Here is a 922,746-nt window from a genome sequence, read left to right as displayed (position 1 = left end):
GCACCCGATGAGCCCCGAACTCTCCCGTCTGTCGGTCAACCAGGAGACCGTCAGGCAGCTCTCCCTGCCCGAACTCGCCGAGAGCTGCGCCAAGGCGGGCGTCGGCCAGGTCGGCCTGTGGCGCGCCCCCGTGCGGGAGTACGGGATCGAGCGCGCCGGCAAGCTGATGAAGGACGCCGGGCTCACCGTCACGAGCCTCTGCCGGGGCGGCTTCCTCACCGCGACCGGCCCTGCCGAGCGGGCCCGCGCCCTGGAGGACAACCGGGCGGCGGTCGACGAGGCGGCGGGCGTGGGCACCGACACCCTGGTCCTGGTCTCCGGCGGGCTCCCGCCCGGCGACAAGGACCTGCACGGCGCCCGCGAGCGCATCGCAGACGCCCTCGCCGAACTCGCCCCGTACGCGGGGGAACGGGGTGTACGGCTCGCGATCGAGCCGCTGCACCCGATGTTCGCGTCGGACCGCTGCGTGGTCTCCACCCTGTCCCAGGCCCTGGACCTCGCGGAGCGCTTCCCGGCCGAGCAGGTCGGCGTGGTCGTGGACGCGTACCACATCTGGTGGGACGACCAGGTGCCCGCGCAGATCGCACGGGCGGGCGCGGGTGGCCGGATCCACTCCTTCCAGCTGGCGGACTGGATCACCCCGCTCCCGGCGGGCGTGCTCGTGGGCCGGGGGCAACTGGGCGACGGAAGCGTGGACTTCCGCTCCCTTCGGCGGCACGTCGAGGCGACCGGGTTCGACGGTCCGATCGAGGTCGAGATCTTCAACGAGGACCTGTGGGCGCGTGACGGTGCCGAGGTGGTCGCCGAAGTCGCCGCCCGCTACCTCGAACACGCCTGCTGAGGGGCCTTCACCACCCCGTTGGTAAAGAGAACGTAAAGGCGTGCAACCTTTCCGTACCCTCCCCGGTCGTATTCGGCGTCGGGGCTTCCGGGGAGGGGTCCGGGGGGAACGGGAAGACCCGGCGGAGGGGGAAAGCGAGGGGGGTCCGGCCTTATGGCCGGGCCCCATTCGGCTTTCCGGGACCTGCCGTGCCGGTCCGGTCGTTCAGGCGTCCGGAGCGTCGAAGACGCGGCGGGCCGCCCCAGATGCGGCCGAGGTGCCGGTGGGGCCGGTCGCCCGTCACGCCGACGGTTCCGCGCGGCCCCTGGCCCGACCCACTCAGGGCGTACCCGACCTTCGGCACCACCGTCACCTTCGACGACGTGGTGAAGCCGAGCGTGTAGGACGTCCCGGAGCACCTGGCCGAGGTGGAGGCCACCGAGGTCTCGACCGAACGCGTCCCGCCCCGCGACTCAGGGCCGGTCCGGCCGCCGGAACAGCGCCGACCACAGGAACTCCTCACCGAACCACGGGGAGTCGGCCGGCTCGTCCCGCATCCGGCGCAGCTCCACCTCCTCCAGCCCCGCGAAGATGCGGCGCAGGGACTTAGGCGTGTAGGCGAGCCCGCCGTGCAGCTCGGCTGTGCCGTAGAGCTCGGCGTCGGGCAGCTCGGACCCCATCGCGCCGGAGGCGAAACAGTTGAGGGCCAGGTGCCCGCCGGGGGCGAGGACGCGGTCCACGAGAGCGAGGTAGCTGACGCGCCGGTGCGGCGGCAGGTGGTGGAAGCAGCCGGAGTCGTGGACGAGGTCGTACGGCCCGGCCGGCGCGCCCTCACCCTCGGCGAAGGCGTCGCCGCACCGGAAGCGGATGTCCGCCCCCGCCTCCCGGGCACGCTCCTCGGCCCACGCGACGGCCCCCGGCGACAGATCGACGGCGTCCACCGTGAAGCCGAGCGAGGCGAGATACAGGCTGTTGCGCCCCGGCCCGCAGCCGAGATCCAGGGCGCGGCCCGGGGCGACCAGGCCCCGTCGGACGTAGGACACGAGGTTCTCGTCCGGCTTCGCCACGAAGAACGGCACCGGCCTCGACCGGTCCTCGTAGAACCCGTCCCACCATGCGCCCGCCCCGCTGGTCCACCGGTCGGCCTCCGGCGCGAACAGGCCGTCCATGAGCCGCAGCACATCCTCGACCGAGCGCACATTCCGGTCCATCCGGAACCCCCTTTCCGATGCCTGGACTCTAGCCGCAGAGCTCGCGTATGCCCAGGTCAGGAGGGGTGCGGGTGGCTCTCCAGGGGGCGCGGTGGAGGCCCCGGGGCACGGTGCGCGCCGACTGCCTCCCGGCCGGTCGGGCACGCCCCGCACACGGCCTTTCCGGGGCGCCAACGGGGTGTTTCCGGCTCCCCTGAGCCCTGTTTTCCGCGTGGATCCCGGGCGCGGGGGGCGGCGCCGGGGGCACCTTCGGGGCGGGAGGTGTGCAAAAAGCACACACATGCATGCCGCGCGGAGCTGGACGGACGTGGGCGAGCGGATCGCCGAAGCACGTTGGAGGAAAGCGCGGACGAGGCATCCCGTGCGCGGTACCGACTGGACGCCCGCCTGGAGGAACACGCCCGCCACGCCGAGTGGCTGGTCGGCCACGGCTACCTCGTCCCCCCGGCATCCGATGTCCGCCTGCGGCGCACGCCGGACCTCGTCGACCCGGTCGCGTTGGCGGCTGCGGCTCGGCAGGTCGCGGGGTGCCCTTCGGGCCCTCTGGGGGCGCCGGCCGATGTCCTGGAGCGCTTCGGCCTGTATCCGACCGCGGTCGACGAGGCGGCCGAGGGCGCCTCACTCCTGCTCAAGGGTTACGGGGTGGCGGTGATCAGCGGTCAGGTCACGCCGGGGCGGCGCCGCTGGACGGCCGCGCACGAACTCGGGCACCACTTGATGCAGGACGAGTACCACAGCGATGCCGGCGTGGCGGCCGGCCGGGACGAGGGGGAACGGCTCATCGACCGGTTCGTCGAGGAGTTCCTGCTGCCCGAGGCCGACGTGCGGCGCGTCTGGTCGGACGGCGAACGAGACGGATAGGCACCCAGGACGACCATGATCGCCCTCTCGGCCTCGTACCGGATGTCGTGGAGCGCCGTCGTCAACAGAACACGTTCGATGAGCCCCAGGCGGTTACCGGGTTCGCTCCTCGTCTGGGACACCTCTCCTCTACTTCACGCCATCAAGGCGGGCATATCGAGACTCTGGGCGACATCGCCCGGAACCATCAGGGCCGTACCCGTAGAAACGTCACGACCCAGGCGGTGGTCAGCGAGATCAGCCACTTCCGTCTGCCACTGGCCGGAACAGAGTGGCTGGAGATCGTCCACGTCGACGACCTGACCGAACTGGAAGCACTGGTCGACCGGATGAACCGAGTATCCGGTGCGAAGTCGAATCACGGTGAAGCCACCGTCCTCGCCTGGGCCGAGGTGCACGGCGCGACGGAGGAGTGCCAAGACTGGGAGACGCTCTCTTTTCGAGGGCCTGCGACAGCCGGCAAGGCAGAGCCGCGCCACAGGCAACCAGATGGTCCGCGCCACGCGTCTCTCCTGTTCCCGGGCCCGTGACGGCGCCGGTACCCGCCTGACGCATGGGAGAACAGCCTTGGCACACGACGAACGCCACCGGTCCCACGAACACCCCCAGGCGCCGTGGTGGTGGGGTACCGGTCCGGTCGGGGCCGCTCTCCTCGTCGTCGTCGGGGTCGCCGGTGTGCTGTGGGCGTTCCTGGGGTCCGCCGAGGACGATCCGGTGGGCGGCTACGGGGCGAGCAAGGTCGTGGCCATCGGAGCCGTGCTCCTCGGCACAGCCGTGCTGGAGCGCTTCCGAAGCCGTCGTTCGCGCGCGCAGGGGACGGAGGACGGGCAGAACGGCTAGGGCTTGTTGCGAAAGTAGCGCCGTCCGCCCGGAGGGCGGGTCCGGCGGCGTCTGGTGCGTGCGATCGCAAGGCGGAGGGTCGCCCCGATACTGGATGTATCGGGGTGATCCCGGTAACGCCGCGAGGGTGCGTGCCAGGCGTCGCCGGACAGGCGGGACTTTTGACACAAGTCCTAGGGCGTGCCGGGGCTCAGAACCCGTCAGAGCGGGTTGAGGCGGGCCTTGAGCAGGCAGAATTCGTTGCCCTCGGGGTCGGCCAGGACGTGCCACTGCTCCTCGCCGGTCTGGCCGATGTCGGCCGGGCGCGCGCCGAGCTCCAGAAGGCGTTCGAGCTCGGCGTCCTGATCGCGGTCGGTGGCGTTGACGTCGATGTGCAGCCGGGTCTTCCCCGGCTCCGGCTCGTCCCTGCGGCTGAGGATGATCGTCGGCTGCGGGCCGCCGAACCCCTCGCGCGGGCCGATCTCGAAGCAGTCGTCCCCCTCGCGATCGAGCACGACGAAATCCAGGACCTCGCACCAGAACCGAGCCAGCACCTCGGGGTCGCGGCAACCGAGCACGAGCTCACTGATACGACATGCCATGGACGTGACCTGCTTTCAGCGGGGGACTGCGGGGACGGCCGTGGGCGGAGCTCCTGGGCTCAACGCACGGGAACACGCCGGTGACCGTATCGGGCAGGGCGAGCGGGTGCGAGAGGTTTTCGGGGCCCTCGCCTCGCCGTCAGGGTCGCTGGGCAGGGGGACAGGCGTGCACCCGATCACGCGTGGGAGGTCCCGAGGCCGACTGGTGTCCGGCCTCCCGTGCCGGGAGGCGGAGTCACCTACCCGCCGGCGCGGGCCACGAGCAGCGGCTGGAAGAAGCCCGTCTCCTGCGGCATCCGCCACTCGGGATCGACGAACCCGGCCTCGGCCGCGAGGGATGCCATCCGGTCCCGGCCGAGTGCCCAGTACGTGGTACGGCGGACCTGGGCGCGCCATTCCCCGTCCGCCGGGCGGAGTTGGAAGTGCTCCAGGTCGTAGTGCTCGCCGTCGTCGTGCCAGTGCCAGAGCTGGAAGGTGACGGTTCGCTCCTCGCCGTCGGCGCAGTCGACGTTCCCGTGGACCTGCGGAGGCGTCGAGGCCGGGCGGTCGCGCAGCAGGTCGTCGTAGTCGCGTGTGCTGACCAGCAGCAGGCCGCCGGGACGCAGCACACGTCGCATCTCGGTCAGGGCCGCGCGCACATCATGCTCGGTCAGCAGGTGAGGCAGCGAGTTGTCGGCGCAGACGACGGTGTCGAACCGGCCGTCAGGGAACGGGAGGCGTCGCATGTCGGCGGCGGCCGTGCGCAGGCTCAGGTTCCAGCGGGCGGCCTCGCGGGCAGCTCGGGCGGCGGCGCGGGGGCTGAGGTCGGTCCCGGTGACTCGGTGTCCGCGCAGTGCCAGGCCGATGGCCTGGGTGCCGATGCCGCAGGAACAGTCGAGGACCGCCACTCGCTCCTGGCCGATCAAGGCGTCCAACGAGTCTCCCTGCCGACGGATGCTCGTGTCCCAGTCCGTATAGATCAGGTGGTAGTCGTCGGCCAGTTCGTCGTAGAAGCGCGTCACCGAGGTCGCGGGCATGGCCGGAGATTACCGTGCCCGCTTTCCGGTGGCGCCGGTCGTCGTCGTGACCCGCACACGCCCTGACCGGCCGCACGGAGTCCGTCGGCCTCGTCTCCGCAGGGGAGGTCTTCGACGCTCCCGGCGTTCCGCGTGCCACGCCCCGTGGTCGATGCGCGGTAGGCGGGTCAGGGGGCCTTCATCAGGTCGCGGAGGCTGCCGACGAGCGCGTGGACGTCCCGTTCCGCGGGCGCCTCGGCGGGCCCGGCTCCGGCTGCTGGCGTGGTACTCGGCGAAGGAGTGCGGCAGGAGCGGCAGAGCCCGTCGGGCAGGGCTTCGGGCGGTCCGGGCACACCGTATTCGGTGCACTCCATCATGACGCGGTGAACTGACCTGCCGGGTGCGGGCGGTGTGGGCGCGGCCGGTAGCCGGGGCGGGATCTTGTCGGTGAGCCGACGCCGTACGAAGCCGACGGGCGTGCCGATCCGCGGCGGGAGTCCGGCCGTGAGGGCCTGGGTGAGGTAGTCCGGGTCCACGCCCCGGTCCAGCCACGCGCAGGCCAGCTCTTCGAGCGCCGCGCAGTCGGCGGCGGAGAGGGCGAGGCGGGGCTCGCCCCGGCCGAGTCGTGCGAGGGCGAGGTAGGCGGGTGAGGGGGCGGGGCGGCCGCCCTCGGTGGCGCTCCGCTGCTCAGGCACGACGGGCGACGAAGGCTGCGCGACGGGGGCCGGAGCCGGAGCCGGGGCCGCGTCGGCGTCCCGTGGCGGTGGGGGAGCGGCGGGCGATGCGGGTTCGGCGCACGGGGACACCTGAGGGTCGCCGTTCCGGGGGAAGGCGTCCCACCACTCGCTGTCGCGTGCCGTGCGGGTCCAGAAGGTGCGGGTGACCCAGCGGCTCTGACCGTCCTCGATCACCTGGCACCGCACCCGCCGCAGATGACCGGCCACTCCCAGGGCCCGCAGCGCGCTGCCGACGGCCATCTGCCCGTACAGCGGCAGCGCTTTGGCCAGCGACTTGACGTCCATGGCGCCACCGTCGGGGAGCCGGTCCACGTACCCGGCGACATACCGCTCCCGCTCGGGCAGCAGTGCGAAGTCACCGGCCTGGGCCGGGCGTTGGCCCGGGGCTGTGCGCTTGCCGTAGCCGGTGTGGGCTCGGGCGTACGGGCGCGAGGCTGGGGGTGTGCGCAGGGCGGCACCAAGGTTCTCGGTAGCCACGAGATCGGGGTCCGTTCGATCTTGAGGTGAGACTCCGGCCGGTGTTGTCAGCACCGCGTCCGGCATACGCGTACGCAGGCGCCTGCTGGGAGCCCTGCGTCACCGTGGTCGCGGGAGGCCCCGCCGCCTCACCACCGGTCGCCGACGCGGACCTTGTCCCAGCGGCTCTTGGAGATGCACAGCTCGTGCGCGTCGTCGTCCAGTTCGATCTGCCAGCACTCCGGCTTGCGGTGCGAGACGCGCTTGGTGCCGGTCTTCACCGTGCTGCACGACTTCTTGGACGTGCCGTTCTTCTTCGTCGTGGTGCACTGCCTCTTGGTGACCGGCTCGTTCGACCACGTCGTCTTGGCGGCCTTGTGTTCCTTCTCCGTGATCGTGCCGTGCACGTCGTCACTGCCGCAGGCGGTCAGGAGCAGTGCGGCGACGGGTATGGCGAGCAGGGCGGTGATCCGGCGGACAGGCATGGGTGACCCCTTACGGCACAGTGCGAAGGCCGGGCCGGACGGGGGGTTGGGCGACGGCGGTGGACAGCTCGCAGCATAGGGAAAGGGGGCCGATTCGCGCCAGAGGTGGGGCCGTTGCCGTACGAGGCGAGGAGCGGGCGGCCCCGGGGGCGACCCCGGGCAGGGGTGCCGGGCGGCCGGGCCGGGGTGCGCCGGGTGCGGGTCCGGCCGGAGGGCCCGCACCCGGCGCCGGGCTCACACCGCCCGGACGTGGCTCGTGAGCCGGCCCTCCTCGTAGAGGTGGAAGGCCAGCGCGGGCGGGGCGCCATGGGTCTTCCAGGAGGCGTCCGGGCCCTGCTCCCACGGCAGCAGCGCCGTCGAGGCGATGCCCGGGGCGCACAGCAGCGGGAGCCCCGCGAAGGAGGTCGCCGCCGCCGTGTGGGCGTGGCCGCAGAGCACGGCGACCACCTGTGCGTGGCGGGCCAGGACCTTCGCCAGGGCGTCCGGCTCGCGCAGCCCGATGCGGTCGATGTACGGGAGACCGAGCGGCACCGGCGGATGGTGGAGGGCGACGAAGGCCGGACGGTCGGGGGCGGCGGCGAGCGCGTCGTCCAGCCAGCTCAGCGTCGCCGCCTCCAGCAGGCCCTCGGGCCGGCCGGGGACCGAGGAGTCGCACATCAGCACCCGGACCCCGCCGACGTCCCGTACCTCGTTGACCGGGGCCGTGCCGCCACCGCCGTCGTCGCCACCGCCACTGCCACTGCCACCACCACCGCCGCCGAGCAGCACCTCGCGGTACGGGGCGCGGGAGTCGTGGTTGCCCGGGCACAGCAGCACCTCGTGGCGCTCGTACAGCGGGGCGAGGACCTCGCGGGCCTGGTGGTACTCCTCGGCGGTGCCCCGGTCGACGATGTCGCCGGTGATCAGCACGGCGTCCACCCTGCCGGGCAGCCCCGCCAGGTGGGCCACCGCGCGGTGGGCGCGCGCGGCGCTCTCCTCGGTTCCGTCCAGATGCGGATCGCTCAGGTGGGCGAGGACCGTCATGCCTTGGCCTCCGCCTGTGCCGTCACGTCCTGTCCGGGCTCGTCGGCGTCCCGCTTGCCCGCCCGCCAGCGGGCCCAGGTGCCCAGGCACATGGCAAGCGAGATCGCGAGGACGCCGTAGAGGGTGTCCTGCGACTGGTGCAGCCGCGGGTCGACGAACTGGACGATGTAGGTGATGACCAGGTTCGTCCCGAACAGCATCGAGACCGTGATCGGCTCGGTCCGCACGATGCCCTGCTGGAGCAGGTACAGCGAGATGATCACACCGACGAGGCTGATCGCGAGGATCGCGCCGACGTTGCCCAGGGAGTACGCGCCGAAGCTGCCCCGCACCACCAGGATGACGAACGTGGCGACGATCAGGACCACGAAGCGGGAGGCCATCATCTGCCGCACCGACATCCCCGCGTCGCCGAGGCGCTTCGTGTAGTACGTCACCCCCGACAGCGAGATGGTCGTCAGCACGCACATCACGATGCCGAAGACCAGCTTGCCGGTCGGCACGTCCCCGATGGCCGAATCGCCGCTGGAGGCCGTGACCACCAGGTACGCCATGGCGACGATCATCCCGCCGGCCGCGGCCAGTTCCAGCGGGAGCGCCTTCGTGCCGGGGCGGAGCTTGAAGCCGAGGACGATGGTGACGGCCGGGCCCAGCCCGATGATCACCGAGTTGGCCATGGCCGGTTCGAAGACGGTGAACGCGTAGAGCACCGCGATCCAGCACACCGCGGTGGAGACGTTGAGCATCACCACGTCGGGCAGGCAGCGTCTGATCACGTCCTTCAGCTGTCCTTTGTCGCGCAGGGTGAAGAAGTAGAAGGCCTGGGCCACGACGAAGGAGTTGAAGGCGATGAACTCCGGCGAGAGGTTCTGGACGAGGGCGCCCTCGAACACCGACTTGGTCGAGTTGATGACGCAGTAGCCCAGCACCAGCAGCGGGCCGGCGGCCAGGGCGAGGCGGCGGCTAGACGACATCGTAGAAGCCCTCGCCGTCCAGATGACGCGCCGTCATGTAGTCGTGCGTGACGATGCCCTCCACCTCGTGCAGGAGGTGCACGAGCATCGGATACGTGAGGTCGTTGACGGTGCGGGAGATCTCCTCGCCGGGCCGCACCTTCAACAGGACGTCGTGGAAGCTCTCCAGCGCGCGCAGCTCCGCCAGCTTCGGGAAGTCGACGAGCTTGCCCGCCTCCGGCGCGACCATGTTGACGCAGACCGCGTGCCGGGCGACCTCGTAGTCGGTGTGGCGGCGGGCCTCGAAGGCCTCCGGGTCCGTGTACGCAAGCACCGTCCACTCCAGCTGGCTCTCGCCGGTCGCCGCCCGGGTCAGCAGCGGGAGCATGGCGCCGCACACCCGGGCGCCGGTCTCGATCAGCCGGGGGCCCCGAGGGGTCAGCTTCACCTCGGTGTGGGCCGGGCCGTTGCGGATGCCGAGCGCGTCCAGCACGGAGAACGCGTACGGGGCCAGCAGGTCCTGCTCGGGGCCCCGGGGGACCATCAGCGACGAACCGCCGAGCAGGTCGCGCACCCCGTTGACCCCGAGGTGCTGGGTCTTCCACAGGTCGCAGACGTAGTGCTTGCCGTCCAGGCTCACCGTGTTGACGTAGTACTCGGCCCCCACCAGGTACTCCTGGGCGACCAAGGCGTCGTTGCGCAGCCCGAGCGCGCTGTCGGCGCCGACGAGCGCCTCGAAGGCGGCCCGTACCTCGCCCCGCGTCCCGCAGAAGGAGACCCCGTCGTTCAGCGCGCTGCGGACCGGCTTGAGGACCACGGTCCGGTCGTCCGGGCCGTACCAGTCCAGCAGGGTGTCCAGGTCGCCGGCCAGGATCTGGTCGGCGGCCGGCACCCCGGCGGCCTTGACGGTCTCCACCATGTGGAACTTGTCCCGCCGGGCGTTGCTGAGCGCGGTGCCGTTGGTCCGCAGCCCCAGCGCCTCGCTGAGCACGTCGGCCAGCTCGACACCGATCTCCGCGCCGGGCAGCAGCGCGACGGGGGCGTACGGGGCGAGGGCGGCCAGCGTCTCGGCCGTGTCGCCGCGGTGGACCACGGTGGAGAGGAAGTCACCGGCCCGGAAGGTCGCGCCGAAGACGGCGGGCGGCTGCTCCAGGCTCTGCACGTGCAGGCAGTCGTAGCCCCGCGCGTGGAAGAGCGGTGCGAGATGGCTGGCGGTGGAGTAGGCGTCGACTATCGCGACGACCGGGCGGCTGCCCTGAGGGGTACTGCTCACGCGAGGTCTTCCTTTGCTGGTGTGTGGGGGTGGCCGCGGCAGGAGCCGCGGTGGCACGGTCGGCGGCGGCCCCGGCCGGGCCGGCGGAGGGGCGCCGGTGCGGGGTCAGCCCCCTTCGGCGTTCACAGGCACCTTGGCACTCCCGTCCCGCGGTGGTGGGGCGAACGCGTCGTCCGTGACGAACACCCCACGGGAAACGGCGCGTTCGAGCCACCAGCCGGCGATCTGCGAGGTGACGATCGCGGTGAGCACCAGGGTCGTGAAGAGCGAGGCGTTGACGATGCCCGCGTCGAACGAGACCGTGGCCAGCACGATGCCCGGACCGCCCCGCGCGTTCAGCGCGACCGCGAGGTCCAGGGACTCGCCCTTCGACCGGTCGGTCATCCGGGCACCGGCGTACGCGCTGAGCGCCTTCGCCAGGCACGCCACCAGGATGAAGCCCGCGGTGAACCACAGGTCGAAGGAGTGCACCAGGTCCAGCTTGAGACCGACCGTCGCGAAGTAGACGGGGATGAAGAAGCCCGCCGCGAATCCCCGCAGCTGGCCCATGGACGCGCTCTCCGCGCCCCGGGAGGCCATGCCGGACAGCAACCCGACCACGAACGCGCCGAACATGGGCGCGACACCCAGGTACACACAGCTCGCGGACACCGCCAGCAGCACGACCATCCGCACGGCGACGGTGCCCAGCGGCCGGTCCGCCGCACCGGACCGACCGCCCGTCCGGCGCCGCAGCACCATGGCCACCAGCGCCATCAGCGCGAAGAAGGCCACCGAGGCGACCGAGTGGTAGGCGGCGGAGGCGTTGGCCGACGTGATCCCCAGGCTGTGGGCCAGGCCGAAGCCGGACTCCTTGCCGCCCGCGACCATGCCGAGCGCCACGGAGATGATCACGTTGAGGATCACGTCCTCGATCACCGCGACCGACAGCACGGTCCTGGCGAACCGGGTCCGGATGATGCCCAGGTCGAGCATGATCCGGGAGATCACCGGGATGCTGGTCACGGCGATCGCGCAGGCCAGCACCAGGGTCAGCGCGGTCACGTCGCCGGCCGGACCGAGGAGGGCGTCGGTGTCGATCGCCCTGACGGCCAGCAGCCCGATCACGAAGGGCACGGCCATGCCGGCCAGGGCGATCACCGCGACGGACCGCCCGTCCCGCCGGGAGAAGACCGTACGCATCTCCGCCCCCGCCGTGAACATCAGCAGGAGCATCCCGAGCTGGTAGACCAGGGAGGGCCCGAAGGCCACCGGCCCTTCGGAGGGGAACAGCCACGCCTCGGCCCGGGGCAGCACCTGGCCCAGCACGGTCGGCCCCAGCAGCAGCCCGCCGAGGATCTCACCGATGACGGGCGGCTGCCGGAACCTGGCGAAGAGCCGGCCCGTGCCGTGCGCGGCGCACAGCAGCAGGGCGAGCGCGGCCAGGACACGGAACAGCTCAGTCTGGGACACGGACGTCCAGACTCAGGCGGGAGGCGACGGCGGAGGTGGAACCCGTGTACTTGCCGTCGTAGCCGGTGGGGTCGCCCTGCATCGACCAGAACGCCAGCTTCCCGATCACCATCCCGGGATAGACCCGCACCGGGTGCGCGACCTTCATCTCCAGCGTCCACGGGAAGACCGCTCCGCTGTGCCCGAGCGGGGCGGAGAACTGGATCCAGATACCGAGGGTCGAGGCGGACCGGCAAGCGTAGAGGGTGGCCGCGTAGTGCGGGCTGCCCATGGCCTCCATGGTGCCGCCGAGGTAGAAGCGGCCCGGTTCGAGCACCATCCCCTCGGGGCCCATCTTCAGGTGCTCCGGCGTCGGCGCCTCGAAGCAGTCGATCACGTCCTGCTCGTACCGGAGGATGTCGTCGGCGAGCCGGAAGCCGTAGCTGTTCGGCTCCAGCCGCTCCGGGTCGAAGTCGTCGATGTGGATGCGCCCGGCCCGGGTCTCGGCCAGGATCTCGGGTCCGCTGAGGATCACAGCCAGCTCCCCAGCAGCGTGTGGACGGCCGACCGGTAGGTGTCCAGGTCCGCCCCGTTGTCGATCACCGCGTCCGGGGTGATCAGATCGATCTCCCGGGTCGAGCGGTCGGCCCGGGACGGGTCCCCCCGGCCGGCCAGCCGCTGCCGGCGCACCTCCTCGTCGCAGGTGATGCGCAGGACGCGGAAACCGTGCCCGCGCAGGGCCGGGGCGTCCACGTGCGGGTCGCGCAGGTCGTCGTTGACCACCAGGTCGGCGTCGGTGCCCGCGAGACGGGCCGTGAAGTCCGCGACGAGCGCATCGGGGCGGATGCGCCGCATCGCGTCGGCGAGCGCCTCCATCAGGACCTGGTCCTGCGCGCCCTCCCGGAGCACCGCGCCGGCTCTCCGGTACACCTCGTCCTGGAGGTCGTACAGCGGCGCGGCCAGCTTGATCCGGGCGTGGGCCAGGCCCTTGTCCCGGGCGTACTCCTCGATGAGCGAGGCGCAGGTGGACTTGCCCGCGCCGGCCAGGCCCACGACGGATATGCGCAGGCCGGGACGGTTGTCGGCGGTCATCGTGCGATCTCCTTCTCGATGGTCTCGGACGTCCCGGGGGACGTGGCGAGGACGGCGTCCGGGTCGACGTCGAGGGTGCCCCGCAGCCGGACCATGTCCACCGAGCCCAGGTACGTGCGCAGTTCGGCCAGGCCCCGGTAGAAGGCCGCGTAGTCCGGAACCAGGTAGGTCTGCCAGGTGAAGAACGTCGTGTCGACCTGGCGGTCCACGATCTTGTTCAGGTGCGCCCAGCGCTCGTTGTCGTCCGTCAGGTGCCGTACCGACAGCGGCTCCCCGGGGACCACCTCGGGCAGCAGCAGCGCCGCCAGCCGCTTCGGCTCGGCCGTGAACTCCGCGCCGAGCCAGGACTCGAAGACGTCCGGGTCCATCAGGATCTTGTGGCCGGGCTCGTATGTGTCGACCCGCTCGTCGACACCCTCGCGGACCAGCCGCTCCAGCCGGGGATCGGCCCGGATCGTGCCGACCCCGACGTACGGGTAGTCGCGCCAGGGGTGGACGAGGATCTCGCCGTCCTCGATCGTGCAGAAGAGCTTGTCCCCGGTGAAGTACTGCCAGCCCGGTCGGCGCAGGGCCGACAGCAGGGTGGTGGTCTTGCCCGCGCCCTTGGGCCCGGCGATGATCACGGCCTCGCCGTCCCGGTGCAGGCCGGAGGCGTGCAGCACCACCGTGCCGAGGGTCTCCTCGTGCCGGATGACGAGGTCGCGCACGAAGTCGAGGACCTGCACCGTGGATTGCTCGGTGATCCGGACCCGGAAGGTGCTGTCCTTCGCGGAGTCGGCCGGGGCGTCGAGCAGGGTGGCCCGGTTGACGTACTGCCGGCGGCCCGCGGTGTCGACGAGGTGCGCGTCGAAGTTGAACTCGGCGGCGTTGCTGCGCCGGATGACCGACTGCGGCAGCTCCCACACCTCGGGGGCGACGTCCGCGTCCGGGTCGTAGGAGCGCACGTCGACCGTGAAGGTGACCTCGCCGGCCGGCGCCGGTGCGATCAGGTGCCGGAAGAAGCGGCGGACCGGCTCGAAGGCGCCCTCCGCGTCCTCGGCCACGTCGAACCGCACGGTGGTGTGCAGGAAGTTCAGGTAGACACTCATGCTCGGTTCGCTCTCTGTCACGCGGCGCAGGCCGTGAGGGCGCGCAGCAACTCGTCGGCGTGGGCTCGGAAGGACTGGGACCAGATGGGGTCGAGCAGCGGCGCGAGCCCGTCGACGCCCAGCTCGTAGGCGAGGACGAACGAGACGCGGGTCCCGTCGCCGTCGGCGGACAGGGACCACTCGCCCGACAGCTTCTCCAGATCACCCGCGGTCTGCTCGAACCGCAGCTGCAAGCCGGGCCCGGCCGCCTCCCGCTGCCGCCAGGTCACCTCGCTGCCGTTGAGCAGCACGGTCCACTCGTTGATACGGAACGTCTTGTCCTGCTCGGACAGCGGCCGGACGGCCACCACGTGGCGGGCCCGGGACGCCACGAGCGAACTGTCCTTGACCAACGTCCACACCTCGTCGGGGGTCCGGCCCTGAATCAGCGTGTCCGCCTGAATCTCAGGCATGTGCACCTCACTTACGTGTCGCGGGCGGTTTCAGGCGGCCTTCATGAGCGGGGCGAGGAACCCGATGTCGAGCCCCGCCGCACGGGCGAGCTCCGCCCAGACGCGCAAGGTCCGCAGCATGTCCCGCTGCCCCTCCGCGACCAGCCGGTCGGGCAGCTCCCCGGGGAAGGCCTCCAGCAGCCGCTCCCACAGGACGTGGATCTCGTCCACCGCGCAGCTCCCGCCGCCGAACTCCTCGTACAGGCCGAAGACACCGGCCAGCTCGGGACCGCTCGCGTCGACCACCTCGCGCATCCCGTACTCGAGCGCGAGGGCCAGGCAGTGCGCGTCGTCCACGGGGGCCCGCCCCGCCAGCCGCTGGTCGATGTCGAGCAGCTGCTCCAGGAAGCGGAGCTTCGCGGCCTGCTGCATCTGCGGCTGCTCGGTGCCCCCTTCGAGGTCCTCGATGTACGCCCGCCCCTCCGCCAGCATCAGCCAGGCAGCCTGCACCCAGACCTCGACGGCCTGCGGGCCCGCCATGACGTGCCCGGCCCGTACGGAAGGGAACGCGGTGAGCTCCTCGGCGCCGCGCGACGGTCGCGGCGCCCGGCCGTGGCCCTCGGTCATCTCTGTCTCGCCCCTGTCCGCAACGGTGTCCGTGGTCATCGCCCGTCCTCCTCGTCCTGGTAGCCGATACGCAGCCGGGCCGCGCCCGCCCGCAGGGCCCGCAGCAGGGTGGCGGCGGCCGGGGCGTCGAGCGCCGCCAGGCCGTCCAGGCCGACCGGGGCGCCGGTGAACGGCAGGTCCGACGCGGTGCCCACGCCGGGCAGCACCACCCCGCCGTCGGGACCCAGGAGGAGTGCCGAGCCGGGCAGGAAGGCCTCCACTCCGCCGGTGAGTTCGACGCCCACCGTGACGCCCCGGGCGGTGCCGGTGGCCCGTACCGCGGCCAGGGCCAGCTCCGCGAACGGTGCCGCCAACGGCTCGCCGGCCAGGTCCGGGGCCAGGAAGGTGTGGACGTCCTTGCGGAGCCGTTCCAGGCCGACGGCCACCGACTGGAGGTGCTCGTCGTGCCAGCCGCCCTCGGCCATCAGCCGCGTCCAGCGCAGCACGTACCACTTGCGGGTGGTGTACACGTCGCCGTGGTGCGAGAGCAGGGCGTCCATCAGGTGCAGCAGCACGTTGTAGGCGTAGCCCACCCGGCCGCGTGCCTCGCCCGCCTTCTCGGCCAGCGTGGTGTGCACGACCTGCTCGACGGCGGTGTGCAGGGCCGCCCGGCTCCAGACCCGGCCGAGGGCGGGCAGCGCCCCGAGGTACGGGGCCGAGCCGTCCATCGCGATGCCGTTGACGATGCGCTCGGTCTGCTTGCGGCGCGGTTCGCGCTGCTTGTCCCAGGCGCGGAAACCCGCCACGGTCCCCTCGGCCGGGAGAGAGGCGAGCCGCTCCAGCTCGTCCAGGTTGGAGGCGAGTTCGGCCTCGCTGAAGGACACGACCTCCAGGTGGTGGCCGTTCTCGAAGATCTTCGTGGAGATGCGGGGACCGTCGATCGCGGCCTCCTGGATCCGGATGAAGTCCAGATCACTGGTCGGGTTGGCCAGCCCGTGCACGGGAGAGCTGGTCAGCAGCAGCAGGCCCTCGCCGACGCGTTCGCGCATCAGGTCGGACAGCCACCCGGGATCCAGGTCACGGCCCTCCAGGAAGGCCGTCACCTGCGCGTGACGGCGGGCTGTCAGCTCGTCGGGGGAGAGGAAATGGGGAAAGCGGGACGGCATGACCCTCATCTTTCGTCTGTCGGTTCACACGAGCCGGTGCGGTACAGGGCGTCGGCGGCCGGTCCCAGGCCCAGCTGCCCGAGCACCAGCGCGGCGGACAAGGTGTTGTCGACGGGATCCGAGGTGGCGCCGGAGCTGATCCCCGGGCCGACCGACGCGTGGATCGCGTGGAGCCTGCTGTCACCGGTGTTGACCACATGGGCCCCGGGTTTGGCGGCGGGCCGGACCGGCGGGCCCTCCCCCAGCAGCAGGGCGCTCGGCTGGTAGTCGTCCGCCAGGGCGACATAGGCCACCTCCGCGTCCTCCTGGGCGTCGGTGAGCGGCTCCCCGGCGCGGTCGAGGAAGCCGGCCACCACGGGGCGGCCCGTCTCGGGGTCGGTGATCGAGGACAGCGCCGCCCGCGCCCGCGACATGACCCGGCGGACGTGCGCCGGGTCGTCGGCCGAGCCCTCGGCGACCCACAGGGAGCCGTTGTTGGCCGGGTGGTAGAAGACCTGGGACCCGTCCGGGTCGAGGCCCCCGTCGACGTCGCGGGCGGCCAGGCCCGCATGCACCAACTGGTCGTTGAGATGCACCAGATGGGTGCTGCCGACCATGCCGTGGTCGGCGCCGAGCACCACGGTGTCCTCGTCACCGGCCCGGTCCAGGACCCGCCCGAGAACGGTGTCCGACCAGGTGTAGCAGCGCCGGATGTACGACCACACCCGCGCGGCGATGTCCGGGCGGTGGGCCGCGCTCCGCTCGTCGCACCAGCCCAGGAACTCATGTCCCACGTCGTCGGTCATCGGCAGGTAGACGACCACCAGGTCCGCGTCGTGCGTGTCCAGGACCGCGTCGGCCGCGGCCGCGAACGACCGGGCGACGCACTCCACCGAGGAGAGGAAGACCTCCTCGGCCGAGCCGTCCCCACCCTCGGCCAGCCGGGGCCCGAACGCGCCCCGGCGGTAGAGCGGGCCGACGCCCTCGCCCGCGAACGGCGGGCACTGCGCGAGGCGGTGCAGCGTCTTCGGGTTGCGCCCGCCGGTACGCGCCCGCCAGACCCCCGTGTGCACCAGCACCAGCCCCTCGGCCACCCGGACACAGCGCACCCAGGTGCCGTTGTACCGGTCCAGCTCCAGGGGCCGCCACCCGTCCTCGGGCGTGAGCAGCAGCCGCTCACCGCCGGTGACCCGCACCCGCCGCGCCCCGTCCGGGTCCCGCTCGACCTCGGCCTCCACGCGGTACGGACCGATCTCCCAGGGCTGCACCCCGGGGCCGGGATCCAGGACGTGCAGCGCGTGCCGGGTCAACCGGCCGCTGTACGCCTCCACCGCGCCGTCCACGTGCGGCCCGACCCGGTCGTCGGCGCCGAAGACCCACGGGACGTGCACCAGCGCGCTGGTCAGGTCGTTCTCGGACATCGCCTCCCACACCGGCGGCGCGGCCGGGAAACCCGGCGCGAAGCCGCTGACATGGCTGGCGACGCCCTCTCCCGCTCCCGGCACGGTGAACCCGGTGACCTGGTGCTCGGCCGGCCAGGTCCCGGTGAACAGGGTCGCCAGGGACGGCGGGGTCTGGCAGTTGGGCCGCGCGGGGCGCGCCGCCGTGAAGACGCCGCGCTCACGCATGCTGCTGACGGCGGGCAGCGCGCCCTCGCGTTCCAGCCGGTCCACGACCCAGTGCGCACCGGCGTCCCAGACCACCCAGTAGACGGTCATGCGGCGCCCCACTCGGCGAGGAGCCGCGGCAGCTCCGCGACGGAGTCCAGCTCGTGGGTGGCCTGCCCGGTCAGCCCCTCGGCCCGCTGGTCCGCGTACTTGCCCGTGCGGACCTGCACGGTCCGGCACCCGGCGGCGCGGCCGCCGGCGATGTCGGTCGTGGCGTCGTCGCCGACCACCACGCAGGCGTCGGCCGGCACGTCCAGGGAGGCCGCCGCGAGGGTGAAGAAGTCGGTGGCCGGCTTCCCCAGCACCCTCGCGTCGGCCCCGGAGGCGTACGCGACGGCCGCGACCACCGCACCGGTGTCCAGGTGGTCCCCGTCGGCCCGCTTGAAGTAGCGGCCCGTCTGAAGGGCGAGCAACTGGGCCCCGTCCCGCACGGCCCGGAAGGCACCGTCGAGCGCGGCGTAGTCCAGCGTGTCCCGGCAGTCGCCGATCAGCACATGGCTGTACGGGGGCTCGGCGGCCAGGGTCGGCAGCACCTCCCGCAGCTCCCGCGAGACAAGCGGATAGGTGCGGGCGCCGGCGGCGGTCAGCAGCCGCGCGGCCGCCACCACCGGGGTGAACAGCTCCTCCTCCGCCACCGCGAGCCCGTAGCCCGCCAGTTCCTTGCGGATGCGCTCCGCCGGCTTGGAGTCGGTGTTGGTCAACAAGCGCAGCCCCGTGCCCCGCTCGCGCAGGGCGGCCACCGCCTCCACCGCACCGTCGATCACGGCGCCCCGGGCGTACAGGGTGCCCTCCAGGTCGAGCAGGACCGCTCGCACCGCGGCGCCCGTCATCAGCCCACCTTCCGGGCCAGCTCGGGCCGGGCCGCGACGGCGTCCTTGAGGAAGGTGCGCTTGGAGTAGAAGCCGCGCCGGTCGTTGAGGCCGCGCTTGCGCAGGAACGCCTCCAGCCAGGCGACGATCTCGTCCATCTCCGGCAGCACCTCGGCCTCGTCGGGCTCGACGGCGACCCGGCTGCGCAGGTACTCCAGCTCGCACTGGTTGAGCGTCACCTCGTGGTCCTCGACCAGGCTGCAGTGGTCGAAGAAGACGCCGTAGACGTGTCCGGTGCGCACCGACTCGAAGTTGATGTCGTAGCGGACGCGGCGGAAGGAGGGCAGACGGACGGCCTCGACCTTCAGCTCCTCGCGGATGTAGCGCTCGAAGCCGCCGTCGTCCGCCAGGTCGAGCCCGTAGGTGTGGCTCTCCCGGCGGTCGAAGGTGTCCTCGGCGTACCACTTCCGCTTGAGGAGGTGCTTGCCGTCGGTGGTGGGGATGAAGGAGGCGTAGCCGAGCTCGGCCTCGGTGGGTCCGGTCACCTCGAAGAGGTGGTTGAGGTAGTCCCAGGCCTGGTACTCGTCCCGGTACTCCATGACGTAGCCGGGCAGATCGCCGTCGAGCAGGCTCCGGTACAGCTCGACCGTCTGCGTCCAGACGTCCACCGGCGGGGTGAGGGTGTACTTGTACTCCAGCTCCTGGCCCTCGAAGCACTTGCGGTAGTACCGCTGGTGGTTGTTGAGGAAGAGGAACTGCTCCGCGTGCAGCCGGACCGCCTCCGGCAGCCAGCTCAGCTCCCCGACCCCGGCCGTGGGCACGCTCTCGGGCGTGATCCGGATGAAGCAGGCGTCCTCGGCCAGGAAGCGGATCTGGCTGTGGACATGGGCCCGCTCGCCGTCCGCGGTGACGTAGAACAGCGGCACGAGCGGACCGACCGGGCCGCCGGTGACCTCGGTGACCGCCTCCCGCAGGGCGCGGCCCACCAGCATGCCGGGGAAGAGCTCGTCGCCCCGCGCCCGTGCGGTGTGCCGGCGGCTCCCGTCGACGGTGCGGACGGCCAGCTCCAGCTCCCCGAGCCGGTCCCAGTGCAGGACGACGGTGTTGCTCGGGAAGGCGTGCTCCACCGGGGCGCCGAGCTCGACGAGGACCACGGGGTCGGAGCCGGCGAGCGGGGCCGTGCCGTTGAGGAGGTGCAGCCCGCCCAGGACCAGCCAGGAGCGCCGTCCGGCCGGGACGGTCGCCGGGGCGGCGGCGGGGGTGGTGGTGTCGCTCACGCTCGTTCTCCCTTGCGGCCGGTCGTCGCGACCGTGCCATCACTGATCACTGCTTCGGCTCCCTCGATCCCGGCGGCGGTCACCGCGGGGACGCCCGCCTCACGCAGCAGGATCGCCAGGTGTCCCAGCGCGGAGCCCTGGTCGAAGACGAACCCGGCGACGTGGTCGATGAGGACGGAGAGCACCGCGTACGGCCGTGCGGCGCTGATCACGGGCTTCTCGTCGTACGACGTGACCAGGTCGAGGATCCGGGCCAGGCCCTCGTGCTCGGTGACGTCCTGCGACTTGTCGATGCTCACGGCGGGGCCGATGGACAGGCGGCGCAGCAGCACGTCGTCGTCCAGGCGCAGGAGCGGGCCCCGGGCGGTGCCGGGTGAGATGCAGACCTCCCCGTGCGCGACCGTGACGGTGTCGTCGCCGCCGAGCACCGAGTAGTCGACGAAGTACAGCGTGCCCCGGTCGAAGACCCACTCCAGGGTCACCGGGCCGTGTACGGCGTGCATGGCCGCCGTGAAGCGGGCCAGTTCGTCGAGGTGCGGGCGCAGCACCTCGCCGCCGTCGGGCCAGGTCACGTTGGACGCCTCGTCGAAGCCCGCCGCCACGTCCTTGACGACGATCGCCTCACCGCCCGCGGTGCCCCGGTTCAGGGCCATCAGGCCCTCGTCGGTGTACTCGACGACGAGACCGCTCTCGCCCGCCTTACGGGAGATCACCCCGAGCTCGCCGCGGATGAAGTCCCGCACGATCACCGTGTGCAGGCTGGTGCCGTCCGCGGCCACACCGGTGGTGACGGCGAGCTGGCGCGGTACCTCCTCCTTGGGCACGACGATCTGGCGCAGGGTCTCGCCGAAGTCCAGGACGCACTCGTCGGTGCCGCCGGAGAGCGTGTCGCGCAGGGCGGCGGCGCCCTCGGCGCCGTGCAGGCCCAGGCCGTTGAACCGGAGGACCCAGCCCGCGCCGGTGGACACCCCGTGCGTGTGGGCCAGCCGGTGGGCGGGCCCGCGCTTGGCGCTGTAACCGCTGTAGACGGCGGCCACCGCACCGAGGGTGAAGTCGGCGGGGAGCGTGTCGCCGTACAGCCGGTACGCCTCGGTGACCGGTGCGACGGAGCGGTGGGAGACCTCGCGGGACGCGGTGAGCGGGCGCACCTGGACGAGGTGGACGCCGTCGGCGTCGGCCGCCCACTCGACGTCCACGTCGTGCCCGCGGCTCTCGCGCAGGCGCCGCGCCAGGTCCACGACCTCGACGAGGGCCCCGCGTTCGGCCCCGGCGTCCTCCGGTGCCGCCGCCAGTTCGACGGAGTCGGTGCGCCGGGGCACGGCGACACCGGCGACGAGCTCGTCGGCGAGACCCTCGACGTACTCGACGGACACCCGGCCGTCGTCGCCGTCGAGGCCGGTGAACGCGACACCCGCGAGGGTCGGGCGGACGAGCCGCTGCACGATCACGGCGAGGCGCGGGACCGGAGAGAAGTGGCCGGCCCGGATGCGGGCGGCGACGGCCGGGGCCTCGTAGTACGAGCGCCAGCACTGCTCGACGGCCTCGACGACGGCGTCCACGCCGCGGACGCCGAGGACGGTCTGATGGATCCCGGCCAGGCTGGAGCCCTCGGTGTCCTCGTCCAGGCCCGAGGAGCGGACGGCCAGTTCGGCCTCCTCGCCCTCCGAGCCCGGGAACATCTCGTTCAGCCGGGCGGCCAGCAGCTTCCGGGCCTGTTCCGGGACGCGGATCTCGGCGCCGATCTTCTGGATCTTCGCCACGGAGTCGGTGAAGAAGGCGCCGACGGTGGCCTTCAGGTCGCTGAAGGCGTCGGCGAGCGCGGCGTTCTGCTCGGCGGTGAGCGCGTCGGTGAACTCACCGGCCGGCACGCAGAAGGCGGCCGGCACCCGGAAGTCGTGGCTGGAGACGGCGAGCTGGGCGAACTTGGGCCCCACCTCGTTGGCGTCGAAGCTCGCACCGAGCCCGGGGAACCGCTGGCGGGCGAACTGCTTGTCGAAGTCGACGTGGATGTCGCTGGAGCGGGGGCCGACGGAGCCCTGGTACTTGCCGTCGTAGAGGACGATCTCGCCCTGCGGGCGCCACCACATCATCTGGCCGATGTTGATGCCGGGATACACCCGGACCCGGTTCATCGTGTAGAGCTGCAGCGTCCACTGGCCGGTGTACCCGATGTCGCCGAGGCTGGCGGACAGGTTGATGAAGAGGCCGAGACGGGCGACCGAGGAACGGGCCGCGAAGGTGGGGGCGTAGTGCTCGCTGCCCAGCACCTCGATGGTGTGGGCGAGATAGAGCCGGCCGGGCTCCAGGACGTAACCGTCGTCCGGGATCTCGATCTCTTCGAAGTCGTTCGTGCGCCGGGCGTCCAGCGGCATGTCCTGGTAGGTCCGCAGGGTCTTGCCGAGACGGAAGTTGTAGCTGTTCGGATTGACCTGCTCCGGCGTGAACGGCTCGATGGTGATACGGCCATTTGTCCGTTCTCGCTCGATTTCGGACCCGGTCAGAATCATGAGTCGTCCCGTTCGCTCGTTCTCGTGACAGAAGGTGTGAAGAGCTTCGGAAGGCCGACGTCCCAACCGGCCGAGGGGGTGTCAGCCCCAGCCGGTGTCGTGGACGTCGCCCGGGTGCGTGGGCGCGCCGCCGTGGAAGGAGGACGCGTCGGCCGGGATCTGTCCGACGGGAACCGTCGTGCGTAAAACCTTCATCAAACTGCCTTCACCTGTGCGTTGTTCGCTGTTCATCGGCCTCCCTCCCGTCGTTTCCTTGCAGGAAAGGGAGGGGGGTGAATCACCATGCCAGAGCCCGCAGAGACATGTGTGGGCAGAATGGAGCAGCAAGCTGCATGGCAGCTTGCTGCCAGGGCACGTAGAGGGGGGAAAGATGGGAAATATCACCAAGGCGGGCAAAGAGAGAACACCCAAAGCAATCCTTCAGAGCGTGTATGAATATGCGCTCGAAGGGGCTGCGGGGAATACATTTTCGGCCAATTCCGTAAGTGCGCATACCGGCCTGCCTTCCACGCACGTCAGTGCCGCCGTGCGGGAGCTCCTGGACATGGGGCTGCTTCACGGCGGCCCCGGTGACGAACTCCGGGCGGTGGCACCGGAGGAGGCCGTGGCCCGTGTCGTCGGCCCCCTCGACCGCGAGATACGCACCCGCCGCACGCTCGCGGAGGAGAGGCGTGCGTCGATCATGGCATTCCTGCCCGTCTTCCAGTCGAGCCAGTACTCCAGGGAGAAGGAGAGCAAGTTCGAGGTCCTGGAAGAGCTCTCCCAGGTCCGCGCGGTCATCGCGGACCTGGCCGCACGGGCCCGTACCGAGATACTCACCGCCCAGCCGGGCGGCGCGCGCGACGAGGACACCCTCAAGGAGGCGGCGCCCAGGGACCGGGACGCCCTCGACCGGGGCGTCAGGATGCGCGTCCTCTACCAGCACACGGCCCGGTTCAACCCGAACACGGCCTCCTACATCGACCACATCTCGGAGCTGGGCGCCCAGGTGCGCACCATGGACGACCACTTCAGCCGCCTCCTGGTCTTCGACGCGGAGACGGCGATCATCTCCCTGCCGGGCAACCCCCGGGGCGCGGTGGTGGTACGCGAGCCGCACATGGTCGCCTTCGTCGTGGAGACGTACGAGCGGCTGTGGCTCTCGGCGGAACCCTGCGCCGTGGCCTCCGGTGCCCGGGCCGAGGTGGCCGGCGACGTCCGCCAAGCCATCGTCCGCCTCCTCGTCGAGGGGCTGACGGACGCCTCCATCGCCACCCGGCTGGGCATGTCGGTGCGCACCTGCCGACGCCACATCGCGGACGTCATGGAGGAGTTGGGGGCGCAGAGCCGCTTCCAGGCCGGATACCTGCTGGCGTCCGCGCCCGGCGGGACCGACGATGCCCCCGCGTAGGGGGAGGGTGCCTCGGCATGCCCTCCTGACCGTCCGGGCAGAACTGAGCGAACGCATACGAGCGGGACGACAGGGAGAGGCATGTTGACGAACGACCGCGCAACCGGCACGACGGTGCACGGAGACGTGCACGCCGGCTTCGAAGGAGTACGTGAGGCCTTCGCGCAGGTGGTGGGCGCGCAGCCACAGCCGACGGGGCAGCAGCTGGCGGTGTACCGGAACGGCGAGCGCCTGGTGGACCTCTGGGCCGGGCCCGGGGTGGACGGTGACACGCTGACCGGGGTGTTCTCGGTGAGCAAGGGCGCGGCGCACCTCGTCGTGGCGATGCTCGTCCAGGACGGCGTCCTGGACCTGGACCGCGCGGTGGCCGCGTACTGGCCCGAGTTCGGCCAGGCAGGCAAGGAGCGGATCACGCTGCGCCAACTGCTCGCCCACCAGGCCGGCGTGATCGGCGTCGACGAGGTCTTCACGGTCGAGGAACTGGCCGACGACCGGCTGATGGCCGAGCGGCTCGCCGCCCAGGCCCCCTACTGGGAACCCGGCACGGCCTTCGGCTACCACGGGCTCGTCATCGCCGCCCTCACCGGAGAGGTCGTGCGCCGGGCCACCGGACGGACCCTGCAGGACTGGTGGGAGGGCCGGGTGCGCCGGCCGTACGGAGTCGACTTCTACCTGGGGCTGCCCGAGGAGCTGGAACCCCGCTACCTGCCCGTGGAGCCCGCGGTCACCGAGCCGGCCGCGGTCCCTCAGGACGCGGGGACACTGCTGGACATAGCCTTCAGCATCAGGCACCTGCCGGACCTGTCCGTCTTCCCGAACTCCCGGCGCACGAGGGCCCTGGGCCAGGCGTCGGCGGGCGGGGTCGCCTCCGCCCGGGGCGTGGCCGGTGCCTACGCGGCGGTCATCGGTGCACTGGACGACCGGCCCGCCCTGCTCACCCCGGAGACGACGGAGACGTTCAGCCGGACCCACTCCGAGGGCATCGACAGGGTGGGCGGCGCGGAGAGCCGTTTCGCCCTGGGCTTCCAGGTCTTCGACCAGCGCTATCCGGTACTGGGCCCGGACGCCTTCGGTCATGGGGGCGCGGCCGGCGCACTCGCGTTCGCGAGTCCGCGCCTCGGTATCGCCTATGCCTATGTCAGGAACCGATTCGCACTCGGGGACAGCGCGGACAAGGAAAACACCCTGCTCATCGAGGAGGTGGTGGGTTCCGTGGCCCGCACGCGGCCGTAGGGATTCGAAAAGGCCATGTCGGAGGGCCTGTTTCGGCCCCGAAAAACAATTTCGTGTGAACAGGTTCGGTAATCTCGTGCCGGGGGGTGCGGAGCGGCCTGCGCCGGACGCATGGTGGGTGTCGTCCGCGCGCGTGTCTCCGCCCGCCCCGTCGCGGTCGCGGGCCGACGGCGCAGGGAGACCGTGGGGTGGGGGCAGCGATCGTACGACAGACGGGTACCGGATCGGCGAACAGTCCTTCGCCCACGTCGCGGCGCCGAAGGGCCGGGCTCCGCGCCGCCCTGGCGGGTGACCACCGTCATCCGCCAGGGCGGATCCGCTCGCAGGACGCCGCCGGCCCCGGCGGCCCACCCGGGCACCACCGACCGCGCTGACACGTGCTACGGCGGGCCCGCACATGAGGGGCCGCCAGGTGCGGGCCGCCGCAGCCGGCGTCCGACGCGCACAGGGCGCCGTTCTCGCTGGGACCGGCGTCCCAGCTTCCATCTGTCCAGATCGACGGGCCGGAACCACCGACCTCGCAGGGGCCCTGCGAGAGGTGCCGTCAGGCCCACACACGGGGCGAGGCATGCATACAGAAGGCACGGAACCAGAAGCGGCGTCCGGAGCGAGAGGTCCGTGTTTCCGGATCCTCGGACCGCTGGAGGCCTCGGTCGACGGGGCGAGGCTCTCGTTGGGAGGTGCCGTCCAGGAGCGGGTGCTGTCCGTCCTGCTCCTGGAGCCCGGCCGGGTGGTGCCCATGCCGCGCCTCGTCGAGGCGGCCTGGGGGGACGATCCGCCGGCGACCGCCTCCCACCAGGTCCGCAAGGCCGTCTCGGACCTGCGGCGCCGCATCCCCGGTGACGGGGTCATCTCCACCGAGGGCAGCGGCTACCGCATCACCGTGACCGCCGCGCAGCTCGACCTGCTGGAGTTCAACGACCGGATCAGGGCCGCCGAACAGGCCCTGCGCGAGGACCGGCGGCCGGAGGCCGCCGCCGAACTGGAGGCCGCGCTCGCGCTGTGGCACGGCGCCGTCCTCTCCGGCCAGGGCGGCTCGGTCATCGAGTCGGCGGCCACCGCGCTGGAGGAACGCCGGCTGGTGGCCACGGAGGAGCTCTTCGACCTGCGCCTGGGACTCGGCCTCAGCAGCGAACTCGTGGCCGACCTGCGGACCGTGGTCTCCGCACACCCGCTGCGCGAGACCTTCCACGGGCAGCTCATGCTCGCCCTGTACCGCACGGGCCGGAAGGCCGAGGCGCTGAACGAGTACGCCCGGATCCGCGAGTTCCTCGCCGACCAGCTCGGCGTCGACCCCGGCCCGCCGCTGACCAGGCTCTACGAGGACATCCTGCGCGACGAGCCCGGACTCGTGCTGCCGCAGCCGCCCACGGCCGCCGTCCAGGAGAGCCCGCCCGCCCCGCCCGCCCGGATCTGCACCCTGCCCCAGCCGCTGACCGACTTCACCGGCCGTACCAAGGAGGTGGCCGAGCTCCTGCGCTGCGTCGACGCGGCCGACGGCTCCGACGCCCGGTCCGCCCGGGTGGTGGCCGTCGACGGCATGGGCGGTTCGGGGAAGACCTCGCTCGCCGTGTGGGCCGCCCACCAGCTCGCCGACCGGTTCCCCGACGGACAGCTCTACGTGGACCTGCGCGGGTTCACCCCGGGCGAGCAGCCGCCGGTGTCGCCCGGTACGGCACTGGACCACCTGCTGCGGTCGTTCGGCGTCAGCGACGAGCGCATCCCCAGCGACACCGAGGCCCGGGCCAACCTGTGGCGGGCCACGGTGGCGGGCCGCCGGTTGCTGCTGCTCCTGGACAACGCGGCCCACGCCGAACAGGTGACCCCGCTGCTGACCGCGTCCCCGGGCTGCCTGGTGCTGATCACCAGCCGTTCCAGGCTCCTGGACCTCGACGGCGTCAGCTGGGTGTCCGTCGGCCTGATGACGCCTCAGGACAGCGCCGCCCTGGTCGCCGCGACCCTCGGCGCGGACCGGGTCGAGGCCGAACCCGAGTCGGCGGCCGAGCTGGCCGAGCTCTGCGGCCACCTGCCCCTCGCCCTGCGCATCGCCACCGCCCGGCTGCGCAACCGCTCCTCCTGGACCCTGCGCTACCTCGCCGAACGGCTCCGCGACGAGACCCGCAGACTCGACGAACTCCGTTCCCCGCAGCGCAGCGTGGCCGCGACCCTGCACCTGTCCTACATGGCGCTGGACGTGCGCCAGCGCGCCGCCTTCCGCACCTTCGGGCTCCACCCGAGCACCGGCATCGACGTCCACTCGGCGGCCGCGCTGCTGGGGACCGACGTCCACGACGCGGAGTCGACCCTGGAGTTCCTGCTCGACATGCGGCTGGTGCAGCAGCCGGGGGTCGGCATCTACACCCTGCACGACCTGGTACGCACCTTCGCCCGGAGCCTGTGCGGCCCGGCGACGGCGGAGCAGGACGCGGCGGCGGTCGAGCGGCTGCTCGGCTACTACCTCACGGCGACGGACGTGGCCTGCCAGATCCTCTTCCCCGGCCGCGAGCAGCGCGGCACCGGCATCCCCGCGCACGAGGGCAGCCTGCCTCCCTGCCCGGACGCCGAGGCGGCCCGAGCCTGGTTCGACCGCGAGCACGGCGGACTGCTGGCGGCCGTCTCGCTGGCGGAGCTGCACGGCCTGCCGCGCCACACCGTCTGCCTCACCCGCAACCTCAGCTTCCACCTCAACGCCCGTGGGCAGTTCGACGACCTGTGGAACGTCTGCCGGACCGCGCTGGCCGCCGTCCGCGGGCTGGACGACCCCCAACTGCTCTGCGTCACCCTGGCGAACGTCGGGGTGGCCTGCTGGAAGGTGGGCCGGTTCGAGAGCGGCCTGGAGGCCGCGCAGGAGGCCAGGGACGTGGCCGTCGCTCTCGGCGACCGGCACATCCAGGCCCACAGCGAATCGACCATCGGACTCCTCACCTCGATGCTCGGCCGGTACGAGGAGGCGCTGACACTGCTGAGCGAGGCCGTCGCCCGGTCCGCGAAGCTGGGCGCCGGCCGCGCCGAGGCGGAGGGCCTGTCCACGCTGAGCACGCTGTACGAGAAGTGGGGCCGGTACGCCGAGGCCGCCGAGACCGCCCGCCGGTCCCTGGAGATCAGCCGGTCCATCGGCTACCACGCCAACCTGATCATGTCGCTGACGGACCTGGCCTTCGCCCAGGTGGGGCTGGGCGAGCTGGAGGAGGCGGACGAGAACCTGGCGCAGGCGCGGCGGCTGAGCGAGCTGCGCACCGCTCCGGGGGACGTCGGCCTGGTGCTCGCCCTGTCCGCCCGGGTGGCGCACGCGCGGGGCAGGACCACCGAGGCCGAGGGATTCGCGGTGCGCGCCCTGGAGCTGGCCCGTACCGGCGCGACCCCGGTACGGCTGGCGGAGGTGGAGAACCTCATCGGCCATCTTCGGTGCGCGCTGGGCGACCACCAGTCGGCCGTGGTGCTGCACCGCCATGCCCGTCAGGCGGCCGTGGAGATGGGGTTCCGCTCGGAGGAGGCGTCCGCGCTGGCCGGTCTCGCCCAGGCGCTGGAGGCACTCGGCGACACGGAGACCGCCGACGGGTACCGCGCCGAGGCGGCCCGTCTCTACGCGTTCATGGGCGTCCGCAGTCCGCGGACCGTCTACGCCTGAGCCCGGGGACTGCGGCGGGCGCCGGACGGCGCCGGCCGGCGGTTCAGGGGCTGACGGGCGGCGTGGCGGGGCCGGCGTTGGTGGCGAGCACCACCGTGGTGCCGTCCGCGCCGCCCTCGGGCAGGCCGTGGCCGGTGACCACCGTGAGCGCCAGTCCCGTCATCATGAGGGCCGCGATCACGCCGGCGACGCCGCGTGCGGTCCGGACCGGGTTCCCGCTCAGGTTCTCGCTCATTTTTCCGCTCCTGTGAAGGTCTGTGGGACGTGGTGGGCGGGTCCGGTTCTTTCGGCCCGCTCTCGATGGATCCCAAGGTGCCCGGAGCCGTTCCCACGCCGTTACCGCGTCGTTCCCGGCCCCAGGGAAGCGACCAGGAACGGTGTTCCCGACATCTCCAGCGGGCGGGGACCCAGGGCGGTGAGCGCCACACTCGTCCGCATCCCGCCCGATTCGTGCCCGACGAGGTCCAGCAGAGCCCGGACCGTCTCCCGCACACCGACGCGCACCGACTCCCCGAAGGGCACCGGGGATTCGGGCCAGGTGATGTCCAGCAGGAGGTGCATGCCGGCCACGGACACCGTGTCGACGTGGCACACCGGTGCCTGGTCGTCACCGGCCGGGCCGGGGCGCCGGGCCGGGCCCTCGTCCAGGAGCCGACGCAGCTCGGCCCGGTCCGGCGGCCACGTCCCGGTCCGCTCCGGCGCGGGGACGAGGTCGCGCAGGACGTCGAGCACGGCCGGTTCGGCGTCGCCGCCGCACAGGACGAAGTCGAAGCCGTGGCCGGCGCGTTCGTCCGCCGCCAGTTCCCGGAGCGTCCGGGCCGGGTCCTCGCCGGCGGTCAGCGTCCGCTCCGGCGGCACGCCGCCGTCCTCCCCGTACGAGGTGCCGGCGGTCCCGGTACGGCGGAGTGCCCAGGCCTCCAGCCCGGTGTCCGAGACGGCACGGACCAGCCCGGCGTCGGGGGTCAGCAGCAGGACTCTGCGGGGCTTGCGCATCATGACCGTCTCATTCGTCGTCCGGCCTCGCCGGACGGGTCGGATTCCCGGGAGCGTCCGGGGCCGGAGCCGTGCAGGTGTCCGGCGGCCAGCGCCGCGTAGACGGCGGCCCCGGCGCCGAGCACCGACTCGTCGAAGTCGGCGAGCGGGGAGTGGTTGTCGGGTGCCGTACCGGGGTCGGCCCCGGGAGGCGTGGCGCCGAGGAAGACCATCGCCCCGGGCACCTCGTCGACGACCCGGGAGAAGTCCTCGGAACCGGTCATCGGCCGGGCCAGGGTCTCGTAGCCGTCCCCGCCGAACAGCTCGGCGACGGTGCGGGCCACGGTGTCCACCTCGCCCGGGTCGTTGACGGTCACCGGGTAGAGGGGGCGCCAGCACACCTCGGCCTCCACGCCGTGCGCCGCGGCCACACCGCGGCACGCCTCGGTCAGGGTCCGCTCGGCGCGGGCCCGGGCCTCGGGGGAGAACGTACGGACCGTGGTCTCGAAGACCGCGGTGTCCGGGATGATGTTGTTCTGGGTGCCGGCGTGGAAGGAACCGGTCGTCACCACGACGGGGTCGAAGACGTCGAACGCCCGGGTGACCCTGGTCTGCATCGCGAGGACCATCTCGCAGGCCACCGGTACCGGGTCCATGGCCATGTGGGGCATCGCCCCGTGCCCGCCCGCCCCGCGGACCGTGACGTACAGGTTGTCGACCGCGGCCATGGTCGGACCGCCCCGGGCGCTGAACCGGCCCGAGGGCCGTCCGGACGCGGTGACGTGCAGGGCGTAGGCGGCCACCGGCCGGGTCCCCGACGCGTCCAGGACGCCCTCGTCCAGCATGTACCGCGCGCCGTCGTACCCCTCCTCGCCGGGCTGGAACATCAGGACGACGTCGCCGGCCAGCCGGTCCCGGTGGTGGGCGAGCAACCGCGCGGCACCGGCCAGCATCGCGGTGTGCAGGTCGTGTCCGCAGGCGTGCATGGCGCCGTTGTCCGAGGCGAAGGCCAGCCCGGTGCGCTCGGCCACCGGCAGCGCGTCCATGTCGCCCCGCAGGAGCACGGTCGGACCGGGCCTCGCGCCGCGCAGCACCGCGGTCACGGAGCTGAGCCGCCGTCCGGTGGTGATCTCCAGCCCCAGCCCGTCCAGGGACCGGAGCACGGCCTCCTGGGTGTGCGGCAGGTCCAGTCCCACCTCGGGGCGGGCGTGCAGGGTCCGCCGCAGGCGGACCAGGTCGTCCTGGACGCCCCGCGCGTCGTCCAGCAGACCGTCGGTCGGGCGGCCGGTCATCGCGCCACCGCCTCGCTCAGCCGGGAGGCACGGCCACCGGCCGCCTCGTCCCGGATCACCTCGGACAGCCGCCGCACACCCTCCCGGACCTGGCCGGCGGTGGGGTAGGAGTAGGAGAGCCGGACGTTCCGCCCGCCGCCCCGGGTGTGGAACCCGGTGCCCGGCACGTAGGCCACCCCGCCGTCGACGGCGCGCGGCATCATGGCGCGGGCGTCCAGCCCGGCCGGCAGGGTCAGCCAGACGAAGAACCCTCCGGCGGGCACCGTCCAGGACACCCCGTCCGGCATGGTGGCGGCCAGCTCCTCCAGCATCGCGTCCCGTCGGCCGCGGTACAGGCTCCGGGCGACGTCGAGGTGGCCCTGCCAGGACCGGGTGTCCAGGAACCGGCTCACCGCCCGCTGGGCCAGCTTCGAATGGGAGAGCATCGCGCTCTCCGCGGCGAGGACCAGCTTGGCGGTGACGGCGCGCGGCGCACGGGCCCAGCCCACCCGCAGTCCGGGTGCGAGGGTCTTGGAGAACGAGCCCAGGTAGACCACCCCGTCCGGGGCGTCGGCGCACAGCGCCCGGTGCGGTCGCTCGCCGAAGTGCAGCAGCCCGTACGGGTTGTCCTCGACGAGCAGGACGCCGGCCCGCCGGCAGATCTCCAGCACCTCGGCCCGGCGGTCCGCGCCGAGGACCCGACCGGTGGGGTTGTGGAAGGTCGGCACCGTGTAGAAGAACGTGGCCGGGCGTCCCTCGGCGGCGAGCAGGGCGAAGGTGTCGGCCAGTGCCTGCGGGACCACCCCGTCGCGGTCCATGGCGACCTCGACGACCCGGGCCTGGTGCGCGGCGAAGGTGCTCAGGGCGGTGACGTAGGTCGGGCCCTCCGTCACCACGGTGTCCCCCGGGTTCACGAAGACGCGGGTCACGAGGTCGAGCGCCTGCTGCGACCCCACCGTCACCAGCACCTCGTCGGGCGTCGCCCCGATGCCCTCGGCCGCCATGACCCGGCAGATCTGCTCGCGCAGCACCGGGTCGCCCTGCGCGGAGCCGTACTGGAGGGCGCTCGCCCCCTCGGCGTCGAACACCTCCTGGAGGACCTCGCGCAGCGCCTGGGCGGGCAGCGCCTCCGGGCTCGGCATCCCCCCGGCGAGCGAGACGACGTCCTCCCGGGCGGCCATCGAGAACAGGGCCCTGGTCTCGGAGGGCACCATCTGGTGCGTCCGGTCGGCGAAGTGCAACGGCGGTGCCGGGACCGTGTCCAGGGGCGGGGTCGGCTGGAACGAGAGCATGACGTCTCCTGAGGGCTTGGGGGCGGCGAGGGGCGCGGCGGTCGGGCGGGCGGTCAGGCGGGGGTCAGCTCCTGCCGCGGCTCGGCCTCGTCCTTCGCCGGGACGGCGGTCCGGGGGCGGAAGCGGAGCGCGGCCCAGACCCCGCACACCGCGAACGGCACCAGCAGGGCGGCGACGGCCAGGAAGGCGGCGGTGAGCGACTGCCGGGCGGCCAGTCCCAGCACCGGCATCAGCGCGGCGGTCCCCAGACCGATCGCCAGCAGCCGCAGCGAGGCCATCTTCGCCTTGTCCAGCGGGCCGGCGTGCTGTTGGAGCAGCGTCAGGAGCAGGGTGATGCCGTTCAGGTTGGCGAAGCCGGCCAGGAAGAACCCGACGTAGTGCAGGGCCGGAGCGGTGGTGAAGGCGAGCCCCAGGGCGATCACCGCCTGCATCGACACCCAGAGCGGAAGCAGTGCCAGACGCACCGTGTACCGGGTGAAGAAGGTCGCCACGATCATCCCGGCGCCCAGCGTGCCCTCCAGGGCCGAGACCGCCCACGGCTGCCCGCCGTGCCAGGCGTCGACGAGCGGCACCACCAGGGTGGACAGGCTGTACGAGTACACGAAGTCGCCCGCGCACATCAGGACCATGCCGAACACCACGACCTCGTGGCGGTGCCTGCTGAAGAGTCCGGCCCAGTCCCGGAGCATGTCCGGCAGCGCCGACCGCAGGGTGCTGTTCCGCAGCCGCCCCACCGACTCCTGGCGGGGTGCCCGCAGCCGCGAGACGACCAGCGCCGCCACCAGGGAGACCGCCACGTCGACCAGCAGGGCCTGGGTGGCCGTGCCGACCATCAGGACCAGGCCGAGCGCCGCCATGCCGATCAGGCTGCCCGCCTGGATCGCGATGCCGATCAGGCTGTTGAAGGCCACGGCGCGGTCTCCCGCGATGTGGTGCGCGGTGAACTTGAAGAAGGCGGTGCGCTGGACGTTGTCGAAGACGGCCAGGAACACGGCGGCCGTGCCCACCACGGTCACCACGCCTCCGTCGCCCGTGGCGAGGGTCACCGTGATGACGCCCACGGTCGTGGCCCGCAGAAGGCTGCAGAGCACGTAGACGGTCCTGGAGTCGAAGGCGTCGACCAGCGGCCCGGAGAAGGGGAGCACCGCCACCGCCCCCAGCCCCTGGAGGGCGAAGATCATGGCGAAGGCCTGGGCGTCCCCGGTGTGCTGGAACAGGGTCTGCCCGAGTGCCAGGGTGTACAGGCCCATCCCGATGCTCGACACGAGCATCGAGCCGAGCATGGTGCGCGCCGTGGTGTCCCGCAGGATCATGACGTCGCCACCCGGACCGTCGCCTTGCCGGTGTTGCCACCGGCGAGCATCCCCAGGAAGGCGTCGACGATCCCGTCGAACCCCTCGGTGACCGTGTGCCGGTCCGTGACCGCGCCGGAGGCCAGGGCGGGCAGCAGCAGCTGCTCCAACTCCTCCTGCGCGTCCCGGTGGTTGCGGACCAGGAAGCCCTCCAGCCGGACGCTCTTCTCGACCAGGTCGAACAGGTTGCGCGGCGCGGGGGGCGGCTCCGTCGCGTCGTACTGGGCGATCGCGCCGCACCAGGCGATCCGCCCGAACTCGCGCATCGCCCCGATCGCGGCCTCCAGGTGCTCCCCGCCCACGTTGTCGACGTACACGTCGATGCCGTCCGGCGCGGCCTTCGCCAGCTGCTCGCCGAGCCGGCCCGCACGGTGGTCGAACGCGGCGTCGAAGCCCAACTCCTCGGTGAGCAGGCGGACCTTGGCCGGCGAGCCGGCGCTGCCGACCACACGGCCGGCCCCCATCAGCCGGGCGAGCTGCCCGGCCGCACTGCCCACGCCGCCCGCCGCCGCGGAGACGTAGACCGTCTCACCGGGGACGAGCCGGGCGATGCGGCTGAGGGCGACATGGGCGGTGAGACCGGTGCCGCCGAGGATCCCGAGGTAGGTCTCCGGCGGTACGCCGGGGGTCTGCGGCAGGACGCGTACGTCCTCCGGGTCCACCACGGCGTGGGTGCGCCACCCCTGCCGGTGGAAGACCAGGTCGCCCTCGGCCAGCGCGTCGGTGCGGGAGTCGGTCACCCGGCCGATGGACCGGCCCTCCAGCGGGGTGGACAGCTCCCATTCGGCGTCCATGTTCTCCCGCATGTACGGGTCGACGGAGAGGAGGACGTTCTCGACGAGCGCGGTGCCCGGCCGCGGGACCGGTACCGGCTCCTCGGTGAAGGCGAACTCGGCGCCGGTCGGGCGGCCGCGCGGGCGGCTCACCTGCTGGACGAAGCGTGCCGTCTGTGACATCAGGGGACTCCAGGGGTGTGCGGGGAGTGACAGGGGAGAGGGCCGGGACGAGAGGTGGGTCAGTCCAGCCGGCGGTCGATCACGGTCCGGATCTTGCCGCTGACGGGGTTGCGGTCCAGCGCGCCCTCGGGGTGGCACTCGACCACGAGCTCGAACAGCCGCAGCCCGTCGTCGTAGAAGTGCTCGCCGCTCAGCGCCGGGAAGGCCTCGGTGAGGGCGGCGTGCAGGACGGCCGGGTCCAGCTCCTCGCGCGACTCGGTGCGCAGCACCAGCGTCTCGGTGCCCTCCCGGGTGGACAGCTCCGCCTGGAGCTGGGACACCCGGAACTCCTCCAGCGCGGCGAGCATCTCGCCGTAGTACACGGTCATCGACTTGAACTTCAGCTGCCCGTCGCTGCGCCCGAGGTACTCCAGCACCCGGCCGGACACCCCGCAGGGGCAGTCGCGTTCGGTCACCCGCCCCATGTCGCCGATGCGGTAGCGGATCAGCGGCCCCTCGAACTTCTGCATCGCGGTGATCAGCAGGTGCCCGGTCTCCCCGTCCGGCAGGGGGGCGCCGTCCTCGTCGACCACCTCGACGAGGTTGTAGTCGTCGTTGACGTGGTGCAGCGTGCCGCCCAGCCGGTCGCACTGGTACCCGATCTGCGCGCCGTCGTTGGCCGCCAGGATGCTGGTGATGGACCGTGTGCCGAGCTCGTCGCGCAGCCACTGCTTGTCGGACTCGGTCATCGGCGTGCCGCCGTAGACGACCTTGTCGAGCCGCAGACCGGGATCCCTGCGCCGGGCCTCGCGGAGCAGGGGCAGGACCACCGCGGGCTGGCCCAGCAGGACGTTCACCGAGAAGTCGCGGACCAGCATCAGCATCAGGTCGGCGGTGACCTGCTGGCCGGCGGAGAACGCCTCCACCCGCATCCGGGACAGCTCGCTGGCGGTGGTCATCAGGCCGCCGTACAGACCGCCCCCGACCAGTGCGTTCAGGACCCGGTCCCCGTTGTGGACGCCGAGGGCCCGCAGCAGCGGGATCGCCTCGCGGACCATGTTCTCCCAGTCGGTCCGTGCGTACACGATGTACCGGGGCTCCCCGCCGGAGGCGCCGCTGCGCAGGACCTCGCCGCTGGGCACGGCGCCGCTGGACATGGCCCGGCCGCGGGGCAGCGACTCGGCCTCCAGCACCGCCTTCTCCAGGACGGGCAGCCGGGCCAGGTCGGCGACACCGTCGACCCGCGGCAGATCCCGGTAGTGGGCCGTGCGGCGGGCCATCCCGACGAGGTAGCGGAGCCGGGCGTCCATCCGCGAGGCCCGGTCGGGGTCGGCCCGCCGCGCGGCGTCCAGCGAGGTGCCGGCCAGGTAGACGGAGGTGAACAGCTCCCGGAACCAGGGCGAGCGGCAGTCCAGGTCCGCGACCGGTGCCTGCGGGCCCGGCCGGCCGGGCGTCGGCCGGATACGGACCGAGGGCACCCCGGGACGCACGGCTCCCGCGTACAGCTCGTCCGACGGGGTGACCGCGTCGGACGAGAGGACCACCAGGTCGGGGACCGTGACCACCGTGCCCTCGGCGTCGGTCCCGGGCGCCGCCACCTCGGCCGCGGGCAGCGGGAACCCCGGCTCGCGCAGCACCTCGAAGACGGAGCGCCACAGTGCGGGGCGGGAGGTGCGGACGAGGACCGTGTTGCCCATCGCCCAGGACAGCAGCAGGCCCCGGAGCGTGTTGCCGGCCCGGGTGTCGTCCAGGACGACACGGCCCACCGGCGTCTGCTCCCAGACGTCGCCGGTGTCGGTGAGCGGGCGCCAGGGGAACTGGCTCAGACCGCCGAGCGCCTCGTCGAGCGCCTGGGCCAGCGCGTCGGCGTCCAGCAGGGCGCCGAGTTCGAGGAGGTCGGCCTCCTTCAGGACCCGGGCCACCGGGGACGCCGTGTCGGTGGCCAGGTCCCGCTGGACGTGGTCCACGGCCAGCAGGAGGTCGGTCGGGTGGTGGCGGGTCATGCGGCGCTCCCCAGTTCGGCGGGCACACGGGTCCCGGAGACGACGGTGATGCCGTTCGCGCAGGCGCGCAGGAACCGGCCCAGCTCCTCGGCGTCGGTGTGCGAGGCCTCGATGAACACGGGGCACTCCCATTCCTGATAGGTGATGTGGCCGGGCAGCGGGCGGTCGGGCGGCAGGACGTACAGCCGGTCCACGCAGGGGTGGTCCGCCAGTCCCTCGGGCAGCGTGACCTCGGCGGTCCCGGCGGGGAGGTGGTGGCCGGGGAAGGCCAGCCAGCCGTGGTACCGGCCGCTGGGCTCGGCCGACGGCGGACGCTCCAGACCCAGCCGTACGGCGATCTCGTGGGACGGCAGGTGGACGCCCGAGTACCGCTCGTGGGCGGTGACCACACCGGCGCCGCCGACCCGGTTGGCGACCTCCAGGAAGACCAGCTCGTCGTCGGCCGTGTGGAAGGCCTCCAGGTGGACGCAGCCCTCCTCGACACCGAGGGCGAACGACACCTCCCGGGCGAGGTCGCGCTGTGCCTGGGTCAGGGGGATCTGGTGCGAGCCGAGCGGCAGCCCGCCGGCGAACTCCACCGGCTTGTTGACGTACCGGCTGGCGGCCAGCTCCAGGAACCGGCCGTCCTGCATCAGCCCGTCGATGTGCAGGATGTCGCCCTCGATGTGCTCCTCCAGCTGGTAGCTCCCCGGGTCGGGCAGCTTGCGGTAGGCCGAGAGGGCCTCCCGGGCGGTCTCCAGCACCATGACGCCCTCGCTGGACGCGCCGGAGCGGGGCTTGAGCACGGTCTTCCCGCTCCAGGGCAGCGGCCCGCAGGCGGGGGGCGCCTCCACGAAGCGGGGATGGCGGATCCCCGACCCGGCCAGCGCCTCCTTCATCCGGACCTTGTCCCGGACGAGCTCGACGCGGGCCGGCGACGGACCGGGCAGCCCCAGGTGGCGGCGGATGTGCACCGCCTCCAGAATCCCGAACTCCGAGAGCGACAGCACCTTCTCGTAGCCGTCGGACGGCTGCACCCGGGCCGTCACACCGGCCACCAGGTCGTCGTGCTCGGCCAGCGGGATCCGCGAGCAGCGCAGGTCGCCGGGGATCTGCCGCAGCGACACGGGCCGGCCCACGTACGTCACGTCGTGCCGGTCGTGGTCGATGCCGAGGTGGTAGGAGATCTTGCGGTAGGGCACCTGATGGATCACGAGAATCTTCATCCGGAGTACTCCAAGGCTGTGACGCCCCAGCTGAATCCCATGGCACTGGTGGCCAGCAGGACCAGGTCCCCCTCACGGAGCTTCTTCTCCTCCATGAGGTCGTCCAGGGCGATCAGGGTGTCGGCTCCGCCCATGTGGCCGAGCCTTCCGTAGTTGAAAACGCTGCGTTCGGCGGGGATGCCGAGCGTGGTCAGCAGACGTTCGTGCATCCCCTTGTCGCCCTGGTTGACCAGGAACCAGGCGACGTCACCGACGGTCCGTCCGGTCGCCGTCAGCGTCTCGTCGACAAGACGGGTGAAGTTCTCCACGTAGGCGGTGGCGAGACCCCGCCGGTGCGCGCCCCGCCGGATGACGACCCGGCCGTCGCGCCACTCGCCCTGGTAGTAGTCCGACCACCGGGGATCCGTGCGCATCGCCGAGTGGAGGACCCGGAAAGCAGGATCGTCATCCGCCAGCAGTACCGCCGCGCCCGCATCACCGAAATTGAAGAGCGCCTTGGAGTCCGGGTCACCGTAGTCCACCATCCTGCTCAGGCGGTCCCCGAGGAGAACCAGCGTGTACGCGCCGTGCCTGCTCCCGGCGGACTCGGCCGCCAGCCGGATCGCGGTCAGGCCGGCGTTGCAGAAGTTCGTGAGCTCGTAGCAGTGCGCGTTCCTGATGCCGAGTTCGTCCGCCACCTTGGCGGCCGGCGACCAGAACGGGACGTCCCACTCGCCGCACCCCGCGTAGATCACCTCACGGACGGCCGACCGGTCGGTCCCCAGCCGGTCCAGCAGCCGGGAGGCCGCCCGCAGAGCCAGCCCCGACGCGGTCTCGCCGTCGGCGAGGACCGGGAACGACTCGGTGTGGGTGATGGCCGCGAGGTCCGCGACGGGCACACCCGAGACCTGGTGCATGTCCCGGATGTCCGCCGTCGCGGACGGGAAGCACACGTCGAAGTCGACTATGCCGCCCACGGATCCCTCGCCTCGATGCTCACGCGGTGCACGGTGCGGTCGACGCCGGGCTCGACCGCGGTCGCCGCGTGGTAGGTCAGCTCGCACTTCCACACCACCAGGTCACGCGGGGTCCACCGGTGCGTGTACACGTGCTCCGGGTCCTGGATGAGCCGGTTGAGCAGGGCGAAGAACTCCTCGTTCTCGTTGGCGTCGAAGCCGATCACCCGCTCCATGTACTCCGGCGCCCCGTAGACGTAACGGCGGCCGGTCGTGGGGTCGGTCTTGACCAGCGGGTGCTGGACCGGCGGGTACTGCTCCTCCACCAGCGCCTTGAACTCCGCGATGGACAGCCCCGCGTGCTCGGCGGAGATGCGCTGGCGCTTGGCGACGGTGTGCACCGCGATGCGCCCCTCGATCCTCTCCTTCCACTCCTCGGGCAGGCGGTCGTAGACGTCGGCCGCGTTGGCGTAGAGGGTGTGGCCGCTGGTGCCCGGGACGTCGATGCCGTGCAGCATCGTGTAGGGCGGCGCGTCCTTCTGGTAGGAGGAGTCCTGGTGCCAGAAGTTGCCGACCCGGGCCACCCCGATCGCCATGTCGTTCTTCTTGGCGTTGGAGGAGATCATGATCTCCGCGTGCTCCGGGTGGCGGTACTTCGCCATCAGGAAGGGCTTCGGCCGGCCGATGCGGCTCGCCAGCTCGATCTGCTGCTCCGAGGTGATGTCCAGGGAGCGGATGACGACCAGCTCCCGCTCGTGCAGCAGCGTGCTCACCTTGTCCCAGAGCACGGGGTCCTGGAGGTCCTCGTAGGTCACCCCGGTCATCTCCGCGCCGATGAAGGGCGTGAGGTCGTTGATCCGGATCTCGGTCTCGATCTCGGTCACGGTCATGTTCTGTCGTCTCCTCGGTAAGGAACGGATGGCGTTCAGCTGGGGTCGTCCGCGAGGCACCGCGCGAGCGCCTCGACGAACCGGTCGATCTGCTGTTCCGTGCGGAAGGGCGCGACGGTCACCCGGAAGCGCTCGCCCCCCTTCGGCACCGACGGGAAGTTGATGGGCTGCACGTAGACCGAGAACTCGTCGAGCAGCCGGCGGGAGACGCGCTTGACCCGCGCACCGCCCGGCACCAGGACCGGGACGAGGTGGCTGGGGGCCGGGACGTGGGCGATGCCCGCCTCGGTCAGCCGACGGCGCATCAGCTCCGCGTTGGCGTGCAGGTCCTCGCGGAGCCGGACCCCTTCGGGGCCCCGGATGACCGACAGGCTCGCCAGGGTGGCGTCCAGGGAGGCCCGCGGGATGGTGGTGGTGAAGATGAACCCGGGGGCGTGGGACCGCACGTAGTCCAGCGGGACGTCGGGACCGGCCACATAGCCGCCGGTGGTGCCCACCGCCTTGCCGAACACGCCCTGTACGAAGGTGATCCGGTCCTCGCCGATCGTCTCGCAGACACCGGCCCCCGTGGGTCCCTGGACCCCGATCGCGTGCGTCTCGTCCAGATAGGTCCGCGCGTTGTACCGCTCGGCCAGGTCGCAGATCTCGCGGATCGGCGCGACGTCGCCGTCCATCGAGTACACCGACTCGAAGACGATCAGCTTCGGGCGTTCCAGCGGCTGCGCGGCGAGCGCCAGTTCCAGGTCCGTCAGGTCGTTGTGGGCGAAGATGTGCTTGGCGTTGCCGGAGGTGCGTACACCCTCGATCAGCGAGCGGTGGTTGAGCGCGTCCGAGAAGACCATGGTCTCCGGCTCGGCCCGCAGCAGCGTGGCCAGCGTCTCCACGTTGGCGACGTAGCCGCTGGTGAAGACCAGGGCCCGCTCCTTGGCGTGCCAGACGGCGAGCAGCGCCTCCAGCTCCACGTGCGCCTCGCTGGTCCCCGCGATGTTGCGGGAACCGCCGTTGCCGGTGCCGTGCCGCAGGGTGGAGGCGAGCTGGGCGTGCATCACGTCGCGGTGCTGGCTCATGCCCAGGTAGTCGTTGGTGCACCAGACCTGGATGCGGCGGCCGTGGTGCAGGGCGTGCCCCCGGTCCGCCGCGAGGTAGGAGCAGGCGACGAAGTCACGGTAGAGGCCTTCCGCCTTGAGCTGGTCGAGACCGGCCCGGAGGGCGGCGTACGCCTCCGGGGCCCGGGGCGGATCAAGGGTGGAGATCACTGTGCTGCCCTCTCGGTTCGGGTGACTCGGTCTGGAGACACCATGGGCGTCGCCGTTCCCGATCCGGTCCCCGCTGCTTCCCGCTCCCCGGGCGGTGGCTTCCCGGGCGGCCGGGGGCGAGGTGTCGGTGGCGCCCGATACCGTCACACCCATGTCCCACACGGCCGTGCTGGAAGGCGTCCTGGAGCGCATCACCTACGCCAACGAGGAGAACGGGTACACCGTCGCCCGCGTCGACACCGGGCGCGGGAGCGGCGACCTGCTCACCGTCGTCGGATCGCTGCTGGGCGCACAGCCCGGCGAGTCCCTGCGGATGGAGGGGCGTTGGGCCTCGCACCCGCAGTTCGGCAAGCAGTTCCAGGTGGACAACTACACGACGGTCCTGCCGGCCACGATCCAGGGCATCCGCCGCTACCTCGGCTCCGGCCTGATCAAGGGCATCGGGCCGGTGATGGCCGACCGCATCACCACCCACTTCGGCGTGGACACCCTGGACATCATCGAGCAGCACCCGAAGCGGCTCGTCGAGGTGCCCGGACTCGGCCCGAAGCGGACGAAGATGATCGCCGCGGCCTGGGAGGAACAGAAGGCGATCAAGGAGGTCATGGTCTTCCTCCAGAGCGTCGGCGTCTCGACCTCCATCGCCGTGCGCATCTACAAGAAGTACGAGGACGCCTCGATCTCCGTCGTGCGGAACCAGCCCTACCGGCTGGCCGCCGACGTCTGGGGTATCGGCTTCCTCACCGCCGACCGCATCGCCCAGGCCGTCGGCATCCCGCACGACAGCCCGGAACGGGTCAAGGCGGGCCTCCAGTACGCGCTGTCGCAGTCCACCGACCAGGGGCACTGCTTCCTCCCCGAGGAACGCCTCATCGCGGACGGGGTGAAGCTCCTCCAGGTCGACACGGGGCTCGTCATCGAATGCCTGGCCGAACTGGCCGAGGACCCGGAGGGCGTCGTACGGGAGAAGGTCCCGGGCCCCGAGGACGGGCAGCCCGTCACCGCCGTGTACCTGGTGCCCTTCCACCGCGCCGAGATCTCGCTCGCCACCCAGGTGCGGCGTCTGCTGCACACACCGGAGGACCGGATGCCGGCCTTCGGGGACGTCGACTGGGACAAGGCGCTGGCCTGGCTCGCCCGGCGTACGGGGGCGAAGCTGGCGCCCGAGCAGGAGGCCGCCGTCCGGCTCGCGCTCAGCCGCAAGGTCGCCGTCCTGACCGGCGGTCCCGGCTGCGGCAAGTCGTTCACCGTCCGTTCCGTCGTGGAGCTGGCCCGCGCCAAGCACGCCAAGGTGGTGCTGGCCGCGCCCACCGGCCGGGCGGCGAAGCGGCTCTCGGAGCTGACCGGCGCCGAGGCGTCCACCGTGCACCGGCTGCTGGAGCTGAAGCCCGGCGGGGACGCCGCGTACGACCGGGAACGGCCGCTGGACGCCGACCTGGTGGTCGTCGACGAGGCGTCGATGCTCGATCTGCTGCTCGCCAACAAGCTCGTCAAGGCGGTGGCACCCGGTGCCCACCTCCTCCTGGTCGGGGACGTGGACCAGCTGCCGTCGGTCGGCGCGGGGGAGGTGCTGCGCGATCTGCTCGCGAAGGACGGCCCGGTGCCCTCCGTCCGGCTGACCACGATCTTCCGGCAGGCCCAGCGGTCCGGGGTCGTCACCAACGCCCACCGCATCAACGCGGGGGTCCCGCCGATCACCCAGGGGCTGAGCGACTTCTTCCTGTTCGTGGAGGACGAGACCGAGGACGCGGGGGTGCTCGCCGTGGACGTCGCGGCCCGCCGCATCCCCGCCAAGTTCGGCCTGGACCCCCGCCGTGACGTGCAGGTACTCGCCCCGATGCACCGCGGCCCGGCGGGTGCGGGACATCTGAACGGACTGCTCCAGCAGGCCGTCACCCCGGGCCGCCCCGATCTGCCGGAGAAGCGGTTCGGCGGCCGGGTCTTCCGCGTCGGCGACAAGGTCACCCAGATCCGCAACAACTACGAGAAGGGCGAGAACGGCGTCTTCAACGGCACGGTCGGCGTGGTCACCGCCCTCGACACGGACGAGCAGACGCTGACCGTCCGCACGGACGAGGACGAGGAGATCGGGTACGACTTCGACGAGCTCGACGAGCTGTCCCACGCCTACGCCATGACGATCCATCGCTCCCAGGGCAGCGAGTACCCGGCGGTCGTCGTCCCGGTCACCACCAGCGCCTGGATGATGCTCCAGCGGAACCTGCTGTACACGGCGGTGACCAGGGCGAAGAAGCTCGTCGTCCTGGTCGGTTCGCGCAAGGCCATCGGGCAGGCGGTCCGCACGGTTTCCGCCGGCAGACGCTGTACGGGACTGGCTTTCCGGCTGCGCGGAGGCGCGGCAGGAGACTTCGCGGAAAAATGATCGATCAAAACGGTGGGAAACATCACTACGCCCTTCCGGAACCGGATAAGAGGGGGCAGGATGAGAAAGTTGACGGCACTCAGTGCCGTCGGTAGGTCCAATGGACGACCCCGAGTGCACTCTCCTGAGCCAAATGGGGGAGGGTGGAGACAGTCAGGGCACCTCGAAGAAGAGGCACTACGTCGGTGAGGGATGACGTGAGCGAGCACACCAACAACGCTGTAGTACTGCGGTACGGCGATGACGAGTACACCTACCCGGTGATCGACAGCACCGTCGGCGACAAGGGCTTCGACATCGGGAAGCTCCGGGCCAATACGGGCCTGGTCACGCTGGACAGCGGATACGGCAACACCGCCGCCTATAAATCCGCCATCACCTATCTCGACGGCGAACAGGGCATCCTGCGCTACCGCGGCTACCCGATCGAGCAGCTCGCGGAGAGCTCGACGTTCCTCGAGGTCGCCTACACGCTGATCAACGGCGACCTTCCCAAGGTCGACGAGCTGTCGGCCTTCAAGAACGAGATCACCCAGCACACGCTGCTGCACGAGGACGTCAAGCGCTTCTTCGACGGCTTCCCGCGCGACGCCCACCCGATGGCCATGCTGTCCTCGGTCGTCAGCGCGCTGTCCACGTTCTACCAGGACAGCCACAACCCGTTCGACGAGGAGCAGCGTCACCTCTCGACGATCCGGCTGCTGGCCAAGCTCCCGACGATCGCCGCGTACGCGTACAAGAAGTCGATCGGTCACCCGTTCGTCTACCCGCGCAACGACCTCGGTTACGTCGAGAACTTCCTGCGCATGACCTTCTCGGTCCCGGCCCAGGAGTACGTGCCGGACCCGATCGTCGTCTCGGCGCTCGAGAAGCTGCTCATCCTGCACGCGGACCACGAGCAGAACTGTTCGACCTCCACCGTGCGTCTGGTCGGCTCCTCGCAGGCCAACATGTTCGCCTCCATCTCCGCCGGCATCTCGGCGCTGTGGGGCCCGCTGCACGGTGGCGCCAACCAGTCGGTGCTGGAGATGCTGGAAGGCATCCAGGCCAACGGCGGCGACGTCGACTCCTTCATCCAGAAGGTCAAGAACAAGGAGGACGGCGTCCGCCTGATGGGCTTCGGCCACCGGGTGTACAAGTCCTTCGACCCGCGCGCCAAGATCATCAAGGCCGCGGCCCACGACGTCCTCTCCTCGCTCGGCAAGTCCGACGAGCTGCTGGACATCGCGCTCAAGCTGGAGGAGCACGCGCTCTCCGACGACTACTTCGTCTCGCGCAACCTCTACCCCAACGTGGACTTCTACACGGGCCTGATCTACCGGGCCATGGGCTTCCCGACCGAGATGTTCACCGTGCTCTTCGCGCTCGGCCGCCTCCCCGGCTGGATCGCTCAGTGGCACGAGATGATCAAGGAGCCGGGTTCCCGCATCGGCCGCCCGCGCCAGATCTACACCGGCGAGGTCCTGCGCGACTTCGTCCCCGTCGAGAGCCGCTGAGGCCCGACCGCCGGTTCCGGCCCGCCGGGACCACCGGGCCCTGAGGGTCCACTGCCTTCGCCCCGCGTACCGCGCTCGCCCATGGAGTGCGGTGTCCGGGGCGATTCGGCGTTCCGGGCAGGTCGGCCACGGCTGCCGGCAGGGCCGCACCACGCGAGAAGCGCCCCGCCCGCCGATCCCCCCACGGGTCGACGGACAGGGCGCTTCCCATATCCCGGAGCGGATTCCCCCCACGGGATCCGGCCGGGCGTCTGCGAGGGAGCCGAGGCTCCCAGGTGTCCTGCGATGGCGCGTATTCAGTTCGGTCCCGCTGTGCGATCTGCCGGGGTACGTACGCACGGGAGGGCCGCTCAAAGCTCCCCGGTGCACGTGCCCCGGCCAACGCTTGCCCGGAGCGTCCCCCAAGACACTCCGCCGGACGTCCCCCAAGACATCCTTGGCATCGCACTCTTAGACTCACCAACCCACCGGATGGTTACCCTCGAATCGGTGTGATCTAAGTCTCTTTGTAGTAATTATGTGAAGGAGCGCAGCCGTAGGCTGTTCGTCACGACGAATACCGACGAAAACGCCATCGCCGCACCCGCGATCATGGGGCTGAGCAGCCCGAACGCAGCCAGAGGCAGTGCGGCCACGTTGTAGCCGAAGGCCCAGAAGAGGTTGCTTCTGATGGTCGACAGCGTACGCCTCGACAGCCGGATGGCGTCAGCGGCCACCTTGAGATCTCCACGAACCAGCGTCAGGTCGCCCGCTTCGATCGCCGCGTCCGTCCCTGTGCCCATCGACAGACCCAGATCGGCCACGGCCAGCGCCGCCGCGTCGTTGACCCCGTCACCGACCATCGCCACCGACCGGCCCTCGGCCTGGAGGCGCCGGACGACGTCCACCTTGTCCTCGGGCATGACCTCCGCGTAGACCTCGTCGATCCCGACCGCGCGGGCCACGGCGTCCGCGACGGCCTGGTTGTCGCCGGTGAGCAGGATCGGCCGCAGCCCCAGGGCGCGCAGCTCCGCGACGGCGTCCGCGCTGCTGTCCTTCACCGCGTCGGCGACCTCCAGCACCCCCCTGGCCGTGCCGTCCCAGGCGACCGCGATCGCGGTGCGCCCCTGGGCCGCGGCGTCCGTCATCGCGTCGGACAGGGAGGGCGGCAGGCCGATCCCCGCGTCGGCGAGCAGCTTGGGCCGGCCGGCCAGCACCTCGTGGCCCTCGACCGTCCCGCGTACCCCGAGGCCGGGGACGTTGGTGAACGACCCGGGTGCGGGCAGCTCCCCGGCGATGCGGTCGGCGGCCCCGGCGGCGACGGCCTGGGCGATCGGGTGCTCGGAGGCGTGCTCCAGGGCGCCCGCGAGGCGCAGGACGTCTGCCTCGCTCGTACCGGCCGCGGTGTGCACGGCGCCGAGGGTCATGCGGCCGGTGGTGATCGTGCCCGTCTTGTCGAGGACGACCGTGTCCGCCCGGCGCGTGGTCTCCAGGACCTCGGGGCCCTTGATGAGGATGCCCAGCTGGGCGCCGCGCCCGGTGCCGACCATCAGGGCGGTGGGCGTGGCGAGTCCGAGGGCGCAGGGGCAGGCGATGATCAGTACGGCGACCGCCGCGGTGAACGACGCGGTGACGTCGTCGGTGACGAGCAGCCATGTGACCAGCGTGCCCAGGGCGATCAGCAGCACGACGGGCACGAAGACGGCGGAGACGCGGTCCGCGAGGCGCTGGGCGGCGGCCTTGCCGCTCTGGGCGTCCTCGACGAGCTTCGCCATCCGGGCCAGCTGGGTGTCCGCTCCGACCCGGGCAGCCTCGACGACCAGCCGGCCCGAGACGTTGAGCGTGGCACCGGCGACGAAGTCACCGGGGGCGGTGTCCACGGGTACGGACTCCCCGGTGAGCATCGAGGCGTCCACGGCCGATGACCCCTCGACGACGGTGCCGTCCGTGGCGATCTTCTCGCCGGGCCGGACGACGAAGTGGTCCCCGACGGCGAGCCGGCCCACCGGGACGCGCACCTCCCTGCCGTCGCGCAGGACCGTGACGTCCTTGGCGCCCAGGTGCATCAGGGCGCGCAGGGCGGAACCGGCCCGGCGCTTGGACCGGGCCTCCAGGTAGCGGCCCAGCAGGATGAAGGTGATGACTCCGGCGGCGACCTCCAGGTAGATGGTGGAGGAGGGGTCCGAGCGGGAGACGGTGGCCTCGAACCCGTGCCGCATCCCCGCCATCCCCGCGTCGCCGAGGAAGAGCGCCCACACCGACCAGCCGAACGCGGCGAGGGTGCCGACCGACACCAGGGTGTCCATCGTCGCCGCGCCGTGCTTGAGGTTCGTCCAGGTGGCGCGGTGGAAGGGCAGTCCGCCCCAGACGACCACGGGGGCGGCGAGCGTGAGGGAGAGCCACTGCCAGTTGTCGAACTGGAGGACGGGGACCATGGCCATCAGGACCACCGGCACGGCGAGCGCCACGGAGACCAGCAGGCGCTGCCGCAGCGCCGCCAGCGCGCCGGCGGCGCCGCGGTCGGCGGCGTCCTGGGCGGTGGTGCGGTCGTCCTCGGCGGCACCGGCCTCCTCGCCGGGGGTGCTCGCGCGGGACGCCGTCGTGTCGGCGCGGGTCCCCGGGGCGGCCGGCGGTGGTGCGGGTGCCGCCCGGGGGACGGGTTGCGCGGTGTAGCCGGTCCGTTCGACGGTGGCGACGAGGTCGTCGAGCGTCGTCCCGGCGGCGAACCGCACGCGGGCCTTCTCGGTCGCGTAGTTGACGGTGGCGGCGGTGACGCCGTCCATGCGGTTGAGCTTCTTCTCGACGCGGGCCGCGCACGAGGCGCAGGTCATCCCGCCGATCGTCAGCTCCGCCTCGGAGGTCTCCGCCGTCGGGGCGTCGGCTGTGGTGGTGCCTGCCATGTCCGGACTCCTGGGGTGGACGCGGTCCGGGCCGCCTCCTCACCGGCGTCCGCTCGCGCGGATCTCCCGATGACGGAACCGGCCCGGCGGGTGGGGGGGAAGGGGTGCGGGCCCGGGAGGGGGCCGTGCCGCCGGGGGCCGGGGTACCCGGGCCCGGCTCCCTCAGGCCCGGCCCACGAGCTCGTAGCCGGCCTCGTCGACCGCGGCACGCACGGCCTCCTCGGGCAGCGCGGCCGCGGAGGTGACGGTCACCCGGCCGCTCGACGCCTCGGCCGTGACGGAGGTGACGCCCTCCAGCCCGGAGATCTCCTCGGACACGGCGCCCTCGCAGTGGCCGCAGGTCATGCCCGTCACCTCGTACACCGTGGTGACGCCGTCGGCCGGGGCGTCCGCCGCCCCGTCGTGGCAGGAGCCGGTGGACGAGCAGCAGGAGCCGGCGGTCGGGGCGGTCTCGGTCTCGGCGGTCATGGTGTTCTCCTCTTCGCGGGCACACAGGGACGGGCGCGAGGGGTCACCGGAAAGGCCGGTGTGCCCTCACTACGTCCATACTATACCCCTAGGGGGTATCAATGTCGTATGTCGTCGCCCCGGGCGGCCGTTCGCGGGAGGGCGTGCGTCACCGGCCCCGGTTGCTCGGCCGGGACGCGATCCAGGCGTGGACCGTGTCCTCGTACCAGTAGGGCTTCCCGTGCCGGACGGCGTCGGGTGCCGGCAGCAGGCCGTGCTTCCGGTACGAGCGGACGGTGTCCGGCTGGACCTCGATGTGCGCGGCAATGTCCTGGTACGACCAGAGCTTCCTGTCCGTCATGGATGACACCTCTCCGTACCTCCGTGCCCTGTACACCGTGTTCTCTGTTCCGTTGAACGAGGGGGCCGTCGGACGGGCAGGGGCCGTCGCAAGCCTGTGACACAAACCCGACGGAATGCGCACATGCGTGACACGTGCGTGACGGGCGGGGCAGCTGTGCGCGGAGTGACGGGAGGGGTGGGGGAGCCGGGAGAGGAGCGGGCGCGTCGGGAGGGAAAGGCGGGACCGGAGGGTCAGGCGGTGGGGCGGGCGGGGCCGCAGGTCCGGAGGAACGCGCGGGTGCGGCGGGCGATGGGCAGCGGCCGGTCGGGCGGGCAGGGGTACATGTCCTGCTCGACGATGGCGAACAGGTCCTTGCCCAGGGCGCGTGCGGCGTCCAGGACCGGTTCCAGCGGGGGTACCCCGCCGGGCGGCTCGCACATCACCCCGCGCGCCACCGCCGGCCCGAACGGCACGCCGTGCGCGACGACATCGGCGAGGACCACGGGATCGACCTGCTTGAGGTGCAGATAGCCGACGCGCTCGCCGTACGTCTCGATCAGCTTCACGCTGTCGCCGCCGCAGTACGCGTAATGGCCGGTGTCGAGGCAGAGCGAGACCAGATCCGGGTCGGTGGCGTCGAGGAAGCGGTTGACGTTCTCCTCGCCGTCGATGTGCGTGTCCGCGTGCGGGTGCACCACGATCCGCAGCCCGTAGCGGTCCCGCACCTCGCGGGCCAGCCGCTCCGTCTGCGTCGTGAGGTCGCGCCACTGCGCAGCCGTGAGCGTACGGTCCTCCAGCACCTCGCCCGTCCTGTCGTCCCGCCAGAACGACGGGATGACCACCAGGTGCCCGGCGCCCATGGCCTGGGTGAGTGCCGCGTTGTCGGCGACATGTGCCCAGGTCCGGTCCCAGACGTCAGGGCCGTGGTGCAATCCCGTGAAGACGGTCCCCGCCGAGACGGCGAGACCCCGCCGGGCGGTCTCGTCCCGGAGCCGCGCGGGGTCGGTCGGCAGGTAGCCGTACGGGCCGAGCTCGATCCACTCGTAGCCCGCCTCCGAGACCTCGTCCAGGAAGCGTTCCCAGGGCACCTGTCGCGGGTCGTCGGGGAACCACACCCCCCACGAATCGGGTGCCGAGCCGATGCGGATGCCGACCGGAGACGGTGCGAAGGAGGTCATATCGCCCACTTTCCTGGCCTCTTGAGGGGGTGTCAAGGGTTCCTCCGAATGTCCGGACAAAGTGTTGACAGGGTTCCTGGGTAGGGCTAGACCTGGGGCCAGTCGAAGGGATGTGTATGCCTGAGCCGTACGACGTGATCACCATGGGCCGGATCGGTGTGGACATCTACCCGTTGCAGACCGGTGTACCGCTGGCCCGCGTCGAGACCTTCGGGAAGTTCCTCGGCGGTTCACCGGCCAACGTCGCCGTGGCCGCGGCCAGACTGGGCCGACGCGTCGCCGTGATCACCCGGACCGGCCGCGATCCCTTCGGCGACTACCTCCACCACGCCCTGGCGGAGTTCGGTGTGGACGACCGGTGGGTGACCCCCGTCGCGGAGTACCCGACGCCGGTCACCTTCTGCGAGATCTTCCCGCCGGACGACTTCCCCCTCTACTTCTACCGGCAGCCCAAGGCGCCCGACCTGGAGATCCGCGGGGGCGAACTCGACCTGGACGCCGTGCGCGAGGCCCGCGTCTTCTGGATGACCGGCACCGGACTGTGCGCCGAACCCAGCCGCACCGCGACCCTCACCGCCCTCCGCGCCCGCAGCGCGGCACCGGGCGGCGCGACCCCGCGGGCCACCGTCTTCGACCTGGACTGGCGCCCCGTGTTCTGGGGCGGGGGGAGCGACGCCGACGGCCCCGCCTCCTCGGCGCCCGCCCATTACCGCGAGGCGCTCGGCCACGCCACGATCGCCGTCGGCAACGTCGACGAGTGCGAGATCGCCACCGGCGAGCGCGAACCGTACGCCGCCGCCCGCGCCCTGCTGGCCGCCGGTGTGGAGCTCGCCGTCGTCAAACAGGGGCCCGCCGGTGTCCTCGCCGTCCACCGGGACGGCACCTCGGCCGAGATCCCGCCCCTGCCGGTGGACGTGGTCAACGGGCTGGGCGCCGGGGACGCGTTCGGCGGCGCCCTGTGCCACGGGCTGCTCGCCGGCTGGGACACGGCACGCGTCATGCGGTACGCCAACGCGGCCGGCGCCATCGTCGCCTCCCGCCTCGCCTGTTCCTCGGCGATGCCCTTCCCCCACGAGGTCGAACAGGCCCTCGCCGACGGTGCCGTGCCGGAGGCGGCGGCGCCGGCCCGTGCGACGGGCCCGTCCGGGACCGTCCGGTGAGCGCGCCCGCCGCCGAGAGCGTCGGCGACCTCGTCCGGCTCCGGGCCCACCGCCCCGAAGCCGTCGCCGAGGCCGCCGAGGCCCGCAGCAGGCGGCCTCTCCTCGGATCCTCCGGGCGGCTGATGATCATCGCCGCCGACCATCCGGCGCGCGGCGCGCTGGCCGTCGGCGACGACGCCTACGCCATGGCCGACCGCTTCGACCTGCTGCGCCGGCTCCGGCTGGCGCTCTCCCGCCCCGGGGTCGACGGTGTGCTGGCCGGAGCCGACGTCCTGGAGGACCTGCTGTTGCTCGGCGCCCTGGAGGGCAAGGTCGTCCTCGGGTCCATGAACCGCGGCGGCCTCGCCGGGGCCGCCTTCGAGCTCGACGACCGCTTCACCGGCCACCGCCCCGCCGACCTCTTCCGCCGGCGCTTCGACGCGGGGAAGCTCCTGCTGAGGATCGACCACGGCGACCCCGGCTCGCTGGAGACCCTGCACACCGCCGCCCGCACCGTGGACGAGATGGCCGCCCTCCGGCTGCCGGTGTTCGTCGAGCCGTTCCTCTGCCGCCGTACAGACGACGGCGGACTGCGCACCGACCTGACACCCGAGGCCGTCGCCACCTCGATCGCCGTCGCCTCCGGCCTCGGCGGCACCTCCGCCTACACCTGGCTCAAGGTCCCCGTCACCGACGACCCCGACGACATGGCCCGGGTGATGCGGGCCTCGACCCTGCCCGCGGTCCTGCTCGGCGGCGAGGTCGGAGGCGACCTGGACCAGGCGTACGAGAAGTGGCGCACCGCGCTGCGGCTGCCGACCGTCCGGGGGCTGGTCGTCGGGCGCTCGCTGCTCTATCCGGCCGACGGGGACGTGGCCGCCGCCGTCGACACGGCCGTCGGACTGCTGTGAGCGCGGGACCCGGCACCAGGACGAGCGGCCACGGGACGCGGAAGGGGTAGGGAGAAGGCATGACGACGCGCGACGATCAGCAGCGGTACCACCTGCCGGCCGGCCGGGCGGCGAGCGGCCCCTACACCCTCGACATCCACCCCGGGACCGCGGGCTGGGACCGGTCGAGCCTGCGTGTCCTGGAGCTCGCACCCGGCGGTGTCCATACCCTGGAGACCGGCGACAGCGAATGGATCGTCCTGCCGCTGGCCGGTGGCTGTACGGTGCAGGCGGCAGGTGTCGACTTCGAACTGCTGGGCAGGGAAGACGTGTTCAGCGCCGTGTCCGATTTCGCCTATCTGCCCCGTGACACCCGCGCCCAGATCGCCTCCGGCGCAGGAGGCCGCTTCGCCCTGGCAGGAGCGAAGTGCGAGCGACGACTCCCCGCTCGCTACGGCCCCGCGCCGGAGGTACCGGTGGAGCTGCGCGGCGCGGGGACCTGCTCACGGCAGGTCAACAACTTCGCGGCCGCCGACACCTTCGCCTGCGACCGGCTCATCGCCGTCGAGGTGCTGACCCCCGGCGGCAACTGGTCCTCGTACCCGCCGCACAAGCACGACGAGCACCTCCCCGGCGTCGAGTGCGAGCTGGAGGAGATCTACTACTTCGAGGTCGAGGACGACGGCCTGGGCTACCACCGGGTGTCGCCGTCCCGCGCGGACGGCACGGACGTCCTGGCCGAAGTCGCCACCGGGGACGCCGTCCTGATCCCCGACGGCTGGCACGGCCCGTCCATCGCCCCGCCCGGCCGCACCCTCTACTACCTGAACGTCATGGCGGGCCCCGGCGAGGAGCGCGCGTGGCTGATCCGCGACCACCCCGACCACCGCTGGATCCGCGACACCTGGCCCGGCCTGCCCGTCGACCCACGCCTGCCGCTGTACGGCCCGCCGCCCGGCACGACCGGCCGCTCGACCCCGCCCCAGGACCCGGAGGCCACCCGGTGACCGACCCGTCGCGCACCCCCTCACCCGCGTCCACCCGCAGGCTCACCACCGCCCAGGCCCTGATCACCTTCCTGGCCCGGCAGTACACCGAGCGCGACGGCCGCCGCCGACGGCTGATCGGGGCCACCTGGGGCATCTTCGGCCACGGCAACGTCGCGGGCGTCGGCCAGGCACTCGTCGAGGCGGGCCCCGCCATGCCCTACTTCCAGGGCCGCAGCGAACAGGCCATGGTCCACGCCGCCGTCGGATACGCCCGCCAGTCCGGCCGCCTCTCCGCGCACGCCGTCACCACCTCCATCGGCCCCGGCGCCACCAACCTCGTCACCGGCGCCGCCCTCGCCACCGTCAACCACCTCCCGGTCCTGCTGCTGCCCGGCGACACCTTCGCGGCCCGGCCCGCCGACCCCGTGCTCCAGCAGCTCGAAGTGCCCCACACCGGCGACATGTCGGTCAACGACTGCCTGCGCCCGGTCTCCCGCTACTTCGACCGGATCACCCGCCCCGCGGCGCTGATCCCGGCCGCGCTCCAGGCCATGCGCACGCTCGCCGACCCGGCGGCCACCGGCGCGGTCACGCTCGCCCTGCCGCAGGACGTCCAGGCCGAGGCGTACGACTGGCCGGCGGAGTTCTTCGCCGAGCGGGTCTGGCACGTCCGCAGGCCCGCCCCCGACCCGTACGAACTGGAACAGGCGGTCCGGGCCGTGCGCGCCGCCCGCCGCCCCCTGGTCGTCGCGGGCGGCGGTGTCCACCACAGCGCCGCCGAGGAGACCCTCGCCGCGTTCGCCGCCGCCACCCGCATCCCCGTCGCCTCCACCCAGGCCGGCAAGGGTTCGCTGCGCCACGACCACCCGGCCGACGTCGGCGGCATCGGGCACACCGGCACCGCCACCGCCGACGACCTGGCCCGCGACGCGGACCTGGTGATCGGCGTCGGCACCCGCTACACCGACTTCACCACCGCCTCCGGCACCCTCTTCGCCGCCCCGGCCGTCCGCTTCCTCAACCTCAACGTCACCGGCTTCGACGCCCACAAGCTCGCCGCCCTGCCCCTCGTCGGCGACGCCCGCACCTGCCTGGAGGAGCTCGGCGCCGCCCTCGCCTCACGCGCGTACCGGGTGGACGCCGCCTACGAGACGGAGTACACCGAAGCCAAGGACCGCTGGGAGCGGCGCGTGGACGCCGCGTTCGCCGCCCCCGACGAGGACGCCCGCCCCACCCAGGCCCAGGTACTCGGCCTGCTGGACGCCCTGGTCACCGACGACGACATCCTCGTCAACGCGGCCGGTTCGCTCCCCGGCGACCTGCACAAGCTGTGGCGGGCCCGCTCCCCGCGCCAGTACCACGTCGAGTACGGCTACTCCTGCATGGGCTACGAGATCCCGGCCGCCCTCGGCGTCCAGCTCGCCGCACCCGGCCGCCCCGTCTGGGCGCTGGTCGGCGACGGCACGTACCTGATGAACCCCACCGAGATCGTCACCGCCGTCCAGGAATCCCTGCCCGTCAAGCTGGTCGTCCTCCAGAACCACGGGTACGCCTCCATCGGCGGCCTCTCCGAGTCCGTGGGCGCTGAACGCTTCGGCACGGCCTACCGCTACCGGGACCAGGACGGCGGCTACACGGGCCTGCCGCTCCCCGTCGACCTCGCCGCCAACGCCGCCTCGCTCGGCATGCGGGTCCTGCGGGCCCGCTCCGTGCGCGACCTGCGTGAGGCCCTGGCCGAGGCGCGCGGCGCGGACCGCCCCACCTGTGTCCACGTCGAGACCGCGACGGCGGACGCGGAGTCGGGGCCACCTCCGGCCCAGGCGTGGTGGGATGTGCCCGTGGCCGAGACCGCGCACCGGCCGCCGGCGGCCGAGGCCAGGAAAGAGTACGACCGGCAGGTCGCGGCCCGGCGCCACCACCTGTGAACCGCGACGCGCACCCCGAACCGCCGCCACTCATCGAAGGAGCCCAGCCATGAAGACCCTCAACCACTGGATCGGTGGCAAGTCCGTCGAGGGCACGTCGGGCAACTACGGCCCCGTCACCGACCCGGCGACCGGTGCCGTCACCACCCAGGTCGCCCTCGCCTCCCCGGGCGAGGTGGACGCGGCGGTCGCCGCCGCGAAGGACGCGTACGCGACCTGGGGCACCTCCTCGCTCTCCGCCCGAACCGCGGTCCTCTTCCGCTACCGCGCCCTGCTGGACGCCCACCGCGACGAGATCGCCGCGCTCATCACCGCCGAGCACGGCAAGGTGCACTCCGACGCCCTCGGCGAGGTCGCCCGCGGCCTGGAGATCGTCGAGCTCGCGTGCGGGATCACCACCCAGCTCAAGGGCGAGCTGTCCACCGAGGTCTCCAGCCGGGTCGACGTGTCCTCGATCCGGCAGCCGCTCGGCGTGGTCGCGGGCATCACCCCGTTCAACTTCCCGGCCATGGTGCCGATGTGGATGTTCCCGCTGGCCGTCGCCTGCGGCAACACCTTCGTCCTGAAGCCCAGCGAGAAGGACCCCTCGGCCGCCAACCTGCTGGCCGAGCTGGCCGCCGAGGCGGGCCTGCCCGACGGCGTACTGAACGTCCTGCACGGGGACAGGGTCGCCGTGGACGTGCTGCTCGCCCACCCCGACGTCGCCGCCGTCTCCTTCGTCGGCTCCACCCCGATCGCCCGCCACATCCACGCCACCGCCTCCGCGCACGGCAAGCGCGTCCAGGCGCTCGGCGGCGCGAAGAACCACATGCTGGTCCTCCCGGACGCCGATCTGGACGCCGCCGCCGACGCCGCGGTCTCCGCCGCGTACGGTTCCGCCGGTGAGCGCTGCATGGCGATCTCGGCGGTCATCGCCGTCCGTTCGGTCGCCGACGCCCTGGTCGCCCGGATCAAGGAGCGCGCCGGGAAGATCACCATCGGCCCCGGCACCGACCCCGCCTCCGAGATGGGCCCGCTGATCACGGCCGCCCACCGCGACAAGGTCGCCTCGTACGTCAAGGGCGCCGCCGCCCAGGGCGCGGACGTGGTGCTGGACGGCACGGACTTCACGGTCGAGGGCTACGAGGGCGGCCACTGGATCGGCCTGTCCCTCCTGGACAACGTCTCCACGGACTCCGACGCCTACCGGGACGAGATCTTCGGCCCGGTGCTGTGCGTGCTGCGCGTGGACACGTACGAGGAGGGCGTCGCCCTCATGAACGCCTCACCGTTCGGCAACGGCACCGCGATCTTCACCCGCGACGGCGGCGCGGCCCGCCGCTTCCAGCTGGAGATCGAGGCCGGCATGGTCGGCGTCAACGTGCCGATCCCGGTCCCGGTGGGCTACCACTCCTTCGGCGGCTGGAAGGACTCCCTCTTCGGCGACCACCACGTCTACGGCAACGACGGCGTGCACTTCTACACCCGGGGCAAGGTCGTCACCACCCGCTGGCCCGACCCGGCGGACACCCCGGCCGGCGTGGACCTGGGCTTCCCCCGCAACCACTGAGCTCCACGCCGGGCCTGGACAGCGGGCCGCCGCATGGTCTCTCCTGTACTCCGTAGGGCCCGCTCCCTGCCGGGAGCCACTGCCAGGTGATACGTCACCGGCAGGGAGCGGGGGTCAGACGGGCCTGCCGGCACTCCACTTGTTGGCCTCGCGGACCTTGGCGAGCAGCTCCGCACGGCGCTGCTCGCCGGCCGCCGCTTCCGTGACCGGGTCCGCCTCCCGGTCCGCTTCCTCGGGCTGCGGGTCCGGTGCCTGTTCCACGACGCCGCTCACTCGGGGCGCCGGTGCAGGGCCGCGGTCAGCCGACGCGCCGTCTCCAGGTTGCAGCGTCCCAACTCGACCAGCGGTGTCGGTTCCCGCGCGGCGAGCGAGGCTGCGTCCAGGCCCAGCGAAGGCAGCGTCACCCCCACTGCGGTGAGTGCGTGCCACAAGTCCTCCCTCGCCGTCTCGGCTTCCCTGATCCGTTCTGCGGCAGTGCTGCCGGTCCTGCCTTGAGCTGTGTGCACGGGCGGTACTCCTTGGTGGGTCGAGCTTGAGTTGTTCCACCACTGAGCATCGGTCCGTATCGCTACGATCACCAGGTGTAGTCGTTTTCGAGGTGCCGAGTGAAAACGGGGATCGTCGTGCCCGCACCGAAGAAGCTCGACCCGGCGCAGTCACTCGCGGCGCTCTACGGGGCGATGCTCCGGAAGTTCCGGACCAGAGCGGGCTGGACCCAGCGGGAGCTGGGGGACAGGGTCCCGATCGCGCACAGCCGCATCGCGCAGTTCGAACTGGGCAACGAGACACCGGTTCCGGATGTGGCCGAGGCATTGGACCGGCTGGTCAAGGCCGACGGTGAGCTGATGGACCTGTGGCGGCACGTGGTGCGGACGCCGATTCCTGACTGGGCGCAGCGATACGTGAACCTGGAACCTCAGGCCGCCAAGATCCGCAAATACCAGGCCCAGACCGTCCCTGGGCTGTTGCAGACGGAGGCGTATGCGAGAGCCCTGCTCGCCGGGTCGCGCCCAAGCGTCGGTGCCGCTCTGGAGAAGCTGCTGACCGCGCGACTGGCCCGTCAGGCGATACTCGGCGCGGAGACGGCCCCCGTGTTGTGGGCCATTCTGGACGAGGCGGTACTGCGGCGGCCGTTGGGAACTCCGGACGCGATGAAGCAGCAGCTCGAGCACTTGATCGCTGTATCCGACCTGCATAGCGTGGTACTGCAGGTGCTAGAGCTCGACCAGGGAGACCACCCGTTGCTGGGCGGGTCCACCACGGTCCTGTCCTTCTCCGCGCAACCTGACGTGGCGTATGTCGAGAGTGCCTTCTCCGGCGAACTCGTGGAGCATCCTGGAACGGTGGCGGAGTTCGCGCTGGCGCTTGATCACTTGCAGGCACTGGCCCTCTCGCCCCAGGCGTCTGTCGACTTGATCCGCTCCATCATTGAGGAGAAGTACTGTGACCCCCGACTCCCGGCCCGCGTGCGACGCCGCCGCTTGGCGCAAGTCCAGCTACAGCAACGGGCAGGGCGGCGACTGCGTCGAGGTCGCTGACGGCGTCCCCGGCGTCCTCCCCGTCCGTGACAGCAAGCGCCCCCACGGGCCCGCGCTCATGTTCGGGGCCGCGGCCTGGTCCGCCTTCGTCGACGAGGTGAAGGCGCGTCGCCGGGCCTGAGGAAAACCAGGTGCCGGGACGCGGTGGCCTCGCCCATCCTGAGACGCATGAACGTCCAGGCCACCCCGCCCCGTTACGAGATCCGCGCCCAGCACACCGCCGCGACGGTCACCGTGTACCAGGCGTACCGGCCCGCGATCGGGCTGCCGGCCGCCCGTGACGGGCGGTTCCCGGCAGCGTGGAAGCGGGACCGGATGACGTGGGTAAAGCCCAGCTTCCTGTGGATGATGTACCGCTGCGGGTGGGGCGCGAAGGAAGGGCAGGAGGTCGTCCTTGCCGTCGAGGTCGAACGGGCCGGCCTGGCCTGGGCGTTGGCGAACGCGGAGCTGTCCCACTACGTACGCGGTGTCCACCCGGACGAGGCCGCCTGGAAGCAGGCCCTGCGGTCCGCCCCCGCCCGGGTCCAGTGGGACCCCGAGCGGGACCTGAACCTGAACCCGCTGCCGTACCGCTCGCTCCAGCTCGGGCTGTCGGGCGAGGCGGCGCGGAGGTACGCGGACGAGTGGACCGTGTCGATCCGCGATGTGACGCCGCTGGCGCGCGACGTGCACGCACTGGTCAGGGCGGGGGACCGGGACCGGGCCGCGAGCCTCCTGCCGACGGAGACGCCACTGCACCTGCCCGCACCTCGACCGCTACCGGTTCCGTCTGACGGCTGAGTGCGCCGCACAACCGGTGTGGGGCTGCGAGGAGTTGGCTGGGCTGGGCCTCTCGGCGTAGGGGAGGTGTGCCATGTGGGGCGTTTCGCGTGACATTCCGGAGTCGACGAAAGTGCTCAAGAACGACCGACCGCGCCGATAAAACCCTTGGTCACGGAGTCTGCTCCCCGCGCATGCGGGGATGGTTCTCCCGGTGAGAACGAGGACACCGCCGGTACCACCTGCTCCCCGCACGGCGGGGGACGAGCCCGGTGGGGCTGTCCTGCTCCGGTCTCACCGGGCTCCGTCTTCGCCCCCGCCGGGCCCCACCCACCCCGCAGCCCCCAGCACCTCCGCCGCGATGTCGCCCACCGTGCGGCCGTCCGTGGGGATCCTCACCGTGTCCGGTGGGGACTGTGCGTCCAGGAGGCGGGCCTTGCGGGCGCTGCCCGCGACTTCGCGGTCCAGCGCGGAGCCGATTTCGCGGGCCGTGAGACGGGTCAGGGTCGTGGTGTCGGAGGCGGTGAGCAGGACGCGGATGATCCGTACGCCGGGGCCGAGGGCCCGCTCGAACATCACGGCCGAGTCCGGCAGGACGCTCACCGTGTTCGAGTAGACGAGGCGGCGGTAGCCCAGCGCCGCGTACGTGCCCCACACCGCCGTCAGGTTGGCTTCCGTGACCGCCGAGCGGCGCGGGTCGCCGGGTGGAGCCGGGTGGACCTGGCCCAGGTAGTCGCCCTCGATGACCGCGTGTGCGACGCCCGCCTCGCGGAGCCGGTCGGAGATCTCCCAGCCCACCGTCGTCTTGCCGACGCCCGCCCGGCCGCCGATGAGCAGCGCCTCGGTGGGGCCCGGGTCCGGGTGGGCGATGCCGTCCGTGCCGTCGATGCGGTCCATGCGCGTACCCTGCCAGGCTCCGCGCGGCCCGTGCGAGCGGATTACGCCCCGCCCTCCGGCTCCCCGTCGCCGAACTCCCAGCCCAGCATGGCGAACACCCCTTCGTCCTGTGCCCCCGTCGAGCCGTACGTCGCCACCGCCGCCCGGTTGTCCCGTTCCACGCCGACCCACATCCCGTAACAGCCGCGCTCCCGCGCCTCGGAAGCCAGCGCCGCGGTCAGCGCCCGGCCGACGCCCCGGCGGCGGTAGGCGGGGGCCACCGACAGTTCGTACAGGCACATCTCCGTCCCCTTGTCCGGGTGGAGCATCTCGATGCCCGACACGAACCCGGCCGGGCGGTCGTCCACGTACGCGAGGAGCAGCAGGTGGCCGGCCGCGGTGAGGAACCGGGCCGCCCACTCCTCGCGCGGCGGGCTGTCGAACAGATCGCCGGCCGCGAGGAGTTCCTCGGTGGTGGTGGCGCGACGGATGCGCATCGGCGGGCCCTTCGGGTCGGCGGTGTACCGCGTGCGGAGTACGGGGTGGACGATCGGTACCCCTCAGGGAGGTCCGCAACCTCCCCCCGGGGCACTCCGGCACCCCGTGGGACAGCCCTTAGGGTCGGAGCATGGAGATTCCGACTTCCCGGTGGCGCCCCCGGCTGCCCCGCACCCGGGGCAGGTGGGCCGCGCTCGTCGCCGTGCTCGTCCTGCTCGCGGGCGCCGGTACCTGGACCGCCGTGGCCGACGACAGCGCGCCGACCGTGCACCGCGAGGACCGGATGATGCGGATGAACGGGGTGTCCGTCGACACCTCGTACTTCACGGCCGGTGGCTCGCGGCCCAGGCCCGCCGTGCTCATCGGCCACGGCTTCGGCGGCAGCAAGAACGACGTGCGGGCCCAGGCGGAGAAGCTGGCCGCCGACGGGTACGCCGTCCTGACCTGGTCCGCGCGCGGGTTCGGGAAAACCACCGGGGAGATCACCCTCAACTCGCCGGAAGCAGAGGTCAAGGACGTCTCCGGGCTCATCGACTGGCTGGCCACCCGGCCCGAGGTGCGGCTCGACGCCGAGGGTGATCCGCGCGTCGGCGTCACCGGTGCCTCGTACGGCGGGGCCGTGTCCCTGCTGGCCGCCGGGTACGACCAACGGGTCGACGCCGTCGCACCGATGATCACCTACTGGAACCTCGCCGACGCCCTGTTCCCCGACGGGGTGTTCAAGAAGCTCTGGGCCGGGATCTTCGTCACGACCGGCGGCGGCTGCCAGAAGTTCGAGAAGCGGCTCTGCGAGATGTACGAGCGGGTCGCGGTCAACGGGAAGCCGGACGCGGCCGCGCGGACGCTGCTGACGGAACGTTCCCCCGTCGCCGTGGCCGACCGCATCGACGTCCCCGCGCTGATCGTCCAGGGCCAGAGCGACTCCCTCTTCCCGCTCGACCAGGCCGACGCCATGGCGAAGGCCATCCGCGGCAACGGAGCCCCCGTCGCCGTCGACTGGATCGCCGGCGGCCACGACGGCGGCGACGCCGAGAGCGACCGCGTCCAGCACCGGATCGGCCAGTGGTTCGACCGCTACCTGAAGGACGACAAGGGCGCCGACACCGGGCCCGCCTTCCGGGTCACCCGCACCGGGGGCGTCGACTCCACCGACGGGGCGGCCCTCAAGCGCGGTGCGGACGGGCCCACATACCCCGGGCTGACGAGCGGCGGGAAGGAGGTCGCGCTCGAAGGGCGGCGGACGCAGACGTTCCGTAACCCCGCCGGGGCCAACCCGCCCTCCGTCTCCGCCCTGCCGGGCATCGGCGGCGGACTCTCCCAGCTGTCCTCGCTCGGCGTCGGGCTCTCCCTCGACTTCCCCGGGCAGTTCGCACGCTTCGACTCCGCCCCGCTGGGCAAGGCCGTCCGCGTCACCGGCTCGCCCACCGTCCGGGTGACCGTCAAGGCCGACCAGGGCGACGCGGTCCTCTTCGGCAAGGTGTACGACGTCTCCCCGGACGGCAAGCAGCAGGTCCTGCCGTCCCAGCTCGTCACCCCGCACCGGATCACGCCGGGACAGCAGGGCAGGCCCGTCGAGCTGACGCTGCCCGCCGTCGACCACGAGCTCGATGCCGGGCACCGGCTCCGCCTCGTGCTGTCCGCGACCGACCTCGGCTACGCGTCACCGGCCGAGCCCGCCACGTACACCGTCACCCTCGACGGGCCGCTCACCGTCCCCACCGCGCCCGCGGTGAAGACCGCCGCGGCCTCGATGCCGTGGTGGACCTGGGGACTCCCGGCCGCCGGGCTGCTCGTCGCCGCCGTCCTGCTGCTCACCACGCGCAGGCGCTCCACGGTCCCCGCGCCCGACCCGGACCTCGCCGAGGTGCCGCTGCGGATCACCGGCCTGTCCAAGAAGTACTCCGGGTCCACCGACCGGTACGCCGTCCGCGACCTCGGCTTCCAGGTCGAGAAGGGGCAGGTCCTGGGCCTGCTCGGGCCGAACGGGGCAGGCAAGACCACCACCCTGCGGATGCTGATGGGGCTCATCGCCCCCGATGCCGGTGAGATCCGGGTCTTTGGGCACGCCATCCGCCCCGGGGCGCCCGTGCTGTCCCGGGTCGGGTCCTTCGTCGAAGGCGCGGGCTTCCTGCCGCACCTGTCCGGCCGCGCCAACCTGGAGCTGTACTGGCAGGCCACCGGGCGGCCCGCCGAGGACGCGCGCCTGGACGAGGCCCTGGAGATCGCCGGGCTCGGCGACGCCCTGGCCCGTGCCGTGCGCACCTACTCCCAGGGGATGCGCCAGAGGCTGGCCATCGCCCAGGCCATGCTCGGCATGCCGGACCTGCTCATCCTCGACGAACCGACCAACGGCCTCGACCCGCCCCAGATCCGGGAGATGCGGGACGTGATGATCCGGTACGCGGCCGGCGGCCGCACCGTGATCGTCTCCAGCCACCTGCTCTCCGAGGTCGAACAGTCCTGCACCCACCTCGTCGTCATGGACCGGGGCCGGCTCGTCCAGGCCGGGCCCGTCGCCGAGATCACGGGTTCCGGCGACATGATCCTGGTGACCACCGCCGGGGAGGTGTCCGAACCGCTCGCGGAGAAGGTCGCCGTGCTGCCCGGAGTCGGCTCCGCCGTCCGCACCGACGACCGGCGCGGGCTGCTCGTCCGGCTCGACGGGGCGACCGTCCCCGGCCTCGTCGCCGAACTCGTCCGGCTCGACGTGCCGGTGACCGGCGTCGGACCGCACCGCCGCCTGGAGGACGCCTTCCTCACCCTCATCTCCGGAGGTTCCGCATGAGCCCCGCCACCGAGCTGCAGAGCCTCGCCGAAGCCCCCGGCTACCAGGCCCGCCGCACCCTGCCGCTGCGCGTCGAGGCGATGCGGCAGCTGCGCAGGCGCCGCACCCTGCTCATGGGCGGGGTGCTGGCCGCCCTGCCGTTCGTGCTGGTCATCGCCTTCGCGATCGGCGGCACACCCGGGGGCGAAGGGGGCGGCCGAGGCGGCTCGCGCATCAACCTCATGGACGTCGCCACCGACTCCGCCGCCAACTTCGCCGCCGTCAACCTGTTCGTCTCCGCCGGCTTCCTGCTGGTGGTGCCGGTGGCACTGTTCTGCGGGGACACCGTCGCCTCAGAGGCGAGCTGGTCCTCGCTGCGCTACCTGCTGGCGGCACCCGTGCCCCGGGCCCGGCTGCTGTGGAGCAAGCTGGTCGTCGCGCTCGGCTTCAGCCTGGCCGCGATGGTGCTGCTGCCGCTCGTCGCCCTGGCGGTGGGCGTGGCCGCGTACGGCTGGGGGCCGCTGAGGCTGCCCACCGGCGGGGCGCTCGCCACGGCCGACACCGTGCCGCGCCTGGCCCTGGTGGTCGTGTTCGTCTTCGTCTCCCAACTCGTGACGGCCGGGCTGGCGTTCTGGCTGTCGACCAGGACCGACGCACCGCTCGGCGCGGTCGGCGGTGCCGTCGGGCTCACCATCGTCGGCAACGTCCTGGACGCCGTGACCGCACTCGGCTCCTGGCGCGAATTCCTGCCCGCGCACTGGCAGTTCGCCTGGGCCGACGCGCTCCAGCCGGACCTGGAGTGGAGCGGGATGGTGAAGGGCGCGGCGGTCTCGGTGACGTATGCCCTGATCCTGTTCGCCCTGGCCTTCCGGGGGTTCAGCCGTAAGGACATCGTGTCCTGAGCCCCGGAACACCGGGGGAGGACGAGCCCGGCCGAAGGAACCGTACGGGCTCGCACGGTGTGCGGAAGTCGCCGCGCGAGCCCGGTCCTTCGCACCGCCATGGGCGCCACGTCCTCCGTACCGCTGACGGCCGCCGTGATCGTGACCGTCTTCAGGCCGGCTTCCTGTCTGCCTTCCCGGTCGCGGTCATGCCCGGTCCCGCGGCCCTGCCCGGCGACGGGCCCACCGGGATGCCATAGGAGTTCCCTATGTCGCCTGCTGGTATTTCCTCTTTGCCTTTCATTGTTTTCCGGACGTAGCGTGAAACAGGTCGGCGAGGCGCGCACCGCGATCGATTCGAAGAATCGCACTCCATGCACTTCGCCCCTTCATTCGTCGAGTGGACGAATACGCAATCGAAAGGAACGGCGACATGGCCGCAGCAATGGAGAACGCGGGAACGCGTGAGCTCGCGGGAAAGCGGGCCGTGGTCACGGGCGGTTCGCGCGGAATCGGAGCGGCGATCGTGCGCCGGCTCCTGGACGCCGGTGCCGAGGTGCTCACCACCGCCAGGTCGAAGACGGGCACGGTGCCGGAAGGCGCCGCCTTCGTGGAGGCCGATGTGCGGACACGGGCCGGAGCGGAGGCGGTCGCCGAGGCCGCGCGGGAGACGCTCGGCGGGGTGGACGTCCTGGTCCACAACGCCGGTGGAGCACGGCCGTTCACCAGTGCCCTGGCCATCCCGGACGAGGAGTGGCAGGACCAGCTCGACCTGAACTACCTGGCATCGGTGAGGCTGGACGCGCTGCTGGTCCCCGGGATGCGTGAGCGGCGTTCGGGCGCGGTCGTACACGTCTCCTCCGCCGCCGTCCCCACCTCGGCACCGCCGTTCCTGCACTACACGGCGGCGAAGGCGGCGCTGGAGAACTACAGCCGGGGACTGGCCCTGGAAGCGGCCCCGTTCGGGGTCCGGGTCAACGCGGTGTCCCCCGGCAGGACCGCCACCCCCGGCGGCGAGGCGACGCGGGAGTTGTGGGCGAGCATCCACGAGGGGCCGGGCCAGGACGACACGGCCCCTCCGCTGGGTCGCGAGGGCCGGCCCGAGGACATCGCCGACGCGGTGCTGTTCCTCGTGTCGGACCGGGCGAGCTGGCTGACCGGACGGAATCTGACCGTGGACGGCGGTGAATTCCCCGTGGGGTGACGCCGGTGAAATCGAAGGAGGAATTCGGCGAAGAGAGCAAGGAGCGAGGGACCGGAAATGAATGAAAAGTACAGCGGTAAGAACGTCGTGATCACGGGCGGCGGGAGCGGCATCGGCTTCGCGACGGCGAAGCTGTTGGTGGACGCCGGAGCCCGCGTGGTGATCACCGGCCGTTCCCGGGCCACACTCGACGCCGCGACAAAACGCCTCGGCAGGAACGCGACGGCCGTCCGGAGCGACGTGTCCTCACTGCCCGACCTGGACGCCCTGGCGGCCCGTGTACGAGACGAACTCGGCACGCTGGACGCCCTGTTCGTCAACGCCGGCATCACCAGCGCCATGCCCTTCGAGTCGACGACCGAGGAGATGTACGACGAATCCTTCGCGATCAACGTCAAGGGCGCCTTCTTCACCGTCCAGAAGCTCGCACCGCTGCTGAACACGGGCGCCGGTGTCGTCCTCACCACCTCGGTCGCCAACGTCATGGGCATGCAGGAGACCAGCGTCTACGCCGCCGGCAAGGCGGCGCTGCGCTCGATGGCCCGCAGTCTCTCCCGCGAGCTCCTCCCGCGGGGGATCCGCGTCAACGCGATCAGCCCCGGCCCCATCGACACGGGGTCCCTGGAGAACGCGATGGGCAAGGAAGCCGCCGATCAGTTCAAGGCGCAACGGGTCGCGGAGAACCCGATGCGACGTTTCGGGACCCCGGAAGAGGTCGCCGGAGCGGTGGCGTTCCTGGCCTTCGACGCCACTTACACCACAGGGACCGAGCTCGTGGTGGACGGAGGCGTGACCCAGCTGTGAGCGGGGTCCGACCCGTCTCCCGGGAAGCCGGCGGAGTGCCAGGTCTCCTGACGCAGGAATTCGAGCAGGGCCGTCTCGGCCGGGCCCGCGTCGGGCCGGATCGCGGCGACCGTGGGTATCGAAACGGCGGGAAGGACGGGACGCGTGAGGTGCTCGAACCCGGGAGGCACCGCGGAGGCCGGGACGAGGGTCACCCCCAGGCCGTTCGAGGCCCAGCGCACGGCCGTCGCCGTCTGGGAGACGCGGGCGACCGTGGTCGGGGCCAGCTCGTTGTCCCGCAGCACGTCCCGCAGTACGCCGTCGAGCGCGCTGCCCTGGTCGAACCTGATCCACGGCTCCCGCGCCACGGCGCGCAGCTCGACCCGGTCCTCGGCGAGCTGTGCGTGCTCGGGACCCAGCACCACGACGAACTCCTCGTCGCCCAGGTGGTGGCCCCTGTACAGGCCCTCCCCGCACGGTCCGCCGATCAGTCCGAGGTCCACCGCTCCCCGGCGCGCCAGCCGCTCCAGCTCGACGGGGTTCGCCTCCTCGAACACGGTGATCTCCAGCCGCGGGAAACGGCGGCGCAGCGCGCGCAGCGCGCCCGGCAGCTGCCGCGTGCCCAGCCCCATCTGCGCCGCGACCACCAGCTCGCCCTCCAGCTCGTCGGCACCGGCCCGCGCCGTCGCCTTCGCCCGTCGCGCCGCCCGCACGGCGACCTCGGCGTCCCGCAGGAACGAGCGACCGACCGCGGTGGGCACCAGCCCGGTGGGCGTGCGGGCGAACAGCGTCACGCCGAGGTCCCGCTCCAGGCCGCGGATCTGCTGGGACACCGACGGCTGGGCGACATGCAGCAGCTCCGCCGCCGCCGTCACCGAGCCCTCCTCGGCGACGGCCAGGGCGTACTCGAATTGGCGCAGACTCATCGGCTCCCGCTTCCTCCCCGCGGTGGCCCTCGGCGCACCCCGCTGTGATGGTGGGTAACCCGGTTTCGCCTGCGGAGATTCCCCTGAGGGCCGTATCCCTCAGGCGAGGTGGAAGACCTCGGTCAGCGGGACCATCGCCTCGTCGGGCGCCTCCGGCTGCTCGAAGAACTCCGCCATCTCGCGCTGCCACCGCTCGTTGACCTCGGTCGCGGCCATGGCCTCGCGGGCCGCGTCGAAGTCCTCCGTCTCCAGATAGCCGACGAGCAGACCGTCCTCCCGCAGGAAGAGCGAGTAGTTGCGCCAGCCGGAGGCCGACAGCGCGTCGAGCATGTCCGGCCACACCGCCGCGTGGCGCGCACGGTACTCGTCGGCACGCCCCTCGCGCACCTTCAGCAGAAAACAGACGCGTTGCACGGATCCGCCCCGCTCAGAAGTCGAACCGGTCGATGTTCTTCGCGTCGAACACCGTCGGTTCGCCCAGGATGACCTCGCCGTCCTTGCCGACCGTGTACTCGCCGAGCTCGCCCGCCGTGAACGTCTCGCCCTCCGCGCCGGTGATCTGCCCCGACGCCAGCGCGGCGGCCGCGTACGAGGCGAGGTACCCCAGCTCCTCCGGGTTCCAGAGGGAGAACTGCTCGACCGTGCCGTTCTTGACGTAGGCCCGCATCTGGTTCGGTGTGCCCAGCCCGTTGAGGACGACCTTGCCCTTGTACGAGGAGTCGCCCAGATAGCGGGCCGCGGCGGCGATGCCGACCGTGGTGGGCGAGATGATGCCCTTGAGGTCCGGGTAGGCCTGCAGAAGGCCCTGCGTCTGCTGGAACGACTTCTGGTCCGCGTCGTCGCCGTACGCGACCTTCACCAGCTCCATGTCCTTGTACGCGGGGAGCTTCAGCTCCTCCTTCATGTACTCGATCCAGGTGTTCTGGTTCGTCGCGTTCTGGGTGGCGGACAGGATCGCGATCTTGCCCTTGTGGCCGATCTGCTCGGCGAGGTGCTGGACCAGGCTGCGGCCGATCTGCTCGGAGCCGGCCTGGTTGATGAAGAGCTGGCGGCAGTCCTTCGCCGTGTCGGAGTCGTAGGCGACGACCTTGATGTCCTTCTTCATCGCCTGCTTCAGCGGGCCGCACACCGCGTTCGGGTCGTTGGCCGCGATCAGGATCGCGTCCTGGCGCTGCTGGATCAGCGTGTTGATGTAGCTGACCTGGGAGGAGGCGTTGGCGTCGGACGGGCCGACCTCCTTGCCCGTGCCGCCGTACTCCTTCGCCGCGGCGATCCCCGCCTCGTCGAGGATCTTCTCGTAGGGGTTGTTGATCTGCTTGGGCAGGAAGGCGAGCTTCAGGCCCTTCTTCAACGGCGCGTCCGGGTCGGCCTTCGCGGAGCCCGTGGCCTTGGCACCGCTCTCGCCCGCGCTGTCCTTCGTCGTGCCGGAGCAGGCGGTGAGGGAGAGGGCGAGGCAGACGGCGGTGGCGGCGGTCGCGACGGCGCGGCGCCCGACGGCGTTGCGGAGCATCATGGCGGCGTGGTGCCTTTCGACGAGGAGGAGGGGATCACGGCGTACGCGCGGCCCGCCGGTGCCGTCGTTCGACGACGCCGGCGACGACCCGCGGGGTGAGGACGGAGGCCACGAGCAGCAGGCCGGTCACGATGACCTGGACCTCGCCGGCGACGTCGTTGAGCGTGAGCAGGTTCTTCAGGACACCGATCAGCAGGACCCCGGCGACCGCGCCGAAGAGCGTGCCCTTCCCGCCGTCGAAGTCGACGCCGCCGAGCAGCACGGACGCGATCACGAGCATCTCGAAGCCCAGTCCGTTGTCGGCGCGGGCGCTTCCGTACCGGAGGGTGAAGACCACACCCGCGAAGGCGGAGAACAGCCCGGTCACGACGAAGAGCAGCAGCTTGATCCGCTTGACCCGGACGCCGGAGAAGTAGGCGGCCTCCTCCTGGGAGCCGATCGCGAAGAGCGAGCGGCCCAGGCCGGTGGCGTGCAGGACGACCGCGGTGACGGCGGCCAGCACGACGAAGAGAAGCACCGGGTAGGTCAGGAAGGTGCCGGGGACGGTCGTGGTGTCGACGGCCCAGTCGGCGTACGCCTGCGGGAAGTCGGTCACCGCGTCGCTGCCCAGCGCCACCGAGGCCAGGCCCCGGTACAGCGCCAGCGTGCCGATCGTGACGGCCAGCGACGGCAGCCCCACCCGGGTGACCAGCCAGCCGTTGAGGAGACCTCCGGCGACGCCGACCAGCAGCACCACCGGCACGATCGTCTCGAAGGCCCAGCCCGCCTCCCAGAGCGCGCCGGTCAGCGCACTGCCCAGTCCGAGCATGGAGGCGACCGACAGATCGACCTGCCCGGCGACGACCAGCAGGGTCATCGGCAGGGCGATGAGGGCGACTTCGGCGATGTCGTTGAAGGCGAACGCAAGGTTCTCCCGCGAGCCGAAGCCCTCCGTGCCGGCGAGGCCGACGACGAGGACCGCGACCAGCAGCACACCGACCGCGGTGTCCCAGCGCAGCCCCGGGCCGCGTACGCGTGAGGCGGGAGCCTTCTGTGTGTCAGGCGCCGTGGACATGGCGGGCGCTCCTCTTCCTCAGTGCGGCGGTCACCCGCAGGTTCACGACCCGGTCGACGCTGATGGCCAGCAGGAGGAGCGCACCGGTGATCGCGCCCTGCCAGAAGGCGTCCACCTTCAGCACGACCAGTGCGCTGCCGATGGTGGTGAGCAGCAGGGCGCCCAGCGCGGCGCCCCAGACGGTCCCGGTGCCGCCGGTGATGGCGACCCCGCCGACGACGACGGCGCTGACGACGGTCAGTTCCCAGCCGTGCGCGTTGTCCGCGACGACGGTCCCGAAGCGGGCCAGCCACAGGGCCCCGGCGAAGCCCGCGACGGCCCCGGAGAAGGCGTAGGCGGCGAGCACCCGGCGGCGGATCGGGATCCCGGCGAGGCGGGCCGCCTCGGGGCTCGACCCGATCGCGTAGAGCTCGCGCCCCGAGCGGTAGCTCCGCAGGTAGTACGCGGTCGCCGCGAGCAGCGCGACGGCGATCAGCGGCAGGTACGGCACCCCGAGCACGCTGCCGCTGCCCAGGCCCAGGACCGCTCCCGGCACGTCCGCCGCGCTGATCTGCTCGCCCCGCGCCCACCAGTAGTCGACGCCCTGGATGATGTAGAGCATGCCCAGGGTCACGACGAGGGCCGGCACCTTGCCGAAGCTGACCAGGGCCCCGGAGACCAGACCGCAGACCACCCCGATGGCGACACCGAGCAGCATCACGGTCAGCACGCCGTGGTCGGTCCCGGCGACGAACTTCCCGCAGGCGAAGGCCGAGAGGCCGACGACGGAGCCCACCGACAGGTCGATGTTGCGGGTGACGACGACGGCTGACTGGCCGACCGCCAGGAGCACCAGGATCGACGCGTTGAGCAGCAGGTCCTTGATGCCCTGGTCGGACAGGAAGCGCGGGTTGGCGAGCCACGTGCCGAGCACCAGCAGGACCAGCGCCCCCGCGATGGAGATCTCGCGGGCCCGGAAGACCGCGTCCACGAGCGAGGAGGCGCTCCGCTCCGGAGCCCGGACGGCGTCCGTGTCCGGGGGAGTGCCGACGGTCGCGGTCATGCCGCGCTCCTTTCCGTACGTCCGGTGGCCGCGGCCATGACCGACTCCTCGGTGGCCTCGGCACGCGGGATCTCGGCGGCGAGCCGCCCCTCGTGCATCACGAGGACCCGGTCCGCCATGCCGAGGACCTCCGGCAGGTCGGAGGAGATCATCAGGACCGCGAGGCCGTCCGCCGCCAGCGCCGACAGCAGCCGGTGCACCTCGGCCTTCGTGCCGACGTCGATCCCCCGCGTCGGCTCGTCGACGATCAGCACGGAGGGGCCGGTCGCCAGCCACTTGGCCAGGACGACCTTCTGCTGGTTGCCGCCGGAGAGCACGCCCACGGAGTCGGCCAGCCGGTTGTACTTGAGCTGGAGGCGCACCGCCCAGTCGGCGGCCCGGTCGTGCTCCAGCGCCCGGCTGATCAGCCCGCGCCGGCGGATACTGCCCAGACCGGTGAGCCCGATGTTCCGTTCGATCGACATCTCCATGACCAGACCGCGCTGCCGGCGGTCCTCAGGCACGAGGGCCAGTCCGGCCGCCATCGCGGCGGTGGGCGACCCGGGCCGCAGCACCGCGCCGGCCACCTTCACCTCGCCCGCGTCGGGCCGGTCGACCCCGAAGACCGCCTGGGCGACCTCGGTGCGCCCGGCGCCGACCAGGCCCGCCAGCGCGACGATCTCGCCGCGGCGCACGTCGAACGACACGTCGTGGAAGACCCCTTCGCGCGTCAGCCGGTGGACGGACAGGGCCACGTCGCCGACCTCGGCGTCCTGCTTCGGATAGAGGCCGTCGAGGTCGCGGCCGACCATCCTGCGCACCAGGTCGTCCTCGGTGAGGCCCTCCAGCGGCTCGGAGGAGACCCACCGGCCGTCCCGCAGGGTCGTGACGCGCTGGCACAGCTCGAAGATCTCGTCGAGGCGGTGCGAGACGAAGAGCACCGCCGCGCCCTCGGCGCGGAGCGCCCGGACGACGGAGAACAGCCGGGCCGTCTCACTCCCCGTCAGGGCGGCGGTCGGCTCGTCCATGATCAGCACGCGGGCGTCGAAGGAGAGCGCCTTGGCGATCTCGACGATCTGCTGGTCGGCGATCGACAGGCCGCGGGCGGGGCGGTCCGGCGCCAGGTCGACGCCCAGTCTGCGCATCAGCCCGGCGGTGGTCGCGCGCACGGCCCGGTGGTCGATGCGGCCCCCGCCGCGCCGGGGCTGACGGCCCATGAAGATGTTCTCGGCGATCGACAGATCGGGGAAGAGCGTCGGCTCCTGGTAGATGACGGCGATCCCCGCGTCCCGGGCGTCCGCGGGCCCGTGGAAGACGACCGGATCGCCGTCGAGGCGCACCTCACCGCTGTCCGGGCGGTGCACCCCGGCCAGGGCCTTGATGAGGGTCGACTTGCCCGCGCCGTTCTCGCCCGCGAGCGCGTGGGCCTCGCCGGGGAACAGCCGCAGGGAGACGTCCCGCAAGGCCCGCACGGCGCCGAAGGACTTGCTCACCCCCTGGAGGGCCAGGACCGGGGCCGGGCCCCGGCCCGAGTCCGGGTCCGGGCCCGAGTCCGGGTCCGGACCCGGGGAGGACTGGTTCATGTGAGCTCCTCAGCGGTGGGACCGTGTCGCGTCACTCGTCCGTGAAAGGTTTCAATGAGGTTGCTCGGAAGCTAAACGGGGATTGCAGGCACAGTCAATGGGGTGGTGGCGAGAAGTTCCTCGAACGCCGGGGCGAGCGTGACGGGGATGGGGGGATCGGGCGGTCACCCTTGACAGTCTTCGGGTCGGCCCACTATCTTCCTCGCGCTTGAATCGATTCACGCGTCCGGGTGGGGTGGAGCGTCAACGGGGGAGACCGGCCCCGGCCGGGTGACGGGGGCCCAGGAACACGGCGAGTCCCGCCTTGCCGGGGACCGGTGCCGGGAGCTGATGCCAGCCCGCGCGCCGGTAGAAGCGCACCGTGGACGCGGCGTGCACGGAGGTGAGCAGCCAGCACCGGCCGTCCGGCGCCTCCCGGGTGACCGCCGCCAGCAGCGCGGCCCCCGTACCGGTGCCGCGCGCCGCCGGGGCGACGGCCAGTTCGTCGACCTCCAGGGCCCCGCTCAGCCACTCCCGCACCCGGCCGGGGCCGAGCGCGCGGGCGACGTGTCCGTAGCTGCGGTCGGCGGGGAAGGGTGCGGGGGTGGTCCAGGCGGTGGCGAAGCCGGTGACGGTCCCGTCCGCGCCGAGGGCGAGCCCGGCGGTGAACCCGGGCCGCTCCGCGTCGGTGGCGAGCCGCTCGGTGTACTGCCCGGCCGCCGCGGGGTCCTCGTTCCAGGGCGGGGCCGTGAAGACCTCCGCGTAGACCCGCCCGATCCCGTCGGCGTACGCGCGCACGCCCTCCCCGCCCACGGTCCGTACCTGCACGGTCGCCCCTCCCGCAGTGCCGTCCGGTGCGGAAAGGATAGGGCCCGGCTCAACGACCGCCGGGCCCTTTCCGGACCAGGTGCGCGGTGAACCAGTCCCGGGCCAGCTCCGCGACCTGTTCGAGAGCTCCCGGCTCCTCGAAGAGATGAGTGGCACCGGGGACGATCTCCAGCCGGTTCTCGCAGTGCAGCGCCTCCCGCGCCCGCCGGTTCAGGTCGATCACCGTGGTGTCGTCCCCGCCCACGATCAGCAGCGTCGGTGCCCGTACGGCGGCCAGGTCCGCACCCGCGAGGTCCGGGCGCCCGCCGCGGGAGACCACCGCGCCGATCCCCGAGTCCGTCGCGGCCGCGGCCCGCAGTGCCGCGGCCGCACCGGTGCTCGCCCCGAAGGAGCCGACCGGGACGGCCACCCGGTGGCGCAGCCACCGCGTGGCGTCTGCCAGCCGGTCCGCGAGCAGGCCGATGTCGAAGACGTTCGCCCGGTCGGCCTCCTCCCCGGGCGTCAGCAGGTCCAGGAGCAGCGTGCCGAGGCCGGCCCGGTTCAGTGTCCTCGCCACCGCACGGTTGCGCGGGCTGTGGCGACCGCTGCCCGAGCCGTGCGCGAACACCACCACCCCGCCGGTGGCCGCGGGCAGGACGAGGTCCCCGGTCAGCCCGGTGCCGCCCGCCTCCACCTCGACCGTCTCGGCCGCCGGGCCGCCGTCGCCCGCCCGTGCCAGCAGGGCCACCACCTCCTGGTCGGAGGTCTGTGAGAAGTCCTGGTACCACTCGCCGACCGAGGAGAACGGAGCCGGGGCGGACAGGCACACCACCTCGTCCACGTCGTCGCGCAGCCGGGCGACGACGTCCGGCGAGGCCACCGGGACGGCCAGCACGACATGAGCGGCGCCCTGGGCCCGCACCACCTGGCAGGCCGCCCGGGCGGTCGCGCCGGTGGCGATCCCGTCGTCCACCACGATCACCGCGCGCCCGCGCAGCGGGAGCCGTTCCCGGCCCTTCCGGTAGGCGTGCGCCCGTCGCGTCAGTTCCTCCTCCTCGGCGCGCTCGACCGCCGCGAGGTCCTGCTCGCGGACCCCGGCGTGGCGGACGATCTCGTCGCTGATGACCCGCGCACCGCCCTCCCCGATGGCCCCGAAGCCCAGCTCGGGGTGGTAGGGGACGCCCAGCTTGCGGACCACGGTCACGTCGAGGGGGGCGCCGAGCGCCCGTGCCACCTCGAACGCCACCGGGACCCCGCCGCGGGGCAGCCCCAGGACCACCGGTTCGCGTGGTCCCAGGTGCCCGAGCTTCTCCGCGAGCCGGCGTCCGGCGTCCGTACGGTCGGTGAACTGCACTGTGGTCGCCTCCGGAGTCCTCGGGATCTCTCGGCGGGCGTCGTCCGCCCCGTCCGCTCCCGCCTGCCCTCACCCTCGAAGCAATCCCACCCGGGCGCGACCGGCAACTCGGGGCGGACGTCCGCGCGGCGGGATGCGGTGGGGCGGCCGGTCAGCCGGCGGTCAGGGCGTCCGCGTAGAACCGCTCCGGGGCGGCGGCCAGGGACGCCTTGACGTGGGCGCTCCACTCGTCCGCGACCACTTCGAACGCCCCGGCCGCCACACCGTCCAGACCGGCGCGCGCGATGTCGGCGGGGTCGGCCTTCTCGCCCGTGTAGGAGGCCGCGATGTCGGTGTCGGCGGCCCCCAGGTGCAGGCCGGTCACCAGGGTCCCCCGGGGGGCCAGTTCGATGCGCACCCCGTTGGTGAGGCTCCACTCGGCGGCCTTCGCCGCGGCGTACGCGTTCGTCCCGTCGTAGGAGAACCAGGACAGCGCGGAGAGGACGTTGAGGATCGCGCCGCCGCCGTTGGCGGCCAGGACCGGCGCGAAGGCCCGCACCACGTGGAGCGTGCCGTAGAAGTGGGTGTCCATCTCCCGGTGGACGGCGTCGAGGTCGCCGTCCACCAGGTTGGTGTAGGTGGAGATGCCCGCGTTGTTGACCAGGAGGTCCACGTCCTGGGCGGCGCGAGCGGCGGCGGCCACCGAGTCGGGATCGGTGATGTCGAGCCGCAGCACCTCCACGCCCGGGAGGTCCACGCTCTCGGGGCGGCGCGCGGTCGCGTAGACCTTCTTCGCCCCCCGGGCCACCAGCTGCTCGGCGAAGTGGCGGCCGATGCCGCGGTTCGCTCCGGTCACCAGGGCGGTCGATCCTGCGATCTGCATGGTCTGCTTCTTCCGTGAGGCCGAGGCGGTGGTCGGGGCGCCCGGTGTTCGCCTTCCCGCTCGGACATGGCTACGCTAAAACCTCACGTCGGCGTCAGGTGCAAGTCCTGGCGGGAGGGAGTTTCGAACCATGCGGATCGGAGAGCTCGCCAGACGCTCCGGGGTGAGCGTCCGTGCCCTGCGCTACTACGAGGAACAGAGCCTCCTGGACGCGGACCGCACCCCCGGAGGGCAGCGCGACTACCCGGACGGGGCCGTGGACCGGGTCCAGCTGATCCAGCAGCTCTACGCGGCCGGGCTGTCCAGCAGGACGATCGTCGAGCTCCTGCCGTGCGTGAGCACCGGCACGGCGACGCAGAGCATGTTCGACCGGCTCCTGACCGAGCGCGACCGCATCGGCGTCCGCATGGACGAGCTGGCGCAGGCCAAGGCCAAGCTGGACCGGGTGATCGAGCAGGTCCTGGCCGCGGGCCTGACGCGGGACGGGGCCACCGGTTCCGCACCGGTCGGCTCCTGACGCGGAGCCGTACCCCCGGTGGCCGAGGTGATCCGGCCACCGAGGGGCACGCGTCAGTCCGTGCGCTGTGCGGTCGCCGTCCGCCCGGTGCGTACGCTCCAGCGCCCTTCGGCGCGGAAGAGCCGGACCGGATGGCCGAAGCAGCGGCTCACGAGGTCGCTGGTCAGCGCCTCCCCGACCGGGCCCGAGGCCAGACACCGCCCGTCCCGCAGCAGCATCGCGTGCGTCGTCCCGGGCGGCAGCTCCTCCAGATGATGGGTCACCAGGACCGACGCCAGCTCCGGATGGCTCTGCCGGAGCGTGTCCAACCGCTCGATGAGCTGCTCACGCCCCGCCACGTCCAGCCCGGTCGCCGGCTCGTCGAGCAGAAGCAGCCGGGGGCGGGGCATGAGGGCCCGCGCGATGAGCGCGCGCCCGCGTTCCCCCTGCGACAGCGTCGGCCAGAGCGCCTCCCGGCGGTGCCCGAGGCCGAGCAGGCCGGTCAGGTCGTCGGCCGCGGCCAGCTGCTCGGGCGTCGGACGCCAACGGGGCACCCGTTCCACGCTGTTGGTCAGCCCCGTCAGCACGACGTCGCGCACCTTCAGCGGCGAGCGCAGGGCGTGCTGGGGATCCACATGGCCGACGTACGTCCGCAGGGTGCGCAGGTCCACCCGCCCCAGCCGGTGCCCGAGGACGTCCACGGTGCCACGGGTGGGATGGGAGAGGGCGCCGAGCAGACCGAGCAGGGTGCTCTTGCCCGCGCCGTTGGCGCCGAGCAGCGCCCAGTGCTCACCGGCCCGCACCGTCAGCGACACCTCGCTCAGGATCGGCCGGCCGTCCCGGACGACCTCCACCCCCCGCGCGCACAGGACCGGGACCTCGCCCGCGGCGGGGTCTTGGCGGGCCGCGCCCACCAGCGGCGCCGCGCTCACGACCGGCCCCCACGGGCGCGGTTGACGGCGGAGAGGACCGAGTGGACCGACGCGGTCAGCACCGAGGTGTCCCACCCGGCGCCCCAGGCCGTGACACCGTCCACCCGGCACTCGGCGTAGGCGGCGGCGGGGGAGTCGGGCCCGGCGGTCGTCGCGTGCTCCCAGTAGCCGAGGACGCCGACCGTCACCCCCGCCGTGCGCAGCGCGTCGGTCAGGGCGGCCAGCGGGCCGTTCCCGGTGCCCCGGCAGGAGTGCTCCCGCCCGTCGACCCGCAGGACGCAGGTGAACGTGTGGACGCCGGGCGCGGTCTCGGCCGTGCTCCAGGACACCGCCTCCACGGACCCCTGCCCGGCGGCGGCGAGGTAGGTGGTGCGGAAGAGCTCCCCCAGTTCTCCGGCGGTCAGTTCCCGCCCGGTGCCGTCGGTCACCCGTTGCACCGTGCGCGAGAAGTCCGGGCGCATCGCCTGCGGGAGGTCCAGCCCGTGGTGGGCGCGCAGCAGATGGGCGACGCCGCCCTTGCCCGACTGCGAGTTGATGCGGATGACCTCCTCGTACGTCCGCCCGATGTCCCCCGGGTCGACCGGCAGGTAGGGCACCTCCCACGGGGCCTCGGCGGCCGGGACCCCCTGCTCGGCGGCGCGCTTCGCGTGACGGGCCATGCCCTTGGCGATGGCGTCCTGGTGGGTGCCCGAGAAGGCCGTGTGCACCAGCTCGCCGCCGTAGGGGTGGCGCGGGTGCACCGGCAGGCGGTTGCAGTGCTCCACCACCTCCCGTACGGCGTCGATGTCGGAGAAGTCGACCATCGGGTCCACCCCCTGCGCGAACAGGTTCAGGGCCAGCGTGACCAGGTCGACGTTGCCGGTGCGCTCGCCGTTGCCGAACAGGCAGCCCTCCACCCGCTGCGCCCCCGCCAGCACCGCCAGTTCGGCGCAGGCGACGCCGGTGCCCCGGTCGTTGTGCGGGTGGACGGAGAGGATCACGGAGTCCCGGCGGGCCAGATGCCGGTGCATGTACTCGATCTGGTCCGCGTACACGTTGGGGGTGGCGATCTCCACCGTCGCCGGGAGGTTGTGGACCACCGGCCGGTCGGGGCTCGCCTCCCACAGCTCGGTGAGGCTGTCGCAGACCTCCAGCACGAAGTCCGGCTCGGTGAGGTTGAAGACCTCCGGGGAGAACTCGAACCGGATGTCCGCGCCCGGCCGTTCCCCGGCCCGCCGCAGCAGATGCGTGGCCGCGTCCGTGATCATCGCGTGCAGCTCGGCGCGGGAGCGGCCCAGGACGACGTCCCGCCAGACGGGTGCGGTGGCCGTGTACAGGTGTACCAGGGTGCGGGGGAGCCCTTCGACGGAGGCGATCGTCCGGTCGATCAGATCGCTGCGGGCGGCGGTGAAGACGGACACGGTCACGTCGTCGGGCACCGCGCCGCTCTCGGCCAGGTGCCGTACGAAACCGAAGTCGGTCTCACTGGCGGAGGGGTAGCCGACCTCGATCTCCTTGAACCCCATGGCGACCAGCAGGTCGAACATGCGGCGCTTGCGGGCGGCGTCCATGGGCTCGGCCAGCGCCTGGTTGCCGTCCCGCAGGTCCACCGGCACCCACAGCGGGGCCCGGGTCAGCCTCCGCGAGGGCCAGCTCCGGCCGGCCGACGGCAGGGGGACCCGGGCGTCGGCGGGCCGGTAGCGGTGGTGCGGCATGGAACTGGGGCGCTGCGGATTCCACGCCGGCGCGTCGGCGGGGACGCCGCCGGAGGGCGTACGCAGGGTGGGGAACGCCGTGGTCCCGGTGGTGACAGTCACGGGGGAACTTCTTTCACTCGGCCGTCCTGTGACCGGCATGGCCCGACCTCCGCTGCGGGGGGCCGGTCGTGATCAGGCCCCGCAGCGGCAGTCGAGGAGAAGGAGCTCGCGCTGCGGCATGCCGGTACAGTAGGGGAGAACCAACTCCTCAGACAAGCTGAGGTGTGCGGGAAGGTGGACGACATGACGCAGGGCCCGCTCGGGCAACTGGCCGCTCTGAGGCCGTCGCCCCTGGTCGAGCAGGCCGCCGAGCGCCTGCGCGAGAAGATCGCCGACGGGTCCTGGCCGGTGGGCACGAAGCTCCCCGCCGAGACCGCCCTGGCCGCCTCCCTGGGTGTCGGACGCTCCACCGTCCGCGAGGCGCTGCGGGCGCTCGCCGGGGCCGGACTCGTCCAGCCGCGCCAGGGCGCCGGGGTCTTCGTCATCGCGACACAGCCCGAGGAGGACTGGGCGACCCAGCTGCGGCGCGCGGCCGTCACCGACGTCTACGAGGTCCGCATGTCCATCGAGGTCGAGGCCGCGCACCTGGCCGCCCTGCGCCGTACGGACGAGGACGTCCGCGCCCTGGAAGAAGCGCTGGCCGGGCGCCGAGCGGCGGGGAGCGCGGACAACGCCGCGTTCGTCGACGCCGACATCGCCCTGCACGCCGCCGTGGTCGCCGCCGCCCACAATCCCGTACTGACCGGCCTGTTCGCCCAGTTCGTGCCCGTGCTGCGCACCGGACTCATCGACATGCTGGACCTCCTCGGCCTGCGGACCGCCGACCCCGACCACGGCGACGCGGACCACGCCGCCCTGGTGGAAGCGGTCGTCGCGGGGGAGCCGGACCGGGCCGGCCGCACCCTGCGCGACGAACTGGCCGCCACGCTGGAGCGGCTGCGCACGGTCTGACGCGCGGCGCGCGGCTCGGAGTCGCCGGCCCGGAAACTGCGAACAGGACGCCGTCTACCGTTAGTTCACCTCATGAGGGAACAATGGCCTCCGCTTGGCCGACGATTCCCCCCGAGGAGAGACACGCATGCCGAAGCGGTCGATAGGGACCCCCACCCCCGCCCTGACGCACCTGCCACCCCCACCGGCCGGAACCCCCGGACCGCCGGACGCCCGGCGCCGCGGCCCCCGCAGGGGCCCGCTCGCCCGCGCCGGCGCGGTGCTCGCCGCGGCCGCCCTGTTCGTCCTGCTGCCCGCCTCGGCGGCCCACGCGGACCCCCCGCAGAACCTCCCCCAGAACGCGGGGAGTTACGAGCAGACCTTCTCGCCCGCCTACGACTACGACGGCGACGGCTGCTACGCCACCCCCGCCATCGGTCCGGACGGCACCCTCGCCACAGGACTGAACACGACCGGCGCGATCAACGGCAGCTGCCGCGACCAGTGGGACCTGGACAACTCCCAGACGTACGCCCGCTCCCTGTGCAACAACGGCTGGTGCGCGATCGTCTACGCCAGCTACTTCGAGAAGGACCAGGCTGTGCACGGCAGCGGCCTCGGCGGCCACCGCCACGACTTCGAACACGTCATCTCCTGGGTCGACCAGGCGTCCAACCAGGTGGAGCACGTGTCGACGACCCAGCACAGCACCGTCAAGACCTACCCGCGCTCTCAGGTGCGGTTCGACGGCACGCACCCGAAGACCGTCTACCACAAGGACGGCGCGAGCACGCACTTCTTCCGCCTGGCCAACGGCAACGACGAACCGCCGGAGAACCACTACCACACCTGGCGTTACCCCCCGATCGTGGACTGGAACGGCTTTCCCAGCACCGCGCTGCGGGACACCCTGATGAACGCCGACTTCGGCTCCGCGACCATCAAGGTCACCGACAAGGACAACCGCTTCCGCAACCTGCTCAGCAACTCCAAGCCGGCCGGCATCCCCTTCGACCCCTGGGGCTGACGCCACCAGTCATCCGGTACCCGCGCCCCCGTGCGGAGGCCGGCGCGCACCCGCGCGCCCGGCCTCCGCACGGGGGCGCTTCACGGCGCCGCGACCACGCCGGAGACCACGCGGACGCCGAGGCCGCGCACCCGGTGGACGCACGTGTCGGGAAAGAAGTGCGCCCGGAAGAACCACTCGCGTCGCGGACGGGGCGGCTCGTCCGGCCGGGTCCTTCCTTCGGGTGAACGTGTGGGCGACGGCCAGGGGTTGCCGCCCGGGGGCGGGGCGCCGCCGAGTACGGGACACCGGAGCACGTACGGCGCGGCGAGGGCGCACTCCGGGGCCCGCGGGCGGGCACGGCCGGCCCCGGCGACCGCGTATAAACCGTGCTGATCCGGTCCGGGCCGGCGCGTCGGCTCCGGGGGCGGCCCGGCGGCCCTCCCCGCGTCCCTGCGCCCCCCGCCCGCCCCGTCGGTACGAACTGGAGTCCCCGATGCCCGTGACCCCGCCGTCAGCCCCGTCGGTCCCCGCCCCCCGCCACCCGGCCCACGCGGTCGACCGCGCGTTCCTCAGCATGGAACGCCGTCACCCCGACGTCCGCTGGGACGCCGGCGGCGTCGCGTATCTGAGCGGCCCGCCCCCGAGCCTGGCGGACCTCCGCACGTACCTGGGCCTGCGCCTGCCTCACCTGCCCCTGCTGACGAGCCGGGTCGAGGGCGGCTCGCGGCGCCCCCGCTGGCGGCCGGACGCGGACTTCGCCGTCGACCGACAGGTCCACGAGGTGGTCGCGGACGGCCCCGAGGACTGGGACGCCGCCCTGAACCTGGCGCTCAACGCGCCGTTCGCACCCGGCGCCTACTGGGGCGTCTGGCTGATCCACGGCCACGCCGCCGACGAGTACGCCGTGTGCTACCGCTTCCACCACGCCTGCCAGGACGGTGCGGCCGCCGCGATGACGTTCCGCGCCCTGCTGGGCGAGGGGGAGCCGTCGGCCCGGCCGGTGCCGAATCAGGGCCGCCCGGCCCCTCTGCCCCGGCGGGTGGGGACGGTCCTCGGGCTGACCGCGAAGTTCGTCGCGGGCTCCCTCGTCGTCCGCGGCGCCCGGCCCGCCATCCCCTTCGAGCCCACGGGGGAGAGGCGGCTGTGGCGCGGCCGCGTACCGGCGGACACCCTCCGCCGGATCGGCGCGGCGCGCGGCGGATCGGCCCACGACGTCCATCTCGCGGCGCTCGCGGGGGCGTTGCCGGTCTGGTCGGAGCGCTCCGGCGTACCGCTCCCACGGGTGACGGCGCTGGTGCCCATCGACGCGCGCCGCCCCGACGAGGAGCAGACCTGGGGCAACCGCTGCTTCGCCGTGCCCCTGGAACTGCCCCTGGGGACCGGGCCGGGACGCGCGGACGCCTCCGAGGACGGCGACGCGCCCCTGAGGCGACTGGACCGCGTGATGGCGAGGACCCGGAAGCTGCGGGGCGAGGCATGGCGGCAGGCCATCCAGGACATGGTCCGCTTCATGCCGAACCGCCCGACCGAGTGGTACATGCGGAGCATGTTCTCCCCGCGCGTCACCGACGTCATGGCCACCTCCATGCCGCTCGCCGACAAGGGCAGCCTGGGTGACACCCAGGTGACGGGGACCGCCCTGCTCCCCCTGCTCGTGCCCGGACACCTCTTCGCCGTGGGCCTGTCGTTCTTCGGCGGCTGGGCCGAGGTGTCCTTCGTGGCCGACCGGGCGCTGCCCCTGGGGGAGCTGCTGCCGGAACTGTGGGAGGAGGCCGTGGGCGCGCTGGCGCAGACGCCGCCGGCGTGAGGCGGCCCGGCACCGTCGGACGGACCCGTCGGTGCGCCGTTTCCCCTGCCACGCCCGCTCGTTGGACACAGGCGGGGCCGGTCCGCCGCCACCCGGAAGACGTGGACGACGGAGCAGCGCGATGGACGTCACAGATGTGCACCACTCCTACCGGCAGCACGCCGTCCTGCGGGGGGTCGACCTCCGGCTGCGCCCCGGAGTACTCGCCGGGATCGTCGGGGAGAACGGCGCGGGCAAGTCGACGCTGCTGAAGATCCTCTCCGGCGAACTCTCCCCGGACCGGGGGACGGTGCACCACAGAGGCAGGTTCGGCTACTGCCCGCAGTCCGTCGTCCTCGACGACTCCTTCACCGTCCGCCAGCACCTGGACTTCTTCCGGCACGCCTTCGGCCTCGCCGACCTGCGGCGGGCCGAGGAAGTGATGGAGACGCTGGCCTTCACCGAGTACCTCGACCGGCGGGCGGGACGGCTCAGCGGCGGATCACGGCAGAAGCTGAACCTCACCCTCGCCCTCATGCACGATCCGGACGTGCTGCTGCTGGACGAGCCCTACCAGGGTTTCGACTGGGAGACGTATCTCCGCTTCTGGGAGCTGGCGACGAGACTGCGCGACGCCGGACGCTCGGTGCTGGTCGTCTCCCACCTGGCGTACGACGTCGACCGGCTGGACCAGCTGTGGCGCCTGGAGGACGGCCGCCTCCGGCCCCAGGACCGGCATCCGGAGGCGGCGGCATGAGGCGGCACTGGGCCCTGTTCGCCACGGCCTCCCGGTACGCGCTGATCGGGCACGCCCGCAACCGCTTCGCGATGCTGCTGGTGGTCGTGTACATCCCCGTCTGGATCGCGCTGGCCTACCTGACCATCCCCGACCGGCCGGCGCCGTTCCGGCTGCGGGCCACGGGCGAGATCCTCTCCCCGCCCGGCAACCACCTCACACAGATCACCGGCGCGCTGAACGCGGTCACCCTCATCGCCGGCTTCATGATGTTCGCCGCCACCTTCACGGGCGGCGCCTTCGACCGGCGCCTGGCGATGGCGGGATACCCGCGCTTCCACCTGGTCCTCTCCAAGCTCGCGGCGCTCACCCTGGTCTGCGCCGCCGTCGCCGCGTACGCCACGGCCGCCGCCGGTTTCGCCTGGTCCCCCCGGCAGCCCCTCATGCTCGCCACCGCGCTGTTCTGCGCGGCCCTGACCTACGGGGCGCTCGGAGTCGTCTTCGGGTCGGTGCTCCGCCGTGAGGTGGAGGGCATGTTCGCCATCCTGATGATCAGCATCATCGACCTCGCCCTGCAGAACCCCCTCTCCAGCTCGGGGTCGGACAGCGGCGTGGTGCGCTTCCTGCCCTCCTACGGGGCCGTCCAGGCCAGCATGTCCGCTGCCTTCTCCCACGCGTCGGTGGCCCAGGGCCTCGCGATCCAGCTCCTCTGGCTCACCGGGGCGGGCCTCGCCGGATTCCTGGTCTTCCGCCGGCGTACCCGCGACGCCCTTCCACGGGAACGGAAGCGGGGCACACCAGGGCGCTCCGGACCCGGCCTGGGCGCGGAGGGGGCGGCGCGTGCGGCGGAGCCCGGCACGGCCGCGTAGCGCGTCCCTCGTGCGCGCCCGGCCCCGGGGCCACCCGGAACGGCCAGGCGGTGGCCATGGACCTGGACGCCCGCTGCCGGAACACGGGCCGGGACACCCGCTGCCGGAACACGGGCCGGGACACCCGCTGCCGGAACACGGGCCGGGACACCCGCTGCCGGAACACCACGGGGATGTCGTGCGCCACGTTCGCCGCGTCGCCGATCGAGACGATCCAGCAGTACGCCCCGAAGGTCCCCGCCCGGACGCGGGAGCTGGAGAAGGTGGTCACGAAGGTCCGGTGGAGCGCCATGCGGAAGCTCGACGCGGAAGCCACCGACGCCACCTGCCGCAGGGCCTGCAACGGGGGGCGAAGACCGGCCGGTGACGGGCCTCGGTGCCTGATGCCCCCCGCCCGGCGCACCGGCCCGTCCCCCGGGACCGGGGCGCCGGGCGCGGGACACCCGGGCCGTGACGTCACCGGCCGAGGAGGGCGCCCACGGTCTTGCCGCCCCCGGGCCTGCGGACGACGGTGGTGGCGTCGGCGAGGTCGTTGACCATGGGCCAGCCGAACCCTCCGGCACGGCCCCGCAGGTCGGGAGTGCGCATGCGTGGCACCCGGGGGCTGGGGTCGTCGACGGCGACCTCGATCGTGTCGCGGTGGGCCGTCAGACGAAGCGTGCAGGCACCTCCGCCGTGGCGCAGCGCGTTGGTGACGAGCTCCGAGACGACCAGGACGACGGTGTCGGCGGCCTCGCGTGCGACGGCGGGCTGCTCCAGTGAGGCGAGGAAGGCCCGTGTGGCGTCGCGCGTCTCGGCGACGGCTGCTGCGGAATCCACCAGTGCGGCGTTGACGCTCATCGTGTCCATCAGGTCACCCCGGTCTCTGGGTCGTCAATGCCGGCTCTGTATACCGAGTGCCTCTGCCCTGCATGCGGCCGGCTAACCCGGTCCCACCTCCGGCCGGAGCGGGGCCGCTGTGGGTCTCTTCTCTGTACGAGGTCGACTACCTCCGTTTTCGACGCTCAGAAATCTATGGCGGCGAGAGTAGACATTGAGCACCGTTGTGGGTATGTTTTCTCTTGTAACCGAGATCGAGCAAGGCCCGGCAGGGATGAACTGCCGGGCAGCCGTACAGGCAGTACGCAGTGCGGTGCGGTGGCGGAGTTCCGAAGCCGGAGAAGACGCAGGACGGGCGACGGGACTGGCCGCCGGACCGGGTGGCCCGCAGTGATCAGGGGCCGCCGTGAGCAGGACCCGCGGTTCACGCGGGAGCAGTCGCAGTACCAGTAGTCGCAGTACCAGCGGTATGAGCAGTGCAAGCAGTGCCAGCAGTGCCAGCAGTTCGCAGTTCCGCAAGGTAAGGCAGTTCATCCAGAGGGAAGAACGGAGGAGTTGAGCGCCATCAGGATCGCCCGGGCGGATTCACTGGGCCCGGGTACCGCAGGACATCGATAGGCAGGTGGTCTCCGGTCACGCATCCGCGATCCCCGCGCACGCTCACGTTCCGGTGAGCCGACGCGGAACAAGAAGGCCGACGAGGTATCAAGGTCGGCCGATGGTGTAGCAGTTCCTTCGGGGCCCTGGTGTCGACCGACACCAGGGCCCCTCCACGGGTTTCCACGGACACGGGTTTCCACGGACACGACACGGGTTCCACAGAGAGGTGCGATGACAGCAGACGACTCGTTCGACCGTCTCGACGACGACGACTACCCCGCCTACACGATGGGCCGGGCCGCCGAGATGCTCGGTACCACCCAGGGCTTCCTCCGCGCCGTCGGCGAAGCCCGCCTCATCACGCCGCTCCGCTCCGCGGGCGGTCACCGCCGTTACTCCCGTTACCAGTTGCGCATGGCCGCCCGCGCCCGGGAGCTGGTTGACCAGGGCACCCCCATCGAGGCCGCCTGCCGCATCGTCATCCTCGAGGACCAGCTCGAAGAGGCGCAGCGCATCAACGCCGAATACCGCCGTACCGCCCAGACGCCCGGCCCACCCGCGGCCTGAGGCGCCGCGCCCGCCGGCCACCGACGGACCCCGCACCGCAGGACGTTCGCACGTCCTCCTCCGCCCACGTCGAAGACGTGGGCGTCCTGCTGTGTGCGGGGTTCCTGAGGGGGCTCGCCTCCGTGAGGGGCGTTGCCCGGGCGCTTACGCGCACTCTGCGGGCCGCCCTCTCGTGTGCGTCCGGCGGCGAGAAGGCCCCCCGGGATCGGAGGGCCTCACTGCGGTGCGCGATGTGCGCCCCCGGCAGGACTCGAACCTGCGGCCAAGCGCTTAGAAGGCGCCCATTGCATATAGCTCAGACCCCGTTTGACCTGCAACTTAGCCCTTAGCTGACAGGTGATCAGGCGTCTTGTGGGACGCATGTGGGATTCGACCGTACGGGGGGCCGGTGGTCAACGACGGCGGCTACGGGGTTCTGCGCGAGTACATGACCGACGCGGTCGGCGCCACCACCCACACCGAGCTCGCCCGCCCCTACTTCACCGCTCTCGCCGAGTCTTTCGGCATCCCGGCCACACTGTTGTCCCCCGCCACCCCCAGGCTGACCACGCGTAGTCCCTCGCCACCCCGGCCCCTCCGTCGTCGTCCTCCCAGCGGCCCTGAAGCTCTTCGCCCCGACCCGCCTCTGAGCGCAGCTGGACCAAGATCCTCCAAACCCTCCCACCGGACCGTCCCGGACGGTATGTTCCGGTCCGCGGGGGCGGCACCGCAGGCCAGGTGCCACCCGCCGGGCCGATGTCAGAGGCCACGACTAGGCTGAATGCGGAGAGGAGGACGGTGTGCTGCTGAGATTCCGCGTGGCGAACGTGCGGTCCCTGCGTGACGAACAAGAACTGTCCTTCATCGCGCCCGAGGGCGAGAGCGGGGTCGACGGGTCGGCGAACCCGGTGGAGCTGGCGGGCGGCGGAACCGTGGGAGTCTTCCCGCTCCTCGCCGTTTTCGGAGCGAACGCTTCCGGCAAGTCGAACGTGCTCAGCGCCCTCAGCGACATGCGGCACGCGGTGCTCAACTCCTACGCTCGCTGGGCGTCCTACGAGGGCGTCCCCCGTCACGTTTTCGCGCTGAACCCGAAGAGCGAGGATGAACCGTCCTTCTTCGAGGTTGACATCGTCATCGACTCCATCCGCTGGACTTACGGCTTCGAGCTCGGCGCCGACCGGGTCGAGTCCGAGTGGCTGCACAGCTACCCGCGCGGCCGCCGCCAGGAGTGGCTGGACCGCGACGCGTCCCGGACCGAGGTCTACAGGTGGCCGGGCGGCCGAGTCCGCGACCGATCCCAACTCGTGCGCCGCACCCGGCCGAACGCCCTGCTGCTCTCCACGGCCGGCACGGACAACCATCCGCAGCTCTCCCCGCTTTTCCACTGGTTCCGGCGCAATCTGTGGTCGATCGACCCGGAGGCCGAACGCCCTCAGCGCGAGGCGTTCACGACCCGGGAGCTCGCCGGGGACCGCGCCCAGCGGATCCAGGAACTTCTCAGGGTCGCGGATCTCGGCATCACAGGGGCCTCTGTCGTGCAGGAGGACCCGGGGAAGAGCTCGGTGAAACTGACCCACCGGTCGGCGGGCGGGGACGTAGCCTTCGACTGGTCGGAGGAGTCCTACGGCACCCGCTCCTGGTTCGCCCTTCTGGGCCCGCTGCTGCTGGCCCTTGACGAGGGCGCGGTGCTGCTCATCGACGAGCTCGACGCCAGCCTGCACTCCCGGTTCGCCGCCGAGGTTGTGCGGCTCTTCCACGACCCCCTCGCGAATCCCAGGGGTGCGCAGCTCGTCTTTACCTCCCACGACGCGACGATGCTGACCACCCCCAGCGGGGGGCGGCTGCTGGAGCCCGGGCAGGTGTGGCTGACGCAGAAGGACAAGGACGGGGCGACCGAGCTCTACCCGCTGACGGACGCGGAACCGGGCGAGGATGAGGACCTCACCCACTCCTACCTCGCGGGGGCATTCGGCGGCGTTCCGTCCCTGCTCGAGGGGCAGATCGCGCGGCGGTTGGCGACGGCGCGGGAGACCGGGGCGTACGAAGGGGCGGGACAGAGCTGATGGCGAGGCCGCAGCGGGGAAACGACGCGTTGGGACGGTCCTCGAGGGGGGCGGGACAGCGGAGACGGGTGGTCTTCGTCTTCACCGAGGGCGAGGTGACCGAGCCCTCGTACCTCGACATCATCACCGAGGTGGGGGTACTGAAGAACCCTGCCGCCAAGGTCGAGCTGCGCATCGCCAACCGAAAGAAGAAGAGCGACCGCAAGCCGATCGACCTCGTCGAGATGGCGGCGGACTTCCTGCGCGAGAAGACCCGCGAAGCCAAGCGCGCGAAGCTGAAGGGCGCCGCCGCCCAGCCGCAGGTCTGGTGTCTCTTCGACCACGACAACCACCCGCGTGTCCCCGAGGCGATGAAACTGGCCAAGGAGGCCGGTGTCCATGTCGCCTTCTCGCATCCGTGCTTCGAGGTGTGGCGGCTTGCCCACTACAAAGCGGTCACCGGTTCGTTCGAGGGGGTGTGCGATCTCGCGGCCGACCGGCTGCCCTTCCAGCGTGGCAGTGAGGACGCTGCCAATCCGAAGCTCGTCCTTCCCGACCAGGTCCTCGGCAGGTTCACACAGGCCCGGGACAACGCCCGACGCATGAACGACCAGCACGGTGACCATGTGCCCAGGTTCGACCGCGACCCGTACACGGACATGCATACCTTCGTCGAGGACGCACTCGGCATCGCCTCCTACTGACGTCCCCTGCAGACCGGCCTCCGCTGATTTCGGGATGGGGCCAGACGGCCATAAGGTCGGACCGTCATCTCAGGCCGTAGGGAGTCATACGTGGCCAAGCTCACGCTCGCCCAGTTGGAGCGGCACCTGTTCGCCGCAGCCGACATCCTCAGGGGGACGATGGACGCCTCCGAGTACAAGGACTACATTTTCGGGCTGCTCTTCCTGAAGCGCGCCAATGACGAGTTCGAGGCGGCCCGGGAGCGGATCAAGGAGCAGGCGAAAAGGGACTGGGGCTTCGACGGCGAAGAACTCGACGCCTTTCTGGAGCAAGAGGCCCCGTACCGCGAACGCGACGTGCTGTTCGTCCCCGAGAAGGCCAGGTGGCACGAGATCTCGGGCGTCACGCGCAACATCAACGAGAGTGTGCTGCGCCCTGCCCTTCAACTTCTCGAAGGGCAGAACGAGAAACTCACGGGTCTCTTCGACCATCTGGACTTCAACCGCATCGGCGGCTCCGGCGCGGCCGCGGGCACGGCCACGCTGGCCGACAAGCGCCTGGAACTCCTCATCGCGCACTTTGGCCGGGTCCGGCTGCGCACGGACGACTTCGAGTTTCCCGACCTGATCGGCGCAGCCTACGAGTACCTGATCAAGGAGTTCGCTGACTCGGCCGGCCGCAAGGGCGGCGAGTTCTACACCCCGCGCGCGGTGGTGCGCATGATGGTCGAACTCCTCGCACCCACCCAGGGCATGCGGATCTACGACCCGTGCGTGGGCTCGGGAGGCATGCTCATCCACGCCGCGGAGTACGTGGAGGAGCACGGCGGGGACACCTCCGACATGTTCTTCGCCGGCCAGGACGCCAACAGCGGCTCCTGGATCATGTCCACGATGAACATGGTCCTGCACGGCGTGCGCCGCTTCGACCTGACCACCGGCGACACGCTGGCCAGGCCGACCCATATCCCGACCTCGGACGCGGACCGCTTCGACGGCGTGCTCAGCAACCCGCCGTTCTCGATGGACTACACGGCCACGGACCTGGCGCACAGGACCGAGCGGACCTACTACGGCCTGACCAGCGAGCGCGGCAAGGCCGACCTGATGTTCCTCCAGCACATGCTCTGGGAGACCAAGAAGGAGGGGCGCGGCGGCATGGTCATCACCGTCATGCCCCACGGGGTGCTGTTCCGGGGCGGCGGCGAGCAGCAGATCCGTACGAAGCTGCTCGACGAGGACGCCGTGGAGGCGGTCATCGGCCTCGCTCCGAACCTCTTCTACGGCACTGGCATCCCGGCCTGCATCCTGGTGCTGCGCCCGCCGGGCTGCAAGGGCCGGGACCGGTCGGAGAGGGAGCCGGAGCGCGCGGGGAAGGTCCTGTTCATCAACGCGGACCGCGAGTTCCACGCCGAGCGGGCGCAGAACGTGCTGCTGCCCGAGCACGCCGAGAAGATCACGACCACGTTCCGGACGTTCGCAGAGGTGCCCGGCTTCTCGCGCGTCGTGACCCGCGAGGAGCTCGCCGAGAACGACGACAACCTCAACATCCGCCGCTACGTGGACAACACGCCGCCACCCGAGCCGCAGGACGTCAGGGCGCACCTGGTCGGCGGGGTGCCGCGCGCGGAGATCGAGGCGAAGGGCGAGCTGCTCGGCGCGTACGGGATCGGGGCGGACGACCTGTTCGCGGAGCGGTCGCCCGCCGACACCGACTACCTGGACTTCCGGCCGGCCGACGCCCGCCCTGACCTGGGCGCGCTCGCCCGGCCGCGCGAAGAGGAGCTGCGGGCCGCGTTCGCCGAGTGGTGGGCGGCGGAGGCGAAGCACCTGGAAGCGGTGGCCGCGACACCGGAGCTGCTCGCCGAGTCCACCGCCTCCGAGCGCAAGGCCGCGCTGATGAGGTTGCGCGGCTCGCTGATGGGCTCCTTCGTCGACCGGCTCACCCAGGTCGGTCTCCTCGACCGGTACGCGCTCGCGGGCGCGGTCGCCGGGTGGTGGCACGAGGCCAAGTACGACCTGCTCGCCCTGTCGGAGAACGGGTTCGCGGGCGTGATCGACGGCTGGGTGGAGAACGTCGAGACCCTGCTCGCCCCCGAGCAGGACCCGCGCACCCAGAAGGAGCGCAAGCGAACCGCCGCGGAGCGGCGTCAGGCATACGACCACAAGCTTGTCGCCGCGATCGCCCCCGACTTCCTGACGGAGCTGAAGGAAGCGGACGCGCGCAAGGCGGAACTCGACGCGAAGTGGAAGGAACTCAACGGACGGTTGCCGAAGGAGCCGGTGGCAGGGGGTGGCTCGGCGGGTTCGGAGGCCAACGCCGATGCCGACGCTGACGGCGGCGAGGAGTCCGACGTCGACGTCGAGGAAGTCACCCTCTCAGCGGAGGAGTTGGCGACACTTTTGGCGGAGATCGCCGTCGTGAAGAAGGACCGTGCGAAGGCGGGCGCGGTGGTCAAGCGCCTGGAAACGGACTTCTGGTTCCCCTACCCGAGTGACCCGCCCACCCTGGGCGAGGAGCCGCCCCGGCTGTTCCGCGCCCGCGCGGCGCTGGACCCGGCCGCGGAGCGCCGGGTCGTGCTCGCTCTCCTCCGCGACGACCTCGCATCGAAGCTGAACGGCCATGTGGTCCGCTGGCAACGGGAGTTGGCGACGTCCTACGAGACGTGGGAGCGCAAGTACGCGGTCTCGCTGGCCGAGATTCGCGAGGGCCGCGAGCGGGCGACGGCTAGGCTGGACGGGTTCCTGAAGGAGCTGGGTTATGTCGACTAGTGCCGACGTGCAGTGGGTCCCAGTGCGGGAACTCGGTGAAGTCCGTATGGGCAAGCAGCTTTCGCCGTCCAGCCGTGAGGCCGCAGGCCAGTTCCCGTACTTGCGCGTTGCGAATGTTCATCTGGGCCGGATCGAATATGTCGACGTAAATGAGATGGGTTTCACGCCCGCAGAGCGGGTGACATACGGGCTCAAACCCGGTGACATCTTGCTCAATGAGGGGCAGAGTCTGGAACTCGTAGGGCGTAGTGCAATCTATGACCGCGCAGAGGGTGAGTTTTGTTTTCAGAATACACTGATTCGATTCCGGCCGAATGGTTGCATCCTCTCGGCTTACGCGCAGGTGGTTTTCGAGCACTGGCTACGGTCTGGCGTGTTCGCTGCGATCGCCAAGCAGACGACCAGCATTGCACATCTGGGCGGTGATAGATTCGCGGCGTTGAAATTTCCACTGCTCCCAACCGGTATGCAGCAGCGGATTGTCGCCGTGCTCGATAGCCTTGCGGAGCTGGAACGCCGCATCGAGGCGTCGATCGTCAAGTTGCGAAGCGTGCGGAAAGGGATCATCTCGGAACAATTCTCTCGGGCGGACGTGGAAGATGGGTCGCCGGCATCCCGACTTCGTGCGCTGGATTCGCTTGCTGATGTGGGTAGTGGCCTCACTCTCGGCGGTATCTCCTCCGGTGGCACCCTACTGGAGGTTCCATATCTGCGCGTGGCGAACGTGCAGGACGGTTTTATCTCGACGCTCGAAATGAAGTCGGTGCGCGTCACGCCCAGTGATATGGAGCGATTTCGGGTAAGGCGCGATGACGTCCTGGTCACGGAGGGGGGGGATTTTGATAAAGTGGGACGCGGTGCCGTCTGGGATGGGCGGATCGATCCTTGCTTGAATCAGAACCATGTCTTCCGTGTTCGCTGTGACAAAGAAGTCTTGGACCCCCACTTCCTCAGTCTGTATATGTCATCAGCGGCTGGCCGCCGATACTTTCTACGAGTTGTCAAGCAGACGACGAATTTGGCCTCGATCAACTCATCTCAGCTCAAGGCAATGCCTGTTCCTTGTCCCCCTCTGGAAGAGCAGCGACGGACGGTCGAACTGGTCGGCTCGTGTGATGAGCAGATTGCTCAAGAGGAAGGTGAGCTTACGAAGTTGCGCGAGCTGAAAGTGGGACTCGTGGACGACTTGCTGTCCAGGCGGGTTGCCGTTTCGGTGGCCGGAGACTGAGGAGTAGGGGCCCCCGCCGGGGGGAGGGTCAGGCGAGGAAGACGCCGCACCGTAGGGCTGTGACGAAGGTGGACTAGCTCGTCGCGGGGGACACGGCCGCTGCCCTGTCCGGGGTGTTCGAGCCGCGGACGGCGAGGCCCGAGGGGAGGGCGTCCAGTATCTCCACCCAGCTGCCACCCTCGAGGTTGCTGTAAAGAGGACTTGCGGCAACCCACGCAGAGCGGTTGACATGCTGCGCTCAGTCATGGTGTTTGTCGTCTCTGCTGTCGCCCGGAGAAGGGCGCGTGTCAATGTGCGGTCGGCTCGGGGCGAGGTGACGACGTTGCCGTCGTTCCGCTTTTCGAGCCAACCGCACAATTTCACTACCTCCTCACCGGTGAGGAGCACTAATGTCGAGCGGAGGCCCGACGGCAGCGCGAACGGCGTTTGCGCTGTGCCTCGCCGTGCACAGTGTCGACATCGGGTTCCGCTTTATCCACGGCGTGGAGGTGACTGCGTGCCCGGCCGCGCAAGGCAGACTGCCGGGACAGACCCCCCCCACGCACACGACGCGGTCGGCCGCAGACGCGGGACGGCTCCTGCCCTGGACCACGCTCGAGGGCAGGTCTTGCTACGTCATGGGCGGCGCCACCGGATGCATCTCCCGCGTCGCCGACACCGTCGAGGGCCTCGTACTCGACATGGCCGCCGAGCTGCTCGCCCACGCCGCCGACCTGCTGGCCGACCACCGCGCCTCCTCCGTGTAACTCCGCTTCCTGGGCGACCGGATGACCGAGGCCCGGCGGGACGTCGTCCGGATGACCCACAGCAGGGGCGCCCGCCTTCCGGCTCCGGAGCGGGAAGACAAGGAGGCCGGGGGCCCCTGCGGAAGCGCCGCCGAGCGCTGACCGGAGCAAGCCTCCGCGCGGACGCACCACCGCAATCCGGTACGTTTACACCCCTGTTCACCGCTCTCTCTCCTGTGCTCCTGGCGTGCCCCCATCCCGCCGCGCAGAATGGATCTCCAGGGGACGTACGGGAGAGGCGTGGGCTCGTGGTGATGCAGGTGGAGCGGGACGAGGTGGAGCGGCCGCTGGTCGCGCAACTCAAGGCGATGGGGTGGACGCACCGGCCGGGTCGCGAGATCGGCACCCTCGACGTCGACACGCCCCTGCTCGCCGACCTTCTCGACCCTGCCCTGCGCCGGATTAACACCCGGGCCCTGGACGGCGTGCCCTGGATGGGCGCGAGCGACGTCGATCGCGCCATCTCGGCGCTCGCCCGTGTTCCGCTGGGCGAGGGGGTCGTCAAGGCCAACCTGGCGGCCACCGGACTGCTGCTCAGCGGACTCGTGCTGAGTAAGCCCTCCGCCGGGCACGGCGGGGCATCGGCCACGGTGCAGTACATCGAGTGGCATCCTGACCGGCTCGGTCTCAACGACTTCACCGTGGTCGACCAACTCCGGGTCAGGAATCGCGCGGGCAAGGACTCCGTCCTCGACGTCGTCCTCTTCGTGAACGGCATCCCACTCGTCGCCGTCGAGTGCAAGAGTCCCGACCTCGCCGAGCCCGTCCGCGAGGCTGTTCTCGACCTTCGGCACTATGCGGGCAACCCGGTCAAGGAGGAGGGAGCGCGGGCCCGTCCAGGGGAGGGAACCCGGCCCGCCGGCGTACCCGAGCTCTTCCGCACCGTGCAGCTGCTCGTTGCGGCGACCGGTGAGACCGCCCACCTGGGGACGGTCACCTCCGGTCCCGAGCACTTCCACCCCTGGCGCAGCGTCGAGCCCGAGGACGGCGGCACCCTGCGGCGTGAACTCCTTACGGCGGGGCCCGTGCCGGACGCCGACGGGTCCGCGCCGGCAGCACTCGGCGAGCAGCAGAAGCTGGTGGGCGTGGTACTGCGTCCCGCGGCGCTGCTCAACATCGTGCTGCACTACGTGATCGAGCTGCCAGTCGAGACCGACTCCGGCGCCACGGTGACCGTCAAGGCCGTCGCCCGTCACCAGCAGTACCGGGCCGCCGAGAAGGCTGTACGGCGGCTGCTCGATGGGCGGGCCCGGAGCGGGCCGACGACCGAGGACGAGCGCGGCGGCGTCATCTGGCACACCCAGGGCTCCGGCAAGAGCCTGACCATGACCTTCCTCGTCCGGCGGGTCCACTCGCACCCGAGGCTGAGCGAGTTCACCGTCGTGGTCGTCACCGACCGCACCCAGTTGCAGACGCAGCTCACCGAGGCGCTGGACACGAGCGGGTCCGAGGTCGTGACGGCCGACACCCGCACCGAACTGGAGGGCCTGCTGCGGGCGGGCGGTCGGCGGGTCGTGTTCGGGATGATCCAGAAGTACGGGGTCGGGCTCACCTTCTCCGGGGACGCCGAGCAGGACGAGGACGGCCGCGACCTGGCGGAGGAGTACGCGGAGGCTGAGCGGACCCGCGCCGGTACGCGCGCCGAGGTGGCGCCGCCCGTGCCTAACTTCCCGGAGTGCAACACGTCCCCCGCCATGCTCGTGCTGGTCGACGAGGCGCACCGCTCGCACACCAGCGTGCTGCACGCCGCTCTGCGCAAAGCCATCCCGAACGCGGCGAAGATCGGGTTCACCGGAACGCCCATCACCACTGGGCGGGAGGAGGACACCCGCCGGATCTTCGGGCGCGGTGACTCCCCGCGCGGTTTCCTGGATGAGTACCGGATGGAGGACGCCGAGCATGATGAGGTCGTCGTCCGCATCCGCTACGAGGGGCGCACCGGTGAGGGAGAGGTCAAGGACGGGGCAAGCCTCGACCGCCGGTTCGACGACCTGGTCCGTGACCGCACGCCGGAGGAGAAGACCGCGCTGCTGAAGCGCTGGCCCACCGGAAGCGACGTCGCCGAGTCCGAGCCCATGATCGCGGCCAAGGCCGAGGACATGCTGAAGCACTGGGTGACCACCGTGCTGCCCGGCGGCTTCAAGGCGCAGGTCGCGGCCGTCAGCCGGAAGGCCGCCGTGGAGTACCACCACGCGCTGCGGGCGGCCCGCGACCGGCTCCTGGAGGAACTGGACGGCTACGACCCCGAGTCGGTCGCCGGCACTCCGCCGGAGAAGCTGGAGGGCCGGCTGCGCTATCTCCACCAGGCCCACCAGTTCCGGGCCCTGCTGCGCCGTGTCGACTTCGTGCCCGTCATCTCGCCGAGCACCGGCAGCAAGCACGGCCAGTGGGCGGAGTGGACCGACTCCAGGCGGCAGGAGGCGTACATCGCACGCTTCCAGAAGGCGTTCCCACTGCTGCCCCCTGACTCAGTGTGGACCCCGACGACTGCGGTGACTCCGCCGACCACGCCCCTTGAAGCAGAGGCGGCCGACCGGAACGCGGACCATCCCTGGTCCCACGCCGTCACAGAGCCCCCTGCGTCCCCGCGCGGGATCGTGCCCGACCCGGTGCACCCCGACAGCCCCATCGCGATGCTGATCGTGAAGTCGATGCTGCTCACCGGCTTCGACGCCCCCCGAGAGCAGGTCCTCTACCTGGACCGCCCGATCCGCGGCGCCGAACTGCTCCAGGCCGTCGCCCGCGTCAACCGGCCGCACCCGGGCAAGGAGATCGGCTACGTCGTCGACTACTACGGCGTCTTCGGCCATCTGAACAAGGCGCTGGCCGGATACCGGGAGGCCGACCAGCACGACACGATGCGCAGCATGTCGGTGGAGATCGAAGGTCTCGAACCCGCCGCCGCCGTCGTGCGAGGCCTCCTCCGGGACCTCGGTGTCACGGACGCCGACCTGACCGACCCGGTGCGGCTGCGTGCCGCCCTGGACCGGTTCGAGGACGAGGACACCCGGCTCGCGTTCGACACGGCACTGCACGACTTCCTGGACACGATGGAACGCGTACTGCCGCACGAGGCTGCCCTCGACTACGTGAACGAAGCCCGGCACTGGGGGCTGCTCCAGAAGCGCGTGCGCCGCCTGTTCCGGGACGCCGAGGGCGGCACGTTCACCCTCCGCAGGTACGGCCGGAAGGTCCGGGCCATGATCGCCGAGCATCTGGAGGGGCCGGAGATCGAGGAGGCGATTCCGCCCGTCTGGATCACCGCGGACGGCTTCGACGACGCGGTGCGCAGCCTGCCGCCCCGCGAGGCGGCGGCCGAAATGGGGCACGCGCTGCGGTTCCACCTGGAGGAGCGGGTCAGGCGGGAGGACCCGGAGAAATACCAGCGCCTGTCGGAACGCCTTGAGGAGATCCTCCGGATGACTCCCGACCGGTTCGAGGAGCAGGCCGAGAAGTTCGCACGCCTGATCGAGGAGGCCAGGCAGGAGTACGAGGAGGACCCGGAGGTCGCCGGCCTCAGCCCGCTGGAGCAGAGGACCTACCGCCTGCTGGTCCAGCTCATGGCGGACAGCAGTGAGGTCAGGAACACCGGGGACGACATCCGCCCGCTCGTCGGTCAGCTGTGCGACGTGGCGGCCGAGACGATGGTGAAGGTCTCCTACCAGGGGCAGAGCCAGGACTTGGCCACCTTGGCCGGGGTCATCCAGGGAAGGCTGCTGGCGGGCGGGCTCCGGCCCGCGGGCAAGGACTGGGCTCCGCTGAAGGCAATGGCCGAGCGACTCGCCTCCTTCGCGAACGACAACCGCCGCCAATTCCTGGGCAGGGCGAGAGGAGAATAGGCGGGTGACCGCACCCGCCGAGAAGCACGCCGACAGTAGCTGGGACACCCCGGCAGACGTCTCCCTCCCGGGGGGCGCGTCGATCGACGTCGACGGGTTTTCGCTGCGGGTCCGTGCCCACCCCCGGCGCAAGCGGTTCGCGCTGACCGTGGAGCCCGACGCCACGTTGACCCTGCACACTCCGCCGGACCGCACGGCGGAGGAGGCCGAGGACTTCGTCCGGGCCCACCGCCGTTGGCTGGTGACCAAGCTCGGCGAGCGGGAGCGGACCAGGTCCCTGCATCCGGCCAAGCACTTGGCCGACGGAGAGGTGTTCCGCTACCTGGGCAGGACCTACCGACTGGCGATCTCCGACGGCTCCTCCGAGGACGGCCGGGTGCGGCTGGTGGCTGGGCGGCTCGTGATGGCCGAGCATCTCGCCGAGCATCCACCGGCGGGGCGGGCGGCCCTCGTCGACTGGTACGCCCGGGTCGGCCGCGCCTGGGCCGTCAACCGGTTTCAGCCATGGGCGGCTCGCATGGCGGTGGCCGAACCGCAGCTGGAGGTGCGCGACCTCCAAGACCGCTGGGGATCGTACCGGCCGGATGCGCGCGAGGGCGGGCCGGGGCTGATGGCCTTGGGCTGGCCGCTCTTCCAGCTGCCCATGCACCTGGTCGACTACGTCATCGCGCACGAACTCGCACACGTCCGGGTTCCGGACCACGGGGACGCCTTCTGGCGGCTCCTGGGCCTGGCCCTGCCCGAGTACGCGGCCCGGCGGGCCGAGCTCGACGAGGTGGGGCGGCGAATGTGGATGGGAGACCTGCGCTGAAGGGGGCTCTCTTCATGGCGGCACAACTGGTCGGCGCGGAGGGTGAAGCCCGCCGAACCGCTGGGGCCGGAGAGGATCCACCAGCGGTCGGACGTCCAGGCGGGATCCAGCGGAGGACGAGCTGGTCCGGGCCGCCGAAGTCGCCGCCGGCGATGGTCCGGGCCGGGCGCTCGCGGGGGGACAGGCTTTCCCGCGTGGCGCGCCGGGCCCAGCGCGCCGACGCGGCGCGGCCTGGTGACGTCGGGGCCCCGCCGGGCCACGCTGGCACGATGGCGACGCCTTGTTTGCGATACGTGGCATTCATTTGTCACCGCAAAGGACGGGGCGCGTCTCAGCTCGAAACCCCGTGTTCTCGTCCGTCACTCGTTTTGCTCGTCCTCCATGCTGTTGAGCAGCCGCCGGGCGAGGATGGCGAGGGTCTCTCCGTCCCGGGTGGCCCAGCGGGCGGTGCCCTGGTTCGAGACGGGGCGCCCTTCCCACTCGGCCAGCTCCCACATCCGTGCGATGAGACCGCTGGGCGAGTAAGCGTTGCCGTCGGCGGCCCAGACGATCGGGCGTGCCCGATTGGTGTTGGTCCATTTCGCGAGTGCCCGCCGCGGGTTCGAGTCGAGCCATGAGGCGAGCGCATCCTTCTCCGGCTGCAGGTACAGGGCCAGATGCAGCGGTGCTCCTTCCTCCAGAGCGCCCTTGTCGACGATGACGTGCACCGCGTTGGGTCTGCGGCGCTTGCGAGTTTTATTCTGCTCGCGCCGGTACTGCGCGGCGGCATCCTCGGCTCCGTCGCCTTCGAGGGCTGCCAGGGCCGCGGTCACGAGGTCGGCGGCTTGCCCCGGATCAGCGCACACGCGCTGCAGGCTCGACCGGGTTCCCACTCCATCCAGAGCCTGCACTAGAGCCGGGATGACATGCTTGACCAGGTCGGGCACCTGCTTCTTGGCTTCGGTGGCCCAGGTGAGAGACTGGTCCGGCTCGCCCATGCCGGCGTCCTGGGCGAGGAGCTGCCGGAACACCAGGTGGGTGATGAGGAACGTGCCGTCGTCGATGACGGCGGCTGCGCGTCCGGCGTACTGTTCGCGTTCCGCACGCAGCGCCGTGCGCACCGCCCGCAGGACGTTCACGGCGTTCCAGGTCTCGTACACGCTGGGCACGGACCGGAAGAGGAGGTCGTAGATGCCGCTGCCGCCTCGTTCCCACAGCACATCGGTGGTGCCGGACGCGACGAGCCGGGCCGCGAACCGGCTGCCGCTGTGGGCACAGGCGAGCGCGCACGTGGCTTCCACGACGGAGCAGCCCTCGTCGTCCTGGGGTTCGAGTTCGCTGCGGCGCACGCTGTACACGAGGCCCAGTTCTGCACGGAACTCCTTGATGAGCACCGCCTGAACGGGCTCGAGCGCGATCCGGTCACGCTCGGTGATGTGGTTCTGCCGGTTGGTGGCCTGGGTTGTGCGGTTGGCGAAATCGGTGTCGCCGCCGGTGACGATGAACCGGACGGTGACCTGAGCGAGCCCCGCTTCATCGGACTGCTCGGCTGCGTCGATGACGGAACGCACCGTCTGGGCGCCGTTCACGACACTTGCGCCTTTGGCGGTGATGCGGACGGGATGGCGCTCGGGGAACTTCTGCGATCCGGGGACTGCTTCGAAGGAATCGCACAGGACGGTGATGCCGTTGTTGAAGTACCAGAAGTGGGACGGCTCGCTGACGAGTGTGTTCAGCAGTTCCTTGTTGATGGGGGTGAGCCCCAGCGGATCGCGGATGTTGCGGGCGAACAGTGCATTGCCGTGCTCCGCCCATGCCGCGACTTCTTCGGCTTGTATGACGCCTTCGTAGGAGAGGTAGGGCGAGGACACGCTGAACCAGGGGTGGAGCGTCGCTGTCAGCGTGACGGGCTCGCTCTGCTGGTCCTTCAACACCAGGGCGTGGACGCCGGGGGCATGCAGGAAGCGGTGATCGACGTATTCGCCGTGGGAGTTGAACTCGTTCTCGCCATTCTTGATGACCTGCAGCACACCCGGCGAAGGCGGCTTGACGCCCATTAGGGCGATCACCTGGGTGATTCGAGTGCTTTTCTCGCCAATCAGGTCGTGTGCCCGCTTGGCGAGTATCTGTCCACGGGGGTTGAACTGGGCGGATTCCCCGGAGTCGATGAGGGTAAGTCCTGCGAAGAGCTTGTGCACAGCGGTCTCGTCCGCCTTGGCCGTCCCTTCAGGGCTCCACTTTGCCTGCACGAGGTAGACGTGCGCGTTCGCCTCGTCGATGGCTATGGCGTCGATCCCTTGGTCCTGGCCACCGTCGATGACGCAGTCGGCCGCCTGCTCGGGGGTCCACCCGGTCATGATGCGCACGGCATGCGCTGCCAGAGCGCGGGAGCGGAACGCTGGCTGGATCTTGTCAGGCGGCCGGTTCCCGAAGTCACTCATGTCGATGAGGCCGGAGTACGTCATGTCGAAGGCGCGCGCGGTCTGACGGACCGGGGCAGGCACGACGGGCTGCTGGGGAGTCGCGTTCATGAGCTTTCCTGTAAGCCTAATGGGGAGCGAGAGCGGCGAAAGAGGGCGGCATAGGGAACGAGCGTCAGCTGTGCGAGTTGAGCACGACCTGAAAGCTCCTCTGCGCCTGGACTCGCTCGTGGTCGAGTTTGAGGAAGAGTAGATATGCGATGTGCTCGGTGAACTCCAGCCGGAGCAACCCTCTTAGGCTCGGCTTCTGTTCGAAGAACCGCTGCCAGCGTCGGCAGATTCCGTTTGCAGTCCAGTGGCTTTCGGGCCCGCTCGCCCCGATGTGCTCGCGCTCCGTCGCCATGCCCCACCCGCTCTCGAACGTTCTTGTCCGAGTTGATATGCCGCCAGGCCGCCCCCTGTTCCGGCGTGTCTGATCCGGTGACAAAGTGTTCGGCAGTACATCGAAACCGGACGATCGGGTCGCAGGCGATCAACTCCCTCCCAGGGTAGGTGCAACGTCGGCTGCTAGAGCCCCGACCAGTAACTTTTTCGGCCTGCCATAGCATCTTCTCGTGCCGAGGCGGAACCCAGCAGCGCACTTGTTTGCCGACCGGTGCTACCCCCGTGACCCGCCACCGTGGTGCGAGCAAGCGACCAACGGCAGCCCGCGCCCCGACTGCACCTCGGGATTGTCGAGGCACTCGTCTCCCCGCCCTGGAGGCGCCGAGGGTACGGATCGTGCAGTCTGCCCCGACACCCCGCCAGCATGGCCTCGCGGCACCACGACGACATGACCCCCACTTCAGTGAACAGCAGCCAGGGGTTGTTGGTGAACCACCAGCCTGTCCGTTGGCTTTAGCTCTCGTCGGCCGGCGGTGGCATGCCCTTCCCCACAAGTCAGTTCATTTGGTGATTCTGTGGTAGTAGACGAGGGTAAAGGCGAGGAAGTACTCGGCTTTGCGCTTGTAGCGGCGGTGGAGTCGGCGGCAGCCCGCGAGCCAGGCCATGGTCCGTCCGATGGTCTAGCGGTCTCGGCCCAGCCGATGTGAGGTTTCGACGCACTTGCGGTGCGGGATGCCGCGCAGTGACAACTATTGCCTCAGGTGGCGGTAATCGTAGTTTTTGTCGCAGTGAAGCTTGCCGGCCTTGCGCCGCCGAGGGCTGCGGCGGCACCGGATCGGGGGTATGCCCTTAATGAGTGGGGTCAGCGCTTGACTGTCGTGGACGTTGGCACCGGAGATTCCGACGGGCAGGGGCAGACCGGTCCGCTCGTTGATCGATTTGATCTTCGAGCCGTACTTGCCCGGTCGACAGGATTCGGACCTGCCATGTCCCCCTTTTCACGGCCCGCACGGTGACCGAGACGGTCGCGCACCGCGCGACCAGTCCAGATAGATCGCCTCGGGAGCCGAGCTCGTCGAGGAATAGGCGGTGGAGCTGGGCCCACACTCTGGCCTTCATCCACTCAGCGAACCGACGATGGGCCGTCGCGCGAAACACGCCCCGAACGAAGCTGCCAGTAGCTGCTTCCATGTGCAGCCCGGAGGTCGCGACGAACACGATCGCGGCCAGAACCTCTCGGTCGCCGTGGCGACGCCGACCGAGAGGTTCTGGCCGCGACGGCACCTCCGGCAACCATCCGCTCAAGAATCCTCGCCACAGCAGCCCCCTTAGAGGACGTCTCATTTGGTGGGTTGAGTAGTCTGCGCTGTGTGGTGATGGTCGAGCGCATGGTGCCGGATGGGCTGTGGGAGCTGTTCCAGCGGGTGGCCCCGCCTGCTCCGACTCGACCGCAGGGCGGCGGCCGGCGCAGGTACGGGGACCGCGAAGTACTGGCCGCGATCATCTTCGTGGCCACGACTGGCTGCACCTGGCGGCAGCTGCCGCCGGTCTTCGGTCCGTCGGGACCGACCGCGCACCGGCGTTTCAGCGAGTGGAGTGCCGCCCGGGTCTGGGCCAAGTTGCACCGCGTCGTCCTTGACGAGCTGGGCTCGCGAGGCGGCTTGGACTGGTCGCGCTGCGCGATCGACTCGGTGAACATGCGGGCCCTGAAAGGGGGGAGCTGACAGGTTCGAATCCTGTCGACCGGGGCAAGAAAGGCTCGAAGATCCACTTGATCACTGAGCGGACCGGTCTGCCCATCTCCGTCGCGATCTCCGGCGCGAACCTCCATGACAGCCAGGCGCTTGAGCCGCTGGTGCGCGGCATTCCGCCGACCCGTTCGCGTCGCGGCCCCCGGCGGCGACGGCCCGCCAAGCTCCACGCGGACAAGGGATACGACTACGACCACCTGCGTCGATGGCTCCGCTCGCGCGGCATCCGTCACCGCATCGCCCGCAGAGTCGTCGAATCCTCCACGAGGCTTGGCCGGCATCGCTGGACGATCGAGCGCACGATGTCCTGGCTGGGCGGCTGCCGCCGCCTGCACCGCCGCTACGAGCGCAAGGCCCAGCATTTCCTGGCCTTCACCGCCATCGCCTGCACCCTCATCTGCTACCGCAGGCTGGCAGCCTGACAGACAGCGCCCGCGTGGGACGATCCACAGCATGACCGAATGGATGCACCACGCCCCGCGCTGGACGGTCATATCGGTCTGCATCATCGCAGCCGTCCTGCTCTTCGTCGGCGCTTTCGCTCACGTCACCGACCTCCTCAGCCACGGACTGCACTCCTACGACTGGGCGCCAGGGTGGCTCAACCTCTACTGGTCGTCGCTGGCACTGTTCGACGCGCTCGCCGGCGTGCTCCTGATCTACGGCAAACGCCGAGGAACCGACCTCGCCTGCGTCATCATGGCGACCGACCTCGCCCCAACTGGTACGCGGTCTATGGCATCCAGCACAGCAACCTCGCCGCTGAGCCCGGCCTTCAACGACTGGCGGTCTTCGCCGCACTCGTCCTGGGAACGGCGCCGTTCATTCGACGACACCTCACCAATTGAGACGTCGTCTTACTGGCTAGGTGCCGCATCAGACAAGGTTCGCCCCGTGTGACGTGCCGCCCGGTTGCTGTGCCAGGCGGCACCGGACCGTCAGAATGATCACGTGGCTGAACGCGTGCAGGTCCGTGAGATCGATGACGACGAGGGCAGACGGCTGCTGCGGATCGTCCGCCGGGGCACCGGGTCCGTGGTGACCTGGCGCCGGGCCCAGATGGTTCTGCTGTCCGCCCAGCGCATGCCCGTGGCGAAGATCGCCGAGGTCACATTCACCAGCGCGGACCGGGTCCGCGACGTGATCCACAACTTCAGTGCCGACGGCTTCGACTCGCTCTACCCGAAATACAAGGGCGGGCGGCCGAGGACGTTCACGCTGCCCGAACGCCGGGAGATCAAGAAGATCGCGAAGTCCAAGCCAGCCGAGCACGGCCTGCCGTTCTCGGCCTGGAGCCTGGCCAAGCTGGCCGACTTCCTGGTCGCCGAGGGGTGGTCGACGACATCAGCCACGAGGGCCTTCGGGTCCTGCTTCGCGAGGGGGGCGTCTCCTTTCAACGCGTGAAGACCTGGAAGACCTCCCGCGATCCCGACTACGCCACGAAGAAGGCCCGCGTCGAGCACCTCTACGCGATCGCCGACGGCGAGGTCATCCCCGAGGAGGACGAGCCCGAAGTCGTTGTTTGCATAGATGAGTTCGGGCCGCTCAACCTCCAGCCCCACCCGGGCCAGCAGTGGGCGGAGCGCGGTGGCCGGCACAAGGACCCCGACAGCGAGCCGAGGCCCCGCCGGCGGGCGACCTACACCCGCCCGCACGGGGTGCGGCACCTGTTCGCCGTATACGATCTTGGCAAGGACCAGCTCTATGGGCACATCAAGATGACCAAGAACCGGTCGAAGTTCCTGGAGTTCTGCCGCTACCTGCGCTCGCTGCACCCGATGGACGTGCGGATCGCGATTGTGGCCGACAACTACTCGCCGCACCTGACGACGAAGCGGTGCCAGCGGGTCGGGACGTGGGCGGAGCTAACAATGTCGAGATCGCTTACACCCCGACCAACAGCTCCTGGCTGAACCGGATCGAGGCCCAGTTCACCGCCCTGCGCTACTTCGCTCTCGACGGCACTGACCATGCCAGCCACAAGGAGCAGGGGAGCATGATCCACCGGTACATCATCTGGCGGAACAAGCACGTCGCCGACGAGCGCCTACGCGAAGTCGTCACCAGGGCGAATGTCGCTTGACGCAGCGCCAACTCCGCATCGCAAGCCGCTACCTGTCAGCTACTGCGTACTCCCGTCGTCGAGTCCGGCGATGACTCTGACGTCCGCTTCGGACATGTCCAGGATCCCGGCGATCAGGCGGGCCTGCAGCAAGTTCGGATTGTGTCCGCGGCGGAGCATGTGGATGGTGGACATCGACAGTCCGGCGGCCCTGGCCATGTCCCTGACCGGAATCCCGCGCTGGTCCATCAACCCGGTGAGCATCCGTCCGAACGGATGGGGCTCCGACCGCCCGGCAGGGGCAACGGCCGGGCCCATGACAACGTCACCGATCTTGACCTGGAAGCGGATGAGTTGGTCGCCCGCGAACCCGACTTTCGCGACGAACGGCAGGCTCTCGCCATTGCCGGAGGCGACCGTTCCCGGGATCGACACCTCGGTGAACCTCACGGCGGGATCGCAGCGGTGATCCCCGGTCTCTGCGGGATGTCCCGGCTGGACGCGGTCGACTTTCCAGTCGCGGTTCCACCACGGAAGGTCCTGCAGCGTTTGGTTGAAGAAGGGCAGCAGGACGGCCATGTCCACCGGGTCCGGAGGATTCTTCTGACCTCCCCATATGACACCAGGCCAGTACCTCAGTGCCGCGATCACGTCCGCCGTCAGCGCGCAGTTGGCAGTTTCCACGGCCACACTCTCCCCCAGTCGACGGAGCAGTCTCCCATGACGAGGCCAACGTTGTCTGATGCGGCACTAGATGAGATGACCTGTTAGGAGGGGGAGCTTGATCGTTTCACGCTGTGTGGGTCTTGAACTGCGCATTTGTCGACTTCTGATGGCTTGCCGGACGGGTGTGGGTCGCATGTGGGATGCGCGGGTCGGGCGGGGCTCGCGGTTTCGGGTTGGCGAGCGAGTGGTCCGCGGCGTCGTCGGCCGAGGTGTTGGCAGTGCGGTTCGCGTAGGGGAGCGGGCGAACGATTGAGCCCTGCCGTGGGAGACGGCGTAAAGGGGTAGACACCTCTGAAGGGATGGATCCGGTCGGCATGGGCGGCGCTTCGCCGGGTCCGGCGGCGAGGGCTTCGCGGGAGGTGGGTCCGTGGATACGTCCTATGACGTCAGGGTGTGGCAGATCGAGAGTCGGCAGGGGCAGCGGCGGGCTTCTTTCGGAGTGCGCTGGTCGGTGGCCGGACGCAGGCGCGGCAGGACGTTCCAGACGTATGCGCTGGCGGACGGTTTTCGAGCGGAGCTGCTGCATGCGGTGCACCAGGGTGTGCCGTTCGGTGTAGTCACCGGTTTGTCGGTCAGGCTCGGGTGTCGGCCTCGTCGGTGAACTGGTACGACTTCGCCGTACATTTCGTGGATTCCCGTTGGCCGCAGTCCTCGGGGAACACGCGACGGAACACGGCTCGAGTATTGATGATCACTACGGAGGCGCTGCTCGGCAGGCTGCCTCGTGGGGTCAGTGGGCAGCAGGTGCGCACAGCGCTGTTCCAGTGGGCCTTCAACACGCGGTGCCGTGCTTCCGCGCCGGACGATATTGCGGTCGTGCTGGGCTGGATCAGGCGTCAGTCGCCGGTCATGGAGGTCTGGGAGGACCCAGAGGTGGCGGACGATGTGCTGCGGGCGCTGTACCACCGTCTTGACGACTCCGTCGCGGCGGCCTCGTCGAGAATGCGGCACCGCCAGGTTCTGAATGTGGCGATGGCGTACGCGGTGCGGCGGAACATCCTGTCGGCCAATCCACTGCCCACAGGGCTTAGGTCCTGTCCGGCGGATCATGTGACTGTCTGATCGGTGACTCGTTATTGTTGGCATGGGGCGGGGTGATCTGACGAATGCCGAGTGGGCTCGGCTGGAGCCGCACTTGCCGACGTTCGGACAACGTGGCGGGCGGTGGAACAACCACCGCAAGGTGATCAACGGGATCCTGTTCCGGGTCCGGACGGGCATACCGTGGCGGGATCTTCCCGAGCGTTTCGGTAGATGGAAGACCGTCTATGAAAGGCACCGGCGCTGGTCGGCGGACGGCACGTGGGATCGGGTCCTGCGGTCCGTCCAGGCCGACGCCGACCTTGCCGGCCGGATCGACTGGAGCTTGGTCAGCGTCGACTCGACATCCTGCCGGGCCCACCAGCACGCGGCCGGGGCCCGCAAGAAGAAGCCACGCGTCCCGAAAAAAGGACAACGCCCCGGCACCACCGACCCGACGAAGGACTCGGACGGTCCCGGGGCGGCCTGACCTGCAAGATCCACCTCGCCGGTGAGGGCAGCTGTCGGCCGATGGCCTTCCTGCTCACGCCCGGACAGTGGGGCGACGCGCCCCAGATGATCGAGGTCCTGAAGCGCATCCGCGTTCCCCGCCCGCAGGGCGGTCACCCTCGCACCCGGCCGGACCATCTGGGCGGCGACAAGGCATACAGCTCACGCCGCAACCGCCGCTACCTGCGAAGGCGCCAGATCAAGCACACGATCACCGAACCGAAGGACCAGCGGGCCAACCGCAAACGACGCGGCAGCAAGGGCGGCCGACCAACCGGCTTCGACACCGAGATCTATAAACGCCGCAACGAGGTCGAGCGCACGATCAACCGGCTCAATAACTCCCGGGCCGTCGCAACCCGCTACGACAAGCGGGCCTACGTCTTCCACGGCACCGTCACAGTCGCGGCGATCCGGCTATGGCTCAGACCTTGACCGCCGAACGCCGGGGAGCAGTACGGGTGTCATTGCACCGCCGGCGGTTCAGAGTCCGGCAGCAACAAGGATCCCTGCCCCGACGAGGGCGAAGACGGCTCCGATCACTCTGCACGTGATGACACTGCTGGGCCACGATCGGTAGGAGTAGGACATCGTTTGGAACCGGTCGGCTACCCCTCGGACATTGGTGGCCAAAAGCCCCCCGCCCACGAGAGCGACGCCACCCCACATCAGCTCGAACACCTGACTGTTCACGATGCGAGGATAGTCAGCCTGCGTCGCTGGCAGGAGCTCTATCAGTGATCCGCCGGACAGACCCTAGCCTTCCGCGCGGGGCCACACCTCTTTGACCCACCCCGCGACCGCGTCATCGTCCCGTTCCATGGCGCGACGGGCCGGAACCTGGCAGGACCAGCCGTTACGCACCAACAGCTTCCGCACGCCCTGGATCGTGTACGTCAGACGGAAGCGCCGGCCGATCACCGTTTTGACCCGGGCCAGAGTCCAACGCTGGTCCTCCCAGCCGTGCGCGGCCGGCCCCTTGGCCGGCTCCGCCTCAAGCTGAGCGAACTGCCGATCGCTGAGCCTCGGCAGAGACACCGGACCCTGCGACCGCAGAGATCCCGGGCCACCCTCGGCCCACGCGTGACGCCACCGCTGGACCGAACGGACACTGACCCGCAGATCTCTGGCGATCGCGGTACTGCCCTCGCCCCGGGCGAACCGCTCGGCCGCCTGAAGCCGTAACTCTTCGCGGCACTGCTGCCGTTCGGCGGTCAGCCCGCCCCCTTGTGGATACCGCATGACTCCGGTCATACCGCAGCCACCGGTCAGCCGTCATCCCCCACGACACCACGAGTTCAGCCTCAGTAGGAGCCTACTTTTTAGGTCAATATAAGAGTCGTACTGGCCAAAAAACCAGGACTTAAGCAACATTTACCTACGAAAAGCCTGGATTCATGCTTGATCCCTTCACGCCGCTAACACATACTGCACAACACTCGCTACTTAGCGTGAAACCTTGGGGGGAATAATGAATCTGCGTAAGGGCTTGGCTTTCGCCGGCGTCACCATCCTGACCGCTGCCACAGCCAGTCAGGCGCATGCTGCGGAACCGAGCGAGCTCCAGCAGCAGATTGACACGGTGCTGGCCAACACCACGGGGGGCGTGCAGATCAGCCCGAACGAAATAGCCTGGGAGGGCGGGCAGGCCATCATGTCGTTCCCGCTGCCTGGGGAGGAGGTAGCGCCTCCCAGCAGTCAGGCCGCTATCGACCTGCAGACCCAGCAGGCTGGGGTCTCGAAGCAGAGCGTTAAGGCTGCCGCTGCTGCGGGCGAAGCCCTTGCAGCAGCAAGCGACAGCTGCCCGACGGAGGTGTTCGGTAATGACTGGTATTGCTTCTACCAGTACAGGGACTTTGGTGGGCGCCGCCTCCAGTGGAACCAGGCGAAGCACGATGTCGTCTTTTTCTCGCAGTTCGACTTCGTGAACAAGACGTCGTCCTGGTCCAACAAGGGCGGGAAGTACATCTACGTACAGGGTCGCTCTCAGACTGGTTACGACAGGTCCTGCTGGGAAAAGCCGCTCATCCTCTGGCAGGAAGCTCCCCACACCAGCAAGGCATTTGTGGGGTCGAGTCTGGACAATAAGGCAGACTGCTTCTGGACGTCTTACTGAATTGATGGGCGGAGAGATGCTCTCTCTGCCCATCGCACGTTCAGCCCTTAAGGAATGTTACGTAATTTACGACTGCGGGTCCATTTACTTTCATCGCGGGCGAGGAATCCAGGAAGATCTCCTCATAGGCGAGAATCTTTCCGTTTTCAGGGTCGACGACCAGCATGTGCTCGGCCGGAATGCTTCCGGAGTCGTCCCTGACTGTGTAGGCAACGCCTTGGCGCCCAGCTCTGTCGGTCACCTCGCCTGCAGTGGTCAGCCCCTTCTTCTTCGCCAGGACTCGAAGGAGTGCCGCCCGCTGCTCAGGATCCAGGTGGTTGGTCATCAGTTTGTCTACGACTGACTCGGAGATGAAGCCGGCGGTGTCTGCCGGCGCACCCTGGTCCAGCCAAGCTTCTAGCTCGGCCGGGTTGTGAGGCGCATCTCCGTACCCCACATTCCCCGTGCCCGACCGGTCAACGGGTTCCTTAATCGCATCCCACTGACGCTCCCAGAGGCTGCGCTGCTCATCGTTCTGGAACTGCGGCTTCTCCGCCTTGACCGACCACGTCGTGGTGCCATCCGGCTTCTTCAACGTTTCCCGCCGTTCGGGCACCACTGCAGAGGTGATCTGCATCCCTCCGATCCTGGTCGTCAATGACCAGGTTTCCTGGATGAACGGACCGCCCTCAGCACCATCCGCTTCCTGTAGTTTTTCTACCCTCCGAGCGGTGGCTTCCAGGTTCATCGAAGCAGTGGTGGAATCGTCGGCGACCGTGTGGACGGCAAGAAGTCTCGGAGTAGCTGCCACCGCCGGATCAATCGGAGGCCGCTGCAGGAGGTCCGGACCTATCAGCAGAGCCCCCGCGACAACAGCAGCCGACACCGCAAGAAGAGAAACCCTGAAGGGCGACGTCCATTTGGTGCGCGAGCTTCGACCCGCATGCCGGGGTTCCTGAACGATGCGCTGAAAGAGAGCATCCGCCTCTGGCTGCACCATGTGGGGCTTATGGATTCGCGATTCGAGTTCGGCCAAAGACCGGTCAATTTCATGCATGGCTCTGCTCCTTCACCCGGGCGCTGGCACCGTAACTCGAATCAAATCCGTGAAGAATCTTCTTCAATCGTTTCCTGGCACGGAACAAGCGAACCCGCGCCGCCGCCGTACTACATCTCAGAACGGTCGCCTGGTCTGACGCGCTCAGGTTCTCCCAAATCGCCAGGCGAAGGATTTCCTGATCCTCTTCTTTGAGACGTCCGAAAGCCTTGACCAGATCAGCCATAGCTATCGCACTGTCCGCATGCTCAGAAGAGTCGAACGTCGCCGGCTGAGCAGCAAGGAGCTCAGTCAGGCTGACCTGCCGTCGCTGAGAACGTCGATCATTGGCCAGCGTGCGCCGCGCAACTCCGTACAGCCACGGAAGCTCGTCGGCGTCCCCTAGATCTTCCATCCGCCGCCAAGCGGTGAGGAACACGTCGGCTACTACGTCCGCCACCCGGTCTGGGTGCGCACGTCGAGCCGCGTACGCCTCGATCGCACCGCGATGGTCTCTGTACAGCTCGGCAAATCTCTGCTCATACATCAGTGACTGCATCTGCCCTCCGAGAGTCCTATGTCCGGCAGCACCTGATGCGTTACACCTGGCCTAGTATATTTCTCACGCACCAGCAGCTGATCGGCTCCAAGCACGTGTGCCAGCCGCAGAGCCTTGCGGTCGAAGCCCTGGACTACTGAGGCTGAACTCGTGGTGTCGTGGGGGATGACGGCTGACCGGTGGCTGCGGTATGACCGGAGTCATGCGGTATCCACAAGGGGGCGGGCTGACCGCCGAACGGCAGCAGTGCCGCGAAGAGTTACGGCTTCAGGCGGCCGAGCGGTTCGCCCGGGGCGAGGGCAGTACCGCGATCGCCAGAGATCTGCGGGTCAGTGTCCGTTCGGTCCAGCGGTGGCGTCACGCGTGGGCCGAGGGTGGCCCGGGATCTCTGCGGTCGCAGGGTCCGGTGTCTCTGCCGAGGCTCAGCGATCGGCAGTTCGCTCAGCTTGAGGCGGAGCCGGCCAAGGGGCCGGCCGCGCACGGCTGGGAGGACCAGCGTTGGACTCTGGCCCGGGTCAAAACGGTGATCGGCCGGCGCTTCCGTCTGACGTACACGATCCAGGGCGTGCGGAAGCTGTTGGTGCGTAACGGCTGGTCCTGCCAGGTTCCGGCCCGTCGTGCCATGGAGCGGGACGATGACGCGGTCGCGGGGTGGGTCAAAGAGGTGTGGCCCCGCGCGGAAGGCTAGCGGCGGCCCGTGGAGCCTGGCTGGCCTTCGAGGACGAAGCCGGCTTCTCCATGACGCCGCCGCACGCCAAGACCTGGTCGCCACGCGGCCGCACCCCAGTGGTCCGAGTCCGCGGCCGTTCCCGCCGCCGGCCGCGACCATCGCGTTGCTTCGGACGCCTCCGAAGCAGTTCGACGCGGTCAAGGTGCGGACCGCACTGCGCGAGTGGGCCTTCAACTTCAAGCGCCGGACCAATCCCGACGAGCCGATGCCCGACAAGGTGCGCGTCATCCTCGACTGGATCCAGCGCAATACGCTGTCGATGGCAGCGTGGGAGCAGTCGGACCGAGTCGACGCAGTCGTCTCCGCGCTCGGAACGCTGCTGGACGGCACTGCCGCAGCGGCCAGCTCCGTGTCCCGTAATCGGCGAATCATGAACCTTGCTATGGAGTACGCCGTCCGCCACGGCATTCTCCGTCAGAACCCCCTGCCGAAGGGGAAGGGCAGTGGAGGGGGCGCCCCCAAGGTCGCTCACGCCATCGACAAGCGCTCGCTGCTGAACCCGGAGCAGGTCACCGCGCTCCTCGATTGGATCGGCAAGCGGCCTCTGCGGCGGGGGCCTCTCTATCGGGCCTTCTTCGCGACCCTCTGCTACGCCGCTCTCCGCCCGGAAGAAGCCGTCGCGCTTCACGTGAGCGACGCCACGCTGCCCGAAGCGGGCTGGGGCGAGTTCATCGTCCACAGCGCACGGCCGGAGGTCGGCAGTCAATGGACCGACAGCGGAGAGCCCCACGATGACCGTGACCTGAAGGGGCGGGCGGAGGGCGACACCCGGACCGTACCCATCCACCCTGACCTTGTTGCCTCCCTTCGCGAGGTCATCGTCCGCTACAAGCTCACGCCGACCGACCTCCTCTTCCCCGGAGAGTTCGGCGGCAGGCTGGCGGGCTCGGTGTTCCGACGGGTCTGGGACAAGGCCCGAGAGGAGGTTCTCCAACCTCATGAGTACGACTCGCCTGCGGGTAAGCGCGTGTACGACTGCCGCCACACCTGCCTCACCGCATGGCTCAACAAGGGCATACCGCCGGCCCAGGTTGCCGAGTGGGCCGGAAATAGCGTGCCTGTCCTCCTGGCCATCTATGCGCGGTGCATCGTCGGACAGCGGGACAACTACCTGAAGCAGATCCACGACATCAGGTATGTCCGCAAGGTGGAGTAAGCCGGATGGTAGAAGGGCGGTGTGGGACCCCAGTGGATGGGGGCCCACACCGCCCTTCGGCGTTCGGCGGCGGAGTCATTCGGGCGTATCTGCTGGGGGACGCATGGGGGACAGGCAGCCGTAGAGATCCAGTTTTAGTCGGTGTCAGCCGGACTCCGACGCCTTTCGACGAGCCGGAGTGCGCTCGATACATGCGAAGGTCAGAAGTGCTCTGACCAGGCAAAACGAGGTCCACGTAACGTGGTACCGGTGGCGCCCCCGGCAGGACTCGAACCTGCGGCCAAGCGCTTAGAAGGCGCCTGCTCTATCCACTGAGCTACGGGGGCCGGTGTGGGCCTCGGTGGCCCCGGAGGGCGCTGTGACAAGCCATCCGTGACCTTGCCGGGACAAGGATAGGGCTCTTGGTGCCCTGTCCCGGTTGCTTCACCTGCGTGGCACGATGTGGAGGTTCGGTGAAGCGAACCGATAATCGCAGGTGGGTGCGAATCGTGCATCGCTTTTCGCGCCTCGCGCCCCGGGTGTTGTGCACTCGTTATGCCTGCGCCCCACTCGTCCGCTCTGTCCCCCCGGGGCGGATCCGCCGCGCAGAGAGGGCTATACGCTTCAAAAAGGCGCCAAAATTGGGCATTCTTCACATGTGGTAACCATGGATGTACGGCCCCAGCTCATCGACGCACTTTCCGCCCTGCGCGACCGTGTCGCTGCCGTGCGTCTCCCCCTCCCGCTCCCCGGCGCCGAACGGGCCAGGCAGACGCGGGCCGAACTGCTCGCCCAGCTCGACGACTACCTCGTACCGCGGCTCAGGGACCCCGAGGCTCCGCTGCTCGCGGTGATCGGCGGGTCGACCGGGGCGGGGAAGTCGACCCTCGTCAACTCCCTGGTGGGGTGCCGGGTCAGCGAGGCCGGCGTCCTGCGCCCGACCACCCGGACCCCGGTGCTGGTCTGCCACCCGGACGACCACCACTGGTTCGCCGGGGTGCGGGTGCTGCCGCAGCTGACCCGGGTCTGGCTGCCCCCGGGGCAGGTCCCCGACCCGGACGGGCTGGACCACCTCGGGGTGGACAGGGACCAGGACGGCACCGTCCTCCGGGTCGAGACCGCGGCGACGCTGCCCCGGGGGCTCGCGCTCCTGGACGCCCCGGACATCGACTCGCTCGTCGTACGCAACCGGGTGCTGGCCGCCGAACTCATCTGCGCCGCCGACGTATGGGTCATGGTCACCACCGCCTCCCGGTACGCGGACGCGGTCCCGTGGCACATGCTGCGGACCGCCAAGGAGTACGACGCCTGCCTCGTCACCGTCCTGGACCGGGTGCCGCACCAGCTGATCGGTGAGGTATCCCGGCAGTACGCGGCGCTGCTCACCCGCGCCGGGCTGGGCGATGTGCCGCGTTTCACCATCCCGGAGCTCCCGGAGTCCGCCGGCGGCGGCCGGGGCCTGCTGCCCACCAACGCCGTCGCACCCCTGCGCGCCTGGCTCACCCACCGGGTGCAGGACCCGGCTGCCCGTCAGCAGGCGGTGGAGAGGACGGCGTCCGGGGTCATCGACTCGCTCGACACGAGGATGCCCGAACTGGCCGGAGCGGTCTCGGCGCAGTACGCGGCGGCCGTACGGCTCACCGGGGTCGTCGAGGAGGCGTACGGCAAGGAGTCGGAGCGGGTGGCTCGGCGGCTGGCGAACGGTGCCGTGCTCGCCGGGGCCGCCCGCACCCGGTGGCGTGGCTACCCGCTCTACAGCACCGCCCCCGAACTGCTGGACTCCCTCGTGGAGAGCCTGGTGGCCCTCCTCCAGTGCGCGGTGGCCGCCGCCGACGAGAAGGTCCGCTGGACGTGGCAGCGCGACCCCGCCGCCGGGAACTTCCGGTTCGAGGACGTCGGCCGGGAGGCCGGGGGGTGGGGGCCTGCCGAGGACATCCAGGGGCGCATCGCCGTGGCCGTACGGCGGTGGCGGCGGGTCCTGGAGGAACTGGCCGAGGAGGAGGCCCGGCTGCTGGAACGCAACGCCGCGCCCGACGCCGAGACGGTGGCCGCGCTGCTGGCCGCCGCACTGCTCGGCGGACGCCGTGCGCGGGGCGCCGGGGAACAGCTCGCCGAACGGATCGGCGCCCAGGGCGCGCTGCGCCTGCGCGACAAGGGCGGGGCGCTGCTCACCGACTGCCTGGACCAGGCCCTGCACGGTGAACGCGACCGCCGCCTCGCCCCGTTGGACGCCCTGGAAGTCGCCCCGGAACCGCAGGCGGAACTGATCGCCGCACTGTCCGTACTGCAGAGGGAGAGGAGCCGGCGATGACCGCCGTCACCGATCAGGACCAGGACCAGGACCGGGGCCGGGAGCACGGCCGAGGGCAGGACGACGGGGAGAAGGCCCGGGAAGCCGCCGAACGGCACTGGGACGACGGGCTCATCGCCCGCCGCGCCGCCGAGGTCGTACGCGAGGACGCCGCCGGGATGCCGCCGCCGGTCCAGGACGTACGCCCGCAGGTGGAGGCGTACGGGCTGCAGACCGGCCCCCTGCGGCCCAGGCTCGACGCGCTGCGGGAACTGGTCGGACTGTCCCGCGCCCGCCTCGACGGGGAGACGCTCGCCGAGGCGGGGCGGGTGCTGGACGAGGCATCGGCCCGGCAGCGGCTCTCGTCCCGGCACACGGTCGTCGCCATCGCCGGGGCCACCGGCAGCGGCAAGTCGACCCTGTTCAACGCCCTCGCCTGCTCGCAGATCTCCGACACGGGACTGCGTCGGCCGACCACCTCCGCGCCGATCGCCTGCAGTTGGACCGACGGGGCCGCCGGACTGCTGGACCGGCTGGCCATCCCCGGCCGGCTGCGGCGCCGCCCGGTGCTCGGCGGTACGCAGGCCGACGACCCGCTGCAGGGGCTGGTGCTGGTGGACCTGCCCGACCACGACTCGGCGGCGACCGGGCACCGGGACGAGGTGGACCGGGTGCTCGCGCTGGTCGACGCGGTGATCTGGGTCGTCGACCCGGAGAAGTACGCCGACGCGGCCCTGCACGAGCGCTACCTGCGGCCGCTCGCCGGGCACGCGGAGGTCACCTTCGTCGTCCTCAACCAGATCGACCGGCTCCCCGGAGAGGCCGCGGACCTCGTCCTGGACGATCTGCGCAGGCTGCTCGACGAGGACGGCATGGCGGTGGGGGAGCACGGCGACCCCGGCGCCACCGTCCTGCCCCTGTCGGCACTCACCGGCCAGGGCGTCGGCGACCTGCGGGAGCTGCTCGGCCGGTTCGTCCAGGACCGTACGGCGGCGGCGCGGCGGCTCTCCGCCGACGTGGACGCGGCGGCCGCGCGGCTGCGGCCCGTGTACGTCGCCGAGGGGCGGCCCGGACTCGGCGAACGGACCCGTGACGCGTTCACCGACCGGCTGGCGGAGGCCGTGGGCGCGGCGGCCGCCGGGGAGGCCGCGGAACGCGAGTGGCGCAGGAACGCCGGGCGGGCCTGCGGGACCCCGTGGCTGCGGCTGTGGCGCTGGTACGAGTCCACCCGGCAGCTCGGCGGTGGCCTGGACCTGATGGCCCAGGCGCTCGCACCGCCCGAGGAGGAGCTCACCGCCCGGCAGCGGGTGGAGCAGGCGGTGCGCAAGCTGGCGGACGACGCCGTGGTGGGGCTGCCGGCGCCATGGGCACAGGCGGTGCGCGAGGCCGCGGTGAACGGCGCGAAGGGGCTGCCCGAGGCCCTGGACGAGCTGTCACGCAAAGCCCACGCGGGCGACGGGGGCGGAGGCGGGAAGGCCAGGAGGAAGGGGAAGGGCAACGGCGGCGGCGAGGGAGCCGCTGCCGACGGGGACGACGTGCGGCCGGGGTCCGGGGCCGCGTCGCGGGAGCCGGACGAGTCGGTCGGGCCGGTGGCTACGGGGACATCCCGGGGGCCGGTGGCCGCGGGTTCGCGGCCGGCCGTGGCAGGTCGGCACGGAGCAGGGCCGGCGACCGCCTACGGCAGGACCGTCAGGCCCGCCGTGGGAGCCCTCGGCGGCAGGACCGCCAAACCCCCGCGCCCCGCGTGGTGGCCGGCCGCCGTGCTGGCCCAGGCGTCCATGACGCTGATCCAGATCTTCGGCGGCCTGTGGCTGCTCGGCCAGATCGTGGGCGTGCTCGAACCCGGTCTGATCACCCCCGCCCTGCTCATGCTCGCCGGGGTCGTCGGCGGGCCGCTCGTCGAGTGGTCGTGCGCGGCGGCCGCGCGCGGGCCCGCGCGCCGGTACGGGCAGGAGGCCGAACGGCGGCTGCGGGAGGCGGCCGCCGGGTGCGGCAGGGCCAGGGTCCTCGACCCGGTCGCCGCGGAACTGGCGCGCTACCGCGAGGTGCGGGAGCGGTATGTGACGGTGACGGAGTTCTCCACAACCGGCGGGTAGTCCACAGGCCCGAGCGGGATCCGCGCTCCGGGTCCAGCATGGGCACCACGGACGGCACGGAGCCGATGACGGCACCGAGCCGATGTGCGGCTCGGAGCCGTCATCGGTGCGTGGCCCACGACGGGTGAGGTCCGCGGACGGTACGGAGTCCGCGGACCGCGGTCGTCCGGTCGACGAGGACGGGGGACGGGACATGAACGAGACCATGGTGACGCTGGTGGGGAACGCCGCCACGGCGGTGGACTACCGGGAGGCGGCGACGGGCCCCATGGCCCGCTTCCGGATGGCGGTGACGCCCCGCCGGTGGGACCGCGAGAAGCAGGACTGGGTGGACGGCCGTACGAGCTTCTACACCGTCTGGGCCTGGCGGACACTCGCGGCCAACCTCGCCGGATCCGTCTCGGTCGGAGAACCGCTGGTGGTGCACGGCCGGTTGAAGGTGCGCGAGGAGGAGCGGGACGGAGGGTGGAAGACGTCCGTGGACATCGAGGCCGTGGCGGTGGGACACGACCTGACCAGGGGCACGGCGGCCTTCCGTAGAGTGACGAGAGGGGAGCCGTCACTGACCTCTCCGACGCGGCGTCAGAAACCGGCCACGGAAGCCGTGTCGGTGTCCTGAACAAGGGCGGCGCGCCGAGGCGGCCTATAACGATTCCGATTCGGAATGGTTATCTGACGGTAGGACGGGGGACTGTCCTCCGCTTGATCCATACGATTCCTCCAGTACCCATGCGGCACTTGAGTTTGCTGGCGAGGCACCTCCCACACGCGCACCATGTGCGTGCAGGTCTCGCCCGGAGGGGAATTCTGTGTTTTCAGTGTCTTCAGTGTTCGCCCCGTCATCGTCCGAGGCGATGACGGAGCAGTCCATACCCGCCCGGAGCGGAGGTAACCGACACGGCCAGGAGCCGGGCCGGGCCGGACGGGGCCGTGGCCTCGCCCGGGTGGCGGCCGCCCTGTTCGCCTCGGGTCTGGTCGCCGCGGGCACGCTCGCCGGCGCCACCGCCGCGACGGCGGACGAGGCCACCCAGCACCAGGGTGGTGCGGTCGCCGTACTGGACGGTCTGAAGACCTACGGCACCGCCGAGCTCAACACCGGCAAGGGCAAGAAGCCCCAGGAGCTGCCCGCCGGCCTGTTCGAGATGAAGGTCGACGGCGGCGGCACGATCCAGACGTACTGCATCGACTTCCACACGCCCACCAAGGACGGCGCGAAGTACCTGGAGACCCCCTGGGACCAGTCCTCGCTCGGTGCCAACGAGGACGCCGGCAAGGTGCGCTGGATCCTGCAGCACTCCTACCCGCAGGTCAACGACTTCGCGGCGCTCGCGGAGAAGGCCGGAACCGGCCCGCTCGACGAGAAGACCGCCGCCGCCGGCACCCAGGTCGCCATCTGGCGCTTCTCGGACAAGGCCGACGTGACGGCCAAGGACCCGAACGCCGAGAAGCTCGCCGACTGGCTGGAGAAGAACGCCGAGAACGTCGCGGAGCCCAAGGCGTCCGTGGGCCTGTCTCCGGCCGCGGTCTCCGGCAAGGCCGGTGAGCAGCTGGGTCCGATCACCGTCCACACCGACGCCGGCCAGGTCTCGGTGGCGCCGCCCGCCGACGCCGCCGCCAGCGGGGTCCAGGTCACCGACAAGGCCGGCAAGCCCGTCACCGAGGCCGCCGACGGCACCGACCTCTACTTCTCCGTCCCCGAGGACGCCACCGACGGCTCCGCCTCGCTCTCCGTCCAGGCCTCGACCTCCGTGCCGGTGGGCCGGGTCTTCGCCGGCCTGATCAAGAGCCAGACGATGATCCTCGCCGGCTCCAGCGAGTCCACCGTCTCCGCGACGGCCACGGCCACCTGGGCCGAGAAGGGTGCCGTTCCCGCGGTGACCGCGGAGAAGAACTGCGCCAAGGGCGGCGTGGACATCACCGCGAGCAACACGGGTGACGAGGCGTTCACCTTCGAGCTGGCCGGTACCGAGCACACCATCCCGGCCGGTGAGACCCGCACGGTGACCATCCCGGTCGGCGAGGACGAGGCCTACGACTTCACGATCACCGGCCCCGGTGGCTTCGAGAAGAACTTCAAGGGCGTCCTGGACTGCGAGACCGCCGGTACCCCGGCGCCGGGTGACAACGGCGGCACCGACACCCAGACCGGTGCCAGCCCGTCGCCCGCCACCACCACCGGTGGCAGCTCCGCCGGCGGCTCCACGGGTGGCGGCGACCTCGCCGCGACCGGTGGCTCCAGCGCCACCCCGATCATCGCGGGCGTCGCGATCGTCCTCGTCGTCGTCGGCGGCGGCGCGGTCTTCCTGCTCCGCCGGAAGAAGCCGCAGACCAGCGCCGAGTGAATTGAGCCAGTGACCGCCGTCGCCTCGTGAGAGCGCGCCGGTGAGGGGCCCGGTACGGACACCCGTACCGGGCCCTGTCGCGTTCCGGGACGCGGCGGAGCACGGCTGGATCAGGCCTGTGGAGGCGGGTGATCGCGTACCGGAGGCCGGACGGGTTTCCGTCCGGGCGCGGACGTCAGGCAAGATGGGTGTATCTGCCCACACCTCTATTGCTGCCGGACGGTTTCTCTTGGCTGAGTACATCTACACCATGCGCAAGACGCGCAAAGCGCACGGCGACAAGGTGATTCTCGATGACGTCAATCTGAACTTCCTGCCCGGCGCGAAGATCGGTGTCGTGGGGCCCAACGGCGCCGGCAAGTCCACGGTGCTGAAGATCATGGCGGGCCTGGAGCAGCCGTCCAACGGCGACGCGTTCATCTCGCCCGGCTTCAGCGTCGGCATCCTCATGCAGGAGCCGGAGCTCGACGAGAACAAGACGGTGCTGGAGAACGTCCAGGACGGCGCCGCCGAGACCATGGGCAAGCTCAAGCGCTTCAACGAGGTCGCCGAGCTCATGGCGACCGACTACTCCGACGCGCTCATGGACGAGATGGGCAAGCTCCAGGAGGACCTGGACCACGCCAACGCGTGGGACCTGGACGCCCAGCTGGAGCAGGCCATGGACGCCCTGGGCTGCCCGCCCGGCGACTGGCCCGTGACCACCCTCTCCGGTGGCGAGAAGCGCCGTGTGGCGCTCTGCAAGCTGCTGATCGAGGCCCCGGACCTGCTCCTCCTCGACGAGCCCACCAACCACCTCGACGCCGAGTCGGTGAACTGGCTGGAGCAGCACCTCTCCAAGTACGCCGGCGCCGTCGTCGCCGTGACGCACGACCGGTACTTCCTGAACAACGTCGCCGAGTGGATCCTCGAGCTCGACCGCGGCCGCGCCCTGCCCTACGAGGGCAACTACTCGACCTACCTCGACAAGAAGGCCACCCGCCTCAAGGTCGAGGGCCGCAAGGACGAGAAGCGCGCCAAGCGGCTCAAGGAAGAGCTCGAGTGGGTCCGCTCCAACGCCAAGGGCCGGCAGACCAAGTCCAAGGCCCGTCTCGCCCGTTACGAGGAGATGGCGGCCGAGGCGGACAAGATGCGGAAGCTGGACTTCGAGGAGATCCAGATCCCGCCGGGCCCGCGGCTCGGTTCCATCGTCGTCGAGGTCGAGCACCTGTCCAAGGCCTTCGGCGACAAGGTCCTCATCGACGACCTGTCGTTCACGCTGCCGCGCAACGGCATCGTCGGCGTCATCGGCCCGAACGGCGCGGGCAAGACCACGCTGTTCAAGATGATCCAGGGCCTGGAGACGCCGGACTCGGGTTCGATCAAGGTCGGCGACACCGTCAAGATCTCCTACGTCGACCAGTCCCGCGCCAACATCGACCCGAAGAAGACCCTCTGGGCCGTCGTGTCGGACGAGCTGGACTACATCAACGTCGGCCAGGTCGAGATGCCCTCGCGGGCGTACGTCTCCGCGTTCGGGTTCAAGGGCCCGGACCAGCAGAAGCCGGCCGGTGTCCTCTCCGGTGGTGAGCGCAACCGCCTCAACCTGGCGCTGACGCTCAAGGAGGGCGGCAACCTGCTGCTCCTCGACGAACCCACCAACGACCTCGACGTCGAGACCCTGTCCTCGCTGGAGAACGCGCTGCTCGAGTTCCCGGGCGCCGCGGTGGTCATCTCCCACGACCGCTGGTTCCTGGACCGGGTCGCCACGCACATCCTGGCGTACGAGGGCGACTCCTCCTGGTACTGGTTCGAGGGCAACTTCGAGTCGTACGAGAAGAACAAGGTGGAGCGTCTCGGGGCGGACGCGGCCCGGCCGCACCGCGCCACGTACAAGAAGCTCACGCGAGGCTGATCGTGGCCCGTCATATCTACAGCTGCCCGCTGCGCTGGTCGGACATGGATGCCTTCGGCCACGTGAACAACGTGGTCTTCCTCCGCTACCTGGAGGAGGCGCGCATCGACTTCATGTTCCGGCTGGCGCCGGGGGACGGCTCGCCGTCCTTCGCGGGCGGGTCCGTCGTGGCCCGGCACGAGATCGACTACGTGCGCCCGCTGGTGCACCGGCACGCGCCGGTGACCATCGAGTCCTGGGTCACGAAGATCGGTGCCGCGTCGCTGACGATCGCCTACGAGATCAAGGACCCCGAGCAGGTCTACGTACGGGCCTCGACGATCGTCGTGCCCTACGACCTGGCGGCCGAGCGACCCCGGCGGATCACCGCCGAGGAGAAGCTCTTCCTCCAGGAGTACCTGGATCAGGAGCCCGCTGTCGCATGACGGTGCCCGTACGGTCGCTGGGGTTCGCCGACGCGAGGGAGGCGGCCGACCTCGCCGCCTTCCTCGGCCGGCTGCTCCACTACGACCGGGCCGCCGCCGTCCGCCTCCAGGCAGGCGGCGGCGCGCTCGCCGTGTTCGGCAGGCCGCCGTCGTTCGAGGTCCTCGCGATCCGCACGGCCCGGCTCGCCGGCAGCCACACCTTCGACGTCACGGTCTCGGCCGGTGAACTCCTCGAGGCGCTGGACCCGCAGGGCGCGGACGGACCGGCGGCCGATCTGCCCGGTCCCGTCACCGGCCCGCCGTGGACCGGGGTGCTGCCGCCCCGCAGCGGCTGGCGGCCCCGCCCCGGACTGCCGTCACCGGCGGAGCTGGGCACCGTGCTCGCCGACGCCGTCGCCGAATTCCGGGCCCGCGACACGGCCCTGCCCGAGGAACGGCGTACCCGCGCGGAGCGGGAGCTGATGGGCCAGGACATCTGGTCGAGGACGCTCGGTGACACCGGGCTCCCGCTGCGCGCCGTGCACGCCGCCCAGTCCCTGGGCTTCCTGCGTCCGGCGCCCGACTTCCCCGTCGCCCTGCTCACAGCCGGGTCGTGGATGCGGCTGCGGACCCCGTTCGGTTCGGTGGCACTCAGGGGCGCGGGTGGCGGACTCGGCACCCTCGCGGTGACCGTCCAGAGGGCCTGACCCCGGGCTTCCCGGGCCGCCCCGTCCTCCCGGGACTTCCCGCGCGTCTACTCCCGGCCCTCCGGCCGCTCCTCACGCGTGTCCCGCTTTCCGGCCGCGTCCGGCCACACCCCGATGTGGTCCGGCTCCAGCTCCAGCATCACCCGGTGCTCCATGCCCAGTGCCTCGGTGTAGTCGGCCGGCAGTTGCAGCCGGCCCGCCCGGTCGAGCATCGCGTACTCCCGGGCCACCTGGGACTCCTGGCCCGTCGTCGCGTCCACCTCGGTGTGCCGCAGCACCTCGGAGGAGGTCCGGCCGTCGCGGATCGCGACCGTACGGCGCACCTCGCTCGCCACCGCCTGGTCATGGGTCACGATCACGATCGTGGTGCCCAGCTCCTCGTTCGCCCGGCGGAACGCGGCGAAGACCTGCTCGCCGGTGGCCGAGTCCAGCTCACCGGTCGGTTCGTCCGCCAGCAGCACCGACGGGTTGTTGGCGAGCGCCACCGCGATCGCGACCCGCTGCTGCTGACCGCCGGACATCTGTGCCGGGCGGCGGTCCCGGCAGTCCTCGACCTCCAGCATCCGCAGCAACGACTCGGCCCGCTCGGCCCGTGCCCGGCCGTGTCCCCTGCCACGCAACTGCATCGGCAACGTGACGTTCTGAATGCCCGTCAGGTACGAGAGCAGGTTGCGGGCGGTCTGCTGCCAGACGAAGCCGACCACATCACGGCGGTAGCCCAGCCGCTCCTTCGGTCCCATCGCCAGCAGATCGCGGCCCGCCACCTTCGCCGACCCGGCCGTGGGCACGTCGAGCCCCGCCAGGATGTTCATCAGGGTGGACTTGCCGCTGCCCGAGGCCCCGACCAGCGCCATCAACTCGCCCTCGGTCACGAGTAGATCGAGGCCCTGGAGCGCCTGCACCTCCACCCCGTCGGCGGAGAAGACGCGCACCAGCCGGTCGCAGGCGATCAAGGCGTCATGGCCGTACGACGGCCGGTCGCGGCGTGCGGCGGCCCGCCGTTCGAGTTCCGCCAGGGTGGTCTCTGTCGGCGACGTCATCGGGTGTCTCCTGCCCTGAGTTCCTTGATCGATCCGCTACGGCCCGCCCACCAGGCCTGGACGCCGGCCACGGCGGCGGCGAGGAGGACCACGCCGAGCGCCGGAAGGACCAGCGACACGGCGTCGGCCCGCAGCGCGGCGAAGTGCGAGGCGCCGCCACCCCCGCCGGCCAGCGCCAGCGCGGCCAGGTCGATCCCCGGCGCCAGCAGGGCGATGGTCGCCCAGCCGACGACGAGGCCGCCCACCGCCGCCAACAGCGCCTGCGGCAGAGCCTCGTACGCGAGCAGCCGGCGGCCCTGCCGGGTGGTGAGCCCCATGGTGCGCAGCCGGGCCAGCAGCGTGGTGCGCTCCGGTGCGGTCTGGAGCAGGGAGAGGAGCACCGCCAGCAGCGCGTACCCGGCGCCCGCCGCGACCGCCGCCGCGTAGATCTGCCCGGCGCCCGACTGGAGCGGGCTGTCCACGAACCTCTCGCGCTCCTGCGACCGCAGCCGCACCGCGAACCCCGGGCCCGCCTCCCCGACCGCGGCCCGCAGCGCCTTGGCGTCCGGCGCACCGGTGACCAGCAGCGTCGTGGGGGAGGGCTCGGGAAGAGCGGCCCGGTCCACGACCAGGAAGTCGTCCGCGTCCACCGCAGACGTGCGCGAGCGGACGGCGACGACCCGCACCTGGACGTCCGCGCCCCCCGCGCGCACCGTGTGCGGCCCGTCGCCGAGCCGCTCGGCCACCGACGGTGAGGCGATCGCGGGCAGCACCGCGCCCTTCCCCGGCGCCGCCTCCAGCAGGCCGGCGGAGAAGGCGGGCAGCCCGCTCTCCCGGGCCAGCCGGGCGTACGGCCCCGGTTCGACCCCCAGCAGCACCGCACGCCCGGTGTCCGTCGACGTCCCGCCGTCCGGGCTCGGCGCGACCCCGTACTCGATGCGCACGGGCAGCACCTCGCGCACCCCGTCCACCGCCCGGACCCGGCGCACGAAGCCGTCCGTGACCGGGGTCGGGGAGCCCTCGCCGCTGATCCGGGCGTCCGCGCCCACCGCCCGCAACGCCGCGTCGTCACGGGCGCCGGCGACCCCGGCGAGCACGGAACCGCCGAACGCCGCCGTGGTCAGCGCCACCAGCAGGGCGAGCAGCGGCAGCGTGCCGCTCGCCGACGACCGGCCGGCGCGGGCCAGCGAGAGGAAGCCGACCGCCCCGCGCAGCCGTGCCACGGACCTGGAGGCGAGCCGTAGCGGCAGCGGATAGAGCCGGACCAGGACGAGCGCGGCGATCAGCCCCACCAGGACCGGCGCCGCACTGATCAGCGGATCGCCGCCGGAGCCCCCCGTCCCGCGTCGGCGCAGCGCGGCGACCGCGCCCACCGCCAGGACGAGCAGGGTGAGTTCGACGACCGTGCGCCGCCGGGAGGGCCGGGCACTCACCACGTCGTCGCGGGCACCGTGCAGCAGCGGCCTGCGGTGGCGCAGCGTCGTGCGGAGCGGCAGCACCAGGCAGACCAGGGCCGCCACCGCACCGGCCCCGAGGGCCGCCGGCCCCCACCGGGCCTCGCCGATCAGCAGGACCGCCAGCAGCAGACCCAGTGCCGCCGCCGGCAGCACGGCCACCGCCGTCTCGGCGAGCAGCCGGCCGCCGATGCCGGCCAGCGAGCCTCCCCGGGAGCGCAGCAGGGCCAGTTCACCGTGGCGGCGGGCGCCGATCAGCCCGCCCGTCATCAGCAGGACCACGGCGGCCACGGCGCCGATGCCCACCGCCGCGACCGTGACGACGGGGCTGATCGCGGTACGGACCGAGGTGTACGTGTCGAGCACGGCGTCCAGTCCCGTGGACAGCGTGGTGGTCGGACCCACCAGGCCGCGCAGCTTCAGCAGATCGGGGCCGCTCTTCAGCGAGGTGACGGACGTCCGCAGGGCGGGCACGTCGGCCGAGGTGAGACCCGAGGCGTCCGGCGTGAGACGCCAGTAGAGCTCCGGCTCACCCGTGGTGGCCAGCAGCGCGGGCCCGGAGTCCGGGGCGAGCAGCAGCGTGGCCGCCCAGTAGAAGACCGGCATCTTGGACCCCGTGTCCGGGACCAGGGCGGGGGAGCGGTACAGCGGGTCGACCGACCAGTAGCCGCTCTCCGGGAGCAGCGGGGTGACGACGCCCGTGACGCGGACGGTCAGCGGCTCCCCGCTCTGGGTGGGCACCGCGAGGGTGGAGCCCGGCTTCATGCCCAGCTTCCGCGCCGTCTCCTGGGTGACGGCCGCCTCCACCTCACGGCTGTCGATGCCCACCGCGCCGTGCGTCACGGGCCAGCGGCCCGCCGTCAGCTCGCTGTGCTCGTCCAGTGCCGACGGGACGGCGTAACGGAACTGCGGCGGCAGCCCGTTGGGGCGGGGCAGCCACGGCTCGCGCGCCACCAGGGGCTTCGTGGTGTGCACCCCGAACGACGAGCGCGGCACATCGGCCCGCACGGGATCGGGCAGCACCTCCACCAGGGCGCGGTAGCCCCGCGACAGCCACTCCTCGCGCAGCGCCTCCTCACGCCTGGGGACCGGCTCGGCCAGCGAGGGCGCCGGCGTCGACACCTCCAGCACGCTCCGGGCGGGCGAGGCGGTACCGATGTCGTGCCGCAGCGCCTTCGTCTCGTACGCGTCCACGGCACGCGGGTACGCGGCGGCGAGGAAGGCCGTCAGGAACACCAGGAGCGCGAGGGCGGCCGACACACCGGGCGCGGTACGCAGCCGGGTCCGCACCCACGGGGCGCAGGCGGCCGGAATCTTGGCGGCGTTCATGTCAGTTGTCCCCCTGGTGGCGCAGCGATACCGCGGGATCGGACCGGCGCAGCGTGAGCGCGGCCACGATCAGCAGCGGCAGCAGGGCGACCCCCGCCAGCAGCACGGCGACCTGTCCGGCCGGCAGCATCACCAGCACGTCCGGAACCGGCCTGGCGGCCTGCCCGGTCAGCACGACGAGCGGCACGACGGCCCGGGTCAGCACCGCGCCCAGGGCCAGCCCGATCAGCACCGCCAGGCTGATCAGCACCCCCTGCTCGGCGGCGGTCATACGGGCCAGCCCCCGCCGTGAGGCGCCCAGCGCCCGCAACACCGCGAACTCGCCGGAGCGTTCGCGCTGCGAGCCCGCGAGGCCGACGGCGAAACCCACCGCCGCGAGGGCGGCGGCGACCACGGCCACGGCCAGCAGCGCGGACTGCGGACCGGCCCCCAGCGGATCGTCCGCCAGCTCCCGCGCCGTCTCGTCCCGCACCAGGACCTGGGCCGGATCGATGCCCGGCCGCTCCCGCAGCTGTGCCGCCACCCGGGGGCCGTCGCCCGGCGCGGTGCTCAGCCACCACTCGGTGGGCGGCAGCGAGGCCCCGGGCCGATGGGCCAGCACCTCGGACACCGCCCGCAGATCCAGCAGCAGACTCCCGCCGGACTTCACGGCCGCCCCCGCCACCGCCTCGGCCCCGCCGGCCGGGCCGGTCGTGGGCAACTGCCGTACCGCCTTCACCAGCGTCACCCGGACCGTGTTGCCGGCCAGTGTCAGGTCGACCTGCTGCCCCGGCTCCGCCCCGGCGTACGCCAGGTACGCGTCGGTGGCCACCGCCTTCAGCGCCGGGGCGGCCGGGCGCACCGCGGCGATCCTGAGGGTGTCCGTCTCCTCGGCCCCGTAGCCGTCCGACGGGGCGGAGCCGGTGGTCTGGCGGAAGGCGGGCGCCCCGGAACCGGACACCTCCTCCGGCGCCGTACCGGCCCTCTCCTCGTTCCCCGAGGAGAGGGACGTCGCGGCCCGCCAGCGCACCGTGTCCGAGGCCGGCACGGGCCGCTCGCCGTCGGCGGTGAGCGCCCGGAGACCCGTCACCGAGACCAGCCGCGTCTCCGCCCGGCCGGGGGCCGGGCTGTCCAGCTCGAAACCGGTGACCGCGGGCCCGCCGTCCGCCGACACGGGCACGGACACCGTATGGGGCCGGCCGTCCACCGGGACCTTGCCCGCGGCCACCCGGTGCGCCGTGCCGTAACGGTCCTCCAGCAGGACGGTCAGCACCGGCGCCGCCCCGGACGGCGACCGGCCCCCGGCGGCCGAGGTGTCGCGCAGCCGCAGGTCGACCAGGAGCCGGGTGCTCTTCCGGGGCAGCACCACCCCGGTACGCGCGGCCTTGGGCGGTGCGATCGCCTCGAACAGCTTCTCGGGGGACGACCCGGAGAGGTCCTCGCGCATCAGCATGTGCTCACCGGCGTGCGCCGTGTCCAGGGCCAGCACCTCGGCCGTGCGCCCGCCGGACAGCTCGACACCGGTACGGAACGCCGGAGCCGCGTCGCGTACGCCCGGCACGTCGGCGTACTGCGCCCCGTCGTCGCCGACGCCGGCCACCACCCGCACCGAGGCACCCGACCGGAAGTCGGCCTGGTCGCTCTGCGAACGGTCCCAGGAGGCGGCCTGACCGATCGCCAGCATGCCCGTCGCCACCGCCAGCACCAGCAGCAGCACCGGCCCCGCGCCCCGCAGCGGACGCCGGCTGAACTGCCAGCCGGCCAGCGCCGCCGACAGCCCCCGGCCGGCCGCCGCACGGCGCTCCGCCAGCCGGGCCGCGGGCGGCAGCAGCCGCAGGGTCAGCACCGTGCCCGCCAGCAGGGCCAGCGCGGGCGCGGCCACCAGCAGCGGATCGATGCCGAGTTCGCCGTGCCGGTCCCCGCTGAGCGCGCCCCCGCCTGACCCACCTGTCTGCCGGTCCAGCTGCCAGTACGCCACCCCGGCGATCACCAGCAGCGCGACATCCGCGCCCGCGCGCACCGGCGCGGGCAGCGCCGAGGACCGTGCGCCCGCGCGTCCACCGGCGCTCGCGGCCAGGGCGGGCGCCACGACGGCCAGGGCGCACGCCAGCGCGACGGCCGCGGCCACGAGCCACACCGTGCCGTCCGCACCCCCGTCGAGCCGCAGCCCGATCCGGGTGAGCCCGCTGCGCTCCGCGAGCAGCCCGGTCAACGGCCCGGCGAGCAGCGGGGCCACCACGGCGGCGGGCACCGCGAGCAGCAGCGCCTCCACGGCCGCCAGCGAGGCGATCCGGCCCCGCGAACCGCCCCGGGCCCGCAGCAGCTCCGTCTCGCCGCCGCGCTCACTGCTCAGCAGCCGGGCCACGAGCAGCAGCGCGTATCCGGCGAGCAGGACCAGCTGGACGGCGACGATCATGATCGTCGAACGGGACACCAGCAGGGCCCGCTCGATCTGGTCGATGACGGTGGGCAGCGAGGTGCGCACCGTGACGCCGTCACCGAGGGACGCCTCCAACGCCCGCGGGACACCGGCCGACGCCTTCCGCAGGTCCCCGGTCCGGTCGGTGGTCAGCGTGCGGAAGTCGGCGGTGGCGAGCCAGGACCGCTCCCCGGAGCTGAGCCGGTCCGAGCCGAACAGCGCGGGGTCGGTGAGCAGCGGGCCGTACGTCGTGAAGTCGAGCGTGCGGGCCCCCCGCCCGGCCAGCGGGTCCAGCTGCCAGTAGGGATCGGCCAGGTCGGCCGCCTCGTACAGGCCGGTGACCTCGATCCGCGGCGAAGCCCCGCCCAGCCGGTCGGTGAGGGCCAGTTCGGCCCCCGGCTCCAGCTTCAGGACCTCGGCCGCGGCGCGGGGCAGCGCCACCTCCACCGGCTCCCCGTCCCGCCCGGCACCCTCGGCCGGCATACGCCCCGAGGTCAGCCGGACCCGGCTGCGGTCGAGCGAGGCGAAGTGGGTCAGATCCGGTTCACCGCGCCGGTCGGCGGGGGTCTGCAGGTCACGCGGCAGGGCGTACGGGCCCGAGCTCTCCAGCGCCCGTACGGTCACCGGCAGCCCGTCGAAGGCCTCACCGGCCGCCCGGCGCACCGCCGCGTCCGCCTCCGCCCGGCGCTCCCGGTCCACCCCGGCGGTCACGAAGAGCGAGGCCGGTTCGGCGGACCGGTGGGTGAGCGTGTGCCGCAGGGCGGCGTCGCCTATGGAACCCGAGAACGCGGTGAGCGCGGCCAGCACACACGTGGTCAGCACCACCGCCGACAGGGCCGCGGCGAGCAGGAGCCGGTGCGCCCTCGCACGCAGAAGGACGAACCCCGTCACCTGATCCCCCGAACCTCAGCAGCCGCACGCCCCCCGGCGTTCCCCGGATGCTTTCATCAGGACGTCCGCCTTGGAAACCGCCTGCGGGCGCGCTTGACGGGATCGTGACCGTTATCCGGTCGTGGAGTGCCGGATTCCGGCGGCCGGGCGCGAGGAACGGGGGTCAGCCGCCGGTGTTGATCATCGAGGCGGCGGCGTACGTGAGGTAGTCCCACAGCTGCCGCTCGTGCCCGGGGGCGAGCTCCAGCTCGTCCAGCGCCACCCGCATGTGGCCGAGCCAGGCGTCGTGCGCGGCCCGGTCCACCTGGAACGGGGCGTGCCGCATCCGCAGCCGGGGGTGCCCCCGGTGGTCGCTGTAGGTGCGCGGGCCGCCCCAGTACTGCATCAGGAACAGGGCGAACCGTTCCTCGGCCGGCCCCAGATCCTCCTCCGGGTACATCGGCCGCAGCAGCGGGTCCTCGGCGACGCCCTGGTAGAAGCGGTGGACCAGGCGCCGGAAGGTCTCCTCGCCGCCGACCTGCTCGTAGAAGGTCTGCTCCTGAAGCGTGTCGCGCGGAATCTCTGTCACCCGTCCATCGTCGCAGACGCACCGGCCGAGTACGGAGGTCGTAGGACCCCGGTGCCCGGCCGGTGCCCGGCGGTTCAGTCGCGGCGGACCGTGATCGTCGTCCAGGCGCCGACGTGGACCTGGTCGCCGTCCTGGAGCGGGACGGGGACATACGGCTGGATCGGGTCCTCGGCGCCGTTGAGCGTGGTGCCGTTGGTGGAGTTCTGGTCGACCACGGCCCAGCTGCCGTCCGGCTGCCGCACCAGCACCGCGTGCTGGTGCGAGACACCCGGATCCTCCGGCGGCACGGCGAGATCGATGTCGGGCGACTCCCCGGTGCTGTGCCGGCGCCGGCCGACGGTGACCTGGTTGCCGGTGAGCTCGACGTGCTGCTCGGGGGAGTACGCGGGCAGGTTGAGCCCCGTGGCCTCCGGGCCGCTGCGCTGCATCATCGCCAGGAAGTAGTCGCGGTCCGGCGCGACGACCGCCGTCCAGCTGCCCGTGCCCTGGCCCTTGCCCGGCCCGGTGCCCTGCTGGTCCGGGGCCTGCTGGTCCGGGCGCTGCTGGTCCGGCCCCTGGCCGGGGAACTGCTGCTGCGGGACCTGCGGCGCCGGGGCGGCCGGAGGCGACTGCGGGCCTGGCTGGAAGCCCTGCGAGGGCTGCTGCTGCGAGGGCGGCGGCAGCATCCAGTCGTCGTCGGCACCGGGACGCGTCGTCTGCGGGCGGGGCGGCGCGGACTGCTGTGCCGACTGCTGCTGGAACGACGGCGGGAACGGCGGCCCCTGGCGCTGCGGCTCGAACGGCGAAGGCGGCCCAGGCTGTCCGGGCTGCCCCTGCTCGCCGGGCCGGCCGTGCTCGCCGGGCCGGCCGTGTTCGCCGGGCCGGCCGTGCGGTGCGGGCGGACCGGAGGACTCCGGGCCCCCGGGACCTCCCGGCCGGTTCTGCGGATCGAAGGGCGACGGCTGACCCGGCTGCCCCTGACGCTCGAACGGGGACGGCGACTGCTGCTGGAAGGCGGGCGGAGGCGGCGGCCCCTGCCGGAACGACGGCGGGGGCGGCGGGCCGCCCTGCTCCGGCGCGAGCGGCTCGGCCGGCCGGTTCATCTGCGAGGGCCGCGAGCCCTGGTACTCGAACGGGTCACGCTGCTGCGGCGACGCCGAGCCCTGCCGCGACGGAGGACCCTGCGGCGACGGCGGACCCTGGGCCGTGAAGCCGGGCGGCAGGTTCAGACCCGGTACCGGGCTCCCGGCGCCGGGCTGCGGCGCCAGCGGGGTGTACGACGTGGCCGTGTTGGTGAGGAAGTTCCAGCGGCACTCCTCGCAGAACGGCGCCATCGCCTCACGCGGGGTGCGGCACTGCGGGCAGAGCTCCGCCTGCGCGGCCGGCTCCCCGGGGCCGGGAGGGCCCTGCGGATAGCCGTAGCCGCGTGCGGGCGGCGGGGGAGGCGGCGGGGGCACGGCACCCGAGGGCGCGCCCGCCTGGGCCATGCGGTGTCCGCAGACCTCGCACCAGTCCTCGGAACCCGACTGGTGTCCGTTCGGGCAGGTCGGCATGTCGGCGCTTCCCCCTCTCCTTCTCCGGCCCGCAGGCCGTCATGCTCTGTCGACTGTGTCGCTGTTCGGCGTCACTTCTTGACGCGAACGGTCTTGGTCGAGCGCGTTTCGAGCGTCATCTCGTCCGCTTCCGCCACTCTCGCTTTCAGTCGCACAGTACCGGTCGCCGCGTCGACGACGTCCACCACCTTCGAAAGCAGTTTCGCGGTATCGGCGTTCCCGGAGGCCGACGCGAGCTGCACGGCACGGCCCAGTTTGGCGGTCGCGCCGTCCAGGTCGCCGGATTTACGCGCTTCCAGCCCTTGTTGGATGACGTGTGCCAGTTCCGCCTGACCTGTGTAGTGGGCGACCTGCGGGTTGATCGACGTGGACGCGGCCATGTCATCGGTCCACACCGCCCGGACCAGCCCCTGGGACAGCGTCTGCGGCGGCTCCCCGGCAGCGGCGGCCGGAAGGATCAGCGAGACGCGGGCCGCCAGCATCTCCTGGCCGATCCCGGCCTCCGGAACCCGTACGCAGACGTGGTAGTCCCGGGACTCGTCGCCCCAGGAACCGGTCGGGTAGTCGCCCGCGCGGGGGCCCGCCTCGGTGCGGCGGCCGGTCAGGTCGGCGACCGTGGGGGCGACCTGTTTGACGAAGACGATCTCGACCCCGACGGGCGTCCACAGCCGCAGCGCCACGTCCGCGACCTCCTTGCCCATCGCGTTCTCCATCATCCGCGTGAAGTCCGCGGCGAGGCCCGCCGGATCGGCGACGATGTCCGCCGAGCCGAGCAGGGCCGAGGCGATGGCTGTGACCTCTTTCACCTCCCAGTCGGTCCCGACCCCCCGGGCGTCGCACGTGAACCGGCCCGCGCAGGCGTCCAGGGCGGCCCGCAGATCCTCCGGGGACTCGTGCTCGTTGCGGCCGTCGGTGAGCAGGATGCCGTGCCGGATGCCCGTGTCGGCTGCGCCGAGCAGCCGGTCCGCCAGCCGCAGCCAGGTGCCGATCGCCGTGCCGCCGCCCGCGTTCAGCCGGCGCAAAGCGTCCTTGGCCTGCGCCTTGGTGTGCACGTCGGCGGTCGCGAGCCGGCCGTTGCCCGGATAGACGTCCTTGGCCACATGGGTCCCCGCCACCACGGCGAACAGCGTTCCGTCGCGCAGGGTGTCGATGGCCGCGGCCGTAGCGTCCCGGGCGTTGCGCATCTTCGTCGGCGGGTAGTCCATCGAACCGGAGCAGTCGACCATGAGGACCACGGCGGCCCCCGGCGCCTGCCCGGCGACACGGGCCGGGGACGCGTCGGTCAGCGGGACACCACCGGTGGTGCCGCCGCCCGTCGAGGTGACGGTGACGATCGCGTTGACCTCACGCCCGCCCTCGGGCAGGTACTCGTTCTGGTACACCTCGACCGAGAACTGCGGCACGTTCGACTTCGAGAAGTTGGCCATCTGATCGGCTCCTTGGGGCTCCACACAGGTCAGGTGAAGGCAGGGTCGGAGGACAGGGACAGACGGGGGCGGACACGGACGGCGTCCGGTCGGGAACGGCCCGGGGCGGAGGAGTGAGGGCGGCGGACGGACGAAGACGGTGGCCGGCGTCCGGCTCAGGTGGCCGGGTAGGCCGATCCTGCCCCCCGCGGCGGCACGGCGAACGGCAGCAGGGCCACTGTTACGTTGTCGTGGCCCCCGCCGTCCAGCGCGTGGCCGACCAGCACCTGGGCCCCGTGCAGCGGCCGTTCGTAGGCGTCCGGCGGTAGGGCCGCCGCCATCTCGGCGGCACCCTCCGCGTAGTTCCACAGCCCGTCGGTGCACACCACCACCAGCCCCGCCCGGTCCGGCTTGAAGGACGCGGTGTGCGGCTCCAGTTCGTAGGCGTCGGCGCCCAGCCACCCGGTGATGGCGTGGGCGCGGTCGTCGGCGTACGCCTCCGCCTCGTTCATCAGGCCCGTGGCGACCATCTGCGCGGCCCAGGAGTCGTCCTCCGTGAGCCGGGCGGGCGGATGGGCACGGTCCTGGGGCACCCAGTAGACGCGGCTGTCGCCGACCCAGCCGACGACCAGCAGACCGCCCGCCATGATCGCGCCGACCAGGGTGCAGGCCGGGGCGTTCTGGTGGCGGTGCTGATCGTGCTCCATCGCCTGACCCGGGTCCGGGGCCAGGGCGTCGACCGCCTCGGACGCGGCCAGGATCGCCTCGTGCATCGCCTGCTGCGGATGCGTCCCGCGCGGCAGCGACTCCAGCAGCGCCTCGTTGGCGGCGCCCGCGGCTGCGGCGGACGCCTCGTCGGGACGGCTCGCCGACGAGACGCCGTCGCAGACGATGGCGACGACGGCCGGTGAGCCGTCCGGCAGCGCGGTGCTGGACACCGCGAACGCGTCCTCGTTGCGATGGTGGCGCAGCCCCCGGTCGCTGACCGCCGCGACCGCGCCGAGCTCCTGCTCCATGTGGTCGCGTTCGCGCGGCTGGGCGTGGCCGCAGTTCTCGCAGTAACCGTCGGGGTCCACGTGTCCGGACCGGCAGGCGACGCAGACCTTGCCCCCGGCCGGGGCCGGGGCAGAGGCCGCCGCGTGTTCCGCGGCACGCGGATCGGGGGCCGCCAGCTCGAAGTCGCCGACGCCCTCGGCGTCCGGACCGTCCAGTCGGACCGCCGAAAGCGTCCCGCCGGGCAGGGACCTGCCGCCGGAGTCGGTGCCCGGGAGGTCGCTCGGGCGGTGCGTGGGCGCGGGGAGGTCCGAGCTGTCCCTCTCCGAGGCGGCCGGCCAGCGGACGGACTCCGCCCCGGACGCGGCACCCACGGGCGCGCCCTCACCCGGCGCGGGCGCACCCGTGCCGGGCGTCCCCGCGTGCTGCGCGGGCACCGTGATCGCGACGGTCGGGCGGTCGGCGGGAGGCGCCGGCACGGCCGACAGGTCGTACCCGCACGCCCCGCAGAACCGGTCGCCCGACTCCAGCGGTTCCTCGCAGCTGGGGCACCCCGGCAAGGAGGCCCGCTGGTGGCTCTGTGACATCTTCACACCCAGGTCCGTGGGCGGAGGCGGTTGGCCCGCTCCACCAGTTCGATCCTCTCGTCGCCCCGCTGCGCGAGCCGGGCGAGCATCCGGTACGAGCGTTCGAGGCCCAGTCTCAGGCCCCGCTCGTCCAGATCACTGCCCAGCAGCTTCCCCCGTACCGGGGCCGCGGGGGCGGCCGGGGCCGGCGGTCGGGCCGCGGGACCCCCGGAGAGTACCCAGTCCAGCGCCGTCCCCAGCACCTCGGTCGACAACTGCTCACGGCGCACCGCGTCCAGGCCGTACCCCTGGAGCGCCGCCACCTGGCCCGCGGCGGCCGACAGGTCATCCAGCAGCGGCTCCTCGGGAGACCGCCCGCGCAGCCGGGCCCGCACCGAGGCCACCCGGGCCGCCGTGTAGTGGATCGACGCCTCCGGGACCGACTCCAGCGCTCGGACCGCTCCGGTCCGGTCACCCGCCGCGATCCGCACCCGGGCCAGCCCGAACGCGGCGCTCACGAAGCTCGGATCGGTCGTCCACACCAGCCGGTAGTACTCGGCCGCGTTGTCCAGCTGTCCCAGCACCTCCGCGCAGATGCCGAGCGCCAGCTTCGGCGCGGGCTCACCCGGGAACGCGTCGTACACCGCGTCGAAGGACAGGGCCGCGTTGTGGTGGTCCCCGGTCACCAGGGAGGTGACACCGCGGTACCACACCACCCGCCAGTCGTCCGGGTACTCCGCCTCCACGGCGGTCAACGCGCGCATCGCCGAGTCGAGTTCGCCCATCTCCAGCCGGGCGCGGAGTTCGCGCAGCCGGGTCTCCAGCGAGGCCGCGGGCACCGAGTGCAGCGCCGTGATCAGCTCGGCCGGAGCCGACGCCATCACCCCGGCGAGGAAACCGGCGTTCGGGTCGTTCGCGTCGACCCGGGGGACCGGAAGGGCGAGCGAGGTGGCCCGCGCGTCGAAGGCCGCGAGCCGGGGGCCGCCCCCGGCGGTGCCCGCGACGGCCGGATCCGGGCCGGGCGCCGGGCGCGGGGCCGGTACGACCGCCCGCGTCCCCCCGTGGGCGGGCGCGCCGCCCGGCCCGCCCGTCCCCGAGCCCCGGACGTGGGTGTCGGGCGCGTGCACCGGACCGGCGCCCCGGGAGAGAGGAGCGGGGGCGGCGGCCGTCGCGGAGGGCGGGGCGGTGACCGGGGCCACGGCGGGCGGGCCCCCGGCCGGCACCGCGCGGCCCCGGCGCCGGGCACGGCCCGCCGACGCGGTGCGGACACCGAGCCGGGACACCTCCTCGGTCAGCTCCGCGAACAACCCGGTGTCCGTGACCCGCAGTTCCGTGCCGAAGAGCGTCGACAGGGCGGGGCGCGGGCGGCCCGTCTGCACGGCCACCACCTCCCGCAGCACACCCGTCAGCTGCTCGGCCATCTCGCTCGCCGAGGCGAACCGGCGCGCCGGGTCGGGGTCCGTGGCCCGCACCAGCAGCCGGTAGAACGACTCGTACCGCCGGAACACCTCGATGTTGTCCGGGTCCGGCAGCGAGTCCACGAAGACGTTCGTGTACCCCTGGAAGTCGAAGGTGAGCACCGCGAGCGTCCGCGCGACCGTGTACAGGTCCGAGGCGACGGACGGGCCGGCCTCGGCCACCTCCGGCGCCTGGTAGCCGACGGTGCCGTAGATCGCCGACTCGTCGTCGTCCATCCGCCGCACCGCGCCCATGTCGATGAGCTTGAGCTGGTCCTCGGTCTGGATCGCGTTGTCGACCTTGAAGTCGCAGTACAGCAGATTGCGGCTGTGCAGATGGCCGAGCGCCTCGAGCGCCTCGATGCCGTACGCGCAGGCCTGCTCGACGGGCAGCGGGTCGCGCCTCCCGTCCGGCGTGCGGCGGCCGTTGGCGATCTCCTTGAGCGCCTTGCCGCCGACGTACTCCATCACTATGTAGCCGTCCAGCGACCCGGTCCGCTGGTCCAGGTGCTCCACGAAGTTGTAGATGCGCACGATGTTGGAGTGCTCGATCTCCGCGAGGAAGCGCCGCTCCGAGATCGCCGCCGCCATGGCGTCCTGGTCGCCGGTGTCCAGCAGGCCCTTGAGGACCACCCAGCGGTCCGAGACCGCCCGGTCCACCGCCAGGTACACCCAGCCCAGCCCGCCGTGCGCCAGGCAGCCCGCGACCTCGTACTGCCCGTGCACGACATCACCGCTGTGCAGCTTCGGCACGAAGGAGTAGGGGTGGCCGCACTTGGTGCAGAACCCCTCCGTGCGGCCCGGCCGCTCGCCGCGCGCCCGGCCCACCGGCGCGCCGCAGTCGGAGCGCGAGCAGAACCGCTTCCGCTCGGGAACCTCCGGATTCTCCATCACCGCCGTCCGCGGGTCCGGCCGCGGTACGTCGGGGACGAGCACCAGCCCCGCCCCCAGCCGGTTCCGCCCGGACACCGAACCCGACGCGCTGCCCGAGGAACGCACCGACACCGAGCGGGACGTGGCCGTCCCCGACAGCGAACGGGAGAGCCGGCCGGAGACCGAACGGCGCGACGTCGACGAGCGGGAGGACCTCGACGAGGACCGCGAGGCCGAGCGCTGCGAGGCGCTGTCACCGCCCCGGCCACCCCCCGCGACACCGGTGGGCGGCGAACTCACCATCCCCGTCGGTGAGACGACCGGCGCCAGCCCGCACGTGTCGCAGTACAGCTCACCGCCGCCCATGTCCTCGTAGGAGCCCTCGCACGCGGGGCGCTGGCACTGCGTACTCATGATGTCTCCCCGTCCCCGTACCCGCCCTGACCACCCGGGCGGCGCGGCGTCAGCAGATCGGCGGCGGCCCGCTGGTAGCGCTGGACCGCCTGCTCCGCGACGCGCAGATCGCACGGCGCGCTCCACAGCATCCGGCGGGCCGCGTCGTACCGCTCGATCAGCAGCGGGTCCTCCGCCAGACCGTGCCGGGCCACCTTCGCCTTGTACGCGTCGAGCCTGCCGCGCAGCTCCGCCCGGACCGCGAGCGGCGCCGTGACCGACGTGAGCGACTCCCGGGCGCGCAGCAGCTCGTCCTCGGCCTCCCGCTCCAGCGAGTCCAGCAGCGGCGAGAGACGGTTCCACCGGCCGTGCCTGCGGTGCTCCGACGCCGCGGCCAGCCGCTCCTGCAACGCGGTCGGCGGTCCACTCACCGCGGGCACCTCCGACGCGGCGATCTTCGCGAGCACCTCGCCGCGCGCCGACCGGGCCTCGGCGAGCGTCCGGTCCGCCCGGGAGAGCACGTCACGCAGCCGCACCAGGCGCTGCTCGGCGTCCTGCCGCACCGCCAGCACGGCCTCGATCTCCCGGCGTACGTCCTCCAGGGCGCGGGCGGCCCGGTCGTAGCGGGCGGTGTCGGGCCGGCCTCCGCCAGGCGCGGCACTGCCGGGACCCGGGAGCCAGAAGGCCAGCGGGTCGGAGATCACCTGCATCCGCAGCGTCGTCAGCTCCTGGGTGATCTCCTCCAGGTCGTCCCCGGCCGGGTGCTCCCCGGGGCGCACTCCCACCGACTGCGCCAGCGAGCGGGTGCGGCGCAGCTCGGCCGCGAGCAGGTCTATCCGGGCGGGCAGCGCCGACCACACCGCGTCCGAGGCGACGACCATGTCCAGCGAACGCGCGTACAGGTCGTTCATCCGGGAGACCAGCTCCTCCAGCGTGAACCGCTCGGAGAGCCTGGCCGGACCCGTCAGGGAGGGACCGGAGGCGGCCGCCTGCGCATTGCCCACGGTCACCGCTTCGCCGCGCAGCAGCTCGGTGAGAGCCACCAGGTCGTCCTTGCCGGGATGGCGCCGCCGGGACCTGATCTCACGGGCCGAGGCGAGCGCCCCGGTGTACGCGTCGAAGTACACCCACAGCAGGGTGATCGCCTGTTCGGCGGCGGCCCAGCGCTCCTTGGTGACGCCGGTCAGATCGGCGCCCTCCAGGAGCCGGCGGCCCGCGTGGTCCTGGAGGGCCAGCAGGGAGCTCTCGACGGCCTCGTGCTCGGCGCCGAGCCGGGCCAGCGCGCGGTCCGCCTCGTCCCGGTCCATGACCGGGCCGGTGGGCCTCCCCGCGTAGCCGGGGAAGGATCCCGCCACGCCCATCGATCACCTCTCCGTTCGTTCACCCGGGCCGGGGCCCGGGTGGGCTCAGTTGCTCCGGTACTTCGGCTGCGGGGGACCCTCGATCCCGGGCAGCCCCGCCTCCAGCCACTCGCGGTACGACCTCATCCAGGGGCTGTCCGCGCCGCCCCGCCGGTAGTCCTCCAGGACGTGGTTGACCCTGGCCACCAGGTCGTCGGCGCCGAGCTTCGCCGCGACGCCGTAGTACTCGGTGGTGAACGGCTTGTCGCCCTTCAGCTCCACCGCCGGGTCCTGGGCCGCCTGCCCGGCCGCCAGCGCGTTGTCGGTGACCACCGCGTCGACCTCGCCGAGCTGGAGCCGCACCAGGCAGTCCAGCTGGTTGGGGACGGTCAGCAGGTCCGGGTCCTGGTCGGTGTCCTCGTGCTCGTCCTCGAAGACCGCGCCGAACGACTCCTTCTTCAGCGCCTCGTACGCCGTGGAGCCCTCGGCGCTGCACACCCGCTTGCCGGCCAGCGACCGGTCGTAACCGGTGATGTCCGACTCCTTCGCCGCCAGCACCTGCTGCCCGGCCTGGAAGTAGGCGGTGGAGAACGACACCTGCTCCAGACGGCCGCAGTTGATGGTCATGGTCCGGACGACGACGTCCACCCGGTCGTGCTCCAGCGCGGCGATGCGCTGGTTGGTGGGGATCGCCCGGAAGATCACCGCGTCGGCGTCACCGAGGATGTCCTTGGCCAGGGCCCGCACCAGATCGATGTCGAACCCCTCCAGGGTGCGGGTCTCCGGATCGCGGTAGCCCCAGCGGAAGCTGTTCTGGTCGACGCCCGCGATCAGCTTCCCGCGCTCGCGGATCTTCTGGATGGTCGGCCCGTCCGCGCTCGACGCCGGCAGGCTCGCCTCGGGGTCCGTGCAGGCCTCCGCCGTGGCGGGCACCGCCGACGTCACGGCCCGGCCGGTGTCCTGCCCGCCGAGGGAGCCGCCGCCGTGCGCCAGCGGGAGCAGGGTGAACGCCGCCGTGACCGCGCAGGCCACCGCCATGCCCGTCACACCGCCCCAGCCGCGCAGCCTGCCACGCGCCGCCCGGAGGTTCGTCCCTCGCATCGCTCCTCCTTTCACCGGTACTCCGAGAGCCTGCGGTTGATCCCCGCGATCGCCGCGACCGCGCCCAGCACGGCGAGGACGGCGGCCCCGGCGGGCAGCCCGCCCAGCGCCCCGCGACCGCTCCTGGCCGCCGTGGTGAACTCACCCTGTTCATGGGCGAGTGCCTGCCGCAGTGCCTCGTCCACCCGCGCGAACGACTCACCCGTGGAGTCCTCGGGGCCGATGATCTGCTTCAGCGCGCCGTCGTAGTCGCCCTGGTCGTCCGTGGACCGCGCCGCGCGGTGGCGCTCCTGCCACTCGGCCACACCGGTGACGGCCCGGGCCACGGGCTCGCTCCCCGGGGAGTCGTCGCCGGCGAGCTTCCCGGCGCTCCTCAGCTGGGCGTCGAGCGCCTTCATGCCGGTGCCGTAGTCCGTCTCGTACCGGTCCTGGGTGCCGTCGGCCGTCAGCACCGCGCCCCGCGCGACCAGCGTGAGGTTCTCGTTGGCGCGCGCCTTCAGCGAGTTGATCCGCGCCTTGTTCAGCACGTCCAGCGATTCCTGGCCGTGCACCATCGCGCCATGGAGCTCGGCACGGGCCACCGTGTGGCCCACGGCCAGCCAGAGCAGCACCACCGCGGCCGCCGCGGTCGCCGCGAGCAGTCCGTGGTTGAACACCCGGTTGGTGCGGCGGTAGGTGCGCCGCTGCGTCCACACCAGGGCGGCCAGCGCCACGACCCCCACGCCCAGCGCGAGGAACGGCCACCGCCGGGCGTCGGCCGAGTCGGCGGACAGGCGGGCGGTCTCCGCCGCGTACAACCGCTCGGCGGCCGGGAGGAGTTCGTTCGTCATCTTCTGGTTGGCGTACCGGAGGTAGGCGCCGCCCAGCGGCAGGCCCTGCCGGTTGTTGGCGCGGGCACGCTCGACCAGGCCCGTGTACTGGGGGAGCAGCTCGTTGAGGGTGGTGATCTCCTTGCCCGACGGGGAGGAGGTGTCGGTGCTCGCCGCGGCCTTCACCAGCAGCCGGGAGGCTTCCTTGATGTCCGTCTCGTACTGCTCGTGGACGTCCCTCGGCTCCTCGGCACCGGCCAGGAAACCGCTCGCCGCCATCGTGTCCGCGTCGGCCAGGGAGCGGTAGACGTCCGCCGCGTCGGCGCTCAGCGGCTGGCTGCGCGTCACCACGTCGTCGGCGGCCGAGGCGCGCCCGGAGACCTCCAGGGCGGTCACCGCGCCGAACGCCACGACCAGCAGGGCCAGTACGGCGCCGATGACCTGCAGTCGGCCCGGCTCCGTCGTCGCCGCGGCCCGCAGCCGCTCGGCGGCCACCGACCGCACCCCGCCGCGCTGCGCGGGTACGGTCACGGGCACGCCCGGCCGATCGGGCGCACGCTCCCGCTGCGGGTCCGCATTCGGCGGATATGTCACTTGACCTCCCCCTCGGTCACTGACGGCGGCCCGGCCCTCCGGCCGGTCGGAGGGAAGGTCCCTGGCCAGAAGTATGGCCGCAGGGACCGTCATTCACCAGGAATGCCCGGATCCCGCGCGGTCCCCGTATTCGATCAGGACGAACCCCGTCGATCAAGGCGCGTCACCCGGGCAGGCGCCACGAGAGCCCCGAAGCGGGCCGATCCCCCACCATGAACACGTTCGGGACATCTGATCGGTTCCCGTGCGGACGGGGTGGCCCGCACGGCCGACGGCCCCGGAGACGGGGAGGCCGCCGGGGCCGTCGGGCAGTCAGGCGTAGTGCGCGCGCAGTCTGTTGCGCACCTCGGGCGGTGCGCCCAGGTGGTCCAGGCCCAGCAGCCCCGCGCCCAGCACCGGCGGCTGGGCGACCACCCGGATCACGGCCTTCGGCGCCCGTGCGGCGAGCAGGGCGCCGATCCGCTCGTCCAGTCGGGGGTGCCGGGCCGCGAGCACACTGCCGCCCAGCAGCACGGGCACCTCCTCGTCGAGCAGCCCGAGCCGGCCCAGCGCCACCGAGGCCATCGCGACGACCTCGTCGGCCAGCCGGTCCACCAGGGCGGACGCCACCGGGTCCCCGGCCGCACTCGTCGCGAACAGCACCGGCGTCAGCTCGTGCCGCGCCTCCTGCGGGACACGCCCCCGGTGCAGCGCCTCGATCAGCTCGTACATCGAGCCGAGCCCGAAGTGGCCCGGCAGCGTCCTCACCAGCTCCGTCGGCTCGCCGCGGCCGTCCTCGGCCCGCGCCGCGAACCACAGGGCCTCCTCCGCGAGACCCGAACCACCGCCCCAGTCCCCGGATATCCGGCCGATCGCCGGGAAGCGCGCGGTGCGGCCGTCCGGGCCCATGCCCACGCAGTTGATCCCCGCGCCGCAGACGACGGCCACACCCCTCGGCTCGTCCACCCCGGCCCGCAGGATCGCGAAGGTGTCGTTGCGGACCTCGACCGTACGGCCCCACCCCCTGCCGAGCAGCGCCTCCGCCAACTCGGCCTCCTCCACCGGGAGATCGGCGTTGGCCAGGCACGCCGACACGTGCCGAACCCCGTCGACGTGCTCCCCGGCCCGGGCCAGGGCCTGCGTGACCGCGACGGCCAGCGCGTCGACCGCCGCCCGGACGCCGACGACCGGCGGCTGGAACCCTCCGCCGCGCGCCGTCGACAGCACCGAGCCGTCCTCGCCGATCAGTGCCACATCGGTCTTGCTGTTCCCCGCGTCGACCGCGAGGACCGAAGCGTTCACGCCCACGCCAGGTGCTCCCGGTTGTGCGCGATGAGCCGGTCGGTGAGCTGCTCGGCATACTCGAACTGGCCCACCAGCGGGTGCGCCAGCAGCGCCTTGTACACCCGGTCGCGGCCGCCGTGCAGCGCGGCCCGCAGCGCCAGGTCCTCGTACGCCGTGACGCCCGCGATCAGCCCCGCGAAGAGCGGGTCGAGCGACGGGACCGCGAGCGGGACGGCTCCCGAACCGTCCACCCGGGCCTGCGTCTCGATCACCGCGTCGTCCGGCAGGAAGGGCAGCGTGCCGTTGTTGTACGTGTTGACCACCTGCACCGGGGAACCGCCCCCGCCGAGCAGCGAGGCCGCCAGGTCCACGGCCGCCTCCGAGTAGAAGGCGCCGCCCCGCTCGGCCAGCAGCGCGGGCTTCTCGTCCAGCGCCGGGTCGCCGTACAGGGCCAGCAGTTCCTTCTCCATCGCGGCGACCTCGGCCGCCCGGGACGGCTTGGTGCCCAGCTCCCGCACGACCTCGTCGTGCGCGTAGAAGTACCGCAGGTAGTAGGAGGGGACGACACCGAGCCGGCCCAGCAGCGGGGCGGGCATCCGCAGGTCGGCGGCGATGGTCTCGCCGTGCTCCGCCAGCAGCCGGGGCAGGACGTCCGGCCCGTCCGGGCCGCCCAGGCGCACCCCGAGCTCCCACGAGAGGTGGTTCAGCCCGACGTGGTCCAGGTGCACCTCGGCCGGGGCGACGTCCAGCAGCCGGGCGAACTTGCGCTGGAAGCCGATCGCCACGTTGCACAGCCCGACCGCCTTGTGCCCGGCCTGGAGCAGGGCCCGGGTCACGATGCCGACCGGGTTGGTGAAGTCGATGATCCAGGCGTCCGGGTTGGTGCGCCGGACCCGCTCGGCGATGTCCAGGACGACCGGCACCGTGCGCATCGCCTTGGCGAGCCCGCCGGCCCCGGTGGTCTCCTGGCCGACGCAGCCGCACTCCAGCGGCCAGGTCTCGTCCTGTTCACGGGCCGCCTGCCCGCCCACGCGCAGCTGGAGCAGCACCGCGTCGGCCCCCTCCACCCCCGCGTCCAGGTCGGCGGTCGTGGTGATGCGGCCCGGGTGCCCCTGCTTGGCGAAGATCCGCCGGGCCAGCGGCCCGACGAGTTCCAGCCGGTCGGCCGCCGGGTCGACGAGCACCAGCTCCTCGATGGGCAGGGTGTCGCGCAACCGCGCGAAACCGTCGATCAGTTCGGGGGTGTAGGTGGACCCGCCACCCACTACTGCGAGCTTCATGTCAGCCCTTCACTCCAGTCAGTGTGACGCCCTCGACGAATGCCTTCTGGGCGAAGAAGAAGACGGCGATCACGGGGGCCATGACCAGAACGGTCGCGGCCATGGTCAGGTTCCAGTCGGTGTGGTGCGCGCCCTTGAAGGACTCCAGTCCGTAACTGAGTGTCCAGGCGGCCGGGTTCTCGGAGGCGTAGATCTGCGGCCCGAAGTAGTCGTTCCAGGCGGCGAAGAACTGGAACAGGGCGATCGCCGCGATCCCGGGCTTCGCCATCGGCAGCACGACCTTGATCAGGGTGCGGAGTTCACCGCAGCCGTCGACCTTCGCCGCGTCCAGGTACTCGTCGGGGATGGTCAGCAGGAACTGCCGCAGCAGGAAGATGGAGAACGCGTCGCCGAACGCCATCGGGATGATCAGCGGCCAGAGCGTCCCGGACAGGTCCATCTGCTTCGCCCAGAACAGGTACATCGGGATGATGACGACCTGGGGCGGCAGCATCATCATCGAGATGACCAGCATCAGCGAGAGCCGGCGCCCCCGGAAGCGGAACTTCGCCAGCGCGTAGGCCACGGGCACCGAGGAGAGGACCGTCAGGACGGTGCCGACCCCGGCGTACAGCAGGGTGTTGCGCCACCAGGTCAGGAATCCCGGGGTGTCGAAGACCCGCTTGTAGTTCTCCCACTCCCAGGTGTTCGGGGTGAGGTCCCGGGTCAGCGCCTGCTGGTCGCTCATCAGCGACGTCAGCACCACGAAGACGAACGGCAGGACGAAGAAGAGCGCGGCGGCCACCCCCAGCGAGTGCACCGCTATCCAGTGCAGCACCGCCTTGCGGCGGGCGGTGCGCAGGGCGGGCGACGGCGCCTCGGAGGAGGCGGCCGGCGGCCGGGGCGGGTCGAGAAGTCGGGTCATGGCTCAGTCACCGGCCTGGATCAGGTTGTTGCGGCCCCGCATCAGCAGTGCGGTGAAGGCCATGGCCAGGGCGAACAGGACGAGGGCCACCACACAGGCGGAGCCGTAGTCGAAGCGCTGGAAGCCCAGGTTGTAGACGAGCTGGGGGAGGGTCAGGGTCGACTTGTCGGGATAACCGGGCTCGAACTGCTGCCCGGATCCCCCGATCACCCCCGAGGCGACCTTCCCCGCCACCAGTGGCTGGGTGTAGTACTGCATCGCCTGGATCACCCCGGTGACCACGGCGAACAGCACGATCGGCGAGATGTTCGGCAGCGTCACGAAGCGGAACCGCTGCCAGGCGGACGCGCCGTCCAGCTCGGCCGCCTCGTACTGCTCCGTGGGCACGTCCAGGAGCGCCGCCATGAAGATCACCATCAGGTCGCCGATGCCCCACACCGCGAGCATGGTGAGTGCCGGCTTCGACCAGGAGGCGTCGTTGAACCAGCCGGGCGTCGGCAGGCCGAGGTCGCCCAGGACCGAGTTGACCGGCCCGGTCCCCGGGTTGAGCAGGAAGACGAACGCCAGCGTCGCGGCGACCGGCGGCGCCAGGTAGGGCAGGTAGAAGAAGGTGCGGAAGAGCCCCGTGCCCGTCTTGATCCGGGTGATGAGCAGGCCGGTCCCGAGGCCGAACACCACCCGGCAGGTGACCATGACGAGCACCAGCCACAGGGTGTTGAGCAGGGACGGCCAGAACATCGGGTAGTCGGTGAAGACGTACGTCCAGTTCGTCAGCCCGTTGAAGGACGGCGCCCCGAAGCCGTCGTACTTCGTGAACGAGAAGTACACGGTCGAGACCATCGGGTAGGCGAAGAAGACGCCGAACCCGATCAGCCACGGCGACATGAAGGCCGCCGTCCGCAGCGCCGATCCGCGGCGCTTGGAGCGGAGCGTGTGCGTGGTCATCGGACTACTTCGCCTTGGCGATGTCGGTGTCGATCTGCGCGGCGGTCTTCTCCAGACCGGCCTTCAGGTCCTTCACGGCGCCCTTCTCGTACTGGAAGCCGAAGTCCTGGATCGTCTGCTGGTACGTGGCGCCGTTGACCGCGCCGTCGGGGGTGTTGGACTTCGGGTGCCGGGCGATGTCCAGGAACGTCTTGAAGCGCGGGTCGAACGTCAGGTCCGGGGACTCCAGCGCGTCGAAGGTGGAGGGGACGTTGCGGATGCCGTTGGCGAAGTCGACCACGGCCTTCGTGTCGCTGGTCATGAACTTCACCAGCTCCCACGCGGCGTTCTGCTTCTTGCTGGTCGGTGCTATCCCCATGATCGTGCCGGACAGGAAGCCCTTGCCGTAGCTGTCGGCCTCGTCGTCGGCGACCGGCATGGGCGCCACCCCGATCTCGAACGGCACCTTGGCGTCGGTGGCCATCCCGAGCCGCCACTCGCCGTCCAGCTGCATCGCGACCTGCCCGGTGTGGAAGGGGTGCTTGGCCCCCCACTCGTCACCGAACGTGCCCCGGTACCTCTCCAGCTTCTCGTAGCCGCCCAGGTCCTCGACCAGCTTCTTCTGGTAGGTGAACATCTCGGCGAACGCCGGGTCCTTCGCGATGTTCGACGTGCCGTCCGCCGCGAAGTAGGTGTGGTCCCAGGACGAGAGGTAGTGGTCGGCGACCGTCTCGTAGCCGTGGAAGGTCGGCATGAAGCCGAGCCGCTGGTAGCCGTCGCCCTTGGTGACCGTCAGCTTCTTGGCGACGGAGGCCAGCTCGGACATCGTCTTCGGCGGGGCGGTGATCCCGGCCTCCTCGAAGGCGTCCTTGTTGTAGTAGAGGCCGTAGGCGTCGGCGAGCAGCGGAAGGGCGCAGCGCTTGCCCTCGAACTGCGTGTAGTCGAGCAGCACCTTCGGGAAGGTCTTCTCCAGGTCCAGCTTCGACTTCTCGATGAACGGCGACAGGTCGGCGAAGGCGCCGGACGAGCAGAACTTGCCGACGTTGGCCGTGGTGAAGGACGACACCACGTCCGGACTCCTGGAGCCGCCCGCGCGCAGGGCCTGGTTGAGCTTGTCGTCGTTGATGTTGCCGACGACCTCGACCGTGATGTTCGGGTGCGTCTTCTCGAACCGGTCGACGTTGTCCTGGACGGCCTTCACCTCGGCGGGCGCGCTCCAGCCGTGCCAGAAGGTGATCGTGGTCCTCGCGTTCGGGTCGTCGTCGGCACCGGACTCGGCCTGGCCCGTACAGGCGGTGGCGAGCACCGAGACCGCGGCTACGGCGACGGCTGCGGTGGTCATCGTGCGGCTTCTGCGCATGACAAAGCTCCCAGGGACGGATGAGGTGAAGGGGAAGGCGGGACGAGGGGAGGGACGGGATCAGCGCGAGGTGTCGAACACTTCGTCGCGGGTGTCGGCGAGGGCCCGTTCGAGGGCGCCGCGCAGCACCGGGTGGCGGTCGATCTGCCCGAGGGCGAGGCGCGGCCGGGACGCCGCCAGCTCAGCCAGCTCGGACTGGATCAGGGACCGCAGGAGCTCACCGCCCGAGGAGACCAGCCCGCCGGAGAGGACGATCAGCCCGGGGTCGAGCACCGCGGTGAGGGAGGCGAGACCGGTGGCCAGCCGCTGGGCGTACTGCCGCAGCAGCTCGGTGAGTGCCGGGTCCTCCTCCCAGGCGTCGACGGCCCGGGCCAGAAGGGCGGCCGCGACCTCGGCGTACGGCTGGTGCGGGGTCTCGATGCCGAGCGCGGTGGCGAGCCGGGGCACCGCCTGGGCGCCCGCCAGCTCCTGGAAGCCGCCCGCGTTGGCCTTCACTACCTGGCGCACCAGGGGCGTCCCGGGCACGGGCAGGAAGCCGACCTCGCCGGCGCCGCCGGTGAAGCCGCGGTGCAGCCGGCCGTTGATGACGAGGGCGGCGCCGAGCCCCTCCTCGTTCCAGAGCAGGACGAAGTCCTCGTGCCCCCGGGCCGCGCCGAGCCGCTGTTCGGCCACCGCGACGAGGTTCACGTCGTTCTCGTACTCCACCGGCATCGGCAGGCAGGCGGCCAGCTCGTCCAGCAGGGTGGGGGAGTGCCAGCCGGGCAGGTGCGAGGCGTAGCGCAGCCGGCCCGTGCCGGGGTCGAAGGCGCCGGGGGTGCCGACGACGATCCGGTGCACGTCGGCGCGGGTGATCCCGGCATCCTCGACCGCGCCGTCCAGGGCCTCGGTCACCTGCCGCACCACGCCGTCGCAGCGCCGCCCGGGGGTGGGCAGCTCGTAGGCGCCGACCGTCTCACCGGTCACATCGGCGACCGCCGCGACGATCCGCTGCGCGGTCACGTCGAGCCCCGCCACATACGCGGCCCGCGCGTTGACCGTGTACAGCTGGGCGTTGGGTCCGGGCCGGCCCTCGCTCGTGCCGGTGGCGACGACGAGGCCGGCCGCCTCCAGCCGGGCGAGCAGCTGGGAGGCGGTGGGCTTGGACAGTCCGGTGAGCTTCCCGATCTTCGTACGGGTCAGCGGACCGTGCTCCAGCAGCAGGTCCAGCGCCGCCCGGTCGTTCATCGCCCGCAGGACGCGCGGGGTGCCCGGGGTGCCTGGTGTGGTGCCGGCCATGGAAATGCGCCCCGCCCTCTGTCCGGAAATCGGTCCGACGTTCGGATACCCGCCGGAAACATCTGTTAGGAAAGTTTCCTGTTCGGTGGGAGGAAGGTAAGACGCGCGTCACCGGGTCGTCAATGGGCCGGGGCCCGTACGTGCCGAAGCGTTATCGGGGACGGTCCGGGCCGCGCCGGTGGACGCGGACGTGCGAGGGCCCCCGTGCGCTCGCGCACGGGGGCCCTCACCAACCGGTCCTACTTCGTCATGGTCGTCGGCGGTATCGGGGTCGCCGCCAGCGACTGCGGGGAGGTGGCCGAGGCGTACGCCGACGGGGCGGCCATGCCGGCCGTCGGGTCCGGGGACGCCTCCCCGTCCGCCTCGGCCGAGGCGGGGCCGACCATCCGTATGCCCGCCGCGTCCAGCGCCCGCTTGATGCGCCACCGCAGCTCCCGCTCCACGCTCAGCGACTTGCCGGGCATGGTCTTCGCCGTGACCCGGACGGTCATCGAGTCGAGCAGGACCGAGTCGAGGCCGAGGACCTCCACCGGTCCCCACAGCCGCTCCGACCAGGGCTCTTCCTTGGTCATCTCCTCGGTGGCCGCGGTGATCGCCGCGCCGACCTTCTCCAGGTCCTCCGTCGGGCGGACCATGACGTCCACCCCGGCCGTGGACCAGCCCTGGCTGAGGTTGCCGATCCGCTTCACCTCGCCGTTGCGGACGTACCAGATCTCGCCGTTGTCGCCGCGCAGCTTGGTGACCCGCAGGCCGACCTCGATGACCTCGCCGGAGGCGACCCCGGCGTCGATCTGGTCCCCGACGCCGTACTGGTCCTCCAGGATCATGAAGACACCGGAGAGGAAGTCGGTGACGAGGTTGCGCGCACCGAAACCGAGGGCCACACCGGCGACCCCGGCCGAGGCCAGCAGGGGAGCCAGGTTGATCTGGAACGCGCCCAGGATCATCAGCGCGGCCGTGCCCAGGATCAGGAACGACGTGACGGAGCGGAGCACCGAGCCGATGGCCTCCGAGCGCTGGCGGCGGCGTTCGGCGTTGACCAGCAGACCACCGAGGGCGGTGCCCTCCACCGCCTGCGCGCTGCGGTTCATCCGGTCGATGAGGTTGGTCAGCGCGCGCCGGATCGCGTAGCGCAGCACGAGGGCGATCGCCGCGATCAGCAGGATGCGCAGGCCGGTGTTCAGCCAGGTGGACCAGTTCTCCTGGACCCACCCCGCGGCGTTGCCGGCCCGCTCGGCGGCTTCGTCCAGCGAGCCGACAGGCTCGGGCGACGGGGTCGCGGCCAGCAGGGCGGACAGGGACACGACGGAGACCTCCAGGGACGACGGCAGACCAACCAGAATAACGAAGCGGAGGTGACGGTTCGTTGCCGCGAAGCGGGGAGAGACACGTCTCACCCGGTCGTCCCGGGGGGTGTGGCCGATGACACAGGGACCCCGGCCGCCGCCGCGGATCCACTGCCACGGCCGCCCCGGGGAGGCGTCCGGGCGGGTGGCGGGCACAAAACCTTCCGGCCCGTTACCCGTACGTGGTGGCGCTACGACCAGCCATGAGGAGAGACTGAGATCGGATCGTCCCGGCGCGAGCCACGCGCCGCCGGCGTACAAGGAGGCATCCACCGTGCCGCACGTCCTGGTTCTCAACGCGTCGTACGAGCCGCTCGGCGTCGTACCGCTCCGCCGCGCACTCGTCCTCGTCCTCGAGAACAAGGCCATCTGCCTCGAGGAGTCCGGCGCCTTCATGCACAGTGCCACCCGTGCCGTGCCCGCGCCCAGCGTCATCCGCCTCAAACGGTTCGTACGGGTCCCCTACCGGGGGCCCGTACCCCTCACCCGCCGGGCGCTCTTCGCCCGGGACGGGGGCCGCTGCATGTACTGCGGCGCCGCCGCGACCAGCGTCGACCACGTCATCCCGCGCAGCCGCGGGGGGCGGCACGCGTGGGACAACGTGGTGGCGGCCTGCCGACGGTGCAACCACGTCAAGGCCGACCGCCATCTGCCCGAGCTCGGCTGGCGGCTGCGCCACCAGCCCGCCCCGCCCACCGGTCTGGCCTGGCGGATCATCGGGACGGGGCATCGCGACCCGCGCTGGCTGCCGTATCTCCAGCCGTTCGGCGCGGACGACGTGATGGCCCGGATCGACGGCGTCTGCGCCAAGGAGTCCGGGCCGACGCCGTCCGGGGGGCCGCGGCACTACTCGGCGACGGCGTAGGCCTCCACCGACCGGAGCGAGTAGCCGTACCGGGTGGCGCGGGCGTCGCCCTGGACCCTGATGAAGCGGGTGTCCCTCGCGTCCGTCCGGACCGACTCACGCCCGCCGCGCCCCTCGCGGACGGTCGCGGCCGTCCGCCAGGCGCGGCCGTCCGCCGAGACCTGGACGCGGTAGCGGGAGGCGTAGGCGTCCTGCCACAGCAGCACGACCTGGCCGAGGCGGACCGGCGCGGACAGCTCGGCCTGCCACCAGGCGTCGTCCTCCACGGGCGAGGACCAGCGGGTCTCCGGATCACCGTCCGAGGCAGCCGCTGCCGGGAAGTCCGGGGTCTCGTCGGCCGACGACGAGGCCCTGGCCGTCCGCAGCAGATCGGGGCCGGCGGTACGCGGGAAGGCGCGTACCGTCAGCGTGCTCCGCTCGCCGCCGAAGCTCAGCGGCACCTCGTACTCACCGGCCGGGGTGTCCTCGGGCACGGTGATGTCCACCGGCACCTCGGTCCGCGCGCCGCGCGGCACCCTCGTCCGCTTCGGCACCCTCACCTCCACGCCCTTCGGCGCCTTCGCGGTGAGCGTGCCCTTCACCTCGGCCGGGCGGCGACCCGTCAGCCGCGCCTCCACCCGCTGCGCGCCACCGCCGATCACGGCGTCCGTCTCCCCGCGCGCGAGATCGAGGTCGGCCGCCGGTTCGTCACCGAACCACGGGACGAGCGCCAGCACCGCCGTGGTGGCCGCACCGGGGGGCGGGCCTGTGACCCCGGGGGCGAGGGGCCCGACGAGCACCGGACGGGCGGACGGCAGGGCGACCCGGAGCGCGTCAGCGCGCAGCCCCTTCACGGGCGTCTGGGTCCAGCCCGCCGGGGACAGCCGGCCGAGGCGGCGCCAGCCCTGCCCCGGCACATGCGCCTCCAGGACCGCGTCCGCGCCGGTGGCGCCGGGCCGGGCCAGGGTGGTGACGGCCGTCACGGGACGGGCCCGGCCCAGGCGGACCGTGTAGCCGGCGGTGTCCCGGCGCACCGTCCCGGCGTCGCGGTCGGTGCCGTTCCAGTTGTCCGCCTCCTCGCCGACCCGGTCCAGGAACGGGTCGAGCACCCCCGCGCCGACCGTCGCCCCGCTCGCCCCGATCTCCGCGCGCAGCGGTACCAGCGCCATCTGGGCCTTCCAGGCGGTGGCCCCGTCGCCACGGGCCTGCGCCCCCAGCAGGTCGAGCGCCAGCTCGCCCGCCCGGCCGTAGCGGGCCAACTGCTCGGTCCAGGGCCGCACCTCGTCGTCCAGCCGCCCGTCCGCCGGGCCCTCCAGACGCCGCCCGGCCCGCCGCATCACCTCGAACGCCTTCCGCAGCTCACGGGCCGGGGCCCCGGCCGAGGCGGGGTTGGCCGCCGCGCGTGAGGTCCAGAACGCGTGCAGCAGCGGCCGCAGATACGCCGACTCCTCACCGCCCAGCACCGAGCCGGCGCTGTTGCCGGCCAGGGCGAGCAGCGCCGCCCGGACATCCGCGTCCCCGCCCGCCAGGTCGTCCGCCGCCGCCCGCCAGGACTCCTGCGGCCGGTACCCCCGGGGGTTCCAGGCGAAGTCCGCGGCGGTGAACAGCGGGATACGGGAGGCGGCGGGCTGCTCCATGGCGTTGACCAGCAGCGCCGCCGACCCGTCGGCCACCGCGGGTTCGCGCCCGGTGTAGGGGCCGAGGAAGATCCGGTCCTGCGCGTAGTCGTTGACCGGGTAGTTGTCCATGGTGACCAGCGGGTGGCCGAAGGCGTCCCGGGCACCGGCCAGCTCGCGTCCGGTGATCGTCCTCGGCACCACCCCGACGCCCGTCCAGGCCACCTGCACCCGGTCGTCCAGCTCGGCGGCGAGCGCCGTGCGGTAGTCGGTGGCGCCGTCCTGGTAGTACTCGGTCGGCATCACGGACAGCGGTTCCGAGCCCGGGTGGCGGCCCGCGAGGTGCCCGGCGAGTGCGTTGGCGACCCGGGCCTGCGCCCTGGCGGCCGCCTCGGGACCGCTGCCGAACGTCTCCTCGTCCAGGTCGCAGTGCCATTCGCTGTAGCTGACGTCCTGGAACTGCACCTGGAAGACCCGGACGCCCAGCGCCCACATCGCGTCGACCTTCCGGGTCAGCGCCCGGACGTCGGCGTCCGAGGCCAGGCACATCGTCTGCCCGGGGGAGACGGCCCAGCCCAGCGTGACGTGCGCGGCCCGCGCCTTCTCGGCCGCCGCGCCGAACCCGGTCCGCTGGTCGCGGGGGTACGGCTCGCGCCAGCGGGCCTGCCGGTAGGGGTCGTCCCCGGCCGCGTAGAGGTAGCGGTTCTGCTTCGTGCGCCCCATGAAGGCGATCTGCGCGAGCCGCTCCTCCTGGCTCCACGGCCTCCCGTAGAACCCCTCGGCCGTCCCGCGCACGGCCGTGCCGGGCCAGTCGCGGACCACGACGCGGGCGACGGAGCCGTCCGTGACGAGCTGACGCAGTGTCTGGATTCCGTGGAACAGGCCGTCCTCACCGACGCCCTCCAGCGCGACGGTGGGCCGCCCGCCCGTCTCGCCCACGGCGAGCCGGTAGCCGCCGGACGGCAGGCCGCCGCGGGCCGGTGCGCGCAGGGCGGTCAGCGCCGCGGCGGCGCCGGCCCCACCGAGCCGGAACACCGGGCCGCCACCGGGCAGGGCCTCGTGCACCGTCCGCACCCCGGCCCCGCGCAGCAGGTCCCGGAGCTCGTCGACCGCGTACGGGTCGGCGCCCGCGTCGGCGAGGAGCGTGGCCTCGGCGCCCAGGACGAGGGGCCGTCCCGTGGTCCTCAGCGACTGCGGCCGGGGCCAGACCGCGGGCGACCGGGACGCGCCGGTGCGGTCCGGAGCGGTCGAGGACTGGGCGGCGGGGCCGTCGGGGGCCGCCGGGGCGGCCGGTGCCTGGGGGCCGAGCAGCCCGCCGATGACGGCCGCCGCGAGGGCCGTCGCCCGCCTGGTGCGCCCGAGCCGCACGCCACTCTCCCTTGTTCCGGACCCGCTGTGACTCTCTGCTGCGAAGGGGTCGCCGCCCGTGTCGCCGAGCCCACCACCCGGGTGCCGAGGGTGTCAACGTGTGTGGCTGTCGTGATGGATATGTCTCATGTGTCACGCGATGTTCCGGGCGAGTGCTTCCGCACGCCCCGCCGTATGGCTGAAAACGGCGCATACGTGGCGTACGAGGGAACGGAATGTGACCTGCGGCACGTTGAGGTCGTTGTCATAACGCCTATGTCACGTCCGTGCCTGCTCCCGCGCCTGCTGGGTAGGCCTGCTGTGTCCTGTTGTCCACGGCCAGGAGGCCACCGTGCCCGCATCCGCGCAGCTTCTGCTCTCCGCCCTCTCCAAACAGGTACCGAGCCCCGCGGGTCCCGTCGCGACCGACGCGCCGCCCATGATCAGCGAGCTCCCGCTCGCCCACGTCTCCTCCTACCCGACCGTCGAACCCGCCTTCACCGAGACCACCTCACCGTCCGGCGAGCCCCCGCTCACCAGCGAGCCGCCGCTCGCCGACGCCACACCCCTCACGAGCGAGCCGCCGCTCGCCGCCGTCGCCCCTCTCACCAGCGAGCCGACCGCACCCGGCACCGCAGGGGGCATGGAGCTGCCAGGAGTCTGAATGGGCTTGTCCCGGCTCGCCGCACTGCACGGCGTCGCCACCTCCTTCTCCCCGTCCGCGGGCGTCACGGTGCCCGTTCCCGACAGCACGGTCACAGCCGTGCTCGCCGCGCTGGGCGTCGACGCCGACACGCCCGCGGAGGTGGGAAGGTCGCTCTCCGCGGCCGAATCCGCGGCGGCCTCCCGGCTGCTCCCGCCCACCGTGGTGGTCTGGTCGGGAGAGCCGCTGCCGGCCGCGCTGGCCGCGCTGCCCCCCGACGCGGAGCTCACCGTGGAGCCCGAGCGCCCGCCCGGCGCCACCGAGGCCCCGTCGCGGCTGCGGATGCGGGTCCCGAAGGCCCTCGCACCGGCGCCCCCGGACGGGGGGACACCCACCTGGTGGACCGAACCGCCCCCCGGTGTCCACCGGGCGACCGTCCGCGCATCCGGACACCGCTACGCCACCGCCGTTCTCGTCGTCGCTCCGGACCGCGTACCCCAGCCGCCCGCCTGTACGCACGGCTTCCTCGTCCAGCTCTACTCGCTGCTCTCCGCCCGCTCCTGGGGCATGGGCGACCTCGCCGACCTGGCCGATCTGGCCGCCTGGTCGGGCCGGACCCTGGGCACCGGATTCGTCCAGGTCAACCCGCTGCACGCGGCCGTGCCCGGCAGCCCCACCGACCCCTCGCCGTACCGCCCCTCCTCCCGGCGCTTCCCCGACCCGGTGCACCTGCACATCGAGTCCGTCCCGGAGTACGGGCACGTGCGCGACCGGGCGGCCCTGGACGACCTGCGGCTGGACGCGGCGGCCCTGAGCGACGCCGTGCTCAACAAGGGCGCGCTGATCGACCGGGACGCGGTCTGGGAGCTCAAGAAGCAGGCGCTGGAGCTCGTCGCCCGGGTCCCGCTCAGCCCCGGACGCCGCGCCGCCTACTGCGACTACCTCGCCGAGCAGGGCCAGGACCTGGAGGACCACGCCCTGTGGTGCGCCCTGGCCGAGGTGCACGGCCCGCGGTGGCGCGACTGGCCCGAGGGGCTGCGTGACCCGCGCTCGGCGAGGACCGCCCGCGCCCGCACCGAGCTGATGGACCGGGTCGACCTCCACTGCCGGCTGGCCTGGCTGACGGACACCCAGCTCGCCGCTGCCCAGCAGGCCGCGCGGGAGGCCGGGATGGCCGTGGGGGTCGTCCACGACCTCGCCGTCGGCGTCCACCCGGACGGCGCCGACACCTGGGCCCAGCAGGAGGCCTTCGCGCACGGCATGTCCGTCGGCGCGCCCCCGGACGCCTTCAACGCGCGGGGCCAGGACTGGGGTCTGCCCCCGTGGCGCCCCGACGCCCTGGCCGCGTCCGGATACGCCCCCTACCGCGCGCTCCTGCGCGGCATCCTCGCCCACGCGGGCGCCCTGCGCATCGACCATGTGATGGGCCTCTTCCGGCTCTGGTGGGTGCCCGAGGGCCGTCCGCCCACCGAAGGCACCTACGTCAGCCACGACGCCGAGGCGATGCTCGCCGTCCTCGTCCTGGAGGCGCACCGGGCCGGTGCCGCCGTGGTGGGGGAGGACCTCGGCACGGTCGAGCCGGGTGTGCGCGAGGCGCTGGCCCGGCGCGGGGTGCTCGGCACCTCCGTGCTCTGGTTCGAGCGCGACTGGGACGGCGACGGACGGCCCCTGGCCCCCGAGCGGTGGCGCCGGGACTGCGTGGCCACCGCGACCACCCACGACCTGCCGTCCACGGCCGCCCGGCTGACGGGCGACCATGTGACGCTCCGCCACCGCCTCGGACTGCTGACCCGCCCTCTGGAGCAGGAGCTGGCCGAGGACGTCACCGGCACCACCGAGTGGCTGTCCTGTCTGGCACGGCTCCGGCTGCTGCCCGAAGGGGAGGGGGACGAGGAGGCGGCCGTCCGGGCCGTCCACCGCTTCCTGCTGCGCACCCCCGCCCGGATGACCGGGATCTGGCTCCCCGACACCGTCGGCGACCGCCGCCCCCAGAACCTCCCGGGCACCTGGGACCAGTACCCCAACTGGCGCCTGCCCGTCGCCGACGCGGAGGGCCACCCCGTCACCCTGGAGGAGATCGCGGCGTCGCCCCGGCTGCACCGGCTGATGGAGGTCTTCCGGCCGCCGGCGGAGAGCTCCGGGGTCCGTACGGCACCCCCGGGCGCGCGCCGTCCGTAGCCGTTCGCTACGTTTGCACCGTGGACAAGAAGAACGCTATGCGCGCCGGCGCCGTCGCGGCCGGTACGACGCTCATGATGCTGCTCATGTCGTCCCCCGCGCTCGCACTCACCCGCGACGACGGTGACGACCCGGGCGACTCGATCGGAGCGCTGGAGACCGTCGGTCTCTACGTCGCGCTGCCGATCGTCATCTTCCTGGTGATCATCGGCCTGGTCATGGTCCTCGACAAGTCCAAGAAGCAGGCTTAGACCGTTCGACGGATGCGCCGCCGGTACCCACGTACCGCGCGGCGCATCCGCGTGTCCCGGCACCGGTAGGTTGCGGCCATGACCGAGTGGGACGTCAAGAAGCTCCGCATCCTGCGCACCCTGCGCGACCGCGGCACCGTGACCGCGACGGCCGAGGCGCTGCTGATGACCCCCTCCGCCGTCTCGCAGCAGCTCACCAACCTGGCCGGCCAGCTCGGGGTGACGCTCCTGGAGGCCCAGGGCCGCCGGGTCCGCCTCACCGACGCCGCGCACCTCGTGCTGCGGCACGCCGAGGCCGTCTTCGCCCAGCTGGAGCGCGCCGACGCCGAACTGACCGGCTATCTGCGGGGTGAGGCCGGCCAGGTGCGGGTCGGCGCCTTCTCCACGGCCGTGCCCGCCCTCGTCGTACCGGCCGTACGGCTCCTGGCGCACGAGGACCGGCCCGGCCCCGAGGTGCGCGTGCACGAGGCGGAGGCCGCGCGGGCGTACGAGCTGCTGGCGGCCGGGGACGTGGACCTCGCGCTCTCGCTGGCGGCGCACGCCCCGACGGCCCGGGACCCCCGCTTCACCGTGCTGCCGCTGCTCGCGGACCCCCTGGACGTGGCGCTGCCCGTGGGCCACCGGCTCGCCCGCGCCCCCGGGCTCCGGCTGGCCGACCTCGCCGGCGAACCCTGGATCTTCGGTGGCTCCGGCCCCTGGTCGCAGATCACGACGGCCGCCTGTGAGGCGGCCGGTTTCGTCCCCGAGCAGGCGCACAGCGCCTCCGGCTGGACCGCCATCCTCGCCATGGTGGAGGCGGGCATGGGGGTCGCGCTCGTCCCCCGTATGGCATCGGCCTCCGACCCGTCGCATGCGGGCGTGGCCATGCGTGTCCTGGAGGCGGACCGCCCGCACCGCCATGTGGTGGCGGCCGTGCGGCGCGGGGCCGAACAGGGGCCGGCGGTGGCGCGGGTGCTCGCGGCGCTGCGCCGGGTCGCCGATACGACCGTTCAGCAGAGCTGAAAGAATCGTGCGGAAACTTTCGATGGACCTGATGGGTCGGTGTGCGCGAGAGTCGGGGCATGACCACCGACGCGAGCGAGACCGGATTCCAGGACACCGACCCCCACGCCAATGACGCGGCCCCGTACGGCGGCGGCGACCCGTACGCCGACTACCGCGCCGCCACCGGACTCCCCTTCACCGACCTCGTCGACCTGGCCGACCGCCGCCTCGGCGCGGGCGTGATCGCCGCCAACGACGAGTTCTTCGCCGAGCGAGAGAACCTCCTGATCCGCGAACCCGCCGTCTTCGACCCCGAGCGCTTCGGCCACAAGGGCAAGATCATGGACGGCTGGGAGACCCGCCGCCGGCGCGGCGCGGACGCCGACCATCCCTTCCCCGCCCCGGACGAGCACGACTGGGCGATCGTCCGGCTCGGCGCACCGGGGATCGTCCGCGGCCTGATCGTCGACACGGCCCACTTCCGCGGCAACTACCCGCAGCGCGTCTCCGTCCAGGCCACCGCCGTCGACGGCGCCCCGGGCCCGGAACAACTCCTCGCCGACGACGTGAAGTGGGAGGAGATCGTCCCGCCGACGCCCGTACGCGGCCACGCGGCCAACGCCTTCGAGATCACCGGCGGCCGCCGCTACACCCACCTGCGCCTGTGCCAGCACCCCGACGGCGGCATCGCGCGCCTCAGGGTCCACGGCGAGGTCGTCCCCGATCCGGCCTGGCTCGCGGCGCTCGGCACGATCGATCTGATCTCGATCCTCAACGGCGGCACCTACGAGGACGCCTCGGACCGTTTCTACTCCTCACCGGCCCAGATCATCCTGCCCGGCACCTCCCGCAAGATGGACGACGGCTGGGAGAACCGCCGCCGCCGGGTGCGCGACACCAACGACTGGGTCCGCTTCCGTCTCCCCGCGCAGGGCGCGGTCCGCGCCGTCGAGATCGACACGGCCTACCTCAAGGGCAACGCGGCCGGCTGGATCGCCCTCCAGGGCCGCGACGGGGAGAGCGGCGACTGGTTCGAGATTCTCCCGCGCACCCGGCTCCAGCCCGACACCGTGCACCGCTTCGTCCTCGGCACGGAGGCTGTGGTCACCCACGTACGCCTCGACGCGTTCCCGGACGGCGGGGTCGCCCGCATGCGGCTGCACGGCTCGCCGACGCAAGCGGGAGCCGCCGAACTGGCCCGCCGCTACCGGGAGTCGGTGGCCTGAGGCCGCTCCCCAAGCCCCGCCCGGCGGACGGCCGCGCCTCGGCGCCCGCCCGCCGGGCGGTCTCCGGCGAAGCCCCTGGTGCGAAGGCGTGGTGCGGGGGCACCCGGTGTCCGTGCCTGTCTCTCTTCGCCGCACCCCGGCCCGCTCTCCCGGGCGGGCGGTGTCGATCGTCTCAGTCGTACCGGGCCAGGTGCCGACGAGTCATGGCATACGCTGCGAATGACCGCAACAGCGGCCTGAGCAGAGGGAGCCATCTCGGTGACAGAGCAAGACATACCGGCCAGACTCGTCGAGCTGCTGACCGCGGAGCAGGAGTCGCTGGGTGCGGCTTGGGTGGAGGCGGTCTCGCGGACGTTGCGTGGGCGTATCTCGCTGGCCGAGCTCGACCGTGAGCTGCGTGAGTTGTACGCGGCGTTGGTGGAGGGGCTGCGTGGGGGCGGTCTGGACTGGCGGGGGGATGCGTTCGGGGAGGTGCGGGCGTTGCTGGCGGAGCTGTCGCGGACGCGGGCCCGGCAGGGTTTCACGCCGACGGAGACCGCGACGAGTGTGCTGGCGGGCAAGGATGTGCTGGCGCCCTCGGAGGACACTTCGGCGGGGGACGTCCGGGCCTATCTGCATCTGAGCAAGCTCATCGACGCGCTGGGTCTGTTCACTCTGGAGGTGTATGCCAAGACGCGTGAGGAGATCATCAGCGCGCAGGCCGAGCAGCTGATGGAGCTGTCCACCCCGGTGGTGAAGCTGTGGGAGGGGGTGGTGGCTGTTCCGCTGGTGGGCACGCTGGATTCGGCGCGGACGCAGGTGGTGATGGAGAAGCTGCTGCAGGCTCTCGTCGATACGGGGTCGGATCAGGCGATCATCGACATCACGGGTGTGCCGGCGGTGGACACCGAGGTGGCGCAGCATCTGCTCAAGACGGTGGTGGCGGCCCGGTTGATGGGTGCGGAGTGCATCATTTCGGGGATTCGTCCGCAGATCGCGCAGACGATTGTGGCGTTGGGGATCCAGTTCGGTGACATCGTCACCAAGTCGTCGTTGGCCGATGCTCTCAAGCATGCGTTGCGTCGTGGTGACGCGGCTGTCGTGCGGCCCGGTGGCCGGGCGTGAGCGAGCGCGTACCTGTGCTGAAGATCGGTGACGTCCTTCTCGTCTCGATCCAGGTGGAGCTGGAGGATCAGGTCGTTCTGGAGTTGCAGGACGATCTGGCGGCGCGGATCGTCGATTCGGGTGCGTCGGGGGTGGTGATCGACATCACGGCGGTGGAGATCGTGGATTCGTTCGTGGGGCGGATGCTGGCGACGACGGCGGCGATCTCCCGGATGCTGGATGCGCAGACCGTGGTGGTGGGTATGCGGCCGGCGGTCGCGATCACGCTGGTGGAGCTGGGGTTGTCGCTGGGGGGCGTGCGTACGGCTCTGACTCTGGAGAAGGGGCTGGAGATCCTGGCCAGGCGGGACGATTCCCGTCCGGCTCAGCTATGAGTGGGCTCGCGCCCGTTCCTGACGCCGAGCACGAGAGCGTTCCGATCGGTTCCAACGATGATGTGGTCCGGGCGCGTCAGCTGGTGCGTGCGCTCGCCCAGCAGTGCAAGCTCTCGCTGGTCGACCAGACCAAGCTGGTCACCGCCGCGAGTGAGCTCGCCCGGAACACTCTCGTCTACGGCGGTGGCGGGGTCATGCGGGTGGGTCTGGTCCGCCGGGACGGGCGGGTCGGTGTGACCGCGGTGTTCGAGGACTCGGGTCCCGGCATTCCCGATGTCGACCAGGCGCTGACCGACGGGTGGACCTCCGGCGGGGGCCTGGGCCTCGGGCTCAGCGGAGCGCGCCGCCTCGTCGACGACTTCACCCTGCAGACCGAGGTCGGCGGCGGAACCCAGGTCGCGGTGACCAAGTGGGCACGCTGACCCTGCCCGTCCTGGCCGCGGAGGACGTCGTCTGGCTCCGCGACCAGGAGGCGCTCCCCGCCGCGGCCCGGGTCGCGGCCCTCTCGCTGGCCAGGCGCATCGGCTTCGGCGAGCAGCGGTGCGCCGAGGTGGCCCTGGCCGTGAGCGAGGCCGCGACCAATCTGCGCAGGCACGCCGTCGACGGCGCGTTCCTGTTGCGCACCGTCCGGACGCCGGGCGACGCGGGGCTCGAGTTCGTCACCACGGACGAGGGGCCGGGCATGGCGGACGTCGCGCACTCCCTCACCGACGGCACGTCCACAGCAGGCACCCTGGGCATCGGCCTGGGGGCCATCTCCCGTCTCGCCGACTCCTTCGACCTGCATTCCCTGCCCGGCCGGGGCACCGTCCTGACCGCGCGCTTCTGGACGAAGGAGGCGGCGGTCCGCATCGCCGGTCTGGGACGTCCCGTGGTGGAAGGCCTGACGAGGACGATCACCGGCGAGGACGTGTGCGGGGACGCCTGGGCGGCCCGTCCGGCCGACGGGGGCGGCTCAGGGAAGGCCGGTGCCCCCGCGGCCGCCGCCGGGCGAGAGCCCCTCGGCGACAGTCCTCTGGGGTGGGCGCAGCTGACCGGTTTCCGGCAGCCGGCCGACGGTGACCGGCGGGCGGACGGAACGCGTCCGGACGGGCCGGACGGCCTGGGCGCGGACGAACCGGCGCTCCTGGTGCTCTTCTGCGACGGCCTGGGACACGGACCCCTGGCCGCCCGGGCCGCCCAGGCGGCGGTGACCGCGTTCCACGACTCGGACGCCCAGCAGCCCGACGTGATGATGTCGGACATCCACAAGGCACTGCGCGGCGGCCGAGGGGGAGCCGTCGCCGTCGTACGCATCGAACCGCGCAACGAGGCCGTGTACTTCTGCGGGGTCGGCAACGTCAGCACCTTCGTCGTGGACCCCGTCTCCGGTACCCGCCGTTCCCTGTCGTCGGCGCCCGGCATCGTGGGCCACCACCTGCCGACCCTGCGGTCCGTGCGGCAACAGCTGCCCCGCAACGGTGCCGTGATCATGCACTCCGACGGCCTCACCGAACGCTGGAAGGCCGCGGAACTGCCCGGTTTCCTGGAGCACTCCCCGCTGGTGGCCGCCGCTCAGCTCCTGCGCGAGGCGGGTGTACGGCGGGACGACGCTGGCGTCGTCGTGGCGAAAGGACCCTGGTGAACACCTTCGCGGCCCACGGGGCCGAGCCCCTCGTCTCGTTCTCCCTCGCCACGGAGCAGGACGTCTTCGTGCTGCGCCGCAGCGGCAAGTCGGCCGCCGAAGCGCTCGGCGTGGAGAACCAGGACCAGATCCGGCTGGCGACCGCGCTGAGCGAGCTGGGCCGGGACCTGCTGGGTTCCTCCGGGCTGACCGTGATCTTCGGTGTCGTCAGCAGTCCCCTGCCCGTCCTGCGGGTCGCCATGTCCTGGCAGGACGGCCCCGGTCCCGGAGAGGAGGCCATGCGGGCCGCGGCCCGGCTCGTCCCGGTGCGGCACACCTCCCCGGAGCGGACGCTGGCGATCGAGCAGCCGCTCACCGTCGGGGCCCACACGGCCGACGCCGTCCAGCAGGCGCGCGAAGCCCTGCTGGCGCACAAGGGCGCCAGCGTGCTGGACGACACCCGCGCGCAGACCAGCGACCTGATCGCCGCGCTGGAGGAGTCCAGGGCGCAGCGCGAGGAGCTGCGCCGTCTCAACGAGGAGCTGGAGGAGACCAACAGAGGGGTCGTCGCGCTCTACTCCGAGCTCTCGGAGGAGCTGGAGGAGACCAACCGCGGCGTCGTGGCCCTCTACGCCGAACTGGAGGAGAAGTCCCGCCAGCTGCGCGAGGCGAGCGAGGCCAAGACCAGGTTCTGGGCCAACGTCAGCCACGAACTCCGCACGCCGGTCAACTCCGTCGTCGGGCTGGCCCGGCTGCTGCTCGATTTCGACGAGGCCCGCCTCGACGAGGAACAGCGCCGGCAGATCTCCCTCATCTCCGCCTCCGGCGCCACCCTGCTCGCCCTCGTCGACGAACTCCTGGACGTCGCCAAGGCGGAGTCCGGCCGCCTCGAACCCACCTGGGCTGCGGTCGACCTGCGCGCGGCCCTCGGCCAGCTCCGCGGCATCCTGCGCGGCTACGAGTCCCCGGGCGCCGCCGAGCTGATCGTGGCCGAATCCGATGTGCGGATCGTCAGCGACGAGATCATGCTCGTCCGCATCCTGCGCAATCTGCTGTCCAACGCGCTGAAGTTCACGCCGACCGGGACCGTGCGCCTCGACGTCGCGTCGGAGGACGGGGACGAGGGCGGCGACGTCGTCTTCACCGTGTCGGACACCGGCATCGGCATCCCCGAGGACGAGCAGCAGCAGATCTTCGAGGAGTTCTACCAGGTACGCGGCCCGCACCAGCGCGGACGCTCCGGCACCGGCCTCGGCCTGCCCTACGCACGACGGCTCACCGAACTCCTGGGCGGCCGCCTCACCCTGACCAGCAGCCCGGGCGCCGGGACCGTCGTCACCGTACGGCTGCCCGCCGCCGGACCGGCCCCCGACGGGCCCGGCGACCGGGAGACGGGAACACCCCTGATGGCCGCCCTGGTCACGGTGGACGACGACGACGCCTTCCGCGCCGCGATCCGTCCGCTCCTGGACCAGCTCGCCGGACGCGTGGTCGAGGTGGGGGAGGGCGGCCTGGCGAGCTCCGCCGTACGCCACGAGCGGCCGGACGCCGTCCTCCTCGACCTGCACCTGCCCGACCTCGACGGCTACGCCGTACTGGCACAACTCGCCGCGGACCCCGGTCTGCGCGCCGTCCCCGTCGTCATCCTCACCTCCACGCCGCCCGAGGACCTGGACCGGGAACGGCTCACCCACGCACGGGCGATACTCGAGAAGTCCACGCTGACCCTCCCCAAGCTGGTCGCGGCATTCTCGGAACAGGCCATGCCCGCCCCACCAGGAGCGGGCCAGAAGGACGACACCGCATGAGTACGCATCTGCATCAGGACAGCGCCGCCGCGAGGGTGCTGGTGCTCGACGACAACGACACGAACCGCTACATCGTCAGCAGCTGGCTGCGCCGGGCCGGCCACACCGTGGTGGAGGCCGTCGACGGGACGGAAGGGCTGTCCCTGCTCGCCTCCGCCCCCGACGGCGAACTGCCGGAACTCGCCGTCGTCGACGTGAAGCTGCCCGACATGAGCGGCTTCGAGGTGTGCGAGCAGATCAAGGCCGATCCCCGGACCGCCTCGCTGCCGGTCATCCACGTCTCCGCCACCGCCATCGAACTCAGCGACCGCACCCAGGGCCTCCACCGCGGCGCCGACGCCTACCTCACCGAACCGATCGCCCCGGACGAGCTGCTGGCCACGGTCACCGCGGCGCTGCGCTACGCCCGCGCCCGGCGCCGCGCGGAGCGGCTCGCCACCCGGGTGTCCGCCCTGAACAGCAGCACCCTGGCCGTCTACGCCGCCGACGACGGGGAGACGTTCATCGCCGCGGCGGCGGCCGGTGCGGCCACGCTCATGGAGTCGGCCGCCGTCGCCGTCGGCCTCAGCCCCGACAACCGGACGCTCCACCTCGCCGCGGTCCAGGAGGGCGAAGGAGCGGGGAGCCCACGCACCGAGGGTATGGAGCCGTCGGTCACCGGCGTCCGCGAGGACTCACGGCTGCTGGACCTGCTGACCGAGAGGGCACTCGGCGACCGGACCGGGACGGAGACGGTGATCCTGTCCGGCGCGGACTGGCGCGGCCTCACCAGCCGCGAGGGCGCCGGCCGGGCGGACGTCTTCCCCGGCCAGGTCGCCCTGACCCTGGCCCGTACGAAGCGGGGCCGGCCCGCCGTCGCGTTCGCGGTCGCCGCCACCGCCCTCCCCGGGACGGACGACCGGGAACTCCTCTCGCAACTGGCGCAGGCCTGTGCGCTGGCCCTGGAGGCGCTGCGCACGCGCAGCGAGGAACACGCCCTCGTCCTCACCCTCCAGCGCACCTTCCTGCCGGACCGGCTCCCGGCAGTACCCGGCGTGGACATGGCCGTACGCTACGAACCTGCCGCCGCCCACGCGGAGATCGGCGGCGACTTCTACGAGGCCATCCAGACCCCGGCCGGGCTGCTGCTCGCCATCGGGGACGTGGCGGGACACTCGCTCAAGGCCGCCATGATCATGGGCGAGGTCCGGCACGCCCTGCGGGCCTACGCCATCGAGGGGCACGACCCCCAGTCCCTGCTGAAGAACCTCGACGCCCTGCTGGTACGCGTGCGGCCGTCGATGACCGTCACCGTCTGCCTGGTGCTCGTGGAGCCCGGCGGACGGCGGATCCAGGTGGCCAACGCCGGCCACATCCCGCCGCTGCTGCGGCACCCGGACGGCTCCACGCGCTACCTGACCGAGCACGGGCCCCTCCTGGGGCTCAACCTGCCGCATCCGCCGGTCGTGAGCCACGACGTGCCCGAGGGCTCCACGCTCCTCCTGCTGACCGACGGCCTCGTCGAGGTCCCCGGGGAGGACCTCGACGAGAGCATGGAGATGCTGAGCGGCACCCTCTCCCGGTCGCGGGCGGAGCTCGACGAGCTGTGCGACCAGCTGCTGGCGACGTTCGGCAAGGGCAAGACGGACGACATCGCCCTGCTCGCCGCCCGCTTCCACCGAGCGCACGAAGGGGGCGCCCCGGCCGGGGCGCCCCCTTCGTACGCGTGAGCGCCCCCGCCTACGCGGAGGCCGCCGCCGCGTCCGCGGCCTGGGCCTTCAGAGCACGCTCCACGCCCGAGCGGGACTCCGACACCAGCCTGCGCAGCGCCGCGCTCGGCCGCGCCGACTCCAGCCAGGCGTCCGTGGCGTCCAGGGTCTCCTGCGAGACCTGGAGGGCCGGGTACAGACCGACCGCGATCTGCTGGGCCATCTCGTGGCTCCGCGAGTCCCAGACGTCCTTGACCGCCGCGAAGAACCTCTCCGTGTACGGCGCCAGCAGCTCACGCTGATCGGTCTGCACGAAGCCGTCGATGACCGACTCCTGGAGGGAGTTGGGCAGCTTGTCGGACTCGACGACCGAGGACCACGCCTGGGCCTTCGCCTCCTCGGACGGCTGGGACGCCCGGGCCGCCGCCGCGTGGCGCTCTCCGGCCGCCGTGCGGTCACGCTCGTACTCGGCGGCGATCTCCTCCTCGTCCAGCAGCCCCGACGCGGCCAGCCGCTGCACGAACGCCCAGCGCAGCTCCGTGTCGACGGCCAGGCCCTCGATCTCCTCGGTGCCGTTCAGCAGGGCCTGGAGCAGGTCCAGCTGGAGCGGGGTGCGGGCCGTCGCCGCGAAGGCGCGGGCCCAGGCCAGCTGGTGGTCGCTGCCCGGCTCCGCCGCGCGCAGGTGCGCGAGCGTCGCCTCCGTCCACCGGGCCAGGCCCGTCTCGCGCCACTGGGGCGCCGCGTACTGGTCGACGGCCAGCTTCACCTGGCGGTGCAGCGACTGCACCACACCGATGTCCGTCTCCTTGCCGATCCCCGAGAGGACCAGGGCCAGGTAGTCGCGGGTGGCCAGCTCCCCGTCACGCGTCATGTCCCAGGCGGACGCCCAGCACAGGGCGCGCGGCAGGGACTCGGTGAAGTCGCCCAGGTGCTCGGTGACGACCCGCAGGGACTCCTCGTCGAGCCGGACCTTCGCGTACGACAGGTCGTCGTCGTTGAGCAGGAGGACCGCAGGGCGTGCCGTGCCCGCCGGGATCGGCACGGTGGTCCGCTCGCCCTCGACGTCCAGCTCGATGCGGTCCGTCCGCACGAGCCGGCCCTCACCGTCCAGGTCGTAGAAGCCGATCGCGATCCGGTGCGGACGCAGCGTCGGCTCGCCCTTGGCGCCCGCGGGCAGCGCCGGGGCCTCCTGGAGGACGGTGACGGAGGTCAGCAGACCCGCCTCGTCCGTCTCGATCTCCGGGCGCAGGACGTTGATCCCGGCCGTCTCCAGCCACGCCTTCGACCAGGCCTTCAGGTCCCGGCCCGAGGTCTCCTCCAGCGCGCCCAGCAGGTCGGCCAGGCGCGTGTTGCCGTACGCGTGCGCCTTGAAGTACGCCTGCACGCCCTTGAAGAACTCGTCCATGCCGACGTACGCCACGAGCTGCTTGAGCACCGAGGCGCCCTTGGCGTACGTGATCCCGTCGAAGTTGACCAGGACGTCGTCCAGATCGCGGATGTCCGCCATGATCGGGTGCGTCGACGGCAGCTGGTCCTGGCGGTAGGCCCACGTCTTCATCGAGTTGGCGAAGGTGGTCCAGGAGTGCGGCCACTTCGAGCCCTCGGCGTACGCCTGGCAGGCGACCTCGGCGAAGGTGGCGAACGACTCGTTCAGCCACAGGTCGTTCCACCACTCCATGGTGACCAGGTCGCCGAACCACATGTGGGCCAGCTCGTGGAGGATCGTCGCGGCCCGCACCTCGTACGCCGCGTCCGTCACCTTGGAGCGGAAGACGTACTGGTCGCGGATGGTGACCGCGCCCGCGTTCTCCATCGCGCCGGCGTTGAACTCCGGGACGAAGAGCTGGTCGTACTTGGCGAACGGGTACGCGTAGTCGAACTTCTCCTGGAACCACTCGAAGCCCTGCCGGGTGACCGCGAAGATGTCGTCCGCGTCGAGGTACTCGGCCAGCGAGGGACGGCAGTAGATGCCCAGCGGCACCACCTGGCCGTCCTTCTCGTAGGTGCTGTGCACCGCGTGGTACGGACCGGCGATCAGGGCCGTGACGTAGGTGGAGATGCGGGGCGTGGGCTCGAAGGACCAGACGTCGTCCACCGGCTCGGGCGTCGGCGAGTTGGAGATCACGGTCCAGCCGGCCGGTGCCTTCACGGTGAAGCGGAAGGACGCCTTCAGGTCGGGCTGCTCGAAGCTGGCGAACACCCGCCGGGCGTCCGGGACCTCGAACTGCGTGTACAGATAAGCCTGTTCGTCGACCGGGTCGACGAACCGGTGCAGCCCCTCACCGGTGTTGGTGTACGAGCAGTCGGCGACGACCTTCAGCTCGTTGGCACCGGCCACCAGGTGTGCCAGGGCGATCCGCGAGTCGCGGAAGACGGAGGCGACGTCCAGCGCCTTGCCGTTCAGCACGACGTCGTGCACCGCGGGGGCGACCAGGTCGATGAAGGTCTCCGCACCGGCCTCGGCGGAGTCGAAGCGCACGGTGGTGACGGACCGGTAGGTGCCGCCCTCCTGCGCTCCGGAGAGGTCGAGATCGATCTCGTACGCGTCCACGGTCAGCAGGCGCGCCCGCTCCTGTGCCTCTTCGCGGGTCAGATTCGTGCCAGGCACGCGGTCATCTCCTTGATCTGTGACATTTTTGGCCATCCTTCCACGTGGGACGCGCCCAGCGCGATGTCCGATTTCCGCCGGACCCGTGGCGCGCGTGGAGTCAGGCTCGCCGCATGACCCGATACGACGCCCTGCCCATCGGCCCGTCCGCGCTCGAGGAGCTCCGCGCCGAGGACGACGCGGGCCGCCCCTGTGTCCCGTTCACGGCCACCGAGGCAGGCGACCCGCTGCGCTGCTGCCTGAGGGGCGCCGAACCGGGGGAGCGGATCGCCCTCGTCTCGTACGCGCCGCTGCGCCGCTGGGCGGCGCGCACCGGCGCCCGGCCGGGCGCGTACGACGAGCAGGGGCCGGTCTTCGTCCACGCCGAGGAGTGCGGGGGACCGGCGGAGGGCCGAACCGGCTACCCGTTCTCCCGGGCGGGCGCGCTGCGCGCGGTGCGCCGCTACGACGCGCAGGGCCGCATCACCGGCGGCCGGCTGCTGGAGATCCCGGCCGACGAGGAGCGGGGCTTCGACGAGGCCCTCACGGAGGCCTTCGCCGACCCGGAGGTGGTGCTGGTGCACGTGCGGGCCGTGGAGTACGGCTGCCTGCACTTCGAGGTGCGGCGGGGCTGACGGGAGCCGCGAGGGGGCGGCCACCGGGTCCGGGTGGCCGCCCCCTCGGCGTACGGACGGATCAGGCGGACAGCTCGGCCGCGACCAGCTCCGCGATCTGGACCGCGTTGAGCGCGGCGCCCTTGCGCAGGTTGTCGTTGGAGACGAACAGCGCGAGGCCGTTCTCGACGGTCTCGTCGACCCGGATACGGCCCACGTAGGACGGGTCCTTGCCGGCCGCCTGGAGCGGGGTCGGGATCTCCGAGAGCTCGACGCCCTCGGCGTCCTTCAGCAGCTCGTAGGCGCGCTCGACGCCGATCGGGCGGGCGAACCGGGCGTTGATCTGGAGGGAGTGGCCGGAGAAGACGGGCACGCGGACGCAGGTGCCGGAGACCTTGAGCCCGGGGATCTCCAGGATCTTGCGGGACTCGTTGCGGAGCTTCTGCTCCTCGTCCGTCTCGAAGGAGCCGTCGTCCACGATCGAGCCGGCGAGCGGCAGCACGTTGAAGGCGATCGGGCGCTTGTAGACACCCGGCTCGGGGAAGTCGACCGCGTCCCCGTCGTGGGTCAGCCGGTCGGCGTCGGCGACGACCTTGGACGCCTGGCCGTGCAGCTCCGCGACGCCCGCGAGCCCGGAGCCGGACACCGCCTGGTAGGTGGCGACGGTCAGCGCTTCGAGCCCCGCCTCCTCGTGGAGCGGGCGAAGCACCGGCATGGCGGCCATCGTGGTGCAGTTCGGGTTGGCGATGATGCCCTTGGGGCGGTTCCTGATCGCGTGCGGGTTGACCTCGGAGACGACCAGCGGGACCTCGGGGTCCTTGCGCCAGGCGGAGGAGTTGTCGATCACGACGGGTCCCTGGGAGGCGACCTTCTCGGCCAGTGCCTTGGAGGTGGCCCCGCCGGCGGAGAACAGGACGACGTCCAGGCCGGTGTAGTCGGCGGTGGAGGCGTCCTCGACGGTGATGTCGGTGCCCTCGTAGGTGATCGTGGAGCCCGCGGAGCGCGCGGAGGCGAAGAGCCGCAGTTCGGCGACGGGGAACTTCCGCTCGGCCAGGATGCTGCGCATGACTGTGCCGACCTGACCGGTGGCGCCGACGATTCCGACCTTCACAGGAACTCCCTCACACATAAGAAACAGGCACGGTTGCCGTTCCATGATGTGTCTTTCCACGGCTTCCTTGTCCAATCCATTGTCCGGCAGGCGGACAGGGCCCGGGCAGGGCTGTGGGGCGGGAGCCCTTGCGGGCGCCCGCCCCACAGCCGCGGTGTGTCGCGGGGATCACATCGTCAGCGCGGTGCCGCTACGGCGCGACCTTCTCGATCACGACGCTGCCGGTGCCCGCCGCGGTGCCCCGGGCGTTCACCAGCCGGACCTCGCCGAAGAACTGCCGGCCCTCGGGGGCCGCCCCGGCGACGACGACCTCGGCGCCGACCTGGGCGGACGCGCCGTTGGCCAGGTTCACGGCCTTCGACTCGTCGACCTTGATCTCGCCGAGCGACGCGGAGTAGTACACGTCACGGTAGTCGTACTCGGTGGTCCCGGCCGGGACCGAGTAGCCGTCGATGACGACGGTGTAGGTGCCGGCGGCCGGCTTCACCAGGCTGACCGACTCCTCCGAGCCCGCCGTCGTCGACGCGCCGACCTGGGTGTCGCCCTTGAAGACGTACAGGTCGATGTCGGCGTTGGCGTCCGAGGTGTTGCCCACCGCGATGTCCAGCTTCTCGACGCCCTCGCCGATGGTGACCGTCCTGGTGTACTCGCCACCGGTGGAGATCGACGGGCGCTCGACGTCGGCCGAGCCCAGCGAGCCGCCCTCCAGCTTGCCCTCCAGGTCACCGGCGTTGTTGGTGACCGTCCAGTCGACCGCGGCCGGGGTGCCGATCTTCGCCTCGTCGATGGTGCGCACCGCCGGGTCGAAGGTGGCGCCGAGCAGCGAGACGTCCAGCTTGTACGGGTTGTCCAGCAGCGGCGACGTACGCCGGGCCTCTACCTCGATCTCCCAGACGCCGGGCTGCGGGTCCTTGTAGGAGCGCACGTCCGGGCGGCAGGTGTTGGCCGGGTTCTCGTAGTTCGGGTAGCAGTAGACCGTGGAGCTGTCCTCCACCGCGACCCCGTAGGGGTGGATGGAGATGAAGCGGGTCTGGCTGCCCGAGCGCAGGGCGCTCATCGCGACCTCGAGGGTCTTGGCGCCCTCCGGGACGTTCAGGAAGTACGACGTGGTGCCGTTGCGCTGCACCGAGCCGGACGCCTTGAACGCGTAACCGGGCTTCACCAGGTCCTTGGCGACGACGACCGTGGAGAGGATCTGGTGGTCGACGCCCTTGGTGTTCTTGTCGTCGACCTGGAGGATCGCGCTGTGCACGCCCGCGGAGCCGGGCTTCGCCTGGACCTTGACGGTCACCGGCTTGCCGAGCGGCAGCGAGACCGTGCTCGAACCGGTCAGCTTGAAGGTGCCGTCGTTGTTCTTCCAGGACAGCTTGTGCTTCACGGCCTTGTCCGGGCCCGTGGTGCGGGTGACGACGACGTCGTACGTCTTCTTCTGGCCGGCCTTGAGGCCGCCCTCGCGGTCGTAGAGGCCGGTGCCGAAGCCCGGGGTCTTCAGCGCGAAGTCGATCGCGGTGTCGACCGGGGCCTTCACCGTGTACTCGTGGGCCGGGGAGCCCTTCTTGGAGATCTGCTTCCAGGCGGCGACGATGTCGATCAGACCGGCGCCCTGGGCGTGCGCGGGCACGTCCTTGATGTGGGAGGCGGTGCTGGTCAGCGCGGTCCGCAGATCGGCCGGAGGCAGCTCGATGTGCTTCTGCTTCGCGGCGGACAGCAGCAGCGCCGTGGCGCCGGCGGCCTGCGGCGAGGACATCGAGGTGCCCTGCAGCATGGAGTAGCCGGCCGGGAGCGAGTAGCCGGCCTCCTTGACCGGGCCGCCGGGCAGCCAGGTCTGGGTGGTGTTGATCGAGGCGCCCGGGGCGGTCAGGATCGGCGCGAAGCCGCCGTCCTCACGCGGACCACGCGAGGAGAAGGGCAGCATGTCGTACTTCTTGGTGACGTTCGAGCCGTAGTTGGCCGCCCAGGTCTCCTTGGAGATGGACGCGCCCACCGAGATGACGTGGTCGGCGAGGCCGGGGTCACCGATGGTGTTCACACCCGGGCCGTCGTTGCCGGCCGAGATGACCAGCTGGACGCCGTAGATGTCGATGAGCCGCTTGTAGAGCTCGGCGCGGGCGTTGTTGCCGTCGTTGAGCGGCGGCAGACCGCCGATCGACATGTTGACGACGTCCACCCCGCGGTTGACGACGAGGTCGATCATGCCCTCGGTCAGCGCGATGTTGGTGCAGCCGCCGGACCAGGTGCAGGCGCGCGAGGAGACGATCTTGGCGCCGGGCGCCGCACCGTTCATCTTGCCGCCGAACAGGCTGTTCGCCGCGGTGATGCCCGCGACGTGCGTGCCGTGCTCGCTCTCGATGACGCCGATGTTGACGTAGTCGGCCTTGTCGCCGGCCGCGTTGTAGACGACGTCCTTGCGGGTCTCGACCACGAACGGGATGCGCTCGACGACATCGGTCTTCGGGTTGTCCTTGCCGAAGTAGCCGACCTGGTGGCCGTCCTTGTACGGCTTCAGCACGGCGTCGTTCGTGAAGTTCGCGTCGTTGTCCAGGTCGACGCGGACGGTGCCCTTGACCGGGTCGTAGAGCACGGCCCACACATCGGTGGTGTCGCCGTCCCGGTTGAGGTCCCCGGCCATGTCGCCGCCCTTGGTGGCGGCCTCGGCGAAGAGCTGGATCTTGTAGTCGCCCTTGGGCGCCTTGTAGGTGCGGCCCCCGGCGGTGAAGGTCGGGCCGGTCACCGAGGTGCCCATCCGCAGCCAGGTGCCGTCGCCGTCGCTGACCGGGTCGGTGGCGGTCACCCAGTCGACGATCTTGCGCTCACCGGTGGTGGTCTTCTGGAGCGCGGGGTGGGCGATGTCCACACCGGAGTCCAGGATGCCGATGGTGACGCCGCGGCCGTCGGCCTTCGGGTTCTGCGCGACGAAGTCGACGGCTCCCGTCTCGAAGGACGGGTTGTACGGGTTCTTCGCCGGGGTCTTCTTGCCGGGCGCCGGGGAAGTTCCGGTGGCCTTGAGCTGCTTGGCGCCGGCGACCTGGTCGGCCTTCGGTGTCGGGTCGTCCAGCTCGATCTCCTGCTTGAGGTCGATGCCGTGGACGCTCGACAGCTTCTGCGCCGCCTTGATCGTGGCCTCGGCGGTCGCGGTCGGCACGGTCGCCCGGACGTAACCGAGCTTGTCGTACGTCCGGCCCAGCACGGACCCCTTGACGGCGTCCAGCTGCTCGGCGACCTGCGCGGTCGCGCCGGGCGTGGTGGCGACCATCATCGTGATGTTCTTCTCGCCCTGGGCCTGGGCCTTCGCCAGCAGATCGGCGTCGGCCTCGCCGAGCTTGTCGCCCGTGTCACCGGCGGCGGCCGGCTTGACGGGCGTGGAGGCCGGGTCGTCCGCGGCGAAGACCGGGGCGGCGCCGGTGGCGGCCAGCGCGGCCACCAGACCGGCGGCGGCCGCGATGCGCGCGGCGCGTCTGGCCCCGGGTATGGAGCTGGGGGATTCCTTGGTCATCAGCATCCCTGTGAGTGAAAGAGAGAGTCCGGAATTCGGTACCCGATGACCGCTCAGCATTTCGTAAATGACAGGGGTTTGTGGAGACTTGACGGAGCTTAGACATGCACATGGCGTAGATCCGCCACGGGGGCTCATGCGTCACACGGGACGAATGGGGTGAAATCCCGGTACGTTCCCGGCCACTCACGCGGTCACCTCGGCAGCACCACCACGTAGGCGGCCGGTTCGCGGTCCTCGGCCGCCGCCATCGCCGTACGCACCACCACCGCCTGCTGCGCCATCGCCTCGCGCAGCCTTCCGGGGGTGACCCGGACGACCGTGACCCCCAGCCGCTCCAGGTGTTCCCGGTCCGCGGTGCCCCCCTCACGCGGCGCCGGGGCGCCGATCTCGACCGCGAGCGCCTGCTCGGGCCAGTACGCGTCCACCGCGCCCAGGCACGCCCCGCCGGGCAGGCACAGGTCCACGTTCCACAGCGGCTCCGGCAGCCCGTGGCGGCGCACCATCTCGTACAGCCGGTCCTCCGCGACGGCCCGGCCCTCGGCGAGCAGCTCCTCGACGGCGTCCACCACATGGGCCCGGCCCAGCAGCTTCGCCGCGCTCAGCTCCCGTACGACCGCGGCGGGCTCGCAGTACCCGGCGCGGACCGCCTCCGTCAGCAGCCGGCGCACCGTGGGGGCGTCGGTCAGCGAGGCCACCGCGTCGGCGAGCGCCCGCTCCACCGGGGCCAGCGGCATCCCGAGCCGCGTCTGGGGCCGGGGCGGCACGGCGGCCCGGACCACCTGGACGAACCGGGTCGAGCGCAGCCGCCGGGTGCGTGGCACCAGGACGTCGACCCGGTGCAGGGCGACCACCGGCGGGGCGGCCTCGAAGCCGTACAGGGCCAGCGCCGCCAGGCCCGTCACCATCGCCTCGCCGTACTCCGGGCCGGCCGGCGCCGGCCCGGCGCGCCGCGCGGAGGCGGGCGGCCGGCCGGCGTACAACAGGGCCCCGTGCACCCGCTCCTGATCGGTGGGCGGCCCCGGGTGCAGGAGGAAGACGCCGGGCAGCAACTGCTGCCACGGACCGCCGGGCAGGCACTGCGAGGCGGCCTGCGCGGCACTCACCCCCTCGGCGCGCAACTGCTGGGCGGACCACACGCGGTGGCGGACGCCGTGGAGGGGGTGGGCGGTGAGCGGGGTGTTCCTGTTCATGCTCCGGAGGTTCCCGCATGCCCACCGGCCGGTAACCCGTGTTACACGTCCGTCGACGTACCAGGACATCACCGTACGGAAGCGGGATGGTCCGACGGTCGAAATGACCGGTCACGCCGGGGATTGCACGGCGTGCGCCCCGCGTGCGTGTGCGGGGCGCACGCCCGGGGCTCACGCCGCCGCGTCGCACTCCTGGCCCCGCAGCGCCCGGGCCAGGTCGTCCCGCGCCTCCAGGACGAGGCGCCGGAGCGCCGGGGCCGCGTCCGGGTGCGAGGTCAGCCACGCGTCCGTCGCGGTGAGCGTCGCGGGGTCGTCCTGCAAGCCCGGGAACAGCCCCTTGACCACGTCCATGCCGATCTGGATGGAGCGCTCGGCCCACACCCGCTCGATCGCCTCGAAGTACGCGGCCGTGTACGGCGCCAGCAGCTCCCGCTGCGAGGGCTGCTCGAAGCCCGCGATGGTCGCCTCGACGAACGCGTTGGACAGCTTGTCCGACTCCACGACCACGGCCCACGCCTGCGCCTTGACCGCCGCCGAGGGGCGCGAGGCCAGACACCGCACGTGGTGCCGCTTGCCGGACGCCGTGTCGTCACGGGCCAGCTCGGCGTCGACGGCCGCCTCGTCGGCGACCCCATGCGCGACCAGCGCGGACAGGAACGCCCACCGCAGCTCCTGGTCGACCTCCAGGCCCTCGATCGTGGCCGAGCCGTCCAGCAGCCCGCCCAGCAGCTGGAAGTCGGCCTTCGAGGTGGCCGACGCGGCGAAGAAGCGGGCCCACGTCAGCTGGTGCTGGCTGCCCGCCTCGGCGCGGCGCAGCTCCCGCAGCGCGCCCTCGGCCAGTGCCGTACCGCCCTCCGCGCGCCAGCCGGGGGCGGCGTAGTGCGTCAGGGCCGACCGCGCCCAGGCGTGCAGCATCTGGAGCACGCCGATGTCGCTCTCCCGCCCGGCGAACGCGAGCACCAGCGAGACGAAGTCACGGGCCGGCAGCAGCGCGTCGCGCGTGAGGTTCCACAGCGCGGACCAGCACAGCGCCCGCGCCAGCGGGTCGGTGATGTCACCGAGGTGCCGGCGCAGGGTGGCCAGCGACCGGTCGTCGAAACGGACCTTGCAGTACGTCAGGTCGTCGTCGTTGACCAGCACCAGGTCGGGCTTCTCGGCCCCGGTCAGCTCCGCGACGACGGTCCGTTCCCCGGCCACGTCCGTCTCGGCCCGCGCGTAGCGCACCAGGTCGCCGTCCGGGGTCAGCCGGTACAGGCCCACCGCGACCCGGTGCGGGCGCAGTTCGGGGTGCGAGGCGGCGGCCTCCTGGGTCACGGCGAGCTCCGCGACGCGGCCCTCGTCGTCGTACGCCACCACCGGGGTCAGCACATTGACGCCGGCGGTCTGGAGCCAGGAGCGGGACCAGGCCGTCATGTCGCGCCCGGACGTCTCGGCCAGCACCGACAGCAGGTCGCCCAGCTCGGTGTTGCCGTACGCGTGCTGCTTGAAGTAGCGGCGGGCGCCTTCCAGGAAGGCGTCCCGGCCCACGTACGCCACCAGCTGCTTGAGCACCGAGGCGCCCTTGGCGTAGGTGATGCCGTCGAAGTTCAGCTTGGCGTCCTCCAGGTCGCGGATGTCGGCCGTGACCGGGTGGGTGGAGGGCAGCTGGTCGGCGCGGTAGGCCCAGGCCTTGCGGTTGTTGGCGAAGGTGATCCAGCCGCCCGTGAAGCGGGTCGCCTCGACCATCGAGAAGGAGCCCATGAAGTCCGCGAAGGACTCCTTCAGCCACAGGTCGTCCCACCACTTCATGGTGACCAGGTCGCCGAACCACATGTGCGCCATCTCGTGCAGGATGACGTTGGCACGGCGCTCGTAGGAGGCCGAGGTGACCTTGGACCGGTAGATGTACTCCTCGCGGAAGGTGACGAGGCCCGGGTTCTCCATGGCCCCGAGGTTGTACTCGGGCACGAACGCCTGGTCGTACTTCCCGAACGGGTACGGGTAGTCGAAGTGGTCGTGGAAGAAGTCCAGGCCCTGCTTGGTGATCAGGAAGACGTCGTCCGCGTCGAAGTACCGGGCGAGGCCCTTGCGGCACATGGCGCCGAGCGGGATCTCCAGCGTCGAGCCGTCGTCGAACGTCCGGGTGTAGAGGTCGCTCACGCAGTGGTACGGGCCCGCGAGGACCGTCGTGATGTACGTGGAGATCGGCTTCGTCTCGGCGAACCGCCACACCTCGCCCTCGTGGGACTCCTCCGCGCCGTTGGAGCGGACCGTCCAGCCCTCGGGGGCCGTCACCTCGAAGCGGTAGGGGGCCTTGAGGTCGGGCTGTTCGAAGTTGGCGAAGACGCGGCGGGCGTCGGCCGGCTCGTACTGCGTGTAGAGGTAGACCTCGCCGTCCTCCGGGTCGACGAAGCGGTGCATGCCCTCGCCGGTCCGGCTGTACGCGCAACGCGCGTCGACCACCAGGACGTTCTCGCCCTCGGCGAGGTCGTCCAGCGCGATGCGGGTGCCGTCGAAGACGGCCGCCGGGTCCAGGTCCTTGCCGTTCAGCGTCACCGCGGTCACCGCCGGGGCGAGCAGGTCGGCGAAGGTCGAGGCCCCCGCACGGGCGGCCCGGAAGCGGATCGTGGTCAGTGAGCGGAAGGTGCGCGGACCGGCCTGGCCGTCGTCGGGATCGCCGACGGCGGAACGCAGGTCGAGGGCGACCTCGTAACCGTCGACGGTCAGCAGCTCGGCCCGCTCACGGGCCTCGTCGCGGGACAGGTTTTCACCGGGCACGGAGCACTCCTTTGTGTCTCGGACCGACCGGTCACCGGGGCGGTCGTGCCGCCGGATCCGGTCACCGGTCGGTCCCGATTCGAACGGCTTTGATCCTCGCATGCGGCCCCGCGCGCCCGCGCACGGGAATGGCGGGACGCCCCGGCGGTGTTCAGACGCTCAGGTGGCAGACCGAGCTCATGAGGAGAGACATGCCCGAGAACAGCACGTCGAGGACCCCGGCCGACTTCTGGTTCGATCCGCTCTGTCCCTGGGCCTGGATGACCTCCCGCTGGATGCTGGAGGTGGAGAAGGTCCGCGACGTCGAGGTCCGCTGGCACGTGATGAGCCTGGCCGTCCTCAACGAGAGCAGGCTGGACGAGTTGCCCGAGGAGTACCAGGAGATGATGCGGACCAAGGCCTGGGGCCCGGTCCGCGTGGTCGTCGCCGCCCAGCAGAAGCACGGCGACGAGGTCGTCGGCCCGCTCTACACCGCGCTGGGCACCCGCTTCCACAACAACGGCGAGGGACCCACCCGCGAGGCGGTCGCGGGCGCCCTGGCGGACGTCGGCCTCCCCGCCGAACTGATCGAGTACGCCGACTCCGACGCGTACGACAAGGAGCTGCGCGCCTCCCACCAGGAGGGCATCGACAAGGTCGGCCAGGACGTCGGCACCCCGGTCATCGCCGTCCCCGGTCCCGACGGCGAGCAGATCGCCTTCTTCGGCCCGGTCGTCACGCCCGCCCCCAAGGGCGAGGAGGCGGCGAAGCTCTGGGACGGCACGCTGCTGGTCGCCTCGATCCCGGGCTTCTACGAGATCAAGCGGACCCGCACCCAGGGCCCGGTCTTCGACTGACGGCACCCCCGGCCGGGCGCCGCGGGGCGGGCGGGACTTTCAAGAACACGCCCGCGGGCCCGCGGCGCCCGGACGCCTCCGCCTCACGCCGGAGCCTTGCCGGGCGCACACACGTTCGTCCATGATCTGCGCATGCCAGCAGCCCCACCGGCCGTGAGCCCCGGCCTGCCCCGCCGGATCCGCGTCGGCTACGGGCTCGGCTCCCTGTGCACCGGCACCTTCGCCACCGTGCCCGGGCTGATCCTGCTCTACTACCTCACCGACGTCCTCGCCGTGCCCGCCGCCGTCGCCGGCGCCGCCGTCTTCCTGCCCAAGGCCTGGGACGTCCTGATCAACCCGCTGGTCGGCGCCCTCTGCGACCGCAGCCGGCTGCCCGGCGGGGGACGCCGGGCCTTCCTGCTGATCGGCGCGTGCACCCTGCCGCCGCTCTTCGCCCTGATCTTCGCCGCGCCGCCGCTGCGGGGCGCCGCGGCGGCCGGCTACGTCGCCGTCCTCTTCCTGCTCGCCGCCACCGCGTACGCCGTCTTCCAGGTGCCGTACGTGACGATGCCCGCCGAGATGACCGAGGACCCGCGCGAACGCGGCCGGGTGCTGGGCTGGCGGGTGGGCTTCCTGGGCGTCGCGATCCTGCTCTCCGGCGCCGTCGCCCCGGCGATCGCGCACGCCGACGGGGACACCCCCGCGAGCTACCGCCTGATGGGGGCCGTCGTCGCCGTCCTGCTGGCGGCCGGAATGTTCGGCGCCTGGGCGGCCACCCGGGGCGCCCCCGAGGCCGCCCGCAGCCGGGCCGAACCCTCGCTGCGTGCCCAGCTCGCCGCCGCCCGCTCCCACCGGCCCTTCCTGCACCTGGCGGGGATGTGGACCCTCCAGGCCCTCGCGATCGGGGTGATGCTCGCGGGCGTCCAGTACTTCGCGACGTACACCCTCGGCTCCGCGACCGCCGTCACCTGGCTGTTCGCCTGCCTGATCGGCCCCCTCGTGCTGTTCATGCCGCTGTGGAACCGGCTGGCCCGCCGCAAGGGGGTGCGGTACGCCCAGTGGTGCGCCTCCCTGCTCTACACGGCGGGGGCCGCGGTCCTCGGCCTGACACCGGCGGCCGGCCCCGCCGTCGGGTACGCGTCCGTCGTCCTCGTCGGCATCGCCTACGCCGGACTCCAGCTGCTGCCCCTGACCATGCTCGCCGACACCCTGTCCGCCGACGCCGCCCGCACCGGCGTGCGGCGCGCCGCGACCTTCACCGGGCTGTGGACCGCCGCCGAGACCCTCGCCTTCGCACTGGGCGCCGGGCTGTTCGCCCTGGTCCTGGCCGTGACCGGCTTCCGCTCCTCCGACGCGGCCCACCACGTGTCCCAGCCGGGCGCCGCACTGACCGGGATCGCCGCCGGGATGAGCGTGCTGCCCGCCCTCCTCGGTGCGGCGAGCCTCTGGCTGCTGCACCGCTACCGCGAGCCCGCCACCGATTCCCCGAAGGAAGAGCCCGCCCGTGCCGACTGAACCCCCTGACGAAGCGGCCCTGCCGGACGGCCGCCCCGCCGCCGACGTCCTCGCCGAGCTGCGCGCCCTGCGCGAGGGCGACGCGCCCACCCGGGGCGGCCGCACCTTCGCCTACGTCTACGACGCCGGGCTGGAGGGACTGGACGAGCTGGCCGCCGAGGCGTACACCGCCTTCGCCACCGTCAACGGCCTCGACCCCACGGTCTTCCCGAGCGTGGCCCGGCTGGAGAACGACCTGATCGGCGCGGTCGCAGCCCTGCTCGGCGCCCCCGGGGCCCAGGGCACCTTCACCAGCGGCGGCACCGAGAGCATCCTGCTCGCCGTCAAGGCCGCCCGCGACCAGGCGCGTTCGGTGCGCGGGATCAGCCGCCCCCAGCTGGTGCTGCCCGCCACCGCCCACGCGGCCTTCCACAAGGCCGCCGCCTACCTGGGCGTCGAACCGGTCGTGGTGCCGGTCGACCCGGACACCTTCCGGGCCGACGCCGACGCCATGGCCGCGGCCCTCACCGACCGCACCGCCCTGGTGGTCGCCTCCGCCCCCTCGTACGCCCACGGGGTGATCGACCCGGTCGCCGAGATCGCGGCGGCCGCCGCCGGGCGCGGGGCGCTCTGCCACGTCGACGCCTGCATCGGCGGCTGGATCCTGCCCTACCTGCGGCGGGCCGGCCGGCAGGTGCGACCCTTCGACCTGTCCGTACCCGGCGTGACCTCCCTCTCCGTGGACCTGCACAAGTACGCGTACGCCGACAAGGGCGCGTCCGTGCTTCTCCACCGCGACGCCGAACTGCGCCGCCACCAGTACTTCGCGCACGCCGGCTGGCCCGGCTACCCCGTCGTCAACCCGACCGTGCAGGGCACCAAGTCCGCCGGCCTGCTCGCCCAGGCGTGGGCGGTCCTGCGGCACGTCGGCGAGGACGGCTACACCGCGCTCGCGGGCCGGGTCGCCGACGCCTCGGACCGCCTGCTGAGCGGACTGCGCGCCACCGAGGGCGTCCGCGTGCTCGGCGACCCCGCGGCGGGTCTCGTCGCCTTCACGGTCCTCGGCCCGGGTGACGGCGGGGCGCCCGACCTCAGCCTGCTCCTGCACCTCGCCGACGAGATGCGCGAGCTCGGCTGGTACCTCCAGCCGCAGCTCTCCTTCGACGGGCTGCCGCCCAACCTCCATCTGACGCTCACCCCCGCCACGGTCGGCCAGGTCGACGCCCTTCTGGAGGACCTGGGGACGGCGCTGACGGTGGCGCGGTCGCTGGAGCCGGTGACCGTGGACCCGGGTCTCGCCGAGCTCGCCGCGGCCCTGGACCCGCGGGCACTGGGCCCGGACGAGGTCGCGGCCGTCCTCGCCTTCGCGGGCCTCGGGGAGGGCGGCGGACTGCCCGGCCGCATGGCCCCGGTGCTCGTGCTGCTCGACGCGCTGCCGAACGGCCTCAAGGAGAGGTTGCTGGCGGAGTTCATCGGCTCCGTCTTCCACGTCTGACCCGGGCCGCGCCCTGGTGTCCCGCCATGGGAGAACCCCCGCGAGTCATGTCCTCGCGGGGGTTCTCCGGTGACCCGCCTGCCGGGTGAAGGTTGAGAAGACGATCACGAGGCAGGACGTCCGTGATACCTCAGGGAGCGAGCAGGAGCACGTCCGCGCGCTCCTTGGCGGCGGCGTACCGCTGCGCCACGTCCTGCCAGTTGACGACGCGCCACATCGCCTCGATGAAGTCCACCTTCTGGTTCTTGTACTGGAGGTAGAAGGCGTGCTCCCACGCGTCGAAGACCAGGATCGGGACAGAGCCCTGACCGATGTTGCCCTGGTGGTCGTAGACCTGCTCGACGATCAGCTTGCCGCTGACCGGCTCGTACGCCAGGACGCCCCAGCCGGAGCCCTGCGTGGTCGCCGCGGCCTTCGTCAGCTGGGCCTTGAAGCCCGCGTAGGAGCCGAAGGAGTCGGCGATCGCGTCCGCCAGGTCTCCCACACCGTCCGCCGCGAGGGGCTCGCCGCCGCCGTCGCCGCTCATGTTGTGCCAGTAGATCGAGTGCAGGATGTGGCCGGAGAGGTGGAACGCGAGGCTCTTCTGCAGGCCGTTGACCGCACCCCAGGTCCCCTTGTCGCGGGCCTCCTCCAGCTGCTCCAGGGTGTCGTTCGCCCCCTTGACGTACGCCGCGTGGTGCTTGTCGTGGTGGAGCTCGATGATCTGCGGGTTGATGACCGGTTCGAGCGCCGCGTAGTCGTACGGGAGTTCCGGGAGCGTGTACGTGGCCATGGGTGCGAACCCTCCAACTGCTGACTGGTTGTTATTGCAACTGTGTCGCAATTGCAGGCTAGCAGGAGGAGTGCCCGGAAGTGATCAGCCGATGGTCCTAGGGCTTGTTTCGAAAGTCCCGCCTGTCCGGCGACGCCTGGCACGCACGCTCGCTGCGTTGTCGGTATCGCCCCGATACATCCAGTATCGGGGCGACCCTCCGCCTTGCGATCGCACGCACCAGACGCCGCCGGCCCCGCCCTCCGGGCGGACGGCGCTACTTTCGAAACAAGCCCTAGGTCACGTCGTAACCTCGAAGGCATGACGGGAGAGGGGGAGACGTCGATGGTGTACGTCCGGGAGGGCCGTCCCGCCGAGGCGGCCGAGCTGACCGCGCTGGCCCTGCGGTCCAAGGCGCACTGGGGCTACGACGAGGGGTTCATGGCGGCCTGCCGCGAGGAGCTCGCCGTCCGCCCGGCCGACGTGACCGCGCGGCGTACGGCGGTGGCGGAGCGGGACGGCAGGATCCTGGGCTTCACCATGCTGGACGGGGCGCCGCCCGAGGGTGCCCTCGGCATGATGTTCGTCGAGCCGGACGCCATCGGGCAGGGGGTGGGCCGGCTGCTGTTCGGGCACGCGCGGGAGCAGGCCCGGCGGCTCGGGTTCACCCTGCTCACCATCGACGCCGACCCCAATGCCGAGCCCTTCTACACGGCGATGGGCGCGGTCCGGGTCGGGGCGGTCCCCTCCGGTTCAGTTCCCGGCCGGATGCTGCCGCTGCTGGAACTCGCCCTCACCTGACAGGCTCCGCGCCCGGACGACTGACCCGGCGGCGGGGCGGGGCCGGGGATGTGTGAGGGTGTCCTCGGCCGAGGCGCGTACGTACACATGGGGGTTGTCGTGAGCCGGGTGCTCTATGCCGAGCGGTCCTGGAATCCGCTGGCGCAGACCGTGGAGTTGACCGAGGAACGGCTGCGCAGGGGCGGCAGGACCACGCCGCTGGGTGAGCTGAACCTGGGCGCCATGGCCGAGGCGTACCGGCGCGGGTACTGGCTGGGCGGCGGCGGTGCCGAACGCCCGCTGGACCGGCTCGCGGAGGGCGCCGGGATCGTCCCGTTGACCCGCGTCACCGGCACCGCGACTCCGGTGAAGGCGCGTCAGGCCGCCGATTTCGCCCGCGCGATGGGCGAGCTGGCGGTGCGGCTGTGCGGCGGGCCCGAGCAGGTGGCCGTCCTGGCGGCCCGGGCCGAGGCCGAGGGCGTGCCGCTGTGGATCGCGCGGCGGCTCGCGGACGGACCCGCCGGGCCGGTCGCCGTCGCCGTGGACCGGCGCCTGGTGCGCGTGGACGTATGGGGGCCGCATGCCCCCGTCGTACGGATCCGCGCGCCCCGCGGCTTCCAGGGCGACGGCCCCGATCCGTCCAAGGGCCTGCGTCTGACCGTCGGCGACGCCGCGGCGGAGCTCGTGCTCACCAAGAAGCGACGCAAGTCCAGGAGCGTCGTGGAGGCGCGGCTGCCCGGGGCGCACTGGGTGCTGCGGCGGGAGAACGCGACGAGTTCCTGGCTGCTGCGCGGCGAGCAGCGCGTCGCCCTGCTGGCCCGCCCCCCGCGCCGGCCCGCCCGCGGGCCGGACACGCTGCTGCGGCCGCTGGCCCCGGTGCGCCACGAGAGCACCGACCCGCTGGACGCCGTCATGGCCCACCTCTTCGCCGCCGCCTTCGGAATGGGCGACACGACCGGTACGGCACGGTTCCGGTCGGAGCGGTACGTGGGGAGCGGGGGCGAGCCGGTCGCCACCGACGTGGCGTGGGACCGCCCGTGGTTCAGCAACCTCGGCAACGGCAGCGACGACAACGAGCCCGGTGGCGGCGACGGCTGGGGCGCCGACGGAGGCGACGGCGGGGACTCCGGCGGCGGCGACTCCGGCGGCGGTGACAGCGGCGGCGGTGACGGCGGCGGGGGCGACTGACGCAGCCGGGGCCCTCGCGCCGCAGCCCCGGCGCGAGGGCCAGCGTGACCGCGACCGAGGCGAGCGCCATCAGGGCGATCGCCGTCCCGGCGGAGGTGTGCTGCGCCACCGATCCCGCCAGCGCCGCCGCCACGCCCTGCGTCGACAGCATCCCGGAGGAGTGCAGGCCGAGCGCCTGGCCCGTCATCGCGTCCGGGGTGAGTGCCATCAGGCGCCCCTGGAGGAGCAGACTCGCCGAGAAACCGGTGGACGCCACGGCGGCCAGGACCAGAGCCCACGGCAGGCCGGGCCGCAGCGCGAACAGCAGATAGGGCGAGGCCAGCAGCAGGAGCAGCCGGACGGCGGCCGTACCCCGGTGACGGGCCGGGAGGAACCGGCCGGTCAAGGTGTCCCCGGCCAGCATCCCGAGCGCCGCGCAGGCGAACAGCGGCCCCGCCCCGTCCGGCCGGTACGGGACGAAGAGCGATTCGCAGCCGACCACCAGCCCGTTGGGCACCCACAGCGCGAGGTACACCCTCCGGCGCGGCGCCGACGACCACAGCAGCGCGTTCGTCCGCCAGGTCGCGCCCACCGACGGCCGGCCCACCACCCGGGGCGGCCGCCGGACGAGACCGAACCGGGTGACGGCCGCCCCGGCCAGGTACAGGCCCGCCGCGACGAGCAGGGTCCCGCGCGCGGACATCACGGCCACCAGGGCGCCGCCCACGGCGTACCCGGCGACCTGCACCGACCCCGAGCACATGTTGAGCACCGAACGCCCCAGCAGCCAGGCGTCCTTGGGCAGGATCTCGGAGAGCAGCCCGTACCGCACGCCACCCGCCACCGCCGCGAGGGCCCCCAGCCCGAGGAGCACGGTGAACACCGCGGGCAACGGCAGGCCGGGAAGCGCCAGGACGGCCGTGCCGATACCGAAGGCGAGCGCCGAACAGGTCAGCGCGGCACGCGGCGGCAGCCGGTCCGCCGCCGACATCAGCAGCGTCGCGCCGACCAGTTGCGCCGACGAGGAGCCGAACATCGACAGCGCGGACAGCAGTGGCGACCCGGTCGAGGTGAACACCAGGACGCCGAGGGCGAGCCCGCTCGTGGTGGAGGCGGCACCCTGCAGGGCCCCGGCCGTGAAGAGGGGCCCGAACTGCGGGGCCCGGAACACGTCGCGGTAGGTGAGCATGGCCGGGAGTCTCGGCCCGGCGGCGGCGGGACCGTTACTGTTTCGCGGGGAGGCGAAACCATGGGCTGGTGGCGGATCAGCGCGGACACCCTGGCGGCCGGACGCTTCCTCGTCTCGGAGCTGGTCGAGACGACCGCGACCCTCCAGGCCCTGGAGTGCGGCACCGCCTCCCACCCGGCCGAACGCGCCTGGTTCGACCGGCACCGCCCCGCCTACCGGGAGCGGCTCGCCGGTGACCCGGTCACCGCGCGGCTCGTGACGGTCGGCCTCGGCGGCCTCTGGAACGCGGACTTCCTCACCCCCACACCCACCGGGAACAGCGCCTTCGCCCAGGACCTGGCCCGGGTGCGGCAGACGTCGCCCGACCAGGCGCGGGCCGATCTGGAGGTCTGTGGAGGAGGCCCGCTGCCGGCCGTGCTGCGCCGTACCGACCTGCCCGAGAAGGCGGCGGACCTGCTGGCATGGGTGTGGGAGCAGATCGTGCGCCCCGACTGGCCCCGCCGTCGCCGGATCATGGAGGCGGACATCGTGGCGCGCGCCGGGCAGCTGAGCCAGGGCGGGTGGGCCGCCGCGCTGGACGCGATGAATCCCGGCATGCGCTGGCTCGGCGGCAGCCGGCTCCAGGTCAATCCGCGTGACTACCCACCGCGCGAACTCGCCGGTGCCGCCCTGGCGTTCGTCCCGGTCACGCCGCGCCGGGGCTGGGTCTCCTGGGACGCGGAGGAACAGCGTTACGCCGTGGTGTACGCCTGTGCCGGTGCCCTGTCGGACGCGGACCGGCAGTCCGTCCCGGACACCCTCGGCCGCCTGCTGGGGCCCGCCCGTGCCGGGGTGCTCGTCCGGCTCGGCAGCCCGAAGAGCACGACCCAGCTCGTGGCGCTGACCGGCCAGGGGCTGGGCTCGGTCGGCCGCCATCTGAAGGTGCTGACCGAGGCGGGGCTGACCGGACGCCGGCGGTCGGGCCGGTCGGTGCTCTACTTCCGTACGGAGGCCGGCGAGGTCCTCGTACGGGCTCAGCGGCCGCCGGGCTGAGGGGCCGCCGCCTCCAGCGCGTCGAGGTCGCCGGCCATGAGCGTGCGCACGTGCGCGGTGAGGTGCTCGGCGGGCCAGTCCCACCAGGCCAGCGCGAGCAGCCGGGCGACGTCCGCGTCGTCGTACCGGACACGGATCAGCCGGGCCGGATCGCCGCCGACCACGCCGTAGTCCGGTACGTCGCGGGTGACGACCGAACCGGCCGCGACGATCGCGCCGTTGCCGATCCGGACGCCCGGCATCACCGTCGCCCCGTTGCCGAGCCACACGTCGTGGCCCACCACCGTGTCGCCCCGCACCGGCAGGCCGCTCAACAGGTCGGCGTGGTCGGCCCACGCGCCGCCCAGCATGGGGAAGGGAAAGGTGGACGGGCCGTCCATACGGTGGTTGGCGCCGTTCATCAGGAACCGCACCCCGGTCGCCAGCGCGCAGTACCTGCCGATGACGAGTCGCTCCGGGCCGTAGTGGTACAGCACGTTGCGGGCCTCGAACTCCGTCGCGTGCTCGGGGTCGTCGTAGTACGAGTAGTCACCGACCTCGATCAGCGGCGACGTCACCAGCGGCTTCAGCTGGACCACCCGCGGCTGGCCCGCCGTCGGGTGCAGTACGGAGGGGTCGGGAGGCGAGGAGGTCATCCGGACACCCTCTCAGCGCGGCCGCCGGCCGCCAAGGGAATATCAGGCGCCCGGCGTGCGCGCGGCCCGCTTCTGCCGTACCAGGCCGACGACGACCAGTACCGCCGTCAGAGCCCCGGTCGCCAGCAGTTGGTCCCGGGTGTCCGGCTGACGCAGCATCAGCAGGAAGATGCCCAGCATGGCCAGCAGTGCCACGACGGTCAGGACCGGGAAGAGCCACATCCGCACGACGAGCTTCTCGGGCGCCCGGCGTTCCAGCCGGCTGCGCAGGATCAGCTGGGAGACGGCGATGAAGATCCAGACGACCAGGATCACCGCGCCGATCATGTTGAGCAGCCACGGGAAGACGTCGTCGGGACGCCAGTAGCTGAGGAGCACGCACAGGAAGCCGAAGAGGGAGGAGACCAGCACAGCGGTGCGCGGGACGCCGGAGGAGACGGTGCCGAGCCGCTTCGGCCCCTGACCGCGCGCCACCAGGGAGCACGCCATGCGCGAGGCGCCGTAGATGTTGGCGTTCATCGCGGAGAGCAGGGCGATCAGGATGACCACGTTCATGATCTCCGCGGCGCCGCTGATACCGAGGTGGTCGAGCATCGCGTAGAACGGCCCGACCTCGGCGACCTTCGGATCGTCCCAGGGGACGAGGGCGACGATGACCGCCATCGAGCCGACGTAGAACACCGCGATCCGCCACATCGCCGTGCGCACGGCCTTGGCGACGCCCCGCACCGGGTCCTCCGACTCGGCCGCCGCGATGGTGACGGTCTCCAGACCGCCGTACGCGAACACGGAGGCCAGCAACCCGATGATGAACCCCTCCGAACCGTTCGGCAGGAAGCCGCCCTCGCCGGTGAGGTTCGAGGTACCGGGGGAGTCGGTGCCGGGCAGCACGCCGAGGATCGCGAGCAGGCCGAGCACCAGGAAGAGGGTGATCGCGATCACCTTGAGGGCGGCGAACCAGAACTCGAACTCGCCGAAGTTCTTCACGGCCGCCAGGTTGGTGCCGAGGAAGATCACCATGAAGAGCGCGACCCAGGCCCACTCCGGTGTGCCCGGCAGCCAGCCCGTCACGATCTGCGCGGCGCCGATGCCCTCCAGGCCGACGGCCACGCAGAGCAGCACCCAGAAGGCCCACCCGGCGGTGAAGCCGGCCCACGGGCCGATGGCCCGCTCGGCGTGGACGGAGAAGGAGCCGGAGGCCGGGTTGGCGGCCGACATCTCACCGAGCATCCGCATCACGAACATCACCAGCAGTCCGGAGATGCCGTACGCGATGACGATGGAGGGCCCCGCCGCGGCGATACCGGCGCCGGAGCCGACGAACAGCCCCGCCCCGATGACACCGCCCAGGGCGATCATCGAGAGGTGGCGCTGCTTCAGGCCGTGGGTGAGGGCGGAGTCGGTGGGATGTGCGGCGTCCGTGGGGGGCGGCGCGGAGGTCCGGGACATGGACGGCTCTGTTCACTGGGCGGGACGGGGTCGGACCACAGTCTGAACACGCGCCCCGTTCACGGGGAACGGATGTCCGCAATACGGTCACCGGGCTCACACAAGGTGTACACCCGCACACAACCCGCCGCCCCGGCGGGTTATGGGGACCCTACAGTCACCCCGGAATCGCCCGCACCGGCCCGGAGGCCGAAACCGTGCCTTTGCCAGCGTGACAAGCATCACGCCGACGGATGATTACGGCGGTTGTCTTGTGCGGATCCCACCAATGCCTCACCGGCCGCTTTGTCGGCGGCCGACGGTGATCGCGCACGGCCCGGTCGGCTAACGTCGCCTCAGTCCCTCCTGCCCACCCTCACCCGCGGAGTCCCGATGAGCACTGCTGCCGCCCCCGTCCGTTCCGGAGCGGTCCTCGCCGACCTGCTGCCCGCAGCCCGGCACCGCTACGCGGTGGACACCGCGCTGGTCGCCGGCGGCGCCGTCCTCACCGGGATCGCCGCCCAGATCGCCGTGCCCGTCCCGGGCTCCCCGGTCCCGGTCACCGGCCAGACCTTCGCGGCCCTGCTCATCGGCACCGCGCTCGGCGCCCGCCGCGGCTTCCTCTCCCTCGCCCTGTACGCGCTCGTCGGCATGGCGGGCGTGCCGTGGTTCTCCGAGGGCACCTCGGGTCCGGGCGGCGCCTCCTTCGGCTACGTCCTCGGCATGCTGCTCGCCGCCACCGTCGTCGGCGGCCTCGCCCGCCGGGGCGGCGACCGCTCCGTGCTGCGCACCGCCGGCACGATGGCCGTCGGCTCCCTGGTCGTCTACGCGGTCGGCGTTCCGTACCTGGCGCTCTCCACCGGGATGTCGGCGAGCGCCGCCGTCGCCGCGGGCCTGGTGCCGTTCCTGGTCGGTGACGCGCTGAAGGCCGCCCTGGCCATGGGGGCGCTGCCCGCCTCCTGGAAGCTCATCGGGCGTCGCGGCTGACGCCGTACGGACCGCCGAAGAGGCTCGCCGGGTCGTAGCGCGACACCAGACCGGCGAGCCTCTCGCGTGTCCGGGGGGCGTGGAAGCCGTCGGTGCGGTCGCCCCCGCCGAAGGAGAAGTTCAGCGCCCGGCCCATGAGGTGCGGCGCGAGCAGCCCGGTCACCTCCCCGTACAACGACCGGACGGCCGCCACGTCCGTGCCGCCCAGCGGGGACAGCAGCCGCAGCAGGAAGCCCGCCTCCCGGTAGGGCACCGCGCCGGCGGCGGCGGGCGGCGCGGCGAGCGCGCCGCCCAGGTGGTTGAGCTGCACCACCGTCATCATCGGCGCCTGCGGACCGGTCAGCTCCAGCACCCGCGCGGCCGCCACCGCGTCGAGATCGCGCAGCACCGCGCTGTCCCCGTAGTAGGCGTGCGGGAACGGCGGGTCGCTGTGGATCGTGTGGCTCTCGGTGTACGGCATCTCCCGCAGCGAGTCGGAGGCCACCGGAGCCGTCGTCCGCAGCGGCGCCACCAGCGCCTCGCCGTCCGCGGCGCCGCCGGTGTACGCGATCCGCACCGAGACCAGGTACCGGCCCCGCACCGCCTCGGGCACCTGGGGCAGATCGGGGTAGGTCATCGCCGACAGCGAGGACGTGCAGGTGTCCGGCAGGGTCCGGGTCCACTCCAGATAGCCCCGCACCACCTCGGCCGCGTGCTCCCCGTCGTAGGCCACCGCCCCGCCGTACAGCCGCGCCACGGGCACCAGGCCGATCTCCAGCCCCGTCACGACTCCCAGGCGGTGGCCGCCGCCCCGCAGCCCCCAGAAGAGGTCCGGCTCGCCCGTCGGCGTGACCTCGCGCGCGACCCCGTCCGCGGTCACCACGTCCAGTGAGCGGACGTGGTCGGCGGCGTAGCCGAACTCGCGGGCCAGGATGCCCAGTCCGCCGCCGAGCGTGTAGGAGACGGCCCCCACGCCCGGGGACGAGCCGTTGAGCGGGGCGAGGCCGTGGACGGCGGCCGCCTCGATCACCCGGCCCCAGGGCGTACCGGCCGCGACACGGGCGGTGTGCCGCTCCGGGTCGACCGTGACGCCGTCCATCCGGTGGGTGGCGATCAGCATCCCGCCCTCGACGGGCCCCGGCAGCCCGTGCCCGGTGGCGTGCACCGCGACGGACAGCCGGCGGTCGGCGGCCCGGCGCACCGCCTCCCGTACGTCGGCCGCGTCGGCGGCGTCCACCAGGACGCCGGGGGAGAGGGTGAAGCCGGTCTGGAAACTGGCGGGGGCGGCGGTCATGACGAAGGCTCTCCGTTCGCTCGCTGGTGGCGTGGCGAAGGAGAGCCTTCCGCTGATACCTGACACCTGCCGTCAGGTATCGGCGCCGGTCACTCGACCGGGGTGGCACCCGCCTTCCGGCCGCGGGCCTCACGCACCAGCGAGACAGCAACCACCAGGGCGGCGACCAGCAGTGAGAGCAGCACCTGCTCGCGGCCCGCGTCGTCGGTCAGCATGTAGACCAGCACGAACGAGATCATCGCGATCGTCGCCCAGGTCAGGTAGGGGAAGAGCCACATCCTGACGACCAGCTTCTCGGGCTGCTCGCGCAGGATGATGCCGCGCATCCGCAGTTGCGTGAAGCAGATGACCAGCCAGACGAACAGGGCGACGGCGCCGGAGGAGTTCAGCAGGAACTGGAACACCGTGTCGGGCCACTGGTAGTTGAAGAAGACCGCCACGAAGCCGAACACGACGGACGAGAGGATGGCCGCCTGCGGCACACCCCGCTTGTTGACCCGGGCGAAGGCCTGGGGGGCGTCGCCGCGCCGGCCGAGCGAGAAGGCCATCCGGGACGCGGTGTACAGGCCGGAGTTGAGGCAGGACAGCACCGCCGTGAGCACGATGACGTTCATGACCTGCCCGGCGTGCGGGATGCCGATGGAGTTGAGCGCGGCGACGTACGAACCGTCCTTGACGATCGAGGCGTCGTTCCACGGCAGCAGCGTCAGGACGACGAAGATCGAGCCCAGGTAGAAGACGGCGATACGCCAGATCACGCTGTTGGTGGCCTTGGAGACGGCCCGCTGCGGATTCGAGGACTCACCGGCGGCCAGCGTCACGATCTCGCTGCCCATGAAGGAGAAGACGACCATCAGGATGCCGGTGAGGATCGCCCCCGGTCCCTCGGGGAAGAACCCTCCGGCGTCCGTGAGGTGCGCGAAGCCCGCACCGGGGTTGTCCGACCCCGGCAGCACGCCGAAGACGGCGAGCAGGCCGACGACGACGAAGGCGCCGATCGCCACCACCTTGATCCCGGCGAACCAGAACTCGAACTCCCCGTAGCTGCCGACCGAGACCAGATTGGTCGCGGTCAGCACCACCATGACGATCAGCGACCAGGCCCATTGGGGCACCGCCGGGACCCAGCCCTCCAGGATCGTGGCGCCCGCCGTGGCCTCCACGGCGAGCACCACGACCCAGAAGAACCAGTACAGCCAGCCGATCGAGAAACCGGCCCAGCGGCCCAGGGCCCGGTCGGCGTAGGCGGAGAAGGAGCCGGAGGTCGGCCGGGCGGCGGCCATCTCCCCGAGCATCCGCATGACGAGGACGACCATCATGCCGACCAGGGCGTACGACACCAGGATGGCCGGTCCGGCCGCGGCGATGCCGGCGCTGGAACCGACGAAGAGCCCGGCACCGATGACACCGCCGATGGCGATCATCGACAGGTGCCGGTTCTTGAGGCCGGCCTGGAGCCCGTCGTCGGAACCCTGCTTGCCCGGCTCACCGGGCTGTTGTCCCGGCTCCGCCATCGTTGTCTGGGACGTCATGGATCGAATCCTTACGTTTTCTGATCATGGGTCTCGGGCTTGCCGCGGCAGTGGTGGTGCCACGGCGGGACCAGGCATTCAAGCCCGGCCGGGGCACGGAACGGAAGCCCGACCTCCGTTTTTTTGACCCGATCGTTGCCCGAGTGCCATGCCCCACAGGCACCCCCGGAACCGGCCGCGGACCCCGTCCGGCAGGGGTCCGAGGCCCCGACCCCGCTGACAGCTACCCAGCCCGGTCCGTGCCACACTTCGCACATGCGCGTGTACCTCGGCTCCGACCATGCCGGCTACGAACTCAAGAACCACCTCGTCGAGTGGCTCACCGCCCACGGCCACGAGGCCGTCGACTGCGGTCCCCACATCTACGACGCCCAGGACGACTACCCGCCGTTCTGCCTCCGCGCCGCCGAGCGGACGGCCGCGGACGGGGACAGCCTCGGTATCGTCATCGGCGGCTCGGGCAACGGCGAGCAGATCGCCGCCAACAAGGTCAAGGGCGTCCGCGCCGCGCTCGCCTGGAGCGAGCAGACCGCCGCCCTCGGCCGCGAGCACAACGACGCCAACGTCGTGGCCATCGGCGGCCGGATGCACACGGTCGAGGAGTCCACGAAGTTCGTCGAGATCTTCCTGAACACCCCGTACTCCGGCGAGGAGCGCCACACCCGCCGCATCGACATGCTCACGGCGTACGAGAACACCGGCGAGCTCCCGCCGATCCCGGCCCACCACCCGCAGCAGGGCTGACCGCTCCCGGCCGTCACCCGCTCACCCGTGCCGCCGGTCCCCGTCGCCCGGCGGCACGGTCGTTCCACCGAGTCGTCCGCACCGAGGAGACCGCCGTGCCCGAGGGGCATACGATCCACCGCCTGGCCGCGGACCACCGCGCACGGTTCGCGGGTTCCCCGGTCCGCGTGAGCAGCCCGCAGCGGAAGTTCGCCGAGAGCGCCGCCCGGCTCGACGGCCGGGTCCTCACGGACACCGACGCCCACGGCAAGCACCTCTTCCTGGGCTTCGACGGGCCCGAGTGGGTCCACATCCACCTCGGGCTCTTCGGCAAGCTCGGCTTCGGCACCACCCCGGCGCCGCCGCCCACCGACACGGTCCGGCTGCGCCTGGTCAACGCCTCCGACTACGCCGACCTGCGCGGCCCCACCACCTGCGCCCTGATCACGGAGGACGAGAAGCGCGCGATACACGCCCGGCTCGGCCCGGACCCGCTGCGCGAGGACGAGGACGGCGAGCGGGCGTGGCTGCGGATCTCCCGGAGCCGGGTCACCGTGGCCGCCCTGCTGATGGACCAGAAGGTCGTGGCGGGCGTCGGCAACGTCTACCGCGCGGAGGTCCTCTTCCGGCACGGCATCGACCCGTACCGCCCGGGCAAGGACCTCACCAGGAGCGAGTGGGACGCCATCTGGGCGGACCTCGGCGCACTGATGCGTGAGGGCGTCCGCAACAACCGCATCGACACCGTCCGCCCCGAGCACCTGCCCGAGGCGATGGGCCGCCCGGCGCGCGTCGACGACCACGGCGGCGAGGTCTACGTCTACCGCCGGGCCCGGCAGGCCTGCCACATCTGCGCCACCGAGATCCGAACGGCCGACCTCGCCGCCCGCAACCTCTTCTGGTGCCCGGCCTGCCAGCGCCGCTGAGCGGGGCGGGGAGCGTCCCGCCCCCGGTTCAGAACTCGTGCGGACACCACGGGGCGACGTCCCAGGAGAACGCCAGAGCCGCCTCCGCCACCGCCCCCGGCCGGTTCTCCCGCACCAGCCCGGCCGACGCCAGGGACGTCAGGGACACCCCGCCCAGATAGGCGGCGCCCAGGTCCCGCACGGACAGCGCCAGATCGGCCCGGTCCTCGGTCCGGCGGCAGGACGCCACCCCCTTCGCGTCGCCCGTCAGCCGCCAACGCCCCGCGTTCCACGGGCAGAAGTCGTCCTCGACCTCCAGCACCAGGTCCACCGGCGCCCGGTAGCGCCGTGCCTCCAACGCCGCGCCCACATCGACCAGACGCACGTAGAGCCCGTCCCGCAGCCGCACCTCGCAGCGCCGTACGTCCGAGACCAGCCGGAGCACGGCGTCGTCGGCCGGCCGGTTGCCGCACTCGATCGACGAAGTGAGATCGATCCCGAACAGGAAGCGCCACAGCGCCGCGTAGGAGGCGGCATCCAGCGCCGCCAGATCGCGCACGGCGACCGTGCCCCGGGGGCCGGCCTCGTCCCAGGCGGGCCGGACACGGTAGGTGACGTATCCGGTGACCTCCCCGTCCCGCTCGGCGAGGACGCAGATCAGAGGGGACCCGCCCTCCCGGTGCGCGGCCGGGTCGTTCACGGCCAGTTGCTCCCAGCCGGGCTGCCGGACCGGGGTGCCGGGCCGGTCGGGCGCCAGCCGCGCGTACACCGCCTCGCAGGCGTCGAGCGCCCCGGCCGGCGACACGCGCCGCAGCCGGACCCCGTCCGTGCCCGGCGGGAGGGCGAGCCGCACCAGCGAGGTGTCGATCCGCAGTCCCGTCTCCTGGGTGGCCGCCCCGTAGCCGAACCGTCCGTAGATGGCCGGTTCCGACGCCTTCAGCACGGCGATCGGCTCGCCCCAGGAGCGGACGTCGTCCAGCTGACGGCGCATCATGGAGGTCAGCAGGCCCTGCCTGCGGTGCGTGGCGGCGACGCTCACCATCGTCACCCCGGCGGCCGGCACCGCGGCGCCGCCCGGCACGGTCACCTGGAACGCGTACGCCCCCGCCGTACCCACGCATTCCTCACCGTCCCAGTGGCCGAGCGAACGGTCCGGGCGGGACAGCGTGGCGTACATCTCACGGGACTCGGGGGTGAGCGGAACTCCGCCGAACGCAAGTTCGAGACAGCCGAGCCAGGTGTCCCAGTCGGCGACAGACGGAATCCGCAATTCTGTGTTCATGTGACCTGCTTACCAGGGGCGCTTCGCTCGGTCGACACCGGTTCGGGCACATTGTCCCGGGGTCCCCCTGCACCGGAGGCCGCCGGATGGATAGGGTCCCGACAGTGGCCAGTCGTGGAGGAGCAGACGCGTACACGGCCCGGTGGCGGAGATCGGCGCACCGGGCCCGCATCGCGCTGCGCCGGTCCGGAGTCGACTACTTCCGTGGTGACGGCTCCGACTGGATAGCCCTGGCCGGGCTGATGCTTCTCGTCCCGGCCATCACCTGCGCCACCCTGCTCGACCCCGTCTGGTTCTCACCCGCCCTGCTGGCGCTCCCGATCGTCGTCGGCGGTCTGCTGCTGCGGCCGGCCAGTCTGCTGAGCCTCTACGCCGCCGCGGCCGCCGCGCTGATCGTGGAGTCGCTCCGTCTCGGCTCCTACCTGCAGGAACCGGCGGCGGTGACCCCGGGGACCGTCCTGACGGTCGCCGCCTGCGGCTTCTTCGGGCTGGTCCTCGCCCAGTTCCGGGCCAGGGTCGGAGTGCCGTGGCGGCGCGGCGGCACCATGCTCTTCGACCTGCGCGAACGCATCAGGGTCCAGAGCGCCCTGCCGCGGCTGCCCCAGGGCTGGCACCGGGAGATGGCCCTGCGGCCGGCCGGCGGCCAGTCCTTCTCCGGGGACTTCGTCGTCGCTGCCCGCACCAACGGCGGCCGCACGCTGGAGGTCGTCCTCACCGACGTCTCCGGCAAGGGGATGGACGCCGCCTCCCGCGCCCTGCTGCTGTCCGGCGCCTTCGGCGGGCTCCTGGGATCGCTCCCACCGCACGGCTTCCTGCCGGCCGCCAACGGCTACCTGCTGCGCCAGGACTGGGACGAGGGGTTCGCCACCTCGATCCATCTCGTGCTGGACCTCGAATCGGGCGACTACGAACTGCTCTCGGCCGGGCATCCCCCCGCACTGCAACTGCACGCGGGCAGCGGCCGCTGGGAGGAGAAGGCGGCCGAGGGCCCGCTCCTCGGGGTGTACGACGGCGCGGAGTTCGACGCGGTCAAGGGATCCCTGGCCCCCGGTGACGTACTGATGCTGTTCACGGACGGCTTGGTGGAGACCTCCGACCAGGAGCTGTCCGAGGGCATCGACCGGCTGACGGGCGAGGCCGACCGCTATGTCGCTACCGGTTTCGAGGGCGCCGCCTGGCACCTCATCGAGGCCTGCGCCAGGGACGTCAACGACGACCGCGCGCTTCTGCTGCTGTCCCGCCGCGCCTGATCCGCCGGGGGAGGGGCCCGGTCCCGACCGAAGCGCAGCCGTCTCCCGACCGAAGCGCAACCATGCCTGAAACGGGACGAACGGAACGGGCGTCAATGCGACGCCCGCTTCCCACTCGAAAGTGGGTGCCCGGGTGCGGGTGGGGGGCACCGCACCCGGGGCACCCCTCAGACCGGCACGGGGGCTTTCTCTTCCTCCCGCTCTTCCGCGCGCCCTCCGGGCAGCAGCCGGGCCAGCCAGTGGGAGCGTCCGGCTGCGAGGGGGGAGAGGACCGCGAGCACGAGCACGTACCCGGCGATGAACGGCGAGAGCCGTTCGTCCAGCCCGGCGCCCGCCGCCATGGTGGCCAGGATGAGCGCGAACTCGCCCCGGGCCATGAGCGTGGTGGAGATGTTCGACGCGGCCAGCGCGCCGAAGCCGTACACCCGCGCGGAGAACATGCCGGAGAGCACGTTCATCGCCACCGTCAGGACGACGGCGGCCAGCACCGGCCACGCCACGCTCGGCAGGTCGCCCGGGTCGATGGACAGGCCGAACGCGAAGAAGAAGATCGCCCCGAAGGCGTCCCGCAGCGGATGGACCAGCTTCATGATGCGGGCCCCGGAGGTCGTGCTGCCGAGCATCAGACCCACCATGAAGGCGCCGATCGCGTCCGCGACCCCGAACCAGTCGGAGACACCGGCGACGAAGACCGCGGCGCCGAGGAAGGAGATGACCAGGAGCTCGTCGTCCCGGGTGTTGATCAGCTTGCTGATGACCTTGGTGCCGAAGCGGGCGGCCAGGGCGAGCAGCAGGAGGAAGCCGAACGCTTTGCCGCCGTCCCGCAGTGCCGCGCCGAGGCCGTCCGAGTGGGACAGGATCGGCTGGAGGGCGGCCAGGTAGAGGGCCAGGAAGACGTCGTCGACCACGATGATGCCGAGGATCGGCTTGGTCTCCGGGCTGCCGAGGCGTTTCAGGTCCACCAGGATCTTGGTGACGATCGCCGAGGAGGAGATGCCGATGACTCCGGCCATGACCAGCGCCTCGGCGGTGCCCCAGCCCAGCAGGAAGCCGAAGCCGAGCCCGGCGCCGACGTTGAGGATGAGGTAGACGGTGCCGGCGAGCACCATCTTGCGCCCACCCGCTTTGAGGTCGTCGAGGTGGAACTCCAGCCCCAGGTAGAAGAGCAGCAGCACGAGGCCGAGCGCGGAGAGCATCTCCAGCTCGTGGGGGTCGTCGACGATGGCGAACCCGGGGGTGTGGGGGCCGAGGAGGATCCCGGCCAGGATGAACAGGGGAATGGTCGGCAGTCCGATACGGCCGCCGACGCGGGCGAGGACGGCGGCGGCCAGGAAGGCGCCTCCCATGGCGATGAGGATGTCTGCGTGTCCGATGAGCCTGGTCCTTCGTTCGGTCAAGAGCGCGTCAAGGAATCGTCAGTAATTAGTTTACCGAACGATTGACCAGGCAAGTCTGGACCCTTCGAAGTCTTGTGCGGGAGGGCTACAGTCGGCGCATGCCGCGCCCGTATCTCACCCTGACCGAGGTCGAGTCGATCGCCCGCGAGGCCCATCGCGGGCAGCGGGACAAGGCGGGGCGCCCCTACGTCGAGCATCTGGCCGCGGTCGCCGAGGGGGTACGGGCGCGGGGCGGCAGCGACGAGCAGATCGCCGCGGCGTGGCTGCACGACGCCGTGGAGGACGACGCGCTCTCCCGGCGGTGGCTGGAGGAGGCCGCGCTGCCGGAGCGGGTCAAGGACATGGTCCTCGCCGTCACCAAGCGGGACGGCGAGGACCTGCACGCCTACACCGGGCGGATTCTCGCCACCCCGGGCGCTTCGCTGATCAAGGAGGCGGACCTGGCGCACAATACGGATCCGGCCCGGCTCGCGGTGCTGGAACCGGCGGTGCGTACCCGGCTGACGGCGAAATATGCGCAGGTACGCGGGTTGTTGGGGCTCCCTGCGGCGAACTTGCCCCAGGACGGCTGATTCCGGCCAACCCCGCGGCGCGCCGGGAGGGGGACGGCGGGACGCGGGGCGGGGGACCGGAACGATCCGGACACGATCAGCGGCCGGGGGACTCCGGGCGGAAGAACCGGTCGAGGTCCGGCTCGGTGGCGAAACGCAGCGCGCGGCGCACCCGCGGGGTGCACATCAGGGTCACCGCGACCGCCGCGGCGACGGAGACGACCACGAGTCCGGCCGGATCCGACAGCCACGTGTAGCGGTCGAACAGCCCGAAGTAGCCCGCCCCCTTCACCAGGAATCCGTGCAGCAGGTAGCCGCAGATCGTCCCGGCGCCGAGCGCGGTGAACCACATGGGCCGGCGCGGGGTGAGCGCCAGGAATCCGACCGTGAGGGCCGTGGAGCACGCGAACATCACCAGGTACGTGACGACCCCCGACCACCAGGGCGCCTCCAACTCCTGGGCACTGCTCGCGTGGTAGAACCAGCCGAGCTGCATGCGGGGTGCGAGCCAGTAGGCGAAGGCGACGGCCCCCGCGAACAGCGGCACGGACAGCATCCGCACCTCGCGACGCCTGATCAGCTCGAAGTGCTCCGGCTTCAGGGCGAGTCCGAGGACGAAGAACGGCAGGAACTGCAGGACGCGCTGGAGGTCCAGGTCGTCGCCGATGCCCGGGGTCACCATGGCGAGCATGCCGATCACCAGGGCGACCGGCAGCGGGTGGCGCAGGGACCGCCACAGCGGGGTGGTGACGCGCCAGATGAACAGGGCGATCAGGAACCACGTGAGGAACAGCGGGTCGAGCAGGCTGATCGGGGTGTCGTCGAAGCCTCCGGCGTACCGCCTGAACAGCGAATATGCCGTCTCGAACACGATGTAGGGCACGACGACGGTGCTCACCAGGCGCTTCACCTTCACCGGTGTCATCTCGAACGACCGTGAGAAGTAGCCGGAGATGACGATGAAGGCGGGCATGTGGAACGCGTAGACGACCATGTACAGCGCCCGTGTGGTGCGGCTGCCGTCCATCACCGGCTCCCAGGCGTGAGCCACGGCGACGAGCACGATCGCGAGGTACTTCACATTGTCGAACCAGGCGTCGCGCTGCTTGCCGGGAGCCGGTGCCGAGGCGCGGGCCGGTGCGGTCACGGTGGCGACCGCGCCATCGGCCGAGGGCTGGGCGTGTCTGGGCTCCGACTCCCGGGTGTCCGGCGGGACGGCGGTCCTTTGAAATGCGCTCGGAGCACTGAACATTTAAGGCACCCTAGACCCGTCGATCAGCAGCGGTAAAACTCGCCAGAGATATCGCGTGTTCCCGCCCAATCGAAAACGAAACCACCGCCCAGCGGTCGATATCAGGCGATTGATCCCGCTTAAACAGGGCATAACTCCGGCCAGTTGGCGGAGAGCGAGAACGGTGAATTACCTGGCACTGCTTTATGGCCGAGCCCTGGCAAGGACCCAGGAGTTGCCTGTGAAAGAAGTGTGGGGATGTGGGAACGATCGCGTCGATCGATATTCGATTCGCTTCGTACACAGGGAATGCACAATTTTCCGGGGAAGTGGTGGTGTGCCCCGATGGCGAGCCCCCGTGCTCCGGCCCCGCGCCGGTGCACGCCCGGGCGCACGCGGGCGCAAGGATGGCGAGATCCGGTCAGTCGGGTGTGTCACTCCGCAGCGGACGGACGGGAGTTGGTGGCACGATGGGCGCGACGGGGGTGTGCTCGGCCGCACGCCGCCCGGCCGGCAAGGCGGACCGACCGAGGGTGTGATCAGTCGTGGCCATTTCGCTGTCTGTGGTGCTTCTGCTGGGGATCGTCCTGGTAGTGCTCATCCGCGGTGGATCGCTCAAGGGCGGCCCGGCGGTCGTCGCCGTGCTCTTCGGCTTCTTCCTGGCATCGACGGGCATCGCGCCGTCGATCAACAGATTCATGAACTCGATAGCCGACACGATCAACCAGATCAGCTTCTGACCTGGAGTCCGTGCGCCGGCCTCGCCCCCGTCCGGGCGGCGGGGCGTGCGGGCGGGGCGGAGGCGATCCGGAACGCATCAGGGCCGGGTCGGAGGACGAACCTCCGACCCGGCCCTGAGCCGTTGGAGCGGGCGACGGGAATCGAACCCGCGTAGCTAGTTTGGAAGACTAGGGCTCTACCATTGAGCTACGCCCGCAGACACCGCACCGCAGGTCCCAGGACCGCGGTACGGGAAGCATCGTAGCGGGTCGGGGCGGGTGCGCGCACACCCGTACCGGCGCGGCCCCCCGGCACGCCCCTCGCGAGCGGCTCCCTCCTGCGGGCGGGGCGGCCCCGTAAAGCGTCCGGTGCACCGCTCGCGGCCATGTACCCTACGTGTCGCACCGACGGGGTGTGGCGCAGCTTGGTAGCGCGTCCGCTTTGGGAGCGGAAGGTCGTCGGTTCGAATCCGGCCACCCCGACCACCAGCCAGATCCGCAGCGGGGATCGCGTTGTGGGCATCATCCCGCTTGCCGTTACTATGCAAATTGCGTGCCCGTGTGTCTGATGTACCGGGCTCGATCCGCGAAGCCGCCGTTCGGCGGCCCAGCAGAACCCCAAGAAGTCAGCCACCAAGGAGACCGAACCGTGAAGAGCGCCGTGGAGACCCTGAACCCGACTCGGGTTCGGCTCAGCATCGAGGTGCCCTTCGAGGAGCTCAAGGACAGCCTCGACGCGGCGTACAAGAAGATCAACCAGCAGGTCACGGTGAAGGGCTTCCGTAAGGGCAAGATCCCCAACCGGGTCATCGACCAGCGGTTCGGCCGTGGTGCTGTTCTGGAGGAGGCCGTCAACGACGCCCTCCCGAAGTTCTACACCGAGGCGGTCAACGAGGGTGAGCTCAACGTCCTGGGCCAGCCCGAGGTCGACATCACGGAGCTGAAGGACGGCGAGCTGCTGGCCTTCACCGCCGAGGTGGACGTGCGCCCCGAGATCGAGATCCCGGACTACTCCGGCATCGAGGTCACCGTGGACGCCCTCGAGGTCAGCGACGAAGAGGTCGACAAGGCCGTCGAGCAGCTCCGTGAGCGCTTCGCCTCCACCAACCCGGTGGAGCGCGCCGCCGCCGACGGCGACGTCGTGACGATCGACCTGGAGGCCAAGGTCGACGGAGAGGTCCTGGAGGACGGCGTGGCCGCCGGTGTCTCGTACACCATCGGTTCCGGCGAGCTCCTCGAGGGCATCGACGAGGCCGTGACCGGCCTGGAGGCCGGTGGCGAGGCCACCTTCACCTCCGAGCTGAAGGGCGGCTCCGCCGAGGGCAAGGAAGCGGAGGTCACCGTCAAGGTCACCGCCGTCGCCTCCCGCGAACTGCCCGAGCTGGACGACGACTTCGCGCAGATGGCGAGCGAGTTCGACACGCTCGCCGAGCTCCGCGAGGACAGCCGCAAGCGCCTTGAGAACACCAAGCAGTACGACCAGGCCACCCAGGCGCAGGAGCGCGTCCTGGAGGAGCTCCTCAAGCTGGCCGAGGTCCCGATCCCCGAGAAGCTCCTCGCGGACGAGGTCCAGACCCGCAAGCACAACCTGGAGCACCACCAGCTCGGTCAGATGGGCCTGACCCTCGAGAAGTACCTGGAGATCCAGGGCAAGACCCTCGAGGAGTTCGAGGCCGAGACGTCCGAGCAGGCCGTCAAGGGCATCAAGACCCAGTTCATCCTGGACGAGCTCGTCAACAAGGAGAAGCTGAACGTCAACCAGGAGGAGCTCACCGAGCACCTCATGCGGCGTGCGGCGTCCTCCGGCATGAGCCCCGACCAGTTCGCCCAGGCCGTCGTCGAAGGCGGCCAGGTGCCGATGCTCGTGGGTGAGGTCGCCCGCGGCAAGGCGCTCGCCGTCGTCGTGGAGGCCGCCAAGGTCGTCGACACCAACGGCGAGGTCGTCGACCTCGAGGACGAGGAGGACGAGGCCACCGAGGCCGCGTCCGACGAGGCGTCCACCGAGAAGGCCGACGAGAAGAACGAGGCCTGAGGCTTCGCCCCTGACCGGCCGGCCCGGTCGGAGCCGAACCGCGCGGCGGGCCCCGGACGCACCACGTCCGGGGCCCGCCGTCGTACGGGCTCACGCCCCCCTGGAACCCTTGCGCCCTCTGCTGACCTTGCGCTCCCAGCGAACAGTTGGGGAAGCGGGATGGCGTTGTCCCACCTGCGCGTTAGGGTCCATAAGAGGAAGGGTCGGGTAGTCCCGGCCCACCCGGTACGAAGACGCTGAGACGGCCGGAGCCGTCAGAGACGAGCAGGTGGATACGTGACGAATCTGATGCCCCTCGCCGCCGGAGAGCCGTCCCTCGGTGGCGGACTCGGTGACCAGGTCTACAGCCGGCTGCTCGGTGAGCGCATCATCTTCCTCGGTCAGCAGGTCGACGATGACATCGCCAACAAGATCACCGCACAGCTTCTGCTCCTTGCCGCCGACCCCGACAAGGACATCTACCTCTACATCAACAGCCCCGGCGGTTCGGTGACGGCCGGCATGGCGGTCTACGACACCATGCAGTACATCCCGAACGACGTGGTCACCATCGGTATGGGCATGGCGGCCTCGATGGGCCAGTTCCTGCTCACCGGCGGTACGGCGGGCAAGCGCTTCGCGCTCCCCAACACCGACATCCTCATGCACCAGGGTTCGGCCGGCATCGGCGGTACCGCCTCGGACATCAAGATCCAGGCCGAGTACCTGCTCCGTACGAAGACGCGGATGGCGGAGATCACCGCCCACCACTCCGGCCAGACCGTGGAAACGATCATCCGTGACGGCGACCGCGACCGCTGGTACACCGCCGAGGAGGCCAAGGACTACGGCCTCATCGACGAGATCATCACGTTCGCGTCGGGCATCCCGGGCGGCGGCGGCACCGGCGCCTGATCCGGGCCCACCCGGACCGGCACCGCACCGCAACCCTCGTACGCCTCTCGTACGCCGAGACCCCAGCCCACATGAACGCCACCAGGATGGTGAACACCCACATGAACAACTTCCCCGGCGCCTCCGCGAGCGGCCTCTACACCGGCCCGCAGGTGGACAACCGCTACGTCGTCCCGCGCTTCGTGGAGCGCACCTCGCAGGGTGTGCGTGAGTACGACCCGTACGCGAAGCTCTTCGAGGAGCGCGTCATCTTCCTCGGCGTCCAGATCGACGACGCCTCGGCCAACGACGTCATGGCGCAGCTGCTGTGCCTGGAGTCGATGGACCCGGACCGCGACATCTCGATCTACATCAACAGCCCCGGCGGCTCGTTCACCGCGCTCACCGCGATCTACGACACGATGCAGTTCGTGAAGCCGGACATCCAGACGGTCTGCATGGGCCAGGCCGCCTCCGCGGCCGCCGTCCTGCTGGCCGCCGGCACCCCGGGCAAGCGCATGGCCCTGCCGCACGCCCGTGTGCTGATCCACCAGCCGTCCTCGCAGACCGGCCGTGAGCAGCTCTCCGACCTGGAGATCGCGGCCAACGAGATCCTGCGGATGCGCACCCAGCTGGAGGAGATGCTGGCGAAGCACTCCACCACCCCGCTGGAGAAGATCAGCGAGGACATCGAGCGCGACAAGATCCTTACGGCGGACGACGCACTCGCGTACGGTCTGGTGGACCAGATCGTGTCCACCCGTAAGACCACCGCAGGCGCGTCCGTCTGACGTCGGTCTTTCCCCTTGGCACATTCCGGTAGCACGGCCCCGGCCGTGTGAACCGTGCCAAGGGGGGCCCGAACGGGGGGCCAGGCAAGGTACCGTCGGATAGAGGCACCAGGAGCCGCTGAACCAGGCTGCTCCCAGGCGAAGGGGAAGCACCTCGTGGCACGCATCGGTGATGGCGGCGACCTGCTCAAGTGCTCGTTCTGCGGAAAGAGCCAGAAGCAGGTGAAGAAGCTCATCGCGGGACCCGGTGTGTACATCTGCGACGAGTGCATCGATCTCTGCAACGAGATCATCGAGGAGGAGCTCGCCGAGAGCTCCGAGGTGCGGTGGGAGGAACTCCCCAAGCCGCGCGAGATCTACGAGTTCCTCGAGGGGTACGTCGTCGGGCAGGAGCCCGCGAAGAAGGCCCTCTCGGTCGCTGTGTACAACCACTACAAGCGGGTCCAGGCCGGGGAGAACGGCGGCGCCAATCGCGACGACGCGATCGAGCTCGCCAAGTCCAACATCCTGCTGCTGGGCCCCACGGGCTCCGGCAAGACTCTCCTCGCGCAGACGCTGGCCCGCATGCTCAACGTCCCGTTCGCCATCGCCGACGCGACGGCGCTGACGGAGGCCGGCTACGTCGGCGAGGACGTCGAGAACATCCTGCTGAAGCTGATCCAGGCCGCGGACTACGACGTCAAGAAGGCCGAGACCGGGATCATCTACATCGACGAGATCGACAAGGTCGCCCGCAAGAGCGAGAACCCGTCGATCACCCGCGATGTCTCCGGGGAGGGCGTCCAGCAGGCCCTGCTGAAGATCCTGGAGGGCACCACCGCCTCCGTGCCGCCGCAGGGCGGACGGAAGCACCCGCACCAGGAGTTCATCCAGATCGACACGACGAACGTCCTGTTCATCGTGGGCGGCGCCTTCTCCGGTCTGGAGAAGATCATCGAGTCGCGGGCCGGCGCCAAGGGCATCGGTTTCGGCGCGACGATCCGCTCCAAGCTGGAGATCCAGGCGAGCGACCAGTTCCAGGAGGTCATGCCGGAGGACCTGGTGAAGTTCGGGATGATCCCCGAGTTCATCGGCCGCCTCCCCGTGCTGACCTCGGTCCACAACCTGGACCGCGAGGCACTGCTCCAGATCCTGGTCGAGCCGCGCAACGCCCTGGTGAAGCAGTACCAGCGCCTGTTCGAACTCGACGGTGTGGAGCTGGACTTCGAGCGTGAGGCGCTGGAGGCCATCGCCGACCAGGCGATCCTGCGGCAGACGGGCGCGCGCGGTCTGCGCGCCATCATGGAGGAAGTCCTCCAGTCGGTGATGTACGAGGTCCCGTCCCGCAAGGACGTGGCCCGGGTCGTCATCACCCCGGACGTCGTCCGCAACAACGTCAACCCGACGCTGGTCCCGCGCGAGCCGCGCACGATCGGCAAGAACGACGGCGGCCGCCACGAGAAGTCCGCGTAGCGGCACCACGACACGCGAAGGGGCGCCCGGCCACCGGCCGGGCGCCCCTTCGGCGTTGCGGGTCAGACCTTGGTGCGGGAGGTGTTGTAGAGCTTGGCGGCGAGGTCGGCGACCTCGGACTGGGGCATGGACTTGTTGGTCATGGCCGCGCCGACGTCGACACCCACGACGATGCCGATCGTGCTGTAGTCGGCCCAGATGCAGACCGGCGTGGTGATGTTCTCGGGGCCCTTCTCCACCGAACCGTCGGCGTCCTCGTTGACCGTCTTGAGGTCCTGGCACTTCATCAGTGCGCCCTCGAAGCCCTTGGGCGCGACGTTCTCCGGGCTGCCGACGAGCGACACGTTCCCGCTGTCCTCGTCCTTCGCCATCTCCTGCTTGGCGTTCTCGAAGGAGGCGTCGATCACCTTCGCGGGATCGGACACCTCGCCCCAGTAACCGACCAGCACGAGCGACTTCATGGTGAGCGGGTTCTCCTCGCCCCCGCTCATGTACTGGGCGCCGACCTTGCTGGGGTTCTTGACGCCCATGGCCTCGGCCTTGGTCTTCTCCGAACCCGACAGCGGGGTGGAGGGCGTCGCCTTGGAGGTGTCCTTCCTGTAGTCGTCCACCGAGGCGGCCGGCGTCAGCTTGTACCCCTTGGTGGAGTCCGCGACGTCGCTGTTGCTGCTGCCTCCGCCCGACGTCAGGAAGTACACCCCGCCCGCGACCACGGCCAGCGCCACCACGGCCGCGCCGATGATCAGGCCGGTCTTCTTCTTCGGGGCGCCGCCCGGCTGCGGCGGCATGCCCGGGTAGGCCTGCTGGCCGCCGTACGGCGGGGTGGGCGGCTGCTGGCCGTACGGGCCGGGCTGCTGCGCCTGCGGGTAGCCGTACCCCGGCTGCGGGGGCTGCTGCTGCGGCGGGACGCCCTGGGGGGCCTGCTGCGGGTAGCCGTAACCGGGCTGCGGCGGACCCTGCGGCGGCGGGCCGCCGTACGGATTCGGCTGCTGGCCGTACGGTCCCGGCTGGCCCTGCGGCGGCTGGCCGCCGTACGGCCCCGGCTGGTTGTGACTCATTGGGCTGTCCCCTCCGAATGTTTACGCGTTGCGAACATCCTGACGGAAACGGCGCTGACATGGGGTGTCGCGAGGCACACCGTTACTGAACAATCCCGTTTCAGTGCAGGACTGTGACGGCCCTAAACTGTGCTGCGTGACCGAGAACGCATCGCAGCAGCCAGCAGCCACCCCCGAACTGCCGACCCAGTACGCGCCGGCCGAGGTAGAGGGGAAGTTGTACGAGCGCTGGGTGGAGCGCGGTTACTTCACCGCCGACGCCGCGAGCGAGAAGCCTCCGTACACGATCGTCATCCCGCCGCCCAACGTCACCGGCTCGCTCCACCTCGGCCACGCCTTCCAGCACACGCTGATGGACGCCCTCACCCGCCGCAAGCGGATGCAGGGATACGAGTCGCTGTGGCTGCCCGGCATGGACCACGCCGGCATCGCCACCCAGAACAAGGTCGAGCAGCAGCTGGGCGAGGAGGGCAAGTCCCGCCACGACCTGGGGCGCGAGGAGTTCGTCGAGCGCGTCTGGCAGTGGAAGGAGGAGTACGGCGGCAAGATCCTCGGCCAGATGCGCCGGCTCGGTGACGGCGTCGACTGGTCCCGTGAGCGCTTCACCATGGACGAGGGGCTGTCCGCCGCCGTCCAGACCGTCTTCAAGAAGATGTACGACGACGGTCTGATCTACCGCGCCGAGCGCATCATCAACTGGTGCCCGCGCTGTCTGACGGCCATCTCCGACATCGAGGTCGACTACCAGGACGACGAGGGCGAGCTCGTCTCCATCCGGTACGGCGAGGGCGAGGAGTCCCTGGTCGTCGCCACCACCCGCGCCGAGACGATGCTCGGCGACACGGCGGTCGCCGTCCACCCGGACGACGAGCGGTACGCCCACCTCGTCGGCAGGCGGATCAAGCTGCCGCTCACCGACCGCACCATCCCCGTGGTCGCGGACACCCACGTCGACCCGGAGTTCGGCACCGGTGCCGTCAAGGTGACCCCGGCCCACGACCCGAACGACTTCGCGATCGGCCGGCGCCACGACCTGGAGTCGATGACCGTCATGGACGAGCGCGGTGTCATCACCGTCGCCGGTCCCTTCGAGGGCCTCGACCGCTTCGAGGCGCGCTCCGCCATCGTCGGCGCACTGCGCGAGCAGGGCCGGATCGTCGCCGAGAAGCGCCCGTACGTCCACTCCGTCGGCCACTGCTCCCGGTGCAGCACCACCGTCGAACCGCGCCTCTCCCTCCAGTGGTGGGTCAAGGTCGAGACGCTCGCCAAGGCCGCCGGTGACGCGGTCCGCGACGGCCGGGTCGCGATCCACCCCAAGGAGATGGAGCAGCGCTACTTCGACTGGGTCGACAACCTCCGCGACTGGTGCATCTCGCGCCAGCTGTGGTGGGGCCACCGCATCCCCGTCTGGTACGGCCCCGAGGGCGAAGTCGTCTGCGTCGGCCCCGACGAGCAGCCGCCGAGCGGTGAGGGCTGGACCCAGGACACCGATGTCCTGGACACCTGGTTCTCCTCCGGCCTGTGGCCGTTCTCCACGCTCGGCTGGCCCGAACAGACGCCCGACCTCAAGAAGTTCTATCCGACCGACGTCCTGCTCACCGGCCACGACATCATCTTCTTCTGGGTCGCCCGGATGATGATGTTCGGTCTGTACGTCATGGACGGCGAGGCCCCCTTCAAGACGATCGCGCTCACCGGGCTGGTCCGCGACGAGCGCGGGAAGAAGATGTCGAAGTCCTTCGGCAACGTCGTCGACCCGCTGGACTGGATGGACACGTACGGCTCGGACGCCGTCCGCTTCACCCTGGCCAAGGGGGCCAACCCGGGTACCGACGTCCCGATCGGCGAGGACTGGGTCCAGGCCTCGCGCAACTTCGCCAACAAGATCTGGAACGCCACCCGCTTCGCGCTGATGAACGGCGCGACCGTCAAGGGTGAACTCCCGCCCGTCGAGCAGCTTTCGGCGACCGACCGGTGGATCCTTTCCCGGCTCAACAAGACCGTCGCCGAGGCCGACGCGTACTACGACGACTTCCAGTTCGCCAAACTCAGCGAGGCGCTGTACCACTTCGCGTGGGACGAGGTCTTCGACTGGTACGTCGAGCTGTCCAAGACGACGTTCTTCGCGGGCGGCGAGCAGGCGAAGGTCTCCGGCCGGGTCCTCGGCGAGGTCCTCGACGTGATGCTGCGCCTGCTGCACCCGATCGTCCCGTTCGTCACGGAGACGCTCTGGACCACGCTCACCGGCGAGGAGTCCGTCGTCGTGGCCGACTGGCCGAAGGCTGTGACGGTCCCCGGGGCCGACGCCCCGGGCGGCTTCCGTGACGACGCGGCCGAGAGGGAGATCGAGCTCGTCCAGCAGGTCGTCACCGAGGTCCGCCGCTTCCGCTCCGACCAGGGACTCCAGCCCGGCCAGAAGGTCCCGGCCGAGCTGACCGTCACCGGTACGGTCCTCGCCCCGCACGAGGCCGCCATCCGGCAGCTGCTGCGCCTCCAGCCCGCCGGGGAGGGCTTCCACGCGACGGCCACCCTGCCGGTCGCCGGAGCCACCGTGGCGCTCGACCTGTCCGGCACGATCGACGTCGAGGCCGAGCGCAAGCGGCTCACGAAGGACCTGGGCGCCGCCGAGAAGGAGAAGGCCCAGGCCACCGGGAAGCTCGGCAACGAGGCCTTCCTGGCCAAGGCCCCGGACAACGTGGTCGACAAGATCCGCGGCCGGCTCGCCAAGGCCGAGGCCGACATCGAGCGGATCGGCGCCCAGCTGGCCGGCCTGCCGCAGAGCTGACCCGCCGGGCACGGAGCCCCCGCGTCCCCGACCGACCGGGAGCGCGGGGGCTCCGCCGTACCCGGAACGGGCCGCGTACCGGGCGCTGCGCATGTTGTCGGCGCCCATCCGTAGACTGGCCATGTGAGTGAGCCCCGCCCTTCAGACCGGCACGACGCGTCCGATCCCGACGACACCTTCGCGGAGATCGTCGGCGAAGAGACCCAGCGCGACCCCGACCTGGCGGTGATCGAGGCCGGGAGCCGCACCCTGCGCACGCAGTCCGGTCCGCCCCAGGGTGACGCGGTCCCCGCCCGCCCCACCGACCCGGAGACCGACCGGGCGCTGCGCGCCGTGGAGGAGGACCTGGCCGGCCGCTGGGGCGAGACCAAGCTCGAACCCTCGGTGACCCGCATCGCGGCGCTGATGGACGTGCTCGGCGAGCCGCAGCGCGCCTACCCCTCGATCCACATCACGGGGACGAACGGCAAGACCAGTACGGCCCGCATGATCGAGGCCCTGCTCGGCGCCCTCGACCTGCGCACCGGCCGCTACACCTCCCCGCACGTCCAGTCGATCACCGAGCGCATCAGCCTGGACGGCGCCCCGATCTCCGCCGAGCGCTTCATCGAGACGTTCGAGGACGTCAAGCCGTACGTCGACATGGTCGACGCCCAGCAGCCCTACCGGCTCTCCTTCTTCGAGGTGATGACGGGCATGGCGTACGCGGCGTTCGCCGACGCCCCCGTCGACGTCGCCGTCGTCGAGGTCGGCATGGGCGGCACCTGGGACGCCACCAACGTCATCGACGGTTCGGTCGCGGTCGTCACCCCCATCTCGCTGGACCACACCGATCGCCTCGGCTCCACCCCGGCGGAGATCGCCGGCGAGAAGTCCGGGGTGATCAAGCAGGGGGCGACGGTGATCCTGGCGCAGCAGCCGGTCGACGCCGCCCAGGTCATGCTGAAGAAGGCCGTCGAGGTGGACGCCACGGTGGCCCGCGAGGGCATGGAGTTCGGCGTCGTCTCCCGTGAGGTCGCCGTCGGCGGCCAGCTGCTGACCCTGCGCGGCCTCGGGGGCGAGTACGAGGAGATCTTCCTCCCGCTGTACGGCGCCCACCAGGCGCACAACGCGGCGGTCGCCCTCGCCGCGGTCGAGGCGTTCTTCGGTATCGGCGCGGAGCAGGCCCGCAGCCTCGACATCGAAGCGGTCCGCAAGGCGTTCCTCTCGGTGCTCTCGCCCGGCCGTCTCGAAGTCGTCCGCTCCAGCCCGACCGTCGTCCTGGACGCCGCCCACAACCCGGCGGGTGCCCGGGCCGCGGCCGAGGGCATCTCGGAGGCGTTCAGCTTCTCCCGGCTCATCGGGGTCGTCGGTGCCAGTGAGGGCAAGGACGTCCGGGGCCTCCTGGAGGCCTTCGAGCCGATCTTCGCGGAGGTCGTCGTCACCCGGAACTCCAGCGGGCGCGCCATGGACGCGGACGAGCTGGCCGCGGTCGCCGTCGAGGTCTTCGGCACCGACCGGGTGCAGGTCGAACCCCGCCTGGACGACGCGCTGGAGGCGGCCATCACCCTCGCCGAGGAAGAGGCCGAGTACGCGGGCGCCGGAGTCCTGGTGACCGGATCCGTGATCACGGTCGGCGAGGCCCGGCTGCTCCTGGGAAGGCGCTGACCTGTGCGTACGCTCTGTGCATCCACCCTGATCGGCGAGTTCTTCGTGATCGGGTTCGCCGGACTCGTCGCGATGAAGTCCGACGACCTGTCCATGGGCACGGTCTGGACGGTCTGCGGCATCGGCATGCTGCTGTCCGTCCTGCTCTGCGGTGTGATCACCCGGCCCGGCGGGCTCCAGCTCGGCTGGGCGCTGCAGATCGCGCTGCTGCTGAGCGGCTTCTTCGTGCCGATGATGTTCATCCTCGGGGTGGCCTTCACCGCCCTGTGGTGGGCGTCGATCCACTACGGCCGCAAGATCGACGAGGCGAAGGCCCGTTGGGCCGCGCTCGCCGAGGCCCAGGAGAGCACCGAAGCCCCGGCCCAGGGGTGACACAGCGTACGCCCGGTCGTAAGCCCGTTTCCGTACCCCTGTAATCTCAGGGCGCTCACCCGCACCATTTTCAGTCTGCTAGGAGCCGCACATGACTCAGCGCACTCTCGTCCTTCTCAAGCCCGACGCCGTCCGGCGTGGGCTGATCGGCGAGATCGTCGGCCGCATCGAACGCAAGGCGGGCTGGACGATCACCGCGCTGGAGCTGCGGACCCTGGACCAGGAGACCCTGGAACAGCACTACGGCGAGCACAAGGGCCGCCCGTTCTACGAGCCGCTCCTGGAGTTCATGTCCTCCGGTCCCGTCGTCGCCCTGGTGGCCGAGGGCGAGCGGATCATCGAGGGCGTCCGCGCCCTGGCCGGCCCGACCGACCCGATCGCCGCCGCGCCCGGGTCCATCCGCGGTGACTTCGGCACGATCACCCGCGAGAACCTCATCCACGCCTCGGACTCCGAGGAGTCCGCGGAGCGGGAACTGAAGCTGTTCTTCCCGGGACTCTCCTGACTTCGGCTCCGCCAAACAGCGCTCAGGACCTGGGGCGACCGAAGGAATTCGGTCGCCCTTCGGCATAGGGTCACGTGTCGCGGGAACGCATCCCCCCGACGTAACGTCACCATGGGTGGAACGGGCACCTGTTCCACCCACAAAGGCGAAGGACCCTCGCGCTGTGTGCGTGCATACGGCACTACGATGGAAGCTTCCACGCCCGCAGCGCCAACCCTCGCCTACCTGGAACAAGCCATTTTCCGCTTCCTGGGAAGGCCCGACGCATCCTCATGGGGAACAAGGGGAACTCAATGTCGTTCATCGGCCGTGACATGGCTATCGACCTCGGGACTGCCAACACGCTGGTGTACGTCAGGGGGCGCGGCATCGTGATGAACGAGCCGTCCGTCGTGGCCATCAACACCAACACCGGCGGCATCCTGGCGGTCGGCGCCGAGGCCAAGAAGATGATCGGGCGCACGCCCGGCAACATCGTTGCCGTGCGGCCCCTGAAGGACGGCGTGATCGCCGACTTCGAGATCACGGAGCGCATGCTCCGCTACTTCATCCTCAAGGTGCACAAGCGCCGCTACCTGGCCCGCCCGCGGGTCGTCGTCTGTGTGCCCTCCGGTATCACCGGCGTCGAGCGACGCGCCGTCATCGAGGCGTCGACCCAGGCCGGGGCGCGCCAGGTGCACATCATCGAGGAGCCCATGGCCGCGGCCATCGGCTCCGGTCTGCCGGTCCACGAGGCCACCGGCAACATGGTCGTGGACATCGGCGGCGGTACCACCGAGGTGGCCGTGATCTCGCTCGGCGGGATCGTCACCGCCCAGTCGATCCGGGTCGCCGGGGACGAGCTGGACAACGCGATCATCCAGCACATCAAGAAGGAGTACTCCCTCCTCCTCGGTGAGCGCACCGCGGAGCAGATCAAGATCACCATCGGCTCGGCGTACGACCTGGGCAAGGACGAGCACACCGAGATCCGCGGACGCGACCTGGTCTCCGGGCTGCCCAAGACCGTGGTCGTCTCGGCCGCCGAGGTCCGCAAGGCCATCGAGGAGCCGGTCAACGCGATCGTCGACGCCGTGAAGACGACGCTCGACAAGTGCCCGCCGGAGCTCTCCGGCGACATCATGGACCGCGGCATCGTCCTCACCGGCGGCGGCGCCCTGCTGCGCGGCCTGGACGAGCGGCTCCGCAACGAGACGGGCATGCCCATCCACATCGCCGAGGACCCGCTGGACTCGGTGGCTCTCGGATCCGGCAAGTGCGTCGAGGAGTTCGAGGCGCTCCAGCAGGTGCTGGACGCCCAGCCCCGACGGTAGGACCCGGCGTTCCGCCGTACGGGCACCGACCGTGCCCTGCGGCGGAACGTTGATATACAGGCACGAACATTCCGACGAGGAAGGCACGGCCGCCGCACGTGAGGGACACACGAGAGAGCCGGCTGCTCCTGGTGCTGCTGATCGCCATCGCGTTCGCCTTGATCACGGTGGACATCCGCGGAGGCGAGGAATCACCGGTGGACGGCGCCCGGCAGGCCGCCGCCACGGTCTTCGGACCGGTCGAGAACGGCGTCGCGGCCGCGGTCGACCCGGTGGGCAACGCCATCGGCGCCGTACGGGACTCCGGCGACCGGCACGACCGGATCGCGGCCCTGGAGCACGAGAACGCCGAGCTGAAGACGAGGCTCGGCAGCGACGACCGCAACAGCAGCAAGGTCCGCCAGCTCGACTCCATGCTCAAGACCGCGGGGGCCGGCCAGTACGGCATCAAGGCCGCCCAGGTCGTGGCCATAGGAGCCGCTCAGGGCTTCTCCTGGACGATCACCATCGACGCGGGGGCGAACGACGGCCTGAAGCGCGACATGACCGTGCTGAACGGCCAGGGGCTCGTCGGGCGGATCACCACCGTCGGCCCGAACACCGCGACGGTCCTCCTGGCCAACGACCCGGACTTCACCGTCGGCACCCGGATGGAGAAGACCGACGAGCTCGGCTTCGCCACGGGGCAGGGATCCAGGCCGCTGTCGGTGCAGTTCCTCAACGGCAAGGCCGAGGTGAAGAAGGGCGACCGGCTCGTCACCTTCGGTTCCAGCAAGGACAAGCCCTTCGTGCCGGGCGTCCCGGTCGGCGAGGTCGTCCGCGTCGACCCGTCCGGCGGCGACCTGACGCGGACCGTGTACGTCCGTCCGTTCGTCGGCTTCACCAAGCTCGACGTCGTCGGCATCGTCGTCCAGGCGCCCCGCGAGGACCCCCGCGACCTCGTCCTGCCGAAGCAGCCCGCGAAGCCCGCCAAGCCGAAGCCCACCCCGACCGTCACCGTCACCGCCCAGCCCAACGGCGACCTCGTCGACGGCAGCGGCAAGGTCGTCGGCAACATCAACGAGAATCCCGACGCGGACGCCTCCGGGAACACGGACGGCGACGCCGACACCGTCGCCGGTGACGCGGCGAACGAGCAGGAATAGAGCTGATCCCCATGCGCTTCAACCGGACGCTGCTCTCCGCCGCCCTCGTCGTCATCGCCCTCGTCGTCCAGGTCTCCGTACTCGCGCGCCTCCAGCTCCCGGGCGCCACACCCGACCTGCTGCTCCTCGTCGTCCTCGCCCTCGCCTTCGTCTACGGGCACGTCAGCGGGGCCCTCATCGGCTTCGGCGCTGGCCTGCTCGCCGATCTCGCGCCGCCCGCCGACCACGCCGCCGGCCGCTACGCCCTCGTGCTCTGCGTCATCGGCTACTGCGCCGGACTGGCGCGCCCCGCGAACGGCCAGCTCAAGTCGGCCTTCGCCCCCATGGCCGTCGTGGTCGCCGCCGCCGTGGGATCGACCCTGCTGTACGCCGGCGTCGGCGCCCTGGTCAACGACACGCCGGCCCGCCATGTGGGCCTGGCCGGACTGATGTTCACCGCCGCGCTGTACGACCTGCTGCTCGCACCGTTCACCGTGCCGCTGATCATGGCGCTCGCGAGACGCACCGAGAACGACCCGGTCATCGACAGCTCCGGCGGCGACGTCGCCGCGGGCTGGCTGTCCTCCGGCACGGGTCTGCGGATCGGTGGCCAGCGGGGCGGACTGCGCGTGAAGGCGGCCCGCAGCCGTGCCGCGCGGGCGGGCAGGATCAAGGGGGTCAAGCGACTGTGACACCGCGTCAGCACCGGGAACGCCCACCGAGGCGCCTTCCTTCCGGGGGCGACCCCCGTACCCCCGGCCGACCCACCAGCACCGGGGGCACCCCGTGAGCAATATTCCGGAGACGGGCCGGACCCAGCGGGTCCAGATCCGCCTCGTCGTCATCCAGATCCTCGTCTTCTCCCTGCTCCTCACCCTCGGCGGACGGCTCTGGTACCTCCAGATCCGCAACGGCCAGGAGTACACCGACGAGGCGAAGAACAACCACGTCCAGCAGGTCGTGCAGCCCGCCGTCCGCGGCTCCATCCTCGACGCCCGCGGGGTGCCCCTCGCCGACAACGAGACCCGCCTCGTCGTCTCCGCCAGCCGTACCGAGCTGATGAAGATGAAGGACGACGGCGTCGGCGTGCTCACCCGGCTCGCCGAGGTCCTGGACATGAAGCCCAAGGACGTCCAGGACAAGGTCCGGCTCTGCGACGCCAAGACGCCGCAGCCCTGCTGGAACGGTTCGCCCTACCAGCCGATCCCGGTCACCGACGAGGCCACCACGCAGCAGGCCCTCCAGATCCGGGAGCGTGCCGAGGACTTCCCCGGCATCACCGCCGAACCCACCGCCGTACGCCGGTACGCCGCACCAGGCAAGGCCAACACCGCCCAGGTCCTCGGCTACCTCTCGCCCGTCACGGACGAGGAGCTCACCAAGGCGCAGGACACCGACTCGCCCTACCTCCGCTCCGACCAGGTCGGCCGCTCCGGCCTGGAGCGCACCTACGACAAGGAGCTGCGGGGCAAGGCCGGCGTCACCCGGTACGAGGTCGACAACCTGGGCCGGGTCATCGGGGAGGCGCAGAACGACGAGGCCCAGCCCGGTGCCAGCGTCGTCACCTCCATCGACGCGCGCGTCCAGGCCGTCGCCGAGTACGAGCTCGACCAGGCCATGAAGGCCGCCCGCAAGGAGATGGACCGCAACACCAACGAGTTCTACAAGGCCGACTCCGGCGCCGTCGTCGTCATGGAGGCCAAGACCGGCCGCGTCGTGTCCATGGCGTCCCTGCCGACGTACGACCCCAACTCCTGGGTCGGCGGCATCTCCGCCAAGGACTACGCCGAGCTCACCGGCAAGAAGTCCAACTTCCCGCTGCTGAACCGGGCCATCCAGGGCACCGCGGCCCCGGGGTCGATCTTCAAGGTCATCTCCTCGACCGCCGCGGTCAACGCCGGATACCCGTTCGACGGCAACTACCCCTGCCCGAGCTCGTACTCCATCGGCAACCAGACCTTCAAGAACTTCGAGTCCCAGGGATACGGCAACATCACCATCGGCCGGGCCCTGGAGGTCTCCTGCGACACCGTCTACTACGGCATCGCGCACAAGGAGTGGCAGAAGGACGGCGGCAACAAGCCGAAGAAGAACGCGAACGACTGGTTCTACAAGACCGCCCACCAGTTCGGCCTCGGCAAGGAGACCGGCATCGACCTCCCCAACGAGGTCGCCGGCCGCGTCCCCGACCGCCAGTGGAAGCAGGACTTCTACGACGCCAACCGGGAATCCTGGTGCAAGCAGGGCAAGAAGGACGGCACGTACGTCGAGCAGCTCGCGTACGAAGGCTGTGCCGAGGGCTACAAGATGCGCGCCGGTGACTCCGTCAACTACTCGATCGGCCAGGGCGACACCCTCGTCACGCCGATCCAGATGGCCACGATCTACGCCGCCATCTCCAACGGCGGCACCCTCTACGACCCGACCGTCGGCAAGGCGATCGTCAGCGGCGACGGCAGGACCGTCCAGGAGATCGAGCCCCAGGCGCACGGCAAGCTGCCCTTCACGGGCGACACGCGCGACAAGATAGACCAAGCCCTCGCGGGAGTCGCGACCCAGGGCAGCGCCGCGTGGAGGTTCGGCGGCTGGCCCCAGGACAAGATCCCGATGCACGCCAAGACGGGCACGGCCGAGGTCTACGGCAAGCAGACGACCTCCTGGTTCGCCACGTACACCAAGGACTACTCGATCGTCATGACGATCTCCCAGGGTGGTACCGGTTCCGGTGCCTCGGGACCCGCCGTGCGCAACATCTACAACGCGATCTACGGCCTGGACGGCGAAGGCAAGCAGGACCTCAAGAAGGCCCTGCTGCCCCAGCCGCAGAAGGCGCTCCCGAAGATCACGCCGGACGGTTCGATCGTCTCCCCGAAGATCAAGCCGTACACCCCCGAGCCGCCCGCCGACGAGGGCACCCAGGCACTCGCGCTCGCCGTGGCCCCCGGGAGGCGGGACTGATGGCAGGCTTCTCCGTCGCCCGTTACGCCCCGGAACGTTCCGCCTGGGCCAAGCTCACCGCCCGCGACTCCGTCGTCCGGCGGCTGGACTGGCCCCTGCTCGGCTCCGCGGTCGCGCTGTCCTTCATCGGGTCGCTGCTGGTGTGGTCGGCGACCCGGGGGCGTGACTCGCTGACCCACGGCGACCCGTACTACTTCCTCTTCCGGCATGTCCTGAACACCGGTATCGGCCTGGCGCTGATGATCGGCACCGTCTGGCTCGGGCACCGCACCCTGCGGGGCGCGGTCCCGGTCCTCTACGGGATCTCGGTCCTGCTCGTGCTCGCGGTGCTGACCCCGCTGGGCGCCACGGTCAACGGCGCGCACGCCTGGATCCTCCTTCCCGGCGGCTTCTCCCTCCAGCCCTCCGAGTTCACCAAGATCACGATCATCCTCGGCATGGCGATGCTGCTCGCCGCCCGCGTCGACGCGGGGGACCAGCTGCACCCGGACCACCGGACCGTCGCCAAGGCCCTCGGCCTGGCGCTCGTGCCGATGGCCGTCGTCATGCTGATGCCGGACCTCGGCTCCGTCATGGTCATGGCCGTCATCGTGCTCGGCGTACTCCTCGCCTCCGGGGCCTCCAACCGCTGGATCTTCGGACTCCTCGGGGCGGGCGCGGCGGGCGCGCTGGCCGTCTGGCAGCTCGGCGTGCTCGACGACTACCAGATCGCCCGGTTCGCGGCCTTCGCCAACCCGGCCCTCGACCCGGCCGGCGTCGGCTACAACACCAACCAGGCCCGCATCGCCATCGGCTCCGGCGGACTCACCGGGACCGGGCTCTTCCAGGGCTCGCAGACCACCGGCCAGTTCGTCCCCGAACAGCAGACCGACTTCGTCTTCACCGTCGCGGGCGAGGAACTCGGCTTCGTCGGTGCCGGTCTGATCATCGTCCTGCTGGGTGTCGTCCTGTGGCGCGCCTGCCGGATCGCCCGCGAGACGACCGAGCTGTACGGGACGGTCGTCGCCGCGGGGATCATCGCCTGGTTCGCCTTCCAGTCCTTCGAGAACATCGGGATGACCCTCGGCATCATGCCGGTGGCGGGCCTTCCGCTTCCGTTCGTCTCGTACGGCGGATCCTCGATGTTCGCCGTGTGGGTGGCGGTCGGGCTGCTCCAGTCGATCCGGGTGCAGCGGCCGATAACGGCCTGAGCGGGACACCGCGGGCATGACCCCGCACATCAGGGAAAGATGAGTCCTATGGCGGACTCGAAACGTGAGATCGAGCGCAAGTACGAAGCGACCCCCGAGACCCGGCTGCCCGACCTGACCCGCGTGGCCGGGGTCTCGGCCGTCGTCCACCGCGGCCTCACCGAACTCGACGCGGTCTACCACGACACCGAGGACCTCCGGCTCGCGGCCGGATCCGTCACCCTGCGCCGCCGGACCGGCGGTGCCGACGCCGGGTGGCACCTCAAGCTCCCCGTCTCCGCCGGGGTCCGCGACGAGATCCGGGCCCCGCTCGCCGACACCCTCCCGCCCGACCTGGCCGCGCTGATCCGCTCCCGTGTCCGCGGCCGCCCGGTCGTCCCCGTCGTACGGATCCTCTCGGCCCGCGACGTCCACCACCTCCTCGACGCGGACGGTGCCCTGCTCGCCGAGGTGAGCATCGACGAGGTCCTGGCCGAACGGCTCGGCGGGAAGGGCCACGGCACCACGTCGGCCTGGACCGAGATGGAGGTCGAGCTGGCCGACGACGGCGACCCGGCCCTCCTCGACGCCGTCGAACGGCGTCTGCGCAAGGGGGGCGTGCGTCCCTCCGGATCGGCCTCCAAGCTGGCCAGGGCCCTGGCGGAGACCGCTCCCGAGGGCAGCGGGCGGAAGCGGAAGGCCGGGCGCCCGCGGAAGGCCCCGCGCACGGCGGGCGACCACGTGCTCGCCTACGTGCGTCACCAGGTCACGGCCCTGGTCGAGCTCGACCCCGCCGTACGCCGCGACGCGCCCGACGGCGTGCACAAGATGAGGGTCGCCACCCGGCGGCTGCGCAGCGCCCTCAGGACGTACCGCAAGGTGCTCGACCCCGCCGTCACCCGGCCGGTGCGCGCCGAGCTGAAGTGGCTGGCCGGCGAGCTCGGGGCGGAGCGCGACCGGGAGGTCCTCGACGCGCGGCTGCGCGCCCGGACCGCCGCCGTCCCCGGCACCCTGCTCCTCGGCCCCGTGAAGGCCCGGTACCAGCTCTCGTCCGCCGCCCGGCGCACCGCGTCCCGGCAGCGGGTCACCGCCGCACTGGACGGGGAGCGGTATCTGGCGCTGCTGGACACCCTGGACGCCCTCCTGGCCGACCCGCCCCTGCTGCCCCGCGCGGGCCGGGCCCCGAAGGACGTCCTGACCCGCGCCGTGCTGAAGGACCACCGGCGCCTGGAGACCCGGATCGGGCACGCCCTGGAGCAGCCGCCGGGCGAGGGCCGCGACGTGGCCATGCACGAGGCGCGCAAGGCCGCGAAACGCGTCCGGTACGCGGCCGAGGCCGCCCGGCCCGCCCTGGGCAAGCCCGCCAAGAGGTTCGCCGAGCGGACGAAGGCGGTCCAGAAGGTGCTCGGGCACCACCAGGACGGCGTCGTCGCCCGCGACGCCCTGCGCACCCTGGCCGTCCAGGCGCACGGGGCGGGGGAGTCGGCGTTCACCTGGGGCCTGCTGTACGGGCGTGAGGAGGCCGCGGCCGCCGAGCGGGAACGCGAGCTGCCGGGCGTGTGGGCCCGGGCCTCCGGTCCCGAACTGCGGGCGGCGCTGAAGGGGTGAGCACCGGGGTACGCTGGATGGTCACCCCTGCCAGCTCACGAAGGTCCTCAGATGTCTGCCGAGTCGGTCTTCCCACAGCTCGAAGCTCTGCTCCCGCATGTGCAGAAGCCCATCCAGTACGTCGGCGGTGAGCTGAACTCCACCGTCAAACCGTGGGACGAATGCGACGTCCGCTGGGCACTGATGTACCCGGACGCCTACGAGGTCGGGCTGCCCAACCAGGGCGTCATGATCCTCTACGAGGTACTCAACGAGCGCGAAGGCGTCCTCGCCGAGCGCACGTACAGCGTCTGGCCCGATCTCGAAGAGCTGATGCGCGAGCACAAGGTGCCGCAGTTCACCGTGGACAGCCACCGCCCCGTCGGCGCCTTCGACGTCTTCGGGCTGAGCTTCTCCACCGAGCTCGGCTACACCAACATGCTCACGGCCCTGGACCTCGCGGGCATCCCGCTGGAGTCCAAGGACCGCACCGTCGACCACCCGATCGTCCTCGCGGGCGGCCACGCGGCCTTCAACCCCGAGCCGATCGCGGACTTCATCGACTGCGCGGTCATCGGTGACGGCGAGCAGGCCGTCCTGGAGATCACCGAGATCGTCCGCGCCTGGAAGGCCGAGGGCCGGCCCGGAGGCCGCGAGGAGGTGCTGTTCCGCCTGGCGAGGACGGGCGGGGTGTACGTCCCGGGGTTCTACGACGTCGAGTACCTCCCCGACGGCCGTATCGGCCGCGTCGTCCCCAACAGGTCCGGCGTGCCGTGGCGGGTCTCCAAGCACACGGTGATGGACCTCGACGAGTGGCCGTACCCGAAGCAGCCCCTCGTGCCGCTCGCCGAGACCGTCCACGAGCGGATGTCCGTGGAGATCTTCCGCGGCTGCACCCGCGGCTGCCGTTTCTGCCAGGCCGGCATGATCACGCGCCCCGTGCGGGAGCGAAGCATCACCGGCATCGGCGAGATGGTCGAGAAGGGGCTCAAGGCGACCGGCTTCGAAGAGGTCGGCCTGCTCTCGCTCTCCTCCGCGGACCACACCGAGATCGGTGAGATCGCCAAGGGCCTCGCCGACCGGTACACCGAGGACAAGATCGGCCTCTCGCTGCCGTCCACCCGCGTCGACGCCTTCAACGTCGACCTGGCCAACGAGCTGACCCGCAACGGTCGCAGGTCCGGTCTCACCTTCGCCCCCGAGGGCGGCTCCGAGCGCATGCGCAAGGTCATCAACAAGATGGTCTCGGAGGAGGACCTGATCCGTACGGTCGCCACCGCCTACGGCAACGGCTGGCGCCAGGTGAAGCTGTACTTCATGTGCGGTCTGCCCACCGAGACCGACGAGGACGTCCTCCAGATCGGCGACATGGCGGTCAACGTGATCGCCAAGGGCCGCGAGGTCTCCGGCCAGAACGACATCCGCTGCACGGTCTCCATCGGCGGTTTCGTACCCAAGCCCCACACGCCCTTCCAATGGGCCCCGCAGCTCAGCGCCGAGGACACCGACGCCCGGCTGAAGAAGCTCCGGGACAAGATCCGCGACGACAAGAAGTACGGCCGCTCCATCGGCTTCCGCTACCACGACGGCAAGCCCGGCATCGTCGAGGGCCTGCTCTCCCGGGGTGACCGGCGCGTCGGCTCCGTCATCCGCGCGGTCTACGAGTCCGGCGGCCGCTTCGACGGCTGGCGCGAGCACTTCAGCTACGACCTGTGGATGAAGAGCGCCGCCGACACGCTGCCCGCCTTCGGCGTGGACGTCGACTGGTACACCACCCGCGAGCGGACCTACGAGGAGGTCCTGCCCTGGGACCACCTGGACTCCGGCCTGGACAAGGACTGGCTCTGGGAGGACTGGCAGGACTCCCTCGACGAGACCGAGGTCGAGGACTGCCGCTGGACGCCGTGCTTCGACTGCGGAGTCTGCCCGCAGATGGACACCAGCATCCAGATCGGCCCCACCGGCAAGAAGCTCCTGCCGCTGACGGTGGTAAAACCCTCCTGAACAGCGCAGATGCTGTCCGGTGGATGGCTGAGTCGCTCGCAGGCATGACCGATGCGGAGCGGGCCGAGATCCTTCGAGGGCTCGGTGCGAAAGAGCGTGAGCAGGCTTCGCGCATGCTGCGGCGAACGCCGCTTCCTGCCCCTCGGCAAGACGGCGGGCGCATCGTCTCTGCCGTGGAGTGGGTGTAGGTAGGCAGAGGGCGTCCGGCCCGACGAAGAGCCGGACGCCCTTTGCGCGTCCTCGTCAGGCCGCACTCGTCCTTGACCCGGCCGGGGCGAACACGCCCTCTTGACCAGCACAGTCCGGCAGGGTGAGGGTCGTGCAACCAGGCGCAACGCGCTCGCCAGGGAAAGACCTCATGGCCTTACGGTTCGTTGGTAAAGATCCTGAGTCCGGAGATCACGGATCACCTGCTGTGTGGGTGGGCCAGGAGTCGAAGGATGACGAGCAGACCACGGGCGAAAGCTCACGGGATGTTCTGATCCCCGGGCATGAGTCGGTGATCAGGGTTCCGAAGCGGATGGTCCCGCTTCTCAGGGAGGCGCTTCGTGTCGCAGAGTCTGACTGACTTCTCTGACCTCATCAGGTCAGTGTGGGAGTCAGCCGTGCATCTGGAGATGCGCGACGGATACGGCGTGGACAACGAGATCGAAGGCTTCGCCGCATGGAAGCAGGGGCACCGGCTGAACCCGGATGACCGGGGTTCCTGGTGGCGTCCGTGGCGTGACCTCGTTCAGGAGGTCACGGCCAAGGGCGTCGTCATCCGACGTGCCCGCATCGTGTCGGAGCCTGTCAGCGATTACATCGCGTTCGAGCACTCCGGCACGTTCACCAACGTGGCGGCCGGAGAGCAGATCCGTTGGCTGCCCCGGCGCAGTGCTTCGGACCTGGCCCTGCCGGGCAACGACTTCTGGTTGTTCGACGGCAGGCTTGTTCAGTTCAACGTCTTCGACGGCGTCGGCAGGTGGGTCCACACCGACCAGACGGAGGACGCTGCCGTAGCCAAGCTGTGTGCGTCGGCGTTCGAAGCCGTGCGGGAGCGGGGCATCCCGCACGAGAAGTACACCGTCTGATTCCTGACCGGTCAGCTCATGCCTACCTCTCCGCTTTCCAGTGCCCAAGCCGCGCGTCAGGCGGTTGCTTCCCGCCTGCAAGGGCTGATGAAAGACGCGGGGTTGTCTGGTCATGAGCTGGCCGTTCGGTGCGGCTGGCACCGGGCGAAGTCCTCCCGCATCGCGCGGGGCATCACGCCTCCCTCGGATGCGGATATCCGGGCGTGGTGCTCGGCGTGCGGAGCGGACGGCCAGGCGGCTGACCTCATCGCTGCGTCGCGGAACGCCGAGTCCATGTACGTGGAGTGGAGGCAGATCCACAAGGACGGCATGCGCCGTGTCCATGAGCAGACCGTCCCGCTCTACCAGCGCCCTCGGCCAGCACCCGCGACCACTGGGACGATGCGGCGAAAGCTCTGGCTGCCCCTCTCACGGCCGGGGAACTCAGGAAGGTAACCGATGAACTCTCCTCCGAGTGAGGACGTACAGGCCCTGATGGAAGCCGCTCACGACCGGGCGGCGAAGGCTCTGGCCCTGACGTGCACGGGCACGCTGGCATGGGGATTCCAAGGGGTCACCCTCGGCCAGAGGGCAGGGGACCGGTGGCTACGGGTGAGCCGCACCGCCGCGAGGAACGCGGGCAGGAAGCAGGGGGAAGGCATCGTAGGCGCGTCCCTGCTGGTGCCCGACACTGTCCCACGCCCACGCCTGCATGGGGTGCACGACTGGACTGACGGCGAGTGGGCGTTCGAGGCAGAAGCCTTCGACTACGTGGCACAACCCGTTGTATCCCCGGACCGGGCAGGCCTAGACCATGACCCCGGCTTGCCCGACGCGTGGTGGGACGACCTGTGCCAGGCACTCGGCCTGCTGAGCGAAGCGGACGGAGTGAGGGTCACCGTCCGGGACGAGTGGATGGAACGCGCCTTCCCCCAGTTCCTCGGCATCCCTGCCCCGGCCAAGGTGGAGCGAGTGTCAGGGCACGGTGACCTGCACTGGGGCAACCTCACGACCATGCCCCTGAACCTTCTGGACTGGGAGAGGTGGGGGCTGGTGTCCCTCGGCTTCGACGCGGGACTACTCCACGCGAACAGCCTCAAAGCGAAGGCGAAGACTTTGCACCTTGATGTCGGCAACCACTGCTGGTTCTCCGATCCGGGCAAGGCGTTGTGACTGAAACTAGCCGGCACCCCGGACGCCGACGAGCCCCTCACGGGGATGTGTGAATCGGACCGCTGCCCGCAGGCCACCCACCACCCGCTGCACCGGCAGGTCTGGGCCGACCACGCCGAGAACACCCAGGCCGTCTTCCTCGGCAACCCCAGACTCTCCAAACCTGAACGGGCCCGAGCCCAGGCCGCGTTCGACCGCGCCACCCGCGTCGTCGCCGAGATCGATTGCCACCGGACACGCCGACGGGGAGCCCGCCCATGAAGCATGACCACGAGGCCGAGGCCAGGATCCGGGCGGCGATGCGGCAACTCCTCGCCGGACCCGTCCCCGACGGCCTGAAGTGCGACGTCAAGAGCTTGTGCACCCTGGCGGGAGTGCCACGGGCGACGCTCTACCGCACCTACCCACATCTAAAGGCTTAGTTCGACCGCCAGCGCTCAGCCGCCCGGGAGGCCGGGCAGCAACCCGGCCCGCGGCTTGCCCAGATCGAACGACTCAAGACCGAGGTCGTGACACTGCGCTAACGCCTCAGCAGGAAGAACGCCGAGCTCGAGGCCTTGAAGCAGTTCCAGACCACGGCTCTGTCCCGCCTCACGGCCCAGCACAACGAGATCACCATGCTTCGGCAGCAGCTGGAGTCCGCCTCACACGCCAAGGTCCGGAGGCTCCCACCCCGGTAAACGCTGACCATAACTGCTTGACCTTGCCGCTGGCGGCAGGGTTGCACGATGACCAACATGAACAGCACCGCATCGCAGAGCAGCAGGGTCGTCGCCGTCACCGGAGCAGGCACGGGGATCGGCCGGGCCACCGCCCGCGCCTTCGCCGCCGAGGGCGCCCACGTGGTCGCGATCGGGCGGCGGGCCGAGCCGCTCAAGGAGACCGCTGCCGGGCACGACCGGATCACGCCACTGGACGCCGACATCACCGCCGAGGGCGAGCCCGATCGGATCATCCAGGCCGTGCTCAAGACACACGGCCGACTGGACGTGCTGGTCAACAACGCCGGCATAGTGCGCAGCGGCGCCCTCGGCACGCTGGCGCCAGAGATGATCGCGGTTCAGCTTGCCACCAACCTCGTCGCCCCTATCCTGCTGGCCCAGGCCGCGCTGCCGCCACTGGAGACGTCGGGCGGGGTGATCGTCAATGTCAGTACGTCGGTGGGGCAGCGGGCCTGGCCCGGCAGCTCGGTCTATGCGGCGACCAAGACCGCCCTGGAGCTGCTGACCCGCAGCTGGGCGGTCGAGTTGGCACCCCGCGGGATCCGGGTGGCGGCGGTCGCCCCCGGCGCGATCGACACCCCCATCGGTGAGCACCAGGGCCTGACGCCGGAGCGGATGGCCGCAGTGCGGGAGTGGCAGCTGGCGCACACCCCGCTCGGCCGGATCGGCCGACCCGAGGAGGTGGCCTGGGCGGTCACCCAGCTTGCCGCACCGGCCGCATCGTTCGTCACCGGAGTGGTACTCCCGGTCGACGGCGGGGCAGTCGTGGCGTGATAGGAGTGGCCTGGGAGGTGGGATGGGTGCGGATCGGCGAGCTGGCCAAGGCGACCGGAACGTCCGCCCGTGCGCTGCGGCACTACGAGCAGGCCGGACTGATCTCCTCGGAGCGGGCCCCCAACGGCTACCGCATCTACGACGAGCGGGCCGTGGTGCGGGTCCGTAACATCCGCTACCTGCTGGCCGCCGGGCTCACCCTGGACGACGTACGCGTGTTCCTGCCATGCCTGGACGGCGATGTGGCTGCCGCACCGCCCTCGGACAAGGGCCTGCGGGTCGCGCTGGAACGGCTGGCGGTCCTCAACGAACGGATTGCCGCCCAGACCGAGGCCCGCGACCGACTGAAAGCCGCACTCCGGGAGAAGACCGGCGATCGAATCCGCCCGGTGGCCTGACGAGTTGTCTCACTGCCGAGGCGGAGAACTGGCGGAGCAAGATGAGACAGCCCCGATCGGACACGTCTCATGCCCGGCTATCGGGCGTAGCCAAGCCGGATCGCTGCGCCCGGTATGGCGTCGGGTGTCTGCGCCACGAGTGCGCCCTGCGTCCACGCCTTGCCGGGGTTGCGGTCGGCCGGAGTCTTCACGGTCAGTTCCGCTTTGAGCGCGGGCACCAGGGCGAAGCGGCCCGTGTGGTAGTTCGCTGCCACCTTGCCCGCGCCGGTACGGCAGGGGCTTCCTGCGGGTGCCTGGCACTTCGGGCAGTCGTGGCGCTCGACCCGTTCGGCCGGGGTTCTTGGAGTTCGTTGTTTTCGTCCTCGGTGAAGATCGGTTCCGCCACCCTGACCGGCTTGCCATCGTGTCCGAGGATCAGCTTGGAGCGGCGCACACCCTTGTTCTTGTTCTCCTCCACTCGGTAACCCATGAGTGCCGGGTTGCGGAGGCGACGGAGGAGAGTCGTCGTGGTGAGACCTTCGGACATGAGGCCGGAGCGGACGAGGCAGAGAGACACGCGCCGGGCTGACACTCCCCGCAGTGCCATGCGGCGGGCCCACCGCAGTGCCTTGTGTGCGTTCGGCTCGATGGCAAGGCTCGGCCTCCCGTTCGCCTTCGTCGTCACGTAGCCATAGGCAGGCTTACCGACGAACCACGCGTCTTGCGTCCGGGTGTAGTCGCAGACGGACACCAGCATCCAGATCGGACCCACCGGCAAGAAGCTCCTGCCGCTTACGGTGGTCAAGTAGCACCTTCGTACGCTCCGGGTGACAGCCCGGTGACGAACGCCCGGCCCGGTGACCCGCGGGCCGGACGTTCGCGTCTCCCACGGCATGGACCTCGACAGGCACCGGCCGCCCGCGCCCGCACCGTACGAAGGCGGGGAGGGCTGCCTCACCACCCTCGTCAGGATCCCCGTGCGGATCGTCGTACTGGTGCTGATCCTGCCCGTGCGCATGGCCTGGGACCTGCTCGTGGCGGGGGCGCGGGTGCTGGACCGGGTGCTGCTGCGGCCGCTGGGACGCGGACTCGGGCAGGTGTACGACCATGTGGTCGCACCGGTCGGCCGCGCCCTCGGGTGGCTGGCCCTCGCCGTACTGATGTGGCCCTGGATCGGGCTGTGGCGGTACGTCCTGGTGCCCGTGGCGCGGTACGGGACGGTCGTACCGCTGACGTGGCTGTACGCCCATGCGCTCACCCCGGCCGGGCACGGGCTGCGGCGGGCCTGGCGCGAGCTGGTGGTCCCGGCCGGGCGAGCCGTCGCCGACGCCGTCGCGGCCGTGCTGACCGTGCTCCTGGTGCGGCCGGCCGTCGGCCTGTGGCGAGGGGTGCTGAGGCCGCTCGGCAGGGCGGCGGGCCGGCTGGTCGCGTACCTCCTCGTGATTCCGGCGGGGTGGGTGTACCACCGGGTGCTGACTCCGGCCGGGCACGCCGTCGTACGGTCGCTGGCCGCGCTGGGAGCCGGCATCGCGGCCGTGGGCCGGGGGCTCGTGGCCGTCGCCGCGTGGCTGGTGGTGACGCTGCTCGTGGTGCCCGTCTCGTGGGCGTACCGGCGCGTGCTGGCCCCGGTCGGCCGGGAGACCGCGGCGGCCCTCGGCGTCGCCTGGCGGATCGCCGGGTTCGTCTCCCGCGCCGTGGGCCGGGTGCTGGCCTGGTCGGCACGGCACCTGGTCGGCGCGCCTGCCGCGTGGGTCCACCGCACGGTGTGCATCCCCGTGGGCCACTTCGTACGGGACGCGGTCTTGAAGCCGGCCGGGGCGGCGGTACGGGAGGCGGGGCGCGCGGCACGCGAGGCGCTGACCTCGGCCCGGGACACGCTGCGCGCGGCCCGCCGGGAAGCCTGGCGGGCCCTGGTGGGAACGCCGCAGGTCACGCGGGGGCGGGAACGCGACGGGTCACCTGCGCGTACCCTGGGTAGGACAACGAACGTCCCCAGTGCGGCGCCCGCGCCAGAGTTCTCCCCGACCGCCGACACCGTCGTCGGGCGGGGGTGAGCCGGAGCGGCACCCCGGGGCACCCCGTACTTCGTGGGCGGTACGCCACCGCGTCCGCCCCGCACCGAGGAGAAGAACCACTGGGCAAGCGACAGCCCGAAGGCCCGCCGCCCGCACCGGCGGTGCAGCGCATCCGACTGCGCTACACCAAGCGGGGCCGCCTCCGGTTCACCAGCCACCGAGACTTCCAGCGTGCCTTCGAGCGGGCGCTGCGCCGCTCCGAGGTGCCCATGGCCTACTCCGCGGGTTTCACCCCGCACCCCAAGGTCTCCTACGCCAACGCCGCCCCCACCGGTACGGGCAGCGAGGCCGAGTTCCTGGAGATCGCCCTCACCGAGGCACGGGATCCGGCCGTCCTGCGCGACCTGCTCAACCAGTCGCTGCCCGACGGCCTCGACATCACCGACGCCGTGGAGGCTCGCACCTCGGGCCTCGCCGACCGGCTGACCGCCTCCGTCTGGGAGCTGCGGCTGGACGGGGTCGCGGTCGAGGACGCGCGCAAGGCCGTGGAGGCATTCCTGGCCGCCGACGCGGTCGAGGTACAGCGCCGGGCGAAGAACGGGATGCGCAGCTTCGACGCCCGCGCGGCCGTCGTCGCCCTGGAGGCGCACGATCCACAGCCTGATAGGTCCCAGGACACGCCTTGTGCGATACTGCGGCTGGTTGTGCGGCACGAGACACCCGCCGTGCGACCCGACGACGTCCTGTCCGGTCTCCGAGCTGTGGCCGACCTGGCGCCGCCGGTCCCCGCAGCGGTGACCAGGCTGGCGCAGGGGCTCTTCGACGAGGAGTCCGGCACGGTGACCGACCCGCTCGCGCCTGACCGCGAGGCGGCCCCGGCCGATTCCATCCCGGCCGACCGGGCCGCCGTCGCGACGGCGACCGACGGTGCGGTCTCCGCGTAGGCGGTCGTCGTAGCGCAGCCCTCGGATCCGGGAACCACCTGGGTCGGGCCGCGCACCGCCCCACAAGACTTTCGCCAGGCCGTGCGTACCGCGTACGGAACCGGCGAGCCATACATCAGCTCCCGTGCGGCGCCCGCGCCCCGGAGGGCGTGACGCGCACATCACGCGAAGCGGCCCGACCGGAATCAGACGCGGCGCCCGGGAGCGCGACGGGAGAACCGCCCGCATGCACGAGCCGAACGAACCCGGTACGACCGGGAACACCGAAGAGAACAACGCGCCCGGCGACAAGCTGCCGCCGCGCCGCAGGCGCCGCGCGGCCTCCCGCCCGGCCGGTCCGCCCTCGGGCGCGCCCGGTGCGGCCGCCGCCGAGGACGTCACGCCGGCCATACCGGCCGAGGACACCCCGGCAGCCCCCGCCGAGCCGGAGACCGTGCCCCCGGCGCGCCCCCGCCGCCGTGCGGTCCGCAAGGCCACCGCTCCGGCGGGCGCTCCGCAGACCGCCGAGGTCGTGGAGCCCGCCGCCGCCCCCGCTCCGGCTGCCGAGACGCAGGACACGCCGACCGGAGCCGTGGAGCAGGACGAGGTCGCGGAAGCCGTCGAGGCCGCTCCGGCCGCACGTCCGCGCCGCCGGGCCACCCGTAAGGCGACCGCCCCCGCGGGTGCGCCCAAGCCCGTCGAGGCACCGGCCGAGGCCGCCGTGACCGACGAGGCGGAGGAGACCGAGGAGACCGGAGAGGCTGTGGAGCCGGCACCCGTGGCCGCGCCCCGTGGCCGCCGCCGCGCGACCCGTAAGGCGACCGCGCCGGCCGGGTCCCCGCAGCCCGCCGGGACCGAGGACGTCGTCGTGGCCGAGCCGGCCCCGGCCGCCGAGCCCGCCGTCACCGAGCCCGCTGTCACCGAGCCCGCCGTCCAGGAGGCCCCCGTGGCCGAGCCCGCCGCCGCCCCGCGCGGACGTGGCCGTCGCCGTGCCTCGGCTCCGGCCGGGACACCCCAGGGCGCACGGCAGACCGCTGCGGCCCCGGACACCGAGACGTCCGAGCCGGCCGCCGAGCCCGCCGCGACCCCGGCCGCCGAGGCATCCGCCGCCGAACCGGTCGCCGAGGCGCCCGCCGCCGAAGCACCCCGTGGCCGCCGCCGCGCGACCCGTAAGGCGACCGCCCCGGCCGGTGCCCCGCAGGCCCCCGCCGAGGTCGTCGAGGCCGATGCCGCCGAGACCGGCGAGAGCCTGCCCGCCGCCGTCGCCGAGGAACTCGCCGCCGAGGCCGACGAGGTCGAGGAGGCGGCCCCTCGGGGACGCCAGCGCCGCCGGGCCACCGCTCCCGCGGGCCGCCCGGAGTTCACCGCCAAGACCGAGGAGCCCGTGCGCAAGGGCCGCCGCGCGGCGCGCCCCGCCGTGGCCGTCTTCCAGGCCCCGGTCTTCTCCGAGCCGATGTTCCAGACCCCGGAGACCGCGGCCGCCGCCGCTGCCGCCTCCGGGTCGCCGTACGACGACGACAGCGACACGTACGAGGAGCCGAAGGTCCAGGACCGGTCGCCGCGCAAGGCCGGGGGCGTACAGCCCGCCGCCGAGCCGGCCGCCGAGACCGCGGCGCCCGCGCAGGACACCGAGGCCGCACCGCAGGGCGGCTCGCGCCGCCGCCGTCGCCGCCGTGGCGAGGCCGTCGAGACCGAGCCGGCCGCGACCCCCGTCACCCTCCCCGCCGAGGACGAGCACGAGGCCGAGGCGGACACCGACACCGAGCACGACGGTGACGAGTCCGACGAGTACGGCGACCGGCCCTCCCGCCGTCGCCGCCGCGGTGGCCGTCGCCGCCGCCGGGGCGAGGCGGGCGACACCGAGGACAACGAGCAGCACGACGAGTCCGCCGCCGACAGGTCCGACGACGAGCAGGCGGCCCAGGACGAGGACGAGGACCACGACTCCTCCGCGTCCGGCTCCAGCAGCAGCCGTCGCCGCCGCCGTCGTCGCCGCCGCAGCGGGGACGCCTCGGGCGAGGACATGGGCACCGGTACGGGCGCCGACGACCCGGAGCGTACGGTCGTCAAGGTCCGCGAGCCGCGCAAGAAGGAAGCCGAGCGCGAGCCCGGTACCGGCTTCGACGAGGTCCAGTCCATCAAGGGCTCGACCCGCATGGAGGCCAAGAAGCAGCGCCGCCGCGAGGGCCGCGAGCAGGGCCGCCGCCGCGTCCCGATCATCACCGAGGCCGAGTTCCTGGCCCGCCGTGAGGCGGTCGAGCGCGTCATGGTCGTCCGCCAGAGCGGCGAGCGCACCCAGATCGGCGTCCTCGAGGACAACGTGCTCGTCGAGCACTACGTCAACAAGGAGCAGGCCACCAGCTACGTCGGCAACGTCTACCTGGGCAAGGTGCAGAACGTCCTGCCGTCCATGGAGGCCGCGTTCGTCGACATCGGCAAGGGCCGCAACGCCGTCCTGTACGCCGGTGAGGTCAACTTCGAGGCGCTCGGCATGGCCCACGGGCCGCGCCGCATCGAGAGCGCGCTGAAGTCCGGCCAGTCCGTGCTCGTCCAGGTGACGAAGGACCCGATCGGCCACAAGGGCGCCCGCCTCACGAGCCAGGTCTCGCTGCCCGGCCGCTACCTGGTCTACGTGCCCGAGGGCTCGATGACCGGGATCAGCCGCAAGCTGCCCGACACCGAGCGCGCCCGGCTGAAGACCATCCTCAAGAAGATCGTCCCCGAGGACGCGGGCGTCATCGTGCGCACCGCCGCCGAAGGCGCCAGCGAGGACGAGCTGCGCCGCGACGTCGAGCGGCTCCAGGGCCAGTGGGACGAGATCCAGCAGAAGGCGAAGGGCACCACCAGCTCCAACGCGCCGACGCTGCTCTACGGCGAGCCGGACATGACGGTCCGGGTGGTCCGCGACATCTTCAACGAGGACTTCTCGAAGGTCATCGTCAGCGGTGACGACGCCTGGGAGACCATCCACGGCTACGTCTCGCAGGTGGCACCGGACCTCAGCGACCGGCTGTCGCGCTGGACCTCCGAGGTCGACGTCTTCGCGACGTACCGCATCGACGAGCAGCTGATGAAGGCGCTGGACCGCAAGGTCTACCTGCCGAGCGGCGGTTCGCTGGTGATCGACAAGACCGAGGCGATGGTCGTCGTCGACGTCAACACCGGCAAGTTCACCGGCCAGGGCGGAAACCTCGAGGAGACCGTCACCAAGAACAACCTGGAGGCGGCCGAGGAGATCGTGCGTCAGTTGCGGCTGCGCGACCTCGGCGGCATCGTCGTCGTCGACTTCATCGACATGGTGCTGGAGTCCAACCGGGACCTGGTGCTGCGGCGCCTGCTGGAGTGCCTGGGACGCGACCGTACGAAGCACCAGGTCGCCGAGGTCACGTCGCTGGGCCTCGTCCAGATGACCCGTAAGCGGGTGGGCCAGGGGCTGCTGGAGTCCTTCTCCGAGACCTGCGTCCACTGCAACGGACGCGGTGTCATCGTGCACATGGAGCAGCCCACGACCACGGGTGGCGGTGGCGGCGGCAAGAAGTCCAAGAAGCGCGGCCGCGGCGGCGCCGGACACGACCACGAGCACGAGCAGCAGGCACAGCAGCACGACCACGATCACGCCGAGCACCCGGCCGAGACCGAGGCCGAGGTGGCCGCGGAGGTGGCCGCCCCCCTCGCGCTGCCCGAGCCGGACTTCGCAGCGGACGAGGAGCTGTACAGCAGCCCGGCCGAGGCCGAGGCGGCGACCCGCGGCCGTGGCCGCCGGCGTGCGACCCGCAAGGTGACGGCTCCGGCCGGCACCCCGCAGGCGCCCGCTCCGGCGGCCGAGCCCGCTCCGGCACCCGCCGAGGCCGAGCCGCGGCGGCCCGAGCCCGCGGACCAGGCCCCGCAGGCGGCCCCCGACGCCGTAGCCGCCCCTGAGGCCGACACGGTCACCGAGGCCGCGCCCCCGGCCCGCACGCGCCGTCGTGCCACCCGTAAGGCGACCGCCCCGGCGGGTTCGCCGAAGCAGGCCGACGTGCCGCAGCCGGTCCGGCCGGTCGAGCCGGCGGCGGAACCGGTCGCGATGGAGGACCCGGTGGCCCCGCCGCCGGCCACCGAGGCGCCCGCCGCCGCACCGCAGGCTCCGGCCGCAGAGGAGGAGGCCGCGTCGGCCGCCCCGCCGCGTGCCCGCCGCCGGGCGACCCGCAAGGCCACCGCCCCGGCCGGTTCACCGGAAGGCGCCGAGGCAGCGGAGGTCGTCGTGGTCGCGGAGACCCCGGCGGCCGAACAGGGCGCCACCGACGGCGCGTCCGAGGCCCCGGCCGCGGACGGTCCGGTCGAGGACGGCGAGGCGCCGGCCAAGAAGGCGGTCCGTAAGACCGCCAAGAAGGCCCCGGCGAAGAAGGCGGCCGCCAAGAAGACGGCTGCCAAGACGACGACCGCCAAGAAGACCGCCGCGAAGAAGACCACGGCGAAGAAGACGACGAAGAAGGCAGCGACGAAGAAGACCGTCGCAGCCGAGCAGTCGTCGCCTTCCGTGACGGCCTCGACCGACCTCTAGAGGACGGCCGGGAAGTGACGCGTGCGGGTCCCGCCTCGACCGGTCGAGGCGGGACCCGCACGCGTCCTCGGGGCACCGGCCGCACACCCGTACAGGCCGTGCGGGGGCCGGTTTGACCTCCTCGTGCCCCGCCCCGTAACCTTGCGTATCGGCGTGTCTGTGTGCGCCTACCCCCTGAGCACATCCCTCCCGGTGATCCGTCCCCGGGGGAGGCCGCTCATCCTTCCGGACTGTCGCGGGCCCCGGCCCGTGCGGGCGGCTGGCATCAGGGGATCCGTTCCGAGTGAGAGAGAGATCCGCGTGTACGCCATCGTGCGCAGCGGTGGTCGCCAGCACAAGGTTGCTGTCGGCGACATCGTTGAGGTTGACAAGATTTCCACCGCCAAGGTTGGCGACACGGTCGAGCTCTCGACCCTGCTCGTTGTCGACGGCGACGCCGTGACCAGCGACCCGTGGGTCCTGGACGGCATCAAGGTCCAGGCCGAGGTCGTGGACCACCACAAGGGCGCGAAGATCGACATCCTTCGCTACAAGAACAAGACCGGTTACCGCCGCCGCCAGGGTCACCGCCAGCAGTACACGGCGATCAAGGTCACCGGCATCCCCGCGGCTGCGAAGTAAGGGACTGAGAACACATGGCACACAAGAAGGGCGCATCGTCCACTCGGAACGGGCGCGATTCCAACGCTCAGCGGCTCGGCGTGAAGCGCTTCGGCGGTCAGGCCGTCAACGCCGGTGAGATCCTGGTCCGCCAGCGCGGTACCCACTTCCACCCGGGCACGGGCGTCGGCCGTGGCGGCGACGACACGCTGTTCGCGCTGACCGCCGGTGCGGTGGAGTTCGGTACGCACCGTGGCCGCAAGGTCGTGAACATCGTTCCCGTCGCTGCCTGATCCAGGCACCGGCCGAACGACACAGCACCTTCCGAGGGCGGATCCCAGCTTTCCCGGTAACCGGGGAAGCGGGTCCGCCCTCGGCGCGTTACGTCAAAAGACATTCCCGTATTTATCCGCAGTACCTGGAGGCACCAACCATGACCACCTTCGTGGACCGCGTCGAGCTGCATGCCGCCGCGGGTAACGGAGGCCACGGCGTGGCCTCCGTACACCGTGAGAAGTTCAAGCCGCTGGGCGGTCCCGACGGGGGCAACGGCGGGCGCGGCGGCGATGTGATCCTCGTCGTCGAGCAGTCCGTCACCACGCTGCTGGACTACCACCACCACCCCCACCGCAAGGCCACCAACGGTCAGCCCGGCGCGGGTGACAACCGTTCCGGCAAGGACGGCCAGGACCTGGTGCTGCCCGTCCCGGACGGCACGGTCGTCCTCGACAAGGCCGGCAACGTCCTCGCGGACCTGGTCGGCCAGGGCACCACCTTCGTCGCCGGCCAGGGCGGCCGCGGTGGCCTCGGCAATGCGGCGCTGGCCTCCGCCCGCCGCAAGGCACCCGGTTTCGCGCTGCTCGGTGAGCCGGGCGAGAGCCGTGACATCGTCCTGGAGCTCAAGACCGTCGCCGACGTCGCCCTCGTCGGCTACCCGAGCGCCGGCAAGTCCTCGCTGATCTCGGTGCTCTCCGCGGCCAAGCCGAAGATCGCCGACTACCCGTTCACGACCCTCGTGCCCAACCTGGGCGTCGTGACGGCCGGTTCGACCGTCTACACCATCGCGGACGTCCCCGGGCTCATCCCGGGCGCCAGCCAGGGCAAGGGCCTCGGGCTGGAGTTCCTGCGGCACGTGGAGCGCTGCTCCGTGCTCGTGCACGTCCTGGACACCGCGACGCTCGAGTCGGACCGCGACCCCGTCTCCGACCTCGACATGATCGAGGAGGAGCTGCGGCTGTACGGCGGGCTGGAGAACCGTCCGCGCATCGTCGCCCTGAACAAGGTCGACATCCCCGACGGCCAGGACCTCGCCGACATGATCCGCCCGGACCTGGAGGCGCGCGGCTACCGCGTCTTCGAGGTCTCGGCCATCGCGCACAAGGGGCTCAACGAGCTCTCGTACGCGCTCGCCGGGATCATCGCCGAGGCGCGTGCGGCGAAGCCGGTGGAGGAGTCGACGCGGGTCGTCATCCGTCCCAAGGCCGTCGACGACGCCGGGTTCACCGTGACCGTGGAGGACGACGGCATCTACCGCGTGCGCGGCGAGAAGCCCGAACGCTGGATCCGCCAGACCGACTTCAACAACGACGAGGCCGTGGGCTACCTCGCCGACCGGCTCAACCGCCTCGGTGTCGAGGACGAGCTGCGCAAGGCGGGTGCCCGGGCCGGCGACGGCGTGGCCATCGGACCCGAGGACAACGCGGTCGTCTTCGACTGGGAGCCGACCGTGACGGCCGGTGCCGAGATGCTGGGCCGCCGTGGTGAGGACCACCGCCTGGAGGAGCCGCGCCCCGCCGCGCAGCGACGCCGCGAGCGCGAGTCCGAGCGCGACGACGCACAGGCCGAGTACGAGGGGTTCGAGCCCTTCCGCGACTGAGCGCGTGGTGTGCGGGCCGGGCGGCGGAGATCCTCTGCCGCCCGGTCGTGCGTCAGGGCGCCGATGAGCCGACCGGGTGGAGGGCTGATGAGCCGCCCGGGTGAAAACGGGCGCGGCCTTGCCCGCTCATGGGTGCTTCATTCCGCTCACCCGTGTGGTGTCGGTCACCTGGTCGCACGCCTCGGGTGCCGGTGTTTCCCCTGTGTGACCGGGGAACAGCAGGTGTTCGGCGGGTGAGGCGGACTCGACGTCCACCTTGCGAGATGGTAACGGAGAGTGTAACCATCGGGATGTTCCCCAGCCCTCGCAAGGTAGGTCGTCTGTGTCTGAGCAGTACATAGCCCAAGTCCGAACCACGGCAGTCGTACTCGCCGGCGGTACCGGTCAGCGCGTGGGTCTGTCGATACCGAAGCAGCTGCTGAAGATCGCGGGCAAAGCGGTCATCGAGCACACCCTGAGCATCTTCCAGCAGGCCGAATCGATCGACGACGTCATCGTCCTGATGGCGCCGGGTTATGTCTCCGATGTCGAGAAGATCGTCGCCAAGGCCGGCCTGACCAAGGTCGTCAAGGTGATCGAGGGCGGCTCGACCCGCAACGAGACCACCGAGCGTGCCATCGCGGCCCTCGGCGAGGGCCTGGCCGAGGGGGAGGACCGCAACGTCCTGTTCCACGACGCCGTGCGTCCGCTGCTGTCCCAGCGCGTCATCCAGGACTGCGTCGACGCCCTCGACCGCTACCAGGCCGTCGACGTCGCCATCCCGTCCGCCGACACCATCATCGTGACCCGCACCCACGGGGAGGACGGCGCGTTCATCACGGACGTCCCCGACCGCTCCCGGCTGCGCCGCGGCCAGACCCCCCAGGCGTTCAAGCTCTCCACCATCCGGCGGGCCTACGAGGTCGCCTCGGGCGACCCCAACTTCCAGGCCACCGACGACTGTTCGGTGGTCCTGAAGTACCTCCCGGACGTGCCGATCTACGTCGTCGCGGGTGACGAGTACAACATGAAGGTCACCCAGCCGGTCGACGTCTTCATCGCGGACAAGCTGTTCCAGCTGGCCTCGACGGCCGTTCCGCAGCCGGCGGGTGAGGCGGGCTACGAGGAACTGCTCACCGGCAAGACGATGGTGGTCTTCGGCGGGTCGTACGGCATCGGTGCCGACATCGCGTCGCTCGCCGAGTCGTTCGGCGCCAAGGTGTACGCACTGGGACGCTCCACCACGGGGACGCACGTCGAGAACCCGGAGCACGTCGACGCCGCGCTCTCCAAGGCGTACGCGGAGACCGGGCGCATCGACTACGTGGTCAACACCGCGGGTGTGCTGCGCATCGGCAAGCTGGCCGAGACCGACACCGCGACGATCCAGGAGGCGCTGAACGTCAACTACCTGGCGCCCGTCCAGATCGCCCGCGCCTCGTACAAGTACCTGGCCGAGACCAAGGGGCAGCTGCTGCTCTACACCTCCAGCAGCTACACCCGCGGCCGCGCCGAGTACAGCCTCTACTCCTCCACCAAGGCCGCCATGGTGAACCTCACCCAGGCACTGTCGGACGAGTGGGCGGCGGACGGGGTCCGGGTGAACTGCGTCAACCCGGAGCGGACCGCGACGCCGATGCGGACCAAGGCGTTCGGCGCGGAGCCGGTGGGCTCGCTGCTCTCCTCGGAGGCCGTGGCCCGTACGTCCGTCGACGTCCTGCTGTCCGAGATGACCGGCCACGTGATCGACGTGCGCCAGCAGGACCCGACCCGCGGGGCGAGTGAGGCATCGGGCTTCGAGCAGGCCCTGGCCTCGGTGCTGGACCGTCAGATCGATGTGTCATAATTAATGATCGACTATTCGGACCCCGGCGGTTCGCCGTAACGGTGAACCGCCGGGGTCCGAATGCGTGAAGTCGCCCTTCACATTTCCCCCGCAAGGTAATCAGTCGGCATCCTCGGGAGCGGTACTTCGTGATTTCGAAAGCCATTCGTTTGGCTCGTGTCGGCAGCGGTTCGGAGCTGGCCGCCGCGCTTCTCCTGGGTCTGGGCTTCCCGTGCATCATGGTCGCGGCCGTAATCCCCAACCTGTGGTTCTTCGCGGCGGCCGCCTTCGTGACGTATGCGGCGGACCAATATCTGCACCACTGCGGCAGCTACCTCATCAACCGGCTGGCCGCCGTGCGCGCGGGTCTGTCGATCCGATTCCTGGTGCGTCAGCTGCTTCTGGTCCTGCTGCTCTCGCGCATGGGCTACGGCGAGGCCACCCTCTTCTACGTGACCGTGGCCTGCCTGCTCGCCTTCTACGGTCTCCAGGCCCCGCAGAGCGCGATGGTCACCCTCATACGGCTGCGCCGCAAGCTGCCGGTGGTCACCCGCAACATCGACCTGGGCGACGTGGCCATCGGGGACGCCCCGCCGCGGCTGCTGATGAACCGTCCCGCCGAAAAGATGCTGCACCTGGACCTGTTCGGCCTCGTCGGCGTGCTGGTCGCCATCGAGGCGGGCACCGACGTCTTCGCCTACGCCGGCCTGGCGCTCATGCTCGCCCTCGCCGTCCTCTACCTCGCCGCGCTGCTGCCCTACGCGCGCCCCAGCCGCCTCGTCCCGCCGGACACCAAGGTCCTCGCGGCGGTCGACGCCTGGCTGGGCACCTACCGGCCGACGGTCATCCTGTACTTCTCCGGTTCCAAGGACTCGGCGTACCAGGTCAACATGTGGCTGGAGACGATGGCCCAGCTCGGCGGGCGGCCGCTGATCTTCCTGCGTGAGCGCAACATCGTCCCCCAGCTGGCCATGACCTCGGTGCCGGTGCTCTGTGTGCCCGGTGGGGTGCACCTGATGAACATGGACCTCTCGTCGGTCCGCGTGGCCCTGTACGCGGCCAACGTGGGCAAGAACATCCACATGCTGCGGGTCCCGACGATGAAGCACGTCTTCATCGGCCACGGCGACAGCGACAAGCTCGCCAGCGTCAACCCGTACAGCAAGGTGTACGACGAGGTGTGGACCGCGGGGAAGGCCGGCCGTGACCGGTACGCGCTCGCCGACGTCGGGATCCGCGACGAGGACATCGTCGAGGTGGGCCGCCCCCAGCTGGCGTCCATCAAGCCGTGGACCGGTGCGCCGAAGAACCCGATCCCGACCGTGCTGTACGCCCCCACCTGGGAGGGCTGGGACGACAACCCCGGCAACACCTCGCTGCTGCTGGCGGGCGAGAACATCGTCCGGCGGCTGCTGACCGCGGAACAGCCGGTCCGGTTGCTCTACAAGCCGCACCCCTTCACCGGCACCCGCAGTGCCCGGGCAGGCGCCGTGCACGCCCGTGTCACCGCGATGATCGAGCAGGCCGCGGCCGAACGTGCCACCGATCCCCGCTGGGCGAAGGAACGCGACGCCCTGCGGGCCGGTCAGGCCGACGCGCGGGCCGAGATGGCCCGTATCGAGGTGCGGCTGTCCCAGCTCGCCGGCAGTTCGCAGAACGAGAGGGACGAGGCCGAGCTGTCCCGGGACTCCATGGTCGCCCCCGAGACCGAGGTGGAGACCGCGAAGCTCAGGGACGAGTGGAACGACGCCTACTGGCGTTCCACCGGCTGGTGGGAGCACAAGGTCATCACCGGGCCCGAACCCCGCCTGTACGACTGCTTCAACGAGTCGGACGCCATGGTCTCCGACATCTCCAGCGTGGTGTCGGACTTCATCGCGAGCGGCAAGCCGTACGCGGTGACCGACTCGGCCGGGATGGGCGCTGAGGAGTTCCAGCGCCAGAACACCGCGGTGCGCGCCGCGGTGATCCTCTCGAACTCGGCGACCGAGCTCGACGCCCTGCTGGCCGCGGTCACCGACCCGGCGGCGGACCCGCTGGAAGCGGCCCGGCGTGAGCTGAAGCAGTATCTGCTCGGCCCCGACGAGCCCACCTCGCTGGAGCAGTTCGACTCGGCGGTGGAGGAACTCGCCGCCAAGGCGGAGGCGCGCAACATCGGCGTGGCCCGGAGCCTCGGCGAGCCCGTCGGCGGCTGAGTACGCGACGTGTCCGAGCGAACGGCCCAGTAGCCCGATCGAGGGTCGTACTGGGCCGTTTGTGTTACGGGTCACATGTCGGTTGGGTGACGCGGCACAACCACCGCTCCCATATGACTGTCTTCTGTTTATGTGAACGACGCACGAACTCCCGACGTCAGTGTGATTATCGGCGCCTATGAGGCGATGCCCTATCTCGTGCGCTGCCTCGAATCGGTGGAAGCGCAGACCATCGGCCCTCACCGTATGGAGGTCGTGGCCGTCGACGACGGCTCGACGGACGGTACGGGCGAGTACCTGGAAGAGTTCGCGGCCCGCTCGTCGGTTCCCACCCGGGTGATCAGGCAGCAGAACTCAGGAGGCCCGAGCGGCCCACGCAATGTCGGCCTGGGGCTGGCACGCGGCCGCTACGTCTTCTTTCTCGACGCGGACGACTACTTCGGTGACGAGGCACTGGAACGCATGGTCGAGATGGCGGACCGGGCCGGTACGGATGTGGTGCTCGGAAAGGTGGTCGGCGTCAACAGGGGGGCGCCCCAGTCGATGTGGTCACGGACCGAGGAGCGTGTCGATGTCCACCGCTCCAAGGTCATCTACACGCTGAGCGCACAGAAGCTGTTCCGGCGGGAGATGCTGGAACGCTGCCGCCTGCGTTTCGACGAGGACCTCAGGACCGGCGAAGACGCTCTCTTCACCATGGAGGCCTATCTGCGAGGCGCCGGAGTCTCCGTCATCTCCGACTACACCTGCTACCACCTCGTCGGGCGCGACGACGGCAAGCACGTCACCAAGACCGGCAGCTACACGCTTCGTTTCGAGGCGATGGCGGCCATGATGGCCCTCATACACCGGCTGGAGCCGCCGGGCCCCAAGCGCGACCTGCTGATGGTCAGACCCTTCACGGTCGGACTGCTCCAGCAGTTCGCCCCAGGGCTGCTGAAGCGGCCGGAGAGCGAGCAGCGGCACCGGATGGAACTCGCCGCTCCGCTGATGAAGGCATACTGGACCGACGGTGTGGCCCGAAGGATCAAGGTCGGTGAGCGGCTGCGGCTGGTCTGTGTGGCACACGGCCGACTCGACCTGCTGGCAGACGTGCTGACGTTCCTTCAGGCCAAGCAGGTGCCGGAACTGGTCAGCTCCAAGAACGGTGACAAGCTCTTTCTCGCCTACCCTCACTTCCGCGACCCGCAGGCCGGCTTCCGTGACGCGGACTACGAGGTCACCGTCCCGGACTGGCACGGTGACCGCCGGATCCAGAAGCCCAAGAAGGCGGCGAGACCGGCGCCGACGCCCCCGCCGTCCGCCGCGCGCCGGGCCGCCCGGCGGGTTCGCAGGGATCTGCGACGCTGGAAGGCGCGGTTGACCGCCGGCTGAGGGTCCGCCCGACCGCCGGGGAGGCCGTGGCAGTCGGGCGGCCCCCCGCGGCTCCGGCAGCGCGCACAGGACCCGAGATGTACTCGGGGATAAACTCGCACAAAGTTTCGCGGTCCATGAGCGGGCCGACACCACTCACCATCGGGACAGGACAACGTGAAGGCTCTCGTACTCTCCGGCGGGGCAGGCACCCGCCTGCGCCCCATCACACACACGTCGGCCAAACAGCTGGTCCCGGTGGCGAACAAGCCGGTCCTCTTCTACGGCCTGGAAGCCATCGCCGAGGCGGGCATCACCGATGTCGGCATCATCGTGGGTGACACCGCGCAGGAGATCCAGGACGCGGTCGGCGACGGCTCCGCCCTCGGTATCGACGTCACGTACATCCCGCAGGACGAGCCGCGCGGGCTGGCCCACGCCGTGCTCATCGCACGTGACTTCCTGGGTGACGACGACTTCGTCATGTACCTCGGTGACAACTTCATCGTCGGCGGCATCTCGGGGCTGGTGGAGGGGTTCAGGGCCGAACGGCCCGAGGCTCAGATCCTGCTGACGAAGGTGCCCAACCCGACCGCCTTCGGTGTCGCCGAGCTCGACTCCGAGGGCCGTGTGGCGGCCCTGGAGGAGAAGCCCAAGGAGCCCAAGAGCGATCTGGCGCTCGTCGGCGTCTATCTCTTCACCCCGGCCGTTCACGAAGCCGTACGCTCGATCGAGCCGTCGTGGCGAGGCGAGCTGGAGATCACCCACGCCATCCAGTGGCTGATCGACAACGGCCGGGACGTCCGCTCCACCACCATCTCCGGGTACTGGAAGGACACCGGCAACGTCACGGACATGCTGGAGGTCAACCGGTCCGTCCTGGAGACCCTGAAGCCGTCGACCGAGGGAACGGTGGACGACAGCAGTGAGATCATCGGACGGGTGCGGATCGAGGCCGGCGCGCAGGTCACCAGCAGCCGTATCGTCGGTCCTGTGGTGATCGGAGCCGACTCCGTCGTCACCGACGCCTACATCGGCCCGTTCACCTCGGTCTCGGAGGGCTGCCGGATCGAGGACAGCGAGATCGAGTACTCCATCGTCCTGCGCGGTGCCTCCATCTCCGGTGTGCGCCGCGTCGAGGCGTCGCTCATCGGCCGGGACGTCGAAGTGACCCCCGCGCCCCGAAACCCGTCCGCCCACCGACTCGTGCTCGGCGACCACAGCAAGGTGCAGATCTCTTCATGACGACCAACATCCTGGTGACCGGCGGGGCCGGATTCATCGGTTCCCACTACGTCCGTACGCTGCTGGGCCCCGAGGGACCGGGCGACGTCGCCGTCACGGTGCTCGACAAGCTCACCTACGCGGGCAACCCGGCCAACCTCGACGAGGTCCGTGACCACCCGGGCTTCGCCTTCGTGCAGGGCGACATCTGCGATCCCGAGCTGGTCGGCAAGCTGATGGCCGAGCACGACCAGGTGGTGCACTTCGCCGCCGAGTCCCACGTGGACCGCTCCATCGACGGCGGCGCCGAGTTCGTCCGCACCAACGTGGTGGGCACGCACACCCTGATCCACGCCGCGCACCTGGCCGGCATCAAGACGTTCGTGCACATCTCGACGGACGAGGTCTACGGGTCGATCGACGAGGGCTCCTGGCCCGAGACGCACCCGCTCGAGCCCAACTCGCCGTACTCCTCCGCCAAGGCGTCCAGCGACCTGATCGCCCTCTCGTACCACCGCACGCACGGTCTCGACGTGCGGGTGACCCGGTGCTCCAACAACTACGGGCACCACCACTTCCCCGAGAAGGTCATCCCCCTCTTCGTCACGAACCTGCTGGACGGCAAGACCGTTCCGCTGTACGGCGACGGGGCCAACGTCCGCGACTGGCTGCACATCGACGACCACGTGCAGGGCATCGAGCTGGTCCGCACCAAGGGCCGGGCCGGCGAGGTCTACAACATCGGCGGCGGCACCGAGCTCTCCAACAAGGAGCTGACCGGTCTCCTGCTGGAGGCGTGCGGCGCCGACTGGGAGACCAGCGTCACCTACGTCGAGGACCGCAAGGGCCACGACCGCCGCTACTCCGTCGACTGCACCAAGATCCGGGAAGAGCTCGGCTACGAGCCCCGCAAGGACTTCAAGCAGGGCCTCGCCGAGACGGTGCAGTGGTACCGCGACAACCGCGCCTGGTGGGAGCCGCTGAAGGACCGGGCCGCGCTGTGAGCCCGGTCTGGCTGGTCACCGGAGCCGCCGGCATGCTGGCGCGGGACGTCCTGGCGCGGCTCGCCGGCGAGGAGGCGACCCCGGTCGCCGCAGGGCGGGACGTCGTCGACATCACCGACGCCGCCTCGGTCCGTGCCGCTTTCGAGGAGCACCGTCCGGCCGTGGTCGTCAACTGCGCCGCCTGGACCGCGGTCGACGACGCGGAGTCCCAGGAGGAAGCCGCTCTGCGGGTCAACGGCACGGGCGCCCGGATCCTCGCCGAGGCATGTCGTGAGCACGGCGCCGTCCTCCTGCAGGTGTCCACCGACTACGTCCTGGCCGGAGACGCCGAGCAGCCCTACGCGGAGGACGCCGCCACCGGACCGCGCAGCGCGTACGGGCGCACGAAGCTGGAGGGGGAGCGGGCAGTCCTCGACGTCCTTCCGGAAGCGGGGTACGTCGTGCGTACGGCATGGCTGTACGGAGCGGGAGGCGGCAACTTCGTCCGGACGATGATCAAGCTGGAAGACGTCAAGGACACCCTCGACGTGGTGGACGACCAGCGCGGCCAGCCCACCTGGACCGTCGACCTCGCCGACCGGCTGGTCCGGCTCGGGCAGGGTGCGCTGGCGGGCACCGCTCCCGCGGGCGTCTACCACGGCACCAGCGGTGGCGAGACGACCTGGTTCGGTCTCACCCGGGAGATCTTCCGGCTGCTGGGTGCGGACCCCGACCGGGTCCGCCCCACGACGAGCGAGGTGTTCGTGCGGCCGGCTCCCCGGCCCGCGTTCAGCGTGCTGGGGCACGATCGCTGGAAGGCCGCCGGTATCGAGCCGATCCGCGACTGGCGGGATGCGTTGGGAGAGGCGTTCCCGATGCTCGTCGCCGCCGAACGGGGCTGATTCCCGCGATCACGGCTGCGTCCGGGATTCCCCTCCCGGGGAACCCGGACGCGGCCGTCGGGTGTTCTTCCACCGTATGTTTCCGTGCCCGTACTTCTGTCGCACGGAAACACTCCCGTACGACACATTCGTGGGATAACTTCTTCGGAAAAACCTGGCCAGTTGGTCCCTGCCGAAGGGCTCTTCCACGTGAATCGCCATGAGTTCCTCCGTTCCGTGCACCGTGTCTACCGCCCGCGGAATTATCTGGAGATCGGGGTCAACGACGGCCGGAGCCTCGCTCTCTCCAGGGTGCCTTCCGTCGCGGTGGACCCGGCCTTCCGCGTGGTGACCGACATCAGCTGCGACGTCCACCTGGTCAGGGCGACGAGCGACGATTTCTTCGCACGCAAAGACCCGCTGCTGCACCTGCGCAACGGCCGCAACCCGTTCCGCGCACTCGCTCGGAAAGACCCACTGAATGTGCTCGGTGCGGACCCGAAGCTGGAGCTCTCCTTCATCGACGGAATGCACCTCTTCGAATTCGCGCTGCGGGACTTCATGAACGTCGAGCGGCATTCCCGCTGGTCGAGCGTGATCCTCCTGGACGACATGCTCCCGCGTGACGTCGACGAGGCGGCCCGGGACCGGCACACCCGGTTCTGGACGGGTGACGTCTACAAGGTCGCCCAGGTGTTGCGCCGCTACCGCCCCGACCTGCTGGTCGTCGAGGTGGACACCGAGCCCACCGGCGTGGTCGCCGTGTTCGGCGCCGACCCCGGGAGCACGGTTCTCAAGGACCGCTACGACGAGATCGTCGAGGAGTACGTCGTACCCGACCCCCAGCAGGTGCCCGACGACGTGCTGGCGCGTAAGAAGGCGGTCAGGCCGGAGACGCTCCTCGGCGCCGACTTCTGGCCGGCGCTCGGGAGGGCCCGTAACCTGCGCCGTCCCCGGTCGGCGTTCGTTCCGCTCCGCAGGAGCATCGAAGCCGTGACCGGCTGAGCCCCGGACGCGGAAGGCCCCGGTACGGTTCCTCGTACCGGGGCCTTCACCTTCGCGGACTTCGTGCCGGTGCCGCTGGTCAGGAGCGTGCGCGCAGCTCCGCGTCGTACGCCCGGCACGCCTCGTACGAGGGCAGCAGGCCCTGCTCCTCGGCTTCGGCGAGCGTGGGGGCCGCGGCGTCCTTGTCGGAGAGCAGCGGGGGCACGTCGGCGGGCCACTCGATGCCCAGTGCCGGGTCGAGGGGGTTGATGCCGTGCTCACGACCGGGGGAGTAGCCCTCGGAGCACAGATAGACGACCGTCGCGTCGTCCGTCAGAGCCATGAAGGCGTGGCCCAGACCCTCCGAGAGGTACACCGACCGGTGCTCCACGTCGTCGAGCCGTACCGCCTCCCACTGCCGGTACGTGGGGGAACCCACCCGGATGTCGACGATGACGTCGAGCACGGCACCCCGCACACACTTCACGTACTTGGCCTGGCTCGGCGGTACGTCGGCGAAGTGGATCCCGCGCAGTGTGCCCCGGCTGGAGACCGAGCAGTTGGCCTGTTCGAGACTCAGCCGGTGTCCGGTGGCCTCCGCGAACGCGGATGCCTGGAACCACTCGTGGAAGCTGCCGCGGCTGTCCGGGAAGATCTTCGGTTCATGGACCAGGGCTCCCGGGATGGAGAGCTGCCGCATGTCGATCACGTCCTTGTATGTGCCTGGGTTGTCGGTCGGGGTGGTGCGTGGTCAGCCGATGATCCGCGCCGCCAGGCTGCGGGCGCGCCTGCGGGCCTTGCCGGGGAGCCTGCGGGCGAGCGGGCCGCCGACCGTGCGGAGGGCGCGTCGGACGATCACCTTCCGCTGCTTGGCCGCAACCTTGCTCACGAGGGCCGGATCGGCCTCGGGCAGACCGGCGGGCAGCTTGATCCGGCCACGGGCGTCCACGGTGACGTCGAACAGGGGGAGCGGGCTCCCCTTCGCACCGTCCAGGCGTACGGACAGCTGCCAGGTGCCGGAGGGCACGCCGGACGCCCGGGTGGGCAGCGTGAGGTGCGCCCGGCCCTCGACGGGCGCCAGGACGGACGGCAGCGTGTGCGACGCCGTGGCCGAGGACAGCACCAGCTGCACGGTGGACCGGGCGGTGGCGGCGGTGGTGAAGAGGTCCAGCCGGAGTTCGGGCCGGCCGACCGGAACCAGCAGGACCGGCCGTTCGGCGAGGTAGGTCGCCAGCTTCTTGCCGCGGCGGGCGACATCGAGCGTCAGGTTGCCGTGCGGATCGGTGAAGTACGGAATGACCGCCCGGGCGGGAGAGCCCAGGGAGGCGGGCAGGCAGGCCGCGTCCACGTCCTCCGCCCGGTCGGCGCCGAGCCGCGCCTTGCGCACCAGGCCGAGACCGCGGAACGGAACCCACACGTCCCAGAAGCCGCGGGAGACACGGCCCCGGCCCTTGACGGCCTCCGAGGTGACGTGTCCGCTGCCGCGCAGGACCACTTCGCAGGTGTCGTCGCCGAGATCGACGATCTCGGTGGTGAACGTCGCCGGGCAGGGCCACTCGACAGCCGTCTCACGGTTGCGCAGGGACAGCTCCGCGGCATAGCCGTCGATGTCGTCCGTGACGTCCAGGAGCTCACCGTCCGGCAACAGGTCCGCGGTGAAGTCGGGGTGCAGGAAGTACCGGCCGTCGCGACGGAGCAGCTTCAGCGGCGCCTGGTCGTCGCCGTGGACGAGACGGCCGCTCACCGTGAGGGCGATCCGGCCGTCGGGCTGCCACGCGAACTCCTCGAGGCGCGCCGCCGCCTTGACGGACTGGGCGAAACGGGCGATCCGCAGGAGGCCTTGGCGGTCGTCGTTGCGCAGCAGGGTGGAGCGCAGCCGCTGGACGGGGCCGAGTCCGTCGTGGACACCGTCGTGCATGAAGTCCGCGGCCACGCCTTCGACGGCGTCGCACATCTCGTCGAGGTACTCGGGCGAGTACTTGAGGACGGCCGGCTCGCTGAGACGGCTCAGCATCTCCACGCGGTAGAAGCGGCGCAGCAGGAGATCCCGGAACTCACCGGGCTCGGTGTTCTCCACGACGACGTCGAGGACCTCACGGAGGTTCCCGTAGTAGCCGGACGGGACGATCTTGGCCGAACCGGCGTTCTGCCCGTCGTCGCGCTTCGAGTAGTAGTAGCAGGTGTAGTTGCCGAGGATCGAGACGACCTTCGCGGGGAAGTACGCCTGCATCATGTAGAGCTGGTCCTCGAGGCGCCGCTTGCCCTCGGGGTAGGCGATGCCGTTCTCCCGGAGGAACTCCGTCCGGAACATCTTGTGCGGGGTCAGGCTGTCGTACAGCGGGGCGTCCTGCAGGGTGCACTTCTCGCGGGTCTTCTTGAAGACACCGTGCGGGACGCCGCGGAAGTTGCTGGCCACCTTGCCGATGACGATGTCGGAACCGTTCCGGTGCCCGATCGCGTAGAGGCGTTCCAGCGCTTCGGCGGCCAGGTAGTCGTCCTGGTCGACGAACTGTACGTATTCACCCTTGGCCTCCGCCACCCCGATGTTGCGGGGCTTTCCGGGCCACCCCGAATTCGCAATGGTGATGACGCGGAAGTGGGGGTGCTCGGTCGCCAGCGCCTCAAGTCTTTCGCGGGTGTCGTCCGTCGACCCGTCATTGACGAACAACACCTCGAAGTCGTCCGCGGGGAGGGTCTGGCGCAGCAGGGAATCGATGCAGGGATCGATGTATTTGCCCGGATTGTAAACCGGAATAACGACACTCACTTTGACTGACACGACTGTGCCCCATCTCTGAGAACTGGACGACAAGGTGGGGGGTTGGGACCGGTGGCCGATTTCGAGGCACGGGCCACCGCCCGTAAGCACTCTAGCGGTTACCTGGATCGAACAGTTCGGGTCCCGCCTGAGGGTGTCGTGTAACCTGCCATGGTCGCGCGCCTGCGGACTCGTGACCAGAATGCTGCCGACCTGCTGGGTCGGATCCGTCGATATCCTGAACATGCCTGGTGAGCGGGTCGAGACGCGGGCTCCCCGTTCCTCCTTACAGGAGGAGGTACCCATCCCTTCGCGCATTCGCAGCCGTATCCACCGCGTGCGCTGGTCGCACGGCTCCGTGGCCGAGTGCTTCTCGGGCCGGAACAACAGCCTGGGCATCCTCAGGCTGTCGCTGGCCGCTGCCGTCGTCGTCTCCCACGCGAGCGTCCTCGGCTTCGGGGACAAAGAGTTCGGACACCACTTCAGCCATGGTCAGACCGACCTCGGCAAGCTGTCGGTCTACGGCTTCTTCGTCCTGTCCGGCATTCTCGTGACACGCAGCGGCAACCGGCTGCCCCTGGGGCGCTTCCTGTGGCACCGCGCGCTGCGGCTCCTGCCCGGGCTGTGGGTCTGCCTCGCGGTGACCGCCTTCGTGGTCGCTCCGTTCCTGTACTGGAGGCAGCAGGGCGGGCTGGACGGTTTCTGGGGCCACTCGCGCGGGCCCTGGGACTACCTGGCGTCCAACTGGGCCGTCGCCCCGCGTCAGAAAGACGTCTCCGGGGTGGTGGCCACGGCGGGCGACTCGGGTCTCGCGCACAGCCCGAGCATCGACGCCGCCCTGTGGTCCCTGCGGTACGAGGTGCTCTGCTACATCGGCGTGGCGCTGCTCGCCGTGACGGGCGCGCTCGCGCGGGCCCGCCGTGTCGTCCTGCTTCTCACCGCCGTGCTCGGCCTGCTCATCGTCAGGGACGCCGTGGGTGACCCGTTCTGGGCCGGTTTCAGCGATTCCGACTACTACGCGAGCGTCCAGTTCTTCGAGGTGACGGGCCAGTTCGACCCGGACACCGTCCTCTATCTCGCCTTCGCCTTCGCCCTCGGTTCCGTGATCGAGCTCTACCGGGAACGCGTCCCGGTCAGCGACGTCCTGGGGGTGACATCGGGGCTCGTGCTCATCGGCAGCCTCCGCTTCGGCTACCTCTTCGTCGTCGGCCTGCCCGCTTTCGCGTACCTGCTGCTGTGGCTGGCCATCCGGCTCCCCGCGCCGTTCCGTCGTGTGGGTGCGCGCCACGACTACTCGTACGGCATGTACATCTACGGCTTCGTCGTCCAGCAGTCCCTGGTGGCCATCGGATTCGCCCGCTGGGGCTTCTGGCCCTACCTCGCGATGTCGCTGGCCGGAGCGCTGGCCGCCGCCGTGCTGTCCTGGCACCTCGTGGAGCGTCCTGCGATGCGGCTCAAGAACCTCGGTTCCGCTCGTACGTCCCCGCCGAAGGCCGGTGGTGGGACGGCCGGTCCGGTGCCCGAGGCCGCGAAGGTTCCCGAGGCCGTGGCTCCCGGGTCCGGCAAGGACCTCGTGGGCAGCAGCAACCCGGTGTGACGCCGTCCCGGGTACCGCAGGGCGTGCCCGCGCCGGCATACCCGTCCGGGGCCGCCCCGCCCTCGCTCCCGTACCCCTGCCTGTCACCGCGGCCCTGTGATTCGGATCACGGGGCTGCGGCCGTTCCGGACGATTCTTCACACGAATGCCCGATGTTCGTCCGAGTGAGGCAACCTGCTCGACGAACTGCCCGTCCTCCTCTCGGGAGGGGAACGAAGGCCGCAGGGGTATGCCTGCGGCTCGGATGTTCCCCTGAACGAAGCGGACCGGGAGCGATGACCAGTAGCACGCCAGACGTCAGCGTAGTGATCGGGGCGTACGAAGCGATGCCCTATCTGATCCGCTGCCTGGAATCCGTCGAGGCCCAGACCCTGGCCGCCGAACGGATGGAGATCATCGCGGTCGACGACGGTTCGACCGACGGCACGGGGGAGTACCTGGAGGAGTTCGCCGGCCGGACGGCCGTCCCGATGCGCGTCGTCCACCAGGAGAACTCCGGCGGCCCGAGCGCCCCGCGCAACGTCGGACTCGGTCTCGCCCGCGGGCGCTACGTCTTCTTCCTCGACGCGGACGACTACTTCGGCGAGGAAGCCCTGGAGCGGATGGTCGCCATGGGCGACCGTGCGGGAACGGACGTGGTTCTCGGCAAGGCCGTCGGCGTCAACCGAGGTGCGCCGAAGTCGATGTGGAAAGAGACGGTCGAGCGGGCGGATCTCTACACGTCGGCCATCAAATTCACCCTGAGCGCGCAGAAGCTCTTCCGGCGGGAGATGCTCGTACGGCTCGGGATGGCTTTCGACGAGAGTCTGAAGACAGGCGAGGACGCGCTCTTCACCATGGAGGCGTACCTGCGCGGCGACGGGGTCTCCGTCGTCGCCGACTACACGTGCTACTACCTGGTGGGCCGTGACGACGGCAAGCACGTGACGAAGAGCGGCAGCTATCTGCTCCGCTTCGACTCGGCCCGTGCGCTGATGGAGCTGATCGCCGCGCACGTGCCGCCGGGGCCCCGCCGTGACTCACTGATGGTCCGGCCGTTCGCCATCACCCTGCTGCCGCAGTTCGGCCCCGTCCTGCTGAAGCAGTCGGAGGAGGTGCGGAGGCGGAAGATGGAGGAGGCCGCCCCGCTCCTGGAGACCTACTGGTCGGCGGGGCTGGCGGGCCGCCTCAAGGTCCAGGAGAGGCTGCGGCTGCGCTGCGTGGCGGAGGGCCGCCTCGATCAGCTCCTGGACATCCTGCGGTTCGTCAAGGAGGGGCGGGAACCCGAGGTCGTCCGCAAGGGCACCCCGGGGCGCCTGTACCTGGCCTACCCCCACTTCGGAGACCGCGGCGGGCTGCCCGACCCGGCGTACGAGGTGACCGTGACCGAGTGGATCGGCGGGCGAAGGATCGAGGCGCCGGAGAGCCGGTCTCCCGCCGCCCTCGTCCGGCGCCTGGCGCGTCGGGCCCGCAGGAGCGTGCGGCACACCCTGCGGCCGCGGCGACGGTCGTCGAGAGTATGAGGCCGGTCACGCGGAAGTCGGTCCGCCACTCAGCGCTCGGGGCGCAGAATCCTCCTGACCGGGCGCCCCACCACGCGCCGGGCACGCCGGTACGCGGCCGGCAGGGCAGCCGTGACGTCCGTACCCGCCCGTGCGTTGGGTCGGCCGGCGATCACGCTCCGGCGCAGCTCGTTGTTCTCCTCCGTCAGCTCCTCCAGCCTGCTCCGCATCCAGCTGAAGCGGCTCCGCAGGGACTCCGGGTCGCTGTCGGTCCAGGGCCGGACGGCGGGCGGGAGGGTGAGCTTGGCCATGGCCGCGTCGAACGCCGCGCCCCCGTCACCGTGGACGAAGGTGTTCTCCAGGCCGTTGCGCTCCATGAATCCGGTGAAGCGCAGGAAGCGTTCCTTGTGGCCGTTGACGAGATCACCGAAGTCGGCCGCCTCGTAGAGCTCGGCGGGGTCGATGTTCTTGGGCGTCTCGGAGATCTTGCGGTGAGGGATGCCGAAGTACCGGCACAGCTCGAGAGTGCGGGAGTCGCTGCAGAGCACGGTGCTCGGGACGCCCGCCAGGAGTGCCGCGATGTTGCCGTGGATGCGGGAGCCGAACGAGAAGTCGAACTCCCGGAGTTCGTGGATCCAGGTGGCCGGGTCGATGTAGAGCCGGACCTTGCCCTCGCGGTACATCGGGTGGGACGGGTGCGTCGGCATCGAGGTCTGCGAGCCGGAGGGGTTCGAGGTCTCCCGCCAGTGCAGCAGCTCGCCCTCCAGGAGGTTCTGACCGACGAACCGCAGGTGCGGGTAGCGCTGGTGGGCCTGCCGGATTATCGCGTCGAGACCGTGCGAACGGACGGCGCTGTGCGAACCGTTCACCGAGACGCGGGACTCGGGGGTGAGCGACTCGACCCGCTTCTCGAGCGTGAACGTATCGCCGTGCATGAACATGGAGGGGCACCCGATGACCTCGACGTCCCGGAAGCCCATGTCGTTGAGGTACTGCTCGGTGAACTCGCCCCGGACACCGATCGACGCGCTGCGGTTGAGCACCTCCGTGACGAATTCCCTGACGGTGGGCTCCATCGGCTTCAGCCGGGCCGCGTTGTACTTCAGGTCGGCCTGCGCCCCGACGCCCAGGACGACGACCGGGATGCGCAGCTTCTTGATCAGCTGGGTCATCCGCGCCAACGGCCGCTCGAACGACGGCCGGAAGGCGTTGGCCAGGGGGACGACGAAGACGTCGTACTCCTCGTTGATGCGGGCGGCCTCCGACTGAACCGTGCGGATTCCGTTGGAGAAGACCTCGGCCCGCGGGGTCGTGAGCAGCTTGTGAGCCGCGTCGCTGAAGATCAGATTTCCCGTGTTCGTCCCGAAGACATCTCTGTGAAGGGACTGTTCGACGGAAGCCACGTCGAAGGGGCTTTTGCCTGATCTGAGCAGAATGCGCGTCTTGCGGGTCGATTCATCTGTCACCCGCAAAGCGTAGCCCGACAAACAGCCGGTAGAGATTACGCAAAGGCTTCTTCTCCGCGGGCGCGGTGTGGTGTGCCCCCCGCGGGGCCGCGGGTGTGCGCGTATGTACGGGTGCGTCCTGAGACGGCGCTGCGCGGCACGGACCGCCTCACGTAGATTGTGGGCGCCGAGCAGGACGACTTGATGGGGACGGGCGTACGTGTCAGGGGCAAGCGAATCCGAAGGCGTTTCCCGCACCTCCACGGGCGGGGGTGGCGCGGCGGGGAGGCCGGCGGTGACCGGCGCCCGCAGGATCGTCGTCAAGATCGGGTCCTCCTCGCTCACCACCGCGGCGGGCGGCCTCGACGCCGACCGGGTGGACGCCCTCGTCGACGTGCTCGCCAAGATCAGGGGCGGCGGTGAGCGTGAGATCGTCCTCGTCTCCAGCGGCGCCATCGCCGCCGGGCTCGCCCCGCTCGGCCTCGTCCGCCGTCCCAAGGACCTGGCGCGCCAGCAGGCGGCCGCCAGCGTCGGCCAAGGGCTGCTGGTCGCCCGGTACACCGCCTCGTTCGCCCGCTACGGCGTACGCGTCGGCCAGGTGCTCCTCACCTCCGACGACACCAGCCGCAGGGCCCACTACCGCAACGCCTACAGCACGCTCGACCAGCTCCTGGAGATGGGAGCGCTGCCCGTCGTCAACGAGAACGACACCGTGGCCACCGACGAGATCCGGTTCGGTGACAACGACCGGCTCGCCGCGCTCGTCGCCCACCTCGTCCACGCCGACCTCCTCGTCCTCCTCTCCGACGTCGACGGCCTCTACGACGGCGACCCGAGCACGCCCGGCACCTCCCGCATCGCCGAGGTGCGAGGTCCGCAGGACCTCCACGGCGTCACGATCGGGAGCGCCGGAAAGGCCGGCGTCGGCACCGGCGGCATGGTCACCAAGGTCGAGGCGGCCCGCATCGCCACCGCCGCCGGAGTACCCGTCGTCCTGACGTCGGCCAGCCGGGCCGCCGACGCGCTCACCGGCCGCGACACGGGCACCTACTTCCATCCCACCGGCCGGCGCTCGGCCGACCGGCTGCTCTGGCTGGCCCACGCCTCGACACCGCGAGGCGCGCTCACCCTCGACGACGGCGCCGTGCAGGCGGTCGTCGAGCGGCGCACCTCGCTGCTGCCGGCCGGGATCTGCGGTGTCGAGGGCGAGTTCTCCGCGGGTGACCCGGTGGAACTGCGTGACCCCTCCGGCCACGCGGTCGCCCGGGGCCTCGTCAACTTCGACGCCAAGGAGATCCCCCAGCTGCTCGGCCGCTCCACCCGCGACCTGGCACGCGAGCTCGGCCCCGCCTACGAGCGCGAGGTCGTACACAGGGACGATCTTGTCGTCCTCACGTCCCGCCTGGCCCCCTGAAACGGCTGAAAGTCCAGGCTTCGAGCGGAGACCTTCACGAAAACCGCCCCAAGCCGGGCCCCGGACTGGTCAACTTTGTCACGGGGGTACAAGGGGTCAGCACAGCTACACATTCACAGGAGGCCGCCGGTGAGACGAGCGCGCCCGGGGGCGCCGCCCCGCGGAACGGGCAGTCGCGCCCTGACCAGTGTCGGAGCGGGGGCCGACTTCGTCGGCATGCCCACCGACCAGACCCTTGAGCAGGAACCGGTGGTGACGGACGAGCAACGGACCCGGTCCAAGCTGTGGCACATCACCCTCAGCGTCTCCGGGGGCGAGATTCCGCTCAAGGAGGTCAGACGGGGGCTCGAACAACTGGCGCACGACCACCCTTTCCTGCTGACCAGCCGGTACGCCAACGACCACGCGGAGATCCGCTACTGGGAGGAGGCCCGCGACCTGCACGACGCTGCGGCGGTGGCCCTACGGCTGTGGGGTGAGCACCGGTCCAGCGCGGGGCTTCCGCCCTGGGAGATCGTCGGTCTGGAGGTCATCGACCGGGAGACCTACCACCAGCGCGTCGCGGAGGGATACGGGCCGCCGCCCGCAGCCCCGGTCGGGGTGCACCCGTACTGACCGGGGCGCTCTTTCGCGGCGGTGGCCCGGGACGGGCGGCCGGGCCGGCGCCGGGGCCGGACCAGGCTGGGCGGGTGTGCGTCCAGGCTGGGCGTGTGGTCGGCCGGGCGGGTGTGCGGCTGGGCGGTGTGCGGTCGGCCGGGCGGGTGTGCGGTCGGCCGGTCGGGACTGCGGGGAGTCCGTCCGGGCGGCGGGACGCCCGTCTCGTATCACGAAATGCGGGGCTGTCGTCCGCGGCGGGCGCATTACCCTGCGGGCATGACGACGCTCTCGCCGTACGACAACCTGTCCCCGGTCGCCCGGGCCGCCTACCGGGCCCGCGCCGCCGCCGCCGAGATCGCGCCACTTCCGCGCGCGGCGAAGGACGACGCGCTGCTGGCGATCGCGGACGCGCTGGAGGTGCGTACCGGTGAGATCGTCGCCGCCAACGCCGAGGACGTCACACGCGCCCGCGAGGCCGGGACGAGCGAGTCGGTCGTGGACCGGCTGACGCTCACGCCCGAGCGGATCCGGGCGATCGCCGCCGATGTACGGGACGTGGCGGCACTGCCCGACCCGGTCGGCGAGGTGGTCCGCGGGTCGACCCTTCCCAACGGCATCGACCTGCGCCAGGTCAGGGTGCCGCTCGGAGTGGTCGGCATCATCTACGAGGCCCGGCCGAACGTCACGGTCGACGCCGCCGCCCTCTGTCTGAAGTCCGGCAACGCCGTGCTGCTGCGCGGCTCGTCCTCGGCGTACGCCTCCAACACCGCCCTCGTGCGGGTGCTGCGCGACGCGGTGGGCGGATCGGGTCTCCCGGCCGACGCGGTGCAGCTGGTGCCGGGGGAGAGCCGAGACTCCGTACGCGAACTGATGCGTGCCCGGGGCCTGGTCGACGTGCTGATCCCCCGGGGCGGCGCCTCGCTGATCCGGACCGTGGTGGAGGAGTCCACCGTCCCCGTGATCGAGACCGGTACGGGCAACTGCCATGTGTACGTGGACGCGCAGACGGACCTGGACATGGCCGTCGACATCCTGATCAACTCCAAGGCGCAGCGGCCGAGCGTCTGCAACGCCGCCGAGACCCTCCTGGTCCACCAGGACGTCGCCGCCGACTTCCTGCCCCGGGCGCTGGACGCGCTGGCCGAGGCGGGCGTGACCGTGCACGCCGACGAGCGGGTGCGGGAGTACGCCGAGGGGTCCAAGGCCACCGTGGTGCCGGCGGTACCCGAGGACTGGGAGACCGAGTACCTCTCGTACGACATCGCGGCCGCGGTCGTGGAATCGCTGGACGCCGCGGTGGCGCACATCCGGCTGTGGTCCTCCGGTCACACCGAGGCGATCGTGACCACCTCTCAGGCGGCGGCGCGTCGGTTCACCCAGTTGGTGGATTCCACGACGGTCGCCGTGAACGCCTCCACCCGCTTCACGGACGGCGGCCAGTTCGGGTTCGGCGCCGAGATCGGCATCTCCACGCAGAAGCTGCACGCCCGCGGGCCCATGGGGCTGCCCGAGATGACGTCGACGAAGTACATCGTCACGGGCGACGGCCACATCCGGTAGCACCGGACCGCGAGGGGGGTACGGCTGTTCCCCGGCCGCTGCCCGTTCCCCGGCCGCTGTCCGCTGCCTGCTTCCCGGCCGCTGTCCGCGCGCCGGACATGGACATGGGGCGGCGAGCCTGCGAGGCGGCTGTGCCCGCGACGTGCCCGTTCTGCGGGGCGGCTGTGCCAGGGGGCTCCGGCCCGCAAGGCGGGTGCCGTGGGGTACACGGGTGCCGTGGGGCGGGTGGCGGTCCCCGGGCGGTGCGTCGTGGCGCGGCGGTGTCGTTCCGGGCAGGGCGAGTTTCCGGGCTCTCCGCCCGGAACGCGCCTCCCGGGGCTACGCTGAATGCGTGCCGGACGACGTGGGGGGCAAGCCGTCTCAGGACGGCTGGGAGCCCGACGACGACCGCGGGGGCGCGGACGAGGACCTCGCCTCCGTGGTGTTCGACGAGGACTTCGTACGGTCCGCCGCGATCCACGAACCCACCGCGGTGGAGCGCCTGCTGGCCGCCGCGCAGGCTCGCGCCGAGGCCGAGGCGAGCCGGACACGATCCGGCGGCGCCGCCATGGAGGACGACGGCTACGACGACGGCTACGGGCCGGACGGCCTGTACGGCCGCGAGAGGGAGTTCGGGGACGACTTCGACCCCGACGATGCGGACGGAGCCGACGGCGGCCCCTACGGCCGCCACGGGGGCGCTCTGCGCCCCTATCGCAGCACCGCTCGGTGGCACCGGCCGATCGCCTGGCTGCTCGCCCTGCTGATGGGGGTCGGGATGGTGGCGCTGGCGTTCAATGCCGTCTACCGCGGTGCTTCCGGAAACCGTCAGGAGCAGGCGCCGCCACCGGTGACGAGCGGTGTGGACAGAACCGGCGTGGTCCCCTCCGCCTCGGCCGACCACTCGCGTCCGGCGGCCTCCGTCGTGCCCCGCACCCCCTGAGCCTCTCCGGTCCGGGTGGCCTAACCAGGCGCCTTCCCGCCTGCGCTCCCACCTGCGTGGCGTTTACCTTGAGGACGATCGACCCACCCTGAAGGTAGGACCCTGTGGTTCAGCACCTTTCCCGTCACCGGGGGAGGGCCGGGCCCCCTTGTCCCTGTGAAGAAGCCTCTGCGCAGAAGCCCTGCGACGAAGCCCCGCGACGAAGCCCCTGCGAAGAAGTCCCTGCGATCGACCGTCCACACCCAAGTGACCGAGCGTTCCGCCCGTGACCGAACCCTCCCGCACGTCGAACGTCCCGCGTGTGGCCGTCTCCGCACGCGCGTCACCGCACGTGCGCATCCCCGTACGTGAGCATCCGCGCACGTGAACGTCCCCAGCAAGCGATCATCCCTGCAATCCATGTGTCCCCTGTGTCGAAACCCGCGACGGACAGGTCCGTCCGACGCCCTTCGGCCGAGGTGGGGGGCGGATCCCGCGCCCGCCCCCACCGGTGGCGCGGAGATCGGGAGAAGCCATGACAGGCCGCGGAGAACCGCCGGAAGGGCCCCCGGAGAACCCGCCGGGCGGCGAGGACGAGTACCGCTCACTCGTCTTCGACGAATCGTTCGTGCGCGCTGCCCGGCTGCAGGAGTTCTCCGCTCAGGAGCGGATGGGCGAACCGGCCCGGGCCGTGCGCTCCGTTGGTGCCCTCACCGTCCGGAGCACCCGCCGACGCTCCAGGGCCGCCGTCGTCCTCGTCGTGCTGATCACCCTGGCCTTCGCCACCGCCGTCTACATCGGCTTCCGCAACCCCTATCCCAAGCCCGTCGCCCGCCACGCGGAGCCGCTGAGGACCACCGTGGTCCCCCTTGCCCCCACCGACGAGGTGCCGGGGGGGACACCTGAGACCCTGGTCTCCGACGGCCCGGCCGCGCAGTTCCGGACGGGCGCCTCCGGCATCAACCTGCCGCCGGTCCGGCGGACCGAGAACTTCTCGAACAGCCAGGTGACCGCCGCGCTGACCACGGTCAAGGACTACCTGGTGGCGTCCTCGATCGACCCCGATGTGATCACCGGGCGTATGGTCCGGCCGGTCGGACGGCTGCTCGACCCGGACCAGACCGCACAGTTCGACCGGAGTGTGAGCGCACCGGCCGACGACGGCCGGCACAGCGCGACCGGCTGGCTGGTGCGCTTCGACCCGGCCGACGTGGAACTCGCCGACACCGATGTCCGGGTCCAGGGCAGCCTGTCCTACGCGGAGACGGGATCGGACACCCTGGAAGTGGTGTCCGACCACACCTTCACGTACACGCTGCGCCCCGCGGTCTCCGGTCCGCACCGCGCCGACGACGCCTCGCTGTTCACCGTCCGGCGCGAGCTGCACTTCGTCGTCGACCGGGAGGATCTCAGGCTGCACCGGCTGGAGGTGCGCAGCTCCTACGTCCAAGCAGGACCGCAGTCCTGCTCCGCGGACGCCACAGGCGCCCTGCGTCCGCTGCTCGCCGGCGAGCGCGCGGACGACGGGGGACCCGAAGGGACCGACCCGTACGCCACCGGGCTGCCCAAGGCGGAGCTGTGCGGGACCCTGTCGGTCAGCTCTCCGGCCCGGACCCCTCCTCCGGGTCCGGACGCCGCCACGTCCCCTCTTGGCCGTCCGTAGCGTCCGTGGCCGTTGCGCCCTTGCGTGAGGCGCCGCCGCCGTTGCCGCCGGCCGCCCCGGTGAACTTGTCCCGGAGCTTGCCGCCCAGGTCGCCCGCGCCGCCGGCGATGTCGCCGACGAGCTTCATCAGCGGGTCCTTGCTGGTGCGCACCGTGTCGGCGTAGTGGGCCGCGGACTCCCGGAAGGAGTCCGTCACCGACGTGTCCTGGTCCTCGTCGCGTCGCGGGTAGTGGCCGTCCACGATGCGCTGGTAGTCCCGGGTCTCGGACCACTTCTTCAGCTCGGCCGCACGCACCGTCGTGAACGGGTGGGACCGGGGCAGCACGTTGAGGATCTTGAGCACGGAGTCCCGGAGGTCGCCGCCCTTCTCGTACTCGTCGGCCTGGGCGAGGAAGGCGTCCACGTTCATCTCGTGCAGGTGGTTGCCTCCGGCGATCTTCATCAGACCGCGCATCGATGCCTTCAGGTCCTGCCCGACCAGCAGCCCGGCCCGGTCCGCGGACAGCTCCGACTTGCGGAACCACTCGCGCAGTGCCGTCACGATCGCCATGACGGCGACGTTGCCGAGCGGGATCCACGCCACCTTCAGGGCGAGGTTGGTGAGGAAGAGCAGTATCGTCCGGTACACCGCGTGTCCGGAGAGCGCGTGACCCACCTCGTGGCCCACGACGGCCCGCATCTCCTCCTCGTCGAGCAGCTCGACGAGCCCGGTGGTCACCACGATGATCGGCTCGTCGAGACCGATGCACATCGCGTTGGGCCGAGGGTCCTGGTTGACGTACATCGGCGGGACCTTCTCCAGGTCCAGGATGTAACAGGCGTCCCGCAGCATGTCGTTCAGGTGCGCGAACTGGGCGTCGCTCACCCGGACGGAGTCCGACAGGAAGAGCAGCCGGAGACTGCGCTCGGGCAGCAGCCCGCTGAGAGCCTTGAACACGGTGTCGAAACCGGTCAGCCTGCGCAGGGCCACGAGGGCCGAACGGTCCGCCGGGTGCTCGTAGGCCCGGGAGGAGATTCCCGGATAGCGCCTGCGCTGCCTGCTCGGCACGCTCTCGTGACTGTTGTCGGTCATTGGATGCCCCCTGTTCGTACGAGACGTCGCTCGTCCCCCTGACGGATGCCAGCGTAGGTGCTGGCGCTACGGTGTGCGGGGGGCTGTGGATAACTTTGAGGAGCGCCCGAAATGCCGCACACCGCCACACTGCTCGCCGCCGTATCCGACGATCAGGGGCCGGGCAACACGCTCCGCGTCGTGCTGCTCGTCTCGCTCCTGGGAGCGGGCCTGCTCGCCTGGTTCCTGCTGCGTGGATACCGCAACGACGACAACAACGACTGAGTCGGCGTGAGCGTGCCCGTGACGCCCGCATACGATGTGCGCGACGTCTTCCTTCCGACTCCCGATCGATAGGTCCCGTTGAAGATGAGCCTCACGAGCACCGCACAGCAGCTGGTCACCCTTGCCGAAGGCGGCGAGGGCGGCAACCACGAAAGCCTCAGCCCCTACGTCACGGGAGCGGGCGCGTTCATCGTGCTGATCCTTCTGCTGTGGATCACCACGCGCTTCAACCGAGACCGCTGAGGCAGAGGCGAACAGCAGTGCCAGTAGGGTCTGCACGCATGGGAGAGCAGCAAGTGCCTACCGGCGGCGGCAAGCGCAGACTCGGTGTGATGGGCGGGACGTTCGACCCGATCCACCATGGACACCTGGTGGCGGCCAGCGAAGTGGCCGCCCAGTTCCACCTCGACGAGGTGGTCTTCGTCCCGACCGGGCAGCCGTGGCAGAAGAGCCACAAGACGGTGTCCCCGGCCGAGGACCGCTATCTGATGACGGTCATCGCCACGGCGTCCAACCCCCAGTTCTCGGTCAGCCGCAGCGACATCGACCGCGCCGGGCCGACGTACACGATCGATACACTGCGGGACCTGCGTGACGTACACGGCGACGCGGACCTCTTCTTCATCACCGGCGCCGACGCGCTCTCCCAGATCCTCACCTGGCGGGACGCCGAGGAGCTGTTCTCGCTCTCCCACTTCATCGGTGTGACCCGGCCGGGGCACCTGCTGACGGACGACGGGCTGCCCAAGGGCGGGGTGTCACTCGTCGAGGTACCCGCGCTGGCGATCTCGTCCACGGACTGCCGCGCCAGGGTCGCGCAGGGGGAGCCGGTCTGGTATCTGGTGCCCGACGGTGTGGTCCGCTACATCGACAAGCGCCAGTTGTACCGCGGCGAATGAGCCACGGAGAGGGGCACCGGTGAACGACCGACCAAACCCGTACGACCCGTACTACCAGCAGCAGCCGCAGATCATCGGCTACGACGAGTACGGTCAGCCGGTCTATCAGCAGCAGGCGCAGCAGCAGTACGACCCGTACACGCAACAGGCCCCGCAGCACCCGCAGTCCGCGCAGGAGGGCCAGACCCAGCAGGGCTACGGAACGGCACAGGGCTACGGCTACGACCCGTACGGGAGCACCCGGCAGCCGTACGACCCGTACGCCCAGCAGCAGCCCGAGTCCCCCCAGGCGCAGCCCGGACACGGATACGACGACGGCACCTACGGCACCTACGGCTACGACACCGGCCGGCAGCCCGCAGTGGACGCCACCACCCAGCAGTGGGAGGCGCAGGCGCAGGCACCCGCCGCACCGGCGGCCGCCCCGCCCGAGCCGGAGCCCGGACCCGAGCCGGCAGCGGACCCCGTGGTCCCCGGACAGCGCCGCGCCGACCGCGACTACCGCACCGAGCAGTTCTCCTTCATCGAGGAGCCCGACGAGGACTCCGAAGACGTCATCGACTGGCTGAAATTCACCGAGAGCCGCAGTGAACGGCGTGAGGAAGCCCGCCGCCGCGGACGCAACCGGATCGTCGCGCTGATAGTCGTCGCCGCCCTCGTGGTGGTCGGCGGGGTGGGGTACCTCTGGTACGCGGGCAAGATCCCCGGCGTCTCGGGTCAGGACGAGAAGAAGGCCACCGCCACCGGCCCGCAGAAGCGGGACGTCATCGTCGTCCACCTGCACAACACCAAGAAGGGCGGCACCTCCACGGCGCTGCTCGTCGACAACACCACCACCAAGCAGGGAACCACCGTCCTGCTGCCCAACTCCCTGGCCGTGGCCACGGACGACGGATCCACCACCACACTCGGCGAGTCCGTCGACGACGACGGCTCCACCGGCACGCGCGAGGCGATCGACACCCTGCTCGGCACCCGGATCGGCGGGACGTGGCGGCTCGACACGCCTTACCTGGAGAACCTCGTCGAACTCGTCGGCAGCATCGAGATCGACACCGACACCGACGTGCCCGACACCAAGAAGGGCGCCGATCCGCTGGTCAAGAAGGGCGAGGCCCAGACGCTGAGCGGTCAGATGGCCGTCGCCTACGCCACCTATCAGGGCACGGGCGAGCCGGAGACCAAGCAGCTGATGCGCTTCGGGGAGGTGATGCGCGGCGTGCTGCGCAAGATGTCGGAGGACCCCGCGGCCGCCACGGTCACGGTCGAGACGCTCGCACAGATCCTCGACCCGTCACTGCCCGAGAAGGACCTGGGAGCCTCGCTGGCGAAGCTCGCCGGGCACGCCAAGGTCGGTGACTACAAGACGGCGCTGCTGCCGGTGCAGGAGGACGGCACCCTCACGGCTGAGGCGACGGACAGCGTGGTCAAGGACATCCTGGGCGGCACGGTCAGCGCCCCGGAGCAGGGCGCCCCGGTGCGAGTCGGCATCCAGAACGCCACGGGTGTGGCCGAGGCCACCCAGAGCGCCCGGGTGCAGCTGGTCAACGGCGGCTACGCCTTCGTCGACGGCGGCACGGTGGACGCCGAGTCCTCGTCCGAGGTCCGCTACCGGACCGAGGAGGACAAGGCAGAGGCGGTCGAGGTCGCCAAGACCCTGGGCCTGCCGACGAGCGCGGTCAAGAAGAGCGAACCCGCCGCGAACGCCGATGTCTCGGTCGTCCTCGGTCAGAACTACGAGATCCCGGACTGAGGCGTCCCGTCCGGATCATGCCCGGCACCACGGAGACGGCGGCCGCCCCGCGGCGGCCTCTCCCCGATCCGGCGTGATCCTGACGCAAGCCCCCGGGCGTCGTCAGGCTGTCGGCGGTCCGTGAGACCCTAGAGGTCGATCTGACCGCCGACGAAAGCCTGCATGTGACCGCCACGGACCGCTCCATCGAGCTCATCAACGCCGCAGCCCAGGCCGCGGCCGACCGGCTCGCGCACGACATCATCGCCTACGACGTCAGTGACGTCCTGTCGATCACCGACGCCTTCCTGCTGGCCTCGGCTCCCAACGACCGCCAGGTCAAGTCGATCGTCGACGAGATCGAGGAGCGGCTGCAGAAGGAGCTCGGCGCCAAGCCGGTACGCCGCGAAGGCGACCGCGACGCCCGCTGGATCCTCCTCGACTACGTCGACATCGTCATCCACGTCCAGCACAGCGAGGAGCGCGTCTTCTACGCGCTCGAGCGCCTGTGGAAGGACTGCCCCGAGATCGCCCTTCCCGAGGACGCGCTCAAGACCCGCGGCAAGGCGGAGGAGCACGCTCAGCTGAACGGCGCGGAAGGTGAGCAGAGCTGAACGGCAGCGGCAGCGGCAGAGGCCGCAGGATCGTCCTCTGGCGGCACGGGCAGACCGCGTGGAACCTGGAACGCCGTTTCCAGGGCTCCACGGACATCGACCTCACCGAGACGGGTGTCGGCCAGGCCCGCCGGGCCGCCCGGCTGCTCGCCTCGATGGGGCCGGACGCGATCGTCGCCTCCGATCTGCGGCGGGCCGCGGACACGGCCGCCGAGCTCGCCGCGGTCACCGGACTCGAGGTCGCCCACGACTCGGCCCTGCGGGAGACGTACGCGGGCGCCTGGCAGGGGCTCACGCACGAGGAGATCGTCGGGCAGTACGGGGAGCAGTACGCCGCGTGGAAGCGCGGTGAGCCCGTACGCAGGGGTGGCGGCGAGCTGGAGACCGAGGTCGCCGACCGGGCCGCCCCGGTGGTGCTGGAGCACGCCGGCAAGCTGCCCGACGGCGGCACGCTGGTCGTGGTCAGCCACGGGGGCACGATCCGGACGACCATCGGCCGTCTGCTCGGTCTCGAGGCGCGCCATTGGGAAGGGCTCGGCGGTCTTTCCAACTGCTGCTGGTCCGTGCTGGGCGAAGGCGCGCGGGGCTGGCGGCTGCTCGAGCACAACGCCGGGACCCTCCCCGAACCGGTCCTCGGCGACGACGACTAGCCGGTGCCCGGAGACCGCTTCCGGGGTGCCGGGGCCGGATTTCACTTTCCGGCAGGTCACAGGCTAAAGTTCTTCTTGTTCGCAGCGCGGAAACGCAGGGAAACACCGCGGACAGCGGGGCTATAGCTCAGTTGGTAGAGCGCCTGCATGGCATGCAGGAGGTCAGGAGTTCAATTCTCCTTAGCTCCACAGTGAAGATCCCGTCCCCGGCAGGGGGCGGGATCTTTTGGTGCGGTACGGGACTTCCGGGGCGTGACACGCGCTCCCTCCGCTTCCACGACCGGTTCCCGGCGGTTCCTTTGCGACAAAGGCGGGAAGCCGGGCCGTCGGCGGGCTGACCCCCTTGCGGGGTCATGGCAGAATCGGAGCGCCGGAGGGGGCGACGGACCGATCGGGAGGGAGCGCGATGCCTGAGAGCCGCGTACGGATCCCGGATCAGCCCCTCGGCCCCATGACGTCCCCGGGCGCAGCCGCCCCGCAGGAGAATCCCTCCGCGTGCACGGCCGGCCGCCGCACCCGGAGCTGACCGGATGGGTGCACACAGGCGGAAGTGCGACTGGTGCGGCAGCGGCACGCCCATCGTCAGGGACATGGACCCGGTCAACGCCCGGTACCAGTACTGGTGCGAGGAGTGTGCGCGGGCGCTGATCATCAAGGGCGACCCCATCGAGACGTACCGGGAACTGGAGGGTGAGCCCATCTACGGCCGACTCCTGGAGGAGCACTGCACCCTCAAGCGCTTCTACTCCTTCGCCACCGCCTGACGCGTCCGGGAGGTACGCGGCGGAGGAACCGGGCGCGACGGAAACGATTTTTGTTGCACCGGGTGGACCGTGTAATGTTCTCGATGTCGCCAGGGGAACCGGGGGGCAAAGGCACGGGGCTATAGCTCAGTTGGTAGAGCGCCTGCATGGCATGCAGGAGGTCAGGAGTTCAATTCTCCTTAGCTCCACAGTGGAGAAGCGGGTCATCCGAATCGGGTGGCCCGCTTCTTGTCGTGGACGGCCAGGTGCGGTCCGGGGCAGGCGCGGCCGGACGGCGGTGAACGCGCGGACGCCACTCCGGGCCCGTGCGGTACCCTGACGCCATGCGTGCCGTACGCCTTCTGCTTAGCGAGCCGCGCTGATCACTCCCGACCGGTGAGCATGCCTGGTCGGACTCGGCGCGGCATCCCCTCCTGTGCGAGGGGATTTTTCGTTTCCGTAGACGTGTGTCCGTAGACGTGGGCGCCGGCAGATGACGATCGATGGAGCTTGAGGATCATGAGCGAGACGAACACCGCGGCCGAGGTGGCCGCGCCGCACCGCTATACGGCAGCGATGGCTGCCGACATCGAGGCACGCTGGCAGGACTTCTGGGACGCCGAGGGGACGTACGAGGCCCCGAACCCGACCGGTGACCTGGCGGGGGATCCGGCACTGGCCGCCAAGCCCAAGAAGTTCATCATGGACATGTTCCCCTACCCGTCGGGTTCGGGCCTGCACGTCGGCCACCCGCTGGGATACATCGCCACCGACGTCTACGCCCGCCACCAGCGGATGACCGGCCACAACGTCCTGCACACCCTGGGTTTCGACGCCTTCGGCCTGCCGGCGGAGCAGTACGCGGTCCAGACGGGCACCCACCCGCGGATCTCGACCGAGGCCAACATGGAGAACATGAAGGCGCAGCTGCGCCGACTGGGTCTGGGCCACGACAAGCGCCGCTCCTTCGCGACCATCGACGCGGAGTACTACAAGTGGACCCAGTGGATCTTCCTGCAGATCTTCAACTCCTGGTACGACACCGAGGCCGTCCGGGCCCGCCCGATCGCCGAACTGGTGGCCCAGTTCGAGAGCGGTGAGCGCGCCACCCCCGACGGCCGCGCGTGGGCCGCACTGGACGCCGGCGAGCGCGCGGACGTCCTGGGGCAGTACCGCCTGGCGTACGCCTCGGACGCGCCGGTCAACTGGTCTCCCGGGCTGGGCACCGTGCTGGCCAACGAGGAGGTCACGGCCGACGGCCGCTCCGAGCGCGGCAACTTCCCGGTCTTCAAGGCGAAGCTGCGCCAGTGGAACATGCGCATCACAGCCTACGCCGACCGGCTGCTGGACGACCTGGACGGTCTGGACTGGCCCGAGGCCATCAAGCTGCAGCAGCGCAACTGGATCGGGCGCTCCGAGGGCGCGCGCGTCGACTTCCCGGTCGACGGGGCCGGTGGCATCACCGTCTTCACCACCCGGCAGGACACCCTGTTCGGTGCCACCTACATGGTGCTGGCGCCTGAGCACGACCTGGTGGAGCGGATCATTCCGGCCGCCTGGCCCGAGGGCACCCACCCGGTGTGGACCGGTGGCCACGCCTCCCCGGCCGAGGCCGTCACCGCGTACCGCAAGCAGGCCGCCGCCAAGTCCGACGTGGAGCGGCAGGCGGAGGCCAAGGACAAGACCGGTGTCTTCACCGGCGCGTACGCCACCAACCCGGTCAGTGGCGAGAAGGTCCCGGTCTTCATCGCCGACTACGTGCTGATGGGCTACGGCACCGGCGCGATCATGGCCGTACCGGCGCACGACTCCCGCGACTTCGCGTTCGCGCGCGCCTTCGAGCTGCCGATGCGCTGTGTCGTCGAGCCGTCGGACGACCGTGGCACGGACCCCTCGACGTGGGAGGACGCCTTCTCCTCGTACGAGGCGAAGCTGGTCAACTCCGCGAACGACGAGGTCTCGCTGGACGGCCTGGGTGTCGTCGACGCCAAGGCGAGGATCACCGAGTGGCTGCGGGAGCACGGTGTCGGTGAGGGCACCGTCAACTTCCGGCTGCGCGACTGGCTGTTCAGCCGGCAGCGCTACTGGGGCGAGCCGTTCCCGATCGTGTACGACGAGGAGGGCATCGCCCACCCGCTGCCCGAGTCGATGCTGCCGCTGGAGCTGCCCGAGGTCGAGGACTACTCCCCGCGCACCTTCGACCCGGACGACGCCGACACCCAGCCCGAGACCCCGCTGTCCCGGAACGCCGACTGGGTCAACGTCACCCTGGACCTGGGCGACGGGCCCAAGAAGTACCGCCGTGAGACCAACACCATGCCCAACTGGGCCGGCTCCTGCTGGTACGAGCTGCGCTACCTGGACCCGAACAACGAGCGGCGGCTGGTCGACCCGGAGGTCGAGCAGTACTGGATGGGCCCGCGGGACGGGCAGCCCGCCGGCGGTGTCGACCTGTACATCGGCGGCGCCGAGCACGCCGTCCTGCACCTGCTGTACGCCCGTTTCTGGTCCAAGGTGCTGCACGACCTGGGGCACATCTCGTCCTCCGAGCCGTTCCACAAGCTGTACAACCAGGGCATGATCCAGGCGTTCGTCTACCGGGACAGCCGCGGCATCGCGGTCCCGGCGGCCGAGGTCGAGGAGCGCGACGGCGCGTACTACCACCAGGGCGAGAAGGTCAGCCGCGTCCTGGGCAAGATGGGCAAGTCGCTGAAGAACGCGGTCACGCCCGACGAGATCTGCGGCGAGTACGGGGCCGACACCCTGCGGCTGTACGAGATGGCGATGGGGCCGCTGGACGTCTCGCGCCCCTGGGACACGCGGGCGGTCGTCGGCCAGTTCCGGCTGCTGCAGCGGTTGTGGCGCAACATCGTCGACGAGGAGACGGGCGAGGTCACCGTCGTCGACACCGAACCCGACGAGGACACGCTGCGCGCCCTGCACAAGGCGATCGACGGCGTCGGCCAGGACATGGCCGGAATGCGCTTCAACACGGCCATCGCCAAGGTCACCGAGCTGAACAACCACCTGACCAAGGCGGGCGGTCCGCTGGCACGGTCGGTCGCGGAGCGGCTGGTGCTGCTCGTCGCGCCGCTGGCCCCGCACGTGGCGGAGGAACTGTGGCGCCGGCTGGGTCACACCGGTTCCGTCGTGCACCAGGACTTCCCGGTCGCCGACCCGTCCTACGTCGTGGACGAGACCGTGACCTGTGTCGTCCAGGTCAAGGGCAAGGTCCGGGCCCGCCTGGAGATCTCCCCGTCGATCTCGGACGAGGAGCTGGAGGCGCTGGCCCTGGCCGACGAGAACGTCGTCGCTGCACTGGGCGGGGCCGGCATCCGCAAGGTGATCGTGCGGGCGCCGAAGCTGGTCAACATCGTCCCCGCGTAACGACGGTTTCCGGCCGCCGGCACGGCAGCCAGGGCTTTCCCCTACGGGCAGGTTGGGGGTTCCGCAGGAACCCTCGGCCTGCCCGTTCCGTTTACGGTGGAGGAGCGACCGCACACCGGCAGCCGCCGATACCCTAGGGGCGTTCATGGAAGCCTTGATCCTGATCCTGACGCTGCTGTTCGTCACCTTCGTCGCGCTCGGGGTGTACGCCGGTGTCAAGACGGTGCGGGCCGCCAAGCGGGGCGTGGACCGCACGATCACTCAGGCCCGCCGTTCCGTGGAGGACACCACGCTGCGGGCCAAGAGCTACGGTCAGCCGGGCGTGGCGGGGGAGCTCGCGCAGCTGCGGCTCGCCCTGCGGACCTCGATGCGGGCGACCCAGGACGCGTTGGAAGCCGGGGTGGCCGAGGACGCCTCCCTGCGCGAGTCGCTGGGTCTCTTCGAGCGGCTGAGCGCGCACGGGCGGGAGCTCGACGAGGACCTCAAGCGCCTGGAGCGCGAGCCGGACCGGGCGACGGTCGCGACCCTGCTGCCCGGCCTGAAGGAGCGTACGGAGCGCATCACGCACTCCGCCGAGTCGCTGCGCTGGGCGGCACGTGACCGGGCGCGGCAGTTCGCCGACGACGACCTCGCCGCCCTGAACGCGCAGATCGACGTGGAGGCGGGAGCCCTGCGGCACTGGACGACGGACGAGCCGACGGTCGGCGACACACGCCGGCACCGGCAGGGCGACCCGGCGGACCGGACCCCCGGTGGCGCGGGTCAGGACAGGGGCGGACCGGCCGGCGCCGAAGGACCGCAGGCCCTCACACGGCCGGACCCGCGAGCGGCCGGCCGGTACCCCTGGCAGAAGTCCGCCAGGCCGGAGACGACGAACTGACGCGAACCGGTCCTGGCCGACAGCGGCCGGACATCTTCCGGAGCAAACGGAAAGACCGGCGGGCCGGGCCCGGGCTGACCTGTACCCGCTCCGGAAGGTAATCTCCGGCTCATGTCCCGCCATGTCGCGATCGTCACCGATTCCACGGCCTACCTGCCGCGCCAGACGATGGAGCGGCACGGCATCAGTGCTGTGCCGCTCACCGTCGTCCTGGGCGATCAGGCCTTCGAGGAGGGAACGGAGATCTCGGCCAGGTCGCTGGCCCTGGCGCTGCAGAAACGCCACTCCGTGACCACCTCCCGGCCCAGTCCCGAAGTCTTCGCCACCGCCTACCGCGCCGCGGCCGAGGCGGGAGCCTCCGGCATCGTCTCCCTGCACCTGTCGGCGGAGATCTCGGGCACGTACGACGCCGCGCTGCTCGCCGCGAAGGACGCGCCGGTGCCGGTGCGTGTCGTCGACACCGGGATGGTGGCCATGGCCCTGGGCTTCTGCGCGCTGGCCGCCGCCGAGACCGCCGGACAGGGGGGCGGCCTGGACGACGCGGTCGCCGCCGCGGAGAAGCGGGCGGCGGGCACCGCCGCGTACTTCTACGTCGACACGCTCGACTATCTGCGCCGGGGTGGACGGATAGGCACCGCGCAGGCACTGCTGGGCTCCGCGTTGGCCGTGAAGCCGCTCCTGCAACTGGAGGGCGGGCGCATCGAACTGCTGGAGAAGGTGCGGACGGCGTCCAAAGCCATCGCACGGCTCGAGGAGATCGTCGCGGAGCGTGCCGGAGCGGGAGCCGTGGACATCGCGGTGCATCATCTGGCAGCACCGGACCGCGCGGAGCGGCTCGCGGAGCGGCTGCGGGGACGGGTGCCGGGCCTGGCGGATCTCCATGTGAGCGAGGTGGGCGCGGTCATCGGCGCGCACACCGGGCCCGGGCTGGTGGGCGCGGTCGTGTCACCACGCTGATCCTCACCCCCGCGGGTGGCGGACTTATCCACAACTGGACAGTTATCCACCGGAATTGGGGCTGCTCAGCGCGTTTCGACGGATGTGTCTAGCGTCGGTGGGCATGACCCTCCGAACAGTCGACGCAACCCGTCGTGTCGTCGCCGCCGCCAGGCCGGGCGGCGGCATCACCGATCAGCCGCCCCGCAGTGGGGGCCGCTCCTCGCCCGGCTCTCTGGGGCGCGCGCGTCCGGGACCGGGCGTCGCCCCACGGGGCGGCGCGGGCACCGGCCCCGGGGGTCGTCATGCCCGTCGTCGGCGGACGGCGCGCGAGCCGGACGCCGCGGCGGCGGCTTCGCGCCTCCGCGCGGACGCGCTGATGGCCGGGCGCCGTGCCGCCGGGGGAGCGGGCGGTGGTGGGGTGGCTCCGACCGTGCTTACGGGGCCGCGTGCGGGCAGGCCCGCCACCGGGTCTCCGGGGGCCTCTGCCGGATTCCCACTGGCGGCGCGGGGGGCGCCCGCGCCGGGCAGTCGGCAGCCCGTGGCGGGTGCGGGTGCGGGGGCCGGGCCGGGTGCACCGGCGGGAGGTGGGACGGGCGGGGGCCCTCGGGGCGGGGCGAGGCCGGGTACGAGTGGCCGAGAGGGGGCCGGGGCGCCGCCGGGGGCCCCGCTCTTCCCGGGAGCCCGGGGAGCGCGCCCGGTCCCGTCGTGGGCCGCCGCCGTGGCACTCCCGGCGGGGCGCGCCCCTGGGGCCGCCGCAGCCGGGGACGTCGGACGGCCCGGACCCCGTCGGGGGATCCCGCCCGAAGCACCGCCGGGGCCGCCGCCTTGGTGGCGTGCGGTCGGCCCCGCCGTGCGCGACCGGTTGCCGCTCTGGCTTCAGCTCCGGTGTTCTCTGGAGCCCAGATCGCTCGCCGCGCTGGCCGTCGTGCTGGTCGGCGCGGCCGTCCTCGCCGGGGCGCACTTCTGGTCGGCCCGCCCCCAAGCGGTGGGCGCCCCCGAGCGGGTGCGGGCGGCGGCCGAGGCCCTGGTGCCCTCCGCGGGCTCCGCCCCGTCCGGTCCCCCCGGTCCCGCGACCGGGCCGGTGGCTGCGGATCCGGCCGCCGCGTCGGGCGGGCAGATCGTCGTCGACGTGAGCGGCAAGGTGCGCAGGCCGGGGATCCAGCGGCTTCCGTCGGGTTCGCGGGTCGCCGACGCCCTGGCCGCCGCCGGAGGGGTGCGGGAGGGCACCGACATGACCGGGCTCAACCGGGCGCGCGTCCTCACCGACGGCGAGCAGGTGGTGGTCGGCCTGCCGGGTGTGCAGCCGGCCCCGGGCGGAACGGCCGGAGGGGCGGCGGCCGGAGGCGGCACGGCGGCCGGACAGCCCGGAACGGCCGCGCCGGTGAGTCTGAGCACGGCGACGCCGGAACAGCTGGAGAGCCTGCCCGGTGTCGGCCCGGTGCTCGCCCAGCACATCGTCGACTACCGCACCGAGCACGGCGGTTACCGTTCCGTCGACGAGCTCCGCGAGGTCAACGGCATCGGCGACCGCCGGTTCGCGGACCTGCGTCCGCTGGTCCGGCCATGAGCGGTACCGACGTCCACAGCGCCTCGGGCCGCAGACTCGGCGTGGCCGACCCGCAGCAGGAAGGGCCGCTCGACCTCCGGCTCGTCCCTCCTGCCCTCGCCGCCTGGGCCGCCGCCGCGCTGGTCCTGGACGTAGCGGGCCGCTGGGTGGCCGTGGGAGCCGCCCTCTGTACCTGCGCGGCTCTGGCGATCATGGGCGGATCATGGGCCGCCGGCCGGGCGTCACGGGGCCGGCCCAGGCGCGGTTGCGCGGCCGCCCCGGCACCGTCCGGGGCCGGGCGTGGCCGCGGCGCCCCCGAGCGGGCCGGGCGTGGTGACGGCGCCCTGATCCGTGCCAGGCGTGGTGGCGGCGCCCCGGTGCGTGCGTGGTGGCGCGGCAGCACCGCCGCCGCGGTGCTGCTCTGCGCCGCGGCCGGCGCTGCGGCCGCAGGACTGCACGGGGCGGACGCCCGGAGCGGGCCCGTGCCCCGCCTCGCCCAGGACTTCGCCCGTGCCGAGGCGGAGGTGACCGTCACGTCCGACCCGCGCAGGACCCGGCCGCAGGTCCGGGGCGACCACAGCATGCCCCTCTCCCTCCTCCTGGACACCGAGGTCACCCGGCTCACCGCGCCGGACGGGTCCGTCACCCGGCTGCGTACCCCGGTGCTCGTCATGGTCACGCCGGGCGCTGCCGCCGAGAGGTGGGAGCGGCTGCTTCCCTCGACCGGCCTTCGGATCAGCGGACGGTTCGCCCCGCCGCGCCATGAGGGCGAGCGCATCGCGGCCGTGATCCGCGCGGACGCGGGCGCCCCGCCGGAGGTCATCAGCGCACCGAGCCTCGTGCAGCGCGTGGCAGGACGGCTGCGGTCCGGTCTGCGGCAGGCCACGGACGGGCTCGACGCCGACGCGCGAGCGCTTCTGCCGGGGCTGGTGGTCGGCGACACCTCGCGGGTCACGCCCGAACTCCACGACGCCTTCAAGGCCACCGATCTCACCCATCTGCTGGCGGTTTCCGGTGCCAACCTGTCGATCCTGCTCTTTCTCCTCATCGGGCCCCCGGGGTCCGCCCTGCGCAGCGAACGCCGGGGCCTGGCGCCACGCCTGGGCATCTCGCTGCGCCTGACCGCCCTGACCGGCGGAGTCATCGCTCTCGCCTTCGTCATCGTCTGCCGTCCCGAGCCGAGCGCCCTGCGCGCGGCGGCCTGCGGGCTGATCACCCTGCTCGCCATCGGGACGGGCCGACGCAGATCGCTGATTCCCGCCCTGGCCACGGCCGTTCTGCTGCTGGTGCTCTACGACCCGTGGCTGGCCCGTAGTTACGGCTTCCTGCTGTCCGTCCTTGCCACGGGGGCGCTGCTGACCCTCGCCCCGGGGTGGAGCAGTGCGCTGCAACGGCACAGGGTCCCGCCGAGGCTCGCCGAGGTGCTGGCCGCGGCTGGGGCCGCCCAGGCGGTCTGCGCCCCCGTGGTCGTCGTCCTCGCCTCACGGGTGAGCCTGGTGGCGGTGCCCTGCAATCTGCTCGCGGAGTTCGCCGTGGCTCCCGCCACGGTCCTGGGATTCGCGGCGCTCGCCGTGGCCCAGGTGTCGATGCCGTCGGCCCAGGCGCTGGCCACGGTCGCCGGCTGGCCGGTCGGGTGGATCGCGTCGGTCGCCCGCACCGGAGCGTCCCTGCCCGGGGCCGAGGCCGACTGGCCCGGCGGGTGGCGCGGCGCCGCCCTGCTGGCCGCCGTCACCGCCGTACTGGTGCTGTCCGCCCGGCGTCTGGCCCGCCACCCGTGGGTCTGCTCGGCCGCCGCGTTCCTCCTGGTCCTCGCGGTCCTCAGGCCCGTGCCGCTCACGAGGATCGTGACCGGGTGGCCACCGCCCGGCTGGGCGTTCGCCCTCTGCGACGTGGGACAGGGGGACGCGATGGTGCTCGCCGCCGGAAAGGGCACCGGAGTCGTCGTCGACACCGGCCCGGACCCCCGGCCGGTCGACCGGTGTCTGCGTGACCTCGGCATCACGCGTGTGCCGCTTGTGCTTCTCACGCATTTCCACGCCGACCACGTACGGGGACTGCCGGGGGTGCTGCGAGGACGGGAGGTCGGAGCCGTCCAGACGACCATCCTCCAGGAACCGGTGGAACAGGCGGCGTTCGTGAGGAGAACGGCTGCGGCGGCACACGTACCGGTGGTCCCGGCCGTGCCGGGGGAGCGCCGCCGTCTCGGGCCGCTCGACTGGCAGGTCCTGTGGCCCGTGGCACAGGGGCCGGGCGTCGTGCCGTACTTCCTGACGGAGCCCAACGACTCCAGCCTCACCCTGTTCGCGCGGTCCGGTGCCCTGACCCTGCTGCTGCTCGGCGACCTCGAACCCCCCGCCCAGCAAGGGGTCCTGCGCAGCTATCCGGCGTTGCCCCGGGTGGACGTCCTCAAAGTGGCGCACCACGGATCCGCGTACCAGGACCCCGCCCTCCTGCGCAGCGCCCGCCCCCGGCTCGCCCTCATCAGCTGCGGCACGGGCAATCCGTACGGGCACCCGGCGGCCCGGACCCTGGAGGCGCTCCGAGCGGAGGGCGCGAAGGTCATGCGTACGGACACCGACGGGGCGATCGCGGTCTCGGGCGCCGGGGCGGGGCTGCGCGCGGCGGGCCGCTCGTGAACGCGGCGACCGGGCGGTTCCGGACCCGCCTCTCAGACCAGCCATTCCCCGTCGCGCATCAGCTGCCGTCCGGCGAGCTCGTTCACCTCACGCCACGCTCGGACGGTGTCCGGTGTGACGCGCAGGTACACCCAGGAGGAGCGGGCGCGCGGATCCCAGCCCAGCTTCGCGGTGAAGGCGTCGGCCGACCCGGTGGGCAGGTCCACCCCCTCCACCACCTGCGCCGTCCCGTCGACGAGCACCACGTCGCGGGTGTGCCCCAGAGAGACCCGGGCCGGCCCGGAGGGTGTCACATTGACCGCGGTCGGATTCCCCCGCCGGGTGGCCATCAGCAGTGCCCCCCTGTCCCACACGAACGACAGCGGAACCAGGCACGGCAGACCGTCCTGGGACGCCGTCGCCACCCAGGCGTCGATGTCCTGCTCCAGGCGGTCGAGCACGTCCTGCTTACGCTGTTCCGGAGCACGCGCCGGCTGATGTTCCGTCATGCCCCGCACGCTAATCTCCTGCCGGGTCCGCCGCCTCGGCCGGTGGACCGAGTCGTACCCGGGACGCATGACGTAGTCCCCGGCGCCGGGGCAGACTTCGGGCATGAACGACGACGACTGGGTGGACGCCTACCTGGAGCGCATCCGAGCCGCCCGCCCTGGGCGTGCCGACGCGGCGGCCCTGAGGGAGCTGCAGATCCGCCACCTGACGGCGGTGCCGTTCGAGAACCTCTCGATCCATCTCGGCGAGGACGTCGCCCTGGAGGAGAAGAGGCTTGTCCACAAGATCGTGACGGGCCGTCGCGGCGGCTTCTGCTACGAACTCAACGGCGCCTTCGCCGCGCTGCTGCGCGCGCTGGGTTTCCGCGTCACGCTGGTGCAGGCGCGGGTCTTCGGCGACGACGGGCGCCCGGGCATTCCGTACGACCACATGGCGATCCGTGTGGAGACCGAGGACACAACGGGCCCCTGGCTCGCCGACGTCGGGTTCGGCGACCACGCCCTCCATCCGCTCGCGCTGGACGACCGCACCGAACAGCGGGACCCCTGCGGGGTGTTCCGTTTCCGGGCCGCTCCGCACGGGGACCTGGACCTGCTGCGCGACGGGTCGGAACAGTTCCGGCTGGATCTGCGGCCCCGGGAGATGGCCGACTTCCGGGCCGGTGCCTGGTACCACCGGACCTCGCCCGACTCCCATTTCACACGGTCCCTCGTCTGTTCACGGCGGACCGACGACGGGCGCGTGACCCTGAGCGGTCGCACCCTCGTCACCACCACGCGGGGCGTGCGGCACGAGAAGCCGCTCGGTACCGACGCCGAGGTACTGGCCGCCTACCGCGAGCACTTCGGTCTGCGGCTGTCCCACGTACCCGTGGTCCGCCCGAACCCGAACGTGTGACCGGCGAGACAAGCGGAACCGTCAATTCGGACCTTCGGTAACACCTCGGTGCAACCCGCGTCCAGCTGCCGCGTTTGCCTCGAACGTCGCAACGGTGATCGAATGTTTCTTCGTCGGCGGGCCGCTGCTCCGACAACGACGTCCAGCCGTAGGGGTCCGAAGGTGAGAACCGCCCCTGGGGAGTACGTGCACATGTTCGGCCGTTTGCTAGGCAAGAAGGCGAAGTCCGGCGCCGCGTTCAACAGCGCCCTCGCGGGGCTGCCGGTGCCGTCCACCGCCGGTCTGCTCAGCTGCCGGGTGCTGGACCCCGTGGGTGAACCGGTGAGGCAGGCGGAGTTCACCGTCGCCGACGCCTCCGGCCGCAAGGTCGTCGGCGGCGAGACGGATCCGTTCGGGAGCGTCGTCGCCACGCTCCCGCCGGGCGACTACCGGCTGGCTGTCACGGCGGAGGGTTTCACCCCGTTCCACAGCCCGGCCACCGTCCCCGAGGGCGGGCACACCGGGCTCGGGGACGTCACGCTCCAGGTGTCCCAGCCGCCTCAGCTCCCGGCCCCGGGGGACTGGGAGGTCGAGCCGATGCACTCCCAGATCGGATTCACGGCCCGTCATATCGGGATGGCCCGCATCCGGGGCAGGTTCAACACCTTCGCCGGGGCGGTCAGGATCGCCGACCGCATGGAGGACTCCGCCATGCACGTCGTCATCGACGCCGCGTCGATCGACACGAACGTCCAGATGCGCGACGACCACCTGCGCTCCTCCGACTTCCTCGACGTCGGGCGCTACCCCACGCTGGAGTTCTACAGCGACCGCTTCGTCCACCGGGGCGGCAGCCGCTGGGGGGTCAGCGGTGCGCTCACCCTGCACGGCGTGAGCCGCACGGTGACGCTGGACACCCGTTATCTCGGCTTGGGCAACGGACTGGAGGGCGAGGTACGCGCGGCCTGCCGTGCCACCACGGAGCTGCACCGGGAGGACTTCACCCTCACCTGGCAGACGATGCTGGCCCGCGGGATCGCCGTGGTCGGCTCCAGCATCGAGATCGACATGGACATCCAGATCGTCCCCAAGGGCTGACCGGCCGCCGTCGGCGGGGCGGGCAGACGCCCGGCGGGCCGGGCGCCGTCACGGGACCTCCAGCCACCCCTCGTACTCCGCGGCGAACGCGTCGAGGGCCGCGGCGTCCAGGCGCCCGGCCGGGTCCTCCACGACCACCAGCCACTGGGCGTCCTCGGCGTCGTCCTCGCCGGCCAGGGCGTCCCGTACGAGCTGCGGCTCCTCGGTGACCCCGAAGCGGTCGGGCAGTTCGTCGGCCACGTCCTGGGCCGTGTCGCGGTCGGGCAGCACCAGCACATGTCTCACATCGCTCACCCGGACATTCTCCGGCATCCGCGGCCCACGGCTGTCCGCGGGACCAGGGGCGGCCGCCGGTCCCGGCACCCCCGGCCGGACCGGAGGGGCAGGGGCGAGGACCGCTGTCACAGGTGCGTGGGATGCTGGACGGCGATGGCCACCAGAAGGAATTCCACCGACGATCCGCTCGCCCCCGTCACGCTGGCCGTGGGCCAGGAGGACCTGCTCCTGGACCGTGCCGTGCAGCAGGTGGTGGCGGCGGCCCGCGCGTCCGACGCCGACACCGACGTGCGCGACCTGACCTCCGACCAGCTCCAGCCCGGCACACTCGCCGAGCTCACCAGCCCCTCGCTCTTCGCGGAACGCAAGGTGGTGATCGTCCGCAACGCGCAGGACATCTCCGCCGACACGATCAAGGACGTCAAGGCGTACCTCTCCGCGCCCGCCGAGGAGATCACGCTCGTGCTCCTGCACGCGGGAGGGGCCAAGGGCAAGGGCCTGCTGGACGCCGTACGGAAGTCCGGGGCACGCGAGGTCGCCTGCCCCAGGACGACCAAGCCCGCCGAGCGGCTCACCTTCGTCAGGTCGGAGTTCCGGGCGCTCGGGCGTTCCGCCACCCCCGAGGCATGCCAGGCGCTCGTGGACTCCATCGGCAGCGATCTGCGTGAGCTGGCGAGCGCCGTCTCGCAGCTGACCGCCGACGTCGAGGGGACCATCGACGAGGCGGTCGTCGGCCGCTACTACACGGGCCGCGCGGAGGCTTCCTCCTTCACCGTGGCCGACCGCGCGGTCGAGGGCAGGGCCGCGGAGGCGCTGGAGGCGCTGCGCTGGTCCCTGTCGACCGGGGTCGCGCCCGTGCTGATCACCAGCGCCCTCGCCCAGGGGGTCCGCGCGATCGGCAAGCTGTCGTCGGCCCGTGGAGGCCGACCGGCCGACCTCGCGCGGGAACTCGGCATGCCCCCCTGGAAGATCGACCGGGTCCGCCAGCAGATGCGCGGATGGACGCCCGACGGGGTGTCGGTGGCTCTGCGGGCCGTCGCGGCGGCCGACGCCGGGGTCAAGGGCGGCGGGGACGACCCGGAGTACGCCCTGGAGAAAGCCGTGGTCGCGATCGCCCGCGCGGCCCGTTCCGGCGGGCGCTGAGGCACCCGGGGCCCGCCGGAGTCCGGGGACGCCCACGGACGGGAACCCGGGCAGCGCGAAGACCCCGGCAGCGCGAAGGCCCGGGCAGCGCGAAGGCCTGGACAGCGCGAAGGCCCCGGGTCGTGTCCTGGGGAGGACGGGCCCGGGGCCTTCGTTCACACTCGGTGCGCCGCACCCGCGTGGCGAACGCAGGTTCGGTGTGCGGCGCGGGGTGCCGGTCAGGAGCGGGAGAGAGGGCCCGCTGAGTCCGTTCCGGCGTTCACATCACAAAGCTCAGCCCTGGAGGCCGGCCACCTTGACTGCCAGCGCCGACTTCTTGTTGGCGGCGGAGTTCTTGTGGATGACACCCTTCGAGACAGCCTTGTCGAGCGCGCGCGACGCGTCGCGAGCGGCCACGGTGGCCTTCTCGACGTCGCCGGCGGCGGCGGCCTCACGGGCCTTGCGGATCGCGGTCTTGAGCGACGACTTGACGGCCTTGTTGCGCAGGCGCGCCTTCTCGTTCGTCTTGTTCCGCTTGATCTGGGACTTGATGTTCGCCACGAAAGAGCCTTTTCAGGTTCGTTGGATCTTCATTGGAGTGCCGCGCCGCTTCGGAGAGCCACGAGGCACAGCTGCCCACGGTATCAGTCACCCTCGGACCGGCCCAAACCGTTCGCTGCCGCTCAGGCGTGGGACGATGGAAGCTACGTATCGATCCGTCCGACCCGACTTCGACCCGAGACACGGCGTCCGGCGTCTCAAGAATCAGGACCCTGCGTGCCCGCGACTCCTACCCACGTGCCCGAGCCGAGCCGTACCGACCCGGCGCTGATCCGCAACTTCTGCATCATCGCTCACATCGACCACGGCAAGTCGACGCTTGCCGACCGGATGCTTCAGCTGACGGGTGTGGTCGACCAGCGGCAGATGCGCGCTCAGTACCTCGACCGGATGGACATCGAGCGCGAGCGCGGAATCACCATCAAGTCCCAGGCGGTCCGTCTGCCGTGGGCGCCCAACGAGGGCGAGGACCAGGGCAAGACCCACATCCTCAACATGATCGACACCCCCGGCCACGTGGACTTCACCTACGAGGTCTCGCGCTCCCTCGCCGCCTGCGAGGGCACGATCCTGCTCGTCGACGCGGCCCAGGGCATCGAGGCCCAGACCCTCGCCAACCTCTACCTGGCGATGGAGAACGACCTCACCATCGTGCCGGTGCTCAACAAGATCGACCTGCCCGCCGCACAGCCGGAGAAGTTCTCCGAGGAGCTGGCCAACCTCATCGGCTGCCGGCCCGAGGACGTGCTCAAGGTCTCGGCGAAGACCGGGGTCGGCGTGGACGCCCTGCTCGACCGGGTGGTCCGGGACATCCCCGCCCCCGTCGGCCAGGCCGACGCCGCGGCCCGCGCGATGATCTTCGACTCGGTGTACGACCCCTACCGGGGCGTCGTCACCTACGTCAGGGTCGTCGACGGCCAGCTCAACAAGCGTGAGCGCATCAGGATGATGTCGACGGGCGCCACCCACGAGCTGCTGGAGATCGGTGTCTCCTCCCCGGAGATGACCCCGGCCGACGGCATCGGCGTCGGCGAGGTCGGCTACATCATCACCGGCGTGAAGGACGTACGGCAGTCCAAGGTCGGTGACACCATCACCAGCCTCAGCAACGGCGCGACCGAGGCGCTGGGCGGTTACAAGGACCCCAAGCCCATGGTGTTCTCGGGCCTGTACCCGCTGGACGGCTCGGACTACCCGGACCTGCGCGAGGCCCTGGACAAGCTCCAGCTCAACGACGCCGCCCTGGTGTACGAGCCGGAGACCTCGGCCGCCCTCGGCTTCGGCTTCCGTGTCGGCTTCCTCGGCCTGCTCCACCTCGACGTGATCCGCGAGCGGCTGGAGCGCGAGTTCGGCCTGGAGCTCATCGCCACCGCGCCCAACGTGGTCTACCGCGTCGAGATGGAGGACGGCACCGAGCACACCGTCACCAACCCGAGCGAGTTCCCCGAGGGCAAGATCGACAAGGTGCACGAGCCGGTCGTGAGGGCCACGGTCCTGGCGCCCAGCGAGTTCATCGGCGCGATCATGGAGCTCTGCCAGAACCGGCGCGGCACCCTGCTCGGCATGGACTACCTCTCCGAGGACCGGGTCGAGATCCGCTACACCCTGCCGCTGGCCGAGATCGTCTTCGACTTCTTCGACCAGCTGAAGTCGAAGACCCGGGGCTACGCCTCGCTCGACTACGAGCCCACCGGCGAGCAGGCGGCCCAGCTCGTCAAGGTCGACATCCTGCTGCACGGTGACAAGGTCGACGCCTTCTCCGCGGTCACCCACAAGGACAAGGCGTACGCGTACGGCGTCCGGCTCGTCGCCAAGCTGCAGAAGCTCATCCCCCGGCAGAACTTCGAGGTGCCGATCCAGGCCGCCATCGGCTCCCGGGTCATCGCCCGCGAGACCGTCCGCGCCATCCGCAAGGACGTCCTCGCCAAGTGCTACGGCGGTGACATCTCCCGCAAGCGGAAGCTGCTGGAGAAGCAGAAGGAAGGCAAGAAGCGGATGAAGATGGTCGGCAACGTGGAGGTGCCGCAGGACGCGTTCATCTCCGTCCTGTCGACCGACGAGTCCGCCGGCGAGGGCAAGGGCAAGAAGTAGCACCCGGCCGCGCGCCCCGGCCCCGGGGCGCGCGGCATCCCCCGGCCCCCGGGTCGCGCGGGGCCGGAACCACCGACGGGCCCCTGGGCTGCGGACACCTCCGCGGCCCAGGGGCCCGTCGTTCGTTATGAAGCGGCGGCCTGTTGCCCCTTACGCCGCGGACCCGCGCGCTCTAGTCTGAGCAGCACCCCGTTAGTTACTCGCCAGTTAAACAAGCAGGCCGAGCGGGAACGAAAAGCAGGAAGACAAGCAGCAGCACCAAGAAGCCGGTCGTAGCAATGCCGCAGGCCCGGAGGACGTCGTGAGCGACACACAGACCCTGATCGACAGCCGGCCGCCCTCCGTGGCGACCCTCTTCATCGACCGCGTGGCGGCCACCCCGGACGGGGAGGCCTACCGCTACCCCGTGGCGGCGGCCTCCGGGCAGGGGCCCGACGACTGGAAGTCGCTGACCTGGGCGCAGGCGGCGACCCGGGTGTACGCCATCGCGGCCGGTCTGATCGCTCTGGGCGTACGCCCCGAGGAGCGCGTCGCGCTCGCCTCCTCCACCCGTGTCGAGTGGATCCTCGCCGACCTCGGGGTGATGTGCGCCGGCGCCGCGACCACGACGGTCTACCCCTCGACGAACACCGGTGAGTCCGCCTTCATCCTGGCCGACTCCGAGAGCCGGGTCCTGATCGCGGAGGACGCCACCCAGCTGGCGAAGGCCCGGGAGAGCCGGGCCGAGCTGCCCCACCTCGCCCACGTCGTCGTCATCGACCCGGCCGGCGCCGAACCCGCCGATGGCGACCCGGAGGGCTGGCTCCTGACCCTGGCCGAGCTGGAGGCACGGGGCGCCGAACACCTCGAGAAGAACCCGGACGCGATCACCGAGCGGGTAGCCGCGATCACCTCCGACCAGCTGGCGACGCTGATCTACACCTCGGGCACCACCGGCCGTCCCAAGGGCGTACGGCTCCCGCACGACAACTGGTCGTACATGGCCAAGGCCACCGTGGCGACCGGGCTGATCACCGCGGGCGACGTCCAGTACCTCTGGCTGCCGCTCGCCCACGTCTTCGGCAAGGTCCTCACCTCCGGCCAGATCGAGGTCGGCCACGTCACCGCCGTCGACGGCCGTGTCGACAAGATCATCGAGAACCTGCCGGTCGTGCAGCCGACCTACATGGCGGCCGTTCCCCGGATCTTCGAGAAGGTCTACAACGGGGTCGCGGCCAAGGCCCGGGCCGGCGGGGGCGCCAAGTACAAGATCTTCCAGTGGGCGGCCGGGGTGGCCCGCGAGTACGCGCAGGTCTCCCAGGACAACTTCCGGCGCACCGGTACGGCGTCCGTGCCGTTCGCCCTCGGGGCCAAGCACAAGGTGGCCGACACCCTGGTCTTCGCGAAGATCAGGGAGGCCTTCGGCGGGCGGCTCCGTGCCTGCGTCTCCGGTTCGGCCGCCCTCGCCCCCGACATCGGGTTCTTCTTCGCCGGCGCCGGTATCCACATCCTGGAGGGCTACGGCCTCACCGAGTCCAGCGCCGCGTCCTTCGTGAACCCCGGCGAGGCCTACCGCACCGGCACCGTGGGCAAGCCGCTGCCCGGCACGGAGGTGCGGATCGCGGACGACGGCGAGATCCTGCTGCGCGGCCCCGGGGTGATGGAGGGGTACCACCGGCTGCCGGAGAAGACCGCCGAGGTGCTGGAGTCCGACGGCTGGTTCCACACCGGGGACATCGGCGAGCTCTCCCAGGACGGCTATCTGCGGATCACCGACCGCAAGAAGGACCTGATCAAGACGTCCGGCGGCAAGTACATCGCCCCGGCGGAGGTCGAGGGGCAGTTCAAGGCGGTGTGCCCGTTCGTCTCGAACATCCTGGTGCACGGTGCCGACCGGAACTTCTGCACCGCCCTCATCGCGCTCGACGAGCCGACCATCCTCGGCTGGGCCGAGGAGAACGGCCTGGGCGGCAAGCCCTACGCCGACGTGGTGGCCTCCCCGCAGGCCGTCGAGCTCATCGAGGGGTATGTGAAGCGGCTCAACGAGGGCCTCCAGCGCTGGCAGACCATCAAGAAGTTCCGTCTGCTGCCGCGCGACCTGGACATCGAGCACGGCGAGCTGACCCCCAGCCTCAAGCTGAAGCGGCCGGTCGTCGAGCGCGAGTACAAGGACCTCATCGAGGAGATGTACGCGGGCTCACGCGAGGCGTGAGGCCCCGGGCGCCGGGGCGGGGCGCGGACGCGCGCGTCAGGGCCGGGGCCGGCGGATGCGCGGGCGTCCGCCGGCCCCGGCCGTTTCTGTCCGACGTCGATCGTTTCGGTGACTCGGTGCTTATGGGCGCGGCCGGTCTGTCACTCTGTCCTAGGGTCTTTCGTCCTCCGTGTCCGGACGGAAGACCCTGGAGCGTCAGCGGCGTATCGCGAGACCGTCAGGAGCCGCACCGTGGGGCCCATTCCCTTGCAGCGGGACATCGTGCACCGTCCCGGAAGCGTCGTCGCCGGTCAGGGCGACGACCCTCGTTCGGTCGCCCGTACGAGCCTGCCCGGCATTCCGCTGGCCCCCTCCGCGGGCCGCCGGTTCGTCAGGGCCGCCCTCGCCGAGTGGGCCGCGCTCGGCCTGCCCGGGCCCGGGGGCTTCGGCGACCGGCTCGCCGACGACGCGGTGACCGTGGCCAACGAACTGGTCACCAACGCCGTCGTGCACGCCGGTACGGCCGTCGAGCTGCTCCTCCGTCTGGAGGGCGCCTCCGGCGCGGAGCCGGCCGCGCTGGTCCTGGAGATCACCGACCACCATCCCGCGCGGTCGGTGCGCGACGACCCGGAGCAGCGCCCCGATCCCGCCGAGTACGGCCGCGGGCTCCAGCTCGTGGCCACCCTCGCCGAGTCCTGGGGCATCACCTACCGCACCGGACTCAAGACCGTCTGGGCCCGGCTGCCCGCGGACGACTGGAAGGACCTCCCCGCCGCCCCGGGGTCGTCCGGGGAGGCGACGCCCCGCCCCCGCACGGTGGGCGCCCTCGCCGCGGAGGAGGACGACGGGCGGGACAGCGGTCTGGCCGGGCGCGGGGCGCTCTCCTTCCTGGCCGAGGCGTCCGACCTGCTCGCCGGCCAGCTCGATGAGGACCTGGTGGCCTCGACGGCGGGTCAGCTGGTGGTGGACCGGCTCGCCGACTGGTGCGCGATCTGGCTGGAGAGCGAGGGCGGCGGCCCGGGGGCGGCCCCGCGGCTCGCCGGGGTCTGGCACCGCGACGAGGCGGCGGTCGACCTGCTGCGCCCGGCGCTGGAGAAGGAGCCGTTCCGCTTACCCGCCGGGGTGGGGCCGGGCGCCGTCCCCGTGCCGTGGCCGCGCGACGCCCAGGACGGGCGCGGGGGCACCGCCGGCACCGTCCTCGCCCACGGCATCGCCTCCGGCGGACGCACGCTCGGCGCCGTGCTCGTCGGCCGGGAGGGCGTCGCGCACTTCCCGGGTGAGGTCGCCGCACTCGTCGCCGACTTCGTACGCCGCGTCGGCCTCGCCGTGGGAGCCGCACGGGCCTACACCCGGCAGGCCACCATCAGCCGCATCCTGCAGCGCGGCCTGCTGCCCAGCAAGGTCGCCGACATACCGGGTGTCAGCAGCGCCCTGGTGTACGAACCGGGCGACGACGGGGTGGTCGGGGGAGACTTCTACGACCTCTTCCCCTGCCCCGGCGGCCGCTGGTGCTTCGTCCTCGGCGACGTCCAGGGCAGCGGACCGGAGGCCGCCGTCGTCACCGGCCTCGCCCGGCCCTGGCTGCGGCTGCTGTCCCGGGAGGGCTTCAGCGTCGGCGAGGTCCTGGACCGGCTCAACCGGCTCCTGCTCGACGACGCCATGGAGGCCGCCGAGGCCGCAGCCCTGATGGTCGCGGCGGCGGGCGGCCAGCAGATCCAGGACGGCTCCCAGTCCCGCTTCCTCTCGCTGCTCTACGGCGACCTCGTGCCGCTGCCCGGCGGCGGGGTGCGCTGCACCGTGGCCAGCGCCGGGCACCCGCTGCCGCTGCTGCTGCGCCCCGACGGCCTCGTACGCCCGGCGGCCGAGCCGCAGGTCCTGCTCGGCGTCGTCGAGGACGTGGCGTACGAGAGCCAGAGCTTCGAGCTGGCACCGGGCGACAGCCTTCTCTGCGTCACCGACGGGGTGACCGAGCGGCGCTCCGGGCGGCTGATGTTCGACGACGGCGACGGGCTCGCGCAGGCTCTGGCCGCCTGTGCGGGGCTGTCGGCGGACGGCATCGCCGACCGGATCAGGCGGGCCGTCCACGCGTTCGCCGAGCAGCCGCCCGACGACGACCTCGCGCTGCTCGTGCTCCAGGTCGGCCCGCCGGAGCGTGGAGGGGAAAGCACCGGCGACGGGTGACAATGGACGGTATGCCTTCCGTACTGCCCGATGGTGAACCCGTGCCCGACGACGGGGCCCTGCCTCGCCATGCCCTGGAAGGCGCCGCCGACCGGCCGCTCGGCTTCTACCTGCACGTGCCCTACTGCGCGACCCGCTGCGGGTACTGCGACTTCAACACCTACACCGCGACCGAGCTGCGTGGCTCCGGGGGCGCTCTGGCCTCCCGGGACAACTACGCGGCGCACCTGGTCGAGGAGGTGCGCCAGGCCCGCAAGGTGCTCGGTGACGACCCGCGCCCGGTCCGCACCGTCTTCGTCGGCGGTGGTACGCCCACGCTGCTGCCCGCCGCCGACCTCGTCAGGATGCTCGCGGCGATCCGGGAGGAGTTCGGGCTGGCGGACGACGCGGAGATCACCACGGAGGCCAATCCCGAGTCCGTCGGCCCGGCCTATCTCCAGGCCCTGCGGGAGGGCGGTTTCAACCGGATCTCCTTCGGGATGCAGAGTGCCCGGCAGCACGTCCTGAAGATCTTGGACCGCACCCACACCCCGGGGCGGCCCGAGGCCTGCGTCGCCGAAGCCCGCGCGGCCGGGTTCGAGCACGTCAACCTCGACCTGATCTACGGCACCCCGGGGGAGTCGGACGACGACTGGCGGGCCTCCCTGGACGCGGCGATCGGCGCGGGCCCCGACCATGTGTCCGCCTACGCGCTGATCGTGGAGGAGGGCACCCAGCTGGCCCGGCGCATCCGGCGCGGCGAGGTCCCGATGACCGACGACGACGTCCACGCCGACCGCTACCTGATCGCCGACGAGGCGATGGCCGCCGCGGGCTTCTCCTGGTACGAGGTCTCCAACTGGTCCCGCACGCCCGAGGGGCGCTGCCTGCACAACGAGCTGTACTGGCGCGGCGCCGACTGGTGGGGCGCGGGTCCCGGGGCGCACAGCCACGTCGGCGGTGTGCGCTGGTGGAACGTCAAGCACCCCGGGGCGTACGCACAGGCGCTCGCCGAGGGCCGCTCGCCCGGGGCGGGCCGTGAGGTCCTCGGCGACGAGGACCGGCGGGTGGAGCGCATCCTGCTGGAGTTGAGGCTCGTGGAGGGCTGCCCGCTGTCCCTGCTGGCACCGGCCGGACTGGCCGCGGCGGGCAGGGCGGTGGCGGACGGACTGCTGGAGCCCGGACCGTTCGGTGAGGGCCGCGCGGTCCTGACCCTGCGGGGGCGGCTGCTGGCGGACGCGGTGGTCCGGGACCTCGTCGACTGACACCCCGGGGCGTGCGCGGGCCCGCGCACGCCCCGGGTGGTCCGGTGCCCTCAGGCGGGCAGGGTGACGAAGTCGATCAGTTCCTCGACCCGCCCCAGCAACTGGGGCTCCAGGTCCTTGTACGAGTTGACCCGGGACAGGATGTGCTGCCAGGCCGCCCCGGTGTTCTCCGGCCATCCCAGCGCCCGGCACACCCCCGTCTTCCAGTCCTGGCCGCGCGGCACCACCGGCCACGCCTCGATCCCCACGGACGAGGGCTTCACGGCCTCCCAGACGTCGATGTACGGATGCCCCACCACGAGCACGTGCCCGTCGGTGACCTGTGCGGCGATCCGGGACTCCTTCGAGCCCGGCACCAGATGGTCGACCAGCACACCGAGCCGGGCACCCGGGCCCGGGGCGAACTCCCGGACGATCGCCGGAAGGTCGTCGACGCCCTCCAGGTACTCCACCACCACGCCCTCGATGCGCAGGTCGTCGCCCCAGACCCGCTCCACGAGCTCGGCGTCGTGCCGCCCCTCCACATAGATGCGGCCCGCCCGGGCCACCCGCGCCCGCGCCCCGGGCACCGCCACCGACCCGGACGCCGTACGGGCCGGGCGGACCGGGCCGCCGGCCGACGGGCGGACGAGGGTGACGACCTTGCCCTCCAGCAGGAAGCCGCGCGGTTCCATCGGGAACACCCGGTGCTTGCCGAAACGGTCCTCCAGGGTGACCGCAGGACCCTGGGCCGTCTTCTCGCACCGGATCACCGCACCGCAGAAACCGGTGGACACCTCCTCCACCACGAGATCGGGCTCGGCGGGGACCTCGGGAACGGGGGCGGACCTCTTCCACGGCGGGGTCAGATCCGGCTGATAGCTGCGCATGGACCGACGATAGGCCGAGGCCCGTTCACGACACGCCGAACCGGTCCGCCAGCCGGGCGCGCTGCGCCCGTACGAACGCCGCGTCCACCACCGCCCCGTGGCCCGGGACGTACAGCGCGTCCTCGCCGCCCAGCTCCAGCAGCCGGTCCAGCGCGGCCGGCCAGCGGGCGGGCACGGCGTCGGGGCCCGCCTGCGGTTCGCCTGACTCCTCGACCAGATCGCCGCAGAGCACCACGACCGGGGAGCCCGGCACCAGCACCGCCAGGTCGTGGCCGCTGTGCCCCGGACCCACGTTCGCCAGCAGCACCTGGAGGCCGCCGCCCAGGTCGAGCGTCCAGTCACCGCTCACCTGGTGGCGTGGGACCACCAGGGCGTCCGTCGCCGCCGTGGCGTCCTCCTCGTCCACCCCGTGGCGCAGAGCGTCCGCGCGCAGCTCCGCCGCCCCCCGGGACAGCAGCTCCGCCGTGCCGACCGCCCCGTAGACCTCGGCCCCGGCGAAGGCGGCGGTGCCCAGCACATGGTCGAAGTGCGGGTGGCTCAGTGCGATATGCGTCACCCTCCGGCCGAGCAGGCCCTCGGCCTGGGCCCGCAGCTCGGCCCCTTCCCGGAGCGTGGAGCCGGTGTCGTAGAGGAGCGCGCCCTCCGCCCCGGCCACCAGCGCGGCGGTCGCGTCCCAGCGGGGGAGGCGCCGGCGCCCCGTACCGTCGCCCAACCGCTCCCAGCCGAAGTCTTCCCAAGAGACGTCCATGCGACGACGCTATCGGCAACGACCTGGGCCCTCGCGCGACGGCCTGGCCGGTCGCCCTTGCCCCGGGCCCACCCCGCCCCCGTACACTGACCGGGGATTGCTGGCACTCGAACGCACAGAGTGCCAGGCAGGGACCGGAGAACGACAGCTGGAGGTGTGCGCGGTGCTCAGCGAACGCAGACTCGAAGTGCTGCGCGCCATCGTCCAGGACTACGTCGGCACCGAGGAGCCCGTCGGCTCGAAGGCGCTCACGGAGCGGCACAACCTGGGGGTCTCCCCGGCGACCGTCCGTAACGACATGGCGGTGCTGGAGGACGAGGGCTTCATCGCCCAGCCGCACACCAGTGCGGGGCGCATCCCCACGGACAAGGGGTACCGGCTCTTCGTCGACAAGCTCGCGGGCGTCAAGCCCCTGTCGTCGCCGGAGCGCCGCGCGATCCAGAACTTCCTCGTCGGCGCGGTCGACCTCGACGACGTCGTGGGCCGTACCGTCCGGCTGCTGGCGCAGCTGACCCGGCAGGTCGCCGTCGTGCAGTACCCCTCGCTGACCCGTTCGACCGTGCGGCACGTGGAGCTGCTCTCGCTGGCTCCCGCCCGGCTGATGCTCGTCCTGATCACGGATACGGGCCGCGTCGAGCAGCGTATGATCGACTGCCCTGCCCCGTTCGGGGACGCCCCTCTGGCGGATCTGCGGGCCCGGCTCAACAGCCGGGTCGTCGGGCGCCGCTTCGCGGACGTCCCGCAGCTGGTGCAGGACCTGCCGGAATCCTTCGAGACCGAGGACCGGGCGACCGTGTCCACGGTCCTGTCCGTCCTTCTCGAAACTCTGGTCGAAGAGACGGAGGAGCGGCTGATCATCGGCGGCACCTCCAACCTCACCCGCTTCGGGCACGACTTCCCTGTGATGATCCGGCCGGTGCTGGAAGCACTGGAGGAGCAGGTCGTGCTGCTGAAGCTGCTCGGTGAGGCCACGGACTCAGGCATGACCGTACGGATCGGGCACGAGAACGCCCACGAGGGCCTCAACTCCACGTCCGTCGTCGCGGTCGGCTACGGTTCGGGCGACGAGGCAGTCGCCAAACTCGGCGTGGTCGGACCGACCCGCATGGACTACCCCGGAACGATGGGAGCGGTACGCGCAGTGGCACGTTACGTCGGACAGATCCTGGCGGAGTCGTAAGTGGCCACGGACTACTACGCCGTACTCGGCGTGCGCCGCGACGCTTCCCAGGACGAGATCAAGAAGGCATTCCGCAGACTCGCCCGCGAGCTGCACCCGGATGTCAACCCCGATCCGAAGACCCAGGAGCGGTTCAAGGAGATCAACGCCGCCTACGAGGTGTTGTCGGACCCGCAGAAGAAGCAGGTCTACGACCTCGGCGGCGACCCGCTGTCCGCCTCGGGCGGCGGCGGTGGCGCGGGAGGCTTCGGAGCCGGCGGCTTCGGCAACTTCAGCGACATCATGGACGCGTTCTTCGGCAACGCAGCGCAGCGCGGGCCCCGTTCGCGCACCCGGCGCGGCCAGGACGCGATGATCCGGCTGGAGATCGACCTCAACGAGGCGGCCTTCGGCACCACCAAGGACATCCAGGTCGACACGGCCGTCGTCTGTACGACGTGCAGCGGCGAGGGTGCCGCGCCCGGCACCTCCGCGCAGACCTGTGACATGTGCCGCGGCCGTGGCGAGGTCTCCCAGGTCACCCGGTCCTTCCTCGGCCAGGTCATGACCTCGCGCCCCTGCCCGCAGTGCCAGGGCTTCGGCACGGTCGTGCCGACCCCGTGCCCCGAGTGCGCCGGTGACGGCCGCACCCGTTCGCGGCGCACCCTGACCGTGAAGATCCCCGCGGGCGTCGACAACGGCACCCGGATCCAGCTCGCGGGCGAGGGCGAGGTCGGCCCCGGCGGCGGCCCCGCCGGCGACCTGTACGTCGAGATCCACGAGCTGTCGCACGCCGTGTTCCAGCGGCGCGGTGACGACCTGCACTGCACGGTCACCCTTCCGATGACGGCCGCGGCCCTCGGCACCCAGGTGCCGCTGGAGACGCTGGACGGCCTGGAGGAGATCGACATCCGGCCGGGTACCCAGTCCGGCCAGTCCGTCCCGCTGCACGGGCGGGGCGTCACGCACCTGCGCGGCGGTGGTCGCGGCGACCTGATCGTGCACGTCGAGGTGATCACCCCGACCAAGCTCGACCCCGAGCAGGAGCGGCTGCTGCGGGAGCTGTCGAAGCTGCGTGGCGAGGAGCGGCCCACCGGCCAGTTCCAGCCGGGCCAGCAGGGGCTGTTCTCCCGGCTGAAGGACGCCTTCAACGGGCGCTGAACCCGCTTCGGCACCCGTCCCGCACCGCCCGCCGGTCCCGTACCGGCGGGCGGTGCGGCGTTGCGTCCGGGAGGAGCCGCGGGGCGGTGCCTGCTGATTCGGAGCGTCGTGCGGGACGTGGCACGATGCGGTCATGTCCTTGGCGCTGACCGATCTGAGCCGGTATCCCGTCGTGCAGGCCCCGATGGCCGGCGGAGCCTCCGGTCCGCCCCTGGCCGCCGCCGTCGCCGACGCCGGGGGGCTCGGGTTCCTCGCCGCCGGCTACAAGACGGCGGACGGCATGTACCAGGAGATCAAGCAGCTGCGCGCGCTGACCGGCCAGCCGTTCGGCGTGAACCTCTTCATGCCGCAGCCCCCGCTCGCCGACCTCAGCGCCGTCGAGGTCTACCGCCACCAGCTCGCCGGTGAGGCAGCCTGGTACGAGACCCCGCTCGGCGACCCGGACCCCGGAGGCGACGACGGCTACGAGGCGAAGGTCGCGATCCTGCTGGAGGACCCCGTCCCGGTGGTCTCCTTCACCTTCGGCTGCCCCGCCCGCGAGGTCCTCGACGCGTTCGCCGCGGCCGGTACGTTCACCGTCGTGACGGTGACCTCCGCCCAGGAGGCGCGGAACGCGCAGTGGGCGGGCGCCCACGCCGTCTGCGTCCAGGGCGTCGAGGCGGGCGGCCACCAGTCCACGCACCGCGACGACCCGCAGGGCGGACTCACCGGCACCGGACTCCTCACCCTCGTCGCCGAGGTCCGCGAGAGCGTCCAGCTGCCCCTCGTCGCGGCCGGGGGGCTGATGCGCGGATCCCAGATCGCCGCCGTGCTGGCGGCGGGCGCGGACGCCGCGCAGCTGGGAACGGCGTTCCTGGTCTGCCCGGAGTCGGGCGCGCACGTGCTGCACAAACAGGCCCTGACCAACCCGCTCTTCGTGACGACGGCCCTGACCCGCGCCTTCTCCGGGCGTCCGGCCCGCGGGCTGGTCAACCGCTTCGTCCGGGAGCACGGGCCGTACGCCCCCGCCGCCTACCCGCAGGTGCACCAGCTGACCGGCGGACTGCGCAAGGCCGCAGCCCGGACCGGGGACGCCCAGGGCATGGCGCTGTGGGCGGGGCAGGGCCACCGGATGGCACGCGAGCTGCCCGCCGGTGAACTCGTGCAACTGCTCGCCGCCGAGACGGATGCCGCGCGTGCGGCAGTGAGTGGGAGGAGCACCCGGTGACGGCACCGGTCTTCGTCGTCGAACACCTGGCTGACGGGCCGGAGTTCGTGCTGGAGGGACCCGAGGGGAGGCACGCCGTCTCGGTGAAGCGGCTGAACCCCGGTGAGGAGGTCGTCCTCACCGACGGACGCGGTCGCTGGGCGGAGGGCGTCGTCCGCGCGGCCGAGGGCAAGGACCGGCTCGTGGTCGGCCTCACGGCGGTGCGGGAGGAGCCCGTGCCCGCCCCCCGGATCACCGTCGTCCAGGCGCTCCCCAAGGGCGACCGGGGCGAGGTCGCCGTGGAGACGATGACCGAGACGGGTGTGGACGCGATCGTGCCCTGGCAGGCCTCGCGCTGCATCACGCAGTGGAAGGGCGACCGGGGGCTCAAGTCCCTGGCCAAGTGGCGCACCACCGCCCGTGAAGCGGGCAAGCAGTCGCGTCGGGTGCGCTTCTGCGAGGTGTCCGAGGCGATGACGACCAAGCAGGTCGCCGCGCTGCTGGCCGGGGCGGACTTCGCGGGTGTCCTGCACGAGGACCGGGATGTGCCCAGCGCCGCGCTGGCCACCGCCGAACTCCCGGTACGGGGCTCGATCGTGCTGGTCGTCGGTCCGGAGGGCGGTGTCTCCCCGCAGGAGCTCGCGGTCTTCGCCGAGGCCGGGGCCCCGCCCTACCGGCTCGGCCCGAGCGTGCTGCGCACCTCGACGGCGGGGACGGCCGCGGCGGCGTTGCTGATGGGACGTACGGGACGCTGGGGCTGACACCGGCACGCGGGCCGTTCCCCGGTCGGCTGCGGGCCTGGTGAGCCCCGGGGCCCTGTGCCGCGTCGTCCCGTGCTCCGGCCCCGCCCGCCCCGGGGGCCTGACGCCACCCCGGGCCCGGTGCCCCCACGTCCCGCCCCGCGTCGCGTGCCACCCCGGGTCCCGCCGTGCCGTCCACCGGGCCGGATAGCATGCCGGAGTACCGATCACGTCCACCGAGCGGCGCCCCAGGCGGGGCACGCTCACCCCACGCGACCGAGGAGGCCGGGGCATGGCGGGAGAACCGCAGTCCGACTGCCTGTTCTGCAAGATCGTCACGGGCGACATCCCGGCGACCATCGTCCGCGAGAGCGAGACGACCGTCGCCTTCCGCGACATAAACCCCCAGGCCCCCACCCACGTCCTGGTCATCCCGAAGGTGCACTACCCGGACGCCGCCTCGCTCGCCGTGGCCGAGCCGCAGATCGCCGCCGACGTGCTGCGCGAGGCCGGACTCGTCGCCGCCGACGAGAAGATCGACGAGAGCGGCTACCGCATCGTCCTGAACACCGGTTCCGGCGCGGGCCAGACCGTCTTCCACACGCACGCGCACGTCCTGGGCGGACGCGGCATGACGTGGCCCCCCGGCTAGAGCGGCCCGCACACCCATGTCCGCACGCGAACTCGTCGTCCTCGGCACCGCCAGCCAGGTGCCGACCCGGCACCGCAACCACAACGGCTACCTGCTGCGCTGGGACGGCGAGGGCATCCTCTTCGACCCCGGCGAGGGCACCCAGCGCCAGATGCTGCGGGCGGGCGTCGCCGCCCACGACATCGACCGGATCTGCGTCACGCACTTCCACGGCGACCACTCGCTGGGCCTGGCCGGGGTGATCCAGCGGATCAACCTGGACCAGGTCCCGCATCCCGTCACCGCCCACTTCCCGGCGAGCGGGCAGCACTTCTTCGACCGGCTGCGCTACTCCACCGCCTACCGGGAGTCCGTCGAGCTGACCGAGGCCCCGGTCGCAGCCGACGGGGTCCTCGCCACCACCGGCGCGTACACCCTGGACAGCCGCAGGCTCTCGCACCCCGTCGAGTCCTACGGCTACCGGCTGACCGAACCCGACCGGCGGCGGATGCTCCCCGAGAAGCTCGCCGAACACGGCATCGCGGGACCCGACGTCGGGCGGCTCCAGCGGGACGGGGTCCTCGGCGGCGTACCGGTCGAGGCGGTCTCCGAACCCCGCCGCGGCCAGCGGTTCGCGTTCGTCATGGACACCCGGCTCTGCGACGGCGCCTTCGCGCTCGCCGAGGGATGCGACATGCTGGTCATCGAGTCGACGTTCCTCGACGAGGACGGCCGGCTCGCCGCCGACCACGGCCACCTCACCGCCGGACAGGCGGCCCGGGTGGCCAGGGAGTCGGGCGTGCGGCACCTCGTGCTCACGCACTTCTCCCAGCGCTACCCCGACCCCCAGGCCTTCGAGGACCAGGCCAGGGCGGCCGGCTTCGACGGCGAACTGACCGTCGCCCGGGACCTGATCACGGTCCCCGTACCCACCCGCCACCCGTAACCAGTAACGAGATCCCCCGTGCACCTCCCCAAAGCAGAACTCCACCTCCACATCGAAGGGACCCTCGAACCCGAGCTGGCCTTCGCGCTCGCCGCCCGCAACGGCGTCGACCTGCCCTACACGGACACCGAGGAGCTGCGCACCGCGTACCTCTTCGACGACCTCCAGAGCTTCCTCGACCTCTACTACGCCCTCATGGCGGTGCTGCGCACCGAGGACGACTTCGCCGAGCTGGCCGACGCCTACCTCACCCGAGCCGCCGCCCAGGGCGTCCGCCACGCGGAGATCTTCTTCGACCCGCAGGCCCACACCGCCCGGGGCGTGCCGATCGGCACCGTCGTCGAAGGACTGGGCAGGGCGCTGGAGCGCAGCGAGGAGACGCACGGCGTCTCCACCCAGCTGATCATGTGCTTCCTGCGGGACGAGTCCGCCGAGTCGGCGCTCGCGACCCTGGAGGCGGCCGAGCCGTACCTGCACCGCATCAGCGCCGTCGGCCTCGACTCGGCCGAGGTCGGCCACCCGCCGGTCAAGTTCCGTGAGGTCTACGAGGCGGCCGGCGCGCTCGGCCTGCGCAAGGTCGCCCACGCCGGCGAGGAGGGCCCGCCCGCCTACATCCGCGAGGCCCTGGACGTCCTGGGCGTCGAGCGCATCGACCACGGGCTGCGCTGTATGGAGGACCCGGAGCTGGTGGAGCGGCTCGTCGCCGACCGGGTGCCGCTGACGCTCTGCCCGCTGTCCAACGTACGGCTGCGCGCCGTCGGGACCCTGGAGGAGCACCCGCTGCGGGCCATGATGGACGCCGGACTGCTCTGCACGGTCAACTCCGACGACCCCGCCTACTTCGGCGGATACGTGGGCGACACCTTCCACGCCGTCCACGAGGCGCTCGGCCTGGACCGCGAGCAGCTGCGCACCCTGGCCCGCAACTCCTTCGAGGCGGCCTTCCTCGACCACGACGAGGAGCGCAGGGCGCGCTACCTCGCCGAGGTCGAGGCCTACGTGTTCGACTGACCGCCCCCGCCGGCGGTCCGGAAGGCGCTGCGCACCGGCCGCCTTCGCCGCAGCGCGGGCACGCTGATCTCCGCCACGGCCTGTTCCGGCGCGCCCAGTTCGGGCACCGCGCCGGGCAGGCTGCCGGTCGTGGCGGCCAGCAGCGCGGCCGGGGCGCCGCCCCGGCGCCGTACCGAACCCGGCACCAGCGGCCGGCCCCCGGTGTGCAGTGCGACCGCGGTGACCGGAGCCGCGACCAGCAGGGTGGCGGAGCCCAGGATCAGCCCCATCACGGTGTAGCCCGCCTGCTCGGAGAGCACACTGCCCAGCACCGGGCCGCAGGCCGTGCCCACGGACGCCGCCGAGCCCGCCAGGACCGCCCACCGGCCGCGCACGTCCAGTGAGGCGGCCAGCCCGATCAGGTACGACAGGACCACCGGGTAGAAGGTGTTCCACACGATCTCGCCGGTCGCGAACGCGCCCAGGTCACCGGCCGACGAGCTGAGCACGATGCTCCCGGCGATGATCGTCGTCCCGACACCGACCGGCACCGCCCGGCCGAGCCGTGCCCCCAGCACCCCCGCTCCCATGACGCCCAGGAGCCCGGCCCCGAGCGCGGCGGCGAACACCGCGCCGATGGCCACCTCGGAGAGCCCGACCTGCTCGGCCCCGATACGACTGCTCACGCCCCACAGCGCGTTCTGTGCCATGGACCAGACGAGCATGCCGCCCGCCAGCACCAGGCCCGACCGCCGGTGCGGCAGCCGTCCCCGTGCCGGCGTGGCCGTACCCGCCGCCGCGGCGCCCTCCAGCCGTGAGGTGGCCGGCCAGACCAGCAGTGCGACGAGCGCGATGGACGCGAACGGCAGCCGGTGGCCGCCGCCGAGGTGAGGGATCGTCAGGTAGAGGGCGCCGGCCGTCCCCGAGACGCTCAGCAGCCCCAGGGACGAGGTCCGGTGCGGGTCGCGCTGCGCGGCGATACCGGCCACGGCCACCGCGGTCGCCGTACCGGAGCCGAGCCCGCCGACCACCACACCGGCGACGACCAGCGGCACCGAACCGGTCAGCGCCGCGCAGCCGTAGCCCAGCGCGGTCAGCACCAGTCCGGTCCGTGCCGTCCGGCCCGCCCCGTACCGCTCCACGCGTCCCGCCAGCGTGAAGCCGGCCGAGGCGGAGCTCAGCAGCAGGGCGCTGCCGACCATCCCGGCCTGGGCGGTGGTCAGTTCGAGGTGGACGCCGAGGCGTCCGACGATGGTGGGGAGCAGATAGGCGGCGAGGTAACCGGCGGTGAACACGGCGACCAGGGGCCACGCGGCGCGCGGGCGCGAGGACATGGGCGTTCCTGAGGACATGCCGAAGAAGGCAGGAAGAAGGCAGGGGAAGGTGGAGCGAAGGGTGGCGCGAAAGCGGCGAAAGCCAGAAAAAGCGGGAGACGCGGCACTCGTCGTCAACTGTCCCGAACGGTGCTCGCGGGCCAATTTGTATCAAGCGCGTGCGGCGGACGGAAAGGCGACCCGCTGTGATCTGGGCCACTTATATGTTTAGGGGCGTCACCGCCGGGTAGCAGCGCATGTTTACGCAGGTCGGGACAGTGTGGCCCGATACGGCGGAGGCCCGGCGGACGGGAAGCCGAGTCGGGCACACTGGCCGGAACTCGCACGTCCAGATCCGTCGGGGCCGGGAGGCGCACGGTGAGCACACACAACCCAGGAATCGACCCGCTGCTCGGGCTGCGCGCCCCGCAGGATCCGGCCTGCGACGTCTTCCTCACCGGCACGGTCTTCCTGGACATCGTCTTCACCGGCCTCGACAGCGCACCCGTGCGCGGCACGGAGTCCTGGGCCCGGGGCATGGGCTCCAGCCCGGGCGGGGTCGCCAACATGGCCACCGCGCTCGCCCGGCTCGGACTGCACACCTCGCTGGCCGCCGCGTTCGGCGACGACCACTACGGCGAGTACTGCTGGGACGCCCTCGAACAGGGCGAGGGCATCGACCTGTCGATGTCGCACACCGTCCCCGGCTGGCACTCACCGGTCACCGTCTCCATGGCGTACGAGGGCGAGCGCACGATGGTCTCGCACGGCCACGAGGCCCCGGCCCCCGCCACCACCCCGCTGCCGGGCCGCACCTTCCCGTACTGCCCGCCGCGGGCCCGCGCCGCCGTCGCCTCGCTCACGCCGGGCCGCAGCGAACCGTGGGTGGCCGCCGCGGCCCGCGAGGGCGCCATGATCTTCGCCGACGTCGGTTGGGACGAGACCGGCCGCTGGGACCTGGACGCGCTGCCCGACCTCGGGCACTGCCTGGCCTTCCTCCCGAACGCCGAGGAGGCCATGCGCTACACCCGTACCGACTGCCCGCGCGCCGCCGCCCACGCCCTGGCCGAACGGGTGCCGCTCGCCGTCGTCACGCTGGGCGCCGAGGGCGCGTACGCGGTCGACGGGGCCACCGGGGCCGCCGCCGAGGTCCCCGCCATCGAGGTGGAGGCCCTGGACCCCACCGGGGCCGGGGACGTCTTCGTCGCCGGGTTCGTCACCGGGACCCTGGCCGGCTGGCCGATGGCCGACCGGCTCGCCTTCGCCGGACTGACCGCGGCGCTCTCGGTGCAGGAGTTCGGCGGCTCGCTCTCCGCGCCCGGCTGGACGGAGGTCGCCGCCTGGTGGCAGCGGGTACGCACCTGCGCCGGTCAGGACCCGGCCGCCCTGGAGCGGTACGCCTTCCTGGAGGATCTGCTGCCCGCCGCCGACCGGGCCTGGCCGCTGCGCCGGGCCGTACCGACCATCGGCTTCGGCAGCGAGGGGCGGACGCCGACGGGGTAAAACCTCTCGGTGTCGCCCGCGCGGAGACGTACGCTGGTAGTCCGGTGGACGTCGACCGGCGACGCCCCTCAACGGGAGGTATGCGCAGGCCCGAGGGCCGGCCCATGACTCACTCACCCACACAGCCACAGGCGCGTGCCCACATCACGGTTCCGCCCGCTCACCCCATGGTGATGCTGCTCGGATCAGGGGACTCGCTCCTGCGCGTGATCGAAACGGCGTTCCCGGCCGTCGACATCCATGTCCGGGGCAATGAGATAAGCGCGACCGGAGACGCGGCGGACGTCGCCCTGGTCCAGCGCCTTTTCGACGAGATGCTGCTGGTGCTCCGCACCGGGGCGCCGATGACGGAGGATGCTGTGGAACGCTCGATCGCCATGCTCAGGGCGAGCGGCGACGGCGCCGACGGTGCCGAGACCCCCGCCGAGGTGCTCACCCAGAACATCCTCTCCAACCGCGGCCGCACGATCCGCCCGAAGACGCTCAACCAGAAGCGGTACGTCGACGCGATCGACCGGCACACGATCGTCTTCGGCATCGGTCCGGCGGGCACCGGCAAGACCTATCTGGCCATGGCGAAGGCGGTCCAGGCCCTGCAGTCCAAGCAGGTCAGCCGGATCATCCTGACCCGGCCCGCCGTCGAGGCGGGGGAGCGGCTCGGCTTCCTGCCCGGCACGCTCTTCGACAAGATCGACCCGTATCTGCGCCCGCTCTACGACGCGCTGCACGACATGCTCGACCCCGACTCGATCCCCCGGCTGATGGCCGCGGGCACGATCGAGGTGGCGCCGCTGGCGTACATGAGGGGCAGGAGCCAGCCTGTGTTCACGAAAGTCCTGACTCCGGACGGCTGGCGCCCCATCGGCGACCTTCAAGTCGGTGACCTGGTGATCGGCTCGAACGGGGAGCCGACACCGGTTCTAGGCGTTTTCCCGCAGGGCGAGCGGGACATCTATCGCGTCACCGCCCAGGACGGCTCATGGACCCTCTGCTGTGGTGAGCATCTGTGGACGGTTCGGACCGCTTCAGACAAGCGACGTGACAAGCCGTGGAGGGTCCTGGAGACCCAGGAGATGATCGGCGACCTCAGAGCGGCGCACGCCCGCCGGTACGAGTTGCCGATGCTCACAGCACCGGTCTGTTTCCCCGAGCGGGAGGTCCCACTGGACCCGTATGCCCTGGGCCTGATGCTTGGGGACGGCTGTGTCTCGGGACGTCGTACGCCTTCCTTCGCCACGGCGGACCCGGAATTGGTCTCTGCGCTGGAGATGGCGGTTCCTGGTGTCAAGGTGCGGTCGCGTGGTGGATACAACGACCTCGTCAACCGGTTGCCGACGCCTGGCGACGCCGAAGGAGGCCTGCTGACCCACCCGCTCAAGCAGGCGCTGCGCACCTTGGACCTGCTCGGCAGCAAGTCGTACTCCGCGTTCGTGCCGGACGACTACTTGCACAACTCGGCAGAGGTCCGTCTCGCTGTCCTGCAAGGGTTGCTCGACACCGACGGTGACCCCGTCACGCGGAAAGACCGTACCTGCCGGATCCGGTACTCGACGGCGTCCCTCCTCCTGCGCGATGACGTCGTCGCGCTCGTCCAGTCGCTCGGTGGCGTCGCGTACACCAGCCGCCGCAGCGCCGAGGGCCGCGAGCAGGGTACGGCGACCGCCGCGCACCGATACGACACGCACGTCATCGACATCCGGCTCCCCGAAGGCATCGAGCCCTTCCGGCTCGCCCGCAAGGCCGAGAAGTACCACGCGGCCGAGGGCGGCGGCCGCCCGATGCGCTTCATCGACAGCATCGAACCTGCCGGCCGTGAAGAAACCGTGTGCATCCAGGTCGCGGCCGAGGACTCGCTGTACGTCACGCAGGACTACCTGCTGACGCACAACACCCTGAACGACGCCTTCATCATCCTGGACGAGGCGCAGAACACCAGCGCCGAACAGATGAAGATGTTCCTGACCCGCCTCGGCTTCGACTCGAAGATCGTCATCACCGGTGACGTCACCCAGGTCGACCTGCCGAGCGGCACCAAGAGCGGTCTGCGACAGGTGCAGGAGATCCTCGAAGACGTGGAGGACGTGCACTTCTCCCGGCTCACCTCCCAGGATGTGGTCCGGCACAAGCTCGTCGGCCGTATCGTCGACGCGTACGAGAAGTACGACAACGCACAGGGCCCCACCGGCCGCAACGGGAAGTAGTCGCAGCGCACCATGTCGATCGACGTCAACAACGAGTCCGGAACCGAGGTCGACGAGCAGGCGGTCCTCGACATCGCCCGCTACGCCCTCGCCCGGATGCGGATCCACCCGCTGTCCGAGCTCTCGGTGATCGTGGTGGACGCCGCCGCCATGGAGCAGCTCCACATCCAGTGGATGGACCTCCCGGGTCCGACGGATGTCATGTCCTTCCCGATGGACGAGCTGCGTCCGCCGGCCAAGGACGACGAGGAGCCCCCGCAGGGGCTCCTCGGTGACATCGTCCTGTGCCCGGAGGTCGCCAAGAGGCAGGGCGAGGAAGCCCCGACCGGGCACTCCATGGACGAGGAGCTGCAACTGCTCACCGTCCACGGGGTGCTGCACCTCCTCGGGTACGACCACGAGGAGCCGGACGAGAAGGCCGAGATGTTCGGCCTCCAGGCCGCGATCGTCGACGGCTGGCGCGGTGAGCGCGGACTGACCGGTCCGTCCCCCGCCCCCACCGTCTCGTGAGCGTCGGTCTTCTCTCCGGCGCCGTCCTGCTGGTCGTCGTCGGCTGGCTGGCGGCCTGCGCCGAGGCCGGGATCGCCCGCACGTCGAGCTTCCGGGCCGCCGAGGCCGTACGGGCGGGGCGGCGCGGCAGCGCCAAGCTGGAACAGATCGCGGCCGACCCCACCCGCTACCTCAACGTGGCCCTGCTCGTCCGGGTCGCGTGCGAGATGTCGGCGGGGGTGCTCGTCACCTACGTCTGCCTCCAGGAGTTCCCGGAGACCTGGCAGGCGCTGGCCGTCGCCATGGGGGTGATGGTCCTCGTCAGTTATGTGGCCATCGGGGTCTCGCCGCGCACCATCGGCCGCCAGCACCCGCTCAACACGGCGACCGCGTCCGCGTACGTCCTGCTGCCGCTGGCCAGGATCATGGGGCCGGTCCCGCAGCTGCTGATCCTCCTCGGCAACGCCCTGACCCCCGGCAAGGGCTTCCGCAAGGGCCCGTTCGCCAGCGAGGCGGAACTGCGCGCGATGGTCGACCTCGCCGAGCAGGAGTCGCTCATCGAGGACGAGGAACGCCGCATGGTGCACTCGGTCTTCGAGCTCGGCGACACCCTCGTACGCGAGGTGATGGTGCCCCGCACGGACCTGGTCTGCATCGAGCGGTACAAGACGGTCCGTCAGGCGCTGACCCTCGCCCTGCGCTCCGGGTTCTCGCGGATCCCGGTCACCGGGGAGAACGAGGACGACATCGTCGGCATCGTCTACCTCAAGGACCTGGTCCGCAAGACGCACATCAACCGGGACGCGGAGGCCGACCTGGTCTCCACGGCGATGCGACCCGCCTCGTTCGTCCCCGACACCAAGAACGCCGGCGACCTGCTGCGCGAGATGCAGAAGGACCGCAGCCACGTCGCCGTCGTCATCGACGAGTACGGCGGCACGGCGGGCGTCGTCACCATCGAGGACATCCTCGAGGAGATCGTCGGCGAGATCACCGACGAGTACGACCGCGAGATCCCGCCGGTCCAGGAGCTGGAGAACGGCTGCTACCGGGTCACCGCGCGCCTGGACATCGGCGACCTCGGTGACCTGTTCGGCCTCGACGAGTACGACGACGAGGACGTGGAGACGGTCGGCGGACTGCTCGCCAAGGAGCTCGGCAGGGTGCCGATCGCCGGCGCGTCCTCCGTCGTCGCCCTGCCCGACGGACGCGGGATCCGGCTGACCGCGGAGTCCCCGGCCGGCCGCCGGAACAAGATCGTCACGGTGCTGGTGGAACCGGAGGGGACGGAGGAAGCGGGATGACGCCCCAGGAGCTGCGCGCCTTCTGCCTAAATTTCAACGCGAGCACCGAGGAGTTCCCCTTCGGGCCCGAGGCCTCCGTCTTCAAGGTCCTGGGGAAGATGTTCGCCCTCAGCACGCTGGGCGCCACACCGCTCACCGTCAACCTCAAGTGCGACCCGGACGACGCGGTGCGGCTCCGTGAGGAACACCCCGCGATCGTCCCCGGGTGGCACATGAACAAGCGGCACTGGAACACCGTGACCGTCGCGGAGCTCCCGGCGCCGATGGTCCGCGAACTCGTCGAGGACAGCTACGACCTGGTGGTGGCCGGCCTCCCGAAGGCGCAGCGCCTCAGGCTCGACCGGCCGTAGCCCCCGCGCCCGGGGCCGGCCGGTCGGCCTCCGGTCAGGCGGCGGGCCGGCGCAGGCCCGCCGCCACCGCGACGCCGGCCGCCACCAGGACCAGCGCCGCGGCCCCCGTCACCAGCCGCACCCCGCCGTACAGCGAGCCCTGGGTGGTCGCCAGCACCCCCAGCAGCGGGATGCCGACCGTCATCCCGACCTGCTGGGTGGTGGTGACCAGACCCGTCGCCAGCCCCTGCTCCTCGTCGGGCACCCCGGACGTCACCGTCAGCCCGTACGAGACGATCGCGCCCAGATGGAACACGCTCGCCAGCGAGACGGCGACCGTGGCCGGCCACACCCCGGACTCCTCGCCCAGCGTGAGGAGCGCGGCGGTGAACACCCCCTGGCCGAGCAGCGACAGGCCTAGGGTGCGGCGGGCACCGATCCGGCCGATGACCCGCGACACGTACACACCGGCCGCCGCGGAGACCACGCCCTGCGCCCCGAAGACCAGCCCGGTGCCGAGCGGGGACAGCCCCAGCACCTCCTGGAGGTACAGGGTGAGCACGAAGACGGTCGTGGTCATCATCGAGACGGTGGCCAGCCCCCCGAGGTTGCCGAACGCCACCGTGCGTCGCCGCAGCATCGGCAGGGAGACCAGCGGGGCCGCCGAACGCGTCTCGACGACGACGAAGGCGGTCAGCAGCACGAGGCCCGCCACCAGCGTGGCCAGGACGTCCGCGCCGCCGAAACCACGCTCGGCCGCCGTCGACAGCGAGTAGATCAGCGCGAGCAGACCGCCCGTCACGGTCAGGGCCCCCGGCACGTCCAGCCGCGGCCGGTCCGGCGTACGGGACTCGCCGAGCGCCCTCGGGGCCAGGGCGAGCACGAGGGCCGAGGCCGCGGCCAGCAGCCCCATCGTGGAACGCCAGCCCAGGGTGTCGGTGAGCACCCCGCCCGCCACCATGCCGACGGTGAAGCCCAGCGACAGCAGGGTGCCGCTGATGCCCAGGGCCCGGTCCCGCAGCGGCCCCTCGGGGAAGGTGGTGGTCAGCAGGGACATCCCGGTCGGCACGATCACGGCCGCCCCGAGCCCCTGCAACGCCCGCCCCGCCAGGAACGACGCGGGGTCCCAGGCGAGCGTCGCCAGCACCGAGGAGGCGCCGAAGACCGCGAGGCCCGCGAGGAACAGCCTGCGCCTGCCGTAGAGATCGGCGATCCGCCCGAAGAGCAGCAGGAATCCGCCGGACGGCAGCGCGAACGCGGTGACGGCCCATTGCAGCCCGGACCGCCCGAGGCCCAGGTCCCGCCCGAGGACGGGCAGCGCCACGTTCAGTACGGAGAAGTCGAGCGCCACCATGAACTGGGCGGCGCACAGCACGAAGAGGACCAGCCGGGCCCGGCCGGAGAGCCGGGCGGGAGCGGCCGGGCCGACGGGGCGGGCAGGTGGGGTGGTGAGGTTTTCGATCGCCATGCGAGACAGCCTCCGGCCGGCGGAATACCCGTGGGGAGCGGGGACTTATCCTGTTGGCCGCACCACCAGACAGGCGCGGGCCGGACAGCGGGCGGCACGTCAGGCGCACGGACGGCGACGCGCGCACGGACACCAGGGGGAGCACGTGGCCTCACCGGCCCGGAACGGCAGCGCGGTGGGAAGCCCCGCCGGGGACAAGGCGCACCGCCTCGCGGAACTACGCGAGTTCCTGATGAGCCGCCGCGCCCGGGTCACCCCCGCCGAGGCCGGACTGCCGGACGGCGGGGCCCGCCGCCGCACCCCGGGGCTGCGCCGCGAGGAGGTCGCCGTCCTCGCGGGCGTCGGCGTCTCCTGGTACCAGTGGCTCGAACAGGGCCGCGACATCACGGTGTCCCCGCAGGTGCTGGACGCGGTCGCCCGGGTCCTGCGCCTCAGCAGCGCCGAGCGCCGCCACCTCTACGCCCTGGCCGGCCTCAACCCGCCCGCGGCCGAGGTCGACCCGGCCGACCGCGACATGTGCCACGGGCTGCGCCGGCTCATCGACGCCTGGATGCCCTTCCCGGCCCACATCATGGACCGGTACTGGAACACCGTGCTCTACAACGACGCGGCGGCCGCGGTGTTCGGGATGCGTCCGGGCATCGTGCAGAACTGCATGACCGCCTTCTTCACCGATCCGGTGTACCGGGCCAGGTCCCCGCACTGGGAGACGATCGCCCCGCAGATCGTCGCGCAGTTCCGGGCCGCGTGCTCGGAGCACCCCGGCGACGAGGGCTTCCGGGCCGTCGTCGAGGAGGTGCGGGAGCTCAGCGACGAGTTCGCGGAGTTCTGGGGCCGGCGGGACGTCGCCCCGGGCGGCCAGATCCGCAAGGAACTCCAGCACCCGCTGGTGGGCACCCTCACCGTGGAGTCCACCCAGCTACGGGTGCCCGCGCGTCCCGACCTGGTGATCGTGCTGCACACCCCGTTGCCGGACACCGGCACGGAGGCGAAGCTCCAGTGGCTGGACTCGCCCGAAGGCCGGCGCGGCTCCCTGTATCCGGTCCCCGGATGATCCCGGTGGCCGTACCCCGTCGCGGAGCGGCCGCCCGCCGCCTTCGTATGCTCAGCACATGACAGAGAGCACCGACCTCGGCCCCGAGGACCGCAAGATCGTCACGCTGGCGCGCAGCGTCCGTGCCCGCAACCAGGTGCCGGAGGGTGCCGCCGTACGCGACGAGACGGGACGCACGTACGCGGCGGGCACCGTGGCCCTGGAGTCGCTGCGGCTCAGTGCGTTGCAGACCGCCGTGGCCATGGCGGTCGCCGGCGGCGCCACCTCGCTGGAGGCCGCCGCGGTCGTCTCGGACGCCGATTCCCCCTCCGACCAGGACCGGGCCGCCGTACGCGACCTGGGCGGACCGGACACCCCCGTGCTGCTCGCCGGGCCCGACGGGGCGCTGAGGACCACGGTCTCCGCCGGATGATCAAGGCGGTGGTGCCCTGCTGTGCACCACCGCCGCCGGGATCGGGGAGAATGGGCGCCATGAGCGCTCGACCGAACACTGAAGCCGCTGCGCGGCAGGCGGAGAACACGGCCCCCCACCGGGCCGGCTTCGCCTGCTTCGTGGGCCGTCCCAACGCGGGCAAGTCCACCCTCACGAACGCTCTGGTCGGGAGCAAGGTGGCGATCACCTCGAACCGCCCCCAGACCACCCGGCACACGGTGCGCGGCATCGTGCACCGCTCCGACGCCCAGCTGATCCTGGTGGACACGCCGGGTCTCCACAAGCCGCGCACCCTGCTCGGGGAGCGGCTGAACGACGTCGTACGGACCACCTGGGCCGAGGTCGACGTCATCGGCTTCTGCCTGCCCGCCGACCAGAAGCTCGGCCCCGGTGACAAGTTCATCGTCAAGGAGCTCGCGGGGATCAGGAAGACCCCGAAGATCGCGATCATCACCAAGACCGACCTGGTCGACTCGAAGACCCTCGCCGAACAGCTGCTGGCCGTCTCACGGCTGGGCGAGGAGCTCGGCTTCGAGTGGGCACAGATCGTCCCGGTCTCCGCCGTCCAGGACCGCCAGGTCGACCTGCTGGCCGATCTGATCGCCCCGCTCCTGCCCGAGAGCCCGCCGCTCTACCCGGAGGGCGACCTCACCGACGAGCCCGAGCTGGTCATGGTCGCCGAGCTCATCCGTGAGGCCGCGCTGGAGGGCGTACGGGACGAGCTGCCGCACTCGATCGCGGTCGTCGTCGAGGAGATGCTGCCCCGCGAGGACCGCCCGGCGGACAAGCCGCTGCTGGACATCCACGCGAACGTCTACATCGAGCGCCCCAGCCAGAAGGGCATCATCATCGGCCCGAAGGGCAAGCGGCTGAAGGACGTCGGGACGAAGTCGCGCAAGCACATCGAGGCGCTGCTCGGCACCCCGGTCTTCCTCGACCTGCACGTCAAGGTCGCCAAGGACTGGCAGCGCGACCCCAAGCAGCTGCGCAAGCTGGGCTTCTGAGAGACCCGCGCCGGAGGCCGGGACCAGGCGGCTGCCGGTCCCGGCCTCCGGCGCGGGTGGTTCGCCGGGCGCGTCAGACGCTCACGCGCCCTCCTTCAGGACCCGGGCGATCAGCGCCCGCTGATCGTCGGACAGCCGCGGGTCCGCGCAGTGGACGGTGCGGCCGTCGATCGTGATGCGGTACCGGAAGCCGTCCGGCACCCCCGCGGGCGGACCGTCCGCACCGGCGTCGAGCGCCGCCGCGGCCAGGGCCTCCCACTCCACGGCGTCGGGCCGTCCCGAGGTGTCGATCTCGCCGTGACGTGCGATACCCGCGAACCCGCCGGTCCGGCTCACCTGAATGCGCATTGCGTGGCTCCTGCCTGACCCGCCCGGACGGCCCTCGGCACCTGTCTACCCGCTCATCTCGTCGCCACGCCCACCTCCGACCAGGCCTTGAGCACCGCCTCGGCCTCGTCGCCCTCGCCGAACCGGCTGCGGGCCGCCGCGACGGTCAGCCGGGCGAAGGACGCGAAGTCCGCGTTCTGCGCGAGCTCGCCGCCGGTCAGCACGTCGAACCAGATCCGGCCGGCCCGCTCCCACGCGTTGCCGCCGAGGGCGGTAGCCAGCAGGTGGAAGGCGCGGTTGGGGATGCCGGAGTTGATGTGCACCCCGCCGTTGTCCTCCTGGGTCTCGACGTAGTCGTCCATCGAGGCGGGCTGCGGGTCCTTGCCGAGCACGTCGTCGTCGTACGCCGTGCCCGGGGCCTTCATCGAGCGCAGGGCGTCCCCGCTGACCCGGGGGGCCAGGATGTCGGCCCCGATCAGCCAGTCGGCCTGTTCGGCGCTCTGGCCGAGCGAGTACTGCTTGACCAGGGAGCCGAAGACGTCCGACACCGACTCGTTGAGCGCGCCCGACTGGCCCTGGTAGGCCAGGTTCGCCGTGTACTGGGTGAGCCCGTGGGTGAGTTCGTGGGCGATCACGTCGATGGCGAGGGTGAAGTCCAGGAAGACCTCGCCGTCGCCGTCCCCGAAGACCATCTGCTCGCCGTCGAAGAACGCGTTGTTGTACTTCTCGTCGTAGTGCACCGAGCCGATCAGCGGCAGGCCCTTGCCGTCGATCGAACTGCGGCCGTACTCCGCGAGCAGCAGTTCGAAGGTGGCGCCGAGGCCGGCGTACGCCCGGTTCACGCTGGCGTCCTGGGTGGGCTCGTCGCCTTCGTCACGGACCTTGTGGCCCGGCAGGTCCGTGCCGTGGCGGCAGTCGTACAGGGTGCGGTGCGGCTTGGACGGGACCGGGTCCGCGGTGCGGGGCGGGTGGGGCGCGAAGGCCAGCGCGGTCAGCTGCCGGTGGTGGCGGCGGGCCCCGTCGGCCTCCAGGGTGCGGCGGGCCGGGGCGGCCAGGACGGGGTCGTCGGCCTGGGACAGCTTGTCGAGGAGGTGGGGCGGGACGATGGTGCAGAAGACGGGCTGGAACCCGTGATTCGGTCGAGGCTGCATGCAAATGACTGTGGCACTCCGTCACCGCAGTGTCACTGGTTGCGATCGTGATTGACGAAATAGAGTGATGAGTCACCGTTTTGCCCCCACGGAGGCGCGATCCCGCATACTGATACGGGCCGACGCGTCCTGAGCCTCTCGGTTACTGTGGCCGCATCATGCGTTTCGGGCTGCTTCTCCTTAGCTGCCGCGGCGAGGGCCTGTAGTCGTAGGCCGGCTCCCTCCCCGCGGAGTTCGCTGTTGCGGCGACACAGCCGGCCACCTCTGCTGGACCTCCAAGGAGCCCTACGCCATGACTGCCGTGAATTCCACCGAGAGCGCCGTCGCCCCCGTGGGCGGGCCCACCCCGGTCACCAACGCCACGCGCCTGCAGAAGCCCTCCGGGATGCCGGTCCACAAGTACCGCGGGTACGAGAGCGTGGACATCCCCGACCGCACCTGGCCGGACAACCGCATCACCAAGGCGCCCCGCTGGCTCTCCACCGACCTGCGCGACGGCAACCAGGCGCTGATCGACCCGATGTCCCCCGCCCGCAAGCGCGAGATGTTCGACCTGCTGGTCCGCATGGGCTACAAGGAGATCGAGGTCGGCTTCCCGTCCTCCGGCGAGACCGACTTCGCGTTCGTGCGCTCCATCATCGAAGAGGGCGCGATCCCCGAGGACGTGACCATCTCCGTCCTGACGCAGGCCCGCGAGGAACTGATCGAGCGCACCGTCGAATCGCTGGTCGGCGCCCACCGGGCCACCGTCCACCTGTACAACGCCACCGCCCCCACCTTCCGCCGCGTGGTCTTCCGCGGCTCGAAGGAGGAGGTCAAGCAGATCGCCGTCGACGGCACGCGGCTGGTCATGGAGTACGCCGACAAGATCCTCGGCGACGAGACGATCTTCGGCTACCAGTACAGCCCCGAGATCTTCACCGACACCGAGCTGGACTTCGCCCTGGAGGTCTGCGAGGCGGTCTGCGACGTCTGGCAGCCCGAGGAGGGCCGCGAGATCATCCTCAACCTGCCCGCCACCGTGGAGCGTTCGACGCCGTCCACGCACGCGGACCGGTTCGAGTGGATGTCCCGCAACCTGACCCGACGCGCCCACGTCTGCCTGTCGGTCCACCCGCACAACGACCGCGGCACCGCCGTCGCCGCCGCCGAGCTGGCCGTCATGGCCGGCGCCGACCGCATCGAGGGCTGCCTGTTCGGCCAGGGCGAGCGCACCGGCAACGTGGACCTGGTCACCCTGGGCATGAACCTCTTCTCGCAGGGCGTCGACCCGCAGATCGACTTCTCGCAGATCGACGAGATCCGCCGCACCAGCGAGTACTGCAACCAGATGGAGGTCCACCCGCGCCACCCCTACGCGGGCGACCTGGTCTACACGGCCTTCTCCGGCTCCCACCAGGACGCCATCAAGAAGGGCTTCGACGCCATGGAGGCCGACGCGGCCGCCCAGGGCGTGGGCGTCGACGAGATCGAGTGGGCGGTGCCCTACCTGCCGATCGACCCGAAGGACGTCGGCCGGTCCTACGAGGCCGTCATCCGCGTCAACTCGCAGTCCGGCAAGGGCGGGATCGCCTACGTCCTGAAGAACGACCACAAGCTGGACCTGCCCCGCCGGATGCAGATCGAGTTCTCCAAAATCATTCAGGCCAAGACCGACGCCGAGGGCGGCGAGGTCACCCCGACCCAGATCTGGTCGGTCTTCGAGGACGAGTACCTGCCCAACCCGGAGAACGCCTGGGGGCGCGTGCAGATCCGCTCCGGCCAGACGACGACCGGGTCAGACGGCCAGGACACGATCACCGTCGAGGCCACCGTCGACGGTACGGACACCGTGCTGACCGGCACCGGCAACGGTCCGATCTCCGCCTTCTTCGGAGCGCTGCAGGCCATCGGCATCGACGTACGGCTGCTGGACTACACCGAGCACACGATGAGCGAGGGGGCGAGCGCCCAGGCCGCCTCCTACATCGAGTGCGTCATCGACGGCAAGGTGCTGTGGGGCATCGGTATCGACGCCAACACCACCCGGGCCTCGCTCAAGGCGGTCGTCTCCGCGGTCAACCGCGCGACCCGCTGAGGCCACCCCCGGACGCAGGGGACGGACGGCCCGACAGGCGTCCGGAGCGACCCGCACCGGAACCCCGTTCACCCGCCAAGGGTGGGCGGGGTTCGGCCATCTCCGGGCCTTTGTGGCCTCCGGACTACTGACGCCACCTCATGTGTGTGGCTAACATCACGTCCAACGCGGCAACGTTGCCGCGGGAGTACCTCCCGTGCCCGCAGGGTTGCGGGGGAGTTACGGAGGTGTGCGACGTGCGGCCAGCCAAAGGACAACGCGCCATAAGACTGCGCATGTACGGCATCCGCACCGTCTGGGACACCGTCGGTGACGGAGAGTTCTTCTGCCCGGGCTGCGGAGGCGACCGCAACTACCGGCACCTCACCGGCCGCCACCGCTTCACCGTGCTCGGCCTGCCCCTGTTCCCGCGCGGCAGCGCGGGCCCCGTGGTCGAGTGCGCCGCCTGCCGCGGGCACTTCCCGACCGACACCCTCGACCACCCCACCACGACCCGCTTCTCCGCCATGCTGCGCGAGGCCGTGCACACCGTCACCCTCGCGGTGCTCGCGGCCGGCGGCACCACCTCCCGTACGGTCCTGGAGGCCGCCGCGGCCACCGTCCGGGACGCCGGGCTCGACGACTGCACCCAGGAGCAGCTCTTCACCATCGTCGAGGTGCTCGCCGCCGAGGCCGGTCAGGGCGGCACGGACCCCGCCGCCGAGGCCTGCGGCGCGGCCCTCGCCATCGAACTGCACGAGGTCCTCAAGCCCCTCGCCCCGCATCTGGCCGTGCCCGGCCGGGAGACGGTCCTGCTCCAGGGCGCCCGGATCGCCCTCGCCGACGGCCCGTACAGCCAGGCCGAGCGCGAGGTGCTGACCACGGTGGGCAGCGCGCTCCAGCTCTGCCCGGCGGACACCGCGAAGCTCCTGGAGGCGGCGCGTACGCCCTCGTAGCCCCGCGAGACGGCTCCTCGGTCCGTCGGCCCCGCCACCGGCCCCGCGGGCCGTCACGCGGCCGTGCGCGCGGCCGTCCCGGGCCGGGACCCGGCACGGACCACCGCCCCGGTACGCGACAATGGACCCATGAGCTTGTTCCGGGACGACGGCGTCGTGCTGCGTACGCAGAAGCTGGGCGAGGCCGACCGGATCATCACGATCCTGACCCGCGGCCACGGCCGGGTGCGCGCCGTCGCGCGCGGGGTGCGCCGCACCAAGTCCAAGTTCGGGGCGCGGCTCGAACCCTTCTCCCACGTGGACGTGCAGTTCTTCGCGCGCGGCAGCGAGCTGATCGGCCGCGGTCTGCCGCTGTGCACCCAGAGCGAGACCATCGCCCCGTACGGCGGCGGCATCGTCGCCGACTACGGCCGCTACACGGCGGGCACCGCGATGCTGGAGACCGCCGAGCGCTTCACCGACCACGAGGGCGAGCCCGCGGTCCAGCAGTACCTGCTGCTCGTCGGCGGGCTGCGCACCCTGGCCCGCGCCGAGCACGCGCCGAACCTCATCCTCGACGCGTTCCTGCTGCGCTCCCTCGCCGTCAACGGCTACGCGCCCAGCTTCGACGACTGCGCCCGGTGCGGAATGCCCGGACCGAACCGGTTCTTCTCCGTCGCCTCGGGCGGTGTGGTGTGCGGTGACTGCCGGGTGCCCGGCAGCGTCGTACCCTCGGCGGAGGCCGTCGAACTGCTGAGCGCACTGCTCACCGGTGACTGGGAGACGGCGGACGCGTCCCAGGCGCGTCATGTCAGGGAGGGGAGCGGGCTGGTGTCCGCCTATCTGCACTGGCATCTGGAGCGCGGCCTGCGCTCGTTGCGGTACGTAGAGAAGTGACACAGGGAGACGAAGAAGCCCATGGCAGTACGCGGAATCCTCGGCGGCCGTAACAAGCGTGAGTACAAGACCCCCGAGCCGCACCCCTCCGGCGCCGTCCCGCCGAAGATCCCCGGCGAGCTGGTGCCCAAGCACGTCGCCGTCGTGATGGACGGCAACGGCCGCTGGGCCAAGGAGCGGGGCCTGCCTCGCACCGAGGGCCACAAGGTCGGCGAGGGCGTCGTCATGGACGTCCTCAAGGGCTGCATCGAGATGGGCGTCAAGAACCTCTCGCTGTACGCCTTCTCCACCGAGAACTGGAAGCGCTCGCCGGACGAGGTGAAGTTCCTGATGAACTTCAACCGGGACGTCATCCGGCGCCGGCGTGACGAGATGGACGAGCTCGGCATCCGCATCCGCTGGGTCGGCCGCATGCCCAAGCTGTGGAAGTCCGTCGTCCAGGAGCTCCAGGTCGCCCAGGAGCAGACCAAGGACAACGACAGGATGACGCTGTACTTCTGCGTCAACTACGGCGGCCGGGCCGAGATCGCCGACGCCGCCCAGCGCATCGCCGAGGACGTCGCGGCCGGGCGGCTCGACCCGTCCAAGGTCAACGAGAAGACGTTCGCGAAGTACATCTACTACCCGGACATGCCGGACGTGGACCTCTTCGTGCGCCCGAGCGGTGAGCAGCGCACGTCCAACTACCTGATCTGGCAGAGCGCGTACGCCGAGATGGTCTTCCAGGACGTCCTGTGGCCGGACTTCGACCGCCGCGACCTGTGGCGCGCCTGCCTGGAGTTCGCCCAGCGGGACCGGCGTTTCGGCGGCGCGGAAGAGGTCGCCCAGGTCTGACGCGGAAAAGCCTCCGGGGGCGTCCCCCGGAGGCTTCCACGTGCGTCGGGGTCAGTCCCTGGGGGCCGCGCACTGGGCGCAGGTGCCGAAGATCTCCACGGTGTGGGCCACGTTGACGTAGCCGTGCTGCGAGGCGATGGTCTCGGCCCACTGCTCCACCGCGGGTCCCTCGACCTCGACCGCCTTGCCGCAGACCCGGCACACCAGGTGGTGGTGGTGGTCGCCGGTGGAACAGCGGCGGTAGACCGCCTCGCCGTCCGTGGTGCGCAGCACGTCGACCTCGCCCGCGTCGGCGAGGGACTGAAGGGTGCGGTAGACCGTGGTCAGGCCGACGGAGTCCCCGCGGTGCTTGAGCACGTCATGGAGATCCTGGGCGCTGCGGAACTCGTCCACCTCGTCGAGTGCCGCCGCGACCGCCGCCCGCTGCCGGGTCGAGCGGCCGCGTACCGGAGCCGCGTTCGTGCCACTGATCGGCGCCGTCGCCACAGCTGCCTCCTCATGTCGCCCGTACGTATGTCGGGCCATTGTGCCAGCCCGGCCCCGTCGCACGGTCATACACGCACGTCGTCCGCGCCGGGGCGTGCGCCCGGTACCTCCAGGGTGCACTCCGCCGGGTCCGGCTGCTGGACGCGGGCCCTCCTGCGGGCCAGCGGCGCGGCGAGCGCGGTCAGGGCGACGAAGGCCGCGATGGCCAGCAGCACGATCGTCGCGCCGGGCGGAACGTCCTGGTAGTACGAGGTCACGGTGCCGGCCAGGGTCACGGCCGTACCGATGACGACGGACAGCACGAACGTCACCTTGAAGGACTTCGCGATCTGCTGGGCGGCCGCGACCGGGACCACCATCAGCGCGCTGACCAGCAGCAGGCCGACGACACGCATCGCCACGGTGACCGTGACAGCCGCGGTCACGGCGACCAGCAGATTGAGCACCCGCACCGGCAGCCCGGTGACCCGGGCGAACTCCTCGTCCTGGCTGACCGCGAACAGCTGCCGCCGCAGCCCCACCGTGACGAGGATCACGAGGGCGGCCAGCACGACGATCGTGGTGACGTCCTCCTCGGAGACCGTCGACAGCGAGCCGAAGAGGTACGAGGTGAGGTTGGCGTTGGAGCCCGTGTCGGAGAGGTTGATCAGCATCACCCCGCCCGCCATGCCGCCGTAGAAGAGCATGGCGAGGGCGATGTCGCCGCGGGTGCGTCCGTACCAGCGGATCAGCTCCATGACGACCGAGCCCGCCACGGCCACCAGGGTGGCCATCCAGACGGGGTTGGCGGACATCAGGAAGCCGAGGCCGACACCGGTCATGGCGATGTGCCCGATGCCGTCGCCCATCAGGGCCTGCCGCCGCTGGACCAGGTAGATGCCGATGGCGGGCGCGGTGATCCCGACCAGCACGGCCGCGATCAGGGCCCGCTGCATGAAGGGGGGTGAGAGGAATTCCATGATCAGGTCAGCAGTCCCGTCCGGACGGGCTCCATGGCCGCGTGGGGGTGTACGTGGTCGTGGCCGGGTAGCGCGTGCTGGCCGACGGCCTCGGGGGGCGGCCCGTCGTGCATGACGCAGCCGTCACGCAGGACGACCGCCCGGTCGATCAGCGGCTCCAGGGGGCCGAGTTCGTGCAGGACGAGGAGGACCGTCGTCCCGGCGGCGACCTGCTCGCGCAGCGTCGAGGCGAGGATCTCCTGGCTGGCCAGGTCGACGCCCGCCATCGGCTCGTCCATGATCAGCAGCTCGGGTTCGGCGGCGAGGGCGCGGGCGATCAGCACCCGCTGGTGCTGGCCGCCGGAGAGGGCGTCCACGGAGTCCCCGGCCCGGTCGGCGAGGCCGACGAGCGCGATGGCCCGGTCGACCGCCGCCCGGTCCGCCTTGCCCGGAGGCCGCAGCCCCGTCCGGGAGAGCCGCCCGGAGGAGACCACCTCCCGGATGGTGGCCGGGACCCCGCCGGCGGCGGTGGTGCGCTGCGGCACGTAACCGACGCGCGCCCACCGGCGGAAGCGGCGCAGCGGGGTGCCGAACAGCTCCACGGTGCCGCCGGTCAGCGGCACCTGGCCGATGACCGAGCGCACGGCGGTGGACTTGCCCGAGCCGTTGGCGCCGAGCAGGGCCACGACCTCGCCGCGGTGGACGGTGAGGTCGACGCCGCGCAGCACGGGGCGCGCACCGAGCGTCGCCGTCCCTGCGCGCATGCTGATCACGGGTTCGGGCGTAGCGGGCTCGGGCATGAGCGCCTCCGATGCTGCTGGCGGGACAGGGGGGAGCGGGGTCACTTCGCGCCGAGTGCCTTCTGCAGCGCGGTCAGGTTGGACTTCATGACCTCGAGGTAGTCAGCGCCCTTGGACTTGCCGGTAATTCCCTCCAGCGGGTCCAGGACGTCCGTCTCGAGGCCGAGGTCCTTGGCCAGGGTGGCGGCGGTCTTGTCGCTGGCGAGCGTCTCGAAGAAGACGGTGGTGGCCTTGTTCTTCTCCGCGACCGCGTGGATCTCGTTGATCCGGGCGGGGCTGGGCTCGGCCTCGGGGTCGATGCCGGCGACGCCCTCCTGGGTGAGGCCGTAGCGCTCGGCGAGGTAGCCGAAGGCGGAGTGCGTGGTGATGAAGGTCTTCGTCGCGGTGTCCTTCAGCCCGCTCGCGTACGCCTTGTCCAGCGAGTCCAGTTCGCCGACCAGCTTCGCGGTGTTCTCGCGGTAGTCGGAGGCGTGGTCGGGGTCGGCCTTCTCCAGGGACTTCCCGACGCCCTTCGCGACCTCGGCGTACTTCACCGGGTCCAGCCAGATGTGCGGGTCGGCGCCCGCCTCTTCGCCCTCGTGGTCGTGGTCCTCGCCCTCGTGGTCGTCGCCCTCGTCGTGCCCGTGGTCGTGGCCGTCGACCTCGGTGCCGTGGTCCTCCAGCGTGGTGAGGGAGGCCGCGTCCACGGTGTTCTTCACCCCGGCCTGGCCCACCGCGTCGTCCACGGCGGGCTGGATGCCCTTCAGGTACAGGATGTAGTCGGCGTCGCTCAGGGAGCCGATCTGCTTGGGGGAGAGCTCCAGGTCGTGCGGCTCGGCGCCCGGCTTCGTCAGCGTGGTGACGGATACGTGCGATCCGCCTATCTCCTCGGCGAGGTACTGCATCGGGTAGAAGGACGCCACGACGTCCAGCTTGCCGTCGCTCCCCCCGCCGGCCGCGTCGGAGGAGGAACAGGCGGAGAGCGTCGTGAGGCCGAGGACGGCTGCTCCGGCGACGGCGGTTGCGGGTATGAGGCGACGTACGTTCATGACATCCATTTTCAACAAAAGTGGAAACGATTGTCAACAAGGCTGATGAAATGACTGGAACACGGTTCCTGGGCCGTCGGACCCCCCACCGATTTGATCCAAGGGGTGCGCGCGCCGCTAATCTGAGTCATTCGCCCGCCCGTCTCCCGAGCAGCACCCCCACAGAGGCGGATCGCGCCGTTCCTGTCCAGTTTCGCCGTCGTAATGAAGAGAGCACCGTGGCCGCCGACAAGATCGACACCATCGTCAGCCTGAGCAAGCGCCGTGGCTTCGTCTACCCCTGCAGTGAGATCTACGGGGGCCAGAAGGCCGCCTGGGACTACGGACCGCTGGGTGTTGAGCTGAAGGAGAACCTCAAGCGCCAGTGGTGGCGCTACATGGTCACCTCCCGCGAGGACGTGGTCGGTCTCGACTCGTCGGTCATCCTGGCCCCCGAGGTCTGGGTCGCCTCCGGCCACGTCGCCACGTTCTCCGACCCGCTCACCGAGTGCACCTCCTGCCACAAGCGCTACCGCGCCGACCACCTGGAGGAGGCGTACGAGGAGAAGCACGGCAAGGCCCCCCTCAACGGCCTCGCCGACCTCAACTGCCCGAACTGCGGCAACAAGGGCACGTTCACCGAGCCCAAGCAGTTCTCCGGCCTGCTCTCGACCCACCTCGGCCCGACCCAGGACTCCGGCTCCGTCGCCTACCTGCGCCCGGAGACGGCCCAGGGCATCTTCACCAACTTCGGCCAGGTGCAGCAGACCTCGCGCAAGAAGCCGCCGTTCGGCATCGCGCAGATGGGCAAGTCCTTCCGGAACGAGATCACTCCGGGCAACTTCATCTTCCGCACCCGCGAGTTCGAGCAGATGGAGATGGAGTTCTTCGTCAAGCCGGGTGAGGACGAGGAGTGGCAGGAGTACTGGATGCAGCAGCGCTGGAACTGGTACACCGGCCTCGGCATGCGCGAGGAGAACATGCGCTGGTTCGAGCACCCGCAGGAGAAGCTCTCCCACTACTCCAAGCGCACCGCCGACATCGAGTACCGCTTCCGCTTCGGCGGCAGCGAGTGGGGCGAGCTGGAGGGTGTCGCCAACCGCACCGACTACGACCTCACGGCGCACTCCAAGGCCTCCGGCACGGACCTCTCCTACTTCGACCAGGAGAAGAGCGAGCGCTACACGCCGTACGTCATCGAGCCCGCGGCCGGTGTCGGCCGCGCGATGCTGGCGTTCCTCCTGGACGCCTACAGCGAGGACGAGGCCCCCAACGCCAAGGGCGTCATGGAGAAGCGCGCCGTGATGCGCCTCGACCCGCGCCTGGCGCCGGTCAAGGTCGCGGTCCTGCCGCTGTCCCGCAACCCGCAGCTCTCCCCGAAGGCCAAGGGCCTCGCCGCCGACCTGCGGCAGAACTGGAACATCGAGTTCGACGACGCGGGCGCCATCGGCCGCCGCTACCGTCGCCAGGACGAGATCGGCACGCCGTTCTGCGTCACCGTCGACTTCGACACCCTGGACGACAACGCGGTGACCGTGCGCGAGCGCGACACCATGAAGCAGGAGCGGGTCTCCCTGGACCAGATCCAGGCCTACCTCGGCTCCCGTCTGCTGGGCTGCTGACGCGAGCGGCTCTTCGGTGACGAAGCCCCCGGAACCGCACGCGCGGCCGGGGGCTTCGTGCATACTGCTGCCCCGTTCCCAGGAGGCTCCATGGCGTCCATGACCACGAGCAAGGTCAGCAGATACGACGGGCACGGCCGCGAGCACGTCGTCCACGTGACGAAGTCGGGCCCGCGGCGCCGGCTGGCCTGCGACACCTGCGGCTGGCGCCGGAACGCGCAGTTCCTGCCCTGGCTGAAGGCCCAGGAACACCTCGCCGAGGCCCACCGGGCGACGGTCGACCCGTCCGCCTGAGCGAGGCCGCCCCGCCCGCCGGAAAACCGGGTGAGGGGGCTCTCGTATCCGAGGTACCTTTTCGGCATGTCTTCGTTCTTCCAGATCTACGAGTGAGCGCGCGGCGGGCCCGCACCACGGACCCGCCGGCCGTCGAACGATCCACCGGATCCCCGATCACTTCCGACCTCACGTCTCACCACGAATGGGAGAACGCCGTGGCCAAGAGCCGCAACAACCTCCTCGGCGTAGGCGGACAGCGCAAGAAGCTGTCCCGTGCCGACCAGCAGGACAACATCCCCGCACGCGACGCCGACCGCAGGACGGCGGCCGAGCGGAAGCAGGAGCTGGCGCGCAGGATGCGTGAGCGCGCCCTGGGCTCCGCCGAGTCCGACACCCCGCCGCAGCAGGACGCGGCGCAGAGCTGACCCACCCGCCGGCGTCCGACGCCGGCCGCGGGCCCGGACCACCGAGGTGGTCCGGGCCCGCACCCGTGTCCGGGACCGCTCAGCCGATCGCGCGCGGCAGCCGAAGGCTCAGCAGGGTCGTCAGCACGACGGCCGACAACTGCACCAGCAGCGTCACGATCAGCGCGTCCCGCATCCCTGACCCCGGCACCAGGGCGAGGAACAGCGTCCCGAGCGTCGCCACCCCCAGGGCCAGCGACGCCTGCTGCGTCGTCGTCATCACACCGCCGCCCACACCCGCACGGTCGGCCGGCACGTCCGAGAGCACGATCCGGAACAGGACGGGCAGTTGCAGTCCCTGCCCGAAGCCGGCGACCGCCATGGCCGGAAGCAGGCCCAGCAGCCCCAGGTCCGGCCAGGCACGCCACACGGTGGCCACGAGCAGTACCACGCCCACGGTCTGGATCAGCCCTCCCGCCGTCACGACCCGGCTGCCGAAGCGGCGGACGAGCCGGGGGCCCGCCAGCGACGCCGCGAAGAAGGCGGCGGCCATCGGCGCCAGGGACAGGCCCGCCGACGCGGGGCCCATGGCCAGGCCCTGCTGGAGGGCGACAGCGATCACGAACATGAAGCCGCCGAAGGCGATCGAGAACGGCACCACCAGCGCCAGCCCCCGCCGCAGCGACCGCAGCCGCAACAGGCTCGGCGGCACCAGCGGCACCCGGCCCCGGGCGTCGGCCCGCAGCTCCACCCGGCAGAAGGCGTACGCCGCGAAGGGGAACAGCCCCAGCGACACCCAGGTCCACAGCGGCCATCCCGCCGCCCGTCCCTCCGTCAGCGGGGCCAGCAGCGTCACCAGGGACACGGCCAGCAGCGCCGTGCCCGGGACGTCCACGGGGGCGGGCCGGTCGGACCGGGTCTCCGGGACCGAACGCACGGCCAGGACCAGCCCCACCGCCGCCACCGGCACGTTCACCAGGAACACCGACCGCCACCCCGCGCTCTCGCCGAACACGGACGCCAGCGGGGCGGCGGACACCAGGACACCGCCGAGGATCTGCCCGGCGACCATGGAGAGCCCGGCCGTCGCCCCGTACAGGCTCATCGCGCGGGCCCTGCGGTGCCCGGCCGTGGCCGACTGGATGGTGGCGAGCACCTGCGGCAGCATCAGCGCCGCCGCCGCGCCCTGCGCCACCCTGGCCCCCACCAGCGTCCAGGCGTCCGGCGCGAGACCACAGGCCAGTGACGTGAGACCGAAGGCCGCCATCCCGGCGAGGAAGAGCCGCCGCCGCCCCGCCATGTCGCCGAGGCGCCCGCCGAGGACGAGCAGGACGGCGTACGAGAGGCCGTAGCCGGCGACGACCAGCTCCAGCAGGGCGGGGCCCGCGGCGAGGTCGTGGTCGATGGTGGGCAGGGCGACGTTCACGATGAAGAAGTCGATCAGGGGCAGCGCCGCGCCGAGCAGCACCGTGAACAGCCCGAGCGCCCCCAGCACGGGGGAGGGGTGGTCGTACCGCGCCCCGGCGGTGCCGGTGGCGCCGGCGGAGGAGGTTGTCGTCAGTACAGGGGATTCACTCACGTCCTCGACGATGCGCCCGTCCCCAGACGGGTACCAGAGTCTTCTTATCCTGGTACCGAGGGCACCTGGCACGGGGACGGTCCGTTCGGCAGGCTGGGAGCATGACGACTACGGCGACACGCGCGGGCGCGACCGACATCAGGCGGCAGGAACTCGCCGGGTTCCTGCGCAGCCGCCGCGAGCGGATCACCCCGGAGCAGGTCGGCCTGGTCCGCGGACCGCGCCGACGCACCCCGGGGCTGCGCCGCGAGGAGGTGGCCCAGCTCTCCGCGGTCGGCGTCACCTGGTATACCTGGCTCGAACAGGGCCGCGACATCCACGTCTCGCCCCAGGTGCTGGACGCCCTGGCCCGTGCCCTGCTCCTCGACGTCAGCGAACGCGGCCACCTCTTCGCGCTCGCCGGTGCCGTGGACCCGGCGCCGGGCACCCGCTGCACGGGGGTGACGCCCGCGCTGCAGCAGATGCTCACCCGCCTGGAGCCCTTCCCGGCCTGCGTCCAGAACAGCCGGTACGACATCCTCGCCCACAACCGCACCTACGGGCGGCTGCTGTGCGATCTGGACTCCGTGCCCCCCGAGGACCGCAACTGCCTGCTTCTCGCCTTCACCAGCGACGCGTGGCGCGACTCCGTCGTCGACCTGGAGGGGATGCGCCGGGTGATGGCCGCCAAGTTCCGCGCGGCCATGGCCGAGCACCTGGCCGAGCCCCCGTGGAAGGCGCTGCTGAGCCGCCTGGAGGCAGCCTCCCCGGAGTTCCGGGAGATCTGGGCCCGGCACGAGGTGGTGGGCCCCGGCGGGCGCACCAAGCTCTTCAGCAACGCGCACGTGGGGATCCTCCGGCTGGAGCACACCGACCTCTGGCTGGGCCCCTCGGCCGGCCCGCGCATGGTGACGTACGCCCCGGCCGACGAGGAGTCCCGGCGGGGCCTGGAGCGCCTGGCCGAGCTCGTGCCCGCCGGGGCCTGAGCGACCGTTCCCGCCGGGCCTGCGCGGCCGTGCCCGCCCGGGCCTGCGCGGCCGTTCCGTCCGAGCCCGGGCGGGCCGGGCGGGCGGCGGGAGCGATCTTGCCGGCGTGCGCGACAATGGGGGGATGACCACGCTCGCCCCCGCCGCCCCCGCACCGCTCCGCATCGGACCGCACACCGTGCAGCCGCCGGTGGTGCTGGCCCCGATGGCCGGCATCACCAACGCCCCGTTCCGCACCCTGTGCCGGGAGTTCTCCGGCGGCAAGGGGCTGTTCGTCAGCGAGATGATCACCACGCGGGCACTGGTCGAGCGCAACGAGAAGACCATGCAGCTCATCCACTTCGACGCGAGCGAGACCCCGCGTTCCATCCAGCTGTACGGGGTGGACCCGGTCACCGTGGGCAAGGCGGTCCGGATGATCGTCGAGGAGGACCTCGCCGACCACATCGACCTGAACTTCGGCTGCCCCGTCCCCAAGGTCACCCGCAAGGGCGGCGGCTCCGCGCTCCCGTTCAAGCGGCCGCTGCTGAGGGCGATCCTCAAGGAGGCCGTGGCGGGCGCCGGAGACCTCCCGGTCACCATCAAGATGCGCAAGGGCATCGACGACGACCACCTCACCTACCTCGACGCCGGCCGCATCGCCGTCGAGGAGGGCGTCACGGCCGTCGCCCTGCACGGCAGGACCACCGCCCAGCACTACGGCGGCACCGCCGACTGGGAGGCCATCGCCCGCCTCAAGGAGCACGTCCCGGAGATCCCCGTCCTCGGCAACGGGGACATCTGGAGCGCGGACGACGCCCTGCGGATGATGCGCGAGACCGGCTGCGACGGGGTGGTCGTCGGCCGCGGCTGCCTGGGCCGGCCCTGGCTCTTCGGCGACCTGGTCGCCGCCTTCGAGGGCACCGGGGCCCGGCAGACGCCCACCCTGCGACAGGTCGCGGACGTCATGCTGCGCCACGCCACGCTGCTCGGGGAGTGGATCGGCGACGAGAGCAGGGGCGTGATCGACTTCCGCAAGCACGTCGCCTGGTACCTCAAGGGCTTCGCCGTCGGCTCCGAGATGCGCAGGAAGCTCGCCGTCACCTCGTCGCTGGAGGAGCTGGACGCCCAGCTGCGCGAACTGGACCTGGACCAGCCGTGGCCGGACGGCGCGGACGGCCCCCGGGGGCGCACCTCCGGCAACAACCGCGTGGCGCTCCCGGACGGCTGGCTCAAGGACCCGTACGACTGCGCGGGCGTGGGTGCCGAGGCCGAGCTCGACACCTCCGGCGGCTGAGTCGCACCCGCATCACAAGGCACGCAGTGCCCGAACCGAGGCCCGCTCATATGAGCGGGCTTTCGTGTGGGTTCCGGACGGGTGGCGGGGAGCTGCGGGTGGATCCTGTCGGCCGTGTGGGGTGAACGTCACGCCAGGTAGTGCATTTGTTACGTCCAGGTGATGAGCGAGGGCGTCCGAGACGTCCGCATGATGACATCTGAGCGCACTCCTGAGAGTGATTCTCGCCACCCTTGAGTTCACGGGGGCTCAGATGAGCGCTCTTTTGGATGCTGCACTTCTCAAATGACGGCACTGGGTGCCAGGGTGCCGTACTTTGATCGATCGACGCATCCGCTACCGCCCGTGGGTGGATGGACCGGATCTCGCCACCCTGTGTGGCGATGAGTTCGAGAGGTGAACGCGGTCCGGGGCCGGCCCGAATCCGCCCGTCACTTTGGATCCGGTGGCGGACGGGTGGTCGGAGCCCCACGACGCGCAAGTGGGCGTACCCAGTCACCTTCGATCTGGGTATGTTCCTCGCCGTCAGGGCAGCCACCGCGTCCTCGAGGAGTCGAGACCCGTGTCGGAAAACAAAGATCCTCAGAAGTTCGTCTACGACTTCACCGAGGGCAACAAGGATCTGAAGGACCTCCTCGGCGGCAAGGGTGCCAACCTCGCCGAGATGACCAATCTCGGGCTGCCGGTCCCTCCCGGCTTCACCATCACCACCGAGGCCTGCAAGGTCTACCTCGACAGCGGTGACGAGCCGGCCGAGCTGCGCGACGAGGTCGGCGCACACCTCGCGGCGCTCGAGAAGCGGATGGGCAAGAACCTCGGCCAGGCCGACGACCCGCTGCTGGTATCCGTACGATCCGGCGCCAAGTTCTCGATGCCCGGCATGATGGACACGGTCCTCAACATCGGCCTCTCCGACGACTCGGTCGTGGGCCTCGCCACCCAGTCCGGCGACGAGCGTTTCGCCTGGGACTCCTACCGCCGCCTCATCCAGATGTTCGGCAAGACCGTCCTCGGTGTCGACGGCGACCTCTTCGAGGAGGCGCTGGAGGCCGCGAAGGACGCCAAGGGCGTCACCGTCGACGTGGACCTGGACGCGGCCGACCTGAAGAAGCTGGTCAAGCAGTTCAAGAAGATCGTCGCCCGCGACGCCGGACGGGACTTCCCGCAGGACGCGCGCGAGCAGATGGACCTGGCCATAAAGGCGGTCTTCGACTCGTGGAACACCGACCGGGCCAAGCTCTACCGCCGCCAGGAACGCATCCCGGGCGACCTCGGCACGGCCGTCAACGTCTGCTCGATGGTCTTCGGCAACCTCGGCCCCGACTCCGGCACGGGCGTCGCCTTCACCCGCGACCCGGCCAGCGGCCACCAGGGCGTCTACGGCGACTACCTCCAGAACGCCCAGGGTGAGGACGTCGTCGCGGGCATCCGCAACACCGTGCCGCTCGCGGAGCTGGAGTCGATCGACAAGAACTCCTACGACCAGCTGATGAAGATCATGGAGACGCTGGAGACCCACTACAAGGATCTCTGCGACATCGAGTTCACCATCGAGCGCGGTCACCTCTGGATGCTCCAGACCCGGGTCGGCAAGCGCACCGCCGGTGCGGCCTTCCGGATCGCCACCCAGCTCGTCGACCAGGGCCTCATCGACGAGGCCGAGGCGCTCCAGCGGGTCAACGGCGCCCAGCTCGCCCAGCTGATGTTCCCCCGGTTCGACGACGAGGCCACCACCGTGCTGCTCGGCCGCGGTATCGCCGCGTCCCCGGGTGCCGCCGTCGGCAAGGCCGTCTTCGACTCGTACACCGCCGTCAAGTGGTCGCGGTCCGGCGAGAAGGTCATCCTGATCCGCCGCGAGACGAACCCCGACGACCTCGACGGCATGATCGCCGCCGAGGGCATCCTGACCTCGCGCGGCGGCAAGACCTCGCACGCCGCCGTCGTCGCCCGCGGCATGGGCAAGACCTGTGTCTGCGGCGCCGAGGAGATCGAGGTCGACACCAAGCGCCGCCGGCTGACGGTCGGCGACACCGTGGTCGAGGAGGGCGACCTCGTCTCCGTCGACGGCTCCACCGGCAAGGTCTACCTCGGCGAGGTGCCCGTCGTGCCGTCCCCGGTCGTCGAGTACTTCGAGGGCCGCATGCACGCGGGCGCCGACGACGCCGACGAACTGGTCGCCGCCGTGCACCGGATCATGGCGTACGCGGACCGGGTACGCCGGCTGCGGGTACGGGCCAACGCGGACAACGCGGAGGACGCCCTGCGGGCCCGCCGCTTCGGCGCCCAGGGCATCGGCCTGTGCCGCACCGAGCACATGTTCCTCGGTGAGCGCCGCACGATGGTCGAGAAGCTGATCCTCGCCGACACCGACGCCGAGCGTGAGGCCGCGCTGGACGCCCTGCTGCCGCTCCAGCGGGCCGACTTCATCGAGCTGTTCGAGTCGATGGACGGGCTGCCCGTCACCGTACGGCTGCTCGACCCGCCGCTGCACGAGTTCCTGCCGGACATCACCGAGCTCTCCGTACGGGTCGCGCTCGCCGAGGCCCGCAAGGACGCCAACGAGAACGACCTGCGCCTGCTCCAGGCCGTGCACAAGCTGCACGAGCAGAACCCGATGCTCGGCCTGCGCGGAGTCCGGCTCGGTCTGGTCATCCCGGGGCTGTTCGCGATGCAGGTCCGGGCGATCGCGGAGGCCGCCGCCCACCGCAGGAACGCCAAGGGCGACCCGCGCGCCGAGATCATGATCCCGCTGGTCGGCACGGTCCAGGAGCTGGAGATCGTCCGCGAGGAGGCCGACCGGGTCGTCGCCGAGGTCGAGGCGTCCACCGGCACCTCGCTCAAGCTGACCATCGGCACCATGATCGAGCTGCCCCGCGCCGCGCTGACCGCCGGTCAGATCGCCGAGGCCGCGCAGTTCTTCTCCTTCGGTACGAACGACCTGACCCAGACCGTGTGGGGCTTCTCCCGCGACGACGTGGAGGCCTCGTTCTTCACCGCCTACCTGGAGAAGGGCATCTTCGGTGTGTCGCCCTTCGAGACCATCGACAAGGACGGCGTCGGCTCGCTCGTCCGCAGCGCCGTGGCGGCCGGCCGGGCCACCCGCCCGGACCTGAAGCTCGGCGTCTGCGGCGAGCACGGCGGCGACCCGGAGTCGGTGCACTTCTTCCACGAGGTCGGTCTGGACTACGTCTCCTGCTCGCCGTTCCGCATCCCGGTCGCCCGGTTGGAAGCGGGCCGCGCCGCAGCCGGGTCGAAGGGCAGCGACAGCCGCTGAGCGGCCGGTCACCGTTCTTCCGGGCCCGCCGATCCGGTCGTCCCTACCCTCGCCGGACCGGCGGCGGGCCCGGAAATCCGGAAGCGACGGCACCCTGTGCGGGGGTGCCGTCGCTTCGTCTTTGCCCGCGCTTCGTCCTTGAATGGCGAACCATTAACCGGCCGCTGTTTCTTTTCATCGTTGGGCCAGCAAATCCGGTGCCCGGCGGACCGAGGTGCGGCCCATGGATCCCCACCCACGGGCCGCACCCGGCTCGGAGGACCCGGCGGTGAAGCCCGGACCTCTTACGGCCTCACCCGCGACAGCGCGTGAAGCCGTTACCCCCGTCGGATGCGGAGCCGCTCCGTCCGCCACCTCCGCCGAACGAGCGAAGCCCCCCACGGCCCTCACCCGCTCTTTCGGTGACGAAAGGAATCGCACCCGACGTCGTACAGCCTTTCGGCTGGCGGCGAAACGGGCGAGACGTTTCAACTCTGGCCGAAACCCCGTGGTGACCTCCTGTGACGATATGCATACCCTTTGATGGGGGCGATTGCGGGTGCAACAGGTGGGGGTTCGGTGCTGCGTATCCATATGTCCGGGGTGGACCTTTCCAGGGTTCGGATGGCCACCAGGCCGGACGCAATGTGGGAAACGATTCTCAGCTTTCACCGGCTGCGGGACCGACGCGGTTCCACGGTCTTCGGGAAATGGCGGACGGAATCCCGGGCCCGGTTGAATGGTGAAGCACGTCTGCTGTCGGCGGTCGTGCCGCTCCGCGGCTATTTCCCGGACTTCCTGACGCCTTCACAGGCGGGTGCCGAACCGTTCGGCCTGGACGCGGGAATGGAGGCGCTGCGCGACACCCCGGGGGACCGTCTGCACGGCGAACTGGCGCTGCTCGCCCAGCAGGCCCCCCGGCAGCGGCTGCCCGGAGGACGACCGCCCACGGCGCTGCTGGACGCGCTCGCCGAAGGGCGCACCGAGCCGCTGGGCCGCCTCATCGCAGCCCTGCACGGCTACCACCGGGCCGCCGTCGAGCCGTACTGGGCCCACATCCGGGCCAGTGTCGAGGCCGACCGGGCGGTCCGGGGACGCGCCCTGCTGGACGGCGGGGCGGAGGAGCTGCTGGCCACCCTGCCGTCCATGATCCGCTGGCGCCGGCCGGTGCTGGAGGCGGACTACCCCGTCGACCGCGACCTGCACCTGGACGGGCGGGGCCTGCTGCTCCAGCCGTCGTTCTTCTGCCGGGGAGCCCCGGTCGTCTACCGGGATCCCGGCCTGCCGCCGGTCCTCGTCTACCCGGTCACCCACCCGGCGGCCCCGGCGTCCACCGAGCCGGGGCCCTGGCTCGGGCGGCTCGTGGGCCACACCCGTTCCGCGGTCCTCCAGGCCGTGGGCAACGGCTGCACGACGAGCGAGCTGGCCCTCAGGACCGGGGTGTCCCTCGCCTCGGCCAGCCAGCACGCCTGCGTCCTGCGCGAGGCCGGCCTGGTGCTGAGCCTGCGACACGGCGGCTCGGTCCTGCACACGCTCACCCCGCTGGGCGCCTCCCTGCTGCGCGGCGGAACGGCCCCGCTCGCCCTGTCCTGACCCGGCGTGCGGCGGGCGGGCGGGCCTGGACGGCGGGTCGCACATCCGTCCCGGAGACCGATGAGTTCCGCCCGCCGCGACCGTCCACCTTTTCGAAAGCGCTCGAACACAGCGCCACGGAGCACACGACGTGCCGGGACGGAAGAGTGAGAACCATGACCACGCCTCAGATGATCTTCGTGAACCTGCCGGTCAAGGACCTGGAGGTGACGAAGAACTTCTTCGCCGCGCTCGGGTTCGGCTTCAACCCGCAGTTCAGCGACGAGACGACGGCCTGCCTGGTCATCAGCGACACCATCTTCGCGATGCTCATCAGCGAGCCGCGCTTCAAGGACTTCACCAAGAAGGAGATCGCCGACGCGGAGAAGACGACCGAGGTCCTCGTCGCCCTGAGCGCCGAGAGCCGCGCCCGGGTCGACGAGCTGGCCGACGCCGCGCTCGCCTCCGGCGGGTCCCCGGCCAACGACCCCATGGACATGGGCTTCATGTACGGCCGTTCCTTCCAGGACCCGGACCACCACATCTGGGAGGTCGTCTGGATGGACCCGCAGGCCGCCGCGGACGGCCCCCAGGCCTGAGGCCCGAGGAGCAGAGCCGGGAACCGTCCGGGGAGAAGGCCGGGCCGGTGATCTTGAGCCGGACCGGCCGCATCCCGCCCTTGGTGACGTACAGCTCCGTCCCGTGCCGCTCCGGGAAGCCCGGCTCGACCAGGGGCAGCTCCTCGGGGGTGCGCCCGGAGAAGTACGAGGGCAGGTGGACCCGGTCGTAGGCGGGACGGGGCTCCTCGCAGAGCACCACGACCCGGGTCGTGTCCGCCGCGGTGGTCAGTCCGCGGTGGGGGCGGTCGGGGGAGTGGGCACCGGCATCAGAGGCCTCCTTGCGCTCAGCACCCGCACCCGCCCCCTGTGAGGCCGCCCCTGGGGGCCGCCCGCCCCGTGCCGGAGGCCACCGGCCAACTGGTTGGACGAGGCACCTACCGCGTGCCTAGGGTCTCCCCGTGCCCGACATAACACTGACCACCCTCGTGCTCCTGTGCCTGGCCGCCGCCGCGGCGGGCTGGATCGACGCGGTGGTGGGCGGCGGCGGACTGCTCCTGCTGCCCGCCCTGCTGCTGGGCCTCCCGCACGTCCCGGCCGCCCATGTGCTCGGCACCAACAAGGCGGTCGCCATCGTCGGCACCACGGGCGCCGCCGTGACCTACGTCCGCAGGGCGCCGGTCCAGGTGGGCACCGCCGTGCGGATCGGGCTGACGGCCCTCGCCGGGTCGATGACCGGCGCCTTCTTCGCCGCCGGCCTCAGCAGCGACGTCCTGCGCCCGGTGATCATGGTGGTGCTGCTGGGGGTCGCGGCCTTCGTGCTGGCGCGGCCGTCGTTCGGCACGGCCGCGGCGGACGACGGAACGGACCGGAAGGTCACCCGGGCCCGGCTGGTCACCGCGATCGTGCTGGTCGGCGGTGGGATCGGCTTCTACGACGGGCTGTTCGGGCCGGGCACGGGCACCTTCCTGGTGCTGGCCCTGACGGCCGTGCTCCATCTCGACCTGGTCACCGCCTCGGCCACCGCCAAGATCGTGAACGTCTGCACCAACGCAGGCGCGCTGGCGATGTTCGCCTACCAGGGCACCGTGCTGTGGCAGCTGGCCGCGCTGATGGCTGTGTTCAACCTGGCGGGCGGCATGTTCGGTGCGCGGATGGCGCTCAGGAAGGGCAGCGGCTTCGTCCGCGGGGTCCTGCTGGTCGTGGTGTTCTCGCTGGTCGCCAAGCTCGGCTTCGACCAGTGGACGGGCTGAGAGGCCACCCGGCGGACTCCGGGGCCGCAGGCCCGGGACGACGCGGTCACCGCACCCCGGCGAGGTGGGCGTACGCCACCACGTTGCCCTGGTAACCGGTCGCGCGGGTGTAGCCGCCCCCGCAGGTGATCAGGCGCAGGGCGGCGTTCGCGGAGGCGCCGTAGACCCGCTCGTCGGGGAAGTCCTCGTTGGCGTACACCTCCACCGCGTCGACCGTGAAGACCGCGGTGCGGCCGTCCCGCCGGTCGATCTCCACCGCGGCCCCCTTCTTCAGGGAACCCAGCGAGTAGAAGACGGCGGGCCCCTCGGCGTTGTCGACGTGGCCGGCGACGATCGCGGTGCCCTTCGCCCCGGGCGGGGTGCCGCCCCCGAACCAGCCGGCGAGGTTGCGGTCCTCGGCCGGCGGCACGTCCAGGCTGCCGTCCGTACCCAGGCCGAGCCGTGTCAGGGGCGCGTCCACCCCGATGCGCGGGATACGGATGCGCACCGGTTCGGAGGCGCGCAGCGGTGCGGCGACGGTGGAGCCCGACCGGGGGCCGGGGTCCGCGACGAACGCCTCGGCGGGCGACGGCTGCGGCGCGGCGAGCCGTTCCGGTGCGCCGTTCTGCACGAACCAGAGCCCGCACAGCGCGGCGATACCCGCCGTCCAGGCCCAGGCCCTCAGCCTTGTGGCGTCCACGTCGTCGTCCTCGCCGGGCCCGTCAGGCGTCCCGCGTGCCCACCGCGCGGCCACGCCGTGCGAGCCACACGCCGCCCACGGCCGCCACGCCGAGAAGACCGCCGCCCACGGCGAGCTGGGCCGTGTCGGGGGCCGCGCTCCCGCCGACCCCGGTCCTGACGTGGCCGGAGGGCCGCTCGGTCGGCGTGGGCGCGGGCCGGGTCACCGGCGGCTTGGAGGGCGGCCTCCCCGTACCGGGGTCGGTGCCCGGCTCGGGCCGGTTCCCCGTCCCCGGGTCGGTGCCCGGCTCGGGCCAGGTGCCCGTGCCGGGCTTCGCACCCGTCAGGGCGTCCAGCTCCTCGTCCCCCTCGCCCTCCTCGGCCGTCCCGGACCAGGGGGAGGCCGGCGAGGCCGATCCGGCCGCGTCCTCCTCCTCGCAGAAGGCACCGGCGTCCTCGGCGGCGGGGTCGGCGAGGCACTCAGAGGCGTCCGGTGCGGCGGTCGCCGTGGTGCGCCCCGGTCTGCCGAGTTCGTCCGCGTACACGGTCGGGGCGGTGACGAGGCCGAGCGCGGCGGCGGTGAGGGCCGCGGCGGCGGTACCGGTCACGAGGCGGGCGGGGCTACGCATGGAAGATCCTCCGGGCAGACGGATATGTCCTGTCTCCCAGGCAACGGGTACCGGCGGACCGCTGCACGTTGACGGGCGGTCAGCTTTCACCCGTCCGGCCGCGGGGCGCGCGCCCCACGCCGTGATCCTTCGCAGGTCGCGGCCGTGACGGCGGCCGTCGGACGGGGGCGGTGCCGAACGGGTGACGACGCCTCAGTGGAGTGTGACGTAGCTCACATGAATGAGGTGTCCCGTGGCGGGCACACGGAAGTCACCCCCCACGGGACGGCACCCCCCCCGCCGCCCCATGGCGATCGCCCTCACCGGTTCACCCCCCCCCCGGGCCGGTGGGGGCGAAGTCATGTCCCCTCCCCGGCGGACCACACGACGTCCGGCGGTCGCACCCGGGCGCACCGGGGCCGCCCCGCCCCGTCGCTCAGCCGCAGCCGCGCGGTCAGACGGCCGGACCGCATCGCCGCGCCGAGGACGTCCGGGCCGACGTCGGCCATCATCAGCTTCGCCCGCCGGAACATGCTGAAGAGGCCGGTCCCGTCCACCGTGCCCCAGGACAGGTAGACGAAGCGCCCGCCCATCCGGTGCTGGACGTACGGCCCCGACACCTCGACGCCCTCCGGGGTGGACACGGCGGTGCAGTCCAGGGTCCAGTAGACCGACGCGGCGTCCGCGGGATGCAGGCCGGTCAGCTCCCCGGGGCTGTCCTTGCGCTGCACGCCGACGTGGACGTTGTCGCGGCCGGGGGAGTCGGGGCCGGGGGGCCAGGTGCGGCCGGGGAGGTCCGTGGCCTCGATACGGATCCGCAGGGGGCGGTCGTCCGGCACGGTCACACACCCGCCCTGGGCGCGTCCCCGTACGCGCGGTCCAGGTCCCTCATCAGGACCTCGTCGACCGCGAAGGACGTGTCGTCGATCCGGTGGACCGGGGCGATGCCCTGGGAGTTGCTGACGAACGCCGCCCGATAGGCGGCCAGGCCCTCCAGTCTCACCGGCCGCCGGACCGTCGGACGGCCCGCCCGTGCCAGACCGTCCTCCAGGAGCGTCATCGTCACCCCGGTCAGCAGCGGGGCGTCCGGCCAGACCACCGATGTGCCGTCCCAGAAGCCGACGTTGGTGATCGCCCCCTCGGCCACCAACCCGCCGGGAGCCGTCAGCAGCGCCTCGTCGAACCCCGAACTCCGGGCTCGCCTCCGGTAGTAGGCCTGGCCGAACTCGCCCGGCCGCTTCACCTGCGGGAGGGCGCGGGCGAACGGGACGGACATCAGGGACTGCGGGGCCGCGGAGAAGTGCGCCGCTGCTCCCACCGTCACCATCACGGCCGTCTCCGGGTGGTCCGGCGGCAGATAGCCGTGGACCCGCACCGACGCGTCCCGTACCCCCGCGCCGTCGAGCGCGTGGCCGACCAGCGCCCGGACCCGCTCCCCGTCCAGAGGCACCCCGAAGAGCTCGCGGTTCGCCGCGTCCAGCCGGTCCAGGTGGAGGGCGAGACCGCGTACCTCCCGGTCCCGGACCTGGAAGGCGGTGAAGTGGCCGAAGCCGGCGAAGGCGGGGATGCGCAGATCCTCCGCGGTCGCGGGGCGGCCGTTCATCTCGACGTAGGGCGGGAGCGCGGGAGTGGTCATACGGCCCACGGTAGGGGGTGCGGCGGACCGGCTTGATCTCAACCATGGTCGAGGTGTGAGTCTGAGGCGCATGGACCTCACCACCCCCGTCTTCGCCCCGCCCGCCGCCCCGCTGAAGGTGGCCGTCATCCTCGGCAGCAACCGTGAGGGCCGCTTCGGCCCCGTCGTCGCCGAGTGGTTCCTCTCCCGGACGGCGGGCCACCCGGGCGTCGAGACCGACCTGATCGACACCGCCGACTCCGAACCCCCCTCCGTCCCCCGGCCCGCCGACATCGCGGCCCGGCTGGCACGGGCCGACGCCTTCGTCGTGCTGACCCCCGAGTACAACCACTCCTACCCCGCCCCGCTGAAGCACCTCATCGACCGCCACTACACCGAGTGGCAGGCCAAACCGGTCGCCTTCGTCTCGTACGGCGGGATCTCGGGTGGCCTGCGGGCCGTCGAACACCTGCGCCAGGTCTTCGCCGAACTGCACGCCGTCTCGCTGCGCGACACCGTCTCCTTCCACCAGGCGGGCGCCCTCTTCGACGGCCGGGGCGGGCTCAAGGACCCGGCGCCGACGGACGCGGCCGCCAAGACGCTGCTGGACCAGCTGGTCTGGTGGGGCCTGGCCCTGCGCGAGGCCAGGGCGCGGCGTCCTTACCGGGGCTGAGGACCTGTCGGGTGACAATCGGCGGGAGACGTACGCCGACGCGACCGAGGAGTAACGGCATGACCGAGCCCGCATGGCTGACCGTACTGACCACGACGGACAGCGAGGACAAGGCCCAGGAGCTCGCCCGGGGCGCGGTGGAGGCGCGGCTCGCCGCCTGCGCCCAGATCTCCGGCCCCGTCACCTCCGTCTACCGGTGGCAGGGCGCCCTGGAGACGGCCCAGGAGTGGCAGGTGCTGCTCAAGACGACGGCCCTGCGCTACGACGAACTGGAGGCCCACCTCCTGGTGGCGCACGACTACGACACCCCGGAGGTCATCGCCACCCCCGTCGTGCGCGGCAGTACCCGCTACCTGTCCTGGGTGGCGGCCGAGACGGCACCCCCGGCGGCCCTGTGACCGAGGACGGCCACCCGTTCCTCGTCCGACGGGACGCCGCTCCCCGGCGCACGCCCGTGCCCGGGGGCGGCCGGCTCAGCCGGCGTCCACCTCGGCGGGGTCGGCCGACAGGGCCTCGGTCACGCCCGTCTCGCGCGGCCCCAGGAAGCGCGGGTCCGGTTCGAACACGACGTCCAGGAGGGCCTTGCCCGCCGCGAAGACCTCCCGGGCCCCGCCGTAGTACCAGGTGGCGTCGTGGACGGCGTCCACCCCCACCCCGTACGCGTCGATCCCCGCCGACCGGCACAGGGCGACGGCACGCCGGATGTGGAAGCCCTGGCTCACCAGCACGGCCCGGTCGACCCCGAAGATCTTCTTGGCCCGGACGCAGGAGTCCCAGGTGTCGAACCCGGCGTAGTCGCTGACGATCCGGCCGTCCGGCACCCCGTGCGCGGTGAGGTAGGTGCGCATGGCGTCGGGTTCGTCGTACTCCACCCGGCTGTTGTCCCCGGTCACCAGCAGCACCTTCACCTTGCCGCTGCGGTACAGCTCCGCCGCCGCGTCCAGCCGGTGCGCGAGGTAGGGCGACGGCCTGCCCTGCCACAGCCCCGCGCCGAAGACCACGGCGACCTGACGGGCGGGCGCGTCCGCCGTGCCGCGCACCCGGGCGTCGGCCGTCGTGTGCAGCCACGTCGCGGGCAGCAGGGCCGCCGTACACGCCACCATCAGCGCCCGCACCAACCGCCGCCGCCCCCGCCGGGTGCGCGGCAGCCGGAGCCGCACCGGCCCCGGCCGTCCCAGGGCCGCCGGCCGCCCCCACGTCCCCAGCCGCATGCGGCACCCCCTCTTCCTCACCGATCAGTCACCGACAGGGACGGACGGAACGCGGAAACGGTTCGCCGACCCGCGTGTGACCGACGACGCACGGCAGGTCCCGGCCGTGCCGACAACAGCCCCGCCACGCCCGTGAGACCGGGGAGAAGTCCCGTCACGGGTGCGAGACCGGACGGCAGCGTCCGCCCACCGCGCTGCGTGCCCTCGCCGCCCGGGGCCGCCACCGCGTCGCCGTCGCCTCGTACTTCACCGCGCCCGGCCGCTTCGCGGCTACGGCCGCCATCGCCGCCCCGTGGATCGTCGCCGCACCGCTCGGCGCCCGTCCGGCGATGGCCCGGCTGCTGCCGCCACCGCTACGACCAGGCCCTGGCCGGAAGCGCGTCCGTCCGCCCGCGGGCACATCCGCCGGAGCCCGCCGGGCGGCCCGGCGGCCTGCGGCTCCCCTCGGCACCTGGGCAGGGCCGTTAGTGTCGAGGCCATGGACGGTACGTACGACACCCGGGACATCAAGGAGCACGACGCCACCGAACACGGCGCCACGCCCTACCGCGCCGGTGACACCGAGCGGTGGGACACCGAAGCGGAGAAGCAGCCCGGCCGCACCGCCTTCCAGCGCGACCGGGCACGTGTGCTGCACTCCGCCGCCCTGCGCAGACTCGCCGGGAAGACCCAGGTGGTCACCCCCGGCACCCGCGGCACGGCCTGGGACGCCAGCCCGCGCACCCGGCTCACCCACTCCCTGGAGTGCGCCCAGGTCGGCCGGGAGCTCGGGGCCGCGCTCGGTTGCGATCCGGACCTCGTCGAGACCGCCTGCCTCTCCCACGACATGGGCCACCCGCCCTTCGGCCACAACGGCGAACAGGCGCTGAACGACTTCGCCTCGGACTGCGGCGGCTTCGAGGGCAACGCCCAGTCCCTGCGCCTGCTGACCCGGCTGGAGCCCAAGCGGTTCGTCCGCGACACCCGCAGCGGGGAGCTCGTCAGCGTCGGCCTCAACCTGACCCGCGCCGCCCTGGACGCCGCCACCAAGTACCCCTGGCCCCGGGGCGCCCACCCGCGCGACCCCGACTCCTCCAAGTTCGGGGTGTACGAGGACGACCTGCCGGTCTTCGAGTGGGTCCGCGCCAACGCCCCCGCGGACCGGACGTGCTTCGAGGCCCAGGTCATGGACTGGTCCGACGACGTGGCGTACTCCGTGCACGACTTCGAGGACGGGCTGCACGCCGGGCACATCGACCCGGCACTGCTGCTCGCCGAGGCGGAGCGCGAGGAGATCTGGGGCGTCGCCGTCGGGCGGTACGTCCCCGCGGACACCGATCCGCAGGAACTCGCCGACGCCCTGGACCGGCTCCTCGCCCAGGAGTGGTGGCCGCACCGCTACGACGGCTCCGCCGTCGCCCAGGCCCGGCTGAAGGACGCCACGAGCCAGCTCATCGGCCGCTTCTGCAAGGCGGCGGAGGACGCCACCCACCAGGCGTACGGCCCCGGCCCCCTCACCCGGTACGGCGCCGAGCTCGTCGTCCCGGTCCGCGTCCGCGACGAGTGCGCCGTACTCAAGGCCGTCGCCGACCGTTACGTCATGCAGCGCGCCGAGCAGGAGGTGCTCCGCGCCGACCAGCGGATCGTCATCGCCGAGCTGGCCGCCGCGCTCACCGCCCGCGCCCCGGACGGCCTGGAGCCCCAGTTCCGGGCGCTGTTCACCGCGGCCCCGGACGACCGCGCCCGCAAGCGGGTCCTCGTGGACCAGATCGCGGCCCTCACGGACGCCTCGGCCCGCACCCTGCACCGGACGCTCACCGGCACCCGGCAGACTGGGACATGACCGGGACACATGACCCCCGGGGCGTTCGCGTCAGGCCCCGGGTGTGACCTGATCGGGGCACACCCCCTTTCGCCATCACGCTGCGTGCGGGACGCTCGCACGTGGTGGCGCCGCGCAGCACAGCACCGAGGAGGCTTCAAGTGGTCGACGCAAACCGGACGTTCGTCATCGTCGGCGGGGGACTGGCAGGGGCGAAGGCGGCCGAGACACTCCGCTCCGAGGGTTTCACGGGCCGCGTGATCCTGATCGGCGACGAGCGCGACCATCCGTACGAACGGCCGCCCCTGTCCAAGGGATACCTGGCCGGGAAGGACGAGCGGGACAGCGCCTTCGTCCACGAGCCGGCCTGGTACGCCCGCGCCGACATCGAACTCCACCTCGGCCAGGTGGTCACCTCCGTCGACCGGGCCGGCCGCTCCGTCCAGCTCGGCGACAACACCGTCGTCCACTACGACAAGCTGCTGCTGGCCACCGGAGCCGAACCCCGCCGCCTCGACATCCCGGGCACCGACCTGGTCGGCGTCCACCACCTGCGCCGGCTCGCCCACGCCGACCGGCTGCGCAACGTGCTGTCCGCCCTCGGCCGCGACAACGGCCACCTCGTGATCGCCGGAGGCGGCTGGATCGGCCTGGAGGTCGCCGCCGCCGCCCGCGGATACGGTGCCGAGGTCACCGTCGTCGAGCCCTCGCCGACCCCGCTGCACCACGTCATCGGCCCCGAGCTGGGCCAGATCTTCACCGATCTGCACACCGCGCACGGCGTCCGCTTCCACTTCGGCGCCCACCTCACCGAGATCACCGGCCAGGACGGCCTGGTCCTCGCCGCCCGCACCGACACCGGCGACGAGCACCCCGCGCACGACGTGCTCGCCGCGATCGGCGCGGCCCCGCGCACCGCGCTCGCCGAGGCCGCCGGGCTCGACATGGCCGCCCCGGAACACGGCGGCGGCGTCGCCGTCGACGCCTCGCTGCGCACCTCGGACCCGCACATCTTCGCCGCCGGGGACCTCGCCTCCGTGGAGCACCCGCTCTTCGGCACCCGGCTCCGGGTCGAGCACTGGGCGAACGCCCTCAACGGCGGACCGGCCGCCGCCCGGGCCATGCTCGGCCAGGAGGTGACGTACGACCGGGTGCCGTACTTCTTCTCCGACCAGTACGACCTGGGGCTGGAGTACTCGGGCTGGGCGCCCCCGGGCTCGTACGACCAGGTCGTCATCCGCGGGGACGCCGGCAAGCGGGAGTTCATCGCGTTCTGGCTGAAGGACCGCCGGGTGCTCGCCGGGATGAACGTCAATGTGTGGGACGTCACCGACGGCATCCAGCAGCTCGTCCGCAGCCGCCGCGAGATCGACCCCCACGCGCTCGGAGACCCCTCGGTGCCGCTGGACTCCCTGGTCTGAGCCCCGGCCGGGACACCGGGGACGCCCGGACCGGCCGGCCGCCCCGGTGGCCGGCCGGTCCGGACGCCCGGCCGGTACCGCCCGGCCAGCCCGTAGACTTCACGCGTGGCAGGCAGGATCAATGACGACGACGTGAAGGCGGTCCGGGACGCGGTCCCGATCGACGCCGTCGTCTCCGAGTACCTCCAACTGCGCAACGCCGGCGGGGGTAACCTCAAGGGCCTGTGCCCCTTCCACGACGAGAAGTCCCCCTCCTTCCAGGTCAGCCCGAGCAAGGGTCTCTTCCACTGCTTCGGGTGCCAGGAGGGCGGCGACACGATCGCCTTCGTGATGAAGATCGACCACCTCACCTTCTCCGAGACGGTCGAACGCCTCGCCGGCCAGGCGGGCATCACCCTGCGGTACGAGGAAGGCGGCTACAACCCCTCCCACCAGCGCGGCGAACGGATCCGGCTGGTCGAGGCGCACAAGATCGCCGCCGACTTCTACCGCGAGCAGCTGAACGGCGCCGAGGCCGAGATCGGCCGCAGGTTCCTCGCGGAGCGCGGCTTCGACCAGGACGCCGCGGCCCACTTCGGCGTCGGCTACAGCCCGGCCGGCTGGGACCACCTCACCCGCTACCTGCGCGGCAAGGGCTTCAGCGACCGTGAGCTCATCTCCTCCGGCCTCTCCCAGGACGGCCGGCGCGGCCCCATCGACCGCTTCCGCGGCCGGCTGATGTGGCCGATCAGCGACACCTCCGGGGACACCGTCGGCTTCGGCGCCCGCAAGCTCCGCGACGACGACAACGGCCCCAAGTACCTCAACACCCCCGAGACCGCGATCTACAAGAAGTCCCAGGTGCTCTACGGCATCGACCTGGCCAAGAAGGACATCGCCAAGGCCAGCCGCGCCGTCGTCGTCGAGGGCTACACCGACGTCATGGCCTGCCACCTGGCCGGGGTCACCACCGCCATCGCCACCTGCGGCACCTCCTTCGGCAACGACCACATCAAGATCCTGCGCCGGCTCCTGATGGACAACGGCAGCGCCCGCGTGATCTTCACCTTCGACGGCGACGCCGCCGGACAGAAGGCCGCGCTGCGCGCGTTCGAGGACGACCAGAAGTTCGCCGCCGAGACGTACATCGCCATCGCCCCGGACAACATGGACCCGTGCGACCTGCGCCTCGCCAAGGGCGACGACGCCGTCCGCGACCTGGTCGAACCCCGCACCCCGCTCTTCGAGTTCGCGCTCCGCCAGATCGTCGGCCGGTACGACCTGGAGACCCCCGCGGGCCGCGCCGCCGCGCTCGACGAGGCGGCGCCCGTCGTCGCCCGGATCAAGAACAGCTCCTCGCAGCACGAGGTCGCCGTCCAGCTGGCCGGACTGCTGGGCATCCTCGACACCCAGTTCGTCGTCAAGCGCGTCGGCCAGCTTGCCCGCTGGGCCCGCGACCGGGGCGAGCGCGGCCCCGCGCCCGGCGGCCCCTCCCGCGGTGGCAGCGGGCAGCACCAGGCGAGCGCCCCGAGGCCGCCCTCGGGCCCCGCGCTCAACCTCCGCAGTCCCGCCCACCGCACCGAACGGGAGCTGCTCAAGCTGGCCCTGCAGAAGCCCGCCCTGGTCGCCCCGGCCTTCGACGCCTACGGGGAGGACGAGTTCACCGCCCCGCCCTACGCGGCGGTGCGCCGCTGCATCGCGGAGGCGGGCGGCGCCGAGCAGGGCCTGGCCGAGACCCGCGACTACCTGGCGGCCGTCCTGGACGCCGCCCCCGACGACACCGTGCGCAACCTGGTCACCGAGCTCGCCGTCGAGGTCTTCCACGGCAAGTCCATCGACGAGACGTACGCCGGCATGCAGCTCGTCCAGGTCCGGCTGCGCGCCGTCGACCGCAGGATCCACGACGTCCAGGGCAGCCTCGCCCGCCTCGGCCACAACGTGGCCCCCGACCACCTCGCCGCCGCGCAGAACGAGGTGTGGGTCCTCCAGCAGTACGCCGAGTCCCTGCGCAGCCACGGAGCAGCGGCGCTCTGAGCGACCGCGGCCGGTCACGCTCCGGCCCCAGAAAGTCACCGCACGCCCCTCGTGGCGGCGATGTGCCGTACGCCACACTGGAGGCCGGTGCTTGACGGCCTCCCGCTGTCGCGGGCGAGGCCGGAAGAGGGTCCGATCACCTGGAGGTCGCCCCCGTGCAGACCCGGACCGTGACGACGACGACCACCCCTGCCCCGGCCGTCCCCGCGCAGAACCGTGCCTCCCGCCACCCGGAGACGCCGGGCGTGCCCGAACCGGTGCTGGAGGAGCCGGCGGACGTCCCCGAGCCGACGGGCCGCCCCGAGACCGGCGGACCGTCGTCCGACCTCTTCCGGCAGTACCTGCGGGAGATCGGCCGGATCCCGTTGCTCGGCGCCGCCGACGAGGTGGAGCTCGCCCGCCGTGTCGAGGCGGGCCTCTTCGCCGAGGAGCGCCTCGCCGCGACCCCCGGCCCCGACACCCGGCTCGCCCAGGACCTGGGCCGGCTCGTCGTCCAGGGCCGGATGGCCGAACGCCGGCTCATCGAGGCCAACCTCCGCCTCGTCGTCTCCGTCGCCAAGCGGTACGCCGGCCGCGGCCTGACCATGCTCGACCTGGTCCAGGAGGGCAACCTCGGACTGATCCGGGCCGTCGAGAAGTTCGACTACACCCGGGGCTACAAGTTCTCCACGTACGCGACCTGGTGGATCCGCCAGGCGATGTCCCGCGCCCTCGCCGACCAGGCCCGCACCATAAGGGTCCCGGTACACGTCGTGGAGCTGATCAACCGGGTCGTCCGGGTGCAGCGCCGCCTGCTCCAGGAGCGCGGCCACGAGCCGAGCGCCGAAGAGGTCGCCGCCCAGCTCGACCTGACGCCCGAACGCGTCGAAACGATCCTGCGCCTCGCCCAGGAGCCCGTCTCGCTGCACGCCCCCGTCGGTGAGGAGGACGACGTGGCCTTCGGCGACCTCATCGAGGACGGCGACGCCCCCTCGCCCGTGGAGTCGGCGGCCTTCCTGCTGCTGCGCGAGCATCTGGAGGCGGTGCTCTCCACCCTCGGCGAACGGGAACGCAAGGTGGTGCAGCTGCGCTACGGCCTGGACGACGGACGCCCCCGCACCCTGGAGGAGATCGGCCGGCTCTTCGGCGTGACCCGCGAACGCATCCGCCAGATCGAGTCCAAGACCCTCGCCAGGCTGCGGGACCACGCCTTCGCCGACCAGCTCCGGGGCTATCTGGACTGACCCCGGAACCGGTCGGCGTACCACGCCCCGGTCAGTCGACCGCGGCCGGCGCCTCGGCGAACTGCGCCGCGTAGAGCCGGGCGTACGCGCCCGTCGCCGCCAGCAGCTCGGCGTGCGTGCCCTGCTCGACGATCGAGCCGTCCTCCATCACCAGGATCACGTCCGCGTCCCGGATGGTGGAGAGCCGGTGGGCGATCACGAAGCTCGTACGGCCGTGCGCGAGGCGGGCCATCGCCTTCTGGATCAGCACCTCGGTCCGGGTGTCCACCGAGCTGGTGGCCTCGTCGAGCACCAGGATCACCGGGTCCGACAGGAACGCCCGGGCGATGGTGATCAGCTGCTTCTCGCCCGCGCTGACCCCGGACCCCTCGTCGTCGAGCACGGTGTCGTAGCCCTCGGGCAGGGTACGGACGAAGCGGTCGGCGTGGGCCGCCTTCGCCGCCTCCTCCACCTCCTCGCGGCTGACCTCGCGCGAGGCGCCGTACGCGATGTTCTCCGCGATCGTGCCGCCGAACAGCCAGGTGTCCTGGAGGACCATGCCTATGCCGGAGCGCAGCCCGTCGCGCGACATCTTCGACACGTCGACGCCGTCCAGGGTGATCCGTCCGCCCGTCACCTCGTAGAACCGCATCAGCAGATTGACCAGCGTCGTCTTGCCGGCGCCGGTCGGACCCACGATCGCCACCGTCTGCCCCGGCTCCACACGCAGCGACAGGTCCTCGATGAGCGGCTTCTCCGGGTCGTACCGGAAGGACACCTTCTCCAGGACGACGCTGCCGCGCAGCTCCTTCGGCCGCTCGGCCTCGACCGGGTCCGGGCCCTGCTCCTCGGCGTCCAGCAGCTCGAAGACGCGCTCGGCCGACGCGACGCCCGACTGGAGCAGGTTGGCCATCGAGGCGACCTGCGTCAGCGGCATCGAGAACTGCCGCGAGTACTGGATGAACGCCTGCACGTCACCGATCGACAGCGCACCCGAGGCCACCCGCAGCCCGCCGACGACCGCGACCAGCACATAGTTCAGGTTGGACACGAACATCATCAGCGGCTGCATGATCCCGCTGTTGAACTGGGCCTTGAAGCCCGCCCGGTACAGCGCGTCGTTCTGCTCGGCGAAGTCCCTCGCGGACTCCTCCTGCCGCCCGAAGACCTTCACCAGGGCGTGGCCGGTGTACATCTCCTCGATGTGCGCGTTGAGCTTGCCCGTCACCTGCCACTGCGCCACGAACTGCGGCTGCGACCGCTTCCCGACCCGCGCCGCCACCAGCGCCGACAGGGGGATCGTGATCAGCGCCACCAGGGCGAGCAGCGGCGAGATCCAGAACATCATGATCAGCACGCCGACGATGGTCAGCAGGGAGTTGACGAGCTGGCCCATCGTCTGCTGGAGCGTCTGCGAGATGTTGTCTATGTCGTTCGTCGCCCGGCTGAGCACCTCGCCGCGCTTCTGCCGGTCGAAGTACGACAGCGGCAGCCGCGCCAGCTTCGACTGGAGATCCTCGCGGAGCTGGAAGACGACCCGGTTGATGATCCGGATCGACACCCGGGACGAGACCAGCATCAGCAGCCCCGCGCCGACGTACACCGCCAGCGTCGCCAGCAGGACGTTGCCCACCGCGTGGAAGTCGATGCCGTCACCGGGCACGAAGTCGACCCCGCTCAGCATGTCGGCGAGCCCGTCGTCGCCCCGCTCACGCAGACCGTCGATGGCCTGGTCCTTCGACGTGCCCTCCGGCATCTGCCGGCCGACGATCCCCGCGAAGATCAGGTCGGTGGCGATGCCGAGGATCTTCGGCCCGACCACCGAGAGCGCCACGCTCAGCGTGCCGGCCCCCAGCATCAGGTACAGCGAGGACCGTTCCTTGCTGAACCGCCCCAGCAGCCGCTTGCCCGACCCCTTGAAGTCCGCCGACCGCTCGGTCGGCCCCATCATCCGTCCGCCCGGCCCTGCCATCAGGCGGCCTCCGCTTCCGTCAGCTGGGAGAGCACGATCTCCCGGTAGGTTTCGTTGCCGTCCATCAGCTCGTGGTGGCTGCCCGCGCCGACGACCCGGCCCTCGTCCAGCACCAGGATCCGGTCTGCGTCACGGATCGTGGACACCCGCTGCGCCACGATCACCACGGTCGCCCCGGCCGTCTCCCGGGACAGCGCGGAGCGCAGCGCGGCGTCCGTCGCGTAGTCCAGGGCCGAGAACGAGTCGTCGAAGAGGTAGATCTCCGGCCGCTGCACCAGCGTCCGCGCGATGGCGAGCCGCTGCCGCTGACCGCCGGAGACATTGGTGCCGCCCTGCGCGATCGGCGCGTCGAGACCGTGCTCCAGCCGCTCCACGAACTCCTTCGCCTGAGCCACCTCCAGGGCGTGCCACAGCTCCTCGTCGGTGGCGTCCGGGTTGCCGTAGCGCAGGTTCGTCGCGACCGTCCCGGAGAAGAGGTACGGCTTCTGCGGGACCAGGCTCACCGACCTCGCCAGCAGGGCCGGGTCCAGCGTCCGCACGTCCCGGCCGCCGACGAGCACGTCGCCGCCCGTCGCGTCGAACAGCCGCGGTACGAGCCCGAGCAGCGTCGACTTCCCGCTGCCCGTCGACCCGATGACCGCGGTCGTCTCGCCGGGCCGAGCCACCAGGTCGACCGACCTCAGCACCGGCTCCTCGGCACCCGGGTAACGGAACTCGGCGCCCCGTATCTCCAGATGGCCGTGGGTGCGCAGCTCGGTGACCGGGTCCTTCGGCGGGACCACGCTCGACTCCGTCTCCAGGACCTCCTGTATGCGCTCGGCGCAGACCTCGGCACGCGGCACCATCATGAACATGAAGGTGGCCATCATCACCGACATGACGATCTGCATCAGATACGCGATGAACGCGGTCAGCGCGCCGATCTCCATCCCGCCGCTGTCGATGCGGTGCGCACCGAACCAGACGACGGCGACGGACGAGACGTTCACCACCGTCATCACGGTCGGGAACATCAGCGCCATCAGCCGGCCGGTCGACAGGGCCACGGCCGTCAGCTCGGTGTTGGCCCCACCGAAACGCTTCTCCTCGTAGTCGTCGCGGACGAACGCGCGGATCACCCGGTTACCGGTGATCTGCTCGCGCAGCACCCGGTTCACCGTGTCCAGCCGCGTCTGCATCGTGCGGAACAGAGGCCGCATCCGCTTCACGATGAGGCTCACCGCGATACCGAGCACCGGCACCACCGCCAGCAGCACCGCCGACAGCTTCACGTCCTGACCCAGCGCCATGACGATGCCGCCGACGCACATGATGGGGGCCGACACCATCAGCGTGAAGGACATCAGCACGAGCATCTGGATCTGCTGGACGTCGTTCGTCGTACGCGTGATCAGCGAAGGCGCGCCGAACCGCCCCACCTCACGCGCCGAGAAGGACTGCACCCGGGAGAAGACCGACGCCCGCACATCGCGTCCGAGCGCGGACGCGGTACGGGCGCCGAAGTACACCGCGCCCACGTTGCAGAGGACCTGGACGACACTGACGGCGATCATCACACCGCCGAACTCCAGGATGTAGCCCGTGTCGCCCTGGACGACACCGTTGTCGATGATGTCCGCGTTGAGGCTGGGCAGATAGAGGCTGGCGCAGGTCTGCAGGAACTGGAGTGCCACCAGCAGCAGGATCGGTCGTCTGTACGGCCCCAGGTAGGTCCGCAGGAGTTTTATGAGCACACGGGTCTCTCGGAGTCGGCGAAGGGCAGAGGCCGATCCATCTTGCGGCACGCCGCACCGCGAGTACCAACGCTTTTCCCCAAACCCGGGTCAAAACCCCGGGTCCGTCAGACCGCGTCCCCGAAGGCCCCCGGGTGGACCTGGTCCCGGGTCGCTCCGTACTGCTGCCGAACGGCCCGGCCCACCGGCAGCTCCTCGCCGGGCTCCAGCACCTGCGCCGCCGCGCCCCGCCACGCGGGGGGAGTCCGCGCGTCGAGCGTGCCCCGCGAGACCCCCAGCGCCCATGCCGCCTGCCGGGCCGCGCCCAGCGCCGCGTACTGCTCGGGCTGCGGCACGACGACCTGCGTACCGAACACCGCGGGGGCCAGGGCCTGTACGGCCGGCAGCTCGGCCGCCGCACCCAGCAGGAAGACCCGCCGCACCTCCACACCCCGGCCGCGCAGCACGTCCAGCGCGTCCGTGAGGGAGCACAGCATGCCCTCGAAGGCGGCCCGCGCCAGATGCTCGGGCTTCATCGACTCGCGCCGCAGCCCGCTCAACGTCCCCGCCGTGTGCGGCAGATGAGGGGTGCGCTCGCCTTCCAGATACGGCAGCAGGACGAGCCCCGAGGCCCCCGGCGTCGACTTCAGCGCCAGTTCCGACAGCTCCTCCAGCCCGTCCAGGCCCAGCATCTCGGCGGTACCGCGCAGCGCGCGCACCGCGTTGGAGGTATGGACGACCGGCAGGTGCATCCCGGTCGCGTCGGCGAACGAGGTGATCATGCCGTGCGGGTCGGCCAGCGCCTCGTGGTGCACGGCCATCACCGAACCCGAGGCGCCCAGCGACACCACCGCGTCGCCGACGGCCACCCCGAGCCCGAAGGCCGCCGCCATGGTCTCGCCGGTGCCCGCCGAGATCAGCAGCCCCTCGGGCGTCGTCCCGGAGGCGTCGGCCGGACCCAGCACCTCGGGCAGCGCCGCCTGGTGGCCGAGCGCGAGTTCCACGAGATCGGGCCGGTAGGAACCGGACCCCGCCGACCAGTAACCGGTGCCGGACGCCGCGCCGCGGTCGGTGGTCCGGCGGGCGGGCCGGCCGAGGAGCTGCCAGACCAGCCAGTCGTGCGGCTGCATGACGGCCGCGACGCGCTGGGCGTGGTCCGGTTCGGTCCGGGCCAGCCAGCGCAGCTTCGCCACGGGCTGGGTGGCCTGCGGTACGGATCCGACGGCCTCGGCCCAGGCCTGCCGGCCACCGAGCCCGTCGACCAGGTCCGCGGCGGCGGCCTGAGCCCGCCGGTCGTTGCCCAGCAGCGCCGGGCGTACGAGATTTCCCTGGTGGTCCAGCGGCACCAGCCCGTGCTGCTGCGCGGACACACCGATGGCCTCCACGCCTTCGAGGAGCCCCCCGGAGGCCGCCTCACCGAGGGAGAGCAGCCACGCCTGCGGGTCCACCTCGGAGGCCTTGGCCTCGACGGGGTGCGCGGCATACCCCTGCCGCAGCACCGCACCGGTGTCCGTGTCGCAGACGACGATGTGTGTGAAGGCGGATGAACTGTCCAAGCCGGCGACTATGCCCATACCCAGATTCTGCCGCACCGGCGGAGCGGTCCGGCACCGGGCGCCCCGCGGGGCGCGTCACAGGCCGCCGGGCCGGGCACCGCACCGGGCGCCCTTCGGCACCCGGCGCGGGCCGGATCAGGTGTTGGTGGTGCCCCAGTCGTCGCCGGCACCGTGGCCGTTGTGCCCACTGCGCTCCCGCAGCGAACGCACCCGGCCGGAGACCGAGGCCGGCACCCTGTCGCCGACCTTCTCACTCACCGAGTGATAGGCCTTGCCGGCGAAGTCCCTGCCGCCCTGCGCCGCGGACTCCGCGGCGTTGCGCACCGCCGGGTTCTCCGACAGCCGCTGGGCGCCCTTCCTCAACTGCTCGTAACGCTCGCGCCCGGCTCGCGTGCCGAGCACGTAACCCAGGGCCACTCCGGCGATGAACGTGAGCCGGTACCGCATGGCTGCCACCCTTCCTTCGCTCTGTGCGACGTGTGCCTGCCCGCCTACCCCGGGACACCCGAGATCACCCCGGGCGATACCGATTGGCGGAGCACCCCCCTGCTTGCGCTAATGTATGTGTCGCAGCGAGCACGCGCCGCCCGGCAGCAGCCAGGGAGGTTCGTTTCGAGGCACCGCAGCAATCCCCTGTAGCTCAATTGGCAGAGCAGCCGGCTGTTAACCGGCAGGTTACTGGTTCGAGTCCAGTCGGGGGAGCGCGATCCCCTGTAGCTCAATTGGCAGAGCATTCGGCTGTTAACCGGAGGGTTACTGGTTCGAGTCCAGTCGGGGGAGCGAGACGGAGAAGGGCCCCTAGGGGCCCTTTTTCGCGTTCCCGGCGACCCCTCCGGTGACTCTTTCGGGGCAATCTCGCAACGGCCGGAACCGGGCAGCACGCAGCGCTGTCTTCATGGTCACGCGAAGCCGACCATCCGCAGCGAGAGATCGTATGACCGGCTATGCTGCGGCAGACGGCGCGCACACTTGTACGCGCCACGCCGAAACGGGGCGGTAGCTCAGCCGGTTAGAGCAGCGGACTCATAATCCGTCGGCCGTGGGTTCGAGTCCCACCCGCCCCACCAACTCGGTCGTCGGCAGAAACGTTACGACCTGTGGCAGAGAAAAGGCCTCCGCTCCGGCGGGGGCCTTTCCGTGTCGTGCCCCGGGTACCGGAGCCGGCCGCCGACCCGGTCGGCGGGGGGCCGGTGGCCGGTCGTTACCATCCCCCGTGACCGAAACAGCCGAAACACGTGTATCCCGCACGCGCATACTCGCCGACCTGACGCCCCTGCGGACCTCGCCCGACTACCGGCGGCTCTGGTTCGGCAACACCGTCTCCTGGATCGGGCAGGGCATGACGGCGCTGGCTGTCTCGCTCCAGGTCTACGACATCACCGGGTCCGCGTTCTCCGTCGGGCTGATCGGTCTCTGCTCGTTCGTGCCGCTGGTGCTCCTCGGGCTGTACAGCGGCGCGATCGCGGACACCGTCGACCGGCGCAAGCTCGGCCTCTACAGCGCCGCCGGGTCGTTCGTCCTCTCCATAGCCCTGGCCGCCGTGGCCTTCGCGGGGATCGAGCACGTCGGGTTCCTCTACGCGGTCGTCGCCCTCCAGGGCGTGTGCTTCGCGCTCAACTCGCCGGCCCGCAGCTCGATGATCGCGCGGCTGCTGCCGGCCGAACAGCTGCCCGCCGCCAACGCCCTCAACGCGATGACCTCCACCACGGGTGGTCTGGTCGGCCCCATGCTCGGCGGCCTCATCGTCGGATGGTGGGGCTACCGGTCCGCGTACACCGTCGACGCCATCACCTTCACCGCCTCCCTGTACGCGATGTGGCGGCTTCCCTCGATGCTTCCCGACCGGAAGACGGGCAAGGGGGCCGAGCGGGCGTCGGTCATGGACGGGCTGCGCTTTCTCGGGACCCGTCCCAATCTGCGGATGACCTTCTTCAGCGACCTGTGCGCCATGGTGCTCGCCCAGCCCCGCGCGCTGTTCCCGGTGGTCGCCGTCCTCTGGTTCGGCGGTGACGCGAAGACGACCGGTCTGCTCGTCGCCGCTCCCGCTCTGGGGGCGCTGCTGGGCAGCGTCTTCTCCGGATGGCTGGGGCGGATCCGGCGGCACGGGCTCGCGGTGCTGATCGCCGTCTGCTGCTGGGGCGCGGCCGTCGCGGTGTTCGGGCTGACCCGGCAGCTCTGGCCCGGGCTCGCCCTGCTGGCCGTCGCCGGGTGTGCCGACTCGATCTCGATGGTCTTCCGCAACACGATGCTCCAGGCCGCCGCTCCGGACGAGATGCGCGGGCGGCTGCAGGGCGTGTTCATCGTCGTCGTGGCGGGCGGCCCGCGCCTCGGCGACCTCATGGCCGGTTCGGTGGCCGATCTGGCGTCCCCGGCCGTCGCCGTGACCGGCGGCGGGATCGCGTGCGTGGTGATCGTCTGTCTGCTGGGCCTGCGCTGGCGCGGGTTCGCCCGCTACGACGCGCGGGACCCGCAGCCGTAGGACGCCGGCGTCCGCGTCCGTACCCCGATACGGCGCTGTCCGGATGGCGGTCGCCCCTTGTCGTCGTGCCCACGACGTCGTCAGGATGCCCGCATGGCCCCAGCACTGGTATCGCGCCGCCACGTGGACCTTCTGCGTGTCTCGACCATGCTCTGTCCGGCCTGCCCGCGCGGCTGTCCGTCCTGCCGCTGACGTGGCGCCGCGCCGGCCTGTGAGGCCGGCCCGCCGACGCCTTCGCGTCCCCGTTCCCCGGATCCACCACCCCCGGTGTACCGCTGCCGACGCGGTCGTACGCCCGCGGGTGCGTTCCCCGTCGCCGTCCTCCGAGGACCCGCCATGTCCGATACGCGTCCCCCGTTCCTGCTGCACTGGTTCCTGCCCACCGGAGGTGACGGCCGGGACCCCGGCGGCGTCACCGCCGTCCAGGGCAGGACCGGCGCGGCCACCCGCCGTCCGGCCGACATCGGCTATCTGTCCCAGGTGGCGCGCGCCGCCGAACAGGCCGGGTTCCATTCGCTGCTGACCCCGGTGGGCCTCGGCTGCGTCGACCCCTGGATCCTGACCGCCGCCCTCACCCAGCACACCGACCGGATCGGCTTCCTGGTCGCCTTCCGGGCCGGGTTCGCCAGCCCGACCCTGCTGGCCCAGCAGGCGGACGCCTTCCGGCGGTTCGCGGGCGGACGGCTCCGGCTCAACGTCGTCACCGGCGGCGACCCGGTCGAACAGCGGGCTTACGGCGACGAGCTGGCCCATGACGCGCGCTACGCCCGCACCGACGAGGTCATGGCGGTCCTGCGCGACCTCCTGGAGGGCAAGCGCGTCGACCACGACGGTGAGCACCTGCGGATCGAGGGCGCCCAGCTCACCGACCCGGCACTCCAGCACCCCGTGCCCCTCTACTTCGGCGGCGCCTCACCGGCCGCCGAGTCCGTGGCCGCCCGCCGGGCCGACGTCCAGCTGCTCTGGGGCGAGCCGCCCGCCGCCCTCGCCGACCGCGTCGGCCGGCTCCGCACCCGGGCCCCCGCCCTCCGCTACGGCCTGCGGCTGCACGTCATCAGCCGCGACACCTCCGCCGAGGCCTGGGCCGAGGCCGACCGGATCCTCGCGGGCATCGACCCGGAGGCCGTCCGGGCCAGCCAGGAACGCTTCGCGCGGATGGACTCCACCGGGCAGGCCCGCATGGCCGCCCTGCACGGCGGGTCCACGGACGCCGCGAAGCTCCAGGTCGCCCCGAACCTCTGGGCCGGTATCGGGCTCGTACGCGAGGGTGCCGGAACCGCCCTCGTCGGCTCGCACGACGAGGTGGCCGAGCGGCTGCACGCCTACCACCGGCTCGGTATCGACGAGTTCATCCTCTCCGGCTATCCGCACCTGGAGGAGGCATACCGGGTCGGTGAGGAGGTCGCCCCCCGGCTGCGCGCGCTGGTGGCGAAGGACGGGGAGTGAGCCGTCGGGCAGGCGCGGTCGCCTCCGCGGGAGCCGCCCCGGAGACCGGCCGGGGCGGCTGACGGGTCAGGGGCCGGGAGAGGGGCCCACCACCGAGCGGGCCACCCCCAGCTCCACCAGGTCCTGGGGACGCAGCCGCAACTGTCCGGCGGTGGTCCGTACGTCCTGCGGCCCCCGTTTCAGGATCGCCGCCGCCAGTTCCGGTGCGATCACCGAGAAGTAACTGTCGGCGGTGACATGGGTGTTGCCCGGGGCGGCGAGCGCGAGCGCGCCGCCCGAGCCGCCCTCGCCGATGACGAGGCTCGTCACCGGCACCCGGGCGGAGGCCACCGCCCCGAAGACCTCGGCGATGGCCGCGCCCGCGCCCGTACGCTCCGCCTCGGCGTCGTTGGCCGCGCCGGGGGTGTCGATCAGGGTGAGCACCGGCAGGCCCAGCCGGTCCGCGAGCCGGATCACCCGGGCCGCGGTGCGGTAGCCGGCCGGGAGGGTCGCGGTGCCGCACTGGGCCGCGTACGCCACCGGCTGCCCGGCGCGCAGGCCGACCCCGCAGAGCATGCCCGGATCGACACCCCCGCAGCGGTCGCCGCGCAGCTCCAGCCGGTCGTCGAAGTAGGCGTCCAGATAGGCCCCGGCCCGCGGCCGCCCCGCAGCCCTGGCCCGCTCCACCGCGTCCCAGCCGGACTCCGGCAGCCCGGTGGCCGACAGCGCGTCCGGCACCGGAGCCGGCCGCGCCGGGCCCGTCACCGTGAGCGCGGCCAGCCAGCGGCCCAGCGTCCGGCCGAGCTCCTCCGGAGCCACCACCGCGTCGACCTGGCCGGCCGCCAACTGCCCCTCGGCGGTGTACGCGAACGGGTCGGCGCCCGCCGGACGCACCCGGGACCCGGCGAACCCGATCTGCGCCCCGGGCAGTGCCAGGACCACGTCGGCGCCCGCCCCCAGGGTCGCCCAGCCGCCGCCGGTCGCCGGGTCCCGCAGGACCGCGATCTGCGGCAGCCCCGCCGCCCGCAGCCGGGCCGAGGCCCCGGCCACCCGCTGGAGCTGTATCAGCGCGATCATGCCTTCCTGCATCCGGCTGCCGCCGGTGGCGACGAGCGAGACGAGCGGCAGCCGGCGTTCCGCGGCCAGCGTGTACGCGGCCTCCAGCCGGTCCCCGCTGCGGCGGCCCAACGAGCCGCCCAGGAAGCCGAATTCGAAGGCCACCAGCACGCAGTCCAGCCCGCCGACCCGGCCCGTGCCGTACAGGACGGACTCCGCCTCGCCGGTCCGCGCCGCCGCGCGCTCCCGCGAGGCCCCGTAGCCGTCCCAGCCGAGCGGGCCGTCACCCGCCTCCGGTGCGCCGGGCGGACGGTGCTCGGTGAAGGCATCGGTGACGGCGGCGATCGCGTCCCGGGCCGGCATACGGACACCGCCGGGGCCCTCAGACACCGAGCGCCCGCTTCATGATCTTGCCCAGGTCGTTGCGGGGCAGGGCGTCGAGCAGCCGGACCACGCGCGGGCGCTTGTGCGGGGCCAGCAGCCCCGCCACATGGTCAGCCAGCTCCCGCTCACCGGGCGGTGACCCGGCGTCGGCCGGCACCACCCAGGCCACGATCCGCTCACCCAGATCCGGGTCCGGCTCCCCGGTGACGGCCGCCTCGCGCACCCCGGGGTGCTCCAGCAGCGCGTTCTCGATCTCGCCCGCGCCGATCTTGTAACCACCGCTCTTGATGAGGTCGGTGGCCTTGCGCCCGACGATCCGCACATAACCGTCCGGGTCGAGTGTCGCCATGTCGCCCGTACGGAAGAAGCCGTCCTCGGTGAAGGCGGCGGCCGTCGCGTCGGGCCGGTTCAGATAGCCGGTGAAGAGGTTCGGGCCGCGCACCTGGATCTCGCCGAGGGCCCCGGCACCCTCCAGGACGCCGCCGTCCTCCTCGACGAGCCGCAGCTCGACCCCGGCCAGCGGCGGACCGACGGTCCCGGCGCGCGGTACGCCGTCGGCCCGTACCCCGGTGTTCATCAGGGTCTCCGTCATCCCGTACCGCTCGACGACCCGGCGCCCGGTGGCGGCGGCGATCCGCTCGTGGTCGTGGACCGGCAGCGCCGCCGACCCCGACACCAGCAGCCGGGCGCCCGCCAGCGCCTTCCGCAGCTCCCCGGCGCCGTCCGGCCCGTCCAGCGCCCCGGCCAGCCGGTGGTACATCGTCGGTACGCCGAAGAGCATCGTGGCCCCCGACAGCAGCTCCCGGGCCACACCCTCCGGGGAGAACCGGCCGAGGTGGCGCACCGAGCCGCCCCGGCGCAGGGGGCCGAGGATCCCCAGGACCAGGCCGTGCACGTGGAACAGCGGCAGGGCGTGGACCAGCACGTCGTCGCCGGTCCACCGCCAGGCGTCCTGGAGCGCGTCCAGCGAGGCGGCGATCGCCCGGCGCGGCAGCACCGCGCCCTTGGGCGGGCCCGTGGTGCCGGAGGTGTAGACGACCAGCGCGGGGGACTCGGCGGGAGGCTCCGCGAAGCCGGTGCCCCACGCCCGGGCGGCGGTGTCCACGTCGAGGCGCTCCACCCCGTCCAGCGCGGCCGGCAACTCCTCGCCGGCCCCGGCCAGCACCAGCGAGGGGGAGCTGTCGGCGAGGATGTGCGCGAGCTCCCGCGCGCCGGTCCTCGGATTCAGCGGTACGGCCGGTACGCCGGCCCGGAGCGCCGCCACCACCGCGACCACCGTCCCGGCGGTGGGCGTGGCCCAGACGGCCACCCGCCCCGCCCCCGCGATCCGGGCGGCCAGGGCGGCGGAGGCGCCCGCCAACTCGGCGTAGGTCAGGGTGTGTTCACCGAACCGGACGGCCTCCGGGGAGTCCGTGCGGTCGGACGTCTCATGCAGTGCGGGCAGTAGAGAGGTCACCCGACGAAGCCTAAGGGCTGCCCCGCGGCCGGTGTCAGCCCTCGCCCCGGACGGTCCGCATCCGGCCGAACGCGTAGACGCAGCCGGCCAGCGCCAGGTCGGACAGCAGCATGAAGCCGATCGAGTACGAGTCCTTGGCGCTGTAGATCGCGCCCATCACCAGCGGCGGCACGAAGCCGCCGAGGCCGCCCATCGCGCCGACGATGCCCGTCACACTGCCCACCTGGGCCTGCGGCGTGACCTGCGAGACCAGAGCGAAGACGCTGCCGCTCGCGGTGCCGAGTCCCGCCGCCATGCAGAGCAGCGCGATCGTGCCGAGCGGGTTCAGCGGCGGGTCGAACGCCTGGACGATCGCCGTCAGCGCGGCCAGCAGCAGTGCCGCCGCCGTCACCAGGGCCGGGTGCATCCGGTCCGAGAGCCAGCCTCCGATCGGCCGGAAAATGACCGTGACCAGCGCGAATCCCGCCGCCTTGGTGCCCGCCTCGGTGGGTGACATCGCGTACCAGGTCTTCAGGTACGTCGGCAGATAGACCCCGAACGCCACGATGCCGCCGAAGCCGATCGCGTACAGCGCGGACAGCTCCCAGGTGACCCGCAGCCGGCCCGCCTGACCGAGCCGGTGGGCGAGCGACTGCGTCGGCACCTTCCGGTCCGGGCGGTCGGTGATCAGGACGGCCGCCAGCAGCGAGTACACCACCAGGGCGGCGGCGACGATCCAGAACGGCAGGTCCTGGCCGTGCTTCGCGATCCTGGGCGTGAAGTACCCCGACAGCGCGACCCCGCCCATGCCCATCCCGAACACACCGAGCGCGAGGCCCCGTTTCGCCGGCGGGAACCACGAGTTGACCAGCGGGATGCCGATCGCGAACGTCGTCCCGCCCAGGCCCAGCAGGAAGCCCACGGCGAGCATCGCCCCGAAGGAGTTCTTCGCCGGGATCAGCAGCAGCACCGGCACGATCGTCAGTGCCGACACCGCCGGGAACATCAGCCGGGCCCCGAACCTGTCGGTCAGCGCGCCCGCCGGGATACGGCCCAGCGAGCCCACCAGCACCGGTACGGCGACCAGCAGCGACTGCTGGAACGAGCTGAGCCCCAGCCGGTCCTTGAAGTCCCCGGACAACGGGGAGACCAGGTTCCACGCCCAGAAGGTGAGCGCGAAACCGACCGTGGCCATGACCAGGTTGCGGTAGGCGGCCGACGGCGGGGTCCCGCCCGGCGCTGGGGTCTGCTCGCTCGCGGTGTGCACACGGCAAGTCAAGGGTCCCGCCGGACCGGCGGCCCGCCGGATTACTCCATTCGGGCCGCCCCGGCTTCGCTCAGGCGGCCCTAGGACCCGGCGGCCCCACCAGGCCCCGGGCAGCGCCTTCCGGCAGCCGTTCCCGGCCGTCCGCTGCGACAATCGGGGCATGGACCGTCTGGACAGAGAGATCCTCGCCATCCTCCAGGAGGACGCCCGGATCTCGTACCGCGATCTGGGCGTACGCGTCGGGCTCAGCGCCAACGCGGCGGGCGACCGCGTACGCCGCATGCGCCAGGAGGGGGTGATCCGCGGCTTCACGGCCGTCATCGACCCGGCCGCCGACACCCGGACCGGCCTCGTCGTCTTCATCGACGTCTCGCTGCGTCTCGACACCACCGACGAGCAGTTCGAGCGCGCGGTGCTGACCCTGCCCGGCATCACCGAGGTGGTGCACGTGACGGGGGGCCACGACTACCTCGTACGGGCCACCGCCGCCGACACCGGTCCCCTGGACGCGCTGCTGCGCCGGCTGAAGAAGGACGCGGGCGTCGCCCACTCCACCACCCGGATCGCGCTCAGAGCGGCGCCTGCCAGATGACGGTCGGCGACCGGGCGCCGCTCTCGGTGCGCCCGTCGTCGGCGACCACCAGCCGTACCGCGTCCCTCCCGTCGGGCAGCCGCGCCGTCGCGTCCACCTCCACCTCGACGGCCGAGACCTCCGCCCGCCGGTGCGCGGTGGCCAGCGCCCCGCGCAGCACCGCGAGCAGCTGCTCGGCCAGATGGTCCGGGACCAGGGCGTCCACCGCCCCCGTGAAGTGCACCGACGGCTGGAAACCGAGCACCCCGGCCGCGCCGCCCGTCTCGCGCAGCACCCGGCCCCGGAAGGTGGCGGGCGCGTCGGCCGGCGGCTGCTGCAACGCGAAGATCGCCGTGCGGACCTCCTGGATGGTGGAGTCCAGCTCGTCGACGGCCCGGGTGAGCAGGTCCGCCGTGGCGCCGTCCCCAGAGGAGTCCTTGCGCCGGGTGGACTCCAGCATCATCTCCGTCGCGAACAGCCGCTGGACGACGAGGTCGTGCAGGTCACGGGCGATCCGGTCGCGGTCCTCGTAGACCGCGAGCTGCTCCCGGTACTTCTGGGCGTCCGCCATCACCATGGCCAGTGCGGCCTGTGAGGCGAACTGTGAGGCGAGCTGCCGCTCCGCCTCGGTGTAGAGGCGCTCGCCGCGCCTCCGGGGCAGGGCGAGCGTGCCGATGAGCCGCCCGCCGCTCTGCAGCGGCAGCATCATGCTCGGCCCGAACCGGGAGCGCACATGGGTCGTCATCCGCGGATCGGTCGCCGAGTCGTCGAGGAAGACCCCTTCGCCGCCGAGCAGCTGGACCAGGACCGGGGCGCCGGGCTCGATGACGGTGCCCACCAGGCCCGCCGGGTCGTCGCGGGTGGAGGCGGCGACGATCTCCATCCCGCCGTCGGCGGTCGGCTGGAGGACCACCCCGGCCGCCGCGCCGGCGAGCACCCTGGCCCGCTCGGCGACGGTCATCAGCGCGTCCGTCGTACCGGTGCCCCTCAGCAGCGCCCGGGTGACGGCGGCGGCCCCCTCGATCCAGTGCGCCCGCTGCCGGGCCGCCTCGTAGAGGTGGGCGCCGCCGATCGCCGCGCCCGCCTGGGAGGCCAGCAGCCGCAGCAGCGCCAGATCCGTGTCGGTGAAGTCGCCCCCCGCCCGCTTCCCGGTGACACAGAGGCTGCCGAGCACCTCGTCACGCACCTGGACGGGGGCTCCCGCGAACGTACGCATCCGCGGGTGCCCGGCGGGGACCCCGCAGGAGCGGGGGTCGGCCGTCAGATCGTGCAGGCGCAGCGGCCGGGGGTCGTCGGCGAGGGCGCCGACGACCCCCGCGTGGGTCTCGGGCAGCTCCGCGAGCTCCCGGCGCTCGGCCTCGGTCAGGCCGCTGGTGAACAGATCGGTGACCCGGCGCAGGTCCCGGTCCAGAAGGGTCAGCGCGCCGTGGCGGGCCCCGGCCAGCGCCGTGGCGGTGTCCACGATGTGCTGGAGAATCGTCCGCAGATCGAGACCGCGCGCGGCCACGGCGAGCCCGGTGGCCGTCAGCCCGCGAGCGGGTTGAGTACCAGCGGCTGGATCTTGCCGTCCAGCATGGCCCCGAGCCCGAGCACCGCGCAGACGTCGGGCCGCTCGGCGATGTGGACCGGGACGCCGGTCGCGTCGCGCAGCATCTCGTCCAGGCCGGGGAGCAGGGCGCTGCCGCCGACCATCGTGATCCCGGAGTCGGCGATGTCGGCCACCAGGTCGGGCGGGCAGTCGCGCAGCACCTTGCCCAGTCCGTCCAGCACCGCGGTGAGCGGGGCGTGGATCGCCTGCCGTACGGCGGCGGTGTCGACCTGCACGGTACGGGCCAGCCCGGTGGCCACGTCACGGCCGTGGATGTCGGTGACCGCGGGGCCGCCCGGTGTCAGGCCGCCCCCGCTGAGGGCCAGCTGGAGCGGTCGCACGGACTGGCTGGGCAGCATCAGCTGGTGGTGCTGGCGCAGGTACTGGATCACCGCGTGGTCGATGGCCTCGCCGCCGATCGGGATGCGGACGGCCGTCACGATCGAGCCCAGCGAGAGCACCGCGATCTGGGTGGTGGCCGCGCCGCACACCATGATCATGGTCGCGGTCGGCTGCTCCACCGGCATACCGCAGCCGACCGCGGCGGCGATCAGGGTGTCCACCAGCTCCACCCGGCGCGCCCCGAGCCCGACGAGGGTCTCCACGGTGGCGCGCTGGGCCAGCGGGTCGCTCTCGTGCGGGGTGCAGGCGGCGGCGCGCAGCCGGGGCTTGCGGCGCAGCTGGCGGCGGAGCTTCTCGCCGAGGAGGTGGCGCAGCATGCGCTGGGCCATGTCGATGTCGACGACCGTCCCGCCGGAGACCGGCCGGGCCACCCGGATGTAGCCCGGGGTACGGCCGGTCATCTGTTCGGCCAGTGTGCCGACGGCGATGAGCGAGCCGGTGCGCGTGTTCACGGCGGCGACGCTGGGTTCGTCGACGACGAGGCCCAGTCCCTTGATGTACACACGGGTCCTGGCGGCCCCGAGGTCGACGGCGAGATGGCAACGGCGCAACTGATCGAGGCTGACGGTCACGGCAGGTTCTCCCGGAGCGCGGACGGGGCACCGGCGGCAGCCGGTCTTCCTGGCATCGTCCCGCCGGGCCCCGGGCGGCGCGCGCTGGATGAGCCGTCGGGGGGACCCGGAACTGACGGCCCGACAGGTGTCAGACGCGGCCGGGGAGCAGCCGTTGGAGCAGCCCCCAGGTGAACTCCGCGATCCAGGGACGGTGGTCGGACGGGTCGGTGAAGGCCAGGGCCCAGCGGGTCGGCGCGCTGCCCTCCATCGGGCGGGCCGGCGCGAAGGCGCGGGCCACCTCGTCCACGGTGCACGACCAGGGGAGCAGGTCGCCGGCCGTCCGCAGGTCGGGGGCGGGGGCTCCCGGGGCGCGGACCAGCCACTCGTTCCACACGGCCCCGCCGGGGCCGGCCATCACCTCGAAGCGGAGGTCCGGCCAGAGCGGCAGCCGCCAGAGCAGCGCGTCGCACTCCAGGTCGCCGACCGCGCGGCGTACGGAGGACTCGGGCTCGCCCAGCACCGAGCGGTAGCGGCGCAGCGCACCACGGCCGCGCGGGGCCCGGGCCATCGCCTGCCAGCGGCGGTTGGCCTCCCTCATCTCGGCGAGCGTGGCGCTCAGTTCGTGGCGGGCGTCCTCGACCAGGTCCGGCTGGTGGTCGGCCATCCGGCGCAGCAGGACGAGCTGGAATTCGAGCGGCCCGAACGGGGCGGGAGCGGTCATGGCACCCATCCTGCCGCGTCTGCCGCTTATCGGACGGAGAGCTCCGGAAACCGGGCTTCCACACAGGATCCTCACCTGCGCGGCTTCCTCGAACGTTCCCCGCGCGTCTAGTCTGCGGGCGACATGGACTACTGCCAGCCGTGCCGACGGCACCTCAACGGCGCCCTGGCGTGTGCCGGTTGCGGTACGCCCGCCGAGGCGCTGACCCCCTTCACCGCTCCTGTGGAACCGGGTCCCGACGATCCCGGACCCGCCGGTGGGAGCGACCTGCCCGCCGACCCGGCGCGGCGGCGCGGGCGGGGGCGCCGGGGGCACCGGCGGCGCGGACGCGGGATGCTGCTGGCGGCGGCCGGGGTCGTGCTGGCCCTCGGGGCGCTGAGCCTGGCCGAGCTGGCGACCGAGGCCGGGCACGAGGACGGCGCCGCCGACTACGTCACCGACGCGACGGGACCCACCACCGGGGCCGAGCCGGGTCCCTCGACAAGCCCCGGACCCGCGGGCCCGGGGCCCGTGGACCAGCCCACCACCGCTCCCGCGACGGCCTCGCGCTCCGGCGGGCCCTCGGCCACCGCGTCGCCGACCCCGACGGAGCCCGAGCCGTCCGGTTCCGCCTCCTCGAAGGCGGCGTCCGACCCGGCGGACACCTCACCCTCCGCGACCCCGGGCCCGGACGACAGCGGTACCCCCGCCGAGCCGACCGGCCCCGCTCCGAGTGACAGCCCGACGCGGCCGGACCCTCCGGAGGAGGAGCCCACCCCCACTCCGTCCCCCACCGAGACCTGCACCCACTGGCTCTGGTTCTGCACCTGAGCCGGACGGGGCACGGCCGAGGCGTCCTCAGACGTCCGGGTCCGTGCCCAGCATCCGGCGCAGCAGATCGCGCAGGAGGGTGCGCTCGGCCTCGGTGAGCTCGGCGAGCGGCTCCCGGGCGAAGTCCAGCGCGTCCCGCAGCTGCCGGGCCGTGCGGACGCCCTCGTCGGTGGCGGCGGCCAGCTTGACCCGCCGGTCGGCCGGGTCCGGACGGCGTTCCACCAGGCCGCGGAGCTCCAGCCGGTCGACGATGCCGGTGACGTTGGAGGGCTCGCACTTCAGCCGGCGGGCGATCCGGCGCATGGGCATCGGTTCGAGGGACAGGAGACCCAGAACCCTGGCCTGCGCACCGGTCAGCGCGTGCGCGGCCGCGGCCCGGTCGTACTCCTCGTGGTAGCGGGCCACGACGTCACCGATCAGTTCTATGACGTCCAGGGTCAGCGGGTCCGTGCGCGAGGTGGCCATGACACACAGGGTACCCAATTACTTGACAACGTGAAATATTCAGGCGCATGGTTGTTTCAGGTAATGAAGCATTTCGCTTCCCGTCCGCGAGACATCGAGGAGACCCCCCGCCCATGTCTGCAGCACTTCCCACCTCCGGCCGCGAATGGCACCTCGTCGCACGCCCGCAGGGCTGGCCCGAGGCCTCGGACTTCGCGCTGCGCGAGGCGCCGGTGAACGAACCCGGCCAGGGCCGCGTCCTCGTGCGCAACCTGTACTTCTCGGTCGACCCCTACATGCGCGGCCGGATGAACGACGTGAAGTCGTACACCCCGCCCTTCGAGCTCGACCGGCCCATGGACGGCGGCGCGGTCGGCGAGGTCATCGCCTCGAACGCCGACGGGATCGCCGTCGGTGACCACGTGCTGCACGGCAAGGGCTGGCGCGAGTACGCGGAGGTCCCCGCCGAGCACGCGGTGAAGGTCGACGCCTCGATCGCCCCGCTCTCCGCCTACCTCGGTGTCCTCGGCATGACGGGACTCACCGCCTACGCCGGGCTGTTCGACGTCGCCTCCTTCAAGGAGGGCGACGCCGTCTTCGTCTCCGGCGCGGCCGGCGCGGTCGGCAGCCAGGTCGGCCAGATGGCGAAGCTCAAGGGTGCCTCCCGGGTCATCGGCTCCGCGGGCTCCGACGAGAAGGTCAAGCTCCTCACCGAGGAGTACGGCTTCGACGCGGCCTTCAACTACAAGAACGGCCCCGTCAAGGACCAGCTCGCCGAGGCCGCCCCCGACGGCATCGACGTCTACTTCGACAACGTCGGCGGGGAGCACCTGGAGGCCGCGATCTCCTCGTTCAACGTGCACGGGCGCGCCACCATCTGCGGCATGATCGCGCAGTACAACTCCACCGAGCCCACCCCCGCCCCGCGCAACCTCGCCCTGGTCATCGGCAAGCGGCTGCGCCTCCAGGGCATGCTCGTCGGCGACCACTCGGCGCTCCAGCCGCAGTTCGTCGACGAGGTCGCCGGCTGGCTGTCCTCCGGCGCGCTCAAGTACCGCGAGACCAAGGTCGAGGGCATCGAGAAGGGCTTCGACGCGTTCCTCGGCCTGCTGCGCGGCGAGAACACGGGGAAGATGATCGTCTCCCTCGACGCCGACCGCTAGGCTCGGTCCCAGGCCGTCGCGGTCGTGGGCGCGAGTCGCGGCGCATCAGCAGGAGGAGTCACCCGTATGACCATCCAGAGCATCGACGTCGCCTACACCGCCGTCGCCACCGCTGAGAACGGCCGTGACGGCCGCGTCTCCTCCGACGACGGCAAGCTCGACGTCGTCGTCAACCCGCCGAAGGAGATGGGCGGCAGCGGTGCCGGCACCAATCCCGAGCAGCTCTTCGCGGCGGGCTACAGCGCCTGCTTCCAGGGCGCTCTCGGCGTGGTCGCCCGTAAGGAGAAGGCGGACATCACCGGTTCGACGGTGACCGCGGCCGTCTCCATCGGCAAGACCGAGGCCGGCGGCTTCGGCCTTGCGGTGGCGATCACCGCCTCCATCCCGAACGTGGACCAGGACACCGCGCGGTCGCTGGTCGAGAAGGCGCACCAGGTGTGCCCGTACTCGAACGCCACCCGCGGCAACATCACGGTGGACCTGTCGGTCGTCTGATCCGGCACCCCGCACGTCCGAGGGCCGCATCCCGTCACCGGGGTGCGGCCCTCCGCCGTGCGCCGGTGTGTGTGCGGGGCATTGACGCCGGGTGAGGCGGGACTCTACGGTCCGTTCGAAGTTGCGATCAGTATTCGATATTTCGAACCGAGCATGTGTAGGCAGTCGACCCGTGAGGAAGCCATGACCCGCACCGCGCGCTTCACCCTTGACCCGGCCTTCACCGTCGGCGAGGTGAACCCCCGGCTCTTCGGATCCTTCGTCGAACACCTCGGCCGCTGCGTCTACGACGGCGTTTACGAGCCGGGCCACCCCTCGGCCGACGAGGCAGGGCTGCGTACCGACGTCCTGGACCTGATCCGCGAACTCGGTGTCACCACCATCCGCTACCCCGGCGGCAACTTCGTCTCCGGCTACCGCTGGGAGGACGGCGTCGGGCCCGCCGACGAGCGCCCGCGCCGTCTCGACCTGGCCTGGCGCTCCACGGAGACCAACCGCTTCGGTCTGTCCGAGTACATCGGCTTCCTCCGGAAGATCGGCCCGCAGGCCGAACCGATGCTCGCCGTCAACCTGGGCACCCGGGGCGTCGAGGAGGCCGTCCGGCTCCAGGAGTACGCCAACCACCCGGCCGGCACCGAGCTCTCCGACCTCCGGGCCGCGCACGGCGACAAGGACCCCTTCGGGATCCGGCTCTGGTGCCTGGGCAACGAGATGGACGGTCCCTGGCAGACCGGCCACAAGACCGCCGAGGAGTACGGCCGCCTCGCCGCCGAGACCGCCCGTGCGATGCGCCAGATCGACCCGTCCGTCGAACTCGTGGCCTGCGGCTCCTCCAGCCGCGCCATGCCGACCTTCGCCGCGTGGGAGGCCACGGTGCTCGCCGAGACCTACGACCTCGTCGACCACGTATCCCTGCACGCCTACTACGAGGAGACCGACGGCGACCGCGACTCCTTCCTCGCCTCAGCCGTGGACATGGAGTCGTTCATCGAGAGCGTCGTCGCCACCTGCGACCACGTCGGGGCCCGCCTGAAGTCACCGAAGAAGATCAACCTCTCCTTCGACGAGTGGAACGTCTGGTACCAGGTCCGCTTCCAGCAGGAGACCCGGGAGAACCCGCTGGACTGGCCCGAGGCGCCGCGTCTGCTGGAGGACAACTACAGCGTGACGGACGCCGTGGTCTTCGGCAGCCTCCTGATCGCCCTGCTGCGGCACGCGGACCGGGTGACCGTGGCCTGTCTGGCACAGCTGGTCAACGTGATCGCCCCGATCATGACGGAGCCGGGCGGGCCCGCCTGGCGGCAGACCACCTTCCACCCCTTCGCCCAGGCCGCCCGCCACGGCCGGGGCGAGGTGCTGGACGTACGGGTGGACTCGCCCACGTACACCACGGCCAGGTACGGCGAGACGGACCTGCTGCACGCCACGGCGGTACGGGACCCGGAGACGGGCGTGGTGACCGTCTTCGCCGTCAACCGCGGTCAGGACACCGCCCTGCCGCTCGAAGTCGGCCTGCGGGGTCTGGAGCTGGGCACGGTCGCCGAGCACCAGGTGCTGGCCGACGCCGATCCGGAGGCCCGCAACACCCTGGCCGAACCGGACCGGGTGACGCCGCGCCCGGCCGCGGGCACCGTGCTGGAGGACGGCACGCTCAAGGCCGTCCTGGAGCCGATGTCCTGGAACATGATCCGACTGGTCTGACACGGCGCGGACGCGCGAGAGCGGCGCTCCTGGAAAGAAGCGCCGCTCCGGGTCGTCGAGCCGTCAGGAGCCAACCTTGCGTTTGTTCCAGACGTCGAAGCCGACCGCGGCCAGCAGCACGGCGCCCTTGATGACCTGCTGCCAGTCGGTGCCGATGCCGACGAGGTTCATGCCGTTGTTCAGCACCCCGAGGACCAGACCGCCGATGATCGCGCCGAGGACCGTGCCGACCCCGCCGCTCATCGACGCGCCGCCGATGAAGGAGGCGGCGATGGCCTCCAGTTCGAAGTTGAGGCCGGCCTTGGGCGAGGCCGCGTTGAAGCGGGCGGCGAAGACCAGACCCGCCAGGGCCGCGAGCATCCCCATGTTCAGGAAGACCAGGAAGGTGACCTTCTTGTCCTTCACGCCCGACAGCTTGGCCGCGGGCAGGTTGCCGCCGATGGCGTAGATGTGGCGGCCGATGATCGCGTTGCGCATCAGGTAGCCGAACCCGACGACCAGCACGCCGAGGATCAGCAGCACGACCGGGGCGCCCTTGTAGCTGGCGAGCAGCAGCGTGACGACGAGGACGGCCGCGACCAGGGCGACCAGCTTCAGCAGGAACAGCTTGGCCGGCAGCACGTCGAGGGCGAACTCCTGCTGCCGCTTGCGGTCGCGGACCTCCTGGAACACCACGAAGGCGATCAGGGCGAAGCCCAGCAGCAGGGTGAGGTTGTGGTAGTTGGTGTTCGGGCCGACCTCGGGCAGGAAGCCGTTGGCGATCTTCTGCAGGTCCTTCGGGAAGGGGCCGAGGGTCTGGCCCTTCAGGAAGATCTCCGTCAGACCGCGGAAGAGCAGCATGCCCGCCAGGGTCACGATGAACGACGGTATGCCGAGGTAGGCGATGAAGAACCCCTGCACCGACCCCGCGACGGCGCCGATGGCCAGGCACAGCACCACCGCGAGCGGCCAGGAGAGATCGTGCTCGACCATCAGCACGGCGGACATCGCGCCGATGAACGCGGTCAGCGAGCCGACCGAGAGGTCGATGTGGCCCGCGATGATGACGAGCATCATGCCGATCGCGAGGATCAGGATGTAGCTGTTCTGCAGCACCAGGTTGGAGACGTTGCGCGGCAGCAGCAGGTCGCCGCCCGACCACACCGCGAACAGCACCACGATCAGCCCGAGGGCCATCAGCATGCCGTACTGGCGCATGTTGCGGCGCATGCCGCCGAGCATCAGCCGCAGCAGTCCGCCGTCGGAGGCCGGCCCGCCTCCACCGGGTGGCGCGGGGGTCTTGGCGGTCACGTCCGTGCTCATCGGGTTACCTCTTTGTCCTTCGTCATCTGACGCATCAGCGCTTCCTGCGAGGCATCGGCCCGGGAGAACTCACCCGTGAGGCGCCCCGCGGCCATCGTGTAGATGCGGTCGCACATGCCGAGCAGCTCCGGCAGCTCGGAGGAGATGAAGACGACCGCCTTGCCCTGGGCGGCCAGTTGGTCGATGACCGTGTAGATCTCGTACTTGGCGCCCACGTCGATGCCGCGCGTGGGCTCGTCCAGGATCAGCACCTCGGGACCCGCGAAGATCCACTTGCTGAGGACGACCTTCTGCTGGTTGCCGCCGGACAGCTTGCCCACCGGCTCGAAGACGGTCGGCGCCTTGATGTTCATGGACTTCCGGAAGCCCTCGGCGACCTGCCGCTCGCCGTGCTCGTCGACCACACCCCGCTTGGAGACCTTGCCCAGCGCGGTCAGCGAGATGTTCCGGTTGATGGTGTCGATGAGGTTGAGGCCGTAGTGCTTGCGGTCCTCGGTGGCGTACGCGATGCCGTGCCCCACCGCCTCCGGGACGGACTTCGTACGGATCTCGGTGCCGTCCCTGAGGACGGTGCCGCCGGCGTACCGGCCGTAGGAGCGGCCGAAGACGCTCATCGCCAGCTCGGTGCGGCCGGCGCCCATGAGCCCGGCGATACCGACGATCTCGCCGCGCCGCACCTCGATCGAGACGTCGTCGACGACCTTGCGCTGCTGGTCGATGGGGTGGTGCACCGTCCAGTTGCGGATCTCCAGGGCGGGTGCGGTGCCCTCCTCGGGATGGTGCGGGGTCCGCTCCGGGAAGCGGTTCTCCAGGTCGCGGCCGACCATCCCGCTGATGATCCGGTCCTCGGTCGTCTCCGGCGCCTTCACGTCGAGCGTCTCGATGGAGTGCCCGTCGCGGATGATCGTGACCGAGTCGGCGACCCTGCGGATCTCGTTCAGCTTGTGCGAGATGATGATCGAGGTGATGCCCTGTTCCTTCAACGAGAGGATCAGGTCGAGGAGTTTGCCGCTGTCCTCGTCGTTGAGCGCCGCCGTCGGCTCGTCGAGGATGAGCAGCTTCACCTTCTTCGACAGCGCCTTGGCGATCTCCACCAACTGCTGCTTGCCCACGCCGATGTCGGCGACGCGGGTCTCCGGGTGCTCGTCCAGGCCGACCCGCCGCAGCAGTTCACCGGCGTGCCTGAGGGTGTCGTTCCAGTTGATCATTCCGCGCTTGGCGTGCTCGTTGCCGAGGAAGATGTTCTCCGCGACGGACAGGTACGGCACCAGTGCCAGCTCCTGGTGGATGATCACGATGCCGTGCTGTTCGCTCGCCCGGATGTCCTTGAACCGGCAGGTCTCGCCCTCGAAGAGGACGTCCCCTTCGTAGCTGCCGTGCGGATGGACGCCGGAGAGCACCTTCATCAGGGTCGACTTCCCGGCACCGTTCTCTCCGCAGATGGCGTGGACCTCGCCCTGACGTACCGTCAGTGTGACGTCCGAGAGCGCTTTGACACCGGGGAAGGTCTTGACGATCGAGCGCATTTCCAGGACGGGTCCCGCCATGGTCGTGCCTTCCAATCCTTGAGGGGGGCCCGGTTACTTGAGGTCGTTCTCGGTGTAGTAGCCGCCGTCGACCAGGACCTTCTTGTAGTTGTCCTTGTCGACGCTGACCGGCTGGAGCAGGAAGGCGGGGACGACCTTGGCACCGTTGTCGTAGGACTTGGTGTCGTTGAGCTCGGGCTCCTTGTCGTTCAGGGCCGCGTCGACCATGTTCGAGGCGACCTTCGCGAGCTGGCGCAGGTCCTTGTAGACGGTCTGCGTCTGCTCGCCCGTGATGATCGACTTCACCGAGGCGACCTCGGCGTCCTGGCCCGTGACGACCGGCATCGGCTTGGCCTCGGTGCCGTAGCCGTCGGACTTCAGGGCGGAGAGGATGCCGATGGAGATGCCGTCGTACGGCGAGAGCACGGCGTCGACCCGGGCGTTGCGGTAGCTGGACGTCAGCAGGTCGTCCATGCGCTTCTGCGCGGTGCCGCCGTCCCAGCGCAGGGTGGTGACCTGGTTGAGGGCGGTCTGCTTGGACCGGACGACCAGCTCGCCCTTGTCGACGTACGGCTTGAGGACGTTCATCGCGCCCTGGAAGAAGTACTTGGTGTTGTTGTCGTCGTTGGAGCCGGCGAACAGCTCGATGCTGAAGGGGCCCTTCTTGCCGTCCTCCAGGCCGAGCTTGTCCACGATGTACGTGCCCTGCAGCTCGCCGACCTTCTCGTTGTCGAACGAGGCGTAGTAGTCGACGTTCTCCGTGCCGAGGATCAGCCGGTCGTAGGAGATCACCGGGATGTCGGCGTCCTTGGCCTGCTGGAGCACGTTGTCGAGGGACTTGTTGTCGATCGCGGCGACGATCAGGGCGTCCACGCCCTGCGTGATCATGTTCTCGATCTGCGAGACCTGCTGGTCCGGGTCGTCCTCGCCGTAGACGAGCTTGGTCTTGTAGCCCTTGGCCTTCAGCTCCTTCACGACGTTGGCGCCGTCGGAGATCCAGCGTTCGGAGGACTTGGTCGGCATCGCGACGCCGATGGTGGCGCCGCCGGAGCCCCCCTTGTCCTCCTCGCTGCCGCCTTCGCTGTTCTGGCCGCAGGCGGTCAGGGCGAGGGCGAGGGAGGCGGCGGAGGCTACGGCGGCGAGTGCGGCTCTGCGGTTGCGCATAGTCATCATCCTTGATGGGGGTGGGGGTCCGTCCGGTGGTGCCGGAAAGCAGGGGGCGGATCGACCGAGAACAGGTGTGTGGGATTGTGCGCGGCTGTGTCTTCTTTTGTGGACAGAGTTTCCGGAACGTTATGACGATGTGTCGAACCGGTTGAGCGGGCCGGGCAGTCGGGAGCCGAGCGGCGACATGCCGCCGTCCGCCCCGTGCCGCGCGAGCAGGTCCAGCGCGAGCCGGCCGCGCCGTACCCGCTCCCGCGCGGTGGCCAGCGCGGCGTCCCGCATGTGCCGGCCGTACGGATAGATCCCGGGGGCCTTGGAGAGGCCGAACTTCAGGTAAAGCGGCGCCCCGCGCCGGATCAGTTCGGCGACCTCGTACATCCGCACATAACCGCCCAGGTCGTCCGGGGCCTCGATGTACAGGTCCATCGGCGCCCGGGAAACGCGCCTGATCTCGGTGAACTGAGCGAGCGTCAGGTCCGACGGGATGTTGACCGAGTCGGCGCCCAGCCGCTCGAACACGGCGTACGAGGCGGGGTTCACCGGCCCGATCAGCGCGGACACCTTGAACGTCGTGTCCGCCGGCAGCCGCCCCTCCTCGCGCAGCCGGTGCAGCGTCCAGAGCACGCCCTCGTCGGCCACCAGCAGGCACCTGACGCCCAGCCCGGTGGCGCGCAGCGCGTCCTCGACGCAGCCCGCCAGCGCGTCGTGCCCCCGCGAGCGCAGCCCCGCCCCTCCCGAGTCCGTACGCACCGACGCGCCGGTGTCCCAGGTGCCACGCGGGCCCGTGAACAGGCAGAGCTCGACGTCCCGTTCGGTGCAGACCGCGACCATCTCGGTGATCTCCGCGTCGGTCAGCATCCAGACACCGCTGCCCTGGCTGACGCGGTGCACCGGGACGCCGAGCCGGTCCGACTCCTCCAGCACGACGCCGAGGGCCTCCGGGCCCTCCACGGACGGCACCTCCGTGCGCCAGGCCCCGCCGTCGGGGAAGGAGTGCGGGGAGGCGTCCGCGGGGGAGAGGGGGGCGGGGCCGAGACCGAGCGCGGTGAGCGCGGCGTCGCCGGGGCGGCGCGGGCCCGTGTCGGGGGCCGCTGGGACAGGGGCGTCGTTCACGACAGGTCCTTCGTGTTCGGTATATCGGACGAAGTTCGGATTTCGAGGCGCGCGTCGGCGCACGGGGCCGTACGGGACGCTCACGGACGCAGCAGAACCTTCCCGGTCTCCGGGCCCCCGGCGCCCACCAGGGCCACGGCGTCCGCGAACCGCTCCAGCGGGAACTCGTGGGTGATCAGCGGCGCCGGGTCGAGCAGCCCGGCGGTGAACGCCCGTACCGCGTACGACCAGGCCGCCGAGGGCGCCCCGAAGACGCTGCGCACGGTGAGCTGGCTCAGCGACAGATGCACCGGGTCGATGCCCACGGCGCCCGGCGTGAACATCCCGGTCAGCACCACCCTTCCGCCGCGCCGCGCCAGCAGGCAGGCGTCGGCGGCGGTGCTCGGGGCGCCGGCGGTCTCCACGACCAGGTCGTAGCGCCCGCGCACCTCCTCGGCCTCCTCGGGGACGAGCGCCTCGCTCGCCCCGAAGTCCAGGGCGAGGGAGGCCCGTTCCCGCCGCGGGTCGATCACGGTGAGCTCGGCCGGTGAGAAGGCCGCGAGGAGCTGGACCGCGAGCAGCCCCAGCGTCCCCGCCCCCAGCACGGCGACCCGCTCCCCGGGCTCGGGCGCCCCGGCGCGGACCGCGGCGGCCGTCACCGCGGCGGGCTCCAGCAGCGCCGCCGCCCTGAGGTCGGCGTCGTCGGCGAGCGGGTGCAGCAGCCGGGCCGGGACCACCACGTGGTCGGCGAAGGCCCCGGGCCGGGTGAACCCCGTCTCGTCGTACCCCGCCGTGCACAGCGAGGTCTCGCCGTGCCGGCACCGCTCGCACCTCCCGCAGGCCCTGAACCCCTCGGCGACCGTGCGCCGTCCGACGAGCCCCGCGTCCACACCGGCGCCGACCGCCTCGACGGTCCCGGCCCACTCGTGGCCGGGCACCACCGGGTAGCGCACATAGGCCGCGTCGCGGTGGCCGTCGTGGAGTTCGCGGTCGCTCATGCAGATCCCGGCGGCGGCGACCCGCACCCGGGCCTCGCCGGGGCCAGGTTCGGGGCGCGGACCGAGGACCAGGCGGTGGCAGCCGGGCCGGTCGACGACCAGGGAACGGGACTCCGTGCTCACTTGGGCTGCCTCTTCTCCCAGCCCTCGGCCCACAGGTCGAACCGCGCCTGCTGCTGCGGGAACTCGGCCGCCGCCTCCACGTCCAGCTCCACGCCGAGCCCGGGGGCGTCGGAGAGCGTGAAGCAGCCGGTGGCCGGGTCCACCTGGGGGGCGCCCTTGACGACCTTCTTGATGTCGGCGTCCGCGAAGTCGTTGAAGTGTTCGAGGATCTTGAAGTTGGGTGTGCAGCCCGCGAGTTGCAGGTTGGCCGCGGTGAGCACCGAACCGCCCACGTTGTGCGGGGCGACCATCACGTAGTGGGTCTCGGCGGTCGCGGCCAGCTTGCGGGCCTCCAGGATGCCGCCGATGTGGCCGACGTCCGGCTGGATGATGTCGGCGGCCTGCGACTCGAAGAGCTCGCGGAACTCGATCCGGTCGTGGACGCGCTCACCGGTCGCGATCGGCTGGTCCACCTTCTCCGCCACCTTGGCCAGCGCCTTGAGGTTCTCCGGCGGCACCGGCTCCTCCAGCCAGGCCGGTGCGAACGGCGCCATCTCGCGGGCGATCCGCACCGCCGTCGCCGGGCTGAACCGGCCGTGCATCTCCAGCATCAGCTCCGTGTCCGGGCCGATCGCGTCCCGTACGGCCTCGATGAGCGAGACCGCGTACCTGGTCTCCTCCTGGCCCAGCTCCAGGTGGCCGGTGCCGAACGGGTCGATCTTCAGGGCCCGGTAGCCCCGACCCACGACCGCCCGGGCCGCCTCGTGGTAGGCCTCGGGGGTGCGCTCCGTGGTGTACCAGCCGTTCGCGTACGCCTTGACCCGGTCGGTCACCTTCCCGCCGAGCAGCTGCCAGACCGGGACCCCGAGCGCCTTGCCCTTGATGTCCCAGCAGGCCATCTCCACCACCGCGATACCGGACATCACGATCTCCCCGGCCCGACCGTAGTCGCCGTACTTCATGCGGCGTACGAGGTCCTCCACCGCGAACGGATCGGACCCCGTGATGTGGTTGGCCGATGCCTCCTCGAGGTAACCGACGAGGGCGTTCGTGCGTCCGAGCATGCGCGTCTCGCCGACCCCGGTGAGGCCCTCGTCGGTATGTACCCGGACATAGGTGAGGTTGCGCCACGGCGTTCCGACGACATGCGTGCTGATTCCGGTGATACGCACGGGAGTTGCCTCTCCATTGTTCGGTATTTCGTCACTCGTTCGAAATGCTGGCGTGACGGTAGGACGGGCCCGGGACGGTGTCAATGGTTCGCGCAAGTACGCTGACGCCCATGAGCGATCTCGGGGCGGGCATCGGGTACGTGGTCAAGGGGCAGCGCTGGGTCCTGGGGCACGGGAAATGGCTCGGCCTCGGCCTGCTGCCCGGACTGATCACCCTCGTCGTGTACGCCGGTGCGCTGGTCGGACTCGGGTACGGTGCCGACGACTTCGTCGCCTGGGTCACCCCGTTCGCCGACGACTGGTCCTCGCCCTGGCTCGGCCTCCTGCGCGACACCCTGACCGCCCTGGTCTTCCTCTTCGGCCTGTTCCTCGCGGTCATCACCTTCACCGCGGTGACCCTGCTGGTCGGCCAGCCCTTCTACGAGTCGCTCTCCGAGGAGGTCGACCGCACCGAGGGCGGCGACGTGCCCGAGTCCGGGCTGCCGTTCTGGCGCGACCTGTGGATCTCCGCCCGGGACTCGGTCCGCATCCTGGTGCGCGTCGCCCTGTACGGCGTGCTGCTCTTCGCCGCCGGCTTCCTCCCCGTCGTCGGACAGACCGCGGTCCCGGTGATCGGATTCTGCGTCTCCGGCTACTTCCTCTGCGAGGAACTGACCGCCGTCGCGCTCCAGCGCCGGGGCATGGTGCTGAAGGACCGGCTCGTGCTGCTGCGCGGCCGCCGTCTGATGGTCCTCGGCTTCGGCGTGCCGCTCGCGCTCGCCTTCCTGGTCCCCTTCGTCGCGGTGTTCCTGATGCCGGGCGCGGTGGCCGGTGCCACGCTGCTGGCCCGCGACCTCACGGCGCCGCCGCAGCCCGCGCCGGAGCCCGCCTCCCCGTACACCCTGCGCAAGGACCGAGGGGGCCCGGCATGACCGAGATGCTCGCCGTCGCCCTCATCACCGTGCTGGCGGTGATCAGCCCGGGGGCCGACTTCGCCATGGTGGTCCGCAACAGCTACCTCTACGGCCGCAGGACCGGCCTGCTGGCCGCCGCCGGGGTCGCCGCGGGCGTCCTGGTCCACGTCACGTACACGATGCTCGGCGTCGGCCTGCTGATCGCCTCGTCCACCGCGCTGTTCACCGCGATCAAGCTGGCCGGTGCCGCCTACCTCGTGTACATCGGCGTGCGCACCTTCCTGGCCCGTGCCGACCTCACGGTCGACCTCGGCTCCAAGGGGAGCCTGACCGGGGCCGGGGCGCTGCGCACCGGCTTCCTCACCAATGTGCTCAACCCCAAGACCACGCTCTTCGTCGTGTCCACCTTCACCCAGGTCGTCGGACCGGACACGGCCTACTGGCAGCAGGCGGCGTACGGGCTGTTCATGTCCCTGGCCCACTTCGGGTGGTTCGCCCTGGTGGCCCTGTTCTTCTCCCACTCGCACCTGCGCACCGCGATGCTCCGCCGCCAGAAGGCCCTCAACCGGACGATCGGCTCGGTCCTGGTGGGGCTCGGCGTCACCCTCGGCCTCGCCCGCTGACGGCCTCTCCGCGCACCGAGAAGCCGTACACCGTGGTGGACGTGAACTCCTCGCCCGGCCGCAGCACCGTGCTCGGGAACTCCGGCCGGTTCGGGGAGTCGGGGAAGTGCTGCGTCTCCAGCGCGATCCCGGCGCACGCCGGGAACGGCCGCCCGTCGAAGTGGTCCGCGGTGTACAGCTGGAGTCCGGGCTCCGTCGTCCACACCGTCAGCAGCCGGCCCGACCCGGCGTCGTACAGCTCGGCCACCGGCTTCCCGCCCGTGCGGTCCAGCACGTAGTTGACGTCGTACCCGGGCCCCACCGGCTTCGCCTCGCGGAAGTCGAAGCGGGTCCCGTCCACCGGTGCGAACTCCCCCGTGGGGAGGGACTCCGCGTCCACCGGTGTGATGGCCCCGGCCGCGAGCCGCAGTTCGTGGCCGAGCGCGCTGCCGCTGTCCGCGCCCGCCAGGTTCCAGTACGTGTGGTTGGTCAGGTTCAGCACGGTCGGCGCGTCCGTGGCCGCCCGGTAGCCGATCCGCAGCGCCCCTCCCGCCGCCAGGGTGTACGTCACCGAGACCGTGAGCCGTCCCGGGAAGCCCTCCTCGCCGTCCTCGGCGACCAGCGACAGCCGTACGCCGTCCGGCACCTCCTCGGCGTCCCACACCCGCTTGTCGAAGCCGCGCGTCCCGCCGTGCACGTGGTTGCGGCCCTCGTTCCGGGTCACCTGGCGCGTGTGCCCGTCGAGCACGAACGAGCCGCCCCGGATCCGGTTCGCGTACCGCCCGACCAGTGCGCCGAAGTACGGTCCCGGGTGCGCCTCGTACCCGGCGGTGTCCTTGAGCCCCAGCGCCACCCCGGCCCGGGTGCCGTCCCGCCCGGGCACCTCGACGGACTGCACCACGGCGCCGTACGTCAGGATCCGGACCAGGGTGCCGTCACGCTCCAGAATCCAGCGCCGGACGGGGGTGCCGTCGGCCCTGGGGGTGAAGTCCTCGCTGCGTATCACGGTGCCCGTCGTCATGATCACGGACTTTACGCGGGCGGTCCGGCGGCCGTGACGTTGCGGTAGGCGATCTCCGCCAGCCTGGCCTGGCCGTCGCGTCCGGGGTGGAACCAGTCCCAGCGGCTGAGCTGCGCGCCGGTGAACCGGTAGTCGAAGACCGCCCCGCCGTCGTACCGGCAGTGCCGGTCCTTCGCGCAGACGTCCCGCAGGACGCCGTTGAAGGCGACCACCCGCTCCTGCACGGCGTCCCGCCGCGCCACGGCCGCCGCCCCCATGTCGTCCGCGTCGCCCAGCATCGACCGGCAGATGCCCAGCTTCCAGATCTGCTTGCCCAGGGCGTTCTCCCGCCCCGTCGACCAGAGCCGCTTCAGATCCGGCACGCTCGACACGTACACCTGCGCCCGGGGCGCCTCGGCGCGCAACTGCCGCAGCGACGCCTCGAAGGAGGCCCGGAAGTCCGCCACCGGCGTCATCAGCTCCACCGAGTCCCGGCAGGCGTCGTTGGCGCCGATCATCACCGTCACCAGCTCCGGCCGCTCCTTCGCGGCCAGCGCCATCTGCTCGGGCAGCTGCGCCATCCGCGCGCCCGACACCGCGTGGTTCCAGCTGTGCGAGGCGGCCTTCGAGGGGCCCAGGAGTCGCAGCGCGAGGCTGCGCACCGCGTCGTCGGTGCCGGTCGCCCATGACACCTCGGGGCAGTCGGCCAGCACCGAGCAGGCGTCGAAGCCCCGGGTGATGGAGTCCCCGACGGCGGCGACGGAGGCCGGGCTCGCGTTCCACGCGGGCGTCGGCGACGGGCTCCGCGAGGGCCGCGCCGTGCTCCCGCCGTCCCCTGCGCCACCACAGCCGGTCAACACGGCGACACCGACCGTCGCCACCGCCGTCAGCGCGGCCGCGGCGCGGCGGACGCGGTGGCGTGACTGGCCCTCGGCCATCCCGATTTCCCTCCGGTCGTGCGGGCGATCGCCCCTGGCACAGTCGGACAGCCCCAGGTGGCGGGGGTGCGCGCCCTGGCGGGTGAATGCCGGACGAATCATGGGCCCCGGACCGACGGTACGTCACACACCCGGCGCCGGGGCACGGTAGCTTTTCCCCCGTCGAACCAGTGACGTCTTTCCGGCCGTGTCCGAACAGGCGGAGCCCCGGTAAGTTACTTCATGTCATATATTGTCCTTTTTCAGGAGATTCACTCCCGATGCTGTTTACTGATGACAACCTCGGGAGTCGTCCGGAAAGAGACGGTACGGGCGCGAGGCCGCTGGGGAAGGCGAACCTCGTCCCACACTGGAGGTCCCGGTGACGACACGTGGAGTTCTGTACGTTCACTCCGCACCGCGCGCGCTCTGCCCGCACGTCGAATGGGCGGTGGCGGGTGTCCTCGGTGTGCGGGTGCAGCTCGACTGGATCAGACAGCCCGCCGCTCCGGGCACCTGGCGGTCCGAATTCTCCTGGCAGGGCCGGGTCGGTACGGCGGCGGAGCTCGCCTCGGCCCTGCGCGGCTGGGACATGCTGCGCTTCGAGGTGACCGCCGAGCCCTGCCCCACGGCGGAGGGCGAGCGCTACAGCGCCACGCCCGGCCTCGGCATCTTCCACGCCGTCACCGGAATGCACGGCGACATCCTGGTCCCGGAGGACCGGCTGCGGGCAGCGCTCGCCCGGTCCGCCGGCGGGGAGGCGGACCTGGGGGCGGAGGTCGCCCGGCTCCTCGGCAAGCCGTGGGACGACGAACTGGAGTCCTTCCGGCACGCGGGCGAGGGCGCGCCGGTGCGCTGGCTCCACCAGGTGGTGTGAGACCCGGGCCCCCGGACGGCACAAGGCCCGCTTCCCGGACGGGAAGCGGGCCATGGTCCGTCGTGCGGTGACGCGGCGTCAGGCCGACCGGAAGGCCAGCACCACGTTGTGGCCGCCGAAACCGAACGAGTTGTTGATCGCCGCGATCGACCCCTCCGGCAGAGGCCGGGGTTTGTCGCGCACGATGTCCGCGTCCACCGCCTCGTCGAGTTCGTCGACGTTGATGGTCGGGGGCGCCATGCGGTGGTGCAGGGCCAGCACCGTCGCCACGGTCTCGATGCCGCCCGCGCCGCCCAGCAGGTGGCCGGTCATCGACTTCGTGGCCGAGATGGCGACGTGGTCCAGGTCCTCGCCCAGGACCTGGCGCAGCGCCTTGACCTCCGCCACGTCGCCCTGCGGCGTGGAGGTGGCGTGCGCGTTCAGGTGCACGACCTCGGACGGCTTGAGGTCCGTGGAGTCGAGCAGGTTCTGCATGGCGGCGGCGATGCCGCGCCCGGTGGGCTCGGGCTGCGCGATGTGGTGCGAGTCAGCGGACAGGCCCTGGCCCAGCACCTCGCAGTAGACCCTGGCGCCACGGGCGGCGGCGTGCTCGGCGGACTCCAGGACGACGACACCGGCACCCTCACCGAGCACGAAGCCGTCACGGGCGGTGTCGTACGGGCGGGAGGCCTTCTCGGGCTCGTCGTTGCTCTTGGACATCGCCATCATGTTGGCGAACGCGGCGATCGGCAGCGGGTGGATGGCCGCCTCGGTGCCACCGGCGAGGACCACGTCGGCACGGCCGGTACGGATCATCTCGACGGCGTACCCGATGGCCTCGGCACCCGACGCGCACGCCGAGACCGGGGTGTGGACACCGGCCTGGGCGTTGACCTCCAGGCCGACGTTGGCCGCCGGGCCGTTGGGCATGAGCATGGGAACGGTGTGCGGGGAGACACGGCGTACGCCCTTGTCCTTCAGCACGTCGTACTGGTCGAGCAGGGTGATCACACCGCCGATACCGGAGGCGATGACCGAACCCAGACGCTCGGGCCGGATCTTCTCGTCCTCACCGGCCTTGCCGGTGTAACCGGCGTCCGCCCACGCCTCGCGAGCCGCGATCAGCGCGAACTGCGCCGAGCGGTCCAGCTTGCGGGCGAGGGGGCGGGGCAGTACATCGCCCGGGTCGACTGCCGCGAGGGCGGCGATCCGGACGGGCAGTTCGGCGAAACGTTCGCCCTCGAGAGGCTTGATGCCGGAACGACCGGCCATCAGACCTTCCCAGGTCGATGCGGAGTCGCCACCCAGCGGAGTGGTTGCGCCGATACCGGTGACGACCACGGTGCGATTGGTCGGGCTCACTGGAAAATCTTCTCCACGTGTAGAGGGTCGTGAATCAGCGGCGCCACCGCCGGGTGGCGACACACGGATCAGGGCTCGGTTCAGCCCTGGTGCTTCAGGATGTAGTCGGCGGCGTCCCCGACCGTCTTGAGGTTCTTGACGTCCTCGTCGGGGATCTTGACGTCGAAGCGCTCCTCGGCGGCGACGACGACCTCGACCATGGACAGCGAGTCGACGTCCAGGTCGTCGGTGAAGGACTTGTCCAGCTGGACGTCCTCGACCGGGATACCGGCGATCTCGTTGACGATCTCGGCGAGACCGGTGACGATCTCTTCCTGAGTGGCGGCCATGTTGGGGCTCCTTCGATGTGTTTCTGCAGGGTTCGGGCGTACGGACCGAAAAGATCCGGTGTGCCTAGGGGAGGGTAACGACCGTCGCGGCGTAGACGAGACCCGCCCCGAAGCCGATGATGAGCGCGGTGTCGCCGCTCTTGGCCTGACCGGTCGCCAGAAGCCGCTCCATCGCGAGCGGGATCGAGGCGGCCGAGGTGTTGCCGGTGGTCTCCACGTCACGGGCGACCGTGACGTGCTCCGGCAGCTTGAGGGTCTTCACCATCGAGTCGATGATCCGCATGTTGGCCTGGTGCGGGATGAAGACGTCCAGGTCCTCCGGGGCGATCCCGGCGGCGTCCAGCGCCTGCTGGGCGACCTTCGCCATCTCGAAGACGGCCCAGCGGAAGACCGCCTGGCCCTCCTGCGTGATGGCGGGGAACTTCTCCGGCCGGTCGGCGTGGAAGACGTCCCACGCCACGGTCTGCTTGATCGTCTCGGACTTGTCGCCCTCCGAGCCCCAGACCGTCGGACCTATGGCCGGCTGCTTCGAGGGGCCCACGACGACCGCGCCCGCGCCGTCACCGAACAGGAAGGCCGTCGCGCGGTCCTCCAGGTCGGTCAGGTCGCTGAGCCGCTCCACGCCGATGACGAGGACGTACTCCGCGGAGCCTTCCACGATCATGCCCTTGGCGAGGGTCAGGCCGTAGCCGAAGCCCGCGCAGCCGGCCGAGATGTCGAAGGCGGCGGGCTTGCCCGCGCCGACCTTGTGGCCGATCTCCGTCGCGACGGCGGGGGTCTGCTTGAAGTGCGAGACCGTGGAGACGACGACCGCGCCGATCTGCTCGGGGGCGATCCCGGCGTCGGCGATGGCCTTGCCCGCGGCCTCGACGGACATCGCGGCCACGGTCTCCTCCTCGGAGGCCCAGTGGCGGGTGGCGATACCGGAGCGGGAGCGGATCCACTCGTCGGACGAGTCGATCGTCTCGAGGATCACCTCGTTCGGCACGACCCGGGTGGGGCGGTAGCCGCCGACACCCATGATCCGTGCGTACGGGGCGCCCTGGCTGGGCTTGATCTTCGACATGCTCTCGGGCTCCTTAGGCGCCTGCGTGCTCGGAGATGAGCGCGCGGGCCGCGTCGAGGTCATCGGGTGTCTTGAGCGCGAGGGTCTTCACGCCGGGCAGCGCGCGCTTGGCGAGCCCGACCAGGGTGCCACCGGGTGCCGCCTCGATGAGGGCCGTGACACCGAGCTCCTCGAAGGTCTCCATGCACAGGTCCCAGCGGACCGGGTTGGCGACCTGGCCGACGAGCCGGGCGATGACCTCGGTGCCGGTGGCGACCGTCTTCCCGTCGGCGTTCGAGACGTACGTGGCCTTCGGGTCGGCGACCGTCAGCGTGCCGGCGGCGGCGCGCAGCTTCTCCACGGCCGGAGCCATGTGGTGCGTGTGGAACGCGCCGGCCACCTTGAGCGGCACCACGCGGCGCACGCCCTCGGGCTTGTCCTCGGCCAGCGCGGCGATCTGCTCGGCGGTGCCGGCGGCGACGATCTGGCCGCCGCCGTTGACGTTCGCCGGGGTGAGCCCGAGCTTCTCCAGGTGCGGGACGGTCACGGCGGGGTCCCCGCCGAGGAGCGCGGCCATGCCCGTCTCGGTGACCGCGGCGGCCTCGGCCATACCGAGGCCGCGGGTGCGTACGAGACGCAGGGCGGCCTCGTCGTCGATGACGCCGGCCAGCGCCGCGGCGGTGATCTCGCCGACGCTGTGGCCCGCGAGCACGTCGGGCGCGGCGTCCAGTGCGGCGGCGGACAGGAGGCCCGCGGCGACCAGCAGCGGCTGGGCCACCGCCGTGTCGCGGATCTCGTCCGCGTCGGCCTTCGTGCCGTAGTGGGCGAGGTCGAGCCCGATGGCGTCCGACCAGCCCGCGAGGCGGTCGGCGGCGCCGGGGAGTTCGAGCCAGGGAGTCAGGAAGCCGGGCGTCTGAGCGCCTTGGCCGGGAGCGACGAGTACGAGCACACTCACACTCTCTCTTGGGGACGGCCTCCTACGCCCGTGGGGACAGGGACGAAGAACCGTCAGGGGAATTGTTGAAGTCCGACAAAAGTCTAGGACGGGGTGTCCGCAGCGGCCAAGCGCCCCAGGATGAGGGCGATCCGCAGCGTGAAGGCCGAACGGACGTCGGAGGGTGACCAGCCGGTGACGTCGGTCACACGTCGCAGCCGGTAGCGCACGGTATTGGGGTGTACGAACAGCATCCGGGCCGCACCCTCCAGGCTGCTCGCCTGCTCCAGATACACACTCAGTGTCTCCAGCAGAGCCGAACCGGCTTCTTCGAGCGGTCTGTAGATCTCCTCCACCAACTGGTCGCGTGCGGCGGGATCACCCGCCATCGCGCGCTCCGGAAGGAGATCGTCCGACAGGACGGGCCGCGGGGCGTCCTGCCACGCCGAGCAGGCCTTGAGTCCGGCGGCCGCGGCCTGCGCGGACCGGGTGGCCGCGAGCAGGTCGGGCACCACCGGGCCGGCGACGACGGGGCCCGCCGCGTACGGGCCGATCAGCGACTTCGCGACGTTCAGGGGGTTGTCGCTGCCCCCCGCGATCACCACCAGGCGGTGGCCGAGCACCCCGGTCAGCACCTGGAGCTTGGCGTGCCGGGCCGCCCGCCGGATCGCCTCCACGGTCAGCTCGCTGTCCCCGTCCGGGGCGGTGCCCAGGACCACGCACACGTGTTCGGGGGAGTTCCAGCCGAGCGCCGCCGCCCGCGACACGGCGCCCTCGTCCGCCTCGCCGGAGAGCACGGCGTTCACCACGAGCGACTCCAGCCGCGCGTCCCAGGCGCCCCGGGCCTCGGCGGCCTGTGCGTAGACCTGGGCGGTCGCGAAGGCGATCTCCCGGGCGTACACGAGCAACGCCTCGCGCAGCACGGACTCGTCGCCGGGCGCCGCGACCTCCTCGATCGCGGTCTCCATGACCTCGATCGTCGTCCGCACCATCTCGACGGTCTGGCGGAGGGTGATCGCCCGGGTCAGCTCGCGCGGAGCCGTGCCGAAGACGTCGGTGGAGATGGCCTGCGGGGTCTCCGGGTGCCGGAACCACTCGGTGAACGCGGCGATACCGGCCTGGGCGACCAGGCCGATCCAGGACCGGTTCTCCGGTGGCATCGCCCGGTACCACGGCAGCGTCTCGTCCATGCGGGCGATGGCGTTGGCGGCCAGCCGGCCGGAGGACTGCTCCAGCCGCTTCAGGGTCGCGGCGTGGCGGTGGGCGTCGTTCGCAGCGGGCTGCTCAGGATCGGGTCGGGGCACACACACAAGACTGCCTTATCAGGGCGACTGCCCGGAGGGGCGGGGCTCCGGGATACCCGACAGGACTACCGTGGGGGTCGTGACGGACGTACGCCGCTCCGGCGACCGCTTTCGCGGAGGAGACCCGGCCACGGGTGGCTCCGCGGGCATCGAGACACTGCACGCGTTCTCCTTCGGGCGCTTCTACGACCCGGACAACCTGAGGTTCGGTCCGGTCCTCGCCTGCAACGAGGAACGCCTCGCCCCGGGCGCGGGCTTCGACGAGCACCCGCACAGCCACACCGAGATCGTCACCTGGGTCGTGGAGGGTGAGCTCACCCACCGCGACACGGCCGGCCACGCCACCGTCGTACGGGCCGGGGAGCTCCAGCACCTGAGCGCCGCCGGGGGCGTGCGCCATGTCGAACGCAACGACGGCACAAGCCCGCTGACGTTCCTTCAGTTCTGGCTCGCACCCCTGGAGCCGGTCGGGGACCCCTCGTACACGCATGTCGCAGGAGTGGCCGACGCCACTCCGTACGTCCTCGCGGAGGCCGGCGCGACGCTCCACGTCCGGCGGCAGGCGGCGGGGGAGCGCACGGCCGTGCCGGACGCGGCGGGGGTGTACGCGCACGTGGTGCGGGGCGGGGTGCGGCTCGGCGGCGAGGAACTGGCGGCGGGCGACTCGGCGCGGATCACCCGGCCCCGGGGGCTGGAGCTGGTGGCGGTGCGGGACGCCGAGGTGCTGGTGTGGGAGTTCGGCGGGGTGTGACGGCGGGCCGCGCCCGGGCGGTGGGCGCCGGGAACATGGAGCGTCGCGGTTGGTGCGTACGCGAAACGGCGCGTGCTGTCCCGGGATCTCGGGGCGCTCAGCCGTCCCTGCCCTCCGCGAGCCTGTCCAGCTCGCGCATCGCCTCGCCGTGGGCGCTCATCCGGCGGGTGACGGTGCCGACGGTGAAGAGCCCCACCCCGACGGTCGACAACGGGACCGACGCGCCGAGGACCGCGAGCGCCTCCGGCCAGTCCCGCTCGTTCGCGCAGTAATTCCCCTCCTGCAGACCGTGGTTGGCCGTCCCCCGATCCGTGAACAGGCGGGCCTCGCAGTGGGCGGGGCTCCGGTAGTCGGTCCTGCCGGACGTGTCGGCCTCGTAGGGCATCACCAGCAGCACGGCACACCAGATCCACAGCAGCGCGGCCAGGGACAGCAGGATCAGGCCCCAGGTGCGTATGCGCGCGGCCCGGTCGCGGAACTGGAGGTCGTACTCACGTGATCGCATGGCGCACGAATCTAGCAACGGCACGATCGCACGGGGGCCTTGGGGCGGACGCCGGAGCCCGGGTGGGCACGGCGTCCGCCCGGTCCGGGTGCGGTCAGCCCAGGGCGTCCTCGACGAGGTCGGCGGCCCGCGCCGTGCCGCCCTCGGCGCGGGCCCGCGCCCGGAGCTCCGCGGACCGGCGGGCGACGTCCGGATCGTCGACCAGCTCCAGCAAGGCGGTCCGCAGGGCCTCGGCCGAGGCGTCTGCGGTGTCGATGCGGCGGGCCACGCCCAGTTCGACGAGACGGTCCGCGTTCATGAACTGCTCGGCCCCCTGTGGTACGGCGATCATCGGGACCCCGGCGGACAGACCCTCACCGCTGCTGCCCATACCCGCGTGGGTGACGAAGGCGTCGGCCTCCGCCAGGACCGCCACCTGCGGTACCCAGGTGCGCACGTCGACGCCGGGCGGGACGGTGCCCAGTTCCCGCGGGTCGGTGTGCCTGCCGATCTGGAGCACGACGTGCCAGCCGGGCAGTTCGCCGAAGGCGGCCAGGCAGTTGCGGTAGAACTCCGGCTGCCGGGTGTACGCCGATCCCAGGGAGACCAGGAGCACGCGCCGGGCGCCGGCGGGCCGTGTCCAGGTGTCCTCGTCGCCCCGGGGGCCGAAGCACGGCCCGACGAACGTGACCGTGCCGGTGTCGACCTTGTCGGCGTACGGCTGCATCGCTCTGGGGATCAGGGCGAGGGAACGGGACGGGGGCCCGCAGAAGGTCTCCACATCCGTCGTGGTCGCCCCGCACCGCGCGAGCCACCGGCCGAACCTCGCCCGGTACTCGTCGGCGCCCGGCAGCTGCCAAAGCGGGGCCGCGACCTCCTCGGCGTATCCCTCCCAGGCCACGAAGGTCGGCGAGAGCTGTACGAGCGGACGGCCCTGCGACTCGGCGAGCGCCCGCGCGGCGTACGCCCCGATGTCGTACAGGTACAGGTCCGCCGGGTCGGCGTCGTACACGGCGCGCACCTGCGGAAGGGACTGGACCGCGTCGTCCAGGAAGAGACCCATCGCCGCGATGGGGTCGTCGGGCCAGTTGTTGTCGGCCACCGGCAGCACGGACGTGACGGGGACGAACTCGGCGCCGGTGGCCTTGATCAGGTCGGCCACGGCCGGGTCGTTGGCGTAGGTCACCCGGTGGCCTCGGGCGACCAGCTCGCGGACGACCGCGAGGCTCGGCAGGACGTGGCTGACGGCGGGGACGCCGATCATCGCGATGTGGGCAGGGCGACGGGACATGGGACATCACTCGATTCAGGTCTGCGGCACAGGGACACGGCGGACCCGCGCGCCGGCCGTCCGAGGGCGAAGCCCTGACGGAGGCGGCGCGCACGGGTCCGCGCGACGGGAGCGGGGGCATGGCCCCGTCCGGTGTCAGCCGTAGATCTGAAGGAAGCACACGGCCGTCACCTTAGCCCTGCCCCGGCCGCCACTGCACCGGAATAACGCCGCGCCGCAGGGGCACAGTTCGCCACGCCCCCGCGACAGTTCGCCGCGTCCCCCGCAGCAGGGCGAACGCCAGTTCAGACGTTCGCCTGATCGGTGGTCCGGCGCGTACCGCCGCCTCCGCCCGGACACGCTGTCGTCGGAACAGCCGGGGAGGGGCGACCGCACCGGCCGGGCCGGGTCCGGGTCGCCGATGCGGGAGGGGAACGCGGTGACGCATACGACGGGACGAAGCGGACCGGGGGACAGCGACGCGGTGCTGCTGGCCGCGGGAGCCGCCGACTGGGCCCTCGGCGGCCTGGCCGCCGCGGTGGAGGGGGTGCGAGGTCTGCTCGGCAGGGCGGACGTCCGCGAGTTGGCCGAGGAGGGCCGTCGGGATCTCAGGGCCCGGGGGCGGCTTGCCCTGGACCGGCTGTCGGGCGCCACCGCCTCGCCGGCGTACCTGGAGGTCCTGGCCCGGCACGCCGCCGCCCGCCGTGCCGGCGGTGGACAGCGTGACGACGGCTGACGGCGCCGCGCGCTCCGTCCTCAAGGACCGGGTGGACGCGGTGCTGCGCGGCTTCGTGGACGAGGAGACAGCTCTGCTGCTGGCCGTCGACGCCGAACTGGCGCCGGTGGCGGAGCAGTTGCGTACCGCCACCGCGTACGGCAAGCGGCTGCGGGCGGCGTTCTGCTACTGGGGCTGGCGGGCGGCGGGGCAGCCCGACAGCGACGCGCTGGTCCGGGCCGCGGCCGCGATGGAGCTGGTGCACGCGGCGGCCGTGGTCCATGACGACCTGATCGACGGCAGTGCGCTGCGGCACGGCCTGCCCACCGCCCAGTTCGCCCTGCGTGCGGCCGTGTCCGGCCGTCGGCGTCCGGCGGCGGCCCGGTCGCTGGCCCTGCTGGTGGGGGATCTGCTGATGTCGTGGGCCGGGCAGCTGTTCGTCTCCAGCGGGCTGCCCGCCGCCTACCTGTCCCGGGCCCGCCCGCTGTGGGCCGCCCTGGCACGGGAGCTGATCGCCGGGGAGTGCCTGGAGATCCTGCGCACCGGCGCGGTGCCCGACGTACGGGACTCACTGAAGGTGATCCGCTACAAGACCGCCAAGTACACCGTCGAGCAGCCCCTGCTCATCGGCGGAGCCCTGGCCGGAGCCTCGCCGGACCTGCGGGAGGCCTTCAGCGACTACGGGCTGCCGCTGGGGGAGGCGTTCCAGCTGCGGGACGACCTGCTGGGTCTGTTCGGGGAGACGGCGCGCACCGGCAAGGCGAACGCCGACGACATCACCGGCCGCCGCCCCACGGTCCTGCTGGCCGAGACCTGGTCCCGGGCCACCCCCGCCGAACGCAAGCACCTCAAGGGCCTGCTGGGGCGCCGACTGGACGAGGACGGCCTCGGAGAGGTGCGCGCGATCATGGGCCGCACCGGGGCCCCCGAGCGCGTCGAGGACATGATCGCCCAGCGCGTCCGGGCCGCCACCGCCGTCGTGGAGCAGACCCGGCTGCCGGCCGACGCCACCCACGCGCTGACCGACCTGGCCGCCACCGCGGTCCACCGCCGCCACTGACCGTGCCCCCGCCGGACCGCCCACACGGAGGAAGACCCTGATGACCTACACCGAAGCGTCGATGGACGCCCTGCGCCGTACCGGGGACGAGCTGGCCGACGCGACCGTGGCGACCCTGTTCGAGCGGGGCGAGGTGGGCACGTTCAACACCCTCATGCGGTACGTGTCCACCGCCGGGCAGGAGCTTCCCGACGGACTGCCCGACGTCGCACGGGAGTACCTGCACACCACCGCGGCCCCGCCCGCCTGGGTGGACTGGGGAGAGATGGAGAACGCCCGGCTGTTCTTCATCGACAACAACGTGCACATCTCCACCGCCCTGTCCTTCGCGTCCATGCCCGCCTGCTACCTCGTCCCGCACGTGGCCAGGCTGCTGTCCGCCACACACGGCCTGGACTACCCCTCCAGGCGGATGGCGGAGACCGGGCAGTTCACCGTCCACCTGATGCAGCCCGACGCCTTCGAGGCCGGCAGCCGCTTCATCCCCGCCGCCCAGAAGGTACGGCTGCTGCACGCCTCCATCCGCCACCACCTCAAGCGGGAGGACCGGTGGGACACCGAGGCGCTGGGGACGCCGATCTGCCAGGAGGACATGATCGGCGGGCAGATGTTCTTCTCCCTGCTGGTGCTGGACTCGCTGGACCGGCTGGGCATCCACATGACCGAGGAGGGCGCGGACGCCTACTACTACGCGTGGCGGGTGGTCGGCGCCATGCTCGGCGTCGACCAGGACGCCGTGCCGAAGGATCTTCAGGCGGCCCGCCGCTTCCTCGACCTCTACATGGTCCGCCACATGGGCCCCTCGGAGGAGGGCGCCCATCTGACCCGGCAGCTGATCGACCTGTACGAGGAGGTCGTCCCCGGCACCTTCTTCGACCCGGTCGTCTCCGCCCTCATCCGCTACCTCGCGGGCGACACCGGCGCCGACTGGCTCGGCGTGCCCCGCACCTCCTGGGACACCCTCGTCAAGGCCGCGCCCCACCTGCTGGGCGTGCTGGAGACCATCGAGGACCGCTCACCGCTGGGCGCCTGGGCCCTGGACCGCGTCGGCCACCTCACCACCCTCCTCGAACTGTCCTCGCTCACCCGCGGCAGGATCATGCACTACGCGATCCCGGAACAGCTCAAGAAGGAGTACGGGGTGTCCACCGCGGTCCCCCGCACCCGCCGCTGGACCCCGCCCGCCCCGACGGTGGCCTGAGCGGCGGCCTCCCGGACCGGTCAGTGCCCGCTGCTCTCGTAGGAGCGGGTCTGCCGCTCCCAGAAGCGGTAGGCGGCGTACATCAGCAGGACGCCGGCCACGGGCGCGCCCCAGCCCAGCCACACGGGCACCGCGAGTTCGTCCTCGCGGTCCAGCAGCACGGTGGCCGGGAGGTAGGCGACGAACGCCAGCGGGAAGACGAAGGTCAGCCCGAAACCGGCGGCCGTACCGAAGATCTTCAGCGGATAGTTCCCGAAGTCGCTGAAGATCATGTCGATGGCGAACTTGATCGGGGCGACCTGCTTCATCCTGAACGCCAGTGCCGACGCCGCCAGTTGGAGTGACCCCTCCACCAGCGCGCCCCCCATGACGGCCAGCAGCAGGAAGCCGACGGCCCCCGGCGACCAGTCGACCGGCGCCCTGGCCGACGCGAGGGCCAGCAGCACCGCCCCGCCCGCGAGGTCGCCGAGCGCGCTCAGCCGCAGCCTGCGGGTGAGGAGCTGGACCAGCGGCGAGACGGGCCTGATCAGATACCGGTCGTACTCGCCCTCGATGACGACCTCGTCGATGTGGACCAGCTGATGGCCCGGGAGGAGCCACAGGCCGTGGGCGGTGAGCCGGAGCCCGTACAGGAAGGCGATCTCCGACAGGCCCCAGCCGCCGACCTGACCGAAGCGGTCGAGGACCGCCCAGATGAAGGCCAGCCCCACGCCCTGGTAGAACAGCCCGCCGAGGATGTTGATGAAGAGGTTGCCCCGGTACTGGAACTCGGCGCGGAACGCCGCACCGGCCAGCAGCAGATAGACACGCAGCGCGCGCACCCCGCTCACCCGCCCTGCGACAGGACACGCTGCCGCGCCCGCGACCACACCAGCGCGGCCAGCGCGCCGAGGACGACGACCCACGCGCACTGCACGCCCAGGGCGGCGAGGATTCCGGTCCCCTCGGCCTGGCCGAGGTAGATGGCGGCCGGGGTGTACGCGGTGGCCTGGAACGGCAGCCATTGTGCGGCGGCCCTGACGGGACCCGGCATGAACCACAGCGGGACCAGGGCCCCGGAGAAGAACTGTGCGACGAAGCGGTACGCCATGAGGGCCCCGCTCACCTCCAAGGTCCAGAAGGCGACCATGCCGAGCAGCAGTCCGAGCAGCTGGCTGACGAGCAGCGCGCCGAGCAGCGCGAGCGGATAGGCGAAGCCGGCGGCCACCGAGGCGGGGGCACTGCCCGCACCGATCAGCAGCGCGAACGGCAGCGCCACCAGCAGGACCGGCACCGACGCGGAGACCCACCCGACCTGGCCGGACAGCATCTGCCCGGGGAAGCCGATGGGCCGCAGCAGGTCCACCGCGACCTTGCCCTCGCGCACCCGCTGCTCGATGGGCGAGGACCGCCAGGGGTTGACCAGCGTGTACTGGAGTGTGGACAGCGTCGCGTACGCCGTCATGGTGGCGAGGGGGATCCCGTCCATCTCCTCGCGGCCGTCGTAGAAGGCGCTCCACACCACCGTCAGCAGGTAGATCTGGAGCAGCATCATCACGAACGTCGACAGGTAGGAGCTGCGATAGGTGAGCGCGACGCGGAACTCCATCCGGGCACACGCGAGATGGGCCTTCACCGGCGGTCCGCGTAGATCCGGTGGATGACGCTTTCGAGCTCGGGCTCCACGATCGACAGGTCGGTCACCCGGTGCCGCGCCAGCACGGCTGCGACCAGTTCGGCGGGCGGGGTGACCGAGGGGTCGAAGCGCAGCCACACCTTGCCCTCCTCGCGGCGTACGACCTCGGCGCCCTCGACCCCTTCGAGGTGATCGGTCTGCACGACGAGCTCCCGGTGCGGGGCGTATCGGGCCTTCAGCTCGTCCACGTCACCGTCGTAGGCGACCTTGCCGTGGTCGATGAGGACGATGCGGTCGCAGAGTTCCTCGACGTCGTCGAGGTCGTGGGTGGTGAGGACGACCGTGGTGCCGGACTCGCGGTTGAGCCGGCCGACGAAGGTGCGTATCCGCTCCTTGGCGACGACGTCCAGACCGACGGTCGGCTCGTCCAGGTAGAGGATGCTCGGGTCGTAGAGCATCGCGGCGGCGAGGTCGCCGCGCATCCGCTGGCCCAGCGACAGCTGGCGCACCGGGGTGTCGAGGAAGGGCCCGAGGTCCAGCAGCTCGGCGAACTGCTTCTGCTTCTGCGCGAACCGGTCGGCGGGCACGTCGTAGAGCCGGCCGATGAGCCACAGCGATTCGCGCAGTGGCAGGTCCCACCAGAGCTGACTGCGCTGGCCGAAGACCACGCCTATCTGGCGGGCGTTGCGGGCACGGTCGCGCCAGGGAGTGGTTCCGGCGACCTGGACGGTGCCGGAGGTGGGCACGAGGATGCCGGTGAGCATCTTGATGGTGGTGGACTTCCCGGCACCGTTGGGGCCGAGATAGCCCACCATCTCGCCCGGCTCGATCCGGAAGCTGACGCCGTCGACGGCGCGCTTGACGGTGTACTCGCGGGTCAGCAGTGTGCGCACCGCCGCGAACGAGCCGTGCTGCTGCTTGGGCCTGCGGAACTCCTTGACGAGGTCTGCCACCTCGATGACGGGCATGTACGCCTCTCCTGGACCAGGCGAAGCCCCGAGGGGCACGGTCGATCAGTGAGTGTGCACAATGCGGGCTGGTCCAGGCCAACCAATTACCTTGTGAGCGACGGGGGTTCGCCGTCTATCGCAGCCCGTCCACGAAAGCCTGCCAGGCGCCGGTGCTCACGAACAGGACGGGACCGGCCGGGTTCTTGCTGTCGCGGACCGGGACGGAGGCGGGGCAGCCGTCGGCGACCTCGACGCACTCGCCGCCGGTGTTTCCGCTGTACGAGGATGTGCGCCAGGCGGCGTTGCCGGTGACGGTGCACTCCACGCATTCACCACCGGTGCTGCCGCTGTAACTGGACCTACGCCACTGTGCGTTCATCAGGCCGAGGCCGGTCTCCATAACGCTCCTTCATCACGCGGGCGATCAGTGCCGCGGAATACTCGACGGAGAGGGCAGCGGCCTGGAGATGAGCGTAGTGGCGCGCAGCCTCCTTGATGGTGTCCAGGCTGGCGGTCATGTGACCGGAGATGAGGTCCTCGGTGTAGATGACGTCCGGGTCGTCCTCGAAGCGCAGCAGGGTGAACATGCCATCCATGCTTGTGTGTTCACCCGCGCGGAACGGCAGCACCTGCATCCGCATCCAGCGGTGTCCCGCGAACTCCAACAGGCGCGCCAGTTGGTTCCGCATCGTTTCCCGGCCGCCGATCGGCCGGTGCAGTACCGCCTCGTCCAGGACTGCCCAGGCCAGTGGCGGATGGTCCCGTTCCAGGATGCGCTGGCGTTCCATGCGGGCTGCCAGCGGGCCGTCGAGGTCGTCCGGCATGCCCGTGGCCGGCAGCGCCCGCGCGTACTCCTCCGTCTGCGGTAGCCCGTACACCACCTGCGCCTGGTAGGTGGAGATGTACGTCGCCTTCGCCTCCATGTCCGCGTACGGCTGGAACCACGCCGGCAGTTGGCTGCGCAGGACCAGGCCGACCAGGCGGGAGAAGAGTCCGTCCGTGCCGAGTGCCGCGTCCACCCGCTCCGAGAAGTCGCGGGTCGGGATCTTCCTCGTCGTCCCGATCTGGCCGATCAGGGAGCCCGTGCAGAAGATGATGTCGCCGAGCTGACCCTGTTTCAGGTTGGCGGCCTCGCGCAGGCGGCGCGGTTCCCAGCCGTAGTAGTCCGGCGGGGAAGCGTCGGGGTCGAGTGACTGCACGGTGGCCACGGGGTACCTCCGGCTGCAACACCTTGCGGCGTTCGTTTCGTTGCGTAGCCGAGAGTAATCAATCCACTGCACCCTGGTGACATGAATCACGTATCCCCTACCCGGACCGGTGACGCCGCGACCGGGACCGAGGTCTTCTACCGCTCGGAGTTCGCCATGGGCGAGCACTCGGCCGGACACCTGCGCCACATCCTGCGCCTGTACCTCAAGGGTTCCGGCCTTCTCGAACTGGGCGACGCCGCCGAACTGGCGCTCACCGAGCTGATCGCGAACGTCGTACGGCACGTCCCCGGCCGCCGGTGCCAGACGTGCATCCACCTCTGGGCGGACGGCGTACGGGTCGAGGTCGCGGACCAGGACCCGCGATTGCCCCGGCCCTGCGCCGACGACGAACTCGCCGACGGAGGACGGGGCTTGCTACTCGTCGCGGCCGTCACCGACCGGTGGGGCGTGGAGCCCCGGCCCGACGGAACCGGCAAGACGGTGTGGTTCGAGTGCCTGGCCGACCGGAAGACCGGTCAGGCCAGCTCCGCCAGTACCGCGTCCGTGAACGGCGGCCAGACCTCCGTGGCCCAGGGCCCGAAGGCCCGGTCCGTCAGTGCGACGCAGGCCGCGCCCGCCGCCGGGTCGACCCACAGGAACGTACCGGACTGGCCGAAGTGGCCGAAGGTCGCGGGGGAGGAGGAACTGCCCGTCCAGTGAGGTGACTTGGAGCCACGGATCTCGAATCCGAGTCCCCAGTCGTTCGGGTTCTGATGGCCGTACCCCGGCAGGACGCCCTTGAGGCCGGGGTGGACGACGGTCTGGGCCTCCAGCACCGTGCGCGGGTCCAGCAGGCGCGGGGCCTGGAGCTCGGCGGCGAAGCGGACCAGGTCGTCCACGGTGGAGACGCCGTCCTTGGCCGGGGAGCCGTCCACCGTGGTCGCCGTCATGCCCAGCGGCTCCAGCACGGCCTGGCGCACGTACTCCGGGAACGGGATCTCCGTGGCCTTCGCGATGTGGTCGCCCAGCACCTCGAAGCCCGCGTTGGAGTACAGCCGCCGGGTGCCGGGAGGCGCGGTCACCCGGTGCTCGTCGAAGGCGAGGCCGCTGGTGTGCGCGAGCAGGTGGCGGACCGTGGAGCCCTCGGGCCCGGCCGGCTCGTCCAGCTCCACCGCGCCCTCCTCGTACGCCACCAGCGCCGCGTACGCCGCCAGCGGCTTGGTGACGGAGGCGAGGGGGAAACGGTGCGTGGTCGGGCCGTGCGTACCGGTGACGGTACCGTCCGCGGTGACGACGGCGGCGGCCGCCGTGGGAACGGGCCAGTTCTCGATCAGTGCCAGGCTCTGCATGGGGACGAGCTTACGACCGTCCGGACACGTCACCCGTTTGCGCTTGCTTCGAGTGCACTCCAAGGTTCTAGCGTGGAGAGCATGACGGTGATGGAGAGCACTACCGCACAGACCGACACCTGCGCGACCCCGAAGGCGCACCCGCGTCCCGGGGGTGAGGACCGCTACACCATCAGCGAGGTCGCCGCCTTCACCGGTCTCAGCGCGCACACCCTGCGGTGGTACGAGCGGATCGGCCTGATGCCGCACGTGGACCGCTCCCACACCGGGCAGCGCCGCTTCACCAACCGCGACCTGGACTGGCTGGCCTTCGTCGGCAAGCTCCGGCTGACCGGCATGCCGGTCGCCGACATGGTCCGGTACGCGGAACTGCTGCGCGAGGGCGAGCACACCTTCGAGGACCGGCAGGAGCTGCTGGAGGCGACCCGCCGCGACGTGAGGACGCGGATCGCGGAGCTCCAGGACACCCTCGCCGTCCTCGACCACAAGATCGACTTTTATGCGGGCGCCCGAGCGGCGTCGGAAGGGGTCTGACGACATGAGCGACAGCACCGGCAGGATCGCCACGGCGGAGCTCGGGAGGGGCGGCCCCAGGGTCGGTGTCCAGGGGCTCGGCTGCATGGGGATCAGCGAGTTCTACGGGGACACCGACGAGGCCGCGGCCAGGGACACCCTCGACGCGGCACTGGAGGCGGGTGTCACTCTCTTCGACACCGCCGACATCTACGGGCGCGGCGCCAACGAGACCTTCCTCGCGCCGTTCGTCGGGGCGCACCGCGCAGAGATCACCCTGGCCACGAAGTTCGCCGTCCAGCGGACGGACGACCCCGAGTTCCGGGCGGTGAACAACGACCCGGCGTACATCAGGCAGGCCGTCGAGGGCAGCCTGCGGCGGCTCGGCACCGACGTCATCGACCTGTACTACATGCACCGGCGCGATCCGCTCGTCCCGCTCGCCGACTCGGTGGGCGCGATGGCCGAGCTGGTGCGGCAGGGCAAGGTGAAGCAGCTCGGGCTGAGCGAGGTGACCGGCGCGGAGCTGCGGGAGGCGTACGCCGTGCACCCGATCGCCGCGCTCCAGTCGGAGTGGTCGCTCTTCAGCCGGGACGTGGAGCGCAGCGCCGTTCCCGCGGCCGTCGAGCTCGGGGTGACCGTCGTGCCGTACTCGCCGCTCGGCCGGGGATTCTTGACCGGGGCGTTCGCGGACGCGGCGAAGGACCTGACGGCGGACGACTTCCGCAAGCACCAGCCGCGCTTCACCGGCGAGAACGCCAGGACGAACGCCGCGCTGCTGGAGCCCGTTCACAAGATCGCGGCGGCGCACGGGGTGACCGCCGCCCAGGTCGCCCTCGCGTGGGTGCAGCAGCGTGCCGACGTGCACGGGGTCGCCGTGGTCCCGATCCCCGGGACCCGCAAGCGCAGCCGACTCCTGGAGAACGTCGCGGCGACCCGGCTGACCCTGAGCGCGCAGGAGCTGGAACAGCTGGAGCCGATCGCCGGGCAGGTGGCGGGGGACCGGTACCCGGACATGAGCAGCACGTCCACCGCCCGCGAGTAGCGGCCCCAGGACCCCAGGACCCGTCCCCGGGCCCCGGGACGGGGTCCGGCCGAAGGGCCGGGCGGCGCCGAGGTGCTACGCCTCGGCGCCGCCCGGCTCCACCAGACCCGACTCGTACGCGAAGATCACCGCCTGCGCCCGGTCCCGCAGATCCGCCTTGGCGAGTATCCGCGAGACATGGGTCTTCACCGTCTGCTCCGCCACCACCAGCCGTCCCGCGATCTCCTGGTTCGACAGGCCCCGGGCCACCAGCTCCAGCACCTCGGTCTCGCGCGGGGTCAGCCCCTTCAGCCGCCGGGCGGGGCCGCTCCGGAAGGCCCCGGACGGCCGCTGGCGCGCGAAGTCCGCGATCAGCCGACGGGTCACGGACGGCGCGAGCAGCGCGTCCCCCGCGGCCACGACGCGCACCGCCGCGATCAGATCGGCCGGCGGGGCGTCCTTCAGCAGGAAGCCGGACGCCCCGACGCGCAGCGCCTCGTACACGTAGTCGTCCACGTCGAACGTGGTCAGCATCAGCACCTTCGGGCGGTGGTCCGTCCCCGCGGGGGCCGACAGCAGCTCGCGGGCCGCCGCCAGCCCGTCCATCTCCGGCATCCGGACGTCCATCAGGACCACGTCCGGGCACGTACGGCGGCTCACCTCGACGCCCTGGCGCCCGTCCGGTGCCTGGCCCACCACCTCGATGTCGCTCTGCGCCGCGAGCAGCGCCGCGAACCCCGCCCTGACCATGGCCTGGTCGTCAACGATGATCACGCGGATGCTCAAGGATCCTCCGAGGCGAGGGAAGCCGACGAAACGACGGGAGCGGACAGCGGCAGCCGCGCGGCCACCCGGAAGCCCCCGTCGGGCAGCGGACCGGTGTCCAGCGTGCCGCCGGTCAACCGTACGCGTTCCCTCATCCCGACCAGCCCGTGCCCCGTGCCGGTCGCCTCCAGCGGCGAACCGGGGCGCTGCGCCCGGTCGTTGACGACCAGGACCGTCAGATGGGAGCCGGCCGCCGTGACCGACACCCGGGTACGGGCCCCCGGCGCGTGCCGGACCACATTGGCCAGGGCCTCCTGCACGATGCGGTACGCGGACAGGTCGACGGCCTGGGGCAGCCCGTCCTCCGTCGACCCCGGCACATCCGTGCCCATCGACAGCTCCACGGGCAGCCCCGACCGCACCGTGGCCTCCACCAGCTGCTGGATCCGGTCCAGCCCCGGCTGAGGGGCCCGCTCCCCCTCGGTGCCGTCGCTGCGCAGCACCGAGAGCAGCCGTCGCATCTCCGTCAGTGACTCCCGGGCGCTCGCCGCGATCGAGCCGAACTCCTCGCGCGCCTGTTCCGGGAGGCCGCTGATCCGGTACGGCGCCGAGTCCGCCTGCACCGTGATCACCGACATGTGGTGGGCGACCACGTCGTGCAGCTCCCGGGCGATCCGGGTCCTCTCCTCCAGCAGTGTCCGCCCGGCCCGCTCGGTCTCGCTGATCGTCTCCTGCTCGACGAGCCGCCGCTGCGCCTCGCCCCGCTCCCGCAGCGCCGCCGTGATCACGAGGACCACGGCGCCCAGCACCGGCAGCAGCACGACACCGCTGGCGTCGCGCTCCGGCGCGATCAGGTACAGCAGCAGCCCGGCCGTGCCGGTCGTCAGCCAGACGGCGAGCAGGGTCCGCCGGGTCTCGCGCAGCCCCAGGGCGAGCAGCACGAAGAGGTAGGAGATGACGACCGTCGGCGACCACGGCCAGGGGAGCTCCTGACGCAGGGGTGGGAGCGGCACGGGGGCGGGCGACGACACGGGGGCGAGCAGCACCAGCGCGCCGACCACGTCCGCGCCGAAGACGATCCACCACGCCTGCAGCGGCCGGTGGGCCAGCATCAGCAGCGGCCCTGCCTGGGCGAGTGCCAGGAGCGCGGCCGGGCCGCGCCCCACCTGGTAGTCCATGGTCAGGATCTGGAACGTGGCCGGCACGAAGAGGGCGGTGAGCAGGGTGACGACGAGGTACGGCGCCAGCCGCTGCCACCGCCTGGAGGCGCCGGCGAGCAGGGGGGTCGGCGGGTGGGAGGGGTGGGCCAGGCTGCGGGCGAGTGCGCCCAGATGACGACGGACGACGCTCGGCAGACCGTCGGCGGGCGGGGGCGACCCCGGGGAAGAGGAAGACATGACCTGGTCAGGGTAAGCAGCGGGCCCGACCGGTGGCGTCATACCAGGGGTCCCATCCCGGTCGGCCGGACCCCGTACCCGGGTACGGGGTCCGGCCGACCCGGGCCTACAGCTCGGCGAGCAGCTCCGCCTTCTTGGCGCTGTACTCGTCGTCCGTCACCAGGCCCGCCCGGTGCAGCTCCCCGAGGTGCCGCATGCGCTCCGCGACCGCCGCCGGGTCGTGCAGCGGCCCGCCCACCGGGGCGGAGGCCGGGACGAGCGGGGCCGGCTGGGTCCGGCGTACGGACTCCAGGACCGCCGCGGCGAAGGGCAGCGACTCGTGCACCGGTCCGTAGCCGAGCCCGAACAGGACGGCCGCCGGGTCCTGGTCGGCCTGGACACGCCCGGTGGCGGGCTCCGGGGCACCCTGTCCCGAGGCGGGCGCCGGGCCGTCGGTGTCGGCGGCACCGCGCGGTACCAGCCGCAGATAACCCTCCATCGCCTCCGGCGACCGCCACTCGACCCCGCTCAGCTCCGCCACCGGGAACGTCTGGTCACCCGCCTTCCACTTGGCGCTGGACGCCCCGGTCCACGACCACCGGAAGGAGACCCGCGACCCGTCGAAGCCGGCCCGGCCGTCGTACGCCTTGAACTGCATCGGCGCCTCGGGGGCCGCGACCAGGAACCGGTCGGCGGGCTCGGAGGCCTCCGGGCCGAGCACGGAGCGCAGCTCGTCCGCGTAGTACTCGGCCAGCGTCTCCCGGTCGGCCGGCAGGGACATCCGGTACGGGTCGCACCCCTCCTTCAGCTGTCCCGCGGCCGCCTCCAGCAGCGGATCGGCGCCCGGTCTGGGCACCGCGTGCAGGACCACCGTGCCCCGCTTGCCCGGGGACAGCGTCACCGATGACAACGCCGCGTACGGGACACGGCGTTCACGCAGACTCTGGAAGAGCCTCGGTGTGCGGATCCCCCGTTCGAAGCGGATGAGCAAGGAGTCGGTGTCGAACTCCCAGGTGGCATGATTTCCGGCCAGCACATCACCCATGTGCCTCATCGTATGCGGCACGCGCTCTCACGTCCCCCTTCGGTGTGGGCATTCCCCGTAGGACTCTTCACCGGTTCTTCACCGCGCTCTACGCGCGTCAGACACGCAGACCCCCGGAGATCTCGCTCCGGCAGGCCTGCCCGGCGCTCGCACAGCTGACCGAGCCGTAGGCGCCCACGCCGATGGCGGCGAAATTGCTGAGGCTCTCGGTGCCCGGCTCGAAATAGCCGCTGTGCCCGATCGCGCCGCTCGCCGACACGAGTCGCGCGCCGAATTCCGGATCGACCGGGTCGGCGCCGTGCCCGAGCCCGCCGACCTCCAGGTTCGGCACGTCCTCGATCCAGTCGCCGGTGTCCCGCATGGCCCACACCCGTGCACGCGTGTCCAGGCCGGCGGCGTTGTCGGCCCGCATGCCGGGGCTTCCCGCGACCGCGATGTCCGACACCCGGTCGGGCAGCCTCCGCGCGGCCAGGCCGCACAGCACGGAGCCGTAGCTGTGGCAGAACAGCGAGACGGTGGAGGTGCCGGGCAGCGCCGTCAGGAGCGCGTTCAGCCGCACCGCCCCGCTCGCCGCCAGACCGCCCAGGGCGGCGTCCATCCCGAGGCCGGCGGGCGCGGTGTAGTCGGCCCACGCGATGACGGCGGTACGGGCACGCGGCCTGGCCGTGAGCTCCGCGTCATACAGGGAGCGCGCCATACCGACCGGTGCGGCGTTCTCCTTGCGGCCGGTGCGCTCCAGTGTCAGCAGGTTGGTGTCGACACCGGGCACGACGACGGAGACGCGCTCCGCGCGGTCGAGGTCGCCGAGCACCTCGGCCGCACGGCCTCTTCCCGACGGGTCGAAGGCGAGGATCTGCCGGTCCTTCGCGAGCAGCGAGCGGAAGCGTTCCAGCCGGAGCAGCGCCTGACGGCGGCCGTCGCGCGTGAGTCTGCTGTCCTGGGTCCGCTGTCGCTCCTCGGACTCGGCCTGTTCCAGCGCATGCCGGTTGGCGCGATAACGCAGCGATACGGGGGCGCCGTTCATGTTGCCCACCACCAGCGGGTACGTGTCGGCGAGGGTCACCTGCTGCCGCGCGGTGAGCGTGGCGAAGAAGTGGGCCAGCCGGTACGCCGGAGCGTCGGCATCCGGGAGCGCGCGGCCGCCTGTCCGGTCCCTCGCCCAGGCGGCGAGCGCCTTCTCACGCGGCGCGGCGGTGTGTTGATGACGCACGGCGGTCCAGCCCGTGGTCGCCAGCATCATGAACACGACCGCGACGGCGAGCAGGGCGCGCCAGGCGGTGATGGTGGGGGAGGAGTCGAAGGAAGTCACTGCGCCCCACCCTAGGAGACGGGTCCGCGCGGTCGTCGCAGGGGTGACCCGGATCACCCGGGTGCGAGGACCGACGCGCCCGATTCTCACCCTCCGTACGCGGGGCGTCCACGGCGCGGTGCGGGAAGGTGCGGATGTGCGGGATGGCGTTCCGGGCCATGAGGCACAGATGATGTGTCTGTTTGTGGCGTTTTCGGCCGAGTTGGTTGGTGCCGGTGCCGCCCCTGTCCCGGTGTCGGGCCTGTCCCGGTGTCGGGCCGGTCCCGGTGTCGGGCCGGGGCGGCACCGGGCGGGCTCAGGCCACGGGGTCGAACATCACGGCGCCGGGCGCCGACGCGTCGTCGCAGGGTGCGCATGCGCTGGGCGAGGGTCCGCCGCCGGGTCCGGCACGACTGGGCCGAAGGGCCGCCGTCCCGGGGTCAGGAACGCCACGGGCCGAGGAGGGTCGTATGCAACAGACCCAGGTGCAGTTCGGTCATCTCGCGCAGGCTGGTCACGTTCGCGTCCTGGCGGCGGCCCCACAGCCGACCGGTCAGCCGCATCACCCCGGCGAACGCGGCGACGGCGACCCCGGGGCGCGGATCGGTCTCCGGGTCCAGGCCCTCGCGCTCCGCGATCAGCAGCGTCGTCCGCCGCTCCAGGTCGACGCCTCGTCGCATGTGGGCGGCGACCAGGGCGGGCGTCGACTCGATCATCCGGTAGGTACGCAGGCGGAGTTCGGCCGTGACGTCGTCCTCGGCGGCATCCGCGACACCCCTCCAGGTGTTCAGCGCGGCACGGCGCAGCGCCTCGAACGGCGCCTCCGCCGAGGGGCGTTGCCGCAGTTCGAGAAGGAAACGGGCGTCCACGGCGTCCTGTATGGCGAAGGCCGCCGCCTCCTTGTTCGCGAAGTAGCGGAAGAAGGTGCGCTGGGAGACGTCGACGGCCTCGACGATCTCGTCGACGGTGGTGCGCTCGTACCCCTGCGCGTCGAAGAGCTCGAGGGCGGCGTGCAGCAGGGCTTCCCGGGTGCGCCGCTTCTTGCGTTCACGCAGTCCCGCCGGAGGCCCGGAAAGCGGAGCCCCGGACGTCTGCCTGCTCGTCACCTGTCGGACCTCTTTCCGCCACTTTGACCGGCTCAGCCTACCTGTGACCTAGGTGACAGTTACTGTCATGTGAATTGGTTTGTTAACTGTCAGAAGCTGACACTAATCTCGGCCCATGACTAGTCAGACCACTGTCGAGAAGGCGCCGCGGGAGCCCGAGGACACAGCCGTTCCCGCACCGGCGAAGGGACTGCGCGGCCACCCCTGGCTGACCCTCTTCGCGGTCGCCATCGGCGTGATGATGGTGGCGCTCGACGGCACGATCGTCGCGATCGCCAACCCCGCCATCCAGCAGGACCTCAAGGCCTCGCTCGCCGACGTCCAGTGGATCACCAACGGCTACATGCTGGCCCTCGCGGTCTCCCTGATCACCGCGGGCAAGCTCGGTGACCGCTTCGGCCACCGCCAGACCTTCCTGATAGGCATCACGGGATTCGCCGCGGCCTCGGCGGCCATCGGCTTCTCCGGCAGCGTCACGCTGGTGATCCTGTTCCGTGTGCTCCAGGGCCTCTTCGGCGCCCTGCTGATGCCGGCGGCGCTGGGCCTGCTGCGCGCCACCTTCCCCGCCGAGAAGCTGAACATGGCGATCGGCATCTGGGGCATGGTGATCGGCGCCTCCACCGCGGGCGGCCCCATCCTCGGCGGTGTGCTCGTGGAGCACGTCAGCTGGCAGTCGGTCTTCTTCATCAACGTGCCGGTCGGTGTACTGGCCCTCGTCTTCGGTCTGGTGATCCTCAAGGACCACCGGGCCGAGAACGCGCCGAGGTCCTTCGACATCGGCGGCATCGTGCTGCTCTCGCAGGCGATGTTCTGTCTGATCTGGTCGCTCATCAAGGGCTCCGAGTGGGGCTGGGGCGACGCCAGGACGCTCGGCTTCCTCGGCGCCGCGCTGGCGCTGTTCCTCGTGTTCGCGCTGTCCCAGAAGAACGTTCGCGAACCGCTGATCCCGCTGGCCATGTTCCGCTCCGTGGCACTGTCGGCCGGTGTGGTCCTGATGGTGCTGATGGCCTTCGCCTTCATGGGCGGCCTGTTCTTCGTCACCTTCTACCTGCAGAACGTGCACGGCATGAGTCCGGTCGACAGCGGTCTGCACCTGCTGCCGCTGACCGCGATGATGATCGTCGGGTCGCCGCTGGCCGGGGCCGCGATCACCAAGTTCGGACCGCGTGTGCCGCTGGTCGGCGGCATGGTGTGCGTCGCGGTCGCCATGTTCGGCATGTCCCGGCTGACCGTCGGCACGGGCACGCTGACCATGTCGCTCTGGTTCGCCCTGCTCGGCTTCGGCCTCGCGCCGGTCATGGTCGGTGCCACGGAGGTCATCGTGGGCAACGCCCCGATGGAGCTCTCCGGTGTCGCGGGCGGACTCCAGCAGGCCGCGATGCAGGTCGGCGGCAGTCTCGGTACGGCCGTCCTGGGCGCCGTCATGGCCACCAGGGTGGACGCGAACCTCGGCGACAACTGGAAGGCCGCCGAGCTCCCGCCGGTGGACGAGGCACAGCTGGAGCAGGCGTCCTCCGCCATCGAGGTCGGCATGCCGCCGGTGCCGCCGAACACCCCGCCGGAGATCGCGGCGAAGATCACGGAGGTCGCGCATGACACCTTCGTGTCGGGCATGAGCTTCGCCTTCCTGACCGCCGGCGGGGTCGCCGTGATCGCCGCCCTGGTCGCGCTGCTCACCAAGCGCGGCGAAAACGCCGAGGCAGGCATGGGCGCGGGCCACATCTGACCCCTCGGACCTCCGAGGCGCACGCCGGGCGCGAACCCTGGCGCACTTCGCGTCACCGACGTCAACACCGCGCATACGACAGCCCCGCCGGACGGTTCCGGCGGGGCTGTCGCCTATCAGGGTGGTCCACCGCCAGGCCCCTTCCCGCCCCACGTCCGGGCAGGTCAGAGTGCGGACACCGCGAGTTGTCCGACTCGCTCGACCACGGGGGTTGAACCACCATGCGTACGACCGTTCTCGCCGCCACCCTGGCGGCCGCCGCGCTCATCCCGGCCACCGCACCGGCCGGCACCGCGTCCGAGGCCCGACCCGGGGCCGCCCGGCAGACCCGCACCGCTCCGCAGCCCGCGCCGGCGGGGCTCGCCCCCTGCGGGGCGGGACAGCTCTGCCTGTGGGCGAAGCCCGATTTCACCGGGGCCCGCCAGACCCACGAACTGGCCACCGTCGACATCGAGAGCTGCACCCCGCTGCCCTCCGGCACCACCGCCCAGGCCCTCGTCAACCGCACCGGCCGCCCCGTCACCACCTACCAGTCCGCCACCTGCGCGGAGACCGGCGAATTCGAGACCTACCCGGGCGGCGGGACCTGGGTGCCCCGCTCGCCGTACACGGTGCGGGCCTTCAAGATCTGGGAGAACTGAACGGAACCTTCGCCCCGGACGGATCCCTGACCGACGGCCCACCGCGCGGGACGGGCCCACCGCGCGGGACGGGCCCACCGCGCGGGACGGGCCCACCGCGCGGGACGGAACCGCCGCGCGGGACGGAACCGCCGTGCAGACGGAGCACCGGACGGGGAACGGAACGCGGACAGGACGGAACGCCGGACAGGAGGCCAGGAACGCCGGAGGGCGGCGGAGCCGAAGCCCCGCCGCCCTCCGTCCGTCCGTCCGTGCGAGCGTTACGCGTCGCCGCCCGCCGCGCCGGGGTCCGCCGCGGCCACGTCCAGCAGCTCGTAGCGGTCGACCGCCGTCTTCAGCGCCGAACGGTCGATCTTCCCCTCCTTCGCCAGCTCGGTCAGCACCGCGAGCACGATCGACTGCGCGTCGATGTGGAAGAAGCGGCGGGCAGCGCCCCGCGTGTCCGCGAAGCCGAAGCCGTCCGCGCCCAGCGACTGGTACGTCCCGGGCACCCAGCGGGCGATCTGGTCGGGCACCGAACGCATCCAGTCCGACACCGCCACGAACGGTCCCTGCGCACCCGACAGCTTCCGCGTCACGTACGGGACACGCTGCTCCTCCTCGGGGTGCAGCAGGTTGTACCGCTCGACGTCGACGGCCTCGCGGCGCAGCTCGTTCCAGGAGGTCGCCGACCAGACGTCCGCCTGCACGTCCCATTCGTCCGCGAGGATCCGCTGCGCCTCGACCGCCCACGGCACCGCCACGCCCGACGCCATGATCTGGGCCGGGATCCGGCCCTTCTCGCCGCCGCGGTAGCGGTACACCCCCTTGAGGATGCCGTCGACGTCCACGTCGGCCGGCTCGGCCGGGTGCTGGATCGGCTCGTTGTAGACGGTGAGGTAGTAGAAGACGTCCTCGCTGTCCTCGCCGTACATCCTGCGCAGACCGTCCTTGACGATGTGCGCGATCTCGTACCCGAACGCCGGGTCGTACGCGACACAGCCCGGGTTGGTCGAGGCGAGCAGCTGCGAGTGGCCGTCCGCGTGCTGGAGGCCCTCGCCGGTCAGCGTCGTGCGCCCGGCGGTCGCGCCCAGCACGAAACCGCGTGCGAGCTGATCGGCCATCTGCCAGAACTGGTCGCCGGTGCGCTGGAAACCGAACATCGAGTAGAAGACGTACACCGGGATCAGCGGCTCGCCGTGGGTGGCGTACGCCGAGCCCGCGGCGATCAGCGAGGCCGTGCAGCCCGCCTCGGAGATCCCGTCGTGCAGCATCTGCCCGGTCGGGGACTCCTTGTACGTGAGCAGCAGCTCGCGGTCCACGGACTCGTACTGCTGACCCAGCGGGTTGTAGATCTTCGCACTCGGGAAGAAGGCGTCCATGCCGAAGGTGCGGTACTCGTCGGGTGCGATCAGCACGAAACGCTTGCCGATCTCCTTGTCCCGCATGAGGTCCTTCAGGACGCGGACGAACGCCATGGTCGTGGCGATCGACTGCTGACCGGACCCCTTCTTCGCAGCGGCGTACACCTTGTCGTCCGGCAGGGCGAGCGGCTTCGCGCGCACCACACGGGTCGGGACGTAACCGCCCAGGCCCTTGCGGCGGTCGTGCATGTACTGGATCTCCTCCGAGTCCCGGCCCGGGTGGTAGTACGGCGGGTTGCCGTCCTCCAGCTCCTTGTCCGCGATCGGGAGGTGCAGCCGGTCGCGGAACCGCTTGAGGTCCTCGACGGTCAGCTTCTTCATCTGGTGCGTCGCGTTGCGGCCCTCGAAGTTCGGGCCGAGCGTCCAGCCCTTGACCGTCTGGGCCAGGATCACCGTCGGCTGGCCCTTGTGGGCCTTGGCCGCCGCGTAGGCCGCGTAGACCTTGCGGTGGTCGTGCCCGCCGCGGCCCAGGTGCAGGATCTGGTCGTCGGACATGTCCTTGACCATGTCGCGCAGGCGCGGGTCACCACCGAAGAAGTGGTCCCGGATGTACGCCCCGGTCTCGGTGGCGTACGTCTGGAACTGGCCGTCCGGGGTGGTGTTCAGCTTGTTGACCAGGATGCCCGTGCGGTCCTGGGCGAGCAGCGGGTCCCAGGTCCGGTCCCAGACGAGCTTGATCACGTTCCAGCCGGCGCCGCGGAACTGCGACTCCAGCTCCTGGATGATCTTGCCGTTGCCCCGCACCGGCCCGTCGAGGCGCTGGAGGTTGCAGTTGACCACGAAGGTGAGGTTGTCCAGTCCCTCGCGGGCCGCGATGGACAGCTGGCCGAGCGACTCGGGCTCGTCCATCTCGCCGTCGCCGAGGTAGGCCCAGACGTGCGAGGCGGAGGTGTCGGCGATGCCGCGCGCCTCCATGTAGCGGTTCATCCGCGCCTGGTAGATCGCACCTAGCGGGCCGAGGCCCATCGAGACGGTCGGGAACTCCCAGAAGTCCGGCATCAGCCGCGGGTGCGGGTAGCTGGACAGCCCGTTGGGCGCCTTCGACTTCTCCTGCCGGAAGCCGTCCAGCTGGGCCTCGCTCAGCCGGTCGAGCAGGAAGGCGCGGGCGTAGATACCGGGGGAGGCGTGTCCCTGGAAGAAGATCTGGTCGCCGCCCAGCCCGTCGTCCTTGCCCCGGAAGAAGTGGTTGAAGCCCACGTCGTACAGCGAGGCGGAGGAGGCGAAGGTGGCGATGTGCCCGCCGACGCCGATCCCCGGACGCTGGGCGCGCGAGACCATCACCGCCGCGTTCCACCGGGTCGCGTTGAGGACCTTGCGCTCGATCTCCTCGTCGCCGGGGAAGAACGGCTCGTCCTTCGTGGCGATCGTGTTCACGTAGTCCGTGCTGCGCATCTCCGGCACGGCGACACGCTTCTCACGCGCGCGCTCGATGAGCCGGAGCATCAGGTAGCGGGCACGTTCACGGCCTCGCTCGTCGACGGCGGCGTCGAGGGAGTCGAGCCATTCCTGGGTCTCTTCAGGATCGAAGTCCGGGACCTGGCTCGGAAGGCCGCCAATGATGATCGGGTTGCGATCGGATCCGGAAGCCACGCTGTTCCTTCGCTGTTCGGTGGTGCTCTTCGGGGCCTGGTATCCGGGGAACGTACCCCCGGGAAGGCTGCTGTACGCCGCCCCCATGGTGTACCGCGAGGCCCCCCGCGTCATTCTCTACTGTGGAGTAACACAGGTTCCCGCCGGGCGGGCCGGGGCACGAGTAACGGCAGCGTGCGGGCGCTCCGGCCCAAAACGCAACCATACGCCCAAGGCGGCCACACGTTCCCAAAGGCTGTTCGACTCCGAATCACGGACCGAAACGGCATAAGCTGAGGAAGGACGTAAAGGGTCCGGACACCATTCCCGGGCCCCCGAGGGACATGCCGGACGTTGCGGTGACGTGGCAGGGAACGTCACCGTTTAGGCGGTCTCGTACGCCGGGTACTTGCGCGATTCGCCGAGCCCGTGTGGACTACGGCCAACGCCCCGCGCACGCGCGTGGCTGAAGCATTTTCCGAAACATGATCAGGAGGCAACCCGTGAGCGCGACCGCGGACCACGCGGAGGAACGGACCAACACGGCCGCAAGGCTTGGGTTCGAGCCCGGACAGGTGGTCCAGGAGATCGGCTACGACGACGACGTCGAGCAGGAGCTCCGTGAGGGCATTGAGGCCACAATCGGCCAGGAACTCGTCGACGAGGACTACGACGACGTCGCTGACGTCGTCGTGCTCTGGTTCCGCGACGAGGACGGCGACCTTACGGACGCGCTGGTGGATGCCATTGGTCTGATCGAGGACGGCGGGGCGGTCTGGCTGATGACGCCCAAGACCGGCCGCGACGGCTACGTCGAACCGAGCGACATCAACGAGGCTGCCCAGACAGCTGGTCTCGCCCAGACCAAGAGCATCAGTGCGGGCAAGGACTGGACGGGCAGCCGTCTGGTCACCCCCAAGGGCGCCCCCGCCAAGCGCTGAACCGCTCCATCGTCAACCGAGGCCCCCGTGCGGCAACCCGCCGCCGGGGGCTCTCGTACGTCCGCGGCCGGCCCCGCACGGGTCCGCCGGAGCTACGCACGGGCCCGTGCGTAGGGTGGGAGTGACCCGGACGGCCCAGGCCGGGACAGTGAAGACGTTTGCGAAGGGACCGCTCTCAATGGCGATCGAGGTCGGCACGAAGGCTCCGGATTTCGAGCTGAAGGACAACCACGGGCGGACGGTGAGGCTCTCCGACTTCCGCGGGGAGAAGAACGTGGTGCTGCTCTTCTACCCGTTCGCGTTCACCGGGGTGTGCACCGGCGAGCTCTGCGCGCTCCGCGACGAGCTGCCGAAGTTCGAGAACGACGACACCCAGCTGCTCGCCGTGTCCAACGACTCCATCCACAGCCTGCGCGTCTTCGCCGAGCAGGAGGGGCTGGAGTACCCGCTGCTGTCGGACTTCTGGCCGCACGGCGAGGCGTCGCGGGCGTACGGCGTCTTCGACGAGGACAAGGGCTGCGCGGTGCGCGGCACCTTCGTCATCGACAAGGAGGGCGTGGTCCGCTGGACGGTCGTCAACGGCCTGCCGGAGGCGCGTGACCTGAACGACTACGTCAAGGCGCTCGACTCGATCTGATCCGGGGGATACGGGGCCGTTCCCGGTCCGATCCGGGGATTGACCGGTGGCACCCGGTCAAAAGCCTGTTTTGGCCGGGAACCGGTCACTAGGATCCAATCGTTGATCCGATGCCATCGCACGACGGGGGCGCTGGTGTCTGCCGGCCCTCTCAACAATCTTGGAGGACTCGTGGGAGTCAGCCTCAGCAAGGGCGGCAACGTCTCGCTGACCAAAGCCGCGCCGAACCTGACCGCGGTCACCGTGGGTCTGGGCTGGGACGCCCGGACGACCACCGGTGGTGACTTCGACCTCGACGCCAGCGCCCTGCTGACGAACGCCGAGGGCAAGGTCGGCAGCGACGGTAATTTCGTCTTCTTCAACAACCTCAAGAGCCCCGACGGATCGGTCGAGCACACCGGTGACAACCTCACCGGTGAGGGCGAGGGCGACGACGAGGTCATCAACGTCAACCTGGCGGCCGTCCCGGCCGACGTGGACAAGATCGTCTTCCCGGTCTCGATCTACGAGGCCGAGTCCCGCCAGCAGAGCTTCGGCCAGGTGCGCAACGCCTACATCCGCGTGGTGAACCAGGCGGACAACAGCGAACTCGCCCGTTACGACCTCAGCGAGGACGCCTCGACGGAGACCGCCATGGTCTTCGGCGAGCTCTACCGCAACGGCGCGGAGTGGAAGTTCCGCGCCATCGGCCAGGGGTACGCGTCGGGTCTGCGCGGCATCGCGCAGGACTTCGGCGTCAACGTCTGAGCCAGCCGCTCCACCACGTCCGGCGCCGCACGTTGTGCGGCGCCGGACGCGCTGGACGGGCGCGCCCACCGCGCCGCGCCCTCGGAAGACCGTCCATCGACTCGGGGAGGACACACCATGGGCGTCACGCTCGCCAAGGGAGGCAACGTCTCCCTCTCCAAGGCCGCACCCAATCTCACCCAGGTGCTGGTGGGGCTCGGCTGGGACGCACGATCCACCACCGGAGCCGACTTCGACCTCGACGCCAGCGCGCTGCTGTGCCAGTCCGGCCGGGTCATCGGCGACGAGTGGTTCGTGTTCTACAACAACCTCACCAGCCCCGACGGCTCCGTCGAGCACACCGGTGACAATCTCACGGGTGAGGGCGAGGGCGACGACGAGTCGGTCATCGTGAACCTCACGCAAGTCCCGGCCCACTGCGACAAGATCGTCTTTCCGGTCTCGATCCATGAGGCCGACAATCGGGGGCAGACGTTCGGCCAGGTCAGCAATGCGTTCATCCGGGTGGTGAATCAGGCCGACGGACAGGAACTGGCGCGTTACGACCTCAGCGAGGACGCTTCGACGGAGACGGCGATGATCTTCGGTGAGCTCTACCGGTACGGCGGGGAGTGGAAATTCCGCGCAGTAGGGCAGGGGTACGCGTCAGGGCTCCGCGGCATCGCTCTAGACTTCGGGGTCAACGTTTCGTAAAGCCGCGCACGGCGCGGGGGAGCCCCGTACTCAACCGGGAGACCCGTTACTTACACGATGGGGTAGCCAGTGCTTCTGAAAACCTTCGGCTGGTCGTTCGCGGTGACCGCGCTCGGCCTGGTCGCAGCGGTGTTCTACGGGGGGTGGCAGGCGTTCGGGATCGTGGCGATCCTGTCGATCCTGGAGATCTCGCTGTCCTTCGACAACGCGGTGATCAACGCCGGAATCCTGAAGAAGATGAATGCCTTCTGGCAGAAGATCTTCCTCACGGTCGGTGTGCTCATCGCGGTCTTCGGTATGCGGCTGGTCTTCCCCGTCGTGATCGTGGCCATCAGCGCCAAACTCGGACCCATCGAGGCCGTCGACCTTTCGTTCAACAACCCTGACCGGTACAAGGAATTGGTGACGGACGCCCATCCGTCCATCGCCGCCTTCGGTGGCATGTTCCTCATGATGATCTTCCTCGACTTCATCTTCGAGGACCGCGACATCCAGTGGCTGCGCTGGATCGAGCGGCCGCTCGCCAAGCTCGGCAAGGTCGACATGCTGTCGGTCTGCGTGGCGCTGATCGTCCTGCTCATCGCCTCCATGACCGTCGCGACCCACGCGCACCAGCACGGCGGCGGCCACGCCGACAAGGCGTCGACGGTGCTGCTCTCCGGTATCGCGGGTCTGATCACCTACCTCGTCGTCGGCGGACTCTCCGGATTCTTCGAGAACAAGCTCGAGGAGGAGGAAGAGCGCGAACAGGAGGCCGAGGAAGAGGCCAAGAAGTCCGGCAAGCCGGCTTCGGCGGTCCTTCTCGCGGGCAAGGCCGCGTTCTTCATGTTCCTGTACCTGGAAGTCCTGGACGCCTCCTTCTCGTTCGACGGTGTCATCGGTGCCTTCGCCATCACCAACGAGATCGTGCTGATGGCCCTCGGCCTCGGTATCGGTGCCATGTACGTCCGTTCGCTCACCGTGTACCTGGTCCGTCAGGGCACCCTGGACGACTACGTCTACCTGGAGCACGGCGCGCACTACGCGATCGGCGCGCTCTCCGTCATCCTGCTGATCACCATCCAGTACGAGATCAACGAGATCATCACCGGCCTCGTCGGTGTCGTCCTGATCGCCTGGGCCTTCTGGTCCTCGGTGCGGCACAACAAGGCGCTCGCCGCGGCCGGGAGCGACGGCCCGGGAAGCACCGATTCCAAGGCGGAGGTCTCCTCCGGGGTGTGACCCGGCCAGGATTGAGGAACGCTCTCTCTGCGGGGCGGCCCACGCGGCGGTACTCCGGGAACACCCGGACCCGGCCCGGTGGCCGCCCCGCAGCGGCGTGCGGGGCGGCCACCGGGCCGGCTGGGGTCCGGCGACACATGTGGGGGTTGGGATGGGCTTCTGGGACGGCCTGAGGCCGAGGCGGGCGGCACAGTTCGACGCCGGGACCTCGGCGACGAGTTCGATCGTGCTCACGCGGCGCAACGCCACGATCTCGCTGGACAAGCAGGGCGCCCTGTCGGGCAACCTGCGCGTCAACCTGTCGTGGCGGATGCGTACGTCGGACATCGGTGGCAGGGCGCGGCAGGGCGGCAGACTGCTGCGCCCCCTCAAGCTCTTCCAGCCCGACGTGGTGCAGGCCCACACCCAGGGGATGGTCAACGTCGACCTGGACCTGGGCTGCATGTACGAGCTCACCGACGGCACCAAGGGGGTGGTGCAGCCGCTGGGCAACCTCATAGGCGATCTCAACGGACCGCCCTACATCAGGCTCAGCGGCGACGACCGCTTCGGGGCGCCGTCCGGCGAGACGGTCTACGTCAACCTCGACCAGCGGGAATCGATCAAGCGGCTGCTGTTCTTCGTCTACATCTACGACCAGACCCCGGCCTTCGACCGTACCCACGCCAAGATCACGCTCTACCCGGGCAACGGTCCGAGGATCGAGATCGAGCTGGACGAGCGGGCCCCGCAGGCCCGCTCCTGCGCCGTGTTCACCGTGGAGAACGTCAAGGGCGAGATGGTCGTACGCCGGGAGGTGAAGTTCGTCTACGGCTTCCAGTCGGAGCTGGACCGGATGTACGGCTTCGGGATGCAGTGGGGGCGCGGCTACAAGACGCGGGCCTGACACCCCGCCGTGCGCGGCGGGGACGACGGCGCCGGCTCAGGGGCGGATGAACTGCGGCCCCTGCGGCGGAAGCACGAAGGCGGGGTCCGGGGCGTACGCGGCGGCCGCCGCGGGCTGCGGATAGCCGTACGCCGGCTGCGGGTAGCCGTACCCGGGCCGGGGCGCCGCGGTGGGCTGCGGGTAGCCGTACGCGGGCTGCTGGTGCACGACCGTCGCCTGCTCGTCCGGGTCCGGCGCGACGGGCCCCGGCGGGGGCACGGCGGGCGGGGCGGACGGCGGAGGAGGCAGGACGGGGCCCTGGGAGGCGGCTTCCGGCTCCGGGGCCTCCGTGTCGTCGGGCTCGGCGGCCGCCTCGGCCTCGTCGACCGAGATGCCGAAGGCGGTGGCCAGCCCGACCAGGCCCGTCGGATAGCCCTGGCCCACCGCACGGAACTTCCAGCCCTCACCGCGCCGGTAGAGCTCGCCGCAGATCACGGCGGTCTCCTCGCCGGTCTCCGCTCGGACATCGAAGACGGCGAGCGGCTCGCCGTCCGCCGAGGCGGCGTCGTAGAGCGATATCCGCAGGTCGCTGACGCGCCCGAAGGCGGCCTCGTCGCAGGACGCCGCGATGACCACCTGGTCCACGGAGGGATCGAGCGCCGCCAGGTCGGCCTCGATGGTGTCCGTGAGCCCTTCGGGGACGCTGCGCTTGGGCAGCCGCCGCACCAGCCCGGACGGATGCCGAGGCTGGTTGTAGAAGACGAAGTCCTCGTCGGAACGCACCTGCCCCGAGGCGCCGAGCAGCAGGGCGGAGGCGTCCACGTCCGGGACCCCGGGCCCCGGGGTCCAGCGCAGCACGGCCCGTACGGCCATGGCGTCGAGGGGGACGTTCGAGCCCTTCAGCATCGCGTGCGTCATGCCGGTCATCCTGCCTGCTGGTGGTCCTCGCGGACAACGCGGGGGTAGGGACCAGTAGGCCAGGATCCCTCCGGAAGGCCGCGCACGAACACGCCGCGACGGGTGCGGGAATGGCCAGGACACCCGAAGTTCACACGGCCGGGGAACCAGCGACACCCGCCCGAACGTACTATTACCGGCCATACGTTCTCAGGTCTTCAGGCAGTACGGGGGATTCACATGCGTCATTTCGGGCACATCCCGCCCGTCGCCCGCGAGGGCCTGTTCTTCAAGGAACCGTGCGAGTTCGGCGCCGACTCGCCGCCCGAGGTGCTCTCGGCCGCGCTCGGCGCCACTCTCTACAGCCCCGCGACCCGGCCGCGGCTCGCCGACGACGTGGTCAAACAGGCGGGGCGCGGGGTGGTTTCCATGGTTCTCTGCCTGGAGGATTCCATCGACGACTCCGAAGTCGTCGGCGCCGAGGCCAATCTGGTACGGCAGTTCGCGGAGATCGGGAAACGGGCCGCCGAGATGCCGCTGCTCTTCATCAGGGTGCGGGAGCCCGGACAGATAGGCGACCTTGTCGAGCGCCTCGGCAGTTCGGTGCAATGGTTGTCCGGATTCGTACTTCCCAAATTCACCGAACACCGTGGAGAGCTGTTCCTGGAAGCGCTCGCCGAGGCCGAGTCGGCGAGCGGACACCGGCTTTTCGCGATGCCGGTCCTCGAATCCCCGGAACTGCTGCACCTGGAGAGCCGGGGCGAGACGCTCCGGGGCATCGCCCGCACCGTCGACACCTACCGCGACCGGGTGCTCGCCCTGCGGCTCGGCGTCACCGACTTCTGCTCCGCCTACGGACTGCGCCGGTCTCCCGACATGACGGCGTACGACGTCCAGATCGTCAGCTCCGTCATCGGGGACGTGGTGAACGTGCTGGGCCGTTCCGACGGCACCGGGTTCACCATCACCGGGCCGGTCTGGGAGTACTTCCGCCAGCAGGAGCGCATGTTCAAGCCGCAGTTGCGCCGCAGCCCCTTCATGGGGCGCGCGGCCGACGAACTGCGCACCGCCCTCATCGAGCACGACCTGGACGGGCTCCTCCGCGAGATCGAGCTCGACCGGGCCAACGGGCTCCTCGGCAAGACCTGCATCCACCCCTCCCACGTCCAGCCCGTGCACGCGCTGTCGGTCGTCAGCCACGAGGAGTACACGGACGCCCAGGACATCCTGCGCCCCGAGCGGGGCGGCGGCGGGGTGCTGCGCTCGGCGTACACCAACAAGATGAACGAGGTGAAGCCGCACCGCGCCTGGGCGGAGCGCACCCTGCGCCGGGCCGAGGTCTTCGGCGTCGCACGGGAGGACGTCGGATTCGTGGAGCTCCTGGCCGCGGGACTGGCGGACTGAGCGCCACCATGGGCGGACGGGCATCGGCACGGGCCGTCCGGGAAGAACGTCCGGAAGCACATCGGGAAGAACGTCGGGAAGAAGAGGCAGTGGACGTGAAGTGGTCGGGCGACTGGGTCGCCGAACGGCTGGGAGTCGAGCTCGTCGGCGACGGGGAGCTCCGCGAACTGCTGGGCCTGGCCCTGCGCCGCAACCCGAAGCGTGCCCATCTGCTGGTGTCGAACGTCCTGGGCAAGCACGTGCCGCAGCGCCCGTCCGTCGTCCACGGCGCCGGACACGAGCTCGGCGAGCGGGTGCGCGACCTGCTGGGCGAGACCGAGGCGCGCCGCGCGGTCGTCGTCGGATACGCGGAGACGGCGACGGGCCTCGGGCACGCCGTCGCGGACGGGCTCGGGGTGGCCCCCTACCTCCACTCCACGCGCCGCCCCGTCGAGGGCGTCGCCCAGGCGGGCGGCTTCGAGGAGGCGCACTCGCACGCCACCTCCCACCTCCTGCTCCCCGAACGGCCGGACCTGCTGAGCGCACCGGACCGGGGCGCCCCGCTGGTGCTGGTCGACGACGAGTTCTCCACCGGCAACACCGTGCTCAACACGATCCGCGCCCTCCACGAGCGCTACCCCCGCGACCGGTACGTCATCGTCGCGCTGGTCGACATGCGGTCCGAGGCCGACCGGGGAAAGCTCGCCGTGTTCGCCGAGGAGATCGGCGCCCGCGTCGACCTCGTGACCCGCGCCCGCGGCACCGTACGCCTGCCGGACGGGGTCCTGGAGAAGGGTGTCGCCCTGGTCGCCGCCCACGAGGAGCACCCCCCGTCCGCGGAGCCGGAACCCCGGGGCGGCCGTCCGGCGCCCGTGCGGGTCGAGCTGGGCTGGCCCGCCGGCGTCCCCGACGGCGGGCGACACGGCTTCACCCCGGTCCACCGCGCCGCCCTGGAGGCGGCCCTGCCGGACATGGCGGCCCGGCTCGCCGACGCCCTGGACGGCGCCCGCCGGGTGCTCGTCCTGGGCTTCGAGGAGCTGATGTACGCGCCGCTGCGCCTCGGCACGGCCCTGGAGGACGCCACGACCGCCGAGGTGCGGTACTCCACCACCACCCGCTCACCCGTCCTAGCCGTGGACGACCCCGGCTACGCGATACGCACCCGCCTGGTCTTCCCCGCCCACGACGACCCGGCCGACGGCCCCGGTGAGCGGTACGCGTACAACGTCGCGGGCGCCGGCTACGACGCCGTGGTCGCCGTCGTCGACTCCACCGCCGACACCCCCGCCCTGCACGCCCCCGGCGGCCTGCTGGACCGGCTCGCCGCACACACCGACCGCGTCCTGCTCGCGGTCGTCCCCTCGTACGTCCCGTCGCCGTCACTCGTCGAAAGTCAGGAAGCCGCCATGCTGTCCGCACCCCTGAGGGGCCCCGCCTTCTCCTCCTACGCGGCGGACGAGGTCGGCTGGCTGCTCCAGGACCTCTCGGACACGACACTGGAGGCCCCCACCGAGGAGCGTGAGGAGGCGATACAGAGCGGTGGCGCTCACTACGCCGAGTCGCTGCCGGTCGAGTACCAGCCCACCGCGCAGTACCAGGAGCTGTTCAGAGGGGCCCTGGACACCTCGGCCGCCCGTATCGCCCGCGCCGTCGGCACCGTCACCGAGACGGTCCTCGCCGAACGCGGTCCCCGCCCCGTCCTGGCATCCCTCGCCCGCGCAGGCACCCCCGTCGGCGTCCTGATGCGCCGCTGGGCCCTGCACCGGCACGGCATCGACCTCCCGCACTACGCCGTCTCCATCGTCCGGGGACGCGGCATCGACGCCAACGCCCTGCGCTGGCTGGCCGCCCACCACGACCCGGCCGACGTCGTCTTCGTCGACGGCTGGACCGGCAAGGGTGCCATCACCCGCGAACTCGCCGCCGCCGTAGCCGAGTTCGACGGCTTCGACCCGGAGATCGCGGTCCTCGCCGACCCCGGCGGCTGCGTACGCACCTACGGCACGCGCGAGGACTTCCTCATCCCGTCCGCCTGCCTCAACTCCACGGTCTCCGGGCTGGTCTCCCGCACGGTCCTGCGCTCCGACCTGGTCGGCCCGCACGACTACCACGGCGCCAAGTTCTACCGGGAACTCGCGGGCACCGACGTCTCCGGCCTCTTCCTGGACACCGTCGCCGCCCGCTTCGACGAGGTCGCCGACGCCGTCGACGCCGAGGCCAAGGAACTGCTGGCCGCGGACCGCGCCCCGACCTGGGAGGGCTGGGCCGCCGTGGAACGGATCAGCGAGGAGTACGGCATCCACGACGTGAACCTCGTGAAGCCCGGCGTCGGCGAGACCACCCGGGTGCTGCTGCGCCGCGTCCCCTGGAAGATCCTCGCCAAGCGCGGTGCGGGCGCGGACCTCGCCCACGTACGGCTGCTCGCCGAGCAGCGCGGAGTGCCCGTCGAGGAGGTCGACGGACTGCCGTACACCTGCGTGGGGCTGATCCACCCGAAATACACCCGGGGCGCGACCGGCGCTTCCGGCACGGCGGTCGCGGCGGCGACGGAGGCCGCGGCGGTGGCGGAGAAGTGACGACACCCGCCGCGCCCGTGACGCTGGTCGCCAGCGACCTCGACCGCACCCTGATCTACTCGGCGGCGGCCCTCCAGCTCACCATGGACGACGAGCGGGCCCCACGGCTGCTCTGCGTCGAGGTCTACGGCCGGGCGCCCCTCTCCTACATGACGGAGGAGGCCGCCGCCCTCCTCGGCACACTGGCCCGCACCACGGTCTTCGTCCCCACCACCACCCGGACCCGGGAGCAGTACCGGCGCATCCACCTCCCGGGCCCCCCGCCCCGGTACGCGATCTGCGCCAACGGCGGGCACCTCCTGGTCGACGGCGTCTCCGACGAGGACTGGCAGCGGCAGGTCGCCGACCGGCTCGCCGCCGACTGCGCCTCCCTCGCCGAGGTCCGCGCCCACCTCCTCGCCACCGCCGACCCCGCCTGGCTGCTCAAGGAACGGGTCGCCGAGGACGTCTTCGCCTACCTCGTCGTCGACCGCGCGGCCCTGCCCACGGGCTGGGTGAAGGAACTCGCCGCCTGGGCCGGCCCCCGGGGCTGGACCGTCTCCCTTCAGGGCCGCAAGATCTACGCCGTGCCCGAGCCGCTCACCAAGAGCGCGGCGATGCGCGAGGTGGCCCGCCGGTGCGGGGCCACCACGACCCTCGCCGCCGGAGACTCCCTGCTCGACTCCGACCTGCTGCTCGCCGCCGACCGCGCGTGGCGCCCCGCCCACGGCGAACTCGCCGACAGCGGCTGGGACGCGCCGAACACGGAGGCGCTGGAACAGCGGGGTGTCGCGGCGGGCGAGGAGATCCTGCGCCGCCTCCTGCGGACCGCCGAGGAGGGGCGGGGGGCCGGACGCTGAGCGCGTGGTGAAAAGCCCTCGGCCGGCCGGCTTCGGCAGACTGGGGGCGTCCTGCCGTCCTCGCCCGCACACAACAGGGAGCACCACCGTGACCCGAGGGAACGACACCAAGATCACCGACGAGCTGTACGCCTACATGCTGGCGAACAACCCGCCGCTCGACACGGTGCAGCGCGAGCTCGTCGAGACCACCCGTGCCCGGCTGCCCGAGAAGGCGGGCATGCAGTCCTCCGAGGAACAGGGGCCGCTCCTGGCCTTCCTCGTCCGGCTGACGGGGGCCCGGCACATCGTCGAGGTCGGCACGTTCACCGGCTTCTCCGCCCTGGCGATGGCCCAGGCGCTGCCTCCGGGCGGCACGCTGATCGCCTGCGACGTCTCCGAGGAGTGGACCGCGTACGGCCGTGAGGCGTGGGAGAAGGCGGGCGTCGCGGACCGGATCGATCTACGCATCGCACCCGCGCTGGACACGCTGCGCGCGATGCCGGCAGAACCGCACATCGACCTGGCCTACCTGGACGCCGACAAGGGCAACTACATCCCGTACTGGGAGGAGCTGGTGCCGCGCATGCGGACCGGCGGCCTCGTCGTCACCGACAACGTCCTCTTCCACGGACGCGTCACCGACCCGGAGGCGACCGGGCCGGCGGCGGACATCAAGGAGTTCAACGCCCACGTGCGCGCCGACGCCCGGATGGACAGCGTCCTGCTGACCGTGGCCGACGGCCTGACGCTCTCCCGCAAGAAGTGACGGCGCGCGGTTCCCCGGAGCGGTCAGCCGCAGCAGCCCCCGCCGCAGCACCCACCGCCACCGCCACCCGCGGGGGCGGCGGCCGGGGCGGCGGACGCGGCCGAGCCGCCGACGGCCACGGTGGAGAGCAGCTTCACGGTGTCCTCGTGCCCGGCGGGGCAGGTGGCCGGGTCGGACGACTGCGCCATGGGGCGGCTGACCTCGAAGGTGTCGTCACAGGGGCGGCAGCGGTACTCGTAACGGGGCATGGCCCCAGATTAGGCCCTGCGCCGCGGGTTCTCCGGCATCGGGAAGGGCCTCCTGTGCGGCGTCGGGCCGTTCCCCTGGTGGCGGGCCCGCCAGTACGGGTTGTCGTGGGGGAGGCCGCCACTGACCCTCCCGTACATGCCGAACGTCATCAGCAGCAGCCCGACGGCGAAACTGAAGATCACGTTCTGCATGCGGAAGGCCAGGAAGTTCACGCCGGTGTCGAGCAGCGCCAGATTCACGAAGCCGCTGACGAGGAAGGCGACGCCGAGGACCATGTTCAGGGTCGAGGCGAGGTTCCCGCCGATCACCATGCCGCCGAAGAGCAGCAGCCCGATGCAGATGGAGAGCACGCTGAGCGCGCCGTTGGTGTTCAGGCCGGCCACGGTGTCGCCGCCCGTGTCGAAGAAGCCGATGCGGTCCAGCAGCCCCAGGATGCCGAAGGCGACGAGTACCAGTCCCATCAGGCCGGCCCCGATCCGGTAGACCTGGCTGAGCCGGTGGTCGACGGGCAGTTGTTCGTCGAGCCGGGTGGCCTTGCGGTGCCACCGTCCCGGGGGATGCGAACCGGGGGCGGGGGAGACGGGGGAGTCCGCGTCGGTGGATCGCCGACGGGGGTGCAGGACGAGGTGCGTGGCCATGACGGCCTCCTTCGGCCGCGTACGGCCGCCACCGGCACGGACCGGCCGGAAGGCCTGAGCCGGTGCGCGTCCGGGGTGCCGTCGCGGGTACGTAGCGCCGTGTACCTACTTCCCACCTTCGGCCTGCCGTCGGCCCGGGACAAGTCCTGGCCCGGGCGCCCTGGTGGTGCGGGGCGGGCTCAGGCGGTGCTGCCGCCGCCCAGCTCGTCCCGGATCGCGGAGACCACCCGGGTCGCCGTCTGCCGGACGGCCTCGGTCTCGGTCAGGAAGTGCCAGTAGTCGGGGTGGCGGCCCTCCAGACCGGCGATCGCACGCTCCAGCCGGGCCACCGCGTCGTCCAGCGGGCGGGCGTGACGCGGGTCCGGGGTGTGACGCCCGGCCATGGCGAGCCGCTGGGCGTCCCGGATCGCGAACCGGGTGCGCTCGATCTCCGCCTGCGGGTCCTTCGACACGGCGTTCAGGCGCTGCAACCGGTCACCGGCCGCGGACACCGCGTCGTCGGTCGCGTTCAACAGGGCCCGCACGGTGCTCAGCCGGGAGGTGGCGTCGGCCCAGCGCTGCTCGGACCGCGCCTGGGCGGCCTCGGCCAACTTCTCCTCGGCCTGCCGCACGTTGGTCGCCGCCTGCTCGGGAACGGGCTGGAGGTCCTGCCAGCAGGCCGCCGAGAAGCGTCGCCGCAGCTCGCTCAGGACGGGCTCGACCTGCCCGGCGCGCGTCGTCAGCGCCTGGGCCCTGGTCCGCAGGGAGACCAGCCGGCGGTCGATCTCGGCGGCCCGCTCCGGAAGCCGCTCGGCCTCCGCCCGCACGGCCTCGGCGTCACGCAGCACTTGATCGGCCCGCTGGAGCGTCTCGGCCACGCCGTGCTGTCCGGCGCCCTGGTTCAGCTTGGTCAGCTCCGGGGCGAGGGCGGCCAGCCGCGCCGCGAGGTCGTCGGCGCGCAGCCCGGAGGCCCGCACCGCGTCCAGGGCGTTGCTCGCCCCGAGCAGCGCCTGGCGGGCCCGCTCGACGGCGGGGGCGAGCCGGGCCAGCTGCGTCTCGGCGCTGCCGAGCAGCGGCCCGAGCCCCTGGGCGAAGCGGTCGAGGTCGCCCTTGACCCGCACCAGGTCGTCCTTGGCCCGGGTCAGCTGCGTCTTCGCGGCGGCGGCGACCGACTGGTCCAGGTCGTCACGGTCGAGGTCGTGCTCGTCGACCGCGGTGATGTAGGTGTGGCTCGCCTCGTCGATCCGGCGCCCCAACGCGGCGAAGTCGTCCACGGCCTTGCGGGCCCGGGGCGAACTGTCCACCGCGCTGATCGTCTCGATCGAGATCTTCAGGTCCCGCTGCGCGGTGTCCAGCTCGTAGAACGCGGCCGCGGCGGCGTCCTTCGCCGCCTGCGCGTCCGCCCGCTGGCTCTCCCCACGGCCGCCGAACCAACGCCGGGTCCCCCCGCCGGCGAAGGCGCCCGGCAGGGCGGCGGCGACCAGGGGCACCGGCAGCAGCATCAGCGCCAGGACGTCACGGACGGTCCTACCGCCACTCGCCTGCACCTGCGGCCGCGCGTGCGTCGCCGTCACATCCCTCTCCCGTGCCGATTCGCCCTGCCCGGTTCATTCTCGCACCAGTAAGGACGAACACGGGGGCCGGTTAGTTCGCCCTTCGCACGGTGACTTCGCCGTTGTCGCTGCTCGCCTTCACGACGTGAGGGCTCGTGGCGCTGCGGGGGACGTCCACGGAGACGTCCCCGTTGTCGGCCGAGGCGGACACGGCGTACTCCTGGTCGCCGGCCGGCAGGTCGACGGTGATGCTCCCGTTGTCACTGACGGCGTCCACTAGATCCGGGACCTTGGTGAACCCGATCTTCACGGACCCGTTGTCCGCACGGGCGATGACGGAGGTCCCCGCGTACCGCTCGGCCCGGACGGCGCCGTTGTCGCTCTTCAGGTCCAGCGGGCCGCTGCACTCCCGTACGACGACGTCACCGTTGTCGGCGGAGACCGCGAGCCGGGTGTCGAACCCGGTCGCGGTGACGGTTCCGTTGTCCGCGTCCACGGCCAGGTCGAGCCCCCGGGGCACCTTCACCCGGTGGTGCGACTCGCAGTTGCTGATCAGCGCCCGGCACTTCACCCGGAACGTCAGCTTGTCGCCCTCCAGCTTCCAGGACGGATCCGGCCCACTGCCCAGGAAGGCCCACCCGTCGACCTGCCGGGTCACCTCGATCTCCTTCACGTCGGCGGGTACGACGTCCACGACGGAGTTCTCCGCGTCGATGGTGAGGGAGGTACCGCTGTACGCGAACGACTTGTTCTCGACAGGCGCGTCGTCCACGTCCGTGCCGCCGCAACCACTGAGGGCGGCGACGAGAAGCACGGTGCCGCCGGTGGCCATGAGTGCCGCCTTGCTGCCGGTACGGATGGTCATGATGATCGGGTCCCCCTGGTGAGCGCTGCCGGTGTGGCTCCACGTTATGCAGCCGCAACACCCCGCGACGATCCGGACGGCTACCGTCTCGGGGGTGGGGATATCCCCCGCACGCCCGGCGCCCGGGGCCCGCCGGGAGCGGCGAGCGGGGCCCGTGGTGCAGCCGATGGGGCCTGGGTGCCGATTGCCGCCGGAGGGCCCGGGCCATGTAACCTGTTGCTTCATCCACGGGTGCGTAGCTCAGGGGTAGAGCGCTGCTCTTACAAAGCAGATGTCGGCGGTTCGAAACCGTCCGCGCCCACCAGTGCAAAGGCCCCCAGCCGCTCATGGCTGGGGGTCTTTGACATCCACGGGCACGATCACCCACGGTCGGGACGCTGCCGCTTCAACATCCGGTCGAGGTGACTCACGGCCTCGCGCTGCGTGTCCTGGACGACGTGGGCATAGACGTTCATCGTGACCGCGATCTGACTGTGCCCGAGAATCTCCATCACGACGCGGGGCGGGACGCCGGTCGGAGCGTGGCGAGCGTCGTGGGCTCCCATCCCGACCACCTTCGACCCAGGCAGAGCCGAGCAGTCGTGGTCCAGGGCGTCAAGGTCGTTCGTGCAGTGGCGCGCTCCACCTTGACGCCCTGGACCACGCCCTCTCCACGACGTGTGGGCCGAAGGCGGACGGGATGGGAGCCGGGGTGAGTGGTGGGTTGAGGAGGAGGAAATCTGTGGGTTCGATGACCTGAATCTTTTTACATTTTCGATTCCAGTGTCCCATTTACCTGTTGCTCGGGGTCGGGGGAGAAGGCGGGGTGGCAGTCGGCGTCCTCTCCGGATGCGGCGCCTAAGGCCTGTCCCGTAACTGCTGGTCAGGGGTGAGATGATCTTGCTGTGTCCGGTGTGATCACTGCGTCGCAGCCCTCCTGGACAGCCCCGTTCAGCGGGTTAAGTCCGCGTCAGTTCGGCAAGCTGATCACTGCGCCCCGGCGGGAAGGCGCGGATCCGGTGCGTAAGGGCCGGCCGTGGAGCCTGCCGCTGGAGGACCGCGTCCTGTTGGTCGCCGCCTACTGGCGGACGAACCTGACCATGCGGCAGCTGGCGCCGCCCTTTGGGGTGTCGAAGTCCGCGGCCGATCGCATCATCGACCATCTCGGGCCGTCGCTCGCGCTCCAGCAACGCAAGCGGTTCCGCAAGGACACCGTGCTGATCGTGGACGGCACCCTGATCCCCACCCTCGACCACAGCATCGCCGAGCAGTCCAAGAACTACCGGTACTCCACCAATCACCAGGTCGTCATCGACGCGGACACCCGGCTGGTCGTCGCGGTCAGCCGCCCGCTGCCCGGCCACCGCAACGACTGCAAGGCGTGGGAGCTGCCCGGGGCGAAGACCGCCGTCGGCAGGACCACGGTCATCGCGGACGGCGGCTACCGGGGCACCGGCCTGGTCATTCCGCACTGCCGCGAACCCGGCCAGAGTGAACTGGAGCCATGGAAAGAGGAGCACAACGCATCGCACCGCAAGGTCCGCGCCCGCGTCGAGCACGCCTTCGCCCGGATGAAGACCTGGAAGATCCTCCGCGACTGCCGCCTTAAAGGTGACGGAGTCCACCACGCGATGCTCGGCATCGCCCGCCTGTACAACCTCACCCTCGCCGGGCGACGAAGGAACAAGCAGGTCAGCCAGCACGCCGTAGATCATTTACGGGACAACGCTTAGGTGAGTCAGCTGCTCGAAGGTAATGGCTAGTTGCGTGACGATGCCGCGGCGGATCAACGCGGACACGGCAGGCCCATCTGTGAAGCTGACAGAGGTACTGGTCCAAGGCCAGACACCCGCTCCAGTTGCTTCGGGACGAAGATGCCGTGCGCCATCGCGGTGTGGCGGAAGCCGACGGCGCTGTCAGTGCTTGGTCCTACGATCCTCCTATGCGAAGAGGTGCGATCACGCGAGAGTCCGTACTCAAGGTCCTGAAAGAGCATGATGAGGTGGGGCGTGACGCCTTCCTGTCGAAGTACGGCTTCGGGGAGGCGCGGTCCTACGTCCTGGTTCATGAGGGTCAGGAGTACGACTCCAAGGCTGTTGCCGGGGTGGCCCACAAGTGGGATCAGGGACGGGCCCTCAGGCCGGACGAGTTCAGCGGCGGCAAGGATCACGCCGCGGCGTGGCTCAAGCGGGTGGGCTTCCAGGTTAAGGCCGTCAAGAACCCGGACTGGGCTCGCGACGAGATCATCCTTGCCTGTCAGCTGGTGATGGAGAACGGTTGGAAAGGGCTGGACGCCGGGGACGCCTGGGTAGTGGAGCTGTCCGCCTTGCTCCAGTTGCTTCCCATCCATGCCGAGGCGGACCGCAACGAGAAGTTCCGCAACCCCAACGGCGTCGCTCGTAAGACGTTCGACATTGCCACTCGGCACCCGGAGTACCAGGGGAAGCCCACCAACGGCGGCGCACTGGATATCGCAGTGTTGCACGAGTTCCTTGCCCGGCCGCAGGAGATGACCGAGGCCGCGAAGCTGATCCGACAGGGCATCGCGACCGGCGACTTGCAGTCCTTCGCGCCGGCTGAGGAAGAGGAGTTCGGTGACGACTTCAGCGCGCCTGAGGGACGGCTGCTCATGCGCCGGCACAGGGCGCGCGAGCGGAACAAGGGCTTGCGCAAGAAGAAGATCGCTTCTGTTCTCCAGCGTGGCGGACAGCTCGCTTGTGAGGCTTGCGGCTTCGACTTCGAGAAGATATACGGGGACCGTGGTGCGGGGTACATCGAATGTCATCACGTACTTCCGCTCCACGTAGCGGGGGAAGGGCGGACGAAGCTCGGCGATCTTGCCCTCATCTGCGCCAACTGTCACCGCATGATCCACCGGCGCGCCCCATGGCCGACTCCTGGGGAGCTGAGAGCTGCGATAGAGCAGAAGCACGCAGACGACAGGCGTGCCGCGGCGGCTTTGTCGCGACCGCGCAGGGCAGCCGAGGAGCAGATGCCGAATCCGTGAGCTGACATTCACTCCTGACATCAACGGCGGTGCACAATGGCTGCTCTGGAAACCTGAACAGCGGCCGTGGCCCAGTTCGCCCGGGTGCTCAGGCACCTTCGGCTGAACTTGCAAAGCAGATGTCGGCGGTTCGAAACCGTCCGCGCCCACCAGGGATCAACGCAGGTCTGAGCCTGTTCCGGCCCCTCAGTCGTCCTTGGCTGAGGGGCTTTCTCGTGGCCGTAGTCCACAAGGAGGCCACCCCCTCACGGAGCGGGTCGTCTTCGGAGCCCTCCCGCGACGACGACGCCCCCGCCGGTGAGGGGAACTGCGGTGGCGCCCGGTGCGGCGTTCAGTCCTCTATGGGCGGGAAGTAGAGCTCCTCCCAGTCGCCCACAGTGAGGACGTCGGTGGTGCCGTTGGTCATGAGGCCGTCGAGGTAGATGTTCATGTAGCGGCCGTTGGACTGGATCGCGGCGATGCGGGCGTGGAGTTCGACCCCGGTCTTGGGGTGCTCGTAGGAGAAGTGTTCGCCTACGTAGGAGTCGTTGAGGTCCTCGGCGCGGACGGCGAGTGTGTTGTTGACTCGGTTCATGTCGGCATCATCCCTTCTACGCAAGAGAGTTGCCGCCCATTTCGATGGCGCGAGGATGCGTCGGCCGCGCCCATCGGTACGGAGGCGCCCCAACCGCCTGTGCGTTGGGGGCCGTTCGGGCGTCTGGTCCAGGGGATTCGGGACCTCGGGGTGTGGGGCAGCGGCCCGTATCTCCCGCTGTCTCCGGGGTGCTTCCCTGGCCGGAGGCGCGTCGCGTGGCAGTGCGGACGGATGGCGTCCTGGCGGGCCGGTGAAGCAGGTGGGCGGGGCGGGGTGCGTGGGTCCGGGGCTACGTGGCTGCCGAGTGTCCGGCGAAGGCGCACACTGGGGCTCATGGCCCTACCCGAAACACACCAATGTCTTACCTGCTCGGACGACGCCGTACAGAACGCGGTCCTGCACCATGACCTCGTCGTCGGAGCGCCGCTGTCCATGGAAGACCTCACCGAAGATCAGCGTCTCGACCGGTTCGCGCTCAAGTACGCCCACGACGGTTGCCAGGTGAGGGAAGTCCGGCGGGTCGCCCACGAGGGTCTGGGTGGTTACGCCTGGTCCGTTCGCTTCACGGAGAGCGCCTGACCCTCCCGCTCGGCGACACCCGGGGAAGGTGCCCGTGAGCGGGTCCCCCGGAGGACGTCCTGGGGGAAAGCGGCAGCCGGCGATGTAGTGGCGGCCCTTGGTTCGGCCGACAGGGGTGAGGACGCCTGCTTTGACCAGAGCCTGCATGTCGCGGGTGGCCTGTTGGGCGTTCAGCCCCTCGCTCTTCTCGTAGCGGGAGCGGCGTACGCGCCCGGCCATGGCGACTTCGTGCAGCGCCGCAACCTGCCGTTCGCTGACTCCCGGACTCTCGGCGTGCTGGTCGAGCAGGAGCCAGACGTCGCTTGAGCGCCGTACGCGGTGCCGCACCCGCTGGGCCTGTTCGTGGTAGGCGCGCAGATTGAAGCTGACCCGTGGTCCGGTGTCACGTTCCGGTGAGTCCACAGGGCCGCCCACCTCGCGGAGCACCTGTAGGCGAAGTCCTCCACGTCATGGAGGGTCTGGATGTACGTCATCGCCTGCTGGTGGGCGAGGGTCTCCGCCCTGTCGGCCTCGCAGGGCCCGGCGCAGGTCCTGGGGCCATCCCGTGGGCGCCTGGCGCACAGCGGTGCCCGCGGAAGGGCTCGCCCGGTCCGGGGCGATGCTGGAGGAGATCGCCGGGGCCGCCTTCCCCGCGTCGCTGAGGCGTTGAGGAGGCGTCGAGGAGGCGCTGAGGGGCGCGCCGAGGGTGCAGAGCCCCCGCGTCTCCGCCCCGGGATGCGGTCCCGTGAGGTGAGGGGGACGGTGGAGGCATGTCCGGACACCCGCCTGTGATCGTGTACCCGCCCTCGTCGACCGGTGGGCGGCGGGTCACCGTCCACGGGCAGATCGTGGGCATGGCGCACGGGCGTGGGGACGTCGCCGCGTTCCTGCGGCAGGCGGGGTTCGCCGACGGGGCCGAGGAGATCGACCTGGATCAGCCCGCGTTGATCGAGTGGCGAGGCGGAGACCTCGAAACCTGGAGGTGAACCCCAAGCGGTGGCCGCCTCCCGGGTACTACGGGGCCGCCGGGTCGGCGTCCGACGCCGCTCGGCGGGGGCTGATCCTGGACTGGGTCGTCAGCCGGCGGATCGCCTCCGGGGCGAGCGCGTCCGCCCTCACCGTCGACTCCCAAGGTCAGGTCCTGACCGTGGGAGCGCCGTGACCGAGTCACCCGAACGGGTGCGTCCGGGTCGTCGTCCGGGTGGGTGTCGCACAGGGTCTAAGTGCCCGTCCACCCGACGGGTCTCGCGTCTGCCGAGTGGAGGATCCCATGGCTCAGTCAGCGCCCTCGTCCAGCAACACCCGGCCGCCCGAACGGCCGGACAGCGCCTGGGCGGCCGGTGGGACCATGTTCGCCGGTGTCCTGCTGCTCGTGGACGGCATCCTGGACATCTTCAAGGGCATCGCCGGCATCGCGTCCGACGACGTCTACGAGCGGATCACCGACTACACGTTCAAGTTCGACGTCACGGCCTGGGGCTGGATCCACCTGATCCTGGGCGTCGTCCTGTTCTTCGTCGGTCTCGGCATCCTGAGGGGCGCCGGATGGGCCAGGGGCGTGGGTGTGGGGCTGGCGGCGCTCAACATCATCGCCAACTTCATCTGGCTTCCCTACCAGCCGGTGTGGGCGATCGTCTCCATCGCGATCGACACGTTCGTGATCTGGGCCCTGTGCACCGACCGGTCGAAGCCGGTCCTCTGAGGTGACGTACGGGCGAGGCGGCCCGGAGCCGGGCGGCACGGTGCCGGCCGGTGCCGCCGGCCTCGCCGCCGACGCCTACGTCTACGGGGTGGCGCTGGTCCGCCAGATGTCGGCGGTGCAGGCGTGCCTGCAGGAGGGGTACGGCGTCCTCGGGCCCGCGCCCTTCAACGCCTTCGCCCACGCGGACGGGCCCGCCACCCCCGACGCGCACGTCCCGGGGGCGGCCCCCGACCTCGTGGACGCCGTCGCCCAGCTCGACCTGTCCGGCGGGCCGGTGCGGCTGCACGTGCCGGACACCGGCGGGGCGTACTACGTCCTGCAGTTCGTGGACGCCTGGAGCAACGCCTTCGCCTATGTCGGCAGCCGGGCCACCGGGACGGGAGAGGGGGACTGGCTGGTCGTGCCGCCCGGCTGGGCCGGGACCGTCCCCGACGGGGTGGCCGTCGTCGACGCGCCGACGTCCGTCGCGTCACTCGTCGGCCGCATCGCCTGCCACGGGCCCGACGACCTGCCACGGGTACGCGCCCTCCAGCAGGAGCTCACGCTCACACACCTCGGCGACCGGGCGCACCGGACGGGGGTGCCCGCGCCGGACTCCGACGTACCCGGGGCGCTCTCGTTCTACGAGCGGATGCGGGTGTGGATGGCGGACTTCCCGCCCGCGGCGGCCGATCTCGCCCACCAGGACCGCTTCCAGCCGCTGGGGCTGCTGGAGGAGGGGCTCTCGCCGTACGTGTCGCCCGGGCCCGCGCTCGTACGGGCGCTGACACGGGGACTGGAGCTGGGCAGGGAGCGCGTGGAGGCGGCGAGCGCGCTCGCGCGGTCGCCCGGGGCGTGGGAGGCAGAGCCGCACCTGCACGACTACAACCTCGACCACTTCGGTGCCGGTGTGCTCCGCTCGTCCCAGTGGCGGGTCCCGGACCGGGAGGCCGCCTACCTGGTGCGGGCGGTGGCTGCGCGCCGGGCGTTGTGGGAGCCGCACGGGTACGAGGCCGTGGCGGCGTCGACCGACCGCGATTCCCGGGGGCGCCCGTTCGACGGGGCGCACCGCTACGCACTGCGGCTGGACCCGCCGCCTCCCGTGGGGGCCTTCTGGTCGGTGAGCGCGTACGAGGTCCCGGGCGACCACCTGGTGGCGGGTCCCGAGGAGCGGTACTCCCTGGGGAGCCGGACGCCGGGCCTGGTGTACGAGGGCGACGGGGCCCTGACGCTGTACGTCTCCGGGGAACGGCCGACGACCCCGGCCCGGGAGGCGAACTGGTTGCGGGCGCCCAGCGGCGGTTTCCGGCTGGTGATGCGGATGTACGTCCCTGACCGGGCCGTCCTCGACGGTGAGTACGTCCTGCCGCCCGTCGAGCGGACCGCTCCTGACCGAAACGCCTGAGGGCTGTCCCGTAGCGCCTGGCGGGCGTCGCCGGATCCGCCCCTCCGGGCGGACGGCGCCGCTTCCGGGACACGCCCTTGGCGCCTCTGTCAGTGGTGCGCGTCACACTGGAGTCATGTGCCGCAGTATCAAGACTCTTCGCCCGCCCGCCATCCCCGACGAAGCCACCGAGGACGAGATGAGGGCCGCCGCCTTGCAGTACGTGCGCAAGGTGTCGGGCTTCCGCGCCCCCGCCGCGCACAACCAGGAGGTCTTCGACCGGGCCGTGGCCGAGATCGCCGACGCGACCGCCCGGCTGCTCGACGGCCTGGAAGTACGGGGGGCCGCCGCCCGGACGTGACGGCAGAGGGCTCGGGGGAGGCCTTTCTCAGGCGCCGGCCGCGGCCCGCTCGCGGGACGGCCGGCGGACGACGACGGCCGCCAGGGCCCCCGCGAGGAACAGGGCGAGGACCGAGACGGCGGTGCCCAGCCAGGTCGCGCCCAGCCACTGGCCACCGAAGTAGCCGAGGCCCACGCTGTACCCGGCCCACGCCACACCCGCCAGCGCCGACCAGGGGAGGAAGTCCTTCGCCCGGCGGTGAGCGGCACCCGCGCCCAGCGACACGACCGAGCGGCCGGCCGGGGCGAAGCGGGCGACGACGACGAGGGCGCCGCCGCCCCGGCTCAGCGCCGCGCCGAGGCGCTCCTGGGCGGTGGTGAGGCGGCGGGACCGGGCGATGGCCCGGTCCAGACGCTCACCGCCGCGCCAGGCGAGGCGGTAGGCGACGAGGTCGCCGAGCACCGAGGCGGTGGCCGCGCACAGCATCAGGACGAGGAGGGACGGCACCTGCGGGGCGGCGGCGCCCGCCGCGGCGGTGACGGTCGTCGTGCTCGCGGCCGCGGCGGTCGCGGCCGCGATCACCAGCACACCGCTGGGAAGGACGGGCAGGAAGACGTCCAGAAGCACCGAGAGGGCGACCACCGCGTAGATCCATGGGGTGCCGGTCAGCGCACCCACACTCTCGAGCACTTTCTACTCCCCGTTCCATGTCACCGTGTGTCAACACCGCGACGTCGCAGGGAGCGGCCGGAGCGGCAGGCCGACAGTTGGCCAGCACTCCAGGATACTTCTGTGGTTCAGGTGAAGTTCGCCGGCGGGTCCTGATGTTGTGCAGGTCACGTACGCCCCGTCGGCTCCGGGTGGGAGGGACGGGGCGTATCCGGCGTGCGGGCCTCCTCGGTCGGCGCCTCGGGCGCCGGAGGTGGTCAGGCCGGGACGGCCGGTGCCTTCTCGCGCGCGGTCCGCTCCTCGTGCGCGGTGGCGGCGCGCGAGGAGAAGAGCCGGTCCACGGCCACGGCGCCGGGGCCCGTGAAGACCAGCAGCAGGAAGGCCCAGCAGAAGAGCGCCGAGGCCTCGCCCCCGTTCTGGGCGGGGTACAGGGACTCGGGCTGGTGCACGTTGAAGTACGCGTACGCCATGGACCCCGAGCAGATGAGGGCGGCTATGCGGGTACCGAGGCCGAGGGCGACCAGGGTGCCGCCGACGAGCTGGATCATCGCGGCGTACCAGACGGGCCAGGTGCCGGCGGGTATGTTCCCGCCGCCCATGGCGTGGAAGAGGGACGTGGCGCCGTGGCACGCGAAGAGAAAGCCGATCACGAAGCGGAAGAGGGCGAGTGTATAGGGCTGGGCCCTGTTCAGGTGAGTGAACATGTGGGGGTCGGGCTCCTTCGGTCTGGGGACGTGAAACCGATCGGGCCCGCCAGGTTAGGTTTACCTCACAAGTACTTGCAAGTTAAACAGTTTGTCGACTGGCTGGAAATCGTTCACCTCTCTGACGACAACGTGCGCTCAAAGGCGGTTACCAGCCGTGTACCACCATCGTGCTCTTTGGCCTGAACCAATGTCAGTACGGAATTCCGGCCATCCAGGGAGAGGGTCATCAGCTGGTTGCCGAACCAGGGCCCGCCCGTGCGGTGCCAGTGCATCGGTGACGGGCCGGTCCGTCCGTGGCGCGTCAGCGCGCGCCCGAGCCACCGGCCCGGCCGGCTCCAGCCGAACCGGAAGGCCGTACGCATCGAGGCGGGGACGGAGTTGTGGACGGGGGAGCAGGTCAGCTGGAGGATCCGGGCGTCGGGAGTGCCGCCAGGGGGCTGCTGCGGCCAGTGGGGCTCGGCGATGTACGCATGGTGCACATCGCCCGAGAGCACGCAAACCGTCGCCGGGGCCTCGGGGCCCCGGCCGGAGTCCCGCAGCAGGGCGGACAGACGGCCGAACGACTCGGGGAACGCCGCCCAGTGTTCCAGGTCGCAGGCGCGCCGCAGCTTCTCGCCGAACCTGGCCCAGCGTCCACCGCGCTCTCCCCGGCACAGTGCCGCGTTCCAGGTCTCCGCGTCATGGATGAGGGGCGGCAGGAGCCATGGCAGGGAGGTGCCTATCAGGAGGTGGTCGATGGAACCCGGTTCGGCGAGGGCCTCGTCGCGCAGCCGGCGGGCCTCGTCGGCGTCGAGCATCGACCGCTCGGCTTCCTCCAGGACGCGGGCCGCCCGGGTGTCCACCATCAGCAGCCGTACTCGGCCGAAAACGCGCCCGTAGCTCCACCTGGTGTGGGTGGGATCGGCGTCGGCCGCGGCGGCGTGCGCGCGCAGGGTCTCGGTGGCGTCCGGGACGCCGCGCACCGTCGCGTAGACCGGATCGGTGTCCAGGGCGTCGGGGGAGAGGTTGCCCAGGTGCTGGTAGACCCAGTACGACATCAGCCCGCTGACGATCCGCTCGTGCCACCACGGGGTGCTCCGCATGTCCGCGAGCCAGGAGGCGCTGGTGTTCCAGTCGTCGATGACGTCGTGGTCGTCGAAGATCATGCAGCTGGGGACCGTGGAGAGCAGCCAGCGGACGTCAGGGTCACCCCAGGACTCGTCGTAGAGGAGGGTGTACTCCTCGTAGTCCGCGACCTGCGCCCCGGGCGCCTCGCGCAGATCCCGGCGCGCCGCGAGCCTGCGCCGGGTGGGCGGCGACGTCTCGTCCGCGTACACCTGGTCGCCGAGCAGCAGCAGCACGTCGGGGCGTACGGCCCCGGGGTTCGCGGCGAGTCCGGCGGCCAGGGTGACGAGGGCGTCCGGGCCGACCGGGTCGCGCTCCTCGGCGTGGGCCGCCGCCCAGCGGCACGAGCCGAACGCGATCCGCACCGGGCCCGCCCCAGGTGTGTGGGGGACGGCGGGTGTGGCGATCGTGCTCGGCGGGTGCGGGGAGCGCTCCGGCGGCCAGACGCCGCGGCCGTCGAGCAGCACCTCGTAGGCCGTGGTGGAGCCGGGCGTCAGGCCGGTCACCACCACCAGGGCGTAGTGGTGCCCGCAGACCGAGAAGGTGCGGGCCGAACCCGAGGCGCCGTCCGCGCAGCGGACCTCGGCCGTGCAGGGCCGGGTGGTCTCGACCCAGACGGTGGCCCGGGAGCCGGACTCCCAGTCGACGTGCCGCAGTAGTGGTCCCAGGCGCAGCCCGGCCATGTGATGCCCTCCTCGCGTCGCCGTGAACGGCTCCGGACGGTGGCTCCGTAGCGTACGGAACGACGGAGGAGGGCGGGACGGTGCGGTGCGGCGGGTGTCCGGGAACCGGGGGTGTCCGGCGGATCAGGGGCGACGGACGAGGTGGGACTTTCGAAACAAGCCCTAGCAGCCGTTCAGTGCGGTCTGGAGGGCGGTCTTCTCGGCCGAGTCGACGCTGAGGCCGTAGTGGTGCTTCACGTGGACCCAGGCGCGGGCGTACGTGCAGCGGTAGGCGGTGCGCGGGGGCATCCACTTGGCCGGGTCCTTGTCGCCCTTGGACTGGTTCACGTTGTCCGTGACCGCGATGAGCTGAGGGCGCGTCAGGTCGTTGGCGTAGGCCTGGCGTTGGGCGTTGGTCCAGCTGCTCGCGCCGGAGCGCCACGCCTCGGCGAGCGGGACCATGTGGTCGATGTCCACGTCGGAGGCGGCGGTCCAGGTGGCGCCGTCGTACTCCGAGTACCAACTCCCGCTGGTCGCGGCGCAGGAGGAGTCCTGGACGACTCCGGTGCCGTCGCGCTTCAGTACGACCTCGCGGGTGTTGCAGGCGCCGGACTGGGTGATCCAGTGGGGGAACTTGTCGCGGCTGTAGCCGGAGGAGGAGCCCTCGGCGGAGACGGTGAGCTGGCCGAGGTAGGTCCGGGCGGTCGACGCGCTGACCGGGGTGGGCATCGCGGCCTGCGCGGCCGGGGCGGTGAGGAGCCCCGTCGTGGCGGCGAGGGCGGCGGCGGAGGCGGCGACGGCTATGCGACGCGCGTAGATGCCGGGCATGAGAACTCCCTTGATGTGGGGGGTACCTGTGCGGACGACCGGAACAGCGGCCATCGTGGCGGTGCCGGGTTTCCGTGGGGTGGTCGTCAGGTAACAGAGTGACGACATGCGCACGTCACATCAAGGGGTGTGTCGATAGCTCTGACGTTCCGTCTGTCCCCCTTATGGACAAAAGGGCTGACGGGGAGCCAGGTCACGGGCCCTCACCGCGACCGTGCTCGCCTCGCCCGTGGAGGCGGGCACCGTGCGGTGGTGCGTCCTGGCGGTGGTGCGTCCTGGCGGTGTTGCGGACGGTGGCCGTCGCGTTCCCGGGCCTTTGATCGGAGCTGACCTGACTGCGTCGGCGCCCCCGACCCGGCAGCCGGCACGCCGTGGCACACTCCTTCCTTGATCGTGAGGCGCACGCTCCTTGCGATAGGGGGAGGGGACACCCATGAGCAGGACGAAGAGGGCCGCCGTAGCCGCGGTGGTCGTCGCACTCGGAGCGACAGGCTGCGGCCAGAGCGACAACGGTGCCGTCGCCGGCACCGGAGCGCCGGTATCCGCGTCACCACGGCCGACGGGCACCGGGCCGATGACGAAGGACATCGCGCGCAACGACCTCGACACCGCGGCCGCCGACGCGGGTGCGCCGGAGAGCGAACCGGCCTTCGCCGGTACGAACGACGACGCCCCCGCCGGGTCGCTGAGGGCGTGCGGGGTGATGTACAAGTGGTTCGGCACCGAAGACGCTCCGGCCGACATGGCCCGTTTCGACAAGATGGTGGACGAGCTGCGTGAACGCGACTGGCAGCAGTCGGGGGACCGTAGAGAGCGCAGGTACGACAGTGGGGTGGTCCACGAAGCCGTCGTCGTCCTCAAACAGCGAGGCTGGACGACGGTGGTGGAATACATGGAAATGACGCACGGCGGCGACATCACCATGAACTCCTTCGACACCGCATGCGCGAAGAAGAACCTTTGACGACCACGCGGCCGGCCTGGGCGCCGAACACACGGAGGCCGTGGAAGTGCTCTTCGCGACTCGTCCCGCACCGGGATGCTCCCGGTGCGGGACGAGGTGCCGTCGTGGCCGCGTGCGGATCAGCGGGCAACGGGGAGGCGGGCCTGGTGGGAGCCGCGTATCACCACCCACACGAGCATCGACCGGATCGCCCGCGGCCTCACGGTCTGGATGGCCGCCCGGGACTTCCCCGGACGACCCACCACGCCCTGGGAAACTAGGCGGCGTCGACGTGCAGGCGGATGCGGCCCTCGGGCGTCGCCTCCACCCGCAGGCGCGTCAGGTCCTCGACGTGGACGTCGGGGGAGAGCGCGGCGGCGCGCGGGCCTATGCCGACGACCCGCATGCCGGCCGCTCGGCCGGCCGTGATGCCCGCCTCGGAGTCCTCGAAGACGACGCAGTCCGCCGGGTCGAAGCCCAGCTCGGCCGCGCCCTTGAGGAAGCCCTCCGGGTGCGGCTTGCTGTCGGAGACCAGCTCGGCGGTGACCCGGATCGTCGGTACGGGGAGGCCGGCGGCGCCCATCCTGGCCTGGGCGAGCGCCTCGTCGGCCGAGGTCACCAGCGCGTGCGGGAGGCCGGCGAGCGAGGCCATGAAGGCGGCGGCACCTCCGATGGGCACCACGCCCTCGGTGTCGGCGGTCTCCTCGGCGAGCATGACCCGGTTCTCGGCGTAGTTCTGCTCCATCGGGCGGTCCGGCAGCAGGGCGGCCATCGTGGCGTACCCCTGGCGTCCGTGGACCACGGTGAGGACCGCCGCGGGGTCGAGGCCCTTCGCGAGCGCCCAGCGGCGCCAGCAGCGCTCCACCACGGCGTCGGAGTTCACCAGGGTGCCGTCCATGTCCAGCAGGAGGGCGCGGGCTTCGAGGACGGTGGCCGACATCGGCAGGCTCCAGAGCGCGGTGGTGCGGGCAGCACACGGCTGCAGGTCGAGAGAGACAAGTAGCCCCGCCCGCCGGTCAGGGAAAACGGGCGGAGGCTACTTTGTTTCTCCACGATACAAAAAGCGCCGCCGGAACGCCAATCCCGCAGTTCCGGAACCCGGCGCGGCCCCCGGCGCGTCAGTACGGACGCCCCGATCCCGTCGTCTGCGCCTCCAACGCCTTGCGGGTCTCCGGGCCGTAGACCCCCGGGGCGTCCGTGCCGACCGAGACCCATCGCTGGAACTCCCGCACCGCGCGCTCCACCCGGTCCGAGTAGTGGGCGTCGTCCGGCCCTTGGTAGATCCACTTCTCCCGCAGCCGGCGCTGGAGCTCCGCGACCTCCGGCCCCTGGTCGCCGCGGCGCAGCGTCGGCTCGGCGGCCAGGCCGGGCGGGGCGGCCGGTGCGGTGCTGGGGGACGCGGACGGCGACGCCGAAGGGGACGGCGGTGGCGCCGCCGCCGTGTCGGACGCGGAGGCCGAGGGGCTCGCCGAGGCGGTGGGTGAGGCGGAGGCCGACGCGGACGGTGAGGCGGAGGCCGACCGGGAGGCGGTGGGCGAGGAAGACACCGAAGGGGACGCGGACGCGGACGCGGACTCCGTCGGTTCGACGGTCGCGTCCGGGACGCTCGTCGTGATCTCGGGCAGCGCCTCCTCGTCGCTCTCGTCGCCGCCGAACAGTCCGCCCGCGAACGCGGCCGTCCCCACCACCGCGGCCACCGCGGCGCCCACCGCCACGGCCGCGAGGGGCCTGCGCCGCCGGGGGTGCACCGGATCGCCGCCACCCGGATAGGCCGCCGCCGTACGCCGCCGGGTCTCGTCGCCGGGGCCAGGGCCGGGGGTGGTGGCGGGAGCCGCACCCGGGGCGGCCGTCACGTCGCCCAGGTGGAGCCGCATCGTCGTGGCCTCGGCCGGTGCGCCATGGTCCGCCGGGTCACCGTTCGTCAGCGTCACGTACGGCCGGATCCGCAGCGGGTCGAAGTCCTCGGCTGCGGCCATCTCCGCCGTGCGCGCGGCCAGGTGCCCCTCCTCCGTCCGGGGCTCCCGCTCGTCGTCCCGCCCCGCCGCGGCCGTACCGGCCCCGCAGGCGCACCCGGGTCTCGCGCCCGGCTCGCCACCGCACTCCGGGCACGTATGTCCGGTCATTGTGGGTCCCCTCCCCTGTGAACTGCCTGCGATTATGCAGGCCACCACGGGGAAGCCCAACGCTTCACCCCCTGCTCGGCAGGCCATAACGGGGCACAGCGGCCAGGATGGGGGAGAAGCGGACCCGAGGAGAGACTCATGGCCCAGCAGCTGACCCCGCCTCCCCCCGCACCGGGCGAAGGGCGGTCGACGCGGAGCGTCCTGGTGGCCATCGGCGCGCTGCTCCTCGGCATGCTGCTCGCGGCACTCGACCAGACCATCGTCTCGACCGCGCTTCCCACGATCGTCAGCGACCTCGGCGGCCTCGACCACCTGTCCTGGGTCGTCACCGCCTATCTGCTGGCCGCGACCGCGGCCACCCCGCTCTGGGGGAAGCTCGGCGACCAGTACGGGCGCAAGAGGCTCTTCCAGACGGCCATCGTCATCTTCCTCATCGGCTCCGCCCTCTGCGGCATGGCGCAGAGCATGCCCCAGCTCATCATCTTCCGCGCCCTCCAGGGGCTCGGCGGCGGCGGGCTGATGGTGCTGTCGATGGCGATCGTCGGCGACATCGTCCCCCCGCGCGAACGCGGCAAGTACCAGGGCCTGTTCGGCGCCGTCTTCGGTGTGACCAGCGTCCTCGGCCCGCTCCTCGGCGGGTTCTTCACCCAGCACCTCAGCTGGCGCTGGGTCTTCTACATCAACCTGCCGCTCGGAGTCGTCGCCCTCCTCGTCATCGCCGCCGTCCTCCACATCCCGGTACGGCGCACCAAGCACACCATCGACTACCTGGGCACCTTCCTCATCGCCGCGGTCGCCACCTGCCTGGTCCTCGTGGCCTCCCTCGGCGGCACCACCTGGCCCTGGGGATCGCTCCAGATCATCGGCCTGGCCGTGCTCGCCGTCGTCCTCCTGGCGGCGTTCGTCCGGACCGAGCGCCGGGCGGTCGAGCCGGTGCTGCCGCTGAAGCTGTTCCGGATCCGCACCTTCACCCTCGTCGCCGTCATCAGCTTCGTCATCGGGTTCGCGATGTTCGGGGCGATGACCTACCTGCCGACGTTCCTCCAGGTCGTGCACGGCATCACCCCGACCCTGTCCGGGGTGCACATGCTGCCGATGGTCTTCGGCCTGCTGATCACCTCGACGGCGTCCGGGCAGATCGTCAGCCGGACCGGCCGCTGGAAGGTCTTCCCCGTCACCGGGACCGGCCTGACCGCGATCGGCCTGCTGCTGCTCCACCAGCTCACCCCGTCCAGCTCCACCCTGACGATGAGCCTCTGCTTCTTCGTCTTCGGCGCCGGGCTCGGGCTGGTGATGCAGGTGCTCATCCTGGTCGCCCAGAACGCCGTCGGCTACGAGGACCTGGGCGTCGCCACGTCCGGCGCGACCTTCTTCCGGTCCATCGGCGCGTCGTTCGGCGTGGCCATCTTCGGCACCATCTTCACCAACCGGCTGACCGGAAAACTGGAGGCCGCGCTGTCCGGACGCTCACTCCCGGGCGGTGTCGACGCCGGTTCGCTGGCCGCCGACCCGCGGGCCCTGGGACGCCTCCCGGCCGACCTGCGCCCCGCGGTCCTCGACGCCTACTCGACCTCGATCACCGACGTCTTCCTCTACGCGGTCCCGGTCGTCCTGGTCGCCTTCGCCTTCGCCTGGTTCCTCAAGGAGGACCGGCTGCGCGGATCGGTGACGGCCCCCGACCACAGCGAGACCTTCGCCTCCAACCCGGTCCAGCGCTCGTCGTACGACGAGTGCGCCCGCGCCCTGTCGGTGCTGGCCACCCGCGAAGGCCGCCGGGAGATCTACGAGAAGATCACCGAGCGGGCCGGATACGACCTGCTGCCCGCCGCCAGCTGGCTGCTGCTGCGCATCAAACGGCACGGCACCGTCGAGCCGGGCCGGCTCGCCGAGGTCGCCCCGGTGCCGCTGCGGGTGATCACCCAGGCCGCCCGCCAGGTCGAGGAGCGGGGTCTGGCCCGGCGTGAGGGCATGCAGCTGGTGCTCACCGAACCGGGCGCCGAGGCGGTGGTCCGGCTGTCCCGGGCCCGTGAGGAGTCGCTGGCCGAGCTGCTGGGCGACTGGTGGGGCCCGGACCGCCCCACGGACCTGGTCCGCCTCGTGACGGAGCTGACCACCGAGGTGAGCGGTTCCAGCCGGGAGCGGCCGCACATGCCCGAACCACGCCCCGACCACACGGCCTGACGGACACCCGGGCCTCACAGCTCCTTGGCGAACCAGCGCTCCGCGTACGGGCCCCGGTTGAACGCCGGGACCTCCTCGTACCCGTGCTTCGCGTACAGCCCCCGCGCCTCGACCAGGTCGTGCCGGGTGTCGAGCCGGATCCGTGTCACCCCGAACCCCCGGGCCGCGCGCTCGACGGCCGCCAGCAGCAGCCCGCCACCGCCCGTCGACCGGAAGGCGGGGCGTATGAACACCCGGGTCAGCTCGGCGGTCCCGCCGTCGACGAGCAGCAGTCCCGCGCAGCCGGCCGCTCGGCCCTCGTGGCGCCCGACGACGAACTGGCCGGTGGGCGGGAGAAGCCGCTCGGCCCCGTCGTCCGTGAGACCGTCCTCGATCTCCTCGGCGGTCGCGGGGCGGCCCCAGTAGCGGCTCGCCACCTCGTCGTAGTAGTCGCGGCGCAGGAGTGCCGCGTCGGGACTGTCGAAGCGTTCGGGCGATACGGTCCAGGTCATGGAGGCCATTGTGAGGACGGCCGGACCGTGTGACGAACCGTTTGAACGTGCGGAGGCGGCAGGCGTGGGGGACATCGGGCAGGAGACCTGGGACGAGGCCGTGCGGCGGCTCGCCGAGCGGTGGCTACGGGAGCAGGCGGGCCCCGGCGGCGGGTTCGTGTGCTCGCCCGCCGGGCTGTGGCTGGCGCTGACGGCCGTCGCGGCCGGGGCCCGGGGCGGGACGGCGGCCGAACTGCGGGCGCTGCTCGGGGTGGCGGACGAGGAGGCCGCGGCCGTGGTGACCGAGGCGGCGCGCGCCTGGGCCCGCACCCGGGCGCTGCGGGTGGCGACCCGGGTGTGGGCGCGGGTCCCGGTCCGCCCGCAGTACGAACGGGCCCTGCCCGATGTCGCCTTCGGCCCGCTCGGGCCCGGCGGGATCGACGCCTGGGTGCGCGAGCGGACGGACGGCCTGATCGAGCGGCTGCCGCTGGAGCTCGGCGACGACGTGGCCTTGGCGCTGGTGAACGTGCTCGCCCTCAAGGCCCGCTGGGAGACGCCCTTCGACCCGGCCGCCACCCGCGACCTGCCGTTCACCGACGCGACGGGAACCAGCCGTCCGGTCCCGACCATGCACGCCTCCCTGCCCGTCGTGGACGCGTGGACGGTGGAAGGGGCGGACGTCGTCGAGCTGCGCTGCCGTACGGAACCGGGAGGCGCGGCCCCCGCCCGGGTGCGGTTCGTGCTCGGGGAGCCGGAGGCGGACGCCGCCCGGGTCCTGCCGGCCGCGTGGGCGCCCCGGGAGCGGCGTACACCGGTGGACGCGGACCGGGTCACGGTCGCGGTCCCCCGGCTGACCCTGCGGACCCGGACCGAGGTCACCGCTCAGCTGCCCGCGCTCGGGGTGCGCCGCTCCACCGACGCGGGCGCCGCGGACTTCTCGGGGCTCTCGCCGCAGCCCGTGTACCTGTCCGACGTCGTCCAGGAAGCCGTCGTGAAGATCGCCGAGGAAGGAGTGGAGGCCGCGGCGGTCACGGTGGTGGCGATGCGGGCGGTGAGCATGCCGCGTCCGGGGACCGTGCGCCACATCGCCTTCGACCGGCCCTTCGGCGTCGTCGTCCTGGACGGCACCTCGGACGTCCCCCTGTTCGCCGGATGGCAGGCCGGCACACCCGCCCACGAGGGCTGACCTCAGACCGGCGGCCGGGCCCGGCGCCGCCGTACCGCCCGCAGGGCCCGGGCCACCGCGAGCAGCAGCACGGCCAGGACGCTCAGCAGCCACGCCGGGACCCCGCCCACCGCCAGCAGCTCGTCGCGGTGGCGCACCGTGCGGTACGGGGTGTCGGCGGCGGCCGCGCGCAGTTCGTGGTCGCCGTCGATGCGCGAGGGATCGGGAAAATACTGGTCGAAGGCGGTCAGGAACGCGGGCCCGTCGCCGACCAGCCCGGCCACCGCACCGTCCGGAACCGTCCGCTCCAGCCGGCCCGCGAACGTCACCTCCGGCTCCCGCCCCCCGATCGCGCCGCTCGGCTCCATCCGGTGCTCCGCGATCACGTACAGGCCCAACGACTGCGCGGTACGGGCCAGCCGCGACAGCCGCATCGGATACACCGGCCGGTCACTGGCGAAACGCAGCCGCAGCGGGTCGAGGGCGCCCGTCAGGACCGCCCCCGCCTCCTCGGGGGCCAGACGGACCGCGACGTACTCCCACCCCTGGTCGACATAGGTCCGCAGGGCCGCCTCCAGCGGGCCGGGCAGCGCGAAGCCGTTGCCCTCCAGCCAGGTCCGCAGGGCCTCGGGGTCGGTCGCCGTCAGCCGGGCCACGTCGAACGGCCCCAGCCGCCGGCGGTCCACCACACCGACCGGCGCGGCCGCGCCGGGGGCCGGGGCACCGGCCCCGTCCCGCTCCGCGAACGGCCAGTCGCCGTCGCGTGGCCAGAAATGGTGCCGGGTCTCCCGCACCGGTGCGGTGATCTCCGCCAGCTCGTCGAAGAGGGCCGCGTCACCCAGCTCCACCGACGCGCGGTGCGGTACGGGCATGATCCAGGCGGCTTCCCGGGCGTCCCCGCGCACCGTGAGCCGCATGACGATCTGCTCGGTCCGGCCGTCCCAGTGCACCACCGAGGTCTCCTGGCCGACCGCGATCCGCGACCGCTCCGACGGGACCATCGCCCCGCACCCGCAGGCGTACGCCGGAGCGACCAGCGAGCCCAGCTGGAGTGCCGCCAGGATCAGCAGCAGCGACAGCACCCGCCCGCACCGGGTACCGCCCGGCCCCCGTCCACGCATGATCCGTCCCCTCCCACGCCGGCGCCCCCGCGGCCGGACACGGGTTCCGACGCCCGCAGAGCACCGTCCGGTTCCGGCCACGGGGCCGGAGCGGTATGCGGAGGCCGTGCGTTCTTTCCCGCAAAAGCCTCGTGACAGTCAGGCGAAGAGGGGGTTGATTGGGTCTGCCCGGCAGGGCAATGGCAGGCTTCATCCGCACATACCCGACCGGACGGGACAGTGCGCGGGATTCTGGGAGGGGCGGGCGCCAAGTGGCTGAGGTGGAGCGCGGTGTGCGGGGGGACGTGGCGGCGGACCCAGGGGCGAGAGCCGGGGTGGTGCGGGCGGTCCTCTGGCTGGTCGTGGCCGTGCTGGGCGTACGGCAGATGGCGGTGGTGCTGCGCAGGCAGCCCGGCGAGAGCCTCATCGACCTGGAGACCTGGACCGGCCAGGACGGCATACTGCACGTCGCCGGCTCCCTCTACGAACCCGGCAGATTCACCGGGACGCCGTTCGCCGGGCTGGTGCTGAGACCCCTGACGACCTCGGCCGAAGAGGCACTCGGCGTCGTCTGGACCTTCGGTACGCTGCTGCTCGTCGCCGCGCTCGGGATCGTCGCCGCGCGGGGCCTGCCGGGCCCGGTCACCCGGCGCACCGCCTTCCTGGCCGCACCCCTCGCGATCACCCTGCTCATGGTGTCGCTGCCCGTCCGCAACACGCTGTACCTGGGCCAGACCAGCATCCTGCCCGTCCTGCTGGTCCTCGTCGCCTGCCTCGCCGTCCCCGGTGAGCGCCTCTCCGGGGTGCTCGTCGGTGTCGCCGCCGCCCTCCAGCCCGCCGTGCTGCTCTTCGCCGTGCTGTTCTGGTTCACCGGGAGACGCCGGGCCGCCGTGGCCGGCGGCGCGGCCTTCGCCTTCTGCACCGCGCTGGCCTGGGCGGCGATGCCGCACGACTCCTGGACGTACTGGGTGCACCACGTGGCCGGTGCGGGGCTGGGCGAGCGGCCGGACAGCCTCGCCAACCAGTCCCTGCACGGCGCGCTGCTCCGGTTCGGCCTTCAGGGGCCGCTGGAGGTCGTGCTCTTCCTCGTGCTGGCCGCCGCCGTCACCGTCCTCGGGCTGCGCCGCGCCGTCCGCTACGCGCACGACGGGCAGCTCCTGCTGGCCGTCGCCGTCACCGGCTGCGTGGCCGTCGCCGTCTCGCCCACCGCCTGGCAGCACCAGCTGCTCTGGGTGCTGCTCGCCGTCGTCGGCCGGGTCGGCACGAAGGCATCCGACCGGCTGGTGTGGCCCGCCGTCGTGGTGCTCGTGCTCACCCTGCCCGGGAAGATGCTGCTGCCGAACATCGGGGCGCTCCTTCCCGTACGCGACAACGTGCTGCTCATCACGGCGCTCGGCGCCGCCTGCGTGGCGCCGTTCCTGCCGCGCACCTCACCGCACTGGCAGCGGCCCGTCCCCACCGACTACGCCCAGCCCGTCGCCTCCCGCTTCTCCTGGGTGCCGCTGCTGCCGTTCTGGCGGCGGGTGCTGAGCCGCCCCAACCTGCTGCTGGAACTCCTGCTCATCCGGGTCGTCTACTCCGCGTACGCCAAGGTCCGGCTCGCCGCGGCCGTCGGGCGCCCCACCGCCGAGGAGCACGGCCGGCAGATCCACTCGATGGAACAGTGGCTGCACATCGACATCGAGCACTGGGCCAACCACACGGTCGTCGGCATTCCCTGGCTGCGGGAGTTCTTCGACTACTACTACTCGACGTTCCACTTCATCGTGCCGCTCACGATCCTCGGCGTGCTGTACGTGCGGCGGCCCTCCGACTACCGCTGGGCCCGCAGCTCCATCGGCTTCGCCACCCTCCTCGCCCTGGTCGGCTTCTGGCTCTACCCGCTGGCCCCGCCGCGGCTGATGCCGGGCCTCGGCTTCATCGACACCGTCCACGGCGCGCAGGACCTCGCGAGCCCCGACTTCGGGGCGCTGACGGCGGTGACCAACCAGTACGCGGCGATGCCCTCGCTGCACTTCGGCTGGTCGCTCTGGTGCGGCCTGGTGATCCTGGTGCTGGCGCCGAAGGCGTGGATGAAGGCGCTCGGACTGCTGCACCCGCTGTTCACGGTCTCGTGCATCGTCGCCACCGGGAACCACTGGGTGCTGGACGCGGTGGGCGGGGCGACCGTCGTCGGCCTGGGCTTCGGGCTGACCTACGTGCTCGCCGGGCCACGCCGGCTGCGGACCGGCCGGGACGAGGCCGGGACGTCCGCCGACGGCGCGGCGGACGGCGGGACCCTGGCGGCCGTGCCCGGCCAGAAGAAGGGCGAGTCGGTGGCCGCGCCGGCGGGCAGCGCCGCCTCCTGACACGCCGAAGGGGTGCCAGCCGGGCCGCGGCCCCGCCGGCACCCCTTCGGACCGGATCGCCGCGCCTTTCACGATCCGCCCGCCACGGCGGCCCCGCCACCCGGACAGCCCCGCCACCCGGACGGCCCCGCCCTACCGGTCGGCGGACTCGAACGCGGGCCGCGCGTCGAAGGCCGCGCGGCGGGTGGCGCGGCGCAGGGCCTTCAGCAGGGTGGGGCCGATGGTGAGGGTCAGGACCGCGGTGAGGACCGCCCGGCCCAGGTCCCAGCCGAGCGAGGTCGCCAGGCAGTACGCGAGGAAGCGGACCAGGTTCTCGTGCAGCGGGTCGCCCGGGACGAAGGAGATCCCCGAGGCCTGGCCCGGCACGATCGTCCAGCCGTACAGGTTCATGATCGTGCCGTAGGCGAACGCCGCCACGAAGCCGTACGCCGCCAGCATCAGCAGCTCGGCCCGGCCGCGCGGCCGTTCGGCGCCCGGCAGCAGGCCCGCGCCCATCGCGAACCAGCCCATCGACAGCATCTGGAACGGCATCCACGGCCCCACCCCGCCGGTGAGCAGGGCGGAGGCGAACATCGTCACCGAGCCGAGGACGAAGCCGAAGCCGGGGCCCAGCACCCGGCCGCTCAGCACCATCAGGAAGAACATCGGCTCCAGGCCGGCCGTCCCCGCGCCCAGCGGGCGCAGCGCGGCGCCGACCGCCGCGAGGACCCCGAGCATCGCCACCGCCTTGGCGTCGAGTCCGCCGTCCGCCACGGTCGCGACGGCCACCCCGACCAGCAGCACCAGCAGCACCGCGAAGAGCCAGGGGGCGTCCTGCGGGTGGGCGACGCCCGCACTCGTGCCGGACGCCAGCAGCGGCCAGCCGAACGCCATCAGGCCGACCGCGCCGACCAGGACCAGCGCGACGACGGCCCGCGGGCCCAGGCGGACCGGGCGCGCCCGGCGGGGCCCGGTCATGCGGGGGACCCGGTCGACGGGCCGGTCTCCGGGGACCGCGCCGGTCCCAGGGCCGTACGGACCTGGGTCACGGTCAGCCACTCCTGCGGGGCCAGGATCTTCGCGGTCTGCGGGGCGAACGCGGGGGAGGAGACCACCACCCGGGCGGTCGGGCCGTCGGCGACGACCTCACCGTCGGCGAGGATCACCACCCGGTGGGCCAGCTCCGCCGCCAGCTCCACGTCGTGCGTGGCCAGGACGACGGCATGGCCCTCGTCCGCCAGCCCGCGCAGGACGCCGACGAGCCGGGCCTTCGCCGCGTAGTCCAGGCCCCGGGTCGGCTCGTCCAGCAGGAGCAGCGGCGGCCGGGCCGTCAGGACCAGGGCGAGCGCCAGGGCGAGCCGCTGGCCCTCGGACAGATCACGCGGGTGGGTGGCGTCCGGCACGCCCGGCAGCAGCTCGGAGACCAGGGCCCGGCAGCTGCCGGGGGGCGCGCCCGCGTCGGAGTCGGCGGCGGCGCACTCGGCGGCGACCGTGTCCGCGTACAAGAGGTCGCGGGGTTCCTGGGGGACGAGGCCGACGCGGCGCACCATCTCGCGGGGAGCGGTACGGAACGGGTGCAGGCCGCCGACGAGGACGGAGCCCGCGGTCGGCTCCAGCATCCCGACGAGCGCGCTCAGCAGGGTCGACTTGCCCGCGCCGTTGCGGCCCATCAGCGCCACCGTCTCGCCCGGTGCCACGGACAGCGTGACCCGGCGCAGCGCCTCGACGCGCCCGCGCCGCAGTCCCAGCCCGTCGGCCCGGGCGACGACGGCCGCCTCGGACGGAGCGGGGGCCCCGGCGGTGGTCCGGCGGCCGCCGAGCAGCCGCCCCAGCAGACCGCCGCGCGGGGCCGGGGGCGCCGCGGGAGCGGCGGCCGTGACCGGGCCGATCGGAGCCGACGCGGCCGGCGGTGTGATCTGGGCCAGCCGCTCGCGCAGCGGGGCCGAGCGGCGGCGGGCGTCGCGGACCGACAGCGGCAGGGGCTCCCAGCCCGCGAGGCGTCCCAGCTCCACCACCGGCGGGCGGACCGGCGAGAGCGCCATGACGTCGGCGGGGGCGCCCAGCACCGGGGCGGCGCCCGGCGACGGGAGCAGCAGGACCTGGTCGGCGTACTGCACCACCCGCTCCAGGCGGTGTTCGGCCATCAGCACGGTGGTGCCGAGGTCGTGGACCAGCCGCTGGAGCACGGCCAGCACCTCCTCGGCCGCAGCCGGGTCCAGGGCGGACGTCGGCTCGTCCAGGACCAGGACCTTCGGGTGCGGGGTGAGGACCGACCCGATCGCGACGCGCTGCTGCTGGCCGCCGGAGAGGGTGGCGATCGGGCGGTCGCGCAGCTCGGCCAGGCCCAGCAGGTCCAGCGTCTCCTCGACCCGTCGCCGCATCACGTCGGGGGCCAGGCCCAGCGACTCCATGCCGTACGCCAGCTCGTCCTCGACGGTGGCGGTGACGAAGTGGGCCAGCGGGTCCTGGCCCACCGTGCCGACCAGGTCGGCCAGTTCGCGCGGCTTGTGGGTGCGGGTGTCCCGGCCGCCCACGGTCACCCGGCCGCTCAGCACACCACCGGTGAAGTGCGGGACGAGCCCCGACACGGTCCCCAGCAATGTCGACTTGCCGACACCGGACGGGCCGACCAGCAGCACGAGTTCGCCCTCGGGGACGGTGAGGTCGACACCCGAGAGCGTGGGGCGGTCCGCGTCCGCGTACCGCACCGCAACCTGTTCGAACCGGATCACGCCTGCTCCTCGGGGGCGACGGGGGAGGCCGACGGCGGGAGGGGCGCGACGACGGCGGGCAGCAGCCCGGCCAGCACGGCGGCGGCGGGCCACAGCGGCAGGACAGGTGCGGTCAGTGGGACGACACCGGGGTGCAGCGCCTCCGGATCGGCGCCGCCCGCAGCGATCATCGCCGCCGCGACCAGGACGCCCGAGCCCGCGACCAGCCAGGCGCGGGCGTCCCACCGGTCGGGCCGGTAGCGGGTCCGCACCGAGCGGCGGCCGCCGAGCCTGAGCCCGGCCAGGGCCGCGACCAGCCCGGCCAGCAGCAGCGGCAGCCCGTACACCGCGCCCTGCGCCGCCAGCAGCCCGTACGTGCCCGCGCACACCCCCAGCAGACCGCCCAGGGTGAGCGCGTTCGTGGTGTGCCGGACGGCGGGCGGGACGTCGGCGGTGCGCCCGTACCCCCGCGCGTCCATCGAGGCCGCGAGGGCGACCGACCGCTCCAGCGCGCCCTCCAGTACCGGCAGCCCGATCTGGAGCACCGCCGCGATCCCGCCCGTCGGACGGCCGCGCAGCCGGCGGGCCGTCCGCAGCCGCATCACGTCGGCGACCATGTTCGGCGCGAAGGTCATCGCCACGACGACCGCCACGCCCACCTCGTACAGCGCACCCGGCAGCGACTTCAGCAGCCGGGCCGGGTCGGCGAGCGAGTTCGCCGCGCCGACGCAGATCAGCAGTGCGGCCAGCTTCGCCCCGTCGTACAGCGCGAAGACCAGCTGCTCGGCGGTGACCTGGCCGCCGAGCCGGACACCCTGCGCCCAGTCGGGCAGCGGCACCTCGGGGAGGGTGAAGAGCAACTGCGTCCCCGGGACCGAGGAGCCGAGCAGCACCGAGAAGACCAGCCGCACACCCACGACGAACAGCCCGAGCCGGACGAACGCCCCGTAGGAGCGGGCCCACGGCGCGTCCGTGCGGCGGGCCGCGACGACGTAGCCCGCCACCCCGACCAGCAGCCCGAGCAGCAGCGGGTTGGTCGTCCGGGACGCGGCGGTGGCCAGGCCCAGCGCCCACAGCCACCAGGCACCGGCCGGGACCGCGTTGCCACGGCTCGCCGCCGGCGCGCGCAGGGCAGGGAGGAGCCGGACGGGGCCCGGGGCGCGGTTCATCGGCGGCGGCGGGCCCGCAGGACGGCGGCGGCACCGAGCAGGAGCACTGCGCCGGTCCCGACGAGGACACCGGCCGAGGGGCCGCCGCCCTGGTCGTCGCCGGAATCCCGTGCGGCGGTGGACGACGAGGCCGGGGCGGGGGTCTTGCCGGTGGAACCGGTGTCCCGGCCGACCTGCTCACCGCAGCCGGAGCGCGGGTAGCCGGAGATCGCGCAGAGCATCGCGGAAGCGTCGTACCGCAGGGGCTTCGCCACCGACGCGAGCGCCTGGGCGGTGCTCGCGTCCGGGGCCACCCGCGCGCACGCGGTGCGCGGTGCGGGCGGTTCCTCGCCGTCCGGGGCGTCCGAGGCCGTTCCCGGGTCGATGACCAGGGCGACCCGCTTGCGGCCGTCCTGCGCCGGGGTGCCGGCGCAGACCGCGGCGAAGTCCGGGGCGCGCCGCGGTCGCGCCGCGTCCTGGGAGTCCTCGCTGACCGCGAAACGGAAACCCTGCACGGCCCCGTCGTCCGGCCGGACCAGGGAGGGGCCCTGGGTGGCGTACGTCCAGGCGGTGCCGCCGTCGCCCTCCCAGAAGGACCAGTAGCGGTACCCGGCCGCCTGCGCGCTCCCGGCGCCCAGCACGGTCAGGACCGCGGCGGCCAGGAGCAGCAGCACGGCCGTGGACCGCGTACGCCTCACAGCTGCTGGTTCTTCCGGCGTCCGCTCAGCAGGAAGCCGATACCCGCGCCGAAGGCGAGACCGATGCCGACGAGCCACCAGACACCCAGTCCGCCGTCGTCGCTGCTGGTGTCCTTCGGCTTGGCGTCGGTCGCGGTCGGCGAGGGCGCGGCCGTGGCCGCGGGGGCGGGGCCCTGCGCGTTGAGCTGCCGGACGAGGTCGACACCGCCGAAGTCACGGGCGTCGGTGCCGGTCGCGTGCGCGGCGAGCACCAGCTGCGCGGTGGCGGCCGGACCGCCCTCCTTCGCCCAGCCCCCCGCGTTCTTCTCCAGGTAGGCGACCGCCTTCGCCGCCTTGTCCTTGTGCCCGGACGCCGCCAGCGCGACGACCGCGTCGGCGGTGTTGCCGAAGTCCGGCTGCGGAGCGGAGTCCTCGGCGCCCGGCATGGGCGGCGAGTCCAGGTGGCCGGAGCCGGCGAGCGCGCCGGCCAGGTAGAACGCGCCGTTCTGCGCGGACTGCTCGGGGGTGAGGTCGGTGCCCTTGTGGCAGACGGGGTCCTTGACCGCGTTGGAGTTGCCCGCGGCCATGCCCTTGCCCATCGCGCCGAGCACCGCGGCCGCGGTGGCGTCCGCGTTGGCGGTGAGCTTGCCGTCCTTGTCCGGCTGGTACGCGAACGCCCCGCCGTCCTCGCCCCCGCACGGCAGGGCGAACGACCGCAGCGCCGTGTAGGGGGTCCTGCCGTCGTCGGTGGTGAGGTCGGCCAGCGGCACACCGGCCCGGGCCAGGGCGCCGATCACGACGCCGGTGGAGTTGGCGTCGCTGGGGCTGCCCGGGTTGTAGCCCCAGCCGCCGTCCTCGTTCTGGACGGACTTGAGCCAGCTGACCCCGTTGTCCACGGCCGGGCGGTGCGTGCCCAGCTCCATCAGCGCCTGGACCGCGGCCCCGGTGGCGTTGGTGTCGGCCACCGTCTTGTCGTCGCAGGGCTCGGAGGCGTCCCGGTAGGAGGCGAAGGCCCCGCTGTCGCACTGCTGGCCGACGAGCCAGTCCACCGCCGACGCGGCGGGGGTGACCAGCTCTATCCGCTGGGCGAGGAAGGACAGCGACTGACGCCACACACCGTCGTAGGTGGGGTCCTTGGTGCCGTACAGACCCGCGGGGAGACCGGCGGACGGGGAAGGGGACGGGCTCGGGGCGGCGACCGCCGTGGGAGCGGCTGCGGCACAGAGCACAGCGGTGATCGCGAGCGCTGCCGCGCGGCGGCGTACGGTCATGGCGTGGGTGGGCCTCTCCTGCGAGGGCCGGGCACGGGCACGGGGATGCACCGGGCTCCGGCCCGTATACCTCGACGGTGCCGGCCACCGGGGTTCCGGTGACGTGAGCCGGTCATGCGCTCGTGCGGGGCGTTCCGACTCGTCCGCCGGGGCGGACGCACACGAACGGGGTGTCCCCTGCTCGATCGGAGCCGAGAGTCCGGGGAAGGGCTGGTGCCGGATTCGCACCGGCTTCCCCCCGTACGGGCATGATGACGACCCACTCACTGTACCGGGGGCCCCGCGGCCTTCGGGGGCCGCACCGCGCCCCGCCCCCGGCCGCGGCCCGCGCGGGACCGGGGGGCGGGTTCCCCGGCCGGCCGGAGCGGGTGCGACACTCCGGCGGACATCACACGGGCGGTGCTCGTGGAAGGGCCGGGACGGGCGGGGAGCACCTGTGCGCAGCAGAGGAAGGGCGGCGGCCGTGACCGTCGCCGTGAGTGGGTTCATCAGCGTGGCCGCGGGCTGCGGACTCGTCGGTGAGGAGGCGAGCGCGGCGAAACCGGCACGTGTGCCCGCCGCGCCGTTCACCGAGGAGGCGGTGGCGGGCGAGATAGCCGCCTACACCCGGGCCGCCGGACTGCCCGAGGGGGACACCTCGGTCAAGGGCGCCGACGACGGTGACCCGAAGACCTGCGTCGCCACCTGGCTCGGGGACGTACCGGCCGACCGGGCCGCGGAGGGCTTCGAAGGGACCGTGAAGCGGCTGCGGCAGCACGACTGGGAGATCGTCTCCCGGCACACCGAGGGCGTCGTCACCTTCCGCACCCTGGCCAAGCGGGGCTGGAAGCTCTACGCCCGGCACTACGCCTCGAAAGACCTCGGCAGCACGCAGCTCGTGACGTTCACCGGCGTCGAGGACGGCTGCGACCTGTCGGCCCCGGCACGGGACGCCTACGCGGACCCGGTCTGACGGCGCGCCCCTCTCGCGCCGGAACCCGGAACCAGGTGGTGGGGGCCGTGCGTCGGGACGGGTATGAACCAGCCGAACCACGGCGGCGCCGGGTGCCTGCTCGCCGCCGCCGGGGCCGCGACCGCCACGCTCGCCTGGGCGCCGCACGCCCGGGTCAGCGTCACCGGCGGCTTCGAGCAGTCCCGGCGCGATCTCGGCGTGCTCTACGTCGACCTTCCCCTGATCGCCCTCGGTGGGGCGCTGCTCCCGCTGCTCGTCTGGGCCCTGGCCCTGCGCACGCTGGGCCGGCCGTGGCCCGCCCTGGTCGTGGCGGTGGTGGCGCTGGGCCTCGGTGTCTGGGCGCTCACCAGCTGGTGGGAGCCGTACCGGCAGCCGGAGTTCCTGGGCGGGCCGTCGTGGGGCGGAGCGCCGGGCTGACCGGGAGCGCGGCCCGCCGCCCGCCGCCGGTCACGGCTCCGGGAGGTCGATCAGGCGGCACACCGTGTCGATGTCCCGCCGCACCTGGGCGATCGACTCGCGGCCCGACAGCCAGGTGATCAGCGCGGAGTGCCAGGTGTGTTCGATGACGCGGACCACGGCCAGCTGCCCCTGCGTGGGCTCCTCCAGCCCCATCGCGTCCAGGACGATCGCCGTCGTCAGCCGTGAGACGGCGTCCACCTCCGGGCTCACCCCGCGGTCGGCGAAGGTCAGCGCGCGCACCATGGCGTCCGCCAGGAGCGGGTCGCGCTGGAGTGCCCGGAAGGCGCGCATCAGCGTCTCGGCGACCCGCTGGGCGGGGTCGTCCGCGGCGGGCGGACGCCTGCGCAGCGCGGTGTGCAGATGCTGGAGCTGTTCCTGCATCAGGGCCACCAGCAGATGGACCTTGGAGGGGAAGTAGCGGTACAGCGTGCCCAGGGCGACGCCGGCGGCGTCCGCCACCTCGCGCATCTGCACCGCCTCGAAACCGCCCCGCCCGGCGAGTTGGGCACCGGCGTGCAGGATGCGGCGGCGGCGGGCCTCCTGGCGCTCCGTCAGGGCGGGCGCCGTCGGTCTGGGTTCCGCTGCCATCTCTCCCATCCAAGGCCTTTCTCCGGGCCACGGCCGGGAGACGGGAACCGGTTCCTCGTCCCCCCGGGGCCGGCCGGCGGTGCGCGGTCCGCCGGACCGCCCGCCCGCCGTGGCGTGAATCACCTGATCCGGCCGTCACACCGACGCTACCTGCCGGTAGATTCGGTGGTTGCTGAACTGACATGTCTGAAACTTGTTCTAGATTAGCGCGACCGGTTACGCTCCGGCGAATACCGCAGTGAGAAGGGGACCGAGTGTGACCGCTGAGGCCATAGAGTCCGGCCCCCTCGCGGGCGGCGGCGCGTCGGACACCGAGGGTGACCGGCCGTTGCGCATCGCGCTGCTGACCTACAAGGGCAACCCCTTCTGCGGCGGCCAGGGCGTCTATGTGCGCCACCTCGGCCGCGAACTCGCCCGGCTCGGCCACCAGGTCGAGGTGATCGGCGCGCAGCCCTACCCCGTGCTCGACGAGGGCGTACCGCTCACCGAGCTGCCCAGCCTCGACCTGTACCGGCAGCCGGACCCGTTCCGTACCCCCGGGCGCGGCGAGTACCGCGACTGGATCGACGCCGCCGAGGTCGCCACCATGTGGACCGGCGGATTCCCCGAGCCGCTCACCTTCAGCCTGCGGGCCCGCCGTCATCTCCGGGCGCGGCGCGGTGACTTCGACGTCGTGCACGACAACCAGACGCTCGGTTACGGCCTGCTGGGGGACCTCGGCGCCCCGCTCGTCACCACGATCCACCACCCCATCACCGTCGACCGCCGCCTGGACCTGGAGGCCGCCGACTCCCGGCGCCGCCGGCTGTCCGTACGCCGCTGGTACGCCTTCACCCGCATGCAGAAGCGCGTCGCCCGCCGGCTGCCGTCCGTCCTCACCGTCTCCGGTTCCTCGCAGGCGGAGATCGTCGAGCACCTCGGGGTGCGCCGGGACCGCATCCAGGTCGTCCACATCGGGGCCGACACCGATCTCTGGTCGCCCGACCCCTCGGTCGCCGAGGTGCCCGGCCGGATCGTCACCACCTCCAGCGCCGACGTACCGCTCAAGGGCCTCGTCCACCTCGTGGACGCGCTCGCCAAGCTCCGTACGGAGAACCCGGACACGCACCTCGTGGTCGTCGGCAAGAGGGCCGAGGACGGCCCCGTCGCCCAGGCCATCGAGCGCCACGGCCTCCAGGACGCCGTCCGGTTCGTCAAGGGCATCAGCGACGCCGAGCTCGTCGACCTGGTCCGCAGCGCCCAGGTCTCCTGCGTGCCCTCGCTGTACGAGGGGTTCTCGCTGCCCGCCGCCGAGGCCATGGCCACCGGGACCCCGCTGGTGGCCACCACCGGCGGCGCGATCCCCGAGGTCACCGGCCCCGACGGCGAGGCGTGCCTGGCCGTGCCGCCCGGTGACGCGGACGCCCTCGCGGCCGCCCTCGGCCGACTGCTCGGCGACGGCGAACTGCGCGCCCGCCTCGGCGCCGCCGGCCGGGCGAGGGTGCTGGCCAACTTCACCTGGGCCAGGGCCGCTGCCGGTACCGCCGAGCTGTACCGTCAGGCGATCGCCGCCCGCGCCGCGCACAGGTGACCTCTCCTGCCGTGGCTCCCGCAACCCCCACCCCCGACATCGAAGGCAGGCACCCGTGCTGACCGTCGACTTCACCCGCTTCCCGCTCGCCGCAGGCGACCGGGTGCTCGACCTGGGCTGCGGCGCCGGACGCCACGCCTTCGAGTGCTACCGGCGCGGCGCCCAGGTCGTGGCGCTCGACCAGAACGGCGAGGAGATCCGCGAGGTCGCGAAGTGGTTCGCCGCCATGAAGGAGGCCGGGGAGGCCCCCGCGGGCGCCACCGCCACCGCGATGGAGGGCGACGCGCTCAACCTGCCGTTCCCCGACGCCTCCTTCGACGTCGTGATCATCTCCGAGGTGATGGAGCACATCCCCGACGACAAGGGCGTCCTCGCCGAGATGGTCCGTGTCCTCAAGCCCGGCGGCCGGATCGCGATCACCGTGCCCCGCTACGGTCCCGAGAAGGTCTGCTGGACGCTCTCCGACGCGTACCACGAGGTCGAGGGCGGGCACATCCGGATCTACAAGGCCGACGAACTGCTCGGCAAGATCCGCGGAGCCGGGCTCAAGCCCTACGGCACCCACCACGCGCACGCGCTGCACAGCCCCTACTGGTGGCTCAAGTGCGCCTTCGGCGTGGACAACGACAAGGCGCTCCCGGTGCGCGCCTACCACAAGCTGCTGGTCTGGGACATCATGAAGAAGCCCCTGGCCACCCGGGTCGCCGAACAGCTCCTCAACCCGGTCGTCGGCAAGAGCTTCGTGGCCTACGCGACCAAGCCGCACCTTCCGAAGGCCGAGGCGTGAGCACACCCGAGCGGACCGAACACCTCGTCCTGCCCGGAGTCCTCACCGCCGAGCAGGCCACCGAGACCGTCGCCGCGCTGCTGGCCGTGCAGCGCCCGGACGGGGCGCTGCCGTGGTTCCGCGGCCACCACCTCGACCCGTGGGACCACACCGAGGCGGCGATGGCCCTCGACGCCGCCGGCGAGCACGAGGCCGCCGCCCGCGCCTACGACTGGCTCGCCCGCCACCAGAACGGCGACGGCTCCTGGTACGCGGCCTACCAGGACGGTGACCACGAGCAGCCCACCGACCTGGGCCGCGAGACCAACTTCTGCGCCTACGTGGCCGTCGGCGTCTGGCACCACTACCTGGCCACCGGCGACGACGCGTTCGTCGACCGGATGTGGCCCACGGTCTACGCCGCCGTCGAGTTCGTGCTCCGGCTCCAGCAGCCCGGAGGCCAGATCGGCTGGAAGCGGGAGGCCGACGGCACACCCGTCACCGACGCCCTGCTGACCGGCTGCTCCTCGGTGTACCAGGCGCTGCGCTGCGCGCTGGCGCTCGCCGAGCAGCGCGAGGAGCCGCAGCCCGACTGGGAGCTGGCGGCCGGTGCGCTCGGCCACGCGATCCGCCGCCACCCGGAACGCTTCCTGGACAAGAGCCGCTACTCGATGGACTGGTACTACCCGGTCCTCGGCGGTGCGCTCGACGGGCCCGAGGCCACCGCACGGATCGAGGAGGGCTGGGACCGCTTCGTGGTCCCCGGCCTCGGTGTGCGCTGCGTCCTGCCCAATCCCTGGGTGACCGGCGGCGAGAGCTGCGAACTGGCCCTGGCGCTCTGGGTGACCGGGGAGTCCGACCGGGCCCTGGAGATCCTCCAGTCCGTCCAGCACCTGCGCGCCGAGGGCGGCCTGTACTGGACGGGATACGTCTTCGAGGGCGAGCGGGCCTTCTGGCCGCAGGAACTCACCACCTGGACGGCGGGCTCGCTGCTGCTCGCGGTGGCCGCGCTCGGCGGCGACGAGGCGACCACCGCGGTCTTCAGCGGCGAACGGCTGCCGACCGGGCTGGAACCCGACTGCTGCCGCTGACCGTACGTCCGCTCAGCGGCGGATCCGGCCGGCGACGGCGTGCCCGACGAAGAGGTAGACGACGGCGGCCAGACCGTACCCGGCCACCACCCGCGCCCACGCCTCGTCGAAGGTGAACAGGTCGTACGACCAGCCGGCCAGCCAGTTGGCCGCGTCGTGGACGAACTGCACCAGTTCGTTGCCCCGGTTGGCGTCGAGCAGGTACATCAGGATCCACGCGATGAGGATGAAGGCCATGACGTCCGCGATGACGGCTATGGCGCGTGCTGCGGTGCTGCTTCCCGTGCCTGATCTGTAGGACATGTGTTCCGGGTTGCCGCTCCACGGGGGGTGAAACCCGCCCGGTGGCTCGGGCCGCTCCAGAGGCGGCCCGTTCGGGTGGACACCGCCCGGCCCGTGCCTGGGGTGCGGCCATGACCTTGCTTGCGCCGGTGAGCTGGTCCGCGACCGCGCCACGAGACCGTCGTCCACCGCGCCGACGCCGCCCTCGCCACGGGCGCCGCCTACGAGGTGGCTCCCGACCTCGCCGCCGACACCGTCACCGAATGGCTCCGGATCGTGGCCTTCGCGCAGGCCGGAGGTGACCCGGAGGCGGCCGAACCGCGCGGTGGCGGGAGGTCCTTGCACCTGCACGCCACCGACGTGCCGGGGGGCGGAGTGGCTGATCGAGTTCGCTGAGGACGCGTTCACCTGGCGCCGGGCCCACGAGAAGACCACCGTCGCCCTGCGCGGTCCGCCGACCTCGCTCATGCTGGCGTTCAACCGCCGGATGACGCCCGACGAGGGGGACTTCACGTCCTGGGCGACCGGGGGCTGCTGGACCTCTGGCTGGAGCGGTCCTCGTTCGGCTGAGCCGCCACCGGCGCGTACGAAGGGGGCGGCCCACCACAGTGGCCCCTGGCCCCGACAGGTCGTCGGGGCCAGGGGCCACTGTGGTGCGGGGCGGGTCAGCCGCGCTGGATGCCCGTCGTGTCCTGGAGGACACCCCGACGGCCGTCCTGGGTCTGGGCGATGAGCCCGGAGCCGCGCTGCTCGACCGCCAGGTACCAGGTACCCGGGGCGAGTTCGGCGATCGGCGTCGGGGCGCCGTCCTCGCCGTACAGCGGGCGGGCCACCGGCACCGCGAACCAGAACGGGGTGAAGTCACCGGCAGGCGCGCCGCCGGACTGCGGGGCCTGCGGCGCCGCCTGCTGGGCGGCGGCGTCCGGCTGGGCCTGGTGCGCGCCGTAGGGCTGCTGCTGGGCACCGGGGTAGCCGTAGCCCTGGGGCTGCGGGGCACCCGGGTAGCCGTAGCCCTGGCCGGGCTGGGCGCCGAACTGCGGCTGTGCGGGCTGCGCCGGGCGCGGGGCGCCCATGAGCGGGGCCTTGAGCGCCGGGACCAGCGGGGCGCCCACCGCGCCGGCGGCCAGCACGATGGTCGCGAGGAGTCCGAGGATCAGGCCGGCGCCGGCGTTGCTGGCGTCGATGATCGTCCAGAACATGGTCCAGAGCGCGAACACCGTGAACGCGGCACCGAACTGGGCGATGTCGAGCCCCGCGACCTTGCGACCCGGCATCGCGCGGCTCACGATCACCAGCGCCGCGCCGATGATGCCCGCCAGGTAGATGCTCATCAGCAGCGAGAGCGAATCCCAGGCGTTCGAGCTGTAGCCGGAGCAGTCGATGCCCTTGGGGCAGTCGACGCCGAAGAGGTCGAGGAAAGAGGCGATGAACAGCACGACCGCTGCTCCGATCACCACGCCGTCGCCTCGAGTGAGGGAGCGGATATTCACGTGAAGGTCCTTAGTCGGTCGTCTCGTCGGGGCGGTCGTCGATGCCGCCTGAACGGCGGGTACGGCGCGAAGCTCGGGGGCGGCTCCCCATCGTACGGATGAATCTATCGTCTGCCCGGGCGGGTTGTATGCCTGCCCGGACCTCGTACGCCGTGGAGGGGAAGGCCCTCCACCCCGTGAACTCACCACCGTCACACCGCGTCTACCGCTTGAGGTAGCTGCCGATACCGTCGGCGATACCGGTGGCGGCCCGTTGACGCCAGTCCTCGCTCATCAGGAGGGCGGCGTCCTTCGGGTCACGCATATTGCCGCATTCGATGAAGACTTTGGGCACGGTCGACAGATTCAGTCCGCCGAGATCGTCGCGGGTGTCCAGTCCGGTATTGCCGCCGATGTAATTGGAGGGCGCGCTTCCGGTCGTGCGCAGGAAATTCCCGGCGATCCGTTCGCCGAGGTCGCGCGAGGGTGCCACGATCCGCGAGGTGTCCGCCCCGCCGCCGCGCACCTCGGCGGGCAGGATGACGTGGAAGCCGCGGTTGCCCACCGCGGATCCGTCCGCGTGCACCGATACGACGGCGTCGGCGTGCGCCTCGTTGCCGATCCGGGCCCGCTCGTCCACGCACGGCCCGAACGGCCGGTCGTCGTCCTGGGTGAGGCGGACCTTCGCCCCCTCGGCCTCCAGCAGCGTCCGCAGCCGGCGGGACACGTCGAGGGTGAACCGGGCCTCCGCGTAACCGGAGTCGGTGGCCGTGCCGGTGGTGTCGCACTCCTTGCGCCCGTTGCCCATGTCCACCTGGGCGTTGATCTCCCGGGTGTGGTCGCGGTTGCGCGGATTGTGGCCGGGGTCGATCACCACGGTCCGGCCGGTGAGCGGCCCCTTGGGCGGCGGTGCCGCCGAGGAGGGCGCCGGGGACGGATTCCCGGACAGGCTCGCGGAGGGGGACGGCTCCCGGGGCGAGGCGGACGCGCCGTCGGACGCGGGCGGGCCGGCCTGCGGCGCCGCACCGCCGGAGCCGCAGCCCGCCGCCGTCAGGCAGAGGGCCGCCAGCACCACGGCGGCGGCCACGGGACGGCGGCGCGCGGGCGCACGGAAGGTGGGGGGAGGGCTGTCGTCGTCACGCACGCCGTGATGCTATCCGCGGACCTCAGATCCCCGTCCCCGTACGCCGCAGTACGCGCAGCGAGTCCGTCACCGAGACCTCGGTGAACGCCCCCGACTCCAGGGCGCGTCGGTAGATCCGGTACGGGGCCTGGCCGCCGTCCGCCGGGTCGGGGAAGACGTCGTGGACGGCCAGCAGACCGCCGTCGGCGACCTTCGGGGCCCAGCCCTCGTAGTCGCCCGTCGCGTGCTCGTCGGTGTGCCCGCCGTCGACGAAGACGAAGCCGAGACGCCCACCCCAGACGGCCGCCACCTGCGGGGAGCGCCCCACGAGCGCCACCACGTGCTGCTCCAGGCCCGCCCGGTGCAGGGTCCGGCGGAAGGTGGGCAGGGTGTCCATCAGGCCGAGCTCCGGGTCCGCCACGGACGGGTCGTGGTACTCCCAGCCGGGCTGCTGCTCCTCGCTGCCCCGGTGGTGGTCGACGGTGAGGGCGGTGACCCCGGCGGCGCGGGCGGCGGCCGCCAGCAGGACCGTGGACCGCCCGCAGTAGGTGCCGACCTCCAGCAGCGGGAGCCCGAGGGCGGCGGCCTCGGCGGCGGCGGCGTACAGGGCGAGCCCCTCGCGCACCGGCATGAAGCCCTTGGCGGCCTCGAAGGCGGCGAGTACCTCCGGCTCGGGACGGGCGGGGGACTCGGCGGCCACGGGGTTCCTCCTGGTGGGGCGGTGTGCTCGGACGGCGTCCCATGGTGCCGTACGCCCCCGCGACAGGGGTCGGCGGGGGCGTACGGAGGGGTGGGCCCGGGTCGGGGCGGGGCCCCTGACGGAGCTGCCGGGTCAGGTCAGCAGCTCTGCCAGAGTCGGGTCATGACGCGGACGCCGAAGCGCAGGCCCTCCAGGGGGACGCGCTCGTCCACGCCGTGGAAGAGACGGCCGTAGTCCAGGTCGTGCGGCAGCTTCAGCCCCTTGAAGCCGAAGCAGCGGATGCCCAGGTGGGTGAAGGCCTTGGCGTCGGTGCCGCCGGGGTTGCAGTACGGCACCGGGTGGCCGTCCGGGTCCTCGGCGCGGACCGCCTCGCACATCGCCTCGACGAGCGGGCCGTCGAACGTCGTCTCCATGGCGATGTCGTGGTTGACCCACGCCCGGCTGACGGACGGGAGCAGCAGCGCGTCGATCGTGTCGACGAGCTCCTGCTCGTGGCCCGGCAGGAAGCGTCCGTCCACGCGGGCGGTGGCCTTCCCGGGGATGACGTTGGTCTGGTAGCCGGCGTCGAACATCGTGGGGTTGGCGGAGTTGCGCAGCACCACCTGCATGAAGTCCGCGACCGGGCCCAGCCGGGCCAGGGTGCCCTCGATGTCGTCCTCGTCGAACTCCACCCCGTAGAGCCGCGCGGCCTCTTCGAGCAGGGCGCGGACCGGTTCGATCAGCCGGATCGGGAAGGTCGCGCGGCCGATGCGGGTGAGGGACTCGGCGAGGTCGGTGACGGCGTTCTCGTCGTTGGGGGAGGAGCCGTGGCCGGCCCGTCCGGTGGCGGTCAGCTCCATCCAGGCCATACCGCGCTGGGCGTTCTCGATCGGGTAGAGCCGGCGGGTGTCGTCGATCGCGAAGGAGAAGCCGCCGCCCTCGCCGATCGCCTCGGTGACCCCGGCGAAGAGCTCGGGGCGGTGCTCGACCAGCCAGTGGGCGCCGAACTTGCCGCCCGCCTCCTCGTCGGCGAGGAAGGCGAGGACCACGTCACGGGACGGCTGCGTGCCGGTCCGGGCGAAGTGCCGGGCGGTGGCCAGCATGACCGCCACCGTGTCCTTCATGTCGATCGCGCCGCGCCCCCAGAGGTAGCCGTCGCGGATCTCGCCGGAGAACGGCGGCACCTGCCACTCGGCGGCGTCGGCGGGCACGACGTCGAGGTGGCCGTGGACCAGCAGGGCTCCCCGGGCGGGGTCGGCGCCCGCTATGCGCGCGACGACGCTCGCCCGGCCGGGGGCGGACTCGACCAGTTCGGAGGCGATGCCGACCTCGGCGAGACGGGCCACCACCCAGTCGGCGGCCTCGCGCTCGTCGCTGGTCGGGTTGGAGGTGTCGAAGCGGATCAGTTCGGCGCAGAGGCCGACGACCTCGTCCTGTGCCTGCTCGGAGGCGGGGGTGGTGCTCATGCTGCTCCTGCCGGGGTGGTCGCGGGGGCGGCGGGGGCGTACGCCTCGTCGTCGTCCAGGGTGGAGGTGCCGTACGGCTTGATCCAGCCCGCCAGGCCGAGCGCGCAGTACAGCACGAAGGCGGTGATCAGCGAGTTGAGGGCCGGGATGCCGCCGTCGTAGAACTTGCCGACGCAGAAGGCCACCAGCCAGATGGCCAGGGACATCGGCACCCAGGTCGGTGAGGTCGCCGGCAGGGTCTCGGCCTGACGGGTCTCGTCCAGCGGCTTGCGCATGCGCTTCACGACCCAGTACTCCGCGACGATGATGCCGCCGATGGGCGGGATCATCACGCCGAGCAGGGAGAGGAAGTCGGTGAAGTGGGTCATGATGCCGACCGCGGAGAGCAGGGTGCCGGCGATCCCGAGGGCCACGGTGACCACACCGCGGTGCAGCCGGCGGCCGAAGACGACCTGGAAGAAGTTGACGACGCCGAGCGAGGAGCCGTACAGGTTCCAGTCGTTGATCTTGGCGGTGGACATCAGGACCACCAGGACACCGAACGCGCCCGAGGTGGAGAGCACGATGTGCGACACGTCGCTGGACTTCACCAGGTGGCCGAGCAGCACACCGGTCATGCCGACGATGTACTCGGAGAGGATCATCGAGGAGGCGCTCTGCACGAAGACGTGCGAGCTCTTGCGGTTGTAGCGGGTCATCTCCGGGGACACGATGGCGCCGGTCATGTAGCCGCCCGCGATGGCGGTGGCGGCGACGGCCAGCGGGATCGTCTCGCCGGGCGGCGGCGAGCTGATCAGGTCGCCGAGCGAGTGGTCGCTCAGGGTGCTGATCACGGACCAGGCGACCATGCCGAAGAAGAGCGGAGTGACGATCTTCGCGAACAGGGCCATGTACCGGAAGCCGAAGATCACCAGCGCGGTGATGGCGATGCCCGCCAGGACGCACCACATCCAGGACGGGCCGCCGACGAGCGCCGAGACGCTGTTGCCGAAGATCGTGTTCTGGACGCCGAACCAGCCGACGAGGCTGACCGCGATGACGAAGCTCACCAGCGCGGAACCGTTGCGGCCGAAGCCCACCCAGCGGGTCAGCATCGGGGTCGCGAGGCCCTCGCGCATCCCGGCCAGACCGATCGCGAAGATCACGACCTCCAGGATCACCGCGCCGAGCGTGAAGGCGAGGAAGGCGTCCCCGAACGTCATACCGACACCGATGGTGGCGCCGAGCGTGAACTGCGAGATCGAGCCGGACTGGGCGAGCCACTGGAGCAGCATCGACCAGAAACCGAAGCGCTTGTCGCGCGGGACGCGGGAGAGCGAGTAGTCGTCGCTGCCGATGCTCTTGGCCTCGGGGGCCGTGGCGTCGGCCCGGTGGGCGGATGCCATCAGGACTCCTGGGGTGTGCGGCCGAGGGTCTGGAGGTGAGCCAGGGACCCGTAGCGCTGGACGAGGTTGTCGAACTCCACCGCGTCGTGGAAGTCCAGGTTTCCGGCGCCGAAGGCCTTGGCGACCTCCACGGCGTACCGGGCGGCGGACGCGATGTCGGTCTCGTGGCTCGCGCCCGTCTGGCAGCCGGGCACCGCCGCGGCCGAGGTGACCGCGAGCCCGACGACCGGAGCGGCGGTCGCGGTGGCGGGCTGCAGGATCGAATTGATGTGGTGTGCACCGTTACCGTACGGGGTGATGTCCTGGGTGGTCACCGGGTACGTGACCAACGGCTCACCCGTCACCACGGCGAGCAGCTCGCCGAGCTGCTCGGACACCCGCAGCACCCAGCCCTCCTTGACGGTGGGCGACAGGGCGAGGCCCTTGTGGTTGATGATCCGGTTGCCCTTGGTGGTGTCGATGGAGAGCACGGCCTCCATCTCGCCGGTGACCTCGTGCCGGTTCATCGTGGCGATGTCCACGGGGGACCCCATGAACGGCACCGGGTCGTGCGGCTCGGTCGGGGCGTTCGGGCAGATGTGCGTGGCGAGGACCACGTCGCCGGGGAGCACGTCGCCCCGGCGGCGCATGTCCAGCAGCTTGGCGGCGGCGGCGAGGGAGGCGGCGGCGCCGTCGGCGTCCGACACCAGGCCGGTCACCTCGGGGCGGGCGCCGACGCCGCCGAGCCGGCCGACCACGCCGAGTGTGCGGGCGTCGCCGCCCGCCGTGCGCCCCCGGGAGCCCGGGATGCGGACGAGCACGAAGTCGGTCGTCCCCCGCTCGCCGGTGACGGTGGTGACCTCGGCGGACGAGCCCTCGGCCCCCGCGACGGAGTCGAGGTACCCGACGACCGCCTTACCGCAGGCCTGCGGATCGTCCAGCAGCTCGACGATGTCCAGTACGTACTTCAGCATGGGGGGCCTTTCTCCTGAGCGGGACACCCGCCCGGCGCTCCGGCGGGGGAGCGCCGGGCGGGGTGCTGGAGCAACATTCGGGATCCGCTACCGTGGAACGCAATAGTTTCCCGTTATTTGCAATTCAGGTCTGAATGGTGAGATGGCGATGACCGACTTCGATCTCGACCGACGCACCCCCGCCGGGGCCCTCCAGACGGTGGACCGGGCCCTGCTGGTGCTGCTCGCCTTCGAGCGGACCCGGCCCGACTGGGGCGTCACCGAGGTCGCCGAGGAGTTCGGCTGGGACACCTCGGTCGCGCAGCGTCTGCTGTCCACGCTCGCGGGCCGCGGATTCCTCGTCTCCGACCCGGTCACCCGCCGCTACCGCATCGGCCCCGCCGTGCTGCGCCTCGGCCGCCTCTGGGAACGCTCCGGCTCCCTGGAGCTGCTGGCCGCCCCGGTCCTGGAGGAGCTGCGCCGTGCCACCGGCGACACCGTCCTGTTCTGCCTCCCGGACAGCTTCCACATGCGCTGCGTGGCGGCGGAGGAGGGGGAGTCCGGGCCGCTGCGGTACTACCCCCTGGTCGGCGAGCTCTACCCGGCGCACGCCGGCGCCACCAGCAAGTCCTTCTACGCCTACCTGCCCGACGACCAGCGCCACCGGCTCTTCCGGGGCCGCCCCATGGCACGCTTCACCGACCGCACCGTCACCGACCCCGACCTGCTGGAACAGGAGTTCCTGAAGGTCAGGGCCCAGGGGTACGCGTTCACGGTCGGCGAGTACGACACCGGCGTCGCGACCGTCGCCGTCCCGGTGTTCCTGGGGCGCGAGCCGTACGGCAGTCTCAGCCTCGGCGGCGGCGAGGACCGCTTCCACGGGGCGCCCGAGGACCGGCTCGACGCCCTCCGCCACGCCGCGCAGCTGCTGGAGCAGCGGCTCACCCACCCGCCCCAGCGGCCGAAAGGCCGCACGGGACGCCCCCGCACCGCCACCTGAACCGTCACACCCGTCCGACCCGTCCGACCCGAGGGACCCTCGTGAATCTGCTGCTGCTCTCCAACTCCACCCAGTACGGCCGCGGTTACCTGGAACACGCGCTCGACACCGTCACGTCGTTCCTGCCGGCGGGCGCGCGCCTCGCCTTCGTCCCGTACGCCCTCGCCGACCACGACACGTACACCGCCCGGGTCCGCGGCGCGCTGGAGCCGAGCGGCATCACCGTGCGCGGGGTCCAGGAGAACGCCGACCCCGTCGCCGAACTCGCGGCGAGCGACGCCGTGTTCATCGGCGGCGGCAATTCGTTCCGGCTACTCTCCGCCCTGTACCGGACCGGCCTGCGCGAGGCCGTGCGCGACGCCGTACGCGGCGGGCTGCCCTACATGGGCGCCAGCGCCGGGACCAACATGGCAGCGCCGACGCTCCGCACGACCAACGACATGCCCATCGTGCAGCCGCCGTCCTTCGAGACGCTGGGCCTGGTGCCGTTCCAGATCAACCCGCACTACCTCGACCCGGACCCGGACAGCACCCACAAGGGCGAGACCCGCGAGGAGCGGCTCACCGAATTCCTGGAGGAGAACGACGTCCCGGTCCTCGGACTGCGCGAGGGCTCCTGGCTGAGGGTCCGGGGCGGCGAGGCGCACGTCGACGGCGCGCGCCCCGCCCGGCTGTTCACCCGCGGCACCCCGCCGCAGGAGCTCCCTACGGGGACGGATGTGTCCCGTCTGCTGACGACGACGCCGCGGTTCGACGCTCCGGCGCGCTGACGACGGCCGCCCGCGCCGCGGACGGCGAGGCGGCGCGGGCGTCCTCCGCGCTGCTCGCCAGCAGCACCGGACGCTCCTTCCGCGGCGCGGGCAGGAACGCCGCCAGGACCAGACCGACCAGCACCGCGCCCGTCGCGATCATGAACGAGGTCCGGAACCCCTCCATGGTGGGGACGTTCACCGAGCCCATCCGCACCGAGGTGTTGGCCAGCACCATGCCGATGACCGCGCTCGACAGCGAGGTGCCGATCGACCGCATGAGCGTGTTGAGGCCGTTGGCGGCCCCGGTCTCCGACGCGTCGACGGCGCCGATGATCAGCGCGGGCAGCGAGGAGTACGCCAGCCCGATCCCGGCCCCGAGCATCACGGCGATCAGCACGGTCTGCCAGGGAGCGCTCATCAGGCCGAGCCCCGCCCCGTAACCGACGGCGATCACCAGCATGCCCAGGATCAGGGTCGTCTTGGGGCCGCGGCGGGCGGACAGACGCGCGTACACCGGGGCCACGAACATCATCGTCAGACCCAGCGGCGCCACGCACAGCCCCGCCACCACCATCGACTGCCCGAGGCCGTACCCGGTCGAGGAGGGCAGCTGGAGCAGCTGCGGCAGCACCAGCGACACCGCGTAGAACGCGACCCCGACCATGATCGAGACGAGGTTGGTCAGCAGCACCTCACGGCGGGCACTGGTCCGCAGGTCCACCAGCGGAGCCGGACTGCGCAGCTCGAAGAGCCCCCAGAGCACCAGGATCACCAGGGACGCGGCGATCAGCCCGAGCGTGAGCGGCGAGGTCCACCCCCAGTCGCTGCCCTTGGTCACCGGGAGCAGGAGGCAGACCAGGCCCAGGGAGAGCCCCAGCGCACCGGGGAGGTCGAAGCGCCCGGGAGCGCGCAGCGCCGATTCGGGGACGACGAGGGCGGTGAGGCCCATGGCGAGGACACCGAGCCCGGCCGAACCGAGGAACAGCGCGTGCCAGTCGGCGTGCTGCGCGACCAGCGCCGCGGCCGGCAGGGCCAGCCCGCCGCCCACCCCGATCGAGGAGCTCATCAGGGCCATGGCCGAGCCGAGCTTCTCGCGCGGCAGCACATCACGCATGATGCCGATGCCCAGCGGTATCGCGCCCATGGCGAAGCCCTGGAGCGCCCGCCCGGCGATCATGACGACGAGGTCGTCCGTCGAGGCGCAGATCAGCGAACCGACCACCATCACGGCGAGGCTCGCGAGCAGCATCCGCCGCTTCCCGTACAGGTCACCGAGCCGCCCCATGATCGGGGTCGCGACGGCTCCGGCGAGCAGGGTGGCGGTCATCACCCAGGTCGCGTTGGCCGGATCGGTGCCCAGCAGGGCGGGCAGGTCCTTGATGACGGGGACGAGCAGGGTCTGCATCACCGCGACGGTGATGCCCGCGAACGCGAGGACGGGGACGACACCGGAGCTCCGGCCCTTGTCCGGGCCGGAAGGGTCTCCGGATCGCTGTTCGTGCGTCGTCCGTTGCATACGTATGGCCTCCGGGCAGGGGAAGGGCGGAAAGGGCGGCGGGTGCGGCCGGGCAGGGGGCAGCGCCCTGGCGGACAGCACCGACCACCAAGTGTGTGCACACTGAAACCTTCCGCACGAGTGCGATATTCCGATGAACGGGGTTGAAACTCGCGCCGGTTCACGGAGAGGGCGGTGAGAGGTCCTACGCCGTTGGGCGGAGACCGGGCGGGGCCTCAAACGGATGTACGGGGCACAGACGGCCTGAGAGTATGACACCCATGGTTGACGTCCCCACGCCCGCAGCGCTGCCCACCCGATCGAGAACCCGTACCTGGGCCGTGGTCGTGGCCGCCTGCACCGGTCAGTTCCTCGTCGTCCTCGATGTGTCCGTCGTCAATGTGGCCCTGCCCTCGATGCGCACCGACCTGGCGCTCAGCGCGTCCGGCCTCCAATGGGTCGTGAACGCCTACTCGATCGCCTTCGCCGGATTCATGCTGCTGGGCGGGCGCACCGCCGACATCTACGGCCGCAAGAAGATGTTCCTGATCGGGCTCGGCCTCTTCACCGCCGCGTCCCTGGCGGGCGGGCTCGCCCAGGAGGGCTGGCAGCTGCTCGCCGCCCGGGCCGGCCAGGGCCTGGGCGCCGCCGTCCTCTCCCCGGCGACGCTCACCATCCTGACCGCCGCTGTCCCCGAGGGCCCCGCCCGCACCAAGGCGATCGGCACCTGGATGGCGGTCGGCGCGGGCGGCGGAGCGGCCGGCGGACTGATCGGTGGCGTGCTCACCGACGTCCTGTCCTGGCGCTGGGTCCTGCTCATCAACGTGCCCGTCGGCGCGCTGGTCCTCGTCGGCGCCGCCCTGTGGCTGGCCGAGGGCCGGGCGGGTGACCGGCGCCGCGTCGACCTCGCGGGCGCGGTCCTCGTCACGGCGGGCCTCGCCACGGTCGCCTACGGCATCGTGCAGACCGAGGCGGCGGGCTGGAGCTCCCCGGACACCCTGGTGCCACTGCTCGGCGGACTGGCCCTGCTCGGACTCTTCGTCCTGGTGGAGGCGCGCACGGCCGCCCCGCTGATGCCACTGCGGGTGCTCGGCGTACGGGCGGTGGCCTCGGCCAACGTGTCCATGCTGCTGATGGGCTCGGCGACCTTCTGCATGTGGTACTTCATGACCGTCTACGCGCAGAACGTCCTGGGCTACACCCCGCTGGAGGCCGGTCTCGCCCTGATGCCGACCTCCGCCGCCGTCGTCCTCGGGTCGAAGGCCGCGCCCCGGCTGATGGCGCGTATCGGCGCCAAGAGCCTCGCGGTGACCGGGGTCCTGGTCGCCGCCGCCGGTTTCGGCTGGCAGTCGACGATGGGCCCCCACGGCTCGTATCTCACCGCCATCTGCCTGCCCGGTGTCCTGATGATGGCCGGGGCCGGGCTGGCCTCCACCCCGCTGGCCACCCTGGCGACCTCCGGCGCGGCGCCCGGTGACGCCGGCCTCGTCTCGGGCCTGGTCAACACCTCCCGCACGATGGGCGGCGCGCTGGGCCTCGCGGTGCTCTCCACGGTCGCGGCGGCCCGCACCGCCGGCTCCACCGGGGCCGCGGAGATCACCGCCGGTTACGCCCTGGCCTTCCGCACGGCCACGCTGGTGCTGCTGGGCGGAGCGGTCATGATGCTCGTGTGGCTGCCGAGGCGGACGGGCCGCGCCCCGGTCCCCTCGGTCGGCAGCGGGAACGGGAGCGGCAGCGGGAACGGGAGCGGCAGCGGGAACGCGGAGCAGCGTGCGGACGCGGCCCCGGCTCGGTCGCTGGACCCATCCGGCTGAGAGCCTGTCGGGGATTCAGAGCCAGCCCTGCTGACGGGCGGCCCGCACCGCCTCCATACGGTTGCGGGTCCCCGTCTTGCCGATGGCGGAGGACAGGTAGTTCCGTACCGTCGACTCCGACAGGTGCAGCTTCGCCGCGATGTCCGCGACCGTCGCCCCGTCCACGGCGGCGTTCAGCGCGTCCCGCTCCCGGGCGGTCAGCGGGCTCGGGCCCGCCCCCAGCGCCGCCGCGGCCAGCGCCGGATCGATGACCGTCTCCCCGCCCAGCACCCGCCGGACCGCCTTCGCCAGGTCCTCGACCGGCCCGTCCTTCACCAGGAACCCCACGGCCCCGGCCTCCATGGCCCGCCGCAGATAGCCCGGCCTGCCGAACGTCGTCAGGATCAGCACCCGGCAGTCCGGCACCTCCTCGCGCAGCTCGGCGGCGGCGTCCAGGCCGCTGAGTCCCGGGAGTTCGATGTCCAGCAGCGCCACATCGGGACGTGAGGTGAGCGCCGCCTCCAGGATGCGGTCCCCGGCCTCTACCTGGGCCACCACCTCGAAGTCCGGCTCCATGCCGAGCAGCAGGGCGAGCGCGCTGCGCATCATGCCCTGGTCCTCGGCGAGCAGCAGACGGACGGACCGGGCCGGGCGGTGGTCCTGCGGCATCTCGTTCACGGGGGACAGCGTAGGCGGACGCCGGGCCTGGGTCCGGGCCGCGCGGCGTGGGCGGTGCGGCCCTACATCGCGTGGTACCGGTCGGGCACGGTCTCCCCCTCCGGGAAGCCGAAGGCGGCGTGGACCGTCGCGACGAGCGCCGTGTGCACGGCCCGGGAGATGCCGATGATCTCCGTGAACAGGGCCGTCATCTGCGCCTCGGTGGTGTCGTACCACGTGTCGAAGTCCGCCCGCGCACTCTGGGGCAGGTCTTCGTCGCGCTTCACCCTGCGGGCCGTCTGGTCGGTGACGGTCGCGATCAGGTCGTCCCTGAGGGCGAGGAGGGCCGCGCCGTCGTTCCACTGCGGTGTGCCGCAGGTGCGCAGTATCTGCCGGACCGTGGTGGTGAACTGCCCGTACCGGATGGAGTTGGGGTCCTCGCCGTTCGCGTTCATGGGCTCCCCCCTCGACGCGGCCCGGAAGCGGTCGTTGTCCCGCAGTTCGTTCGCCCTGCTCGCCGCCTCCCGCAGACTCCGCACGTGCACGTCGACGTTCCACATCGCGACCGGGGCACTGACCTTCTGACTGCCCGTCAGGCCCGCCCGGTTGGCCTCGACGTCCTCGATCCGCTTGTGGACTCTGTCGGAGAGGGTCGTGCCGCACTTCACGGCCAGGTCGTCGAGTGCGTTGAAGATGTGCTCGCCCTGCGCGTGCCCACCGGCCCGCTGGACAGCGGCCCCCGCCTTCCCTACGCCGGACGCGGCGGTGCGCTGTACGGGCCGTCCCGCCGGCGGACGGCCGCAGTCGGCACCGTGCCGGTGCCCGTCCTGTGTCCCGGTGGACGCTCCGGCCCGGCGGACCATCTGCACGACCGCGCTGTTCCCGACGGTGCTCTGGAGGGGCAGGAGCCCCGGTTGCGGTGTACGGGATCCGACCGGCGGCTTGCGGGCCTTGTGGCCCTCGGCCGCTCGTTCCGGCGTGGCGTTCTCGGGGACGCGCAAGGGGGCCTCTTCCGACGCGGGGGATGCGACCCTTCCTGCATACGCGGTGGGCGGCGCCCAGGCCAGGGACACGAGGGCAGAGTGGGGTGGCCGGGCGGGCCCTCTGCCGGGACCGGTGGAGCAACGGCGCCCTCCTCATGGGGAGTCCGGCCCGTCCTGATCACGGTGCAGGTGCGGGTGTTCCTGTACGAGGTGGGCGAGGATCGCCTCCTGGGTCGGGTCCACCACCTCCCAGCTGTGCCCCGAGGGGTGGCCCGCGAACAGACCGCACGCGTCCCCCTCGACGTCGGTCGCCGTACACCAGGGCAGCCCCACGAGGCATCTGCGGTAACCGTCCCAACGGGCCCATACCGCGCCGTCGTTCGCGTCGTCGTCCCACAGCACCCCCGCGTGGTCGTCGTCGTGACCCTCACCGAGTTCGCACAGGACGTGCCCGGCCTCCATGGGGCGGTCCGGGGTGGCCAGCCGGGTGACGTAGGCCGGGGGCGGGAGGAAGAGCAAGCCGGTGCACTGGTTCACGGGTGCTGCCTTCGTCGGTGGGGATGAGGGGAGCCCGTCCGGGCGGTCAATACGCGTCCTGAACATGGGTGTGACATGTTTCGACGCATCCCGTGGCCGGGCCCGTCGCTCGGCGGGACGGTTCGGCGGCCGGTCACAGCACGGCCCCCCGGCTCCGGGCATTCGCGCGGGCCGTCTCGGCGTGCAGGCGTTCCTTGGCGCTCGCGGGCCGGGCGTGGACCGGGTCCACCTCCCACTCGGGCCCGCCCCGTATGGGCCGCAGCGACCAGTACGGGCCGGCGACCCCCCGGAACTCGCCCACGCGATCGCCCCTGCTGGTGTCCACCACGAGGGCGCCACGGACCGGGGCGGGCGGGGGCTTCGGTCCGCGCGACGGGACACCGTCTCCGGTCACGGCCGCTCCTCTCCGTAGTGATCCGACTACCGGGGCGGTCAGCGTGTCCTAGAGTCAAAAACCGTTCAACGTGTCAGTTGAGGACGGACAGTTGGTGGTCATCCGGTGAACCGTAAGGACTTGAACCCCGACAGCAGCCCGCGTGCTGCCTTCGGGGCGCGTCTGCGCAGCGCACGCGAGGAGCGCGGCTGGACGCAGGAGGAGCTGGGGGAACAGGTGGGCTATTCCGGCACTCATCTCTCCTCCGTCGAAACTGGTCGCAAGCTTCCGACCTTGCGTCTCGTGAGGGCTCTCGACCGCGTGTTCGGTAAGGCTGGCAGTGCTGACGCGTTCGAACGTGAGTGGCGCGAGATCCGGCACGGGAGCCTCCTGGAGGGCTTCCCGGAGTACGTCGGGTACGAGGGGCGGGCCGCCGAAATCCGTCTGTACGAAGTCGGCGTCATTCCAGGGCTGGTGCAGACGCCGGAGTACGCCACTGTGCTCGCTGAAAGCGCTCTGAAGCGCGGTGCTCACACTTCCGATCAGGCGGAGGAGCGAGTGGCGCTCGTCGCGGAGCGCCAGGCCGCACTGGAGCGTCACAACCCACCTTTGGTCTTTGTCCTCTTGGACGAGAGCTGCCTTCGTCGGCCGGTCGGTGGGCGGGCGGTGATGGATGCGCAGTTCGCTCGGTTGATCGAGTTCGCCGAGCAGTCCAACACCGTGTTGCAGCTCGTACCGTTCGAGATGGGCGAGCGGCGGCCCTTCACTCTTCCGGTAACAGTGCTGACCATGGCAGACCGCTCACTGATGGCATATGCCGAGTCGGCTCAACAGGGCTACTTGGAGCGCGAAAGCACTTCCGTGCTCCCCCTGTTGACCGCCTACCATCAGATGCAGGCCGAAGCGCTATCGCAGGCAGCTTCTGTGGCCATGATCAACCAGTTACGAAAGGGCAACCCGTGACGACCGAATCCCCTCGTTGGCTCAAGTCCTCCTACAGCGAAAACGGCGGCCAGTGCGTCGAGGTCGCCCCGAACCTGGCCGCCTCGCGCGGTGTGGTTCCCGTCCGTGATTCCAAGGATCTGAGCGGCCCGGTTCTGGGCGTGGCCACCGGTGCGTTCGCCTCGTTCGTGGCGGGCGTCAAGGCCGGCCGGTTCGGCAGCGTCTGACCGTCCCGCCTGCGCCCGGCGCTTCCCGTGCCCCGTCATGCACCGCGTGACGGGGCACGGGCGTTCAGCAGCCGCACTCCGGATCCGCCGCCGCGCCCTGGTCCCCGTACTCGGCCTCGTACGGCAGCTCCGCGACCACCACGAAGCCGCCCTTCGGCCCGGGGCCCGATTCCAGGGAGCCACCTGCGGCCGCCAGTCGTTCGGTCAGGCCCTTCAACCCCGTACCGCCGCCCACCGAGCCGTCCGGGTCCACGGGGCCCGTGCCGTCGTCCGTGACGGTCAGCCGGACCTGGTCCCGCGTCGAGCGGACCGCGAACTCGCAGCGGGAGGCGCCGCTGTGGCGTACCGCGTTGGTGACGGCCTCGCGTGCCACCCAGCCGAGCAGCACCTCGGTCTGCGGGGTGAGCGGTGGGCCCGAGCGGCGGATCACCGGTTCGATGCCGGCCGCCGTCAGGGCCGAGCGGGCCCGGTTCAGCTCGGTGTCGAGGCTGCCCTCCCGGTAGCCGGTCACCGCCTCACGGATCTCGGTCAGGGCCTGGCGCCCCACGGACTCGATGTCACCGACCTGTGCGAGCGCGGCGTCGAGGTCGCGGGGCGCGAGGCGGCGGGCGGCCTCCGACTTCACGACGATGACCGACAGGGTGTGCCCCAGCAGGTCGTGCAGGTCGCGGGAGAAGCGCAGCCGCTCCTGCTCCACCGCGCTGCGGGCCAGCTCCTGCCGGGTCGCGCGGAGCTCCGCCACCGTCTCGGACAGGGTGAGGATCGCGGCCGTCACCGCGCCCGAGATGAAGGTGCCGTAACCGATCGTCCACGGCTCCGAGGAGTGGCCGCCGCGCCACAGGGCCACCAGACTGGCGCAGACGGCCAGGATGATCAGCCCCCATCCGAGGCCCCGGCCGCGCAGGATCGTGCCGTAGGCCAGCGACAGCAGCGGGAAGAACAGCAGCCAGCTGCCCCCGTAGCCGATCGCGAGGGAGAAGGTGACCACGCCCATGGCGACCAGCAGCACGTACGAGGTGGTGCTCTCCCTCTTCCGCCGGTCGAAGCCCCGGAACACCACCGAGACGTACAGGGTGTTGAAGGCGAACAGGCCCAGCCCGCCGACCCAGGGATTGGAGGTCTCGCCCTGCCAGAGGTTGGAGAAGGCGCCCAGCCCCAGCAGCAGCCACGGCATCAGGGTGTACGGCCCGGGGGACCCCGGCCTGCGGAACCCCCTGCCGAGCCGGGGCCGCCCCTGTCCTCGGCCGGACGGTCGGGTCGTGCGGGACATGGTCACTCCGATCAGGCGGTCCGTGCGGACCGACGGTACGAGAACACGGCATACCCGCCGAACAGCAGCAGCCAGCCGGCGAGCACCGCGGGCGCACCGGCCGCCGGTGCGTGCTCGGCGACCACCGACCTGCCCAGCTCCGCGAACCCGTACGCCGGGGTGAACTCCCCGATGGAACGCAGCCACTGGGGGAACTCCGTGATGGGGAACCAGAGTCCGCCGACGATCGCGAGCCCCATCAGGCAGGCCACGTTGACCACGCCGGTGGCCTGCGGGGTCAGCCGGTAGCCGTTGCCGATGCCGAGCAGGGTGAACGGCAGCGCACCGGCCCACAGGAGGAGCACCAGCGCGATCCACTGCCAGGCCGCCATCCGTACCCCGTTGCCCAGGGCGCCCGCCAGCAGGACGGCCAGGATCGTCGGCAGCACCGTCACCGAACCGCTGATCGCCCGGCCCGTCACCGCGCGACCGGGGGCCAGCGGGGTGATCCGCAACTGCTGGAGCCAGCCCAGGGACTTGTCGGAAGCGATGCCCGTACCGATCGCCATGGCCGAGGCGAGCGCCCCGTAGGCCGCCATGCCGACCATCGAGTAGGCCTTCCACTCGTCGTGGTCGCCGCCGCCGCCCAGGTTGGTGAAGAGCAGATACATCAGCACCGGCATACCGGTCCCGAAGACCAGGAACGTGGTGTCGCGCAGGGTCCGGCGGATTTCGAGCAGGATGTACGCGGTCATCGCACGGACTCCTTCGTGTCGGTGCCCGCCGCTTCGGGCGAGGTCAGGGCGAGGAAGGCGTCCTCCAGCGTGCCGCCGTCGACCCGGATGCCGCGTACGGCTCCGATCCGGGCCAGTTCCACCACGGTCGCGTCCGGGTCGTCGGTGCGCAGCAGCGCCCGGCCTCCGCGTACGTCGACGCCCACGACGCCGGGCAGCAGCTCCAGCCCGTCGGCCGGGCGGTCCGCCAGGTCTATGGAGACCAGGCTGCCGCCCGCGGCCCTGCGGATGGTGTCGCCGGTGCCGTCCGCGAGGATCCGGCCCCGGCCGACGACGACGATCCGGTCGGCGTTCTCGTCCGCCTCCTCCAAGTGGTGGGTGGAGAACAGGACGGTGTTGCCGCGCCGCGCGAACGACCGCATGGAGTCCCAGAACGCGCGGCGCGCCTCGACGTCCAGGGCCGCGGTCGGCTCGTCCAGCACGATCAGCTCCGGGGCGCCCGCCAGTGCGACGGCGAAGCGGACGCGTTGGGTCTGGCCGCCGGAGAGCTTGTCGATGCGCCGGTCCGCGAAGGCGGTCATCCCTGCCAGGGCGAGCGCCTCGTCGACCGGGAGAGGGCGCGGGTAGGTGGACGCGACGAAGGTGATCAGCTCACGCACCGTCACCCGGGGGATGGGCCTGCCCTCCTGGAGCATCGCGCCGACCAGCCCGGCCCGGACCGCCCGGTCGGGAGTGCGGCCCAGCAGGCGTACGGTCCCCGAGTCGGGGGTGTCCAGCCCCAACAGCAGCCCGATCGTCGTGGACTTGCCCGCGCCGTTGCGGCCCAGCAGGGCGACGGTCTCGCCCCGCTCGATGGTGAGGTCGATGCCGTCGACGGCCCGGACCGTGCGGCCCGCCCTGCCGAACGTCTTGACCGCCGCCGTGAAACACACCGCCGGGCCGGTCGTCCCGATTCCCTCGGTGCGCACCCCGGTCGACCGTGCTCCTGTCCGCTGATTCCCCGTTGTCTGCGTCATGGACACGACGTTACGGAGCGTGGCCGCCGTCCGGCAGGGGCGCTTGTACGGACTCGGACATGACAAATGTCCTGGGTGGGGCGCACGGGGCGGAGAACCCGCGAGGGCCGTCACAGCCGGGCGGCTGTGACGGCCCTCGTTACGTGGCGGCGCGGCTCAGGCCGCCGCGCTGCCCCCCTCTGAGGCGGGACGGCGATGGCGGCCGTGCGGCTGCACGGCGGTGCTCTCCGCCGACGCGCCCCCTCGGTGCTTTCCGGAGCCGCCGGCTGCGGCCCGTTCCGCGTCCGCCTCCGGCGGGCGCGTCTGGGTCGTGACGGTTCGGGCTTCAGACATGTGGGAAGTCACTCCGTTGCGATCGCTGACGTGTGTGTCGCAGCCCCGCCACCGCCCCCGACGCGGTCACCGTCGGCACCCGCACGAAACGGCTGCGTAGCGCGAACCCAAGCTTATCCAGGGGCCGTACGGCCGGTCAGCGGCGCCTCGCCGAGGGGGACGGGCCTGCATACACCAGGAGTCGGGTCGACCGCGGACGGTTCCGTTCCGTTCGTATCGGACCGGTGGGGCTCGTCCACCGGGGCCTCCAGCAGGGCCACGGCGCAGGGTGCGCCCTCCTGCGCGTACGGCAGCCGCAGGACGCCGTCACGGGTCCAGAAGCCCGCGCCGGCCAGCCATCCCCCGGGCGCCGCGCACTGGTGCAGCCTGCGCCCCGACGGACGCCAGACCCCGACCCAGCTGCCGCACGCACCGTCGATCCGCAGCGCCACGGCGCAGCTCTCCGGCATCAGCATCTGGCCGGGCTGCACGGCGAACGGGGTCAGCCTCGCGCCCGGCACGCGCAGGCACTCCGGGAAGCGCACCGGCAGGCAGCTGCCGAGCACCCCCCATCCGAGCCGGTCCTCGCCGGGAGCGTCCGAGCGGATCAGCAGCAGTCCGCTGTCCGGGTCGGCCAGCAGCAGCCGGTCGTGGCTGTCCGGTGCGATCTGGAGCAGCGGGGTCACCTCGCCGCCCCGCTCCAGGTCCACGGCGACGGCCTTCACCGGGCCGCCCTCCCGCAGTTGCCGGTCCAGCGCGAGGAGTCTGCCCTGCCGGTCCAGCCAGACTCCGCCCGAACACCGCCCCGGCACCTCGGCGACGTGCTCCGGACCGAACGCGCCGCCCGCCACGAGCCAGACGGCGGTGGAACGGTCACCGGGGACCAGGGCGTAGGCGCTCATGCCGTCGGGAGACGGGGGCAGCAGGGTCAGTTCGGCGCACGCGAGCGCGCCCAGCGGGAGCTCGCCCGTGCCGGGGCCGGTCGGGTAGAGCAGCGAGAAGGCATGCCGGTCGGCGACCCGCCGCCGGATCAGGACTCGCCCGTCGGAGAAGGGCAGCACGTCCGACGCGGCCTCCTCCGGCTGGTCCAGGGGGAGGGGCACGGCGTACGGCTCGGGACCGTCGAGCGTCCACCGCTCCGGATACCAGGCGGGGTCGGCGGCGTGCTCCGGACCGGCCCCGGGGGCGGTGGTGAGGCGGGCCGCATAGGTGCGGTCGGCGGCGATGACCAAAGCGGGCGGCACCCTGCGCACATCCGGGTGGGGCCGGGCGCCCGCAGCCGTGAGAGGCGGGGCCGCGCGGTGGCCCGCTGCGGGCGGCGGGGCGCCGGGGGCGGTGCCGGCCCCTGTTCCTGGGGCGGGCGTGGCGTTCTCCGGGGTGGGGGGCGGTACGGGCGCGGGGGGCGCCGGGCGGCGCCGTGCGGCCTCGCCGGGTGCGGCCGTCCGGTGGGGGAGGGGCGCGCGGGCCGGGGCGCCGCCACCGATACGGGCGGTTCCCGTGCGGGCGGTTCCGGTGCTGATCCCGCCGCTGGGCCGGTGCGCGGACACGGCCCCGCCGAACGTCGCGGCCTCGCCGGACCCGGGGGCCACGGTCACCCGGAACCATCCGGTGTCGTCGGCCCGGCGCTGCGCCTCAGGGCCCGTGGGGCTCGTGGGGGGCTCCGTGGGGCCGGTGGGGCCGGGGGACGCGGCGGGTGTGCGGAGTGCGGGGCGGGTGCCCGGTTCCGTACGGGTACGGGTACGCGTCTCCGTAGCCGTAGCCGTAGCCGTAGCCGTAGCCGTGGCAGCGGTGGTCGGCGCTTGGCCTGACGTCGGGGGCCTGGTGGGCGCGGTGGCCACCCGGGTCCATCCGGCACCGGGCGACCGGGACGGTGTCGCGGGCCGGGCAGGGGCGGTCACCGGGGCCGGCGCACGCCTCGTCGCGCCTCCTCCCGGCGTACCTGCGGCGCCCGGTTTCTCGGGCTCGCCGGGTTCGTCCGGTTCCGCCGGCTCGGGCGCGGGCTCCACCGCCGTGGCAGCCTTCGCGGCCCCGGCGGTCTCCTTCTCGACGGCACAGGCAGTCATGGTGCGGTCACCTCCGGCAACCGAAGCTAGGTTTCGTACTTCCTGCCGAACAACAACAGCCACCGCACTTCACACATAAGGGTGGTGATGTCCGTAATCGCCTGAGGGGGCGGGGGTGAGTGTGCTGCACGGGTCCCGACGGTTGGGTCGTCCCCGGCGTCCACGGCGACCCGAGGGCCACCGAGTGGGGAGACGGCGGACCGCCTCGGTGCCCGGCCGCGGTGCTCCGGGCGGTACTCCCCGCCAGGGACGGCCGAGTACCGAGGGCAGGTAGCCTTTCCCCCGTGCCCCGTCTGTCTGAAGTCATCGCCGAGCTCGACACCCTCTGGCCCCCCGAGCGGGCCGAAGGATGGGACGCGGTCGGCACCGTCTGCGGCGACCCGGAGGCGGAGGTGGACCGCGTCCTCTTCGCCGTCGACCCGGTGCGGCAGATCGCCGAGGAGGCCCGGGCCCTCGGCGCCCAGCTGATCGTCACCCACCACCCGCTCTACCTGCGCGGCACGACGACGGTCGCCGCCTCCACCTTCAAGGGCCGGGTCGTGCACGACCTGATCAAGCAGGACATCGCCCTGCACGTCGCGCACACCAACGCCGACACCGCCGACCCCGGCGTCTCCGACGCCCTCGCCGGCGCCCTCGACCTGCGCGCCACCGGCCCCCTCGTGCCGGATCCCACCGACCCCGGCGGCCGCCGGGGTCTCGGCCGGATCTGCGAGCTCGACCACCCCGAGACCCTCCGCGACTTCGCCGCCCGCGCCGCCGCACGGCTGCCCGCCACCGCGCAGGGCATCCGGCTGGCCGGCGACCCGGACGCCCTCGTGCGCCGGGTCGCGGTGAGCGGCGGCTCCGGCGACAGCCTCTTCGACGCCGTACGCGCCGCCGGTGTGGACGCCTTCCTCACCGCCGACCTGCGCCACCACCCGGCCTCCGAGGCCGTCCAGCACTCGCCGCTCGGCCTGGTAGACGCCGCGCACTGGGCCACCGAGTGGCCCTGGTGCGAGCAGGCCGCCGCGCAGCTCGACGCGATTTCCGACCGCCACGGATGGGACCTGCGGGTCCACGTCTCGACGCAGGTCACCGACCCCTGGACCACCCACCACTCTTCTGGAGCCCCCAACTGAACGCCGCGCCCGCCGACCAGATCCGACTCCTCGAAGTCCAGGCCCTCGACGTACGTCTGTCGCAGCTCTCGCACAAGCGCAACGCCCTGCCCGAGCACGCCGAGATCGACTCGCTCACCAGCGACCTCGCCCAGCTGCGCGACCTGCTGGTCGCCTCGCAGACCGAGGAGAGCGACACCACCCGCGAGCAGACCAAGGCCGAGCAGGACGTCGACCAGGTCCGCCAGCGGGCCGCCCGCGACCAGCAGCGGCTCGACTCCGGCGCGGTCTCCTCGCCGAAGGACCTGGAGAACCTCCAGCGCGAGATCACCTCGCTGGCCAAGCGACAGGGCGACCTGGAGGACGTCGTCCTCGAGATCATGGAGCGCCGCGAGGGCGCCCAGGAGCGCGTCACCGAGCTGACCGAGCGCGTCGGCGCCGTGCAGGCGAAGGTCGACGACGCGACCGCCCGCCGCGACGCCGCCACCCAGGAGCTCGACGCCGAGGCCGCCACCGTCGCCAAGGACCGCGAGGTCGTGGCCGGTGCGATCCCGGCCGACCTGCTGAAGCTCTACGACAAGCTGCGTGCCCAGCAGGGCGGTGTGGGCGCGGCCCGGCTGTACCAGCGCCGCTGCGAGGGCTGCCGCCTCGAACTGAACATCACCGAGGTCAACGACGTGAAGGCGGCGTCCCCCGACACCGTGCTGCGCTGCGAGAACTGCCACCGCATCCTGGTCCGTACCTCGGAGTCGGGCCTGTAATGTCCGCTCCCCTCCAGCTGGTCGTCGAGGCCGACGGAGGGTCCCGGGGCAACCCGGGGCCCGCCGGGTACGGCGCCGTCGTCATCGACCAGGAGACCGCGCAGGTGCTCGCCGAGACCGCCGAGTACATCGGCGTCGCGTCGAACAACGTCGCCGAGTACCGGGGCCTGATCGCCGGCCTCACGGCGGTGCGTGACCTGTTCCCGGACACGGCGGTGCGGGTCCGGGTCCGGATGGACTCCAAGCTGGTGGTCGAGCAGATGTCGGGCCGCTGGAAGATCAAGCACCCCGACATGAAGCCGCTCGCCGCCGAGGCCGCGGGGATCCTGCCCGCGGCCTCGGTGACGTACGAGTGGATCCCGCGCGCCGAGAACAAGCACGCCGACCGGCTGGCCAACGAGGCGATGGACGCGGGCAAGCGGGGCGGACAGTGGGAGCCGTCGTCCTCGACGGCCGCCCTGGACACCCCGCCCACCGCCCGCGCCCCGGAGCCGGCCGGGCCGCCCGGGGACGCGGCGGCGGGCGCCGCGAAGGTACGGGCCGCGATGGCCTCCGCCCGGCCCGCCCAGGCCCCCGCGACGCCCGTGCAGGTGGGCTGGGCGAGCGCACCCGACCTGGGCGCGCCCGCCACGTTCGTCCTGCTGCGGCACGGCGAGACGGTCCTCACCCCGGAGAAGCGGTTCTCCGGCAGCGGCGGCAGCGACCCCGAACTGTCCGCCACCGGCCGCCACCAGGCCGCCTGCGCGGCGGAGGCGTTCGCCGCCCGGGGCACGGTCCAGGAGATCGTCAGCTCCCCGCTGCGCCGCTGCCGTGAGACGGCCGCCGCCGTCGCGGACCGGCTCGGCCTGGAGGTCCGTATCGAGGAAGGGCTGCGCGAGACGGACTTCGGCGCGTGGGAGGGGCTGACGTTCGCCGAGGTGCGGGAGCGGTTCGGGTCCGACCTGAGTGCCTGGCTCGCCTCCCCCGACGCCGCGCCCACGGGTGGCGGCGAGAGCTTCGCGGAGGTGGCCGAGCGGGTCGCGGCCACCCGGGACCGCCTGATCGCGGCGTACGCGGGCCGCACCGCGCTCCTGGTCACCCACGTCACGCCGATCAAGACGCTGGTCAGACTGGCGCTGGGAGCCCCGCCGGAATCCCTCTTCCGGATGGAGCTGGCTCCGGCCTCCGTCTCGACCGTCGCCTACTACGCGGACGGCAACCCCTCGCTGCGGCTGCTGAACGACACGTCCCACCTGCGGTAGCGGCGGGGGCGGGCCCGGCGCTCAGCCGCGTGCCAGGGCGGACGCCTCGGCCGCCAGCCGCTCCACCCGGGCCCAGTCCTTCGCCGCCACCGCGTCGCCGGGCACCATCCAACTGCCGCCCACGCAGCCCACGTTCTTCAGCGCCAGATAGGACGGGGCGGAGGCGAGCGAGATACCGCCCGTCGGGCAGAACCGGGCCTGCGGCAGCGGCGAGGACAGGGCCTTGAGATAGGCGGTGCCGCCGGCCGCCTCGGCCGGGAAGAACTTCATCTCCGTGACGCCGCGTTCCAGCAGCGCCACCACCTCGGACGTGGTCGAGACCCCCGGCAGGAACGGCACCCCCGACGCCTTCAAGGCGTCCAGCAGCGTGTCCGTCCAGCCCGGGCTGACCAGGAAGCGGGCCCCGGCGGCGACCGTGTCGGACACGTGCGCCACGGAGATCACGGTCCCCGCGCCCACCACGGCCCCAGGCACCTCCGCGGCGATGGCCCGGATCGCGTCCAGCGCGGCGGGGGTCCGCAGCGTCACCTCGATCGCCGGGAGCCCGCCCGCGACCAGCGCCCTGGCCAGCGGGACCGCGTCGGCAGCGTCCTCCAGGACGACGACGGGGATGACGGGGGCGAGATCCAGGACGGAGGCCGAGGAGGAAGCGGGCGTGGCGGAGGGCGCGGGGGAGGTCATGCCCTCATCCTGCCGCGCTCCCGCACCCTACGCAACGGGCGTTGCGCATGCTGCAACACCTGCCGTCGCGGTCAGTGGATCTCCGTGACCACCACGTCGAGCGACCACGCCCGGCCGCCGCGCGCCGGGGCCTCGGCCTCGACGACGTACCCGAGGTCCCGCAGCGCCTCCACCAGCTCGGCGGGACCCTTCGGCCGGGCCCCCGCGGTCAGCAGATCGCGGACCATCCGTCCCTTGGTGGCCTTGTTGAAGTGGCTGACCACCGACCGCTTCTCCACGCCGTCCACCGTCCGTGACTGGAGCACCCGCACGCTCGCGGTGCGCTCCGCCACCTCGCCCACCGGCTTCCACGCCGAGGCGTACGCCGACGACCGCAGGTCCAGCACGAGCCCGTCCCCGGCCGCCTCGGGCATCACCGAGGCCATCGGGGCCCGCCAGTACGCGCCGAGCCCGCCCAGTCCCGGCAGCCGGACCCCCATCGAGCAGCGGTACGAGGGGATGCGGTCGCCCACGCGAACCGCGCCCCACAGCCCGGAGAAGACCAGCAGGGACGAAGCGGCCCGCCGCTTGGCGGCCGCGTCCAGCGAGGCCAGGCCGAGGGCGTCGTAGAGCACCCCGGTGTAGATCTCCCCGGCGGGCCGGGTCGCGGCCGTGCGCAGCTCCGCGTTCTTGGCGACCTCGCCGCGCAGCCCCTCGCTCAGGCCGAGCACCTCACGGGCCTTGTCCTCGTCGGCCGCGCACAGCTCGACCAGCTCGTCGAGGACCGCGGCCCGCGCCCCGGCCAGGCCCGGCAGGGACAGGGACTCGGGCTTCAGGGGTGCTCCGCGCCCCGGTGCGGCCTTTCCTTCGGAGGGCGGCAACAGCACGAGCACAGACGTTCTCCTTCGGACGTGACGCAGGGCCCCGCACGCGCGGGAGCCCGTCAGCAAGGGTACGGCGGGCGGCGGACCCTCCCCCCGCGCCGGGTAGCATGGGCGGCACGGCAGACGAGCCGGGCGGACGGCCGCGTGGGGATCTCCGGATCCTCCCGAGGAACGTCCGGGCTCCACAGGGCAGGGTGGTGGCTAACGGCCACCCGGGGTGACTCGCGGGACAGTGCCACAGAAAACAGACCGCCCGGGACCTCGGTCCCGGGTAAGGGTGAAACGGTGGTGTAAGAGACCACCAGCGCCTGAGGTGACTCAGGCGGCTAGGTAAACCCCACCCGGAGCAAGGTCAAGAGGGAGCACCTCGGTGCTCCTGCGCGAACGTTCGAGGGCGGCCCGCCCGAGTTCGCGGGTAGACCGCAGGAGGCCGGCAGCAATGCCGGTCCTAGATGGATGGCCGTCTCCCCGGCCGCCGCGAGGCGACCGGGCGACAGAACCCGGCGTACAGCCCGACTCGTCTGCCGCCACCTGCGGCTTTGCCTCAGAAGGGCCTCCGACCTGCGTCGGAGGCCCTTTTCGGCCTTTCAGGGGCTTGCTGCGTTAGGCAGCGAAAAGTACCTCGAAAGTCCCTCAGGCAGCGCTGAAAGTCCCTGAAGAGTCCCTGGGGGGCAAGGGCGCTGACGCCTCTGTGCCGGCCTGGGTACAGGCCTGGTCTCGTGCAGGCCGGGCAAGTATGCGGCGAGGCTGGCCGGCCCTCCTTTCCCCTCTCCACGCGCCGACGGCAGGCAGAGGTCCTGCACAAGTCGGGTGATCATGATGCCGGAACGCGCATAGACGTATCCGTCATGGCAACAGCGCTCGAAGCGGGCGAACCATGGCTGGCGAATGCCGTCATCCACCGGCTGTCCGAAGAGAAGGTCGACGCCGCCGATCACCTGATTCGTTCGGCGAACGCACTGGGGGACTTGGCGTTCTTCGAGCAGTACCACGACGTTTCGTTGGCCGATGTCACCGCCAGCATCGATGGCCTGCAGCCGGAGTGCCCCCACGCTGTCCTCGCGGCTGCCTGGTTCGCTGAACATGCCATTGCCCAAGGGCAACCGGACCTGGTCCGGCAACGTGCGGCCGTACTGCGAGCGGCGAGGCAGGGAAGTGGCCTGTCTGCAACGAACTCAGTGCGTGAGCGTACCCTCGGGCATCTGTCGAACCAGAATCACTCCCGCAGAGCGGCTTCAGGCCCTGAGGCAGTACCTGCGCCACGCAGCGGCTTCGGCGAGTTGGTCAGCCGAACGTGAGGCCCACGAACTGTTCGGGCGACTGCACCTCGAGCACAAACTGGCCAGCCAAGCTGCAGGTCACTTGACCGCAGCCGGCAGCGAAAAACTCCTCAAGGAACTGGGCGCGCACCTCCCAGAAGAGCGAGTCGACGAACCGCCCCGGCTTCGCCGAGGGTTCAGGAACATCCGCGCTCACCTCGCCTGCCCGGCCCCTCTTCTCAAACTCCGAGGCACTGGCCCCGGACGGCCACCCGGCGTCAAGAACAGACACCGGGCGCCCCGCTACGACGTCCGCAGGACCGTCAAACGCCCCGAGACCCTCACGTCCATCGGCAAGCCCGGAAGACCTTGGTAGATAAAGAACAAGCTGAATCCTGATGGGCCCTCTGGCGGTCAGTCTTCTTCAGGACTGTCGGTTGGCGCGCAGCATGAAGAGGCTGATGCCTGCACCGAAGAGCACTGTGCTCACGGTCCACGCTGTGCCGTTTCCGACCGCTGCGCGTGGCCATTCCCACCACTGGGCATCGGTCCCTCGTGCTCCTGGTGCGCCGATCAGGAACGCGGGCACGGTCTGAGCCACCGGGAGGAGCCAGGAGAGCCGGGAGCCGAGTGCCGCGGCGGAGAGCGCCGAAAGCCCTGTGAAGCCCAGCAGGTTCCGTAATGCCAGGGGGAGAGCAGGGGCGTCCTGGGACAGGAGCAGAGCCAGACAGGTAAGAGTTGCCGCAGTGGCGAAGGCGGCGGTGAGGTGCAGGCTGAGGAGGTGGCGGCGGGGCAGGGCGGCAGCGTGGGAGAAGTCCGCCATGTGGTCGATGGTCGACATCAGTACACCTACGCTCAGCAGGAGAGGAATGAATCCTGCCCCGGTGGCGGGGATGGGCTTGTCGCCGCTGACGTTGGGGAACAGGACGGCCTGGCCGCCCCACCACGTCAGGGCGACTGCGCATCCGGTCATGAAGATGAGGGAGCGCACGCTGTGATGGGACCTGAGATGGCTCCGAAGGGGTGAGAACCCTCGATCGGCTGTCAGCACGGTGCCTGCATCTCCTTGACCCACTTCGTGGCGGATTCGACCTGCTGAGAGTCACGAAGAGCCATAACTGCGCGGACATCCTGCTGCCATGAGGTGTCTCCCGAATACTCGTAGGAGGGCAGCTTGGTGTATTTCGCCGCCCGTGCCTCGAGCCACGCTTCGAGTCGTAGTCCTGCGTCCACCCGGACCTGCATCTTTCGCTCAGGTTCTTCTTCACACCATTTCTTATGAGACTCGGTCATCTCGATAAGGACGGTATGAAGCAGGTCCTGTGACCCGTGGTCCAGGGTGAAGCCTCCGGCGCCGGCTTCCCCAAGCCCTTGCTCCATGAACTGGGCTGGGGGGAAAAGGACTCCTTCGGCGGCCTGTGTGATCTTCTTTGCCGCTTCGACTGCTTCCGGGAGACGGTCCGCATGCTCGGGCCACACGCAGACGGAACTTTCAGCGCTCTGCGCGCATACTGGTTCTTCGGCCTGCCTGTTCTCCAGGAGAAGGCTCCCGTTTCCCGGCATGGCGACGATAGCGATCAATGTCGCGGCGGAAAAGAAAACACCTGTGCCTGAGGTGACTTTCCTGCGCCCGCTTGATTCCAGAACCCAGCCCACCGTGCAGGCAGCTGCCAGTGCCAGAACCATAACGGCAAGACGCCAGGCGAGATGCGTGGGCGAAAGGCGCACATCGATTGAATGGTAGAAGGCGATGTTCGCGAGCGGTGATGAGTTGGAACTGAATACCAGGCTGAAGAGGAGGAAGCCGCCGATCGCCGCGATTGCCCCGGTGAACCGGGTAGGCGCGATTCGGCCGAGCAAGTGCCCCAGAGCGAGTGCGAAAATGATTCCGCTGAGACCGAACAGCGGGTACTCGAGCCAAGGCCCCCCGGGTGCTCCCACCGTCGCAACCCAGGCACATGCAGTGCACAGCACGTAGGTAAGGCAGAGCCACGCGGCGTCAGCGGACAGCCGAGTCAGTTCCACCTGCGGCAGCGGCCGAGCGGCCAGAAGCAGATCCGAGCCGCTGCGGCGCAGTCGAGAGGACTGCTGAGCGGCAAGGCCCACTCCGGCGATCATCAAGGGCACCGCCGCCCGTGTCGCCGCCGCCGACGTCTCCGGCCAAGAGCCCTGCCAGGAATCATCGACGAGGAAGACCATCGCCGCTGCGGCGGCGAGCAAAGGAAGCACTGCCCAGCGCAACGGGGTGCGTCGGAACTCGACGAGGAACCCGGTCACTGAGCACCCGCCCGGTCCTGCACGGAAGGCGCACCGAGAGCCGTTGCATACCCGCGCTCCAAGGGGGTGTCCCCTGGTGCATCGGCGGTACTGAGCGCCTGCAGGTCTGCCGGCGGCCCGACGAAACGCAGTGTGCCCTCGTACAGCACACCCATACGGGCACACGTATGCGCCACGTCTTCGACGAGGTGCGTGCTCAGCAGGACACAGCTGTCCTGTGCCAAGTCGCGCACCAGCTCGCGAAACCGGACGCGCTGATGCGGATCCAGGCCCGTGGTGGGCTCGTCAAGGATGATCAGTGTAGGACGGCCAGCGATGGCCTGGGCGATGCCAGCCCGCCGGAGCATGCCACCGGAGAGCTTGCGCAGCGGAGTGCTCGCCTGGCTCTGGAGTTCCACCCGCGCGATGGCCTCTGCTGCCGCCTGCGTGATGTCGTTTCGCGGTACCTCACGCAGCCACGCGCAGTGCCGCACGAAGTCTGTGACGGTGAAGTCGGCAGGATAGGCGAAACTCTGCGGGAGGTAACCGATTTCGCGCCGTGCCGCGCGTAGCTCCTTGAGCTTTCGAACATCGTGTCCGAACAACTTGAGAGTCCCCGAAGTCGGCCGACTCACGGTGGCCAGACTGCGCAAAAGCGTGCTTTTCCCGGCCCCGTTGGGGCCCAACAGGCCGAAGGCGCCGGCCTCGAGCGTGAGACTGACGCCTTGAATCACCGGCCTCCCGCGGTATCCCTGGTGCAGATCGTTCACTTCAACCAACAGCATGTGTGATCCTATTGACAGCGTTGGGGGGCGTACTTGCACTACGCCCCCCAACGCGCTCACTGAGCTACTTACAGCAGCTCGACGACGACCTTCTCGATGTTGAAGGTGCAGTCGGGGACATAGACGCGCACCGTACGGCTCTTCTGGTCCACTCGCTGCGAGTAGAGGTCGGCCTCGAAGTCACAGACGGCCTTCGCCCTCCACTTACCGGAGCCGGTGCACTCAGCCCACCCGCCCGTGCTCCCAGCGCTCGTCTTGCAGGACAGCGCCTGGGCACCGACCTCACCGGCCGAGGCTGGCGAAGCCGCCATCAGGCCGACAGTCACGAACGCGGCGCTTATGACGGCGGCAGCTCTCTTACGCATAGAAAGTTTTCCTCCATGAGGGCTGCGCACCAGGAATATCCCAGTTGTGAAGAACTTATGTCGCATGATGATCTTTGCGCAGCCTCAAGATCAAGATTGGCCGAAAAGGGGCCACTGTCATCCTTGGGGTGCAATCATTATCTGCAATTTTAACCTTATGTCGCCAGTGTTTGAACGGGAAGGTTTGGCTAGTGGCTGAAATTGCGTACACAATGGCGCGGTTTGAGGCTATATGTAAAATGCTTCATGAGTTGTAATGGCATAGGGGCTTTGACTCCTGATGTTGAACACACGAGACACTGAGCGTTTTCAGGGTGGCCACTGATCGGGTGACGGGCCGGTGTGAGGTCGGGGTGCGCAACGGACAGGTCCAGCCCCCGTGCCGTTCTGTGGCTGTCGACGGCACTGCCCGGCAGGGCCCACGATCTGACCGCCGCCCGCACCCACAAGATCCTCCGAATCTGCGAGCGCCAGGGCGTTCCAGTCCTTGCCGACATGGCCTACGTCGGCGCCGGCGACTGGGGCACCACCGCCGAGTGCCGACCACCAGGCGGTGAACTCACCGTCACCGAGCAGACCTTCAACCGAGCTCTGTCTGCGGCCCGGGCGCCCGTCGAGCGCGGCATGGCATGGCTGAAGTCCTGGCGGATCTTCCGAGGATCCCGCATCAGCCCTGGGAAGCTGAGAAAGTGCATGCCCTCGACGGCGCTCACCCCCACAACGGCGGCTGGCTCCGCTTCGACGGTTCCCGCCTGGCCGAGGAGAGAGGGGCCTGCTACCTCCAGCTGGGCCGCCCCGATCTCGCAGAGGAAGCGCTCACCGCAGCCCTTGCCCAGCCTCTGTCCCTGCGTCGCCGCGCTGCTGTCCTGAGTGACCTCGCCGTGCTCGGGGCGCACAGGCATCACCGAATCGCGGCGCTTCCGCGCACCGCATGATGAGAGGGACGCGCGCATGAATGACGGCCGGATCCTCCGTGAGGCGTGGATCGACGGTGTGAACAAGCGCTATCCCGGCAAGCCGAAGCCCGGCTACGTCACGCCGTGGGACGAGACGCCCGCGTGGGAGCGCGAAGCCGCCGCCGCCGTGTACGGGCAGGTGCGCGACTTCATCGAGGTCAGCGGCGGGCATGCGGCACGGCTCACTCGCGAGCAGAAGGGCCGATTCGTCGCGCTCTGCTGGACTGCCCAGATGTTCAGGCACGTCGAAGACCCGAAGCCCGGATATGTTGCCGACTGGTCCGAACTGCCGGTCTGTCGACGGGAGGCGGACGCGGACATCTTCGAACGCATCGAGGGGACCGTCTGATCTCAGGAGCGACGGCGTCCCCGTCCGGGCCCATCCGAGCGAGGATGTCGCCACCCGCGGCTCTCCCCGGCGCCTCGGCGCCGGATCGCTCCCCGTGGTGTCGCACGGCGTCGCCCTGTCCGGGAGTTCCCGGCCCCGGAGATCCGGCGGCCCCGGAGATCCGGACCTGGCGTCCACTCCCCCCTCCCCGCGTACGGCCGGGCATGCCCTCGACGGCCATGGGGGTATCGAATATCGATAGGGTGCTCTACGCTGGCCCCTATCGACAATCGATAGGGGCGGGTGCGATGACCACGCGACTCACGGGGATCCTGGCCTCGGTGACCTTCTTCCTGGCGGTGCTCTGCGGGCTCGCCTTCCTCGGCACGGCCGTCACGCACATGCTGGACGACGGAGCGGTCTGCGTGCAGACGGACTTCTGGCGCAACGCCTCCCTGGGGCCGGACGGCCTGCCGGTCGGAGAAGGCGTGAAGGCGTCCAGCAGCGCCGCCCGTCTCTGCCAGGACGACCCGTCCCTGGGGCAGCGTGCCGCCGACCTCGGGGGCCGGCTGCCCTGGCTGCTGTTCGGCGCCCTCGCGCTGCTGCTCTTCTCCCGGCTGCTCAACTCCGTCCTGCTGCGGGGGCCGTTCACCGACGTGGTGGCTCACCGGCTCACGCTCCTCGGCTGGTGCGTCGCCGTGGGCACGCCGCTGGCGGGCCTGGTCGCCGGCTGGTCGCAGTCCTGGCTCGTCGGGAGCATGGCCCCGATCGTGGGTTCCGGTCCGACACTCTCGGGGCCGCTCGTGCTCGTCCTCGCGGGCCTCGCCGCAGTGATCATGGGGAGGATCATGCGCGAGGGCGTGCGCATGCGGGAGGATCTCGAAGGGACCATCTGATGCCGGAAGAGGAACCCCACGCGATCCGGATCCACCTCGACCGGATCCTCGCCGAGCGCGGCATGACGCTCACCGAACTGTCCGCACAGGTGGGCATCACCGTCGTCAACCTGTCCGTACTCAAGAACGGGCGGGCCAAGGCCATCCGCTTCTCGACCCTGTCGAGGATCTGCGACGTCCTCCGGTGCCAGCCGGGAGACCTGATCACCCACGATCCGGCCGACCCCGGCTGAGAGGGCGGCCGGCCAAGTCCCTCAGCTCCTGCGGAAGAACTCGATCTCGCCCAGTGCGACGGGCTGTTCGCCGACCGGCCCCGCCGCGTCCCGCAGGACCAGCTGTACGGAGACCACGTCGCTGATGCCCATCCGGACGTCCTGCTCTCCCGGCTTGTCGTTGAACGTCACCGTCCGGGTGTCCGTGTCGCCGTCCGCCGTGGTCACCCGCAGTTCGGCCCGGACGGGCCGGGCGGTCCGCCGGAACTCCTCGGGTTCCACGGATGAGCCGGTGTGCACGACGATGCCCACCAGCCGGAACGGTTCACTGAAGTCGCAGGTCAGCGTGGCGTCGAGCGCGGGGGCGCCCCAGTACGTGTTGGTGATCCCGTCCGTGGCCGCCGTCGCGGGGTGGCCCGGTGCCTGGGCGCTCGCGGTGACCTCGCTCGGGCTGACCGCCGCGGTGCCGCCGAGCTTGTCGCGTACGTCCTCGAAGACGTAACGGCCTGCCGGGAGCAGCAGGAAGCCGGTGACGAGGAGCGCGGCCACGAACAGCAGCAGGATGCCGCGGCGCAGCCACCGGCCGTCGGAGCCGCCGCGTACCGTGCGGCGGAACGGCCACACCGTGCGCCACCACGGCAGGGGGGCCTCGGCTGCGGACGGGCGGAGCCGGGCCGCGCAGCGGCGGCAGAACTGCCGTTCCGGGACGTTCGGCGTGCCGCACGCCGGGCACGGGGGCCCGTCCGGGGTCTCCTCCGCCGCGACCGGGCGTACGACGGGGCGCTGTGCCACCGGCTTCGCGGGCCGCACCGGGAGCACCGGGGCGGGGCCGGCGGCAGGGGAAGGAGAGGCGGTGGGTGCCCGCGGGGCCGGTGGCCGAGGGGCGGGCCCCGGGGTGCCCGTGCGCGCTGGCGCGTCCGGCGGCCGGGGCGCGGGCGCGGTGGAGGGCGCCGCCTCGGCGGCGGGCCGGGGGACCGGGGCGGCCTCGTCCGGCGGCGCGGGTGCGGGGCCGGCCGAGGCGGCGTCGGGCGGTGGGGTGCGTGTGGGCCCGGCCGTCGTGGGCGGCGGGGCCGGGGCGGGCTCGGGGACGGGCTCCGGAACGGGTGCGGGCTCCGGCCGCTCCTGGGACCAGCCCAGGTACGAGCCGCAGTTGCCGCAGAAGTCGTCGCTCTCCCCGTTGGCCGACCCGCACGCCGGACATGAACGCATCGCTTCAGGCCTCTCTCTGGTCTTCGGGCCGGTCGTGGGGCCGGTCGTCGGGCGGGCCCGGCAGGACCTCGACCCGGCAGGTGAGGTGGACGGGGCACGACGCCGCGACGACGTCCAGGATCTGGTCCTCGTCCACCCGCGCCGCGCGCACCGGCCAGACCCGCACCCGCAGTTCGCCCGGAGGCGCGCCCGGAAGCTCCGTGCCGGCCGTGGACGACCAGGCCGCGCCGCCGCCGTCCGAGATGTCGCAGTGCACGCCGAAGCAGAGCCGGAGCCGCTCGGCCAGTCCCCGGCGGGTGCCGCGCCACCGGTGCAGCTCCACCGCGCGGACGACGACGGCCCGCCGCAGCTCCTCGGGCCAGGCCGCGTCGGCGTCCACCCCGACCCAGGACGACAGCCACGGCAGGAAGTCCGCGGGCGCCAGGGCCGGATCGAAGTAGGCGGGCAGGTTGTCCAGCGTGGACAGCACCGGCGCCAGGACGGTGTCGAGCCCCGCGGTGAACCGCTGGGCCAGATCGTCGTCGGCGTAGATCGCGGGCAGCAGTTCGCCGATCGGGTAGCGCGTCGGCAGGCCGGGTACGGCGGACCTCGTCATGACAGGTCGTCCGGTCCGGCCGCGGTGACCACCACTTGGTGCTGGTAGGAGAAGACCAGCGCGTCGCGCGCCACGTCGATCCGGTCGGCCGGTGCGCCGCGCCGGCCCGTGACCGGGTCCGCCGGGAACAGCCGTACCTCCTCGACCAGTCGGGCGCCCGCCACCCCTTGGAGCACGGCGAACACCTCCCCGTACTGCACGGGCCGGCCGAACGGCCAGCCCGCGCCGTCGGTGCCGCCGCGCAGCGGGTCGAGGCGGCGGAAGAGCGCGGTCAGCGCGTCCTCGCGGACCCGGTCCACCTCGCCGGGCGCCGCCACCAGCCGGGCGACCACCGTGACGCCCTGGTAGGCCGGGGGTTCCACGACCAGCCGGGTACCGACCAGCCGGCGCTCGTCCAGCCGCCCGGCGATCGCGGCCAGCACCTGGTCGGAGGGGATCAGCTGCTCGAACCGCAGCCGGTCGCCCTCGTCGGCGACCGCGTCGGGCACCACCAGGACGCGGACGGCGCCGGGTTCACCCGCCGCGGCCGGCAGACACCGCACCCGCCGTACCGACGGGGCCGCCTGCGCCGCGATGAGCTCGTAGTCCTCGGCGGTGACCGCCCGCTCCTGGACCCGCAGCACGTTCGGCGCCCGCAGTTTGGCGTTCTCGACGCTCTCGCCGTCCACCCCGCCGCGGGCCGCCTCCCGGTTGCCGACCCCGGCGACGTACGGCACGGAGCTGCGCAGGACCGAGATCGCGCCCCGGGCGACGTTCCCGGCGGCGCCGCCCCCCGTCCGGTAGCGGGGGACCCGCAGCTGCGCACCCTTCTCCGGGACCGCGCCGTAGGGGCGCATCGTCCCGTCCGCCTCGCGCACAGCGGGCGGGAACGTGAACTCGCCGGAGGTGGCGTCGATCCGTACGTGCCGGTCGTCGGGCGAGGAGGCCCCGAAGTGCTCGACGGCCGTCCAGGTCTGCCAGCCGTCGGCCGAGGACACCTCGACCACCGGCGCATCGCCGTCGAGCAGCAGGGGCGGGCGGCTCAGGGTGAAACGCTGCCCCGCGACCCCCGCGGAGACACCCAGGGGCACGTCACGGACCACCTCCGCGTGCTCGACGGTCGCGGTGCCGCCGACCGTGAACACCTCAGCCTCCCGGACCGTCGGGGACTCCGAGTAGAACGGCTGGCCGGTCGCCGGCTCCACGACCCGGCAGCGCAGCCACCCGGCCCGGGTCCCCGCGACCACCGAAGCGGTGTGCGCGCCCGGCACGAACACCGTCACCTCACCGGGGCGGTTCAGCCCGCCCGTGGTGTCGGTAGCGGTCTCGCACACGGCCCAGCGCGCCCCGTCCCAGGCCTCCCACACCAGCGGAGGCTGGCGCGGGTCGACGCCGACACCCTCGACCCGGCTGTCCAGCCGCACGGTGACGACGCACCGCGGCACGGCCGTGGGCAGACCGAACAGCACGGCGTCCCCGGGGGCCGGCTGCGGCTGGAAGCACGGGATGTCCGCACCGGAGGCGAGATGCGCCGTCCGGTCGGTCTGGCCCCCTGACGCGGGCGCGGTGACCAGGCGGACCAGCGAGCTCGGCACGATCGGCAGATCCTCGGTGGTGGAGAACACCACCGCCTCCTGCGCCTCACCACCCGCGGTGGCCACTTCGGTGCCCGCCCCCAGGTGGACCGTCTCCGCCTGCGGGGCCGACAGCCAGAAGTCGACGTCGGCCCGCGCCGCGGCCGGCGGGAACAGCGTCACACCGAGCAGGTCCAGGAAGGCCGCGTAGTTCTTCTCCGGCACCCGGTTCAGCCGGTACAGCAGCTGGTCGACCATGTACGCGAAGGTCTCGATGAGGGTGACCCCGGGATCGGAGACGTTGTGGTCGGTCCACTCGGGCGACCGCTGCTGGACGTACCTCTTCGCTTCGTCCACCAGCTGCTGGAAGCGCCGGTCGTCCAGATTGGGGGAGGGCAGTGCCATCAGCTCACTCCTGCGTCCTCGGAACCCTCCGAGGACGGGATCGTGTAGAAGGGGAAGACGAGGTTGCGGAGGTCGTTCGTGGAGCGCACCGTGTACCGCACGTCGATGTAGAGGGTGCCCTCGTCGATCGTGTCGAAGGCGATCACCACGTCGGTCACCTCGATGCGGGGTTCCCAGCGCTCCAGCGCGGTCCGCGTCTCCTGCGCGATCCGCCCGGCCGTCGCGCCGTCGCCGGGCGCGAAGACGTAGTCGTGGATGCCGCAGCCGAACTCCGGCCGCATCGGGCGCTCCCCGGGGGCGGTACCGAGCACCAGCCGGATCGCCTCCTCGATCTCCCGGTCGCGCTCGACCATGCCGATGCCCCCCGTGGGGCCCACCCGCAGCGGGAAGCCCCAGCCGCGGCCGATGAAGTGCCCGCTCACAGCGGTCCCCCGATCAGGACGTTCGGCGCCCCGGTCAGGATGGCCGCCCCGCAGGTGGTGGTGTCCCGTACGCGGGCCGCGGGCAGCCCGCCGATCAGGACCACGCCGGTCACCGCGGCGGCCGGGTTCGGCATGACGACGTTGCCGGGCCCCAGCGCCGCGTGCGGCGGCACCACGCACACGTGCAGGCTTCCCGTGACGGCGGCCGGCCGGCCGCCGATCAGCACGGTGGCGACGGCGGCCGCGGCCCCCGGGGGCGGGGTGCCGACGGCTCCGCCGTGGACGGTGGTGTCGCCCATGCGGGCCGCAGCTGGCATCGTCGCTACTCCTTGGGTCGGTCGCGGGTGCTTCTGTGGTGTGGCGCGGGTCAGTTGATGCGGATGAGCTTGGCCTTCAGGACGGCGAGCAGACCTCCCTCGACGGTGACGTCCGCCTTCCCGTTGACGGTCACCGAGCGGCCGTTGATGGTCACGTCCCCGGTGCCCGCGTCGAGCGTGATGCCGGTGGGGGAGAGGGTCACGGAACTCAGCGCCCGGGTACCGCCGGGGCCGTACACCGTCAGCTCGATCCGGTCCCGGCGCTCGTCCAGCATGACCTCCAGCCGCTTGTCACCGCTGGCCAGCCGGACACCGGACGGGCCGCGCGGGGCGTCCAGCAGCTCCAGCCGGTTGCCCGAACGGGACACCAGGGAACGGCGGTTGACCTTCCCGCTGGCCGGGTCGATCAGCGGCACGTCGTGCGGCGACGGCTTGTCGACCCCGTTGTAGAGGCCGCCCAGCACATACGGACTGTCCAGGAGCCCCTGCTCGAACCCGACGAGCACCTCGTCGTTGACCTCGGGGCTGAACACCCCGCCACCGCCCTGGCCGCCCCACTGCACCGTACGCACCCAGTCGGTCACGTACGTGTCGTCGAGCCAGGGGAACGTCAGCTTGACCCAGCCGCGCTGGGAGCCGCCCTCGCGTACGTCGGTGACGACACCGATCGCCAGCCCCGGCATGCGCGGGCCCCGGGGCGGCGCGTTGCCCTCGGTGGCCAGCCCGGCCAGCGACCGGTCGGAGGCCGCGCTGACCAGGACGGTCGTGCGGTAGCCGCCGTGCGGGTCGAGGACGTGGTGCGCCGCCGTCGCCGTGTAGCGCCCGGAGAACGCCGGCCCCGCGGTGGCCAGCGACACGGGCTCCCCGGCACGGAGCTGCGGATCACCCTTGGCGACGGCCTCGATCTCGCCGAACCCCGAGCTCACCGCCGCCGCGACGGCGCCCGCCACGGCCGTGGTCTCCGCCTGGGTGCGGTACGGGGTGTCCGCGACGGTCGTCCGGGCGGACGCGCCGAACGCGCGGCCCGCCACCGAAGGGCTCAGCCCGGGCACGACGGTCGTACTGCGCACCGACGGCTGCCGGGCCACCAGGGGCGTCTTCGTCGTGACGTTCCAGCCGCGCACCTCGACGTCGTCCGCGCCGTCCGCGCTGGTCAGCACGGCTCGCAGCGCCAGCAGGTTGTCCCCGTAGGCCAGTTCGACCGTGCCGCCCGACGCGGCGGGCTCGGGCTTCACGAACTGCAGCGTGCCCGTCTCGTCGATGCGCACCAGGGCGCCGCTCTCCCCGGCGAGCTGCTGGAGGAACTCCCAGTCGGAGACGTTGGCCTGGGTCAGCTGCTGGTGCGTGATCGGCGCGGCCTCGACCCGTCCGCAGGGGAGCCCGGCGCCCGCGGCCACCTTGCGCACGATGTCGGCGGTCCGCATGTTGCGGAACGCCCGTACCCGGCGGCCGCGTCGGAGCCGGTGCGCCTTGGAGTACGCCCGGATCACGGTGAACGTGCCGGTCGTGTCGCTGTCCAGCTCCACGGCCGTCACCTCCCCGGTGAACAGCCGCTCCCGCGTACGGTCCTCCACGGTCACCACCGAGATTTTCACCGGGGTGCCGATGGTGATCCCGGTAGCGGTGAGCAGCTTGTGGTCCGGGTCGCGGTAGGTCAGCAGGGCGGTGTCCGGCAGGTTGACGTTCTCGTCGACCACGCAGCTCACCAGCTGGGCCACCCAGGCGGCCGGCAGTTCGCCGGGGGCCTCGACGATCGGGTCGGCCGCGAAGGACCGGGCTCCGGTGATCACGAGAACTCCCTGTGCGACGGCTCGTCGGTGGCGGGCACGATCAGTTCCGTACCAGGGGTGAGGGTCATCGGATCGTCGATGTCGTTGGCCTCCGCGATCGTGCGCCACCGGGTGGCGTCCCCGTACTCGCGCCAGGCCAGCAGGGCCAGGCTGTCCCCGGCCACCACCCGGTGCGTGCGGCGTGCGTCGCGCGAGCCCGAGGTGGGGTTCTGGCCGGCCGGGTCGACGCTCGCCTCCTCGATGGACAGCGAGCAGGTCGCGCGGAGCGGCTTCCCGTCGACGTCGAACAGCGTGTACGAGACCGCGAGGTTGGACATCACCCCGTCGAACGACGTCGTCTTCGACGTCCCCCAGTCGAACCGCACCCACGGACTGGCGGGCGTCTTGCTCGCCAGGCTGCTGGGCGTGGGCACACACGCCAGCATCAGCTGCTCCACCGCCTGCTCCACCGAGTTGTCATGGGTGGCCGTGGCGTCGAGGAAGACGTCCAGGGACAGCGAGCGTGGTCCGCTGCCGACGAACTCGGGCAGGGCGGACTGCCCGGCCATCCGGGACGGGGTGCGCCGCCACTCGGTGCTCTTGCTCAGCGACAGCGTGGCGGGGTTGAACTGCAGGGTGAGCCGGGCGAGGGTGCCGCCCGGCCGGGCCCCGACCGCCGCCGGCGGTTCCATGATCGTCAGCTGGGCGCGGGCCCTGCTGCTGCGGCCGAGGGGGGACACGCGGTTCCTCCTTCCGGGAGGGTGGGTCGACGACGGGCGGATACGGGGACGTCGGGGGCAGGAGGGTTCGGGAGGGTTCAGGTCGGTTCAGGACGGGCTCAGGCCCTCGTGTGCGATCTCCAGCGTCTCGACGGCCGCCTGGGAGTTCGCCGGATCGAACGACGGGCCCTGCCAGCGGACCGGCACGATGCCTTGGACCTGCCAGCTGATGATGCGGCTGAGGTCCGGTCTGAGCGCCACGATCTCGCCGTCCTTGGGCTCGACCCGCTGGATGATCTCGTTCAGCCAGCGCGCGATCTTGGTCGTGTCGGCGGTGACCGGCCGGGTCAGCGTGATGTTGGTCCAGGTGATGCGACCCGGCAGCTGCCACGCGAAGCCGTTGTTGCCGCCCTCGGCGTACTGCTCCATCTCCACCTCGGCCCCGAGACCCGAGCAGGTGTGGAAGGCCCCCAGGTCGTTGCCTCCGATGACGAGCCGGAAGAACACGCTCGTCGCGAAGATGTTGTCCGTCATCCGCTTCTCTCCTTGCCGTTCCCTGCGGGCCGTCAGCGCCGGCCGTCGTACAGCCGGCCGGACCGTTCGAGGCCCCGCCGCATGTCGGCGCGGAGCAGCCGGCTCACCGGTTCGAGCAGCCTGCGGGCGAGTTCCTCCAGGTCGGGGCCGGGGGCCGGGTGCGCCGCCGCCGACGTCGTGGCGGTGCGGGTTGCCGGTCCGGGTCCCTTCGCCGGTGCGGCCGGTGTCCGGGCGGGGACGGCGGTCACGGGGACTCCCGCGATCCCCGCCTCGGCCGCCGCCCGTTGCAGGGCCGTCCGCTGGACGGCCGCCTGCGCCGGCCGGGCCCCGGTGGCGGGTGCCGGGGGCACGGAGCGGGCGTCGTGGGCCGGGGGCACGGGCCGGGCGTCGTGGGCCGGGGCGCGCCGGGTGACCCGGACGGCCGGGAGCTGCGGATCGGCGACCGGACCCGGGGCGGGGACGGCCGGGGGACCGGCCGCCGGTGCGGGACCGGGCCCGGCGGCCACCGGCACGGACAGCCGCTGGATCGGCACGGCGGGAGCCCCCGGACCGGCGGAGGCCGGCGGGTGAGGGCGTACGACCGGCAGTGGCGGACCGGACGGGGAGGGGCGGGGGGAGGAGGACGGGGACGGCGCGGGCCGTCCTCCGGCGGGCGCCGACGGCAGCGGCCGCCCCGCCCCTTCCGCGCGCACCGCGTGCGCCGGGGAGACGGGGGAGCCGGTCATGGGTCGGACCACCGGGGCGGCGGGCGTGCCCGGTCCGCCGGACGTCCCCGGTCCGCCGGGCGTGGCGGTCGTCGGTCCCGGGCCGGGGGCGCTTCCGGAGGGGCTTGTCGTGGGCGACGCGGGCGACGCGGGCGGTGCGGGGGTCTGCGGGGTGGCCGTACGGGAACGCCGGAGACGCGGGCCGCTCCTGGCGGGCGTCGGGCCCGTGCGCGACGGTGAGGGGGAGGGGGCGTCGGGCGGCTCCACGGGCGTCGGCTCGCGCCGCCAGGCGGCCTTCACGACCGGCCGGGCGGGTGCTTCGGCACCGGCGGCCGGGGGCGGCGCGGTGAATCCCTCGCCCGCACCGGTGCTGACGCTCAACGGCCGGTCCGCCAGCAGCGACCGCGACCGCTGGACGACGGCGGGAGCGGTGGGGGCGGTGGACGGTGCTGTGGCCGGGGTGTCGGCGCCGCCGGACGCGGAGGCGCGCACGCCCGGGAGCGCCGGGGCGATGCGGCGGGCCACCGCCGTCCTGGTCGCCGGTGCCGGGTTCGGTGCGGGAGAGGAAGCGGTGCCGGTCCGCCGGTTCCTGGCCGGGGTGCGCGGGCCGGGGCCGGAGGGCTGCCGTACGACGGCTTCGCGGCCGTCAGCGGGCCGTTCACGGCTGTCCGAGATGGTGGCCTCCGCGACCACGGGCCCGCTACGGAGGGCGCGCTGCACCGCCGGGAGCGGCTCGGCGGACCGTCCGGGCAGCGCCGGAGGCTCGGGTGCCCGTACCGGCGTCGCGGCGGCCGCACCCGTCCGCGGGGGTTCGGGTGTGGAGCGCGGGCCCGCGTCCGACGGCTCATGCGCTGCCGGGCCGGGACCGACCCCCGGGTCCGTCCGGCGCCGCACCGGACGGCCGGTGCCGAGCAGCGGTGCGGACCCTCGCGCCGGGGGTTCGGACCCGGCCGTGGGGGGCAGCGCCGCCAAGGGGGCGCCGATCCCCCCGCGCGCACGTGACGGGTCCGCGGGCGCGCCCGGGCGCCCGGACCGGGTGGCGGGGGTGGTGCCGTGCTGCTCGGTGCGGGCGGAGGAACGCGGCGGTGCGGAAGGAGCCGAGGAGCGCGGCGGTGCGGAAGGAGCCGAGGAGCGCGGCGGGCCGCCCGCCTCCTCCCGCGTCGACGAGGGCCGCGCCGGTCCACGAGGCGCTCCCGCTCCCGGAGTCGCGGCCGCAGCCGAAGAAGGAGAGCCCTCGGGGACGGACCGGTGCAGTACGGGCATCGCCGCGCCCTCCCCGACCGGCGCACCGGGCCCGGGACCGGCCGGACGGGCGCCCTGTCCGCCGACGGACGGCACGGCGCCGGAGGGCAGTTCACGCAGGGGCGCGCCCAGGGCCGTTCGTACCGTCCCGGGGCGCGGCGCGGGGACGTCCCGCCGGACGCCGGTACCGGTCGGTGCGTCTCCCGGGGTGCGCGGCGCCTCGTCCCGCGCGGCCGACGAGGGCCCCGGGGCGGTCGGTGCCGGGACGGGGTTCCGGGTGCGGTCGACGGCTGCCGGGACCGCGGCGACCTGACGCAGGGCCATCACCGGACGCCGTGCCACCACCAGGGACGGGCGGACCGGGTGCGGGCGTACGGCCGCCGGACGGGCACGCGGCGACGGAGAGGGCAGCGAGGGCACGGGGGCTTCTCGGCCGGTCCCCGGCGCGCGTCCCGGCCCGGCGTCCCGGGTGTCCTGAGGGCCGTCGGCCGCCGGGGCGCCGACCGGCCGACGCTGGACTGGGGGTGCGGACGGCACGGGCGATCCGCTCCGGGACTCCGGCGTACGCGCCGGTCCGCCCGGCCGCCGCGCGGACCGGGTGCCGCGACCCGGCGTGGTCGCGGGGACGGACGTGGCGGGGGCGCCGGACGCGACGGGAAGACCGAAGGAGCCGGACGACGGGCCGGAGGGACCGGAAGGTCCCGCCGACGGCCGGGGCGACGGTCGAACCGACGGCCGATCCGACCGCTCAGCCACCGGCTCCGGCTCCGGCTCCGGAGCGATCGCGCGCAGCAGCAGCGGGCCGCCGCCCTGGGACGTCGTACGGGCCGGGGGAGCCGGGCGGGTCACCCCGTGGATCAGCCCCACCGGGGCGGAGGGCAGCACCGCGTGGCCCAGTTCGCCGCCGAACGCGGGGTTCTGCCAGGAGGCGAGCCCCGACCGGAACCGCAGGCCGTCGCTCACGCCGATCGAGGACCGCGCCACGGTCACCGTCGGCGGTGCGACCCGCTGCCAGCCGCCGTCCCAGTCGTCGCCCCGCGCCCCGGCCACCGGTACGGCGTCCGAGGGGCCGTCGCCGGAACCGCCGGAACCGCCGGGCCCCTCAGGCAGGACGGCCGGGGCAGCGCGGTGCTCCTCCCGCCGGAACCAGCCGCCCAAGCCCATACGATCAACCGCCTTCGTTGGCGCGGGTGTTGATCCGCGCGATCTCCCTCACCCACTGCTGACGCTCGCCGTGGGTGAGGTCGAGAATGTCCTCGAGCCGCCAGTGGAAGTGGTAGGCGACGTACGCGATCTCCTCCCGCAGCCGGGGAAGCGCGTACGTCACGATTCCCCCAGGCGCCCACCGGAGAGGTCCACCTCGAACGAGCCGTGGCACAGCGGGCAGGTCACAGCGGCGTGCGTGTGGCCCTCGCTGTTGATGCGCCGGTAGAAGTCCTGGAGGAACGCCACGTCCGTGGCGTACATCCGCTCGACCACCCCGGCGTGCACATCGGTGACCGTGCCGAGCTGGGTGATCACCTGGCTCAGCAGGACCACGCTCAGATACGCCGGGTTCTCCTTGACGCGCAGGTCGATCTGCGGCCGCAGCTCGTCCCGGGCGGTCGCCAGACGCATCGTGCCGTGCCGGTGCACCGTGCCCTCGTCGTCGACGTAACCGCGCGGCAGCTCGAACTCGAACTCGGTGCGCAGCTCCTGCCGTTCCCGCGCCGGGGCCGGCGCGGTCTCCCGGTGCGCAGGCGCGGCGGGAGCCGTGGCGTCGAGGATCTCGTCCAGGCCGCCCGCCGTGACCGTCCGTCGCCTCATTCGACCACGATCTCCTCGAAGGTGATGGTCACGGTCTCGGTGGCCGCGCTGGACTCGCCGGCCTTCAGCGACGGGCCCTCCCACTTGCTGGCCCAGCCCTGCATCAGCTGGATGCGCCGCACCGTCTCGCCCGTCGAGTCCTTGATCTCGATGGTGAGGTTCTGCCGCGCGGTGTCGACGGCGCCGTTGTTCAGGGTCTCCTTGATCCAGGTGGTGAACTCGCTGCTCTTGTCGAGCCCGCGGGTGATCGTCACCTCGCCCGCCTGACGGGCGCCCGGCTGCTTGCGGATGATCTGCTTGCCCTCCGCGGTCACCTGGCGGACCTCGACGACCTCCTCCTCGACGGTCATCCCGCTGATCTCCTGGATGGACTCGACGAGATAGCCGCCCAGCTGCACGCCGAAGACGTGGGTGGAAAGAGCGTCGCCCTCTGCCATGATTCCGTGTCACCTTTTCGTTCGGGTGGTCCGAGGACCGGTTCGTGGGAAAGCCGCGGGACCCCGCGGGTCACTCGTCGACGAGGCTCGTGCTGTCGGAGAACTGGGCGAGGCGGAACACCACGAACTCGGCCGGCTTCACCGGGGCGACGCCGATCTCGCACACCACCCGGCCGAGGTCGATCGACTCCTGCGGGTTGTTCTGCCGGTCGCACCTGACGTAGAACGCCTCCTCCGCCGTACGGCCGAAGAGCGCGCCCCGGCGCCACTCCTCCGTGAGGAACGCGGTGACGTTGCGCCGGATGCTCGACCACAGCCGGTCGTCGTTCGGCTCGAACACGACCCACTGGGTGCCCAGCAGGATCGACTCCTCCAGGTAGTTGAAGAGGCGTCGCACGTTGAGGTAGCGCCATGCCGGGTCCGAGGAGAGCGTCCGCGCCCCCCAGATCCGGATACCGCGCCCCGGGAAGGCCCGGACACAGTTGACGCCGATCGGGTTGAGCAGGTCCTGCTCGCCCTTGCTGAGGCGGAGCTCCAGGTCCACCGCACCGCGGATGACCTCGTTGGCCGGCGCCTTGTGCACCCCGCGCTCGGCGTCGCTGCGCGCCCACACCCCGGCGACGTGACCGCTCGGCGGCACCAGCGTGTTCCGGCCTGTCGCCGGGTCGAAGACCTTGACCCAGGGGTAGTACACGGTGGCGTACCGCGAATCGAACCCGGCGTCGTCGTTGCGCCAGGTACGGACCCGCTGCGCGTTCATCGACGGCGGGGTGTCCAGGACGGCGACCCGGTCGCCCATCTGCTCGCAGTGCGCGATCACGGCGAGCTGGACGGTCTTGACGCCCTCCGCGTCCAGGTCGCCCCGCCGGTGCGCGCTCATCAGGTCCGGGACCGCGACCATGGTGATCTCGTCGATCGCCTCCAGGCCGGCGAAGCCGGTACGCGCCGCCGCGTCACCGACGTACTCCGCCGCGTCGAGCCGGGCGACACCGGTGCCCGGCGCGGGGGACGCCACCAGGCCGACGCTCTGCCGCTCCGGGCGGCTCTGGGCCGCGCCCGCCTGCTCGGCGACCTCGATGAGCTTCGACTCGCGGACCTGGTTGACCAGGTAGCCCTTGACGCTCTTACGGGTCGAGGCCTCGTAGGTCTCCACCACCTTGCCGCTCTGCCGCACCAGCAGCCGGAATCGGTCCTCCGGAGGGTTCTCGCCCTCCGCGTCGGCGACCTCGACCGAGACGTCGGGGCCGGCACCGGGCCGGGCCGAGACGAGGAACCCGCCGATCGCCACCGGCGCGGCCGGCTGTGCGGCGGCCTCCCCCTCGGCGCCCTGGGCGGGCCCGCCGACGCGGACGATGTAGGCCGTGCCGCCGCCGTTGGCGAAGTAGCCGTAGACCGCGTGCGCGAGGTAGGTGTCCGGGGTGAAGGTGCCGAACTGCTGGACGTACTGGTCCCAGTTCGTCACCAGCGTCGGCCGGTGGAAGGGGCCGGACTCCGCGAAGCCGACGAAGGCTGCCACGGCGGTGCCGACTCCCTCGATGGGCCGTGCTCCGGACTGCACCTCCTCCACGTAGACACCCGGGGTGAGGTACGACGGCATGCTCGCTCCTTCGGCTGGCCCACTCGGTCACTGCCGAGTCTCACCGGGCCGTCACGGTGCCGAACAGGCCCGAAGGTCCTGGAGGCAGGGCAGAGGACACTGCCTTCCCGGGCACCCGGAGCGGGCCGTGACTGCCCGACAGGGCCCCGTGGGAGGGGGCGGGTCAGGGCCGCGGGCCGCCCCCACCGCCCCGTCCGCCGTCCAGCCAGGGCCCGAACTCGCTCTCCAGCACCAGCCGTCCGAGCTTCCGGTACTCCTGGAGGACCGCCGAGACGACCTGCTCCATACCGAGTGGACGGCCGGTCTCCGCCGCCAGATAGGCGGCCGTCACCGCGCACGCACGGATGGAGCCGCCCGCCAGCTCGAAACGCCGCGCGCAGAACGGCAGGTCCAGGTCGGCGTCGCGCGGCAACTCCGCCCCGAGGCACCGGTCCCACAGGGCGAGCCGCTGCGCCTCGTCGGGCATGGGGAACTCCGCGACCACGTCGAGCCGGCGGGTGAACGCCTCGTCGAGGTTGGCCCGCAGATTGGTGGTGAGCACGGCGATGCCGTCGAACGACTCCATGCGCTGGAGCAGGTAGGCCGACTCCACGTTCGCGTGGCGGTCGTGCGCGTCCTTGACCTGCGAGCGCTTCCCGAACACCGCGTCAGCCTCGTCGAAGAGGAGGATGCCGTTCACCTCGGCCGCCTCGACGAAGATCCGCTCCAGGTTCTTCTCGGTCTCCCCGATGTACTTGTCCACGACCGTGGACAGGTCCACCACATAGAGCTCCATGCCGAGTTCGGCGGCCACCACCTCGGCGGACATCGTCTTACCGGTACCGGACTCACCGGCGAACAGGGCGATCACGCCCCGCCCCCGGCCGCCGCCCGGACGCATCCTCCACCGCCCGAGCACCTGCTCGCGGTGGCGGGCCCGCAGCGCGAGTTCGCCCAGCTGACGGCGGGTCGCCGGGGGCAGGACCAGATCGTCCCAGCCGACGGCGGGCTCGATGCGGCGGGCGAGGCGCTCCAGTCCCGCACTGTTCTGGGCCCGTACGGCGGCCCGCAGATCCGCCGCCCCCACCGGCCGCCGCTCCAGCGCAGCCGTCCGGGTGGCGACGGCGGCCGCCTTGCGTATCTGGTCCGCGTCCAGGCGGTAGGCGGCCACGGCGTCGGCGAGTTCGCCGCTGAGCGGGACGACGCCGCCCGGTGCGGCCCCGGCGTCCGCCAGGGCCCGCGCCCACTGGGACACCCGCCGTGCGGGCGGCGGTGGGGCGACGCCGAAGAGCACGGGGCTGTCCGTGGTCCACAGCGGGTCCCAGCCCTTGACCCCGTGCACGACCAGCGGGACACCGGCCGCCGCCCGGCACAGGTCACGCAGGAGCCGGGAACGCTGCGGGAGTTGGGGTTCCAGGGCCTCGACCGGGCCGAGGACGAGACCGCCGCCGCTCAGCCGGGCCTCCGTGACCAGGGCGTGGGCGAGCCGCGCCGGCACCGGATCCGCCACCAGGGCCGCCGGGTCGACGACCAGCGGGCGACGGCCCGCGGCCAGCAGGGCGTCGACCGCCAGCCGGGCCGGGTCACCGCCCCTGTCCAGCAGGTACACCAGCCCGCTGCCGGTCCCCACCGCCCCGGCCACCCGCGCGGCCTGCCCGGTGTCCGCCTCCGCCTCCCCCCGGCCGACACGGACCACGCCACGCAGCTGACCCGCGATCTCGTCGTCACCGAGCAGATGCGCGGTCACCCGGTCGGGCACCCGCAGCACCCGCGACAACAGCGGCAGCCCGGGCTCCTCGATCTCCAGGATGCCGCCCGTGACGAGCGGCGCCGACGGCGAGAGACGGAACCGCCCCGGCCCCGCGACCGGAAGCCCGCACAGGTCCAGGGCGAGGCCGACGGTCGGCCGGCGCCGGGTCAGGTCGTCGTTGAGGTAGCCGTACAGGCGCTCGAACCGGGCGTCGACGTCGGGGGCCATCGCCACCAGCAGCAGCTCCACGTCCAGCGGCAGCAGACCGAAGTCCAGCGCGAGCCGGCCGAGCCTGCCGTCCGGCGCGAGCGGCCCCGGCTCCTCACCGTCCGGCGGCGCCGGGTGGAACGCGGACGGGGACTCCAGGATCCGCTCGGCCGCCTCGGGGGTCAGATACTGCCCCCGGTAGGGATCGTCCGGATCCGGGTCCACGGCACGGCGCGCGGCCACGGCCCGCCGCACCCGCCGCTCCACGCCGCTCAGCCGTTCCCACAGGTCCTGGAGCCCGGACGCGGCGGCACCGGGCCGTTCCCGTACGCCCTGCGTCATCGCCTACCGCCCTCGCGCCGACGGCGGACCGCCGGTGGCAGCCGGTCGCGCTCGGCGGCGAACCCCTCGGCGCCGGGGTCGCCGACGCCCGTGTAGCGCAGCCTGCGCCCGGGGCCGGGCTCCACGGCGTCGACCGCCGCCGAGGCCCGTACCACCAGGCCCTCGGTGACCGGCGGGCCCACCGAGGTCTGCTCGCCGGCCAGCGGCGCCGAGACCCGCAGCACGATCGAGGGCTTGAGCTCGCCGCCGAGAGCGGACCACACGTCCGCCGCCGAAGGGCCGTCCGTGCCGGGGCCCGCCGCGTCGATGCCCACGGTGAGACCGAGCTCGGCGAGGCTGCCCGTGTGCAGCCGGGCGGGCAGGACGTCCGTCCGGATCAGACAGCGCAACACCTCGGACAGCAGGCGGTGTTCGTCCTGCGGCCGATTGGTCCAGGCGGTGACCAGATAGGTCAGCCCGAACCAGCGCGGCGGGTGGCGGCGGCCGACGACCGCCCCCTCACCGTCGTACACCTCCGTCGTCCCGGTCCGCCGCCGGGCCACCTCCTCCCGGATGTCGTACAGGAAGACGCTGATGGTCGGGGCGTTGCGCCGGGCCGACCAGTCCCGGGTGGGCGCGTCGAAGACGATCTCGACACCGCTCTCCTGGAGACCGGCCTCCACCAGCAGCAGCCGCAGCCCCTCGTCGATCTCGTGGATCACCGCCGCACCACCTCGTCCGGCGGCCCGATGGTGCCGCTCACGACCAGGAACGTGGTGGTGACCGGGCTGAACCCGGGGCCCGTCGCCGTGATGGTGCGCGGGCCGGTCTGGTCCTTGAAGAGGATCAGCAGCTGGCCGGTGAACGTCCGGTCGGCCCGGGGGACCACCGGCGGAGCCGCCGCCGTGATGCCCGGCTTCCAGGTCAGCGTCACCGGCGCGCCGGGCGGGAAGTCCTTGCCCCGCACCGAGGTCACGAAACCGGGCTTGCCGACGTTCGGCACCGCGACGATCTCGGGCCGGAGGATGCGCAGCGTGGTCCGGGCGGTGTTGTCGCGCGGGTCCGCGTCGGTGCCGGTCGTGGTCAGGGTGCCGGTGACCCTCGCCCGCAGCGCCTTGTCCGGCGACAGCACCACCCGTACGACCGTGGACGCCCCGGGCGCCAGGTCACCCAGCGCGCAGACGCCGTCGCCGCAGCCGGCGGGCAGCGGTCCGGCCGGGACGCCCGCGGGCAGGCCGAGCCGCAGCCGGAGACCGGTCGCGAGGGCGTTCCTCCCGTTGCGCACGGTGTAGGTCACCACGACCCGGCCGCCCACGAAGCCGGGGTTCGGCTGGGCCGCGACGGTCAGGCCGGGGCCCGCCGCCGGCGGGGCCGGGGCCGGAGGAGCCGGGGCGGGAGCGGGAGGCGTCGGAGCGGGGGAAGGCGGCGTCGGCGTGTCCGTGGGCGTCGGTGTGGGGGTCGGGGTCGGGGTGACGGCGTCGACCGGGACGACGGTGTCGGCGGCGTTGTCGGTGGGGCTGGGATCGACGACCGACCCGGCGACGGACCACCCGATGCGCTGCTCACCCGTCGTCACCCCGGTCACCTCGACGGTCACCGGCACGCTCGCACCGGGCGCGAGGACGCCCAGGTCGCACTGGGGGGAGCCGACCGGGCAGGGACCGGACGGCGTGGTCAGCGTGTCGACGCGGACACCGGGCGGGGCGTCCGCGGTGAACGTCGTCCGCGGTGAGGGCGACGGGCCGTGGTTGGTGACGGTGACGGTCAGGGAGGTGGACGCACCCTCCTCCACCCGCGGCCCGGTGGGCGGGGCGGTCACCGCCAGGTCGACCGACTGCTGGTAGGCGGGCTCCTTCTGCCGCCCCGGCAGCCCCGAGGTGAGCGGCGTCAGCTCGCCCGACGCGAGGTCCAGGGCGGACAGCGCCTCCGGCGAGTTCGGCGCGAGCGCGCGGCGCGCGCTCAGCAGCAGCCGGCTCCCGTCGGGCGACCAGGCGACGTCGCGCGGTTGGAACGGCCCGGTGGCGGAGGTGTCCGGCAACGTCCGGCCGCAGGCGCCCGGGTCGCCCCGCAGCGCGGCCGGCAGCACGACCTGGCAGCCGCCGCCCGTCACCGATGTGACGACGACGCCGGTCCGCTCGTTGACGCGGCCCCCGCCGTCCTTCCGGTTGAAGGCCAGCGTCAGGCCGTCCGGGGAGAAGGCCGGACTGTCGTCGATCACGTCGCAGGGACCGGGGCAGTGCGCCGCTGTCAGGTCCTGCTGGCGGTCCAGATCGTCTGCCGGTGCGGTCCAGACGTGCTTGTTGCCGCCGAGGCCGCCGATCACCTGGTCGCGCGTGAACGCGAGCGTGCCGCCGTCCGGTGACCAGGTCGGCTGCGCGTCCCCGCCCCGCGACTGCCCGGCGGGGGGCACCACCTCGTCGGTGATCGCCCCGGTGACCGCGTCCGCCACCAGGACCCGGGCCGTCGCGGGTGCGTCGCCGTCCGTGCCGGGCGTGACCCGGGTGAAGGCGATCCGGGTACCGTCCGGCGAGAAGGCCGGATCGGTGTCCCGGTCCAGGGGGCCGCGCCCGGCCAGCGGCATCGCCTCGGGCTTCGCGCCGTCCGCGTCCACCAGCCAGATCCGCTGGATCCGCCCCGCCTCGGTGTCCTCGAACCGGGTCACCACGATGCGCCGGCCGTCCGGCGTGTAGCTCTGCCGTTCGGTCCAGGGATCGAAACCCTCCGCCGGATCGAACAGCGGGTCCAGGGCGGGGTCGGTGTTCGTCTCGGAGGCCGGGTCCTCCTGCAGGAGCGTCATCCCGAGGTTCCGCGGGTCCGAGCCGTCCTGCCGCATGTCCAGCAGGAGCGCCTTGTGGGGCGAGGCGCCGCTCGTACGGGCGACCACCACCGAACCCGTCGCGGCCGGGCCCAGCCAGGTCGGCGAGTCCACCGCGCGGTTCTCGTTGAGGAGCAGCTCCGGGGCCCCGTACGTCTCGGTGCCCACGCGGTAGACGTTGTCGAACGGGTCGCACGAGCAGGTCTGGTCGGGGCTGAGGAAGAGAAGGCCGCCACCGTCCGGCAGCCAGGCGGGCGACTTCGTGCTCCATTCGGCCGGACCACCGGTCAGGACGGCCCGGTCGCCGCCCTTGCCGTCGGTCACCCACAGCCGGGGCTCCAGTTCCTCGCCCGGCCCTCCGCCCGTCTGCAGGGTGAAGGCGACGAGGTCGCGGTGGGCGTCGTCGTCCACCGGGTTCCACGAGGGCTCGGTCGCGTTTCCGGCCGGGGCGTCACTGATCCGGCGCTCCGGGCCGCCGGACAGCGCCCGTTCGTAGATCTGCCGTCCGCGTGCCGGGTCGCTGTCACTGGAGTAGGCGATCAGGGTGCCGTCCGGGGAGAACGTGGGGGAGACCTCGTCGGCGGCCGAGTCGGTGAGCCTTTGCAGCCCCGAACCGTCGGTGCGGACCGTCCACAGGTCGCGCGGCGCGTCCTCGGCGGCGTCGGCGTCCACCGCGTCGAACACCACCGTCGTGCCGTCCGGGGAGAGTTCGGGGTGCTGCGCGTCGAGGCCCCTCGTCAGCCTCCGTACGGAACCGTCCGCCACGCGCAGGTAGACCTGGGGGCGGGCGCCGTCCCGCAGGCTCGTGAAGACCAGCAGGTCGCCCCGGGCCGAGGGCTGCTGGTCGAAGTGGGTCGGCTGCCCCGTACCGAAGAACGGGGCGCTGTTGTCCGTGGCCGTCACCCGGCCCAGGCTGCGGTGCCTGGTCCCGGCGAAGACGATCCGCCCGGTGTCCGCGGCCGGGGCGTCGCCCGGTTCGGCCGCGGCCGCGCGGGCGGAGTCGAGGGGCGCGGAGACGGAACCCGTCACCAGCAGGGGGACCAACAGCACAAGGGCGCCGGTCAGGGCGGCCAGACGGCCGTACCGGACGGCCGGGCCAACGGGGCCGGTCACGGGTCACCTCGCAGTCGGTTCGGGCGGGCCTCATGGCTCTCCACGGACAGCGTCACCGTCCAACGCGGTGAAATACAGGCCGGGAGTACCCGGGGCGGGGGAAGCGGCCTTGCCCTTTCCGGTCATCCCCCCGCCCCGCACCGGGCGCCCCCGTCCCGAGGTGGTGCCGTGCGTCAGATCAGCCCGTTCCGCAGGGCGTAGCCCACGGCGTGCGCCCGGTTGCGCAGGTGCAGCCGCGTCGCCACCTCGTGCAGCACGTTCTTCACGGTCCGCTCGGAGTAGGAGGTCTTCTGGGCGATCTCCGCGGTGTCGAAGCCCTCCGCCACCAGCCGGAGCATGTCCGCCTCACGGGTCGTCAGGGTGGACAGCGTCAGCCCCCGGGGGTCGAGCACCGTGCGCTGCACCCTGCTGACGTGGTCGAGGAGCTTGCCGAGCAGGTCGCCCGGCAGGACCCCCTCCCCCTTCGCCATGGCCGTCACGAGGTGGACGAGTCCGTCCCGGTCGGCCTCGGAGCGGCGTAACACGGCGGCCACCCCGCACTCGATCATCGTCTGCAGGGAACCCGCCTCGAAGAGGCCGACGACCAGTCCCGTGCGGGTCGAGGTGTTGCGCTGCAACCGGTGCAGCAGCCGCACGGTGGGTTCGTCCACCCTGTCCACCACGACCAGCGAGGCCTGGGCGCGGTCCGCCTCGGCGTCCGTGACCAGCTCGATCTCCGGCCGCTGGCGCAGCTGTTGGACGACGCCGGTGTGCAGGATCGGATCCTCCGCGTACACGGCCACGGAGACCCGGGCCGGTGCGGTACGCGTGGCCGGTGCCGGGGCGGCCGGTCCGGTGTGCTGCTGGGGAACCCTCGGCTCGTGCGCCGTCTCTGTGAATATCATCGCTCACTGTCCGTCTTCGTCTGTTTTCTTCGCTCGCCACGCCTGGATGTGCGGTACGGAACCGGGTGCCCTCACGGTCCCCGGGGGGTGGCGGGGGCGGCCGGGGCAGCGCGCCGACGGGCCCTGGGGGCAGCGTCCCTGCCCGGCCGTTGCCCTCCCGTCTCTGCTGCGGGGGCCGCCCGGTCTCCTAGCGTCGGATCGTGACCACATCTGCCGAACTCGCGATCCCCGAGGTGACGGTGTCGCCCGGTGGCGAGGCGACGACGACCCTGACCGTGCGCAACGACAGCGACATCGTCGAGGCCTACGCACTCGAGGTGGTCGGCGACTGCGCCGCGTGGAGCACCGTCGAGCCGGCACGCGTCTCGCTGTACCCCGGCACCTTCGAGCAGGTGACCATCCGGCTCGCCCCGCCCCGGTCGCACGAGGTCCGGGCCGGCCGGACGCCGCTGGGCGTGCGGGTCCTGCCGGCCGAGCACCCCGAGCGGGTGGTGGTGCCCGAGACCACCGTGACCGTCGAGGCGTTCCGCGAGCTGCGGGCGGAGCTGAGCCCCCGGCGCCGGCGCGGCTGGCTCGGCGCCCGGTACCGCACCGCGGTGCAGAACCGGGGGAACACCCCTGTGGAGGTCGGCTTCGCGGCGCGGCAGGCCGGGGAGGACCTCAAGCTCGTCTTCGCACCGGACGGCCGGAGCCTCGCGCCGGGTGAGTCCGCCGACGTACGCCTGCGGGCGCGCACCCGTAAGCCGATCTGGTTCGGTGAGCCGGTGACCTGGCCCTTCGAGGCCGAGGTGGCCGAGGCGGCGGCCGGGGACGGCAGCGCCGAGGAGGAGCACCCCGGGCAGAAGGAGACCCTGCAGGGTGAGTTCCTCCAGCTGCCGGTGTTCCCGAAGTGGCTGCTGATCGTGCTCGCCGCGCTGCTGGCCCTGCTGATCGCCTGGTTCACCCTGGTCCGGCCCGCGGTGCGCAGCGCCGCGAAGGAGGCGGGGACCCAGGCGGCCGAGGAGCAGGTGGCCCGGGGCGCCCAGCAGCAGGGCGGACAGGCGCCGGGCGCGGGCGAGGCAACGGGAGGCCAGGGGACGGGCGGTGGCGAGACCGGCGGCGCCGGTCCCGGCACCGGGGCCGGTACGGGGACGGGCACCGGTTCGGGCAGTGGCACGGGAAGCGGTGCGGGCGACGGGCAGCAGAGCTCGGCGACGATCGACGTACAGACGGCCGGCGGAGCGGAGAAGACCGGGACCTACCGGGTCCCGGCCGGGAAGACCTTCGGCGTCACGGACATCGTGGTGGCCAACTTCCAGGGCGACGAGGGAGTGGTGACCATCTCCTTCGGGGAACGGAAGATCACCACGATCGCGCTGGAGACCTTCCGCAACCAGGACTACCACTGGGTGACCCCCATCCAGATTCCTCAGAACGCGACCGTCACCGTTTCCGTGACCTGCGAGAAGCCCGGCACCCCGGCCTCCGGGAAACAGGCTTCCGAGTGCCGTCAGGTCCTCAATGTCAGCGGTGTGCTGAGCGATTTCGCACCGTAGCAACAGTGACAGTCGACCGGGACAGCTTCATTCTTTTCGCGCTCCATGAGAAGGGTGCGAAGTCCGGCCTGTCCTGAAAGCGATTACCGGGCGGCTGGTATTTCTGTGGTCAGGATCATGGAACGGTCGCGCGCCGGACATGGCGGATTCCCGCGAAGGGAAAGGGAGCCGCCCAGGACGGCGGTTCGGCCGCGCCGAGGGCCGGGTGTCCTCGCAGGTCACCCCCGTCGTCGGAAGGTGATGCGGGGTGCGTCGGCAAGGCGGGAGGGGAATCCGGGCCGATCGGTTCCGCGGCGCAGGAGTACCCCGACACATTCTGGCTGATAAGCGATGTCCGGATTCGGTTTCCCTAGACGTCGCGGCCGGTGATCGATATGCACCGCTCCGGCCGGCACGCACATGGCCCGCCTGCGCGCATTGGGCGGACGGGCATGGGACGTGCGTGCATTCCGGCTGAACGGCTTTCTTCGGTACCCCTATGGACACTGCCGAAACGGGGCCGTGACGATGCTGGGCGGATTCCGGTCACGAGGCCGTTCCGGGTGATGCCGGGCTTGCTGGAGAATATGTCGCGAGGAGATGCCGCCCGCCTTCGCCAACAGCCCTTGCCGGCCCTTTTCCAGCCCTTTCCCGGGGGCTCCGTCCCCAGTGGCCCTCGCCTTCCCGGCCGCCCCTTTCACCGGACCCCGGGCCCTCGCCCCGCCATCAGCGGCCGGACAGGACCTCCAGGTAGTGCCGGTTCTGCATGATCCCGAGGATGTTGCCGAAGGGGTCGACGACCGAGGCGCCGACGAAGCCCTCGCCGAACTCGCGGACCGGCTCGTGGGCCACGGCGCCCAGGGCCAGCAGCCGCTCCAGCGCGTCCCGCACGTCGTCGACGTGCCAGTAGACGACCGCGCCCGCCGCCGCCCCGTCGCCGTGGCCCCCCAGGTCCCCCGCGTAGGCGCTGTCCAGCAGCCCCAGCTCGTGCTGGTAGTCGCCGATCCGGAACTCGGCGTACCCCGGGCGCTCGAAGTACGGGGCGATGCCCAGGAATTCGGTGTACCAGGTCTTCGCGGCCGGTAGGTCGGCGGCGTGGAACCTGACGGTGGTGAGGCCTCGCAGCATCGGTGCTCCTTCGTTGAACGGCGTCCTGCGACCACCGGTGTGACCGCGGTGCGAGCACGACACTAAGGCGCCGTCAGGAGGGTCTCCGCCCTGAACCGGCCCGGGGTGACATGTTCGGTTTGGCAGTTCGATCAGCAAGGGTGATCGGAGGGGGGCGGTCAGGCGGGTGTTACCTCCATAATGTTTTGGGAGGTAACAGCCTCACGGGAGGGACCACCCAGATGACCGCCCTTGCCTCGCGCCACTACTACGAAACCCAAGTCCCGCTGTCCGAAGACCCCCTGCTGATCGCGGCCCGCCTCGCCGACGCCGGTCTGTACGAGTCGTACGTCGTCTACGAGAACGGAGGGAGCTGGGCCTACGCGGGCGGGGTGCGCGCCGAAGTCACTCTGGACCGCGACGGCGCCCGGCTCAGTCAGGAAGGGCTGCCGGCGGCCGTGCTGCCCTGGAGCGACCAGCCGCTGGAGCTCGTCTCCGAGCTGCTCGCCCAGGTGGAGGTGCCGTACTGGCGGGCCTACGGCTGGGCCGCCTTCGAGCTGTCCTACGCCAAGGAGGGAGCCCGGAACCACCTCGGCGAACAGCGCCTGCTGCATCTCGTCGTGCCGCGGGTCGAGGTGCGGTTCGGTGAGGGCCACGCCCTGCTGCGCGCCGCCGACCAGGCCGCGCTCGACACGCTGGTGAACGCCGTCATCGACGACACCGGCTCGAACGGGGAGCGGCAGCCGCGGCCGCTGGACGTCTACGCGACGGACGGTACCGGCTACCGTGCCGCGGTACGGCACGCCGTGGACGACATCAACGCCGGCGAGCTGCACAAGGTCATCCTGTCCAGGGTCGTCGAGGTGCCCGGCGACACGGACCTGACCGCGACGTACGTGGCGGGACGCCGGGGCAACAACCCGGCCCGCTCCTTCATGCTCAACCTCGGCGGCACCGAGGCCATCGGCTTCAGCCCGGAGATCGTCGTGCAGGTCGCCGAGGACGGGCGGGTGGTGAGCCAGCCGCTGGCCGGCACCCGGGCCCTCACCGAGGACGTCCTGGTCAACGAGAGCCTGCGGGCCGACCTCTTCGGTTCTCCGAAGGAGGTGTACGAGCACGCCATCTCGGTCAAGACCGGGGCGGACGAGCTGCTCGACGTCTGCGTCGAAGGATCCGTGGAGATACCGGAGTTCATGGCCGTCCGCGAGCGGGGCAGCGTCCAGCACCTCGCCTCCCGGGTCGCCGGGAAGCTGGCCCCGGGCCGGCACGCCTGGGACGCCTTCGGGGCCGTCTTCCCCGCCGTGACCGCATCCGGTGTTCCCAAGGCGGCGGCGTACGACTCCATCCGCCGGTACGAGCCCGAGACGCGCGGCCTGTACAGCGGTGCCGTGCTCACCGTGGACCACTCCGGCGCCATGGACGCGGCCCTGGTGCTGCGCAGCGCCTACCGGCGGGGCGGCCGCACCTGGCTGCGGGCCGGCGCGGGCATCGTCGGACACTCCACGCCCGAGCGGGAGTTCGAGGAGACCTGCGAGAAGCTCGACAGCGTCGCCCGCTTCCTGGTCCCGGCCGACACGGGGGCGCGGCGGTGAGGATCGCATCCGACATCCGGTTGGCCGGCATCGGGAGCTGGCTGCCGGAACCGGTCGGCACCGAGGAGGCGGTGGCCCGGGGCTGGTACGCGGAAGCCGACTGCGAGGCCTCCGGCATGCGGGCGGTGCGGATCGCCGGCGAGCTGCCCGCACCCGAGATGGCGGTGCGCGCCGCCCGAGCCGCGCTGCGCCGCAGCACCGCCGCCGGGTTCGCAGCGGACGACTTCGGGGCGCTGCTGCACTGCGCCACCTACCACCAGGGCCCCGACGGCTGGTCCGCGCCGCACTACGTGCTCAGGCACACCCTGGACCGCCCGGTCACCGCCGCGCAGATCGGGCCCGGCTGCCTCGGCATGCTCGCCGCCCTGGAGCTCTCCGCCCACCGGCTGGCGGCGGACCCGTCGAAGGACGCCGTACTGATCACCTCCGCCGACAACTTCTCCGTGCCGGTGGTGGACCGCTGGAACTCATCGAAGCTGTTCCTGCTCGCGGACGGCGGGGCGGCCGCGGTGGTCGCACGGCGGGAGGGATTCGCCCGGCTGCTCTCCGTCGCCTCGGCCTCTGCCCCGGTGCTGGAGGAGCAGCACCGGGCCGGTGAGCAGCTGTTCCCGCCGGGCATCACGGTCGGCCGTTCGCTCAACTTCGAGGAACGCAATGCCCATCTGAAGCGCCGCTGGGAGCAGGGCGCGGCCGCCCCGGCCGTGCACTTCGGCGACGTGGTCGCCGACACCGTCGACCGCGTCCTGGAAGATGCCGGCACCAGCCTGGAGAAGGTGGCCAGGATCTGCCACACCGGGTACGCCCGAAGGGCCCTGCACGGCATCTACCTCGCGCCGCTGGACGTCGAACCCTCCATGGGCAGCTGGGAGTTCAGCCGGGGCGTCGGGCACGTCGGGGCCGCCGACCCCTTCCTCGCACTGGAACACCTGTGGACCGCGGGCGAGGTGGTGCCGGGGGACCAGGTGCTGCTGCTCGCGGCCGGCCCCGGCATGGAAGTCGCCTGCGCGGTCCTGGAGATCACGGCCGACTGCCCCGACGGCACCGCACCGCACCCGCCGCACGGCGGCACACCGAAGGAGGACGACCGATGATGCTCGACGGCTGCACACCGTGGCCCGCCGAGACGGCCGCGCGCTACCGCGGCACCGGCCTGTGGCAAGGCACCGACCTCGGTTCGTTGCCCCGGCTGTGGGCGGACACCTACGGCACGACCACGGCTCTCGTCGCGGGCCCGGACCGGATCAGCTACTCGGAGCTGGCGGACCGGGTGGACCGCACGGCCGCCGGATTCGTGCGCGAGGGAGTGCGTCCGGGCGACCGGATCGTGCTCCAGCTGCCCAACACCGCCCGGTTCGTGGAGGTGGCCTTCGCCCTGTTCCGGGCCGGCGCCAAGCCGGTGTTCTCGCTCACCTCGCACCGGGCCCAGGAGGTGCGCCATCTGTGCGAGCTGTCGGGGGCCTCCGGATACGTGGGACCCGGGGTCTTCCGCGGCTTCGACCACACCGCCCTCGCCCGGCGGCTGGCCGCTGAGCTCCCCGGTCTGCGCATGGTGGTCGACATGGGCGACGGACCGGTCCCCGAGGGTGCCGTCCCGGCGTCCGGGATCGATGCCGAACCGCTGCCGCTGCCCGCGAACGACCCGTCCGACGTGGCCTTCTTCCTGCTGTCGGGCGGCACGACCGCACTGCCGAAGCTCATCCCGCGCACCCACGACGACTACGCGTACCAGACCCGCACGGTGGCGGAGCTCTCCGGCCTCGGCCCCGGATCGGTCTATCTCGCCGCGCTCCCGGTCGAGTTCAACTTCACCTGGGGCTGCCCCGGAGTGGTCGGCACGCTGTCGTCCGGGGGCACGGTCGTGCTCGCCCCCGACGCCACCGCCGACGTCTGCTTCCGGCTGATCGAGAGGGAACGCGTCACCCTGACCTCGGCGGTGCCCACGGTGGCCCGGCTCTGGCTGGAGGAGCGCCAGTGGTCGGACGCCGACCTGTCCAGCCTCCAGGTCCTGCAGATCGGTGGCGCCCGGCTCGAACCGGAGCTGGCCGCACGGATCACCCCCGAACTCGGCTGCCGCCTCCAGCAGGTGTTCGGTATGGCCGAGGGCCTGCTCAGCATGGGCCGTGCGGACGACGACCCGCACTCGGTGCTGCACACCCAGGGCCGGCCGGTGTCACCGGCCGACGAGATCCGGATCGTCGACGCGTCCGACGCCCCGGTCCCGCCCGGCGTCACGGGGGAGCTGCTGACCCGTGGCCCGTACACCCTGCGCGGCTACTACCGGGCCCCCGGGCACAACGCCGTCGCCTTCACCGAGGACGGCTTCTACCGCACCGGGGACCTGGCGAGCCTCACTCCCGAGGGACGCCTCGTCGTCGAGGGCCGGATCAAGGACGTCGTCGTCCGGGGCGGCGACAAGATCGCCGCCGGTGAGGTGGAGGCCCACCTCCTGGCCGTCCCCGGCATCGCCGCCGCGGCCGTGGTGCCGGTGCCTGACGAGTTCCTCGGGGAGCGGATCTACGCCTTCCTCGTCAGCCGTGACGAGCCGGGCGCGGTGCCGCCGCTGAGCCTGCTCAAGGCCACCCTGCACCAGCGGGGGCTGGCCGACTTCAAACTGCCGGACCGCGCCGAGTACGTCGCGGACCTGCCGCTCACACCGCTCGGAAAGATCGACAAGAAGGCCCTGTCGGCGGCAGCCGCCGACCCGGCGCGATCCCGTGACTGGGGACAGGACCGGCCCGCCCCGGCCGCCGTCGCCGCCGCACCGATACCGACGAGGTGAACTGTCATGACCTTGCCCACCCCTTCCCCCGCGCGGCCCCGCACTCGGCGGCGTACCTCCCCGCTCCCCGCCGACGAGCTCCGGCGGGACGTCGCCGCGGCGATCGGCGCGGACCCCGGGACGCTCACCGGTGACGCCCATCTGGTCCATCTCGGGGTCGGCTCCCTGGAGGTGATGCTCCTGGTCACCCGCTGGCGCCGGCAGGGCATCCCCGTCGACTTCGCGGCACTCACCGCCACCCCCACCCTCGACGCCTGGCACCGGCACCTCACCGAGGCCTGGGCCGCACGCGACACGGACGCGGCGTGATGGGCGCCCTGCTGATCCGGGGCGGAGTGCTCTACCCGGCGGACTCCACCGACCGGGTCGTCGCGGACGGATCGGTGCTCGTCGCGGACGGAGTGATCGTCGCCGCGGGCCCCACCGCCGAGGTCGAGGCGGCCGTCGAGCCGCACCACCGGGCCGGTCTCCGCGTGATCGACGCCCACGACCGGATGATCCTGCCGGGCTTCGTCAACGCGCACTGGCACGAGATGTTCGCGATGCGCTTCCCCTTCAAGGGGGCGCTGCGCGCCGCTTCGGACCGCGACGACAAGCCGGTGTTCATGGCGCTGGGCGGCGACGTCACCCAGATCTCCATGGTGTTCGACGCCTTCCACGACCACGTCGACCGGCTGACCCCCGACGAGGCCCTGGCCATCGCCCGGTACTCGATGTGGACGCAGCTGCGCTCAGGCGTCACCACCCTGGGCGACGTCGGCTCCCTCAACAAGCCGGAAGCCCTGGCACGCGCCGCCCGGGACCTCGGGATGCGGATCACGGTGAGCACCTGGGCCGCCGACGCGGTCTGCGCACCCGGCGACAGCAGATTCCGGCGCACCCGTGACACCGACCTCGAACTCCAGCGGATCGAGCAGCTCCTCGACGAGTGCGCCACCAGCCCCGACGGACTCGTACGGGCCTGGCCGACCTCCGTCTACGGCACCAACATGAGCGACGAACTCGCCGCCGGATTCGCCGACCTGACCGCCCGCTACGACGTCCCGTTCGCCACCCACGTGGGCGCGCTGCGCAACGAGGCCGACGTGATGCTCGCCTACTACGGGGCCACCCCGGTACGGCGGTTCGCCGAGGCCGGACTTCTCTCGAAGCGGTTCACGGCGGTGCACTGCGGCTTCGCCGACGCCGGCGAGCGGGCCCTGCTCATCGAAGCGGGGGCGCACATCAGCCACTCGCCCGCCAAGTACGGGCAGGCCGGTGAGTCCACCCTCTCCGAGACACGGGCGATCCCGGAGTTCCGCCGGGCCGGACTGGACGTGTCGGTCTCCACCGACGGCGCCGCCGTACCGCTCGGCGGGATGCCGGAGGCGATGCGGGCGGTGTGGCAGCTGTACAACGAGATGTACGCCGACCCCACGGAGGTGCTCCCCACCGACGCCCTGGCGATGGCCACCCGGCTGCCCGCGAGATCGCTGGACCAGGCGGAGCGCATCGGCAGCCTGGAGCCCGGCAAGCAGGCCGATCTGCTGCTCGTGCCCGCCGGCGACTGGCGCTACCTGCTCAACCCCCGCCCGCTGGAGGGATTCCTGTCGCTCGGCGGCTCCATGGACGTGGAGACCGTCGTCGTCGCGGGCCGGGTCCTGATCGAGGACGGCCGCTCCACGGCGCTCGACGAGGACGCTCTGGAGTCCGAATACCTGGAGGCCCTGTCCTCCTTCACGGTGCGCTGCCTGGGCGTGGAGGCCGACGCCGTCGCGGCGACGCTGCGCCGGCGCACCGAGACGATCGAACGGCGCCGCCGGGCGGCCGCCGCACACCACACGGGATGGAGGCAACGGTGATGGGCGAGGCACCCGCGAAGGAAGCCACGGCGGAGCACGAGACCCCGCGCCGCAGGACGGCCCTGGTCACCGGAGCCGCGGGCGGCATCGGGGCGGCGGTGGCGCGCGAGCTCGCCGCGGCCGGTACCGCGGTCGCCCTGCTCGACGCCGACGAAGTGGCCCTGGAAACCCTGGTGAAAGAGCTGGAGGCCGACGGAGCACGCGTACTGGCGCTCGTCGCCGACGTGCGCTCCGGCCCGGAGGTGGACGCCGCGGTCGCCCGCGCCGAATCCGAACTGGGGCCGCTGGACCACCTGGTGAACACCGCCGGGGTACTGCGCACCGGAGAGGTCACCGGATACAGCGACGAGGACTGGGAGTTCACGTTCGCCGTGAACACCACCGGCGTCTTCCACGTGAGCCGGGCGGTCGTGGCACGGATGGTGCCCCGCCGCTCCGGCGCCGTGGTGACCGTCGCCTCCAACTCGGCGACCGTCCCGCGCTGGAACATGGCCGCCTACGCGGCGTCGAAGGCCGCGGCGGCCAGCTTCACCCGGACCCTGGGCCTGGAGGTGGCGCGGTACGGCATCCGCTGCAACATCGTCGCCCCCGGCTCCACCGAGACCCCGATGCTCACCTCGATGTACCCGCCGGGCGGCGCCGTACGGCCCTCCGTCGACGGCTCACCCGACACCTACCGGGTGGGAATCCCGCTGGGCCGCCTCGCCCGGCCCGAGGACATCGCCCACGCGGTGCTCTTCCTCCTCTCCGACCGGGCCTCGCACATCACCCTGAACGACCTGGTGGTGGACGGCGGCGCCGCCCTCGGAGCCTGACTCTTCCGGGCCGGTCCGGCCGGCCCCCGTACCCGACCCTGGAGTGACCATGGCCATCCCGCTCATCGACCCCTATCCCATGCCGACGGAGGACGAGCTCCCCCGCAACACCGCACCGTGGACCGTCGACCCGGCCCGTGCCGTGCTCCTCGTCCACGATCTCCAGAACTACTTCCTGCGCCCCTTCGGCCACGGCGGCCCGGACACCGGACAGCAGCCGCTGACCGATCTCCTCGACCACGCCGAGGCCCTGCGCGACGCCTTCGCGGCAGCCGGCGCGCCCGTGGTCTACACCGCGCAGCCCGGCGGCATGGACGACGCGCAGCGCGGCCTGCTCAAGGACTTCTGGGGCGCCGGGATGAGCGCCGACGAGGAGCACCGGGCCATACCCGAGCGGATCGCCCCCGGCCCCGGTCAGCAGGTCTTCACCAAATGGCGCCCCAGCGCCTTCTGCCGCACCGAGCTGCTCGGCCTGCTGCGCCGGACCGGCCGCGACCAGCTGGTGATCTGCGGGGTGTACGCCCACGTCGGCATCCTGATGACCGCCCACGAGGGCTTCTCCAACGACATCCAGACCTTCGTGGTGAGCGACGCGATCGCGGACTTCTCACCCGTACGGCACCGGGAGACGCTGGACTACGTCGCCTCCCGCTGCTCGGTCACCCTGCCCACCCGCGCCGTGCTGGCCGCCATGGACGGCGGACGGTCATGACGGCCCACCCGCTGCTGGAGCGCATCATCGGCGCCGACCCGCCGCCCTTCGCGCTGCTGCACCGGCCCGGGGGCACCGGCGCCGACCGGATCGATCTGCTGACCGGCCGGGTGGAAGCCCGCGAACTGATCGCGGACATCCCGCTCACACCTCCGGACGGGACGGCGGGGGAACGGCACGAGGTACTGGCCCTGCTGCCCTACCGGCAGATCCGCGAGCGCGGCTTCGCCTACCCCGACGACGGGGCCCCGCTGCTCACCCTGACCGTGGACGACCAGGCGGTGCTGCCCCTGGCCGAAGTGCTCGGCCGGCTGCCCGACGTGCCCATCGACATGGACGAGGGCCGCTTCGACGCCGACGACGAGGAGTACGCCGAGCGGGTCCGGCGGGTGCTCGCCGAGGAGATCGGGCGGGGCGCCGGGGCCAACTTCGTCCTCAGGCGCTCGTTCACGGCACGGATCGAGGGCTGGTCCGCACGGACCGCTCTGTCGTTCTTCCGCCGACTGGCCGGCCGGGCCCCGGGCAGCTACTGGTGCTTCGTCGTGCACACCGGGGACCGCACCTTCGTGGGCGCCTCGCCGGAGCGCCACGTGAGCCTGGACGCCGGGCGGATCGTCATGAACCCGATCAGCGGGACGTACCGCTATCCGGCGGGCGGCCCCGATCTGGACGAGGTGCTCGCCTTCCTCGCCGACCCCAAGGAGGCCAACGAGCTGTACATGGTCCTGGACGAGGAACTCAAGATGACCGGCCGGGTCTGCGACCTGGGCGGCCGGGTCACCGGGCCGTTCCTGAAGGAGATGGACCGGCTCGCCCACACCGAGTACCTCATCGAGGGGCAGAGCTCGCTGGACGTGCGGGAGATCCTGCGCGAGACGCTGCTCGCGCCGACCGTCACCGGCGGCCCGCTGGAAAGCGCCTGCGAGGTGATCAGCCGTCACGAACCCGAAGGCCGGGGCTACTACGCCGGTGTCGCGGCGCTCATCGGCCGGGACGCGGCGGGCGCCCGCCGGATGGACTCGGCCATCCTCATCCGCACCGCCGAGATCGACGGAACGGGCCGGGTGCGCATACCGGTCGGAGCCACTCTGGTGCGCGACTCCGATCCGGCGGCCGAGGCCGCGGAGACCCGTGCCAAGGCGGCGGGGCTGATCGAGGCGCTGCGGACGCCGGCGGGCGGGCGGCCGGCCTCGGCTCCCGGGCTGCCGCCTCCGGTCGCCGGGCACCCGGCGGTACGCGCGGCCCTGTCCGCCCGCAACCGGCCGCTGGCCGGCTTCTGGTTCCGGGAGCCGGGCGAACGGGCCCGGCCCAGGCCCGCGATGGCAGGCCGCCGGGTCCTGGTCATCGACGCCGAGGACACCTTCACCGCCATGGCACGCCACCTGCTCCAGGCGCAGGGCCCCCGCGTCGACGTACGCCGCTACGACGAGGACGTCCGACTCGGCGCCTACGACCTGGTCATCGTCGGGCCCGGGCCGGGCGACCCCAGGGAGGCCGGCGATCCCAAGATCGCCCGGTTGCGGGCGCTGACCTCCCGACTCCTGCGCGACGGGGTCCCGTTCCTCTCGGTCTGTCTCGGGCACCAGGTGCTCAGCACGCTGCTGGGCCTTCCCCTCGTCCGCCGCCCGGTGCCCAGCCAGGGGGTGCAGCGCACGATCGACTGCTTCGGCCGCAGCGAACCCGTCGGCTTCTACAACACCTTCGCCGCCCACAGCCCCCAGGACCTGATCGACTGCGCCGGCCGGGACGGGATGGTCCGGGTCTTCCGGGAGGCGGACGGTGAGGTGCACGCCCTGCGCGGGCCGGGCTTCGCCTCGGTGCAGTTCCACCCCGCGTCGGTGCTGACACGACGCGGCCCGGAGCTGCTCGGTGAACTGCTGTCCGACCTGCTCGGAGAGGTAACGAGCCCTTATGGGCCGCGCGTTGTCCCGAACGCGATACCGGCATAGCGTTTTTGGTGGTAGCCGACCCTGGTCCCGGCCAGGGCGCGAGCCTCGCCCTTACGGCCGATTCCCCGCCGTCCCGCCCATGGAAGGAACCGCCTGATGCGCTTCGACAACATCTGGATCGCCGGCACCGGAGGCACGCTCGGCGCGTTCGAGCCGGTGGCCGCGGCGGTTGCCGACGGCCGGTACTCCGCCGACGCCGCCGAGAGCTCCGCGATGGTCAGCTACGCGCGGTCCGACCAGGCACCGCCCGAAATGGCGGTGACCGCGGGCCGACAGGCCGTCAAGGAGGCCGAGGAGAGGGGCGTGCGGGTCGACGGGAACACCGCACTGCTGCACAGCCACGGTCACTTCCAGGGCATCGACCTCTGGCCGGCCGCCTGCTGGATCGCCGGAGAACTCCTCGGACCGCAACTCGACTCCATGCCGACCACGGTCAACGCCTGGTCGAACGGCTCCCTGGCCGCCCTCGACGTCGCGGCCTCCACCCTGATGGCCCGGCCCGACGTCCCGTCCGCCCTCATCACACTGGCCGACCGCTTCGCGCCGCCCACCGATCGCTTCCACACCTCGCCCGGCATGGTCTTCGGCGACGGCGCCGCGGCCGGAGTCGTCTCGCGCGACACCGGACGGCTGCGACTGCGCTCGCTGGTGAGCCGGACCGACACGGTGCTGGAGGGGCTCTCCCGGGGGACCGAGCCCTTCCGCACCGCGCCCGAGGGGCAGCCGGACATGCGCCGCAGGACGCGCGAGTTCCTCGCCTCGGGGGAAGTCTCGCTGAAGGACGTGCACACCCGCACCGCCGACTGCACCCGACGCGTGGTCGGCCAGGCCCTCGACGAGGCCGGCATCACCGCCGACGACGTCGACTGGTTCCTGACCCCCTTCGTCGGCCGGACCCTGTACCGGGAGAGCTTCGTACGCCCCCTCGGCATCACCCCGCGCAACACCGTGCACGAACTCGGCCTGACCATCGGCCACCTCGGGCCCTGCGACCAGATGTACGGCCTCGACCACCTGCTCAGGAACAACCTGCCGGCCACCGGCGACCGGATCCTCGTGATCGGCACCGGCATGGGCTTCACCTTCTCCGCGGCCGTCCTCACCGCCGACGGCGTCTGAGCCCTCCGGCCCGCGCCACCCACCGCATCCATCGCCCCAGGAAACGGACCACGTCCATGAGCCCTTCCCGTACCGCGATCGTCGCGCCGCAGCCCCTGACCGCCCCGGCGCCCGCACCCCCACGGCTGCCGACCCCGGACGCGCTCCGGGCGCAGATACCGATGTCCGCCCTCGCCAAGAAGACCACTGCGCTGGCCCGCCGCGACATCGCCCGGGTCCTCTCGGGCCGCGACGACCGCATGGTCGTCATCGCCGGACCGTGCTCGGTGCACGACCCGGACGCCGCGCTCAGCTACGCCGAACGCCTGTCCGCGCTCGCCGCCGAGACCCGGGACCGGCTGATCGTGGTCATGCGGGTGTACGTGGAGAAGCCGCGTACCCGGGTCGGCTGGAAGGGGCTGCTCAGCGACCCCCGCCTGGACGGCTCGCACGACCTGCCCAGCGGGCTCGGGCTCGCCCGGGGCCTCATGACCCAGATCGCCGGAAGCGGGCTGCCGGTGGCCTGCGAGTTCCTCGACCCGCTCGTCCCGCACTACCTGGCCGACGCCGTCGCCTGGGGGGCGATCGGGGCCCGCACCGTGCAGAGCCAGGTGCACCGCCAGCTCTCCAGCGGCCTCGCCATGCCGATCGGCTTCAAGAACACGACCGACGGAGGCGTCCGGGACGCCGTGGACGCCGTCGTCTCCGCATCCGGCACCCACGTCTACCCGGGCATCGACGGTGACGGCCGGGCGGCCGTCGTCGCCACCCGGGGCAACCCGGACGGCCATGTCGTGCTGCGCGGCGGCTCCGACGGTCCCAACTACGGTCCCGCACAGGTCGCGGCCGCGCTGGAGGAGCTGGCCGCCGCCGGCCTCCCGCAGCGGCTCGTCGTGGACGCCAGCCACGGCAACAGCAACAAGGACCACGAGCAGCAGCCGGTCGTCGTGGCCGACATCGCACGGCGGGTCGCGGCCGGTGAGGAGGCGGTCGCCGGCGTCATGATCGAGAGCTTCCTGACGGCCGGCCGCCAGGAACTGCGGCTCGGCCGCACCGACCGGCTCGTCCACGGCCAGAGCGTCACCGACGCCTGCGTGGACTGGGCGACGACCGCCGACATGGCCGGTGAACTGGCCGCGGCGGTCGGCGCCCGCCGGTCGGCCGCGGCCTGAGGGCCGCCCGCCCCCCGGCCCGCGCACTTCCACCCAGACGAAGCAGTATCCGAGAGAGGAACCCATGCCGTGGCTGTCACCACGAGTTCGTCCCTGCCCCTGGCCCGAGTCCTGGACGGGGTCCGTACCGGCGCACTGCACCGGCGCACCCTCGCCGTGCCCGACGGCTTCGCCGAGCGGCCCGAGGCGTACGCGACGGCCGCCCTGGCCGCGCTCGTGCACCGCTACACCGGAGAGACCGACCTGCTGATAGGCCGCCGGCGCCGGCCGGACCTCACCGAGCCGCTCGCCCTCCGCGTGGACGGCCGGACCACCGCGGACGAGCTGCTGCGCGCCGTGTCCGACGCCCCCGCGGCCGCGGAGGGAGGCACCGGACGGCCGGCGCACGCCGTGGTCGACACCACGGGGGCCGTCTCCCGGGCGCTCGCCGCACTGACCCTTTCGGCGGTCGGGGGCGCCCTGGAACTCGCCCTGGACCGCGACGAGTTCGACGCCGACGCGGCCGACCAGTACGCCCGCCACCTGGAGCGGGTCCTCGCCGCGCTGGCGGCCGGGCCGAGCGGCACCGTGCGGGACATCGCCCTGCTCACCGACGAGGAGCTGCACCGCACCCTGGTGGAGTGGAACGACACCGAGGGACCGGTGGGCCCGGCCTACTTCCACGAGCTGGTCGCCCGGACCGCGCGGCGCACCCCCGACGCGCTGGCGGTGATCCTGCCCGGCTCCCGGCTGACCTACCGCCAGCTCGACGACCAGGCCAACCAGCTCGCCCACCGGCTCACCGCCCGTGGCGTGCGGCCCGGCGACCGGGTCGGCGTCTGCTTCCCGCGCGGCGCCGAGAGCCTGATCGCCCAGCTGGCCTGCTTCAAGCTGGCCTGCGCGGCGATCCTGCTGGACAGCGACTTCCCGGCCGACCGCATCCGCTACATGATCGAGGACGCCTCGGCCGCCGTCGTCCTCACCCTGTCCGCCCACGAGGACAAGGTCAGCGGGCTCGCCCCGGTGATCCCGCTCGACACCGAGGACTGGTGGACCGAGCCGGTCACGGAGGTCGGCGAGCCCGTCCAGGCGGACGACCTGATCCACATCTGCTACACCTCCGGGTCCACCGGTGCGCCCAAGGCGGTCATGGTGCGCTTCGGCGCCGCTCGCAACCTGATCCACAGCATGGCCGAACTGTGCGGCACGACCAGCGACTCCCAGGGCACCTGGCTGGCGGCTCCCGGCTACGGGATGATCGAGGTCGAGTGCTTCCCGGTGCTCGCCCGCGGCGGCACCGTGCACATCCCCGACGTGTCGGTGGTCTCCTCCGAGCACCGCCTCCAGGAGTGGTTCCTGCGCGAGGGCATCACCACCGCCCTGCTGATGAAGCCGATGGCCGAACGGCTGTGGCGCCTGGAGTGGCCCGAGGACACCCCGCTGGAGAACATCCGCGTCTGCGGCGAGCGCATCCAGTCCTGGCCCCCGGCCGGCCTCCCGTTCCGGCTGATCAACCTCTACGGGTCCGCCGAGGCCACCGTCGTCGCCAGCTGCGACATCACCGAACTCGGCGAGCGGCTCGGTGAGCGCGGCCGGGTCCGCCGGCTGCCGCCGATCGGCCGCCCCACCACCAACGTCACCACCTACGTGCTCGACGAGGAGCTGCGCCCGCTGCCGCCGGGCCTCGTAGGTGAGCTGTGCATCGCCGGCGTCAGCCTCTCGGCCGGCTACCTGGGCCGCCCGGAGGCCACCGCCGAGAAGTGGATCGACAACCCCGTCGACCCCGGCCGCCACCCCGTCATGTACCGCACCGGAGACCTGGCGAGGTACTGGCCGGACGGCAGCATCGAGATCGTCGGCCGGACCGACAACCAGGTCAAGGTCCGCGGCAACCGGGTCCATCTCGGCGAGATCGAGGTGGTGCTGACCACGCTGCCGGGCGTCAGCCAGGCCGCGGTGCTGGCCCGCCAGGACAGTCAGGGTGACGTCCAGCTCACCGCCTACATCGAACCGGGCCTCGACCCCGCCCCTTCGGTGCGCGACGTCCGCCGCGGCCTCTCCCAACGGCTGCCGTCCTTCATGGTGCCGACCGTCTACGTCATCGGCGGGCTGCCCACCAGCACCAACGGCAAGATCGACCGGGCCGCGCTGCCCGAGCCGCCGCGGTCGCGCCCCGCGCTGGACACCCCCTACCAGGCTCCCGCCGGGGAGCTGGAGACCTCGCTGCTCGGGCTGTGGACCGAGGTCCTGGAACTGGACGGAGCGGGCGTGCACGACAACTTCTTCGAGCTGGGCGGGGATTCGCTGCGGGCGGCCAGGCTGACCGAACTGGTCCGGGAGCGGTGCGCGGTGGACCTCGAGATCGTCGACCTCTTCGACGAGCCGACCGTCGCCAAGATGGCGGAACTCGTGGCGGACCGGGCCCCGGCCGCCGCCTGACAGGAGCCCCCGTACAGGCTTCCGGCCCGCCGAGCGACACTCGGCGGGCCGGAGGCGTGGCGGGTGGGTTGCGCGCGGGGCGGGAAGCGGAGCACGGCGTGTGCGCGGTCGCCGCGCGGGTCCGGCGACCCTCGCGAACCGGCCGGTCCCACGGCGGGAAGCGGACCGGACGGTGGCGCAGGGCGTGCTCCGGTGCCCCCGTCGGCGGACGGCCGCCGACCGTGTCGGCTCCGACGGGGGCGGCCCGGTACGGGCGATCAGGTCATGCGGCGGCCGGCGGCTCCTCCTCCAGCCAGCCGTCGAGCGCCTCCATGAAGGCCGCGTGACGGCCGTACCAGGTGAGGTGTCCGGCCCCGTCGACGGACCGGACCCGGATGCCCCGGGCCTCCAGCGACTCGACCGCGTCCGGCGTGACGAAGCGGCTGGGCTCGGGGCGGATCATCAGGGACGGGACGTGCGTCGGCGGGGCGAAATCCCTGCCCGCCACCGATCCGAACAGCCCCACGGTGGTCGCGACGTCGAACTGCTCCGCCGCGCGGGCCTCGACGGCCCGGTCCCGCTGCTGCCAGCCGGTCTCCTTGCGGTCGAGGGCGTCGAGCGTGCGGCCGGCCTTCGCCTTGGTGTACACGCCGGTGAGCGACTGCGCGTCCACGCCGCCGCGGCTCGGGCCGAAGGGGGTGTCCACGTACACCACCCGCCGAGGGGCCAGCCGGTCCAGGGCGGTCGCCAGGACGAAGGCCCCCATCGAGTGACCGACGGCGAGTGCCGGAGCGGCCGGCACGGCGTCGAGCAGGGAGTCGACGAAGCCGTCCAGCCCGGCGTCCGGGGCGGCGGGGGAGAGCCCGTGGCCGGGCAGGTCCACGGCCACCACCCGGTATCCGCGGGCAGCCAGCGCGGGGCCGACCTCCCACCAGCACTCGGAACTGCTCAGCATTCCGTGGACGAGCACCGCGACCCGATCGCCCGTGCCCCAACGGCGTATGTGAAGTGTCATGCCGGAAGAATAGTGACCGGAATTCCCGCTCTCCGGCGCCCGCGAGGACGGTCCCTTATGGAAACGAGAAGCCGCCGCCCGGTGGGGGCGGCGGCTTCTCGTTGTCCGGCTTCTCGTCCGGCTCGGAACCCTCAGCGGCCGGCGGCCTCCAGCCGTTCCATGATCTTGGCGAGCTGGGCGGTCCGGTTGCGCTCACCGGCGGCCTTGAGGAGCGGCAGCATCAGGCCGTAGCGGGCGGTCCGGTCGAGCCGCTCGAACCGCTCGGCGGCGACCGGCCGTTCGCTCAGCGCCGCCGCCAGGTCCTCGGGCACCTCGGCCAGGGCCTGGGACTCGTAGGCGGCGGCCCACCGCCCGTCGGCCTGTGCGAGCCGGATCTCCACGAGGCCGGGCTCGCGCATCCGCCCGGACTCGATCAACGCCTCGACCTTGCGGATGTTGACCATCGACCACACGCTGCGAGGCCGCCGCGGGGTGAGCTTCTGCAGAAAGAAGTCCTCGTCCAGGGATTTTCTCTGACCCGGAATCCAGCCGTAGCACAAGGCCACATCGAGGGCCTGCTGGGAATTCACCGACGGAATGCCGGAACCCTTCTTGGCGATCTTCATCCACACGCCTGCCTTTTCCGTGTGGTGCTTTTCGAGCCATCTCTCCAGTTCCTCCTCACCGGAGAAGTGAATGACTTCGGCATCGTCGTGCTTGGCAGCCATAGGGGGCCCTTGCTTTCCGTGAGCGTCAAAGGGTGCTGAAATCGGTGGCGCCGTGCAGCCAGGACACCACATCGTGCAGGTCGTCCGCCGAGTGTCCGGCGAGGAGCGTGTTGCGTGCGGCGGCACGCCCTCGGGCCGGGTGGTAGAGCTCGCTGCCCATCCAGCGGGCGGTGAGCGTGGTCCGGGCGGTGCGCTCGCGCCGTACACCGTTGTACTTCTCCAGGCGCTGCGGCACGTCGGCCGGGTCGCAGCGCAGCACGGTGCCGAGGGTCACCGCGTCCTCCAGGGCCATGCAGGCCCCCTGGGCCGCGTACTGCAGCATCGGGTGGGCGGCGTCGCCGGCCAGCGCCACCCGGCCGTCCACCCACGTCTCGACCGGGTCGCGGTCGCACAGGACCCAGACCCGCCAGTCCCGGCCCAGTTCCAGCAACCGGCGTGCCGAGTCGTCCAGGCCGGCGAACTCCGACAGGACGTGGTCGCGGGTCGCGGGGGTCCCGGTGATCTCGGTGTCGGCGCCGTCGTCGCGGGTGGCGGCCAGGTTGAGGTAGTCGCCGCCACCGATCGGATAGTGCACGAAGTGCCGGCCCGGGCCCGCCCACAGGGTCACGGACCGGGTCCTGAGCTCCTCGGGGACCTCGGACATCGGGATGACGGAGCGATAGATGGTGTGGCCGGAGATCCGCGGCGGACCGTCGCCGACCAGTTGCTCACGCACGGCCGAGCGCAGGCCGTCCGCGCCGATCAGTACCTCGGCCCGGAAGCGGTCGCCGGCGGCGGTCGACACGGTCACGTGACCGCCCGACTGCTCGTAGCCGGTGACCCGTTGTCCGCCGATGAGCTCCACACCCGCGTCCCGGCAGCCGTCGAGCAGCGCCCGGTGCAGGTCGGCGCGGTGCACCACCGCGTACGGGTTGCCGAACCGGGCCCGGTAGCCGCCGGTCAGCGGCATGGCCGCCACCTGTTCTCCCGACACGCCGTCCATGAACCGGAGTTCGTCGATGAAGTCGGCGCGTCCGGCCACGGCGTCGCGCACGCCCAGGGCGGCCAGGGCGTGGAAGGCGTTGGGCGCCAGCTGGATACCGGCCCCGATCTCGGCGAATTGGGGACGGCCCTCCAGGACGGTCACCCGGTGCCCACTGCGGGCCTGGCCCAACGCGGCCGCCAGCCCGCCGATGCCGCCGCCCGCGACGAGTATGTGAGTCATGGCGCGTACCTTTCCTCTCCGCATGCGTGCAGGGATGGTGCGGCGGCCGGCCCCGGGGGAGAGGGCCGGCCGCGCGCGGGGGACGGCGGCGGTCCGGCTAGACGGCCGGAGCCGACGCCTCGGCGGGGACGCCGGCGCCGTCCGCGGACGTGGCCGGGGCGCTCCCCTCCTGGGCACGCGGCGCCGTGCCGCGCAGGCCCAGGAGGGACACCGCGACGATGCCGGCGGACAGCGCGCCGGTGAACCAGAACGCGGCCTGGAAGCCCCCGATCGGGATGGCCCGGACGGCACCGTGGGCGATGCCCGCGACGGCCACACCGAGGGCGAGGCAGAGGCCGACGCCGAGCTGGCGGCTGGAGTTGTACAGACCGGACGCGAGCCCCATCTGCGGCCCGCTGACCCCGCTGGTCGCGGCGACGGCCGTGGTGATCATCATGACCGTCACCCCCAGGCCGAGCAGGACACCGCCGGGAAGGACCACCAGCAGGTACGAACTGCCGGCCGTGACCTGGGCGAGCAGCACCGAGCCCGCGGTCAGGACGACACCGCCGATGGCCAGGGTTCTGGGCGCGCCCAGCTTCTCGGTGAGCCGGATGACCGGCACGCTGGCGAGGAACACCACGAACGCCTGCGGGAAGAAGGCGAGTCCGGTCCTGACGTCGGAGTAGCCGAGCACCTGCTGGAGGTACAGGGTGATGAAGAAGGTCGACACCGACATCACGCCGCCCGACAGGAACGCGATGCCGTTCCCGGAGGAGAGACTGCGGTTGCGGAAGATCGACAGCGGTACCAGCGGTGCCGGGACCCGGGTCTGCACCACGAGGAAGGCGAGCAGGAGCGCGACGCCGGCGGTCAGGGAGACGATGACGGTCCTCGCGCCCCAGCCCTCGTCGGAGGCGACGGTCAGGCCGTAGCTGAACGCGCACATCGCCGAGGTGACCAGGATCGCCCCGGGCACGTCGAGGCGGGTCGCGCGGGTGCTGTGGTGGTCCGCGGTGAGCCGGCGGGCGGCCAGGGCCACCAGGACGACACCGACCGGGAGGTTGACCAGCATCACCGCGCGCCAGCTGATGTACTCGGTGAGCAGGCCGCCTGCCGCGACGCCGCCGGAGAAGCCGGCCGAGGAGACCGCGCCGAAGACGCCCATCGCCTTCACGCGTTCCTTGCCCTCCGGGAAGCCGGCGGCGATGAGGGCCAGTACGGCGGGGGAGACCGCGGCGGCCGCCAGGCCCTGAAGGGCGCGTGCGGCGATCAGGACGAACGGCTCGGTGGCGAGACCGCCGAGCAGCGAGGCCAGGGTGAACACGGACAGCCCGGCCACGAAGAGCCGCTTGCGGCCCACGGCGTCACCGGCCCGGCCGCCGAGCAGCAGGAAGCCGCCGTAGAAGAGCGCGTACGCACCCACGACCCACTGCAGTCCGCTGTCGGTGAAGCCGAGGTCCCGCTGCATGCCGCCGAGCGCGACGTTCACGATGGCGAAGTCGAGGGCGAGCATGAACTGCGCGGAGCACAGCAGCAGGAGAGGCGGTCGCCCGACGGTGTTGTCGGCCATGGGAATCCTTCCGGGGGGTGGAGATGGATACCGGTCACAGCAAGTGGCCGGTAGTGTCTGCGTCATGACGGGAAAAAGGCGGGTGCGGCAGCCCGGGGACCGCGAGGTGGCGCCCGGGCGGCTGGCCCTGGTGCAGTCCTTCGTCAACAGCGTCAACGTCGAGTTCGGACCGGATGAGTTCGCGACGACCGGGGGGTTCACGCGCTGGCTTGAGGCCTACGGCCCGCCCGGCGCAGCGACCGGAGTCACCGAGGCCGACCGCAGACGCGCGGTCGTACTGCGTGAGGCCCTGCGGGCGCTGCTGCGGGAGAACAACGGCGGCCCCCGCGACCCGGAGGCCCGCGCGGTGGTCGAACGTGTCGCCGGGCGCTGCCCGCTGGTCCTCGGTTTCGACGAGTCCGGCACGGCCGGGCTGCGACCGGTCGGTGAAGGGGCGCAGGGCCTGTTCGGGCAGGTCCTGGCCGTCGTCGTCGAGGCGAGCGGGGACGGCAGCTGGCAGCGGCTGAAGTCCTGTCACGACCACCGTTGCGCCTGGGCCTTCTACGACCGCGCCCGCAACCTGTCCGGTCGCTGGTGCTCCATGGCGGTGTGCGGGACCCGCTCCAAGATGCAGGCGTACCGGCAGGGGCTCAAGGTTTCCGCGTCCGGCCCGGTCGCGGACTGAGCGGCCGGTGCTCACGGCGCGTACTCCTTGCCGAGGACGAGTCGGGCCACGGTGATCTTGGTGGCCGCGGCCGTCCCGTCCGCGAGCTGGAGGCCGATGACGTCCCGCAGCCGCTGGGCTATCGGGCCGTCCTCGCTCCACCCCAGGTGTCCCATGGTCAGCAGCGCCTGGTGGGTGGCCTCGACAGCCGCCTTGGGCGCCCACCACTTCGCCATGTTCGACGGGATGCGGGGGTCCTCGCCGCGATCCGCCCGGCACAGCGCCTCGTAGGCGACCAGACGCGCCGCGTGCAGCAGGGTGGTGTGCTCCACGAGGGGGAACGACACCGACTGGAACTGTCCGAGGGGCCGCCCGAAGGCGGTCCGCCGCGCGGCGTGTGCGTAGGCCTCCTCCAGGGCGGCGTCGCCCACCGCGACCGCCATCAGCGCGATCAGCGCCCGGGAGACACCGAAGCCGCGCATCACCGCGGCGAAACCGCCGCCGGGCTCGCCCACCAGGTCACGGGGGCCGACCCGCAGACCGTCGAGGACGATCCGGCCGCGCCCGCCGGCCCTGCAGCCGAGGTCGGTCAGCTGCTCCCGGCGCACCCGGGCGTCGTCCAGTGCGACGTAGAAGGCGCTGATGCCACGGGCCCCCTCCCCGCCGGTGCGGGCGAAGACCAGGCCGTGGGTGGCGTGCGCCGCGATCATGATGGAGGTCTTCTCACCGGTGAGCAGCCAGCCGTCGCCGTCCGGCCGCGCCTCCATCCGGATGCCCGCCGCGTCCGTGCCGTGGTCGGGCTCCGTCAGCGCGAGGGCGACCACGGCGTCACCGCGGGCGATCGGCGGAAGCCAGGCCGCCCGTTGCTCCGGATCGCCGTTGTCGGCCAGGACCCCGCCGATCAGAGCGGCGTTGAGCACCGGGAAGCACACCGAGAGATCGGCCGCCGCCAGCTGCTCCAGCGCGATGCCCGCACTCACGGCGTCCAGCCCCAGCCCGCCGTACTCCTCGGGAATCCGCAGCGCGAACAGGTCCGCCGCCGCCATGTCCGGGAACAGACCCGGACGGTACGTGCCGCCGCGGTCCTGCTCCCGGCGGTACGGAGCGATTCGTTCGGCCGCGAACGCGCCGACGCGCGCCGCCAGTTCGTCCTGCGAGGGGGTGAACGTGAAGTCCATGGAGCTGTGTTTCCTTCTCTCGGTGTCCCAGGCGTCAGTTCGAGGGGGCGGAGGCGTGCAGCAGCTCGCGCAGGGCGAACTTCTGTACCTTTCCGGAGGGGGTGCGCGGCAGCGCCGGCAGCAGTTCCACCCGCTCCGGCCAGTACGTCCGGGCCATGCCGAGCCCGGCGAGGTGGTCCCGCAGCTCGGGCACGCCGAGGGCCGGGCCGGTGGTGACCAGGAAGGCGCAGGCGCGTTCGCCGAGCCGTGCGTCCGGGTAGCCGACCACCGCGACGTCCTTGACCGCCGGGTGCCTGAGGAGCGCGCCCTCCACCTCGACGACCGGGATGTTCTCGGCGCCGCGCACGATCATGTCCTTGACCCGGCCGGCGATGCGGATGCCGCCGTGCCCGTCGTCCCGGGCCAGGTCGCCGGTGTCGAACCACCCGTCGGCGGTCACCGAGGCGTCGTACACCTCCTGCCGCCGGAAGTAGCCCAGGCACTGCGTGGCGCCCCGGACCTGGAGCCGTCCGACCTCTCCGGCCGGCACCGCGCGCCGGTCGCGGCCGATGATACGGACCTCCATGCCCGGGACTGCGGTGCCGTCGCTCCCGGCCGCCCGCAGCGGCGGCTGCTGCGGGCGGGTGACGGTCACGCAGCCGTTCTCCGTCATGCCCCACAGGGCGTACACCCGGCAGCCGAGCACCGTGTCGGCGTCCTCCACGAGCAGCGGCGCTATCGGCGCGCTGCCGGTCGCGAAGCTGCGCAGCGCCGACAGGTCGTGGGGGGTACGGCGCTGCGCGTCGATCAGGTCGGAGAGGAAGGTGGGCGCGCCCATGAAGAAGGTCACCCGCCGCGCCTGGAGGATGTGCAGCATCCGCTGCGCGTCCCACCGGTCCACCTGGACCGCGGTGGCGCCGAGCAGCATCGGCATCACGAAGTTCCAGGTGAAGCCCGCCTGGTGGGTGGTGGGCGAGCCCATGGCGGTGACTTCGTCGCCGCCGAGTCCGAGGACATCGGCCTGGGCCCGGTTCATCGCGTACAGGGTGTTGTGGCTGTGGACGACGCCCTTCGGCTCTCCGGTGGTGCCGGAGGTGAACATGATCTGGGCGGGGTCGTCCGGCCCCGCCTCCAGACCGTCGAGCGAGGCGAGCAGCTCCGGGTCGGGTTCGGGGGCGTAGAGGTCGCGGGTGAAGTCCAGGGCGCCGCCGGGGTGCCCGCCGTCCCCGCCGAGCAGCACCCGGTGGCGCAGGGTGGGCACGGCGTCGGCGACCTCGGCGCTCATCCCGGCGTAGGAGAAGCCCCGGACCTCGGCAGCGGCGATGTAGACCGGGCTGGCGGTGAGCCGGGTCATGAACTCCACCTCGCGGCGGCGCATGGTCGGTACCACCGGGCCGGCGACCGCGCCGATCCGGGCGGACGCCAGGCAGAGCGCCACCAGCTCCCACGAGTTGGGCAGTTGCAGGGTCACCACGTCACCGCGCCGCACACCGAGCCGGAGCAGCCCGGCGGCGAGCCGGTCGACCCGGCGGGCGAGCTCGGCGTAGCTCACGGTCCGGGCCTCGGCGCCCGAGTAGCAGACCAGGGCGGGCCTGTCGGGACGGAGCCGCGCCCAGCGGCGCAGGTCGTGCAGGATCGTCTCGTCACGCCACCAGCCGGCCGCGCGCCACGTGCCGGCGAGGTCCGTGGAGTCCGCGGGGCCTTGTGCCGCCGCCGGGGCGTACGCCTCGTACGGTGCTGTCGTGCTCATCGGGTGCCTCCCTGGGAGGTGCCGAGCGCCCTGCGGGCGCTCTCGGCGACGGACCGGGCGCTGACACCGGCCCGTTCGAGGAGCAGGCGCTGGCCGCCTGCGACCGGGACGAAGGCGTCCGGCATCGCGATCCGGTGGACCTGGACGGGCCGTCGCGCGCTGAGCTCCTCGGCGACCGCCGAGCCGAACCCGCCGGCCGCCCAGTGCTCCTCCACCGTGATCACCGTCCGCTGGTCGCCCAGGGCCTCCAGCAGGGCCGGGGTGTCGAGTGGTTTCACGGTGTGCAGGTGCAGCACGTTGGCCGACACACCGTCCGCGGCCAGGAGTTCCGCCGCCTCCAGGGCCGCGAGCACCGGGTAGGGCCCGCAGGCGGCCAGGGTGATGTCCGTGCCGCGGCGGAGTATCTGGGCCTCGCCGAGCCGCACCGGCCCGGCGCCGGCCGGCAGGGCGGGGGTGGCGCCGCGGCCGAGACGGAAGTAGACCGGCCCGCCCGAGGCGAGCGCCTGGCGCAGCAGCTCCGCGGTCTGGGCGGCGTCACCGGGCACCACCACGGTCATGCGGGGCAGTACCCGCATCGACGCGAGGTCCTCCAGGGCGTGGTGCGTGGGGCCGAGGTGGCCCGCCGACACACCCGAGTGGGTGGCCGCGATCAGCACCGGCAGGCCGCCGAGCGCGATGTCCAGCTTCACGGCCTCCAGGGCCCGGGACGCGGCGAACGCCGCCATGGTGTTGACCACCGGGATCCGGCCCTCGCGGGCCAGCCCGGCGGCGGCGCCCATCAGTGTGTGCTCGGCTATGCCGAGGTTGAGGTAGCGCTCGCGACCGCCCCGGAAGTCGACGCCGGAGAACAGGCCGGTGTCGCTGTCCAGGACGACCAGCCGGTCCTCGGCGGGCAGCAGCCCGGCGATCGTGTCGCGGTAGACCTCGCGGGCGGAGCGGTCGGTCCCGGCGGGTGCGGCGGGGCGGGTGGAGGGCCGGGTGCCGGCCGGTGCGGTGGCGGCGGCCGTGGTCATCGGCGGGCCTCCGCATCGGCGCGCAGCGCCTTCAGGAGCGCCAGCTGCTGCCGCCGGCCGAGCCGTGCGTAGTGGCTGCGGGCCTGCCCTTCGATCGGGGCGACGCCCTTGCCCTTGACGGTATGGGCGATCAGGACCGTGGGCCGGTGCGGATCGGGGGCCAGGGACAGTGCCTCGGTGAGCGCGCCGGTGTCGTGGCCGTCGGCCTCCAGGACCCGCCAGCCGAACGCCCGCCAGCGGTCGGCCAGCGGTTCCAGGGCGCCGACCGCCTCGGTCGCTCCGCTGATCTGCAGGCCGTTGCGGTCGACGATCGCGGTGAGGCGGCCGAGGCGCTGGGCGGAGGCGACCGAGGCCGCCTCCCACACGGAACCCTCCTGGAGCTCGCCGTCGCCCATGACGACGAAGCAGCGGCGGTCGGACCGCTCCAGCCGGTGCGCCAGGGCGTGCCCGGTGCCGACGGCCAGCCCGTGGCCCAGGGAGCCGGAGGGCATCTCCACACCCGGGATCCCGGGATGCGGGTGGGCCGTGAAGTGGCTGCCCGGCCTGGCGTACCCGTCGAGCTCCGAGGCCGGGAAGTAGCCGGCCTCGCAGAGCGTCGCGAACAGGCCGATGCCGCCGTGCCCCTTGCTGAGCAGCAGTACGTCGCGCTCGGGCAGGCCCGGGAAGCCGGGATCATGGCGCAGGACACGGAAGTAGAGCACGGCGAGGATCTCCACCAGGGACATCGAGCCGCCCAGGTGGCCGCCCTCGGGGCTCGCGCACATCGTCACGATGTGCTCCCTGATCCGCGTGGTCACCTCGGACAGGTCTTCCGCTCCGCGGGAGACGCCCTCGGAAGGGCCGACGGGTCGGTCGGCGGTCGATGGGGCCGGCGGCGGGGTGCCGCGCAGCAGGGGAGGGCTGCTCATGCCTGGTCCTTTCGGCGGGTGCGGTAGGCGGGGGCGCACGGTGTGCGGGAGGTGTCAGTTGGGGTGCAGGCCGGTGAACTCCAGTCCGAGCGCCTCCGGTTCGCCGAACCGCACGTTCATGCACTGCACGGCGTTGCCCGCGCCGCCCTTGACGAGGTTGTCCAGAGCCGCGATCACGGTGACGGTCGAGGCGCCGCGGTCCAGCGCGAAGCCGACGTCGCAGAAGTTGGAACCGGAGAGGATCTTGGCGTCGGGGAAGCGGTGCATCCCGCGCCGGGCGGCGACGATCCGGACGAAGGGCTCGTCCGCGTAGGCGGTCCGGTAGGTGGAGCGGACGGCGCGTTCGTCCACCCCTTCGGCCAGCGGCGCCCGGCACAGCAGCTGCACTCCCCGGACCGCCTCGACACCGGTGGCCGTCATCCGCACGGTGTGCCCGGTCGCCTGGGCGATCTCGGCCTCGTGCCGGTGCCGGGTGGGGGCGAACACCCTGAGCGCGCCGCTGCGTTCGGCGTGCAGGTTCTCCGAGCCGGCCTTGGCGCCGGAGCCGCTGGACCCGGTGCGGGCGTCCACCGTGATGTCGCCCCGGATCAGTCCGTCGCGGGCGAGAGGGACCAGTGAGAGGATGCCGGCGGTGGCCATGCAGCCGGGTACGGAGATCCGGTCGGCGGTGCGCAGCCGCTCCCGGTGCAGCTCGGGGATTCCCTGGACGAAGGTGCCGAGCAGGCCGGGCGCCTCGTGGGGGGTGCCGTAGTAGTCCTGGTAGACGTCGGTGTCCGGCAGCCGGAAGTCGCCGGACAGATCGATGACGACGCGTGCCGAGGCGAGGTACTCCGGCATCCGCTGCATGGTCTCCCGGTGCGGTGTGGCGAGGAACAGCACGTCGGAGCGCTCGAGTTGGTCGTAGGACGAGAACGTCAGCCGGGTACGGCCGCGCAGATTGGGATGGACGCTGTCCACCGGCCGCCCGCGCAGGGTGCGCGAGACGGCGTTGACGAGTTCCACCTGGGGGTGGCCGACCAGCAGGCGGAGCAGTTCGCCGCCGATGTAGCCGGCCGCGCCCACGACGGCAGCCCGGATCATGCCTGTGCCTCCTCGATCAGCAGGGCGGCGACGGCGTCCGCCACGTCGATGTCCGTACCGTGGCTCTGCTGGAGCCCCCGGAACTCCACCCGGTCGTTGACCTCCAGCACCGTCAGCCGGCCGTCCGGGTCCTGGAGCAGATCCACCCCCGCGATGTGCGCGCCGACGGTCTTTGCCGCGGCCACGGCCAGCTCCGTGAGCCCGGGATCGAGCGGGCAGCGCTCGCTGACCGCCCCGCGGGCGACGTTCGTGCGCCATTCGTCGCTTCTGCGGTACGTCGCCCCGACGGCCCGTCCGCCGACCACCAGGACTCTGATGTCCCGGTCGGCCTTGGCGACTTCGCGCTGGACGTAGACGATGTGTGACTGCGGGGACGGCAGCGCCGCCAGGTGTTCCAGGACTGCCGCGGCCATCGCCGGGCCGGTGACCCGGGTCACCAGGCGGCCCCAGGAACCGACGAGGGGCTTGATCACGGCGGGGTAGCCGAACTGCTCCAGGGCCGCCAGCGCCGCGTCAGGGGTCAGCGCGAGGCTGGTGTCGGGCGTCGGCACCCCACGGGCCACCAGCGCCGCGGAGGTCTGCCACTTGTCGCCGCACACCGCCGCGGCCGCCGCGGTGTTGAGCACCCTCGCCCCCGTCGACTCGAGCGCGCTCGCCGCGTACAGCGCCCGGTAGTGGCCGACCTCCCGGTTGAGCACGGTGCGCGGGCCGGTCCAAGGCGCTCCGGCCCGGACCGCCAGCGTGCGGGGGTCGATCTGCTCACATGCGACGCCGCGCCTCTCCAGCGCTGCCAGAATGCATTTCTCCTCGAAGCGGACGCGCGAGGCGAGAACGCCGAGCCGCAGTGTCGCGGAATTCATTTCCTTTTCTCCTTCCCGGTCCCAGGAACGGCTCCGCTGCTCGCCCTCTATTCGCCCCAGTCCTCCTCGACCTCGGGGGCGAGCACCAGTCGGGGCGGCTCCACCGATTCGACCTCCAGCTCGGTGCGGCACTCCGGGCACTCGACTATCTCGCCGACCCGGGCGTCGTTCTCCCAGGGAACCTCGGCGTCGCATTCGAGACACGTGGTGGCAAGCAGTGTCTGAGACATTGCATTTCCCCTACTCGTCGTTGCGGAAGTGGCTGAAACAAGATGGACTGTATCCCCGGATTTTCCTCCGTTCGGCCGGATTTCATCAGCGGCTCGAATGGGAGTGAACGCGAATGCTTATGCGCGATGGAATACGGGGGGCAGGTGCGCTCAGGCCGCCGATGCGCTCAGCACGGCCGGCTCGAAGCGGTCCGGGCCCGCCGGGTCGAGCGGGTAGCCCTGCAGGGCCCGCCGGAACGCCTTCTCCGCGGTCCGGGCGAAACCGGCGGGGGCGGAGCCGGGGGTCAGTGCCAGGGTGACCGGCAGGGGTGCCGGCGGCGCCGGGAGGTCCGGGCGCGCCGTGCGGGCCAGTCCCCACAGCTCGTCCCCGTTGGCGATCAGGCACGTCATGCCCAGTCCCGCCTTGGCGGCCGAGCGCAGACCGATCAGCTCCGGTCCCTCGTACGCGATCCGCCGGCGGATGCCCGCGCGGTCCAGGACCTCGCCGACCTCCTTGCGCAGCGTGCACGGGGCGGGGAACAGGGCCAGCGGGAGGGCGTCGTGCTCGCCGGTGGCGGGACGGCCGAACCAGGCCATGCGCATCCGGCCGAGCTCCAGGCCGTCCGGCCCCGGGTCCGGCGGGCCGGTCTGGAGCAGCAGGGCGGCATCGAGCTGGCCGGTACGCAACTGCTCGGCCAGCGCCTCGCTCGCCCCCGTCCGGACCCGCAACTGCACCTGGGGGAGCTCCCGGTTGATCCGGCGCAGGAACTCGGGAAGGACCTCGGCGAGCTGGCTGGTCACGCCGACCGAGAGCAGCACCTGGCCGACCTCGGGCACGAACCGGGCCACCGCCTCGTCGTTCAGCGCCACCATGCGGCGGGCGTACTCCAGGAGTTCCTCGCCCTGCGGGCTGAGCCGCATGTCCCGCCCCGTGGAGGCGAAGACCGGCCGCTTGATGAGGCCGCTCAGCTGGCGGATCTGCTGGCTCACCGCGGGCTGGGTGATGTGCAGAACCTCCGCAGCCCGCCGGAACCCGCCGTGCTCGACCACCGCCACCAATGCTCTGAGGCGATTTATCTGCAAGTCGTGACGCATTCTTCCACCCGTCTTCGGTCGAAATCATCCGGAGCTGGAAGCAGCCTAGAGTTGGCTGGTTACGTACGCCACGGCGCAGCTCATGCGATGCGTATGAGATCTTCATGTCCGGCAGGTGCAGATTTCCTGACGGCAAATCACGTGGGCTTATTCAGATCATAAACAAGCAGGCGTCGAATTCTTGTCCCCGGTGTCCGGATGCGGTCTAGTGTCAATCCTCATCCACGATCGTTCACGAGCTACCCAGGGAGAAAGCATGCTGGCAGCAGCCGCCTCTTCAGCAGTACAGCAGGGTGTACGGATACAGCTCGCCGACCCGGGTCTCGCCGAGCGCAGCCCCGGTGAGGAATTCGCCTGGTCGGTGCGCGGTACGGCGGCCGGCGAGGACCGTGCGGTGCCGTTCCGCGCCCATCTCCCGGCCGTTTTCCCGCTCTTCGCCACACGGCCCCGCTATGCCGTGCGGCATCTGCTCAAGACGGCGTCGGTCGCCGACGCCCCGGTGCCCTACGTGCACGAGCCGGCCGCGCACATCGCCGCCTCCGGAACCTCCTACCGGACCACTCCGGAAGGGTCGTTCACCTCCCGCGTGGAGTACGCGGAGCTCACCGACCTGAAGGTGCGGGTGCCGCTGCCCGAGGGGCTCCTCGACGAACCGGCGCTGCTCGCCTCGTTCGTCGACTACCGGGTCCTGGTCCGGCTGTCGGTGGTGGAGAACCAGACCCTGCTGCACGGCAGCGACGACAAGGCCGTCACCGGCCTCCTCGACCTTCCTGGCCTGCGCCGGGGCAGCCTCGGCGAGGACATCTACGCCTCCGTCACCCGGGCGGCCGCCGAGGTGGAGGAGACCGGCGGTTCCTGCGACGGCATCGTCGTCCACCCCTTCACCTACTGGGAGCTGGTGCGCGCGGGAGTGCTCGAACGGCTCGGCGCGGCCGGCATCACCGTCTCCCGCACCCGCATGATCCCCCGGGACCAGGTCCTGCTCGGGGACTTCCGGGCGGCCGTCACCCTGCTCGTGCCGGACGTCGCCTCGCTGACCCTGCTGCGCGGCCAGGGCCCCGACGGCGGAGACGTCGTCGAGGCGAGCAGCCGGATCGGTCTCGCCGTCCACCTGCCCCAGCACTTCCTGCTGCTGGCCCGGGACTGACCTCGGCGACAGCCGACGAAGGGAATCACCATGTCCGGCCCACCTGTCCGCGCCCTCTACATCACCGGTTGGATGCGCAGCGGAAGCACACTCCTCGGCAACATCCTCAACGAATTGCCCGGCGTACGGCACATCGGTGAACTCCACTTCCTGTGGAAGAACGGTGTGCTGGGCGCCGGAACCAACTCCACCTGCGGGTGCGGGCAGCCCTTGACGGCGTGCCCGCTGTGGTCCGACGCGCTCGCTGCCCTGCCCGCCCCGGCCGGTGCCGCCACCGCGCGCCGGATGCTGGCCCTGCAGCACACGCTGATGCGTACCCGGCACACCAGGGCCAGGCTCGCCGAGGCGCGCGGCACGGGGCCCGCGGCCGCCGGCGTCGGCGAGCTGCTCGACCGGTCGGCCTCCGTCTACCGGGAGGTGGCCGCCCGCGGCGGCGACCGCCTGGTGGTGGACGGCTCCAAGTGCCCGGCGGAGGCCGCGGCGCTGCTGGGCCGGGACGACCTCGACGTCAGGGTCCTGCACATCGTGCGTGATCCCCGGGCCACCGCCCTGTCCTACCGCAGCGCGAAGGAGTACATCGACCCGATGTCCCCCTCCCGCTCCAGCGGGTACTGGACGGCCTTCAACCTCGCCTCGGAACGCGTCGGCGCGGCAGCGGGCGACCGCTACCTGCGGATCCGCCACGAGGACCTGTCCGCACGGCCCCGCGGGACGGTGGCCGAGGTGCTGCGCTTCGCCGGCCTGGACGACGAGGTGCCGGTCGACGGGGCCGGCCGTGTCCCGCTCGGCGTCAACCACACCGTGACCGGCAATCCGGACCGGCTGCGGCGGGGGGTGACGCGGATCCGCCCCGACGACCGGTGGCGCACCGAGCTCTCCGCCGCCGACATCGCGGCGGCCACCCTGCCCGCACTGCCGTTGCTGGGCCGGTACGGCTACCCGGTGGCGCCGGCACGCCCGGCCGGCGGCGGGGGCACACCCTCCCGCCGGGCGGCCCCCGCGGACCGGGCTCCGGCCGCGGCCGTGGATCCCGCCCCGCCTCCCGGCGGCGGCACACGCACCGCGGCGCGCCTCGACAGGCGCTACGAGCGCCCGTCGGCCCCGCTCTGGCCGGGTGAACTCAGGTGAACCTCCAACTGGCCGGAAGGGTCGCGCTCGTGGCGGCCTCCACCAGCGGCATCGGGCTCGCCGTGGCCCGGGTGCTCGCCGAGGAAGGCGCCGATGTGTCCATCTGCGGCCGTGATGCCGGTCGGCTCGCCGCGGCCCACGAGGAGGTGGACGCCTGCGGCCCCGGCCGCGTACGGAGCCAGGTGGTCGACCTGCGCGACGAGGACGCCGCCGCCGGATGGGTACGGCGGACGGCCGAGGAACTGGGCGGGCTGCACGTCCTCGTCACCAACTCCCCGGGGGTGCCCTTCGGCCCTGTACAGGACTTCGAGGTCGCCCAGTACCGGCAGGCGGTCGACGACAACCTGCTGCCGCACGTCTCGCTGTCGCTGGCCGCCGCACCGTATCTGCGGCAGGCCGGCTGGGGCCGGATCGTCATGATCACCTCCGAGTCGGTGCGCCAACCCCATCCGGGCAGCGGGCTGTCCTCCGTGGCCAGGCTCGGCGTCCTCGGTTTCGCCAAGGGGCTCGTCGACGCCTTCGGCCCGGCCGGGGTGACGGTCAACGTCCTGGCACCCGGTTTCCACCGCACCCCGATCCTCGACGTCCAGTACGGCGACCGGGTCGAGGAGCGGCTCGCCGAGGTCGCGGCCGGACTGCCGCTCGGCCGGATCGGCCGGGCCGAGGACCTGGGGGCCCTGGTCGCCTTCCTCGCCAGCGAACAGGCCGGCTTCGTCACCGGCAGCGTGCTGGTGGCCGACGGAGGCAACACCCGCGGCATCGGCTGACACCCTGCCGCCCACCGCCCGCACCGACAGCCGAAGGAGTACGCACATGCCCCCGGGAACACCCCCGGCTCTGGGAGAAGTGGCCGCCACACGCCGGCCGGCGCTGTACGTCGTCAAGCTGGGCAGCGCCACCCTGGCCCACAGCCGTGTCTTCGACGAACTGCTCTTCCTGCACCGTCTCGGCGCGCGGCTGCTCGTCGTCGCCGGAGGAGCCGCCGGCATCGCCGAGCACTACCGGCGGACCGGACGGGAGATCCGCACCCTGCTCTCGCGCGGCGGCGACGAGATCCGCTACTGCCCTCCGGAGGAGATGCGGCACATCGTCGCCGCGTACGAGCAGGTGACCCTGCCCCTGGTGGAGGAGGAGCTCACCCGGCGCGGACTGTCGGTCCTCACCTCGACCGCCCGGAGCGGCTCCCTGGTGACGGGGACGGTCAACGGGCCGTTGCGGGTACGGGAGGACGGCCGGATCAGGGTCGTCCGCGACCACCGGGCGGGGACCGTCACCGCCGTGGACACGGACCGGCTCGCCGCCCTGCTGGACGCCTTCGACGTGGTCTGCCTCTCCCCGCCGGTCGCCGACGCCGAGGGCGGCTCACCGCTCAACGTCGACGCCGACGTCCTCGCCGCCGGCCTGGCCCGCGCCCTGGACGCCGACCATCTGCGCCTGGTCACCGGCACCGCGGGCCTGCTCGCCGACCCCGCGGACCCGACCAGCACCCTGCGCCACCTCGCCCCGGGCGAGGGCGGCGGCTACGCCCGCGGCCGGATGCGGCAGAAGGTGCGGGCCGCGGAGATCGCCGTCACCGGCACCTCGGACACGGCCATCACCGGCCCGCACACCCTCTCGACGACGGGCGCCACCCGTTTCTGGGGGGCCACCGCACCGGCCGGCGACCTCGACCTGCTCTCCCGCGCCGTGCAGGTGTCCTCCGTCTCCCGGGACGAACGGGAGCTCGCACTCCTCCTCGCCGAGTGGTGCGAGGACCACGGGGTCAAGAGCGAGATCGACGCCGCCGGGAACCTGGTGGCCACCAGGGGCGCGGGGGACCGGCGTCTGCTGATGCTCGGGCACCTGGACACGGTGCCCTACCGGTGGCCGGTGCGCTGGGACGGTGAGGTCCTCTCGGGCCGCGGCTCGGTCGACGCCAAGGCGAGCCTGGTGGCGTTCCTCCAGACCCTGGCCTCCTGCGAACCGCCGGAGGGCGTCGAACTGCGGGTGGTGGGCGCCGTGGAGGAGGAGATCACCGGCGCCGGTGCCTTCCACGTCCGCGACACCTACCCGGCGGACGCGGTGATCGTGGGCGAACCCAGCGGCGCCACCGCTCTCACCCTCGGGTACCACGGTCTGATCAAGGTCCGGCTGCACACCCGCGAACACGTCGGGCACACGGCGGGCGAGGGCGTCCGGACAGCCGGCGACCGGCTGGTCGAGGCACTCACCGCCGTGCGCGCCGCGGTCGCCGGGGCGGCCCCCGACGCACTCACCGCGACCCTGGGCGTACGCGCCCTCAACCAGGGCGACGTCCAGGACGGCGAGGCCGTGGTGGACGTGCGGCTGCCCCCGGGCCACGCCGTCGAGGACATCGTGCGGGCGCTGCGCGCCGCGGTGGCGGAGCCGGTCCGGACCGAGGTCCTGAGGGGCACCCCCGGGGTCGCCACACCGCGCACCAGCCCGCTGGTCAGGTCCTTCCAACGGGCCTTCGCCGCATCACAGGTGAGGCCCCGTTACCTGGTGAAGAAGGGCAGCAGCGACATGAACACGCTCGCCACCACCTGGCAGGGCGTGCCCATGGTCGCCTACGGCCCCGGTGACGCGAGCCTCGACCACACCCCCGCCGAACACCTGCACGCGACCGAGTTCCGGCGGGCCCGCCGTCTGCTGACCGCCGCCGTCCGAGAATGGAGCACGATGTGACCCCGCAGACAACGGCCTCGGGCCCGCGCCCCGCCTTCCCGCCGGCCGCCTCGCCCCACTGCACCTGCTACCCCGGCGCGACCGTGTGGCTGACCGGTCTGCCGAGTTCCGGCAAGACCACCCTCGCCAGGGCGACCGCCGAGGCACTGCGGCGCGACGGCCGCCGCGCCGAGGTGCTGGACGGTGACGAGCTGCGCCGCACGCTCACCGGAGACCTGGGTTTCTCCCCCGAGGACCGGCACCGCAACGTGGAGCGCATCGGCCGCGTCGCCCAGATCCTCGCCCGCAACGGGGTCCTGGCCCTGGTCCCGGTCATCGCACCGTACGCGGAGTCCCGCGAACTGGTGCGCACCCTGCACCGCACCAGCCGCACGCCGTTCCTGGAGGTCCACGTCGCCGCGCCGGTCGCGGTCTGCGCCACCCGCGACGTCAAGGGCCTGTACGCCCGCCACGCGGCGGGCGGGATCAGCGGGCTGACCGGCGTGGACGCGCCGTACGAGGAGCCCCTGGCCCCCGATCTGCGGATCGACTCGCACACCGAGCCCGCCGACCGGTCCGCCGCGGCCCTGCTCGCCCTCCTCGCCGAGCGGGGGCTGGCATGACCGCCCTCACCACCGCACCCGGCACCGCGCCCGCCGCGGGCCCGTACGCCCTCTCCCACCTCGACGCACTCGAATCGGAGGCCATCCACATCTTCCGCGAGGTGGCCGGCGAGTTCGAGCGGCCGGTGATCCTCTTCTCCGGCGGCAAGGACTCGGTCGTCATGCTGCACCTGGCGCTGAAGGCGTTCGCCCCCGCCGCGATTCCCTTCTCCCTGCTGCACGTCGACACCGGCCACAACTTCCCCGAGGTCCTCGCCTACCGCGACCAGGTCGTCGCACGGCACCACCTGAGGCTGCGGGTGGCCCGTGTCCAGGACTTCATCGACGACGGCCGGCTGCGAGAGCGCCCGGACGGCACCCGCAACCCGCTGCAGACCGTCCCGCTGCTCGACGCCATCACCACCGGGCGCCACGACGCCGTGTTCGGCGGCGGACGCCGCGACGAGGAGAAGGCCCGCGCCAAGGAGCGGGTGTTCTCGCTGCGCGACGAGTTCGGCGCCTGGGACCCGCGCCGCCAGCGCCCCGAGCTGTGGTCCCTCTACAACGGCCGGCACGCGCCCGGTGAACACGTCCGCGTCTTCCCGCTCTCCAACTGGACCGAGCTCGACGTCTGGCAGTACATCCAGCGCGAGGGCATCGAACTGCCCGCCATCTACTACGCCCACTCCCGCGAGGTCTTCTCCCGTGACGGCATGTGGCTCGCGCCGGGCGACTGGGGCGGCCCACGCGGCGCCGAACGCCTCCAGCTCGTCCGCGTCCGCTACCGCACCGTCGGGGACATGTCCTGCACCGGTGCCGTGGAGTCGGAGGCCGAGACCGTGGCGTCGGTGATCGAGGAGATCGCCGCCACCCGCATCACGGAGCGGGGCGCCACCCGGGCCGACGACAAGCTCTCCGAGGCCGCCATGGAGGACCGCAAGAAGGAAGGGTACTTCTGATCATGGACCCCACCACCGGAACACTGCGTTTCGCCACCGCCGGATCGGTGGACGACGGCAAGTCCACCCTCGTCGGCCGGCTGCTGCACGACTCCAAGTCGGTCCTGTCCGACCAACTGGCGGCCGTCGAGGCGGCGTCACTGCTGCGCGGCCAGGAGTCGCCCGACCTGGCCCTGCTCACCGACGGCCTGCGCGCCGAGCGGGAACAGGGCATCACGATCGACGTGGCCTACCGCTACTTCGCCACCGCCAGGCGCCGGTTCATCCTCGCCGACACCCCCGGCCACGTGCAGTACACCCGCAACATGGTCACCGGCGCCTCCACCGCCGACCTCGCCCTGGTCCTGGTGGACGCACGGCACGGCATCGTGGAGCAGACCCGTCGGCACCTCGCCGTCGCGGCCCTGCTGCGCATCCCCCAAGTGACCCTTGTCGTCAACAAGATGGACCTGGTGGGCTGTTCGGAACAGGTCTTCGCGGACATCACCGCCGCGTTCGCCGAGTGCGCCACCGCCCTCGGCGTCCCCCGGGTGACGGCCGTCCCGGTCTCCGCGCTCGACGGCGACAACGTCGTACGCCCCTCCGACCGGATGGACTGGTACGCCGGGCCCACCGTGCTGGAACACCTGGAGACGGTGCCCTCCGGCACCGACCCCCGCACCCAGCCGGCCCGGCTCCCCGTCCAGTACGTCATCCGGCCGAAGACCGCCGAACACCCCGACTACCGGGGCTACGCGGGCCGGATCTCCTCCGGCCTGCTGCGGGTCGGCGACCCGGTCGGCGTCCTGCCTTCCGGCCGCACCAGCGTCATCGAGGCCATCGACACCCCGCAGGGCCCGGCCCAGACCGCCTGGGCGCCGCAGTCGGTCACGGTACGCCTGGCCGACGACATCGACATCGCCCGCGGCGACCTGCTGGCCCCTGCCGCCGCCACGCCCCCCACCACCCGGCGGCTGCGCGCCACCGTCTGCCACCTGACCGAACAGCCGCTGCGCGCCGGCCGGCACCTGCTCCTGAGGCACGCCACACGCACCGTACGGGCGGTGGTCGAGGAGATCGGGTCCCGGCTCGACCTGCAGGACCTCACGGAACGCCCCGGCGCCGAGCGGCTCGAGGTCAACGACATCGGCCGGATCGTCGTACGCACCGCCGAACCGATCGCTCTCGACGGATACGCCGAACTTCGCGGCACCGGTTCGTTCCTGCTCATCGACCCGGACGACGGCAGCACACTCACCGCGGGCATGGCCGACGCCCCGCACACCGCCACCCGTGCCGAAGGGACGTGACGGCTGCGCCCCACGACCATGAGAACGTCATGCCGAGCCGGTGACACCGGCACTGTCGGTCACGGTCACCGACCGGAAGACTCCTCCCATCGAGCGCGAACACCGTCTCCCGGAGGAAGGCCCGACATGAATCTCACCGTCGCCGGCACCGCCCGCACCCACACCGACGCCCCGGCCGCGGACGGCCTGGTCATCGAGAACCTCGACGCGTCCGCGGCCGAGCCGTTCCAGCCGGGCACCTGCATCTGCTGGACGGAGGTCGCGACGCCCTCCGAGTAACGAGTCCAGGAGACCGCAACCGATCACAGGGGGAGTGGGGGGAACGGCAATGACGTACCGGCGGAGCACGGAACCCGGACTGGCTTTCAAGCACCATCTCACGGCCGAAGTGGTGGAGGACGAGGGGGTGTTCCTCGTCTCCGAACGCGGCGTGACCGTGCTGCGGGGCGCCGGCGTCACCGCGCTCGCACCGCTCCTCGACGGCAGTCGGACACTCGATCAGCTGGCCGACTCCGCACCCGCCGGGCTGCCGCCCGGACAGGTGCGGCGGGTCGTCGGCAGGCTCCTCGACTCCGGGCTGCTCACCCACCGGCTGCCGGACGCCGCCTCCACCCCCGACGAGGTGTTCTGGGAGCTGGCGGGCGTGGACGGCCCCACGGCGGTCCGCCGCACCGCGGGGGCCACGGTGGCGGTCGCCGGGGTGGGCACCCACGCCCGGGAGGCCGTCGCCGAGATGACGGCCGCGCTCGCCGCCGGCGGCCTCCGGCCGCACCGGGCGGGCCGGGACACCGAACCCCCGGGACTCGCCGTCGTGCTCTGCGACACCTACCTCGATCCGGACCTCGAAGCTCTGGGCGCCGTGTACCGCTCCACCGGCACGCCCTGGCTGATCGCCCGTCTCACCCATGAACAGCCCTGGATCGGCCCGGTGTTCACACCGGAGGACGGCCCCTGCTGGAACTGCCTGGCCGAACCGCTCCGCCGCAACCGCCCGGCCGAGGCATTCCTGGGGCAGGCCCTCGGCCACCCGGTCCGCACCCCGCCCTCCGGTCTCGCGGCCGGCCGCGCGGCGGGCCTCCACCTGACCTGCCTGGAAGCCGTCAAATGGCTGGCCGGGCAGCGCCACTCCGGCCAGTCGGCGCTGTGGTCCTTCAACCCGCACGACCTGAGCGGCCGTCACCACCCGGTACGCCGACGCCCCCAGTGCCCGTCGTGCGGCGAGCCGGGGCTGATGGGACGCCAGGTGAGGGCGCCGTTCGTCTGCGGCAGCCGCCCCAAGACCGGCACCGGCACCGGTACCGGCGAGCGGTCGATGACCCCCGAAGCGATGCTCGAACGCCATGGGCACCTGGTCGACGACCTGACCGGAGTGGTCAAGGAGATCCGCCGCGACTCACGCGGCCCCGGCTTCCTCAACTGCTTCCACTCCGGCCACAATCCCGCGGTGGCGCCCACCGGCCTCGCCGCGGTGCGCAGCGGGCTGCGCGGCCACAGCTCGGGCAAGGGCACCACCGAGACCCAGGCGAGGGTGAGCGCGCTCTGCGAGGCCGTCGAGCGGCACAGCGGCTACTTCCAGGGCGACGAGCCCACGCTGACGGCGGCCTACCGGGACGTCGCCGACCGTGCGGTGCACCCGGACGCCGTACAGCTCTTCGACCCCCGCCAGTACGCCGGCCGTGCCGAGTGGAACGCCGCCCACGGCCCGGCGCACCGTGTCTGCGAGCCCTTCGACGAGGAGGAGCCGGTCCACTGGACCCCGATGTGGTCCCTGACCGGCGACCGGCACCGCCTGGTGCCCACCGCGATGCTCTACTACGACGCGCCGGGCGTCAGAGGCCCCTTCGCCGCCACCTCCAACGGTTCGGCGGCCGGCAGCTCCCGCGAGGACGCCGTCGTGCAGGGATTCCTGGAACTCGTCGAGCGCGACGCGGTGGCGCTGTGGTGGTACAACCGCACCCGGCAGCCCGGTGTGGACCTCGACGCCTTCGACGACCACTGGATCCGGCGGGTACGCGAGGAACACCGGGGCATCCGCCGAAGACTCTGGGTCCTCGACCTCACCAGCGACCTCGGCATCCCGGTGTTCGCCGCCCTGTCCGGGCGGACCGACAAACCGGCCCAGGACATCACCCTGGGTTTCGGCGCGCACTTCGACCCCCGGATCGCGCTGCGCCGGGCGGTGGCGGAGCTCAACCAGATGCTCCCGCCGGTCGCGGAGGCCGCGGCCGACGGCACCGGATACAGCTGCGACGACCCCGCCGTGCTGACCTGGTGGCGGACCGCCACCACCGACAACCAGCCGTACCTGCTGCCCGCCCCCACCGGGCACGGCCGCGGCCCCGAGGACTTCCCGTACGTCCGGCGCACCGACCTGGCCGACGACGTGAAGGCAGCCGCGCGGCTCGTCCGCGGCCTCGGCAGCGAACTGCTGGTGCTCGACCAGACCCGGTCCGACACCGGCCTGCCCGTGGTCAAGGTGGTGGTCCCCGGACTGCGCCCCTTCTGGACCCGCTTCGGACCGGGGCGCCTCTACGACGTACCGGTACGCCTGGGCCGCCGGTCCGCTCCGCTGCGATACGAGGACCTCAACCCGGTCCCGCTCTTCCTGTGACTCCGTCACACCGTCCCCGAGGTTCCCTCCATGAATTCCGTCGCCCCGTCCCTGACCTCCCTCTGGTCGCTGCGTGAGGACTGCGGGTACCGGCCCGTACCGGGCGGGCCGGGCGCCGGTGTCGTCAGCACCCCCTGGGAGGAGATCCGCCTCGATCCGGGGACACCGGCGGTCGCCCGGGCGCTGGAGCGCATGACGTACGGTCCGGTCTCCCTCGACAACGTGCTGCCCGGGTTCACCGAGGGCGGCGGGACGGCGGGGGACCGCGCCCCCTACGACGCCCTGGACGCGGCGCTCGGACGGCTGCAGCACGTCGTGGTGCGGACGCTCGCGCTGGCGGAGGGCGTCCACCATCTGACCGTGGTGCCCATCGCCCGTCGGGCCCGGTTCAGGCCCGGCCGCCCGGCAGCGGACGCCGTGCACCGGCTCTCCCGGTTCGTCACCCTGCGGGCTTCGGCCGGGGGCTGGGTGGCGGAGTCGCCGCTGACCGCCCACCGGGTGGTCCTGCACACACCGCAGGCCGGATGGCTGGTGAGCTGCTACGCGCGTCCCACGACGGTGCGCGAGGCGGCCCGGCTGCTCGGCATGCCGGTGGCGGAGGCGGCCCTCACGGTCGGCTACCTGGAGGCCGCCGGCGTCCTGCTGCCCGGGAAGCCGCTCGCCGACGGTGCGGGCGCCCCCTCCTTCACGGAGGACGAGGACGAGGCCCTGGCGCACTGGTCGCCGCGCGAGCTGCTCGTCCACCAGCGCAGCAGGCCGGGTTCGCACGACGAACCGGTGGGCCCGGCCGGCCGGCCCGGCACCGGCGCCGGGCGCCCGGGCCCGGCAGGCGCCGCCATCACGCTGCCGGTACCCCCGCGAGGCGGTGCCGACGAGGGCGAGCCTGCCCTGAGCGAAGTCCTGGCGGCCCGGCGGTCCGAGCGCCCGGACGACGGAAAGCCGCTCTCCCTCGACCAGTTGGGGGAACTGCTGCACCGGTCGGCCGCCGAACGCCCGGCCGGCGGCCGCCCCTACCCGAGCCTCGGCTCCCGCTACCCACTGGAGCTGTACCTCACCGTCACCGGCAGCGGCGGCCTCGAGCGCGGTGTGTACCACTACGACCCCTACGGCCATCTGCTGTTCCCCCTCGACCCGGCGCCGGAGCTGGTGGACGACCTGCTCGCGGAGGCCGCCGCGAACGCCGGGCTGAGCCAGGAGCCGCCGGTGCTCATCACCATGACGGCCCGCTTCCACCGGGTGGCCGGTTCCTACGCGGGCACCGCCTACAGCGCCCTCCTCAAGGAGGTGGGCGCACTCCAGCAGACCCTGTACCTGGTGGCCACGGCCATGGGGCTCGGGCCCTGCGCCCTGGCCTTCGGTGACACCGAGACGGCCGCCCACGCGTTCGGCCTGGACTGGCGCACGGAGCCGGGCGTCGGTGAGTTCGTGGTCTCCGCCTCCCCGGGTCCCGCCGTGGAGGCGGTCAGGCGCTGACGGCCCCGAAGGGTGCGTCCACCCCCCGTCGGAGACCGGCCGGAAGCGGAGTTTCGACCTATGCTGTACCCCGCGCGCAATCGCATTCGAGTGGGGGGTTTCAGTGCGATGGTTCCGCTCGTTGATCCCGGCCGGCCCGATGGGGCAGAGACCGGTCAGTAACGTCGAACTGGCCCCGAGGGTGGCGTCCGCCATCACCACCGGGGTCATTCTCTGCTTCCTCGGGGTGGCCCTGACCTATGCGGTGAGCAGCGGTCTGGGGACCTTGGGGCTCACGGCGTTCGGCGTCCTGCTGCTGCTGTTGCTGGGTCTCCAGTTCTGCCACTCGTTCCCGGCCCGGGCGCCCCGGTGGGCCCGGCACCAGCGGGCGACCCTGGCCGCCCAGGCCGTACTGACCTTCGGCCCGTTCGCCTTCTTCGGCGCCGCCTGGCTGGGCATGCCCGGATTCCTCTGCTCCTCCTGCCTGCTGGTGCTGCGGCCGTTGCTGGCCTGGGCCGCCCTGTCCCTGGTCGTCCTGGCGACGGGGGCCGTGCAGTTCCTGGTCGGTTACGGAGTGGGGGAGCTGGCCTACAACACCGTGGCGACGGTCCTCACCGGCCTCGTGGTGTACGGGCTGAGCCGGCTGACCGGCCTCATCGGCGAGGTGCAGGCCGCACGCGACGAGCTGGTGCGGGTGACCCTCGCCCAGGAACGGGTGCGCTTCGCCCGCGACCTGCACGACCTTCTCGGCTTCAGCCTCTCCACCATCACCCTCAAGTGCGAACTCGCGTACTGCCTGGTACGGCTCGACCCCGAACGGGCCGAGGACGAGATCACCGAGATCGTGCAGATGGCCCGCCAGGCGTCCGCCGAGGTGCGCTCGGTCGCGGGCAGCTACCTGCAGATGAGCCTCGAACGCGAACTCCCGGCCGCCTCCTCACTGTTGCGCGCGGTCGGCATACACGCCGAGGTGCGCGTGGCGGCGGGGAAGGTGTCGCCGGCCGTGGACTCGGTCCTGGCGACCGTGCTGCGCGAGGGTGTCACGAACATGCTGCGCCACAGCAAGGCCCAGAAGTGCGTGATCACGGCCGACGCCGTCGAGGAGTCCGTCCACCTCGTGATCGCCAACGACGGCCTGCGGGACGCGCGGCAGTCGCACTTCGCGGAGGCGCCGGGGAGTGCCACGTCGGGCGGGAGCGGGCTGATCAGCCTGGCGGCACGGGCGGCGGCCCTCGGTGGCCGGCTCGACTCGGGCGAGCGCCCCGATGGCTGGTTCCAGCTGGCCGTCGAACTGCCCGCGCGGGCGACGGCCGGCGCCTGATCACAGCCAGCCTGCGTTCCGCGCTATCCGTACCGCGTCCATCCGGTTCCGCGCGTCGAGCCGGGTCACCGCGGCGGTCAGGTAGTTGCGCACGGTACCCGCGGAGAGGAACAGCGCCCGGGCGATCTCCGGTACCTCCTCGCCCGCGGCGGCCAGCCGCAGCACCTCGGTCTCCCGTGCGCTGAGCGGACTCTCACCGGTCTGCAGGGCACTGAGCGCCAGCTCCGGATCGACCACCCGACCACCGGCGACGACCTCCCGGATCGCCGCCGCGAGACGGGCGGGCTCGGTGTCCTTGAGCAGGAATCCCGAGGCGTGCGCCGCCAGGGCACGGCGCAGGTTCCCGGGCCGGCCGAGGGTGGTGAGGATGGTGGTCCGGCATTCGGGCAGTTCGCTGTGGAGCAGGGCAGCCGCCTCGATACCGTCGATCCCCGGCATGTCGATGTCGAGGACCGCCACGTCCGGCCGGTGCAGACGGGCCAACGGCAGAACCTCGTCGCCGTTGCCGGTCTCGGCCACCACCTCGATGTCGGACTCCAGCTCCAGAAGCGAGGCCAAGGCCCGCCGAAGCATGATCATGTCCTCAGCAAGCAGGACTCGGATCACTGATACCCCCCCGGTGTCAGCTCAATGATCGACCTTCCTGGGATGCACCTTACGCGCGGAAGCCATACCGCTGAAGACCGGAGCCGATGGGCTGAAAAATGCGGTGCCGGCCGCCGACTCCTTTGGTATAGCTGTGCGTTCACCGACGAGGGGTCACGGGATGGCACGGAACGGGTCCGCGGCGCGGACCGAGGGCACCATCCGGCTGCGGGACGCGGCGATCGGCGACGCGGAGGAGGTGACCCGTCTCTACCTGGACTCCCGGGCCGCCGCGCTGCCGTACCTGCCCACGATCCACAGCGACGAGGACACGCTCGCCTGGATCGCCCACGTCGTGCTGCCCCGCTGCCTGGTGTGGGTGGCCGAGGGCCCCGAGGGGGAGATCCTCGGCTTCGCCGCACTCGACGGCGACGAGCTCGACCAGCTCCACCTCCGGCCCGACGCGCTGCGGCGCGGGATCGGGACGCTGCTTCTGGAGCAGGTCAAGGCCGCCTCCCGGGGGGAGCTGAGCCTGTACACCTTCCAGCGCAACGCCGTCGCCCGCGCCTTCTACGAGCGGCACGGCTTCACCGCCGTGTCGTACGACGACGGCAGCCGCAACGAGGAACGCGAACCGGACGTGCGCTACCGGTGGACGGCCGTCGGCTGACCGCACACGCTGCGGACGCCCCGCCGGCCCCTCACCGCCCTGCCCCGAGGGAGGGACGGGCTCATGACGGAGCGTCTATTGTTGCTCACCACAACGGCACACGGGGGGTGCGATGCACAGCGAGGGCATGGCCGGCCAGGGCTCGGGCCACGGTCCGGACACAGTGATCGCCGGCCGCTACAGGCTGCTGAGCCAGCTCGGACGTGGCGGGATGGGAGTGGTCTGGGAGGCCCTCGACACGAGCCTCGACCGCAAGGTGGCCGTGAAGGGACTCCTCTACCCCGGCGCCGTCACCCCCGTCGCCCAGGCCCAGTGGGTGAACCGGGCGCGCCGCGAGGCCCAGGCCATCGCCCGGATCGGGCACCAGAACGTGGTCGCCGTGCACGACGTGATCGAGGACGGCAACCAGGTCTGGATCGTCATGGAGCTGCTCAACTCCCGCTCCCTGGCCGACCTCCTGCGCGAGCAGCAGCAGTTGTCCGTACCGCACGCGGCGCGCATAGGGCTCCAGGTGCTGCGCGGACTGACCGCCGTGCACGAGGCCGGTGTCCTGCACCGCGACGTGAAGCCCCACAACATCCTCTTCCGGCCCGACGGGCGCGCCCTCCTGATGGACTTCGGGATCGCCACCTTCGAGGGCGCCGTCCAGGTGACCCGGTCGCACGAGATCATCGGGACCCCGCAGTACCTCGCGCCCGAACTGCTCAGCCGCACCCCGGAGCACCCGCACACCGCGACGGCCGCGTCGGACCTGTGGGCGCTCGGTGTCACCCTCTACGAGATGGTGGAGGGAAGACGCCCTTTCGACGGGGCCACCAGTTACGAAGTCCTCATCGCCGTACGCGAGTCGCCGGCCCCGCCCATGAAGTACGCCGGACCGCTCGCCGCGCTGATCGACGCCCTGCTGCGGAAGGACCCCGCACAGCGCCCGGACGCCACCGAGGCCGAGCGGATGCTGCAGGACGTCACCCGGGACTTCGGCGCGCTCGACACCCCGGCCGCACCCAGGCCCGCCCGGCCCGCCCGGCAGGAACCGGCGACCGGCGCCGGCCGCCCCGAGACGACCGGCGGCGGGCGCCGGGACCGGTGGAAGGTGCCGGCGGCCGTCCTGTGCACGGCGCTGCTCGCCGGCACGGCCTGGTTCGTCTGGGGGCAGCGGGACGGGACCGGCGCGCAGGGCGGCGAGGGAGCCGGGAAGGGGCGCGCCTCGCACGCCGCCGGGGCGGATCCCCGGTACAGCGACACCCATGACGTCCTGCGGATCGGTGTCAAGCGGGACCAGCCCGGTCTGAGCGTGAAGTCCGGTGACACGTACAAGGGGTTCGAGGTCGACCTCGCCAAGGCCGTCGCCCGGGAGCTGGGCTTCGACGAAGGCCAGGTGCAGTTCGTCAGCGTCAACTCCGGGAACCGCAGCGACTACCTGCGGACCGGGAGGGCCGACCTGGTGCTGGCCACGTACAGCATCAGCGACGAACGGGAACGGGAGGAGAAGGTCGCCTTCGCCGGTCCCTACTACCAGGCACTCAAAGGACTCCTGGTGCGCAAGAACCGCCCCTACAACGACCTGAGCGATCTGCAGCGCGACCCGGGCGCCGAGGTCTGCACGGCCAGGGACTCGGTCTACGAGTCCTGGATCAAGACGGAGGGGCTGGCGGGCCAGCAGGTCCTGCGCTCCGGGTTCGAGGACTGCGTCAAGGCGCTGCTGGACCCCAGGACCGACGTCTACGCGGTGGCCACCGACGACGTCATCGTCGCCGGCCTCGCCGACAAGTACCACGAGAAGACGAAGGCCCTGGACAGCCTCGGCGGAGCGGAGGGATACGGCGTCGCGACGGACGCCGAGCGGACGGGGCTGCACACCGAGGTCTGCGCGGCCCTGTCGAAGATCATGGACACCTCGGCCGGGAAGGCCTCGACGTGGGCCCGGATCTACGACAGGCACCTGAAGCCGATAATGAAGCAGCCCGCACCGGGCGAGCCGCAGCCGACGAACTGCTGAGCCCAGCGTGCCGACGGCGCGTCAGATGACCGGCGGGCGGCCCAGGCGCGTCATCCGCCACACCGTCCGCCAGCGCATCGGGTTGCGTACGCCGCAGGGCGTGCGGACCCCTTCCGCGAAACCGGACGCCCAGGCGCGCAGGCCGGGGCCCGAGCGGGTGCGGAGGGCGGTGAGCAGGATCCACGTGCCCAGGTAGGCGGGGACCAGGGGGAGGGGCAGGTTGCGGCGGGCCAGCCAGACGCGGTTGCGGGCCGTCATCCGGTAGTAGACCGCGTGCCGGGCCGGTGACGTCTTGGGGTGCTGGAGCAGCAGACCGGGCTCGTAGAGGATCTTCCAGCCGGCGTCCAGCGCCCGCCAGGACAGGTCCGTCTCCTCGTGGGTGAAGAAGAACTCGGCGGGCCACGGGCCCGTCTCGGCGAGCATCTTCATGGAGAACGCGTGGCCGCCGCCCAGGAAGGCGGTGACCGGGCCGCGGCGCATGGGGTCGCCTGCGCGCAGCCGCGGCACGTGACGGCGCTGGGTCTCGCCGCGTTCGTCGGCGATGCGGAAGCCCACGATGCCCAGGCGCGGGTCGGCGGCGTACAGCTCCCGGACCGTGCGGAACACCGACGCGTCCACCAGGAGACCGTCGTCGTCCAGCTCGATCACCACGTCCACGTCGCCCAGTTCGGCGAGCCTGGCCAGCGCCTCGTTGCGGCCGCCGGGGCAGCCGAGGTTCTCGTCGAGCTCGATCGTGGTGACGCCGCCCGCCAGATCCGTCAGGCCCGGGAAGGCGCTGTAGTCGGGGAGCCGGGTGCCGTTGCCCACCACGACGACCCGGGCCGGGCGTACGTCCTGCATGGCCACGGACGCCAGCAGCGCCTCGACCTGCCGCGGGCGGTCGCCCATGGTGACGACGGATACGCCGATGCGTGGTTCGGACAAGGCTCGGCACTCCCGGGTGTTCGGCTGGGGCTCGGCGGCGGCGGCGGTGCCGCGGCACGGCTGCGGTGCCCGCGATCGTAACGCCTCGCCGTTCAGCGGATGGTGACCGCCCGGCCATCCGTGGGCCGGTCGTCGTTCAGCAAGGAGTACATCAGCATGTCCCGCCGCTCGTTCCCGACCCGCTGCCAGGCGCGCAGCAGGCCCTCCGGCCGGAATCCTGCGCTCTCGGCGGTGCGCAGGGACGCGGTGTTCCACGGCTCGACGAGCAGTTGCAGCCGGGGGATGCCCAGTTCGTGCAGGGCCCAGGTGGCGACCGTGCGCAGGGCGGCGCCCGCCACACCCTGCCGGCGGTCCGGCGCGGCCATCCAGTAGCCGAGGGTGGCCCGGCCCTCGGCGGCGTCCCGGAGCCAGAGGCCGATGGAGCCGACCGGCCGCCGGTCCCGGGAGCGGACGACGGCGAAGGGATACCCGGCGCCGGTGGCCGCCCGCTCCCATTGACGCCGGACGTACTCCTGGGCCGCCTCGTCCGAGTACGGCGAGGGGATCGTGGTGATCAGGGGGATGTAGTCGTCCGAGGAGGCCTCGCGGACGAGGGGCAGATCGCTCATCTCCCACGGGCGGAGCACGAAGTCGGCACCGGCGGTGAGGCTGGGGACGGTCAGAGGTGGGGCCATGACTGTCATCCTGGCGTGCCTCCGGCGCCGACCGGGTGCGACTCACCCGGCGGACGTGCCCGGACCGCGCCGGCCGAGGAAGGCGCCGGCCGTCAGGGCTCCGGCCAGGACGAGCAGCGCGTTGACGAGGACGGCCGTCGAGACCCCGGAGAGGACCGCGTCGGGCCCGGTCGCCGTACCCGTCCGGGCGGTGACGACCGCGCTCATCACCGGGATGCCCAGGGTGATACCGACCTGCTGCGTCATCGTGGCGAGCCCGGTCGCCAGGCCCTGCTCCTCGTCGCGGAGGCCCGAGGTGGCGGTGACCATGAAGCCGACGATCATCAGCATGTTGCCGACCCCGCCCACGAACGTCGCGGCCAGCAGCAGGGTGATCCAGCCGTCCGAGGTGCCGAGCGCCACCAGCGAGAAGGTGGCGGCCGCCTGTACGAGGCCGCCCAGGACGATCGTGCGGCGGGTCCCGAAGCGGCCGACCGCCCGGCCGCCCAGCATGCCCCCGGCCACGGTGCCGATACCCAGCACCCCGAAGGCGAGGCCGGTCGCGAGCGGGGAGTGGCCCAGCACCTCCTGGAGGTACAGCGTCAGCAGGAAGACCAGGGAGGTCTCGGTGACGAAGGCGACCAGCCCGGTGGCGTTGCCCCAGACGACGGAGCGGCGCCGCAGGATGTGGACGGGGACCAGCGGAGCGGCCGCGCGCTTCTCGACGAACCAGAAGCCCACCAGCAGCGCGGCACCGGCCAGGAGCGCGGCCAGGGTGGCGGGCCGGGTCCAGCCGGATGCACCCGCCTGCGTCAGCCCGTGGACGAGCAGCAGCAGCCCGCCGGTGACGGTCGCGGCGCCGGGCAGGTCGAGCTTCGGCCGCCGGACGGGCCGGGAGTCGGTGATCACGGACGGGGCGAGGGCTACCACGAGGACGGCGACGGGGACGTTGACGAAGAAGGCCCAGCGCCAGGAGAGCAGGTCGGTCAGGAGGCCGCCGAGGATCGCGCCGGCCGTGAAACCGGCCGACATCAGGGCCCCGTTGAGGCCGAGCGCCCGCTCGCGGAGCGGTCCCTCCCGGAACGCCGTGGTGAGCAGCGCCAGTCCGGCCGGGGTGACGGCGGCGGTCGCCAGGCCCTGCAGCACCCGTGCGGTGAGGAGGACTCCGGGCGAGGTGGCGAGCCCGCCGAGCGCGGAGGAGAGGCCGAGGACGACCATGCCGCCGACGAACAGCCGCTTACGGCCGACGAGGTCGGCGACCCGGCCGAACAGCAGCGTGAACCCGGCGGCGGCGAGCGCGAAGGAGGTGGCGATCCACTGGAGGCGGCCGAGCGGGAAGCCGAGCCCGGCACCGACGGCGGGCAGGGCCACGTTCAGGATCGAGAAGTCGACGGCGATCATGAACTGGGCGCCGAGGAGGAGCCCGAGGACGAGCTTCTGCCTGCCGGTCATACGGACGGTGCGGGGCTCACGCCCGGAGGCGGGAGGAGGGACCGGCCGGGAGCCGGAGCGGGCGGGGACGGTGCCGGACGCGGACATGGGGTGCCCTTCCTGAAGGCGAGGGAAGCCCTAACGGGCCTGCGGTTCCGTTAGGGTGGAGTCACCGTAGCAGGAGGGTGGTCATTAATGGAACTGGAGACCCGTTATGAATGCTGAGGATGTGGAGCCGGGCACGGTCCGGCCGGGCGGGCGCACCGCCCGGGTGCGGGAGGCGGTGCTCCGGGCGGCCGGGGACGCCCTGGTCGAGCACGGCTTCGACGGCCTCGACCTGGCGGACGTGGCCCGCCGCGCGGAGGTCGGCAAGACGACGGTCTACCGGCGCTGGTCCACCCCGGCCGGCCTGGTCGCCGACCTGCTCACGGACATGGCGGAGCAGTCCGTACCGCGTACGGACACGGGGTCGCTGGAGGAGGACCTGCGGGCCAACGCCCGGCTGGTGGCGGGCACTCTGACCGACGCGCGCCAGGGCCCGCTCTTCGCCGCGGTCATCGCGGCGGCGACCTGTGACACCCGCACCGCCCAGGCGCTGCACCACTTCTACGCGGTGCGCATCGCGGAGTGGGCCGGCTGCGTGTCCGCGGCCGTGGAGCGGGGTGACCTGCCCGCGGGCACCGACGCGGGCGAGGTCGTCCGGGCCGTCTCGGCCCCTCTCTACTACCGCCTGCTGGCCAGCGGCGACCCGCTCGACGAGGCCGCCGCCGACCGCGCGGCCGGAGCCGCGGCGGCGGCCGCGCGGGCGGGCGCGTACGTGACCTGAGGGGCGGTCAGCCGATGCGGGTGCCCGTGCCGCTCACCCTGATGCGCGGGTCGCCGGGGCGCAGCTCGACCGTGAGGGTGCCCGGGCGGCCCATGTCCGCGCCCTGGTGCAGGGTGAGGACGGCGTCGTCCGGGACGACGGTGAGCGTGCGGGCGTACGCGCCGAAGGCGGCCGCCGCCGCGCCCGTCGCCGGGTCCTCCACCACCCCGCCGACCGGGAAGGGGTCGCGGACGTGGAAGACCCGCGCCGACTCCCGCCACACCAGCTGGAGCGTGGTCAGGTCCAGGCGGCGCATCAGTGCTTCGAGACGTGCGAAGCCGTCGCCCAGGCGGGCCAGTCGGTCGCGGGTCGCCGCGGCGACCACCAGGTGCCGGGCGCCCGCGTAGGCCATGCGCGGCGGCAGCGCGGGGTCGAGGTCGGAGGCCGGCCGGCGCCTCGGCGAGGTCGCCGGGGGCGATGCCCGTGACGTGCGGCTCCATGCTCGTGAGGTCGCCCGCAGCTCGCCGCCGTCCCCGGTGACGGTGACCGGGACCCGGCACGGCAGGCGCGCGGACCCGTACGCGGCCTCCCGCCGGACCCGGGACGCCACGGTCAGTGGCAGGACGTGACGCCCTTGCCCTTCTTCCAGGAGCAGGAGTCCAGCAGTGCGCCGGACGGCTTGAGGAGCCGCGCCTTGTCGCCGGTGTTGTTCCAGACGTAGGAGCCCCGGTTCCAGTAGACGTGGGCCCCGGAGTTCTTGCCCTTGCCGGTGTGGACCCGGACGGTCTTGCCCGCGCCGACGGTGTAGCTGGGGAAGGTGTACGTGTACCCGGTGTCGTCCTTGAGCTTGTAGCCCTTGAGCTGGAGCTTCTTCTTGCCGTTGTTGTGGACGTCCACGTACTCGGCGTTCAGGGACGCGTTCGAGCGGGTGTCCTTGCCGGGGCTGTCGTACTGGATCTTTCCGAGGTGCAGACCGCCCTGGTGGGAGGCGGCGGAGGCCGGAACGGCGGTGAGCAGCGAGCCGGCCAGGGCGGTGGCGGCGGCCACGACCGGCAGAGCCACGGATATGCGCATGTGATGTGGTCCTTCTGTGTGTATCTGGTGAAGGACAGCAGCATACGGCTGCCACGCGCCCGCCCGGAGCGGAATGCCGGAATGACCGAACTCGGCCATACATGGCCACACTTCGGGCGAGCGGGAGCAGGAAACGGCGGATTCAGCCCCGGCCGATGTACGGCATGGCCGTCGCCGTCACCGTCGCGAACTGCACGTTGGCCTCCAGCGGAAGCTCCGCCATGTGCAGGACCGTCCGCGCCACGTCGGCCGCGTCCATCACCGGTTCGACGGCCGTCCTCCCGTCGGCCTGGAGGGTCCCGGTCCGCATCCGCCGTGTCATGTCGGTGGCCGCGTTGCCGATGTCGATCTGCCCGCAGGCGATCCGGTACGGGCGCCCGTCCAGCGACAGGGACTTCGTCAGCCCGGTGACGGCGTGCTTCGTCGCCGTGTACGCGATCGAGTGGGGGCGCGGCACATGGGCGGAGACCGAGCCGTTGTTGATGATCCGCCCGCCCTGCGGGTCCTGCTCCTTCATCAGCCGGAACGCCGCCTGGGCGCACAGGAACGACCCCGTCAGATTGACGTCGACCACGCTCCGCCACTCCTCGTAGGCCAGCTCCTCCACCGGGGACGAACGCGGACCGAAGGAACCGGCGTTGTTGAAGAGCAGGTCCAGCCGCCCGAAGCGGTCGCGTACGGCACCGAAGAGCTCCGTCACCGCCCGGGGGTCCGTCACGTCCGTCGGCACGCACACCGCGTCCGTCCGGCCCGCCGCGGCGGCGGTCTCCTCCAGGGGCGCGGCGCGCCGGCCCGCCAGGGCCACCGTCCAGCCCGCACCCGCGAGAGTGAGAGCGACGGCCCTGCCGATCCCCGATCCCGCACCCGTCACGACGGCGAACTTCCGGTCGGTGTCCATGACTCGGCAGGGTAGCCGGGCATCCGGCGGGTCCGGGCACGCGGTGCTCATCGCACCGCCATATGGATGTTGTGTACGTGCCAACGGAAAGTCGTCGCCCCGGACTCCAATGCCTCTGACACCATCCGGCATGCACGGGAGGGGCATATGACACCCGCACAGATCCGCACCGCCACCGGTCGGCAGGGCCATTCCGCCGCGTTCCGCACCGCCGCCCGGCGGATCGGGGCCGGCCTGGACCGCCGGCGTTTCCTCACCGTCACCGGTGCGGCCGCAGCGCTGGCCTTCGCCGCCGAGCTCCCCGCCGCCGGCACCGCGAGCGCCGCCGAGCTGGACGCCCGGAAGATCGCCGACGACCCCTTCACCCTCGGCGTGGCCTCCGGCGACCCACTGCCCGACTCCGTCCTGCTGTGGACCAGACTCGCGCCCCGCCCCTACGAGGCCGACGGCTCACTGCCCGCCCGGAGGGTCCAGGTCGGCTGGGAGATCGCCCGCGACGAGCGCTTCCGGAGCCCCGTCCGACGCGGAACGGCCACCGCCCACCCGGAGTTCGGCCACAGCGTCCACGTCGACGCCCGGGGCCTCGAACCCGACCGGGTCTTCTACTACCGCTTCCGCGCCGGCAACTGGACCAGCCCCACCGGCCGCACCCGCACCGCGCCCTCACCCGACGCCCGCACCAGCTCGCTCACCCTCGCCGCCGTCTCCTGCCAGGCGTACCACGACGGCTACTACACCGCCTACCGGCACCTCGCCGCCGAGGACGTCGACGTCGTCTTCCACCTCGGCGACTACCTCTACGAGTACGCCGTCAACTCCGCGGGCGGCGCCCGCGGCTACACCGACCGCGTCCTGCCGGCCCACTTCAACCGTGAGACGCTCACGCTGGACGACTACCGGATGCGCTACGGCCTCTACAAGTCCGACCCGGACCTGCGCGCCGCCCACGCCGCGCACCCCTTCGTCGTCACCTGGGACGACCACGAGACCGAGAACAACTACGCGGGGGACACCCCCGAGAACGACGTCCCGCCCGAGGAGTTCCTGCTGCGCCGGGCGGCCGCCTACCGCGCGTACTGGGAGAACCAGCCGCTGCGCACCCCGCAGCGCCCCACCGGCCCCGACATGCGGCTCTACCGGCGCCTCCGGTTCGGCCGGCTCGCCCAGTTCGACGTGCTCGACACCCGCCAGTACCGCAGCAACCAGGCCTACGGCGACGGCTGGAAGGTCCCCGGGCCGGAGTCCGAGGACCCGGCGCGCACCATGACGGGCGCCGCCCAGGAACGCTGGCTGATCGACGGCTGGAAGCAGTCGCGGGCCCTGTGGAACGTCGTGCCCCAGCAGGTCACCTTCGCCCGGCGGCGCGACGTGCCGACCGACGCCTACAAGCTGTCCATGGACTCCTGGGACGGCTACCCGGCCTCCCGGCAGCGGCTCATGGACGGCGCCGAGGCCGCCGGGATCGAGAACCTGATGGTCCTCACCGGCGACGTGCACGTCGGCTACGGCTTCGACCTGAAGAAGGACTTCGACGACCCGGCCTCCCGGACCGTCGGTACCGAGATCGTGGCCACCTCGATCACCAGCGGCAAGGACGGCGCCGAGAAACCGGCCAACTGGAACAACCTCACCCAGGCCAACCCGCACCTGAGGTTCTACAACGGCCGCCGCGGCTACGTGCTCGTCGACCTCGACCGGGAGCGGGCGCGCGCCGACTTCCGCACGGTGGCCGCGGTCACCACGCCCGGCGCGCCCGTCACCACGGCCGGGTCCTTCGTGACCGAGGCCGGGAACCCGGGGCTCGTCCCCGCCTGAGAGCCTGCCGGGCGGCCCTCGGCCGGGCGCCCCGTCAGAGCGTGTCCGCCGGGTAGCGGACGCCGATGCGGTCCCGTACCGCGTCGAGCGTCCGCATCACGGCGAGCGAGCCCTCCAGGGGCACCAGCGGGGACTCCTTCTCACCCGCCAGCAGCGCCCGCGTCACCTCGGCCGCCTCGAACTGCATGCCGGTCAGGCCCTGCGGCCCCGGACCCGTGGAGATCTCCTCGGGCTCCCGGCCCGGCCGGTGCAGGACGAAGCGCTCCGGGTGGAAGAAGCCCTGCGGGAAGTCGATCCGCCCGCCCGTGCCGGTGACCGAGGCCACGGTCGGCAGGTCACCGACGATCGAGCAGCCCAGCAGCGCCGTGGCCCCCGACTCCCAGCCCAGCAGCATCCCGGTGTTCAGGTCGACGCCCTCCGGCGACAGCAGCGCGTCCGCCTGGACCCGGTCCGGCTCGCCCAGCAGCAGGTGGGCGAAGGACACCGGGTAGACCCCGAGGTCCAGCAGGGCGCCGCCGCCCAGTGCGGGGTCCCGCAGCCGGTGCTCGGCGCCGAAGGTGCCGGCGAAGCCGAAGTCGGCCTGCACCGTGCGGATCTCGCCGATGGCACCGTCCCGTACCAGCTCCGTCATCCGGCGGATGAGCGGATTGCAGTACGTCCACATGGCTTCCATCAGGAACAGCCCGCGCTCCCGGGCCAGGTCCACCAGCTCCCCCGCCTCACGGGCGTTGAGCGTGAACGCCTTCTCGCACAGCACGTGCTTGCCGGCCTCCAGGGCCAGCCCGGCGGCCTCACGGTGGGCGGAGTGCGGCGTGGCCACGTACACGACGTCGACGTCGTCGTCCGCGACGAGCTCCGCCCAGCTCCCGTACGCCCGCTCGATCCCGAACCGCTCGGCGAACGCCCGCGCGGAGGGCAGTGCGCGGGAGGCGACCGCCACGACCTCGGACGCCGGGTCCTTCATGGCGAGCAGATCCCTTGTGAACGTCGCGGCTATGCCGCCCGTCGCCAGAACACCCCAACGCACTGTCCCGCCCATGCCCGCCCGCCCTCACGCAAAAAGGTATCGACCACTACGACTGACCTGAGAGCATAGATGCGGTTTCAACGAAGCGGAGATGAGGATGCCGGACAGCGGCGTGAGCCGGGCCCAGCAAGAAGAGCACATACCCACACCGACGAAGACGGGTGCCGCACCCGGCACCCCCACCAGCCCGTCGAGCCCCGCCGCACGGCGGGCCGGGCTCCTGGTCACCCTGGTCCTGGGCGGACTCACCGCACTGCCGCCCCTCTCCATGGACATGTACCTCCCGGCCCTGCCGGAGGTCACCGACTCCCTGCACGCGCCGGCGTCCACCGTCCAGCTCACCCTGACGGCCTGCCTCACCGGCATGGCGCTCGGCCAGCTCGTGGTCGGGCCGATGAGCGACCGCTGGGGCCGGCGCAAGCCGCTGCTCCTCGGCATGATCATCTACGTGGTCGCCACCGCGGTCTGCGCCCTCGCCCCCTCCGCGGAACTCCTCATCGGCTTCCGCCTCGTGCAGGGCCTGGCGGGCGCGGCCGGCATCGTGATCTCCCGGGCCGTGGTCCGCGACCTCTACGACGGCATGGAGATGGCCCGGTTCTTCTCCACCCTGATGCTGATCTCGGGCGTCGCCCCCGTCATCGCCCCCGTCATCGGCGGGCAGGTCATGCGCTTCACCGACTGGCGCGGCATCTTCGTGGTGCTCACCCTCGTCGGGGTGGCGCTCACCCTCGTCGTCTGGAAGTGGCTGCACGAGACGCTCCCCGAGGCCGACCGGCACACCGGTGGCATCGGCGACGCGCTGCGCACCATGCGCCACCTGCTCGCCGACCGTGTGTTCGCCGGGTACATGATCGCGGGCAGCCTCGCCTTCGCCGCGCTCTTCGCCTATGTGAGCGCGTCGCCGTTCGTCGTCCAGGAGATCTACGGGGCCTCGCCGCAGACCTTCAGCCTGCTCTTCGGGATCAACTCCATCGGTCTGATCGCCGTGGGGCAGATCAACGGCAAGGTGCTGGTCGGCCGGGTCAGCCTGGACAAGGCGCTCGGCTTCGGCCTCGCGGTCATCTCCCTCGCCGCGATCGCCCTGCTGCTGATGACGTCCGGCGTCTTCGGTGAGGTCGGGCTCGTGCCGATCGCCGTCGGCCTCTTCGTCCTGATGTCCTGCATGGGCCTGGCGATGCCCAACACCAACTCGCAGGCGCTGATGCGCACGAGGCACGCGGCCGGCTCCGCCTCCGCGCTGCTGGGGACCTCCCAGTTCCTCGTCGGCGCCATCGCCTCGCCGCTCGTGGGGATCGCGGGTGAGCAGACCGCCGTGCCCATGGCCGTGGTCCAGGTGGTGTGCGCCCTGTCCGCGGTGGCGTGCTTCCTGCTGCTCTGCCGGCCCTGGCAGACCGGTGCGGCGTCCCAGGAGGAGCGGCCGGCGGCCGCGGGCTGAGCCGCGCGGGGCGGACCAGACCACCGGTCCGCCCCGGAACACCTACACTTCCTCGGTGAACGCCACCCTCCCCACCGCGGAAGCCCTCCGTACCGCCCTGGCCGCGCTGCTCGACGGGCTGCCGCCCACCCAGGCCGCGCGGGCGGTCGACCGGCTGATCGCCAGCTACCGCGGGACCACCCCCACCGACGCACCGGTCCTGCGGGACCGCTCGGACGTCGCCGCGTACGCCGCGTACCGCATGCCCGCGACCTTCGAGGCCGTACGGGCCGGTCTGGACGCGCTGCGCGAGGCGGCCCCGGAGTGGGAGCCGGCCACCCACACCGACATCGGGGGCGGCACCGGCGCCGCGAGCTGGGCGGTCGCCGGTGCCTGGGAGGGACCGCGGACCACGGTCCTGGACTGGGCCGAGCCCGCCCTGACGCTCGGCCGCGAACTGGCCGAGGCCTCCGGCGTCCCGGGGCTGCGGACCGCCACCTGGCAGCGGGCCAGGATCGGCAGGGCGCTGGAGCTCGCCCCCACGGACCTGGCCACCGTCAGCTACGTCCTCAAGGAGCTCACCCCCGAGGACCGGGACGCGCTGGTCGACGCGGTCGCCGGTGCCGCGCAGGCCGTGGTGATCGTGGAGCCGGGCACCCCCGACGGCTACGCCCGCGTCATCGAGGCCCGCGACCGGCTGATCGCCGCCGGTCTGAGCGTCGCCGCACCCTGCCCGCACAGCGCCGCCTGCCCCATCGAACCGGGCACGGACTGGTGCCACTTCTCCGCGCGGGTCAGCCGCTCGTCCCTGCACCGCCGCGTCAAGGGCGGCTCGCTCAGCCACGAGGACGAGAAGTTCAGCTACGTGGTGGCGACCCGCTTCCCCACCGATCCGGTACGCGCCCGGGTCACCCGCAAGCCCCAGCTCCGCAAGGGCCAGGTACTGCTGGAACTGTGCACACGGGACGAAGGGCTCCGGCGCACCACGGTCACCAAGCGGCACGGTGAGCTCTACCGCGCCGCCCGCGACACCGCGTGGGGCGACGCCTGGCCGCCGCCCGAGCACGACTAGGGCTTGTTTCGAAAGTCCCGCCTGTCCGGCGACGCCTGGCACGCACGCTCGCTGCGTTGTCGGTATCGCCCCGATACATCCAGTATCGGGGCGACCCTCCGCCTTGCGATCGCACGCACCAGACGCCGTCGGACCCGCCCTCCGGGCGGACGGCGCTACTTTCGAAACAAGCCCTAGCCCCGAAGCTCCTGGGTGCAGCACTTCACGCTGCCGCCGCCCTTGAGCAGCTCGCCCAGGTCCATCGGGACCGGTTCGAAGCCCCGGTCCCGCAACGGGTCGAACAGGCCCACCGCCGCCTGGGGGAGCAGCACATGGCGCCCGTCGCTGACCGCGTTCAGGCCCAGCAGCGCCGCGTCGGCCTCCTGGGCGACGAGCGCGTCGGGGAAGAGCCGGGCCAGCACGGCGCGGCTGCCCGGCGAGAACGCCCCCGGGTAGTACATGATCTCGTCGGCCGCGTCGTCCAGGACGCACAGCGCCGTGTCCAGGTGGTAGTAGCGCGGGTCGACGAGATCGAGCCCGATCACCGGGCGCCCGAAGAACTCCTGGGCCTCGGCGTGGGAGAGCGGGCTGGAGCGGAAGCCGCGCCCGGCCAGGAGGTAGGAGGCGGTGACGGCGAAGTCGCCCTCGCCCTCGTTGACGTGGTCCGGTTCACGGATGTCGGTGAAGCCGTTGGCACGGAACCAGTCCCGGTGCGCCTCGGCCTCCGCGTACCGCTCCCGGTAGGCGAACAGGGCGCCGAGCACACGGCCGTCGATCACGGTGGCCCCGTTGGCGGCGAAGACCATGTCCGGCAGATCGGGGCGCGGGGTGAGCAGCTCGACGGTGTGGCCCAGCGAACGGTAGCGGTCGCGCAGGTCCTCCCACTGGGTGGTCGCCAGGGGCAGCTCCACGGGCTTCGAGGGATCCATCCACGGGTTGATGGAGTACGTGACCTCGAAGTGGGCCGGGGCACACATCAGATAGCGACGAGGGGTGGCGTCACGGTTCAATGCAGGCTCCTCACGGACGGCAGTCTCGGCTGCGGCACGGTGGGATGCGCACGGGGTGGGTGCGTGAGTTCATGGTGCGCCCGGGCGGGGCGGATGCACAGTGATCCGAACGGGTGGTTCCGGGGGCCGCGGCCCCCGGGGAGAGGCCCTGGCGGGACGACGGGCAAGACGATACGTATCGGACCGCCGCCTGTAGATTGGGCGGATGGCACCCCCCAAGGCCCCCGACTCCACCCGCCGGAGCGACCGTTCCCGCCGCGCCATCTACGACGCGGCGCTCGCCCTGGTCGGCGAGACGGGCTACGCCAAGACGACGATCGAGGGTATCGCCGCCCGTGCCGGGGTCGGCAAGCAGACGATCTACCGCTGGTGGCCGTCGAAGGCCGCCGTGCTGATGGAGGCGTTCCTCGATCTCGCCGCCCGGCAGTCGGCGGAGGCGGCAGGAGGGGAGGCGGCGGGGGCGGGCGCGACGGACGCGGCCGGAACCGGCATCCCGGACACCGGTGACCTGGCGGCCGACCTCAAGCTCGTCCTGCGGGCCACCGTCGACGAGCTGAACGACCCGGCCGCCGCCGCACCGACCCGGGCGCTGACCGCGGAGGGCATCGTCGACCCGGCCCTCGGGGCGCAATTCGTCGAAAGACTGCTCGACCCGCAGATTCAGCTGTATGTCACACGACTGCGCGCCGCGCAGGACGCCGGCGAGGTGCGCGCGGACATCGACCCGCGCACCGCGCTGGAGCTCCTGATCGCCCCGCTGACCCACCGGTGGCTGCTGCGGACCCTCCCGCTGACCCACGCCTACGCGGACGAGATCGTCGACTACGCCCTGCGCGGCCTGTCGCCCAGGCCCTGACCCGGGCCCTCACCACGACCCACTATTTCCTGTCATTCAGGACGAAAGTACTCAGCCTCCCAGAGCGGCCCGAACACCCCACTTGGGAACTTGGGCCACCCGAGGCGCAGGATGGTGGGACCATGGAGAGGTAACCGCTGAGGTGAGGGGATAGATGGGCGCCGATTCCGGCCGCTATCGCGGCACAGAGAGCAGGATTTCCCAGTGGCTGCGCCGACGGCCCAAACCACAGCCGGAGGCCGACGACGCGGCCCGGTCGGCGCTGCTCCTGGCCGTCGCCGAGGCAGGGATGCCGATCTCACCCGCCGCCCACCCGGTCGGCTACCGATGTTCGTGCGAACGCATCGGCTGTCCCACTCCCGCCCGGCACCCCGTCTCGTTCGCCTGGCAGACGCAGTCCACCACCGACCGTGCCCAGATCGAGCGCTGGGCCGCCGGCCAGCCGCTGGCCAACTTCATCACCGCCACCGGCATGGTCCACGACGTGCTGGACGTCCCGCTGCCCGCGGGCCGCGACGCCCTGGACCGGCTGACCGCCGCGGGCATCGACGTCGGGCCGGTGGCACAGTCCGGCGACGACCGGCTGCTGTTCTTCACCGCCACCCGCGGCACCCCCGAGGACGAGGACGAGTGGTGGCCGTGCGAGCTGGACTGCCATCCCGAGACCATGGACGAGCATCCGGGTCTGCGCTGGCACTGCCGCGGCAGCTATGTGCTCCTGCCGCCCGCACGGCTCCCCGGTGAGCTGGACGTGCACTGGATCCGCGGCCCGGAGCACCCGCTGCCCGACCCGCTGACCCTGCTCGAGACGCTCACCGACGCCTGCGCCCGGTACGCCGCCGCCGAGAGCGGCCTCGACCACGGCGCGGTGGCCTGGCCCCTCGGGCGCTGAGACCCCGCCCGGCGGACCACCGGCCGCGGGTGTACCGGCCGGCCGGGTCAGGAACCCTCGGCCGCGACCAGGCCCGGCAGCCTGTTCAGCACGCTCACCTTGCCGGCGTCCCCGTCGCCGCGCTCGGGGACGTGGACCAGCTGGCTGGAGACCCGCTCCTTGGTGAGGGTGCTCTTCACCTCGCCGGTCAGCAGCGCCCGGACGTCCGGGGTGACCGTCGGGCGCAGCCCCTCGGCCGCCGTCTGGCGCTCGAAGTGCCTGCTGCTGAAGAAGACCAGCGCCCCGCCGTCCTTCGTCCTCAGCCCCAGCGGGGCGAAGGCCCCTTCGTCCAGCGGCTGGTCGATGTACTGGTAGGAGAAGCCCGCCCTGCGGACGTTCTTCCGGGCGTCCCGCCAGCCCGAGGTCGTCGCCCCCGGGGCGAAGACGTCCGGGGCGCCCTTCTCCAGGTACGCCGTGTACGTCCTGCTCAGCTCCGCCGGTGCCGTGGCCAGGACCTCGTCCGTCTCGGCGGAGGGGACGGGCTCGGCCCAGCCGTCGGCGTCCTTGCGGAACTCGGGCACCCTGGACGGCGCGACGGCCGCCAGATAAGCCGCCTTCCAGGGCGCGTCGGGACCGGTGCGCACGAAGACCAGCAGCCAGCGGGTGTCCAGTTTCCCGCCGTCCTCGTCCCGGTTGGAGTCGGTGTCCGCGAGGAACCAGCGCGGCCAGCCCACCTTCTTCGGGATGACGAAGTCGGCGTCGGTCAGTTCGAGCGGCTTGTGTGCCGCGTTGCCGCCCGGACCGGTCTTCCGGCGCGCCTTCAGCCCGGCCTGGTTGATCGCGCCGAGCGAACCGGTCACCCGGTCCGCGTCCAGCGCCGGATCGTACGCCTTGTCCGCCGCGTTGTAGGCGGCGGTGAAGTCCTCCAGGGCCCGCGCGGCCTCGGACTCCGTCGCTCCCGGCAGTACTTCCAGCTCACCGTGGACCGTCACGCAGCCGCTCGCGCCCATGCTCAGCGCCGTCACCGCAGCGAGCCCCGCCGTCAGTCGCCCCAGCCTTCTCATCCGTTGCCTTCTGCGCCTTCTGATCCGTCGTCCGCACTGACCGCCTGAACCCTACCGGGGCAACGGGCGGCGTGAGCGCGGGGACGAGGGATACGGCCCCCAACCGTGACCCGGGACACGGCCGTTGCCCCCGTACGGTCAGCGCTTCCGCTCCGGTACGACGAGCGGGACCCCGGTCCTCGGGTGCGGGAACACCTCCACCGGCTGGCGGTAGACCTCGCCCAGCAGCGCACCCGTGAACACCTCGGCCGGCGGTCCGGCCGCCGCGATCCGGCCGTCCCGCAGGACCACCGCCCGGTCCGCGTAGGCCGCGGCGAGGCCCAGGTCGTGCAGGACCACGACCACGGCGTCCCCGGCGGCGGCCCGCTCCCGGCAGATCCGCAGCACCAGCTCCTGGTGGCGCAGGTCCAGGGCGGCGGTCGGCTCGTCCAGGAGGAGCAGCGGGGCGCGCTGGGCCAGTACCCGGGCCAGGGCGACCCGGGCCCGCTCGCCGCCCGACAGCGCGGAGAACGGCCGGGCCGCGAACCGGGTGACCTCCGTCGCCTCCATCGCCGCGGCGACGGCCGCGTCGTCCTCGTCCTCCGCGGCCGTCCCCGCCCAAGGCGCCCTGCCCATCCGCACGACGTCCTCGACCGGGAAGGGGAAGGACAGCGTGGCGGACTGCGGCAGCACGGCCCGGCGCAGGGCGAGTTCGGGCGGTGACCAGGAACCGGCCGGGCGGCCGCCGATACGGATCTCGCCGCTCCCGGCGGGCAGATCGGCGGCCAGCGCCGCCAGCAGGGTGGACTTCCCCGCCCCGTTCGGGCCGACCAGAGCCACCACCTCGCCCGCGCGGGCGGTCAGGTCCACGGCGTCCAGCACCTGCCGGCCGCCCAGCCGGACGGACAGGGCGGCCGCCTCGGCGAGCGGGGTGCCGGGGGCGGCGGGGACCGGCAGCTCCCGGTCGGTGCCCGCGGCGAACAGTCTTCTCAGCGCCTTCACGCCCAACCACCTTGCTTACGACGGGTCCGGCGCAGCAGCCAGAAGAAGAACGGGCTGCCGAAGAGCGCGGTCAGCACACCCAGCGGAAGCTCCGCGGGGTCGGCGACGGTACGGGCCGCGAGGTCGCCCGCGACCAGCACCAGCGCCCCGCCGAGCGCGCTGCCCGGGACGAGGAAGCGGTGCCCGGGGCCGTTGGCCATCCGCAGCAGGTGGGGAACGAGCAGCCCCACGAAGGAGATGATGCCCGCGACCGCGACGGCCGCGGCGGTCAGCAGGGCGACGACGAGGACCAGCACGATCCGCAGCCTCTCGACGTCCACGCCCAGGTGCCGGGCCGGGCGCTCACCGAGGGCGAGCAGGTCCAGCTTCCTCGCGTAGAAGGGGGCGACGAGCAGGCCGAGGACCGCGCACGGCAGCACGGCGAGCACCTTCGGCCAGGTCGCCTGTGCCAGCGAACCGAGCTGCCAGAAGGTGATCTGGGTGATCTGCGCGTTGTCGGCGAAGAAGATGAACAGGCCGATCAGCGCACCCGCGAAGGCGTTGACGGCGATACCCGTGAGGATCAGGGTCACCACCTCGGTGCGCCCGCCCGACCGCGACAGCGTGTACACCAGCAGGACGGTGGCGAGGCCCGCGGCGAAGGCGCAGACGGTGATGGTCCAGTTGCCGAGGAAGTTCAGCCCGAGCGCGATCGAGGCGACCGCGCCGACCGCCGCGCCCGAAGAGATCCCGATGACGCCGGGCTCGGCCAGCGGGTTGCCGAACACGCCCTGCATCAGGGCCCCCGCGCAGCCCAGGGAGGCCCCGACGAGCAGGGCGAGGACGACCCGGGGCAGGCGTACGTTCCACAGCACGCTCTCGCCGACCCGGTCCAGGGCGTGCCCGCCCAGGCCGATCCGGTGCTGGACGGAGGAGAGGACGTCCCCGAGCGGAATGCTGTACGCGCCGAGGCCGGCGGAGAGCAGGCAGCCGACCAGCAGGGCCGCCGCCAGTGCCGCGGTGAGGACGAACGCCCTGCCCCGCACGCGGTTGCGGGTGTCCGTGGCGCCGGGGTCCGGGCCGTCGTCCTCGGTGGCGGGGGCGTCGTAGGCGGTGGCGGTCATCGGCCGGCGCCGCCTTCCGGGTAGAGCTGCTCGACCAGTTCGGCCAGCACCCGGTCGGTGCGCGGCCCGTAGTTGAGCAGCACCCCGTCGTCGACGGAGACGATCCGCCGGTCCATCCCGGCGGGCGTCTCGGCGATGCCGGGGATCTTCACCAGCCCGTCGACGCCGCCGACCGAGTCGAGGCCCTTGGTCATGACGAGGATCGCGTCCGGTTCGGCCTTCGCCAGGGCCTCGGCCGTGATGGCGGTGAAGTCCTTCTTCAGACCGGAGGCCTTGCCCGCGTCGACGGCGCCCGCCGCCTCCAGCAGAGAACTCGCCCCGGACTCCTGGCCGCCCAGCAGGTAGACGGAGGCCGAGCCGCGCAGGTACAGGAAGGCGACGCGCGGCGCCACCCCCTCCTCGCGGGCCGGGATCGTCTTCCGTACGGCCTCGATCCGGGACTCCGTACGCGCCTTCAGCTCGTCCCCGGACGGCGTCACGCCGAGCGCGGCGGCGACCGTGTCGATCCGGCGGCCCACGTCGGCGAGTTCCTTGGCGGGCTCGACGACGACCAGCGGGACACCGGCGTCCCGTATCTGGCCGATGGCCTCGGTGGGGCCGGTCGTGGTGTCCGCGAGGACGACCGTCGGTCTCAGCGAGAGCACGCTCTCCGCCGACACGTCGTGCGCGCGGGTCACCACCGGGAGCTTCTCGGCCTGTTCGAAGGTCGCGGTGATGTCACGGGCCACCACCTGCTCGCCGAGCCCCAGGGTGAAGACGATCTCGCTCAGCGAGCCGGTGAGCGGGACGATCCGGTCGGCCGAGGAGACGGTGACCTCGGTCCCGTCGGCCGACTCCACCGTGACCGGCAGCTGCGGCTTCGGTGTCGTGGCCAGCGGTTCGACGCGGTCGGCCGCGGGGGCGGCCTTCGCCGCCTTCGACGTTCCGCCTGCCGGGGCGTCCGTGCCGCCGCAGCCGCCGAGGGTCATCGCGAGCGCCACCGCACCGGCCAGGACGCCGAGTCGGGCGGTGCGCGGCCGTGCGGCTCTTCGCCCCGATACAGCCGGGTACTGGGGAAATCGCACGAGTGCACCGTCCTGGGGATGTTGCGAAGTGAAGTGGCGGAGGGGGTTCCGGCACGGGCTGAATACACCTTAGGTTAGCCTTACCTGAGTTTCTAGCCCTTCGGGAGGGTCCCATGCTGCCGTCCAGATCCGTGCGCGCGCTCGTCGTCGCGCTGTTCGCGGTGCTGCTGGGGGCATTGCTCCCGGCCACCGCCGCGCAGGCGGCGAGCCGCACGGTGCAAGGCGGCAGACTCGACTGGGGTATCAAGTCCTCGTTCCAGAGTTACGTCACCGGCCCCATCGCCCAGGGCAGTTGGGGCCTCACCGGCGGAGCCGCCACGGTCGGCGGCAGCCAGTTCCGCTTCCACTCCGCCACCGGCTCCTACGACCCGACGAGCGGGGAGTTCCGGGCGGGCTTCTCTGGCGGGGTCCGCTTCGTCGGCCACCAGCGGTCCGACGGCACCAACCAGCTGGACCTCACCATCAGCCGTCCCACCATCCGCATCTCCGGTGGCGGCGGAACCCTCTACGCGGACATGGTCAGCAAGGACCGGGAGAGCGGACGGGTCACCAACTCCGCCCAGGTGCCGCTGGCCACGCTCGGCCTGTCCGGGATCGACATGCGGGGCGGGACGACGCCCATCGCCCTCACCTCCGTCCCCGCGACGCTGACCGCCCAGGGCGCGACGGCCTTCGCCGGCTACTACACGGCGGGCACCCCGCTGGACCCGATCACCCTCTCCGTCGACACGAAGGCCCCGGCGGGCGCGCCGGCCGCCTCCACCTCCCCGTCTCCGTCCCCCTCGAAGACGAAGAAGGCCGAGAAGACCGCGGGCCGCTTCGAGGACGCCGCGGTGGACTGGGGCGTACGCCGCACCTACCGCGAGTACGTCACCGGCTCCATCGCCCAGGGGAAGTGGACCCTGGCCGACGGCGCCCAGGACGGCGGAGCGCTCTTCCGCTTCCCGCAGGGCAAGGGGACCTACGACGCGAAGAAGCAGAGCCTGGACGCGGCGTTCGCCGGGAGCGTCCGCTTCACCGGCAAGGGCGGCCTCGACCTCGAACTGGCCGGTGTCACCGTGAAGGTGGCCTCGGGCAAGGGCACCCTCCGCGCCGACGTCACCAGCGAGGGCGCCACCCGTGAGGACGTCCCGCTCGTCACCTTCGCCGCCGAGGACCTCACCCCGAAGGACGGCCTCGCCGTCCTCACCGAGGCCCCCGCGACCCTGACCGCGGACGGCGCCGAGGCCTTCGGTTCCCTCTACTCCGCGGGCACCGCGATGGACCCGGTCTCCCTGGCCGTCACCGTCGACGCGAAGGCCGCCCTGCCCGCCCTGCCCGACCTCGGCACCACGGCCGAGCCCTCCGCGACCCCCTCGAAGAAGCCCGCGACCACCGCGTCCGTCCAGCCGGTGGCCGCCGAGCCCGGCCCCGGCAGCGGCCCCTACCTCGCCGCCGGCGGCGGTGCGGTGCTGCTCGCCGCCGCGGGCGGCGGTCTCTGGCTGGCCCTCCGGCGCCGTACGGCCGCCCGGAACACCTGAGCTTTTCTCCCTCTCCCTCACACGTCACCAACCACCCACGTTCCTCCAGGAGTCACCGCCATGGCAGCCACCCGCCGCCCCATAGCCCTCGCCGCCGCCGTCGCCACCGCGGCCGCGCTCGGCGCGACCTTCGCCCTGCCCGCGCTCGCGGCCGACAGCAAGGAAGCCGCCCCCGCCTCCACCATGGAGCTGACGGACGGCACGCTGGACTGGGGCTTCAAGGAGTCCTTCCGCAGATACATCGGCGGAGCCGGCACGATCACCGTCAAGGACGGGGCCACCCAGGCCGCCGGCAACGGGGTCTTCACCTTCGGCAACGGCAAGGGCACCTACGACACCACCACGCACGGCACGGCCACCGCCTTCGACGGCAGCGTCAACTTCAACGCCCACGGCGGCGTCCTGGACATCACGCTCTTCGACGTGAAGGTCTCGACGACCGGCACCGGCGGCGCGATCACCGCCGACGTGAAGACCCCGGAAGGCACCAAGGACGACGTCGCCGTCGCGGACCTCGACCTCTCCACGGTCCGCCCCGGGCAGGGCGACGGCGGCGCGATGGTCTTCAAGGACATCCCCGTCTCCCTCACCAAGGCCGGCTCCGAGGTCTTCAACGGCATGTACGCCGAGGGAGCGGAGCTCGACCCCGCCACCCTCTCCGTCAAGGCCGTCACCCCCGCCCCGACCGAGGAGCCGACACCCACCGGGAAGCCGACCGAGGAGCCCACCGGCGAGCCGACGGAGAAGCCGACCGAGGAGCCCACGCAGAAGCCGACCGAGGAGCCGACGGCCACGCCCAGCGGCGAGCCCACCACGCCGACCACTCCGGCCCCCTCCACCACGGCCACCGCCCCCGCCGCCGAGCAGGGTGCCGTCGTCGACGGCACCCTGGACTGGGGCGTCAAGGAGTCCTTCCGCACGTACGTCACCGGCCCCATCGCGAACGGCAAGGTCGAGACGGCCCAGGGCGCCACCGCCTCCGGCGACGGCTACCGCTTCCCCGACGCCACCGGAGCCTTCGACGCCGACAAGCAGACGCTGGACGCCGAGTTCGCCGGCTCGGTCCGCTTCCTCGGCCACAAGGAGGGCGACGCCTACACGCTCGACCTCTCCCTGACCAAGCTGCGGATCCAGGTCGAGGGCACCACCGGCACGCTGGTCGCCGACGTCTCCAGCAAGGACCGCGAGACCAAGAAGGTCTCCACCTACCCCGCGCTCGCCGTCGCCGACCTGAAGCTCCCCTCGGGTGAACTGGCCGCCAAGGGCGGGGTCGTGACGCTCAAGGCCGTTCCCGCGACCCTGACCGCCGACGGCACCAAGGCGTTCGGCGGCATGTACACCAAGGGCACCCAGCTCGACGCCCTGACCGTCGCCGTCGCGCTCGACGAGGACGCCGAACTCCCGGGCGCCACCGGTGGATCCGGCTCCACCGGCGGCAGCGGTTCCACGACGGGCGGCACCGGCACGACCGGCGGCACGGTCGGCGGCGGCTCCGTCGGCGGCTCCGTGGGCGGCGCGGGCTCCCTCGCCTCCACCGGCTCCGACCTGCCGACCGGCGCGCTGATCGCCGCCTCGGGTGTCGTCGTCGCCGCGGGCGCCGGTGTGGTGATCGCCGCACGCCGACGCCGCGCCGACGCCGTCTGATCCGGCCGGCGGAACACGCCCGCGGGGCCGCACCGGCACACTCCGGTACGGCCCCGCGGGCCTTCGTGGTGCCCGCGCGGTGCTTGAATGCCCACGTGACCGACTTCGACGTACCCGACGGCATCGACGTACTGCGCGTGTTCTGCGGCCCGGACGGGCGCCACGGCAACCCACTCGGCGTCGTCCGGGACGGGCGCCGCTACCCCGGCAACGACGCGCGGCAGACGCTCGCCCGTGAACTCGGGTTCAGCGAGACCGTGTTCGTGGACGACCCGGAACGGGGCACCGTCGACATCCGTACGCCCGGACTGCGGCTGCCGTTCGCCGGGCACCCGCTCGTCGGCGCCGCCTGGCTGCTCGACCTGGGGGTCCTGGAGCTGCCGATCGGCGACGTGTTCGCCCACCAGGACGGCGAGTTCACCTGGATCACGGCACGCCCCGAGTGGGTCACGCCCAGGACGCTGGAGCAGTACGCGTCGGCGGCCGAGATCGAGGCGCTGACGGAGCCCCCGAAGGGCGAGGGGTGGCTCTACGTCTGGGCCTGGGAGGACGAGGCGGCCGGACGTGTACGGGCGCGGGCGTTCCCGCGCGGCACGGACGAGCGCGGCGACGCCCGCTCCGCCGGAACCGGGGCCGGCCCCGTGGGGGGCGAGGAGGGCGAGGCGACGGGAGCTGCGGCCCTGCTGCTGTGCGCACGGCTCGGCAGGGCCCTGAACATCACACAAGGACGCGGCTCCCAGATCCTCACCGCACCCGCGCCGGACGGCACGGTGGAGGTCGGGGGCCGCGTCCTGCTGGCCTCGGGCGCCGGTCTCAGGCGCTGAGCGGGAAGGCCTCGCCCAGCTCGTGGAAGACGGCGGTGTTCAGCGCGAAGGCGCGCTTGCACTCGTCGATGATGCGCTGCTTCTCCAGGTCGTCGGCGTTCACCGCGTCCAGCAGCTCCCGGTACTCCCGCTTGAAGGCGGCCGGGTTGGAGATCTGCTCGAAGACGTAGAAGCGCACCCCGTCGCCCTTGCGCTCGAAGCCCCAGGTCTTCTCCGCCGTGCCCCGGATGATCTGGCCGCCGGAGAGGTCACCGAGGTAGCGGGTGTAGTGGTGCGCGATGTAGCCGGCCGGCCAGTCACGGGCGCACTCGGCGACCCGCTCCGCGTACGCGGCCGTGGCCGGCAGCGGCTCCAGGCCCTCGCGCCACGCCTCGCCCCGCAGATGGGCGAGGTCCCGCTCCAGCTCGGCCGTGCGCATCAGCTCGGGCTGTATGAAGGGGCCCGCCACCGGGTCCTCGCGCAGGGCGTCGGCGCCGTCCTCCAGAGCCCGGTAGACGAACCACAGCTGCTCCGTGTAGCGCGCGTACGCGTCCACCCCGAGCCGCCCGCCGAGCATGTCGCTCATGAAGGTGGAGGACTCCGCCTCGGTGTGCTGCTCGTGCGACGCGGTACGGATCAGCGTCGAGAAAGGGGTGCTGGGAGCGGTCGCGGGGGTGGCGGTTGCGTCCAAGGCGGGCCTCCGGGGGCCGAGAGGGGACGGGAAGTCCGTACAGATGCGGAAATGTCGGCAGCGGCGACCGCGTGCGCGGTCGCGTGCCGACACACCGATCCTCCTACTTAGGTTCACCTAAGTCAACAGGTTCCCGACCGCCTGTCGGTAAGACGTCCGACCGAAACGTCCTGGTGGGGCGGCGAGAGGTGTGCGGACGGTGCCCGGTCCGGTGCCGGGCGCGGCCTCACGGAAGCGTCAGGACGTCCGCCCCGGTCTCGGTGACGACCAGGGTGTGCTCGAACTGCGCGGTGCGCCTGCGGTCCTTGGTCACCACGGTCCAGCCGTCGTCCCACATGTCGTACTCGTGCGTCCCGAGCGTCAGCATCGGCTCGATGGTGAACGTCATCCCGGGCCGCATCACGGTCGTCGCGTGCGGGCTGTCGTAGTGCGGGACGATGAGGCCGGAGTGGAACGAGGAGTTGATCCCGTGCCCGGTGAAGTCCCGCACCACGCCGTAGCCGAACCGCTTCGCGTACGACTCGACGACCCGCCCGATGACGTTGATCTGGCGTCCGGGCCGCACCGCCTTGATCGCGCGGTTCAGCGACTCCCGGGTGCGCTCCACGAGCAGCCGGGACTCCTCGTCGACGTCACCGCAGAGATAGGTGGCGTTGTTGTCGCCGTGCACCCCGTTGATGTACGCGGTGACGTCGAGGTTCACGATGTCACCGTCCCGCAGCACCGTGGAGTCCGGGATGCCGTGGCAGATGACCTCGTTGACCGAGGTGCACAGGGACTTCGGGAAGCCCCGGTAGCCGAGGGTCGAGGGGTACGCCCCGTGGTCGACCATGAACGCGTGGGCGACCCGGTCGAGTTCGTCGGTGGTGACTCCCGGCGCGATGAGCTTGGCCGCCTCCTCCATCGCCTGGGCGGCGATCCGGCCCGCGATCCGCATGCGCTCCACGGTGTCGGAGTCCTGGACCTCCGGCCCGGTGTAGGGGGTGGGAGCGGGCTTCCCCACGTACTCGGGGCGCCGGATGTTTCCCGGGACGGAACGGACGGGAGTGATCTCCCCTGGTACGAGGAGCGACTGACCAGACATGTCAACGAGTCTAACCAGCGTGCTCGGGGCACCATGGCAGCGAGGAAAGGATCCGTCGATGGCCCTGTTCAAGAAGCGCACGGTCGGCAAACCGGGCGAGTGGTACTACTGCCTGGCCCACAAGAAGGTGGAGGAAGGCCCCGAGTGCCCGGCGAAGGACCGTTTCGGCCCGTACACCTCGCGGGAGGAGGCCCAGCACGCGATGGACACCGCGCGTGAGCGGAACCTCGAGTGGGAGAACGACCCGAAGTGGCACGACCGCACCAAGGAGACCCCGGACGAGACGCCGGACTAAGGGCTTACGCATCGGATCAGGCCGGATCAGTGGTGACCGGTCCCGTCCCGGCCCGGTCCTCGACGGGGCCGGGACGCGCCGCCCGCCTGCGCGCGGCGTCCTCGTCCGTCGCCGAGTCGTACGTGAGCAGCTTCGGCAGGGCCGCGGACAGCAGCGCGACCGAGGCGACGCACGCCACCCCGCCGGTCCGGATCGCGGACCGAGACGAGAGGTCACGAGGGGTCGTGTTCCGTCGCCGGCCGGGCCGACGGCAACTCCGTTCTCCCCGGTCGGGGCTTCGCGGGCCCCGGGCGCCTCACCACCGGGCCGGCGGCGGTGCCGTCAGCTGGTCGGCCAGCCGGGACAGCCGGTCCCGGAACGTGCCGCGCCCCCGGGTGGGTGTGCCGTTCTCTCCCGCCGCCGCGCTGACCAGGTGCTGGACGGTGTCCAGATCCACCTCGTCCGCGCCCGTCACCGTCAGCGCCTCGTGGGCCAGGCCCTGCACCTCCGGGTCGCCGCCCTCCAGCGCCAGGACGGTCGCACCCGCCCGGCGCGCGTCGTGCACCCGCTCCAGCAGGCCGCCCCCGGGGCGTCCCGGGGCGACCACCAGCAGCGTCTCGCCCCGGCCGGCCGCCTCGATCCGGCCGAGGCCCACCGCCAGGTGCGCCGGGTCGTCCGGGCGGGCGTGGTGGCGCACCAGCGTGGGCCGCAGCTGGGGCAGGCCCGACCAGGTGGACTCGTCCACCAGGTGCGCGGCCATGTGCCACGGCTCGTACACCTCCGTGCCCACCAGCAGGAGCCCGCCGCCCTGCGGTTCCACCGAGGACCGCAGGGTCCGGGCGAACCGCCGGGCGGCCGTCGGCCACCGGGTCCCGGCGAGTACCTCACGCAGCGTCGCGACTCGTACGGCATCCATGGCCGGCATCATGCCGCCGCGACGGTCCGCGTGAGGGCCGGACGGGGGTGCTCCACCCGAACGGGGACGAGCGGGCCGCAGCCGGTCTGGCCCGCCACCTCGCAGTAGTGTCGGGGCCATGACTACGCATGACAGTGGCAGCGCCCCCAAGCCCCCCGCCAAGGACCCCTTCGACCTCCCCGACGTGTCCGGCCTGACCGTCGGCGTCATCGGCGGCACCGGCCCGCAGGGCCGCGGCCTCGCCTACCGCCTCGCCCGCGCCGGGCAGAAGGTCGTCATCGGCTCCCGGGCCGCCGACCGGGCCGAGGCCGCCGCCGCCGAGCTCGGCCACGGCGTCGAGGGCGCCGAGAACGCCGCGTGCGCACGGCGCAGCGACGTCGTGATCGTCGCCGTGCCGTGGGAAGGGCACGCCAAGACGCTGGAGTCCCTGCGCGAGGAGCTCGCCGGGAAGATCGTCGTCGACTGCGTCAACCCGCTCGGCTTCGACAAGAAGGGCGCCTACGCCCTCACGCCCGAGGAGGGCAGCGCCGCCGAGCAGGCCGCCGCCCTGCTGCCCGACTCCCGGGTCACCGCCGCCTTCCACCACCTCTCGGCGGTGCTGCTCCAGGACGAGTCGATCGAGGAGATCGACACCGACGTGCTGGTGCTGGGCGAGGCCCGCGCCGACACCGACACCGTGCAGGCGCTCGCCAACCGCATCCCCGGCATGCGCGGGATCTTCGCGGGGCGGCTGCGCAACGCCCACCAGGTCGAGTCGCTGGTCGCCAACCTGATCTCGGTCAACCGCCGCTACAAGGCACACGCCGGACTGCGGACCACCGACGTGTGAGCGAGCCCCCGCCCGGAGCCGAAACGGGCATGAGGGACACTGGACGGGACCGCGCACCATCCCCCGACAGGAGCACCCGCCCTCATGCCCCGCCTCGCTCTCTACTCCCTCGCCGTCTGCGTCCTCGCCGTCGTGGCCGCGGTGGTCTCCTTCGTGGAAGGCAGCCTCCTCGGGATCGTCTGGGTGCTGCTGGCCGGCCTCTCGTCGAACATGACGTGGTTCTACGTCCGCCGGGAGAAGGCGCGCAGGGAAGCGACGGCCGCCTGACCGCCGAAGGCGCCCGGCAGGCGCTCAGGCCCGCACCGCACACCACGGGTCCTGGTCACCGAACCACTCCTGCCAGAAGCGGTACGTGTCGAGCCCGCAGTACGTCTCGACCTCGCTGACGCCCAGCCCCCGCAGCAGCGCGTCCACCGCGTCGAAGAACACCCCGTTCACCTCCGGGATCCACAGCAGTCCGAACACCGCGATCAGCCCGAACGGGGCGAACGGCTCCACCTGCCGCCGGATCCGGTAGGAGAGCCACGGCTCGATCACGCCGTACCCGTCCAGCCCCGGCACCGGCAGGAAGTTCAGAATCGCGGCCGTCACCTGGAGCAGCGCCAGGAACGCCAGCGCCAGCCGGAAGGCGAGCGGGACCCCGTCCAGCGCGCCCAGCCAGAACGGCGCCGTGCACACCACCGCGAACAGCACGTTGGTCAGCGGCCCGGCGGCCGAGATCAGGCTGTGCTTCCACCGCCCGGTGATGCCGCCCCGCTCGATGTAGACCGCGCCGCCCGGCAGACCGATGCCGCCCATGATCACGAAGAGCACCGGCAGCACGATGCTCAGCAGGGCGTGCGTGTACTTCAGCGGGTTGAGCGTGAGGTACCCCTTCGCCCCGATCGAGACGTCCCCGCTGTGCAGGGCGGTGCGCGCGTGCGCGTACTCGTGCAGGCAGAGCGAGACGATCCAGGCCGAGGTGACGAAGAGGAAGACCGCGAAACCGGTCTGCTCGGCGAAACCCGTCCACACGGCCCAGCCCGCGACGGCCATCACGGCGGCGATCCCGAGGAAGATCGGACTGACCCGCCGGTCGCTGCGATCGTTCCGGCGGAAGGCGGTGGTCATGGTGCGACTCCTGGGAAGTGGACGGCGTACGGCGAGTCCCGACAGTACGGGCGGCACGGCCCGGACGTCTCGTCCCCCCTCCCTGCCCACACCGCGTCCGCACACCCCCGCTCACCGGCGCCCGGCCCTCGCCGCCGCCCGGAGCGCCACGGGCCGGGGTCCGCAGAAGGGCAGAAGGGCGGAATCGACCTGGGGCCACCGGGCGCGCGCCCGTCCACCACAATGGGCGGGTGCACTACGGCATCCTCGGCACCACCCGCGCCCACCGCGACGACGGCACCCCCGCAGCCCTCGGCGGGGCGCGGCTGCGCGCCCTGCTCACCGTGCTGGCCCTGCATCCGGGGCGCACGGTCCCGGCCGGGGTGCTGGTCGACGAGGTGTGGGACGGCGACCCGCCCGCCGACGCCCCGGGAGCCCTCCAGGCGCTCGTCGGCCGGCTCCGGCGCGCCCTCGGCCGGGACGCCGTCGAATCCGTGGAGAACGGCTACCGGCTCGCCGCCGACCCGGACACCGTCGACCTGCACCGCTTCGAGCGGCTCGCGGGGGAGGGCACCCGGGCGCTGGAGGACGGCGACGCGGCGAAGGCCCTCACCCTGCTCGACGAGGCGCTCGCCCTCTGGCACGGCCCCGCCCTCGCCGACCTGCCGGACCGCGCCGTGACCGCCGCCCGCGTCCAGGCCCGGCGACTGGACGCGCGGCGCACCCGGGCCGGCGCCGTCCTCGCCCTCGGCCGTGCCGAGGACGCCCTGCCCGACCTCGTCGCGCTGTGCGCCGAGGCCCCGCTGGACGAACCCCTGCAAGCCCTGCGCATCGAGGCCCTGGCCGACGCCGGACGCACCGCGCAGGCACTCGCCGCGTACGACGAGGTGCGCACCCTGTTCGCCGACCGCCTCGGCACCGACCCCGGCCCCGCGCTGCGTGCCCTGCACGAGCGACTGCTGCGCCAGGACCCGCCCGCCCCGGCCCCCGCTCCCGCCCCGGCCCCCGCCCCGGCCGCTGCCGCCGCACGGCCGGGCAACCTGCGGGCCAGGCTGACGAGCTTCGTCGGACGGGACGCGGACCTCGCGGACCTGCGCGAGGACCTGTCCCGGGCCCGGCTGGTCACGCTCCTGGGCCCCGGCGGCGCGGGCAAGACCCGGCTGTCCCAGGAGGCGGCCGAATCCGTCGACCCGGCCGCCTGGCCGGACGGCGTCTGGCTGGCCGAGCTCGCACCGGTCGACGACCCCGAAGCGGTACCGGAGGCCGTCCTCACCGCGCTCGGCGGCCGCGAGACCGTGCTGCGCGGGGCGGGCGCCGAGGAACTGCGGGCGGCGGAGCGGGGCGCGGGCGAACCGCTCGCCCGGCTCACCGAACGCTGCTCCGGGCGCCGCATGCTGCTGCTCCTGGACAACTGCGAGCACCTCGTCGAGGCCGCCGCCGCCCTCGCCGACCACCTGCTGGCCCGCTGCCCGGGGCTCACCGTCCTCGCGACCAGCCGCGAACCCCTCGGCGTGCCCGGCGAGTTCGTCCGGCCGGTCGACCCGCTGCCCGACCCGATGGCGCTGCGCCTGCTCGCCGACCGCGGGGCCGCCGCGGTGTCCGGCTTCCGGGTCGACGCGGACGAGGAGACGGCGGCGGCCTGCGCCGAGATCTGCCACCGCCTCGACGGGCTCCCGCTCGCGATCGAACTCGCCGCCGCCCGGCTGCGCATGCTCACCCCGCGCCAGATCGCCGACCGTCTCGACGACCGCTTCCGCCTGCTGACCAGCGGCAGCCGCACCGTACTGCCGCGCCAGCAGACCCTGCGCGCGGTCGTCGACTGGTCCTGGGACCTCCTGGACGAGGCCGAACGCACCGTCCTGCGACGGCTGTCGGTCTTCTCCGGCGGCTGCACCCTCGCCGCCGCCGAGGCGGTCTGCGCGGTCCGGCCGCAGGACCGGGGCGACATCGCCGGGGTGCTCGGCTCGCTGGTCGACAAGTCCCTCGTCGTCGCCGCCCCCGCCGCGGACGGCCGGATGCGCTACCGCCTCCTGGAGACCGTCGGCGAGTACGCCGCCGAACGGCTCGACGAGGCGGACGAACGGGAGGCCGTCGAACGCCGGCACCTCGTGTTCTTCCGGGAGCTGGCCCGTACCACCGACCCCGGACTCCGGGGCGCCGGACAGCTCGCCGCCCTGGAACTGTTCCAGCGGGAGTACGAGAACCTGCGCACCGCCCTGCGGCGCGCCGTCGCGGCCCGCGACGAGCAGGAGTCGCTCTGCATGGTGCTCTCGCTCGCCTGGTACTGGCAGATGCGGGATCTGCGCAGCGACGCCCTGCTGTGGGCCGAAGCCGTCTCCGCGCTCGGCCCCGACCCGTTCGCCGGACCCGCCCGACCGGCGCCCTCGCTCACCGAACGCTGCACCGACGCGCCGCCGCCGATGGGCCCCGAACTGCTCCAGGAGGCACGGCGCCAGGTGGCGCTGCTCAGCATGGCGAGCATGGACCACGCGATGGACGTCTGGGGGAGCGAGGCCGGCCTGGGACGCCTGCGGGTCATCGCCGCCACCTACCGGGCCGGCCAGCCGCAGACCTGCCGTAGCCCGGGGCTGCTCTGGTTCTTCGCCGTCATGCTCACCGGTGACGTCCAGGACCCGCGCGGACTGCTGGACGAGACGCTCCGCGCCGCACGGGAGCTCGGGCACGAGTGGGAGCTGGCCTCGGTGCTCCAGATGCGTGCCAACGTGCTGGCCAACCGGCCCGAGTGGGCGGGCGGGGCCCGCGCGGACGCCGACGAGAGCCTGGAGATCTTCGGCCGTCTCGGCGACGACTGGGGCGCGGCGGAGGCGCTGTCCTCGCGGGGCGAGGCGAACGAGAAGGCGGGCGACCACGCCGGGGCGGCCGAGGACTACCAGGCCGCGATCGGCTACGCGGAGAAGCTCGGCGCCCGGGCCCAGGTGCTGGTGCTCCGCACCCGGTTCGCCTCGGCGCTGACCGAGCTCGGTCGCGGCGCGGAGGGCGAGGCGATCTTCCGGGAGGTGCTCGTCGAGGGGCGGCACGCGGGGCACGAGTCGACGGCGTTCGCCCGGTTCTTCCTGGCCCAGTGGCTGGGCACGTCCGGCCGTACGGTCGAGGCGCGTGAGCAACTGGCCGTGCTGTACGACGATTTCCGGTCCACGTCCGTGGGCGCCTTCGAGGCCTTCGTGCTGGGCGGCCTGGCCTGGCTGGACACCTTGGAGGGGCGGTACGCGGACGCCCTGCCCCGGATCAGGGAGGCGCTGGACCGGGCCGACGACCGGCTGGCGCAGATGATGGCGCCGCAGATGCACGCGTTCTACCTGGTCACCGCGGCCCGCGCGCTGGGCGGGCTCGGCGGGGAGCGCCGGGCCACCCTCGCGGCGCGGCTGCTGGGCGCCGGACGGGTGCTGCTGCCGGACGGACACGTGCCGGCGACGATGGAGCGGACCAACTACGCGGCGGCCGTGGAGCTGGTCCGCGGCGCCCTCGGGGACGCCGCCTACGAGGCCGCGTACACCGAGGGCGGCGGCCTCTCCCAGGAGGAGGCCACCGCCCTCGTCGACGCGTACCGGGACTGAGTGCCCCGGAGGCCACCCGGCAGGCTCTCAGGACTTCTTGCGGAACTTGGACACCGCGAGCGGAGCCATCACGGCGGTGATGACCACGGTCCAGCCGAGCGTCACCCAGACCGAGTGGGCGAGCGGGCCGCCCATCATCAGGGCACGGGCGGAGTCGGCCAGGTTGGACAGCGGGTTGTAGTCGGTGAACGTCCGGAGCCAGCCGGGCATCGTCTGCGTCGGGGCGAAGATGGAGGATCCGAACTGGAGCGGCATCATCACGAGCATCCCCATCCCCTGGACCGACTGGGCCGTCTTCATGCTCAGTCCGAGCAGGATGAAGATCCACATGATCGCGGCACCGAAGGCGGCCGACAGGGCGATCGCCCCGATCAGCCCGAGCACCGACTCCTGGAGCTCCATGCCGAGCGCGAAGCCCATGGCCAGCAGGATCAGCGTGGCGACCATCATCCGGCCGAGCTCGACCACGATCTTCGCGATGAGCACCGAGGAGCGGGCTATCGGCATCGTGCGGAACCGGTCCATGACCCCCTTGCGGAAGTCGTCGTTGACACCGGAACCGACCGCCATGGCGATGTTCATGCCCATCATCGCCATCAGGCCGGGGATCAGGTAGTTGAGGTACTCCTGCCGGCCGCCGCCCATGCTGCTGCCGACCGAGCCGCCGAAGACGTACACGAACAGCAGGGTGAAGACGATCGGCATCAGGAGCGCGTCGAACATCGACTCCGGATCCTTCTTGATCTGGAGCAGGTTGCGCCGGACCAGCGCACCGATGTGGCGCAGGTTGTTCCGCAGCCCGATCCGGCCCTCGTCGTGGGGGACCCAGGCCGGTGCGGACACGGCCTCGTCGGTGGGGGTGGGCGTCAGAGTCGTCGTGCTCATGCCGCGACCTCCTGAGGAATCGTGTCGGTGACGGTGGCCTTGCCGCCCGTGATGGCGAGGAACACCTCGTCCAGGCTGGGCAGCGCGGTGGCGACGTGGGCGAGGGGGAAGCCCCGGGCGGCGAGCAGGCCGATCACGGCGGTCAGCTGCTCGTCGCTGAGGATCGGTACGTACAGCAGGCCCTCGTCCGGGACCGCCTGGGCGCCCGCGACCCCGTCGAGGTGGGTCTCCCGCAGCGCCTCGGCCATCGCGGCCAGGTCGGCCGGGTCGGACGGCCGGATCTGCAGGGTGCGGCCGCCGACCTTGGCCTTCAGCTCGTCGACACCGCCCCGGGCGATGATCCTGCCGTGGTCGATGACCGTGAGCTCACTGGCGAGCTGTTCGGCCTCCTCCATGTACTGGGTGGTGAGCAGCACGGTCGCCCCCTCCGCGACCATGCGCTGCACCTCGTCCCAGACCTCGTTGCGGGTGCGGGGATCGAGGCCCGTCGTCGGCTCGTCCAGATAGAGGATGGCCGGGCTGCCGATCATCGATGCGGCCAGGTCCAGCCGGCGGCGCATGCCGCCGGAGTAGTCCATGGCGGCCTTGCGGGCCGCGTCGGTGAGCGAGAAGCGCTCCAGCAGTTCGTCGGCGCGGGAGCGGGCCTTCTTGCGGGACAGATCGAGCAGCCGCCCGATCATGTAGAGGTTCTCCCAGCCGGAGAGCTTCTCGTCGACCGAGGCGTACTGCCCGGTCAGGCCGATGGTGCGGCGCAGCTGGCGGGGCTGCTTCACCACGTCGTAGCCGGCCACGACCGCGTGCCCGGCGTCGGGCAGGATCAGGGTGGACAGGCAGCGTACGAGGGTGGTCTTCCCGGCGCCGTTGGGGCCGAGCACGCCGAGGACGGTGCCCTCGCGGACGTCGAGGTCCACACCGTCCAGTGCCTTGGTCTCGCCGTAGTGCTTGACCAGCCCCCGTACCTCGACGGCGTTGGCGCCGCTCCTGGGGTTCGTGTCGTTTCGCGTCATGTCCACCATGACACCAGCCGTCACCGACATCTCACCGACATATCGCCGACAGCCGCCGACGCCCGGCCGACGCGCTCCCGAAACGGGCGACAGCCCGCCGATGGGGGAAGTCGGCGGGCTGTCGGTGGTGCGGCAGTGGTCAGCTGTGCGCCGGGGCGCGGACGTCGCTCAGTGGAAGGTGTGCTCCGGCTGCGGGAACGTTCCGCCGACGACCTCCTCGGCGTACGTCCGCGCCGCGTCGCCGAGCACCTGGCGCAGGTTGGCGTACTGCTTGGAGAAGCGCGGCACCTTGCCGCCGGTCAGCCCGGCCATGTCGGTCCAGACCAGCACCTGCGCGTCGGTGTCCGGCCCGGCGCCGATGCCGACGGTCGGAATGTGCAGGGTGCGGGTCACCTCGGCGGCCAGCTCGGCCGGTACGAGTTCGAGGACGACGGCGAACGCGCCCGCGTCCTGCACCGCCTTCGCGTCACGCAGCAGCTGCTGGGCGGCCTCCTCGCCGCGGCCCTGTACCCGGTAGCCCATCGCGTTCACGGACTGGGGGGTCAGCCCGATGTGGCCCATGACCGGGATGCCGGCCTCGACCAGCAGGCGGATCTGCTCGTGCGACCGCTCGCCGCCCTCCAGCTTGACCGCGCCGACACCGGCGTCCTTGACCAGCCGGGTGGCGTTGCGCAGGGCCTGTACGGGGCCCTCCTGGTAGGCCCCGAAGGGCAGGTCCGCGACGATGAGGGCGCGCTTGGTGCCCCGGACGACGGCGGCGGAGAGCATGGTCATCTCGTCCATCGTGACGGGCACGGTGGTCTCGTAGCCGAGATGGCAGTTGCCCATGGAGTCGCCGACGAGCATGACCGGGATGCCGGCCTCGTCGAAGACGGACGCGGTCATCGCGTCGTAGGCGGTGAGCATGGGCCACTTCTCGCCGCGCTCGGTGGCGGCGGTGACGTCGTGGACGGTGACTCGGCGGGTGCTCGTGCCCCCGTACAGTGCCTTACCGGCGCCGGGGGTGGGTCCCGTGGTGGTGGGCGGGGTGCCCGCCGGGGACGGTGCGGCCTGATTCTGCGCAGCCTGAAGCGACATGGCCAACGGCTCCTTCGTCATCTCGAGGCGCCCTGACGGCGTCCCCGGATCCCTTCCATGGTGGCATCCCGCCGCCGCTCCCGGGAAGTGGGCCCACCATGAGCTTTCGGCAACCGCCGCCGGTACGTCCGGTGAAGGCGCCCTGGTAAAGACTTTCCAATACGAGACGGTCTCGTATCGAATAGGGCCTAGGCTGGTGGCCATGTCCATACCGTCCGGCTCCCCAGCCGTCGCGTCCCGTGTCCCCGAAGCGGTCCACCGCCGACGCTGGGCGATCCTCGCCGTCCTCATGTTCAGCCTGCTCATCGTCGTTCTGGACAACTCGATCCTGAACGTCGCGGTCAGGACGATCGCCACCCCCGCGCCGACCGGCATCGGCGCCACCCAGAGCGAGCTCGAGTGGGCGATCAACTCCTACACGCTCGTCTTCGCCGGACTGCTCTTCACGGCCGGTCTGCTCGGCGACCGCATCGGTCGCAAGAAGGTCCTGCTGGGCGGCATCCTGGTCTTCGGCCTCGCCTCCGCCCTGGCCGCCTTCTCCTCGTCCCCGGGTGAACTCATCACCTGGCGGGCCCTGATGGGCCTCGGCGCGGCCTTCGTGATGCCCGCCACCCTCGCCGTCCTGATGAACGTCTTCGAGCGCGACGAGCAGCCCAAGGCCATCGGCATCTGGGCCGGCAGCGTCGGCCTCGGCATCGCGATCGGCCCGATCACCGGCGGTGCGCTCCTGGAGCACTTCTGGTGGGGCTCGATCTTCCTGGTCAACGTGCCCGTGGTGGTCATCGCGCTGATCGCCATGGCCGTCCTCGTACCGGACTCCAGGGACCCCGCGCCCGGCAAGGTCGACCCGCCCGGCGTCGTCCTGTCCATCGTCGGCCTGGTCCTGCTCGTGTACGGCATCATCCGCGGCGGCGAACTCGCCGACTTCACGGACGTGACGGTGCTCGCCCCGGCCGTCGGCGGCCTGGTGGTGCTGGCGGTCTTCGTCTGGCACGAGAAGCGCAGCAGCCACCCGTCGATCGACATGTCGTACTTCGGCAAGCCGGCCTTCTCCGCCGCCGTCGCCGCCATCGCGCTCGTCTTCTTCGCGCTGATGGGCGTCACCTTCTTCTCCGCCTTCTACCTCCAGAGCGTGCGCGGCTACAGCGCCCTGCAGTCCGGTCTGCTGATCCTGCCGCTGGCCGTCGCGCAGATGGTCTTCTCGCCGCGCGCCCGGCTGGTCGTGGACCGCTTCGGCGCCCGCGCGGTCTGCACGGTGGGCATGCTGCTGGTCGCGGGAGGCCTGGCGGCCTTCGCGCTCTTCGACGCGGACACGCCCGTCTGGGTGATGTGCGTGGTCTTCTTCGTCCAGGGCACCGGCATGGCGCACATCATGCCGCCGGTCACCGTCGCCGTGATGCAGGCCCTGCCCCGCGAACGCGCCGGTTCCGGCTCCGCCATCAACAACACCTTCCGTCAGGTCGGCGGGGCGCTCGGGATCGCCGTTCTCGGCTCGGTGCTCTCCACGGTCTACCGGGGCGACATCGAGAAGCACCTCGACGGTGTCCCGGCCGCCGCGCGGGACGTGGCGGGGGAGTCCATCGAGGCGACGCTCGGCGTCGCGGCGAAGCTGGGCCCGGCGGGCAAGCCGCTGGCCGCGGCCGCGAACGACGCGTTCATCGGGGCCATGCACGTCACCGCCCTCGGTTCGGCGGCGGTCGCGCTGATCGGCGCCGTCGTGGTGGGCCTCTTCCTGCCGGGCAGGGCGAGCGCCCCCGCGGGCCCGGAGGCGTCCCGGCAGCCCGATCGCGTCCCGGTGGCGCAGGGCGGGCCGGCCGAGTGACACCGGGGCCGGCCCCCTGCCCGGGGCGTGACACCGCCCGGGCAGGGGCCGCGCCCGTTTCCCCGGCCCGCATGCCGGACACCTGCGCCACGCCGCTGGACCCCGCACCGCCAGGGGCCGTTCGCCCCGGCCGCCGACGGTCGGCGAGAATCACAGGTGACCGGCACGGACAACGGTGCGGTGACGGCGGACGGCTCGGCGAGAGGTGACCCACGTGCAGGCGGCACAGGACACGCCCCAGGACCCGGCCGTGGGCCACGGCCCGGCCCGGCCCGGGGACGACCGGCAGGATCCCCCCTGCGGTCACGGCCACGACGCCGAGCCCCGCCGGGGCCGCCCCCGCAGCGCCGCCGCCGAGCGGGCCATCATCGACGCCGTCGTGCAGCTTCTGGAAGCCGGCGAGCCGCTGGCCGGACTGTCCATCGAGCGCATCGCCCGCACCGCCGGAGTCGGCAAGGCCACCATCTACCGGCGCTGGAGCGGCAAGGAGGAGCTCTTCGTCGACGTCCTGCGTGCCGTCGAGCCCACCGACCCCGTCGTCTCCGGCACCGCGGGCCTCGACGACCTGCGCCTCATGCTGGAGTCCATCCGCACACGCGGGATCGCCCAGCGTTCCTCGGTCTTCCTGCACAACGTGTTCGTACAGATGAAGAGCCATCCCAAGCTGTGGGCCGAGTACCAGCGCACCGTCATCGCGCCGCGCCGCGCCGCGATGCTGGCCGCCGTGCGGCGGGCGGTCGACGCGGGCGAACTCCGCGACGACCTCGACACCGAGCTGATGGACGACCTGTTTCTCGGACCCATGCTCGTCCGTACCCTCCACCGCCCCGACGCCTCCCTGCCCGACGATCTCGTCGACCGCGTCATCCGGGTCCTGTTGCAGGGTCTCGCCCCGAAAGCGCAGGTCGCGACGGGCGGACGGGCACGCCGCCCCGCGTGACCGTCGTGTCACAGCCCTCGGGCCGGCCCCCGTCCACCGGAACCCTGGGTACCGCCCCGGTCGTCCTGATGGCAGAACGGCCGTCGTCGGCGGCAGGAACGGCGCCTCTCATCGCCTAGGGTCGTGGGGCGCGGCGATGTGTACGGCAAAGCAGTGAGGACAGCGCGATGGTGCAGGCGTACAGGGCGGAAACCGAGAACGCCGACCCGGGCCCCCGGCGGCCCGGCACCCGCCTGCGGGCCCTGCGGCACAGACTGACCACCGACCGCGGCATCTGGCGGCGCGGTGTCCTGCTCGCCCTCTGCGCGGTCCTCCTCACGCTGGTGATGATGCTCCACGCCAGGATCCCCAACGCGATCGGCAACACGGGCAGCCTCATCGAGACGTTCCTGCCCTGGTTCGGCCTCTTCGTCCCGGTGCTGCTGCTGCTCGGGCTGCTGCGCCGCTCGGCGACCGCGGTGGTCGCCCTGATCCTGCCGGTGGCCGTCTGGCTCAACCTCTTCGGCGGCCTGCTGTTCGCCGACAAGTCGGGTGCCGGGGGCGACCTCACCGTCGCCACCCACAACGTCAACGCGGGAAACCCCGACCCCGCGGGCACCGCCCAGCAGGTCGCGGGCTCGGACGCGGACGTCGTGGCCCTCCAGGAACTGCCCGACGGCAAGGTGGCGGCGTACGAGAACGCCCTCGCCGGCCGCTACCCGCACCACTCCGTGCAGGGCACCGTCGGCCTGTGGAGCAAGTACCCGCTGACCGACTCCCGCCCCGTCGACATCAAGCTGGGCTGGACCCGCGCCATGCGGGCCACCGTCGCCACCCCGGAAGGCCCCGTCTCGGTCTTCGTCGCCCACCTGCCCTCGGTACGCGTCAAGCTCGACGCCGGCTTCACCGCCAGCCAGCGGGACCGCAGCGCGGACGCGCTGGGCGAGGCGATCGCCGACGAGCCCATCGAACGGGTGGTCCTGCTCGGTGACCTCAACGGCACGATGAACGACCGCTCCCTGAACGCCGTCACCGCCCAGATGCGTTCCACCCAGGGCGCCGCGGGCGACGGATTCGGCTTCAGCTGGCCGGCGGCGTTCCCGATGGCGCGGATCGACCAGATCATGGTCCGGGGCGTCGAACCGCTCTCCTCCTGGACGCTCCCGGCGACGGACAGCGACCACCTCCCGATCGCGGCCCGCGTCCAGCTGTGACCGATCGCCGTACCCCGCACGGGGACGGCGCTACACTCCCTCCCATGTCCAGCCCCGAGTCCGACAGACTCCGGCCACCGGTCCGCCGGTGGCCGATCCGCGACGCCGAAGGCCTCTGACCCCCGCGGTCACCCGCCCCGTCCCGTCGCCCGTCGCCCGCCGCCGGATCCCGCGGCGGTGTGGGCCGGCCTTTCCGCCGGACGTTCCCGTCGGGCTTCTCCGCCGACGTCCCGTCCGCGTCATGTCCCGTGAGACCACCGGACATTCCACCGTGTCGCCGTCCCGCGCCCCCGTGCGCGTGGCGGGCACGTCCCGCACCCCCGCGTACACCGCTCGTCCTCCGACGGTTCCATACGAGCCTGTACGTCTGTACAAGGGGTCCCTCTCTCATGCCATTCGCTGTGTACGTGCTCGGGCTGGCGGTCTTCGCCCAGGGCACTTCGGAGTTCATGCTGTCCGGCCTGCTCACGGGCATCGCCGGCGACCTGCACGTCCCACTGTCCGCCGCCGGGCTGCTGACCTCGGCCTTCGCGGTCGGGATGGTGGTCGGCGCACCGCTCACCGCCCTCGCCGGCCGCACCTGGCCCAGGCGCCGGGCGCTGCTGTTCTTCCTCGGCGTCTTCGTCGCCGTCCACGTGGCCGGCGCGCTGACCGGCAGCTACGGGGTGCTGCTCGCGACCCGGGTGGCGGGGGCGCTCGCCAACGCCGGGTTCTGGGCGGTGGCGCTGGTCACCGCGGTGGACCTGGCCGGTCCGCGGCGGCGGGCGCGGGCCACCGCCGTGGTCGTCGGCGGGGTCACCGTCGCCTGTGTGGTGGGCGTGCCCGCCGGTGCGGTGCTGGGTGAACTGTGGGGCTGGCGCGCCGCGTTCTGGGCCGTCGCCCTCGTCTCCCTGCCGGCGGCCCTCGCGCTGCTGCGGGCCGTGCCCGGCGGGCGTCCCGGTGACGTACCGCTGCTGAGCGCCCGTACCGAACTGCGGGCGCTGGCACGCCCCCGGCTGCTGCTGACGCTGCTGGTGATGGCGCTCGTGCAGGGGGCGACCTTCTGCACGTTCTCCTACCTGGAACCGCTGGTCACCCGGGTCACCGGGGTCGGTGCGGGCTGGGTGCCAGCGGTGCTGGCGCTGTTCGGCGCCGGCTCCTTCGCGGGGGTCACGCTGGCCGGGCGGCTGGCCGACACCCACCCGAGGGCGGTCGCCGGGCTCGGCATGGCGGCGCTCACGGCGGGCTGGGCGGCACTCGCCCTCACCGCCGCCCACCCGGTGGCCGTCCTCGCCCTGGTCCTGCTCCAGGGCGCGCTCGCCTTCGGTACGGGGACCGCCCTGATCACCCGGGTCCTCCAGCAGGCCCCGGACGCCCCCACCCTGGCGGGCTCCTTCGCCACGGCCGCCTTCAACGTGGGCGCGGCGACCGGCCCTTGGCTGGGCGGCCTGACCCTCGGCACGAGCCTGGGCTTCCGCGCACCGGTGTGGGTCAGCGCCCTGCTGATGGTCCTGGCGCTGGCAGTGGCGGCACTCCTCGCGCGGGAGCCCGCCACCGTGCGCGTCCACGCCCTGCCCGGTGTGGACGAAACCTGACAACGGCCCCCGGACACCACCGTTTCGCCCGGTCTGCGATGCCGAGTGACGTCCACATCACACCGCGCCGCAACGGTTCGTTCATCTCCGGGCATAAAACGTCTGAGAGACTTTGTTCCGACGGGGTACATAATCCGGTCAGGCAATGACGCCGACGCTCCCGCACCCATCCGCCGCCACCCGGTCCACCACGGCCGGCCGCCGCCCCCTGCCCGAAAGGTTCTCCACCATGCCCCTGGCCCTGCTCGCCCTCGCTGTGAGCGCCTTCGGCATCGGCACCACCGAGTTCGTGATGATGGGCCTGCTGCCCAACGTCGCGGACGATCTGGGAACGTCCGTACCCACCGCCGGATATCTCGTCTCGGCGTACGCGATCGGCGTCGTCCTCGGTGCCCCGCTGCTCACCGGCCTCGGCTCCAGGATCCCGCGCAAGCGGATGCTCCTGCTGCTGATGGCCCTGTTCACCGTCGGCAACCTCGCCTCCGCCTTCGCCCCCGGGTACGGCTGGCTGCTGGCCGGCCGGGTCCTGGCCGGGCTGCCGCACGGGGCGTTCTTCGGCGTCGGCGCGGTCGTCGCCGCACGGCTCGTCCCCGACGGCCGCCAGGCGCGGGCCGTCGCCACCATGTTCCTCGGGCTCACGGTCGCCAACATCGTCGGCGTACCGGCCGCCACGCTGCTCGGCCAGCACCTCGGCTGGCGCGCCACCTTCATGGTGGTCGCGGTGATCGGCCTGGCCGCCATGGCCGCGCTGGCCCGTCTCGTCCCGCAGATCCCGCGCGAGGCCCACCAGGACGTCCGCCACGAGATCCGCGCGCTGGGCAACCGGCAGGTGGTCCTCGGCCTGCTCACCGCGGTCCTCGGCTTCGCGGGCGTGTTCGCCGTCTACTCCTACCTCTCCTCCATGACGACCGAGGCCATGGGCTTCGGCGAGTCCTCGGTCACCCTCGTCCTGGCGCTGTTCGGCATCGGGATGACACTGGGCGCGCTGGCCGCCGGGCCGCTGACCGACCGCGCCCTGCGGCCCACCCTGTACGGCTCGCTCGCCGCCCTGTCGGTGGTGCTGGTCGTCTTCCCCTTCGCCGCCCATGTGAAGTGGGCCGCGCTGGTGATGGTCGTGCTGCTCGGCGCGGTCGGCTTCATGACCACCACGCCGTTGCAGATGCTGGTGATGAACAAGGCCAAGGACGCCCCCACCCTCGCCTCCGCCTCCAACCACTCCGCGTTCAACCTGGCCAACGCCGGTGGCGCCTGGCTCGGCGGTGTGGCCATCTCGGCGGGCTGGGGCTGGACGTCACCCGCCCTGGTCGGCGCGGCCCTCGCGGTCGCGGGCCTGGCGGTGGCCGTCACCGCGGGTGTGCTGGACCGGACGCCGGGAACCTCGCGGATCGTGGCGGGCGGCGCGGCCGTGCGCGACGAGCGGAAGGCCGGCGTGCGCTGACATGCCGGCCCCCGTCGCCGGGCGCGGCCTCATCGGCCCGGCGCGTGGTGCAGGGAGGCCCCGGTCTCGGAGGGCGCTCCGGACCCCGCCGCCCGCTCGTCGCGGGCGGACCGCGCCGGCTCGCCGCCGTCCGTGCCCGGTGGCGGCGGGTAGAACCGCCGCGCCCAGCGCCGGAACGGGCCGATCGGGCCGTCGCCGGGAGCGAGCCGGGGCGGTTGCACGTACTCCTTGTGATGCCAGATCGGGAAGTCGGCGGCGGTGAACTCGCAGCTGGACCGGAAGACGGCCCGGTCCAGCAGCCGGGCCGCGGTCCGGCTCACCGCCCGCGCGAGCGGGGCCGGCAGCCGGGCCGGCTCGTCGAAGGCGATGCGGTTGCGCTGCCGGAACTGCATCCGGTTGGGCCCGATCGCCGTCGGCATGATCATGGTGCACATCCGCAGGCCGAGCCTGGGCGTGTACACGTCGACGTGCAGACAGCCGAGCCCGTAGCCGTCCACGTCCACGTGGACGACGAAGTCGCCCAGGAGCGGCGCCGACTCGTGGGCGCGCACGGACACGTGGAACGTCGCGTCGTCGTAGACCACGGGCCCACTGATCTCGGCCGAGGACCAGCCGTGCAGGGTGGCGAAGTGTCCCAGGTCGACCGTGTTCTCGATGACCTCCTGGGCGTTGCCGGCCAGCTCCCACACGGCGCTGCGGGCGGGCCGGTGACCGATCTCGTGCCAGTCGGGGACGGACCAGTCCGGGTCCCGGCCGTCGTGGTGCCGCCAGACGAAGACCGCGCCGTTGGCCTCGCGCACCGGCAACCGGGTCAGCGGTGAACGGGGCGGCGGTGTGTCGTACCCCGTACGCACACAGGCGCCGTCGGGCCCGAACGCGAAGAGGTGGAAGGGGCAGACGAGGTTCTCGCCCTCGACCTTCGCCAGACCGAGATGGGCGCCGAGGTGCGGGCAGTACGGACGCACGGCGCGGATCGCCCCCGTGCCGAGCCTGTACAGCACCACGTCCTGCCCGGCCAGCGGCCGGGTGAGCACGGTGCCGTTGCGCAACTCCTCGGAGAAGGCCAGCGCGGACCAGCCGCTCGGATACGGCAGAGCGGCCGCGCCCGCGGCGTCGGCCGGCGTCGGTCCCTCGGTGATGGCGCCCCTGTACTCGCGTGACAGTCCCACGGCTCCCCTCCCGGTGCAGGTCCCCTGGAGACTGCCCGGACCGTGCGCCGATCCACCCGGCACGCCACACATCATCCGAAAGGGGAGAAGCCGGCCAGGGTTGACGGCGGGGGGCGGGACGCGAAGGGGGCCGGGGAGGTCCGCTCCCGCGTACCTCCCCGGCCCCCGGTCCCGCACCGGCGCGCGGCCGTCAGTCCGACTCGCGCCACCGGTTGGTGATCGGCAGCCGGCGGTCCTTGCCGAAGCCCTTCGGCGAGATCTTCGTGCCCGGCGGGTACTGCCGCCGCTTGTACTCCGCGGTGTCCACCATCCGCAGCGTCTTCGTCACCAGCTCCGCGTCGAACCCGGCCGCCACGATCGCGTCCCTGCCCTGGTCCCGGTCGACGTACAGCTCCAGGATCCGGTCCAGCACGTCGTAGTCCGGCAGGGAGTCCGTGTCCACCTGGTCCGGGCGCAGCTCGGCACTCGGCGGCTTGGTGATGGAGGCCTCCGGGATCGGCGGCGTCTGCCCGCGCTCCTCGGCGGCCCGGTTGCGCCACTTCGCGAGGCGGAAGACGGACGTCTTGTACACGTCCTTGATCGGCCCGTACGCGCCGACCGAGTCCCCGTACAGCGTCGAGTAACCGACCGCCAGCTCCGACTTGTTGCCGGGCGCGAGCACGATCTGGCCCTCCTGGTTGGAGATCGCCATCAGTGTCGTGCCCCGCAGCCGCGACTGCAGGTTCTCCTCGGCGAGACCGGTCAGCCCCAGCTCACCCATGTACGCGTCGAACATCGCCTCGATCGACACGGTGCGGTAGTTCAGTCCGGTGCGCCGGGCCAGCTCGGCCGCGTCGCCCTTGGAGTGGTCCGAGGAGTACTTCGACGGCATCGAGACGCCGTACACGTTCTCCGGGCCCAGCGCGTCACAGGCGATCGCCGCGACCAGCGCCGAGTCGATGCCGCCTGAGAGCCCGATCAGGACGCTGCGGAAACCGTTCTTCGCGGCGTACGCCCGCAGGCCCACCACCAGCGCCGAGTACAGCTCCTCGTCGTCGTCGAGCCGCTGCGCGTAACCGCCCGCGAGCTCCGGCTCGTACGCCGGAAGGGGCTCGTCGGACAGGACCACGTGGTCGATCCGCAGCTCGTCGTTGACGATCCCGGACGGCACCTCGGCCGCGGCGGCCGGCAGATCCAGGTCCAGGATCACGCTGCCCTCGGAGAACTGCGGGGCGCGGGCGAGGACCTCTCCGTCCTTGTCGACGACGATCGAGTCCCCGTCGAAGACCAGCTCGTCCTGGCCGCCCATCATCGCCAGGTACGCGGTCGTGCAGCCGGCCTCCTGGGCGCGCTTGCGGACCAGTTCGAGCCGGGTGTCGTCCTTGTCGCGCTCGTACGGGGAGGCGTTGATCGACAGCAGCAGCCCGGCACCGGCGGCCCGGGCGGCCGGGACGCGGCCGCCCTCCTGCCACAGGTCCTCGCAGATCGCGAGCGCCACGTCGATGCCGTGCACCCGCACCACGGGCATCGAGTCGCCCGGCACGAAGTACCGGAACTCGTCGAAGACGCCGTAGTTGGGCAGGTGGTGCTTGGCGAAGTTCAGCGCGACCTCCCCGCGGTGCAGCACGGCGGCCGCGTTGCGCGGGGACCCCGCGGGCTGCCCGTAGCGGGCCGCGGTGTGCTCCGAGCGGTCGAGGTAGCCGACGACGACCGGCAGCTCGCCGAAGCCCTCGTCGGCGAGGCGGGCGGCCAGCGCGCGCAGCGCCCGGCGTGACGCCTCGACGAAGGACGAGCGCAGGGCCAGGTCCTCGACGGGATAGCCGGTCAGCACCATCTCGGGGAACGCCACCAGGTGGGCGCCCTGCTCGGCGGCGTGCCGGGTCCAGTGGACGACCGACTCGCTGTTGCCGGCGAGGTCGCCCACGGTGGAGTCGATCTGATTCAGTGCGAGACGTAGTTGAGGCACGGTTCCCAGTGTAATCGTCTGATTGACGCAATGTCCTGGCGGGCCGCCGCGTCGCCGCGGAGAACCCGCCAGGCGCAGGTCAGCGGAGGTAGCCGAGGACCGTCATCATGCCCGCCTCGGCGTGGTAGACGTTGTGGCAGTGCAGCATCCACAGCCCCGGGTTGTCCGCGTCGAGGTCGACCGTCAGCGTGCGGCCGGGCAGGATCGCAGCGGTGTCCTTGCGGGCGCCCGGCGCGGCCCCGTCGCCCGAACCGGCCAGGGCGAAGGTGTGGCCGTGCAGATGCATCGGGTGCCACATCGCGGTGCGGTTGGTGAAGGCCAGCCGGACACGTTCGCCGTCCTTCACCGGCAGGCGCACCGCCGGGTCGTACGGCTTCCGGTCGAAGGCCCAGTCGTACGCCGCCATGGAGCCGGTGAGCGTGATCGGTACCGTCCGGTCGGGCTCGCGCGAGGTGAGCGCCACCGACGGGTCGGCGGCCAGCCGGTCGGCCGTGAGCACCTGGCCGTCCAGTTCCTTCGGCCGCGCGGTGGCCGGCGGCAGGGCGCCCGCACCCGTCCGCAGCACGGCCAGCGCCGAGGCGCCCTTGCCCTCGGCGAGCGCGGTCAGCGGGAACACCCCGTCCCCGGCCGTGACCAGCACGTCGTAGCGTTCGCCCATCCCGAGCAGCAGGGCGTCGGTCTCGGTGTGCCGGACCGGAAAGCCGTCGGAGTGCGTCACCGTCATCCGGTGGCCGCCGAGCGCCAGCCGGAACGCGGTGTCCCCGCCCGCGTTGATCACACGCAGCCGGATCCGGTCGCCGGGCTTCGCCTCGAAGGCCGAAGGCGAGGCGGCCGTACGCCCGTTGACCAGGTAGTGCGGATAGTCGACGTCGCCCGCGTGGCCGCCCAGCAGCTCGCTGTCGGAGGCGTCGAGCAGACGCGAGGGCGCGTCCCCGGTGCCCTTCGCCGGGGCGGCGGCCGGGTGCCCCGAAGCGTCGTGGCTGCTGCCCGCGCCCCCGGTGAGCTCGTCCAGGACCGCGTCCGGGGTGGAGCCGTCGACCCCGTCGAGCCAGTCGTCGAGGACGACCACCCACTCCTTGTCGTAGGCGAGGGGCTCCTTCGGGTCGTCGACGATCAGCGGCGCGTACAGCCCGCGGTCCAGCTGCACGCCCGAGTGGGGGTGGAACCAGTACGTCCCCGGCTGCGTGACCGCGAAGCGGTACGTGAACGCGGCACCCGGCTCGATCGGCCGCTGGGTGAGCCCCGGTACCCCGTCCATGTCGTTGCGCAGGGCCAGCCCGTGCCAGTGCATGGAGGTCGACTGCGTCAGGTGGTTGGCGAGCGTGAGCTCCAGGGTGTCACCCGCCGTGACCCGGACCGCCTCCCCGGGCAGCCGCTCCCCGTACGACCAGGTGGAGACGGTGACGCCGTCCCCCAGTTCGAGGCGCGAGGCGGTGGCGGTGAGCGACACCTTCCGCAGGGGGCCCGCGCCCCGCTCGGCCTCCCTGGCCGCGACCTCCGGGCCGTCGGGGGCGACGTAGGTGTCGGCGGCGGCCCGGGGGGCCGCGGGGGTGGGCAGGGGCGCGGCGTGGGCCCGGGAGGTCAGGGCCGCCGTGCCCGCCAGGGCGAGACCCGCGCCGAGCACGGCGCGACGGTTGGGCATTTCAGACATATCGCGCACCGTACCCCTGTGGGGTAGAGGAGCACGGTCCCGAAACACCGACGGCCCGGTGTCCCCTCGTACGCACCGACGCGTACGCACGGAACACCGGGCCGGGACGCGGCCGGGGCGGGGGAGTCAGGTGTAGGAGTAGACCCGCTCCGCCCAGCCGGCGACCTGCTCGTCGGAGAGGTGCCGGGCCAGATCGGCCTCGCTGATCATGCCGATGAGCTTCTTGTCCTCGACGACCGGGAGCCGGCGGATGCGGTGGCTCTGCATCTCGTCCAGCACCGCCTCCACCTCGGCCGTCGCGTCGATCCAGCGCGGGGTGCCGTCACAGAGGTCGCCCGCCGTCACCTTCGACGGGTCGTGCCCGGCCGCCACGCACTTGATCACGATGTCGCGGTCGGTGACGATGCCGACCATCCGGTCCTGCTCACCGTTGGCGGAGACGGGCAGCGCGCCCACCTTGTGGTCCCGCATCATCTGCGCCGCGCGGTCGAGCGTCTCGTGCGCCGGGATCCACTGGGCCCCGGTGCTCATGATGTCCTTGGCGGTGGTCATGGAACTCCTCCTGCGTGCCGGTGGGCATGCCGTACGACCCCGAGCCCCATCCATTCTCGTGGCGCCGCCCGGCGTACGCCACCGCTGACATCACCCGCGCGGGCGTACGCCGTACAGGCCGGGTGAATTCACCCGCGCGGGTGAGCGCCGTGGGGGCGAGGCCTCACGGACGAGGAGCCGCACCGCGCGCGGCCAGCATGTCCGCCATCAGATCCAGCTCGGCCTGCTGCGCCTCGGCCATGCCCCGGGCGAGCCGCTTCTCGGCCGGAACCGCGCACAGCTCGGCACACCCCTCGGCCATCGTCACGCCGCCCTGGTGATGGTCGGTCATCAGCTGGAGGAAGAGGACCTCGGCCTTTCCGCCCTCGGCCGCACCCAGCTGCTTCAGCTCGGTCCTGGTCGCCATGCCGGGCATCAGGGCCCCGTCGTGCGGCTCGAACGCGCCGGCCCCGCCGCCATGACCCCCGTGGCCCGCGTGACCGTCGTGCCGACCGGCCATCCAGGCCATGGGTTCCTGACCGGCGGGTGTCGTCTTCGGTAGCTCCCACAGGTCCAGCCAGCCGAGCAGCATGCCCCGCTGGTTGGCCTGTGTGTTGGCGATGTCGTACGCGAGGCGCCGCACCTCCTCGTCCTTCGTGCGGTCACGCACGACGAACGACATCTCCACCGCCTGCTGGTGGTGGACGGCCATCTCCCGGGCGAAGCCCGCGTCCGCCGAATCGGCCGACGGCGTACGCGCGGCGGCCGGTGCCGCGTTGCCGTCACCCCGCGCGGTGGCGACCGTGGCCACCCCTGCGCACACCAGGGCGAGCGCCACGACGGAACCGGCCAGCCACTGCGTACGCCTCAGGCGCGGGCTCACCCGTCGACCCCGCCGGTGCACGGCGCACCCGGCTCGGGCGTCTGCGCGCCCTGGACGTACCGCGCGAAGAACCGCGCCACCCGCCCGTCGTCCGCGCCGTCCACCGTGACCTGCTTGCCCCAGGCGGTCAGCATGATCGTCCCGGCCTGGCCCTCGTACGGGCTCATCAGCGAGAACGGAGTGCTCTCGACCCGGGACGCCAGCTTCCGCACATCGGCCTCGGACGCCTTGCCGTTGTACGTCACCCACACCGCCCCGTGTTCCAGGGCGTGCACGGCGTTGACGTTCGGGACGGCCTTCTCGTACACGACGCCGTCGCAGTTGAGCCAGGCCGGATTGTGGTCGCCACCCACCGGCGGCTCCATCGGGTACGTCACGTCGGCGGTGACGTGGTTGCGCGTCAGCTCCTTCGCGTCCCAGGTCTTCTCACCCGCGATCGGCCCGTCGGCGGGGGCCCGCTGCTCCTGCCCGGGCTGCTTGGCGTCCTGGGCGGCCGAGTCCCCGGTCCGCTCCTTCGCCTCCGACTTCTCCAGCAGCATGTACGAGCCGAAGCCGAGCAGACCGGCGACCACGGCGGCGCTCGCCCCTATGGCGACGGCACGGTTGCGGCTGCCGCGCGCACGGTCGGCGCCGTGCGTCTGGTCCACGGGGGTCCTGCTGTCGAAGCTCATGTCGTCGGTCCTTCTGCCAAGGAGTGGGGAGCGAGCGGAAACGGGACGAACGGGCGCGCGGAACACGGCTTCACGGGCCCCAGGAGGCCCCGTCACCCACGCCCGTACCGCGCGCGCCGATCGTAGTGGGTAGCCAGGGCCTCCCGTTCTGGATCAGGCCGGGCTCGCGGGCTCCGGTGCCGCACCTCGCCGCGCTGCCGTCCCTCGCCATGACTCCGTCGTGACTCCCTCCTCCGCCTTGGGATCCACGGCGCCGGAGCCCGCTCCCTGACCCGGCCTGATCCAAACGAAAGACCCTGGTGCTCCCTCTCACACCGAGTGCGTAATGTGGGTGAAATCCCGGGTCGTGATACTGGAGTGTCCCCCCTACCCCGGGCGGTGGTGCACGGACCGTCTGAACTGCAAGGATGTGGCAATGGACAAGCAGCAGGAATTCGTCCTCAGGACGCTTGAGGAGCGCGACATCCGCTTCGTACGGCTGTGGTTCACCGATGTGCTCGGGTACCTCAAGTCCGTCGCCGTGGCCCCCGCCGAGCTGGAGCAGGCCTTCGACGAGGGCATCGGCTTCGACGGCTCGGCCATCGAGGGCTTCGCCCGCGTATACGAATCGGACATGATCGCCAAGCCGGACCCGGGCACGTTCCAGATCCTGCCCTGGCGCGCGGAAGCCCCCGGCACCGCCAGGATGTTCTGCGACATCCTCATGCCCGACGGCTCGCCGTCCTTCGCCGACCCGCGCTTCGTCCTCAAGCGGATCCTCGCCAAGACCTCGGACCTGGGCTTCACCTTCTACACCCACCCCGAGATCGAGTTCTTCCTGCTGAAGAACAAGCCGGTCGACGGCACCCGGCCCACCCCGGCCGACAGCTCCGGCTACTTCGACCACACCCCGCAGAACGTCGGCATGGACTTCCGCCGTCAGGCGATCACCATGCTCGAATCCATGGGCATCTCGGTCGAGTTCAGCCACCACGAGGGCGCCCCCGGCCAGCAGGAGATCGACCTGCGGTACGCCGACGCGCTCTCCACGGCGGACAACATCATGACCTTCCGCCTGGTCATGAAGCAGGTCGCGCTGGAACAGGGCGTGCAGGCCACCTTCATGCCGAAGCCGTTCTCGGAGTACCCGGGTTCGGGCATGCACACCCACCTCTCCCTCTTCGAAGGCGACCGCAACGCCTTCTACGAGTCGGGCGCCGAGTACCAGCTGTCCAAGGTGGGCCGCTCCTTCATCGCGGGCCTGCTGACGCACGCGGCGGAGATCTCCGCCGTCACCAACCAGTGGGTCAACTCCTACAAGCGCATCTGGGGCGGCTCCAGCCGCTCCGCGGGCGCCGGCGGCGAGGCCCCCTCGTACATCTGCTGGGGCCACAACAACCGTTCCGCGCTGATCCGCGTCCCGATGTACAAGCCGGGCAAGACCGGCTCGGCCCGCGTCGAGGTCCGCTCCATCGACTCGGGCGCCAACCCGTACCTGACGTACGCGGTCCTGCTCGCGGCGGGCCTCAAGGGCATCGAGGAGGGCTACGAACTCCCGGCCGGCGCCGACGACGACGTCTGGGCCCTCTCCGACTCGGAACGCCGCGCGATGGGCATCGAGCCGCTGCCGCAGAACCTGGGCGAGGCGATCGCGCTGATGGAGAAGAGCGAGCTGGTCGCGGAGACGCTGGGCGAGCACGTCTTCGACTTCTTCCTGCGCAACAAGAAGCAGGAGTGGGAGGAGTACCGCAGCGAGGTCACGGCTTTCGAGCTGAAGAACCTGCTGCCGGTGCTGTAGCGGCCGCACGCGATCTCGGGCCGACGGTGCGTCACCGTCGGCCCGAAGCTGTTCCTGCGGGTCGGGCTGTCCGGTGTGGCTGCTTGCCCGGGAGGTCGGAGGCGAGTCGCCGGGTGGGTGGCCAGGGTCTTTGAGAAGTGATCTCGTGTCCGGGTTCGTCAGGTCGGTCCGAAGGCAGTGAGGGGCTGCAGGTGGTTGCGGGCGGCGTGGCGGAGGGCTGCGGCGATGTCGGTGTGGCCGTCCTGGCGATGGATGCCGATGGCGAGGTCGCGCAGGCCGGTCATGACGCGGGGCAGGTTGCGGGTGCGGATCGTGGAGGCGTCCCCCGGGTGGGTGGCGGACCTGGTTCCGGGCCCTGCTCGACCGCACGCTTGTCCGGACGCTGGAAGGTCAGCCCCAACGCTCGAGGTACGTGCCCACCCCAGGCTCGGTGAAGCGGACGCCGTACAGCTTGAAGATCGGCTCGCCTGCCTGCCCCGTGTCCACAGCTGACCCGAAAGTCCCAGGTCGGAGGGGAGGTGATCGAGAACGGCCTGCCGGACGGCAGCCTGCTCGGCCTCCGACAGGACCTGGCGCTCACCCACGCGACGGCCTCGCGGGCGGGACAGCAGTGCGTCCCGCCTCCGGCCTGCCACTTCGTCCACCATTTGTTCACGGCCTTCACCGACACCTTGAACAGGGCGGCAACCTCCACCCGGTCCCGCCCCTCCACCAGCGCGGACACCGCCAGCAACCGCGCGGCCTCCTGCGCATCCGGCGACCAGGCCCGCGCATCCCCCACCAGATCACTCACGCACTGTCAACAAGCCTGAACCCACAGCGTTTCTGATCAAGAGTGCGTGTGCTACGCGGACCCGACTGCTGTGACGGGTGTACCGGGAACGGGCCGGAGGCCTGTAGCCGACCAGCACCCAGAAGGTGTCACCGGTGCGTAGGAAGATCTCGGGCCGCTGGTCGCCGGTGACGTCGCCGACGGCCTTCATCTGGACCCAGCTCGCCGGGTCGGGTGCGTTCGAGGGCAGGCGGACCTCCAGGCGCTTGCCGACGTCAAAGCTGCCGTAACCGTCGCCCGGATAGAGCCGGTCACCGCGGAGGCCGAGCGGCTCTACGAGCTCACGGGTGAGACCAAGCAGGTCACCTCGCTGGAGAACGGGGACACCCAGGACCTCACCTGGACCTGGGACGGCCAGGTGGAGCGCCTCACCGGCCAGGGCGCCGGAGGCAGGGCCCCTTATGTCGGCCTCGACGGCAAGTGCCTGGACCTGAGCGGTGGCAAGGCGGCGGAGAACACGCCGGTCAACCTGCACGCCTGCAACGGATCGGTCGCCCAGAAGTGGTCCTTCCAGGTGGAGGCGGACCAGGCGGACCCGGACCTGGGCAACATGACCGTCCACGACGACACGTGGTGCATCGCGCCCGCCTCGCCCTCCGCGGGGTCCGGTCTGCAGCTCCACAAGTGCGACGGCTCCGCCAACCAGAAGATCAAGCGCAACGCGTCGGGCCAGCTGGTGCACGTCGACACCGGCCTGTGTATCGCGGTCAAGGACGGCGCCACCGCCAACGGCACCTCCACCGTCCTCGCCACCTGCTCGGCCTCCTCGGCCGCGCAGAAGTGGGAGGCGCAGGACGAGACCCGGTACATCTACGGTCCGGACGGCAGTCGTCTGCTGACCGTTCAGGGCAAGCAGGCCACGCTGCACCTCGCGGAGACCGAGGTCACCACGCAGGCGGCCGGCAAGCTGGTCTCCACACATCGCAGTTACGCGGCGCCCGGCGGCAGTGTGCTGCGCTACCAGTACGGCTACAACAAGACCAGCACGCTGGTCGCCGAGGTCGGCGACCATCAGGGCAGTACGTATGCCGAGGTCGCCATGACCGACGGCATGCCGGTGCGGATCCGCAAGCAGGACCCGTTCGGCAACGAGCGTGGTGCCTCCACTTCGGGTGCCGGCTGGCAGACGAACGCGGCGTTCCTGGGTGTGTCCCCGGATGATGCTTCCGGCTACAGCCAGCTGGGTGCTCGTATGTATGACCCGGTGGTCGGGCGTTTCCTGTCGGCGGATCCGGTGCTGGATGTCGCGGATCCGATGCAGGCGAACGGGTACACCTACGCCCACAACAACCCGGTGACGCTGTCCGACCCGACGGGTCTGGCGGTCTCCCTGACGGCGTCGGAGACGGCGGCGGCCCTGGCCGGCGCGGGTCTGAGCATGGCGCAGATCGCGCAGGCCAAGTCCGACTCCGGGCGCTCGCTGTCCTCGGTGGTGCTGTCGGTCGCCTGGTCGACGCTGAAGGACTTCATCGGGATCAATGACGCGATGGCGTGCTTCGGCGGGGACATGTGGTCCTGCGGCAGCCTGATCATCGGTGCGATCCCGTGGACGAAGCTCGGCAAGATCCCCTCCGTCCTGAAGGCCGTCAATCGCACGATCAATGCCATTCAGGCCTGGCGTTCGGCGAAGAAGAAGGCCGAGGCGGTCCTCGCCGCGGCCAAGGCCGCGCAGCAGAGGGCGCTCGCGGCGAAGAAGGCGGCGATCGAGAAGGCCAAGAAGGCGGCGCAGGCCGCGAAGAAGAAGGCGGCGGAGAAGAAACAGACGACCAGTAACAAGGCCGTCAACCAGACGAAGAAAACAGGCAGCCCGGTCCAGAAACAGGCCCAGGCCAAGGCAGCCCCGAAGGTCTCCTCGGCATCGGCCACCCACAAGAGCTCGGGCGGCAGCGCCAAGGCCAACACCACCAAGTCCGGCGGTTCCTCCGGTGGTTCCTCACGGAGCAACGGCGGCAGCAGCGGTGATGGCGGCGCGGGGAAGGCGGGCGAGACCTGCTCGGTAGGCAACAGCTTCGCCCCCGGTACCAAGGTCGTCATGGCCGACGGCTCGACGAAGGCCATCGAGGACGTCAAGGTCGGCGACAAGGTCCTGGCCACCGACCCGGAGACCGGGAAGACGACGGTCCAGACGGTCACCGCCGAGATCAAGGGTGAAGGCCTCAAGCACCTCGTCAAGGTCACCATCGACACCGACGGCGACCAAGGCGATGAGACGGCCTCGGTCACCGCGACCGACGGCCATCCCTTCTGGGTCGAGGAACTCGGCGACTGGATCGACGCCACCGACCTCAAGGCCGGCGAATGGCTGCGGACCAGCGCCGGCACCTACGTCCAGATCACCGCGGTCGAACGCTGGACGGCAACCGCAAGCGCCGTTCACAACCTCACCGTCAGTGACACCCACACGTACTATGTGCTGGCGGGGGCTACGCCGGTCCTCGTTCACAACTGCAACCTGTCTGATCGCGCGAGTGCAATCCATGCTGCGGAGCCAGACGAGTACGTCAAGAAAAACATCAGCACTGTGGCTGTTGTGCGCGTGGATACTCCTCGTGGTCAGGTCGACTTGATTGCGGGTAGTGGAGATGGTTTGACACCCGCCCAGATGTCTGCCCCTCTCCGCCCGGGCGAGATGCATGTACCTAACATCCCTGGAACGCATGCTGAACAGAACGCCTTGTTGTATGCGAAGGCGTTCGGGTATACGCCAGTCGCCGGAGGAACATCGAGAAATGTGTGCCTCAGGATCTGCGCTCCGTTCATTCGGGGCGAAGGTGGCAGAATGATGGGGAACGTCTTCCCAGGTAGTGGTACAACAACAACTCGCCAGAGGAGTTTTGAATGGTAGTGGACGCGGCGGTCGCCGAATCCCTAAGAGGGAGTGAGCGAGTCAGGCTTGCTGCGTTCGTGGCAAGCTGCACCGAGCGTATGGCGCAGCTCTTTACAGGTCTGCGAGGTGGAGATGCCGACCGCGCCGAAGACGTCGATCTCTACCTGGGAATCCTGGACGAGCTTTGGGACCCAAACCTGACCGACGACGTATTCGCTGCCCACATGGAGGCGCTGGAGGAGTTTTCGGAGCTCCAGCCATCCGAAGAGGGGCTCGTGGACGTAGCCGATATCTACGCCTTCTATGCGGTCCTGTGCATGCGCTATGCAGTCCTGTGTCGCGCTAACGGAGAGCCGGAGGATGCGGTACGTTGCGCTCACGCATGCCTCACTGCGTTGGGGCAGCTAGATCGAAATATTCCGCAAGGTGTTTTCTTTGAAGGCGAGCAGGAAAATCAGCGTCGAATCTTGTTCGATGACCCCACCTCGGGTGAATCGCTCTTGCGGCTTCGAAAAATCGATCGAGATGCAAGTCGTGAACGACTGCTCGCTGTGAATTCGAGGCTTCGGAAGTAGCGCCGCGAAATCAAGTAGAAGCCCCGCCGGAGTGGTATTCCGGTGGGGCTTCTCGCATCTTGACGGCAGTAGCTGACGGCAACGTCAATGGACGGGGAGGCTCCAGGGATGCTGCTTTTCGCTGCCGTCCGGGGCTGCCTCGGCGTTCGTCGGGCCGGCGAGCGTGCTGCTGAGGGTCTCAACAGCCTGGCGCTGGAGTCGGAGCCGGACGTGGGCGTAGACGGTGGCGGTTACGCCGATGTGGGCGTGGCCGAGGAGTTCCTTGATCACGACGAGTTCGACGCCTTGCTCCAGGAGCAGGGTGGCAGTGGAGTGCCGTAGGTCGTGGAAGCGAATGCGGCGGAGCCCGGCCCGTTCGAGAAGGGTGTGGAAGCTGCGATTGAGGTTCGCGGGATCGATCGGCCCTCCCGCCGACGTTCTGAAGACGAGGCCGTTGTCCTTCCAACCCTCCGCTGCCGCCTTACGCTCTCCTTCCTGTACTGCACGGTGCTCCTTGAACGAGTGGATGCACTCGCTGGGGAGGGCGATGCGGCGTTCGGATGCACGGGTTTTGGTGGGGAGGGCGGTCAGCCCGCCGGTCTGGGTGCGCTGGAGGGTGCGGCGAATGCTGGCAGTGCCGTTGTGAAGGTCGAGGTCCTTCCACTGGAGGCCGAGGAGTTCGCCCTTGCGGAGTCCGGCGCGGAGGGCGAGTTCGTACAGTGCGAACAGGCGGTCATTGCGGACAGCCGCGAGGAACTGGCGGGCTTCATCTGCCGTGAGCGGTTCGAACCGACGAGGCCGCGGCGTACCCGTACGAACGTTGCGGGCAACGTTGCGCGTGATCTCTTCCTCGCGGACGGCGTGCTCTAGGGCGGACTTGAGGACGGAGTGGATGTACGCCAGCGTCAGTGGGGAGAGACGCTTGGAGCAGCACGTCCCAGCGGCACAGCAGCGAGGCTGATCGCGGTGAGCGTCGATGGCGCGCACGCTGCACTGGCAGGTGGTTCGGAGCTGGTTGAGCCACGTGCGGACGTCCTTGGCGGTGAGCTTGGCGAGCTTCTTCTTTCCGAGGCCGGGGATGAGGTGCTGGTTGACGCAGGTGGTGTAGCGGGTGTGGGTGTTCTCGCGGAGCTGGTGGACGGCGACGGCCTCCAGCCAGTACGTCAGGTACGCGCTGACGCTGCCCTGCGCGGACGGAACGGGGACGCCGCGGTTGCTCGTGGCGATCTTCTCGGTGAGCTTGGCCAGGGCTTCCGTGCGGGTGGTGCCGTAGACGCGCACGCGCTTGCGGGTATTGCCCGGGGCGAGGACGTAGCCGGCGGCTTCCCAGCGGCCGTCCTTGCGCTGGTAGACCGTCCCGTCGCCATTGGCGCGGACCCGGCGGGAGGGAGAGGCATCGCGGGGCGTGGTCATCAGGCGGCTTTCTCGTCGAGTCGGGTACGGATGAAGTCGGTGAGGGCGTGGGTGGGGATGCGCCGGGCGCGTCCGAGGGTGATCGAGGCCAGCTGGCCGGAGCGGAGCAGGTCGTAGACGGCGGAGCGGCCGAGCTGGAGGCGGACCATGACCTGGGGCACCGTGAGCAGATCCAGCGCCGGGGCCGCTTCCGCAGCATGGAGGGCTGTGAGCGGGGGCGAAGCCATCAGCAGCCCCCTTCGGCCGCGAACTGGCGTTCCAGTTCCCTGCGGTGCCAGACGTGGGCGGCGAGGAGGGCCGCGCCGGGGCTGTAGCCCGAGCCGAGGTAGTCCCAGCGGCCGACGACGAGAGTGGTCGTCGGGTCGAGAGCGGGCGTTGGCCTCATCGAGATTGTCTCCGCAGAACGCGAACATCCGCTTGACCAGATCGGCGTAGTCGCCCTCCGAGGCCCGCGACACCTTCCCGTCCGCACCCGCGATCTGCACGGACGCAGACGGCGCGAAGTCACAGACGAACTTGTTGACCCCCGAGGTCTTGCCCGCACCCGGGACGCCGGCCACCGTCACACCGGGCACGTTCGCCAGGGACACGCACACCTTCGCGGCGTACTCGTCGATGCCCAGCTCCCAGCGCGTCAGGTCCACGGGCGGGAGGCCAGTGGGCCGGTGCGCGGTCGGCGTGGTCAGCGGGTCGGAGCGCACGCCCCGGATCACCACCCTGCCGGGGCCGTCCGGCAGGACGGACACCCGCGTGCACCGCCAGGCGTCCGCCAGGAACCGCGCCGACTTCTGGTACTCCTCCACCCCGACCTGCGGCAGCGTCCGGGCCCGGACGATCACACCGAACCGGTCCGGCTTCACCTTGATCTTCGGCGTCAGGACTCGGGGCGCGGGGGCGAGGCCGTCCTTCTGCGCGGTGATCTGTGCGAGCAGGCTCGGGGTCTTGTCGGTGACCGTCAGCCCGGCCATCCGCGCGAGCCGTACCCAGCCCCAGCGCACCCGCAGGGCCTGCCGCATGCTCACCCGCGTGCCCCGGTCGGCCCGCACGTAGCGACCCACCGTCACCAGAAGCCACACACCGACCAGGACGGCTACGGCCAGCAGCGCGTCCGGCGCGTATTCCGGCCCGGAATTTTCGAAGCGGATCACTGGGCCGCCTCCACCGTCACCAGCTCCAGGCGGGCGGCCCGGTAGGCGACGCCGTCGGAGAGCTGACCGTTGAAGATCCGCGCCCACGGAGTCGCGAACAGCTCCACGGGCCGCACCATCACACCCGGCTTGAGCCCGGCGGCCAGGCCGGTTTCCGGGACGGTGATCTTCAGGACCTCGGCCCGGCCGTCCTCCATGAGCATCACGGTCACCGTGTACAGCGACGCCCCGGTCTCCCGGTCCGTGGCGACCTCCCCGGTCTGCTGGTCCTTGATCTTCAGCGCCGGGTCGGTGCCAAGAGCGATTCAAAGTCGCCAACTCCACGGCGCAGAACGCCTATCGGCGCCTTAAGCAGGACGGGCTCGTGTACGCGGTCAAGGGATGTGGTGTTTTCGTCCGCCAGGAACCGGAGCCGGGCAAGCACCACGGGACGATCACGAACTACCTGCTGCGCGATGAGATCGCCCGCGAGGCACGTGTGGCCGCCACCGAGTTCGCCGACCTCAGCGACGAGGAGCTGCTGGCGCGGGAAGCAGAGCTCGACCGACGATGGGACGTGGTTCGGGAGGAGCATCAGCGGCTTTACGGCGAGCGCCGGAAGGTCAAGCGGGAGAAGAGCCGACGCGGCCTGTTCCTGCCACCCCTGCATGACGACGACGCCGAGCCGGACATGTCGCCGAGCGAGAAGCTGAACACCGCGCTGGCCGAATCGAAGAAGCGCCGGCAACAGCGGCCCTGACCATCGACCGGGCAGCTTGACCAGCGGGTGAGCTGTTCAGAGTTTCTTTACTTGATCAAGGGCGCCCCGCTGACGCGGGCCGCTGCGCGCCGGCGGTCGGAGACCGCCGGCGCGCTCCTGTCTACCGCCCCGCTGGCGACGGCCGCCGACCACTCGGCGCGCTGAGCCCGGGAGCGTAAGCCGGACCACCAATCGGAAGCCCCGTTCCGACGGCTCAGCAGCAGACTGGCCGGGCACCTGAGAGGCCACCCGGCGGGTTCGCGCCGTCCCGGACGCCCATGTTTGCTGCCTGGCTGGGGGCCGTGACGATGGAGATAACTGGGCTGATGCCGGTGCGGGGTTGAGCGAGACACACGTGGCGGGTGATCGGTCGGCACGTCCGCCGTCGTGGCTGATTTTCTGTGGCTGAGGCCCCGACCCCATGGTCATGAGCACAGCACGCACATATGGGCCCGTCCCTGCGGGGCTGACGAGTGCGGGGGAGCCTCGATCGGCTGCGCCCGGCAGGGACGGGAGTCGGGTGGGTCAGCGCGGTGTGGCGCCTGGGCGAGCGGGGCGGGTCACGTCTGGCGCCAGGTCCGCCAGGGGCGGGTGATGATCTCCCGGTAGGTGTGGGGGGACGGGTTCTGGCCGCAGTGCCGCAGCACCCAGTCCTGCGGTTCGGCGAAGTCCTCGCTTGTAGGGGACGTTTCCCCATCCACGGCGCACTGCATCGCGTACAGGACCTGCTCCGCGTCCGGCTCGCGGTCGGGCTGGAGCGTCCAGGTCTCGTAGCGCAGGACCGAGCGCGGGGTCACCGTCCCCACCGCCGGTTGGCCACGGCCACCTTCGCGCTCAACTCCTCCGTCGGAGTCGGTGGGCGAACGTCCTCGGGCGGCACGTCCCACTCCCGGCCACCGCGTGGCGGTCGAAGCTGCACGTACGGTCCCACGTGCCCCATCACCACGCCCACCTTGCCGTTCCGCCGGTCGACCAGCAGAGCGCCGGTATGGGGCGAGATGGTCAGCCCGCCGGGATCAGGGGTGGGGGTCGTCATCGTGACCACCCCGGCGAGGCGGCGCGCGACCGGGCGTCCAGTCGCAGGGCGGGAACACATGGGGTGGCGCTCATTCGCACGGTGACGCTCCTCGGCGGCGTTGATGCGTGCCCTTGGGCCTGTTGGTGCCGCAGGGTCGGCACCGATCCTCACGCCGGTCACCGGGACGAAGGAACCTCCACCAAACCCCACTCCAGGACGTCCTGCACCCTGTAGAACGTCCCTGGTGCCGTCCTGAGACGAAGGGGGACACTCGTGCCGAACGAGAGACTACGAGCCGTCATGGCGGCGGGAGGCTGGACGTACGCCGCACTCGCTCAGCAGGTCGAGGTCGACCCCAAGTCGGTCGAGCGCTGGGTGAACCTCGGGCGTATCCCACGTCGTGCCACCGCCCTCCAGGCGGCCAAGGCCCTGGGAGAAGACGTGCACGCACTGTGGCCGGCGCTCCGTCAAGTCCGCCCCGCCCGCGCCATCAGCCCCGAACTGGTGGCGCTCTACGAGCAGCGGGCCGACCTTCCCGTCTCGGCGTTCACCGACCTGATGGCCCAGGCCCGGGAGGGGATCGACATCCTTGTATACGCGGCTGTCTTCCTCCACGAGGCGTACCCGCGGCTGAACGAACTCCTCACCGAACGCGCGGCCGAAGGCTGCACCGTCCGCATCGCAATCGGGGATCCCGACAGCGACAATGTCCAAGCCCGCGGTCAGGAGGAGCGGTTCGGTCACGGCATCGAATCCCGCTGCCGCCTCGCCCTCATGCACTACAGGCCGCTCGCCGACACCCCCGGCATCGAAGTCCGCACCCACGCCACTACGCTCTACAACTCCCTCTACCGCGCCGACGACCAGCAACTCGTCAACACACACGTCTGGGGCGTCAACGCCTACGCCGCCCCCGTGTGGCATCTTCGCCGACACGAGGAGAGCGGCATGTTCGACACCTACGCCGACAGCTTCGACGCTGTGTGGACGACGGCAACCCCCGTGCGAGAGGAAGGCTGACCGTGGCCCGCACCGAGTATTACGACGACCCGAACGCGCCCAAGCCGAACAGCATGGTCGTCGCTGCCTCCGCCGTCGTCACCGACGATCACGGGCGCATCCTCCTCCAGCGCCGCCGCGACAACAACCTGTGGGCGCTGCCCGGCGGTGGCATGGACCTCACCGACTCCCTGCCCGGCACGGCCGCCCGCGAAGTCAAGGAAGAGACCGGCCTCGACGTAGAGATCACTGGCCTGGTCGGCACCTACACCGACCCGAAACACATCATCGCCTACACCGACGGTGAGGTCCGCCGCCAGTTCAACGTCTGCTTCACCGCCCGCATCACCGGTGGCCAGCTGGCAATCTCCGACGAGTCCACCGAGCTCCGGTTCGTGCCGCCGGAAGAGATCGAGCGGCTGCCGATGCACCACACCCAACAGCTCAGGCTCCAACACTTCCGGGAACAGCGCGAGAAGCCGTACCTGGGCTGAACCATCTGACGGCAGTAGCGACGGCAACAACCCCGCACAACCACGGACACCCACGCACCTCACCGGACCAGCAGACCGCACTTGACCTGCGAAAAGGCAGGTCAAAGGCTTCGCGTAGCACACGTACTATGTGCTGGCAGGGGCTTCGCCAGTCCTCGTTCACAATTGTGGCGGCTCGAATCCTGCCCACGCTGACATCCCGCGCGTACGCGGCTTGCATAAGCCGATCGAACCTGCCCCGGCTCGACGCTCCAGCACTGTTGCGACGTGGAGGGCCTCCTTGGACGACGACTGTCTGTCGACCTCGCGATGCGCTGGTCTCGATCCGTGCCCGAAGCCCCGACGAGAAGGGGACGCGGGGCGGCCTGTCGGCGGACACGATGCTGACCCGCATCATCGCGACCGACACCCTCTGCACCCTGTACTTCGTGGAGGAGATGCGCGCTCGGCCCGGGCGGGCGGGGCGCCGCCGCGAGCACGGCGCCCTACGCGCCACCCGCAACGAAGCGGCGTGATACCCCGCCGGAAAAAAGTTCTGCCGGTGATGTCGAGAACCCGTGGCGGGCTCCGTCCCCGTAGTGAGCGCGATCACAATGGGTCGCACCAGCACGGAGGAGAGACATCATGGCCAAGTACCTGCTGCTCAAGCACTACCGGGGCGCCCCGACCGCGGTCAACGACGTACCCATGGACCGGTGGACGCCCGAGGAGGTCTCGGCCCACATGCAGTACATGCAGGACTTCGCGGACCGGCTCGGAAGGACCGGCGAGTTCGTCGACGGCCAGGCGCTCGCCCCCGAGGGCACCTTCGTCCGGTACGACGGCGAGGGGCGTCCGCCCGTCACCGACGGACCGTTCGCCGAGACGAAGGACCTCATCGCCGGGTGGATGGTGATCGACGTCGACAGCTACGAGCGCGCCGTCGAGCTGGCCGGGGAACTGTCCGCCGCTCCCGGCGCGGGCGGGAAGCCGATCCACGAGTGGCTCGAGCTGCGCCCGTTCCTGACGGCTCCGCCCACCATCACGGAGTGACCTCACCGATGGACGAGGTTCTGCTCCGCAGCCTCACGCCGAGCGTGCTCGGGATCCTCGTCCGCCGCGGAGCCGACTTCGCGGCGGCCGAGGACGCCGTCCAGGACGCTCTGGTGGAGGCCGTCCGAGTCTGGCCGGAGGACCAGCCGCGCGACCCCAAGGGCTGGCTGGTCGCCGTGGCCTGGCGGCGGTTCCTCGACGCGACCCGGGCGGACACCGCCCGCCGGCGACGTGAGGGCCGTCTCGACGAGGAGCCGGCGCCCGGGCCCGCGCCCACGGTGGACGACACGCTCCAGCTCTACTTCCTGTGCGCCCACCCCTCGCTGACGCCGTCGTCCGCGGTCGCGCTCACCCTGCGCGCCGTGGGCGGGTTGACCACGCGCCAGATCGCCGGGGCCTACCTGGTGCCCGAGGCGACCATGGCGCAGCGCATCAGCCGGGCCAAGCGCACCGTCTCCGACGTGCGATTCGACCGGCCCGGCGACGTCACCACCGTACTGCGCGTCCTCTACCTGGTCTTCAACGAGGGATACTCCGGCGATGTCGACCTCGCCGCCGAGGCCATCAGGATCACCCGGCAGCTCGCGGCCGCGATCGACCACCCCGAGGTGGCGGGGCTGCTCGCCCTCATGCTGCTCCACCACGCCCGGCGGGCCACCCGGACCGCGCCCGACGGCAGCCTCGTACCGCTCGCCGAGCAGGACCGCGGCCGGTGGGACACCGCGTCCATCGCCGAGGGCGTCGGGATCCTCCAGTCGGCGCTCGCCCGCGACCGGCTGGGCGAGTACCAGGCCCAGGCCGCGGTCGCCGCACTCCACGCGGACGCGCTGACCACCGAGGAGACCGACTGGGTGCAGATCGTCGAGTGGTACGACGAACTCGTCCGCCTGACCGACAGCCCGGTCGCCCGACTGAACCGCGCGGTGGCCGTCGGTGAGGCCGACGGGCCGCGCGCCGGCCTGGCGGAACTCGCGGCGCTGGACGCCTCACTGCCCCGCCGGACTGCTGTGGCGGCCTACCTCCACGAGCGTGACGGTGACCTGGCGACGGCGGCACGGCTGTACGCCGAGGCGGCCCGGACGGCGCCCAACCTGGCCGAGCGCGACCACCTGACACGCCAGGCCGCGCGGCTCCATACCCTCCTGAGCCGCTGACGGGCGCCCCGCCTGCGCTGCGAGAACGGCGCGGGCTGTGTCTTCGGTTGTCCGCCCCCCTTGCCCGCAACGTAGGTTGACGCCCATGGTCGACGGGGCGAACGGTGTGACGCAGGCTGTACCGGAGCAGCGGCAACAGCAGGCGGAGGGGCGGGATGCCGTCCGGCGGAAGAAGGCCGACGGCCGGAAGGACAGGGGCCGCAAGCAGGAGGACGGCAAGGCCGACGGCGGGCCGGTCCGGGCGTCTCTGCTGATGGCCGTCGGGACCGTGGTGTCCCGGGCGACCGGCCTGATCCGGCAGGTGCTCCAGGCCGCGGCGCTCGGCACAGGGCTGCTGGCCAGTACGTACAACACCGCGAACACCGTGCCGACCAGCCTGTACACGCTGCTGATCGGTGGCGCGCTCAACGCCGTGCTGGTGCCGCAGCTGGTGCGGGCCCGGGCGACGCAGCCCGACGGCGGGCGGGCCTACGAGCAGCGTCTGGTCACCCTGGTGGTGTGCGTGCTGGCTGTGGGGACCGCTCTCGCGGTCTGGGCCGCGCCGCAGATCGTGGGCCTGTACATGCGGGACACGCCGGAGAGCCATGACGCCTTCGCGCTGACGGTGACGTTCGCCCGGTTCCTGCTGCCCCAGGTCTTCTTCTACGGCCTCTTCTCCATCTACGGCCAACTCCTCAACGCCCGCGAAAAGTTCGGCGCGATGATGTGGACGCCCGTACTCAACAACGTCGTGCTGGTCGCCATGTTCGCCGCCTATGTGGGGCTGATGACGGTCCCCGACCGGGTGGAGGACATCACCGCCGCCCAGGTGCGGTTGCTGGGCATCGGGACGACGGCCGGTATCGCCGTGCAGGCCCTCGCGCTGATCCCGTTCGCGCGGGCGGCGGGCTTCCGGTTCCGGCCGCGGTTCGACTGGCGCGGCACCGGTCTGGGCAAGAGCGCCCACGCGGCGAAGTGGACGCTGCTGTTCGTCCTGGCCAACCAGGTCGCCCTGACCGTCGTCACGAACTACGCCAACGCGGCCGACCAGGAACTGCCCCAGGCCGGTGCGGGCTATTCGGCCTACACGTACGCGCAGACGATCTGGCTGCTGCCGCAGTCGATCGTGACGGTGTCCCTGGTGACGGCGCTGCTGCCCCGGATGAGCCGGGCCGCCGCCGAGGGCCGGATCCCCGACCTGCGGGCGGACCTGGCCCGGGGGCTGCGGATCAGCGGGTTCGTCATCGTCCCCGCCGCGTTGCTGTTTCTCGCACTCGGGACGCAGATCTCCACCCTGCTGTTCGCACACGGCGCGGCGGACGCCGCTTCGGCCCGGCCGCTGGGGTACATGCTCCAGGCGTTCGGGCTCGGCCTCATCCCGTTCTCCGCGCAGTACCTGCTGCTGCGCGGCTTCTACGCCTTCGAGGACACGCGCACCCCGTTCCTCATGGCCGTCTGGATCGCCGTGGTCGACATCGTTCTGGCCACCGGCTGTCACCTGCTGCTGCCCGCCCGCTGGGCCGTGGTCGGCATGGCCGGGGCGTACACCCTCTCCTACGCGGCCGGCCTCGCCCTCACCGTGCTTCTGCTGCGCCGGAGGCTGGGCGGCCGTCTCGACGACGGCGGCCTGCGCCGCACCTACGGGAAGCTGCTGTGTGCCGCCGTCCCCGCGGCCGGACTGGGCTGGGCGGCGGCCCGTACGTGCGGCACGGCGCTGGGGTCCGGGACCTGGCCCACCGCCGTGGCGCTGGCCGCCGGCGTGGTCACCCTGGCGCTCGTGTACCTGCTGCTGGCCCGGTTCCTTAAGGTGCACGAGTTGCGGCGGCTGCCGGGGGTGCGCTGAGGGGGCGGCTGTCCGGCGCGGAGGCGGTCGGCCGGGTGTCGGGACACGGTAACGAGCCTGCCGTCACCACTACGTGAGTCATCCGCACGCCGAGCGGCGAGACCTTGCCACGACGGCTCGGCGCGCGCTGGAGGCGGCCGGCACCGGCACCGGTTCCGGCTCCGAAGGGGCCGTCGCGTCCGGAGTTCTCTCCCGGCAGGTCCGATTCAAGGACCCCGGACAGGACAGCCGCGGCGCATCCGCTCGGGCAGGGCGGACGCGCCGCGCGGGCTCAGCTGCCGGTGCAGGTGAGGCCCGAGGGGGCCGGGGCGGAGCTGTCCGTGGCGGTGAAGCCGAAGGTGGTGGTGAAGCCGAAGGTGGCGGTCGCGCGGGGCGCCGTCGGGCCCCCTCAGGTGAAGCGCCGCCCCATCTCTTCCATGATCTCGTCGATCACCGCACCGGGGCCCCGCGCCTCGTCCTCCTCGATCCAGATGCGCATCGCGATCCGCAGCGAGGCCAGGAAGGCCGCGGCCAGCACGAAGGGGCGCACCGGTTCGCCGCTGGGGGTGGCGCGGGTGGCCACGGCGTCGGCCAGGTCGCGTTCCAGGGCGGCGTGGTTGGCGAGCTGGCGGGCGAGCAGGGAGGGATGGCGCAGTGCCAGCCGGGTGCGGATGGCCCACTCGCGCTCCGGAGGGGCCATGCGCTCCGCGAACTGGGCCATCGCCGCCCGGAGCGCCGCCCACGCGGGCTCCTCGGCGGGACGGTCGCGGACCGCCTGGACGAGAGCCCCTATGTGCTGCTCCTCGCCGTAGAGGAGGGCGTCCTCCTTGTTGGTGAAGTAGTTGGAGAACGTTCTGCGGGAGATGCCGGCGGCATCGGCGACCGCCTCCACCGTCACGTGGTCGAATCCGTGCTCGACGGTCAGGCGGAGCGTCGCCTCGTGCACGGCCTGGCGGGTGGCCGCCTTCTTGCGTTCGCGCAGTCCCACAGGGCTTTCCATGCCTCCATTGTCCACGCGACGGTAAAGATTGCGCAATGTGCAAAATTGCCCATTGTGCATGTACAGTGAAGGCTTCCCGTCATCTGTTCGAACCTTCCGGAGGTTGCGCGTGAGCGCACACACGGCCGCGCCCGCCGAGGCCGCGCCCATGGATCACCGCCACGTGATGCGCGCCCTGAGTGGGCTTCTCATCGTGCTGTTCGTGGCGATGATCAGCAGCACGGTGGTCTCCGTCGCCCTCCCGCAGATCATCGGATCGCTGAACGGCACCCAGTCGCAGTACACCTGGGTCGTCACCGCGACCCTGCTGGCCTCCACGGCCTCCACCCCGATCTGGGGCAAGCTCGCCGACCTGTTCAGCAAGAAGCTGCTCCTGCAGATATCCATCGGCCTGTTCGTGATCTCGTCGATCGCCTGCGGCTTCGCCCAGTCCACCGGGCAGCTCATCGGCTTCCGCGTCATCCAGGGCCTCGGCATGGGCGCGCTCCAGGTGCTCGTCCAGGTGATCATCGCGGCGATGATCAGCCCCAAGGAGCGCGGCCGCTACAACGGTTACCTCGGCGGTGTCATGGCCGTCGCCACCGTCGGCGGGCCGCTGCTCGGCGGGTTCATCACCGACACCTCGTGGCTCGGCTGGCGCTGGTGCTTCTTCATCGCCATCCCGTTCACCGTCGTCGCCTTCGTGATGCTGACCCGCACCCTCCACCTCACCGAGATCCGCCGCCCGGACGTCAAGGTCGACTACCTGGGGGCCTCCCTCATCGCCGCCGGCGTCAGCCTGCTGCTGCTCTGGGTCACCTTCGTCGACAACGACTTCGCCTGGGTCTCCTGGCAGACCGGCGTCATGGTCGGCGCGAGCCTCCTGATCCTCGCCGCGGCCGTCCTCGTCGAGTCACGGGTCAAGGAGCCGGTCGTCCCGCTCCACGTCGTACGCCGCCGGGACCCCGCCCTCGCCATCATCGCGAGCCTCGCGGTGGGCATGGCGATGTTCGGCGGAGCGGTCTTCCTCGGCCAGTACTTCCAGATCGGCCGGGGCAACTCGCCGACCGAGGCCGGGCTGCTCACCATCCCGCTGATGCTCGGTGTGCTCATCTCCTCCACGGTCGCGGGACGGCTCGTCTCCAAGACCGGCAAGGTCAAGCCGTACATCATCGCCGGCGTCGTCGTGCTCACCCTCGGTTTCCTGGGGCTGTCCACGATCGACCACGAGACCTCGCTCGTCATCGTCTCGCTGGGCATGCTGGCCGTCGGCATGGGTGTCGGTATGTCGATGCAGAACCTCGTGCTGGTGGTCCAGAACACCGTCCCGTTCAGCGAACTCGGCGCCGCCAGCGGTTCGATCACCTTCTTCCGTTCGCTCGGCGGCACCATCGGCGTCTCCGTGCTGGGGGCGGTGCTCGCCAACCAGGTCGCCACGAAGATCGCCGCCGGTCTGACGGAGCTGGGCATCGACCCGGCCGCCTCCTCCTCGGGCGGCTCGACGCTGAACATCGCCGCCATGCCGCCGGAGATCCAGGAAGTGGTGCGCGCCGCCTACGGTGACGCCACCGGCCACATCTTCCTGATCTCGGCCGGGATCGCGCTGGTCGGTGTCGTCGCGTCGCTCTTCCTTACTCCGACGAAGCTGCGCGACAGCGTGGACCTCTGACCGCACGGTCCGTCCGGACCCCGTGTGCCCCCGCGCCGCCGAGGTGCGGGGGCACACGTGTCCTCACGGCCGCTTCAGCCGCGCCCCTTCCGCCACGGGCCGGTGCGCCGGCGGCTCCGGGAGCGTACGGACCATCAGATAGCTGATCGCGGGCATGAGGATCAGCGGGGCCAACGCCGTCCGCAGCGACGTGGCGTCGGCCAGCGCGCCGATGAGGGGGGCCGCCACCCCGCCGACGCTCACGGCCAGACCGAGGGTGATCCCGCTCGCCGTGCCGACCCGGCTCGGGAGGTAGTCCTGGCCGAGGGTCACCTGGAGCGAGAACGGCACGTAGAGCCCGGCGGAGGCCAGCGCCACGCACAGGTAGAGCGCGGGCCCCGGGACGAGGACGACCCCGGCGACCGCGAGGACACCGACCAGATAGGCGCCCCGCACCACGGCCACCCGCTCCCACCGGCCGGCCAGCCCGCCACCCACGACGGTGCCCACCGCGCCGCCGAGATACAGCACCGACAGGGCCACGGTGCCCGCCGTCGTGCCGCCGCCCGTCCGCTGCCGGGCGTACAGCGCGACGAAGGTGCTCAGCCCCATGAACGCCACCGACCGGCAGGACACCGCCAGCGACAGCTTCACGAACGACCTCCGGTCGTCGTCCGTCGCGGCGGTCGCCGCCGGTGCCCCGTCCGACGCCGCCCGGCCGGTCAGCGTACGCAGGACGGGCAGGCACAGGACGCTGCCGACCAGCGCGGGCAGCACCAGCACCGGCGTGCGGTGCAGACCGTCACCGGCGACCGCGACGGTGACCATCAGCGGCGCGGCCGCGAAACCCACGTTGCCGCCCAGCGAGAACCAGCCCATGGAGGCGTGACTGCCCCCGGAGGCGATCCGCGCCACCCGGGCCGACTCCGGGTGGTAGGCGGCGACCCCGATCCCGGAGACCGCCACGAACAGCAGGGTCATCGCGTACGAGCCGCCGAGGCCGCTCAGCGCGACCCCCAGCCCGCCCAGGAGCGTGCTCACCGGCAGCAGCCAAGGCATGGACCGGCGGTCGGTGAGCGCGCCGAACAGCGGCTGCGCCACCGAGGACAGCAGCGACGCGGCGAGCACGATGCCCGAGGCCGCGGCGTAGCCGTAGGCCCGTTCCGCCACGAAGAAGGGGACGAGGGCGGCGACGGAGCCCTGATAGACGTCGACGCAGCCGTGCCCGACCGACAACAGGATGATCGTCCGATTCGCTGACACCCCGTCATCGTCCGCGCACCGCCCCGTGTCGCGCTTCCGATAACCTGCCGAACGATGCAGGAAACCCGCCACCAGCCGACCGCGCCCACCCGCACCCGGTGGATCGCGTCCGGCGGTGCCATCGAGGCGCACCGCCACGACGACCACCAGATCGTCTACGCGGCCCGCGGAGTCGTGGCCGTCACCACCGGGGCGGGCACGTGGGTCGCGCCGGCCAACCGCGCCGTCTGGATACCCGCCGGCACCGTCCACGCCCACCAGGCCCACGGCGGGCTCGAACTCCACCTGGTGGGCCTCCCGGCGGCCCACAACCCGCTCGGCCTGCACGAACCGGCCGTCCTGACGGTCGGCCCGCTGCTGCGCGAACTGATCCTCGCCACCACCCGCGCCCCGGACGGCGACGACCCGGCCCGGGAGCGGCTGCGGGCCGTGCTCCTCGACCGGTTGAGCGCCTCGCCCCAGCAGCCCGTGCACCTGCCGATGCCCACCGCCCCCGCCCTGCGTGCCCTGTGCGCGCTCCTGCACGCCGACCCGGGCGACCCCCGAACCCTGGCCGAGCTGGGCCGGGAGGTCGGCGCGAGCGACCGCACCCTGTCCCGCCTCTTCCGGGCCGACCTCGGCATGACCTTCCCGCAGTGGCGCACCCAACTGCGCCTGTACCGCGCCCTCGTGCTGCTGGCCGAAGGCGTACCGGTGACCGCGGTGGCCCACACCTGCGGCTGGTCGTCCGCCAGCACGTTCATCGACGTCTTCCGCCGGGCCTACGGACACACCCCCGGCGCACACCGGGCGGGCTGACGGACGACGCCACGGCCGGCGGGCGGATTCGGGTAGTGTGACGCGTCCCGACACCGGGACCGACCCCAGGAGGTGAGCCCCATTACCGCTGTAGCAGGCTGGGCGCTCGCCCCTCGCCGTCGCACGGCCCACCGGGCCTGAACGACCGCGGAGCGCCCATCGGTTCACCGAAAGGCTCCGCACATGTCGTCATCCGCAACACCCCTCACCGCCTTGGACGTCGTCAACCGGCTCCGTGCCGCCGGCTGCGTCTTCGCCGAGGACGAGGCGGCCCTGCTGCTCTCCGCCGCGACCGGGCCCGCGCACCTCGCCGCCCTGGTGAGCCGCCGTGTCGACGGGCTGCCGCTCGAACACGTCCTGGGCTGGGCCGAGTTCTGCGGCATCCGGGTGGCCGTCGGGCCCGGGGTCTTCGTACCCCGCCGACGTACCGAGTTCCTCGTGCGGCAGGCCGTGGCGGCCGCCCCCGCCCGGCCGGTCGTCGTCGACCTGTGCTGCGGCTCCGGGGCGCTCGGCGCGGCGCTCGCCACCGCCCTGCCCGCCGCCGAACTGCACGCCGCCGATGTCGACCCCGCCGCCGTGCGCTACGCCCGGCGCAACCTCGCCGGCCTGGGGGAGGTGTACGAGGGCGACCTCTTCGCCCCGCTGCCCGGCTCGCTGCGGGGGCGCGTGGACGTCCTGCTCGCCAACGTGCCGTACGTACCGACCCACGACGTCGAACTGCTCCCCGCAGAGGCCCGCGTCCACGAGCCCCGGGCGGCGCTCGACGGCGGCGGGGACGGGCTCGACGTCATGCGGCGGGTGGCCGCCGCGGCCCCCGGCTGGCTGGCCCCGGGAGGCAGCCTGCTGGTCGAGACGAGCGAACGGCAGGCGGCCCTGGCCGAGGAGACCATCGGCGCCGGCGGACTGGTCCCACGGGTGGTCGTCTCCGAGGAGCTGTACGCGACGGTCGTCATCGGGACCAGGCCTGTGTAGGCCCGGTCGCGCACGGCCAAGGACCGTCCCGTAATACCCTGCGGGCGCGCGGCGTCAGCTACGGCACCTCGCCGCGTTGTCGGAACGCCCGAACGCTTTCCCCGGGACTTCGCCTGGGAGGTGCCCCCACGCGTATGCGGACGCACCTCCGCCTTGCGATGCTCCCCCACGGCCTGAAAGGCGTGGGAGGCGCCCCCACCGTCCGACGCCGCGCGCTGGTCCACCGGGTCGCAACCGGGTTGCACGGGACAGCCCTCAGGCGAAGCGCCAGCGGGTCTGGCCGTACGGCTCGCCCTTGGCGAAGCCGAAGGCCGTGCGGGGGGCCACCCGGAAGACCTCGGCACGGCCGCCCGCGCCGTTGGTGAACGCGCCGTCCGCGACGTCGAAGTGCCAGTCGCCGCCGTACTTCTCCTCCCAGACCGCGGCCAGCGCGATCAGCCGCTCCTCGTCCGTCACCCGGACCGCCCGGCCCTCGACCACCACGTCGACGCCCTCACGCAGCGAGTTGGCCCCGGTGGTCAGGACGACCTCCGGGTTCGCGGCCAGGTTGCGCGCCTTGCGCTCCGAGGGGCCCGTGCAGAAGTGGAGTGCGCCGTTCGACCAGACGCCGATCAGCGGGGTCACGTGCGGGCGCCCGTCGGGCCGGACCGTCGACAGCCAGTACAGCTCCGCGTCGGTCAGCAGGCCGACCGCTTCCGGCCAGCCGCGGGCGGTGGCGTCCTCTCCGCTGTAGTGGGGGTGCAGGGCGGTCTCGGGTGCTTCGTCGTAGCTGCCGGGCATGGCGGATCTCCTCGGTGCCGGGGATGTCGTCGTCTCGCTCAAGGGTGGACTCCGCCGCCGACCCGGACTGATCGGCGCGCGGCGAAAGCGCAGCCCGTAGGCTCGGAAGACGGATACGTGGGTCGGCGGGCAGGGAGAGCGCGGAATGACATCGGTGCCGGGACGCAGAAGCAGTACCTTCAGCCGACTGCTGCGGCACGGTTTCACCGACCCGTCCGCCGCCGAGCGGCTGCTCGACCTCCCCGAACTCGCCTCCGTACGGGCCGATCCCGTCCTGTTCGACGCCCTCGGGGCGACCGCCGACCCCGACCTCGCCCTGCACGGCTTCGTGCGGCTCGTCGAGGCGCAGGAGCCCGGGGAACGGCGGATCCTGCTGGACACCGTCGTCACCGCCAAACCGCTGCGGGACCGGCTGCTCGGCGTCCTGGGCGCGTCGGAGGCGCTCGGGGACCACCTGGCGCGGCACCCCCGCGACTGGCAGACCCTCGTGACGTACGAGGCCACCGACCTGCACCCCGGAGTCCCCGAGTTCGAGCAGATGCTCGCGGGCGCGGCGGACCCGGACTCGCTGCGGGTGGCCTACCGCCGGGCCCTGCTCTCGATAGCGGCCCGTGACGTGTGCGGCACCACCGACGTCGCCGAGGTCGCCGCCGAGCTCGCCGACCTGGCCACGGCCACCCTGCGCGCGGCGCTCGCCGTCGCACGCGCCGACGCGCCCGACGACGCCGCGCTGTGCCGGCTGGCCGTCGTCGCGATGGGCAAGTGCGGCGGGCACGAGCTGAACTACGTCTCCGACGTCGACGTGATCTTCGTCGGCGAGCCCGCCGAGGGCGCCGAGGAGAACAAGGCCCTCCAGGCCGCCACCCGGCTCGCCGCCCACATGATGCGGATCTGCTCCGACACCACCGTCGAGGGCACCATCTGGCCCGTCGACGCCAACCTCCGCCCCGAGGGCCGCAACGGGCCCCTCGTACGGACCCTGTCCTCGCACCTCGCCTACTACCAGCGGTGGGCCAAGACCTGGGAGTTCCAGGCGCTGCTGAAGGCCCGGCCGGTCGCCGGGGACCGGGAGCTGGGCAAGGAGTACGTCGCGGCCGTGTCCCCGCTGGTGTGGCAGGCCGCCGACCGGGAGAACTTCGTCGGCGACGTCCAGAAGATGCGCCGCCGCGTCGTCGACAACATCCCCGTCGACCGGGTCGACCGCGAACTCAAGCTCGGACCTGGCGGGCTGCGGGACGTCGAGTTCGCCGTCCAGCTGCTCCAGCTCGTCCACGGGCGCAGCGACAGCACCCTGCACGCCGGCTCCACCCTGGAGGCGCTGGCCGCCCTCGCCGACGGCGGATACGTCGGGCGGGCGGACGCGGCGCAGCTCGACGAGGCCTACCGCTTCCTGCGGGCCATGGAACACCGCATCCAGCTCTACCGGCTGCGCCGCACCCACCTCGTCCCCGAGGAGGAGGCGGATTTGCGGCGGCTCGGCCGCTCCCTGGGGCTGCGCACCGACCCGGTCGCCGAGCTCAACCGGGCGTGGCGGCGGCACGCCTCCGTGGTGCGCAGGCTGCACGAGAAGCTCTTCTACCGGCCGCTGCTGGACGCCGTCGCCCAGCTGGCGCCCGGCGAGAGGCGGCTCAGCGCCAAGGCCGCCGTCGCCCGGCTGGAGGCCCTCGGATACGCCGACCCCGCCGCCGCCCTGCGGCACCTGGAGGCCCTGACGTCCGGGGTGTCCCGCAAGGCGGCCATCCAGCGGACCCTGCTCCCGGTGCTGCTGGGCTGGTTCGCGGACTCCGCCGACCCGGACGCCGGACTCCTCGGCTTCCGGCAGGTCTCCGACGCGCTCGGCAAGACCCCCTGGTACCTGCGACTGCTGCGGGACGAGGGCGCGGCGGCGGAGAACCTCGCCCGGGTCCTGTCGGCCGGCCGGCTCGCCCCCGACCTCCTGATGCGCGCCCCCGAGGCCGTCGCCCTCCTCGGCGACCCCGAGGGGCTGAGGCCGCGCAGCCGCGAGCACCTGGAACAGGAGGTGCTGGCCGCCGTCCGGCGCGCGCCGGACGCGGAGACCGCGGTCGCGGTGACGCGCGGTGTGCGGCGGCGGGAGCTCTTCCGCACGGCGGCCGCCGACCTGATCGGTTCCTACGGCACCGAGGACAGCCCCGCCGAGGCCGACCCCGGCGCGCTCGTGGACCGGGTCGGCCCCGCGGTCACCGACCTGAACGCCGTCACGATCTCCGGGGCCCTGCGCGCGGCGGTACGCGAGCGGTGGGGCGACACCCTGCCCACCCGGTTCGCGGTCATCGGCATGGGCCGCTTCGGCGGCCACGAGCTGAGCTACGGCTCCGACGCGGACGTCCTGTTCGTGCACGAGCCCCGGGAGGGGGTGAGCGACGAGGAGGCGGCCCGGGCCGCGACCACCGTCATCACGGAGATGCGCAGGCTGCTCCAGCTGCCCACCGCCGATCCGCCGCTGCTGATCGACGCGGACCTGCGCCCCGAGGGCAAGAGCGGACCGCTGGTGCGCACCCTGAAGTCGTACGCGGCCTACTACCGCCGGTGGTCGCTCGTCTGGGAGAGCCAGGCACTGCTGCGCGCCGAGCCGATGGCCGGGGACGAGGACCTGGGCCGGGCCTTCGTCGAGATGGTCGACCCGCTGCGCTACCCGGCGGAGGGGCTCGGCGACGACGCGGTCCGGGAGATCCGCCGGCTCAAGGCGCGGATGGAGACCGAACGCATCCCCCGGGGCGCCGACCCCACGCTCCACACCAAGCTCGGCCGGGGCGGGCTCAGCGACGTCGAGTGGACGGTCCAGCTGACGCAGATGCGGCACGGCTGGGCCGAGCCCGGACTGCGCACGACGCGCACCCGTGAGGCGCTGGCCGCCGCCTGCGCGGCGGAGCTCATCGGCCACGAGGAGGCGCGGACCCTCGACGAGGCGTGGGTGCTGGCCACCCGGGTGCGGAACGCGGTGATGCTGGTACGGGGGCGGCCGGGGGACACCTTCCCCTCGAACCCGCGTGAGCTGGCCGCGGTGGGCCGGTACCTGGGCTACGAGCCGGGGCACGTCGGGGACATGCTGGACGACTACCGGCGGATCACCAGGCGGGCCCGTGCGGTGGTGGAGGAGCTGTTCTACGGGGCGGCTGGATAGTCGTCCGGCGCGGGCGGCGTGGGCAGCGCCCGCAGGCCGCCGCCGGTCTACGCCCCCGGCGGCGTCGGCGGTACCGCTGCCGCCGCCGTGTCCGGTTCGGGCCGCCGGGGCGCCACGGGACGCCCCGCGGACGGCGCCGACGGGCGGGCGGCCGGAGCGGTCGGCCCCGAGGGACCCGGCGGGCGGTGCGGGGCGCGCGGGCGGCCCCTCCCGGTCCGGGCCGGCACCACCTTCGGCAGCCGGTGCGGCAGCGCTCCGTACCAGGCGTACGACACCGCGTAACCGAACGCTAGGCACGTCATCCCGCCCACCGCGTCCAGCCAGAAGTGGTTCGCGGTCGACACGATCACCACCAGGGTCGCCGCCGGGTACAGCAGCCCCAGGACGCGGACCCAGGGCACCCGGGCCAGGGCGAAGATCGTCAGTCCGCACCACAGCGACCAGCCGATGTGCATCGAGGGCATCGCGGCGTACTGGTTCGACATCTGCTTGAAGTTGCCGGAGGCCATCGAGCCCCAGGTCTGGTGCAGCAGCACCGTGTCGACGAACCCGCCGCCCCTCATCAGACGCGGTGGAGCCAGCGGGAAGAGGTAGTAGCCGAGGAGGGCGACGGCCGTGGTGGCGAAGAGGATCAGACGGGTCGCCGCGTAACGGCCCGGATGGCGTCTGAACAGCCAGACCAGTACGGCGATGGTGACGATGAAGTGCAGCGTCGCGTAGTAGTAGTTCATCGACACGATCAGCCATGTCACCGAATTGACCGCGTGGTTGACCGTTTCCTCGAAGGCCAGCCCCACCGAGTGCTCCAGCGACCAGATCCAGTCGGCGTTGCGCAGGGCCGCCGCCTTCTGCTCCGGCACGGCGTTGCGCACGAGCGAGTACAGCCAGTAACTCACCGCGATCAACAGGATCTCGAACCAGAGGCGGGGGCGGCGCGGGGAGCGCAGCGATCCCAGGCGCGCGCGGGCCGTGGTCCTCGTCGAACCCGCGGGCCTCGGCCCGTCGGCGACGAGTGACGGGGTGACCGCTCTGCGGTCTTCCTGTGTGGTCACGTGCGCATCACCCATAGGCGCAGAGTCTGCCAGATACGTCCCCCTCCGCCTGATGATCCTCCCGTCCGGTGGCCGACGCACATCGGGCACCAAGACGGCGCCCAGGTCGGCGGCGGGGCGGGGGAACGGTTCAGCGGCGGGACGGGGAAGCGGCCGAGGGGCCGGGGCCCGCGGCCGTGGAGCCGCGGACGACCAGCTCCGGCATGAACACGAACTCGCTGTGCGGCGCGGGGGTGCCGCCGATCTCCTCCAGCAGCGTGCGCACCGCTGCCTGGCCCATGGCCGTCACCGGCTGCCGGATGGTGGTCAGCGGTGGATCGGTGAACGCTATGAGAGGAGAGTCGTCGTACCCCACCACCGAGAGGTCGCGCGGGACCTCCCGCGACATCCGGCGGGCCGCGCGGATCGCGCCCAGCGCCATCATGTCGCTCGCGCACACCACCGCCGTGCACCCGCGCTCCATCAGGGCGGAGGCCGCCGCCTGGCCACCCTCCAAGGTGTACAGGGAGTGCTGGATCAGCTCCTCCACCGCCTCCGCCGTGAGACCCAGCTGCTCCCGCATCGTGGCGTGGAAGCCCTCGATCTTGCGGAGCACCGGGACGAAACGCTTCGGGCCGACCGCGAGGCCGATGCGCTCGTGCCCCAGCGCCACCAGGTGCGTCACCGCGAGCCGCATCGCGGCGCGGTCGTCCGGCGAGATGAACGGCGCCTGCACCGCGGGGGAGAAGCCGTTGACGAGGACGAAGGGCACGCCCTGGGCGCGGAGTTGTTCGTAGCGCTGCATGTCGGCGGAGGTGTCGGCGTGCAGGCCGGAGACGAAGATGATGCCCGACACCCCGCGGTCTACGAGCATTTCGGTCAGCTCGTCCTCGGTGGAGCCGCCCGGCGTCTGGGTCGCCAGCACCGGCGTGTAGCCCTGCCGGGTCAGCGCCTGGCCGATGACCTGGGCCAGCGCGGGGAAGATCGGGTTCTCCAGCTCGGGCGTGATCAGTCCGACCAGGCCGGCGCTGCGGCGGCGCAGCCGCACGGGGCGTTCGTAGCCGAGGACGTCGAGCGCCGCGAGGACGGATTCACGGGTGGCCGCCGCAACACCGGGCTTGCCGTTGAGTACGCGGCTGACGGTCGCTTCGCTGACCCCCGCCTGAGTTGCGATGTCGGCAAGCCGTGCGGTCATGAGGGGACTGTACCGGGCGTGTGTCGGATTGCCCACCGCGCACGGGATCCGGACGGCGGGGGCCCGTGGCTCCGGCCTGCGCGACTGCTGCAGGAAACTTCTTGCAAGGACTTGCGGGCCCGGTCCGCCCCGGGCCGCATGAGCACCGCACAGCCCGAACACAGGGCCTGGCCTGGGATGTGCAGGGTGTGAGCGGTTCCGTCAAGAGGCTTGACGGCAACCTTGAGGACACGCCAATGTAACGATCGGCGGTGCTTGCAGAAATCTTCCGCAAGGTCTTTCGGTCGTCTTTCATCCTTGTTACGTTCACGTCGACCCGGCGCCGCGACGGAGCGGTACGGCAGTTGAAGGAGTTCAGATGCGACGTGGCATAACGGCCACCGCCCTGGTCGCGGCCCTGGCGCTCGCGGCGACCGCCTGCGGCAGTGACGACGAGTCCGGCGGGAGCAAGAGCTCGGGTGAGCTCTCCGGCACCGTGACGTGGTGGGACACCTCGAACGTCGGCAGCGAGGACAAGGTCTTCAAGAAGATCGCCGAGGGCTTCGAGAAGAAGCACCCGAAGGTCGACGTCAAGTACGTCAGCGTCCCGTTCGGCGACGCGCAGAACAAGTTCAAGAACGCCGCGCAGGCCGGTTCCGGTGCCCCGGACGTCATCCGCTCCGAGGTCGCCTGGACGCCCGAGTTCGCCGACCTCGGCTACCTCGCCCCGCTGGACGGCACCGCGGCGCTCAAGAACCAGGACGACTTCCTCAAGCAGGCCGTGGCCTCCACGAAGTACGACGGCAAGACCTACGCCGTCCCGCAGGTCATCGACTCCATGGGCATCTTCTACAACAAGAAGCTGTTCAAGGACGCCGGGGTCCAGCCGCCCGCGAGCATCGACGAGCTGAAGAGCGTCTCCGCGAAGATCAAGGACAAGACCGGCAAGACCGGTCTCTACCTGCGCGGCGACGACTCGTACTACTTCCTGTCCTTCCTCTACGGCGAGGGCGGCGACCTGGTCGACGCCACCGACAAGAAGGTCACCGTCGACAACGCCGCGGGCGTCAAGGCGTTCGGTGTCGTGAAGGACCTCGTCGACTCCGGGGCGGCCAAGACCGACGCCACGGACGGCTGGGAGAACATGATGCAGTCGTTCAAGAACGGCGACGTCGCGATGATGATCAACGGCCCCTGGGCCGTCGCCGACACGCTGACCGGCAAGGAGTTCTCCGACAAGGGGAACCTCGGCATCTCCACCGTGCCGGCCGGCTCCGCCGGTCAGGGCGCCCCGCAGGGCGGCCACAACCTCGCCGTCTACGCGGGCTCCAAGAACCTGGACGCCTCCTACGCCTTCGTCGACTACATGACCTCGGTCGAGGCCCAGGCGCAGGTCGCCGGCGAGCTCAACCTGCTGCCGACCCGCACCTCCGCCTACTCCAAGCAGCAGGCCGTGGACAGCGAGATCGTCCAGTTCTTCAAGCCCGTCGTCGAGACCGCCGTCGAGCGTCCCTGGATCCCGGAGACCGGCAGCCTCTTCGCCCCGCTGAACACCGAGTACACCAACGTGCTCACCGGCCAGACCACGCCGGAGAAGGCCGCCAAGGCGACCGGAGACTCCTACCGCAAGCTCCTCAAGGGCTGGAAGTAACTCAGGAAGGCAGGCCGGCTGATGGCTGTCCACACCAGCCAGTCGGTGGCGAAGGCCGCGGGCGACGACGTCGCCCGCGGCCGGAGCCGCGGGACTGGTAACCCCCCGCCGCCCAGCAGGCTCCGGCGGGCCCTGTCGGTCCACTGGTACGCCTGGACCATGGTCGCCCCGGTCGTGATCGTGATCGGCGTGATCATCGGTTACCCGCTGGTCCGCGGTATCTGGCTGTCGCTGACCGACGCCAACGAGCGCAACGTCGCACGGTCCATCGGCGTCAACGACATGCCGGCCACCTACGAGTTCGTGGGCCTGGACAACTACGTCGACGCCCTGACCGGCGGCCAGTTCCTCAGCACACTGGGCTGGACGCTGGTGTGGACGGTCTCCTGTGTGGCCATCACCTTCTGCCTGGGCATGGCCCTCGCCAACATCCTCAACCGCAGGATCGCGGGCCGCTCCGCCTACCGGATGGCCCTGATCCTGCCCTGGGCCATCCCCGGATTCGTCTCCGTCTTCGCCTGGCGCTTCCTCTACAACGAGGAGCGCGGCCTGCTCAACAAGATCCTCGGCGGCGCCGGGATCGACTCCGTCCCGTGGCTGAACGACCCCACCTGGGCCAAGTTCTCCGTGATCGCCGTCAACGTCTGGCTCGGCATCCCCTTCATCATGGTCGCGCTGCTGGGCGGACTGCAGTCCATACCCTCCGAGCAGTACGAGGCCGCGGAGATGGACGGCGCGACCGCCTGGCAGCGGTTCCGCCACGTCACGCTGCCGGGCCTGCGTCCGGTCTCCACCACAGTGGTCCTGCTCTCCACCATCTGGACCTTCAACATGTTCCCGGTGATCTTCCTGCTGACCCGGGGCGGACCGGGTGAGTCCACCCAGATCCTGGTGACCCAGGCGTACAAATTCTCCTTCGAGATCAGCCCGCGCGACTTCGCGCAGTCCTCCACCTGGGGCGTGCTGATCCTCGTACTCCTGATGCTCTTCGCCGTGGTCTACCGGCGAGTGCTCCGCACGCAGGGAGACAACTGGTGACCACCGCCACCCACTCCACCGCCGCACCCGCCACGGCCCGGCCCGCCGCCGAGCACTCCGCCCGCACACCCCGCAAGCGCGGCGAGCGGTCCCCGATCGCGTCCGTGGCCCTGCACCTCACGCTGATCGTCGCGTCCGTGATCGCCGTCTTCCCCGTGCTGTGGGTCCTGCTGACCTCGCTCAAGCCGGCGAGGTACTCCACGACGACGGACTTCTTCAAAGAGACGACGTTCGAGAACTACACGAACCTCATCAAGGACACCGAGTTCCTCACCTGGTTCGGCAACTCCGTGGTTATCGCGGGACTCACCACCGTCCTCGGTGTCTTCGTCTCCGCCACCACCGGCTACGCCGTCAGCCGCTTCCGCTTCCCCGGCAAGCGCGGGCTGATGTGGACGCTGCTGATCACCCAGATGTTCCCGGTCGCCGTCCTCATCGTGCCGATCTACAACATCATGTCGAGCATCGGTCTGATCAACCAGCCGGCCGGCCTCGTCATCACCTACCTCACCATCTCGGTGCCGTTCTGCGCCTGGATGATGAAGGGCTTCTTCGACACGATCCCGCGCGAGATCGACGAGTCGGGACAGGTCGACGGCCTCACCCCGTTCGGCACGTTCTGGCGGCTGATCCTGCCGCTCGCCAAGCCCGGCCTCGCGGTCACCGCCTTCTACTCCTTCATCACGGCCTGGGGCGAGGTGGCGTACGCCTCCGCCTTCATGGTCGGCGACGAGAACCTGACGCTCGCGGGCGGACTCCAGAAGTTCGTCAACCAGTACGGAGCCCAGTGGGGCCCCATGACCGCGGCGTCCGTGCTGATCGCGATCCCGGCCGCACTGGTCTTCCTGTTCGCGCAGAAGCACCTGGTCACCGGCATGTCCGCCGGAGCCGTCAAGGGCTGACGCACATGGGCCGTGTCGTCGGCCCAGTCCCGCACGACCGTACGCACCCGTCACGGCGGCGCCGGATCCCCGACCCGGTCCCGGCGCCGCTCCCCACCCAGACACCCCAGGGACGACATGACCCAGCACCTCGCTGCCCCCTCCACCGGCACGTCCGCCGACGCCCCGGGCCACCGCATCGGCTGGTGGCAGGACGCGGTGATCTACCAGGTGTACCCACGCAGCTTCGCCGACGGCAACGGCGACGGCATGGGGGATCTCGCGGGTGTAACCGCGCGCCTCCCGTACCTCAGGGACCTCGGTGTCGACGCCGTCTGGCTCAGCCCCTTCTACGCCTCCCCGCAGGCCGACGCCGGGTACGACGTCGCCGACTACCGGGCCATCGACCCCATGTTCGGCACGCTGCTGGACGCCGACGCCCTGATCCGCGAGGCCCACGCTCTCGGCCTGCGCATCATCGTCGACCTGGTGCCCAACCACTCCTCCGACCAGCACGAGTGGTTCAAGCGCGCGCTCGCCGAGGGCCCGGGCTCCGCCCTGCGCGACCGCTACCACTTCCGCCCCGGCAAGGGCGCCGACGGCGAACTCCCGCCCAACGACTGGGAGTCCATCTTCGGCGGCCCCGCCTGGACCCGGACCACGAACCCGGACGGCACCCCGGGCGACTGGTACCTGCACCTCTTCGCGCCCGAGCAGCCCGACTTCAACTGGGAGCACCCGGCCGTCGCCGACGAGTTCCGCTCGATCCTGCGCTTCTGGCTGGACATGGGCGTGGACGGCTTCCGCGTCGACGTCGCCCACGGCCTCGTCAAGGCCCACGGTCTGCCGGACCTCGGCTCCCACGACCAGCTCAAGCTGCTGGGCAACGATGTCATGCCGTTCTTCGACCAGGACGGGGTGCACGAGATCTACCGCAGCTGGCGCACCATCCTCGACGAGTACCCCGGCGACCGGATCGCCGTCGCCGAGGCATGGACCCCCACCGTCGAGCGCACCGCGAACTACGTGCGCCCCGACGAGATGCACCAGGCATTCAACTTCCAGTACCTGTCGACCGCCTGGGACGCCGCCGAGCTCCGCACGGTCATCGACTCCTCGCTGGCCGCCATGCGCCCGGTCGGCGCGCCCACCACCTGGGTGCTCTCCAACCACGACGTCACCCGGCACGCCACCCGCTTCGCCAACCCGCCGGGCCTGGGCACCCAGATCCGTACCGCAGGCGACCGCGACAAGGGCCTGCGCAGGGCCCGTGCGGCGACCCTGCTGATGCTGGCGCTCCCCGGCTCCGCCTACGTCTACCAGGGCGAGGAACTGGGCCTGCCGGACGTCACCGACCTGCCCGACGAGGCCCGTCAGGACCCGTCGTTCTTCCGGGCCGAGGGCCAGGACGGCTTCCGCGACGGCTGCCGGGTGCCGATCCCGTGGACCCGCGAGGGCAGCTCGTACGGCTTCGGCGACGGCGGCAGCTGGCTGCCCCAGCCTGCCGGATGGGGCGAGCTCTCCATCGAGGCGCAGACCGGCACGGAGGGCTCCACCCTGGAGCTGTACCGGGCCGCCATCGCCGCCCGCCGGGAGCACCCCGGCCTCGGCGCCGGCACGGACGTGGAGTGGAAGAGCGCCCCCGACGGTGTGCTCGTCCTCGGCCGCCCCGGCTTCGTCTGCACCGTCAACACCACGGACGCGCCCGTGGCCCTGCCCGTCCCCGGCACCCTGCTGCTCGCCAGCGCCCCGGTCGCCGTCGACGGCGACACCGTCGAGCTGCCCGCCGACACCACGGTGTGGTGGACGGTGTGACCGTCCCCGCAGCCAGGACCGGGCCGGCGCCTCGGCTCTCCGACATCGCCGGCCACGCCGCGGTCAGCGAGGCGACGGTCAGCCGGGTCCTCAACGGGAAGCCGGGCGTCGCGGACACCACGCGTCAGCGGGTGCTCGCGGCGCTCGACGTCCTCGGCTACGAACGTCCCGTACCGCTGCGCAAGCGCAGCGCCGGGCTGATCGGCCTGGTGACGCCCGAACTCACCAACCCGATCTTCCCGGCGTTCGCCCAGTCCGTGGAACAGGTGCTCGCCGGGCACGGCTACACGCCCGTCCTGTGCACCCAACTGCCCGGCGGCGCCACCGAGGACGAGCTCGTCGAACAACTCGTCGAGCGGGGCGTCGGCGGCATCGTCTTCCTCTCAGGGCTGCACGCCGACACTTCGGCGGACCCGGCGCGCTACGCCGCGCTCAGCGAACGCGGGGTGCCGTTCGTCCTGATCAACGGCTACAACGAGCGGATCAGCGCCCCGTTCGTCTCGCCGGACGACCCGGCCGCCGTACGGATGGCGGTCGGGCACCTCGCCGAGCTGGGCCACCGCCGGATCGGCCTGGCCATCGGGCCGCAGCGCTATGTGCCCTCCCGGCGCAAGCGCGAGGGCTTCCTCGACGCCGCCGTCTCGGTGCTGGGCATGGACCGGAGCGAGGCGGAGGACCTCGTCTGCTCCACGCTGTTCAGCGTCGAGGGCGGCCAGGTCGCGGCCGGCGCCCTGCTCGACGCCGGCTGCACGGGCATCGTCTGCGGCAGCGACCTGATGGCGCTCGGCGTGGTCCGGGCGGCCCGGGGCCGGGGCCTGGACGTCCCGCGCGACGTGTCCGTGGTCGGCTTCGACGACTCGCAGCTCATCGCGTTCACCGACCCGCCGCTGACCACGGTCCGCCAGCCGGTACAGGCGATGGCGGGGGCGGCCGTCGGGGCGCTGCTGGAGGAGATCGGCGGAAACCCCGTGCAGCGCACGGAGTACGTGTTCCAGCCGGAGCTGGTGGTACGGGGGTCCACGGCGGCGGCACGCGGCCTCTGAGGCGCGTGCCCGTGCGGGGACGGAAAGGCCGGGTCCGGAGGGACCCGGCCTTTCAGCGCCCGGACGTGTGCGCCACGAAGGCGTTCCATGCGGTGGGGGCGAAGCCGAGGCGGGGTCCCGGCAGGTTCTTGGAGTCGCGGACATGCACGGTGCCGGGTGCGGTTGCCACCTCGACGCAGTCGTTGCCGTCACCACTGCTGCTGTAGCTGCTTCTGTGCCAGTGTGGCCCCGTGGCTTCCTCGGCAGAGGAATTGTGGATCATGCTTCTCCCCGCAGTTGCTCAATGAAGGCCACCGACTCACGCGGTGTAAGAGCGTGCGCCCGGATCATGCCATAGCGCAGACCGAGGATTCTGAGTTGCTTCAGGTCCGAGACGGGCCGACCGCTGAACGCACCCTCGGATCGCCCCAGCGCACTGCCGTCGGGAAACCTCAACACCTCGATCAGCCCACCTGTTCCGGGATGTTCTTCCCGGTTCGTCGGCAACACTTGGATCGTCACGTTCGGCAGCTGTGCCACCTCCAGCAGGTGTTCGAGTTGGCGGTGCAGCACCATTGTGCCTCCGACGGGGCGGCGGAGAGTCACCTCTTCCTGGACAAAGCTCAGCGATGGAAGCGGTGTTCGGTCGAAGATGGACCGTCGGGCCAGGCGAGCAGCCACCATCCGATCCATTTCGTCCTGCGTGTAAGCCGGCAACCATGACGCGAACAGAGCCCGCATATGTTCCTCTGTCTGCAACAGGCCATTGATGTTGTGATGGTGGTACGCCTCCAGTTCGACCGCCCGTGCTTCCAGCTTCGCCAGCTCGCGGACCTTCTTCGGGTACCGGACCTCCGCCAGCTCCCGTTTCAGCATGGAGAGTTTGCCGCCCGCCCCTGTCACCTCGTCCGACCTGTCCAGGAATTCGGGCCGGGGGATGCGTCGTCCGCCCTCCACCTTGTAGACCAGGTCCTCTCCGTACCCGATCGCGGCCCCGAACTCAGCGGCCCGCATGCCTGCGGCCTCCCGCCAGGCCTTGATCTGGCGGCCCACCGCAGCGACCATCGCGGCCCCTGACTCGTCGTCGGGATCGACGTCCCAGCCATGGTCGTCCGCCCCGCCGTCCTCGCGTCCCCTACCAACCGCATCCACGCTCATCCGTGCCCCACTTCCGACGCGCTTGCCGTTCTCGCCCAACCCTTGTCGTCCCCCAGAAGTCACCCTGGACAGCCGGGACAACGCTGGACAAGAGCGGGACAATCACCGTACGTAACCGCCTTGTCGCTCCTCAACGTACGCGGACGGGGCCACGCTGGGTGATGTGACCCAAGAAATCACCCGAACCGAACATTCCGCTCTCGACCGGCAGTTCACGGTGCTGCTGTCTCCCACCCGTCGGGGCGCCAGGCTCGCTCGTCTGCTGGCCACAGCGCATCTGGGCGACTGGGGACTGCCCACCGAGCCGGCCGCGCAGATCGTGGCCGAACTGGCCGTGAACGCCGCCTTCCACGGGCGCGTGCCGGGCCGTGACTTCCGGTTGCGGATCACGGCCCATCGCGACGTGCTCCTCCGCATCGAGGTGACGGACACTCTGGGTGAGCGTCTGCCTCCCGCGCCCGGCGCCGTCGAACCCCCGCCCGACGACGCCGAGTCGGGGCGCGGACTGCTGATCGTCGAGGCGCTCGCGGACCGCTGGGGTGTCGAGGTCGGACCGGTCCCGCGCAAGACGGTCTGGGCCGAAATCGACCTCACATCCGCTAATAGGTCGGAAAATCTGCTTGATCACTCACTTGGGTGATGCGGGTTGGCTGGAGTGGGTGGGCCCCAAGGTGGCTGCATGTGCTGGTGTCACATGCAGCGCATCGCGGATCCTCCTCATCACGGTCCGCCCGCCCGGAGACGGCAGCTTGCTCCCGAACGGAAACCCGTGGTCAGTGCACCTCACGAAGCGATGCACCGCGTCTTTCAGGAATACCCGGGCCTCTTCACACCGGCCGCACAACAGTGGAGGAACCTGGTGACCGTGGACCTTTCCTTCTACACCTCGCCGCTCGCGCTCATCCTCGGCGTACGCGGTATCGACATCACGGACGAGATCCGCGAGAAGGTCACCGCCTGCGGCGATCCGGAGCTCCTGCGTCAGTGGCCCGTGCCGCCCTCGCCGCCACGGCGGGGAGGTCTTCGGCGAGGGGTACTCCGTAGACCCGGGAACCGCGGCTCCCCGGTAGGTGGCAACGAGAGCGGGGCCTCAGTCCTGGCCGTCGCCCTCCTCGTAGAGGCGTACCGTGCTGAGGATTTGGCGGATCGTGGCGTCGGGCACTTCGTCCGACACCCCGTGTGCCCCGACGTAGGTCCAGGACACGTAGGCGCCCTCCGCGTTCTTGAAGGCGAACGTCACCGCCTTGCCGTCGGTGTCGCACGTGCCCTTCTTCGGCGTGCCGGACGAGGTGACCGTCACGAGGCTGCCCTCGATGCCCGTCTTCGTCCGGTAGGTCTCCGGCTCACCGATCGTCAGGCGGGACCGGTCGGGCTGGGTGTAGGCGCCGTAGACCCACTTCTGCGCGGTGTCCTCGGCGGCTTCGGCGGTGCTCTTCGCGCCCTTCTCGCCGGTGGTGCCCACCGAGGCGAGCGGGGTGTCCTCCTGGGTGCCGTTCCTGTCGTCGTCGGACGTGCACCACTTCTCCTTGAAGACCGCCGGGGCCATCATCGCGACCATCGGCTTCTCCTCGGGGTCGCTGTCCTCCGCGACGTAACTGACCCAGTCCACGGACTGCCGGGCCCAGGAGGCCGGGGCGTCGAAGGTGATGCCGCGCTTGGGGTTGGCCACCGTGTTCCAGCCGGGGACGAGCGGGCCGGAGCCGCCCTTCGCCGCGGACCGGTCCGTGCCGTCGGCGCTCGCGGAGTCCGTCGCCGTGGGCTTCGCGTCCGCCTTGTCGTCCCCGTCGTCGCCCAGCAGCAGGAAGCCCGTCACCCCGCACGCCACGACGACGGCGGCGGCAGCGGTCACGGCGGTGACCGTCGTCCGGTTCCAGGAGCGTCGGGGCGGCTCGGGGGCGCCCATGCCGACGGTGGGCGCGGCATGCCAGTCGGGGCCCGGCGCGGCGGGCTGCGTGGGAGGCGAACCGGGGTACCCGTCCCTCGGGTTCGGCTGTCCGGAGGGCGACTGCTGTCCTGGCCACATGGGCGGTGAGTTTAGTGGGCCTCGCCCGGCCGCCCCCGACGGGGCGCCTCCTGATGGGGCGTCATGCCCGAGCCGGCGCGGCGCGGGGCTTCGAGCCGTTCGCGCGCCAGGTGTGTACGCGCGGGAGAGCCCCCGAGATCGGCCCAGGGTTTGGGCCGGCGGGGAAGCGACCTCGGGGCCTCTCCGCGCCGTGACCGGCCCGGCCGTCCGGGCGCGTGGGGCCCGGCGCACCGGACCCCCGGCCGGCCGGGCCGGAGTCGGGTCGAACTTAACAGCTCCGCAATATCTTGCGTAAGTCCTTGCAGGCAGAAAACTGCGAGATTTCGTGGATGTGAGCGGGACGTAATCGCGACGTGTCCAGGGGGTTGACCGGACCATGTCGGGCTCGTACGGTCTGCTGCGCACAGGGTTTGCATCCTTGCTGCAAGAACCTTCAAGCCTTGAGGGCACGGCGCGTTGCCACGTGAGGCTGCTCCGCCCATCCCCGGTACGTCCCCCACCGCAGGAGGAACGTCATGGCACGAAGATCACTGTCGGCCTCACTCGCCCTCGTCACCGGCGCCGCCGTCCTCGCCCTTCCCGCCGGGCTCGGCACCGCCGGCACGGCCCAGGCCGCCCCGCCCGGCGAGAAGGACGTCACCGCCGTGATGTTCGAGTGGAAGTTCGACTCCGTCGCCAAGGCGTGCACCGACAGCCTCGGCCCCGCCGGATACGGCTACGTGCAGGTCTCGCCGCCCCAGGAGCACATCCAGGGCGGGCAGTGGTGGACCTCCTACCAGCCCGTCAGCTACAAGATCGCCGGGCGGCTCGGTGACCGTACGGCCTTCGCGAACATGGTCGGTACCTGCCACGGCGCGGGCGTCAAGGTCGTCGCCGACGCGGTCGTCAACCACATGTCGTCCGGGTCGGGGACCGGCACGGGAGGGTCCTCGTACACGAAGTACGACTACCCGGGGCTCTACTCGGTCAACGACATGAACGACTGCCAGTCGGAGATCAACAACTACGGCGACCGCGCCAACGTCCAGAACTGCGAACTCGTCGGACTGGCCGACCTGGACACCGGCGAGGAGTACGTACGCGGCAAGATCGCCGGCTACCTGAACGACCTCCTCTCCCTCGGCGTCGACGGCTTCCGGATCGACGCCGCCAAGCACATGCCGGCCGGCGACCTCGCCAACATCAAGTCGCGGCTCAGCAACCCGAACGTGTACTGGAAGCAGGAGGCCATCTACGGGGCGAACGAGGCGGTCTCGCCCACCGAGTACCTCGGCACCGGTGACGTCCAGGAGTTCCGCTACGCCCGCGGGCTCAAGCAGTCCTTCCTCGGCGGGAACCTCGCCGACCTGAAGAACTTCGGCGAGGGCTGGGGCTTCATGGAGTCGGGCAGGTCGGCGGTCTTCGTCGACAACCACGACACCGAACGCAACGGTGAGACGCTGAACTACAAGAACGGCGCCGACTACACCCTGGCGAGCGTCTTCATGCTGGCCTACCCCTACGGATCCCCGGACGTCCACTCCGGTTACGAGTGGTCCGACAAGGACGCCGGCCCGCCGAGCGGCGGCCAGGTCAACGCCTGTTACAGCGACGGCTGGAAGTGCCAGCACGCCTGGACCGAGATCTCCTCCATGGTCGGCTTCCGCAACGCCGCCCGCGGCCAGGCCGTCACCAACTGGTGGGACAACGGCGGCGACCAGATCGCCTTCGGACGCGGCTCCAAGGCGTACGTCGCCATCAACCACGAGGGCTCCTCGCTGACCCGTACGTTCCAGACGTCGCTGCCCGCCGGTGACTACTGCGACGTCCAGTCCGGCAAGGGCGTCACCGTCAACGGCTCCGGCCAGTTCACCGCCACCCTCGGCTCGAACACCGCCGTGGCCCTGCACACGGGCGCCCGTACCTGCACCGGCGGCGGCACGACCCCCGACCCCGGGACCGGCGGATCCGGTGCCTCCTTCGGCGTCGCCGCCACCACGGTCCTGGGCCAGAACATCTACGTCACCGGCGACCAGGCCACGCTCGGCGACTGGAACCCCGGCGGCGCCCTGAAGCTCGACCCGGCCGCGTACCCCGTCTGGAAGCTCGACGTCGCCCTGCCCGCCGGGACGTCGTTCGCCTACAAGTACCTCCGCAAGGACGCGGCCGGCAACGTCACCTGGGAGAGCGGCGCCAACCGCACCGCCACCGTGCCGTCCTCCGGCAAGGTCGCGCTGACCTCCGACGTCTGGCGCGGCTGAACCACCACCTGCGGGCCGGGGACGCGATCGACGGCGTCCCCGGCCCGCACCGCTCGACCCCCACCCCTGAAAGCCGAGGAGAACCCGCCCGTGTCCCGAACCACCCTGAGGCGGGGAGCCGTCGCCGCGCTGTGCGCCGCGCTGCTGCCCGTCGTGCCGGCGGCGGCCACCGCGTCCGCCGCGCCCCGGCCCCCGTCACCACCCTCGGACGCGAAGCTCGCCAGGGAACCGGCCCGGCACGACCTGACCCGCGAGCAGTTCTACTTCGTCCTGCCCGACCGGTTCGCCAACGGAGACACCTCCAACGACCGGGGCAAGCTCACGGGTTCGCGGCTGGAGACCGGATTCGACCCCACCGACAAGGGCTTCTACCAGGGCGGCGACCTCAAGGGCCTCACCCAGCGGCTTGACTACATCAAGGGCCTCGGCACCACCGCCATCTGGCTCGCCCCGATCTTCAAGAACCGGCCCGTCCAGGGCACCGGCGACGACGCCTCGGCCGGCTACCACGGTTACTGGATCACCGACTTCACCCAGGTCGACCCCCACTTCGGCACCAACGCCGACCTGACGAAGCTGATCGACAAGGCCCACGGCAAGGGCATGAAGGTCTTCTTCGACGTCATCACCAACCACACCGCCGACACCGTGGACTACGCCGAGAAGGAGTACGGCTACAAGTCCAAGGGCGCCTACCCCTACCTCGACACGGAGGGCCGGCCGTTCGACGACAGCGACGGCATGAAGAAGGTGGACGCCGACTCCTTCCCGTACACCCCCGTCACCACGGGCAAGAAGGTCCCCGCCTGGCTCAACGACCCCACGATGTACCACAACCGGGGTGACTCCACCTATGCCGGCGAGTCCACCGGGTACGGCGACTTCTCCGGCCTGGACGACCTGTGGACCGAGCGTCCCGAGGTCGTGACCGGCATGGAGAGGATCTACGAGAAGTGGGTCCGCGACTTCGGCGTCGACGGCTTCCGCATCGACACCGTCAAACACGTCGACCTGGACTTCTGGACCCAGTGGGCCACCGCGCTGGACGCCTACGCGGCCAAGCGCGGCCGGGACGACTTCTTCATGTTCGGCGAGGTCTACTCCGCCGACACCGCCATCACCTCGCCCTACGTCACCCGGGGCCGGCTCGACGCGACCCTCGACTTCCCGTTCCAGGAAGCCGCCCGGCAGTACGCCTCCCAGGGCGCGCCCGCCTCGAAGCTCGCCGCCGTCTACGCGGACGACTACCGCTACACCACGGACAAGGCCAACGCCTACGAGCAGGTCACCTTTCTCGGCAACCACGACATGGGCCGCATCGGCACGTTCCTGAAGCAGGACAACCCGAAGGCGGACGACGCCGAACTGCTCGCCCGCGCCCGCCTCTCCGACGAACTGATGTTCCTGAGCCGGGGCAACCCGGTGGTCTACTACGGCGACGAGCAGGGCTACACCGGCGCCGGCGGCGACAGGGACGCCCGCCAGCCGCTCTTCGCCTCGAAGACCGCCGACTACCTCGACGACGACCAGCTCGGCACCGACCGCACCCACGCCTCGGACGCGTACGACACCACCCACCCGCTGTACCGGTCGATCGCCGCGCTGTCGAAGCTCACCCGCGAACATCCCGCACTGCGCGACGGCACCCAGACCGAGCGGTACGCCGAGGACTCCGTGTACGCCTTCTCGCGCACGGACGCCGAGCGCCCGTACGAGTACGTCGTCGCCACCAACAACTCCGCCGCGCCCAAGACGGTCGAGCTGACCACCGAGTCGGCCGGCATGAGCTTCCGCACCCTGTACGGAGGCAGCGGCACCGTCCGCAGCGGCGCGGACAGGAAGATCCGGGTCACCGTGCCCGCCCTCTCCAGCCTCGTGCTGCGCGCCGACAAGCAGCTCGGCACCCCGGCCACCAAGCCCTCGGTCACCCTGACGGCCCCGGCCGCCGGAGCCACCGGAACCGTCGAGATCACCGCCGACGTCAGCGGCGGCGGCTCGAACCGGGTGGTGTTCGCCGCCCAGACCGGCAACGGCACGTGGGCCACCCTCGGCACCGCCGACCACGCCCCGTACAAGGTCACCCAGTACGTGGACGAGTCGGTGAAGGCCGGGACGGCCCTGCGCTACAAGGCCGTGGTCGTCGACCGGGCCGGGCGCACCGCGAGCGCCCTCGCCTCCACCACCGCCGGCCAGGCGCCGCCCGCGTCGAAGCCCGTCGCCGTCGAACGCGACCGGGCCGTCGTCCACTACCACCGCGCGGACGGCGACTACGACGGCTGGCAGCTGAGGTCCGGGGAGAAGAGCGCCGACTTCATCGGTCGCGACGCCTACGGAGCCTTCGCCTGGATCGACCTGGAGGAGGGCACCTCCACCGTCCCGTACACCGTGGTCGACAACGGCACCGCCGACGGGCCCGAGCGGACGATCGACCTCGCGAAGACCGGCCAGGTCTGGGTCGAACAGGGCGAGGACGAGCAGACCACCGAAGCCCCCGAGGGCGCGAACCCGCCGCAGGACACCTCCAAGGCCGTCCTGCACTACCACCGGGCCGACGGCGACTACGACGGCTGGGGCCTGCACACCTGGACCGGCGCCGCCGCCCCCACCGACTGGGCGAAACCCCTGCCGCCGGTGAAGACCGACGCCTACGGCGCCACGTTCGAGGTGCCGCTCACCGACGGCGCCACCTCACTCAGCTACATCCTGCACAAGGGCGACGAGAAGGACCTGCCCAGCGACCAGTCCCTGGACCTCGCCACCTACGGGCACGAGGTGTGGATGCTCGGCGGGAAGTCCGGATACCTGCTGCCCCAGACCGGCGGCGTCCCCACGCCCGACCTGACCAAGGCCGAGGCCCAGTGGATCGACGCGGACACCGTCGTCTGGAAGGTGAAGGCCACCGCCGCCACCAGCCAGCAGCTCGTGTACGCGAACGACGGCCGGATCTCCGTCGTCGACGGCGCCCTCAGTGACGAGGGCCGGTGGCTCCGGCTCGGCACCACCGAACTCACCGCCGCCCAGAAGGCGAAGTACCCGCACCTGGCGGACCACCCGGCCTTCACCGTGGACCCGCGCGACCGGGACAGGGTCCGCGCGTCGCTGCGCGGCCAGCTGATCGCCACCCAGCGCGCCGCCAACGGCGCCCTGCTCGCCGCCACCGGCGTCCAGACCGCCGGGGTCCTGGACGACCTGTACGGGAAGGCCGCGAGCACGGCCGAGCTCGGGCCGGTCTTCCGCAAGGGCACCCCCACCCTCTCCGTCTGGGCGCCCACCGCCCGTACCGTCTCGCTCGAACTCGACGGCCGTACCGTCCCGATGCGCCGCGACGACCGCACCGGCGTCTGGTCCGTCACCGGCACGAAGAGCTGGACGGGCAAGCCCTACCGGTACGTCGTGGACGTCTGGGCCCCCAGCGTCGGGAAGACCGTCACCAACAAGGTCACCGACCCCTACTCCACCGCCCTGACCACCGACTCCGCCCGCAGCCTCGTCGTCGACCTCGACGACCCGGAACTGGCACCGCGGGGCTGGTCCGGCCTGAAGAAGCCCGCGGCCGTCCCGCTGCGCGACGCGCAGATCCAGGAACTGCACATCCGCGACTTCTCGATCACGGACCCCACCTCGAAGCACCCCGGTGAGTACCTGGCGTTCACCGACACCCGCTCCGACGGGATGAAGCACCTCAGGGAACTCGCCGACTCCGGCACCGGCTACGTCCACCTGCTGCCCGCCTTCGACATCGGGACGATCCCCGAGAAGAAGTCCCGGCAGACCACGCCCGCCTGCGAACTGTCCGTGTACGCACCCGACTCCGAGGAGCAGCAGGCCTGCGTCACGAAGGCCGCCGCCGAGGACGGCTTCAACTGGGGCTACGACCCGCTGCACTACACCGTGCCCGAGGGCTCGTACGCCTCCGACCCGAACGGCACGAAGCGCACCGTCGAGTTCCGGCAGATGGTCCAGGGCCTCAACGGCGCCGGGCTGCGCACCGTCATGGACGTCGTCTACAACCACACCGTCGCCTCCGGGCAGGACGACAAGTCCGTCCTCGACAGGATCGTGCCCGGCTACTACCAGCGGCTCCTGGAGGACGGCACCGTCTCCACCTCCACCTGCTGCGCCGACACCGCGACCGAGAACACCATGATGGGCAAGCTCGTGGTGGACTCGGTCGTCACCTGGGCCAAGGAGTACAAGGTCGACGGCTTCCGCTTCGACCTGATGGGACACCACCCCAAGGCCAACATCCTGGCCGTCCGCAAGGCGCTCGACGCGCTGACCGTCGCCGAGGACGGCGTCGACGGGAAGAAGATCGTCCTGTACGGCGAGGGCTGGAACTTCGGTGAGATCGCCGACGACGCCCACTTCGTCCAGGCCACCCAGAAGAACATGGCCGGCACCGGCATCGCCACCTTCTCCGACCGGGCCCGCGACGCCGTACGCGGCGGCGGCCCCTTCGACGAGGACCCCCGCGTCCAGGGCTTCGCCTCCGGCCTCTACACCGACCCCAACACCTCACCCGCCAACGGCACCGAGGCCGAACAGAAGGCCCGGCTCCTGCACTACCAGGACCTGATCAAGGTCGGCCTCACCGGCAGCCTCGCCGACTACACCTTCACCGACACCCAGGGCCGCACGGTCAAGGGCTCGGCCGTCGACTACAACGGCGCGCCCGCGGGATACGCGGCCGCCCCCGGCGACGCCCTGGCCTACGCCGACGCCCATGACAACGAGACCCTCTACGACACGCTCGCCTTCAAACTGCCCGCCGGAACCACCGCCGCCGACCGGGCCCGCATGCAGGTCCTGGCGATGGCGACCGCCACCCTCTCCCAGGGACCCTCGCTCTCCCAGGCCGGGACCGACCTGCTGCGCTCCAAATCGCTGGACCGCAACTCCTACGACAGCGGCGACTGGTTCAACGCCCTGCACTGGGACTGCCGCAAGGGCAACGGCTTCGGCCGAGGGCTGCCGCCTGCCGCCGACAACCAGGACAAGTGGTCCTACGCCAAGCCGCTGCTGGCCTCCGCCGCGCTCCGTCCCGGATGCGCGGAGATCACCGGGGCGTCCGCCGCGTACCAGGACCTGCTGACCATTCGCACCACCGAGAAGGACTTCGACCTCGCCACCACGGCGCAGGTCCAGAAGGCCCTGTCCTTCCCGCTCTCCGGTACGAAGGAGACGCCGGGCGTGATCACCATGCGACTGGGCGAGCTGGTCGTCGTCCTGAACGCCACCCCCGGGACGCAGACCCAGCGCGTCCCCGAGCCGGCCCGTACGACGTACACCCTGCACCCCGTCCAGGCGTCCGGCGCGGACCGGACCGTCAAGAAGGCGGCGTACGACCGCTCTTCGGGGACCTTCACCGTCCCGGGGCGCACGGTCGCCGTGTTCACCCGGGGCTGAGGCCTCCCGGACCGGCCGGCCCCGGCCCCGCGTCCCCGCCGTACGGGAGCCGGGACCGGGGCCGGCCGGTCTCGCAGGGCGGGCACGACCTTGTGCGGCCGGAGCACCCACGCGAAGCTGAACCCGCCCACATCCGCACCCCGCACCAGGAGCGCCTGATGCCGCAGATCACCGTCGACTACTCCGCCGAGCTCGACGACAGCTTCGACCGCCGCGGCTTCGCGCTGGCGTTGCACCCGCTCGTCGCGGAGGCCGTGTCCACCAAGATCGCCGCCTGCAAGACCCGGTTCCGCCGGGCCGAGGACAGCGTCGTCGGGGACGCCCCGGCCGGCGACGCGATCGTGCACGTCTCCATCGCGCTGCTGGCCGGCCGCACCCCCGAGATCAAGTCCCGGCTGACGGCGGACGTACTGGAGCTGCTGGCGGACCACCTCGGGCCCGCCGACGGCCTCACCGCCCACACCTCGGCGGAGATCCGGGACCTCGACCCGTCGTACACCAAGCGCTAGGCCTGCGCGGGGCCGTGCTCCCTCACGGCGCAGGAAAACCTTCAGGCGCGCGGCAGCACGCCCAGGAGTGCCGAGGTGAAGGCGGCCCGCAGCGCGTCGGGCAGCTCCATGTGGAGCGCGCCGAGAGCGGGCTCGTCCGCGTAGGCGGCGAGGAGGCTGGGCGGCGGCGGGACGTAGGACGAGAGGGCGCCCGCCGAGACGAGGCTCATCAGGCAGAACAGCTGCGCGTCGTCGCCGAGTTCGGGCACGTGGCGGCGCACGAGCTCGGTCATGGCGGCGAGCCGGGTGAGCGAGGAACGCTTGTGCCGCTTGACCACCTCGACCGAGACGTTGTGCTCCAGGACGCCGCCCTGCGCGCCGAAGAGATCGCACAGCACCACCCGGTCCGCCAGCGACCGGCTGAGGACCACGGCCAGCTGGCCCGCCCGCACTTCCGGTGCCGCGTGCGCCTCGATGCCCGCGGCCAGCTCGTCCGCCAGGTCGGCGAGCCAGCGTCCCAGGAAATCGTCCAGCAGTTCGAGTAGGACCGCCTCGCGGGACTCGAAATACCGCAGGACGTTCGACTTGGCCAGGCCCACCCGCCGGCTGAGCTCGTTGAGGCTCACCTCGGCCACGGGCATCTCGTCGAGCATGGCCGCCGCCGTGTCCAGGATCGTCCGGCGGCGGATCTCCCGCTGCTCCTCGCTTCGCGCGCGCTGGAATGTCACACCCTCAGCCTAGCTTGCAGACCGCCGGTCTCTTGACAGTAGACCGGCGGTCTCTTATGTTCGTTCATAACAGACCGACGGTTCTTAGGAGTGCGGCATGAGTGGCGAGTGGACCGAGCAGGACATCCCCGATCAGCGTGGCCGGGTGGCGGTCGTGACCGGCGCCAACACCGGGCTCGGCTTCGAGACCGCCCGGATGCTCGCCGCGCGCGGGGCGGCGGTGGTCCTGGCCGTCCGCGACGTCGAGAAGGGCAGGCGGGCGGCCGCCCGCCTCACCGGCGACGTCACCGTCCAGGCCCTCGACCTGACCTCCCTGGACTCGATCCGGTCCGCGGCGGCCGACCTGCGCGCCGCCCACCCGCGCATCGACCTCCTGATCAACAACGCCGGCGTGATGTACACCCCGCGGCAGACCACCGCCGACGGCTTCGAGCTGCAGTTCGGCACCAACCACCTCGGCCACTTCGCCCTGACCGGCCTGCTGCTGGACCGGCTCCTGCCCGTCCCCGGCTCCCGCGTCGTGACGGTCAGCAGCACCGGTCACCGCATCCGGGCCGCCATCCACTTCGACGACCTGCAGTGGGAACGCTCGTACAGCCGCACCGCCGCCTACGGCCAGGCCAAACTCGCCAACCTGATGTTCACGTACGAGCTGCAGCGCCGGCTCGCACCGCACGGCACCACCGTCGCGGTGGCCGCCCACCCCGGCGTGTCCAACACCGAGCTCGCCCGCAACACACCCGCCGCGCTCCGGGTGCCCATCACCTGGCTCGCGCCGCTGCTCACCCAGAAGGCGGAGATGGGTGCCCTGCCCACCCTGCGCGCCGCCACCGATCCGGCCGTCATCGGCGGCCAGTACTACGGCCCCGGCGGCCGGGGGGAGATCCGGGGGTATCCGAAGCCGGTCACCTCCAGCCCCGACTCCCACGACCAGGCCGTCCAGCGGCGACTGTGGACCGTCTCCGAGGAGCTCACCGGGGTGACGTTCCCGGAGATGGCCACAGAGCGGACGGACTCCTGAGGGCCCGCCCCGGACGACCGGCGGCCGTCCGCCCCGCCCGTCCGCGACACGGGACGGGGCAGGGGCGGGATGCTCCCTACCGGCTCCGCTGCTGCGGCACGGCCGGGGCGGCGGGCGCGATGGCGGAGAGCCGGCCGAGCAGGTCGCCGAAGGGGCCGTCCGCCGGCTCCTGCGCGAAGACCCGCAGCACGATGCCGGCCATCTCCTGGTCGTAGGCGGCACTCACCGACGCCAGCGCCGCGAAGTCGTGCACGAGCTGCAACTCCAGCTCCGCCCGCGGGATACGCCGCCCGTCCAGCCAGAGCAGAGCCGTCGTCTCGGCCAGCGACACCCAGGAACGGACCACGAGCTCCAGCCGGGCGGGCGGTGACGTCACCTGGAGGTGGGACAGGATCTGGCCGTACGCGGCCTGCCGCACCCCGTCGATCATCGCGTCGGCGCTGGACGACCCGCCCGACGGACCTCCGCGCAACAGGGCGGAGAAGCCCGGTCCGTGCTCCTCGACGAAGTCGAAGAACCGGCCCATCACCCGCAGCAGCCGTGCCCCCAGAGGACCTTCGTGGGCCTCCAGGAACCGTCCCGCCAGCTCGTCGGCGGCCCGGCCGAGCGCCGCCTCGTACAGGCTCTGCTTCCCGGGGAAGTAGTGGTAGACCAGCGGCCGCGAGATGCCGGCCGCAGCCGCGATCTCGTCGATCGACACATCGTCGGGAGAGCGGTCGCTGAACAACTCAAGCGCTACGCCGATCAGTTGGGCCCTGCGCTCGTCGACGCCCATCCTGCGCCGCACCCCGGTCGTCATGCCGACAGCCTATCGGGGCGACGCGGCAGGCCATGGCCGCAGGGTCCCGTCCGAACGAGCCGTACGGGCTTCCTGGGCGGCCCGGCCCGGCGCTCAGCGCAGGGCCCTGACCCGGCTGCCGTCCGCCAGCAGCCCGTCGAGCCTCGCCCGGTCGCCCGCCCGCGCCGGCACCGCCAGCAGCGGCCCCTCGGCCCGCCCCTCGACACCGCCCGTCGCCGAGACGGACGCGAACTGCCGGGAGCCCGCCGCGAGCACGTACCAGCGCCCGGCGTCCGACTTCCACAGCACGCCCGCCAGGACCCGCGGCCTGCGGGACCCGCAGTCGGGGGAGTCCTCCGCGCGGGCCGCGACCGCGCCCGACGCGGCGGTCCCGCCCGACAGCTCGGGCGGGGCCTGGAACTGGGCCAGCACCCTGCTGCCCGACCCCCGCCAGGTGTCCGCCCGGGTACAGAACCAGAGCGCGGAACCACCGCCCTCGGGCAGCGGCTGCTCGGCGTACGCCCAGGAGTTCACCGACCGGACCCCGTTGGAGCGCATCGTGCGCAACAGACAGGCGGTACGCGCCCAGCTCTCGCGCTCCGCCCGGCCCGAGACGTCGTGCGGGGCGGACGGCGATCCGGACGTCAGGTGGACCGGGGTGAGCTCGCCGAGATCCGTCATCAACCGTGCCGCCGTACCGTCCCGGACCTCCAGCGCGTGCCACCGCTCGCACTCCGGCGCACTCCCGCGCGGCCCGGTCAGCGCGTCCGTCACCCCGTCCGCACGGCGTCCCAGGGGCCGCGCCGGGGCGCGCGGCGCACGCAGGTCGCGCACGAAGACCTCACGCACCCAGGGGGCGGTGAGATAGCGGACCCGGCCGTCGCGGCGCTGGACGAGCAGGGCGCTCGCCGTCGCCTCGTCCGCGCCGTCCACCCGGGCGAAGTCCAGGACCACGCCTCGCGACGGATCGGCGTCCCGGGACTCGGCGTACCGCACGACGCGCAGCCCGTCGTGGAAGAGCACCACCGCGGCCGGGCCCACCTCGCCCGCGTACAGCAGCTGCGGCGGGCCCATCGGCGGGCCGACCGGTGTCCCGGGCGTCGCCGACGAGGCGACCGCCGGACCGGGCCTGGCCCACGCGGCGAGGGCCCGCCCGAGCAGCCGGACGTCATCGGTGCGGTCGCCGCGGGCCGGCCACGCCGTGAAGTCGCTGCGGGCCGAACTCCGCCAGTGACCGTCCGGCACCCGGCGCACCGCCCGGGGGTCCAGGGCCTGTTCGGCGGCGGCGTTGCGCGAGTACAGCGGCGCGGAGGCGGTGTGCGGGCCGCCCAGGCCGTCCCGGGGCATCAGCACGAGAGTCCCGCACACGGCCAGGGCGCAGAGCCCCGCCCAGAACGTCCGGGCCCGCCGTCGGCGGCGCGGCAGATCGGTCGGCCTGACCTGGAGCGCGCACGGATCGAACTCGGGGGACGCCAGCAGGGCGTGCGGCGCGGTCAGCCGGTCCGCCTCCGCCAGCGCGGCCGCCGGGTCGGCCACCCCCGCCGCACCGAGGACCTGCCCCACCTCCTCGTCCGCGAGCCCCTCCAGCCCCCGCAGCACATGGGCGGCCCGGCCGGGGCCCGACACCTCGGAGAGGGCCCGCTCCAGGGCCAGTTCGTCCGCCCCGCAGGAATGCGGGAACAGCCGCAGCCCCCACACCTGCGGCAGCAGCGGCGGCAGCTGCACGCGCCGGGGCCGCGCGAACCGGCGCAGCGGCAGGCCCGCCGTGAGCGCCGAGCGCACCACCCGCAGCCGTACGTACGCGTAGGCGCACCCCGGGTCCCCGTGCGGCGCTCCGGCGTGCTCCGGGGTGTGCGCCCGGGGCAGGGACCGCTGGACCAGCCAGTGCGCGGTCAGCACCCGGCGGTTGCGGCCCAGCGAGGGCGGCAGCACGAGGTAGCCGATCCGGGCCAGTCGCGCGTAGTGCTCGGTGAGGGCGGCCTCGGCCCGCTCGGCGTCGGTCAGCTCCGCCGGTTCCCCGGGAAGGCGGGCGGCGGACGGCGGTTCAGCTCGCAGTGGGGGCACATTCAGCTGAACGAGCGAATGGTGGGATGGTCACTCCGGCGCGCCCTGGGGGCGCACGCCTTCCGGCGCGCGCGGGTCCGGCCAACGGGCCTCGCACGGAACCGTGGTCACCCATGATGATGACGGTATGACTTCCCGTGCGCGGACACCACCCTTCTCGCGGATACCGCCCGACTCGCAGTCGCGGTCCGACTCGCAGGCGCGGTCGTTCGACGCGGCGGCCGCCGTCTACGCGGACAGCCGCCCGTCCTACCCTCCGTCGCTCCTCGACGCCGTCGAGGAACTGGCCGGCTTCGGTCTCGCGGGCACTCGCGTCGCGGACGTCGGGGCGGGAACCGGCCTCGGCACCGCACTCCTGCACGCACGCGGGGCCCGGGTGACCGCCGTGGAGCCGGGCGCCGGCATGGCGGCGGAGTTCCGCCGCGCCCTGCCCGAGGTCCCGCTCGTGCGGGGCGACGGCGACCGCCTTCCGCTGCGGTCCGGGTCCTGCGACCTGGTGACGTACGCCCAGGCCTGGCACTGGACCGACCCGGAGCGCTCCGTACCGGAAGCGCGCCGGGTGCTTCGCCCCGGCGGCGCCCTGGCGCTCTGGTGGAACGACTCGGACGCCACCGTGCCGTGGACGGCGCAGCAGGACGCCCGGCTGCGCCGCTTCTTCGGGGCCGCCGAGGCCCCGGCCGTGACCGGCGGATTCGCCCGCGAACTGCCCGTGGGGCCGGACTTCACCACCCGCCTGCTGCCCTGGAGCCGCCGGGTCTCCCTCGACACCCACCTGGCCAACCTGGGCAGCTACTCGGACTTCCTGATGATCGGCCCGGAGGCGGCCCGGGTCTTCCTCGACCCGGAACGCGAGCGGCTGGCCGCGCTCTTCCCGGACGGCATGGTGGAGGAGCGCTATGTGGTGAGCCTGGCCGTCGCCCGCCTCTGAGCACACGGCCCCGCGACCACCCGCCCACGCGGCTCGGGCGAGGGCCGCCGAGGGCCGGTTCGCGGGCTGAGCGACGGCAACGGGCCCCTGGCACAGTGCCAGGGGCCCGTCCCCGGAATCGGCCGCCGGGTCAGCCCCGCAGGTAGGCCAGGTCCTCGTCGCCGAGCACCAGACCGCCCGCCGCGCAGTTCTCCTCCAGGTGGTCGAGGGAACCGGTGCCGGGAATCGCCAGCACCGACGGCGACAGCGCCAGCAGCGAGGCGATCTGCACCTGCGCGGGGGTCGCGCCCAGACGCGCCGCTACCTTGCCGAGCCGTTCCGTGTCGAGCGGGTTGCCGCTGCCGCCCCCGCCGAGCAGGAAGAACGGCACGAACGCGATGCCCGCCGCCTCGCACTCCGCGAGCAGCTCCGGGTCGTCCGCGTAGGAGTTCTGCACCGCCGTGACGGGCGCGACGGTTCGGGCCTCGGCGAACTGGGCGGCGTCGACGTTGCTCACGCCCAGGTGCCGGATCAGCCCCTCCTCCCGGAGCCCGGCCAGCACCTCGAACCGTTCGGCGATCGACTCTCCCCCCGGCCCGGACATCCCGCCCACCCGCAGATACACCAGGTCGAGCCGGTCCAGCCCGAGGGCGCGCAGATCCGTCTCGACCAGGCCCCGCAGCTGGTCGGGGGACGCCTGCCGGCTCGGCATCCCGTCCGGTCCGGGCAGCGGTCCGACCTTCGTCGCGATCACCAGGCCGTCGCGGTAGGGGCTCAGGGCCGTACGGATCAGCTCGTTGGCCCGCACATCCCCCCGGTTGTAGAAACCGGCCGTGTCGATGTGGTCCACGCCCAGCTCCACGGCGCGCCGCAGCACCGCGATGCCGTTCTCGGGGGTGCGGGTGGGGCCGTCGAAGGTGCTCATCGGCAGGCGCATCGCGCCGAAGCCGAGCCGGTTGATGGTGAGGTCTCCACCGAGGGAGAACGTCGTGGTCGTCATGCGTCCATGCTGTCCACCGCCGGACGGCACTGCGAGTCGGTGGCAGCATGCTGCCAGACTGGTGGGGTGCGGAACGAACAGGTGTTTTCAGTCCGAGGGGACGCGGAGCTGGTCGCGCGTGCCGGCCATCTCTTCACCTCCACGCGGACCGAGTTCGTGTGCGCCGCCCGGGACCTCAGGACCTGGGCCCAGCCCGAGGCCAGGGGAGCGGTCCAGAACCGGATGCACGCCTCGGGCCCGCCGGGTTTCGCCGTGCGCAAGCTGTTCAGTCCGCTCGCGCTGGCCGACGAGGCGGACCGCGCGCACCTGCGGGCGGTCCGGGGCCAGGGCGTGCTCGTACGGATCAGCGGCTCCGCGCTGCCGCACGAGACGATCATCATCGACCGGCGGGTCATGATCCTCGCCGGCCAGGACAGCGCGACCGGCCGCGAGTACACCGTGACGACGTCGCAGACCCTGGTCGACGGCGTCCACTCGCTGTTCTCGGCGATCTGGGACACCGCCGTCGACCCCGACACCTATCTGCGCGAGAACGTCCCCCACCTCGACGCCGACGGCCGCGCGATCCTCCAGGCCCTCGGCTCGGGACTCACCGACGCGTCGGCGGCCGGACAGCTCGGCCTCTCGGTGCGCACCTACCGGCGGCGCGTCGCCGAGCTCATGGCCGCGCTGGACGCCGCCTCCCGCTTCCAGGCCGGGCTACGGGCGGGCGAGCTCGGCCTGCCCCGCTGACACCACGGACGGCGTGTGCGTGGACCGCGTGTGCGTCGACCGCGCGTGCACGGACCGCGCGTGCATGGACCGGCGTACACGCCCCGGCTGTCAGCGACGACGGGGCGGGGGGCGGGGGACAACCCCCCGCCCCGTCGAGCCGTCGGCCTCACCACGCAGCGTCTCAGGGGGCGTACTTGTACCCCACGCGCCGGACGGTCTGGATCGCGTGGCGGTACTCGGCGCCGAGCTTCCGGCGCAGCCGGGCGACATGGACGTCGACGGTCCGCCCGTCACCGACGTGTCCGTACCCCCACACCGTGGTCACCAGCTGATCGCGGCTGTGGACCCGGTGCGGATGCGCCACCAGGTGGGCCAGCAGCTCGAATTCGAGGTACGTGAGGTCCAGGGTGACCCCGTCCACGGACGCGGTGCGCCGAGTGGAGTCGATCACCACCGGACCGGCGGCGGGAGCGGGCGCGGCCGGCTCCGGCACCACGTGACGGTGCTGGGCAGAGGCGACCGCCCCGGCCAGCGCCGGCTGCTGGTCGGCGGGGACCAGCACCAGGTAACCGACCATCGGAGGCCGGCCGGGCAGGGCCGGAAGCGTGTGCTGCGGTGCCGGCAGCCAGGTCGCGCCCGGCGGCAGGAAGCCCGCCACGTCAGGGACCTCGACGACCTCGTCCCGGTCGACGGCACGCAGGCGGTGCCGGTTCGGGGAGGGGGTGTTGCGGGAGGCGTCCGCCGCCACTGCGGCGGAAGCGGTGGAGAAGGCACGGGTGTTCGCCATGGGGAGTCAGCTCTTTCGCGCGAGGAGTCGTCGTGGGACGTACGTCGTGCGCGCGGGCCGAAGACCGTTGATGAGCGGCTTTAGAGGGCCTGCGCGTTCCACACGCGGCAACACACCCGGTCGAAGTCATGGTGTTGACGGGAGGGCCAGAAAGGCTCGAGGTCGCTGCGACCCGATGCGATGTGCTGGAAGCTGGCCATGCCCCCATTGAAGCAGAGATTTCGACGGCGCAGGAGTGCCCTCTCACCCGTCGATACGGTCCCTGTCCGATACGCGCCGTACACGGACCCGGCGACGGCGTACCGGCCGGTCCCGGCCAGGGCGGTCCGGCGGCCCGCCCGCCCTCTCAGGCGGCTCGATCCGACCGCCTCGGCACGGGGACACCGACACCAGAGGGGCGTCCACCGGACCCGGATCCGGTGGACGCCCCTCACCGCGGCTTCGCGGGCGCGGATCAGACCTGGTCGGCCTTCTCCAGCGCGGTGCAGCAGGTGTCGACGATCAGCCGCGTGACGACGTACGGGTCGACGTTGGCGTTGGGGCGGCGGTCCTCGATGTAACCCTTGCGGTCCTGCTCGACCTGCCACGGGATGCGGACCGACGCGCCGCGGTTCGAGACGCCGTAGCTGTACTCGTTCCACGGGGCGGTCTCGTGCAGCCCGGTCAGGCGGTCGTCGATGCCCGCGCCGTAGTTCTTGACGTGGTCCAGCGGCTTGGAGCCCTCACCCAGCGACTCGCACGCCGTGATGATCGCGTCGTACCCCTCGCGCATCGCCTTGGTGGAGAAGTTGGTGTGCGCGCCCGCCCCGTTCCAGTCGCCCTTGACCGGCTTCGGGTCCAGCGTCGCGGACACGCCGAAGTCCTCGGCGGTGCGGTAGAGCAGCCAGCGGGCGATCCACAGCTGGTCGGAGACCTCCAGCGGGGACAGCGGGCCCACCTGGAACTCCCACTGGCCCGGCATGACCTCGGCGTTGATGCCGGAGATCCCCAGACCCGCCTCCAGGCAGTTGTCGAGGTGCTTCTCGACGATGTCACGGCCGAAGATCTCGTCCGAGCCGACACCGCAGTAGTAACCGCCCTGCGCGGCCGGGAAGCCGCCCTCGGGGAAGCCCAGCGGACGGTGGCCGTCGAAGAAGGTGTACTCCTGCTCGATGCCGAAGACCGGCTGCTGGCCCTCGAACCGCTCGGCGACCGGGCGCAGTTCCGCGCGGGTGTTGGACTCGTGCGGCGTCATGTCGATGTCGAAGACCTCGCACAGCACGAGGACGTCGTCGCCGCCGCGGATCGGGTCCGGGCAGGAGAAGACCGGCTTCAGCACCCGGTCGGAGGCGTGGCCCTCGGCCTGGTTGGTGCTCGAACCGTCGAAGCCCCAGATGGGCAGGTCCGCCACGTCCTGGGTGGGGCTCCCGGCCATGATCTTCGTCTTGGAGCGAAGCTTGGCGGTCGGCTCGGTGCCGTCGATCCAGATGTACTCAGCCTTGAACGTCACGGAAGCCATCCTTTGCGGGCGCTGCGGTCTATACGGCGCAGCTTGGCAAGACGCGATTTCCCGGCCGTTGCCCGTAGGTGAACCCGGTGTTACCGGTGTTTCCCGGAGGTGTCGGCGGACCGGTGCCCGCTGCCCGGAGGCGTCCCGCGCCGTGGCGGACCGGATACGGTCCACGACGCCGACCTCACCCGGGCACACTGGCCGCATGACCACATCAGCCACCTCCGGCCCGCCCGCCCCCGGTACACCGATGCGCATCGGTCTCGTCGGGGCGGGCCCCTGGGCCCGCATGACGCACGCCCCCGCGCTCGCCGACCACCCCGGTGCCGTACTCGGCGGCGTCTGGGGGCGCCGGCCCGAGGCGGCCGAGGAGCTCGCCGCCGCCCACGGCACCGAGGCGCACACCGGTGAGGCGGGCCTCGACGCGCTGTTCGCCGCGAGCGACGCGGTGGCCTTCGCCCTGCCGCCGGACGTCCAGGCGCCGCTGGCCGCCCGGGCGGCCGCGGCCGGCTGCCACCTGCTGCTGGACAAGCCGGTGGCCACCACCGTGGCGGGCGCCCGGGAGGTAGCCGAGGCCGCCGCCCGCGCCCAGGTCGCCTCCGTGGTCTTCTGCACCCTGCGCTTCGCCGCCGGGTCCGCCGACTGGATCGCCGCACAGGTGGCGACGGGCGGCTGGTTCACGGCCCGCGCACAGTGGCTGGCCGCCCTGTACGCCCCCGGCGGCGGCAACGCGTTCGCCGCCTCGCCGTGGCGCCGTGAGAAGGGCGGCCTGTGGGACTGCGGCCCGCACGCCCTCTCGGTGCTGATCCCCGTCCTGGGCGACGTGACGGAGGTGGTGGCGGCCCGCGGGCCGGCCGACGCCACGCATCTGCTGCTCCGGCACGCCTCCGGTGCGTCCAGCACGCTCACCCTCGCCCTGGACGCGCCGCAGGCCGCGGCGGGCACGGAGGTCGAGTTCCGGGGCGAGCACGGGGTCTCTGCCCTGCCCGAACGCGGCGGCAGCGCCCAGGACGCCTTCCGGGCGGCCGTGGACGCGCTGATCACCGCGGCCCGCACCGGGGTGGCCCATCCCTGTGACGTACGGTTCGGGCTGCGGCTCACCGAGGTGCTGGCCCAGGCCGAGGCGCAGCTGGGCCCGGTAGGCGCCTGAACGGCGGCCCGGGAGGGCGGCGGTCAGGCGGCGCCGCCGTCCTCCCGGGCCAGTGCGGCGTGCGCCCCCAGCAGGAACCGCCGCACGGCCGCCGCCTCCCGCGCGTCGAAGGTGCGCAGCAGCTCCACCATGCCCGTCAGCCAGGGCCCGAAGAACTCCTGCCCCAGCTCCACGGCCCGCGCGTCGACCGCGAGCAGCACCCGCCGGCGGTCGTCCGTGTCCCGGACACGGGTGAGGTGGCCGAGGCGGACCAGCCGGTCGATGAGGGCGGTGGTCCCCGCGGAGTTGAGCCCGAGCTGCGCACCCAGCCATCCGGCGGTCGCCGGGGTGCCCGAACGCGCGGCGTCCAGCAGGCAGATCAACGCCCGCACGTCGGTGGGGTGCATCCCGTGGCGGGCCGCGAACTCCCCCTGGCGCAGGCCGAATTCGACCGACACCCGGCGCAGCAGGTGGACGGTCTCCATCTCCGGCCCCGGTGTCCGGACCGCGTTCCCGTCTTCGCTCATCCCTCTATTTTATCTCGCTCAGCGAGGTAATGTGCGGGCAGGAGGTATCCATGAGTCACGCACCACGGACCGCACCGGCCCCCCGGTCCTTCCTCGCGGCGTACGACGACGTCCTCGCCGCCCGCTGGCCCGCCGGGACGACGGCCACCCGGATCCCCACCCCGTACGGCACCACCCACGTCAACAGCTGCGGCCCCGAGGACGCCCCGCCCCTCGTCCTGCTGCCCGGCGGCGGGGCCACCTCCACCGTCTGGTTCGCCCAGGCCGCCCACCTCGCGCGCACGCACCGCGTCCACGCCCCGGACCTGATCGGCGACCCGGGCCGCAGTACGACGGGGGAGCGCCCGCTGCGCACGGCGGCCGATCTGGCGGCCTGGCTCGACGCCGTACTGGACGCGCTGGGCGCGGACCGCCCCGCGCTCTGCGGCCACTCCTACGGCGGCTGGATCGCCCTGCGCCACGCCCTGCACGCGCCCGGGCGGGTCAGCCGGCTGGTCCTCGTGGACCCGACCCAGTGCTTCGCCGGATTCCGCCCCGGATACCTGCTGCACGCCCTGCCGATGCTGCTCCGCCCCACCGCCCGCCGCACCCGCGCCTTCCTGGCCTGGGAGACCGGAGGAGCGGCCCTGGATCCCGCCTGGGCGCGGTTGCGGGACGAGGCCGCCGCCTTCCCCACCGCCCGCCCGGTCACCGGCCCGCGCCCCTCACCCGAGGAGCTTCGCGGCCTCACCACCCCGGCCCTCGTCCTGCTCGCCGAACGCGGCCGGGCCCACGACAGCGCCGCCGTGGCCGCCACCGTGCACCGGCTGCTCCCGCACGCGGAGACCGCGACGCTCACCGGTGCCACCCATCACTCGCTGCCGTCGCACGGTCCCGGCGCGGCCGAACTCAACCGCCGCGCCGAGGAGTTCCTCACCGCGCCAGCGCGTCCCTGACCGCCTCCCCCGACCGGGCCACCACGGCGCTCCCGTCCTGAGCGGTGATGATCGGCCGCTGGATCAGCTCGGGGTGCTCGGTCAGCGCCGTGATCCACCGCTCCCGCGACGCGGCGTCCCGGGGCCACTCCTTGACGCCCAGCTCCTTGGCGTCGGCCTCCCCCGTCCGCGTGATGTCCCACGGTTCGAGCCCGAGCCGGCCGAGCACGTCCCGGATCTCGTCGGGGGAGGGGACGTCCTCCAGGTAGCGGCGGACGGTGTAGTCGGCGCCCTCGGAGTCGAGCAGACTCAGGGCGCCACGGCACTTCGAGCAGGCCGGGACGATCCAGATCTCCATGGGGTCCAGGGTACGGGAGTGGCCCGCCCAAACAGCCTCTGGCCAGGGCGGATTGTCAGTGGTGGACGGTAAGATGGAGGCAGTTCGTGAGGGTTCCACCACTGTGCCAGGAGGTTGCCCATGGCCGTTGCCACCGCCACGACCGAGCCGCTGCACCAGCCCCTGCGAAAGAGGCCGCTCCCCGCGGGACGGCCCCGCGAGTGGTACGTCTCGCACAACCGCCGCCTCAAGGCCATGCGCCTGGCGATAGCCCTGCTCGACACCGGGGTGTACCACCCGTCGAGCGCCGACAACGACCGGATCCACGCGATGGCCGACCGCCTCGCCATCCACCCGCCGTCCGACACCACCTGCCGCATGGTCCGCGCCCTGATCCGCTACGGCCGCTGAGCGCCGCCCGTGCCCCCGGAGCGACCACCGGGGGCACGGACCCGCCCGTACCCGCCGGATGCCACACTGCACGCCATGTCTCTCAGCGCACTCACCCTCGCCCGCTGGCGCACCCTGGACCGGGACACGGCGACGCGGTACGCCGAGGAGGCCGCCCGCCGGGTCGACGGCCGGCTCGTCCGGCTGGACGGCACCCCGCACCCCGACGGCACCACGCACCGTGCCCTGATCGAACGGGACGGTGAGGCCTACGCGTTGATACCCGGCGGCGAGGTCGCCCTCGGCTTCGACCCCCACGCCTGGCGCCCCCTGCCCGAACAGCTCGTCTCGTACCGCGAGGAGAGCCTGGCGGGCGGCTTCGGCTTCGACGAGGACCCACGCGACCACCTGGCGCGCGTGATGAGCCCCCGCCGCACGGTGACGCTGCCCACCGTCCTCATGGCCGTGGAAGCGGGCAGGCTCGTCGAGGCGCCGGACCTCGTCCCGGCGCTGCTCGCCGAGCGCGGCCTCAGGCTCCCCGGGCCCGACGCGTGGGAGCACGCCTGCGGCGCGGGCGCCACGACCCTCTTCCGCTGGGGCGACGCCGTACCGGCCGCCACCTCCCCGTACGGGACCGGTGCCTCCGGCCCGCACCGCCGTCCCAACGCGTTCGGGCTGCGCATCGCCTTCGACGTCTACGACACCGCGGAGATGACCTCCGACCCCGGTTCCGTATACGGCGGGGACGGCGGCGAGGCGGTCTGCGGCGGCTACGGCACGTTCCTGGAGTGGCTTCCCCTGGCCACCGCCAACCGCAACCCCTCCATGGCCGACTTCCTCAACGGCCCGGAGGGCGAGGACATGTACGAGGACTTCAACGCCCGCCCGGTCATCGACCTGGACTGAGCGGCACCGCCGCCTCCGCGCGTCTTCGCGCACGCCGCGACCGCCGCACCCCTCCAGGCACCCACACAGCGGCGCCCACCGGCACGAGCACCGGCGCCCACGGCACCCGCCCCCGTCACCAGCCCGACACGATCGCGGCGGGCGGATCGGGGGACCGCGGCGACCCATGGCCGCGCCGTCTTCGAGGAAGTCCGGCATCCGCCGATGGCAGAGCGCACCGCGTCCGGGCACCGGCGTCCGGACCCGCGCCCGGGGGCGGCTCCGTGCGCCCGCACCGGACGAATCGGTCCGGTCAGGGAGGCGTCGGCCGGAGCCCGCCGAGGATCGTCCCGACCAGGTCCTCGGCGCGCTCCGGGGACGTGTCGGCGTTCCCCGTGAGCAGCTGGTAGAGCAAGGCGCCGATCAGGGCGTCGGCGACGGCCTCCAGGCTGCGGTCGGCCCGCACCTGTCCGGCGGCCACACCCGCCCACAGCCGTTCGACCAGGGCCCGGTGCCGTGGGCCCGTGAGCCGGCGGTACAGGGTGTCGCCGGCGCCGGGGCTCTCCGCCGCCGCGGCCGTCAGCGCGAGGAGCAGGGGGGTGATGCCGGGTGCGGCCATCTTCTCGGCGTACGCCCGCGCCCACGCCCGGAGGTCGCGTCCGACGTCGCCGGTGTCGGACGGCTCCTCCACCGGCTCGTCGGCGCCGAACGCACCACTGTGCAGGACGGCGTCGGCGACGAGGGCGCCCTTCGACGACCAGCGACGGTAGACGGTCGGCTTGCCCACCCCCGCCTCGGCGGCCACGGCCTCCATCGACACCCCGGCGTATCCGCCCTGCCCGAGCAGCTTCCGGGCGGCCTCCAGGATCGCCTGATCCGTGGCGGCCTTCCGGGGCCGGCCGCGCTTGGGGGTCTCGCTCATGCGGGAAGTCTAGCCACTTACCTCTCCATTACGAAACGGTCCGTAATCTATAGCGATGACGTCCCGGGTACCGCCCTGGACAGCCGCTCACCCAGGAGGCAATCATGCCCCAGCACATAGCCGTGATCATCGGAGTCGGAGGCATGGGACAGGCCATCGCCCGCCGCCTCGACCCCGCCTCCCACCTGCTGCTCGCCGACTTCGACGCGGACCTCCTCGACGGGGCGGCCGGCCGGCTCGCCGACGAGGGCTACACCCTCACCCGGCAGACCGTCGACGTGTCCGACCGGGCCTCGGTCGGCGCACTGGCCGAGACGGCGTCCGCACTGGGCGAGGTCCGCACCGTCGTACACACCGCGGGCCTCTCCCCGGTCCAGGCGCCCGTGCCGGCGATCCTCGCCGTCGACCTCCTCGGAGTCGCCCTGGTCCTGGAGGAGTTCGGCGCGGTCGTCGCGGAGGGCGGGGCGGGCCTGGTCATCTCCAGCATGGCCGGCCACGGCCATCCCGGCCTCACCCCCGAACAGGCCCGGGAGCTGACCACCACCCCCACCGACCGACTGCTCTCCCTCCCGCTGACCGCCCAGGCCAACTTCCCCCACCCCGGGGCCGCCTACAGCTTCGCCAAGAAGGTGAACCAGCTCCACGTCCAGGCGGCCAGCACCACCTGGGGCACCAGGGGCGCCCGGATCAACTCCATCAGCCCCGGAGTGATCTCCACCCCCATGGGCCGGCAGGAACTGGCCGGAGAACACGGCGCCCAGATCAGGGCCATGATCGAGTCCTCCAACGCCCGCCGGCCCGGCACCCCGGCCGACATCGCCGCCGCCGCGGAGTTCCTGCTCGGCCCGGCCGCCACCTTCATCTCCGGCACGGACCTCCTCGTCGACGGAGGCGTCATCGCCGCCGCCCTCCGCGGCTGACCGACGCAGGCCCCGCCCCCATCACGCAACGGGCGGGGCCCGGTCCCTCCTCAGTCGACAGGAGCGCCGTCCTGCGTGGGCGGTCGGCCCGGTGGCACCGACGCAGCGGCCGATCGTGCGGCCGTGGTCCCGGGCCCGGCGGCGGCCCCTTGGAGGGATGCGGCGAGAATGCGGCATACCTCGACCCGCTGGTCCGGATCGCAGCCGCGCATCAAACGTTCGAGACGGCGGAGGACAGCGATGTCCCGTTGGCAGCGGACCACCACACCGAGGACCAGGCACACGGTCACAACGAGCACCGTCACCGCGGGACTCACGAGGAGTAACCCTTCTCGATGGAGTCGGTGATCTTCTGGGCGCTGGGCCCACTGTCGTACTGACACGCGGAATGGCGCCGCACGATCACGGTGTGACCGCCCAGGCGTGCGGAATGGGCAGAGGTCAGTTCGATCGTCTCGCTCGGTGGCAGCCCGTCGACGAACCCGTGGGCCAACAGCGCGGCGCAGTAGGCCTCAACGGTGTCACCACAGCACCACTCGATGACCAGATCACCGGAGTGGTGGGTGTAGCAGTTGGCGAACCCGTGAGGAGCGGACGCCCGGTTGACGAGGCCCGGACGACGCAGGACACGACTCAGCATCAAGTCCCGGACCGCTGCGTCAGGGACCGTGGGCCACGCCCCGGCCCAGCCCTCGGCCTCCTCGTGCTCCTCGGACGAGAGGTCGCCCAACGGGCGCGTCCACAGTGGGGTCTCTCCCTCCTCGGCGGTCGGCAGGCGCCAGGCCCGGCCGTCGGAGGTCTCCGCGAAGACACGCGCCGAACCGGAGGAGTCCTGGAGGACGATTCCACCGTCCACCGGCCGCACACGCAGGCCGGGCACCCCGCGGAGGCCGCCGTAGGAATCGTCGAGCCGTGGAAGGAGTTCTCGAAGTACTTCGTCCGCCATGGTCGGCTCGACGGTCAACCCGAGGTGTCCGGGCGCCGTCTGAGCGCCCTGGACTCCGAGGAGAGCGCCGTTGAGCTGACGGTCCTGGAAGCGGCTCGCCAGGACATGGGCCATGTGCGCCTCCAGGCGGCGCTGACGAGGCTCCGAGGCGTCGGCGATCGGCTGGGGGAGGCGCACCCGCACCTGCTTGGCCAGCCTGGACGCGGTCGACTGCGTCAGCGCGGTCCGGCGACGGATCTGCTTGGCCAGACGGCTGCTGTTGCGCGACTTGGACATACGTCATCCCTCCTACAGGCCGCCCGGCAACGGCAGGAAAGACTGAACGGATGTCCTTCGGTGCTACGTGACTTCCACTTGCGGAGACTCTCCGGAGCCCTCTGCTCACCCCGGTGCCGGGACCGAGTGGTGTGAGACACGCTGCCGCAACAACGCCCGGCCCAGATTACCGCACGAGGTGACACACGAGAGGGCCGTCACCCCGGTACGGGATGACGGCCCTGGAGACCCGCTCGTGGCGGCGCGTCAGGTGCCTGTACGGCCGGTGGGCACGCGCCGCACGCGACGCCCGGAACCAGCCGGAGTACAGGCCACCCGCCTGCGCGCTCTAGAGGTCGAAGTACAGCTCGAACTCGTGCGGGTGCGGCCGCAGCTGGATCGGGGCGATCTCGTTCGTGCGCTTGTAGTCGATCCACGTCTCGATCAGGTCCGGCGTGAAGACACCGCCGGCCTGGAGGTACTCGTGGTCCTGCTCCAGCGCGTCGAGGACCGCCGGGAGCGACGTCGGGACCTGCTGGACGCTCGCGTGCTCCTCGGGAGCCAGCTCGTAGAGGTCCTTGTCGATCGGCTCCGGCGGCTCGATCTTGTTCTTCACGCCGTCCAGGCCGGCCATCAGCAGCGCCGAGAACGCCAGGTACGGGTTGGACGACGGGTCCGGGGCGCGGAACTCGACGCGCTTGGCCTTCGGGTTGGAGCCCGTGATCGGGATGCGCATCGCGGCGGAGCGGTTGCGCTGCGAGTACACCATGTTGACCGGCGCCTCGAAGCCCGGGACCAGGCGGTGGTAGGAGTTCACCGTCGGGTTGGTGAACGCCAGCAGCGACGGGGCGTGCTTCAGGATGCCGCCGATGTAGTAGCGCGCCATGTCCGAGAGGCCCGCGTAACCCTGCTCGTCGTAGAAGAGCGGGGAGCCGCCCGACCACAGGGACTGGTGGACGTGCATGCCCGAGCCGTTGTCACCGAAGATCGGCTTCGGCATGAAGGTCGCGGTCTTGCCGTTGCGCCAGGCGACGTTCTTCACGATGTACTTGAAGAGCATCAGGTCGTCGGCCGCGGCGAGCAGCGTGTTGAACTTGTAGTTGATCTCGGCCTGGCCGGCGGTGCCGACCTCGTGGTGCTGGCGCTCGACCTGAAGGCCGTTCTTGTCCAGCTCCATCGAGATCTCGGCACGCAGGTCGGCGAAGTGGTCGACCGGCGGGGTCGGGAAGTAGCCGCCCTTGTAGCGGACCTTGTAACCCCGGTTGTTCTCCAGCGCACCGGTGTTCCAGGCGCCGGCCTCGGAGTCGATGTGGTAGAAGCTCTCGTTCGCCGACGTCTGGAAGCGGACGTTGTCGAAGACGTAGAACTCGGCCTCCGGGCCGAAGTACGCGGTGTCCGCGATGCCGGTCGAGGAGAGGTACGCCTCGGCCTTCTTGGCCACGTTCCGCGGGTCACGGCTGTACTGCTCACCGGTGATCGGGTCGTGGATGAAGAAGTTGATGTTCACCGTCTTGTCGCGGCGGAACGGGTCGACCCGGGCCGTCGACAGGTCGGCGCGCAACGCCATGTCCGACTCGTGGATCGCCTGGAATCCGCGGATCGACGAGCCGTCGAAAGCCAGTTCCTCGGCCGGGTCGAAGGTCGCCGCGGGGATGGTGAAGTGCTGCATCACACCCGGCAGGTCGCAGAACCTGACGTCGACGAACTTGACGTCGTTGTCGGCGATGTACTTCTGGACTTCGTCGGCGTTCTGGAACATCCAACTCCTCCTACTCCCGACCCGGGAAAGGGCGGGGTTGCAGCTCGTTGTGTGGCCAGTGCGGTGGCACACGCTGGCCCCGACCATAGGCAGGCAGGATTTCTCCAGCATGACCCATTTGTTTCGCTCAAGTTAACCAGCCCGGTTGTGGGCGGCACCTCAGCGACGTGTTCCTGTGCCCCGCCCGGCCGGGTGCAAACGCGGGCGCAGTACCGTGGACGGGTGGACAACAGGCAAGTAATCGGATCGTGGCTGTCCGGCCCCCGCGCGGCCGCGGAAGAGATGGGTGCGGACTTCGGTTACCGGGGCCGGCGCCTCGGTCTGCCCCAGGAGGGCCCGGGGTCGGTGGCCCCCCTCGGCCGGCGCTTCGGCGCCCTCTTCATCGACTGGGCCGCCTGCATGCTGATCGCATACGGGCTGTTCGCCCGCGGTGACCAGCAGAGCGCCGGCAACTGGGCGCTCGGCGTCTTCCTCGTCCTGAGCGTGGTCACCGTCACCACCGTCGGCTCCACCCCGGGCAAGCGCATCTGCGGCCTGCGGGTCATCGCCGAGGACGGCAGTCGACTCGGCGCCGGACGGGTCCTCCTGCGGACCGTGCTGCTCCTGCTGGTGATCCCGGCCCTGGTCTGGGACCGCGACAGCCGCGGCCTCCACGACCGGCTCTCCCGCGCGGTCCAGGTGCGTATCTGAGCCCGAGCGGCGGCAGGTCCACGGACGACGCCGTCGGCACGGCCCGGAAGTCCCGCCTGCCCGGCGGAGGACGGCGCTACTCGCGGAACACCCCGTGAGCGACGGACCGCGCGGGACGACAGACCGCGAAGGAAGAGGGGCGGCCCGGGACGATGTTCCGTCCGGGGCCGCCCCTCTTCACGTTCCGTACCGCTCAGCGCATCTTTCCGCCGCGCGGCATCCGCATGCCCTTCGGCATCGGGCCCTTCGGCAGCGGCATGTTGCTCATCAGGTCGCCCATCGCCCGCAGCCGGTCGTTGGCCGCGGTGACCTGCGGGCCGGTCAGCACCCGGGGGAGCTTCAGCATCGTGGTGCGCACCTTCTTCAGCGGCACCTGGCCCTCGCCGTCGCCGACGATGATGTCGTGCACCGGCACGTCCACCACGATCCGGGCCATCCGCTTCTTCTCGGCGGCCAGCAGGCTCTTCACCCGGTTCGGGTTGCCCTCGGCCACCAGCACGATGCCCGCCTTGCCGACGGCCCGGTGGACGACGTCCTGGCTGCGGTTCATCGCGACCGCCGGAGTCGTGGTCCAGCCACGGCCCACCCGGTCGAGCACGGCCGCGGCAGCGCCCGGCTGTCCCTCCATCTGCCCGAAGGCCGCCTTCTCGGCACGCCGCCCGAAAATGATCGCCATCGCGAGGAAGGCCAGGACGAAGCCCAGGATGCCCGCGTAGATGGGATGACCGATCAGGAAACCGATCGCGAGGAAGACACCGAAGGTGACGATTCCCACACCCGCGACGACGAGACCCACCTTGGGGTCGGTCCGCCTGGTCATCTTGTAGGTCAGGGCGATCTGCTTGAGCCGCCCCGCGTTCTCGGCGCTGTCCGCGCCTTCAGTGTTTGCCTTCCTCGCCATGCAGCGAAGTTTACGTGGCCCCGGAGTGACCTAGGAACGCTGGGCGGCCACAGCCCGCAGGACGTGCTCGGCCTCGACCCGGTCCTTGGCCCTGCGGCGGTCCTCCAGGACCGCGTTCCAGGCATTGCGGCGCGCGGTGCGCTGGCCGCTGCTCAGCAGCAGCGACTCCACGGCGCGCAGGGCGGTGGTGACGGACGGGAGCGCGTGGGCTCGGACCGGTGCGGCGTGCATGGCGGATGTTCCCCCTCGGAGCGGATGCGCGCGCGGCGCGCACTGAGTAGCGGGAAGCAGTGACGGCGGCGGCCGTGGGAAGCCGCTGCTGTCCGTGTACCTAGGGTCACTGCTCGGTGTTACCAGTGCATGACCGGTCGGTCAAACACCAATGAAACCCTGATTGCGGCGGCACGCACGCCGACGCGGCCCATACGGGCCCCCGACCTGCGGGGGGCGTACGGGCCGCGTCGATGCGGTCCTCACCGTTCAGTGGTCCCTTGTGCGCCGATTCACACGGCGGGGGCGGACGCCTGGGCTCCGGACGTCGCCGCCGCGGTCCCGCCGCGACGCTCGACCGCCTGCTGGAAGAGGCGTCCCGCGCGGTACGAGGAGCGCACCAGCGGACCCGACATGACACCGGAGTACCCGATGGCGTCGGCCTCGTCCTTGAGCTCCACGAACTCGTGCGGCTTCACCCAGCGCTCGACGGGGTGGTGCCGGGGGGAGGGCCGCAGGTACTGCGTGATCGTGATGAGCTCGCATCCCGCGTCGTACAGGTCCTTCAGCGCCTCGCTGACCTCCTCGCGGGTCTCGCCCATGCCGAGGATCAGGTTCGACTTGGTCACCAGACCGGCCTCGCGGGCACGCGTGATGACCTCGAGGGAGCGCTCGTAGCGGAAGCCGGGGCGGATCCGCTTGAAGATGCGGGGCACCGTCTCGACGTTGTGGGCGAGCACCTCGGGACGCGAGGAGAAGACCTCGGCGAGCTGCTCGGGCACCGCGTTGAAGTCGGGGATCAGCAGCTCGACCTTGGTCCCGCCCGCCTCCCGCTCGGCCGTCAGCGCGTGGATCTGGCGGACCGTCTCCGCGTACAGCCAGGCGCCGCCGTCCTCCAGGTCGTCGCGGGCGACGCCGGTGATGGTGGCGTAGTTGAGGTCCATCGTGACCACGGACTCGCCCACGCGGCGCGGCTCGTCACGGTCCAGGGCCTGCGGCTTCCCCGTGTCGATCTGGCAGAAGTCACAGCGCCGGGTGCACTGGTCCCCGCCGATGAGGAAGGTGGCCTCGCGGTCTTCCCAGCATTCGAAGATGTTGGGGCAGCCGGCCTCCTGGCAGACCGTGTGCAGACCCTCGCTCTTCACGAGCTTCTGCAACTGGTTGTACTCGGGGCCCATCTTCGCCCGGGTCTTGATCCACTCGGGCTTGCGCTCGATGGGGGTCTGGCTGTTCCGGACCTCCAGGCGCAGCATCTTGCGCCCGTCGGGTGCGACAGCGGACACTCCGGCACTCCCCTTTGCTTTCACTGCATTGGATTCTTCGGCGAACACCAGGGTACGCCCGTCGTTAGAACGGTCTTACGTCTGCCCAACCTGTGGCCGAGGGGGCCTATTCCCCGGGGCCCGGTCAGGCGGGGGCGGCGGCCCTCGGCTCCTCGATGACCCGGGGCGCGAGTTCCGCGTTCTCGAGGACGTCCCGCAGGTGCCTCTCCACGACCGGCAGGACGTCCGCGATCGTGACCTCACGGCCCAGTTCGTACGCGAGCGAGGTGACGCCCGCGTCCCTGATCCCGCACGGCACGATCCGGTCGAACCAGGTGTTGTCGGGGTTCACGTTGAGGGAGAAGCCGTGCATCGTCACGCCCTTGGCGACCCGGATGCCGATCGCCGCCAGCTTGCGGTCCTCGCGGCGCTGGCCGGCGTTGGACGGCGCGTACTCCGGGCCGTTCAGCCGGGCGTCGAACTCCTCGTCGTGCAGGCGCGGATCGAAGTCGAGCGACAGCCCGCCCGGCGAGGGGCGTTCCTCGACCGGGTCACCGAGCACCCAGACGCCGCTGCGGCCCTCGACCCGGGAGGTCTCCACGCCGAACTCGGCGGCCGTGCGGATCAGCGCGTCCTCCAGCCGGCGTACGTGCGCGACCACGTCGACCGGGCGCGGCAGCTTCTGGATGGGGTAGCCGACGAGCTGGCCGGGTCCGTGCCAGGTGATCTTCCCGCCCCGGTCGACGTCGATGACCGGGGTGCCGTCCAGCGGACGTTCGCTGTCGGTCGTGCGCCGGCCCGCCGTGTAGACGGGAGGGTGCTCCAGGAGCAGGCAGGTGTCGGGGACGGTGTCCTCGAACCGGGCGGCGTGCACCTCGCGCTGCATCTGCCAGGCCTCCTGGTAGTCGACCGCTTCCTGGCCGAATCCCACACGGACGAACCGCAGCTCACTCACTTCGGGTGCCTCCCTGTTCGCGGGTGCCGGGCGGCCGGGCGGGCCCCGGAACCACGTCACCATGCACTGATATGCGCCCTGAGCCACTGTACGACCGCTCGGCGGGCAGGGGTCCGGCAGGTTCGTCACCGACGGCCGACACCGGGGCGGGCGTCAGTGATCTACGCAGTCCCCACACGATCGGATGAATGTGGAGCGAACGCCGATACGCATGGTGGCGGGGCAGTTACATTCGCGCCGTTCCATTAGGGCCGCCGGCCCGGCCCCGAAGGCAGGAGACCGTACAGCTGATGTCGGAACGACCTCCGCAGCGCACCCCCAACCGGCGGCTCGCTGCGCTCATCGCGGAAGCCGGATTCTCCCATGCGGGCCTCGCCCGGCGGGTGGATCAGCTGGGCCTCGAACACGGACTCGACCTGCGGTACGACAAGACGTCGGTGACCCGCTGGCTGCGCGGCCAGCAGCCGCGCGGCACCACCCCCGCGCTGATCGCCGAGGTGTTCACCCGACGGCTCGGGCGTCGGCTCTCCGCACAGGACCTCGGCCTGGACGCCTGCGCTCCCGTCTACGCGGGGCTCGAATTCGCGGCCACCCCCGCCGAGGCCGTCGACATCGTCAGCGGGCTCTGGCGGAAGGACTCCGGCAGCCACGCGGAGCTGCGCAAGATCGCCTTCACCCCGGCCGGACTGGTCGTCCCCAGCCGGGACTGGCTGATCGGACGGGCCGACGAATGGGTCGGACGCGGGGAGTCCGCGGCCTCGACGGCGGGCGGGACCGGCTTACCGGGCCCACGTCCGCCCGCCGAGGCGCACGGACCGCGCGCGGCCGACGGCGCCCACCCGACGGCCGGCACCCTGTCCGGCCCCCCGCCCGGGGCGGGCGGCCACCTCGCGGCCCCAGGCCCGGCGCACGCCCCGGGCCACGCCCACGGCCCCGGTGCCCATGGAGTCAGGCCCGGATCCAGAGGGCCCGCCCCCACCCGTCCGCCCGGAGCCCCCGGGGCCGCGCACCCGGTCGTCCCCCGGCAGCGGGGCGCCGAACGGGGATCCGGCCAGCGGGTCGGCAGCGGCGACATCGCCGCCCTGCACTCGGTCGGCGACCTCTTCCGCGCCCTGGACCACGCCTACGGAGGCGGCCACGCCCGCCAGGCCCTCGTCCGGTACCTGGAACACGAGGCCGAGCCGATGCTGCGCGGCACCTACGGCGAGGCCGTCGGCCGTCGGCTGTTCTCGGCGGCCGCCGACCTGACCCGGCTGGCCGGCTGGACGTCGTACGACATCGCGGCGCACGGTCTGGCCCAGCGCTACTTCGTGCAGGCGCTGCGGCTCGCCCAGGCCGCGGGCGACCGGGCGTACGGCTCGTTCGTGCTGATCACCATGAGCCGGCAGGCCGTCTACCTCGGGCACGGCAGGGAAGCCGTCCAGCTCGCCCGGGTCGCCCAGCAGGGCATCGGGTCCTCGGCGCCGCCCGTCGTCATGGCCCTGCTGCACGCGGTCGAGGCCCGCGGGCACGGTGTGCTGGGCGAGACCAGGGCCTGCGTCGCGGCGCTCGTCCGGGCGGAGCGTGCCCTGCAGAGCGCCCGCCCCGGCGACGACGCCCCGCACTGGGCCCGCCCCTTCGACGAGGCGCAGCTCGCCGACGAGTTCGGCCACTGCCACCGCGACCTCCAGCAGTACCGGGCGGCCGCCCAGCACGCCGAGCGTTCGCTCCAGCTGCGCGCTCCGGCGTACGCCCGGAGCAGGCTGTTCTGCCGGGTGGTGCTCGCCACCGCCCGGCTCGGCCTCGGCGAGCTCGACCAGGCCTGCCTGCTGGGCGCCGAGGCGGCCCAGCAGGCGTCGGAGATGCGGTCGGTGCGGGCCACCGAGTACGTACGCGACTTCGAGCGCCGCCTGGAGCCCTACCGGGACGCCGTCGCCGTACGCGGCTACCGCGACCGGGTCGCGGCCCTGGGCTGAGCCGGCGCGGTCAGGCCGCGGCGGGCAGCGCCGTCCCGCCCACGGCCTCGTGGCGCACCCCGAGGTCCGTGAGGATCGCCGAGGCGGCCCGCCGGCCCGAGTGCAGGGCGCCCTGGACCGTACTGGTGTCACGGTGGTCGCCGCAGACGTACAGGCCGGCGAGCACCCGGACGGGCCGCTCCGGATCGTGCGGCGGCGCCATCACGGGCACCGCCTCCGGGTCGTGACGGGCCGCCAGGAGCTCCCAGTCGTGCGTCGGGGTGCCGTACAGCGTGGCCAGGTGCGCCCGGACGGTGCGGTCCAGGTCCGGCGGCGGGGGGCCGAGGACCGTGGAGGTGATCAGGGTCCGGCCGTGCGGCGCGCGTGACGGGTCGACCGCGCTCATCACGGCGGTGTGCGCCACCGGACCCGACCGGTCCGCGTCCAGCAGCAGCCGGGCTCCCGTCGGCGGGGGGACCGGGGCGGTGTGGTGGAGCACCGTCACCGGATGGAAGGCGGGCGTCCGCAGCCCCGGCAGCAGCTCGGCCGCCGCACCCGCCCCGGTCGCCAGCAGCAGGGAACGGCAGCTCAGCTCGCCGTGCTCCTTGGTGCGTACGGAGGTGATGTCGGCGGCCGTGACGTGCACCCCGGTCCGCACGGTCCCCGGCGGCAGCGCGGCCGCCAGCAGCTCGGGCAACGCCGAGGCACCGCCCGCCGGTACGCAGAGCCCGCCGCGGGCGTAACTCCGCAGGGCGAGATCGGCGCAGCGGCTCGACGTGGCGAGGACGGGATCGGAGAGCAGCGCCGAGAGCAGGGGGCGCAGGAAGCCGTCGACCGTACGGGGCGAGAGGCCGCGCGAGGTGAGGGATTCGAGCGCCGGCCGGTCGGGCCGGGCCAGGATGCGCGAGACCGGGGTGGTGGCGAGACGGGAGAGCCAGGCGCCCAGCCTGGCCTGCTCGATCGCGCCACCCAGGGGCGCGCGAGGGGCGCTCGGCCAGGAGCGTGCGGCCCTCAGCGCGCCCCTCGCGCTGCGCACGTCCCCGGCACGGTAGCGGCGACCCCGGCTGTGGACGAGCACCCCGGGGGCGAACTCCCTGAGGGCCAGCCCGTGGAGCCCCGGCATCGCGCGGAGCTCGGGACAGGCGGAACTGAGCAGAGGTCCTGTGTGGTCGAGCCGGAACCCGTCCACGTCCTCGGTGGCCATCCGCCCGCCGACGCGGGGGGCGGCCTCCAGGACACATGTGTCCACTCCTGCGCTGATCAGCTGATGGGCGGCTGTCAGGCCGGCTGTCCCGGCCCCGATGACAACCACGTCCGCGTGGTGTGCCGTGTCTGCCCTGAGCACGTGCCCCTCCCCGAGTCGGCGCGACCGCTGGGGGGCTCTTGCCCCCAACGGACCCCCGGAATGCCGGGGTCCGCGCTCGAAGCTAGGCCGGTGGCCGAGCGGAGCCCAGCCGCGCGCACCCCGGGCACCGGTGCACGGGGTCGCACAGCCGTCCGGTCAGCGCAGTGCCGCGCGGATCGTGGCGTCGATGTCGGGGAAGGCGAACGCGAAGTCCGAGTCGAGAAGTCGGCCGGGAAGCACCCGCTGGCTGCCCAGGACGTCACCGGCGAACTCGCCGAGCGCGATCCGCAGGGCGGGCGCCGGAGCGGTGAAGAGGGTCGGGCGGCGGAGCACCCGCCCCATGGCCGCCGTCACCTGGCCGTTGGTGACGGGCGCGGGCCCGGTCAGGTTGACCGGGCCGGACAGGGATTCGGTGTCCAGGATGTGCCGCATCGCCGCGATGTGGTCGTGCAGGGCGATGAAGCTCCAGTACTGCCGGCCGTTGCCCAGGCGCCCGCCGAGGCCCGCCTTGAACAAGGGGAAGAGACGGCCCCAGGCACCGCCCCCGCGGGCGACGACCAGACCGGTGCGGGCGTGCACGGTGCGGATACCGGCCTCCTCGGCGGGTGCCGTGGCCTCCTCCCACTCCACGCACACGGAGGGCAGGAACCCCTGGCCAGGGGGCGCGCTCTCGTCGACGGCCCGGTCCCCGGTGTCGCCGTAGTAGCCGATGGCGGACCCGGACAACAGCACCTTCGGCGGGGTGTCCAGGGAGGCGACGGCCTCGGCGATCGCCGCCGTGCCCAGCACCCGGCTGTCCCGGATCCGCCGCTTGTACTCCTCGGTCCACCGGTGGTCCCCGACCCCGGCACCGGCGAGATGGACGACGGCGTCGCAGCCGACCAGGCCGGCCGCGTCGACGTACTGGCGCTCGGGGTCCCACTCCACCTCGTCACCGGTGGCGGCGGGGCGGCGCACCAGGCGCACCACCTCGTGCCCGTCGGCCCGCAGCGAGCGCACGAGCGCCGCTCCGATGAGTCCGGTCGATCCGCTGACGGCGATACGGGAACGCAGCATGGGCCCATCCTGCCCCATGGGCCCCGCCCACCGCCCTGTCACACGGCCCCGATCCGGGACCGGACCTCCCTGATCCGGCCGTCCGGCGGCGTGGCACAGTGGCAGCCATGCCGTCCGCTCCGCAGCTGCGCTCCCTGAGCCCCGTCCGCCCCGCCCGGGCCGAGGACGAGTCCGCGCTCGTCGCGCTCGACCGGGCCACCTGGTCGACGCTGCACTCCGTGCAACCGGAACCACGGCCTCCGTACCCACCGTTCTTCGACGACCGGCACCGGCCCGCCGAGTACCTCCTGGCCGAGGCCGTCACGGACACCGGGGGGACGGACCTGGCCGGGTACATCAGGCTGGCCCGCCCGACCCCGCTCGCCTGCAACGCGCACGTACGGCAGATACAGGGCCTGGCCGTGGCGGAATGGGCGCGGGGCCACGGTGTGGCACGGGCGCTGCTGCGGGCGGCGTACACCGAGGCCCGCCGTCTGGGCGCCGGACGGATCACTCTGCGCGTCCTCGGCCACAACGCCCCGGCCCGGGCGCTCTACGCCTCGGAGGGGTTCACCGTGGAGGGCGTGCTGCCCGGCGAGTTCTTCCTGAACGGGCGGTACGTCGACGACGTGCTGATGGGCCGCCCGCTGACACCGTGAGCGGCGCCCGTCCACGAGGTCCGGGTCACGCCGAACCGAAGCGCTCCCAGAGCATGGGGAAGCGCCGCGCCAGGGCCGCCTCGTCGTCGAGCGCCACCGGTGTGCCCGCCGGCCGGTCCGGCTGCGGCGGCAGGCCCAGGTCCGGGGTGAGCACGCCGGTCAGCTGCTCGTACGCCTCGTCGGCGGCGTAGCCGAGCTCCTCGCCGTCGCCGTCGTACTCCTCGTCGAAGTCCTCCAGCAGTTCGGCGAGGCCGTCCGGGTCCTGCACCGTGGACTCGAAGACCTCCCGGCCCTGCCCGATCAGCCAGCAGCGGAAGTAGTCGAACGCGTCGTCGTCCGCGCCGTCCAGCAGCACGGCGGCCGCTCCCCAGACGTCCCAGCGGTAGGCGCGGTTGTAGCGGGCCTCGAAGTGGCGGGCGAAGTCCAGCACGGATTCCGGATCGAGCTGCACCAGCCGCTCGACGAGCACGTCGGCGTGGTCGTCGGGGTCGCCCTCGGCGGCCTCACGGGTGCTGTCGATGATCTCCCAGAACTCCGTCTCGTCCATCACCGCTCCAGCATCTGCCCTGGCGCCGGGCGACGCACGCCCAGAGGCGGGAAGGGTGGCTCTCAGCGGTACAGGGCACGCAGCCGTTCGGCGGCCTCGGCGAAGCGCGCCCGCAGCGTCTCGGGCGCCAGGACCTCCAACTCCGGTCCCAGGGCCATCAGCTGGCCGTACGCGACCTCCTGCGACTCCACCGCCAGGGTGAGCGTCCGCCGGCCGTCCGCGTCGGGCGGGCCTGCCCCGGCGATCGCGTCGTCGACGGCGGCCCGGTCCACGGCGTGCGGCAGCCGCGCGAGCCCCGCCTCGGACAGCCGGACGGTCACCTCCGTACGCAGGAGCGACCGGGCGAACCGGGCGGCCCGCTCCTCCCAGAAACCCGGCAGGTCGAAGTCCTCGTCCCGTACGAAACGCTCCGCCGACACCTCGACCGCCGTGAACCGGTCGATCCGGTACACCCGGACGTCGTCCCCCGCCCGGGCGCAGAGATACCAGACACCGGCCTTCAGCACGAGCCCGTACGGGGCCAGCTCCCGCTCGACCTCGTCCGTGGCGCCGCGCCGGTAGCGGGCCCGGACGAGCCGGTCGTCCCGGACCGCCTCCGCGACGGCCGGCAGCAGCTCCGGGGTGACCGGCTCGTGGAACCAGCCCGGCGCGTCCAGGTGGAAGCGCCGGGCGGCGCTGCGCGGGGCGTCCCGGAGCGACGGGAGCAGGGCGGCGGTCACCTTCAGCCGGGCCGCCGACGCCGCGTCGTCGAGCCCCATCTCCCGCAGGACGGACGGCAGCCCGGACAGGAAGAGCGCCTCGGCCTCCTCGCGGCCCAGCCCGGTCAGCCGGGTCCGGTACCCGTCGACCAGCCGGTACCCGCCGGTCCGGCCCCGGTCGGCGTACACCGGCACGCCCGCCTCGGACAGCGCCTGCGCGTCGCGGGTCACCGTGCGTTCCGAGACCTCCAGCTCGCCGGCCAGCTCGGCGGCGGTCATGGCGGGCCGGGACTGCAGGAGCAGAACCATCTTGATGAGCCGGGCAGCACGCATGCGGCCATTGTGCGGGCCCGCGGACGGCACGGTGCACGGGCCCGGCGCCGGGGCGCCTTCGTGCGGGGGCCGCCGGACGCGGTGGGCGAACGCCCGCAGGGCGGGCTCGACGTGAGCCCGCCCTGCGGTGCTGAGGCGGCCGTCCGGCCGGTCCCTCAGAGCCCGTACTTCTCGCGGGCCTCCTTGACCTTCGACGCCGGGATCTCGCCACGGCGGGCCAGCTGGGCCAGCGCGGCGACCGTGACCGACTGCGGGTCGACACCGAAGTGGCGGCGGGCGCCGTCGCGGGTGTCGGAGAGGCCGAAACCGTCCGTGCCCAGCGAGGACCAGTCCTGCTCCACCCACTGGCTGATCTGGTCCGGGACCGCGCGCATCCAGTCGCTCACCGCGAGGACCGGGCCCGGGGCGCCGGACAGCGCCTGGGTCACGTACGGAACCCGCTGCTCACCGCGGAGCAGCGCCTCGTCGCACTCCAGCGCCTCGCGGCGCAGCTCGCCCCACGAGGTCGCGGACCAGACGTCGGCCGTGACCCCCCAGTCGGCGGCCAGCAGCTGCTGGGCCTCCAGCGCCCAGTGGATCGCCGTACCGGAGGCGAGGAGCTGGAGACGCGGGGCCTCCGCCGAGGCGGGCGCACCCTCCTTGAAGAGGTACAGGCCCTTGACGATGCCCTCCTCGACGCCTTCCGGCATCGCGGGCTGCTGCTTGGGCTCGTTGTAGACCGTCAGGTAGTAGAAGACGTTCGAGTCCTCGCCCGGGGCGGCCTGGCCGAACATCCGGCGCAGACCGTCCTTGACGATCACCGCGATCTCGTACGCGAACGCCGGGTCGTAGTTGAGCGACGCCGGGTTCGTGGACGCGATCAGGTGCGAGTGGCCGTCCGCGTGCTGGAGGCCCTCACCCGTCAGGGTCGTACGGCCCGCCGTGGCGCCGACGATGAAACCCTTGCCGAGCTGGTCGGCGAGCTGCCACATCTGGTCGCCGGTCCGCTGCCAGCCGAACATCGAGTAGAAGATGTAGAACGGGATCATCGTCTCGCCGTGCGTCGCGTACGACGTGGCGGCGGCGATGAAGTCGGCCATGGCACCGGCCTCGGTGATCCCCTCGTTGAGGATCTGGCCGTCCTTGGCCTCCTTGTAGTACATCAGCTGGTCGCGGTCGACCGGCTCGTACGTCTGGCCCAGCGGCGAGTAGATGCCGGCCGACGGGAACAGCGACTCCATACCGAAGGTACGGGCCTCGTCCGGGACGATCGGCACCCAGCGTTTGCCGGTCTGCTTGTCCCGCATCAGGTCCTTCACCAGGCGGACGAACGCCATGGTGGTGGCCATCTCCTGCTTGCCGGACCCCTTGTACAGGGCCTTGAAGGCGCGCTCCTCCGGCTCGGGCAGCGCCACGGTGTGCACCCGGCGGGCGGGGGCCGGACCGCCGAGGGCGGCACGGCGCTCCTGGAGGTAGCGGACCTCGGGGGAGTCGGCGCCCGGGTGGCCGTAGGGGACCAGGCCGCTGTCGAAGGCACTGTCCGGGATCGGGAGGTCGAGCAGCTCGCGCATGCCCTTGAACTCGTCGATCGACAGCTTCTTCATCTGGTGGTTGGCGTTCTTGGACTCGAAGCCCTTGCCGAGCGTGTAGCCCTTGACCGTCTGCGCCAGGATCACCGTCGGCGCGCCCTTGTGCGCCAGGGCGGCACGGTAGGCCGCGTACACCTTGCGGGCCTCGTGGCCGCCGCGCGAGGAGTAGAAGCACTCGGCGATCTTCGCGTCGCTCAGCAGCTTCGCCAGCTCGGCGAGCGCGGGCTCGGCGCCGAAGAAGTGCTCGCGGATGTAGGCCACGTCGCGGGTCGCGTACGTCTGGAACTGCGCGTCCGGCACCTCGCGGAGCCGGCGGACCAGGGCACCCGTGGTGTCCAGCTGGAACAGCTCGTCCCAGGCGCTGCCCCAGAGCGTCTTGACGACGTTCCAGCCGGCCCCGCGGAACGCGCCCTCCAGCTCCTGGACCACGCGGAAGTTGGCGCGGACCGGGCCGTCGAGACGCTGCAGGTTGCAGTTGATGACGAAGGTCAGGTTGTCGAGCTGCTCACGCGCCGCGAGGGCGAGGGCCGCGGTCGACTCGGGCTCGTCCATCTCGCCGTCGCCCAGGAAGGCCCAGACGTGCGAGTTCGACGTGTCCTTGATGTTGCGGTTGGCCAGGTAGCGGTTGAAGCGCGCCTGGTAGATCGCCGAGAGCGGGCCGAGGCCCATCGACACGGTGGGGAACTCCCACAGCCAGGGCAGTCGCCGCGGGTGCGGGTAGGACGGCAGGCCGTCCCCGCCCGACTCCTGGCGGAAGTTGTCGAGCTGCTGCTCGCTGAGGCGGCCGTCGAGGAAGGCACGGGCGTAGACGCCGGGGGAGGCGTGGCCCTGGACGTAGATCTGGTCGCCGGAGCCGTCCCCCTCCTTGCCGCGGAAGAAGTGGTTGAAGCCGGTCTCGTACAGCCAGGCGGCCGAGGCGAAGGTGGCGATGTGGCCGCCGACGCCGTAGCGCGCGCCCCGGGTGACCATCGCGGCCGCGTTCCAGCGGTTCCAGGCGGTGATCCGGGACTCCATCTCCAGGTCGCCGTCGAACTCGGGCTCGGCGGCGGTGGGGATGGTGTTGACGTAATCGGTCTCCAGCAGCTTGGGCAGCGCGATACCGGCGCCCTCCGCGTGCTGGAGCGAGCGCCGCATGAGGTACGCGGCACGGTGCGGGCCCGCGGCCTTGGTGACGGCGTCCAGGGAGTCCGCCCATTCGGCGGTCTCTTCGGGGTCGCGGTCCGGGAGCTGGTCGAGCTCGCTCGGAAGCTTTGCTACGGGGTCGGTCATGATCGCCGCCTTCCGGAGTGGGAGGGGGTGGAGAAGTCCCTGGCTGGCAGGACAGGGCGATGGGGCCGGTGGGCCCGCGAGTGAACTGTAAGGCGCCGATCGATGATCGATCAAAGGGTGAAGGGTAAAACTTCTCGATATGAAGAAAAGTGGCATGCGGTGCCGCGAAACGGGGCACCCAGTGACGGGACGATTAGGGCGAAAAGGGCTCCTGACCTGCACGGTCGAGCGTCGGCTGACACAGATGGGCCACGGTCCGCACGACGTCAGGCGCGGGGCGCGCACCCCAGGACGTGCTCCTTCACCAGCACCGCGATCTGCGGATCCCGCCTCAGGAACGCCTCGATGAGCTCCTCGTGCTCCTCCGCGTACGACTTCTGCACCGTGCCGAGCCAGCGGATCGACAGGGCCGTGAACACCTCGATGCCCAGCCCCTCCCAGGTGTGCAGCAGCACCGCGTTGCCCGCCGCCCGCACCATCTCCCGGTGGAAGGCCACCGTGTGCCGCACCTGCGCCTCACCGTCGGCGAGCCGGTCCGCCTCGTACAGGGCCGCCACGTGCGGGGTGAGCCGCGAGCAGTCCTCGCCCAGCACCGGCGCCGCCAGCTCCGCCGCGATCTGCTCCAGCCCGGCGCGCACCGGGTAGCTCTCCTCCAGATCGGCCGCGGTGAGGTTGCGTACGCGGACGCCCTTGTTGGGAGCCGACTCGATCAGCCGCAGGGTCTCCAGCTCGCGCAGCGCCTCGCGCACGGGGGTCTGGCTGACCTCCAGCTCGGTCGCGATCCGGCGCTCCACGATGCGTTCGCCCGGCTTCCACCGCCCGCTCACGATCCCGTCCACGAGGTGCTCGCGGATCTGTTCGCGCAGCGAGTGGACGACGGGCGGGGTCATGACTGGCTCCTTCGTGGCAAACCGGTGTCGCATACACCGACACGGCTGCCGGAACGACCGGTGGCGACTGAGGCTGTCCCGTGATGCCCGGTCAGCCACGGCACCTCGCCGCGTTGCCGGAAGGCCCGCATACACCCGGTATGCGGGCGTCCCTCCGCCTTGCGGCGCACCGCGTCCGACGCCGCGCGCTGACCAGGCATCACGGGACAGCCCTTAGACAATACGGCGGCGCCCCCGCCCGGGAGTGTTCCGGACGGGGGCGCCGCAGGTGAGGCTCGTTACAGAAAGGGCCTCTCGTTCGGGCCTCGGGCCTCAGAGACCCAGCTCGACCTCGAACTCGCCTGCTTCGAGGATCGCCTTGACCGTGGTCAGGTAACGGGCGGCGTCCGCGCCGTCCACCAGACGGTGGTCGTAGGAGAGCGACAGGTACGTCATGTCGCGGACGCCGATGACGGTGCCCTCGGCGGTCTCGATGACCGCCGGACGCTTGACGGTGGCGCCGATGCCCAGGATGGCGGCCTGGTTCGGCGGCACGATGACGGTGTCGAACAGCGCACCGCGCGAACCGGTGTTGCTGACCGTGAAGGTGGCACCGGACATGTCGTCCGGGGTGAGGCCGCCACCGCGGGCCTTGCCGGCCAGCTCGGCGGTCTTCTTCGCGATACCGGCGATGTTCAGGTCGCCCGCACCCTTGATGACCGGGGTCATCAGACCCTTCTCGGCGTCCACGGCGATGCCGATGTTCTCCGAGTCGAAGTACGTGATGGTGCCCTCGTCCTCGTTGATCCGGGCGTTGACGACCGGGTGGGCCTTCAGCGCCTGGGCCGCCGCCTTCACGAAGAACGGCATCGGGGACAGCTTGACGCCCTCACGGGCGGCGAAGGACTCCTTCGCCTGGTTGCGCAGCTTCATCAGCTTGGTGATGTCGACCTCGAGGACCGAGGTCAGCTGGGCCTGCGAGTGCAGCGCCTTCATCATGTTGTCGCCGATGACCTTGCGCATGCGGGTCATCTTGACCGTCTGACCGCGCAGCGGGGACGCCTCGAGCTTCGGCGCCTTCTTCGCCGCGGCGGGGGCGGCCGCGGGGGCGGGAGCCGGAGCGGCTGCGGCGGCCTTGGCGGCCTCCGCGGCGGCGACGACGTCCTGCTTGCGGATGCGGCCACCGACACCGGTGCCCTTGACCGAGCCCAGGTCGACACCGTTCTCGGCGGCGAGCTTGCGCACCAGCGGCGTGACGTAGGCACCCTCGTCACCGGCGGACGCGGCCGGAGCGGCCGCGGCCGGAGCGGCGGCGGGCGCCGGAGCGGCGGGAGCGGCCGGGGCCTGGGCGGCCGGGGCGGGCGCGGGAGCAGCCGGAGCCGGAGCCGGAGCCGGAGCGGCCGGCTTCTCCTCGGCGGGTGCCGGGGCGGCCGGAGCCGGGGTCTCGGCGGCCGGGGCGGGCGCCGGAGCGGCGGGCTTCTCCTCGGCGGGTGCCGGGGCGGCCGGAGCCGGGGCGGCGGCCGGGGCAGCGCCCGGAGCACCGATGACGGCCAGCTTGGCGCCGACCTCGGCGGTCTCGTCCTCACCGACGACGATCTCCAGCAGCACACCGGCGACCGGCGCGGGGATCTCGGTGTCGACCTTGTCCGTGGAGACCTCGAGCAGCGGCTCGTCCTCCGCGACCTCCTCGCCGACCTCCTTCAGCCAGCGGGTGACGGTGCCCTCGGTGACGCTCTCGCCGAGCGCCGGAAGGGTGACGTCCGTACCGGAGGCGGACGAGGCACCGGCGGTGTCCTGCGCGGACGGAGCCTCGGCCGGGGCCTCCGTCTCCGTCGACGGGGCGGTGGGCGCCTCCTCGGCGGCCGGGGCCGGGACGGCCGCGGGCTCGGCGGCCGGGGCCTCCTCGGCGGCGGGCGCGCCCGAGCCGTCGTCGATGACGGCCAGCTCGGCGCCGACCTCGACGGTCTCGTCCTCGGCGACCTTGATGGAGGTCAGGACGCCGGCGGCGGGTGCGGGGATCTCGGTGTCGACCTTGTCGGTCGAGACCTCGAGCAGCGGCTCGTCGGCCTCGACGCGCTCGCCCTCGGCCTTCAGCCAACGGGTGACAGTGCCCTCGGTGACGCTCTCGCCGAGCGCCGGAAGGGTTACGGAAACCGACATGGTTTCAGTTGCTCCTTACGAAAATGCGGAAGTGGTCGGTCGTCGCGCCCGGGACTGGATCAGTCGTGGGAGTGCAGCGGCTTGCCGGCGAGGGCCAGGTGGGCCTCGCCCATCGCCTCGTTCTGCGTGGGGTGGGCGTGGATGAGCTGCGCCACCTCGGCCGGCAGCGCCTCCCAGTTGTAGATCAGCTGGGCTTCGCCGACCTGCTCGCCCATACGGTCACCGACCATGTGGACGCCGACCACGGCACCGTCCTTGACCTGGACGAGCTTGATCTCGCCCGCGGTCTTGAGGATCTTGCTCTTGCCGTTGCCCGCGAGGTTGTACTTGAGGGCGACGACCTTGTCCGCACCGTAGATCTCCTTGGCCTTGGCCTCGGAGATGCCGACGGAGGCGACCTCGGGGTGGCAGTACGTCACCTTCGGGACACCGTCGTAGTCGATCGGCACGGTCTTGAGACCGGCCAGCCGCTCCGCGACGAGGATGCCCTCGGCGAAGCCGACGTGCGCCAGCTGGAGGGTCGGGACCAGGTCGCCCACGGCGGAGACCGTCGGGACGTTGGTCTGCATGTACTCGTCGACGAGGACGTAGCCGCGGTCCATGGCGACCCCGGCCTCCTCGTAGCCCAGACCCTGCGAGACCGGGCCGCGGCCGATCGCGACCAGCAGCACCTCCGCCTCGAACGTCTTGCCGTCGGCGAGGGTGACCCGCACGCCGTCCTCGGTGTACTCGGCCTTGTCGAAGAAGGTGCCGAGGTTGAACTTGATGCCGCGCTTGCGGAACGCGCGCTCCAGCAGCTTCGAGCTGTTCTCGTCCTCGACCGGGACCAGGTGCTTCAGGCCCTCGACGATCGTGACGTCGGTGCCGAAGGACTTCCACGCCGAGGCGAACTCGACGCCGATCACGCCGCCGCCCAGGACGATGGCGGACTTCGGGACGCGGTCCAGCTTCAGCGCGTGGTCCGAGGAGATGATGCGGTTGCCGTCGATCTCCAGGCCGGGCAGCGACTTCGGTACGGAACCGGTCGCGAGGACCACGTGGCGGCCCCGGATGCGCTGGCCGTTCACATCCACCGAGGTGGGCGACGAGAGCCGGCCCTCACCCTCGACGTAGTGGACCTTGCGCGAGGCGATGAGACCCTGGAGACCCTTGTACAGGCCCGAGATCACGTCGTCCTTGTACTTGTGGACGGCCTCCATGTCGATGCCCTCGAAGGTGGCCTTCACACCGAACTGGGCCGACTCGCGGGCCTGGTCGGCGATCTCTCCGGCGTGCAGCAGCGCCTTCGTGGGGATGCAGCCGTTGTGCAGGCAGGTGCCGCCGACCTTGCCCTTCTCGATCAGTGCGACGTCCAGGCCCAGCTGCGCTCCGCGCAGGGCCGCGGCGTAACCGCCGCTACCACCGCCGAGGATCACTAGGTCGAAAACGGTGCTGGCGTCGTTCGCCACGTCACGTCCTCCATGCATGTGCGCCGTACGCCGGGCCCCGTCGCTGGGGTATGACCGGCCGGTCGGCTGGTGTTCGGCCGCTTGTGTATGTCGGCCCTGTGGTGGGGGCCCTGTCCTGCCGAGAACCCATCTTCGCACTTGTTGAGGGCGGACGGGACGCGGGCCCCCGCTCCGGGGCGGGCGAACATCCGGCCCGGACCATGACGTATGCGTACAAAGTTTCGGAAAACCGGCGGTCAGGTGCCGCTCGGGGAACGCGTACGGCCCCGGACGTATGCCCGGGGCCGTATCGCTGCCCGCGAACGCGGGTCCGTCCCGCGCACGGCGCCCGCCTGGGACGCCGCGCGCGGAGGGGATCAGCCCAGGTCGCCGTCGGCCGTGCGCTCGGCCAGCCGGACCAGCGTGCGGACCGATGAGCCGGTGCCGCCCTTGGGGGTGTAGCCGTACGGCGCGCCCTCGTGGAAGGCCGGGCCCGCGATGTCCAGGTGGGCCCAGGCGATGCCCTCGCCGACGAACTCCTTCAGGAACAGGCCGGCCACCAGGCCGCCGCCCATCCGCTCGCCCATGTTGGCGATGTCGGCGGTCGGGGAGTCCATGCCCTTGCGCAGGTCGGCGGGGAGCGGCATCGGCCAGGACGCCTCGCCGACCTCCTCGGCGGTCTCGTGGATCGAGGTGCGGAAGGCGTCGTCGTTGGACATCACGCCGAAGGTGCGGTTGCCCAGTGCCAGGACCATGGCGCCGGTCAGGGTCGCCACGTCGACGATCGCGTCCGGGTTCTCCTCCGAGGCGCGGGTCAGCGCGTCCGCGAGGACGAGCCGGCCCTCGGCGTCGGTGTTGAGGACCTCGACGGTCTTGCCGCTGTACATGCGCAGCACGTCGCCCGGGCGGGTGGCGTTGCCGGAGGGCATGTTCTCGGCGAGGGCCAGCCAGCCGGTGACGTTGACCCGCAGGCCGAGGCGGGAGGCCGCGACGACGGTGGCGAACACGGCGGCGGCGCCACTCATGTCGCACTTCATCGTCTCGTTGTGCCCGGCCGGCTTCAGCGAGATGCCGCCCGAGTCGTAGGTGATGCCCTTGCCGACCAGGGCCAGCGTCTTCTCCGCCTTCGGGTGCGTGTAGGCGAGCCGGACGAGGCGGGGGCCGTGCGTCGAGCCCTGGCCGACACCGAGCAGACCGCCGAAGCCGCCCTTGACGAGCGCCTTCTCGTCGAGCACCTGGACCTTGACGCCGTGCTCCTTGCCGGCCGCGGTGGCGACGGCGGCGAACGACTCCGGGTACAGGTCGTTCGGCGGGGTGTTGATCAGGTCGCGGGCGCGGTTGATCTCCTCCGCGACGGCCACGGCGCGCTCGGCGGCGGCCTTGTACGCCTTGTCGCGCGGCTTGGCACCGAGCAGGGCGACCTCGGCGAGCGGCTGCTTGGGGCCCTTGTTCTTGGCGCCCTTGGGGGCGATCCTGTCCTCGCCGCCCTGGTAGGCGGTGAAGGCGTACGCACCCAGCAGGGCGCCCTCCGCGATGGCCCCGGCGTCCTCGGCGGACTCCGTCGGCAGCGCGAAGCCGGCCTTCTTCGAGCCGGACAGGGTGCGCGCGGCACTGCCCGCGGCCCGGCGCAGCGCCTCGGCGTCGTACGCGCCGTCCCGCTCGGGGGCCCGGCCGAGCCCGACCGCCAGCACGACCGGGGCCTTCAGGCCGGAGGGCGCGGGGAGCTTGGTCACTTCGCCCTCGGCACCACAGGCGCCCAGGGTCTCCAGGACGTCTGCGAGCTTTCCGTCGAAGGCCTTGTCCACGGCCTCGGCGCCCGGCGCAACGACCGGCCCCTTCGCGCCCTTGGCGACGCCGACGACGAGTGCGTCGGCGCGCAGCGTCGCCGCACCGGCAGTGCTGAGAGTGAGAGCAGTCACGGTGGTGAAATCTCGCTTCCGTTGAGTTCTGTGCCGGTCGAGGGGTGGGCCGACCGTGCCCGGCGCATCGTATGCCTCGCCGCAATGTGCCGGGAATGAGCCTACGCGCGCCTTTGCTTCCCGCTCACGGGGGCACGGCCGTCGGGGCGCCGGACGGGGCGCGACGGCGCCGCCGCCCGGCCCGGTGCGGAGGGGGCGGTGGGCGCCGGTAGGGTCGTTCACCTGCGCGTATCGAGCGGGGGAGAGGCATGCGGAGCACGGCGGGCGGTACGAGGGCGTGGGGGCGGGTGCTCTGCGCGGCGCTGCTCCTGCCGACGTCGCTCGCGGGATGCGGCACGGACGCGGGCACGGCCCCGGAGGCGGCCGACGGCACCGGCGGCCGGGAGGAGACGGCCGAACACTGGCAGCCGGAGCCGGGGGTGGGCTGGCAGTGGCAGCTCTCCGGCCGCGTGGACACGTCGGTGGACGCGCCGGTGTACGACATCGACGGCTTCGACCAGGACGCGAGGACGGTCGCCGCGCTGCACGGCGAGGACCGCAAGGTCGTCTGCTACCTCTCCACCGGCGCGTGGGAGGACTTCCGCCCGGACGCGGAGGAGTTCCCCGCCTCCGTACGCGGCAGGAGCAACGGCTGGGAGGGGGAGCGGTGGCTCGACATCCGCCGCACCGACGTCCTGGAACCGCTGATGGAGACCCGCGTCGAGATGTGCGCGAAGAAGGGCTTCGACGCGGTGGAGCCCGACAACATGGACGGCTACCTCAACGACACCGGCTTCCCGCTCACCGCCCGGGACCAGCTGCGCTACAACCGGCTCGTCGCGGACCTCGCCCACCGGCACGGCATGGCGGTCGGTCTGAAGAACGACCTGCCCCAGATCCCGGAGCTGGTCGACGACTTCGACTTCGCGGTGAACGAGCAGTGCGCCCAGTACGAGGAGTGCGACGAGCTCACCCCGTTCGTCGACGCGGGCAAGGCCGTCTTCCACGCGGAGTACGAGCTGCCGGTGGCCGACTTCTGCCCCGAGTCCCGGGAGCTGCGCCTGAGTTCGCTGCTCAAGAAGTACGAACTCGGCGTCTGGCGCCAGGTCTGCTGAGTCACCTGCCGAGGACGCCGGGGCCGCCGAGTCATCCGCCGAGGACGCCGGGGCTCCCGAGTCATCCGCCCAGGACCAGCACCACCAGCACCGCCGTGGCCGCCGTCTCCTCCAGTGCCCCGAACACATCGCCGGTGACCCCGCCGAAGCGCCGGACGCAGTGACGCAGCAGCAGCTGTGCCGCCGCCAGGCCAGCGAGGGCGGCGAGGGCGTACCGCGCCGGCCCGTACCCGCCCGCCACCGTGCCCGCCGCCGCGCAGCCCGCGACCACCAGGGCGGCGACGGCCGCCGCCGCGCCGGGCGGGACGGTCCCGGCCACCGCGGCCCCGAGCCCTTCCGGCCGGGCGGGCGGGACGTCGTGGCGGGAGGCCAGCGTGAGCGCGAGGCGGGCCACCACGGCGGCGGCCACCGCCCCCGCCGCGCCGTGCGCCCAGCCCCGGCCGTACAGCTCGAAGAGGGCCGCGACCTGCGCCAGCAGCACGAACAGCAGGGTGATCACGCCGAACGGGCCGATGTCGGACTGCTTCATGATCCGCAGCGCGTCCTCGGCCGGTTTGCCGCTGCCCAGTCCGTCCGCGGTGTCCGCCAGGCCGTCCAGATGCAGCCCCCGGGTCAGGGCGGCGGGCAGCGCGACGGACGCGACGGCCGCGAGCAGCGGGCCGGCCCCGGCGAGCAGCAGCAGCGCCCCGGGCACCGCCGCGAGCAGCCCCACCGCGAGCCCGGCGAGCGGCGCGCAGAGCATGCCGGCCCGCGCGGCCTCGCGGTCCCAGCGGGAGACGCGGACGGGGATCACGGTCAGGGTGCCGAAGGCGAAACGGACGCCGTGGCTGTTCAGGGAGGTCACCGCGCGCAGGCTAGCCGGTGCGGCCCGGGGCTAGATTGGGCGGAAAGCGGCAAAAGCCGTACAGCGGGATCTTCGGGAGCGGGTGGGATGGGTCACTGGCTGCACCAGAACATCGTCGAACCGGGCAAGCTCCCGCTGCTCCTCGCCCTGAGCGCCTTCGTCCTGACCTTCGCCGTCACGCGTTTCGTCACCCGGATGATCCGGGCCGGCAAAGGGCCCTTCCGCGACATCACCCCCGGCGGGGTGCACATCCACCACGTCGTGCCCGGTGTCGTGCTCTCGGTCGTCGGCGGTTTCGGCGCGGTCGCGAGCGGCCGGCAGGGGATGGCGGCCGGGATCTGCGCGGTCGTCTTCGGCGTCGGGGCGGGCCTGGTCCTGGACGAGTTCGCCCTGATCCTCCACCTCGACGACGTGTACTGGACCGAGGAGGGCCGCCAGAGCGTCGAGGTGGTGGTCCTCACCGCCTCACTCGTCCTCCTCGTCCTCCTCGTCCTCGCCGGCTTCTCACCGCTCGGCGTGGACGAACTGAGCGGCGACGAACAGCAGGACCGGCTGGGCGTCGTCCTGACCTACGGCGGCAACTTCGGCTTCGTCCTGATCGCCCTGTTCAAGGGCAAGGCCCGGATGGCGGTGATCGGCACCCTGGTGCCGCTCATCGCGTTCATCGCCGCCGTCCGGCTGGCCCGGCCCGCCTCACCCTGGGCCCGGCGCCTCTACCACAACCGCCACCGGGCCCGCGCCCGGGCACTTCTGAGGGCCTATCACCACGACGTGCGCTGGGCGGGCCCCCGCCGCCGGTTCCAGGACCTGATCGGCGGGGCGCCGGACCGGACACCGCTCCCGGGACCGCCCCCGGAGCCCTGACCGGCTCAGGCGGTGGCCTCCTCCGACTCCGACTCCTCCGACTCCGCCTTCTCCTCCCTGGGCCCCGCCTCCTGGCCGCGCTCCGGAAGCTCCGCGGCCAGCGCCGCCGCGGCCTGCACCAACGGCAGCGCCAGCAGCGCCCCGCTGCCCTCACCCACGGTCAGCCCGTGATCCAGCAGCGGGGTCAGCGCCATCCGGTCCAGCGCCTTGGCCTGCGCCGGCTCCCCGCTCACCTGGCCCGCCAGCCACCAGTCCGGAGCCCGGAAGGCCGCCCGCTGGGCCACCAGCGCGCAGGCCGCCGAGACCACACCGTCCAGCACCACCGGCATCCGCCGCACCGCGCTCTGCAGCAGGAATCCGGTCGTCGCCGCCAGATCCGCGCCGCCCACCGTGGCCAGCAGCTCCAGCAGGTCACCGAGCACCGGCCGGGCCCGGCGCAGCGCGTCCCGGACCGCGGCACACTTGCGCATCCACGCCAGGTCGTCGATGCCCGCGCCGCCGCGCCCGGTGACCACCGAGGCGTCCGTACCGCACAGCGCCGCGATCAGCGTCGAGGCCGCCGTCGTACCGCCGACGCTCAGATCGCCCAGGACCACCAGGTCGGTGCCCGAGTCGGCCTCCTCGTCCGCGATCCGCATGCCGAGCCGCACGGCCTGCTCGGCCTCCTCGACCGTCAGCGCGTCCTCGACGTCGATGCGGCCACTGCCCCGCCGCACCCGGTGGCGTACGACGGACTCGGGGAGCAGCTCCGGATCGCAGTCCAGACCGGCGTCGACGACCCGCACCGGCACGGAGAACCGCCGGGCCAGCACCGCGACCGGGCTCGAACCGTCCAGGACCGCCCGGACGAGCTGGTGCGTGCTGCCGGCCGCCCGGCCGGACACGTCCAGCTCCGCCACCCCGTGATCACCGGCGAACAGCACCACACGGGGCCGGTCCACCGGCTTGACCGGGACCGACTGCTGGGCGGCCGACAGCCATTCACCCAGCTCGTCGAGGCGGCCGAGGGCACCGGGCGGCACGAGCAGCCGCTCCCGGCGTTCCTCGGCATCGCGGCGCACGCTTCCGTCGGGGCGTTCGATCAGGTCGGAGAAGTCGTCCAGATTCACGGGGGTCTGCCTCGCGGGTCGTCACAGGGTGGGCCGGAGCCCGGCGGCGGGCTCCTGTGCGGAAACAGTACCCGTCGGCCCTCCCCGCTCCCGGGGCCTCGTGCCCGCCCGCGCTCAGCCCCGCAGCACCAGCGCCTGCCCGGCCACCACCAGCAGCACGTGCTCGCACTCGGCGGCGAACGCGGCGTTCAGACGGCCCAGTTCGTCCCGGAAGCGCCGCCCGCCCGGAGTGGCCGGCACCACCCCCGAACCGACCTCGTTGGTCACCGCCACGACCGTGCGACGCGTCCCGCGCACCGCACGGACCAGATCGGCGACCCGGATCCGCAGCCTGTCACGGCCGCCGTCGGCCCAGAGTGCCTCGTCCCAGGCGTCCACCCGGTCCATCGCGTCCGTCAGCCACAGCGACAGGCAGTCGATCAGCAGCGGCGGGCCGTCCGACTCCAGCAGCTCCACCAGCTCGCACGTCTCCTCGGTACGCCACGCGGCCGGCCTGCGCTCCCGGTGCAGTCCGATCCGGTCGGCCCACTCCGCGTCGCCGTCCCGCCGGCCGCCGGTGGCCACGTACACCACCTCCGGGAACGTCTCCAGGCGCCGTTCGGCCTCCAGCGACTTCCCGGACCGGGCCCCGCCCGTCACCAGCGTGCGCCGGGGCCTCGCGGGCATCGCGTCGTAGTCGCCCACCGGCAGCGTCGTCCCGTCCGGCACGGCCCGGGCCCCGCCCGCCGCCAGCCGTCGGTCCAGTTCCCGTGCGGGGGGCGCGTCATGGTCCAGATGCACGGCGATCACCTCGGTGGCGGCCGTGACCGCGTCCACGGCCCGCAGTCTCGCCACGGCGTCGGGCCGCCCGATCACATCGAGGACGACCATGTCGTAGGGTTCCGCCGCCCGGTCGGGCAGACCGGCCGGAGCACCGCCCGGAGGCAGGTAGAGCAGCCGCTCGCCCGTCGGCGAGGTCACCTCGTAGCCGGTGCCCGGGGCGTCCATGGCCACCGCCCGGACCCGGTGGCCGCTGATGAGGGTCAGCTCCTGGCCGTCCGGCACCCGCCCGGCCGGGGGCAGCGAGGCGGGTTGCTCCATGGCGGGGCCGTCGTGCGGGTGGGTCAGCAGCACCTGGCGTACGCCGGCGACCGAACGGCCCGCGCGGGCGGCGGCGAACACGGCACCCGGGGTGAGGTCGAGCAGCAGCGCGTCATCGACGAGCAGCGCCGTCGCGGCGCGCGCCCCCGTGCCGCGGGCCGACGCGCAGACGGCGCAGGGGCAGTCGGGCCGCGGCAGCCCTTCGGGGGCTCCGGTGCCGAGCAGAGTCAGTTCCACGCTCCTGATCCTCCCGTGTCCGCGCCCCGTCTGCGCGCCCGGGCCGGGCACCCCGGGCCCCGTGTCCGGATCATGCGTCCCCCTGAGGTCAGGACCCCGCCCGAGGGGGGCCCGCAACCACTAGGCTTCGGGAAGCAACGCGACCCAGGAGGCGGACATGGCGTGGACGTGGCGGTTCGAGAAGTCCGACGGTACGGAGACGGAGCCGGCCCTGCAGCCGGAGGAATTCACCACCCAGGGCGACGCGGAGTCCTGGGTCGGTGAGTTCTGGAAGGAGCTCCTGGAGGGCGGTGCGGACCAGGTGACGCTCTTCGAGGACTCGACGAAGATCTACGGCCCGATGAGTCTCCAGGGCGAATAGCCGACGGCCGCCGGGACCGCCCCGGGGGCGGTCCCGGCGGACTCAGATCTCGCCCAGCGTGACCTCGGCCGTCTTCTTCTCCTCGCCCCGGGTGTACGTCAGCCTGACCTTCCGGCCGGGCTTGTCGCCCGCCAGGGCCTCCGAGAGGGACGTGATCGTGGTGACCGGGGTGTCACCGATCCGGGTGATGATGTCCCCGGCGCGCAGACCGGCCTTCGCCGCCGCCCCGCCCTTCGACACGCTCACGATCGCCACACCGGCCGGCCGGTAGTCGTCGTCGACGACCGTGCGGCCCGTGATGTTCAGCCCCGCCCGGCCCGAGTCGGTGACGTGGCCGGACTCGATGATCTGGTCGGCGACCGTCCGCACCGTGGAGACCGGGATCGCGAACCCGATCCCCGGCGCCGCGCTGTCGCCGAGCTGCGGGTCCGTCGCCGCGAGGGTCGGGATGCCGATCACCTGGCTGTCCAGGTTCACCAGCGCCCCGCCGCTGTTGCCCGGGTTGATCGCGGCCGAGGTCTGCACCATGTCGGCGAGCGTGGCCCCGGTGCCGCCGCCCGCGCTGCTCTCGCTGACCGTCCGGCCGAGCGCGGAGACGATGCCCTGGGTGACGCTGCTGGACAGACCGAGCGGCGAGCCCATGGCCAGTACGATCTGGCCCATCTCGACCTTGTCGGCGTCGCCGAACTTCGCGGCCCGCAGTCCGCCCGGGACGCGGTCGAGCTTGATGACCGCCAGGTCCTGCTCCGGGTAGGAGGAGACCAGGGACGCCTTCAGGTCCTTCTCACCGGTGGCGACGCTGACGTCGAACTCCTTCTCGTCACCCACCACATGGGCGTTGGTGACGATGTGGCCCTTGTCGTCGTAGACGATGCCGGACCCGAGGCTGTCCGAGGCGCCGACCTGCACCACCGAGGGCAGCACGTCCTTGATGACCGCCTGGTACCGGTCCTGCAGCTCGTCGGTGGCGCGGACCGCGGCCGCCTCCCGTACCGGTGAACCGGACGGCGGTGGCTCGGCACCGGCCGCGCAGCCGCCCGCCAGGGCGAGGACGCAGGCACCGGCGGTCAGGGACAGGAACGAACGGCGTACCCGGCAGCGGCGGGGGGAGGTGTCCATGCCGGGAGTATCGCCACCGGCCGCGCGCCGCACCCTGCGCTGCTGGGCCGATCAGGCGTACGGCCCGGGATGCCTCAGCCGCGTACGCCGCACAGGTGCAGCAGCGCGGCCACCTGGCGGTACGGGTCGGTCCGGCCGGCCCGGTCCTCCAGGGTCAGTATCCGCTCCAGCTCCCTGGCGTCCGGCAGCTCCGCGCCGTTGTCCACGTTGTCCGTGAAGACCCGCACGCCGTACCAGGTGTGCAGCGGTGCGGCGATTCCGGCGAGGGTGGCCGTCAGCACGCCGAGCCGGTCCGCCCGTACCTCCAGGCCGAGCCGGTTGGTGTAGACGTCGGAGTCGAACGCCGCCAGCGCGCCCCCGAAGTCCCCCGCGGTGCCGGGCCGCATCGCCAGCGCGTCCGCGTTCCGCACGAGCAGCGACAGCAGGCCGCCGGGCGCCAGCATCCGGGCCAGGCCCGCCAGCATCGGGTCCGGCTCGGGGACGTACATCAGTACGCCGTGGCAGAGCACCACGTCGAAGCTGCCCGGCAGGAAGTGCACCCCGGTGTCGCGGCCGTCGCCCTGGATGATCCGCATCCGCTCACGGATGCCCTCGGGCTCCCCCGTGAGGGCGTCCCGGGCGACCTGGAGCATCGCGTCGTCCGACTCCAGGCCGGTCACCGAGTGCCCGGCCCGGGCCAGCCGCAGCGCCTGGGTGCCCTGGCCCATGCCGACGTCGAGCACCCGCAGCCGCCGCCCCACGGGGAAGCGCGCGGCTATCTGCTCGTCCAGCTGCCGCGCCACCAGCTCCTGGCGTACGACGTTGCGCAGACCACCGAGTCCCTCCAGCCACCGGGACGAGACCCCGGTGAAGCCGGAGGCCTCCGTGCTCAGGGGCGTTCTCCCCGCTTGACCTGCGGCTTCGGCAGCCGCAGCCGACGCATCTGGAGCGTGCGCATCAGGCCGTACGCCACCGCGCCGCGCTTGGGCAGGTCCGGGAAGCGCTGGGCCAGCTGACGCTTCAGCCGGAAGCCGAGGCCGATGGAGTCGACCACGATGAGCACGATCACGCCGAGCCAGAGCAGCAGCGAGATGTTCTGGATGTTGCGGATCTGGATCACGCTGAGCACCAGGATGATCACCGCGAGCGGAAGGAAGTACTCCGCGATGCAGAAGCGCGAGTCCACGTAGTCGCGGACGAAGCGCCGCACGGGCCCCTTGTCGCGCACCGGCAGATAGCGCTCGTCGCCCGAGGCGAGGGCCTCGCGCTGCCTGGCCAGGTCGGCACGGCGTGCCTCCCGCTGGCGCTTCATGGCGGCCTTGCGGTCCAGCGGCGTGCCGCTGGAGGCCCGCCGGCGCTGTGTCTGGGCCTCACTTCGCTTGGGGGTGGGGCGACCCTTGGGTGCCTGCGGGTCGCGGGGCTGCTTGGAGAGGTCCGCCGTCACCTTGCCGGTGGGGGCCTTCTCTTCCTTGGAACGGCTACGGAACACAAAGCCCAAGGGTACGGGGTCGTCCCGGGCAGCCAAGGACCGGGCGGGAACGATCCGGCAACGGCGGACGTCCTGATAAGTGTCCCGACAGGGGCAGAACGGACGATGCCGACGCTCTCCCTGGGGGTTTTCTACTCCCTGGGCGGGAGCGGTCACCGGCGGCAGTCGTCCTTGGGTAGGACCACATCCGCGCCCGAACAGTGCGGTAATAGAGGCAGGGCCCGTACTGTGGGTTCTGTTGGAGTGCTGGAGCTCAGTCCGTCAGAAGGGGGCGCGCGAAGCCCATGAGCGGTGTCATGAAGCGTATGGGAATGATCTTCCGCGCGAAGGCAAACAAGGCCCTTGACCGGGCCGAGGATCCGCGCGAGACCCTCGATTACTCGTACCAGAAGCAGCTGGAGCTGCTCCAGAAGGTACGCCGCGGCGTCGCCGATGTGGCGACCTCGCGCAAGAGGCTGGAGCTGCAGCTCAACCAGCTGCAGGGCCAGTCGAGCAAGCTGGAGGACCAGGGCCGCAAGGCGCTCGCGCTCGGTCGCGAGGACCTGGCCCGCGAGGCGCTGTCCCGGCGCGCCGCCCTCCAGCAGCAGGTCACCGACCTGGAGACGCAGCACCAGACGCTGCAGGGCGAGGAGGAGAAGCTCACCCTCGCGGCCCAGCGGCTCCAGGCCAAGGTCGACGCCTTCCGTACGAAGAAGGAGACGATCAAGGCCACCTACACCGCGGCCCAGGCGCAGACCCGGATCGGGGAGGCCTTCTCCGGCATCTCCGAGGAGATGGGCGACGTCGGCCTCGCGATCCAGCGTGCCGAGGACAAGACACAGCAGCTCCAGGCCCGTGCCGGAGCCATCGACGAGCTGCTCGCCTCGGGCGCCCTCGACGACCCGTCGGGGACGGCCAAGGACGACATCGCGGCCGAGCTGGACCGCATCTCGGGCGGTTCCGATGTAGAACTGGAGCTGCAGCGCATGAAGGCCGAGCTGGCCGGGGGTTCCTCCGGGCAGCAGCAGGCCATCGAAGGCGGCGCGCAGGACGCGGCACCGCAGTCGCAGCAGTCCCCGCACAAGTTCGACAAGCAGTGAGGGCGGCGTCATGATCGTACGGGTCATGGGGGAGGGCCAGGTCGAGCTGGCCGACAGCCATGTCGCGGAGCTGAACAAGCTCGACGACGACCTGCTCACCGAGATGCAGAACGGCGACGGGCCCGGTTTCCGGGCCACGCTCCACGCGCTCCTGGACAAGGTCCGCGAGCTCGGCACCCCGCTGCCCGACGACTCCCTGGAGCCGTCCGAGCTGATCCTGCCGGCCCCTGACGCCACTCTCGAAGAGGTCAGCGCCATGCTCACCGACGACGGGCTGATCCCCGGCTGAGCGAACGCTCCCCTCCACACTCCCCACCGTGCCCCGCCCCGGTCCCACCGGCGCGGGGCACGGTGGTGTCGGAACGGGGTCCGCTCCGGGTGCGGCACGCCGTACCGTTGCTCGACGTGACCACCCTCGGAACCGGGCTCGTGCGAGGCCGCCGCTGGCTGCGCGGCCACCCCCTCGCGTTCGACGGGGCGCTCGCCGCGGCCGTGCTCGTCTGCATGCTGTGCGCGTCGTTCGCCGAGCCGACCCAGGGCCACGGGCCGACCTTCGGCGTCCGTGCCCCCGCCCCCTCCGGCGTGCTGCTGATGGTGCTCGGCGCCGCGGCCCTCGTCCAGCGGCGGCGCCGGCCCATGGCGGTGCTCGCCGTGACCGGTCTGCTCGCCGCGGCCGAGTTCCTGCTGGCGGACCCGCCCGCCCCGGTGGTGATGACCGCGGTCGTCGCCCTGTTCACCGTGGCGTCCCGCACCGACCGGCCCACCACCTGGCGGGTCGGCCTGCTGACCATGCTCGTGCTGACCGCGGCCGCGATGGTCGCCGGCTCGTCCCCCTGGTACAGCCAGGAGAACGTCGGAGTCCTGGCCTGGACCGGCCTGGCGGGCGCCACCGGGGACGCCGTTCGCAGCAGGCGCGCCTTCATCGACGCGATCAGGGAGCGGGCCGAGCGCGCGGAGCGGACCCGGGAGGAGGAGGCCCGCCGCCGCGTCGCAGAGGAGCGGCTGCGGATCGCCCGCGACCTGCACGACGTGGTGGCCCACCACATCGCCCTGGTCAACGTGCAGGCCGGAGTCGCCGCCCACGTCATGGACCGGCGGCCGGACCTGGCCAAGGAGGCGCTCGCCCACGTGCGCGAGGCCGGCCGTTCCGCGCTCAACGAGCTCAGGTCCACCGTGGGACTGCTGCGCCAGTCCGGCGATCCGGCGGCGCCCACCGAACCGGCACCCGGCCTGGCCGTCCTCGGCGATCTGCTCGACACCTTCCGCAACGCGGGTCTTCCCGTGGAGGTGGCGTGCACCGACCGCGACGGATTCCCGGCCGCCGTGGACCTGGCGGCCTACCGGGTCGTCCAGGAGGCCCTGACCAACGTCCGCAAGCACGCGGGCCCCGGCGCGAAGGCCGAGGTGAGCGTCCTGCGGGTCGGGCCGACCGTGGAGGTCACCGTCCTCGACGACGGCACGGGGGCCACCGCGGCGGCTCCCGGCACCGTCCCCGGGGCACGACGTGCCGACGGCGGCGGCCACGGCCTCGTCGGCATGCGCGAACGCGTCGTCGCGCTCGGCGGCACCCTCACCGCGGCCCCCCGGTACGGCGGCGGCTTCCGCGTGCATGCGATCCTGCCCCTCACGTCCCGCACGGGTGAGCCGGAGATGCCGGGCCCGGCGGACAGGACGGGGGGACGCGCGTGACGCCGATCAAGGTGCTGCTCGCCGACGACCAGGCACTGCTGCGCAGCGCGTTCCGGGTGCTGGTCGACTCGGAGCCCGACATGCGGGTCGTCGGTGAGGCGGCGGACGGTGCGGAGGCCGTCGAGCTGGCCCGCTCCACCGGGGTCGACGTGGTCCTCATGGACATCAGGATGCCCGGCACCGACGGGCTCACCGCGACCCGGACGATCAGCGCGGACCCGGAGCTGGCCGGCGTACGGATCGTCATGCTCACCACCTTCGAGGTGGACGAGTACGTCGTCCAGGCGCTGCGCGCGGGCGCGGCGGGCTTCCTCGGCAAGGGCGCGGAACCGGACGAGCTGCTGAACGCCATCCGGATCGCCGCGGCCGGTGAGGCCCTGCTCTCCCCGGCCGCGACCAAGGGCCTCATCGCCACCTTCCTCGCCCAGGCCCCCGACGCCGACGGGGACCTGGGCCGGTCCACCGCCTACTCCGAGCTGCTCGACGCGCTCACCGGACGCGAGCGGGAGGTACTCGTCCTGGTCGCGGGCGGGCACTCCAACGACCAGATCGCCGAACGGCTGGCCGTCAGCCCCCTCACCGTCAAGACGCATGTGAACCGGGCCATGGCGAAGCTCGGCGCCCGGGACCGGGCCCAACTGGTCGTCATCGCCTACGAGTCGGGGCTGGTGCGTCCGCGGGTGGAGTAGAGGGTGGAGAGCGGGCGTACTCCAGCTGCGGTATGCGCGGGGTGAGAAAGCAACCCGGGGGCCGACGATTCCGTCGGCGGGAGCCGTCATCGTGTAGATGGGCGGGCTGTGTCCCTGACCTTCGAACAGCCGCCCACCTGCCGCGTAACGCCACAGAAGAGAGACCCACCCATGTCCTGGCTGTCCAGATTCAGCCTCGCGCAACGGGCGCTGATCGGCCTCATGTCGATCGTCGCGCTCGTCTTCGGAGCCATAGCGATCCCGCAGCTCAAACAGCAGCTGCTGCCCACCATCGAGCTCCCGATGGTGTCGGTGCTGGCCCCCTACCAGGGTGCGTCCCCCGATGTGGTCGAGAAGCAGGTCGTCGAGCCCCTCGAGAACGCCATCAAGGCCGTCGACGGCGTCGAGGGCATCACCTCGACCGCCGGCGAGGGCAACGCCGTCGTCATGGCGACCTTCGACTTCGGCGACGAGGGCACCAAGCAGCTCGTCGCCGACATCCAGCAGGCCGTGAACCGCGCGCGGGCCCAACTGCCCACGGACGTCGACCCGCAGGTCGTCGCCGGATCGACGGACGACATCCCGACCGTCGTCCTCGCCGTCACCTCCGACAAGGACCAGCAGGCGCTCGCCGACCAGCTGGACCGCACGGTCGTCCCGGCGATCGAGGACATCGACGGCGTCGGCCAGGTCTCGGTCGACGGTGTGCGGGACCTCCAGATCTCCGTCGTCCCGGACGACGGGAAGCTCGCCGCGGCCGGACTGAACGCCGCGTCGCTGGCCCAGGCCCTGCAGGCCGGTGGCGCCACCGTCCCGGCCGGCTCCTTCTCCGAGGCGGGCAAGAGCCGCACCGTCCAGGTCGGCGGTTCCTTCACCTCGCTCCGGCAGATCGAGGACCTCAAGGTCTCCGCGGGGGGCGGGGCTCCCGGCACGCCCGCGAAGCCGGTCCGCGTCGGGGACGTCGCCACGGTGAAGCAGGAGCCCGCCACGGCGGTCTCCATCACCCGGACGAACGGCAGGCCCAGCCTCGCGGTCGTGGCGACGATGGACAAGGACGGCAGCGCCGTCGCCATCTCGGACGCCGTCCAGGACCTGCTGCCGGACCTGCGCAAGGACCTCGGCGCCGGCGCCGAGCTGACCGTCGTCTCGGACCAGGGCCCCGCGGTCTCCAAGGCGATCTCCGGCCTGACCACCGAGGGCGCGCTCGGCCTGGTCTTCGCGGTCGTCGTGATCCTGGTCTTCCTCGCGTCGATCCGCTCCACGCTGGTCACCGCGGTCTCCATCCCGCTCTCCGTGGTCCTCGCGCTGCTCGTGCTGTGGACCCGCGACCTGTCGCTGAACATGCTGACGCTCGGGGCGCTGACCATCGCCATCGGCCGTGTCGTCGACGACTCGATCGTGGTCCTGGAGAACATCAAGCGGCACCTCGGCTACGGGGAGGAGCGCCGGTCGGCGATCATCACCGCCGTCGAGGAGGTGGCCGGCGCGGTCACCTCGTCCACGCTCACCACCGTCGCGGTCTTCCTGCCCATCGGCCTGGTCGGTGGCATGGTCGGCCAGCTCTTCGGTTCGTTCTCCCTGACCGTCACGGCGGCCCTGCTGGCCTCCCTGCTGGTCTCCCTCACCGTCGTACCGGTCCTCTCGTACTGGTTCCTGCGCGCCCCCGAGGGCACCGAGGAGAATCCGGCGGAGGCCCGCCGCAAGGCCGAGGAGAAGGAAGCCGCGAGCCGGCTCCAGCGGATCTACGTCCCGGTCCTGCGCTTCGCCACCCGGCGCCGTGTCACCAGCATCGTCATCGCCTTCGTGGTGCTGTTCGGCACGTTCGGCATGGCTCCCCTGCTGAAGACCAACTTCTTCGACGCGGGCGAGCAGGAGGTCCTCTCCGTCAAGCAGGAGCTGACCCCCGGCACCAGCCTGGAGGCGGCCGACGAGGCCGCGAAGAAGGTCGAGAAGGTCCTCACCGCCGACGAGGGCGTCGAGGACTACCAGGTCACCGTGGGCTCGTCCGGCTTCATGGCGGCCTTCGGCGGCGGTACGGGCGCCAACCAGGCCTCGTACCAGATCACCCTCAAGGACTCCGCCGACTACGAGGCCACCGAGAAGCGGATCGACGAGGCCCTCGGCGAGCTCGACGGCATCGGCGACACGACGATCGCGGCCGGGGACGGCTTCGGCAGCCAGGACCTGAGCGTGGTCGTCAAGGCCGCCGACGGCGACGTCCTGAAGAAGGCGTCCGAGATGGTGCGCAAGGAGGTCGCGACGCTCAAGGACGTCACCGACGTCCAGAGCGACCTGGCGCAGAGCGTCCCGCGGATCTCCGTCAAGGCCAACGACAAGGCCGCGGACGCGGGCTTCGACCAGACCACCCTCGGCGCGGTCGTGGCCGGTGCGGTGCGCGGCACCCCGTCCGGCAAGGCGGTCATGGACGACACCGAGCGCGACGTCGTCGTCAAGTCCTCGCACCCCGCCACCACCATGGCCGAGCTGGAGAACCTGCCCCTCGGGCCGGTGAAGCTCGGGCAGATCGCCGACGTGGAGCTCGTCCCCGGCCCGGTCTCGATGACCCGGATCGACGGACAGCGCGCGGCGACGGTCACCGCCAAGCCGACCGGTGACAACACCGGGGCGGTGAGCGCCTCGCTCCAGACGAAGATCGACGCCCTGGACCTCCCGGAGGGCGCCACCGCGACCATCGGCGGTGTCACGCAGGACCAGGACGACGCCTTCGTCAAGCTGGGCCTCGCCATGCTGGCGGCCATCGCGATCGTGTTCATGCTGCTGGTCGCCACCTTCCGGTCGCTGATCCAGCCGCTGATCCTGCTGGTCTCCATCCCGTTCGCCGCGACGGGTGCGCTCGGCCTCCTCATCGTCACCGGCACCCCGATGGGCGTCCCGGCGATGATCGGCATGCTGATGCTGATCGGCATCGTGGTGACCAACGCCATCGTGCTGATCGACCTCATCAACCAGTACCGGGCGCAGGGCATGGGCGTCGTCGAGGCGGTCCTGGAGGGCGGCCGCCACCGTCTGCGCCCGATCCTGATGACGGCCCTGGCCACGATCTTCGCCCTGCTGCCGATGGCACTCGGCGTCACGGGCGAGGGAGGCTTCATCTCGCAGCCGCTGGCGGTCGTGGTGATCGGCGGTCTGATCTCCTCGACGCTGCTGACCCTGCTCCTGGTGCCGACGCTCTACGCGATGGTCGAGCTCCGCAAGGAGCGGCGCGCCGAGGGGAAGGCGGCCAAGCGCGCGGCGCGGTCCGGCGAGGCGGCCCCGGGGGCACCGGAGGAAGCCACCTCCGACGAGCCGGAGCCCGCGAAGGCCTGACGGGCCGTCCCACCGCACGGGGAAGGCCCCGACGCCGCACCACGGCGTCGGGGCCTTCCCCGTGCGTGTCCTCGGAGCGTGTGCGCGCCTTACGGCAGCGCCAGCATCCGTTCCAGCGCCAGCTTCGCGTACTTCTCGGTCTCCGGGTCCACCTGGATCCGGTTGACCAGGTTGCCCTCGGCCAGCGACTCCAGCGTCCACACCAGGTGCGGCAGGTCGATGCGGTTCATCGTCGAGCAGAAGCAGACCGTCTTGTCGAGGAAGACGATCTCCTTGTCCTCAGCGGCGAAACGGTTCGCCAGCCGGCGCACCAGGTTGAGTTCCGTACCGATCGCCCACTTCGAGCCGGCCGGGGCCGCCTCCAGGGCCTTGATGATGTACTCGGTCGAACCCACGTGGTCCGCGGCCGCCACGACCTCGTGCCTGCACTCCGGGTGCACCAGCACGTTGACACCCGGGATGCGCTCGCGGACGTCGTTCACGGACTCCACGGAGAAGCGGCCGTGCACCGAGCAGTGCCCGCGCCACAGGATCATCTTCGCGTTCCGCAGCTCCTCGGCGCTCAGACCGCCGTTCGGCTTGTGCGGGTTGTAGAGGACGCAGTCCTCCAGCGACATCCCCATGTCGCGCACGGCGGTGTTCCGCCCCAGATGCTGGTCGGGCAGGAACAGCACCTTCTCGCCCTGCTCGAAGGCCCACTCCAGGGCCCGCTCCGCGTTGGACGAGGTGCAGATCGTGCCGCCGTGCCGACCGGTGAAGGCCTTGATGTCGGCGGAGGAGTTCATGTACGAGACGGGCACCACCTGGTCCGCGACGCCCGCGTCGGTCAGCACGTCCCAGCACTCGGCGACCTGTTCGGCGGTGGCCATGTCCGCCATCGAGCAGCCCGCCGCCAGGTCGGGGAGCACGACCTTCTGGTCGTCACCCGTCAGGATGTCCGCCGACTCGGCCATGAAGTGCACGCCGCAGAAGACGATGTACTCCGCCTCGGGCCGTGCCGCCGCGTCCCGGGCGAGCTTGAAGGAGTCGCCGGTGACGTCGGCGAACTGGATGACCTCGTCGCGCTGGTAGTGGTGGCCGAGCACGAACACCTTGTCCCCGAGCTTCTCCTTCGCGGCACGGGCACGTTCCACCAGGTCCGGGTCGGACGGGGAGGGAAGGTCACCGGGGCACTCGACGCCGCGCTCGCTGCGCGGGTCGGCGTCACGGCCGAGGAGCAGAAGGGCGAGAGGGGTCGGCTGGACGTCCAGGGGCTGGGCGGTGGTCACGACACGCACCCTTTCTTTTCTGCTGACGAGTTTTCGTCTAATTGACGTTATCTATCATAACCCGCTGCACACCGGCTTGACGATGCCGATAGCGTCGATGTGACGCATCCCCCGGCAGGGGTGGTGTGCGAGCATGAGGGGGAGAGATACGCGCGTGGCGCGGAATGAATCCGCGGCCCTGACGGTTTGCACCGTCGGCAAGCAGTCCGTACAACCCGGGAGAGAAGCAGATGTCCGTATCGGACGAGACCACCACCGTGAGCGACGGCATCCTCCTGTCCGACGCCGCCGCAGCCAAGGTCAAGGCCCTGCTGGAGCAGGAGGGCCGGGACGACCTCGCGCTGCGCGTCGCCGTCCAGCCCGGAGGCTGCTCCGGCCTGCGCTACCAGCTCTTCTTCGACGAGCGCTCGCTCGACGGGGACGTCGTGAAGGACTTCGGCGGCGTCAAGGTCGTCACCGACCGGATGAGCGCTCCGTACCTGGGCGGCGCCTCGGTCGACTTCGTGGACACCATCGAGAAGCAGGGCTTCACGATCGACAACCCGAACGCCACCGGTTCCTGCGCCTGCGGCGACTCCTTCAGCTGACCTGCCTACGACAGCGGCGGCGCCTCCCGGCCGGGAAGCGCCGCCGCTGTCGTGTGCGGACGAGGGGACGGGCCGCCGTCAGGTACGCGGCACGGTGGCGCCGGACCCCGCGTCGACCACCTTCCGGTCACCCAGCGGCGCGTCCAGCGTCACCGTCCGGGTCAGCTCCTCGGCGATCAGGACACAGGCCTTGCCGGGGTCCGGGTTCGACTCGCCGACCGTCACCCGGACCGTCGAGCCGTCCTCCGTGGCATGGACCTCGTACGTGCTGCACGCCCCGCCCCAGAACGTCACGTCCAGGGTCCGGCCGTCCGCACCGTACGAGAGGATCCGGCGCTCCCCGGTGGTCGTGTCCCCCGTGCCGGAGCCGGTCCCGTCCGTCGGGCGGGCGCCCTCCTCGGTCAGGAACGCCGGGTCCACCGCGATCCGGACCGCCGTGTACGCGGCTCCGCCGTCGTCCGGCCGTACCGAGAAGAGCCACGAGGGGACGAGCAACTGCTCGCCGTCGGCGTACCGGGCGGACAACCCCAGCACCGCCTTCTCGACCGTCATCGTGGCCGTCCGCGGCGAACCGCTCCGTGAGGCGCAGTCGACCGCGGCCGAGGAGGCGTCGTCCTCCAGCGGTACGGAGGTGGCGCAGCCGCCGATGCCGGGCTTCGCGCCCGGCCGGCTCTCCGCGTTCAGCCGGTCCAGTGCCGCCCGGGCGCCGACCAGCGGATAGCTGTCGCCCTTCGCCAGGGACTTCAGGTGCCCACTGCCACCGACGATCTCGCCGCCGGGTCCCACCTGGATCCCCGTCGACCAGCCGTACGTCGGCAGCCCTCCCACCACCGGGTCGGCGTTCACGACGCGTACGGAACCCATCAGCTGGCGCGTGTCGAGCGCCGCGCCGTCCTGACCCACGGCCTTGAGCACCGGGGCGGCCGCGGTCCGGGCGGCCTTCTCGCTCACCGGGTCGTCCACCGGTGCACCGGAGCCGGATCCGGCCTTCGAGGAGGGCTTGGCGCAGGCGGACGCCGACTCGCAGGCGTCCGGGCCGCCCGAGCCGTACCGTGCGAAGGTCCAGGCGCCCGGCGCCTGCTTGGTCACCCGCAGGAACGGCCCGGACCCGTCACCGTCGACACCCACCGTCCACGCGGCCCCCTCGGTCCTCGGGGTGCCCGGCAGTCCGAGGGCCGAGGCCAGACGCGTCACGTCCTCGGCCGTCACCGCACCCGTCGCCCGGTGCACGGCGGCCTCGGCCGGTCCCTTCGGCAGTTCGCCCGCCGCGCGGTAGACGGTCCGGCCGTCGTTCGGGTCCGGCTCGCCCACGGCGATGCCCGGCGCGGGCGCCGCCGGGTCCTCGGCCGGGAGGCCGAGCGCGAGCGGGGGAGGCGCGGTCCCGTCGGAGGCGGGTGCGGCCCGGCCCTGAGGCGTGGACGCCCAGTACGCGGCGCCGCCCCCCGCCAGCAGGACCGCCGCCGCCACCGAGACCACCGCCAGCGGGGAACGCCGCCGTCGCGGGCCGGTCACGTCCTTCTCGGGTTGCTCGGTGCTCACCGGATCGCTCCTTCGTGCAAGGCCGTCACTCGCGTATCGCCGTCCCCGGCGGGGACGGCGATGGGACGGGGCGCGGGAGCGTGCGGTTCCACCGCGGGGGCCGGGTCAGTCCCCGTACTCCGGCATGGCGTCGACGAGCCGGGCCGAGGAGGGCGGGACCGTGACCCCGTGGATCAGGGACGGCCGCGACGGCACGGCGGCGGCCTTCGTGACGGTCTTCGTGGCGGCGACCCAGTGCGGCGCCATACGCGCGCAGTCACCACGAAGCTCGGCCAGGCTCATCTCGGACTCACGCGGAGCGATGTCGTTCGGCATAACCGCACCGTACGCACGACCATGGTCGGGCAGAAAGCCCTACTATCGGGTAGTTTTCCCTTTTCCCTTCGGGTGGCGGCACCGGGTGGCCGGCGGGCCCCACCGGGTAGCGTGAACTGTCACGCCGTCCCGGAGGGTTCGTTCCCGCGGTCCCTTCGCCTTCCGCAGGAGCAGCCTTCCCGTGCGCATTGCAGTCACCGGCTCCATCGCCACCGACCATCTGATGACCTTCCCCGGCAGGTTCACCGACCAGCTCGTCGCGGACCAGCTGCACACGGTCTCGCTCTCCTTCCTGGTCGACAACCTCGACGTACGCCGCGGCGGCGTCGGCGCCAACATCGCCTTCGGTATGGGCATCCTCGGCACCCGCCCGATCCTGGTCGGCGCCGCCGGGGCCGACTTCGACGACTACCGCGCCTGGCTCGACCGGCACGGCGTCGACACGGACTCGGTCCGGATCTCCGAGGTCCTGCACACCGCGCGCTTCGTCTGCACCACGGACGCCGATCACAACCAGATCGGCTCCTTCTACACGGGTGCGATGAGCGAGGCCCGGCTCATCGAGCTGCAGAGCGTCGCCGAGCGCGTCGGAGGCATCGACCTCGTCTCCATCGGCGCCGACGACCCCGAGGCGATGCTCCGCCACACCGAGGAGTGCCGCGCCCGGTCCATCCCGTTCGCGGCGGACTTCTCGCAGCAGATCGCGCGGATGGACGGCGAGGAGATCCGCACCCTCCTCGACGGTGCCACCTACCTCTTCTCCAACGAGTACGAGAAGGGGCTCATCGAGTCCAAGACCGGCTGGAGCGACGAGGAGATCCTCTCCAAGGTCGGCCACCGGGTCACCACCCTCGGCGCCCGCGGCGTCCGTATCGAGCGTGCCGGCCAGGACCCGATCGAGGTCGGCTGCGCCGAGGAGGAGCGCAAGGCCGACCCCACCGGCGTCGGCGACGCCTTCCGTGCCGGGTTCCTCTCGGGTCTGGCCTGGGGCGTCGGCCTGGAGCGTGCCGCGCAGGTCGGCTGCATGCTCGCGACCCTGGTCATCGAGACGGTCGGCACCCAGGAGTACACCCTGCGCCGCACCCACTTCATGGACCGCTTCACCAAGGCGTACGGCGACGAGGCGGCCAACGAGGTCCGGGTCCACCTCTCCTGAGACCGGCCCGCCCCGTCCGGGACCGGCCCGCCCCCGGGACCGGCCCGGTCTCACGTCAGCCGGCGGACCACATAGGCCGTGCCCCGGTCCGCCGGCTCCTCGCCCACGTACTCCTGCTCACGCATCTCGCACCACGCGGGGATGTCGAGGCGGGCGGCCTCGTCGTCGGCGAGGACCGTCACCGTGGAGCCGACGGGTACCTCTCCGATCACCTTTGCGAGTTCGATCACCGGGATCGGGCAGCGCCTGCCCAGGGAGTCGACGACGAGCGAGGCGCGCGGGGCGGGGGAGGGGGCCGTGGCGGCGGGCGCGCCGAGCCGGTCCCGCACCTCCGCCACCACGCCCGGCAGGACCTCCAGGAAGCGGTCGACCTCGGCCCCGGTGGTGCCGGCCGGCAGCGACACGCGGACGTTCCCCTCGGTGAGCACGCCCATCGCCTTGAGGACGTGACTGAGCGTCAGCGTGCTGCTCGTACAGGAAGAACCGGACGAAACGGAAAAATCGGCCCGATCCAGTTCATGGAGCAGGGTCTCTCCGTCGACATAGAGACACGAGAAGGTGACCAGATGCGGCAGCCTGCGCGCCGGGTCACCCACCACCTCCACATCGGGCACCAGCCGGGGCACCTCGGTGCGGACCCGGTCCACCAGGACGCGCAGCCGTGCGGCCTCGGCCTCGGCCTCGGCGCGTACCGCGCGCAGCGAGGCCGCCGCCGCGACGATCGCCGGGATGTTCTCGAAACCGGGTGCCCGTCCCGACTCCCGCTCGTCGGCCGGGCCTTGGGGGGCGAACCGGACTCCCTTGCGCACCGCGAGCAGACCGACACCGGCCGGCCCGCCCCACTTGTGGGCGCTGGCGGTCAGCAGCGACCAGCCGCCCGGTACGGGACCCCAGCCCAGCGACTGCGCGGCGTCCACCAGGAGGGGGACGCCCGCGGCGGCGCAGAGCTCCGCGGCCCGCGCCACCGGCTGCTCGGTGCCGACCTCGTGGTTGGCGGACTGGAGGCAGGCCAGCGCGGTGTCCGCCCGCAGCGCCCGGCCGAACTCCGACGGGTCCACCGCCCCGGTCCGCTCCACGGGCACCTCGGTGAAGGACCCGCCGTCCGCCTCCAGCGCCGCGGCCGCGTGCAGGACCGAGGAGTGTTCGACCGCCGAGAGCACCAGATGACGTCCGACACGCCGACGGCCGGAAAGAGCCCCGGAAACGGCCGAGTGGACGGCCCGCGTCCCCGACGAGGTGAAGACGAGCTCGTCCGGCCGGCACCCGACGGCCTCCGCCGCGGCCTCCCGCGCGGCGTCCAGGAGCATTCCGGCCCGCCGCCCCTCGCGGTACAGCCGGGCCGGGTCGGCCCAGCCCTCGTCCAGGGAGGCAAGCAACGCCTGGCGTGCGACGGGATGCAGGGGCGCGGAGGAGGCGGCATCGAAGTAGGACACGCCGCCACGCTAGCCCGCGGCGGGGCGCCGTCCGGGCGCGGGCCGCGCCGCCCGGGGGGAGAGGGGCCGTCAGATGACGGCCCGAGGCCCGGATTCCACCCCTTCGGGGTGACGGGCGGCGCGTTGGGCACCCTCCCCGCGCGACCCCAAATAGCGTCCAGTAGGGTTTGGTCCGCATAAACATCCAAACCCCTGCCCGCGTCAGGGCCGGCGACCGACCAAGCGAGACGGCCGCGCCGAACCGTGCGGGCGAGACTCTCGGGAAGGCGCTACGTGAGTCCCAACGGCTCCGACCGCTCGTCGCGGCGCCCGATGCGGCGGAAGCTGCCGCAGGTGCTGACTGCGGGCCTGGTCCTGGCGACAGCCTCCGGTTGTGAATACAACTGGGAGGATTTTCCCCGCCTCGGTATGCCCACCCCGGTAACGGAAGAGGCCCCTCGGATCCTCTCCCTCTGGCAGGGCTCGTGGGCGGCAGCGCTCGCCACGGGTGTCCTCGTCTGGGGGCTGATCCTGTGGAGCGTCATCTTCCACCGGCGTAGCAGGACCAAGGTGGAGGTACCTCGGCAGACCAGGTACAACATGCCTATCGAGGCGCTGTACACAGTGGTCCCCCTCATCATCGTCTCGGTGCTCTTCTACTTCACCGCGCGCGATGAGTCCAAGCTCCTCGAGCTCAGCCCCAAGCCCGCCCACACGGTCAACGTGGTCGGCTACCAGTGGAGCTGGGGCTTCAACTACATCGAGAACGTGGAGGGCGAGCCCTCCGCCGGCAGCGAGGTCCCCAAGGAGCTCGACGCCATCCCCGACAAGTACCGCAAGGACTTCCCCGCGAACGCCAACGGCGTCTACGACGTGGGCATCCCCGGTACGAGGAACCCGCAGAACGGCAACCCGGGTCCGACCCTGTGGCTGCCGAAGGGCGAGAAGGTCCGTTTCATCCTGACTTCGCGTGACGTCATCCACTCCTTCTGGGTGGTGCCGTTCCTCATGAAGCAGGACGTCATTCCGGGCCACACCAACGCCTTCGAGGTGACTCCGAAGAAGGAGGGCACCTACATGGGTAAGTGCGCCGAGCTCTGCGGCGTCGACCACTCCCGAATGCTCTTCAACGTCAAGATCGTCTCCCCCGAGCGTTACCAGCAGCACCTGAAGGAGCTGGCGGAGAAGGGTCAGACGGGCTACGTGCCGGCAGGCATCGAGCAGACGGACCCGGCCAGGAATGCGGAGACGAACAAACTGTGAGCATCCTCAACGAATCCCAGGGTGCCGCGGCAGCAGACGACTCTTTCGAGGACGAGCTGCCGGTACGGCGCAAGCAGCCGGGGAGCGTCGTCATCAAGTGGCTCACCACCACTGACCACAAGACGATCGGCACGCTCTACCTGGTCACCTCGTTCGCGTTCTTCTGCATCGGCGGTCTCCTGGCGCTCTTCATGCGCGCCGAGCTGGCCCGTCCGGGCACGCAGATCATGTCGAACGAGCAGTTCAACCAGGCGTTCACGATGCACGGCACGATCATGCTGCTGATGTTCGCGACGCCGCTGTTCTCCGGTTTCGCGAACTGGATCATGCCGCTCCAGATCGGCGCGCCCGACGTGGCGTTCCCGCGGCTGAACATGTTCGCCTACTGGCTGTACCTCTTCGGCTCGCTCATCGCGGTGGCCGGCTTCCTCACCCCGCAGGGTGCGGCCGACTTCGGCTGGTTCGCCTACTCCCCGCTGTCGGACGCCGTCCGCTCGCCGGGTGTCGGCGCCGACATGTGGATCATGGGTCTGGCCTTCTCCGGCTTCGGCACGATCCTCGGCTCGGTCAACTTCATCACCACGATCATCTGCATGCGCGCCCCCGGCATGACGATGTTCCGCATGCCGATCTTCACCTGGAACGTGCTGCTGACCGGTGTCCTGGTCCTGCTCGCCTTCCCGGTGCTGGCCGCCGCGCTCTTCGCGCTGGAGGTCGACCGTAAATTCGGCGCACATATCTTCGATGCGTCGAACGGTGGCGCATTGCTGTGGCAACACCTCTTCTGGTTCTTCGGACATCCAGAGGTGTACATCATCGCGTTGCCATTCTTCGGAATCGTCTCGGAGATCATTCCGGTCTTCAGCCGGAAGCCGATGTTCGGTTACATCGGTCTCATCAGCGCGACGATCGCCATCGCCGGTCTTTCCGTGACCGTCTGGGCGCACCACATGTATGTGACGGGCGGGGTACTCCTACCGTTCTTCTCGTTCATGACCTTCCTGATCGCGGTACCGACCGGTGTGAAGTTCTTCAACTGGATCGGCACGATGTGGAAGGGGTCGTTGTCCTTCGAGACACCGATGCTCTGGTCCGTCGGCTTCCTGATCACCTTCGCCTTCGGTGGTCTGACCGGCGTGATCCTGGCCTCGCCGCCGCTCGACTTCCACATCTCCGACTCGTACTTCGTCGTGGCGCACTTCCACTACGTGGTGTTCGGCACCGTGGTCTTCGCGATGTTCGCCGGATTCCACTTCTGGTGGCCGAAGTTCACCGGCAAGATGTTGGACGAGCGGCTCGGCAAGATGACCTTCTGGACGCTGTTCGTGGGCTTCCACGGCACGTTCCTCGTACAGCACTGGCTGGGCGCCGAAGGCATGCCCCGCCGGTACGCGGACTACCTGGCCGCCGACGGCTTCACCGCGCTGAACACGATCTCGACGATTTCGTCCTTCGTGCTCGGCCTGTCGATGCTGCCGTTCATGTACAACGTCTGGAAGACCGCCAAGTACGGCAAGAAGATCGAGGTCGACGACCCGTGGGGCTACGGCCGTTCGCTCGAATGGGCGACGTCCTGCCCGCCCCCGCGGCACAACTTCCTCAGCCTGCCGCGCATCCGCTCGGAATCCCCGGCGTTCGACCTGCACCACCCGGAGATCGCGGCGCTCGAGCAGCTCGATCACCTGTCCGAGGGTGACAAGGTCCTCGTCGGCGGCAAGGAGGACGGCAAGTGAAGATCCAGGGCAAACTCTTCATCTGGCTGAGCGTCTTCCTCCTGATCATGGCCGTCACGTACGGCGTCTGGTCCCGGGAGCCGGTGGGCACCACCGCACTGGTGCTGTCCTTCGGTCTGGCCATCATGATCGGCTTCTACCTGGCCTTCACGGCCAACCGGGTCGACGCCATGGCCCAGGACAACAAGGAGGCCGACGTCGCGGACGAGGCCGGCGAGGTGGGGTTCTTCTCCCCGCACAGCTGGCAGCCGCTCTCGCTGGCCATCGGTGGCGCCTTCCTCTTCATGGGCGTCGTCTTCGGCTGGTGGCTGGCCTACTTCGCGGCCCCGCTGCTCCTGATCGGCCTCTTCGGCTGGGTCTTCGAGTACTACCGCGGTGAGAACCGCACCCAGTAGCAGCACCGCACCACCCGCACGGGGGCCCGGCCCGCTCGGCAACGAGCGGGCCGGGCCCCCGTTTGCAGTCACTGAGCGCGCTGGATCGGATGAATCTTCTTAGCGTGGGTTCATGAACCACACGCCGCGCATCCGCACCGTAGTGAGCTGCACTCTGCTGGTCGTGACCCTGGTCGCTGGTGCGACCGCCTGTGGAGAGCCCGACAGCCGCCAGCTGTCCCTGAAGCCCTACGACGCCGCCGAGGACATCTCGTTCAACGGCCCCTCCGAGAAGGAGAAGGCCGACCCGGACAAGCCGATAGAGGTCACCGTCAAGGCTGACGACGCCCGCATCACGGACGTGACGGCCGTCGACACCGAGGGCCGCCACCTGGCGGGCGAGCTCGACGCGAACGGCAAGCGGTGGCACTCGACCACCTCGCTGGCGGCCGGCACCCGGTACACCGTCAAGGTCTCCACCGAGAACGGCGACGGCGCCCCCGGCAGCCGTACGTACGCCTTCGGCACGGCCTCGGCCAAGAAGTTCCTGAAGGTCTCCTTCGGCCCGCAGGCGGGCACCTACGGGGTCGGACAGCCCGTCACCGCGGAACTCAGCGCCCCGGTCACCGACAAGGCCTCCAGGGCCACCGTGGAGCGCGGGCTCCAGGTCCGCTCCACCCCCGCGGTCACCGGTTCCTGGTACTGGGTCGACGCCAAGACCCTGCACTACCGCCCGAAGGAGTACTGGCCCGCCGGCGCCACCATCGACGTCCGCAGCAACCTCAAGGGCATAAAGGTCACCAACGCGCTGTACGGGGACGCCGCCAAGCCGCTCAAGCTCACGACCGGCGACCGCATAGAGGCCATCACCGATGCCTCCGAGCACCACATGACGGTCCTGCGCAACGGTGAGGTGATCAACACGCTGCCGGTCACCACGGGCAAGCCGGGCTTCGACACGCGCAACGGCGTCAAGGTCGTGCTGGCCAAGGAGCAGTTCGTCCGGATGCGGGGGGAGAGCATCGGCATCGCCGCCGGCTCGTCGGAGTCCTACGACCTGCCGGTCTACTGGGCGACCCGGGTCACCTGGAGCGGTGAGTACGTCCACGCGGCGCCCTGGTCGACCGGCTCCCAGGGCAGCGCCAACGTCAGCCACGGCTGCACCGGGATGAGCACCGCCGACGCCGAGTGGTTCTTCGAGACCGTACGCGAGGGCGACATCGTCAAGGTCGTCGGGAGCGACGGCGAGACCATGACGCCGTTCGACAACGGCTTCGGCGACTGGAACCTGTCCTGGGACGCCTGGCTGAAGGGCAGCGCGCTGCACGGCGGCGGGACCCCGGACAAGGGCACCGACGTGGAGGCGGCGCGGCTGCAGCCCCAGGTGTGACCACCTGGGGGCGGGCCGCGCCGCGTGGGGCCCTGAGGGGCGCTCAGGCCCCTACGGACAGCCTCTGGCGCAGCAGGGCGGCCAGGGCGTCCGCGAAGTCGACCGGGTCGACCGGATGGGTCACCGCGGCGTCGGCGCGGCTCCACGTGGCCAGCCAGGAGTCCTGCGGGCGGCCGATCAGCAGCAGCACGGGCGGGCAGCCGAAGATCTCGTCCTTGATCTGCCGGCAGACGCCCATGCCGCCCACCGGGGCCGTCTCCCCGTCCAGCACGCAGACGTCGACGCCTCCCCGGTCCAGCGCGCTCAGGACCGCCGGCAGGGTGGCGCACTCCAGGAACTCCACCTCCGGGACGTCCGCCGCGGGCCTGCGCCCGGCAGCCAGCCTCACCTGCTCACGGGTGTTGGCGTCGTCGCTGTAGACCAGGACCGTGGCGGTCGGCTGCATTGTTCCTCCGTGACATCTGTGTCTTCGGGGCTCTCGGGGCATGAACCGATGGGCGGATCGTACTCCGGCGGACAGCCTGTCAGCACCGGTAATGACAGCGTTTCGATGGGCCGTTCGGTGAGGACACACCCCACTGACACACCGAACAGCACCCCCCGGAGTGAGGGCGGGATAAGCGACCGACATAATGTCGGTCGTGGCGACAGCAACGACAGTAGAAACCGGGCACGCGCACCCGTCGGTCAATCGACCGAACCTCACCAGCGTCGGAACCATCATCTGGTTGAGTTCCGAGCTGATGTTCTTCGCGGCCCTCTTCGCGATGTACTTCACCCTGCGATCGGTGATGGGTCCCGATCACTGGAAGGAGATGGCCCACCATCTGAACTTCCCGTTCTCGGCGACGAACACCACGATCCTGGTGCTTTCCTCTCTCACCTGCCAGCTCGGCGTTTTCGCCGCGGAGCGGGGCGATGTGAAGAAGCTCCGGACGTGGTTCATCATCACGTTCGTGATGGGTGCGATCTTCATCGGAGGCCAGGTCCTCGAGTACACCGAGCTGGTCAAGGAGGCGGGTCTCTCCCTGTCCTCCGACCCCTACGGCTCGGTGTTCTACCTGACGACGGGCTTCCACGGTCTGCATGTGACAGGCGGTCTCATCGCCTTCCTGCTCGTCCTGGGCAGGACATACGCGGCCTCGAGGTTCACCCACGAACAGGCCACCGCCGCCATCGTCGTGTCCTACTACTGGCACTTCGTCGATGTCGTCTGGATCGGTCTGTTCGCCACGATCTACATGATCAAGTAACCGGGCTCGCACCCACCACCATCGACGCAGAAGATCCTGACACCGGGGTAATCCGTGAAAAAGCTCTCCGCACGACGACGCCATCCGCTGGCGGCGGTCGTCGTACTACTCCTCGCGCTGGCGGCTACCGGGGGGCTGTACGCCGCGTTCGCACCTGCGGGTAAGGCGCAGGCCGACGACACCGCCCAGTCCCTCGCCATCGACGAGGGCAAGAAGCTCTACTCCGTGGGCTGTGCCAGCTGCCACGGATCCGGCGGTCAGGGCACCACCGACGGGCCGTCCCTCGTTGGTGTCGGCTCCGCCGCCGTCGACTTCCAGGTCGGTACCGGACGTATGCCGGCGCAGCAGCCGGGTGCCCAGGTACCGAAGAAGAAGGTCATCTACAACCAGGCCCAGATCGACCAGCTCGCGGCGTACGTCGCGTCCCTGGGCGCGGGCCCGATCACGCCGAAGCAGAGCCAGGTCGACCCCTCGGGTGCCGACGTGGCCAAGGGCGGTGACCTGTTCCGCACCAACTGCGCGCAGTGCCACAACTTCACCGGCAAGGGCGGTGCCCTCACCGACGGGAAGTACGCCCCGGACCTCGAAGGCGTGAGCCCGAAGCACATCTACGAGGCCATGCAGACCGGCCCGCAGAGCATGCCCTCCTTCCCGGACAGCACCATGCCGGAGCAGGAGAAGAAAGACATCATCGCGTACATCAAGACCGTCAACGGTGACGACTCCGCGAGCCCCGGCGGGCTCTCGCTCGGTGGCCTCGGTCCCGTCAGCGAGGGTCTCTTCGGCTGGATCTTCGGACTGGGCGGACTGATCGCCATCGCCGTCTGGGTCGCGGCCCACACCGCTAAGGCCAAGAAGTCATGAGTAGCCAAGAGATTTCAGAAGAGGGCCTGCCCGCAGAGCAGGACACCGCGCACGGTGCGGTCAAGGTCGCGGACGATCCGTTCGCGGACCCCGGGCTGCCGGCCCACAGGCCGCGCATCCAGGACATCGACGAACGGGCCGCCAAGCGCTCCGAGCGCACGGTCGCCCTGATGTTCACGCTGTCCATGCTGGCGACGATCGGCTTCATCGCCTCGTACGTCATCTTCCCGGTGGACAAGATCGTCTTCATCTGGCCGTTCGGCCACGTGAGCGCGCTCAACTTCTCGCTGGGCCTGACCCTGGGCCTGGCGCTCTTCCTCATCGGCGCGGGGGCCGTCCACTGGGCGCGCACCCTGATGTCCGACGTGGAGGTCGCCGACGACCGGCACCCCATCGAGGCGACGCCCGAGGTCAAGGCGAAGGTTCTCGCCGACTTCGCGGACGGCGCCCGGGAGTCCGCGATCGGACGGCGGAAGCTGATCCGCAACACCATGTTCGGCGCGCTGGCCCTGGTGCCGCTCTCCGGTGTGGTGCTGCTGCGCGACCTCGGTCCGCTGCCGGAGAAGAAGCTCCGCAACACCCTGTGGGCCAAGGGCAAGCAGCTCGTCAACATGAACACGATGGAGCCGCTGCGTCCCGAGGACGTCGTCGTCGGTTCGCTGACCTTCGCCATGCCCGAGGGCCTGGAGGAGGACGCGCACGACTTCCAGAACCAGATCGCGAAGGCCGCCCTGATGATCGTCCGCATCGAGCCGGACGACATCAAGGACAAGCAGTCGCGTGAGTGGGCCCACGAGGGCATCGTGGCCTTCTCCAAGATCTGCACCCACGTCGGCTGCCCGATCAGCCTCTACGAGCAGCAGACGCACCACGTCCTCTGCCCGTGCCACCAGTCCACCTTCGACCTCTCCGACGGCGCCCGCGTCATCTTCGGCCCGGCCGGTCACCCCCTCCCGCAGCTGCGGATCGGCGTGAACAGCGAGGGCAACCTCGAGGCGCTCGGCGACTTCGCAGAGCCCGTCGGTCCTGCCTTCTGGGAGCGCGGATGAGCACCGTGACAGACACACAGCGCAAGGCGCCCGCGGGCGAACGTGTGGCCGACTGGGCGGATGGCCGACTGGGCATCTACGGCCTGGCCAAGGCCAACATGCGCAAGATCTTCCCGGACCACTGGTCCTTCATGCTGGGCGAGATCTGCCTCTACAGCTTCATCATCATCATCCTCACGGGTGTGTACCTGACGCTGTTCTTCCACCCGAGCATGAACGAGGTCGTGTACCACGGCCCGTACGAGCCCATGCAGGGCATCCGGATGTCCGAGGCCTACGCGTCGACGCTGGACATCAGCTTCGACGTCCGTGGCGGTCTGCTCATGCGGCAGATCCACCACTGGGCCGCCGTGATCTTCCTGGCCGGCATGTTCGTGCACATGTTCCGGGTGTTCTTCACCGGCGCGTACCGCAAGCCGCGTGAGATCAACTGGCTGTTCGGCTTCCTGCTGTTCGTGCTCGGCATGTTCACCGGGTTCACCGGCTACTCCCTCCCGGACGACCTGCTCTCCGGTACGGGTGTGCGCTTCACGCAGGGCGCGATCCTGTCGATGCCGATCGTCGGTACGTACATCTCGATGTTCCTGTTCGGCGGGGAGTTCCCCGGCACGGACATCATCGCGAGGTTCTACTCGATCCACATCCTGCTGCTGCCGGGCATCATGCTCGGGCTCGTGGTCGGCCACCTCATCCTGGTGTTCTTCCACAAGCACACGCAGTTCGCGGGCCCGGGCAAGACGAACAAGAACGTCGTCGGCATGCCGCTGCTGCCGGTGTACATGGCCAAGGCCGGGGGCTTCTTCTTCCTGGTCTTCGGCTTCATCGCGATGATCGCCGCGATCGCCACGATCAACCCGATCTGGGCGCTCGGCCCCTACCGTCCCGACCAGGTGTCCACGGGCGCCCAGCCGGACTGGTACATGGGCTTCGCGGAAGGCTTCGTCCGTGTGATGCCCGGCTGGGAGATCAACCTCTGGGGCCACACGCTGGTCCTGGGCGTGCTCATCCCGCTGGTCCTCTTCGGGCTCGTCCTCGGGGCGCTGGCCCTGTACCCGTTCATCGAGTCGTGGGTCACCGGGGACAAGCGCGAGCACCACATCCTGGACAAGCCGCGCAACGCTCCGACCCGCACCGCGCTCGGTGTCGCCTGGGTGACGATCTACTTCGTCATGCTGATCGGCGGCGGCAACGACATCTGGGCGACCCACTTCCATCTGTCGCTCAACGCGATCAGCTGGTTCGTACGGATCGCCTTCTTCGCCGGCCCGGTCCTGGCGTTCATCGTCACCCGGCGGATCTGCCTCGGACTCCAGCGCCGCGACAAGGAGAAGGTGCTGCACGGACGCGAGTCCGGCACCATCAAGCGCCTGCCGCACGGTGAGTTCGTCGAGATCCACGAGCCGCTCGGCCCGGAGCAGCTGCACACGCTCACGGCCCACGAGCAGTACAAGCCGATCGAGATCGGCCCGACGGTCGACGAGAACGGCGTGGAGCGCAAGCCGTCCGCGCTGCAGAAGCTGCGCGCCCGGCTCAGCCGGAGCTACTACGGCGAGGGCAACCAGATCCCCAAGCCCACCGCCGAGGAGTACAAGGAGATCACCAGCGGCCACGGCCACCACTGATCACCGCAGCTGACCGCCACAGCGGGAGCCCCGTCCGTACGCCGGACGGGGCTCTTCGCTGTCCCCGGCGCTGGATAGGGTGGGGGGACAGTTCTTTCATCGGCAGTGGACCCAGGAGCGGACCATGAACGTGGCGACCCCGGACGGCGGCGACAGCGTGGCGGCCCGTTCCTGGCCCGGCGTCCTGACCCCCCTCCTGCGCGGCCAGGACCTGGCCGCCGAGGACACCGCCTGGGCCATGGACCGCATCATGAGCGGCGAGGCCACCGACGTGCAGATCGCCGGATTCGCGGTCGCCCTGCGCGCCAAGGGCGAGACCGTCGACGAGGTCACCGGACTCGTGCGGGCCATGTACGACCACGCCCACACCATCCACGTGCCCGGGCGCACCGTCGACATCGTGGGCACCGGCGGGGACATGGCCAAGACGGTCAACATCTCCACCATGTCCGCGATCGTCGTGGCCGGGACCGGCGCCAAGGTCGTCAAGCACGGCAACCGCGCCTCCTCGTCCGCGAGCGGCGCCTCCGACGTCCTGGAGAAGCTCGGCGTCAACCTCGAACTCACGCCGCAGCGCGTCGTCGAGGTCGCCGAGGAGGCGGGCATCACGTTCTGCTTCGCCGTGAAGTTCCACCCCGCCCTGCGGTACGCGGCACGGGCCCGCAAGGAGCTCGGTACGCAGACCACCTTCAACATCCTGGGACCGCTCACCAACCCGGCCCAGGTGCGCTCGCAGGCCATCGGTGTCGCCGACCTCAGGATGGCGCCGATCGTCGCCGGTGTCCTCGCGGCCCGCGGCAACTCGGCGCTCGTCTTCCGGGGCGACGACGGGCTGGACGAGCTGACCACCACGGCGACGTCGCGTGTCTGGACGGTGCGGGACGGTTCGGTGCACGAGGAGCCGTTCGACCCGCGCGACGTCGGTCTGGAGCTGGTGCCGGTCGAGGCGCTGCGCGGCGCCGACGCCTCGTACAACGCGGATGTGGCCCGCCGGCTGCTGGACGGGGAGCGGGGGCCGGTGCGGGACGCGGTGCTGCTCAACTCCGCGGCCGCGCTGACCGCCCTGGAGGGTGGCGAGGGCACGCTGAACGAGCGGATCGCGGCCCAGATCGCCCGGGCCGCCGAGGCGATCGACTCCGGTGCCGCCAAGGGCGCCCTGGAGCGCTGGGTGGCGGCCAGCAACCGCTGAGAGCGGCCGAGAGCGCGTCGCGCGCATAGGGGCGCGGTCCGGATCGCGGACCGCGCCCTTGCGTGTACGGGCACATATGGCAAGATGCTCGTCAGGTCATGAGTGACAGCGACTACGGCCCCGGCCCGCTGTCCGGCAACCCTCCGTCCGTGGCGGGGTGCCCCGGGTGAAGACCAGGCCGCAGGCAGCGAGGTCTGTGGCAAGCGCGGGCCCCTCGGCATCGTCGTATGCCGCCCCTTGGGGTCCTGGTCCCTAGGGAGCCTCTTGTGAGCAAGCGAATGCGTTAGGGCGTCGAGCCCTTCTCCGCGTACCCCTCTTCACCCTTTCCGCGTGCTGCCGCGTCCTGCCGGCGCGTGGATCTCGCCTGCCTCTTACGGGAGTAGCCATGTCTGTCTCCACCGCTGTCGTCGACCCGTCCATTTGTGCACCTCTGCCCGTCCTGGGCGCCGATGTCACCGTTCCGCTGGTGACGGGCGGAGATGTCACCTATGCCGCCCTCGACTACGCCGCGAGCGCCCCGGCGCTCCAGCGGGTGTGGGACGACGTGGCCGCCTACGCCCCGTACTACGGCAGCGTGCACCGCGGTGCCGGGTACCTGTCGCAGCTCTCCACCGACCTCTTCGAGAGCAGCCGCGCGACGGTCGCGGAGTTCCTCGGTTGCCGGGAGGGGGACCAGGTGGTCTTCACCCGGTCGACGACCGACTCCCTGAACCTGCTGGCGTCCGTACTGCCCGCCGACTGCCGGGTGTTCGTGTTCGAGACCGAGCACCACGCCTCGCTGCTGCCCTGGCGCGACGCGCGGGTGACCTACCTCGACGCCCCGCGTACCCCGGCCCAGGCCGTCGCGACGCTGGAGCGGGCGCTGGCCGACCGCGAGCCCTACGGGCCCGCGCTGGTCTGCGTGACCGGCGCGTCCAACGTCACCGGCGAGCTGTGGCCGGTGCGCGAACTGGCCGCCGCCGCCCACGCGCACGGTGCCCGGATCGTCCTGGACGCCGCGCAGCTCGCGCCCCACCACCCCGTCGACATCGCCGAGTCGGACGTCGACTGGGTGGCCTTCTCCGGACACAAGCTGTACGCCCCCTTCGGCTCCGGCGTTCTCGCCGGCCGGGCCGACTGGCTCTGCGACGCGGAGCCGTACCTCGCGGGCGGCGGGGCCTCCCGCACGGTCGCCCGGCGCGCCGACGGCGGGGTGGACGTCCAGTGGCACACCACCGAGGCCCGGCACGAGGCGGGATCGCCCAACGTGATCGGTGTCCACGCCATCGCCTCCGCCTGCAAGGCGCTGACCGAGGCGGGCTTCGACTCGCTGGTCGCCCGGGAGCGGACGCTGGTCGACCGGGTCCTGACGGGCCTGGCCGACGTCCCCGAGGTGCGGGTGCTCTCGCTGTTCGGCGACGGCGCCCCGAGGGTCGGCGTCATCTCCTTCGTGGTGGAGGGGTGGAACAGCTCGCACTTCGCGGCGGCGCTCTCGGCGGAGTACGGGATCGGGGTGCGCGACGGGCTGTTCTGCGCGCACCCGCTGGTCCGCACCCTGCTGGGCGGCGAGCCGCAGGAGCCGGGGGAGTGCGGGGCCCCCGAGGCCGAGCCGGGGGAGCGGTCGCTGAACGCCATCCGGGTCAGCTTCGGCGCCGGTACGCCCGACGAGCACATCGACCGGTTCCTGGGGGCCGTCCGGGAGCTGGTGGGGGCCGGCGCCCGCTGGACCTACCGCACCGAGGGCGGCCGCTGCGTCCCGGACCGGGGCGCGGCCCAGGTCTGACCGGGACGGGCCGGCCGGGGCGCGCCCGCCCCGGCCGGCCGTCTCAGGCGTCGAGGCCGATGGCGAAGGCCGCTTCGAGGTCGTGCTGCGAGTACGTGCGGAAGGCGACGTGCGTGTCCGTGGCCTCGACGCCCTCGATCTTGCTGATCCGGCCGGGGATGACGTCGGCCAGGTCGTCGTGCCGGGGCACCCGGACCATGGCGATCAGGTCGTACGTCCCGGTGACCGAGAAGACCTCGCTGACGCTGTCCAGCGCGGCGATGGCCTCGGCGATCTCGGGAATCCGGTTCACGCTGGTCTTGATGAGCACGATCGCGGTGATCACGGCTGGCTTTCTCCCTCGGTGGCCGTGGCTGGAGCCTTCACCCTAACCCCACCCCGGTAGCGCCCCCAGGCGTAGAGGAAGCCCGCCGCGAAGCCCGCCACATGGGCCAGGTAGGCGACGCCCGGACCGCTGCCCGCGTCCCGCGCGGCCAGCCACTGGAGCACGAACCAGAAGACGAGCACGATCCAGGCGGGGAAGCGCAGCGGCAGGAAGAAGAGGAACGGGAAGAGGCTGGTGACCCGGGCGCGCGGGAAGAGGTAGAGGAACGCGCCGAGCACCGCCGAGATCGCGCCCGACGCGCCGACCAGGGTCTGGTCCGAGCCGGCGTGCACGACGGCGTAGGCCACCAGTGCGAAGTAGCCGCAGCACACGTAGAAGAAGAGGAACTCGGTCCGGCCCATGCGCTCCTCGGCCATCGCGCCGAACACGTACAGGAAGAGCAGGTTGCCCAGCAGGTGCAGCCAGCTGCCGTGGACGAAGAGCGCGGTCAGCGGGGTGAGGGCCGCGTGCGCGGAGCCGTCCAGGAGTCGGCTGGGGATCACGCCCCACCGTTCGAAGTAGCCCGCCTGCGCGGCGAGCAGGGCGTCGGCCGAGCCGTAGGAGGGGTTGAACCCGGAGAGCGGACTGACCAGGAACACGGCGCTGCACAGCGCGATGATCCCGTACGTGACCGGCGCGCCGCCCGCCGTGGCCGCCGCCCCGATCTCCCTGATCCGCCGACGCCAGCCGGCCGCCCGCCCATCGATCACGTACAGAGCATGACGCACCGGGCCGGATCGGGACAGAGCGCCTCGCCGTGTCGGCCGGTGCCGCCCAGGCCGTAGGGTTGGCGCAGGACATTCGCAGTTCGACGGCGCACCGCGAGATTCGAAGGCCTGGGCACGTACGAGGGCTCGACGGACGACGAAAGAGGACGCAACGATGACGACGGTTCCCCAGCCGACGGACGCAACCCGCTGGCGCTGCACGCTCTGCGGCAACCTGACCCGCTTCGACGTGACGCGCTCGTCCAAGGTCGTGGAGTACGTGCATCTCGACCTGGCCGGGGAGTCGAGTGTCGAGGAGCGCGAGGTGGTCAGTGAGACCATCGAGTCGGTGCGGTGCCGTTGGTGCAACGCGGTGGACCAGATCGAGCTGGTCGACCGGCCGGGTTCCGACTCCTGACAGGGCCGTCGGGACAGACACATTGGGGTGATGGATGGTGGAGCAGCCGACAGGCGGCGCCGAACCGGCCGATGAGGCCGGCGGCGTCGCGGAGTCGCTCGACCGTCCGCTGCCCGAGGGCGTGCGCCGCAAGGTCGTGGTCCTGGTCTCGGACGCCTTCGGCGGCCTGACCGTCGGTGAACTCCCCGCCCAGCTCAGACAGTACGCCCGTTTCACCCCGACCCGGCGCGCCAAGTTCGCCGGGAACGCGATGGCGGCCGCGCTGGAGAGCGATCCGGTGTTCCGGCGGCGCATCGGTGAGCGGATCGCCCGGAGCCAGCCGGAGCTGGCCCAGGCCCTGACCTCCGGCGCGCCTCCCGCCGCGGCCGACCCGGTGGACGTGGCGGCGGTGGCCTATGTGCTCCGGCCGGACGGCTGGGTCAAGCTGGTGGCCGCGGTGGGCGAGGAGGTCCAGCGCGCCGACGCGGAACGCGCGGACGAGGAGACCCGGCGCGAGCTGGCCCGGCTGCGTGAGGAGCTCGCCCACGCCCGCGACCGGACCAGGGCCGAGACCGAACGGCTGCGCGCCGAGCTCGAGGCGAGCCGCAAGGAGGCCGAGTCCCTGCAGCGCAAACTCCGCAGCGCGCTCAGCGAGGTGAAGCGCGGAGAGGCGGCCCTGCGCAAGGGAAGCGCCGAGGCCGAGGCCGTACGGGCCGAGGCGGCCGCCCAGGTCTCCGCGGCCGAGAGCGAGTCACGGCGGCTCAAGGCACGCCTGGCCGAGGCGGAGACGGCCGTCGAGGCGAGCCGTCGTGCGGCGCGGGAAGGGCGCTCGGTCGAGGACATGCGGCTGCGGCTGCTCCTGGACACCGTGCTGGACGCGGCGCAGGGGCTGCGGCGCGAACTGGCCCTGCCGCCCGCCTCGATCCGCCCGGCGGACGGTGTGGAGGCGGTGGAGCCGGGCCGTATGTCGCCGAAGGACATCGCGGCCAGGGCGCTCTCGGAGACCGACCCCGCACTGCTGGACCAGCTGCTCGCCCTGCCACAGGCCCATCTGATCGTCGACGGCTACAACGTCACCAAGACAGGCTATCCCCAGATGCCCCTGGAGAAGCAGCGGTTGAGGCTGCTGGGCGGCCTCTCGGTCCTCGCGGCCCGTACCGGTGCCGAGATGACCTGTGTCTTCGACGGGGCGGAGCTGGCGGCGCCGGTGCTGCTCGCCCCGCCGCGCGGGGTGCGCGTGCTGTTCAGCAAGGCCGGGGTCACCGCCGACGAGCTGATCAGGCAGCTGGCGCGCGCCGAACCGCCGGGCAGGCCCGTGGTGGTTGTCTCCACCGACCGCGAGGTGGCCGACGGCGTGGCGAAGGCCGGGGCACGACCGGTCGCGTCCGCCTTGCTCCTGAAGCGCCTTTCGCGCGCCTAGTGCTTCTTGTGCGGCATGGGCGGCTTGCCGGTATTCAGGGAACGTACCGTCAAGTCCCCGCTACACGCAGTGTGATGAAAGTAAAGAAGTGCCTGGTGTGACGAGTTTTTTCCTGTGAGGATTTGAACTGATCACAAGATGGTCACTAGGGTCAGGCCTCGAACCTTCGCACGGTTGATCACCCACCCGGGGTGACAGCGAAGGAACCGCCGAGTCCGTGACATGCACGGAGCCGGGGATCCGCTCTCCCCCACATCCCGGTAGGCGGCTCGAGGAAGAAGGAGCTCGCCTTCGTGGCGTCCCACCGTCGTCCCAAGCAGCCGAGCCGCACCCGCGTGACCGTGCTCACCGCAACCGCCGCCGCAGCCGTCGCTCTCACGTCCCAGGCCGCGCACGCCGACCCGAAGCCGACCAAGAGTGAGGTCAAGGCGAAGGTCGACAAGCTCTACCACGAGGCCGAGGTCGCCACCGAGAAGGCGAACGGCGCCGAGGAGCAGCAGGACAAGCTCAAGAAGCAGGTCGACGCGATCCAGGACAAGGTCGCCCGCGGCCAGGAGGAGCTCAACGCCCTGCGCGGCGAACTGGGTTCGCTCGCCACCGCGCAGTACCGCTCCGGCGGTCTGGACCCGTCCGTCCAGCTGCTCCTGTCCTCGGACCCCGACGACTTCCTCGACCAGGCCTCCGCGCTCGACCAGCTGACGGCCAAGCAGGCCGAGTCGCTGCAGAAGATCCAGGCGAAGCAGCGCGCCCTCGCGCAGCAGCGCCAGGAGGCGCAGAGCAAGCTCGACGACCTCGCCGACGTCCGCAAGACGCTGAGCGCGAACAAGAAGAAGTACCAGGCGAAGCTCGCCGACGCCCGTGCGCTGCTGAACACCCTCACCGTCGCCGAGCGCAACAAGATCGCCCAGGAGGAGCAGCGCGCCAGCCGCGACGCCGGCGACCGGGTCGAGCTGGGCAACGAGGTCCCCGCCTCCGCCCTCGGCGCGGCAGCCCTCTCCGCGGCCGCCACCCAGCTGGGCAAGCCGTACGTCTCCGGCGGCACCGGCCCCAACTCCTTCGACTGCTCGGGCCTCACGCAGTGGGCCTACGCCCAGGCCGGCGTCCAGCTCACCCGCACCACGTACACCCAGATCAACGACGGTCCCCGGGTCGGCCGCAGCGCCCTCAAGCCGGGTGACCTGGTCTTCTTCAACAACACCTCGCACGTGGGCCTCTACGCGGGCAACAACCAGATCCTGCACGCCCCGAAGCCGGGCGCCGTGGTCCGCTACGAGTCGATGGACTACATGGGCACCTTCCAGTTCGGCGTGCGTCCCTGACACCCGAACGGGCGAATCACCACGCCTCTCGCTGACGTCCGCCCCGCCGGAGACCACAGGTCACCGGCGGGGCGTCGCCGTTCGTGCCCCCTGTACGCCCCGGCGCGCTCTTTGGCCGCGGTGTAGCCGTCCGGTTACTGTCTGCGCTGCCGTGCAGCTCCCGGTCGTCGGTCCGCCCGTCCCGGGTGGCAGGGGCTGCGCACATCTGCGTACAGCGGAAAGGAGTGCGGCTACCCGTGGTGTCGCATCGCCGCCCCACCCGGCCCGGCCCGGGCCGGACCGTCCGGGCCACCGTCCTGTCGGCCGCGGCGGCCACCGCCGCGGCCACCCTCGGGGCCGCACCGGCGGACGCGGGACCGCAGGACACCCGCGCGAGCGCCGAGGCGGAGGTCGACCGGCTGTACGGCGAGGCCGAACAGGCCACCGAGCGGTACAACGCGGCCCGTGAGAACGCGGGACGGCTGCGCGGCGAGGTGGACCGCGCCCAGGACCGGGCGGCCCGCGCCCAGGAGGACGTCAACCGGATGCGGGCGGCCCTCGGCTCCATGGCGGGCGCCCAGTACCGCTCCGGGGGCATCGACCCCTCCGTCCAGCTGCTGCTCTCCTCGGACCCGGACAGCTACCTGGAACGGGCCGCCTTCCTGGACCGGGAGGGCGAGCGCCGTGCCGCGCTCCTCGGCAGACTCCGCCGGGCGGAACAGGCCATCGCCCGGACCCGCGCCGAGGCCGGACACGCCCTCGCCGGGCTGGAACGCGAGCGGACGGCCGTGGCCCGCCACAAGAGGGCCGTCGAGGACAAGCTGGCCAGGGCCCGGCGGCTGCTGGAGTCGCTGCCCGCCGAGGACCGCGAGGCGAGGGGGCGCGCGTCGCGCGGGGACCGGACCGCCGACCCGGCCGGGCCCGGCGCCGGCTCCCCCCGGGCGATGGCCGCCCTGAGCGCCGCGCAGCGTGCCCTGGGGCGCCCCTACGTGTGGGGCGCCAACGGCCCCACGGCGTTCGACTGCTCAGGGCTGACGCAGTGGGCCTACGCCCAGGCGGGGGTGAGCCTGCCCCGGACCTCGCAGGCCCAGCGGTACGCGGGGCGGGTGGTGCCGCTCTCCGAGGCCCGGCCCGGGGACCTCGTCGCCTACCGCGCCGACGCCTCGCACATCGCCGTCTACGCGGGAAACGGGCAGGTCATCCATGCTCCCCACCCCGGAGCGCCGGTGCGCTACGACCCCGTCGGCATGATGCCCGTCTCCTCGGTCACCCGCGTCTGACCGTACGATCGGCTGGATGGCTGTTCGAACGCAGGACGTGCGGCGGGAGCGTACCCGCGGACGGCGCGCGGCGGGTGCCGTGATCGCCGGGCTGCTGCTCGCCTCCGGGTGCGCCGCCTCCCCCCGGGCCCCCGCCGGGCCCACCGCCCAGGAGGTCGGCGCCACCCTCGACCGGCGCGCCGCCGCCGTGCTGGCGCACGACAGCGAGGCGTACCTCGCCGCGGTCGACCCGGCGGCCGCGTCCTTCCGTACGGCCCAGCGCACCGAACTGGGCAACCTGGCCGACGTCCCGCTGGAGTCGTGGACCTACCGGGTCAAGGACGTCATCCGGCGGAGCGCGGACCGGGTCACCGCCGACGTGGAACTGCGCTACCGGATCGAGGGGTACGACGACGCCCCGGTGACCTCGGCCCGCACCGTGGAGCTGGTCCGCCACGGCGCCGGCGGCCCCTGGTACATATCCGCCGACCGGGCCGCGAAGGACTCCCCCGACCAGCTCTGGCAGCAGGGCGACATCGAGGTGGTCCGGGGCGCGCACAGCCTCGTCCTGGGCGTCGGACGCCGCACCCAGGAACTGCGCCGGATCGCGGACATCGCCGACCGGGCCGTCCCGGCCGTCGGGGAGTCCTGGCCCGAGCCCTGGGACCGGCAGGTCGTGGTGCTCGTCCCCGAGTCGGTGGAGGACATGGCGGGCCTCCTCGACTCGCCCGCGGCGAGCTACCGGGGGATAGCCGCCGTCACCACCGGCGAGGTGGGGGGCAGCGGCCGGCGGCCGGCGGACCGGGTGATCGTCAATCCGCAGGCGTACGGCATGCTCGGGGAGTTCGGGCAGCGCGTGGTCCTCACCCACGAGACCACCCACGTGGCGACCCGGGCCGACACCTCCGCCGCCACGCCCGTCTGGCTCTCCGAGGGCTTCGCCGACTTCACCGCCTACCGGCAGGAGGCCCGCAGTGCCCAGGAGCTCGCCCCCGAACTGACGGACGCGGTCCGGCGCGGCGAGCTCCCCGCGAGCCTGCCCGCCGACGAGGACTTCGGCTTCGGCGGGGACGCGGCCGCACTGGCGCGGGCGTACGAGGGCGGCTGGCTGGCCTGCGAGCTGATCGCCGAGGAATGGGGCGAGGAGGAGCTGATCGCCTTCTACCGGGCCGTCGGGGGCCGTTCGACACGGGACGGGGCGGTGGAGCACGCCCTGCAGAGCGTGCTCGGCACCACCCCGGAGGACTTCACGGCGCGCTGGCGGGAGTATCTGCGCGACCGGCTGGGGTGACCTGACGCTCCGCCCCCTCGGCCCGGCCCGGGACGCTGTCCCGCCACAGCCGCCACCCGGCGGCCACCGTCGCCACGATCAGCAGCCCGTTGCGTACGGCGAGCAGGGCCACGCCCTGCGCGTCGCTCGCCACGACATGGGCGAAGCCCAGCGGGAACTCCAGCACCGTCACCCCGGTGGCCACCAGCACCAGCCAGGCGGGCAGCACCATCCGGCTGCCCCGGAACACCAGGCACACCGCCGCGATCCCGACCAGCCACACCATGTACTGGGGGCTGACGACCCGGCTGGTGGCGGTGAACAGCAGCACCGCCGTGAACGCCGCGTCCGCCGTGGTGTGCACCGCGAACGCCTTTGCCCGCAGCCGCCACAGCAGCAGCCAGCCGAACGCGAGCACGCTCAGCCACAGCGCCAGTGTGCTCACCAGCGCGACCTGGGGACCGGTGAACTCCATGGAGCCGTACCGCAGTTCGATGCCGCCCGGCCAGCCGGACTGCCGTGCCAGGTGGAAGAAGAGCGCCGCCGGTGCCTCGATCTCCAGTCCCCGGTCCCGCTGGAACGCCAGGAACGCGTAGGCGCCCGGCAGCGCCACCGCCGCCAGCAGCGCGAGCACCCCGGCGGCCACCGCCGCCGCCGACCAGGAGCGCCGCGTCGCACGGCCCTTGGCGGTGCCCACCAGCAGCAGCACCGGCCACACCTTCAGCAGCGTCCCGAAGGCGACCAGCGCCCCCATCACCCGCGGACGGCGCACCCCGGCCAGCAGCGCCGCGACCGCCACGGCCGTGACCATCAGGTCGTACCGGGCGTACACGGTCGGGCCCAGCAGCGGCACCCCCGCCACCCAGACCCACGCACCGGCCTGCCGGGCACCGGGCCGCCTGGCCGCGTACAGCAGCAGGCCCAGCACCAGCGCGTCGCAGAGCAGGACCAGCACGAAGAAGGCCGACGCGTACTCCAGGAACGGCAGCAGCGCCGGGGAGGCCACGGCGAGCGCGGCGGCGGGCGGGTACTGCCAGGTGACGTCGTCCAGCGGATACGAACCCGCGCGGAACACCTCGTACCAGCCCTGGTAGATCACCGAGACGTCGACCGTGACGTCCGGGCCCGGCACCGTGAACACCTTGAACACACAGAGCATCAGCACCGACCGGGTGAGCGCCCACACGACCGGGGCCATGGCCCGGCCGACCGCTCCTGTCCTGACCGTCATGCACGCCATCATGCAGGTCCGGCCTGTGCGGGAGCCGTCAGGCAGGGCCGTGCGGGCGCCCGGTACTGTCGGCGGCGATGGACAAGACCCTGATCGTCACCAACGACTTCCCGCCCCGCCCCGGCGGCATCCAGGCGTTCCTGCACAACATGGCGCTGCGGCTGGACCCGGCACAGCTCGTCGTGTACGCCTCCACCTGGAAGCGCGGGGCCGAGGGCGCCCGGGCCACCGCCGCCTTCGACGCCGAGCAGCCCTTCACCGTCGTGCGCGACCGCACCACGATGCTGCTGCCCACTCCGGGGGCGACCCGCCAGGCGGTCCGGCTGCTGCGCGAACACGGCTGCGGCTCGGTGTGGTTCGGCGCGGCGGCCCCGCTCGGGCTGATGGCTCCCGCGCTGCGCCGGGCCGGGGCGCGCCGGATCGTCGCGACCACCCACGGGCACGAGGCCGGCTGGGCCCAGCTGCCCGCCTCCCGGCAGCTGCTGGGGCGCATCGGCGAGGGCACCGACACCCTCACCTACCTCGGCGAGTACACCCGGTCCCGGATCGCCGCCGCGCTCACCCCGGCCGCCGCGGGCCGCATGGTCCAGCTGCCGCCCGGGGTCGACGAGAAGACCTTCCACCCGGCCTCCGGCGGGGACGAGGTCAGGGCCCGGCTCGGGCTCACCGACCGGCCCGTGGTGGTCTGCGTGTCGCGGCTCGTCCCGCGCAAGGGCCAGGACACCCTGATCCTCGCCATGCCCGCGATCCTGGCGCGGGAGCCGGACACCGTCCTGCTGGTCGTCGGCGGCGGCCCCTACGCGGGGCGGCTGAAGCGGCTGGCCGCCGAGACCGGGGTCCAGGACTCGGTGCGCTTCACCGGAGCGGTGCCCTGGGAGGAGCTGCCCGCCCACTACGGCGCGGGTGACGTCTTCGCCATGCCCTGCCGCACCCGGCGCGGCGGGCTCGACGTGGAGGGCCTGGGCATCGTGTACCTGGAGGCGTCCGCGACCGGGCTGCCCGTGGTGGCGGGCGACTCAGGCGGCGCCCCCGACGCGGTGCTCGACGGCGAGACCGGCTGGGTGGTGCGCGGCGGATCGGCCGAGGAGACCGCCGACCGGATCGTCACCCTGCTCGGCGACCCGGCGCTGCGCCGGCGGATGGGGGAGCGGGGCCGGGCCTGGGTCGAGGAGAAGTGGCGCTGGGACCTGCTCGCGGAGAAGCTCCGGGCCCTGCTGTGAGCGGATGAGCGAGGACCACGCCGAGGGGCCCGCACGGCAACCGTGCGGGCCCCTCGGCGGTCTGCGCTCCCCGTGCGCACTCAGGCGCGGTAGATCGACTCGACCTCGTCGGCGAAGTCCTTCGCGACCACGTTGCGCTTCAGCTTCAGCGAGGGCGTGATGTGGCCCGCCTCCTCGGTGAACTGACTGGCCAGGATACGGAACTTGCGGACCGACTCCGCCTTGGACACCGCGGCGTTGCCGTCGTCCACGGCCCGCTGCACCTCGGCCAGCAGATCTGCGTCCTCGCGCAGCGAGACCGCCGTCGAACCGGCGGGCTTGCCGTTCTCCTCGGCCCAGCGGGAGAGGAACTCCTCGTCCAGGGTGATCAGCGCGCCGACGAACGGCCGTCCGTCGCCGACCACCATGCACTCGGCGACCAACGCGTGCCCGCGGATGCGGTCCTCGATGACGGCCGGGGCGACGTTTTTGCCGCCCGCGGTGACGATGATCTCCTTCTTGCGGCCGGTGATCGCCAGGTAGCCGTCCTCGTCGAGCGTCCCGATGTCGCCCGTGTGGAACCAGCCGTCGGCCAGCGCCTCGGCCGTCGCCGCCTCGTTCTGCCAGTACCCGGTGAACAGGTGCTCGCCGTGCAGCAGGACCTCGCCGTCGTCGGCGATCCGCACGACCGAGCCGGGCAGCGGCTGACCGACCGTGCCGATCTTCTGCCGGTCCCAGGGGTTGAAGGCGGTGGCGGCGCAGCTCTCGGTGAGGCCGTATCCCTCCAGCACCGTGAAGCCGATGCCCCGGAAGAAGTGGCCGAGGCGCTCGCCCAGCGGCGCGCCGCCGGAGATCGCGTACTCGCCGCGGCCGCCGAGAACGGCCCGCAGCTTGCCGAAGACCAGCTTGTCGAACACCTTGTGCTTGACCCGCAGCCCGAACGAGGGGCCCTGCGGCGTGCCCAGCGCCCGGCTGTACGCGATCGCCGTGGCGGCGGCCCGGTCGAAGATCTTGCCCTTGCCGTCTGCCTGCGCCTTGGCCCGCGCCGAGTTGTAGACCTTCTCGAAGACCCGGGGCACGCCGAGGATCAGCGTCGGCCGGAAGGAGGCGAGTTCGTCCGTGAGGTTCTTGATGTCCGGCACACAGCCCAGACGGATCGGCGCCATCACGGAGGCGACCTCGACCAGCCGTCCGAAGACGTGGGCGGTCGGCAGGAAGAGCAGTACGGAGCACTCGCCGGTACGGAAGAGCGGCTTCAGCCGCTCGACCACGTTCCCGCACTCCGCGAAGAAGCTGCGGTGGGTCAGCACACAGCCCTTGGGGCGTCCGGTGGTGCCCGAGGTGTAGACGAGGGTGGCCGGGTCGTCGGCCTTGGCGCTGCGCATCCGCAGGTCCAGCGTCTCGTCGGAGACCCCGGCACCGCCCTCGGCGAGTTCCCCGACGGCGCCCTTGTCGATCTGCCACAGATGGCGCAGGTCCGGCAGCCGGTCGCGCACGGCCGTGACGGACGCGGCGTGGGTGTCGCTCTCCACGAGCGCCGCAACCGCGCCCGAGTCACCGAGGATCCACTGCACCTGCTCGGGGGAGCTGGTCTCGTAGACCGGCACGGTGACCGCGCCCGCGCTCCAGATGGCGAAGTCCAGCAGCACCCACTCGAAACGGGTACGGGACATCAGGGCGACCCGGTCGCCGGGCTCGATGCCCGCCGCGATCAGCCCTTTCGCCGTGTTCGAGACCTCGGCGAGGAACTGGGTGGCCGTGACGTCGGTCCACGCGCCGGCGACCTTGCGGCTCATGACCGCGACGTCGGGATGCTGAGCGGCGTTGCGGCGGATGAGATCCGTCAGGTTGCCGTCCGTAGGGACCTCGTACAGGGCCGGAAGGCTGAACTCGCGCAAGACTGCTGCTCCTCATCGGGCTCCGGTTCCACGGCTCTGTGTGACGCACCGGAAGCGGTCCAAGACTGGCAGGTGCTCAGTGGGGTGAGCACGACTGGACTGCCCGGACGTTACCCACCGGTACGCGGTTCCGGATAGGGGGGTCCGGCCAGATGTCTTATGCATCACACATATCCACCACCCTTCGGCGCACAGTAGTGCACCGGTGTGACGACCCGGAAGTAACCGCAGGTCCGGCGGGCCCTACCCGGTAGGGGCGAGGAGACCTAGGGTGATCTCCATGCGAGGCAGCGAAGTGCAGGGCCGGGACGCGACCGCCACCCGCCGGACGCGCGTACACGTGGTGAGCGACGTCCACGGCAACACGGCGGCGCTGGCACGCGCCGGCGACGGCGCGGACGCCCTGGTCTGCCTCGGTGACCTGGTGCTCTTCCTCGACTACGCCGACCATTCGCGCGGCATCTTCCCCGACCTGTTCGGCGAGGCCAACGCCGACCGCATCGTCGAGCTGCGCACCGCCCGGCGCTTCGAGGAGGCGCGCGCCTTCGGCAGGGAGCTGTGGGCCGGCCGCGACCGCGACGCGGCGATCCTGGGAGCCGTACGCAAGCAGTACGCCGAGATGTTCGCCGCCATGCCCACCCCCACGTACGCCACCTACGGCAACGTCGACGTGCCCGCGCTCTGGCCCGAGTACGCCGGCCGCGGTACGACGGTGCTGGACGGCGAGCGGGTCGAGATCGGCGGCCGTGTCTTCGGCTTCGTCGGCGGCGGTCTCCGGACGCCCATGAACACGCCGTACGAGATCAGCGACGAGGAGTACGCCGCCAAGGTCGAGGCGCTCGGCCCGGTCGACGTCCTGTGCTCGCACATCCCGCCCGAGGTGCCCGAGCTGACGTACGACACGGTGGCCCGCCGCTTCGAGCGCGGCAGCCGTGCCCTGCTCGACGCCATCCACCGCACCCGCCCCAGGTACGCGGTGTTCGGCCACGTCCACCAGCCGCTGGTGCGCCGGATGCGGATCGGGGCCACCGAGTGCGTCAACGTCGGGCACTTCGCGTCCACCGGGCGGCCCTGGGTCCTGGAGTGGTGACCGGACCCCCGGGCGGGGGCCGGGGCGTGGACGGGGCCACCGCGGGCACGCGATAGCCTGCACACGGCAGGCCACTGCCGAATGCGACCGGTATTACCGCACTGGAGGGCCACGGCGATGGCTGAACACACCAGCTCGAGCATCACGATCGAGGCGGCACCGGCCGACGTGATGGACGTGATCGCCGACTTCGCCCGTTATCCGGAGTGGACCGGAGAGGTGAAGGAGGCCGAGATCCTGGCCACCGACGACCTCGGCCGCGCCGAGCAGGTCCGCCTCGTGCTGGACGCCGGGGCGATCAAGGACGACCACGTGCTCGCCTACACCTGGAACAGCGAGTACGAGGTCGACTGGACCCTCGTCAAGTCCCAGATGCTGCGCGCCCTCGACGGCAGCTACGCGCTGGCGCCCCTCGGCGACGGCGACCGCACCGAGGTCACCTACCGGCTCGCCGTGGACGTCAAGATCCCGCTGCTCGGCATGATCAAGCGCAAGGCCGAGAAGGTCATCATCGACCGGGCCCTGGCCGGCCTGAAGAAGCGCGTCGAGTCCGTCTCCAAGGCCTGACCGGGTGCGCACGGTCCTCGTCACGGGCCCCGGCGGCTCCGGCCGTACGACGCTCGCCGCGGCGAGCGCCCTCGCCGCCGCCCGGGCCGGCCGGCGCACGCTCCTGGTCACGACCGACCCGGTCCCCGGACTGCCCGACCCCGGCGGCCCGGCGCCGGCCGAGACCGTCGACGGACTGCACCACGTCCGCACCGACTCCGCCGCGCACTTCCGCGCCGAACTCGTCGCCCTCCAGGACCGCGCGTCCGGAGTGCTCGACCTCCTCGGCGCCAACCGGCTGGACGCCGAGGAGCTCACCGAGCTGCCGGGCAGCGGACAGCTCGCCCTTCTGCACACCCTGCACCGGGCGGCGGCCGGGGACCGGGCCACGGAGTACGACGTCCTCGTCGTCGACCTGCCGCCGCTGGCCGACGCCCTCGCCCTGCTCGCCCTGCCCGGCCAGCTGCGCCGCTACCTGCGCCGGCTGCTGCCCCCCGAACGCCAGGCCGCCCGCGCGCTGCGCCCGATGCTCGCCCAGATCGCCGGCGTCCCCATGCCCGCGCAGTGGCTGTACGAGGCCGCCGCCCGCAAGGACACCGAACTCGCCGCCGTCGAAGCCCTCCTCCGGGACCGCGCGACGACGGTACGGCTGGTCGCCGAGCCCGGGCCCGCCGCCGAGGACGCCCTCGGCCGCGCCCGCACCGGGCTCGCCCTGCACGGGCTGCGCGTCGACACCCTCGTGGCCAACCGGCTGCTGCCCCGGCACTCGGCCGACCCCTGGTTCGCCGACCTCGCGGCCCGGCAGGACAAGTGCCTGGACCACTGGCGCCAGGGCCCCGCACCGCTGACCGAGGTCCCCCACCTGGGGCGCGACCCCCGCACCCCCGAGGACCTCGGCCTGCTGGGCGCGGACTGCGCACCCGACGAGCGGACACCCGGGCCCGCCGATGACCCGTGGTGGACGGAGGACACCCGAGGGGAGCCGGGCGACGAGGGCGTCCTGACCTGGTGCCTGCCGCTGCCCGGTGCCGTCAAGGAGAACCTCCGGCTCGTCCGGCGGGGTGACGAACTGCTTCTGACCGCGGGCGAGTTCCACCGCGTCCTGCGCCTGGAGTCCGCGCTGCGCCGGTGCACCGTCGCCGGGGCCGCCCTGACCGACGGGGTGCTGCGTGTCCGGTTCGTCCCGGACCCCGGCCTCTGGCCCCGGACACGGTGAACCCGTCACCACCGTTCGGGTACCGTCGGTGGTACGGGGCCCGCAGGGCCGTCGCAGGCAACCGCGTCGCAGGAGTCCGCCATGAGTGAAGCCACCGATCGTCCCGCCGACGACGACGCGTGGGCACAGGCCTGCGCCGAGGACCTGGAAGCCGAGAAGGCCCGCCGCAGGGCCGAGTACGGGCCGCCGCCCGGATCGGCCGCCGAGGAACTGCGCAAGCTGTTCGACGCCGTCGCCGACAAGGTCTCCTCCCTCCGGTCGCCGCTGCTCGGAGCGGCCGCCCAGGGAACCGTCCAGCAGGTCATCCGGCAGGCGAAGTCCGCGGTCGGACCCGTCATCGAGCGCAACCCCGGCGTCTTCGACCACCTCGCCGCCGCGGGCAACGAGCTCCTGGCCGCCTACCGCTCCGCCGTCGAGGGCCAGGAAGGCCGCTGGACCCAGGGCACCGAGGGCGCCTCCGGCACCACCCGGCCCGCCCGGGACGCCTCCGGCGCCGCTCCGGACCCGACCGGGCCCGCCGGGAAGGCCGCGCAGGACCCCTCGGACCCGCGTGACGAGGGCCCCGGCGGTAGCGAACATATCGACCTGGACTGACCCGGGGCAGGAAATACCCGTCCCCGGCTCGGGTACGGTTGGCCCTAGCGGGGCTCGACCGAAACTGAGGGATTCATGGGACTCACCATCGGCGTCGATATCGGCGGCACGAAGATCGCGGCTGGAGTGGTCGACGAAGAGGGCCAGATCCTCTCGACGTTCAAGGTACCGACCCCGCCGACGGCCGAAGGCATCGTCGACGCGATCAGCTCGGCCGTGGCCGGAGCGAGCGAGGGGCACGACGTCGAAGCCGTCGGCATCGGCGCGGCCGGATACGTCGACGACAAGCGCGCCACCGTGCTGTTCGCCCCGAACATCAACTGGCGGCACGAGCCGCTGAAGGACAAGGTCGAACAGCGCACCGGCCTCCCCGTCGTCGTCGAGAACGACGCCAACGCGGCGGCCTGGGGCGAATACCGCTTCGGTGCCGGCCAGGGCCACGACGACGTCATCTGCATCACGCTCGGCACCGGCCTGGGCGGCGGCATCATCATCGGCAACAAGCTGCGCCGCGGACGCTTCGGTGTGGCAGCGGAATTCGGCCACATCCGGGTCGTCCCGGACGGACTGCTGTGCGGCTGCGGCAGCCAGGGCTGCTGGGAGCAGTACGCCTCCGGGCGCGCTCTCGTCCGGTACGCCAAGCAGCGCGCCAACGCCACCCCGGAGAACGCCCCGATCCTGCTGGGACTCGGCGACGGCACGGTGGAGGGCATCGAGGGCAAGCACATCAGCGAGGCCGCCCGGCAGGGCTGCCCCGTCGCCGTCGACTCGTTCCGTGAGCTGGCCCGCTGGGCCGGAGCCGGACTGGCCGACCTCGCCTCGCTCTTCGACCCGTCGGCCTTCATCGTCGGCGGCGGCGTCTCCGACGAGGGCGAACTGGTCCTCGACCCGATCCGCAAGTCGTTCCGGCGCTGGCTGATCGGTGGCGAATGGCGCCCGCACGCCCAGGTCCTCGCCGCCCAACTGGGCGGTAAGGCGGGTCTGGTGGGCGCCGCCGACCTGGCCCGCCAGGGCTGACGGCTGCCCGTTCCTCCTTTGACGCCCGTCGCGCCCTCCCGGGGTGCGGCGGGCGTCGGACGTATCGTGCACCGCATGGTCACCCCGCCGACACCGCTGCCCGACTCCCGTACCGAGCCGGACGGTTCGGCCCTCGTCCGGGTGCTCAGCTACAACGTCCGCTCGCTGCGCGACGACACCGAGGCGCTGGCGCGTGTCATCCGCGCCTGTGCGCCCGATCTGGTGTGCCTCCAGGAGGCCCCGCGCTTCTTCCGCTGGCGCAAGGCGGCCGCCCGGCTCGCCGCCCGGACCGACCTCGTGATGCTCGCGGGCGGCGCCACCGCGGCCGGGCCGATGCTGCTCTGCTCCCTGCGGGCCACGGTCGAGCGCACCGAGGACGTCCTGCTGCCCCGCACCCCGGGACTGCACCGGCGCGGGCTGGCCACGGCCGTCGTCCGGATCGCCGGGGCGCGGCTCGGCGTGGTGAGCTGCCATCTGAGCCTGGAGCGCGAGGAGCGGCGGACCCAGGCCGGACTGCTGCTGGACCACCTGGACGCCCTGGAGGTCCCGCACGCGGTGGTGGGCGGAGACCTCAACGACGTCCCGGACGGGCCGGCCTTCCGGCGACTGGCCGGGCGGCTCCAGGACTGCCGGACCGTACGCCCCTGGGGCGGCGAGCCCACCTTCCCGGCGCCGGAACCGGTGAAGCGGATCGACGCGGTGTTCGCGACCGGCGGGGTCGAGGTGCTCGGCTGCGGCGTCCCGGCGGGGCTGCCCGGTGTCACCGGCGCCGATCTGCGGGCGGCCACGGACCACCTGCCCGTCCTGGCCGCCCTCCGGGTGCCCGCCGGGGCCTGATCCGCTCCCGAGACCCGGTCGGACGACCGCGCCGCCGCCCGGTCAGACGACCGCGCCGCGTCCCGGGTCGTCGTCCTCCTCGTCGTCGTGCGGCATGCGCGCCACCAGCGTGACGAAGCCGCCGAGGAAGCCGCCGATGCTCAGCGTGGTGAGCCACCACGTCATCTCCCACTGGAGCAGCACCGCGACCAGCATCAGCACCGGTCCGCCGACGACCGCGAGCCACGCGAACTTCGCCGTGACGTCGGCCTCCGGCAGCGGCGGCGGCTCCGGCGGGACGAAGTGCCCCTCCTCGCCGTCGTCCGGATCGTCGATGTCGCCGTCCTGCGGCTCGGCCACCCGGTAGTCGCGCGGACCCGCCACCCCCGGGGCGAAGACGACCGAACCGCCCAGCTTCTTCTCCGGCGGCCCGCCCGCCGGCTTGCCGTCGGCACCCTTCTCCGGGGCGTCACCCTGGCCGGGCTCGGCGTCCGGCAAGGTGTTCAGCTGGTCGTCCTCCAGCCGCGCCAGGGCCTCGACCGACTTGAACGGCTTGGCGCCCGGCGGGTCGGGCGGCTCCTCGCCGTATCCCGCGACGATCGCCTCCCAGGCCGCCGCCTCGTCCAGCGGTGCGACCTCCTCCGTGCCTTCGGGAACGGCGGCCGTGCCCTCCGTGGGGCGCGGCTCGCGCTCCTCGTCGCTGCCCGTGCGTTCCGCGTCGTGCTCAGCCACCGGACGTGCTCCCCTTCTTGCCGACGCTGGGTGCGAGGCGGCCGATGAACCGGTAGCTCTCGCCGAAGATCCGCTCCGCATCGTGGTCCAACGTCGCGACGTGGTAGCTCTGTTCCAGGAGGATCTCCTCGACGTCCGTCGAGGACACCCGGCTCAGGATCCGCGCCGAGTCGGCCGGCGGCACGACGTGGTCCTGCGGGCTGTGCAGCAGCACCAGCGGCTGGATGACCTGCGGCAGTTCGCCGTCCACCAGCCGGAAGAACGTCCGCAGGGAGTGCGCCGCGTGCAGTGGCACCCGGTCGTAGCCGATCTCGTCGGAGTTCTCCAGGGCGATGTCGTTCGCCAGCCCCTTCGTCGTCCGCACCAGGTGCCGGGCGAGAGGCAGGGCGTACGCCGACAGGCCGTGCACCTTGTTCGCCGGGTTGACCAGCACCAGGCCGGAGACGGTGTCCCCGTGCTTGGCGGCCAGGCGCAGCGCCAGCGCCCCGCCCATCGACAGGCCGAAGACGAAGACCTGGGCGCAGCGGTCCCGCAGCGCCCGCAGCTCCCGGTCCACCTCCGCGTACCAGTCCTGCCAGCCGGTGACCGCCATGTCCTGCCAGCGCGTGCCGTGACCGGGCAGCAGCGGGAGCGACACGGTCAGGCCGCGCTCGGCCAGGTACTCGGCCCAGGGGCGCAGCGACTGCGGTGAACCGGTGAATCCGTGACAGAGGAGGACGCCGACCTCTCCGCCCTCGTGGCGGAACGGCTCGGCTCCGGGGAGGACCGGCACCAGGGGTCTCCTGTTCGTGAGCGTGGCGGGGACGTGCGGGAGGAGTGCGGAAGGATGCCCTCACCGTACGCGACCGGACCGACACCGACCAGGGCCGTCACCGTCACAGCGGCCGCACCCGGGCCGGCCGCCCGGGGACGGACCTTCGGGCGGCGGCGGAGGGAGGCCGGACCGGAAGGCGGGACATGGCCCGGAGCGGGGCAGGAGGAGGACAGGTCCACAGGCTAAGGTCTGACCGACAGCACACAGGAGGCACCCGAGTTGATCTACGGCGCGATGAAGTTCTCCATCGGCGGCTCCCTGAAGCTCGCCTTCCGGCCGTGGGTGGAGGGACTGGAGAACATCCCCGTCCGAGGACCGGCGATCCTCGCGAGCAACCACCTCTCCTTCTCCGACTCGTTCTTCCTGCCGGCCGTCCTCGACCGCAAGGTGATCTTCATCGCCAAGGCCGAGTACTTCACCGCCCCCGGGGTGAAGGGCAAGCTCACCGCCGCCTTCTTCAAGGGCGTCGGCCAGCTCCCGGTGGACCGCTCCGGCGGCCGCGGCGCGGGGGAGGCCGCGATCAAGGCCGGGATACAGGTCGTCGAGAGCGGCGGGCTCTTCGGCATCTACCCGGAGGGCACCCGGTCGCCCGACGGACGGCTCTACCGGGGCAAACCCGGCGGACTGGCCCGGGTGGCGCTCGCCACCGGCGCACCCGTCATCCCCGTCGCGATGATCGACACGGAGAAGATCCAGCCGCCCGGCCAGGTGATGCCCAAGCTGATGCGCCCGGGGATCCGGATCGGCAAGCCGCTGGACTTCAGCCGCTACCAGGGCATGGACGGCGACCGGTTCATCCTGCGCTCGGTCACCGACGAGGTGATGTACGAGATCATGAAGCTCTCCGGCCAGGAGTACGTGGACATCTACGCGACCGCCGCCAAGCGGCAGATCGCCGACGAGGCGAAGCGGAAGGCCGACGAGGCGAAGCAGAAGGCGGACGAGGCGAAGAAGGGGACGGAACGGACCGGCGGGTGACCACGCCGTCCGCCGTCCCGGCGGGAAGACGGGGGAGGACATGGCCAGGGGTGAACGGGTCGTGCGGATGTCGGTCGAGCAGCCGCTGTGGCGGGCGCTGACCGCGTACCGCGTCCTGACGCTGGTCTACGCCGTGCTGCTCGCGTGCCTGCGCCGGGACCAGTACGAACGTCTCTGGGTGGCCGTCGCCTTCCTCGCGGTCCTCGCCGTGTGGACACTGGCCACCCTGCCCCGGGTCGCCAACGCGGCGAGCTGCACCAAGCGCTTCCTGGGCATCGACCTCGCGGTCGCCCTGGCCGGGATCCTCCTCACCCCGCTCGCCGACTTCCAGGCCCAGCAGGAGGACGGCACCACCCTGCCGTCGATCTGGACCGCCGGCGCGGTGCTCGCCTTCGCGCTGAAGGGCGGCTGGCGGTGGGCGGCCTTCGCCTCGACCCTCGTCGCCGCCGCCAACATCGTCGAGCGCGGCGAGCCCAGCCGGGACACGATCCACAACGTCCTGCTGGTCTGGGTCGCGTCCATAGCGATCGGCTACGTCGTCGAGGTCGCCCGCGCCAGTGAACGCACCCTGGCCCGCGCCCTGGAGATCGAGGCCGCCACCCGCGAACGGGAACGCCTCGCCCGCGACATCCACGACAGCGTCCTCCAGGTCCTCGCGATGGTCCAGCGCCGGGGCACCGCGCTCGGCGGCGAGGCGGCGGAGCTCGGCCGGATGGCGGGGGAACAGGAGATCGCCCTGCGCACCCTGGTCTCCAGCGGCCTGGTGCCCGGCGTCCGGGTCTCCGAGGACGCCGGCGAGGGCGCGGTCGTCCGCCTCCCGGGCCCCGACGAGGCGGAGGACCCGGAGCCCGCGCGGGCCGATCTGCGCACGCTGCTCGCCCCGCACGCGGGCGCCCGGGTCAGCTTCGCCGAACCCGGTGCCCCGGTGCTGGTGGCCCCCGGGGCGGCACGTGAGCTGGCCGCCGCGGTGAGCGCGGCCCTGGACAACGTCCGGGCCCACGCCGGAGCCGGCGCGCGGGCGTGGATCCTGGTCGAGGACGAGCCCGACGAGGTGATCGTGACGGTCCGGGACGACGGACCGGGCATCCCGGAGGGCCGGCTCGACCAGGCGGAGGGGGAGGGGCGGCTCGGCGTCGCCCTGTCCATCCGCGGCCGGCTGCGCGACCTGGGCGGCACGGCGGAGCTGATCTCGGTGCCCGGCCAGGGCACCGAGGTCGAGTTGAAGGTACCGAAGGTTTCACGGGGGAAGGCGGGAACGGTCCGATGACCACACCGAGCACACCGCACGCGCGGGAATCCACAGAGCGACCCATCAGGGTGATGGTCGTCGACGACCACCCCATGTGGCGCGACGCCGTGGCCCGCGATCTGTCCGAGTCCGGCTTCGACGTCGTGGCCACGGCCGGGGACGGCCCGGGCGCCGTACGCCGTGCCCGGGCCGCCGTCCCCGACGTCCTCGTCCTCGACCTCAACCTGCCCGGGATGCCGGGCGTCCAGGTCTGCAAGGAACTCGTCGGGTCCCACCCGGCGCTGCGGGTCCTGGTGCTCTCGGCCAGCGGGGAGCACGCCGATGTGCTGGAGGCCGTGAAGTCGGGCGCCACCGGCTACCTGCTCAAGTCGGCCAGCACCCAGGAGCTCACCGACGCGGTACGCGCCACGGCGGCCGGCGATCCGGTCTTCACACCCGGCCTCGCCGGGCTCGTCCTCGGCGAGTACCGCAGGCTCGCCTCCGATCCGGCCCCGGCGGCCTCCGACGAACCGAAGGCCCCGCAGCTCACCGAGCGCGAGACCGAGGTCCTGCGGCTGGTCGCCAAGGGACTCTCGTACAAGCAGATCGCCGAGCGGCTGGTCATCTCCCACCGCACCGTGCAGAACCACGTCCAGAACACCCTGGGCAAGCTCCAGCTGCACAACCGGGTGGAGCTCGTGCGGTACGCGATCGAGACCGGCCTCGACGGCGCCTGACCGGCCGCGCCGGGCGGCCCCGCGCCCCGTGGATCCGGGGTACGGGGCCGTATATTCGCCAGAGCCCGTACCCCCCGACCCGGGAGCTGTCGTGGAGATCCTCGCCTTCGGTGTCCAGTCCGACGAGAAGCCGCTGATCGAGAAGGCCTTCGAGGGGCGGCACGAGGTCCGCTGCCTGGACGTCTTCCTCACCGAGGACACCGCCCCGATCGCCCAGGGCTACGAGATCGTGTCCACCAGCGTCAACGCGGACCTCGGCGGACCCGTCCTGCGGGCCCTGGCCGCGGGCGGCACCCGGATGATCGCCCAGCGCTCCACCGGCTTCAACAACATCGACCTGGGCGTCGCCGAGCGCCTCGGTCTGCGGGTCGCCCGGGTCTCGCACTACTCGCCCCAGTCGGTCGCCGAGTTCGCCTGGACCCTCGCCATGGCCGTCAACCGCCGCATCGTGCGCGCCGTCAGCCGCACCCGCGACTTCGACTTCCGCCTCGACGGGCTCCTCGGCCGCGACCTGCACGGCCGCACGGCCGGGGTCCTCGGCACCGGCAAGATCGGTGAGGCGTTCGCCCGGATCGCCCACGGCTTCGGCATGGAACTCCTGGGCTGGGACGTCACCGAGAACCCCGCCTGCACCGCGCTCGGGATGACGTACGTCGACAAGGAGCGGCTCTTCGCCGAGTCCGACCTGATCAGCCTCCACGTCCCGCTGCTGCCCGCCACCCAGCACCTCGTCGACGCCACCGCCCTCGCGGCGATGAAGGACGACGCGATCCTCGTCAACTCCAGCCGCGGTGGACTCGTCGACACCACCGCGCTCGTCGCCGAACTCCGCCGCGGCCGGTTCTCGGGGGTCGGGCTCGACGTCTACGAGGCGGAGGCCGGTCTCTTCTACGTCGACAAGTCGATCGAGGGCATCGACGACGACACCCTGGCCCGGCTCATCACCTTCCCGAACGTCATCGTCACCTCCCACCAGGCGTACTACACCCGCGAGGCCGTCGGTCAGATCATCGACGCCACCGTGCGCAACGTCACCGACTACCTGGCGGGCACCCGCAGCGAGAACGTCCTCGTCCCCGCCGTGTGAGGGCCCCGGGACGCCGGGGCCCCCGGGGCCCTCAGCCCGCCACCGGCAGCCCCGCCAGCAGCTCCGTCACGATCGCGGAGCCGCGGAGCGTCAGCACCGACTCCGGGTGGAACTGCACCGAGGCGAAGCCCTCCCCGCGCAGGGCGTGCAGTTCGCCGGAGGCCGCCTCCCGGCTCACCTCGATGCCGTGCGCCGCCAGTTCGACGGCCGCCGCCTCGTCGCAGTGCGCCGCGAAACTGTTGTAGAAGCCGACGGTCTCCGGCCGGCCGAACAGCTCGATACGGGTCTGCGCCCCCTGGTGGGGTGCCGCCTTGCGGACGACGGGCAGTCCCAGCTCCGCCGCGATCAGCTCATGGCCCAGGCACACCCCCAGCAGCCCGTGCCGGTGGTCGCGCACCAGCCCGGCGGCGAGCCCCCGCAGCAACCGCATCTTCGGGTCGGCCGTGTTCCCCGGGTCACCGGGCCCCGGCCCCAGCACGACGGGCCCCTCGTGCGCCGCCACCACCTCGCGCAGCCCGGGCTCGTCGTAACGGCGCACCGAGACCACGAGACCCGAGGACCGCAGCAGGTGCGCCAGCATCGCGGTGAAGGTGTCCTCGCCGTCCACCACCAGCGCGTGGCCGGCCGGCCGTGCCGCGCGCTCCTGCATCCGCAGCCAGAACGGCGCCAGCGCCCCCCGGCGGTCCTCCAGCGCCGCCTGCACCCGGGGATCGGAGGCCAGCCGGGGACGGTCGGCCTCCGCCTCGGGCCGGCCCGGCCGCACCCCCAGCGCCGCCAGCACACCCGCGGCCTTGGCATGGGTCTCGGCGACCTCGCCCGCCGGGTCCGAGTGGCGCACGAGGGTCGCCCCCACCGGCACGCGCAGCCGGCCGGCGGGCGAGATGTCCGCGGTGCGGATCAGGATCGGCGAGTCCAGGCTCTGCGTCCCGCCGGGCTCCCGGCGCAGCAGCGCCAGGGCGCCCGCGTAGTAGCCGCGGCCCTCGCTCTCGTACCGCTCGATGACCCGGCAGGCGTTCTGGACGGGGGAGCCCGTGACCGTCGCCGCGAACATGGTCTCCTTCAGGACCTCGCGCGCGTCGAGCGTGGAGCGCCCGCGCAGCTCGTACTCGGTGTGCGCGAGGTGGGCCATCTCCTTGAGCCGGGGGCCGACGACCACACCGCCCATGTCCCCGACGGTGCACATCATCTTGAGCTCCTCGTCGACCACCATGGAGAGCTCCTCCGTCTCCTTGCGGTCGGCGAGGAAGGCCAGCAGCCCTTCGGCGGTCGGCCCGCTCTCCGGGTAGCGGTAGGTCCCGCTGATCGGGTTCATCACGACCGTGCCGCCGGACATCCGCACATGGACCTCCGGGCTGGCGCCGACCAGGGTGCGGTCCGGGGTGTGCACGACGAACGTCCAGTACGCGCCCCGCTCACCGGCCAGCAGCCGGCGGAACAGCGCCAGGGCGTCGGCCCGTCCGAAGCCGGGGATCCCGCCCCCGAAGGTCCGCCGCACCACGAAGTTCGCGCCCTCACCCCGGCCGATCTCGTCCTCGACGACGCGCCGCACGATGTCCGCGTACTCCTCGTCGGGGACGTCGAAGGCGCCGTCCTCGACCCGTACGGCATGCGCGGGCAGCGCCGCCAGCACCTCGTCCAGGGGGAGTTCGCAGGAATCCTCGGCGCTCAGCACCGCCAGCGGGGTCCCGTCGTCGCGTACGTCGAAGCCGCGCTCGGCGATCTGCCGGAACGGCACCAGGGCCAGCGAGGGCAGCTCGCCGACCGGGATCGCCGCGAGCCGGTCCACCTCGCGCACGGGCCCGGTCAGGACCTCGACAGTGTCGTGGTCCCGGCCGGGCGTACGCCTGCGGAGCAGCGCGAACGGAGGGGCGTCGTCCCGCAGCAGTCTCTGCACGAGGGCGGTGGCGCGGTCGGGCATGGAGAGTTCCTTCCTGGGGGAGGAACGGCTCTCGGCTCCGAAACGCGGAGAAGGCCGCCCCTCGGGCGGCCTTCGCGAAGTCTGTACGCGCGATTGTCAGCGGGCCGCCGGATGAGCGGTCCACCACCAGTTCTGGGTCGTCTGCGCGAACATGCGGCGAAGCATAGCCCACGGACCGCTCCGGACGAGACGGGTGTCTCATTTGCTGAGCGTCCGGATGGACGCCCTCCGCGACCCCGTAATGTGGGGGAGGTGACCGTGAACGCCAATACCTCCGTCGCCGGTGGCCACACCTGGCGAGACCTTCCCGCGGCGCAGCAGCCCGAGTACCCCGATGCCGAGGCCCTGCGCGATGTGATCGCGGACCTCGAGTCGTATCCGCCGCTCGTCTTCGCGGGCGAGTGCGACCAGCTGCGCGCCCGCCTGGGAGCCGTCGCCAAGGGCGAGGCGTTCCTGCTGCAGGGGGGCGACTGCGCCGAGGCCTTCGACGCCGTGTCGGCCGAGCACATCCGCGCCAAGCTCAAGACGCTGCTCCAGATGAGCGCCGTCCTGACCTACGCGGCCTCCGTGCCCGTCGTCAAGATCGGGCGGATCGCGGGGCAGTACTCCAAGCCGCGCTCCAAGCCGACCGAGACCCGCGACGGCGTGACGCTGCCGACCTACCGCGGCGACTCGGTGAACGGCTTCGCCTTCACCGAGGAGGCCCGGATCCCGGACCCCCAGCGGCTGAAGCAGATGTACCACGCGTCCGCCTCGACGCTGAACCTCGTCCGCGCCTTCACCACCGGCGGGTACGCCGACCTGCGCCAGGTGCACGCCTGGAACCAGGACTTCGTGAAGTCCTCGCCGTCCGGGCAGCGTTACGAGGCCCTGGCCCGCGAGATCGACAACGCGCTCAACTTCATGAAGGCCTGCGGCACGGACCCGGCCGAGTTCAAGGCCGTCGAGTTCTACGCCTCCCACGAGGCGCTGCTGCTCGACTACGAGTCGGCGCTCACCCGCACCGACTCGCGCACCGACCTGCTGTACGACACCTCCGGCCACATGGTCTGGGTCGGTGAGCGCACCCGCCAGATGGACGGCGCGCACATCGAGTTCGCGTCGAAGATCCGCAACCCCATCGGCGTCAAGCTCGGCCCGACGACCACCGTCGACGAGGCGCTCGGCTACATCGACCGCCTCGACCCCGACCGTGAGCCCGGACGGCTGACCTTCATCGTCCGCATGGGCGCCGACAAGGTCCGCGACAAGCTCCCCGAGCTGGTCGAGAAGGTCACCGCGTCCGGTGCCGCCGTCGTGTGGGTCACCGACCCGATGCACGGCAACACCTTCGAGGCCGCCTCCGGCCACAAGACGCGCCGCTTCGACGACGTCCTGGACGAGGTCAAGGGCTTCTTCGAGGTCCACAAGGCCCTCGGTACGCACCCGGGCGGCATCCACGTCGAGCTCACCGGCGACGACGTGACCGAGTGCGTCGGCGGCGGCGACGAGATCTTCGTGGACGACCTGCACCAGCGCTACGAGACCGCCTGCGACCCGCGTCTCAACCGCAGCCAGTCCCTGGACCTGGCCTTCCTGGTCGCCGAGATGTACCGCGACCAGTAGGGGAACACCCTGGGCGCACCTGTGGGGCACGGATCCATGTGATCCGTGCCCCACAGTCCGTACCGGGCTTTACACGCCAGGGGCGGCGGGTAAGGTTAGGTTAGCCTCACCGAAACTTCGGGACGGCGCAGCGACCGGACCCCTCGGGAGGTGAACCGCATGTACGTCTGCTCCTGCTTCGGCATCACCGAGCAGCAGGTCAAGCAGCATGCGGACGCCGGTGCGTGCACCCCCCGCCAGATCGCCTCCGCCTGCAAGGCCGGCACCGACTGCGGTGGCTGTGTCCGCCGTATCCAGGCCCTGCTCGGCCGGGGTGAGTGCCCGCGCCGCGACGTCCTCGCCGACCGCTCACGGCCGGCCGCCGCGTCCGCCGTCACGGAGCTCCCGGACGCCGCCTGAGGCCTCCGGGCCCGTGGATCAGAGCTCGACCTGCTCGATGACCTGGGCGAGGTAGAGCGGCTCCCCGAGCTTCTCGATCAGCTCCAGCTGGGTGTCGAGATAGTCGATGTGGTGCTCCTCGTCCTCCAGGATCCGTTCGAAGATGTTGGCGGACGTGATGTCGCTCTTGGCGCGCATCAGATCGACACCGCGCCGCAGTCGGTCGATCGCCTCGACCTCGACCTGCCGGTCGGCCTGGAACATCTCCGTGACGGTCTGGCCCACCCGCACGTGGAACAGCCGCTGATAGTTGGGCAGGCCGTCCAGCAGCAGGATCCGGTCGGTCAGGATCTCCGCGTGCTTCATCTCGTCGAACGACTCGGCCCGGGTGTGTTTGGCGAGCTTGGTCCAGCCGCGGTGATCCTGCATCTTCGCGTGCAGGAAGTACTGATTGATGGCAGTCAATTCGGCGGTCAGCTGTTCGTTCAGGAACTCGAGGACCTCGGGGTCGCCCTGCATCGTCAAGGCTCCTTCCAACCGGTGGACTGGGCAGGTGTGCGCGCATCCTCGCACCGCACTTCCCGGCCGTCCAGTAAGTGCACGCTTAGTACGAGTTGCCCGGATCGGCTCTCCCCTGGTCATGACCACCCCTGCCTGTCTGTCACCATGGAGGCATGGGTCAGCCGGAGAGCCGGGAACGCGGCACAGCAGAGCAGTCCGGGCTACCACCGGGCCAGCGGCTGCAGCGCGGATGGCCGGTCACCCATTACGGGCCGGTGCCCAAGTTCAAACCGGACCGCTGGGAGTTCCGGGTCTTCGGGGCGACGGCCGACGGAGACAAACACTGCTGGAACCACCGGGAATTCTCCGAACTGCCGTTCTCGTCCGTCGTCGCCGATCTCCACTGCGTGACGAAATTCAGCATGCTGGGCTCGGAATGGGGTGGAGTCCTCGCCCGGGAAATCGCCGAACTGGCACCGCCCGCGCCCGAAGTCACCCACGTCATGGTGTGGGCCGAATACGGATTCAGCTCGAATCTGCGGCTGACCGATTTCCTTTCCGACCGGGCCCTCTTCGCCACCCACAAGGACGGCGAACTGCTCACGGCGGAACACGGATTCCCGCTGCGCCTGGTCGTGCCCCATCTGTACGCGTGGAAGGGCCCGAAATGGGTCCGCGGCATCGAGTACATGACCGCCGACCGCCGCGGTTTCTGGGAGGAGCGCGGCTACCACAACATCGGCGACCCGTGGAGCGAGCAGCGCTACTCCTACCAGGAGGGGCCCGGGGACGGCCCCGAGCTCTGACCCTCCCGTCCGGGCGGGTCAGTGGTGGTAGTGGTGCACCACGGCGTGCCCCTTGCCGCGGCCGATCATCCACTTGTTCACCGGGGTCGTGACGACGAAGGCGGCCACCAGCGCGACGGCCAGGGTGACCCAGAACGTCAGGTCCGACAGGTGGGCGTCCATGGCGCCCGGCCACAGGGCGATCACGCCGTTGTCGATGAGCTCCATCACGGCGATGGAGACGGTGTCGGCGGCCAGCGCGACCCGTACGGCGGTGCGCAGGTCCACCCCGGCGCCGACGACTCCCCGCAGGGTCAGCGCGTAGCCGAAGAAGAACGCCAGGACGATCGCGAGCACCATCGTCGGCGCGTTGCCCCAGCCGAGCGCGGTGCCGATCACCATGCCGAGGACCTCGCCGATCGCGCAGCCGGTGAGGCAGTGCAGCGTCGCCTGTGCGGCCGTCGCCCAGTTGGCGCGTCCGCCGCCGTGCGGACCGTGCCCGGCGTGGGGCCCCTGGTGTGCGTCGTGTCCGTGGTCTGTGCGGTGTGTGCCGTGCTCCATGAGAAGTCCCCGATGACGGATCGCGGTTCCTGACGTCCATAGGAACCGTATACCCCGGTGGGGTATTCCTGAAGGGGCTGCCTCTCAGTCGTGCGGGGTGTCGCGGAGTCCCTTCAGCCGGGCCACGTCCGCAGCGTGCCCCTCCTTGCCGCCGGGGGTCTCGATGACCAGCGGTACACCGTCGGTCGCGGGGTGCGCGAAGATCTCCTGGAACGGCGCGGCCCCGATGTGGCCGGCGCCGATGTTCTCGTGGCGGTCCTTGTGCGCGCCCACCACGTCCTTGGAGTCGTTGGCGTGGATCAGCTTCAGCCGCCCCTCGCCGACGGTGTCCACCAGCAGGTCCAGCGTCTGCCGCATCCCGGCCGGCCCGGTCAGGTCGTGGCCCGCCGCGTAGATGTGGCAGGTGTCCAGACAGACGCCGAGCTTCGGATGGGAGTCCAGGGCCTCGAAGTACGGGCCGAAGTCCCAGGTCCGCGAGCAGAGCGAGGAGCCCTGCCCGGCGGTCGACTCCAGCAGCAGGAACGGATCGTCGTCATGGGTCAGCTCGTCCAGCAGCGGCCTCATGCGCTCCCGCACCTGGGCCAGAGCCACCTCGCGCGGACGCCCGCCGGTGGCCGAACCGGTGTGCACCACCACACCCTGGGCGCCGATCTCCCTGGCCCGCCGCAACGAGTGGCGCAGCGACCGGACGGACTGCTCCACGGTCGCCTCGGTGTGCGAACCGAAGTTGATCAGGTACGGGGCGTGGACGTACGCCGGTATCGACTCCTCCCGGCACCGGGAGCGGAACAGCTCGTCCTGGGCGGGGTTGCCGGGCGGTGTCGCCCAGCCGCGCGGATTGGCGACGAAGACCTGTACGGCCTCGGCCGCCAACTCCTTCGCGTAGCCGAGGCCGATTTTGGCGAGGCCGCCGGCCACCGGCACGTGGCCGCCTACGGGATTGCGCGTGTGTGAAGCGACCTGCACTAGAAACCCTTGGTCTTGACGGTGATCCTGGAGCCCTCGGCGGCCTTGTCGCCGCCCTTGACCGACTGGCTCGCGACCGTGTCGCTGAAGGAGAGGAACGGGCGGTCGACCTTGACCTCGAAGCCCGCCTCCTCCAGCGTCTCGCGGGCCTCGTCGACGTCCTTGCCGGTCACGTCGGGGACCGCGACCATCCGCGGCCCCTTGGAGACCGTCAGCTCGACGGTGTCGCCCTCCGCGGCCTCGGCGCCGCCGCCGGGTGCCTGCCGGGCGATGTCGCCCGCGGCCTGGGCGGACTCGACGCGGTCGGGCAGGACCTCGGCCTTCAGCCCGGCCTCCTTCAGCTCCGCCGTCGCGTCCTCGACATCGAGCCCCGTGACGTCCGGGACGTCGACCGGACTGCCCTTGCTGACCACCAGGGCGACCGCGGAACCGGCGTGCCGTTCGGTACCGATCGCGGGATCCGTGCGGACGACCTCGCCCCGGGCGATCTCCTCGCTGAACTCCCGGGTGACCATGCCCTGCTCGAACCCGGCCTTCTTCAGCTCGCGTCGGGCGTCGGCCGACGCGAGTCCTTCGACGTCGGGCACCTTCACGATCTCCGGGCCGCGCGAGACGACCAGCTTCACCGAGCCGTTGCCCCGTATCCGCTCGCCCGAGGCGGGATCGCTGCTGAGCACCTTCCCGCGCTCGACCGTGTCGCTGTAGGCGCGCTCGACACCCTTGAGACCGAGACCGGCGTCCTCGAGCCGGTCCTCGGCCACTGCCTGGGTCTGGCCCAGCAGGGAGGGGACCTGGGTGAACTGCCCGGAGTTGATGTACCAGACGCCCGTACCGGCCCCCAGCACCAGCAGCAGGCCCAGGAGCACGGCGACCGGCCCGCGGCGCCGGCCGGCGGTGAAGCGCCTGCCCCCGCGCGGCTCGGCAGGCGGCCCGTCGGGGGGCATCTCCAGCCTGCTGGTGTGGTGCGCGGTTCCCTGGCCGGCCGGGATCACCCGGGGGATCACGCTCGTACGGTCCTCGGCCGCGTCGTGCGCGTCGGCGAGGGCCTGCGGGGGCGTCGCGTCCAGCTGCTCCTCGGTGAGGGCCGCCCGCACCTCGCGCGCACGGGCGAGGAGCGCCACGGCGTCCGTGGGCCGGACCTCGGCGTCGCGGGCGGTGGCCTCGGCGACCAGCTCGTCCAGCCCGGCCGCCAGCCCCGGTACGGCGCTTGACGGAGCCGGGACGTCCTCGTTGAGGTGCTGGTAGATGACCTGGGCGGCGGTGTCGCCGGCGTGCGGCTTGGAGCCGGTGAGCATCTCGTACAGCACGACCCCGCAGGCGTACACGTCGGAGCGGGTGTCCGCCGATCCGTGCTCGATCTGCTCCGGGGCGAGGTACGACACCGTGCCCAGCAGCGAGCCCGTGGTGTCCGTCACGGTGCCCACGGCCCGTACGAGACCGAAGTCGGCGACCTTCACCCGGCCGTCGTCGCCGATCAGGACGTTCTCCGGCTTCATGTCGCGGTGCACGAAACCGGCCCGGTGGGCGGCGCCGAGCGCGGCCAGGACCGGCTCCAGGATGTCCAGCGCGGCCCGGGGCTGGAGCGCCCCGCGCTCGCGCAGCACGTCCCGCAGGGTGCACCCGGCGACGTACTCCATCGCCAGGTACACGTACGCGCCCTCGGCGCCCTGGTCGAAGACGCCCACCACGTTGGGGTGCGCCAGCCGGGCGACGGACTTGGCCTCGCGGATGAAGCGCTCGACGAACGCGGCGTCGGTCGCCAGCGTCGGATGCATCACCTTGAGGGCGAGCACCCGGTCGAGCCGCATGTCCGTGGCCCGGTAGACCGTGGCCATGCCACCGACGGCGATGCGCGCGTCGATCCGGTAGCGGCCGTCGAGCAGCTGCCCGACGAGGGGGTCCTGGAGGGTCGTGTCCACGGAGTGAGTCTACGAGCCGCCACCGACACGCCGGACGGCCCCGGGTCACTCCGGGGCCGTTCTGCAGCGCAGCCGTGACAGGGGCGGGCACACGCCGTGACCGGGGCGTCGTCCCCGGCCCCGGTATCAGAAGGCGGGGCGCTCCGGGTCCAGCACCGCCCGGCCCGCGACGGGCGAGGAGGCCTCGGCGAAGTGCCGGCGCGGGATCCGGCCCGCCCGGTGGGCGAGACGCCCGCCGTCCACCGCGTGCCGCATCGCCGCGGCCATCAGCTCCGGCTCCTGCGCCCGGGTCACCGCCGAGGCGAGCATCACGGCCGCGCACCCCAGCTCCATCGCCAGCGCCGCGTCCGACGCGGTCCCCGCCCCGGCGTCCAGGATCACCGGGACCTCGGCCTGCTCGATGATCAGCTGGAAGTTGTGCGGGTTGCGGATGCCCAGCCCGGAACCGATGGGGGAGCCCAGCGGCATGATCGCCGCGCACCCCACGTCCTGGAGTCTGCGCGCCAGGACCGGGTCGTCGTTGGTGTACGGCAGCACGGTGAAGCCGTCGTCCACCAGGACCTCCGCGGCGTCCAGCAGCTCGATCGGGTCGGGCAGCAGGGTCCGCTCGTCGGCCACCACCTCCAGCTTCACCCAGTCGGTGCCCAGCGCCTCCCGGGCCAGCCGGGCGGTCAGCACGGCCTCCCCGGCCGTGAAACAGCCCGCGGTGTTCGGCAGGACCCGGATGGCGAGCCGCTCCAGGACGGAGAGGACCGAACCCTGGACCGTCGGGTCCAGCCGGCGCATCGCCACCGTGGTCAGCTCGGTGCCGGAGGCGACCAGCGCCCGCTCCAGCACCTCCAGGCTGGGCGCACCGCCCGTACCCATGATCAGCCGGGAGGAGAAGGTCTCGGAGCCGAGTGTGAAGAGATCGTCGGACATGGTCAGCCTCCCTGGACCGCGGTGAGGACCTCGACCCGGTCGCCCTCGGCCAGCACGGCGGCCGACCACTGGCTGCGGGGCACGACGGCCTCGTTGAGGGCGGCGGCGACACCGGAGTGCGCCGAGGTCAGGCTCGCGACCAGGGCGTCCAGCGCGGTACCGGCGGGGACGGAGCGGTGTTCGCCGTTGACGGAGACGGAGACGGAGACGGAGACGGGGACGGGGACGGGGACGGGGACGGGGACGGAGGGGGATGCGGACGCGGCGCCGGAGGCGGCCACGGGTGCGTGCTCGGTCATACGGGCTGCTCCTCGTGCGCGGATGCGGGTGCGGGGGAGTCGCCGGTGGTGGCGAAACGGTTCGGCGAGAACGGGCGGGCCATCGCGGGCAGTTCGCCCGTCGTCAGCAGGGTGGCCATCACCTCACCGGTGACGGGCGTCAGCAGCACGCCGTTGCGGTGGTGGCCCGTCGCGAGGTGCAGGCCGGGCAGCGCCGTCGGCCCCAGCAGCGGGGCGTTGTCCGGCGAGGCGGGACGCAGGCCCGCCCGGGTCTCGGTCAGCGGCAGCTCGGTGATGCCGGGCACCAGCTCGTGGGCGTCGCGCAGCAGTTCGTAGACCCCGCCCGCGGTGACCGTGGTGTCCCAGCCCATCTCCTCGCTGGTGGCGCCGACGACCAGCTCGCCGTCGGCACGAGGGACGAGGTAGACGTGGCTGCCGCGCACCACGGCCCGGACGGTCCGGCTGAGGAAGGGGGCGTACGCGGACGGCACCACCAGCCGCAGCACCTGGCCCTTGACCGGCCGGACCGGCACCGCCACCTCCTCGGGCAGGCCCGGGAGCCGGCCGCTGAGACTGCCCGCGGCCAGCACGACCTGGTCCGCGGCCCGCTGCTCCCCGTCCGCGAGGACCGCCCCCGCCGCCCGCCCGCCGGTGACGGTCAGCCGCTGGACCCGATCACGCCGGAAGACCACTCCGGCCCGCTCGCACGCCGTGAGCAGGGCCGAGGCGAGGCGCCGGGGATCGATCTGGTGGTCGCCGTCGACCCGCAGCCCGCCGCGCACCCCGGGCGCGAGCATCGGCTCCAGCCGGCGGCACTCCCGGCCGCTCAGCCACTGGGACGTCAGTCCCGACCGCTGCTGCAACGCGTGCAGCTCCCGCAGATGGGCGCGGTCGTCGGCGTCCAGCGCGACCGAGAGGGTGCCGCAGGTCCGGAAGGCGGTCTCCTGCCCGCTCGCCTCCTCCAGCTCGGCCACGAAGGCCGGATAGCGCTCGGCGGAGGCGACGTTGAGGCCGAGCAGCATCTGCTCGCCGTAGTGGAGCTCGGTGACGGCGGCCAGCATCCCGGCCGCCACCCGGGCGGCCCCGCCACCCGGGTCCGGATCCGCCACCGTGACGCGCAGACCCCGCTGCGCCGCCCGCCATGCCGTCACCAGCCCGATGATGCCGCCCCCGACGACCAGGACGTCGGAACCCTCCGCGGAGATACGCATGGGCGTCCAGCCCCTCCCTTCGCCGGCATGACCCGGATCAGGTTGTTGACGGTCGGAGGCCGGCCAGCCTCCCTCTCAGCCCGGTCCGTCCGGGCTCCCGCGAGTGCCTTACACCGGCCACCCTAAGCCCCGCCGTCCGCCACCTGTAAGGGGAGCCTCCACCATGCCCCGCCCACTCGACGGACTCGTCGCGACGGGAGCCGCGGGAGGACGGCGGGACGCGGGCGTGGTGGGGGACTCGCGGACTGATGTTCCATCAGCTGGTTAGGGTGGACAGGTGAGCGAGCAGCAGACGCCGGAGAGCCGGCCGCACCACGTCGTGGTCGTCGGTGCGGGCATGGCCGGGGTACAGACGGCCGTGGCCCTGCGGGAACAGGGCTTCGCGGGCCCCGTCACCCTGATCGGCGCCGAACCCCACCAGCCCTACGACCGGCCCCCGCTGTCCAAGGCGGTCCTGCTCGGCAAGGCCGAGCACTCCGCCTTCGACGTCGACTTCGAGGAACTGGACGTCACCCTGCGCCTGGGCGTGGAGGTGACGGGGCTGCGCGCCGCCGCGCACGAGCTGGACACGGAGCGGGGGCCCGTCGGCTACGACGCCCTGGTGCTGGCCACCGGCGCCGAACCCGTCGTCCTGCCCGGCTCGCAGGGCGTGCCCGGCGTCCACCTGCTGCGCACCCTCGACGACGCCGCGCGGCTGCGGCCCGTCCTGGAGCGCAGCCACGACGTCGTGGTCGTCGGAGCCGGCTGGATCGGCGCCGAGTTCACCACCGCCGCCCGCGCCGCCGGATGCGCGGTGACGGTGGTCGAGGCGGCCGACCACCCCCTCGCGGGCACCCTGCCCGCCGAGGTAGCCGCCCCCATGGCCGCCTGGTACGCCGAGAGCGGGGCCGAGCTCCTCACCGGGGCCCGGGTCGACCGGGTCGAACCCGGTACCGTCCACCTCACGGACGGCCGGGAGATCCCCGCCGGGGCCGTGGTCGTCGGCATCGGCGCCCGCCCCGCGACCCGCTGGCTGGCCGGCTCCGGCATCGCGCTCGGCCCGGACGGCTCGGTCACCGCCGACGCCACGCTGCGCACCTCGCTGCCCGACGTCTACGCCGTCGGCGACTGCGCCTCCTTCCCCTCCGCCCGCTACGGCGAACGGCTGCTCGTCCACCACTGGGACAACGCCCTCCAAGGACCCCGCACGGCCGCCGCCGCCCTCGTGGAGGGCGTCGCGCCGGCGTACGACCCGGTGCCCTACTTCTGGTCCGAGCAGTTCGGCCGCTTCGTGCAGTACGCCGGCCACCACGCCGGATCCGACACGCTGCTGTGGCGCGGCGCGCCCACCGACCCGGCCTGGACCGTGTGCTGGCTGCGCGAGGGCGTCCTGGTCGCCGTGCTGGCCGTGGGCAGGCCGCGCGACCTGGCCCAGGGCCGCAAGCTGGTCGCCGCCGGGGCGCGGATCGATCCGGTACGGGCGGCGGACCCCTCCGTACCGCTGAGAACGGCGGCTTCGTGACCGGGGACGGCACCCGGTGACGCGCCTCGTACGGTCGGCCCGGCTACCGGCTGTCGGTCCCAGATGGCACGCTTGTCCTTGTGACCGAGATTGACGCAAAGATCGATGCTCTCGTCCCCGCCTGGCTCCACCTTCCCGACATCGCGGAAATGCTCGATGTCGAGGTGACGCGCGTGCGGCAGCTGGTCAAGGAGGGCCAGCTGATCGCCGTACGACGTGGTGAGAACCGGACGCTCCAGGTGCCTGCCGCCTTCATCGACGGCAACAAGGTGGTCAAGGGCCTCGCGGGGACCCTGACACTCCTGAGGGACGACGGCTACAACGACGAAGAGATGCTGGACTGGCTCTTCACCCCCGACCCGACCCTGCCCGGGACCCCCGCCCAGGCCCTGAGCGAGAATCGCGGTACGGAGGTGAAGCGCCGGGCGCAGGCGCTCGCCGTCTGACCGGACGACCGTGACCGGAGTGCGGGCCGTGACCCACGGCCCGCACTCCGCCGTCACCGGACCGCCGGTACCGGGACCCCGGAGGTCCCACCGAAGCCCTGAGGATCCACCGCCGCGCGGAGGGATCCGCCGACGTACCCACGGGGGGAAATCTTCATGTCCACGCCTCGCTCGCGGCTGGCCGACGCCCGGCTCTACCTCTGCACCGACGCCCGTAAGCGGCAGGGCGACCTCCCCGCGTTCCTCGACGCGGTGCTCTCCTCGGGCGTGGACGTCGTCCAGCTCCGCGACAAGGGCATGGAGGCCGCCGAGGAGCTCGAACACCTCGCGGTGTTCGCCGACGCCTGCGCCCGCCACGGCGCCCTCCTCGCCGTCAACGACCGGGCCGACGTCGCCCACGCCGCCGGCTCCGCCGTACTGCACCTGGGACAGGGCGACCTCCCCGTGCCGGCCGCCCGCGCGATCCTCGGCGACGACGTGCTGATCGGCCGTTCCACCCACGCCGAGGCCGAGGTCGACGCCGCCGTCGCCGAGGCGGGGACCGACTACTTCTGCACGGGCCCCTGCTGGCCCACCCCGACCAAGCCCGGCCGCCACGCCCCGGGCCTCGGCCTGGTGCGCTACGCGGCCTCGCTGCCCACAACCCGCCCGTGGTTCGCCATCGGCGGGATCGACGCGGGCAACCTGGACGAGGTGCTGGACGCGGGCGCCCGCCGCGTCGTGGTCGTCCGGGCGGTCACCGAGGCGGACGACCCCGCGGCGGCCGCGGCCGAGCTGGCGAAACGCGTCCGGGCGCGCTCCCTCTGAACCGCGCCCGGGGCGGACCGGGCCGGCTGTCCGAAGGGTGGACAAGAAACGACGTATTCCGGTCAAACCGTGCGGTCCGGTTGGGGTACCGCCGAGCCCTGGTTAACCTCCCGGTATGGCCCTTGGCACACCTTCCACCTGGACGGATCACGCACGCACCGTGCGTGAACTGCTCGCGACCGGCAAGACGTCGTACTCGTTCGAGTTCTGGGCGCCCAAGACCGAGAAGGGCGAGCGGAACCTCTGGAACGCCCTGCGGCGGGTCGAGGCGGTGCGCCCGAGCTTCGTCTCCGTGACCTACGGGGCGGGCGGTTCGACGCGTGAGGGGACGGTGCGGGCGACCCAGCAGATCGCCGCCGACTCCACCCTCACACCGGTCGCCCACCTCACCGCCGTCGACCACTCCGTCGCCCAGCTGCGCAACATGGTCGGGCAGTACGCCGACGCGGGCATCCGGAACATCCTGGCGGTGCGCGGAGATCCGCCGGGCGACCCGATGGCCGAGTGGGTCGAGCACCCCGAGGGCGTGCGGTACGCCGCCGACCTGGTCCGGCTCATCAAGGAGTCCGGCGACTTCTGCGTCGGCGTCGCCGCCTTCCCCGAAAGGCACCCGCGGTCGGCCGACTGGGACTCCGACATCCGGCATTTCGTCGACAAGTGCCGGGCCGGCGCGGACTACGCGATCACCCAGATGTTCTTCCACCCGGAGAGCTATCTGCGGATGCGTGACCGCGTCGTCGCGGCGGGTTGCGACACCCCCGTCATCCCCGAGGTGATGCCGCTGACCAGCGTCCGGCAGCTGGAAAGATTCCCCCAGCTCAGCAACGCGTCCCTGCCGTCCGCCCTGAAAGACCGCATCCTCGCCGTCAAGGACGATGCGGCCGCTGTACGCTCCATTGGCATCGAGTTCGCAACGGAGTTCTGCGCGAGGTTGCTGTCCGAGGGTGTCCCAGGGCTGCACTTCATCACGCTCAACAACTCGACGGCAACGCTCGAGATCTACGAGAATCTCGGACTGCACAAGCAGTCGTGACCGGCCGCACCCGTCACCGACCGGGGCGGCCGTAGGAGGGGGCGGGCGTGGGCTGGACGGTCCTCTACATCGCTTTCGGCATCGTGGCGCTGTGGCTGCTGGGCGAGGTGCTGCTGCAGTACAAGGCGAGGCTGCGGTGGAGGCTGCTGGCGTTCGCCGGCTTCCTCGGCGTGGTCCTGGGGGTGCTGATCCCCTCCGTGCTGGTGATCGTCGTCGGGGCGATCGCCTTCGCGACGGGCCAGACGTATGTGACGCTCTCCTTCCGGCGCGGCTTCTCGACGGGCTGGGCCATCGGCGGCAAGCCGGGGGCGAGCCGCCGTCGCCGCCGGGGCTCCCAGGGACCCGCCGACAGCAGGCCCACGCTGGAGGTCTCCGACCTGGAGTACCAGGACCAGGCCCCGGAGGCCGCCGCGGAGACGGCCGCCTTCGCGGTCTACGAGCCGCAGCCGCTTCCCGACGACACCGGGCAGTACGGCGTCTACACCGACGCAGGCCCCTCGGCCGGGGACGCCCCCGCCGCCCCGGGGCGGGAGCAGTACGACGCCTACGACCCGTACGGCGGCCAGGGACAGGACGTCTTCGGCGGCCGGAGCGACTACCCGGCCCAGGAGACCTACCAGGGCCAGGGCACCTACACCGGGCCGTACGACTACACCACCGGACAGCCCACCGGGCAGCAGGAGTACGCCGCCTACACCGACCCCTACGCCGGGAACGGCGGGGCCCGGGGAGCCGGTGACCACGCCCCGTACGACGGCTACGGCGCGGGGACCCACGGCGACGAGAACGGGTACGGCGGCGGTTACGACCGGCAGCCCGACCCCTACGCGGGCCAGTACACGACCGACACCCCGCCCGGCGGGGTCTGGGTCCCGCAGCAGCGGGAGAACGAGTACCCGCCGCTGCCTCCGGAGGCGCCCGCCGCGCCCTACGGCAACGGCTACGACACCGGCCAGAACGAGCAGTACCGCTACTGACCGCGGCGGCCCCGCTCGCTCAGCGGGAGCCGCGGAACCCGTCGCCCTCCACGACGAGTCCGGCCACCAGCGCCCCCGACATCCCGGCGTGGGCGGGGCCGCCACCGGGATGGGCCCAGCCGCCCGCCAGGTACAGGCCGGGCAGCGCGGTGCGGTTCCCCGGGCGCAGGAAGGCGCCACCGGCCCCGGCCAGCGCGGGCGCGGGCACCGAGCCTCCCGCGGCGCCGGTGTCGGCGGCGGTCTCGGCCGGGGTGCGCACCTCGGCCCGGAGGATCCGCTCACGCAGGCCGGGGACGGCCAGGGCGGCCCGGCCGGTCAGCACGTCCGCGAAGCGCTCGCGGCGCGCCGGGTCCGTCCAGTCCACCGGCCCGTGCGGGGCCACCGTCGCCGTCAGGGTCACGGCCTCGTGCGCCTCGTCCGGACGGGTGGAGGGGTCGTCCGGACGCAACACGGTCACCGTCGGCACGTCGGCGATCCGGCCGCCGAACACCGCCTCCTGCTCGCCCGCCCCGTCCTCGCAGTGCACCACGGTCCGGTGCACGGCCCCGGCCTCCCGGGCGCCGCGCAGCGACAGCATCACCACGAACCGGCCGGGCACCGCGGCCCGTCCGGCCGACCGGGCCCCGGGGACGTCCCACGCCTGGGACGGCACCAGCTCGGGGCCCGGCTGGGCACCGAGGACCACGTGGTCGGCGTCCGCGTGCGTGCCGTCGGCCAGCTCGACGCCCGCCGCCCGGCCGTCCTTCTCCGTCACCCGCACCACCTCGGCGCCGAAGACGAACTCCACCCGGCGCAGCACACACCGCTCGTACAGCGCACCGGCGAGCTCCCGCATCCCGCCGGAGACGTACCAGCTGCCGAACGTCTGCTCCATGTACGGCAGGAGGGACGCGGCGGCCGGGGCGCGGCGCGGGTCCAGGCCGTACGACAGGGCGTACCCGTCGAGCAGGGCCGCCAGGCGGGGGTCGGCCAGCTCCCAGGCGCCGATCTGCGCGAGGGTCGCCGCCTGCCGGGCGGGGCGCAGCAGCCGGCGACGGCGCGGCGCCGGGTAGGGGTCGCGGGCCGCCACCTCACGGTCCTCGCGCAGGGGCTCCTCCAGCAGAGGCCGGCGCGACCGGTCCCAGGCGGTGCCCGCCCGGTCCAGGAACTGGGCCCAGCGGGTGCCCGCGCCCTCGCCGAGCGCCTGGTCCAGGGCGGCGACCACCCCGGCGCGGCTGGCGTCGGGCAGGGACACGGCGGTGCCGTCCGCGAAGAGGTGGCGGCTCGCCGGGTCGACCTGGGTGAGCGTGACGCACCGCTCCAGCGGCTCCTTGCCGGTCTTCACGAACAGGTCGCGGTAGACCGCCGGGAGGTGCAGCAGCGAGGGGCCGGTGTCGAAGACGAAGCCGTCACGGGCATACCGGCCGAGCGAGCCCCCGTACGTCCCCGACCGCTCGTACACCGTCACCCGGTGGCCTGCCACGGCGAGCCGGGCAGCGGCCGCCATCGCGCCCGTCCCGGCGCCGATCACCGCAATTCGTGCCATGCAAGCGACTTTAGACCGTCCGGCGGCGCGGGACCCGGTCGCCGGGGCGCCACCGGCGGCTCATGCGGGAGGCGGGTGGCCGCCCGCTCCGGCCGGCCGCTTCTGCGCCCTTTGCTGTGCCCTGCGGCGTAGGAAACGGCGGATGCGGGAGGCGAGGAAGAGCACGACGACGACGCCGAGCACCAGCAGCGTCCCGGCGACGACGGCGGCGGCCACGGGGTGGAAGACGGCGAAGGTGATGACCCCCGCCACGCCGAGGTCCTCCGCCAGACTGACGCCGATGTTGCTGAAGGGCTCCGGCGAGGTGTTGACGGCCATCCTGGTGCCCGCCTTGACCAGGTGGCTCATCAGCGCGGTGGAACCGCCCACCGCACCGGCCGCCAGCTCCGGCAGCGAACCGCTCTCGCCGGCCAGCAGCGCGGCGACGACGGCCCCGGCCACCGGACGCACGACCGTGTGCACGGCGTCCCAGGCCGAGTCCAGGTACGGGATCTTGTCGGCCGCCGCCTCGCACAGGAAGAGCACCCCGGCCACCACGAGGACATCGGGGCGCTGGAGCACGTCCGGCACGTCGTCGGCGAAGCCGGTCGCTCCGAAGAGGCCGAGCAGCAGGATCACGGCGTAGGCGTTGATCCCGCTCGCCCAGCCGCTCGTGAACACCAGGGGGAGTACGGACACGGACGAGATCGTAGCCAGTCCGGCCGCGCGCGGGGCGGGGTCCCTGAGTATCCCTACCTAGGTACGCAGATGAGTAGGTGAGCGGATGGGCCGCCACCCGCCCGGACGGAAGAGTGGGGACCACGGAAGGGGCACGGAGCCCGGACCGCCGGCACGGGGCGGCGGAACGGCACGGCACCCGGACGTAACGGGGGTGCACGACGGAGAGCCCGGGGGCCACGGGGGACGCGGCCACGGGGGAGGGCTCTTCGCGACGCACGGACGCCGGGCCGGTGGTATCCGAGGGGGATTCGGGTACCACCGGCCCGGCGTCGTCCGTCCGCGGTCCCGGGCGGCCCCGACGGGCCCGTGAGGCCCGGTCTCAGTGGCCGCTGACCCGCCCGCGCAGCAGCAGCGACAGGGCGGAGTGCACGTCGTCGATCGTGCGCTCCGGCTGGAACGCCTGCCAGTCCAGCGCCGCCACCAGCACCATCCCCACCAGCGCGGCGGCCGTCAGCTGGATGTCGATCTCCTCGCTCAGCTCGCCGCCCGCGACCCCGTCCCGGAGCACGCCCTCGACGACGGCGACGGCCTCCTGACGCACCACCAGGAGGGTCGACTGCCACGCGCGGTTGGTGCGCCAGAGCTCGGCCACGTAGAGCTGGGTGAAGGCCGGGTAGCGGTCGATGAAGACCAGACCCGCCCTGATCATGGCGTCCAGCGCCTCCACACGGCTGCCGCCCCGCGCGTCGGTCTCCGCCGCGGCGGAGCGCAGGGACTGGGTGAGCAGCCCGACGCCGTGCCGCAGCAGCTCCTCGAAGAGTTCGGTCTTGCTCTTGAAGTTGTAGTAGACCGTTCCCTTGGCGACCCCGGCGCGCTCGGCGATCTCGTCCACCGTGGTCGCCGAGAACCCCTTCTCCGCGATGAGGGTCACCGCCGCCTCGTAGAGCTTCTGCCGGGTCGCCTGGCGGCGCGTGGTGCTGCTGCTGTCCATGCCCCTGATTTTTACAGGTCCCGGCGCGCTCACAGGGTCAGCTCCGGGTGCAGCCGGTCCACGGTCCACACCTGCTTGCGGCGGGCGGCCAGGGCGGTCAGCGCCAGCGCCCCCGCCGTGAAGGCCGACAGCACCACGCAGCCCTGCCACACCGGGCCGAGGCCGCCGCCCGTGATGAGCCTGCGCAGCCCGTCCACGACGTACGTCATCGGCAGATAGGGGTGGATCGCCCCGAAGAAGCCCGGGCTGGTCTGGACGGGGTACGTACCGCCGGCCGAGGTCAGCTGGAGCATCAGCACCGCCAGGACCAGGATGCGGCCGGCCGCGCCGAAGCGGGCGTTGAGCCATTGCACGATGGCGGCGAAGCAGCAGGTCACCAGGGCAAGGAAGCCCATCGTCCCGGCCGCGTGCGTCATCTCCAGCCCGAGCCGCCAGTGCAGTACGGCCATCAGGGCGACGACCTGGAGCAGCCCGATCGCGGCGACCGGCAGCCAGCCCGCGAAGGCGATCCGCCAGGACGGTGCCCCGACGGCGAGCGCCCGCCGGTTGAGCGGCTGGATCAGCATGTACGCCACCATCGCCCCCACCCAGAGCGAGAGCGGGATGAAGTACGGGGCGAACCCGGTCCCGTAGTTGGGGGCCGCGTGCAGGGACGAGGAGGCCAGCCGCACGGGGTCCGCCATGACGCCGGTACGGGCGTCGCGGTCCTTCTCGTCGTAGTCGGGGATCTTCCCGACACCGTCGTTCAGCCCCTGGGCGAGCGTGGCCGAGCCGTCGCCCAGCCGGTACAGACCGCTGTCCAGGTCGGTGGCGCCCGTCCTGAGCTTCTTGATGCCGGTGTCCAGGTTCTCGGCGCCGGACTTGGCGGTGCCCAGTCCGGTACGCAGGGTGTCGGCGCCCTTGGCGACCTTCTTCGCGCCGGTGTTGAGCGCGTTGATCTTCGAGACGGCGGACTCCAGGTCCGTGTCCAGGTGGGGCGCGCGCCGCGCGAGGGCGTCGGCCTGCTTCTCCAGTGCGGCCAGCTGCGCCCGGAGCTCGGTCAGGTCGCCGTTCTGCTCGGTGACCAGCGTGTTCACGTCGTCGGCCACCGCCGTGACGTCCTGGGCCGCCGTCTTCGCGCGTTTCAGGTCGGGGCATACGGTGGCGTCGGGCTCGGCCTGCTCCTCGCAGCGGGTCCGGTAGACGTCGGTCAGGTCGTCGGAGGCCTTGTGGGCTGCGGCCGCGGCGGTGGGTGCCGCCTTCGCCAGCAGGTCGAGGTTGTCCCGCACGGTCCTGGAGGAGTCGGCGACCAGCCGGGCGGTGTCCCCGATGGCCTTGCCGTTGTCCTTCAGGAACGGCCGTACGTCGGCGGCCGCCGTGTTCACCTTGTCGGCGAGGACCTGGGTGCCCTCGGCGACCTGCTGCGAGCCCGTTCGGAGATCACCCGCCCCCTTGTCGAGCCGGACCAGGCCGGAGGACAGCTTGCCGCTGCCCGACTTGGCGTCCTTGAGCCCGTCGGCGAGGTCCTTGGACCCCTTCTTCGCCTTGGTGATGCCGCTCTCCAGGTCGTCGGCGCCCTTGGCGGCCTTCGCCGTCGCGTCGTGGAGGTCGGAGAAGTTGATGAAGATGCGGTCGAGGAAGCCGCGTGAGGTCTTCGCCGACGCCGCACTGCGCACCTCGGAGAACACCGACCGGGAGATCTGCCCGACGATGTAGTTGTTGGCGTCGTTCGTGTGGACCTGGAGGGCGCCGGTCTCGGGCGAGTCGCCCCCGCTGGACGCGATGCGCCTGCTGAAGTCGGAGGGCATGGTCAGCGTCAGGTAGTACGTCCCGGCCTCCAGGCCCTCGCGGGCCTCCTGGCCGCTGACCTCGTGCCAGTCGAAGACCTCGGAGTCCAGCAGCCGGTCGGCGATCTCGTCGCCCGCCGCGAGCCGCTCGCCGTCGGCGGTCGTCCCCTTGTCGTCGTTGACGAGCGCGACCGGTATCCGGTCGAGCCGGCCGTAGGGGTCCCAGAACGACCAGAGGTACAGGGCGCCGTACAGCAGGGGCAGCAGCAGGAGCGCCACCAGGGCGGCACGCGGCATCCGTCCCCTGCCGAACCGCTTCAGCTCAAGCGCGGCCAGTCCCGGTGCTCGCATCGGCCGTCTCCTTCCCCGTCGTCGTGGAACCGGCGGTGATGTCCGAGGGATCCGTGGTGCCTGTGGTGGCCGTGGGGGCTGCCGGGTCCGTGCCGTCCGGGGCGCCGGTGCCGTCCGGGGTGTTCCGCCTGCCGCCGGTGCGTACGGTGAGCGCGCCCTCGGGTGCCTCGCCGCACACCGCGAGCACGGTCGTGCCGCCGTCGGCGATGCCCCGCAACAGCCGCCAGGCCTCGGCGCGTTCCCGGTCGGAGAGCTTGAGGTCGGCGTCGTCGACCGCCAGCAGCCGCGGGTCGCCCATCAGGGCCAGGGCGATGGACAGCCGCAGCACCTCCAGGCGCTCCAGGTCGCGCACGGAGGTCCGCTCGGCCTTGGGCAGCGTCGCGAGGTCCAGCCCGGCGGCGTCCAGAGCGGCGTCCACCGCGGCCCGGGCGGCGGCACGTGCCGCGCGCGGGTGGAGCAGCGCGTGCAGCGAATCGTCGAAGCGGCGCCGCAGCAGCGCCCGTTCCCGCAGGTGCTCGGCGACGGTGAAGGCGGGGTCCAGCTCGTTGACCCCGGGGACCGGTCCGAGCCCGCTGATCGCGCGGACCGCGCCCGCCCGGCCGGGCAGGCGCAGACCGTCCACTTCCGCGTGACCCCGGCTGGGCCGCATACGGCCGGTCAGGGCGAGCAGGAGACAGGTACGCCCCGAGCCGGACGGGCCCTCGACCGCGACGAGTGATCCGGGCGGGGCCGTCAGGTCCACGCCCTGGAAGACCCAGCCGCGGGGCCCCTTCAGCCCGAAGTCCTGCGCGCTGACCGCCGCGCCGTGCGGGCTTTCCACGGCCCACCCCCTCCTTTGTACTGACTGGTCAGTGCAAAAGCTAGCGGGAACTCGGCCGCGAAGCAAAGTCGCAGGTCGGTGGAGATTTCTGAGGGATTGTCAGTGGTGGCCCCCAGGATGGGTACATACGGCAACAGAGTCGTTACCCGACGACAGGAGGTTCGTCATGGCCAGCTCGTCCGCAGCCGCCGCCCCGCGGCGCCGCGCAGGCAGCCCTGCCCCCTCGCTGAACGGTCCGGCAACCGACGTCCACCCCGTCCTGCGCCGCACGACGGCACCGCCCGCCGCGCTCGACCTCCTCGCCCAGGCCCGGGCGGGCCTCGACGAGGCGCGCACCCTCGACGTACCGAACGAGAGGTACGCCACCGCCCACCTCGCCGCCCTGCGCACCGCGGCCGCCGTCCTGGCCGCCCGCGGCAGGCCCGAGACCGGCAAACGCCGGGAGCGGATCCGCAGCGCCTGGGAGGTCCTCCCGGACTCGGCACCCGAACTCACCGAGTGGAGCGCCCACTTCGCCTCCGGTGCCGACCGGAGGGCCCGCGCCGAGGCGGGCATAGAGGGCGCGGCCGACAGCCGCGACGCGGATCACCTGCTGCGCGACGCGGAGATGTTCCTGCGGCTGGTCGAACGGCTGCTGGAGCTCCACCCGGTCCTCCCGCAGCCCCGGCGGGACCGCTCGGCATAGCCGGGGCGTACGCCCGGTGCCCGGGTACGGACCGGTCACGGGGGGCCGGGACGGCGGGGGGAGGCAATAGGGTGGAGAGCACTGTCACCACCTGCACCGTTCACGCTCCGCCGTCCCTGGCGGCACCGTGCCGAGGAGTCAACTGCCGTGTCGGACCAGCTGCGCCCCCGAGCCTCCCTCCGTACCGCCGTGGTCTGGGAGGTCCTCAAGGACGCCCTCGACCGCCGAGTCAAGGCGACCGGCAGGGACACCCTGGACGTGCTGGACACCGGCGGCGGCACCGGCAACTTCGCGGTGCCCGTCGCCCGGCTCGGCCACCGGGTCACCGTCGTCGACCCCAGCCCCAACGCCCTGTTCGCGCTGGAGCGCCGCGCGGCCGAGGCCGGCGTCGCCGACCGGGTCCGCGGTGTGCAGGGAGACATCCTGGGCCTGTTCGAGGTGGTGGAGCGCGCGGGCTACGACGCCGTCCTGTGCCACGGCGTCCTGGAGTACGTCGACGACCCCGCCGAGGGCGTACGCAACGCGGTCGACGCCCTCCGGCCCTCCGGTGCGCTCAGCCTGCTCGGCGCCGGACTCGGCGGCGCCGTCCTGGCGCGGGCGCTCGCGGGGCACTTCACGGAGGCGCGGCAGGCACTCACGGACCCGGCCGGACGCTGGGGCGAGGGAGACCCGGTGCCCCGCAGGTTCACCGCCGAGCAGCTGACCGAACTGGTCTCCGACGCCGGGGCCGAGGCCGGCGCGGTCCACGGCGTCCGGGTCTTCGCCGACCTGGTGCCGGGCGTCCTGGTGGACACCGAACCGGGCGCGATGGAGGCGCTCCTCGGCCTGGAGGCGGCGGTCGCGGAACTGCCGGCCTTCCACTCGGTCGCGACCCAGCTGCACGTTCTGGGACACAAGCGCGCCTGATCCGTTCCCGAGCGGTGGCCGGAGTACGGCCGCCGGGCGACCGGAGCGCGGCTGATCAGCAACGCAGCCGCAGACGGAGTACGGTCCGGAAGCCCCGATCGGGGCTCGGGCCCCGTATGATCGGGTGACACCATCCGGCATGACGGATCGGAGGTCGGGGAATCTACGCCTCAGCAGCCGTGCCGACATGTCGGTTCGGACTGGCTTGGGCTAGAGGGCGGGTTTCACGGGGGCGAATCCCTGCCTATCCTGGAAGGGCCGCATAACGGTCGCCCCCCGCGGCCGACGACGAGGAGGACTCCGTGCCGCTCTCGGAGCACGAGCAGCGAATGCTCGAGCAGATGGAGCGAGCGCTGTACGCCGAAGATCCCAAGTTCGCGACAGCGCTTGAGGGAAGCGGGCTGCGCAGGTACACCCGGCGACGGGTTTACCAGGCGGTGGCCGGTTTTCTGGTGGGTATCGCGCTCCTCATGGCCGGAATGGTCGCCCAGCAGATCTGGATCAGCGTGGTGGGGTTCCTCGTCATGCTGGGCTGCGCTGTGCTGGCGGTCACCGGTTGGCGCAAGGCGCCCAAGCCGGGTGAGCAGCAGCAGCCGGCAGCGGGTGGCGGCGAAGGCCGACATCCCCGGCAGCGCCGTTCGATGATGAACCGGATCGAACAGCGGTGGCAACGCCGCCGGGACGAACAGGGCCAGTGAGTGCGGTGCCGCCGACGCGGCACCGGTCGGCCCTGGCGGCTCGGGCCGTACACCGCAGACTTCACGGCTGAGGGGCGGTCGCTTCGTGCGACCGCCCCTCACCCATGTCCGGAGCCGGCCGGCGCCCTGCGGTATGCGGCGCGGACCCCCGGTGCGGGCCGGTCCTCGTCCGCGCCGAGCCCGGCCCGGTCCAGGCACCCGCCGGGCCCTGGTCTCCGTTCGTTCCGTGCTCCTCGTCGGACCGCCCGCGCTCGGCTTCCTCGTCCTGGCGGCCCCGTCCTGGCGGCCCCCCGTCCTGGCGGCCCCGGCCTCCGAGGCCGCCCCAGGAGTGACGACCGTGGCCCGGTGCCGTGGACGCGGCGCCACGACACCGGGAAGAGCCCGTTCAGGCCCGCCGAGGGGTGCGGCGGCGCAGGCGGGACGTGACGGCGGCCCAGCGGCCCGCGCCGAGGCGGGCCGACCAGCGTCCGGTCAGCTTCGCTCGGCGTTCCGAAAGGCCCCATACCACCCGGACGGAGGAACGCGGTGCCACCGTCGCCCGCAGCCGGTCCGACCGGCCCGCCGATGCGCGCAGGCCCGCCCGCACCACCGCCACATCCTCGGACAGTCCCGTGGCCGGCCGGGGCTCGGGCGCGTACAGCACCTGTTCCACCGCACCCGCCAGCCGATGGACCGACGCGGCCGCGGCCGCGTCGAGCCGGCCCAGCCGGACGATCCGCGCCGCCGCCTTACGGGGGGTCTGTGACTCGTCCGGCTGAACGCCGTGGTCCCAGGCCGTGTCGGTGACCTCCCGCCAGGCGGCCAGCACCCGGGCCGCGGCCTCGGCCGGCGTACGCCCGCCCGAGGAGCCCAGCCGCCGCGCACGGACGCGAGTCCTCCAGAACAGGGGGAGCAGCGGCAGCGCGAGGACCACCAGCGCGCCGAGCACCCACAGCGCGACGGTGCCCGCGGGCGTGCCCGGATCGGTCGGTGCCACCGCACCCGGGGCGGCCGTCTCACCGCACTCGCCCTGGCGCCGCATCTGCGCCGGGCAGCTCTCCGAGGCCGACGGGGCGGCCGAAGGCACAGCGGTGTCGCCCGCCGACGGCTGCGCCGGGTCGTCCACGCCCGGGGACGGCGTCTCCGGCAGGGTGTACGACGGGGCGCTGCCCCGGGACGGAGTCGGCTCGAACCGGGTCCAGCCCACGCCCTCGAAGTACAGCTCGGGCCAGGCGTGCGCGTCGCGCAGCCCGACCGACACGGACCCGTCCGCCTGCGGCGTGCCCGGGGTGAAGCCCACCGCCACCCGGGCCGGGATGCCCAGCGTCCTGGCCATCGCCGCCATCGTGAACGAGAAGTGGACGCAGAACCCTTCGCGGTCCCGCAGGAACCGCTCGATCGCCGCACTCCCGGTCCCCGACGTCACCGTCGTGTCGTAACGGAAGCCGCCGTCGTAGGCGAACCAGTCCTGAAGCGCGACCGCCCGCTCGTAGTCGTTGCCGGCGCCCGCGGTCACGTCCTTCGCTGTCTTTCGGACCACGTCCGGCAGCGAACGGGGGACCTGGGTGTACTCACGCGCCAGGTCCGGACGCGGGGCCGTGGCGGCGGCGAGCTGCTCGGCCGTCGGCTCGACCGCGAGACTGCTGACCTGGTAGCGCGCACCGCGCGTCGTCTGGCCGCCGTCCCCGACGAGGGTGCGCCCCTCGGGCTCGAACCGCCAGCGGCCGTCGACGCCCACCTCGCTCGCCGGGTAGGGGAGCGGCAGATACGTCTGCCCGTAGGAATCGTCCGCCGCGATGTTCGTCCTGACCTCGGTGACGGTGACGTCCGGGCCCAGGCCGTCCGGCTGCGGCAGACGGTCCGGCACGTCCCGCAGACGACGGGTGGAGGAACGCCACTCGCTGCCGTTGAACTGGTCCAGGGCGAGGATGCGCAGATAGAGGTCCTGCGGGTCCGAGGAGGTGGTGCGGTACGTCAACACCTGCCGGTTCTCCGGCTGGTTCAGGTTGTTCTGGAGCGAGACCAGCGGGTTCACCGCGGAGATCGTGCCTCCGCCGCCGCCCCGGCCCGTACTGCCCCGGTCGCCCAGGAGGCCGCCGTCCATCGCCGGGAGCACCGCCGGGACGACGAGCGCGACGCCCAGGGCCACCGCTCCGATGCGCCGCCCGGTACGGACCGGGGCACGCCCCGGCGCGCCGTCCAGCCCTGCCGCCAGACCGCCCGACGAACGGGACACCCCGCCGAAGACCCGGCCCCACCTCGACAGCCGGTCCCGGCCCTCCGCCAGCAGGAGCAGCAGATAGCCGCCGGCCGCGAGCAGGAACCAGAGCCAGCCCGCGCCCCCGTCGGCGAGTCCCGCCGCCACCGAGTAGAGGGCGAGCAGCGGCAGCCCCGCCGGGGCCGCGCTGCGGAACGTCACCGCGAGGACGTCGACGGCGAGGCCGACCAGCAGCACCCCGCCGACCAGCATCAGCCGGATGCCGTCCGTCGCGGGCGCGGGGCTGGCGTACCGGCCGACGTCGTCGGCGCCCGCCGTCAGCAGGTCCGCGAACCACTGGACCGCCTGCGGGCCGGGCACCACACCGAACAGCGCGTGCTCCCTGGCGAACGCCGCGGTCACCGTCAGCAGCGTGACCAGAGCCTGCAGACAGACCGTCAGAACCCGCGCGGACGAGAGCCGTCGGGCAAGCACGCCCACCCCGCTCTGGACCGCCAGCAGGAACGCGGCCTGCGCGATCCACCGCGACGTCTCGACCAGGGGCAGCAGAGCACCCGCCGCCATCATCGTCGCCGTGAAGGCGCACAACGCCAGCCGGGTACGCCCGCTCACGACCAACCCCCCGAGAACCCCGTCGTCGCCCCGGGCAGTGCGCCGGAGTGCGCCTCACCCGCCTGTCGCCACACATCCGCCAGCGAGGTACCCGGCTCCACCGCCACCGCGGTCCAGCCCGCCTCGCGCAGCGTCCGCAGCCGACCGGCGGCGGGTGCGGGAGTCTTCGCCGTATCGCCCCGAGCCCAGTCCGCGCTGTCCAGCACGAACGCGACGGCCGCCCCGCTGCGCTGCCTCATCCGGGCCGCCACCTCCGCCTGCTCCTCGTCGAGATCACCGAAGAACGCGACCAGCAGCCCCTCGGTGCCCTGGCGCAGCACGTCGTAGGCGCGGGACAGGCCGCCACCCGTGGAGTGGCCGACGACCGCGAGGGCGTCCATCATCAGCCCCGCCGAGTCCGCCGAGTCCTGGGTCGGCGTGGCGAACCCGTCCGCGCTCCCGCCCGGCACGACGCCTCCGTCGTCCGTCAGCAGCCGCACGGCGAAGCCGCGTTCCAGCATGTGCGTCAGGGCCGACGCGGCGCCGGACACGGCCCACTCGAACGCCGAGTCCGGCCCGGCCCCTTGGTACGCGACCCGCCGGCTGTCCAGCAGCACCGTGCACCGGGCCCGCTGCGGCTGCTCCTCGCGGCGCACCATCAACTCGCCGTAGCGGGCGGTGGAACGCCAGTGCACGCGGCGCAGGTCGTCCCCGTGGCGGTAGCCGCGCGGAATGATGTCGTCCTCACCGGCCAGCGCCAGCGAACGCAGCCTGCCGTCGCCGTACCCGGAAGCCGCGCCCGCCAGCCGCAGCGGCGGGAGCGGCTCCGTGCGCGGGACGACGACCAGGGTGTCGTACGCGCTGAACGAACGGCTCAGCTCGCACATCCCGAACGGATCGCTCAGCCGCAGCTGCAGCGGCCCGAGCGGGTAGCGTCCGCGCAGATCGGAGCGGACCCGGTAGGACACCTCGCGGCTGCCGCCCGCCTCCACCCGGTTCAGCACGAAGCGCGGCCGGGGCCCCAGCACGTACGGCACCCGGTCCTGGAGCATCAGCAACCCCGTGGGCAGCCGGGAGACGTTGTCCGTCCTCAGGTGCACCCGGGCCTCCGAGCCCGCCGGTACCCGGGACGGCGACAGCCGGCGGCTGCCCGCGACCCGGTAGCGGGTGCGGTAGAGCACGGTCACACAGACCAGCGGCAGCACCGCCAGCAGCAGCCCGACCCGCAGCAGGTCGCTCTGGCCCAGCACATAGGCGCAGAGGGCGGCGGCGACACCGGCGGCGAGGAAGGACCGCCCCCGTGTCGTCAGCCCGCCCAGGGCCGTCCGCGGACCGCCCTTGCGGTCGCCGCTGTCCACGGGGCCGGGCGCCCCGGCGGCCATCACAGCCGCCGTGCGCCGGGCTGCCGGCCGTACACCGGGGGGTGGCCCGGATGCTGGGGCTGCGCGGGAGCGGCCGGTGCGCTGCCCGAGGTCGGGACCGGTGTGCGCTGCAGGATGTCCAGGACGACCTGCTCCGCGGTGCGGCGGTTGAGCTGGGCCTGTGCCGTCGGCAGCAGCCGGTGGGCGAGCACCGCCACCGCGAGCGCCTGGACGTCGTCGGGCAGCGCGTAGTCGCGCCCGCTCAGGGCGGCCGAGGCCTTGGCCGCCCGCAGCAGGTGGAGGGTCGCGCGGGGCGAGGCCCCGAGTCTGAGCTCCGGGTGGTGCCGGGTCGCCCCGACCAGCTCCACCGCGTACCGCCGCACCGACTCGGCCACGTGCACCGTGCGCACCGCGTCGATCAGCTTCACGATCTCGTGGGCGTGCGCCACCGGCTGGAGGTCGTCCAGCGGCGAGAGGCCGCCGTGCACGTCGAGCATCTGGAGCTCGGCCTCCGCGCTGGGGTAGCCGATCGACACCCGGGCCATGAAGCGGTCCCGCTGGGCTTCGGGCAGCGGATAGGTGCCCTCCATCTCCACCGGGTTCTGGGTGGCCACCACCATGAAGGGGTCGGGGAGTTCGTACGTCCGGCCGTCGATCGTGACCTGCCGCTCCTCCATCGACTCCAGCAGTGCGGACTGCGTCTTGGGCGAGGCGCGGTTGATCTCGTCGCCGATCACGATCTGGGCGAAGATCGCGCCCGGCTTGAACTCGAAGTCACGCCGCTGCTGGTCGAAGATCGACACACCGGTGATGTCCGAGGGCAACAGGTCCGGCGTGAACTGGATACGCCGCACCGAGCAGTCGATCGACCGCGCCAACGCCTTGGCCAGCATGGTCTTGCCGACTCCGGGCACGTCCTCGATGAGAAGGTGCCCCTCCGCCAGCAGTACGGTCAGCGAAAGCCGTACGACCTCGGGCTTGCCCTCGATCACACCCTCGATCGACCTGCGCACCCGCTCCGCCGTGGTCGTCAGATCCGTGAGGCTCGCTCGATCGTCATAGGTCGTCACCCGGCCCTCCTCGTCCCCTTGTGCACGACCGGCGGCACATGAATGCCCCGGCCCGCCCCGAAATACGGACACTCCCCGGAGGACCCGGAGAGATGTCACACCCGCATTCTTGTTGCCGTTACCGCTTCGTGTCACTCGCCTGTGGACAAGTGAGGGCGAAATGTCGGGTGTGGTCCGTATGTCGAGGGAGAACCGGGGTCAGGGGCCTGTGGAAAATCAGGCGGGGTCGATCTCGCGCAGCAGGCCGGTGGTCACGTCGAAGACGAAACCGCGGATGTCGTCCTTGTGCAGGAGGAACGGGGAGGTGCGGACCCGCTGCATCGACTGCCGCACGTCCTGGTCGGCGTCCTTGTACGCCTCCACCGCCCAGACCGGCCGCTGCCCGACCTCGTGCTCGAGCTCCTGGCGGAACTCCTCGGTGATGCTCTCGAGACCGCAGTTGGTGTGGTGGATGAGGACGACGCTGCGGGTGCCGAGCGCCCGCTGGCTGATGGTCAGCGACCGGATGACGTCGTCCGTGACGACGCCGCCGGCGTTGCGGATGGTGTGGCAGTCGCCCAGTTCCAGGCCGAGCGCGGCGTGGAGGTCGAGGCGGGCGTCCATGCAGGCGACGACGGCGACCTGGAGCACCGGACGGGCGTCCATGCCGGGGTCGGTGAACTTCTCCCCGTAGCGGGTGTTCGCCTGTACCAGCCGGTCGGTGACCGCGCCGGCGGGGCGGGCCGTGTCGGAGACGGGGGAATCGGTCTCGGCGGAAGGCTTCGCGGAAGTCGACATGGTGACGACGTTAGACCGCGAGGAGGTCATCGGCGTGTCGTGGAAAGGGACAAAGAACATCAACAAGACTTGTTGTGAGCTAACCCACAAGCCTCACACGCCCTCACCTGCTCGGGTGATGTCGTGGTCCGTGGCGGTACGCGCTGCCCGGTTCGTTGATCGGGAATCGATCGAATGGCAGGGTGGACTAAAGTGACACGAAGTTACCGACACGCCTGCACATTCTGCATATTTTTGCATGTTTCGAATTCCCCGTGATGTGCGGCGTACATGCGGCCCGGCCCTTGCCCGCTCGCCGGTCGGCCGACGTCCCTTCCCCGGCGTCGGCGGACCTCCCCTTCCGAGCGGGCGGGGACCAGACCGCACGTGCAGCCACACGGGACTGAGCCTGAGAGGGCGCTTTGAGCCAGACCCGACACGTCCCGGTGATGCTCCAGCGGTGCCTGGACCTGTTGGCCCCGGCTCTGGAGGCGACGGGACCGCGGCCCCCGGTCGTCGTGGACTGCACCCTCGGGCTCGGCGGACACAGCGAGGCCCTGCTCTCCGCCTTCCCCGAGGCCCGGCTGATCGCGCTGGACCGCGACAAGGAGGCGCTGCGGCTCTCCGGCGAGCGCCTCGCCGCCTACGGTGACCGGGCCACCCTGGTGCACGCCGTCTACGACGAACTGCCCGAGGTGCTCGACCGGCTCGGGATCCCCAAGGTGCAGGGCGTCCTCTTCGACCTCGGGGTCTCGTCCATGCAACTGGACGAGGCCGACCGCGGCTTCGCGTACGCCCAGGACGCCCCGCTGGACATGCGGATGGACCAGACGACCGGCATCGGCGCGGCAGAGGTGCTCAACACCTACCCGCCCGGCGAGCTCGTCCGGATCCTGCGCGCGTACGGCGAGGAGAAGCAGGCCAAGCGCATCGTCTCCGCCGTCGTCCGCGAGCGCGAGAAGGAGCCCTTCAGCAACAGCGCCCGCCTCGTCGAACTCATCCGCGACTCCCTGCCGCAGGCCGCGAAGCGCACCGGGGGCAACCCGGCCAAGCGCACCTTCCAGGCCCTGCGGATCGAGGTCAACGGCGAACTCACCGTCCTGGAGCGCGCGATCCCGGCCGCGGTGCGCAGCCTCGCCGTCGGAGGCCGGATCGCCGTCCTCTCGTACCACTCCCTGGAGGACCGGCTGGTCAAGCAGGTCCTCGCGGCCGGCGCGGCCAACACCGCACCGCCGGGACTGCCCGTCGTGCCCGAGCGCTACCAGCCCCGGCTGAAGCTGCTGACCCGCGGCGCCGAGCTCCCCACCGAGGAGGAGGTGGCCGAGAACCGTCGGGCCGCCCCGGCCCGGCTGCGCGGCGCCGAGCGCATCCGCGAGGACGAGCGATGAGCGCCTCCCGACGGGCCGGCCGCACGCCGGGGAAGGCAGGGGCACCGAGGTGACCGGGACGGCCGGACAGCGGACGAAGGGGCCGGCCGCGCGGCTCGCCCGGCTGATGCCGTCGGGGCCGAGCACCGCGGCCCGTACCCCGTTCGTCCTGCTGGTCGTTCTGCTTCTCGCCGGTGGCCTGATCTCGCTGCTGCTGCTGAACTCAGCCCTCAACGAGGACTCCTTCAAGCTGAGCCGGCTGGAGCGCCGGACGACCGAGCTCACCGACGAGCAGCAGGCGTTGCAGCACGACGTCGACCGCGACTCCGAGCCGGACGCCCTGGAGCGCCGCGCCCGGCAGCTCGGCATGGTGCCCGGCGGCAGCCCCGCCTTCCTGGACCCGGACGGCACCGTACGCGGCGTGCCCGAGCGGGCCACCGCCGATCCGTCCCCGGTGCCCGCCGTGCCCGCGCCGGAGACGAGCCCCTCGGCCGACCCCTCCGCGAGCCCCGCCGACCCCTCCGCGACGGCCTCTCCCACCGCTCCCGGGACCGCCTCGCCCACCGGTACGGACCCGGCCGCCACCCCCGTTCCCTCGACCCCGACCAGCCCCGGCAGGTGACGCAGTGCCGTCCAAGGAACCGCCGCGCCGCCGCGTACCCGGCCCGGCGCGCCCCCGTAACGCGGCCGGCGGCTCCGGGCGTCCCCGGTCCGCCGGGCGCCCCGACGCCCGGCGCCCCCGCCCCTCCTCCCGGCCCCGCAAGGACGCCCGGCGAGGCGGAGGCCGGCAGTCCATCCGGCTGGGCAATCCGCGTCCCCGGCTCCGCCTGATCAGCCTCTGCCTGACGCTCGTCATGCTGGCGTTCGTCGTCCGGCTCCTCCAGGTGCAGGCGGTCGACGCCAACGCGTACACGGCCAAGGCCGAGAAGAACCGCTACCTCGAGTACACGATCGCCGCCGAGCGCGGGGAGATCACCGACCGCAGCGGTATCGCCCTGGCCACCAGCGTCGACGCGCACGACATCACGGCCGACCCGATGCTGTTCACCCCCGAGGAGAGCAACGCCCCCGACGCGCCGCAGCAGGCGGCGGCCCTGCTCGCCCCGATCCTCGGCCGGGACGCGGCGGAGCTGACCAAGAAGCTCTCCACGCCCAAGAGCCGCTACACCGTCCTGGCGCGGCGTCAGACCCCCCAGGTCTGGAAGCAGATCAAGGACCTCAAGTCCGCCTTCGCGGAGAAGGCCGCCGCGGACAAGGCGCGCGGTGGGCCGGGGGCCAACGTGCTGGCCGGTGTCCTGCAGGAGCCCACCACCAAGCGCGTCTACCCCAACGGCGATCTCGCCGCCGGGATACTGGGATTCGTCAACGCCGAGGGCAAGGGCGGCGGCGGCCTGGAGGCGCAGCTGAACGGGCAGCTGGCGGGCGAGGACGGCACGATCAGGTACGCCCAGGCAGGCGGCCGTCCGGTACCGACGGCGGGTTCCAAGGAGATCCCGGCCGTCGCGGGGACCGACGTCGAGCTGACCATCGACCGCGACATCCAGTGGGCGGCCCAGCGCGCCATCGCCGACCAGGTGGAGGAGTCCAAGGCGGACCGCGGCTACGTGATCGTCCAGAACACGAAGACCGGCGAGGTGCTGGCCATGGCCAACGCCCCGGGCTACGACCCGAACGACCTCTCCCAGGTCGACGGAGCCGCCCTGGGCAACGCGGCGCTCCAGGACGTGTACGAGCCCGGCTCCACCAGCAAGATCATGTCCATGGCCGCGGTGCTGGAGGAGGGCGCCGCCACGCCCGCCACCCACGTCGTCGTCCCCAACCGGCTGCACCGCGGCGACCGGCTGTTCCGGGACGACATCGACCACCCCACCTGGTACCTCACGCTCAACGGCGTCCTCGCCAAGTCCAGCAACATCGGCACCATCCTGGCCACCGGCCAGCTCGGCAAGACGCAGGCCGAGGCCAACAAGGTGCTCTACTCCTACCTGCGCAAGTTCGGCCTGGGCAGCACCACCGGACTCGACTACCCGGGGGAGTCGCCCGGCATCCTCGCCGCGCCCGGCGACTGGTCGACCTCGCAGCAGTACACGATCCCGTTCGGCCAGGGCCTCTCGCTCAACGCCATGCAGGCCGCCTCCGTCTACCAGACGATCGCCAACGGCGGGGTCCGGATCGAGCCCAGCCTCGTCCGCGGGACCAAGGGTGCCGACGGCCGGTACACGGCCGCACAGGCACCCAAGAAGACCCGGGTGGTCAGCGAGAAGACCGCGAAGACCCTGGCCACGATGCTGGAGTCCGTGGTGGACGACCAGGAGGGCACCGGGACCAAGGCCCACATCGAGGGCTACCGGGTCGCGGGCAAGACGGGCACGGCCAACCGCGTCGACCCCGTACGCGGTGTCTACAAGGGCTACACCTCGTCCTTCGCCGGCTTCGCCCCCGCCGACGACCCGCAGATCACCGTGTACTGCGCGATCCAGAACCCCACCCGGGGAAGCTACTTCGGCGGCCAGATCTGCGGCCCGATCTACAAGAAGGTCATGGAGTTCGCCCTGAAGACCCTCCAGACCCCGCCCTCCGGCAGCGATCCCGCCCGGCTGCCGGTGTCCTTCAAGCCCGGCGAGTGACTCGGGGGAACCTCAGTGACCACCATCACCCCTGATCCCGGGAACCGGAACGAGAAGTACCGCAACCCCGGCCCCTCGCTTCGCGAGAGTCCGCCCCGGCCCGGTACGCTCACCGCCGTGCCCCACGCTGATCAGTTCCAAACCACGCAGAAGGACGCGCCTGTGACCTACCCAGGAGCGCCCCGGCCGGACCGGCTCCGGCCGACTCCCCTCGGAGAGCTGGCAGCCCGGCTCGGCGCCGCACCGCAGGAGTCCGGTGACGTCACCGGAATCACCCACGACTCCCGGGCCGTGCGCCCGGGGGACGTCTACGCGGCCCTGCCCGGCGCCCGCCTCCACGGCGCCGACTTCGCCGCCCAGGCCGCGAGCCTCGGCGCCGTGGCCGTCCTCACCGATCCGGCGGGCGCCGAACGCGCCGCCGCCACCGGCGTCCCGGTGCTCGTCACCGAGGACCCGCGCGGCCGCATGGGCGAACTCGCCGCGGAGATCTACGGGCGGCCCGGCGCCGACCTCCTCCAGATCGGCATCACCGGGACGTCCGGCAAGACCACCACGGCGTACCTCGTCGAAGGCGGCCTGCGCGGGGCCGGACGCAGCACCGGGCTGATCGGGACCGTCGAGATGCGGATCGGCGACGACCGCATCAAGTCCGAGCGCACCACGCCCGAAGCCACCGACCTCCAGGCCCTGTTCGCCGTCATGCGGGAACGCGGCGTCGAGGCGGTCGCCATGGAGGTCTCCAGCCACGCCCTGGTGCTCGGCCGGGTCGACGGCTGCGTCTTCGACGTCGCCGTCTTCAACAACCTCAGCCCGGAGCACATGGAGTTCCACTCGGGCATGGAGGACTACTTCCAGGCCAAGGCCCAGCTGTTCACCCCGCGGCGCAGTCGGCTCGGCGTCGTCAACTTCGACGACGAATACGGCCGCAGGCTCATCGACGAGGCGTCCGTGCCGGTCGTCACCTTCTCCGCCGAGGGCCACCCGGACGCCGACTGGCGTGCCGCCGACGTCGAAGTCGGCCCCCAGGACAGCCGTTTCACCGTCCTCGGCCCCAAGGGCGAGCGGATCACCGCCCGGGCCCCGCTGCCCGGCCCCTTCAACGTCGCCAACACGCTGGCCGCGATCGTCACGCTGGCCGTCGCGGGCGTCGACCCGCAGACCGCCGCCGACGGCGTCGCGGCCGTCCCCGGTGTGCCCGGCAGGCTCGAACGCGTCGACGCCGGGCAGCCGTACCTCGCCGTCGTCGACTACGCGCACAAGACCGACGCCGTCGAATCGGTGCTCCGCTCGCTGCGCAAGGTCACCGAGGGCCGGGTGCACATCGTGCTCGGCTGCGGCGGCGACCGCGACGTCACCAAGCGCGGCCCGATGGGCGCCGCCGCCGCGCGGCTCGCCGACACCGCCGTGCTGACCTCCGACAACCCCCGCTCCGAGGACCCCCTCGCGATCCTCGCCGCCATGCTCTCCGGCGCCGCCGAGGTGCCCGTCCACGAGCGCGGAGACGTCCTCGTGGACGCCGACCGTGCCGCCGCGATCGCCGCGGCGGTCGCCCGCGCCGAGCCCGGCGACACCGTGCTGGTGGCCGGCAAGGGGCACGAGCAGGGGCAGGACATCCACGGCGTGGTACGCCCGTTCGACGACCGCCAGGTCCTGCGCGAGGCCATCGAGCGCTCCCCGGGACGCGCCGACGTGGCCACCGACCGCGCACTCACCCACGAGAACAACAGTCAGGGATGACCAAGTGATCGCCCTTTCCCTCGCCGAGATCGCCGACATCGTCGGCGGGCAGCCGCACGACATGCCGGACCGGTCCCTCACCGTCACCGGCCCCGTCGTCATCGACTCCCGGGAGGTGCGCCAGGGATCCCTGTTCGCCGCGTTCGCGGGCGAGCGCGTCGACGGCCACGACTACGCGCGCGCAGCCGTCGAGGCGGGCGCCGTGGCCGTGCTGGCGGCCCGTCCCGTCGGCTGCCCGGCGATCGTCGTCGACGACGTCGTGGCCGCCCTCGGCGCCCTCGCGTGTGCCGTCGTCGAGCGCCTGGGCACCGCCGTCGTCGCCCTGACCGGCTCGGCGGGCAAGACCTCCACCAAGGACCTGATCGCCCAGCTCCTGGAGCGCAAGGCGCCGACGGTCTGGACCCCCGGGTCACTCAACAACGAGATCGGCCTGCCGCTCACCGCGCTGACCGCCACCGCGGAGACCCGCCACCTGGTGCTGGAGATGGGTGCCCGGGGTGTCGGCCACATCCACTACCTCGCCCAGCTGACCCCGCCCACGATCGGCCTGGTCCTGAACGTGGGCAGCGCCCACCTCGGCGAGTTCGGCAGCCGCGAGGCGATCGCCCAGGCCAAGGGCGAGCTCGTGGAGGCGCTCCCCGAGGACGGCGTGGCCGTGCTCAACGCCGACGACCCGCTCGTGCGGGCCATGGCCGCCCGCACACAGGCACGGGTCGTCCTCTTCGGGGAGGCCCCGGATGCGGACGTACGGGGAGAGAACGTCCGGCTCACGGACGACGGGCGCCCCGCTTTCGCGCTTCACACACCCACCGGGTGCAGCGACGTGACCTTGCGCCTGTACGGTGAGCACCACGTGTCGAACGCGCTCGCCGCGGCCGCCGTCGCCCATGAGTTGGGCATGTCCGTGACTGAGATCGCCGAGGCGCTCTCCGTGGCGGGCACCCTCTCCCGCTGGCGCATGGAGGTCACCGAGCGTCCGGACGGTGTGACGGTCGTCAATGACGCCTACAACGCGAACCCCGAATCCATGAAAGCCGCACTCCGTGCGCTGGCCGCCATGGGCAAAGCCGCACGGGCGGAAGGGGGGCGCACGTGGGCGGTGCTCGGTCAGATGGCCGAGCTCGGGGACGCGTCACTCGCCGAGCACGACGCGGTCGGACGGCTCGCCGTCCGGCTCAACGTCAGCAAGCTCGTCGCTGTCGGGGGAAGAGAAGCCTCCTGGCTGCAACTGGGCGCATATAACGAGGGTTCGTGGGGTGAGGAGTCGGTGCACGTGTCCGACGCACAGGCGGCCGTCGACCTGTTGCGCAGTGAACTGCGCCCGGGAGACGTCGTGCTGGTGAAGGCGTCCCGGTCGGTCGGCCTGGAGAAGGTCGCCCTGGCACTGCTGGAGAACGCGACCGAGGGCGAGGTCGCCGTCCGATGAGGCAGATCCTCTTCGCGGGAGCCATAGGGCTCTTCCTGACCCTGGTCGGCACTCCGCTGCTGATCAAACTCCTGGCACGCAAGGGCTACGGGCAGTTCATCCGGGACGACGGCCCGCGCACGCACGGCAGCAAGAAGGGCACGCCCACCATGGGCGGCATCGCCTTCATCCTGGCGACGATCATCGCGTACGTCCTGGCGAAGGTGATCACCGGAGAGGACATGCGGTTCTCCGGCGTCCTCGTCCTCTTCCTGATGGCCGGCATGGGTCTCGTCGGCTTCCTCGACGACTACATCAAGATCGTCAAGCAGCGGTCACTGGGCCTGAGGGCCAAGGCGAAGATGGCCGGCCAGCTGATCGTCGGCATCGCCTTCGCGGTGCTCTCCCTCCAGTTCGCCGACATCCACGGCAACACCCCGGCCTCCACCCGGCTCTCGTTCGTCGAGGACTTCGGCTGGTCGATCGGCCCGGTGCTGTTCTGCGTCTGGGCGCTGTTCATGATCCTCGCCATGTCCAACGGCGTGAACCTCACGGACGGTCTGGACGGGCTGGCCACCGGCGCCTCGGTGATGGTCTTCGGCGCCTACACCTTCATCGGGCTCTGGCAGTTCCAGGAGTCCTGCGCCAACGCGCAGACCCTGACCAACCCCAGCGCCTGTTTCGAGGTACGCGATCCCCTCGACCTGGCGGTCGTCGCCTCCGCCCTCATGGGCGCCTGCTTCGGCTTCCTGTGGTGGAACACCTCGCCCGCGAAGATCTTCATGGGCGACACCGGTTCGCTGGCCCTCGGCGGCGCGCTCGCCGGTCTCGCGATCTGCTCCCGCACCGAGTTCCTGATGGCCATCCTCGGCGGCCTCTTCGTGATGATCACCATGTCCGTGGTCATCCAGGTCGGTTCCTTCAAGATGACCGGCAAGCGGGTCTTCCGGATGGCTCCGCTCCAGCACCACTTCGAACTCAAGGGGTGGTCCGAGGTCCTCGTCGTGGTCCGCTTCTGGATCATCCAGGGCATGTGCGTGATCGTCGGACTCGGCCTCTTCTACGCAGGATGGGCAGCCAAGAAGTGAGCAACGTGGACTGGCAGGGCAAGCACGTCACGGTCGCCGGACTCGGCGTCAGCGGCATTCCGGCCGCCCGTGCCCTGCACGAGCGCGGGGCGCTGGTCACCGTCGTCAACGACGGCGACGACGAGCGCTCCCGCGCCCAGGCCGCCGAACTGGAGGCGCTCGGCATCACCGTGCGCCTCGGCGACGGCGACACCCTGCCCGAGTCCACCGAGCTCGTCGTCACGGCCCCCGGCTGGAAGCCCGGCAAACCGCTCTTCCAGGCAGCCGCCGAGGCGGACGTCCCCGTCTGGGGCGACGTCGAACTCGCCTGGCGGCTGCGGGGCCCCGACGCCGCACCCTGGCTCGCGGTCACCGGCACCAACGGCAAGACCACGACCGTGCGCATGCTCGCCTCGATCCTCGAAGCGGCGGGCCTGCGCACGGCCGCGGTCGGCAACATCGGGGTGTCCCTGCTGGACGCGGTCCTCGGCGAGGAGACGTACGACGTACTCGCCGTCGAACTCTCCAGCTACCAGCTCCACTGGGCGCCCTCACTGCGTGCCGACTCCGCGGCCGTGCTCAACCTGGCCCCGGACCACCTCGACTGGCACGGCTCCATGGACGCGTACGCGGCCGACAAGGGCCGGGTCTACGAGGGCAACCGCGTCGCCTGCGTCTACAACGCGCAGGACCCGGCCACCGAGGACCTGGTGCGCGAGGCCGACGTCGAAGAGGGCTGCCGGGCCATCGGCTTCACCCTCGGCACCCCCGGGCCCTCCCAGCTCGGTGTGGTCGACGGCATCCTCGTCGACCGGGCCTTCGTCGCCAACCGGCAGAAGCAGGCCCAGGAACTCGCCCAGGTCGAGGACGTGAACCCGTCGGCCCCGCACAACATCGCCAACGCCCTGGCCGCCGCCGCGCTGGCCCGCGCCTTCGGTGTGCGGCCCTCGGCGGTACGCGACGGACTGCGGGCCTTCCGCCCCGACGCCCACCGCATCGAACACGTCGCGGACGTCGCCGGGGTGGCGTACATCGACGACTCCAAGGCCACCAACACGCACGCGGCCGAGGCATCCCTCGCCGCCTACGACCCGATCGTGTGGATCGCCGGGGGACTGGCCAAGGGGGCAACCTTCGACGCGCTCGTGACCGGGGCGGCGAAGCGGCTGCGCGGCGTCGTGCTGATGGGCGCCGACCGGGCGCTGATCCGCGAAGCACTGGCGCGACACGCCCCCGAGGTACCGGTCGTCGACCTGGAGCGGACCGACACTGGGGCGATGTCCGGAGCGGTCCGGGAAGCCGCGCGGCTCGCCCGGCCGGGCGACACCGTACTGCTGGCACCTGCCTGTGCCTCGATGGACATGTTCGTCAACTACAACAAGCGGGGCGAGGCGTTCGCGGACGCGGTCCGCGAACTCGCCGACGAGAGCGGCTGACGGGCCCGGCCTTCGTACCGTCCCGGACGGGGCGTGAACGGCGCCGCCGCCGGCCCCCGGACCCGGCACCAGCCCCGGGCACGAGCAGTGGAGGGGACAGCGACAATGCCGGCCGACGAGAGCCCATCCGTGCGCGGAACGGGCCGCTCACGGGCGTCCGCGGCGATCAGCCGGGCGCTCACCCCGCGTCCCCTCACCCAGCCTGCTCCCGCTGGGATCGCCCTGCGGAGCCGCCCCGCCACCGGCCCCCGCAGGCCCCCCGCCGCCCGCGGCGGGACCCGGGCACCGGGCAAGCCACCCAGACCGCCCCGCGGCGCCGCCCTCCGGCGTACCTACGAACGCGCCCGCCGGGCCTGGGACCGTCCACTGACCGCGTACTACCTGATCCTCGGCGCCGGGCTGCTCATCACCGTGCTCGGGCTCGTGATGGTCTACTCGGCCTCCATGATCAAGGCGCTGGAACTCTCCAGACCCAGCACCTACTTCTTCCGCAAGCAGTTCCTCGCCGCCGTCATCGGGGCCGGGCTGATGCTGCTGGCCTCCCGGATGCCCGTGAAACTGCACCGGGCCCTGGCCTATCCGCTGCTCCTGGTCACCGTCTTCCTGATGGTCCTGGTCCAGGTGCCGGGGATAGGGATGTCGGTCAACGGCAACCAGAACTGGATCTACCTGGGCGGCCCCTTCCAGCTCCAGCCCAGCGAGTTCGGCAAGCTGGCCCTCATCCTGTGGGGCGCCGACCTGATCGCCCGCAAACAGGACAAGCGGCTGCTGACGCAGTGGAAACACATGCTCGTCCCGCTCGTCCCGGTCGCCTTCATGCTGCTCGGGCTGATCATGCTCGGCGGCGACATGGGGACGGCGATCATCCTCACCGCGATCCTGTTCGGCCTGCTCTGGCTCGCCGGGGCGCCCACCCGGCTCTTCGCGGGGGTGCTCGCCTTCGCCGTGGCCATCGGCTTCCTGCTGATCAAGACGAGCCCCAACCGGATGTCCCGGCTCGCCTGCATGGGGGTCAGCGAACCGAGCCCCGACGGCGGCTGCTGGCAGGCCGTCCACGGAATCTACGCCCTGGCCTCCGGCGGATGGTTCGGTTCCGGGCTGGGTGCGAGTGTGGAAAAATGGGGTCAACTGCCGGAACCTCACACCGACTTCATCTTCGCCATCACCGGGGAGGAACTGGGCCTGGCGGGGACTCTGTCGGTACTCGCCCTCTTCGCGGCTCTAGGCTATGCGGGTATCCGCGTGGCCGGACGCACGGAGGACCCCTTCGTGAGGTACGCAGCGGGAGGCGTGACCACCTGGATCACGGCGCAGGCCGTGATCAACATCGGTGCGGTGCTCGGCCTGTTGCCGATCGCCGGAGTCCCGCTGCCGCTGTTCTCCTACGGGGGGTCGGCCCTGCTGCCGACCATGTTCGCCGTCGGACTCATGATCGCCTTCGCGCGAGAGGATCCCGCGGCGCGAGCGGCCCTGGCCATGCGGAGGCCCGGGGTCAGATGGAAGACGATGAGACGGCGCGTCATGAAGCGTCCGTCCGGAGAGCGGTGAATTTCGGTGCATGTCGTACTCGCCGGCGGGGGGACCGCCGGACACATCGAGCCCGCGCTTGCCCTCGCAGACGCCCTGCGCAGGCAGGACCCGACCGTGGGAATCACTGCCCTCGGCACGGAACGCGGACTCGAGACCAGGCTCGTACCCGAGCGGGGGTACGAACTGGCGCTGATCCCCGCCGTACCGCTGCCGCGTAAGCCCACACCCGAGCTGATCACCGTGCCCGGGCGGCTGCGCGGCACCATCAAGGCCGCCGAGCAGATCCTGGAGCGCACCAAGGCCGACTGCGTGGTCGGCTTCGGCGGTTACGTCGCCCTCCCCGGCTACCTCGCCGCCAAGCGCGCGGGTGTGCCGATCGTGGTCCACGAGGCCAACGCCCGTCCGGGCCTGGCCAACAAGATCGGTTCGCGGTACGCCCACGGGGTAGCCGTCTCCACTCCCGACAGCAAGCTCCGGGGCGCCCGCTACATCGGCATCCCGCTGCGCCGCACCATCGCCACCCTGGACCGCGCCCGGGTGCGCCCGGAGGCGCGCGACGCGTTCGGTCTGGACCCCAACCTGCCGACGCTGCTGGTCTCCGGCGGCTCCCAGGGCGCCCGCCACCTCAACGAGGTCGTCCAGCGGGTCGCGCCGCTGCTCCAGCGGTCCGGGATCCAGATCCTGCACGTGGTCGGGCCGAAGAACGAATTGCCGCGTATCGACAACATGCCCGGGATGCCGCCCTACATCCCGGTACCGTACGTGGACCGGATGGATCTCGCGTACGCGGCGGCCGACATGATGCTCTGCCGTGCGGGCGCGATGACCGTCGCCGAGCTCTCCGCCGTCGGGCTTCCGGCCGCCTACGTCCCGCTGCCCATCGGCAACGGCGAACAGCGGCTCAACGCCCAGCCGGTGGTGAACGCGGGCGGCGGCCTGCTGGTGGACGACGCGGCGCTCACCCCGGAATGGGTGCAGGGCAACGTCCTTCCGGTGCTGTCGGATCCGCACCGGCTGTACGAGATGTCCCGCGCCGCGGCGGAGTTCGGGCGGCGCGACGCCGACGACCTGCTCGTCGGCATGGTGTACGAGGCGATTGCCGCACGCCGCCAGGCGTGAGGCGGTGCGGGCCCGGGGCGTGCGCCCCGGGCCCGGCGAAGGAGCGAGCGTGGCCGGACCGACGACCGCCCAGCGCGGCGCAGACAAGCGGGCGGACACCCCCGCCGGACCCCCGCGCATCGGCCCGGAGCGGCGCCGGCTGTCCGGCCGTACGCGGCTGATACTGGCCTCAGTTGCCGTGGTGCTGGTCGCCGCGGCCACGGGCTGGGTGCTCTACGGCTCGTCCTGGACCCGGGTCGAGCGCGTCACCACCACCGGTACCGACGTCCTGACCCGGGCCGAGGTGGAGGCCGCCGCGGCCGTCCCGGTGGGCGACCCGCTGGTGTCCGTGGACACCGACGCCATCGCGGCCCGGTTGCGCCAGAAGGTGCCCCGTATCGACTCCGTGGATGTCGTACGGTCATGGCCGCACGGTATCGGCCTTAAAGTGACCGAGCGAAAGCCGGTCCTGGTAGTGAAAAAGGGCGCAAAGTTCATCGAAGTGGACGCGAAGGGCGTGCGTTTCGCCACTGTGGACGAACGACCCGATCACGTACCGCTGCTGGCGCTGGCGCCCGATCGATCCGCGAGCCTGAAACGGTACGGAAGTGACCGTCTGTTGCGGGAAGCGGTTCGGGTTGCGGGCGACCTTCCGGGGAAGGTGGCCGGAGAGACGGAGACCGTGCGGATCACTTCGTACGACTCCGTCGTCCTGGAACTGACACGGGGGCGCACGGTGATGTGGGGCAGTGGTGAACGGGGGCCCGTGAAGGCGCGTGTGCTCACGGCCCTCATGAAGGCCGCCCCCAAAGCGGGACACTTCGACGTGAGCGCCCCCACCGCCCCGGCCGCGTCGAAGAGTTGACGCACATATGGCCTGGCCAGCACCCTGGTTGGTCAGCGCTACGGGTGATCACATAGGGTGAAAAGAAAAACGGGAGGTTCGGCGTGTTCGTTGAACGTGCGCCACTTGTCGACTTAGTGTCCTGTTCGGAAGAGTCCAGAAAGCAGACACACTGGTAACCCTAAACTTGAACGTTAGGGTTTGGGTCGGCGTTCGGACCGTCCCCATCGACATCCGTCGTCGCGGCGGTGCCACCGCAGAGCGACGACACGTAACTCGAGGCGAGAGGCCTTCGACGTGGCAGCACCGCAGAACTACCTCGCAGTCATCAAGGTCATCGGTGTCGGCGGCGGTGGTGTCAATGCCATCAACCGAATGATCGAGGTCGGCCTCAAGGGCGTCGAGTTCATCGCGATCAACACCGATGCGCAGGCACTGCTGATGAGCGACGCCGACGTCAAGCTCGACGTCGGCCGTGAACTCACCCGCGGCCTCGGCGCCGGGGCCAACCCGGCCGTCGGGCGCAAGGCGGCGGAGGACCACCGTGAGGAGATCGAGGAGGTCCTCAAGGGGGCCGACATGGTCTTCGTCACCGCCGGAGAGGGCGGCGGCACCGGCACCGGCGGCGCACCCGTCGTGGCCAACATCGCGCGCTCGCTGGGCGCCCTGACGATCGGCGTGGTCACCCGCCCGTTCACCTTCGAGGGCCGGCGCCGCGCGAACCAGGCGGAGGACGGCATCGCCGAGCTCCGCGAAGAGGTCGACACCCTCATCGTCATCCCCAACGACCGGCTGCTGTCCATCTCGGACCGCCAGGTCAGCGTGCTCGACGCCTTCAAGTCGGCCGACCAGGTGCTGCTCTCGGGCGTCCAGGGCATCACCGACCTCATCACCACCCCCGGCCTGATCAACCTGGACTTCGCCGACGTCAAGTCGGTCATGTCCGAGGCCGGTTCGGCGCTCATGGGCATCGGCTCGGCGCGCGGCGACGACCGCGCGGTGGCCGCCGCGGAGATGGCGATCTCCTCGCCGCTCCTGGAGGCGTCCATCGACGGCGCCCGTGGTGTCCTGCTCTCCATCTCCGGCGGCAGCGACCTCGGTCTCTTCGAGATCAACGAGGCCGCGCAGCTGGTGAGCGAGGCGGCCCACCCGGAGGCGAACATCATCTTCGGCGCGGTCATCGACGACGCGCTGGGCGACGAGGTGCGGGTCACCGTGATCGCCGCCGGCTTCGACGGCGGACAGCCGCCCGCCCGCCGCGAGAACGTCCTCGGGGCGAGCTCCGGCAAGCGCGAGGAGCCGGCCCCGCCGGCCCGGAGCGCCGAACCGGTGCGCCCGACGGGCACGCTGGGCTCCGTGCCCCCGCGTGAGGAGTCCCAGCAGACCCCGTCCGAGCAGCCCGCACCGGTGACGAACGAGAGCTCGTCGCTGCCGCCGGTCAGCCCGCCGCACGTCCCGACGGCCCGTCCCTACCAGGACACCCAGGCCGAAGAGCTGGACGTACCGGACTTCTTGAAGTGATAGTTCCGCAGCACGCGGTGCGGACCGCGGTGGCTTCGGCGGGCGGCGCGCACTTCGCCTTCACCGACAGGTGGGGCGGGGTGAGCGCCGCTCCGTACGAGCAGCTCAACCTCGGCGGCGCGGTCGGTGACGACCCCGCCGCCGTCCTCGCGAACCGCGGGCTCGTCGCCCGCCACCTCGGTCTCGCCCCGGAGCGGGTCGTCTGGATGAACCAGGTGCACGGCCGTGACGTCGCCGTGGTCGACGGCCCGTGGGGTGACGTTTCCGACATCCCCGCGGTGGACGCGGTGGTGACGGCCCGGCGCGGACTCCCGCTCGCGGTGCTCACCGCCGACTGCACGCCCGTCCTGCTCGCCGACCCGGCCGCCGGTGTGGCCGCCGCGGCTCACACGGGCCGGCCGGGTCTGGTCGCGGGCGTCGTGCCGGCCGCCGTCGAGGCCATGATCGCCCTGGGCGCCGAACCGTCCCGGATCGTCGCGCACACCGGGCCGTCGGTCTGCGGCCGGTGCTACGAGGTCCCCGAGGCCATGCGGGCCGAGGTGGCCGGGGCCGTCCCCGAGTCGTGGGCGACCACCGCCTGGGGCACCCCGGCCGTGGACGTCACCGCCGGGGTCCACGCGCAGCTGGAGGCCCTCGGTGTACGGGACCGGCACACCTCGCCGTTCTGCACCCGGGAATCCGGCGACCACTTCTCGTACCGCCGCGACCGCACCACGGGCCGGCTCGCGGGGTATGTCTGGCTGGACGGATAGGGCATGACGGATCGTAGGGCTCAACTCGCGGCGAACCTGGCCGAGGTGGAGGACCGCATCGCCTCGGCCTGTGCGTCGGCGGGGCGCGGACGGGACGAAGTGACCCTCATCGTGGTCACCAAGACCTATCCCGCGAGCGATGTGCGGATCCTGCGCGAACTCGGTGTGCGTCATGTCGCGGAGAATCGTGACCAGGACGCGGCGCCGAAAGCCGCCGCTTGCGAAGATCTGTCGCTCACATGGCATTTTGTCGGACAGCTCCAGACCAATAAGGTCCGTTCTGTGGTTGGTTATGCCGATGTCGTGCAGTCGGTGGACCGGGTCAAGCTGGTCACCGCCCTCTCGGCCGCGGCCGTACGGCGTGGACGCGATCTGGGCTGCCTCCTTCAGGTCGCCCTGGACGCGGAGAGCGGCGAACGCGGCGGCCGGGGAGGCGTCGCACCCGACGCGATCGGTGAGTTGGCCGCCGCGGTGGAGGACGCTCCGGGTCTCCGGCTCGACGGTCTGATGACCGTCGCCCCGCTGGCCGGTCCGTACGCGGGCCGCCAACGGGCCGCCTTCGACCGGCTGATGGAATTGTCGTCCCGCCTGCGCGGGGACCATCCGGCTGCGAACATGGTCTCCGCGGGGATGAGTGGGGACCTCGAGGACGCGGTGGCGGCCGGAGCGACACATGTACGCGTCGGTACGGCGGTACTCGGAGACCGACCCCGGCTCGGGTAACGTCGCCAAGCAAGTCGGACCACAGCAGAAAATATGGTCATTGCCGCCCCAAGCGGGCAAGACCGGAGTGGATCTCGGGCACTTGGTGACGCGAATGCCGATCCACCACAGAGCGGAGGACTCGGAGCATGGCCGGCGCGATGCGCAAGATGGCGGTCTACCTCGGCCTCGTGGAGGACGATGGGTACGACGGTCCGGGGTTCGACCCCGACGACGAATTCGAACCCGAGCCGGAGCCCGAGCGGGACCGGCGGCGGCACCAGCCCGCGCATCAGGTGGAGCGGGAGCACGACGAACCGGTGCGGACGGTGCAGCCGCCCGCGCCGCGCGAGCCGGTTCAGCTGCCGGTGGACAGCGGGCGACCCGCCCGGATCGCACCCGTGGCATCCATCACACCTGACCGTCCGAACCTGGAGAAGAACGCACCGGTGATCATGCCCAAGGTCGTGTCCGAGCGGGAGCCCTACCGCATCACCACGCTGCACCCCCGGACGTACAACGAGGCCCGTACCATCGGGGAACACTTCCGCGAGGGCACTCCGGTGATCATGAATCTCACGGAGATGGACGACACCGACGCGAAGCGACTTGTCGACTTTGCCGCGGGACTCGTCTTCGGTCTCCATGGCAGCATTGAGCGAGTGACGCAGAAGGTGTTCCTGTTGTCGCCTGCTAACGTCGATGTCACGGCGGAGGACAAGGCCCGCATCGCAGAGGGCGGGTTCTTCAACCAGAGCTGAGAACACGACACGGGAACAACCCGGCCGGGAGGCCGGTGCCGGCCGGGAGGCCGGAGCTGACGAGAGCCAGGGGAGAGGGAAGCGCGGGACATGGGCGTCGCACTGGATGTGGTCTATATCGCGCTGATGTGTTTCCTCATCGTGCTGATCTTCCGGCTGGTCATGGACTACGTCTTCCAGTTCGCACGTTCATGGCAGCCAGGCAAGGCGATGGTGGTCGTTCTGGAGGGCACTTACACTGTCACCGATCCACCGCTGAAGCTTCTGCGGCGGTTCATACCGCCGTTGCGTCTCGGGGGCGTGGCACTTGACCTGTCCTTCTTCGTTCTGATGATCATCGTCTACATTCTGCTCAACATCGTGGGCAAGCTAGCGAGCAGCGTGTGAACGATACGGTCTTGCCGACTGCCGACGACTACGTAGAGGTGAAGAAGAGATGCCGTTGACCCCCGAGGACGTGCGGAACAAGCAGTTCACGACCGTCCGCCTCCGAGAAGGCTATGACGAGGACGAGGTCGATGCCTTTCTCGACGAGGTCGAAGCGGAACTGACCCGTCTGCTCCGTGAGAACGAGGACCTGCGTGCCAAGCTGGCCGCCGCCACGCGCGCGGCCGCGCAGAACCAACAGCAGGGTATGCGTAAACCACCGGAGCAGCAGGAACGGCCGGGTGCCCCGGTGCCCGCCGCCATATCGGGCCCGCCGGTGCAGCAGCAGCAGCCCCCGCAGATGGGTCCCCCCCAGCTGCCCGGTGGCGCTCCGCAGCTGCCTGCCGGTCCCAGCGGCCACGGTCCCCAGGGCGGTCACGGCCCCCAGGGCGGCCACGGCCCCGGTCCGCAGGGCCCGCACGGCCCCGGCCCGATGCAGGGTGGACCCATGGGCGGCCCGATGGGCGGCCCCGGTGGTCACGCCCCGCAACAGCAGCAGCAGATGCCGCCGCAGATGCAGCAGCCGCAGATGCAGCAGCCCGGTCAGGGCCCCGGTGGCGACAGTGCCGCCCGTGTCCTCTCGCTCGCCCAGCAGACCGCGGACCAGGCGATCGCGGAGGCCCGTTCCGAGGCCAACAAGATCGTCGGCGAGGCGCGCAGCCGTGCCGAGGGCCTCGAGCGTGACGCCCGGGCCAAGGCGGACGCGCTGGAGCGGGACGCGCAGGAGAAGCACCGCGTGGCGATGGGCTCGCTGGAGTCGGCCCGCGCGACGCTGGAGCGCAAGGTCGAGGACCTGCGTGGCTTCGAGCGCGAGTACCGGACCCGTCTGAAGTCGTACCTGGAGAGCCAGCTGCGCCAGCTGGAGACCCAGGCCGACGACTCGCTGGCTCCGCCGCGTACGCCCGCCGCCGCTTCCCTGCCGCCGTCGCCTTCGCTGGCTCCGGCCGGCGCGGGTGCGATGGGGCACTCCATGGGCAGCAACCACGGTGGCCACGGCGGCAACCAGCAGATGGGCGGCGGCAACCAGTCGATGGGCGGTGCGCCGTCGTACGGCGGGCAGCAGCAGATGTCGCCCGCGATGACGCAGCCCATGGCGCCGGTGCGGCCGCAGGCGCCGCAGCCGATGCAGCAGGCGCCGTCGCCGATGCGCGGGTTCCTGATCGACGAGGACGACAACTGAGCGGCGCGCGCTCGCTGAGCGCGTAGCCGTCGGCAGGCTGAGGGCCGGGCCCCGGGTTTTCCCGGGGCCCGGCCCTTTCGCGCGGACGGGGGTGTGCGGAGCGGGGGCCGCTCGGCTGCGGGTGCACGGGTGGGGCGGGAGCACGAAGGCCCGGCCGGAACCGCTGTTCCGGCCGGGCCTTCGTGGGTGGGTCAGGCTTCCGTCCTGCGGAGGCGGAACGTGAGGTTCAGTCCCTCGTCCTCGAAGGGGGTGCCGTACGTGTCGTCGGCCTCGCCCTGGGCGTAGTCCACGGCCAGGACCTCCTCCGCGATCAGGGAGGCGTGAGCGGTCAGGGCCTCGGTCGTGGCGGGGGCCGCCGAGGTCCAGCGGACCGCGATCCGGTCCGCCACGTCCAGGCCGCTGTTCTTGCGGGCCTCCTGGATCAGCCGGATCGCGTCACGGGCCAGGCCCGCCGCCCGCAGTTCCGGGGTGATCTCCAGGTCCAGGGCGACCGTCGCGCCGGAGTCGGACGCCACCGACCAGCCCTCGCGCGGGGTCTCCGTGATGATGACCTCCTCCGGGGAGAGGCTGATCCGCTCGCCCTCCACCTCCAGGGAGGCCGTGCCCTCGCGCAGCGCCAGGGAGAGTGCCGCGGCGTCCGCGTCCGCGACCGCCTTGGCCACCGCCTGGACGCCCTTGCCGAACCGCTTGCCCAGGGCACGGAAGTTGGCCTTCGCCGTGGTGTCCACCAGCGAGCCGCCGACCTCCGACAGCGAGGCCAGGGAGGAGACGTTGAGCTCCTCCGTGATCTGGGCGCGCAGCTCGGGGGAGAGGGACTCGAACCCGGACGCGGCCACCAGCGCGCGCGAGAGCGGCTGACGGGTCTTGACCCCGGACTCGGCACGCGTGGCCCGGCCCAGCTCCACCAGGCGGCGGACCAGCGCCATCTGCGTGGAGAGCACCGGGTCGACGGACGCCGGGTCCGCCTTCGGCCACGAGGAGAGGTGCACCGACTCCGGGGCGTCCGGGGTCACCGGGACGATCAGGTCCTGCCAGACCCGCTCGGTGATGAACGGGGTCAGCGGGGCGATCAGCCGGGTCACCGTCTCGATCACGTCGTGCAGGGTCCGCAGCGCCGCCTTGTCGCCCTGCCAGAAGCGGCGGCGGGAGCGGCGGACGTACCAGTTGGAGAGATCGTCGACGAACGCGGAGAGCAGCTTGCCGGCGCGCTGGGTGTCGTAGCCCTCCAGCGCCTCGGTCACCTGCTCCACCAGGGCGCCCAGTTCGCTCAGCAGCCAGCGGTCCAGGACGGTGCGCTCGGCCGGGGCCGGATCGGCCGCGGAGGGCGCCCAGCCCGACGTACGGGCGTACAGGGCCTGGAAGGCGACCGTGTTCCAGTACGTCAGGAGCGTCTTGCGGACGACCTCCTGGATCGTGCCGTGGCCCACCCGGCGGGCCGCCCACGGGGACCCGCCCGCCGCCATGAACCAGCGCACGGCGTCGGCGCCGTGCTGGTCCATCAGCGGGATCGGGTCGAGGGTGTTGCCCAGGTGCTTGGACATCTTGCGGCCGTCCTCGGCGAGGATGTGGCCGAGGCAGACGACGTTCTCGTAACTGGACTCGTCGAAGACCAGGGTGCCGACCGCCATCAGCGTGTAGAACCAGCCGCGGGTCTGGTCGATGGCCTCCGAGATGAACTGCGCCGGGTAGCGGCTCTCGAAGATCTCCTTGTTCTTGTACGGGTAGCCCCACTGCGCGAACGGCATCGAACCCGAGTCGTACCAGGCGTCGATGACCTCCGGGACGCGGTAGGCCTCCAGCTGGCAGTTCTCGTGCGAGCAGGTGAACGTGATCGCGTCGACGAACGGCCGGTGCGGGTCCAGGGCGGACTGGTCGGTGCCGGTGAGCTCGGTCAGCTCGGCCCGGGAGCCCACGCAGGTGAGGTGGCCGTCCTCGCAGCGCCAGATGGGCAGCGGGGTGCCCCAGTAGCGGTTGCGGGACAGCGCCCAGTCGACGTTGTTGGTCAGCCAGTCGCCGAACCGGCCGTGCTTGACCGAGTCCGGGAACCAGTTGGTCTTCTCGTTCTCCTGGAGCAGCCGGTCCTTGACCGCCGTCGTGCGGATGTACCAGGACGGCTGCGCGTAGTACAGCAGCGCGGTGTGGCAGCGCCAGCAGTGCGGGTAGCTGTGCTCGTAGGGGACGTGGCGGAAGAGCTTGCCCCGGGCGGCCAGGTCCTCGGTGAGCGCCTCGTCGGCCTTCTTGAAGAAGACGCCGCCGACCAGCGGCAGGTCCTCCTCGAAGGTGCCGTCGGGGCGGACCGGGTTGACGACCGGCAGGCCGTAGGAACGGCAGACGACGAGGTCGTCGGCGCCGAAGGCGGGGGACTGGTGGACCAGGCCCGTACCGTCCTCGGTGGTGACGTACTCGGCGTTGACGACGTAGTGCGCCTCGCTCGGGAAGTCGACCAGCTGGAAGGGGCGCTCGTACGTCCAGCGCTCCATCTCCCGGCCGGTGAAGGTCCGGCCGGTCGGTTCCCAGCCCTCGCCCAGCGCCTTCTCCACCAGCGGCTGCGCGACGACGAGCCTCTCCTCGCCGTCCGTCGCCTCGACGTAGGTGACGTCCGGGTGCGCGGCGACGGCGGTGTTGGAGACCAGGGTCCACGGTGTGGTCGTCCAGACCAGCAGCGCGGCCTCGCCGGCCAGCGGGCCGCTCGTCAGCGGGAAGCGGACGAAGACCGAGGGGTCGACGACCGTCTCGTAGCCCTGGGCCAGCTCGTGGTCCGAGAGGCCGGTGCCGCAGCGCGGGCACCAGGGGGCGACCCGGTGGTCCTGGACCAGGAGGTCCTTCTTGAAGATCTCCTTCAGGGACCACCACACCGAGTCGACGTACTCGGGGTCCATCGTGCGGTAGGCGTCGTCCAGGTCGACCCAGTACCCCATGCGGGTCGTCAGCTCGGCGAACGCGTCGGTGTGCCGGGTCACCGACTCCCGGCACTTCTCGTTGAACTCGGCGATGCCGTAGGCCTCGATGTCCTTCTTGCCGTTGAAGCCCAGCTCCTTCTCCACCGCGAGCTCGACCGGCAGGCCGTGGCAGTCCCAGCCCGCCTTGCGGCCGACGTGGTAGCCCTGCATGGTGCGGAAGCGCGGGAATACGTCCTTGAAGACGCGGGCCTCGATGTGGTGGGCACCGGGCATGCCGTTGGCGGTCGGCGGGCCCTCGTAGAACACCCACTCGGGGCGGCCCTCGGACCGGTCGAGGCTCTTGGCGAAGACCTTGCTCTCGCGCCAGAAGTCGAGCACGGCGTGCTCGAGGGCGGGCAGATCGACCTGGGCGGGTACCTGGTGGTACTGCGGCGATGTCATGTGCGGGCTTCCTCCGGCGGACGACTTCCACTTCCGTCGGAGGGACGAGAACCGGCAGGCTCCCGCGGTACCACCCTCCTTGGCCCCGGGCGTGCGCCCGTGGCCCCCTCATTGGGGTCGCGATGCCGGGTCTACCGGCCCCGTGCCCGTGGGCGGGGCCCACGGTCCAAGGCGTTCTTCCGGCGGCTCAGGGGTGATCTTCACGACGCGCTCGCCCCCGGGCTTCCACCGTCCCCGGGTCGCTGCCGGCTGCGTACGACGCTACTCGTCCCGTCCATGCCTTTCGCTGCCGCTCAGTGTACGGGCCCGTACGGGCGACGGCCGACCGGTTTATCCCGGGGCCCGCCTGACCTGAATGGCCGGACGGGCGGCGGGCGGTCCGGGCCGGGCGCGGCGGGCGGATTACCGGGCGGGGAGCTGGGCACAACGCTTGGAGGCGGATCGCCGCCCGGTACGGGAGGCTGAACCGGCGGCGTGGCCCGTTGCCGCGGGGCTGGGGTCGACTTATCGTCCCAGCACGATTCGCGTGCAAGATCACAAAATGTGAAGGGGCCGCGGCCATGGTGGCGAAGAAGAGCGCCGGTGAGGAAACCGATGCGGATCCCCGCCCGGACGCGGACCGGGAGACCCCGGTGAGGAAGGCCGCGGCGAGCGGGAGCACGGCGAAGAAGAGCGCGGCGAAGAAAAGTACGGCGAAAAGTACGGCGAAGAAGAGCACGGCCGAGAAGTCCACGAAGACGTCGAAGGCCACGGGGGCGGCGCAGGCCGCCGAGCAGACGGGAGCCCACACGGTGGTAGCCAAGAAGAACGCGGACGGGAGCACGGCCGCGGGGGAGGGCGTCGCGACGGCGGTGCCCCCGGCGAGGGCCGCCGCGGCGCCCGGAGACCTCGCGGTCAGGCCCGGGGAGGACCCCTGGACCCCGGAGGAGGTCGCCGAGGCGCGGACGGAGCTGACCGGAGAGGCCCTGAGGCTGCGCAGCGAGCTGGAGGCGTCGGGCGCGGCGCTGGCCGGACTGATGCGGGACTCCGGGGACGGAGCGGGCGACGACGACGCGGACACCGGCACCAAGAACATCACCAGGGAACACGAGCTGTCGCTGGCGGCCCACGCCCAGGAGACGCTGGACCAGACCGAACGCGCCCTCGCCCGGCTCGACGCCGGGACCTACGGCCTCTGCGAGGTCTGCGGCAAACCGATCGGAAAGGCGCGGATGCAGGCCTTCCCCAGGGCCACACTCTGCGTGGAGGACAAGCAGAAGCAGGAGCGGCGGGGCTGACACCCCGGGGTTGTCGTACTCTCTCCTCAATCAGGCACCTAGGTTGAGGGACTCACGTGGCAGAGGCGGAGCGCATCATCGGTACGCCGGACATCCCCGACGCCGAGGGGGCTGACGGGGCGGAGCCCCAGCAGCCCTCCGAGGACACCGGCCCGGCCGACGGTGCCGTCGGCGGCCGGCGCCGGAAGAAGATCCTCGTCCTCCTCTGCGTGGCCGTCCTGGCCTACCTGCTGGACCTGGGCAGCAAGATGCTCGTGGTCGCGAAGCTGGAGCACCAGGAGCCCGTCGAGCTCATCGGCGACTGGCTGCAGCTGGACGTGATCCGCAACGCGGGCGCCGCGTTCAGCTTCGGTGAGGCCTTCACCGTCATCTTCACGGCCATCGCCGCGGTCGTGATCATCGTGATCGTCCGCCTGGCCCGCAAGCTCTACAGCCTGCCCTGGGCCATCGCCCTGGGGCTGCTGCTCGGCGGGGCGCTCGGCAACCTGACCGACCGCGTCTTCCGGGCGCCGGGCGTGTTCGAAGGCGCGGTGGTGGACTTCATCTCCCCCGCGCACTTCGCCGTCTTCAACCTCGCCGACTCCGCGATCGTGTGCGGCGGCTTCCTGATCGTGATCCTCTCCTTCCGGGGCCTGGACCCCGACGGGACCGTGCACAAGGACTAGATACGGCAAGGCATACTCGACAGGTGAGTACGTATCCCGAGGTCCGCACCCTGCCCGTACCCGACGGCCTGGAGGGCGAGCGTGTCGACGCCGTCATCTCCCGGCTGTTCGGTTTCTCCCGTACCAAGGCCGCCGAGCTGGCCGCCGCGGGGAAGGTCCAGGTGGACGGCGCGGTGGCCGGGAAGTCCGAGCGGGTGCACGGCGGGGCCTGGCTGGAAGTGGAGATGCCGCAGGCGCCCGCTCCCGTCCAGATCGTCGCCGAGCCCGTCGAGGGCATGGAGATCGTCCATGACGACGACGACATCGTCGTCATCATGAAGCCGGTCGGCGTCGCCGCCCACCCCAGCCCCGGCTGGACCGGCACCACCGTGATCGGCGGGCTGGCCGCGGCCGGCTACCGCATCTCGACGTCGGGCGCCGCCGAGCGCCAGGGAATCGTGCACCGGCTGGACGTCGGCACGTCCGGGCTGATGGTCGTCGCCAAGTCCGAGCGGGCCTACACCCTGCTCAAGGCGCAGTTCCGCGACCGGGTCGTCGAGAAGAAGTACCACGCGCTGGTCCAGGGCCACCCGGATCCGATGAGCGGCACCATCGACGCCCCCATCGGCCGTCACCCCCAGCACGACTACAAGTGGGCCGTCACCGCCGAGGGCAAGCCGTCGGTGACCCACTACGACCTCATCGAGGCCTACCGCGCGGCCAGTCTGCTCGACATCAAGCTGGAGACCGGGCGCACCCACCAGATCCGGGTGCACATGTCCGCCCACCGCCACCCCTGCGTCGGCGACCTGACCTACGGCGCCGACCCCACGATGGCCAAGCGGCTGGGGCTCGGCCGGCAGTGGCTGCACGCGGTCCGGCTCGGCTTCGAGCACCCGGCCGACGGCGGCTGGGTCGAGTTCTCCAGCGGCTACCCGGACGACCTGGAGCAGGCCCTGGAGACCATCGCCGCGGAGAGCCGGTGAGCACGCCGGAGTTCGGCGGCACCCGCCGGGCCGTCGAGGAGAGCGACCTGGCCGCCTGCTTCCAGGTCCGCAAGGAGGTCTTCGTCGGCGAACAGAACGTCCCGGAGGAGATCGAGTACGACGCCTACGACGCCACGGCCGTGCACGTCCTGGCCGTCGCGGCCGACGGCTCCGCCCTCGGCACCGGGCGGCTGCTGCACGGCTCCGACGCGGCCGGCAAGACCGGCGGTGACCTCACCGTGGGCTCGCTCGGCCGGCTCGCCGTGGCCCGTGAGGCCCGTGGCCTGGGCGTCGGTGCCGCACTGGTGCGGGCGATCGAGGACGAGGCACGCGCGCTGGGCCTGACCGGCGTCGACCTGCACGCCCAGACCCACGCCCTCGGCTTCTACGAACGCCTCGGCTACGTGGCGTACGGCCCCGAGTTCCCGGACGCCGGGATCCCGCACCGGGCCATGCGCCGCACCTTCTGACCGCGGACCCGGCAGGGCCCCGCGGGGTGCGTGAGGGCCGTGGGGTCCGTGCGGCGCACGGTGGGGCCGTGTGCCGCGCCGGGGCGACGCGGGAGCGGCGGACTCCGCATGGCAGGCTGGATGCCCTCATCGGCTGATCACCGGGCCCGGGGCCCGGACACGCTGCGGAAGGCGAACTCGTGGACCAGATGGCACTCCTGCTCCTGCTGCTGCTCGGAGCGGTGGTCACGGTGCCACTGGGGCAGCGCCTCGGGCTGCCCGCGCCGGTACTGATGACGCTCGTCGGGGTCGCGATGGCGTTCACCAGCTTCGTGCCCGACATCGACATCCCGCCGGAGATCATCCTCCCCGCGCTGCTGCCCCCGCTGCTCTACGCCTCCGTGCAGCGCACCTCCTGGCGGCAGTTCGCGGCCAACAAACGGCCCATCTTCCTGCTGGCGGTCGCCCTCGTCTTCGTCACGACGGCCGCCGTCGCCGCCGTCGCCGACGCGATCGTGCCGGGACTGCCCATCGCCGCCGCGGTGGCCCTGGGCGCGCTGGTCGCCCCTCCCGACCCGGTCGCCGCGTCGGCGGTGGCGGGCTCACTCGGACTGCCGCGCAGGCTCGTCTCGATCCTGGAGGGCGAGGGGCTGTTCAACGACGTCACCGCGATCGTCCTCTACCACGTGGCGATCGCCGCGGCCGTGAGCGGTACCTTCTCGCTGCCCGAGGCCTTCGGACTGCTCATCCTCTCCGCGGTCGTCGCCGTGGTGGTCGGCCTGGTGCTCGGCTGGCTCACCATCAAACTCATGGGCCTGCTGGGCGACGCCACCCTCCAGGTCGGTCTGACGCTGCTCGTGCCCTTCGTGAGCTACGTGCTGGCCGAGGAGCTGATGGGCTCGGGGGTGCTCGCCGTCCTCACCACGGCCCTCTTCCTCGCCGAACACACCGCGGACGCCGACGACGTCCAGGGGCGGCTCACCGGCCGCTCCTTCTGGGAGATCGTCGACACCCTCGTCACCGGTGTCGCCTTCGGCCTGATCGGACTCGAACTCCACAGCGTGTTCGGCACGGCCGGTGACCGTGTGCCGGAGCTGCTGGGCTGGGGGCTCGCGGTCGTCGCGGTCGTCGTCGGCGTACGGCTCATGTGGCTGCTGCCCGCGACCTGGCTCGCCAAGCGGCTGCACACCCGGCGCGACGTCGACGAGGACATTCCCACCAGCTGGCGGGAGACCGTCGTCATGTGGTGGGCGGGCATGCGCGGGGTGGCCTCCGTCGCGCTGGCCCTCGCCATCCCGCTGGAGACGGACGACGGCAAGCCGTTCCCCGGCCGCGACGAGATCGTCTTCATCGCCTTCGTCGTCATCATGGCCACGCTCGTCGTCCAGGGCCTGACGCTGCCCTGGCTGGTGCGCAAGCTCGGCGTACGCGCGGACACCGACGCCGAGCGGGCGCTGGAGCGGGAACTCGCGAGCCGTGCGGCGGGGGCGGCCAAGCGCCGGCTCAAGGAGATCGAGGAGAGCGAGGACTTCCCGGACGAGGTCCTCGAGCGGCTCCAGCGCGCCGCCTACGACATCGGCGCGCGGATCAGCCCCGACCTGGTCGACGAGGAGCGGCGCGAGGCGTACGCCCGGCGCACCGAGCGCTTCAAGGCCGTCAGCCGCGTCCAGCGCGACATGCTGTCGGCCGCCCGCCACGAGGTGCTGTCCGCCCGCAACGAGCCCGGTGCCGACCCGGAGATCGTCGACCGGGTGCTGCGCTACCTGGACGTACGCAGCCTGCGCTGACACGGGCCGGAGGGGCCGCGGCGGCTCAGCCGCGGCCCGTGCGAGGCGCCATGTCGCGCTCGGTGGCCCTGCCGTCGCCCATCGGGCCACGGACCGCGTCCGCACCCGTCAGCGCCGTCCAGTGGTCGCCCGGCGGCAGCGAGGCGGGGGCCGTGACGACCCGGGGCAGGGCGTACGGGTGGTGGTCGCGCAGCCAGGCGATCATCTGCTCGCGCACGGCGCAGCGCACCGTCCAGATGTCGTCGGCGTCCTTCGCGGTGACCACGGCCCGGAGCTGCATCGTCGTCGGGGTGGTGTCCGTCACGGCCAGGGACCAGTCGCGGCCGTCCCAGGCCGCGCACTCGCCCAGGATGTCCCGCAGCTTCTCGCGCATCGCCGGGACCGGGGCCGAGTGGTCGAGCTGGAAGAAGACCGTGCCGGTCATCTGGATCCCGCCGCGCGACCAGTTCTCGAACGGCGTGCTGGTGAAGTACGACACCGGCATCGTGATCCGCCGCTCGTCCCAGGTGCGCACGGTCAGGAAGGTCAGGGTGATCTCGTCCACCACGCCCCACTCGCCGTCCACCACCACGGTGTCCCCGAGCCGCACCATGTCACCGAAGGCGATCTGGAACCCGGCGAAGAGGTTGCCGAGCGTCGACTGGGCGGCGACACCGGCGACGATGCCCAGCACACCGGCCGAGGCCAGCATCGAGGTGCCCACCGTGCGCATCGCCGGGAAGGTCAGCAGCATCGCCGCGATCGCGACCGTCGCCACCACCGCGGTGACCACCCGCTGGATCAGCGCGACCTGGGTACGCACCCGGCGCACCCGGGCCGCGTCGCGGGAGGCCGACGCGTAGCGGGCGTACGAGGACTCCACGACGGTGGCCGCGGCGCGGATGACCAGCCAGGCCGACGCCGCGATCAGCACCAGGGTCAGGAACTGGCCGATCACGGCCCGGTGGTCCCGTACGAGGTCGAAACGTATCTGGGAGTAGGTGGCCCTCAGCGACGCGGTGCACAGCACCACCTGCAGGGGCGGCCGGCAGCGCCGCAGGAGTCCCCAGAGAGGTGTCTCGTGGTGCCGGGCGTCGGCGCGGCGCAACAGGACGTCGACCAGCCAGCCCAGCACCAGCGTCAACACGAGCGACCCGCCCACCACGAACAGCGGTCGCAGTACGTTCTCCATTCCCTCGTCCTCCATAGTCTTCGGGCACAGCTGGCACGATGGACGCATGAACATCATGCTTTTCCACTCGACCTACGGTGTGCGGCCGGCTGTGCACGCGGCTGCGGACCGGCTGCGCGCAGCCGGGCACGAGGTGCGCGTGCCCGATCTCTTCGAGGGGCACACCTTCGACACGGTCGAGGAGGGAATGGCCTTCAAGGACCAGGTCGGCAAGGACGAGCTGCTGAAACGCGCCGTGCTGGCCGCGGCGCCCTACTCCGACCAGGGCCTCGTGTACGCCGGGTTCTCGTTCGGGGCGTCGGTGGCGCAGACCCTGGCGCTCGGCGACGCCAAGGCGCGCGGGCTGCTGCTGCTCCACGGCACCTCCGACATCGCGGAGAACGCCTCGGTGGACGAGCTGCCGGTCCAGCTGCACGTCGCCGACCCCGACGCCTTCGAGTCGCCGGACTGGCTGAACAGCTGGTACCTCCAGATGCAGCGGACCGGCGCGGACGTGGAGGTCTACCGCTACCCGGGGGCCGGGCACCTGTACACCGACCCGGACCTGCCGGACTTCGACAAGGCCGCCGCGGACCTGACCTGGAAGGTCGCCCTCGGTTTCCTGGCCACGCTCTGAGGCGCGTACGGGGCCGCGCACCCGGTGCGCGGCCCCGTACCACCGGTCAGCGCACCGGGACGTCGACCCGCTCGACCTTCTGGGTGCCGCTGCGCGTGCGGTACGAGCGGACCAGGCCGAGGCCGCGTCCTTGCGGGTCCCGTCGCAGACCACGTGGAAGGCCGACCGCGAGCGTTCGGCGGTGACGTCGAGGAGGCCGTAGCCGTGCGAGTCCAGGCCGACCCACTGCACGTGCCGGTTCGCCGCCTCGACCGCGGCGGCCTCGACCACCGGGACCGTCTGCGGGGCGACCCGCACGATGTCGTCCAGGTTGTCGGAAGACGGCAGCCCCAGCAGTCCGGCCGGCGGTCCCAGCCGATGGGCCGGAGCGCTCCGAAGACGAACCGGCGAGATCATCACGGAGGTCCCGACCAGCTTCCAGGTGGCGTCCGAACCTGCCGGTCCCGCCTGCAGACCGCCGGAGGCTACCCCGTGCAGGAAGGCCGGGCCGCCGTCGGCCGGGTGCTGGTGGCGGCGGCGAGCACGGGGGCGGCGACCGCCGTGGCGGTGGCTGCCGCGACGACCGTGCGGCGTGCGGGTGCGGAGAGGTGTCGTCCGGGCACGGACCATCACGCTACTGGCGGGCAAGGCGAACGGGCGGGCGAACAGAGGAAGTTCGCCCGCCCGTCGGCCGTTCGACGCCCGGATTCGTCGTCCGCGGCCCGCACCGGGCCGCGGACCGGCGGTCAGCCCTTCAGCGCGGCGGTGATCGCCGTGTTGAAATCGGCCTCCGTCATGGGGGCGTTGTCGCTGCCCTCGGTGGTGATCTTCTTGCCGTCCATCATGAGCGTGGGGGTGCCCTTCACCCCGCTCTTGTCGAACGTCTTGGACATCTTCATGGCCCAGGCGTCGTACGTGCCGTCCTTGACGGCCTTCTCGAACGCCTTGTTGCCCTTGAGCGCGTCGACGGAGTCGGCCACCTCCAGGAGGTAGTCGTCCTTCGCGAACTTGTCGTCCGTCTCCTCGGGGTGGAACTTCGCGGAGTACAGGGCCGACTTGTAGTCCAGGAATGCCTCGGGGCTCACGTCGAGCGCGGCACCCAGGGCGCTGAGGGCGTTCTTGGAGCCCTCGCCGTTGGCCGCGTTGTCGATGAAGGTGGCGCCGATGTACTTGATCTTGTACTTGCCGGCCTCGACGTCCTTGGCGACCGTCTCGCCGACCGACTGCTCGAACGTGGCGCAGACCGGGCAGCGGGAGTCCTCGTACAGCTCCAGGGTCTTCTTGGCACTGTCCTTGCCGATGACCACGGTCGTGCCGTCGTCACCCGAGGTGTTCTTCGGGGCGCTCACGTTCTTCGCGTCGGCGGCGGCCTCCCAGGCGGAGGGCTTGTTCAGCTGCATCACGCCGTAGCTGACCGCGCCCGCGACCGCCAGGACGGCGACCACCGAGACGCCGACGACGATCTGCTTGCGGGCCTTGTCCTTCTTGGCCTGGCGCTCGCGCTCGGCGCGCAGCCGCTCGCGGGCGGCGGACTTGCTGGCCTGGCTGTTGCGCTTGCTCATGGGTGTTCTCCGTGGGGTGCGTGGGATGGTCCGGGGGTGTACCGCGTGCTCAGGCGAAGACGCCGGCCGAACGCGGTGGCCCCCTCCGTCCCACGGAGTGCACGAGGAGGCGGGCCGGGAGGAGCGGGCCCGGCCGCCCGGCGGGGCGGACGCCCGGCCGGACGGGACGCGCCGCGGCCCCCGCGGCGGCGACCGCGACGAGCAGCGGCCGGAAGGCGGTGGCGGCGGCCGCACGCAGCAGGGCCGCGAGGCCCGACTCGCCGTGCCGCAGCCAGGCCGCGGCCAGCAGTCCCACCGCCACGTGGGCGGCGAGCAGCAGCCATGGCACGGCCGGGCCGGGCGAGGCCAGCAGGGCGGCCGCCGCGTGGCCGGAGTCGGACACCGGCCCGAGGGCCCCACCGGCGTCGCCGGTCGTCGCGGCCGCGGGACCGATGCCGCCGTTTCCGCACAGCACATCGACCCCGACCGAGCGCAACGAACCCGTGATCGGGCCGCCCGCCGCGCCGTAGCAGAGGTTCTGGCCGCTGGTGAAGACGGTGTCGGCGGCCAGTTCGAGCGGGACGAGCAGTCCGGCGATGGCTCCGAAGCCGCGCTCCCGGCCCGCCAGCACGTAGGCCACGGAGAAGACCGCGCCGGACGTCAGCCCGACGACGGTCAGCGGCAGGGGCGCCCGGGACAGCAGCACGTGGGACGTGACGGAGAGCGTCACGACGAGAGCCGTGAAGAGCGCCGCACGAACGACTCTGAGATGCGTACCGGATGCGTCCATCACCCAGGAGTGTCCCATGCGGCCCGGTGAAGACGGCCTAAAGGGTGCTCCGTGTGCGGAGGGTGTCCGGTGTGCCGTCCGGGCCGCCCGTCAGGGGGCGCGGAACGCCCGCGTCCCGCCGCCGGGTCACGGGGTCAGGCGCACGGCGGGGTCGCCGCCGGCGTCTCGAAGGTCCCCTGTCCCTGCACCTTGATCAGCCCGACGTACTTCTTCCCGCACGGGTAGCTCATGTTCCAGGTGGAGACGGCGCGCTCGCCGCCGGAGATGGTCTTCAGCGGGCCGTAGGACGTGCTGGACGAGCGGAAGCCGAGGTTCGCCTTGATGGTCGAGGTGCCGGCCTTCTTCGTGTAGATGATCTCGATGCGCGACGGGCTCGTGTTCAGGGAGATGCAGAGCTGGCCGTTGCTCAGGCTGGTGCACTTGACCCGGTCACTGGCCGTGATCGAGACGTCGGACGACGACCGCGCCGTGGCGGTCGTGGTGCTCTCGGCCGCGTGGGCGGGCGTGACGAGGAGCGAGGCTCCGGCGGCTATACAGGCGGCAACGGTCAGCGTGACGCGGCGACTCATGGTCGTCCCCTTCGGTTCGGATTCATGATCAGCACGGGACCGTACAAGGGAAGGGCGGTGCTGCCAACCGTTTTGCGCGCCGGGGCCGGGCCGCCGCCGGGAGGCGTGATCCGCCGCCGGACGGCCGTCCGGGCCCCCGCGGGCCCAGGGTCCGGCCGGTGCGGGCGCGGTCCGCGGGATCCGGTGGCCGGCACGGGTACGCGGCGCGTCAGGTGGGCGTGAAACCGATCAACAGCTGGCCGAATCCTTGTGGTCGGCCGCCGTGCGCACCGACCCGGTCACAGGGCCGCCGGGGACGGGAGCCGCCGCCCCCGCCACGCCCCTCCGCCGCCGGGAGTGCCCGTCGTCCGTCACTGCCAGGACGTAGACTTCCACGCTGTCCCCCCACTCGTCCTCGCCCGTTCTCCCGGAGGCACAGCGCCGTGAGCAAGCCGCCCTTCACGCACCTGCACGTCCACACCCAGTACTCGCTGCTGGACGGTGCCGCGCGGCTCAAGGACATGTTCGAGGCGGCGAACACGATGGGCATGTCGCACATCGCCATGACCGACCACGGCAACCTCCACGGCGCCTACGACTTCTTCCACTCGGCCCAGAAGGCCGGGGTCACGCCGATCATCGGGATCGAGGCGTACGTCGCCCCCGAGTCGCGCAAGCACAAGCGGAAGATCCAGTGGGGCCAGCCGCACCAGAAGCGCGACGACGTCTCCGGCTCGGGTGGTTACACCCACAAGACGATCTGGGCGGCGAACAGCACCGGTCTGCACAACCTCTTCAAGCTCTCCTCGGACGCGTACGCCGAGGGCTGGCTGCAGAAGTGGCCGCGCATGGACAAGGAGACCATCTCCCAGTGGTCCGAGGGCCTGATCGCCTCCACCGGGTGCCCCTCCGGCGAGGTGCAGACCCGGCTGCGCCTCGGGCAGTTCGACGAGGCCGTCCAGGCGGCCTCCGACTACAAGGACATCTTCGGTGAGGGCAGGTACTTCCTGGAGCTGATGGACCACGGCATCGAGATCGAGCGCCGGGTCCGCGACGGGCTGCTGGAGATCGGCAGGAAGCTGGGCATCCCGCCGCTCGTGACGAACGACTCGCACTACACGTACGCCCACGAGGCCACCGCGCACGACGCCCTGCTCTGCATCCAGACCGGCAAGAACCTCTCCGACCCCGACCGCTTCCGCTTCGACGGCACCGGCTACTACCTCAAGACGACGGACGAGATGTACGCCGTCGACTCCTCCGACGCCTGGCAGGAGGGCTGCGCCAACACCCTCCTGGTCGCGCAGCAGATCGACACCACCGGCATGTTCGAGAAGCGCGACCTCATGCCGAAGTTCGAGATCCCGGACGGTTTCACCGAGGTCACCTGGTTCCAGGAGGAGGTCCGGGTCGGCATGGCCCGCCGCTACCCCGGCGGTGTCCCCGAGGACCGGCAGAAGCAGGCCGAGTACGAGATGGACATCATCATCCAGATGGGGTTCCCGGGGTACTTCCTCGTGGTCGCCGACTTCATCATGTGGGCCAAGAACAACGGCATCGCGGTCGGCCCCGGCCGAGGCTCCGCGGCCGGTTCGATCGTCGCGTACGCCATGGGCATCACCGACCTCGACCCGATCACCCACGGACTGATCTTCGAGCGGTTCCTCAACCCCGAGCGCGTCTCCATGCCCGACGTCGACATCGACTTCGACGAGCGCCGGCGCGTCGAGGTGATCCGGTACGTCACCGAGAAGTACGGCGCCGACAAGGTCGCCATGATCGGCACCTACGGCAAGATCAAGGCCAAGAACGCGATCAAGGACTCCGCCCGCGTCCTCGGCTACCCCTACGCGATGGGGGACCGGCTGACCAAGGCGATGCCCGCCGACGTCCTCGGCAAGGGCATCGACCTCAGCGGCATCACCGACCCCAAGCACCCGCGCTACGGCGAGGCGGGCGAGATCCGGGGGATGTACGAGAACGAGCCGGACGTCAAGAAGGTCATCGACACCGCCAAGGGCGTCGAGGGGCTCGTCCGGCAGATGGGCGTGCACGCGGCAGGCGTGATCATGTCCAGCGAACCCATCGTCGACCACGCCCCGGTCTGGGTGCGGCACACCGACGGCGTCACCATCACGCAGTGGGACTACCCCCAGTGCGAGTCGCTCGGCCTGCTCAAGATGGACTTCCTGGGCCTGCGCAACCTGACGATCATGGACGACGCCATCAAGATGGTGAAGGCCAACAAGGGCATCGACCTGGAGATGCTCGCCCTGCCGCTGGACGACCCCAAGACCTACGAACTGCTCTGCCGCGGTGACACGCTCGGGGTGTTCCAGTTCGACGGCGGCCCCATGCGCTCGCTGCTGCGCCAGATGCAGCCCGACAACTTCGAGGACATCTCCGCCGTCTCGGCCCTCTACCGGCCGGGCCCGATGGGCATGAACTCGCACACGAACTACGCCGAGCGCAAGAACGGCCGCCAGGAGATCACCCCGATCCACCCGGAGCTGGAGGAGCCGCTCAAGGAGACGCTCGGCCTGACCTACGGCCTCATCGTCTACCAGGAGCAGGTCCAGAAGGCCGCCCAGATCATCGCCGGCTACTCGCTCGGCGAGGCCGACATCCTGCGCCGCGTGATGGGCAAGAAGAAGCCCGAGGAACTGGCGAAGAACTTCGTCCTCTTCCAGGCCGGCGCCAAGAAGAACGGCTACTCGGACGCGGCGATCCAGGCGCTCTGGGACGTGCTGGTGCCCTTCGCCGGCTACGCGTTCAACAAGGCGCACTCCTCGGCGTACGGGCTGGTCACCTACTGGACCGCCTACCTCAAGGCCAACTACCCGGCCGAGTACATGGCGGCGCTGCTGACCTCCGTCAAGGACGACAAGGACAAGTCGGCGGTCTACCTCAACGAGTGCCGCCGCATGGGCATCAAGGTGCTCCCGCCGAACGTCAACGAGTCGGAGTCCAACTTCGCCGCCCAGGGTGACGACGTGATCCTCTTCGGGCTCACCGCCGTCCGCAACGTCGGGCAGAACGTCGTGGACTCGATCATCCGGTGCCGCAAGGCCAAGGGGAAGTACTCCACCTTCCCGGACTTCCTGGACAAGGTCGAGGCGGTCGTCTGCAACAAGCGCACCGTCGAATCGCTCATCAAGGCGGGCGCCTTCGACGAGATGGGCCACACCCGCAAGGGCCTGGTCGCCCACCACGAGCCGATGATCGACAACGTGGTGCAGGTCAAGCGCAAGGAGGCCGAGGGGCAGTTCGACCTCTTCGGCGGCATGGGCGAGGAGGAGAGCGACGAGCCGGGCTTCGGGCTCGACGTCGAGTTCTCCGACATCGAGTGGGAGAAGTCCTACCTGCTCGCCCAGGAGCGGGAGATGCTCGGCCTGTACGTCTCCGACCACCCGCTCTTCGGGCTGGAGCACGTGCTCTCCGACAAGTCGGACGCCTCGATCTCCCAGCTCACCGGCGGCGAGCACGCCGACGGCGCGATCGTCACCGTCGGCGGCATCATCTCGGGTCTCCAGCGCAAGATGACCAAGCAGGGCAACGCCTGGGCCATCGCCACCGTCGAGGACCTCGCGGGCTCCATCGAGTGCATGTTCTTCCCCGCCACCTACCAGCTGGTCTCCACCCAGCTCGTCGAGGACACCGTCGTCTTCGTCAAGGGGCGCCTCGACAAGCGGGAGGACGTGCCGCGCCTGGTCGCCATGGAGATGCAGGTTCCCGACATCTCCAACGCCGGGACCAACGCGCCGGTCGTGCTGACCATCCCCACGGTCCGGGTCACGCCGCCCATGGTGAGCCGGCTCGGCGAGGTCCTCGGCAACCACCGGGGCGACACCGAGGTCCGCATCAGGCTCCAGGGCCCCCGCAAGACCACCGTCCTCAGGCTCGACCGGCACCGCGTCAAGCCCGACCCGGCGCTCTTCGGTGACCTGAAGGTGCTGCTCGGACCGTCCTGCCTGGCCGGCTGAGACCACCGTCCGTACCCGCGAGAGGGGCGCCCCGCCACTGGCGGGGCGCCCCTCTCGGTCTGCGGGAAGCGTCAGTTGTGGCCGAAGCGGCGCTGGTGCTTGCGGGCCACGTCGGCGGGGCTGGACTGGGCCTGCGACCGGTCCTGCGACTCGAACGAGGACGACTTGGCGTCGTCCGCGCCGCGCTCGGCGGTGGAGACCCGGTCGTGCTGACCGCCCTGCTTGCGGTTCTTGTTCTTGGCCATGGGTGATGCCTCCTGTGGGGAATCGTGCGGGCCAGGACCGCTGTCAGATTCACATACCACCCGATAAGCCGCATGTTGGATCATCACTCAGTGTAATTCGGCCTGTATCATGCGCCGTTTTCCCGATCCGCCACGCCGATGATCGAGTTCCGGACGTTAACGCCCGTTCCGTCGGGCAGACTCGAAGGAAACCCTGAGTAAGCGAACCCCGGACAGCGGACCCACCCCCCACGACCAGGTCCGCCGATCCGTTCCCGAATTCCTGGAAGAGGGTGGAACGCGTGGACCGTTGCGTCGTCCTGGTGGACGCCGGCTACCTGCTGGGCGCAGCCGCGAGTCTGCTGGCCGGTGAGCCCGCCCGTTCCCGCATCACCGTCGATCACGCCGCCCTGATCCAGGGACTTCGTCTGCGGGCCGAGGCCGACACGGAGCAACCCCTGCTCCGTATCTACTGGTTCGACGGCGCCCCCGACCGCGTACCGCAGCCCGAACACCGCCGGCTGCGGGTGATGCCCCGGGTGACGGTTCGGCTGGGAGCCCTCACCCGCAGTGACGGACGGTGGGCCCAGAAGGGCGTCGACGCGGCGATGCACGCCGAACTCACCGAACTGGCAAGGAACCGCGCCTGCTCCGACGTGGTGCTGGTGACCGGAGACGGCGATCTGCTGCCCGGCCTGATGTCCGCCAAGGAACACGGCGTTGCCGTCCACCTCTGGGCGGTCCAGGCCGCCGACGGGGACTACAACCAGTCCGAGGACCTCGTCGCCGAGGCCGACGAACGCCGGGTGCTCGACCGGGCCTGGATCACCCAGGCCGTCCGCGCCAAGGACACCGGTGGCGTCTGCCCGCCCCCGCCCGTCCCCCGCCCCGAGATCGCCGCGATCCTCTCCGCGCCGCTGCCCGAGGCCGCGCTCGCCGCATCGGCCGAGCGCGCGTCGGAGGCGCAGGCCGCCGCCCGCAACGGCACCGCCGAACCGGCCGCCCGGCCCCCCGCGCAGCCGCACCCCGCCCCCCAGCCCAAGGGCGTCCCCACCCCCAAGGACCTGGCGGCCCTCCGCGCCGCCGGGGACCGGGCCACCACCGCCCCCGCACAGCATCCCGTCGGCAACGCCACCCTGCGCTGGTCGTCCGACAAGGGGTGGGTGGAGCGCGGCGGACCGCTCGGCGAGCCGCCCGAGACCGCGTCCCTGCCGACGCTCGCCCAGCTCACCAGCGCCGAACAGCGCTGGGCGGACCGGGAGGAGGACATCACCACCGTCGGCGGCGACCCCTTCGAGGTCGGCCAGGTCTTCGCCCGGCGCTGGATGGAACGCCTCCCGGAAACGGTCCACCTGCAGAAACTGTCCACCATGTACCCCCGCATCCCGCACCGGATCGACGGCGAACTGCTCCGTTACGCGGCCCGGTTCGGGCTGCTCGCCCACAAGGACGACCAGATCGACGAGCACGACCGCTATGCCATCCGGGCGGGATTCTGGCGCGAGATCGACGTGACGACCGCCGCCGAACACGCCCCGGCGGGCGAGTAGGCCGGCCCCGGGCGTGGCGGCGCCTGCCGGACCCGGACGCAATACGGGGCATCCGACCCCGTACTCTCGTACCTCGTGAGTACGGGCGCAGCACAGGCACAGGTACGGACCGGGACCGTGTGCGCGGTGCGTGATCTGGTCAAGACCTACCCGGCCGTCCGCGGCCGACGCGGCCGTGCCGCCACCCCCGAGGTGCGCGCCACCGACGGGATCAGCCTGGACGTCCGGGGCGGTGAGATCTTCGGACTGCTCGGGCCGAACGGGGCGGGCAAGTCGACGCTCGTACGCCAGCTCACCGGGCTGATGCGGCCCGACTCCGGCAGCGTCGAGGTGCTGGGACACGACCTCGTGCGCCACCCCGAGCGGGCCTCCCGGCTCGTCGGCTACCTCGGGCAGGAGTCCACCGCGCTCGACGAGCTGACCGTCTCCCTCGCCGCCGAGACCACCGGACGGCTGCGCGGGCTGCCGGTCCGCGAGGCGCGGGCGGCGCGGGACGACGTACTGGAGGAGCTGGGGCTCACCCCGCTCGCCGGGCGTCCCCTGAAGAAGCTCTCCGGCGGCCAGCGGCGGCTCGCCTGCTTCGCCACCACGCTCGTCGGTGAGCGGCCCCTCCTCGTCCTCGACGAACCGACGACCGGCATGGACCCGGTCGCCCGGCGCGCCGTCTGGTCCGCCGTCGACCGGAGGCGGGCCGAGCACGGCACGACCGTCCTGCTCGTCACCCACAACGTGATCGAGGCCGAGACGGTCCTGGACCGGGTCGCGGTCATGGAGTGCGGCAAGGTCATCGCCTGCGACACCCCCACCGGGCTCAAGGAGCGGGTGGCCGGCGAGGTCCGCGTCGAGCTGGTGTGGCGCGAGCGGGCGCCCCTGGACGTCCCGGAGGTGGCGGCGCTCCGCGCGTCGGCGCAGGAGTCGGGGCGCCGGTGGGTGCTGCGGCTCGGCCCGGACGAGGCGCGGGCGGCGGTCGCCGCGGTGACCGGCGGGGCCGCGTTCGCCTCGCTGGACGACTTCACGCTGGCCACGCCCAGTCTGGAGGACGTCTACCTGGCGCTCGGCGGGGACGCGGCACGGACGGCGGGGGCCGCCGGAGGGCTGGTGAAGGCGTGAACACGAACTGTTCGAAGTCGAAGGGGGGCTGCACCCGGTGACGAGCATCGTTCCCGCGGAGGCCGTACAGAAGGTGTCCGGACGGCCGGCCCGGACCACGAGCGGCCGGCCGGGCCCCGCAGCCCGCACCGCTCCCGCGCCCCTCGCACCGCGGGCCCGGCTGCTGCCCTCGCTGGCCGCCGTCTACCGGGCGCAGCTCTCCCGGGCCCGGGTGGCCCGGATCCCGCTCCTGTTCGTCGCGACCTTCCAGTCCATCGGGATCATGGTGCTGATGCGCGGGGTCGTCGACGGCGGCACGGAGGCGCGGGCCGTCGTCGCCGGCTCCAGCGTGCTGGTCGTGGCCTTCGTCGCGCTCAACCTGCTCGCCCAGTACTTCGGCCAGCTCCGGGCGGGCGGCGGCCTCGACCACTACGCCACGCTGCCGGTGCCGCCGGCCGCGGTGGTGCTGGGAGCGGCGGGCGCGTACGCCTCCTTCACCGTGCCGGGGACCGTGGTCACGGCGGTGGCGGGCAGTGTGCTGTTCGGGCTGCCGCTGACCCACCTCTGGGTCCTCGTCGCCGTCATCCCGCTGTCCGGGGCCGCCCTGTCCGGCCTGGGGGCGGCGCTGGGGCTGCTGGCGCCCCGGGCGGAGCTGGCGACGCTGCTGGGGCAGCTGGGCATGTCCGCGGCGCTGCTGCTGGGCGTCCTGCCGGCCGAGCGGCTTCCCGGGCCGGTCGGCTGGGCACGCGACCTGCTGCCGTCGACGTACGGGGTGGAGGCGCTGTCCCGGTCCTTCGACGCCCACCCGGACTGGGCCGTCGTGGCGCTCGACCTCGCGGTGTGCGCCGCCGTGGGCGTGCTGTCGCTGGCCGTGGCCACGTGGGCGTACCGGCGGGCCGCGGTGCGCTGAGTCCTGGCGGGACGCGGCCGCGTCATGCCGGGCGTGGCCGGTCCGGTGAGGCATCGGCGGGGGCGGCCTGGCACGATGTCACCGTGACCGCACCGTTGACGCCGCCGCATCAGCCCGACCCCCACGACCCGTGGCAGGCTCCGCCCTCCGGGTCCCGTCTCGCGTCCGGCGGCCTGGTGCCGCCCACCGCGGCGGAGCGGCGCGCGGAACTGGTGCGGGCAGCCGTGACCGCCCTGCTGCTGACGGCTGCGGGACTCCTGCTCGGTCTGCTGTGGCTGTGGCTCGCGCCGCGCGTGCCGCTGGTCTCCGACGACACGGCCGTGTACCTCAAGGACAGCGAGGGCGAGGAGGCCATCGGGGCGGACGGCACCTTCGTGCTGCTGGCCCTCGCCTTCGGTCTGGTGTCCGCGGTGGCCGTCTTCCTCCTGCGCCGGCGCGGAGGTATCCCGCTGGTGGTGGGACTCGCTCTCGGCGGACTGCTCGGCTCGCTGCTCGCGTGGGGGGTGGGTACGTGGCTGGGCCCGACGTCGGACGTGGTGGCCCATGCCAAGGAGGCCGGCAAGGGCGTGACGTTCGACGCGCCGCTGGAACTGCACGCGGTGGGGGCGGCGGTGCTGGCCTGGCCGATCGCGGCGATGATCGTGCACCTGCTGCTGACGTGGGTGTTCGGGCCGAGGGATCCCGAGCCGGAGTGGGAGTTCTGGGGGTCGGGACAGGCGTTCGGGCCTGCGCCTGCCCCCGGGGCCGGGGCCGGCGTCGTGGACGGTCCGTCGGCGTCGGTCGATTCCGGCGCCGGGGCCGAGGGGGATTCCGGGGCGGGGGCCGACGGTGGCGCGAGCGGGACTGCGGACGGGTGGCCGCGGCGGTCCTAGAACGCGGGACGGGCTGAGTGGGCCCCCGCCCGGGCGGGCAGGGCCGGGCCCCCGGACGTTACGCGCGGCCGATCGGCGCCAGTGTCGCCCGGGTCAGGGTGGTCAGGGCCGTGGGGGTGAGTTCGACCTCCAGGCCGCGGCGGCCTGCCGAGACGCAGATCGTGGCGTGGCCCTCCGCGGAGGCGTCCAGCACCGTGCGCAGGCGCTTGCGCTGACCCAGCGGGGAGATGCCGCCCCGGACGTAGCCCGTGGTGCGTTCCGCGGCCGCCGGGTCCGCCATCGCGGCCCGTTTGCCGCCCACCGCGGCCGCCAGCGCCTTCAGGTCCAGCGAACCCGCCACCGGCACCACCGCGACGACCAGCTCACCGTCCACGTCGGCGACCAGCGTCTTGAACACCCGGTCCGGAGAGACGCCGAGCGCCTCGGCGGCCTCCTCGCCGTACGACGGGGACGACGGGTCGTGGTCGTAGGAGTGGACCGTGAAGGCGGTGCCCGACGCGGTCAACGCGACCGTCGCCGGGGTGCCGCCCGGCTGCTGCTTCTTCGGCTTCTTCGCCACGGCCGGGGTCCTCGGTCAGTTGGGGTGGGTCGGGGCGCGGGTCAGGTCGACGGCCGGCAGCGACGGCAGGTGCCGGATGACGGCCGTCTCCTTGCGCAGGAGGGCCAGCTCCTCGCGCAGCCGCGTCGCGGTGTCCGGTGCCTGGAGCAGCCGCTGCTTCGTCGGGAGGTCCAGTACGGCCGCCGCGGCCACCAGGTAGGAGACCACCGAGGGGTCGTCCGGCAGGTCCGCACCGGTGGTCAGGGAGCGCTCGCCGGCTCCGGCGAGCCGCTTCTGGTAGCCGCGGAAGGCTCTCAGGACGCCCTCGGAGAGGGCCGCCGCCTCCTCCTGGGCGGACTTCCCCCGCGCCTCGTCGTCCTCCGCTGCCGGATTCTCCGGGAGGTCCTCCACCTCGGCGGTGAGATACGGGCCGCTCGCGTCGACCGAGAGCAGCCGGACCCGGACGGTGCCGGTCGCCAGGACCTCGAAGCTGCCGTCGGCCCGCTCCCGGATCTTCGCCGCGTCCGCGACGCATCCCACCCGGTGGAAGGACTGGATCGGGTCGGGGCCGAAGCCTTCGCCCGGCGCTCGCTCGTCGGTGCCCGGGGCGGGGGCCGCGGCGGGCATCCCCGTGCCCGTGCGGGCACTCTCGCGGCCGTCGCGGATCGCGACGACCACGAAACGGCGCGGTGCGTCCTCATCGGTCGTCGCGAGCTCGCGCATCATGGCGCGATAACGCTCCTCGAAGACGTTGAGCGGCAGCACGAGGCCGGGGAACAGCACCGCGTTCAGCGGGAAGAGGGGAAGACGAGCGGTGGTCACAGCGCTCAAGCCTAATGGGGTGTGACCGAGATGGACGCCAGAGGGGCGACGGCATGATCTCGCGGCCCCGATCCGCTCCGATCCGTCCGCGGTGACGTGCGGCGGGTCGCGTGCCGCACCCCTCAGGCGTCCTCAGAAGCCGAGATCGCTCAGGCCGGGATGGCCGTCGGGGCGGCGGCCCGGCGGCCAGAGGAACGCGCGCTCGGATTCGGCGATCGGCAGGGTGTTGATGGAGGCGTGGCGCGTGTGCATCAGGCCGTGCTCGTCGAACTCCCAGTTCTCGTTGCCGAGGGAGCGGTACCAGTTCCCGGCGTCGTCGCGGTGCTCGTAGGCGAAGCGCACGGCGATGCGGCTGCCGTCGTGCGCCCACAGCTCCTTGATCAGCCGGTAGTCGAGTTCGGTGTTCCACTTGCGGGTCAGCAGCGCGACGATCTCGTCGCGGCCCGTGGCGAACTCCGTGCGGTTGCGCCAGCGGGAGTCCGCCATGTAGGCCAGCGACACACCCCGCGGGTCCCGCGTGTTCCACGCGGCCTCGGCGGATCGGACCTTCTCGACGGCGGTCTCCCGGGTGAACGGCGGCACCGGCGGGCGGCTCTCGTCGGCCATGTCGGCTCAGCTCCTTCGCGCTCCCGCCTCACCGAGGTCCGGTGAGGTCCTGGAGGTCCTCATTGAGAACGGTCGTTCTCGACCTCGCTTGCTAACGTAGAGAACGTTGGTTCTCCATGCAAACGTCGGTTCTCCATGCGAGGGGGCGCAGATGGCTGATCGGGACGCCGCGGCACGTGAGCGGGTGCTCGACGCGGCCGAGAAGCTGTTCTACAGCCGGGGTGTCCAGGCGGTCGGGATGGACGCCGTGCGCAACACGTCCGGGGTGTCGCTCAAGCGCCTCTACCAGCTGTTCCCGTCCAAGGAAGCGCTCGTGCTGGAGTTCCTGCGGCAGCGGGACGCACGGTGGCTGCGGGTCCTCGCCGAGCACGTCGAGGCGAGGTCGGCGCCCGAGGAGCGGATCGCCGCCGTGTTCGACTGGCTGTACGAGTGGTTCTCGGAACCGGATTACCGCGGGTGCGCCTTCGTCAACGCCTTCGGTGAGATGAGCGCGGTCTCACCCGATGTCGCGGCCCGGGCCCGGCACCACAAGAGGGCCTTCCACGGCTACCTCGCCCAGCTCGTGACGGCGGCCGGCCGGCCGGTCGAACTGGCCGACCAGCTCGCCCTCCTCGCCGAGGGGGCGATCGTCACCGCGGCTGTCCTCGGCACGCCCGAACCGGCGCTCCGGGCGCGGGACGCCGCGTGCGTCCTGACGCGCGCGGCAGGGCCCGGGAGTCCCGGGACCGCGGCGGAAGGACGGCGCTGAGGGCGGTACCCCGGGCGCCCGGATCCTGCCCTCACACCCCCTGGCGGCCGGCCCGTCCGCGCGAGGGGGCGGAAGAGGCCACCCGGAGCCGTACCGCCGTCCTGGTGTCGAGGAATCCGCCCAGCGCGTCGTCCGCCACCGCCGCCCAGGGGAACGACGTGGCGTACGGCCCGATGAGCCGGAACTGCTCCAGCGCCTCGTCCGCGCGTCCTCGCGCCACCAGGACGCAGGCGAGGAGGTTGCGCACCTCGGCGGGCCAGGGATCACCGGCCGGGAAGACCGCGGAGAGCCCGATCGCGAGGTCGGCGGCCGCGTCGATCCGCTCCCCCTGCACGGGCGTGGCCCGCCCGGCGGCCGCGGCGTCGCTCAGCAGCGCGAACGCCGCCCGTACCGGCAGGGCCTGCACCAGCGAGTCGGCGACGGCGTCCTCGGCCGCCCGCTCCGCGAAGTCGAAGCACTCCCGGTGCGAGCCGTACCAGGCGGCCGAGAGGTACTGGAGCGCGGCGACATGGCAGCCGTAGTGGTGGGTGGAACGGAGCAGTGCCTGCTCCCACAGGGTCTCGAAGACGGTGTGCGGGGCGTGCGTCCCCCGGGCGTGGTCGAGCGCGAGCCGCCACGGCACCGGGTCCCGCGGGTCCGCCTCGGCCGCCGCCGTGATCAGCGGCCCCACCTCGCGCAGGAGCTCCGCGTAGGCGGGGGAGGCCCAGGCCCGGCGGACCGCCAGCTCCGCCTTGACGAGCAGGGCGTCCGGATCGCCCGGCGCGGCCGCCAGCCAGTCGGTCAGCCAGCCGTCGCGGCTGTCCGCGAACGCCACCAGGCGGGCCAGGCAGCGGTCGCGGGTCTCCCAGTCGGCGGCGTCCCGGGTGCCGGCGAGGAGCTTGGCGGCCGGCCCGAAGTCTCCCAGGGCCGCCGCCACCAGGGCGGGGGAGAGCCGCTCGTCGGGTGCGTCGAGCAGCACCGCCTCGTCGGCGGGCAGCGCGGCGGACAGCCCCGGCCGTGACCGGGGCGTGCGCGCGGAGCTCAGCAGTGCACGGAGGAATGCCATGGTGCAGACCATTGAAAAGCGCTGGTGGAGACGGCGCCAGAGGGGCCCTGTGAAGCTTCTGTAGCGAGTGCGAGGGTTGCCCTGGAAAGATTCAAGAAAGGGTAAAGGAAGTGGCGTCGAACGGCTTGAATGCGACCTTCAGGCTGCCCTGGCCCGGCCTTCCGGCCGGGCCTCGACCGGCCTTTCGAGGGCCGTCACCTCCGGCACCCCGGGGGCGGGTGGGGTGTCCGGGGTCAACTCCGGCGCAGCAGCCGGGAGGCGCCCGCCGCCACGGTGGTGGCCAATATCCACCCCACCAGCACGAGGCCCGCAGCCGTCCACTGCCAGCCGCCCTCCAGCCGCCAGTAACCGACCTGCCCGAGATCGATCACCGGCACCAGCAGGTCCAGCGCGAACAGCGCGGCGTTCCACTCCGGATGCTCGTCGCCCTTGATCGACGGAGGCTGGTACCGCGAGAACGCCACCGTCCCCGCCGCCCACAGCACCGCCATCCACACCAGGGCCCGGCCAGGCCGGTACCCGTACGCCACCGCCCAGTCCTGGAGGTAGCCCCAGGCTCGGCCCGCCGCCGGCAGCGTCTCCCGGCGGCGGCGCTGCTTGGCGAGCAGCACCTCGCGCGCGTCCGCGTCCTCCCCGCAGCTGCGCAGCACGGTCGCGAGGCGCTCGTACGGCTCCGGGACGTACTCCGGGGTCGCGGCCAGCACCCACTCCAGGCGCCGGGAGAGCGGGAAGTGGCCGTACGGGACGAGGTTCTCGTAGACGAAGCCGCCCATGGCCAGTCCGCCCGGGCCCGGCCAGCTGGTCGACACGTCGATCAGCGTCACGACCTTCGCGCCGTTGAGCACGACCCGGCCCTGTTCCGGACGCTCCGCGTTGAAGCGCAGCTCGGGCGTGGCGATCCGGCGCAGCGACAGCTCCTCCGGCCCGGCCAGGACGAACCGGGCCTTGTGCAGGTCCACCGCGTCCCCGAACCGCCCGTCGTCCAGCCGCACCGCGCCCCGGCACTCGAACACCTGGGCGCGTGTCCCGCGGGCCGGTCCGCCGCCGTGCGCGATGCCGTACGGGGGAGTGGTGCCCTGGTTGCCGGTCTCCAGGCTCACCCAGGCCTCGGTCATGTACAGCGTGCGCTCCACGCTGAGCTGCGGGGCGTTCAGCGCGCGCCGTCCGTCCACGGCCCGCAGTCGGCTGCCGCGCAGGCTCAGCGAGCCCCCGACGGTCGCCCCGCGCAGGCTCAGCTCGCCACGGGTCTCGATCATCTCGGCCTGCAGGTCCTGCGCCACCGACATCCCGTCGCCGACGAAGGCGCGGCCCCGCCGGTCGGGTCCCACGGAGAGCTGGCTGATCAGCAGGTCCGTGCCGATCTGGGCGTCGGTCAGCCGGATGCCCCGTTCGACCCGGCAGCGCGGCAGATGCAGATCCCCCTCCGTGTGCAGCCGTGCGGCGTCCAGTCTCGGTACCTGGCAGCCCACCATCCGCAGCGTCGTGAAGTGGCACTCCGGCAGCACGACCTCCTGCTCGAAGCGGCACCCCGTGAACTCCACGTACGGGGCCACCCTGCCGCCCGCCAGGTCCAGCTTCCCCGCGATCCGCACGCCCCGGAGCTTGAGCGCGGCCACCCGGCCCGGCCGGGCCGGCGGTCCGTCCAGGAGCAGGCGCGCCACCGTCCGCGCGTCGACGCTGCGCTCGGGGCCCCAGGCGTGCGGGGTGAAGGGGTCGTCGCGCACCGGATCGCGTGCGCGCAGGTCGTAGGTCGTGCCGTTGCGGAAGGACTGCCACATGCCGAGCTCGGCGGCGCTGAGGCCGTCGGGGATCTCTCCGTCGTGCGGTTCGGTCACTGCCTCACCTCCACGTGCGCGGAACCTCCCGCGCCTCGTAGTGCCGTTCTTCCCTTTGTGTGACGAACTGAACACTCTTGGTCAGCACGGACGGCCATGAGATGTATCAGCCAGTGATACGGGCGACCGGGCGCCGCAGGCGGTCTGAGAGAATTGCGGTGTGATCTCTCGAATCGATCTGCGCGGCACCGCCCTCCCCGAGGGCGGCGACCTGCGCGACCTGCTGCCCCGTGCCGAGTTCGACGTGGAAGCCGCCCTGGAGACGGTGCGGCCGATCTGCGAGGACGTACGCCATCGTGGCTCGGCGGCAGTGATCGAGTGGGGAGAGAAATTCGACGGCGTCCGCCCCGAGACGCTGCGGGTCCCGGCCGCCGCGATCACCGCCGCGCTGGAGGAGCTCGACCCCGCCGTGCGCGCGGCGCTGGAGGAGTCGATCCGCCGCGCCCGCCTCGTCCACCGCGAGCAGCGCCGCGCCACGCACACCACCCAGGTCGTCCCCGGCGGCACCGTCACCGAGAAGTGGGTGCCCGTCGAGCGCGTCGGGCTGTACGTGCCGGGCGGGCGCTCGGTCTACCCCTCGTCCGTCGTGATGAACGTCGTCCCGGCCCAGGAGGCGGGAGTCGAGGGCGTCGCCGTCGCCTCCCCGCCGCAGAAGGACTTCGGCGGCCTGCCCCACCCGACGATCCTGGCGGCCTGCGCCCTCCTCGGCGTCGACGAGGTGTACGCGGCCGGGGGGTCCCAGGCCGTCGCGATGTTCGCGTACGGCACCGCGGACTGCCTGCCCGTGAACCTCGTCACCGGCCCCGGCAACATCTACGTCGCCGCCGCCAAGCGCCTGCTCAAGGGCCGGATCGGCATCGACGCCGAGGCCGGGCCCACCGAGATCGCGATCCTCGCGGACGCGAGCGCCGACCCGGTGCACGTCGCCGCCGACCTCATCAGCCAGGCCGAGCACGACCCGATGGCCGCCGCCGTGCTCGTCACCGACTCCGAGGAACTGGCCGCCGCCACCGAGGCCGAGCTGGCCGCCCAGGTCGCCGTGACCAAGCACGTCCAGGACCGGATCGAACCGGCCCTGGCCGGCCGCCAGTCCGCGATCGTCCTGGTCGACGGCATCGAGGACGGCCTGAAGGTCGTCGACGCGTACGCCGCCGAGCACCTGGAGATCCAGACCGCCGACGCCGCCGCCGTCGCCGACCGGGTCCGCAACGCGGGGGCGGTCTTCGTCGGCCCGTACGCGCCCGTCTCCCTCGGCGACTACTGCGCCGGCTCCAACCACGTCCTGCCCACCGGCGGTTGCGCCTGCCACTCCTCGGGCCTGTCCGTGCAGTCCTTCCTGCGCGGCATCCACATCGTCGACTACACGCGGGACGCGCTCGCCGAGGTCGCCCACCACGTGGTGACCCTCGCCGAGGCGGAGGACCTCCCCGCCCACGGCGCCGCGCTCAAGGCAAGGTTCGGTTGGAAGGTGCCCCAGCAGTGACGAACGGCAACCCCTGGGACGAGCTGCCCATCCGCGACGAACTGCGCGGCCAGTCCCCGTACGGGGCGCCCCAGCTCGACGTGCCGGTCCGGCTCAACACCAACGAGAACCCCTACCCGCTGCCCGACGCGCTCGTCGACCGCATCGCCGAACGCGTCCGCGAGGCCGCCCGCGGCCTCAACCGCTACCCCGACCGCGACGCCGTGCGGCTCCGCACCGAGCTGGCCCGCTACCTCACCCGCACCGCCGGGCACGAGGTCGGCCCCGAGAACGTCTGGGCCGCCAACGGCTCCAACGAGGTCCTCCAGCAGCTCCTCCAGACCTTCGGCGGCCCCGGGCGCACCGCGATCGGCTTCGAACCCTCGTACTCGATGCACGCCCTCATCGCCCGGGGCACCGGCACCGGCTGGATCTCCGGGCCGCGCGACGCGGACTTCACCATCGACGTCGAGGCGGCGCGGAAGGCGCTCGCCGAGCACCGCCCCGACGTGGTCTTCATCACCTCGCCCAATAACCCCACCGGCACCGCCGTCGACGCGGACACCGTCGTCGAGCTGTACGACGCCGCCCAGGCCGCCGGACCGTCGATGGTCGTCGTGGACGAGGCGTACGGCGAATTCAGCCACCGCCCCTCGCTGCTCCCACTGCTGGAGGGCCGCCGCCACCTGGTGCTCTCCCGCACCATGTCCAAGGCGTTCGGTGCCGCCGGGCTGCGGCTCGGCTACTTCGCCGCCGACCCGGCCGTGGTCGACGCGGTCCAGCTGGTGCGGCTGCCGTACCACCTCTCCTCGATCACCCAGGCCACCGCGCTCGCCGCCCTGGAGCACACCGATACGCTGCTCGGGTACGTCGACCGGCTCAAGAGCGAGCGGGACCGGCTGGTGGACGGGCTGCGGGAGCTCGGCTTCGACGTCACCGACTCGGACGCCAACTTCGTCCAGTTCGGCCGCTTCACCGACAGCCACACCGCCTGGCGGCACATCCTCGACCGGGGCGTCCTGGTCCGGGACAACGGCGTACCGGGATGGCTGCGGGTCTCCGCGGGAACCCCCCAAGAGAACGACGCGTTCCTCGATGCGGTGCGCGAACTGAAGAAGGAGCACGACGCATGAGCCGCGTAGGCAGGGTGGAGCGGACCACCAAGGAGACCTCCGTACTCGTCGAGATCGACCTCGACGGCACCGGCAAGGTCGACGTCGCGACCGGTGTCGGCTTCTACGACCACATGCTCGACCAGCTCGGCCGGCACGGGCTGTTCGACCTCACGGTCAAGACCGACGGCGACCTCCACATCGACTCGCACCACACGATCGAGGACACCGCCCTCGCGCTCGGCGCCGCCTTCCGGCAGGCGCTCGGCGACAAGGTCGGCATCTACCGCTTCGGCAACTGCACCGTCCCGCTGGACGAGTCGCTCGCCCAGGTCACCGTCGACCTCTCCGGCCGCCCCTACCTGGTGCACACCGAGCCGGAGAAGATGGCGCCGATGATCGGCGAGTACGACACGACGATGACCCGGCACATCCTGGAGTCCTTCGTCGCCCAGGCGCAGATCGCCCTCCACGTCCACGTCCCGTACGGCCGCAACGCCCACCACATCGTGGAGTGCCAGTTCAAGGCGCTGGCCCGCGCCCTGCGCTACGCCAGCGAGCACGACCCGCGGGCCGCCGGCATCCTCCCGTCCACGAAGGGCGCCCTGTGACCGGCCTGAACACCGTGCTGATCGTCGTCGGCCTCTTCCTGGCCGGCGGCGTCTACTCCTTCTGGAAGCAGGGCATGCCCAAGGGCGTCGTCGTGCTCCTCGGAATCGGCTCCGTGATGTGCCTCGTGGCGGGCATCATGCGGATCCAGGGAATCTGGGACTGAGGTTCGACAGTGAGCGACAAGAAGAAGACCGTCGTCGTCTTCGACTACGGCTTCGGCAACGTGCGTTCCGCCGAGCGGGCCCTGGCCCACGTCGGCGCGGACGTCGAGATCACCCGTGACTTCGACACCGCGATGAACGCCGACGGACTGCTCGTCCCCGGCGTCGGCGCGTTCTCCGCCTGCATGGACGGGCTGAAGAAGGCCCGCGGTGAATGGGTCGTCGGCCGCAGGCTGGCCGGCGGCCGTCCCGTCATGGGCATCTGCGTCGGCATGCAGATCCTCTTCGAGCGGGGCATCGAGCACGGCGTCGAGACGGAGGGCCTCGACGAGTGGCCCGGCACCGTCGGGCCCCTCAAGGCCGACGTCGTCCCGCACATGGGCTGGAACACCGTCGAAGCCCCCGACGGCTCCCAGCTCTTCGCCGGCCTCGACGCCGACGCCCGGTACTACTTCGTGCACTCCTACGCGGCGCACGACTGGTCCCTCGAAGTCACCAACGCCAAGATCCGTGCCCCCAAGGTCACCTGGGCCACGCACGGAGAGCGGTTCGTGGCCGCCGTGGAGAACGGCGCGCTGTGGGCCACCCAGTTCCACCCCGAGAAGTCCGGCGATGCCGGCGCCCAGCTGCTGACCAACTGGATCGAGACGCTGTAATGCCGAAGCTTGAACTGCTCCCCGCCGTCGACGTCCGCGACGGCCAGGCCGTCCGCCTCGTCCACGGCGAGTCCGGCTCCGAGACCTCCTACGGCTCCCCGCTGGAGGCCGCCCTCGCCTGGCAGAGCGCCGGGGCCGAGTGGCTGCACCTCGTCGACCTGGACGCCGCCTTCGGCACCGGCGACAACCGCGCGCTGATCGCCGAGGTGGCCGGTGCCATGGACATCAAGGTCGAGCTCTCCGGCGGCATCCGCGACGACGCCTCGCTCGCCGCCGCCCTCGCCACCGGCTGCCGCCGCGTCAACCTCGGCACCGCCGCCCTGGAGACCCCCGAGTGGGTCGCCAAGGTCATCGCCGAGCACGGCGACCAGATCGCCGTCGGCCTCGACGTCCGCGGCACCACCCTGCGCGGCCGGGGCTGGACCCGCGACGGCGGCGACCTCTACGAGACACTCGCCCGGCTCGACTCCGAGGGCTGCGCCCGCTACGTCGTCACCGACATCGCCAAGGACGGCACGCTCCAGGGCCCCAACCTGGAACTCCTGAAGAACGTCTGCGCCGCCACCGACAAGCCCGTCGTGGCCTCCGGAGGCGTCTCCTCGCTCGACGACCTGCGGGCCATCTCCTCGCTCGTCCCCGAGGGCGTCGAGGGCGCGATCGTCGGCAAGGCGCTCTACGCCAAGGCGTTCACCCTGGAAGAGGCACTCGAGGCGGTCTCCGGATGACGGACTCCGTACGCCGCGTCTCCTCGGGCGGACCCTGGGAGGAGAAGTTCGGCTACTCCCGCGCGGTACAGCTGCCGAACGGACTCGTCCTGGTCTCGGGCTGCACGTCCGTGGTCGACGGCGAGATCTCCGAGGGCGGTCCGTACGAGCAGGCCGTCGCCTCCTTCCAGCTCGCCTTCGACGCCCTGAAGCAGGTCGGACTCGGCCGTGAGGACGTCGTCCGCACCCGGATGTACATCACGCACGCCCGGGACGCAGACGAGGTGGGCCGCGCCCACAAGGAGCTGTTCGACGACGTCCGCCCCGCCGCCTCCATGATCGTCGTGTCCGGCTTCGTCGACCCCTCCCTGGTCGTCGAGGTCGAGGTCGAGGCCTACCGGGCAGGTGAGCGATGACCCTCGCCGTACGGGTCATCCCGTGCCTGGACGTGGACGACGGCCGCGTCGTCAAGGGCGTCAACTTCCAGAACCTGCGCGACGCCGGCGACCCCGTCGAGATGGCCAAGCTGTACGACGCCGAGGGCGCCGACGAGCTGACCTTCCTCGACATCACCGCCTCCAGCAAAGACCGCGAGACCACCTACGACGTGGTGCGCCGCACCGCCGAGCAGGTCTTCATCCCGCTCACCGTGGGCGGCGGGGTCCGCACCCCCGACGACGTCGACAAGCTGCTGCGCGCGGGGGCCGACAAGGTCGGGGTCAACACCGCGGCCATCGCCCGTCCCGAGCTGATCCGGGAGATCGCCGAACGCTTCGGACGCCAGGTCCTCGTGCTCTCCGTCGACGCCCGCCGCACCCCCGAGGGCACCTTCGAGGTGACGACACACGGAGGCCGCAGGAGCACCGGCATCGACGCCGTCGAGTGGGCGCACCGGGCCGCCGAGCTCGGTGCCGGGGAGATCCTGCTCAACTCGATGGACGCCGACGGCACCAAGGACGGCTACGACACCGAGATGATCGAGGCGGTACGGGCACACGTCAGCGTCCCCGTCATCGCCTCCGGTGGCGCGGGCCGGCTCCAGGACTTCGCGCCCGCCGTCGACGCGGGTGCCGACGCGGTCCTGGCCGCGTCCGTCTTCCACTTCGGTGACCTGCGGATCTCCGAGGTGAAGAGCGCGCTGAGTCAGGCCGGACACCCGGTGCGCTGACGCCCCGGGGGCGGCGGCCGGTCACGGAGACCGGCGATCTCGCCGATGTCCGCACCCGGGACGCACCGCCAGAGTGGCGACCGCCAACGAAGGACGGCGGTTACCCTCGCGGTGCGCCCCGGGGCCCTGGACGACGGGCCCCGAGGGGAGCCGCGTTGTGGTTCTGCCACGACCGAGAGGACCCCCCTCGTGCAGCAGCACCTCCCCTCCGGCGACATCTCCCCGCGTCACCACCGGGTGTCGAAGAGCCGCTCCCGCACCGTCAAGGGTGCCCTGGCCGCCGCGGCCGCCACCGCCGGTCTGCTCCTGTCGCTGATCCCCGGCGGGGCCCAGGCCGCCGACAACCCCTACGAGCGCGGTCCGGCGCCGACCACGTCGAGCATCGAGGCGCTCCGCGGCCCGTACGCCACGTCCCAGACGTCGGTGTCCTCACTGAGCGTCAGAGGATTCGGCGGCGGCACGATCTACTACCCGACGTCCACCGCGGACGGCACCTTCGGCGCGATCGCCGTCTCACCCGGCTTCACCGCCTACCAGTCGAGCATCGCCTGGCTCGGTCCGCGGCTCGCGTCGCAGGGATTCGTCGTCTTCACCATCGACACCAACACGACGCTGGACCAGCCCGCCAGCCGTGGTGACCAACTGCTGGCCGCGCTGGACTACCTGACGCAGCAGAGCTCGGTGCGCAGCCGCGTCGACGCCTCCCGGCTCGGTGTGATGGGCCACTCGATGGGCGGCGGGGGCACCCTGGAGGCCGCGAAGGACCGTCCGTCGCTCCAGGCCGCGATCCCGCTGACCGGCTGGAACCTGGACACCACCTGGCCCGAGCTGAAGACCCCGACCATGGTCATCGGCGCGGACGGCGACACGATCGCCCCCGTCCTCACGCACTCCAAGCCGTTCTACAACTCCCTGCCCGGCTCGCTGGACAAGGCGTACCTGGAGCTGCGGGGAGCCACCCACTTCACCCCGAACACCTCCGACACCACGATCGCGAAGTACAGCATCTCGTGGCTGAAGCGCTTCATCGACAACGACACCCGCTACGAGCAGTTCCTCTGCCCGCTGCCGTCGGCGAGCCTGACGATCGCGGAGTACCGGGGCAACTGCCCGCACACCTCCTGATCCGGGGGACTACGGGCCGGGCCGCGCGTACCGCGGTCCGGCCCCTTCGCGCGCCGCCGGTCCCCGACAGGCCCTCAGTCCTCGGACAGGAACCGGGCGATGGCCCCGGCGAACCCCGCATCGCGTACGACACCCAGATGGTCCCCGGGCAGCAGCGCCAGCTCCGCTTTCGCGATCGCGCCGGCCAGCACCCCGGGGCGCTCGGCCAGCGGGTCGCTCTCCCCGGCCAGCACCAGCGTCGGCACCGTGATCCGGTCCAGCGGGAGCGCGCCCCGGTGGACCGACCGGACCTGCGCGGCCAGCGCCAGGCGGTCCGAACCCGTGGCGTCCGCCAGGATCCGGAAACCCCGCGTCCGTTCCGGGGCGTGCGCCACGTCCTCGGCGGTCAGCGCGGCCGCCACCAGCTCCGGCGGCATCACCCGGGTGTCCAGGCCGCCCACCTCCACCGCACCGGCACCGATCCCGCCGACCACCAGACGGCTGATCCGGGCGTCCTCGGCGGCCGCGAGCAGGGCCACCACGGCCCCCATCGAGTAGCCGGCCACCTGCACCCGGTCCGCGCCGACACGATCGATCAGCAGACGCACGTCACGGGCCATCAGCGCCTCGCCGTAGAAGGCGTCGTCGTGCGGCTTGTCGGAGTCGCCGTGACCCCGCGCGTCCGGCGCGTACACCCGGCGCCCCCGCGACACCAGCGCCTCGACGACGCCCGGCCCCTCCCAGTTCAGCCGGGCGTGGGCGGCGAAGCCGTGCAGGAGCACCACCGGGGGCAGGGCGGAGCCGGGCCCCCGCGACCAGGTCCGGTAGCGCAGGGTCAGACCGTCATGGGTACGCAGGGCATCAGTCATGCGCCGACGCTACGGGCAGCGGCGCCCCGGACCGCCCCCGACTGTGCCGGCGCACAGCCCGGGACGCGTCCCGTTGGGAGCCCGCACCGCACCCGGCCGCCCGGGAACCCGGAGCGGACGCGCGCCTTCCGACACTGTTCACGCGGAAGTAACGTCGAAGCGTGACCCCATCGACGACCGTGCGCAGTCCGCTCCGGCTGTACGGCCGCAGTGGTGAACTCGCCCTGCTGGAAGCCCTGTCGGCCCGGGTGCGGGCGGGGGACGGCGGAGCGCTCGTGCTGGCCTCGCCGCCCGGCCTCGGGCGCAGCGCCCTGCTGGACCACGCTGTCGCCGGCCACCGCGGCCCCGTGCTCCGCGCCGCGGGCACCCCCGCCGAACAGCGGCTGCCCTACAGCGGGGTGCACACCCTGCTCTGCTCCGCGCCGGGACCCCTGCCCGTGCCGCCGGACCGGCTCCCGGGCTCCGGGACCACCCCCGGCGGGCTCCTCGGCCTGCTGCGGCGGCTGGGCGCCGAGGCGCCGCTGCTCGTCTGCGTCGACGACGCCCACGCCTGGGACCCCGACTCCCGCGCCGCGCTCGGCTTCGCCGCCCGCAGGCTCGGGGCGGGCAGCCGCGTCGCCGTGCTCATCGGCTGCGCCGACGAGACCGCCTTCGCCGGGCTGCCCGCCCTGCGCCTCGGCCCGCTCGACGACGACGCCTCGGCGGCTCTCCTGGACCGGCTCACCGAGACCACGGGCGACCTCGACCCCGTCGTGCGCGGCGAACTCCTGCGCGAGGCCGCCGGGAACCCCCGGCTGCTGTCCGGGCTCGTCGGCCGCCTCACCCCCGACCAGCTGGCCGGACGCACCGCGCTGCCCTACCCGCTGCCCGGCGCCGAAGGCGTCCTGGACTCCTACGCCGCCCACCTCGACGGCCTCGCCCCGGCCACCCGGACCCTGCTGCTGCTGGCCGCCGCGGCCCAGGAGCACGAACCCGACGGGGCGGGCTCCGACTTCGCCCTGCTGCTGCGGGCGGCGGCCCGCGCCGGGCTCGCCCCCGCCCACCTCGACCGGCTCCTTCTCACCCCCGCCGGCGCACTCCAGCTCACCGGCGGGCGCGTGCACTTCAGCCACCCGCTGCTGCGCCGCGCGGTCCTGCACCGGGCGGCGCCCGGCCACCGCCGGGCCGCACACGAACTGCTCGCCGCCCTGCTCGACGGCCCCGGCGGTCCCGCGCTGCCCGCACTCGTCCAGCGGGCCTCGGCCGCCCCCGGCCCGGACACCGCACTCGCCGCACGGCTGGAAGCGGCGGCGGCCGCCCCCCGGCCGCACGCCGAACGGTCGGCCGCCCTGGCCCGCGCCGCCACCCTGTCCACCGACGGCCCCCGGCGCGCCGCCCGCTTCGCCGCCGCCGCCGAACAGGCCCGGCTGGCCGGCGACGCCGGCCGGGCCCGCGCCCTGCTGGCCCGCGTCGGCGCCGACCCCGCCCAGGGAGCCGCGCCCTGCGTACGGGGCATGCTCGCCCTGCGGGACGGACCGGCGGCGGACGCCCACGCGGCGCTCCTCACCGCCGCCGCGCTGCTCGCCCCGCACGATCCGCGCCGCACCCTGGACGCGCTTCTCGGGGCGGCGCAGGCCGCCTGGGACATGGGCGACGCCATCGCCTACCTGGACGCCATGACCCGTGTCCCGCCCGCCGCGGCCGACCGGCCCACGGCGTGGTACCGGGCCGGGATGTGCGCCGTACTCGCCGGCCGCACCGACCGGGGCCACGCTCTGCTGCGGTGCTGCCTGGACAACGCCGAACGCGCCGACGACCCGTACGAGCTGCTGCGGGCCCTGGTCTCGGCCCTCGTGCTGGGCGAGGTCGACGCGGCCTGCCGGGCCGGGGCCCGCGCCCTGGCCGCCGTACGCACCCGGGGCCCCGACGCCCTGCTTCCGCAGGCCCTGGAACAGCTCGCCTACGCCGAACTGCGGGCCGGCCGGCACGCCAGGGCACGCGCCCACGCCTTGGAGGGGCTGCACGCCGCCCGGCGCACCGGGCAGCCCAACGCCGCCACCCATCTGCACGCCGTCCTCGCGCTCGCCGCCTCCGTCGAAGGGCCCGCCGAGGCCTGTGCCGCCCACGCCGACACCGCGCTGGCCGGGGCCGGCCCGCACGGTCTGACCCAGGCGGCCACCCTCGCCACCTGGGCCGTCGCCCGCGCCGACCTGGCGGCCGGACGGCCCGGCGAGGCGGCCGCCCGGCTCGGTCCGCTGGTCCGCCCCGGACCCCGCACCGGGCACTTCGCCACCCGGCTGCTCGCCGTCCCCTGCTACGTCGAGGCGATGGTGCTCTCCGGCCGCGCCGACGAGGGGGCTCCCGAACTGGCGTCGGCCGTACGGGAATTCACCTTGTGGACCGCGCGGACCACCGATCCGCAGACCCCCGCGCAGCTCGCCCGGTGCCATGCGCTGCTGGCCCCGCCCGAGGAGGCGGCCGCCCGGTACGAGCAGGCTCTGGCCCACCACGACCGGGCCGGCGGCGACTTCGAGCGGGCCCGTACCCAGCTCCTGTACGGCCAGTCGCTGCGCCGCCGGCGCCGCACCCGGGAAGCGCGCGGGCCGCTGCGGGACGCCCTGGTCGCCTTCCAGCGCTGCTCGGCCCGGGTGTGGGCCGACCGGGCGGGCGGGGAGCTCCGGGCGGCGGGTGAGGCCGTCGACACGCCGGACCGGGACGGGCGCGGGTCCGCGCCGCTGACGGGTCTCACGCCTCAGCAGCAGCGGATCGCCCGCTACGTGGCCGAGGGCGCCACCAACCGCGAGGTGGCGGTCCGGCTCTCGGTGAGCCCGCGGACCGTCGACCACCATCTGCGCAACGTCTTCGCGGCGTTGGGGGTGCGCTCGCGGACGGAGCTGGCCAGGCTGCTGGACCGCTGACGCCCGGCGTCCTCGTGGGCAGGGGTTGCGGGACCGTGACGAGAAGAAGAGTGCAGACCCCTAGGTACCGACCGGGCGGTATGCCATTCTGCGGTCGTCAGGATCATTCGGTGCGCGGCCGCCCGACGCCGGGCCCGGCGCGCACCGGGCCGGCGTGCCCGCAGCCGGCCGATTCCCGGTGGAGGCCGCCATGCCACAGGTCGTACGTTCACGGATCAGGGCGCTGCACGGACCGCCCTCCGTCGCACCGCTGCCGCACCGCTTCCGCTCCCTGGCCGGCCGCGAGGCGGTCACCGTGCTCCACCGGGCGGCCCGGGTGCTGCTGGACGCGCTGCCGGAACTCACGGACCGGCTCGTCGAGGCACTGCGGGAGCAGGAACCGGCCTACCGCACGGTCATCGAGGCGGCACCCGCCGAGATCTGGCAGGAGGTCCACCACTCGCTCCGGCACAACGTCGCCTCCCTCGTCCGGCCCAGGGAGTGCCGGGAGGCCGCCCACCGCACCTCCCGGTGGATCGGCGAGACCCGCGCCGCCGAGGGCGTCCCGCTGGACGCCGTGCTGCACGCCTTCCGGATGGGCGGCGCGATGGTCTGGCAGGACCTGGTCGACGAGACCGCCCGGCGCCACCCCGAGGACATCCGGCTGCTGGTCCATGTCGCCGCGGACGTATGGAACTTCGTCGACGAGCACTGCGGGGTGGTGGCCGAGGCGTACCGGCGGACCGAGCGGCGGCTGGCCTGGCGCCGGGAGAACCGGCAGCGCCTGCTGACGGCGGCGCTCCTGGACGGCACCGCCCGGATCGCCGACCTGCCGGACGCGGCGGCCGCCCTGGGGCTCGAGGCGCACGGGCGGTACGCGGTGCTGGCGGTCGCCACCACCCACCGCACCCCGCACGGCACGGACCGGCCGCCGCTCGTCCTGGCCGGGGGGAGGACGGCGCTCTGGCACTCGGCGGACGACGCGGAACTGGCGATCGTCCCGCTGGAGGGCGGTCCGGGGGACGACACGGGGGAGCCGGACCCCCGGGTGCCGGACGGACGGGACGAACTCGCCTCGCTGGCAGCCGCGTCGGCGGCGGCACCCGGGACGCGCATCGGGATCAGCTCCGCCGTCGAGGGGCTCGCGGCGATCGGTGACGCCCGGCGGCTCGCGGACACCGCGCTGCGGGCGTGCCCGGCGACCGGCGGCACGATCCTGCTCGACGAGCACCTGCCGGCCGCCCTCGTCGTGTCGACGCCCGCGCTCGGCACCGCGCTCGCCGACCGGGTCCTGGGACCGCTCGACCGGCTCGACCCGGCGGACCGGGACGTGCTCATCGGGACGCTGACCGCGTGGCTGGACTCCGACGGGTCGGCACAGCGGGCGGGTGCGCGGCTGTACTGCCACCGCAACACGGTGCTGAACCGGCTGCGGAGGTTCGAGCAGCTGACGGGCCGCTGCCTGACGCGGCCCTCGGACGCGGTGGAGGTCTCCCTGGCACTGGCGGCGCGGCGACTGCTGGCGGGATGAGGCGGGGCGGCCGGGGCGCGTCAGGCGCCGAACAGGCCGCCGGGCCCTCGGGGCGCGTCCGGTCCGGCCCGCGGCACCCCGAGGCCCGGTCCCTTGTGCGCTGCCCTGCCCGACGGCGTACGACGGGACCTCACGCAGGCGAACCCTAGAGGCCGAGTTCCGCCGTGTGCAGCCGGGCCAGCGCGTCCTGGTCGCCGTCCAGCTCCACCCGGGCCGCGTCCTGCCGCCCCGCCGCGAACAGCAGCAGCTCACCCGGCTCGCCGGTCACCGTCACCACCGGGGCGCCCTTGTGGGCCACCACCGTCTGGCCGTCCGGGCGCCGCAGCACCAGACCCACCGGGGCGCGGCGCCCCATCATCCGGGCCGTCTTCTCGGTGCGCGACCACAGCACGTCGGCGAAGACCGGGTCCAGCTCGCGCCGCGACCAGTCGGGCTGGGCCCGGCGCACGTCCTCCGCGTGGATGTAGAACTCCACGGTGTTGGCCGCCTCGTCGATCTGCTTCAGGCCGAAGGGCGACATCCGGGGCGGCCCCGTACGGATGAGCTGGATCAGTTCCTCGTACGGCTTCTCGGTGAACTCGGCCTGCACCCGCTCCAGCCGGTTCTTCAGCGCGCCCAGCAGGATCCCGCCGGCCGCGTCCGCCCGGCGCTCGCGCACCACGACGTGGGCGGCCAGGTCCCGGGTCCTCCAGCCGTTGCACAGGGTCAGGGCCTCGGGACCCGCCGCTTCCAACAGGTCGGCGAGCAGAAGACGTTCACGCTTCGCATGGGTCGACATGCCCGCCAGCGTACGACCGGGGCACGCCGTCCGCCCAGTGGACGCGCGCCCGGAAGCCGCCGTCCGGCGCGGCACAATGGGCGTATGACCAGCACGCCCGGCCCCGCACCCGCCAGCAACCTCGACCCGGCCGTCGCCGCCCGTCTCAAGCGCGGCCCCGACGGACTCGTCCCCGCCATCGCGCAGCAGTACGACACCGGTGAGGTGCTCATGCTCGGCTGGATGGACGACGAGGCGCTGCACCGCACCCTGACCACGGGCCGCTGCACCTACTGGTCCCGCAGCCGCCAGGAGTACTGGGTCAAGGGCGACACCTCCGGCCACGTCCAGCGGGTGAAATCCGTCGCCCTGGACTGCGACGCCGACACCGTCCTGGTGAAGGTCGACCAGACGGGCGCGGCCTGCCACACCGGCGACCGCACCTGCTTCGACGAGGACGTCCTCCCGCTCACCGGGCCCCGGTAAGGTCAGCCGCCATGGATCTCGAGACCTTCCGCAAGCTCGCCGTCGACCGGCGCGTCATCCCCGTCAGCCGCCGGCTCCTCGCGGACGGTGACACCCCGGTCGGGCTCTACCGCAAGCTCGCGGCCGAGCGCACCGGTACCTTCCTCCTCGAATCCGCGGAGAACGGCCGCACCTGGTCCCGTTTCTCCTTCATCGGGGTCCGCAGCGCCGCCACCCTCACCGTCCGCGACGGACAGGCCCACTGGATCGGCACCCCGCCGGTCGGCGTCCCCCTCGACGGCGACCCGCTGCACGCCCTGCGCGTCACCGTGGAGGCGCTCCACACCCCCCGCGACCTCGTCGGCGACGCCGGGCTGCCGCCCTTCACCGGGGGCATGGTCGGCTACCTCGGCTACGACGTCGTACGCCGGCTGGAGAAGATCACCGAGCACGGCGGCGACGACCTGGGACTGCCCGAGCTGACCATGCTGCTCACCTCGGACCTCGCCGTGCTGGACCACGGCGACGGCACCGTCCTCCTGATCGCCAACGCGATCAACCACAACGACACGGACACCGGCGTCGACGAGGCGTACGCGGACGCCGTCGCCCGGCTCGACGCCATGGAGCGCGACCTTTCACGGCCGGTGGAGAACGCCCCCGCCGCCCTCCCGCCCTCCGAGCTCCCGCCGTACACCGCCCGGTGGGGCGGGCAGGACTACCGGGACGCCGTCGACGACGTCAAGGAGCGCATCAGGGCCGGCGAGGCCTTCCAGGTGGTGCCCTCCCAGCGCTTCGAGACCCCGTGCACCGCCTCCGCCCTGGACGTCTACCGGGTGCTGCGCGCCACCAATCCGTCGCCGTACATGTACCTCCTGCGCCTGGACGGGTTCGACGTCGTCGGCTCCAGCCCCGAGGCACTGGTCAAGGTCGAGGACGGCCGGGCGATGGTCCACCCGATCGCCGGGACCCGGCACCGCGGCGCCACCCCGCAGGAGGACCAGGCGCTCGCCGAGGAACTCCTCGCCGACCCCAAGGAGCGCGCCGAGCACCTGATGCTCGTCGACCTCGGCCGCAACGACCTGGGCCGCGTCTGCGCACCCGGCAGCGTCGAGGTCGTCGACTTCATGTCCGTCGAGCGCTACTCGCACGTGATGCACATCGTCTCCACCGTCACCGGACGCGTCGCCGAGGACCGCAGCGCCTTCGACGTCCTCACCGCCTGCTTCCCCGCGGGAACCCTCTCCGGCGCCCCCAAACCGCGCGCCCTCCAGATCATCGAGGAGCTCGAACCCACCCGCCGCGGGCTCTACGGCGGCTGCGTCGGCTACCTGGACTTCGCCGGGGACTCCGACACCGCCATCGCCATCCGGACCGCGCTGCTGCGCGACGGCACCGCCTACGTCCAGGCCGGGGCCGGTGTCGTCGCCGACTCCGACCCCGCCGCCGAGGACACCGAGTGCCGCAACAAGGCCGCCGCGGTGCTGCGCGCGGTGCACACGGCGAACCGCCTCCGCTCCGGTTCGGGCGGTGAGGGATAGTGGGGTACGTGAGTGCCGTCCCCGTACCCCAGCCCCGTGCCCGAGCCGCCTCGGCGCCCGACAGCCCCGGAAGCCGCCGCAGCCTGGCAGCAGGCCTGCTGCTCGGGGCGGCCGGCGCCACCGTCGTCCTCCTCGCCTCCGGGCGGACCTGGGCCGAGGGGAAGGCGGCCGTCGGCGGCGGCACCCTCCCGCTCAGCGCGGACGGCCGGGACGTCACCGGCCTGCCCGCCGCCCTCGCCGTGGTCGGTCTCGCGGCCCTCGTGGCGGTCTTCGCCGTCCGGGGCCCCGGACGCCTGGTCGTCGCCGGCCTGCTGGCCGTCAGCGGCCTCGGCGCCGGACTGAGCGCCTGGGCCGGCGCCTCGGACAGCGACGCGCTGAACGAGAAGGCCGCCCAGACCACCGGCAACACCGCGACCACCGTCGACGCCCTCAGCCACACCGCCTGGCCCTACCTCACGGCCGCCGGAGGACTGCTGATCCTGCTCGCCGGCCTGCTCGCCCTGCGCTACGGCCGCCGCTGGCCCGCCATGTCGGGCCGGTACGAACGGGACGGGACGCCGCGCCCCCGCAAGGCCCCCCGCACCGCCCCGGACCCCGACCGCCCCGAGGACCTGTGGAAGGCACTGGACCGCGGCGAGGACCCGACGCGCGAGGTATGACCCCCACCTCACGTCCTACCGGCCCGTACGGGACAATGGCAGTGAGCTTTCTGTACAGCGATACCTTCAGCGCAACACCAACGAGGAGCAACTCATGGCGGGCAGCAGCCACGGACACACCCCGGCCGCCTGGACCGGTGTCATCATCTCCTTCATCGGCTTCTGCGTCGCCGGAGTCTTCATGGTGGCGGCGAGCCCGGCCGGCTTCTGGGCCGGCATCGGCGTGGTCCTCCTCGGCGGAGTCGTCGGTTTCGCCATGAAGAGCGCGGGCCTCGGCATGCCGAAGGAGTCCGACGACCTGGCCGCCGCCCGGTCCCGCGCGGCCCGGGCCCAGACCACGAGCTGAGGACCGTACCGGCAGGACACGACGCGAGGCGCGGCCCCGGTGGGCTGCGCCTCTCCGCGTCAGCGGGGACAATCGCCGGGTGGACGCCTCAGCTTCTTCCCCCGCCGCCCCGGACCCGGCCCCCGCGCCCCGCACACCGGCCACCCCGGGGCCGCCGTACCCGGCGGCCCCAGCCCCCGTCTCCCGGCTGCGCCGGATCCTCACCCCCGTCGGTGTCATGGCGGCCGTCGTCGGCGCCTTCGGCTACGTGGCCACGGTCGACCCCAACGAGCCCGGCCACTACCCGGTCTGCCCCATGCTCCGGCTCACGGGGATCCTCTGTCCCGGCTGCGGCGGCCTGCGCAGCGCCCACGCCTTCGCCCACGGCGACCTCGTCACGGCACTGGGTGCCAACGCCCTGGCCGTCGCCGGATACGCCGTCTTCGCGGCGGTGTGGCTGCTGTGGACGGTCCGGGCCGTTCGCGGGCAGCCCCTGCGGATCGGCCTCGCGCCCCGCTACTGGTGGGGCGTCGGCGCGGTGCTGCTGCTCTTCTCCGTCGTCCGGAATCTGCCGTTCGGGTCGGCGCTGGCACCGTGAACGCCCAGCTGATGGGATGTCCCGACGCCGGATGCGGACCCAGGGCGCTCCTGCGGATACCATCGATACGGCTGATCCTGTCCCATCACCGTCCCGGAAGGGGGCCGCTCGCGTGAGTGTGCTCGACGAGATCATCGACGGCGTCCGCGCCGACCTCGCGGAGCGACAGGCGCGCGTCAGCCTCGACGAGCTCAAGGAACGCGCCGCGCGTGCTCCCCAGGCCAAGGACGGAGTCGCCGCGCTGCGCGGCGAGGGCGTGACCGTCATCTGCGAGGTCAAGCGCTCCAGCCCCTCCAAGGGGGCCCTGGCCGCCATCGCCGACCCGGCCGCGCTCGCCGCGGACTACGAGGCCGGCGGCGCGTCCGTCATCTCGGTCCTCACCGAGGAGCGCCGCTTCGGCGGATCGCTCGCCGACCTGGAGGCCGTCCGCGCCAAGGTCGACATCCCGGTCCTGCGCAAGGACTTCATCGTCACCTCGTACCAGCTGTGGGAGGCGCGCGCGTACGGCGCCGACCTCGCCCTGCTGATCGTCGCCGCCCTCGACCAGGAGGCCCTCGTCTCACTGATCGAGCGCGCCGAGTCGATCGGTCTCACTCCGCTCGTCGAGGCGCACGACGAGGAGGAGGCGGAGCGCGCCGTGGACGCCGGGGCGAAGATCATCGGTGTCAACGCGCGCAACCTGAAGGACCTCAAGGTCGACCGCTCCACCTTCGAGCGGGTCGCCCCGGAGATCCCCGACCACATCGTCAAGGTCGCCGAGTCCGGTGTCCGGGGACCGCACGACCTGATCGCGTACGCCAACGCCGGCGCCGACGCGGTGCTGGTGGGCGAGTCCCTCGTCACCGGCCGCGACCCCCGGGCCGCGGTCGCCGACCTGGTCGCCGCCGGCGCCCACCCCGCACTCCGGCACGGACGGGGCTGACCGGCACCGTGCCCACCGTCCGCCCCGCGCCCCGGATCGGGGGCCTGTGCTCCGCACCGGCCCCGGATCCGCACGCCCCCCTGGCACGCGGCTGCCGCCCTCGCGGCTGCCGCGCCCCTGCCCGGCGGGTGCACGGGCGGCGTGTGCGGTACGTCATCGGGGACGAGCCGGGACAGGTCAACGGCATGCGATGGCGCACGGGGTCCGCGCCGTAGCGAGCCCCGGCCGTCGCACCCCTCCCGGTGACCCACTCCCGGTCACCGGAAAGGTCCTGCACGCCCCACCACGCCGCCCCGTCCGGGCCGGCGTGGCGCTCCGCGCGCGGCGCATACGGTGAATCCATCCGCTGCACGCCCAAGGAGCACGCCCCACCATGACGTCCGACTTCTTCATCCCGGATCCCGAAGGTCTGATCCCCAGCGCCGAAGGCTATTTCGGCGCGTTCGGCGGCAAGTTCATCCCGGAGGCGCTGGTCGCCGCCGTGGACGAGGTGGCCGTCGAGTACGACAAGGCCAAGGCCGACCCCGCCTTCGCCGCCGAGCTCAACGCGCTGATGGTCGACTACACCGGCCGGCCCAGCGCGCTGACCGAGGTCCGGCGCTTCGCCGAGCACGCCGGGGGAGCCCGGGTCTTCCTCAAGCGCGAGGACCTGAACCACACCGGCTCCCACAAGATCAACAACGTACTCGGCCAGGCCCTCCTCACCCGCCGCATGGGCAAGACCCGGGTCATCGCGGAGACCGGAGCCGGCCAGCACGGCGTCGCCACGGCCACCGCCTGCGCCCTCTTCGGGCTCGAATGCACCATCTACATGGGCGAGATCGACACCGAGCGGCAGGCGCTGAACGTGGCGCGGATGCGGATGCTCGGCGCCGAGGTCGTCGCCGTGAAGTCCGGCTCCAGGACCCTCAAGGACGCCATCAACGAGGCGTTCCGCGACTGGGTCGCCAACGTCGACCGCACGCACTACCTCTTCGGCACCGTCGCGGGACCCCACCCCTTCCCCGCGATGGTCCGCGACTTCCACCGTGTGATCGGCGTCGAGGCCCGCCGCCAGATCCTCGAACGGGCCGGCCGTCTGCCGGACGCCGCCATCGCCTGCGTCGGCGGCGGCTCCAACGCCATCGGCCTCTTCCACGCCTTCATCCCCGACGCGGGCGTCCGGCTCGTCGGCTGCGAGCCGGCCGGGCACGGCGTGGAGACCGGCGAGCACGCGGCGACCCTCACCGCGGGCGAGCCCGGCATCCTGCACGGCTCCCGCTCCTACGTCCTCCAGGACGACGAGGGCCAGATCACCGAGCCGTACTCCATCTCGGCCGGTCTGGACTACCCGGGCATCGGCCCGGAGCACGCCTACCTCAAGGACGTCGGACGCGGCGAGTACCGCGCGGTGACCGACGACGCCGCCATGCGGGCCCTGCGGCTGCTGTCCCGCACCGAGGGCATCATCCCGGCCATCGAGAGCGCGCACGCGCTGGCCGGAGCCCTGGAGGTCGGGAAGGAGCTCGGCACCGACGGACTGATCCTGGTCAACCTGTCCGGCCGGGGCGACAAGGACATGGACACCGCCGCCCGGTACTTCGGCCTGTACGACGGCGCCGACGCGGTCGTCGAGGCCGACGTGGCCGACGGAGACGTGGAGGTCACCAAGTGAGCGGCAACCGGGAACTGCTGAGTACGACCCTGGCGAAGGCGGCCTCCGAGGACAGGGCGGCGCTCATCGCCTACCTGCCCGGCGGCTTCCCGACCGTCGACGGCGGCATCGCGGCGGTCAAGGCCGCCGTCGCGGGCGGCGCCGACGTCATCGAGGTGGGCCTGCCGCACAGCGACCCGGTGCTCGACGGACCGGTCATCCAGACCGCCGACGACATCGCGCTGCGCGGCGGCGTCAGGATCGCCGACATCATGCGCACCGTCCGGGAGGCGTACGAGGCGACGGGGACCCCGATCCTCGTCATGACGTACTGGAACCCGATCGACCGCTACGGCGTGGAACGCTTCACCGCCGAGCTCGCCGAGGCGGGCGGCGCCGGGTGCATCCTGCCCGACCTGCCCGTCCAGGAGTCCGCGCTGTGGCGCGAGCACGCCGAGAAGCACTCCCTGGCCACCGTCTTCGTCGTCGCGCCGAGCAGCAAGGACGAGCGGCTCGCGGAGATCACGGCCGCCGGCTCCGGCTTCGTCTACGCCTCGTCCCTGATGGGCGTCACCGGTACCCGGGAGTCCGTCGGCGAGCAGGCCCAGGAGCTCGTGCGGCGCACCCGCGCCACCAGGGGCGAGCTGCCCGTCTGCGTCGGCATCGGGGTCTCCACCCGCGAGCACGCACGACAGGTCGCGGGCTTCGCCGACGGGGTGATCGTCGGCTCGGCCTTCGTCAAGCGGATGCTGGACGCGCCGGACGAGGCCGCGGGCCTGGAAGCCGTCCGCGCGCTGGCGGGCGAACTCGCCGAAGGTGTTCGAAAGCGCTGAGCAAGATCGTCACCCGTATGGGTGGACCTGGGACCGGGGAGGCGCTGAGGCGCCTCCCCGGTTCGTTTGTGCGGTGTGAGCGAGAACCAAGAGCCGAAGAGGGCCGCGCGAGAGCGGCTCGCCCAGCAGCGTGAGCTGGACCGGGCACGCGAGCGCCGCCGCCGTACGCTGATCGTCGCGACCGCCGTCGTGGGCGTGCTGGCGCTGGCCGCCGTCGTGGGCCTGATCGCCGCCAACGCGGGCAAGGACGACCCGGACACCGAGGCCGGGCCGGCGGTCACCCCGTCCGGCGCGACCGGGAAGGACGGCCTGGCCCTCCAGGTCGGCGCCGACGACGCCCCGTCCACGCTCACCATCTGGGAGGACTTCCGCTGCCCGGTCTGCGCCCAGTTCGAGAACGCCTTCCGGGACACGATCACGGACCTGGCCCGGAGCGGGCAGATCAAGGTGGAGTACCACCTGGCCACGATCATCGACGGCAACCTCGGCGGGAGCGGCTCCCTGCGCGCCGCCAACGCGGCCGCCTGCGCCCAGGACGTCGGCAGGTTCGCCCCGTACCACGACGTCCTCTACCGCAACCAGCCCGCCGAGACCGACGACGCCTTCGGCAGGAACAGCAAGCTGATCGAGCTGGCGCGGGGCGTGGACGGCCTGGACACACCGGCCTTCCGCGGCTGCGTGGAGGACGGCACGCACGACAGCTGGGTCAGGAAGTCCAACAAGGCCTTCTCCGAGGGCGGCTTCCAGGGGACACCGACCGCGCTGCTCAACGGCGAGTCGGTCTTCCCGAAGAAGGGGGACGAGCAGATCTCCGTCGCCAACCTCAAGAAGTGGGTGGCCGACGCGAACAAGGGCAAGAAGCCGGGCACGGTGGGGGCGAGTCCGTCGGGATCCTGAGGCCGGGGGCGGAGGGGTCGCCCTGACGGGGGGCTCGTTACGCAGAAGTTGCCGGACGGCTTGCCGTAGGTCCGGTCCGGCAGGGTAGCGTCGACCCCGTCATGAACCTTGCCTACATTCCCAGCCCGTCGACCGGCGTGATCGAGCTCGGCCCGATCCCGCTCCGCGGCTACGCGTTCTGCATCATCATCGGTGTCTTCGTCGCCGTCTGGTTCGGCAACAAGCGCTGGATCGCCCGGGGCGGCAAAGCCGGCACCGTCGCCGACATCGCCGTCTGGGCGGTCCCGTTCGGCCTCGTCGGTGGCAGGCTCTACCACGTCATCACCGACTACCAGCTGTACTTCAGCGACGGTGAGAACTGGGTCGACGCCTTCAAGATCTGGCAGGGCGGCCTCGGCATCTGGGGAGCGATCGCGCTCGGCGCCGTCGGTGCCTGGATCGGCTGCCGCCGCCGGGGGATCCCGCTGCCGGCCTGGGCCGACGCGCTCGCGCCCGGCATCGCCTTCGCCCAGGCGATCGGCCGCTGGGGCAACTGGTTCAACCAGGAGCTGTACGGCAGGCAGACCGACGTGCCGTGGGCGCTGAAGATCAGCGAGGGCTCGAACCGGGTCGCGGGCACCTACCACCCGACCTTCCTCTACGAGTCCCTGTGGTGCGTCGGCGTCGCCCTCCTGGTCATCTGGGCGGACCGCCGCTTCAAGCTCGGACACGGCCGGGCGTTCGCGCTCTACGTCGCCGCGTACTGCGCGGGCCGCGGATGGATCGAGTACATGCGGGTCGACGAGGCGCACCACGTGCTGGGCCTGCGGCTCAACGTGTGGACGGCGATCGTCGTCTTCGTGCTCGCGGTCGTGTACATCGTGGTCTCGGCGAAGGTGCGCCCCGGCCGCGAGGAGATCGTCGAGCCGGCCGCGGTGGCCCTGTCCAAGGACACCGAGGACACCGAGGACGGCGGGAACGGCGAGGCCGACGACGCCGAGGCCGACAGCGACGGCTCCGGGACGCGGACCGCCGCCGGTGACGCGGCCGCGAAAGAGCCGGAGGACGACGCGGGCGTCGCCCCGCAGACAGCCGAGAAGAGCTGACCCACTCTCCCCGAGGCGGGCCGGACCGGTGCGACACGCACGGTCCGGCCCGCTTTCCGCCGTCCCGGCGGCGTCAGCCCTCGCGGCCGGCCAGGGTCAGGGTCCGGCGTGCCGCGGCCACCACCGCCGCGTCCACGAAGCGCCCGTCCGGCAGCGCCAGCGCCCCCTCCTCGGTACGGGCCGCGGCCACGACCTGCTCCGCCGCCTCGACCTCCTCGGCCGTGGGCCGGAACGCCCGCTCGATGACCGGCAGCTGCCGGGGATGGATCGCGGCCCGGCCGAGCAGGCCCAGCCGCCGGCCGTGCGCGCACGAGGCCCGGAGCCCCGACAGGTCCCGGACGTCCGGGAACACCGACATCACGGGCGGGTCCAGCCCGGCCGCCCGGGCGGCGACCACCACACGGCCGCGCGGCCAGTCCAGCCCGGCGTCGTCCCGTACCCCCAGGTCGGCCCGCAGGTCCGCCTCGCCCAGGGCGATGCCCCGCACATCGGGGTGGGCCCCGGCGATCGCGTACGCGTGCTCCACGGCCAGCGCCGACTCCAGCAGCGGATACAGGGGCACCCCGGGGGCCAGCTCCGCGACCCGGCGCACCGAAGCGGCGTCGGTGACCTTGGGGACCCTCAGCCCGGCCGGTCCCGGCAGCCCGGCCAGGGCCCGTACGTCGGCGTCGCCGTGGACCCGGACGTGCACGGGCACCGCCGACGGGTCCGCCCTGGCCGGGTCCGCGAGGAGTTCGGCGGTGGCCGCCCTGGCGTACTCCCTGCGGTCCGGCGCGACCGCGTCCTCCAGGTCGACGATCACCACGTCCGCGCCGGCGCCGAGCGCCTTGCGCACCACGGCGGGCCGGTCCCCGGGCACGTACAGCCAGGTCAGCGCCACCGCCGTCCGCGTCCCCGTGGCCGCCGCGCGGGTCAGCGGCGGGCTGCTCACAGGGCCCCCTCGGCGCGCAGGGCCGCGATGCGCGACGGCACGAGACCCAGCTCCGTCAGGATCTCCTCCGTGTCCGCGCCGTGCGGCCTGCCCGTCCAGCGGATCGCCCCGGGCGTCTCCGAGAGCCGGAACAGGACGTTCTGCATCCGCAGCGGCCCCAGCTCCGGGTCGTCGACCTCGGTGACCGAGTCCAGGGCCCGGTACTGGGGGTCCTCCATCACGTCCCGTACGTCGTGGACGGGGGCGATCGCCGCCTCGGCCTTCTCGAACGCGGACACCGCCTCGTCCCGGGTGCGCCGGGCGATCCAGTGGCCGACGGCCTCGTCGAGCTCGTCGGCGTGCTCGGCGCGGGTGGTCCCCGCCGCGAACCACGGCTCGTCGATCAGCTCCGGCCGGCCCACCAGCCGCATCACGCGCTCCGCGACCGACTGGGCCGAGGTGGAGACGGCCACCCAGTGGCCGTCCGAGGTCCGGTAGGTGTTGCGCGGGGCGTTGTTGCGGGACCGGTTGCCGGTGCGCGGCTGGACGTAGCCGAGCTGGTCGTACCAGAGCGGCTGCGGGCCCAGCACCGTCAGGATCGGCTCGATGATCGCCAGGTCGACCACCTGCCCCCGTCCGGTGCGCTCCCGCCCGGACAGGGCCGCCATCACCGCGTACGCCGTCGCCAGCGCCGCGATCGAGTCGGCGAGTCCGAACGGCGGCAGGGTCGGCGGACCGTCCGGCTCCCCGGTCACGGCGGCGAAGCCGCTCATCGCCTCGGCCAGCGTGCCGAAGCCCGGCCGGTGCGCGTACGGGCCGAACTGGCCGAAGGCGGTGACCCGGGCCAGCACCAGCCGGGGGTTGACGGCGCTCAGCTCGTCCCAGCCCAGGCCCCAGCGCTCCAGCGTCCCGGGCCGGAAGTTCTCCACGACCACGTCCGCGCCGGCGGCCAGTTCGAGCAGGACCTCCCGGCCGCCCGGGGAGGACAGGTCGAGCGTCATCGTCCGCTTGTTGCGGCCCAGCAGTTTCCACCACAGGCCGATCCCGTCCTTCGCCGGCCCGTGCCCGCGCGAGGGGTCCGGCCGGCGCGGGTGCTCGACCTTGACGACCTCCGCGCCGAAGTCGCCCAGCAGGGTGGCCGCGAGCGGCCCGGCGAACAGCGTGGCGAGGTCGAGGACCCGCAGGCCTTCCAGGGGCGCGGTCGGCGTGGTCGGCGCGTTCACGCGGCATCGATCTCGCTGCGGTACGGCATCGACGAGGAGGCCCCGGGTCTCTGCACGCAGAGCGCCGCCGCCGACGAGGCCCAGGCCAGCGCCTCCGGGACGGCCCGGCCCTCGCCCAGTGCCACGGCCAGGGTGCCGACGAAGGTGTCCCCGGCGCCGGTCGTGTCGACGGCGGTGACCTCGGGAGCGGGGAACGGGATCGTCTCGCCGCCCCGTGCCGCGTACAGGCAGCCCTTGCGGCCGAGTGTGATCACGACCTCCGGGACCTGGCGGAGCAGGATCTGTGCGGCGGCGTGCGGGTCGTCGTACCCGGAGAGCGCGGCGGCCTCGTGCTCGTTGGGGATCAGCAGGTCGACCGCGTCCAGGAGTTCGGCCGGCAGGGGCTGGACGGGGGAGGGGGTGAGGATCGTGCGGACGCCCAGCGACCGTGCCGCCCGCGCCGCTTCGGTCACCACACGCAGCGGGAGTTCCAGCTGGAGGAGGAGCAGCCCGGCGGCCGCGATGGCGGCGTGCTCGCCCGGGCCGAGCGTGGTGACGGTGCCGTTGGCGCCGGGGACCACCACGATCGCGTTGGAGCCCTCGTCGTCGACGACGATGTGCGCCGTGCCGCTGGGGCCCGCCACGGTGTGCAGCAGGTCCGTGTCGATGCCCGCGTGCTCCAGGGTGGTCCGAAGCCGCGATCCGTACTCGTCGGTGCCGACCGCGCCGATCATCACGACCTCCCCGCCGGCGCGGGCCGCCGCGAGGGCCTGGTTGGCCCCCTTGCCGCCGGGCACGGTCCGGAACTCGCGTCCGGTGACGGTCTCCCCGCGCCCGGGTGCCCGGGCGACGTAGGCGACCAGGTCCATGTTGGTGCTGCCGAGCACCGCGATCGCTGTCATGGGCGGCGTACCTCCTGGTGGGTCAGTCCGGCGAGGGTGTCGAAGCCGACGGCTTCGAAGCCGGGCACGGATGTGGCGAGGCGGTTCTTGAGCGGGGCCGTCCAGTGCTCGGGCAGTGCGGCGGGCCGGCCGGCCAGCAGGCCCGCGAGTGAGCCGGCCGTGGCCCCGTTGGAGTCGGTGTCCCAGCCGCCCGAGACCGCCGCGCAGACCGAGCGGCCGAAGTCGCCGTCCGCGTGGGTGAGGGCGGCGGCCAGCAGCGCCGCGTTGGGCAGCACGTGCACCCAGTGGTGGGTGTCCCCGTAGACGGCGTGCAACCGGTCCACGACGAGGTCGAAGTCCCGCTCCGCGCGGGCCGCCTCGATCCCGAGGCGCACCGCGTGCGCGTACCGGGAGCGGGGCGGCACCACCCGCAGCCCGGCCGCCAGGCAGCCGTGGACGTCCGTCTCGCCCCCGGCGGCCTCGGCGAGCGCGGCGGCGGTGAACATCGCCCCGTACACCCCGTTGCCGGTGTGGGTGAGCACCGCGTCCCGGTAGGCCTGTTCGGCGGCGCCGGCCGGGTCGGCCGGGTGGGTCCAGCCGTGCACGTCCGCCCGGATCTGGGCGCCGATCCACTCGCGGAACGGATTGCGCCGCCGGGCCGTGAGCGGCGGCTCGACCCCGTCGAGCAGATTGCGGTACGCGACGCGCTCGGCGGTGAAGACCCGTCCCGCCGGCAGTGTGGCCAGCCAGAGCCCGGCGACGTCGTCCGTGGTGAAACCGTGGCCATGGCGTCGGAGCAACAGCAGGGCCAGCACAGGGAAGTTGAGGTCGTCGTCCTCCGGCATGCCGTCGATGTTCTCGGCCAGCGAGGTGGCCGCCGAGCGGCGGTTCCACGGATAGGCGGCGGCCAGTCCGTCCGGCAGCCCGCGGGCGGTGAACCAGGTGGCCAGCGGCCAGTTGCCGGTGGCCCCGGCCAGCGCCCGGATGCCCGCCAGGGGCAGCTTCTCGACCGGTTTGCCGAGCAGGCAGCCGGCGGCCCGGCCCAGCCAGGCGGCGTGCAGCCGTTCGGGGCCGAGGGTCACCGGCCGGGTCCTGGGCGCCGGCCATCGCGGGCACGCGGCCCGGATCGCCGCCAGGTCCGTCGGCTCGTCCCGCGCCAAGGGGCTCTCGACGGAATCGAGTTCGTCCAGCAACCGCTCGGCCAGCGCCCGTAGCTCCGGGGAGGCGGGGACCTCCGACGCCCCGGCGCGCTCCGGGGCGGGGGCGCCGCCGGCCGCGTACCAGCGCCGTTCGACGTCACCGGCGTCCCGGCCGTCCTGGGCCGCCTGCCGCAGTTCGTGGCCCACCAGGTCCTCGGGCTGCGCCCAGGTCAGCCGTACGGTCATCGCGGGCCGGCCAGTTCGGCGAACGCCGACTCGTGGGCCCGGCGTCGGGCCGTGTCCCGGACGAAGACCTCGCGGGCCACCTCGGTCAGGGTCCGCGCCGGTGCGTGCAGGTCGAGGCGGCTGGCGTCGGCGACCGTCTTCACCCAGGCGTCCGGGATCGGGGCCTCGCCGTGCAGCGCGCCCGCGAGGGCCCCGCTCATCGTCGCGATCGAGTCGCAGTCCCGGCCGTAGTTGACCGAACCGAGCACCGCGTGCCGGTAGTCGCCCCCGGAGACCAGCAGCATGCCGAGCGCGACGGGCAGTTCCTCGATCGCGTGCAGCCGGGACGGCCGCCGGGCACCCAGCGAGGGCTCGCGGTAGTCCGGGCCGACCGTGTCGAAGGGGGCGACGGCGGCCCGCAGCGGTGCGAGCGCCGACTCGAAGTCCGAATGGTGGGCGGCGACTTCGCACACCGCCTCGATCGCCGAGCGGGTGCCGTCCTTGGCGAGCGCCAGACAGGTCTCGACGACGGACGCGGGCGTCGCACCGGGCGCGCAGGCGGCCGCGACCCCGGCTGCGAGGACCCCGGCCGCCTCCCGCCCGTACGAGGACTGGTGGGCCCCCGCCACGTCCAGCGCCTCCGCGTACGCCGCCTCGGGATGCGCGGCGTTCACCAGGCCGACCGGCGCCATGTACATCGCCGCCCCGCAGTTGACGATGTTCCCGGAGCCCGCCTCGCGCGGATCGGCGTGGCCGTAGTGCAGCCGGGTGACGATCCACTTCTCGGCGAGGAAGATCCGCTGGAGGGGCAGCGCCTCGGCCTCCAGCTCCGGGATCCAGCGCGGCCGGGACATCAGATCGGGCACGAGGTGGTCGGCGACCGCGTACGCGTCGAGGTGGTCGCGCACGGTGGCGTACACCCGCACCAGCGCATGGGTCATCAGGGTGTCGTCGGTCACGTGGCCGTCACCCTTGTGGTACGGGGCGATGGGGCGCGCGGTGCGCCAGCCGTCGCCGTACCAGGGGCCGACGACGCCGGTCACCCGGCCGCCGTGCCGCTCGGCGATCTGCTCCGGGGACCAGCCCTCGACGGGGCCGCCGAGCGCGTCGCCGACCGCCGCCCCGACCAGGGCGCCGGTGACGCGTTCATCCAGGGTGGGCGTCGTGGTGGTGTCCGGCTCGGCCACTGTGGACGTTTTGGATGTCATGTCGGAATTGTCCACCCGGGGCGGCCGGTTCCGTGGCTGCAAGCGACCCGGCGAGTTCGATGAGATCGGTCCCGGCGAGGCGCGGCAGCGCACAGCCCGCCAGAGTGCGGCAGGCCTCCCGCCAGCCCGCCGGGACGGTGCCCGTCCCGCCCAGTGCGCCGGTCAGCGCGCCGGCGAGGGCGGGCGCGGAGTCGGCGACCCGTGAGAGGCAGGCCGCCGCGGGCACGGCCTGGGCGATCTCGCCGCGGGCGGCGGTCGTCAGGGCGAGGGCGACCGGCACGGTCTCGGCGGCGGCGATCCCGTAGCTGTAGACGTGGTCGACGATCTGGTGCTCCAGCACCGGGACCAGGGCGAAGGCCCCGGCCGGTTCCCCCGTGAACTCCCGGGCCAGCCGCACCGCGTGGGTCGCGTTGCGGGCGATCTCCGTCCCCTCGGGCAGCTGTGCGAGCGCGGCGTCCACCACGGTGTCGACGTCCGCCCCCGCGAGCGCCTCGGCGACCGCGGCGGCGACCGCGCGGGCGCCGTGCACCCCGTCACCGTCCTGGGTGTAGCGGGCGTCGAACTCCGCGAGCCCGGCGGCGGACGCCGGGTCCCCGGGGTGGACGACCGCCAGGACGGCGGCCCGGACACACGCGGCGTCGTCGAAGTAGTGCGGGTTGTCGTGTCCGGAGGCCGGCGGGCGCAGCCCCGCGGCGAGGTTGCCGAGCCCGGCGCGTACGGAGATCCGCGCGCGCAGCGGCAGCACGGCGGACTCGACCTCGGGGGCCCGGGCACCGGCGGCGGCGACCTGCGCGGCCAGCGCGTTCCAGGACCGGTCGATCGCGTCCCGCATCCGGCGACCGGGCGGGAGGCCGGGCGTGTGGCCGACCGCGGCGGCCAGCACGGTCCCGGCCGTGAACGCGGCCCACTCGGCGTCGTCCGAGGGGCCGAGCCGGAGCGGCTCGGGGGGCTGGTTCAGCGCGATCGGCACGGGGAGGGTGGTGGTCGCGTTCTGCTCGGCGAAGGTGTCGAGCTCACGGGTGAGCCGCCTGGTCCACTCGGGCATCCGCGCCGCCCGGTGCCGTGCGGCCGGCCACCCGGCGGCGTCCCCGGCCGCCAGACCCAGCAGCAGCCCCTCGACCCGGGCCGCCCGGCCCGGGGCGGTGCGCGCCCGCGCGACGCCGACGGCCGGTCCGGCAGAGGCGCGCATCGCGTCCCGGCCGGACCTGACCGGCCGGGACGCCGTCCCGGAAGCGGTGGCGGTGCGGCCGGCCGGGCGGTCGGGTGCCGCCGGGCCGCTCATCGGGTCGCCCCCGGGGCGGTGGCCGGCACGGCCCGTACACCGTCGGCCTGCTCGTGCTCCGAGAGCCCCGCGGGCCCCGGTGGCTCGGCGGCCGTACCGGGTGGCGCGCTCCGCGCGTCGTCCGCGTCGTCGGGCGTCAGCAGCTCAGCGATGTCCAGTACGTGGTAGCCCCGCATCGACGGCAGGCAGCTGCCCCGCACCGGTCCGATCGCCGACGCCCATTCCTCCGGGATCGCCGAGATCCCGTGCAGGGCGCCGGCCAGCGCACCGGCCACCGCGGCCGTCGTGTCGGCGTCCCGGCCCATGTTCACGGCCGTCAGCACCGCCGTACGGAAGTCGCCGCGCGCCGCCGTGAACGCGCCGAAGGCCAGGCCGACCGCCTCCGGAGCCAGGTCCGTCCACGGGTAGCCGCCGATCACCACCGCCGAGCGCACCGCGCGTTCCCCCGTCGGCCGGTCCGGATACGAACGCTGCGCGGCGGTGACCGCGCGGCGCAGCGAACGCGCCGTCCAGGAGTCCATCGGCACGACCGACAACGCGGCGGCCACCACCGACGCCGGGCCCGCGCCGACCATCGCGGCGGCCACCCCGGCCGCCACCGCCTGGCCGCCGTAGATGCCCTCCCCCTCGTGGCTGACCCTGCCGTCCACCGCCACCAGCCGGGCCGCCTCCATCGGCCGCCCCGCCGCGAATACGCCGAACGGCGCGGCCCGCATCGCCAGCCCGTCGCTCCAGGCGTGCCGGTGCTGGGCCGAGATCGGCGCGGCGAGCCCGCGCCGCAGGTTCTCCAGCGTGCCGCGCTCGCTGAACCCGGCGCCCCGGAACGGCCCCTCGTCCAGGTCCGCGATCCAGTGGTGCCAGGCCCGCTCCACGTGGGAGACCGTCAGCGCCGAACCGTGCCGGGCCAGCAGCAGCCCCGAGAAGATCGCGTACTCGGTGTCGTCCGTCCCCGCCGGATCGTCGCTGACGAAGCCCGTGACGCGGCCCCAGCGCCGGCGGATCTCGGACGGCCGCATGTTCTCCGCCGGGGCGCCGAGCGCGTCCCCCACCGCGAGCCCGAGCAGCGCGCCCCGCGCCCGGTCCGCGATCCCGGGGGACGCGCCCTCGCCGTGTCCGGCCGGCCCGCCGGGCCGGGTGCTCCGACGGGGCACCGTCCGGCTGTCCGTCTTCCGCTCCATCCGCGTCGACCTCCCGCTCGCGCCGCGCCGTCCACCGGGGCCCGACGGCCTGCCCGGACCCCCTGTGCGATGTGTCCCACGCGGCGCCGCCCTCCTGGCGTACGACCCCGGTAAAAGGCCCGCACGGGGGACGCCGCCGAGGGGGCACGGAACGGGGTAAGTACGGCCTTCCTTGCTGGCGGGAGGCGTTTTTCGTGCGTACTTTCGATCGTGTTGAACGGGGGTGGGACGTACGGAGCCCGCCCCCGGGAGGAGGGGAGAGACGTGACCGTCATCGAGACCGGCGCCGTCCTGCACGAGGCGCACCGCGACAACCACACCCACCGCGACGTGAACGGCGGCTGGCTGAGGCCCGCGGTGTTCGGGGCCATGGACGGACTCGTCTCCAACCTGGCCCTCATGACGGGCGTCGCGGGAGGAGCGGTCTCCCAGCAGACCATCGTCATCACCGGCCTCGCCGGACTGGCCGCCGGTGCGTTCTCCATGGCGGCCGGCGAGTACACCTCCGTCGCCTCGCAGCGCGAGCTCGTCGAGGCCGAGCTCGCCGTCGAACGCCGTGAGCTGCGCAAACACCCCATGGACGAGATGGAGGAGCTCGCCGCGCTCTACGAATCCCGCGGTGTGGAGCCCGCGCTCGCCCGGGAGGTGGCGCGGCAGCTGTCCAAGGACCCGGAACAGGCGCTGGAGATACACGCCCGCGAGGAGCTGGGCATCGACCCCGGCGACCTGCCCTCACCGCTCGTCGCGGCCGTGTCGTCCTTTGGCGCCTTCGCGCTGGGCGCCCTGCTCCCCGTACTGCCCTACCTGCTCGGCGCCACCGTGCTGTGGCCCGCCGTGCTCCTCGCGCTGGCCGGCCTCTTCGGCTGCGGGGCGGTCGTGGCCCGGGTCACCGCGCGCACCTGGTGGTTCAGCGGGCTGCGCCAACTGGTCCTCGGCGGGGCGGCCGCCGCGATCACCTACGGTCTGGGCACCCTGTTCGGCGTCGCGGTCGGCGGCTGACGGACCGCCGCGCACCGCGCGGGATGTGACGTACGTCGTGGCGCACGCCACTGGGCGGACGGGGGAGTGGGCCGTAAAATGAGACGCTATGCAGTGCTACACATAAGTAGCCATTACTCGGCGGTTTCAATTCGATGACCGCTGGGAAAGAGCCGTAGACACCGCAGGCAACGACGCCTGCTCTCTGCGGTCTCCCGGACAGCCATCCACAGGATCGTCCGGTCGCGACCCCCTCCACCACGAGTCCGTGGTGTCCGCATGTTGGAACGGCCTATCCGCTTTTTGAGAAGCGTTCCATCATGTAACCTGCACGAAATTTCGCAGAGGGCCAACGTCGTCCCTCGGCACAGCACATGCCACGACGACGACGGGAGAGCCGATGCGTTCCGACGCCTGGTCGCCCATGGACGGTCGCCCCGCCCAGCAGGGGATGTACGACCCCCGTAACGAGCACGACGCCTGCGGCGTCGGGTTCGTGGCCACTCTGACCGGTGTGGCCAGCCATGAGCTGGTCGAGCAGGCGCTGACCGTACTGCGCAACCTCGAACACCGCGGCGCCACCGGATCCGAGCCCGACTCGGGCGACGGCGCCGGCATCCTTCTGCAGGTCCCGGACGCCTTCCTCCGTGAAGAGGCCGCGTTCGAGCTCCCCGAGGCCGGCTCGTACGCCGTCGGCATCGCCTTCCTGCCCGCGGACGACTCCACGCAGTCCGTCCAGCGGATCGAGAAGATCGCCGACGAGGAGGGCCTCGACGTCCTCGGCTGGCGCCAGGTCCCGGTCACCCCGGACATCCTCGGCAAGGGCGCCCGCGCCACCATGCCCGAATTCCGGCAACTCTTCGTCGCCGACGGCACGAGCACCGGCATCGCGCTGGACCGCAAGGCGTTCGCCCTGCGCAAGCGCGCCGAGCGCGAGGCCGGGGTGTACTTCCCCTCGCTCTCCGCCCGCACGATCGTGTACAAGGGCATGCTCACCACCGGGCAGCTGGAGCCGTTCTTCCCGGACCTCTCCGACCCCCGCTTCGCCACCGCCGTCGCCCTGGTCCACTCGCGGTTCTCGACCAACACGTTCCCGAGCTGGCCGCTCGCACACCCGTACCGTTTCGTCGCGCACAACGGCGAGATCAACACGGTCAAGGGCAACCGCAACTGGATGAAGGCCCGCGAGTCCCAGCTGGCCTCCGGACTCTTCGGCGAGGCCGCGCTCGACCGGATCTTCCCCGTCTGCACCCCGGACGCCTCCGACTCCGCGTCCTTCGACGAGGTCCTGGAACTCCTCCACCTCGGCGGCCGCTCGCTGCCGCACTCGGTGCTGATGATGGTCCCCGAGGCCTGGGAGAACCACGCCTCCATGGACCCGGCCCGGCGCGCCTTCTACCAGTACCACTCCGCGATGATGGAGCCCTGGGACGGCCCGGCCTGCGTCACCTTCACCGACGGCGTCCAGGTCGGCGCGGTCCTCGACCGCAACGGCCTGCGCCCCGGCCGCTACTGGGTCACCGACGACGGACTCGTCGTGCTCTCCTCCGAGGTCGGCGTCCTGGACATCGACCCGGCCAAGGTCGTCCGCAAGGGCCGCCTGCAGCCCGGCCGGATGTTCCTCGTCGACACCGCCGAGCACCGCATCATCGAGGACGACGAGATCAAGGCGTCCCTCGCCGCCGAGCAGCCCTACGCCGAGTGGCTGGAAACGGGCGAGATCGAGCTCGGAGACCTCCCCGAGCGCGAGCACATCGTCCACACCCACGCCTCCGTCACCCGCCGCCAGCAGACCTTCGGCTACACCGAGGAAGAGCTCCGCGTCATCCTCGCCCCGATGGCCCGCACCGCCGGCGAGCCGCTGGGCTCCATGGGCACGGACTCGCCGATCGCGGCGCTCTCCGAGCGCCCCCGGCTGCTCTTCGACTACTTCACCCAGCTCTTCGCGCAGGTCACCAACCCGCCGCTGGACGCCATCCGCGAGGAGCTCGTCACCTCGCTGCGCTCCGTGCTCGGCCCCCAGGGCAACCTCCTGGAGCCGTCCGCCGCGTCCTGCCGCAGCGTCGCCCTGCCCTTCCCGGTCATCGACAACGACGAGCTGGCCAAGCTCATACACATCAACGCCGACGGCGACATGCCGGGAATGAAGGCCGCCACCCTTGCCGGCCTCTACCGCGTCGGCGGCGGCGGTGACGCGCTGGCCGCCCGGATCGAGGAGATCTGTACCGAGGTCGACGCCGCCATCGAGGACGGCGCCCGCCTCGTCGTCCTGTCCGACCGGCACTCCGACGCCGAGCACGCGCCGATCCCCTCGCTGCTGCTCACCTCGGCCGTCCACCACCACCTCATCCGCACCAAGCAGCGCACCCAGGTGGGCCTGCTGGTCGAGGCCGGCGACGTACGCGAGGTCCACCACGTCGCGCTGCTGATCGGCTACGGCGCCGCCGCGGTCAACCCGTACCTGGCGATGGAGTCCGTCGAGGACCTCGTCCGGGCCGGCACCTTCATCGAGGGCATCGAGGCCGAGCAGGCCATCCGCAACCTCATCTACGCGCTCGGCAAGGGCGTCCTGAAGGTCATGTCCAAGATGGGCATCTCGACCGTCGCCTCCTACCGAGGCGCCCAGGTCTTCGAGGCCGTCGGCCTCGACGAGGCCTTCGTCGCCCAGTACTTCAACGGCACCGCCACCAAGATCGGCGGCGCCGGACTCGACGTCGTCGCCAAGGAGGTCGCCGCCCGGCACGCCAAGGCGTACCCCGTCTCCGGCATCTCCGCCTCGCACCGCGCGCTGGAGATCGGCGGCGAGTACCAGTGGCGCCGCGAGGGCGAACCGCACCTGTTCGACCCCGAGACGGTCTTCCGCCTCCAGCACGCCACCCGCAACCGCCGGTACGACATCTTCAAGAAGTACACGGGCCGGGTCAACGAGCAGTCCGAGCGCCTCATGACGCTCCGCGGCCTGTTCGCGCTGAAGAGCGACCGCGAGCCGATCCCCCTCGACGAGGTCGAGTCCGCCGCGGAGATCGTCAAGCGCTTCTCCACCGGCGCCATGTCGTACGGCTCCATCTCCCAGGAGGCGCACGAGACCCTCGCCATCGCCATGAACCAGCTGGGCGGCAAGTCCAACACCGGTGAGGGCGGCGAGGACGCCGAGCGCCTGTACGACCCGGCGCGCCGCTCCTCCATCAAGCAGGTCGCCTCCGGACGCTTCGGTGTGACCAGCGAATACCTGGTCAACGCGGACGACATCCAGATCAAGATGGCGCAGGGCGCCAAGCCCGGCGAGGGCGGCCAGCTGCCCGGCCACAAGGTCTACCCGTGGGTCGCCAGGACCCGGCACTCCACGCCGGGCGTCGGCCTGATCTCGCCCCCGCCGCACCACGACATCTACTCCATCGAGGACCTGGCCCAGCTGATCCACGACCTCAAGAACGCCAACCCGGCGGCCCGCATCCACGTGAAGCTGGTCTCCGAGGTCGGCGTCGGCACGGTCGCGGCCGGTGTCTCCAAGGCCCACGCGGACGTCGTCCTGATCTCCGGCCACGACGGCGGCACGGGCGCCTCCCCGCTCACCTCGCTCAAGCACGCGGGCGGCCCCTGGGAGCTCGGCCTCGCCGAGACCCAGCAGACCCTGCTGCTCAACGGCCTGCGCGACCGCATCGTCGTCCAGACCGACGGCCAGCTCAAGACCGGCCGCGACGTCGTCATCGCCGCGCTCCTCGGCGCCGAGGAGTTCGGTTTCGCGACCGCGCCGCTCGTCGTCTCCGGCTGCGTCATGATGCGCGTCTGCCACCTGGACACCTGCCCGGTCGGCATCGCCACCCAGAACCCCGTCCTGCGGGACCGGTTCTCCGGCAAGGCCGAGTACATCGTCAACTTCTTCGAGTTCATCGCCGAAGAGGTCCGCGAGATCCTCGCCGAGCTCGGCTTCCGCACCATCGAGGAGGCCGTCGGCCACGCCGAACTCCTCGACACCGAGCGGGCCGTCACGCACTGGAAGGCCCAGGGACTCGACCTCGGGCCCCTCTTCCACGTGCCCGACCTCCCCGAGGGCGCCGTCCGCCACCGCGTCAACGACCAGGACCACGGCCTGTCCAGGGCCCTGGACAACGAGCTCGTCAAGCTCGCCGCCGACGCGCTGGGCGCCGAGAGCGCCGAGAGTGCCCAGCCGGTCCGCGCCCAGATCGCCATCCGCAACATCAACCGCACCGTCGGCACGATGCTCGGACACGAGGTCACCAAGAAGTTCGGCGGTGCGGGCCTGCCCGAGAACACCATCGACATCACCTTCACCGGCTCCGCGGGCCAGTCCTTCGGCGCCTTCGTCCCGCGCGGTGTGACGCTGCGCCTGGAGGGCGACGCCAACGACTACGTCGGCAAGGGCCTCTCCGGTGGCCGCGTCGTCGTCCGCCCCGACCGCGGCGCCGACCACCTCGCCGAGTACTCCACCATCGCCGGGAACACCATCGGCTACGGCGCCACCGCAGGCGAGCTGTTCCTGCGCGGACGCACCGGCGAACGCTTCTGCGTCCGCAACTCCGGTGCCACCGTCGTCTCCGAAGGCGTCGGCGACCACGGCTGCGAGTACATGACCGGCGGCCACGCCGTCGTCCTCGGCGAGACCGGGCGGAACTTCGCCGCCGGCATGTCGGGCGGCATCGCCTACGTCATCGACCTCGACCTCGACAACGTCAACACCGGCAACCTCGGCGCCGTCGAGACCCTCGACGACACCGACCGGCAGTGGCTGCACGACGTCGTGCGCCGCCACCAGGAGGAGACCGGGTCCACGGTCGCCGAGAAGCTGCTGGCCGACTGGGACACCGCCGTGGCCCGGTTCAGCAAGATCATCCCGTCCACGTACAAGGCAGTGCTCGCCGCCAAGGACGCCGCTGAGCTCGCCGGTCTCTCCGAGCAGGAGACCACCGAGAAGATGATGGAGGCGGCGACCAATGGCTGACCCCAAGGGCTTTTTGACCACGGGCCGCGAGGTCGCACAGACCCGCCCCGTCGGCGAGCGCGTCAAGGACTGGAACGAGGTCTACGTTCCGGGCTCGCTGCTCCCGATCGTCAGCAAGCAGGCGGGCCGCTGCATGGACTGCGGCATCCCGTTCTGCCACCAGGGCTGCCCGCTCGGCAACCTCATCCCCGAGTGGAACGACTTCGCCTACCGCGAGGACTGGTCGGCCGCGTCCGAGCGCCTGCACGCCACGAACAACTTCCCGGAGTTCACCGGGCGGCTGTGCCCGGCCCCCTGCGAGTCGGCGTGCGTGCTCGGCATCAACCAGCCGCCCGTCACCATCAAGAACGTCGAAGTCTCCATCATCGACAAGGCGTGGGACAACGGCGACGTCACCCCGCAGCCGCCCGAGCGCCTCTCCGGCAAGACCGTCGCCGTCATCGGCTCCGGCCCCGCCGGACTGGCCGCCGCCCAGCAGCTCACCCGGGCCGGCCACACGGTCGCCGTCTACGAGCGCGCCGACCGCATCGGCGGCCTGCTCCGCTACGGCATCCCCGAGTTCAAGATGGAGAAGTCGCACATCAACCGCCGCATCGAGCAGATGCGCGCGGAGGGCACCAAGTTCCGCACCGAGACCGAGGTCGGCCGCGACATCGACGCCGCGAAGCTGCGCCGCCGCTACGACGCGGTCGTCATCGCCGCCGGTGCCACCGTCTCCCGCGACCTGCCGGTCCCGGGCCGCGAGCTGAACGGCGTGCACTTCGCCATGGAGTACCTGCCGCTCGCCAACAAGGTGCGGGAGGGCGACCTGACGGTCTCCCCGATCACCGCCGAGGGCAAGCACGTCGTCGTCATCGGCGGCGGCGACACCGGCGCCGACTGCGTCGGCACCGCCCACCGGCAGGGCGCGGCCTCCGTCACCCAGCTGGAGATCATGCCGCAGCCGGGCGCGGAGCGGAACGCCAACCAGCCCTGGCCGACCTTCCCGATGCTCTACAAGGTCACCTCCGCGCACGAGGAGGGCGGCGAGCGGCTCTACTCCGTCTCCACCACCCACTTCGAGGGCGACGAGGACGGCAACGTCCAGGCGCTGCACCTGATCGAGGTGGAGTTCAAGGACGGCAAGCTGGAGCAGAAGCCCGGCACCGAGCGGCGCATCCCCGCCCAGCTCGTCACCCTGGCCATGGGCTTCACCGGCACCGACCAGGCCAACGGCCTCGTCCAGCAGTTCGGCCTGGAGCTCGACGCGCGCGGCAACATCGCGCGGGACGAGGACTACGCGACCAACGTCGAGGGCGTCTACGTCGCCGGCGACGCCGGACGCGGCCAGTCCCTCATCGTCTGGGCCATCGCCGAGGGCCGCTCCGCCGCACGCGGCGTGGACCGCTTCCTCACCGGCGGCAGCGCGCTGCCGGCCCCCATCCGCCCGACGGACCGTTCTCTGATGGTCTGACCCGGGTCACACGGACGTCCCGTACAACGGCGTACGGAACTGAACGCGGCGCCCGCCTCGTCCCCGACCAAGGACCAGCGGGCGCTGCGGCGTGTCCGGGCGCCCTGACGGCCCCCAGGCGCTTCAGGAGGGGGTACGGGCCCCCGTCAGGCGGCCCCGGTCAGCGCGGCCGTCCGTACGGCCACCACCACACCCAGCAGTGCCACCAGGACCACCCCGCCCGCCAGCTGCATCGCGGAGGTGCGCAGCCTCGCCGGGGCGTAGGCCAGCCCGTACGTCACCAGGCCGCCCGTCAGCAGACCGCCGAGGTGGCCCTCCCACGAGGTGAACGCCGCGGAGATCACCATCCACAGCAGGAATCCGGCCATGAAGCGGTTGACCGCCTGCATGTCCCGGCCCAGCCGCCGGTTGATCACGTAGAACGAGGCGGCGAGACCGAAGACCGCCCCCGAAGCGCCGACCGCCGTCGTCTCCGGCGACACCAGGTACACCAGCACCGAACCGCCCACCGCCGACAGCAGGTACAGCGCCAGGTACCGGGCCCGGCCGAGCTGGCCCTCCACGACCCGGCCCAGGTTCCAGAGCGCGAACATGTTGAACACCAGGTGCATGACCCCGAACGACGTGTCGGGCGGCAGGTGCAGGAACGCCCCGGTCAGCAGCCGGTACCACTCTCCGTCGGCCACCCCGGTCAGCTCGTACCCGGGGTAGGTGCCGCCCTCGTAGTAGTACTGCCCGCCCGCCGGGTCGACCAGCACCGCACCGAGCATCCCGAACCGGTCCACCGTCTCCGAGCGGACCACCTCGACGACGTACGCCAGGATGTTCAGCGCCATCAGCGCATACGTCACCACCGGGGCCGCCGCCCTCGGCACCGCGCCGCCGAACAGCGACCGCGCCTGGCGCACCGAGCTCCGGCCTTCCTTCACGCACTCCACGCAGTGGTGGCCGACCGCGGCCTCGCGCATGCAGTCGGGGCAGATGTAGCGGTCGCAGCGTGTGCACCGCACGTACGTCTCGTACGACGGGTGGCGGTAGCACGTGGTGGCGGCGGCCTCCATGGCCGGCTCCTTCATTCGTGGACGGGCAGCAGAGGCCGCGGCGGGCGGCGGCGCTCAAGATAGCGAACACCGGTGACCCGAGGCGCACCTGGGTCGGCCGGGCACCCGCGGCCGGCCGGCGCGGGGCGCCGTCCCCCGTGTGCCTCGGGTCGGGGATACCCACGGCGGCGCGGGGCCGGCTGACGACGCGCCGGAAAAGGGGACAGGAGGTGTCGGGATTACCGGGTTCCATGGGTGCATGACGACGAGTTCGTGGAAAGACTTCCGCGCGGAGCAGCCGGCCTTCGCCGACACCGTGCGGGAACGGTTCCGGCAGTACCGGCACCACGTCCTGGCGACCCTGCGCAAGGACGGATCGCCCCGGGTCACCGGGTTGGAGGCGTCGTTCGGGCGGGGCGAGCTGTGGCTCGGCATGATGCCGAACTCCCGCAAGGCCCTGGACCTGCGCCGCGACCCGCGCTTCGCCCTCCACGCCAACCCCGGGCCCGGCGCGGAGATGGCCGACGGCGACGTCCGGGTGTCCGGCCGGGCGGTCGAGGTGACCGACCCCGCCGTGCTGGCCCGCTTCGTCGAGGACACCTCGCCGCCGGAGCCCTTCCTGCTCTTTCGCGCCGAGCCCGACGAGGTGGTCCGCACCGGGCTCGACGGCGACGAGATCGTCCTCCAGGTGTGGCGGCCCGGCCGGCCGCTGCGCACCCTGCGCCGGACGGGGGACGACAGGCCGCCGCGTGAGGAGTGACACGCGGCGGTGCGGACCGACGCGGCGGGACGCCCGGTCCCCGCCCTCTCCGCCGCCGCAGGTCAGAGCCCCTTCTGCCGCGGTTCCACGCGGCGGGGGCGGGCCCGCCCGCATCCCTTCCGGAAGATCGGGGCGTCATGATCCACCGCAGACGGCCAGAACGTGCTACGGTTGCCGAGTTGCAGTTTTGGTACCCATGAACATTATGTGCGCCTGACGGGAACTTCCTTCAGGCGCTTTATTGTTTTCCGGCTTTCTCCGGATGGGGCTCAATGCGGCGACTTGGAATCCGTAAAGTGCGGATTTCCGGCACTGCACCTCTTTTAGGAGAATGACATGGCTACTGGAACCGTGAAGTGGTTCAACTCGGAAAAGGGCTTCGGCTTCATCGAGCAGGACGGCGGCGGCGCCGACGTCTTCGCCCACTACTCCAACATCGCCACCTCGGGCTTCCGTGAGCTCCAGGAGGGCCAGAAGGTCTCCTTCGACGTCACGCAGGGCCAGAAGGGCCCGCAGGCGGAGAACATCGTCCCGGCCTAATCTCCGGACGCGTACCTCGCAGCCGGGGCTCGCACCTTCACGGTGCGGGCCCCGGTTTGTGCTGTTTCCGGCTCACTCCGTACCCGGCGTCTCCGTACCCGGGGACAACTGCTCCGTGCTCGCATCCTGGGGCGCACATCAAGCAGTCCGCTGCAGTCGGCAGAAACCCAGGAATCCCCCAGGAGGGCAATTCCGTATGACCCGTTTCGAACGCCAGGACCGACCGACCCGCAACCGCCCCGTCAAGGGCCGCGGCACCGACCGGTCGCAGCAGAACCCCCGGGGAGCCGGCCGCGGCGCGCCCCGCCGCAAGTCCGTACCCGCCCAGGGCGGCGAGTTCGCCCTGCCCGAGACCCTCACCCCCGCGCTGCCCGCCGCCGACACGTTCGACGCGCTGGACATGCCGGGCGCGCTGCTGAAGACCCTCGCCGCGCAGGGGGTGACCGAGCCGTTCCCGATCCAGGGCGCCACCCTGCCGAACTCGCTGGCGGGCCGCGACATCCTCGGCCGCGGCCGTACCGGCTCCGGCAAGACCCTCGCCTTCGGCCTGGCGCTGCTCGCCCGTACCGCCGGCCGCCGCGCCCAGCCGCACGCCCCGCTGGCCATGGTCCTCGTCCCCACCCGCGAGCTCGCCCAGCAGGTGACCGACGCGCTGACGCCGTACGCGACCTCCGTGAACCTGCGCGTCGCCACCGTCGTCGGCGGCATGTCGATCAGCCGCCAGGCCGGATCGCTGCGCCGGGGCGCCGAGGTGCTCGTCGCCACGCCGGGCCGGCTCAAGGACCTCATCGAGCGCGGCGACTGCCGTCTCGACGAGGTCACCGTCACGGTGCTCGACGAGGCCGACCAGATGGCCGACATGGGCTTCATGCCGCAGGTCGTCGCCCTGCTCAAGCAGGTCGAGCCGGACGGACAGCGGATGCTGTTCTCCGCGACCCTCGACAAGAACATCGACCGGCTGGTCAAGATGTTCCTCACCGACCCGGTCGTGCACTCCGTCGACCCGTCCGCGGGCGCCGTCACCACCATGGAGCACCACGTGCTGCACGTGGCGGACGAGACGGACAAGAAGGCCGTCGCCACCAGGATCGCCGCCCGGGAGGGCCGGGTGATCATGTTCGTGGACACCAAGCGCGCCGCCGACCGCTTCGCCAAGCGGCTGCTCGCCAGCGGTGTGCGCGCCGCGGCCCTGCACGGCGGCAGGTCCCAGCCGCAGCGCAACCGGACCCTGGACCAGTTCAAGAACGGCCAGGTCACCGCGCTGGTCGCGACGAACGTGGCGGCACGCGGCATCCACGTCGACGACCTGGACCTGGTCGTCAACGTGGACCCGCCGACCGACCACAAGGACTACCTCCACCGCGGCGGACGCACCGCCCGCGCCGGGGAGTCCGGCAGCGTCGTCACCCTGGTGCTTCCGGAGGAGAAGCGGGAGATGACTCGGCTGATGGCGGACGCGGGCATCGCGCCGCGCACCACCCGGATCAAGTCCAGCGACGAGGAGCTCAGCCGGATCACGGGCGCCCGTGAGCCGTCCGGCGTCGCCGTCGTCGTCGAGGTGCCGCAGCCGACGCAGCCGGCGCCGCGCGCCCGCGGCGGGGCCGCCGGTGCGGCCGGCGCGCCCCGCTCGGGCAGCCGGGGCCGGGGACGCCGCCGCACGGGCACGGGTACCGGAGCGGCCGGAGGCGCCACGCAGGGCGGCGGCGCCCGAGGGGGCTCGGGCGCCGGTGCCACGCGCGGTGGCGCGGCACGCGGTGGTGCGGGCGGCACCGCCCGCCGGGCCGGTTCCGGCCGCGCCGACGGCGCGCCCGCGCGTGGCCGCCGGGCCGCCTGACCCGCCACGCGGACGGCCGATGACGGCCCGGAGGACCTGACCCGTCTCGGGGCAGGTCCTCCGGGCCGTTTCGGTGCCTCCCTTGACGGAAGGCCCCGGTGACGGGAGACGGCGGGGGAGCGGCGCTCTCAGCGCAGCGGTTCGCTCAGCTCGACGGAGCGCAGCGCCGCCGCCAGGGCCCGGTCGTCGCCGACGTCCAGGGCCGTGTCGGTCAGCTTGATGACGTGCTCGTCGCCGTGCGCCAGGGCCCGTTCGAAGACCTCCTCCGGACCGAAGGTGCCCGGCGCGGTGTACACGACCGGCGTGTTGGGCGCGTACATGGCTGTCACGGCCGCGGACGCCGTCCACGTGGCCCGCAGGCTCGGCACCCACAGCCGCCGGGGGAGCGCGGGCAGGGTCCGCAGGACCGCGTTCGGTGCCGTGGCGGCGTGCACCAGCATCGTCGCGTCGCCGTGGCCGTGGGTGGCGTACCGGTGGGTGGCCGCCCGCACCAGTTCGGCCAGGTGCCGCCGAGCCGCATCCGGGTCCGAGACCGACGCCGCCCACACCGGCAGGCTCCTGACCCGGCCCAGGCGGTCGGGGAAGCCCCCCTCCCGTACGGCGAGGGGCGGCACCGCGTCGAGGGCGGCGGCGGCGCTGTCGGCGCCGGGCAGCGGCTCCAGGTCCGCGACCGGCCGGTGGCGCGCGGCCCAGTAGCCCAGGCCGTGGGCGAGCTCGGCCAGCCGCGGCCCGGTGGGCTCGCCCGCCAGCAGGGTACGGACGGCGTGGCCCACCCGGATCACCGGATGCGTCGACCCTCCGTACATGCCGGGCAGGAGGCGGGGCCACCAGCGGGTGAGCACCTCGCGCCAGGGCTGCTCGGCGATCTCGTGCCCGAAGTGGCCGATCCAGTCGGCGGCGCGGCGCGGATCACCGAGGGCGCCGCGCCAGTTCTCCGCCGTGACCGCTTCCAGGCCGGGCGGGAACTCCTCCAGCTTGTCCGCGTAGGTGTCGAGCCAGCGGTGCACGGACCGCCCCTGCCCGTGCGAGGCGAGGGCCTCGACCGCCATCGGCGCGTGGTTGGTGAGGCGTCCGAGCCGTTCCGGGCCCCAGTGGTGCAGTCGTAGGAGTGCCTCGTCGAGGGTGCCTGACGTATCCATGGCCGAGACGCTAGGCCGCGCGGCGCCGCCGTGTAACGGGCCCGAGCCGTAGTCCCTCTCCGTCGCGCGTCCTGGGACTTCCGTCCCGTCGGGCGCGGGTCACGGCGCGGTGGCACGGGGCGCGTAGGCGTCGATTGCGCGGGTCGCCGCCTCGGCCGCCGCCGGGTCGACGGCGTCGCGGGCCAGGATCCGCAGCAGCGGTACCGCCCGGGCCGCGAACGGCTTCTCGTCCTCCCGGAAGCCGAGCCGGGCCAGCACCTGGGCGCCGAGCATCTGCCGCAGCGGGTCCGCGTCGGCCGCCCAGGCGGCGGCGGCCTGGAACGTCTCCTCGTCGCCGCGCAGCCGCAGCACCCTGACCGTCTCCCGCCAGTCGTCCAGGCCGGGGTCCCGGCCGCGCAGGGCCCGGACCGCCAGCTCCTCGAACGGCGCGTGCAGCCCCAGCTCCTCCTCCAGCAGCGTGGCGATCGCGCCGTGCCCCGTCTCCTGGTCCTGACCCGCGAACGGCGTACCGTCCCGCAGCAGTTCGACCGTGACGAGGACCCCGCCCGGCACCGGTGCGCGGCGCACCGCGCTCTCGTGACCGGGACCGTGCAGCGCCTCCAGGGAGCGCAGCAACTCCTGCTCGACGTCCACCGTCAGCATCCGCCGGGCCTCCTCCAGCGCCTGTGCCAGCCCCGGGGCGCGGTAACGGAGCAGCACCCGCACCGTCGGCAGCGACCCCCGGCGGGCCGCGACCACCAGCGGCGGTTCGTCCCGAGGGCCGGGCAGGCCGGGGTCCGCCCCCTGGTCGAGCAGCAGTTCCGCGATCCGGGCATGCCCCAGGCCGGCCGCCCAGCGCAGTGCCGTGAAGCCGAGGTCCTCCCGCAGGTCCGGGTCCGCCCCGGCCGCCAGCAGTGCTTCCACCACCTCGGTGTGGCCGCCGCAGGCCGCCCCGCACAGCGGCAGGTCGCCCTCGTCCGGGCCGCTCGGCCGGTCCGGGTCCGCGCCCGCGGCCAGCAGCAGCCGCACCGTGCCGGGCAGGTCCTGTACGGACGCCAGGTACAGGGCGCTGGTCCCGTCCTCGTCGCGGGCCTCCGCGGACGCGCCGGCCCTCAACGCCCGCACGACGGCGCTGTCGCCCTCGTACAGCGCCTCGAACAGGCTGTGCGCGTCACCGGCAGGTTCGTTCTTCATGCAACGACCCTACGGCGAACCGGAACGGTCCCCGTCGCTCAGGTGTCGCACTCCAGAACCGTCCGGCACAGCCCGCACCGGGCGCGCACCCGGCCCCGGACCGGGACACGGACCCGCTGGTGGCAGGTGGGGCACGCGAACGAGACCCGCAGACCGTCGGGGCCGTCCTCGAAGGCGTACCCCTCGCCCGGTGCCGCGCCGGTGCCGGGACCCGGGTGATCGAGGGCACGGCGCCGGTCCCGGGCGTAGCGGCGGCGGCCCGGCCGGCCCGCGGTGGTCAGCGGCGGGCGGCGCAGGTCGCCCAGTGCCTTCGCCCGGCCCTCGGTGTACGCCGTGTACGCCTGCGGGCTGGTGAACCACACCGAGGGGTCCTCGCCGAAGGCCAGCGCCCGCTTCGCGAGGACGTACCCGAACTCCTCCGGCGTCAGGTAGCCCAGCTTCTGACTGGACGTCGCGTCCTGCCGGAAGGCGTCCAGCAGCAGCCAGCCCGCGCCGAGATAGGCCGTCACCGTGTCGGTGAGGATCTCGTTGGCGCGGGTCCCGGGGAACTCCAGGCCCAGCCGGTGCAGCAGGACATGGGTGATCTCGTGGGCCAGCGCGGCCCCGATGTCCCTGCGGTGCGTGCGGAAGCGGTCGTTCAGCTCGACGAAGTACTCGGGGCCCGCGGTGAGTTCGACGGAGGCGGCGTGCTCCATCCGCCGGAAGCCGACGACGACGCGGGCCTGCGGCAGCCGCAGGTGCTCGACCAGGGCGTGCGCCACCCGCTGGGCGCCGGGGTACAGGTCGTCCGTGTCCGCGAACGCGGCGTCCGCGGGGACGAGGGAGGTGGCGTACGTGTGCACACCGTCCGGGGTCAGCCGCCGGTAGAGCGCGGTGATCGCGGACCGGACGGTGTCCAGGTGGGGGAACCCGTGCACGACCGGGCCGCCGCCACCGCCGGCTTCACTCACGTCCGGACCCCCTGTCGACGGCAACCGGTGCACCTCACTGTAGGGGGACGCGCGCCGTGGCGTACGGGTTGGCGGGGGCGCCGGTCCTGGCCGAAAAGCATGCCTTGTGTGAGCGGTCATCCCATCCCGATAATCGGACCCGTTCTTGTCGCGGGCATGACTAGTGTCTTCGTTCCGGACCCGGACACCCGCATGCCTGCGGCCCCCTCCAGCCACCCCCCACCCGAAAGCAGGCAGTCAGTTGAAGCAGCTTCTGCGCGCCCTCAAGAGATGCTCCGTCGTCGCCGCCGTCGCACTCGCCGGCCTGAGCCTCCAGCCCTCCGCCGCCTCGGCCGCCCCCGCGCCCGTCGTCGGCGGCACCCGCGCCGCCCAGGGCGAATTCCCCTTCATGGTCCGCCTCTCCATGGGCTGCGGCGGCGCCCTCTACGCGCCGAACATCGTGCTGACCGCCGCGCACTGTGTGAACGGCTCCGGCAACAACACCTCCATCACCGCCACCGCCGGAGTCGTCGACCTCCAGTCCGCGAGCGCCGTCAAGGTCAAGTCCACCAAGGTCCTCCAGGCGCCCGGCTACAACGGCAAGGGCAAGGACTGGGCGCTCATCAAGCTCGCCCAGCCCATCGACCAGCCCACCCTGAAGATCGCCACCACCACCGCCTACAACACCGGCACCTTCACCATCGCCGGCTGGGGCGCCGCCACCGAGGGCGGCGGCCAGCAGCGCTACCTCCTCAAGGCGAACGTCCCCTACGTCTCCGACACCGCCTGCCGGCAGGCCTACGGCAGCGACCTCGTGCCCGCCGAGGAACTCTGCGCCGGATACGTGAGCACCGGAGGCACCGACACCTGCCAGGGCGACTCCGGCGGCCCCATGTTCCGCAAGGACAACGCCGGAGCGTGGATACAGGTCGGCATCGTCAGCTGGGGCGAAGGCTGCGCACGCGCCGGCTACCCCGGCGTCTACACCGAGGTCTCCACCTTCGCCTCGGCCATCGCATCGGCCGCCGCGACCCTCTGACCGCTCACCCGGCACCGACCCCGGGGGCGCCCGTCCTGACCGGCGCCCCCGGGCCCAGCTCCGCGAACGGCGCCCCCGCCTCCTCCAGCTCCAGCACCCACACCTCGTTGACACCCTCGCGGAGTACCGGGCCCGGCACGTACAGCGTCCGCTGCGGCCCCACCGACCGGTAGCGGCCCAGGCAGAACCCGTTGACCCAGACGAACCCGCAAGCCCACCCCGGCAGTTCCAGACCCGCGTGGTCCGTCCCCGCCACACCCGCGAGGTCGAAGAACCCCCGGAACAGGCCCGTCGGCCCCGTCTCCCGCACGTCCCCGAACGGCACCCGGCCGTCCACCGCGCCCGGCTCCCCGAACGCGTCCAGCCGCAGCGCCCGCGCCCGCACCCCGTGCAGATACTGCCGCTCGTGCAGCACACCGCCGGTGACCCCCTTCGGCTCACCCAGCCGCGGCCCGTAGTTCACCCGCCCCAGCGACTGGACCCACAACTCCACCCGGGCCGGTCCCGCCACCGGCTCCGCCAGGGTGTGGTCCTCCTCGGTGAGCACCCCGGCCCGCACCCCGTCCACGTACACCACGGCCCGGTCCCGCAGCCCCCGCACGCCCAGCGGATACGGCCGGCGCGGACCCGGCACCTCCACCTCGTACCGCACCACCCCGCGGTCCACCCCCAGGTCCTCGAACGTCGGCGGCACACCGTACGGCCCGCCCTCCGGATCACCCAGCGCCTCCAGCACCGCCGGCAGCGGCGCCCCCTCGGCCAGCGCGACCCGCACCGCACGCCCCAGCCCCACCGGCTCCGGCGGCGGCTCGGGCAGCGGCCCGTCCGCGTACCCGGCCAGCACCTCGCGCAGCGCCCAGAACTTGGGCGTGGCCCGCCCGTACTCGTCGACGGGCGCGTCGTAGTCGTACGACGTCACCGTCGCCGCCAGCGGCCCGTCCTGCAGCGGCCCCGCACGGTTCGCCCCCGCCCACCCCGCGAAGTTCGTCCCCCCGTGCGCCATGTACACATTGACCGACGCACCGCACTCCAGGACCTCCCGCAGCGCCCCCGCCGTCTCCGCCGGATCACGCGCCACCGGCTCGGCCCCCCAGTGCTCGAACCAGCCGCACCAGAACTCCGCGCACATCAGCGGCCCCCGCGGCCGGTGCCGGCGCAGCACCCCGAACGCCTCCCGCGCCCCCGACCCGAAATTGGCCGTCGCCGGCAGACCGGGCACCGAACCGCCCGACAGCATGTGGTCCTCCGGCCCGTCCGACGTGAACAGCGGCACGTCCACCCCCGACCGGCGCAACAGCCCCGCCAGCTCCCGCAGATGGACCAGGTCCGAGCCGTAACTCCCGTACTCGTTCTCCACCTGCACCATGACCACCGGACCGCCCGCCGAGACCTGCCGCCGGACCACCTGCCCCAGCAGCTCCCCGAACCAGCGCTCCACCGCCGCCGTGTAACCCGCGTCCCGGGTCCGCACCCGCCGGCCGAACCGCCCCGTCACCCACGACGGCAGCCCGCCGTTCTCCCACTCCGCGCAGATGTACGGCCCCGGCCGCACGATCGCCAGCAACCCCTGGTCGTGCACCGCGTCCAGGAACCGGCCCAGCGCCCCCACGTCACGGAACACCCCCGGCGACGGCTCGTGGAGATTCCACGGCACGTACGTCTCCACGCAGTTGAGCCCCAGCGCACGCAGCATCGACAACCGGTGCCCCCACTGCGCCTCATGGACCCGGAAATAGTGCATCGCCCCCGACAACAGCCGCACCGGCCTGCCGTCGAGCGAGAAGTGGTCGTCCACCACCGTGAAACCGGTCATCGTGCCGCGTGCTCCCGTGTGCCGATCGCGTGTCGGCCACCAGACTCCCCCCTGGCGCCCGGCCCGTCCATGGAGAAAGATCACCACTGCTTGGACACACAGCGTCCCGCAGGGAAGGGGAACGACCGGTGCACCACATCTGGATGCGCTTCTTCACCCCCAGCGCACTCCACCAGCGCCTGGGCCTCGCCTGCCTCGGTGTCGGCCTCCAGCACGGCACCCTGCCCGTCGTCGGGCCCCGCACCCTCGACCACCACGTCGCCATGGTGATCAACTCCGGCAGCGGCTGGTTCATCACCCCCGACGGACGACGACTGGCCGTCACCGCACCCAGCCTCATCTGGCTGACCCCGGGCACCCCGCACCACTACGGCCCCGGCCCCGCCGGCTGGGACGAGAACTTCGTCGACTTCACCGGCCCCGCCACCACCACCTACACCGAACTCGGCTACATCGAACCCGACCGCCCCCTCGTCCCCCTCACCGACACCTCCGGACCCCGCGCCGCCATCGGCCGCATCGTCCAGGCCGCACACCGCGCCCGCCCCCTCCAGGAGGTCGAGGCGGGCGCCGCCGTCCACGAACTCCTCGTCTCGCTGCGCCGCTCCCGCGCCGACGTCGCCCCCGACGGCGACCCGGTCCTCAAGGCCCTCGCCCGCGACGCGTTCCGCCCGCTCACCGTCGCCGAACACGCCGCCCGCCACCAGATGACCCCCGCCGCACTGCGCACCGCCGTACGCCGCGGAGCCGGCGTCGGCCCCAAGGAGTACCTGCTGAACATCCGGCTCGGCCGGGCCAAGGAACTCCTCGCCGCCACCGACCTCCCCGTCGCCGCCGTCGCCCGCAGCGTCGGATACGACGACCCGGCCTACTTCTCCCGGCTGTTCGCCCGGCGCGTCGGCACCGCCCCCGTCCGCTTCCGCGAACAGCAGGGACGCGGCACCCCCGACACCCCGCCCGGCCACGGTCCGCGACCCGGACACCCGTGACCGCCCCCCGCCCACACCGTCTAAGCTCGACGACCATGAACGACATCGACGAGCCCGTACGGGCGGAGCTGAACCGCCTGCGCGAAAGCATCGACAACATCGACGCCGCGGTCGTCCACATGCTCGCCGAACGCTTCAAGGCCACCCAGCAGGTCGGCCACCTCAAGGCGCAACACCACCTGCCGCCCGCCGACCCCGCCCGCGAGGCCCGCCAGATCGCCCGGCTGCGCCAGCTCGCCGAAAGCGCCAAGCTCGACCCGGCGTTCGCCGAGAAGCTGCTGAACTTCATCGTCGCCGAGGTCATCCGCCACCACGAGCGCATCGCCGAACAGTCGGCGGGGGAGCAGCCCCGGACACCGGGCGCCTGACGCCGGATCCCACCGGGACCGGACGTCGCGGCCCTCCCCGGGGAAGGGCGCGGCGGGGGAGGGCGCGGGGGACGCCGTCCGGCGGCCCGTACCGCCCGCCCCGTCGCGGACCACCCGCCCTCACCCGGTACGGGCAGCGGACCGGACGTCACGCCCACCCGGCCACCCGCGCCGCCCCCACCGAGCCGGCCGTCAGCCCTGCGAGAACCTCCTGCACACCCCGGCGCCGTTACGGCAGCATGGGCCCATGTCCGTACTGACGCGCGAAGAAGCGCAGACCCGTGCCCAGCTCATCGACGTACACCGGTACACCGTCGACCTCGACGTCACCACAGGCGAGGACACCTTCACCTCCCGGACCACCATCCGGTTCACCACCCGCACCCCCGGTGACACCTTCGTCGAACTCAAGCCGGAGACCCTGCACGCGCTCAGCCTCGACGGACAGCCCCTCGACCCCCACCACCTCGACGACAACCGCTACCCCCTGCACCACCTCACCGCCGGCCCCCACGAACTCACCGTGCACGCCACCATGCGCTACTCCCGCACCGGCGAAGGCATGCACCGCTTCACCGACCCCGCCGACGGCGAGACCTACCTCTACACCCAGCTCTTCCTCGACGACGTCCAGCGCGTCTTCGCCGCCTTCGACCAGCCCGACCTCAAGGCCGTCTTCGACATCACCGTCACCGCACCCCACGACTGGACCGTCCTCGGCAACAGCACCGCCGAACGGACCGGGGACGGCCGCTGGACGCTCGCCACCACCCCACCCGTCTCCACCTACCTCGTCGCCGTCGCCGCCGGCCCCTGGCACTCCGTCACCACCCACCACGCCGGCATCCCCTTCGGCATCCACTGCCGCCGCTCCCTCGCCCCCCACCTCGACACCGACGCCGACGAGATCCTCACCCTCACCCGCGCCCTCTACGACCGCTACCACGAGAAGTTCGACGAGCCCTATCCCTTCGACTCCTACGACCAGGCGTTCGTCCCCGAATTCAACGCCGGCGCCATGGAGAACCCCGGACTCGTCACCTTCCGCGACGAATTCATCTACCGCTCCGCCGTCACCGACACCGAACGCCAGACCCGCGCCATGGTCATCGCCCACGAGATGGCCCACATGTGGTTCGGCGACCTCGTCACCCTCACCTGGTGGGACGACATCTGGCTCAACGAGTCCTTCGCCGAGTACATGGGCTACCAGACCCTCACCGAAGCCACCCGCTTCACCGACACCTGGACCGACTTCGGCGTCTCCCGCAAGGGCTGGGGCTACGACGCCGACCAGCGCCCCTCCACCCACCCCGTCGCCCCCGACGCCGTACCCGACACCGCCTCCGCCCTCCTCAACTTCGACGGCATCTCCTACGCCAAGGGCGCCTCCGCCCTCCGCCAACTCGTCACCTGGCTCGGCGAGAAGGACTTCCTCGCCGGCATCAACACCCACTTCGCCCGGCACAAGTTCGCCAACGCCACCCTCGCCGACTTCATCGACAGCCTCGCCACCGCCACCGACCGCGACGTCCACACCTGGGCCGCCGACTGGCTCCGCACCTCCGGCGCCGACACCCTCACCGCCCACGTCGAGGACACCGGCCACCGATGGAGCCTCACCGTCGACCACGACGGAACCCGCCCCCACCGCATCGCCGTAGGCGCCTACGACCACGCCCTCGACACCCAGTCCGGCACCGGCCGCCTCGTCCTGCGCGAACGCTTCGAGACCGACGTCCCGCAGAACGGCACCCCCACCACCCGGCCCGGCCGGCGCCCCGACCTCGTCGTCCTCAACGACAACGACCTCACCTACGCCAAGATCCGCCTCGACCCCACGTCCTGGGACACCGCCCTCGCCCACCTCAGCGGCATCCCCGACCCCCTCACCCGCGCCGTCGTCTGGAACACCGCCCGCGACATGGTCCGCGACGGCCACCTCCACTCCGGCGTCTACCTCACCGCCGCCCGCACTCACCTCCCGCACGAGACCGACCTCGCCCTCGTCCAGGGCGTCCTCACCTTCGCCACCACCCACATCGCCGACCGCTACCTCACCCCCGGCGAACGCCCTGCGGCCCTCACGACCCTCGCCGCCCTCTGCCGCGACCTCCTCCGCCGCACCGAAGGCCTCACCGCCAAGGACTGGGAGACCGACACCCACGGCACCGACCCCGGCCTCCGCCTCATCGCCGTACGCCACTTCATCGACGTCGCCACCCAGCCCGACGCCATCCAGGACTGGCTCCACGACGGCACCGTCCCCGGCGGACCCGAACTCGACCCCGAACTCCGCTGGCGCATCCTCACCCGCCTCGCCGTCCTCGGCGCCACCGACGAGACCACCATCGCCCGAGAACTCGCCGACGACCCCAGCGCCACCGGGCAGGAGGGCGCCGCCCGCTGCCGCGCCGCCCTCCCCACCCCCGAAGCCAAAGCCACCGCCTGGAACGCCCTCTTCCACGACGACACCCTGTCCAACTACCTCTTCGCCGCCACCGCCCAGGGCTTCTGGCAACCCGAACAGAGCGAGCTCCTCCACGACTACGTCCACCGCTACTACCCCGACGCCACCGCACTCGCCGCCCGCCGCGGCCCCGCCATCGCCGAAGCCGCCGGACGCCACGCCTTCCCCGCCCACGCCATCGACACCGACCACCTCACCACCGGCACCGCCGCACTCGACGACCCCGCCCTGACCCCCGCGCTGCTCCGCAAGCTCACCGACCAACTCGACGACCTGCGCCGCGCCCTCGCCGTACGCGACGCCCACTGACCCACCCGCCCGCACCCGCCGGAGACCCCCCGGCACCCACCACCCCGCACCCGCCGGAGACCCCGGCGTCCACCACCCCGCACCCGCACCGTGCCCGGCCTCCCCACCGACCAGGGAGACCGGGCACAGTCGTACGAAGAGCGCACACTGATACCAGCGAACCACCCCGCCACCCGCCCACCCGAACACCAATACCCCTTTCCGGTCCCACTCGTTGGGCTCTTCGGCCGCCCCACACGAAACACGGACCCCACCCCACCCGGCCACCCCACCCGACCACCCCGACCCACCCGAAGGACCCCGCCACCCATGCCCATCCCGCCCCTCGCCGGAGGCACCGCAGGCCCCGCCCACCTGCGCCCCCTCCTCGACACCGTCCTCACCGCCCTCCACGACGGCGCCGCCCGCCGAGGCGGCCCCCTCCCCGCCGGAGGACCCGACACCGTCACCCACCACACCCACACCACCACCGGCCCCCTCATCCCCGACCACGGCACCGGCGCCCACCACGCACTCCGCACCCTCGTCACCGCACTCGCCGAAGGCGCCGCCGACCCCGCACACCCCCACTGCGCCGCCCACCTCCACACCCCGCCCCTCGCCCTCGCCGCGGCCGCCGACCTCGCCGCCTCCGCCCTCAACCCCTCCATGGACTCCTGGGACCAGGCCCCCGCCGCCTCAGCCCTCGAAACCGCCCTCACCACCGCACTCGCCACCGAGATCTACCCCCACACCCCCCGCCCCGACGCCGTCGTCACCACCGGCGGCACCGAAGCCAACCAACTCGCCCTCCTCCTCGCCCGCGAACGCCACGGCCCCATCCAGACCGTCTGCGCCGCCAACGCCCACCACAGCGTCACCCGCGCCACCTGGATCCTCGGCCTCCCACGCCCCGTCGTCATCCCCGCACCCCGCGGCGTCATGGACCCCACCGCCCTCCACGACGCCCTCACCACCCTCACCGGCCCCCTCCTCGTCACCGCCACCGCGGGCACCACCGACACCGGGCGCATCGACCCCCTCGACCACATCGCCGACCTCACCACCACCCACGGCGCCGACCTCCACATCGACGCCGCCTACGGCGGGCCCCTCCTCTTCAGCCCCACCCACCGTGCCGCCCTCCACGGACTCCACCGCGCCCACAGCGTCACCCTCGACCTGCACAAACTCGGCTGGCAACCCGCGTCCGCCGGCATCCTCGCCGTCCCCCGCCACGACGACCTCGCCCCCCTCCACCACCACGCGCCCTACCTCAACGCCGACGACGACACCGACGCCGGCCTCCCCGACCTCCTCGGCCGCTCGCTCCGCACCACCCGACGACCCGACGCCCTCAAGATCGCCGTCACCCTCCAGGCCCTCGGCCGCGACGGACTCGCCGACCTCGTCGACCGCACCGTCGCCACCGCCCACCACCTCGCCGACCTCGTCGACCGGCACCCCGCACTCGACCTCCACGACCGCCCCACCATCAGCACCGTCCTCTTCCGCCCCACCGACGCCGACGACACCACCGTCGCCACCATCCGCCGCACCCTCCTCACCCAAGGCCACGCCGTACTCGGCCGCGCCCACGCCGACGACCGCCTCTGGCTCAAAGCCACCCTCCTCAACCCCCACACCACCCCCGAAGACCTCCAGCGCCTCCTCGCACTCGTCACCCACGCCCACACCGGCGCCACCACGGAAGGCAGCACCCCCCGATGACCGACCGGACCACCCCCGACGGCAACCGGCCCCACGACCTCATCGGCATCGGACTCGGCCCCTTCAACCTCTCCCTCGCCGCCCTCGCCCACAACATCCCCGGCACCCCCCTCACCACCGCCTTCTACGAACAACGCCCCGCCTTCCACTGGCACCCCGGCCTCCTCATCGACGGCGCCACCCTCCAGGTCCCCTTCCTCGCCGACCTCACCACCCTCGCCGACCCCACCAGCCCCTGGACCTTCCTCAACTACCTCCGCACCCGCGACCGCCTCTACCCCTTCTACTTCGCCGAGCAATTCCACATCCACCGCGCCGAATACGACGCCTACTGCCGCTGGGTCAGCGAACAACTCCCCACCACCCACTTCCACCACCGCATCGACACCATCCGCTGGAACCCCGACCACGCCCACTTCGACGTCGACTACACCCGCCTCCACCCCGACGGCGAAACCGGCACCCCCGGCCGCACCCACACCCGCAACATCGCCCTCGGCGTCGGCACCGAACCCTTCATCCCCGAACCCCTGCGCCCCCTCGCCGACGCACCCGACACCCCCGTCATCCACTCCGCCGACTACCTCCACCACCGCGACACGCTCCTCGGCGCCGACCACATCACCGTCATCGGCAGCGGCCAGTCCGGCGCCGAGATCTTCCTCGACCTCCTCCGCGCCCGCCCCCACGGCGCCGAGAAGATCCACTGGCTCGCCCGCACCCAGGCCTTCGCCCCCATGGAGTACTCGAAGCTCGGCCTCGAACACTTCACCCCCGACTACACCCGCTACTTCCACGCCCTGCCCGAACACGTACGCGACGCCCTCGTCCCGCAGCAATGGCAACTCCACAAGGGCATCGACACCGACACCATCGCCGCCATCCACGACGAGCTCTACCGCCGCACCCTCCACGGCGGCTGGCCCGACACCACCCTCACCCCCGGCGTCACCGTCCGCACCGCAGGCCGCCGCTCCGACGACAGCGCCCGCATCGAACTCCACCTCGAACACATCCAGCAGGCCACCCGCAGCCGGCTCACCACCGACGCCGTCGTCCTCGCCACCGGATACCGCGAACGCCCCCTCGACACCCTCCTCACCGGCATCGCCCCCCACCTCCGCCGCGACAGCCGCGGACGCCCCCGCATCGACACCGACTTCCGCCTCGACCTCGACCCCGCCATCACCGGCAACATCTACGTCCAGAACGCCGAACGCCACACCCACGGAGTCGGCGCACCCGACCTCGGCCTCGCCGCCTGGCGCAGCGCCACCATCCTCAACAACCTCACCGGCACCACCCCCTACCGCCTCCCGCGGCGCACCGCCTTCACCACCTTCGGCCTCACCCCCCACCCCGCCCCCCACATCCCCGGCCAGCACGACCCCCGCACCCACGCACACCACCGCCCCGGCCACCCGGCCCCCCACCCGCCCGGGACCCACGTCTGACCCGCCCCCCGCACACACGACGGCGGCCGCCTCCCGAAGGAGACGGCCGCCACCACGCCGAGAACAGCACCCCTACCCGGCCACTTCCGGAAGCAGGGCGAACGCCTCCACCTCCACCAGCGACTCCGGGCGGAACAACGCCGCCACCCGCACCGCCGTACTCGCCGGAGGCCGCATCCTCACCCACCGCCCGCCTCACCCACCACCCGCCGGGGCCCACCGGCGGCGGTATCCGGCCCGAAGAGCCCCCCGCCGCCGCCCCCGCACGTACGGAACGGCCCGCCGGACGAACCGACGAGCCGTCACGTCAACCGACCCGGCCTCAGAACACCGGCACACCGTCCCGCGTCAGCCGCCAGTCCACCGACGCGAACTCCGCCGGATCCACCGAACCCTTCGCCTGCACCCACGCGATGATCGTGTTCCGGATCTCATCCGAATTCGCCCACAACTGCTTCGCACCCGGCACATGCGGGAAGTTGCCCCCACCGCTCGCACGGTAGTTGTTCACCGCGAACACGAACCGCGCCGCCGGATCCACCGGCGCCCCCTCGAACGACAACCCGACGATCCGCGACCCCGCGGGCTTCGCGATGTCCACGTCGTACGTCACACCCGACACCACGTCGTAGTTGTAATCCGGAATGTCCTCGGCGTTCGTCAGCTTCGACGTGTCCACCGGAGCACCCGCCGCCGTCTGCACGTAATACCGCGCCGAATACTCCAGGTAATCCTTCAACTGCGCACCCGTCAGCAGGCGCGCCTCCAACGTGTTCTCGAACGGATACAGACCCGCCGCATCCTTGATCGTCACCTCACCCGCAGGAATCGACGCCGTACGCGAGAAACACGCCGCCTGCGACAGCACCGGCAACTCCGCGTACTCCCCACCCGCCAGCGCCCCCTTCACCGTCTCGGCCTGCACCAGATTGATCAGATCGATGACCGGCTCGTCCTTCCACGGCGCCTCGGCCGTCGACATCGCCGCCACCGACGTACCGATCACCTGATTCACATACGCCACCACCTTCGCGTGCTCCGCCGAAAGCAGCGACGTGATCCGCCTGTCCTCCTCCACCGTGTTCGAGTTCAGCACCTCGGCACCGGCCTTCTCGACCACCCAGCGACCCTTCTCCCACACCAGATCGAAATCGAACAGCGTCAACCGCTGCCCCCACTTCAACGGCTCCGAGAGAACGACCCGCTTCCCCGTCTTCTTGTTCACCACGAAATGCTCGGGAATCTCCGCGTGCGCGTGCCCCACCAGGATCGCGTCGATCCCCGGCACCTGCTCCGCCACCAGACCCGCCGCATTCTCGACGTGTGGCAACTGATCACCGTACGACGACGTACCCGACGAACCCGAATGCGCCGACACGATCACCACATCCGCACCCATCGACCGCAGCTTCGGCACCCACTTCGCCGCCTGCTCCTCCAGGCCCGGGAACACCATCTTCCCGCCCACGTTGACCTTGTCCCAGATCGCGATCCCCGGATTCGTCAACCCCAGGATCGCCACCCGCACATCACGCCCCTGCGGCGTACGCATCCGCTTCATCACATACGGAGCGAACGCCGGCCGCAACGTCTTCGCATCCAGCGCGTTCGCACCGAGCAGCGGAAAATCACACTGCTCCTCGAACTTCCGCAGCACCGGAATCCCGTAATTGAACTCATGATTACCGAGTGCCGCCGCGTCGTAACCGATGCGGTTCATCGCCCGCGCCATCGGATGCACCGGACCGCGCCGCGCCGTGATCGGATCGATCTTCGCGTAATAGTACGAAAGCTGGGTGCCCTGGATCGTGTCACCCGCATCGATCAACAGCGTGTTGCGCCGGCCCCGCTCCTTGCGGATCCGCTCGACCAACGTCGAGATCTTCGCCAGACCCACATCGTTGTGCGCCGCGTCGTCGAACTCCTGATCCGTGAAGTAATCCCAGTTGAACACGTTGCCGTGCAGATCCGTCGTCCCCATCACCGTGAACGAGTACCGCTGCGCCGGACGGCCGTGACCGTGCCCCTTCGCCCCGGCAGCCACCGCCGGCCCGGCGGCAGCCCCTCCCGCCAGCGCCACGCCCGCACCGGCAACGGCCGAACTGCCCAGAAACGTCCTACGGTTCAGCGGCATGCTTCACTCCCTCTTCTGTTCGAACAACGCGCGTAGATTCTGGCCCAGCCACCACCACCCGCAACACCCCGCGCAGGTTGCGATCTGGTGACCACCAGCCACCCCCGCCCCTCCCGGACCGCTCATCGGAGCACCCCGCCGCACAATTCAACAGTTGTCAATAACCCTTCATCCAAAGGCCGTTGGCCTGTCATGCGGACCCGCATACCTACCCATAGGTAAGGTCTACGCTCGAACCATGCGCCGAGCGAAAATCGTTTGTACCCTGGGCCCCGCAACCGACACATACGACCAGATCAAGGCATTGGTCGAAGCGGGAATGGACATCGCCCGCCTCAACCTCAGCCACGGCACCTACGCCGAACACGAAGAGCGATACCACCACGTACGCAAGGCATCCCAGGAGACCGGCCGCAGCGTCGGAATCCTCGCCGACCTTCAAGGCCCGAAGATCCGCCTCGGCCGCTTCGCCGAAGGTCCCGTACTCCTTGAACGCGGTGACACCTTCACCATCACCACCGAACCCGCCGAAGGTGACCGCCACACCTGCTCCACCACCTACGACGGCCTCGCCGCCGACGTCACCGCCGGCGAACGCGTCCTCGTCGACGACGGCCGCGTCACCCTCGAAGTCACCGGCGTCGACGGACCCCGCGTCCGCACCACCGTCATCGAAGGCGGCATGGTCTCCGACCACAAGGGACTCAACCTCCCCGGCGTCGCCGTCTCCGTGCCCGCACTCTCCGAGAAGGACATCGACGACCTCCGCTGGGCCCTGCGCACCGGCGCCGACGTCATCGCCCTCTCGTTCGTCCGCACCGGACGCGACATCGAGGACGTCCACCGCGTCATGGACGAGGAGAACCGCCGCCTCCCCGTCATCGCCAAGGTCGAGAAACCGCAGGCCGTCGACAACATCGACGACATCGTCGCCGCCTTCGACGGCATCATGGTCGCCCGCGGCGACCTCGGCGTCGAGATGCCCCTGGAGCAGGTCCCGATCGTCCAGAAGCGCGCCGTCAAACTCGCCAAGCGCAACGCCAAGCCGGTCATCGTCGCCACCCAGATGCTCGACTCGATGATCGACAACTCCCGGCCCACCCGCGCCGAGGCCTCCGACGTCGCCAACGCGATCATCGACGGCACGGACGCCGTCATGCTCTCCGGCGAGACCAGCGTCGGCAAGTACCCCATCGAGACCGTCGCCACCATGGCGCGCATCGTCGAGGCCGCCGAGGAGGACATCCTCGCCAAGGGACTCCCGCCGCTCACCGACCGCAACAAGCCCCGCACCCAGGGCGGCGCGGTCGCCCGCGCGGCGGCGGAGATGGGCGACTTCCTCGGCGCCAAGGCCCTGGTCGCCTTCACCCAGAGCGGGGACACGGTCAAGCGCCTCTCCCGCTACCGCTCCCCGATCCCGCTCCTCGCCTTCACCCCGGACGAGGCCACCCGCGCCCAGCTGAACCTCACGTGGGGCGTGGAGACGTTCCTGGGTCCGCACGTGGACTCGACGGACGCGATGGTGGCGCAGGTGGACGAGGAACTGCTGCGGATCGGTCGCTGCAGGAAGGGGGACGTCGTGGTGATCACCGCGGGCTCGCCTCCCGGGATCGCCGGCACGACGAACCTGGTGCGGGTGCACCACATCGGCGAGGACGACAGCCCGAAGTGACGGTCGTCAGTGCTTCGGCCCGACGTGCGCGTCCATGAGGGCGACGGACGCCCGTCGGGCTACGGAGATGTTGTACTCCTTGCCCGCGCGGGTGCAGTGGGTCCACTCGACGCCTGGCTTGTCGAGGGTGTCGGTGTACAGCCGCCGGATGTCGTCGGAGACGTTGGTGAACCAGTAGCGGGGATCCTCGTAGCGCTTGCGCTCGCCTGCGACGATGCGGGTGGTCCAGTTGGTGTTCCGGCAGCCGTCGGAATGGACGAGACCGCGTACGAAATCCCACGGGTACGCGTCCACAATGCTCTGCTGCCGGACTGCGAGAACGATCCGTGGAAACGCGTGCGACGATTCTGAATCGCGAGACGATGCCGTAAGTACCGAAAAGCGGATGTTCACGAGAATGTGAACATCCGCTTCTGCTGTGCCGGGTATGGGATTCGAACCCACACGTCCTTTCGGACAGAGGTGTTTGAGACCTCCGCGTCGACCAGTTGCGCCAACCCGGCTCAGTGACCGTGAGAAGTGTACCTGGTGACCGTTGGACGCGACAGGTAGGTAGGCTGCTTCGCGGCACTGCCTGCCCTGGAACAAGGAGCCCCCGTGACCACCCCCGAGTCGCCCCAGCCCGAAGACGCCGTCGACGCCGACCAGTCGCACGTCCCGCCGCTGACGACCCGCGTCGTCATCGCCGAGGACGAGGCGCTCATCCGCCTCGACCTCAAAGAGATGCTGGAGGAAGAGGGCTACTCGGTCGTCGGCGAGGCCGGGGACGGGCAGCAGGCCGTCGACCTCGCCCGGGAGCACAAGCCGGACCTCGTCATCCTCGATGTGAAGATGCCGGTCCTGGACGGGATCTCCGCCGCCGAGAAGATCGCCGAGGAGTCCATCGCCCCGGTCCTGATGCTCACCGCCTTCTCGCAGCGCGACCTCGTGGAGCGGGCCCGGGACGCCGGGGCGATGGCGTACCTGGTGAAGCCGTTCAGCAAGAGCGACGTGGTGCCGGCGATCGAGATGGCCGTGTCCCGGTTCGCGGAGCTGAAGGCGCTGGAGAGCGAGGTCGCGGACCTGGCCCAGCGGCTGGAGACCAGGAAGCTGGTGGACCGGGCCAAGAGCATCCTGCAGACGGATTACGGCCTGTCCGAGCCGGCCGCGTTCCGGTGGATCCAGAAGACGTCGATGGACCGCCGGATGTCGATGCAGCAGCTCGCCGAGGCGCTGATCGAGGACGCCGAGGAGAAGAAGAAGGCGGCCGAGTAGCCCGTACAGGCACACGGCTCAGGGCGAAGGCCCGCACCCCGGACGAACGGGGTGCGGGCCTTCGCCGTACGCGGGGCTCAGTCCTCGCCGAGGTAGGCCTTGCGGACGGACTCGTCGTGCAGGAGGTCCGCGCCGGTGCCGGAGAGGACGACCTTGCCGACCTCCATGACGTGGCCCTGGTCCGCGAGGGAGAGGGCCGCCTGGGCGTTCTGCTCGACGAGCAGGATCGTGGTGCCCGCCGCCTTGAGCTCGACGATGGTCTCCATGATCTTCTGCATCATGATGGGGGAGAGGCCCATGGAGGGTTCGTCCAGCATGAGCAGCTTGGGCTGGGACATGAGGGCGCGGCCCATGGCGAGCATCTGCTGTTCGCCGCCGGAGAGGGTGCCCGCGGCCTGCTTGCGGCGTTCCCCGAGGATGGGGAAGAGGTCGTAGGCGCGCTGGACGTCCTTCTCGATGCCTGCCTTGTCGTTGCGGAGGTAGGCGCCGAGGAGGAGGTTCTCGGTGATCGTCAGCCGGGGGAAGATGTGGCGTCCCTCGGGGGAGTGGGCGAGGCCCAGGGAGACGATCTTGTGGGCGGGTACGCCGGTGAGCGGCTGTCCGTCGAAGAGGATGCGGCCGCCGACGGGCTTGAGCAGTCCGGACAGGGTGCGCAGGGTGGTGGTCTTGCCGGCGCCGTTGGTGCCGATGAGGGTGACGATCTGGCCGGCCTCGACGCTGAAGGAGATGCCTTTGACGGCTTCGATCTTGCCGTAGGCGACGCGGAGGTCCTCGACCTCGAGCAGTGCGGTCATCGGTTGTCCTCCTCTTCCTCTTCGGTGCGGGTGGTGCCGGTCTCGGTGGTGTCTGCCTTGGCGGGTGCCTGGTCGGCCGGGGTCTCGTCGGCCGGGGTCTCGTCGGCCGGGGTGGGCGCGGCGGGGGTCCGGTCGGCGGGGGGCGCCGCGGCCGCGGCGCCCGCTTCGGCGGCCTCGACCTCGGCGACCTCGTCGGCGCCGGGGGCGCCTTCGAAGGGGGTGCCGAGGTAGGCGGCGACGACGCGTTCGTCGCCCTGGACGATCTCGGCGGTGCCTTCGACCAGTTTCTCGCCCTGGACGAGTACGGCGACGCGGTCGCAGAGGTTGAAGATGAAGCGCATGTCGTGCTCGATGACGAGTACGGCGATGCCCTGGTCCCGGATGGCGAAGATGAGTTCTTCGGTGACCCGGGTCTCCTGCGGGTTCATGCCGGCGGTCGGTTCGTCCAGGAGGAGGAGGCCGGGGTCGCTGGCGAGGGCGCGGGCGATTTCCAGCTTGCGCTGGTCTCCGTAGGGGAGGTTGCGCGCGAGGTGGTCGGCCTTGTCGGCGAGGCCGATGAACTCCAGGAGTTCCATGGCGCGTTCGCGACTGGAGTTCTCCGCCTTCTTGTAGCCGGGGAGGCGCAGGAGGGCGGACCAGAGGCCTTCCTTGGTCCGGGTGTGGCGTCCGACGAGGACGTTCTCCAGGACGGTCATGTTGGCGAAGAGGCGGATGTTCTGGAAGGTGCGGGCGATGCCTGCCTGGGTGACGAGGTGGGGCTTGGGGGGCAGGACGGTGCCTTTGTAGCTGACCTTGCCCTCGGTGGGGACGTAGAGGCCGGTGAGGCAGTTGAAGAAGGTGGTCTTGCCGGCGCCGTTGGGTCCGATGAGGCCGACGATCTCGCCCGCGTTGACGGTGAGGTCGACGCCGCGTACGGCGGTGAGGCCGCCGAAGCGCATGGTGACGCCGCTGGCGTCCAGGACGGTGGTGCCGGTGGTGGCTGTCGTGGTCATGGTGGTCACGCCCCCGCCTTCGTGGTGCCGGCGGCTGTGTCGGTGAGTGGTGTGTCCGGTGGTACGTCGAGCTGGCCGGTCTCGTGGAATTCGAGCTTCTTCCTGCGGTCGGCGACGAGGCCTTCGGGGCGGAAGCGCATCAGGAGGATGAGCGCGAGGCCGAAGAGGAAGAGCTGGTAGTCCTGCATGAACTGGAGTTTGGCCGGGATGAGGTAGAGCAGTGCGGCGCCGACGAGGGGTCCGCTGAGGGTTCCCATGCCGCCGAGGATGACGGCGGCGAGGAGGAACGCGGAGTTGGGCGGTACGGAGCCGGCGAACTGGTACTGCTCGGGGGTGACCGTGTAGGAGACGTGGGCCTGCACGGTTCCGGCGAGGCCGGCGAGGGTGGCGCCGAGGGCGAAGGCGAGCAGTTTGAGCCGGAAGGCGTTGATGCCCATGGCGGTGGCCGCGGTCTCGTCCTCGCGGATGGCGACCCAGGCGCGGCCGATGCGGGATTCGCCGGAGCGTCGGAAGACGAGGACGACGACGGCGGTGAAGACGAGCATGAGCAGGTAGTAGTTGGCGGACCTGCCGAGGGTGAAGCCGCCGACGTCGTGGCTGGTGCCGAGGTCGAATCCGAAGAGTTCGAGGTCGGGGATGCTGGGGATGCCCTGGGAGCCGTTGGTGAGGTCGGGGCCGCTGACGCCGTTGAGGGCGTTGACGGTGAGGCGGAAGATCTCTCCGAAGCCGAGGGTGACGATGGCGAGGTAGTCGCCGCGGAGCCGGAGTGTGGGGGCGCCGATGACGACGCCGAAGACGAGTGAGGCGGCGGCTCCGGTGAGGACGGCGGCCCAGAAGGGGAACTGGACGCCGATGGGGGACATGGGGGAGCCGGAGACGAGTGCCGCGGCGTAGGCGCCGACGCCGAGGAAGGCGACGTATCCGAGGTCGAGGAGGCCCGCGAGGCCGACGACGACGTTGAGGCCGAGGGCGACGGTCGCGAAGATGAGGATGTTCGCGCCGATGAGGGCGTACTGCTCGTTCTGCTGGGTGAAGGGGAAGCAGAAGGCGGCGACGAGTGCCGCGGCGAGGGTGACGTTGCGGTGTTTGGCGGTCAGCGCGGTGATGCGGGCGATGAGTCCGGCCCGGGTGAGTGCGGTGAAGCCGAAGCCGACGGCGATGACGTAGCCGATGAAGAGCTCGGCGTACTCGGTGTCGATGCCGTAGGTGAAGACGTGCAGGGCGACGCCGAAGGACGCGGCGATGACGAGGATCTCGGCCCAGGCGGGGAGTGCCGCGGCGCGGCCGGGTGCGGGGGCGCGGAGGCTGTTGAGGAAGCGGTTGAGCGGGTGGGGCCTGGTGGTGTCGTCGAGGGGCTGGTCGCTGGGGAGCCCCAGGGAGGCGAGGACGGCGACGAGGGCGCCGACGAGGCTGATCCAGGCTCCGGGTTCGAGTTCGACCAGGCCGAGGAGGTTGCCCTCGTCGTCCTTTTTGACGATGACGGCGACGACGGTGTAGGCGGTGATGACGAAGGTGCCGAGGGCGAGGAGCCGGGTGGGGCTGTAGGTGCCGCCGGGGGTGAGCCAGCCGAGGCCCTTGATGCCGTGTCCGGCGAGGGCGAAGAGCAGGGTGAGTGTCGCGCTGACGAGGGTGAGGACCTGGAGGCCGCCGGGGTAGCCGGTGACGGTGAGGTCTCCGGGGAAGGTGTCGGTGTAGGTCCAGGCGAGGAAGGTGCCGGCGAGGGCGAGTGCGGCGCCCGCGGTGGTGGCGGTGCGGGCCGCGGATGCGGGGAGCGGGAGCAGGGCGGGGGTGGTGTGGGTGGTCATGGGTATCACGCCCTGTCCGCGACTCGTTCGCCCAGCAAGCCTTGGGGGCGTATGAGCAGGACGAGGATGAGGAGGGCGAAGGCCCAGACGTCCTTCCAGGCTCCGCCGCCGAAGAGTTCCATGCCGGGGACGTCGCTCATGTAGCCGGTGGCGAGGGCTTCGGCGACGCCGAGGACGACGCCGCCGAGCATGGCGCCGTAGATGTTGCCGATGCCGCCGAGTACGGCTGCGGTGAAGGCTTTGAGGCCCATGATGAAGCCCATGCGGAAGCCGATCTGGCCGTTCTTGAGCCCGTAGGCGACGGCGGCGACGGCGGCGAACGCGGCACCGATGGCGAAGGCCATGACGATGATGCGGTCGGTGTTGATGCCCATGAGCTTGGCGGTGTCGGGGTCCTGGGAGGTGGCTTGCATGCCGCGGCCGGCGCGTGTCTTGGAGACGAAGAGACCGAGGGCGAGCATGCACACGGGGGCCGCGACGAGGACGAAGAGGTCGCCGCGTTGGATGCTGGCGCCGAAGAGGTCGATCGCCTCGCCCTTGAACTGCGGGAAGGAGCGGTCCTTGGTGGCGTCGGGGTACCACATCCACACGGCCTGCTGGAGTGCGAGGGAGAGGCCGATGGCGGTGATGAGGGGTGCGAGGCGTGGTGCGCCGCGCAGGGGCCGGTAGGCGAAGCGTTCGGCGGCGACGCTGACGGCGACGGAGCAGATGACTCCGCCGACGATCATGAGGGGTATCGCGGCGAGGAGGGAGAATCCGGACGGAAGCCCGAGGTAGACCGTGAGGGCTCCGAAGCCTCCGATCATGAAGATCTCGCCGTGTGCGAAGTTGATGAGCTGGATGATTCCGTAGACCATCGTGTATCCGATCGCGATGAGACCGTACATCGCGCCGAGGATGAGTCCATTGGCCAGCTGTTGCGGCAGTTCGTTCACCGCAGGGCCTCCGTGGAGTGGTTCGGATATGGCACCGCGCGGGAGTGCTCGTAGCGCTCCCGCGCGGTCTGTGTGCTGTGTGAGGTGTGGTGCTGCCCGGGTCTGGTCCGGGTGGTGTTACTTGACGGCCTCGCTGAGCTTGGAGGTCCACTTGCCGCCGGTGACCTGGTAGGCGGTCATCATGGTGTTGGTGGTGTCGCCGTACTCGTCGAAGGAGACGGGGCCGGTGACGCCTTCGAACTGGACCTTGCTCATGGCGTCGAGGACCTTGGTGCGGGCGTCGTCGGGGAGCTTGCCGTCGTTGTCGGCGGCGACGGCCTTGACGGCCTCGATGATGGCCCAGGTGGCGTCGTAGGTGCCGCCGCCGTAAGCCTCGTAGGCGTCCTTGTATCCGGCCGTCTTGTAGTCGGCGATGAACTTCTTGGCGGACTCGAGCTCTTCGACGGGCTTGCCGACGGAGGTGGCGATGTCGCCTTCGGCCTTCTTGTTGAGGCTGATGAAGTCGGCGCTGTACATGCCGTCGCCGCCCATGAGGGGGATCTTGATGCTGTCCTTGAGCTGCTGGCTCAGGGGGGCGCCGGCGGGGTATTCGCCGCCGTAGTAGACGGCCTTGGCGCCGGAGCCCTTGACCTTGGTGACGACGGAGTTGAAGTCGCGGTCGTCGGGGTTGACGTGGTCGGTGCCGACGATCTTTCCGCCGAGTTCGGTGAAGGTCGTCTTGAAGGAGGCGGCGAGGCCGGCGCCGTAGGGCTTCTGGTCGTCGATGAGGTAGACGTCCTTGATGTTCGCGTTCTTGTAGAGGTAGTTCGCGGCGAACGCGCCCTGGATGGCGTCGGTGGTGGCGGTGCGGAAGTAGGTCTTGAAGGGGCGCTGCTTGTCGCCGGTCTTCCAGTTGTTGCCCTGGGTCAGTTCGGTTCCGGTGTTGGCCGGGGAGACCTGGGTGAGGCCGGCGTCGTTGAGCGGCTTCTGCATCGACTGGGAGACGCCGGAGTTCAGGGGGCCGACGACGCCGAGGACGTTCTTGTCCTGGATGAACTGGGTGGCGTTCTGCTGGCCGACGGAGGGCTGGGCCTGGTCGTCGAGGGCCTTGAGCTCGAACTTGATGCCGGGGACCGTCTTGTCCTTGTTGGCGGTCTTGACGGCGAGGTCGGCGGAGTTCTTGATGCCGAGGCCGAGGGCGGAGAGGTCGCCGGTCAGGGGGGCGTCGAGGCCGATGACGACGGTCTGGGTGCTGCCGCTGCCGCCGCTGCTGCCCTTGTCGTCGTCGCGCGATCCGCAGGCGGTGAGAGTCAGTGCTCCGGTGGTGAGGACTGCGGTGAGTATGAGCAAAGAACGGTGTCGCACGAAAGGTCCTTTCCCTGGCGCGGCCTCCTCTGCTGAGGTGCCGTGACGATCGCCGGGGCGTACTGGTCGATTCAAGGGCCGTGCAGCAGACGCGCCCGGCGGCGCGGTGACTGGCCGTGACTCTAAGCGCAGGTGTGGGGGTGCGGGACGGGTCCGCTGATGATGTGACTGTCTTGTTATGCCGTGGGGAAGGCTTGATGGTCGCAGTGTGGACATGTGCGATTTTTTCCCTGGCGCCGAAATGACCGCATGGTGAGAACACCCAGCTCTGCTAAGGGGCTTGAGGTGATCTTGGTGCTGTCGCACGAAGTGGGGCGCATGGGGCGCGTCGAGTCGGCCCCGTGGGTGGAGGCCGGGGCGGTGGCCCTGTTTCGCGCATTGCGCGGTTGTTACGGAGTGTTACATCTGTGGGTTGTGCCGGGTGGGCGGGAGCGCGGGGTGTGGCTGCTGGAGTGGCTCATGGAACGGGCGCGGGGGTCAAGGGTGTTGACGGTGTGTGTGCGTCGGCGTCCGTGGATCGGCTCCGGACAGAGGTCTGCCCGGTCCGGATTGCGGTGCGTTCCGGGCCGGGCAGGCGTGTGTGCGGGGTGGTTCAGCCGTCGGTGGGGCGGGGTGCGTCGCGGAGCAGGCAGGTGAGCCGGGCGGTGCAGACCCGCTTGTCCTGCTCGTCGGTGATGACGATCTCGTAGGTGGCGGTGGAGCGGCCGCGGTGTACGGGGGTGGCGACGCCGGTGACGAGGCCGCTGCGGACGCCGCGGTGGTGGGTGCAGTTGAGGTCGACGCCTACGGCGACCTTGGTGGCGCCGCCGTGGAGCATGGAGCCGACGGAGCCGAGGGTCTCGGCGAGGACGGCGGAGGCACCGCCGTGGAGGAGGCCGTAGGGCTGGGTGTTGCCTTCGACGGGCATGGTGCCCACGACGCGGTCGGCGGAGGCCTCGACGATCTGGACGCCCATGCGTTCGCCGAGGTGGCCGGCGGAGAAGAGGGCGGGGAGGTCGACTCCGAGTGCGGCGTACTCGTCGATGATCTCCTGGGGGAACGTGGGTGCGGTGTGCTCGCCCATGGGTCCGGCTCCGATCGTGTGGTCGTTGCTGTCTGCCCTGTTCCTATCAGACGGCTGAGCGAGCGCTTAGGGGGCGTTTCCTGCCCGGCGGCGCCCGGCGCGCGCTCCCCCCGAGGCCCCGAGGGCCAGGCCTCATCCGCGTTGTCGGGATCGCCCCGATACGTGCATGCGCCTTGCGGCCGCACGCACCGGCGGATGTCCGAAACACGCTTCAGGGGGCTGCGGGCTGTTCGAAGCGGACGACGACCGACTTGCTGGCCGGGGTGTTGCTGGTGTCGGCGGTGGCGTCGAGCGGTACGAGCACGTTGGTCTCGGGGTAGTACGCGGCGGCACAGCCGCGGGCGGTGGGGTAGTGGACGACGCGGAAGCCGGGGGCGCGGCGTTCGACGCCGTCCTTCCACTCGCCGACGATGTCGGTGTAGGAGCCGTCGGCGAGACCGAGGGCGTGGGCGTCGTCGGGGTTGACGAGGACGACGCGGCGGCCGTTCCTGATGCCGCGGTAGCGGTCGTCGAGGCCGTAGACGGTGGTGTTGTACTGGTCGTGGGAGCGCAGGGTCTGGAGCAGGAGGCGCCCCTCGGGGAGGTGGGGGTACTCGACGGGGGCGGCCGTGAAGTTGGCCTTGCCGGTGGCCGTGGGGAAGCGGCGCTCGTCGCGGGGGGCGTGGGGGAGGGCGAAGCCGCCGGGGCGTGCGACGCGTGTGTTGAAGTCCTCGAAGCCGGGGACGACACGGGAGATGCGGTCGCGGATGGTGGCGTAGTCCTGCTCGAACTCCTCCCAGGGGGTGGCGGATCCGGGGCCGAGCACCGCGCGGGCGAGCCGGGCGACGATGGCGGGCTCGGAGAGCAGGTGGGGGCTCGCGGGGGTGAGGTTGCCGCGGGAGGCGTGGACCATGCCCATGGAGTCCTCGACGGTGACGATCTGCTTGCGTCCGGCCTGGATGTCCCTGTCGGTGCGGCCGAGGGTGGGCAGGATCAGGGCGCGGGCGCCGGTGACGGCGTGCGAGCGGTTGAGCTTGGTCGACACGTGGACGGTGAGGCGCGCCGTGCGCATGGCGGCCTCGGTGACGGCGGTGTCGGGGGTGGCCGCGACGAAGTTGCCGCCCATGGCGAAGAAGACCTTGGCGTCGCCGTCGCGCAGTGCCTGGATGGAGCGCACGACGTCGTAGCCGTGGTGGCGTGGCGAGGTGATGCCGAATTCCTTGTCGAGGGCGTCGAGGAAGGCATCGGAGGGGCGTTCGAAGATGCCCATGGTGCGGTCGCCCTGGACGTTGGAGTGGCCGCGGACGGGGCAGACGCCGGCGCCGGGGCGGCCGATGTTGCCGCGCAGCAGGAGGAAGTTGACCACTTCCCGGATGGTGGGCACGGAGTGCTTGTGCTGGGTGAGGCCCATGGCCCAGCAGACGATGGTGCGCCGTGAGGCCAGGACGAGGTCGAGGGCGCGCTCGATGTCGGCGCGGTCCAGGCCGGTCGCGGCGAGGGTCTCGTCCCAGTCGGCGGCGAGGGCGGCCTGCGCGAACTCCTCGTAACCGTGGGTGTGTTCGTCGACGAACGCGGTGTCGACGGCGCCTTCGGTCCGCAGGATCAGTTTGTTCAGGAGGCGGAAGAGGGCCTGGTCGCCGCCGAGCCGGATCTGCAGGAAGAGGTCGGTGAGGGCGGTGCCCTTGAGCATGCCGCGGGCGGTCTGGGGGTTCTTGAACCGTTCGAGGCCGGCCTCGGGGAGCGGGTTGACCGAGATGATCTTCGCTCCGGCGGCCTTGGCCTGTTCCAGGGCGGAGAGCATGCGGGGATGGTTGGTGCCGGGGTTCTGTCCCGCGACGATGATCAGGTCGGCCTGGTGGAGGTCTTCGAGGCTGACGCTGCCCTTGCCGATGCCGATGGTCTCCGTCAGCGCTGAGCCGGACGACTCGTGGCACATGTTGGAGCAGTCGGGGAGGTTGTTGGTGCCGAACTCGCGAGCGAAGAGCTGGAGGAGGAAGGCGGCCTCGTTGCTGGTGCGGCCGGAGGTGTAGAAGAGCGCTTCGTCGGGGGAGGCGAGGGCGGTGAGCTCCCCGGCGATGATCTCGAAGGCGCGTTCCCAGGTCACGGCCTCGTACCGGTCGGCGCCCTCGGGCAGGTACACAGGTTGCGTGATGCGTCCCTGCTGGCCGAGCCAGTAGCCGCTGCGGCCGGCCAGGTCGGCGACGGGGTGCGCGGCGAAGAAGTCGGGGGTGACGCGGCGCAGGGTGGCTTCCTCGGCGACCGCCTTGGCGCCGTTCTCGCAGAACTCGGCGGTGTGCCGCTTCTCGCCCTCGGGCCAGGCGCAGCCGGGGCAGTCGAAGCCGTCCTTCTGGTTGACCTTGAGGAGGGTCTGCGCGGTGCGGCGCAGCCCCATCTGCTGCTGGGCGATGCGCAGGGTGTGGGCGACGGCGGGCAGGCCCGCGGCGGCGTGCGGGGCCGCCTCCACCCGAGGTGCGTCCTGGACCGGGTCGCCGGTCGGGGGCTTGGTGGCCATGGTGCTCCCCTTCGTCGTCACTTCGCTGCCCCTCGATCCTGTCACGCACCGGGGCGGGGCGGACCCCGGGTGGGCGGGGGATCCGTGCCGGGCCCGCGGGGGGTGCGTGGTGAAGGGTGTGCGGGCGGGTGCGGGGCGGCGGCCGGTCCGGATTGTCAGTGGTCCGTGGCAGGATCGGGGGCGTGGCTGAGACGGCATCGAAGAAGACGGCAGACAACCGACCGCGCCTGCTCCTCATGGACGGGCACTCCCTGGCGTACCGGGCGTTCTTCGCCCTGCCCGCGGAGAATTTCACGACGGCGACGGGGCAGCCGACGAATGCCGTGTACGGCTTCATGTCGATGCTGGCGAACACGCTGCGTGACGAGGCGCCGACGCACTTCGCGGTGGCGTTCGACGTGTCCCGCAAGACGTGGCGTGCGACGGAGTTCCCGGAGTACAAGGCGAACCGCTCGAAGACCCCCGACGAGTTCAAGGGGCAGGTCGAGCTGATCGGCGAGCTGCTGGACGCGATGCACGCGGACCGGTTCGCGGTCGACGGGTTCGAGGCGGACGACGTCATCGCGACGCTGGCCACGCAGGCCGAGGCGGCGGGCTTCGAGGTGCTGATCGTCACGGGCGACCGGGACTCCTTCCAGCTGATCACGGACGACGTGACGGTGCTGTACCCGACGAAGGGCGTCTCTGAGCTGACGCGGTTCACCCCGGAGAAGGTCCAGGAGAAGTACGGCCTCACCCCCGGCCAGTATCCGGACTTCGCGGCGCTGCGCGGCGACCCGTCGGACAACCTGCCGGGCATCCCGGGGGTCGGGGAGAAGACGGCCGCGAAGTGGATCAACCAGTTCGGTTCGTTCGCGGAGCTGGTCGAGCGGGCCGACGAGGTCAAGGGCAAGGCCGGGCAGAATTTCCGCGACCACCTGGACGCGGTGAAGATGAACCGTGTGCTGACCGAGATGGTCCGGGACGTCGAGCTGCCGAAGGCCCCCCAGGAGCTGGAGCGCGCACCCTACGACCGCACGGCGGTCACCGGGATCCTGGACGTGCTGGAGATCCGCAATCCGAGCCTGCGTGAGCGGCTGATGGCGGTGGACCCCGGTGCGGCCGAGGCGCAGGCCCCGGAGCCGGCGGCCGGTGTCGAGCTGGACGGCGCGGTGCTGGGATCGGGCGAGGTCGCCCCGTGGCTGGAGGAGCACGGGCACCAGCCGCTCGGTGTGATGACCGTCGACACCTGGTCGCTGGGGGTCGGCACGGTCACGGAGATCGCGCTCGCGGCCGCCGACGGCGCCGCCGCCTGGCTGGACCCGGCCGAGCTGGACGAGGCCGACGAGCAGGCGCTCGCCGCGTGGATCGCGGACCCGCGGCGGCCCAAGGTCATGCACAACGCGAAGAACGCCCTGCGGGTCTTCCCCGAGCAGGGCTGGCGGCTGGAGGGCGTCTCCATGGACACCGCGCTCGCCGCCTATCTGGTGAAGCCGGGCCGTCGTTCGTTCGCCCTGGACGCGCTGGCCGTGGAGTACCTCGGCCGTGAGCTGGCCCCGGCCCCCTCGGCCGACGGGCAGCTGGCCTTCGGCGCGGACGACCGTGCCGAGGCGGACGCGCTGATGGCGCAGGCGCGTGCGGTGCTGGACCTCGGTGAGGCGTTCGCGGTGCGCCTGGAGGAGGTCGGCGCGACGGGGCTGCTGCACGACATGGAGCTGCCCACCTCGATCCTGCTGGCCCGTCTGGAGCGGCACGGCATCGCCGCCGACCGGTCCCATCTGGAGGGCATGGAGCAGCAGTTCGCCGGCGCGGTGCAGCAGGCGGTGAAGGAGGCGCACGCCGCGGTGGGCCGGGAGTTCAACCTCGGCTCGCCCAAGCAGCTGCAGGAGGTCCTCTTCGGTGAGCTGGCGCTGCCGAAGACGAAGAAGACGAAGACCGGCTTCACGACGGACGCGGACGCGCTGGCGTGGCTGGCGGCGCAGACCGAGCACGAGCTGCCGGTCATCATGCTGCGCCACCGTGAGCAGGCCAAGCTGCGGGTGACGGTCGAGGGACTGATCAAGACGATCGGCCAGGACGGCCGGATCCACACCACGTTCAACCAGACGGTCGCGGCGACCGGCCGGCTCTCCTCCACCGACCCGAACCTCCAGAACATCCCGGTCCGCACGGACGAGGGGCGGGCCATCCGCCGGGGCTTCGTCGTCGGCGAGGGCTTCGAGACGCTGATGACGGCGGACTACAGCCAGATCGAGCTGCGGGTGATGGCCCACCTGTCCGAGGACGCCGGTCTCATCGAGGCGTTCACCTCGGGCGAGGACCTGCACACGACGGTCGCCTCGCAGGTGTTCGGCGTCGACAAGTCGGCGGTCGACGCGGAGATGCGCCGCAAGATCAAGGCCATGTCGTACGGACTGGCCTACGGGCTCTCCGCGTTCGGGCTCTCGCAGCAGCTGAACATCGATGCGGGTGAGGCCCGCGGGCTGATGGACACCTACTTCCAGCGGTTCGGCGGGGTGCGCGACTACCTGCACCGGGTCGTGGAGGAGGCCAGGGCCACCGGGTACACCGAGACGATCCTCGGCCGCCGCCGCTACCTCCCGGACCTGAACAGCGACAACCGCCAGCGCCGCGAGGCCGCCGAGCGGATGGCGCTGAACGCCCCGATCCAGGGGACGGCCGCCGACATCGTGAAGGTCGCGATGCTGCACGTGGACCGGGCGCTGACCGAGGCGCGGCTGACGTCGCGGATGCTGCTCCAGGTCCACGACGAAATCGTCCTGGAGATCGCCGCCGGCGAGCGGGAGCAGGTCGAGGAGATCCTGCGGCGCGAGATGTCCACGGCGGTCGAGCTGCGTGCTCCGCTGGACGTCTCGGTCGGTGTCGGCCGGGACTGGGAGTCGGCCGCGCACTGACCGCCGTACGCCCGCAGCCCCCGGCCGGGGGCTGCGGGCGGTTCCGGGGCCCGTCCCCCGGAACCGGCGGCGGCGGACTCCGTCGCCCCCCGGAGGGCCGGGCCCGTGGGGCGGGACGTATCGGGCGTGAAGGCCCCGCGGCGGGAGCCGAGGCGACGGGTGGGCCGCTGCCCGAGCGGCGATGGGCGGCGGGACGGCCGCGGCACGCCCGAGAGCACGGCGCCCGCGCGTGTGAACCCCCGTCAAAGGGCCCCGTACCCCCGGGAGAACGGCACCGGACAAGGTGCCGCCGTGAACGTGAATAAACAGTAAGAAGCGGTCATGTGCCGGTGTTCCGGCGGCAGATGTTGTCGTAGGGTCGCCTGAGTCCTCGCGCCGGGGAGCGCGAACAGGCGTCGACGGGGAGGGACCAGTTCACATGGCAGCGCAATTCGGCCGCCGGCTGCGCAGGGGGGCCACCAACACCGCGGTCGCCGCGGCCGCGGTAGCGGCTCTCGCGGCCTCCCAGGCACCCGTGGCGACGTCCGCCGACGCGTCCGGCGGCGGTGACCAGGCGTCGGCCGGGACCGATACGGCCTCCGAGGGCGGCGCGGCCACCGGCAACTCGCCGTACCACACCGACCTTCCGCCGCTCACCACACCCGACAAGCCCGGTACGTCCGTGGACCTTCCGGCGACCGGCAGCGCGGAGGCCGGCATACCCGCCTCCGTCCTGGCCGCGTACAAGAAGGCGGAGCAGGAGGTCGGCCGCACCGACGCCGCCTGCCGCCTGCCGTGGCAGCTGCTCGCCGCGATCGGCAAGGTCGAGTCCGGCCAGGCACGCGGCGGCAAGGTCGACGCCGACGGCACCACCTTCTCCCCGATCCTCGGCCCTGCCCTCAACGGGCAGGGCTTCGCGCTGATCAAGGACACCGACGGCGGGGCGTACGACGGCGACGCGACCCACGACCGGGCGGTCGGCCCCATGCAGTTCATCCCCTCGACCTGGGAGGTCTGGGGCCAGGACGGGAACGGCGACGGCCGCAAGGACCCCAACAACATCTACGACGCGGCGCTGGCCGCAGGGCGCTACCTCTGCGCAGGCGGACGCAATCTGTCGCTGGCGGCGGACCTCGACCGGGCGGTGCTGAGCTACAACCACTCGCAGGAGTACCTGCGCACGGTCCGCTCCTGGTTCGACTTCTACAACCGCGGCACGCACGAGGTCCCCGACGGCACCGGCGTCCTGCCCTCCGGCACCAGCGGCAGCGGTTCCTCGTCCTCGCCCTCCCCCACCCCGACGCCGAGCGCCTCCACCGGCACCACGAAGCCGAGCCCGACGCCGACCCCCACCCCCACCCCCACCCCGACCCCGTCCCCGACGAAGCCGGGCGGCGGCACGAGTCCCACGCCCGAACCGCCGAAGCCCACCGACCCGACGACACCGCCCACCACCCCCGAACCGCCCCGGGTGCTCGGCAGCCTGGAGAACGCGGGCACCCCCGCCCTCAAGGCCACCGCGGGCGAGGAGTTCGGACGCGTCTCGGTACGGGCGAGGGACACCCTGGGCGCCCCACTGGCCGAGGCCGCGGTCACCTTCACCGTGACCGGTCTCACCGACGCCCGGTTCGCGGGCGGCAAGACCACGGTCACCGTCCGCACCGGAGCGGACGGCACCGCCACCGCACCGGTCCTGACGGCGGGTGAGAAGACCGGCTCGTTCAAGGTGACGGCCGTCGCCGGCGTGCCGCACCCGCGCGTCCTCACCTTCACCGCCCAGGTCGCCGCCCCCGAGGCGGACGCGCTCGCCCGCACCGGCGACGAGGCCCTCACGGCCGCCCCCGGCGCCGTGTTCGCCCCGGTCACGGTCACGGCCACCTACAAGGGCAAGGCCCTCCCGGACACCGCCGTCACCGCCACACTGCTCACCGACGACGGCACGCCCCTGGAGGACGGCAAGGGCCCGTACTTCGAGGGCGAGGCCGGCAAGGAGCTGCGTACGCTCACCGGCCTCACGACCGGCGACGACGGCGTACTGGAACTCCCGGCCGTCCACGCCGACGACACCGAGGGCACCTTCACGCTGCGTTTGACCACCGAGAGCGGCGCGACCCTCACCGTCACCCTCACGGTGAAGGCGGCCCCCGCCGCCTGACCCGCGCGTCGGCCACGCGGCGGCCCCCAGGCCCGGTCCACCGGCCGGGGGCCGCCGCACGACTGTGCCGCTCAGTCCCGGCGCAGCCGTGCCGAGGTGAGACGGGTCGCCTCCATGGAGGCCGGGTCCTCGGGCCACGGATGCTTCGGATAGCGCCCCCGCAGCTCGGCCCGCACCGCCCGGTAGCCCTCCCGCCAGAACGACGCCAGGTCCGCCGTCACCGCGGCGGGCCGCCCGGCGGGGGAGAGCAGGTGCACCAGCACCGGGACCCCGGCCACCCTCGGCGTCTCCCGCAGCCCGAACAGCTCCTGCAGCTTCACCGCCAGGACGGGCTGCTCGCCGCCGTACTCCACGCGGACCCTGGAACCGCTGGGCACCTCGATCCGCTCCGGGGCCAGCTCGTCCAGCCGGGCGGCCTCGCCCGTCGCCCACGGCAGCAGCCGGCGCACCGCCTGCCCCGCGTCGATCCGCGCCAGGTCCGCGCGGCGCCGGGCCCGTGAGAGCTCCGGCTCCAGCCACCGGTCTGCGCACGCCAGCAGCGCACCGTCCGACACGTCCGGCCACGGCGGCCCCAGCACCCGGTGCAGGAACGCGAGCCGCAGCCGCAGCTGCTCACCGTCCCGGCTCCAGCGCAGCAGCCCGAGCCCCTCGTCCCGCAGACCCTCCAGCAGCGCCCCACGCACCAGCTCCGGCGCCGGCTGCCGCAGCGCGCGCACCGACAGCTCGATCGCCCCGAGCCGCTCCACCGCCCGCGCCACCACATCACCGTCCGCCCAGCGGACCTCCTCGCCCGCGAACCTCAGGTGATCCGCGGCCAGCCGCGCCGTACCCTCGTCGACGACGGCGGCGAGCCGCACCCGCGCGGACGCGGCGTGCGCCGGGCGGTCGGCCACCGCCACGGCCAGCCACGGAGCGCTCCGCAACCGCGAGGTGTCCCGCAGCTCCGCGCCGGTGCCCGACGCCATCAGGAACGCCCCCTCCCCACGGGCCCGCGCCACCCGCTCCGGGAACGCCAGCGCCGCCACCAGACCGGCGGCCGCGTCGTCCGGCCCGGCGCCCGCCCCGCCGCCGGAGGCCCCGGCGGCCCGCGACGCCCCGTCCAGGGCCGACGACAGCCGCCGCACCTCCTGCCGCCAGCGCGCCGCGTACCCGTCGCCGCCGCGCCGGGCCGTCCGCCAGGCGGCCGCCAGGTCGTCGCCGTACTCCCGGGGCGGCTCCTCGCTCAGCAGCGCCACCACCTCCGCCGCCCGGCGCGCGCCCACCTCCGACGCCCCGTCCAGCAGGGCCCGGCCCAACCGGGGGTGCAGACCGAGCCGGGACATGCGCACACCCCGCCCGGTCGCCCGGCCCGCCGCGTCCACCGCGCCGACCGCCGTCAGCACCTCCCGCGCCGCCCCCATCGCCCCGGCCGGAGGCGGGTCCAGCAAGGACAGCCCCGAGGCGTCCGGATCGCCCCAGCACGCCGCCTGCAACGCGAACGCCGACAGATCGGCCACCTTGATCTCCGGGGACGGGAACCGGGCGAGCCGCCCGTCCTCCGCCTGCTCCCAGCAGCGGTACACCGTGCCCGGAGCCTCGCGTCCCGCCCGGCCCGCGCGCTGGCGGCCCGTCGCCTGGGACGCCCGTACCGTCGTCAGGGCGCTCAGCCCCCGCGCGTGGTCCACGCGCGGCTCCCGCGCCAGACCGGAGTCCACGACGACCCGCACCCCCGGCACCGTCAGCGAGGACTCCGCCACGGACGTCGCGAGCACCACCCGGCGGCGTCCTTGCCCCGATCCGGCCAGCACCGCGTCCTGCACGGCGGCCGGCGCCCGCCCGTGGACCTGGAGCACCTCGGCGTCCACCCCCGCGAGCTGCCCGGCCACCCGGCCGATCTCCCCGACCCCCGGCAGGAAGCACAGCACGTCCCCTTCCCGCTCCACCAGCGCCCGGCGCACCACCGCGGCCACATGCGCCTGTAGCGCCGGATCCACCCTCATCCCGTGCGGCGGACGCACGGGGCCGGACGGCGGCGCCCACACCACATCCACCGGGTAGGACACCCCCCGCGCCTCGACCACCGGCGCGTCGCCCAGCAGCCGGGCCCAGCCCTCCGCGTCCGTCGTCGCCGACGCCGCGACCAGGCGCAGCTCGGGCCGGATCGTCTCCCGTACGTCCAGGAGGAAGGCGGCGGCCGTGTCCGCGTCCAGGTGGCGCTCGTGGCACTCGTCGATGATCACCACGTCGACGCCGGCCAGTTCCTGATCGCGCTGGAGCCGCTGGAGCAGCACCCCGGTGGTCACCACCTCCACCACCGTGCCCGGGCCCACCCGGCGCTCACCGCGCACCGTGAAGCCGACCCGTTCACCGGTCGCCTCGCCGAGCAGCCACGCCATCCGCCGCGCCGCCGCCCGGGCGGCGATCCGCCGGGGCTCGGCCACCACGACCCGGCGCACCGGGCCGCCACCGGTCAGACCGGCGAGCACCAGCGGGACGAGCGTGGTCTTGCCGGTGCCGGGAGGCGCGCAGAGCACCGCGGCACCCCGCTCGTCGAGTGCCCGCCGCAGGGCGGGCACGGCGGAGCGCACGGGCAACTGGTCCAGGGCGTCGGTACGGATCACGCCCCCAGTCTCGTACGCGGACGGGTCACCCGGTCACCGGGTCACCAGGTCCGGCGGTCCCGCTCGCAGACGAAGATCGCGGTGCCCGGGATGAGGTTGCCGCGCAGCGGGGACCAGCCGCCCCACTCCTGGTTGTTCCAGGCCGGCCACTCCGGCTCCACCAGGTCCAGCAGCCGGAAGCCGCCCGCCACCACGTCCCGCACCCGGTCGCCCAGCGTCCTGTGGTGCTCGACGTACACGGCTTCGCCCTCCTCGTCCTGTTCCACGTACGGCACGCGGTCGAAGTAGGAGGCGGCGACGGAGAGCCCTTCCGGGCCCGGCTCGTCGGGGAAGGCCCAGCGGACGGGGTGCGTCACGGAGAACACCCAGCGCCCCCCGGGACGCAGCACCCGGTGCACCTCGCGGAAGACCTGTACGGGGTCGGCGACGAACGGCACCGCGCCGTAGGCGGAGCACGCGAGGTCGAAGGAGCCGTCCCGGAACGGCAGCCGCCCGGCGTCGGCCTCCACCAGCGGGACACCGCCGCCGATCCGCAGCGCGTGCTGGAGCTGGCGGTGCGAGAGGTCGAGGGCGACCGGGCGGGCCCCCTGGGCGGCCAGCCAGCGGGAGCACTGGGCGGCACCGGCCCCGATCTCCAGGACGTCCGAACCCTTCAGGGAGGCGGCGGGGCCGAGCAGGGAGGCCTCGGCCTCGTCCAGCCCCTCCGGCCCCCAGACGAACCGGTCGTCGCCGAGGAACGCCCCGTGGTCGCTCTGGTACTCGTCGGCGTTCCGGTCCCACCAGCCGCGGCTCGCCCGGCTGCTCTCCGCGTCCCCGGCCGCCCGGCGGGTCGCCTCGGGTTCCCACCCGTGGATCTCTTGGCTCATCGTGCCCGTCGTTGTAGTTTGCCTTCACCCGCCGTGGGCGGTGCCCGCACGGACCGTACGGGACGCCCCCGCGCGCCTGCGACACGCCGCCGGGCCGGATCTGGCCTCGGTGAACGTGAGTTGTGCCGGGATTGGGGTGTTGCGCCCCGGGTGTGCGCCTTCGCGCATTGACCCTGTCCGGCTGCCCCCGTATGCTACAAGTTGCGCTGCGAGCCTGCGCGCCTCAGACCTAGCAGGCCGCGCTCGCGTCTGTTGCATGTCCCCTCGGTTGTCGAGGCTCCTTCCGGATCATCGGTCGGTTCCTCTCCAGGCTGTCCGGCTTCTGCAGAGGCGATACGGGCTTTCGGCGTAGCAGTACCTACGACTCACTGTCCGTACCGGAGCCCTTTCCCACATGACGAGCAGCACCGAGACCACCGCCACCACTCCGCAGGTTGCGGTCAACGACATCGGCGACGCGGACGCGTTCCTCGCGGCGATCGACGAGACGATCAAGTACTTCAACGACGGCGACATCGTTGACGGTGTCATCGTCAAGGTTGACCGGGACGAGGTTCTCCTCGACATCGGTTACAAGACCGAAGGTGTCATCCCGAGCCGCGAGCTCTCGATCAAGCACGACGTCGACCCCAACGAGGTCGTCAAGGTCGGCGACGAGATCGAGGCCCTGGTTCTCCAGAAGGAGGACAAGGAAGGCCGCCTGATCCTCTCGAAGAAGCGCGCTCAGTACGAGCGTGCCTGGGGCACCATCGAGAAGATCAAGGAAGAAGACGGCATCGTCACCGGTACCGTCATCGAGGTCGTCAAGGGTGGTCTCATCCTCGACATCGGCCTCCGCGGCTTCCTCCCGGCGTCGCTCGTCGAGATGCGTCGTGTGCGCGACCTCCAGCCCTACGTGGGCAAGGAGCTCGAGGCGAAGATCATCGAGCTGGACAAGAACCGCAACAACGTGGTCCTGTCCCGCCGTGCCTGGCTCGAGCAGACCCAGTCCGAGGTGCGCCAGACGTTCCTCACCACCCTGCAGAAGGGTCAGGTCCGCTCCGGCGTCGTCTCCTCGATCGTCAACTTCGGTGCCTTCGTGGACCTGGGTGGCGTCGACGGTCTCGTCCACGTCTCCGAGCTCTCCTGGAAGCACATCGACCACCCCTCCGAGGTCGTCGAGGTCGGTCAGGAAGTCACCGTCGAGGTCCTCGACGTGGACATGGACCGCGAGCGCGTCTCCCTGTCGCTCAAGGCGACGCAGGAAGACCCGTGGCAGCAGTTCGCCCGGACGCACCAGATCGGGCAGGTCGTTCCCGGTAAGGTCACCAAGCTCGTTCCCTTCGGTGCGTTCGTGCGCGTCGACGAGGGCATCGAGGGCCTGGTCCACATCTCCGAGCTGGCCGAGCGCCACGTGGAGATCCCGGAGCAGGTCGTCCAGGTCAACGACGAGATCTTCGTCAAGGTCATCGACATCGACCTCGAGCGCCGTCGCATCAGCCTCTCGCTGAAGCAGGCCAACGAGGCGTTCGGCGGGGACCCGGCGTCGGTCGAGTTCGACCCGACCCTGTACGGCATGGCCGCGTCGTACGACGACCAGGGCAACTACATCTACCCCGAGGGCTTCGACCCCGAGACCAACGACTGGCTCGAGGGCTTCGAGGCTCAGCGCGAGGTCTGGGAGACCCAGTACGCCGAGGCGCAGCAGCGCTTCGAGCAGCACCAGGCCCAGGTCATCAAGTCCCGCGAGGCCGACGAGGCCGCTGCTGCCGAGGGCGCTGCCGCCCCCGCCGGCGGCAACGCCCCGGCTGCCTCCGGCGGCAGCGGTGGCGGCTCCTACTCCTCGGAGTCGGCGGACAACTCCGGCGCCCTGGCGTCGGACGAGGCCCTTGCCGCGCTGCGCGAGAAGCTGGCCGGCGGCCAGAGCTGACGCTCCGGACCACGGTGGCCGACCGGCCGCGGTAGCTGAAGAGCACTGAGTGAGGCCCGCCCCCTTCCCGGGGGGCGGGCCTCACGCATGTCCGGGTCGCCGGCCAGGGGCCTCGGTGTGCTCAGGGCGTCACGGGGATGTTGGTCAGTCCCCGGCCGCCGGTGACCGTGTTGCTGCTGTGGACGGTGGTGGGGCAGCTCGCGCTCAGGTTGGTGACGTTGACGGCGAGCCGCTTGTCACCCGTGGCGCCGGTCAGGTCCGAGGTGTTGCCCCTGAAGACCGTGCCGCAGCCCCAGCCGCTCTGCTGGGTGTGCGTCTCGTAGCCGTTGTTCGTGGTGCGCACGCCCCGGTTGTTCTCGACCAGCACGTCGTTGCCCTTCACGTCGACCCAGGAGTCGTCGTAGTTGGCGCCGGTCAGCCCGCCGCCGTCGAAGGTGTTGCCGGTGATCCGCGCCCCGGTGGTGCCTTCCTTGATGTCGACGTTCTCGCCGCCGACGCCCGGCCCGATGACGTTGTCCTCGATCCGCACCCCGTCGCTGCGGTCGCCGAGGTCGCCGGCGGTTCCGACGTACACGCCCTCGCCCATACCCCGTCCGTCGTGCCCGGTGTCGTAGACGCGGGAGTTCCTGATGACGCCGTCCCGGCTGGACCCGCGGAAGTGCACGCCCTCCATGTCGAGGTCGTGGACGGTCACCGAGTCGATGACCACGCCGGTCGCGGCGTCGGCCATGATCCCCTTCTGGCCGCCGGTGACGGTGATGCCGTACACGGTCCAGTAGGACGCGCCGTTCAGATGCAGCCCGTAGCCGCCGCCCGCGGTCAGCACGGCCCGCTCGGAACCGGTGAGCGTGATCCGGGCGGCGGAGGTGGCCGGGATTGTCGCCTTGAAGTTGCCGGTGTACGTGCCGTCGGCGAGCCGGATCGTGTCGCCGGGGGCGGCCGCGGCGAGCGCCGCCTTGAGCTGGGCCGCGGTGGAGACGTCGGTGACCGTCGCCGCCGCCGCGTCCCGGGCGGTGGCCAGGGGCAGGACGCCGGTGGCCAGTGCGGCGGTCAACAGGGCGGGGAGGAGCGTGCGGGTGCGCATGGGGGCCTTCCCGTCGAAGGGAGCAGAGGTTCTCGTACGTGAATGCGGGGCGAGGCTCTGAATCAGCTGCCCGTGACGGTAAGGCTGGGTAATGGGCATGTCAAGGTCTGGACCATTGACCCGCGGATGCCGAGGAGCGCGGGGAGAGCTGACGGGCCGTGACACACGCTCGCCGGACCCCCGGAACGCCGGCAGGGTGCCGTCGCCCCGTCCGCAGGGGGGCACCGGGCCGCCCGGCCGACTTCTCTTCTGACGGGGCGTGAGCGAAGCGTGAACCGGCGGCACGCGGGAATGCCCTGGGCGAGCGGTGTGTTCTTGTCGAGGAACACGAGGAGGAGCGGTAACCGTGCCTGATCCGCAGAGTTTGTACGAATGGGAGCCCAAGGGCCTGGCCGTCGTCGACATGGCGCTCGCCCAGGAGTCGGCCGGCCTGGTCATGCTCTACCACTTCGACGGATACATCGACGCGGGGGAGACCGGCGAGCAGATCGTCGACGGCCTGCTCGAGACCCTGCCGCACCAGGTGGTGGCCCGCTTCGACCACGACCGGCTCGTCGACTACCGCGCGCGCCGTCCTCTGCTCACCTTCCGGCGGGACCGCTGGACCGCCTTCGAGGCGCCGACCCTGGACGTCCGGGTCGTCCAGGACGTCACGGGTGCGCCGTTCCTGCTGCTGTCCGGCCCCGAACCGGACGTGGAGTGGGAGCGGTTCGCCAAGGCCGTCGAGCAGATCGTCGAGCGCCTCGGCGTCCGTCTCGCGGTGAACTTCCACGGCATCCCGATGGGTGTCCCGCACACCCGCCCCGTCGGCATCACCCCGCACGGCAACCGCACCGACCTCATGCCGGGACACCACAGCCCGTTCGACGAGGCGCAGGTCCCCGGCTCGGCCGAGGCGCTCGTCGAGTACCGGCTGATGGAGGCCGGCCACGACGTGCTCGGCGTGGCCGCGCACGTGCCGCACTACGTCGCGCGCTCCGCCTACCCGGACGCCGCGCTCACCGCGCTCGAGGCGATCACGGCGGCGACCGGCCTGGTCCTGCCGAGCGTCGCCCACACGCTGCGCACCGAGGCGCACCGCACCCAGACGGAGATCGAGCGGCAGATCGGCCAGGGCGACGAGGAGCTCGTCGCGCTCGTCGAGGGGCTGGAGCACCAGTACGACGCGATCGCGGGCTCCGAGACCCGGGGCAACCTCGTGGCCGAACCGGTCGATCTGCCGTCGGCCGACGAGATCGGGCTCGAATTCGAACGCTTTCTCGCCGAACGGGAGGGTGACTCCTGACGGAGTGATCCACTCAGTAAGCTCGCCGCATGCTGAAAGTGGGCCTGACCGGCGGGATCGGCGCCGGCAAGAGTGAAGTGTCGCGGCTGCTCGTGAGCTACGGGGCCGTGCTGGTGGACGCCGACCGGATCGCCCGGGAGGTCGTCGAACCCGGTACGCCCGGGCTCGCGTCGGTCGTGGAGATGTTCGGGCCGGGCATCCTGGCGGCCGACGGCACCCTGGACCGGCCGGCTCTCGGCGCGATCGTGTTCGCCGACTCCGACCGCCTGGCCACGCTCAACGCGATCGTCCACCCGCTGGTCGGCGCCCGCTCCGCCGAGCTCGAACGGGCCGCCGGACCCGACGCGGTCGTCGTCCACGACGTGCCCCTGCTCACGGAGAACGGCCTCGCCCCCCTCTACGACCTGGTCGTGGTCGTGGACGCGACCCCCGGGACGCAGCTCGACCGGCTGGTACGGCTGCGCGGGATGACGGAGGAGGACGCCCGCGCCCGCATGGCCGCGCAGGCCACCCGTGAGGAGCGGCTGGCCGTCGCCGATCTGGTCGTCGACAACGACGGGCCCCTCGACGAGCTCGAACCGCAGGTGCGCGCGGTCTGGTCGGAACTGACCGCGCGAGCCGCCCGTCAGGGCGCTCCGGAATAGCCGGGGCCGGGCCGGGCGTTGTAGGGCGGAAGGCAAGGGGAAGGACAGGGCCGTGGCCGAGAACAATCCGGAGACGCACGTCATCGATTTCCGCGCGGCGGAGCAGTTGCTCGCCGCCCGGGACCCCCAGGGCGCGGTCAAGCTGCTGGACTCGGTGATCGGGGACCACCCGGAGAACACCGCCGCCCGACTGCTGCGGGCCAGGGCCTTCTTCGCCGCAGCCCAGCTCCGCCCGGCCGAGCTCGAATTCGAACTGGTCCTGGAGCGTGAGCCCGACAACGCCTTCGCGCACTTCGCGCTGGCGCGGACCTTCGAACGCTCCGGCCGCACGAAGCAGGCCACCCGGCACTTCCGGCTCGCCGCCGCGCTCGACCCCAAGCCGGAGTACCTCCGGGCCGCGCGGTTCGACGAACGCCCCTGACCCCGCACGGCCCCGCGACCCGGAAAGCCCCGTGACCCCGGAACGGCCCCGTGCCTCAGCGGCCCCGTCGCTTCCGCCCCGGGCCGGGGTCCTCGGGGTCGTAGGGAGGGACGTCCCGGCCCGGCTGGTACCGCGGGCCCTGACGGATGCGGCGGACGACCAGGCAGAAGTCGGTCACCGTGATCAGCAGCAGCACCCCGCAGGCGGCGGCCCACCCCGGCCGGTCCGCGATCAGGAACGCGGTCAGCCCGAAAGCGGCCCAGGCCGTACCCCATACACTCAGCCAGAGTCGCATCCGCAGGGGGCTGCGGGCGGTGGACGGTTCATTTCCGGTACGCATCGGCATCGCCTCCCGTCCATCATGAACCCGCGGTGCGGTGTACGGAAACCGGTGCGGGAACGGACGAGGGGGAGCGGGCTGTGCACAGCACACCGAACGGGAGCGCGATACCGCGGCGGGCGCCGTGGGGCGACGCGGTCGCCCGGCGGGCCAGGGTACGGGGGGCACTGCTGGGCGGAGCCGTCGGCGACGCCCTCGGCAACCCGGTGGAGTTCCTCTCCCTGGACGGCATCCGCCGCGCCCACGGCGACCAGGGCGTACGCGGACTGACGGCGGACCCGGACGGTGTCGTCGGACGGATCACGGACGACACCCAGATGACGCTCTTCACGGCCGAGGGCCTCATCAGGGCCCACGCCCGGACCAGGGCAACCGGCACGGCGGGCTCCGAGTACGCCCTCGTCCGCAACGCGTACCGGCGCTGGCTGGACACCCAGAACCACCCCGCCCCGCCGGCCCGGGGCGGCGACGACTCCGTACGCACCGGCACGCTCAGGCAGCACCCCTGGCTGTACGCGCGCCGCGCCCCCGGCAACGCCTGCCTGACCGGCCTCGCCGCCGGGCACACCCCCGAGCCCGGCACGCCGCTGGCACTCCCGGGACCCGTCAATCCGCAGTCCAAGGGCTGCGGCACCGTCATGCGGTCGGCGCCGTTCGGACTGGTGGGCGCGGACGCGCCGAGGGCCTTCGAGCTGGCCGCCCGATGCGCGCGGATCACCCACGGCCATCCCACCGGCGGCTATGCGGCGGGGGCGTTCGCCGCGATCGTCACCCATCTCCTGGAGGGCGACTCGCCTGCCGGCGCCGTGCTGCGCGCCATGGACCTGCTCGCCCGTCACCGAGGCCACGAGGAGACCACGGCCGCCCTGCGCGCGGCGGTCGACCTGGCGGTGCCGGGCCGGCCGTCCGCCGAACACGTGGAGAGCCTGGGTGCGGGCTGGGTCGCGGAGGAGGCCCTCGCCATCGCCGTGTACTGCGCCCTCGTGCTGCCGGGCCCCGACGACGTCGGCGAGGCGCTGCTGCTCTCCGTCAACCACTCGGGCGACAGCGACTCCACCGGCAGTGTCTGCGGCAACCTGCTCGGCGCCCACCACGGGGACGTGGCACTGCCCGCGTCCTGGCTGGCGGCGACCGAAGGCCGCGCCGTGATCGCCGAACTCGCGGACGACCTGTGCACGGAGTTCGGGCAGCCGGTGCGGTGGCCCGAGGGCCGTTACCCGGAGTGCTGACCCCCACTCGCCACGGGAACGACGCCACGCCGCCGCACGTTGCGCGGGTATGGACGCGAATCTGGTGAGGGAAGGCCACGCGGGACAGGGCCCGGGCCCCATCACACCGGACGGCTGCGCGGTCGAGTTGTACGCGCGGTTGTCCCCGGGATCCGAACCGGACGTGATCGGGAGCGCGGTGCCCGCGGGGGCGAGCCTGCTCGAACTCGGCTGCGGGGCGGGCCGGGTGACCCATCCGCTGGTCGAGCGGGGCTTCGAGGTCACCGCGGTCGACGAGTCGCGGGAGATGCTGGAGCGAGTGCGTGGCGCGCGGACGGTGCGGAGCCCCATCGAGTCGCTGGACCTCGGCGAGGAGAGGTTCGACGCGGTCGTGCTCGGCTCCTTCCTGGTGCACACGGCCGACCACGGCGTCAGGGAGGGGCTGTTGAGGACCTGCCGGAGATACGTCAAGGACGACGGCGTGGTGCTCATCCAGCGCGAGGGCGCGGACTACCACGCCGACCTGCCGCGGGAACGCCGGGACGAGGCCGCGGGCTGCACCATCCGTATCGTCTCGGCGCACCCGGTCGGCGACGGGGTCGACGAGGTGCGTGCCGAGTACGACTTCGAGGACGCCCGGTGGACCCAGACGTTCCGGTCGCGCCCGCTCTCCCCCGAGCGGTTCGAGGCATATGCGGCGGAGGCCGGGCTCGCGCTGGACCGGTATCTCACCGACGACGGCATATGGGCGCTGGTCCGCCCCCGGCACGCCTGAGGGCGTCAAGGGGCTCCAGGGGAAGCTGAGTTCGGGCTCCGAGGTGGGATGAGTTCCGTGCCTCGGCGGGGTCTACCCCTCCGGAGGCGCCACACGGGCGACGTGGCCTCGCCCCGCCGCGACACACGGCATCCCGATGCCGTGCGAGGAGACCGCCCTGCCCGGAACCGCCGCCCGCCGCGCTCCGTCCACCCCCGACCGCCGCCGCCCCTCGCCGTCGCGCTGACCGTGAGCCGTGTGGTCCTCGCCCTGTTCCTCGGGGTCGGCGCGGTGGCGAAGCTCGGCGCCCACGAGTCCGCGGTGCGGTCCTTCGCGCGGATGGGCCGGGGCGGTGGCGCGATGTACGTGATCGGCGGCCTGGAGATGGCCGGAGCCGTGGGCCTGCTCGTCCCTCCGCTCGCCGGTCTCGCCGCGACGGCCCTGGTGGGACCGGGGGCCGGTGCGGCGATCGTGCGGCTGACCCTGCTCGAACCTGTGAACGCGGTCATGCCGGCGCTGCTCGTCGTCCTCGCCGTCCTGATCGCCCGGGACGGGCGGGAGGGCACCGCCCGGCTGTCCGCACCGCTGCGCCGCCGGGGACGTGGGGACGCCGGTCAGTGGACGAAGCGGTAGCTGAGCCACGGCCCGCTGGGCGGCGCCTTGACGTCCGTGACGGTGGTGGGGATGTAGATGGTCTCGCCGCCGGTGCAGTCGGGGGTGCGGTAGAGGATCATGTCGATCAGCGTGCCGTTCTCGACCTCGTTCGCGCCCGCCGAGTCCATCTTGTGACAGCCCTTCACGGACGGGCTGTTCGTGCTCACCGTCCGGTCGCGTTCGGTGGTGTAGGTGACCGGCCCCACCGCGGTGCGGCCGAGTCCGGAGCAGCCGGCGAGGGCGAGGGTGAGCAGGGCCGTACCTGCGGCGAGGCCGGTGCTGCGCCGGCGGCTGGAGGCGGTGGCGGTCGCGGTGACGGACATGGGCGGGGTCCTCGTCTGCTCGTCCGGCTCATCGGTACGTCACAGGGACGTGCTGGCGCTGGCCACCCTGCCCCCTCCCCGTGCTCCCGGCATCCGGTGCGCGGCCGGCCGGGAACACCGGCACCCGGACAGGGGTTCGACGCATGCACATACCGGGCATATCGTGTTAATAGGCCGAGATGAACGGGTGCGGAACGAGATGCCCGGGAGCAGGGGGCCGTGATGGTCGAGGGCCTGCTGATCGCCGTGGTCGCGGTGATCGTCTTCTACACGCTGGCCGCGGCGCGCGTGGTCAAACAGTACGAACGAGGGGTGGTGCTCCGGCTGGGCCGGCTGCACGACCGGGTGCGGGACCCCGGTTTCACCATGATCATCCCGGTCGTGGACCGGCTCCACAAGGTGAACATGCAGATCGTGACGATGCCGGTGCCCGCTCAGGACGGGATCACCCGCGACAACGTGACGGTCCGGGTGGACGCGGTCATCTACTTCAAGGTCGTGGACGCGGCGAGCGCGGTGATCCAGGTCGAGGACTACCGGTTCGCCGTCTCGCAGATGGCGCAGACGTCGCTGCGGTCGATCATCGGCAAGAGCGATCTCGACGACCTGCTCTCGAACCGCGAGAAGCTCAACGAGGGTCTGGAGCTGATGATCGACAGCCCGGCGGTCGGCTGGGGTGTGCAGATCGACCGGGTGGAGATCAAGGACGTGTCGCTGCCCGAGACCATGAAACGCTCCATGGCCCGGCAGGCCGAGGCCGACCGGGAGCGCCGCGCCAGGGTGATCAACGCCGACGCGGAGCTCCAGGCGTCGAAGAAGCTGTCCGAGGCGGCCCAGCAGATGTCCAGGCAGCCCGCGGCGCTGCAACTGCGGCTGCTGCAGACGATGGTCGCCGTGGCGGCCGAGAAGAACTCCACGCTGGTGCTGCCGTTCCCCGTCGAGCTGCTCCGCTTCCTGGAGCGCGCGCAGGGTCGACCGGGGCAGCAGGAGGCGGGGCGGGAAGGGACACCGGTGCGGACGCCTGTGGAGGACGGCCCGGAGCCGGATGCGCCGCCCGCCGATGCGGGGCCCCTCCCGCCGCTCGGCCGGGACCCGCTCGCGACGGATCCGTCGTCGCATGGGGCCGCCGGGGCAGGGCGGCCGGAGCCGTCGCGGCCGGAGACGGGTCTGCCCGCAGACCTTCCCGGTGCGGGGCTCCCCGGCTCGGACCCGCTCGCGCCGGAGCGGGGCGCGCGGGACATCCCGCCGTTCGAGCCCGACGCGGTGCCGCCCTTCGAGCCGGAATCGGTCCCGCCGTTCGAGCCGGACGCGCCCCCGTCGCAGCCGCTGTCGGGCCGGGACCGGGCATCCGGACGGAGGCGGGAGTAGGCGGCGCCGGTCCCGGCACCTGCCGGAGGCCTCGCGGCCTCGGAAAGGCCGCGCCCCGCACCGCCCCGGCCGCGCCCCGCACCGCCCGCCCCGGGCCGAGGACACCGCCGGGGCGGGCGTTGTCAGACCACCCGCCTAGACTCGCCGGAGCAGGGAGAACACGGACACGGGACCGAGGCCGGGAGGGGCGGTGGGCATGGCGCGGCGGGTACGGGGCGAGGCGGCGGACCGGTTGCTGCGGTGCGCCGCGGTGTTCCTTCCGGCACCGCTGCCCCGGGACGGCCGGATCGCCTTCTGGGATCCCGAGGGCGGGGCCGACTTCACGGGCGGCGACGGAGGCGCGTTCGCGGACGAGCCGTTCGGCGGCGGCACGTCCCCCGACGCCGACGGGGCCACCCCCTCGGTCACCGAGCTGACCGTCGTGGCCCGGCACGGCGCGGACGGGGCCCGCCGGCGCACGGTTCCCGCGCTGCTGATGCCCGTCCCCGACGCCCTGCCGCTGCTCGCGGACGCCCGGCACCGGGCCTCGGCCCACCCCGCCACGCGCGCCTGGGGGGCCGCCGCACTGCACGCCCTCACCCTGGTGGCCCGGGGCCGGCTGCTGCCCGGGCTCACGGCCGAGGACCGCGACGCGTGGCGGGCCGGCCCGCGTGACGCGGAGGACATCGCCCATCTGCGGGCGATCGCCGCCGCGATGCCTCCGGAAGGCCACGCCGTTCCCCTTGACGGCACGCCCCTGCGGCTCCCCGAGCCCCGGGCACTGCTCGGCGCGTTCCTGGACGCGGTCGCCGACACCCTGCCCCGTACACCGGCCGCGGCCCACGCCATGGGCGCGCCGTTCGCCGCCCGCGAGGCCCAGGACCTGTCCGGCGCCCGCGCCTGGGCCGTCGAGGTGGCCGCGGGGCTCGACGCCGGGGTGCGCGTCTCCCTCCGGCTCGACCTCTCCGCGTACGAGCTCTTCGACAGCTCGGGGGGCTCCGGTACCGGGGCGCCCGAGGAGGAAGAGGGCGCGGACCCGGCCGCCGCACGGCACGCGGCCGCCGCCGTCACCCAGGTGCACAGCCTGGCCGACCCGACGTACGTCACCGACGCGGCCACCCTGTGGAACGGCGCGGCGGGGGAGCCCTTCGGGCCGCGGGCCCGGATCGACGCGGTGCTCGCCCTGCGCCGTGCCGCCCGTGTCTGGCCCCCGCTGGAGCGTCTGCTGGAACAGCCCGTACCCGACGTCCTCGCGCTGACCGAGGACGAGCTGTACGAGCTGATCGCGGACGCCGGGCCGCGCCTCGCCGCCGCGGGCGTCTCGGTGCACTGGCCCAGGGAGCTCGCCCGGTCGCTCACCGCCGCGGCCGTCGTGCGCCCCGCCCCCGGCTCGGCGACCGACGGGACCTCGTTCTTCGACGCGGAGCAGCTCTTCGCGTTCGACTGGCAGCTCTCGCTCGGTGAGGACCGGCTCACCGAGGCCGAGATGGACTCGCTGGCCGAGGCGCACCGCCCGATCGTGCGGCTGCGCGACCAGTGGGTCGTGGTGGACCCCGCCCTCGTCCGCAGGGCGCGCAAGCGGGAGCTCGGGCTGCTGGACCCCGTCGACGCGCTCGCCGTCGCCCTCACGGGCAGCGCCGAGGTCGACGGCGAGCGGGTCGACGCCGTCCCGGAGGGCGCGCTCGCCGTGCTGCGCGCCCGCCTGCTCGACGAGGACGCCACCCTCCCACCGCCGCCCGGCCTCGACGCCACCCTCCGCGACTACCAACTGCGCGGCCTGGCCTGGCTGGACCGGATGACCTCGCTCGGCCTGGGCGGCTGCCTCGCCGACGACATGGGCCTGGGCAAGACCATCACCGTCATCGCGCTCCACCTGCACCGCGCGCACCCGGCCCCCACCCTGGTCGTCTGCCCCGCCTCGCTCCTCGGCAACTGGCACCGCGAGATCAACCGCTTCGCGCCCGGCGTCCCCGTAAGCCGCTTCCACGGCACCGACCGGGACCTGTCCGGCGCGGGCCCCGGCTTCGTCCTCACGACGTACGGCACGATGCGCTCCAGCGCCGAGCGGCTCGCCGGGCACACCTGGGGCCTGGTCGTGGCCGACGAGGCGCAGCACGTGAAGAACCCGCACTCCTCCACGGCCCGGGCACTGCGCACCATCCCGGCGCCGGCCCGGGTCGCGCTGACCGGCACCCCGGTCGAGAACAACCTCTCCGAGCTCTGGGCCCTCCTCGACTGGACCACCCCCGGACTGCTCGGCCCGCTGAAGGCATTCCGGGCCAGGCACGCCCGGATCGTGGAGAACACCGGCACCGCCGCCGGGCTGGGCAACGACGAAGCGGTGGAGCGGCTCTCCCGGCTCGTGCGCCCCTTCCTGCTGCGCCGCAAGAAGTCGGACCCGGGGATCGCCCCCGAGCTGCCGCCGAAGACGGAGACCGACCACCCCGTCTTCCTCACCCGCGAACAGGCCACGCTCTACGAGGCGGCCGTGCGCGAGACGATGACCTTCATCGAGAGCGCCGAGGGCATCGCCCGCCGCGGCCTGATCATGAAGCTGCTCGGCTCGCTCAAGCAGATCTGCAACCACCCCGCGCAGTACCTGAAGGAGGAACCGACCCGACTCGCGGGCCGCTCCGGCAAGCTCGCCCTGCTCGACGAGCTGCTCGACACGATCCTCGCCGAGGACGGCTCCGTCCTGATCTTCACCCAGTACGTCTCCATGGCCCGTCTGCTCTCCGCCCACCTCGCCTCCCGCGCCATCCCCTCCCAGCTGCTGCACGGCGGCACCCCGGTGGCCGAGCGGGAGAGGATGGTCGACCGCTTCCAGTCCGCCGAGGTCCCCGTCTTCCTGCTCTCCCTCAAGGCGGCGGGCACGGGCCTCAACCTCACCCGCGCCGCCCATGTGATCCACTACGACCGCTGGTGGAACCCGGCGGTCGAGGAGCAGGCCACCGACCGGGCGTACCGCATCGGTCAGACACAGCCCGTACAGGTGCACCGGCTGATCGCCGAAGGCACGGTGGAGGACCGGATCAGCGAGCTGCTCCGGTCCAAGCGGGCCCTCGCCGACGCCGTGCTCGGCTCCGGCGAGGCCGCCCTGACCGAGCTCAGCGACCGCGATCTGGCCGACCTCGTCTCGCTGCGGAGGGCGTCATGAGCCCCGCCGCGAGCCCGGCCGCCCGGCCCGGCCCCGACGACCTGCGGCGCACCTTCGAAGCGGTACCCGCCCGTACCGCCGACGTCCGGGCCCCCTTCGCGGAGAGCTGGTGGGGACGGGCCTGGGTGGACGCGCTGGAGACCCTGTCCATGGACGAGGGGCGCCTCGCACGCGGCCGTGTGTACGCCGACGGCGGCCACGTCGCCGCGATCACCGTGACCCCCGGCCGGGTCATCGCCTACGTCCACGGCAGCCGCCCCCGCCCGTACCGCGCGGAGCTGAGGCTGCGTACGTTCTCGGCGTCCGACTGGGACACCTTCCTGGACGCCGTCGCGGCGCGGCCCGGGCACCTGTCCGCGCTGCTGGACAAGGAGATGCCGCACTCCCTGGTCGACACGGCGGGGGAGACAGGTATCAGGCTGCTGCCCGCCGCCGGGGACCTGGACCCCGACTGCTCCTGCCCGGACCGCGGATGGCCCTGCAAGCACGTGGCGGCGCTCTGCTTCCAGACGGCACGGCTGCTGGACAGCGACCCGTTCGTCCTGCTGCTGATGCGCGGCCGTGGGGAGCGCGAGCTCCTCGACGAGCTCGGCCGCCGCAACGCGGAACACTCCGCCCGGGAACGGCCCGCCGCACCCTCCGTCCCGTCGGTGGCGGCCGGCGACGCCTTGGCCGGCCGGTTCCTGCCGCCGCTCCCCGCGCCCCTGCCCGTGCCCCCGCACCCCGGCGGGCCACCGGCCTACCCGGAGCTGCCCGGCGCCCGCGACCCGCTCGGGCTGGACCACCTCGCCACGGACGCCGCGGCCCGCGCCCACGCGCTCCTGACCACGGGCGAGGACCCGCTCTCCGGGCTCAGCGTCTGGCAGGACGCCGTACGCATCGCCGCCTCCCGCCCCACCGCCGGGCTCACCGCCACCACCCGGGCGCTCTACCGCGAGCTCGCCTTCGCCACCGGCCGCAACACCACCGACCTGGCCCGGGCCGTCGCCGCCTGGCGGCAGGGTGGCGCCCTGGGCCTGGAAGTCCTGGAGAACGCGTGGGACCCGCCGGCCGGACCGTTCGACCGGGCCCGTCCCGCCCTCGCGGCCGCCGACTTCCCGCGGTTCCAGCCCTGGCGCAACCGCCTGACCGACCCCAGCGGCACCCTCCAGCTCCGCTTCGGCCACGACGGCCGGTGGTACGGCTACGAATCGGACCGGGGCGAGGACGACTGGTGGCCCCGTGCCGCACCCGACACCGATCCCGTGGGTGCGCTCACCGCACTGCGCGGCTGATCCGGCACCCGGCCGGAGAAGCCGCCGCCGTCAGCTCCCCGCGTACAGGAGCAGCACGACGATCAGCACCGCGCACAACGGCAGCATCACCCAACCGGCCTTGCGGAACGACGCGTCGTCCTGCTGGGAAAGCCCGCGGTCGGCACCGTGGGCGGAGGCCAGATGCTCCCAGGCCATGCCGTCGATCCGTCGCGTCGTCAGCAGCGAGGGCGACCAGTCGCAGTGGGCGCAGACCACGAAGTCGCGGTACGGGTCGTACCGGAAGTCCCGTTCGATGTTGACGGTGAAGACCTGGTCACCGGGACCGACCGCGGTGAAATGACGTATCGGCGCACCCATGTCGACTGCTCCCCTGTCCGTGTCCGGCCGGGCCGCCGGGCGTGTGCCCGGCCGTCAGGTGTTCACCCCCGGCGGCGGAACAGTAGCGAACGCGGGCAGGACGGCGTCGACCACCTCCCGGGCGAAGCCGGCCGGCAACGGCGCCCGGCGCAGCACCGCCCGCACCCAGACAGCCCCCGCCATCAGGTCCAGCAGCAGCATGGGGTCCGCGCCCGGGCGCAGCTCACCGCGCTCGGCCGCCCGCCGGAAGACCGGCTGCTCGCGGGAGAACCGGTCGGCGAAGAAGTCGCGGGCGAGCATCGCCAGTTCGTCGTCGGACGTGCCGCTGCCCGAGGTCATCGCCCGGACGACGGACTCCGTCCGCGCCCCGGTGAGCAGGACCACGACCCGCTCGGTCAGCGCGACCAGATCGCCCCGCAGCGAACCCGTGTCGGGCACCTCGAAGTCGAGCAGCGCACCGTCGGTCAGGGCGGCCCGCAGCAGGGCGGGCTTCGAGGGCCACCACCGGTAGATCGTCGTCTTGTTCACCCCCGCCTCCTGGGCGACGGCCTCCATGGTCAGGCCGGTGTACCCGCGCTCGGCCAGCAGACGCAGTGCGGCGTCCTGGATCGCCGCGGCGGCACGGGGCCCGGCACCGGGGCGCCGGGAGAGGGGCGGGGCGGGGTCGGACATGGCGGCTCCAGGAACACGACTCGACGTGGCGTTGTGCATCCTGGCACAGCCCCCTAGCATCAAAATGCAACGCAACGTTGCGTTGTATTTCGCGATGGCTGCGGGGATCGAGGGGGAAGTCATGGCCAGGAAAGCGGTGTCCGGCGCGGTGACCTGGGGTCTGTTCGCCGCCTGGGCGGTGCACGACGCCGAGGAGCTGGCCACCATGGCCCGCTGGGCCAGATCGGCCCGGCCCCGGCTCCAGGAGCGGTTCCCGGGGATGCCGGACGGCATCCGGCGGCGGCTGGACCTTCCGCAGCGTCAGGTGAACATCGCCATCGGCCTGATGGGCGGAGTGGTCGCCGCCGCCTCGGCGGCCGGGGCCCGCTCCGGGGGCCGGAGCCCGTTCTTCCAGACCGTCCTGGTGGGGTTCGGGCTGCACGGCGCGGTCCACCTCGCCCAGTCCGCGGCCTGCCGCGGCTACACGCCCGGCGTCGTCACCGCCCCGCTGGTCGTCATCCCGTACACGGTCCGCGCGGTGCGCCACCTGGCTGCGGCCGGTGTCCCGGTGCGCGGAGGCCGTGCGGCCGTCACCGGGCTGCTGCTGTTCCCCGTCGCCGTGGCCGGTGTGCACGGACTCGCCCGACGGATCGGCCGGACCGGCCCCGCCGCACGCCCGGACCGGTGAGCCCTACGCGCCCGCCGCCCGGCCGGAGGCGCCCCCCGGCAGCGACACCCCGCGGCCGGCGAAGAAGCGCTCGAACACCGTCAGCGGCAGCTCGGCCGCCCGGGTGTCCGCCGACGTGCCCGACGGGTTGTGGAAGTGCACGCCCTCCCCGTCCGCCGTGTGGGAGGTCACCAGCACCAGGTGTCCGCCCCGCCCCGGAGCCGGCCGGTCCGGATGCCGGATCCCGTAGTGCACCGAGGCCATCACGCGCTGCCCCGCGTCCAGCAGGCCGAGCAGTCCGGCGGGGGAGAGATGCCGGTGCACGGCCGCGTCGAGCCCGTGGGCCTCGCTCACGTAGCGGACGAACGGGGCGTACACCAGTCCCCTGATCACCCCGTCGGCGTCCTCGGTGTACGCGTCGTACGCCAGCGCCCCGTCCCGCAGGGCGAACAGCGGCGGCGCACCGGCGCCGAGCGCCATGCGCAGGCAGGTCATACCGCACAGATGACCTGCCCAGCGCGCGTACTCGGCGGGCGACGCGGCGCCCGAACCGGCCCATCCGGGGTCCTCGGCCGGGTCGAGGCCGCCCTCCACGATCGCCCCCACCAGCTCGGGCGAGGCGAACTGGGTGTGGACGGGGACGCGGCACCGTGTACAGGTCACTGGCGGTATCCGTTCAGGAAGCGGCCGATGCGGCTGATCGCCGCGTCGAGGTCGTCGGCGTACGGCAGGGTCAGGATCCGGAAGTGGTCCGGCCGGGGCCAGTTGAACCCGGTGCCCTGCACCACCTGGATCTTCTCCCGCAGCAGCAGGTCCAGGACGAACCGCTCGTCGTCGACGATGGCGTGCACCTTCGGGTCGATGCGGGGGAACGCGTACAGCGCCCCCTTCGGCTTCACGCACGACACCCCGGGGATCTCGTTCAGCCGCTCCCAGGCCCGGTCACGCTGCTCGTGGAGCCTGCCGCCCGGGGCGACGAGCTCCCGGATCGACTGCCGGCCGCCGAGCGCGGCCTGGATCGCGTACTGGGCGGGAGCGTTGGGGCACAGCCGCATGGAGGCGAGCGTGGTCAGCCCCTCCAGATAGTTGCGGGCGTGCTGCTGCGGGCCCGACACCACCATCCACCCGGAACGGAACCCGGCGACACGGTACGTCTTGGACAGCCCGCTGAAGGTGAGGCAGAGCAGATCCGGCGCCAGGACCGACACCGGGTGGTGCTCGGCGTCGTCGTACAGGATCTGGTCGTAGATCTCGTCGGCGAAGACCATCAGCCCGTGACGGCGCGCCAGGTCGAGGATGCCGTCGAGGACCTCCCGGGGGTAGACGGCGCCTGTCGGGTTGTTGGGGTTGATGATGACCACGGCCCGGGTGCGGTCGGTGATCTTCGAGGCCATGTCGGCGAGGTCCGGGTTCCAGTCGGCCGACTCGTCGCAGGTGTAGTGCACGGCCTTGCCGCCCGCGAGCGTGGTCACGGCGGTCCACAGCGGGTAGTCGGGGCTCGGGATCAGCACCTCGTCGCCGTCTTCCAGAAGCGCCTGTACGGCCATGGAGATCAGCTCGGAGACGCCGTTGCCCAGGAAGACGTCGTCCACGTCGACGTCGGCCAGCCCCATCGCCTGGTACCGCTGTGCCACGGCGCGGCGGGCGGACAGGATGCCGCGCGAGTCGGTGTAGCCGTGTGCCTGGGGGAGCATCCGGATCATGTCCTGGACGATCTCCTCGGGAGCCTCGAAGCCGAAGAGCGCCGGATTGCCCGTGTTCAGGCGGAGCACGCTGTGGCCGGCCTCCTCGAGCGCGTTGGCCTGCTCGATGACCGGACCCCTGATCTCGTAACAGACCTCGTTGAGCTTGCTGGACTGACGGAACTCCATCTGTGCCTCCCCGACCCTGAAGTGCGATACTTGGTTTTACCAAGCTCGGGCTTGGAAAGTCCAACAACGTGTCTAGACTGCGTCGCATGCCACGTCAGCAGGCGCCAGCCACGCGCCCCTCCCGCCGCCGGAGTTACGACCAGTTCTGCGCCGCCGCGCGCGCCCTTGACTCCGTGGGCGACCGGTGGACGCTGCTGATCGTCCGTGAACTGCTGGCCGGGCCCCGCCGCTACACCGATCTGCACGCCGACCTGCCCGGCGTCAGCACGGACGTGCTGGCCTCCCGGCTCAAGGACATGGAGCAGGGCGGCCTGGCCGTACGCCGCAGGCTGCCCCCGCCCGCCGCCGCCACGGTCTACGAGCTGACCCCGCGCGGCCGCGGACTTCTGCCCGTCCTCACCGCGCTCACCCGCTGGGGCGCGCCCGCGCTCGACGAACGCCGGCCCACCGACGCGGTGCGCGCCCACTGGTTCGCCCTGCCGCTGCTGAGCGCCATGGATCAGCTGGTCTGCTCCGGCACCGTCGAAGTCCGTCTGGACGAGGGGGAGTTCCATCTCCGCACGGGAGCGGTCCCGTCCGGCCAGGGGGCGTACGGCTACGGCCCGGCCCCGGACGCCGACGCCTGCCTCGTGCTCGACGCGGAGCTCTGCCTGGCGCTGGCGCACGGCGACCACACCCTGGCCGAGGCCGTCGGCGACGGCCGGATCGAGGTGCGCGGCGAGAGCCCCCTGGCCGACGAGATCCGCGGACTGGGACAGGGCCTCCAGGAGGACGCCGGCCGCGCCACCCGTGACCACCGCCCAACTCGCGCGTAACGTAGGGACGTTCACTGCTGCGACGGGTGAGGGAGCTGGTGTCCATGTGGTTCGGCGGCACGGTCGGCGCGGAGGCGCCGAGGCCCGGTCGAGGGGCGAGGCCCGGTGGGAAGCGCGGCAGGCTGCGTGACGGGCTGCTCGTGGGCGCCTGTGTGGCGGCCCTCGGCCTGGTGCCGGCGGCGGCCGTCGCGACACCGGGCAGCGGTGTCGGCGGCACCGTCGTCGCCCAGGGCACGTCCGAGGGCAAACTGAAGGTGAAGACACCGAAGGGCCGCACGGACGTGACCTTCCGGGAGATCACCGTGGAGCCCGGTGGCTCCACCGGCTGGCACACCCACCGCGGTCAGCTGATCGCCGTCGTCAAGTCCGGGACGCTGACCCGGACCCTCGACGACTGCTCGGTCGAGGTGTCACCCGCCGGGACCTCGTTCATCGAGCCGTCCGGAGCCGACCACCGCCACATCGGCCGCAACCTGGGCACAGGTCCCGTGGTGCTGTGGGTGACCTATCTGCTCCCCGAGGGAAGCGAACTCTCCGACGACGCCGACGCGGTGGACTGCCCGGCCCAGGGGTGAGGCACCCGGGGGCGTCCGCCCGGCGGCGGGCGTCCCGTGCGCGCGAAGGCGTCCGTCAGACGGCGGCCGTCTCCCCGTACGCGCCGAAACCGGAGACGATCAGCACGTCCCGGAAGGCCAGCACCTCGTACACCCGGCCGCCGATCTGGTCGCGGTAGTCGATCACCAGCGCGTCGACGCCCGCCCGGACGTCCATCACCTCGAACTCCAGGCCGGGGATCTTCCGCGGACCGGTCGTCCAGTACGCGCGCAGCGCCGCCTTGCCGTGCGGCGTTCCCGCCGGATCGCCCGTCGGCCGGGCGATCATCGGTGAACTGAAGACCACGTCCTCGGCGTAGTGGGCGAGGACGCGGTCCAGGTCGTGGGAGTTCCAGTCGTCCTGCCACCGGGACGCGAACTGACGGGCGCATGCGAGATCCATACGGATCATCATGCGCGGGTGCGGTTCGGCAGTCCCGGTGGGCGGGGACACGGTCAGAAGACCGCGTCCGCCACCGCCGCACCGGCGAACGAGAGCCCGACCCCCGCTCCGAGGCTGAGCAGCAGATACCCCCCGGCCACCGCCAGCCGGCGGGCGGAGGTGAGCGTCAGGAGCTCGTAGGAGAAGGTCGACCACGTCGACAGGGCGCCGCAGAACCCGGTGGCCAGCAGCAGGTGGAGGTGCGGCCCCAGATCACCGTCGGTGGCGCCCTCGGCGACGAACCCCAGGACCAGGCAGGCGGCCGCGTTGGCCGCGAGCGTGCCCCAGGGGAAGGAGCCGCCGAGGCGGTACTTGGCGTGCACCCCGAGCAGATAGCGCACCGGCGCCCCGACGAACCCCCCGGCGAGCACGAGCAGCCAGTCGGTCATCAGGCACCGTCCCGCGCGCCGTACCGGCCCCGGAGGGCCGCGTGGGCGAGCAGGGCGCCCGCCGTCACCCCCGCCAGAGCCGCCACCACCGTCAGCAGCAGGCTGCCCGTCGCATAGCCGGGCCGGTCCGCCTCGAACAGCTGACGCACCCCGTCCGTGTAGTGCGAGAACGAGGTGAAGCCGCCGAGGAACCCGGTGCCCAGCAGCGGGCTGACGAGCCGGGGGGCCGACGGGAAACGCAGCTTGAGGGTCACCATCAGAGCGCCCATCAGGAAGCACCCCATGGCGTTGACCAGCAGGATCGTCCAGGGGAAGTCCGTCTGGCCGGTGGGCCGCAGGAGCTCCGCGCCGTAGCGGGCCGCGGCCCCGGCGGCCCCGCCGACCGCGACCGCCGCCACGACGGAACGCTGGACGCCGGGATGGTGGTCCGGGTGCGTGCGGGTGTGCAGAGCCATCTTCTGGTGCATGCCGTTACCGTAATGGGCTAAATGCGGCGGTATGTGACGTATATGGGCGTGGTGTGCCTCGCAGCCCGAACGGCTCAGCGAGACCTCGTACCCGTCAGGAATATGTCGTCTCCTTGGCCGTGACGCCCCGTGCGCCCACAGGTCCCTGTGAGAGGCGCGGGGCTCCGCTGCCCGCCCTCTCTTCGAAGGCTGGAGTCATCCGTGCCCCTCGCCGAACCGGACATCGTCGCAAAGCTCCAGAAGAGAGAGCCCACCGGATACCTCCTGTCCTCGGTGCGCGGAGTGGGCCAGGTCGATCTCCAGCCCTGCCTCTGGACGGGACTGCTCATCCTCGCCGCGCTGTGGAGCGCCGGATGGCAGATCGGCCTCTTCGCGACCCTGGGCACCCTGATCTCGACGGTCACGGCCTACGCGCTGGGTGTGGACCGCTCGAACATCGCCCTCGGTCTCCAGGGCTACTGCGGCTGCCTCACCGGCATCGCCCTGGTCGTCTACCTCGGCCACCACCCCGCCACCTATGTGCTGGCGGTCGTCGGCGCGATCATCTGCACCCTGCTCACCGCGACGCTGACCACCCTGCTCTCCCCGTACGGACTGACCGCGCTCACCGCGCCGTTCTGTCTGGTCTCCGGGGTCATGGTGCTCGGCGCCCCCTCCTTCGGCCGGATCTGGCACGGCACTCCCGAGGGAGTCGCCGACCCCACCTCCGGAGACACCGGGATCTCCTGGAGCGACCTGTGGCACGCCTTCTTCACCAACGTGTCGCAGATCTTCCTGGTCGACGAGTGGTACGTCGGGCTCATCATGCTCGTCGGCCTGGCCTGCGCGGGAGTCCGGGTCTTCCTGTTCGCCGCGGCCGGCAGCGCCATGGGCATCGTGGCCGCCTGGGCCCTCGGCGCCCCGACCGCGCAGATCGCCCAGGGCATCTACGGGTACAACGCCGTGCTGGTCGCCATCGCCGTCGGCGCCGTCTTCCTCACCGGCACGGTCGCCAACGGCGTCTACGCACTCTTCGGCGCCGCCGCCACCACCGGCCTCACCGCCTCACTGACCTCCCTGTTCAAACCCTTCGGCGGCCACACCTTCACCTGGCCGTTCATCCTCACCACCTGGGCGCTCATGGCCGCGGTCCCCCTGCTGCCGCGCCTTCGCCGAAGCGCCTGATCCGCTCGTCCCCCACGCCACACATCCTGAGGAAGGTACCGACGATGAACCTCGCCCCCCGCGAGATCGACAAGCTGCTGGTGTACGTGGTGGCCGACCTGGCCCGCAAACGCCAGGGCCGTGGGCTCAAGCTCAACTACAGCGAGTCCGTCGCGCTGATCACCGAGGCGATCCTGGAGGCCGCCCGGGACGGCAAGAGCGTCGCCGACTGCATGGAACTCGGCCGCCAGATCGTCTCCGAGGACGACACCATGCCGGGCGTACGGGAGATGCTCGGGCTGCTCCAGGTCGAGGCGTCCTTCATGGACGGCACCAAGCTGGTCTCCTGTCACGACCCCGTCGGGGGTTGAACCGTGGCCGACCGCCACCGCGTCGTCGCCGTCCACGGCCATGAGGCCCAGGACGGAGAAGCGCTGCGCGACCTCGCCGGCCCGGAGGTGCTCGTCGTCCCCGGCGGGCGCGAACTGATCCGTGCACTGGCCCGGCTGAGGCGCTCGGGCGAAGAGGCGTGCGTCGTCCCGATGACCCTGGGCCGGGACCCCGAACTCGTCGCGGACACCGCCCGTACGCTGCGCGCGCTGCCCCCCGCACAGACGTCCGGGACCCTGCTCGCCGAGCCGTTCGGCACCGGCCGGCACCTGACCTCCTGGCTGCGGGCGGCGGCCGGCCGCACACCGGCGGCCTCGGCGCTGCTCGTCACCGCCCCGGCCGCCGGGCTGTTCGACGACGCCGAGCTGTACCGCATCGCACGGCTGGTCCACGGCTACGGCAGCCATCGGCTGGTCGAGGTCGCGTTCACCGGCGGCGACCCCGATCCCGCCGAGGGCGTACGGCGCTGCGGGCTGCTCGGTGCGTCCCACGTGACGATGCTGCCCGCCGCGTTCCACCTTCCCGAGGTCCCCGTCGTGCCTGGCGTCGCGGTCACGTCCGCCGGTCCGACGGTGTCCCGAGCGGCGCTCGCCCGGATCCTCGCCGAGCGGGTGGCCGACGCCCGGCTTCGGTGGAGCCGGGGACAGGACGACGGCATCGCGGCCGGACTGACCGCCGCCGACGACCACGGCCACTCCCACACGCACCCCCCGGGCGAGGGACACGACCACGGCCACTCCCACACGCACCCGCATGTCCACACAGCGGGCCACGTCACCAGGAGCACCGCATGACATTCCGCCAGAAGTACCTGTACGGCGAGGATCCGATCGAGATCAACGCCGGCCGCCGGACGGCCCGGCTCACCGTCGAGAACACCGGTGACCGGGCCATCCAGATCGGGTCGCACTACCACTTCTTCGAGGTCAACTCCGCGCTGTCGTTCGACCGGCAGAAGGCGCTGGGCATGCACCTCAACATCCCCGCCGGAACCTCCGTACGCGTGGAACCCGGCGGCACGCGCGAGGTCGAGCTGTGCGAGTACGCGGGCACCGGACGGCTGGTCGGCTTCAGCGGGCTGCTCAACGGCAGCCTCGTCTCGCACCCCGCCCGGGTCGAGGCCGTCCGCAAGGCGATCGAACGGGGCTTCGCCGGCGCGCGAAGCAGCGCGGAGGGCAGGCCCGCCGCAGGGGAGAGCGCCTCGGCAGAGAGCGCGGCCAAGCCCCGGAAACAGAAGGACTCCAAGCAGAAGAAGGGTTCGCGCTGATGCCCATCCTGCCGCGCAAGCAGTACACCGACATGTTCGGTCCGACGATCGGTGACCGCTTCTACCTGGGCGACACCAACCTCGTCGTCGAGGTCGAGAAGGACTACAGCGAAGGCCAGTACGGGGACGAGGTCCTCTACGGCGGTGGCAAGACCATGCGTGACGGCATGGCCTCCGATCCGCAGGCCACCGCCGCCCAGGGTGCCCTCGACACCGTCATCACCAACGTGGTGGTCATCGACCCCGTCGTCGGCGTCGTCAAGTGCGACATCGGCATCAAGGACGGCTTCATCGCCGGCATCGGCAAGTCGGGCAACCCACAGACCCAGGACCGGGTCGACGCAGGGCTGATCATCGGCCCCGGCACCGAGGCCATCGCGGGCGAGCACCTCATCGCCACGGCGGGCGCCATCGACACCCACGTCCACCTCATCGCGCCCCAGCAGGCCGAACAGGCCCTCACCAACGGCATCACCACCCTCATCGGCGGCGGCACCGGCCCGTCCGACGGATCGAACGGCACCACGTGCACGCCCGGTCCGTACAACATCGGCCGGATCCTCCAGGCCGCGGAGAGCATCCCCGTCAACCTCGGGATCATGGGCAAGGGCAACGGCAGCCTGCCCGAGGCCCTCAACGAGCAGGTCGCCGCGGGCGCCTGCGCCCTGAAGGTCCACGAGGACTGGGGGGCGACCCCGGCCGTGATCGACAACGCCCTGAACGTCGCCGACGAGCACGACGTCCAGGTCGCGATCCACACCGACAGCCTCAACGAGAGCGGGTTCTTCGAGGACACCCGCTCGGCGATCGACGGCCGCACCATCCACACCTTCCACAGCGAGGGCGCGGGCGGCGGTCACGCCCCCGACATCCTGCGCGTGGCGGGCGAGCCGAACATCCTGCCGTCCTCGACCAACCCGACGCTGCCGTACACCAAGAACTCGGTGGACGAGCTGCTGGACATGGTCATGGTCTGCCACCACCTCAGCCACGACATCCCCGAGGACGTCTCGTTCGCCGACAGCCGCGTCCGGGCCGAGACGATCGCCGCCGAGACCGTCCTGCACGACCTCGGCGTGATCAGCATGTTCTCCTCCGACTCGCAGGCCATGGGCCGCGTCGGGGAGTCCGTGACCCGCGCCTTCCAGACCGCCCACCACTGCAAGGACAAGCTGGGCGTGCTGGAGGGCGACTCGGACCGCAACGACAACCAGCGGGTCCTGCGCTACCTCGCCAAGGTGACCATCAACCCCGCCATCGCCACCGGCATCGCGGACCACATCGGCTCCATCGAGAAGGGCAAGCTCGCCGACATCGTGCTCTGGCCCATCCACTCCTTCGGCGCCAAGCCGAAGATGGTCATCAAGGGCGGCATCATCTCCTGGGCGCAGATGGGCGACCCCAACGCCTCGCTCCCCACCCCGCAGCCGGTGACCTACCGCCCGATGTTCGGGCAGTACGGCAAGGCCCAGCAGGCCACCCACGTCACCTTCATGTCGCAGGCCGGCATCGCGGCCGGCGTCCCGGCCGAACTCGGCCTGGAACGCACGGTCCTCCCGGTGCGCCGTACCCGGACCATCGGCAAGCACAACATGGTCCGCAACGACGCGCTGCCGGAGATCAAGGTCGACCCGGAGACGTTCAAGGTCACCCTCAACGGCAAGGTCGCCACCATCGACCCGGCCGAGACCCTCCCCCTCAACCACCTGTTCTTCCTGGTCTAGCCGATGTACCAGGAAGAACACGACATCCCGGGCAGCGCCCCCGGCCCCCGGACGGGGGCCGGGGGCGGGGAGCCGCCCCTCGCCCAGCTGCTGGTCAGCCTCCAGCTGACCGACTCGGCCTTCCCGAGCGGCTTCTACACCCTCTCCCACAGCCTGGAGGGTTTCGCCCAGGCCGGCGCGGTCGACTCCGGCACCCTGTCCGAGCTGCTGGAGTCCCTGCTGCTGCACGGGGTCGGCCCGGCCGACGCCACCGCGCTGGCCCTCGCCCACCGGGCCACCCGGGCCGGGCGGCCCGAGACGGTGGCGGCCGTCGACGAACACCTCTTCGCCACCAAGCTCGGACAGGAGATGCGCAGGGCCGCCACCCGCACCGGCCGGCAGCTCCTCGACCTCGCGAGCGAGGTCTACGGCCGGCCGGAGATCGCCGACTACTTCGGGCGCGTCGTACGCCGGGAGGTCCCCGGGACCCAGGCGGTGGCGGCGGGGATCGTCTACGCCGCCACCGGTGTGCCGGTCCGCCAGGCCGTCGCCTCCGACCTGTTCGCCTTCTGCGCGAGCTTCGCGGGTGCGGCCCTGCGCCTGAGGCTGACCGACCACCGACGGGCCCAGACCATGCTGCACGCCGTGGCGCCCGTCATCGAACGGACCGTGGAGGCCGCGCTGCGCAGGGAGCTCGCCGACGTCGGCGCCACCGTCTTCGCCTCGGACATCATGTCGGGCCGTCACGAACGGGCCGAGGCCCGCCTCTTCGCCAGCTGATCCACCCCATCCACCCAGTCAGGGAGCAGGGAACACCACCATGGACGACAACGTACTGCGCGTCGGGATCGGCGGACCGGTCGGTTCCGGCAAGACCGCCCTCATCGAGGCGCTGGTGCCGCTGATGATCGCGCGCGGCCACCGCCCCTCCGTCATCACCAACGACATCTACACCCAGGAGGACGCCCAGCACATCCGGCGCACCCTGGACGGCGTCCTGGAACCGCAGCGCGTCGTGGGCGTCGAGACGGGCGCCTGCCCGCACACCGCCGTACGCGACGACCCGACGATGAACCTCGCGGCCGGCGCCGAGATGCTGGAGCACTTCCCGGACACGGACACCCTCTTCTACGAGTCCGGCGGCGACAACCTCACCCTGACGTTCAGCCCCGCACTCGTCGACGTGTTCGTGTTCGTGCTGGACACCGCGGAAGGCGAGAAGATGCCGCGCAAGCGGGGTCCGGGCATCACCGACTCGGACCTGCTCGTCATCAACAAGATCGACATCGCGAAGTACGTGCGCACCGACATCGGCGTCATGGAGTCCGACGCCCACCGGGTCCGCGAGAACCGTCCGGTCGTCCTGACCGACTGCCTGACCGGGGCGGGCGTCGAGGACGTGGCGGGCTTCCTCGAGTCGCGCCGCAAGGTGGTGATCTGACGTGCCGCCCACCTCGCCGACGACCCGGCCCGACCGGCTCGCCCCCGGATACTACGGCGTCGAACGGCTGCCCCCCGAGGTGGCCGCCCTGGGCTCCGTGCCGGACACGCTCGCCGCCGGTTCCCCGGCCAAGGTCGGCATCCTCGACCTGGCCTTCGCCGTGCGCGGTGGGCGCACCGAGCTCGTGGAGCGCTACCAGAAGTCGCCGCTCCAGCTCATCCGGCCGCTGTGGACCGACCCGGCCATGCCCGGCATGACCTACGTCTGCCTGATGGCCACCGGCGGCGGCGTCGCCCAGGCCGACCGCTACCGGATGGACTTCAGGTGCGGCCCCGGCAGCGAGGTGCACCTGACCACCCAGGCCGCCACCAAGGTCTTCCGGATGGAGCACGACTACGCCAGCCAGCGTGTCCACCTGACGGCGGACGAGGGCTCCTACGTCGAATACCTGCCGGACCCCCTCATCCCGTTCGCGGACGCGCGCTTCTATCAGCGCACCGAGGTCACGGTCGCCCCCGGCGCCACGGTCGTCCTCGGCGACACCGTGACGGCGGGGCGGCTCGCCCGCGGCGAACGCCACGACTACCGGGTCGTCGCGACCGACCTGCGCATCACCCGGCCCGACGGCACCCTCCTGGCCGTCGACACCCAGCGGCTGGCCGCGGACACCCGGACGCCCGGCGACGGTGTGGCTGGTCCGGCGGTCTTCGCCGGGCACGACCACGTCAGCTCGCTCTTCGTCGTCACCGACCGGGCGCCGGCCGAGGAGGTCGCCGACACCCTGCACGAGGCGGTGGCCGGCCACGGCGTCACCTACGGGGTGAGCGTCCTGCCCCGGGAGTGCGGCGCCTGGCTGCGGCTGCTGGACGACAGCCCCGTGCGGGTCGCCGCCGCGCACACGGCGGCCTGGAACTCCGTACACCGGCTCCTCACCGGCTGCCCGGCGCCCCTGGTGCGCAAGCCGTGACGCCTTCGTCCCCCCGACCTCTCGACACCCTCAGCGAGGTACCCCGCCGATGAACACCGCCCCCGCGCCGATGCCACCCGCGTACGACTCCGGCGACACGGCCTGGCTGCTCGCCGCCACCGCCATGGTGCTGTTGATGACGCCGGGACTGGCGTTCTTCTACGGCGGCATGGTGCGCACCAAGCACATCCTGATGATGATCAAGATGAGCTTCGCCGCGCTCGCCTTCGGGACGCTGGTGTGGTGGGCGATCGGCTACACGCTGGCGTTCGGCCCCGACGTGGGCGGCGCGGGGGTCATCGGCAACCTCGACCACGTCTTCATGCACGACATCGGGCTGACCACGCTGACCGGCCACATCCCCACGTACGTCTACAGCACGTTCCAGATGGGGTTCGCGATCATCACCGTAGCCCTGATCAGCGGCTCCATCGCCGACCGGGCCACCATGAGGGGGTGGCTGGTCTTCGTCGTCCTGTGGCTGCTGATCGTCTACGTCCCGCTCGCCCACTGGGTGTTCGACCAGGACGGGTGGATCGTGAAGCACCTCGGCGCCCTCGACTTCGCCGGCGGCCTGCCGGTCGAGCTGAACTCCGGGGTGGCCGGTCTCGCCGTGGCACTGGTGCTGCGGGCACCGCGCGACTTCGCCCGCCGGGAGGAGCGGCCGAACAACATCCCGCTCGTCGTGGTCGGTGCGGCACTCCTCTGGTTCGGCTGGTTCGGCTTCAACTCGGGCTCCGCGCTGACGGACCAGGGCACCGCCGCGGCGGCCTTCATCAACACACAGCTGGGTGCCGCGGCCGCCATGGTGACCTGGCCGCTGGTCGAGAAGTGGCGCACCGGCAGCGTCACCACCATGGGTGTCGTCTCGTCCGCCGTCGCCGGCATGGTCGCCATCACCCCGGCCTGCGGTGAGATCGACACGCTCGGGGCGGTCGTCACCGGGCTGGTCGTCGGCGCGGTCAGCGCCTTCGCCATCACCCTCAAGTACCGCTTCGGCGTGGACGACACCCTCGACGTGGTCGGGGTGCACGGCGTCGGCGGCTTCATCGGACTGATCATGGTCGGTCTCTTCGCCACCGCGCGGATCAGCGGCCAGAAGGGGCTCTTCGAGGGCGGCGGCTGGGCCCTGCTGGGCAAGCAGCTCGTGGCGATCGTCGCCGTGATCGCGTTCTCCTTCGTCCTGACCTGGCTCATCGCGAAGGCCGTCGATCTGACCGTCGGGTTCCGTGCCAAGGACGAGTACGACAACGTCCCGGGCGAGGAGGAGGAACGCGCCTACGACTTCCGGACCGCCGAACGGCTCGACGAGCTGGTGTCCGACAAGACCGGAGCCGCCGCGAGCGACGAGGAACTCGTCCGGCAGATCACCCGGCTGCTGCGGTCCCGGGAGGGCTCCCGGTGACCCGTGCCGGGAGCGGCGGGAGGCGCCGCGTCCCGGCCGGGACGGAACCGGGGCGATGATGGACGGGTGCGATTCGAACCGATCACCTGGGAACGCCTGGCCGAAGCCCTGGCCGACCACGCCGACGCCCTGGAACCGGCCGACGGCGGAACCCGGCTCAGGATCGGCGTCGACGGACCCCCGGCCGCACGCACCGGCGTCCCGGCCGAGCTGGTCGCCGAGGCGCTGAGGGTCCGCGGCCGGGCCGTACTCACCGTGTCCACCGAGGGCTTCCTGCGCCCGGCGAGCCTGCGCTTCGAGTACGGCAAGGAGGACCCCGACACCTACTTCGACGGCTGGTTCGACACCGGCGCGCTGTGGCGCGAGGTGTTCCGGCCCCTGGAGCCGGGCGGCAGCGGCCGGGTGCTGCCCGACCTCTGGGACCCCGTCACCGACCGGGCCACCCGCAGCCCCTGCCGGACGCTGCCCGAGGGCGGCGTGCTGGTCCTGCACGGGCCGCTGCTGCTCGGACAGTGGTTCCCGTTCGATCTCGGCGTCCATCTGAGCCTGTCACCGGGCGCGTTGCGGCGGCGTACCGGGGAGAGCGAGCGGTGGACGCTGCCGGCCTTCGCCCGGTACGAGGACGAGGTGGCGCCCGCCGCACGGGCGGACGTGGTCGTACGGGCCGACGACCCGCGCCACCCGGCGTGGGGCGGGATCGGACGCGAGGACACCGGGGCCTAACGCGTGTCCGGCCGGCCGCCCACCGTCATGACGGCCTCGGCCCCGGCCCGGCAGCCGGCCGCCGCCGCGGCGGTGTCGTCGGCGCCGGTGAGCAGGGCGGCGAGGAAGCCGCCGGTGAAGGCGTCGCCCGCACCCGTCGAGTCGACCGGGCCGTCCACCGGGACGGCGGGTACCCGTCCGGTCACCTCACCGCCGGCGGCCAGCAGGACGCCCCGGTCCCCGAGCGTGACGGCGACCCGGGCGGCGTGACGGCTCAGCTCGGCCGCCGCGTCGGCCGGGTCCGGCAGCCCGGTCAGCTCGCGGGCCTCGTCCGCGTTGGGCAGCAGCAGATCCACGCCCCCGGTCAGGTCCAGGAATCTTCCGGGGTCCAGCCCGGCGAGGAAGCCCGAGGAGGCCGGGTCCACACTGACCGGTACCCGCCTGCGCCGGGCCTCGGCCAGTGCCAGCAGCGCCGTCGCCCGGCCGGGGTCGGCGAAGAGGAGATGGCCGGAGAGGTGCAGCCGGGCCGCCCCGTCGAGCAGAGACGGTGACCAGTCTCCGGGACACAGCCGGTGGACCGCGCCGCCGTCGGTGAGGAAGGTGCGTTCGGCCGACGAGTCGACCAGCGCCACCACCGTGCCGGTCGGCACCTCCTCGTCCACGGCCAGCACCGCGTCGACCCCCGCCCGCAGCAGGGCGTCCCGGTGCCAGGCGGCCCGGTCGGCGCCGGCCCGGGCGAGCAACCGCACCCGGGGACACCCCGAACGCGACGCCCAGCAGGCGACGTTGGCGCCCGACCCACCGGGAAGCACCCGGATCCGGGCGGGCGTGTCCGTACCGTGGGCAGGTGGCGGGCCGTGCCGTACGACGACATCGGTGACCACCTCGCCGACGACGAGCAGGCCGCCGCCGACGGTCACCGGGTCCCCGTGGTGTCCGCCGCCGCGATCCGTGCCGCGAGCCGCACATTGCCGCGCACGGCGGCCAGATTGGCCTCCAGCGACGCCCCGCCCGTCTCTCTCGTCAGGTACTCCAGCAGGAACGGGGTGACGGCCTGTCCGGTGATCCCGCGCTCCCGGCACGTCTCCAGCGCCCCGGCCAGCACCCGGTCGTGCACCGCCGGGTCCAACTGGTCCGCCTGCGGTACGGGGTTGGCGACGACGAGCGCCGCGGCCGGGCCGCCGAGCGCGTCCCGGGCACGCATCACGGCGGCCACCTCCTGGGGTGTGCGGACCGTCCAGTCCACCGGCTCCCCGGAGCTGCTCAGATAGAAGCCCGGGAAGCGCTCCGTGCGGTAGCCGAGCACACCGACCCCCAGAGTCTCCAGGCGCTGGAGCGTGGCCGGCACGTCCAGGATCGACTTCACGCCCGCGCACACCACGGTGATGCCGGTACGGGCGAGCAGCCGCAGGTCCGCGGACTCGTCCTGGGTCCGCACCCACTCCCGGTGCACCCCACCCAGCCCGCCGGTGGCGAAGACACGCAGGCCCGCCCGCGCCGCCAGGAACGCGGTCGCCGAGACGGTGGTGGCCCCGCTCGCGCCGAGGGCGAGCGCGGGCGCGAGGTCGCGGTGGCCCAGCTTGCGCAGCGCCGTGTCCCCGGCCACCCGCTCCAACTGCCCGGAGTCCAGGCCGGCATGGGCCCGGCCGTCGAGCACGGCGACCGTTGCGGGGACGGCGCCGGCCTCCCTCACCAGGTTCTCCAGCTCCCCGGCGACCTGGAGGTTGCGGGGGCGTGGGAGCCCGTGGGCGATGATCGTCGACTCCAGGGCGACGACGGGGCGCCGCTCGGCGAGGGCCTCGCGCACCTCGGCCGAGAGCACGGGCAGGGGAAGGTCCGGTTCCTGGGGCGCGGGTGCCGGTGGACGCAGAGGCATGCCCCATCTCTGTCGCTGCCCGGGCGGCCGCAAACCCGGACGGCGGGGGTGACGGCGTGCGGATCCGTTCGGGGCGCCACGGCAGCCTCCGCGGCCCCGGCGGTCACACACGTCACGCCCGGTCGACCGCGGTGCGGTCGTCCCGGCCGTCACCGGCAGGCGGACACGACCGGATCAGAAGAGGGGCTGCGGGAGTATCCCTTCGAGGGCCAGCAGCCGCCGCTTCGTCTCCAGCCCGCCGCCGAAGCCGCCGAGGCCCCCGCCGCTCTCCACCACGCGGTGGCACGGCACCACCACCGGCAGGGGGTTGGAGCCCATGGCCGCGCCCACCGCCTGGGCGGCCCCGGGCTGTCCCACCCGGTCCGCGAGGTCGCCGTAGCCGACGACCGTGCCGTACGGGACGCCGGACGCCAGCTCGCGCAGCACCGCGCGGTTGAAGCCGGAGGTCAGCGACCAGTCCAGATCCAGCGTGAACTCCCTCAGCCCGCCCGCGAAATAGGCGTCGAGCTGGCGCACGGGCTCCGTCAGCCGCGCCGAGTCCGGTGCCCGCACGGGTTCGGTGCCCAGCCGCGTCCGCAGCCGGTCCAGCGCGCCCTCCCGCACCGCCGGCCGGGCGTGGAAGACCACGCTCACCAGGCCCGTGCCGGTGGCGGCGAGCAGGAGCGGCCCGACGTCGCTCTCCACGACGGACCACTCCACGCCCCGCTCGTTGCTGTCCATGCGACCACCGTACGGCCCGGCACCGACAACGCGGCCGGGTTCCCTCAGCGGGTGGCGTCCCGGACGACGTCGGGGTTGTTGCTGATGATGCCGTCCACGCCGAAGCCCGCCACCTCGGCCGCCTTCGCCGCGTCGTTGACCGTCCAGGTGTTGACCCGGAGCGGTTTGCCGTGGGCGCCCTTCAGCTTCTGCACCGCGGCGACGTAGTCGGCGTCGATCGTGGTGTACGCCGGATTGATCTGGTCCGTGAACGCCGCGTACTTCGGCAGATCCGCCACCGGGGGAGTGCCCAGGAAGCCCGTGACGACGTCGGGGCGTTGCGCGTGGACAATCTTCACACTCTCCGCACCGAAGCTCTGGACCACCAGCCGCTGTTCGACGTGCCTGCGGTCCAGCCACCCCTTCTGGCGCAGCACCCGCAGGATCTCCTTCTCGATCCCCGGGTAGACCTCCGGGCTCTTGATCTCCAGGAGCAGCTTCTGGCGGTTGCGCTCGACTCGGTTCAGGTACTGCGCGAACGTCGGAACCCGGGCGCCCGCGAACGCCGGGCCGAACCAGCTGCCCGCGTCCAGCCTGGCGATCTCCGCCGCGGTGAAGTCCTTCACCGCCCAGGGCGCACGGTCGGGGAAGACCTGCTCGGCGTCCGTGGTCCGGTCCAGGGTCGTGTCGTGCAGGACGACGAGCACCCCGTCCTTCGTGCGCTGCACGTCGTTCTCCACCCACGCGATGCCCAGGGCGTCGGCCGCGTCGACGGCCGCCAGCGTGTTCTCCGGGGCGTACGCGGAGGCGCCGCGATGGGCGTGGACGACCGGGCCGGCGCCCGGCGTCCGGGCGTCCGCCGCCCGGGCCTGTCCGGCGGGCAGCAGGGCGCAGCCGCAGAGCAGGGCGGCGACGGTGGCGGAGGTGGTGGCGGTGCGTACGGGCACGGGTACTCCTCGCATCGGGTTCGCGGTCCCCAGGAGGCTCTCATCCACCACCCGACGGACGGCGGGCCGACGGTGACCGCCGTGTGAACGCAATGTCAGGGACCGGGCCTGTGGGCGGGGTACGGACGGATAAAATGCCGTTCTTATGTTTGCTTGCCGGGCCTCGCCCTTTAGGGTCACCCCCGAACCCGGGCCTCCGTGAAGGGCGTACCAGCATGCAGGGCACAGTTGACGGCTTCGGCTACGGCCTCGTGACGCCCGTCGTGGCGTTCCTCATGGCCTGCCTCGGCGCGGCCCTCGGTCTGCGCTGCACCCTGCGGTCCCTGCGCGCGCGGGGCGGTGCCCGGGCGGGCTGGCTCTCCCTCGGCGCCACCTCCATGGGGTCGGGCGTCTGGACGATGCACTTCGTGGCCATGCTCGGCTTCACCGTCGAGGAGACCCCGGTCGGGTACGACAGGACGCTCACCTTCGCCGGCCTCGGCGTGGCGGTCGTCATGGTGGGCATCGGCATCTTCATCGTCGGCTACCAGGGTGCGACCCGCATGGCCCTGGTCACCGGCGGCACGATCACCGGACTCGGGGTGGCGTCGATGCACTACCTCGGCATGGCCGGGGTGCTCTTCGCGGGGCGGTTCGCCTACGACACGCTCACGGTGTCGCTCTCCGTCGTCATCGCCGTCGTGGCGGCGACCACCGCGCTCTGGGCGGCCGTCTCCGTCCACGGCTTCCTGGCCAGCCTCGGCGCGAGCGTGGTCATGGCCGTCGCGGTCAGCGGCATGCACTACACGGGGATGGCCGCGCTCCACGTCCAGCTGGATCCGGCCGCCCTCCCGGTGGCCGGGGACGAGCCCGCCTCCCTGCTGCTGCCCATGCTGGTCGGCCCCGGCTGCTTCCTCCTGCTCGCCGGGGTCGTGGTGCTGGTCGACCCGCTGGTGGTGACGGGCGGAGGGCTGCCGTCCGGCACCGACCACCGGTACGGACCCGGTCCGTACGGCGGCCGGCAGGCCTCCGCCATCCCCGTGCAGCGCCGGCGCACCCCTTGCGAGACGGCCTCCCAGGGCGGGTACCGGCAGTCGCGCGACCACTGACACGACGCCGTTGTCAGTGGCGGGTCGTACCGTGGTGAGCATGCGGCCTGTCTCTCAGATCGAACGTTCGGTGGCGCCCTTCGAGGTCGTCAGTCCCTACCAGCCCAGCGGTGACCAGCCCGCGGCCATCGCCGAGCTGGACCGGCGCATCCGCGCCGGGGAGAAGGACGTCGTCCTGCTCGGCGCGACCGGCACCGGCAAGTCGGCGACGACGGCCTGGATGATCGAGAAGCTCCAGCGCCCCACGCTGGTGATGGCGCCGAACAAGACGCTCGCCGCGCAGCTGGCCAACGAGTTCCGCGAGCTCCTCCCGAACAACGCCGTCGAGTACTTCGTCTCGTACTACGACTACTACCAGCCCGAGGCGTACGTCCCGCAGTCGGACACCTACATCGAGAAGGACTCCTCGATCAACGAGGAGGTCGAGCGGCTGCGCCACTCCGCCACGAACTCCCTGCTCACCCGGCGTGACGTGGTCGTCGTCGCCTCCGTCTCCTGCATCTACGGCCTCGGCACACCGCAGGAGTACGTGGACCGCATGGTCCAGCTCAAGGTCGGCGACGAGATCGACCGCGACCAGTTGCTGCGCCGCTTCGTCGAGATCCAGTACACGCGCAACGACCTGGCGTTCACCCGCGGCACCTTCCGGGTGCGCGGTGACACCATCGAGATCTTCCCGGTCTACGAGGAGCTCGCGGTCCGCATCGAGATGTTCGGTGACGAGATCGAGGCGCTCTCCACGCTCCACCCGCTCACCGGTGAGGTCATCAGCGAGGACTCCTCGCTCCACGTCTTCCCCGCCAGCCACTACGTCGCGGGCCCCGAGCGCATGGAGAAGGCGATCGGCGGCATCGAGCGGGAGCTGGAGCAGCGCCTCGCCGAGCTGGAGAAGCAGGGCAAGATGCTGGAGGCCCAGCGGCTGCGGATGCGCACGACGTACGACATCGAGATGCTCCGGCAGATCGGCACCTGCTCCGGCGTCGAGAACTACTCGATGCACTTCGACGACCGCTCCCCGGGCACCGCGCCCAACACCCTCCTGGACTACTTCCCCGAGGACTTCCTCCTGGTCCTGGACGAGTCGCACGTCACGGTGCCGCAGATCGGCGCGATGTACGAGGGCGACGCCTCCCGCAAGCGGACCCTGGTCGACCACGGCTTCCGGCTGCCCTCCGCACTGGACAACCGCCCGCTGAAGTGGGAGGAGTTCCTGAAGCGGATCGACCAGACGGTCTACCTCTCCGCCACCCCCGGCAAGTACGAGATGTCCCGGGGCGACGGCTACGTGGAGCAGATCATCCGCCCCACCGGGCTCGTCGACCCCGAGGTCGTCGTCAAGCCCACCGAGGGCCAGATCGACGACCTGGTGCACGAGATCCGCAAGCGCACCGAGAAGGACGAGCGCGTCCTGGTCACCACCCTCACCAAGAAGATGGCCGAGGACCTCACCGACTACTTCCTGGAGCTGGGCATCCAGGTCCGCTACCTCCACAGCGACGTCGACACCCTGCGCCGCATCGAACTGCTGCGGGAGCTGCGCTCCGGCGAGTACGACGTCCTGGTCGGCATCAACCTGCTCCGGGAGGGCCTCGACCTGCCCGAGGTCTCCCTGGTCGCCATCCTCGACGCCGAC

General features: G+C 72.0%; 810 protein-coding genes, 10 tRNA genes, 1 other RNA gene, 21 pseudogenes and 2 riboswitches (2 of these 844 running past the window's edge). Of the genes and pseudogenes, 456 read left to right on the top strand and 386 right to left on the bottom strand.

Annotated elements, in window-relative coordinates:
- A protein-coding gene (locus SACTE_RS10915) for a dihydrodipicolinate synthase family protein (RefSeq protein WP_014046092.1) crosses the window boundary here: on the top strand, positions 1-11 show its end. 1,132 nt of this gene lie to the left of the window's left edge; only the last 11 of its 1,143 coding nucleotides appear in the window; its start codon lies beyond the left edge, outside the window; its stop codon occupies positions 9-11.
- Entirely contained in the window at positions 8-841 is an 834-nt protein-coding gene (locus SACTE_RS10910) for a sugar phosphate isomerase/epimerase family protein (RefSeq protein ID WP_014046091.1), read from the top strand. The genes SACTE_RS10915 and SACTE_RS10910 overlap by 4 nt, the downstream gene beginning before the upstream one ends.
- 452 nt (positions 842-1,293) lie before the next feature.
- On the opposite strand, the gene SACTE_RS10905 is transcribed toward SACTE_RS10910, so the two are convergent.
- Complete coding sequence (locus SACTE_RS10905) at positions 1,294-2,031, bottom strand: class I SAM-dependent methyltransferase (protein WP_014046090.1); 738 nt, start codon at positions 2,029-2,031, stop codon at positions 1,294-1,296.
- Between the two features lie 333 nt (positions 2,032-2,364).
- Between SACTE_RS10905 and SACTE_RS10900 the strand changes: the two genes are divergently transcribed.
- From SACTE_RS10900 to SACTE_RS10890, 3 genes are all read left to right on the top strand, one after another.
- Positions 2,365-2,892 (top strand): ImmA/IrrE family metallo-endopeptidase, encoded by a 528-nt coding sequence (locus tag SACTE_RS10900; protein ID WP_014046089.1) that lies wholly within the window; start codon positions 2,365-2,367, stop codon positions 2,890-2,892.
- A gap of 224 nt (positions 2,893-3,116) precedes the next feature.
- Positions 3,117-3,422: a hypothetical protein gene (locus SACTE_RS34245; protein WP_014046088.1), complete on the top strand. Its 306-nt coding sequence runs from the start codon at positions 3,117-3,119 to the stop codon at positions 3,420-3,422.
- A gap of 37 nt (positions 3,423-3,459) precedes the next feature.
- Complete coding sequence (locus SACTE_RS10890; protein ID WP_014046087.1) at positions 3,460-3,732, top strand: hypothetical protein; 273 nt, start codon at positions 3,460-3,462, stop codon at positions 3,730-3,732.
- A 200-nt stretch (positions 3,733-3,932) separates the two neighbouring features.
- Here the strand turns inward: SACTE_RS10890 and SACTE_RS10885 are convergent, their stop codons facing one another.
- The 19 genes from SACTE_RS10885 to SACTE_RS34385 all read right to left on the bottom strand — a co-directional run bounded on the left by SACTE_RS10885 (position 3,933) and on the right by SACTE_RS34385 (position 22,519).
- Entirely contained in the window at positions 3,933-4,313 is a 381-nt protein-coding gene (locus tag SACTE_RS10885) for a VOC family protein (protein WP_014046086.1), read from the bottom strand.
- Between the two features lie 239 nt (positions 4,314-4,552).
- Positions 4,553-5,329: a class I SAM-dependent methyltransferase gene (locus tag SACTE_RS10880; RefSeq protein WP_014046085.1), complete on the bottom strand. Its 777-nt coding sequence runs from the start codon at positions 5,327-5,329 to the stop codon at positions 4,553-4,555.
- Positions 5,330-5,496: 167 nt separating this feature from the next.
- Positions 5,497-6,522 (bottom strand): hypothetical protein, encoded by a 1,026-nt coding sequence (locus SACTE_RS10875; RefSeq protein ID WP_014046084.1) that lies wholly within the window; start codon positions 6,520-6,522, stop codon positions 5,497-5,499.
- Between the two features lie 128 nt (positions 6,523-6,650).
- The gene (locus tag SACTE_RS10870) at positions 6,651-6,986 is read right to left on the bottom strand and encodes a hypothetical protein (protein WP_014046083.1); all 336 of its coding nucleotides are present in this window, start codon (positions 6,984-6,986) and stop codon (positions 6,651-6,653) included.
- Between the two features lie 234 nt (positions 6,987-7,220).
- Positions 7,221-8,009: a phosphodiesterase gene (locus SACTE_RS10865; RefSeq protein WP_014046082.1), complete on the bottom strand. Its 789-nt coding sequence runs from the start codon at positions 8,007-8,009 to the stop codon at positions 7,221-7,223.
- Positions 8,006-8,983, bottom strand: a complete 978-nt coding sequence (locus tag SACTE_RS10860; RefSeq protein ID WP_014046081.1) for a DMT family transporter — start codon at positions 8,981-8,983, stop codon at positions 8,006-8,008. The genes SACTE_RS10865 and SACTE_RS10860 overlap by 4 nt, the downstream gene beginning before the upstream one ends.
- Positions 8,973-10,235: an ATP-grasp domain-containing protein gene (locus SACTE_RS10855; RefSeq protein ID WP_014046080.1), complete on the bottom strand. Its 1,263-nt coding sequence runs from the start codon at positions 10,233-10,235 to the stop codon at positions 8,973-8,975. Before SACTE_RS10855 ends, SACTE_RS10860 begins: the two co-directional genes overlap by 11 nt.
- A gap of 105 nt (positions 10,236-10,340) precedes the next feature.
- The gene (locus tag SACTE_RS10850; protein ID WP_014046079.1) at positions 10,341-11,687 is read right to left on the bottom strand and encodes a cation:proton antiporter; all 1,347 of its coding nucleotides are present in this window, start codon (positions 11,685-11,687) and stop codon (positions 10,341-10,343) included.
- Complete coding sequence (locus tag SACTE_RS10845; protein ID WP_014046078.1) at positions 11,674-12,201, bottom strand: deoxycytidine triphosphate deaminase; 528 nt, start codon at positions 12,199-12,201, stop codon at positions 11,674-11,676. The genes SACTE_RS10850 and SACTE_RS10845 overlap by 14 nt, the downstream gene beginning before the upstream one ends.
- Positions 12,198-12,758 carry an AAA family ATPase gene (locus tag SACTE_RS10840; protein ID WP_014046077.1) on the bottom strand — a complete coding sequence of 187 codons (561 nt, stop codon included), beginning with the start codon at positions 12,756-12,758 and terminating at the stop codon, positions 12,198-12,200. The genes SACTE_RS10845 and SACTE_RS10840 overlap by 4 nt, the downstream gene beginning before the upstream one ends.
- Positions 12,755-13,846, bottom strand: coding sequence for a hypothetical protein (locus SACTE_RS10835; protein WP_014046076.1), 1,092 nt, complete (start codon positions 13,844-13,846; stop codon positions 12,755-12,757). The genes SACTE_RS10840 and SACTE_RS10835 overlap by 4 nt, the downstream gene beginning before the upstream one ends.
- Positions 13,847-13,863: 17 nt before the next feature.
- Positions 13,864-14,298, bottom strand: coding sequence for an SRPBCC family protein (locus tag SACTE_RS10830; protein ID WP_014046075.1), 435 nt, complete (start codon positions 14,296-14,298; stop codon positions 13,864-13,866).
- Between the two features lie 30 nt (positions 14,299-14,328).
- Positions 14,329-14,943 (bottom strand): DUF6031 family protein, encoded by a 615-nt coding sequence (locus SACTE_RS10825; protein ID WP_014046074.1) that lies wholly within the window; start codon positions 14,941-14,943, stop codon positions 14,329-14,331.
- A complete protein-coding gene (locus SACTE_RS34965; protein WP_019993748.1) occupies positions 14,940-16,049 on the bottom strand; it encodes a DUF6001 family protein in 1,110 nt (369 codons plus the stop codon). Before SACTE_RS34965 ends, SACTE_RS10825 begins: the two co-directional genes overlap by 4 nt.
- Before the next feature lie 5 nt (positions 16,050-16,054).
- A complete protein-coding gene (locus tag SACTE_RS34960) occupies positions 16,055-17,746 on the bottom strand; it encodes an alkaline phosphatase family protein (protein WP_014046072.1) in 1,692 nt (563 codons plus the stop codon).
- Entirely contained in the window at positions 17,743-18,525 is a 783-nt protein-coding gene (locus SACTE_RS10810) for an HAD hydrolase-like protein (protein WP_014046071.1), read from the bottom strand. The genes SACTE_RS34960 and SACTE_RS10810 overlap by 4 nt, the downstream gene beginning before the upstream one ends.
- Positions 18,525-19,781 (bottom strand): hypothetical protein, encoded by a 1,257-nt coding sequence (locus SACTE_RS10805; RefSeq protein WP_014046070.1) that lies wholly within the window; start codon positions 19,779-19,781, stop codon positions 18,525-18,527. The genes SACTE_RS10810 and SACTE_RS10805 overlap by 1 nt, the downstream gene beginning before the upstream one ends.
- Positions 19,778-22,288 (bottom strand): PEP/pyruvate-binding domain-containing protein, encoded by a 2,511-nt coding sequence (locus tag SACTE_RS10800; RefSeq protein ID WP_014046069.1) that lies wholly within the window; start codon positions 22,286-22,288, stop codon positions 19,778-19,780. Before SACTE_RS10800 ends, SACTE_RS10805 begins: the two co-directional genes overlap by 4 nt.
- A gap of 81 nt (positions 22,289-22,369) precedes the next feature.
- On the bottom strand, positions 22,370-22,519 hold the full coding sequence (locus SACTE_RS34385) for a hypothetical protein (protein WP_014046068.1): 150 nt from the start codon (positions 22,517-22,519) through the stop codon (positions 22,370-22,372).
- A 313-nt stretch (positions 22,520-22,832) separates the two neighbouring features.
- Here SACTE_RS34385 and SACTE_RS10795 point away from each other — a divergent pair, with 313 nt between their 5' ends.
- The 3 genes from SACTE_RS10795 (at position 22,833) to SACTE_RS10785 (ending at position 28,539) form a co-directional block, all read left to right on the top strand.
- Positions 22,833-23,678, top strand: a complete 846-nt coding sequence (locus tag SACTE_RS10795; RefSeq protein WP_019993751.1) for a LuxR C-terminal-related transcriptional regulator — start codon at positions 22,833-22,835, stop codon at positions 23,676-23,678.
- A gap of 81 nt (positions 23,679-23,759) precedes the next feature.
- Entirely contained in the window at positions 23,760-24,911 is a 1,152-nt protein-coding gene (locus SACTE_RS10790) for an EstA family serine hydrolase (RefSeq protein WP_014046066.1), read from the top strand.
- Positions 24,912-25,584: 673 nt separating this feature from the next.
- The gene (locus tag SACTE_RS10785; protein ID WP_226995157.1) at positions 25,585-28,539 is read left to right on the top strand and encodes a BTAD domain-containing putative transcriptional regulator; all 2,955 of its coding nucleotides are present in this window, start codon (positions 25,585-25,587) and stop codon (positions 28,537-28,539) included.
- A gap of 43 nt (positions 28,540-28,582) precedes the next feature.
- Here SACTE_RS10785 and SACTE_RS10780 read toward each other — a convergent pair whose 3' ends face one another.
- The 11 genes from SACTE_RS10780 to hemA form a co-directional block, all read right to left on the bottom strand.
- A complete protein-coding gene (locus SACTE_RS10780; RefSeq protein WP_014046064.1) occupies positions 28,583-28,774 on the bottom strand; it encodes a hypothetical protein in 192 nt (63 codons plus the stop codon).
- A 101-nt stretch (positions 28,775-28,875) separates the two neighbouring features.
- On the bottom strand, positions 28,876-29,535 hold the full coding sequence (locus SACTE_RS10775) for a hypothetical protein (protein ID WP_014046063.1): 660 nt from the start codon (positions 29,533-29,535) through the stop codon (positions 28,876-28,878).
- A complete protein-coding gene (locus tag SACTE_RS10770) occupies positions 29,532-30,803 on the bottom strand; it encodes a M20 family metallopeptidase (RefSeq protein WP_014046062.1) in 1,272 nt (423 codons plus the stop codon). Before SACTE_RS10770 ends, SACTE_RS10775 begins: the two co-directional genes overlap by 4 nt.
- The gene (locus tag SACTE_RS10765; RefSeq protein ID WP_014046061.1) at positions 30,800-32,074 is read right to left on the bottom strand and encodes a PLP-dependent aminotransferase family protein; all 1,275 of its coding nucleotides are present in this window, start codon (positions 32,072-32,074) and stop codon (positions 30,800-30,802) included. The genes SACTE_RS10770 and SACTE_RS10765 overlap by 4 nt, the downstream gene beginning before the upstream one ends.
- Positions 32,075-32,127: 53 nt before the next feature.
- Positions 32,128-33,387 (bottom strand): MFS transporter, encoded by a 1,260-nt coding sequence (locus tag SACTE_RS10760; protein WP_014046060.1) that lies wholly within the window; start codon positions 33,385-33,387, stop codon positions 32,128-32,130.
- Positions 33,384-34,382: an NADP-dependent oxidoreductase gene (locus SACTE_RS10755; protein ID WP_014046059.1), complete on the bottom strand. Its 999-nt coding sequence runs from the start codon at positions 34,380-34,382 to the stop codon at positions 33,384-33,386. Before SACTE_RS10755 ends, SACTE_RS10760 begins: the two co-directional genes overlap by 4 nt.
- Before the next feature lie 59 nt (positions 34,383-34,441).
- A complete protein-coding gene (locus tag SACTE_RS10750; protein WP_014046058.1) occupies positions 34,442-36,364 on the bottom strand; it encodes a phenylacetate--CoA ligase family protein in 1,923 nt (640 codons plus the stop codon).
- The gene (locus tag SACTE_RS10745; RefSeq protein WP_014046057.1) at positions 36,361-37,569 is read right to left on the bottom strand and encodes an ATP-grasp domain-containing protein; all 1,209 of its coding nucleotides are present in this window, start codon (positions 37,567-37,569) and stop codon (positions 36,361-36,363) included. The genes SACTE_RS10750 and SACTE_RS10745 overlap by 4 nt, the downstream gene beginning before the upstream one ends.
- Entirely contained in the window at positions 37,566-38,525 is a 960-nt protein-coding gene (locus SACTE_RS10740; RefSeq protein ID WP_014046056.1) for a 3-oxoacyl-[acyl-carrier-protein] synthase III C-terminal domain-containing protein, read from the bottom strand. The genes SACTE_RS10745 and SACTE_RS10740 overlap by 4 nt, the downstream gene beginning before the upstream one ends.
- Positions 38,513-39,394, bottom strand: coding sequence for a TauD/TfdA family dioxygenase (locus SACTE_RS10735; RefSeq protein WP_014046055.1), 882 nt, complete (start codon positions 39,392-39,394; stop codon positions 38,513-38,515). The genes SACTE_RS10740 and SACTE_RS10735 overlap by 13 nt, the downstream gene beginning before the upstream one ends.
- 35 nt (positions 39,395-39,429) lie before the next feature.
- Entirely contained in the window at positions 39,430-40,650 is a 1,221-nt protein-coding gene (hemA, locus tag SACTE_RS10730; RefSeq protein ID WP_014046054.1) for a 5-aminolevulinate synthase, read from the bottom strand.
- A 151-nt stretch (positions 40,651-40,801) separates the two neighbouring features.
- Between hemA and SACTE_RS10725 the strand changes: the two genes are divergently transcribed.
- Together SACTE_RS10725 and SACTE_RS10720 are read left to right on the top strand one after the other, a co-directional pair.
- Entirely contained in the window at positions 40,802-43,033 is a 2,232-nt protein-coding gene (locus SACTE_RS10725) for an ATP-dependent RecD-like DNA helicase (protein ID WP_019993753.1), read from the top strand.
- Between the two features lie 197 nt (positions 43,034-43,230).
- Entirely contained in the window at positions 43,231-44,529 is a 1,299-nt protein-coding gene (locus SACTE_RS10720) for a citrate synthase (RefSeq protein WP_014046052.1), read from the top strand.
- A gap of 515 nt (positions 44,530-45,044) precedes the next feature.
- On the opposite strand, the gene SACTE_RS10715 is transcribed toward SACTE_RS10720, so the two are convergent.
- The 4 genes from SACTE_RS10715 to SACTE_RS10700 form a co-directional block, all read right to left on the bottom strand.
- Positions 45,045-47,408: a heavy metal translocating P-type ATPase gene (locus SACTE_RS10715; protein WP_014046051.1), complete on the bottom strand. Its 2,364-nt coding sequence runs from the start codon at positions 47,406-47,408 to the stop codon at positions 45,045-45,047.
- A 162-nt stretch (positions 47,409-47,570) separates the two neighbouring features.
- Complete coding sequence (locus tag SACTE_RS10710) at positions 47,571-47,876, bottom strand: heavy-metal-associated domain-containing protein (protein WP_014046050.1); 306 nt, start codon at positions 47,874-47,876, stop codon at positions 47,571-47,573.
- A gap of 148 nt (positions 47,877-48,024) precedes the next feature.
- Positions 48,025-48,216 carry a hypothetical protein gene (locus tag SACTE_RS10705; RefSeq protein WP_014046049.1) on the bottom strand — a complete coding sequence of 64 codons (192 nt, stop codon included), beginning with the start codon at positions 48,214-48,216 and terminating at the stop codon, positions 48,025-48,027.
- 233 nt (positions 48,217-48,449) lie between these two features.
- Positions 48,450-49,376: a sugar phosphate isomerase/epimerase gene (locus SACTE_RS10700; RefSeq protein ID WP_014046048.1), complete on the bottom strand. Its 927-nt coding sequence runs from the start codon at positions 49,374-49,376 to the stop codon at positions 48,450-48,452.
- Positions 49,377-49,492: 116 nt separating this feature from the next.
- Between SACTE_RS10700 and iolC the strand changes: the two genes are divergently transcribed.
- The 5 genes from iolC to SACTE_RS10675 are packed head-to-tail and all read left to right on the top strand — an operon-like array spanning position 49,493 to position 55,868.
- On the top strand, positions 49,493-50,536 hold the full coding sequence (gene iolC / locus SACTE_RS10695) for a 5-dehydro-2-deoxygluconokinase (RefSeq protein ID WP_014046047.1): 1,044 nt from the start codon (positions 49,493-49,495) through the stop codon (positions 50,534-50,536).
- On the top strand, positions 50,533-51,426 hold the full coding sequence (locus SACTE_RS10690; protein WP_014046046.1) for a hypothetical protein: 894 nt from the start codon (positions 50,533-50,535) through the stop codon (positions 51,424-51,426). Before iolC ends, SACTE_RS10690 begins: the two co-directional genes overlap by 4 nt.
- A 59-nt stretch (positions 51,427-51,485) precedes the next feature.
- Positions 51,486-52,412: a 5-deoxy-glucuronate isomerase gene (gene iolB, locus SACTE_RS10685; RefSeq protein WP_014046045.1), complete on the top strand. Its 927-nt coding sequence runs from the start codon at positions 51,486-51,488 to the stop codon at positions 52,410-52,412.
- A complete protein-coding gene (iolD, locus tag SACTE_RS10680; RefSeq protein ID WP_014046044.1) occupies positions 52,409-54,319 on the top strand; it encodes a 3D-(3,5/4)-trihydroxycyclohexane-1,2-dione acylhydrolase (decyclizing) in 1,911 nt (636 codons plus the stop codon). The genes iolB and iolD overlap by 4 nt, the downstream gene beginning before the upstream one ends.
- 49 nt (positions 54,320-54,368) lie before the next feature.
- Complete coding sequence (locus tag SACTE_RS10675; RefSeq protein ID WP_014046043.1) at positions 54,369-55,868, top strand: CoA-acylating methylmalonate-semialdehyde dehydrogenase; 1,500 nt, start codon at positions 54,369-54,371, stop codon at positions 55,866-55,868.
- A 114-nt stretch (positions 55,869-55,982) separates the two neighbouring features.
- Here the strand turns inward: SACTE_RS10675 and SACTE_RS34380 are convergent, their stop codons facing one another.
- Together SACTE_RS34380 and SACTE_RS10670 are read right to left on the bottom strand one after the other, a co-directional pair.
- Complete coding sequence (locus SACTE_RS34380; RefSeq protein ID WP_019993754.1) at positions 55,983-56,129, bottom strand: hypothetical protein; 147 nt, start codon at positions 56,127-56,129, stop codon at positions 55,983-55,985.
- An 8-nt stretch (positions 56,130-56,137) separates the two neighbouring features.
- The gene (locus tag SACTE_RS10670; protein ID WP_014046041.1) at positions 56,138-56,374 is read right to left on the bottom strand and encodes a hypothetical protein; all 237 of its coding nucleotides are present in this window, start codon (positions 56,372-56,374) and stop codon (positions 56,138-56,140) included.
- A 99-nt stretch (positions 56,375-56,473) separates the two neighbouring features.
- Here SACTE_RS10670 and SACTE_RS10665 point away from each other — a divergent pair, with 99 nt between their 5' ends.
- The 3 genes from SACTE_RS10665 to SACTE_RS10660 are packed head-to-tail and all read left to right on the top strand — an operon-like array spanning position 56,474 to position 58,186.
- Positions 56,474-57,406, top strand: a complete 933-nt coding sequence (locus SACTE_RS10665; RefSeq protein WP_014046040.1) for a helix-turn-helix transcriptional regulator — start codon at positions 56,474-56,476, stop codon at positions 57,404-57,406.
- On the top strand, positions 57,312-57,527 hold the full coding sequence (locus SACTE_RS33095) for a DUF397 domain-containing protein (RefSeq protein ID WP_078492613.1): 216 nt from the start codon (positions 57,312-57,314) through the stop codon (positions 57,525-57,527). Before SACTE_RS10665 ends, SACTE_RS33095 begins: the two co-directional genes overlap by 95 nt.
- Before the next feature lie 47 nt (positions 57,528-57,574).
- Positions 57,575-58,186: a DUF4291 domain-containing protein gene (locus SACTE_RS10660; RefSeq protein ID WP_026359234.1), complete on the top strand. Its 612-nt coding sequence runs from the start codon at positions 57,575-57,577 to the stop codon at positions 58,184-58,186.
- 273 nt (positions 58,187-58,459) lie between these two features.
- Here SACTE_RS10660 and SACTE_RS10655 read toward each other — a convergent pair whose 3' ends face one another.
- Positions 58,460-59,062 carry a hypothetical protein gene (locus SACTE_RS10655; RefSeq protein ID WP_014046038.1) on the bottom strand — a complete coding sequence of 201 codons (603 nt, stop codon included), beginning with the start codon at positions 59,060-59,062 and terminating at the stop codon, positions 58,460-58,462.
- A gap of 41 nt (positions 59,063-59,103) precedes the next feature.
- Positions 59,104-59,538, bottom strand: a complete 435-nt coding sequence (locus SACTE_RS10650; protein WP_014046037.1) for a GNAT family N-acetyltransferase — start codon at positions 59,536-59,538, stop codon at positions 59,104-59,106.
- A gap of 131 nt (positions 59,539-59,669) precedes the next feature.
- On the opposite strand from SACTE_RS10650, the gene SACTE_RS10645 reads away from it, so the two are divergent.
- The 4 genes from SACTE_RS10645 (at position 59,670) to SACTE_RS10630 (ending at position 65,192) form a co-directional block, all read left to right on the top strand.
- Complete coding sequence (locus SACTE_RS10645; protein WP_014046036.1) at positions 59,670-62,324, top strand: alpha/beta fold hydrolase; 2,655 nt, start codon at positions 59,670-59,672, stop codon at positions 62,322-62,324.
- Positions 62,321-63,205, top strand: a complete 885-nt coding sequence (locus SACTE_RS10640; protein WP_014046035.1) for an ABC transporter permease — start codon at positions 62,321-62,323, stop codon at positions 63,203-63,205. The genes SACTE_RS10645 and SACTE_RS10640 overlap by 4 nt, the downstream gene beginning before the upstream one ends.
- A 412-nt stretch (positions 63,206-63,617) precedes the next feature.
- A complete protein-coding gene (locus SACTE_RS10635) occupies positions 63,618-64,388 on the top strand; it encodes an oxidoreductase (RefSeq protein ID WP_014046034.1) in 771 nt (256 codons plus the stop codon).
- Between the two features lie 57 nt (positions 64,389-64,445).
- Positions 64,446-65,192, top strand: coding sequence for an SDR family oxidoreductase (locus SACTE_RS10630; RefSeq protein ID WP_014046033.1), 747 nt, complete (start codon positions 64,446-64,448; stop codon positions 65,190-65,192).
- Here SACTE_RS10630 and SACTE_RS10625 read toward each other — a convergent pair.
- The 9 genes from SACTE_RS10625 to SACTE_RS10585 all read right to left on the bottom strand — a co-directional run bounded on the left by SACTE_RS10625 (position 65,141) and on the right by SACTE_RS10585 (position 74,270).
- Positions 65,141-66,097, bottom strand: a complete 957-nt coding sequence (locus SACTE_RS10625) for a LysR family transcriptional regulator (RefSeq protein ID WP_014046032.1) — start codon at positions 66,095-66,097, stop codon at positions 65,141-65,143. The two genes, SACTE_RS10630 and SACTE_RS10625, sit on opposite strands and share 52 nt — an antisense overlap.
- 99 nt (positions 66,098-66,196) lie before the next feature.
- Positions 66,197-66,511 (bottom strand): L-rhamnose mutarotase, encoded by a 315-nt coding sequence (locus SACTE_RS10620; protein WP_014046031.1) that lies wholly within the window; start codon positions 66,509-66,511, stop codon positions 66,197-66,199.
- A gap of 13 nt (positions 66,512-66,524) precedes the next feature.
- Positions 66,525-67,610 carry a rhamnose ABC transporter substrate-binding protein gene (gene rhaS / locus SACTE_RS10615; protein WP_014046030.1) on the bottom strand — a complete coding sequence of 362 codons (1,086 nt, stop codon included), beginning with the start codon at positions 67,608-67,610 and terminating at the stop codon, positions 66,525-66,527.
- Positions 67,611-67,644: 34 nt separating this feature from the next.
- Positions 67,645-68,664 (bottom strand): ABC transporter permease, encoded by a 1,020-nt coding sequence (locus tag SACTE_RS10610; protein ID WP_014046029.1) that lies wholly within the window; start codon positions 68,662-68,664, stop codon positions 67,645-67,647.
- The gene (locus SACTE_RS10605; protein ID WP_014046028.1) at positions 68,648-69,706 is read right to left on the bottom strand and encodes an ABC transporter permease; all 1,059 of its coding nucleotides are present in this window, start codon (positions 69,704-69,706) and stop codon (positions 68,648-68,650) included. Before SACTE_RS10605 ends, SACTE_RS10610 begins: the two co-directional genes overlap by 17 nt.
- Complete coding sequence (locus tag SACTE_RS10600; RefSeq protein ID WP_014046027.1) at positions 69,703-71,268, bottom strand: sugar ABC transporter ATP-binding protein; 1,566 nt, start codon at positions 71,266-71,268, stop codon at positions 69,703-69,705. The genes SACTE_RS10605 and SACTE_RS10600 overlap by 4 nt, the downstream gene beginning before the upstream one ends.
- A gap of 243 nt (positions 71,269-71,511) precedes the next feature.
- Positions 71,512-72,075, bottom strand: coding sequence for a GNAT family N-acetyltransferase (locus tag SACTE_RS10595; RefSeq protein ID WP_014046026.1), 564 nt, complete (start codon positions 72,073-72,075; stop codon positions 71,512-71,514).
- Positions 72,076-72,124: 49 nt separating this feature from the next.
- Positions 72,125-73,408 carry a phosphoribosyltransferase family protein gene (locus SACTE_RS10590; RefSeq protein WP_014046025.1) on the bottom strand — a complete coding sequence of 428 codons (1,284 nt, stop codon included), beginning with the start codon at positions 73,406-73,408 and terminating at the stop codon, positions 72,125-72,127.
- Between the two features lie 151 nt (positions 73,409-73,559).
- Positions 73,560-74,270, bottom strand: a complete 711-nt coding sequence (locus tag SACTE_RS10585) for an SDR family oxidoreductase (RefSeq protein WP_014046024.1) — start codon at positions 74,268-74,270, stop codon at positions 73,560-73,562.
- A 130-nt stretch (positions 74,271-74,400) separates the two neighbouring features.
- Between SACTE_RS10585 and SACTE_RS10580 the strand changes: the two genes are divergently transcribed.
- Complete coding sequence (locus tag SACTE_RS10580) at positions 74,401-74,787, top strand: MerR family transcriptional regulator (RefSeq protein WP_014046023.1); 387 nt, start codon at positions 74,401-74,403, stop codon at positions 74,785-74,787.
- Positions 74,788-74,840: 53 nt separating this feature from the next.
- Here the strand turns inward: SACTE_RS10580 and SACTE_RS10575 are convergent, their stop codons facing one another.
- A complete protein-coding gene (locus SACTE_RS10575) occupies positions 74,841-75,698 on the bottom strand; it encodes an ATP-binding cassette domain-containing protein (protein WP_014046022.1) in 858 nt (285 codons plus the stop codon).
- On the bottom strand, positions 75,695-77,392 hold the full coding sequence (gene leuA / locus SACTE_RS10570; protein WP_050986401.1) for a 2-isopropylmalate synthase: 1,698 nt from the start codon (positions 77,390-77,392) through the stop codon (positions 75,695-75,697). The genes SACTE_RS10575 and leuA (SACTE_RS10570) overlap by 4 nt, the downstream gene beginning before the upstream one ends.
- Before the next feature lie 285 nt (positions 77,393-77,677).
- On the opposite strand from leuA (SACTE_RS10570), the gene SACTE_RS10565 reads away from it, so the two are divergent.
- From SACTE_RS10565 to SACTE_RS10545, 5 genes are all read left to right on the top strand, one after another.
- A complete protein-coding gene (locus SACTE_RS10565) occupies positions 77,678-78,385 on the top strand; it encodes an FCD domain-containing protein (protein ID WP_014046020.1) in 708 nt (235 codons plus the stop codon).
- 127 nt (positions 78,386-78,512) lie between these two features.
- On the top strand, positions 78,513-79,391 hold the full coding sequence (locus SACTE_RS10560) for an NPP1 family protein (RefSeq protein WP_014046019.1): 879 nt from the start codon (positions 78,513-78,515) through the stop codon (positions 79,389-79,391).
- A gap of 475 nt (positions 79,392-79,866) precedes the next feature.
- Complete coding sequence (locus tag SACTE_RS10555) at positions 79,867-81,180, top strand: wax ester/triacylglycerol synthase domain-containing protein (RefSeq protein ID WP_014046018.1); 1,314 nt, start codon at positions 79,867-79,869, stop codon at positions 81,178-81,180.
- A 121-nt stretch (positions 81,181-81,301) separates the two neighbouring features.
- The gene (locus SACTE_RS10550; protein WP_014046017.1) at positions 81,302-81,916 is read left to right on the top strand and encodes an ABC transporter ATP-binding protein; all 615 of its coding nucleotides are present in this window, start codon (positions 81,302-81,304) and stop codon (positions 81,914-81,916) included.
- Positions 81,913-82,764, top strand: a complete 852-nt coding sequence (locus tag SACTE_RS10545) for a hypothetical protein (protein ID WP_014046016.1) — start codon at positions 81,913-81,915, stop codon at positions 82,762-82,764. Before SACTE_RS10550 ends, SACTE_RS10545 begins: the two co-directional genes overlap by 4 nt.
- A 456-nt stretch (positions 82,765-83,220) precedes the next feature.
- On the opposite strand, the gene SACTE_RS10540 is transcribed toward SACTE_RS10545, so the two are convergent.
- Positions 83,221-83,613, bottom strand: a complete 393-nt coding sequence (locus tag SACTE_RS10540) for an ATP-binding protein (protein WP_014046015.1) — start codon at positions 83,611-83,613, stop codon at positions 83,221-83,223.
- An 801-nt stretch (positions 83,614-84,414) separates the two neighbouring features.
- On the opposite strand from SACTE_RS10540, the gene SACTE_RS10535 reads away from it, so the two are divergent.
- From SACTE_RS10535 to SACTE_RS10500, 9 genes and pseudogenes are all read left to right on the top strand, one after another.
- Positions 84,415-84,750, top strand: a complete 336-nt coding sequence (locus SACTE_RS10535; RefSeq protein WP_014046014.1) for a MerR family transcriptional regulator — start codon at positions 84,415-84,417, stop codon at positions 84,748-84,750.
- 388 nt (positions 84,751-85,138) lie between these two features.
- Positions 85,139-85,379, top strand: a pseudogene (locus tag SACTE_RS34955) (thiamine pyrophosphate-binding protein); the annotation flags it as partial.
- Between the two features lie 150 nt (positions 85,380-85,529).
- Positions 85,530-86,792 (top strand): ATP-binding protein, encoded by a 1,263-nt coding sequence (locus SACTE_RS10530; RefSeq protein WP_014046013.1) that lies wholly within the window; start codon positions 85,530-85,532, stop codon positions 86,790-86,792.
- Between the two features lie 68 nt (positions 86,793-86,860).
- On the top strand, positions 86,861-87,475 hold the full coding sequence (locus SACTE_RS10525) for an RloB family protein (RefSeq protein ID WP_019993758.1): 615 nt from the start codon (positions 86,861-86,863) through the stop codon (positions 87,473-87,475).
- A 90-nt stretch (positions 87,476-87,565) separates the two neighbouring features.
- Positions 87,566-90,226 (top strand): class I SAM-dependent DNA methyltransferase, encoded by a 2,661-nt coding sequence (locus SACTE_RS10520; protein ID WP_014046011.1) that lies wholly within the window; start codon positions 87,566-87,568, stop codon positions 90,224-90,226.
- A complete protein-coding gene (locus SACTE_RS10515) occupies positions 90,216-91,454 on the top strand; it encodes a restriction endonuclease subunit S (RefSeq protein WP_014046010.1) in 1,239 nt (412 codons plus the stop codon). Before SACTE_RS10520 ends, SACTE_RS10515 begins: the two co-directional genes overlap by 11 nt.
- A gap of 617 nt (positions 91,455-92,071) precedes the next feature.
- Positions 92,072-92,200: a hypothetical protein gene (locus SACTE_RS35565; RefSeq protein WP_019993759.1), complete on the top strand. Its 129-nt coding sequence runs from the start codon at positions 92,072-92,074 to the stop codon at positions 92,198-92,200.
- A gap of 293 nt (positions 92,201-92,493) precedes the next feature.
- Positions 92,494-96,078: a type I restriction endonuclease gene (locus SACTE_RS10505; protein WP_202435040.1), complete on the top strand. Its 3,585-nt coding sequence runs from the start codon at positions 92,494-92,496 to the stop codon at positions 96,076-96,078.
- A 4-nt stretch (positions 96,079-96,082) separates the two neighbouring features.
- Complete coding sequence (locus tag SACTE_RS10500; RefSeq protein ID WP_014046008.1) at positions 96,083-96,889, top strand: SprT family zinc-dependent metalloprotease; 807 nt, start codon at positions 96,083-96,085, stop codon at positions 96,887-96,889.
- Between the two features lie 359 nt (positions 96,890-97,248).
- Here the strand turns inward: SACTE_RS10500 and SACTE_RS10495 are convergent, their stop codons facing one another.
- The 3 genes and pseudogenes from SACTE_RS10495 to SACTE_RS34575 form a co-directional block, all read right to left on the bottom strand.
- A complete protein-coding gene (locus tag SACTE_RS10495) occupies positions 97,249-99,399 on the bottom strand; it encodes an AIPR family protein (RefSeq protein ID WP_014046007.1) in 2,151 nt (716 codons plus the stop codon).
- A 64-nt stretch (positions 99,400-99,463) separates the two neighbouring features.
- The gene (locus SACTE_RS10490; protein ID WP_014046006.1) at positions 99,464-99,691 is read right to left on the bottom strand and encodes a hypothetical protein; all 228 of its coding nucleotides are present in this window, start codon (positions 99,689-99,691) and stop codon (positions 99,464-99,466) included.
- Between the two features lie 541 nt (positions 99,692-100,232).
- Positions 100,233-100,965: pseudogene (locus tag SACTE_RS34575) on the bottom strand (IS5 family transposase); the annotation flags it as partial.
- Between the two features lie 83 nt (positions 100,966-101,048).
- Between SACTE_RS34575 and SACTE_RS33665 the strand changes: the two are divergent.
- From SACTE_RS33665 to SACTE_RS35560, 3 genes and pseudogenes are all read left to right on the top strand, one after another.
- Positions 101,049-101,845 (top strand): IS5 family transposase gene (locus SACTE_RS33665; protein ID WP_106708001.1). Its coding sequence is split into 2 segments (ribosomal slippage): positions 101,049-101,382 and positions 101,382-101,845, totalling 798 coding nucleotides; the frame shifts between segments, so codons are not numbered across the junction.
- Positions 101,846-101,876: 31 nt separating this feature from the next.
- Positions 101,877-102,323 (top strand): hypothetical protein, encoded by a 447-nt coding sequence (locus SACTE_RS10475; protein ID WP_014046003.1) that lies wholly within the window; start codon positions 101,877-101,879, stop codon positions 102,321-102,323.
- Between the two features lie 51 nt (positions 102,324-102,374).
- Positions 102,375-103,506: pseudogene (locus tag SACTE_RS35560) on the top strand (IS630 family transposase).
- 39 nt (positions 103,507-103,545) lie between these two features.
- On the opposite strand, the gene SACTE_RS10460 reads toward SACTE_RS35560, so the two are convergent.
- The gene (locus SACTE_RS10460; protein WP_014046001.1) at positions 103,546-104,169 is read right to left on the bottom strand and encodes a helix-turn-helix transcriptional regulator; all 624 of its coding nucleotides are present in this window, start codon (positions 104,167-104,169) and stop codon (positions 103,546-103,548) included.
- A 729-nt stretch (positions 104,170-104,898) separates the two neighbouring features.
- On the opposite strand from SACTE_RS10460, the gene SACTE_RS10455 reads away from it, so the two are divergent.
- Together SACTE_RS10455 and SACTE_RS33080 are read left to right on the top strand one after the other, a co-directional pair.
- Positions 104,899-105,273, top strand: coding sequence for a hypothetical protein (locus SACTE_RS10455; protein WP_014046000.1), 375 nt, complete (start codon positions 104,899-104,901; stop codon positions 105,271-105,273).
- 22 nt (positions 105,274-105,295) lie between these two features.
- Positions 105,296-106,176 (top strand): IS5 family transposase gene (locus SACTE_RS33080; RefSeq protein WP_093565449.1). Its coding sequence is split into 2 segments (ribosomal slippage): positions 105,296-105,656 and positions 105,656-106,176, totalling 882 coding nucleotides; the frame shifts between segments, so codons are not numbered across the junction.
- Between the two features lie 321 nt (positions 106,177-106,497).
- On the opposite strand, the gene SACTE_RS10435 is transcribed toward SACTE_RS33080, so the two are convergent.
- The gene (locus SACTE_RS10435; protein ID WP_041676615.1) at positions 106,498-106,983 is read right to left on the bottom strand and encodes a winged helix-turn-helix domain-containing protein; all 486 of its coding nucleotides are present in this window, start codon (positions 106,981-106,983) and stop codon (positions 106,498-106,500) included.
- A 229-nt stretch (positions 106,984-107,212) separates the two neighbouring features.
- Between SACTE_RS10435 and SACTE_RS10430 the strand changes: the two genes are divergently transcribed.
- The gene (locus SACTE_RS10430; protein WP_014045996.1) at positions 107,213-107,857 is read left to right on the top strand and encodes a peptidase inhibitor family I36 protein; all 645 of its coding nucleotides are present in this window, start codon (positions 107,213-107,215) and stop codon (positions 107,855-107,857) included.
- A gap of 40 nt (positions 107,858-107,897) precedes the next feature.
- Here SACTE_RS10430 and SACTE_RS34240 read toward each other — a convergent pair whose 3' ends face one another.
- Together SACTE_RS34240 and SACTE_RS33075 are read right to left on the bottom strand one after the other, a co-directional pair.
- Positions 107,898-108,893 (bottom strand): hypothetical protein, encoded by a 996-nt coding sequence (locus SACTE_RS34240; RefSeq protein WP_141708017.1) that lies wholly within the window; start codon positions 108,891-108,893, stop codon positions 107,898-107,900.
- Positions 108,886-109,431 (bottom strand): sigma-70 family RNA polymerase sigma factor, encoded by a 546-nt coding sequence (locus SACTE_RS33075; RefSeq protein WP_014045994.1) that lies wholly within the window; start codon positions 109,429-109,431, stop codon positions 108,886-108,888. Before SACTE_RS33075 ends, SACTE_RS34240 begins: the two co-directional genes overlap by 8 nt.
- A 202-nt stretch (positions 109,432-109,633) precedes the next feature.
- Between SACTE_RS33075 and SACTE_RS10420 the strand changes: the two genes are divergently transcribed.
- The 3 genes and pseudogenes from SACTE_RS10420 (at position 109,634) to SACTE_RS10415 (ending at position 111,317) form a co-directional block, all read left to right on the top strand.
- On the top strand, positions 109,634-110,119 hold the full coding sequence (locus SACTE_RS10420) for a winged helix-turn-helix domain-containing protein (protein WP_041676615.1): 486 nt from the start codon (positions 109,634-109,636) through the stop codon (positions 110,117-110,119).
- Positions 110,098-110,250: pseudogene (locus SACTE_RS34940) on the top strand (IS630 family transposase); the annotation flags it as partial. The gene SACTE_RS10420 and the pseudogene SACTE_RS34940, both read left to right, overlap by 22 nt.
- 53 nt (positions 110,251-110,303) lie before the next feature.
- A complete protein-coding gene (locus SACTE_RS10415) occupies positions 110,304-111,317 on the top strand; it encodes a site-specific integrase (RefSeq protein ID WP_226995155.1) in 1,014 nt (337 codons plus the stop codon).
- 250 nt (positions 111,318-111,567) lie between these two features.
- Here the strand turns inward: SACTE_RS10415 and SACTE_RS10410 are convergent.
- Positions 111,568-111,643: transfer RNA gene (locus SACTE_RS10410), tRNA-Arg, on the bottom strand.
- 320 nt (positions 111,644-111,963) lie between these two features.
- On the opposite strand from SACTE_RS10410, the gene SACTE_RS10405 reads away from it, so the two are divergent.
- The 7 genes from SACTE_RS10405 to SACTE_RS10375 all read left to right on the top strand — a co-directional run bounded on the left by SACTE_RS10405 (position 111,964) and on the right by SACTE_RS10375 (position 121,029).
- Positions 111,964-113,607 (top strand): ATP-binding protein, encoded by a 1,644-nt coding sequence (locus SACTE_RS10405; RefSeq protein ID WP_014045992.1) that lies wholly within the window; start codon positions 111,964-111,966, stop codon positions 113,605-113,607.
- Positions 113,604-115,682, top strand: a complete 2,079-nt coding sequence (locus SACTE_RS10400; protein ID WP_014045991.1) for a YfjP family GTPase — start codon at positions 113,604-113,606, stop codon at positions 115,680-115,682. The genes SACTE_RS10405 and SACTE_RS10400 overlap by 4 nt, the downstream gene beginning before the upstream one ends.
- 193 nt (positions 115,683-115,875) lie before the next feature.
- The gene (locus SACTE_RS10395; RefSeq protein ID WP_014045990.1) at positions 115,876-116,301 is read left to right on the top strand and encodes a single-stranded DNA-binding protein; all 426 of its coding nucleotides are present in this window, start codon (positions 115,876-115,878) and stop codon (positions 116,299-116,301) included.
- Positions 116,302-116,536: 235 nt separating this feature from the next.
- Positions 116,537-118,024 carry a Cys-Gln thioester bond-forming surface protein gene (locus tag SACTE_RS10390; RefSeq protein ID WP_050986400.1) on the top strand — a complete coding sequence of 496 codons (1,488 nt, stop codon included), beginning with the start codon at positions 116,537-116,539 and terminating at the stop codon, positions 118,022-118,024.
- 229 nt (positions 118,025-118,253) lie between these two features.
- On the top strand, positions 118,254-119,918 hold the full coding sequence (ettA, locus tag SACTE_RS10385; protein ID WP_014045988.1) for an energy-dependent translational throttle protein EttA: 1,665 nt from the start codon (positions 118,254-118,256) through the stop codon (positions 119,916-119,918).
- A gap of 2 nt (positions 119,919-119,920) precedes the next feature.
- A complete protein-coding gene (locus SACTE_RS10380; RefSeq protein WP_014045987.1) occupies positions 119,921-120,343 on the top strand; it encodes a thioesterase family protein in 423 nt (140 codons plus the stop codon).
- A complete protein-coding gene (locus SACTE_RS10375; protein WP_014045986.1) occupies positions 120,340-121,029 on the top strand; it encodes a hypothetical protein in 690 nt (229 codons plus the stop codon). Before SACTE_RS10380 ends, SACTE_RS10375 begins: the two co-directional genes overlap by 4 nt.
- 47 nt (positions 121,030-121,076) lie before the next feature.
- Here the strand turns inward: SACTE_RS10375 and SACTE_RS10370 are convergent, their stop codons facing one another.
- The 18 genes from SACTE_RS10370 to SACTE_RS10280 all read right to left on the bottom strand — a co-directional run bounded on the left by SACTE_RS10370 (position 121,077) and on the right by SACTE_RS10280 (position 148,062).
- Complete coding sequence (locus SACTE_RS10370; RefSeq protein ID WP_014045985.1) at positions 121,077-122,069, bottom strand: ABC transporter ATP-binding protein; 993 nt, start codon at positions 122,067-122,069, stop codon at positions 121,077-121,079.
- Complete coding sequence (locus SACTE_RS10365) at positions 122,066-124,831, bottom strand: FtsX-like permease family protein (RefSeq protein WP_014045984.1); 2,766 nt, start codon at positions 124,829-124,831, stop codon at positions 122,066-122,068. Before SACTE_RS10365 ends, SACTE_RS10370 begins: the two co-directional genes overlap by 4 nt.
- Before the next feature lies 1 nt (position 124,832).
- Complete coding sequence (locus SACTE_RS10360; protein WP_014045983.1) at positions 124,833-128,120, bottom strand: ABC transporter permease; 3,288 nt, start codon at positions 128,118-128,120, stop codon at positions 124,833-124,835.
- Positions 128,121-128,283: 163 nt separating this feature from the next.
- Entirely contained in the window at positions 128,284-128,688 is a 405-nt protein-coding gene (locus SACTE_RS10355) for a globin (RefSeq protein ID WP_014045982.1), read from the bottom strand.
- Positions 128,689-128,762: 74 nt separating this feature from the next.
- Positions 128,763-130,220 carry an FHA domain-containing protein gene (locus SACTE_RS10350; RefSeq protein ID WP_014045981.1) on the bottom strand — a complete coding sequence of 486 codons (1,458 nt, stop codon included), beginning with the start codon at positions 130,218-130,220 and terminating at the stop codon, positions 128,763-128,765.
- Positions 130,221-130,291: 71 nt separating this feature from the next.
- A complete protein-coding gene (locus SACTE_RS10345) occupies positions 130,292-131,647 on the bottom strand; it encodes a VWA domain-containing protein (protein ID WP_014045980.1) in 1,356 nt (451 codons plus the stop codon).
- Positions 131,648-131,802: 155 nt separating this feature from the next.
- Complete coding sequence (locus SACTE_RS10340; RefSeq protein WP_014045979.1) at positions 131,803-133,206, bottom strand: PP2C family serine/threonine-protein phosphatase; 1,404 nt, start codon at positions 133,204-133,206, stop codon at positions 131,803-131,805.
- 2 nt (positions 133,207-133,208) lie between these two features.
- Positions 133,209-135,929, bottom strand: coding sequence for a serine/threonine-protein kinase (locus SACTE_RS10335; protein ID WP_014045978.1), 2,721 nt, complete (start codon positions 135,927-135,929; stop codon positions 133,209-133,211).
- Positions 135,926-137,269: a hypothetical protein gene (locus SACTE_RS10325; protein WP_014045977.1), complete on the bottom strand. Its 1,344-nt coding sequence runs from the start codon at positions 137,267-137,269 to the stop codon at positions 135,926-135,928. The genes SACTE_RS10335 and SACTE_RS10325 overlap by 4 nt, the downstream gene beginning before the upstream one ends.
- A gap of 45 nt (positions 137,270-137,314) precedes the next feature.
- Complete coding sequence (locus SACTE_RS10320; RefSeq protein WP_014045976.1) at positions 137,315-138,349, bottom strand: glutamate ABC transporter substrate-binding protein; 1,035 nt, start codon at positions 138,347-138,349, stop codon at positions 137,315-137,317.
- Positions 138,350-138,360: 11 nt separating this feature from the next.
- Positions 138,361-139,695, bottom strand: coding sequence for a hypothetical protein (locus SACTE_RS10315; protein ID WP_019993956.1), 1,335 nt, complete (start codon positions 139,693-139,695; stop codon positions 138,361-138,363).
- A gap of 369 nt (positions 139,696-140,064) precedes the next feature.
- The gene (locus SACTE_RS10310; RefSeq protein ID WP_014045974.1) at positions 140,065-141,039 is read right to left on the bottom strand and encodes a BadF/BadG/BcrA/BcrD ATPase family protein; all 975 of its coding nucleotides are present in this window, start codon (positions 141,037-141,039) and stop codon (positions 140,065-140,067) included.
- Positions 141,030-142,295 (bottom strand): 6-phospho-beta-glucosidase, encoded by a 1,266-nt coding sequence (locus tag SACTE_RS10305; protein ID WP_014045973.1) that lies wholly within the window; start codon positions 142,293-142,295, stop codon positions 141,030-141,032. The genes SACTE_RS10310 and SACTE_RS10305 overlap by 10 nt, the downstream gene beginning before the upstream one ends.
- Position 142,296: 1 nt before the next feature.
- The gene (locus SACTE_RS10300; protein WP_014045972.1) at positions 142,297-143,199 is read right to left on the bottom strand and encodes a carbohydrate ABC transporter permease; all 903 of its coding nucleotides are present in this window, start codon (positions 143,197-143,199) and stop codon (positions 142,297-142,299) included.
- 3 nt (positions 143,200-143,202) lie between these two features.
- The gene (locus tag SACTE_RS10295; protein ID WP_014045971.1) at positions 143,203-144,144 is read right to left on the bottom strand and encodes a sugar ABC transporter permease; all 942 of its coding nucleotides are present in this window, start codon (positions 144,142-144,144) and stop codon (positions 143,203-143,205) included.
- A 4-nt stretch (positions 144,145-144,148) separates the two neighbouring features.
- Positions 144,149-145,483, bottom strand: coding sequence for an ABC transporter substrate-binding protein (locus tag SACTE_RS10290; RefSeq protein WP_014045970.1), 1,335 nt, complete (start codon positions 145,481-145,483; stop codon positions 144,149-144,151).
- A gap of 60 nt (positions 145,484-145,543) precedes the next feature.
- Positions 145,544-146,758, bottom strand: a complete 1,215-nt coding sequence (locus SACTE_RS10285) for an ROK family transcriptional regulator (RefSeq protein ID WP_014045969.1) — start codon at positions 146,756-146,758, stop codon at positions 145,544-145,546.
- A gap of 239 nt (positions 146,759-146,997) precedes the next feature.
- Positions 146,998-148,062, bottom strand: a complete 1,065-nt coding sequence (locus tag SACTE_RS10280) for a mechanosensitive ion channel family protein (protein WP_019993954.1) — start codon at positions 148,060-148,062, stop codon at positions 146,998-147,000.
- A gap of 316 nt (positions 148,063-148,378) precedes the next feature.
- Here SACTE_RS10280 and SACTE_RS10275 point away from each other — a divergent pair, with 316 nt between their 5' ends.
- Positions 148,379-148,969 (top strand): HNH endonuclease, encoded by a 591-nt coding sequence (locus SACTE_RS10275; RefSeq protein WP_014045967.1) that lies wholly within the window; start codon positions 148,379-148,381, stop codon positions 148,967-148,969.
- Here SACTE_RS10275 and SACTE_RS10270 read toward each other — a convergent pair.
- Positions 148,951-151,932 (bottom strand): beta-N-acetylglucosaminidase domain-containing protein, encoded by a 2,982-nt coding sequence (locus SACTE_RS10270; protein WP_014045966.1) that lies wholly within the window; start codon positions 151,930-151,932, stop codon positions 148,951-148,953. The genes SACTE_RS10275 and SACTE_RS10270 overlap by 19 nt on opposite strands.
- A 331-nt stretch (positions 151,933-152,263) precedes the next feature.
- Here SACTE_RS10270 and SACTE_RS10265 point away from each other — a divergent pair, with 331 nt between their 5' ends.
- From SACTE_RS10265 to SACTE_RS10215, 11 genes are all read left to right on the top strand, one after another.
- Positions 152,264-152,575 (top strand): hypothetical protein, encoded by a 312-nt coding sequence (locus tag SACTE_RS10265; RefSeq protein WP_014045965.1) that lies wholly within the window; start codon positions 152,264-152,266, stop codon positions 152,573-152,575.
- Positions 152,576-154,732 (top strand): 4-alpha-glucanotransferase, encoded by a 2,157-nt coding sequence (malQ, locus tag SACTE_RS10260; protein WP_014045964.1) that lies wholly within the window; start codon positions 152,576-152,578, stop codon positions 154,730-154,732.
- Between the two features lie 38 nt (positions 154,733-154,770).
- Positions 154,771-154,983, top strand: a complete 213-nt coding sequence (locus SACTE_RS10255) for a hypothetical protein (RefSeq protein WP_014045963.1) — start codon at positions 154,771-154,773, stop codon at positions 154,981-154,983.
- A 78-nt stretch (positions 154,984-155,061) separates the two neighbouring features.
- Positions 155,062-155,985 carry a LysR family transcriptional regulator gene (locus tag SACTE_RS10250; RefSeq protein ID WP_014045962.1) on the top strand — a complete coding sequence of 308 codons (924 nt, stop codon included), beginning with the start codon at positions 155,062-155,064 and terminating at the stop codon, positions 155,983-155,985.
- Between the two features lie 59 nt (positions 155,986-156,044).
- Positions 156,045-157,193, top strand: a complete 1,149-nt coding sequence (gene alc / locus SACTE_RS10245; RefSeq protein ID WP_014045961.1) for an allantoicase — start codon at positions 156,045-156,047, stop codon at positions 157,191-157,193.
- Between the two features lie 258 nt (positions 157,194-157,451).
- Positions 157,452-158,297, top strand: a complete 846-nt coding sequence (locus SACTE_RS10240; protein WP_014045960.1) for an STAS domain-containing protein — start codon at positions 157,452-157,454, stop codon at positions 158,295-158,297.
- On the top strand, positions 158,294-158,671 hold the full coding sequence (locus SACTE_RS10235) for an STAS domain-containing protein (protein ID WP_026359267.1): 378 nt from the start codon (positions 158,294-158,296) through the stop codon (positions 158,669-158,671). The genes SACTE_RS10240 and SACTE_RS10235 overlap by 4 nt, the downstream gene beginning before the upstream one ends.
- On the top strand, positions 158,668-159,093 hold the full coding sequence (locus tag SACTE_RS10230) for an anti-sigma regulatory factor (protein ID WP_014045959.1): 426 nt from the start codon (positions 158,668-158,670) through the stop codon (positions 159,091-159,093). The genes SACTE_RS10235 and SACTE_RS10230 overlap by 4 nt, the downstream gene beginning before the upstream one ends.
- Entirely contained in the window at positions 159,081-160,295 is a 1,215-nt protein-coding gene (locus SACTE_RS10225) for an ATP-binding SpoIIE family protein phosphatase (protein ID WP_014045958.1), read from the top strand. The genes SACTE_RS10230 and SACTE_RS10225 overlap by 13 nt, the downstream gene beginning before the upstream one ends.
- Positions 160,292-162,082, top strand: a complete 1,791-nt coding sequence (locus SACTE_RS10220) for a hybrid sensor histidine kinase/response regulator (RefSeq protein ID WP_014045957.1) — start codon at positions 160,292-160,294, stop codon at positions 162,080-162,082. Before SACTE_RS10225 ends, SACTE_RS10220 begins: the two co-directional genes overlap by 4 nt.
- The gene (locus tag SACTE_RS10215; protein WP_014045956.1) at positions 162,079-163,791 is read left to right on the top strand and encodes a SpoIIE family protein phosphatase; all 1,713 of its coding nucleotides are present in this window, start codon (positions 162,079-162,081) and stop codon (positions 163,789-163,791) included. The genes SACTE_RS10220 and SACTE_RS10215 overlap by 4 nt, the downstream gene beginning before the upstream one ends.
- 10 nt (positions 163,792-163,801) lie before the next feature.
- On the opposite strand, the gene pepN (SACTE_RS10210) is transcribed toward SACTE_RS10215, so the two are convergent.
- Positions 163,802-166,378 (bottom strand): aminopeptidase N, encoded by a 2,577-nt coding sequence (gene pepN, locus SACTE_RS10210; RefSeq protein WP_014045955.1) that lies wholly within the window; start codon positions 166,376-166,378, stop codon positions 163,802-163,804.
- A 113-nt stretch (positions 166,379-166,491) separates the two neighbouring features.
- On the opposite strand from pepN (SACTE_RS10210), the gene SACTE_RS10205 reads away from it, so the two are divergent.
- On the top strand, positions 166,492-166,992 hold the full coding sequence (locus SACTE_RS10205; protein WP_014045954.1) for a DUF1203 domain-containing protein: 501 nt from the start codon (positions 166,492-166,494) through the stop codon (positions 166,990-166,992).
- 61 nt (positions 166,993-167,053) lie between these two features.
- Here SACTE_RS10205 and SACTE_RS10200 read toward each other — a convergent pair whose 3' ends face one another.
- From SACTE_RS10200 to pepN (SACTE_RS10185), 4 genes are all read right to left on the bottom strand, one after another.
- Positions 167,054-168,082 carry an aspartate-semialdehyde dehydrogenase gene (locus SACTE_RS10200; RefSeq protein ID WP_014045953.1) on the bottom strand — a complete coding sequence of 343 codons (1,029 nt, stop codon included), beginning with the start codon at positions 168,080-168,082 and terminating at the stop codon, positions 167,054-167,056.
- A gap of 190 nt (positions 168,083-168,272) precedes the next feature.
- Entirely contained in the window at positions 168,273-171,575 is a 3,303-nt protein-coding gene (locus SACTE_RS10195; protein ID WP_014045952.1) for a S8 family serine peptidase, read from the bottom strand.
- A gap of 194 nt (positions 171,576-171,769) precedes the next feature.
- Complete coding sequence (locus SACTE_RS10190; protein ID WP_014045951.1) at positions 171,770-172,768, bottom strand: hypothetical protein; 999 nt, start codon at positions 172,766-172,768, stop codon at positions 171,770-171,772.
- Positions 172,769-172,939: 171 nt separating this feature from the next.
- Positions 172,940-175,525, bottom strand: a complete 2,586-nt coding sequence (pepN, locus tag SACTE_RS10185) for an aminopeptidase N (protein WP_014045950.1) — start codon at positions 175,523-175,525, stop codon at positions 172,940-172,942.
- A 191-nt stretch (positions 175,526-175,716) separates the two neighbouring features.
- Between pepN (SACTE_RS10185) and SACTE_RS10180 the strand changes: the two genes are divergently transcribed.
- The 3 genes from SACTE_RS10180 to SACTE_RS10170 all read left to right on the top strand — a co-directional run bounded on the left by SACTE_RS10180 (position 175,717) and on the right by SACTE_RS10170 (position 179,329).
- Positions 175,717-176,361 carry a DsbA family protein gene (locus tag SACTE_RS10180; RefSeq protein ID WP_014045949.1) on the top strand — a complete coding sequence of 215 codons (645 nt, stop codon included), beginning with the start codon at positions 175,717-175,719 and terminating at the stop codon, positions 176,359-176,361.
- A gap of 132 nt (positions 176,362-176,493) precedes the next feature.
- Complete coding sequence (locus tag SACTE_RS10175; RefSeq protein ID WP_014045948.1) at positions 176,494-177,855, top strand: MFS transporter; 1,362 nt, start codon at positions 176,494-176,496, stop codon at positions 177,853-177,855.
- On the top strand, positions 177,845-179,329 hold the full coding sequence (locus tag SACTE_RS10170) for an aminotransferase class V-fold PLP-dependent enzyme (RefSeq protein ID WP_014045947.1): 1,485 nt from the start codon (positions 177,845-177,847) through the stop codon (positions 179,327-179,329). Before SACTE_RS10175 ends, SACTE_RS10170 begins: the two co-directional genes overlap by 11 nt.
- Before the next feature lie 130 nt (positions 179,330-179,459).
- Here SACTE_RS10170 and SACTE_RS10165 read toward each other — a convergent pair whose 3' ends face one another.
- A complete protein-coding gene (locus SACTE_RS10165) occupies positions 179,460-180,101 on the bottom strand; it encodes a superoxide dismutase (RefSeq protein WP_014045946.1) in 642 nt (213 codons plus the stop codon).
- 324 nt (positions 180,102-180,425) lie between these two features.
- On the opposite strand from SACTE_RS10165, the gene SACTE_RS10160 reads away from it, so the two are divergent.
- Positions 180,426-180,881, top strand: coding sequence for a GNAT family N-acetyltransferase (locus SACTE_RS10160; protein ID WP_014045945.1), 456 nt, complete (start codon positions 180,426-180,428; stop codon positions 180,879-180,881).
- Between the two features lie 1,021 nt (positions 180,882-181,902).
- Here SACTE_RS10160 and SACTE_RS10155 read toward each other — a convergent pair.
- The gene (locus SACTE_RS10155) at positions 181,903-183,216 is read right to left on the bottom strand and encodes an MFS transporter (protein WP_014045944.1); all 1,314 of its coding nucleotides are present in this window, start codon (positions 183,214-183,216) and stop codon (positions 181,903-181,905) included.
- A 60-nt stretch (positions 183,217-183,276) separates the two neighbouring features.
- Here SACTE_RS10155 and SACTE_RS10150 point away from each other — a divergent pair, with 60 nt between their 5' ends.
- On the top strand, positions 183,277-184,248 hold the full coding sequence (locus SACTE_RS10150; RefSeq protein ID WP_014045943.1) for a winged helix-turn-helix domain-containing protein: 972 nt from the start codon (positions 183,277-183,279) through the stop codon (positions 184,246-184,248).
- On the opposite strand, the gene SACTE_RS10145 is transcribed toward SACTE_RS10150, so the two are convergent.
- A complete protein-coding gene (locus SACTE_RS10145) occupies positions 184,230-184,883 on the bottom strand; it encodes a CatB-related O-acetyltransferase (RefSeq protein ID WP_014045942.1) in 654 nt (217 codons plus the stop codon). The genes SACTE_RS10150 and SACTE_RS10145 overlap by 19 nt on opposite strands.
- 42 nt (positions 184,884-184,925) lie before the next feature.
- A complete protein-coding gene (locus tag SACTE_RS10140; RefSeq protein ID WP_014045941.1) occupies positions 184,926-186,332 on the bottom strand; it encodes an amino acid permease in 1,407 nt (468 codons plus the stop codon).
- A gap of 372 nt (positions 186,333-186,704) precedes the next feature.
- On the opposite strand from SACTE_RS10140, the gene SACTE_RS10135 reads away from it, so the two are divergent.
- Entirely contained in the window at positions 186,705-187,298 is a 594-nt protein-coding gene (locus tag SACTE_RS10135) for a biotin transporter BioY (RefSeq protein WP_014045940.1), read from the top strand.
- Here the strand turns inward: SACTE_RS10135 and SACTE_RS10130 are convergent.
- Together SACTE_RS10130 and SACTE_RS10125 are read right to left on the bottom strand one after the other, a co-directional pair.
- Positions 187,279-188,571 carry an FAD-dependent oxidoreductase gene (locus SACTE_RS10130; protein ID WP_014045939.1) on the bottom strand — a complete coding sequence of 431 codons (1,293 nt, stop codon included), beginning with the start codon at positions 188,569-188,571 and terminating at the stop codon, positions 187,279-187,281. The genes SACTE_RS10135 and SACTE_RS10130 overlap by 20 nt on opposite strands.
- An 89-nt stretch (positions 188,572-188,660) precedes the next feature.
- Positions 188,661-190,103, bottom strand: a complete 1,443-nt coding sequence (locus SACTE_RS10125) for an amino acid permease (protein ID WP_014045938.1) — start codon at positions 190,101-190,103, stop codon at positions 188,661-188,663.
- A 255-nt stretch (positions 190,104-190,358) separates the two neighbouring features.
- Here SACTE_RS10125 and SACTE_RS10120 point away from each other — a divergent pair, with 255 nt between their 5' ends.
- Together SACTE_RS10120 and SACTE_RS10115 are read left to right on the top strand one after the other, a co-directional pair.
- Positions 190,359-190,847: a ribose-5-phosphate isomerase gene (locus tag SACTE_RS10120; protein ID WP_014045937.1), complete on the top strand. Its 489-nt coding sequence runs from the start codon at positions 190,359-190,361 to the stop codon at positions 190,845-190,847.
- Positions 190,848-190,942: 95 nt separating this feature from the next.
- Positions 190,943-191,752: a DNA-formamidopyrimidine glycosylase family protein gene (locus tag SACTE_RS10115; protein WP_014045936.1), complete on the top strand. Its 810-nt coding sequence runs from the start codon at positions 190,943-190,945 to the stop codon at positions 191,750-191,752.
- A gap of 28 nt (positions 191,753-191,780) precedes the next feature.
- On the opposite strand, the gene SACTE_RS10110 is transcribed toward SACTE_RS10115, so the two are convergent.
- Positions 191,781-193,013 (bottom strand): GNAT family N-acetyltransferase, encoded by a 1,233-nt coding sequence (locus tag SACTE_RS10110; protein ID WP_014045935.1) that lies wholly within the window; start codon positions 193,011-193,013, stop codon positions 191,781-191,783.
- Between the two features lie 86 nt (positions 193,014-193,099).
- Between SACTE_RS10110 and SACTE_RS10105 the strand changes: the two genes are divergently transcribed.
- Positions 193,100-194,263: a PP2C family protein-serine/threonine phosphatase gene (locus tag SACTE_RS10105; protein ID WP_014045934.1), complete on the top strand. Its 1,164-nt coding sequence runs from the start codon at positions 193,100-193,102 to the stop codon at positions 194,261-194,263.
- A 167-nt stretch (positions 194,264-194,430) separates the two neighbouring features.
- Here SACTE_RS10105 and SACTE_RS10100 read toward each other — a convergent pair whose 3' ends face one another.
- Complete coding sequence (locus SACTE_RS10100; protein WP_014045933.1) at positions 194,431-195,609, bottom strand: cation:proton antiporter; 1,179 nt, start codon at positions 195,607-195,609, stop codon at positions 194,431-194,433.
- Positions 195,610-195,758: 149 nt separating this feature from the next.
- Between SACTE_RS10100 and SACTE_RS10095 the strand changes: the two genes are divergently transcribed.
- A complete protein-coding gene (locus SACTE_RS10095; RefSeq protein WP_014045932.1) occupies positions 195,759-196,232 on the top strand; it encodes an HD domain-containing protein in 474 nt (157 codons plus the stop codon).
- Between the two features lie 76 nt (positions 196,233-196,308).
- On the opposite strand, the gene SACTE_RS10090 is transcribed toward SACTE_RS10095, so the two are convergent.
- Positions 196,309-197,463, bottom strand: coding sequence for an acyltransferase family protein (locus SACTE_RS10090; protein ID WP_014045931.1), 1,155 nt, complete (start codon positions 197,461-197,463; stop codon positions 196,309-196,311).
- Positions 197,464-197,987: 524 nt separating this feature from the next.
- On the opposite strand from SACTE_RS10090, the gene SACTE_RS10085 reads away from it, so the two are divergent.
- Positions 197,988-198,182, top strand: a complete 195-nt coding sequence (locus SACTE_RS10085) for a hypothetical protein (RefSeq protein WP_014045930.1) — start codon at positions 197,988-197,990, stop codon at positions 198,180-198,182.
- A gap of 123 nt (positions 198,183-198,305) precedes the next feature.
- Here SACTE_RS10085 and SACTE_RS10080 read toward each other — a convergent pair.
- Positions 198,306-198,379, bottom strand: a tRNA-Gly gene (locus tag SACTE_RS10080).
- 191 nt (positions 198,380-198,570) lie between these two features.
- On the opposite strand from SACTE_RS10080, the gene SACTE_RS10075 reads away from it, so the two are divergent.
- From SACTE_RS10075 to clpX, 5 genes are all read left to right on the top strand, one after another.
- Positions 198,571-198,647, top strand: a tRNA-Pro gene (locus SACTE_RS10075).
- 163 nt (positions 198,648-198,810) lie between these two features.
- Positions 198,811-200,193: a trigger factor gene (gene tig, locus SACTE_RS10070; RefSeq protein WP_014045929.1), complete on the top strand. Its 1,383-nt coding sequence runs from the start codon at positions 198,811-198,813 to the stop codon at positions 200,191-200,193.
- Positions 200,194-200,481: 288 nt separating this feature from the next.
- Positions 200,482-201,087, top strand: a complete 606-nt coding sequence (locus tag SACTE_RS10065; RefSeq protein WP_019992623.1) for an ATP-dependent Clp protease proteolytic subunit — start codon at positions 200,482-200,484, stop codon at positions 201,085-201,087.
- 86 nt (positions 201,088-201,173) lie between these two features.
- Positions 201,174-201,857, top strand: coding sequence for an ATP-dependent Clp protease proteolytic subunit (locus tag SACTE_RS10060; protein WP_019992624.1), 684 nt, complete (start codon positions 201,174-201,176; stop codon positions 201,855-201,857).
- Positions 201,858-202,013: 156 nt separating this feature from the next.
- Positions 202,014-203,309 (top strand): ATP-dependent Clp protease ATP-binding subunit ClpX, encoded by a 1,296-nt coding sequence (gene clpX, locus SACTE_RS10055; RefSeq protein ID WP_014045926.1) that lies wholly within the window; start codon positions 202,014-202,016, stop codon positions 203,307-203,309.
- Between the two features lie 62 nt (positions 203,310-203,371).
- On the opposite strand, the gene SACTE_RS10050 is transcribed toward clpX, so the two are convergent.
- Positions 203,372-204,367, bottom strand: coding sequence for a hypothetical protein (locus SACTE_RS10050; protein WP_014045925.1), 996 nt, complete (start codon positions 204,365-204,367; stop codon positions 203,372-203,374).
- 136 nt (positions 204,368-204,503) lie between these two features.
- Between SACTE_RS10050 and SACTE_RS10045 the strand changes: the two genes are divergently transcribed.
- The 17 genes and pseudogenes from SACTE_RS10045 to SACTE_RS09960 all read left to right on the top strand — a co-directional run bounded on the left by SACTE_RS10045 (position 204,504) and on the right by SACTE_RS09960 (position 223,950).
- Positions 204,504-207,152 (top strand): valine--tRNA ligase, encoded by a 2,649-nt coding sequence (locus tag SACTE_RS10045; protein WP_014045924.1) that lies wholly within the window; start codon positions 204,504-204,506, stop codon positions 207,150-207,152.
- Between the two features lie 123 nt (positions 207,153-207,275).
- On the top strand, positions 207,276-208,799 hold the full coding sequence (locus SACTE_RS10040) for a folylpolyglutamate synthase/dihydrofolate synthase family protein (protein WP_014045923.1): 1,524 nt from the start codon (positions 207,276-207,278) through the stop codon (positions 208,797-208,799).
- A gap of 3 nt (positions 208,800-208,802) precedes the next feature.
- On the top strand, positions 208,803-209,171 hold the full coding sequence (locus SACTE_RS10035; RefSeq protein ID WP_014045922.1) for a DUF4233 domain-containing protein: 369 nt from the start codon (positions 208,803-208,805) through the stop codon (positions 209,169-209,171).
- 91 nt (positions 209,172-209,262) lie between these two features.
- Entirely contained in the window at positions 209,263-209,676 is a 414-nt protein-coding gene (gene ndk / locus SACTE_RS10030; protein ID WP_014045921.1) for a nucleoside-diphosphate kinase, read from the top strand.
- Positions 209,677-209,969: 293 nt separating this feature from the next.
- Positions 209,970-210,989: a rod shape-determining protein gene (locus SACTE_RS10025; RefSeq protein ID WP_019992625.1), complete on the top strand. Its 1,020-nt coding sequence runs from the start codon at positions 209,970-209,972 to the stop codon at positions 210,987-210,989.
- Positions 210,990-211,087: 98 nt separating this feature from the next.
- Positions 211,088-212,134, top strand: coding sequence for a rod shape-determining protein MreC (mreC, locus tag SACTE_RS10020; protein ID WP_014045919.1), 1,047 nt, complete (start codon positions 211,088-211,090; stop codon positions 212,132-212,134).
- An 11-nt stretch (positions 212,135-212,145) separates the two neighbouring features.
- Entirely contained in the window at positions 212,146-212,805 is a 660-nt protein-coding gene (mreD, locus tag SACTE_RS10015) for a rod shape-determining protein MreD (RefSeq protein WP_014045918.1), read from the top strand.
- 94 nt (positions 212,806-212,899) lie between these two features.
- Positions 212,900-215,071, top strand: a complete 2,172-nt coding sequence (gene mrdA / locus SACTE_RS10010) for a penicillin-binding protein 2 (protein ID WP_014045917.1) — start codon at positions 212,900-212,902, stop codon at positions 215,069-215,071.
- Complete coding sequence (gene rodA / locus SACTE_RS10005; protein WP_014045916.1) at positions 215,071-216,261, top strand: rod shape-determining protein RodA; 1,191 nt, start codon at positions 215,071-215,073, stop codon at positions 216,259-216,261. The genes mrdA and rodA overlap by 1 nt, the downstream gene beginning before the upstream one ends.
- A 48-nt stretch (positions 216,262-216,309) precedes the next feature.
- Positions 216,310-217,848 carry a CYTH and CHAD domain-containing protein gene (locus SACTE_RS10000; protein WP_019992626.1) on the top strand — a complete coding sequence of 513 codons (1,539 nt, stop codon included), beginning with the start codon at positions 216,310-216,312 and terminating at the stop codon, positions 217,846-217,848.
- 51 nt (positions 217,849-217,899) lie between these two features.
- Positions 217,900-219,831, top strand: coding sequence for a TIGR03960 family B12-binding radical SAM protein (locus tag SACTE_RS09995; protein WP_014045914.1), 1,932 nt, complete (start codon positions 217,900-217,902; stop codon positions 219,829-219,831).
- Positions 219,832-220,379: 548 nt separating this feature from the next.
- On the top strand, positions 220,380-220,904 hold the full coding sequence (locus SACTE_RS09985) for a DUF6879 family protein (protein ID WP_014045912.1): 525 nt from the start codon (positions 220,380-220,382) through the stop codon (positions 220,902-220,904).
- A gap of 18 nt (positions 220,905-220,922) precedes the next feature.
- Positions 220,923-221,255, top strand: a pseudogene (locus SACTE_RS33065) (helix-turn-helix transcriptional regulator); the annotation flags it as partial.
- Between the two features lie 87 nt (positions 221,256-221,342).
- Positions 221,343-222,056, top strand: a complete 714-nt coding sequence (locus SACTE_RS09975) for a hypothetical protein (RefSeq protein ID WP_014045910.1) — start codon at positions 221,343-221,345, stop codon at positions 222,054-222,056.
- A 45-nt stretch (positions 222,057-222,101) separates the two neighbouring features.
- Positions 222,102-222,317, top strand: a complete 216-nt coding sequence (locus SACTE_RS09970) for a hypothetical protein (RefSeq protein ID WP_019992630.1) — start codon at positions 222,102-222,104, stop codon at positions 222,315-222,317.
- A gap of 467 nt (positions 222,318-222,784) precedes the next feature.
- Positions 222,785-223,552: an SDR family oxidoreductase gene (locus SACTE_RS09965; RefSeq protein ID WP_014045908.1), complete on the top strand. Its 768-nt coding sequence runs from the start codon at positions 222,785-222,787 to the stop codon at positions 223,550-223,552.
- A gap of 26 nt (positions 223,553-223,578) precedes the next feature.
- Entirely contained in the window at positions 223,579-223,950 is a 372-nt protein-coding gene (locus SACTE_RS09960; protein ID WP_198531862.1) for a MerR family transcriptional regulator, read from the top strand.
- Positions 223,951-224,027: 77 nt separating this feature from the next.
- Here SACTE_RS09960 and SACTE_RS34375 read toward each other — a convergent pair whose 3' ends face one another.
- Together SACTE_RS34375 and SACTE_RS34930 are read right to left on the bottom strand one after the other, a co-directional pair.
- On the bottom strand, positions 224,028-224,204 hold the full coding sequence (locus tag SACTE_RS34375; protein WP_019992633.1) for a hypothetical protein: 177 nt from the start codon (positions 224,202-224,204) through the stop codon (positions 224,028-224,030).
- 101 nt (positions 224,205-224,305) lie between these two features.
- A pseudogene (locus tag SACTE_RS34930) lies at positions 224,306-224,683 on the bottom strand (recombinase family protein); the annotation flags it as partial.
- Positions 224,684-224,822: 139 nt separating this feature from the next.
- Here SACTE_RS34930 and SACTE_RS09950 point away from each other — a divergent pair.
- The 13 genes from SACTE_RS09950 (at position 224,823) to SACTE_RS09890 (ending at position 243,328) form a co-directional block, all read left to right on the top strand.
- Positions 224,823-225,983, top strand: a complete 1,161-nt coding sequence (locus SACTE_RS09950; protein ID WP_014045906.1) for a hypothetical protein — start codon at positions 224,823-224,825, stop codon at positions 225,981-225,983.
- A gap of 122 nt (positions 225,984-226,105) precedes the next feature.
- Positions 226,106-226,888 carry a TIGR03936 family radical SAM-associated protein gene (locus SACTE_RS09945; RefSeq protein WP_014045905.1) on the top strand — a complete coding sequence of 261 codons (783 nt, stop codon included), beginning with the start codon at positions 226,106-226,108 and terminating at the stop codon, positions 226,886-226,888.
- Positions 226,889-227,114: 226 nt separating this feature from the next.
- Positions 227,115-231,407: an Rne/Rng family ribonuclease gene (locus tag SACTE_RS09940; protein ID WP_014045904.1), complete on the top strand. Its 4,293-nt coding sequence runs from the start codon at positions 227,115-227,117 to the stop codon at positions 231,405-231,407.
- A 300-nt stretch (positions 231,408-231,707) separates the two neighbouring features.
- Complete coding sequence (gene rplU / locus SACTE_RS09935; RefSeq protein WP_014045903.1) at positions 231,708-232,028, top strand: 50S ribosomal protein L21; 321 nt, start codon at positions 231,708-231,710, stop codon at positions 232,026-232,028.
- A gap of 14 nt (positions 232,029-232,042) precedes the next feature.
- The gene (gene rpmA / locus SACTE_RS09930) at positions 232,043-232,300 is read left to right on the top strand and encodes a 50S ribosomal protein L27 (RefSeq protein WP_014045902.1); all 258 of its coding nucleotides are present in this window, start codon (positions 232,043-232,045) and stop codon (positions 232,298-232,300) included.
- Between the two features lie 140 nt (positions 232,301-232,440).
- Positions 232,441-233,883 (top strand): GTPase ObgE, encoded by a 1,443-nt coding sequence (gene obgE / locus SACTE_RS09925; protein ID WP_014045901.1) that lies wholly within the window; start codon positions 232,441-232,443, stop codon positions 233,881-233,883.
- A gap of 322 nt (positions 233,884-234,205) precedes the next feature.
- Entirely contained in the window at positions 234,206-235,708 is a 1,503-nt protein-coding gene (locus SACTE_RS09920) for a bifunctional cytidylyltransferase/SDR family oxidoreductase (RefSeq protein WP_014045900.1), read from the top strand.
- Positions 235,709-235,836: 128 nt separating this feature from the next.
- A complete protein-coding gene (locus SACTE_RS09915; protein WP_014045899.1) occupies positions 235,837-237,882 on the top strand; it encodes a hypothetical protein in 2,046 nt (681 codons plus the stop codon).
- A gap of 132 nt (positions 237,883-238,014) precedes the next feature.
- Positions 238,015-239,256: a glycosyltransferase family 2 protein gene (locus tag SACTE_RS09910; RefSeq protein WP_026358992.1), complete on the top strand. Its 1,242-nt coding sequence runs from the start codon at positions 238,015-238,017 to the stop codon at positions 239,254-239,256.
- Positions 239,257-239,412: 156 nt separating this feature from the next.
- Positions 239,413-240,480, top strand: a complete 1,068-nt coding sequence (locus SACTE_RS09905) for a glucose-1-phosphate thymidylyltransferase (RefSeq protein WP_014045897.1) — start codon at positions 239,413-239,415, stop codon at positions 240,478-240,480.
- Positions 240,477-241,463 carry a dTDP-glucose 4,6-dehydratase gene (rfbB, locus tag SACTE_RS09900; RefSeq protein ID WP_014045896.1) on the top strand — a complete coding sequence of 329 codons (987 nt, stop codon included), beginning with the start codon at positions 240,477-240,479 and terminating at the stop codon, positions 241,461-241,463. Before SACTE_RS09905 ends, rfbB begins: the two co-directional genes overlap by 4 nt.
- Entirely contained in the window at positions 241,460-242,344 is an 885-nt protein-coding gene (gene rfbD, locus SACTE_RS09895; RefSeq protein WP_014045895.1) for a dTDP-4-dehydrorhamnose reductase, read from the top strand. Before rfbB ends, rfbD begins: the two co-directional genes overlap by 4 nt.
- A 189-nt stretch (positions 242,345-242,533) precedes the next feature.
- Positions 242,534-243,328 carry a methyltransferase type 11 gene (locus SACTE_RS09890; protein WP_014045894.1) on the top strand — a complete coding sequence of 265 codons (795 nt, stop codon included), beginning with the start codon at positions 242,534-242,536 and terminating at the stop codon, positions 243,326-243,328.
- Positions 243,329-243,407: 79 nt separating this feature from the next.
- Here SACTE_RS09890 and rfbC read toward each other — a convergent pair whose 3' ends face one another.
- Together rfbC and SACTE_RS09880 are read right to left on the bottom strand one after the other, a co-directional pair.
- Complete coding sequence (gene rfbC, locus SACTE_RS09885; protein ID WP_014045893.1) at positions 243,408-244,007, bottom strand: dTDP-4-dehydrorhamnose 3,5-epimerase; 600 nt, start codon at positions 244,005-244,007, stop codon at positions 243,408-243,410.
- Between the two features lie 51 nt (positions 244,008-244,058).
- Positions 244,059-246,074, bottom strand: a complete 2,016-nt coding sequence (locus SACTE_RS09880) for a glycosyltransferase family A protein (RefSeq protein ID WP_226995153.1) — start codon at positions 246,072-246,074, stop codon at positions 244,059-244,061.
- Between the two features lie 328 nt (positions 246,075-246,402).
- On the opposite strand from SACTE_RS09880, the gene SACTE_RS09875 reads away from it, so the two are divergent.
- A complete protein-coding gene (locus SACTE_RS09875) occupies positions 246,403-247,662 on the top strand; it encodes an acyltransferase (protein WP_019992642.1) in 1,260 nt (419 codons plus the stop codon).
- A 275-nt stretch (positions 247,663-247,937) separates the two neighbouring features.
- Entirely contained in the window at positions 247,938-249,164 is a 1,227-nt protein-coding gene (locus tag SACTE_RS09870) for a glycosyltransferase family 2 protein (RefSeq protein ID WP_014045890.1), read from the top strand.
- A gap of 29 nt (positions 249,165-249,193) precedes the next feature.
- Here SACTE_RS09870 and SACTE_RS09865 read toward each other — a convergent pair whose 3' ends face one another.
- Positions 249,194-250,609 (bottom strand): polysaccharide pyruvyl transferase family protein, encoded by a 1,416-nt coding sequence (locus SACTE_RS09865; protein WP_037758543.1) that lies wholly within the window; start codon positions 250,607-250,609, stop codon positions 249,194-249,196.
- Positions 250,610-250,883: 274 nt separating this feature from the next.
- Between SACTE_RS09865 and proB the strand changes: the two genes are divergently transcribed.
- From proB to SACTE_RS09840, 5 genes are all read left to right on the top strand, one after another.
- On the top strand, positions 250,884-252,002 hold the full coding sequence (gene proB / locus SACTE_RS09860; protein WP_014045888.1) for a glutamate 5-kinase: 1,119 nt from the start codon (positions 250,884-250,886) through the stop codon (positions 252,000-252,002).
- 129 nt (positions 252,003-252,131) lie between these two features.
- A complete protein-coding gene (locus SACTE_RS09855; protein WP_014045887.1) occupies positions 252,132-252,617 on the top strand; it encodes a hypothetical protein in 486 nt (161 codons plus the stop codon).
- A gap of 258 nt (positions 252,618-252,875) precedes the next feature.
- Positions 252,876-254,159, top strand: a complete 1,284-nt coding sequence (locus tag SACTE_RS09850) for a glutamate-5-semialdehyde dehydrogenase (protein ID WP_014045886.1) — start codon at positions 252,876-252,878, stop codon at positions 254,157-254,159.
- Between the two features lie 331 nt (positions 254,160-254,490).
- Positions 254,491-255,081, top strand: a complete 591-nt coding sequence (locus SACTE_RS09845; protein WP_014045885.1) for a membrane protein — start codon at positions 254,491-254,493, stop codon at positions 255,079-255,081.
- 514 nt (positions 255,082-255,595) lie between these two features.
- Positions 255,596-256,723, top strand: coding sequence for a hypothetical protein (locus tag SACTE_RS09840; protein ID WP_014045884.1), 1,128 nt, complete (start codon positions 255,596-255,598; stop codon positions 256,721-256,723).
- Here SACTE_RS09840 and SACTE_RS09835 read toward each other — a convergent pair.
- On the bottom strand, positions 256,656-257,795 hold the full coding sequence (locus SACTE_RS09835) for a M48 family metallopeptidase (protein WP_014045883.1): 1,140 nt from the start codon (positions 257,793-257,795) through the stop codon (positions 256,656-256,658). The two genes, SACTE_RS09840 and SACTE_RS09835, sit on opposite strands and share 68 nt — an antisense overlap.
- A 111-nt stretch (positions 257,796-257,906) precedes the next feature.
- Here SACTE_RS09835 and SACTE_RS34570 point away from each other — a divergent pair, with 111 nt between their 5' ends.
- The 14 genes from SACTE_RS34570 to SACTE_RS09765 all read left to right on the top strand — a co-directional run bounded on the left by SACTE_RS34570 (position 257,907) and on the right by SACTE_RS09765 (position 272,085).
- The gene (locus SACTE_RS34570) at positions 257,907-258,059 is read left to right on the top strand and encodes a hypothetical protein (protein ID WP_014045882.1); all 153 of its coding nucleotides are present in this window, start codon (positions 257,907-257,909) and stop codon (positions 258,057-258,059) included.
- An 84-nt stretch (positions 258,060-258,143) separates the two neighbouring features.
- Positions 258,144-258,302, top strand: coding sequence for a hypothetical protein (locus SACTE_RS34565; RefSeq protein ID WP_014045881.1), 159 nt, complete (start codon positions 258,144-258,146; stop codon positions 258,300-258,302).
- A 38-nt stretch (positions 258,303-258,340) separates the two neighbouring features.
- The gene (gene nadD / locus SACTE_RS09820) at positions 258,341-258,958 is read left to right on the top strand and encodes a nicotinate-nucleotide adenylyltransferase (RefSeq protein ID WP_014045880.1); all 618 of its coding nucleotides are present in this window, start codon (positions 258,341-258,343) and stop codon (positions 258,956-258,958) included.
- Between the two features lie 19 nt (positions 258,959-258,977).
- Positions 258,978-260,711, top strand: a complete 1,734-nt coding sequence (locus SACTE_RS09815) for an LCP family protein (protein ID WP_014045879.1) — start codon at positions 258,978-258,980, stop codon at positions 260,709-260,711.
- A gap of 164 nt (positions 260,712-260,875) precedes the next feature.
- Positions 260,876-261,304: a ribosome silencing factor gene (rsfS, locus tag SACTE_RS09810; RefSeq protein ID WP_014045878.1), complete on the top strand. Its 429-nt coding sequence runs from the start codon at positions 260,876-260,878 to the stop codon at positions 261,302-261,304.
- The gene (locus SACTE_RS09805) at positions 261,301-261,954 is read left to right on the top strand and encodes a histidine phosphatase family protein (protein WP_014045877.1); all 654 of its coding nucleotides are present in this window, start codon (positions 261,301-261,303) and stop codon (positions 261,952-261,954) included. The genes rsfS and SACTE_RS09805 overlap by 4 nt, the downstream gene beginning before the upstream one ends.
- A gap of 116 nt (positions 261,955-262,070) precedes the next feature.
- Positions 262,071-262,143 (top strand) — tRNA-Ala (locus SACTE_RS09800).
- 341 nt (positions 262,144-262,484) lie between these two features.
- Entirely contained in the window at positions 262,485-262,718 is a 234-nt protein-coding gene (locus SACTE_RS09795) for a hypothetical protein (protein ID WP_014045876.1), read from the top strand.
- Between the two features lie 115 nt (positions 262,719-262,833).
- A tRNA-Ala gene (locus tag SACTE_RS09790) sits at positions 262,834-262,906 on the top strand.
- Positions 262,907-263,216: 310 nt separating this feature from the next.
- On the top strand, positions 263,217-266,084 hold the full coding sequence (leuS, locus tag SACTE_RS09785) for a leucine--tRNA ligase (RefSeq protein ID WP_014045875.1): 2,868 nt from the start codon (positions 263,217-263,219) through the stop codon (positions 266,082-266,084).
- Between the two features lie 145 nt (positions 266,085-266,229).
- The gene (locus tag SACTE_RS09780; RefSeq protein WP_014045874.1) at positions 266,230-266,964 is read left to right on the top strand and encodes a hypothetical protein; all 735 of its coding nucleotides are present in this window, start codon (positions 266,230-266,232) and stop codon (positions 266,962-266,964) included.
- 111 nt (positions 266,965-267,075) lie between these two features.
- A complete protein-coding gene (locus SACTE_RS09775; protein WP_014045873.1) occupies positions 267,076-267,921 on the top strand; it encodes a DegV family protein in 846 nt (281 codons plus the stop codon).
- A 700-nt stretch (positions 267,922-268,621) separates the two neighbouring features.
- The gene (locus tag SACTE_RS33650; protein ID WP_181464307.1) at positions 268,622-269,470 is read left to right on the top strand and encodes a ComEA family DNA-binding protein; all 849 of its coding nucleotides are present in this window, start codon (positions 268,622-268,624) and stop codon (positions 269,468-269,470) included.
- Entirely contained in the window at positions 269,467-272,085 is a 2,619-nt protein-coding gene (locus SACTE_RS09765) for a ComEC/Rec2 family competence protein (protein ID WP_014045871.1), read from the top strand. The genes SACTE_RS33650 and SACTE_RS09765 overlap by 4 nt, the downstream gene beginning before the upstream one ends.
- Positions 272,086-272,117: 32 nt before the next feature.
- Here the strand turns inward: SACTE_RS09765 and SACTE_RS09760 are convergent, their stop codons facing one another.
- Positions 272,118-272,573, bottom strand: coding sequence for a pyridoxamine 5'-phosphate oxidase family protein (locus SACTE_RS09760; RefSeq protein WP_019992651.1), 456 nt, complete (start codon positions 272,571-272,573; stop codon positions 272,118-272,120).
- A gap of 103 nt (positions 272,574-272,676) precedes the next feature.
- Here SACTE_RS09760 and SACTE_RS09755 point away from each other — a divergent pair, with 103 nt between their 5' ends.
- On the top strand, positions 272,677-273,471 hold the full coding sequence (locus SACTE_RS09755; protein ID WP_014045869.1) for an arylamine N-acetyltransferase: 795 nt from the start codon (positions 272,677-272,679) through the stop codon (positions 273,469-273,471).
- A 192-nt stretch (positions 273,472-273,663) separates the two neighbouring features.
- Entirely contained in the window at positions 273,664-274,548 is an 885-nt protein-coding gene (locus SACTE_RS09750) for a YceI family protein (protein ID WP_014045868.1), read from the top strand.
- A 48-nt stretch (positions 274,549-274,596) separates the two neighbouring features.
- Here the strand turns inward: SACTE_RS09750 and SACTE_RS09745 are convergent, their stop codons facing one another.
- A complete protein-coding gene (locus tag SACTE_RS09745) occupies positions 274,597-274,842 on the bottom strand; it encodes a hypothetical protein (protein ID WP_026358994.1) in 246 nt (81 codons plus the stop codon).
- Positions 274,843-274,977: 135 nt separating this feature from the next.
- Here SACTE_RS09745 and holA point away from each other — a divergent pair, with 135 nt between their 5' ends.
- A complete protein-coding gene (holA, locus tag SACTE_RS09740) occupies positions 274,978-275,967 on the top strand; it encodes a DNA polymerase III subunit delta (RefSeq protein WP_014045866.1) in 990 nt (329 codons plus the stop codon).
- Between the two features lie 273 nt (positions 275,968-276,240).
- Here holA and rpsT read toward each other — a convergent pair whose 3' ends face one another.
- Complete coding sequence (gene rpsT, locus SACTE_RS09735) at positions 276,241-276,507, bottom strand: 30S ribosomal protein S20 (RefSeq protein WP_014045865.1); 267 nt, start codon at positions 276,505-276,507, stop codon at positions 276,241-276,243.
- Between the two features lie 216 nt (positions 276,508-276,723).
- Here rpsT and lepA point away from each other — a divergent pair, with 216 nt between their 5' ends.
- The 4 genes from lepA (at position 276,724) to hemW (ending at position 284,193) form a co-directional block, all read left to right on the top strand.
- A complete protein-coding gene (gene lepA, locus SACTE_RS09730) occupies positions 276,724-278,598 on the top strand; it encodes a translation elongation factor 4 (RefSeq protein ID WP_014045864.1) in 1,875 nt (624 codons plus the stop codon).
- Positions 278,599-278,899: 301 nt separating this feature from the next.
- Positions 278,900-280,789: an AMP-dependent synthetase/ligase gene (locus tag SACTE_RS09725; RefSeq protein ID WP_014045863.1), complete on the top strand. Its 1,890-nt coding sequence runs from the start codon at positions 278,900-278,902 to the stop codon at positions 280,787-280,789.
- A gap of 231 nt (positions 280,790-281,020) precedes the next feature.
- Positions 281,021-282,949, top strand: a complete 1,929-nt coding sequence (locus SACTE_RS09720; protein ID WP_014045862.1) for an ATP-binding SpoIIE family protein phosphatase — start codon at positions 281,021-281,023, stop codon at positions 282,947-282,949.
- A gap of 11 nt (positions 282,950-282,960) precedes the next feature.
- Complete coding sequence (hemW, locus tag SACTE_RS09715) at positions 282,961-284,193, top strand: radical SAM family heme chaperone HemW (RefSeq protein WP_037758552.1); 1,233 nt, start codon at positions 282,961-282,963, stop codon at positions 284,191-284,193.
- Positions 284,194-284,243: 50 nt separating this feature from the next.
- Here the strand turns inward: hemW and SACTE_RS09710 are convergent, their stop codons facing one another.
- Together SACTE_RS09710 and SACTE_RS09705 are read right to left on the bottom strand one after the other, a co-directional pair.
- Complete coding sequence (locus SACTE_RS09710) at positions 284,244-285,062, bottom strand: DUF3097 domain-containing protein (RefSeq protein ID WP_014045860.1); 819 nt, start codon at positions 285,060-285,062, stop codon at positions 284,244-284,246.
- Positions 285,063-285,087: 25 nt separating this feature from the next.
- Positions 285,088-285,810 (bottom strand): MBL fold metallo-hydrolase, encoded by a 723-nt coding sequence (locus tag SACTE_RS09705; protein ID WP_014045859.1) that lies wholly within the window; start codon positions 285,808-285,810, stop codon positions 285,088-285,090.
- Positions 285,811-285,973: 163 nt separating this feature from the next.
- Here SACTE_RS09705 and hrcA point away from each other — a divergent pair, with 163 nt between their 5' ends.
- The 7 genes from hrcA to SACTE_RS09670 all read left to right on the top strand — a co-directional run bounded on the left by hrcA (position 285,974) and on the right by SACTE_RS09670 (position 292,644).
- Entirely contained in the window at positions 285,974-286,990 is a 1,017-nt protein-coding gene (gene hrcA, locus SACTE_RS09700) for a heat-inducible transcriptional repressor HrcA (protein ID WP_014045858.1), read from the top strand.
- Positions 286,991-288,130, top strand: a complete 1,140-nt coding sequence (gene dnaJ, locus SACTE_RS09695) for a molecular chaperone DnaJ (protein WP_014045857.1) — start codon at positions 286,991-286,993, stop codon at positions 288,128-288,130.
- Positions 288,131-288,263: 133 nt separating this feature from the next.
- Entirely contained in the window at positions 288,264-289,337 is a 1,074-nt protein-coding gene (locus SACTE_RS09690) for a nitronate monooxygenase (RefSeq protein ID WP_014045856.1), read from the top strand.
- Positions 289,334-290,077, top strand: coding sequence for a 16S rRNA (uracil(1498)-N(3))-methyltransferase (locus SACTE_RS09685; RefSeq protein ID WP_014045855.1), 744 nt, complete (start codon positions 289,334-289,336; stop codon positions 290,075-290,077). The genes SACTE_RS09690 and SACTE_RS09685 overlap by 4 nt, the downstream gene beginning before the upstream one ends.
- A gap of 271 nt (positions 290,078-290,348) precedes the next feature.
- Positions 290,349-290,708, top strand: a complete 360-nt coding sequence (locus tag SACTE_RS09680; RefSeq protein WP_014045854.1) for a histidine triad nucleotide-binding protein — start codon at positions 290,349-290,351, stop codon at positions 290,706-290,708.
- Between the two features lie 16 nt (positions 290,709-290,724).
- The gene (locus tag SACTE_RS09675; protein ID WP_014045853.1) at positions 290,725-291,633 is read left to right on the top strand and encodes a ribonuclease Z; all 909 of its coding nucleotides are present in this window, start codon (positions 290,725-290,727) and stop codon (positions 291,631-291,633) included.
- Positions 291,634-291,651: 18 nt separating this feature from the next.
- Positions 291,652-292,644 carry an adenosine deaminase gene (locus SACTE_RS09670; protein WP_014045852.1) on the top strand — a complete coding sequence of 331 codons (993 nt, stop codon included), beginning with the start codon at positions 291,652-291,654 and terminating at the stop codon, positions 292,642-292,644.
- On the opposite strand, the gene SACTE_RS09665 is transcribed toward SACTE_RS09670, so the two are convergent.
- The gene (locus SACTE_RS09665; protein ID WP_014045851.1) at positions 292,629-293,957 is read right to left on the bottom strand and encodes an MFS transporter; all 1,329 of its coding nucleotides are present in this window, start codon (positions 293,955-293,957) and stop codon (positions 292,629-292,631) included. The two genes, SACTE_RS09670 and SACTE_RS09665, sit on opposite strands and share 16 nt — an antisense overlap.
- Positions 293,958-294,314: 357 nt before the next feature.
- Here SACTE_RS09665 and SACTE_RS09660 point away from each other — a divergent pair, with 357 nt between their 5' ends.
- The 5 genes from SACTE_RS09660 to SACTE_RS09640 all read left to right on the top strand — a co-directional run bounded on the left by SACTE_RS09660 (position 294,315) and on the right by SACTE_RS09640 (position 299,783).
- Positions 294,315-295,439 (top strand): PfkB family carbohydrate kinase, encoded by a 1,125-nt coding sequence (locus SACTE_RS09660; protein WP_014045850.1) that lies wholly within the window; start codon positions 294,315-294,317, stop codon positions 295,437-295,439.
- Between the two features lie 104 nt (positions 295,440-295,543).
- Positions 295,544-297,640, top strand: coding sequence for a PhoH family protein (locus SACTE_RS09655; protein WP_014045849.1), 2,097 nt, complete (start codon positions 295,544-295,546; stop codon positions 297,638-297,640).
- Between the two features lie 12 nt (positions 297,641-297,652).
- Positions 297,653-298,150: an rRNA maturation RNase YbeY gene (gene ybeY / locus SACTE_RS09650; RefSeq protein WP_014045848.1), complete on the top strand. Its 498-nt coding sequence runs from the start codon at positions 297,653-297,655 to the stop codon at positions 298,148-298,150.
- Complete coding sequence (locus SACTE_RS09645; protein WP_014045847.1) at positions 298,147-299,433, top strand: hemolysin family protein; 1,287 nt, start codon at positions 298,147-298,149, stop codon at positions 299,431-299,433. Before ybeY ends, SACTE_RS09645 begins: the two co-directional genes overlap by 4 nt.
- Positions 299,430-299,783 carry an MmcQ/YjbR family DNA-binding protein gene (locus SACTE_RS09640; protein ID WP_014045846.1) on the top strand — a complete coding sequence of 118 codons (354 nt, stop codon included), beginning with the start codon at positions 299,430-299,432 and terminating at the stop codon, positions 299,781-299,783. Before SACTE_RS09645 ends, SACTE_RS09640 begins: the two co-directional genes overlap by 4 nt.
- A 34-nt stretch (positions 299,784-299,817) precedes the next feature.
- On the opposite strand, the gene SACTE_RS09635 is transcribed toward SACTE_RS09640, so the two are convergent.
- Complete coding sequence (locus tag SACTE_RS09635) at positions 299,818-301,230, bottom strand: MFS transporter (protein ID WP_014045845.1); 1,413 nt, start codon at positions 301,228-301,230, stop codon at positions 299,818-299,820.
- 145 nt (positions 301,231-301,375) lie between these two features.
- On the opposite strand from SACTE_RS09635, the gene SACTE_RS09630 reads away from it, so the two are divergent.
- From SACTE_RS09630 to era, 3 genes are read left to right on the top strand one after another with little or no spacing between them, the layout of a single operon-like run.
- A complete protein-coding gene (locus tag SACTE_RS09630) occupies positions 301,376-302,284 on the top strand; it encodes a helix-turn-helix transcriptional regulator (RefSeq protein WP_014045844.1) in 909 nt (302 codons plus the stop codon).
- A gap of 58 nt (positions 302,285-302,342) precedes the next feature.
- On the top strand, positions 302,343-302,696 hold the full coding sequence (locus tag SACTE_RS09625) for a hypothetical protein (protein ID WP_014045843.1): 354 nt from the start codon (positions 302,343-302,345) through the stop codon (positions 302,694-302,696).
- A 50-nt stretch (positions 302,697-302,746) separates the two neighbouring features.
- Entirely contained in the window at positions 302,747-303,721 is a 975-nt protein-coding gene (era, locus tag SACTE_RS09620) for a GTPase Era (protein ID WP_176724323.1), read from the top strand.
- Positions 303,722-303,802: 81 nt separating this feature from the next.
- On the opposite strand, the gene SACTE_RS09615 is transcribed toward era, so the two are convergent.
- Positions 303,803-304,069 (bottom strand): protealysin inhibitor emfourin, encoded by a 267-nt coding sequence (locus SACTE_RS09615; protein ID WP_014045841.1) that lies wholly within the window; start codon positions 304,067-304,069, stop codon positions 303,803-303,805.
- 53 nt (positions 304,070-304,122) lie between these two features.
- Entirely contained in the window at positions 304,123-305,199 is a 1,077-nt protein-coding gene (locus SACTE_RS09610) for a M4 family metallopeptidase (RefSeq protein ID WP_014045840.1), read from the bottom strand.
- Positions 305,200-305,491: 292 nt separating this feature from the next.
- Here SACTE_RS09610 and leuA (SACTE_RS09605) point away from each other — a divergent pair, with 292 nt between their 5' ends.
- The 4 genes from leuA (SACTE_RS09605) (at position 305,492) to SACTE_RS09590 (ending at position 309,921) form a co-directional block, all read left to right on the top strand.
- Positions 305,492-307,276, top strand: coding sequence for a 2-isopropylmalate synthase (leuA, locus tag SACTE_RS09605; RefSeq protein ID WP_014045839.1), 1,785 nt, complete (start codon positions 305,492-305,494; stop codon positions 307,274-307,276).
- Positions 307,277-307,512: 236 nt separating this feature from the next.
- Entirely contained in the window at positions 307,513-308,211 is a 699-nt protein-coding gene (locus SACTE_RS09600) for a TerB family tellurite resistance protein (RefSeq protein ID WP_014045838.1), read from the top strand.
- A 129-nt stretch (positions 308,212-308,340) separates the two neighbouring features.
- Positions 308,341-309,087, top strand: coding sequence for a DNA repair protein RecO (gene recO / locus SACTE_RS09595; RefSeq protein WP_014045837.1), 747 nt, complete (start codon positions 308,341-308,343; stop codon positions 309,085-309,087).
- 21 nt (positions 309,088-309,108) lie between these two features.
- A complete protein-coding gene (locus tag SACTE_RS09590; RefSeq protein WP_014045836.1) occupies positions 309,109-309,921 on the top strand; it encodes an isoprenyl transferase in 813 nt (270 codons plus the stop codon).
- A gap of 51 nt (positions 309,922-309,972) precedes the next feature.
- Here the strand turns inward: SACTE_RS09590 and SACTE_RS09585 are convergent, their stop codons facing one another.
- From SACTE_RS09585 to SACTE_RS09570, 4 genes are all read right to left on the bottom strand, one after another.
- Entirely contained in the window at positions 309,973-310,407 is a 435-nt protein-coding gene (locus SACTE_RS09585) for a transcriptional repressor (protein WP_014045835.1), read from the bottom strand.
- A gap of 65 nt (positions 310,408-310,472) precedes the next feature.
- Positions 310,473-311,366, bottom strand: a complete 894-nt coding sequence (locus tag SACTE_RS09580; RefSeq protein WP_014045834.1) for a metal ABC transporter permease — start codon at positions 311,364-311,366, stop codon at positions 310,473-310,475.
- Positions 311,367-311,368: 2 nt separating this feature from the next.
- Entirely contained in the window at positions 311,369-312,145 is a 777-nt protein-coding gene (locus SACTE_RS09575) for a metal ABC transporter ATP-binding protein (RefSeq protein WP_014045833.1), read from the bottom strand.
- A gap of 41 nt (positions 312,146-312,186) precedes the next feature.
- Positions 312,187-313,173 (bottom strand): metal ABC transporter substrate-binding protein, encoded by a 987-nt coding sequence (locus SACTE_RS09570; protein ID WP_014045832.1) that lies wholly within the window; start codon positions 313,171-313,173, stop codon positions 312,187-312,189.
- Positions 313,174-313,391: 218 nt separating this feature from the next.
- Between SACTE_RS09570 and SACTE_RS09565 the strand changes: the two genes are divergently transcribed.
- The 3 genes from SACTE_RS09565 to SACTE_RS09555 all read left to right on the top strand — a co-directional run bounded on the left by SACTE_RS09565 (position 313,392) and on the right by SACTE_RS09555 (position 315,475).
- Complete coding sequence (locus tag SACTE_RS09565; protein WP_014045831.1) at positions 313,392-314,774, top strand: glycine--tRNA ligase; 1,383 nt, start codon at positions 313,392-313,394, stop codon at positions 314,772-314,774.
- A 90-nt stretch (positions 314,775-314,864) separates the two neighbouring features.
- Positions 314,865-315,068 carry a hypothetical protein gene (locus SACTE_RS09560; RefSeq protein WP_014045830.1) on the top strand — a complete coding sequence of 68 codons (204 nt, stop codon included), beginning with the start codon at positions 314,865-314,867 and terminating at the stop codon, positions 315,066-315,068.
- A 197-nt stretch (positions 315,069-315,265) separates the two neighbouring features.
- Complete coding sequence (locus tag SACTE_RS09555; protein ID WP_014045829.1) at positions 315,266-315,475, top strand: DUF6243 family protein; 210 nt, start codon at positions 315,266-315,268, stop codon at positions 315,473-315,475.
- Positions 315,476-315,554: 79 nt separating this feature from the next.
- On the opposite strand, the gene SACTE_RS09550 is transcribed toward SACTE_RS09555, so the two are convergent.
- Entirely contained in the window at positions 315,555-316,949 is a 1,395-nt protein-coding gene (locus SACTE_RS09550; protein WP_026358995.1) for an MFS transporter, read from the bottom strand.
- 185 nt (positions 316,950-317,134) lie between these two features.
- Between SACTE_RS09550 and SACTE_RS09545 the strand changes: the two genes are divergently transcribed.
- The 6 genes from SACTE_RS09545 to SACTE_RS09520 all read left to right on the top strand — a co-directional run bounded on the left by SACTE_RS09545 (position 317,135) and on the right by SACTE_RS09520 (position 325,909).
- Positions 317,135-317,998 (top strand): helix-turn-helix transcriptional regulator, encoded by an 864-nt coding sequence (locus SACTE_RS09545; RefSeq protein WP_014045827.1) that lies wholly within the window; start codon positions 317,135-317,137, stop codon positions 317,996-317,998.
- Positions 317,999-318,122: 124 nt separating this feature from the next.
- Positions 318,123-319,274 carry a tRNA dihydrouridine synthase DusB gene (dusB, locus tag SACTE_RS09540; RefSeq protein WP_019992659.1) on the top strand — a complete coding sequence of 384 codons (1,152 nt, stop codon included), beginning with the start codon at positions 318,123-318,125 and terminating at the stop codon, positions 319,272-319,274.
- A gap of 562 nt (positions 319,275-319,836) precedes the next feature.
- A complete protein-coding gene (gene ppdK, locus SACTE_RS09535; RefSeq protein WP_014045825.1) occupies positions 319,837-322,548 on the top strand; it encodes a pyruvate, phosphate dikinase in 2,712 nt (903 codons plus the stop codon).
- Positions 322,549-323,106: 558 nt separating this feature from the next.
- Complete coding sequence (locus tag SACTE_RS09530; RefSeq protein ID WP_014045824.1) at positions 323,107-324,120, top strand: helix-turn-helix domain-containing protein; 1,014 nt, start codon at positions 323,107-323,109, stop codon at positions 324,118-324,120.
- 155 nt (positions 324,121-324,275) lie between these two features.
- Positions 324,276-324,698, top strand: coding sequence for a VOC family protein (locus SACTE_RS09525; protein WP_014045823.1), 423 nt, complete (start codon positions 324,276-324,278; stop codon positions 324,696-324,698).
- A gap of 419 nt (positions 324,699-325,117) precedes the next feature.
- Entirely contained in the window at positions 325,118-325,909 is a 792-nt protein-coding gene (locus tag SACTE_RS09520) for a TSUP family transporter (RefSeq protein ID WP_014045822.1), read from the top strand.
- Between the two features lie 46 nt (positions 325,910-325,955).
- Here the strand turns inward: SACTE_RS09520 and SACTE_RS09515 are convergent, their stop codons facing one another.
- The 4 genes from SACTE_RS09515 to SACTE_RS09500 all read right to left on the bottom strand — a co-directional run bounded on the left by SACTE_RS09515 (position 325,956) and on the right by SACTE_RS09500 (position 328,810).
- Complete coding sequence (locus SACTE_RS09515) at positions 325,956-326,588, bottom strand: class F sortase (RefSeq protein ID WP_014045821.1); 633 nt, start codon at positions 326,586-326,588, stop codon at positions 325,956-325,958.
- A gap of 22 nt (positions 326,589-326,610) precedes the next feature.
- Entirely contained in the window at positions 326,611-327,195 is a 585-nt protein-coding gene (locus tag SACTE_RS09510; protein ID WP_014045820.1) for a hypothetical protein, read from the bottom strand.
- 338 nt (positions 327,196-327,533) lie between these two features.
- Positions 327,534-328,019, bottom strand: coding sequence for a DUF5990 family protein (locus tag SACTE_RS09505; protein WP_014045819.1), 486 nt, complete (start codon positions 328,017-328,019; stop codon positions 327,534-327,536).
- Positions 328,016-328,810, bottom strand: a complete 795-nt coding sequence (locus tag SACTE_RS09500; RefSeq protein ID WP_014045818.1) for an aminotransferase class IV — start codon at positions 328,808-328,810, stop codon at positions 328,016-328,018. The genes SACTE_RS09505 and SACTE_RS09500 overlap by 4 nt, the downstream gene beginning before the upstream one ends.
- 70 nt (positions 328,811-328,880) lie before the next feature.
- On the opposite strand from SACTE_RS09500, the gene SACTE_RS09495 reads away from it, so the two are divergent.
- Positions 328,881-329,462: an NAD(P)H-dependent oxidoreductase gene (locus tag SACTE_RS09495; protein ID WP_014045817.1), complete on the top strand. Its 582-nt coding sequence runs from the start codon at positions 328,881-328,883 to the stop codon at positions 329,460-329,462.
- A 59-nt stretch (positions 329,463-329,521) separates the two neighbouring features.
- Positions 329,522-329,860, top strand: coding sequence for a divalent-cation tolerance protein CutA (cutA, locus tag SACTE_RS09490; RefSeq protein WP_014045816.1), 339 nt, complete (start codon positions 329,522-329,524; stop codon positions 329,858-329,860).
- Between the two features lie 75 nt (positions 329,861-329,935).
- Here cutA and SACTE_RS09485 read toward each other — a convergent pair whose 3' ends face one another.
- A complete protein-coding gene (locus tag SACTE_RS09485; protein ID WP_014045815.1) occupies positions 329,936-330,673 on the bottom strand; it encodes an ElyC/SanA/YdcF family protein in 738 nt (245 codons plus the stop codon).
- A 185-nt stretch (positions 330,674-330,858) separates the two neighbouring features.
- Between SACTE_RS09485 and SACTE_RS34925 the strand changes: the two are divergent.
- The 5 genes and pseudogenes from SACTE_RS34925 to SACTE_RS09465 all read left to right on the top strand — a co-directional run.
- Positions 330,859-331,141: pseudogene (locus SACTE_RS34925) on the top strand (hypothetical protein); the annotation flags it as partial.
- A gap of 10 nt (positions 331,142-331,151) precedes the next feature.
- Positions 331,152-332,495 carry a deoxyguanosinetriphosphate triphosphohydrolase gene (locus SACTE_RS09480; protein WP_014045814.1) on the top strand — a complete coding sequence of 448 codons (1,344 nt, stop codon included), beginning with the start codon at positions 331,152-331,154 and terminating at the stop codon, positions 332,493-332,495.
- A 140-nt stretch (positions 332,496-332,635) separates the two neighbouring features.
- On the top strand, positions 332,636-333,895 hold the full coding sequence (locus SACTE_RS09475) for an FAD-dependent oxidoreductase (RefSeq protein WP_014045813.1): 1,260 nt from the start codon (positions 332,636-332,638) through the stop codon (positions 333,893-333,895).
- Positions 333,896-334,000: 105 nt separating this feature from the next.
- Positions 334,001-335,908: a DNA primase gene (gene dnaG, locus SACTE_RS09470; RefSeq protein WP_014045812.1), complete on the top strand. Its 1,908-nt coding sequence runs from the start codon at positions 334,001-334,003 to the stop codon at positions 335,906-335,908.
- Positions 335,909-336,063: 155 nt separating this feature from the next.
- Positions 336,064-337,131 (top strand): RNA polymerase sigma factor, encoded by a 1,068-nt coding sequence (locus SACTE_RS09465; protein WP_014045811.1) that lies wholly within the window; start codon positions 336,064-336,066, stop codon positions 337,129-337,131.
- A gap of 31 nt (positions 337,132-337,162) precedes the next feature.
- Here SACTE_RS09465 and SACTE_RS09460 read toward each other — a convergent pair whose 3' ends face one another.
- The 4 genes from SACTE_RS09460 to SACTE_RS09445 all read right to left on the bottom strand — a co-directional run bounded on the left by SACTE_RS09460 (position 337,163) and on the right by SACTE_RS09445 (position 342,797).
- On the bottom strand, positions 337,163-339,082 hold the full coding sequence (locus SACTE_RS09460; protein WP_014045810.1) for an ABC transporter ATP-binding protein: 1,920 nt from the start codon (positions 339,080-339,082) through the stop codon (positions 337,163-337,165).
- The gene (locus tag SACTE_RS09455; RefSeq protein WP_014045809.1) at positions 339,082-340,815 is read right to left on the bottom strand and encodes an ABC transporter ATP-binding protein; all 1,734 of its coding nucleotides are present in this window, start codon (positions 340,813-340,815) and stop codon (positions 339,082-339,084) included. Before SACTE_RS09455 ends, SACTE_RS09460 begins: the two co-directional genes overlap by 1 nt.
- Before the next feature lie 107 nt (positions 340,816-340,922).
- On the bottom strand, positions 340,923-342,368 hold the full coding sequence (locus tag SACTE_RS09450; RefSeq protein WP_019992665.1) for an FGGY family carbohydrate kinase: 1,446 nt from the start codon (positions 342,366-342,368) through the stop codon (positions 340,923-340,925).
- A 117-nt stretch (positions 342,369-342,485) separates the two neighbouring features.
- Positions 342,486-342,797: a hypothetical protein gene (locus SACTE_RS09445; protein WP_014045807.1), complete on the bottom strand. Its 312-nt coding sequence runs from the start codon at positions 342,795-342,797 to the stop codon at positions 342,486-342,488.
- A 182-nt stretch (positions 342,798-342,979) separates the two neighbouring features.
- Between SACTE_RS09445 and SACTE_RS09440 the strand changes: the two genes are divergently transcribed.
- The 5 genes from SACTE_RS09440 to SACTE_RS09420 all read left to right on the top strand — a co-directional run bounded on the left by SACTE_RS09440 (position 342,980) and on the right by SACTE_RS09420 (position 346,275).
- Positions 342,980-343,052: transfer RNA gene (locus SACTE_RS09440), tRNA-Asn, on the top strand.
- A 5-nt stretch (positions 343,053-343,057) separates the two neighbouring features.
- A tRNA-Asn gene (locus SACTE_RS09435) sits at positions 343,058-343,130 on the top strand.
- Between the two features lie 210 nt (positions 343,131-343,340).
- Positions 343,341-343,417: transfer RNA gene (locus SACTE_RS09430), tRNA-Ile, on the top strand.
- Positions 343,418-343,563: 146 nt separating this feature from the next.
- Entirely contained in the window at positions 343,564-344,829 is a 1,266-nt protein-coding gene (locus SACTE_RS09425) for an MFS transporter (RefSeq protein ID WP_014045806.1), read from the top strand.
- Positions 344,830-345,165: 336 nt separating this feature from the next.
- Positions 345,166-346,275 carry an LLM class flavin-dependent oxidoreductase gene (locus SACTE_RS09420; RefSeq protein ID WP_014045805.1) on the top strand — a complete coding sequence of 370 codons (1,110 nt, stop codon included), beginning with the start codon at positions 345,166-345,168 and terminating at the stop codon, positions 346,273-346,275.
- A gap of 66 nt (positions 346,276-346,341) precedes the next feature.
- Here the strand turns inward: SACTE_RS09420 and SACTE_RS09415 are convergent, their stop codons facing one another.
- From SACTE_RS09415 to SACTE_RS09405, 3 genes are read right to left on the bottom strand one after another with little or no spacing between them, the layout of a single operon-like run.
- On the bottom strand, positions 346,342-347,673 hold the full coding sequence (locus SACTE_RS09415) for a carboxyl transferase domain-containing protein (protein WP_014045804.1): 1,332 nt from the start codon (positions 347,671-347,673) through the stop codon (positions 346,342-346,344).
- Between the two features lie 19 nt (positions 347,674-347,692).
- Positions 347,693-349,150 (bottom strand): acyl-CoA synthetase, encoded by a 1,458-nt coding sequence (locus SACTE_RS09410; protein ID WP_014045803.1) that lies wholly within the window; start codon positions 349,148-349,150, stop codon positions 347,693-347,695.
- Positions 349,151-349,184: 34 nt separating this feature from the next.
- Entirely contained in the window at positions 349,185-350,396 is a 1,212-nt protein-coding gene (locus SACTE_RS09405; protein WP_014045802.1) for a NarK/NasA family nitrate transporter, read from the bottom strand.
- A gap of 160 nt (positions 350,397-350,556) precedes the next feature.
- Here SACTE_RS09405 and SACTE_RS09400 point away from each other — a divergent pair, with 160 nt between their 5' ends.
- On the top strand, positions 350,557-350,988 hold the full coding sequence (locus SACTE_RS09400; RefSeq protein ID WP_014045801.1) for an Lrp/AsnC family transcriptional regulator: 432 nt from the start codon (positions 350,557-350,559) through the stop codon (positions 350,986-350,988).
- Here SACTE_RS09400 and SACTE_RS09395 read toward each other — a convergent pair.
- From SACTE_RS09395 to SACTE_RS09385, 3 genes are all read right to left on the bottom strand, one after another.
- The gene (locus SACTE_RS09395; RefSeq protein ID WP_014045800.1) at positions 350,966-352,474 is read right to left on the bottom strand and encodes a GAF domain-containing protein; all 1,509 of its coding nucleotides are present in this window, start codon (positions 352,472-352,474) and stop codon (positions 350,966-350,968) included. The two genes, SACTE_RS09400 and SACTE_RS09395, sit on opposite strands and share 23 nt — an antisense overlap.
- Positions 352,475-352,491: 17 nt before the next feature.
- Positions 352,492-353,529, bottom strand: a complete 1,038-nt coding sequence (locus SACTE_RS09390) for a rod shape-determining protein (RefSeq protein ID WP_014045799.1) — start codon at positions 353,527-353,529, stop codon at positions 352,492-352,494.
- 130 nt (positions 353,530-353,659) lie between these two features.
- Positions 353,660-354,232, bottom strand: coding sequence for a hypothetical protein (locus SACTE_RS09385; protein WP_014045798.1), 573 nt, complete (start codon positions 354,230-354,232; stop codon positions 353,660-353,662).
- Positions 354,233-354,355: 123 nt separating this feature from the next.
- Between SACTE_RS09385 and SACTE_RS09380 the strand changes: the two genes are divergently transcribed.
- Positions 354,356-355,042, top strand: coding sequence for a hypothetical protein (locus SACTE_RS09380; protein WP_026358997.1), 687 nt, complete (start codon positions 354,356-354,358; stop codon positions 355,040-355,042).
- 27 nt (positions 355,043-355,069) lie between these two features.
- Here the strand turns inward: SACTE_RS09380 and SACTE_RS09375 are convergent, their stop codons facing one another.
- A complete protein-coding gene (locus SACTE_RS09375) occupies positions 355,070-355,507 on the bottom strand; it encodes a MarR family transcriptional regulator (RefSeq protein WP_014045796.1) in 438 nt (145 codons plus the stop codon).
- A gap of 113 nt (positions 355,508-355,620) precedes the next feature.
- On the opposite strand from SACTE_RS09375, the gene SACTE_RS09370 reads away from it, so the two are divergent.
- From SACTE_RS09370 to SACTE_RS09360, 3 genes are all read left to right on the top strand, one after another.
- Complete coding sequence (locus SACTE_RS09370; RefSeq protein ID WP_014045795.1) at positions 355,621-356,649, top strand: NADP-dependent oxidoreductase; 1,029 nt, start codon at positions 355,621-355,623, stop codon at positions 356,647-356,649.
- A gap of 66 nt (positions 356,650-356,715) precedes the next feature.
- The gene (locus SACTE_RS09365; RefSeq protein ID WP_014045794.1) at positions 356,716-357,144 is read left to right on the top strand and encodes an organic hydroperoxide resistance protein; all 429 of its coding nucleotides are present in this window, start codon (positions 356,716-356,718) and stop codon (positions 357,142-357,144) included.
- Positions 357,145-357,327: 183 nt separating this feature from the next.
- On the top strand, positions 357,328-358,845 hold the full coding sequence (locus tag SACTE_RS09360) for an alpha-N-arabinofuranosidase (protein WP_014045793.1): 1,518 nt from the start codon (positions 357,328-357,330) through the stop codon (positions 358,843-358,845).
- 63 nt (positions 358,846-358,908) lie between these two features.
- Here SACTE_RS09360 and mmsB read toward each other — a convergent pair whose 3' ends face one another.
- The 6 genes from mmsB to SACTE_RS09330 all read right to left on the bottom strand — a co-directional run bounded on the left by mmsB (position 358,909) and on the right by SACTE_RS09330 (position 366,201).
- The gene (mmsB, locus tag SACTE_RS09355; protein ID WP_014045792.1) at positions 358,909-360,147 is read right to left on the bottom strand and encodes a multiple monosaccharide ABC transporter permease; all 1,239 of its coding nucleotides are present in this window, start codon (positions 360,145-360,147) and stop codon (positions 358,909-358,911) included.
- Entirely contained in the window at positions 360,144-361,694 is a 1,551-nt protein-coding gene (gene mmsA, locus SACTE_RS09350; protein ID WP_014045791.1) for a multiple monosaccharide ABC transporter ATP-binding protein, read from the bottom strand. The genes mmsB and mmsA overlap by 4 nt, the downstream gene beginning before the upstream one ends.
- Positions 361,695-361,727: 33 nt before the next feature.
- Positions 361,728-362,837, bottom strand: a complete 1,110-nt coding sequence (gene chvE / locus SACTE_RS09345; protein ID WP_014045790.1) for a multiple monosaccharide ABC transporter substrate-binding protein — start codon at positions 362,835-362,837, stop codon at positions 361,728-361,730.
- Positions 362,838-362,966: 129 nt separating this feature from the next.
- Positions 362,967-363,950, bottom strand: coding sequence for a hypothetical protein (locus tag SACTE_RS09340; protein ID WP_014045789.1), 984 nt, complete (start codon positions 363,948-363,950; stop codon positions 362,967-362,969).
- An 80-nt stretch (positions 363,951-364,030) separates the two neighbouring features.
- Complete coding sequence (locus SACTE_RS09335; protein WP_014045788.1) at positions 364,031-365,050, bottom strand: alcohol dehydrogenase catalytic domain-containing protein; 1,020 nt, start codon at positions 365,048-365,050, stop codon at positions 364,031-364,033.
- On the bottom strand, positions 365,047-366,201 hold the full coding sequence (locus SACTE_RS09330) for a mandelate racemase/muconate lactonizing enzyme family protein (RefSeq protein WP_014045787.1): 1,155 nt from the start codon (positions 366,199-366,201) through the stop codon (positions 365,047-365,049). The genes SACTE_RS09335 and SACTE_RS09330 overlap by 4 nt, the downstream gene beginning before the upstream one ends.
- Before the next feature lie 110 nt (positions 366,202-366,311).
- Between SACTE_RS09330 and SACTE_RS09325 the strand changes: the two genes are divergently transcribed.
- Together SACTE_RS09325 and SACTE_RS09320 are read left to right on the top strand one after the other, a co-directional pair.
- Positions 366,312-367,112: an EI24 domain-containing protein gene (locus SACTE_RS09325; RefSeq protein ID WP_019992666.1), complete on the top strand. Its 801-nt coding sequence runs from the start codon at positions 366,312-366,314 to the stop codon at positions 367,110-367,112.
- Positions 367,109-367,717, top strand: a complete 609-nt coding sequence (locus tag SACTE_RS09320; RefSeq protein WP_014045785.1) for a LysE family transporter — start codon at positions 367,109-367,111, stop codon at positions 367,715-367,717. The genes SACTE_RS09325 and SACTE_RS09320 overlap by 4 nt, the downstream gene beginning before the upstream one ends.
- Here the strand turns inward: SACTE_RS09320 and SACTE_RS09315 are convergent.
- Together SACTE_RS09315 and SACTE_RS09310 are read right to left on the bottom strand one after the other, a co-directional pair.
- Positions 367,695-368,717: an aldose epimerase family protein gene (locus SACTE_RS09315; RefSeq protein WP_014045784.1), complete on the bottom strand. Its 1,023-nt coding sequence runs from the start codon at positions 368,715-368,717 to the stop codon at positions 367,695-367,697. The two genes, SACTE_RS09320 and SACTE_RS09315, sit on opposite strands and share 23 nt — an antisense overlap.
- 11 nt (positions 368,718-368,728) lie before the next feature.
- Positions 368,729-369,634: an SGNH/GDSL hydrolase family protein gene (locus SACTE_RS09310; RefSeq protein ID WP_014045783.1), complete on the bottom strand. Its 906-nt coding sequence runs from the start codon at positions 369,632-369,634 to the stop codon at positions 368,729-368,731.
- A 361-nt stretch (positions 369,635-369,995) separates the two neighbouring features.
- Here SACTE_RS09310 and SACTE_RS09305 point away from each other — a divergent pair, with 361 nt between their 5' ends.
- The gene (locus tag SACTE_RS09305; RefSeq protein WP_014045782.1) at positions 369,996-370,490 is read left to right on the top strand and encodes a DUF3145 domain-containing protein; all 495 of its coding nucleotides are present in this window, start codon (positions 369,996-369,998) and stop codon (positions 370,488-370,490) included.
- Positions 370,491-370,568: 78 nt separating this feature from the next.
- Here the strand turns inward: SACTE_RS09305 and fabF are convergent, their stop codons facing one another.
- The 5 genes from fabF to SACTE_RS09280 all read right to left on the bottom strand — a co-directional run bounded on the left by fabF (position 370,569) and on the right by SACTE_RS09280 (position 375,443).
- The gene (fabF, locus tag SACTE_RS09300) at positions 370,569-371,831 is read right to left on the bottom strand and encodes a beta-ketoacyl-ACP synthase II (protein ID WP_014045781.1); all 1,263 of its coding nucleotides are present in this window, start codon (positions 371,829-371,831) and stop codon (positions 370,569-370,571) included.
- Positions 371,832-371,911: 80 nt separating this feature from the next.
- On the bottom strand, positions 371,912-372,160 hold the full coding sequence (locus SACTE_RS09295; protein ID WP_014045780.1) for an acyl carrier protein: 249 nt from the start codon (positions 372,158-372,160) through the stop codon (positions 371,912-371,914).
- A 64-nt stretch (positions 372,161-372,224) separates the two neighbouring features.
- Entirely contained in the window at positions 372,225-373,226 is a 1,002-nt protein-coding gene (locus SACTE_RS09290; RefSeq protein WP_014045779.1) for a ketoacyl-ACP synthase III, read from the bottom strand.
- A gap of 13 nt (positions 373,227-373,239) precedes the next feature.
- Complete coding sequence (locus SACTE_RS09285; protein ID WP_014045778.1) at positions 373,240-374,154, bottom strand: ACP S-malonyltransferase; 915 nt, start codon at positions 374,152-374,154, stop codon at positions 373,240-373,242.
- Between the two features lie 89 nt (positions 374,155-374,243).
- Positions 374,244-375,443 carry a helix-turn-helix domain-containing protein gene (locus SACTE_RS09280; RefSeq protein ID WP_019992670.1) on the bottom strand — a complete coding sequence of 400 codons (1,200 nt, stop codon included), beginning with the start codon at positions 375,441-375,443 and terminating at the stop codon, positions 374,244-374,246.
- 79 nt (positions 375,444-375,522) lie between these two features.
- Between SACTE_RS09280 and SACTE_RS09275 the strand changes: the two genes are divergently transcribed.
- A complete protein-coding gene (locus SACTE_RS09275; protein WP_026358998.1) occupies positions 375,523-376,194 on the top strand; it encodes a pirin family protein in 672 nt (223 codons plus the stop codon).
- Between the two features lie 97 nt (positions 376,195-376,291).
- On the opposite strand, the gene SACTE_RS09270 is transcribed toward SACTE_RS09275, so the two are convergent.
- Together SACTE_RS09270 and SACTE_RS09265 are read right to left on the bottom strand one after the other, a co-directional pair.
- Positions 376,292-376,699 (bottom strand): hypothetical protein, encoded by a 408-nt coding sequence (locus tag SACTE_RS09270; RefSeq protein WP_014045775.1) that lies wholly within the window; start codon positions 376,697-376,699, stop codon positions 376,292-376,294.
- A gap of 94 nt (positions 376,700-376,793) precedes the next feature.
- Entirely contained in the window at positions 376,794-377,969 is a 1,176-nt protein-coding gene (locus SACTE_RS09265; RefSeq protein WP_014045774.1) for a macrolide family glycosyltransferase, read from the bottom strand.
- 418 nt (positions 377,970-378,387) lie between these two features.
- Here SACTE_RS09265 and SACTE_RS33645 point away from each other — a divergent pair, with 418 nt between their 5' ends.
- The 3 genes from SACTE_RS33645 to SACTE_RS09250 are packed head-to-tail and all read left to right on the top strand — an operon-like array spanning position 378,388 to position 380,924.
- On the top strand, positions 378,388-378,684 hold the full coding sequence (locus tag SACTE_RS33645; protein WP_026359035.1) for a hypothetical protein: 297 nt from the start codon (positions 378,388-378,390) through the stop codon (positions 378,682-378,684).
- The gene (locus SACTE_RS09255) at positions 378,671-379,723 is read left to right on the top strand and encodes a polyprenyl synthetase family protein (RefSeq protein WP_019992673.1); all 1,053 of its coding nucleotides are present in this window, start codon (positions 378,671-378,673) and stop codon (positions 379,721-379,723) included. The genes SACTE_RS33645 and SACTE_RS09255 overlap by 14 nt, the downstream gene beginning before the upstream one ends.
- Positions 379,724-379,763: 40 nt before the next feature.
- Entirely contained in the window at positions 379,764-380,924 is a 1,161-nt protein-coding gene (locus tag SACTE_RS09250; RefSeq protein WP_014045771.1) for an oxygenase MpaB family protein, read from the top strand.
- A gap of 20 nt (positions 380,925-380,944) precedes the next feature.
- On the opposite strand, the gene SACTE_RS09245 is transcribed toward SACTE_RS09250, so the two are convergent.
- The 5 genes from SACTE_RS09245 to SACTE_RS09225 all read right to left on the bottom strand — a co-directional run bounded on the left by SACTE_RS09245 (position 380,945) and on the right by SACTE_RS09225 (position 384,697).
- Entirely contained in the window at positions 380,945-381,745 is an 801-nt protein-coding gene (locus SACTE_RS09245; protein ID WP_019992674.1) for an ABC-2 family transporter protein, read from the bottom strand.
- A 5-nt stretch (positions 381,746-381,750) separates the two neighbouring features.
- On the bottom strand, positions 381,751-382,539 hold the full coding sequence (locus SACTE_RS09240) for an ABC-2 family transporter protein (RefSeq protein WP_014045769.1): 789 nt from the start codon (positions 382,537-382,539) through the stop codon (positions 381,751-381,753).
- A complete protein-coding gene (locus SACTE_RS09235; RefSeq protein WP_014045768.1) occupies positions 382,536-383,507 on the bottom strand; it encodes an ATP-binding cassette domain-containing protein in 972 nt (323 codons plus the stop codon). Before SACTE_RS09235 ends, SACTE_RS09240 begins: the two co-directional genes overlap by 4 nt.
- A 115-nt stretch (positions 383,508-383,622) precedes the next feature.
- Positions 383,623-383,889, bottom strand: a complete 267-nt coding sequence (locus SACTE_RS09230; RefSeq protein ID WP_014045767.1) for a DUF397 domain-containing protein — start codon at positions 383,887-383,889, stop codon at positions 383,623-383,625.
- Complete coding sequence (locus SACTE_RS09225; RefSeq protein WP_014045766.1) at positions 383,849-384,697, bottom strand: helix-turn-helix transcriptional regulator; 849 nt, start codon at positions 384,695-384,697, stop codon at positions 383,849-383,851. The genes SACTE_RS09230 and SACTE_RS09225 overlap by 41 nt, the downstream gene beginning before the upstream one ends.
- An 81-nt stretch (positions 384,698-384,778) precedes the next feature.
- Here SACTE_RS09225 and SACTE_RS33040 point away from each other — a divergent pair.
- Positions 384,779-385,126, top strand: a pseudogene (locus SACTE_RS33040) (ATP-binding protein); the annotation flags it as partial.
- 89 nt (positions 385,127-385,215) lie between these two features.
- Here SACTE_RS33040 and SACTE_RS09220 read toward each other — a convergent pair.
- A complete protein-coding gene (locus SACTE_RS09220; RefSeq protein WP_014045765.1) occupies positions 385,216-386,028 on the bottom strand; it encodes a serine hydrolase domain-containing protein in 813 nt (270 codons plus the stop codon).
- 81 nt (positions 386,029-386,109) lie between these two features.
- Here SACTE_RS09220 and SACTE_RS09215 point away from each other — a divergent pair, with 81 nt between their 5' ends.
- Together SACTE_RS09215 and SACTE_RS09210 are read left to right on the top strand one after the other, a co-directional pair.
- Complete coding sequence (locus SACTE_RS09215; protein ID WP_026359000.1) at positions 386,110-386,562, top strand: MerR family transcriptional regulator; 453 nt, start codon at positions 386,110-386,112, stop codon at positions 386,560-386,562.
- A gap of 4 nt (positions 386,563-386,566) precedes the next feature.
- A complete protein-coding gene (locus SACTE_RS09210) occupies positions 386,567-387,586 on the top strand; it encodes an aldo/keto reductase (protein WP_014045763.1) in 1,020 nt (339 codons plus the stop codon).
- Positions 387,587-387,661: 75 nt separating this feature from the next.
- Here SACTE_RS09210 and SACTE_RS09205 read toward each other — a convergent pair whose 3' ends face one another.
- From SACTE_RS09205 to SACTE_RS09185, 5 genes are all read right to left on the bottom strand, one after another.
- Positions 387,662-388,351 (bottom strand): response regulator transcription factor, encoded by a 690-nt coding sequence (locus SACTE_RS09205; RefSeq protein WP_014045762.1) that lies wholly within the window; start codon positions 388,349-388,351, stop codon positions 387,662-387,664.
- Positions 388,348-389,727 (bottom strand): sensor histidine kinase, encoded by a 1,380-nt coding sequence (locus SACTE_RS09200; RefSeq protein WP_019992676.1) that lies wholly within the window; start codon positions 389,725-389,727, stop codon positions 388,348-388,350. The genes SACTE_RS09205 and SACTE_RS09200 overlap by 4 nt, the downstream gene beginning before the upstream one ends.
- Before the next feature lie 106 nt (positions 389,728-389,833).
- Positions 389,834-390,751 carry a DUF4429 domain-containing protein gene (locus SACTE_RS09195; protein ID WP_019992677.1) on the bottom strand — a complete coding sequence of 306 codons (918 nt, stop codon included), beginning with the start codon at positions 390,749-390,751 and terminating at the stop codon, positions 389,834-389,836.
- 97 nt (positions 390,752-390,848) lie between these two features.
- On the bottom strand, positions 390,849-392,060 hold the full coding sequence (locus tag SACTE_RS09190; RefSeq protein ID WP_014045759.1) for an alpha/beta hydrolase: 1,212 nt from the start codon (positions 392,058-392,060) through the stop codon (positions 390,849-390,851).
- A 419-nt stretch (positions 392,061-392,479) separates the two neighbouring features.
- The gene (locus tag SACTE_RS09185; RefSeq protein ID WP_014045758.1) at positions 392,480-393,145 is read right to left on the bottom strand and encodes a TetR family transcriptional regulator; all 666 of its coding nucleotides are present in this window, start codon (positions 393,143-393,145) and stop codon (positions 392,480-392,482) included.
- A gap of 115 nt (positions 393,146-393,260) precedes the next feature.
- Between SACTE_RS09185 and SACTE_RS09180 the strand changes: the two genes are divergently transcribed.
- Positions 393,261-394,871, top strand: coding sequence for an MFS transporter (locus SACTE_RS09180; protein WP_014045757.1), 1,611 nt, complete (start codon positions 393,261-393,263; stop codon positions 394,869-394,871).
- Between the two features lie 221 nt (positions 394,872-395,092).
- Positions 395,093-395,512 carry a peptidase inhibitor family I36 protein gene (locus tag SACTE_RS09175; RefSeq protein WP_014045756.1) on the top strand — a complete coding sequence of 140 codons (420 nt, stop codon included), beginning with the start codon at positions 395,093-395,095 and terminating at the stop codon, positions 395,510-395,512.
- A 260-nt stretch (positions 395,513-395,772) separates the two neighbouring features.
- Here SACTE_RS09175 and aceE (SACTE_RS09170) read toward each other — a convergent pair whose 3' ends face one another.
- Positions 395,773-398,505, bottom strand: coding sequence for a pyruvate dehydrogenase (acetyl-transferring), homodimeric type (aceE, locus tag SACTE_RS09170; RefSeq protein WP_019992678.1), 2,733 nt, complete (start codon positions 398,503-398,505; stop codon positions 395,773-395,775).
- A gap of 482 nt (positions 398,506-398,987) precedes the next feature.
- On the opposite strand from aceE (SACTE_RS09170), the gene SACTE_RS09165 reads away from it, so the two are divergent.
- The 6 genes from SACTE_RS09165 to SACTE_RS09140 all read left to right on the top strand — a co-directional run bounded on the left by SACTE_RS09165 (position 398,988) and on the right by SACTE_RS09140 (position 403,609).
- A complete protein-coding gene (locus SACTE_RS09165) occupies positions 398,988-399,425 on the top strand; it encodes a DUF3052 domain-containing protein (RefSeq protein WP_014045754.1) in 438 nt (145 codons plus the stop codon).
- A 178-nt stretch (positions 399,426-399,603) separates the two neighbouring features.
- On the top strand, positions 399,604-400,062 hold the full coding sequence (locus tag SACTE_RS09160; protein ID WP_014045753.1) for a peroxiredoxin: 459 nt from the start codon (positions 399,604-399,606) through the stop codon (positions 400,060-400,062).
- Between the two features lie 171 nt (positions 400,063-400,233).
- On the top strand, positions 400,234-400,809 hold the full coding sequence (locus tag SACTE_RS09155; protein ID WP_014045752.1) for a TerD family protein: 576 nt from the start codon (positions 400,234-400,236) through the stop codon (positions 400,807-400,809).
- A gap of 117 nt (positions 400,810-400,926) precedes the next feature.
- Positions 400,927-401,502 (top strand): TerD family protein, encoded by a 576-nt coding sequence (locus tag SACTE_RS09150; RefSeq protein WP_014045751.1) that lies wholly within the window; start codon positions 400,927-400,929, stop codon positions 401,500-401,502.
- A 69-nt stretch (positions 401,503-401,571) separates the two neighbouring features.
- Positions 401,572-402,723, top strand: coding sequence for a DUF475 domain-containing protein (locus SACTE_RS09145; protein ID WP_014045750.1), 1,152 nt, complete (start codon positions 401,572-401,574; stop codon positions 402,721-402,723).
- 151 nt (positions 402,724-402,874) lie between these two features.
- A complete protein-coding gene (locus SACTE_RS09140; protein WP_014045749.1) occupies positions 402,875-403,609 on the top strand; it encodes a Tellurium resistance in 735 nt (244 codons plus the stop codon).
- Positions 403,610-403,645: 36 nt separating this feature from the next.
- Here the strand turns inward: SACTE_RS09140 and SACTE_RS09135 are convergent, their stop codons facing one another.
- Positions 403,646-404,515, bottom strand: a complete 870-nt coding sequence (locus SACTE_RS09135) for a TerD family protein (RefSeq protein WP_014045748.1) — start codon at positions 404,513-404,515, stop codon at positions 403,646-403,648.
- A 210-nt stretch (positions 404,516-404,725) separates the two neighbouring features.
- Here SACTE_RS09135 and SACTE_RS09130 point away from each other — a divergent pair, with 210 nt between their 5' ends.
- The 4 genes from SACTE_RS09130 to SACTE_RS09115 all read left to right on the top strand — a co-directional run bounded on the left by SACTE_RS09130 (position 404,726) and on the right by SACTE_RS09115 (position 410,031).
- Positions 404,726-405,889: an HpcH/HpaI aldolase/citrate lyase family protein gene (locus SACTE_RS09130; RefSeq protein WP_014045747.1), complete on the top strand. Its 1,164-nt coding sequence runs from the start codon at positions 404,726-404,728 to the stop codon at positions 405,887-405,889.
- Between the two features lie 89 nt (positions 405,890-405,978).
- Complete coding sequence (locus SACTE_RS09125; protein WP_019992679.1) at positions 405,979-408,444, top strand: phosphoribosyltransferase; 2,466 nt, start codon at positions 405,979-405,981, stop codon at positions 408,442-408,444.
- Positions 408,441-409,283 (top strand): hypothetical protein, encoded by an 843-nt coding sequence (locus tag SACTE_RS09120; protein ID WP_014045745.1) that lies wholly within the window; start codon positions 408,441-408,443, stop codon positions 409,281-409,283. Before SACTE_RS09125 ends, SACTE_RS09120 begins: the two co-directional genes overlap by 4 nt.
- 88 nt (positions 409,284-409,371) lie before the next feature.
- Positions 409,372-410,031 carry a class I SAM-dependent methyltransferase gene (locus tag SACTE_RS09115; RefSeq protein ID WP_014045744.1) on the top strand — a complete coding sequence of 220 codons (660 nt, stop codon included), beginning with the start codon at positions 409,372-409,374 and terminating at the stop codon, positions 410,029-410,031.
- 23 nt (positions 410,032-410,054) lie between these two features.
- Here the strand turns inward: SACTE_RS09115 and SACTE_RS09110 are convergent, their stop codons facing one another.
- The 4 genes from SACTE_RS09110 to SACTE_RS09095 form a co-directional block, all read right to left on the bottom strand.
- Positions 410,055-410,279, bottom strand: a complete 225-nt coding sequence (locus tag SACTE_RS09110) for a zinc ribbon domain-containing protein (protein WP_014045743.1) — start codon at positions 410,277-410,279, stop codon at positions 410,055-410,057.
- A gap of 9 nt (positions 410,280-410,288) precedes the next feature.
- Entirely contained in the window at positions 410,289-410,918 is a 630-nt protein-coding gene (locus SACTE_RS09105; protein ID WP_014045742.1) for a DUF4383 domain-containing protein, read from the bottom strand.
- Positions 410,919-411,097: 179 nt separating this feature from the next.
- A complete protein-coding gene (locus SACTE_RS09100) occupies positions 411,098-412,471 on the bottom strand; it encodes a hypothetical protein (RefSeq protein ID WP_014045741.1) in 1,374 nt (457 codons plus the stop codon).
- A gap of 70 nt (positions 412,472-412,541) precedes the next feature.
- Positions 412,542-413,315 carry a DUF4097 family beta strand repeat-containing protein gene (locus tag SACTE_RS09095; RefSeq protein WP_014045740.1) on the bottom strand — a complete coding sequence of 258 codons (774 nt, stop codon included), beginning with the start codon at positions 413,313-413,315 and terminating at the stop codon, positions 412,542-412,544.
- 229 nt (positions 413,316-413,544) lie between these two features.
- Between SACTE_RS09095 and SACTE_RS09090 the strand changes: the two genes are divergently transcribed.
- Positions 413,545-413,619: transfer RNA gene (locus tag SACTE_RS09090), tRNA-Val, on the top strand.
- A gap of 55 nt (positions 413,620-413,674) precedes the next feature.
- Here the strand turns inward: SACTE_RS09090 and SACTE_RS09085 are convergent.
- Positions 413,675-413,878 (bottom strand): annotated as a pseudogene (locus SACTE_RS09085) (site-specific integrase); the annotation flags it as partial.
- Between the two features lie 321 nt (positions 413,879-414,199).
- On the opposite strand from SACTE_RS09085, the pseudogene SACTE_RS09080 reads away from it, so the two are divergent.
- Both SACTE_RS09080 and SACTE_RS09075 read left to right on the top strand, forming a co-directional pair.
- Positions 414,200-414,967: pseudogene (locus tag SACTE_RS09080) on the top strand (transposase); the annotation flags it as partial.
- Between the two features lie 269 nt (positions 414,968-415,236).
- Complete coding sequence (locus SACTE_RS09075) at positions 415,237-416,301, top strand: HNH endonuclease (protein ID WP_026359002.1); 1,065 nt, start codon at positions 415,237-415,239, stop codon at positions 416,299-416,301.
- Positions 416,302-416,632: 331 nt separating this feature from the next.
- Here SACTE_RS09075 and SACTE_RS09070 read toward each other — a convergent pair whose 3' ends face one another.
- Both SACTE_RS09070 and SACTE_RS34920 read right to left on the bottom strand, forming a co-directional pair.
- A complete protein-coding gene (locus SACTE_RS09070; RefSeq protein ID WP_014045737.1) occupies positions 416,633-416,875 on the bottom strand; it encodes a hypothetical protein in 243 nt (80 codons plus the stop codon).
- Positions 416,876-417,214: 339 nt separating this feature from the next.
- Entirely contained in the window at positions 417,215-417,856 is a 642-nt protein-coding gene (locus tag SACTE_RS34920) for a hypothetical protein (protein ID WP_014045736.1), read from the bottom strand.
- 347 nt (positions 417,857-418,203) lie between these two features.
- Between SACTE_RS34920 and SACTE_RS09055 the strand changes: the two genes are divergently transcribed.
- The 5 genes from SACTE_RS09055 (at position 418,204) to SACTE_RS09035 (ending at position 420,859) form a co-directional block, all read left to right on the top strand.
- A complete protein-coding gene (locus SACTE_RS09055; protein ID WP_014045735.1) occupies positions 418,204-418,419 on the top strand; it encodes a hypothetical protein in 216 nt (71 codons plus the stop codon).
- Positions 418,416-418,595: a hypothetical protein gene (locus SACTE_RS09050; RefSeq protein WP_014045734.1), complete on the top strand. Its 180-nt coding sequence runs from the start codon at positions 418,416-418,418 to the stop codon at positions 418,593-418,595. The genes SACTE_RS09055 and SACTE_RS09050 overlap by 4 nt, the downstream gene beginning before the upstream one ends.
- A gap of 108 nt (positions 418,596-418,703) precedes the next feature.
- On the top strand, positions 418,704-419,135 hold the full coding sequence (locus tag SACTE_RS09045; RefSeq protein ID WP_014045733.1) for a hypothetical protein: 432 nt from the start codon (positions 418,704-418,706) through the stop codon (positions 419,133-419,135).
- Between the two features lie 40 nt (positions 419,136-419,175).
- A complete protein-coding gene (locus SACTE_RS09040; RefSeq protein ID WP_014045732.1) occupies positions 419,176-420,519 on the top strand; it encodes a DUF1254 domain-containing protein in 1,344 nt (447 codons plus the stop codon).
- Positions 420,520-420,634: 115 nt separating this feature from the next.
- Positions 420,635-420,859, top strand: coding sequence for a DUF2277 domain-containing protein (locus tag SACTE_RS09035; RefSeq protein ID WP_014045731.1), 225 nt, complete (start codon positions 420,635-420,637; stop codon positions 420,857-420,859).
- 27 nt (positions 420,860-420,886) lie between these two features.
- On the opposite strand, the gene SACTE_RS09030 is transcribed toward SACTE_RS09035, so the two are convergent.
- The 4 genes from SACTE_RS09030 to SACTE_RS09015 form a co-directional block, all read right to left on the bottom strand.
- The gene (locus tag SACTE_RS09030) at positions 420,887-421,528 is read right to left on the bottom strand and encodes a VTT domain-containing protein (RefSeq protein ID WP_014045730.1); all 642 of its coding nucleotides are present in this window, start codon (positions 421,526-421,528) and stop codon (positions 420,887-420,889) included.
- Between the two features lie 236 nt (positions 421,529-421,764).
- On the bottom strand, positions 421,765-422,211 hold the full coding sequence (locus SACTE_RS09025) for a DoxX family protein (protein ID WP_014045729.1): 447 nt from the start codon (positions 422,209-422,211) through the stop codon (positions 421,765-421,767).
- 113 nt (positions 422,212-422,324) lie between these two features.
- Positions 422,325-424,001: an alkaline phosphatase D family protein gene (locus tag SACTE_RS09020; RefSeq protein WP_014045728.1), complete on the bottom strand. Its 1,677-nt coding sequence runs from the start codon at positions 423,999-424,001 to the stop codon at positions 422,325-422,327.
- A gap of 162 nt (positions 424,002-424,163) precedes the next feature.
- Positions 424,164-424,808, bottom strand: coding sequence for an HNH endonuclease family protein (locus SACTE_RS09015; RefSeq protein ID WP_014045727.1), 645 nt, complete (start codon positions 424,806-424,808; stop codon positions 424,164-424,166).
- Between the two features lie 433 nt (positions 424,809-425,241).
- Here SACTE_RS09015 and SACTE_RS09010 point away from each other — a divergent pair, with 433 nt between their 5' ends.
- On the top strand, positions 425,242-425,772 hold the full coding sequence (locus SACTE_RS09010; RefSeq protein WP_014045726.1) for a hypothetical protein: 531 nt from the start codon (positions 425,242-425,244) through the stop codon (positions 425,770-425,772).
- A gap of 256 nt (positions 425,773-426,028) precedes the next feature.
- Here SACTE_RS09010 and SACTE_RS09005 read toward each other — a convergent pair whose 3' ends face one another.
- Positions 426,029-426,691, bottom strand: coding sequence for an HAD-IA family hydrolase (locus SACTE_RS09005; RefSeq protein WP_014045725.1), 663 nt, complete (start codon positions 426,689-426,691; stop codon positions 426,029-426,031).
- A gap of 178 nt (positions 426,692-426,869) precedes the next feature.
- Entirely contained in the window at positions 426,870-427,874 is a 1,005-nt protein-coding gene (locus SACTE_RS09000) for a peptidoglycan-binding domain-containing protein (RefSeq protein WP_014045724.1), read from the bottom strand.
- Positions 427,875-428,003: 129 nt separating this feature from the next.
- Here SACTE_RS09000 and SACTE_RS08995 point away from each other — a divergent pair.
- Positions 428,004-430,055: pseudogene (locus SACTE_RS08995) on the top strand (MDR family MFS transporter); the annotation flags it as partial.
- Positions 430,056-430,069: 14 nt separating this feature from the next.
- Here SACTE_RS08995 and SACTE_RS08990 read toward each other — a convergent pair.
- Positions 430,070-430,546, bottom strand: coding sequence for a GNAT family N-acetyltransferase (locus tag SACTE_RS08990; RefSeq protein ID WP_026359003.1), 477 nt, complete (start codon positions 430,544-430,546; stop codon positions 430,070-430,072).
- A gap of 64 nt (positions 430,547-430,610) precedes the next feature.
- Here SACTE_RS08990 and SACTE_RS08985 point away from each other — a divergent pair, with 64 nt between their 5' ends.
- Entirely contained in the window at positions 430,611-431,711 is a 1,101-nt protein-coding gene (locus SACTE_RS08985) for a serpin family protein (RefSeq protein ID WP_014045721.1), read from the top strand.
- A 2-nt stretch (positions 431,712-431,713) separates the two neighbouring features.
- Here SACTE_RS08985 and SACTE_RS08980 read toward each other — a convergent pair whose 3' ends face one another.
- Positions 431,714-432,811 carry a DUF2330 domain-containing protein gene (locus tag SACTE_RS08980; protein WP_014045720.1) on the bottom strand — a complete coding sequence of 366 codons (1,098 nt, stop codon included), beginning with the start codon at positions 432,809-432,811 and terminating at the stop codon, positions 431,714-431,716.
- 365 nt (positions 432,812-433,176) lie between these two features.
- On the opposite strand from SACTE_RS08980, the gene SACTE_RS08975 reads away from it, so the two are divergent.
- On the top strand, positions 433,177-435,138 hold the full coding sequence (locus SACTE_RS08975; RefSeq protein ID WP_202434666.1) for a bifunctional glycosyltransferase 87/phosphatase PAP2 family protein: 1,962 nt from the start codon (positions 433,177-433,179) through the stop codon (positions 435,136-435,138).
- 132 nt (positions 435,139-435,270) lie between these two features.
- Here the strand turns inward: SACTE_RS08975 and SACTE_RS08970 are convergent, their stop codons facing one another.
- From SACTE_RS08970 to SACTE_RS08950, 5 genes are read right to left on the bottom strand one after another with little or no spacing between them, the layout of a single operon-like run.
- On the bottom strand, positions 435,271-436,095 hold the full coding sequence (locus tag SACTE_RS08970) for an ECF transporter S component (RefSeq protein ID WP_014045718.1): 825 nt from the start codon (positions 436,093-436,095) through the stop codon (positions 435,271-435,273).
- Positions 436,092-437,849, bottom strand: coding sequence for an ABC transporter ATP-binding protein (locus SACTE_RS08965; RefSeq protein ID WP_014045717.1), 1,758 nt, complete (start codon positions 437,847-437,849; stop codon positions 436,092-436,094). The genes SACTE_RS08970 and SACTE_RS08965 overlap by 4 nt, the downstream gene beginning before the upstream one ends.
- Positions 437,846-438,997, bottom strand: coding sequence for an energy-coupling factor transporter transmembrane component T (locus SACTE_RS08960; protein WP_014045716.1), 1,152 nt, complete (start codon positions 438,995-438,997; stop codon positions 437,846-437,848). The genes SACTE_RS08965 and SACTE_RS08960 overlap by 4 nt, the downstream gene beginning before the upstream one ends.
- Complete coding sequence (locus tag SACTE_RS08955) at positions 438,994-439,674, bottom strand: SCO2322 family protein (RefSeq protein WP_014045715.1); 681 nt, start codon at positions 439,672-439,674, stop codon at positions 438,994-438,996. Before SACTE_RS08955 ends, SACTE_RS08960 begins: the two co-directional genes overlap by 4 nt.
- Positions 439,671-440,924 (bottom strand): prenyltransferase/squalene oxidase repeat-containing protein, encoded by a 1,254-nt coding sequence (locus SACTE_RS08950; RefSeq protein WP_014045714.1) that lies wholly within the window; start codon positions 440,922-440,924, stop codon positions 439,671-439,673. Before SACTE_RS08950 ends, SACTE_RS08955 begins: the two co-directional genes overlap by 4 nt.
- 463 nt (positions 440,925-441,387) lie before the next feature.
- On the opposite strand from SACTE_RS08950, the gene SACTE_RS08945 reads away from it, so the two are divergent.
- On the top strand, positions 441,388-441,876 hold the full coding sequence (locus SACTE_RS08945; RefSeq protein WP_014045713.1) for a hypothetical protein: 489 nt from the start codon (positions 441,388-441,390) through the stop codon (positions 441,874-441,876).
- 63 nt (positions 441,877-441,939) lie between these two features.
- The gene (locus tag SACTE_RS08940) at positions 441,940-442,293 is read left to right on the top strand and encodes a hypothetical protein (RefSeq protein ID WP_014045712.1); all 354 of its coding nucleotides are present in this window, start codon (positions 441,940-441,942) and stop codon (positions 442,291-442,293) included.
- A gap of 30 nt (positions 442,294-442,323) precedes the next feature.
- Here SACTE_RS08940 and SACTE_RS08935 read toward each other — a convergent pair whose 3' ends face one another.
- A complete protein-coding gene (locus SACTE_RS08935; protein WP_026359004.1) occupies positions 442,324-442,923 on the bottom strand; it encodes a TetR family transcriptional regulator in 600 nt (199 codons plus the stop codon).
- A 256-nt stretch (positions 442,924-443,179) separates the two neighbouring features.
- Here SACTE_RS08935 and SACTE_RS08930 point away from each other — a divergent pair, with 256 nt between their 5' ends.
- Genes SACTE_RS08930 through SACTE_RS08920 form a run of 3 tightly spaced genes read left to right on the top strand, consistent with a single transcriptional unit; the run spans position 443,180 to position 446,350 of the window.
- On the top strand, positions 443,180-444,493 hold the full coding sequence (locus SACTE_RS08930; RefSeq protein WP_014045710.1) for a glycosyltransferase family 4 protein: 1,314 nt from the start codon (positions 443,180-443,182) through the stop codon (positions 444,491-444,493).
- 55 nt (positions 444,494-444,548) lie between these two features.
- On the top strand, positions 444,549-445,280 hold the full coding sequence (locus tag SACTE_RS08925; protein WP_014045709.1) for a class I SAM-dependent methyltransferase: 732 nt from the start codon (positions 444,549-444,551) through the stop codon (positions 445,278-445,280).
- On the top strand, positions 445,277-446,350 hold the full coding sequence (locus SACTE_RS08920; RefSeq protein ID WP_014045708.1) for a prenyltransferase/squalene oxidase repeat-containing protein: 1,074 nt from the start codon (positions 445,277-445,279) through the stop codon (positions 446,348-446,350). The genes SACTE_RS08925 and SACTE_RS08920 overlap by 4 nt, the downstream gene beginning before the upstream one ends.
- 12 nt (positions 446,351-446,362) lie before the next feature.
- Here SACTE_RS08920 and SACTE_RS08915 read toward each other — a convergent pair whose 3' ends face one another.
- Positions 446,363-446,653, bottom strand: coding sequence for a hypothetical protein (locus SACTE_RS08915; RefSeq protein WP_014045707.1), 291 nt, complete (start codon positions 446,651-446,653; stop codon positions 446,363-446,365).
- 150 nt (positions 446,654-446,803) lie between these two features.
- Between SACTE_RS08915 and SACTE_RS34915 the strand changes: the two are divergent.
- Positions 446,804-447,202 (top strand): annotated as a pseudogene (locus tag SACTE_RS34915) (hypothetical protein); the annotation flags it as partial.
- Between the two features lie 95 nt (positions 447,203-447,297).
- Here SACTE_RS34915 and SACTE_RS08910 read toward each other — a convergent pair.
- The 6 genes from SACTE_RS08910 to SACTE_RS08885 all read right to left on the bottom strand — a co-directional run bounded on the left by SACTE_RS08910 (position 447,298) and on the right by SACTE_RS08885 (position 453,707).
- On the bottom strand, positions 447,298-448,122 hold the full coding sequence (locus SACTE_RS08910; protein ID WP_014045706.1) for a DUF5336 domain-containing protein: 825 nt from the start codon (positions 448,120-448,122) through the stop codon (positions 447,298-447,300).
- 202 nt (positions 448,123-448,324) lie between these two features.
- Positions 448,325-449,245, bottom strand: coding sequence for an N-acetylmuramoyl-L-alanine amidase (locus SACTE_RS08905; RefSeq protein WP_014045705.1), 921 nt, complete (start codon positions 449,243-449,245; stop codon positions 448,325-448,327).
- Between the two features lie 22 nt (positions 449,246-449,267).
- Positions 449,268-449,924 (bottom strand): class I SAM-dependent methyltransferase, encoded by a 657-nt coding sequence (locus SACTE_RS08900; protein WP_014045704.1) that lies wholly within the window; start codon positions 449,922-449,924, stop codon positions 449,268-449,270.
- Positions 449,925-450,061: 137 nt separating this feature from the next.
- On the bottom strand, positions 450,062-451,369 hold the full coding sequence (locus SACTE_RS08895) for a M20/M25/M40 family metallo-hydrolase (protein ID WP_014045703.1): 1,308 nt from the start codon (positions 451,367-451,369) through the stop codon (positions 450,062-450,064).
- Positions 451,366-452,754, bottom strand: a complete 1,389-nt coding sequence (locus tag SACTE_RS08890) for a cytosine permease (protein WP_014045702.1) — start codon at positions 452,752-452,754, stop codon at positions 451,366-451,368. Before SACTE_RS08890 ends, SACTE_RS08895 begins: the two co-directional genes overlap by 4 nt.
- The gene (locus SACTE_RS08885) at positions 452,754-453,707 is read right to left on the bottom strand and encodes a DUF1177 domain-containing protein (RefSeq protein WP_014045701.1); all 954 of its coding nucleotides are present in this window, start codon (positions 453,705-453,707) and stop codon (positions 452,754-452,756) included. The genes SACTE_RS08890 and SACTE_RS08885 overlap by 1 nt, the downstream gene beginning before the upstream one ends.
- 148 nt (positions 453,708-453,855) lie before the next feature.
- Here SACTE_RS08885 and SACTE_RS08880 point away from each other — a divergent pair, with 148 nt between their 5' ends.
- Both SACTE_RS08880 and pepE read left to right on the top strand, forming a co-directional pair.
- Complete coding sequence (locus SACTE_RS08880) at positions 453,856-454,686, top strand: IclR family transcriptional regulator (protein ID WP_014045700.1); 831 nt, start codon at positions 453,856-453,858, stop codon at positions 454,684-454,686.
- A gap of 41 nt (positions 454,687-454,727) precedes the next feature.
- Positions 454,728-455,456, top strand: coding sequence for a dipeptidase PepE (pepE, locus tag SACTE_RS08875; protein ID WP_014045699.1), 729 nt, complete (start codon positions 454,728-454,730; stop codon positions 455,454-455,456).
- On the opposite strand, the gene SACTE_RS08870 is transcribed toward pepE, so the two are convergent.
- Entirely contained in the window at positions 455,392-456,954 is a 1,563-nt protein-coding gene (locus SACTE_RS08870) for an MFS transporter (protein ID WP_014045698.1), read from the bottom strand. The two genes, pepE and SACTE_RS08870, sit on opposite strands and share 65 nt — an antisense overlap.
- Before the next feature lie 251 nt (positions 456,955-457,205).
- On the opposite strand from SACTE_RS08870, the gene SACTE_RS08865 reads away from it, so the two are divergent.
- Positions 457,206-458,747, top strand: coding sequence for an MFS transporter (locus SACTE_RS08865; RefSeq protein WP_086021263.1), 1,542 nt, complete (start codon positions 457,206-457,208; stop codon positions 458,745-458,747).
- 15 nt (positions 458,748-458,762) lie between these two features.
- Here SACTE_RS08865 and SACTE_RS08860 read toward each other — a convergent pair whose 3' ends face one another.
- The 4 genes from SACTE_RS08860 to SACTE_RS08845 all read right to left on the bottom strand — a co-directional run bounded on the left by SACTE_RS08860 (position 458,763) and on the right by SACTE_RS08845 (position 461,297).
- On the bottom strand, positions 458,763-459,395 hold the full coding sequence (locus SACTE_RS08860) for a response regulator transcription factor (RefSeq protein WP_014045696.1): 633 nt from the start codon (positions 459,393-459,395) through the stop codon (positions 458,763-458,765).
- Positions 459,396-459,466: 71 nt separating this feature from the next.
- Positions 459,467-460,384, bottom strand: coding sequence for a hypothetical protein (locus SACTE_RS08855; protein ID WP_014045695.1), 918 nt, complete (start codon positions 460,382-460,384; stop codon positions 459,467-459,469).
- A 135-nt stretch (positions 460,385-460,519) separates the two neighbouring features.
- On the bottom strand, positions 460,520-460,903 hold the full coding sequence (locus SACTE_RS08850) for a hypothetical protein (RefSeq protein ID WP_014045694.1): 384 nt from the start codon (positions 460,901-460,903) through the stop codon (positions 460,520-460,522).
- A 133-nt stretch (positions 460,904-461,036) separates the two neighbouring features.
- Complete coding sequence (locus SACTE_RS08845; RefSeq protein ID WP_014045693.1) at positions 461,037-461,297, bottom strand: hypothetical protein; 261 nt, start codon at positions 461,295-461,297, stop codon at positions 461,037-461,039.
- Between the two features lie 105 nt (positions 461,298-461,402).
- On the opposite strand from SACTE_RS08845, the gene SACTE_RS08840 reads away from it, so the two are divergent.
- Complete coding sequence (locus SACTE_RS08840; protein WP_014045692.1) at positions 461,403-462,239, top strand: helix-turn-helix transcriptional regulator; 837 nt, start codon at positions 461,403-461,405, stop codon at positions 462,237-462,239.
- Complete coding sequence (locus tag SACTE_RS08835) at positions 462,236-462,445, top strand: DUF397 domain-containing protein (protein WP_014045691.1); 210 nt, start codon at positions 462,236-462,238, stop codon at positions 462,443-462,445. Before SACTE_RS08840 ends, SACTE_RS08835 begins: the two co-directional genes overlap by 4 nt.
- Before the next feature lie 64 nt (positions 462,446-462,509).
- Here the strand turns inward: SACTE_RS08835 and SACTE_RS08830 are convergent, their stop codons facing one another.
- From SACTE_RS08830 to SACTE_RS08815, 4 genes are all read right to left on the bottom strand, one after another.
- A complete protein-coding gene (locus SACTE_RS08830) occupies positions 462,510-463,715 on the bottom strand; it encodes a sensor histidine kinase (protein ID WP_014045690.1) in 1,206 nt (401 codons plus the stop codon).
- Positions 463,716-463,726: 11 nt separating this feature from the next.
- The gene (locus SACTE_RS08825; protein ID WP_014045689.1) at positions 463,727-464,449 is read right to left on the bottom strand and encodes an ABC transporter permease; all 723 of its coding nucleotides are present in this window, start codon (positions 464,447-464,449) and stop codon (positions 463,727-463,729) included.
- Positions 464,446-465,360 carry an ABC transporter ATP-binding protein gene (locus tag SACTE_RS08820; RefSeq protein WP_037758563.1) on the bottom strand — a complete coding sequence of 305 codons (915 nt, stop codon included), beginning with the start codon at positions 465,358-465,360 and terminating at the stop codon, positions 464,446-464,448. Before SACTE_RS08820 ends, SACTE_RS08825 begins: the two co-directional genes overlap by 4 nt.
- Before the next feature lie 530 nt (positions 465,361-465,890).
- Positions 465,891-467,351 (bottom strand): hypothetical protein, encoded by a 1,461-nt coding sequence (locus SACTE_RS08815; RefSeq protein WP_226995152.1) that lies wholly within the window; start codon positions 467,349-467,351, stop codon positions 465,891-465,893.
- Between the two features lie 752 nt (positions 467,352-468,103).
- On the opposite strand from SACTE_RS08815, the gene SACTE_RS08810 reads away from it, so the two are divergent.
- Genes SACTE_RS08810 through SACTE_RS08800 form a run of 3 tightly spaced genes read left to right on the top strand, consistent with a single transcriptional unit; the run spans position 468,104 to position 470,921 of the window.
- On the top strand, positions 468,104-468,940 hold the full coding sequence (locus SACTE_RS08810; RefSeq protein ID WP_014045686.1) for a Nif3-like dinuclear metal center hexameric protein: 837 nt from the start codon (positions 468,104-468,106) through the stop codon (positions 468,938-468,940).
- Positions 468,937-469,680: a C4-type zinc ribbon domain-containing protein gene (locus SACTE_RS08805; RefSeq protein WP_226995222.1), complete on the top strand. Its 744-nt coding sequence runs from the start codon at positions 468,937-468,939 to the stop codon at positions 469,678-469,680. Before SACTE_RS08810 ends, SACTE_RS08805 begins: the two co-directional genes overlap by 4 nt.
- Positions 469,680-470,921: a bifunctional RNase H/acid phosphatase gene (locus SACTE_RS08800; RefSeq protein WP_014045684.1), complete on the top strand. Its 1,242-nt coding sequence runs from the start codon at positions 469,680-469,682 to the stop codon at positions 470,919-470,921. Before SACTE_RS08805 ends, SACTE_RS08800 begins: the two co-directional genes overlap by 1 nt.
- A gap of 21 nt (positions 470,922-470,942) precedes the next feature.
- On the opposite strand, the gene SACTE_RS08795 is transcribed toward SACTE_RS08800, so the two are convergent.
- Entirely contained in the window at positions 470,943-471,602 is a 660-nt protein-coding gene (locus SACTE_RS08795; protein WP_014045683.1) for a bifunctional 4-hydroxy-2-oxoglutarate aldolase/2-dehydro-3-deoxy-phosphogluconate aldolase, read from the bottom strand.
- Between the two features lie 71 nt (positions 471,603-471,673).
- On the bottom strand, positions 471,674-472,474 hold the full coding sequence (gene yaaA, locus SACTE_RS08790; protein WP_014045682.1) for a peroxide stress protein YaaA: 801 nt from the start codon (positions 472,472-472,474) through the stop codon (positions 471,674-471,676).
- 115 nt (positions 472,475-472,589) lie between these two features.
- Between yaaA and rnpB the strand changes: the two genes are divergently transcribed.
- Together rnpB and SACTE_RS34235 are read left to right on the top strand one after the other, a co-directional pair.
- An RNA gene (gene rnpB / locus SACTE_RS32640) (RNase P RNA component class A) lies at positions 472,590-472,989 on the top strand.
- A 324-nt stretch (positions 472,990-473,313) separates the two neighbouring features.
- Positions 473,314-473,763, top strand: coding sequence for a hypothetical protein (locus tag SACTE_RS34235; RefSeq protein ID WP_141708032.1), 450 nt, complete (start codon positions 473,314-473,316; stop codon positions 473,761-473,763).
- Here the strand turns inward: SACTE_RS34235 and SACTE_RS34370 are convergent.
- The 5 genes from SACTE_RS34370 to SACTE_RS08765 all read right to left on the bottom strand — a co-directional run bounded on the left by SACTE_RS34370 (position 473,750) and on the right by SACTE_RS08765 (position 477,076).
- Positions 473,750-474,016, bottom strand: coding sequence for a hypothetical protein (locus SACTE_RS34370; RefSeq protein ID WP_019992698.1), 267 nt, complete (start codon positions 474,014-474,016; stop codon positions 473,750-473,752). The genes SACTE_RS34235 and SACTE_RS34370 overlap by 14 nt on opposite strands.
- A 132-nt stretch (positions 474,017-474,148) precedes the next feature.
- A complete protein-coding gene (locus SACTE_RS08780) occupies positions 474,149-474,697 on the bottom strand; it encodes a hypothetical protein (protein ID WP_141708031.1) in 549 nt (182 codons plus the stop codon).
- 71 nt (positions 474,698-474,768) lie between these two features.
- Entirely contained in the window at positions 474,769-476,001 is a 1,233-nt protein-coding gene (locus SACTE_RS08775; RefSeq protein WP_019992700.1) for a hypothetical protein, read from the bottom strand.
- Positions 475,998-476,765 carry an ATP-binding cassette domain-containing protein gene (locus SACTE_RS08770; protein WP_014045679.1) on the bottom strand — a complete coding sequence of 256 codons (768 nt, stop codon included), beginning with the start codon at positions 476,763-476,765 and terminating at the stop codon, positions 475,998-476,000. Before SACTE_RS08770 ends, SACTE_RS08775 begins: the two co-directional genes overlap by 4 nt.
- A gap of 68 nt (positions 476,766-476,833) precedes the next feature.
- Positions 476,834-477,076: a hypothetical protein gene (locus tag SACTE_RS08765; RefSeq protein ID WP_226995151.1), complete on the bottom strand. Its 243-nt coding sequence runs from the start codon at positions 477,074-477,076 to the stop codon at positions 476,834-476,836.
- Positions 477,077-477,514: 438 nt separating this feature from the next.
- On the opposite strand from SACTE_RS08765, the pseudogene SACTE_RS33020 reads away from it, so the two are divergent.
- From SACTE_RS33020 to SACTE_RS08745, 5 genes and pseudogenes are all read left to right on the top strand, one after another.
- Positions 477,515-477,814: pseudogene (locus SACTE_RS33020) on the top strand (transposase family protein); the annotation flags it as partial.
- Positions 477,808-478,029, top strand: a pseudogene (locus SACTE_RS33015) (transcriptional regulator); the annotation flags it as partial. The pseudogenes SACTE_RS33020 and SACTE_RS33015, both read left to right, overlap by 7 nt.
- Before the next feature lie 52 nt (positions 478,030-478,081).
- On the top strand, positions 478,082-478,435 hold the full coding sequence (locus SACTE_RS08755) for a hypothetical protein (protein ID WP_014045677.1): 354 nt from the start codon (positions 478,082-478,084) through the stop codon (positions 478,433-478,435).
- Between the two features lie 287 nt (positions 478,436-478,722).
- Entirely contained in the window at positions 478,723-479,310 is a 588-nt protein-coding gene (locus SACTE_RS08750; RefSeq protein ID WP_014045676.1) for a DUF2975 domain-containing protein, read from the top strand.
- The gene (locus tag SACTE_RS08745; RefSeq protein WP_014045675.1) at positions 479,310-479,543 is read left to right on the top strand and encodes a helix-turn-helix transcriptional regulator; all 234 of its coding nucleotides are present in this window, start codon (positions 479,310-479,312) and stop codon (positions 479,541-479,543) included. Before SACTE_RS08750 ends, SACTE_RS08745 begins: the two co-directional genes overlap by 1 nt.
- A 21-nt stretch (positions 479,544-479,564) precedes the next feature.
- Here the strand turns inward: SACTE_RS08745 and SACTE_RS08740 are convergent, their stop codons facing one another.
- From SACTE_RS08740 to SACTE_RS08665, 17 genes are all read right to left on the bottom strand, one after another.
- The gene (locus SACTE_RS08740) at positions 479,565-480,731 is read right to left on the bottom strand and encodes a zinc ribbon domain-containing protein (RefSeq protein WP_014045674.1); all 1,167 of its coding nucleotides are present in this window, start codon (positions 480,729-480,731) and stop codon (positions 479,565-479,567) included.
- Between the two features lie 4 nt (positions 480,732-480,735).
- On the bottom strand, positions 480,736-481,326 hold the full coding sequence (locus tag SACTE_RS08735; RefSeq protein WP_014045673.1) for a phage tail protein I: 591 nt from the start codon (positions 481,324-481,326) through the stop codon (positions 480,736-480,738).
- On the bottom strand, positions 481,323-483,284 hold the full coding sequence (locus SACTE_RS08730; protein ID WP_014045672.1) for a putative baseplate assembly protein: 1,962 nt from the start codon (positions 483,282-483,284) through the stop codon (positions 481,323-481,325). Before SACTE_RS08730 ends, SACTE_RS08735 begins: the two co-directional genes overlap by 4 nt.
- The gene (locus SACTE_RS08725; RefSeq protein ID WP_014045671.1) at positions 483,284-483,706 is read right to left on the bottom strand and encodes a GPW/gp25 family protein; all 423 of its coding nucleotides are present in this window, start codon (positions 483,704-483,706) and stop codon (positions 483,284-483,286) included. The genes SACTE_RS08730 and SACTE_RS08725 overlap by 1 nt, the downstream gene beginning before the upstream one ends.
- Positions 483,703-484,023, bottom strand: a complete 321-nt coding sequence (locus tag SACTE_RS08720) for a PAAR domain-containing protein (RefSeq protein WP_014045670.1) — start codon at positions 484,021-484,023, stop codon at positions 483,703-483,705. The genes SACTE_RS08725 and SACTE_RS08720 overlap by 4 nt, the downstream gene beginning before the upstream one ends.
- Positions 484,024-484,073: 50 nt before the next feature.
- The gene (locus SACTE_RS08715; protein WP_026359006.1) at positions 484,074-485,810 is read right to left on the bottom strand and encodes a VgrG-related protein; all 1,737 of its coding nucleotides are present in this window, start codon (positions 485,808-485,810) and stop codon (positions 484,074-484,076) included.
- On the bottom strand, positions 485,810-486,532 hold the full coding sequence (locus SACTE_RS08710; protein WP_014045668.1) for a LysM peptidoglycan-binding domain-containing protein: 723 nt from the start codon (positions 486,530-486,532) through the stop codon (positions 485,810-485,812). Before SACTE_RS08710 ends, SACTE_RS08715 begins: the two co-directional genes overlap by 1 nt.
- Before the next feature lie 87 nt (positions 486,533-486,619).
- On the bottom strand, positions 486,620-487,045 hold the full coding sequence (locus SACTE_RS08705) for a phage tail protein (RefSeq protein ID WP_014045667.1): 426 nt from the start codon (positions 487,043-487,045) through the stop codon (positions 486,620-486,622).
- 32 nt (positions 487,046-487,077) lie between these two features.
- Positions 487,078-490,155 (bottom strand): hypothetical protein, encoded by a 3,078-nt coding sequence (locus SACTE_RS33635; protein ID WP_050986362.1) that lies wholly within the window; start codon positions 490,153-490,155, stop codon positions 487,078-487,080.
- 4 nt (positions 490,156-490,159) lie between these two features.
- Positions 490,160-490,318 carry a DUF6760 family protein gene (locus SACTE_RS34560; protein WP_014045664.1) on the bottom strand — a complete coding sequence of 53 codons (159 nt, stop codon included), beginning with the start codon at positions 490,316-490,318 and terminating at the stop codon, positions 490,160-490,162.
- Positions 490,315-490,797, bottom strand: coding sequence for a hypothetical protein (locus SACTE_RS08695; protein WP_014045663.1), 483 nt, complete (start codon positions 490,795-490,797; stop codon positions 490,315-490,317). Before SACTE_RS08695 ends, SACTE_RS34560 begins: the two co-directional genes overlap by 4 nt.
- A complete protein-coding gene (locus tag SACTE_RS08690) occupies positions 490,794-491,234 on the bottom strand; it encodes a phage tail protein (RefSeq protein WP_007457189.1) in 441 nt (146 codons plus the stop codon). Before SACTE_RS08690 ends, SACTE_RS08695 begins: the two co-directional genes overlap by 4 nt.
- Positions 491,235-491,304: 70 nt before the next feature.
- Complete coding sequence (locus SACTE_RS08685; RefSeq protein ID WP_014045662.1) at positions 491,305-492,831, bottom strand: phage tail sheath family protein; 1,527 nt, start codon at positions 492,829-492,831, stop codon at positions 491,305-491,307.
- Positions 492,832-492,994: 163 nt separating this feature from the next.
- Positions 492,995-495,109 (bottom strand): ATP-binding protein, encoded by a 2,115-nt coding sequence (locus SACTE_RS08680; RefSeq protein ID WP_014045661.1) that lies wholly within the window; start codon positions 495,107-495,109, stop codon positions 492,995-492,997.
- The gene (locus SACTE_RS08675) at positions 495,106-495,810 is read right to left on the bottom strand and encodes a DUF4255 domain-containing protein (RefSeq protein ID WP_014045660.1); all 705 of its coding nucleotides are present in this window, start codon (positions 495,808-495,810) and stop codon (positions 495,106-495,108) included. Before SACTE_RS08675 ends, SACTE_RS08680 begins: the two co-directional genes overlap by 4 nt.
- On the bottom strand, positions 495,807-499,016 hold the full coding sequence (locus SACTE_RS08670; protein WP_014045659.1) for a DUF11 domain-containing protein: 3,210 nt from the start codon (positions 499,014-499,016) through the stop codon (positions 495,807-495,809). Before SACTE_RS08670 ends, SACTE_RS08675 begins: the two co-directional genes overlap by 4 nt.
- A 173-nt stretch (positions 499,017-499,189) precedes the next feature.
- Entirely contained in the window at positions 499,190-499,900 is a 711-nt protein-coding gene (locus SACTE_RS08665) for a LuxR C-terminal-related transcriptional regulator (RefSeq protein ID WP_014045658.1), read from the bottom strand.
- Positions 499,901-500,100: 200 nt separating this feature from the next.
- On the opposite strand from SACTE_RS08665, the gene SACTE_RS08660 reads away from it, so the two are divergent.
- On the top strand, positions 500,101-501,435 hold the full coding sequence (locus tag SACTE_RS08660) for a hypothetical protein (protein ID WP_014045657.1): 1,335 nt from the start codon (positions 500,101-500,103) through the stop codon (positions 501,433-501,435).
- 705 nt (positions 501,436-502,140) lie between these two features.
- On the opposite strand, the gene SACTE_RS08655 is transcribed toward SACTE_RS08660, so the two are convergent.
- Positions 502,141-502,542: a VOC family protein gene (locus SACTE_RS08655; RefSeq protein ID WP_014045656.1), complete on the bottom strand. Its 402-nt coding sequence runs from the start codon at positions 502,540-502,542 to the stop codon at positions 502,141-502,143.
- 221 nt (positions 502,543-502,763) lie between these two features.
- Between SACTE_RS08655 and SACTE_RS08650 the strand changes: the two genes are divergently transcribed.
- The 11 genes from SACTE_RS08650 (at position 502,764) to SACTE_RS08600 (ending at position 516,897) form a co-directional block, all read left to right on the top strand.
- Positions 502,764-504,113: a salicylate synthase gene (locus tag SACTE_RS08650; protein WP_014045655.1), complete on the top strand. Its 1,350-nt coding sequence runs from the start codon at positions 502,764-502,766 to the stop codon at positions 504,111-504,113.
- Entirely contained in the window at positions 504,110-505,204 is a 1,095-nt protein-coding gene (locus tag SACTE_RS08645; RefSeq protein WP_014045654.1) for a ketoacyl-ACP synthase III family protein, read from the top strand. Before SACTE_RS08650 ends, SACTE_RS08645 begins: the two co-directional genes overlap by 4 nt.
- Entirely contained in the window at positions 505,201-506,892 is a 1,692-nt protein-coding gene (locus SACTE_RS08640; RefSeq protein ID WP_014045653.1) for an AMP-binding protein, read from the top strand. Before SACTE_RS08645 ends, SACTE_RS08640 begins: the two co-directional genes overlap by 4 nt.
- 6 nt (positions 506,893-506,898) lie before the next feature.
- Positions 506,899-507,201, top strand: a complete 303-nt coding sequence (locus SACTE_RS08635) for a phosphopantetheine-binding protein (RefSeq protein ID WP_014045652.1) — start codon at positions 506,899-506,901, stop codon at positions 507,199-507,201.
- A complete protein-coding gene (locus SACTE_RS08630; protein ID WP_014045651.1) occupies positions 507,201-508,733 on the top strand; it encodes an amidohydrolase family protein in 1,533 nt (510 codons plus the stop codon). The genes SACTE_RS08635 and SACTE_RS08630 overlap by 1 nt, the downstream gene beginning before the upstream one ends.
- Entirely contained in the window at positions 508,733-509,548 is an 816-nt protein-coding gene (locus SACTE_RS08625; RefSeq protein ID WP_014045650.1) for a 2,3-dihydro-2,3-dihydroxybenzoate dehydrogenase, read from the top strand. The genes SACTE_RS08630 and SACTE_RS08625 overlap by 1 nt, the downstream gene beginning before the upstream one ends.
- A 49-nt stretch (positions 509,549-509,597) precedes the next feature.
- Positions 509,598-510,260, top strand: a complete 663-nt coding sequence (locus tag SACTE_RS08620) for an isochorismatase family protein (protein ID WP_014045649.1) — start codon at positions 509,598-509,600, stop codon at positions 510,258-510,260.
- Complete coding sequence (locus SACTE_RS08615) at positions 510,257-512,209, top strand: phenazine-specific anthranilate synthase component I (RefSeq protein ID WP_014045648.1); 1,953 nt, start codon at positions 510,257-510,259, stop codon at positions 512,207-512,209. Before SACTE_RS08620 ends, SACTE_RS08615 begins: the two co-directional genes overlap by 4 nt.
- A 96-nt stretch (positions 512,210-512,305) precedes the next feature.
- The gene (locus tag SACTE_RS08610) at positions 512,306-513,328 is read left to right on the top strand and encodes a ketoacyl-ACP synthase III family protein (RefSeq protein ID WP_014045647.1); all 1,023 of its coding nucleotides are present in this window, start codon (positions 512,306-512,308) and stop codon (positions 513,326-513,328) included.
- A gap of 56 nt (positions 513,329-513,384) precedes the next feature.
- Positions 513,385-514,479 (top strand): 3-deoxy-7-phosphoheptulonate synthase, encoded by a 1,095-nt coding sequence (locus SACTE_RS08605; protein WP_014045646.1) that lies wholly within the window; start codon positions 513,385-513,387, stop codon positions 514,477-514,479.
- 69 nt (positions 514,480-514,548) lie between these two features.
- Positions 514,549-516,897 (top strand): non-ribosomal peptide synthetase, encoded by a 2,349-nt coding sequence (locus SACTE_RS08600; RefSeq protein ID WP_014045645.1) that lies wholly within the window; start codon positions 514,549-514,551, stop codon positions 516,895-516,897.
- Positions 516,898-517,159: 262 nt separating this feature from the next.
- On the opposite strand, the gene SACTE_RS08595 is transcribed toward SACTE_RS08600, so the two are convergent.
- The 4 genes from SACTE_RS08595 to SACTE_RS08580 form a co-directional block, all read right to left on the bottom strand.
- Positions 517,160-517,891, bottom strand: a complete 732-nt coding sequence (locus SACTE_RS08595) for an alpha/beta hydrolase (protein ID WP_014045644.1) — start codon at positions 517,889-517,891, stop codon at positions 517,160-517,162.
- A gap of 131 nt (positions 517,892-518,022) precedes the next feature.
- A complete protein-coding gene (locus tag SACTE_RS08590) occupies positions 518,023-518,598 on the bottom strand; it encodes a YdeI/OmpD-associated family protein (protein WP_014045643.1) in 576 nt (191 codons plus the stop codon).
- Positions 518,599-518,623: 25 nt separating this feature from the next.
- On the bottom strand, positions 518,624-519,802 hold the full coding sequence (locus tag SACTE_RS08585; protein WP_014045642.1) for a 3-hydroxybenzoate 6-monooxygenase: 1,179 nt from the start codon (positions 519,800-519,802) through the stop codon (positions 518,624-518,626).
- A gap of 97 nt (positions 519,803-519,899) precedes the next feature.
- Positions 519,900-521,354: an MFS transporter gene (locus tag SACTE_RS08580; protein ID WP_014045641.1), complete on the bottom strand. Its 1,455-nt coding sequence runs from the start codon at positions 521,352-521,354 to the stop codon at positions 519,900-519,902.
- 64 nt (positions 521,355-521,418) lie between these two features.
- Here SACTE_RS08580 and SACTE_RS08575 point away from each other — a divergent pair, with 64 nt between their 5' ends.
- Positions 521,419-522,018: a CGNR zinc finger domain-containing protein gene (locus SACTE_RS08575; RefSeq protein WP_014045640.1), complete on the top strand. Its 600-nt coding sequence runs from the start codon at positions 521,419-521,421 to the stop codon at positions 522,016-522,018.
- Between the two features lie 11 nt (positions 522,019-522,029).
- On the opposite strand, the gene SACTE_RS08570 is transcribed toward SACTE_RS08575, so the two are convergent.
- From SACTE_RS08570 to SACTE_RS08535, 8 genes are all read right to left on the bottom strand, one after another.
- Positions 522,030-523,175 carry an acyl-CoA dehydrogenase family protein gene (locus tag SACTE_RS08570; protein ID WP_014045639.1) on the bottom strand — a complete coding sequence of 382 codons (1,146 nt, stop codon included), beginning with the start codon at positions 523,173-523,175 and terminating at the stop codon, positions 522,030-522,032.
- Positions 523,176-523,209: 34 nt separating this feature from the next.
- Positions 523,210-524,904, bottom strand: coding sequence for an AMP-binding protein (locus SACTE_RS08565; protein WP_014045638.1), 1,695 nt, complete (start codon positions 524,902-524,904; stop codon positions 523,210-523,212).
- Positions 524,901-525,917 carry a transketolase C-terminal domain-containing protein gene (locus SACTE_RS08560; RefSeq protein WP_014045637.1) on the bottom strand — a complete coding sequence of 339 codons (1,017 nt, stop codon included), beginning with the start codon at positions 525,915-525,917 and terminating at the stop codon, positions 524,901-524,903. The genes SACTE_RS08565 and SACTE_RS08560 overlap by 4 nt, the downstream gene beginning before the upstream one ends.
- On the bottom strand, positions 525,914-526,825 hold the full coding sequence (locus tag SACTE_RS08555) for a transketolase (protein WP_014045636.1): 912 nt from the start codon (positions 526,823-526,825) through the stop codon (positions 525,914-525,916). Before SACTE_RS08555 ends, SACTE_RS08560 begins: the two co-directional genes overlap by 4 nt.
- A gap of 54 nt (positions 526,826-526,879) precedes the next feature.
- Entirely contained in the window at positions 526,880-527,905 is a 1,026-nt protein-coding gene (gene argC, locus SACTE_RS08550) for an N-acetyl-gamma-glutamyl-phosphate reductase (protein WP_014045635.1), read from the bottom strand.
- Complete coding sequence (locus tag SACTE_RS08545; RefSeq protein WP_014045634.1) at positions 527,902-528,765, bottom strand: RimK family alpha-L-glutamate ligase; 864 nt, start codon at positions 528,763-528,765, stop codon at positions 527,902-527,904. The genes argC and SACTE_RS08545 overlap by 4 nt, the downstream gene beginning before the upstream one ends.
- A 47-nt stretch (positions 528,766-528,812) precedes the next feature.
- Positions 528,813-528,995 carry a lysine biosynthesis protein LysW gene (locus SACTE_RS08540; RefSeq protein WP_014045633.1) on the bottom strand — a complete coding sequence of 61 codons (183 nt, stop codon included), beginning with the start codon at positions 528,993-528,995 and terminating at the stop codon, positions 528,813-528,815.
- 150 nt (positions 528,996-529,145) lie between these two features.
- On the bottom strand, positions 529,146-530,069 hold the full coding sequence (locus SACTE_RS08535; RefSeq protein WP_014045632.1) for a LysR substrate-binding domain-containing protein: 924 nt from the start codon (positions 530,067-530,069) through the stop codon (positions 529,146-529,148).
- 256 nt (positions 530,070-530,325) lie between these two features.
- On the opposite strand from SACTE_RS08535, the gene SACTE_RS08530 reads away from it, so the two are divergent.
- The 11 genes from SACTE_RS08530 to SACTE_RS08485 all read left to right on the top strand — a co-directional run bounded on the left by SACTE_RS08530 (position 530,326) and on the right by SACTE_RS08485 (position 543,242).
- Positions 530,326-531,216, top strand: a complete 891-nt coding sequence (locus SACTE_RS08530; RefSeq protein ID WP_014045631.1) for a family 3 encapsulin nanocompartment shell protein — start codon at positions 530,326-530,328, stop codon at positions 531,214-531,216.
- 30 nt (positions 531,217-531,246) lie between these two features.
- Positions 531,247-532,344 carry a sulfotransferase gene (locus tag SACTE_RS08525; protein ID WP_014045630.1) on the top strand — a complete coding sequence of 366 codons (1,098 nt, stop codon included), beginning with the start codon at positions 531,247-531,249 and terminating at the stop codon, positions 532,342-532,344.
- Positions 532,341-533,111 (top strand): SDR family oxidoreductase, encoded by a 771-nt coding sequence (locus tag SACTE_RS08520; protein ID WP_014045629.1) that lies wholly within the window; start codon positions 532,341-532,343, stop codon positions 533,109-533,111. The genes SACTE_RS08525 and SACTE_RS08520 overlap by 4 nt, the downstream gene beginning before the upstream one ends.
- A gap of 46 nt (positions 533,112-533,157) precedes the next feature.
- The gene (locus tag SACTE_RS08515; protein ID WP_014045628.1) at positions 533,158-535,029 is read left to right on the top strand and encodes a M20/M25/M40 family metallo-hydrolase; all 1,872 of its coding nucleotides are present in this window, start codon (positions 533,158-533,160) and stop codon (positions 535,027-535,029) included.
- A gap of 83 nt (positions 535,030-535,112) precedes the next feature.
- Positions 535,113-535,631: an adenylyl-sulfate kinase gene (gene cysC / locus SACTE_RS08510; protein ID WP_026359009.1), complete on the top strand. Its 519-nt coding sequence runs from the start codon at positions 535,113-535,115 to the stop codon at positions 535,629-535,631.
- On the top strand, positions 535,628-536,569 hold the full coding sequence (gene cysD / locus SACTE_RS08505; protein WP_014045626.1) for a sulfate adenylyltransferase subunit CysD: 942 nt from the start codon (positions 535,628-535,630) through the stop codon (positions 536,567-536,569). The genes cysC and cysD overlap by 4 nt, the downstream gene beginning before the upstream one ends.
- A gap of 2 nt (positions 536,570-536,571) precedes the next feature.
- Positions 536,572-537,858 carry a GTP-binding protein gene (locus SACTE_RS08500; protein WP_014045625.1) on the top strand — a complete coding sequence of 429 codons (1,287 nt, stop codon included), beginning with the start codon at positions 536,572-536,574 and terminating at the stop codon, positions 537,856-537,858.
- A gap of 126 nt (positions 537,859-537,984) precedes the next feature.
- Positions 537,985-538,137, top strand: coding sequence for a hypothetical protein (locus SACTE_RS34555; RefSeq protein WP_014045624.1), 153 nt, complete (start codon positions 537,985-537,987; stop codon positions 538,135-538,137).
- A gap of 49 nt (positions 538,138-538,186) precedes the next feature.
- Entirely contained in the window at positions 538,187-540,469 is a 2,283-nt protein-coding gene (locus SACTE_RS08495; RefSeq protein WP_014045623.1) for a TOMM precursor leader peptide-binding protein, read from the top strand.
- A gap of 30 nt (positions 540,470-540,499) precedes the next feature.
- Positions 540,500-541,942 carry a SagB family peptide dehydrogenase gene (locus tag SACTE_RS08490; RefSeq protein ID WP_014045622.1) on the top strand — a complete coding sequence of 481 codons (1,443 nt, stop codon included), beginning with the start codon at positions 540,500-540,502 and terminating at the stop codon, positions 541,940-541,942.
- Positions 541,943-542,081: 139 nt separating this feature from the next.
- Positions 542,082-543,242, top strand: coding sequence for a histidine kinase (locus SACTE_RS08485; protein WP_019992712.1), 1,161 nt, complete (start codon positions 542,082-542,084; stop codon positions 543,240-543,242).
- Here the strand turns inward: SACTE_RS08485 and SACTE_RS08480 are convergent, their stop codons facing one another.
- Positions 543,243-543,848, bottom strand: a complete 606-nt coding sequence (locus SACTE_RS08480; protein WP_026359010.1) for a response regulator transcription factor — start codon at positions 543,846-543,848, stop codon at positions 543,243-543,245.
- Between the two features lie 160 nt (positions 543,849-544,008).
- On the opposite strand from SACTE_RS08480, the gene SACTE_RS08475 reads away from it, so the two are divergent.
- Positions 544,009-544,497: a GNAT family N-acetyltransferase gene (locus SACTE_RS08475; RefSeq protein ID WP_014045619.1), complete on the top strand. Its 489-nt coding sequence runs from the start codon at positions 544,009-544,011 to the stop codon at positions 544,495-544,497.
- A 112-nt stretch (positions 544,498-544,609) separates the two neighbouring features.
- A complete protein-coding gene (locus tag SACTE_RS08470; protein ID WP_014045618.1) occupies positions 544,610-546,496 on the top strand; it encodes a serine/threonine-protein kinase in 1,887 nt (628 codons plus the stop codon).
- A gap of 21 nt (positions 546,497-546,517) precedes the next feature.
- On the opposite strand, the gene SACTE_RS08465 is transcribed toward SACTE_RS08470, so the two are convergent.
- The 3 genes from SACTE_RS08465 to SACTE_RS08455 form a co-directional block, all read right to left on the bottom strand.
- Positions 546,518-547,420 carry a glycosyltransferase gene (locus SACTE_RS08465; RefSeq protein ID WP_014045617.1) on the bottom strand — a complete coding sequence of 301 codons (903 nt, stop codon included), beginning with the start codon at positions 547,418-547,420 and terminating at the stop codon, positions 546,518-546,520.
- Between the two features lie 92 nt (positions 547,421-547,512).
- On the bottom strand, positions 547,513-548,094 hold the full coding sequence (locus tag SACTE_RS08460; protein WP_019992714.1) for a GNAT family protein: 582 nt from the start codon (positions 548,092-548,094) through the stop codon (positions 547,513-547,515).
- Positions 548,095-548,136: 42 nt separating this feature from the next.
- Entirely contained in the window at positions 548,137-549,612 is a 1,476-nt protein-coding gene (locus SACTE_RS08455) for an MFS transporter (protein WP_014045615.1), read from the bottom strand.
- 106 nt (positions 549,613-549,718) lie between these two features.
- Here SACTE_RS08455 and SACTE_RS08450 point away from each other — a divergent pair, with 106 nt between their 5' ends.
- Entirely contained in the window at positions 549,719-550,330 is a 612-nt protein-coding gene (locus SACTE_RS08450; RefSeq protein ID WP_014045614.1) for a TetR/AcrR family transcriptional regulator, read from the top strand.
- A gap of 7 nt (positions 550,331-550,337) precedes the next feature.
- Here the strand turns inward: SACTE_RS08450 and SACTE_RS08445 are convergent.
- The 3 genes and pseudogenes from SACTE_RS08445 to SACTE_RS08435 all read right to left on the bottom strand — a co-directional run.
- A pseudogene (locus SACTE_RS08445) lies at positions 550,338-550,862 on the bottom strand (PhzF family phenazine biosynthesis protein); the annotation flags it as partial.
- Between the two features lie 59 nt (positions 550,863-550,921).
- On the bottom strand, positions 550,922-551,383 hold the full coding sequence (locus SACTE_RS08440; protein ID WP_014045613.1) for a lamin tail domain-containing protein: 462 nt from the start codon (positions 551,381-551,383) through the stop codon (positions 550,922-550,924).
- Between the two features lie 142 nt (positions 551,384-551,525).
- Positions 551,526-552,281, bottom strand: coding sequence for an SDR family oxidoreductase (locus SACTE_RS08435; RefSeq protein ID WP_019992716.1), 756 nt, complete (start codon positions 552,279-552,281; stop codon positions 551,526-551,528).
- A gap of 147 nt (positions 552,282-552,428) precedes the next feature.
- On the opposite strand from SACTE_RS08435, the gene SACTE_RS08430 reads away from it, so the two are divergent.
- Positions 552,429-554,096, top strand: a complete 1,668-nt coding sequence (locus SACTE_RS08430; protein ID WP_014045611.1) for an alkaline phosphatase D family protein — start codon at positions 552,429-552,431, stop codon at positions 554,094-554,096.
- 34 nt (positions 554,097-554,130) lie between these two features.
- Here the strand turns inward: SACTE_RS08430 and SACTE_RS08425 are convergent, their stop codons facing one another.
- Positions 554,131-555,135, bottom strand: a complete 1,005-nt coding sequence (locus tag SACTE_RS08425) for a Gfo/Idh/MocA family oxidoreductase (RefSeq protein WP_014045610.1) — start codon at positions 555,133-555,135, stop codon at positions 554,131-554,133.
- A gap of 85 nt (positions 555,136-555,220) precedes the next feature.
- Between SACTE_RS08425 and SACTE_RS08420 the strand changes: the two genes are divergently transcribed.
- The gene (locus tag SACTE_RS08420; protein WP_014045609.1) at positions 555,221-556,558 is read left to right on the top strand and encodes a Bcr/CflA family multidrug efflux MFS transporter; all 1,338 of its coding nucleotides are present in this window, start codon (positions 555,221-555,223) and stop codon (positions 556,556-556,558) included.
- Between the two features lie 55 nt (positions 556,559-556,613).
- The gene (locus tag SACTE_RS08415) at positions 556,614-557,609 is read left to right on the top strand and encodes a small ribosomal subunit Rsm22 family protein (RefSeq protein WP_014045608.1); all 996 of its coding nucleotides are present in this window, start codon (positions 556,614-556,616) and stop codon (positions 557,607-557,609) included.
- A 173-nt stretch (positions 557,610-557,782) separates the two neighbouring features.
- On the opposite strand, the gene ddaH is transcribed toward SACTE_RS08415, so the two are convergent.
- Positions 557,783-558,598, bottom strand: a complete 816-nt coding sequence (ddaH, locus tag SACTE_RS08410) for a dimethylargininase (protein ID WP_014045607.1) — start codon at positions 558,596-558,598, stop codon at positions 557,783-557,785.
- Positions 558,599-558,803: 205 nt separating this feature from the next.
- Here ddaH and SACTE_RS08405 point away from each other — a divergent pair, with 205 nt between their 5' ends.
- Both SACTE_RS08405 and SACTE_RS08400 read left to right on the top strand, forming a co-directional pair.
- Positions 558,804-559,454: a TetR/AcrR family transcriptional regulator gene (locus SACTE_RS08405; RefSeq protein WP_014045606.1), complete on the top strand. Its 651-nt coding sequence runs from the start codon at positions 558,804-558,806 to the stop codon at positions 559,452-559,454.
- A 154-nt stretch (positions 559,455-559,608) separates the two neighbouring features.
- Positions 559,609-560,346: a bifunctional DNA primase/polymerase gene (locus tag SACTE_RS08400; RefSeq protein ID WP_014045605.1), complete on the top strand. Its 738-nt coding sequence runs from the start codon at positions 559,609-559,611 to the stop codon at positions 560,344-560,346.
- Positions 560,347-560,393: 47 nt separating this feature from the next.
- Here SACTE_RS08400 and SACTE_RS08395 read toward each other — a convergent pair whose 3' ends face one another.
- From SACTE_RS08395 to SACTE_RS08380, 4 genes are all read right to left on the bottom strand, one after another.
- Entirely contained in the window at positions 560,394-561,389 is a 996-nt protein-coding gene (locus SACTE_RS08395) for a hypothetical protein (RefSeq protein WP_014045604.1), read from the bottom strand.
- 138 nt (positions 561,390-561,527) lie between these two features.
- Positions 561,528-562,370 (bottom strand): heme ABC transporter ATP-binding protein, encoded by an 843-nt coding sequence (locus SACTE_RS08390; protein ID WP_014045603.1) that lies wholly within the window; start codon positions 562,368-562,370, stop codon positions 561,528-561,530.
- Positions 562,367-563,473, bottom strand: a complete 1,107-nt coding sequence (locus SACTE_RS08385; RefSeq protein WP_014045602.1) for an iron ABC transporter permease — start codon at positions 563,471-563,473, stop codon at positions 562,367-562,369. Before SACTE_RS08385 ends, SACTE_RS08390 begins: the two co-directional genes overlap by 4 nt.
- A complete protein-coding gene (locus tag SACTE_RS08380; RefSeq protein ID WP_014045601.1) occupies positions 563,470-564,537 on the bottom strand; it encodes an ABC transporter substrate-binding protein in 1,068 nt (355 codons plus the stop codon). The genes SACTE_RS08385 and SACTE_RS08380 overlap by 4 nt, the downstream gene beginning before the upstream one ends.
- Positions 564,538-564,650: 113 nt before the next feature.
- Between SACTE_RS08380 and SACTE_RS08375 the strand changes: the two genes are divergently transcribed.
- From SACTE_RS08375 to SACTE_RS08365, 3 genes are all read left to right on the top strand, one after another.
- Positions 564,651-566,057, top strand: a complete 1,407-nt coding sequence (locus SACTE_RS08375) for an HtaA domain-containing protein (protein WP_014045600.1) — start codon at positions 564,651-564,653, stop codon at positions 566,055-566,057.
- 60 nt (positions 566,058-566,117) lie between these two features.
- Entirely contained in the window at positions 566,118-567,701 is a 1,584-nt protein-coding gene (locus SACTE_RS08370; protein ID WP_014045599.1) for an HtaA domain-containing protein, read from the top strand.
- Between the two features lie 95 nt (positions 567,702-567,796).
- On the top strand, positions 567,797-568,525 hold the full coding sequence (locus tag SACTE_RS08365; protein ID WP_019992722.1) for a PhzF family phenazine biosynthesis protein: 729 nt from the start codon (positions 567,797-567,799) through the stop codon (positions 568,523-568,525).
- Here the strand turns inward: SACTE_RS08365 and SACTE_RS08360 are convergent.
- The gene (locus tag SACTE_RS08360; protein WP_014045597.1) at positions 568,515-569,195 is read right to left on the bottom strand and encodes a biliverdin-producing heme oxygenase; all 681 of its coding nucleotides are present in this window, start codon (positions 569,193-569,195) and stop codon (positions 568,515-568,517) included. The two genes, SACTE_RS08365 and SACTE_RS08360, sit on opposite strands and share 11 nt — an antisense overlap.
- Positions 569,196-569,421: 226 nt before the next feature.
- Positions 569,422-570,279, bottom strand: a complete 858-nt coding sequence (map, locus tag SACTE_RS08355; protein WP_014045596.1) for a type I methionyl aminopeptidase — start codon at positions 570,277-570,279, stop codon at positions 569,422-569,424.
- Positions 570,280-570,337: 58 nt separating this feature from the next.
- On the opposite strand from map, the gene SACTE_RS08350 reads away from it, so the two are divergent.
- Positions 570,338-570,574, top strand: a complete 237-nt coding sequence (locus SACTE_RS08350; protein ID WP_014045595.1) for a hypothetical protein — start codon at positions 570,338-570,340, stop codon at positions 570,572-570,574.
- Positions 570,575-570,590: 16 nt separating this feature from the next.
- On the opposite strand, the pseudogene SACTE_RS32995 reads toward SACTE_RS08350, so the two are convergent.
- Together SACTE_RS32995 and SACTE_RS08345 are read right to left on the bottom strand one after the other, a co-directional pair.
- A pseudogene (locus SACTE_RS32995) lies at positions 570,591-570,779 on the bottom strand (MFS transporter); the annotation flags it as partial.
- A gap of 90 nt (positions 570,780-570,869) precedes the next feature.
- Positions 570,870-571,469 (bottom strand): hypothetical protein, encoded by a 600-nt coding sequence (locus tag SACTE_RS08345; RefSeq protein WP_026359011.1) that lies wholly within the window; start codon positions 571,467-571,469, stop codon positions 570,870-570,872.
- A 118-nt stretch (positions 571,470-571,587) separates the two neighbouring features.
- Between SACTE_RS08345 and npdG the strand changes: the two genes are divergently transcribed.
- Complete coding sequence (npdG, locus tag SACTE_RS08340) at positions 571,588-572,298, top strand: NADPH-dependent F420 reductase (RefSeq protein WP_014045593.1); 711 nt, start codon at positions 571,588-571,590, stop codon at positions 572,296-572,298.
- Positions 572,299-572,382: 84 nt separating this feature from the next.
- Positions 572,383-572,565 carry a hypothetical protein gene (locus SACTE_RS08335; RefSeq protein WP_014045592.1) on the top strand — a complete coding sequence of 61 codons (183 nt, stop codon included), beginning with the start codon at positions 572,383-572,385 and terminating at the stop codon, positions 572,563-572,565.
- A 24-nt stretch (positions 572,566-572,589) separates the two neighbouring features.
- Here the strand turns inward: SACTE_RS08335 and SACTE_RS08330 are convergent, their stop codons facing one another.
- The gene (locus SACTE_RS08330; RefSeq protein WP_014045591.1) at positions 572,590-573,408 is read right to left on the bottom strand and encodes a site-2 protease family protein; all 819 of its coding nucleotides are present in this window, start codon (positions 573,406-573,408) and stop codon (positions 572,590-572,592) included.
- 230 nt (positions 573,409-573,638) lie between these two features.
- Here SACTE_RS08330 and SACTE_RS08325 point away from each other — a divergent pair, with 230 nt between their 5' ends.
- The gene (locus SACTE_RS08325) at positions 573,639-576,962 is read left to right on the top strand and encodes a BTAD domain-containing putative transcriptional regulator (RefSeq protein WP_014045590.1); all 3,324 of its coding nucleotides are present in this window, start codon (positions 573,639-573,641) and stop codon (positions 576,960-576,962) included.
- A gap of 27 nt (positions 576,963-576,989) precedes the next feature.
- Here SACTE_RS08325 and SACTE_RS08320 read toward each other — a convergent pair whose 3' ends face one another.
- From SACTE_RS08320 to panB, 3 genes are all read right to left on the bottom strand, one after another.
- On the bottom strand, positions 576,990-577,847 hold the full coding sequence (locus tag SACTE_RS08320; protein WP_014045589.1) for an ABC transporter permease: 858 nt from the start codon (positions 577,845-577,847) through the stop codon (positions 576,990-576,992).
- On the bottom strand, positions 577,844-578,863 hold the full coding sequence (locus SACTE_RS08315; RefSeq protein ID WP_014045588.1) for an ATP-binding cassette domain-containing protein: 1,020 nt from the start codon (positions 578,861-578,863) through the stop codon (positions 577,844-577,846). The genes SACTE_RS08320 and SACTE_RS08315 overlap by 4 nt, the downstream gene beginning before the upstream one ends.
- Positions 578,864-579,022: 159 nt before the next feature.
- The gene (gene panB, locus SACTE_RS08310; RefSeq protein ID WP_014045587.1) at positions 579,023-579,931 is read right to left on the bottom strand and encodes a 3-methyl-2-oxobutanoate hydroxymethyltransferase; all 909 of its coding nucleotides are present in this window, start codon (positions 579,929-579,931) and stop codon (positions 579,023-579,025) included.
- Between the two features lie 202 nt (positions 579,932-580,133).
- Between panB and SACTE_RS08305 the strand changes: the two genes are divergently transcribed.
- The 5 genes from SACTE_RS08305 (at position 580,134) to SACTE_RS08285 (ending at position 586,898) form a co-directional block, all read left to right on the top strand.
- Positions 580,134-581,753 carry a DHA2 family efflux MFS transporter permease subunit gene (locus SACTE_RS08305; RefSeq protein WP_014045586.1) on the top strand — a complete coding sequence of 540 codons (1,620 nt, stop codon included), beginning with the start codon at positions 580,134-580,136 and terminating at the stop codon, positions 581,751-581,753.
- A 214-nt stretch (positions 581,754-581,967) separates the two neighbouring features.
- Positions 581,968-582,693: a TetR/AcrR family transcriptional regulator gene (locus tag SACTE_RS08300; protein WP_014045585.1), complete on the top strand. Its 726-nt coding sequence runs from the start codon at positions 581,968-581,970 to the stop codon at positions 582,691-582,693.
- A gap of 167 nt (positions 582,694-582,860) precedes the next feature.
- Positions 582,861-583,886 (top strand): endonuclease/exonuclease/phosphatase family protein, encoded by a 1,026-nt coding sequence (locus SACTE_RS08295; RefSeq protein ID WP_014045584.1) that lies wholly within the window; start codon positions 582,861-582,863, stop codon positions 583,884-583,886.
- A 389-nt stretch (positions 583,887-584,275) separates the two neighbouring features.
- On the top strand, positions 584,276-585,460 hold the full coding sequence (locus SACTE_RS08290) for a Cmx/CmrA family chloramphenicol efflux MFS transporter (protein WP_014045583.1): 1,185 nt from the start codon (positions 584,276-584,278) through the stop codon (positions 585,458-585,460).
- A gap of 229 nt (positions 585,461-585,689) precedes the next feature.
- The gene (locus tag SACTE_RS08285; protein ID WP_014045582.1) at positions 585,690-586,898 is read left to right on the top strand and encodes an MFS transporter; all 1,209 of its coding nucleotides are present in this window, start codon (positions 585,690-585,692) and stop codon (positions 586,896-586,898) included.
- Positions 586,899-586,927: 29 nt separating this feature from the next.
- Here the strand turns inward: SACTE_RS08285 and SACTE_RS08280 are convergent, their stop codons facing one another.
- The 6 genes from SACTE_RS08280 to SACTE_RS08255 form a co-directional block, all read right to left on the bottom strand.
- Entirely contained in the window at positions 586,928-588,067 is a 1,140-nt protein-coding gene (locus SACTE_RS08280; protein ID WP_014045581.1) for a Rieske 2Fe-2S domain-containing protein, read from the bottom strand.
- A gap of 190 nt (positions 588,068-588,257) precedes the next feature.
- Positions 588,258-590,012 carry an NAD+ synthase gene (locus tag SACTE_RS08275; RefSeq protein ID WP_014045580.1) on the bottom strand — a complete coding sequence of 585 codons (1,755 nt, stop codon included), beginning with the start codon at positions 590,010-590,012 and terminating at the stop codon, positions 588,258-588,260.
- Between the two features lie 79 nt (positions 590,013-590,091).
- A complete protein-coding gene (locus SACTE_RS08270; RefSeq protein WP_014045579.1) occupies positions 590,092-591,663 on the bottom strand; it encodes a multicopper oxidase family protein in 1,572 nt (523 codons plus the stop codon).
- Positions 591,664-591,789: 126 nt separating this feature from the next.
- A complete protein-coding gene (locus tag SACTE_RS08265) occupies positions 591,790-592,215 on the bottom strand; it encodes a CBS domain-containing protein (protein ID WP_014045578.1) in 426 nt (141 codons plus the stop codon).
- A gap of 163 nt (positions 592,216-592,378) precedes the next feature.
- Positions 592,379-593,077, bottom strand: a complete 699-nt coding sequence (locus SACTE_RS08260) for a DUF305 domain-containing protein (protein WP_014045577.1) — start codon at positions 593,075-593,077, stop codon at positions 592,379-592,381.
- On the bottom strand, positions 593,074-593,748 hold the full coding sequence (locus SACTE_RS08255) for a DUF3105 domain-containing protein (RefSeq protein ID WP_014045576.1): 675 nt from the start codon (positions 593,746-593,748) through the stop codon (positions 593,074-593,076). The genes SACTE_RS08260 and SACTE_RS08255 overlap by 4 nt, the downstream gene beginning before the upstream one ends.
- A gap of 415 nt (positions 593,749-594,163) precedes the next feature.
- Between SACTE_RS08255 and glnA (SACTE_RS08250) the strand changes: the two genes are divergently transcribed.
- On the top strand, positions 594,164-595,525 hold the full coding sequence (gene glnA / locus SACTE_RS08250) for a type I glutamate--ammonia ligase (RefSeq protein WP_019992730.1): 1,362 nt from the start codon (positions 594,164-594,166) through the stop codon (positions 595,523-595,525).
- A gap of 158 nt (positions 595,526-595,683) precedes the next feature.
- Here glnA (SACTE_RS08250) and SACTE_RS35400 read toward each other — a convergent pair whose 3' ends face one another.
- Together SACTE_RS35400 and SACTE_RS34910 are read right to left on the bottom strand one after the other, a co-directional pair.
- Positions 595,684-595,809 carry a hypothetical protein gene (locus SACTE_RS35400; RefSeq protein ID WP_014045574.1) on the bottom strand — a complete coding sequence of 42 codons (126 nt, stop codon included), beginning with the start codon at positions 595,807-595,809 and terminating at the stop codon, positions 595,684-595,686.
- Positions 595,810-595,880: 71 nt separating this feature from the next.
- Positions 595,881-596,258 (bottom strand): annotated as a pseudogene (locus SACTE_RS34910) (winged helix-turn-helix domain-containing protein); the annotation flags it as partial.
- 349 nt (positions 596,259-596,607) lie between these two features.
- On the opposite strand from SACTE_RS34910, the pseudogene SACTE_RS08235 reads away from it, so the two are divergent.
- Positions 596,608-599,202, top strand: a pseudogene (locus SACTE_RS08235) (ricin-type beta-trefoil lectin domain protein); the annotation flags it as partial.
- Positions 599,196-599,759 (top strand): hypothetical protein, encoded by a 564-nt coding sequence (locus tag SACTE_RS34545; protein ID WP_176724364.1) that lies wholly within the window; start codon positions 599,196-599,198, stop codon positions 599,757-599,759. The pseudogene SACTE_RS08235 and the gene SACTE_RS34545, both read left to right, overlap by 7 nt.
- An 84-nt stretch (positions 599,760-599,843) precedes the next feature.
- Here SACTE_RS34545 and SACTE_RS08225 read toward each other — a convergent pair whose 3' ends face one another.
- The 3 genes from SACTE_RS08225 to SACTE_RS08215 all read right to left on the bottom strand — a co-directional run bounded on the left by SACTE_RS08225 (position 599,844) and on the right by SACTE_RS08215 (position 602,604).
- Positions 599,844-601,151, bottom strand: a complete 1,308-nt coding sequence (locus SACTE_RS08225; protein ID WP_014045571.1) for a site-specific integrase — start codon at positions 601,149-601,151, stop codon at positions 599,844-599,846.
- Complete coding sequence (locus SACTE_RS34540) at positions 601,151-601,378, bottom strand: helix-turn-helix domain-containing protein (protein ID WP_093769559.1); 228 nt, start codon at positions 601,376-601,378, stop codon at positions 601,151-601,153. The genes SACTE_RS08225 and SACTE_RS34540 overlap by 1 nt, the downstream gene beginning before the upstream one ends.
- A 917-nt stretch (positions 601,379-602,295) precedes the next feature.
- The gene (locus SACTE_RS08215) at positions 602,296-602,604 is read right to left on the bottom strand and encodes a hypothetical protein (protein ID WP_050986361.1); all 309 of its coding nucleotides are present in this window, start codon (positions 602,602-602,604) and stop codon (positions 602,296-602,298) included.
- 59 nt (positions 602,605-602,663) lie between these two features.
- On the opposite strand from SACTE_RS08215, the gene SACTE_RS08210 reads away from it, so the two are divergent.
- Positions 602,664-603,038: a hypothetical protein gene (locus SACTE_RS08210; RefSeq protein WP_014045569.1), complete on the top strand. Its 375-nt coding sequence runs from the start codon at positions 602,664-602,666 to the stop codon at positions 603,036-603,038.
- Between the two features lie 560 nt (positions 603,039-603,598).
- Here SACTE_RS08210 and SACTE_RS08205 read toward each other — a convergent pair.
- Together SACTE_RS08205 and SACTE_RS32985 are read right to left on the bottom strand one after the other, a co-directional pair.
- A complete protein-coding gene (locus SACTE_RS08205; protein ID WP_014045568.1) occupies positions 603,599-603,835 on the bottom strand; it encodes a hypothetical protein in 237 nt (78 codons plus the stop codon).
- The gene (locus tag SACTE_RS32985) at positions 603,832-604,074 is read right to left on the bottom strand and encodes a hypothetical protein (RefSeq protein ID WP_176724365.1); all 243 of its coding nucleotides are present in this window, start codon (positions 604,072-604,074) and stop codon (positions 603,832-603,834) included. Before SACTE_RS32985 ends, SACTE_RS08205 begins: the two co-directional genes overlap by 4 nt.
- 282 nt (positions 604,075-604,356) lie before the next feature.
- On the opposite strand from SACTE_RS32985, the gene SACTE_RS08200 reads away from it, so the two are divergent.
- From SACTE_RS08200 to murJ, 6 genes are all read left to right on the top strand, one after another.
- The gene (locus tag SACTE_RS08200; RefSeq protein ID WP_014045567.1) at positions 604,357-605,076 is read left to right on the top strand and encodes a helix-turn-helix domain-containing protein; all 720 of its coding nucleotides are present in this window, start codon (positions 604,357-604,359) and stop codon (positions 605,074-605,076) included.
- 2 nt (positions 605,077-605,078) lie between these two features.
- Positions 605,079-605,549: an NUDIX domain-containing protein gene (locus tag SACTE_RS08195; protein ID WP_014045566.1), complete on the top strand. Its 471-nt coding sequence runs from the start codon at positions 605,079-605,081 to the stop codon at positions 605,547-605,549.
- A gap of 380 nt (positions 605,550-605,929) precedes the next feature.
- Positions 605,930-606,064, top strand: coding sequence for a hypothetical protein (locus SACTE_RS35395; RefSeq protein WP_014045565.1), 135 nt, complete (start codon positions 605,930-605,932; stop codon positions 606,062-606,064).
- 109 nt (positions 606,065-606,173) lie between these two features.
- Positions 606,174-606,581 carry a YciI family protein gene (locus SACTE_RS08190; RefSeq protein ID WP_014045564.1) on the top strand — a complete coding sequence of 136 codons (408 nt, stop codon included), beginning with the start codon at positions 606,174-606,176 and terminating at the stop codon, positions 606,579-606,581.
- An 8-nt stretch (positions 606,582-606,589) separates the two neighbouring features.
- Positions 606,590-607,735, top strand: coding sequence for a DUF6596 domain-containing protein (locus SACTE_RS08185; protein ID WP_014045563.1), 1,146 nt, complete (start codon positions 606,590-606,592; stop codon positions 607,733-607,735).
- An 85-nt stretch (positions 607,736-607,820) separates the two neighbouring features.
- Positions 607,821-609,557, top strand: a complete 1,737-nt coding sequence (gene murJ, locus SACTE_RS08180; protein ID WP_014045562.1) for a murein biosynthesis integral membrane protein MurJ — start codon at positions 607,821-607,823, stop codon at positions 609,555-609,557.
- 388 nt (positions 609,558-609,945) lie between these two features.
- Here the strand turns inward: murJ and SACTE_RS08175 are convergent, their stop codons facing one another.
- Positions 609,946-610,536 (bottom strand): TetR family transcriptional regulator, encoded by a 591-nt coding sequence (locus SACTE_RS08175; protein WP_014045561.1) that lies wholly within the window; start codon positions 610,534-610,536, stop codon positions 609,946-609,948.
- 148 nt (positions 610,537-610,684) lie between these two features.
- On the opposite strand from SACTE_RS08175, the gene SACTE_RS08170 reads away from it, so the two are divergent.
- On the top strand, positions 610,685-612,184 hold the full coding sequence (locus SACTE_RS08170; RefSeq protein WP_176724367.1) for an MDR family MFS transporter: 1,500 nt from the start codon (positions 610,685-610,687) through the stop codon (positions 612,182-612,184).
- A gap of 63 nt (positions 612,185-612,247) precedes the next feature.
- Here the strand turns inward: SACTE_RS08170 and SACTE_RS08165 are convergent, their stop codons facing one another.
- Positions 612,248-613,426: an MFS transporter gene (locus SACTE_RS08165; protein ID WP_014045559.1), complete on the bottom strand. Its 1,179-nt coding sequence runs from the start codon at positions 613,424-613,426 to the stop codon at positions 612,248-612,250.
- Between the two features lie 54 nt (positions 613,427-613,480).
- Here SACTE_RS08165 and SACTE_RS08160 point away from each other — a divergent pair, with 54 nt between their 5' ends.
- Positions 613,481-614,224: a helix-turn-helix transcriptional regulator gene (locus tag SACTE_RS08160; RefSeq protein WP_014045558.1), complete on the top strand. Its 744-nt coding sequence runs from the start codon at positions 613,481-613,483 to the stop codon at positions 614,222-614,224.
- Positions 614,225-614,407: 183 nt separating this feature from the next.
- Positions 614,408-615,196, top strand: coding sequence for a putative protein N(5)-glutamine methyltransferase (locus tag SACTE_RS08155; protein WP_014045557.1), 789 nt, complete (start codon positions 614,408-614,410; stop codon positions 615,194-615,196).
- Between the two features lie 255 nt (positions 615,197-615,451).
- Here SACTE_RS08155 and SACTE_RS08150 read toward each other — a convergent pair whose 3' ends face one another.
- Positions 615,452-615,976, bottom strand: a complete 525-nt coding sequence (locus SACTE_RS08150) for a pyridoxamine 5'-phosphate oxidase family protein (RefSeq protein WP_014045556.1) — start codon at positions 615,974-615,976, stop codon at positions 615,452-615,454.
- A 145-nt stretch (positions 615,977-616,121) separates the two neighbouring features.
- On the opposite strand from SACTE_RS08150, the gene SACTE_RS08145 reads away from it, so the two are divergent.
- Positions 616,122-619,118 (top strand): bifunctional [glutamine synthetase] adenylyltransferase/[glutamine synthetase]-adenylyl-L-tyrosine phosphorylase, encoded by a 2,997-nt coding sequence (locus SACTE_RS08145; RefSeq protein ID WP_014045555.1) that lies wholly within the window; start codon positions 616,122-616,124, stop codon positions 619,116-619,118.
- 47 nt (positions 619,119-619,165) lie between these two features.
- On the opposite strand, the gene SACTE_RS08140 is transcribed toward SACTE_RS08145, so the two are convergent.
- Together SACTE_RS08140 and SACTE_RS08135 are read right to left on the bottom strand one after the other, a co-directional pair.
- The gene (locus tag SACTE_RS08140) at positions 619,166-620,185 is read right to left on the bottom strand and encodes a phosphatase PAP2 family protein (RefSeq protein WP_014045554.1); all 1,020 of its coding nucleotides are present in this window, start codon (positions 620,183-620,185) and stop codon (positions 619,166-619,168) included.
- A 115-nt stretch (positions 620,186-620,300) separates the two neighbouring features.
- On the bottom strand, positions 620,301-621,344 hold the full coding sequence (locus SACTE_RS08135) for a LacI family DNA-binding transcriptional regulator (RefSeq protein WP_014045553.1): 1,044 nt from the start codon (positions 621,342-621,344) through the stop codon (positions 620,301-620,303).
- A gap of 358 nt (positions 621,345-621,702) precedes the next feature.
- Here SACTE_RS08135 and SACTE_RS08130 point away from each other — a divergent pair, with 358 nt between their 5' ends.
- The 5 genes from SACTE_RS08130 to SACTE_RS08110 all read left to right on the top strand — a co-directional run bounded on the left by SACTE_RS08130 (position 621,703) and on the right by SACTE_RS08110 (position 627,751).
- On the top strand, positions 621,703-622,974 hold the full coding sequence (locus SACTE_RS08130) for an extracellular solute-binding protein (protein WP_014045552.1): 1,272 nt from the start codon (positions 621,703-621,705) through the stop codon (positions 622,972-622,974).
- A 21-nt stretch (positions 622,975-622,995) separates the two neighbouring features.
- The gene (locus tag SACTE_RS08125; RefSeq protein WP_014045551.1) at positions 622,996-624,012 is read left to right on the top strand and encodes a sugar ABC transporter permease; all 1,017 of its coding nucleotides are present in this window, start codon (positions 622,996-622,998) and stop codon (positions 624,010-624,012) included.
- A 95-nt stretch (positions 624,013-624,107) separates the two neighbouring features.
- Positions 624,108-624,914: a carbohydrate ABC transporter permease gene (locus SACTE_RS08120; protein WP_226995221.1), complete on the top strand. Its 807-nt coding sequence runs from the start codon at positions 624,108-624,110 to the stop codon at positions 624,912-624,914.
- 117 nt (positions 624,915-625,031) lie between these two features.
- Positions 625,032-626,708, top strand: coding sequence for an alpha-amylase family glycosyl hydrolase (locus tag SACTE_RS08115; protein ID WP_014045549.1), 1,677 nt, complete (start codon positions 625,032-625,034; stop codon positions 626,706-626,708).
- On the top strand, positions 626,693-627,751 hold the full coding sequence (locus SACTE_RS08110; RefSeq protein WP_176724351.1) for a LacI family DNA-binding transcriptional regulator: 1,059 nt from the start codon (positions 626,693-626,695) through the stop codon (positions 627,749-627,751). The genes SACTE_RS08115 and SACTE_RS08110 overlap by 16 nt, the downstream gene beginning before the upstream one ends.
- Before the next feature lie 52 nt (positions 627,752-627,803).
- On the opposite strand, the gene SACTE_RS08105 is transcribed toward SACTE_RS08110, so the two are convergent.
- On the bottom strand, positions 627,804-628,013 hold the full coding sequence (locus tag SACTE_RS08105; RefSeq protein WP_014045547.1) for a DUF397 domain-containing protein: 210 nt from the start codon (positions 628,011-628,013) through the stop codon (positions 627,804-627,806).
- Positions 628,010-628,888: a helix-turn-helix transcriptional regulator gene (locus SACTE_RS08100; protein WP_014045546.1), complete on the bottom strand. Its 879-nt coding sequence runs from the start codon at positions 628,886-628,888 to the stop codon at positions 628,010-628,012. The genes SACTE_RS08105 and SACTE_RS08100 overlap by 4 nt, the downstream gene beginning before the upstream one ends.
- A gap of 163 nt (positions 628,889-629,051) precedes the next feature.
- On the opposite strand from SACTE_RS08100, the gene SACTE_RS08095 reads away from it, so the two are divergent.
- Positions 629,052-629,528: an ATP-binding protein gene (locus SACTE_RS08095; RefSeq protein ID WP_019992741.1), complete on the top strand. Its 477-nt coding sequence runs from the start codon at positions 629,052-629,054 to the stop codon at positions 629,526-629,528.
- 450 nt (positions 629,529-629,978) lie between these two features.
- Here the strand turns inward: SACTE_RS08095 and SACTE_RS08090 are convergent, their stop codons facing one another.
- A complete protein-coding gene (locus tag SACTE_RS08090) occupies positions 629,979-630,791 on the bottom strand; it encodes a hypothetical protein (protein ID WP_014045544.1) in 813 nt (270 codons plus the stop codon).
- Positions 630,792-631,426: 635 nt separating this feature from the next.
- On the opposite strand from SACTE_RS08090, the gene SACTE_RS08085 reads away from it, so the two are divergent.
- From SACTE_RS08085 to SACTE_RS08075, 3 genes are all read left to right on the top strand, one after another.
- The gene (locus SACTE_RS08085; protein WP_014045543.1) at positions 631,427-633,151 is read left to right on the top strand and encodes a carbohydrate-binding module family 20 domain-containing protein; all 1,725 of its coding nucleotides are present in this window, start codon (positions 631,427-631,429) and stop codon (positions 633,149-633,151) included.
- Positions 633,152-633,241: 90 nt separating this feature from the next.
- Complete coding sequence (gene pulA, locus SACTE_RS08080; protein WP_014045542.1) at positions 633,242-638,557, top strand: pullulanase-type alpha-1,6-glucosidase; 5,316 nt, start codon at positions 633,242-633,244, stop codon at positions 638,555-638,557.
- 158 nt (positions 638,558-638,715) lie between these two features.
- Positions 638,716-639,066, top strand: a complete 351-nt coding sequence (locus tag SACTE_RS08075; RefSeq protein ID WP_014045541.1) for an isomerase — start codon at positions 638,716-638,718, stop codon at positions 639,064-639,066.
- A 41-nt stretch (positions 639,067-639,107) separates the two neighbouring features.
- Here SACTE_RS08075 and SACTE_RS08070 read toward each other — a convergent pair whose 3' ends face one another.
- Positions 639,108-639,773 (bottom strand): TetR family transcriptional regulator, encoded by a 666-nt coding sequence (locus SACTE_RS08070; RefSeq protein ID WP_014045540.1) that lies wholly within the window; start codon positions 639,771-639,773, stop codon positions 639,108-639,110.
- A 97-nt stretch (positions 639,774-639,870) separates the two neighbouring features.
- Here SACTE_RS08070 and SACTE_RS08065 point away from each other — a divergent pair, with 97 nt between their 5' ends.
- On the top strand, positions 639,871-640,794 hold the full coding sequence (locus SACTE_RS08065; RefSeq protein ID WP_014045539.1) for an SDR family NAD(P)-dependent oxidoreductase: 924 nt from the start codon (positions 639,871-639,873) through the stop codon (positions 640,792-640,794).
- A 76-nt stretch (positions 640,795-640,870) separates the two neighbouring features.
- Here the strand turns inward: SACTE_RS08065 and SACTE_RS08060 are convergent, their stop codons facing one another.
- Positions 640,871-641,593, bottom strand: coding sequence for a TetR/AcrR family transcriptional regulator (locus SACTE_RS08060; RefSeq protein ID WP_014045538.1), 723 nt, complete (start codon positions 641,591-641,593; stop codon positions 640,871-640,873).
- A gap of 93 nt (positions 641,594-641,686) precedes the next feature.
- Positions 641,687-643,636 carry a hypothetical protein gene (locus SACTE_RS08055; protein ID WP_014045537.1) on the bottom strand — a complete coding sequence of 650 codons (1,950 nt, stop codon included), beginning with the start codon at positions 643,634-643,636 and terminating at the stop codon, positions 641,687-641,689.
- Positions 643,637-643,763: 127 nt separating this feature from the next.
- On the opposite strand from SACTE_RS08055, the gene SACTE_RS08050 reads away from it, so the two are divergent.
- Positions 643,764-644,564: a methyltransferase domain-containing protein gene (locus tag SACTE_RS08050; protein WP_014045536.1), complete on the top strand. Its 801-nt coding sequence runs from the start codon at positions 643,764-643,766 to the stop codon at positions 644,562-644,564.
- Between the two features lie 130 nt (positions 644,565-644,694).
- Here SACTE_RS08050 and SACTE_RS08045 read toward each other — a convergent pair whose 3' ends face one another.
- Complete coding sequence (locus SACTE_RS08045) at positions 644,695-645,543, bottom strand: aldo/keto reductase (RefSeq protein WP_014045535.1); 849 nt, start codon at positions 645,541-645,543, stop codon at positions 644,695-644,697.
- A gap of 81 nt (positions 645,544-645,624) precedes the next feature.
- Here SACTE_RS08045 and SACTE_RS08040 point away from each other — a divergent pair, with 81 nt between their 5' ends.
- Complete coding sequence (locus SACTE_RS08040; RefSeq protein WP_019992743.1) at positions 645,625-646,275, top strand: hypothetical protein; 651 nt, start codon at positions 645,625-645,627, stop codon at positions 646,273-646,275.
- A gap of 163 nt (positions 646,276-646,438) precedes the next feature.
- Here the strand turns inward: SACTE_RS08040 and SACTE_RS08035 are convergent, their stop codons facing one another.
- The gene (locus tag SACTE_RS08035; protein ID WP_014045533.1) at positions 646,439-647,044 is read right to left on the bottom strand and encodes a winged helix-turn-helix domain-containing protein; all 606 of its coding nucleotides are present in this window, start codon (positions 647,042-647,044) and stop codon (positions 646,439-646,441) included.
- Positions 647,045-647,498: 454 nt separating this feature from the next.
- Positions 647,499-648,533, bottom strand: a complete 1,035-nt coding sequence (gene glnII, locus SACTE_RS08030; protein WP_014045532.1) for a glutamine synthetase — start codon at positions 648,531-648,533, stop codon at positions 647,499-647,501.
- 205 nt (positions 648,534-648,738) lie between these two features.
- Here glnII and SACTE_RS08025 point away from each other — a divergent pair, with 205 nt between their 5' ends.
- A complete protein-coding gene (locus tag SACTE_RS08025) occupies positions 648,739-649,683 on the top strand; it encodes a Gfo/Idh/MocA family oxidoreductase (RefSeq protein WP_176724354.1) in 945 nt (314 codons plus the stop codon).
- 23 nt (positions 649,684-649,706) lie between these two features.
- On the opposite strand, the gene SACTE_RS08020 is transcribed toward SACTE_RS08025, so the two are convergent.
- A complete protein-coding gene (locus SACTE_RS08020; RefSeq protein WP_014045530.1) occupies positions 649,707-650,189 on the bottom strand; it encodes a MarR family transcriptional regulator in 483 nt (160 codons plus the stop codon).
- A gap of 50 nt (positions 650,190-650,239) precedes the next feature.
- On the opposite strand from SACTE_RS08020, the gene SACTE_RS08015 reads away from it, so the two are divergent.
- Positions 650,240-651,124 carry an alpha/beta hydrolase gene (locus SACTE_RS08015; RefSeq protein ID WP_014045529.1) on the top strand — a complete coding sequence of 295 codons (885 nt, stop codon included), beginning with the start codon at positions 650,240-650,242 and terminating at the stop codon, positions 651,122-651,124.
- On the opposite strand, the gene SACTE_RS08010 is transcribed toward SACTE_RS08015, so the two are convergent.
- Positions 651,102-651,461 (bottom strand): ArsC/Spx/MgsR family protein, encoded by a 360-nt coding sequence (locus tag SACTE_RS08010; RefSeq protein WP_014045528.1) that lies wholly within the window; start codon positions 651,459-651,461, stop codon positions 651,102-651,104. The two genes, SACTE_RS08015 and SACTE_RS08010, sit on opposite strands and share 23 nt — an antisense overlap.
- Before the next feature lie 120 nt (positions 651,462-651,581).
- Here SACTE_RS08010 and SACTE_RS08005 point away from each other — a divergent pair, with 120 nt between their 5' ends.
- Together SACTE_RS08005 and SACTE_RS08000 are read left to right on the top strand one after the other, a co-directional pair.
- Positions 651,582-651,851 (top strand): hypothetical protein, encoded by a 270-nt coding sequence (locus tag SACTE_RS08005; protein ID WP_014045527.1) that lies wholly within the window; start codon positions 651,582-651,584, stop codon positions 651,849-651,851.
- A gap of 75 nt (positions 651,852-651,926) precedes the next feature.
- Entirely contained in the window at positions 651,927-652,736 is an 810-nt protein-coding gene (locus SACTE_RS08000) for a hypothetical protein (RefSeq protein WP_014045526.1), read from the top strand.
- A gap of 292 nt (positions 652,737-653,028) precedes the next feature.
- On the opposite strand, the gene SACTE_RS07995 is transcribed toward SACTE_RS08000, so the two are convergent.
- Positions 653,029-653,637 carry a TetR/AcrR family transcriptional regulator gene (locus SACTE_RS07995; RefSeq protein WP_014045525.1) on the bottom strand — a complete coding sequence of 203 codons (609 nt, stop codon included), beginning with the start codon at positions 653,635-653,637 and terminating at the stop codon, positions 653,029-653,031.
- 104 nt (positions 653,638-653,741) lie between these two features.
- On the opposite strand from SACTE_RS07995, the gene SACTE_RS07990 reads away from it, so the two are divergent.
- The gene (locus SACTE_RS07990) at positions 653,742-654,557 is read left to right on the top strand and encodes an SDR family oxidoreductase (protein WP_014045524.1); all 816 of its coding nucleotides are present in this window, start codon (positions 653,742-653,744) and stop codon (positions 654,555-654,557) included.
- A gap of 313 nt (positions 654,558-654,870) precedes the next feature.
- Here the strand turns inward: SACTE_RS07990 and SACTE_RS07985 are convergent, their stop codons facing one another.
- Together SACTE_RS07985 and glnA (SACTE_RS07980) are read right to left on the bottom strand one after the other, a co-directional pair.
- Positions 654,871-655,779, bottom strand: a complete 909-nt coding sequence (locus SACTE_RS07985; RefSeq protein ID WP_014045523.1) for a hypothetical protein — start codon at positions 655,777-655,779, stop codon at positions 654,871-654,873.
- Positions 655,780-656,107: 328 nt separating this feature from the next.
- Positions 656,108-657,517: a type I glutamate--ammonia ligase gene (gene glnA / locus SACTE_RS07980; protein ID WP_014045522.1), complete on the bottom strand. Its 1,410-nt coding sequence runs from the start codon at positions 657,515-657,517 to the stop codon at positions 656,108-656,110.
- Positions 657,518-657,739: 222 nt separating this feature from the next.
- On the opposite strand from glnA (SACTE_RS07980), the gene SACTE_RS07975 reads away from it, so the two are divergent.
- Positions 657,740-658,207, top strand: a complete 468-nt coding sequence (locus SACTE_RS07975) for an RDD family protein (RefSeq protein ID WP_014045521.1) — start codon at positions 657,740-657,742, stop codon at positions 658,205-658,207.
- Between the two features lie 193 nt (positions 658,208-658,400).
- Here SACTE_RS07975 and SACTE_RS07970 read toward each other — a convergent pair whose 3' ends face one another.
- The 4 genes from SACTE_RS07970 to lipB all read right to left on the bottom strand — a co-directional run bounded on the left by SACTE_RS07970 (position 658,401) and on the right by lipB (position 661,535).
- Positions 658,401-659,108 (bottom strand): DUF4191 domain-containing protein, encoded by a 708-nt coding sequence (locus SACTE_RS07970; protein WP_014045520.1) that lies wholly within the window; start codon positions 659,106-659,108, stop codon positions 658,401-658,403.
- 30 nt (positions 659,109-659,138) lie between these two features.
- Positions 659,139-659,339 (bottom strand): hypothetical protein, encoded by a 201-nt coding sequence (locus SACTE_RS07965; RefSeq protein ID WP_014045519.1) that lies wholly within the window; start codon positions 659,337-659,339, stop codon positions 659,139-659,141.
- 272 nt (positions 659,340-659,611) lie between these two features.
- Complete coding sequence (gene lipA / locus SACTE_RS07960) at positions 659,612-660,601, bottom strand: lipoyl synthase (protein WP_014045518.1); 990 nt, start codon at positions 660,599-660,601, stop codon at positions 659,612-659,614.
- Positions 660,602-660,725: 124 nt separating this feature from the next.
- Positions 660,726-661,535 (bottom strand): lipoyl(octanoyl) transferase LipB, encoded by an 810-nt coding sequence (lipB, locus tag SACTE_RS07955; RefSeq protein WP_014045517.1) that lies wholly within the window; start codon positions 661,533-661,535, stop codon positions 660,726-660,728.
- Between the two features lie 290 nt (positions 661,536-661,825).
- Here lipB and SACTE_RS07950 point away from each other — a divergent pair, with 290 nt between their 5' ends.
- Positions 661,826-663,490: a hypothetical protein gene (locus tag SACTE_RS07950; RefSeq protein ID WP_014045516.1), complete on the top strand. Its 1,665-nt coding sequence runs from the start codon at positions 661,826-661,828 to the stop codon at positions 663,488-663,490.
- A gap of 10 nt (positions 663,491-663,500) precedes the next feature.
- On the opposite strand, the gene SACTE_RS07945 is transcribed toward SACTE_RS07950, so the two are convergent.
- On the bottom strand, positions 663,501-664,814 hold the full coding sequence (locus SACTE_RS07945; RefSeq protein WP_014045515.1) for an NAD(P)/FAD-dependent oxidoreductase: 1,314 nt from the start codon (positions 664,812-664,814) through the stop codon (positions 663,501-663,503).
- A gap of 156 nt (positions 664,815-664,970) precedes the next feature.
- Entirely contained in the window at positions 664,971-665,870 is a 900-nt protein-coding gene (locus tag SACTE_RS07940) for a TIGR01777 family oxidoreductase (protein WP_014045514.1), read from the bottom strand.
- Between the two features lie 107 nt (positions 665,871-665,977).
- On the opposite strand from SACTE_RS07940, the gene SACTE_RS07935 reads away from it, so the two are divergent.
- Positions 665,978-666,508, top strand: a complete 531-nt coding sequence (locus SACTE_RS07935) for a GNAT family N-acetyltransferase (RefSeq protein ID WP_014045513.1) — start codon at positions 665,978-665,980, stop codon at positions 666,506-666,508.
- Between the two features lie 25 nt (positions 666,509-666,533).
- On the opposite strand, the gene SACTE_RS07930 is transcribed toward SACTE_RS07935, so the two are convergent.
- From SACTE_RS07930 to SACTE_RS07900, 7 genes are all read right to left on the bottom strand, one after another.
- Positions 666,534-667,055 (bottom strand): DUF4240 domain-containing protein, encoded by a 522-nt coding sequence (locus SACTE_RS07930; RefSeq protein WP_014045512.1) that lies wholly within the window; start codon positions 667,053-667,055, stop codon positions 666,534-666,536.
- A gap of 62 nt (positions 667,056-667,117) precedes the next feature.
- Positions 667,118-668,086 carry a WYL domain-containing protein gene (locus tag SACTE_RS07925; RefSeq protein WP_014045511.1) on the bottom strand — a complete coding sequence of 323 codons (969 nt, stop codon included), beginning with the start codon at positions 668,084-668,086 and terminating at the stop codon, positions 667,118-667,120.
- A 155-nt stretch (positions 668,087-668,241) separates the two neighbouring features.
- Positions 668,242-670,923 (bottom strand): pyruvate dehydrogenase (acetyl-transferring), homodimeric type, encoded by a 2,682-nt coding sequence (aceE, locus tag SACTE_RS07920; RefSeq protein WP_014045510.1) that lies wholly within the window; start codon positions 670,921-670,923, stop codon positions 668,242-668,244.
- Between the two features lie 266 nt (positions 670,924-671,189).
- A complete protein-coding gene (locus tag SACTE_RS07915) occupies positions 671,190-671,813 on the bottom strand; it encodes a GntR family transcriptional regulator (RefSeq protein ID WP_014045509.1) in 624 nt (207 codons plus the stop codon).
- 312 nt (positions 671,814-672,125) lie between these two features.
- A complete protein-coding gene (gene sucB / locus SACTE_RS07910; RefSeq protein ID WP_014045508.1) occupies positions 672,126-673,952 on the bottom strand; it encodes a 2-oxoglutarate dehydrogenase, E2 component, dihydrolipoamide succinyltransferase in 1,827 nt (608 codons plus the stop codon).
- 59 nt (positions 673,953-674,011) lie between these two features.
- Entirely contained in the window at positions 674,012-675,400 is a 1,389-nt protein-coding gene (gene lpdA, locus SACTE_RS07905; RefSeq protein WP_014045507.1) for a dihydrolipoyl dehydrogenase, read from the bottom strand.
- Positions 675,401-675,756: 356 nt separating this feature from the next.
- A complete protein-coding gene (locus SACTE_RS07900; protein WP_014045506.1) occupies positions 675,757-677,298 on the bottom strand; it encodes a leucyl aminopeptidase in 1,542 nt (513 codons plus the stop codon).
- 248 nt (positions 677,299-677,546) lie between these two features.
- On the opposite strand from SACTE_RS07900, the gene SACTE_RS07895 reads away from it, so the two are divergent.
- Complete coding sequence (locus tag SACTE_RS07895) at positions 677,547-678,392, top strand: endo alpha-1,4 polygalactosaminidase (RefSeq protein ID WP_014045505.1); 846 nt, start codon at positions 677,547-677,549, stop codon at positions 678,390-678,392.
- A 61-nt stretch (positions 678,393-678,453) separates the two neighbouring features.
- On the opposite strand, the gene SACTE_RS07890 is transcribed toward SACTE_RS07895, so the two are convergent.
- Positions 678,454-679,236: an adenosylcobinamide-GDP ribazoletransferase gene (locus SACTE_RS07890; RefSeq protein ID WP_014045504.1), complete on the bottom strand. Its 783-nt coding sequence runs from the start codon at positions 679,234-679,236 to the stop codon at positions 678,454-678,456.
- Positions 679,237-679,323: 87 nt separating this feature from the next.
- Here SACTE_RS07890 and SACTE_RS07885 point away from each other — a divergent pair, with 87 nt between their 5' ends.
- Entirely contained in the window at positions 679,324-680,100 is a 777-nt protein-coding gene (locus tag SACTE_RS07885) for a hypothetical protein (RefSeq protein ID WP_014045503.1), read from the top strand.
- A 5-nt stretch (positions 680,101-680,105) separates the two neighbouring features.
- On the opposite strand, the gene cobT is transcribed toward SACTE_RS07885, so the two are convergent.
- Positions 680,106-681,209: a nicotinate-nucleotide--dimethylbenzimidazole phosphoribosyltransferase gene (gene cobT / locus SACTE_RS07880; protein ID WP_014045502.1), complete on the bottom strand. Its 1,104-nt coding sequence runs from the start codon at positions 681,207-681,209 to the stop codon at positions 680,106-680,108.
- A 114-nt stretch (positions 681,210-681,323) separates the two neighbouring features.
- Positions 681,324-682,526 carry a bifunctional adenosylcobinamide kinase/adenosylcobinamide-phosphate guanylyltransferase gene (locus SACTE_RS07875; protein ID WP_014045501.1) on the bottom strand — a complete coding sequence of 401 codons (1,203 nt, stop codon included), beginning with the start codon at positions 682,524-682,526 and terminating at the stop codon, positions 681,324-681,326.
- 157 nt (positions 682,527-682,683) lie between these two features.
- On the opposite strand from SACTE_RS07875, the gene SACTE_RS07870 reads away from it, so the two are divergent.
- The gene (locus SACTE_RS07870) at positions 682,684-682,887 is read left to right on the top strand and encodes a hypothetical protein (protein WP_014045500.1); all 204 of its coding nucleotides are present in this window, start codon (positions 682,684-682,686) and stop codon (positions 682,885-682,887) included.
- 42 nt (positions 682,888-682,929) lie between these two features.
- Here the strand turns inward: SACTE_RS07870 and SACTE_RS07865 are convergent, their stop codons facing one another.
- The 3 genes from SACTE_RS07865 to SACTE_RS07855 all read right to left on the bottom strand — a co-directional run bounded on the left by SACTE_RS07865 (position 682,930) and on the right by SACTE_RS07855 (position 685,474).
- Positions 682,930-684,006: a trypsin-like peptidase domain-containing protein gene (locus tag SACTE_RS07865; protein WP_014045499.1), complete on the bottom strand. Its 1,077-nt coding sequence runs from the start codon at positions 684,004-684,006 to the stop codon at positions 682,930-682,932.
- Between the two features lie 74 nt (positions 684,007-684,080).
- A complete protein-coding gene (locus SACTE_RS07860) occupies positions 684,081-684,788 on the bottom strand; it encodes a methyltransferase domain-containing protein (protein WP_014045498.1) in 708 nt (235 codons plus the stop codon).
- An 86-nt stretch (positions 684,789-684,874) separates the two neighbouring features.
- A complete protein-coding gene (locus SACTE_RS07855; protein ID WP_014045497.1) occupies positions 684,875-685,474 on the bottom strand; it encodes a DUF3043 domain-containing protein in 600 nt (199 codons plus the stop codon).
- Between the two features lie 296 nt (positions 685,475-685,770).
- On the opposite strand from SACTE_RS07855, the gene SACTE_RS07850 reads away from it, so the two are divergent.
- From SACTE_RS07850 to SACTE_RS07830, 5 genes are all read left to right on the top strand, one after another.
- Positions 685,771-686,553 carry a PspA/IM30 family protein gene (locus SACTE_RS07850; protein ID WP_014045496.1) on the top strand — a complete coding sequence of 261 codons (783 nt, stop codon included), beginning with the start codon at positions 685,771-685,773 and terminating at the stop codon, positions 686,551-686,553.
- Between the two features lie 10 nt (positions 686,554-686,563).
- Entirely contained in the window at positions 686,564-686,842 is a 279-nt protein-coding gene (locus SACTE_RS07845; RefSeq protein WP_014045495.1) for a hypothetical protein, read from the top strand.
- Between the two features lie 116 nt (positions 686,843-686,958).
- Positions 686,959-688,242 carry a histidine kinase gene (locus tag SACTE_RS07840; RefSeq protein ID WP_026359015.1) on the top strand — a complete coding sequence of 428 codons (1,284 nt, stop codon included), beginning with the start codon at positions 686,959-686,961 and terminating at the stop codon, positions 688,240-688,242.
- Entirely contained in the window at positions 688,239-688,931 is a 693-nt protein-coding gene (locus SACTE_RS07835; RefSeq protein ID WP_014045493.1) for a response regulator transcription factor, read from the top strand. The genes SACTE_RS07840 and SACTE_RS07835 overlap by 4 nt, the downstream gene beginning before the upstream one ends.
- A gap of 171 nt (positions 688,932-689,102) precedes the next feature.
- A complete protein-coding gene (locus tag SACTE_RS07830) occupies positions 689,103-692,258 on the top strand; it encodes an efflux RND transporter permease subunit (RefSeq protein WP_014045492.1) in 3,156 nt (1,051 codons plus the stop codon).
- An 89-nt stretch (positions 692,259-692,347) separates the two neighbouring features.
- Here the strand turns inward: SACTE_RS07830 and nadA are convergent, their stop codons facing one another.
- On the bottom strand, positions 692,348-693,526 hold the full coding sequence (gene nadA / locus SACTE_RS07825) for a quinolinate synthase NadA (RefSeq protein WP_014045491.1): 1,179 nt from the start codon (positions 693,524-693,526) through the stop codon (positions 692,348-692,350).
- Between the two features lie 230 nt (positions 693,527-693,756).
- On the opposite strand from nadA, the gene SACTE_RS07820 reads away from it, so the two are divergent.
- Positions 693,757-694,113, top strand: coding sequence for an iron-sulfur cluster assembly accessory protein (locus tag SACTE_RS07820; protein WP_014045490.1), 357 nt, complete (start codon positions 693,757-693,759; stop codon positions 694,111-694,113).
- A 78-nt stretch (positions 694,114-694,191) separates the two neighbouring features.
- On the opposite strand, the gene SACTE_RS07815 is transcribed toward SACTE_RS07820, so the two are convergent.
- Positions 694,192-695,652 carry a hypothetical protein gene (locus SACTE_RS07815; RefSeq protein WP_014045489.1) on the bottom strand — a complete coding sequence of 487 codons (1,461 nt, stop codon included), beginning with the start codon at positions 695,650-695,652 and terminating at the stop codon, positions 694,192-694,194.
- A 105-nt stretch (positions 695,653-695,757) separates the two neighbouring features.
- The gene (locus SACTE_RS07810; RefSeq protein WP_014045488.1) at positions 695,758-695,967 is read right to left on the bottom strand and encodes a hypothetical protein; all 210 of its coding nucleotides are present in this window, start codon (positions 695,965-695,967) and stop codon (positions 695,758-695,760) included.
- A gap of 181 nt (positions 695,968-696,148) precedes the next feature.
- Between SACTE_RS07810 and SACTE_RS07805 the strand changes: the two genes are divergently transcribed.
- The gene (locus tag SACTE_RS07805; RefSeq protein WP_014045487.1) at positions 696,149-697,123 is read left to right on the top strand and encodes a carbohydrate kinase family protein; all 975 of its coding nucleotides are present in this window, start codon (positions 696,149-696,151) and stop codon (positions 697,121-697,123) included.
- Positions 697,124-697,173: 50 nt separating this feature from the next.
- Here SACTE_RS07805 and SACTE_RS07800 read toward each other — a convergent pair whose 3' ends face one another.
- Positions 697,174-698,556 carry a cysteine desulfurase/sulfurtransferase TusA family protein gene (locus SACTE_RS07800; protein WP_014045486.1) on the bottom strand — a complete coding sequence of 461 codons (1,383 nt, stop codon included), beginning with the start codon at positions 698,554-698,556 and terminating at the stop codon, positions 697,174-697,176.
- Between the two features lie 273 nt (positions 698,557-698,829).
- Between SACTE_RS07800 and coxB the strand changes: the two genes are divergently transcribed.
- The 4 genes from coxB to SACTE_RS07780 all read left to right on the top strand — a co-directional run bounded on the left by coxB (position 698,830) and on the right by SACTE_RS07780 (position 703,295).
- Positions 698,830-699,798, top strand: coding sequence for a cytochrome c oxidase subunit II (coxB, locus tag SACTE_RS07795; protein WP_014045485.1), 969 nt, complete (start codon positions 698,830-698,832; stop codon positions 699,796-699,798).
- Positions 699,795-701,531, top strand: a complete 1,737-nt coding sequence (ctaD, locus tag SACTE_RS07790) for a cytochrome c oxidase subunit I (RefSeq protein WP_014045484.1) — start codon at positions 699,795-699,797, stop codon at positions 701,529-701,531. Before coxB ends, ctaD begins: the two co-directional genes overlap by 4 nt.
- Entirely contained in the window at positions 701,528-701,926 is a 399-nt protein-coding gene (locus SACTE_RS07785) for a cytochrome c oxidase subunit 4 (RefSeq protein ID WP_014045483.1), read from the top strand. Before ctaD ends, SACTE_RS07785 begins: the two co-directional genes overlap by 4 nt.
- A gap of 112 nt (positions 701,927-702,038) precedes the next feature.
- Entirely contained in the window at positions 702,039-703,295 is a 1,257-nt protein-coding gene (locus SACTE_RS07780; RefSeq protein ID WP_014045482.1) for an Ig-like domain-containing protein, read from the top strand.
- A gap of 43 nt (positions 703,296-703,338) precedes the next feature.
- Here the strand turns inward: SACTE_RS07780 and SACTE_RS07775 are convergent, their stop codons facing one another.
- Positions 703,339-703,740, bottom strand: coding sequence for a hypothetical protein (locus SACTE_RS07775; protein WP_014045481.1), 402 nt, complete (start codon positions 703,738-703,740; stop codon positions 703,339-703,341).
- A gap of 187 nt (positions 703,741-703,927) precedes the next feature.
- On the opposite strand from SACTE_RS07775, the gene SACTE_RS07770 reads away from it, so the two are divergent.
- From SACTE_RS07770 to SACTE_RS07745, 6 genes are all read left to right on the top strand, one after another.
- Positions 703,928-704,548: a heme-copper oxidase subunit III gene (locus SACTE_RS07770; protein ID WP_014045480.1), complete on the top strand. Its 621-nt coding sequence runs from the start codon at positions 703,928-703,930 to the stop codon at positions 704,546-704,548.
- A gap of 54 nt (positions 704,549-704,602) precedes the next feature.
- Positions 704,603-705,412, top strand: a complete 810-nt coding sequence (locus SACTE_RS07765; protein WP_014045479.1) for a c-type cytochrome — start codon at positions 704,603-704,605, stop codon at positions 705,410-705,412.
- Entirely contained in the window at positions 705,409-706,461 is a 1,053-nt protein-coding gene (locus tag SACTE_RS07760) for a Rieske 2Fe-2S domain-containing protein (RefSeq protein ID WP_014045478.1), read from the top strand. The genes SACTE_RS07765 and SACTE_RS07760 overlap by 4 nt, the downstream gene beginning before the upstream one ends.
- Entirely contained in the window at positions 706,458-708,083 is a 1,626-nt protein-coding gene (locus SACTE_RS07755; RefSeq protein ID WP_014045477.1) for a cytochrome bc complex cytochrome b subunit, read from the top strand. Before SACTE_RS07760 ends, SACTE_RS07755 begins: the two co-directional genes overlap by 4 nt.
- A gap of 124 nt (positions 708,084-708,207) precedes the next feature.
- Positions 708,208-709,272, top strand: a complete 1,065-nt coding sequence (trpD, locus tag SACTE_RS07750) for an anthranilate phosphoribosyltransferase (protein ID WP_014045476.1) — start codon at positions 708,208-708,210, stop codon at positions 709,270-709,272.
- Between the two features lie 94 nt (positions 709,273-709,366).
- A riboswitch (SAM riboswitch) is annotated at positions 709,367-709,484 on the top strand.
- 173 nt (positions 709,485-709,657) lie between these two features.
- A complete protein-coding gene (locus tag SACTE_RS07745) occupies positions 709,658-711,034 on the top strand; it encodes an aminotransferase class V-fold PLP-dependent enzyme (protein WP_014045475.1) in 1,377 nt (458 codons plus the stop codon).
- Between the two features lie 43 nt (positions 711,035-711,077).
- Here SACTE_RS07745 and SACTE_RS07740 read toward each other — a convergent pair whose 3' ends face one another.
- Both SACTE_RS07740 and SACTE_RS07735 read right to left on the bottom strand, forming a co-directional pair.
- Positions 711,078-711,359, bottom strand: coding sequence for an Lrp/AsnC ligand binding domain-containing protein (locus tag SACTE_RS07740; RefSeq protein WP_014045474.1), 282 nt, complete (start codon positions 711,357-711,359; stop codon positions 711,078-711,080).
- On the bottom strand, positions 711,356-712,108 hold the full coding sequence (locus SACTE_RS07735) for a rhomboid family intramembrane serine protease (RefSeq protein ID WP_014045473.1): 753 nt from the start codon (positions 712,106-712,108) through the stop codon (positions 711,356-711,358). Before SACTE_RS07735 ends, SACTE_RS07740 begins: the two co-directional genes overlap by 4 nt.
- Before the next feature lie 172 nt (positions 712,109-712,280).
- Between SACTE_RS07735 and SACTE_RS07730 the strand changes: the two genes are divergently transcribed.
- From SACTE_RS07730 to SACTE_RS07710, 5 genes are all read left to right on the top strand, one after another.
- Positions 712,281-712,523 carry a hypothetical protein gene (locus SACTE_RS07730; RefSeq protein WP_014045472.1) on the top strand — a complete coding sequence of 81 codons (243 nt, stop codon included), beginning with the start codon at positions 712,281-712,283 and terminating at the stop codon, positions 712,521-712,523.
- Positions 712,524-712,560: 37 nt separating this feature from the next.
- Positions 712,561-713,922, top strand: coding sequence for an NYN domain-containing protein (locus tag SACTE_RS07725; protein WP_026359016.1), 1,362 nt, complete (start codon positions 712,561-712,563; stop codon positions 713,920-713,922).
- 293 nt (positions 713,923-714,215) lie between these two features.
- A complete protein-coding gene (locus SACTE_RS07720; protein WP_014045470.1) occupies positions 714,216-715,241 on the top strand; it encodes a C40 family peptidase in 1,026 nt (341 codons plus the stop codon).
- A gap of 236 nt (positions 715,242-715,477) precedes the next feature.
- Entirely contained in the window at positions 715,478-716,500 is a 1,023-nt protein-coding gene (locus SACTE_RS07715) for a C40 family peptidase (RefSeq protein WP_014045469.1), read from the top strand.
- A 16-nt stretch (positions 716,501-716,516) separates the two neighbouring features.
- Positions 716,517-717,770 (top strand): hypothetical protein, encoded by a 1,254-nt coding sequence (locus SACTE_RS07710; protein ID WP_026359017.1) that lies wholly within the window; start codon positions 716,517-716,519, stop codon positions 717,768-717,770.
- On the opposite strand, the gene SACTE_RS07705 is transcribed toward SACTE_RS07710, so the two are convergent.
- Entirely contained in the window at positions 717,727-718,980 is a 1,254-nt protein-coding gene (locus SACTE_RS07705) for a glycosyltransferase 87 family protein (protein ID WP_050986360.1), read from the bottom strand. The genes SACTE_RS07710 and SACTE_RS07705 overlap by 44 nt on opposite strands.
- 77 nt (positions 718,981-719,057) lie before the next feature.
- On the opposite strand from SACTE_RS07705, the gene SACTE_RS07700 reads away from it, so the two are divergent.
- Entirely contained in the window at positions 719,058-720,200 is a 1,143-nt protein-coding gene (locus SACTE_RS07700) for a glycosyltransferase family 4 protein (RefSeq protein ID WP_014045466.1), read from the top strand.
- A gap of 80 nt (positions 720,201-720,280) precedes the next feature.
- Here the strand turns inward: SACTE_RS07700 and SACTE_RS07695 are convergent, their stop codons facing one another.
- Positions 720,281-722,077 (bottom strand): AMP-dependent synthetase/ligase, encoded by a 1,797-nt coding sequence (locus SACTE_RS07695; RefSeq protein ID WP_014045465.1) that lies wholly within the window; start codon positions 722,075-722,077, stop codon positions 720,281-720,283.
- Positions 722,078-722,357: 280 nt separating this feature from the next.
- Between SACTE_RS07695 and SACTE_RS07690 the strand changes: the two genes are divergently transcribed.
- From SACTE_RS07690 to SACTE_RS07665, 6 genes are all read left to right on the top strand, one after another.
- Positions 722,358-723,167, top strand: a complete 810-nt coding sequence (locus tag SACTE_RS07690; protein WP_026359018.1) for a metallophosphoesterase — start codon at positions 722,358-722,360, stop codon at positions 723,165-723,167.
- A gap of 117 nt (positions 723,168-723,284) precedes the next feature.
- Positions 723,285-723,734, top strand: coding sequence for an SRPBCC family protein (locus SACTE_RS07685; protein WP_014045463.1), 450 nt, complete (start codon positions 723,285-723,287; stop codon positions 723,732-723,734).
- Positions 723,735-723,738: 4 nt separating this feature from the next.
- On the top strand, positions 723,739-724,929 hold the full coding sequence (locus tag SACTE_RS07680) for an ArsA-related P-loop ATPase (RefSeq protein WP_014045462.1): 1,191 nt from the start codon (positions 723,739-723,741) through the stop codon (positions 724,927-724,929).
- Between the two features lie 81 nt (positions 724,930-725,010).
- Positions 725,011-725,523, top strand: coding sequence for a DUF5304 domain-containing protein (locus SACTE_RS07675; RefSeq protein WP_014045461.1), 513 nt, complete (start codon positions 725,011-725,013; stop codon positions 725,521-725,523).
- A gap of 75 nt (positions 725,524-725,598) precedes the next feature.
- Positions 725,599-726,540, top strand: a complete 942-nt coding sequence (locus SACTE_RS07670; RefSeq protein WP_014045460.1) for an ROK family glucokinase — start codon at positions 725,599-725,601, stop codon at positions 726,538-726,540.
- Positions 726,541-726,615: 75 nt separating this feature from the next.
- Complete coding sequence (locus SACTE_RS07665; protein ID WP_014045459.1) at positions 726,616-727,377, top strand: endonuclease/exonuclease/phosphatase family protein; 762 nt, start codon at positions 726,616-726,618, stop codon at positions 727,375-727,377.
- Between the two features lie 42 nt (positions 727,378-727,419).
- On the opposite strand, the gene SACTE_RS07660 is transcribed toward SACTE_RS07665, so the two are convergent.
- Together SACTE_RS07660 and SACTE_RS07655 are read right to left on the bottom strand one after the other, a co-directional pair.
- Positions 727,420-728,088, bottom strand: a complete 669-nt coding sequence (locus SACTE_RS07660) for a hypothetical protein (protein WP_014045458.1) — start codon at positions 728,086-728,088, stop codon at positions 727,420-727,422.
- Positions 728,081-728,860 carry an alpha/beta fold hydrolase gene (locus tag SACTE_RS07655; protein ID WP_014045457.1) on the bottom strand — a complete coding sequence of 260 codons (780 nt, stop codon included), beginning with the start codon at positions 728,858-728,860 and terminating at the stop codon, positions 728,081-728,083. Before SACTE_RS07655 ends, SACTE_RS07660 begins: the two co-directional genes overlap by 8 nt.
- 261 nt (positions 728,861-729,121) lie before the next feature.
- Here SACTE_RS07655 and SACTE_RS07650 point away from each other — a divergent pair, with 261 nt between their 5' ends.
- From SACTE_RS07650 to SACTE_RS07635, 4 genes are all read left to right on the top strand, one after another.
- A complete protein-coding gene (locus tag SACTE_RS07650) occupies positions 729,122-729,880 on the top strand; it encodes a lysophospholipid acyltransferase family protein (RefSeq protein WP_014045456.1) in 759 nt (252 codons plus the stop codon).
- A gap of 40 nt (positions 729,881-729,920) precedes the next feature.
- Complete coding sequence (locus tag SACTE_RS07645; protein WP_014045455.1) at positions 729,921-731,147, top strand: DUF5931 domain-containing protein; 1,227 nt, start codon at positions 729,921-729,923, stop codon at positions 731,145-731,147.
- A complete protein-coding gene (locus tag SACTE_RS07640) occupies positions 731,144-731,845 on the top strand; it encodes a response regulator transcription factor (RefSeq protein WP_014045454.1) in 702 nt (233 codons plus the stop codon). The genes SACTE_RS07645 and SACTE_RS07640 overlap by 4 nt, the downstream gene beginning before the upstream one ends.
- Before the next feature lie 91 nt (positions 731,846-731,936).
- On the top strand, positions 731,937-732,932 hold the full coding sequence (locus SACTE_RS07635; RefSeq protein ID WP_014045453.1) for a 2-hydroxyacid dehydrogenase: 996 nt from the start codon (positions 731,937-731,939) through the stop codon (positions 732,930-732,932).
- Positions 732,933-732,963: 31 nt separating this feature from the next.
- Here the strand turns inward: SACTE_RS07635 and SACTE_RS07630 are convergent, their stop codons facing one another.
- The gene (locus SACTE_RS07630; RefSeq protein WP_014045452.1) at positions 732,964-734,850 is read right to left on the bottom strand and encodes a phenazine-specific anthranilate synthase component I; all 1,887 of its coding nucleotides are present in this window, start codon (positions 734,848-734,850) and stop codon (positions 732,964-732,966) included.
- Between the two features lie 258 nt (positions 734,851-735,108).
- On the opposite strand from SACTE_RS07630, the gene SACTE_RS07625 reads away from it, so the two are divergent.
- Both SACTE_RS07625 and SACTE_RS07620 read left to right on the top strand, forming a co-directional pair.
- A complete protein-coding gene (locus SACTE_RS07625) occupies positions 735,109-736,455 on the top strand; it encodes a 3-deoxy-7-phosphoheptulonate synthase class II (protein ID WP_014045451.1) in 1,347 nt (448 codons plus the stop codon).
- A 159-nt stretch (positions 736,456-736,614) separates the two neighbouring features.
- On the top strand, positions 736,615-736,854 hold the full coding sequence (locus SACTE_RS07620) for a (2Fe-2S)-binding protein (RefSeq protein ID WP_014045450.1): 240 nt from the start codon (positions 736,615-736,617) through the stop codon (positions 736,852-736,854).
- A gap of 18 nt (positions 736,855-736,872) precedes the next feature.
- On the opposite strand, the gene bfr is transcribed toward SACTE_RS07620, so the two are convergent.
- Entirely contained in the window at positions 736,873-737,352 is a 480-nt protein-coding gene (bfr, locus tag SACTE_RS07615; protein ID WP_014045449.1) for a bacterioferritin, read from the bottom strand.
- A 155-nt stretch (positions 737,353-737,507) separates the two neighbouring features.
- Here bfr and SACTE_RS07610 point away from each other — a divergent pair, with 155 nt between their 5' ends.
- On the top strand, positions 737,508-738,140 hold the full coding sequence (locus SACTE_RS07610) for a sulfite oxidase-like oxidoreductase (protein WP_014045448.1): 633 nt from the start codon (positions 737,508-737,510) through the stop codon (positions 738,138-738,140).
- Between the two features lie 18 nt (positions 738,141-738,158).
- Here SACTE_RS07610 and SACTE_RS07605 read toward each other — a convergent pair whose 3' ends face one another.
- The 6 genes from SACTE_RS07605 to thiO form a co-directional block, all read right to left on the bottom strand.
- Positions 738,159-738,680, bottom strand: a complete 522-nt coding sequence (locus tag SACTE_RS07605; RefSeq protein ID WP_014045447.1) for a DUF4396 domain-containing protein — start codon at positions 738,678-738,680, stop codon at positions 738,159-738,161.
- An 84-nt stretch (positions 738,681-738,764) separates the two neighbouring features.
- Positions 738,765-739,646, bottom strand: a complete 882-nt coding sequence (locus SACTE_RS07600; protein ID WP_014045446.1) for a deoxyribonuclease IV — start codon at positions 739,644-739,646, stop codon at positions 738,765-738,767.
- Positions 739,646-741,565 carry a Stk1 family PASTA domain-containing Ser/Thr kinase gene (gene pknB, locus SACTE_RS07595; protein WP_014045445.1) on the bottom strand — a complete coding sequence of 640 codons (1,920 nt, stop codon included), beginning with the start codon at positions 741,563-741,565 and terminating at the stop codon, positions 739,646-739,648. The genes SACTE_RS07600 and pknB overlap by 1 nt, the downstream gene beginning before the upstream one ends.
- 126 nt (positions 741,566-741,691) lie before the next feature.
- Positions 741,692-742,486, bottom strand: coding sequence for a thiazole synthase (locus SACTE_RS07590; RefSeq protein ID WP_014045444.1), 795 nt, complete (start codon positions 742,484-742,486; stop codon positions 741,692-741,694).
- Positions 742,487-742,488: 2 nt separating this feature from the next.
- Complete coding sequence (gene thiS, locus SACTE_RS32970; protein WP_226995220.1) at positions 742,489-742,767, bottom strand: sulfur carrier protein ThiS; 279 nt, start codon at positions 742,765-742,767, stop codon at positions 742,489-742,491.
- Between the two features lie 14 nt (positions 742,768-742,781).
- A complete protein-coding gene (gene thiO, locus SACTE_RS07580) occupies positions 742,782-743,975 on the bottom strand; it encodes a glycine oxidase ThiO (protein WP_014045442.1) in 1,194 nt (397 codons plus the stop codon).
- Positions 743,973-744,086: riboswitch (TPP riboswitch) on the bottom strand. Its footprint overlaps the gene before it by 3 nt.
- 226 nt (positions 744,087-744,312) lie before the next feature.
- Between thiO and SACTE_RS07575 the strand changes: the two genes are divergently transcribed.
- The 5 genes from SACTE_RS07575 (at position 744,313) to SACTE_RS07555 (ending at position 748,739) form a co-directional block, all read left to right on the top strand.
- Positions 744,313-745,476: an FAD-dependent oxidoreductase gene (locus SACTE_RS07575; protein WP_202434721.1), complete on the top strand. Its 1,164-nt coding sequence runs from the start codon at positions 744,313-744,315 to the stop codon at positions 745,474-745,476.
- 80 nt (positions 745,477-745,556) lie between these two features.
- A complete protein-coding gene (locus tag SACTE_RS07570; protein ID WP_014045440.1) occupies positions 745,557-745,922 on the top strand; it encodes an Rv2175c family DNA-binding protein in 366 nt (121 codons plus the stop codon).
- A 156-nt stretch (positions 745,923-746,078) separates the two neighbouring features.
- Positions 746,079-746,729: a thiamine phosphate synthase gene (gene thiE / locus SACTE_RS07565; protein ID WP_014045439.1), complete on the top strand. Its 651-nt coding sequence runs from the start codon at positions 746,079-746,081 to the stop codon at positions 746,727-746,729.
- 115 nt (positions 746,730-746,844) lie between these two features.
- Positions 746,845-747,762, top strand: a complete 918-nt coding sequence (metF, locus tag SACTE_RS07560) for a methylenetetrahydrofolate reductase [NAD(P)H] (protein WP_050986359.1) — start codon at positions 746,845-746,847, stop codon at positions 747,760-747,762.
- Positions 747,763-747,809: 47 nt separating this feature from the next.
- The gene (locus SACTE_RS07555) at positions 747,810-748,739 is read left to right on the top strand and encodes a hypothetical protein (RefSeq protein WP_014045437.1); all 930 of its coding nucleotides are present in this window, start codon (positions 747,810-747,812) and stop codon (positions 748,737-748,739) included.
- A gap of 19 nt (positions 748,740-748,758) precedes the next feature.
- On the opposite strand, the gene SACTE_RS07550 is transcribed toward SACTE_RS07555, so the two are convergent.
- The 5 genes from SACTE_RS07550 to SACTE_RS07530 all read right to left on the bottom strand — a co-directional run bounded on the left by SACTE_RS07550 (position 748,759) and on the right by SACTE_RS07530 (position 754,852).
- Positions 748,759-750,264 (bottom strand): NAD(P)/FAD-dependent oxidoreductase, encoded by a 1,506-nt coding sequence (locus SACTE_RS07550; RefSeq protein ID WP_014045436.1) that lies wholly within the window; start codon positions 750,262-750,264, stop codon positions 748,759-748,761.
- Positions 750,265-750,324: 60 nt separating this feature from the next.
- Positions 750,325-750,942 (bottom strand): DUF4126 domain-containing protein, encoded by a 618-nt coding sequence (locus SACTE_RS07545; protein WP_014045435.1) that lies wholly within the window; start codon positions 750,940-750,942, stop codon positions 750,325-750,327.
- Between the two features lie 361 nt (positions 750,943-751,303).
- Positions 751,304-751,915: a TetR/AcrR family transcriptional regulator gene (locus tag SACTE_RS07540; protein WP_014045434.1), complete on the bottom strand. Its 612-nt coding sequence runs from the start codon at positions 751,913-751,915 to the stop codon at positions 751,304-751,306.
- Between the two features lie 29 nt (positions 751,916-751,944).
- Complete coding sequence (locus tag SACTE_RS07535; protein WP_014045433.1) at positions 751,945-754,032, bottom strand: YhgE/Pip domain-containing protein; 2,088 nt, start codon at positions 754,030-754,032, stop codon at positions 751,945-751,947.
- Positions 754,004-754,852 carry an ATP-binding cassette domain-containing protein gene (locus tag SACTE_RS07530; protein ID WP_014045432.1) on the bottom strand — a complete coding sequence of 283 codons (849 nt, stop codon included), beginning with the start codon at positions 754,850-754,852 and terminating at the stop codon, positions 754,004-754,006. Before SACTE_RS07530 ends, SACTE_RS07535 begins: the two co-directional genes overlap by 29 nt.
- 166 nt (positions 754,853-755,018) lie before the next feature.
- Here SACTE_RS07530 and SACTE_RS07525 point away from each other — a divergent pair, with 166 nt between their 5' ends.
- The 3 genes from SACTE_RS07525 (at position 755,019) to SACTE_RS07515 (ending at position 757,141) form a co-directional block, all read left to right on the top strand.
- Positions 755,019-755,537 carry an SAV_6107 family HEPN domain-containing protein gene (locus SACTE_RS07525; RefSeq protein ID WP_014045431.1) on the top strand — a complete coding sequence of 173 codons (519 nt, stop codon included), beginning with the start codon at positions 755,019-755,021 and terminating at the stop codon, positions 755,535-755,537.
- 147 nt (positions 755,538-755,684) lie between these two features.
- The gene (locus SACTE_RS07520; protein ID WP_014045430.1) at positions 755,685-756,443 is read left to right on the top strand and encodes a methyltransferase; all 759 of its coding nucleotides are present in this window, start codon (positions 755,685-755,687) and stop codon (positions 756,441-756,443) included.
- Positions 756,444-756,745: 302 nt separating this feature from the next.
- Complete coding sequence (locus SACTE_RS07515; RefSeq protein ID WP_014045429.1) at positions 756,746-757,141, top strand: DUF3040 domain-containing protein; 396 nt, start codon at positions 756,746-756,748, stop codon at positions 757,139-757,141.
- Positions 757,142-757,526: 385 nt separating this feature from the next.
- Here the strand turns inward: SACTE_RS07515 and SACTE_RS07510 are convergent, their stop codons facing one another.
- From SACTE_RS07510 to SACTE_RS07495, 4 genes are all read right to left on the bottom strand, one after another.
- Complete coding sequence (locus SACTE_RS07510; RefSeq protein ID WP_014045428.1) at positions 757,527-759,950, bottom strand: DUF3488 and transglutaminase-like domain-containing protein; 2,424 nt, start codon at positions 759,948-759,950, stop codon at positions 757,527-757,529.
- On the bottom strand, positions 759,947-761,311 hold the full coding sequence (locus SACTE_RS07505) for a DUF58 domain-containing protein (RefSeq protein ID WP_014045427.1): 1,365 nt from the start codon (positions 761,309-761,311) through the stop codon (positions 759,947-759,949). Before SACTE_RS07505 ends, SACTE_RS07510 begins: the two co-directional genes overlap by 4 nt.
- The gene (locus SACTE_RS07500) at positions 761,311-762,360 is read right to left on the bottom strand and encodes a MoxR family ATPase (RefSeq protein ID WP_014045426.1); all 1,050 of its coding nucleotides are present in this window, start codon (positions 762,358-762,360) and stop codon (positions 761,311-761,313) included. The genes SACTE_RS07505 and SACTE_RS07500 overlap by 1 nt, the downstream gene beginning before the upstream one ends.
- Positions 762,361-762,576: 216 nt before the next feature.
- Positions 762,577-763,137 (bottom strand): carbonic anhydrase, encoded by a 561-nt coding sequence (locus SACTE_RS07495; RefSeq protein WP_019992763.1) that lies wholly within the window; start codon positions 763,135-763,137, stop codon positions 762,577-762,579.
- Positions 763,138-763,538: 401 nt separating this feature from the next.
- Between SACTE_RS07495 and rsmH the strand changes: the two genes are divergently transcribed.
- The 16 genes from rsmH to SACTE_RS07415 all read left to right on the top strand — a co-directional run bounded on the left by rsmH (position 763,539) and on the right by SACTE_RS07415 (position 781,569).
- On the top strand, positions 763,539-764,504 hold the full coding sequence (rsmH, locus tag SACTE_RS07490) for a 16S rRNA (cytosine(1402)-N(4))-methyltransferase RsmH (protein ID WP_014045424.1): 966 nt from the start codon (positions 763,539-763,541) through the stop codon (positions 764,502-764,504).
- Positions 764,505-764,553: 49 nt separating this feature from the next.
- The gene (locus SACTE_RS07485; protein WP_014045423.1) at positions 764,554-765,105 is read left to right on the top strand and encodes a septum formation initiator; all 552 of its coding nucleotides are present in this window, start codon (positions 764,554-764,556) and stop codon (positions 765,103-765,105) included.
- A 4-nt stretch (positions 765,106-765,109) separates the two neighbouring features.
- On the top strand, positions 765,110-767,110 hold the full coding sequence (locus SACTE_RS07480) for a penicillin-binding protein 2 (protein ID WP_014045422.1): 2,001 nt from the start codon (positions 765,110-765,112) through the stop codon (positions 767,108-767,110).
- 162 nt (positions 767,111-767,272) lie between these two features.
- The gene (locus tag SACTE_RS07475; RefSeq protein ID WP_019992765.1) at positions 767,273-768,847 is read left to right on the top strand and encodes a UDP-N-acetylmuramoyl-L-alanyl-D-glutamate--2,6-diaminopimelate ligase; all 1,575 of its coding nucleotides are present in this window, start codon (positions 767,273-767,275) and stop codon (positions 768,845-768,847) included.
- A 4-nt stretch (positions 768,848-768,851) separates the two neighbouring features.
- Positions 768,852-770,273, top strand: a complete 1,422-nt coding sequence (murF, locus tag SACTE_RS07470) for a UDP-N-acetylmuramoyl-tripeptide--D-alanyl-D-alanine ligase (protein ID WP_014045420.1) — start codon at positions 768,852-768,854, stop codon at positions 770,271-770,273.
- Entirely contained in the window at positions 770,270-771,340 is a 1,071-nt protein-coding gene (gene mraY, locus SACTE_RS07465; protein WP_014045419.1) for a phospho-N-acetylmuramoyl-pentapeptide-transferase, read from the top strand. The genes murF and mraY overlap by 4 nt, the downstream gene beginning before the upstream one ends.
- Positions 771,337-772,755 (top strand): UDP-N-acetylmuramoyl-L-alanine--D-glutamate ligase, encoded by a 1,419-nt coding sequence (gene murD, locus SACTE_RS07460; protein WP_019992766.1) that lies wholly within the window; start codon positions 771,337-771,339, stop codon positions 772,753-772,755. Before mraY ends, murD begins: the two co-directional genes overlap by 4 nt.
- A gap of 105 nt (positions 772,756-772,860) precedes the next feature.
- The gene (ftsW, locus tag SACTE_RS07455; protein WP_014045417.1) at positions 772,861-774,303 is read left to right on the top strand and encodes a putative lipid II flippase FtsW; all 1,443 of its coding nucleotides are present in this window, start codon (positions 772,861-772,863) and stop codon (positions 774,301-774,303) included.
- Between the two features lie 6 nt (positions 774,304-774,309).
- The gene (murG, locus tag SACTE_RS07450; RefSeq protein WP_014045416.1) at positions 774,310-775,404 is read left to right on the top strand and encodes an undecaprenyldiphospho-muramoylpentapeptide beta-N-acetylglucosaminyltransferase; all 1,095 of its coding nucleotides are present in this window, start codon (positions 774,310-774,312) and stop codon (positions 775,402-775,404) included.
- Between the two features lie 49 nt (positions 775,405-775,453).
- Entirely contained in the window at positions 775,454-776,248 is a 795-nt protein-coding gene (locus SACTE_RS07445) for an FtsQ-type POTRA domain-containing protein (protein ID WP_014045415.1), read from the top strand.
- 276 nt (positions 776,249-776,524) lie between these two features.
- Complete coding sequence (gene ftsZ / locus SACTE_RS07440; RefSeq protein ID WP_014045414.1) at positions 776,525-777,748, top strand: cell division protein FtsZ; 1,224 nt, start codon at positions 776,525-776,527, stop codon at positions 777,746-777,748.
- Positions 777,748-778,500, top strand: a complete 753-nt coding sequence (gene pgeF, locus SACTE_RS07435; protein ID WP_050986394.1) for a peptidoglycan editing factor PgeF — start codon at positions 777,748-777,750, stop codon at positions 778,498-778,500. Before ftsZ ends, pgeF begins: the two co-directional genes overlap by 1 nt.
- Positions 778,501-778,503: 3 nt before the next feature.
- Complete coding sequence (locus tag SACTE_RS07430) at positions 778,504-779,223, top strand: YggS family pyridoxal phosphate-dependent enzyme (RefSeq protein WP_014045412.1); 720 nt, start codon at positions 778,504-778,506, stop codon at positions 779,221-779,223.
- A 128-nt stretch (positions 779,224-779,351) separates the two neighbouring features.
- Positions 779,352-779,963: a cell division protein SepF gene (gene sepF, locus SACTE_RS07425; RefSeq protein ID WP_014045411.1), complete on the top strand. Its 612-nt coding sequence runs from the start codon at positions 779,352-779,354 to the stop codon at positions 779,961-779,963.
- A 90-nt stretch (positions 779,964-780,053) separates the two neighbouring features.
- The gene (locus tag SACTE_RS07420; RefSeq protein ID WP_014045410.1) at positions 780,054-780,350 is read left to right on the top strand and encodes a YggT family protein; all 297 of its coding nucleotides are present in this window, start codon (positions 780,054-780,056) and stop codon (positions 780,348-780,350) included.
- Positions 780,351-780,399: 49 nt separating this feature from the next.
- The gene (locus tag SACTE_RS07415) at positions 780,400-781,569 is read left to right on the top strand and encodes a DivIVA domain-containing protein (protein ID WP_014045409.1); all 1,170 of its coding nucleotides are present in this window, start codon (positions 780,400-780,402) and stop codon (positions 781,567-781,569) included.
- 191 nt (positions 781,570-781,760) lie between these two features.
- On the opposite strand, the gene ileS is transcribed toward SACTE_RS07415, so the two are convergent.
- Positions 781,761-784,910: an isoleucine--tRNA ligase gene (ileS, locus tag SACTE_RS07410; RefSeq protein WP_014045408.1), complete on the bottom strand. Its 3,150-nt coding sequence runs from the start codon at positions 784,908-784,910 to the stop codon at positions 781,761-781,763.
- Positions 784,911-785,470: 560 nt separating this feature from the next.
- On the opposite strand from ileS, the gene SACTE_RS07405 reads away from it, so the two are divergent.
- The 5 genes from SACTE_RS07405 to SACTE_RS07385 all read left to right on the top strand — a co-directional run bounded on the left by SACTE_RS07405 (position 785,471) and on the right by SACTE_RS07385 (position 790,053).
- Positions 785,471-786,187 carry a TraR/DksA C4-type zinc finger protein gene (locus tag SACTE_RS07405; RefSeq protein ID WP_014045407.1) on the top strand — a complete coding sequence of 239 codons (717 nt, stop codon included), beginning with the start codon at positions 785,471-785,473 and terminating at the stop codon, positions 786,185-786,187.
- A gap of 56 nt (positions 786,188-786,243) precedes the next feature.
- Entirely contained in the window at positions 786,244-786,852 is a 609-nt protein-coding gene (lspA, locus tag SACTE_RS07400; protein WP_014045406.1) for a signal peptidase II, read from the top strand.
- Between the two features lie 23 nt (positions 786,853-786,875).
- A complete protein-coding gene (locus SACTE_RS07395; RefSeq protein ID WP_014045405.1) occupies positions 786,876-787,817 on the top strand; it encodes an RluA family pseudouridine synthase in 942 nt (313 codons plus the stop codon).
- On the top strand, positions 787,814-788,287 hold the full coding sequence (locus tag SACTE_RS07390; protein ID WP_014045404.1) for a GNAT family N-acetyltransferase: 474 nt from the start codon (positions 787,814-787,816) through the stop codon (positions 788,285-788,287). The genes SACTE_RS07395 and SACTE_RS07390 overlap by 4 nt, the downstream gene beginning before the upstream one ends.
- Before the next feature lie 179 nt (positions 788,288-788,466).
- A complete protein-coding gene (locus SACTE_RS07385) occupies positions 788,467-790,053 on the top strand; it encodes a Na+/H+ antiporter (RefSeq protein ID WP_019992771.1) in 1,587 nt (528 codons plus the stop codon).
- Between the two features lie 25 nt (positions 790,054-790,078).
- Here SACTE_RS07385 and SACTE_RS07380 read toward each other — a convergent pair whose 3' ends face one another.
- Positions 790,079-791,224, bottom strand: coding sequence for a mechanosensitive ion channel domain-containing protein (locus SACTE_RS07380; protein WP_014045402.1), 1,146 nt, complete (start codon positions 791,222-791,224; stop codon positions 790,079-790,081).
- Positions 791,225-791,270: 46 nt separating this feature from the next.
- Between SACTE_RS07380 and SACTE_RS07375 the strand changes: the two genes are divergently transcribed.
- Positions 791,271-791,840 (top strand): dienelactone hydrolase family protein, encoded by a 570-nt coding sequence (locus SACTE_RS07375; protein WP_019992772.1) that lies wholly within the window; start codon positions 791,271-791,273, stop codon positions 791,838-791,840.
- A 46-nt stretch (positions 791,841-791,886) separates the two neighbouring features.
- On the opposite strand, the pseudogene SACTE_RS34900 reads toward SACTE_RS07375, so the two are convergent.
- The 5 genes and pseudogenes from SACTE_RS34900 to SACTE_RS07360 all read right to left on the bottom strand — a co-directional run.
- Positions 791,887-792,293 (bottom strand): annotated as a pseudogene (locus SACTE_RS34900) (alkaline phosphatase); the annotation flags it as partial.
- Between the two features lie 11 nt (positions 792,294-792,304).
- Positions 792,305-792,442, bottom strand: coding sequence for a hypothetical protein (locus SACTE_RS34365; RefSeq protein WP_157839232.1), 138 nt, complete (start codon positions 792,440-792,442; stop codon positions 792,305-792,307).
- A gap of 123 nt (positions 792,443-792,565) precedes the next feature.
- On the bottom strand, positions 792,566-793,381 hold the full coding sequence (locus SACTE_RS07370; protein WP_014045400.1) for a DsbA family protein: 816 nt from the start codon (positions 793,379-793,381) through the stop codon (positions 792,566-792,568).
- Positions 793,382-793,430: 49 nt separating this feature from the next.
- Positions 793,431-794,150, bottom strand: a complete 720-nt coding sequence (locus SACTE_RS07365; protein ID WP_014045399.1) for a hypothetical protein — start codon at positions 794,148-794,150, stop codon at positions 793,431-793,433.
- A 134-nt stretch (positions 794,151-794,284) separates the two neighbouring features.
- On the bottom strand, positions 794,285-794,719 hold the full coding sequence (locus SACTE_RS07360; RefSeq protein WP_014045398.1) for a hypothetical protein: 435 nt from the start codon (positions 794,717-794,719) through the stop codon (positions 794,285-794,287).
- Between the two features lie 422 nt (positions 794,720-795,141).
- On the opposite strand from SACTE_RS07360, the gene dnaE reads away from it, so the two are divergent.
- On the top strand, positions 795,142-798,681 hold the full coding sequence (gene dnaE / locus SACTE_RS07355) for a DNA polymerase III subunit alpha (RefSeq protein ID WP_014045397.1): 3,540 nt from the start codon (positions 795,142-795,144) through the stop codon (positions 798,679-798,681).
- A gap of 71 nt (positions 798,682-798,752) precedes the next feature.
- Here dnaE and SACTE_RS34535 read toward each other — a convergent pair whose 3' ends face one another.
- A complete protein-coding gene (locus SACTE_RS34535; protein WP_014045396.1) occupies positions 798,753-798,926 on the bottom strand; it encodes a hypothetical protein in 174 nt (57 codons plus the stop codon).
- A gap of 272 nt (positions 798,927-799,198) precedes the next feature.
- Here SACTE_RS34535 and SACTE_RS07350 point away from each other — a divergent pair, with 272 nt between their 5' ends.
- The 4 genes from SACTE_RS07350 (at position 799,199) to SACTE_RS07335 (ending at position 803,326) form a co-directional block, all read left to right on the top strand.
- On the top strand, positions 799,199-800,455 hold the full coding sequence (locus SACTE_RS07350; RefSeq protein ID WP_019992774.1) for an NYN domain-containing protein: 1,257 nt from the start codon (positions 799,199-799,201) through the stop codon (positions 800,453-800,455).
- Between the two features lie 117 nt (positions 800,456-800,572).
- A complete protein-coding gene (locus SACTE_RS07345) occupies positions 800,573-801,565 on the top strand; it encodes an ABC transporter ATP-binding protein (RefSeq protein WP_014045394.1) in 993 nt (330 codons plus the stop codon).
- A gap of 37 nt (positions 801,566-801,602) precedes the next feature.
- Positions 801,603-802,454, top strand: coding sequence for an ABC transporter permease (locus SACTE_RS07340; RefSeq protein WP_014045393.1), 852 nt, complete (start codon positions 801,603-801,605; stop codon positions 802,452-802,454).
- Positions 802,455-802,537: 83 nt separating this feature from the next.
- Positions 802,538-803,326: a DUF2567 domain-containing protein gene (locus SACTE_RS07335; RefSeq protein WP_019992775.1), complete on the top strand. Its 789-nt coding sequence runs from the start codon at positions 802,538-802,540 to the stop codon at positions 803,324-803,326.
- A gap of 58 nt (positions 803,327-803,384) precedes the next feature.
- On the opposite strand, the gene ybaK is transcribed toward SACTE_RS07335, so the two are convergent.
- The 3 genes from ybaK to SACTE_RS07320 all read right to left on the bottom strand — a co-directional run bounded on the left by ybaK (position 803,385) and on the right by SACTE_RS07320 (position 805,292).
- Positions 803,385-803,885 carry a Cys-tRNA(Pro) deacylase gene (gene ybaK, locus SACTE_RS07330; RefSeq protein ID WP_014045391.1) on the bottom strand — a complete coding sequence of 167 codons (501 nt, stop codon included), beginning with the start codon at positions 803,883-803,885 and terminating at the stop codon, positions 803,385-803,387.
- A gap of 15 nt (positions 803,886-803,900) precedes the next feature.
- Positions 803,901-804,686, bottom strand: a complete 786-nt coding sequence (locus tag SACTE_RS07325) for an LON peptidase substrate-binding domain-containing protein (RefSeq protein ID WP_014045390.1) — start codon at positions 804,684-804,686, stop codon at positions 803,901-803,903.
- Positions 804,687-804,818: 132 nt separating this feature from the next.
- Complete coding sequence (locus SACTE_RS07320) at positions 804,819-805,292, bottom strand: nuclear transport factor 2 family protein (RefSeq protein WP_014045389.1); 474 nt, start codon at positions 805,290-805,292, stop codon at positions 804,819-804,821.
- A gap of 151 nt (positions 805,293-805,443) precedes the next feature.
- Between SACTE_RS07320 and SACTE_RS07315 the strand changes: the two genes are divergently transcribed.
- Positions 805,444-806,040 (top strand): TetR/AcrR family transcriptional regulator, encoded by a 597-nt coding sequence (locus SACTE_RS07315; protein WP_014045388.1) that lies wholly within the window; start codon positions 805,444-805,446, stop codon positions 806,038-806,040.
- 31 nt (positions 806,041-806,071) lie between these two features.
- On the opposite strand, the gene SACTE_RS07310 is transcribed toward SACTE_RS07315, so the two are convergent.
- Together SACTE_RS07310 and SACTE_RS07305 are read right to left on the bottom strand one after the other, a co-directional pair.
- The gene (locus SACTE_RS07310) at positions 806,072-807,097 is read right to left on the bottom strand and encodes a hypothetical protein (protein ID WP_014045387.1); all 1,026 of its coding nucleotides are present in this window, start codon (positions 807,095-807,097) and stop codon (positions 806,072-806,074) included.
- Between the two features lie 221 nt (positions 807,098-807,318).
- A complete protein-coding gene (locus SACTE_RS07305; RefSeq protein WP_014045386.1) occupies positions 807,319-808,920 on the bottom strand; it encodes a hypothetical protein in 1,602 nt (533 codons plus the stop codon).
- Between the two features lie 160 nt (positions 808,921-809,080).
- Here SACTE_RS07305 and hisD point away from each other — a divergent pair, with 160 nt between their 5' ends.
- From hisD to SACTE_RS07260, 9 genes are all read left to right on the top strand, one after another.
- On the top strand, positions 809,081-810,403 hold the full coding sequence (hisD, locus tag SACTE_RS07300; protein WP_014045385.1) for a histidinol dehydrogenase: 1,323 nt from the start codon (positions 809,081-809,083) through the stop codon (positions 810,401-810,403).
- Positions 810,400-811,515, top strand: coding sequence for a histidinol-phosphate transaminase (locus tag SACTE_RS07295; RefSeq protein WP_014045384.1), 1,116 nt, complete (start codon positions 810,400-810,402; stop codon positions 811,513-811,515). Before hisD ends, SACTE_RS07295 begins: the two co-directional genes overlap by 4 nt.
- The gene (gene hisB, locus SACTE_RS07290; RefSeq protein ID WP_014045383.1) at positions 811,512-812,105 is read left to right on the top strand and encodes an imidazoleglycerol-phosphate dehydratase HisB; all 594 of its coding nucleotides are present in this window, start codon (positions 811,512-811,514) and stop codon (positions 812,103-812,105) included. Before SACTE_RS07295 ends, hisB begins: the two co-directional genes overlap by 4 nt.
- Entirely contained in the window at positions 812,102-812,269 is a 168-nt protein-coding gene (locus SACTE_RS34530; protein WP_014045382.1) for a hypothetical protein, read from the top strand. Before hisB ends, SACTE_RS34530 begins: the two co-directional genes overlap by 4 nt.
- Before the next feature lie 9 nt (positions 812,270-812,278).
- Positions 812,279-812,923: an imidazole glycerol phosphate synthase subunit HisH gene (gene hisH / locus SACTE_RS07280; protein ID WP_014045381.1), complete on the top strand. Its 645-nt coding sequence runs from the start codon at positions 812,279-812,281 to the stop codon at positions 812,921-812,923.
- Entirely contained in the window at positions 812,923-813,648 is a 726-nt protein-coding gene (gene priA, locus SACTE_RS07275; RefSeq protein ID WP_014045380.1) for a bifunctional 1-(5-phosphoribosyl)-5-((5-phosphoribosylamino)methylideneamino)imidazole-4-carboxamide isomerase/phosphoribosylanthranilate isomerase PriA, read from the top strand. Before hisH ends, priA begins: the two co-directional genes overlap by 1 nt.
- Positions 813,645-814,043, top strand: a complete 399-nt coding sequence (locus tag SACTE_RS07270; RefSeq protein ID WP_014045379.1) for a RidA family protein — start codon at positions 813,645-813,647, stop codon at positions 814,041-814,043. Before priA ends, SACTE_RS07270 begins: the two co-directional genes overlap by 4 nt.
- Positions 814,040-814,795, top strand: coding sequence for an imidazole glycerol phosphate synthase subunit HisF (hisF, locus tag SACTE_RS07265; protein WP_014045378.1), 756 nt, complete (start codon positions 814,040-814,042; stop codon positions 814,793-814,795). Before SACTE_RS07270 ends, hisF begins: the two co-directional genes overlap by 4 nt.
- A gap of 189 nt (positions 814,796-814,984) precedes the next feature.
- Complete coding sequence (locus tag SACTE_RS07260; RefSeq protein WP_014045377.1) at positions 814,985-815,920, top strand: dienelactone hydrolase family protein; 936 nt, start codon at positions 814,985-814,987, stop codon at positions 815,918-815,920.
- 74 nt (positions 815,921-815,994) lie between these two features.
- Here SACTE_RS07260 and SACTE_RS07255 read toward each other — a convergent pair whose 3' ends face one another.
- The gene (locus tag SACTE_RS07255; protein ID WP_014045376.1) at positions 815,995-816,768 is read right to left on the bottom strand and encodes an alpha/beta fold hydrolase; all 774 of its coding nucleotides are present in this window, start codon (positions 816,766-816,768) and stop codon (positions 815,995-815,997) included.
- Between the two features lie 161 nt (positions 816,769-816,929).
- Between SACTE_RS07255 and SACTE_RS07250 the strand changes: the two genes are divergently transcribed.
- Positions 816,930-819,665 carry a LuxR family transcriptional regulator gene (locus SACTE_RS07250; RefSeq protein ID WP_226995149.1) on the top strand — a complete coding sequence of 912 codons (2,736 nt, stop codon included), beginning with the start codon at positions 816,930-816,932 and terminating at the stop codon, positions 819,663-819,665.
- A 190-nt stretch (positions 819,666-819,855) separates the two neighbouring features.
- Positions 819,856-821,175, top strand: coding sequence for a helix-turn-helix domain-containing protein (locus SACTE_RS07245; protein ID WP_014045374.1), 1,320 nt, complete (start codon positions 819,856-819,858; stop codon positions 821,173-821,175).
- A 145-nt stretch (positions 821,176-821,320) separates the two neighbouring features.
- On the opposite strand, the gene SACTE_RS07240 is transcribed toward SACTE_RS07245, so the two are convergent.
- Positions 821,321-821,953: a TIGR03085 family metal-binding protein gene (locus tag SACTE_RS07240; RefSeq protein WP_014045373.1), complete on the bottom strand. Its 633-nt coding sequence runs from the start codon at positions 821,951-821,953 to the stop codon at positions 821,321-821,323.
- 84 nt (positions 821,954-822,037) lie between these two features.
- On the opposite strand from SACTE_RS07240, the gene hisI reads away from it, so the two are divergent.
- The 11 genes from hisI to lgt all read left to right on the top strand — a co-directional run bounded on the left by hisI (position 822,038) and on the right by lgt (position 830,890).
- Positions 822,038-822,418, top strand: a complete 381-nt coding sequence (gene hisI, locus SACTE_RS07235; RefSeq protein WP_014045372.1) for a phosphoribosyl-AMP cyclohydrolase — start codon at positions 822,038-822,040, stop codon at positions 822,416-822,418.
- Positions 822,419-822,429: 11 nt separating this feature from the next.
- On the top strand, positions 822,430-823,938 hold the full coding sequence (locus SACTE_RS07230; protein WP_014045371.1) for an anthranilate synthase component I: 1,509 nt from the start codon (positions 822,430-822,432) through the stop codon (positions 823,936-823,938).
- Positions 823,938-824,597, top strand: a complete 660-nt coding sequence (locus SACTE_RS07225; protein WP_014045370.1) for a TIGR02234 family membrane protein — start codon at positions 823,938-823,940, stop codon at positions 824,595-824,597. Before SACTE_RS07230 ends, SACTE_RS07225 begins: the two co-directional genes overlap by 1 nt.
- A 94-nt stretch (positions 824,598-824,691) precedes the next feature.
- Positions 824,692-824,943, top strand: coding sequence for an HGxxPAAW family protein (locus SACTE_RS07220; RefSeq protein WP_014045369.1), 252 nt, complete (start codon positions 824,692-824,694; stop codon positions 824,941-824,943).
- A gap of 79 nt (positions 824,944-825,022) precedes the next feature.
- Complete coding sequence (locus SACTE_RS07215; protein ID WP_014045368.1) at positions 825,023-825,520, top strand: DUF2752 domain-containing protein; 498 nt, start codon at positions 825,023-825,025, stop codon at positions 825,518-825,520.
- 112 nt (positions 825,521-825,632) lie between these two features.
- On the top strand, positions 825,633-826,442 hold the full coding sequence (trpC, locus tag SACTE_RS07210) for an indole-3-glycerol phosphate synthase TrpC (RefSeq protein ID WP_014045367.1): 810 nt from the start codon (positions 825,633-825,635) through the stop codon (positions 826,440-826,442).
- Positions 826,443-826,477: 35 nt separating this feature from the next.
- Positions 826,478-826,657, top strand: a complete 180-nt coding sequence (locus tag SACTE_RS34895) for a tryptophan synthase subunit(beta) (protein ID WP_226995219.1) — start codon at positions 826,478-826,480, stop codon at positions 826,655-826,657.
- A 158-nt stretch (positions 826,658-826,815) separates the two neighbouring features.
- Complete coding sequence (gene trpB, locus SACTE_RS07205; protein WP_014045366.1) at positions 826,816-828,096, top strand: tryptophan synthase subunit beta; 1,281 nt, start codon at positions 826,816-826,818, stop codon at positions 828,094-828,096.
- Positions 828,093-828,908 carry a tryptophan synthase subunit alpha gene (trpA, locus tag SACTE_RS07200; protein WP_014045365.1) on the top strand — a complete coding sequence of 272 codons (816 nt, stop codon included), beginning with the start codon at positions 828,093-828,095 and terminating at the stop codon, positions 828,906-828,908. Before trpB ends, trpA begins: the two co-directional genes overlap by 4 nt.
- Positions 828,909-828,983: 75 nt before the next feature.
- Positions 828,984-829,805, top strand: a complete 822-nt coding sequence (locus SACTE_RS07195) for a thioredoxin domain-containing protein (protein WP_014045364.1) — start codon at positions 828,984-828,986, stop codon at positions 829,803-829,805.
- 101 nt (positions 829,806-829,906) lie between these two features.
- A complete protein-coding gene (gene lgt / locus SACTE_RS07190) occupies positions 829,907-830,890 on the top strand; it encodes a prolipoprotein diacylglyceryl transferase (protein WP_014045363.1) in 984 nt (327 codons plus the stop codon).
- Positions 830,891-830,963: 73 nt separating this feature from the next.
- Here lgt and SACTE_RS07185 read toward each other — a convergent pair whose 3' ends face one another.
- From SACTE_RS07185 to SACTE_RS07155, 7 genes are read right to left on the bottom strand one after another with little or no spacing between them, the layout of a single operon-like run.
- On the bottom strand, positions 830,964-831,821 hold the full coding sequence (locus SACTE_RS07185) for a CoA ester lyase (protein WP_014045362.1): 858 nt from the start codon (positions 831,819-831,821) through the stop codon (positions 830,964-830,966).
- Positions 831,818-833,023: a CoA transferase gene (locus SACTE_RS07180; RefSeq protein ID WP_014045361.1), complete on the bottom strand. Its 1,206-nt coding sequence runs from the start codon at positions 833,021-833,023 to the stop codon at positions 831,818-831,820. Before SACTE_RS07180 ends, SACTE_RS07185 begins: the two co-directional genes overlap by 4 nt.
- Positions 833,020-833,904, bottom strand: coding sequence for a ribokinase (rbsK, locus tag SACTE_RS07175; protein ID WP_014045360.1), 885 nt, complete (start codon positions 833,902-833,904; stop codon positions 833,020-833,022). The genes SACTE_RS07180 and rbsK overlap by 4 nt, the downstream gene beginning before the upstream one ends.
- Positions 833,901-835,268: an ADP-ribosylglycohydrolase family protein gene (locus SACTE_RS07170; protein WP_014045359.1), complete on the bottom strand. Its 1,368-nt coding sequence runs from the start codon at positions 835,266-835,268 to the stop codon at positions 833,901-833,903. Before SACTE_RS07170 ends, rbsK begins: the two co-directional genes overlap by 4 nt.
- Entirely contained in the window at positions 835,265-836,455 is a 1,191-nt protein-coding gene (locus SACTE_RS07165) for an ADP-ribosylglycohydrolase family protein (protein ID WP_014045358.1), read from the bottom strand. The genes SACTE_RS07170 and SACTE_RS07165 overlap by 4 nt, the downstream gene beginning before the upstream one ends.
- Positions 836,394-837,737 (bottom strand): ADP-ribosylglycohydrolase family protein, encoded by a 1,344-nt coding sequence (locus SACTE_RS07160; RefSeq protein WP_014045357.1) that lies wholly within the window; start codon positions 837,735-837,737, stop codon positions 836,394-836,396. The genes SACTE_RS07165 and SACTE_RS07160 overlap by 62 nt, the downstream gene beginning before the upstream one ends.
- The gene (locus SACTE_RS07155; protein WP_014045356.1) at positions 837,734-838,915 is read right to left on the bottom strand and encodes an ADP-ribosylglycohydrolase family protein; all 1,182 of its coding nucleotides are present in this window, start codon (positions 838,913-838,915) and stop codon (positions 837,734-837,736) included. Before SACTE_RS07155 ends, SACTE_RS07160 begins: the two co-directional genes overlap by 4 nt.
- A gap of 264 nt (positions 838,916-839,179) precedes the next feature.
- On the opposite strand from SACTE_RS07155, the gene SACTE_RS07150 reads away from it, so the two are divergent.
- The 3 genes from SACTE_RS07150 to SACTE_RS07140 all read left to right on the top strand — a co-directional run bounded on the left by SACTE_RS07150 (position 839,180) and on the right by SACTE_RS07140 (position 846,306).
- Complete coding sequence (locus SACTE_RS07150; protein WP_014045355.1) at positions 839,180-839,914, top strand: VIT1/CCC1 transporter family protein; 735 nt, start codon at positions 839,180-839,182, stop codon at positions 839,912-839,914.
- A gap of 379 nt (positions 839,915-840,293) precedes the next feature.
- The gene (gene gltB, locus SACTE_RS07145; RefSeq protein ID WP_014045354.1) at positions 840,294-844,853 is read left to right on the top strand and encodes a glutamate synthase large subunit; all 4,560 of its coding nucleotides are present in this window, start codon (positions 840,294-840,296) and stop codon (positions 844,851-844,853) included.
- Positions 844,846-846,306, top strand: coding sequence for a glutamate synthase subunit beta (locus SACTE_RS07140; RefSeq protein ID WP_014045353.1), 1,461 nt, complete (start codon positions 844,846-844,848; stop codon positions 846,304-846,306). Before gltB ends, SACTE_RS07140 begins: the two co-directional genes overlap by 8 nt.
- Positions 846,307-846,452: 146 nt before the next feature.
- Here the strand turns inward: SACTE_RS07140 and SACTE_RS07135 are convergent, their stop codons facing one another.
- Positions 846,453-847,367: a rhomboid family intramembrane serine protease gene (locus SACTE_RS07135; RefSeq protein ID WP_014045352.1), complete on the bottom strand. Its 915-nt coding sequence runs from the start codon at positions 847,365-847,367 to the stop codon at positions 846,453-846,455.
- Positions 847,368-847,605: 238 nt separating this feature from the next.
- Here SACTE_RS07135 and SACTE_RS07130 point away from each other — a divergent pair, with 238 nt between their 5' ends.
- The 3 genes from SACTE_RS07130 (at position 847,606) to SACTE_RS07120 (ending at position 850,480) form a co-directional block, all read left to right on the top strand.
- Entirely contained in the window at positions 847,606-848,106 is a 501-nt protein-coding gene (locus tag SACTE_RS07130; RefSeq protein WP_014045351.1) for a pyridoxamine 5'-phosphate oxidase family protein, read from the top strand.
- A 336-nt stretch (positions 848,107-848,442) separates the two neighbouring features.
- Positions 848,443-848,646, top strand: coding sequence for a cold-shock protein (locus tag SACTE_RS07125; RefSeq protein WP_003969786.1), 204 nt, complete (start codon positions 848,443-848,445; stop codon positions 848,644-848,646).
- A gap of 196 nt (positions 848,647-848,842) precedes the next feature.
- Positions 848,843-850,480: a DEAD/DEAH box helicase gene (locus tag SACTE_RS07120; protein ID WP_014045350.1), complete on the top strand. Its 1,638-nt coding sequence runs from the start codon at positions 848,843-848,845 to the stop codon at positions 850,478-850,480.
- A 128-nt stretch (positions 850,481-850,608) separates the two neighbouring features.
- Here the strand turns inward: SACTE_RS07120 and SACTE_RS07115 are convergent, their stop codons facing one another.
- The 3 genes from SACTE_RS07115 to SACTE_RS07105 all read right to left on the bottom strand — a co-directional run bounded on the left by SACTE_RS07115 (position 850,609) and on the right by SACTE_RS07105 (position 853,742).
- Positions 850,609-851,619, bottom strand: a complete 1,011-nt coding sequence (locus SACTE_RS07115) for a questin oxidase family protein (protein WP_014045349.1) — start codon at positions 851,617-851,619, stop codon at positions 850,609-850,611.
- Between the two features lie 99 nt (positions 851,620-851,718).
- Complete coding sequence (locus SACTE_RS07110; protein WP_014045348.1) at positions 851,719-852,792, bottom strand: ankyrin repeat domain-containing protein; 1,074 nt, start codon at positions 852,790-852,792, stop codon at positions 851,719-851,721.
- A gap of 38 nt (positions 852,793-852,830) precedes the next feature.
- A complete protein-coding gene (locus tag SACTE_RS07105) occupies positions 852,831-853,742 on the bottom strand; it encodes a hypothetical protein (RefSeq protein ID WP_014045347.1) in 912 nt (303 codons plus the stop codon).
- A gap of 241 nt (positions 853,743-853,983) precedes the next feature.
- Here SACTE_RS07105 and SACTE_RS07100 point away from each other — a divergent pair, with 241 nt between their 5' ends.
- On the top strand, positions 853,984-854,760 hold the full coding sequence (locus SACTE_RS07100) for a serine protease (protein WP_014045346.1): 777 nt from the start codon (positions 853,984-853,986) through the stop codon (positions 854,758-854,760).
- A 4-nt stretch (positions 854,761-854,764) separates the two neighbouring features.
- Here the strand turns inward: SACTE_RS07100 and SACTE_RS07095 are convergent, their stop codons facing one another.
- Entirely contained in the window at positions 854,765-856,573 is a 1,809-nt protein-coding gene (locus tag SACTE_RS07095; protein ID WP_014045345.1) for a beta-galactosidase family protein, read from the bottom strand.
- Positions 856,574-856,701: 128 nt separating this feature from the next.
- Here SACTE_RS07095 and SACTE_RS07090 point away from each other — a divergent pair, with 128 nt between their 5' ends.
- From SACTE_RS07090 to SACTE_RS07070, 5 genes are all read left to right on the top strand, one after another.
- Positions 856,702-857,562: an AraC family transcriptional regulator gene (locus SACTE_RS07090; protein ID WP_019992784.1), complete on the top strand. Its 861-nt coding sequence runs from the start codon at positions 856,702-856,704 to the stop codon at positions 857,560-857,562.
- A gap of 35 nt (positions 857,563-857,597) precedes the next feature.
- Positions 857,598-857,930, top strand: coding sequence for a chorismate mutase (locus tag SACTE_RS07085; RefSeq protein ID WP_014045343.1), 333 nt, complete (start codon positions 857,598-857,600; stop codon positions 857,928-857,930).
- 247 nt (positions 857,931-858,177) lie between these two features.
- Complete coding sequence (gene pepN / locus SACTE_RS07080; protein WP_014045342.1) at positions 858,178-860,709, top strand: aminopeptidase N; 2,532 nt, start codon at positions 858,178-858,180, stop codon at positions 860,707-860,709.
- A gap of 309 nt (positions 860,710-861,018) precedes the next feature.
- Positions 861,019-862,419 (top strand): pyridoxal-dependent decarboxylase, encoded by a 1,401-nt coding sequence (locus tag SACTE_RS07075; protein WP_014045341.1) that lies wholly within the window; start codon positions 861,019-861,021, stop codon positions 862,417-862,419.
- Positions 862,416-863,873, top strand: a complete 1,458-nt coding sequence (locus SACTE_RS07070; RefSeq protein ID WP_014045340.1) for a SidA/IucD/PvdA family monooxygenase — start codon at positions 862,416-862,418, stop codon at positions 863,871-863,873. The genes SACTE_RS07075 and SACTE_RS07070 overlap by 4 nt, the downstream gene beginning before the upstream one ends.
- A gap of 72 nt (positions 863,874-863,945) precedes the next feature.
- Here SACTE_RS07070 and SACTE_RS34890 read toward each other — a convergent pair.
- Positions 863,946-864,047: pseudogene (locus tag SACTE_RS34890) on the bottom strand (RidA family protein); the annotation flags it as partial.
- Between the two features lie 148 nt (positions 864,048-864,195).
- Positions 864,196-866,007, bottom strand: a complete 1,812-nt coding sequence (locus SACTE_RS07065) for a 5'-nucleotidase C-terminal domain-containing protein (RefSeq protein WP_014045339.1) — start codon at positions 866,005-866,007, stop codon at positions 864,196-864,198.
- A 238-nt stretch (positions 866,008-866,245) separates the two neighbouring features.
- Here SACTE_RS07065 and pyk point away from each other — a divergent pair, with 238 nt between their 5' ends.
- On the top strand, positions 866,246-867,679 hold the full coding sequence (gene pyk / locus SACTE_RS07060) for a pyruvate kinase (RefSeq protein ID WP_014045338.1): 1,434 nt from the start codon (positions 866,246-866,248) through the stop codon (positions 867,677-867,679).
- 6 nt (positions 867,680-867,685) lie between these two features.
- On the opposite strand, the pseudogene SACTE_RS07055 reads toward pyk, so the two are convergent.
- Together SACTE_RS07055 and SACTE_RS07050 are read right to left on the bottom strand one after the other, a co-directional pair.
- A pseudogene (locus tag SACTE_RS07055) lies at positions 867,686-867,985 on the bottom strand (helix-turn-helix domain-containing protein); the annotation flags it as partial.
- A gap of 113 nt (positions 867,986-868,098) precedes the next feature.
- A tRNA-Leu gene (locus tag SACTE_RS07050) sits at positions 868,099-868,182 on the bottom strand.
- A gap of 94 nt (positions 868,183-868,276) precedes the next feature.
- Here SACTE_RS07050 and SACTE_RS07045 point away from each other — a divergent pair.
- On the top strand, positions 868,277-868,933 hold the full coding sequence (locus SACTE_RS07045; RefSeq protein WP_014045337.1) for a response regulator: 657 nt from the start codon (positions 868,277-868,279) through the stop codon (positions 868,931-868,933).
- A gap of 77 nt (positions 868,934-869,010) precedes the next feature.
- Here SACTE_RS07045 and SACTE_RS07040 read toward each other — a convergent pair whose 3' ends face one another.
- The 7 genes from SACTE_RS07040 to SACTE_RS07010 all read right to left on the bottom strand — a co-directional run bounded on the left by SACTE_RS07040 (position 869,011) and on the right by SACTE_RS07010 (position 878,357).
- Positions 869,011-869,727 carry an ABC transporter ATP-binding protein gene (locus tag SACTE_RS07040; RefSeq protein ID WP_014045336.1) on the bottom strand — a complete coding sequence of 239 codons (717 nt, stop codon included), beginning with the start codon at positions 869,725-869,727 and terminating at the stop codon, positions 869,011-869,013.
- Positions 869,724-870,728 (bottom strand): ABC transporter ATP-binding protein, encoded by a 1,005-nt coding sequence (locus SACTE_RS07035; protein ID WP_014045335.1) that lies wholly within the window; start codon positions 870,726-870,728, stop codon positions 869,724-869,726. The genes SACTE_RS07040 and SACTE_RS07035 overlap by 4 nt, the downstream gene beginning before the upstream one ends.
- On the bottom strand, positions 870,725-872,524 hold the full coding sequence (locus SACTE_RS07030) for a branched-chain amino acid ABC transporter permease (RefSeq protein WP_014045334.1): 1,800 nt from the start codon (positions 872,522-872,524) through the stop codon (positions 870,725-870,727). Before SACTE_RS07030 ends, SACTE_RS07035 begins: the two co-directional genes overlap by 4 nt.
- Before the next feature lie 5 nt (positions 872,525-872,529).
- Positions 872,530-873,459, bottom strand: coding sequence for a branched-chain amino acid ABC transporter permease (locus tag SACTE_RS07025; protein WP_014045333.1), 930 nt, complete (start codon positions 873,457-873,459; stop codon positions 872,530-872,532).
- A 117-nt stretch (positions 873,460-873,576) separates the two neighbouring features.
- Positions 873,577-874,788, bottom strand: coding sequence for a branched-chain amino acid ABC transporter substrate-binding protein (locus SACTE_RS07020; RefSeq protein WP_019992787.1), 1,212 nt, complete (start codon positions 874,786-874,788; stop codon positions 873,577-873,579).
- 607 nt (positions 874,789-875,395) lie between these two features.
- Positions 875,396-875,866, bottom strand: a complete 471-nt coding sequence (locus SACTE_RS07015) for a hotdog fold thioesterase (protein ID WP_014045331.1) — start codon at positions 875,864-875,866, stop codon at positions 875,396-875,398.
- 211 nt (positions 875,867-876,077) lie between these two features.
- The gene (locus SACTE_RS07010) at positions 876,078-878,357 is read right to left on the bottom strand and encodes an FdhF/YdeP family oxidoreductase (RefSeq protein ID WP_014045330.1); all 2,280 of its coding nucleotides are present in this window, start codon (positions 878,355-878,357) and stop codon (positions 876,078-876,080) included.
- 182 nt (positions 878,358-878,539) lie between these two features.
- Here SACTE_RS07010 and polA point away from each other — a divergent pair, with 182 nt between their 5' ends.
- Positions 878,540-881,251 carry a DNA polymerase I gene (gene polA, locus SACTE_RS07005; protein ID WP_014045329.1) on the top strand — a complete coding sequence of 904 codons (2,712 nt, stop codon included), beginning with the start codon at positions 878,540-878,542 and terminating at the stop codon, positions 881,249-881,251.
- A 418-nt stretch (positions 881,252-881,669) separates the two neighbouring features.
- Entirely contained in the window at positions 881,670-883,385 is a 1,716-nt protein-coding gene (locus SACTE_RS07000; RefSeq protein ID WP_014045328.1) for a lytic murein transglycosylase, read from the top strand.
- Positions 883,386-883,456: 71 nt separating this feature from the next.
- Here SACTE_RS07000 and hrpB read toward each other — a convergent pair whose 3' ends face one another.
- Both hrpB and SACTE_RS06990 read right to left on the bottom strand, forming a co-directional pair.
- Positions 883,457-885,985, bottom strand: coding sequence for an ATP-dependent helicase HrpB (gene hrpB, locus SACTE_RS06995; protein ID WP_014045327.1), 2,529 nt, complete (start codon positions 885,983-885,985; stop codon positions 883,457-883,459).
- A gap of 41 nt (positions 885,986-886,026) precedes the next feature.
- Positions 886,027-886,851 (bottom strand): class I SAM-dependent methyltransferase, encoded by an 825-nt coding sequence (locus SACTE_RS06990; RefSeq protein WP_014045326.1) that lies wholly within the window; start codon positions 886,849-886,851, stop codon positions 886,027-886,029.
- Between the two features lie 394 nt (positions 886,852-887,245).
- Here SACTE_RS06990 and rpsA point away from each other — a divergent pair, with 394 nt between their 5' ends.
- Positions 887,246-888,760 (top strand): 30S ribosomal protein S1, encoded by a 1,515-nt coding sequence (gene rpsA, locus SACTE_RS06985; RefSeq protein WP_014045325.1) that lies wholly within the window; start codon positions 887,246-887,248, stop codon positions 888,758-888,760.
- A 121-nt stretch (positions 888,761-888,881) separates the two neighbouring features.
- On the opposite strand, the gene SACTE_RS06980 is transcribed toward rpsA, so the two are convergent.
- Positions 888,882-889,844: a right-handed parallel beta-helix repeat-containing protein gene (locus tag SACTE_RS06980; RefSeq protein ID WP_014045324.1), complete on the bottom strand. Its 963-nt coding sequence runs from the start codon at positions 889,842-889,844 to the stop codon at positions 888,882-888,884.
- 346 nt (positions 889,845-890,190) lie between these two features.
- On the opposite strand from SACTE_RS06980, the gene SACTE_RS06975 reads away from it, so the two are divergent.
- The 3 genes from SACTE_RS06975 to SACTE_RS06965 are packed head-to-tail and all read left to right on the top strand — an operon-like array spanning position 890,191 to position 892,194.
- Positions 890,191-891,129 carry a PAC2 family protein gene (locus SACTE_RS06975; RefSeq protein WP_014045323.1) on the top strand — a complete coding sequence of 313 codons (939 nt, stop codon included), beginning with the start codon at positions 890,191-890,193 and terminating at the stop codon, positions 891,127-891,129.
- A 29-nt stretch (positions 891,130-891,158) separates the two neighbouring features.
- The gene (coaE, locus tag SACTE_RS06970) at positions 891,159-891,773 is read left to right on the top strand and encodes a dephospho-CoA kinase (protein ID WP_014045322.1); all 615 of its coding nucleotides are present in this window, start codon (positions 891,159-891,161) and stop codon (positions 891,771-891,773) included.
- Positions 891,774-891,825: 52 nt separating this feature from the next.
- Positions 891,826-892,194, top strand: a complete 369-nt coding sequence (locus SACTE_RS06965; RefSeq protein WP_014045321.1) for a tetratricopeptide repeat protein — start codon at positions 891,826-891,828, stop codon at positions 892,192-892,194.
- A 55-nt stretch (positions 892,195-892,249) separates the two neighbouring features.
- Here SACTE_RS06965 and SACTE_RS06960 read toward each other — a convergent pair whose 3' ends face one another.
- Positions 892,250-892,540, bottom strand: coding sequence for a DUF6343 family protein (locus SACTE_RS06960; RefSeq protein WP_019992789.1), 291 nt, complete (start codon positions 892,538-892,540; stop codon positions 892,250-892,252).
- A 74-nt stretch (positions 892,541-892,614) separates the two neighbouring features.
- On the opposite strand from SACTE_RS06960, the gene SACTE_RS06955 reads away from it, so the two are divergent.
- The 3 genes from SACTE_RS06955 (at position 892,615) to SACTE_RS06945 (ending at position 895,129) form a co-directional block, all read left to right on the top strand.
- Positions 892,615-893,763, top strand: coding sequence for an ADP-ribosylglycohydrolase family protein (locus tag SACTE_RS06955; protein WP_014045319.1), 1,149 nt, complete (start codon positions 892,615-892,617; stop codon positions 893,761-893,763).
- Positions 893,764-893,812: 49 nt separating this feature from the next.
- On the top strand, positions 893,813-894,517 hold the full coding sequence (locus SACTE_RS06950; RefSeq protein WP_014045318.1) for a class I SAM-dependent methyltransferase: 705 nt from the start codon (positions 893,813-893,815) through the stop codon (positions 894,515-894,517).
- Between the two features lie 237 nt (positions 894,518-894,754).
- The gene (locus tag SACTE_RS06945; RefSeq protein ID WP_019992790.1) at positions 894,755-895,129 is read left to right on the top strand and encodes a DoxX family protein; all 375 of its coding nucleotides are present in this window, start codon (positions 894,755-894,757) and stop codon (positions 895,127-895,129) included.
- On the opposite strand, the gene SACTE_RS06940 is transcribed toward SACTE_RS06945, so the two are convergent.
- Positions 895,111-895,473, bottom strand: coding sequence for a hypothetical protein (locus tag SACTE_RS06940; protein WP_014045316.1), 363 nt, complete (start codon positions 895,471-895,473; stop codon positions 895,111-895,113). The two genes, SACTE_RS06945 and SACTE_RS06940, sit on opposite strands and share 19 nt — an antisense overlap.
- 222 nt (positions 895,474-895,695) lie before the next feature.
- Between SACTE_RS06940 and SACTE_RS06935 the strand changes: the two genes are divergently transcribed.
- The 3 genes from SACTE_RS06935 (at position 895,696) to SACTE_RS06925 (ending at position 901,251) form a co-directional block, all read left to right on the top strand.
- The gene (locus SACTE_RS06935; protein ID WP_014045315.1) at positions 895,696-896,841 is read left to right on the top strand and encodes a slipin family protein; all 1,146 of its coding nucleotides are present in this window, start codon (positions 895,696-895,698) and stop codon (positions 896,839-896,841) included.
- A 196-nt stretch (positions 896,842-897,037) separates the two neighbouring features.
- The gene (locus SACTE_RS06930) at positions 897,038-899,977 is read left to right on the top strand and encodes a DEAD/DEAH box helicase (RefSeq protein ID WP_014045314.1); all 2,940 of its coding nucleotides are present in this window, start codon (positions 897,038-897,040) and stop codon (positions 899,975-899,977) included.
- Positions 899,974-901,251 carry an SWIM zinc finger family protein gene (locus tag SACTE_RS06925; RefSeq protein ID WP_014045313.1) on the top strand — a complete coding sequence of 426 codons (1,278 nt, stop codon included), beginning with the start codon at positions 899,974-899,976 and terminating at the stop codon, positions 901,249-901,251. The genes SACTE_RS06930 and SACTE_RS06925 overlap by 4 nt, the downstream gene beginning before the upstream one ends.
- Before the next feature lie 30 nt (positions 901,252-901,281).
- Here the strand turns inward: SACTE_RS06925 and SACTE_RS06920 are convergent, their stop codons facing one another.
- Positions 901,282-901,590, bottom strand: a complete 309-nt coding sequence (locus SACTE_RS06920) for a hypothetical protein (protein ID WP_014045312.1) — start codon at positions 901,588-901,590, stop codon at positions 901,282-901,284.
- A 54-nt stretch (positions 901,591-901,644) separates the two neighbouring features.
- Positions 901,645-902,262 carry a TetR/AcrR family transcriptional regulator gene (locus SACTE_RS06915; protein ID WP_014045311.1) on the bottom strand — a complete coding sequence of 206 codons (618 nt, stop codon included), beginning with the start codon at positions 902,260-902,262 and terminating at the stop codon, positions 901,645-901,647.
- Between the two features lie 64 nt (positions 902,263-902,326).
- On the opposite strand from SACTE_RS06915, the gene SACTE_RS06910 reads away from it, so the two are divergent.
- A complete protein-coding gene (locus SACTE_RS06910) occupies positions 902,327-902,929 on the top strand; it encodes an HXXEE domain-containing protein (RefSeq protein ID WP_226995148.1) in 603 nt (200 codons plus the stop codon).
- A gap of 3 nt (positions 902,930-902,932) precedes the next feature.
- Here SACTE_RS06910 and SACTE_RS06905 read toward each other — a convergent pair whose 3' ends face one another.
- Together SACTE_RS06905 and SACTE_RS06900 are read right to left on the bottom strand one after the other, a co-directional pair.
- Positions 902,933-903,571 (bottom strand): peptidase, encoded by a 639-nt coding sequence (locus SACTE_RS06905; protein ID WP_014045309.1) that lies wholly within the window; start codon positions 903,569-903,571, stop codon positions 902,933-902,935.
- Positions 903,568-904,779, bottom strand: coding sequence for a pyridoxal phosphate-dependent aminotransferase (locus SACTE_RS06900; protein WP_014045308.1), 1,212 nt, complete (start codon positions 904,777-904,779; stop codon positions 903,568-903,570). Before SACTE_RS06900 ends, SACTE_RS06905 begins: the two co-directional genes overlap by 4 nt.
- A gap of 86 nt (positions 904,780-904,865) precedes the next feature.
- Here SACTE_RS06900 and SACTE_RS06895 point away from each other — a divergent pair, with 86 nt between their 5' ends.
- Both SACTE_RS06895 and SACTE_RS06890 read left to right on the top strand, forming a co-directional pair.
- Positions 904,866-905,594: a helix-turn-helix domain-containing protein gene (locus tag SACTE_RS06895; RefSeq protein WP_078492601.1), complete on the top strand. Its 729-nt coding sequence runs from the start codon at positions 904,866-904,868 to the stop codon at positions 905,592-905,594.
- A 44-nt stretch (positions 905,595-905,638) separates the two neighbouring features.
- Entirely contained in the window at positions 905,639-906,169 is a 531-nt protein-coding gene (locus tag SACTE_RS06890) for a cupin domain-containing protein (RefSeq protein ID WP_014045306.1), read from the top strand.
- A gap of 55 nt (positions 906,170-906,224) precedes the next feature.
- On the opposite strand, the gene SACTE_RS06885 is transcribed toward SACTE_RS06890, so the two are convergent.
- Genes SACTE_RS06885 through SACTE_RS06875 form a run of 3 tightly spaced genes read right to left on the bottom strand, consistent with a single transcriptional unit; the run spans position 906,225 to position 907,485 of the window.
- Complete coding sequence (locus tag SACTE_RS06885; RefSeq protein WP_019992793.1) at positions 906,225-906,590, bottom strand: nuclear transport factor 2 family protein; 366 nt, start codon at positions 906,588-906,590, stop codon at positions 906,225-906,227.
- A gap of 53 nt (positions 906,591-906,643) precedes the next feature.
- The gene (locus SACTE_RS06880) at positions 906,644-907,018 is read right to left on the bottom strand and encodes a CrcB family protein (protein ID WP_014045304.1); all 375 of its coding nucleotides are present in this window, start codon (positions 907,016-907,018) and stop codon (positions 906,644-906,646) included.
- Positions 907,018-907,485: a CrcB family protein gene (locus SACTE_RS06875; RefSeq protein WP_014045303.1), complete on the bottom strand. Its 468-nt coding sequence runs from the start codon at positions 907,483-907,485 to the stop codon at positions 907,018-907,020. Before SACTE_RS06875 ends, SACTE_RS06880 begins: the two co-directional genes overlap by 1 nt.
- A 201-nt stretch (positions 907,486-907,686) precedes the next feature.
- Between SACTE_RS06875 and SACTE_RS06870 the strand changes: the two genes are divergently transcribed.
- The 10 genes from SACTE_RS06870 to SACTE_RS06825 all read left to right on the top strand — a co-directional run bounded on the left by SACTE_RS06870 (position 907,687) and on the right by SACTE_RS06825 (position 916,524).
- A complete protein-coding gene (locus SACTE_RS06870; protein WP_014045302.1) occupies positions 907,687-908,649 on the top strand; it encodes an urea transporter in 963 nt (320 codons plus the stop codon).
- Between the two features lie 44 nt (positions 908,650-908,693).
- Positions 908,694-908,999 carry an urease subunit gamma gene (locus SACTE_RS06865; RefSeq protein WP_014045301.1) on the top strand — a complete coding sequence of 102 codons (306 nt, stop codon included), beginning with the start codon at positions 908,694-908,696 and terminating at the stop codon, positions 908,997-908,999.
- 3 nt (positions 909,000-909,002) lie between these two features.
- Complete coding sequence (locus tag SACTE_RS06860; protein ID WP_014045300.1) at positions 909,003-909,812, top strand: hypothetical protein; 810 nt, start codon at positions 909,003-909,005, stop codon at positions 909,810-909,812.
- Positions 909,809-910,285, top strand: coding sequence for an urease subunit beta (locus SACTE_RS06855; protein ID WP_014045299.1), 477 nt, complete (start codon positions 909,809-909,811; stop codon positions 910,283-910,285). Before SACTE_RS06860 ends, SACTE_RS06855 begins: the two co-directional genes overlap by 4 nt.
- A complete protein-coding gene (gene ureC / locus SACTE_RS06850; RefSeq protein ID WP_014045298.1) occupies positions 910,285-912,009 on the top strand; it encodes an urease subunit alpha in 1,725 nt (574 codons plus the stop codon). The genes SACTE_RS06855 and ureC overlap by 1 nt, the downstream gene beginning before the upstream one ends.
- Positions 912,010-912,012: 3 nt before the next feature.
- Positions 912,013-912,768 (top strand): urease accessory UreF family protein, encoded by a 756-nt coding sequence (locus SACTE_RS06845; protein ID WP_014045297.1) that lies wholly within the window; start codon positions 912,013-912,015, stop codon positions 912,766-912,768.
- A 40-nt stretch (positions 912,769-912,808) separates the two neighbouring features.
- Entirely contained in the window at positions 912,809-913,429 is a 621-nt protein-coding gene (gene ureG / locus SACTE_RS06840) for an urease accessory protein UreG (protein ID WP_014045296.1), read from the top strand.
- A gap of 1 nt (position 913,430) precedes the next feature.
- Positions 913,431-914,396 carry an urease accessory protein UreD gene (locus SACTE_RS06835; protein WP_014045295.1) on the top strand — a complete coding sequence of 322 codons (966 nt, stop codon included), beginning with the start codon at positions 913,431-913,433 and terminating at the stop codon, positions 914,394-914,396.
- Between the two features lie 49 nt (positions 914,397-914,445).
- Positions 914,446-915,801 carry an ammonium transporter gene (locus SACTE_RS06830; RefSeq protein ID WP_014045294.1) on the top strand — a complete coding sequence of 452 codons (1,356 nt, stop codon included), beginning with the start codon at positions 914,446-914,448 and terminating at the stop codon, positions 915,799-915,801.
- Between the two features lie 66 nt (positions 915,802-915,867).
- Positions 915,868-916,524 carry a uridine kinase gene (locus SACTE_RS06825; RefSeq protein ID WP_014045293.1) on the top strand — a complete coding sequence of 219 codons (657 nt, stop codon included), beginning with the start codon at positions 915,868-915,870 and terminating at the stop codon, positions 916,522-916,524.
- On the opposite strand, the gene SACTE_RS06820 is transcribed toward SACTE_RS06825, so the two are convergent.
- The 4 genes from SACTE_RS06820 to SACTE_RS06805 form a co-directional block, all read right to left on the bottom strand.
- A complete protein-coding gene (locus SACTE_RS06820) occupies positions 916,521-917,423 on the bottom strand; it encodes a PfkB family carbohydrate kinase (RefSeq protein WP_014045292.1) in 903 nt (300 codons plus the stop codon). The genes SACTE_RS06825 and SACTE_RS06820 overlap by 4 nt on opposite strands.
- A complete protein-coding gene (locus SACTE_RS06815; RefSeq protein ID WP_014045291.1) occupies positions 917,420-918,379 on the bottom strand; it encodes a pseudouridine-5'-phosphate glycosidase in 960 nt (319 codons plus the stop codon). Before SACTE_RS06815 ends, SACTE_RS06820 begins: the two co-directional genes overlap by 4 nt.
- Positions 918,380-918,553: 174 nt before the next feature.
- Positions 918,554-919,099 carry a methylated-DNA--[protein]-cysteine S-methyltransferase gene (locus SACTE_RS06810; RefSeq protein ID WP_014045290.1) on the bottom strand — a complete coding sequence of 182 codons (546 nt, stop codon included), beginning with the start codon at positions 919,097-919,099 and terminating at the stop codon, positions 918,554-918,556.
- Positions 919,100-919,143: 44 nt separating this feature from the next.
- Positions 919,144-920,025 carry a glycerophosphodiester phosphodiesterase family protein gene (locus SACTE_RS06805; RefSeq protein WP_014045289.1) on the bottom strand — a complete coding sequence of 294 codons (882 nt, stop codon included), beginning with the start codon at positions 920,023-920,025 and terminating at the stop codon, positions 919,144-919,146.
- A gap of 215 nt (positions 920,026-920,240) precedes the next feature.
- Here SACTE_RS06805 and SACTE_RS06800 point away from each other — a divergent pair, with 215 nt between their 5' ends.
- Positions 920,241-921,113 carry an MHYT domain-containing protein gene (locus tag SACTE_RS06800; RefSeq protein WP_014045288.1) on the top strand — a complete coding sequence of 291 codons (873 nt, stop codon included), beginning with the start codon at positions 920,241-920,243 and terminating at the stop codon, positions 921,111-921,113.
- Between the two features lie 40 nt (positions 921,114-921,153).
- Positions 921,154-922,746: the 5' portion of an excinuclease ABC subunit UvrB gene (gene uvrB / locus SACTE_RS06795; protein WP_014045287.1), read on the top strand. It continues 546 nt past the right edge of the window; the window shows 1,593 of its 2,139 coding nt (coding positions 1-1,593); it begins with the start codon at positions 921,154-921,156; its stop codon lies beyond the right edge, outside the window.

Source organism: Streptomyces sp. SirexAA-E, assembly GCF_000177195.2.
Taxonomy (GTDB): domain Bacteria; phylum Actinomycetota; class Actinomycetes; order Streptomycetales; family Streptomycetaceae; genus Streptomyces; species Streptomyces flavovirens.
Note: the sequence above shows the minus strand (reverse complement) of the source record. Positions and strands in the feature narration are given on the sequence as shown.

Coding starts and splice junctions, on each gene's coding strand:
- SACTE_RS10910 (WP_014046091.1), top strand. CDS start 8: ATGAGCCCCGAACTCTCCCGTCTGTCGGTCAACCAGGAGACCGTCAGG.
- SACTE_RS10905 (WP_014046090.1), bottom strand. CDS start 2,031: ATGGACCGGAATGTGCGCTCGGTCGAGGATGTGCTGCGGCTCATGGAC.
- SACTE_RS10885 (WP_014046086.1), bottom strand. CDS start 4,313: ATGGCATGTCGTATCAGTGAGCTCGTGCTCGGTTGCCGCGACCCCGAG.
- SACTE_RS10880 (WP_014046085.1), bottom strand. CDS start 5,329: ATGCCCGCGACCTCGGTGACGCGCTTCTACGACGAACTGGCCGACGAC.
- SACTE_RS10870 (WP_014046083.1), bottom strand. CDS start 6,986: ATGCCTGTCCGCCGGATCACCGCCCTGCTCGCCATACCCGTCGCCGCA.
- SACTE_RS10865 (WP_014046082.1), bottom strand. CDS start 8,009: ATGACGGTCCTCGCCCACCTGAGCGATCCGCATCTGGACGGAACCGAG.
- SACTE_RS10860 (WP_014046081.1), bottom strand. CDS start 8,983: ATGTCGTCTAGCCGCCGCCTCGCCCTGGCCGCCGGCCCGCTGCTGGTG.
- SACTE_RS10840 (WP_014046077.1), bottom strand. CDS start 12,758: ATGACCGCCGACAACCGTCCCGGCCTGCGCATATCCGTCGTGGGCCTG.
- SACTE_RS10835 (WP_014046076.1), bottom strand. CDS start 13,846: ATGAGTGTCTACCTGAACTTCCTGCACACCACCGTGCGGTTCGACGTG.
- SACTE_RS10830 (WP_014046075.1), bottom strand. CDS start 14,298: ATGCCTGAGATTCAGGCGGACACGCTGATTCAGGGCCGGACCCCCGAC.
- SACTE_RS10825 (WP_014046074.1), bottom strand. CDS start 14,943: ATGACCACGGACACCGTTGCGGACAGGGGCGAGACAGAGATGACCGAG.
- SACTE_RS34965 (WP_019993748.1), bottom strand. CDS start 16,049: ATGCCGTCCCGCTTTCCCCATTTCCTCTCCCCCGACGAGCTGACAGCC.
- SACTE_RS34960 (WP_014046072.1), bottom strand. CDS start 17,746: ATGACCGTCTACTGGGTGGTCTGGGACGCCGGTGCGCACTGGGTCGTG.
- SACTE_RS10810 (WP_014046071.1), bottom strand. CDS start 18,525: ATGACGGGCGCCGCGGTGCGAGCGGTCCTGCTCGACCTGGAGGGCACC.
- SACTE_RS10800 (WP_014046069.1), bottom strand. CDS start 22,288: ATGATTCTGACCGGGTCCGAAATCGAGCGAGAACGGACAAATGGCCGT.
- SACTE_RS34385 (WP_014046068.1), bottom strand. CDS start 22,519: ATGAACAGCGAACAACGCACAGGTGAAGGCAGTTTGATGAAGGTTTTA.
- SACTE_RS10795 (WP_019993751.1), top strand. CDS start 22,833: ATGGGGCTGCTTCACGGCGGCCCCGGTGACGAACTCCGGGCGGTGGCA.
- SACTE_RS10790 (WP_014046066.1), top strand. CDS start 23,760: ATGTTGACGAACGACCGCGCAACCGGCACGACGGTGCACGGAGACGTG.
- SACTE_RS10780 (WP_014046064.1), bottom strand. CDS start 28,774: ATGAGCGAGAACCTGAGCGGGAACCCGGTCCGGACCGCACGCGGCGTC.
- SACTE_RS10775 (WP_014046063.1), bottom strand. CDS start 29,535: ATGATGCGCAAGCCCCGCAGAGTCCTGCTGCTGACCCCCGACGCCGGG.
- SACTE_RS10770 (WP_014046062.1), bottom strand. CDS start 30,803: ATGACCGGCCGCCCGACCGACGGTCTGCTGGACGACGCGCGGGGCGTC.
- SACTE_RS10765 (WP_014046061.1), bottom strand. CDS start 32,074: ATGCTCTCGTTCCAGCCGACCCCGCCCCTGGACACGGTCCCGGCACCG.
- SACTE_RS10760 (WP_014046060.1), bottom strand. CDS start 33,387: ATGATCCTGCGGGACACCACGGCGCGCACCATGCTCGGCTCGATGCTC.
- SACTE_RS10755 (WP_014046059.1), bottom strand. CDS start 34,382: ATGTCACAGACGGCACGCTTCGTCCAGCAGGTGAGCCGCCCGCGCGGC.
- SACTE_RS10750 (WP_014046058.1), bottom strand. CDS start 36,364: ATGACCCGCCACCACCCGACCGACCTCCTGCTGGCCGTGGACCACGTC.
- SACTE_RS10745 (WP_014046057.1), bottom strand. CDS start 37,569: ATGAAGATTCTCGTGATCCATCAGGTGCCCTACCGCAAGATCTCCTAC.
- SACTE_RS10735 (WP_014046055.1), bottom strand. CDS start 39,394: ATGACCGTGACCGAGATCGAGACCGAGATCCGGATCAACGACCTCACG.
- SACTE_RS10725 (WP_019993753.1), top strand. CDS start 40,802: ATGTCCCACACGGCCGTGCTGGAAGGCGTCCTGGAGCGCATCACCTAC.
- SACTE_RS10715 (WP_014046051.1), bottom strand. CDS start 47,408: ATGGCAGGCACCACCACAGCCGACGCCCCGACGGCGGAGACCTCCGAG.
- SACTE_RS10710 (WP_014046050.1), bottom strand. CDS start 47,876: ATGACCGCCGAGACCGAGACCGCCCCGACCGCCGGCTCCTGCTGCTCG.
- SACTE_RS10705 (WP_014046049.1), bottom strand. CDS start 48,216: ATGACGGACAGGAAGCTCTGGTCGTACCAGGACATTGCCGCGCACATC.
- SACTE_RS10700 (WP_014046048.1), bottom strand. CDS start 49,376: ATGACCTCCTTCGCACCGTCTCCGGTCGGCATCCGCATCGGCTCGGCA.
- iolC (WP_014046047.1), top strand. CDS start 49,493: ATGCCTGAGCCGTACGACGTGATCACCATGGGCCGGATCGGTGTGGAC.
- iolB (WP_014046045.1), top strand. CDS start 51,486: ATGACGACGCGCGACGATCAGCAGCGGTACCACCTGCCGGCCGGCCGG.
- SACTE_RS10675 (WP_014046043.1), top strand. CDS start 54,369: ATGAAGACCCTCAACCACTGGATCGGTGGCAAGTCCGTCGAGGGCACG.
- SACTE_RS10660 (WP_026359234.1), top strand. CDS start 57,575: ATGAACGTCCAGGCCACCCCGCCCCGTTACGAGATCCGCGCCCAGCAC.
- SACTE_RS10655 (WP_014046038.1), bottom strand. CDS start 59,062: ATGGACCGCATCGACGGCACGGACGGCATCGCCCACCCGGACCCGGGC.
- SACTE_RS10650 (WP_014046037.1), bottom strand. CDS start 59,538: ATGCGCATCCGTCGCGCCACCACCACCGAGGAACTCCTCGCGGCCGGC.
- SACTE_RS10645 (WP_014046036.1), top strand. CDS start 59,670: ATGGAGATTCCGACTTCCCGGTGGCGCCCCCGGCTGCCCCGCACCCGG.
- SACTE_RS10640 (WP_014046035.1), top strand. CDS start 62,321: ATGAGCCCCGCCACCGAGCTGCAGAGCCTCGCCGAAGCCCCCGGCTAC.
- SACTE_RS10635 (WP_014046034.1), top strand. CDS start 63,618: ATGGCCGCAGCAATGGAGAACGCGGGAACGCGTGAGCTCGCGGGAAAG.
- SACTE_RS10630 (WP_014046033.1), top strand. CDS start 64,446: ATGAATGAAAAGTACAGCGGTAAGAACGTCGTGATCACGGGCGGCGGG.
- SACTE_RS10625 (WP_014046032.1), bottom strand. CDS start 66,097: ATGAGTCTGCGCCAATTCGAGTACGCCCTGGCCGTCGCCGAGGAGGGC.
- rhaS (WP_014046030.1), bottom strand. CDS start 67,610: ATGATGCTCCGCAACGCCGTCGGGCGCCGCGCCGTCGCGACCGCCGCC.
- SACTE_RS10610 (WP_014046029.1), bottom strand. CDS start 68,664: ATGTCCACGGCGCCTGACACACAGAAGGCTCCCGCCTCACGCGTACGC.
- SACTE_RS10605 (WP_014046028.1), bottom strand. CDS start 69,706: ATGACCGCGACCGTCGGCACTCCCCCGGACACGGACGCCGTCCGGGCT.
- SACTE_RS10600 (WP_014046027.1), bottom strand. CDS start 71,268: ATGAACCAGTCCTCCCCGGGTCCGGACCCGGACTCGGGCCCGGACCCG.
- SACTE_RS10585 (WP_014046024.1), bottom strand. CDS start 74,270: ATGCAGATCGCAGGATCGACCGCCCTGGTGACCGGAGCGAACCGCGGC.
- SACTE_RS10580 (WP_014046023.1), top strand. CDS start 74,401: ATGCGGATCGGAGAGCTCGCCAGACGCTCCGGGGTGAGCGTCCGTGCC.
- leuA (WP_050986401.1), bottom strand. CDS start 77,392: ATGCCGCACCACCGCTACCGGCCCGCCGACGCCCGGGTCCCCCTGCCG.
- SACTE_RS10565 (WP_014046020.1), top strand. CDS start 77,678: ATGACGCAGGGCCCGCTCGGGCAACTGGCCGCTCTGAGGCCGTCGCCC.
- SACTE_RS10560 (WP_014046019.1), top strand. CDS start 78,513: ATGCCGAAGCGGTCGATAGGGACCCCCACCCCCGCCCTGACGCACCTG.
- SACTE_RS10555 (WP_014046018.1), top strand. CDS start 79,867: ATGCCCGTGACCCCGCCGTCAGCCCCGTCGGTCCCCGCCCCCCGCCAC.
- SACTE_RS10550 (WP_014046017.1), top strand. CDS start 81,302: ATGGACGTCACAGATGTGCACCACTCCTACCGGCAGCACGCCGTCCTG.
- SACTE_RS10545 (WP_014046016.1), top strand. CDS start 81,913: ATGAGGCGGCACTGGGCCCTGTTCGCCACGGCCTCCCGGTACGCGCTG.
- SACTE_RS10540 (WP_014046015.1), bottom strand. CDS start 83,613: ATGGACACGATGAGCGTCAACGCCGCACTGGTGGATTCCGCAGCAGCC.
- SACTE_RS10535 (WP_014046014.1), top strand. CDS start 84,415: ATGACAGCAGACGACTCGTTCGACCGTCTCGACGACGACGACTACCCC.
- SACTE_RS10515 (WP_014046010.1), top strand. CDS start 90,216: ATGTCGACTAGTGCCGACGTGCAGTGGGTCCCAGTGCGGGAACTCGGT.
- SACTE_RS35565 (WP_019993759.1), top strand. CDS start 92,072: ATGGGCGGCGCCACCGGATGCATCTCCCGCGTCGCCGACACCGTCGAG.
- SACTE_RS10505 (WP_202435040.1), top strand. CDS start 92,494: ATGCAGGTGGAGCGGGACGAGGTGGAGCGGCCGCTGGTCGCGCAACTC.
- SACTE_RS10495 (WP_014046007.1), bottom strand. CDS start 99,399: ATGAACGCGACTCCCCAGCAGCCCGTCGTGCCTGCCCCGGTCCGTCAG.
- SACTE_RS10490 (WP_014046006.1), bottom strand. CDS start 99,691: ATGGCGACGGAGCGCGAGCACATCGGGGCGAGCGGGCCCGAAAGCCAC.
- SACTE_RS10475 (WP_014046003.1), top strand. CDS start 101,877: ATGACCGAATGGATGCACCACGCCCCGCGCTGGACGGTCATATCGGTC.
- SACTE_RS10455 (WP_014046000.1), top strand. CDS start 104,899: ATGATCACTACGGAGGCGCTGCTCGGCAGGCTGCCTCGTGGGGTCAGT.
- SACTE_RS10435 (WP_041676615.1), bottom strand. CDS start 106,983: ATGCGGTATCCACAAGGGGGCGGGCTGACCGCCGAACGGCAGCAGTGC.
- SACTE_RS10430 (WP_014045996.1), top strand. CDS start 107,213: ATGAATCTGCGTAAGGGCTTGGCTTTCGCCGGCGTCACCATCCTGACC.
- SACTE_RS34240 (WP_141708017.1), bottom strand. CDS start 108,893: ATGCATGAAATTGACCGGTCTTTGGCCGAACTCGAATCGCGAATCCAT.
- SACTE_RS33075 (WP_014045994.1), bottom strand. CDS start 109,431: ATGCAGTCACTGATGTATGAGCAGAGATTTGCCGAGCTGTACAGAGAC.
- SACTE_RS10420 (WP_041676615.1), top strand. CDS start 109,634: ATGCGGTATCCACAAGGGGGCGGGCTGACCGCCGAACGGCAGCAGTGC.
- SACTE_RS10405 (WP_014045992.1), top strand. CDS start 111,964: ATGGATGTACGGCCCCAGCTCATCGACGCACTTTCCGCCCTGCGCGAC.
- SACTE_RS10400 (WP_014045991.1), top strand. CDS start 113,604: ATGACCGCCGTCACCGATCAGGACCAGGACCAGGACCGGGGCCGGGAG.
- SACTE_RS10395 (WP_014045990.1), top strand. CDS start 115,876: ATGAACGAGACCATGGTGACGCTGGTGGGGAACGCCGCCACGGCGGTG.
- SACTE_RS10390 (WP_050986400.1), top strand. CDS start 116,537: ATGACGGAGCAGTCCATACCCGCCCGGAGCGGAGGTAACCGACACGGC.
- SACTE_RS10375 (WP_014045986.1), top strand. CDS start 120,340: ATGACGGTGCCCGTACGGTCGCTGGGGTTCGCCGACGCGAGGGAGGCG.
- SACTE_RS10370 (WP_014045985.1), bottom strand. CDS start 122,069: ATGACGTCGCCGACAGAGACCACCCTGGCGGAACTCGAACGGCGGGCC.
- SACTE_RS10365 (WP_014045984.1), bottom strand. CDS start 124,831: ATGAACGCCGCCAAGATTCCGGCCGCCTGCGCCCCGTGGGTGCGGACC.
- SACTE_RS10350 (WP_014045981.1), bottom strand. CDS start 130,220: ATGCCGACCTGCCCGAACGGACACCAGTCGGGTTCCGAGGACTGGTGC.
- SACTE_RS10345 (WP_014045980.1), bottom strand. CDS start 131,647: ATGGCCAACTTCTCGAAGTCGAACGTGCCGCAGTTCTCGGTCGAGGTG.
- SACTE_RS10340 (WP_014045979.1), bottom strand. CDS start 133,206: ATGTCACAGAGCCACCAGCGGGCCTCCTTGCCGGGGTGCCCCAGCTGC.
- SACTE_RS10335 (WP_014045978.1), bottom strand. CDS start 135,929: ATGAGTACGCAGTGCCAGCGCCCCGCGTGCGAGGGCTCCTACGAGGAC.
- SACTE_RS10325 (WP_014045977.1), bottom strand. CDS start 137,269: ATGGGCGTGGCGGGATCCTTCCCCGGCTACGCGGGGAGGCCCACCGGC.
- SACTE_RS10320 (WP_014045976.1), bottom strand. CDS start 138,349: ATGCGAGGGACGAACCTCCGGGCGGCGCGTGGCAGGCTGCGCGGCTGG.
- SACTE_RS10305 (WP_014045973.1), bottom strand. CDS start 142,295: ATGAAGCTCGCAGTAGTGGGTGGCGGGTCCACCTACACCCCCGAACTG.
- SACTE_RS10300 (WP_014045972.1), bottom strand. CDS start 143,199: ATGACCCGACTTCTCGACCCGCCCCGGCCGCCGGCCGCCTCCTCCGAG.
- SACTE_RS10295 (WP_014045971.1), bottom strand. CDS start 144,144: ATGACCACGCACACGCTCCGCTCCAAGCGCCGCGGATCGGCGCTGCGG.
- SACTE_RS10290 (WP_014045970.1), bottom strand. CDS start 145,483: ATGCGCAGAAGCCGCACGATGACCACCGCAGCCGTCGCCGTAGCCGCG.
- SACTE_RS10285 (WP_014045969.1), bottom strand. CDS start 146,758: ATGGCCGGCACCACACCAGGCACCCCGGGCACCCCGCGCGTCCTGCGG.
- malQ (WP_014045964.1), top strand. CDS start 152,576: ATGGGCTTGTCCCGGCTCGCCGCACTGCACGGCGTCGCCACCTCCTTC.
- SACTE_RS10255 (WP_014045963.1), top strand. CDS start 154,771: ATGCGCGCCGGCGCCGTCGCGGCCGGTACGACGCTCATGATGCTGCTC.
- SACTE_RS10250 (WP_014045962.1), top strand. CDS start 155,062: ATGACCGAGTGGGACGTCAAGAAGCTCCGCATCCTGCGCACCCTGCGC.
- alc (WP_014045961.1), top strand. CDS start 156,045: ATGACCACCGACGCGAGCGAGACCGGATTCCAGGACACCGACCCCCAC.
- SACTE_RS10230 (WP_014045959.1), top strand. CDS start 158,668: ATGAGTGGGCTCGCGCCCGTTCCTGACGCCGAGCACGAGAGCGTTCCG.
- SACTE_RS10215 (WP_014045956.1), top strand. CDS start 162,079: ATGAGTACGCATCTGCATCAGGACAGCGCCGCCGCGAGGGTGCTGGTG.
- SACTE_RS10205 (WP_014045954.1), top strand. CDS start 166,492: ATGACCCGATACGACGCCCTGCCCATCGGCCCGTCCGCGCTCGAGGAG.
- SACTE_RS10195 (WP_014045952.1), bottom strand. CDS start 171,575: ATGACCAAGGAATCCCCCAGCTCCATACCCGGGGCCAGACGCGCCGCG.
- SACTE_RS10190 (WP_014045951.1), bottom strand. CDS start 172,768: ATGAACAGGAACACCCCGCTCACCGCCCACCCCCTCCACGGCGTCCGC.
- SACTE_RS10180 (WP_014045949.1), top strand. CDS start 175,717: ATGCCCGAGAACAGCACGTCGAGGACCCCGGCCGACTTCTGGTTCGAT.
- SACTE_RS10175 (WP_014045948.1), top strand. CDS start 176,494: ATGCCAGCAGCCCCACCGGCCGTGAGCCCCGGCCTGCCCCGCCGGATC.
- SACTE_RS10165 (WP_014045946.1), bottom strand. CDS start 180,101: ATGGCCACGTACACGCTCCCGGAACTCCCGTACGACTACGCGGCGCTC.
- SACTE_RS10160 (WP_014045945.1), top strand. CDS start 180,426: ATGGTGTACGTCCGGGAGGGCCGTCCCGCCGAGGCGGCCGAGCTGACC.
- SACTE_RS10155 (WP_014045944.1), bottom strand. CDS start 183,216: ATGCTCACCTACCGCGACGTGTTCCGGGCCCCGCAGTTCGGGCCCCTC.
- SACTE_RS10150 (WP_014045943.1), top strand. CDS start 183,277: ATGGGCTGGTGGCGGATCAGCGCGGACACCCTGGCGGCCGGACGCTTC.
- SACTE_RS10145 (WP_014045942.1), bottom strand. CDS start 184,883: ATGACCTCCTCGCCTCCCGACCCCTCCGTACTGCACCCGACGGCGGGC.
- SACTE_RS10140 (WP_014045941.1), bottom strand. CDS start 186,332: ATGTCCCGGACCTCCGCGCCGCCCCCCACGGACGCCGCACATCCCACC.
- SACTE_RS10135 (WP_014045940.1), top strand. CDS start 186,705: ATGAGCACTGCTGCCGCCCCCGTCCGTTCCGGAGCGGTCCTCGCCGAC.
- SACTE_RS10130 (WP_014045939.1), bottom strand. CDS start 188,571: ATGACCGCCGCCCCCGCCAGTTTCCAGACCGGCTTCACCCTCTCCCCC.
- SACTE_RS10125 (WP_014045938.1), bottom strand. CDS start 190,103: ATGACGTCCCAGACAACGATGGCGGAGCCGGGACAACAGCCCGGTGAG.
- SACTE_RS10120 (WP_014045937.1), top strand. CDS start 190,359: ATGCGCGTGTACCTCGGCTCCGACCATGCCGGCTACGAACTCAAGAAC.
- SACTE_RS10110 (WP_014045935.1), bottom strand. CDS start 193,013: ATGAACACAGAATTGCGGATTCCGTCTGTCGCCGACTGGGACACCTGG.
- SACTE_RS10105 (WP_014045934.1), top strand. CDS start 193,100: ATGGATAGGGTCCCGACAGTGGCCAGTCGTGGAGGAGCAGACGCGTAC.
- SACTE_RS10100 (WP_014045933.1), bottom strand. CDS start 195,609: ATGGGAGGCGCCTTCCTGGCCGCCGCCGTCCTCGCCCGCGTCGGCGGC.
- SACTE_RS10095 (WP_014045932.1), top strand. CDS start 195,759: ATGCCGCGCCCGTATCTCACCCTGACCGAGGTCGAGTCGATCGCCCGC.
- SACTE_RS10090 (WP_014045931.1), bottom strand. CDS start 197,463: ATGTTCAGTGCTCCGAGCGCATTTCAAAGGACCGCCGTCCCGCCGGAC.
- SACTE_RS10065 (WP_019992623.1), top strand. CDS start 200,482: ATGCCCCTCGCCGCCGGAGAGCCGTCCCTCGGTGGCGGACTCGGTGAC.
- SACTE_RS10060 (WP_019992624.1), top strand. CDS start 201,174: ATGGTGAACACCCACATGAACAACTTCCCCGGCGCCTCCGCGAGCGGC.
- SACTE_RS10050 (WP_014045925.1), bottom strand. CDS start 204,367: ATGAGTCACAACCAGCCGGGGCCGTACGGCGGCCAGCCGCCGCAGGGC.
- ndk (WP_014045921.1), top strand. CDS start 209,263: ATGACTCAGCGCACTCTCGTCCTTCTCAAGCCCGACGCCGTCCGGCGT.
- SACTE_RS10025 (WP_019992625.1), top strand. CDS start 209,970: ATGTCGTTCATCGGCCGTGACATGGCTATCGACCTCGGGACTGCCAAC.
- mreD (WP_014045918.1), top strand. CDS start 212,146: ATGCGCTTCAACCGGACGCTGCTCTCCGCCGCCCTCGTCGTCATCGCC.
- rodA (WP_014045916.1), top strand. CDS start 215,071: ATGGCAGGCTTCTCCGTCGCCCGTTACGCCCCGGAACGTTCCGCCTGG.
- SACTE_RS10000 (WP_019992626.1), top strand. CDS start 216,310: ATGGCGGACTCGAAACGTGAGATCGAGCGCAAGTACGAAGCGACCCCC.
- SACTE_RS09995 (WP_014045914.1), top strand. CDS start 217,900: ATGTCTGCCGAGTCGGTCTTCCCACAGCTCGAAGCTCTGCTCCCGCAT.
- SACTE_RS09975 (WP_014045910.1), top strand. CDS start 221,343: ATGAACTCTCCTCCGAGTGAGGACGTACAGGCCCTGATGGAAGCCGCT.
- SACTE_RS09970 (WP_019992630.1), top strand. CDS start 222,102: ATGTGTGAATCGGACCGCTGCCCGCAGGCCACCCACCACCCGCTGCAC.
- SACTE_RS09965 (WP_014045908.1), top strand. CDS start 222,785: ATGACCAACATGAACAGCACCGCATCGCAGAGCAGCAGGGTCGTCGCC.
- SACTE_RS09950 (WP_014045906.1), top strand. CDS start 224,823: ATGGACCTCGACAGGCACCGGCCGCCCGCGCCCGCACCGTACGAAGGC.
- SACTE_RS09940 (WP_014045904.1), top strand. CDS start 227,115: ATGCACGAGCCGAACGAACCCGGTACGACCGGGAACACCGAAGAGAAC.
- rpmA (WP_014045902.1), top strand. CDS start 232,043: ATGGCACACAAGAAGGGCGCATCGTCCACTCGGAACGGGCGCGATTCC.
- obgE (WP_014045901.1), top strand. CDS start 232,441: ATGACCACCTTCGTGGACCGCGTCGAGCTGCATGCCGCCGCGGGTAAC.
- rfbB (WP_014045896.1), top strand. CDS start 240,477: ATGACGACCAACATCCTGGTGACCGGCGGGGCCGGATTCATCGGTTCC.
- rfbC (WP_014045893.1), bottom strand. CDS start 244,007: ATGCGGCAGCTCTCCATCCCGGGAGCCCTGGTCCATGAACCGAAGATC.
- SACTE_RS09870 (WP_014045890.1), top strand. CDS start 247,938: ATGACCAGTAGCACGCCAGACGTCAGCGTAGTGATCGGGGCGTACGAA.
- SACTE_RS09850 (WP_014045886.1), top strand. CDS start 252,876: ATGACGACGCTCTCGCCGTACGACAACCTGTCCCCGGTCGCCCGGGCC.
- SACTE_RS09840 (WP_014045884.1), top strand. CDS start 255,596: ATGACAGGCCGCGGAGAACCGCCGGAAGGGCCCCCGGAGAACCCGCCG.
- SACTE_RS09835 (WP_014045883.1), bottom strand. CDS start 257,795: ATGACCGACAACAGTCACGAGAGCGTGCCGAGCAGGCAGCGCAGGCGC.
- SACTE_RS34570 (WP_014045882.1), top strand. CDS start 257,907: ATGCCGCACACCGCCACACTGCTCGCCGCCGTATCCGACGATCAGGGG.
- SACTE_RS34565 (WP_014045881.1), top strand. CDS start 258,144: ATGAGCCTCACGAGCACCGCACAGCAGCTGGTCACCCTTGCCGAAGGC.
- nadD (WP_014045880.1), top strand. CDS start 258,341: ATGGGAGAGCAGCAAGTGCCTACCGGCGGCGGCAAGCGCAGACTCGGT.
- SACTE_RS09795 (WP_014045876.1), top strand. CDS start 262,485: ATGGGTGCACACAGGCGGAAGTGCGACTGGTGCGGCAGCGGCACGCCC.
- leuS (WP_014045875.1), top strand. CDS start 263,217: ATGAGCGAGACGAACACCGCGGCCGAGGTGGCCGCGCCGCACCGCTAT.
- SACTE_RS09780 (WP_014045874.1), top strand. CDS start 266,230: ATGGAAGCCTTGATCCTGATCCTGACGCTGCTGTTCGTCACCTTCGTC.
- SACTE_RS09775 (WP_014045873.1), top strand. CDS start 267,076: ATGTCCCGCCATGTCGCGATCGTCACCGATTCCACGGCCTACCTGCCG.
- SACTE_RS09765 (WP_014045871.1), top strand. CDS start 269,467: ATGAGCGGTACCGACGTCCACAGCGCCTCGGGCCGCAGACTCGGCGTG.
- SACTE_RS09760 (WP_019992651.1), bottom strand. CDS start 272,573: ATGACGGAACATCAGCCGGCGCGTGCTCCGGAACAGCGTAAGCAGGAC.
- SACTE_RS09755 (WP_014045869.1), top strand. CDS start 272,677: ATGAACGACGACGACTGGGTGGACGCCTACCTGGAGCGCATCCGAGCC.
- SACTE_RS09750 (WP_014045868.1), top strand. CDS start 273,664: ATGTTCGGCCGTTTGCTAGGCAAGAAGGCGAAGTCCGGCGCCGCGTTC.
- holA (WP_014045866.1), top strand. CDS start 274,978: ATGGCCACCAGAAGGAATTCCACCGACGATCCGCTCGCCCCCGTCACG.
- hemW (WP_037758552.1), top strand. CDS start 282,961: ATGCCTTCCGTACTGCCCGATGGTGAACCCGTGCCCGACGACGGGGCC.
- SACTE_RS09710 (WP_014045860.1), bottom strand. CDS start 285,062: ATGCGCAGCTATCAGCCGGATCTGACCCCGCCGTGGAAGAGGTCCGCC.
- SACTE_RS09705 (WP_014045859.1), bottom strand. CDS start 285,810: ATGGACGTCTCTTGGGAAGACTTCGGCTGGGAGCGGTTGGGCGACGGT.
- SACTE_RS09690 (WP_014045856.1), top strand. CDS start 288,264: ATGTCCTTGGCGCTGACCGATCTGAGCCGGTATCCCGTCGTGCAGGCC.
- SACTE_RS09680 (WP_014045854.1), top strand. CDS start 290,349: ATGGCGGGAGAACCGCAGTCCGACTGCCTGTTCTGCAAGATCGTCACG.
- SACTE_RS09675 (WP_014045853.1), top strand. CDS start 290,725: ATGTCCGCACGCGAACTCGTCGTCCTCGGCACCGCCAGCCAGGTGCCG.
- SACTE_RS09665 (WP_014045851.1), bottom strand. CDS start 293,957: ATGTCCTCGCGCCCGCGCGCCGCGTGGCCCCTGGTCGCCGTGTTCACC.
- SACTE_RS09655 (WP_014045849.1), top strand. CDS start 295,544: ATGACTCACTCACCCACACAGCCACAGGCGCGTGCCCACATCACGGTT.
- ybeY (WP_014045848.1), top strand. CDS start 297,653: ATGTCGATCGACGTCAACAACGAGTCCGGAACCGAGGTCGACGAGCAG.
- SACTE_RS09640 (WP_014045846.1), top strand. CDS start 299,430: ATGACGCCCCAGGAGCTGCGCGCCTTCTGCCTAAATTTCAACGCGAGC.
- SACTE_RS09635 (WP_014045845.1), bottom strand. CDS start 301,230: ATGGCGATCGAAAACCTCACCACCCCACCTGCCCGCCCCGTCGGCCCG.
- SACTE_RS09625 (WP_014045843.1), top strand. CDS start 302,343: ATGACAGAGAGCACCGACCTCGGCCCCGAGGACCGCAAGATCGTCACG.
- era (WP_176724323.1), top strand. CDS start 302,747: ATGGGCGCCATGAGCGCTCGACCGAACACTGAAGCCGCTGCGCGGCAG.
- SACTE_RS09615 (WP_014045841.1), bottom strand. CDS start 304,069: ATGCGCATTCAGGTGAGCCGGACCGGCGGGTTCGCGGGTATCGCACGT.
- SACTE_RS09610 (WP_014045840.1), bottom strand. CDS start 305,199: ATGCAGCCTCGACCGAATCACGGGTTCCAGCCCGTCTTCTGCACCATC.
- leuA (WP_014045839.1), top strand. CDS start 305,492: ATGACTGCCGTGAATTCCACCGAGAGCGCCGTCGCCCCCGTGGGCGGG.
- recO (WP_014045837.1), top strand. CDS start 308,341: ATGAGCTTGTTCCGGGACGACGGCGTCGTGCTGCGTACGCAGAAGCTG.
- SACTE_RS09590 (WP_014045836.1), top strand. CDS start 309,109: ATGGCAGTACGCGGAATCCTCGGCGGCCGTAACAAGCGTGAGTACAAG.
- SACTE_RS09580 (WP_014045834.1), bottom strand. CDS start 311,366: ATGGAATTCCTCTCACCCCCCTTCATGCAGCGGGCCCTGATCGCGGCC.
- SACTE_RS09575 (WP_014045833.1), bottom strand. CDS start 312,145: ATGCCCGAGCCCGCTACGCCCGAACCCGTGATCAGCATGCGCGCAGGG.
- SACTE_RS09570 (WP_014045832.1), bottom strand. CDS start 313,173: ATGAACGTACGTCGCCTCATACCCGCAACCGCCGTCGCCGGAGCAGCC.
- SACTE_RS09560 (WP_014045830.1), top strand. CDS start 314,865: ATGGCGTCCATGACCACGAGCAAGGTCAGCAGATACGACGGGCACGGC.
- SACTE_RS09545 (WP_014045827.1), top strand. CDS start 317,135: ATGACGACTACGGCGACACGCGCGGGCGCGACCGACATCAGGCGGCAG.
- dusB (WP_019992659.1), top strand. CDS start 318,123: ATGACCACGCTCGCCCCCGCCGCCCCCGCACCGCTCCGCATCGGACCG.
- SACTE_RS09525 (WP_014045823.1), top strand. CDS start 324,276: ATGACCACGCCTCAGATGATCTTCGTGAACCTGCCGGTCAAGGACCTG.
- SACTE_RS09510 (WP_014045820.1), bottom strand. CDS start 327,195: ATGCGTAGCCCCGCCCGCCTCGTGACCGGTACCGCCGCCGCGGCCCTC.
- SACTE_RS09500 (WP_014045818.1), bottom strand. CDS start 328,810: ATGACCACTCCCGCGCTCCCGCCCTACGTCGAGATGAACGGCCGCCCC.
- SACTE_RS09495 (WP_014045817.1), top strand. CDS start 328,881: ATGGACCTCACCACCCCCGTCTTCGCCCCGCCCGCCGCCCCGCTGAAG.
- cutA (WP_014045816.1), top strand. CDS start 329,522: ATGACCGAGCCCGCATGGCTGACCGTACTGACCACGACGGACAGCGAG.
- SACTE_RS09485 (WP_014045815.1), bottom strand. CDS start 330,673: ATGCGGCTGGGGACGTGGGGGCGGCCGGCGGCCCTGGGACGGCCGGGG.
- SACTE_RS09480 (WP_014045814.1), top strand. CDS start 331,152: ATGGACGGTACGTACGACACCCGGGACATCAAGGAGCACGACGCCACC.
- SACTE_RS09460 (WP_014045810.1), bottom strand. CDS start 339,082: ATGGCAGGGCCGGGCGGACGGATGATGGGGCCGACCGAGCGGTCGGCG.
- SACTE_RS09450 (WP_019992665.1), bottom strand. CDS start 342,368: ATGGGCATAGTCGCCGGCTTGGACAGTTCATCCGCCTTCACACACATC.
- SACTE_RS09445 (WP_014045807.1), bottom strand. CDS start 342,797: ATGCGGTACCGGCTCACGTTCATCGCCGGAGTGGCCCTGGGTTACGTG.
- SACTE_RS09420 (WP_014045805.1), top strand. CDS start 345,166: ATGTCCGATACGCGTCCCCCGTTCCTGCTGCACTGGTTCCTGCCCACC.
- SACTE_RS09415 (WP_014045804.1), bottom strand. CDS start 347,673: ATGCCGGCCCGGGACGCGATCGCCGCCGTCACCGATGCCTTCACCGAG.
- SACTE_RS09400 (WP_014045801.1), top strand. CDS start 350,557: ATGGACCGTCTGGACAGAGAGATCCTCGCCATCCTCCAGGAGGACGCC.
- SACTE_RS09385 (WP_014045798.1), bottom strand. CDS start 354,232: ATGACCGCTCCCGCCCCGTTCGGGCCGCTCGAATTCCAGCTCGTCCTG.
- SACTE_RS09380 (WP_026358997.1), top strand. CDS start 354,356: ATGGACTACTGCCAGCCGTGCCGACGGCACCTCAACGGCGCCCTGGCG.
- SACTE_RS09375 (WP_014045796.1), bottom strand. CDS start 355,507: ATGGCCACCTCGCGCACGGACCCGCTGACCCTGGACGTCATAGAACTG.
- SACTE_RS09370 (WP_014045795.1), top strand. CDS start 355,621: ATGTCTGCAGCACTTCCCACCTCCGGCCGCGAATGGCACCTCGTCGCA.
- SACTE_RS09365 (WP_014045794.1), top strand. CDS start 356,716: ATGACCATCCAGAGCATCGACGTCGCCTACACCGCCGTCGCCACCGCT.
- SACTE_RS09360 (WP_014045793.1), top strand. CDS start 357,328: ATGACCCGCACCGCGCGCTTCACCCTTGACCCGGCCTTCACCGTCGGC.
- mmsB (WP_014045792.1), bottom strand. CDS start 360,147: ATGAGCACGGACGTGACCGCCAAGACCCCCGCGCCACCCGGTGGAGGC.
- mmsA (WP_014045791.1), bottom strand. CDS start 361,694: ATGGCGGGACCCGTCCTGGAAATGCGCTCGATCGTCAAGACCTTCCCC.
- chvE (WP_014045790.1), bottom strand. CDS start 362,837: ATGCGCAACCGCAGAGCCGCACTCGCCGCCGTAGCCTCCGCCGCCTCC.
- SACTE_RS09325 (WP_019992666.1), top strand. CDS start 366,312: ATGAGCGATCTCGGGGCGGGCATCGGGTACGTGGTCAAGGGGCAGCGC.
- SACTE_RS09320 (WP_014045785.1), top strand. CDS start 367,109: ATGACCGAGATGCTCGCCGTCGCCCTCATCACCGTGCTGGCGGTGATC.
- SACTE_RS09315 (WP_014045784.1), bottom strand. CDS start 368,717: ATGACGACGGGCACCGTGATACGCAGCGAGGACTTCACCCCCAGGGCC.
- SACTE_RS09310 (WP_014045783.1), bottom strand. CDS start 369,634: ATGGCCGAGGGCCAGTCACGCCACCGCGTCCGCCGCGCCGCGGCCGCG.
- SACTE_RS09295 (WP_014045780.1), bottom strand. CDS start 372,160: ATGGCCGCCACTCAGGAAGAGATCGTCACCGGTCTCGCCGAGATCGTC.
- SACTE_RS09290 (WP_014045779.1), bottom strand. CDS start 373,226: ATGTCGAAGATCAAGCCCAGCCAGGGCGCCCCGTACGCACGGATCATG.
- SACTE_RS09270 (WP_014045775.1), bottom strand. CDS start 376,699: ATGCGATCACGTGAGTACGACCTCCAGTTCCGCGACCGGGCCGCGCGC.
- SACTE_RS09265 (WP_014045774.1), bottom strand. CDS start 377,969: ATGTCCCGTCGCCCTGCCCACATCGCGATGATCGGCGTCCCCGCCGTC.
- SACTE_RS09250 (WP_014045771.1), top strand. CDS start 379,764: ATGACCTACACCGAAGCGTCGATGGACGCCCTGCGCCGTACCGGGGAC.
- SACTE_RS09235 (WP_014045768.1), bottom strand. CDS start 383,507: ATGCCCGTCATCGAGGTGGCAGACCTCGTCAAGGAGTTCCGCAGGCCC.
- SACTE_RS09230 (WP_014045767.1), bottom strand. CDS start 383,889: ATGGAGACCGGCCTCGGCCTGATGAACGCACAGTGGCGTAGGTCCAGT.
- SACTE_RS09220 (WP_014045765.1), bottom strand. CDS start 386,028: ATGCAGAGCCTGGCACTGATCGAGAACTGGCCCGTTCCCACGGCGGCC.
- SACTE_RS09215 (WP_026359000.1), top strand. CDS start 386,110: ATGACGGTGATGGAGAGCACTACCGCACAGACCGACACCTGCGCGACC.
- SACTE_RS09210 (WP_014045763.1), top strand. CDS start 386,567: ATGAGCGACAGCACCGGCAGGATCGCCACGGCGGAGCTCGGGAGGGGC.
- SACTE_RS09200 (WP_019992676.1), bottom strand. CDS start 389,727: ATGTCTTCCTCTTCCCCGGGGTCGCCCCCGCCCGCCGACGGTCTGCCG.
- SACTE_RS09195 (WP_019992677.1), bottom strand. CDS start 390,751: ATGGGTGATGTGCTGGCCGGAAATCATGCCACCTGGGAGTTCGACACC.
- SACTE_RS09180 (WP_014045757.1), top strand. CDS start 393,261: ATGACTAGTCAGACCACTGTCGAGAAGGCGCCGCGGGAGCCCGAGGAC.
- SACTE_RS09175 (WP_014045756.1), top strand. CDS start 395,093: ATGCGTACGACCGTTCTCGCCGCCACCCTGGCGGCCGCCGCGCTCATC.
- SACTE_RS09160 (WP_014045753.1), top strand. CDS start 399,604: ATGGCGATCGAGGTCGGCACGAAGGCTCCGGATTTCGAGCTGAAGGAC.
- SACTE_RS09150 (WP_014045751.1), top strand. CDS start 400,927: ATGGGCGTCACGCTCGCCAAGGGAGGCAACGTCTCCCTCTCCAAGGCC.
- SACTE_RS09140 (WP_014045749.1), top strand. CDS start 402,875: ATGGGCTTCTGGGACGGCCTGAGGCCGAGGCGGGCGGCACAGTTCGAC.
- SACTE_RS09135 (WP_014045748.1), bottom strand. CDS start 404,515: ATGACCGGCATGACGCACGCGATGCTGAAGGGCTCGAACGTCCCCCTC.
- SACTE_RS09130 (WP_014045747.1), top strand. CDS start 404,726: ATGCGTCATTTCGGGCACATCCCGCCCGTCGCCCGCGAGGGCCTGTTC.
- SACTE_RS09110 (WP_014045743.1), bottom strand. CDS start 410,279: ATGCCCCGTTACGAGTACCGCTGCCGCCCCTGTGACGACACCTTCGAG.
- SACTE_RS09105 (WP_014045742.1), bottom strand. CDS start 410,918: ATGGCCACGCACCTCGTCCTGCACCCCCGTCGGCGATCCACCGACGCG.
- SACTE_RS09095 (WP_014045740.1), bottom strand. CDS start 413,315: ATGACCATCCGTACCGGCAGCAAGGCGGCACTCATGGCCACCGGCGGC.
- SACTE_RS09075 (WP_026359002.1), top strand. CDS start 415,237: ATGCGAAGAGGTGCGATCACGCGAGAGTCCGTACTCAAGGTCCTGAAA.
- SACTE_RS09070 (WP_014045737.1), bottom strand. CDS start 416,875: ATGAACCGAGTCAACAACACACTCGCCGTCCGCGCCGAGGACCTCAAC.
- SACTE_RS09055 (WP_014045735.1), top strand. CDS start 418,204: ATGTCCGGACACCCGCCTGTGATCGTGTACCCGCCCTCGTCGACCGGT.
- SACTE_RS09045 (WP_014045733.1), top strand. CDS start 418,704: ATGGCTCAGTCAGCGCCCTCGTCCAGCAACACCCGGCCGCCCGAACGG.
- SACTE_RS09035 (WP_014045731.1), top strand. CDS start 420,635: ATGTGCCGCAGTATCAAGACTCTTCGCCCGCCCGCCATCCCCGACGAA.
- SACTE_RS09025 (WP_014045729.1), bottom strand. CDS start 422,211: ATGTTCACTCACCTGAACAGGGCCCAGCCCTATACACTCGCCCTCTTC.
- SACTE_RS09020 (WP_014045728.1), bottom strand. CDS start 424,001: ATGGCCGGGCTGCGCCTGGGACCACTACTGCGGCACGTCGACTGGGAG.
- SACTE_RS09015 (WP_014045727.1), bottom strand. CDS start 424,808: ATGCCCGGCATCTACGCGCGTCGCATAGCCGTCGCCGCCTCCGCCGCC.
- SACTE_RS09010 (WP_014045726.1), top strand. CDS start 425,242: ATGAGCAGGACGAAGAGGGCCGCCGTAGCCGCGGTGGTCGTCGCACTC.
- SACTE_RS09005 (WP_014045725.1), bottom strand. CDS start 426,691: ATGTCGGCCACCGTCCTCGAAGCCCGCGCCCTCCTGCTGGACATGGAC.
- SACTE_RS09000 (WP_014045724.1), bottom strand. CDS start 427,874: ATGACCGGACATACGTGCCCGGAGTGCGGTGGCGAGCCGGGCGCGAGA.
- SACTE_RS08990 (WP_026359003.1), bottom strand. CDS start 430,546: ATGACCTGGACCGTATCGCCCGAACGCTTCGACAGTCCCGACGCGGCA.
- SACTE_RS08980 (WP_014045720.1), bottom strand. CDS start 432,811: ATGCGTGGACGGGGGCCGGGCGGTACCCGGTGCGGGCGGGTGCTGTCG.
- SACTE_RS08975 (WP_202434666.1), top strand. CDS start 433,177: ATGGCGGTGGTGCTGCGCAGGCAGCCCGGCGAGAGCCTCATCGACCTG.
- SACTE_RS08970 (WP_014045718.1), bottom strand. CDS start 436,095: ATGACCGGGCCCCGCCGGGCGCGCCCGGTCCGCCTGGGCCCGCGGGCC.
- SACTE_RS08960 (WP_014045716.1), bottom strand. CDS start 438,997: ATGAACCGCGCCCCGGGCCCCGTCCGGCTCCTCCCTGCCCTGCGCGCG.
- SACTE_RS08950 (WP_014045714.1), bottom strand. CDS start 440,924: ATGACCGTACGCCGCCGCGCGGCAGCGCTCGCGATCACCGCTGTGCTC.
- SACTE_RS08940 (WP_014045712.1), top strand. CDS start 441,940: ATGAACCAGCCGAACCACGGCGGCGCCGGGTGCCTGCTCGCCGCCGCC.
- SACTE_RS08935 (WP_026359004.1), bottom strand. CDS start 442,923: ATGGCAGCGGAACCCAGACCGACGGCGCCCGCCCTGACGGAGCGCCAG.
- SACTE_RS08915 (WP_014045707.1), bottom strand. CDS start 446,653: ATGTCCTACAGATCAGGCACGGGAAGCAGCACCGCAGCACGCGCCATA.
- SACTE_RS08895 (WP_014045703.1), bottom strand. CDS start 451,369: ATGAGCACCACCCCCGCCTCCGAGCAGGCACAGGACGAGGTCGTCGGC.
- SACTE_RS08890 (WP_014045702.1), bottom strand. CDS start 452,754: ATGGCATCCGCCCACCGGGCCGACGCCACGGCCCCCGAGGCCAAGAGC.
- SACTE_RS08885 (WP_014045701.1), bottom strand. CDS start 453,707: ATGCTGAAGTACGTACTGGACATCGTCGAGCTGCTGGACGATCCGCAG.
- SACTE_RS08880 (WP_014045700.1), top strand. CDS start 453,856: ATGACCGACTTCGATCTCGACCGACGCACCCCCGCCGGGGCCCTCCAG.
- SACTE_RS08870 (WP_014045698.1), bottom strand. CDS start 456,954: ATGCAACGGACGACGCACGAACAGCGATCCGGAGACCCTTCCGGCCCG.
- SACTE_RS08865 (WP_086021263.1), top strand. CDS start 457,206: ATGACACCCATGGTTGACGTCCCCACGCCCGCAGCGCTGCCCACCCGA.
- SACTE_RS08860 (WP_014045696.1), bottom strand. CDS start 459,395: ATGCCGCAGGACCACCGCCCGGCCCGGTCCGTCCGTCTGCTGCTCGCC.
- SACTE_RS08830 (WP_014045690.1), bottom strand. CDS start 463,715: ATGTCCCGCACGACCCGACCGTCCGGCCGAGGACAGGGGCGGCCCCGG.
- SACTE_RS08825 (WP_014045689.1), bottom strand. CDS start 464,449: ATGACCGCGTACATCCTGCTCGAAATCCGCCGGACCCTGCGCGACACC.
- SACTE_RS08800 (WP_014045684.1), top strand. CDS start 469,680: ATGTCCGCTCCCCTCCAGCTGGTCGTCGAGGCCGACGGAGGGTCCCGG.
- SACTE_RS08795 (WP_014045683.1), bottom strand. CDS start 471,602: ATGACCTCCCCCGCGCCCTCCGCCACGCCCGCTTCCTCCTCGGCCTCC.
- SACTE_RS34235 (WP_141708032.1), top strand. CDS start 473,314: ATGGCAACAGCGCTCGAAGCGGGCGAACCATGGCTGGCGAATGCCGTC.
- SACTE_RS08780 (WP_141708031.1), bottom strand. CDS start 474,697: ATGACCGGATGCGCAGTCGCCCTGACGTGGTGGGGCGGCCAGGCCGTC.
- SACTE_RS08770 (WP_014045679.1), bottom strand. CDS start 476,765: ATGCTGTTGGTTGAAGTGAACGATCTGCACCAGGGATACCGCGGGAGG.
- SACTE_RS08765 (WP_226995151.1), bottom strand. CDS start 477,076: ATGGCGGCTTCGCCAGCCTCGGCCGGTGAGGTCGGTGCCCAGGCGCTG.
- SACTE_RS08755 (WP_014045677.1), top strand. CDS start 478,082: ATGAATGACGGCCGGATCCTCCGTGAGGCGTGGATCGACGGTGTGAAC.
- SACTE_RS08750 (WP_014045676.1), top strand. CDS start 478,723: ATGACCACGCGACTCACGGGGATCCTGGCCTCGGTGACCTTCTTCCTG.
- SACTE_RS08745 (WP_014045675.1), top strand. CDS start 479,310: ATGCCGGAAGAGGAACCCCACGCGATCCGGATCCACCTCGACCGGATC.
- SACTE_RS08740 (WP_014045674.1), bottom strand. CDS start 480,731: ATGCGTTCATGTCCGGCGTGCGGGTCGGCCAACGGGGAGAGCGACGAC.
- SACTE_RS08735 (WP_014045673.1), bottom strand. CDS start 481,326: ATGACGAGGTCCGCCGTACCCGGCCTGCCGACGCGCTACCCGATCGGC.
- SACTE_RS08730 (WP_014045672.1), bottom strand. CDS start 483,284: ATGGCACTGCCCTCCCCCAATCTGGACGACCGGCGCTTCCAGCAGCTG.
- SACTE_RS08720 (WP_014045670.1), bottom strand. CDS start 484,023: ATGCCAGCTGCGGCCCGCATGGGCGACACCACCGTCCACGGCGGAGCC.
- SACTE_RS08705 (WP_014045667.1), bottom strand. CDS start 487,045: ATGACGGACAACATCTTCGCGACGAGCGTGTTCTTCCGGCTCGTCATC.
- SACTE_RS33635 (WP_050986362.1), bottom strand. CDS start 490,155: ATGGGCTTGGGCGGCTGGTTCCGGCGGGAGGAGCACCGCGCTGCCCCG.
- SACTE_RS08695 (WP_014045663.1), bottom strand. CDS start 490,797: ATGAGGCGACGGACGGTCACGGCGGGCGGCCTGGACGAGATCCTCGAC.
- SACTE_RS08690 (WP_007457189.1), bottom strand. CDS start 491,234: ATGGCAGAGGGCGACGCTCTTTCCACCCACGTCTTCGGCGTGCAGCTG.
- SACTE_RS08685 (WP_014045662.1), bottom strand. CDS start 492,831: ATGCCGTCGTACCTCACCCCGGGTGTCTACGTGGAGGAGGTGCAGTCC.
- SACTE_RS08680 (WP_014045661.1), bottom strand. CDS start 495,109: ATGACGCAGGGCGTACGGGAACGGCCCGGTGCCGCCGCGTCCGGGCTC.
- SACTE_RS08665 (WP_014045658.1), bottom strand. CDS start 499,900: ATGATATTCACAGAGACGGCGCACGAGCCGAGGGTTCCCCAGCAGCAC.
- SACTE_RS08655 (WP_014045656.1), bottom strand. CDS start 502,542: ATGCTGCGAGGCCTCACCACCGTCAGGTTCCACGCCGCCGACCTACCG.
- SACTE_RS08650 (WP_014045655.1), top strand. CDS start 502,764: ATGACCGCCCTTGCCTCGCGCCACTACTACGAAACCCAAGTCCCGCTG.
- SACTE_RS08640 (WP_014045653.1), top strand. CDS start 505,201: ATGATGCTCGACGGCTGCACACCGTGGCCCGCCGAGACGGCCGCGCGC.
- SACTE_RS08635 (WP_014045652.1), top strand. CDS start 506,899: ATGACCTTGCCCACCCCTTCCCCCGCGCGGCCCCGCACTCGGCGGCGT.
- SACTE_RS08630 (WP_014045651.1), top strand. CDS start 507,201: ATGGGCGCCCTGCTGATCCGGGGCGGAGTGCTCTACCCGGCGGACTCC.
- SACTE_RS08625 (WP_014045650.1), top strand. CDS start 508,733: ATGGGCGAGGCACCCGCGAAGGAAGCCACGGCGGAGCACGAGACCCCG.
- SACTE_RS08620 (WP_014045649.1), top strand. CDS start 509,598: ATGGCCATCCCGCTCATCGACCCCTATCCCATGCCGACGGAGGACGAG.
- SACTE_RS08615 (WP_014045648.1), top strand. CDS start 510,257: ATGACGGCCCACCCGCTGCTGGAGCGCATCATCGGCGCCGACCCGCCG.
- SACTE_RS08610 (WP_014045647.1), top strand. CDS start 512,306: ATGCGCTTCGACAACATCTGGATCGCCGGCACCGGAGGCACGCTCGGC.
- SACTE_RS08605 (WP_014045646.1), top strand. CDS start 513,385: ATGAGCCCTTCCCGTACCGCGATCGTCGCGCCGCAGCCCCTGACCGCC.
- SACTE_RS08595 (WP_014045644.1), bottom strand. CDS start 517,891: ATGACACTTCACATACGCCGTTGGGGCACGGGCGATCGGGTCGCGGTG.
- SACTE_RS08590 (WP_014045643.1), bottom strand. CDS start 518,598: ATGGCTGCCAAGCACGACGATGCCGAAGTCATTCACTTCTCCGGTGAG.
- SACTE_RS08585 (WP_014045642.1), bottom strand. CDS start 519,802: ATGACTCACATACTCGTCGCGGGCGGCGGCATCGGCGGGCTGGCGGCC.
- SACTE_RS08580 (WP_014045641.1), bottom strand. CDS start 521,354: ATGGCCGACAACACCGTCGGGCGACCGCCTCTCCTGCTGCTGTGCTCC.
- SACTE_RS08575 (WP_014045640.1), top strand. CDS start 521,419: ATGACGGGAAAAAGGCGGGTGCGGCAGCCCGGGGACCGCGAGGTGGCG.
- SACTE_RS08570 (WP_014045639.1), bottom strand. CDS start 523,175: ATGGACTTCACGTTCACCCCCTCGCAGGACGAACTGGCGGCGCGCGTC.
- SACTE_RS08565 (WP_014045638.1), bottom strand. CDS start 524,904: ATGAGCACGACAGCACCGTACGAGGCGTACGCCCCGGCGGCGGCACAA.
- SACTE_RS08560 (WP_014045637.1), bottom strand. CDS start 525,917: ATGACCACGGCCGCCGCCACCGCACCGGCCGGCACCCGGCCCTCCACC.
- SACTE_RS08555 (WP_014045636.1), bottom strand. CDS start 526,825: ATGAGCAGCCCTCCCCTGCTGCGCGGCACCCCGCCGCCGGCCCCATCG.
- argC (WP_014045635.1), bottom strand. CDS start 527,905: ATGATCCGGGCTGCCGTCGTGGGCGCGGCCGGCTACATCGGCGGCGAA.
- SACTE_RS08545 (WP_014045634.1), bottom strand. CDS start 528,765: ATGAATTCCGCGACACTGCGGCTCGGCGTTCTCGCCTCGCGCGTCCGC.
- SACTE_RS08540 (WP_014045633.1), bottom strand. CDS start 528,995: ATGTCTCAGACACTGCTTGCCACCACGTGTCTCGAATGCGACGCCGAG.
- SACTE_RS08535 (WP_014045632.1), bottom strand. CDS start 530,069: ATGCGTCACGACTTGCAGATAAATCGCCTCAGAGCATTGGTGGCGGTG.
- SACTE_RS08530 (WP_014045631.1), top strand. CDS start 530,326: ATGCTGGCAGCAGCCGCCTCTTCAGCAGTACAGCAGGGTGTACGGATA.
- SACTE_RS08525 (WP_014045630.1), top strand. CDS start 531,247: ATGTCCGGCCCACCTGTCCGCGCCCTCTACATCACCGGTTGGATGCGC.
- SACTE_RS08515 (WP_014045628.1), top strand. CDS start 533,158: ATGCCCCCGGGAACACCCCCGGCTCTGGGAGAAGTGGCCGCCACACGC.
- cysD (WP_014045626.1), top strand. CDS start 535,628: ATGACCGCCCTCACCACCGCACCCGGCACCGCGCCCGCCGCGGGCCCG.
- SACTE_RS08500 (WP_014045625.1), top strand. CDS start 536,572: ATGGACCCCACCACCGGAACACTGCGTTTCGCCACCGCCGGATCGGTG.
- SACTE_RS34555 (WP_014045624.1), top strand. CDS start 537,985: ATGAATCTCACCGTCGCCGGCACCGCCCGCACCCACACCGACGCCCCG.
- SACTE_RS08495 (WP_014045623.1), top strand. CDS start 538,187: ATGACGTACCGGCGGAGCACGGAACCCGGACTGGCTTTCAAGCACCAT.
- SACTE_RS08490 (WP_014045622.1), top strand. CDS start 540,500: ATGAATTCCGTCGCCCCGTCCCTGACCTCCCTCTGGTCGCTGCGTGAG.
- SACTE_RS08485 (WP_019992712.1), top strand. CDS start 542,082: ATGGGGCAGAGACCGGTCAGTAACGTCGAACTGGCCCCGAGGGTGGCG.
- SACTE_RS08475 (WP_014045619.1), top strand. CDS start 544,009: ATGGCACGGAACGGGTCCGCGGCGCGGACCGAGGGCACCATCCGGCTG.
- SACTE_RS08470 (WP_014045618.1), top strand. CDS start 544,610: ATGCACAGCGAGGGCATGGCCGGCCAGGGCTCGGGCCACGGTCCGGAC.
- SACTE_RS08460 (WP_019992714.1), bottom strand. CDS start 548,094: ATGGCCCCACCTCTGACCGTCCCCAGCCTCACCGCCGGTGCCGACTTC.
- SACTE_RS08455 (WP_014045615.1), bottom strand. CDS start 549,612: ATGTCCGCGTCCGGCACCGTCCCCGCCCGCTCCGGCTCCCGGCCGGTC.
- SACTE_RS08450 (WP_014045614.1), top strand. CDS start 549,719: ATGAATGCTGAGGATGTGGAGCCGGGCACGGTCCGGCCGGGCGGGCGC.
- SACTE_RS08440 (WP_014045613.1), bottom strand. CDS start 551,383: ATGCGCATATCCGTGGCTCTGCCGGTCGTGGCCGCCGCCACCGCCCTG.
- SACTE_RS08435 (WP_019992716.1), bottom strand. CDS start 552,281: ATGGACACCGACCGGAAGTTCGCCGTCGTGACGGGTGCGGGATCGGGG.
- SACTE_RS08430 (WP_014045611.1), top strand. CDS start 552,429: ATGACACCCGCACAGATCCGCACCGCCACCGGTCGGCAGGGCCATTCC.
- SACTE_RS08425 (WP_014045610.1), bottom strand. CDS start 555,135: ATGGGCGGGACAGTGCGTTGGGGTGTTCTGGCGACGGGCGGCATAGCC.
- SACTE_RS08420 (WP_014045609.1), top strand. CDS start 555,221: ATGCCGGACAGCGGCGTGAGCCGGGCCCAGCAAGAAGAGCACATACCC.
- SACTE_RS08405 (WP_014045606.1), top strand. CDS start 558,804: ATGGCACCCCCCAAGGCCCCCGACTCCACCCGCCGGAGCGACCGTTCC.
- SACTE_RS08400 (WP_014045605.1), top strand. CDS start 559,609: ATGGGCGCCGATTCCGGCCGCTATCGCGGCACAGAGAGCAGGATTTCC.
- SACTE_RS08395 (WP_014045604.1), bottom strand. CDS start 561,389: ATGAGAAGGCTGGGGCGACTGACGGCGGGGCTCGCTGCGGTGACGGCG.
- SACTE_RS08385 (WP_014045602.1), bottom strand. CDS start 563,473: ATGACCGCCACCGCCTACGACGCCCCCGCCACCGAGGACGACGGCCCG.
- SACTE_RS08375 (WP_014045600.1), top strand. CDS start 564,651: ATGCTGCCGTCCAGATCCGTGCGCGCGCTCGTCGTCGCGCTGTTCGCG.
- SACTE_RS08370 (WP_014045599.1), top strand. CDS start 566,118: ATGGCAGCCACCCGCCGCCCCATAGCCCTCGCCGCCGCCGTCGCCACC.
- map (WP_014045596.1), bottom strand. CDS start 570,279: ATGTCTGGTCAGTCGCTCCTCGTACCAGGGGAGATCACTCCCGTCCGT.
- SACTE_RS08350 (WP_014045595.1), top strand. CDS start 570,338: ATGGCCCTGTTCAAGAAGCGCACGGTCGGCAAACCGGGCGAGTGGTAC.
- SACTE_RS08345 (WP_026359011.1), bottom strand. CDS start 571,469: ATGGATGCCGTACGAGTCGCGACGCTGCGTGAGGTACTCGCCGGGACC.
- npdG (WP_014045593.1), top strand. CDS start 571,588: ATGACTACGCATGACAGTGGCAGCGCCCCCAAGCCCCCCGCCAAGGAC.
- SACTE_RS08335 (WP_014045592.1), top strand. CDS start 572,383: ATGCCCCGCCTCGCTCTCTACTCCCTCGCCGTCTGCGTCCTCGCCGTC.
- SACTE_RS08330 (WP_014045591.1), bottom strand. CDS start 573,408: ATGACCACCGCCTTCCGCCGGAACGATCGCAGCGACCGGCGGGTCAGT.
- SACTE_RS08320 (WP_014045589.1), bottom strand. CDS start 577,847: ATGAGCACGACGACTCTGACGCCCACCCCCACCGACGAGGCCGTGTCC.
- SACTE_RS08315 (WP_014045588.1), bottom strand. CDS start 578,863: ATGGTGGACATGACGCGAAACGACACGAACCCCAGGAGCGGCGCCAAC.
- panB (WP_014045587.1), bottom strand. CDS start 579,931: ATGTCGCTTCAGGCTGCGCAGAATCAGGCCGCACCGTCCCCGGCGGGC.
- SACTE_RS08305 (WP_014045586.1), top strand. CDS start 580,134: ATGTCCATACCGTCCGGCTCCCCAGCCGTCGCGTCCCGTGTCCCCGAA.
- SACTE_RS08295 (WP_014045584.1), top strand. CDS start 582,861: ATGGTGCAGGCGTACAGGGCGGAAACCGAGAACGCCGACCCGGGCCCC.
- SACTE_RS08290 (WP_014045583.1), top strand. CDS start 584,276: ATGCCATTCGCTGTGTACGTGCTCGGGCTGGCGGTCTTCGCCCAGGGC.
- SACTE_RS08285 (WP_014045582.1), top strand. CDS start 585,690: ATGCCCCTGGCCCTGCTCGCCCTCGCTGTGAGCGCCTTCGGCATCGGC.
- SACTE_RS08270 (WP_014045579.1), bottom strand. CDS start 591,663: ATGTCTGAAATGCCCAACCGTCGCGCCGTGCTCGGCGCGGGTCTCGCC.
- SACTE_RS08265 (WP_014045578.1), bottom strand. CDS start 592,215: ATGACCACCGCCAAGGACATCATGAGCACCGGGGCCCAGTGGATCCCG.
- SACTE_RS08255 (WP_014045576.1), bottom strand. CDS start 593,748: ATGAGCTTCGACAGCAGGACCCCCGTGGACCAGACGCACGGCGCCGAC.
- glnA (WP_019992730.1), top strand. CDS start 594,164: ATGGACAAGCAGCAGGAATTCGTCCTCAGGACGCTTGAGGAGCGCGAC.
- SACTE_RS35400 (WP_014045574.1), bottom strand. CDS start 595,809: ATGACCGGCCTGCGCGACCTCGCCATCGGCATCCATCGCCAGGACGGC.
- SACTE_RS34545 (WP_176724364.1), top strand. CDS start 599,196: ATGGTAGTGGACGCGGCGGTCGCCGAATCCCTAAGAGGGAGTGAGCGA.
- SACTE_RS08225 (WP_014045571.1), bottom strand. CDS start 601,151: ATGACCACGCCCCGCGATGCCTCTCCCTCCCGCCGGGTCCGCGCCAAT.
- SACTE_RS34540 (WP_093769559.1), bottom strand. CDS start 601,378: ATGGCTTCGCCCCCGCTCACAGCCCTCCATGCTGCGGAAGCGGCCCCG.
- SACTE_RS32985 (WP_176724365.1), bottom strand. CDS start 604,074: ATGACGACCCCCACCCCTGATCCCGGCGGGCTGACCATCTCGCCCCAT.
- SACTE_RS08200 (WP_014045567.1), top strand. CDS start 604,357: ATGGCGGCGGGAGGCTGGACGTACGCCGCACTCGCTCAGCAGGTCGAG.
- SACTE_RS35395 (WP_014045565.1), top strand. CDS start 605,930: ATGCTGACCCGCATCATCGCGACCGACACCCTCTGCACCCTGTACTTC.
- SACTE_RS08190 (WP_014045564.1), top strand. CDS start 606,174: ATGGCCAAGTACCTGCTGCTCAAGCACTACCGGGGCGCCCCGACCGCG.
- SACTE_RS08185 (WP_014045563.1), top strand. CDS start 606,590: ATGGACGAGGTTCTGCTCCGCAGCCTCACGCCGAGCGTGCTCGGGATC.
- murJ (WP_014045562.1), top strand. CDS start 607,821: ATGGTCGACGGGGCGAACGGTGTGACGCAGGCTGTACCGGAGCAGCGG.
- SACTE_RS08175 (WP_014045561.1), bottom strand. CDS start 610,536: ATGGAAAGCCCTGTGGGACTGCGCGAACGCAAGAAGGCGGCCACCCGC.
- SACTE_RS08170 (WP_176724367.1), top strand. CDS start 610,685: ATGGATCACCGCCACGTGATGCGCGCCCTGAGTGGGCTTCTCATCGTG.
- SACTE_RS08160 (WP_014045558.1), top strand. CDS start 613,481: ATGCAGGAAACCCGCCACCAGCCGACCGCGCCCACCCGCACCCGGTGG.
- SACTE_RS08155 (WP_014045557.1), top strand. CDS start 614,408: ATGTCGTCATCCGCAACACCCCTCACCGCCTTGGACGTCGTCAACCGG.
- SACTE_RS08150 (WP_014045556.1), bottom strand. CDS start 615,976: ATGCCCGGCAGCTACGACGAAGCACCCGAGACCGCCCTGCACCCCCAC.
- SACTE_RS08145 (WP_014045555.1), top strand. CDS start 616,122: ATGACATCGGTGCCGGGACGCAGAAGCAGTACCTTCAGCCGACTGCTG.
- SACTE_RS08140 (WP_014045554.1), bottom strand. CDS start 620,185: ATGGGTGATGCGCACGTGACCACACAGGAAGACCGCAGAGCGGTCACC.
- SACTE_RS08135 (WP_014045553.1), bottom strand. CDS start 621,344: ATGACCGCACGGCTTGCCGACATCGCAACTCAGGCGGGGGTCAGCGAA.
- SACTE_RS08130 (WP_014045552.1), top strand. CDS start 621,703: ATGCGACGTGGCATAACGGCCACCGCCCTGGTCGCGGCCCTGGCGCTC.
- SACTE_RS08125 (WP_014045551.1), top strand. CDS start 622,996: ATGGCTGTCCACACCAGCCAGTCGGTGGCGAAGGCCGCGGGCGACGAC.
- SACTE_RS08115 (WP_014045549.1), top strand. CDS start 625,032: ATGACCCAGCACCTCGCTGCCCCCTCCACCGGCACGTCCGCCGACGCC.
- SACTE_RS08105 (WP_014045547.1), bottom strand. CDS start 628,013: ATGATCCACAATTCCTCTGCCGAGGAAGCCACGGGGCCACACTGGCAC.
- SACTE_RS08100 (WP_014045546.1), bottom strand. CDS start 628,888: ATGAGCGTGGATGCGGTTGGTAGGGGACGCGAGGACGGCGGGGCGGAC.
- SACTE_RS08090 (WP_014045544.1), bottom strand. CDS start 630,791: ATGGGCGCCCCCGAGCCGCCCCGACGCTCCTGGAACCGGACGACGGTC.
- SACTE_RS08085 (WP_014045543.1), top strand. CDS start 631,427: ATGGCACGAAGATCACTGTCGGCCTCACTCGCCCTCGTCACCGGCGCC.
- SACTE_RS08075 (WP_014045541.1), top strand. CDS start 638,716: ATGCCGCAGATCACCGTCGACTACTCCGCCGAGCTCGACGACAGCTTC.
- SACTE_RS08065 (WP_014045539.1), top strand. CDS start 639,871: ATGAGTGGCGAGTGGACCGAGCAGGACATCCCCGATCAGCGTGGCCGG.
- SACTE_RS08060 (WP_014045538.1), bottom strand. CDS start 641,593: ATGACGACCGGGGTGCGGCGCAGGATGGGCGTCGACGAGCGCAGGGCC.
- SACTE_RS08050 (WP_014045536.1), top strand. CDS start 643,764: ATGACTTCCCGTGCGCGGACACCACCCTTCTCGCGGATACCGCCCGAC.
- SACTE_RS08045 (WP_014045535.1), bottom strand. CDS start 645,543: ATGACGACCACGACGTTCTCCCTCGGTGGAGACCTCACCATCAACCGG.
- SACTE_RS08035 (WP_014045533.1), bottom strand. CDS start 647,044: ATGGCGAACACCCGTGCCTTCTCCACCGCTTCCGCCGCAGTGGCGGCG.
- SACTE_RS08025 (WP_176724354.1), top strand. CDS start 648,739: ATGACCACATCAGCCACCTCCGGCCCGCCCGCCCCCGGTACACCGATG.
- SACTE_RS08020 (WP_014045530.1), bottom strand. CDS start 650,189: ATGAGCGAAGACGGGAACGCGGTCCGGACACCGGGGCCGGAGATGGAG.
- SACTE_RS08015 (WP_014045529.1), top strand. CDS start 650,240: ATGAGTCACGCACCACGGACCGCACCGGCCCCCCGGTCCTTCCTCGCG.
- SACTE_RS08010 (WP_014045528.1), bottom strand. CDS start 651,461: ATGGAGATCTGGATCGTCCCGGCCTGCTCGAAGTGCCGTGGCGCCCTG.
- SACTE_RS08005 (WP_014045527.1), top strand. CDS start 651,582: ATGGCCGTTGCCACCGCCACGACCGAGCCGCTGCACCAGCCCCTGCGA.
- SACTE_RS08000 (WP_014045526.1), top strand. CDS start 651,927: ATGTCTCTCAGCGCACTCACCCTCGCCCGCTGGCGCACCCTGGACCGG.
- SACTE_RS07995 (WP_014045525.1), bottom strand. CDS start 653,637: ATGAGCGAGACCCCCAAGCGCGGCCGGCCCCGGAAGGCCGCCACGGAT.
- SACTE_RS07990 (WP_014045524.1), top strand. CDS start 653,742: ATGCCCCAGCACATAGCCGTGATCATCGGAGTCGGAGGCATGGGACAG.
- SACTE_RS07985 (WP_014045523.1), bottom strand. CDS start 655,779: ATGTCCAAGTCGCGCAACAGCAGCCGTCTGGCCAAGCAGATCCGTCGC.
- glnA (WP_014045522.1), bottom strand. CDS start 657,517: ATGTTCCAGAACGCCGACGAAGTCCAGAAGTACATCGCCGACAACGAC.
- SACTE_RS07970 (WP_014045520.1), bottom strand. CDS start 659,108: ATGGCGAGGAAGGCAAACACTGAAGGCGCGGACAGCGCCGAGAACGCG.
- SACTE_RS07965 (WP_014045519.1), bottom strand. CDS start 659,339: ATGCACGCCGCACCGGTCCGAGCCCACGCGCTCCCGTCCGTCACCACC.
- SACTE_RS07950 (WP_014045516.1), top strand. CDS start 661,826: ATGTCGGAACGACCTCCGCAGCGCACCCCCAACCGGCGGCTCGCTGCG.
- SACTE_RS07940 (WP_014045514.1), bottom strand. CDS start 665,870: ATGCTGCGTTCCCGTATCGCCGTCAGCGGATCGACCGGACTCATCGGA.
- SACTE_RS07935 (WP_014045513.1), top strand. CDS start 665,978: ATGCCGTCCGCTCCGCAGCTGCGCTCCCTGAGCCCCGTCCGCCCCGCC.
- SACTE_RS07930 (WP_014045512.1), bottom strand. CDS start 667,055: ATGGACGAGACGGAGTTCTGGGAGATCATCGACAGCACCCGTGAGGCC.
- SACTE_RS07925 (WP_014045511.1), bottom strand. CDS start 668,086: ATGCGTGCTGCCCGGCTCATCAAGATGGTTCTGCTCCTGCAGTCCCGG.
- aceE (WP_014045510.1), bottom strand. CDS start 670,923: ATGACCGACCCCGTAGCAAAGCTTCCGAGCGAGCTCGACCAGCTCCCG.
- SACTE_RS07915 (WP_014045509.1), bottom strand. CDS start 671,813: ATGACCCCGCCCGTCGTCCACTCGCTGCGCGAACAGATCCGCGAGCAC.
- sucB (WP_014045508.1), bottom strand. CDS start 673,952: ATGTCGGTTTCCGTAACCCTTCCGGCGCTCGGCGAGAGCGTCACCGAG.
- SACTE_RS07895 (WP_014045505.1), top strand. CDS start 677,547: ATGCGGAGCACGGCGGGCGGTACGAGGGCGTGGGGGCGGGTGCTCTGC.
- SACTE_RS07885 (WP_014045503.1), top strand. CDS start 679,324: ATGGGTCACTGGCTGCACCAGAACATCGTCGAACCGGGCAAGCTCCCG.
- SACTE_RS07870 (WP_014045500.1), top strand. CDS start 682,684: ATGGCGTGGACGTGGCGGTTCGAGAAGTCCGACGGTACGGAGACGGAG.
- SACTE_RS07865 (WP_014045499.1), bottom strand. CDS start 684,006: ATGGACACCTCCCCCCGCCGCTGCCGGGTACGCCGTTCGTTCCTGTCC.
- SACTE_RS07850 (WP_014045496.1), top strand. CDS start 685,771: ATGAAGCGTATGGGAATGATCTTCCGCGCGAAGGCAAACAAGGCCCTT.
- SACTE_RS07845 (WP_014045495.1), top strand. CDS start 686,564: ATGATCGTACGGGTCATGGGGGAGGGCCAGGTCGAGCTGGCCGACAGC.
- SACTE_RS07830 (WP_014045492.1), top strand. CDS start 689,103: ATGTCCTGGCTGTCCAGATTCAGCCTCGCGCAACGGGCGCTGATCGGC.
- SACTE_RS07820 (WP_014045490.1), top strand. CDS start 693,757: ATGTCCGTATCGGACGAGACCACCACCGTGAGCGACGGCATCCTCCTG.
- SACTE_RS07810 (WP_014045488.1), bottom strand. CDS start 695,967: ATGCCGAACGACATCGCTCCGCGTGAGTCCGAGATGAGCCTGGCCGAG.
- SACTE_RS07780 (WP_014045482.1), top strand. CDS start 702,039: ATGAACCACACGCCGCGCATCCGCACCGTAGTGAGCTGCACTCTGCTG.
- SACTE_RS07775 (WP_014045481.1), bottom strand. CDS start 703,740: ATGCAGCCGACCGCCACGGTCCTGGTCTACAGCGACGACGCCAACACC.
- SACTE_RS07770 (WP_014045480.1), top strand. CDS start 703,928: ATGTCGGTCGTGGCGACAGCAACGACAGTAGAAACCGGGCACGCGCAC.
- SACTE_RS07760 (WP_014045478.1), top strand. CDS start 705,409: ATGAGTAGCCAAGAGATTTCAGAAGAGGGCCTGCCCGCAGAGCAGGAC.
- SACTE_RS07755 (WP_014045477.1), top strand. CDS start 706,458: ATGAGCACCGTGACAGACACACAGCGCAAGGCGCCCGCGGGCGAACGT.
- trpD (WP_014045476.1), top strand. CDS start 708,208: ATGAACGTGGCGACCCCGGACGGCGGCGACAGCGTGGCGGCCCGTTCC.
- SACTE_RS07745 (WP_014045475.1), top strand. CDS start 709,658: ATGTCTGTCTCCACCGCTGTCGTCGACCCGTCCATTTGTGCACCTCTG.
- SACTE_RS07730 (WP_014045472.1), top strand. CDS start 712,281: ATGACGACGGTTCCCCAGCCGACGGACGCAACCCGCTGGCGCTGCACG.
- SACTE_RS07710 (WP_026359017.1), top strand. CDS start 716,517: ATGGCTGTTCGAACGCAGGACGTGCGGCGGGAGCGTACCCGCGGACGG.
- SACTE_RS07705 (WP_050986360.1), bottom strand. CDS start 718,980: ATGACGGTCAGGACAGGAGCGGTCGGCCGGGCCATGGCCCCGGTCGTG.
- SACTE_RS07700 (WP_014045466.1), top strand. CDS start 719,058: ATGGACAAGACCCTGATCGTCACCAACGACTTCCCGCCCCGCCCCGGC.
- SACTE_RS07690 (WP_026359018.1), top strand. CDS start 722,358: ATGCGAGGCAGCGAAGTGCAGGGCCGGGACGCGACCGCCACCCGCCGG.
- SACTE_RS07685 (WP_014045463.1), top strand. CDS start 723,285: ATGGCTGAACACACCAGCTCGAGCATCACGATCGAGGCGGCACCGGCC.
- SACTE_RS07675 (WP_014045461.1), top strand. CDS start 725,011: ATGAGTGAAGCCACCGATCGTCCCGCCGACGACGACGCGTGGGCACAG.
- SACTE_RS07670 (WP_014045460.1), top strand. CDS start 725,599: ATGGGACTCACCATCGGCGTCGATATCGGCGGCACGAAGATCGCGGCT.
- SACTE_RS07665 (WP_014045459.1), top strand. CDS start 726,616: ATGGTCACCCCGCCGACACCGCTGCCCGACTCCCGTACCGAGCCGGAC.
- SACTE_RS07645 (WP_014045455.1), top strand. CDS start 729,921: ATGGCCAGGGGTGAACGGGTCGTGCGGATGTCGGTCGAGCAGCCGCTG.
- SACTE_RS07640 (WP_014045454.1), top strand. CDS start 731,144: ATGACCACACCGAGCACACCGCACGCGCGGGAATCCACAGAGCGACCC.
- SACTE_RS07630 (WP_014045452.1), bottom strand. CDS start 734,850: ATGCCCGACCGCGCCACCGCCCTCGTGCAGAGACTGCTGCGGGACGAC.
- SACTE_RS07620 (WP_014045450.1), top strand. CDS start 736,615: ATGTACGTCTGCTCCTGCTTCGGCATCACCGAGCAGCAGGTCAAGCAG.
- bfr (WP_014045449.1), bottom strand. CDS start 737,352: ATGCAGGGCGACCCCGAGGTCCTCGAGTTCCTGAACGAACAGCTGACC.
- SACTE_RS07610 (WP_014045448.1), top strand. CDS start 737,508: ATGGGTCAGCCGGAGAGCCGGGAACGCGGCACAGCAGAGCAGTCCGGG.
- SACTE_RS07605 (WP_014045447.1), bottom strand. CDS start 738,680: ATGGAGCACGGCACACACCGCACAGACCACGGACACGACGCACACCAG.
- SACTE_RS07590 (WP_014045444.1), bottom strand. CDS start 742,486: ATGTCCGACGATCTCTTCACACTCGGCTCCGAGACCTTCTCCTCCCGG.
- thiO (WP_014045442.1), bottom strand. CDS start 743,975: ATGCGTATCTCCGCGGAGGGTTCCGACGTCCTGGTCGTCGGGGGCGGC.
- SACTE_RS07575 (WP_202434721.1), top strand. CDS start 744,313: ATGGCCGGGGTACAGACGGCCGTGGCCCTGCGGGAACAGGGCTTCGCG.
- thiE (WP_014045439.1), top strand. CDS start 746,079: ATGTCCACGCCTCGCTCGCGGCTGGCCGACGCCCGGCTCTACCTCTGC.
- metF (WP_050986359.1), top strand. CDS start 746,845: ATGGCCCTTGGCACACCTTCCACCTGGACGGATCACGCACGCACCGTG.
- SACTE_RS07550 (WP_014045436.1), bottom strand. CDS start 750,264: ATGGCACGAATTGCGGTGATCGGCGCCGGGACGGGCGCGATGGCGGCC.
- SACTE_RS07540 (WP_014045434.1), bottom strand. CDS start 751,915: ATGGACAGCAGCAGCACCACGCGCCGCCAGGCGACCCGGCAGAAGCTC.
- SACTE_RS07535 (WP_014045433.1), bottom strand. CDS start 754,032: ATGCGAGCACCGGGACTGGCCGCGCTTGAGCTGAAGCGGTTCGGCAGG.
- SACTE_RS07525 (WP_014045431.1), top strand. CDS start 755,019: ATGGCCAGCTCGTCCGCAGCCGCCGCCCCGCGGCGCCGCGCAGGCAGC.
- SACTE_RS07505 (WP_014045427.1), bottom strand. CDS start 761,311: ATGGCCGCCGGGGCGCCCGGCCCCGTGGACAGCGGCGACCGCAAGGGC.
- SACTE_RS07495 (WP_019992763.1), bottom strand. CDS start 763,137: ATGTCGACTTCCGCGAAGCCTTCCGCCGAGACCGATTCCCCCGTCTCC.
- mraY (WP_014045419.1), top strand. CDS start 770,270: ATGAGGCAGATCCTCTTCGCGGGAGCCATAGGGCTCTTCCTGACCCTG.
- ftsW (WP_014045417.1), top strand. CDS start 772,861: ATGCCGGCCGACGAGAGCCCATCCGTGCGCGGAACGGGCCGCTCACGG.
- SACTE_RS07430 (WP_014045412.1), top strand. CDS start 778,504: ATGACGGATCGTAGGGCTCAACTCGCGGCGAACCTGGCCGAGGTGGAG.
- sepF (WP_014045411.1), top strand. CDS start 779,352: ATGGCCGGCGCGATGCGCAAGATGGCGGTCTACCTCGGCCTCGTGGAG.
- SACTE_RS07420 (WP_014045410.1), top strand. CDS start 780,054: ATGGGCGTCGCACTGGATGTGGTCTATATCGCGCTGATGTGTTTCCTC.
- SACTE_RS07415 (WP_014045409.1), top strand. CDS start 780,400: ATGCCGTTGACCCCCGAGGACGTGCGGAACAAGCAGTTCACGACCGTC.
- ileS (WP_014045408.1), bottom strand. CDS start 784,910: ATGACATCGCCGCAGTACCACCAGGTACCCGCCCAGGTCGATCTGCCC.
- SACTE_RS07405 (WP_014045407.1), top strand. CDS start 785,471: ATGGTGGCGAAGAAGAGCGCCGGTGAGGAAACCGATGCGGATCCCCGC.
- SACTE_RS07380 (WP_014045402.1), bottom strand. CDS start 791,224: ATGGAGAACGTACTGCGACCGCTGTTCGTGGTGGGCGGGTCGCTCGTG.
- SACTE_RS07375 (WP_019992772.1), top strand. CDS start 791,271: ATGAACATCATGCTTTTCCACTCGACCTACGGTGTGCGGCCGGCTGTG.
- SACTE_RS07370 (WP_014045400.1), bottom strand. CDS start 793,381: ATGAGCAAGCGCAACAGCCAGGCCAGCAAGTCCGCCGCCCGCGAGCGG.
- SACTE_RS07365 (WP_014045399.1), bottom strand. CDS start 794,150: ATGGACGCATCCGGTACGCATCTCAGAGTCGTTCGTGCGGCGCTCTTC.
- SACTE_RS07360 (WP_014045398.1), bottom strand. CDS start 794,719: ATGAGTCGCCGCGTCACGCTGACCGTTGCCGCCTGTATAGCCGCCGGA.
- SACTE_RS34535 (WP_014045396.1), bottom strand. CDS start 798,926: ATGGCCAAGAACAAGAACCGCAAGCAGGGCGGTCAGCACGACCGGGTC.
- SACTE_RS07320 (WP_014045389.1), bottom strand. CDS start 805,292: ATGGCCGACGAGAGCCGCCCGCCGGTGCCGCCGTTCACCCGGGAGACC.
- SACTE_RS07315 (WP_014045388.1), top strand. CDS start 805,444: ATGGCTGATCGGGACGCCGCGGCACGTGAGCGGGTGCTCGACGCGGCC.
- SACTE_RS07310 (WP_014045387.1), bottom strand. CDS start 807,097: ATGGTCTGCACCATGGCATTCCTCCGTGCACTGCTGAGCTCCGCGCGC.
- hisB (WP_014045383.1), top strand. CDS start 811,512: ATGAGCCGCGTAGGCAGGGTGGAGCGGACCACCAAGGAGACCTCCGTA.
- priA (WP_014045380.1), top strand. CDS start 812,923: ATGCCGAAGCTTGAACTGCTCCCCGCCGTCGACGTCCGCGACGGCCAG.
- SACTE_RS07270 (WP_014045379.1), top strand. CDS start 813,645: ATGACGGACTCCGTACGCCGCGTCTCCTCGGGCGGACCCTGGGAGGAG.
- hisF (WP_014045378.1), top strand. CDS start 814,040: ATGACCCTCGCCGTACGGGTCATCCCGTGCCTGGACGTGGACGACGGC.
- SACTE_RS07255 (WP_014045376.1), bottom strand. CDS start 816,768: ATGACTGATGCCCTGCGTACCCATGACGGTCTGACCCTGCGCTACCGG.
- SACTE_RS07245 (WP_014045374.1), top strand. CDS start 819,856: ATGCCACAGGTCGTACGTTCACGGATCAGGGCGCTGCACGGACCGCCC.
- SACTE_RS07240 (WP_014045373.1), bottom strand. CDS start 821,953: ATGTCGACCCATGCGAAGCGTGAACGTCTTCTGCTCGCCGACCTGTTG.
- hisI (WP_014045372.1), top strand. CDS start 822,038: ATGACCAGCACGCCCGGCCCCGCACCCGCCAGCAACCTCGACCCGGCC.
- SACTE_RS07230 (WP_014045371.1), top strand. CDS start 822,430: ATGGATCTCGAGACCTTCCGCAAGCTCGCCGTCGACCGGCGCGTCATC.
- SACTE_RS07220 (WP_014045369.1), top strand. CDS start 824,692: ATGGCGGGCAGCAGCCACGGACACACCCCGGCCGCCTGGACCGGTGTC.
- trpB (WP_014045366.1), top strand. CDS start 826,816: ATGACGTCCGACTTCTTCATCCCGGATCCCGAAGGTCTGATCCCCAGC.
- lgt (WP_014045363.1), top strand. CDS start 829,907: ATGAACCTTGCCTACATTCCCAGCCCGTCGACCGGCGTGATCGAGCTC.
- rbsK (WP_014045360.1), bottom strand. CDS start 833,904: ATGACAGCGATCGCGGTGCTCGGCAGCACCAACATGGACCTGGTCGCC.
- SACTE_RS07170 (WP_014045359.1), bottom strand. CDS start 835,268: ATGACCGTACGGCTGACCTGGGCGCAGCCCGAGGACCTGGTGGGCCAC.
- SACTE_RS07165 (WP_014045358.1), bottom strand. CDS start 836,455: ATGACATCCAAAACGTCCACAGTGGCCGAGCCGGACACCACCACGACG.
- SACTE_RS07160 (WP_014045357.1), bottom strand. CDS start 837,737: ATGAGCGGCCCGGCGGCACCCGACCGCCCGGCCGGCCGCACCGCCACC.
- SACTE_RS07155 (WP_014045356.1), bottom strand. CDS start 838,915: ATGGAGCGGAAGACGGACAGCCGGACGGTGCCCCGTCGGAGCACCCGG.
- gltB (WP_014045354.1), top strand. CDS start 840,294: ATGCGTTCCGACGCCTGGTCGCCCATGGACGGTCGCCCCGCCCAGCAG.
- SACTE_RS07140 (WP_014045353.1), top strand. CDS start 844,846: ATGGCTGACCCCAAGGGCTTTTTGACCACGGGCCGCGAGGTCGCACAG.
- SACTE_RS07135 (WP_014045352.1), bottom strand. CDS start 847,367: ATGGAGGCCGCCGCCACCACGTGCTACCGCCACCCGTCGTACGAGACG.
- SACTE_RS07130 (WP_014045351.1), top strand. CDS start 847,606: ATGACGACGAGTTCGTGGAAAGACTTCCGCGCGGAGCAGCCGGCCTTC.
- SACTE_RS07125 (WP_003969786.1), top strand. CDS start 848,443: ATGGCTACTGGAACCGTGAAGTGGTTCAACTCGGAAAAGGGCTTCGGC.
- SACTE_RS07120 (WP_014045350.1), top strand. CDS start 848,843: ATGACCCGTTTCGAACGCCAGGACCGACCGACCCGCAACCGCCCCGTC.
- SACTE_RS07115 (WP_014045349.1), bottom strand. CDS start 851,619: ATGGATACGTCAGGCACCCTCGACGAGGCACTCCTACGACTGCACCAC.
- SACTE_RS07110 (WP_014045348.1), bottom strand. CDS start 852,792: ATGAAGAACGAACCTGCCGGTGACGCGCACAGCCTGTTCGAGGCGCTG.
- SACTE_RS07095 (WP_014045345.1), bottom strand. CDS start 856,573: ATGACCGGTTTCACGGTGGTGGACGACCACTTCTCGCTCGACGGCAGG.
- SACTE_RS07085 (WP_014045343.1), top strand. CDS start 857,598: ATGAACGACATCGACGAGCCCGTACGGGCGGAGCTGAACCGCCTGCGC.
- pepN (WP_014045342.1), top strand. CDS start 858,178: ATGTCCGTACTGACGCGCGAAGAAGCGCAGACCCGTGCCCAGCTCATC.
- SACTE_RS07075 (WP_014045341.1), top strand. CDS start 861,019: ATGCCCATCCCGCCCCTCGCCGGAGGCACCGCAGGCCCCGCCCACCTG.
- SACTE_RS07070 (WP_014045340.1), top strand. CDS start 862,416: ATGACCGACCGGACCACCCCCGACGGCAACCGGCCCCACGACCTCATC.
- SACTE_RS07065 (WP_014045339.1), bottom strand. CDS start 866,007: ATGCCGCTGAACCGTAGGACGTTTCTGGGCAGTTCGGCCGTTGCCGGT.
- pyk (WP_014045338.1), top strand. CDS start 866,246: ATGCGCCGAGCGAAAATCGTTTGTACCCTGGGCCCCGCAACCGACACA.
- SACTE_RS07040 (WP_014045336.1), bottom strand. CDS start 869,727: ATGACCGCACTGCTCGAGGTCGAGGACCTCCGCGTCGCCTACGGCAAG.
- SACTE_RS07030 (WP_014045334.1), bottom strand. CDS start 872,524: ATGACCACCCACACCACCCCCGCCCTGCTCCCGCTCCCCGCATCCGCG.
- SACTE_RS07015 (WP_014045331.1), bottom strand. CDS start 875,866: ATGGGCGAGCACACCGCACCCACGTTCCCCCAGGAGATCATCGACGAG.
- SACTE_RS07010 (WP_014045330.1), bottom strand. CDS start 878,357: ATGGCCACCAAGCCCCCGACCGGCGACCCGGTCCAGGACGCACCTCGG.
- SACTE_RS07000 (WP_014045328.1), top strand. CDS start 881,670: ATGGCAGCGCAATTCGGCCGCCGGCTGCGCAGGGGGGCCACCAACACC.
- SACTE_RS06990 (WP_014045326.1), bottom strand. CDS start 886,851: ATGAGCCAAGAGATCCACGGGTGGGAACCCGAGGCGACCCGCCGGGCG.
- rpsA (WP_014045325.1), top strand. CDS start 887,246: ATGACGAGCAGCACCGAGACCACCGCCACCACTCCGCAGGTTGCGGTC.
- SACTE_RS06980 (WP_014045324.1), bottom strand. CDS start 889,844: ATGCGCACCCGCACGCTCCTCCCCGCCCTGTTGACCGCCGCACTGGCC.
- coaE (WP_014045322.1), top strand. CDS start 891,159: ATGCTGAAAGTGGGCCTGACCGGCGGGATCGGCGCCGGCAAGAGTGAA.
- SACTE_RS06960 (WP_019992789.1), bottom strand. CDS start 892,540: ATGCCGATGCGTACCGGAAATGAACCGTCCACCGCCCGCAGCCCCCTG.
- SACTE_RS06950 (WP_014045318.1), top strand. CDS start 893,813: ATGGACGCGAATCTGGTGAGGGAAGGCCACGCGGGACAGGGCCCGGGC.
- SACTE_RS06940 (WP_014045316.1), bottom strand. CDS start 895,473: ATGTCCGTCACCGCGACCGCCACCGCCTCCAGCCGCCGGCGCAGCACC.
- SACTE_RS06935 (WP_014045315.1), top strand. CDS start 895,696: ATGGTCGAGGGCCTGCTGATCGCCGTGGTCGCGGTGATCGTCTTCTAC.
- SACTE_RS06930 (WP_014045314.1), top strand. CDS start 897,038: ATGGCGCGGCGGGTACGGGGCGAGGCGGCGGACCGGTTGCTGCGGTGC.
- SACTE_RS06925 (WP_014045313.1), top strand. CDS start 899,974: ATGAGCCCCGCCGCGAGCCCGGCCGCCCGGCCCGGCCCCGACGACCTG.
- SACTE_RS06920 (WP_014045312.1), bottom strand. CDS start 901,590: ATGGGTGCGCCGATACGTCATTTCACCGCGGTCGGTCCCGGTGACCAG.
- SACTE_RS06915 (WP_014045311.1), bottom strand. CDS start 902,262: ATGTCCGACCCCGCCCCGCCCCTCTCCCGGCGCCCCGGTGCCGGGCCC.
- SACTE_RS06910 (WP_226995148.1), top strand. CDS start 902,327: ATGCAACGCAACGTTGCGTTGTATTTCGCGATGGCTGCGGGGATCGAG.
- SACTE_RS06900 (WP_014045308.1), bottom strand. CDS start 904,779: ATGGAGTTCCGTCAGTCCAGCAAGCTCAACGAGGTCTGTTACGAGATC.
- SACTE_RS06895 (WP_078492601.1), top strand. CDS start 904,866: ATGCCACGTCAGCAGGCGCCAGCCACGCGCCCCTCCCGCCGCCGGAGT.
- SACTE_RS06890 (WP_014045306.1), top strand. CDS start 905,639: ATGTGGTTCGGCGGCACGGTCGGCGCGGAGGCGCCGAGGCCCGGTCGA.
- SACTE_RS06885 (WP_019992793.1), bottom strand. CDS start 906,590: ATGGATCTCGCATGCGCCCGTCAGTTCGCGTCCCGGTGGCAGGACGAC.
- SACTE_RS06880 (WP_014045304.1), bottom strand. CDS start 907,018: ATGACCGACTGGCTGCTCGTGCTCGCCGGGGGGTTCGTCGGGGCGCCG.
- SACTE_RS06875 (WP_014045303.1), bottom strand. CDS start 907,485: ATGCACCAGAAGATGGCTCTGCACACCCGCACGCACCCGGACCACCAT.
- SACTE_RS06865 (WP_014045301.1), top strand. CDS start 908,694: ATGAACCTCGCCCCCCGCGAGATCGACAAGCTGCTGGTGTACGTGGTG.
- SACTE_RS06855 (WP_014045299.1), top strand. CDS start 909,809: ATGACATTCCGCCAGAAGTACCTGTACGGCGAGGATCCGATCGAGATC.
- ureC (WP_014045298.1), top strand. CDS start 910,285: ATGCCCATCCTGCCGCGCAAGCAGTACACCGACATGTTCGGTCCGACG.
- SACTE_RS06845 (WP_014045297.1), top strand. CDS start 912,013: ATGTACCAGGAAGAACACGACATCCCGGGCAGCGCCCCCGGCCCCCGG.
- ureG (WP_014045296.1), top strand. CDS start 912,809: ATGGACGACAACGTACTGCGCGTCGGGATCGGCGGACCGGTCGGTTCC.
- SACTE_RS06830 (WP_014045294.1), top strand. CDS start 914,446: ATGAACACCGCCCCCGCGCCGATGCCACCCGCGTACGACTCCGGCGAC.
- SACTE_RS06815 (WP_014045291.1), bottom strand. CDS start 918,379: ATGCCTCTGCGTCCACCGGCACCCGCGCCCCAGGAACCGGACCTTCCC.
- SACTE_RS06810 (WP_014045290.1), bottom strand. CDS start 919,099: ATGGACAGCAACGAGCGGGGCGTGGAGTGGTCCGTCGTGGAGAGCGAC.
- SACTE_RS06800 (WP_014045288.1), top strand. CDS start 920,241: ATGCAGGGCACAGTTGACGGCTTCGGCTACGGCCTCGTGACGCCCGTC.